Source organism: Bradyrhizobium sp. BWA-3-5 (genome assembly GCF_032917985.1).
Lineage (GTDB): Bacteria > Pseudomonadota > Alphaproteobacteria > Rhizobiales > Xanthobacteraceae > Bradyrhizobium.
This window is the reverse complement of sequence record NZ_CP136626.1, coordinates 1,900,831-2,823,576: the sequence shown is the minus strand read 5'-3', so window position 1 is coordinate 2,823,576 and position 922,746 is coordinate 1,900,831. Positions and strand designations below refer to the sequence as shown.

Genomic DNA, 922,746 nt, shown 5'->3' with positions numbered 1-922,746 from the left:
TTGAACTCCCGGGCATGGTCGCCAGAACAAAAACGCAAATGCTCACTCTTGTTCGCGAGTCCGATAAAAATCGGCCTAAAGCCCTTGCCACGGTCTTTATCATCAAAATGTCGGGAAACGCCTTCAGTCAGGGCGAGGTTTAGCGCCGAGCCTGCGTCCGTAACGTAAGTATAATGCGGGTGAGTGCGCAGGCTCTTCAGGACGCCAATGCCGGAGTCAGCGACGACAAATTCAAAGTGTCCGGGCGTGGCATCATACACGATATAGCCGGTGCCGGCATTCTCACTATGCTCCTCAATGTTTCCGCGTAGCTCCCCAATCGCCCCGAACAATTGACCCGCCATATCGGGGGCAAACCCCGCCAGGACTGCGGCCTTCTTTCCTCGCATCGCGAAGTCGGTCCAGTCGCTATACTGCCCGAGAATTTCCAACATCGTGACGAAGCCCTGCATTCCCGAAGCAGAGAACCATTTCTTACCCGCGGACATGGCCCGTAAAAGCTCACCATGCCTTCCGACGTTGAGCCAGGGCTGCTGGAGCGAAATTCGCGTATGATAAAGTTCGGCCAGCGGACCAAAATCGCAAGCATTGATCTGCAAATCCGCGCCGAAATCCACCCTACCAGCAAGCGCAAGGGCGATATCGTTAGCCAGATCAAATGATAGTTCGTGGATCGCTCGCACTCACCCCGCCTCTCCCGCGAAGTAAAGCGCGCGCAGCAGCGCCATCCGTTCGCGGAGATTGTGAAGGAACAAGCCGTCCAGTGCATCGCCGGGCTTAGTTGGGCTGGGAACCCAACGCAGTGCATTGTTGCCGTCACGCTCAGCGCGCTGGCGTTTCAGCGTTTTCATGAAGGCACTCGTTTCTAAATAGATCACCTTGCGGAAGTGTCCGCGCAGGAACTCGATCACTTCGGGATCGCCCCGCACAACGATGTCAAGATCACGACCCGCTGCAGCCGCAAGGCCGGCGAGCTGATCCAGGTGCCAGTTGCGGCGGGCGCGTCGCCCAGGGCCGGTCGTGAACTCGTACGACAAGGTCTCGACCTCGGTGCGGGTCGAGATCTCAACCGCCCAACGCTCGAAATCGCGCTCGGTCCGGCCATGTGCATGCAGTGCGCAAGGGATGCCGCCTTTGGCAAATTCTTCGAATGCGATCAGGATGCGTTTCAGCGCGTGCATGTCGTCGGTACGCGGTTGATCCAGCACCACACTGAAGTTCGGCGTCGTGACCATGTCGATGCCAATGCGCCGCATGCCATCGATAATGCTGGTACGGTCCGCGCCGAGAGTCCACCAAGGCTCGATGCGATGATCCTGATGCACGCCGCTGAGGATTAGCTGGGCATCCACAGGAATGCGGTATGCGGCGCAGAGCGAAGCGCGACTGCTGAATTTCAGCGCCCTTTCGCGGAAATTGACGACGTCGGGCAGACGTAAGGCGAAGGCGGAGCCCGTGAGCTGCCCAACGCGACTGCTTCCGTGATATACTAGCGGAACGATATCATCGCGAATCTGATGTTTGACGATCGGCGCGCGCGGCACATCACCGAAGTCGAAATTATTGATCTCGCGTAGCTGATCAGCAAAGCGGGCGCTTGGCGCCTTTCGGCAAACCCGAGTGCAATTATCCGGATCATTGCAACAGAGGTCGAGGCAGTCGAATAGTGGCGCCTTCACACACAATCCGCCGCAGACTGCGAGGTGATGGCAGCCGTGACAGCCGAGCGCGACGGGAAACGCTTTCGGGTCGTGAGTCAATGAATCGATGACGGTCTCATCGCTACGTGCTTCGAAATGAGCGGAAATCATTTAATCTTCACCTCGACCGTGTTCGAAATCGGATTGATGCGAATGATCTCCCCGACGGCAATGCCGGCGCCAAAGTTGATGGCATTCAGAATGTCCGGCGGCGCGCCCGTGGCAGAAAAATGCACCGAATTTCCGACACATCCCATCAGCTTGCCTTTGTTGGCCTGCAGGATGTGGTCACTGCCAACGGCTGGAGTGATGCCCTTTTCCATCACAGCGATGAACGAGCGCGGCTGGTCTTCCGGCATACGGGTAAACAGGTCGAGTGTCGCAAGAGCAACGCGCTGGCGGTCGATATACTTGTCGTGCGAGCGGCGGCGCTTTTTAAGTTCTTCGGCTCCCATTAATTGGCCTCCGTGAACAAAGGTTGATAAAATTTCGCGCGACCCTGTGTGAACTCCAAGATCAGGCCCGCTGCGGCGAGCGATGCGAGGCGGTTATTCCAGGCGGTCGGCGCGCTTACGCCGTCAGTTTCGCCGAACATGCGCTTCAGATCGCCGGCAGTTGTGCGGCCAAGGCTGGTGACGCGCTCAAGCGTCGACGCTTGCTTCGGGTCGAGCTGACCGACGATTCGCTGATTTTTCACTTCTCCGGAGGCAGAGATATCAGCAACCAGCACGTTCTCATTTCTCGCGTCCGCGATTACAGCGAGCTCCTCCAGCACCGTCGGTTTCGCGTTCGCGACGACCGGGTAGTATTTTGAGTTCGAGGTGCGCAGGAAGGTTTTGAGAGTGAAGACTGCTTCGCGCAGGTAGCTGGCGGTCGCGACCGTGATGCCAGCAAAGTCGATGATGAGGGGCGTCGGGTTTGACGGCTCTGTCTGCGTCTTTTCAAGCATGGCCTTAAAACCTGCCCTGCCGTCCGAGGCGCTGGACAGTACGTCCAATCCGGCCAGCTCCAACATGTCGATACAGGGGTATCTCATCTATCTCACTCCTTATTAGTGAAATATATGAGATCTGGAGGCCAAAATCAAGCTCGATCGCCACCCCCGCTAAGCAACTGATAATATTGATCCACACCGCTCAAGGAGGCCCCCTCCGCACCTCCCGCACGCGTGCGGAACTCTGGGCGTTACCAGCCGAATCAATTCGGCGTTCTAATGGGGTTCTGACAGTGTCAAGCAGCCCGTCGGAGTGCGCAAGAGAAGCGGAAACGATATCCGCCGGTGATAGAATACGACTTGCCTGTGTCGCAAAGCGCGAGGCGACAGCTGCGGACACCGCGGAACGGGACGAGGCGAAAGCGCCCCGCTAACGCTCGCGAGCGCGTCAGGATAACATCATGAAACGAATAAGCGCCGCCAGCACCGATGAACTGAGAAACATTCTTGCAGGATTTCAGGGCGAATTTCTGTTTCGAGGACAGACATCGCACTACGAAAAGAACGGCATGCCTTCTGTTGTAACGTCCTTCGACCGTCAGGGCTGCATCCCCAGCGAGACGGTGAAATGGATACGCTACGCGCGGGGAGTGCTGGAGGCGTATATCGGCGAAAAAGCCGATACGCTTCCGTTCTGGCAAGCGCTGCTCCAGCATTATGGCTGGCGCTCGTTTTTCGTGGATTGCTCGACCAGTGCCGCCGTTGGGGCCTGGTTCGCGAGCCACAAATACTCGGACACTACGATGTTCGAACTATGTGAAGATTTCGAAGAGCGTGCAGTCATGCTTAAGAAGCTGATGGCGCGCTACGAGTTCACGGAGGGTCAGGGCCACCTTTACGTCCTCGACAAAGCGCTCTCGGAAAGGCTCGTCGGGGCCGTTGACCTCGCTGCTCTTAAGATCGAGGGAGCCCACCCAAGGACCGAGGCACAGAGCGCGTGGCTAGTCGGACCGCTTAGCAACACAAACCTGCCAGCCGAATGCTTTGTAGCGCATATTACTGCAAGCAAAGCGACTTTGCGCGATTACGCGGCACGGGAAGGATTAGTGACGACAGAGGACCTATTTCCCTCACGCAAGGACGATCCTCTCCTACGAGCGTTGCTCAGCCTGCCTTGGAGGAAGATCGAAAACCAAGGCCACGACATCGGCCTGCTGTTCTTTCGGCGCGCGCTCGAGCTTCCCGAATACCATGAGAGCTTCGTCAAGATCTCGGCAGCAGGTACTGCGTTCTTTCAGGGCGCAAAAGTTGCGGAACGCGGCAGCATCGAAGGCATCCCATACAGCGGAGTAACGGTTACTGTGCCGGAGACGGCGATATTTGGTAGCGCCGATCAGGCACCGCTGCGCTTTCCAGAGATTGTAAAACTACTCACAGATCATCGAAGCGTGGCATTTGAAATCGACGAGTTAATTCAGCATCCGACCATGCGCGGACGAACACTTTATCAGAAAGGGGTTGCTGCAATCGCTCACGATCCCACGCTAATTGAGGTATCTGAGCTTGTAGTCGAGCATCCTGGTTTGAGTTTGACTCGCGCTGGTATAAATCGCGGCTGGTTCTATAGGATTGGCAACGATGGTTTGTGGACCCGCGAGACTCATCCAGATCAATGCGATTGCGGGCATGAACGCACTCACCTTCGTCATATCTCGGCATTGCACATCATCGAGTACCATCTTGCAAACCCGAACTCGTTCCGATGACTGCTTGGCGCAATAGCAGTAGCAACAGCCATCTGTACCGCCTCTAATCCGGCGATGCCTAAGGGGCTGTCGAACTGGGCGTCTGCTGCAGCCCGCTTGAGAATTTCTCAATCGTCGCTCGAATCTCATCGAAATACTTGTCGAATTCTTGCCGCGTTGCAACTGGTCGACGATGGCTATCGGGTGGACCGAAAGCTTCAAGTCAAACATTGTGGCATCGTCCTTATCAGCCAGCCCCTCATCTTTCTTGCCGGAATAGACGTACACCCTGCTCACACGGAAATGATGCACAACCGTATTCGGCAACACCGACAGCAGCGAGTGAAACTGACTTTCATCTTCTACTTCGATGATCAGAAGAGCATCGAACAGATGAGTAACGTCTGCGCCAATGGTTTTAATGATGTCGGACCAAGCGTAACGGCGTTCGAACTTAGGAACACTTTCAATGCCGGCATTAACCGAGCGAATGATGCGTAAGAACGGCAGCTTCTCAAATGCTTTCACCATTGCATTGAAAGCCGAGTCTTTCTCAGAAGTGGCCTTCTTCTCTAGTTCAGCGATCTCCTCCTCGGTCGCCCATTTTCGGTCCCAATCGCTTTCGTCGCGACGCACTCCATCCAGAAAATTGGGCATGTATCGGACATAGTAGTCGTAATGATCACGGTCATAGTGATCGCTATAGGGCCAATACTGAACGAATTCGATGTCCCAATGATATATCTGACCATCTTCCAAGGCCCAGCCGTCGTGGAGCGCATGGGCTAGCTGAGCTTCGCTGACCGTTGGGCGTGACTTGTTTGGATACATGTAGTCGATATACCATTTGAATCCGCCATTCTTGTCGTCGTACCAGACAGCCCTGGGACGTAAGAAATGCTCCTTCGGAAGCTTCGAGGAAATATCCTCTAGCTCGACGCTACGAGCCTCTACGCTGGCAAGCAGATGGCCCGTCGAAGACCCGATGCGGTTCGTAAGGTTGAAAACATAACCTTTATAATGGGCAACGAAGTTATTGGGGCGTTCGGTGGCGTATATTCGCCAATGGCCCGCCGAAACTGGAAAGAAGCGCTGTGCGATTGCCCAATGGCGAGGCTGCGACAAAAGCCGCTCAATCGTTACGCCGTCCCAAAACGTTGCCATGACTAAATTCGCGGGATTCGCAGTGATGCCCTCAAGCCGGTTGACGACAGAAGACGAAGGTTGCGTTGAACATGCGAGCAAATATCCTGTCGCATTGTGATGCGAGCACGAGTCGACGACGTTATCGAGATCGTCCACCCCAACACTTCGGTTTGCATGCGCGAAATGTTTGCACTGAACAAGCCACGTTCGGCTTGTAGGAGCAATAAGGCTTTTGAGCGCTTCACGGCAGATAAGATCGCGCCCACCGTCGGGACCCCGACCGCTCCACTCCACGGCCATTCCATAACTAAACAAGAGCTCTCGAACCAACTGTTCGAACGCTTCCCCGTCCTGCGGCAGTTCCTTGAAATCCAGCATAGTTGCCCCCTTCAATGCGCAACAATACTTGCACTAGGGGCTGCTAGCAACTTGAGGGCGTTGTGCTACACCTATTTGACCACGAGTTATTGTGAAGGGCGGCCGCTGCGGCATGGGCGGAGGCGGCTACGCTATCGCCCCAGCTTTCGAAAGCAGATAGACTGCCGCAACGAACGAACAGTGCTCAAATGCCCCAGTGTATTTTTTGCGACAACGAGCTAGACGCGACGACCAAGCCAGAACACATCCTGGCCGACGCTCTCGGCGGCAGAATGAAAACGCGCGAGGCGGACTGCTCTGATTGCAATAACTACTTTGGCGGCTCCATCGACAAGGCCCTCACCTCTCAAGTTGAGGTTATCCGCAATCTACTTCAGCTCAGGTCCGGATCGGGTGACGCTCCGCCCGGCCTCAGGAACATCATGGCGGGGTCTGAGAAAATCAACATTGGAAACGACGGGCGGCCAAAGCTGAAGGCGCCGCCGTTCGTGTTCACAGAGCTTCCGGACGGCAATGTTGACGTCAAAATCCAGGTCGAATCGGAAGAGGAACTTCTTCGGTACTTGCCGCATCTGGCGGCCAGGCTTCGAATAACAGAAGACGAAGTTAAGCAGCTGGTTCTTGGCGGCGGCGCATCAAACACCGAGAGGCGGCCCGGCGGCATCCATCATCATATCTCGCTCGGAGGCGAGGATGAATTGAGGTCAGCCGCAAAGTCGTGCCTGGTATTGCTTGCAACAAAAGTTGGTACGGCCCCTCTCAAATCCGATGCGTTCGCAGACGCGCGCGAATTCGTTACGACGGGCTCGGAGACATTCTACAAGACCAGCGTCTTTCTCGATCCGCGCGAGCTGCCGTACGCGGCGCAGCTCGCAGCCCAGTTCGGTGAATTTTTCAATCTGATCCATGTTCAGAGCGACGGCAATGGCCGCGTTATCGGCCATTTCACGCTCTACAATATGGTCGGCTGGCAGATCATTTTGGCCGAGAAAGATGGGCCCAAGGACGTGAAGGTTACCCTTGTGTCCAATCCCCTCAATCCGTCCAACTGGAGCGGGCGTTTGTCGGTCGATGTGCCCTTCGACTTTCTGAATACGGTCGATAATAGCGATAGGCTGACGCGCGCACGCGAGCGCCTGATCGCGATGTCACAGCGACATGTCGATCAATCCCGCGAAACCGAAATCGGGCGCATCGTTGACAGCGTCTGCGCACGATATGGCGTCGTAGGCGACGATACTCCGATAGACGCGTCTTACGTTGGCGACATAATGGCGGAGGCGTTTGCCCGCGTGGGGGCGCACGCAATGAACCTGCCGCATGAGGAAAAGATTTCTCCGGCGCGGTTGAAACAGTTGCTTGGAATCGCCGACCCAGAGACGCCTGACGAAACTTGAAAGAATTGCTTACGGGATGCCGGTCAAGGCCCTAATACGAGAATCCCTCGTAAACGAATGCGCTCTTGATTGTTTCGGCATCCTTCTCCGTGACGCCTTGTGCGAGCACAACGTCATACCAGGTCGAGCGGACTCGCTCGGTCATCTCTGAAACGATTGCTTCTGCCTCTTTCGTTTCAAGCAGAAAGCGGAGGCTTTGCGAGACTAAGTTCTTCGCGTTCGCATAGCGTCCCTGATCGCCGATTTGCATTGCGAGATCGCGGCGTTCTTGCGCGGCCTGAGGCATGGGCGTCAGATCGTATGCCGGCGAAAGCTTCCATGCCGTTTGCTTTGCGATCAGCGCGTGATTGCGTGGATGATCGTCAATGTTCGAGATCAGAGCGTTGAACGTCATCCGGCGAAACAGCTCTTGTGCGTCCTTTTTGGGTTCTTCCACAACCCGGCGAAGTTCTTCGGACATAAGGACATAGGACCAGCGCTCGCGCGAGCCCGCGGCTTCGTCCGCGCGCAGGAGCGTGAGCCCGCTAATCATTCTTGCCCGCGTGTATCCGCCTTGCGACTTGTCGCGGTCAAAGCGTTTAACGAGGATCACGTCTTTGCCGCCGATCGTTTCGACACGGCTCGTCGCAACGCTCATGCCGCAAGTTTTGGCGAGCTCCAGCATGGCGTGCTCGACGCGGGTATTGTTCCAGCGATCGTCAGGACGGTTGAATTTAGCCACCCAGAGGCCTTCGCTATCTTCGACGACAGCTTTCGGGCGGGCCCCGCCCATAGATGTGCCGAGCAGCATCAGGTCTTGAACTTGCGGCGCTTCTTCGGTTTGTACGTCTTCCTCACGCATAAGCGCTTCAGCGACGGACTGAAGCTTAGCGAGCTCAAGCGTTTTATTGAACTTGCGGCGGGGTGCCGGCGGGTTCTGATTGAGCCCAAACCGCAGCGCTCCCGCACGGTCGTCTGCGGAATTGAGCAAGTAGTCGAGCTCTCCCAGCTTGGGTACGCCCGCATGCTTTTCAATGACGCGGCGGCCCCAATAGTCGGGACCGGCATCACGCAGCGCGCCGAACACGCCGTTCAGGCGCGTCGTCTCGTAGGTACTGCCAGACAGCTTGAGTTCGACAGGGTCGATCGCAACGGCGTTGGGGCGCGCCAGATAGGATTTGCCGTAGACGAACCGGCCCAGCGCGTTGCCGAGCCGGTCCTTCGTGATCTCGAAACGGCCAGCAGTGACGGACTGTGTTTCACCCGGCAGGGTGATGTACACGTAGCATTCCGCTGGGGACTTAGAAGTCATTGTCTAAGCCTCCGCTTTTGCGGACACGCTGCGGGGATTTAGAGGCTTCATGGGATAGGCCTTCTACATCCTTCAAAGGGTCAGCAAGCGATCCTACCGGTTCAAGCAGATCGTAGAGCCACAGCAGCGCCGAGTAGACGACGATGCCCGTGGAGGGCTTCCCCTTCTCAGCGTCCGCGACAGCCCGGATACCGGTCCCAATCTTCTCCGCCGCCTCTTCGATCGTGAGGTTCCGGCGCATACGGGCGGTACGCAGATTCTCGCCCAGGCGCTTGAGCGCTTGCTCGACAGGAAATGGAGGGGCCTTCTGCAGTTTGTTTAGGGCTACCATATGCTCTCAAGAGCTCCTTATAAGCGATTAGATGCTCTTAAGAGCATATCCGAGAACTACAACTTCAGCAATATATATGCTCTTGAGAGCATATTAATTTGGTTAAGATGCTCTAAAGAGCAGAATTGAGTGTTTTGGGCTATTTAGGACCCTGGGAGCCTTATTTGGCGCCCCGTCTTGGCTTGTTCAACGACGTGAATCTGAGCGATCAAGAAGGCGCCCCACAACATAGAAAAGAGGCCGAGCTGCTCTTCAGTCAGGGTGTCTTCGGCATCAATAAGCGCTCCCCTTAGGGCATCTATCCAGCCCATTGGCTCGCTCTTGATCTGACTGAAATGCTCCTTCGCAAATATCAGTCCCACCTCTTCATCGGATATTGCGACCAAGCAGGCGCCCAAAACATTCCGCGCGTCGGAGCGTTGAATCTCATCATATTCCTTCGGGAAGAAGGACATGATGCGGCCGATCAGATCATCAAGCGACATGGCATCTTTCATCCGCTTCTCCGCTTATTCCGATCCAATACGCTCCTTTTGATGGCTTACCCTAGCGCTGGTAGCGCGGGATGCCAGCACAACTATTGACTGAGTACGGCGCGAAACTTCACTGATCGCATCAGGACGCGTCTTAGCCGCTGTGTTGCGTCTCTATCTATGCCGATAATGCGAGAGGACGCGTTCGCTGCAAGGGCGAAGCCCTCGGCTTACCGGCAAGCCGGGCCGCATCGCCGCCATGGCGATGTTCCGCGAGCCGCTATCTCCCCTCGCCTTCGCTTCGGCATGGAGACGGCAATCACGGCGGCTCAGAAAGCGAAGGTGCTTCAATGATTATCAGAGCAAAGAATTTTCGGTCCTGGTTCAGAGCCATCTGCGCGAGAGCGCGCGCGACATTGCGAACCACGGTGCCGATTGCGGGTATCCATATATTACGTACGTATCGGACACGGTGAAGATCTTCGACAGATTCGGCGGCGAAATCTGGGACATGGCGGTCGAAGACGCGAGCGACATGGGCAACAAGAATGTTTGCGAGTTCATATCGGGCTTCACGCGTGCCGACATGCTGGACGATTTGGATCGCTTCAAGAACCTTATGGTTTGGTACGCATGCGAGAAAGTCGCCCGAAATCGCGGGCGACTGCTGAAGCCGCTTAGCGAGGCCGCAATTCCGGCCTCGCTAGAGCCTTGCGGATGCTCAGCAGGTTCGCGTGGGCAACGCGAAGCTCGTGCGAGTCTTCCGGCAGGTTCGGCAGCTCGCAGACGATCCTGTGCAGCAGCGCCGAAAGCTCGGTGCTGCGGAGCCGCAGCAGTTCGGATTGCGAAATCACTCTCATTGTTTCCTCCATCGTTCCTGGCCGCGACCGTCGCGGCCTTCGTGAGGACCGGGATGCGACTTCGATGGCTGGCTGCACCCGCAGGTGCCGCAACGCAGTGCAGGAGTGCCGTGCACTTGCGGCCATCAGGCCGTGAAGGTGCGAGAGCGAAACACAAAAGAAGGCCGCGGTTAGACGCGGGCAGTAAAGAGTTATTGGAGGAAGAGGCAGAGTGACGGAATCCGGATTATGCCTGGCTCAGAGCGTCACGTTTGCGATGATGAAGGTCGTCGTTATGCCCGGGCTGCCGATCAAGACTTACGGGGTCGCCCTTTGATGAGCTCATAGTCACCGCGAGCCCAGCTCACTTCGGCAAAGTGATACATGGCTTCGAGGTTCTCGTAAGGATCGCCGTGGCGCTCCGCCCGCTTTGCGAGATCGTAGGCGATCAGCGCATTTACCGCGGCCGACCGGTTCGAAAGGTCGATGACACCCATGTCTGGAAGGATCGAGTGCGGATGGCCGTGGCGACTGATCGAGTCGACGATGGCGTCAGCACCCGGAAGCCCCTTGCCGAGCAGCGTCGCCGCTGTCCCCGCGATGATGTCGGCGAGCTGGATGGAAGGATGCGCGCGCGAATCCACGAACGCGATGGGTTCGGCAAGCTTCCATCCAAGCGGTTCGGGATTGTGCTTCTTGCGCGCCTGCCGAATGGCGGGATCGTTGTCGTCCCCCGTGAACACATGGGCAATCGATTTGAGAGGCTTGCTGTCATCGGAGCGCACCGAGAGCAGCTTTCCGGTACGGCCCCAATGATTGAGGTGGCTCCAAAGCCCGGACGCCGAGAGGTCGAGCGTCCACTTGCCCTGATCGGGCAGGATGATATCGAGCTTTGCGTTGTCAGCCGTAATGATGTCGCGGTAGCCGTAGGCAAAGCGCAGGATCGACTCGAACGGATGCTCGATGCCGTCTTCCGAGAGCGGCGGGCGCGGATTGTTGAAGAGGAACGGTGCATCGGCGGGGTCGCGCGAGCGCATGTATTTCTGGAACTCCTCGATGGCGCGCTTCGCGTCGCTCGTCGGGTCGGTCATCCAGAGATAGGTGTACATCGCAACGAAGCGATGGAAGTTCTTCTCGTAGAGGAGACGCAGGTTATCCTGGTATACCGGTTCGTAGATGTATTCGAAGAACCAGCCGCACAGCGAGAGCAGCTTGTCGTTGACGTTCACGACGTAGCGCCCATCGAGCGCCTGGAGCGCCTGAGCGATCAGGCCGCGTCCCCGCTCGCTGGCGAGCAGCTTGCTTGCCTTGAGCTCGGGCATCTGCACGGGAAAGTCCGTCCGCGCCTTGCGGATGATGTCGAACGCCTCAGCGTCGGTCACGGCGACCGAACTGAAGGCGAACATGCGCTGTTCCTTCTGAAGAAGGTCAGAGCCAGTGTGACCGGCTTCATCGCAGGCGATTTCGAGAATTTCAGACATGCACGAATTATATAAGGTCGATGGACGTAAGAGCCAGTTTTAGCGCGCGCGGCCTAGCCGCGCCCGGCTCTATTCGCCTGAAGGCTCACCGAACCCGCCAGATCCCGCAAAGCGCGGGAAACGGTTTCGGCCCATGCGGGTGACGATCCGTCGCGCAAGAAAGGGCAAAGCTTCCCTTCGGAGCGCTAAGGCACATCGCCGCTTGGACCGCCGCCGATGCCGTACGGCTTATTGAGGAAGTACTCGCGTTTGCCGGTGGCCGCTTCCGCGTACTGGTCGATTGCTACGATAATTGCGTGGACATGCCAGTAACACCACCCCTCCCGCGCCGCCATCCGCCTGACCGTGTTCAGCTCCTTGAGGAACGGTGAGAGATCAGGTTCGTCGCAGAAGTATCTGGCCGGGCCTCGCGGCATGTTTCCTCCGCAGCAAAAGACCTCAGCGCGCCGACGATCGAGCAGAAGCTCTGCCGTGGCCCTGCCCAGCCCGGCTTGCTGAAGCTGACGCACCGAGGAAGCGAGTTCGAGCAGCTACTAGACGCAGCTTAGCGGGCTGCAGCCGCCGCACGCAGGGGCAATACGAACGGCGCAACTGCGATTAGCTCCCGGACTCCCAGCCGCGCCCGCTCACGCGCCTCTACCGGGTCGTCCCTCCGGGCTGCAGGTAGGGACTCGGCACCTTCGTTCCCGGACCGATGCGTTGAACGGCAGCGCCGGGCGGCGCCCCCTTCCTTTTTCCCTCAAGAAAGCTCTTAACATCCGCGTTGAAGGCTTCCTCGTTGAAGCAGAGGTTGCTCCCATTGCCGTGGGGGCACAAGCAGTAAGTCCGTATCGCCGTCGTGTTCACCGGATCGAACTCGGCGATCATCAGCTTGGCGAGCGTAGCGCACATAACCGGATCTTGAGTCGATATCTGACTGGTGGCTTACAAGGTCCAGGTCGAGTTGATCTCCTGATCCTTCTTGGACTCGCCTGGCGGTACGAAGGCAGGAGGCGTGATGAAGTAGAGAATGAACAAAGTAGTAGGAAATACGCCTGCGTCAGCCATGACACCATTCCACGATTTACTGCGCGACAGTTCTCAGATTTTGAAATTGCTGCCTGATTTGCTGGAGCGACGATTGCTGGTCTTCCAGAATCGAAACGGCGGATACGAAGGTGCGGCCCTGATTTGCGTCGGACCTGCCGGGACCACCCACCGGCAACGTCACAACATGGACGGTCTTCGATTTGGTGGTAAAAGTAATATTGAGATTCTCGTCCAACTGATAATAACCGCTGAGGCTGAGCAAATTCGTGCCGGGCGGGAATGTGTAAGTCCAATTGCCGGTGCCGTTGAATTTGATCACAACCTCAGCCGTAAAACTGGGGTTGTCGATTTTCGAGGAAGTCACTGCCGTGGCCTGGACGGCGCGAACGAGCCAATCCTTAATCGCCAAATGCTTGGTCAATGAATGATATGACGGCGTGTCCTGATTGCATGGCAGCCTGTCGTTGGCCATCAGAGCGGCAGAATCGAATTTGAAATCCACGCTCCCCGTCCGGTTACCGCGCATTTCAGTCGTGACGCCGTTGCCGGGTCCGATGACGAGATTGCTGAACGTGTCGGTCCTTGAGGTTGTCAGTCTGCGAGTGAGACCGGCGCCAGGTTGGATATCCGCGTCCACTTTCGGATTGAGCGTGACTTTGATGTTCCAACCGGCGGGATCGAAGAGTTTGGGATCGGTGTAAGTGCTGATGTCGCGAAGCGCGAATTGAAGCTCGCACGCCGTGTGCAAGAGAATTTCCTGCATCGGGAGCGCCCAGTCGGGCGGCAGGTCCGGCATGATCGCGCAGCTACCTGCGCTCAATGAAATCGCGACTGCTGCGCCCCTGGCCAAATACGACACGATAATGCACCCCGGTGTCCTATTCCCGAGGCACCCTAGCCCTGCGCCGGTGGAAGAGTCTGTGACACTCTCGCAACAGTTGCAACAAGTTGGGAACACCCTGGAAGCGGCAAGGAGCGCCCATAACTAGCGCGCGCGGCTGTGGCCGCGCCCGGCTCTATTCGCCTGAAGGCTCACCGAACCCGCCAGTCCCGCCAGCGGGAAGCGGTTTCGGCCCATGCGAGTAACGATCCGTCGCGCAAGAAAGGGGTCAGGAAGGGCGCTGCCCTCCCTCCCTTGCAATGCCTCCTGCTCGACCGGCAGGGATCGCGTCCGGCGCAAGGCTGCGAGCCTCGCCCCGGCCGCATTAATTGCTTGGATCATAAGTACAGTCGAGACGAAAGCTCCGATGTCCTGAGCGTGGCTGATGGCGGCGTATCGGTCGATCCAGAGAAGGTCGTCCTCTCCTTCGGAGACGACCGAATAATTCCCCTGCGTCTGTCCCATCCACTCGGTCTGCTCTGCTCGCAATCCCACATTGGCCGTGATGGGATTTTTCTTGATCTCCCGGTGCACAAGTTGTGCACACGCGGCCTTCTAACCGGTTGAAACGCTTGAACTCTCGTTCCAGTCCATCATGGGGGCTACGGAAAAGAGATAGTCTTGCGATTCCAATGATTTACCCTACTCTCTCAACGAGATGAAAGAACAACGTGTGCATTCCAAACTAGTCAAAATTGCACACGTTTGTACCCGTTTTGAACTCTCGGTGCACACATAGAGCACACGAAAGGCGGAGTGCACACACGTGGCGACCCGTCACTCAGTTGGCGTCTGGAAACTGGTGCGTCCAGGTCCGCCGCAAGTGCCGTTATGCGGCCGAGACATTCCGACGACGCAAGGGCCACCGCGAGGGTCCGCAGGGCCGGTCGCAAGCAGCGCCGTCGTGAGGCGGGTGTCGGCCGCCGCGTCGCCACACAGCGAAAACCTCGACGCTGCGCTTGCGGGCAACCTCAACGGTGCGGACGATCAGCGCCAGCACCCAGCGCAGCGTTCGCAGCCACCATGCGCTGCTCGAACAAACGACGCGTCTCCGGCTCGGGATCGAAGATCACGCTTCCTGCGTCGCCATCGACCAGCGCCAACGCCGGCGGCTGCCCGTTCCACGACAGTGGGCCGAGCCCAACCACCATGGGGGTCCCGCGCGCTCGCGCCAACGTCGCTACATGCGAGGAAGGTGAGCCCGCAGCCAGCGCGATGGCGCCCCCATGCGACCAGTCGGCGGCAAGAAAAGCGGACGGCGTGATGTCGTCAGCCGCAACGATCGAACCACCGATAACCCTGGCGACCGTGTCCACGCCGCACAGATGCGCGAGCACGCGGTCGCGGATGTCGACGATATCGGCGGCACGGGCACGAAAATATTCGTCTTCAGCATCGCGGTAGCAAGCGATCTCCACGTCGAATGCCAAGCGCCAGGCACGGTCAGCTGTGATCCCCACCGAGATGACCTCATATGCCGCAACTGCCAGCGCATCATCTTCAAGCATGGCGGCATGAAATTCCAGAATGTCGACCACCTCGGCCTGAATCGTCTTGATCTGCTTGGCGATCTCCGCCCTCGCGCCTTCAATCGCCGCCCGCAGCGCCGCCGCCTCCTGCGCGGGATCTTCGCTCGCCGCCCGCCTGGTCACAGCCGCAGTCAACATGGTGACCGGCCCGATCGCGAGACCCGGCGAGGCAGCACGGCCGATAAGATAGGTCTCTGCCACCGCGATCAGGCCTCACCGAAACCGTCATGCACGGCCGCAAGCATTGCCTTGCCATCGGGGCCGGCGACGCGGAAATGCAGCGTCGCTCCCTGCGATGCCTTGACGTGCATCTTCGCATCGGCCCAGGGACCGTCCGGCGCAAGCGCGAATTCGATCTCCGGCGCAAAGCGTTTCGCGCACCCGTTGTGGCATGCACCTTGACCAAGATCTCGCCGGCCTTCGGGCTTCGAGATGCCGCGCATCCTGCGGGCGTCCGGCGATTCGTTCCGTGTATTGACCGCCGCTTTCATGGACTCACCAACGATTGCCGCAGGACGTCGTTGGTCATCTCGGACGCGCTGACGTGTCGTCTGGATCGCTGAGAAAATGGTCCACCCGAGCAATTCTGCGAAGCCGACGTTTCGGCTGTTGTCAGCGGCCGCAGTTGCCGATGAGGCAAATCTTGATATTCAGGACCCGGCCTCGGCCCAGCCCTGCTGCATACCCTTGAGCCCGAACTCATAAACCTCCTCCTTGTTGGGAGAGAAGTCGCGCCACACGCGGGTGGCGGCGGCGAGCGCCGGAACGGCGCGGCCGAAGGCTTCGATCGTTAGCCTGCCATCATATTTTGCGGCCCTCAGCGCCTTGTAGGTCAGCCCCCACGGCACATGACCCTTCCCCGGGGTGCCGCGATCATTCTCCGAGATATGGACATGGATCATGTGCCGCTTGATTGTACTTATGGCGGCGACCGGGTCCTTCTCCTCGATATTGGCATGGAATGTATCGTACATCCCTTTGATCGCGGGATGATCGACTTCGTCCAGATAGCCGGCCAACTGATCCATCGTGTTGAGGAAGTAGCATTCGAATCGGTTCACCGCTTCAAGGGCAAAGCGCACACCATGCTTTCCGGCATGATCGCCGGCGCGGCGATGAAACTCGATCCCGCGCCTGCGCTCGTCCGCCGTTGGCGCCTTTCCGGTGAAACGACCGAGTTCGGAGTGCATCGGGCCGGCGATGATCGATCCTCCAAGCGCCTTGGTGCAGTCGATGACCCATTTGGCGCGCTCGACGGCAGCCTGCCGCTCCATCATGTCGTCCGAGAGCGGATCGTGCCCCGCACCCAGCACGCTCGCGGTCGTGACGTCGAGATCCATCCTGGCAAGTTGCTCTCCGAGCCTTGCGTAGGACTCGATCGTGCCTTCGAAGATCGGAACCTCTACGCTCTCATAACCCGTCCTCTTGAGCGCCTCCAGCACAGGCACGTGTTCGTCGGTGACATGCCCTGTCCAGAGCAGCAGATTGAATCCGTACTTCATCCGCGCCGTCCCATTGAGCTTTCCCACAGAAGCGATCCGGGGCCAGTTCCGCGGCCTAGCCCCTTGCCGGCACCAGCTGCTTCACCATCGCGTCAATCAGGCGCGGCAGGTCATAAGGGAAACGGGCCGTAATCAGGTTGCCGTCGACCACGCACGGTTCGTCCAGCACCGTAGCGCCGGCGTTTTCGAGGTCGATCTGTATGTTCCACACGGCTGTGGCGCGCTTGCCTTTGAGAATCTTGGCGCTCACCATGACCCATTGACCATGGCAGATGGCGCATGTGGGCTTGCCCGCTTCATACATGGCGGACACAAACGCGCGCGCATGCTCGTCCATGCGTAGCGCATCAGGGTTCCAGCATCCGCCCGGCAGGAGCACGGCATCGTAATCCTCCGCCCTGGCTTCGTCCGTGTAGCGATCGATCTTCAACCAACCCGCGTTTTCCATGAGGCGGATGGCAAGCACATGGGTGGCGCATTGGGGCGGGAAGCGGAGGCCGAGCGTGGGATGAAACTCACCTATGCGGGGCGAGACAACATGAACAGTGGCGCCGTGCTCGGTGAGCCAGCGATGAGCCCCGAGAATCTCCACTTCCTCCACGCCATTGGTGCAGCAGATGGCGATGCGCTTGCCCTTGAGCAGACCTGGATTTGTAGGTGGATCAAGCAGGAAGCTCTTGAGCTCCCGGTTCAATTCGCCGTCGGCCGTCACCAGCAATTCAGTCGAAATAGATGGGACCGGCGAAGAGGACATTAGCTGCTGCATGCGGTTGAAGGCCGAGGCTTGCGGAGATGCGCTCATCTTTCATGCTCCTGAACGAGGTTGATTGGCACATTAGTGACTAGAAGTATCAGAAAACGATCCACCCAAATGCACGGGTCTGTTGGTTGAGGGCGGTTTATCGGCAGGCATGGAATCCGTGGATGCCTTGAAGCTGCAGGTTCACTCCTTGCGGCGGCTCTGCAGCGTGATGAGGCCGGCCAAAGCACCAGCGATGATCGCGATCGTCCATGTGAAGCCATGCATGTACCAAGGCGTTGCGTTGAGCTGAACTCTGCCTAGCACGGTGTTGGGATCCGGCGATTTAAGGAAGAATACGCCGTAGAGGTGCGCGACAACGATCGAAGCGAGCAACACCATGCAAAAGATCATGGCGACGACCATGGCCACCGTTGCCAGCGAGCGCTTAGATACACCAGATTGCGCCAGAGGCAGGACGTTGTTGACAAGCCCAGCCAGGACGATCAGCGCGCAGCCAACCGTGAAAAGCGAGATGTTGAACGGTTGAAAAATCATCAGAAGCGCGAATACGCCAAGCCCGATGATGCTGTATTCCAGCGTCCGCGCCGCCGTCGGCGTCAGCCCGCCGTTGCCTTGCTCGCGATCTCTCATGCGCGCACCGCCTTTCCGTCGTCTGCGAACACGTGGGTTTGCGCGGGATCCGGAACGAGGTGGAGCGCCTCGCCAACCTTCACTTTTTTGTCACGCGGCACGACGACCCGGATGTCGCTGCCCGTCTTGGTGCGCGCGTGAATAAGTGTCTCGGCACCCATTGGCTCAATGAGTTCGGCCATGGCGTCGATCGTGTCCCTGGTTTCTTCGGAGCCAACGGTGAAAGCGCGCGGGCGAATTCCCACGGTGACCTTTCCGGCCTTCAGGTTTGCGACCGCGGGATGGACGCTCAGATCGACATCATGTTCGTCGAAGACCAGTTTCGCCTTGCCGTTGCTGTAGCTCTTGAATTGTGCGTCGATCAGGTTCATCTGCGGCGTGCCGATGAAGCTCGCAACAAAGACGTTGGCAGGTTTTGCGAAGACCTCATGCGGGCTCCCCACCTGCTCGATCAGCCCGTCGCGCATGATGGCAATGCGGTCTGCCATGGTCAGGGCTTCAAGCTGGTCGTGGGTGACGATGACAGTGGCTTTCGTGAGGTTTGTCAGCACGGCCTTGATCTGGCCGCGCATGGAGTGGCGCAGCTCCACGTCGAGCCGCGAGAGAGGTTCGTCGAACAGAAAGCATTTGGGATCCCGAACGATGGCGCGGGCAACAGCGGCGCGTTGCTTCTCGCCCTCCGAAATCTGTCCCGGCAATCGGTCCAGGATATCGCGAAGATGCAAGATGTCAGCCACCTTCCTGACGCGAGCGGCCGCTTCCGTGCGCCCAATGGCTTCGCGGTGAAGCGGCATTGCGATGTTCTGCCCAACGCTCAGCGCCGGATAGAGAGCATAGAACTGGAAGACCATCGCGATGTCGCGCTTCTCCGGCGGCAGGTCATTCACGCGCTGCCCCGCAATGACGACGTCCCCTGCCGTGGCGCGTTCGAGGCCGGCAATCGTGCGCAGCGTAGTCGTCTTGCCGCAGCCCGAAGGACCGAGCAGACAAACAATTTCGCCTGCAGCCACGGAAAGGCTGGCATCCTTGACAGCAACAAATGCGCCGAACTTCTTGGTGAGATCGCGTATTTCTATAGTCGACATGATCACTTCCTGACCGTGCCGAACGTGACGCCACGCAGCAGGTGATCCTGCAAAAAGAAGGTGGCTAGGAAGACGGGAACAAGAAACAGGGTTTCAATGGCAGCCAGCAGCGTCCAGTCCGTTCCGCGCCCGCCGGAAGACACGGCCTGGTTCATGGCTACAGGCACGGTGCGAGTGTCAGGGCCCGTCAGAAGCAGCGCAAACAGGAACTCGTTCCAGGTGAGGATGAGGCCGAAAACGAATGTTGCGGCAAGACCGGCGACAACCTGCGGCAGGCTGATCTTGAAAAACACCTTGATTTCTGACGACCCGTCGATACGAGCTGCATCCTCGACATCTGTCGACAACTCGTCGAAGAAGCTTTTCATCATCCAAATGGTAAATGCGAGATTGAAAGCCGTGTAGAGCATGATGATGCCGAGATAGGATCCAGAAAGACCCATTGCGCGGAACATCAAGATCACCGGAATGATGACGACGATTGCAGGCAGCATACGGGTCGTCAGAATGATAAAGAGATAGGTATCGTTGCCCCTGAGTGGATAGCGCGAGAAGCCATAGGCGGCCAACGTGCCGATAACGAGGGCAAGCAGGACGGAGGCCGACGCGATCACGATCGAGTTGAAGAAGAATCGGTCAAACCCGGTGGACTCCGGCTGGCCACCCGCCGTCATGACGCGGGAAAAGACCGAGGCAAAGTTGTCCAACGTCGGTGTGAAGACAAACTGATCGGGAATGAGACCAAAGAATGAGGTAGGCGAAAGCGTTGGCGGCACCGAAAGCGCCAGCCCCTGCGGTTTTATGGCCGTGAAGATGATGAAGAGGACTGGCAGGAAGTAGATGAAGCTGACGACCGCCACGACGAGCGTGCGGCCCCAGCCCGCCTCCGCGATGCCGCCGACGCGACGAAAGCCAACCCGCTCCCAGAAAGAAACGCTGTCTGTCATAGCTCAGGTCTCCCTTTTCTTGGGATTGGCAACGTAGAGATAAAGGTTCGTGAGCACGATCACGATGAAGAGGATGATGTAGGAGATGGCCGCTCCCTCACTTGTCTTGTTCTGTTCGTTGGCGATGCGGAGCAAGTGGTAGGAGATCGTCATTGTGTCGTTTCCGCCCTTGGTCAGCACGATCACAAGGTCTGCCAGCTTGAACGCTTCGATGGTGCGGAACAACAGCGCCAACATCAGAAGCCCGCGGATATAGGGGAAGGTGATGCTCCAGAAGCGCCGCCAGGCGGACACCCTGTCGATGGCGGCTGCCTCGTAGAGATATTTCGGCACGGATACAAGCCCCGCCAGCACAAGCAGCATGACGAAGGGCGACCACATCCAGGCGTCGGCAAAAACGATAGCGGCCACAGCGCCCGCCTTGCTGTCCATGACGATGAACTGGCCGCCCGCGAGGCTATTGATCACATAGCTCAGGATGCCGAAGGTGGGGTCATAGTAGTAGGTGAAAAAGACACCTGAGGCCACGACAGACAGCATCATCGGTGTGAGAACCAGAATCAGCAGATATTTCCGCAGCGGGAACTGCTTGGCAAATAGCATCGCCAAGAGAAACCCCACGATCATCTGTACAGAAACCGTGCACACCGCGAACATGGCGGTATTGATGAGGGCGTTCCAGTTGGCCGGAGCCGCGACCTCGTCGGTCAGAACCTTGATGTAGTTGTTGAGGCCGACGAAGCGGATGGACTGCAGGTTCGACTGGTAGGCAAAAAATGAAAGCCCCAGGGACCAAAGCAGCGGGAAGATGTTCATCACGAATAGAACGGCGATGGCCGGCGCGACCAGGAGCCCGCCATAATAGCGACGGCGATAGGCATTTACCGCGAATGCCGCAGCGACCAAGGCCGACATAGCGCCAACGACCCAGAAAGAACCGGACGCCGGCAGCGTCACCACCGCAAGCGTAGAGACAACGAGCCCCACGAGAACTGCAAGCCGCCAATTGTTGGCCGAAAGCTCAAGGAGAGCCGGTGCAGTCTTGGCAGATTGTACGGCTGACATCAGTTGCATGAAACTTCCGTGGAAAAGCAATTCCTGTACGTTGCTGAGCGGCCTCGTGCGACCGCGGTCGGCGTCTGGCCATGTCTTTCAAGTGGCCGGGAAAGGAGACGAAATCGCTTCCCGGCCAAGCCTCGTCATTGCCGCCGCTCGCGGCGCTCACGCGTCACGTTACTTGATCAGCCCCGCCTCCTTGAGCAGGCGCTGCTGGAACTTGGCGATATTGTCCTGAGTCGTCTTGGCATCCTGCCGACCAGTAATGGCGAGATCGTACTGGTCTTGCTGCTGGGTCAGCAATTCGAAGAACTGCGGCACGTGCCACACGTCCTTCTGCCAATCCAGCGAAGGAGCCCAAGCCCTGTTCCAGGGGCGGTAAGTTACGTACTTCGGATCCGAGTACACGGACTTGATGGCAGACTGACCGCCGGCCGCCGCAAACTGGTGCTGGATGTTCAACGACAGCCACCACTTCACGAACTCCACGGCCTCCTTGATCTGTGTGTCGGTCGTCCAGGTGGTCAGCACGAAGGGCTGGCCGCCAATATTGGACCAGCGGACCAGTTTGCCATCCGGACCTTTGGTTCCCGGCATCATGCCGAACACCAGATTGTCTGAGACCCTCGACGTTTTCGGATCAAGCGAGGCTTCGGCAAGGCCGATCCAGTTAACGCTCATGGCCACCTTACCTTGGCGGAACAGCTCATCCGACTTGAAGATGTCCATCGTGCCCGTCTTGGCGAGGGGCGGCATGTATGCGATCAGGCTCAGATACTTCTCCAGCGCCTTCACGGCCGCCGGTGAGTTCACGACACCTTCCGCCTTGCCGTTGGGCGCCTGAGTCTCATCCCAGATGTCACCACCCATTTGCCAGATAAAGCCGTTGATCTGCATCGACGAGAAGTCGTAGCTCTTGCCCGCCTGAAACGCGATGCCGTAGAAATCGTCTTCGGCAGGTTTGCCGGCCAGCATCTCGCCCTTCTTGCGGCGAAAGAACTCGCCGACGTTCTTGAAGTCGTCCCAAGTCATGGCGTCGAGCTCTTCGCCCGTGCAGGGAAGCTTCTTGTTGAACTTCGCCATGAAGTTCTTCTGTTCTGTTTCGTGGCAGATAATGTCCTTTCGCGCGAAGTTCACCAGCACATCGGGAAACTGCGGAAAGCCATAGTAATTTTCCGACTTGTGCGGATAAGTTGAGTAGGCATTCAGCGTGTTCGGATGGATGTCCTTGAACGTCTTCATGAACTCGGGATCCGCATTGAGCAGATCGTTGATCTTCCGGAAATAGCCACCCTCGACGAACGCACCCAGCCACTGCGAGTCCGATACGATGAAGTTATATTTCTTCTCGCCCGATGTGAGCGACGCATTCACGCGGGTATAGAAGTCCGGCCACGGAATGAAATCCACCTGGAGCTTCACCGTGTTGCCGGACTTCGGCTTGTACTGCTCGTCGAAAAACTTCTTCATGATGCGCGTTGGTGGCCAGTCCGGCACAGCCATCGTCAGCGTCACATCGGCAGCGAAAGCAAATGTCGTTCCCAGCACCAGCGAAGCGGCAAGCCCGGCCGCCATCACTATGCTGCTGATCACCCTTATCGCGGTCATCCTGGTTTCCTCCGTTTAGATTTCATTTTTTTGTTAAATCACTCGTCTCAGACCATCATCCGTCCACTCGAAGCGCGGAAGATGTAGAATTTTCTTGGATCGAGAATAACTGCCGCCTGTTGGCCGGGCTGCAAACCCGAGGCAGCGGATTCCGGCAGCACCATGCGCAGCGTTTCGCCGCCGGTTTCCACGGATACGATCGTGACGTCCCCCAGCGGCTCAAGCATGGCAATATTGGCCTTGAGGCCTTGCTCGCCCTTCCCCGCAAAGCGCACGTCGCTCGGGCGGATGCCGACCACGGCCGCTTCGCCTGCTTCGGCAGCCTGCAGCTTTTTCACGAAAGGTAACGGCCCAATTGCGGATTCGAGGGCGGCGCTGTCTGTAGCCAGCCTGCCCTTGATTATGTTCATGTGGGGCGAGCCGATCTTGCTTGCCACATACAGATCACACGGCGCTTCGAAGAGCTCGTCCGGCGTTCCGATCTGCACGACGCCGCCATCGCGCATCACTGCGATTTCCTCACCCATCGAGAGGGCTTCGAGCTCATCGGGTGTGGCGTAGACGATGGTGAGACCAAATTGGCGGTGAAGGCGCTTCAGTTCCGCGCGCATCTCATGGCGGAGCTTTGCGTCGAGATTGGTCAAAGGCTCGTCCAGCAACAGGATCCTCGGGCGACGTATCAAGGAGCGACCCAAGGCCACGCGCTGCTGTTCACCACCCGAAAGCGTATTGGGCTTTCGATCGAGCTTCATGTTGAGCCGGAGCATCGTCGCCGTCTCCTTTACGCGGCGGTCGATCTCCTCACGCGGGCGCTTTTCTTCGGTCAGCGGATAGGCGAGATTGCCGTAAACGGTCAGGTGCGGATAGAGCGCGAAGGACTGGAACACCATTGACACGCCCCGCCCCGCGATCGGCTCATGGGTCCAATCCTTGCCAAAAATCTCGACGTGCCCTCGTTCCGGAGCGATGAGACCAGCGATTGTGCGAAGGGTCGTCGTCTTGCCAACTGAACTCGGCCCAAACAATACGAAGAAACGACCTTCCGCGACCCTGAAGGAGAGGTTTTCAAGAGCCCGCACGCGGCCATATGACTTGGCAACATTTGTCAAACGCAGTGCAGTTTTCTCAACCTGCCCCATTGCCATTCCCCAGACCGCCGCCGTAGCAAATTCCAATTCGCCACCGGCACGCACTCACTTCGCGCTCCGCGAGCACGGTCACTGAACCGTATTGCTTCGAGAGCTTCGTTGCCCGACGGACGGGCTCAACTACCCTCGTTTCGCTACTTCCGAGCCGCACGACCTCTTTTCCTCTGTCTATGGCGGCGTTTATCGACATCGGGGGGCGGCCTAATCGAACGCTGACAGCAGGCGATCGCGAGAGCGTTCAATATGAACGCGCATCGCTTCTTCGGCAGCCACAGGATCCGCAGCCGCGAAGGCGGCCAGTATGGCTTCGTGCTCGTCGAGAGCCTCTTCGGTGACGCGCGAATGAAACATGAGGCGAAAAATGTGAAAGTGAGTGTGCTGGAAAGCGATGGCTTGGCGAATGAGTTCGTTCTCAGCGCAGGCCAGTATCTTGTCGTGAAAGTCGGCGTCCTGCCGCGCAAAGTTCGAGTACCGCAGGCGCTCGTCCTTGCCTTCCCGGCGGGCCATCATGCCGGCCGCCTCGCGAAGCATCACCAGTTTCGCCTCGTCCAAACGCACCGCCGCCTTCGCGGCGCTGTAGGGTTCGAGACGCAATCGAAGCTCATAGATCTCGTCAAGCTGGCGCTTGGTGATCTGCGGCGCCGCGCGAAAGCCGATCAAGTGCGTCTTCAGCACCAACCCTTCACCCTCGAGCCGACCTAGCGCCTCACGGATAGGCGTTTGCGAGACGTTGAATTCGCGGGCGAGGCTATCAACGGTGATGCGCGCGCCGGGCGCGATCTTGAGCGACATGAGCTGTGCAAAAATCGCCTCATACACGTCACCCGCCAGACTGGTGGGGCGATCGATCTGCCCGCCGGCGACCCCGGCTGGCGAAGGATTGGTGGCGTTCATCGATTTCGATCTGCCTCTTGACACAAGCTTGCCTCTAGCACGACCTTGCGCGATATTCAATCCTATATCATATAGGATTTGATTTCACTACGGTTGAACGGTGCCAAACCCGGGCGCGGGAGTGGGCCTGCTCATGGAGCGGATGCCTTGGAAGAAAATGAATTTCACTACGCCGACGCGCTCATTGAAGCCAAACAGGGCCTAAAGGTCGCGACGCTCGCAGGTTCAGCGCCCGATGTCCGCGGCATGCTCGCAGCGGAATTCGTCTGCAAGGGCGTCGTCATCGTCGCGATAGATCCGGACTCCGCTTCGGAATTGGTACGGAGACTCTCCGGCTATCCGGATCTGGTTCGCGCTGCGCCGCCCATGCGGGCCGACTCGCCTGTCGGCAGCTCCGGCGATAGCGCCGCCCGCCTTCGCGCCGCGAAGGGCTTTGAGAACAAGCCTCGCCTCTGGAGCGAACTCAACGGTTTCGCGCGATCTAATTCGTCCGTCGCCAGAGGATATGCATTATGACGCTGTTCGCCGCCTTGAGGCTGCCCCGCGAGATTTTGTTTGGCAGGGGGCAGCGCCATGCGCTTTCCACCGTCGCCATTAAACATGGGCGTCGGGCGCTCCTGTGCACCGACGAGCGGTTCGCCGGCACCGCCGTTTTTTCCGAAATCGTCGCGAGCTTGAAGGCGTCGTCGGTCGAGATTTTCGTTCATGATCGCGTGCAGCCGGACGTACCGGTCGATTCGGTCGGCATCTGCGTTGAGGAAGCGCGGAGCTTCATGCCCGACATGGTGATCGGCATCGGCGGCGGCAGCTGTCTCGACTTTGCAAAATGCGCAGCCTTGCTGATCAGCCATAGCGGCAAGCTTCAGGACTATTACGGTGAGTTCAAGGTGCCGGGTCCCATCCTGCCCGTGATCGCCGTGCCGACCACAGCAGGCACAGGTTCGGAAGTAACGCCGGTCGCGGTGATCTCCGATCCTGATCGATTTTTGAAGATCGGCATTTCGAGCCCCCACCTGATTGCCGCTGCTGCGATCTGCGACCCGGAACTGACGATGACGTGTCCGCCGTCCCTGACGGCAATTGCGGGGGCCGACGCCTTGACCCACGCGATCGAGGCCTTCACTGCGGTTAGACGCAGTGTCGCTTCCGACCTGCCGCAGAAACATGTTTTCATCGGCAAGACGGCGCTTACCGATCACTTCGCCCTGCTTGCCATCAAGCTCCTGGGACGCAGTCTCGAGAAGGTCTGCCGCGATGGCGCCGACGAAGACGCGCGGGCAGATGTGATGATGGGCGCTCTGGCGGCCGGCTGCGCGTTCGGAACCGCGGGAACAGCGGCCGCGCACGCGGTGCAATATCCGATCGGCGCCTTGACCCACACGCCGCACGGGCTGGGCGTCGCAACCATGCTGCCTTATGTGATGAATTATAATTGCTCCGCGGCGACAACCGAAATCGCCAACATCGGAGTAGCTCTCGGCCTTGAGCGATCGAGCCGGAGCGACGGCGAGATGGCCCGCGCGACGATTGAAGAAATCAGCCGCATGTTCGCGGCGATTGGGATCGCTCCTACATTGGCCGGTCTTGGACTTCCCGCCGACAAGATCGATTGGACCGCCGAACTTGCTCTCGGAATCGATCGGCTGATCAAAAACAATCCCCGCCCCTTCGACCTTCCCGCGATGAAACGACTGGTGAAAGCCGCCTACGACGGCGATCTCGCCGGCAGCGCCATCTGAGCTGACAGGACCCCCATGATGAACATGTCCCAGAGCACGTTCAGCACCGACCAGGAAACCATCGACCTCCGCACTTATGCGCGCGGCCTCTACATCGACGGCCAATGGCGGCAGGCCGCTGACGGCCGGCTTATCGAGGTCGTCGATCCGTCCACCGAGCACGTGATCGCCGAGGTTCCCGATGCGGCCATGGTCGACGTCGAGGCAGCGGTGGAGGCCGCCGCCCGGGCGGCGGCCGGCTGGAGCCAGACGCCGCCGCGCCAACGATCCGAAATTCTGAGGCGTTGCTTCGAATTGATGACGCAGCGTTCCGAAACGCTTGCCGCGCTGATATCGATCGAGAATGGCAAGGCTTTGCGCGATGCGCGCGGCGAAGTCGCCTATGCCGCGGAGTTCTTTCGCTGGAACGCCGAGGAAGCCGTACGAATCACCGGCGAATTCGGCCTCGCTCCCTCGGGTGCGAACCGCATCATCGTCGACTATCAGCCGGTCGGCGTCTGCGTTTTGATCACGCCCTGGAATTTCCCGGCGGCCATGGCGACGCGCAAGATCGCTCCCGCCCTTGCAGCGGGCTGCACGGTTGTTCTCAAGCCCGCGAGCGAGACGCCCCTCACCGCCTACGCGCTCGCTGCGCTATGTGAAGAAGCCGGCGTTCCCCCCGGCGTCGTCAACGTCCTTACGGTTTCCAATCCTGCTCCGGCCACCGCCGCCATGCTGGCGGATCCACGGGTGCGGAAACTGTCGTTCACCGGTTCGACAGGAGTTGGCCGCCTCCTCCTTGCCGAAGCGGCCAAGCACGTCATCTCCTGCTCGATGGAACTCGGCGGCAACGCGCCATTCATCGTCTTCGACGATGCCGATCTCGAGGCTGCGCTCGATGGCGCCATGGTGGCGAAAATGCGCAACGCCGGCGAAGCCTGCACCGCCGCAAATCGCATCTATGTGCAATCCGGCATTCACGACGCCTTCGCCGAAGGGCTTCGAAAGCGCATGACGGCGCTCAAAGTGGGCGCAGGCATCGAGGCCGCCACCGAATGCGGTCCGATGATAACGAAAAAGGCGGTCGATAAGATCGATCGGCTGGTCCGGAACGCCGTCGCACGTGGCGCGCGCGTTCTGTGCGGCGGCTCGGTCGGGAGCGGAACGGGTTTTTACTATCCTCCGACCGTCCTTTGCGACGTGCCGGCCGACGCCGAGATGGCGCACGAGGAAATCTTCGGACCTGTGGCGCCGATCTCGCGCTTCGAACGGGAGAGCGAAGCGATCGAGCGGGCGAACGACACGGAATACGGGCTCGCCGCCTACATCTACACCCGTGATCTCGCCCGCGGCATGCGTGTAGCCGCGAAGATTGAAACGGGTATGATCGCGCTCAATCGCGGCCTCATGTCGGATCCGGCCGCCCCGTTCGGCGGCGCTAAGCAGAGCGGCATCGGACGCGAAGGCGGGCAAAGGCATGGCATCGCCGAGTTCATGGAAGCGAAATATCTCGCCGTCACGATGTAGACAAAGGACAGATGCAGCGCGATCCCTTCCACCGTGATCATATCGCGCCGTGGGGTAAGAAGCAGAACTGCGGTGGGGTCAGAAAGCCGTCAGGCCAGGCCCTTCGAAGACAGGACAGAGGAGACTAATTGTGCGCACCATCAAGGGACCGGCAATATTCCTGGCTCAATTCGCGGCCGAAGCTCCTCCTTTTAATACGTTGGACAGCATATGCGCCTGGGCAGCGGATCTCGGATACAAGGGCGTGCAGATACCGAGCTGGGTTTCCAGCTTTATTGACCTGGAAAAGGCTGCGACGTCGAAAACATATGCGGATGAACTGCGTGGCACAGTCCATCGTCATGGACTCGAGATTTCTGAATTGTCGACGCACCTTCAGGGGCAACTGGTCGCTGTGCATCCGGCCTACTCCAGTGCTTTTGATGGTTTCGCGCCGGCCGCGGTCCATGGCAATTCCTCCGCTCGGACGGCGTGGGCGATTCAACAATTGAAATGGGCCGCAAAGGCTTCGAGCAACCTTGGTCTGAATGCCCACGCAACTTTTTCGGGCGCGTTTGCGTGGCCTTTCATCTACCCTTGGCCCCAACGCCCCCAGGGCCTGATCGACGATGCCTTTGGTGAGCTTGGCCGCCGATGGTTACCAATTCTCGATGAGTTCGATCGCAATGGCGTCGACGTTTGCTATGAATTGCACCCGGGCGAGGATCTACATGACGGGGTGACTTTCGAAATGTTCCTCGATCAAGTGAAGAACCACGTTCGCGCCAATATTCTTTACGACCCAAGCCATTTTGTGCTGCAGCAACTCAAATATCTCGACTTCATCGATTTCTACCACCACCGCATCAAGGCGTTCCATGTCAAGGATGCCGAATTCAATCCAACCGGCAGGCAGGGAGTCTACGGCGGATTTCAGTCGTGGGTTAACCGCGCCGGACGTTTCCGATCGATTGGAGACGGTCAGGTTGATTTTCGATCGATTTTTTCAAAGCTCACGGCCTACGATTACGCGGGGTGGGCCGTGCTGGAGTGGGAATGCGCGCTGAAGCATCCGGAAGATGGCGCTCGGGAAGGAGCCCGGTTGATCTCCGATTACATCATACGGGTCACCGAGCGAGCTTTCGATGACTTTGCAGGCGCCGGCACAAACAGGGAAGCAAATCTGAGAATGCTTGGTCTGAGGTCAGATGAGGGCATGTCATGAGAAGCAGCGAGACGTCGCGTATCCGATTGGGAATGGTCGGTGGCGGGATCGGAGCATTCATCGGCTACGTGCACCGGATTGCATCGCGAATTGACGACGATTATGAACTGGTTGCGGGAGCTCTGTCTTCCGATCCCGATCGGGCTCAGGAATCTGGTAGAAGGATTGGGCTGGCCGAAGACCGGATATATACAAGCTTTGCCGAGATGGCGGCGAAAGAGGCTGCCCGCGAAGACGGCATTCAGGCCGTCTCGATCGTTACTCCCAATCACCTGCATTTTGCGCCGGCCAAGGCATTTCTTGAGGCTGGAATTCATGTGATCTGCGACAAGCCGCTTACGTCAACGCTCGATGAGGCCCGTGCGCTCGCCAAGATCAAGCCAAAGAACGGCGCGAAGTTTCTATTGACGCACAATTACACAGGTTATCCCCTGGTACGACAAGCGCGTGCCATGGTGGCGAATGGTGACCTCGGCAAGATTCGCGTGGTTCAGGTTGAGTATCCGCAAGATTGGCTAACTCGCCCACTTTCGAACAAGCAGGCGGATTGGCGCACGGACCCTGCTCGCTCAGGACTTGGCGGTGCGATCGGAGATATCGGTACGCACGCTTATAACCTTGCGCGATTTGTGACGGGTCTAAAAACGGTGGCCGTAAGTGCGGACCTGTCGACTTTCGTGGAGGGCAGACGGCTCGACGACAACGTGCACATACTGCTGCGGTTTGAAGGCAATGCACGCGGGATGCTGTGGGCCAGCCAAGTTGCCGTGGGATGCGAAAACGGTCTGCAACTGCGCGTTTACGGCGAAAACGCCGGGCTTGAGTGGCGCCAGGACAATCCGAACCAGATGTGGTTCACGGAATTTGGCAGGCCCAAGCAACTTCTGACGCGAGGCGGCGCCATCTCCGGTGACGCTCCTCCGACTCAGGTTCGACTGCCGAGCGGGCACCCCGAAGGATATCTCGAGGCGTTCGCCACACTTTATAGTCAGTTTGCTCAGTTGATCCGCTCCGGAGACGCTGCCTGTCCTGACCTGCCGTCGCTCGCTGACGGAATTGAAGGAATGGAATTCATCGCCGCCGCGGTCCGATCGAGTAACAATCAGAGCATGTGGACAAGCCTCAGCGACGTGTAAGGCGCGGCCCAGATCTAACGCCAAGGGAACTCACGACGCGCGTCTTGGTGGATCGCAGCCGACATAATCGCCGAAATTCCCAGCCGCGATCGCAAAGCCGTCCTGCGTCTCGCGCGAATTAAGATAGCCATGGACCGCAAGGATCCCCGGTGCAGGTGCACCGGCTGGAATATAGACAAGGGCGCTCATGGTGTTGCCCTTGGCGCCCTTGAAGCGGACGTCTTCGATACGAATTCCATTCGCGGTCTGGGTGAAGTGGGCGAGCAACCCGCCGAGAAGGATCAGAACGGCGCCGATTCCTGCCAAAGTCCCTTTTTGAATCATGACGTCCCCCCTTATAGCCCTGACAGGAATGCCTTCCTGCCGTGGCGACTTACGTGGCAACTCAGGCATCGGCGACTTCGCCCGCCGGAACGCGGTGATGACCGCGCGCTTCGACAGCGGCACCCCGCAAACGATCGAACAGTCGAAGCGGCTGCTGCGGCACGGCGTCCCCCCGCCAGGCGACATGGGTGTCCGGCCGTACAATCAGCAGGCCTTCAGGAGCGCGTGCTGTCGTCCTGTTTCGATCGACATCGAGGACCGCGAGCGGAACGCGAGATTGCGCAGCCGCGTCGGTCAAGGCCGCAACGTCGATTGACGGGTCGAAGCGAACCAACGTGTACGCCGGACCAAGTCCGTCCAGCAACGAGCGACCATCGGGCAGCCACGCATGCGGCACCCTCGCCCCTGGCACGGTCGAGGCGGTAAAGCTGCCCATGCTGTAGGGTGGCGGCGTCTCGCCATCATAGGCAATGATCGGCGATCGGTCATAGTAGTAGCCGAAGTTCAAGCCAGCGCAGCAATACTGCTGAACGTTGAGGTCGTAGGCCGCGCGTCCGACTCTGTCGCGCACCTCGTCTCCGGCCGGTCCGTCCGCCTCGATTTCCGGTGGCACAGCCCGCCGCTGATCCATGACCGCGAGAGCATGGTTCATCGCGTATTGCGAGACCTGCTCAGTAATCGGCTGCCGTTCGGCCTCATATGCATCAAGCATTGCCGGATCGGCCCAGCCTTGCAGGACCGCCGCCAGGATCCAGCAGAGATCGACGGCGTCGGCTATTCCGGCATTCATTCCGTAGCCGGCGTAGGGAATCCACAGATGGGCGGCGTCGCCGCAAATGAAAGCGCGCCGGTCCCGGAAACGATCGGCGACCAGACGGCGGCCGATCCAATCTTCCTTGCTGAGGACCTCGTACCGAAACCGATCGTCCACGCCGAGAATCGCACGAAGCGCCCAATCCCGGTCGACGCTTTCGAAATCGGTTTCGTTGGACGCAAGATGGTTGTGTATCAGCCATCTGTCTTCGCCGTCGATCGCTACGGTCGTTCCACACCGGCGCGGATTGAGCGACATGGTCATCCAGGCCGGCTTTTGGACGATCATGTCCTTTAGCTGCGGCGCATAAATACAGGTGGACTGTACCCGCTGGACGACTTCGGTGCCCGCAAACCGCGCGCCAATCGCCTTGCGCACCATCGACCGGCCACCGTCGCAGCCGATCAGATAATCCGCGGCAACAGTGATTTCGTCGCCACTGTCGAGGTCGCGCCCGTAGGCCAGTACGCCGTCCTGGCTTTGGTTGAATCGCTCGATCTGCATGCGATTGAGAATCCTTATCTGCGACCGCTCCCGGGCGCAGGCGAACAGGACCGGTTCGAGATAGATCTGGTTGATCCGGTGTGGCGGTTCGGGAGTCGGCCACCCCGTGTCCGGTCCCTCCGTCGCAGTGTATCGGTCGGCCCGGGACGGAATCGGGATCCGCGTCAACTCACGGCCGACAACCGCCGTGCGATAGGCGCAATCGTTCGGAAAATCGGCCGGCAGACCGCCGTCCCGCACCCGGCGGACGATGCCAAGACGGCGAAAAACCTCCATCGATCGCGCAGAGACATGGTTGCACTTGACGTTTGGCGGCTCGCCGGCGCTGCGGATTTCGGCCACGACGACCTCAATGCCGCGAGAGGCCAAGTCCATCGCCGCCGTCAATCCCACCGGACCGGCGCCCACCACAAGAACCTGGGTCTGTATTCTCTGCATCACTTCTCTCGGCTGGCCGGATCAGGCCCGCTCGCCAGGCAGCGGGCCAGACTGATTTTCACGTCGGGCACTTTCCGGAAATATCTTGCAGGTTCCGACACTTCAGATTAGTCACAAAATTCTCATCGATTCATAAGGTGAACTCATGATGCCGACGATGCGGCAGCTCGAAGCCCTCGTTCTGGTCTATCGCCATGGCAGCCTCACCAAGGCCGCTGCCGAACTGCGCGTGACCCAATCGGCGGTCAGTCTGCTGATCCGGCAGATCGAGGAGAACTTTCAGCTCAGATTGTTCGACCGCACGACCCGCGCGCTGCATCCGACGCTAGCTTGCAAGGATGCGGTGCCGATTGCGGAACGGATACTGGCCGGCGCCAACGGATTGGCCCGGCACATGAGCGATCTGGTCGAGGTAAAGGCAGGTCGGATTGCCATTGCGGTGTCGGCAGGAGTTGCGTCTGCGTTGCTCCCCCGCGTCCTGGCCCGATTTCGGGCGGACTATCCCGACGTTCGCGTCGAGCTGTTCGATGTTGCGCCTGATGACTTGCTTGCGTTCGTCACCGCCGGAGAAGCCGAATTGGGCATCGGAAGTGTTGAAGATGCCGATACGCTCGACGTGAAGATCGAGACACTTACGCATAGCTCGCTATCGGCGATCGGGATCAAGGACGGCCGCTTTGAGAAAGCTTCCCGACTCACTTGGGACAGCCTCGAAAATTGCGACCTGATCACAATGCGCCGCGGAACACGGATCAGGTCGCAAATTGACGAGGCCCTTGCCAGGACCGGTCGTCAGCTAAAACCAAAGCTGGAGGTTTCTCTCATCACGACCGCACTGGCATTGACGGTGGAAGGCGCTGGAATAAGCATCTTGCCCGCGCATATGCTTCCGGAAGCGCAATTCCCAACTCTCACAGCCGTTCCCTTGTCTCGCCCCGCGATCATCAGACACGTTTCTCTGGTAAGCCGGGCGGATTTCGTCCGCTCACCGGCGGCCCAGCGCTTCGTGGAGACAGCGAAGCAGGTCTTGTCAGTTCGACGCGCTGCCGACCGAAGAGGCGACGCGCCTGCGCATTCAAAATCGAAAAGCAAACGACCAATTCGGAGAGTTCCGTAACCGGAGCTGTGGCGAAGTCGGCTGGTGCACCGCCTCGACGAAAGACCCTATGCCTACGTCAACAGGCTGCAGCTTCCCAATGCTGCATTGCAGGATTCATGAGGCAACCTGATCAATCGATGAGTATTTTCTGGCTTACGCGAGACATCGGGAACTCGCAATATGATCTGATGCGGGTCACCTGCGAGGGAGGGAAACGATCATGGGAAAACTGCTGTTGGCGCTCGTTCTATCGACGATCCTTCCGGTGTCCGCAGTTGCGGGGCCGAAGGAAGATGCGTTCAAGGTCATCGAGCAGTTCAAGGCGGCATTCGATTCAGCCGATGTTCCAGGCGTTGTAAAACTGTTCGCGCCCGACGCGGTCTTTCTCGGCACCGTCAGTCCCAAGTTAGCTACCAAGACCGCGGAGATCGACGCGTACTTCCAGGGGATCAAGGTCGATACACCGCGCAAAGTCGAGTTCGGGGAGTTCTCGACGATGGTCATTTCCGATACCGCCGTCGCGTTTGCGGGAATGGACACTTTCTCAAGCACGCGCGACGGAAAAACAATCGAGCGTCCCGCTCGCTTCACCTTCCTTGTCACCAAAGGCGACCAGGGTTGGAGTATCAAGCATTTCCACTCGTCCTGGCTGCCGGGACAATGACGATCTCGTGCAAGCGAGAGCCTGCATCTCTGGAATTCCAAATCTGTTGGCTGCGCTCGGGCCTGACAGGAAAGCACCGGTAAATACCATGAGAAGAATTTCCGGCGTAGTGATCGCCATCGTGCTCGCGTGCCATTGCGCCGCGGTTGGCAGTGGTAAGGCGGCGGACGCCTATCCCGAACGTGCGATCCGCCTCGTCGTCGGCTTTCCCGCCGGCGGCAGTTCCGATGCGATCGCACGCATCGTGCAGCCGAACGTCGAAAAACAACTGGGGCAACCGTTGGTGATTGAAAACCGCCCGGGCGCAGGCGGCGCGATCGCGCTCGGCATGGTCGCCAAAGCGCCGCCGGACGGGTACCTGATCGGGCTCGGCGGCGCGGCGGGGCTGGGCGTAAGCCTCGGGGTCCAGGACAACATCACCTATGACGCGCACAAGGACCTTGCGCCGGTTACCGGCCTCGCAGCCGTGCCTTTCATTCTGGCGGCTTCGAACTCGCTGCGGGGAAAGACACTTGGCGACATCATTGCCATGGCAAGGCAGCCGAACAAGCTGGCGGTCGGTCACGGCGGTAACGGCACGCTGATGCATCTCACCAGCGAGATGTTCAATCAGATGGCTGATACCAGGCTCGAACTGGTACCCTATCGGGGGATGGCGCCGGTCGTTACCGACCTTATCGGCGGGCATATGCCCCTCGGGATCGTCGATCCTCCGTCGGCGATGACCGCGATCGAGGGCGGCCTGATCACGCCCGTGGCCGTCTCCTCGGCTCATCGCTATCCACGCCTTCCCAACACGCCAACCTTTGCCGAACAGGGCCTCCCCGGTTTTGAGGCGACCGGCTGGTTCGGCATCGTCGCGCCGGCGGGAACGCCCGGCGATATCGTCGAGAAAATCAACTCGGCGTTCGTGACGGCACTGAGCGATCGGGCGATCGTGGAGCGAATCCGTGGACTGGGCTCTGACCCGATGCCGATGACGCCGGAGGAATTTTCGCGGTTCATCGCCAGTGAGGCGAAGAAATGGGGAACTGTTACCGCCAGGGCAGAGAAAAAATAGAACTCGTTGCGCTTCCGTTTCGCTATCCTGCGAAGCCAGCGCGGGTGTGGAGACCGCCCTTGTCCGCCAGGAAACTGGCAGGTGCGGCGCCGACGTCACCCTCGTAGAAGGCCCGGGCGCCTTCGCGGCCGATCAGCTATTTACGCCTTGCTTGGGCGTTCCCCGTGGAGGCGGGCAAGCACGATAGGCAAACGGTGACGAGAACTCGGCGCAAGAGGCGACGCGCTTAGAGAGATTCCAAACGTGCTTGGACGATTCCAAATGCTCTTGAAACTTCCAGGAAGAATGGGAGAGCAAGTGCGAGCTGACATCGCGACGGATGATGACGAGGTTCCGCGCATTTCCGGAGAGCGAATGGCCTCACCTTCCCCGCAAGCTTGCCTTTCCATCGGCAGCCGCGTCGAATTGCGATCTAACCCGTCCCTTCAGCCTCCGAACCGGCGCGGCGGCGGTTTGGCACTTCATTCAACAATCCGGCCAGTCGCAGGCCTTCCAGGATTCCATCCAGCCGCTGCTCACGGATCGTCGCGGCGACCAGCGAAACGGCGTCCTGCTGCTCGATCGTGAAGTGCACGTCGGGCGTTTGCTCGGAGATCGCCTCGAAGAATGTCTGGGGATGTGTGACGTGATCCCGCACCGCATGCGTCGCGTCCTGCGCGAGGTAAGTCGCGCGATCGCCGTCGATCGCGTCGAAATTGGAGTCATGACCGGTGTGGTCGTTTATCGATCGCCGAATCAGTTCGCTCTGCTGCTTGGCTTCCATGAATAGCAGGAACACCGCATCCGGCAGATTTTCGTGCGGCACTTTCTTCAATTCGGCAATTCGGCCGTAAATAGTTTTGCCGAGGCGCTCGTTCCGCTCGAAGCGCGCCTGAGCTTCCGCGGCGTCACGCTCGCGTCTGTTCTTCTCTCGCCGCATTTTTCCAAACATGCTTTTGCCCTCCGGGCCGCGATATAGGTCAGTTCGCGCACCATAGGAAAGATCAAAATCGCCACAGCGTGCGTGAACAACTCCGCTGGATGCAGATGCACATCACTCGATGCGATCAAGGTCGTGTATCACCGGCCGAAGGCCGCTCGCAGTTAGTTCCAGCGTGGCCAGCGTAATCGGGAGCTTGAAACGCCGCGGCCCGGCGCTTCCAGGATTCAGATAGAGCACACCGTCTATCGTTTCGACCCGCGAACGATGCGAGTGGCCGGAAACTACGACATCAATGCCACAGGCGGCCGGATCGATCTGCAATTCCCCAAGGTCATGCAAGACGTAGAAGGAACGCGCCCCAAGTCGTAACGTCAGGGTGTCGGGATAATCTTTGGCCCATTCGCCGGTATCGATATTTCCTCTGATCGCAGTAACAGGCGCAATCTGATGAAGTGCGGCCAGAACATCGGCACGACCGACATCCCCGGCGTGGATGATATGCGCCACGCCGGCAAGCCGTTGCTCAGCCTCTGGCCGCAAGAGCCCGTGGGTATCCGAGATGATTCCGATCTTCAGCACGGCGCTGTCCTTTGCGCGGTCGAATGACGTGTCCGGACTTATCTCCAGGCAGTTCACTCCGCCTCTGTGCCCAGTTGCTGGCGCTTAACCGGATCGAGGCGTCGCGGAGGCCTTACGAAATCGAGCTACGATTGCTCAACCCCGTTGCATACAATTCGCGAACGGTGCCCATCATTTAAGCACATGACGCGCTGCACAAGATTCGATCGAACGGTCGGATCGAAACAGATTCAACTACTTACGACAGAATCCGCGAAGCGTAATCTCTGGCACGAACATTGCGACATCCCTTAGGGCTCCGCCGTTTCGGCGCGGCTGCGAAAGAACAGGCGACCCAGTCGCCAGAGGGGAGCAGGCAATGGATTTTGGCAGGATTTCACGACGGCATTTGTTGCAAGGCGGCGCGGCCCTGACGCTTGGTTCGGCGCTTGGTGCGCGTTGCGCGCAGGCCGCCGACACCACGATCGGCTTCATCTATGTCGGGTCGCGCGACGACTACGGTTACAACCAAGCCCACGCGCAAGGCGCGGCGGCGCTGAAGAAGCTGCCCGGCCTCAAGGTGGTCGAGGAAGAGAAGGTCCCCGAAACCGACGCGGTCGAAAAGACTATCGAGTCCATGATCAACCTCGACGGCGCGTCGCTGCTGTTCCCGACTTCGTTCGGCTACTACAACCCGCACATGATCAAGATGGCGAAGAAGTTTCCAAAGCTTCGCTTCCAGCATTGCGGCGGCTTGTGGAGCGACAAGGATCCGACCAATGCCGGCAGCTATTTCGGCTATATCGACGAGGCCCAGTACATCTCCGGCATCGTCGCCGGCTATTCGACCAAGAGCGGCAAGCTCGGCTTCGTCGCGGCGAAGCCGATCCCGCAGGTGCTGCGCAACATCAATGCCTTCACCCTCGGCGCCAGGCTTGCCAACCCGAAGGCGACCACCCAGGTGATCTTCACCGGCGACTGGTCGATGCCGGTCAAGGAAGCAGAAGCCACCAACAGCCTGATCGACCAGGGCGTCGATGTCCTCACCTGCCACGTCGACGGCCCGAAGACGATGGTGGAGAACGCCGCGCGACGCGGCGCGATGGTCTGCGGTTATCACGTCAACCAGTCGCCGCTGGCGCCAAAAGCCTATCTGACCGGCGCAGAGTGGAACTGGGAGGCGCTGTATCCGAAATTCGTCAAGATGATCGCCGCCGGCGAAACGATTCCAAACTTCTATCGCGGCGGGCTGAAGGAAGAGATCGTGAAATGCTCGCCTTATGGCGAGGTGGTCTCGGCGGAAGCGCGCAAGCACGCCGACGACATCAAGGCCAAGCTGACCGAAGGCAGCTATACCATCTTCAAGGGCCCGATCATGGACAACAAGGGCAAGGCCGTGATTACGGCCGGCACCGACCGTGGCCAGAAAGACCCTGAGCTGGAGAAGATGGACTATCTGGTCGAAGGCGTGATCGGAGCGACTTCATGACGACGGAGGCTGCGGATCCGGTCGAGGCGGTCGCAGTCTCTCCGGCCGCGGACCCCGGTTTTCTCCAACGTTACGGCACTTCAATCGAATACATTCTGATACCGGGCGCGGCGCTGGTCGGCGCGCTCGCGGTATTCGGCGTATTCGTGGCGCTGTTCGGCAAGAACCCGCTCGACCTGTATTTCTACATGTATCAGGGCGCGTTCGGCACCTGGTTCTCCTGGCAGAACACGCTGACCCGCGCGGCGCCCTTGATCTTGACGGCGCTGTGCACCGCCCTGCCCGCGCAGCTCGGCATGGTCATCATCGGCGGCGAAGGCGCGCTCTTGATCGGCGCTTTGTCGGCGACCTCGATCGCGCTGGCCATGCCGTGGGCACCGCCGCTGGCGGTACAAATTGCGATGGTCTGCGCTGGCGTCGCGGGCGGCGGGCTCTGGATCACGCTTGCGGGCGCGCTGCGGCAATACCGCGGTGTCAACGAGACGATCTCGAGCCTGCTGCTGGTCTACATCGGACTTGCCATCCTCAATCATCTGGTCGAGGGCGCGATGCGAGATCCGTCCAGTCTCAACAAGCCCTCGACCCGCGAAATCGGCGCCGCCAACATGATTGGCACTATTCCCGGCACCGATGTGCACTGGGGGCTGGTGTTCGGCGTCGTCGCGGCCCTCGCCTCCTATATCCTGATCTATCACACCGTATTCGGCTTCGCGGCGCGCGTGGCCGGCGGCAACATCCGCGCGGCAAAGATCGTCGGCCTCAGCGTCGGCAAACTGATCCTGACGATCTGTTTTCTCGCCGGCGGCGCGGCCGGCCTTGCCGGCATGATCGAGGTCGCCGCGGTGCAAGGCCGCACCAACGCCAATCTCGCCGCGGGTTATGGCTTTACCGGCATCCTCGTCGCCTTCCTGGCGCGGCAGAATCCGCTCGCCGTCATTCCGGTCGCCATCCTGCTCGGCGGCATCGGCGCCAGCGGCGGGCTGCTGCAACGGCGGCTGGGTTTACCGGACGCTTCCGTGCTGGTGCTGCAGGGGATCATCTTCGTCTTCGTTCTGGCCAGCGACGCGCTGTATGGGCGGATCGGCTTCCTGAAGGGAAAATCCTGACATGGCGGATGCAACGCTCGGACTCTGGACCGTCCCGCTCGCCGTGCTCGGCGGCGCCATCCGCGTCTCGACGCCATTCCTGTTCGTCAGCCTTGGCGAATGCATCACCGAACGCGCGGGCCGCATCAATCTCGGCCTCGAGGGCACGCTGATCATGGGCGCGATGAGCGCCTATGGCATCTCCTATCTCTCGGGCTCGCCTTGGCTTGGCGTGCTCGCAGCCGGCCTCACGGGCGCGCTGCTCGGCGCGCTCCATGCCGGCATCTGCTCGCTGCCGCGGGTGAACGACATCGCCGTCGGCATCGCGCTGATGCTGTTCGGGACTGGACTGGCATTCTTTCTCGGCAAGCCGCTGATCGAGCCGACCGCCGCGCGCCTGCCGGCGATTGATTTCGGCTGGTGGAGCGACATTCCGCAGGTGCGCGCCGCGCTCCGGATCAATGTGCTGTTCCTGATCGGGGTGGCCATCGCGCCAGTTTTGTTTTGGGCTTTCCGAACGACGCGCTGGGGCCTGTTGATCCGCACCGCCGGCGAAAGCTCGGATGCCGCGCGCGCGATGGGTTATTCCGTGCTCTGGATCCGCCTGCGCGCGACCATGGTCGGCGGCTTCCTCGCCGGGATCGGCGGTTCGTTCCTGTCGCTGTTCTATCCGGGAAGCTGGAACGAGGGGCTTTCCAGCGGACAGGGCATCACCGCCGTGGCGCTGGTGATCTTCGCGCGATGGGACCCGATGCTGTGCCTGTGGGCGTCGCTCGCCTTCGGCGGCGCGGCGGCGCTGGGGCCGGCGCTGCAGTCGGTCGGCGTCACTTCCGGTTATCACCTGTTCAACGCCGCGCCCTACATCCTGACGCTGGCCATCATGATCATCACCTGCTCGCCGAAGCGCACGCTGACCGGCGCGCCGGCCGAACTGTCCATCACCCGATAGGCGAGAGCGAGCCATGTCCGAGCGCTACATCAAGTCCGAACCCTATGCGTGGCCCTATAATGGCGATTTGCGCCCGGAGAATACCGCGCTGATCATTATCGACATGCAGACCGACTTTTGCGGCGTCGGCGGCTATGTCGACAAGATGGGCTACGACCTCTCGCTGACACGGGCCCCGATCGAGCCGATCAAGCGGCTACTCGCGACGATGCGAGCCGGCGGCTTTCACATCATTCACACCCGCGAAGGACATCGTCCCGACCTCGCCGACCTGCCCGCCAACAAGCAATGGCGCTCGCGCCAGATCGGCGCCGGCATTGGCGATCCCGGCCCGTGCGGCCGCGTGCTGGTGCGCGGCGAGCCCGGCTGGGAGATCATTCCGGATCTGGCGCCGCTGCCGGGCGAACCCATCATCGACAAGCCCGGCAAGGGATCGTTCTGCGCCACCGACCTCGAGCTGATGCTGCGGCTGCGCGGCATCCAGAACATCGTGCTGACCGGGATCACTACCGATGTCTGCGTCCATACCACCATGCGCGAAGCCAACGACCGCGGCTTCGAATGCGTGCTGATCGAGGATTGCTGTGCGGCGACAGACAAGAGCAACCACGACCACGCGCTGAAGATGATCAAGATGCAGGGTGGCGTGTTTGGCGCGGTCGCCACGTCCGAGTCGTTGATCGGAGCCCTGTCATGATCATCGGCGAAACGCCCCTGCCTCACGGCGCGCTGGGCGTCGATGCCATCGCCATGACCATGCGGTTCGGCGATTTCACCGCCCTCGACAATGTCGAACTCAAGGTGCGGCCCGGCTCGTTCCACGCGCTGCTCGGCGAGAACGGCGCCGGCAAGAGCACGCTGGTGAAATGCATCATGGGCTATTACCACCCGACCGAAGGCAATATCCTGGTCGGCGGCCGCGAGCAGGCGATTGCGAACCCGAAGGACGCCCACGCGCTGGGACTTGGCATGGTCTACCAGCATTTCACGCTGGTACCGGCAATGACGGTGGCCGAAAACCTGGTGCTGGCGCGTGACGACGTGCCCGTTGTGGTGGATTGGGCGAAGGAGAAGAAGGAGCTCGCCGCGTTCCTGTCGCGGATGCCGTTCAAGGTGCCGCTGGATGCCAAGGTCTCCGACATCTCCGCCGGCGAGCGGCAGAAATGCGAGATCCTCAAGCAGCTCTATTTGAAGCGGCGCTTTCTCATCCTCGATGAGCCGACCTCCGTGCTGACGCCGGGCGAGGCCGATGAGGTGCTGGGCATGCTGCGTGCCATGGTGGTGGCAGGCAATCTCACCATCCTGATAATCACGCACAAATTCCGCGAGGTGATGGCGTTTGCCGACGAGGTGACCATCCTGCGCCGGGGCAAACTGGCCGGGCACGGCAAGGTCGCCGAGCTCACGCCCGACGACATGGCCCGCACTATGATCGGCGCCGAGCAATTGACGGTCCAGCCGCCGCGCCTTGGCGAGGTCGGAAAACCCCGGCTTGAACTGAACGGGCTCACCGCGCGCGACGATGCCGGCGCCATCGCTGTCCACGGCGTGTCGCTCACCGTGCGCGGCGGCGAAATCGTCGGGATCGCCGGCGTCTCCGGCAACGGCCAGCGGCAACTCGTTGAAGTGCTTGCCGGCCAACGCCAGGCCGAAGGCGGCGAGATCCGCGTCGGCGGCGACCTCTATTCGGCGAGCCGCGAGGAGATGCGCCGGCACAAAATGTCCCTGCTCCCCGAGGAGCCGCTGAAGAACGCCTGCGTCGGCGGCATGAGCGTTGCCGACAACATCGCCTTCCGCGAATTCGACCGGGCGCCGTTTGCCAGCGGCGGCTGGTGGCTCAACCGGTCGGCATTCCGAAAAGACGCCGAGCGCAAGATCGGGCTCTACAAGATCAAGACCCGCACGCCGGACACCGCGATTTCAGCCCTGTCGGGCGGCAACGTGCAGCGCGCGGTGCTGGCCCGCGAACTCGGCGGCGAGGTCGAGGTGCTGATCGCAGCTAACCCCTGCTTCGGGCTCGACTTCGCCGCGGTCGCGCAGATCCACGCCGAGATCATGGCAGCCCGCAATCGCGGCGCTGCCGTGCTGCTGGTTAGCGAGGATCTTGACGAATTGCTGGAACTGTCCGACCGCCTGGTCGTCATGTTTCATGGTGAATTCGTCCACGAGGCCCGCGCCAGCGAAGCCAATCTCACCGAAATCGGACGGCATATGGCGGGGCATTGACGGGTCAAGCTAATGGTTGATGTTGCCGCGCTGAATCAACTGGAACGCGATCTGCACTTCCTGCGGCGATCGTTCGACGTCGCCCGCCGCGCCGTGAGCCACCGCAACCACCCTTTCGGCGCCCTGCTCGTCGACCAGAGCGGCACCGTGCTGATCGAGGCCGAGAACGGCTATATGCCGTCACGTGATGCGACGGCGCATGCCGAGCGCCTGCTGGCGACACAGGCCTGCAGGACCGTCGCGCCAGATACGCTGCGCAGTGCCACGCTGTATTCGTCCGCCGAGCCCTGCGCGATGTGCGCGGGTGCAATCTACTGGGCCGGCATCGGCCGCGTTGTCTATGGGCTGAGCGAGCATCGGCTGCGGGATATTACCGGCAACCATCCGGAAAATCCGACGCTCAACCTGCCCTGCCGCGACGTCTTCGCGAGCGGGCAACGCGCAACCGAGGTGGCAGGCCCGCTGCTCGAGGAGGAGGCCGCGGCGGTGCATTCCGGGGTTTGGGATAAATAGCTCGGCGCGAGGGCTGGTGCTTTCCCCTGCTTTCGTACCCGCCTAAACTGGCCCAGTATTGACGCTTTCTGTTCCTTTTGACCGTGAAAACGCATGTTGGATTCGACGCCCGCCGCGCTGCAGGCCGGTGCCATACCGCTGCTCCAGACACTTGGTCTGACCAAGCGCTATGGCACGCTCCTCGCCAATGAGGCGATCGATATCGATATCTGGCCACAGCAGATCCACGCGCTGCTCGGCGAGAACGGCGCGGGCAAATCGACGCTCGTCAAAATCATTTATGGGTTGATCCAGCCGAGCGAAGGCGAGATGCGCTGGCACGGCGAGAAGATCGTTCTCTCCGGACCATCGGACGCCCGCAGCCGCGGCATCGGCATGGTGTTCCAGCATTTCTCGCTGTTCGATAATCTCACCGTGGCGGAAAACGTCGCGCTCGGGCTGGGTGGCAAGGAATCCTTCAAGGACATGTCGGCGCGCCTTGAGGAAGTGTCCCGCGTTTACGGGCTGCCGCTCGATCCGAGGCGCGAGGTCTGGCAACTATCCGTCGGCGAACGCCAGCGCATCGAGATCGTGCGCGCGCTGATGCAAGACCCGAAATTTTTGATCCTCGACGAGCCGACCGCGGTGCTGACGCCGCAGGAGGCCAATCAGCTCTTTGGCGTGCTCGAGCGCCTCAAGGCCGAGGGACGCGCGATCCTCTACATCAGCCACAAGCTGGAAGAGGTGAAGCGGCTTTGCGACACCGCTACCATCCTGCGCGGCGGCAAGAAGGTCGCGACCTGCAATCCCAAAGCGGAAACCGCGGCTTCGCTCGCGCGGATGATGGTTGGCGGCGAGGTCAAGGAAGTGAGGGCCACCGCCCACCCGAAAACCACAGCGCCGCGGCTCGTCGTTGGCGACCTCAGCCTAGAACCGGACGATCCGCACGGCGTCCGGCTAAAACATATCTCCTTCGAGCTCAAGGGAGGAGAAATCCTGGGCATCGCTGGTGTTGCCGGCAATGGTCAGGATGAGCTTTTCGCCGCTTTGTCCGGCGAGCGGCTGGCGCGGGACCCCGGCACCATCGTCATCGACGGACGGCCCGCGGGACACCTTTCGATCACAGAGCGGCGCCGGCTTGGTGCGGCCTTCGTGCCCGAGGAGCGGCTTGGCCACGGCACTGCGCCGCGCATGAAGCTGTCGGAGAACGCGCTGCTGACCGGCCACGCCGCCTCCGGCATGGTCCGACACGGCTTCGTCAATACCGCTGCAACACTTAGGGCTGTTGACCGCGCGACTGAGGCGTTCGACGTGCGGAAGGCCAAGCGCGATCCGGAAGCCGCCAGCCTCTCCGGCGGTAACTTACAGAAATTCATCGTCGGCCGCGAAATCCTGCGCAAACCGGGTTTGCTTGTTGTGAGCCAGCCGACCTGGGGCGTCGACGCCGGCGCCGCCGCCGTAATCCGGCAGGCCCTTTTGGATCTTGCCGCCGGTGGCGCCGCGGTGCTGGTGACGAGCCAGGACCTCGACGAACTCACGGAGATCACCGATCGCATCGCCGTGATGTTCCACGGCCGTCTGTCGGAGCCGCTGCCGACGGCTGGTGCGAGCCGCGAGAAGCTCGGCCTCTTGATGGGCGGCAGCAGTCTGGACCAGAAGGAAGCGGCGCATGCAGCTGGTGCTTGAAAGACGCGCCGAGCGGTCGCACACGATCGCGCTCGTCTCCCCGTTGATTGCGATCGGCATGACGCTCGTCACCATGAGCATCCTGTTTGCGATCCTCGGCAAAAATCCGGTCACCGCGCTCGGCGTCTATTTCATCGATCCCCTCACCGACGGCTATTCGCTGCAGGAGATCGCGGTGAAGGCAACGCCGCTGGTGATGATCGCGACCGGCCTCTCATTCTGCTACCTCGCCAACGCCTGGAACATCGGCGCCGAAGGACAATTCCTGATCGGTGCCGTCGCCGGAAGCTGGCTTGCGGTGAAGACGCAGGGCGGCGACGCCGGCCCATGGGTGTTGCCGGCGATGATGCTGCTGGCTGCCGCGGCCGGGGCGCTCTACGCCCTGATCCCCGCGATCTGCAAGGTCCGGTTCGGCGCCAGCGAAATCCTCACCAGCCTGATGCTGGTCTATGTCGCCGATCTCCTGCTCGACTATCTCGTGCGCGGTCCCTGGCGCGACCCCAAAGGCTTCAACTTCCCGACCACCGCCGAGTTCGATCCGGTCGCTACCGTACCCGTGCTGATCGAGGGCGGCCGACTGCATCTCGGCGGCATCATGGCTCTGGTGGTGGTCGGCGCCGCCGCCGTGCTGCTCAGCAGGACCATCACGGGGTTCGAAATCCGCGTCGTCGGCGCCGCGCCGCGTGCCGCGCGCTTCGGCGGGTTCAATTCCAACCAGTTGATCCTGCTGACCTTCGCGATTTCGGGCGCACTCGCAGGTCTGGCCGGGATCATCGAGGTCGCAGGGCCGGTCGGACACCTGCAGCCAGGGATTTCCCCCGGCTACGGTTTCACCGCGATCATCGTCGCGTTCCTGGGGCGGCTGAACCCGGTTGGAATATTAATTGCAGGACTTTTCCTCGCACTCACCTTCATCGGCGGCGAGCAGGCGCAGATCGCCATGAAAATCCCGCTTGATGTCACCAAGGTCTTCCAGGGCATCCTGCTGTTCTACGTGCTCGCCTGCGACTCCCTCATCCTCTACCGCTTCAAGCTCATTTTCACATCGCCAAAGGTGTCCAGTGGGGCTCATTGAGGCCATCATCCTCGCGGTGCTCGCGGCTTCCACGCCGCTGTTGCTGGCGGCGACCGGCGAGCTCGTGACCGAACGCGCCGGCGTGCTCAACCTCGGCGTCGAGGGCATGATGATCGTCGGCGCAGCCTGCGGCTTCGGCGGCGCTTGGCTCACCGGCTCGGTCATCATCGGCGCGCTCTGCGGCATCCTCGCCGGCATGCTGATGTCGCTGATCTTCGCGCTGATGACGCTGGGGCTTGCGGTCAACCAGGTCGCGACGGGCCTCGCGCTGACCATTCTCGGCATCGGCCTTTCCGGCCTGATCGGCTCCCGTTTCGTCGGCGAAAAGATTTCGCTGGCGCCGCATCTTTATGTTCCCGGTCTGACGGACATCCCGCTGGTCGGGCGCATTTTGTTCGGCGAGGACGCCTTTGTGTATCTGTCGCTGGCGCTGGTGATTGCCGTCTGGTTCTTCCTCTACAGGACGCGGCCCGGCCTGATCCTGCGTGCCGCCGGCGACAACCATACCTCGGCGCATGCGCTCGGCTACCGCGTGCTCAGGATCAGATTGTTCGCGGTGCTGTTCGGCGGCGCTTGCGCGGGCCTTGCTGGCGCCTATCTGCCGCTCGCCTACACGCCGTTCTTCATCCCGGGCATGACGGCCGGGCGCGGATGGATTGCGCTGGCGTTGGTCGTGTTTGCGTCATGGCGGCCGGGACGCCTCGTGATCGGCGCCTATCTGTTCGGCGCGGTGACGATCCTGCAGCTTCATGCCCAGGGCTGGGGCGTCGGCATCCCCTCGCAATTGATGTCGGCGTTACCCTATCTCGCAACCATCATCGTCCTCGTCCTGATCTCACGTGCACGAAGTGGCGGCTCGACCGCGCCCGCAGCGCTCGGCACCGTGTTCGTGCCCGACCGGTAAACATGCTCGATGCGCGCGCGACGGGGCGCCGCGCATCGGGAGAGACAGTCCACCCGTCAGTAAAACGGAGAGTTCCATGAAGAAGGTTCTCATCGCCGCGGCCGCAGCGATGCTCGTCACCGGAGCGGGCCTGTTCGGTGCGTCCGCCGCCGACAAGCTCAAGGTCGGATTCATCTATCTCGGACCCGTTGGCGATCTCGGCTGGACGTACCAGCACGACCTCGGACGCCTCGAGATGCTCAAAGAACTAGGCGACAAGGTCGAAACCACGTATCTGGAGAACGTCAACGAAGGCCCGGACTCCGAACGCTCGATCGAGCAGCTGGCGCGCGCCGGCAACAAGCTGATCTTCACGACATCGTTCGGCTATATGGAGCCGACGCTGAAGGTCGCCAAAAAATACCCGAACGTGCATTTCGAGCACGCCACCGGCTACAAACGCGACAAGAACGTGTCGACCTATTCCGGCCGGTTCTACGAAGGCCGCTATATCCAGGGCATCATCGCTGCCAAGATGTCGAAGTCCGGCGTGCTCGGCTATATCGCCTCGTTCCCGATTCCGGAGGTCATCTCCGGCATCAACGCCACCATGCTCGGCGCCCAGACGATCAACCCCAACATCAAGGTCAAGATCATCTGGGCCAACACCTGGTTCGACCCCGGCAAGGAAGCCGACGCCGCCAAGGCGCTGCTAGACCAGGGTGCCGACATCATCATGCAGCACACCGACAGCCCGGCCGCCATGCAAATTGCCGCCGAGCGCGGCAAGCTGGCATTCGGCCAGGACTCCGAAATGATCAAGTTTGGACCGAAGGCACAGCTGACATCGACCATGAACAGTTGGGGCCCGTACTATATCGCGCGCGTCAAGGCCGAGCTGGAGGGCACCTGGAAATCGGAAGATTACTGGGGCGGCCTGAAGAGCAAGCTCGTCGTCATGGCGCCCTATACCAACATGCCCGATGACGTGAAGAAGCTGGCGATGGAGACCGAAGCCGCTCTCACGGAAGGCAGACTGCATGCGTTCAAATGCCCGGTCGTCGGCCAGGACGGCAAGGAAGTCGAATGCAAAGGCGGCACCCATCTCGACGACGGCCAGATCCTCGGCATGAATTTTTATGTCAAGGGCATCGACGAGAAGATTCCCGGGAAGTGAGGACGGGCGTCGCTCTTACCTCTCCCCGCAAGCGCGGGGCGAGGGAGCAGACCAACTCACCCCATATGCATCGCGCGCGCGGCGACGCTGTGGCGGCGGATCAAATCTGATACGTCGAGCCCCGGAATCTTCCCATCCTTCACCACCCAGTTGCCGCCGACCATCACCCGGTCGGCGCGGTGCGCGCCGCATAGCACCAGCGCGGCCAAGGGATCGCCATGGCCGGAGAAGCGCAATTCGTCGAGCTTGAACAGCGCAAGGTCAGCGGCCTTGCCGACCGCGATCTCGCCGAGCTCGGGGCGGCCGATGCAGGCCGCCGAGCCCTCGGTGGCCCAGCGCAGCGCATCCTTGTGGCTGACGCGGGAAACGCCGTAGCGCGAGCGCTGCAGCAGGAACGCGGCACGGACCTCCTGCATCAGGTTGGACGCATCGTTCGAGGCCGAGCCATCGACGCCGAGACCGATCGGCACCCCCGCCGCCTCCATCTCGCAGACCGGGCAGCAGCCCGACGCCAGAATCTGGTTGCTGCAGGCGCAATGGCTGATCGCAGTCCCCGCCTTGCCGAGCCGCTTCATCTCCTCGGAATTGAAGAAGATGCCGTGCGCCAGCCAGGTCCGTGCATTCAGCCAGCCGCATTGCTCCAGATAATCCAGCGGCCGGCAGCCATGCATCTGCTCGCAGAACCTGTTCTCATTCTCCGTCTCGGCGAGATGCGTATGCAGGCGAACGTCGAGCTTCTCGGCCAGCTCGGCCGTCGCACGCATCAGCGAAGTCGTCACCGAAAATGGCGAGCATGGCGCCAGCGCGATCTGCACCATCGCATCCTCACCGCGCTGATGATGCTTGGCCACTGCGCGTTCGCTGCCGGCCAAAATCGTGTCTTCGTCCTGCACCACGCTGTCGGGCGGCAGCCCGCCATCCTTCTGCGACCGGTTCATCGAGCCGCGCGTCAGCAGCACGCGGATGCCGAGCCGCCTTGCGGCCGCGACCTCGATGTCGACGGCCTCCTCAAGCCCGGCCGGGAAAACGTAGTGATGGTCGGTCGTGGTGGTGCAGCCCGACAGCAGCAATTCCGACACCGCCACGGTGACGCCGAGATCGAGCGCTTCAGGCGTCAGCCGCGCCCAGACCGGATACAGCGCCTGCAACCACGGAAACAGTTCGCGATCGAGCGCCGCCGGCAGCGCCCGGGTCAGCGTCTGGTAGAAATGATGATGGGTGTTGATCAGGCCGGGCAGCACGACATGGGCGCCGGCGTCATATACGGTGGCATAGGCAGCCGCAGGTTCCCGGCCGCGTGGCACCAGCTCGACGATCTTGCCGCCCCTGATCACAATGCCGCGTTCGGCACCGTCGGCGAAAATAGAAAGCGGATCCTTGATCCAGATCGCCTGCGTTTGGTCCATAATCCCACCTGATTTGCGAAAGGCGTCTCGCTTCACGCAATGCAAACGCCATCCCGACGGCATTGGCAATTGGCGCTGGTCTTGTAAGACTTCATAGTCGCAGACGCACCTGCTTGAAAGCGTATCCATGGACCTGAACAGCATCACCGCGGTTGCGCACCCGACGACACGGGACCAATTGCCCGTTTGGACGCCAGGCGATGCCTGGCTCGCGGGCGGCACCTGGCTGTTCTCGGAACCGCAGGTCCATCTGAAGCGGCTGATCGACCTGACCGACCTGAAATGGCCGGCGCTGACCATCAGCGAGACCGGTCTCTCCATCGCGGCGACCTGCGCGGTAGCGCAGCTCGATGCGCTGGCCTGCCCGCCGGACTGGATCGCCTCCCCGCTGATCAACCAATGCTGCCGCGCGTTCCTCGCTTCCTTCAAGATCTGGAAGACGGCGACCGTCGGCGGCAATATCTGCATGTCGCTGCCGGCAGGGCCGATGATCTCGCTGACCGCGGCGCTCGACGGCGTCTGCACCATCTGGCCGGCCAGCGGCGGCGAGCGGAAAGTCCCCGTCGCCGAATTCGTCACCGGCGAGCAGCGCAACGTGCTCGCGCCGGGCGATCTGTTGCGGCAGGTCGATATCCCGCTTGCAGCCTTGCGGCGGCGCTCGGCGTTCCGCCAGATATCGCTGACGCCGGTCGGCCGCTCGGCGGCGCTGCTGATCGGCAGTCTGACCAGCGACGGCGAATTGGCGCTGACGGTAACGGCATCGACCAAGCGGCCGGTTCGATTGTCCTTCGCAGCAATCCCCAGTGGTAAGGACTTGCGCGAAACGATTTTGCAGCACATTGCCGACGATCTCTATCACACCGACGTTCACGGCAAGCCGATATGGCGCAAGCACATGACGCTGCGGCTTGCGGAAGAGATCCGGCTCGAATTGCAGGGCACGGCATAAGCCATGGCTTTCCAGATCAACGGCAAGGAGTTTCCCGAAGCGCCGCGGCCCGGGCAATGCCTGCGCACGTTTCTGCGCGAACTCGGCCATTTTGGCGTCAAGAAGGGCTGCGACGCTGGCGATTGCGGCGCCTGCACGGTGCTGATCGACGGTGAGCCCGTGCATAGCTGCCTGATCCCGGCTTTCCGAGCCGCGGGCCACGCCGTCACCACCATCGAAGGCCTGGCGCCCGACAGCGCCGTCCATCCGCTGCAGCAGGCGTTCCTGGATGCGCAGGGCTTTCAGTGCGGGTTCTGCACCGCTGGCATGATCCTGACCTGCGCGTCGCTGAACCAGGCACAGCGGCAGGATCTCGGCGCCGCGTTGAAAGGCAATATCTGCCGCTGCACCGGCTATCGCTCGATCGAGGACGCGCTGAACGGCAAGACCAACATCGAAGACGACGCCGCAGGCACCGCCTTCGGCCGCAGTCTCCCTGCCCCCGCCGGACCACAGGTCGTACGCGGCGCGGCGCGCTATACGTTCGATGTCGCGCCGGAAGGCCTGCTCCACATCAAGATGCTGCGTTCGCCGCATCCGCACGCAAAAATCATTTCGATCGACAAGAGCTCGGCACTCGCCGTATCAGGCGTGCACACGGTGCTGACGCATGAAGACGCGCCTGATAGCCTGTTCTCGACCGCCCGGCATGAATGGGACTGGATGGACCCTGATGACACCAAGGTGCTCGACAATGTCGTCCGTTTCATTGGCCAGAAAGTCGCGGCTGTCATCGCCGAGACCGAAGCGGCCGCCGAAGAAGGCTGCCGCCGGCTGAAAGTTCGGTACGAAATCCTGCCGGCCGTGGTCGATCCCGCGGCCGCCATCTCACCCGGCGCTCCCGTGCTGCACGGCGACAAGACAACCGAAAATCGCGTCGCAAACGCAGGCCGGAATATCGTGGCGGAAATCCACGGCGAATTCGGCGACGTCGCGGCAGCCCTGGCGCAGGCCGCCGTCACCTACAAAGGCACGTTCACGACCCAGCGGGTCCAGCATGCGGCACTGGAAACCCATGGCGGCATTGCCTGGGTAGACGCTGATGGAATCCTCAATGTCCGTTCCTCGACGCAGGTGCCATTCCTCACGCGGCGCACGCTGGCCGACCTCTTTGGCCTGCCGCCCGACAAGGTGCGGGTATTTTGCGAGCGCGTCGGCGGCGGATTCGGCGGCAAACAGGAGATGTTCGTCGAGGATATTCTTGCGCTCGCAGCGCTCAAGACCGGCCGGCCGGTCAAATTCGAACTGACGCGGGAAGAACAATTCATCGCGACCTCGACACGGCACCCGATGCAGGTCACCGTCAAGGCGGGCGCCGACAAGGACGGCAAGCTCACGGCGCTGCAGCTCGACGTGCTCTCGAACACCGGAGCCTATGGCAACCACGCCGGCCCGGTACTTTTTCATTCGGTCAACGAATGCATCGGCGTCTACAACTGCCCCAACAAGAAGGTCGACGGCATCGCCGCCTACACCAACACCGTGCCCGCCGGCGCGTTTCGCGGCTATGGCCTGCCGCAAACTCTGATCGCCGTCGAGGCCGCGATCGACGAACTTGCAAAGCAGCTCGGCATCAGCCCGTTCGACATGCGACGCCGCAATGTCGTCAAGTCAGGCGATCCCATGTTGTCGCCGCCGGCATCCAAATATCACGACGTGCTCTATGGCAGCTATGGCCTCGATCAATGCCTCGATCTCCTCGAGCGCGCGATGGCCGCCGAGGCGCCGACGCGGCCCCTCTCCGCGGACTGGCTGACCGGCGACGGCATCGCGTTGACCATGATCGATACCGTGCCGCCGGCCGGTCATTTCGCCGATTGCAGCATTTCGCTGCGCGAGGATGGCGGCTTCGACCTCACGGTCGGCACCGCGGAATTCGGCAATGGCACCAGCACCGTGCATCGCCAGATCGCCGCGTCTGCGCTGGCGACGACCGTCGATCGCATCCGTCTCTTGCAATCCGACACTGCGCATGGCGGACACGACACCGGCGCCTATGGCAGCGCCGGGATCTTTGTCGCCGGCCGCGCAACGCAGGCCGCGGCCGAGGCGCTGGCTGGGCAGCTCAAGCAATTCGCGGCGTCATTGCTGGGCGAAAGCCCTGACGCGTGCAGCCTCGACAACGATGCCACCGTCTGCGCCGGCCACCGCATCCCCTATGCCCAGCTCGCCGCGTCGGCGCACGCGCTCGGAAAGGTTCTCAGCGGCAGCGGCAATTCGACCGGCACGCCGCGCTCCGTCACCTTCAATGTGCAGGGCTTTCGTGTCGCCGTGAACAAATACACCGGCGAACTCAGGATTCTCAGAAGCGTGCAGGCGGCCGATGCCGGCCGTGTCGCCAATCCGATGCAATGCCGCGGCCAAATCGAGGGCGGTGTCGCGCAATCGCTGGGGGCTGCGCTCTACGAGGAAATGCTTGTTGACGACGACGGCCGCATCATCAATCCCAAATTCCGTGACTATCATCTGCCATCCTTCGCCGACGTTCCCCGTACCGAAGTGCTGTTCGCCGACACCTCGGATGCGGTGGGGCCGATGGGTGCCAAATCGATGAGCGAAAGCCCTTACAATCCGGTCGCCGCCGCACTCGGCAATGCGATCGCTAACGCCACCGGCATCCGCTTCACCGCGACCCCGTTCAAGCCGGACCGGCTATGGCCGCTGCTGCATGAGAAGTTTGGCGCCGGCTGACTGAATCGAACAGTCGACATCGGGTGTTTTGGAGGCCCGCGTTCTGCCACTGAACTAAGCCGGTATCTGATCCTGACTGGGAGAATCGAACTCCGCATCTCCCGGTCCACAACCGAGTATCCTGCCATTGAACGAAGTCAGGAGAGATTAAGGGGGCACCGATCCCGTGATCGGCGACAAAAAAGGTCGCGGGCGCGGGGGTCGAACCCGCCACTCCAGCCTTATGAGAGCCGGCCCCTTTCCCTGCCGAGGCCCCGCGAGAATTGGCTAGCGCGGCAGGACTCGAACCTGCGGTAACCGGAATCAAAATCCGGCGCCTTGGCCAGCTTGGCGACGCGCTCAGAAATTTGTTCAACAATTTGGTCCTGCCAACGGGAGTTCAACCCGTGAAGTCCAGCGTTGAAAGCGCCGTACCCTTTGCACCAGGCGATGGCACGTTGGCGCGGGCGGCCGGGATCGAACCTGTCTGAACGGATTCAGAATCCGTCACCTCGCCGATCGCTCAGCGCGCGATGATGGTCAGCGTGGGTGGATTCGAACCACCGATCCCCTGCTTCCAAGGCAGGTAGGGACGACCAGGCTCCCCTACACGCGGACGATGATTGGCTTTCCGGGCAGGACTCGAACCTGCATACCTTCGCGTTCGTAGCGCGCTACTCATCCAGTTGAGCTACGGGAAGCTAATTATGGTACTGCCGGCGGGACTCGAACCCACGCCGACCGGCTGAGAACCGGGTGTCCTTGCCGCTAGACAATGGCAGCGTGTTGATTCTTTGCCGCCGAAGGAGGCAGCGAAAATTAGAGCGAGGACGCATGAATCAGATGTCCTGATGCACGGTCGCGACGTCCCTCTTGCGCTTTAGAGTAGACATTGGCACAGCCTGCCGGAAATATCCGGATGGGGCCAGAAGCAGAAGTACAACTCCGGATTAACGAGGAAACGGCCCCGGGGCGGAAACCTGCAGCGGTCCGTCAGCGCCTGCCGACTCGATCGACCGGACCACCACGATTCATCGGAGTGCCACTCGCGCCGCAGCTCGCGCGACCGCCCGCGGTCGCAACACCACGTCAGGCCTCACGACGCAACCGGCGGGATAATCCACGTATTGGCAATAAACTACAGCTCCCGCCGGAGGCGTGTTACTAATTTGAACGAGAGACTGACGCTATTGCGTCTTGATGGTCCCGTTCGCGTTGAAGTTGTTCTTTGGATCATACCCTGAGTCGCGGAGATTTTTGATATACTGGGTGCGGTCGCTGTCACTCACACCGCCAAACGCCGCGGTTGGGTAACCGCCGTAGTAGGCCGCCCTGGCGCCCCGAACATTCGCACCGTAGTAAGGACCACCTGCGTAGTAACCTGTGCCTGTTTGGTAGGGGGTGCCTCCCCATCCCCACATAGGTGAGGTGGCCGCGACCGCGCCAGCCGTGCCGATCGCGGCGGCCGTTCCGACCGCTGCGGCGCCTGCACCGGCTATACCGGCGCCGTAATCAGCCCGTCGGGTTTGCCGGCGCGCAACACCGGCAGCGCTCATGGGAGTTAGCGGGCGACCCACCCGCGCCTGAGCGCTCTCGATTGACAGCGAGATGCCGCCTTGCTCAGACCAACCGAAGGACAACACTGCCGCACACGTGAAGGCAGAAGCTGCAAGGACCGTCTTTCGGGCATGTTTCATGGGCTTTCTCCATTGTGCACAGAACATCAATGTTGCACGCGTGTCACCGCGCCTGCCCCAGATCGATTCTCCGCCTTTTTCGCGATAACATTGATAACGTTCATGTTACTGCAATGCTCGGATAGCGCTCTCCGCGCCCCACTTCCGCAACGGGTCAATCGCGTCGCCCTCTGTGGATAGGTAGCGGCCTGTCGATTTCCGCTATGCCCCGTTCGCGACCGAGGTTGTGCGGCGGCGCAATATGTCGCGAAAGGACACAAGCCGACATTGGCCGCCGGTACGCTTTGCTCAACCTGATCGGCAAGTCGTTGCGGGTTCAAATGCTGCTTTGCGCGATCGCACCTCAAGTTCTACGGCTTTACGGGCAGTCTCCCATGGTACCGCAAACGTGCCCGTCATCCTATCAATTGTAAGTTTGCCATCGAACTGAATGTCGCGCTTTTTACCTTCGTCCCAGTCAATCGAGACTGAAAAAGATAATTGGCCGGACCCTCGATCGTAGCTGGTGACTTTAGCGGCGACGGGCTGCTTCAGTGCGCCCTCAGACCAACTTAGCCTGATCACCGGGAAAAGCTTACCGTCCGAGACGATCGCAACATAGCCGCCGATGTCGCCGCTTTCCTGTTCCACGCAACTGTCAGTGTAATAGACGGTCTTGTCTGCAGATGCAGGAGAACAAGTCGCTCCCATAATTCCCAATGCGCTTGCAAACCAGCACACGTCGTGTTTGAGCCGTATTGGTAGCACAGTCGACCTCCTTACTTGTCGAACTACCACACGGACTGGGCTTCCGTCAGCGGGCGCTAGTGATGTGGATGTGTCGAAATGACCGATCCGGGTCACAAGCGGCGGTCCGGCCGCTCATCAGATCAGGTCCGGTTTTCCTCTGAGAGCGGCCTTTGCGGCCGCTCAGAGGCAGTTCGGCTAAGGGCCAAGAGGGTGCATCGGCGCGAGAGCCAACAGCTGGTGTTAAGTTGTCCGCTCCATGATACAATTTCACCATGGCACAGCTTGCGACATCACTCTACGACCTCAGCGTTCCGACCTTCCTGCAGACCGCAAGGGCCGTCGGAGGTTTTCTCGACCGCACGACCAAACATTGCGCCGAGACCGGGGCCGGCCTAGAAGAAGTTGTGGAGGCCCGCCTCTTCCCCGACATGGCACCTTTCCACTTCCAGATCGAAGCCCTGACGCATCATGCGGTATGGGGGATGGAGGCTGTGAAGACCTGCGTGTTCGCCCCACCGCCCCTGGTCGGCGCGATGCCGTTTGCAGACCTACGAACGATGGTCAGCCACGCAATAGTGGCGCTGGAAGCGTTCTCTCACGACGAGGTCAATAGTTGGTCCGGCAAGAATCTGGATATCGAAATCTATCAGCCGCTAGACCTGGACAATCCCACAACTTCGGGCTGGGTCCCGCGGACATTGGCCCTCACGGCAGAGACTTTCCTCCTCTCGTACTCACTACCCAACTTCTATTTCCATGCTGTGACCGCGTACAACATCCTGCGCACGCGGGGCGTGCCGCTGGGAAAATATCATTTCCAGGGACAGTTGCGCACCAGACCGGTCTAAGCCACCGGCACATGCACGCTAATGGAGGCGAGTAGTCGGCTAGCAGACCATGCATCTTGCCGACGGCACGCGCCCATAGATGCCCGCTCCGGGGTCAAAATCCGGAAGGCTCACATTGAGCGCAACTGGTCTGCTGCGCTCCCGGAAGCGGACTTCCGATCCGGTCATTCATAAGTGCGCCCTGGTCTCGGGCCAACCAGGGCAACGATCGCGCTAGGCCGGATGTACGCCGGCGCCGCCGGGGAGTTTGCAGCCTTTGCAGCAGACTTGGCACTCTTTGTCGCAGGCTGATCGGTTAGGTATCCATGTGGTCCCATAAGCCGCGTTGAGCCCGGTGCAACCCCGGGGCCTGCAACCAATCTGGGTAACGTCAAGTCTGGGGACTGAGCGGGCCTGTAAAGCCTGCGCCTTTGTGCCTGCCTGGTTCGATTCCAGGGTTAACCCACCACGTCAAATGCGGACGTAGCTGGAAGGTCGAGCACCTGAGTGCCACTCAGGAGATTCGGTTTCGATTACCGACGTCCGCGCCATCTCGCCCACTTAGCAAATCTGGTGATTGCACGCGCTTGAAGACCGCAGGAGGCCAGTTCAAATCTCGCGCTGGGCACCATTTCGGGGGCAGGCAGCGGGCTGCAGTTGATCCTTGCAAGATCGACGTCCGGAGTTCGACTCTTCGTTGCTCCACCATCTCATTCCCGTCGAGCCATCTCGGTGAGGGCGCTCCGCTGTTAACGGAGGAAGGCACGTTCGAATCGTGCGGCGGGAGCCAGTCCACCACTTCCGATCTCGGCGATTGGTCGAATGTCACCTTTTGGCGCATAGCGGACCGTTCAACGGGTTGAGGCCGATGCGTGCTATTGACCCAACTGAGACATTGGGCGACCCCCAAGATATCATATTGGACCGGTCCAAAGTCTTCCAATTATCGCAACGCACACGCGCCCGCCCCAATCGCCGCGCACAACAGAATGCCATGAGAGCACAAAAGCGGCGCCCCGCTTGTTGCAATTGAAGGACTAAGTGATTGCCAGGGTTGGAACCAAATGTGCCAGATCCTCTTGCCATAGCCTCTCTAACAGGGAGTGTGGAATGCTTACGGGCGATCGAGAGTCTTGGACGCTAACCGGTGCGCAATGCACAGCACTTGCGGAGAAATACAGGAGGCTGGCTAAAGCGCCTAATATTTCGGACGACCGATCGTATCTGCTGAGAAATGTTGCACGCAGTCTCATCGGCGTCGCGGGCCAGTTGGACAGGCTTGAAGCCATCAGCAGGCGTGAGGAAAGCAGTTGCAGCCGAGATCCTAAGCACCGCACCGCCTAGGTGACACAACGAGGCGCCAAATAGTTTAAGTTGCGAGAGCACAAGGCGAATTCGCCGTAATTTCCTCTTGAGCAGAACGCAAAGTTGCCTCTGCTACGTACTCGGTTCGTCCAGATTTATCCGCGACCGTTCCAGAGCGAAATCGCAGATGGAGACGGCCGATGGAATTACTTCGCGCCGAGAAAATCGTAGATGTGAAGGACGCGTCAAACCGGATGTGCCGCTGCGGCCAAAAGATGGAGCTTGTTCGAACAGTGTTCGAGATCAAGGATGGGAGGCTCACTCACCTGTTCGAATGTCGATGCGGGAACCGCGTCTGGGACGAATAAAACACGCAGCGCGTCTGATTATGGCAGCACTACCCAGGGTCTCGCAGTGGGCAAAACTCGTTATCGCGCGGGCCTTCAGAACTCCCGTCAGGGCCGCTTTTCACTAAACCCAGACGTCCAGGAACCAGCGCCTGAGACCGCTGGCGGCTCTGGATTGATCGCGGAGGTCCTCATACCGCGAGAGTAATGCGTAGAGCCGTCGCTGATACGGCCCAGCGGCGGCTTTCGCCTTTTTGACGTCCAACCGGAGGTTTTCAAAACGATACGCCGCCGGCTAGCAAATAAGCTGTCCTCGACGGCGCCCTGTCTCAGACTGGGCTCTGAAATCCCAGTCACCAAATCATGTGCAATGCCTGTGCCACACGCGCCTGCCATGGCGTGGTGGCGGGCGAAGCCGCGGCCCCGGCTATCGGCACCAGGGCCGCGAACCTACCTCCGCCTCAGCGTACTTTGGGGGCATCTGGAGGGGCGGAGGCCAGAGTCTATATTGGTCGATAAGCTTCGTTCCTAAGGCCCACCGGTTCACGCTGGCGGGCCTGTTGTTGCGCCAGATCAACAAAGGAACGCTGCTCTAGACGACACGCAATTCCTACGCCAGCAGGCTGGGATCGTTCCTCGGCATCAGTTTTGGCTTCAGGCGGAATCGGAGATCAGCGAGCGCAATCGGCAGTAATCTACTGCCTTAGTATTGGTAGTTCAGCACAGGGGCCGACGGGTAATCGGAATGATGTCTCCCTGTGGCCGATTCCGTTGAAAAAGGCCGGCAGTATTTAGTTGTAATAGCTCCGTCGCGACGTGGCCGAACTGCTCAACCGCCCCTATGCGAGCCTCGGCCTGGGCATCGGGATCAGCTTGGCCATCTTTCGAAGGTTCTGGGCGGTGGCTGCGAGGATGAACTCGTCACGCGCGCCGTTTGGACCTCGTAAACGCAAACGGTCGAGCTTGAGAATGCGCTTGAGGTGCGCGAACAACATCTCGCTTTTCTTGCGGAGCCGGCGCGAGGTGCCTCCCTCCCACGATCTCGCGATCTGGCGCGCCATGTCGCGAGCGCCCTCGTAGATCGAGCGCGGCACTCTCCGTGAAGCCTGCTTGGGGCAACACCGAGCCTTCAATGCGCATCGATCACAATCGCGCTTGCTGGCGAGGTAAAGCATGGTGGCACCATCATTCACCAACGTTCCGGTCGTGGTAAGAACTTTGCCACCAGGGCAACGATAGATGTCCCCGGCATGGTCATAGGTGAAGTCGTCGCGCGAGAAGATCCCATCTGTGCGGGCCGACTTATCGAAGACTGTAACGTGCGGCTCGATGCCGCGCTCATAGAGCAGCCAGGCGAGCATCTCGGCCGAGCCATAGCCGCTGTCACCGAGGAGCCGGCTCGGTTAGAGATCAAACCGCTCCAGCGAACGCTCGATCATGCGCTTAGCGGCCAATACCTCCGCCTGCCGAATTGCCGTCGTTGCCTCAACATCGACGATGATCGCGTTCTCGATGTCGATCAGGTAGTTCGTCGAATAGGCGAAAAACGCTTGGCCGACGTGCGCCCCCGTCCAGCGCGCCGCCGGGTCGGAGGGCGATACGAACTTCGGGGTAACCTCGGTCGCAGCTCCGAAAGCAGCATCATCGAGGACAGCCAGATACTCATCGATTGCTCGGCCGGCAGCCTCCGGCGGAAGTCCCTTATCGCCTTCGATCCCCTTCTGCCGATTGGCATCGGCCTTGATTAGGCTCGCATCGACTGCAAATCCTTCACCGCCGACCAGTCGTTCCTCGATGCAGCGCCGCAGCACGCTGTCGAACACGCGACGGAAGAGGTCGCTCTGCCGGAAGCGGCCATGCCTGTTCTTGGAGAATGTCGAGCGAGAACTCATACAACAAAGCAGCCTGTTCGACTTGCCGATGCCCCATCATGATCTTCAGTCCTGCCAATTAGACAGACTGAATCACTGCTATCCTTGAGTCGCAACTGCCGCCTTTTTCAACAAAATCGGCCCGTAACGGACATCCCGGCATGTTCGCCTTTGGGCCGCTACCAGCGTACAAGCGGGCCTCAAGCTCGCCGCCAGCTTTAGTCTAAATTGGCGGAGAGCCGAGGAGCTGAGCCTCACACCTTGCGTGCCATTGGTTTTCGAAGCCGTGCCGGCGCGCCTCTCCGGTTGACTCTCCAAGGTGGCGGACAGCGGAGGCCCTGATCCCCAGCGCCGAAGCGCCCACTCGATTTCCAATCGACCGGCAGCGCGCGGTTCACTGTCCGGATGGCGGAGTGACGGCGGGCTTGCACCGCAACGCCTCGCGGCGCCCATCTGCTTTCAAGGCAGCGCCGGCACGCTTGTCCGGTTCGTCATCCCTGCGCGTTCAGCGCATCTGATATGGCCACCACGACAGGAATCGAACCTGCATCCTCGACCTTCGGAGGGTCGTACTCATCCAGTTGAGCTACGTGGTGATGGTACGCCGGCGGTCGCAACTTGCCGCCGGCGCAGTTACTTCTCGAGCTCGACATCCCAGTACAGACGGTCGCGCCAGGTCTCGTGCAGAAAGTTCGGCGGGAACAGACGCTGGGCCGCCATCAGCTCGTGCTGCGTCGGCTCGAATGGCTTGCGCAGCCGCTTGAGGTGGAGGCGGTCCTTGCGCGTGTTGCAGGGGCTGCAGGCCGCCACGATGTTGGTCCACGACGTCTGGCCGCGCCCGCCCGCGGGACGACGTGGTCGAACGTCAATTCGCCGCGCAGATGCTGCTCGCCGCAATACTGGCAGCGGAAGCGATCGCGGAGAAAGAGTTGAACCGCGTGAAGGCGACCCGAAGCGGCGGCCGCACATACGCACGAAGTGCGATGACCGACGGCAGCCGCATCACGGCCGACGGGTAGCGGACAACCTGGTCATACTCGGCGACGACGACATGCGATCCCTTGACGACCGCCTTGACGGCGTCCTCCCAGCCAAACTGCGACAGCGGGAAGTAGCTGAGCGGCTGGAAGTCGGCGTTGAGGACAAGAGCCGGGTTGCCTGCGAACATTGCCCTCTCCTGCACAATTTGTGACAACTCAGCGCTCAAGCGCTGTCGATGATTTCAGGTCGCAAACGCAGCCCAACCCGGGCTCGATATGCGGTACGGCTTCGACCAGTTCGCGTGTGTAGGCGGTCTTCGGATTGTCGAACATTGCCCGGCTCTCGCCCTGCTCGACAATGCCGCCGTTTTGCAGAACGATGGTCCGATCGCACATCATGCGAACGACGTTGAGGTCGTGGCTGACAAAGAGGAAGGCCAGATTGTCCTCGCGCCGCAACCGGTCGAGCAGTTGCAGCACCACCGCCTGCACCGAAACATCGAGCGCCGCCGTCGGCTCGTCCAGCACCAGAAGGCGCGGCCGGCAAGCGATGGCGCGGGCGATTCCGACACGCGCCTTCTGGCCGCCCGAGAGTTGGTGTGGAAACCGCGTCAGTAGTTCGATCCCCAGCCCCACGCGCTGCGCGCACTCTTCCACCCGCTGCCGCAAGGCATCGCCCGGGCGCATGCCGCCAAGCCGCAGCAGCGGGTGCGCGATGCAGTCAAAGGCAGTGAAGCGCGGATTGAGACTGTCGTTCGGATCCTGGAAAACGATCTGGATGTCCTTGCGGAACGGCGAGCGATGGAAGTCGCGGGCCGGGATATGGCCGATCGACTGCCCCTCGAAGGCGATCTCGCCGTCGCTCGGATCGATCAGCCGGCAGATGATGCGCGACGTCGTGCTCTTGCCGGAGCCGGATTCGCCGACCAGGCCGACGCTCTCGCCGGCATTGATCGCCATCGAAAAGTCCGCCACTGCCGCAGCGCCCTGATCGAACCGTTTTGCGAGCTTGTGTACCTCCAGCAGCGGCGCCGCGCCCGGGGCGAGCTGTGGCTGCGATCCGGCCGGCATCGCCGCGTGCCGTCCCCTCTCCTCTTCCGGCACGAGGTCCGCTATCCGCGAGCTCGCCGTGGGCGAAGCCGCCACCAGACGCCTGGTGTAGGGGTGCTGCGGTGCGCGGAAGAGCGTCGTCGGCTCAGCTTCCTCGACCAGCCGGCCCTGCTCCATCACCACGACGCGGCGGCAGTAACGCGCGGCCAGACCGAGGTCATGGGTGATCAGGATCGTCGCCATGCCGCGCTCGGCCGCAATCCCGGTCAGAAGATCCATCACGACTTTCTGCGTCGTGACGTCGAGGCCGGTGGTCGGCTCGTCGGCGATCAGAAGTGCCGGATTGCAGGAAATCGCCATGGCGATCATCACGCGCTGGCACATGCCGCCGGAGAGCTCGTGCGGGTAAGCCGCCATCCGCTTCTCGGGATCGCGAATTTGCACGGCGCGCAAAAGCTCGAGCGCCTGCGCGCGCGCCTGATCGCGCGGCATTCGCTTGTGGGCCACGATCGCATCGGCGATCTGCTCGCCGACGGCGCGGATCGGATTGAGCGCGGCGCGCGGGTTCTGAAAGATCATCGCCATCGCTGCGCCGTGCAGGTGACGGAAATCGCCCGACGATATCCGCGTGATGTCCTGTCCGCGAAACCGGATGTTCCCTGCCGTGATGCGGCCGGCCTTATCGAGCAGCCGCGTGATCGCAAAGCCGGTGACTGACTTGCCCGAGCCGCTCTCGCCAACAAGGCCGAGCATCTCGCCCTCACCGAGCGACAGGGTGACACCGCGCACCGCCTCGACGAGGCCACGCCGTGTCGAGAAGGTGACGTGCAGGTCGCTCAATGCGAGCAGCGACTGGGTCATGTTCGCATGCGGGGGTCGAGAATATCGCGCACCCCGTCGCCCAGCAGGTTGAAGCACAGCACCGTCAGCATCAGCGCCAGGCCGGGAAAAGCGACCAGCCACCATTTGCCGGTGGAAATGAAGCGCGCGCCCTCCGCGACCATGATGCCCCATTCCGGCGTCGGAGGCTTGACGCCGAGACCAATAAAGGAAAGTCCGGCCGCATTGAGGATCGCCCAGCCGAGATTGAGCGAGATCTGCACCGCCATGGCCGGCAACACGTTCGGCAGCAGGAAGCGCAGCACGACCGAGAGGTGGCTGTCGCCGCAGGCGCGCGCCGCTTCCACCCAGCCGACATTGCGGCGGACATTCACCTCTGCCCGCGCAAAGCGGATGTAGAACGGCAGGTTGATGATGGCGGTCGCGATGACGATGTTCTCGACGCGGTTGCCGAGTGCGGCGACCATTGCCATGGCCAGCACGAACAGCGGAAAGGCCATCACGACATCGACGAAGCGGCCGACGCCGCGATCGAGCCGGCCGCCGACATAGCCGCAGATCGCGCCGATAACGGCGCCGATGGCAAAGGAGATGCCGACCGCGGAAATCGCAATGGCGAGATCGAGCCTGGCGGCGACGATGAGGCGGCTGAACACGTCGCGGCCGAGCTGGTCGGTGCCGGCGATATGCGCCGCGCTCGGCGGCATCAGGGCCTGCGACACGTTCGAGGCGATCGGATCATACGGCACGATCCACGGCCCAAAGATTGCGATCAGCGCGAGCAGGAAGACGCCGGTGGCGGCAATTGCGGTGAGCGGGTTGCCGCGCAAAATCCAGCCGGCATGGCGAAGCGTTGCTGAGGTCATCCGATGGTCACCCGTGGATCGGCGATGCCATAGAGGATATCCACCAGCAGATTGACGATCACGAACACGGTAGCCATCAGCAGCACAAAACCCTGCACCGGCGCATAATCGGAGGAAAGCAGCGCATCGAGCGCGTACGAAGCAACGCCGGGCCAGGAGAACACCTTCTCCACCAGGACGTTGGCGCCGAGCATGGTCGAGAACACGATGCCTGCGATGGTGATGACCGGCAGGATCGCGTTCCTTAGCGCATAGGTGACGACGACACGCCACCAGGGAAGACCGACGGAGCGCGCAGTGCGGACAAAATCGCTGCCCAGCGAGACCAGCATCGAAGCCCGCGTGATGCGTGCCAGCGGCGCCACCACGAATAGCGCCATGCTCAATGCCGGCAGGATCAGCTGCCTGAACGCGGCCCACCAGCCGTCGAAATCGCCGGCGAGCAGGAAATCGACCAGCAGGAAGCCGGTCTGCCGCGGCGGTAGCGATGCAAAGATATCGACCCGGCCGGTCGGATCGGGCGCGAGTCCGAGCAAGTAATAGAAGACGTAGATCAGTAGCAGACCGGAAACGAACGTCGGCACACAGACGCCGAGTGCGCAGAAGAACCGCACGCCGTGGTCGATGATCGAGCCCGGCCTCAGCGCCGCCAGCACGCCGAGCGGCACCGCCGTCAGCAGTGCGATCAGCAGCGCCGTCAAGGTGAGCTCGAGCGAGGCCGGCAGCCGCTCGCGGAGATCTTTCGTGACCAGTTGCCCGGTCATCATCGACCTGCCGAGATTGCCGCTGCCGACATCATAGAGATACAGCATCAGTTGTTCCGGCACCGGCTTGTTGAGGCCCATCTGCTTGCGGATGACCTCGATCTCCTCCTTGCCTGCATTCGGCCCGGAAGCGAAGAACACCGCCGGATCGCCCGGCAACACCCGCATCAAGAGGAAGGTGAACACGAGCACGCCAAAGAGCGCCGGCAGCGAGGACAGGAAGCGCCTGCCCGCCCGTATCACCGTTGCTCCAAGCGCCTGCATCTGCCTGACCGGTTACTTTCGATTGAGATCGCGATAATCGACCTGGCGGTGGAATTGGTAGGTGTAGCCGTCGACCGAAGATGCCATCACAGCATCCTGGCTAGGCTGCCAGAGCGGTATCTGCGGAATCTCGCTGAAGTGGATGGCGTTGAGCTTGACGCCGTCTTCCTCATACTTGGTGGCATCGGGCTCGAAACGGGCTTTCTGCGCGATCTCCACCAGTTCCGGATTGTTGATCGACGAGTAGTTCCAGCGCTGATTGCCGGTGTAGAAGTTGCGGTAGAAATAGTCGGTCGACGGCAGCCAGGCGACGATGCCCTCGGTGAAGAACGGAAGCTTCTTCTCATTGATCTGCGTCGACATCTGGGCGTCCGGGAGCTTCTGGATATCGACCTTGATGCCAATCTTGCCCAGCGACTCCTTCACCAGCGCCGCCATCGGCTCGGCTGTCGACGCCTGGCCGACATTGAAGCTGAACGTCGTCGAGAAGCCGTCAGGCATGCCTGCCGCCTTCAGGTATTCCTTGGCCTTTTCGAGATCGAGCTTCAGCGGCTGCGCAATCGGATAGGCGCCGCTCGTTGGCTTGCCATCCGCCCATGTCGCGCCGAACAGCGGCGAGCCGCGGCCGAACAGCGCCGCCTTGAACATGTCGTCGTAGGGCAGCGCAAAGGCGACGGCGCGGCGCACATTGACATTGTCGAACGGCGGGATCTGGTTGTTCATCGAGACGAAAGTGACGGCATTATACTGCGGCGTCGAGATCACCTTCAGCTTGCCCTTGGCTTCGAGCGACTGAACGTCGCTCGCCTGCAGATCGATGACGAGATCGGCATCGCCGCGCTCGACCAGATTGGCGCGCGTCGCCGGCTCCGGCACCGACTGCACGATAACGCGCTTGAAGAATGCCGACTTGTCCGCCGTACCGCGATTCCAGTCCGCGTTGCGCGACATGATCACCTGCTCGCCGGGCTTGAACGTCTCGATCTTGTAGGCGCCGCTGCCGGCGGTGTTCTCCTTCAGCCACGCCAATGCCCAGGGATCATCAGCCGTCGCATGCGCCTTGGCGACCTTGGAGTTGAAGATGATCGGATAGACGGTAGCGAGATTGGGCAAAGCCAGCTTGTCCGGCTTCGGCAGCGTCACCTCGATGGTCAGGGGATCGAGCACCTTGAACTGATCGGCCGATGTCATCGATCCCGTCAGGAGTTGCGCCTTGCCGAGAACCGGCGCCGTGACGACACGGTCAAGCGACCATTTCACGTCTTCCGCCGTCACCGGCGTGCCGTCCTGAAACTTGGCGTCCTTGCGTAGGCGAAACGTCATCTTCAACCCGTCCGGACTGACTTCGTACGTTTCGGCCAGCTCACCGGTGATCGTGCCGAGATCAAACACCCACTTGCCGTTGAGTTGTTTGCGGCCGAAGGAAACCAGCCGGTCGTAGGTGCTCAGACTGACCGCAAAGGCTTCGCGGGTCGAACCCGGAATGTTCGGATCGAGCGTATTCACTGATGCGCCGGTCACGTAGCGCAATGTTTCGGCGCGCGTCTGCGCCTGCACCGATCCAGCAGCCAGTGAGAACGCGATAAAGGCAGCCACCGGAAGCAGACGCCTGGACCCCAAAACGTTCATCGGACTTATTCCCTGTTTTGCCAAGTTTTCTGAGTGAGAACATCAACTTAAAGGCAAGGGATATGCCAAACAGACCCGCGAAAAGCATAAGCATAGTAGGTATGAGGCCCGCTTCCCAGCGCCTTCGACGAGACACGCTCACCGTTTCTCGCGCGCAGCCGGCGTCATATGCCTTGAATGAAGCCCAGTGCCGTTCGACGTCCGCGCGAAACAGGCCGCTTGTCAACCCATACACGAGCTTCGGCACGGCGGTGGTCATCGCATTGATCGACGAACCCGAAGCACCGAAGCTCATGGTGGAAGCGATTGCGAAGACATGGACATCCGCAATCCAGGGCGTTTGGCCGGCGACGCGCTCCATCAGTGCGTAGTCGTCAGCAAGATAGGGAAAACGGCCGAGGCGCGGGCTACGCTCGTCCGGCGGCGGCTGGTAGCGATCAGCCCAGGTCGCGATGTTGGCCGCGCAGTTTCGCAGTTCCGACCGGCCGGCAAAATTCATGTCGATCCCGGTGCCGCAAATTACAAAGTCGGCCGCGAACACGCCCCTCGGCGTCTGCAGTTCGACGCAGCCAGCCGTCTCCCTGGCGGCTTCGATCGGCGCGCCTTCTTCCAGGCGAAAATTGGCATGACGGGCACAGCGATCGTAGGTCGCCTGCGGAAACCCTTCCCGCATTTCCAGAACGGCGCGCATGAAGCGCCAGCGCCAGGCATCATCCAGATCGCAGAAATGCCGAAGGAAGCCACGGAACGTGAGCCAACGGTAGGGCTGGATCACCTGGATTTCCGCCCTGCGGCAGAACAGATCCACCGCTGCCGCACCTGTCTCCAGCGCGACAGCAGCATTATCAAAGGCCGAAGCGCCGGCGCCGATCACCGCAACCCGTTTGCCGCGCAAGCGCGCGAAGTCGATCGGTTGCGCTGCATGCGCGCAAAGCGATGACGGCAGATCGCGTAGCGGCTCCGGAACGGTCCAGTCGCCCATGCCTTCCTGTCCCGTCGCCAGCACGATCTTCCGCGCGAAGACAATCTCAACACCAGCATCGGTCTGCACCTTGGCCGCGAGCAGTCCATCGGACGCAGGCAAAATTTCGACGACCTCGCAACCATTGCGCACCGGCAGGTGCAGGACGCGCCTGAACCACAGCAGATATTCCGCCCAACGCTCGCGCGAAATCAGGTCGAGATCTTGCCAATCCGCCTCGCCGAAGCGTGCCTCGTGCCAAGACTGATAGGTAAGGCTCGGGATATCGATATCGGGCCCGGTAAAATGCTTCGGACTGCGCAGCGTCGGCATGCGGGCGTATGTGAGCCACGGCCCTTCCCAACCTTCCTTGCATTTGTCGAGCACGAGGATGTTGCTCACTCGCGAGCGCAGCAGGCCGAACGCGGTCGCGAGACCCGATTGCCCGCCGCCCACTACCAGCACGTCCAGCGCCGGTTTGCCGTCCGGCCCGAGCTTCGGCGCGAGCCACGCGGCGTCAGGATGCGCGATCTTGGCGAGATCGGTACGGATCTGGGCTTCGAGAGCGATTAGTGCGCTGTTCATGCCACGAGCCAACCGCCATCGACCACCATCACGGTTCCCGTCGTAAAGGACGAGGCATCACTGGCAAGATGGAGCGCGGCCTCGGCCACCTCCTCGGCTCTGCCAAATCGTTTCATGGCATGGCGGTTGCGCGAGGCTTCGCGCACCGGCTCGGGCTCGGCGTGACGGGCAAAGCTACGTTGCAGCATCGGCGTGTCGATGGCGCCTGGTGCGATCGCATTGACGCGGATGCCGTCGGCGGCGAAATCGAGCGCCATGGTTCTGCTAAGGCTGATGATCGCCCCCTTTGCGGCGACGTAGGCGCTGTTGCCCCTGCCGCCGGCGATCGCGAGTTGCGATGCCAGCGTGATGATCGAGCCGCCGCCCTGCCGCTGCATCTGCGGCACCGCCGCGCGTGACCAAAGCCAGGTGCCGCCGACATTGGTGCGGAACACCGCATCCCAATCGGCGGGATCGGTGGTCAGCACCGTACCGCCGCAGGAAAAGCCGGCAGCGGCCATCAGCACATCCAGCCGCCCGCCCCGCGCGATGACATCGGCCACGGTATCTTGCGCAAAATCAGCCTCGCCGACATCGCCGATGTGGAGCGATGCCTCGCCTTGGGCGCCCTCAATCACCGCCAGCGTCTCCTGCAAGCCCGCACGGTCGCGATCGACCAGCGCAACGAAGGCGCCCTCTTTCGCAAATAGCACCGCGCTGGCACGGCCAATACCGGAGCCTGCTCCGGTCACAACAGCAGTTCGTCCGGCCAACCTCATCTCAGGCTCCCTCTCCGTGCGCCGTCCACCAACGGCTGAGATCAGCGGCTGAGTCCACGCAGCCGAACCGCGCACGCCAGCCGAACTCTTCCGCCAGGCGGACGACCGACAGCGGTGCCCGGTCGGCTGGACTGTGCAGGTCGACCGTTGCCACCTCACCGGCACCGGCCAGCCGGCAAACAAATCCCGGATGCAGCGCGGCCAGTTCCTCGCCCCATTGCAACGCCGACCATTCAGCACCGGTTGAAATGTTATAGAGCCGATGCTTCGGCTTGGCGGCCTCGATCAGCAGCGTCACGGCTTCCGCGACATCCACGGCATGAATCCAGTCCCTGACGCCCGGACGTTGCAACACCGCCGCCCGGCCCTCCTGCATCGCGGCCAAAATCTGCGCCTGCGGGCTGGGCGTATCGCGCACGTCGTTGCTCCGCTCCCACGGGCCGAACACGGCACTCAGCCGCACGCTAATGATTTCCTGTTGCCAGAGACCCGCCAGCCGAGCAGCAATTTTCTCGGAAGCGAATTTGGTAATGGCATAGAGCGAAGCCGGATCGCAGGGCGTTTCTTCGTCGAGCAGCGCATTCCGGAATGCGCTGGCGCCATAGACCGCCGCGGACGACAGATTGATGATGCGTCCAACGCCGCTGGTTCGCGCCGCGATCAGGATCGGCGTCTGCGCCAGTAGGTTGACCCGTAAAATGGTCTCGGGATCACTCGCCTCCCGCGCCGGGCCGGCGGTGATCGCGGCTCCCAGAATGATGGCGTCATAGCCCGACGCGATTACAGCTTCCACGGCTTGATTATCGGTGACATCGCTCTGAATCGCCGTCAGCCGATTGCCGAAAACGGCGAAGTCGCTCCCTGCCTCGGGCGGCACGCCCGCCCGGTCGAACAATGTCACGGCATGACCGCGCGCCAGCAGCGCCGCGGCGATATTGAGCCCGACAAATCCGGTACCGCCGAAAACGAGGATTCTCATGGATGGATCACAGCAACCTCGCGCCAAAATTCTGCTCGGGGTCCATGTCCGGCATCAGGCGCCCGGTCGGTTTCGCCGCCTCGCCGCCGTTGCGCGGAAGGAAACGCCCCGATCCCGCTCCAACCGAACGCTTGCCGTCCGCCACGATGACGCGCCCGCGCGACAACACCGTGACCGGCCAGCCGCGCAGTTTGCGGCCGGCGAAAGGCGTATAACCGGTGAGATCATGCATCATCGCGTCGCTCAGCGTGACCTCGCGTGCCGGGTCCCAGATCGCGATATCAGCATCGGCGCCGACCGCGACCGAGCCCTTGCGCGGATGCAGATTGTAGATCTTTGCCGGCGCAGTCGCGGTCAGCTCGACGAACTTTTCGAGGCCTAACCTGCCGTTCGAAACCATGGCATCGAACAGCAGCGGCAAGCGGACTTCGAGGCCGGGCAGACCGTTCGCCACCTGCTTGAAATTGGGGTTGGGACCGGCGCGCAGCTTGCCGGTCTCATCGAACCGGTAGGGCGCGTGATCGGACGAAACGGTCTGGAGATCGCCGAGCGCCAGCGCCTGCCACAGCGCCTCCTGGTCGGCAGCGCGGCGCGGTGGCGGGCTGCACATCCATTTGGCGCCTTCCACGCCGGGCTTGTCGAGATCGTCAGCGGTGAGAAAAAGATATTGCGGACAGGTCTCGGCGAATACCTTCAGCCCCTGCCCGCGCGCATCGCGGATCACCTTGGCGCCTTCCGCTGTCGATACATGAAAGATCATGATCGGCTGGTCGATCAGCGCCGCCATGGCGATCAGCCGGTTGAACGCCTCCGCCTCCGAGACGCGGGCATGGCTGATGGCGTGATATTTGGGATCGGTATAGCCGCGGGCCAGCAGCCGCTTCACCATCCAGGAAATAATCCCGTGGTTCTCGGCGTGTGCACAGAGCATCGCGCCGCCATTGCGCGCCGCAAGCAGAATATCGAGCAGCGGCTCGTCGTCGATCTTCAGGCGATCATAGGTCATGAAGATCTTGATCGAGCCATGACCCTGCTTGATCAGGGCGGGCAGATCCGTCTCCAGCGTCTCCCTGGTCGGATCGGCGATGATCATGTGAAAGGCGTAGTCGATGACCGCGCCCTTTCTCGCGAGCGAGTGATACTCTTCTAGCACCTGCGGCAATTTCATGCCGACATGCTGGGCCGCAAACGGAATCACGGTGGTGGTGCCGCCGAATGCCGCCGAAACGGTCGCGCTCTCGAACGTATCGGCATTCATGATGCCCGCGGCCGACAACTGCTCGATATGGGCGTGGCTGTCGACGCCGCCCGGCAGCACCAGCTTGCCCCGCGCGTCGATCTCGCGCCGCGCCCCGGACAGGCCGCGCCCGATCGCGACGATCGTCTCGCCGGAAATGGCGACGTCGGCATCGAACACGTCGCTCACCGTCGCGACACGTCCGCCGCGAATAACAAGGTCGTAGGCGGGCTCGGTCATGGCACACTCCTCACATATCAAGTCCTAAAATCCTAAGTCCTGGATGCGCCGGATGAAAGCACAGATCGTGCCGTTACACGCCCTTGCGCTTTCGCATCAGACAGTGGACCATGCATCGCTGGATGGCATGGTCGTTGCTTGCTTGCGTCTCGTTGCGCGCCGATCTCATGCCATCGACCGGCACGTCAATTCCGCAGGAAAAATACCATGTCCCGGCCGCGCATTCTCGTCATCAATCCCAACTCCAACCAGCTCGTGACACAGGGGCTGGAGCAAGCCTTGAAGCCGCTCGACTTCGAGGGCGGCCCGGAGATCGTCTGCGAAACCCTAGCCGAGGGTCCCTATGGGATCGAGAGCCAGGCCGATGTCGATGGCGTGGCGATGCCGCTGCGCCGCCTCGTCGAGGGCGACAACCAGTCGGCCGCTTTCGTCATTGCCTGCTACAGCGACCCTGGTCTGCATGTGTGCCGCGAAGCCACCGACCGACCCGTGTTCGGCATCGCCGAATGCGGCGTGCTGACGGCGCTCGCCCGCGCTGAAACCTTTGGCGTCATTGCCATCGCGCAGCGCTCGATCCGCCGCCATGTCCGCTACCTCCGGCAGATGGGCCTGATGGATCGCTTGACCAGGGAGCGGCCGCTCAACATGAGCGTAGCGGAGACCGCATCAGGCGAAGGAACGTTGGTCAAGATGATCGAGGTCGGACGCGCGCTCAAGGACGAAGATGGATCCGGCGCCATCGTGATGGGCTGTGCCGGCATGGCGCGTCATCGCCTTCCGCTGGAGCAGGCGCTCGGGATTCCCGTGATCGATCCGACCCAGGCGGCCGTCACCATGGCGTTGGGCACGGTGCAGTTCTCGCATCACTGACTTCGGTCGGATGGTCTAGTCGGTCCATTGTGCGCGGCGCAAAGGTATCGGGCCGGAAGCGTAGCGATTGCCGGACATCTAGTTTTCCGGTGGCAGCACCACGCCGGTCTGTCTGGTGATCAGGCCGTAATGCTCGATGCGGCGGTGGAGCGCGAAATTGAAGATTGTGTTTTTGCCGAAGATCGTCGCGTCGAGATCGCAGGGGTGAACCAGCAGTTCGTCCTCTTCGGTCTTGGCCTCGGCGACGATCTCGCCGTCCGGATTGACGATCAGGCTGCCGCCGATCAAGGGATGGCCATCCTCGACGCCGGCCTTTGCAACGCATACGACCCAGGTCGAGTTCTGATAGGCGCCGGCCTGCGCGGATAGCCGGTTGTGGAACAGCCGCTTTTCCGGTCCCTCCTCGCTCTTCTCGGCATTGACCGACGGCGTGTTGTAACCGATCAGCACCATCTCGACGCCCTGTAGTCCCATCACACGATAGGTCTCCGGCCAGCGCCGGTCGTTGCAGACGGCCATGCCGAAGATGCCGCTAAGCGTGCGCCAGACGTTGAAGCCGAGATCGCCCGGCTCGAAGTAGCGCTTCTCCAGATGCTGGAACGCGCGTTTGGTGTCGAACTCCGAATGGCCGGGCAGATGAACCTTGCGGTATTTGCCGACAATTTTTCCGGACTTGTCGGTGAGGATGCAGGTATTGAAATGATGCCCGTCTGCCGTCAGTTCGGCATAGCCAAAGTTCATTGCGATCTGGTGGTGAGCCGCACGTTCAAACAGCGGCCTCGTCGCCGCATTTGGCATCTCGCGTTCGAACCATGTGTCGACCTCGGCCTGATCTTCCATGTACCAGCGCGGAAAGAACGTCGTGAGCGCGAGCTCCGGATAGACGATCAGATCGGCACCCTTTGCCTTGGCTTCATCCATCAGCGCGATCATGCGCTTGACGACGGCTTCGCGGCTGTCGGCTTTCTGGATCGGACCCAACTGGGCGGCAGCAACATGAATGACGCGCATGGACTACTTTCTGGATGCTTCCATTTGAGGCGGCGCTTGCATGAAAATGCAGCAGCCTGCAGAGCTCGGAGTCTTCTCCATTCAACCGACGTGAGCAGTTAAAATTTTGGCTCATACGAAGTCAATTGCGGAGACGGCCGGCACAATGCACGTCAGTTCTGCGTTTCTGCTCTGCTAGCCACGAGCGGGAGTTCTGATGGGCCGAGGATCGCCAACGCCACGAAGCGAGAGGTTGTTGTTCGGTCAGCGCAACCGAGGTCCTATCGGCGTCAAGCACAAGCCAACAGCCCCAATGCTCGATCCGGCCCTCGCGCCGCCCTTGAGGACGCAGGAACCGGTAGCCCCGATCTCCGCGCCGAAAAGGTTAACGGCGGGTGCGGCCCCGGCGTCAAATCGCCGTTGTGTTCGGCCGGTATCTGATTATACTACTGTCTCAGCCGCAACCGCTGCTGAGATTTGAAATATTGGTGACCGGGCCCGTCTGTTCAGGCGGGCCGTCGCCGTTTCAGGGTTCGTGGCGATGACTCGTTCCAATCGGATTGATCATATTCGCATTACGTCGCACCCGGCACCGGGTGCGAAACTCAAATTCCCGATCACCTGGGGCGCGGCCAGCGCACGCGAGCGCGGACCCATTATCGGCACGGTATCGCGCCCGGCCGACCGCAACGTGATCGGTACGCATGGCGGCTCCTACTCGGTCTATCGCGCGCTGGCCGTATCATCCGGTGCGCTCGACCCTCTCAAGCGGCCGGATCTGACCAATACCCACCCTGCCGAGACGATCGGGCCGTTTCCGCAATGGTCCGAGCCGCAGCGGATCGTCTCGCTCGATCCCTGGGGACATCTTGCCGCGGAGACCTTCGCAAGCGAGATCGCCGAGGGCGTCGACATCCGTCCAAGCATCGCCATCACGCGCGCCCGTCTCGATCTGCCCGAACTGCAGGCCGCCGTCGAGGCCGGACGGCTCAAGCAGGATGGCGACGTCGTGCACAAGAATGGCAGCGTCTCCGTGGTCAAGATTGCGATCGACCCGGTCTGGTATCTGCCCGGCCTGGCAGCGCGCTTCGCGACCACCGAGAACAATCTGCGCCGGCAATTGTTCGAGCAGACCGCAGGCATGTTTCCCGAACTGGTGACACGCCCCGACCTGCAGGTCTTTCTGCCGCCGATCGGCGGCACGACGGCCTATCTGTTCGGCGACGTCAGCAAGCTGCCCAACCACACGACCAGGATAACCTGCCGCGTGCATGACGAATGCAATGGCTCCGACGTATTCGGCTCCGATATCTGCACCTGCCGCCCCTATTTGATTCACGGCATCGAGGAATGCGCGCGCGCCGGCCAAGACGGCGGGCTCGGCATCATCATCTATAATCGCAAGGAAGGCCGTGCGCTCGGCGAGGTCACGAAGTTTCTGGTCTATAACGCCCGCAAGCGCCAGGAAGGCGGCGATGCGGCAGCCCAGTATTTCGAGCGCACCGAATGCGTCGCCGGCGTGCAGGATGCCCGCTTCCAGCAACTGATGCCTGACGTCGTGCACTGGCTCGGCCTGAAGCGGATCGACCGCTTCGTGTCCATGAGCGACATGAAGTACGACGCGCTGACCGGACAAGGCATCGAGATCGTCGAGCGCGTGCCGATCCCCGACGACATGATCCCGGCCGACGCATATGTGGAAATCGCGGCAAAGAAGGCCGCGGGATACTACACGCCCGAGCCGCAGGATCCCGACAATCCGGTCGGTCGTCCGCTCGAAAAATATTGAGAGGCGGCGGCCTTGTCCCTTGCCAACCCGGAGGCGTCAGCCGCTTTGACGCTGTTGAGCGCGAAGGCGGTGCGCGAGCGCGCGCATCGTATGCTCGCGATCGGCCTGGACGACCGGCTTCCGAACTTCCGCATCGATCTCGATCGGCTGGACGACGCCACCGATCTGGTGCTGGAAACGACGCGAAAAGCCTACCCTTCGTTGGATGTGCCGTTCCATTCGCGCTGGCGGCACTTCGTTGCTGACGGCGACAACCGATGGGCCGCTGTCGCCGACCGGACCGATTGGCTTGACCGCGCGGGCCGCGCCCGCGCTGAATTCGATCTGGCCATCGTCAGCGTCTTCCTCGATGCCGGCGCCGGCCCATCCTGGCGCTACTGCGATCCCAAAACCCGATCGGCCATCGGCCGTTCGGAAGGCTTGGGACTGGCCAGCTTAGCCATGTTCACGGGCGGCGCCTTCTCGGCCAGTCCCCTCGAGCCCTTGCGCGTCGATGCCGACGCCCTCGCGAATCTCAGCGTTGCCGACCTTGAGCGCGGCATGCAGGTCTCGGAGGCCAATCCACTTATCGGAACGGACGGCCGCGCCGACCTGTTGCGTCGCCTGGGCCGACTGGTCGCTTCGAAGCCAGACATCTTTGCCAGCCACGACACACCACGGCCAGGCGGTCTGTTCGACCGGCTTGCGATGCTGGCAGAAGGTGGAAAACTGCCTGCGCCGACGATCCTGACGGAGTTGCTGCAGCAACTCGGGCCGATCTGGCCATCGCGGCTGACGCTGGGCGGCGTCGCACTCGGCGACTGCTGGCGGCATCCGGCGCTCAAGACCGCAGACGCGACCAGTGGCCTGGTGCCACTGCACAAGCTCTCGCAATGGCTGGCCTATTCTCTCATCGAGCCGCTGCAGACATCAGGCGTCGACGTAACAGACATCGACGGCCTCACCGGCCTTGCCGAATATCGCAATGGCGGGCTGTTCGTCGATAGCGGCGTGCTCGTGTTTCGCGACGCAGAAGCAGCGCAGCAGGAGCACGAGGTATCTTCAGCGCTTGTCGTAGAGTGGCGTGCGCTGACGGTGGCGTTGCTCGACCGCCTCGCAGATGGTGTACGGCGCCGGCTTGGGCGTGATGCGGCGTCGATGCCGCTGGCGAAGATCCTCGAAGGCGGCACGTGGGCCGCGGGACGACGGTTGGCGCGCGAACGCCGCGCCGATGCGTCCCCTCCCGTGAAGGTCGTCAGCGACGGCACGGTTTTCTAGTATCCGAGGTCACAGAAATGGAAGGCGTTACGATCGTTAGTCACCCGCTGGTACAGCACAAGCTGACGCTGCTGCGGAAGAAGGATATTTCGACCAAGTCGTTTCGCGAACTCCTCAAGGAGATCGGGATGCTGCTTTGCTACGAGGTCACCCGCGACCTGCCGCTCGCCGATATCGAAATCGAGACACCGCTTGCGGAGATGAAATCGCCGCAGATCGCCGGCAAGAAGCTGGTGTTCGCGCCAGTGCTGCGTGCCGGCGTGACGTTTGCCGAAGGCATGCTCGACCTGGTTCCGACCGCACGCATCGCGCATATCGGCCTGTACCGCGAACCGGAAACTTTCACGGCGGTGGAATATTTCTTCAAGGCGCCGAGCGATCTGCACGAGCGCCTCGTGATCGTGATCGCGCCGGTGCTGGCAACGGGAAACGCCGCCGTCGCCGCGGTCGACCGGCTGAAAGAGCGCGGCGCCAATGACATCCGGCAGGTATGTCTCATTGGAGCGCCGGAAGGCGTTGAGCGCATGCGCGGCATTCACCCTGACGTTCCGATCTGGCTCGCGGCGATCGATGAAGGGCTCGACCGCAACGGTTTCATCCTGCCGGGCCTCGGCGACGCCGGCGACCGCGCCTACGGCACGAAATAGGCTGGCGACGGTTCAACACAGGGGTTAGTGCGCGGATGCCGGCGCTTCCGGCAGTGCCTCGAGATGGCACGCCACCCATTCATCGCCCTCGGTCAGTCGAAGCTCCGGCACTTCGGTCCGGCAACGATCGAATACGAACGGACACCTGGTGTGGAAGCGGCAGCCGCTCGGCGGATTGATCGGGCTCGGAACGTCGCCTTTCAGGATGATCGGATTGCGAATAGCCCCGGGCTCAGGCACCGGAACGGCCGATAGCAGCGCTTTGGTGCAGGGATGCCTCGGCGCGGTGAAGATTTTCCGCTTCGGCGCCATCTCGACGATCTTGCCGAGATACATGACAGCGACACGGTGCGTCATATGCTCCACGATCGCCAGGTCGTGGCTGATGAACAGCAGCGCGAGGCCAAACTCCCGCTGCAGATCCTGCAGCAGATTGACGATCTGCGCCTTGACGGAGACGTCCAGCGCCGAGACCGCCTCGTCGCAGACGATCAGTTCGGGCTCCGCGGCAAGCGCGCGGGCGATGCCGATGCGCTGGCGCTGCCCGCCCGAGAATTCGTGCGGCCGGCGGCCAAGCGCGTCGCGCGGCAGCCGCACGGTGTCCATCAGCGCCGCGACCTTGGCCTCGAGCTCGGTGGAAGATTTGGCGAGGCCGAAATTGCGGATCGGCTCCGCCAGAATATCGCGGACGCGCATGCGCGGATTGAGGCTGGAGAACGGGTCCTGGAACACCACCTGGACGCGGCGGCGCATGCTGCGCAGCCCGCCGGGCGAAAGACCATCAATGCGCTGGCCATCCAGCACCACCTGGCCGGCAGTGATGTCGAACAGCCGCAGGATGGCTCGCCCGACCGTCGATTTGCCGCAGCCGGACTCGCCGACGAGGGACAGCGTCTCGCCACGCTCGACCTCAAAGGAGACGCCGTCCACCGCGTAGACCCATTTCGACGCGCGGCTGAACAGGCCGCCGCGGACCGGAAAATGCTTCTTGAGATCGTTGACCTGGAGCAGCGGAACGCTCATGCCGCGACCGCCCTTGCGCGCGTAATGACAGGCGGCGATGTAGCGAGGCGCCTTCTCTTCCAGCCCAGGGGCAACCTGCCGGCAGAGATCGGTCGCCAGCGAACAGCGCCCGGCAAAAACACAGCCCTCGATATGCCCCTTGAGGCTGGGCACCTGGCCGGGGATCTCGGCGAGCCGCTGCGCCGCGCCCGTCAGCGAAGACCCAAGCTTGGGCACGGCGCCGAGCAGGCCCTGCGTATAGGGATGACGGGGCGAGCGGAACAGCTCGGCCACCGGCGCCTCCTCCACCTTGCGGCCGGCATACATGACCATGACGCGCTCGGCGATCTCGGCGACCACGCCGAGATCATGGGTGATCAGGACGATCGCCGCCCCGACGCGGCGCTTGAGGTCCAGCATCAACTGCAGGATCTGCGCCTGGATCGTGACATCGAGCGCTGTGGTCGGCTCGTCGGCGATCAGAAGCTTGGGATTGCAGGCGAGCGCCATGGCGATCATCACGCGCTGCCGCATGCCGCCGGAAAGCTGATGCGGATATTCGCGCACGCGCCGCGCCGGCTCCGGGATGCCAACCAAGCTCAGCATCTCGATCGCGCGGGCCTCCGCCGCCGGCTTGTCGAGCCCCTGATGCATCCGCAGTGTCTCGCCGATCTGGCGGCCGACCGTCAGCACCGGATTGAGGCTCGTCATCGGCTCCTGGAAGATCATCGAAATGTCGTTGCCGCGAATCGCGCGCATCTCACGCTCGGAGAGTTGCAGCAGATCCTTGCCCTGGAAGCGAATGGAACCTGCAATCTTCCCCGGTGGTTCGGCGATCAGCCGCATCAGCGACATCGAGGTCACCGACTTGCCACAGCCGGATTCACCGACGATCGCCAGCGTCTCGGCGCAGATATAGGTTGCCTGGACCAGCATCGGCGCCAGCGTGTTGGGCAGGATGTGGCGCAGGATGATCATCGGCGTTCGCGTGCCGGAGGCTGTGGCGGCATCCACATAGGGCTGCTCGCGCAGCGACAGCACGACACTGCGCACCAGCCGCGAGACGCGCGGGATTTCGGCAACCGTGATGGCCAGGATGACGTTGCCGACGCTCGCGCGCGTCAGCGCCATCAGCGCAACCGCGAGCAGGATCGGCGGGATCGACATCAAGCCGTCCATGAACCGCATCAGAATGCTGTCCGCCCATCGCACGAAGCCCGAGACCAGCCCGACGGCGAGGCCGGCGAGCGAGGATAGCACGGCCACCGACAAGCCTACGGTGAGCGAGACCCGCGCGCCGTAGAGCAGGCGTGAATAGATGTCCCGGCCCAGCACGTCGGTGCCGAACCAATAATCCGCAGACGGCAACCGCGTACGCTTGGCAGGCGCGAGCGCGGTCGGATCGACCGTCCCGAGCCAGGGCGCGAAGATTCCCATCAACAACCGTCGAAGTGCGATACTGCAACACGGCCTGCGTGCTTGCGGCCGCCGGCGTCGGCGCCGCCGTCGTCGATCCGTTTTCACCGCGCCAGAGCGGCGGCCAGGGTCTCGTAGTTCGGCCGTTCACCCCGAGGACGGTGGCCGTTGCTTACATGCTGTGGTCCGAGGCGGAGCCTCTATCGCGCCTGGCCAAGGCGTTCCTGAATGACTCCGGCGGGCGAGCCGCTCGCTCGACCAGGATGCCTCTTGAGAGCTGTCGTGCGACATTTGCGTCCCGGCGCATCAGCGTCAGCAATTCCTGCGGATCGGCCCGGCAAGGCGATGCGTTGCCACGGCAATGGCTCGAACAGATTGAGCAGCCGCACAAAGACCTGGTAGACGCTCACAAATTGTTCTGCAGATATTCGAATACGTAGTCCGCGTCGTTACTCGAATTGAAATTGACCTCGTAGTTGACCTCGCCATCCTTGAGCGCGACCGTGCGCTGCGGTCCAAAGCTGCAAGTCAAGTTTTTGATCTTCTGTTTGACGGCTTCCTTGCCCGCCTGGGAGTCACAAACGCGCCGCATGGCCTCGAGCGCTGCGCCGCAGTAACCATAGGCGCTGTAGATCTTGCGCTCCTCCGGCGCCGGCGGCTTCGACCAGTCAAACTTCGCCGTGAGACCGTTGCCGCACCGTTCGTTCGTGGTGGTGACCTCTCCGGCGAGATACTTCTCCTGGTCCGCGAAATACTCCTTGTCCTTCAGCGATTGCGCAAACGCGATCGAGGATATGATCGAGAGCGCGACGAGGGCGACACCGACGTGGATATTCATGGCGGATAACTCCGAATTGGATGTTCATGCGCGCATCCCGCGCGCACCGTGCCCAGCCATTGCGGCGGACCTGGGGATGGACGGACAGCAGCCGCGATTTTCCAGCATCACACCTGACGCGACGCATCTTGACTGAAATATCTTGAAGAATGCATGAGCCGCGTCGAACGCGGATATCGGCCGTAAAAACTCCGTATTTGTTTCTCATCTCTCGCGGCGCTCATCAGCGATCCGCATTCCGCGGATTGTCGTGATGCCGTGAGGTCTGCCATGCCCGGACGTTTCCGAGCGGCCGTCGTCGGCGCCGCCCTCAGCGTGATCGCTGGCCAAGGCCCCCTCGCCGCGGAGAACGGCCCGCCGCTCCGCATCGGGCATTACAGCAGCGGCAACGGTTTGATCGGCTTCGTGATCGAACGCATGGGCACACCGATCAAGCTGCGTTTCGACGGCTCCGACGAAATCCTGGCTCTGACCGCCGAAGAGGCGCCATACAATTCGATCACGCTCAAGCGCGACGACGGCGTCTCCGTTCTTCGGATCTAGGACACGGGTCGCATCCTGATATTCAGCGACAAACTGTCGGGCGGTTCAGCCGATGCGTACCGCGACCAGGACGCCGAGCCGCTCGTTGTCAGGAAGGCGACGAAAGAACAGGCAGAGAGCGTCGCGGATTCGCTCGAGCGCAAGCTCAGACGCGCGGGCGCCCCGGCGCTCGCGATCTCGCTCGATGCGCCGCGCCTTTCCGCCGACGCCACCGAATGGTCCGCCCTGACGGACGCCATCGCCGTCACCGGGATAACCCTGGCCGAGATGCTCACCTCGCCGATCGCACGCGAGATCATCGTCACGAAATTGCGGCGCATCGTCATCCGCGACGCCGACCAGGCCGATATCAAGCTGGTGGACGACGCCCTGATCGTGGAGGTCGAAGCCAAGGCTGCGATCACCGGCCGGCCATCCTCGGCCCGCCTGAAGTCCGCAATCGGGGATCTCCTGTAGCCGGATCGATAGCTCGGCACGGATTAACAGCAGCCGCGCGAAGAAAAATGCTCACCCGTCCGTCTGTCTATCGTGATGCGTGGCGACGGCCGGGGTCCGTCTCGAATCTCACCGCAATATCTGCACTATCTTGTCAAGAAAGAGAGGAATCCAATGTCAGGTCTGATTACTGGGCTGGTTTTGCTCGCGCTTGGCGCTCTGGCGTCCGCTTCGAGCATCGTCGCAAGGCGTCCGGACGCGAAGGAATATATCGACATGATGGTGCCCTACCAGGGATGGTTCGGGTTCATAACCTGCCTGTGGGGGGCCTGGATCATCATCAGCGCAATCCTCCACCTGAATTGGTTCAGCTACGTGCCGGTCTGGTGGTTGACCTATCTGGCGACTGGCCTCCTGAACGCCTCGCTCGGCCTGCTGCTGGGCTATGCATTGCTGACCAAGCACATTTTCAGCCGCAACGCCCAGGCGGCGGAGCGCGGCGAGCAGATCAGAGCCATCATCGTGCCCTATCAGACCGTGCTCGGCTATGTCGCGATCGGACTCGGCTTGTGGACGATCGCCGCCACATTCCTCTATCGTATCGCCTAGGGCCTGACCCCCTCAGGCCACGCCCCGACGGGAGCACACCGCGTTTCCAAAACAAGCAAGGCGCGATGACAACTCGTCTTGAACTCATCGCGGCCAGAGCATCGGCGAGAACATCCATGTCGAAAATAAACGCGTGCCTTGCGATCCTCGCGATCAGCGTCGCGATCGGCTTCGCCACGACCGCGCGCGCGGAGAAGCGCATCGCCCTGCTGGTCGGCAACAACGCCTATCAGAGCGTTCCACGGCTGCAGACCGCCGTCAACGACGCGCGCGCGGTCGGCGCCGCACTGCGCGGGCTCGGCTTTACCGTGATCCTCGCCGAGAACCAGTCGCGCCGCGCCATGAGCGAAGCCCTGCTCGCCTTCGACAAGGCGATCGAGCCGGGCGATATTGCGCTGTTCTTCTTTGCTGGACATGGCTTTGAGATCCGCGGCCAGAACTACCTGCTGCCGACAGATATCCCGGAGGTCCGTGAAGGACAGGAAGAACTGATCCGCGACTCCGCGTTTCCAGCCGATCGGATCATCGATCGGCTGCAGGCGCGGGGCGCCCGCACGGCGGTGCTCGTGCTCGACGCCTGCCGCAACAATCCGTTCGACCGGCCGGGCGGCCGCGGGCTCAAAGGCAGCGGCGGGCTTGCCGCGATGACGCCTGCCGAGGGCGTGTTCATCATGTTCTCCGCCGGCGCCAAGCAGACGGCGCTCGACCGGTTGTCCAACGCCGAGCGCGCCGCCAACTCGGTGTTCACGCGAAACCTCGTCCGCTGGCTCGCGGAGCCGGACCTGACGCTGGTGCAGATTGCCAAGCGCCTGCAAATCGAGGTCAAGCAGTTGGCGGCGAGCGTCGGCGGCGACCAGACGCCGGCCTACTACGACCAGGTCGTCGGCGAGATCATCCTCAACCGAACGGGGCGCACCCCGCTCGCTGGCCCGCCGACACCGCAAGCCGCAGCGCTGCTTGCCGACGTCGACAAGCGCGCCGCCGAGGCCGTACCGGCTCCTGCGGCGGATTCTGTGATGGCGGAACTCGACGCGTTGGCGGCCGCAAAAAGCTGGAGCGAACTCCGCGGCCAGCTGACAACGGTGAAGCCGACGGCGCGCGACGCCCACTGGGCTTCGTTGGCCGAACAAGCCGCAATCGGGGAATTAACGCCGCTTGCAACATCGTCGCGTTCATATGGCGATCGGCTTGCGGCGCTCGAGCACTATACCACGACGTTTCAGGTCCTGACCGACAACCCGAAATTCCTGGCCCTGCGCACGTCGGTCGGCCTGTCCGCGTTCGGCGACTGCCTCGATGAATCTTACGGGGCCTCCGACTGCCGTCGGGGACTGGAGGAGTTCGTGCGCACGACGCCCAAGAGCGTCGGGACGGCGCGTGCCGACCTTGCGCGTGATGCCGCCCGTCTCATCGGACGCAAGCTCAACCGCTCGGCTGCCGCGCCGTTTTTCGCCATGGCGATCGAGTCGCCCGGCGAAACGAATGAGGCGGTCTGCACGGATCCGGACCTCTCGACCGCCGTCATTGCCGCACTCGGCCGGCCTCCCGACTGGAACGAAGCCAAGGCCGCCGCCGCGCTCACGGACGCGTGCTGGAAGGCACTCGGCACCGCCGTCGTGGCGCAGGTCGCGCGCGAGACCAGCGATAATAGCTACTACCTCGGCAACACCTGCCCGATACTGCTGAAGCGCGACGCTTTGACGGGACTGCGCGAGGCCCGTTGCCGGGAGATTACATCGCGATAGGCGAAGCAATTGCCTGGAGCGCGATCAATTCAAATTGAATCGTCGTCACGCTCCAGTTTCTTAGCGCATGATCCGTTTCGGAAAGCCGACATCCGCCCATCGGGCCATGGCCCGATGGGCTTTTCCGGATCATGTTCTAGCAGAATGAAGCGCAGCCTCTTCGCTGCGACGTGAGCTTCGTTAAAAAGACGACTGCGCAGCCTTCCCGGCCGCTGCTACATCAGAACGAGCAGCCGAAGCTTTGCAGCGAGGTCTTGATCGCGTCCATCGTCTGCTTGCACGTTCCTTCCATAGTCGACTTCGCCGACGGATTCTTGGCCATATCGACCCACATCTTCCGCGTCTGGTCGAGCTGCGCCTTGTAGGTCGCGCGCTGCGCTTCCGGAAGCTTCGACGTAACGCAAGTATCATATTTTTGCAGGAATTCGTCGCAGGCGGCGATGCCGGTGCTCTGCGCGCGTGCGGGCCCGGTCGCGGCAATCGCGAACAGGGCGGCGGCCGTCAAATGCACGAGAAGCAACGCCCTGCGCATGCTCGAGTGTGACTCGATCGCAGCCTTCGTCATTGTGTAACGCATTATCTCTTGCTCCTTTGCAGCGTGAGAGTTTTGGATGACAACATTGGAGCAGACGGACAGGATCTCACTTTTGGTCGCGAACTATTGTGGCTCTTCTTTCAACCCGTCGTAATGGGAATGCGATGCACCGCCCGCAGCCGAGATGCGGACGTGACCAATCCAGGCGTGGCATTCAGATCAGTTCGCCCCTGCGGGAGCACGGCGCTCTTGCTTGCCGGCACCTGATGGCTTCGGCCCGCATGGATCATTGCTTTCGGCCGGCGCCTCGACCGGACGTGCCGCGCCATTCGCGGTCGCCGGCGTTGCAGTACGGCGATCATTCCCGGTGTTATCGGGTGTCGGCTTCCTGGCCGGCTCGTTCGCGTCAATGCACGACTGAGCATCTTTCTTCTTGGTCGGATTGGACGGGCTCGCCACGATCCCGCGGCTGAACGTGTCACCTGGGTCGCCTGGCTTGACGGCGACCGGCGTGCCCTCTCCAGCCATTTTCAAAACAGCCGGCACCGCGACAACAGCCAAGGCAACGAGGGCGAAGCTGGACCACGCCATCGAACGCCGGTACCAGGCAACTGAGGCGACCGCGGCCGACACACGCGGCCGGCCTTGTTCCGATGCCGCAAGAACGCCGGCCGCCCGCCCTATCAATTCAGCTGGGACTGTCGCTGGTTGCGCCTCGATTTCGTCGAGCAATGCCACCGCGGCAGCCAACTCCGCACGCGCCACCGGATCTTTGACAAGTCTCGCGGCGACCGCATCCCACTCCGCTCGCGGCAGGGAGCCGTCGAGAAGCGCGGCAATCTGCACATTGTCGATATCGCCCCCCTGACCCGCGACGGAACCCTGCTCCAGACCCTCGGAGATGGTCCGCGACAGGTGCGCGCGAAGCAGCTCAAGCGCTTGCAGCCGATCGGAACGGTCATCGTCCTCGGCAGGCAGAGACGCCGGTTCGTGACTGAGGCGTTCGATCATCGGGCAGAATTCCAGTACCCCTGTTCAGACGGACATATTGGCATTTTTTTCCAATTGCACCGTGATTTCTTTCAACCACCTTTGGGTACGCTGCTTCAAGCGATAGACCTCCTCGACCGGACAACCCATCAGCCTCGCGATGCCACGTGCCGGTAGCGGCTCAATCGCGGAGAATACAATCTGAAGATACAATCGTTCATCAGTCGGAAGTTTCTCTGCCGCCGCATTCACGGCGGCGACGAGGGCCGCGCGGCGCTGTTCCTCCTCAAAGAGCAGCAAGTGGTCCTCGGGTGTTGGCGACGAATCCGCGACCGAAAGACCTCCACCTTCGCCGAGCAATGTCTCGAGCGAGACAGGCTCGGTGGCCGGCGACGCGCGCTCAAGCCTTGCGATACCGGCAACTCGCGCCACCGACTCGGCGATGTCGGCGGCTGCCGGATCATGCTCCAGCCGGCCACGCAGGACAGCAGCCAGCCGATCGGCGTCCGGCGGACACCCCTGCCACACCACCGCTGCGTAGATCGCCTGGTCGAGCGGCGCAGAACGAGCGACCGCAGCCGGCATACGTCGCCGAGGCGCTTCACGCCGCACGAGATCGATCAGGATGCGATCGACCACCGTCAGAATATAGCCGGTGAAGCTGCCGCGGCCATCATATGAGCGGATGCGGCGAAAATCATTCTCGATCAGCTTGAGACATACTTCCTGATACGCGTCCTCGCGACCAGCCCGGCCGAGCTTGCTTGGCATTTGTCTGCCAATCCGACTTCGAATGTCAGTCTCGAAATAACGCGAGAATCGCTCCCATGCCTCGTGCGGCCTGCTGCTGAATTGTCCTGCCAGTTGATCGGCGAGAACATCGCGGGCGACGAGCGACAGATACGTTGCAAGCCGTGAGCGTCCATCGAACCCCCGCAGCCGCGCGTAATCGTCAGCCTTCAGCGCGGCGACGATGTGAAGGAATGCAGCCTCCCCGTCGGCGCCATTGCCCGCCAGCTTCACGACGACCGACCACAACGGCGTCGACACGTGTTCGAGAAATTTGCCGGCCGCGCCAGCCTCCCCGGACAGGACGGCATTGACAAGCCCTTGTTCGAAGCTGCCGCTTGGCGACGACCGCATCTCGGAGATTGACCGTTCAGCGACCGCATCGGCACTGTCGGCGTCGCTATCGGGTGGCTTCGCCTTTTTCGGGACCAACAGATTCTGGACCAGCAGGCTGCGCGACCACATGACTTCTTCCCTGACAAACAGCCGACCCGCCGAACGACAGTTGAACAGCCAGAGACTGCGGCCTTCCCGAGTTGGCGTTTTCGTCGCCAAACAACTGGTTTTTGTCGGTAGACAACTGGTACGCCAATCTGGCGAGATTATGGATTGCAGCAATATGGCAGCAAGCGCTGAGATTGAATCGCCAGAGCACGTGCGGCCGAAGCCTGGGCAGAGCTCCATTGGCTATACAAGCGACATCTGCTCGCCGTATCTGCCCTGAGACCGCAGCAATCCTGTCACAAACATGCGCCCGCGAACGCCACGGACTGCGTTGGGTTGATTTCCTCGTTGAACCGCAGAGTTACTGCAGTCGGCCTTTCGAAATCGCGGGCGGCCGGGACGCCGCCGTCCGCTCCGCACCTATTCCCAGGACCAAGCGGAAAAATCGTTCTCGAATTGCGGGACTTCCTTCCACACGCCCTTCAGCTTCTTGGCCGCAACGGTGATCCACTGTGGCTGGAACAGGAAGCCGGCGACCGCGTCGGTGGCCAGCATGCGCTGGGCGTCGCCGAGCAGCTTGGCGCGCTCGGCCTCGGCGGGCGTTGCGGTGATCTGCTTGTAGAGCGCGTTGAAGGCCTCGTTGTTATAGCCGAGATAATAGTCGCTCTCGGTTATCTTCACGAGATCGAACGGCTCGACATGCGAGACGATGGTGAGGTCGAAATTATGCGGGCCGTTGCCGGCAAAGACCTGCGACAGCCATTGCGCCCATTCGACGTTCTCGATCTTGGCTGTTATCCCGACCTTGGCGAGCATGGCCGCGAGGACTTCGCCGCCCTGCCGCGCGTAGGGCGGCGGCGGCAGCTTGAGGCTGAGCTCGAGCGGCATCTTGACGCCGGCCTCCGCGAGCAGCTTCTTGGACTTCTCGGGATCAAAGGGATTGATGCCGGTGGTATCGACATAGCCGAGCGATCCCGGCGTATAGAAGCTGCCGATCGGGGTGCCGAAACCGTCGACGGCGCCGTCGATCATCGCCTTGCGATCGATGGCGGCAAGGATGGCGCGGCGAACCCTGATATCGTCGAGCGGCTTCTTGCGGTGGTTGATGCCGACGATCGTCTTGGCCCTGGAGCCGCCGATCAGCACGCTGAAGCGCGGATCGGCCTTGAGCTGGGCGACACTGCGCTGCACCGCGGCGCGCGGAAACACGTCGATATCGCCCGACAGCAGCGCCGCGACCTGTGCGGAGGGATCGCCGATGAAGCGGATGGTCACCTTGGAAAGCTTGATGGCGGCGGCGTTACGATAGTCGGGCCATTTGGTCAGCGTGATCGACGAGCCCTTGGCCCAGGCGCCGAGCGAATAGGGGCCGGTGCCGACCGGCTGCGTCGCGTTGGTCGCCGCGCTCTTCGGCTCGACGATCGAGCCGCCCGCCTGCCCGAGCAGGAACGGCAGGTTCGGCTCGGAATATTTCACGGTAACAACAACCGTCTCCGGATCGGGCGCGGTCACAGACTCGAACGCCTGATAGAGGCTCTTGTCCTTGTTGGTCGAGGTCGGCGCCGCGTTGCGCTCGTAAGAGAACTTGACCGCCGCGGAATCGAACGGCGCGCCATTGTGAAATTTCACGCCCTTGCGCAGCTTGAACGTATAGGTCTTCAGGTCGGGCGAGGCCTGCCAGCTCTCGGCAAGCAACGGCGACACCGAACCGTCCTCGTTGATCTTGGTCAGCGGCTCATAGATGTTGTAGAGCGTGACCTCGGCGATCGCTGCAGCCGCCGCATTGGTGGGATCGAGCCCCGGCGGCTCCAGCGTCATGCCCATGATGACGCTGTCCTTCTTGCCCTGCGCCAGGCACGGCAGCGGCGCCGCGGCAAACGCAGCGGCCACCGCGACAATGGTCAGTTTCTTCAGCATGTCCAGCTCCCGCGACCTATCTCAAACAAGCTAGTCCAGTCCCGCGCAAAAGGCTAACCCTCCGCCGCCACCAGCGGCAGCTGCATCACGGCCTCGGCGTAATGGCAGGCGGCAAGGTGCGCCGTGCCGACACTCCGTAGCGGTGGCGCGGTGTCGCGGCAATGCTGGTCGGCCAGCGGACAGCGCGACGCGTACGCGCATCCCGTCGCGCCGGTCGACTGCGACGCGATCTGTTGGGCGCCGCGGCGGCGACGTACCCCGCCGGCACGGGCGCGCGGCACCGCCTCGAGCAGCGCCCTTGTATAGGGATGGGCGCAATGTGCGAACAAATCTTCGGGACTCCCCTGCTCGACGATCCGTCCGAGATACATCACCGCGATCTCATCGCAGAGATAATCGACTACCGCGAGATCATGGCTGATCAGGATGTAGCTCAACCCGAACCGATCCTGCAGGTCCTGCAGCAGATTGAGCACCTGCGCCTGCACAGAAACGTCGAGCGCGCTGACCGGCTCGTCGGCGACGATCAGCTTCGGCTGGGTGATTAGCGCCCGCGCAATCGCGATGCGCTGGCGCTGGCCGCCGGAGAATTCATGCGGAAACTTGTCCATGTCGGCATCGCGCAACCCGACCTGCCGCAGCACGCCAGCAACCCGCGCATTCAGCGTCGCGCGATCCATGCGCCCGAGCGCGGTCAAGGGCTCCGCGACGATGCGCGCAATGGTCTGCCGCGGGTCCAGCGATCCGTAGGGGTCCTGAAACACCATCTGGAAATCCCGCCGGGCGCGGCGGAGCTCATCGGCCGGCAGCCGGTTCAGATCGCGGCCCATCAGCGACACCGAGCCTGACGACGGCCGCTCCAGCGCCATCACCAGCCGCGCGAAGGTCGACTTGCCCGATCCGGACTCCCCGACCACGCCGAGGCTTCGGCCAGGCATTACCTGCGCGGTGACGCCGTTGAGCGCATGTACCTGCGCGGCCGGCTTGAACATGCTTTCGCGCGGCAGCATGTAACGCTGCGACAGATCCCTGACATCGAGCAGCGGCCGTTCGGCGGCCGGCAGCGCCTGGTCAAGCATGGTCATGCACCCACCGCCCCGATCCTCTCGGCCATTGAAACGTCTGTCCGGATACAGCGCACGCCGTGGCCACCGCCGACGTCGACGGCGGCCGGCAGCGCCGTGCGGCAGCGGTCCTCGACGATCGCGCAGCGGTCGGCGAAGGTGCAGCCAGCGGGCAGATCGGCCAATTCAGGCACGGTGCCGGCGATGGTCTGCAGCCTGGTGCCCTTGCGCGCACCAAGGCACGGGCGGGCGCGAAACAGGCCTTGCGTATAGGGATGCCCCATCCGCGTGAACACGGCATGGGTCGCGCCGCTCTCGACGACGGTGCCGCCATACATCACCATCATGCGCTGCACATTCTCGGCGATGACGCCGAGATCGTGCGAGATCAGGATCATCGACATGCCGCGCTCGGCGACGAGATCGGCGATCAGGTCGAGGATCTGGCCCTGGATGGTGACGTCGAGCGCCGTGGTCGGCTCGTCGGCGATCAATACGTCGGGCTGGCAGGCCAGCGCCATCGCAATGGTGATGCGCTGACGCTGGCCACCGGAGAACTGGTGCGGATAGGCATCGACCCGTTTCGCCGCATCGGGAAGACCGACACGATCGAGCAAGGCAATGGCTTCCTTGCGGGCCTCCCCCGTCGAGCAATTGGTGTGGCGCCGCAGCGGCTCGGCCACCTGGCGTCCGATCGTGTGCATCGGGTTGAGCGCCGTCATCGGTTCCTGGAAGATCATGCTGATGCGGTTGCCGCGCAGCTTGCAGTAATCCGCATCCGACAGACCCACCAGCTCATTGCCGTCGAGGCGGATGCTGCCGCTGACGACGGCGCTCTCGGGCAACAGGCCCATCAGCGCGAGCGCGGTGACCGACTTGCCGCAGCCGGATTCGCCGACCAGCCCCAAGGTCTCGCCGCGCTTCAGCGAAAAACTGACGCCGCGAACGGCCTGCGCAGGACCACGGCTGGTGTTGAGCCGGACACCGAGATCCCTCACTTCGATCAAGGGTGCGTTGGTGGATACGCTCATGTTCAACGCTCCCGCGCCAGCCGGGGATCGAGCAGATCGCGCAACCCGTCGCCGAGCAGATTGAGGCCGAGCACGGCAACCGCGATCGCAGCGCCCGGATAGACGGCAAGCATTGGCGACTGGAACAGCAGCGTCTGCGCGTCATTGAGCATGCGTCCCCAGGACGGCTGCGGCGGCTGCGTGCCGAGCCCGAGATAGGACAGCGCCGCCTCAGCGAGGATCGCGAGCGCGAACTGGATCGTAGCCTGCACGATCAGGATCGGCAGCACGTTCGGCAGCACGTGCTCGATGGTGATACGGAAACCGCCCTTGCCCGCGGCGCGCGCGGCCAGCACGAATTCCCGTGCCCAGATCGCGTTGGCCGATCCGCGGGTCAGCCGCACCAGGGTCGGAATCTGGAAAATGCCGATCGCGATGATCGAGGTCACCATGCCCGGCCCGGCGACGGCGGCCAGCATGATCGCCGAGAGCACGGCCGGAAATGCGAAGGTGAAGTCGCTCATCCGCATGATCAGCTCTTCCGTCCAGCCCTTGCGCGCGGCGGCGATCAGCCCGAGGCACACCCCGAAGGTAAGGCCGATGCTGACGGCGATAACGCCGACCATGATCGTGGAGCGGGCGCCGACCAGCAGCAGCGAGACGATATCGCGGCCGAGCACGTCGGTGCCAAGCCAGTGCGCGGCGGACGGCGGCCGCAGCTTGGCGGTCATGTCGATCTCATAGGCCGACCACGGGGTCCACACCAGCGAGAGCAAGGCGGCGCACAGCACCATCAGGCTGAGCGTGCCGCCGACGACAAAGCTGCGATGGCGCAGCGCACGGCGCCAGAAGCCGGTCGTGGGCCGCGAACCCACGATAGCCGTACCACCATCGATCGGAACGCTCGGGGTGCTCATAGGTTATGCACCTTGATGCGCGGATCGATGAAGGCATAGAGCACATCGACCACGAAATTGACGATGACGACGATGCCTGCGAGCAGCATCACGCAATTGCGCACCACGATCAGGTCGCGGTTGGCGATCGACTGGAAGATCAGCCGGCCGAGCCCCGGCAGATAGAACACGTTCTCGATCACGATCGTGCCCGCCAGAAGGTTAGCGAATTGCAGGCCCATGATCGTCATGACTGGGATCATTGCATTGCGCAGCACGTGCCGCCACAATACGTCGCGCTTGCTCAGGCCCTTGGCGCGCGCGGTGCGCACGAAATCCTCGCGCAGCACCTCCAGCACCGCCGAGCGCGTGACGCGCGCCAGAATCGCCGCCTGCACCACCGATAGCGAGATCGCCGGCAGCAGCAGCGACTTGATTCCGGCAATGATGCTGTCGTCCCATCCCGCAAATCCGCCGGCCGAAAGCCATTGCAGCTTCACTGCGAATAGCAGGATCAGCAGAATGGCGAACCAGAAGTTCGGAAGCGCGATGCCGAACTGCGTCAACGACATCACGCCGACATCGCCGAGCTTGTTGTGGTTTGCCGCCGTATAGATGCCGGCCGCAAGCGCCAGCACGACCGTCATGGACATCGACATGATCGCCAGTGGAATGGTCAGCGTGAGCCGCTCCGCGATCAATGCTGCAACAGGCGTGCCGTAGACATAGCTGTTGCCGAGATCGCCCGTCAGCATGCCCGCGATCCAGTGGAAGTAGCGATAATAGAGCGGCTGGTCGAGCCCGAGCTTGATCGTCATCGCGCGGACCGCGTCGGGCGAAGCATCGGCACCCATCAGCATCTGCGCGGCATTGCCGGGCAAGGCATCCAGCACCAGGAAAATGATCAGCGACGCGCCGAAGAGCGTCGCGATCAGCGTCAGAAAGCGGCGCAAGATGAAGACGCTCAAGTCCCTGATCCTTTCAAGCTGGCAACAGCCACGTCTGCATTATCAGGCGAAATTCGGCCACCGGGCGAGAAGATCTTGCGAAGCCTCGAACAGCGCGCTGACCCGCAGCAATTCGACATCGCCGCGGAATTTTCCGACCAGTTGAATCGCAACCGGCAGACCGTCCGCGCCAAAGCCGCAGGGCAGACTGACCGCTGGATGGCCGGTCATGTTGAACGGCATGGTCCAGGGAAACCAGCTCGGCCGCACGTCGCTGAACACCCGGCCGTCGATTTCTATCGTGCCGAACAGGTCCTGGTCGATCGGAAGCGCTGATCGAGTGATGGTAGGCATCGCGAGAATATCGACCCTCTGCAGCAATGTCTGGATCCGCCGAAACAGCGCGGTACGGTCAAACATCGCCTGCTGATAGTCAACACCGCTAACCTTGGTCGCCAGCGCCAGTTGCTTCATGAAGGTCTCGCTGAGCACCTCGCCATGATCGGCCGCAAGCTTCTCGAACCGTGCGCGCCACGCAGTGTGGTTGATGGCGCGCCAGATCGGCTCGATCTCAAATCCGTCGGCAGGCATTTCCTCGATTTCGGCCCCGAGCGCCTCCAGCCTGGTCAGTGCGACCTTGAACGCCGCGGCGACATCGGCGGCGACCGGCCGTCCCAGCGGAGCGAGGCAGAACGCAATCTTGCGCCCGCGCAGATCGCCGTTCGGCGCCGATCGCTCGACAAAATTCCCTGGTGGGAATCCGATCGACCACGGATCGGAAGCGTCTTCTCCGGACATCGCCTGCATCATCAAGGCGGTGTCGGCGACGGTGCGCGTGGTCGGGGTCACATAGGTCTGGTTGCCGAACGCATCCTGCACCTGGCTGTGCGGAATGACGCCGTTGCTTTGCTTCAACCCGACCACCCCGTTGCAAGCGGCCGGAATCCGCGTCGAGCCGCCGCCGTCGGTTGCGATGGCAAGCGGTGCGATGCCGCTGGCAACGGCAACCGCCGCACCGCCGCTCGAACCACCGCTCGAGCGCGCCGCATTCCACGCATTGCGCGTGCGGCCGAACAGCGGCGAATCCGTCAGGCACTTGGTGCCGAACTCCGGCGTCGTGGTCTTGCCTATCAGGATGGCACCCGCTGCCCGCATTCGCGCCACGGCGACCGCATCATGGTCAGGGACGTTGTCCTTGTAAGGCACCGCGCCGAACGTCGTGCGCACCCCCTTGGTGTTGACGAGATCCTTCACCGTGTAGGGAATGCCGTGCAGAAGCGGAAGCGGCGTGCCGGCCATGACCTCACGCTCGGCCTTTCTCGCCTCGGCCATCGCCTCATCGGCGCATAGCGTGATGAAGCAGTTCAATTCGCCCTGCAGCCGCTCGGCGCGCGCCAGCACGGCACTGACAATTTCTACCGACGAAACCTCCTTGCGCGCAATCCTTGCGCGGAGCTCGCTGGCAGGCAGGAAGCACAGTTCGTAAGTCATGGTCCTTAAGCCCCACGTGGGATCGACGACAGAAGCATGACATTCGGATTGACTTTCCGTCCAATACCATCGCACAACCGAGCTATACGAGATGGGTATAGCAAAAATGGACCTCCGGCGCCTTCGCTATTTCGTTGCCGTGGCCGAAGAGCGCAGCGTCGCCCAGGCGGCCGTACGCCTGCGCATGGCGCAGCCGCCGCTGTCGGTGCAGATCCGCAAGCTGGAAGCGGAAGTCGGCACCTCGCTGTTTCGCCGCGGGGCGCGGGGAATGGAGCTGACCGCAGCCGGCCGCGCCTTGCTGTCGCGCGCACGCGAGGCGCTGGCGCTGGCGGCCGAGGGTTTTGAGACCGCCCGCGCGGTGGCGGCGGGACGCCATGGAAGACTGTCGGTCGGCTACATGTTCGCGCTCGCCCATGCCGTGTTGCCAAGGCTCGTTCCGGAGCTGCGAAGATCGCTTCCCAAGGTCGATCTCGAGTTCATCGAACTGAGCGCCTCTACGCGGGAGGCGCGCCTGCTCGACCACAGCGTGACGGTTGCGCTGTGCATGCCCGCCATTCGCCATAGCGAGATCGAGGTATCCACGATCGGAAAGCAGCGGTTGATGCTGGCGATGCCGGCCGGTTCGCAGCTCGCGCGCGGGGCGGCGGTGCCGGTGAAGAAGCTGCAGGGCCGTCCGCTGATCAGCCTGCCCTGGCCTGCCGAAGATCCCGCGACATCCGTTGTCACCTCACTCCTGAGGCGGCATCAGGTCAGCATGCCCGTCGCGAACCGGGTGGAGACGGTGCATTCGGCGCTTAGCCTGGTCCTTGCCGGAGAAGGCATGGCGATCGTTCCCGCCTGCGCCCAGCTCGGCGCCCCGACCGGCGTCGTGTTCCGGCCCTTCCTCGACGCTGACGATGCCATGGACGTCGCGGTTTGCTGGCGGAGGGATTCGCTCAATCCGCTCGTCCGCAATTTTCTGAAATGCGCGGAGCGGGTGATCCGCCAGGTCTGATCTTCAAGCCGCCAGAATCGTCTCAGGCTCCGCCGCAGGCAAATTCTGGCTGTCGGCCACCGCGCGATTGGTGATCTGCCCACGGTGCACGTTGAGGCCGGCGCGCAGATGCGGATCCTCGATCAGCGCACGGATTCCCTTCCCGGCCAGCGCCAGGCCGAACGGCAGCGTGGCATTGTTGAGCGCGTGGCTCGACGTCACCGGCACCGCGCCGGGCATGTTGGCGACACAATAATGCACGATCTCGTCAACGAGATAGGTGGGCGCCTGATGAGTGGTCGGCCGCGACGTCTCGAAGCAACCGCCCTGGTCGATTGCGACATCCACCAGCACGGCGCGGCGTTTCATGCGGCCGAGCTGCGCGCGCGAGACGAGTTTTGGCGCGCTGGCGCCCGGCACCAGCACGGCGCCGATCACGACGTCTGCCCCGATCACCTCCTCCTCGATCGCCTCCAGCGTCGCATAGCGGGTGCGAACGCGCCCCTGGAACATCTCGTCGAGCACACGCAGCCGCGGCAGCGCGCGGTCGAGGATGGCGATGTCGGCGCCGAGGCCGGCCGCCATTCGCGCGGCATGCGTGCCGACAACGCCGCCGCCGATCACCGCGATCTTGCTTGGCGCGACGCCGGGCACGCCGCCGATCAGCTTGCCCATACCATCGGCCGATTTCCGCAAGGCCGCGCCGGCTGCCTCGATCGCCAGCCTTCCTGCCACTTCGCTCATCGGCGCCAGCAAAGGCAGCCCGCCATGGGCATCCGTCACCGTCTCATAGGCAACCGCGGTGCAGCCGGATACGGCAAGCCCCCTGGTCTGCTCGGCGTCCGGCGCCAGGTGCAGATAGGTGAAGAGAATCTGGTTCTCGCGAAGCTGACGCCATTCCGCCGGCTGCGGCTCCTTGACCTTGACCACCATGTCGGCGGTCGCAAAAATTTCTGCCGCCGTATCCACGATCCCGGCACCGGCCGCACGGTAGACATCATCGCCTGCCCCGATGCCGGCCCCGGCGCCCTGCTCGACGATGACCTCGTGCCCCCGCGTCACATATTCCCGCACCGAAGCCGGCGTCAGGCCGACGCGATACTCCTCGACCTTGATTTCCTTGGGCACGCCGATCCGCATGGGCTTCTCCTTCTTGACGAGGTTGTCCGGCTGGCTGAAAAATTACGTCCGAACCGGCAGCGCTTCTCTGCGAATTGCGGCTTGCTGGGATTATTTTCCGCATATAGTCTGCGCTTCGGCGGCAAAAATTAGTGATTTATGGCGTGACCGAGCTGGATCGCATTGATTTACGGATACTGACTGAACTGCTCGCCGACGCCCGGGCGAGCCAGATCGAGCTCGCCGAAAAGGTCGGGCTGTCGCCGACGGCCTGCGCGCGCCGCATCCGCCAGCTCGAGGAAAGCGGGATCATCAGGGGCTATCGCGCCGATCTCGAACCGACCGCGCTCGGGCTGGTCACGACCGTGGTCGTCACCATCACCTTGGAAAAGCAGAGCGAGGATTATCTGGCCGCGTTTGAAGCTGCGATCGCGCGCTGCCCGGATGTCGTGTCCTGCCACTTGATGTCGGGCAGCGACGACTATCATTTGCAGGTGATCGCCCGCGACATCGCGGACTTCGAACGCATCCACAAGCAGCATCTTTCACGGATGCCCGGCGTGGCGCGCATCCATTCCAGCTTTGCGATGCGCGAGGTGGTGCGCCGCGCCATTCCCGAGACCGCACTACGGCGCTAGCTTCGGCTCGACGCAATCTGCGGCGCGAGACGATCCGGCACGGGCTTTGGCGCATCACCACCATGATAGCGCGCGGCCATCGCCTGTGCGATCTCCGCCATCTTCTCGCGCAGTTCGGCCGGCTCCAGCACCTCCGCCTCGGCGCCGAAGCGCAGCAGCTCAGTGGCGGCGTGCCATACCGTCTTTCCGATCGGGAGCACGGCGATGCGCCAGCCGTCGCTATCGGGAGCGTCTTCGATACGCATGCGCGCCTTTACATAAGGCGGGCTCAAGGCATTGAGCAGTTTGACGCCGAACGGCGACAGCCGCAGCGTGACGGTGTTCGGATGAAGTTCGGCCTCGAGCCGCAGCGTCGCGGCTTGCCAATAAGCGGCGAGATCGAAATCCGCGGGGCGGACGAAAGGCTCGTCCAGAACGCCGCAATCCAGAATCCGCGCGACGCGATAGGTGCGCACGCTGCCGTCGACCCTGCCGGCGAGATACCAGCTGCCGCCCTTCAAAACGAGGCCGAGCGGTGCGACACGGCGATGCTTTTCCGCCTGCCAGCTCCGGTAGCGGATCTTGATCAAGCGTTCGCGCAGCAGCGCGCCGGCAATTGCGCGCAGATGCACGGGCTCCTCAGCCTCGCCGAACCAGCTCGGCGCGTCCAGATGAAACCGCTTCTGCATGCGCCCGGCGTTTTCGCGCAAATTGGCCGGCAGCGCCGCCATCACCTTGTTATGTGCGGCCATCATCGCGGCATCCAGGCCCAGTGCAGCCGCGGGACCCGGCAGTCCCGCCATGAAGAGCGCTTCAGCCTCCGGCGGCGACAATCCGTTCAGCCGCACGCGATAGCCGTCGAGCAAACGGTAGCCGCCTTCCGCACCACGGTCCGCATAAACCGGAACGCCGGCCGCCGCGAGCGCATCGATGTCGCGATAGATCGTGCGCACCGACACCTCGCAGGCTTCTGCCAGCTCGGGCGCGGTAATCCGCCCCCGTGCCTGCAGGGTGGTGAGGATGGACAGCAATCGGCTAGCGCGCATGGCTCCTTAAACCATACCTGACACAGGATGTCAGGTATGGGCAGGCATAGAAAGGACCCGACCAAAGGTAAGCTTCAGGAGATCCGCCGATGACCAAATCCGCCCCCATCGCCCTCTATTACTCGCCCCAGACACGCGCCACGGGCACGCGGGTATTGCTGGAAGAACTGGGAGCTCCCTACGATCTCCATGTTCTCAACATGAAGGCGGGCGAGCAGCGGCAGCCCGCCTATCTCGCTATCAATCCGCTTGGTAAGGTTCCGGCGATCCGTCACGGCGGGGCACTGGTGACCGAGCAGGTCGCGATCTACATCTATCTGGCCGACCTGTTTCCGGAGGCCGGTCTGACGCCAGCGCTCGACGATGTCAGGCGAGGGCCTTACTTGCGCTGGATCGCCTATTACGGCGCGTCCTTTGAGCCTGCCCTGATCGACAAGTTCATGAACCACCCGCCCGCGCCGGTGACGCAATCGCCTTATTCCGACTACGAGTCCATGCTCGGCGCACTCGAGGCGCAGCTTTCCAAAGGCCCCTATCTGCTCGGCGACCGCATCACCGCAGCCGACATTCTCTGGGGCGTTGCCTTCAGCTGGACGATGATGTTCGGCCTCGTGCCGAAGAACGACGTGTTCGTGCGCTATGCCGAGCGCATCACCTCGCGCCCCGCCTTCCAGCGGATCAACGCGGCCGACGACGAAATGGCGGCGCAGCATGCCGCAGCCGCCGGCGGGTGATGGGCGGCTTGCGAAATCTCCGGCACACGCACGGCTTTGTTTGTGTTGCGATGATTGGGTGGCGCTTCCGCGCGCCATCCGACTTTAGTTGATGGGCCTGCCTGCTTCACAGCGCATTCCACAGCCGCCCCCTAAGCCCGGCGCTGGTTGACTTCCTTCCGCATTGTCCAAATACTTGACCAAAACCGGAAGAACCGGTCCCGGCGATAATAAAAACCAGTGGGAGGAAACACGATGTCGACTTCACGCAGGACGCTGCTGAAGACTTCCGCGGCTGCCGCCGCCGCTTTCACCTTCGATTGGACCCGCGCGCAGGCGCAAGCCGAGACGGTGCGCATCGGCCTGATTTACGACCTGACCGGCCCCTTTGCCGCCGGCGGATCGGTCGCCTCCTCGATCGGCGCGCAGATCGCGATCGATCTCGTCAACGAGAAAGGCGGCATCGGCGGCAAGTACAAGGTCGCTCCTGTCGCCGCCGATTCCCAGAGCAAGCCCGACGTTGCGATCAATGAGGCCAATCGACTGATCGATCAGGAGAAGATCGACATCATCAACGGCGTCTATGCCAGTTCGCACGCCGTGCCGCTCGCAGCCAAGGTCGAGCAGCAGAAGAAGATCCTCTGGATCACGACCGCGGTTTCGACCGCCGTGTTCAAGGACAAGAACCTGCAATACGTCTTCCGCGCGCAGATTCATTCCGACCAATACGGCCAGGCATTTGCAAGCTTCCTCAATGAGCACGCCAAGGCCAAGCTCGGCATCGAGCCCAAGGACGTCAAGGTCGCGCTGATCCACGAGGACGGTCCCTACGGTGTCGGCGTTGCCGCCGCTGACGAGGCCTACGCCAAGGAGGCAGGACTTCAGGTCGTGCTCAAGGAAGGTTATTCGGCGTCCGCGCCCGACCTTTCGGTCTTGGTGACCAAGATCAAACGCGCGCGGGCCGACGTGATCTCGCATGCGGGATACAATCCCGACATCACCCTGTTCCTCCGCCAGGCACGCGAGAACGGCCTCAAGTTCAAGATGCTGTTCGGCGCCGGCGCGGGCTACAGCCAGCTCGACAAGCTGCGGGCAACCTTCGCCGCCGACATCGACAATTTCTGCAACATCGATCCGGTGCCGGCACAACTGCTCGATCCCGCCAAGCTCGCGCCCGGCATCGGCGATCTGACCAAGACCATGGTGGCGCGTTACAAGGAGAAGACCAGCGCGACGGATGTGCCGCCGCACTGTTCGATGGGCTTCAACCAGACCTGGGTCCTGCTCAACAACGTGCTGCCCGTTGCCAAAGAGAAATACGGCGGCTTCGATCCCGAAGCGGTCCGCAAGGCGGCGCTTGATGTCGATATCCCCGTGGGCGGCACTATCCAGGGCTACGGCGTAAAATTCTATCGGCCCGGCACGCCGCTCTCGGGCCAGAACGAGCGTTCGACCCCGGTCGTGATGCAAAATGCCGGCGAGCATATTTCAGTGGTCTGGCCGACCAGCATCAGAACGCAGGACCCGGTCTTCCCGCTGCCGAAATCATCAGTGTATGCGGCCTAGGGAGTTACGAACACGCGTCGGCTTCTAACCTCTCCCCGCCTGCGGGAAGAGGTCGGATTGCATCGCCAGATGCAATCCGGGTGAGGGGGTACAGGTCTGTCGACATTCCGCGCTCGCGGTGAGAGCCCCTCACCCCACCCTCTCCAAAGAGCGGGGCGAGGGAGTGCACGATCGGCGCGCCCCTCACAACATCACCCGCCGCCCCTCTTCCGCCGCCCAATAGCCGGCGTAGTTGACCTTGATCGTCTCGAAAGCCAATGCGATATCCGCAAGCGGCTGCCGGCCGGTCGCGACGCATTCCATGAAATCCTGGATTTCCTGCGTGTAGCCGCGCGTCCATTCTTCCTCGAGGCAGACGTACTGCCAGCCGGTTTTGCGATCGACCTTTTCGGTGATGTAGACGCTGGCGAGTTTTTCCTCGCTGGTCTGATAGCTCATCATGTGCGTGTTCGGCGTGATGTTGGCGAACAGGGCGCCACCGCTGGTATAGGTTTCGATGAGGTTGCGTACGCCGCCCGCGATCATATCGCCGGAAAATACGGTCGCCTTGGTGCCATCGGAGAAGGTGACGGTCAGCACGCCCCAGTCCTCGACGTCGACCGGGTTTGACTTGATGACGCCGCGCTCGTCCGGGCGCAAGCACGCCGCCACATTGCCCACGTCGCAGGTGACGCCGGCAACGCCAATCGTCTCACCGCGCGCCGTGGCCTCGACCTGCTTGAGATAGAGCACGGCCGAAAGCGGATGGCACCCCATCCGGATCAGCGAGCCGCCGCCGGTCATCTCCCATTGCGCGGCGTGCGCCGCATGCGAGCCGGAGTGGCTCTCCTCGCCCTTCATGAACAGGATCTTGTCCTTGGTGGCTCTCAGCATCTCGGCCGTCTTGGTGATCGCCGGCGCGTAGATCCAGTCCTCCGCATACATGAAGAGCCTGCCGGTCCTTGCGATCGCCGCGCGGGTTTTTTCCATTTCCTCGAGCACCCGCTCGTACATCAGCGCCTTCGGCACATGCTTGCCGATCGGCGCCTTGTCGCCGTCACGCCCGAAATAACCTGCGAACGGCTTTTCGCAGATCACATGTTTGCCAGCCTGCATGGCATCGACGATCATCGAGGCGTGCAGATTGGGCGGGGTGCAGATGTCGATGACGTCGATGTCGGCTTCGGCGATCAGGTCGCCAAAGCTGCGATACACCGTCGCGATCTGGTGACGGCGGGCGAACTCGACGACATGGTCGCCTCTCGCCGCCACTGCGCGAACTTCGACATTCACGCCGTAGACCCGCCGGTAGGCGTGCATATGCAGTTCGGACACGAAGCCGCAGCCGGCGAGGCCGATCCTGATCTTCGCCATGCCCGGAACGCCTCCTGTCTATCGCTCAACGCCCTTGCGGCGCATCAGGGCGGCGAACAGTTCGGTCAGGCCGAACTTCCACGGCTCGCAATCGCCGCTGTGACGCATGCGGTTGGTCAGCCGTCCCAGCTTCGGCGTCGCGACCGTCACCAGATCATTCTCGACGTGCGTAAAGCCCTGCCCCTTCGCGAAACGGTCCTGGATCGGGGCGAACATGGTGCCGAGGAACAACACGAATCCGTCAGGGTATTGATGGTTTTCGTTGATGGTCTGCCCGACAATATCGGCCGGATCGCGGCTGATCTGGGTCAGCGAGGATGCGCCGTGTAGGACAAAGCCTTCCGGCCCCCTCACCTCCAGCGTGATCTCCATCTTCCTGATATCGTCGAGCGTGAAGGTCGCATCGAAGAAGCGGACGAACGGCCCGATGGCGCAGGAGGCATTGTTGTCCTTGGCCTTGGACAACAGCAGCGCCGAGCGTCCCTCGAAGTCGCGTAAGTTGACGTCATTGCCAAGCGTCGCGCCGACGATGCGGCTATCGCTCGTCACCACCAGCACCACCTCCGGCTCGGGATTATTCCAGGTCGATTTCGGGTGCAGCCCCGCATCCACGCAGGTGCCGACTGCGGAAAGCACGGGCGCCTTGGTGAACACCTCAGCGTCGGGCCCGATGCCGACTTCGAGATATTGGCTCCAGGCATTCTGGGAGACCAGCACGTCCTTGACATGCTGCGCCTCCGCCGAGCCCGGCTTCAACTGCGAGAGGTCGGTGCCGACGATCCGCGTCACTTCGGCGCGGATCGCTTCCGCCGAATCGGGATTGCCGCGCGCCCGCTCCTCGATGACGCGCTCCAGCATCGACACGGCGAATGTGACGCCGGCCGCCTTGATCACCTGCAGGTCGATCGGAGCCAGCAGCCATGGCTTGGTCGGATCGCGGGTGTCCGGCGGCGTGTTGTTCAGGAGATCCTGCAGCGCGCCGACCCGCTCACCGCGCGCCGCGTGGAGCGCCTTGGCCGGATCGGCGGCGGCCGCCAATTGGCTGGCGGTCGGGAATTCGTCGGTGACGTCAAAAACGCCGTCCGGGCGGATGGCGACCACCGCCGGGCCGGCCAGATCGGGACGCCAGATCCGCCCCATCAGCGCGGCGCCGGCGGAATCCTCGGGCAGAATGAAAGCGGCGTCCGTGGCGATGGGCATCGTGAAAATCCTTTGCGGGGCTTCGGTCGGGTCGATCTCGTCCTTAGAAGGAAATCTCGCGGCCGGTCAACACCGTCGCAGCCATCCGCATCGCGGCGCAACATGCAAAATCAGACCACCGGTCAAGTGCGGACGCGCGGCAACCCGCCCGCGGACGGCACGGCGACAGGTGGCCTATGGAGGAATTCGATGCCGCAAATTGCGCGAGGGTCTCGGCGGCCGAGCCGCTGATCTGCAGTGGCAACAGCAATGGCCGGCAAGCATTTCGCCCGCCGGCCGCAGCTGAGGATGGCGTGATTGCAGCATCTCCGCCGATGGTGAGGGGGTGCCATCGGCGCAAGCTCGAAGCGCGGAGGATTGCCCCGCGCCGCCGTCAAGCCCAGCTCAGGCTGCTTTTGCCTTGGACTTGGCCACGTGACTTGAGATCGCATCCATCAATGGCGGCGACAGGCAGTCATATGGCTCCAGCCCGAGTTCCTTCAGCCTTGCCCTGATTCCAGCCATCTCGCCCGGCTGGACGCCGGACTCCAGCACGGACGACACGAAGGCTGCGAAGCCCGGCGCTGCCGACCCAGCTTCCTGGAACAGTTCGGGATGGATGAAGTCGAGGCCGTAGAAGGGATGTCCGGTGTTTTCGATCCGGCCATACATATGGGTGCCGCAGGCCTTGCAGGCATAGCGCTGGATGGTCGCCGCCGGGTCAACGATCTGCAGCTTGTCGCCGTTCTCGATCACCTTCACATTGTCGCGCGGGACGACGGCGACCACCGAGAAGGTCGCGCCTGAGGGCTTCCAGCATTTGGTGCAGCCGCAGGCATGGTTATGGGCAACGTCGCCCTTGATGGCGACCTTGACCGGCCTGTCCGTGCATTTGCAAACAAGGGTGCCGCCGGCGAAATTGCCAGACCCCTGCTTGACGCCGTTATCGACCGATGGGTGGATATGAACAGTCATGGGCCTATCCTCCTGTGTTTGACGTTCTTTGTTCAGAACACGACTACCGAGCGGATCGACTTGCCCTGGTGCATGAGATCGAACCCCTGGTTGATCTCTTCCAGCTTGAGGACATGCGTGATCATCGGATCGATTTCGATTTTTCCGTTCATGTACCAGTCAACGATCTTGGGCACGTCGGTGCGGCCGCGGGCGCCGCCGAACGCCGTGCCCTTCCAGACCCGGCCGGTCACGAGCTGGAACGGCCGGGTGGCGATTTCCTTGCCTGACTCCGCAACCCCGATCACGACGGAGACGCCCCAGCCGCGATGGCAGGATTCGAGCGCCTGCCGCATCACGGTGGTATTGCCGGTACAGTCGAAGGTGTAGTCTGCGCCGCCGTCGGTGAGCCCGACCAGATGCTGGACGATGTCGCTGACCTTGGTCGGGTTGACGAAATGGGTCATGCCGAAACGACGGCCCCAGTCTTCCTTGGCATCGTTGATGTCGACGCCGACGATCTTGTCGGCTCCCACCATCTTGGCGCCCTGGATGACGTTGAGCCCGATGCCGCCGAGACCGAACACGACGACGTTGGCGCCCGGTGTCACCTTGGCCGTGTTCACCACGGCGCCAACACCCGTGGTCACCCCGCAACCGATGTAGCAGCTCTTGTCGAAAGGCGCGTCCTCGCGAATCTTCGCTACCGCGATTTCCGGCAGCACGGTAAAGTTCGAGAACGTCGAACATCCCATGTAGTGGTAGATCGTGTTGCCCTTGTAGCTGAAGCGCGAGGTGCCATCCGGCATCAGGCCCTTGCCCTGGGTGGCGCGGATGGCGGTGCAAAGATTCGTTTTCTGGCTCAGGCAGCTTTTGCACTGGCGGCATTCCGGCGTGTAGAGCGGAATCACATGATCGCCTGGCTTGACCGAAGTCACGCCCGGCCCGACCTCGCGGACGACGCCGGCGCCCTCATGACCGAGGATCGACGGAAAAATTCCTTCGCTGTCGAATCCGTCGAGCGTGTAGGCGTCGGTATGACAGATGCCGGTCGCCTTTATCTCAACGAGCACTTCGCCAGCCTTCGGACCTTCCAGGTCGAGCTCGACGATTTCGAGAGGTTTCTTCGCTTCGAACGCGACTGCAGCGCGGGTCTTCATCGTAGGCTCCACATTTGCTCTTCAACCGCCGCACGGGGCGCAGCGAAACTCACACCGCGGATGTTCGGCATGATCATTTGGCCCCCATGCAGGCTTTTTCCGCCTCAGTGTAGGCGTCGGGCTTGTCTTCACGCTTGGCGGGCCGCACGCGGCCGACCGCGTCATATGCGCGAGCGCGCAGATAGACGTAGAGGTCGTCCATGTAGCAGGCGACATTCGGATTATCGCCAAACGCCGGCATGACGCTTTCTTGCGCGGTGTTGACGTTCTTGCGACCACTGGCGACGACCCCGAGGAAATCACCGTAGCTCATCGTCTTCAACGATTCTTTCAACGCCGGCGCGTAGGTCGATCCCATCCCGTCAGGGCCATGGCAGACATGGCATTCGGAGTGATAGCGGCGGTAGCCGGAGTAGGTGTACCAATCGACCGTTCCGTCGGCCGCAACGTGGAACGTCGGGTTGCCTTCCTTGTCGAGATATTTGCCATCCTCGGACTTGACGGCCGTCGGATCGGTCGCCTCCGCAAAGGCAAGAGTTCCAGGCGCCACGAGCACGAGAGTGGCTGCAATCAACCAGATTTTACGCAAGAGCTCATCCTCGATAACAGATCTAGATCAACCGGCGCGTGGAACGAGCCACGCGCCGGACGAGGTGGTCCTGCTTTACTGCGGCAGCGCGAACACTGTGAGCGTGCCGCCGAGTGCCGTGTAGTTGCTCAGCGCGGCGTAGCCACCGACGGCGCCGAGGCCCGCGGTCGGATCGGTCAGACCTGCGGCAAGGCCGATACCCGCCCAGCCACCGACGCCGGACAGCACGGCCACATACTGCCGGCCATTCTGCTCATAGGTCGTGACGTTGCCGATGATGCCGGACGGAGTCTTGAACTTGTAGAGCTCCTTGCCGGTCTTGGCGTCGACCGCCTTCAGGTAGCCTTCCAGCGTCCCGTAGAACACCACGCCGCCTGCCGTCGCCAGCGCACCCGACCAGACCGAGAACTGCTCCTTGTTGGACCAGACGATCTTGCCGGTCTTGCCGTCCCAGGCAATGAAGTTGCCCATGTGGTTCTCGCCTTGCGGCGGAAACATCGACAGCGTCGCGCCGACATAGGGCTGACCCGCGGTGTAGCTCACCTTGAACGGCTCATAATCCATGCAGACGTGGTTGGTCGGCACATAGAACAGCTGCGTGTCCGGCGAATAGGCTGCCGGCTGCTGGTCCTTGGTCCCGAGCGCGGCCGGGCAGATACCCTTGGTGTTCTTGTCCTCACCGCCCTTCTCCGTCGAGAACTGATCGACGACCTTGGGACGTCCATAGGTCGGCGAGCTCTTGTTCATGTCGACGCCGGTGGTCCAGTTCACCTTCGGATCGTACTTCTCGGCGACCAGCAGTTCACCGGTGGCACGGTCCATCGTGTAGGCCAGACCGTTGCGATCGAAATGGGTCAGCAGCTTGCGCTCCTGGCCGCCGACGTTCTGGTCGCTCAAGATCATTTCGTTGACGCCGTCATAGTCCCATTCGTCATGGGGCGTCATCTGATAGACCCAGCGCGCCACGCCGGTATCCGGATTGCGCGCGAAGACGGTCATTGACCACTTGTTGTCGCCCGGACGCTGCTTCGGGTTCCAGGTCGAGGGATTGCCCGAGCCGTAATAGACCAGGTTCAGACTGGGATCATAGGACATCCAGCCCCATGTGCAGCCGCCACCAATCTTCCATTGGTCGCCCTGCCAGGTCTTGACGCTCGAATCCTTTCCGACCGGCTTGCCGTGCTCGGTGGTCTTCTCGGGATCGAACATGATCTGATCGTCCGGTCCTTCGGAGAAGGCGCGCCATACCTGCTTCCCGCTCTTGAGATCGTAGGCAGTAACGTGGCACTGCACGCCGAATTCGCCGCCGGAAATTCCGATCAAGACCTTGTCCTTGACGACGAGCGGCGCGGACGTGCCGGTGGCGCCCTTGCCCGGATCGCCGTTCTTGGTGCTCCAGACCACCTGCCCGGTCTTGGCATCAAGCGCGACCAGCGTGGTGTCGGCCTGGTGCAGGAAGATCTTGCCATCGCCATAGGCCACGCCGCGGTTCACGGTGTCGCAGCACATGACGGGAATAACGTTCGGGTCCTGCTTCGGCTCGTACTTCCAGACGATCTTGTTGTCCTGCGAAAGGTCAAGAGCATAGACCTTGTTTGGAAACGGCGTGTGGACGTACATCATGTTGCCAATGATCAGCGGCCCGCCCTCGTGGCCGCGCAGCACGCCGGTCGAGAAGGTCCAGGCAACCTGGAGCTTGCCGACATTCGACGCGTTGATCTGATTAAGCTTCGAATAGCGCGTATTGGCGTAGTCGCCGGCCGGCTGAACCCAGTCTTTTGGGTTCTGCGACATCTTGATCAGCTCATCATTGCCGTAAGCGGCGCCCGCGGCGAATGCCGCCATGGCGCCAAGACAGGTCGCGGATAGCACCTTGCGCATAGTGGTTTCCTCCAGGATACGAGATTTGGGTTTCCGCCGAAACGGCCCACTTCTTCCATTGTTGGTCCTTCTTCCTATCCCGGTCCGAAATAGGAAACTTGCCCAAGAGCGAACCGTGTTTGCTCAATAGCGAAAACCAATTGAATTTTTCGATTTCGGCGTTCCGGCTCGATCCGCGATGCTGCGAAGCATCATTCCGTGGGCCTGTTCCCACGTGTTTTCCTGCCCGACTGCCGCCTGAGGTTTCCCTTGACGCCGTCAAAACTAAGTTGGAGGATTGTCAAAGGGATATTGGGAAGAATCTGCGCTACTTCCCGAACGACTGTCAAAATTGGGACCAAATCTCACGACCATCTGACCGACGCCTTGGCGGAGGTTGTAGCCTGTTCTCAAATCGGTGGCTGGGCAATGTCTGATACAGTTCGTTCACTCAGCACTTCCGGATTAGCGCCGAAAAAGCAGATCCAAACTTGGTCAGACGCACTGACGGATCTCTGTGGCCAGTTTGACGTCGATCCGCTCGAAGGTTCCTCGCTGGAGGGAAGGATCAATTACACCACGGTGTCGCAGCTGAAGCTGTGCCAGATCGAGGCAAGCCAGCATCGCATCGCCCACACCATCTCGGGCACGAAGCTGAGTGAACATCCCTACGTCAAGATATTGTTCCAGACCTACGGCATCTCGCATTTCGAACAGGCTGGCCGTCGCATGGACATCATGCCCGGCGACTGCCTCGCCTATGACGTCTCCTGTCCGCATACGATCATCAGTCCATCGCTGACACGGCATGAGGTCGTGATCGTTCCCAAGGAACTGCTTCACGAACGGGGCTTCCGTACGGCGAAGATGCTGCCGTGCAAGCTCTCCGCGCGTAACGGCACCGGCCGTATCGCCTACGACTTCGTGCACACCGCGTTCGACGAAGCGAAAAGGTTGTCGCCCTATAACGCCATCGGGGTTGCCGATTCGCTGATCGATCTGTTGCTGCTGCCCCTACGCGAAGCCGACACGATGTTCGATCGCGTCGGCCCTGAGGCGATGTACATTCGCGCGCAAGCCTTCATCCGCGAGCACTTGCGTGATCCGGAGTTGTCCATCGACCAGATCTCGGCGGCGCTCGGCTGCACCAAGCGCTACCTGCACATGCTGTTCAGCGACAAGGGCATGACGGTCAGCGACTACATCTGGCGCGCGCGACTGCTGCATTGCCGGCAGGAGCTGGAGACCCAGCACGGAAAGACGATCACGGATGTCGCGTTTTCGTGGGGCTTTTCGAGCTCGTCGCATTTCAGCCGCGTGTTCCGCAAGCATTTCGGGGTCGTGCCGTCAGCCATCCATAAGGCGCACGCCAACGATTCGGTGCCGGACGCGTCCTGAACATAGCGCCACCTGGCGGTCTGCCGGCACCGCACCTGAGACATCAATCCGCTCACACCCGAAAACCTGAGGCTAGAAGGTTGCCTTCAGCCCCGCGTAAAACGCGCGTGGCCGCGCCGGGCTCACAGAACGAGGGTCCGTGAAATCCAAACCGCCATTGGCGAAATTGGGCACATTGCCGGTCTCGAAGAACGTCCCATAGGTCGCGTAGCGATTGTCGAAGATATTATCGACGCGGCCATAGATCTGATACGTCTTGTTGATCTGATACGAGGCGTGCGCGTTGAAAACCGCATACCCAGGCAGCCTCGCCGCCTGGTTGGATTCATCGCCAACAAAATACTGGCTGCCGACGAACAACGCATCGCCGCCGATCTTGAAGGCATCGGTGACTGCATAGTCGAAGCCAAGCTTGACCCGGTTGCGGGGGATCGCCGGAATTCGGTTGCCGGGCAGGACCTGGATAAGGCCGGTCGTTGGATCGGCGAACGGGCTGTGAGAGTTGAGCTGCAAGACGTCGAGGAAGCGTGCATCCACGAGGGCATAGCTGGCATAGAGCTGCAGCGTCTTCGACGTCAGATTGACCTGCGCCTCGATGCCCTGACGCCGCGTGCTGCCGACGTTCTGGAAGTAGCCAAAACCCTGCAGCTGGCTCGGGATCGCCAGGATGTCGTCGGCATTGGTGGCGCGGAACGCACCGATTTTCCATCCGAGCGTTCCAACATTCAGCTCCTTGGTGCCGCGGAAGCCTGCCTCGACGGTTCGCGACACGACCTGCTTCAGTGGCGGGTCCGCGATCAGGAAGGCGCCGACGATACAGGGGCGCGCCGGATCGGCGCACGCGAGTTCCAGCGGGGTTGGCGCCCGATTCGCCTCTGAATATCCGGCATAGGCGGTCAATTCCGGAGTGATCTTGTAGGTGCCGCCGATCATGGGATTGAAGCGGCTGAACGTATGGCTGCCGTTAAGATCGGTACCGATCAGATCTTGAAGGTTGATGCTGGCATAGTTGAACCGGCCGCCGCCCGAGATGGAGAAGCGGTCCGTTACGTCGAACGTGTCGACCGCATAGAGGCCGGTGTAGCGGTTGGTGGCTCGCAGGGAGACCGGACCGATCGAAATCGGCTCACCCGATCGGCCAAGGAATATGCCACTGCCGCTGACGACGTAGCTTGAGCCGATCGTGCCCAGTTCGGCGGTCGCCCCGAAGCGGGTGACGCCGGAGTCGAAACTGGCGCCGACCATGAACTGGTTGTTGTGGCCGAACAGCTGGTCCGTATTGGTCGCCTGCAGAGTCGCCCCGGTCGTCGTCGAGCGGGTGGTCGTCCGATCGATCTGCCCCAACACGGCATCGGCGGGGAACGGATTTACGATCGGAACTCCGTTGACGCCGTTGGCAAACGAGGTGTCGCTGTTGAAGCAAAGCAAGGCGTCATCAGGGGGCGCGCACCGCTCGGTCTCTGTCGGATTTCCGTCCACCGTCTTCTGCTGGTATCTGCGGACGCGCGCCGATCCTTCGATCGTCCAGGTCGGCGTCACCTCGACCTTTCCAGTCAAATTGGCGTAGGCCACGCGATTGTCATGGGTTTGCGGCGTCGTATAGGTCGCGCCCCAATAGTTCTGCAGCAATTCCACGGGGACCGCGGCAGTCGCGCCGAAATTGTTCTTGGCGACACCGAAGTTGAGGTGGAACTCACTGGCATCCGTCCGGTAGCCGACGTCTCCATAAAAGCGACGGATTTCCGATTGCGAGAAATTGCGATAGCCGTTGTCGCGCAGGCCTTCGAGCGCGCCGTAGACCGACCAATTGCCGTACTGCTGACCATACTGCGCCGAACTCTGGATGCGTCCGAACGAGCCGCCCATCGTGTTGATTTCAGCCCCCTTGTAGTTGAAGCCGTCCTTCATCAGTACGTTGACGGCGCCGCCAAGCGCATTGAGGCCGAATGCCGGGTTATTGGTCACGACTGTTACCGACCTGATCGCGGCCGTGGGGATCAGGTCCCAGTTAACGGTGTCGCCAAAGGCTTCGTTGATGCGCGCCCCATTCTGGTAGACCGCCAGCCCCTGCGGTGTGCCGGCCACCGGAGATGCGACAAAGCCGCGAAACTCGATATCCGGCTGAAACGGGTTGCCCGTCGTACCGCTGGTGTTGATGCCCGGCACCTGCTGCTGCAATGCGTCCGCAATGTTGAGCGAGCCCGTTCGCGCGATCTGCGCGGCACCAACGGCGTTGATGGCGGCCGGCACCTTGTCGACATCCGTTCCCGAGCCGGCCGTCGGCGTTGGCGCGGTTGGATAGACATAAACCCTGCGCACATTTCGGGGTACGGCGCGCGGAGCGCCTCGGCTGCGGGTTGGCTTGGCGCTCGTCGTCGGAGCGACCACCTCGATGGCTGGCAAGACCTCGCTATCACCGGATGCGGCCTGGGCCCGAGCGCCTTCGTTCCCCGGAACCAGACACAGCGATATCGTCGTCCCGACGATTAGGCACCGAGCACCCATTGCATTCCATCCCCATTCCCTTCCGGCCGCACTGATACCCCGCCGGTTGGTTGCGGATGATCTTAAGGCGCGCCGATCAGGTTGCGCACCATTCAAAACGTCTCGTTTGCCCGGTATTTCTTTTCCCGGATAGAACCGGGAAAAATTCCCGGCTCAGCCGTGCCCGTCGCTGGGAATCACGGCTTCCACGGTGACGCCGCCGTCGCCGGAAGCAATCGTGAGCGAGCCCCCCAGGGCCAGAATGCGCTCGCGCATGCCCGTGAGCCCGAAGCCGAGCTTGTGATCCGGCCGCAATCCGCCGCCATTGTCGCTGATACGCACCCGCGCGCCGCTCCGGCTGTCGCGCGTCGGTCCCGGCGATAGCTCGGTCGGTTCGACGGTGACGTTGACGCGGGTCGCGCCGGCGTGACGAAACACGTTGGTCAGCGCTTCCTGGATGGTGCGATAGATCGTCAGGTCGGCGGTCTCCCCGCTCTCGCCGAGCGATGGCGAAATCGACGTTTGGATCGCGACATCTGGATGCGACTCGCCCCACAGACGTAGCAGTGCTCCGAGCGCATCGCGGAGCCCGAGTTCGGTCAGCCCCACCGGCCGCAGCTTTTCGAGGACCCGCCGGTTGGTTTGTTGCAGGGCATTCACCTGCTCCAGAATGGCAGCGCCATGCTTTCGCTTGGCTTCCAGATTCGGCTCTCCCGCGTCCGCCGTCCGCGTCAGTGCGCTGGCGTGCGCCCGCAAGGCAAACAGATGCGGCCCAAACTCGTCGTGCAGCTCGCGTGCAATCTCCTTTCGTTCGACGTCCTGCAATGAGACGACGCGCTCGGCCAGGCGTCTTTTGTCGTCGACCGCATTGCCCAGCGTCGCCGCAAGATGATTAAGCTTGTCGCAGATCGCAGCCAGCTCCGGCGGCCCATCCGGCTTTACGCGTGTGTCGTAGCTCCCCGCCTCGATCTTCGTCATCGCGCCGGAAAGCGTCTCGATCGGCGCCAGCGCCCGGCCGACGACCCTACTGGTGATGAGAAACAGAATGATTGCTATCACCGAGCCGATCTGGAGCTGGGAGACAATGCCATCCCAGATCTCGCTCATCTCATCGTTCGGATGAGAGGTGATCAGGAGCGCGCCCGGCCTTCCCTTGACCGAAATTGGCACGGTAACGGTCGTCTTTTCAGGATGAACAAGCGCGACGAACCACGCCGGAGGCGAGCGCGCATCATCGCCACCGCCTGAACGCTCCCTGTTTCCAGATACCTCGGCCGTATCACCCTGCCGCGTGATGCTGACGTGACGAAGCCGGTTGAGGTCGCGAACGATTTGGGTCAAACGTGCATCGGGGTCCGGTGCCTCGTCCAGCCCTGCTACAATGGTTTCGACGAATTCGCGCGCCAGCCTCGTGACGCTCTGATCCTCGGCCTGAACACGCGGCCCCGCTTCGAGAACAAGACGCGCAATGTTGATGGCCAGCCCCAGTGTGAGGACGAGCGCAAGCAGCAGGTTGATCCGGGCGCGTAATGAAAATCGTTGCCACATGGCTGGTGTCCACGAGTACGGTGCCTACGGTTCCGCCGAAGGAAGCGTTGACAGATAGAAGAAGGCGGCTATCTAATCGAACCGTACAGCAACATTGCGCGGGTTACACAATCCGTCGATGGGTGAGCTTCGCGGCGGCGGTGATCTGATGCGGTGCAGCAAGTGAATTGACGCAGCTATCGGGAGCCGACCAATGCGCGTTCTGATCGTCGATGATCATCGCATCGTTGCTTCGGGCTGCCGTGCGTTGTTTGCGGATGATCCCGGCATCGACATATTGGAAGCCGCCGACGCAGAGAGCGGCGAGCGCGTATTCAGTGAACAGCACCCGGACATCTCGGTGCTTGACATCAACTTGCCGACGGTATCCGGGTTTGAGTTGGCAAGGCGCATCCTCGGACACGATACGTCCGCGCGCATCATCATGTTCAGCATGAATGACGACCCGGTATTCGCCAAGCGCGCCATCGAAGTCGGCGCCAAGGGGTACGTGTCCAAGACGGGAGATCCGCAAGACCTCGTCGAGGCCATTCGCGAGGTCGGAGATGGCGGCGTTTATCTCCCGCCCGCCATGGCGCGGAGCATTGCCTTCGCCGGCGCTTCGTTCTCACAGAGCCCGCTCTCGAAGCTGACCTCGCGCGAGATGGAGATATTACGGCTACTCAGTGCAGGCAAAAGCCTCTCTGAGATCGCCTGGCTGGTCCACTCCTCGTACAAGACGGTCGCCAACACGTCGTCGATCATGCGCCAGAAACTCGGCGTACGAACCTCTGCCGAACTGGTGCGGCTGGCCATCACGAACGGCGTCGGTTAACGACAGCGCAGCGCTAAAGTGGCAGAGGCATGACAATTCAAACCGTTTCGACCAACAAGGCCCATGACGGCATTCAGGGTGTCTACCGGCACGCCAGCCGCGAGACGCAGACCGAAATGACCTTTTCGGTCTATGTCCCCCAGCACAATGCGGGCGCCAAGCTGCCCGTGGTCTACTATCTCTCCGGCCTGACTTGCACGCACGCCAACGTGACGGAGAAAGGTGAATTCCGCAGCGCCTGCGCCGAGCTCGGGCTGATCTTCGTTGCGCCCGACACCAGCCCGCGCGGCGAAGGCGTGCCCGGCGATCCCGCCAATGCCTATGATTTCGGACTTGGTGCAGGCTTCTACGTCGATGCGACGCGCGAGCCGTTTGCCCGCAATTATCGCATGTGGAGCTATGTCACGGATGAATTGCCAAAACTGATCGGCGAACATTTTCCCGTCGATTCTGCCAGGCAATCCATTCTTGGCCACTCCATGGGCGGTCACGGCGCACTGACCGTCGCGCTGCGCCATCCCGGCCGCTATCGCGCGGCCAGCGCATTTGCGCCGATCGTTGCGCCCTCGCAGGTGCCGTGGGGCATCAAGGCGCTCGGCGGTTATCTCGGCAGCGATCGTCAAGCATGGCGCAAGCACGATGCCGTCGCACTGATCGAGGATGGCGCGAGGGTGCCCGGTCTACTCGTCGATTACGGCGATGCCGATCAATTTCTCACCGAGCAGCTGCGGCCGGAACTGCTGCAGGTCGCGTGCGAGAAAGCGAACATCCCCCTCACCCTGCGGCGACAGTCCGGCTATGACCATAGCTACTACTTCATCTCCACCTTCATGGCTGACCATCTGCGTTGGCACGCCGAGCGCCTGACGGGCTGAAACGCCGCGGGCAGAATTGAGTTGCAAGCCAAGACAATTCGGTCATGGTTCAAGCCACAAGGCCCTCCCTCCCGTGAAATCGAGAGGACCTATCAGGGAGAAACCATGATCCGATGGGTGGTCGCTGTGACCTGCTTGAGCATCGCAGCCACCCCTGTGCGCGCGGCCGACCCGGTCGAGATCGGCATCGGCTATCTCGGCAATGCCGGCGTCAGGCCGAAATTGTCGCTGGTCGAGCTGCCGGCCGAGAATGACGGGGTCGCCGGCGCCCGCCTCGCCATCGAGGACAACAACACCACAGGCAAGTTCCTCAATCAGCAGTTCAAGCTGGAGGAAGTCCGGCTCAAGGACAATGAGGATGTTGCCAAGGCGGCCGCGGCGCTCGCCGAGCGAAATGCCTTCATCATCGCCGATCTTTCGGCGGACGATCTCTTGAAGGCCGCCGACGCGCTGCGCGATCGCGGAACGCTGCTGCTCAATGCCGGTGCGATCGACGATCGGCTCCGCGAGCAGGATTGTCGCGCCAATGTCATCCATGTCGCGCCAACGCGCTCCATGCTTGCGGATGCGCTCGCGCAATATCTGGTATGGAAGCAATGGAAGCGCTGGCTGTTCGTCGTCGGCTCGCATGACCAGGACAAGCTCTATGCCGAGGCCCTGCGCCGCGCGGCAACGCGCTTCGGCGCCAAGATCGTTCAGGAACGAGTCTTCGAGGACACCGGCGGCGCGCGGCGCACCGACAGCGGCGTCACGCTGATCCAGCGGCAGATGCCGGTGTTCACCCAGCAGGCGCCGGCTTATGACGTGCTCGTTGCCGCCGACGAAAGCGAGGTGTTCGCCGCTTATCTGCCCTACCGCACCTGGGATCCGCGCCCGGTTGCCGGCTCGGCGGGGCTGGTTCCGACCAGCTGGCACGCCGCGCAGGATCAATGGGGCGCGGTCCAAATCCAGAACCGGTTCGTCAAGTTGAACTCGCGGCAGATGACCGCATTGGACATGCAGGCATGGACGGCCACGCGCATGATCGGGGAAGCGGCGTCGCGCACCAGGTCCGGCGATCCGAAGGCGGTAGCTGACTTCCTCAAGGGGCCCGATTTTTCGATCGCTGCGTTCAAGGGCCGGCGGCTGACCCTGCGCGACTGGAATCTGCAGCTTCGTCAGCCGATCCTGCTGGTCGATGGACGCATGGTGGTGTCGGTTTCGCCGCAGGAGGGATTTTTGCACCAGGTATCGGAACTCGATACGCTGGGTGTCGACCGCCCCGAAACCAAGTGCAAGCTGCGCTGAGGGAGGAGAGATTGCAGATGTGGCGATGTTGCCTCGTTTCCGGAATGGCCATCTGGCTCGCGACCGCGGTCCCCGCCTCGGCCTTCATCGCCTATGTCTCCAATGAGAAAGGCAACACCGTATCGGTGATCGATACGAATAGCTGGACCGTCACCAAGACCATCAAGGTCGGCCAGCGGCCACGCGGTATCGAGTTCACCAGGGACGGCAAGTTCGTGTTCGTAGCCGTCGGCGACGACGACAGTATCCAGGTCATCGACGTCGCCAGGCAGGAGGTCGTCGACACCCTGCCCTCCGGTCCTGACCCCGAACTGTTCGCGCTCGATGCCGATGGCAAGCTCCTCTACGTCGCCAACGAGAATGACAACACGGTGACCATCATCGACGTCGAGAAGCGCGCCCGGCTCGGCGAAATTCAGGTCGGTGTCGAGCCGGAGGGCATGGCCCTCAGCCCGGACGGCAAGACCCTGATCAATACGTCCGAAACCACCAACATGGCGCATTTCATCGACACCACGACGCGCCAGATCGTCGCCAACGTGCTGGTCGATGCGCGCCCGCGTTTCGCCGAGTTCAAGCGCGACAATTCCGAAGTTTGGATATCGTCGGAGATCGGCGGTACCGTTTCGGTGATCGATCCGGCCAAGCGGGAGGTGACGAAAAAGATCACTTTCGAGGTTCCCGGTCTGCGAAGCGAAGCCATCCAGCCGGTCGGCATCGGCATGACCAAGGATGGCAAGACTGCGTTCGTCGCGCTCGGCCCGGCCAATCGGATCGCGGTCGTCGATGCCACCACCCACAAGGTCACCAAGTACCTGCTGGTGGGTCAGCGGGTCTGGCACATGGCATTCACGCCGGATGAGAAATATCTGCTGGTCACCAATGGCGTTTCGAACGACGTTTCGGTGATCGACGTCGCCGCGCAAAAGGTCATCAAGACAATCCAGGTCGGCGAGCTGCCCTGGGGAATCACGATCGCACAACCATGATGGCCGCTGACGCATCCTCCGCCGGTCAAGATACGCGGGACATCCCTTCCCGGCATGAAGCCGCGGAGATGCCTGCGCTGTCGATCGACGGCGTCAGCCATTCCTATGGCGCGCGGCGCGCCCTGATCGGCGTCGGCTTTTCCGTGGCCCCGGCGAGCTTCACCGCGCTGCTCGGCCTGAACGGCGCCGGCAAGAGCACGCTGTTCTCGCTTGTTACGCGGCTGTTCGGCATCCAGCATGGACATATCGGAATTTTCGGCCACGACATCGCGCGTTCTCCCGGCGAAGCCTTGCGGCTGCTCGGCGTGGTGTTTCAGCCGCGCACGCTCGATCTCGATCTGTCGGTGACGCAGAACCTACTCTATCATGCCGCCCTGCACGGCATCGGCCGGCGCGAAGCCCGCGCGCGAAGCCACGAGGTGCTGGAGCGCATCGGCCTTGCCGACCGCGCCGCCAGCAAGGTGCGCGACCTCTCCGGCGGCCAGATGCGAAGGTTGGAAATTGCACGGGCGCTGCTGCACCGGCCGCGTCTGTTGCTGCTCGACGAGGCCACCGTCGGCCTCGACGTCAAGGCGCGCGCGGATATCCTCAGCCATGTCCGCCAGCTCGTTGCCGAGCAGGGCATCGGCGTACTGTGGGCGACGCATCTGTTCGACGAGATCGGCGCGAGCGACGATCTCGTCGTGCTGCATCAAGGCCGTGTATTGGCCAAAGGCAAGGTAGCGCGCGTCATTGCCGATGCCGGCGGCAGCGACATCAACACGGCTTTCATGCGGCTGACCGGCTCCGCCGGACCGAACGGAGGCCAGGCGCCATGACATCCGAAGCCATCGCACCCGCCAGAACCGGCTTCTCGTCCGCCGAATATTTCACCTGCCTGAGTGGCATCGTGTGGCGCGAGGCCCTTCGCTTCCTGCATCAGCGTGAGCGCTTCATCTCTGCGCTGGTGCGGCCGCTGGTATGGCTGTTCATCTTCGCTGCCGGCTTCCGCCAGGTGCTCGGCCTTTCCATCATCCCGCCCTACGAGACCTACATTCTCTACGAGGTCTATATAGCGCCCGGCCTGATGGCGATGATCCAGCTCTTCAACGGCATGCAGTCCTCGCTGTCGATGGTCTACGACCGCGAGATGGGCAACATGCGAACCCTGCTGGTCAGTCCGCTGCCGCGATGGTTCCTGCTCTCCTGCAAGCTGCTGGCGGGAACCGCCGTCTCGCTGCTGCAGGTCTATGCTTTCCTGATGATTGCCTGGTTCTGGGATATTGCGCCACCGCCGTCAGGCTATCTCACGGTGCTGCCGGCGCTGGTGCTGTCAGGCCTGATGCTCGGTGCGCTCGGGATGCTGATTTCGTCGGGCATCAAGCAGCTCGAAAACTTCGCAGGTGTGATGAACTTTGTCATCTTCCCGATGTTCTTTGCCTCGTCGGCGCTTTATCCGCTGTGGCGCATCCTCGAGAGCAGCCCACTGCTCTACTACGTCTGCCAATTCAATCCGTTTACGCATGCCGTGGAATTGATACGCTTCGCACTGTACGGACAGATCAGCTGGATCGCGCTCGCGGTCGTCGGTGGCTGCACGATTGCATTCATGATCGGCGCCATCCTGGCATATGATCCATCGCGTGGCCTGATCCGCCGCGGGCCGGCCGGAGGCGAAACATGAAATATCGGACCCCGATCGCCCTATGTCTCGCCGTTGTGGCGACGAGCACCACGGTGCACGCGGCCGACCCGCGCTATCCGGACTGGCCGTGCACCCAGGCCAAGGTGCCGGAGATCTCGCTGGCCGCGGTATGGGCCGGCCCGCCTCTCGACGACGTTGCCGGCAAGTGGAAGGACGATGCCAAGGTCAGCGCGCTGGTCGCGAAACTCGCGGCAAGGCGGACCCCACTCGAGGAAGCGCAAAAGGCGATCACGGAATATCTGAACAGTGCGTCCGACAAGACGACAAGCGGAAAGCTGCTGTTTGCCGGCCTGTTCGAGACGCTCAATGCCCAGCGGTCCCAGGTCATGAACGGGCTAGAGCGCGCTACCCGCAAGCAGCGTGAGGCGGCGGACAAGATTCGCACCGATACGCTCGCGTTGCAGGCACTCCAGGGTGAAGCGCAGCGCGACCAGGCCAAGATCGGCGAGCTCAGCAATCAGCTCACCTGGCAGACGCGCATCTTCGAAGACCGGCGCGGCGTCATCAAATTCGTCTGCGAGGTGCCGACCGCGATCGACCAGCGTCTGTTCGCCCTCGGCCGAACGATTCAGCAGGAAATAGAATAGCAGCTAGGATCTGGTGAGATCAGGTTCAGTCGGTCGCCCGGGCTGCTCCGGCCGTTGCCGGCTACTGTGCATGGGGTTGTTTTCGATATTTTTGTCTGGGCGCTCAACGAAGCACCGGAGCGGACCTGATCTCATCATGCTTTAGCGCGGCGACGAGGTCTCCTCGACCGTCCGCGGCACGGGTTGCGCCTCCACCAATTCCAGGCCGGCCCGTTCCCAGCCGTCGGTCCCCTCGGGGTACCAGGACACGTTGGCATAGCCGTAGGTCCGGATACGCTTTGCCGCATTCCATGACATCCAGCAATCGGCCATGCAGTAGACCACGACCAGTGCGGCGCTGTTGCCCCCCGTCGCCTGGACAAGCCCGCGTTTCAGGTAATCCTCCGTCACCGCCGCGAGTTTTCCGTAGCCGGTGTCCGGCAGCCAGATGCTCCCGGGAATGTTGAGCCGCGGCTGGTCGCGCCAGATGGTCCCTGCGGGAAGATTTGGCGGCTTTGGCGCACGCGGCATGACGTCGACGAAGACGCCCGCCTTTGCCCGCCAGATCGCCTCGGCCTCCACGGTCGTCAGAACGCGCACCCCCGCAAGGGTCGCCGGAACCGGCGCACGGTAGTCTTCCATGCGATACGCATCCGGCTCGGGAGGTTTCCCCTGCGCGATCGCTGGGATGACGAAGGCAAATGCCGCAAGGATCAGGCCTGCGAGCACCTCTCTCATTGCGCTTTCGTGGCTGTCTCCGCGCCGATCGGCCGGTCGTTCTCATCCAGCAAGGGAACACCAAAATCCAACAGTATCTTGTTGATGGCGGGCTGGTTCTCCTGGATCAGGCGATTGAGCGATCGCTTCCAGTTCTGGTCTGCCGCGCGCACGCCCATGCCGATGCGAAATGCCAGCCGCGGACCGGTCTTTTCCTTCACCAGCGGCGTGACATGCAGCGGCGGATTTGCCTTCATCGCATGGAAGCCCGCCATCGGCCCCCAGAGAATGCCGGCGTCGATCTTGCCCGACGTCAGGTCGGCGATCATCGCTTCCGCCGACGAATCCAGGCGGGTATCGACCATCAACGGATACGGCTTGGCATTCGCCATCAACCCGTTGACGGCCATGTTGGTGGCGGGCGGCGTGCCGGCCACGATGCCGATATGCTTGCCTTTCAGCCGCTCGTCTTCGAGCGTATCTACATTTTCAAGGCCGCTGCCCTGCTTGGCCACCAGCGCATAGGCGGTGCGGTAATAGGGATTGGTGCCCTGAACCAGTTCGTCGCCCTGCGGAAAGCCCATGATGACGTCGCAGCGATGGGCGCCAAGCGTCATCCGGACGAAGCCGGTCGCCTGCGGGAAATACGTATAGTCCAGCTTCTTATGCAGCTTCTCGGCGAACAGCTCGGCGAGCTTGTTCTCGATGCCCTCCCCTTTGTCGTTGGAGAACGGCAAATTGTGCGGGTCGGCGCAGACGCGCAGCACCTTGGGATCGACCAGCTCGATCGAGAGATCGCCGTCTTCCTTGATCTGCGCCAGCGCAACGTCGCGCCCGAACATGACCGCGAGCACCGCCAAGGTTGAGATCGTCAGCCAAAACTTCCGTCTGGCACATGTCATTGAAAGCTGCTGCACTTCCGGCTCGCCGTTGTTGCCAATTCGCAGATTGATATCGGCAACCTCGACGAACGAAGTTCCGTTGAAGCCGCAGACAGGCAAAATGCTATGCTTGTCAATTAGGGCGCGCAACAGGAATAATCCCGGCGAACGTGTCGCCCGTGCTGCGACGCAAACGCAGCGCACGATGAGAATTCGAATTGCCGACAGCGCTTCGCGAAGAGACGAAGGCCGAAATATGGCGCATCCCACATTGATCCTGGCCGCGCTCGCAACGATCGCCTCAGCAACCGTCTCGTTCGCGCAGCAACAGCCGCTGCCCGTCAATTCCGTTGCAGATGGCGTATTCGTGCATAATGGCCAAACCGCGCAGATGACACGCGAGAACGCCGGTGCGATCGCCAATGTCGGATTCATCGTTGGCGAAGACTCCGTCGCGGTGATTGATACGGGCGGTAGCCTCCGCGAGGGTCGGCAATTGATGGCCGCGATCCGCGCGCGGACCGGCAAGCCGATCCGCTATGTCATCAACACGCACGGCCATCCCGATCACATCTTCGGCAACGGCGCTTTCGTGCAGGATGGAGCGACCTTTGTCGGGCACGCGAACCTGCCGCGTATGCTGGCCACACGTGGGCAATTCTATCTGGAAGCGTTTCGCCGCACGATGGGCGATGAGCTGATCGACGAAATACGCATCGTGCCACCCACCCTGCTCGTGAGCAGAACGCTCACCCTCGATCTCGGCGCGCGCCCTCTCCTCGTGCGGGCATGGCCGGCCGCGCATAGCGATTGCGACCTCACCGTGTTCGACGAAAAGTCCGGAACCCTCTTTGCCGGCGACCTGGTGTTTCTGACCCATACGCCGGTGCTCGACGGCAGTATCCGCGGTTGGCTCGGTGTCATCGGCGAACTTGCCGCCCTTCCCGCGCAGCGCGTGGTTCCCGGTCATGGTCCGGTGAGTGGATGGCCGGCCGCTCTGGCCGACGAGCGCCGCTATCTGGAAACGCTGGCCTCCGACATCCGTGGGCTCGTCGCCCGTGGCGAGCCGATCGCGGCGGCGGCAAGAACGGCGGCGGTATCCGAGCGGCCGCGATGGGAATTATTTGACGATTTCAACGCCCGCAACGCAACCGCAGCATTCTCTGAAATTGAATGGGAATAGCGCGGGCATTGCCCTATATTGCCGCCGTTGCTTCATCCCTGCGAAGGTGGTGACCATGCCCGGGTCTCTTTTCCGACTGTTCGGCCTCGCCGGCCTTGTGCTGGTCGCAGCACCGCTGGCCCTTTTTGCCGCGCCGGACACGACTGATCCCTGGCCGGGCCTGGTCCAGGACATCTTCGACAACCGCCCCATGAACGACGGCAGCGATGTCATCGGCATTGAAATGCCCGTTCGCGCCGAGGATGCCGCGATCGTCCCGGTCACGTTGCGCAGCAAGCTTTCGCCTGGCGACAGCCGGCAGGTGCGGAGCATTACGCTGGTCATTGACCAGAACCCCGCCCCGATGGCGGCCAAATTCCAGCTTGGACCGGATGCGAAAGTTTCTGAAATTTCCACCCGTGTCCGTGTCAACAATTACACCGACGTTCATGCGGTCGCCGAACTCTCGGACGGCAAGCTTTACATGGCGAAAACCTATGTGAAGGCGTCCGGCGGCTGTTCGGCGCCCGCCGCCAAGAACGCCGACGAGGCGAAAGCCAGGCTTGGCCAGATGCGCTACCGGCAGTTCGCGAAAGCCGGCGAAGGGCCTGCCAGCGTCGCCCGCGAGGCCCAGATCATGATCGGACATCCCAACAATTCCGGCCTGCAGATGGACCAGCTCACGCAGCTATATGTCCCGGCATTCTTCATCAACGAGCTACGGCTGTGGCAGGACGACAGCCTCGTCCTGACCATGGAAGGCGGCATATCGATCTCGGAAGATCCCAATATCAGGTTCACCTACGTGTCCAATGGCGCGAAGCATTTTCGAGCCGAAGCAAAGGATACCGAGGGACACGTCTTCCAGCGCGAATGGCAGGTCGACAATTCCGGGATGTGATGCAGGCACCGCACGCGCGGCGCTTAGAAGCAGCGCACTTCCGCTTCCGCCTGCGCGCGCCTGAGATCGTTGAGCGCGCTCGCCGCCTGCTCGGAGGTGCGGAATGGGCTTCCCATATCGCCCCGGACCTGGGACATGCTGAGCACGGTTTCAGCCGTGACATAGCGTTGATAAGGCAGGAGCGAAGCCAGAACGTCGATCGAACAGGAGCATTGTTCGATCGCCTGCCGCGTTTCGCCATTTGCTTTCAGGCAGCCGAAGACGTATTCGACACGCGCAGACGTCGGGTAATCGTTGAGATCCTGAGCGTGCGCGATCACCGCCATCGCCGCTAGCACCATCAACGCGGCGACAATACGTCGTACCGATCCAACCAGCGCCATCGTTTTCCTCCAGCGGCTAACCATGCAAGCTATGCTATGACTGATCCGTTGAAAAGCCGACGCTCGAGGAAACAGTTCAAGGCCCCATGATGCATTTTGTTCGCATGCTGCTTGCTACAGTTGTCTGGATCGCGGCCGGCACGTTTTGCAGCGCCGATGAGCTGCGCGTTGCGGTGCAGAAGACCGGAACATTTGCCTGGGAACTCGCGGTAATCCGCGCGCACGACCTCGACAAGCAGGCCGACCTCTCGGTCAAGGTTCTCGAGCTGGCGAGCCCCGAGGCGGGCAAGATCGCGCTTCGCGCCGGCAATGCCGACATTATCGTCACCGACTGGCTTTGGGTGTCGCGTGAGCGCGCCCTCGGCGCCAAGCTGACCTTCTACCCCTATTCGAGCGCGCTGGGTGCCGTGATGGTCTCTGCCTCCTCGCCGATCAAGGTCCTGGCCGATCTCAAGGGCCGCAAGCTCGCCGTCGCGGGCGGCCCGATCGACAAGAGCTGGCTGCTATTGCAAGCGCGGCTGAAACAGGAAGGCATCGACCTGAAGTCGGATGCGACAATCGCATACGGTGCGCCACCGCTATTGACCGCAAAGATGCTCAGCGGCGAAATGGATGCGACCGTGAACTACTGGAATTTCTGCGCGAGCCTGGAAGCAAAGGGCTTTCGCCGTATCGCCGGCATTGAGGATCTGCTGTCAAAGCTCGGCGCCAAAGGCCGCACCGCGATGCTCGGCTACGTCTTCGACGAAAAATGGGCGAATGCAAACCAGGACAAGGTCGCCCGCTTCATCGCAATGGCCCGCAAGGCGAAGGAAATCCTGGCGACCTCGGATGCAGAATGGGAGAAAATCGCGCCATTGACCGGCGCCCCGGACGCCGCAACGTTGCATGCCTATCGCGATCGCTATCGGGAGGGAATTCCGCGTCGTCCGGTCGCCGACGAGGAAGCCGATGCGCGTATTCTCTACCGCGTGCTGGCCGAGAGCGGCGGGCCCGAACTGGTGGGACCGGCGCCTGAGCTCGCTTCCGGGACATTCTATCACGCGATACCTGGAGGCTGAGGTGGCGCGCCTGTTGTCATTCGCCGTGTTCCTCACCATGTGGTGGATCGCCGCGCTGCTAGCCGGTGATGCAAAGCTGCCGCCGCCCGATACGGTGCTCAGGGTCATGATCGCGGAAGCAAGATCAGGCGACTTGTTCCTGCACCTCGGCGCGACATTGGCGCGCGTCACGCTCGCCTTTACGCTGGCCATGGCGCTGGGCGCCGCCATTGGTTACATGATGGGACGGGTGCGGCTTGCCGACCGGCTCGGCGATCCCTGGCTGATCCTGCTGCTGAATCTGCCGGCGTTGGTTGTCATCGTGCTCGCCTATATCTGGGCGGGATTGACGGAAGTCGCCGCCATCGCCGCCATTGCCATCAACAAGCTTCCGACCGCCGTGGTGACGCTGCGCGAGGGGGCACGCGCCCTCGACGCGGCGCTTGACGAGATGGCGAGCATGTTTGCCCTGCCACGCTGGAGCAGATTCCGGCACGTCGTTCTGCCGCAACTGTCGCCCTATGTCGCAGCCGCCGCGCGCTCCGGCCTTTCGCTGGTCTGGAAGATCGTTCTTGTCGCGGAATTGCTCGGACGTCCGAACGGCGTCGGTTTCGAGATTGGCGTGGCGTTCCAGCTGTTCGACATTCCACTGTTGCTCGCCTACTCGCTTAGCTTTGCCGCGATCGTGCTCCTCATCGAAACCTTGCTGGTGCAGCCATTTGAGGCCCGGGCATCCCGGTGGCGTCCCCGTGCGGCTTGAGGTCGAGATCACCGGCAAGACGTTCAGGAGCGCGGCGGGCGAACAGCACGACGTGATATCAGGCGCATGCTTTGCGCTCGACGCGGGAGAGGTTGGCGTCCTGGTCGGTCCGTCCGGCTGTGGCAAGAGCACGATGCTGCGGATTATCGCCGGTCTCGACCACGACTACCAAGGCTGCGTGTCGCGTCCCACCGGCGCGCGGATCGGCTTTGTGTTTCAGGAGCCGCGGCTGCTGCCATGGCGGTCGGTCGAGGACAACGTGCGCATTGCCGCGCCGGCCGCCGACGAAGCGAAGCTTTCGGCCCTCTTCGAAATTCTGGAACTGAAGGCGCATCGCAACCATTTTCCCGGCGAGCTGTCGCTCGGCCTCGCCCGGCGCGTTGCGCTGGCCCGCGCCTTCGCCATCGAGCCGGAGCTGCTTATTCTCGACGAACCGCTCGCCTCGCTCGATGTCGCCCTCGCCGCCCGACTGCGCGACGAGATCGCGATATTGATGGAAGGCCGCTCCATGATCGCCCTGCTGGTCACCCACGACTTGGATGACGCGGTCCGCCTCGGCGACCGCGTCCTCCTGCTCTCGTCTCGGCCGGCTCGAGTCCTCGCCGACCTGCCGATACGCACGCCACGAAGCGCCCGTGGGGAAGCCGAGATCGCGGCGATCAGGGCGGACATCATGCGGAGGATCAATGGTTCGTCCACCGACCAAGCTGCCTCATAGGCAGCGCCCGGCGCCGGTGCTAGGATGCGTCGTCGATTGGGATTGAAGATGAAGCGCTCGATCGGAATCGCGTTGCTTGGTCTTGCTGTTGCGGCCATGACAGCGGCGGCGCAGGACATGATGCGGCATGTTGACCTGTTGTCGCCAGACATGGTCTCGGCCGAGATGACGCGCGGCGAGGTCGAGGCCGCATTGAAGGCGGCGGCCAGCGCCGCGCCCGCCGATTTCACCGCCAAACGAATGTCCGGCCTTGATCTGTCCGGCCTTGACTTGTCCGGCGCGATCTTCCGCGCGGCCAAGCTCAACAAGACAAAACTTGCCGGCGCCAAGCTTGATCGCGCCATCCTCGACCAGGCATGGCTGCTGGAAGCCGATCTCACCGGTGCAAGCCTCAGGAGCGCAAACCTGTTCGCTACGCAGATGCTTCGCGCCCGCCTCGACGGCGCCGATCTGTCAGGAGCGCGGGTTGCCGCCGATCTGAGCGGCGCCAGCCTCGTCGGGGCTTCGATCGCCGATGCCAATCTGGGCGCCGACATGCGCAACCAATCGATGGGCCTGATGCGCGCGGTGCTCAGATCCGCCAATCTGGAGCGGCTCAACGCCCGCGGTGCTGACCTGTCGCGCGTCGACCTCGAATTCGCCGTGCTCAGGGGTGGCGACCTCACAGGCGCTTCGCTCAAGGGCGCCCAGCTCGGCGGTGCCGACCTGACCGGCGTCACCTTCATCGATACCGATTTCGACGGTGCCGATCTTGATTCAGCACGGTTGATCGGTCCAGTCGGACTCGACAAAGCGAAAAATTTCGACAAGGCGAAAAATCGAGATCGTTTACTAAGGCAATGAGGGTCCACGCGGCCCACGATGAAAGGATGGCCTGATGCGGTGGATTCTGGCTTTGATGCTCTTGGCGGCTAGCGCCAATGAACTCGCCGCCCAAGGGAAAGGAAAAGGCGTCCGGCTTTGGAACCTGACCAGCGCCACTATTTCGGAGTTTCAGCTCTCTCCGGCCGGCAAAAACGATTGGGGCCCCAACCAGACCCTGAACGACAAGGACAAGGAAGTCGATCACGACGAACGCCTGCGCATCTCCGGCGTCGAGCCGGGACGCTACGATGCCAAGGTCGGCTATCGCGGCGCCAAGCACTGCTTTGTCCGAGACATCGAGATCAGGGCCGATGCAGTGTTCTCAATCGCAGACAAGGACCTGAAAGACTGCAATAAATAGCCGCGTCGCTGATCGCACTCAGACCATCGACCAAACCGGCTCGCCAGAGGCCTTCTGGTTATTGCTTGGATATTCGCAGCGCCACTTGACCGCGGTCCATTTCGGATGTTCGCCGATCCACTGCGCGATGTAGGGCTGCGCGGCCATGGCACATTGCCGCGGCGAAACGGCTGAAGAAAAGACCAGATGGGTTTCCTCGCAGGTCGTCGGCGACGCCAACGCACAGACGGTTATGATCAAATCTATCGCGTTCATGCCTGATATCCCTTTGAGCAGTTCCTGAATGGATAACACGGACACATACGCTAACCGGCGAATGGAAGTTTCACTACGGCGTGAAGACCGGAACTCCAACCGGGCGGCCTCCCCGGCTCCTAAAAGTTCACGCCAAATACCAACCGGGCCTGGTGACGGTCGAAATTGACGAGATCAAGGCTGGCCGTCGAGCCCGCCGGACGTCCCCACGCCTGAATGCTCCAGCTCGCCGTCAGCCGCGAGGCCTTCGAGAGTTGGAAATACGCCGTTGGACCGACGAACAGCGCCTGCCCCGCCAGCTCCTCCAGGCCGATCCCTTCATACTTTCGCAAATACCGCGCCTCGCCGCCAAGCAGAAAGCCCGGGCGCACCTGCGCCAGCACGCCGAGCGCCGCGCCGGCGGTGGAGTCCTTTTCCATCAGGCCGCTGCCGACAACGCGCGTCCATTCCGGCTCATAGAGCAGGTTGAAGGCCGCGATGATCCGATCGGGCACCAGCTCACGGTCGAATGCCAGCCTGAATTCGGTCCCGAAGCTCCTGACCGATTCTGCCGTCGTCTCATCGACGCGATGCCCGTGCAACTCCGTCGCGAAGGTGAGCCCGAATGGCCCGCTTTCGCGATCCAGAAAGCGGTAGCGAAAGTCGATCGACCCGCCCTGCCACGACAGCCGGCGCTGATCGTCAATCCCCGGCACGCCGCTGATGAAATGCGACGCAAACGTTGAGCCCACCTCGATGCGAAAATTCCTGAAAGGCACGAACTCCAGCTCGAGCTCCTGGCCGACCGCACGATACGTGCCGCCGCTTCTACCGAAACGCCCGGTCGTTTCGGTTTGAAACTCCCGCTCGCCGAGGGTGCCGACATCGGCGCCGATCATGAAGGCGAAGATATGCTCGGTGTCGAACCCCTCCGCGTCAGCGCATGCTGGCAGCAACGCAGCAATCAACACAACCGCCATCTGGAAGGTCTTTGCACGCGTCAGCATTGTATTCAGTGGTCAGAGGGAAATTGGGTAGGTCAGCCGAGAATCCACCCTAGCACGGCGCTGGGACGATCGGCGAGATCGTAGGAATGCGTGATGGAGGGACTGAATACGATTTGCGGTGCTATTTCGGGGTAATTTTGCGCGGTGCAGCGGCACCCTCGCCCAGCGCAGCCAGCAAACGGTGGAAAATTTTTCGGAGAGATAAATTTTTCGGAGATATACAGCTTGCCCGGCTCGCGGCAACAGGCCGTTGGCGGAGCCGAGCAAGACCGTTTCGACGCGTTACTTACGCGCCGCGCAGGCGTACATGTTGATTTCCATGCCCACCGGCACTTCCACAATCTTCGGAGTTTTCCAACTCATCAAGGTCCTCCCAGGAGTGTGTTTGGCACGATGCCCGTGCCGGATCAAAACTAGGTTGGCCTCGTCCTTAGCGCAAGCGGGGAAGACCGTTCGTTCCAAAGATCTGCACGCGTGTGGCGCCAGACACTTCCCTCTTGGACAAGCCTACTTCGCTCTTGGACAAAAATGCGCAAAGCAGCGGATTGATGCAGGCCGGATCGATCCGGCCATGCATCAAGACTTCAGCTTCTCGCCTCAGCAGTCCTTGCCCGCGGTCTTCTGGTCACCCTTGGCACCTTCCGCCTGCTGCGCAGCCGTCGGCTGCCCCTGCATCTGGCGCTGTGCATCCTGCGAAGAAGCAGCGGTGTTGTCAGTCGACTTGTTCATCGTTTCGGTTGGCGGATGCTGCCCCGTATTGCTGGCCATACCGGTCGTCTGTTCGCCGGTCCTGGCCGGTCCGGAGCCGGCATCCTTCGCGCTGGCGGCGCGACTGGTATCGCACGGGCCCGCCAGTGCCGCACCGGTGCTCAACACCAGGACGGAGCAACCCGCAAGAATGAGCTGTTTCATCTTCATGTGTCTCTCCTTTCTTCGTGACGCACGCACGACATGACGAGAGGCAACCGACCCACTGCTCCCAGGTTCCGGGTGGCTGCGTGAATATCGAAAGGTTTAATCTTGCGAGCGAACTCTTCTGGCGAGGTCCGCTATGGAACCGATTCACCTGAGGTTGATCAGCTTGCTTTTCGCCGCGTGCATTGCATCAACGGCTTTCGCGCAGGACAGGCAGGTTGACCAAACCACGCCCAATGCCGAAACGGCTGCGCCCGCCAACGGGCCGTCGCCTACCGGCAAAGAACGCATGGGCAGGAAATGGATGGACGAGCAGCGCATCGACAATTGCAACGTGCCCACCGACAAGCGCGGCAGCAAGCCGCGCCCGGGCAGCTGCCTGCATTCTCCGTCGGGATGACGCGCAACCAGCGCGACGCTATCGCCGCTGGTTGTAGACATCGAGGCAAACAGCGCCGAGCAGCACCAGGCCCTTGATCACCTGCTGGTAGTCGATTCCGATGCCGAGGATCGACATGCCATTGTTCATGACGCCCATGATCATGGCTCCGATCACCGCGCCGCCGACCTTGCCGACGCCGCCATAGGCGGAGGCGCCACCGATGAAGCAGGCCGCGATAACGTCAAGCTCGAAGCCGGCACCGGCCTTCGGCGTTGCCGTATTGAGCCGCGCGGCGAACACGAGCCCGGCAAGCGCCGCCAGAACGCCCATGTTGACGAAAGTCAGAAACGTCAGCCGCTCGGTCTTGATGCCGGACAGGCTGGCCGCCCTCGCATTGCCGCCGATTGCATAGATATGGCGGCCGATCACGGTGCGGGTGGTGACGAAGCCATAAAGCGCGATCAGCGCCGTCATGATGACAAGCACGTTGGGCAGGCCGCGATGCGAAGCGATCAGTCCGGCGAAGAACACGATTACAGCAAACAGCACCGCGCTCTTGGCGACGAAGAATGCAAACGGTTCGACCTCGATGCCATGCGAGGCCTGCCGTGCCCGGGCCTTGGCGCTGGTAAAGACCAGCGCCACCGCCAAAACGGCCCCGATCAGCAGCGACGTCGGATAGAGCGTGCCGGCGCCGGGAAACAGTTCGGGGATGAAGCCCGAGGACAGTTTCTGGAAAGTCGGCGGAAACGGCCCGACCGACTGGCCGGCCAGGATGGCGAGCGCCAACCCCTTGAACACCAGCATACCAGCCAGCGTCACGATGAAGGACGGAATCTTGAAGTAGGCAACCCAATAGCCCTGTGCGGCGCCGATCGCCGCGCCAACGATTAGGCACGCGATGAAGGCCAACGGATAGGCCACGTGGTAGCGCACCATCAGCACCGCAGCGACGGCGCCGACGAAGCCCGCGACCGAACCGACCGACAGGTCGATATGGCCGGTCACGATGATCAGGAGCATGCCGAGCGCCATGATCACGATATAGCTGTTCTGCAGCACCAGATTGGTGAGATTGAGCGGCTGCAGCAGCGTGCCGTCGGTCATGATCTGGAAGAACAGCATGATCGCAAACAGCGACAGCAGCATGCCGTAATTGCGCAGATTGTTCTTGATGAAGCCGGTGTGCGAAGGCTCCGGGAGCGAAACCGTCTTGTCGGTCATATCCGTAGTTCTCCCTCGACTTCCTTCCTGGCTATCCTCTTGTTGCGCATGATGGCGCGCATGATCCTTTCCTGGGTGGCCTCAGCGGCGGCGAATTCGCCGACAAAGGCGCCGTCATTCATGACGCAGATGCGGTCGCAGACGCCGAGCAGTTCCGGCATTTCCGACGAGATCATCACCACCGCCTTGCCGGCCTCGGCAAGCTCATTGATGATACAATAGATTTCGTATTTTGCCCCGACGTCAATGCCGCGGGTCGGCTCGTCGAGGATTAATACCTTAGGATCAGTCATCAGCCATTTCGACAGCACCACCTTCTGCTGGTTGCCGCCGGAGAGTTGTCCGGTCTCCTGATAGACGTCGGAACAGCGGATCCGCATTCGGTTGCGGTAGTCGCTGGCAACGCGCAGTTCGGATATGTCGTCGATCACGCCTTGGCGCGCCACCCGGCCGAGGCTGGCCAGCGTAATGTTCTTGCGCACGTCGCTATCCAGGATCAAGCCGAGCTGCTTGCGGTCCTCGGTGACGTAGGCAAGGCCGGCATCGATCGCCGCCGCCACGCTGGAGAGGTTCACTTCCTTGCCGTCGAGCCACACCTGGCCGCTGATCCGCTCGCCCCAGGCATGGCCGAACAGGCTCATGGCGAATTCGGTGCGACCGGCGCCCATCAGTCCGGCAATCCCGACCACCTCGCCGCGCCGGACCTCGAAATCGACGCCCTTGATCACCTGCCGCTCCCGGTGCTGCGGGTGATGCACGGTCCAGTCCTTAACCGCAAAGACAGGTTCGCCGATTCTGGGGGTGCGCTCCGGAAAGCGATGCGCCAGGTCGCGGTCGACCATGCTGCGGATGATCCGGTCCTCTTCGACCGGCTCGGCCCGGCAATCGATGCTGTCGACCGTGCGGCCGTCGCGCAGCACCGTGATCCGGTCGGCGACGCGGGCCACCTCGGATAGCTTATGAGAGATGAGGATCGAGGCGATGCCCTGGGCGCGGAACGCCAGCAGGCGATCCAGCAGCGCTGCGCTGTCATTCTCGTTCAGGCTGGCGGTGGGCTCGTCCAGGATCAACAGCTTGACCCGCTTGGACAGCGCCTTGGCGATTTCCACCAATTGCTGCTTGCCGACGCCGAGATCGGTCACCAGCGTATCCGGCATCTCGGTGAGGCCGACCTGGGCGAGCAGTTCCTTGGTCCGGCGGTACACCGTGTCGCGGTCGATCACGCCAAGATGCGAAGGCGGATGCGACAGAAAAATATTCTCCGCGATCGACATCAGCGGAATCAGCGCCAGCTCCTGATGAATGATGATGATGCCGAGCGCCTCGGAATCATTGATGTCGCGAAAGCGCCGCTCCTCGCCCTCAAAGATGATGTTGCCCTCATACTCGCCGTAGGGGTAGACGCCGCTGAGCACCTTCATCAGGGTGGACTTGCCGGCGCCGTTCTCGCCGACCAGCGCATGGATCTGCCCGGCCTCCACCGTGAAATTGACGTCACGCAGGGCCTGCACGCCGGCAAAGCTCTTGCTGACGCCGCGCATTTCGAGAATTGCGGTCATCGCACCATCATGTCCTTCATCTCGCTGCCCACCGCTCAGGCAGGCCGGTGGCGGCGCCGGTTGTCGCCGGCGCCGCACTCCTGCTCACTCGATCTGCGACTTCTTGTAATATCCGCTCTCGATCAGCACCTTCTCCCAGTTGCTCTTGTCGACGACGACAGGCTTCAGGAGATAGGAAGGTACCACCTTGACGCCGTTGTTGTAGGTCTTGGTGTCGTTGACCTTGACCTCCTTACCGCTGAGGGCTGCATCCACCATGTCGGCGGTAACCTTGGCGAGATCGCGGGTGTCCTTGAAGATGGTCGAATACTGCTCGCCGCGCAGCATCGACTTGATCGAGGGCACCTCGGCATCCTGGCCGCTGACCACGGGCATCGGCATGTTGCCGCTGCCGTAGCCGACGCCCTTCAGCGACGAGAGAATGCCGATGGAGAGGCCGTCATAGGGCGAGAGCACCGCATCGACCCGCTTGCGGCCATAGAACGCGCTCAAGAGATTATCCATGCGGGCCTGGGCGGTGGCGCCGTCCCAACGCAGCGTCGAAACCTTGTCCATGCCCTTCTGGCCGCTTCCGATGACCAGCTTGCCACTATCGATATAGGGCTGCAGCACCGACATCGAGCCGTTGTAGAAGAAATAGGCGTTGTTGTCGTCCGGCGAGCCGCCGAACAGTTCGATGTTGAAGGGTCCCTTGCCGTCCTTCAAGCCGAGTGCCTGCTCGATCGATTGCGCCTGCAGCACGCCGACCTGGAAATTGTCGAAGGTGGCGTAGTAGTCGACATTGGGCGTGTCGCGGATCAAGCGGTCATAGGCGATCACGACGATGCCCTTGGACTTTGCTTGTTTCAGCACGTCCGACAACGTCGTGCCGTCGATCGCGGCAATCACTAGCACCTTGACACCCTTGGTCACCATGTTCTCGATCTGGGAGAGCTGGTTCGGAATGTCGTCCTCGGCATATTGCAGGTCGGTGCCGTAGCCGCGCTCTTTGAGGATCTTGACGATGTTGTTGCCGTCGTCGATCCAGCGCGCCGACGATTTGGTCGGCATCGCGATGCCGACGGTGCCCTTGCTTTGGGCGAAGGCCCCGGTCACCGCCGCGGCGGCCATGGCTGTTGCCAGCGCCAGGGCCGACAATGTCGTCTTCAGACTAGTCATGCTTCTCTCCCTTCCTCATCGAGGATCTCTGGTTTTTGGATCGTCAGCCCGCTCGAGGCGGTTCTTGAATTCAGATCATCTTGCGCGTTTGGTTGCCGCGCTTTGCCGTCCTCCGTCAAGCGGTTGCAAGTTTCACGTCTGGCTCTGGGCGGCCGTTTACTCCGACGTCGAGTACGAAGGTGCGGCCATGATCGGGATCGGCGTGTTTCGCATCCTCGGCCATTCCCTGCCAGGCCGACGTCACGAGCAGACGCGAGAAATCCCGCCCAATAAAGGCAGGACAGCTCGATTGCCGTGCCGGGACGCGGAGCGTGCGCAGATGCTCACCTAGCGGGCTATAGACATCGATGCAGCCGCTACCCCAGCGCGCATTCCAGATCAGCCCATCGGCATCGACCACCGCACCATCGATCCCGCCGCCACCCCGCCGCGTGACCAGCGCGGCCGGCTCGCCGCGCGGCAGGCCGGTCGCCGCATCGAGGTCGACGCGGTACAGCACATTCTCCCCCGTATCGGCGAAATAGCCGACGGTCCCGTCCGGCGAAAAGCAGATCGCATTCGGTATGGTGACGTGCTTATAGAGCCGCGTCAGCTCGCCGCGATGTAGCGCATAGATGGCGCCAAGCCCGCGCTCGGCCTGTCGCCCCATGGTGCCGATCCAGAACGTGCCGGACGGGTGAACCCTGGCGTCGTTCGAACGCGTGGCGGCGTTATCGGCTTCGAGCGGACGGTAGAGCGACATCCGCCCGTCCGCCCGCTCACGAAGATAGACGCCGTCGTCCGCGACCAGAAGCTGGCGATGCGCATCGATCCGGCCGAGCGCGCTGCCCATTACTTCGAGCGGATGGATGGTGATCTGTCCGGCATCGAGCCGCGCCTCGAATAGCCGGCGCCCAATAATGTCGAACCACCAGGCCGTATCAGTCGCAGCGTCGTAGGTCGGTCCCTCGCCAAGATGGCACCGTTCGCCGCAAAGCACGGTCGTCGGCACCTCTTCCATCCTCGGCCTCCCGATCATCGTCCACTCCCGTCGGACAACTCTACCTGGGATTGTGTTCCGATTGCGTCTTGGATGGGCCCCTTGATCGCATGCGTGAAACGGTATGACGTGGTGTGACGATAGAGCTCGCCGGGATCAAGTCGGGCGGTCGGAAAGTCCGGCCGGTTCGGCGTATTCGGCCAGGCGTGCGGCTCGAGGCAGATGGCATCGGATTGGCGGTAGAGACGGCCGCCCTTCCCGGCCGTGGTGCCGTCGAGGAAGTTGCCGGAATAGACCTGCAGGCCGGGCTGGTTGGTGAACAGTTCCAGCACACGGCCGGAGGTTGGTTCGGCGAGCCGCGCCGCAAAACGAGGCTCATCGCCTGCCGGTGCGAGGCAGAAATTGTGATCGTAGCCGCGACCCACGCGCAATTGCGGATGGTCGTTGCGGATGCGCGCGCCGACCTCAAAGCCATCGCGGAAGTCGAACGGCGTGCCGGCGACTTCGCTCGGAGGTTGCGGCAGCGGAATCGCGCCGGCATCGATGGCGAGGAAATGATCCGCCGCCACGGTGAGGTGATGGTCGAGAATTTGCCGGCCCGAGCGCGCACCGGCCAGGTTGAAGAAGCTGTGATTGGTGAGGTTGACCACGGTCGAACGATCGGTCCGCGCGGTCATATCGAGCGATAATTCCATCGGCCCGGCAAGGCGCCAGGTCACCTCGACATCCAGCGTGCCGGGATATCCCTCCTCGCCATCAGCGCTGCGATAGGCAAGCGTCACGGCCGGATGCTCGCCGCGGTCGATACTCACAACGCGCCAGTTACGTCGATCAAATCCCTCCAGCCCGCCATGCAACGCATTGGCGCCGTTATTGGCCGCAAGCTGCACCTCGGCGCCGTCGAGTGCAAAGCGCGCACCGGCAATCCGGTTGGCGTAGCGGCCGACGGTGGCGCCGAAGAACTGCCGGCGGGCGAGATAACCCTCGAACGCGTCATGGCCGAGCACGATGTCATCGCGCCGCCCGGCGGCATCCGGCACCAACAGCGCCTGCAAGCTCGCGCCATAGGTGATGATGGATGCTACCAGCCCCTCAGAGTGCTGCAGGACGACGCGCTCGACGTCGCTGCCGTCAGGCAGGACACCGAAGCGGGAACGCGACACGCGAGGGACCGACGGATTGCTCATGCTAGTCCTCGAATGGCTCGACCGCACGGCGCCGTCCCAGCAGGAACGCGTCCGCGACGAGCTGAAGCGGTGCGAGATCGACGTCGCTCTCGCCAGTCGCGGTAAGTTCGCGGAAGCGGCGATAGAGCCCGGCATATTCGGCCTCGGGAGCATCGACGAGCTGCTGTTCCCCTGCTCTTAACTTTGCGCCGCCGCGCGAAAGCGTGACCGGGCCGTCGTCGGTCTCAATATCAATGTCCCAGCTCTGCGGACCGGTCTGGAGGAAATCGAGCTCCGCTGTGATTTTAAGCCCCTGCGCATCGCCAAGCGCAAGCTTGGCGGCGATCGGCGCATCGCGGTTGGCAGGAAACGCGAGATCGGCCGACGTCACGAATAGCGGCTGTGGCAGAATGCGCGTCAGGATCGACAGCGCGTTGATGCCGGGATCGAACACGCCGAGCCCGCCTGCCTCGAAGATCCAGACCTGCCCCGGATGCCAGACCCGGACGTCTTCCTTCCAGGTGATCTTGACGGACGTAACCTTCCGGCCGGCCAGCAGCCGCCGCGCTGGTTCGACGGCTGGCGCGTAGCGCGAGTGCCATGTCGCGAACAGGGTGCGCTGCGCTGACCGCGCAGCGGTCACAAGCGGGGCGATTTCGGCGACCGTGGCGCCCGGCGGCTTCTCCAGCATTACATGCTTGCCGGCGGCCAACGCCGTCGCCGCCTGGGCGTGGCGGACCTGCGGCGGCGTGCACAGCGCGACCGCATCGATCTGCGGGCCGTTGCGCAAGAGCTCGTCGAGCGTCGCCGCATGTGGGATGCCGGGAAGAGAGGCGTTGCGGCTGGCGATAGCGACCAGCTCGACGCCCTCGGTCGCGGCGATTGCGGGCACGTGCTGGTCGCGGGCGATCTTGCCGAAGCCGACGATGGCGACGCGAAGCGGGTTCATGATTGTTCTCCGGGCTCGGCGGTCGCAGGTATCGCAGACGCAGCGTCGGAGGATGCCGGCGTCTCCTCATGACGGCGGAGCCCATTGTGGATCACCTCGGTCATGGCTGCGGTGGCCGCCTCGGCATCGCCATCGGCGATCGCATCAACAATGCGCTGGTGCCACAACAGAACCGTCTCGCGGTCCTGTGTTTCAACGGGCGCACTGAGCAGGAACGAAGCGCGCAGCGCCGCCTCGATGACGTTGCCGATCGAGCGCATGAACAGATTGCCGGAGGCATTGGCGACTGCCAGATGCAACGCCAGGTCGCCATCGGCAAAGCCGACCGAGTCGGAGGCCTCGCTCCGCATTCGCGCCATACTGCGGTTCAGCTCGGCGATGTCGGCCTCCGAGCGGCGGCTGGCGGCGAGCGCGGCTGCACGCGGTTCGACCGCGAGGCGGATTTCCGCGAGATCGTTGAGAAAGCGGCGATCGATGCCGGCGTCGAGATGCCAGGCCAGTACATCTGCATCGAACATGTTCCAGGCGCCGCGCTCGCGCACGACGGTGCCGACCCGCGCCTTGGTGGTGAGCAGGCCCTTGGCCACCAGCGTCTTGACGCTCTCGCGCAGCACCGGGCGCGACACGCCGAACATCGCCGTGAGTTCGGCATCGCCCGGCAGGCGGCCGCCTTCGGCATAGCGGCCGGCAATGATGTCGATGCCGATGCTGCGGGCAACCTCGGCGTGGTTGGAATGGGCGCGCCGCGTCGGGATGACGACAAGACGGGACGTCATGATTTGAGGACTCCTGCCTTACGGGGGCCGGTGCGGCGGGCGATGCCTAGCATGGCCTGCTGCAGCGCAATGAAGGCAAACAGCAGGATACCGGTCACGATCTTGGTCCACCAGCTCGACAAGGTTCCATCGAAATTAATGTAGGTCTGGATCAAGCCCTGAATCAGCACACCAAGCAAGGTGCCGACCACCGAGCCCTGGCCGCCGGTCAGCAAGGTGCCGCCGATCACCACGGCCGCGATGGAATCGAGTTCGACGCCGACCGCGGACAGCGAATAGCCCGCCGCGGTGTAAAAGGAGAAAACGATGCCCGCGAGCCCGGCGAGGACGCTCGACAGCATATAGATGCGCACCGTCATCGATCCGACCGGGATGCCCATCAGGGCGGTGGTCGTGCGGCTGCCGCCAAGCGCAAAGACATTGGCCCCGAAGCGGGTGAAGTGCAGCAGCACGGCGCCGGCCCCGACCACGGCGAGCATGATCAGGGCAATGGGGGTGAGCCGCCCCCCGCCCGGCAGCCGCCAAGCGAAATCCGATACCGCCGAATAGAGCGGCGCCGATATCGGTGTCGATTCCGTCGACATCAGAAAGCTGGCGCCGCGGGCGAGGAACATGCCGGCCAAGGTGACGATGAATGGCGGCATATCGAAGATATGGATGATCGCACCCATCGCCGCGCCGAAGGCGGCACAGAGCAACAGGATCGCCGCAAAGGCGACAAATGGCGGCACGCCGAGGCGCTCGATCGCCAGCGCGACGAACACGGTGGTAAAGCCGATCACCGAACCGACCGAGAGATCGATCCCACCGGAAATGATCACAAAGGTCATGCCGGTCGCGACAATGCCGAGGAAGGCATTGTCAGTCAGCAGATTGGCCACGACGCGCGTCGAGGCGAAATTGGGAAATTGCGTCGTGCAGAGCGCAAACCCGACGACGAAAACGATGGCGGTGATCGCAACCGGCGGCAGCCTTCTCACTGGCGCGCCCTCCCCAGCATCGCGCCGGCATGGGCCAGGCGCGGCGACTGCAGCAGCAGGACGACCAGCACGACGGCCGCCTTGACCAGGAGGTTGAACTCCGGCGGATAGCCCGACAGCAGGATGCCCGTATTCATGGCCTGGATGATCAGCGCGCCGACCATGGCGAGCACCAGGCTGAAGCGGCCGCCGAACAGCGAGGTACCGCCGATCACCACCGCCAGGATCGCGTCGAGCTCGAGCCAGAGCCCGGCATTGTTGGCATCCGCGCCCATGATGTCGGCGGCGGCGATCACGCCAGCGAGCGCCGCGCACAGGCCACACCAGACATAGACCGCAAGGACCATCGCGCGGGTGCCGATCCCGGCCAATTCACTCGCCCGTGCATTGCCGCCGGTCGCCTCGATCAAGAGGCCGAGCGCGGAGCCGCGGACCACCACGCCGGTGACGATCAGCATGCCGATTACAACGGCCACGGGCGTCGGGACGCCGAGCACCGCGCCATTACCGAGCCAGACAAGATCGGGCGCGGTGAAGGTGACGATCCGTCCCTCGGTAATGAGCTGCGCGATGCCTCGCCCGGCGACCATCAGGATCAAGGTGGCGACAATCGGTTGGATACCGAGCACCGCGACGAGAAAGCCATTCCAGAGGCCACAGAGCAGTCCGGCCCCGAGAGCGGCGGCGAGTGCAATCGGCATTCCGTGCGCGTCGGCAAGGCTCGCGGCAATCGCGCCTGATATCGCCATGACCGCGCCGACCGACAGGTCGATGCCCCGCGTTGCAATGACCAGGACCATGCCGAGCGCCAGCAGCGCGACGGGCGCGCCGCGGTTGAGGACATCGATCAGGCTGCCGAACAGCCGCCCGTCCTGCATCCGCAGATCGAAGAATTGCGGCGACACGGCGCGGTCGATCGCAAGGATCACCAGAAGCGCGATGATCTGGGGAAGGCCCCGCTGCAATCTGGCTATCATAATTGCCCGGCCTCCGTACCGGCGGTGCCGGCGGCAATCGCCGCAAGGATATTGGAGACGTCGACAGCTTCGCCTTCCAGCTCGTCAATGTGGACACGATCGCGCAGCACGATCACCCGATCCGAATAGGTCACGATTTCGTCGAGCTCGGACGAAATCACCAGCAGCGCCAGCCCCTCGTCGCAGAGTTCTCGGATCAGGCGGATGATCTCGGCATGGGCGCCGACGTCGATGCCGCGGGTCGGCTCATCCAGCACCAGAAGCCGCGGCGATGTCGCGAGCCAGCGGGCAAGCAGCACCTTCTGCTGGTTGCCGCCGGACAACAGGCCGATCGGGCGCTCCGGCTCGGGCGGGCGGATGTCGAGCAGCTGGATGAAGCGCATCGCGATCTCGTCCTGGTCGGCGCGCGACAGCGGTTTGGCGAGGCCGCGCTTGGCCTGCAGCGCCAGCACGATATTCTCGCGCACGGTGAGATCGGCAATGATGCCCTCGGTCTTGCGCTCCTCGGGGCAATAGCCGAAGCCATGGTCGACCGCATCGCGTGGCGATTGCAGCCGCACCGGCTTGTCCTCAATGGTGACGCTGCCCGTGTCGGCGCGCTCGGCGCCGAACACCAGCCGCGCAGTCTCGGTGCGTCCCGATCCGAGCAGGCCCGCGAGCCCCACCACTTCGCCGCGGCGAAGCGAAAGATTGAACGGCGCGACATAGCCGGCCTTGCCGTAGCCTTCGAAGCGCGCGCAAACTTCTCCCGCCTGCCGCGCCCTCGCCGCTGCGCGTTCGCTTGTCGTCTCCGCAAGCTCGCGGCCGAGCATCATACGGATCAGCTCAATCCGCGGCAGCTCGGCGGTCGCCCGCTCGCCGATCAGGCGGCCGTTGCGCAGCACCGTGATGCGGTCGCAGATCTCATAGACCTGATCGAGAAAATGGGTGACGAAGAGGACGCCGATGCCCCGCTGCGCGAGCTTGCGCATCACCGCAAAGAGAATCTCGACTTCATGGCGATCGAGGCTTGCGGTCGGCTCGTCGAGAATCAAGACGCGCGCCGACTGGTCCACCGCGCGGGCTATCGCCGTGATGTGCTGGACCGCGACGGAATAATTTCCGAGCGGCTCGGCGACGTCGATATGCAGGTCGAATTCCGCGAGCAGCGCGGCGGCGCGGCGGCGCATCTCGGCCTCGCGTACCAGGCCGAACCGCGTCGGCTGCCGTCCGAGATAGAGGTTTTGCGCCACCGACAGGTTCAGCAGCAGGTTGACCTCCTGATAGACAGTCGCGATTCCCGCATCGACCGCGGCCTTCGCCGAGCGCGGCGCGACCTCGGCGCCGCCGAGCCTGACGATACCGGCATCACGCGGAAACACGCCGGTCACCGCCTTGATGAGGGTCGACTTGCCGGCGCCGTTCTCACCGAGCAGCGCATGGATTTCGCCGGCCCGCAGGGTGAAATCCACTTCCTGCAGGGCCCGTAGCGCGCCAAAACTCTTGCTCAGGCCCCGCACTTCCAGCAGCGCTGGGCCAGGGTTGGAAGAAGCATTCATGCCGGCATCACTCCACCGACGTTCGCATCGGGCGAACGCCTGGCATGTTCGCCCCGTGAGGCGGATTCGTCGAGAAGGCTTTCGCCGCCGGGCCGGGGCTGGCTTGAGACCCGGCGGCGTGGCGCTGGCCGATTAGTAGCCGAGGCCCTTCTTGCTGTCATAGATCTTCTGCGGATCGTCGGCGGCCGTGTAGAGTTTCGACTCTGTCTGGATCCACTTCGGTGGCACCGTGCCCTTCGCCTTGTAGGCCATGATGGCGTCGAGCGCCGGCCCCGCCATGTTCGGCGTCAGTTCGACGGTGGCATTGGCCTCACCGGCCGCGATCGCCTTGAAGATATCAGGCACCGCGTCGATCGACACCGTCAGGATGTCCTTGCCCGGCTTGAGGCCGGCTTCCTTCATCGCCTGGATCGCGCCGACCATCATGTCGTCGTTGTGGGCATAGACCGCGCAGATATTCTTGCCGCCGCCTTCGGCCTTGATGAAGCTTTCCATCACTTCCTTGCCCTTGGCGCGGGTGAAGTCGCCGGTCTGGCTGCGCACCACCTTGAGGTTGGCGTTCTTAGCGACGACGCTGTCAAACCCCTTCTTGCGGTTGGTCGCGACGCTGGCGCCGACCGTACCCTGCAGTTCGACGACGTTGCACTGCTTGCCACCTACGGCTTTCGCCAGCCACTCACCGGCGACCGCGCCTTCGTGCACGCTGTCCGAGGTGACGGCGGTGAGGTAAAGCTCCTTGCCGGACGGGTCGATGTCGCGATCGAGCAGCACGACCGGGATCTTGGCTTCCTTGGCCTCCTTCAGCACCGCATCCCAGCCGCTCGACACCACAGGCGCGAGGAAGATGGCATCGACGCCCTGCGCGATGAAGGAGCGGATCGCCTTGATCTGGTTCTCCTGCTTCTGCTGCGCGTCGGCGATCTTGAGGGTGACCTTGCGCTTGCTGGCTTCCGTTTTGGAGACCGACGTCTCTGCGGCCCGCCAGCCGGATTCGGACCCGATCTGCGAAAAGCCGACGGTCAGTTCAGCTGCAGCTGCGGGGAGCGAGAGGGTAATGGCGACGAGGGCGGTAGCCGCAAGAAGGGCTTTGGTGGTCATGAGGCGCGTTCTCCCAGATGTTGCAGCGGTGCCTCATCCCCGAAATCGGTATTTTGGCACCTTTTGCGCTGTCCATTGGCGACAGCGCGGGCAAATATTTCACGGAAGACCGGTTCTGACTAGTAATATTATTTGACTATTTGGTTCCAAATCGACATCGACACTTCTCTCCGAATTTATTCCTATGAGGGCGTCCACCGAGCCCCTGCCCCGGCCGACCTTTGCCCAAAGCCCACTTGATCCGTCGCTTGGTTTGACCTCGATTGCCTCGATCATGCCGGGCAGCTACGCGTTGCCGGACGCAGCCATTGAGGGATTCGACATGCAGCCCGCCGCCGCAAAACCGCTCTACATCCGCATGCACACGGACGACAATGTCGCGATCGTCGCCAACCGCGGCGGCTTGCATCCGGGCGCCGAATTTTCCTGCGGGTTGCGGCTGATCGAGCAGATCCCGCAGGGACACAAGGTCGCGCTCGCCGACATCGGCGAAGGCGAAGCCATTCGCCGCTACGGCGAGATCATCGGCCATGCCGCGGCATCAATCGCCAGAGGTAGCTGGGTCAAGGAATCGCTGGTTCAAATGCCCGACGCGCCGTCGTTCGACCATCTGCCGAAGCCAAACGGCGGCGCGACCAGGCTGCCACCGCTGGAAGGCTACACATTCGAGGGCTATCGCAATGCCGATGGCTCGGTCGGTACGCGCAACATCCTCGCGATATCGACCAGCGTGCAATGCGTCGCCGGCACGGTCGAGTTCGCGCTCGACCGCATTCGCAAGGAGCTGCTGCCGAAATATCCCAATGTCGACGACGTCGTCGCGGTGACCCACGCCTATGGCTGCGGCGTCGCCATCAACGCGCCGGGCGCGGCCGTTCCGATCCGCACGCTGCAGAACATCGCCCGCAATCCCAATTTCGGCGGCGAGGTCATGATCGTCGGCCTCGGCTGCGAGAAGCTGCAGCCCGAACTGCTGCTGCCCGAGGGCATGCGCGCCGATGACGAGATCATGCGGATGCAGGACGAAGGCCTCACCGGCTTCGGCGACATCGTCGAGGAGATCGTGCAGATGGCCGATGCCCGCCTCAAGATATTGAACCAGCGCCGCCGCGAAACTTGTCCGGCGTCCGCGCTGGTGGTCGGCATGCAGTGCGGCGGCAGCGATGCGTTTTCGGGCGTCACCGCCAATCCCGCGCTCGGCTTTGCCGCCGATCTCCTGGTGCGCGCCGGCGCCACCGTGATGTTTTCCGAAGTCACGGAAGTGCGCGATGCCATCCATCTCCTGACGCCACGCGCGGCGAACCAGGACGTGGCCGACGCGCTGGTGCGCGAGATGGCCTGGTATGACCGCTACCTCGCCGGGGGCGAGGCCGACCGCAGCGCCAACACCACGCCGGGCAACAAGAAGGGCGGCCTCTCCAACATTGTAGAGAAGGCGATGGGCTCGGTCATCAAGTCTGGAACCGGCCCGATTACGGGCGTACTCGCGCCCGGTGAGCGCGCCAGCCAGAAGGGCCTGATCTTTGCAGCGACGCCGGCAAGCGATTTCGTCTGCGGCACGCTGCAGCTTGCCTCGGGCATGACGCTGCACGTCTTCACCACCGGCCGCGGCACGCCTTATGGCCTTGCCGCGGTGCCGGTCATCAAGGTTTCGACGCGCAGCGAGTTGAAGCAGCGCTGGCACGATCTGATCGACGTCGATGCCGGCAGCATCGCCACCGGTGACGCCACGATCGAGGACGTCGGCTGGGAGATCTTCCGCCTCATGCTCGAGGTCGCCAGCGGCCGCCAGACCTGGGCCGAACACTGGAAGCTGACCAACGCGCTCGCGCTGTTCAATCCGGGCCCGGTGACCTGACCGATGCAAGGCCGGCTGCTGCGAATTACGGCGTCGCTAGGCCGCCATCAGTCGCTCGATATCGGGGATCGGATGGGACGTTAGCTCCTTCGGAATCTCGCCAACGATCCGCTCCGTCACTTCGGCATGAAAAGCCTGGCGGAGATTGCCGAGCACTTTTGCCGGCGCCACGACGACCAGCTTGTCGAAGCGGTTGCCATGGGCAAGGCGGTAGAGCGCGTCGGCAATGGCGCCGGCGAACCGCTCTTCCGCGATGTAGTGCCAGTCGACCTGTTCCATCGCACTTCGCGCCGTTCCGACGCTCCCGATCGATCGACCGGGACGATCGGTGCCCTGCTCTCGTGTTGCCGGATTATCCTGCTCGAGAACCTGCTCTACTTGCAGGCTGAGCTGCTGTGGGGTGCCTTTGTTACGTAGAAAGAGCGCCTTTTGTCCATCGCCGATGAGAATGAGGGTGTTGTGCGAAATGCGGGGTTTCGATCCAGCGGTCATTGTTGTTGCTCCATGCGGGCCAACGCATGAGGTGCTGCTTAGGTTGCCTGGCGGACAATGGAACCTTTCAAGCCGCCTCGCGCCGCACGAGTCACATATGCTCCCTCGCCCCTTCTCTATTGCTCACCGTTTTAATAAAAGCCGAAAAACCATGTCCGTCGACACAGCAACATAACAAAAGAGAGGCAGCCGTTGGGCTGCCTCTCTCCTCGGACTCTCTCGCATCAATCGTCGATTTCCTCGATGATCCGGCGTTCGCCGGGCTCGATGATATACGTCCTGTTCTCACGCTCGATATAGCGATACTCACGCAGCCGCGGCGATTCCCGATACACCTCGTCGGGGAAGGACCTGATCTCCACCGAGTCAGGCAGGCGGTCTCCAACGCGAACGCGCGTGGAAGCGACGCTGCCCGTGGTACGCTGCTCGGTTCGGCTCGGGCGCGGCTCTGTCCTGGACAAGCGGGCATGCTTGCGAACGGCTTCCCTCTCGCTGTCGGAGAAGGTCGCCTTGCGCGGCGCAGGCGCAGCCGCGGTCGATTTGCCGCCGCTCGGCAGCACGTCGACGATCTTGTAGGTCGCTGGATCGACGATCACGATGTCCTGGCGAACCAAAACGAAGTTGAAACCGCGATACTGCGGCATCACCTCGACGACGTCTGCCGGCAGCCGTTCGAAATGCACATCGCGCGGCACGGCGGTGCCGATCGCCAGCGAGAAGTTCACGTTGGTCACCGGCTTGACGTTCAGCCGGCTGATCGACGTGCTCACACGGGTACGCTGACTCTCGGAAAGCGAAGCCGAGACGTTGACATTTGTGTGTGACTGCGTGGTGTTGGTCTGTGCAGTGTTGCTCTGGCTGCCCGAAGGCTGAGCCGCCGTATTGGTTGGAGGCTGTGCAGCTCCGCTGCTCGTCGCATTATTGGTACCGGCCGATCCGCTCGGTTGTTGCGTGCCTGTCGACTGGTTGCTCGCCGGCGCTCTATCGCTCTGCGCCTGCGTCGGTTGTGAAGAGGAGCCCGGTTGCTGGGCAGACTGCGTCTGCGATGGCTGTTGCGAGGGCTGCTGAGCCTGCGGCTGTTGTGCTGGCGGGTTCGCTGCATTGCCTTCGGATTTCGCCTGCAACGCCCTGCCGGCCGGTGATCCGGAGCTGGGCTGATTTGACTGCGCCTGCGGACGTGGCTGATCTGCCGTGGCATTCGTCGGTTGCTGTGCGCTCGACTTGTCGCTTTGAGTATTTTGTGTGTTTTGCGACGGGGCAGTCGATGGCGATTTCAATTGGTTTTGCGCCGACGGCGTGTTCGTTCGCTGCTGATCGCTCGGCGATTGCGCGAATGCGCTTGTGCCCAGCATCAACCCCGCGATTGCGCCGGATAACAAAGCTCGTTTCATTTTTGCTCCTTGTTCCGTTCTCGGAAGATTGTGTCCAGTGGTGAAATAACTCTGCATTGTTCGCCGCTGTTCCGGGCAAACGCGGCGGTCGGAACCAACTTCCGTTGCGGGCGACGCCGGAACCAAAGGCGGTGCGACGCTTTGTGCATCGGGCAGCATTCGAATCAGGAGGAACTTATGAGAAAGATCACTATCGGCTTGTTGGCTGGCGCTGGAGCGCTTCTGACCGGAAGCGCAAATGCATCTGACATCTATACGGCCGACGCGTATTCAAACGCCGACTTGATCCAACAGGTCCGTATGGTCTGTGACGAGGATGGACGCTGCTATCGCACCCGTGGCGGCAGCCGTGTCATCGTCCGCGACTCCTATGCCTATGCGCCGCGCGAGCGATATATCGAGCGTCGGCACTATCGCGATTGGGATGAACCGCGTGCGGGAGTCGGCATCCGTGCTCCCGGCGTGAGCGTGGGCGTCGGCGTCGACAACGACCGTTGGTAAGACAGCCAGGAGAGGCTTCGGTGGCCTGAGGTCTCTCCGCTCCGCTTCCGGCAATATTTCATCCGCTGCAGGAACGGCGGTCCGCGACGCCTGTTAGCCGGTGAAGCAACGGGCAACAACGGAGAAAATCATGAAAGTTTCCGATGCGATGACACCAGAGGTTCAGCTCTGCACTCCCGACGACACGTTAAAGGACGCCGCACAGGCCATGGCAGCGCTCGGCGTCGGATTGCTGCCGGTGACGGACAATGAGCGGCTGGTCGGCATGGTCTCCGATCGCGACATCGCCATCCGCGGTATCGGCATGGGCCGCGGACCGGAGGCGCGGGTCGGCGACGTCATGACCGCCGAAGTCAAATATTGCTACGAAGATCAGGATCTCGACGACGTCTGTGCAAACATGGGCGATATCCAGGTTCGTCGTCTGCCGGTGCTCAATCGCGACAAGCGACTGGTCGGCATCATTGCGCTGGGCGATATCGCGCTGGTCCAAGGCGGCAACGGAACGGGCGCAACGTTGGGCCGAATTTCGCGCCCCGGCGGTCAACATGCGCAGATGTGATCGCCACCAAACCCGTTCGGAATAAACGACGATGCAGCGCTTTGATGGAAAAGTCGTCATCGTCACCGGGGCGGCCTCAGGCATCGGCGAAGCCACTGCGCGGCGCTTCTCATCGGAGGGTGCCCGCGTGGCTTTGGTTGACCGCAACGAAGCGCCACTGGCTGACGCCGCAAAGAATCTGCCGGCGCAGCTAACGCTTGCCCACATTGCCGATGTTTCGGACCATGAAGCGGTGGACGAAATGGTAGCAACAGTAGTGAAGCGCTTTGGGCGGCTGGACGTCCTGGTCAACAACGCCGGCGTCTACGAAGGCGGCGACCCGGCCAAGATCACCAATTATCAGTGGCGCAAGGTGATGGCTACCGACCTTGACGGCGTCTTCTTCGGCTGTCGCGCCGCCCTGCCCCACCTCGAAAAGACGAAGGGCTCGATCATCAATACGGCATCGGTCTCCGGAACCGGCGGCGATTGGGCGACAAGTCCCTACAACGCCGCCAAAGGTGCCGTCGTCAACCTCACGCGAGCGCTGGCGCTGGATCTCGGCAAAAAGGGCGTCCGGGTCAACTCCGTCTGCCCCAGCCTGACCCGGACCGGCATGACCGCCGACATGATGGAAGACGAGGAATTGCTGGCCAAGTTCCGCGAACGAATTCCTTTGGGTCGGGTTTGCGAGCCGCATGAAGTCGCTGCCGTCATAGCGTTCCTCGCCAGCGACGACGCAAGTTTCGTCACGGGTGCAAATGTCGCCGTCGATGGCGGCGTTTCCGCTTCCAACGGCCAGCCGCCGCTAGCCTAGCGAGCCGTCCAGCCCTGCTTTTTCAAGTAGCCACAGGAACCCCGGTCAATCGCCCGCCGTTCTATACCCACCGAGCGGACGGGGCGAGCCGGCGGAGCGGCGCATACCGATGACAGCCAAAACGACATTCCCTCGCAACCGCAAAACCTCTCCCTCCCGAAATCCCGAGCGTTATCGATTTCGTGCGCTCGATGATTTCGGGGACGAACTACTGGACGATTGGATGGTGGCTTATCCAGCGGCCGATCTGCCTAGGTCGGATTGATCGCTCAGGACTTTCTCGACCGCTTCTTCGAACGCTTCTTTGAGCCCTTCTTCGGCACCTTGGCCCCCTTCTTGCGGGCTTCAGACAAGCCGATCGCGATTGCCTGCTTCCTGCTCTTTACCTTCTTGCCGGAGCGTCCACTCCGCAGCGTGCCGGATTTGCGCTTTTTCATCGCGCGACCGACCTTCTTCGACGCACCCTTTGAATAACGACGCTTCTTTGCCTTCTTCGCCATCTTGCTATTCCTCAATCTCCAGACGCGCGCGCGGGCTTACTGCCGGTAACCCGCGCGCGTCGGGGCAAGCTCACAAGTAACCGCAAAGCTCTCCTAGTTCTTTCCAACCGTCTTGCCGGACGCGAGACCCTGCGCCATTTCGAGATGATGGCGCAGCGTGGGTAGCGTCTTGTCCGCCCACTCCTTGAGTTTCGGATTGTCGCCGCCCTTGGCATAGCGTTCGAACAGCGACACCGCGTCCTTGTGACCGCTCACCTGATCGAGCTGATAGCGGGCGCTGAAATCGCCACCTTTGAGCGACTTCAATTTGTCGATCTTGGCTTGGTGGGTGCTGTCGAGCTCGGTCGGCAGAGCCATCTTTAGATCACCTTCCGAGACCATGGATTTCAGCTCGCCTGTCGTTTTGCCGTGATCTTTGATCATCGTGGCGGCAAAGGATTTATCAGCCGCATCGCCGCGCTCCTGCGCAAGCTGGCTGGACTGGATCTCGAACATATCGCTGATGGCGACCTGTTTGACGAAATCCTCTGTCCTCGGGGCAATGCCAAGGGTCGAATTAATGCCGGTCTTCTCTCCGACCGACTGCGCCATGGCGGGCGTCGCCAGGAGAGCAAGTGCCAGGCACGGGGCAAGATATTTCATTTTGATGTCCCTTCTCTCTGCAGCCGGGCGGAGCCGGCAACTGCCGTATCAATCGGCGATATTTCTCATTGTTCCCTCGGTTGATGGCGCCCTAATCCACGACCGAGCACTTGCCGGCCCCTCGGTTGCAGGAATTTTCGTCCGAATGGGCGCTCTCCAGCCATGCCTTCGAGAACCGGGCCTTCGAGAACCGGGCCTTCGAGAACCGGGCCTTCGAGAACCATGTGTCGGAGATCGGACAGACGAACGGCCAGTGCCGAGCTACCTTTCCGCGCGAGGCAGCAAGATGCTTGTCTCTTGCCGATCGAACGTCCGCCTTCGTCAGATGCGTGACCCGAATGCGATTGGCTAAAATTGTCTTAGGTGCTGGCCATTCCGAAAGCGGATATTCGAATGCGCGAAGTGCGGTGCCACCGAAACCAAGTTCGTTGCGGATCCGCTCAATTCCGACGAGCTGACGCGACGGATAACCTCAGGCCGCCAGGATGAGCCTTACCCTCATTCGAATAACGATGCGCATCGCAATGCCCTGCGCCATTGTTGCCGTCGGGGTCGCTGGCCTCCTTATCGCCCTTAGATTTGCTGCCTGGATGGGATGATGCTGGCGCCTGCAATTTTCACCCTGGATATCGGCGGAAAGCCAACGCTCGCCTTCGAGGCCAAGAACTTGAAGGAATCCCAGCAGCTCTGCCACGAGTACTGGCTTCGGCGCGACATTGCCGACCTGACGTCGAACGGCACACCGCTATGGGATGGCAAGGCGCGGCTCCGAGCCCGGCGTTCGACCGAGGATGAGATCGCCGCATACCGGGAAGTCGAGCGGGATGCCGCTCAGCCGCAGGACGATTTGCTGCTCGCCTATCTGGTCGAGCTGGATGGCTCGGAGAAGACGCCGGACCGCACGTAGAGCTCATACTCCTGGGAGGCGAAAACGAATTAGAACGGAAAACTCTCCCCTGCGCCTGGCGTTCCCCATGGAAGGCGCGGGAACAACCCACCGCAATCGATCGTTCCTCGTCGACCAATGTACGATCAATGCGGAGAACCTCGACGATGAAAGCGCTGATGCGGATCAGCACCGAGAGATGCCACAGGTCCTGATCGGCACATCAGGCTGGCATTATGACTCCTGGCGCGGGCCGTTCTTTCCCAAGGGACTGCCGCTCAAGGAGCAATTGCAGTTCTACGCCAGCCAGTTTCCGACAACCGAATTGAACGGCGTGTTTTACCGGACACCAACGCCGGAAGCCGTCAAAGGCTGGCGCGCGCAGACCGACCGCGATTTCGTATTCGCCTGGAAGGCGTCGAAGTTCATCACCCATTGGAAGCGGCTATCGGAGAATTCGGTCAACAGTCTCGAGCTGCTCGAGAGCCGCCTGTCGCTGCTCGGCAAGAAAGCAGGGCCAGTGCTGTTTCAGCTGCCGCCGAATTTCAAGGTCAATGCCGATCGCCTCGCCACCTTCTTCAAGCTGCTCTCGAAGAAGCGCCGCTACAGCTTTGAGTTCAGGCACCCAAGCTGGTATGAACCGGCGATCTTCCGCCTGCTGCATGAACAGAACATCTCGCTCTGCATTTCCGATCATCATGACGCGCCGGCGCCGTGGAAGCGTACGGCCGATTTCGTCTATGTCCGCGGGCACGGGCCACAGGGCCGCTACAAGGATCATTACGGCGACGCCGCTCTCGGTGATTGGGCGCGCCGCATCAAATCCTGGAAGCGACAGGGATGTGACGTCTTCGTCTATTTCGACAACGACCAGAAGAGCGCCGCACCGGCCGATGCCCGGCGATTGATCGAGTTGATGTGACCGCCGAGTCGCCGGCGGAACCAAAGGAACCAAGGTGTCGATCTGCCGTTGGCCCTTCGAGACAGTTCTTGATTTATCGGGTTTCGGGATGAGCCATTTTTCCGATCGGCGCAGCACGTCCATATGGATGGACGTCGAGGTAGCTCCCAACGCGGCACAGCTGCGTGGTGATGCCGAATGCGACGTCGTCATCGTCGGCGCCGGCATCGCCGGAGTATCCACCGCCTATGAACTCGCCCTTGAAGGCTCCCGTGTCCTCGTGATCGATCGCGGCAAAATCGCGGGCGGTATGACGGCGCGGACCACGGCGCATCTCGGCGCGCCATGCGACGACGGCACCTCAGTGATGACCGAACGACGCGGCGAAGACCTTTCGCGCCGGTTCTACGAAAGTCAGGCGGCAGCGATCGACCGCATTGAACAGATACAGAGCAAGGAATCCATCGATTGCGGTTTCCGTCGTCTGGATGGATATCTCTTCCAGGCGGTCAATACCGATGCCAAGATCATTGAGGATGAGCTGGATGCGGCTCGCAAGATTGGCATTCCCGTCCACCGGTTAGTCGGCGTCCCTCTTGCGCACTGCGAGCAACAGCACGTTTTGCGCTATCCGCGCCAGGGCACGTTTCACCCTCTTGAATATCTGAAGGGCCTTGTTCCCGTCATCCAGGCAAGGGGCGGCACGTTTCACGCAGATACGGCCGTCGAGAGCATCGAAGAGCGTGACGACGGCAAGGTCGTGGTCTCAGCGGCCGGCGGCAAGGTCGTCGCCGGCGCGGCGGTGGTGACGACGAATTCGCCGATCGTCGACCGGTTTGCTCTGCATACGAAAACGGCGCCCTACCGCACCTATGCCATGGCATTCTCGATTCCGAAGGGCGCGATTCCCGACGCCCTGTACTGGGACACGCTTGATCCCTATCACTACGTGCGGCTTCAGCCGGGCGACGATCGCACCGACTATCTCATCGTCGGTGGCGCCGATCACAAGAGCGGCGAAGCCGACGACGCCGAGGTGCGGTTTCAGGCACTTGAGGCCTGGACGCGCAACCTCGTCCCTGCCGCGCAGCAAGTCACCCATCGCTGGTCGGGCCAGGTTCTCGAGACCATCGACCATGCCGCCTTCATCGGCAGGAACCCGGGAAACAATAACATCTATGTGCATACAGGCGATTCCGGCCAGGGCATCACGCATGGCGTGGTCGGCGCCATGATCAATTCATCATTGATCCTGGGCCGCGAATGCAAATGGGTCGACGTCTATGAGCCTTCACGGAAGACGCCGGCGGGCATCGGCACGTACCTGAGTGAGAATGTGACGCCGCTGAAGAATTTTGCTGAATACCTCGCGCCTGGCGAACTGAAATCCGTGAGCGAGTTGAAGGCCGGACACGGCGCCATCATACGCGATGGCCTGAGCAAGATCGCCGCCTATCGCGACGAGAACGGCAAGCTTTATGCCCGCTCGGCCGCTTGTACGCACGTCGGATGTCACCTGCACTGGAATTCCTTCGAAACGTGCTGGGACTGCCCATGCCACGGCTCTCACTTCGCTTTCGATGGGACCCCGCTCAATGCCCCGGCCGTTGGCCCGCTGGCCGAGATGGACGTCAAGGATCAGCCCTAAGCCACTGCCTCCACCATCAGCGAAAATTGCGCGGCAGGCTGTTATGAATGTGAGTGGCTGCGACCGCGGCATGACCCGTTGCTACTGCGATCTGGTGCAGATCAGAAACCGCATCTCCAACAGCGTACAATCCCGGGACATTCGTCTGCTGGCAGGCATCGACTTCGAGACATCCAGTTTCATTATGACGAGCGCCGAGCTTCCTGCCCAGTTCGGAACGAACCTCACAGCCCAGGACCGGATAGATCACATCGAAAACCTCAGATGTCCCATCGCTTAGCGACACGATCATCTGTTTGTCTTGCCTGCGGAAGCTCACCGCGCGCGCAGCGAGAACGCGAACGCCCGCTTCCGACAGTTCACGGGCGAGTGGCTCGCGGCACTCCGCGCCATCCAGCGTCATCAGTGTGACATGCCTGGAATAGGTGCGCAAAAACAACGCCTTCGTGCCGACATCGTTGGCGCTGCCGAGGACGCCGATGCTCAGGTCGGAGGCCTCGAAGCCATCGCAGATCGGGCAATATCGAACCAGCCCGTCTGGGACCGCCGCGCGCAGCACGGAATCGCCGAGATCGCGGTCGACCAATCCGCTGGCCATCACGACCCTTTTGGCTCTGATTATGCCTCGCGAATATCTCGCCTCGAAGTCGCCCCTGAACTGCAACTCCGTAACCCGATCCTTGATGATCTCGACGCCGTAGATCTTCGTCTGCAATGTGAGAGCCTCCAGCAATTTCGGGCCGCCAATGCCGTCGGCAAAGCCCGGATAATTATGCGTTTCGGGGATCAGCGCTGCCCGGCTTTGCCCGCTGTCGACGATCACGGCCTTACGTCGGTAGCGCGCCAGATAGATCGCGCAGGTCAGCCCGGCCGGCCCACCACCCACGATCAACGCGTCGAGATCCCTAGGCTCAAATCCTGACATTGCGGTTGTCGCCTTTCGTGCAGAACCAAGCCCGAGACGGTTCGCAACGTTCCCGTGCAGCCGGCGATGAGAGCGCCGGCACCGCACGCGCCCCAGGAACGATGGCTCCGATCGAACATTAGTGCGGACCGAAGCTACACCGCACGCAGGCCATCACCATGGGTACGATCAAACGAGCCGCCCGACAGGCCAAAGGCAAGGCCAAGGAGGCGATTGCCGAGGTCCTCGGCGACGGAAAGCTGCGAGAAGAAGCCAAGGCTGAACAACGCGGGAGCGAGCAAGACGACAAGGAACCCGGCAGCCTTAATCCACTTGGAAACCTCGATCGACTGACTTAGCCGCGCCACGATCTAGCCACGCCAAGATCGCGCCGGCCGCGCATCCACCGGAGAACGACAATGCTGCATTATCCGCGTCCGCCCTTTCCCAGCCAGCATCAGCCCATGCCGGGCAAGACGGGGGCCATGAACCCGCTGCCGGACCATGGCGAAGCTTCCTACAAAGGCAGCGGCCGGCTCAACGGCAAGAAAGCGGTGATTACCGGCGGCGACAGCGGCATCGGCCGCGCCGTCGCCCTCGCCTACGCCCGGGAAGGCGCAGATGTCCTGATCTCCTATCTGGATGAGCATGACGATGCCAGGGAAACGGAGCGGCTGGTGACCGACGCGGGTCGCAAGGCCCTTCTTGTTGCAGGCGATATCCAAAGGGCCGATCACTGCCGCGCCGTGATTGCGAAAGCCGTATCGGACCTCGGCGGCATCGACATCCTCGTCAACAACGCCGCGCACCAGGCGAGCTTCAAATCGATCGACGAGATCAGTGACGAAGAATGGGAGCTGACCTTCAAGGTGAACATCCACGCGATGTTCTATCTCACCAAGGCCGCCGTGCCCTATATGAAGCCCGGAAGCTGCATCATCAACACCGCATCGATCAATTCGGATGTGCCCAACCCGAGCCTGCTGGCCTATGCGACGACCAAGGGAGCGATCCACAACTTCACGGCAGGATTGGCGCAGATGCTGGCCGACAAGGGCATCCGCGCCAACGCGGTCGCTCCGGGGCCAATCTGGACACCGCTTATTCCCTCCACGCTTCCAGAGGATTCCGTGTCGAATTTCGGCAAGCAGGTGCCGATGAAGCGTCCGGGCCAGCCTGTCGAGTTGGCGACCGCTTACGTCATGCTGGCCGATCCGCTTTCCAGCTATGTATCCGGAGCCACGATCGCGGTCACCGGCGGGAAGCCGTTTTTATAGACGGACGCGATCGCGCAGATATTGAATTAGAACGACCGTCTTTACATCGACGATTTCGGCGGTCGCGACCATTGCAGCCGCCTGCTCAAGCGTGGTCTCGACCACCTCGATATCCTCGCCCTCATCCTTGAGCCCGCCGCCGCCGGATACCTTGTTCGCCGTCGAATATTTGCAGGTAAAGAGAACGACCTTTTCCATGATTGCGGCGGGACTGACATAGAGTTCGAACAGCCGCTCGACGTGCGAGACCTTGTAACCGAGCTCCTCCTGCATCTCCTTCACAATGCGCCGTTCGGCCTCCTCCCCGTCGAGCTTTCCGGCGCAAGCCTCCACGGTTCGCTCGGTCCCGTCCTGCAAGAAGATCGGCAGGCGCAACTGCCGGGTGAGCAGCACGGTCTTTCGCTCGGGATCGTAGGGAAGAATGACGGCCGAGTTGCCGTTGTCGTAGATCTCGCGCTTGCGCGTTTGCTGTTCACCGTCTCGCCGGCGTTGCTCGTAACGCACGCTGATAAGCTTGCCCTTGGCGTCAGCAATGACGTCAATGCCGCAGACCCGTACGCTCTCGCCTTCGATTCTCATGAGCCCTCGACGCGCCGGCCATCAAGCGGCGAATGCCGCCATCCATCCACGGATAACGGCATTCGACAGGGGACTATTTGCCACCAGGTTGCGGGCCGGCATTGTTGTTGGTGCCCGGTCCGACATTGCCGCTGCTGGAAGGCGCGCTGGACGATCTGCCGGGCTTCATCATCTTGCCGCTGGCCATGCCCGTCGTCGTTCCCTTTTTCATATGGGTATTTTTCAGATGGGTATTTTTCATCGTGCCATTGGTGCCGGGCCCGACGTCACCGTGCGCTGCGCCGCCCGGAGCGGGCTGCATTTGTGCGAACGCGCCGCCGGTCGACAGCAGCAGGGCGCAGGCGCAAGCCAGGATCGTTTTCTTCATGAGGAAACTCCTTTGGTTGAAGACCTCCTTCAACAAGCGCTCGCGCAAAGGGTTCCTAACACCGGAACGGCATCACGCTGAGGCGAGGATCGGATGTTCGGTCTGTCGCCTGAACTGCTGATAGGCAGTGATGGCCTTGTTGGCGAGCATCAATCGCCGCCGCTCGCCGCGACGCACCATCACCTCGATTACATCGCTGAGAAAGCGGCCCGCCGCCATCGCGTCCCCCAACTCCCCGGTGCGCTCCAAATAATCCCAGGCGATTTCAATCGAACTCTCGATGAGTAAAGGCAGCGGTAATTCTGTCATTTCAGCTTCCAAGTCATTTCGAGGAAAACGTCCGCCGCCAGTCTCCGTTCCTGCGCGTGCGACGCAGAGCCGTCAGGGCCCTCCTGCCACGGCGCCAGCAATCACCATCGTTAGATCGTCGAGGTCGATCTTGCCGCGCACGACGAGACCCTCGGATTGCTCGACGCTCAGCGACTGCGGATCATTCGCCGCCTGCCTTTTCAGCTCCGCAACGATTGCTTCCTTTAATTTCTCTTCAAGCATCCGCGGGTCTCCAATCATTACGCTGCGGCCGGCTAATGCGTGTTAGTCTCCTGCCACTGCTCCAGATCAGGCTTCACCGGTCCCGATCTCTGATCTTTCTCCGGCTTCTCCTTCCAGGGCTTGTCGGTCTGACGGTGCGAACCCCAGTCGTTCCGCTGACGCGGATCATCGGTTGGCTTTTCTTTGCTCATCGGTCACCTCCTGTATGGGGGAAGCGGAAAACCGGTAGTTTAGTTCCTGTGCACAGCAGAGTTCCAACGTCGGGAACCGAGCAGACAGCCGATCGCGCCGCCTTTTAAACTTTTTGAATGGACAAGAAGAAAGGCGACGATCGACCGAGCCGGGACTTGCATCTCGAAGCGCTGGCGGCGCTGGAGCAAGCGCGTGCCATGCCTCAGGGCCCGGCTAGAAGCGAAGCGCTGAAACGTGCGGGGCTCCTTCAGAACGCGGCCAACATGCAGGGATTGACGTTCGCGAAGCGTGGGCGTCCACCGAAGAGCTGAGTTCCCCAGCGCTTGTCATCGGAACCTGGAAACGGGCTTCCACGTTGCTCTTGCTGATAGCAAGGAGGCAACAATGGGATTGGCGGAGTACATGATCGTTTCCAAGCCGGACGGTTGGACGGTCCTCCATGACGGAAACGCGCCGCACAGCTACGATACAAAGGAAGCGGCTTTCGAGGCGGCGGTTGCCGCAGCATCTCTCGCGATCCGCGAAGGCCACGAGGTACACGTCAGCGTGCCAGGCCGCGACGCCGGCAACAAGACCGCGCTTGGTGTCAAGGATTCTCGCAGCCCACAGTAGTGCACGTGAACGCACTCGCCCTCCGGCCGGTCATGCCAGAATTCGGCTCTATGATTGGTTCTGGCGGTATCGCTCCCGCGTGATTTCTTCTCCGACCCGCGTTGCCGCCCGGTTGCGGTAACGGTAGCTCAGCGTGCCATAAATGAGCGCCGTCAGAAGTACGAGCGCGCCGACGAAGTAAAGCGATTCAAGTCCCATCTCGTTCTCCCGATCAGTTTGTCCCCACGACGACGCCGTCATTCATCGCGGCCGTGCACTTGCGCCGGCGGCGCCGTCGCCTCAACGGCCGTGAACGGCTCAAGAATGCGATAGCTGTGTTCGGCATGCGCGGGTACGAGCCAGGAATCGCCCGGCTCGAGCTTTATGGTCTGCCCCTCGATAAGTAGCTCGGCGCGCCCTTTCATGACGTAACCAACGGTTTCGTAATCCCGCTTGTCGGAAACGTCAGTCTGCGGCGGCTCGTTTTCCCACATCCGCATCGAGAGACGCTTGCCGGAAACAAGATAGGTCTGACCCATCTTTCCTTTGGGCGCAGTCTTGCTGGAGACTTTCTTCACCGTGCTATCGGTCATCTGTCGCTCCATCGCGCGATCGCCTTGCGAGTCAATCGGGCGCGGCACCGGCAGTTCCAGTTTCAACGTTTCAATTTAGCCTGCTGCGCCTGGCGGCCGCGGAACACGGTCCTTTCATCCGCGTTTTGCGTGCATGGAAACTGCCAAAACCTCCGGAGCGACCATGAGCGACTTCAGAGACGTTCAGCACGGCGTCAACGATCCCGTCGATGGCGTCGACGTGAAGCGAAAATTCGATGACAACCAATCCGCGCACGAGCGCGCCCAGTCCGCGGCGGATGTGCGCTCCAGCGCCCTGCCCGCCGCAGACGAGGAATTTCTGCCGGAAGCGCTGCGCCGTGCGCCGACCGGCCCACTCAATCCGCGCACTGGCCGTCGTTCAACGCCGTGAGCAGTTCACGCTGCACGCACGTATCGATGCCACGACTTGGCAAAACGACAGCTGGCAGCCTCTCTTCAATTCAACCTGAGATAAACGCCGGCCCGGCAGTGGAACCGGGACATCGCAAAAACAAGATCGTGATAGGTGATTCAGGCCACATTCACGAATGACCGTTGGCCGTAATGCGGATGGCACAAGTCACACTGCATTTCGAACCAGCGGAGTTTTCCATGAAGCGCCTGTTGATTTCCGGATTCGTGGCAGTCGCCCTGCTCGCTATTGCAACCACGATGCGTTCGTACTCAATTTCCTATGGTCCGACGGTAACCACCGGCGTTGCGCTGTCGAAGAAATCTCCGGCCTCCGCGGGCGTAACCAGGCTTCCGATCGAGGAGTTCGAGGATATGTCGCTGGTCTTCTCGACACCGCCCGCGAAACATTAAAAGGCGGAGTAATCGCCGCCTTGACGCTTATCGCCTGGTCGCGCGCTCCAAGAATTGCACCAGGGCCGCGCGGTCCTGCTCCGAACCGATGCGCTGCTCCGGCATCTTGGTGCCGGGCGTGTAGGCCTGCGGGCCAACCTCGAACAATTTTGAAATTGTCTCCGGCGTCCAAACGATGTCGAGATGCTTGAGCGCTTCGGAAAAATTATAGCCCGGGGCCGTGGCGATGCGCCTACCAAATATGCCGGCCAGCGTCGGTCCCGCCCTGTTGCCCTGGTCCGCGGCGAGCGTGTGGCAGGCGACACAGGCGCGAAAGATTTCCGCACCCCGGTCGCCGGCATAGGCGGCGAGCGGATCACCTGCCGTCTCCAGAAGAATCGGATCGATCGGCTCACCCGTCGCCGCGTTCCAGCGGCGAATGATGTTGTCGGCGCCGCCGGTCAGCAAAGTGCGGCTGTCGGGCATGAAGACCATCGACCAAACCGGCAGCCCGGGCCCGACCAGCGTGCGCGCCAGATTGCGCGCCTTGCGATCGATGACGCCCACCGCTCCGCCGATGCTCGCGGCGGCAACCTGCGCGCCATCAGGCGAGATCGCAATCGAGATCACGGGCCTCGGCCCGGCCGCGACCTCGCCGGTCCGCGCGCCCGCGTCTGTCAGAAAGTAAACCTTGCCGTCGGCGCCGCCGACCGCGATCTCACCATCGGGACCGACGGCCACGGCATTGAGCGGGGTCGGCATCGGAACGACGGTTGGCGTTTCTGCGCCCGACAGTGGCCAGATTCGAACGCTCAGATCGTAGCTGACGCTGATCAGAGCGTGACTATCGGCGGTAAACGCCACGCCGTTGACGTTCTGCGTATGCCCGTCGAGCACGCGCGGCGCCCCGCCGGCGAGCGGCCAGAGTCGCACCGTGCGGTCCCACGAGGCGGATGCCAGCGCAGTGCCATCGGGCGATGCCGCCAGCGCGACGATCGGCGCCGTGTGGCCCTCGAGCACCGCGTCGGGCTCTGTCCTTCCAAAGGTCCAGATCGCAATGCGCCCATCGGCGCCTGCGGTCGCCGCGCGCCCGTCTGCGAGTAACACCACTGCATTGACGGCATCGGAATGAAAACGAAGCACCTGCTCGGCCGCATTGCGCGTCAGGGACCAGCGGATCGCGGTCGAATCGAAGCTGCCGGATATCGCACTTTGCCCGTCCGCGGAAATCGCCAGCCCCCGCACCGGCCCGCCATGGCCGCGCAGTTGCGCAAAGGCGGCCGTTACTCCGATGGGCAGCACGATCAAGGCCACCGCGGTCAGAAGCGCGAACCGGCCTCGTTTGGCCGGCAACGCGTTCGCGCCCTGCACCATCCGCATCAGCCTCAGCGCACGCCCGGTCGATCGCGGTCGAGGCCCTTGGCCTGAAGATCGTCGAGGTAGTCCTGAAAGCGCCGCTCCGTATTCTCGCCGAGATCGCGCAAAAATGCCCAGGAATAGATGCCGGTCGAATGCATATCGTCGAACCCCAACCTGACGGCATAGTTGCCGACAGGATCGACCGAAAGGATGGCGACATTGCGCTTGCCGCCGACCGTCTTGCGTTCGGCTTCGGAATGCCCCTGCACTTCGGCAGACGGACTGGTCACCCGGAGCAATTCGGCAGGGAGATCGAATGTCCTGCCGTCGTCAAAGCTAACCCGCAGCGTGCGGCGATTCTTCGGCAGGCGGATTTCGACCGGCCACGCCACAGACATATCAGGTCCGCTCACGCGACGCTCCAGGCCCGATCAACCGGGACCGACAAGGTTGTGGCCGGGATCGCCAACCCGGGCGCTGCCCGTCGCGAAGGCCTCATAGCTCGGCCGCTGAACCGAATTCAGCACCATCGACATTCCGGCCGCGACAATTGCCGCAAACACCAGGGCCGCAAAAAAGACTTTCATGGCACTTCCTCAAATATTGACCCGGCCGGCTCATTCGGCCGGCGCGGTCCGCGGCGCGCCACCTGCGCGAGCCTGCTCTTCCTCGAGCCAGAGCGCGTGATGCTCCTTGGCCCAATTGACATCGACCGTGCCGCTGCCCATCGCCTCGAAGGCCCCTTCCATGCCGATGGTGCCGATGTAGATGTGCGCCAGCATCACGGCCACGAACAGCACCGCCACGATCGAGTGAACAACTTGCGCCCATTGCATTCCCTCGATCCCGGACAGGTAGAACGGGAACATCAAGAGATAGCCGCTTACCGCAACGGCAGTGCCGCCGATGATGACGATCCAGTAAATCGCCTTCTGTCCGGCATTAAAGCGATAGGCCGGTGGATGGTCGTGGCCGACGATGCCGCCGCCTCGCTTGAGCCAATCAACATCCACCCTGTTCGGGATATTTCCGGCGATCCAGATCAGGAAGATCACCACAACGCCGATGGTGAACGGGAAGCTTAGATAGATGTGCGCATATTTCGCCCATTGCGACCATTCGGAAAACGCCTCGAAGCCAATGAGTGGCAGGAGCAGCGGACGACCAAACGTGATGTTCAGTCCCGAGATGGCCAGAACGATGAAACAGGCCGCGGTCACCCAGTGCACGAAGCGCTCGAATGCCGTGAAGCGCACGATGGTACGCCCCGAGCGACCGCTCTCTAGCCGGACCATGCCGCGGCTGAGATAGAAGATCACAAGCACGGCCAGCATGCCCAGGATGGCGATGCCGCCGATCCACCGCAGCGTCACATTACGGAATTCCCGCCAATCGCGACCGGCGGGTTGTACGAGCACGCCAGAACGCTGATCGGGAATGCTGACGCGACCGTTGATCCGGTTCAGCTCCTGCAAGAGCTGCTGCTCCTTGACCGAGCTCGCGGTCGGATTCACCTGCTGGGCAACCGATGGCGCCGGCAACGCGATGACCAACAGAAGAAAGGCCCACGCACCGATCGTGAGGCGGATCAATCTTGCAAACGACGCCATAGGTCCCTCTCCCCGATATCTGCGCGATCGCGGCCGACGCTGTCCTCAGGACTCAATCGTCTCGCGATAGGCGGTCTTCCAGCCCCACGCCCCGGAGCCGTATCCGCGCTTCATCACGCGTTCTTTGTAAATTTGAGCGATGATGTCGCCGTCGCCCGCGAGCAAGGATTTGGTCGAGCACATTTCGGCGCATAGCGGCAGCTTGCCCTCGGCAAGACGGTTCGCACCATACTTCTCGTACTCCTCCCTGCTGCCGTCAGCCTCGGGCCCACCGGCGCAGAAGGTGCACTTGTCCATCTTGCCGCGCGAGCCGAAATTGCCGACCTTGGGATATTGCGGCGCACCGAACGGACAGGCGTAGAAGCAATAGCCGCAGCCGATGCACAGGTCCTTGGAGTGAAGCACGACGCCGTCGGCTGTGGTGTAGAAGCAATTCACCGGGCAAACCGCCGCACAGGGCGCGTCGGTGCAATGCATGCACGCCATCGAGACCGAACGCTCGCCCGGCTTGCCGTCGTTGATGGTGACGACGCGGCGCCGGTTGATGCCCCAGGGCACCTCGTGTTCGTTCTTGCAGGCGGTGACGCAGGCGTTGCATTCGATGCAACGGTCGGCGTCGCAGAGAAATTTCATACGTGCCATGGTCGTTGCTCCTTATGCCGCCGCGATTTGGCAAAGAGTGACTTTGGGCTCCTGCATGCCGGTCGCGGGATCATAGCCGTAGGTGGTTATCGTGTTCGCGCTTTCACCGAGAACGATCGGATCGGTGCCCTTCGGGTAGGCGTCACGAAGATCCTTACCTCCGAACCAGCCGCCGAAGTGGAAGGGCATCCAGGCCACACCCTTGCCGACCCGCTCGGTGACTAGCGCCTTCATTTTGGCCTTGGAACTGCTCTCGGCGCCCGTGACCCAGACCCAGCCGCCGTCTTTGATGCCGCGTTCGGCGGCATCGGCCGGGCTGATCTCGATGAACATCTCCTGCTGCAGTTCTGCGAGCCATGGGTTGGTTCGGGTCTCTTCGCCGCCCCCCTCATATTCGACGAGACGACCCGAGGAGAGGATGAGCGGAAACTGCTTTGCGATCCCCTTCTCAACCGCCGCCTTCTGCACGGAGAACCCGATGTTGGGCACGCGGAACTGCTTGGCGTCCGGCCGCGTCGGATACTTCGCCACCAGATCCACGCGCGGCGTGTAAATCGGCTCGCGGTGCACCGGGATTGGGTCCGGCAAGCCGAAGGCATTCATGCGCGCCTTGCCATTGCCGTACGGAACACAGCCGTGCTTGAGAGCCACACGCTGAATTCCGCCCGATAGATCGAGCGACCACGACACCGCGTCGGGATTGGCCGGATTGACCTTGTTGATGACCGCCATCTCGGCCTCGGTCAAGTCCGTGTCCCAGCCGAGCTTCTTGAGGCTCGCCAACGTGAACTCCGGATAGCCATCCTTGATCTCCGAATCCTTGGAGTAGGACCCATCCGCCAGCAGGCTGACCTTTCGCGTCGAGCCGTCTGGAAGCTTATCCTCACGCTCGACGCCGAAACGCGGCCGGAACGTGCCGCCGCCGTCCATCACCGCGAGATTGGTGTTGTAGAGCAGCGGCGTGCCAGGATGCTTGACTTCCGGAGATCCCCAGCACGGCCAGGGCAGTCCGTAATAGTCCCCGCCGACCTCAGGATCGTCCTTGGGCGCCCGCATCGTCAGCATGTCGAACTTCGCCTGGTTCTTCATGTGCGCCTTGAGCCGCTCGGGCGATTGCCCGCAATAGCCGGTCGACCAGCTTCCGCGATTCATCTCGCGCAGCACATCTTCGGCTTCCGGAAGGTTATTCTCGACCTTGATGTTCTTGAACATCTTGTCGGCGAATCCGAGTTTCTTCGCCATCAGATAGATCACCTCGAGATCGTCCTTCGATTCGAAGATCGGCTTGACGATCTGTTCGCCCCACTGCAGCGAGCGGTTCGAGGCAACGCGCGAACCCTTGCACTCGAATTGGGTGGCGACCGGCAGAATGTAGACGCCATCCTTGCGTCCCGCCTCCACGGCGAGCGAGGCCCAGGTGGTGGGATGCGGGTCGGCGATGACGAGCAACTCGAGCGCCTTCAGGCCGTTGAGGGATTCAGGAATGCGCGTGATGCTGTTGCTGGCATGTCCCTGCACGAACACCGCCCGCACATTGTCTTTCTGCGCGACTTGATCTTTCGGCAGCGTCACTGCGTCAAACCAGCGGGTGAGCGGGATGCCGGGGGTTTCCATGATCTGCTTGGAGTCGAAGCGCGACTTCAAGAACTCATAATCGACTTCCCAGACGCGCGACCAATGTTTCCAGGCGCCTTCCGCAAGGCCGTAATAGAACGGCAACGTGACGATATCGAGCCCGACGTCGGTTGCTCCCTGCACGTTGTCATGGCCACGGAAGATGTTGGCCCCGGCGCCGGCCCTGCCAACATTGCCGGTCATCAACAGGGCGATGCAACTCGCCCGCACGTTGGCGGTACCGACGGTCTTCTGGGTCTGGCCCATGGCCCAGATCAGTGTTGCCGGTTTTTCCGTCGCAAACAGCTTGGCGACGCGCTTGAGTTGTTCGCCGGGAACGCCGCTGACGCGCTCGACCTCTTCCGGATTCCACTTCTCCACTTCCTCGCGGAGCTCGTCGAAACCGTAGACGCGCTGTTTGATGAACTCCTTGTCCTCCCAGCCATTCTTGAGGATGTGCCACATCATGCCGTACAGCACCGGGATGTCGGTGCCCGGCCGCATGCGCACATACTCGGTCGCGTGAGCCGCGGTTCGCGTCATACGTGGGTCGATGACGATAAAATTGGCCTTTTGAAGCTCCTTGCCCTCGAGCAGATGCTGCATCGATACCGGATGCGCCTCGGCCGGATTGCCGCCCATCACGATCTGGGTCTTCGCATTGCGGATGTCGTTGAAGCTATTGGTCATCGCGCCATAGCCCCAGGTATTGGCTACACCGGTGACGGTCGTCGAATGGCAGATGCGCGCCTGATGATCGGTATTGTTGGTGCCCCAGAACGCGCCGAGCTTGCGGAACAGATAGGAGCCCTCATTCGTCATCTTGGCCGATCCCAGCCAGTAGACGGAATCGGGGCCCGATTTTTCGCGAATTGCCGTTATCTTGTCGCCGATCTCGTTGACGGCCGTCTCCCACGAGACGCGCGTCCACTGGCCGTTGACGAGCTTCATCGGATAGCGAAGCCGGCGCTCGCTGTGGACCAGCTCGCGGACCGATGCGCCCTTGGCACAATGCGATCCGCGATTGATCGGGGATTCCCAGCTCGGCTCCTGGCCGATCCAGACCCCGTTCAGCACCTCGGCGGTCACCGTGCAACCGACCGAGCAATGCGTGCAGATGCTCTTGCGGACGGTCGCTCCCGAAGTGAGCGGACCGGCCGCGGCGGCTTCCGCCTTGCGGACGCTGCCGACCGGCAGCGTGCTCAGCGCCGCCAGCGCACCGCCGGCGAGACCGGAGCGGCGCAAGAAAGCACGGCGATCGAGACCGCCGCCGCCCTGCCCCGACAAAGCCTGTGCAACTGATCCGCGACGGCCGGATTCGGAACGTTGTTCTGTTCTCCTGATCAGCACGATCGCCTCCTCAAGCCGGATAACGATTGACGCGGTAAAAGGCCTTCACGTGGTCGGTTTCCTTGTAGCGCGCCTTGCGCTTTTCATCATTGTTCTCGCTATCGGCATGCGCGGGCGCGATCAATGGTGTCGCCAGCGTCGCGCCGGCGCCGACCGCGCCCGCGCCGACCGTTCGCAAGAAATCGCGGCGACCAACTGTCGTTTTCTTCTCGTTCTTCATCGCATCTCTCCCGGACCAGCGCCCCTGGTCAGTTGGCGAAGGTAAAAGCCTCAGCTTCGATTTGCATGAATACTCGGCCGAGCGTCCCGACCGATTTGTAAAACTTCGCACTCGTTGCCCGCTCCATGTCGGCGAACATGCGCCCCATCCACGAGACGACGTGCTTGTCGAAGAAAGCGCGCTGGGTTTCTGCCGATGCCGGGAAACGGCCAGCCGCGAATCCAGCCATGATCTCGCACAAGATGCCCGCATGATCCTCGGGTTCGAAATTGTTCTCGACGCGCTCGATGCCGAGTGCGGCGAGATCATCGCGGAGACGGGAAAGCGGGCGTTCGTTGAGAAAGCCGGTCAAGTAGTACGACGCATAAGGCAACAGTTCGCCACGCCCGAGACCGACGAACAGATCGAAATATTCGCGCTCGACGCCGCTCGTCACGACGTCAGATGCGGCCTCGGCCAAGGCGGCATGGGCGCGACCAAGCGGCGTTGCGTCGCCGCGCAAATGCGCGATCTCACGCAGCAAGGCGTTCGATGGCGGACAGGAAAGCAATACGGCAAGCAGTTCGTATTCCCGCGCGCGAGCGGCGTCGACGGGATCGACATCATTACCAGGCACAGCGAGCTCACTATAGAGATCGGGACGAAGTTGTTGACGCGGCACGCCGGTCGCGGTCTCCACCGCAATCACCCTTCCAACCGGAACTCTGTTCCAAGTTGAGACCGAAGGCTGTGCAATGCCAATTTTGCGGGCGAGCTGAGCAACGCCGCCTGCCGCATCGATGGCACGCTCTAGGCCCGCATCACGCATGAGGACCTCCATCCCAGGTGCCAAGCGCTTGATTTCGTTTAGTTGGAAGAATTCTAAACGCGGGTTCCCGGGTGGTCAATCGATAGGTATAGTCTGAGCCTATAGCATTTCGTCGCAAGCTAGCGAGGTCGCGCACCGCCGTGTGTGCGGCGCCGAACGGAAGGACTGTCGCTTGTCTCTGCGGGCGATGGTTGCGACGCAGCAGAAACGATCACCGGTTCAGCCAGCGTGGACTCCTCCATCGTGCTCGGCGCGCCTATCGCTTCTCTCGGATTCGGCTCTTTCGCAGGATCACGCCCGGAAGAAGCCGACCGCTCGACTTCCTTGACCTCTGCGAGTGGGTCCGTGAGCGCCTCGGCGGCCTTCTTGACACCTCCGACGATTCGGTCGACGAGCCCGCTAAGCTCTGCCTCTGAACAGTCGAGCGGTCCGAATCCAGGCATCGCATTCGGATCGTTGAAATCCCAGGCGTTCTCCGCAAGGCCGATAAAGTCCCGTATGGCGGGATCGGCGGTCCAGGCGCGACGAAGCGCCGCACGGCTCAATTCCTGTGGAATCCCTTTGCGGAGGAATGCCGCGATGTCCGTGCCGGCCTCGATCGAATCGATCGGCGGCAAGGTCGACAGATCGATTTCCGGCGCTTCAGGATCTTCAACTGCATTGGCGGGAGGGGCCGGGCTGGGCGCCTGCGTCGGTTCGGTCGGCTGCAAAACCTCTTCGCCGACCCTCGTCTCCCGCTTCAGGCGAGACCAGCGCGCAAGGAATTCCTCGTCGCTCATTCGTGCCCGCCTTCCTGATGCCGCCGCGCGAGCGCTTCCGGATCCGCGCGGCCCAGCTTTCGCTTGAAGAATTCTCGTTCGATGTGGTGCTCGCCAATGAACTTTTCAATCGCCTCGCGAAACACTTCGGGCATCGGCACCGCTTCGACAAGATTGACGCCGGATATGGTGAACGCTTCCCCTTCCGCGGGGTCGGCGGTGGCCGCCAAAACCGCGTAGGGCCAGGTTCCTTCTGAAGGGCTCAACACGACCCAGATGCTGGGCGATCCGGACGCAAGGTTATCTCGATAGCGCTCCGTTTCGGACCGGTAGAGATCGACGGTGGCGCTGCCGGCATAGTAGATCGCCGTCTCATCCTGCTCGCGTAAAAGCGTCCAAGGCTTCATCTCAGGTTCATCCGGCAACACGCCTACGCCGCGCCAGACGAAGTCAATCCATGGCGAATCGGCCTTGCGGCGTTCGATAACGACGCCTGCTGGAATGCGCAACAAGGGTGTCGCGGGGGAGTTCAACTCAGCAGCTCCATGCCGACTTCACGGACAATTCGATCATTGCCATGCACGATCCTCCTTCTGATGACGAGTCACGTGACATTCGCGGCCGCCGCAAGCGGCAGCCCCGCGACCAGGTTTTGCGGCTTCAATCTCACCACCTTGTCGGCGCCCATGGCAAGGATGAGATAGACCGGCTTGTCGCCGACGCGCTCGTCCACCAGCCGCGTGTCTTCGAAGGTCAGGCGCATCAGGGCGACGATGCGCTCGGCAACGCTGTTTTCGAGCCGTTCGCCGCGCCACAGCGCATTGCCGATCCGCGTTGCCTCGCTGTCGAGGCCGACAAACCAGCGCCAGTCGCGGTCCTCGATCGCCGCGATGTTTTCGACGCTGACGGTGACGCCGAGCAGATGGCCGATCCAGCGTTCGATGACCCGGCACAGTCCGGCGCGCGCCTTGGCGTTGCCGCCGATATTCATGGCCATCGCGTGCGCATCCGACCTCGACCAATAGGTCCAGGCATTGTCGTCGTCCATGACGTCCATCTCGCCAAACGACTTCGGCTGCTGCAGCATGGCCGTCAACGGCGATGAATGCAGGTCGTGCTGGGCATGCTGCTCCGCCTCGATCACCTCGGCGTCAGCGAGCAGTAGCGTGCCCTCATGAAGCGCGGCGAGCTGGCTCCGATAGAACAGCTCTGCTGCACGCAATATATATGGGTCGTCGCAGCCTTCGAGCGCATTGCGCAGGATCAGATGACATAATTGCGACACGAAGATCGGCGGCAGGTCGCCGGCCCCCTTGCGCGCCAGCGCGACATAGACCGCCTCGAGCGACGGCGCCGCCATCAGGCGGTCACGGAAGCTCATCATGAACGACCAGTTTTCCCGCGCGTCGGCGTCGGCAAGCGCAGCGATCTCGGTGCTCGTGACCGGGCGCAGCGGATCGGCCATCAGGCTCGCATGCAGGGCGCGCTCGGCGTCGCAGGCATCGGCTGGCGGCATCAGTTCGGGCCGCGCCAGATAGGCCATGATGAGTTCGGGCGTCGCGACAAGGCCGCCGTGGTCGGCGCGGCGCGTAAGATGATGGCCCGAGGCGACCCAGAATTCTCTCATCTACGATCCGTCATGTATGATCCTTGCTGCCCGCGTCAGTCCTGATTAGCCCGAGAAGATCGACCTCTTCGGCAGGTTCATCATCGCCCTCCACTTCATGGAAGGTAAAGGCGCGGGCATGGGCGTGCAACCGGTCAGCATCTGCGGCAGCGGCGCGCGGTTTCAAGGTCCGAAAGCGCTCGCGGATTTCGCCTTCTTCGATGCTGCGCTGAACGGCAAGCAGGGTCTGCGGCGGATGTTCGCAGAGCGAGGCGGCGAACGCGACCTCCTCCTCCGCCGCGTGCCGGGCGGCCTCCGCACCAGGCGCCCCGAATTTCTCCACGAGCTGGCTTGCGAGCCGCGCGATCATCGCCTGCCGCTCGGCTTCCGTTGCTTCGGTGACGATGGCCAGCGTCGACCATCCCAGACTGTCGATGCCGAGAAAACCAGATCGCAACGCCACGCGCTGCTTCGGCCCGAGTGCCGTCAAATCCCGGTTCCAGAATACGAAGGCGCCGGACACTGCCCATTCGCCGGGTTCCGCCGCGCGTTCGAAGACGAACGTATCCGACGGGTCCAGCCTGATGGTTCGCGGAAACTTCAGCATGTCCGCCTCAACCGAATTTCGGACCGCGCGCCTGCGGATCATACCAATCAGCGCGCCCAAGCGCATCCACCAGGCTGGTTCGATCAGGCGCGCCGCGGCTGTTCGGAAGGCTCACCAGAAGATCGCCGTTGACGTCGATGCGGCGGCGCTCGCCGGCTTTGCTCTTGGGAAGCCGCTCCAGATAGTCCCGTGCAATCGCCTCAAAGCCGCGCTCCTTCCAACGATCGAAGGCGGTCATCAAGTGGCGGCTGAAGCTTTCGATGATCGCGTCGGTGTCGACCATCTCGAAGCCTTCGCTCAGCAGTGACACGCCCGCGGCGACCTGCACCTCCGGAACATGTGCCATGGCGGCGGCGCGCAGGATCACCCCGAAAACGAGCCATGGCGGAACCTGATCTTCGGCACAATCCGTCGGCCAGGCCAGCCGCCCGCCGCCGAGCAGACCAGCATCGAACCTGACGGCATCCGGCCAGTCGAAGGTGACCTCCCGTTCCGGCGGACAATGCGCGGCAATCGCATCCGCCAGCGCGTTCATCCCGGCAAACAACGCCCGGCGCGCCGACCTCAGCGGCTCGTCAGGTTCGAGCACCACGGCGAACTCGACAAGGTCGTAACGTCGCACCCAGACCAGCGTCCCGGCCCCCGCCTCCGCCGCGATCCCGCAGGCATGGGCAAAGGCGTCGCCGAGCTCGCGCAACGCGACCAAAGTATAACCGGGCGGCAGATCGAGCGTCTGTTCCGTATCCCCTGGACGAGCAATCACGAATAACTATTTCCTCATTGCGTCACGGGCGGCCTGTGTATGCTAACCGGCGTAGGCCAGCGGCGCGAGCGACCTTCATGCTTGCAGATATCCGCCCGAGCGGTTACCGCAGAAACATAGGAAGAAGCAACCATCCGACCGGTGCATCGGGTTTAAGGTATTTCGATATGAGTGCGGCGACGTCTCGCCTCCTGATTTGCAGTTGCGAGAAGACCATGCCGCTCGATGCGGAGGCGATCGCTCGCGGCTGCACGGCCAAGGTCACGCAGGCCAATCAGCTTTGCGGGCTCGACCTCGATCGCTTCAAGGAGGCGCTTGCCACAGGCGCCCCAATCACGGTTGCCTGCACCCAGGAAGCACCGCTGTTTCGCGAAGTCGCCGAAACTTCCCCGCAGGCCGAGCTCACCTTCGTCAACATCCGCGAGACCGGCGGCTGGTCGAAGGATGCCGCGGCGGCCGGCCCGAAAGCCGCCGCGCTGATTGCCGCGGCCGGCGAACAGATGCCCCCGCTGTCATTGGTGACGCTCGAGAGCTCCGGCGTTGCCCTGATCTATGGCCGGGACGACGTTGCGATCGAAGCAGCGCAGCGGCTCTCTGATCGGCTCGACATCACCGTGCTCTTGAGCAAGCCCGGGGACGTGCAGCCGCGCCGCACCAACGAATTTCCCGTTCTCAAAGGCACGATCCGCAACGCCCGAGGGCATCTCGGCCAGTTCGAACTTGCCATTGACGACTACGCGCTGCCCTCACCTTCGTCGCGCAGCAAGCTCGTGTTCGGCGCTTCGCGCGACGGCGCAAAATCCACGTGCGATCTGATCCTCGATCTCTCCGGCGGCACACCGCTGTTTCCCGCGCATGAGCTACGACCCGGCTATGTGCGCGCCGATCCGCGCGACAAGGCCGCTGTCGAGCGCGCGATCGCGGAGGCAGGCAGCCTCGTCGGCACCTTCGACAAGCCGCGTTTCGTCAATTTCGAGCCGTCGCTCTGTGCGCATTCGCGCTCATCCATCACCGGCTGCACGCGCTGTCTCGACCTGTGCCCGACCGGCGCAATCACACCGAACGGCAACGCGGTCGCGATCGACGCCAATGTCTGCGCGGGCTGCGGCTCGTGCGCATCGGTCTGTCCGACTGGCGCGGCCTCCTATGCGCTGCCGAGCGTGGACGCGCTGATGCGGCGGCTGCGGACGCTGCTGCAGACCTACCGCAAGGCCGGTGGGAGCGACGCCGTGGTGTTGTTTCACGACGGCGAGCACGGCGAAGAGATTATCGATGCATTGGCGCGGTTCGGCGACGGCTTGCCGGCGAATGTGCTGCCACTGCGCGTCGACGAAGTGACGCAGCTCGGGCCGGAGATGATCGCTGCCGTTTTTGCCTATGGCGGCAGCGGCGTTGCTTTAGTCACACGCGCAAAGCCCCGGCACGATATTGTTGCCCTTCGCCGCGCCGTCGATACGTCCGATCAAATCGTATCGGCGCTCGGCTTTGGCGCCGGCGCAATCGGGATCATCGAGACCGACGATCCCGACCAGTTGCGCGCCATGCTGGATGCCGCCCCGCGCGGCGTCGCGTCGCAGAATCCGGCCGGCTTCGTGCCGCGCGGTGCGAAGCGCGGCGTGCTGGAGACGACGTTCCGCGAGCTTCACCTCGCCGCCCCCGCACCGGTCGATGTGGTGCCGCTGGCCCCGGACGCGCCGTTCGGCACCGTGAAGCTGAATGTCGAGGGCTGCACGCTGTGCCACGCCTGCGTCACCGCCTGCCCGACCGGCGCGCTTTCAGACAATCCCGATCGCGCGATGCTGCGCTTCACTGAAAGCCTCTGCGTGCAATGCGGGCTCTGCGAGGCGACCTGCCCCGAGAAGGTGATCACCATCGAGCCACGGCTCGACTTCCAGGCCTGGAATTCGCCGCAGCGCGTCTTGAAGGAGGAAGAGCCGTTCAACTGTATCGCCTGCGGAAAACCGTTCGGGACCAAGAGCTCGATCGACCGCGTGCTGGCAAAGCTCGGCGAGAAGCACTGGATGTTTCAAGGGGCCAACGCACGGCGTCTCGACGTCATCAAGATGTGCGCGGACTGCCGCGTCGAGGCAGTGGTGAACGAGAGTTTCGACCCGCACGCGGCGGCGCAGCGCCCGCCCGTGATGTCGACCGAAGATTACTTACGTGCGCGCAATGTGAAGAAGGACGATCCGCTTGGATCGTAAGCCGTCCGTGTCCGCACCCCCTCCAGGTCCCCAGGCCCGCGCGACGTCGAAAGCATCAGGCATTCCCGGCGTCAAACACATCATTGCGGTCGCCTCCGGCAAGGGCGGTGTCGGCAAATCCACCACCTCCTGCAACCTCGCACTCGGCTTCGCCGCGTTGGGGTTAAAGACCGGCCTTCTCGACGCCGACATCTACGGTCCGTCGCAGCAAAAACTGTTCGGACTGCGCGGCAAGCCGCGCCAACTCGGCCCGCGCATGCTGGAACCCTTGGAGCGGTTTGGCGTCAAGGTGATGTCGATCGGCTTTCTGGTCGAGGAAGACAGCGCCATGATCTGGCGCGGCGCGATGGTGATCTCGGCGATCACGCAGATGCTCCGCGAAGTCGCCTGGGGCGATCTCGATATTCTCGTCGTCGATCTGCCGCCCGGCACCGGGGATGCCCAGCTCACCATGGCGCAACAGGTGCCGCTCGCCGGCGCGATCATCGTCTCGACGCCGCAGGACATCGCCCTGATCGATGCCCGGCGCGGCATCGCGATGTTTGAGAAGGTGAGCATTCCGATTCTCGGTCTGATCGAAAACATGTCGAGCTTCTGCTGCCCGACCTGCAACCACATCACGCCGATCTTCGGCCATGGCGGTGCGCGCACCGAGGCCGAGCAGCGCGGCATTCCCTATCTCGGCGAAATCCCGCTCGACCTGCAGATCCGGAAAACCTCCGACGATGGCCGCCCGATCGTCGCGATGGAACCCGACGGCATCCACGCGAGGCGGTATGTCGGCATCGCCCGCGACATCTGGACGTCGGTCGTCACCGGCGCGGCGCATCGGCCACCGCCGCGCATCGTGATCGAGTAAATATCGAAAACAACCCCATGCACAGTAGCTGTCAAGGGGCGCTCTGGCAGGCGATCGACCAAAAAACTAGCTAACGCGCCTCTTCGAAGCCACCCAGCACAGCGGTCAGATTGGCGCCGAGAATGTCGGACAAGTAACCTCCCTCCTGCACGAAGACCGTCGGAAGGCCCAATCGGGCAATCGCCGCGCCGATGCGGCGGAAGCCGGCCGTGGTCACGGCAAGACCGGCGAGCGGATCGTGCTCGGAGGCATCGAGACCGAGCGCCACCACCAGCGCACCGGGCGCGAAGGCGCGGATGGTTTTTTCCGCTTCCCCGATCGCCTTGATGTAGTCGTCGTCGCCGGTGCCCTTCGGCAACGGGATGTTCAGGTTGGCGCCGAGGCCGGGACCCGCGCCGCGCTCATGCGCGTATCCCCAGACGAACGGATAGAAGAACACGGGGTCGGCGTGGATCGACACGGTGAGAACGTCCGGCCGCTCATAGAAGATGCCCTGCGTGCCGTTGCCATGGTGCACGTCGACATCGAGAATGGCGACGCGCTCATACGCCAGCCGCAGGTGGGCGGCTGCCACCGCGCTGTTGTTGAGGAAACAGAAACCGCCGGCCATGTCGGCATAGGCATGATGCCCAGGCGGCCGGCACAGTGCATAAACCGCGTCTTCGCCGTCCACGACGAGTTGCGCCGCCGTCGTCGCGACATCGGTGGCGGCACAGGCGGCGGCATAGGTGCCCTTGCCGATCGGAGCGCCGGTATCCGCCGCGTGCCAGCCAAGGCGGCCGACGATATGGGTCGGATAGGTCGCGCCGTAGCGAACCGGGTGGACGTTGGGGATCATCTCCGCGCCGGAGTCGCCGAGCGCGACCCAGGCGTCCCAGGCCTCCTCCAGAAAGCGCAGATATTCGGCGCTGTGGATGCGCGCCCGCGGGCCCTGACCGAACACGGTGGGCTGGACCAGCGCGTGCTTGCCGGCCCTCAACCCCGCCAGCAAGCGATCGGCGCGCTCGGGCTGCTCGGTGGTGCGCTTGATCACGCCACGCACCAGGAAGAATTGCGGGTCGTGGCTGCGATGCAGTTCGGTGTAGACGGCCTTCACACGGTTACTCCGTTGGTTGGAGAAAGGATGCCGCTCGGCGGCTCAGTAGCATTGCCGATCGCCGGCGTGAGCTCTCGGACCAGCTTGCCGACCTCCCGCCAGGCATGGCCGATATGATAGTCGATATGCGCGGTGATGCGCTCGGGATGGCCGGCTTCGATCGCCGCCAGCAGCGGCTCGTGCGTCCGCGCGATCTCATGCGGGTCATCATAGAGACGGCCGATCAGGCCAATGACCATGCGCAGCTCCGCGGCAAGATCATCGAACAGCCGCAGCAGCCGGCGGTTATCGGCAATCTCAAAAATCAGCCGGTGAAAGCGGTAGTCCTCCTCCACCTGACGGGCGGCGTCGTCGAGATCGGCGGTCCGGTGCAGCACATCGATCTGCCGCCGCAACGCCTCGCGCGATTCCGGCGTCAGGCGTTTTGCCGCCAGAACGCCGGCGTGCCGCTCGATACAAAGGCGCAAATCGTAGATCTCGTCGATGTTTCTGATTTCGAGCTTGCGGACGAAAAAGCCGCGCCGCGGGCTCGCAACCAGAAGCCCCTGCTTTTCCAGAAGCCGCGCCGCCTCGCGTACCGGCGCTCGGCTGACGCCCAGCTCGCGGGCAATCCCTGCTTCCACTACCTTGGAGCCCGGAGGCAAGCGCCCCTGGACGATCGCCTGCATGAGGATGCGCGCGATCTGGCCCACCAAATCGCTATCCGCGATGGCCGGTAATCCAACAGGAAGAGACATAGGCCGCATCGGCTAAACCCGCGCCAGTCCGTGCATATTTTTTAATCGTCGATTGTCGACACTTTAATCTTGCCCAGGGGTTGCACCGCACGCAAGCTGAAAATGTCGAAATTCAGCGAAGGCGGAAATGACAAGCGCAGCGCACAGCACCGCAAAGGCATGGCCGGCGGTGGACGACCAGACCCTCCAATTCCGGATCGACCTCGCGGCGGCCTACCGCCTGATTCACCGGCTTGGTCTGGACGACAGCATCTACACCCACATCTCGGTTCGCCTTCCCGGCCGGCAGGACCGCTTTCTCATCAATCCCTATGGCCTGCGTTTCGAGGAAGTGACGGCGTCCAACCTGGTGACGGTCGATCTCGACGGCAACGTCATCGACGATCCCTTGGGGCTCGGCATCAATCCGGCCGGCTTTACCATTCACAGCGCGATCCATGCCGCGCGGCATGACGCGATCTGCGTCCTGCACACGCACACGGTCGCGGGTATCGCGGTGGCCTGCCAAAAGCGAGGCCTGTTGCCGCTCAATCAATGGTCGCTGCAGTTCACCGGTTGTCTCGCCTATCACGACTATGAGGGCATCGCGCTCGATCTCGATGAGCGCGAGCGGCTGGTCGCCGACCTCGGCGATAAGTTCGTGATGGTGCTGCGCAGTCACGGCATGCTGACCTGTGGACGTTCGGTCGCCGAAGCGTTCAAGCTAATGCACAATTTGGAACGCTCCTGCCGCGCGCAGCTCGCGATCCAGTCATCCGGCGCCGAGATCATCGAGCTTTCCGACGCGGTGGCCCGCAAGACGGCCGGCCAGTACGCGACCTTTTACGAAGCGATCGAGCTCAACGGCGTGCCCGACAGCGAATGGGCCGCCTTCAGGCGAATGCTCGAGAAGACCGATCCCGACTTTGCGAAGTGACACCTGCGCGCCCCCTCGATTTGGCAGCGCCAAGACCCTTTTCTTTAAACGAGGTATGTAATGTCCAAGCGTAAGATCTTGATAAGCCTTGCGACTTTGTGCGTCCTGATTACCGCTGCGGCCGCTGATGGGCCAAAGCCGGGCGGCGTAATCAACGCCGTGATCCAGCCCGAACCGCCGAGCCTGATGATCGGTCTGGTTCAGAACGGACCGACGCAGATGGTCGCCGGCAATATCTATGAAGGTCTGTTGCGCTACAGCCCCAAGCTCGATCCCCTGCCCGGCCTCGCCGAGAGCTGGTCGGTCAGCGAGGACGGCAAGATCTACACCTTCAAGCTCGTCAAGGGCGTGACCTGGCATGACGGCAAGCCGTTCACCTCGGCCGACGTGCTGTTCTCGATCGAGTTCCTGAAGCAGACCCATGCCCGCGCCCGCGGCAATCTCGTGCAGCTCGACAAGGTGGAAGCCCCCGATGAATCCACCGTGGTCTTCACGCTGAAGCAGCCGTTCGGCCCGTTCATCGGCATCTTCGAGGTCGGCTCGCTGCCGATGATCCCCAAGCACATCTATGAAGGCACCGATTTCAAGACCAATCCGGCCAACAACACGCCCGTCGGTACCGGTCCCTTCATGTTCAAGGAGTGGCAGAAGGGTTCGTTCATCCGTCTCGTCAAGAATCCGAGCTACCACGTCAAGGGCAAGCCCAACATCGACGAGATCTATTGGCACGTGATTCCGGACGCCGCGGCGCGTTCGGTCGCCTATGAGACCGGCAAGGTCGATGTACTGCCGGGCGGCTCGGTGGAAAACTTCGACGTGCCGCGGCTCACCAAGCTCAAGAACACCTGCGTCACCGGCGCCGGCTGGGAATTCTTCAGCCCGCATTCCTGGCTTTGGCTCAACAACCGCGCAGGCCCTACCGCCAACAAGAAATTCCGCCAGGCGTTGATGTTTGCGATCGATCGCAACATGGCCAAGGACGTGGTCTGGAACGGCCTCGGCAAGGTTGCGACCGGCCCGTCCGGCTCGGCGATCAAGTACTACACCGGCGCCGTGCCAAAATACGATTACGACCCGGCCAAGGCGAAGGCCCTCGTGAAGGAGGCCGGCTATGCCGGCGAGAAGTTGCGCATGCTGCCGCTTCCTTACGGCGAGACGTGGCAGCGCTGGGGCGAAATGGTCCGCCAGAACCTGCAGGACGTCGGCATCAACGTCGAAATGATCGCAACCGACGTGCCAGGCTGGAACCAGAAGGTCTCCGAGTGGGACTACGACATCGCTTTCACCTATCTCTATCAGTACGGCGATCCCGCGCTCGGCGTCGGCCGCAACTACGTGTCCAGCCAGATCACCAAGGGCTCGCCGTTCAACAATGTCGAGGGCTATTCCAACCCCGAGATCGACAAGCTGTTCGCCGACGGCGCGGTCGCCTTCCCCGATTCAGCGCGCGAGGAAATCTATGCCAAGGCGCAGAAGATCCTGGTCGAGGATGTGCCTGTCGCGTGGATGCTCGAACTGCAATTCCCGACCATCACCCGCTGCAGCGTCAAGAACCTGGTCACGACGGGCATCGGCGTGAACGACGGTTTCCGCGACGCCTGGATCGAGAAGTAACCGTACACCCGGGCGTCGGCCAGAGGCCTGACGCCCGGACACCCTCCAACGCAAGCACAGCCCATGGTCTCCTTCATCGCGCAGCGGCTCGCGAAGGCCGTCATCGTCCTTCTCGCCCTCGTCGTCATGAATTTCTTCCTGATCCGGATGGCGCCGGGCGATCCGGCGCTGGTGATGGCGGGCGAAGCCGGCGCTGGCGATCAGCTTTTTGTCGCGCAACTGCGCGAAAAATTCGGCCTCAACCAACCGCTGCCGGTGCAGCTGTTCCTCTATGTCAAAGGCATCCTCAGCCTCGATCTCGGCTTTTCGTTTCGCCAGCAGATGCCGGTCTCGAAGTTGATCCTCGATCGCCTGCCGGCGACGCTATTGCTGACAGGGACTGCGTTCGCGATCTCGCTCACCTTCGGCATCCTGTTCGGCGCATTGGCGGCCCGCTTTGCAGGCACCTGGGCGGATACCGCGATTACGGTCGCGGCGCTGATCTTCTACGCCACGCCGCTGTTCTGGGTCGCGCTGATGGCGATCCTGCTGTTCTCCGTCACGATGGATTGGCTGCCGAGTTTTGGTTACGAGACGGTCGGCGCGGGCTACACCGGCCTTGCCCATGTGCTCGATGTCGCCGCGCATCTGATCCTGCCGGCGACGACGATCGGGCTGTTCTTCATGGCCACCTACGCCCGCATGACGCGCGCCTCGATGCTGGAGGTGAACCGGCTCGATTTCGTCAAGACCGCCCGCGCCAAGGGCCTCTCCGATGCCGTGATCCAGCGCCGTCACGTGCTGCGCAACGCGCTTTTGCCGGTCGTTACCCTCGCCGGCCTGCAAGCGGGAACGCTGGTCGGCGGTGCCGTGCTCACCGAGACGGTGTTCGCATGGCCCGGCATCGGCCGCCTGATGTACGAGGCGCTGCTGCAGCGTGATTACAATCTTCTGCTCGGCGTGTTCGTCGTCTGCTCGGCGATGGTGTTGGCCTTCAACCTGATCACGGACCTCGTCTACCGCTCCGTCGATCCCCGCATCGAGTTCGCCACATGAAGCGGGTCTGGCGAATGCTGGTGCGCAATCCCGGCGGCATGATCGGCGTCGCAATCCTGAGCATCGCGATTGCCGTTGCCCTGTTCGGCCCGCTGCTGTTTCCGACCTCCCCCTGGCGCATGGTGCAGCGCCCGTTCCTACCGCCGCTGACGATATCAGGCCTGCCGCTCGGCACCGACGCGCTCGGCCGCGACGTCATGGCGGGGATCATCTACGGCGCGCGCGTCTCGCTGCTGGTCGGCCTGATCTCGACGCTGGCCTCGCTCGTCATCGGTATCCCACTCGGTGCGGTGGCCGGATATTTCGGCGGCAAGATCGACGACGCATTGATGCGCTTCACCGAGTTCTTCCAGACCGTGCCGAGCTTTGCGCTCGCCATCGTGCTGGTCGCGATCATGCAGCCGTCCATTGTGTCGATCGTGGCGGCCATCGCCATCGTGAGCTGGCCGCCGGTGGCGCGGCTGGTGCGCGGCGAGGTGCTGTCGCTGCGCACGCGCGAGTACGTCCAGGCCGCGGTCGTGACCGGCCAAACCAATTGGTGGATCATCTGGCGCGAGATCCTGCCGAATGCGCTGTCGCCAGTCATCGTGCTAGCCTCGTTGATGGTCGCGACCGCAATCCTCCTGGAATCCTCGCTCTCCTTCCTCGGCCTCGGCGATCCCAATCTGATGTCGTGGGGCTACATGGTCGGCGCCGGCCGCACCGTGATCCGTCAGGCCTGGTGGATCACCGTCTTTCCCGGCATCGCCATCCTCATCTCGGTGCTGGCGCTGAACCTGGTCGGCGAAGGCCTCAACGACGCGCTCAACCCTCGGCTCGCCAAGGGAGGACGCTGAGCATGACCGTCGCCGTCAAGAATCTGAAGCTGGCGCTGCCGCCCAGCGGCGACCGCGAATATGCCGTCGATGGCGTGTCGTTCGAACTGTCCGCCGGCAAGATCCTCTGCGTGGTCGGCGAATCCGGCTCCGGCAAGTCGATGTGCGCCCATGCGCTGATGGGGCTATTGCCCGACACGGTGAAGGCCGCGTCCGGGGAGATCCTGTTCGAGGGCAAGAACCTGCTCGCGCTCAGCCCGGCGGAATGGCTGTCGCTCCGCGGCCGCGGCATCGCGATGGTGTTCCAGGAGCCGATGACGGCGCTCAATCCATTGATGCGGATCGGCGAGCAGATTGCCGAGATGTTCGAGGCGCACGGTTTGCTGATGCCGAAGGAGCGTCAGCAGAAGGCCCTCGCTTTGATCCGCGAGGTCGGCCTCCCCGACCCAGAGCGCGCGGTTCGCGCCTATCCTCATCAACTGTCCGGCGGCCAGCGCCAGCGCGCCGTGATCGCGATGGCGCTGGCGCTCGAACCTGCGGTGCTGGTGGCGGACGAGCCGACGACGGCGCTCGACGTCACGACGCAGGCGCAGATCCTGAAACTGATCCGCGACCTGCAGCGGCGGCGCAACATGGCCGTCATGTTCATCACCCATGATTTCGGCGTCGTTGCCGAGATTGCCGATCGCGTGGTTGTACTTCAGCACGGCAAGGTGGTCGAGCAAGGCACCGCGGACGATGTGCTGTTGCGTCCGCAACACGCCTACACCCGCGCCCTGCTGGCCGCCGTTCCTACCTTGCAGCCGCCGCAGCGGACGCCGCTGTTCGATCGTAACAAGGCGGTGGAGGTGATCGGTCTCGGCAAGACCTATGTCAGCGGCGGCGGATGGTTTCGCAGCGAACGGCGCGTGCAGGCAGCCAAGGATGTCAGCTTCGACATCTTCCGCGGCGAGACGCTCGGCCTGGTCGGCGAATCCGGCTCCGGGAAATCCTCGGTCGCGCGGCTCGTGATGCGCCTGATCGAGCCCGATGCCGGCACCGTCCGCATGGGCGACGTCGACCTCACAAGGATCGGCGGCAAGGCGTTACGCGAGCAGCGCCGCCGCATCCAGATGGTATTCCAGGACCCGTTCGCCTCCCTCAACCCGCGCCGCAAGGTCGGCAACATCATCACTGACGGACCGATCGCCCATGGCGTCGACCCGGCAGTGGCACGCAAGCGCGCAAGTGAGCTGCTCGGCCTCGTCGGCCTCAATGCCAGTGCGATGGAACGCTTTCCGCACGAATTCTCCGGGGGGCAGCGGCAGCGCATCGGTATTGCGCGGGCGCTGGCGCTCGACCCCGAAATCCTGGTCGCCGATGAGGCGGTCTCGGCGCTCGACGTGTCCGTGCAGGCGCAGGTTCTGGACCTGCTCGAGGATCTGAAAGCGCGGCTCGGCCTCTCGATGCTGTTCATCACCCACGATCTCAGGGTTGCCGCGCAGATCTGCGACCGCATCGCGGTGATGCAGCACGGCGCGATCGTCGAGCTCAAATCCGCTTCGCTGCTGTTCGCGGCCCCCGAGCATGCCTACACGCGCGAACTGCTTTCCGCCGTTCCCGGCCAGACATCAGCGTCCAAGGCGGCATGAACGCGATCGCCGACATGCGCTGCGTCCTGGTCAGCAAAAGCCTCGACCTTCGCCGTTATCTCGGTCCGCAATTCGCACACGCGGCCGACCAGGTCGAAATCGTCAGCCATCCGCACGAAGGTTCGGCAGCGGATGTCCGGCTGGCAGTGGCCTGGCATCCGCCGGACGATGCGTTCGAACGCTACCCGAATCTTAAGGCGGTGTGCTCGATCGGCGCCGGCGTCGACAATATCCTGGCATGTCCGAGCCTGCGGCCCGATATCGATGTCATTCGTGTCGTCGATCCGGCGCAAGCGCAGATGATGTCGAGCTTCGTTATCTGGCACGTCATCGGCCATCAGCGATGTTTTGCGACCTATCAGGCCCAGCAGCGTGAGCAACGCTGGCGGCGGCTCGGGCTTGGACAGCGCCGGGCGCAGGACATGCCGGTCGCCATTTTGGGCTTTGGTGAGATCGGCCGCCGCGTCGCCACCGATCTCGCTTTTCTCGGCTTTCCGGTCATGGCGTGGAGCCGCACCGCAAAGCCGATGCCGCAAGGCATTAGCGGCTTCGATGGCGCCGATGGCCTGGATGCCATCCTTGGTCAGACCGAGGTGTTGGTGAACTTGCTACCGCTGACGCCGGAGACACGGGGCATTCTCAACCGCAGGACTTTTGCCCGCATGTTCCGCGGCGGCTACTTGATCCAGGTCGGCCGCGGCGAGCACCTGGTCGAAGCCGATCTGCTCGCGGCGCTGGACAGCGGCCAGCTTGCCGGGGCCGCGCTCGACGTGTTCGCGACCGAGCCATTGCCGCCGCACCATCCGTTCTGGCAATACCCCCGCATCGTCGTCACCCCGCACGACGCCTGCGAAGTCAGCATGGAAGCGATCGGCGCGACGTTTCGCGCCACCGCGGAAGCGATCCGCGCCGGCCGGCGTCCACCGCATTCCATCGACCGCGAACGGGGTTATTAAGCGAGAGAGTTAAACGTGCTGTCGAAGCGGCTAAAGGCGCCTGCGCCTCAAGCGCCGGCGGACGGCAGGCTGGCGGCGGCGATGGCCACGATCTCCGACAGCCGGCGTCCAATCCGGGAGGACGCGCTGCTCAGCAATGAACGAACCTGTCGCATCTCTTCATCTTCCATATGCGCCGGGGGAAAGGGCGCGCACAAAGAAGATGATATTGTCAGGCTAACTAGTCGAGATTGCTGGGAAAATAGCAATGAGCGCTTCGTCCGGAGGCTCATCGGCAGTGGATTCATTGCCGTAATCGCCCTCGCGGCGAACAACATTTTCTCCCCGGATTCGGCGCGTCAGCCGGTGATGCGGCTGTCGACCGCCTTCGGCGACGATGTTGTATCGAGAAACCGTCGCAGCGATGCCAGCACCACATCGAGCCGGTCGTGATGCAGCCAGTGGCCGGCGCCCGCGATCTTCTCCATCTCCGCTGTCTTGAAATGCCCGAGCAGCCCGGCGGCTTCGGGATCGGGCAGAAAGCTTTCGTCGCCCCACATCAACAAGGTTGGACAGGCGATGCGTGACCACAGGCCGGCATAATCCTCCGATGACAGCCGGTATGGCGCCCTCGCCCGCTGGTAATGGTCGAATTTCCAGCGATAGAGGCCGTCATCTCCCTTCCGGACGCCGTGACCGGCCAGATGAAGCGCCAACGCCGGTGTCAGGCGCTTGTTGCGCGTGGACAGCCGCTTCGCCGCCTCCTCGATCGATCCGAACGTGCTCTCCTGATGATCGCCGATACGGTCGAGCTGGGTGATCCAGCGCGACATTTGCTCGGCGATCGGCGCGGCTTGTGAGTTCGACAAGAACGCGCCGTCAAGTACGACGAGGCGCGATACTTTCTCCGGATAGGTGCCGGCATAGGCCAGCGCGACCATGCCGCCCATGGAGTGGCCGACGATCGCCGCATCCTGCAGCTCCGCAAAGCGCATGAGCCGGGTCAGGTCATAGACATTATCGGTCAGGCTGTAGCTGCTTCCCTTCGCCCATTCGGAGTCGCCATGGCCGCGCAGATCCGGCGCCATGATGTGAAAATCCGGCTGCAGCTCCCGCGCGATCGCGTCCCAGCTGCGGCAATGATCGAGCCCGCCGTGAATCAGGACCAGGGGCGGCGCCGACACATTGCCCCAGTCGACATAGTGCAGCCGCAGGCCCTGGGACTCGTAGAAGCGGTCTGCCGGCTCGGTCATCGTGAATCGTCTCTCGCGGGAGGTGCCAGCCTATTTCGGCGCGAAGCCGAATATATGTTCGAAACGCTTCGCATAGGCCGGCCACACCTCGGGATTGACGACGCGCGGCGGACGCTTGCCGTCGAGCGCATCGAGTATCTGCTCGGCGGCGATCCTGCCCATGTTGATGCGCGCTTCCTTGGTGACGCCGGCGGTATGCGGGCTTGCCAGCACGTTGTCGAACTGCAGCAGCGGATGCTCCGGCGGCGGCGGCTCCTTGTCCCAGACATCGAGCCCCGCGCCGGCGATCCGCTTGTCGCGCAGCGCCTCGTACAGCGCCTCCTCGTCGTGAATGAAACCGCGCGCAGTGGTGACGAAGAAGGCATGCGGCTGCATCAGCGCGAATTCGCGCGGCCCGATCATGCGGCGATTGTCCTTAGTCAGCGGGCAGGAGATCGAGACGAAGTCCGAACGACGCATCAGGTCGGCAAGCTCGACCTTCTCGCCGCCGCGGGCTGAGATTTCTTCCGCACTGAGATAGGGATCGTAGGCGATCACCTTCATGCGGAGCAGGCCGTTGCAGAGCTCGGCAATGCGGCGGCCGACATTGCCGATGCCGACGATGCCAACGGTCTTGCCCTGAAGCTCATTGCCGATCAGCGAATTCCGATTGACGTTGGCCTGGCGGCGCAGCGCGCGGTCGGATTCGAGGATGCGCTTGGACAGCGTCAGCATCATCCCAAGCGCGTGCTCGGCCACCGAATTGGCATTGCCGCCGGATTGGTTGACGACCAGCACGCCGGCCGCCGTGCAGGCATCGACGTCGACGGGATCGAAGCCTGCGCCGTTCGAGGATACGATCAGCAGGTTCGGCGCCCGGCGCAGCAGATCCTGATTGACATGGAAATGCCCGGCGATCTCGTCACGCGCCGCGCCGACCTGATAGGCATGCGCGGCCGACAGGATCGGCGCCGCAACGGTGTCAGGGCTGTCGTTCTCCAGCCGGTCGAGCCGCACATCGGCGCGTGCTTTCAGGATATCGATATAGATCTCATGGGCGAGATATTTGACGTAGAACACGCGCTTGTTGTTGACGGTCATTTTTCCCTGGCAGCTTTCGGTTGAGCAGAGCCTAGCGTTCCCTAGATCTTTATCCGCTTATCTCACATCGTCGCACGTCTGATGTAGCGGCGCGCGGCGCAGAGCCGGATACGTTCGGAACATGTTGACAATCTCGCCGATGGCGTCAAGTTCGCCGCTCCAGGAATGAACGCCACGAACAAATCGGCGCGGGTAAAGGGAGACCGAAATGGCGGTTGCAGAGGAAAAAACCTCGCCTCAGACCTCCGACAATAGCTGGCACGGCGTGGTGCTGCAGACGCTCAAGCGCAACGACGTCCGTCTGGTCCCCTACGTGCCCGACCGCGTCCTGACGCCGCTGATCAAGAACCTGCATGCCGACCCGTTTTTCACGACCTTCGCCACCGCGCGCGAGGAGGAAGCGGTCGGCATCGTCTCCGGCGCCTGGATGGGCGGCATGCGCAGCGCGGTGCTGATGCAGACCTCGGGGTTTGCCACGCTTGCGAACGTGCTGGCGTCGCTGGCGATCCCCTATCAGATCCCGCTGATCATGTTCGTCTCCGAGCGCGGTACACTCGGCGAGTTCAACTACGGCCAGTCCCTAGTCTGCCGCACCATGCGACCGGTGCTGGATTCGCTTGCGATGGAGCACCACACCATCACCCGATTCGACGAGCTCGAATTCATTGCCGACCGCTCGATCAAGCAGGCCATCACCACGCAGGCGCCGGTGGCGCTGATCCTCTCGCCGCTCTTGACCGGCGGCAAGGTCTTCGACAAGTGAGCGATCTCATGAACAGCGCTAGTCCCGTCCGCAACACCAAGGTCATGAACCGCTTCGATCTCACCTCGCGGCTGATCGCGAAGCTCAGAAACGAGGAAGCCGTGATCGGCGGCATCGGCAACACCAATTTCGACCTGTGGGCCGCCGGCCACCGGCCACAGAATTTCTACATGCTCGGCAGCATGGGCCTCGCCTTCCCGATCGCGCTCGGTGTCGCGCTGGCGCAACCGGACCGCCGCGTGTTTGCGCTCGAAGGCGACGGCTCGCTATTGATGCAACTGGGGTCGCTGACGACCATCGCGACATTGGCGCCGAAGAATCTCACCATGGTGGTGATGGACAACGGCATCTACCAGATCACCGGCGCCCAGCCGACGCCGGCGGCTTCCGTCGCCGACATCGTCGCCATTGCGGTGGCAAGCGGGCTCACCAACAGTAGCTGGGCGGCGGACGAAGAGGATTTTGAGCGCCTGATCGAGGAGGCCCTGTTCGCCACCGGCCCGGTGCTGATCGGCGCGCGCATCGACGACAAGCCGGGCAACGGCACCACCCGGCGCGATCCCGTGCAGATCCGGGAACGCTTCATGCACGGTATGGGCGTAAGGGAGCCGCTCTGACGGGTTAACCACAGGCACCGCCTCGTTCACGCGCATGGACCTACCGCGCGGAATGTGTGTTATGCCCTGCCCATGACGATCATCCTTCGACTTGCCGCCTGGGGCCTTGCCGCAGCCATTGCCTTCGCAACCCTCGGGCCGGCGGAACAGCGGCCACATTTGAATCTCGGGCAGAACGGCGAGCACGCGCTGGCCTTCGTGCTGTTGGGGCTCGCCTTCGGGTTGGCCCATACCCGCAGCCGTTCGCTGACGGCAGCCTTCGTCATTGCCTACACCGGCCTGATCGAAATTATGCAGTTCTGGGCGCCCGGCCGGCACGCACGGATGGAAGATTTCGTCGTTGACGCGCTGGCGGGCTCCCTCGGCCTGGTGGCTGCTGCGGCGTTCGACTGGACGCTGAAGCGAACGCGCCAGAGCGCGCCGTGATAAAAAAATCCCCGCGGGACGATGCCCGCGAGGATGGTTCAGCAAAAGCTTACGTTCCTTAGTCGAGGATCCGGACCACCCTGCGGGTGCGCGGCTCCACGATCACGCGGCGATCATTGACGACCGCATAGCGGTATTCGGTGTGCTGCGGCACGGTGCGCAGTTCGACGGTTGGCGGCAGCGGCTCGCCTACCACCACCTGCTCGCGCACTACGACCGAGCGGTCACGCGGGATCGACGTGATCACGGCGTTCGGAATTTCCACGGCCGCGCCGACAGCAGCACCTACCGTGCCGCCGACGATCGCGCCGACCGGACCTGCCGCTTCACCGCCCCGCGCGGCGCCTTCCGCGGCGCCTTGGGCGGTGGTGGATTGCGCAAACGCCGCGCCGGGCAGCAGCAACGCAGCGGCAATCACAGAAACGGCCAAACGATTATTCATTGCACCCTCCAGTAAATTGATGATGCATTTCAACTACTGGAGGCGTGATAAGGTTCCGGTTCCATGGTTGCAGAAAAAGCCCGCGCCGAAGCCTCGACGCGGGTTCCAGTCACGGGGAGTTCCCAATCAAATCGGTCAGCCCTTTGCGACCTCGTGGCTCGCCATCATTTCGAGCGCGCGCACCATGCCCGAATGATCCCACGCCTTGCCGCCATGGGCCGCGCAGGAAGAGAACAATTGCTGGGCCAGCGCCGTGCTCGGCAAGGAAAGGCCGAGCGCACGCGCGCCCTCCAGCGCCAGGTTGAGATCCTTCTGGTGCAGCTCGATGCGAAAGCCCGGCTCGAAATTGCGCTTCACCATGCGCTCGCCATGGACTTCGAGGATCCGCGACGAGGCGAAGCCGCCCATCAGCGCCTTGCGCACCAGCGCCGGGTCCGCGCCAGCCTTCGACGCAAACAATAGCGCCTCGCCGACCGCTTCGATCGTCAGCGCCACGATGATCTGGTTGGCGACCTTGGTGGTCTGCCCATCGCCATTGCCGCCGACGAGGGTGACGTTCTTGCCCATCTTGTCGAAGATCGGCTTCATGGTTTCGAAAGCGCGTTCCGGCCCGCCGACCATGATGGTCAGGCTCGCTGCCTTGGCACCGACCTCGCCGCCGGAAACCGGCGCATCGAGATAGTCGCATCCGAGCGCCTCGATCTTCTTGGCAAACTCCTTGGTGGCGAGCGGCGAGATCGAGCTCATGTCAGCGACGATCTTGCCTTTCGAGAGCCCGGCCGCGACGCCGTCAGGCCCGAACAGCACGGCTTCCACATGCGGCGTATCTGGCACCATGACGATGACGACATCGGACTTCTCGGCGACTTCCTTGCCTGATTTGCAGACCACCCCGCGCTCGGCCACCAGCTCTGGTGCGATGGGGACGACATCATGCAGGAATAGGCGGTGGCCGGCGGCCTGAAGATGGACCGCCATCGGGCGTCCCATGGTGCCGAGACCGATAAAGCCGATATTGGTCATTTCACACTCCCCTTCGTTTCTTGGTTGTCGGTCAGGTATCGAGCGTCAGCGCCGCGTGCCAGCCGAGACCATCGACCGTAGTCGTCCGCGGCTTGTATTCGCACCCGATCCAGCCACGATAACCAATAGCGTCGAGATGCCTGAACAGGAAGGGATAGTTGATTTCGCCGGTCCCCGGCTCGTTGCGGCCGGGATTGTCGGCGAGTTGCACATGGGCGATGCGGGGCAAGTGCATTTGCAGGGTGCGCGCGAGGTCGCCTTCCATGATCTGCATGTGATAGATATCGTACTGCACGAACAGATTGCTCGAGCGCACGTCCGCAATGAGCTGCAGTGCCTGCGCTGTTTTGTTGAGGAAGAAGCCGGGAATGTCGATCGTGTTGATCGGCTCAATCAACAGCTTGATCCCCTCCTTGGCGAGCGCATCCGCCGCAAAGCGAAGATTGCCAATCAACACCTCGTTCAGATCGGTCACGTCAGCGCCTTCGGGCGCGATGCCGACCAGGCAGTTGAGCTGGCGGCAATCGAGCGCCTTTGCATAATCGATGGCGCGCGCCACGCCGTCGCGGAACTCGTCCACCCGGTCAGGCAGGATGGCGATGCCGCGCTCGCCGGCGCCCCAATTGCCGGCAGGCAGATTATGCAGCACCTGGGTCAAGCCATGCTGGTGCAGCTGTTCGCGCAGCTCGGCCTTGTCGAAATCATACGGAAATAGATATTCCACCCCGCCAAAGCCGGCGGCCTTGGCGGCGGCGAAGCGATCGAGGAACGGCACTTCGCCGAACAGCATGGTGAGATTGGCGGCAAATTTCGGCACGATCTGTTTCTCCTCAGGCTTCAGGCCGGCAGCAGCGTGCCGGGTTTCGGCGCGTTCGATTTTGCCGGCGTATCGTCCAGCGGCAGATCGAGCACCTCCTCGAATTCGATGACGTTGTCGATCTCGGTGCCCATCGAGATGTTGGTGACCCGCTCCAGGATGAACTCGACGACGACAGGCACCTTGAATTCTTCCATCCATTCGCGCGCGGTCGCGAACGCCGCCTGTGCATGGTTCGGATCGGTGACGCGGATCGCCTTGCAGCCGAGCCCCTTGGCCACCGCGACGTGGTCGACGCCGTAGACCCCGATCTCGGGTGCGTTGATGTTCTCGAACGAAAGCTGGACGTGGTAATCCATGTCGAAGCCGCGCTGCGCCTGGCGGATCAACCCGAGATAGGAATTGTTCACGACGACGTGGATGTAGGGCAGCTTGAACTGCGCGCCGACCGCGAGCTCCTCGATCAGGAACTGGAAATCATAGTCGCCCGAGAGCGCGACGATCTCGCGGCTGGGATCGGCCGCGCGCACCCCGAGCGCCGCCGGCAAGGTCCAGCCGAGCGGACCCGCCTGCCCCGCATTGATCCAGTTGCGCGGGCCGTAGACGCCCAAAAACTGCGCGCCGGCAATCTGCGACAGGCCGATCACGCTGACATAGCAGGTGTCGCGGCCGAACGCCTTGGTCATCTCCTCATAGACGCGCTGCGGCTTGATCGGCATGTCGTCGAAATGACTCTTGCGCAGCATCGTGCGCTTGCGGTCCTGGCACGCCCCTGGCCATGCCTGCCGCTCCCTGAGCTTGCCGGCCGTGCGCCATTCCTTCGCAACGGCGACGAAGAGTTCGAGCGCCGCCTTGGCATCCGACACGATGCCGAGATCCGGATTGAAGACACGCCCGATCTGCGTCGGCTCGATATCGACATGCACGAAAGTGCGGCCCTTGGTGTAGGTCTCGATCGAACCGGTGTGCCGGTTGGCCCAGCGGTTGCCGATCCCGAGCACGAAGTCGGATTGCAGCATGGTCGCGTTGCCATAGCGGTGGCTGGTCTGCAGACCCACCATGCCGGCCATCAGCACGTGATCATCGGGAATGGCGCCCCATCCCATCAGCGTCGGCACCACGGGAACATTGATGGTCTCGGCGAACTGCACCAGCAGATCGGACGCATCGGCATTGATGACGCCGCCGCCCGCCACGATCAGCGGCCGCTCCGCCGCGTTGAGCATCTGAAGCGCCTTCTCGATCTGCTTGCGGGTCGCCGCGGGCTTGTAGACCGGTAGCGGCTCGTAGGTCTCGTCGTCGAACTCGATTTCCGCAAGCTGCACGTCGAGCGGTAGGTCGATCAGGACGGGCCCGGGGCGGCCCGAGCGCATGATGTGGAACGCCTGGCTGAACACGCGCGGCACCAGCGCCGGCTCGCGCACGGTGACCGCCCATTTCGTCACGGGCTTGGCGATCGATTCGATATCGATGGCCTGAAAGTCTTCCTTGTAGAGCCGTGCGCGCGGCGCCTGCCCGGTGATGCAGAGGATCGGAATCGAATCCGCGATCGCCGAATAGAGCCCGGTGATCATATCGGTACCCGCCGGCCCCGACGTGCCGATGCAGACGCCGATATTGCCGGCTTTGGCCCGGGTATAACCCTCGGCCATGTGGGAAGCGCCCTCGACATGGCGCGCCAGGATGTGGCCGATCGAGCCGCGCTTCTTCAGTGCGGAGTAGAGCGGGTTGATCGCGGCGCCGGGAACGCCGAAGGCGATGCTGACCCCCTCCTTTTCCAGGATCCGCACGGCTGCATCGATCGCTCGCATCTTCGCCATTTCGCACCTCGCTTCGAACAGGGTTGGCTCTGAATGCGATCTTCGGGGCGGCGACAGGCGATCTCAATGCGGGCGATTTTATTTCCCGCGGAGTGGGAGGGGCTCAAAAAAAACGCGGATAATCAGACGCTTGAGTACATTGCACGATGGAAATCCAGGGCAGCATTCATTGATGATACAAATGCGGCCGAGCGGTGCCTCATTGTTCGACGAAGGAACCGAAGCCGTCGGGAAAACCGAGTGTCCGAAAGTACCCTGCAGCGCCTGCTGTCGACCTCTTCGATATCGCGATCCAAGCTGCTACAATGGCCTCCGGGACGGGGGGCCAGCATGAGGCGGGGCGGGTTCATTGGTATTCTCGGTGGCATTGCTCGGGGATTTTGGCCACGCCGCCACGCCCTCGTCGCCGCGATGACTGCAATGGTGCTTCTACCGGTCGAGGCCAGCGAGGCCGGCTGGCTGTCGGACGTCTTCAAAGGCACATCAAAGCAAGCCAAACCGTCAAAACAAACGAAATCGCCGAAGCGAGTCACTTCGCGCAAGCCGGCCGCTTTGCCGAAGCCGGCCGCCTCGCCGAAGGCCCCTGGCGTAAAGCTCGCCGCCCTGGGCCCGTTCGGCCTCAACCCTGCCGCTTTCAAACCAGCCGCCAACCGGTGCGAGCCTGCCAAACTCCGGATCGTTCTGGATGTCGGGCATACCGCTGAGTCGGAAGGCGCGATTAGCGCCCGCAACGTTTCCGAGTTTGTCTTCAACCTCCGCCTAGCCAAGCGGATCGAGGAGAGACTGAAGGCAGAGGGCTTTAAGGAAACCAAATTGCTGCTGACTGAGGGCAAGGCCCGGCGCAGCCTCTTCAAACGCGTCGACGCTGCCAACGATCTGCCCGCGGATCTGCTGCTGTCGATCCACCACGACTCCGTGCCCAACAAGCTCCTCGAGGACTGGGAATTCGAGGGCAAGAAAAGCCGTTTCAGCGACCGCTTCAGCGGCTATTCCGTCTTCGTCTCCCGCGACAATCCGGACTTCAAGACGAGCCTCTCGTTCGCCGAACTGATCGGCAAGGAAATGAAAGCCCAGGGCCTCGAATATGCCAAGCAATATACCCTGCCAATCATGGGCCGGTATCAACACCCGCTGCTGAACAAGGAAACCGGCGTCTACAGCTACGATGAGCTGATCGTGCTGCGAAAGACCCGGATGGCCGCCGCGCTACTCGAGGCGGGCTCGATCATCAACCGGGATGAAGAGCTCAAGATGAGCTCGCGTGAGCACCAGGACATCATCAGCAGCGGCGTTGCGTCGGCAGTGAAGGAATTCTGTGAGCCCCGATGGGGCATGCTGGGTCCGCTCTGACGGCACCTCAACTCTTTGATCCCGCCTTGATCTCCTCGAACTTGGCCAGCGCGCGTTCAAACTTCTCGTTGAAGAGCCACATCGCATCGAGAATTTCGCGGAAGGTTGCTGAAGTCCTGGCCCTATCAGCTTGTCCAAAAGTGAACATGCTGTTGTTTCGCAGGTAAGCCATGATCTTCGGATCGGATATTCTGTAACCGGCCAGGTCGCGGGAGGCGAGCGCGGACTTCGTCGGGCTCGGAATGATCTGGATCAGTTCGAAGAGCTTCATCTGGTCGATCGCATCAGGCAATGTTTTCACGATCGACGGCACCTGCGGAAAGATATCCGCGTGCGCGTTCATCAGGCCATCGCGCACGGCGGTCCAGTGATTGAACCGGTGATCCTGATTGCCGGCCCGCGCCTCTTCCCTGTCGTCCCGATCACTCAGTGCAGGATCAAGGGCCGCGATCTTGTTTTTTATCGCCGACCATTTCCTCCGGCCACTTTGATCTTCGGGTACGCCGGTCTGCAAACTGCCCTTGTATTTGTTCGAGCGCGCATTGCCAATGTTCTGATTGCCATTGGTCTCGGCGAAGAACAGCCCGAGGCTGATACGGCCGGCCGCTTCGGCATTGGCCGCATCAAGCCCCCTGGCCCGCGCAATGGCCGTGCCGAGATCGACGACATCCTTGAACGGCGTATCCGATTTTTGCGCATTGGCCGGCGGCGCCTGCATGAGGTCGAAGAGTTTTTTGTACTCATCGAGCAGTGGCTCGTTGCCGGCATCGAAATACGCCGGCGGGATTCCGTATTTATTCGGCCCGCCAATCCTGGACGGAAGCGCGTCGGTAAGATCCTTGTAGGCGCTGATCATGTCGTTGCGCGCAAGGTAGAGCGCCTGTCCCGGCAGGTTCGGCAATGCGTTCGAATGGATCTGCGCGCGCCGCTGTTTCAGGACCTGCTCAAAATGGGAGCGCGAAGCGTTGTAAGCGCTGAGCGCATCCGATTGCTTTTTCGTGAGCGCCGCCGGCTCGCCCATGGCGGGCGCGATGAAAAAGAGCCCGAGGGCAAGTGCTGCAAGGGGCCCGGCAATATGGCTTCTTACGCCCATGGCGATTTCCCCACCCCGCACACGCAAACCGGCTTAGTTCAGCCGCAGCTCCGTGATGTGCCGCGGATCGGGGCTCAGCTCGCCGCGCTCCACGCGCTTGACGATGTCGGTCAGCGCAGCATTTGCGCTGCAGGTATGGCCGATCTTCTCGCCCTCCCGCACGACGAAGCCGTTGAGGAACTCGATCTCGGTGCGGCGCCCCTTCTGCATGTCCTGCCCCATCGAGGGTCGCTGCGCCGAGGAAGTGCGCTTACTGTCCTTGAAGCGCTGCTCGTCGCAGGCGCGCTTTGCCGCCTCGTCGCCCTCGCCGGCGCGCGCAATCGTCTCCGGCGGCAGGTGCAATATCTCCTCAAGCTGATAGCCGAGCGCTTGTCCGACGCGGATCGCCTCGCTGCCGAGCCGGGTGGAGAACCGGCGCAGCGGCTCGCTCTGCAAGACCTCGCCGCCCGGCAGCCCGGTGCAGGCGGAAAGTCCGTTGCCCATGACGTTGGCCACCAGCTTGGACCAGCGTTCGCCCCACAAATTGTCAGTGACCTTGGCGCTGTCGGAATAACCGACCAGGCGACAGACCTCCTCCACCCGCGGCGTGATCCGGCCATGCACCTCGCCGGCACGAAATACCGTATGCGCCGCCCCGCCCTTGCCGGCGCCGCGGTGGACATGGCCGGGTTCCGGCAGGTTCACCGTGATGCTGCTGGCAATGCAGCCCAGTGTCTTGCCCCAGCCGACGACGCCAGCAATCGTCTCCTCGTTCATGCAGTTCTGCAGTGATACGACAAAGCCGTCCGGCGCCAGGTATTGCCTGATCAGCATGGTGGCCCAGGCGGTGTCGTAGGATTTCATGCAGACAAAGGCGATGTCGACCGGCTTCTCCTTAGCTAACTGCTGCGCATCCGTGACATGGATCGCGCGCACCGGAACCGAGAACTCCGCAACGTCCATCGCATGGGTCACGCGCAGACCATGTTTCCGCATATGGTCGACATGCTCGGGCCAGGGATCGATGAAGGTGACGTCCTCCCCCGCCTGCGCCATATGGACGCCGGCATAGCCGCCGACGGCGCCGGCTCCGACGATTGCGATCTTGCGGCCCATGCTTCTCTCCCCGTTTCTCGGCAGGACGCAAACGGCCCTACCTCTTCGTTGGCAAACACCCTAGCGCATCGGCATCGCGCTATGAACTGCCGTTGGGAGAAAGCGCATCCGCGCCCTGGTACCGCGACAGCGATCAGCCGCAATTCCAGATCGGGCCGATCGGCGTACGGGTCCAGCATGGGCCGAAGCTGCCGCCATTATAGCGACCGCCGTAAAAGCCGGGCCGGCCGAAATAGTGCCAGTCGCCATCGTAGCCGTAATAACTCGGCACCGGATCGATATACCAGGGACGCCGGTTGTTTCGCGCCATGCGCGAAACGGCTGCTTTCTGCTTGTAGGCTGGCAGGCTGTTATTCGGCGGCTGCTGATAGCCCGGCAGGAAGCCGTAGCCGTGCCAGCGCGGCGCCGGCCGTTTGTTCGCCGGGGCGGCCGGGGCGACGGCCGGCAGCAGCGACAGGATGATAGCGATCGATAGCAATACAAGGCGCGACATGAACGCACCGTAGACGGCCCGCCGTCGGAAGACGATTCAAATCTGAGTGCGTTCTGCAGCCGTCATGGATTGCTTGTGGGATTCTTGTCGGTGAAGAGGGTCAGCCAGCCTTGACGGCCGGCATCACGCCGCCGAGCGCCGCCGTCAGCTCGGCCGCCACTTCTCGCACGGTCTGGCCGAGCTGCGGCAGCCGCTCGTCCGTCAGGCGGCCTGTCATGCCGGAGACGGAGATCGCCGCGAGCGGCTCGGCGCAGTCGTTGTAGACGACGGCGGCGACGCAGCGCAGGCCCATGCAGGCCTCCTCGTCGTCGACCGCATAGCCCTGGCGGCGGATTTTCTCGAGCTCCTTGAACAACTCACCGGGTCGTACGATCGACTTCTCCGTCAGCCGCGGCATACCGTGGTGATGGATGATGGCCCTGACATCCTCATTGGAATAGGTCGCCAGCACCGCCTTGCCGACGCCGGAGGCGACCATGGCGACGCGGCCGCCGAGCTTGGTCAGCGAGCGCATGATCTCGCGGCTTTCCATCCGCGTCAGCACGACGATGAATTCGTCGTCGACCACGGCGAGATTGGCCGTCTCCCGCGTCAGGTCGCGCAGCTTGCGCAGATAAGGGATCGCCTGCGCTGCGAAATTGCGGCGGCGGGCAAAGGTCGCTCCCACCGTGAAGCAGCGCGCGCCGACATGCCATTTCGATTGGCTGCGGTCGAATTGCACGAAGCGGCGGTTTTCCAGGGTCGCCAGCAGGCGGTGGACGGTGGAGGTCGATAGCCCGGTGCGGATCGCGAGGTCGCTGAGGCGATAGCCCTCATCGTCTTCGGCCAGCGTTTCGATAATCGACAGCGCGCGGTCGACCGACTGGACGCCGCTGTCGCGAACGTCGGCCTCCTCCGCATTGGATCTTGGCTCGATGGCCTTGCGCCGGATCACGTCTTTTCTCATCGCGACCTGCATGCGTCAGTCAAGCAAAAGCGCTAGTCGACTCCCTCTCCCCGTCCTTCACGGGGAGAGGGTTGGGGTGAGGGGCTGCCTCGGCAAATTGGAAAGACGTGAGTACGCGGAGACTCCCCCTCACCCGGAATTCAAGCTGCGCTTGAATTCCGACCTCTCTCCGCACGCGGGGAGAGGTCGGCTCAGGTTTTCAGAGCAGGCCCGCGCCACGCGCCCACTTGTACTTGGCGCCGAGCACCTCGACCGGCAGTTCGGTCGAATAGGCATAGGCCGGGATGCCGTTCTGGTAGAGATATTCGGCGGCTTCCTCGACCTCGACGTCGCCGGCGAGCGAGGCGACGATCGGCTTCACGAAGCCTTTCGCCTCCATCTCCTTCTTCACCTCGACCATGTTGCGGGCGAACACCATCGGCGGGGTGACGATCGTGTGCCAGTAGCCGAGGATCAGCGAGTGGATGCGCTCATCCGACAGGCCGAGCTTCACCGTGTTGATGTAGGTGATCGGCGGCTCGCCACCGGTGATATCCACAGGATTTCCGGCCGCGCCGAACGGCGGGATGAATTTTCTGAACGCGGCATCGAGATCCGGCGGCATCGACATCAGCGACAGGCCGTTGTCGACGCAGGAGTCCGACAGCAGCACGCCCGAACCGCCGGCGCCGGTGATGATCAGCACGTTCTCGCCCTTCGGCGTCGGCAGCACCGGCACGCCGCGCGCGAATTCGAGCAATTGCCGCAAGGACCGGGCACGAATCACGCCCGACTGCTTGAACACGTCCTCATATATCTTGTCATTGCCGGCGAGCGCGCCGGTGTGCGACGAGGCCGCCTTCGCGCCGGCCGAGGTACGGCCCGCCTTCAGCACGATCACCGGCTTCTTCTTGGCGACGCGCTTGGCGGCTTCCGCGAAGGCACGGCCGTCCTTGAGGTCCTCGCAGTGCTGCGCGATCAGGTTGGTGTTGGGATCCTGCTCGAAGAAGGCGAGCAGATCGTCCTCGTCGATATCGGACTTGTTGCCGAGGCCGACGATCGCCGAAACACCCATTTTCGCCGAGCGCGAGAAGCCGATGATCGCCATGCCGATGCCGCCGGACTGCGACGACAGCGCCGCATGGCCCTTGACGTCGTAGGCGGTGCAGAACGTGGCGCAGAGGTTCGACCACGTATAATAAAAGCCGTAGATGTTCGGCCCCATCAGGCGCACGTTGTACTTCTTGCCGACCTCGACGATCTCGGCCTGCAGCTCAGGCGCGCCCGCTTCGGCAAAGCCCGACGGAATCAGCACGGCACCGGGAATCTTCTTCTCGCCGCATTCGGCGAGTGCGCCCGCGACGAACTTGGCAGGGATCGCAAACACCGCGGTGTCGATCACACCGGGCACGTCCTTGACGCTCTTGTAGGCCTTGTAGCCCAGGATATCGGCGGCCTTCGGATGGATCGGATAGATCTCGCCCTTGTAGCCGCCGTTGATCAGGTTCTTCATCACGGAGTTGCCGATCTTGCCGTCCTCGGCAGAGGCGCCGATCACGGCGACGGCCTTGGGCTGCATGATGCGGTTCATGGCCGACACGATTTCTTCGGTCGGGCGCGGCGCCGGCCGCGGCTTGTAGTCGAAATCGACGACGATGCGCACGTCGGCGGCAATCGCGTCCTTCTTGGTAGCGAACACGGGGTTGAGGTCGAGCTCGACGATCTCGGGGAAATCGCTGACGAGCCGCGAGACCTTGACGATGACATCCGCCAACGCGTCGCGATTGACCGGGTCACCGCCGCGCACGCCCTTCAGCATGTCGTGGGCCTGGATGCCGTCGAGCATTGACAGCGCATCTTCCTTGGTGGCGGGCGCGAGACGGAAGGTGATGTCCTTGAGCACCTCGACCAGCACGCCGCCGAGGCCGAACGCCACCAGCTTGCCGAACGAGCCGTCGGTGATCGAGCCGACGATGACTTCGGTGCCGCCGGCCAGCATCTGCTGCACCTGGACGCCTTCGATCTTGGCGTCGGCCTTGTATTTCTTGGCATTGGCGAGAATGGTCTCGTAAGCCTTTTCGGCATCAGCCGCGGTCTTGAGGCCGACCACGACGCCGCCCGCCTCGGTCTTGTGGAGGATGTCCGGCGAGACGATCTTCATCACGACCGGGAAGCCCATGCCCGTGGCGAGCTTGGCTGCATCGGCGGCGGACTTGGCCACGCCTTCCTTCGGAACCGGGATGCCATAGGCATCGCAAACGAGCTTGCCTTCCGGCGCGGTCAGGCTGGTGCGCTTCTCGGCCTTCACCGTATCGAGCACCCGGCGGACAGCCTCGTGGGCGCTGGGCTCGGCGATCTTGCGGGCCGCATCTGCAGAATTTGACATTGGCTTCCTCCTGGGGCTAATTTTATGGCATTTGGTATGCCAGAGATTGGATTGTCAAGACAAACTATCGCGCAGAAATCGCGAAAAATCGGGCATCTTGACATCCTGGTATTTGGTATGCCAAAAATATTGGACTGTTTCTTCTGCTAAGAAGACGTCTCCAAAACAGGGAGGAGACGAGTCGTGCCCGCACGTAAACAAACCAAGGCGCCGCCTGTCATGGCTGATGCAGATATCGCAATCGTCCGGATTGCGCCTGAGACGAGCTTCAAGAACAAGGCCTATGAGGCCTTGAAGGAAGCCATCCTCAAGATGGACATCTATGCGACGCCCGAGCCAGTCATGCTCGACGAGCGCGCGCTGTCCGAACGGCTCGGCGTCAGCCGCACCCCTATTCGCGAAGCCATCGCGATGCTGGAACAGGATGGCTTCGTCAAGACCGTGCCGCGCCGCGGCATCGTCGTAGTCCGCCGCACCAAGACTGAGATCGTCGACATGATCCGTGCCTGGGCCGCGCTCGAGAGCATGGCCGCGCGCCTGATCACGACCACCGCGCGCAAGAAAGACATCACGGCGCTGCGCGATTTCTTCAAGGACTTTGGCAAGGATCGCCTGCCGCAGGATCATATCGAGGAATACTCCAAGGCCAATATCGCCTTCCATCAGGCGCTGATTTCGCTGTCGGAGTCGCAGGTGCTGGTCGATATGACCAACGATATCCTTCTGCACGTGCGAGGCTACCGCCAATTGACCATCGGGCGAAAGGATCGCACCGCGACCTCACTGCCCGAGCATCTCGGCATCATTGAAGCGCTTGAAGCGCGCGACACGGAACTCGCCGAAAAGCTCGCGCGCGATCACACGCTCGGTCTTGCCACCTATGTCGAGACCCACGGGCAGGAACTTTTTAACTAGACGCAACTTCGCACCAGAAGACGACCAAAAATCGTCCAACACCGCACGATCAGGGAGATGAAGCCCATGCTGAATACCGCGATTAAGTCCGAAGCACCGGGCTCCGAGCAAGAGCTGACCGATGGCTTTCATCTTGTCATCGATGCGCTCAAGCTCAACGGCATCAACACCATCTATAACGTGCCGGGCATCCCGATCACGGATCTGGGCCGCATGGCCCAGGCGGCGGGTATTCGCGTCATCTCCTTCCGTCACGAGCAGAATGCCGGCTATGCCGCGGGCATCGCGGGCTTTCTGACCAAGAAGCCGGGCGTCTGTCTCACCGTCTCGGCGCCCGGTTTTCTCAACGGCCTCACCGCCCTCGCTCATGCCACGACCAACTGCTACCCGATGATCCTGATCTCGGGTTCCTCCGAGCGCGAGATCGTCGACCTGCAGCAGGGCGACTATGAAGAGATGGACCAGCTCGCGATCGCCAAGCCGCTGTGCAAGGCGGCCTATCGCGTGCTGCACGCCCAGGACATCGGCATCGGCCTTGCGCGTGCGATCCGCGCCGCCGTCTCGGGACGTCCCGGCGGCGTCTATCTAGACCTGCCCGCCAAACTGTTCGGCCAGGTGATGAATGCCGATGCCGGCCAGAAGTCGCTCGTGAAAGTGATCGATGCGGCGCCCGCGCAGATCCCGGCCCCGGCCGCCGTCAAGCGCGCGCTCGATGTGCTCAAGAGCGCGAAGAAGCCGCTGATCATTCTCGGCAAGGGCGCGGCCTACGCGCAGGCCGACGAGGAGATCAAGAACTTCGTCGAGAAGAGCGGCGTGCCCTTCCTGCCGATGAGTATGGCCAAGGGCCTGTTGCCCGACACCCATCCGCAATGCGCCGGCGCGGCCCGCTCCACGGTGCTGAAGGAATCCGATGTCGTGATGCTGATCGGCGCGCGGCTCAACTGGCTGCTGTCGCATGGCAAGGGCAAGACCTGGGGCGAAGCGCCGAAGAAGTTCATCCAGGTCGACATCGAGCCGAAGGAAATGGATTCCAACGTGGAGATCGTCGCGCCCGTGGTCGGCGATATCGGCTCCTGCGTCTCCGCTTTCACTCAGGCGATGGGTTCGGGCTGGAGCGCGCCATCTGCCGACTGGACCAAGGCAGTGCAGACCAAGCGCGAAGAGAACGTCGCCAAGATGGCGCCGAAGCTGATGAACAACAAATCGCCGATGGACTATCACGGCGCGCTCGGCGTGTTGAAGAATGTCATCAAGGAGCGTCCCGACGCCATCCTGGTCAACGAAGGCGCCAACACGCTCGACCTCGCCCGCGGCGTGATCGACATGTACAAGCCGCGCAAGCGCCTCGACGTCGGCACCTGGGGCGTGATGGGCATCGGCATGGGCCAGGCGATCGCCGCTGCGCTCGAGACCGGCAATCCCGTGCTCGCGGTGGAAGGCGACTCAGCGTTCGGCTTCTCCGGCATGGAGGTCGAGACCATCTGCCGCTACAACCTGCCGATTTGCGTCGTCATCTTCAACAATGACGGCATCTATCGCGGCACAGACGTCAACAACGCCAACGCCGATCCCGCGACGACGGTGTTCGTCAAGGGCGCGCGCTACGACAAGATGATGGAAGCCTTCGGTGGCGTCGGCGTCAACGCCACCTCGCCGGACGAACTAAAGCGCGCCGTGAACGAGGCGATGGATTCCGGCAAGCCGACGCTGATCAATGCCGTGATCGACCCGGCCGCCGGCTCGGAGAGCGGCCGTATCGGCAACCTCAACCCGCAAAGCGTTCTGAAAAAGAAGTGAATTGAGCAACCCATCGGCGTCATTCCCCGCGCAGGCGGGGAATCCAGTAACCGCCGAACTATCGTGTGACGAAGGCTGTGCCCGACTGAACCGACGGTGATTAGTGGATGCCCGCCTTCGCGGGCATGACGGCAACAGATAGTAACAGGAGAGAACAAATGTCTAAGGCGCTTACGGGCGTTCGTATTCTCGATTTCACCCACGTCCAGTCGGGCCCGACCTGCACGCAATTGCTGGCGTGGTTCGGCGCCGACGTGATCAAGGTCGAGCGCCCCGGCGTCGGCGACATCACCCGCGGCCAGTTGCAGGACATCCCCAATGTGGACAGCCTGTATTTCACCATGCTGAACCACAACAAGCGCTCGATCACGCTCGACACCAAGAACCCGAAGGGCAAGGAAGTCCTGACGGCGCTGATCAAACAGTGCGACGTGCTGGTGGAAAATTTCGGTCCCGGCGTGCTCGACCGCATGGGCTTCCCCTGGGAGAAGATCCACGCCATCAACCCGAAGATGATCGTCGCCTCGATCAAGGGCTTTGGCCCCGGACCGTATGAAGACTGCAAGGTCTATGAGAACGTCGCGCAGTGCACCGGCGGCGCGGCCTCGACCACCGGCTTCCGTGACGGCCTGCCGCTCGTTACCGGCGCGCAGATCGGCGACAGCGGCACTGGGTTGCATCTCGCGCTCGGCATCGTCACCGCGCTCTATCAGCGCACCCACTCGGGCAAGGGCCAGCGCGTCACCGCGGCGATGCAGGACGGCGTGCTCAACCTCGCGCGCGTCAAGCTGCGCGACCAGCAGCGCCTCGCCCACGGTCCGCTGAAGGAATACAGCCAGTTCGGCGAAGGCATTCCGTTCGGCGATGCCGTGCCGCGCGCCGGCAACGATTCCGGCGGCGGTCAGCCCGGCCGCATCCTCAAGTGCAAGGGCTGGGAGACCGACCCGAACGCCTATATCTATTTCATCACCCAGGCCCCGGTCTGGGAGAAGATCTGCGACGTCATCGGCGAGCCCTCGTGGAAGACCGATCCGAACTACGCCAAGCCGCCGGCCCGCCTGCCGCGGCTGAACGAGATCTTCGCCCGCATCGAGCAGTGGACAATGACCAAGACCAAGTTCGAGGCGATGGAAATCCTCAACAAGGACGACATTCCCTGCGGCCCGATTCTGTCGATGAAGGAGATCGCCGAAGACCAGTCGCTGCGCGCCACCGGCACTGTGGTTGAAGTCGATCACCCGACCCGCGGCAAATACATCTCGGTCGGCAACCCGATCAAGCTGTCGGACTCCCCGAGCGAGGTGACCCGCTCGCCCCTGCTCGGCGAGCATACCGACGAGATCCTGCGCCAGGTCCTCGGCTTCTCCGATCACCAGGTCGCCGAAATCCACGATTCCGGCGCCCTCGACCCGCCGCGCAAGCAGGCGGCCGAGTAGGCCCACCTTGTCCTCAAAAATGCCAGGGCCGCCGGTTTTCGGCGGCCTTTTTCGTCTTGGAATGCCAAATCGGTTAATTTTGCTGCAATGCAGCGGGCCAATTGCTGCTATGCAAACAAGCCTGTTGTAGGTGGCATCTGGTATACATACTCTGTTCCCTGACACGACGCGGAGCTGCTCCGCTGCTTTAGAAAGGGGACATACATGTCCAAGACTGCTTCCATCGGCCTCCTGCCCTCGAGCACCCTGTTCGGCCGCCTGATGGCTTCCATCGACCGCCTGCTGACCCAGAGCAGCCGCATTGCCGTCCGCAACGGCGACCTGCCCTATTTCGGTCTCTGAGCCTTAAAACATAGCGTTTGCGCGCATAAGCGCGCTTCCAGCGAGCGCCGCCCTCGACGCTCGAACAAATGGCCCCGGTTTCCGGGGCCATTTTTCGTTTGTACGAGGCAAGCCGTCTTCGCCAATATCTGCGACAAATCAGCCCGAACGGCAATCTGGAGTAATATTGGGTTTGCCTCCTGGCATATCGCATACAAAAATGTCCCCGGCGCCAAACCAAAGAACTAAGGGCGCATTTGGGGGACGGCCTTGCGACACGGGGACAGGCAGCCCGATCGATTTGGGAACATGGGCGCGTCCCGTGACTTCCCTTTGCTGCATATCGCAAATTCACAATTGGCCGAAAGAAGCGGGTGCCGCATCGGCGGAGCCCCCTTACAATTCAATCGGATGAGCGTTCGGAGAAGAAGACGCCGCTGCGGCATTAAATATACAACAAAGGGAAGCCGGCGAAGACTGGCGCAACCATAAATCGATGGGAGTGAAACACATGAAGCACACTGCACAAACGGCATTGGGCGCAATTGCTGCCTTGTGCGCGGCCGGGATCAGCATTCCCGCCAGCGCAGCATGGGAGCCGGTGCGACCCGTCGAGTTCATCGTGCCTGCCGGGACCGGCGGCGGCGCCGACCAGATGGCGCGGACGATCCAGGGCATCGTCACCAAGCACAATCTGATGAAACAGCCTCTGGTTGTCATCAACAAGTCAGGCGGTGCCGGCGGCGAAGGCTTCCTTGACGTCAAAGCCTCGGCCGGCAATCCGCACAAGATCATCATTACCCTCTCCAACCTCTTCACCACCCCGCTTGCCACCGGCATCCCGTTCAACTGGAAGGATCTCACGCCGGTCGCCATGCTGGCGCTCGACGAGTTCGTCCTCTGGGTGAACGCGGAGAAGCCGTACAAGACGGCGAAAGAGTATGTCGACGCCGTGAAGGCCGCGCCCCCGGGCTCGATGAAGATGGGCGGCACCGGCTCCAAGCAGGAAGACCAGATCATCACCGTTGGGGTCGAAAAGGCCACCGGCAGCAAGTTCACCTACATCCCCTACAAGGGCGGCGGCGAGGTTGCCGTTCAGTTGGTCGGCAATCATCTCGATTCCACCGTCAACAACCCGATCGAGGCCGTAGCGCAATGGCGCGGCGGCAAGCTGCGTCCGCTCTGCGTGTTCGACAACCATCCGATGGCCTATGACGAGCAGATCTCGGATGGCAAGAGCTGGAAGGACATTCCGACCTGCAAGTCTCAGGGACTCGACATGGAATATCTGATGCTGCGCGGCATCTTCATGTCGCCGCGGGCGACCAAGGATCAGGTCGAATATTACGTCGAGCTGTTCAAGAAGGTTCGCGCGACGCCGGAATGGCAAGATTTCATGAAGACTGGCGCCTTCAACACGACCTTCCTCACCGGGGCCGACTACGCCAAATGGGTCGAGACGGAGGAAAAGCGCCACGAGACGCTGATGAAGGACGCGGGCTTCCTCGCCTCCGCCGGCAACTGATCGAAATGCCGGCCGTAGCCGGCCATCGCAACGCAGACGCCGGACCTTGAGCGACCTCAGGCCCGGCAGCGGATGGAGTTTTGATGACGACAGGTAGCTCGAGCAAGCCCGGCCCTGCCCACAGGCTGGTGGAGGCAGGCGTCACGTTGCTGATCACCCTTTTCGGCGTGATCGTGATCATCGGTAGCGTGAAGGCCGGGATCAATTGGGGCGCGGAAGGCCCGCGCGCCGGCTTCTTTCCATTCTACATCGGCATCTTCATCGTCGCCTCGAGTGCGATCAACTTATGGAACGGGCTGCGCGAGGACAATGACGAGGTATTCGCCGAATGGGGACAGCTTCGCCAGGTCATGAGCGTCGTCATTCCGACCGCCATCTACGTCGGCGCCATGCCGTTCACGGGACTGTACCTCGCCTCGATCATCTTCATCGGATGGTTCATGCGCTGGCTCGGCAAGTACCCGTGGCTGACCGTCGTGGCGGTTGCGATTGGCATGCCTGTTGTCACCTATCTGATTTTCGAGCGCTGGTTCCTGGTCCCGCTTCCGAAGGGGCCGGTCGAAGAGTGGCTCGGTCTTTGATTTAATCGCAAGGTTGGGACCCAGGGATGGAAGAACTCGTCAATCTGTTTCACGGCTTTGCGGTCGCGCTGCAGCCCTTCAACATCATGGTGATGCTCGTCGGCATCGTGCTCGGCGTCATCATTGGTGTGCTGCCGGGACTGGGCGGCGCCAACGGCGTGGCGATCCTGTTGCCACTGACCTTCAGCATGCCGCCTACATCGGCCATCATCATGCTGTCCTGCATCTACTGGGGCGCGCTGTTCGGCGGCGCCATCACCTCGATCCTGTTCAACATACCCGGCGAGCCATGGTCGGTCGCGACGACGTTCGACGGCTACCCGATGGCGCAGAAGGGCAAGGCCGGCGAAGCATTGACCGCGGCATTCACCTCGTCGTTCGTCGGCGCACTGTTTGCAGTGGCCATGATCACGCTGGTGGCACCGCTGGTCGCAAGCTTCGCGCTGCAATTCGGACCGGCGGAAAAGTTCGCGGTCTATTTCCTGGCGTTCTGCAGTTTCGTCGGATTGAGCAAGGAGCCGCCGTTCAAGACCATTGCGGCAATGATGATCGGCTTTGCGCTCGCCGCCGTCGGCCTCGATTCCATCACCGGACAGTTGCGGCTGACATTCGGCTTTACTGAATTGCTCAACGGCTTCGACTTCCTGATCGCCGTGATCGGCCTGTTCGGCATCGGCGAGATTCTGTTGACGATGGAGGAAGGGCTCGCCTTCCGCGGCGGCAGCGCCAAAATCAACCTGCGCGTGGTGCTGCAGACCTGGAAGGAATTGCCGGCCTACTGGATCACCTCGCTGCGCTCCTGCGTAATCGGCTGCTGGATGGGCATCACGCCGGCCGGCGCTACGCCGGCGTCCTTCATGAGCTACGGCATTGCCAAGCGCGTCGCCAAGAACGGCGGCAATTTCGGCAAGGGAGAGATCGAAGGCGTGGTCGCGCCGGAGACCGCGGCGCACGCCGCCGGCACCGCGGCGCTGCTGCCGATGCTTTCGCTCGGCGTGCCGGGCTCGCCGACCGCAGCCGTGTTGCTCGGCGGCCTTCTGATCTGGGGCCTGCAGCCGGGACCGATGCTGTTCGTCGAGCAGAAAGAGTTCGTCTGGGGCCTGATCGCCTCGATGTATCTCGGCAATATCGTCGGCCTGCTGGTCGTGTTGACCTGCGTGCCGATCTTCGCCGCGATCCTGCGCGTGCCGTTCTCGATCATTGCGCCGCTGATTCTCGTGCTGTGCGCGATCGGCGCCTATTCGGTTCACAGCTCCACGTTCGACGTGATGCTGATGCTGGTGTTCGGCGTGATCGGGTATCTGCTCAAAAAGTGCAATTATCCGCTCGCGCCGCTGGTGCTGGCGATCGTGCTCGGCGACAAGGCGGAAGAGGCCTTCCGACAATCATTGCTGGGATCCCAGGGATCGCTCGGCATCTTCTTCTCCAACGTCTTGGTTAGTTCGATCATGGTGTTGGGATTGATCGCGCTGTTCTGGTCGGTGATCCAGCAGGGCTACACCCGCCTGCGCGGGATGGCGGCCTGAGACGTCAGCAATAATCGACTGTAAAATCAGCGACATTCTTGTTTTGACGATGGGCTGCAGGGTGCGCGGCCCATTTTCTTTCGCGCCTGCAGCATGGCTCGCACGCAAACGAATTGTGATAACTCGATAAGATTCTGCTTGTATACTGGCATAACATATACCAAACTTCGCCCTTGAGCTGTCGGCTAACAGATAGAACAGCCTTTGGAGGGAAGATGACGGACACAGTGCACGGAGCGGCAGCCCCAGTGGCAGCCCGCGTCAGCGACGCCTACCGCTGGACGCAACTAGCCATCGGCGTCCTCGCGATGGTGATGATCGCCAACTACCAATATGGTTGGACTTTCTTCGTCCCCGACATCCAGAAGAAGTTCGGATGGGATCGCGCCTCGATCCAGTGGGCATTCACGCTGTTCGTTCTGTTCGAGACTTGGCTGGTGCCGGTCGAAGGATGGTTCGTCGATAAATACGGCCCGCGCATCGTTGTCCTCGTCGGCGGCGTGCTTTGCGCCCTCGGATGGGCCATCAATGCCCAGGCGACCTCGCTCAACGGCTACTATCTCGGCATGATCATCGCAGGCATCGGCGCCGGTGGCGTCTACGGCACCTGCGTCGGCAATGCGCTGAAATGGTTCCCTGATAAGCGTGGCCTCGCCGCCGGCATCACTGCCGCCGGCTTCGGCGCCGGCTCGGCGCTCACGGTCGCGCCGATCCAGGCGATGATCAAGGATTCCGGCTTCCAGACCACCTTCCTCTATTTCGGTCTCGGACAGGGCATCATCATCGTGCTGCTCGCCTTCTTCCTGTTCGCGCCGAAGTCGGGACAAGTCCCCGCGGTCGTCCAGAACGCCAACATCATCCAGAGCCGGCGCAACTATCAGCCGACCGAAGTGATCCGTCAGCCGATCTTCTGGCTGATGTATTTCATGTTCGTGATCGTCGGCGCCGGCGGATTGATGGTCACCGCCAACCTCAAGCCGATCGCCGTCGACTGGAAGGTCGACAGCGTGCCGGTGACGCTGATGGCGGTGACGATGACGGCGGTGACATTCGCTGCCACCATCGATCGCGTGCTCAACGGCCTCACCCGTCCCTTCTTCGGTTGGATCTCCGACATGATCGGCCGCGAGAACACCATGTTCATCGCGTTCGGCATGGAAGGCATCGGCATCTGGGGCCTCTATATGCTCGGTCACGATCCCGTGTGGTTCGTTCTCTTGTCCGGCTTCGTGTTCTTCGCCTGGGGTGAGATCTACTCCCTATTTCCCTCGACCTGCACCGACACGTTCGGCGCCAAGTTCGCGACCACCAATGCCGGCCTGCTCTATACGGCAAAGGGCACCGCGGCGCTGCTTGTGCCGGTTGCGAACTACATGCAGCAGTCGTCGGGCACCTGGGACAGCGTGTTCATCGTCGCAGCCGGCGCGAATATCCTGGCCTCGCTGCTGGCGATCGCGGTGCTCAAGCCCTGGCGCAAGGTCGTGGTCGAGAAGTCGCAATTGCCGGCCTGATCTCGCCACCCGCTAATCAGCAAGACGCGCTCATCCTTCGGGGTGGGCGCGTTTTCTTTTGGCCTGCCAAATCTGGCATACCTGAATGGATTTATGAACTCGCCTGCCATCCGGCATCGCCGGCCCTACCCGCATCCCTTTCAAAAAACGTCAGCAATACTGCCTATTTATCTTGTATCCCGCGCATGATTTCTACCACGAAGCGTGTTGACAATTGGCATTATGTATACCAGACTTTCAGTATAATCCACCCCAAGGAGGTTGCCATGCAAGTCGGAGATATCCTGCGCAAGAAAGCCGCCCGTGTCGCAACGGTCCGCATGAACGAGACCGTCGCCATTGCCGCGCAACTGATGCGCTCCGGCAATATCAGCGCGCTGGTCGTCAAGGACGTCGTCCGCACCGAAGGCAACACTCCAGTCGGCATGTTCACCGAGCGCGACGTGGTGCGCGCAATCGCCCAGTATGGCGCGGCCGGCGCCAACATGAAGGTCTCGCAATTCGTCTCCGTGCAGCAGCTGATCTCCTGCACGCCGTCAGATACGCTCGAGCACGTTCGTCGCGTGATGAACTGCGAGCATATCCGCCACCTCCCCGTCATCGACAATTACAGCCTGATCGGCGTCATCAGCATGCGCGACATCCTGGCCGCATTCGATGAAGAGGCCACCGCGAAAGAGACGGTCTACGCCGCCTGACCTCGCGCTCCGCATGCCGGTATTCTTGTGGCCACACGGCACAGGGAGAACCGGCATCGCACCGCAAGCTTCCGCTTAACTCCTGTCGCAAACCGGGCGCTGGCAAAGCGCCGGATTCGTGGTGCGCCAGAAAACATCATCGATGGAGGGCGCATGGCGCGCAACGTTCTGATCCTCGGAGCCTCGTATGGCTCATTGTTAGCGACGAAGCTCTTGATGGCGGGTCACAACGTGACCCTGGTTTGCCGCAGGCAGACCGCAGAGCTCATCAATCGCGACGGCACCGAAGTTCGCATCAAACTGCGCGACGAGGCGACCCATCGGCCGATCTTCTCGCGCAATCTGCCCGGGATCCTGGACGCGGTCGAGCCCGCCAACGTCGATCCTCGCCGCTACGATCTGGTCGGTCTTGCGATGCAAGAGCCGCAATACGCAGCTCCTACGATGCGGCTGATGCTGATCAAGATCGCCGAGGCGAAGCTGCCCTGCCTTTCGATCATGAACATGCCGCCCCTGCCTTACCTCAAGCGCATCCCGGCGCTGGCGGAAATGGACCTTGAGAAAGCCTATACCAATGCCGCGGTGTGGGATCGGTTCGAGCCGGGCCTGGTCTCGCTCTGCTCTCCGGATCCGCAGGCCTTCCGTCCGCCGGAGGAAGCGGCGAATGTTCTTCACGTCGGCCTGCCGACAAATTTCAAGGCCGCGTCATTTGCCGATGAGAAGCACAATTTGCTGCTTCGGGAGCTGGAAGCCGACATCGACGCCGTGAGGCTCGACGGACAGGACGTTCCGGTGAAGCTCAAGGTGTTCGATTCGATGTTCGTCCCTCTGGCCAAATGGTCGATGCTGCTCACGGGCAACTACCGCTGCATCACGCCCCACGAGCCGCGATCGATCCGCGACGCGGTGCTTGGCGACATCAACCTCTCGCAGTCGATCTATGAGCATGTCGATGCTGTCGCCCAGCGACTCGGCGCCGATCCCAGCGATCAGGTACCTTTCCAGAAATATGCCAAGGCGGCGGAAAGTCTTCTAAGACCCTCCTCGGCGGCGCGCGCAGTCGCTGGCGGCGCGCCGTTCATCGAGCGCGTAGACCTCCTCGTGAAGCTGATCTCGCACCAGCTTGGCATGCCCAATGCCGAAATCGACCGCACGGTCCGGATCGTCAATCAGAAACTGGGCGAGAGCGCCGAGGCCATATCAGCTTAATGGCCACCGGCGTCGCCACGTCCGAGATGGGGCTTGCAATCATTCCGGGAGGCCTGCTTCGCGAAGCCCGTTGGCAAAATGGGCTGCGTCCTCCGGTCGACGAAATGGCGCAAGATCTCCCAGGTTGGAGAGGCGTAGATCCGGATTGCATTCGCGTGCACGTGCGATCCCTTTCCGAGCTACCGCAAGTCGTCCGGCGAGCGCGTTGCTGGCTGCGAACATGACGATCGCCAGCAGGAACTCGGAATTGTCGCGCAGTGATTTTTCGGCGGACGACGACGCCGAGTCATAGTGGCCCATAAGAAAATGAGCATACGCCACGGCTCCATTCATGGCGTACATGGATGGGTCAAGCGGGCTCAGACGCATGGCACGCGCAGCGTAATCAACTACAAGGTCGGGCTCACCTCGGAAAACTCTCACCCAGGCAGCAAGATTCCAGGCCAGCGTCGAGTTTGGATTGATTGCCAGTCCACGATCCACGAATGCAATGGCGTCGTCGAATTCATGGGCAATGAAGGTGAGTACATATGCCCCCAAGGATAGCGCGGCCTCGTCATCGGCACCCAGATGCACTGCCCTCCGGGCAAGCCGCGTCGCTTCGGAGCTCTCTTTCTCACTATCGATCATCCAGCGGCGCGCCTTGCGCTGGATGTAGCACCATCCGGCCATGCCATAGGCGCACGCCAGGCCGGGATCGAGCTCAATCGCCTTGCTGAAGAGCTGGAGTGCCTGGCTGTTCGCATCCTGCGTCCAGCGGCGGATGCTCGCCAGGCCACGCAGGTAATAGTCGTATGCATCCAGATTCTCGGTCGGCTTGCGCCTAGCCCGCCTGACTTCCTCACGCAGCAGCATGGGCGCGATCGCGCCCACGACGCTGGACGTCATTTGATCCTGTAGTTCGAAGATATCTTCAAGCGCACCGTCAAAACGGTCCGCCCAGAGATGTGCTCCCGTTTCAGCATCAATAAGCTGACCAGCGATGCGAAGGCGCCTTCCGGCCTTGCGTACGCTACCCTCGAGCACGTAGCGCACCCCGAGCTCCCGGCCAACCTGCTTGACGTCCACGGACCGACCTTTGTAGGCAAAACTCGAATTGCGCGCGATCACAAACAGCCAGCGGAAGTGAGACAGCGCAATCGTGACATCTTCAACGACGCCATCGGCGAAATACTCTTGCTCCGGATCGTTACTGAGGTTCTGGAACGGTAGCACCGCAATCGACGGCTTATCGGGTAGCGAGATGGGCGGCTTCTGCGCTCCTTTAGGAGCGTCCGCCATTGCACTCTTTTTCGACGCCCATTCTTCCCGGACAGCGCCCACGAAGCGGAAACCCTTCCGTGGCAAAGTCCTGATGAGGCGCTGTTCCTCGCCAGAGTCGCCGAGCACGCTACGGGCAACGTTGAGGCGGGTCGTCAGCGCAGCATCCGAGACGGAACGCCCATTCCAGATGGCGCCGATGAGATTATCTTTGCTGACGACACGCTCCCGATTGCTGATCAGGTAGTCCAATAAGTCAAAAACCTGCGGGGCGACGGGGACGATCTCCGCCCCGCGATGCAGTTCACGCCTTTCGGTATCAAGCGCGAAGTCCTCGAAGAGATAGCGCAAGTTGCCATTCCTTCTCAGGGTTACTGCTCAAACCCAACCGAAAGCCGAAGAATAAGCCGCCGGTGAGGGAAATGTAAGGCTTCAGTTAAGCGTGGCGACGAATCTTGCGGCAACCTTTGCATGGTGAAACGGTTCAGACAGGACACCGCCATGAGCACGATATGCGGGACCACCGAGCTCCGACCGGCAACGGCAAATCGTCAGGTCTACAGTCCCTTTGAAAAATATTGGTATGCATTTTTAGAGTGGCGCAAGCGTGATAGGCTGCGTGCAGAATTATGCCATCTGACGGACAGCGAGCTCGCGGACATCGGTATCTCGCGCGGTGAAATCGACTACGTTGCATCGCACCGGGACACAGACCCGCGAAGCATCCTATCCGCTGGCTAAAGACGCCGACATCCACCACCGCTTTCGATACTCGTGAACAGCATTCCCCGGTAACGCCGCCGTACTGCCGAGACTGACGCATTGCTGGCCCTCCGTGAGCGGGCAGCAACAACCGTCACAGAAGCAGATCTGCGTGCTGCAATATTAAGTGGCCGTTCGCTGCTCGCGCGGTTACCGCTGCGCTCGCACCGGACGTTTGCGCAGCAAGAGGGCTGGCGAGATACCCGTTCATCGATGAGGCGTGGCAATTTTCCGCTGTCATGCCATATCGATGTGTCGCGAACGCACGAGGAACGCGCGGCAACGAAAGCTGTGAGTTTCGTGCCTGACAACGCGGGTTGAAGGCGTCAATAGAGTCTGATTGCAGGACAGCGAGATCGCACCGATCGCGTGTCGCAAATGATCGCGTGCATGGCCATCAGCACTCAACGTTCGCGCGCAGATTCACCTGAAAAAATAAGTACTTAAAGGTGAACGAGCTCACACCAAAAGCTCGGGCGGCAGGTCCATCTTGCTGGCTTGGGGTGAACCAGATGCACGACCGAATTACCATCCCCCAGTCAGCGGTCGGCGAGTTGCCGGAGCTCAAAGGCCAAGGACGCGACCTGCGTATCGATGCCTGTCGAGGCATCGCGCTCTGGTTCATCTTTCTCGACCATATCCCCAACAACATCGGAAGTTGGCTGACGCTGCGGAACTATGGCTTCAGCGATGCCGCCGAAGTATTCATGTTCGTCTCAGGCGTAACCTGCGCGCTGGCTTACGGTGCGGCGTGGCGCCGCGAGGGCTGGAACGGAGTGATCAGCCGAACACTGCGGCGAAGCTGGGACATCTATGTCGCATTTCTGCTGGTTACCCTCGCCTGCGTCATCCTGGTTCATCTCACAGGTCGTCTTGCTGACGAGAGCAACACGCGTATCCTGTTGGACCATCCCGGCACGACGCTCGCGCGCGCGGCGATACTGCAATACCGTCCAGTTAATACCGACGTATTGCCGGCCTTTGTGCTCCTTCACCTCTTGTTCGCGCCGCTGCTGTGGCTGCTGCTGCGAGCGCCGAACGTGACGCTTGGCGCCTCGCTGGCGCTTTATGTATCGGTGCATGTTTTTGGCTGGGCCGTCCCGGCATGGCCGGACGGACACTGGGCTTTCAATCCACTGGCTTGGCAGTTGCTTGTCGTGCTCGGAGCTTTATGGATGATCGAGGGCAAGAGAGTCCAGCCGTGGGTGATGTCACGCACGACGCTCATGCTCGCCATACTGTATCTGCTCTTCAGCCTTGTCATCGCATTGAGCTGGCGCATCGGACCGTTGGAAGCATTGATTCCGCCGGCGCTGGCCCAACAGCCAGTGGACAAATCGAATCTCCCTCCATTGCGACTACTGCATTTTTTGGCCCTAGCGGTTGTGGCGGCATGGTTCGTGCCCCGCAATTGGCGAGGACTGGCAACGCCGGTAATGCGCGGTGCGATCCGCTGTGGCCAGCACTCGCTGCCAATCTATTGTCTCGGTGTTCTCTTGACCTTTGCCAGCCATCTGGCGCTGCTCGAAATTTCAGCCGGACTAGCGATGCAGATAGCGTTGAGTCTCGCCGGTATCGCAGCGATGATCGCGATCGCGACACTGCTGAACTCGATCAGCACCAAACCCAGGCGATCATGACGTCAAGCGATCATGATATTTTGGCCCTCCGATCGGCAAGAATCCGTTTCAAAGATCTGGAGGTCGTGCTGTGCAGCACCGCCGACAAGTTCACGGTTCGAGGATAACCGGCGCCCGGAGCCTCATTCGTCCAGCCTCTCCAGAAAATCCTCGATCCGCTCGAACGGTTTCTCATTTCCGTTGCCGGCATAGATCACGCGATCGCCGTCACGCTCGAGCCATTTGGATTTCGACCTCGATTTGCGTAAGCGGCCGGGCAGGAATGTCGCAGCGACGGCTTCCGGTCCGACGTCCAGCCTCACGATGCCCCGGCGCCTGCAATCGAGCCTGAGCCTTGCCGCTGCAAAGAAATCGCGCGCCTCCTGCGGCAGCCGGCCGAAACGGCGCGCGGTCTCTTCTTCCAACTCCTCCAGATCCTCTTCGTCCCGACACCTGGCGACGCGTCCATAGATTTCGAGCCGAACCGTTTCCGACTGCACGTAGCCCGCTGGCAGCATATCCGCGACCGGCAGATTCAGATCGGGCACCCAGAAATCGGCTGCCTGGTCATCGGTCTTCTCCGAGGCCCGCTTCAGGAGATGACTGTAGAGCACGGGTCCGAAAACCTGCACATGGCCCGACTGCCGCTCCGAGAACAGGTCGCCCGCGCCTCTGAGGTCGAGATCCCGCTCGCTAATCGCAAAACCCGCCCCGGGCCTACTGAATTCTTCAAGAATGGCGAGACGCTTTTCGGACTGTTCCGAATTCGACTCGGTCAAGAGATGCGCGAAAGCCCGCGTGCCGCCGCGGCCCACCCGCCCCCTGAGCTGATGGAGTTGCGCCAGACCGAATTTTTCGGGCCAGCAGACCACGATGGTATTCGCCCTGGGGATGTCGAGGCCGCTCTCCACGATATTGGTCGCCAAGAGAACATCCGCCTCGCCTTCCACGAAGCTCATCATCCGGTCGTCGATCTCGTCGGCCGGCAGCTTGCCGTGAAGACAGACGATGCGCAGATCATGGGCTGCCGACTGCAGGCGCGCCAACATCGGCTCCAGATCCTGAATGCGCGGGCAAATCAGAAAACTCTGTCCGTGACGCCTCTGCTCGCGCAGCAGTGCAGCGACAATGGCCGCGTCCGACAGCGGAGCGACCTTGGTGACAACAGGCAGCCGGTGAACCGGCGGCGTTGCGATAATGCTGAGATCCCTGAAGCCCGCGAGGCCTGCTGCAAGCGTGCGCGGGATCGGCGTTGCGCTCATCCAAAGCGTATGCACGCCTTTGGCCAGACCCGAGAGTTTTGCCTTCTCCGCCGCGCCAAAATGCTGCTCCTCGTCTATGATGACAAGGCCGAGGTCGGCGAACTTCACGTCCTTCGCGGCGAGCGACTGCGTGCCCACCACGACCTTCAGCTTGCCGCGGCGCAGGCCTTCCTTCGTCTCCCTCGTTTCCGGCGCGGACGTCGCCCGCGACAGGCTGCCCACCTCGATGCCGAGCGGACCGAAGCGTTTGCGGAAGGTCGCGACGTGCTGCCGGGCCAATACGGTGGTCGGCACCGCGATGGCGACCTGTTTCCCCGACAGCGCCACGGCGGCGGCCGCCCGCAAGGCGACTTCGGTCTTGCCGAAGCCGACGTCGCCACAGACGACCCGATCCATCGGATGACCGGATGCGAGGTCGGCCAGGACGTCCTGAATCGCCTTCGCCTGGTCGATCGTCGTGAAATACGGAAAGCGCGCGACGAACCTCTCATAGGCCGGCCCCGGAGCGACCAACCTGGGCGCGCGCCGCCGGCGCCGCTGGGCGATATGTTTGGCAAGGTCCTTGGCCGCGATCTGGATTTCCCGCTCGGCCTCGCCGCGCCGCTGCCACCACGTGCTTCCGTCCGCCTTGTCCAGCGTCAGCTTGCCGAGTTCGGTCGCGTAAGGCCAGATCAGCGCGAGATCGGCGGGCGGAACGAGAACGGCATCCTCCCCCGCGAACTCGAGCCTGATCATCTCACGCGATGCTCCTTTCCCCATGTTCAGGGCCTGCAAGCCATCCAACAAGGCCCGCCCACGCTGGAGATGAACGACGACCGAGCCTCGCTCCGGCACATCAGGGTGATCGAAAGCCGCTGTCCAGGCCCGGGCCATCGGCTGCGGATGATGGGCTCTGCTGCCGAGCACGTCGGACGCCGTCACGACGACAGGAGGCCTCCTGCCAGAGCCGACGAAGCCGGCATCGAAGTCGGCCAGCAGCGCGCCCTCGCGACTTCGGCCTGAACTCGCCTCGTCCCAACCTGCGAAACGCTCCGCCTTGATCCCGCTCATACGCTCCATCGCGCGCAGGTCCTCCTCCACCGCCGCGACAAAGAGCAGCCGCGATCCCGCGGCTTGCGTCTCGGCGACAAAGGCGCGGAGCGCCTTCCTGGGCGCCGCCATCTTCGAGAAGTCCGGCGTCGCCGCAAAAGCTGCCTTGCGGGGCAGCACGTTCATGCGCTTCGCCAGCTTTTTCCAATCCGCTCGCCCGAGATATTCGCGTTCCGCGTCCTTGCGGCCGGCGGCCTCCTCGATCGTGCTCAGCCAGCCATCGGCATGAACGGGAATGCCTGCGTCTGCGATCCATCGCGCCCGGCCGCAGTAATCCGACAGCATCGCGCGCTGTCCCCGCCTGCCTGCCAATGCAAGCCGCTCGGACATCGGATCGACCAGCAGTTCCCTGGCCTCGAACAAGACATCGTGCTCTGCCGGGTCGACGGCCAGAATTTTGCGGATCGTCCCTCCGGAATGCTCGATTCGGAATGGACCGAGCGCGCCCGCCGGAAAAATCTCGAAAGTCTTGCCGTGAAACAGCGCCGTGCCCGGATATTCCGCCTCTTCGTCGAGATCGTATCCGAGCGCCTCCAGACGGGTCTTGAGATCCTGTTCGGCATGGGCCGCTCCCACCTTCAGGCTGATGCTGAGGCGCCCCCAACTCGCGGGCAAGGGCAGCCGCTCCATGATCGCCTCTGCCGTCGCCACCAGGAACACGGACTTCTTCGTCTTGGCGAGCCGCCGCAACACCGAACTCCGTCTCCCGGCAATCTCGCGGGACGGCTCCAGCCCATCGAATGGCAAGGTGTTCAATCTCGGGAACACCAATACGTCGAGCGAGGGATTGAGCGAATGGAGCACGCTCCCGAGTCGCTCCGCCCTATTCTCGTTTTCAGCGAGGAATACGATGCCGGCGCGGCCTGACTTTCTCCATTCTTCGAGGAGATGGAGCGCCAACATGCCGAGCGGCGAGGAAGAGGAGACCGCAGAACGCTGTGAACCCTTGCTTTTCTTCATGGCGCCGACACCGCCGGCCTTCTTGGCTTTTCGCACTTAATATCCATTACCGTTTTTGAGAACACAGTCGGCCGGACCAAAGCTCGATATTCAGCAACCCTGCAAGGCCTGTGTTGTTCTATTGCGACTCGGAAACGATCGCCCCGGGGGCTTTGTCGGCATGACGGCGGCACCCGGCCGCTGCCCTCTCCCATAGGCCTTGAATCGCAAGTCCGGTCCCGCGGGGGCTCGATTCCTGTCAGGTTTTCAATCTATGATTACCTCTGTGACTGCTCGCGCATGTCAGCGCGCGCCGATGGGAGGCTGTCAATGCATCTCTGGGTGGTGGCCATTGCCGCACTGGTTGCGGGGTTTCAGTACGTCGCTGGACACAATGCGGCAAGTGCCGCGGCCGACGGCCAGGATCGGCCGCAAGAGCAACAGGAAGTGTGGCCGACGAAATCCTGGCCCGTTTCGACGCCCGAGCAGCAAGGCATGGACTCAGCCGGCCTTGCCCGGCTGATCGAGACTGTCGGCACCTACAGGCAAGACAGCCTTATGATCGTCCGGCATGGCAAGATCGTGGCTGAAGCCTACTATGCGCCCTACGTCGCCGGGATCAGCCACGACCTGAGATCGGTGACCAAAAGCGTGGTCGGCACCCTGACCGCGATCCAGCTGCAGAATGGTAACCTCGACAGCGTCGACCATCCCGTGATTGATCTGTTTTCCGACAAGGAAATTAGGAACGTCGATGAGCGCAAAAAGGCGATGACGGTGCAGAGCCTGCTCGACATGACCTCGGGCATGGAGTGGGTGGAGAGGTTCTATACCCCCGACGAAACGCTGATGCGGATGTACAGGAGTCCCGATCGCACCGGCTTCGTGCTCGACCAGCCGATGGCCAGTGCGCCCGGCGCCAAGTTCAACTACAATGGCGGCAACCCCTATTTGCTGTCCGCGCTGATCAACAGGAAGTCCGGGCAGAACGCGTTCGATTTCGCAAAGAAGGAGCTGTTCGAACCGCTCGGCATCAAGAGCGCCAAATGGGGCACCGTCGATGCGCAAGGCGTCACGATCGGCGAAGCCGGACTCTTCCTTTCACCGCATGACATGGCGAGATTCGGCTATCTCTATTTGCGCAACGGAATGTGGGAGGGAAAGCAGATCATTCCGTCCTCGTGGGTCGAACGCGCGAAAGACGGCAAGGTTGCCGCGACCAATGGATTTCAATATGCGAACCTGTGGTGGTCGCTTCCCGATAAGGGCGCCTACATGGCGCGCGGCCGTCATTCGCAGCTGATCCTCATCCTTCCCAAACTGGATATCGTCGCGGTCGTGACGGGTGTCCTGCGGGATAACGAGTTCTATTCGGTCTCCGGGCTGATCGACGATATTTCGCGAGCGGTCAAATCCGACAAGCCGCTGCCCGCCGATCCCATTGCGGCGGCGTTGCTGACCAGCGCGATACAGCTCGCCGCAACAGAAAAGCCGTCGGCCGTCGGCGGCACGCCGGAACTGGTCAAGATGGTTTCGGGAAAGACGTATCAGTTTTCCAACATTCTGCGCGTGAAGAACTTCACGCTGAATTTCCTCGGTTCGGATTCGTCTTGGGTGATCACCACCTACACCGACAAGACGGATCGTCCCACCGAACGGTTTACCGGGCTGTTCGGTCTGGATGGACGCTATCGAAAGTCTCCCCCCGCGCTTTACGGAATCAACGCCGCCAAGGGACGCTGGATCAACGAACGCACCTTTGCGATGGAGCGGCGAATCCTGGGACGCGGGGAAATCCAGAACTGGTCGCTGACCTTCGACGCCGACAAGGTGACGGTCAACTTTGAAAATACCGACGGATTCAAGGCGGAGCTGCACGGCGAAATGAGCGAATGAGATGCTAGCCGATGCCGCTTTGGTGCGCATTACGTCCACCACCCGGGCATCTCACTTCCGACAAGCATCCGAAGCAAACTCCCGCGCCGCCGCAATATGGCGATTTGTCTCCGAGCCCCCCCGGCGAAATTCGGGAAGGGTCCCTCTTGCGCCTGATACGCTGCGAGTGGTCAACTCGCTGACCGGAGTACTCCTGCACTGTTGGAGAAGAGGTGATGCTCAAGAAGATTGCGATCGTGGCCGGTCTGGGACTGGCCCTTTCCGTCGCGGCGGAGGCGCAGACACCGCGCAAGGGTGGCACCATTCGCATGACGGCGCCCTATGGCTCCAGCTTCTCCAGCATGGACATTCACACGACGCAGCGCGCCCAGGACGAGATATACGCCAAAGGCCTGCATCGCTCGCTCTACATCTGGGATTCCGCCGAGGGCAAGCCGGTTCCGGAGCTTGCCAGGGAGGTTACCGTCTCGGGTGGAGGTCTTGTTTACACCTTCAAGCTGCGCGACGACGCCTATTTCCATCACGGCCGCAAGATGACGGCCGACGACGTCATCTGGAGCTTCAATCGCATCATGGACGGCGCCAAGGCCTATCCCGGCGCGCGTTTCGTCCGCGTGATCGAGGGCGCGGCTGAGGTCGAGAAGGGCCAGGCCAAGGAAATCTCCGGCCTGAAGAAAATCGACGATTTCACGCTGGAAATGAAGCTGACCGAGAAAGTCGATCCGAGCTTCTACTTCTTCAACGCGATAACTTCGATCTATCCCGCCGACGAGGGTGCGAAGGAAAGCTTCCTCCAGAAGCCGATCGGTCTTGGGCCATTCAAATTCGTCGAGCATGTGCCGGGATCGCGCGTCGTCCTGGAGCGGTGGGACCGGTTCTACAAGCCCGGCAAGCCGTACGCCGACAAGCTGATCGTATCGGTGATGGGCGAAGCCGCGGCGCGGGATGTCGCCTTCCGCAACAAGGAAATCGACACCTCGGTGCTGGGACCTGCGCAATATGTCGCCTATCAGGCCGACCCCAACCTCAAGGGCACGATCAATGAGGTCGCCGAGGTCTTCACGCGGCACATGGGGATGAATCCCAATTTCAAGCCGTTTGCCGACAAGCGGGTCCGGCAAGCGATCAACCATGCGATCGATACCGACCTGATCATCAGCAAGCTGGTCAAAGGCAAGGCCTATCGCGCTACCAGCTGGCTGCCCCTGACCTCACCGCTCTACGACAAGACGATGAAGCCCTACGCCTTCGATCCCGCCAAGGCGAAGCAGTTGCTTGCGGACGCCGGCTATCCCAGTGGCTTCGAATTCGAGTGGACGACCAGTCAGAATGAAAGCTGGGGCCTGCCGATCGTGGAGGCCGTTATCCCGATGCTGGATAAGGTCGGAATCAAGGTGAAGGTCAAGCAGGTCGAGACCGCGGTGCTGGCGGAGGCAATCAAGAAGGGCGAATTCCAGGCCTATGTCTATTCCATGGCGACCGGCCCGGATCCCCAGGCGGCGCTGAAATGTTTCTACTCGTCGACACCGCAATCAGCCTGCAACTACACGACATTCAAGAACGCGGATTTCGACAAGATGATCGACGAGGCCGGGCAGACAGACGACGCCGCCAAGCGCGACCAATTGCTGCGAAAGGCCAACGCCCTGCTCTATGACGAAGCTCCGGTCTGGTTCTTCAACTACAACAAGGCCGTCATGGCCGTGCAGCCGTGGCTCAAGGGCATTCAGCTGAACGCGACGGAACTGACCCATCAGAACGTCGAAGACCTCTGGGTCGACGAGACCTCGCCCGCCAAGTGACACGCGCCCTCACCCTCCCTCCATCGCCACAAACGACGGAGTGAGCGAGGAACAGTTGCAATGCTCGCCTTTCTGATCCGCCGTCTGCTGCAAGCCGTTCCGACCGTGCTGGCTGTCGTGCTGGTGGTCTTCGTGCTATTCAGCGTCGTTCCCGGCAGCATCGTATCGAGCATGAGCGATGACGGCCGGGGTGCGGCGGATCCGCAGGTCGTGGAGCGCATGAAAAAGCAGCTCGGCCTCGATGATCCCGTCTACATTCGCTTCGGCGCCTATATTGCCAGGCTCGCGACGGGTGATCTGGGGACGTCGTTCCGGACGCGCGAGCCGGTTACCACCATGCTCGCCAAGCGGATGTGGCCAACGCTGCAATTGATCTTCGCGTCGATGATGTTTGCGATTGTGATCGGCGTGCCGCTCGGCTTCGTCGCAGCGCTGCGGCCGGGCAGCATCGCCGACACGATCTCGATGGTCGTGGCAGTGTCGGGCCTTTCAATGGCCAAGTTCTGGCTCGGGCTGCTGCTGATGTACCTGTTTGCGCTGAAACTCGGCTGGCTGCCGAGTTTCGGCTATGGCGATGGCGGGCTCAAATATCTGATCCTGCCTGCCGTGACGCTCGGTGTCTCGCCGATGGCGCTGCTGGCACGGACGACGCGGGCCGCGGTTCTCGAGATCATGACCGCCGATTTTGTCCGGACGGCGCGCTCGAAAGGCATGAGCGAAACCCGGCTCGTGAAGTGGCATGTGATGCGCAATGCACTCGTCATCATCCTGACGACGATCGGCCTGCAGTTCGGCGCGTTGATGGGACAGGCGGTCGTCGTCGAGAAATTGTTCTCCTGGCCGGGCATCGGCTCGCTGCTTGTCGACAGTGTCCTGCAGCGCGACATTCCCGCCGTCCAGGGCTCCATTTTCGTCGTGGTACTGTTCTTTCTCGCCATCAATATGCTGATTGACGTGCTCTATGGCGTGATCGATCCCAGGATCAGATACGCATGAGCGCCCGCCGGCCCTGTCACGCCTGTGCGCGATCGACTGAACCGCCCGCCGCGACGGGGTGGCTGCGATGAAGCTCGGAGCCAGTCTCATCATCGGCGGAGCGCTGTTCGCGCTTGCGATCTTCGTCGGCGTGTTCGCGCCGTGGCTGGCGCATGCCGATCCTGTCATGGATGCCAATCTCATGAATGCGGAAGAGCCGCCGAGCTGGATCTGGTGGTTCGGCACGGACGCACAGGGCCGTGACATCTACTCCCGCGTGGTGCACGGCGCCCGCATCTCGCTGACGGTCGGCATCGTCTCGCAGCTCGTCAACAGCGTCATCGGCGTGACGCTGGGCCTGACCGCGGGCTATTGGGGCGGCTGGTGGGACGACTTCGTCAACGCCTTGACCAATCTCATGCTCGCGATCCCCTCGCTGATCTTCGCCCTTGCCATCATGGCGGTGCTTGGACCTGGCCTGACCAGCCTCCTGATCGCGCTCGGGTTGACCAACTGGTCCTTCACGTGCCGGATCGCGCGGGCATCGGCGCTGTCACTCAAGAGCCAGGGCTATGTGCAGGCGGCAAGGGTGCTCGGCTACGGCGATATGCGCATCATGCTCACCCAGCTGCTGCCGAACATGCTCGGACCCATCATTGTCATCGGCACGCTGGGCATGGGCAGTGCAGTCCTCGCCGAGGCCGCATTGTCGTTCCTTGGTCTCGGGGTCCGCCCACCCTATCCAAGCTGGGGCAGCATGCTGTCGGAGGCCCGCGACCAGATCACCACGGCGCCGTGGCTTTCGGTTTTCCCTGGCCTCGCCATATTCCTGACAGTGCTCGGTCTCAATCTGCTCGGCGATGGTTTGCGTGACGTTCTCGATCCACAGTCGCGGAGCCGGCGCACATGACGAGCCCTCCCCTGATCGAAGTCGAAGACTTGCGCATCGATCTGGGCGACCGGTCCGGCCACGTTGCGGCGGTCGATGGCGTTTCGTTCCGGATCGATCGCGGCGAGACATTCGGACTTGTCGGCGAATCCGGCTGCGGCAAAAGCATTACGGCCCTCGCTTTGATCGGCCTGTTGCGTCCGCCGCTTTCGATCGGCGCCGGCGCGATACGATTTGACGGCCGGCAAATCCAGCGACTATCGGCCGCCGAGCAACGCGTGTTGCGCGGCAAACGCATCGCCATGATCTTCCAGGAGCCGATGACGGCGCTCAATCCGGTCTCCCCTGTGGGCCGGCAGATCGCCGAGATGTTTGTGCTGCACAAGGGCAAGGACTGGCGGGAAGCCAACCGGCTGGCGGTCGAGGCGCTGGCCAGCGTCCGCGTCCCCGCGCCCGAACGGCGCGTGAAGGACTACCCGCACCAGCTTTCCGGCGGCATGCGCCAGCGCGTGATGATCGCCATTGCCCTCGCCTGCGGCCCCGATCTTCTGATCGCCGATGAGCCGACGACCGCGCTCGACGTGACGGTGCAGGCTGAAATCATCGAGCTGATGCGGAATTTATGCGCCGAGCGAGGTACGGCTATTCTGATGATCAGCCACGATCTCGGCCTGGTCGCCAATGTCTGCCGCCGCGTCGCCGTGATGTATGCCGGCCGCATCGTCGAGGAGCGCAGCTCGGCCGATATCTTCCGCGCCTGCTCGCATCCGTACACGCAAGGCCTGGTCGACTCGCTGCCGCGGCTGGGAAGCCGCGCGGCGCTTGGCCGGACGCGGCTCAAGGAGATCGCGGGCGTTGTACCGGCGATCGCGGATTTCCCGGACGGTTGCCGGTTCAATCCGCGTTGCGCGCGGGCGACCGAGATTTGTCGGACGACCGCGCCGGAGACGACACTGCTCGGTGCCGGCGGGTTAGTCAGGTGCCATCACCATGCATGAACCTGCCGGGAAACTTGGCGACGATATCATCCTCAGCGTAAAGGATCTCGCCGTCCATTTTCCGGTCGGGGGCGGCTTGCTGAGCGGGAGCCCGCGGCTGCTCCGTGCGGTCGACGGCGTCGATCTTGAACTGAAGCGCGGTGAATGCCTTAGCCTCGTCGGCGAATCCGGTTGCGGCAAGTCGACGGTCGCGCTTTCGATCCTGGGGCTGCTGGCGCCGACGCGCGGCCGCATCGTGCTGGAGGGACATGTCGTGACCGGCCGCCAGTCGGGCGATCGGAAGGCATTGGCCCGCATCGTACAGATGGTGTTTCAGGATCCCTATGCGTCGCTCAATCCACGCCAGACCGTTCGCCGCACGCTTGAAGATCCGCTGCGCCTGCACGGCGTGACGGCCAGAAGCGAGATCGACGGCCGCGTGGCCGAGATGCTCAGGCATGTGGGCCTGCGGCCCGAACAGGCTGGCCGCTACCCGCATGAATTCTCGGGCGGCCAGCGCCAGCGCATCGGTATCGCACGCGCGCTGATCCTCAATCCCAAAATTGTCATCTGCGACGAACCGGTGTCGGCGCTGGATGTCTCCATCCGCGCCCAGATCATCAATCTGCTGCTGGAACTGAAGGAAACGCTCGGCCTTTCCTACATCATGATCAGCCATGACCTCGGTGTCGTCGAGCATATGAGCGACAGGGTCGCGGTCATGTATCTCGGCCGCATTGTGGAAACCGGCGGCTGGCGCGAGATTTTCGAACGGCCGGCACATCCCTATACCCAAACCCTGATCGCCGCCATTCCCGATCCGCTGCGCCGGGCGCCGCTGGCGACGGCCAAGGGCGAGCTTCCCAATCCGCTCAATCCGCCGGAGGGATGTGCGTTCAGTCCGCGCTGTCGCTATGCCGAGGCCGTGTGTCACCGCGCGCCAGTGCCGCCACTTGAAACGCGTCCCGATGGGCACTCGGTCCGCTGCTGGCGCGCCGACGAGATTGCCGGTCAGATGGCGTTGGCCTCGACCGAAAGCGCGTATCCGTAGGACACGTCTGCCTTGGTTCAAAAGTGTCGATCTTGCGCGTCGGCAGGATGTCCGGTTCCCGGATGATCTCGGCAGCGCCAGACCCAAAGCCTGCTTTTGCATGATGGCGTTGCCCTGGCCACCGCCCGCCCCCGCTGACTTTTACAGGGGGTGACGGCATCCTGCCGCTCGAAATCTCACAATCGGAGTCGGCGTCATGAAGGAGCCGGACATTAGCCACCGACGAGATCGGCGGGTCACCAATGGGTTGGGCTCTAGCGGCGGTTTCTTTTCGGCTTTGGCGAAGCCGCCGGCGCCCGCGCGTTGGCATCGAGCGATGTTGCCGCCACGGGCTTCTCATCCTTGGTCGTCCCTTCGCGTCCTATTTCGCGTCGTGGCCAGGTAAAATCGTCGGCGCGACCAGCGGGCGCAAGCAAGGGCTCGCCTTTGATCAAGAGCCGCGCTGCCTGCGCATCGATCGCGACCTGTCGCGAACCCGGAGCACCGAGCAATTGATCCGTGCCCACAGAAGAGGCCACCAAGGGAACGATCGGCCCGGCCAGCGGACGCGGCACCGGCTGATCCGGCCGCGCGCTGACGTCGGGGGTTGCCGGTTCGGTGGGCAACACGATCGGCGCGGAACGCGCAGCCAACAGCCGGTTGAGTTCGCGCTCGGCATAATGCGCGAGCTTGAGTGCGCCGGCCTTGGTGAAGTACACGCCATCGGAGGAGCGCAGCCGGCGGATCTGGCCTTCGAAATCGGGGCCTTGCTGCAAAAAGTGCCCGGCTTCATCGACAAATCCGTCCCAGACGTCGACATAGGTGATGCTCGCCTTGCCGGCCGCATCGCGATAGAGCGTATCCAGAAACGCGGTGTCGGCGGTCGCCTTGGCGCCACGTACCGCCGGCAGACCCACCCACAACACCGGCACCCCCTTGGCCTTGAGTACGCGGATCATCTCGTCGATCTTTTCTCTGTAGAGTTCGACCCAGCGTTTGTCGCGAAACTCATGGAGGCCGCTCGGCGAGCCCGCACGCTTCCCCGATTCCATGATCCGCTGCGCATCGCTGTTGTCGGCGGAATCCTCTGGCGGCAATTCGGGATCCGCCGCCCTAGATGCGCCATCCAGCTTCGCCGCTGGTTTTTCACCGGAAGGCTTGCCGTCGGGCCTGGCCTTGCCGTCCTTGTCGCCCGGTCTATTGTCGGATTTATCGGCTGCCAGCTCGCGGATTGCGATGCGGTCGTCGAGCCCGAGCATGACGACAATGGCATCCGCTTTCTCGGTGGCGAGAATGCCTTTGGCGGCGGCGGCCCAATCGGCCGGATTGCCCTTCGGCTGATACTTGATCAGGCCGGAGGCTGTCTTGTGTTTGCGGATCACACCGATCTCAGGCTGATCGGCATAGACGTCCTCAAGCCCGTATGCCAGCCAGTCCGCCATGGAGTCGCCGAGCACAACAATTTGGCGCTCGGGTATGGTGTTGCGCTTCTCGGGCGGCGGCGCCCTTGAAAAATCCTCGCGCGCCGCCTGGGGCGCTTGCCGCCCATGGGAACGAGGCGGCAGGTACTGCTGCTGGTACGGCGCATACGGGTCGTTGCCAAACCAGCCGCCACCGCGTTGATCGTTACCGAACCAGCCGCCACCGCGTTGTTCGTTACCAAACCAGCCGCCACCACGTTGCGGTTGCGGCCGCTGTTGATATCCGCCGAAATTAAAAAATTGTGCAGAGGTAGGCCCGGCCATGCCCAGCACCAACCCCACCGCAACGGCCAGCGCAATCAGCCGACCACGCTCGGTAAGGGTGCCTAGCTTTTTTGGATCCTTTGGCATGCGCCTGGACCGCACACACGCAGAACTTGCCTCCCCAGACTAGCACGATCGTCATGTGTTGGGTCTCAGTTTAGCGTGAAGTCTTTGGCACGGATCAAGCAAGCAACAGCCCATCTGGCTTCGGCGCGCTCCGCCATCCGGCATCGCCGTGCATGATGGCGAGATGTTCGGCACCGCGAAGCCGAGCGGAGCCTTCTCGCTCGACAGCTTTTGTCAGTCGGCACGACAAGCATCGGCGAGATCGTGAGAGTCCTCACCGGCTCGCTCTGCGGCTGGCCCAGCGCCTCACAAGCCCAAAAGGCCGTGTTTCGCTTGATGGAGTGGGAAAAACTGTCGTTCTCGTCCTGGTGTTCGCACTGCGGAACAAGGCCGCGCTTTTGCATGATGGCGTTGCCCTGACCACTGCCCGCTCCCGGTAGACTTTTGCCGGAGGCAGCGGCATCCTGCCCATCGAAATCTCACAAGATGACGTGTGCCGGCCGTTGCGGCCGTGCCGGGGAAACAGAGGGCAGACATGATCAAGACGCGATTCACCGAGCTCGTCGGCGTCGAGCACCCGATCGTCCAGGGCGGCATGCAATGGGTCGGCCGCGCCGAGCTGGTCGCTGCCGTCGCCAATGCCGGCGCGCTCGGGCTGATCACCGCGTTGACGCAGCCGACGCCGGAAGACCTCACCAAGGAAATCGCGCGCTGCCGCGACATGACCGACAAGCCGTTCGGCGTCAACCTCACTATCCTGCCCGCGATCAAGCCGCCGCCCTACGCCGAATACCGCCAGGCCATCATCGAGGCCGGCATCAAGATCGTCGAGACCGCCGGCAACAAGCCGCAGGAACACGTCACCGAGTTCAAGAAGCACGGCATCAAGATCATCCACAAATGCACCAGTGTCCGTCACGCGCTGTCGGCGGAGCGGATGGGCGTCGACGCAATCTCGATCGACGGTTTTGAATGCGCCGGCCATCCCGGCGAGGACGATACGCCCGGCCTGATCCTGATTCCGGCCGCCGCCGACAAGGTCAAGATACCGATGATCGCCTCGGGCGGCTTCGGCGATGGCCGCGGCCTCGTCGCTGCGCTCGCGCTCGGCGCCGAGGGCATCAACATGGGCACGCGCTTCATGTGCACCAAGGAGAGCCCGATCCATCAATTGGTGAAGGAACGCATCGTCGCCAATGACGAGCGCGAGACCGAACTGATCTTCCGCACCATGCGCAACACCTCGCGCGTCGCCAAGAACGTCATCTCGACCAAGGTGGTGCAAATGGAGAAGGAAGGCGCCAAATTCGAGGACGTCCGCGAGCTGGTTGCCGGCGCCCGCGGCAAGATGGTCTACGCGACAGGCGATGCCGATGAGGGCATCTGGTCGGCCGGCCAGGTGCAGGGCCTGATCCATGACATCCCGACCTGCGCCGCGCTGATCTCGCGCATCGTGCGCGATGCCGAAGCGATCATGCGTGGCCGGTTCGAAGGCATGCTGTCGGGGGCGCAGCGCCAAGCGGCCGAGTAACCAGCTTTCGCAAGACAGAGGCCGCCGAATGGCGGCCTCGAGCCAAGACCGAGAAGAGCCCATGAAAGCCTATGTCTACGGCGCCAATGGCGCTGAAATCACCGACGTCGCAAAGCCCACCCCGAAGGGCACGCAGGTGCTGGTCAAGGTGCATGCCTGCGGCCTCAACCGCGCCGACCTCGGCATGACCAAGGGCCATGCCCATGGCGCTGCGGGCGGCGTCGGCACCGTGCTCGGCATGGAATGGGCGGGCGAAGTCGCCGAGCTCGGGCCCGATGCCAAGGGCGTCAAGGTCGGCGACAAGATCATGGGTTCGGGCGGCGCGGCGTTTGCCGAATATACGCTGGCCGACCACGGCCGGCTGTTCCGCGCACCCTCGAACATGAATTTCGAGGAGGCTGCCACCCTCCCCGTTGCGCTTGCCACCATGCACAACGCGGTCGTGACCAACGGTGCGCTGCAGCCCGGCCAGACCGTGCTGATCCAGGGCGCCAGCTCCGGCGTCGGGTTGATGGCGATGCAGATCGCCAAGCTGAAGGGTGCAAAACTCGTGATCGGCTCCTCGACGGACGCGATGCGCCGCGGCCGCCTGACCGAGTTCGGCGCCGACCTCGCGATCGATTCCAGCGATCCCGCCTGGGTCGATCAGGTGCTGAAAGCCACCGGCGGCGAAGGCGTCGATCTGATTGTCGATCAGGTCTCAGGCCCGGTCGCGAACCAGAATCTGAAAGCCACCAAGGTCAAGGGCCGCATCGTCAATGTCGGCCGGCTCGGCGGCACCCATGGCGACTTCAATTTCGACCTGCACGCCGCCCGCCGCATCAACTATATCGGCGTCACCTTCCGTACCCGCACCATTGAGGAAGTCCGCGAGATCTTCGACGAGGTCCGCAAGGACATCTGGGGCGCGGTGGAATCGCGAAAACTGCAATTGCCGATCGATAAGGTCTTCCCCTTCGCCGAGATCGGAAAGGCCTTCGAGCACATGGAAGCCAACAAGCACCTCGGCAAGATCGTGGTGACGCTGTAGGTGATGACGTTGCGTTGCCTGCTCGATGGCGGCCGCTACTACGAGGGGCCACGCTGGCATGCGGGCCGGCTCTGGTTCGTCGACTGCATGGCGCGGACGCTGCTCAGCGTCTCGCTGTCGGGCGATTGCGAGCAGCATGCGAAGGTCGACGACGATACGCCCTGCGGCCTCGGCGTGCTGCCGGATGGCACGCTGATCGTGCTGACGATGTTCCGCAAGCGCCTGCTGGCTTACCGCGACGGCAAGCTTTCGCTCTATGCGGACCTGTCGGGCGTCGCGACCGGCACGATCGACGACATGATCGTCGACGGAATGGGCCGAGCCTATGTCGGCGACCTCGGTTTTGACTTGCCCCCGCCGCCCGATCGCGGCGCGCCCGGCCGCATCATCCTGGTGATGCCCGGCGGCACGACGCGGGTTGTCGCGGAAGGATTGCGCTTTCCGAACGGGATCGCGATCTCGGCTGATCACAACCGGCTTGTCGTGGCGGAGATGGATGGCGAATGCCTTGCCGAGTACGACATTGCAGCCGACGGCGACCTGAGCTTTCGTGGCCGGCTTGGCCAGATGAAATCGCCCGACGGTATTTGCCTGGACCGCGACGGCGCGGTGTGGGTCGCAGCCTTCGAGGAAGACGCTTTCCTTCGCCTCGACCGCAGCGGCCGTGAATTGCAACGCATCGAGGTTCCAGGCCGGCGTGCCCTTGCCTGTGCGCTCGGCGGCGCCGATCGGAAAACGCTATTTTGCCTGAGCGCGGCGACGTCGTATGAAGAGCTGCGGCAACGCAAATCGTCTGCACGGATCGAGGTCGTCGATGTCGAAGTCGCCGGCGACGGTTATCCCTGACGAACTGCAGGATAATACATTTTACGCACCGATCATCGTACCTCGCCGGCGAACGTCTGTCGCAACGCCGCCAGCCGATCAAGCGCGGCCTGCGGCAGCGGGCCTTTCTCGACCGCAGCGAGCGCGTCCTCGAATTGCCCCGGCGTCGCCATGCCGACCAAAATGGTTCCCATCGCCGGATGAGAGAGCGCGCACCGCGTGGCGGCTTCGGTCAGGCTGGCGGCGAACCCCTCCTCCACGAGCGGTATCAGGCGGCGTGCGCGATCGATATCGGCGTCATAGCTCATCGCAGAGCCGATCGGCTCCGGCGCCGGCCCCGCGATCGGGTGACGCTCGGCCGAACCGGATAGCGCGCCACCGGCCAGCACACGAATGCCGACGACGCCGACGCCCGCCGTCTGTGTCGCATCGAACAGCCGCCCATAATCCTGCGCCGGATAGTTTTGTGGCAATGCCTCGGCGGCGGATGGATTGAGCATGTTGTAGACGACCTGTGCGCTGTCGAAGACGCCAGCGCTGATCACTTCATGCAGTGCCGCCGTGTCGCCAAGCGCCGTCAGGCCAAGGAACCGGATTTTTCCCTGCTGGCGCAGCCGCTCGAAGGCCGGTACCACTTCGCCGAGCACCTGTCGCGCGCTCAGTGCCGATCCTCCGCCTTCGCCGGCGATCGGGTTGTGCAGGTGCAAGATGTCGACGCGGTCGAGCTTGAGCCGCGACAGGCTGCCTTCGAGCGATGTCGTGATCGCATCGTTAATGCGGCCGAGGTCGCCGGGTGCCAGGCGGACCTTGGTGCCGACGACAACGTCCGCCGGCTTCAGCTTCTGCAGCACGCGGCCGAGGTTCTTTTCGGATTCGCCGTCGCCATACAGCACCGCGGTGTCGAAGTAGTTGACCCCGGCGGCAATTGCCCGCGCGACGGCCCGCTCCTGATCGGCGGCATCGCCGCGCACTATCAGCCCGCCCACGGCGCCGCAGCCGAAGCCGAGTATCGAAAGCCGCATGCCGGTGCGGCCAAAGGTTCGAAACTCCATCGTCATTTCCTCCCGCGTGGTAGTGCAGGACAAACACCTAAACATCTCCCGCTCAAGGCTGGGATGGGGATTTCCGCTGTCTTGGCCCGCATGGGAGGTATAAATATTCCGCGGGCGTTGATAACCCGACGATCGCGTAAGCTTGCACAGCCGCCGGAGCCGAAATGCCGGCCAGGAAAATGCGGCACTGCACGCGGCCGGGGGCAACCATGTCGGATGATCTGAAGTTCACGGTCCAGCGCCCGCCGGCCTATGGCGAATTGACCGACGTGCTGCCCGGCCTGTTCTGGGTACGGCTGCCGATGCCGACGCTGCCCAACCACGTCAATTGCTGGCTGCTCGACAACGGCCCGGGATGGACGCTGGTCGATTGCGGCCTCAACACCGACGACACCTTTGAAATCTGGGACAAGCTCTGGCGCGGGCTGCTGCGCAGCCGCCCCTTGCAGAGCCTGGTCCTGACGCATGCGCACCTCGATCACGCCGGGCTCGCCGCATTCCTGGTGAAGGAGATGAAATGCACGGTGCGCCTGCCGCTGGCCGAATGGCTGAGCGGTTGGAAGATGTGGCACGAGCGAGAGGAACAGCCGGACGAGCAATTTGGCGCCTTCATGAAGCGAAACGGCGCCTCCGCCGACGACGTCGCACAGATCATGGACACCCAGCGCCGCCCATCCTATCTCGGCCTGCGCCCGGTGCGTGAATTCATCCGCATCCGGGACGGCGACATCGTCGCCATGGGGCAGCGCGAGTGGCGGGTGATCACCGCGGGCGGGCATTCGCCCGAACATGCGTTGTTCTATTGCGAGAGCGACAAGCTCCTGATCGCGGGCGACCAGATCCTATCGCACATGACGCCGTCGGTCATCGTGCCCTCCGCGCAGCCGGAAGCCAACCCGATGAAGGAGTACCTGGATTCACTGGCACGGCTCGAGCAGTTCCCGCCGGATACGCTGGTGCTGCCATCGCACGGCCTGCCGTTTCAGGGGCTGCACGCGCGGCTTGCGCAGATGCGCGAGCACCATCTGGCGCGGCTCGACGACGTGGCGTCCGTCATCACCGGCAAGACATCAGCGCTCGCGGTCGCGCGGGACGCTTTCCCGCGGGTGCTCTACGCCAATCCACGGCAGGCTTTTGGCGAGTCGCTGGCGCACCTGAACATGCTGGCCTCAATCGGGCGGCTGACGCGCGATGTCGACGCCGATGGCGCGATCACCTTCGCACCGGCCTGATATCGGCAGCGTCCCGCGTGGCTTCCGCGACTGAACCCGACCCTCTCAATGCGCCGGCCAACCTGCTCCACTCGAGGGGCTGGCAGATCGCCATGATCGGGCTCGGCACGGCGACGGCGCAGCTCGACACGTCAGTCAACATCGCCTTCCCTGCCATCACCCGGGGATTCGACCTCGCGATCGGCGATATCCAATGGGTGGTGATCTCCTACGTATTGACCTACGCCAGCCTGTTATTGTCGCTCGGTCGCATCGGCGACACCATGGGCCACGCCATCGTTTTTCGGATCGGCTTGATCTGGAGCGCGGTGGCGCTGCTTCTCGTCGGCTATGCGCCGAGCTACGGCGCGATGCTGTTCTTTCGCTGCCTGCAGGGAATTGGCGCAGCACTGGTGCTGAGCTGCAGCGTGGCGTTGGTGACATCTCTCTACGGCGAAGAACGGCGCGGCCGGTCGCTCGGCATCTATACGATGATGATGGCGCTTGGCCTGATGCTCGGTCCCCTGCTTGGCGGCATCCTGACGGCAATCTGGGGCTGGCCCGCGGTCTTCTGGTTCCGGATTCCGATCGCCATCGCCGCACTGGTGATGCTGCGCGGTGTGCCGGTATCGCGGCCACCCATGACCAGCGGTGGCTTTGACATCCTGAGCAGCATCGCCCTGATCCTGGGGCTCGTGACCATGCTGATGGCGCTCAACCGTCTGCGCGAACCCGCTGCCGTTTGGCTCGGACTGCTGTCGGCATGGGCCCTTGCAGGCTTCATGTTCCGTCAATCCCGCTCGGAAGAACCGATCATCTCGATCGAGATTCTCAGGCTGCCGGGCTTTGCGCTGCTGAACCTTGTCAGCGTGCTGGCCAATCTCGCGGCTTTTTCGGTCTGGCTGCTGGTGCCGTATCACCTAGCACGGATACAAGGCTATTCGGTCGCGGAGAGCGGCGCCATCCTGGCTGCGGGCGCGGCGGGCGCCGTGCTGGCCTCTCCAATCGGCGGGCGCCTCATCGAGCGTCAGATCTCCCCTCAGCGGCTGGTGACTGCTGGTGCAGCTACGATCGGCGCCGGACTTCTGCTGCTGAGTGCATGGACGGAGCAGACCCCAACGATCCTGCGGATCGCGGGGCTGGTCGTGCAGGGTGTCGGCCTCGGCCTGTTCCAGCTTGCCTATGCTGATGTGGTGACCGCAGCACTTCCGCTCAGGGACCGCGGCGTGGCGGGAAGTCTCGCCTTGCTCACGCGAACGCTGGGCACCGTAACCGCTGCCTCGGTTATCCTGATGCTGTTTGAGGCGCTGCAAGTCGAAGCGGGCTTCCTTGCAGCGTTCCAGCAGACGTTTCTGGTCGCTGCCCTGCTGGCGTTTGCTACCGCGGGACTTCTGGCACTTTCACCGCGTGTGCCCGGCAAATCGTAGACTGGGCCAGGTGCCCTCGCGCTGCGGGCCCATGCCCACTCCCCGACAGCAGACAGACATTCGACGACACGATGGGCACGTTGACCGTGCGTATTGAACGTCGGCTCCCGATCTTCGCGCGCGCAACGCTCGATCGCGAGAATGCGAGACTCGACAAGGGACAAGTGCTAGCGTCCCGGCGCGACGAGCCAACGCGGCGCCGTGTCCGCGTCGCAATATCGAAGCCGGCGCCAAAACAAAAAAGAGCCTCGGGAGGGCTGCGCGGGCAACACCCGGGCTTAAGCACAAAGGGAGGCTTCGATGTATCGAAAGGCGATAGGAATGATCTTCAGCATAGGCGTTGCGGCTGCTGCGGTGGATGGCAGCGCGAGCGCACAGAATTCGGCCGGCAGCGCGGCCCTCGACGCCAGCCTGCGCGGAGCGGTCGAGCGCAAGGACGTGCCGGGCGTGGTCGCTCTGATCACGAACCGCGAGCGCGTGCTTTATCGGAGCGCCTTCGGTGTCGCCGATGTCTCTACCGGCCGTCCCCTCGCCGCCGATGCGCTGTTTCGCATCGCCTCGATGACCAAGCCGGTAACCTCGGTCGCCCTGATGCAGCTCGTCGAGCAGGGCCGCCTCGGCCTCGATGATGCCGCCGAAAAATACCTCCCGGAGCTGGTGGGACTGAAGGTCTTCGAAAAGTTCGACCCGGCGACCGGCGCCTATCAGCTCCGCCCGGCCGCAAAGCCGCCGACGGTCCGGCACTTCCTGACGCACACGTCTGGTCTGGCTTATCCGTTCACCAGCACGATCTGGCGCGACTTCAAGCCGAAGGCCGGCGAAACCTATCCGTTCGGCGGACCGCTGCTGTTCGATCCCGGCGAGCGCTGGCACTACAGCACCTCTACCGATGTCTGCGGCAAGCTGGTCGAGGTGATCTCCGGCCAGAAGCTGGAGGATTATTTCCGCCAGCACATCTTCGCCCCGCTCAAGATGGACGACACCTCCTACAATGTGCCGGAAGCCAAGAGTCCGCGCCTCGTCGCCCAACAGCAGCGCGCCGGCGCGCGCATGGACGGCGACGTTGAATTGCAGAGTCCGCAGCTCGGCCTCACCATCGCCTCCCCGATCGGCGGCGGCGGCCTTGCCTCGACCGCCGATGATTACGGGCGCTTCGTGCGCATGCTGCTGAACCGCGGCGAGCTCGACGGCGCGCGCGTGCTCAAGGCCGAAACGGTCGATCTGATGGGCCAGAACCACATCGGCGCGGTTTCGGTCCCCGCGCTGAAATCCGCGCTGCCGCGCAGCGCCGATTTCACCTTCATCGCCGACGGCCGCGACAAATGGGGTCTCGGCTTCCTCATCACGACAGACCAGGTGCCCGGCAAGCGTTCGCCCGGCAGCCTGAGCTGGGGCGGCATCAACAACACCTTCTTCTGGATCGATCCCGCCCGCGGCATCGCCGGCGTGATCATGATGCAGTATCTGCCGTTCGCCGACGCCAAGGCGCTGGCCGTCTACGACGCCTTCGAACGCGGAACCTATCAGCTCGTCAGCGCCGAACGGTAAAACTGCGTAGGGCGGATTAGCGCAGCGTAATCCGCCATATTCGAGACGGAGCGGCGGATTAGCCTTCGGCTAATCCGCCCTACGGCCTGCTACGCCTTCTTCGGTGACCAGCCGTACGCCTTCATGCACGCGCCGCCCATCAGCATGGCGCGCTCGCTCTCGCTCAGCCGGCTCGTCGTGCGGAACGGCTCAACGGCCTGCTCGTAATTGACGACGGCGAATGCCCGCGTCCAGTCGGTGCCCCACAGGCAGCGCTCGAAACTCCAGGCATCGAAGATCCGCGCCAGCGGATCCCAGATATCATTGAACGGATACGGCTCGCGCGACAGCGTGCATGCGCCGCTGATCTTGATCACCGCGTTCGGCCGCTTGGCAAGCTCCAGCACCTTCGGAAGCGTGACCCAGGGTTCGGGCGGCGCCGGCGGCACGCGCGGTTGCAGGATGCCCATATGGTCGATGATAAACCGTGCGTTGGGATAGCGATCGATCAGCGCCGCGGCCGCGTCCAGATTGTCCCAGCAGTGCACATTCACCGGGAAGTCATGGCGCACAGCCGCCCGCACAATCCGCTCGATACCAGGATCATCCGGCGCGCGGTTCGCATCCCTTGTCAGCCAGACGCGAATTCCTACCGTGCCCGGCGTTCTCTTCCACTCCGCGACCACGTCGGCGGCGGCGGGATCGTCGGGATCGATCGGCTTGACGATGGCTAGCCGGCCGGGATGGGCCTGCGCCACCTCCACGGCATAGGAAGCGTCGTAGCGATACAGTGAAAAGGCCGAGATGAAGATCGCCCCGTCGACGCCAACCCTGTCCATCGCCGCCACCATCTCGTCCCCGGTGACGTGATCGGGCCAGTTCGGCACACTGTGCCAGGGCCGCTTCGGGCTGTTCGCCTCGTAGGCATGAACCTGGGAATCGACAACGATCATCGGCGCCTCCACTTTTATTATTGGGTGAGTTTGGACAGTGCGGCCGGCTCGTGTCCAGAGGGCAGGAACGCGGCGCTGCAATGCGTCCGGCGGTACGCGAGATCAGCGCCCCTAGCTGCCGTATCCTGAAAAACGTGACCGGAACGCGCGATCAATGAAGCTCGGCAAGCAAAGCCCTGGCCTTGCGCAGATCGCTGGTGTTGGATCCTTCGGTGAACCAGTCGTAGACGGGCGCAAGACGGTCACGTGCCATTTTTCGCTTGCCCTGATGGCTGAGGAGCCGGGCCGAGCTGGTGGCCGCACGCAATTCCCACGATTTCGCATCCTGCGCCCGGGCAATGGTCAGGGAATGCTCGAAATGCTCTTGCGCCTTCGCCTCGTCCCGCCGCGGCCACCTGAGTGCGATTTCGCCGGCAACGCGGTGGACCTCGGCCTCGCACCATCTTTCCTTGGTTGCCTGCATCGCCTTCATGGCGTTGCCGATGCAGCGCCAGGCGTGATCGAACTGGCCGGAATCCGCGTGCGCGATGGCCAGCATGAACTCCTGCTCCGGCGTAAATATTGTCGATCCGGCCGACCGCCACAGATCGATACCCGCCGTGACGGTCTCGACGGCTTTCGCGGCTCCCGTCAGCGTCAGGATATAGCCCCGCCGCAATACGCCCTCCGCTTTTCGGAACGGGGCACCCTTCTCCTCGGCCAGCGCGACAAGCTCGTTGAGATGCTCGTTTGCCGCGTGGTAGTTCCCACAATAGGTGTTCACCAGAATCGGGAAATTCAGCGTGAACATCAAGGTCGCGGCATGCTCGATCTGGCGCGCTTCCGCCAGCGCGCAGTCCGCGTCATCAAGCGCGGCCTGCGGATAGCCGAGCAGCCAGGCGTTCATCGAACGAAAGGCCAGGCACGTCACCCGGAGATCCTGGCCAAATCGCGTCATCAATCGCCGGTGCTCGGCGGGCCGATAGAGCGCCAGGGCTTCATCATAGTGCGCCTTGGCGTCAACGATGTCGCCCCTCAAGGCGAGCGTACTGGCCATGGTGCGGTGCCCGATCATGAGCGGGACCGCCGCTCTCTCCTTTTCGCCAAGCTCGAGAAACCGTGCCGCGAGCTCCCGCGCAACGTCGCCATCGAAGGCGATGAAATTGACGATCCACTGGCCGAAGAGGGCCGAGAGCAGCAACGACGGGTCATCGGGCGACTCGCCAAGCTGTTCGGCCTGTTCGATGAACGCCCTCGCCTGCGCCACGGCGGCCTTGGTTTCGGGAGCGCCATATCCCCTGACATGCATGAGCGTGTTCAACAGCGCGACTTGCAGGATCATCTGCTCGCGCCGCAGGTCGGGCGTGCTGGGCAGCGTTGCCATTTGCGCCAGCGCCCGGTCAAGCTGTTCTGCTGCTTCGACCAGCGCCGAGCGCTCCTGTGATCGCAGTCCCGCCTTGCCCCACAGGCGCGCTGACTTCTCGATCAGGTCGGCCTTTGCGCAGTGGCGCGCGAGCAGTTCGGGCTGGCTCTCGGCGATTTCCGGGAACTGGCCTTCAAGGATTTCGGCGATCCGCGCGTGCAGCGCGCGCCTCTGCTCCCGCAGCAGCGTACCGTAGGCGACGTCCTGCACCAGCGCGTGCTTGAACAGGTAGCGCGCATGCGGCGGGATACCGTGTCGAAACAACAAGCCTGCGGCAATGAGCCTGTCGAGGTCGGCGTCCAGCTCTTCCTCTGGCTTTCGCACGAGTGCGGCCAATAACAGGTGGGAAAACGACCGACCGATCGCCGCACCGGCCTGCGCCACGTTCTTCGCCAGTCCCAGCCGGTCGAGCCTCGACATCAGCGAGGCCTGAAGGCTTGCCGGAACCGCCACAACGGACGTCGGCGCCCCCGCGCAAACCCGCTGCGCATCATCCTCACCCTCCGCGTCCAGCACCGCCTTGGTCATCTCCTCGGCGAACAGCGGAATGCCGTCGGTACGCTCGATGATGTCCTGGCGGATGCCGTTCGGTAGCGAACGGTTGCCGACGACTCCCTCGATCAGGAAATCGATGTCGCGCGGCGCCAGCCGGTTGAGGGTCAGCTCCGTCACGTGCCGCCGTCCAATCAAGGATGGGCTGAATTCCGGCCTGAAGGTAACCAGCAGCAGGAGCCGGTGACTCACGGCGAGGTCCACCACCTTGACGAACAATTCGAGGCTGGTCGGATCGGCCCAATGCGCATCTTCGAAGATCACCAGCAAGGGGTTGATGCGCGCCAGCGCCTCGATCTGCGCACCAAGCGCTTTCAACGTTTTCTGACGACGGAGCTGCGGCTCGACTTCAACCGGGGGGTAACGTCCATCGCTGGGCAGCGACAGCATTTCGGCAAACAGCGCTGCATCCTCCGGAGGGGTCGAGCTTTGCGCCAGCAAGGCGTCAAGCTTGTCCATTTTCACGCGCTGGCTGTCATCGTGCGCAAAGTGGGCGGCGCGCTGCATCTCGCCGATCACCGGATAGAGCGTGCTATCGGTATGCTGCGGCGAGCAGAAACAACGCAGGCGTATATGCGGTTCGCGAGCCAGCCGTTCCAGCAGCGCAACGGTGAGCCGTGATTTGCCGATTCCTGCCTCGCCGGAGAGCAGCACCACCTGGCCTTCGCCGCTCCTGGCCCGCTTCCATCGGCTCAGAATCAACTCCATTTCTTCATCGCGACCGACGAGCGGCAGCAAATTGCTGCTTTGGAGAGCGTGCGATCGGGTGGTTACCGCTGTCTTGCCTGCGACTTGCCAGGCAGCGATCGGCCTTGCGAATCCCTTGACGTCGACTTTACCGAGATCGAGGTACTCGAATTGCGGCCCTGCGATCGTCTTTGTGCTCTCCGAGATGACAACGCTGCCCGGCTTCGCGAGCGATTGCAATCGGGCGGCAAGATTCGGGGTGTCGCCGAGGATGCCGTGCTCCTCCGAAATGGCGCTATCGGACATATCACCGACCAGCGCGACACCGGTTGCAATACCGATGCGCGCGCTCAGTTTCTCTTTCGCGGGCAAGGCGACAATCGCCTGCACCAAAGCGAGGCTCGCTTGAACGGCGCGCTCTGCGTCATCTTCGTGCGCATGAGGATAGCCGAAATATACGACCGCGCCGTCCCCATGATGTCGCGCGACGAAGCCGCCGAAATGGCTGACGGTTTCAACGATGCAGCGCCGGTAGCCTGCAATGATGGCGCCGAAATCTTCGGGATCGAGCCTCGCGGAGAGTTCGGTCGATCCGACGAGGTCACAAAACAGTACCGTAAGCTGCCGCCGCTCGAGCGGCCGCGAGTCCTGGGCTTTCGGCGCGGTAGACTCCACGTGCAATTTAGCCCCGCAGTCGACGCAGAACTTCGTTGGAGCGGGATTTACTGCACGGCAGGCCGGGCAGCGCCGCACCACCGCCGCTCCGCATTGCCAACAGAATTTGCTTTGCTCCGGGACTTCGGCCGCGCAGTTCGTGCAGTGCATCCGGACCTCGAGGGATCGATTAGCCGCGACACAATGCGCTGGAAGCCGAGGGAACCCGTATGATCTCGGTCACACCCGCAGGTGTTCCATCTCAAGGGTTCGTTGATGGTTTCTAAAGGGATGGCCGACGTTTTAGTTGACCATATCAGGTCCATTTTCCGGAAGGCGGACGGCCTTCAGGTCCCTGCGCGCGCCTGCTCGCCGGGCAAATGATTTTGCAAAGCCGCTCTCACGCCGGAATTGTGAACGTGCTTGCCGAATGCCAGATGGAGCGCGACGACGCCCAAGCCATGTTGTATTCACCATCGATCTTCACCCAATGCGTACGGGTCGGCGCATCGTTCCCCTCAAGGGAGTAGCAGGTGCACGTCGCCCTTTCTCGAATGATGGCGCCGATGGCGGAGAACTCGATGTGAGCTATGAACACATCTCTATATCCCCCGCCGCTTGAACGGTTGAGGCCCTTGCCCTGGGCGACTCAGTTATGCCTGAGGCGGCCGTGATCGAATCGATGAGCCGCGGAGTCCTGGGTCCTCCGCGGAGGACGACAGCAACAACGATTCGCTCCTGCAAGTGATTGGCGATTGCGCCTTCAACACCGCTTTGATCTTGCATAATGCCCTGCTAAACCGCCTGCCATGACCAGCCCTCCTACCCTCAAGACCAACGTCGCGGCGATCTCGATCTTTGCCAGCGCCGGCATGGCGGCGACCAAGTTCGCGGTCGGCATCGCGATCGGCTCGCTCGCGCTGATCTCGGAAGCCCTGCACTCCTCGGTCGACGTGATCGCAACCGTCATCACCTGGCTGGTGGTGCGGGTATCCGATCAGCCGGCCGACGCGGAGCACCATTACGGCCACGGCAAGTTCGAAAGCCTGTCGGCACTCGGCGTCATCGCGCTGCTCTACGTGCTGGCCGGTGGCATCCTGGTCGAATCCTGGAGCCGGCTGAGCGAGGGCGCGCCGCCGCCGACGATCTCGGCTGTTCCCTTCGTCGTGCTGGTGATCGACATCGCCGTCAATTTCTGGCGCGCGCGGGCGTTGCACCGCACGGCGCGCGAGACCCAGAGCCAGGCGTTGGCGGCGGATGCGCTGCATTTCGCATCCGACGTGCTCGGTTCGATCGCCGTCATTATCGGCCTCGTGCTGACCGGCCTCGGCTTTGCGTGGGGCGATTCGGTCGCGGCCATCGCGGTCGCCGTGATGATATCGATTCTCGGCCTGCGGCTCGGCCGCTCCACTATCGAGACCCTGCTCGATCGCGCGCCGGAGGGCGCCTCGGAAAAGGCGACGCTGGCGATCCGCTCGGTATCAGGCGTGGTCGGCGTCGAGCGCGTGCGCGTACGCATGGTCGGGCCGACGCATTTCATCGATGCGATCGCCAAGGTGCCGCGCACTTACCCGATCGATCGCGTCGAGGCGATCAAGAGAGCCGCGCAGGCGGCGGTTTCCGAAGCGCTCGGCGACGCCGACCTCACCTTCACCGCGGTGCCGGTCGCACGCGACAACGAGAGCGTGCGCGAGCGCATCATGGTGATCGCGCGCAATTCCGGCCTCGCGGTTCATCACGTCACCGTGCACGATCTCGGCGACAAGCTGACCGTCAGCATCGACCTTGAGGTCGACGGCGACATGGAGCTGAAGGCCGCGCATGACATCGCCCATGCGCTCGAGCGCAGCATCCGCGAGGATTTCGGCGAGGATGTCGAGGTCGACACCCATATCGAGCCGCTCGAGCCGGAGCTGCCGCACGGCACCGACGCCTCGCCCGAACGCGTCGAGACCATCAGGAAAGCGCTCTCGCAATTTGCCGGCAGCGGCACGATCCACGACATTCATAACGTGCGGGTGCGCGATACCGAGGCCGGCGAAATCGTTAATTTCCATTGCCGCGCCGCACCGTCGATGAGCGTGATCAAGGTGCATGAGAATGTCGACGAGATCGAGCGCGCACTGCGGCGCGCGTTCCCATCGATCAAGCGCGTGATCAGCCACGCGGAACCGCCGCGTGCGTAATTTTGCGGACACGTTCTCGTTTCGGACTCGTCTCGCCGGCGCCTTAATTTGTATTGGACAACATTTATTTCGATTAACGAATTGTTGACTCTCGACAGCCCCAAAAAAGTGGATTCAAATCGCTGTGATTCGGAAGTTGTGTGGGGTACTTCCGGAAAGTGTGCAAATGGGCTTTCGGCGGGGGTCTAAGGCATGGCGCGAGCGCACGCGGAGAACGCGTACGTTCAATCCGACTCGATTAAAGGATTGGCGCAATCGATCGCGAAACCTGCCTATCACCGGCTGCTCATTGCCGAGCCGGCGCTTCGTCGCGCCGTCCCGACGCTCATCATCGCCTTCCTGATCACCATCTGCCTCGGCGCCTTCGTGCAGGTGATCGACCAGAGCCGGCAGAAGCGCGCTGCGATGAAGCGCGATCTCTCCGCGCTGACCGACCTGCTCGCTGAACGCCTCGACCGCCTTGCCTCGGTGCGGCAGGACCGCATCGCCTATATTGAGCGACTGCAGAGCCTGCTGCCCGACCTGATCCCTGCCTGGGGCGTCGCGAGCGGCCGCCATGTCATCATCACCGGCTCGGATCATCGCATCCTGGCGCGCGTCCCCGTCGAGAGCGGCCTCGGCGGCAACGATCGCGTCCTCGATATCATCAGCACGGCGCAACTGATCGCAGCTCCAGGCCAGCAGGGCGTCGTCACCGACATGACGCTGCCAAATGGCAACGGCGCCGTGGCGATCTCGCGGCTGGTCAAGGCGCTGCCTGGCCAGGTCATCGTGATCCAGGAGAAGAACGAGCCGCTGTGGGGCTCCGACGCAGCGCTGTCGGTGACGCTGTCGGCCACCACCGGCTTCGTCGTGCTGATCCTCGGTTTCGCCTTCCACTGGCAGTCGACGCGTGCCCGCGAGGGCGACCTCATCAACGACGCGGTGCGCGGCCGGATCGACACTGCGCTCAACCGGGGCCGCTGCGGGCTGTGGGACTGGGACCTGTCCCGCGGCCGGATCTTCTGGTCGGCCTCGATGTTCACGATGCTCGGCCTCGACTCCCGCAACGATCTCCTCACCTTCGGCGAGGTCAACGCGCTGGTGAAATCCGACGACATCGACCTGTTTGCGATCGCCGACCAGATGATCGCCGGCGAGATCGACCACATCGATCAGAGTTTTCGCATGCAGCACACCGACGGTCACTGGATCTGGCTCCGGGTGCGCTGCGAACTCAGCCATACCCAGGCCGACGGCGGCCTGCACCTGATCGGCATCGCCGTCGACATCACCGAGCAGAAGAGCCTCGCCGAGAAGACGGTGGAGGCCGACCTTCGGCTTCGCGATGCGATCGAGACTATCCCGGAAGCTTTCGTGCTGTGGGATGCGGAAGATCGCCTGGTGCTCTGCAACTCGCATTTCCAGCGCCTGCACAAGCTGCCCGACACCGCCGTGACCCCCGGCACGTCCTATGAGACGGTGATCGAGGTCGGCAGCATGCCCGAGGTGCGTACCCGCCTGCACGAGACCGGCGCGCCGGTGCCGGGCGCCCGCACCTTCGAAGCGCAGCTCGACGACGGCAGTTGGCTGCACATCTCCGAGCGCCGCACGAAGGACGGCGGCTACGTCTCGGTCGGCACCGACATCACCCGCATCAAGGAGCACGAACAGAAGCTGATCGAGAACGACGCCCGCCTCCGCGCCAACGTGATCGATCTCAAGCGCTCGCAAGCCGAGCTCGCCGACCTCGCGGAAAAATATTCGCGGGAGAAGAACCGCGCCGAGGAAGCCAACCAGGCCAAGTCGAAGTTCCTCGCCAATATGAGCCACGAATTGCGCACGCCGCTGAACGCCATCATCGGCTTCTCCGAGATCATGGGCAGCGGCATGTTCGGCGTGCTCGGCTCCGACAAATATCAGGAGTACTGCCACGACATCCTGACATCAGGGAAATATCTGCTCGAGGTCATCAACGACATCCTCGACATGTCGAAGATCGAGGCCGGCCGCATGAAGCTCGACAAGGAGCAGCTCGACCTGTCCAAGCTGCTGGCGGAGTCGCTGCGCGTGGTCTCGGGACGCGCCGAGGACAAGAACCTGACGCTGGACGCCGACATCGAAAGCACCATTTCGGTTGTGGCCGACCGCCGCGCGGTGAAGCAGATCTTCGTCAACCTGCTGTCCAATGCCGTGAAGTTCACGCCTGACCACGGGCGGGTGACCGTGCGCAGCCACATGCTGCCGGACTCGATCGTGCTGATGATCGCCGATAGCGGCATCGGTATCGCCCCCGACTCGCTGCGGCGGCTCGGCAAGCCGTTCGAGCAGGTCGAGAGCCAGCTCACCAAGACCTACCAGGGCTCCGGCCTCGGCCTCGCCATCGCGCGCTCGCTGACCAGCCTGCATGGCGGCACGATGCGGCTGCGCTCCAAGCTCGGCTCCGGCACCGTGGTACGCATCGTGCTGCCGCGCGAGGCGCAGCGGCCGCAGGCCAAAAGTCAGGTCGCCGCCTGACCCCTCCCTACAGGCCCTTCTTCGACCGGGTCGACGCGACCAGGACCAGCATGAAGGAGACCGCGGTCATCAGCGTCGAGATCGCGGCAATCGTCGGGTCGATCTCGTCGCGAAGCGCGGTGAACATCCGCTTGGTCAGTGGCTGATACTGCCCCCCGGAAATGAACAGCGCGACGATGGTCTCATCCATCGCGGAGATGAAGGCAAAGATGCCGCCCGCGATCACGCTGGCCTTGATCTGCGGCAGCGTCACGGCGAAGAAGCTGCGCAGCCTGTTCATGCCGAGGCTGCGCGCGACCATCTCCTGTGTGGCGTCGAAGCTCTGCAGCCCCGCCACGACCGAGATGATGACATAAGGCAGGCCGAGCATGACGTTGGCGAGCACAAGTCCCGTCATGGTCGCGACCAGGCCGACCTTGGCATAGACGAAGAAGATGCCGACCGCTGTGATGATGATCGGCACCACCAGCGGCAGCAGCAGCGTCACATGGATCAGCCGCATGATCCGCGATGTCGACCGGCTGATGGAATAGGCGGCGGCGACGCCGAGCGGCGTCGCGATGACCACCGTGAGGATAGCCACCGTGAACGTCACGCGCGTCGCCTGCATCCAGGCCGAATTCCCGATATATTCCTGATACCAGCGCAGCGACAGCGATGGCGGCGGGAAGCTGAGGAAGCGCGCAGCTGAAAACGACATCGGCGCGATGATCAGGATCGGCAGGATCAGATACAGCAGCACCAGCGCGCAAAACAGCAGGAGGGCGATGCGATACAGGCGCGGCATCCTCATCTCTGCCCCAGCACGCGATCGAGCGGAATGAACTGGCTGACGGCGAAGAAGATCGCCGCGACCGCCAGAAGCAGCACGACACCGACGGCGCTTGCCGCGCCCCACTGGTCGTAGAGCTCGACATTGCGACTCACCAGCATCGAAATCATCACCGTGCGGCCGCCGCCGAGCAGTTCCGGCGTGATGTAGAATCCGAGCGTGAGCACGAACACCAGCGTGCAGCCTGCCAGCACCCCGGGCAGCGAGAGCGGCAGGAATATCCGCCAGAACGTCAGGACCGGCCCGGCGCCGAGGCTGGCGCCGGCCTGCATCAGGTCGCGCGGAATCTTTTGCATGGTGGCGTATAGCGGCAGCACCATGAACGGCAGCAGGATATGCAGTGTTGCAACGACGGTGCCGAACGTGTTGTGCACCAGCGCCAAGGGCTCGTCGATTACGCCGAGCTGCCGCAGCACCTGGTTGATCACGCCGGTCCGCTGCAGCAGCGCAAGCCAGGCATAGGCCCGCACCAATACGCTGGTCCAGAACGGCAGCACCACCAGAGCGAGGATGACGATGCTCCAGCCGCGTGGCGCGATGCTTGCCGCATACGCGATCGGATATCCGAGCAGCAGCGCCAGCAGCGTCACCAGAAGGCTGATCTCGAACGTCAGCGCAAAGCTGCGCCAGTAGATGCCTTCGCTCCAGATCCGTCGATAATTCTCCAGCGTGAATCCGTCGTGATAGACCGACTGCCAGGCGAGCCACCCGACCGGCAGCACGATCAGGAACAGGATTACCAGCAGCGCCGGAGACGCCAGCGCCAGCATCAGCCGCCCTTCACGACGCTGATGCCGGAGCGAGATGTCTGGTACCGGGCTCTGCACGACCACGATCTCCGCTGTGAGGCTATTTCTGCATGAACGAAACCCAGCGCTTCTCGGCCGCCTCGCCGGCCGGCGACGACCACCAGGCATAGGACATCAGCGCCTGCTTCGCTGCGTTGTCGGGCGCACTCGGCAGCTGCACGACGCGTTCCGGCTTGATCACGCCGGTGTTGAACGCCTTGGGGTTGGCCGGGCCGTAGTCGATGTGCAGCGGCAGGTTGGCCTGGTTGACTGGATCGACCGCTTCGTTCACGAAGCGCACAGCGGTGGCGAGATTGGGCGCGCCCTTCAGGATGCAAAGTGACGTGCTCTGCAGGATTCCCTGATTGAAGGTGAAGCCGACCTTGGCGCCCTCGCCCATCAGCGCGCTGACGCGGCCGTTCCAGGCCATCACCATGTCGACCTCGCCGTCATTGAGGAGCTGCGCCGACTGCGCACCCGAGGTCCACCACACCGTAATGTTGGGCTTGATCTCCTCGAGCTTCCTGAACGCGCGATCGACGTCGAGCGGGTACAGCTTGTCGGGCGCGACGCCGTCCGCCATCAGCGCCGCCTCCAGCGTCGCGAACGGGTGATTGCGCAAAGCGCGGCGACCCGGGAATTTCTTCACATCCCAGAAATCGGCCCAGCTCGACGGCGCGGCATCCGGGAATTTCTTCCTGCTGAAGGCAAGCACGCTCGAATAGAACTCGTAGGTCACCGAATAGGCCGAGCGATAGGCTTCCGGCATCGCCGCCGCGTTCGGCAGTTTGGCGAAATCGAGCTTCTCGACGAGCCCCTGCTCGCCGCCGCGCAGGCAATTGCCGGTCGGCATGTCGACGACGTCCCAAGTCGGCTTGCCGCTCGCCGCCTGCGATTTGACCGCGGGCCAGGCGTCGGGAATGCTGTCCTGATTGATGGTGATGCCGAGCTTCTTGGCGGCGGGGTCGAGAATCGCGACGGTCTGCGCCTTCTGATAGGCACCGCCTTGCGAAACGAAGGTGATCTGGTCCGCACTGGCCGGCAGGCTGGACAGCGTAGCGAGGACGCCAACAGAGCCGCCAAGCAGTGCACGTCGACACAGAGACGCAATCATCATGTTCAACCCCTCTTGTTATGACCGGGCGCGCAATGGCTAACGCCCTATCGCATCCAGAAACTGGTACCAGCCGGCCACCGCGCGGACGGCCGGTTCGCGCAGCGGATAGAATGGAATGGTCCTGACACGGCGCGCGTCGAGCAGGCCGAGATCGACGGCCTCGCCGCGCACCAGGGCCGCGAGATAGCGGCCCATCAGGCTCGACATCGCAACACCGGCGCCGTTGTAGCCGACCGAGTAGAAAGTACGGTCATCGAGGCGACCGACATGCGGCACGGAGTCCAGCGTCATGGCGACGAGGCCGGACCATTTGAAGGCGAGCGGGATGTCCGCAAGCTCTGGAAAGATTCCGACCATCGCCTTGCGCAACGCGTCGAATGCACTCTCTGAATCCTGTTTGCCGAAGGCGCCGCGCCCACCGAAGATCACGCGATCGTCGACCTTGCGGAACCAGCGCATCATCCGCTTGGTCTCGGTATAGGTCCGTCCTGTCGGCATCAGGCTGCCGGCGAGATTCGGCGACAATTTTTCGGTGGCAATGATGGCGCTGCGGAACGGCACCAATGTGCGCTGCAGCCGCACTGTTGCCGACGTCAGATCGGAATAGGAGTTGGTGGCGATGATGGCCTGACGGGCACGCACGCTGCCGCCTTGCGTCTCGGCGATAACGCCATCGCCGTCGCGCCGGAGCGCGAGCACCGGGCTCTCCTGAAATATCGGTACGCCGCGCTTGGCAACACCCCCAGCGAGACCGCGCAGGTAGTTGAGCGGATGGATACCGCCGGAGCCTGGATTGAGCACGCCGCCGACGAAGACCTGCGAGCCGGTTTCGTCGCGCACCTGGTCGCGGTCGAGGATCCGCACCTTGGCATCGCCCATCTCGCGCGTCATCCACGCGGCCTCATCGATCGCGGCCTTCAAGGTCGCATCATTGTGCGCCGCCTTGACCTGTCCGCTACGCGTCAGCCGCGCGCTGGTGATGCCGAATTCGGACACCAGTTCCTCGACGATATCGACGGATTCATACGCGATGTCGTACATGCGCCGCGCCATGGCGCGGCCGTGGGTGGCGTCGATGTCGCGGAACGACAGCCGGAACTTTGCGGTGATGACGCCGCCATTGCGACCGCTCGCGCCCCAGCCGGGCTGACTGGCTTCGAGCACGATCGGCGCGAGGCCGCTTTTTGCGATGTGATGCGCCGCAGACAGTCCGGTATAGCCCGCACCCATGATGACGACGTCGGCCTGCCGCTCGCCCACCAGCTTGGGAAAGGTCGGCAACGGCTCCGCCGTAGCGGCCCACAGGGAAGCCGCCGGGGCTATCGGGGTCCAGGCGTCCGCCATCGCCGCGTCTCTCTAATTGCCGACGGCGGCGTCGGCGAATGCCTTCATGGAGGCGAAATGGAAGTCGGGCTTCGTCAGCTCCGCCACTTCCGGCGTGCCGCCGAATCCCTTCATGCCCTGGCGGCGCTCGATCCAGCACACCTTGTAGCCGAGCTTTCGGGCGATCCCGATGTCGTGGTGCTGGCTCTGCGCCACATGGAGGATGTCGGACTGCTTGTAGCCGAACGCCGATTGCCGACCCTTGTTGTAGGCGAAAAATTCCGGATTGGGCTTTGCCACCCCGGTATCGTCGGCGCAGACGCTGTCGTGGAAGGGGTTGCCGAGCGCGTGCGCATAAGCCGACAGCGCGACGCGGTCGGCATTGGTCATCGCGACCAGGCGGAACTTGGTGCGCAGCCGCTTGAGCGCCTCGACCGAATCCGCGAACGGCTGCCAGCGCAGCACCGCAAGCTGGAAGGCATCGCAGGCGGCGTCATCCGACGGCAGGCCCAATTCCCGGGCGAGGTAGCGATAGACGTTGAACATCACTTCGCTCGACCGCTCGGGATGCGCGTCGCGGCCGCGCTTGTAGGGGGCGAAGATCTGGTCGTCGCTGAGATCGGCCGCCTTGGGGCCGCCAATCCGGCGCACCGCGTCGAGCACGCCGGCTTCGAAATCGATCAAGGTACCGACGACATCGAAAGTGAGAACCTTGAAGCTATCGTAGGACATGTTCATCTCTGTTGTTGGACTTTCGCCTGGGGAATTCATTGCCGCGCCTTCGGCACGACGATGGTGTCTTCGGGGTGAAGAGTGACGGTGAGCTCACCGTCGAGCGGAGGAATGCGGCGGGCCGCCTCGTAGTGGCTTGGCTGGCGCAGGCTGAGGCTCGTGCCGTCGGCGAGTTGCAGGAACACCCGCAGGCTTTCGCCCTGGTAGACGATGTCGGTGACCTTGCCGGTCAGCCGGTTGCGCCCCGCATCGCCAGTGCCGTCATCGATCAGGAGCTTTTCGCTGTGGACGGCGAGCATCAGATCGTCGCCATCCGGGATCGCGCGGGTGCTCCGCAGGATCGACGGGCCTAGCGCGACGCTTGAGCCATCGACCCGGCGGACCGGCAACAGGCTCGCCTCGCCGATGAAGCTCGCCACGAAGGAATCGGCGGGATGATCGTGCAGCCGCTGCGGCGCGTCGATCTGGACCAGCCGCCCGTCCTTGAGGATAGCGACGCGATCACTCATGGTCAGCGCCTCCCGCTGGTCATGAGTGACATAGATGATGGTGGCGCCGATCCGCCGGTGCAGTTCGCGCAGCTCGATCTGCATCGCCTCGCGCAACTGCTTGTCGAGTGCCGACAGCGGCTCGTCCATCAGGATCAGGCGCGGCTCGAAGATCATGGCGCGCGCGAGCGCCACGCGCTGGCGCTGGCCGCCCGAGAGCTGGGAGATACCGCGCGCCTCATAGCCGGCCAGGCCGACCATCGCCAGCGCGGCCCGCACCTTCTCCGGCCAGTCCGCCTTCGGCAGGCGCCGCGCGCGTAGCGGAAAGGCGACGTTCTCGCCGACGCTCATATGCGGAAACAGCGCGTAGTTCTGGAACACGACACCGATGTCGCGCTTGTGCGGCGGCAGCAACGTCACATCCCGGCCGCCAAAATGGATCGAGCCGGACGAAGGCAGGATGAAGCCGCCGAGAATGCCAAGCAGCGTGGTTTTGCCGGAGCCGGACGGACCGAGCAGCGAGACGAATTCGCGGGGCGCGACGCTCAAGGTCACGTCATCGAGGGCGCAGACCGCATCGTAATGCTTGCTCGCGGACCGGATGTCGACGCTCTCTCCGCCCTTGCCCAAGGATCTTCCCCGTTAGCCCGATGGCAGCGCTCCGATGCGCGTCATCGATGCCGCTTGCGGCGTGCCGCAATCGGCCAGTGAACCGGCATGATCTTGTCTTATAGACTGGCCAGACCGCACAGCTCCGGGGAGCTTCGCCGCCGCGCCAGATTTTGACGCCTGCCCTTGCGGAAAGGCTGTTCTGCCAATGCAATCAGACTTGCCCCAGACGGGCAATTGCCAAATTCTCACCGAAGGCATAATCTGAAGTTATGCCAGATCTACGCCGCATGCTGCCTTCCAGCCACGCCCTGTTCGTCTTCGACGCAGCGGCGCGCAATGGCAGCTTCACGGCTGCCGCTGCCGAACTCAACGTCACCCAGCCTGCAGTCAGCCGCATGCTCGGCCAGTTCGAAGATTATCTCGGCGTCCGCCTGTTCGACCGTGCGGCAGGCCGCGCGGTGCTCACCGAGGAAGGCGAAATCCTCTATCGCCGGGTATCGGACGGATTCCGCAGCATCGAAAGCGGCCTGATCGAGATCGACCGCCGCCGCAAGGGCACAGAGACCGTTACGCTCTCGGTCTCCTCGGCCTTCACCACGCATTGGCTGATGCCGCGCATCGACAAATTGCAGCGGGAATTTCCAGCCGTCGACCTTCGGTTCCAGTTGATCTCCGGTCCGCTGCGTGGACCGGTTGACAATGTCGATCTCGGCATGCGCTTCCGCGACCGCTTCGATCCCGAGCAGAACGGCGCGCTGGTGATGAAGGAAGTGATGCTGCCGATCTGCACCCCTGCCTATCGCGATGCCATTGGCACCGATGGGGCCCTCGAGGCCAATACCATCATCCGTCTGGCCGACACGCCCGGCGACTGGGCCGCGGAATACCCGACCTTTCACACCAGACGATCCGGCCCGGCGAAGTCGCTCAGCTTTTCGGACTACGCGGTGGTCGTGCAGGCCGCCCTGCTCGGCCAAGGCATCGCGCTCGGCTGGCTCACCGTCGCGTCGCACTGGCTATTGACCGGCGCGCTCGTGCCGGCGTCGGAGACGCTGACCACGACACGGCGGCTGTGCGAACTGGTCTATCCGCCCGCCCGCTCGGTGCGGCCGGTGGTTGGCGAGATCAGGGACTGGATCATTTCCCAGATGCGCAGCGACATGGCCGCCATCGACCAGCTTTACCCGCGCCTGAAACTGATGGCAGCGAGCTACTAGTTGCTCTCCAGTGCCGGCGCCACTTCCCGCGCGACCTGCACCAGCGCCGCGATCAGCGGCGTCATCGGATCGCGCTGCGGCACCACCAGGCCGATGCTGTAGTCGACGACGGGATCGACGATCGGAATGGAGCGAACGGAGTCCGAGAGGCCCAGCGTCTCCGCAAGCTTGGCCGGCATGACGCTGGCCCAGCGCCCGGTCTTCACATGGGTGTAGAGCACCAGCAGCGAATTCGAGGTCAGCGTCGGCGTCGCCTCGGCGCCGACGGACGCCAGCGCGCGATCGATGATGCGGCGGTTCTGCATGTCTGGCGTGAGCAGGCACAGCGGCACCTGCCCGACTTCCTTCCAGGTGACCTTGTCGCGGTCGCCGAACATGGCGTCGGGCGCGGTCAACAGGCGATAGCTCTCATTGTAAAGCGGGATGGTGCGCACTTTGCCGATCGGCTCGTTCTCGATATAGGTCAGCCCGGCATCGACCTCGAGATTTTCGAGTAGCCCGAGCACGTCGGCCGAGGTGCAGGACTGGATGCGGAAGCGCACGTCCGGATAGCGTGCGCGATACGGCGTCGTGAGCTGCGCCACCATGCCGAGCACGGTCGGGATCGCCGCGATCCTGATCTCGCCGGAGAGCTTATCCTTGAGGCTGTTGATCTCCTGTCGCATCGCGCGAGCGTCGCCGACGATGCGCCGCGCCCAGTCGAGCGTGCGCTCGCCCTCCGGCGTAAAGCCCTGGAAGCGGGAGCCGCGCTGCACCAGCATGACGCCGAGAATTTCCTCGAGCTGCTTCAGGCTGGTCGACATCGTCGGCTGGGTGACGCCGCAGGCTTCCGCCGCCCGTCCGAAATGCCGCTCCTTCGCGAGCGCCAGCAGGAGTTCAAGCTTGTCGATCAAAGGGATGGCCCCGGAAGGTTTGGTGCTGCAGGAGGAGCAGAAATAGCACGGCCTCAGGATAGCCCAAACTTCAAAAACAGCGTTCCGGACCGCTGGATTTTCGGGGTAATTCGGCTCTCATATCACCCGATTGCCCAACCTTATCAGCCGATGCAGGTCACTGCTCGCCTCGGCAACACGGGCGGTTGCTACGTTGTCTCCGCCAGCGCCAAACCTTGACGCGGTCGCTCCAAATCTGATCGTCCATCAGGGCCTGCAAGGCCCGCTGACGCGGGCATGTCCCTGCCGATCACGGCGAAAATCTCCAGCGCGCGATCATAGCCCTTGATGGTCCGCTCCCCGATCGAGGCGAGATCAAAGCCATTCCCGACCCGCTCATGGACCTCGCTATCCAGCAAGACCTGCCCGTCACCGGCCAGGCTGCAGAGACGCGACGCCAGGTTGACGACATTTCCAATGGCCGTGTAGTCGAGGCGTCCCTGATAGCCCAACGTTCCGACGGCGGCGGGTCCCATCGCGACGCCGACGCCAAAGCCGATTGCAGAGCCGCCCGCGGACCAGGTGCCGGCCAGCGATTGCACCGCGGCCTGCATGTCGATGGCCAGCCGAACGCCCCGATCGGCCGGGTTCTCGCAAGTGACGGGTGCATTGACGAGGACCATCACCCCGTCACCGGCAAAGCGGATCAGGGTGGCTTCATGCCGGGCCGTCACGGCGCCGATAGCCTCATAGTACTGCCGCAGCACGGCGAGAACGGCATCCGGCTCGGCACGCGCGGAGAACGCCGTGAAGCCCCTGAGATCGCCGAAGATGGCGACCACCTCTCGCCGCTGCCCATCCAGCAGCCGCGGGTCGGAATGCTCGACCAGTTCAGCCACCTGCGGCGCAAGGAATTGCTTGAGCCGATTGATGCGCTCGGACTTCTGCTGCGACGTCCCGAGCTCCTCCGCCATCTGGTTGAATCGCACCGCCAGTTGCTCCAGTTCGTCGCGGCTCTGGATCGTGATGCGATGGTCGAACTGTCCCATGCCGATCCGCTCCACGCCGTTTTCAAGCTGCCGGATCGGTCCCCACATGCGGCATGCGCGCCAATAGGCGAGCACCAGCGAGAAAACGATACCGATGAAGATGAGGATCGCGGAGCGCCACAACGCGGCCCGGATCGACTCATACGCCTCCAGAACCGGCTGTTCGGCAATTACCGTCCAACCCACATTGGGGGCACGCACCGCCAAGGCAACAACCGAGTTGCCGTCCTCGCCGGTGGTGGAGACCGCCGATCCATTGGCTTCGCTGACCGCAGACTTCAGCCGGTTGAGGTCCCCTGCCCCTGCTCCGCTGCGCAGAACCAGGCTGATGTCGGGATGGGCAATCAGGCGCCCCGCGTCATCGAGCACAAGGGCATGACCGGTGTCGCCGATCTTTATTGCTGCGATGATGTCCCAGATCAGTTTCAGGTTGATATCGGCCACCACGACGCCGGCCGCAGCGCGGTTGCCGGCGACCGCGATCTGCATATAGGGCTCGGAATCGCGACGATAGTGCACCGGCCCATACCAAACCCGGTTGGCGCGCGCGCCGATCACCGCGGGGGCCTCCGACATATCGGCGCCGCGCCCGGTTCGGTTCATGCTGACGCGGGAGACGAAAACGCGTTCGGTGCCATTCGGGTCGATCATCGAGAGCGAAACAATCGCCGGCACCTGTTGCAGCAAGCGCAATCCATCGATCCGGCGCCGATCGTCCTCACCTTCCGTCCAGGGAAACTGCACGACCCAGCCGAGCTGATCGCGAATTCCATCAGTGAACGCCTGGATACGTTCGGCGGCCGAGCGCGCCTCGACCTGAAGGATCTCGTTGAGATAGAGCCGATTGTCCCGAAAGGCGAACCACGCTTCGGTGATCGCGCCAAGCACGAGGGGCACCACCACCGCGACGAACAATGTGATGAAATATTTGAAGAACAGGGAGGGGCGCGGACGGGTCACCGGAGCAAGGTCCGACAACACAAGCCGCACACCAATATCGGACGTGCCCGCCTCATTCGATCACCCGATTGGCTCGAAACAGGATGGAGGATTTGTCGAGGTCAATGCCAAGCCGCTCGGCGGTTCTTAGATTCACCACCAGTTCGAATCTGGTGGGCTGAAATACCGGCAGGTCCGCAGGCTTTTCGCCGCGCAGGATCCGGTCGGCGTAAGTCGCGAGCCAGAAATAGGTCGCGCGCTGGTTGGCGCCGTAGCTCAACAGGCCGCCGGCATCGCAATACTCGCTCCAGCCGAACATCGAAGGCAGCCGATGCGCGATGGCGAAGTCAGCGATCTTGGCCCGGTGCACCATCGTGAGGACGTCCGGGAAGACCAGCAAAGCTTCCGCGTTGACGCCTCCCACCTTCTCAAGCGCAGCGTCGAGCTCGCCTGCGCCGGAGAAAGGAACGTAGATCGGCTCGATCCCGAGCTTTTGAGCAGCCTCCCTGGTCGCGCGCCATTCCGACTGCTCGCCCGGATGATTGGCGTTCGAAAACACCGCAAGCTTGCGCAGGTTCGGAAGCACCTCCTTCAACAGCTCAACCCGCTTTCCTGCCAGTTCCAGCGACAGGAAGGTCGAGCCGGTGAAATTGCCGCCCGGCTCACCCAGGCTCTTGACGAGACCCAGTTCCACGGGGTCGCCGCTCAGGGCAAACAGGACAGGCACTTCCGCGACTGCCGTCATCGCCCGTGTCGCCGGGCCGCTCGATACCGCCAGGTCGACCTTGCCGCGCCTGAGTTCGGAAGCCACTTCGCGCAGCGCCTGCGGATTACCGATCGCATAATGCAGTTCAAGGACGACGTTCCTGCCCTCGACATAGCCCTTCGCGCGCAATCCCTCCCGAAACCCGTCCAGGAACGGATCGGGCTGGGCTTGCGTGGAAAGCCAGTAGATGCGGTAAACCCGCGCCCGGTCCTGCCCCAGTGCAGTGGCCGGACAGGCGAGCGCAGCCCCCATCAATGCAATGAAATCGCGTCGTTTCATGCCGCCAGCATGGCACAGCCCGGCTTTCGGCGCTTAGAGCCAATATTCAGATAATCTGCAGATAATCTTGATTTTGGCCCCCAGCCCCGGCGGGCCGATCATCACGACGCAGGAACGCGCGCGGGGCCTCCGGCAACGTGGTATCATGCGCGCATCGATACCCGCTTTGTCCTGCGACGTCGCACGCCGATATGGGGGTTCGGATGATCACAATTCCGGAACTGGTAGCGCAAGCCCTCGGATCGTTTCTCACCTTGGAAACCAAGAGTCGATTCGGCGCCTCCCAAGCCCGCTTGGCCGAGTTCTTGCCCTATGCCGCCCGCCTCACGCTGGAATGCATCGGCAACAGCGATGCGCTTTATCACAACGTCGAGCATACCCTGCTCGTCACCTTGGCCGGTCACGATATCCTGATGGGACGGGCGGTGCTGCGGCCGACGACGCCCGACGACTACGCCAATTTCATCCTGGCGTGCCTGACCCACGACATCGGATATGTCAGAGGAACGGTTCAGGGAGATGACGGCGAGTCCTATGTCGCAGATCTCAGCGGCCGAACCATTCGCCTGCCGAGAGGCTCGTCCGATGCTTCGCTGGCGCCCTACCATGTGGACCGCTCAAAGCTGTTCGTCTTCGAACGCCTCGACACTGAGGAGGTCGACGCCAGCCGGATTGCCGGGGCAATCGAATATACCCGCTTTCCCTACCCGGAAACCTCGGGCGACGATCTGGTCGATGAGGAAGGACTGCTGCTGCGTGCGGCCGACCTCATCGGGCAGCTCGGCGACCCCAACTACCTGAAGAAATCGAACGCGCTTTTCTATGAATTCCTCGAGATCGGCCTGACCAAGCAACTTGGCTATGAGACGCCGGCTGATGTCGTCTACAAATATCCGCAGTTCTACTGGAACAACGTGGCGCCGCAGATCCAGACAGCCATCCGCTATCTCAACGTCACCTCAAGGGGGCGGCAGTGGATTGCAAATCTTTACAGCAACGTGTTCCGGGCCGAGCGTGAGATGAACCTGTCCGGCCCGCAGCCGTGATCATGGGGCCGCGGGCCGCCCGGCTTTCGGTATGCCGGCCACGCGCAGCCCTTCGACGAAGCGATCGATAAAGCCGACATCGTTGCAGAAGAAGAATTCCTGCCGCGCCGTTCCGGCGCTGTAGTTCGGCTTGCGCTGCAGAAGCTCGGCGACCGCCGCTTTCGCCTGCGTTGCGTCACCGAGCAGGCCGAGCGAAGCGGCAAGCGTCGCAAAGGCCTGATAGGTGACGTTGGGTTGCCGGGTTGCCCGCCGGGCGAACTCAACCGCGATGTCGTACTCCCCGAGCGAAAAGTGCGCCCAGGAGCGGACGTGGTGGAACGCGGAAAGATGGCTATCGCGCGGGCTCAGCATGGTCGCGCGATCGAGCAGCGTTTCCGCCTCGATCTCCCGCCCATACCACAACATGTTGAAGCCTTGCGCGAAATAAGCCTGCGCAAAACTCGGATTGAGTTCCAGCGAGACGTCGAGCGCCGCCAGCGCCTCGTCGTTCTGGTGGGTCAGGCACAAAGCGCGTCCAAGGGCGCAGTGGCAAAAACAATCAAGCTCATCCAGCGCCACCGAATGACGGGCCTGGCGCAGCGCCGTCTCCAGCCGCGCCGCACGGTCCTTCGGCTCGTCGATAAAGGCACGCTGCAGATTGACATAGCTGAGTGCGCCATGGCCGCGCGCAAAATTCGGATCGGCATCGACCGCGCGCTGGAAATATTCCTCGGCCAAGTCGAACCCCGGCGTGGTGAAGCGCCACAGGTTCCACAGGCCTCGCTGGTAGCAATCCCAGGCGTCGAGGCTTTCCGGCGCCTTGCGCGCAGCGAGCTGCTGCTCGACTTTCGACAGCTCCGGCTCGATCGTGGCGGCGATCTGGCGGGCCATCTCCTCCTGGATATCGAAGATATCCTCGAGCTGCAGGTCGTATTTGTCGGCCCAGAGCTGCTTGCCGTCGGCCGCGCGGACGAGCTCGGCCGTGATTCGCACCGCATCCCGGCTCTTGCGAACGCTGCCGACCATCACATAGCGGACGCCAAGCAGCTCACCGACTTCGCGGGCATCGACGGCCCTGCCCTGGAATGCGACGGTCGAGTGACGCGAGATCACTGAAAGCCACCGGTTGCGCGCCAGGAGGCGAATGATGTCCTCGGTCAGCCCATAGCTGAAATAGTCGTTTTCCGAATCGTCGGACATATTCCCGAACGGCAACACCGCGATCGACGGCCGCGTGTTGGCCTCGGCCTTCACCGATTCCGATACGATGTCATCGAGGCGGGACACTTCAGCCGATACCGAAACCCGGGCGGGAGGATCGGCCGGTTTCGTATCGGGAATAAGCGGCGCAGCTTCCACATCGACTTCCGGCGTGCTGACGGCCTGAACATCGCCGATGAAACGAAAACCGCGCTTGTGCAGTGTCCGGATGAAGAGCTGATCGGTTCCGTTGTCGCCAAGCGCGCGGCGAGCACCATTGATGCGGCTGGAAAGCGCCGCTTCCGAAATGATCCGCCCGTTCCAGACAGTGTCGATCAGCTCGTCCTTGCTGACGATGCGGTCGTGGTTACGCACGAGGTGCACGATGAGGTCGAATACCTGAGGCTCGATATGCACGGATTCGCCAAGCCGACGCAGCTCCTGCTGGCTAAGGTCAAGCTCGAACTCGGCAAATCGGTACTGCATTACCACCTCTACTGATGTTAATGCGATCCGTGCCCTCGCAACCACCAGAGAAATCAATGAAACAAATTGAGCAAAAACAACCGCTTCAGGAAGGAAAAACCAAGGTCTTCTGAAGGTCTCCGCCAAGCTTGCAGGAAGATCTCAATCTACAGACGGGTCAACGCTCATTCAACCGGAGACGGCGCATGACCCGCCTGCTTGATCTCACCAATTCCAATGCCTCGCCAGAAGGCTTGATGCCGCAAGGCCCCACGTCCGGGCGCCTGTGGCGATTGTTCGAGCATTGGGCTGCTGCGACCACCGCCTATCGTGAGCAGCAGACCAGGCTGTGCGCGTCGCGCCGCCTCGAGGGCCGCAGGCTCAATCAAGCGCGCATCTATCGCGGCCCACTCGATCGCGTCGTCGAAAAAGCGGCAGAGCTCCGCAGGCGGCGCCCTTGCTGACCAAGATCATTGCCAGACATCACCATTTCAAACGGAAGGAGATAGTAAATGTCGATTACTCTGCACCATGGACCAAGCAATCCCACCGCGGCTTCTTTCGCGACGAGATTGCTCACGCTTTGCTACGGCGGTCTCGCCTATCTGATTTTCCTCGGCACGTTCCTCTACGCGATCGGCTTCGTCTCGCAATACGTCGTGCCCAAGGACATCAACACCGGCGCGGCGCCTTCGTTGATGAAGGCGCTGCTCACGAACCTGGTGCTGATGTCGATCTTCGCCGTCCAGCACAGCGGCATGGCGCGGCAAGGCTTCAAGCGGCTGTTCGCGCGCTTTGCCTCATCGGCAATCGAGCGTTCCACCTACGTGCTGCTGGCAAGTCTCTCGTTGATCCTCTTGTTCTGGCAATGGCAGCCGATGCCTTCCGCGGTCTGGCATATCGACAATCCTGTCCTCGCCGGCATCGCGACCGCGGGCGGCGCCGTCGGCTGGCTGATCGTGCTCTATAGCACATTCCTCATCAGTCACTTCGAGCTGTTCGGATTGACGCAAGTGGTCTCACATTTCGCCGGCCGCATGGTCGAACCCATGAAGTTCAAGACGCCGGGCCTCTATCGCATGATCCGGCACCCGATCTATCTCGGCTTCATCATCGCGTTCTGGTGCACGCCGACGATGACGCTCGGCCACCTGCTATTCGCTGCGGTGACGACGGCCTACATCTTCGTCGGCATCTATCTCGAAGAGCGTGATCTGGTGACGATGTTCGGCGATCAGTATCGGCGCTATCGCGAAAAGGTCGCGATGCTGGTGCCCGGCATTTTCTGAGTGATTTCGAAATGTGCAAACGCGCCCGTCGGGTCAGGCCTGGCGGGCGCGCTCCGCTGTCGAATATGACGATAGTCGGGCGTTAACCTCGATCCGGCTGCTATCAGCCCATAGGCATTGCCTATGTCCTTGTCTTGATTGGGTTTTGAAATCGCAACATGAGACAGCTTTATTGATATTGCCGGCGATTCCCCTACTCATCGGAGCACACAACCTCTGATGAGAGCGCGGAAATGACATCGGCATACGAACCCTGGAACGAAGCGCGCGGCGCCGAGATCATCGCTGAGCATGGCAAGCTCGAAGGCGCGACGCTTGTCATCCTGCATGCGATGCAGGAGGCATTCGGTTACGTGCCGGAGCCAGCCATTCCGATGATCGCCTCTGCGCTCAGCCTGTCGCGCGCCGAGGTGCATGGCGTGTTCACCTTCTACCATGATTTCCGCCACAAGCGGGCCGGCCGCCATGTGCTGAAGCTATGCCGCGCCGAAGCGTGCCTGGCGGCAGGCGGCGATGCGCTCGCCGCTCGCGCGGAAGCCAAGCTCGGCATCGCGCTCGGAAACACCACGGCGGACGACCGCGTGACGCTGGAGCCGATCTATTGCCTCGGCCTGTGCGCCACCGCACCGTCGGCGATGCTTGATGGCCGCGTCGTCGGACGCCTCGATGAATCGCGCCTCGATGCGCTGGTCGCGGAGGCGCAGCGATGACGATGCGCATTTTCGTATCCCGCGATGCCGGCGCGGTTGCTGTCGGCGCTGACGAAGTGGCCATCGCGCTGGAGCAAGCCGCGATCATATCGGGCATCCCCGTCGAGATCGTCAGGACGGGATCGCGCGGGCTCTACTGGCTCGAACCGATGGTCGAGGTCGCGACATCGCAAGGCCGCGTCGCATTCGGACCGGTAATGGCCGCGGACGCGCCGTCGGTCTTCGATGCCGTGGCCACTGGCGCGCCGCATCCGCTGCGGCTCGGCGTCACCGACGAAATCCCCTGGCTGAAGCGGCAGACCCGCCTGACCTTCGCGCGCTGCGGCGTGATCGATCCCCGCTCGGTCGGCGATTACCGCAGCCATGACGGCTACAAGGGGCTGGAGCGGGCGCTGACGCTGACCTCGGACGAAATCCTTGCCGACGTCACCGTATCGGGCCTGCGTGGCCGCGGCGGCGCCGGTTTTCCGACCGGCATCAAGTGGAAGACGGTGGCGCAGGCCAGCGCCGACCGCAAATACATCGTCTGCAACGCCGACGAAGGCGATAGCGGTACGTTCGCTGACCGCATGATCATGGAAGGCGACCCCTTCGTCGTGATCGAGGGCATGACGATCGCCGGCATCGCCGTCGGTGCCACCAAGGGCTACATCTACATCCGCTCCGAATATCCGCACGCGGTGGCGGCGATGAATGCCGCAATCGCGGCCGCTAGGCGCACCGGCTACCTCGGCGAGCGCATCGTCGGCTCCGAACACACGTTTGATCTCGAAGTCCGGGTCGGCGCCGGCGCCTATGTCTGCGGCGAGGAAACCTCGCTCCTGGAGAGCCTGGAAGGCCGCCGCGGCATCGTCCGCGCCAAGCCGCCGCTGCCGGCGCACAGGGGGCTGTTCGGCCGGCCGACCGTGATCAACAACGTGCTGTCATTCGCCGCAATCCCCTTCATCCTCGCCGGCGGCGCCAAAGCCTACGCCGATTTCGGCATGGGCCGCTCGCGCGGCACGATGCCGATCCAGCTTGCCGGTAACATCAAGCATGGCGGCCTGTTCGAGACCGCTTTCGGCGTCACGCTCGGCGAACTCGTCGACGACATCGGCGGCGGCACGTTAAGCGGCCGCCCCGTCCGCGCCGTGCAGGTCGGCGGCCCGCTCGGCGCCTACTTCCCGCGCGCCCTGTTCGACACCCCATTCGACTACGAGGCCTTCGCCGCGCGCGACGGACTGATCGGCCATGGCGGCATCGTCGTGTTCGACGACAGCGTCGACATGGCAAAGCAGGCCCGGTTTGCGATGGAGTTCTGCGCGTTGGAATCCTGCGGCAAGTGCACGCCGTGCCGGATCGGCTCGACCCGCGGTGTCGAGACCATCAACAAGATCATCCATGGCGAGCGCGTTTCCGAAAACCTCGCCGTGGTCGAGGACCTCTGCAACACCATGAAATTCGGCTCGCTCTGCGCGCTCGGCGGCTTCACGCCCTACCCCGTGCTGAGCGCCTTGAAGCATTTCCGGGAAGATTTTGGCCCGGCACCGGCCACGCTGCAGGCCGCGGAATAGGAGACCGACCATGTCCTTAATCGAAGAGATCGACTTCGGCACGCCCCGTTCGAAATCCGAGGCGATGGTGACGCTGACCATCGACGGGCAAAGCGTCACGGTGCCGGAGGGCACCTCCATCATGCGCGCGGCGATGGAAGCCGGCACGCAGATCCCGAAGCTGTGCGCGACCGACATGGTGGATGCCTTCGGCTCCTGCCGTCTCTGCCTGATCGAGATCGAGGGCCGCGCCGGCACGCCGGCCTCCTGCACCACGCCGGTGATGAACGGCCTCGTCGTCCATACCCAGACCGAGCGGCTGAAGAAGCTGCGCAAGGGCGTGATGGAGCTCTACATCTCCGACCATCCGCTGGACTGCCTGACCTGCGCCGCCAACGGTGATTGTGAACTACAGGACATGGCCGGCGCGGTCGGCCTGCGCGACGTGCGCTACGGCTATGAGGGCGAAAACCACGTGTTCGCCAAGTCGCATGGCTGCGATAATGACCACTGGATGCCGAAGGACGAGTCCAACCCGTATTTCACCTACGATCCCTCGAAATGCATCGTCTGCTCGCGCTGCGTCCGCGCCTGCGAGGAAGTCCAGGGCACCTTCGCGCTGACAATCTCGGGGCGCGGCTTCGACAGCCGTGTCTCGCCCGGCATGAGCGAAAGCTTCCTCGGCTCCGAATGCGTGTCCTGCGGCGCCTGCGTGCAGGCCTGCCCCACGGCGACGCTGACGGAAAAATCCGTCATCGAGATCGGCCAGCCCGAACACTCGGTGGTCACGACCTGCGCCTATTGCGGCGTCGGCTGCGCCTTCAAGGCGGAAATGCGCGGCGAGGAAGTCGTGCGCATGGTGCCCTGGAAGGACGGCAAGGCTAACCGCGGCCATTCCTGCGTCAAGGGCCGCTTCGCCTGGGGTTACACTACCCACAAGGAACGCATCCTCAAGCCGATGATCCGCGAGCGGATCGAGGACCCCTGGCGCGAAGTGTCGTGGGTTGAGGCGTTCAATTTCGCGGCGGCCAAGTTCAGGGGTATTCAGCAGAAATACGGCCGCGATGCCGTCGGCGGCATCACCTCTTCCCGTTGCACCAATGAAGAAACCTATCTGGTGCAAAAACTGATCCGCGGCGGCTTCGGCAACAACAATGTCGACACCTGCGCCCGCGTCTGCCACTCGCCGACCGGCTACGGCCTGTCGCAAACCTTCGGCACCTCGGCCGGCACGCAGGATTTTGACTCGGTCGAGCATACCGACGTCGTGATGGTGATCGGCGCCAATCCGGCCTCCGCCCACCCCGTGTTCGCCTCGCGGCTGAAGAAGCGGCTGCGGCAAGGCGCAAAGCTGATCGTGATCGATCCGCGGCGCACCGAGATGGTCGAAGGGCCGCATATGAAGGCGCTGCACCTGCCGCTGATGCCCGGCACCAACGTTGCCGTGCTCACCGCGCTGGCGCATGTCATCGTCACCGAGGGCCTGGTCGATGAGGCCTTCGTGCGCGAGCGCTGCGACTGGAGCGAGTTCGAGGACTGGGCCAGCTTCGTGGCGCTGCCGAACAACAGCCCGGAAGCGACCGCGATCATGACCGGCGTCGATCCCAAGGTGCTGCGCGAAGCCGCGCGCCAGTTCGCCACCGGCGGCGACGGCGCGATCTATTACGGCCTCGGCGTCACCGAGCACAGCCAGGGCTCGACCACGGTGATCGCGATCGCCAACCTTGCGATGGCAACCGGCAATATCGGCCGTCCCGGCGTCGGCGTGAACCCGCTGCGCGGCCAAAATAACGTTCAAGGCTCCTGCGACATGGGCTCGTTCCCGCACGAACTGCCGGGCTACCGCCACATCTCGGGCGATGCGGTGCGCGACCAGTTCGAGGCGATGTGGAACGTCAAGCTCAATCCGGAGCCGGGCCTGCGCATTCCCAACATGTTCGACGCCGCGATCGAAGGTACCTTCATGGGCCTCTACGTGCAGGGCGAGGACATCCTGCAGTCGGACCCGAACACCAAGCATGTGGTGGCGGCGCTGTCATCGATGGAATGCGTCATCGTGCATGACCTCTTCCTCAACGAGACCGCGAACTACGCGCATGTGTTCCTGCCGGGATCGACCTTCCTGGAGAAGGACGGCACCTTCACCAATGCCGAGCGCCGCATCCAGCGCGTCCGCAAGGTGATGACGCCGCGCAACGGGCTCGCCGACTGGGAAGTCACCATCGGGCTTGCCAAGGCGATGGGCTTCGAGATGCGCTACGACCACCCTTCCGAGATCATGGACGAGATCGCAGCGCTGACGCCGACCTTCGCCGGCGTCTCCTATGCCAAGCTCGACGAGCTCGGATCGGTGCAGTGGCCCTGCAATGAGAAGGCGCCGGAGGGCACGCCGGTGATGCATATCGGCGGTTTCGTGCGCGGCAAAGGCAAGTTCATCATCACCGAATATGTCGCCACCGACGAGCGCACCGGTCCGAGATTCCCGCTGCTGCTGACGACGGGGCGCATCCTCAGCCAGTACAATGTCGGCGCGCAGACCCGTCGCACCGACAACGTGATCTGGCACAGCGAGGACCGGCTGGAAATCCACCCGCATGACGCCGAGCAGCGCGGCGTCCGCGACGGCGACTGGGTGCGGCTGGCAAGCCGCGCCGGCGAGACCACGCTGCGCGCGGAGATCACCGATCGCGTGGCTCCGGGCGTGGTCTACACCACGTTCCACCATCCGGACACCCAGGCCAACGTTATCACGACGGACTTCTCCGACTGGGCCACCAACTGCCCGGAATACAAGGTCACGGCGGTGCAGATTTCGCCGTCCAATGGTCCGAGCGATTGGCAGAAGGCCTATGACGAGCAGGCCCGCCATTCGCGGCGCATCGTGCCTGCGGAAGCCGCGGAGTGATCATGTACGGTCCGGTCTACAGCGCCGATCGGCGGATCTGGCGCGACGGCCAGCCGGGAGGAGGCGCGCGCCTGATCCCGGAGGAGACGGCGATCGCCCTCACCTACAATGGCGGCACCTATGCCGTCATGATGGGCACGCCGCAGGATCTGCGGGACTTTGCAGTCGGCTTCAGCCTCAGCGAAGGCATCGTGCAGTCGCCAGACGAAATCGAGACGCTCGATATCGTCGAACTCAACGACGGCATCGAGCTCAGGATGTGGCTGAAGCCTTCCAGGGCGGAGCTTGTCAATGAGCGACGGCGGCATATCGCGGGGCCCACCGGCTGCGGCATTTGCGGTATCGAATCGATTGCAGAAGCCGTCCGTCCCGCCGCGATTGTGCCGAAGGGGCGCAGCTTTGCGCCATCCGAGATCATGGCCGCCATGGCTGGCATCACCGTGCTGCAGCAGATCAACATCCAGACCCGTGCGGTGCATGCCGCGGCGTTATGGATGCCGGCGCAGGGCATCGTGGCGCTGCGCGAGGATGTCGGCCGCCACAATGCGCTCGACAAGCTCGCGGGCGCGCTGGCGCATGTCGCAGTTGCCCCCACCGAGGGCATGGTGCTGCTGACCAGTCGCGTCTCGGTCGAGATGGTACAGAAGACCGCCGCCATCGGCGCGCCGCTGATGGTCGCGGTGTCGGCACCGACGGCGCTGGCGGTGCGGACCGCGGATGCCGCCGGCATCACGCTCGCGGCCATCGCCCGGTCGGACGGCTTTGAAATCTTCACCCATCCGGAGCGGATTGCGCTCACCCAAAATACCGGCGTTGCGGAGGTTACCCATGTCGCCTGATCGGCTGATCTACATGGCCAACCAGATCGGGAAATTCTTTCAGAGCCAGGGGCACGACAAAGCCGTGCCTGAAATCGCCGAGCACATCAGGAAATTCTGGGATCCGCGGATGCGCAACGCGATCTTCGCCCATCTGGATAGCGGCGGCGCCGGACTCGATCCATTTGTCCGCGATGCGATCGAGACGCTGAAGAAGGCGTGAGCCCCCTGATGGCGCCCAAATCGCCGCAAGGGTCTGCCGGCTGCACCAGCCACCGGCAGAACCGGGCCTTCCCCGAGATTGCAGCGCCCGGCTACATTCCCATGATGGCGATGTCCTTGACCGTGCCGCTGACGCCGGCGATCTTTGCGGCCTCGGTTGCCTTTCCGGTCGCGAGGTCGACGCTGTAAAGCGTGCTATCAGCCAGCAGCCAGGCTTCGTTCTTGCCGGCGCCGTCGGACCAGATGTCGAACGCCACGGTATCCGCCTTGATGCCGAGCTTGCCGATCGCACCCAGCACGCCGTCATTCGGCGGCGCCTGCTTGATCAACCCGCCAATGGTGCCGTCGATATTGAACAGCGCCGTCTCCTTGGCCCCCTTCACCGAATTGATGTAGGCGCCGGCGATGATGTTCGGCTTTTCGCCCTTGTGCATGTCGCCGTCGGCAAACCTGTGGTCGCCGTCCTTGGTCACCTTGCCGTCGTCCACATTGGCGCGCAGGTTCATCCCGTCCGCGCCCATCACGCGCAGGCGGTCCGCTACCGGATTGAAGTCCACCGTCGCGGCCACGCCCTTGGCAAGCATAGTGTCGAGCTTCGACTTCGTCGTGGCCTTGCCGTCCGTTGCGATGGTCACAATGGTGCCATCGTCGACCAGTCCATAGAGCAGGCCATCGGCCGGACGGACGTCGATGCCGACCAGCGCGCCGGAAATGCCGGTGACCTTGACCGAGCCGGTCGCCTTCTTCTGCGCGGTGTCGACCATCGCAATGGTGTCGCCGCCGATCAGGGCCGCGACCTGTGCGGCGTTGGCGGCTACGGACGACAGCAATAGCGCCGTCGAAGCGGCGAAAATCGAGCGAAAATTCATCGTAAGACTCCCTGTATTCCCTGATCCCCTCGGGACCAACACAGCGGGTACCGGCGGCGCGGCTAAACGGATGCAACACATCGAAAATAATTTTCGGCAGATGCACCCAAATGCCGCATCTCAAGGTAGAACGTAGACATGACGGGAAATGGCACTATCACCGCCAGCGCGCAGGCTCCCGCCGCGCTCGATCAGGAGCGTGAGGCGCAGCTTGCCGCCGCGCTCGTGCGTTGCGCGGCCGGCGACCGCGCCGCATTGCGCCTGATCTACGATAGCGAGGCGCCGCGCATGACCGGCATCGCCCGCCGCATCCTGTTTCGGCAGGACCTTGCCGAAGAGGCGGTGCACGACGCCTTTATAAGGGTTTGGCGTGGCGCGGCCGGCTTTGATCCACGCCGCGGCAGCGCGCGCGGCTGGCTCTATGCAGTGGTGCGCAACCGCGCGCTGAGCATTCACCGCGATGAACACCGCTATGAAGCATCGGATGAAGCCGCCCAGGACGTCGACAGCGAAGCCACCCTGTCGCGAATGCCGGAGACCAGCGCCCTGCGCCGGTGTCTGGAGCAGATCGACCGCCCCCGCCGCGACGTCGTGGTGCTGGCCTATGTCCACGGCATGAGCCATGGCGAATTGGCTGCAAGGCTCAAGGTTCCGCTCGGCACGGTCAAGAGCTGGGTGCGGCGCAGCCTGTTTGCGTTGCAGGAGTGCATGGGATGAACCCGCACGACCCCGATAATGACATGGCCGCCGATTACGTGATGGGCCTGCTTGACGGTGCCGAGCATGCCGCTGCCGAACAACGCATCGCAACCGATCAATCCTTTGCCCAGGCTGTCGCCACGTGGCGGGAACGGCTTGCGGACCTCGATCTCACCGCCGAGGAAACCCCACCGAGTCAGGCGCTCTGGTCGCGCATTGCGGACGCCACCAAGATCGCGCCGATCGATGCCCTGCCCTCCGCACGCGCCGCGCTGCGGGGCACCACGCTGTGGGACAACATCCGGTTCTGGCGCGCTCTCGGTATCGGCGGCGCCTTCGCTGCAGCGGTTTTTGCCATGATCATGATCGGCGCGCTGGCGACGTCGCGCCAGCTTCGTCACGACATGCTCGCACTCGCCCAGCGCAAACCGGTTTACGTCGCCGTGCTGGTAAGCGACACGACCAAAGAGGCCGGCGCCATCGTCAACGCGTTTTCGAACGGCCGGGTCGAGCTGATACCGCTACGGCCGATCGAGGTTCCTGCCGGCCGCACCCTGCAGGTCTGGACCCTCTGGGATCGCGCGGTCGGCCCGAAATCGATCGGCCTCACCGGTCAGTCGCGCACGCTGCAGCTCGACCTCGAGGCGCTGCCGGAAACCGTGCAGGATCAGTTGTTCGAGATTACGCTGGAGCCGGAAGGCGGCTCACCGATCGGACGGCCGACCGGCCCGATCCTGTTCAAGGGCAACGCGGCACGGGCGTTGTAGTCGCGCCTGCCGCCACCATACGTCTCCGGCGTCAAGGAATCGTCGTGTCGCCGGCGGGCAGTAGGGCGGAATAAGCTCGTCATTCCGCCCTACGGTACTCCAGTTTCAGCACCAGCCCTTCTTCCAGTGACCGGGAGGGCAACCGCGTCCACGCCAGCCAACCTTGCGGCCGCGGCTCCAACCATAGGGGTGAAAGCCGTGCCCACGGCCCCAACCATGGCCGTGGCCGTGCCCGCCCTTCACCTCAACCAGATCGGCCCTGACTTGAGCGTGGCCATTCACGTGGCCAGCGGGTAGCGCCAAGGCTGCCGGGGATACAAATACAATTGGCATTGTGGCTGTGATCGCGAATAGTAGCTTGCGCATGGCCCAACCGGCTCCCGAGTTGAAACGAGTCACCCTCGAAACAGGAAAAAGTGGCAATAGTTTCACTCGATTGAGGTGGACGCCGCCGGCGCGGAATCTCTACCTTCAAAACAAGAATGGAGGCCGTCCATGAGCATTCCCGTCATCCAACAGGCCAAGATTCAGGCTCAGGTTCTGGTCCCGCTCGTGAAAGCCTTGCAGGCGGAATTGGGCGAGGAACGCGCCAGGAAGATCGTTCGAAAGACGCTCGGCGACCTCTATCGTCAGTTTGGCGTAGAGTTCTGGCGGGCGAAGAACGAGCCGAACCTCGGCAAGGCCATCGGATCGGCGTTTACGACCTATGCGCGCGACGATGCGCTGCACTACGACGTGATCGAGCAGTCGCAGGATGCTTTTGCGTTCGACGTCACCCGATGCCGCTATGCGGAATTCTACAAGGAGCTTGGCGAGCCCGAGCTTGGGTTCCTGCTGGTTTGCTCGGCCGATTTCGATACGGCCGAGGGATTTGGGCCGGATGTCGAGCTGACGCGAACCCAGACCATCATGCAAGGCGCCAGCCATTGCGACTTTCGCTACCGGCGAACCGCCGGCGGCGAGTCGTCGGATTCGTAGGATGGGGTAGAGCGCAGCGAAACCCATCCTCTTTCCCTGGGATCGAATAGATCCTCGCTCCACCCTTCCCATGGTCTTCCCGATTTTTCGGACCGAGCACGAAAAGACGGAACGAGTCTCCAGCTTGCGCGTTGGAGACGTGAGCAGATAGATCAGGAAGGAGAAATCTTTTCAGAAATATCAGCTCAAAAGCCCCGTCAGTTATTGCGATAGCTGGCGGGGTTTTGATTTTGGGAGGGGCAAGTGGCTTACGCGCTGTTCAATGACGACAAGCAGATTGGCCCCGGCCTGCCAAGCGAGCCGGAGGTCTGGAAGCACGCGCTCGACGATGGTCTGATTTCCGACATTCCCGTTGCCGACGAAGCCGGCGGACAGGTTCTGCCCGCGCGTTACCACGTGAAGGAAATCAAGCTGGAGGAATGTTGCGCGCCGGATCCGGCCTGGGAACTTCCGAGCGAGATTTCCTGACGCGACCCGGCCGCGCCCCTAGTGCGCCTGCTTCAGAAATGTCAGGCCACTCACGGCCAGCCGTTCCTCGCTGGTTTCGCCTTCGGCCACCAGCGCTTCCAAATGGGTTTCGAGTTCCGGCAGCTTGCGGTCGAAGTCGGCGCCAAGCCCCATCAATTCGTACGTCCTCCGGATACGCTCGATGGGTTTCTCGAAGATGTTGATCTCTGTATGCATCCCGGCCTCCTGTTCCCGCTACAATTCATAATGGCCAGCGGAGTTCCAGCCCAATCGCTGCCTGGCAGGAAGCGCTCAGGAGCGACCGCCCGGTGGTGATCGAGGTATCGAGGTCAAGACTGATCCGGAGGCCGTGCCGCTTCCGCCTCACGTCACGCTGAAGAGGCCCGCGGCTTCATGTCGTCGGTGATCAAAGGAGACGGGGGCCACCGGACACATCATCGGCGAAACCGCCGGGCAGGTCTTTGACGGACTTCTTGGCAAACGGGACTGAGAAACGGTCGCAGCTATTCGTAACAATATAACGCTCACGGTAACCATGTCGGTACCGCCGCATTGCGGTATTGAATTCCCGGTTCCCCGGCGATATCTAGTGCGTACTTGTGGCGCCATCGGACTGTGATGTTGATGCAACGAATTATGTGCATGCTGGGAGCTGCGATCGTCTTGATCGTGCTTTCATTCGTGCCTTCTGTTGCGCAAGCCCACGTCGGCCATCCGCACCATGCTGTCGCTCACATCCATGGCGACTATGGTCATGCCATCGTTGTTAGATCTGAGCGGTCGGCGACGCAGGTCGTGTTGCAACAGGCTCCGCGCGGGCAAACCGAAGTACCGGCCTCTTCGGACCGGAATTGCGTCGGCGCCTGCTGCACCACGGTATGCTCCGCTTGCAGTGCCGCCGGATTGCCGAATTTCGCGCAAATCGTCCCGTTGCCGCGATCGACAACACGCGTTGCCTTTGTCCCGGCTCAAATGAAACCGGTTCGCGCGCCTGAGTCCCTCAGGCGCCCTCCCAAACACTTCATCTGAACGAACAAGATCAGTGAATTCGCGCGGCCGGACGTCACGGCCGGCAACTGACAGTCATTCAGACTGAAGGATTTTTGGTATGTTTTCCCATTTCGGGCGTGCCCTGCGCGCTCTCGTGCCCGTCGCAGCCCTGTGCGCTGCGGTCGTTCCCGCTTCCGCCCATGAGGACCACGACCACGACGAACCACCCGCGGTCTCGGCAACCGCGTTGCCGCGTGGCGAGACCGATTCCAACGCGTTCGAGATCGTGGCCGTCGTCCGCGGCGACCATCTCGAAATCCATATTGACCGGTTTGCCACGAACGAGCCGGTGATCGGCGCGGTTCTTGAGGTTGAGACGCCGGCCGGCTCGGCCAAGGCGACCGCAAATCCCGACGGTACATACCACCTGCCGGCGCCCTGGCTGGCAAAGAACGGCCGCACCGACCTCATTTTCACCGTTGCAGCCGATGGCACGACCGACATTTTGCCGATGACGCTTCAGACGGCGCGTGATGCGGCGCAGAGCACTCCACAGAAAGACGCGGCGCTCGGCGATCACATCGGTACGACGTCGCTTCTTTTCGCGCTGGGCGGTCTGGTGGCGGGCGCGCTGCTGACGGCCATCGCGATGCGCCGACGGCGAGCGGCTGCCATTGTCGTCATCGTCGCAGCACTCGCGGGCATTCGCGAGACGAAAGCAAATGAAGGTCCCCATGATGGCCACGGCCATGAGCAAGATAAGGCGCAAGTCGCCATCAACGTCGTGGCAGGCGAACGCGCCCAGCGTCTGCCTGACGGCGCGGTGTTCGTGCCCAAGTCCGTGCAGCGGATATTTGCGCTGCGGACGCTGGTCGCCGAACAGGCCAAGCAAAGGAAGGTCAGCGAACTGCCGGGCAGGATCATTCCCGATCCCAATGCCAGCGGCTACGCGCAATCTGCCGTCGGGGGCCGGCTTTCTGCGCCACCGGACGGCTTCCCTCGCCTCGGCACGCGGGTGAAACAAGGCGATATCCTCGGCTATGTCACCCCGCCGATCCAGGCGATCGACGTCTCCGACATGCGCCAGCGACAGGGCGAGCTCGATCAGCAAATCTCGATCGTGGAGCGCCGCTTTGCGCGCTACGAGCAGCTCGCACCGTCAGGCGCCATTTCCCGCACCCAGCTCGAGGATACACGGCTCGAGCTGGAAGGGCTGCGCGACCGGCGCGCATCTATCGAAAAAGCGTCGCGCCGCGAACCCGAAGCGCTGATCGCCCCGGTCGCGGGCGTCATCGCGGAAGGCAGCGCGGTGGCCGGCCAGATCGTCCAGCCGAGCTCGATCGTCTTCAACATCATCGATCCCGCGCGGCTGTGGGTGGAAGCGCTCTCCTTCGAGAATGTCGAGCCATCGCAGGGCGCGCGGGCATCGACCTACACCGGAAAGAACTACGACCTCGTCTATCGCGGTACCGGCTTCGCCGATCGCAGCCAGTCCGTGCCCGTGCATTTTGCCATCACGGGCGACACGGCGGGCCTCAGGGCCGGCCAGTTCCTCACCGTACTGGTCGCCACTGACGAAACAAAGGAAGGCCTCGCGCTGCCCCGCAGCAGCGTGGTGCGTGGCTCGAACGGCCAGGATTTCGTTTACGAGCACGTCAGCCCTGAAAGGTTCGTGCCAAGGAGCGTGCGCACGGAACCTCTCGACGGCGATCGCGTGCTGATCGTGTCGGGCATCGCTCCAGGCAAACGGGTGGTGTCGCAAGGCGCGGACCTGCTCGATCACGTGCGCTGAGGAATACATCCATGTTCACGTTCCTGGTCAGCGCCTCGCTTCGCAACCGCCTGCTTGTGCTGGCGCTCGCGGGCATCCTGGTCGTGCTCGGCGCGTATACCGCGCGCCAGCTGCCGGTCGATGTATTTCCCGACCTCAACCGTCCGACCGTCACGATCATGACGGAATCGGAAGGCTACGCCCCGCCCGAAGTCGAGCAGCTCGTCAGCTTTCCGATCGAAACCCAGATGAACGGCGTGCCCGGCGTCAGCCGCGTGCGGTCGGTCTCCGGCATCGGGCTTTCGATCGTCTACGTGGAGTTCGACTGGGGCACCGATATCTATCGCAACCGTCAACTGGTCGCGGAGCGGCTGGCGCAGGTGCAGGGCCAGCTCCCCCTCAACGTCACCCCGCAGATCGGCCCGATCAGTTCGATCATGGGGCAAATCCTGCTGGTCGCGGTGACCTCGAAGACGGCGTCGGCAATGGAGGTGCGCGAGATCGCCGATTTCACCATCCGGCCGCGGCTCCTCGCGATACCGGGCGTCGCGCAGGTGATCCCGATCGGCGGCGAGGTCCGCCAGTACCGGATTGCGCCGCTGCCTTCCGCGCTGCGCGCACTCGGCGTCGGCTATGATCAGGTCGAGCTCGCGCTCCGGCAGTTCGGCACCAATACCGGCGGCGGCTTCACCGACCAGAACGCCCGCGAATATCTGATCCGCAATATCGGCCGCACCACCAGCCTTGAAGACCTCCGCAACATCGTCGTTACCACCGTCGAAGGGCGGCCCATCCTGCTGCGGCAGGTGGCGAACGTGGATTTTGCGCCGAGGGTCAAGCGCGGCGACGCGGGCTATATGAGCCGGCCAGCCGTGATCGTCTCGGTCGAGAAGCAGCCCAATATCGATACGGTGCAGCTGACGCGGCAGATCACCCAGGCGCTCGCCGAGCTGGAGCCCTCCCTGCCCTCCGGCGTGAAAGCGAGCGAAGTCATCTTCAGGCAGGCGGATTTCATCGAAAACTCGATCCAGAACCTCTTGCGGGTGTTGCTCGAGGCCGCGCTCGTCGTGGCGGCGATCCTGTTCGCGTTCCTGCTCAACTGGCGTACGACGGCCATTTCGCTCACCGCGATCCCGGTCTCGATCCTGACCACAGCCATCATCTTCAAGCTGCTCGGCCTGTCGATCAACACGATGACGCTCGGAGGCCTTGCCATCGCGATCGGCGAACTCGTCGACGACGCCGTCGTCGATGTCGAGAACATCTTCCGGAGGCTGCGCGAGAACAGGGAGCAAGGCAATCCCCGTTCGGTGTTCGACGTGGTGGTTTCGGCATCCAACGAAGTGCGATCAGGCATCGTCTACGCCACGATGATCATCGTCCTGGTGTTCGTGCCGCTGTTTGCGCTTTCGGGCATCGAGGGACGGCTGTTCGCACCGCTGGGCCACGCCTACATTATCTCGATCCTCGCGAGCCTTCTGGTTTCGATCACACTGACGCCGGTGCTGGCCTATTACCTGCTGCCGGGGATGAGGCGGCTCGCCGAACGGGAGAGCTGGCTTGTCCGCAGGCTCAAATCCGTCAATCATGCGGCGCTCCGGTTTGCTTTCGTTCACAAGGGATTGCTGGTCAGCGTCACGGCGCTCGCGGTACTGGGCGCCGGTGCCGGCGTATTCGCCTTGAAGCGCGCGTTCCTGCCCGCCTTCAACGAGGGCACGTTCACGATCAATATCGCGTTCGCGCCGGGCGTTTCGCTGACGGAATCCTCAAGGGTCGGATCGATCGCGGAACGCCTGCTGCTCGATGTGCCTGAGGTCATCAGCATTGGGCGAAGGACCGGCCGAGCCGAATTGGACGAGCATGCGGAGGGCGTGCATTCCTCGGACCTTGAAGTCGACCTCAAGCCCTCGCAGCGGCCAAAACCCGAGATCGTCGCGGATATCCGTGCCCGGCTTTCGGTGCTGCCGCTCTCGATCAATGTCGGACAGCCGATCTCGCACCGGCTCGACCACCTCCTCTCCGGCGTCCGCGCCGAACTTGCCCTCAAACTGTTCGGCGACGACCTCGACACGTTGCGCAACAGCGCGGAAGAGCTTAGTGCACGGCTCGCCAGGATCGACGGCATCCAGGACCTCCAGATCGAAAAGCAGGTGCGCATTCCGCAGCTCGAAGTCCGCGTCGACTATACGCGGGCTGCCCTGTACGGCGTACAGCCCGGCGCCGTGACGGAACAATTGTCTCGGCTGTCGAGCGGCCGCGTCATCTCGCGCGTGGTCGACGGCTACAAGCGCTATGATGTGGTCATGCGGCTGCCCGAGCGCCTGCGCACCACCGAAAAGCTCGGCGAACTCCTGATCAAGACCCCTTCGGGGTGGATCCCGGCACGCCAGATTGCGGACATCAAAGAGACGGACGGGCCGAACCAGATCTTGCGGGAGAACGGCCGCCGGCGCATCGTCGTGCTCGCGAACTCCGACGGCAAGACCGACATGGCGGAGATCGTGCGCCGCATTCGCGCGGAACTGGACGCAACCAGCCTGCCGCAGGGCGTCACCGCGAGTCTCGAGGGCACGTTCAAGGCGCAGGAGGAAGCCAGCCGCACTATCGCCATCCTTTCCGCCCTTTCGCTGGCGCTGATCTTTGCGATCCTCTACAGCCGCTACCGCTCCGCCGTGCTCGCCCTGATCGTCATGGGCGGGGTGCCGCTCGCGCTGGTCGGTTCGGTCGCGGCGCTGGCCTTGACCGACCAGCCACTATCGGTGGCCAGCATGGTCGGCTTCATCACCCTGACGGGAATCGCGACGCGCAACGGGATTCTCAAGATAAGCCATTACATCAACCTCGCCCTGCAGGAGGGGATTCCGTTCGGGCCTGAGCTTGTGATCCGCGGAAGCCTCGAGCGCATGACGCCGGTGCTGATGACGGCGCTATCTGCGGGGCTTGCCTTGCTTCCGCTGCTCGTTGCGGCGGACGAGCCTGGCAAGGAAATCCTGCATCCCGTCGCGATCACGATCTTCGGCGGGCTTATCAGCGCGACCTTGCTCGATGCGCTGATTACGCCGGTGCTGTTCCTCATGTTCGGCAAAAAGCCGTTAATGCGGCTGATGCAACGGCAGCCCAACGAATCCGCTGTGAGTCATGCCGCTTCACATTCCTATTGATCACGCATCTCAAAAGGACATCATCATGAAATTCAAATACACAGCAGCTCTCGGTGCCGTCCTGCTGGCCGTGATGCCGGCCTATGCGCACGACGCGAAGGGTACACATGGCGGACGGATCAGCGACGCGGGCGCCTACCATGCCGAGCTCGTCGTCAAAGACAAGACGGTCGAGATATTCCTCATCGGCGAAAACGACAAGCCGGTTGACCCGAACGGATTCAAGGGCATAGCCATTTTCAATCTTGGCGGAAAGGCAGAGCGGATAACGCTCGCTCCTTCGGAAAAGAACGCGCTGAGCGGAACAGCCGCCACGGCCCTGCCGGCCAACCCCAAGGGGGCGGTTCAGCTTACCGCGCCCGATGGCAAGGCAGTAGCCGCGCGGTACGATTGACGCGCTCTCGGCAGCAGCGGATGCGCCCCTTCTACTCCCCATCCACCAGCGCCCGGAACACCCGCCTCACCTCACCTTGCGTCTCACGCACGCGTGCTTCCAGCGTCGAAAAATCAGGCGTGTCGCCAGCGCGCGCCATCACGCGCAGGAGGTTCTCGCCCGCCGTCGCCGGATTGAACTTGCCGATGACGCAGAGCCTGAGGATCTGCGTCAGATCGTGATAGAGGCGCGCGGCATGGCGCAGGATTTCGGCGTCGGACTGCGGCAGCACGCCAAGCCGCGCCGCATTGTCGAGCACCTGCAGCGTCGAGACGCTGAGGATATCGGGCTTGTCAGCGGCGTGGGCGAGCTGCAGATATTGCGCGATGAAATCGATATCGACGAGCCCGCCAGCGGCGAGCTTGAGGTCCCAGATATCGTCCTCGCCCTTTTCCTGCGCAATCGCCCGCCGCATGTCGGCGACGTCACCGGCTGTGGAAGCCGCATCGCGCGGCCGCGTCAGCACGCTGCGGATGATGTGCTCGATCTTTTTCCGAAAAGCCGGCGATGCCGAAATCACCCGCGCCCGGGTCAGCGCCATATGTTCCCAGGTCCAGGCTTCGCGCTCCTGGTAGTCGGCAAAGGAATCGATGCGCGACGCCAGCGGGCCGGCCCGGCCTGAGGGACGCAGCCGCATGTCGACGTCATACAGCACGCCGTAATTGGTGCGCGTAGTGAATGCCGAGATCAGCCGCTGTGTCAGGCGCGCGAAGTATTGCGCGCCATGCAGCGAGCGCGCGCCATCTGAATCGGGATTATCCAAGTCGAAATCATAGAGCAGGATCAAGTCGAGGTCGGAGGACGCGGTCATCTCGCGGCTGCCAAGCCGGCCCATCGCGACAATCGCGGTCTCCTGCCCCTTGATGCGGCCATATTGGCTGGCGAACTGGTCCGTGACCAGGCCATGCACGGTGTGCACGATGCCCTCGGCAACGTCGGCAAAGGCGACGCTGGCCTGCTGGGCGGAGACCGTGCCGGACAGAATGCGCGTGCCGATCAGGAACAGGCTTTCCTGCCCGAACAGCCGGAGGCGATCGAGAAAATCTTCATAGGAGTCCGCGTCTTTCAGCGTCGCCGCCAGCCGCTCCGACAATTCTTTCTGGTCAGGCATCGCGCCGAAGAAACGCGGATCGATCAGGCCGTCCATGATCTGCGGCTGCCGCGCCAGCATGTCGCCGAGCCGCGGCGCGGCGCCGAGGATCAAGGCTACCAAGGCAACGAGATCGCGGTTCTGGCTGAGCAGCGAGATCAGCCGGCCGCCGCGCTGCAACGCGCCGAGAAAGCGATCGAACGCAATCACGGCATCATCAGGGTCCTCGGCATGGGCGAGCCCGTCGATCAGGCCGGGCACGAACTCGATGAAAGCGGCCTTGGTCGCCTCGTTGCGCAGCGCGCGGTAATTGCCCTGCATCCAGAGCTGCAGCGTGCCGGCGAGCGCAACCGGCTTCTTGAAGCCGAGCGTCGTCAGGTGATCGACGAGGCGCGCATCCTCGGGGCCCGCGGCGTAGTTGAGCTGCGGCAGCTTCACGGTGCCGGTGGGATCACCCTCGAACAGTTTTCCGTAATGGCCCTGCACGATGTTGAGATGACCAAGCAGGTCTTTCGCAAAGGCCGCGCGGCTCTCATAGCCGAAGAAGTTCGCAAAGCGCGCCACCGCCTCGGCGTCTTCCGGCAACGCGTGGGTCTGCTCGTCGCACATCATCTGCAGCCGGTGCTCGACGCGGCGCAGAAACTCATAGGCTGCCGTCAGCTCATCGAAGGCCTGGAAGCTGATCCAGTTGCTGGTGGCCAGCACCTGCAGCGCATGCAGCGTCGGGCGCACCCGCAATTCCGGATGGCGGCCGCCGGCAATGAGCTGCTGCGTCTGCGCGAAGAATTCGATCTCGCGGATGCCGCCGCGGCCGACCTTGACGTTGTGGCCTTCGACAGAGATCTCGCTCTGGCCGCGATAGGTTTGCATCTGCCGCTTCATGTCGTGGACGTCGGCAAGCGCCGCAAAATCCAGGTGCTTGCGCCAGACAAACGGCGCAAGCTCGGCGAGCAGCGCCTCGCCGGCCCTGGCGTCGCCGGCGCAGACGCGCGCCTTGATCATCGCGGCGCGCTCCCAGGTCCGCCCTTCCCGCTCGTAATAATGCAGCGCCGCCTCGGTCGAGATCGCCACCTGCGTCGACGCCGGATCGGGCCGCAGCCGCAGGTCGACGCGGAACACGTAACCTTCGCCGGAGCGTTGCTGCAGCATGCGGGCCAATCCCTGCGTCACGCGGACGAAGAACGGCGCCGGCTCGATATCAGCGGCGAGCGACGTCGCCGCGGGATCGAAGAACACGATCAGGTCGATGTCGCTGGAATAATTCAGTTCGCCCGCACCCATCTTGCCCATGGCAAGCACGATCAGGCCGGAGCCCTCCTCCGGCCGATCATGGTTGGCCGCGCTCATGCGGCCCCGTGCGATCTCCTGGCGCAGCAGGAAGCGCAGCGTCGTCTGCACGGAGAAGGTCGCCAGACCGGTCAACTCCGCCGTCACCCGCATCACCGGCCAGACGCCGCCAATGTCGCATAGCGCAATCAATAACGCCGCCTCCGACTTCATGCGGCGAAGTAGATGCATCACGTCGGCTTCGCTGGTAGCGGCCAGCACGTCACGCGAGGTCTTTTCGATCAGCGCGGCGAGATGCTGTTCCGGGTCGCATGCCAAGAGGCGGACCAGCCGCGCGGCATCGGCGCGTATCAGGTCGAACAGATAGGGCGAGAACTCGGCGATGCCGAGCAGGATGGCGCGGACATGCGGACTGTCCAGCCACGCGCGGACCTCAGCCGCCTGCGCCGGCTCCAGTTCGGCGAGCCAGTCTATGAAGCGTTGTTCAGCGGCACTTTCGGCTGGAAGATGCGGCCCGCTGACGAACCGCGCGGCCAAGGCGGAAGAATTCATGCCACCTTCTGTGGCACATCCGGCGTTTGCGCGGCAAGCCTGTCGGCCGCGGCAGATAGCGCCGGGATGACCAGCGTCGCGGTCAGGCCCGGATGCGAATCGCCGAGCTGCAGCTCACCGCCATGCAGGGTGGCAACGGCGCTGGCGAGGCTGAGGCCGAGGCCGGAACCCGGCAGCGTTCGGCTGGCCTCGAGGCGCACGAACCGCTCCACCGCGTGCTTGCGATCCCCTTCGGGAATGCCGGGTCCATGATCGATAACGCTGAGCAGCACGCGGTCACCCTCGCGCCGCGCCTCGATCAGGATTTCGCGGGTACGCGCCGCGGCGGAAGGGTCGAGCGGCTGCACCACCGGTGACGGCTTACCGTATTTGATGGCGTTCTCGACCAGATTGGCGAGCGCCTGACTGATCAGTTCGCGGTTGCCGTGCAGCCGCGCCGTCTCAGCATTGACGCGCAGGGTCATGCCATCGTCTTCGGCCAGCGGTTCATACAATTCGTGAATGCCCTTGGCGACATCGGCGGCATCGAAATCATCCATGTTGCCGCGCGCCTGCCCGGACTCCGCGCGGGCGATCATCAGGAGTGCATTGAAGGTGCGGATCAGGCCGTCAGATTCGTCGATGGTCCGCTCCAGCGCCGCGCGATATTCCGCCTCGCTGCCCGAACGCGCCAACGCTTCCTCGGCGCGATTGCGCATACGTGTGAGCGGCGTCTTCAGATCGTGGGCGATATTGTCGGAGACTTCCTTCAGCCCCATCATCAGCGCCTCGATGCGCTCCAGCATCGCATTGAGGTTTTCCGCGAGGCGATCGAGCTCGTCGCCGGAGCGCCCGACCGGCAGCCTCCCTGAGAGATCGCCGGCCATGATGCGCCGTGTGGTGCCGGTCATGGCATCGATCCGGCGCAGCACCCGCCGCGCCACGAAGATGCCGCCGCCGATGCCAAGCACGATCACGACCAGCAGCGACCATTGCGCGGCTTTGGCGACGATGCCGAAAATACGCCGCCGCTCCTCCAGATCGCGTCCGACCAGGAGGCGGAAACCGTTGGTGAGTTCGGTGACGCGCACCAGCGCGCGATGATGCGCCGTGTCCTGCTCGTCGAGCCGGCGATAGGCGGTCTCGGACCAGCCGATCGAGGCCATTACGCCCGGCGACAGCGCATCGACATTGCCGCGGATCGCTTTCCCCTCAGGCGTGGTGACGAGATAGAGATTGGCCCCCGGCCGCAGCGCCCGGTTCTCAATCGTGGGGACGAGTATGCGCAAGCCGCGGCGCGTATAGATGTCGACGAGCTCGCCGGTTTCGGCATTCACCGTGGCAGTGATCTGTTCATTGATCAGCCGCCGCGTATTCCAGGCGAAATAGCCGAGCAGCGACGCGGCAAACAGCGCAAACAGAAACAGATAGACCAGCGTCAGGCGGAACGCCGTCGTGCGGATCAGTTTACCGAAGGCCGTCACGGATCATGTATCCGGCGCCGCGGATCGTGTGTAGCAAGGGCCGCTCGAAGCCCTTGTCGATCTTGGAGCGCAGCCGCGAAATATGCACGTCGATGACGTTGGTCTGCGGATCGAAGTGATAGTCCCAGACGTTTTCCAGCAGCATGGTGCGGGTCACCACCTGGCCGGCATGCTTCATCAGATATTCGAGCAGGCGAAACTCGCGCGGCTGCAGCGTGAGTTCATCCTTGCCGCGCGCGACGCGGTGCGAAAGCCGGTCGAGCTCGAGATCGCCGACACGGTAGGTCGTCTCTTCAGCCGGGCCGACATTGCGGCGCGACAGCACCTCAACGCGCGCCTGCAGCTCGGCGAACGAATAGGGTTTTGGCAGATAGTCGTCGCCGCCGGCACGCAGGCCCTTGATGCGGTCGTCGACCTGGCCGAGCGCGGAGAGGATCAAGACCGGCGTGCGGTTGCCCTTCTCGCGCAGCGCGCCGATTACGGAGAGACCGTCGCGCTTGGGTAGCATGCGGTCCACCACCAGCACATCGTAGTCGCCGCCATCCGCCATCGACAGGCCCTCCTCGCCATCGCTGGCGAGATCGGCGACATGGCCGACTTCACGGAACGCCTTGACCAGATAGTCGGCGGACTCGCGGTCGTCTTCGATGATCAGCAGGCGCATTTGCGGGGCAGTTGCGGTCACGGGATTGGCTTTCTGTCACCATGGCGCGACCGCCCTGCACATGCAAGGCGGCCGGCCGCATTCTCGCTGAAGTGAAAAAAGCGGGCGGTGAAGCTGGGGGACCTCACCGCCCTTTGGGCCTTCCGACGGAGGGGGGCGTGTTCCGAAGGAAGGTTGCCAGTGGGAGCGAGTTTTGCACCCGCTCCCCGGAAGGAGACGTCGGCGGGGGCGACGAATGCCGGCGAAACCCTCCATCTGATATCTAGTCCTCGTTTAGCCCTTCGCCAGCGGCACCGCGACAAAGCGCGACGAACCGCCGCTCTTCACGCGCATGAGAACACTGTTCTTGTTCTCGGTCCGCGCGGTATCGATCGCCTCGCGCACCTCGCCTGCCGTCGCGACGCTCTTGCCGGCGACCTCGAGAATGACGTCGCCTTCCTTGAAGCCGCGCTCGGCCGCCGCGCTCTTCGGGTCGACCTCGGTCACCACGACGCCTTCCCGGCCTGCGCCGGCCACGCTGTTGGCAGGGGCTACCGTCAGGCCGAGCTTCGGCACGCCGGTTCCCTTGGTGGCTCCGCCGCGGTCTTCCTTGTCGTTGTCAGCCTTGGCCTCGACCGTATTCGGCAGCTGGCCGAGCGTCAGGTTGAAGACCTTCTCCTGGCCCTTCTGCAGCACGTTGAGTTTCACGGCAGTGCCGGGCGGCAGACCGCCGATCGTGCGGGCGAGCTCCTTGGCATCCTTGACCGGGGTACCGTTGACACCGGTGATGACGTCACCGGACTGGATGCCGGCCTTGGACGCCGGGCCATTCGCCTGCGGTTCCGCGACCAGCGCGCCTTCCGCCTTCTTCATGCCGAGGCTGTCGGCGATGTCTGAGGTCACCGGCTGGATCTGGACACCGATCCAGCCGCGGCTGACCGTGCCCTTGTCCTTGAGCTGGGCGACCACGTTCTTGACCGTGGAAGCCGGGATCGAGAACGCGATGCCGACGCTGCCGCCGGACGGCGAGTAGATCGCGGTGTTGACGCCCATCACTTCGCCATTGATATCGAACGCCGGACCGCCGGAGTTGCCCTTGTTCACGGGCGCGTCGATCTGGATGAAATCGTCATACGGGCCGTTGCCGATGTCGCGGCCTGATGCCGAGACGATGCCGGCGGTCACGGTGCCGCCCAGGCCGAACGGGTTACCGACCGCCAGCACCCAGTCGCCGATCCGCGGCTTGGAGTCCGACAGCTTGGCGAACGGGAAATCCGTGCGACCCTCGACCTTGATCAGCGCCAGATCCGTGCGCGGGTCGGTGCCGATCACTTTCGCGGTATAGGTCTTGCCGTCGTCCGTCGTGACCTCGACCTTGTCGGCGCCGTCGACGACGTGATTGTTGGTCACGGCATAACCGTCAGGCGAGATGAAGAAGCCGGAGCCCTGCCCCGTCACCGGGCCACGGCCGCCACGCGGTCCGCCGCGCAGGCCGGGCGGCAAGCCATCCGGACCGCCGAAGCGGCGGAAGAAGCGCTCCATTGGCGAGCCCGGCGCGAACGGCGAGTCCTCGTCCTTGTTGGCGCTGTCGTCCTTGCTGCTCTTGTCGGCGATGTTGATCTTGACCGAGATCACCGACGGCTTCACACGCTCGACAATGTCGGCGAAGCCGATGGGACGCTCGACCTTGCGGACCTCGTTATTGACCTGCGCATGCGCCGCGCTGGTGAAGACATCAATCGGGCCCTGCTGCGGGCCAAAGCCGTACACGGCAGCGCCGAGGCCGGCGACGACGGAAGCCATCAGCGCGAACTTGCGTGCGGAGAATAGCGAGCGGCGCGGCGCGCCGCGGGAGGGTAGCTGCGAAAGATCTACGGGACGTTCGGTCATTCTTGAAATCTCCAGAGCCTGAATTCTTCATTTTCAACGGTGCGGGGGCTGGGCACCTGACAGGACCTGAAGATGGGGTCTGCCGCCTTACCGCCCGCTGGCTGGGGCATTAAAGTTTGGTAATGCTGAGGGATCGGCGTGCGGCAGAATAGCGCAGGCAATCAATGGCTTAGCCGGGGCCGAAAAAGGCATTCGGCGGGCGAAACGCCCCCGGTCTGGATGCAGCAATACAAGGCCACAGAGGCTTGGCCCCAGCGAGCGAACCGGCCAGTGCGCATGCCGATATGCGGCTAGGTTTCCAACCTCAGCCCTTCATCTTCAGCCGCCCCATGAAATCGCGCTTGCCGAGCGGCACGCCGTTGGTGCGCAAAATGTCGTAGGCGGTGGTGGCGTGGAAATAGAAATTCGGCAGCGAGAACGACATCAGGAAGTCTTCTGCCATGAATGGCAATTGCCGGTCGGCAATGTGAAAGACGACGTCGCGGCCGCCGAGCGCGTTGACGGCTTCGGGCGTCCAAACCGACAACGCCTCGCGGGTTTGCGCGACCAGCCCTTGTAGTCCGGCGTAGTCATAGGGCGTCTTAGACGCCGGCGGACGAAACTCTCCGCTTTGCACGCCCTCGATGGCGCCGCGGGAATGTTGGGCGACGGAGATGATCTGGAAGCGAAGCGGCAACATGTCAGGCGCAAGCCGTGCCTCCACGATGGTTTCCGGATCGATATTGTTGTCGCGAAAATGCTTGAGACCGCGCTCGAGGAAACCGCTGACCGCGCCGAGCGTCTGCAGATAGTTCGCCACGGTGGCGTCGTAGAGCGAAAAGGCCATGTCCGGTTTCCCCCTGCCTTGATTGTTTTGCAAGGGAGTCATAGCGGAAGCCGGCCCGCTTGCAATGCATGCGCTCAAGCCTTCCTGTCCGCGGCATCGGCCGCTAGCAGGCGCTCCAGCCTTTCCTCTTCCTCCTCGGTCAGGTCGCGCAACGACGGATCGGCGGCGCTGCCGGGGGCCGGACGGCGTCGGCCGTAGTACCAGAGCGCCAGTCCGCCGCCGGCCAAGGCGAGCGGCGGCAATAGCCACAGCAACAGCGTATGCGGCGAAAAGCGCGGTTTAAGCAGCACGAACTCGCCGTACCGCGCGACCAGGAAATCGATCACCTGTCTGTCGCTGTCGCCGCCCGCGATCCGCTCGCGCACCAACAGCCTGAGGTCGCGCGCCAGCGGCGCATCGGAATCGTCGATCGACTGGTTCTGGCACACCATGCAGCGCAGTTCGCGCGACAGATCGCGCGCGCGGGCTTCCTTCGCCGGATCCGCCATGATCTCGTCGGGCTGCACGGCGTAAGCGGCCGGCGCACCCGACAGCAGGGCGGCAACGAACAGACTGGCGAGAAGCTTGTTCACGAGCTCACTCCGCCGGCTGCAGCGTACGCGCGGCCTTGGCCGGCTTCGGCGCGCCGACGCGCAGGCGGCGGTCGGACAGCGACAGCACGCCACCGAACGCCATCAACACAGGCCCCCACCAGATCAGCAGCACCAGCGGCTTGTGATAGATGCGGACCGCGATCGCGCCTTCGGCATTGGTGTCGCCGAGCGAAATATAGAGCTGGCTGGCGCCGCGGGTCAGCAGCGCGGCCTCGGTGGTCGAGGCGCCGCGCGTGGTGAAGTTGCGCTTCGAGGGCGTCATCACCTGCAGCGTTTCGCCGTCTCTGCTAACCGTGAACTGCGCGATCATCTCGCGGAAATTCGGTCCCTGCCGCTGCGTGATGCCGTCGAGCTTGAGTTGATAGCCGGCGACGCTCGCAACGCTATCCACCTTCATCGTACCGATATATTCACTGTTCCAGGTGGTTTCACAGACGACGCCGATCAGGGCAATGCCGAGGCCGGCATGCGCGAAGGCGGTGCCCCAGGTCGCGCGCGGCAAGCCGCGCCCGCGGCGCAGCGCAGTACCAAGGGGAACCCGGAATAGCCCGATGCGCTCGGCAAGGTCGCTGACGGCGCCACCGATCACGAAGATGGCAAGCCCGATCGCCAGCGGCGCGAGCGTGGCGCCGCCTTGGGTCCACGCAAACAGCACCGCAATCGCGACCAGCGCCACGAGGCCGGCTGCCGTCAGCCGCTGCGCCGCGCCGAGGAGATCGCCACGCTTCCATGCCAGCAGCGGGCCGAACGGCACCGCAAGCAGCAAGGGCACGAACAGGGGACCGAAGGTCAGGTTGAAGAACGGTGCGCCCACGGAAATCTTGTCGCCGGTCAAAACCTCCAGCGCCAGCGGATACAGCGTTCCGATGAACACGGTGGCGCAGGCGGAAGTGAGAAAGAGATTGTTGAGCACCAGCGCGCCTTCGCGCGAGATCGGCGCAAACAGCCCGCCCTGCTTCAGCGTCGACGCGCGGAAGGCGTAAAGCGACAGGCTGCCGCCGATGAACAGGCATAGGATCAGCAGGATGAAGACGCCGCGCGCCGGATCGGTCGCAAACGCATGCACGGAGGTGAGTACGCCCGAACGCACCAGGAAGGTGCCGAGCAGCGACAGCGAGAAAGTCAGGATCGATAAGAGGATAGTCCAGACCTTCAGCGCGTTGCGCTTCTCCATCACGACCGCGGAGTGGAGCAGCGCGGTGCCAGCGAGCCAGGGCATCAGCGACGCGTTTTCAACGGGGTCCCAGAACCACCAGCCGCCCCAGCCGAGCTCGTAATAGGCCCAGTAAGAGCCCATGGCGATGCCGAGCGTGAGGAAGATCCACGCCATCAATGTCCACGGCCGCACCCAACGCGCCCAGGCGGCGTCGATGCGGCCTTCGATCAGCGCGGCAACTGCGAACGAGAACGAAATCGAAAAACCGACATAGCCGAGATAGAGCATCGGCGGATGCACCGCGAGACCGATGTCCTGCAGCACCGGATTGAGGTCGCGGCCCTCGATCGGCGGGCTTGCAATGCGCAAGAAGGGATTGGAGGTGACGAGGATGAAGAGATAGAAGGCGGCAGCGATCCAGCCCTGCACAGCCAACACATGCGCCCGCAGCGATAGCGGCAGATTGTTGCCAAACGCGGCGACGAGGCCGCCGAATAGCGCCAGGATCAATACCCACAGCAGCATCGAGCCTTCGTGATTGCCCCACACGCCGGTGATCTTGTAGAGCAGCGGCTTCATCGAGTGCGAGTTCTCGAACACGTTGGCGACGGAGAAATCCGAGACCACGTGCAGCATCGTCAGCGCCGTGAACGACGCCCCCACGAACAGCAATTGCGCAAGCGCGGTGGAGCGCGCCACGTTCATCAAGGCATGATCGCCCCAGCGCGCGCCCAGCATCGGCACGATGGACTGGATCAGCGCCAGCGCGAGCGCCAGCACCAGCGCGTAGTGTCCGGCTTCCGCGATCACTTCGTGGTTCCCCCTTGGGGTGTTCCTTGGGCCTGTGCCCCCGGCTTGGCGTAATCGTCCTTCCAGTGCCCCTGCTTCTTGAGGGCGTCGGCGACATCCTTGGGCATGTAGGTCTCGTCATGCTTGGCGAGCACCGTGTCGGCCTTGAACACGCCGGAAGCATCCAATGCGCCCTCGGCGACGACGCCCTGCCCTTCGCGGAACAGGTCCGGCAAAATGCCCTTGTAGGCGACCGGCAGCGTGGCGCTGCCGTCGGCAATGGAAAAATTCACCGCGAGATTGTCGCCCTTCACCAGCGAGCCCGGCTGCACCAGGCCGCCGAGGCGGAACCGCTTGCCGGCTGGAATGTGCTTTTCGGCCGCCATGGTCGGCGTGGAAAAGAACACGATGGAATCACGCATGGCGTTCAAGACCAGTGCCGCCGCAATCGCGAGCACCGCGAGCGAGCCGCTGATCATGGTCAAACGCCGTTGCTTGCGCGTCATTTCTGTTCCCTACTTTCCGTTATTTGTGCTGCCGCCCTGCTCATCCATCCAGCCCAAGTTTCTTCAGGCCGTCATTGAGCTGCCGCAAGCGTTCCGCGTCGCCCGCAACCGCCTGACGCGCTTGCGTTTGCGCGCTCACCGCCTTATCGCGCTCCCCCATCACGATATAGGCCCGCACCAGCCGCAACCATCCCTCGACATCGTCGCCGTTCTGCTTCAGCCGCGTCGCGAGGCGATCGACCATGCCGCGGATCATCGCGTTACGGTCGTCTTCATTCATGTCCTTGGCGGCAGCCATCGCGTCGCTGGAGACCGCCGGCGCGGCTGGCGCGCCGACCCTCGCCAGGGCCGCCTGGAGCAGCGGCCGCCATGGCGCGTCGGCCGGCGCCTTGGCCAGCATGCCTTGCCAGATCTTAGCCGCATCGGCCGGGCGGCCGTCCTGTTCGGCGGCGAGCCCGAGGAAATAGCTGGCCTTGGGCTCATCGGCGTTTTGCGCGACCGCGCGTTCGAACTCGGCCTTGGCCTCGGCGGTGACGACGCCCCCTGCCGCGCCCGCCAGGGCTTCGCCGAGGTCGGAGCGGCGGTCCGCACTGTCGCCGGCATAGGCGATGACGTTGCGATAGGCCCGCACGGCATCGTCAAACCGGCCGAGCCGCGCCAGCACGGGCGCCAGCACGGTCCAGCCGCGTCCGTCGGTCGGTTTTTTTTCCAGATGCGCTTCGACCTGCGCCACCATGTTCTCGATCGGCTGGTTGGCGTCGGCGGTGCGGGTGCGCGCGGCCAGCGGAAAATCCCCAAGATACGGCGAACCCAGCGACAGATAAAACGTCACCGCCACGATCGGCAGCCCGATCAGCGCCACGACCGCAGAGGCGCGGCGCAGGCCAAGGTTCGCGCGCGACGGCAGGTCGCGCTGGCCATCGGCGGCGGCGAGCAGGCGGCGGCCGATTTCCACCCGCGCGGCTTCGGCTTCGGCGACGCCGATCAGCCCGGCAGCCGCGTCACGCTCGACCTCGTCGAGCTGATCCTTGTAGACGGCCGCTTCATTGCCGCCATCAGGCGCGGAGGCCCCGCGGCTCAACGGCCATAGCACGGCGAAGATCGCCGCGACCGTCATCAGCGCGAACACAAACCACAGCGTCATCAAGCGGTTCCCGGAGGCGGAACGGCAGCTCAGGCGAGCCGCCAATGCGCCGCTTTACACCACGGGCGGCAAGCCCGGCAATTGACATTGCGCAATTTGATCACGGCTCCGAAAGGCTTCCGGAGGTCAGGTCAGCAGCGAAACTCAGCGAAATCTCCGGTCTAGCCAGCCTTGGTCGTCTTGCGCTCGCCGGTCACGGCGTTTTCGGCTGCCCGGTTCATCAGCGACGCATAATCGTGGCCGAACAGAATTTCGCAGAAGCGAATCGCTGCCTTGGCCTGCATCTGGCGGTAGGCGCGCGCCTTGGCGTCGCCACCGCGAAGCGCCTGCACCAGGCTCTCGGTGGAGTGCTCGACATAGTGCTGGAGATCGGAATAAGTCCGCAGCGTCACCTCGTTGATGGCCAGCTCACTGGCATAGGTGCGGCACACCGCGACGAAGTCGATCAGGGCGGCGATCTCCTCGACCTCCGCCGAGTCGATCTTGGGTGCGGAGGCGATATCCTTGTCGGCACGTTGCCGCAGCAGGCGGCGGACCCGGCCGGGCACGCTCTCGATTTCCGACTGCAGGGAATTGGAAATATCGGCACGGATCGAGGTGAGCTGGCGGCCCCACGCAGAATCGTTGCGCAGGTCGAGCTCGGTACGCAGCCCGCGCACGCCATCGTGCAGGATTTTCAGGTGGTCGCCGACATTGGTGAACTGACTGCGCCTGATGTCCGTGCGCAGACAGGCGGTGAGGAACGAGAGATCATGCAGCGCGATGGTGACGGCGACGCCGTAGGGTGTGGCGGCCACCCGAACCTCGTCGTCGGATGCCGCCATTTTGACCGCGAGGCGAATGATCTGCCACGGCGAGGCGAGGCGCTGCATGATCAGCGACAGCGCGAACGGCAGCAATTGCGGCGTCTGCAACGAAGGGACGTTGAGCGCCGCGGTCACGGTCTCAAGCTGGGAGGCCGTCAGCGCCCGCAGCTGGCTGGGAAGCTTGCTGCCGAGCACCTCCATCGGCTCGCGGGCCCGCAGCACCGCGCCGATCGAGAGCAGATCCTCGACAACATTTGGCGGACCAATCCGGGAGAGCACACGCTGCCGGTCGTCGCCCTGAGCGGGGCCAGCGACCCGGGCGATGGCCTCGGCCGCGGCGAGCTGGAATTTTCGAGTGGCGGCTTCCAGACCGGCGGTCGAGTCGCTCTGCCTGATCCCGGCGAGCGCGGCTTCGAAGGCTGCGACCGCCTCGGGCGCACCCTCGCGGCTGAGCCACTGCCAGACCGGCAGCAGCGAGGTGCGCCTGATCTGCCCGGCCCGGATCGGAAAGTTGCTTTCGACCAGAAACGGCTCCAGCGGACGGAACAGCAGCCGCGCCGGGTCGTCGGTCCGCGGGCGCGCCTCGTCGTCTTCCTCGCTGCCGCGCACGACCTTGCGAAGCTGTTCGAGCACGAAATTGGCGACGGCGACGTCCTCCCCGCGCTCGATGGCGCGCTCGAACTCGCGCATCAGCAGCGCCTGCGATTGGGGCGGGAGCTGTGCGAGATAGTCCCTCAGCCGCTCGGTCGATGTCTGGCTCATTCGCCTGGTGTGGATGCGTGGTGTCATACGGACGGCAAAAGGCGTCCGCCACCGATCTTAGAAGCGTGCGCGTTAAGAAGCCCTTTAGGAATAATGAAATCAAGCCCAGGCATTGCCAGCCGCCATCCCGTCAACTGCAGGTAATTAGCCTCCGATTCAGATGCCGGGCAGCACCAGTTCCGCCCGCAACCCGCCGATCGGGGCATCGCCGAGCACGAGGCTGCCGCCATAGAGCGCGGCGAGATCGACGACGATCGACAGGCCGAGCCCGGACCCGGGTTTGGACTCGTCCAGCCGCTGGCCTCGCCGGGATACCTGGGCGCGCTCGGCAGCCGACAGCCCGCGGCCATCGTCATCGACGATGATCCGCAGCCGCGGCCCGGTCCCGGGCTCCGCCGGCGGCTCGGCCCGCACCTCGATGGAGACCTGCGAAGCCGCCCATTTGCAGGCATTGTCGACGAGGTTGCCGGCCATCTCTTCGAGATCCTGGCGCTCGCCGCGGAACTTGGCCTGCGCGTCCGCCTTCACCGTGATCGTGATTCCGCGATCGCGATGGATCTTTTCCATGGTCCGCCGCAGCGCCTCGATGGCGGGCGCGACCTCGGTGACGGTGCCGACGATGGTGACACGGGCGGCGATGCGGGCCCGCTCGAGGTGGTGGGCGACCTGATCCCGCATCACATCGGCCTGCTCCAGCACCTTGCTGGCAAAGGGATTTACCGCGTGGGCGTTGGCTTCGTTGACGATGACCGAGAGCGGGGTCTTGATCGCGTGGGCAAGGTTGCCGACATGGGTGCGCGCGCGCTCGACGATCTCGCGGTTGGCGTCGATCAGCGCATTGGTCTCGCGTGCCAGGGGGGCGATCTCGACCGGAAACTCGCCTTCCAGCCGTTCGGCACGGCCGGAGCGGATGTCGGCGATCGCCTCCGAAATGCGCTTGAGCGGCGCCAGGCCGAAACGGACCTGAAAGATCGTGGTCAGGAGCAGCACTATGCCGAGGGCCGCGAAGGTGCCACCGAGATAATAGTCGAAGGCGCGGATCTCGTCGAAAATCTCCGATGCGTCGCCGGCCACGCTGACCAGAAACTTGCCATCGGCCCCGAGGTCGATCGGCCGTTCGACCACCCGCAGGCTTTGCCCCTCAGGGCCGTCGATGTAACCAAGGCGGATGCCGGCCGGCGTCAGCTCGGCGCCCTGCTCCTCCATCTTCGGTAGCTTTTTGTCCCACAACGAACGGGACGCCTTCGTCTCGGCCTTCTCGTCGGTGCGGACGATCTGCCAATACCAGCCGGACAACGGCAGCTCGAACAGCGGCTCGCCAAGCGACTGGAACTGGTGGTCGGGCGGCTCGTCCGGGGTCGCAACCTCGGCAATCAGGGTACGAAGATAAAGGTTGAGGCGGCGGTCGAAGGCGCGCTCGGTGGCGTTGCGATAGACCGAGGACAGGATCACGCCTGTTATGAGCAGGATCACGACCACCCACGCGGTCGCCGACAGGAACAACCGCGTGGCGAGCGAACTTCCGCGCATCAGAGCACGATCCCGAAAAGCACATCCCCAAGCCCCGATCCAATCGAGCGAGGCCTGTTTTCGGATAAGATCACGCTCGAATAAAAGAGCAAGGCTCATCAGGTTCCGGGCGTCGGCGGCGTCAGGAGATAGCCGAGGCCGCGCACGGTCTGGATGATGTCGACGTCAAGCTTCTTGCGGATGCGGCCGACGAACACTTCGATGGTGTTGGAGTCGCGATCGAAGTCCTGGTCGTAGAGGTGCTCGACCAGCTCGGTGCGCGAAACCACGCGCCCGGTGTGGTGCATCAGGTAGGCGAGCAGCCGGTACTCGTGCGAGGTCATCTTGATCGGGTTGCCGGAGACGCTGACGCGCCCGGTGCGGGTATCCAGCGAGACCGGACCGCAGGTCAGTTCCGACTGCGCATGGCCGGTCGAGCGGCGCAGCAGCGCGCGAATTCGCGCCAGCACCTCTTCGAGATGAAAGGGTTTGGCGACATAGTCGTCGGCGCCGGCGTCAAAACCCTGCACCTTGTCGCTCCAGCGGTCGCGTGCGGTCAGGATCAGGACCGGCATAGCGCGGCCGTTGCGCCGCCACGCCTCCAGGACCGAGATGCCGTCCATCTTGGGCAGCCCGATGTCGAGCACGACGGCGTCATACGGTTCGCTGTCGCCGAGGTAGTGCCCCTCCTCGCCGTCGAATGCGCGATCGACCACATAACCGGCATCCGTCAACGCCGTCGTAAGCTGACGGTTGAGATCCGGATCGTCCTCAACAACAAGCAGGCGCAAGCTGGCCTCCGAAAGTGAACCCTACGATATCAGGATCGCCAGATGAGGCCCACCGGCGTGAACGGCCCATGAACGGCGGATATGAGGCAATGTTACTTTTTTGTCATGGGGGCTTCCCCGGTCCCGCCCAGGAGACCGAACGCCTAACATGCCGTATCGGAGGCTCCAGGCGGGCTCGCAAAGGCACCCGCGCCCGTTGGTCGCACCGCCGGGCCAAAAGCTGACGCGCCTTGCCGATCTCCGGGAAAGGCAGGCTAACCGGCCCGCAGGTCAGATCCTCAGGTGCGGAAAAATACGAACCAGACGATACCCAGGATCAGGACTGCGAGCCCGGTCGACACCGACAGGAGGGCGAGCACCGACGGGCCGGGTTCGGCCTGACGCGCCTCGGTCGGGGTTTCGACGATCTGGCCATGCCGTTGCGTTGCCATGGTGACCTCTTCGAGTAAGTGCCTGTAAATGCCAGCGAATGCTTCGACACCGGCCGTTAAAGCAACGCCTGATCGGAAATGATGTTCCGGGCTTCCGATCGCCTCGCATTGAACCGTCAAAAAAGGACCCTCGCCCGCGCCCACCAGGACGGTTAACGCCAATCGGCGATTCCCGGCCCGGCCATGTTTGAGACCGGGCGATCCGATGGTATCGTCGCCCGATTGTCTGTTGCGTTTTCCGGAGTAGCCCATGGCCCCCCGCGCCAATTGGAAGGGTTTTCTGCGCCTCTCGCTGGTGACCTGCCCGGTCGCCCTCTATCCGGCGACGTCGGATACCGAGAAGGTCTCGTTTAACCAGATCAACCGCAAGACCGGCCATCGCATCAAATATTCGAAGGTCGACGCCGAGACCGGCGAGGAAGTGGCCAACGAAGACATCATGAAAGGCTACAAGGTCGACACCGATACCTACATCGAGGTGTCGAAGGACGAGCTTGACGACATCGCATTGGAATCGACCCGCACCATCGAGATCGACGAGTTCGTCCCGCGGACCGACATCGACAGCCGCTACGTCATCCGCCCCTATTATCTCGTGCCGGACGGCAAGGTCGGCCACGACGCATTCGCTGTCATCCGCGAGACCATCCGTAACATGGACAAGGTCGCGATCGGCCGCGTGGTGCTGACCAACCGCGAACACATCATCGCGCTGGAGCCGCTCGACAAAGGATTGATGGGAACGCTGCTGCGCTATCCCTATGAAGTGCGTAGCGAGAAGGAATATTTCGAAGACATCCAGGACGTGAAGATCACAAAGGATATGCTTGATCTTGCAAAGCATATCGTCGAGCAGAAGTCCGCATCATTCGAGCCGGAGCAGTTCGAGGACCGCTACGAGCAGGCACTGATCGACCTGATCAATCAGAAGCGCAACGGGCTCAGCACCAAGACCAAGGCGGCGCCGAAGACTTCCGGCAACGTCATCAATCTGATGGACGCGCTCAAGCGCAGCCTCGCCAGCGAAACGCAGGCCGCCCCTGCCCCCGCCGCCAAGGCGAAGGGCAAGAAGCCGAAGAAGGCCGCCGCCGGCCAGCGCGAGATGCTGTTGCCGATCAGCGGCAGCGGCAAGCGCGCCGCCAAGGAGACGGCGAAAGAAGCGCCCAAGAGGGCGGAAAAGCCGGTGCGCACCGCCGGCCGCGCCAAGAAGGCCGGATGATCGCGCGATAGACAGCACCGTCTAGCGCGCGATGCCCTGGTCAACCCCGTTCGATGATCCGATACCGCTGCGCGGCGGCCGCAGGCTAGTGACGCTGCAGCAGGCGGCCGATCATGTCATGGCTTTGCCGGAAAGCGTGCAGCACGAGGCGCACTGGCAGACCGCGATCGAGAATCTGATCAAGGCGGCCGAGACCGGCGGAGGCTGGCTGATGTTTGCGCGGATCGCGATGATCCGGGCGCTCAATACGGACGGCAGAAAAACAGGCTAGCCGGCGGCTGCAATTGTCGCCGTTCCTTCCCGAACTACTTGATCGACGTGCCGATGTCGACGAATTTCGTGTTCAGCGCGCTGCCGACGCCGTTGACCGCCGTGATGATCACAATGCTGATGCCGACGGCAATGAGGCAATATTCGATGGCGGTCGCGCCGCATTCATCGTCGACAAATCGTGCCAGTAATCGACGCATGAACAAACTCCTGTCGACGCTCCCCGGAATTTCTCCCGCGCCATACTGGTTAAACTCTAGGACGGAACGGTTGAAGAGCCCTTGAGGAACAGAATGAACGATTGATTAAGGCGATGACACAATCGCAGGGGCCGGCGTCGTACGGTAAGGAAAATTTACCATCGGTTGCTCACCGAGCGTTCATCGTACCGTGATCGGCCTGCGGAGTGAGCGGACATGAGTGCGCAGAAGCGCGACACGGGAATTACATCGACCTCCTGCATGAGAAGACCGATGAGCGGCGCATTGCCGGCATATCGGCGGCCGCGTGATATCCGATCATGGATCACATGCTCGACCTGGTGGTCGCGCTGTTCGGCGCCGCAGCGTAACGAGGTAACCCCGCTCCGCGCGCGGCGCCAAAACAAGGGACCGGGCCGTGGCCCGGTCCGAAACGTCGTTCTCAGAAGTTACGCTGGACGCGGGCCTGGAACAGAACGGTGTCCTGGTCCTTGAACTCGTAGAGCGCGTTCGGCTTCGGAGCGGTCGCCGTGAACACCGACGAACCCGACATCTTCTGATCGAGATGGAACCACTGGATTTCGCCTGAGAAGGTCAGGTTCTTGACCGGGGTCCAGCGGGTCACGATGCCGAGCTGCGAGACGTTGAAGTCGGGATTGCAGGTGTAGTTACCCGCCGCATTGCCGGCCAGCGCTTGGCCTGGATGGCTGGCAGCGAAGGCGGCGCAATAAGCCCCCTTGGCCGTGGTGGTGCCGGCACCGAGCAGGTTGTCGTTCGCACCGCCGTCGTAGCGGACCGCGGAATAGCTGCCGAACAGGCTGGTCGACCAGTTCGGATTCCAGTTGTGGTTGAACGCGCCGCGGACGCCCCAAGCCGTGGTCAGGACGAGGCCGTTGGTGCCGCCGGCACCGGGCATGTAGACGGCATCGGTGGTCGCGCCGAAGCCGGCGCTCTGATAGGCGAAGCCGCTATTACCGAACATCGCAAAGCTCGGCGAGGTGCCGCTGGTAGCGATGACATACTTGGTCGCGCCCTTCGCGTAGGAAGCGTCGATCTTGATGTCGTCGCCCGTGCCGGTCGGCAAGTTCTTGATCTGCAGCGCCGCCATCACCGCGCCGCCCCACTTGGTGTCGGGATGGCCGCTGATTTCGGAAAGCGCAGAGGGAACGCCGCCCGCGGCAAGCGTGTTGTACGAGCCGTTCACTTCATGCGCAGCGGCCGAGAACTGCAGCAGACCCCAGGCCTGATCGATGCGGATGTTGCCGACGATATCGGGCGCATGCACGCCGGCATAGGCGTTCGATCCGGTGCCGTTGACGCCGATCGCCGACGGAATGCCGAGATTGTAGACAGCGGTGCGATCCCACACGGTCGGGTCGTCGAGACCGATCGAGCCTGATACGCCGTTGCCGAACTGAGCGGTGTACTGGATGTTGTTGACGCCGGTATCGGTGTTCTGGCCGCCGAGCAAGGACGAGTTGATATTGCCCGGGAAACCCTGCCACGGCGTGGCGTAGGCCGAGGCGGACTTACCAAAGGTGAAGCCGGCGAACTGGATGAAAACGAATTCGACCGCGACGTAGCCGTTGCCGGCTGTATCGAGCAGGTTCGGGTTGTTGCCCAGGTTGGTTGCGAGGGAGTTGGGGTTGGCCGTGCTGCCGCCGAGCGTGGTGAACTGAATGTCGGCCTGGCCGAAGGTGCGGACCACGCCGTATTCGGTCGCGGTGCGGGTGTCGACCGTCAGCGCAATGCGGGAGCGGGAGACCATGTAATTTTGATAACGGTTATGCTGGCCGATATCACCGTTCCAGCCGGGGGCGCCGTGCGCGCCGCCGTTGAACGTGGTGTCCGCGCGCAGATAGCCGCCAAGCTTGATGCAGGTGTCGGAGCCCGGGATGTAGAAGAAGCCGGCGCCGTACAGCGAGCAGACCCGCACATATTCGACTGCCTTGGCCTTGACCGGAAGGTCGGCCGCCTGTGCCCCGCTCAGGGTCATCAAGGCTGCCGCCGAGCCGAGTATGAGTGTTCGCGCCGTAATCATTAAAGTCTCCTGTCCCGCGATTCATGCAGCTGCATGCTGCACAGGTAATCCAAAATTCCTGATCTGGAATGACAAGCTTGTGATGCCGCGACACTTTGAGGCGCGGCTGTGATGTTTTCGCCACGGCATGCCGGCGGGCCGATGCAAAGACTCTAATTTCGTTTTGCGCCTGAGGCGCCGGAAGCAAGAAAATTCTCCACGGGCTTGCTCTCAGTATTTCTACTAGAGGGGCCTCGCAGTCGGCCAAACGCATATCAGCACTTCCGGGCGCACGCGCCGCGCGCGCTTTACCGCGCGATAAAAGCCTGCTCCAACTGTCGGCAATGGGCCGGATCGAACCGGCTTGCCAATCAGGGGGAGAGACCGTCATGAAGCTCGGCGCCGCCATCGCGGAAATCATGAAGCGCGAGGGAATCGAAGTCCTCTGCGGCTATCCGGTCAATCACCTGATCGAATACGCCGCCAATGCCGACATCCGCCCGGTGATGGTGCGCCAGGAGCGCATCGGCGTTCACATGGCGGACGCGATCTCGCGGGTCACCTCGGGCCGCTCGATTGGCGCGTTCTGCATGCAGCACGGCCCCGGCGCCGAGAATGCGATGGGCGGCGTGGCGCAATGCTACGGTGAATCCGTGCCCGTGCTGGTGCTGCCGATGGGCTATGCGCGCCGGCTCGCCAATATCGACCCGAATTTCAATTCCAGCCAGGCGATGAAGGCGTTCTCGAAATCGTCCGAGCCGGTCAACATCGCGACTGAAGTCTGCAACATCTTCCGTCGCGCCTTCACCAAGCTGAAGAACGGCCGCGGCGGGCCGGTGATCGTGGAAATCCCGGCCGACATGTGGAACGAGGAAGTGCCGGAACCCTTAAACTACACGCCGGTACTACGCACCCGCTACGGCGCCGACCCGGTTCATGTGAAGGAAGCAGCCGACCTACTCGTCGCCGCGAAACGCCCGGTGATCTATGCCGGCCAGGGCGTGCACTATGCAAAGGCCTGGCCGCAGCTCAAGCGTCTGGCCGAGCGCCTCGCCATCCCCGTCACGACCAGTCTGGGCGGCAAGTCGTCGTTTCCCGAGACGCATCCGCTGTCGCTGGGATCGGGCGGCCTCGCCGTGCCGCGCGCGGTGCCGAAGTTCCTAGAGCAAGCCGACGTGATCTTCGGCATCGGCTGCTCCTTCACCGAGACCTCGTTCGGCATCGCCATGCCGAAGGGCAAGACCATCATCCATTCGACGCTCGATCCGAACCATATCAACAAGGATGTCGAGGTCAAGGTCGGGCTGGTCGGCGATGCCGCGCTGGTGCTCGATGCCTTGCTGGAAGAGATCGGCAAGACCGTCACCGCGGATCGCGACGCGACCGCCGTCGCCGCCGAGATCGCCGCCTCCCACAAGGAATGGCTGGCGAAATGGATGCCGAAGCTGACGCACAACGAGGCGCCGCTCAATCCCTATCGCGTGCTGTGGGATCTGCAGCATACGGTGGACATCCACAATACCATTATCACCCACGACGCCGGCAGCCCGCGCGACCAGCTCTCGCCGTTCTGGAAATCGGTCGAGCCGCTGTCCTATATCGGCTGGGGCAAGACCACGCAGCTCGGCTACGGGCTGGGCCTAGCGATGGGCGCCAAGCTGGCAAAGCCCGACAAGCTCTGCATCAACGTCTGGGGCGACGCCGCGATCGGCTTCACCGGCATGGATTTCGAGACCGCGGTGCGCGAGCGCATTCCGATCATGTCGATCCTGCTCAACAACTTCTCGATGGCGATCGAATTGAAGGTGATGCCGATCTCGACGGAAAAGTATCGCTCGACCGACATCTCCGGCGACTACGCCGCGATGGCGCGTGCCTTCGGCGGCTATGGCGAGCGGGTGACAAAACCGGAAGACATCATCCCCGCCATCAAGCGCGGCATTCAAAAGACCCAGGAGGGCGTGCCGGTGCTGCTGGAGTTCATCACCAGCAAGGAGACCGAGGTCTCACGGCCGGGCACCTGAGGTGCAACGCAGCAGATCACGAACGCCTCGAGCGGGGCGATCCATTCGCCCGATGCCGATGGGCTGGAGGCGATCCTCATCACCGGCTCGGCGGCTGGCCGGGCTGCTCTATGGCGGCGGCCAGACGCTCTCGGTGCAGCCGCATCCGGAATTCTCGATCGGCTTCGCGCTGGCCTGCTGCGAGATGGCGCGCAGCAAGGGCGAAGCGCCCGATAGCGTCGTGACACTGGCGCAAGTCTCGCTGGCCGAACCGCTAGACAGCGCACGGCTGGGTGGCGCGATCACGCGCTTTCTGACCCGCTCTGCCTAGATGCGCGGGGGCCGGCACACAAAATCGCGAAAACAACCCCATGCACAGTAGGAAATGTCGGAGATTACGGTAGTATAATACCTGCCATCTCCGCCGGGATCGATGAGCCGCCCATCGGAGGTTCGTCCATCGCGAGGCTGCAGACCGCCGCGCAGGCCTTGGGCGGCACGAAGCGCAAATCTGAAACGTGAGCGCCGAAAGACCGCCTCAAGCTCCCCATGAGCGCTGGCTCTAGCGCTTCCGGAATGAAATAATCCAGATGGAACACCGACGCGAGGGACCAAGGGACCAATCGGTCGTGCCCCGCGCTCCGGGCAGAGACAGTCTGGAATGACGACGCTTCCCGAAAACAGCTCGATCGCGATCGATGAGCTGGAATCAGCCATCACCGAGATGGAGTCGCACCTCGAATCCGTCCGCGCCGAACGGGATGAGGCGAAGGCGCGTCAGGCCGACCTTGAATTCGAAAATGCGAACCTGCGCCGAGAGCTGAACCTCGCGCGTGAGCAGCAGAAGGCTTCCGCCGGTATCCTCAGTATCATCAGCCGTTCGGTGGCTGATACCAACCCGGTATTCGAAAGCATCCTTTCCAGCATCAAGCATCTCTTTGACGGCGAGGAGAGCCTGATCTTTCTCACCGACAAGGATGGCCTGCTGCGGATTGCGGCCGCGCGCGGTGCAAGCGCCGAGGCCGCACGCGAGCGGTTTCCAATTCCCATCGACGGGACGGTGAGCGAACTCGCGATTCGCGCGCGGCGGCTGGTGCGTTCTGCCGACGTCCAGAACGATCCCGACGTGCCGATCAAACTGCGCGAGACCGCTCGCCGGGTCGGACAAAATTATTCGATGGCCATTGCCCCCATGCTCTGGGAAGACAAGGCGATCGGCACGATTTTCGTGGGCCGCTCCTCGATGGTGCCGTTTACCGACCGGGAGTGCGAACTGCTGAATAGTTTCGCCGACCAGGCGGTCATTGCCATCCAGAACGCGCGGCTGTTCAACGAGACGCGCGAAGCATTGGAGCGGCAGACGGCAACGGCCGAAATCCTGAAGGTGATCGCCTCTTCACCGTCAGATGTGCAGCCCGTGTTTCAGGCCATCGCCGATAGCGCCAAGCAATTGCTTGACGGTTTTTCCGCCACTGTTCTGCATTTCATCGGTGACGAGCTGCATCTGGTCGCGTTCACGCCGACCAACCCGGCAGCCGATGAGGGGCTGCAGGGGTCGTTTCCACGGCGCGTGACCGAATTGCCGATCTTCGAGCTGGTACGCGATGGCGCGACCATCCAGTTCCCCGATACCGAGGCTGAGAACGTGCCTGCGACGAACCGCGATCTCGGACGGTTGCGCGGTTTCCGCAGCGTGCTGTTCGTACCCTTGATGAATCAAGGCAAGGCGGTCGGCATTCTCAGCGTAACTCGCACCAAACCCGGCGCCTTCGTTAAACATCACGTGCAGTTGCTGCAGACCTTCGCCGATCAGGCCGTGATTGCGATCGAGAACACGCGGCTGTTCAACGAGACGCAGGAGGCGCTGGAGCGGCAGACCGCCACCGCCGATATCCTGAAGGTCATCGCCTCTTCGCCCTCCGACGTACAGCCGGTTTTCGATGCTATCGCGGCGAGCGCCAAACGCCTGCTCGGCGGCTTTTCCTCGACCGTATTCCGCTTTGTCGACGGCACGGCCTACTTGAAGGCATTCACGCCTACAACGCCGCAAGCGGATGAAGTCCTGACATCGACCTTCCCGCGGCCGGTTGCCGATTTCCAGCCGTTCCGGCTGACGGAGTCCGGCGAGGTCGCGCAAATCCCCGACACCGAAGACCCGGCGTACGAGCTCAAGGACATCGCGCGGGCGCGCGGCTATCGCAGCATTGTGTATGCACCGCTAATGAACAAGGGCGCGTCGATCGGATTCATCGGGGTCACACGCGTTCAGCCTGGCAGCTTCGCTGATCACCATGTGCAATTGCTGCAGACCTTCGCCGACCAGGCGGTGATTGCGATCGAGAACACTCGGCTGTTCAACGAGACGAAGGAAGCGCTGGAGCGGCAGACCGCGACGGCAGACATCCTGAAGGTCATTGCCTCTTCACCATCGGACCTGCAACCGGTGTTCGAGGCCATCGCGGCGCGATCAATCCAATTGGTCGGCGGCCACTCTGCGACCGTGTCGATGTACGTCGGCGACAGGGTCGAGCTGGGAGCGATCACCCCAGTTAACCCCGAGGCTGATGCCGCCCTCAGGGCGTTGTACCCGCGTCGGCTGGCGGACTATCCGCTCTTCGAGCTGGTCCGCGGCGGTGAGGTCGCCCAGGTTTTCGACATGGAGCGCGAATCGCGCGTACCGCCGGCGGCCATGGCCATGGCACGAGCGCGCGGCTTTCGCTCCATGGTGCTCGTGCCCATGAACAGCGACGAAGGTCCGATCGGCGCCATCACCGTCACCCGCAAGGAGCCTGGGACATTCGAGCCGCATCATATTCAATTGCTGCAAACCTTCGCCGACCAGGCCGTGATCGCCATCAAGAATACCCGGCTGTTCGAGGAGGTGCAGGCCAAGACGCGCGATCTCACGGAATCGCTGCGGCAGCAGACGGCGGTCGGCGACGTGCTCAAGACCATCAGCCGCTCGACCTTCGATTTGCAACCGGTGCTCGACACGCTGGTGAATTCGGCGGGACAGCTTTGTGAAGCCGACATGGCCTTCATCATGCGCCGCGTAGGCGATGAGTACCGCGCGGGAGCCGCCGTCGGCTACACCCAAGCTTACATCGACTTTCTCAATAGCCATCCGCTGGCCGTCGACCGCGGTACGGTGACCGGCCGCGCCGTGCTCGAAGGGCGCCCCGTCCAGATTGTGGATGTTGCGGCTGATCCCGAATACACGCTGCATGAAACAACCACGCTCGCCGGCCAACGCACCACGCTCGGCGTGCCGTTGCTGCGCGAGAATGAACCGATCGGCGTGATCGTTCTGGCGCGCACGCGCGTCGAGCCATTCACGCAGAAGCAGATCGATCTCGTGGCTACTTTCGCCGACCAGGCCGTGATCGCGATCGAGAACGTTCGGCTGTTCAATGAGACGCGCGAGGCGCTGGAGCGGCAGACCGCCACGGCCGACATTCTGAAGGTCATCGCCTCCTCGCCCTCCGACGTGCAGCCGGTATTCGACGCCATCGCCGAAAGCGCCAACCGCCTGATCGGCGGCTTTTCGGCGGCTGTGTTTCGCTACATCGACAACAAGATTCATCTGGCGGCCTTCACACCGACCGACACGGAAGGCGACGCGGTCTTACAGGGCTCGTTCCCGGTCCCGCTGGAGCAGTTTCCGCCGTACCACCTGACTCGTGAAGGCGTCCCGGCAGAATTGCCCAATACCGATCTTGAACCAGCAGCACGCGACATCGCACGCGCGCGCGGCTACCGCAGCATGCTGTTCGCGCCGCTGATGAACGAAGGCGAGGCAGTCGGCATCATCACCGTCACCCGCGTCGCGCCCGGCGTGTTCGGCGAGCAGCACACCCGCCTGCTGCAAATGTTCGCCGACCAGGCCGTGATCGCGATCAGAAATGTCGGACTGTTCAACGAGGTGCAGGCGCGCACGGAAGATTTGAGCGAATCGCTGCAGCAACAAACGGCGACCGCGGACGTGCTCAAGGTGATCAGCCGTTCGGCATTCGACCTCGAAACCGTGCTCAATACACTGACCGAATCGGCCGCACGTCTTTGCAATGCCGATATGGCCGCAGTGACGCGGCAGCATCCGGAGGGCGGCTATCACCACGCCACACGATACAATTTCCCGCCGGAATGGGATCGGTTTTCTCAGACCACGCGCGTCTATCCGGGGCGCGGTAGCCTGGTGGGTCGCGTCTTGCTGGAAGGCACGGCCGTGCAGATTCCCGACGTGCTGGCCGATCCCGAGTACGCCTTCCCCGAACAGCAGCGCGCGGGCGGCTATCGCACGCTGCTCGGGGTCCCTCTCCTTCGCGAAGGGCAGCCGATCGGCGTGCTGTTCCTCGGCCGCACCACCGTGGATCCCTTCAGCGACAAGCAGATCGAGCTGGTACAGACCTTTGCAGACCAGGCGGTCATTGCCATCGAGAATGTACGCCTGTTTGAACAAGTGCAGGCGAAGACGCGCGACCTGCAGGAAGCTCTCACATACCAGACCGGCAGCGCCAACATTTTGAAGGTGATCGCCTCCTCGCCGACGGATATCGATCCGGTCTTGCAGTCGATCGTCGAAAGCGCCTGCGATCTGTGCGCGGCCAGCGATGCGGTCGTGCTGCTCCGGGACGGCGACGACCTGCGCTTCAGGGCGCATCATGGTCCCATTGAGATCAATATCGAGAAATGGCCGATCGGCCGCGATTGGGCAGCCGGCCGGGCTTTCCTGGATCAGACCACCGTTCACGTGGACGACGTTTTTTCGGAACAGGCAACTGACTTCGGCAGCAGCCGGGAGCTATCGCGTCATACCGGCGGGGCTGGCGTCCGCACGGTCCTGAGCGTACCCCTGCTGCGCGAGGGTGAGAGCGTGGGCGTGCTCACGCTTCGCCGCCAAGAGGTAAATCCGTTCAGCGACAAGCAGATCAACCTGTTGCGAACCTTTGCCGACCAGGCGGTGATCGCCATCGGCAACGTTCACCTGTTCGAGGAAGTGCAGGCCAAGACGCGCGATCTGGAGGAATCCCTGCAGCAGCAGACCGCCACCGCCGACGTACTGAGGGTGATCAGCGCCTCGCCCGGCGAACTGGAGCCGGTGTTCCACACCATGCTGCAAAACGCTGGGCGGCTCTGCGAGGCGGAATTTGCGATGCTGCGCCTGTTGAAAGGCGACCAATTTCATGGCGTCGCCGCGTGGAATTTGCCTCCCGCCTTCAGCGAATTTCTTGCGCAGACTCCGATCCAAGTCGACCCCAAGCTTCCGCTAGGCCGCGTCGTCACTACAAAGCAGCCGGTTCACGTCCATGATGTCCTGCAGCACGAGGCCTATCTTGAACGCTATCCAGGCATGATCGCCCTCGCGGAAATCGGTGGCGGCCGCACGCTGCTGCAGGTGCCCATGCTCAAGGAGGATCAGCTCGTCGGAACGATTGGCCTCTACCGTCAGGAGGTCCGGCCGTTCACCGAAAAGCAGATCGCCCTGGTGCAAAACTTTGCTGCCCAGGCCGTGATCGCGATCGAAAATGCTCGCCTGCTCAACGAACTGCGCCAGCGTACCAGCGACCTGTCCCAATCGCTGGACGACCTCCGCACCGCGCAGGACCGCCTCGTGCAGACCGAAAAGCTAGCCTCGCTAGGCCAGCTCACCGCAGGCATCGCGCATGAGATCAAGAACCCGCTCAACTTCGTCAACAATTTCGCGGCCCTTTCGACCGAGTTGACCGAGGAGTTGAACGACACGCTCAAACAAGCCGAAATCGGCGAAAAAATCCGTGCGGAAATAGACGAGGTGACAGGGCTCTTGATGGGCAACCTTGAAAAGATCGTGCAGCACGGCAGGCGTGCCGATTCCATCGTCAAGAACATGCTGCTGCATTCGCGCGAGGGCGGCGGCGAGCACCGCCCGTCCGACATCAATGCGCTGGTCGACGAGAGTCTCAACCTCGCCTATCACGGCGCCCGCGCCGAGAAGCCCGGCTTCAATGTGACGCTGGAGCGCGACTTCGATCCCGCCGCGGGGCAGGTCGACCTGTTCCCGCAGGAGATTACCCGCGTACTGCTTAACCTGGTCTCCAACGGATTTTACGCCGTGACCAAGCGCAACAAGGAGGCCGGGGCGCCTGGTTTTGAACCGACGCTGCGGGCGAGCACCAAAAGCCTGGGGGATGCCGTCGAAATCCGCATCCGCGACAATGGGACCGGCATACCGCCGGACGTGAGAGAGAAGATGTTCAACCCCTTCTTCACCACCAAACCGGCCGGCGAAGGGACGGGTTTAGGCCTATCCATGAGCCACGACATCATCGCGAAACAACATGGCGGCACAATTGACGTGAACACTGAACAAGGTCGTTTCACCGAATTCCGCATCGTGTTGCCGAGAACAAGCAATTTTGCAGAAAAATCCAGAGGATAGCCGTGAGTGTTCTGGTTCTGGTTGTCGATGATGAGCCCGACATCGAAGCGTTGTTCCGCCAGCAATTCCGCCGTGACTTGCGCGCGCAGCGGTTCGTCATGGATTTCGCGAATTCCGCGCCGGATGCTTTGGCGCGTGTCGGCTCGAACATCGAGCATTCGCTTATCCTGATTCTGTCTGATATCAATATGCCCGGCATGACAGGCCTCGAGATGCTGCCGAAGGTCAAGCAGATGCGGCCGGAGGTGCCGGTCATCATGATTACGGCCTACGGCGATGCCGACACAAAGCGCAAGGCACTTGAGAACGGCGCGACTGACCTTCTCACCAAACCGATCGACTTCGTGACGCTGCGTCGGGAGATCGATGCCAGGGTTGAGAAGGCCGCATGACTGCAACCATCCTCGTAGTCGACGACGAGCCGGATCTGGAGGCCTTGATCCTTCAAAAATTCCGGCGGCAGGTTCGCGAGGGCTTGGTCAGCTTCATGTTTGCGCGTGACGGGCTCGAGGCGCTGCAGTCGCTCGAGAAGCATCCGCATGTCGACTTGGTGGTCTCCGACATCAACATGCCGCGAATGGACGGCTTGTCGCTGCTCGCCAAGCTGCAGGAATCCGAGGAGAAGAAATCGACCATTATCGTGTCGGCTTACGGCGACATGAGCAATATCCGCACCGCGATGAATCGTGGCGCGTTCGACTTCCTCACCAAGCCGATCGATTTCAGCGATCTCGAAGCGACGATCGACAAGACCCTGCGGCACATCGAAGTGCTGCGCGAGGCACGCCGCCGCCAGGTCGAGGCCGAGCGGGCCCATGCCTCGCTCTCGCGTTATTTCTCCCCCGAGCTCGCCAAGCGGCTGGCAGCCAGCGTGGGGGACGGCACGGAGGTGACCTGGCGCGACGTTGCCGTCATCTTCACCGACATAACCGGCTTTACCTCGCTGGTTGAGACTGCCGTGCCTGAACTGCTCGGAGAGCTTCTCAACGAATATGTGGCCGGAATGACCGACGTCGTCTTCGCGCACGAGGGAACCGTGGCAAAGGTGATCGGTGATGCGATCGAGGTTCTGTTCAATGCGCCCAGCGATCAGCCCGACTATACGCGGCGCGCGGTGGCCTGCGCGCAGGAGCTTGACGTTTGGGCGGAAGCGTTTCGCGAGCGGTGGAAAGCGAAAGACGTGAATTTCGGCGCCACGCGCATCGGGGTTCATGCCGGTCCTGCACTGGTCGGCAATTTCGGGGGCAGCCGCTTCTTTGACTACACGGCTTACGGCGACACCATCAATACGGCGGCGCGGCTTGAAGGGGCGAACAAGCTTCTCGGCACCCGCATCTGCGTCAGCGCGACAGTTGCCAACGCAGTGGAGCATTTCAAGGGCCGACCGATCGGCGACCTGGTGCTGCGGGGACGCAGCGAACCATTGCGCGCCTACGAGCCATTATCGGCGGCGAGTTTCGCGGCGCCTGCGACATCACGGTATGGCGAGGCCTTCGCCAGGCTTGAGGCCGGCGATAGCAATGCAATGCCGGCCTTTGCCGCGCTTGTCGGCTCGCATGCCGACGATCCTCTGGCCAACTTTCATCTCAAGCGATTGCTGAACGGCGCAAAGGGCGCCCGCATGCAAATCGAGTAGGCACCCTACTCCGCCATGTCCGCCGGCGTCGACGGACCGGCGAGCGGCCGCTCCTCCATGAGGACGATGCACAGCGCGGCGCAGGCCATCAGCGCGGTGGCGGCGCCGAACACGTAATGGAACGCGGTGACCATGTCGGCCACCGGCATGGCATTCGCCGGTCCACGATGTTCGCCGACCGAGATGCCTGATCCCAGCGCCATCAGCAGGATCGCGCTGAAGACGGCGACCGCGAATGACGACATCAGCGCGCGGAAGAAGTTCATCGCGCCAGTCACGGTGCCGATCTGCGGACGCGCCACCGAATTCTGTAGCGAGACCACGCTGACCGGGAATGTGGTGCCAAGGCCGAGCGCAAACAGCGAGAGCACGACCAGAAATCCCCAAAGCGGCAGCGTCGTCACCGTCATCACCACGCCGAATATCGTTGCCGCCGACGTGCCGGCGATCGCCACGCGCTTGTAATGCTTGGCGCGCGCCATGGTCCGTCCGGCGATCGCGGCACCACAGGTGGAGACGGCGGCAATCGGGATCAGCGCAAGCCCCGCTTCGCTCGCGCTCAGATGATAGACGGCCTCGTAATAGAGCGGCAGATGCACGGTCAGCCCCGTGATGGCGCCGAGCGCGCAGCCGCCGGCCGCCATGGCATAGGGCACCACCGTTCCGCCGAGCAACGGCAACGGCAAAAACGGCTCCTCGGCGTTGCGCGCGTGCCAGACGAAGCCGAACGCCAGCGCCACCGCCGCGCCGATCATCGCCATGATCGCCGGCGACAGCCAGGCATAACGATTGCCGCCCCAGGTCAGCACCAGCATGACCACCACGGCGGAGGCCATCAGTAGCAGCCCGCCAAGCCAGTCGACCTTGCGGCGGCGGTGAAACACCGGGATCTTGCCCATCTTGGGCAGCAGCAGGAACAGCGCGCCGACGGCGAGCGGCACGTTGATCCAGAAGATCATCGACCAGTGCAGATGCTCGGCGAAGACGCCGCCGAGCACCGGCCCCAGCAGGCCCGCTGTCATCCAGACGCCGCTGAAATAGGCCTGATACCTGCCGCGCTCGCGCGGTGAGACGACGTCGGAAATCACGGTCTGCACGACCGGCATGATGCCGCCGCCGCCGAGCCCCTGCAGGCCGCGCGCGACGATCAGTACCGGCATGTTCGGCGCCACCGCGCACAAGACAGAGCCGACCGTGAACAGGACGAGCGAGACGGTGATCATGACGCGGCGGCCGTAAATGTCGCTCAGCGTGCCGAATACCGGCGCCACCGCGGTCCCGGCCAGCAGGTAAGCCGTGATGACCCATGACAGATTGCCGACGTCGTTGAACTGGCGGCCGATGGTCGGCAGCGCGGTGGCCACGATGGTCTGATCGAGCGCCGCCAGGAACATCGTCAGCAAGAGGCTCATCAGGATGGTGCGGACTTCATCCTGGGTCAGCGGCGCCGGCGGAGCGAGCGGCGGCGCGTCACTGACGTCAATCACCTCGGTCGTGATGCGTGAAAGCTCTTCGCCGATGTCCCCGGGCAATGTCGTCTGGTCGGCGGGCTCGGCGCCCTGCCGTTGGTGCTTGTTCATGTCGGACGTAATATTGTTCTACGCGGCCAAGGCCGCAGAGATGGAATCGCCTTATGAAGCCACTCTAGAGTTCAAATCCCCCTTCTGACAGCAGGTTAGGCGCATGGGTGCTTCCCGTCAGGGTCGCATCGCGTTGTCGTGATGGCCGGTATGCGCCCGACGGTCCGGCGATCAGGCCGTCCTGATCGGACGCGATCCTGTAGGATTGCGGGTGCGTAGACGGGGGCGCGGTGCGGATTTGAGCCCCGCTGCTTAAGGGGGATTTCCGGGGTGTCCAAATTCGTGAAGGTTAGGTCGGGAACCGTGCCGAACCTTTCTTCCGTGGCGGTCATTGTTCCCCGGTCACTGCTCGGCTCGTGGCATCTACCGGCGATGAGAACGCCGAGTTGCGCTCCCGCCCGCGGATCAGGGGAAAGGAAATGCGCCATGCCTGCCCGGCGTCGTTTTAAACAAACGTTGACCCTTGAAGAACGGCTTGCCGAAGATACGGAACAACTGCGCGAGCAGGCCAAGCTGCTGCCGCCCGGAGACGCACTCGATCAAGTCTTGAAGCGCATCCGGCAGAACGAGACCGCAGCCCATATGACGGAGTGGTTGAATTCCCCGGGCCTGAAAGCGCCCACTTAAGGCCGCGTCAGTTGGTGGCCTCTTTTCATTTGGTGATCTTGTCCTCTTTCCAAGCAAGCGCCGTGACCGCTTTTTGAAACGCGTCATTCCCCGGTCTGCATCTGGCCAAACAGCGATTGTTTGGATCCGTCGCCCAATCAGTCAGCGGCGCTAGCAGCGTGTCGCCCGGCATAGGGTGAGCAATGTCTGCGGCTCAAGATGTAGGCATCCGGCGACCGTAGGCCGGCCACGCCAACGGCCCCGGTTTTTTTCCGCTTCTGGCCGGGGCCGCCGGCTCCCGCCTTGCTTTGGGGCGTGAGTAGCGGAAGCGGCAGCTAATACTCCCCTCGGGAATTTTGGTTCCTATCGGTTATCCGATCATCCAGACAGCACTGCACAGCCGCCGCGATTCTCTCGCGGTCGCAACCAAATCTAATTTCAGGCCGGCCGCTTCTTCAGCCGTGCCCGCTTCGGCAGCAGCGCCGGCCATTGCACGATGTGGTCTTCGAGCTCCTCGTCCGGAATCTCGTCCTCGGTGCCCTGCACCCGCCCCCGCACGGAAACCCCGGCTTCATGCACCGTGTTGGGGTCGCCCGAAATCAGCGGGTGCCACCAGTAGAGATCGCGTCCCTCGGCAACGAGCTTGTAACCGCAGCTCGGCGGCAGCCAGGTCAGGGTGCGGACGATCTCCGGCGTCAGGCGGACGCAGTCGGGAACCTTGTCGGAACGGTTCTGGTAATCCTTGCAGGCGCACAGGCCGGAATCGAGCAGCTTGCAGGAAACATGGGTGAAGTAGATCTTGCCGGTGTCCTCGTCCTCGAGCTTTTCCAGGCAGCAGCGCGCGCAGCCGTCGCACAGGCTTTCCCATTCGGCGTTGGACATCTCCTCCAACGTCTTGGTTTTCCAGAAGAATCCCTCCTGGCCGGAAACTCGTTTAGGTGGCGTGGTCATACGGTCCGATCATTTCGGCTCGGGTTCGGCGGCAAGCCCTTCTAGGAGGTCCGCCAACAGATGCGCAAGCGGGCTGACTACGGGCCCAAAAACGCGTGGAACGCGTTAGGGCTGACCATCAAAATGGTGAGCCGGAGCATTGGTTTATAGCCCCTGCTCGGATAGAACAGATGCGAGTCCCCCAAGAGTCCTAAAAGCGCCTTGGGTTTGCCGCAACACCGAAGCATGACGTATCGATCGCGTCCAGGATGGGCGCCGCGAGCGTTTCGAACGACCAAGGGTCCTAGTGCGCCAGATCCTACCCCCTGATGTGAAGCAGAAGATCCGGAATTTCTTCCTGGATCTGGACGCGCGCATCGACTCGACGCTGTTCTCGTCGGGCAAGGGCCTGCGCGAGCTGTATGAGCGCTACTCCACCTTCATGGACCGCTTCTATGTAGGCCGCTGGAAGCGCTGGGTGTTCATCGAGCCGCTGTCGGAGGCGGCGACCATCGGCCTTGGTGGCCTGGTCATGATGCTGGCGCTCGCGATCCCAGCCTTTCGCGAGACCGCCGATGACGACTGGCTGAAGAAATCCGACCTCGCGGTGTCGTTCCTCGACCGCTATGGCAACCCGATCGGCAGCCGCGGCATCAAGCACAACGACTCGATCCCGCTGGAAGATTTCCCCGACAACCTGATCAAGGCGACGCTGGCGACCGAAGACCGTCGCTTCTACGACCATTTCGGCATCGATTTTCCGGGCCTGGCGCGTGCGCTCGTCACCAACGCGCAGGCCGGCGGCGTGCGCCAGGGCGGCTCATCGATCACCCAGCAGCTCGCCAAGAACCTGTTCCTCAACAATGAGCGCACCATCGAGCGCAAGGTGAAGGAAGCCTTCCTGGCGATCTGGCTCGAGACGCGTCTGACCAAGAATGAGATCCTGAAGCTCTATCTCGATCGCGCCTATATGGGCGGCGGCACCTTCGGCGTCGACGGCGCGGCGCATTTCTACTTCAACAAGTCGGCGCGCGACGTCACGCTGGCGGAATCCGCCATGCTGGCCGGCCTGTTCAAGGCGCCGACCAAATACGCCCCGCACATCAACCTGCCCGCCGCCCGCGCCCGCGCCAACGTCGTGCTCGACAACCTCGTCGACGCCGGCTTCATGACCGAGGGCCAGGTGTTCGGCGCCCGCCGCAACCCGGCAGTTGCGGTCGACCGGCGCGACGAGAACTCGCCGAACTACTATCTCGACTACGCCTTCGATGAGATGCGCAAGCTGGTCGACACCTTCCCGAAATCCTACACCGAGCGCGTCTTCGTGGTCCGCACCGCGATCGACATGAACGTGCAGCGCGCCGCCGAGGACGCGGTCGAGAACCAGCTCCGCCAGTTCGGCCGCGACTATCACGCGACCCAGGCTTCCGTCGTCGTGGCCGATCTCGACGGTGGCGTCCGCGCCATGGTCGGCGGCCGCGACTATGGCGCCAGCCAGTTCAACCGCGCCACCGACGCCTATCGCCAGCCGGGCTCCTCGTTCAAGCCCTACGTCTACGCCACGGCGCTGATGAACGGCTTCAAGCCGACCTCGATCGTGGTCGACGGCCCGGTCTGCATCGGCAACTGGTGCCCGCAGAACTATGGCCATTCCTATTCCGGCTCGGTGACGCTGACCCAGGCGATCACCCGCTCGATCAACGTCGTGCCGGTGAAACTGTCGATCGCGCTCGGGGGCAAGTCGCCGAACCCGGCCAAGGCCGGCCGCGTCAAGATCACCGAGGTGGCGCGGAAGTTCGGCCTCACCGCGCCGCTGCCGGATACGCCGTCGATGCCGATCGGCTCCGACGAAGTCACCGTGCTCGAGCATGCGGTCGCCTATGCGACCTTCCCGAACAAGGGCAAGGCGGTGAAACCTCATGCGGTGCTGGAAGTGCGCACCGGCGCCGGCGACCTGGTTTGGCGCTTCGACCGCGACGGCAAGAAGCCGACGCAGGCCATCCCCGCCTCCGTCGCCTCCGACATGGCGGAGATGATGAGCCATGTCGTCAGCGAAGGCACCGCCCGCCGCGCCGCCCTCGACGGTATCCCGACCGCCGGCAAGACCGGCACCACCAACGCCTACCGCGACGCCTGGTTCGTCGGCTACACCGGCAACTTCACCTGCGCGGTCTGGTACGGCAATGACGACTACTCGCCGACCAACCGCATGACCGGCGGTTCGCTGCCCGCGCAGACCTGGCACGACATCATGGTGGTGGCGCACCAGGGCGTCGAGGTGAAGGAAATCCCCGGCATCGGCATGGGCGCCAAGCTGCCGCAGCCTGCCGCGCCTGCCAATGTCGCCGCCGGCCCGCGGGTGCTCGAGACCAAGCCGGGGCCGCCGCCGGTGCTGACCAGGCGCGGTGCTGACATCCTGGTACGGGTCGAGCGGCTGCTCGACGAGGCCGGCAGGGCCGCGGGCAAGACCTCGTCCAACGATCAGAAGCAGCCTGCCAAGCCGGTCACGTCGGGCGCGCTGGCATTCCCGGAGAACTACATCACGGCCGCTGGCGAACAGGCCGCGCCGGCGGGGCGGAAGAATTAAAACGCATGCGGCAGATTGTTATCCGGCATTCCCCACAACAGATGCGACCCGTCTGCGTCGATGTGTGCGAACCAGGCGAAATGCTTCACCTGCCGGATGAAGCCGGTACGCGCGGAATCTGACGCCGTGAGATTTCGGAGCCCAGGCCCGTGCGGCTGATCTTCATCACCTTGCTGGCGCTCGCGCTCGCCACGGCCGTCGGCCTCGGCTCGACCTATATGACGTCGACGCGCGGCACCGATCTCGGCACGCTGACGATCGGCGCGTGGACCGCGCGACCGAAGAGCGGCAGTTCCGAAATCGATCCCTACTCGCGTGCCTCGATTGCCCGCAGCGGCGAACTGCCGATCGGCACCGGCGACGGCATCGCCTTTACCGCCACCACCGACGACAACAAGAAGCCGCTCGACGGCCGCTGCGACGTGGTCGTCAGCGGGGTGACGCCGGCGGCCCGGTTCTGGACACTGACGCTGTTCGACCGCAAAGGGCACCTGGTCGCCAATTCGCTGCAGCGCTACGGCTTCACCAGCCAGGAGATCGTGCGCGGCTCCGACGGCGCCTTCGAGATTCGCGTCGCGGCGCGCTCCCGTGCCGGCAACTGGCTGCCGACCGGCGGCATCGAGCGCTACACGCTGATGCTGCGGCTTTACGATACCCCGGTGGGCGTTGCGACGCGGACGCAGCGCGACGCGCCAATGCCCTCGATATCGACGGTGAACTGCCCATGATCCGGCTGGCCTTCACCATCATCGCAGGCGTGCTGCTGGGCGGCGTGGTGCATCTCGTCAGCGTGCTGGCGCTGCCGCGCATCGCCACCCAGGACGCCTATTCGCGCCTGACGCCGATGACCAAGGAGAACGCGGTTACGGCGCTGCCGCTCGCCGAGCCGAGCAACGCGCCGATACCGTTCATGGACCCGGCCTTTGCAGTCGCGATCTGCCGCTACGATCTCAAGGACGGCCCGCTGAAACTCACGGTGCCGGTCAGCCAAGCCTATACCTCGGTGTCGTTCTACACCCGCAACGAGGTCGCCTATTACGCCATCAATGACCGCTCGGCCGGCCGCAAGGTGATCGAGCTCGACCTGATGACGGAAGAGCAGCACTCCGCGCTGCCGGAGGACGAGGAAGTCACCGCCGCCGACCGGCTGATCATCGATTCCCCCACCACGACCGGCCTGATCGTGCTCAAGGCCCTCGCCCCCGAGCCCGGCCTGATGCCGCAGGCGCAGGCCTCGCTGGCGGCATCGAAATGCACCGTGGAGACCGAGCCGCCGCCGGCCAAGCAGCCCGAGCCGCCGCCTCCCCCGGCTCCTGCTCCCGCGCCGAAGGGCAAGCGCTGATCAAGGCGTGGTCGGGGACGACGCTTACCTCAGGCGTGTATTCGTAAATCCGAGATGTCCGGCTTCGCGGGTAACGGGGATACGTAATCACGGAATGCCGCGTTGTGATCCATTCCCGATCATCCCTCCGGTATTCCGGCGATGCGCAAGCCCTGAGAAATACGCTGGCGCGCGGCGAGATAAGTTGGATGATCGCTGGGCGCGCTGCTGCTGTAGCGGCGAACCGTGAATTGTGGATTGAGGGCGAGTCCTAACTTTGCAGCGATCTGCGCCCGATCGACGAAACCCGATAGCGCAAGCGATGCGGCTAGTTAGGATAATTTCGTTTCGGCGCGAGAGAAAGCGCTCTCAGTATAGTCGCCTCGGCAGTCGCGGGCGTGCGGCTGTGTCGTTATAGAATGTCGCTCCAACTATTATATCGACGCTGGCAGTACCGACCATCGCCTCAATGTTCTTGGAATCGAGAGATAATGCCCGTTCGAAACAGGTGCGAGCCTGTGCCATGAACTCCGGAGACCATCCCTTTCCACGAAGCCCTACCTTGATCGTTCCAGACGCGCAGCCTCCTCCGTGAGTTGAGTTTGTAACTGATTTGCTAGTCTTGATACGATCTCATCCTGCATCTCAAACAAAGATGTCATGAGATTCGACGATTACGTCACCGATATTTATGCCCACGCGGAAGCAAATTCGACTTTCTTCCGGATCGTCGATTGTGAGTGCGTGAGTACGGTTCTGGAATTCAGTTGCTGCGCGAACCGCGTCGACGGCACTCGCAAACTCTGCCAAAAACCCGTCTCCGGCCAGAGAGAAATGAGTGTACGACGAACAAAACACTCAGCCAAATGCGCTTTGATGAGAGCCGGCAACCAATCACGGAAGGTCAGATTTGCTGACCGATGTCGCAAGTCCCATACGACCAGCTCAAAGCGTGCGCTCTGACGTCGCTTATTGGCCTCCAAGGCGGACATTCCGTCGATGTCTGATTGCGGCGGGGCTGGCGAGCCCTGCCCGGATTGCAACAATACCGATCCCAATGATCAAGACGATGTATCGGCCGAGCCAGATCGGCATCAGGCATGATCTGGTTCAGCGCCTAACGCAGAAAGTCGAACGCTGCCACCAGCAGCACCGACGACGCGACGCCGATTGCGATCACCCGGAACATATCTCTGCGCTCTGATGGCGCCATCATGCAACTCCACTAGACAAGGCCCCGGCGCAGAAGGACGGGTCTGCACCGGGACCGCCCGATCCGCCGATCTGAAAGGGGGCTGGGAGCGATGAATCGAGCACGCCAAGTCAAACACAACCTCTGCGGAATACAAGGATACTTTGCACCAAACACATCGAAAGATTGTGAAGTGTCTTGCAACAATCTCAGGTTCCATGAGAGGAACCGAGCGCTTGTGGTGTGCTGCGCAAAGCGGGTTGCAACAACTCCGCGCTTAGCGCGTTCATCGTAGCGCATCTCAACGTAAGGAGGTTTGCATGGTCAAGAAGACGCTCTTCGCGCTCGGTGTGGCTGCGGTTCTTGCGCTAACGCCGAACGTTGCTTCTGCACAGCGCTTTCACGGGGGAGGATGGCATGGCGGCGGCTGGCATGGCGGTGGCTGGCGCGGCGGAGGTTGGGGCTGGCGCGGGCCGGCCGTAGGTATCGGACTTGGTCTGGGACTCGCCAGCGCAGCGGCTTGGGGACCCGGCTGGGGCTGGGGTGCTCCCGGTTGGCGCTACGCGGCGTGGGATGGTTGCACGAGATGGCGTCGGGTCTGGACCGGCTGGGGGTGGCGCGTTGTCCCCGTGAACGTCTGTTGGTGAGCCGGAACGATTGCCAGTTTCAACTCGTCTGGAGTCGTGCCGACGAAGTCCGACGCACGTACATCATGGACCATGGCCTCTGCGCTCAGAGGCCGAACTGGCAAACACGTCCGCATGTTCGAATGACATAGCCTGGTGCCGGCCGCAGCGGCAGCGCTCGTAGTCCACGGGATCGTGGCTGTTGAAGATGGTCACGGCGTCGCCGTGCTCGGCCTTGAGCGTCCGCAGCCGCTCCTGGTTTTCGAAGCGCATGGCACGGTCCATGTCGGCGCGGCGCTGGAACATGCCGAGCACGAAGGGCATCCGCGGCGAGCCCTGCATCTGGCCGTAGAAGAAATACGCATCGCCCGCGTGCAGCAGCCATCTGTCCCCGCTTCGGACGGCGATGCCGCAATGGCCGATAGTATGGCCCGGCAGCGGGATCATCAAAATGTCGGGCTCGCGGTCGCCGAGCGCGCGCACGCCCTTAAAGCCGAACCAGTCTTCGCCGCCCTCCCCGTAAAACGCCCATTGCGGACCATGCTTCCATTGCGCGGTGACGTAGCGGCCCTTCGGGGCCGGCACCGTGCGCTCAACCGCCATCTCATACTCGCGGCGATGGACGTGCACTTTTGCGTTTGGGAAATCCGGGATACCGCCGGCATGATCGCGGTCGAGATGGGTCAGCAACAGGTGCCGGACGTCGGCCCTCGCATAGCCAAGCGCCTCGACCTGCTTTGCCGCGGTCTCGGCCGGGTCAAGACGCGGCTTGGTCTGCCGTACCCATTTGGGACCGAGCCGAGGCGGCTCCGCGATGTCGTCGAGGCCGATGCCGGTATCGACCAGCGCCAGCCCGTCATTGGTCTCGACCAGCAGGCAATGACACACCATGCGCGCGCGCTGAAACATGCTGCCGGTGCCGTTCACGAGGCGCCGGCCGATCGGGCACATGGTGCCGGTGTTGAGATGGTGGACGCGCATGAGGTCTCTCCTTGAGATCGGAACGCTCAACTTGTCATTGGGAAAACGATAGGTAAAATATTGATAATTTATATCATCGATAGGATGTACCTATGGATATCCGCGAGCTCCGGTATTTCTCGGCCGTGTTCAGGGAGCGCAATTTGACGGCGGCGGCCAGGCGCTGCTTCATCTCGCAGCCCTCGATCTCGGCGGCGATCACCAACCTCGAAGCCGAGCTCGGCACGGCGCTTTTCATCCGCCACAAGAAGGGCGTGGCGCCGACGGAGGCCGCCGCACAATTTCACGCGGTGGCCCGACGCATCATCGATGAGGCGGACGCCGCCAAAAACCTGTTCCGGAAACCCGCGAAGCAAAACACGCTGACGCTCGGCCTGATGCGCACGCTCGACCGTCCCCGCACCATCGAACTATTGAAGCCGCTGACCGGAACGTCGGATATCGCGCTCCGCCTCGTCGGTGTCGATGATGCAGCCGATGCACGGATCATTTCGAAAAACCTGCTGCGCGCCGATGAGCATTTCGTTTCGCTGTGGCGCGAGCGCTACGTCGCAGCGCTGCCGCCGTCGCATCCGCTGACGCTGAAGGAGCGGCTGCGCACCGCCGATCTCGCCGGTGCCGCCATGGTCGATCGCTGTCATTGCGAGCAGAGCGAATTCTTTGGCCGAGCTGCCTCGGCCAGGCGGCAGCCCGCGGCGATTGCGGAATCCGAAGACTGGGCCATGGCGCTGGTGGCCGCCGGCGTCGGCATCGCCATCGTTCCCGAAGGCGTGGCACGCGCCAATTCCGATGTCGCCGTGCGCGAGATCGACGTCGATGTAGAGCGCGAGGTCGGCCTCGCCTACAGCACGAAGCGGCCACCGTCAGAGGTGCTGCAGAATTTTATCGCGAAACTGCAGAGCCGACGTCCCAAAGCGGGTCGCGCCAAATCAGCCGGAAGATCCAGGCGGTACCCGATCACATGAAGTTGTTCAGCACACCATGCACAGCGGACATTCAGGTTCCGGCTGTCTCATATCCGTCGCACCGCAAAAACCTATCGTTCGCACGTGGCCGACCCGCCGCACTGTCGACGTATTCGGGTATTCATGCTCGCGGGTGGCTGAGAGGGGCGCGGCCGGCTGGCCTACTTTCTCCAATATGAAGGAATAATGCTGTGATGAAGATTGTGATTCTGGCGGGTGTGACGCTTGCGTTGGTGACTTCGGCTGGCGCTGCCGACATCCCCCGCGCACAGCCGGTCTATCAGCAGGCCCATGTCGGCAAGATGCCGATTGGCAAGACGCCTGTCGGGAAGACTCCGATTGGCAAGACGCCCGTCGCGGCGCGGCCCTATGCCCGGTACTGAATCGGATCCTCATTGATCCCAGGCTTTATCGTCGAGGAAGGGCGAACCGTGGCAAACAGGCCGAAGCGATCAGGATTATGTTTGCTTGCAGCGCTTGCTGCCCTGCTCCAGTGCGAAATCCATTCAGCTTCGGCGCGCGAGATTGACACTCGCACGGGCCTGGAACGTTTCGTTTCCCACATCCAGGAAGTCCACAAGCGCGTCGCCAATGCGAACGCGCTTGTTTCCGGTGATGCGTCCACTGAAGCGAAATCGGCACCACAGTCTGGCCGAAAGGCGGGATCGGGATCAGCAAAGGGCCCGTATTACGTCGATTTCCGCGCCAGAACGGCGGCAAGCTGGGGACATGCTTTCGTCTGGTTCGGTAAGACGAGCGAGCGAGCCGTTGAAGTCGCGGGCCTTACCCCTGCGGGAGACACGGTGCCTTATGTACTTGGTCATCTGATGTGGGTGCCATCCGAGACCAAGGCGAGCTATGGCGATCTTGACCCGCAGTACCTGACCGCAAGTTACCGCGTTTACCTGAATGAGCCGGACGCAAAACGGGTTTTCGCCTACATCAAGAAATTGCAGGCGAGTTCACCAGTCTGGAACGCCGAAACAACCAACTGCACGGGGTTTATCGGTAGCATCGCAGAATTTATGGGATTGAAAGTGCCCCACCGCTGGCAGCGTCCTGAGAACTATGTCAACAATCTCAAGGCGATCAATGACGGACGCCAGATGATCCGACTGTCGTCGGAGCCATAGCTAGCCCTTCACCGTCACCGCACGCCCGGCCACCGGCTGCGCGGCGACCGGCGGGTTGGCGGTTTGCGCGGCGAGTTCGCCGATCAGGCGGTCGGCGTCGGCGGCGATGCCGTCGGGCGCCTGGATCACCAGCCGCTCCAGCGCCCAGCGATATGAGGCAATGCGCCGCTCCAGGCATTGCTGGACCCATTGCACGATCAGCGTGTTCTCTTCCATGCGCGCGATCGCGTCGGCCTGTTCGCGCAGAGATAGTTCGGACACCATCTTCATGCTGGCGCTGCGCTTGCGGTCGAGCTCGATTACGCGCACCGCCGAGGCGAAGAACGGCTCGAACCGCGTGATGTCGTTGCGCACGTCCTCGATTAACTGCTGATAGCGCGAGGTGTGCGAGCGATGCGGCTCGTCGATCAAGGCGCGGCCATAGGTGGTGCGGTCGAACACCACCTTCTGCCGCCATGGCGAGGGCAGCGGCTGGTAATCGCCGAACACACTCTTCCAGGCCGGCCGCGAATGCGGCGGCTCGATCAAGGGATAGGCGAGGTCGCGAAGCTGGCGCTCGTTTTCGGTGAGCTGGAACTGCGATGGCTTGAGGCCGACGCTTGAGGTGGCTTCCGCGCCGATCCAGCGGTGCATGTCGTCATTGCGCATGTCGGCGCGGGTGCGGCCGAAATCGCCGCCGCTGCAGCCGCCGAGCACGGCACTTGCCGCGAATATCATGAGAGCCGGCAGTAGCCGAAGCCCGGCGGTCCGGATCGGGAGGCACTGCTCCGGCATGTGCAAACGTCCGTGGTTCAGGGGCGCCGACGGCGACGGCGACCAGGCGCCGTTCCCTCTTCCGGCCCGCGCCCGTCACCGGCTTCGCCGGCTTGGCGTTCGATACGGACGACAGGAAGAATCAGCACGGTACCCAGGCCATCGCGTGGAGCGCCATCCATGGTTGAGCCCGGCCGCCGCGAAGCCGCATCCGCCGGAAATTCAATGATGGTGCCCATAATCCGTTCTCTCTGGTTGCCGCGCGGACACGAGCTGGCCGGCGACATGCCATCATTCAGAACAGAACGTGGTTAACGGCATCTTAATGTGTGAGGTCGGTACAGTTACGGGCTCGGACAGCTCTACTCCGTTCGAAAAGCTCGCATTTTATCGGATTTCTTCACGGGCCGTTTTCCTTAACCAACCATTAAAGTGCCTTCACGTAGTCTGACGCGAAGGATGATCGAAGTCGCGTATCCCTGACATGACTGCAGCGCCATTGTTTCCAGGTTTCGACGGGCTGATGACGCTCTCGCGCCGCGAGGGCGTCGACATCAGGCCGACCTTGCTGCGCGTGCTGACTGACCTTTACGTCCAGACCAGCGCCCATTCGGCGGACGAGGAACGGCACTTCGTCGAACTGACGTCCCGCCTGATCGAGCAGGTCGACGACGCCACCCGCGCCGCGGTGCGGGCGCGGCTTGCGATCTATCCGGCGACGCCGGCCGAGATCATGGTCAAGCTCGGGCTGCGGCGTCCGCAGCCCGGCGAGCCCCTGCCGCTCGCCGCCGAAATTGCCACTGCCGCGGCCACGCCGCCGGCGGCGAAGGCGCCGACCGAGGCGGAGCTGCGGATGGCGTCCAGCCTTTCGATGCGGCCGAACGATGCCGCCGAAATCAGCGACATGTTCTTCGCCGGCAGCGCCAGCGAACGCGCGCTGATCCTGCACAATCTGGCCGATACGCCGCTGAAGGCCTCGCCGCGCATTCCTGCCGCCCGCGCCGCGCGCGCGCTCCATATTCTGGAAATGGCCGCTTTCGCCGAGGACACCGAGAATTTCACGCTCGAGCTCGGCGAGGCCCTGATCCTGCCGCAGCGGATCGCGGCACAGGTCGTGGGCGATCCCGGCGGCGAGCCGCTGGCCTGCGCGATGAAGGCGCTGGATATGTCGAGCGCGATCTTCCAGCGCGTGCTGCTGTTCCTCAATCCGGAATTCGGCTCATCCGTGCACAACGTCTACCGCCTGTCGCGGCTCTACGACCGCCTGAGCGAACGCTCTGCGCTGGTGATGCTGGCGGCCTGGCGCGGCTCGACCATGGCGGTGACCCGCGCCAAATACCGCGCCGCGCTGTACGACGACGAACGCCACCGCGCCCGTGCGACGAATTTGCAGGCACGGCCCGCAGTGCAGCCGGGCACGGCGCCGGCCGTGCGCACCGGTACCGACGGCTCCAAGCGCTAGCGCCGCTATTCTGTCTGACGCGTTTTCTTCACGCGAGCCGGTGCCCACCTCGCTCGAAAACGCTTTGGTCAGGCTTTCGCCAGATCCAGCAAGTGGCGCCCTGCCCGGTCCTCGGTCTCGACGATCCACGCGTCGGGATCGAAACGGATTTCCTTGGCGAGGCGCTCCTCGACCGACTGTTCCGGCACCGGCGCCGGCGAAGCCGCCGCGAACAGCCGCTCGGCTGGGCGGCTTTCGTCATAGACGGTCTGCGGCGCGGGGGCGTACAGCATGGCGTTGCCGTCGAGCAACGCCACCTTGACGAACACCGCGCCCGCCTCCTCCGCCCCGCGCTTGCGCACGGCGCCAAAGATTCCCTCGGTCTGGCAGCGGCGCAGGTAAGCAGCCACCCAGATGGATGATTTCAATCGCATGTTTCGGACGATAGGCCAGCGACCGGGCCGAAGCTAGTCGATCGGGTGCCCGATCATCGCCGTGAGCTCCTTGACCAGGCGATCGGACATCTGGCCGGTCACCGGAAGCTTGCGGTCGCGCTCGAATTTCGCAATCGCGGCCTGCGTGTCCGAACCGACCGCGCCGGTCGGCTTCAACTGACCGTAGCCGTATTGCGTCAGCGCACGCTGCACCGCCGCCACGCGCTTCGCGCCCGTGCTCTGCGCATTCCCCGGAATCGGTGCCGGCGGACGCACGCCATTGGCGGGCGCCGTGGTGGTCGCGTTGGTCGACTTGACCACCAGATTGGCCATGGGATCGGCATTTTTGGGATCGGCGCTCTTCGGATCGCCCTTGATCTCGACCTGCTTCGGATCGGCGCCCCTCGCCTCGACCGGCCTGATTTCCGGCGGATCGGTGTCGGCCGACCGGGTCAATTCAATCGGGCGCGGCCGCGGCAGCGGGTTGGTGACGGCGGTTTGCGGCACCGGCAGCGTGACGACCGAGCCGAACATCGGCGACGGATGGCGGCCGGCCTGCAGGAACAACGCGTTGGCGACGATGGCGCAGATCGCGGCGGCGGCGAGCAGGCCCGCGACCATGTCCTTCGGACTGTGCAGGAACATGCGCATCAGAAGACCGCGCTGTTGCTCCACCGCGACCGCAGCGGCCTTCGCGCTGCGACGGCGGCGGCGCGGCATCTCCTCATCGTCGTCGTCGATACGCCTAGGCACTCTTCTTCACCTGAGCTTGATCCTGTGATTCCGGTCGCTGCGCCGGCACCAGCGTCGCGACGTTATTTGAAGGCGACAGCAGCGGCACAAAGTCAAGCGGCAAAGCGACCGTCACCGTGGTTCCCTCGCCGACCGTGCTCTGCACGTTCATCTCGCCGTCGTGCAATGCGACCAGGCCCTTCACGATCGACAGGCCAAGGCCGGTGCCTTCGTGCTTGCGCTGATAAGTCTTCCCGGCCTGGAAGAACGGATCGCCGATCCGCGCGAGATCCTCGGCGGCAATACCGACCCCGGTATCGGTGACAACCAGCATCAGCCGCGTCCCTTCGGTCGCGGCGGAAACCGTCACGCTACCGCCGCGCTCGGTGAACTTGATCGCGTTGGTGATCAGGTTGAGCGCGATCTGCTTGAACGCGCGCGGATCGCCGTTCATCACCGGCAAATCCTCGGCGGCGCGGGTGACCAGGTCGACGCCGTTGTCGCGCGCCTTCAGCGCCAAGAGATTGCAGCAATGCAGCAGCGCGGCGCGCGGCGCGAACGGCTCCGGCGAAATTTCGAAATTGCCGGTTTCCATCTTCGACATGTCGAGGATGCCGTTGACCACCGACAACAGATGCTGGCCTGAATCGTTGATCAATTGCGCGTATTCCCTGCGGCGCGCGGCGTCGAGCATCATCGCCTCTTCATGCACGATCATCTCGGAGAAACCGATGATGGCGTTCAGCGGCGTGCGCAGTTCATGGCTCATGGTGGCGAGGAATCGCGTCTTGGAGGCATCGGCCTGCTCGGCGGCGGTGCGCGCCAGTTCGAGCGCCTGCTCCTGGAGCTTTCTGTCGGTGATGTCGCGCATCACGGCAACGACCTCGGATTCCGGCGAAACCTGGTCGAGCGTCCGGCAACGCATCTCGACCCAGATGAAATCGGCGGATGTGTTCTGACCGCGCGTCGCATCGCGGCGCAGGCGGAATTCGACGCTGCGCTGCTCACTGCCGCGCGCGGCATCCGACAGCGCCGTGAGATAGGCCGGGCGATCGGCGACATGGACGCGATCGAACAGGCCGTGGCCGGTGAGCCGGGCGCACGGCGTGCCGAGCATGGCTTCCGCCGCCGGCGAAATGAATTCCACGGCGCCATTGCGGTTGTGACGCGAAATCACGTCGCTCATGTTGCGCGCGAGCAGCCGGTAACGGTCTTCTTCCAGACTGAGCATGGCGACGGAAGTGCGCGCCAGCGATTCAGCGCTGACGGCCAGCCCGGCGGCATAGAGCGTTGCCGAAGCAACGCCCGCCCCCATCAGGACGCCGCGCAAGGCGGCGTTCGGCTCCGCCTCGGGCAGGAGATGGAAATGTCCGAGCGCGATCAGCGAGGCGGCGCACAACAGCGCCAGCGCGGAAGCGAATGCGACGACGCGGCGCGAAGCCGACAGCGCCGATTCCAGCGGAACGACGATGAGCCAGACTGCAGCGAATGATTCGATGCCGCCGGTGGTCACGGCGACCATCATGACAAGGCCCGCCAGCGCCAGCGCGGACAGGATATGCGCACCCGCATAGTGGCCGGTGCGCGACAGGAACCACGACAACAGAATGGGTGCGATCAGCCAGGCGAACGCCGCGACCTCGATCGCCGTGGGCGCCCCGCGCATCGCCAGATAGACCGGAAAAGCGGCAAGCGCCACCAGGCTGCCGAGCAGCCGCGGCGCCATGAATGCGCGATGACGCGCACGCGTCAGCGCATCATATCGTGCGGAGGGATGCAGCAATGCATCGAGACAATCGCGGATGATACTCAAAACAGTCACGGCTCTCGCGCTTCGGCTCATTCGTCAGACAGACGCGCCGGAACGCCCCCATTATCCTTAGGCGCCACCGTGTCAGAGCGAACTTAAGCGAACGCTAAGGCGTGGCGGATTGGCGCCCGACACCGTCATTGCGCAGTGATTTCGCGCGCCGCACGGCCTCGATTTGGCGCGCATGGTGAACGACGGGTTTCCAAGCGCGGCCAATCTAGGGTTTCGAAATGGTGGATGCGCCGGTGCGGCTGCTTTCCCTGCATTGAGCACCATCAATCGAAAATTTACGCCGAATCGAATCTTTGCAATTTTCGGCAAGTTTTCGCCGAATTTACTTCAATGAAAACACTTACGCTTTATCCACGACTGTTAGTCAGAAACGAAGCTGCGCCTTAACTGCGGCACAACCAAAAGACGACCGGGGTCGCGACATGTCTTTTCTTCTTCGCATGGCATTCTGGCTCGGGCTGGTGCTCGTGCTGCTGCCCAGGGAAAAGACGCCTGAGGCGGACAAGGCGCCACAGATCAACGCATCCGAAGCGGTGTCGGCGGCGACGGCCGCCGTCTCCGACATGAGCCAGTTCTGCAAACGCCAGCCACAGGCCTGCGAGGTCGGCGGCCAGGCCGCGACAGTTATCGGGCAACGCGCGCAGGATGGCGCCCGCCAGCTCTACAAGATCATCACCGACAAGAAGCCCGACCAGCCCGGCGCCCAACCGAGCGCTCCCGCCAAGAAGCCGGACCACACCAGCTCGATCGATGCCGAGGCCGTGGTCACGGCCGCAGCCCCCACCGATGCGCTGACGAACGACGACATGGCGATCGAATGGCGCCTGCCGCGGACGCCGCTGGCCGCGAAATAAGGCGGCGGAACCGGTTCCATTTCCGTCGCTTTCGTTGGATCCGCATCCTATATATGCCATGAGAGAACGGACGCGGGCTGCGATGACGATCGACGAAATCAGGGAAAATTTCGAGCTGCTGGAGGAATGGGACGACCGCTACCGGTACGTCATCGAGCTCGGCCGCACGCTCGAGCCGATGCCGGAGGGCGAACATTCCACCGAGAACAAGGTCAATGGCTGCGTCAGCCAGGTCTGGCTTTCCAGGCAGATCGACCGCAGCGGCAATGGCGAGCCGCACCTGAAATATCTCGGCGACAGCGATGCCCACATCGTCCGCGGCCTGATCGCAATCCTGCTCACGCTCTATTCCGGCCGCACGCCGCAGCAGATCCTTTCGACCGATGCGCTCGCCGTGTTCGACGAATTCGGATTTCGCGAGCACCTGACGCCGCAGCGCTCCAACGGCCTGCGTTCGATGGTCGAGCGCATCCGCAACGACGCGCGCGAGGCGCTCGCCGCGGCCTCATAGAGGCGGCAGCGGCGGAAGCTACTTCCGTTTCCGCGCCTGCTGGCCGAGGCCCATCTTCTTGGCGAGCTGCGAGCGCGCCACCGCGTAATTCGGCGCCACCATCGGATAGTCCGGCGGCAGGCCCCATTTGTCGCGGTATTGCTCGGGCGTCATATTGTATTGCGTGCGCAGATGGCGCTTCAGCGACTTGAAGCGCTTGCCGTCCTCCAGACAGACCAGATATTCCGGCGTCATCGATTTCTTCACCGACACGGCGGGCTTGGCCGGTTCGAGTGGCGTCTCAGGCCGGCCGCTCGACACCCGCATCAAGGCCGCATGGACCTGGCTGATCAGGTTCGGGATTTCCGAGGCCTGGGTCGGATTGTTGCTGAGATAGGCCGACACGATATTGGCGGTCAGTTCGACGGGCGTTTTGCCGGCGGGATCGGTCATGGCTCAACCTTCTGGGATCAACGAATGCATCTGTCGGCCGCCCGGTTCGGACAGTATTTGGCCGCGCCTATACATCGGCGGAATCCGATACGACTTGGCGAATATGAACGAAGTGCCGGGAAACTGACAAGAACGGCGGCGCTGTATTTTCGACGATCGGTCTCGCGGCAAGTATTGCCCGGCTTACGCCCGCTGATCGAGGTGCGCGCGCAACTCATCGATCGAGGCGAAGCGCATCATTCCCTCGGGCATCTGCGCCTCGATCGAACCGTCGGAATAGAGCGAATAGGCCATGCCGTCGACGATGCCCGATTTCAGCACCGTCACCCCCGGCTGCTCCTCGATGCGCGGCGGTCCGCCATTTGGTTCGGCGAGCGGTGGCGCACGGCCGCGCCGCGGCAGCGGCGGCTCGCTGGACTTTGCGCGTTCTCCCCGCGGCCAGGCAGTGTCGAAGGATGGTGGCGGCTCGGCCGGCTCGACCATCGGTATGGTGGGCGGCTTGGAACGCAGGTCCGACGACAACGGGTCCGGCGGCAGCGGCTCGCCGGTGCGCGTCTGGGCACGCTCCCGTTCCTTTCGCGTTGAGGCAAACAGCAGATTGCGCTTCGGCTTGGGTGCCGATGGCGCGGGTTCGGGGTGCGTTGGCTCCGGAATCGGATGATCACGCAGAACCGCCTCATTCTGCCATGGCGGCGGCGCCGCGGGCGGGAATGGCCCAGGCATACCGGGCGGTTCGGCGGCCGGCATGCCCACGCCAGCGGAATCGCGCGCCGCGGCAGGCGCAAGCGCCGGCCCCATCGCGGCCTCGTCGCGCGCTTCAGATAGCGTGGAACCGATCCGCCGCGCGATGTTCTTCAGCTCGCGGACCGTCATCCACAGCCCGAGCATGATCACGCCGGTGCAGAAGCCCATCACGCCGGCAAGGATCATCGTGTTGCCGGTACTGAGCTGGACCGAAATCCCGAATGCGGTCGCCAGCAGGCCTGCCAGAACGAGGCCGACGCCTGCGACCAACATGAGAAACATCATTGAACCAACCCCTCAGCCGCGCCCGAAGGCTCGCCAGCCGCCCGCGCCACGATACCGTCTTATTGCGCGCCCCGCCAACCGCCATTTGTGCTTCGGGTTCCGTAGGTGCGTCATCCGTATTCCCTGTGGGCGAGGTCATTTCCATTCAGGCGCCATTCAGCCCGCCGGCCGTAGTTTTACCAGCTACTAATTACTGCCCTTTTGTTGCATTGCATCAGGGATTTACGCCACAATTCCCAATTACTTGGAAAGGGAACTGCGCTATATGGGTACCCGGGGAATGAGGCTCAACAATAGCCACGCTGGGCCATAGGGACGCTGGGTTACCGATCGCCATGTCTTCCATCACGACTTCTGCCCTCGACACGCCCGTGCGGCGCTCGGTGGAGCGGACCTGCGACGACCTTGCCATCTTGCTGCTCGCCGTGGTCGCTATCGTTGCGGGTCTGACCTTCCGCGACTACGGGCTGGGCTGGGACGATTACACGCACGCCGAATATGCCGACCTGCTGCTGCGCATGTACGGTTCCGGTTTCAAGGACACCGGCGCGCTGTCGTTCGCCAATCTTTATATGTATGGCGGCGGCTTCGACATGGCTGCGGCGCTGCTGCACAAGATCATTCCACTGGAACTGTTTGAAACACGCCGCCTGCTCGGCGCCGTCGTCGGCCTGATCGGCCTTGCCGTGACCTGGCGGCTGGCGCGCCGCGTCGGCGGCCCGCTTGCCGGCCTGGCAACCCTGCTGCTGCTCGCGCTCTGTCCGACCTTCTACGGGCACATGTTCATGAACCCGAAGGACGCGCCGTTTGCCGTCTCGATGGTGATCCTGATCCTGGGCCTGGTGCGCCTTGCCGAGGAATATCCCGCGCCCTCGCCGCGAACCGTCCTGATCGTCGGCCTCGGCGCCGGTCTTTCGATCGGCTGCCGGATCTTGGGCGGGCTGGCGCTGGTCTATGCCATCGTCGGATTCGTTCCGCTGCTGATCGAGGAGGTGCGCAAGCAAGGCCCGCGCGAAGCGATCCGCCGCTTCGCCCATGTCGTGTATGTGCTGCTGCCCGGCCTCGCGTTCGGGTATCTGGTCATGGGTCTGGTGTGGCCGTGGTCGATCATGGAGGCGGACCACCCCTTCAAGGCGCTGACCTATTTCTCGCACTTCTTTGAAAAGCCCTGGAAGGAAATGTTTGACGGCGCGCTGGTGTCGGTGCCGGACATGCCGTGGTCCTATTTGCCGACGCTGTTCGCGCTGCAGCTTCCCGAGGTGCTGCTTGGACTGCTGGTCGCCGGCATCGTCGGAAGCTTCACGTCGCTGTCACGCCTCGACGTGACGGCCCGCCGCAAGACCATCCTCCTGATGCTGACGCTGGCGGCGACGTTGCCGCTGGTGATCGCCATGGTGAAGCGGCCCGCGCTCTACAACGGCATCCGGCATTTCGTGTTCGTCATCCCGCCGATGGCGGTGCTCGCCGGCGTTTCCTTCGCATGGGGCATGAACTGGCTCAAGGATCATCACCGCCGCTGGCAACCTGCCGCGCTGGCGGTGTTCACGTTCGGCCTGCTGCTGCCGCTCAGCGAGATGATCCGCCTGCATCCCTACGAGTACACCCACTTCAACCACATCGCCGGCACGGTGCGCGCGGCCGACAATTACTTCATGCTGGACTATTGGGGGCTGGCGCTGAAGCAGGCGTCCGACGGGCTGCGCCAGGAACTGATCGAGCGCCAGGAATTTGCGCCGCAGGGGCGCAAATGGAAGGTTGCGGTGTGCGGTCCGCAGCGACCGGCGCAAGTCGCGCTCGGCCCGGACTTCACGATCGGCTGGGACAGCCAGTCCGCCGATTTCGCAATGACGCTGGGCGAATTCTACTGCAAGGGCCTTACCGCGCCCGTGATGGTCGAAATCAAGCGCGACGATGTCGTGTTCGCGCGCGTCTACGACATCCGCGGCAGGCCCATCCCGACGCTGCTGGCTATACCGGCGCCGTAAGCGCTGCAAAGGCATGACTGCCAGTCGCGGCGGCTGCCTTGCTGGCCGTCCGGTGCAGGATTAGGCTCGCCCTCCAGATCAGCCATCCACGGGAGAAGCGCGCCATGTCGCCAGCCGAAGCCCGCCTGAAGCAGATTCCATCCGGCATGACGGACGCCGAGTGGAACCAGCGCGTCAATCTCGCCGCCTGCTATCGCCTCGTCGCACTGTACGGTTGGGACGATCTGGTCGACACCCACATCTCGGCGCGCGTGCCCGGCCCCGATCATCACTTCCTGATCAATCCCTATGGGTTGATGTTCGAGGAAATCACGGCGTCGAGCCTCGTGAAGGTCGATCTGCACGGCAATCAGCTCAGCGAGAGCGAATACAGCATCAATCCGGCCGGCTTCACCATCCATTCGGCGATCCACGAGGTGCGCGAGGATGCCGGCTGCGTGCTTCATCTGCACACGCCCGACGGAACCGCGGTGGCGAGCTGCATGGAAGGCCTGCTGCCGATGAACCAGACCGCGCAATTCGTCACCCACGACCTCGCCTATCACGATTACGAGGGCGTGGCGCTGGATCATGACGAGCGTCCGCGGCTGCAGCGGGATCTCGGCAACAAGAACCACATGCTGTTGCGCAACCACGGCACGTTGACGGTCGGCCGTTCGGTCGCCTCCGCCTTCGAGCGGATGTATCACCTCGAGCGGGCCTGCACGATGCAGGTGCGCACCCGCATGCTGGGCCCGACCGCCTACCCGATCGAGCAGGCCGTGATCGACAAGAACGAGCAGCTGTTCGCCAATGCCGATTTCGCGGAACGGCGTTCAACCCAGCTAGTGTGGCCGCCGCTGCTCCGCAAGCTCGATCGGCTCGATCCGAGCTACAAGAGCTGAGCCGGGCTGGCGCGAAAGGTCTTGCTGGCGTGACGATACTGGTGACCGGCAGTTCCGGCCATTTGGGCGAGGCCTTGATGCGGACGCTGCAGGCGCAGCGGCGCGAGGCTATCGGTATAGATATTCTGCCTGGCGGCTTCACGCACCAAATCGGCTCGATCGCCGACCGCGCCTTCGTGCGCCGCTGCATGCGGCACGTCACCACCGTGCTGCACGCGGCAACGCTGCACAAGCCGCATGTGGCGACGCATGGCCGGCAGGATTTTGTCGAGGTCAACATCACGGGCACGCTCAATCTGCTGGAAGAAGCCGCCGCGGCGGGCGTCTCGGCGTTCGTCTACACCAGCACCACGAGCGTCTTCGGCGATGCGCTGGTGCCGCCGCCGGGTGCGCCGGCGGCCTGGATCACCGAGGACGTCACGGCCGTGCCGAAGAATATCTACGGCGTCACAAAGGCGGCGGCGGAAGACCTGTGCCAGCTCTTCGCGCGCAACCATGCGCTTCGCAGCATCGTGCTGCGCACCTCGCGTTTCTTTCCCGAAGAGGACGACAGCCGCGCGGTCCGCGAGGCCTATGCTGACGCCAACATCAAGACCAACGAGTTCCTCTACCGGCGCGTCGATATCGAGGATGTGGTCGGCGCCCACCTCTTGGCTGCGGAGCACGCGCCATCGGCCGGTTTTGCAAAGTACATCATCAGCGCCACCACGCCGTTCACCCGCCAGGACGGAGCGGAGTTGCGCAGCAACGCGCCGCGCGTGGTGCACCGTTACGTGCCGGACTATGAGGCCGAATTTGCACGGCGCGGCTGGACGATGACGCCCAGCGTCGACCGCGTCTATGACAACGCGCGGGCGCGGGCCGAACTCGGCTGGCAGCCGCGCCATGATTTCCGCGCGCTGGTCGCGCGGCTCAAGGCCGGCGAAGACATCAGCAGCCCACTTGCGCGCGAGGTCGGCAGCAAGGGCTATCACGACCGCGTCTTTCGCGATGGCCCGTATCCCGTGGAGTGAGACTGCGGTGGACGCGCCGCGCCGATGTGCTAAACTGTCGGCTACATACCTCTACACGTCAGGAATCCAAACGCCGCCCAATCCCGGGCGGCGTTTTTATTTGAGCGCATCAATCCATGCTTTACGGAATTGATATGGACGTAATCGATGTGACGCGCGAAATCGTCCTCATCGCGAATCGTATGCTCCCAATAACGCCGCTGCCAGATGCCACGCTCGCGCTTGGCGGCGCGGCTGTCTGAAATAGGCTCGCCGACACCGAAGCTGCGTGAGAACGTCGATTTGATCAGCCGCCAGCGCGTAGCAAAATCCCGATTGTCTTCAGGCACGGTCCAGACCGCGTGTAGATGATCCGGCAGTATGACGATCGCGTCGATCGTGAACGGATGACGTTCTCGAGTCTCGCGAAACGCAAAGCGGAGGACGTCGACATGCTCCGTCAGCAGCCGCGACCGTCGGTCGGCAAGATTGACCGTGAAGAAGAAACAGCCGCCGGGAATGAAATTGCGACGGTATGCGGTCATCGGCTGCCCGCGTGAGGAATTGATGGGTTTCGCTTCCGCTCTACCCAGCCTACGGCACTACACACCTTTTACTTCGCCTCCGCCAGCGCTGCCAAAATCCGGGCCCAGGAGCGGATGCCCTTGTGGAAGCTCTTGAGGTCGTACTTCTCGTTCGGCGAATGGATGTTGTCGTCGTCGAGGCCGAAGCCGACCAGCAGGCTGTCGAGGCCGAGCGTGCGCTTGAAATCGGTGACGATCGGGATCGAGGCGCCGGAGCCGACCAAGAGCGCCTCCTTGCCCCATTCCTCGGTCAGCGCGCGCTTGGCGGCTGCGAGCGGCTTCATGTTCCAGTCGAGCGCGATCGCCGCGCCGCTGGAGTGCTCGGTGAACACGGCCTTGCAGTCGCCGGGCAGCCGCGCGGTGACATAGTCGCGGAAGCCCTGCTTGATCTTCTGCGGGTCCTGGCCCTCGACCAGGCGGAAGGACACCTTTGCGGAAGCTTCCGCCGGGATCACGGTCTTCGAGCCCTCGCCGGTATAGCCGCCGACGATGCCGTTGATATCGCAGGTCGGCCGTGAGGAGATCTGCTCGATCAGCAGGCGATCCTTTTCGCCGGCGGGGATCGAGAGACCGATCGGCTTCAGGAACGCCTCCGGCGTCAGATTCAGGTTCTTCCACTGCGCCAGAATATCCGGCGGCAAATCCTTCACGCCGTCGTAGAAGCCGGGAATGGTAATGCGTCCGTTGTCGTCGAACAGGCCGCCGAGGATGTTGGTCAGCACGCGGATCGGGTTGCGCGCGCCGCCGCCGAACACACCGGAATGCAGGTCGCGGTTCGCGGCCTTGATGGTGACCTCGTCATACACCAGGCCGCGCAGCGAGGTGGTGATGGCCGGCGTGTTCGGATCCCACATGCCGGTGTCGCAGACCAGCGCGAAATCGGCCTTCAGCTCGTCCTTGATTGCTTCCATGAACGGCACGAAATTTTTCGAGCCGACCTCTTCTTCGCCTTCGATCAGGATCGTGACATCGACCGGCAGCGTTCCCGTGACCTTCTTCCAGGCGCGGCAGGCCTCGATGAAGGTCATCAACTGCCCCTTGTCGTCCTCGGCGCCGCGCGCAACGATGATTTTTCTGCCGTCGGCGTGGTCGGCGACGACGGGCTCGAATGGCGGGCGATGCCAGAGATTGAGCGGATCGACCGGCTGCACATCATAGTGCCCGTAGAACAGCACGTGCGGCCGCCCATCGGTGCTGCCATTCATCTTGGCGACGATTGCGGGATGCCCAGCCGTCGGCCTCACCTCGGCCTTGAAGCCGAGCGTTGCGATGTCCTTTGCCAGGTGATCGGCCGCCGCCTTGCAATCCGCGGCGAAGGCCGGATCGGCCGAGATCGACTTGATCCGCAACAGCGCGAACAGACGCTCGAGGCTATTGTCGAAATCGGCATCGATATGATCGAGGACCGGCTGGATCTTTGCGTTGGACATGGCTGATCATCCCTGGCTGTGAGCCTTGTTATTGGCATCAAGTTGTAGCTTGCCCGCTGGATCAGGCAAGGCGGCATCCGCCGGCGGATGACGCATGTGCCAGACCAGCCCGGCCGCGAGCAGGATGGTGGCTGCAAGATTGTTGCCATAGGCCTGCAAATCGATCGGAAACAGTGGAAGCGACAGGCCTAGCAACGCGCCCGCGCCCGCCAGCAGCAGCCATGTGCCGGTCCTGATGGTGGGACGCGGATCGTTGGCAGCGCGGTGGAGCAGCACCGTGATCGGAAAGAACAGCCACAGGAAATAATACTGGCGGGCCAGCGGTGACGCGACCGTCATCAGGCAGAAGAGGATACCGAGTTCCTCGGCGTCCGACCGCTCGGTCCGGCGCGATGCCGGCGGCATCACCGCGATGTATCCGAGCCCGATCGCCAGCGAGATCACCAGCATGATCAGGTTCGCCGTCTTGAAGTCGACACTGGCGATATTCATCGTCCGCACCGGCTTGGAGGGATTGTCCTGGTTGTAGTTGATCGGCCGCGTCAGGCGATGCGTCATCGCGATGATCGACTGGTTGACCCACGACCAGTTCTGTTCGTCGCGCTGTCCGAACCCCTTCTCGGAGCTCGATCCCACCATGCCCTGGTACCAGGTCTTCAACTCGCTGACATTGTGCTGGAAACCGCGAAACGGCGCGGGCAGCACGAACAGGAACACACCGATGAATATCAGCATGCTGGCGGAAGCCACCCATTGCCTGCGCCACACCAGATACGGCAACACCGCGACCGGAAACACCTTGATGGCGGTCGCGAGTGCAAACATGCAGCCGGCCATCCAGCCGCGCTGGTCCCGCAGCAGCCAAAAGCCGTAGAGCATCAGGGACAGCAGCACGAGGTTCGGCTGGCCAAGATCGAACATGTCGAACACGAAGGTGACGGTGATGAAACCCGGCAGCGCTTCCAGCCACGGCCCAGGCTTGTGCCCCGATCCGGCCATCGCATGCGAGAACTGCGCCGTCATCCACCACGCAACGATGTTGAGGAACGACAGGCACAGATAGAGCGGGATCTTGCCGAACCAGGCCGGGATCGCCAGCAGCACCGCCGACAGCGGCGGATAGATGAATTCGAAATAGGAAGCGGGATTGTCGGGATAGAGATTCTGGCCCTGCAGCACCTGCTGCCCGGCCCAGAACCACAGCGGATAGTCCTTGGTCTTGCCGCTGCCCCAGATTTCCGGGACCAGCACATCGGCGGTGAGCGCGATGCAGCAGACCAGAAACAGGATATCGAGCGGCCTTCGCAGCGACGGATATCTCAGCACACTCGCTTCCGGATTCGTAAGAGGAGATCGTGGCTCTATCGCCGCAGCAATCCGCCGAGCGCGCCGCGCACCAGCGCCCGCCCGACCGAACTGCCGAGCGATCCGCCGACCGATTTGCCGAGATCGGCCACGATGCCGCCGACCACCTTGTTGGTGACCGAGCGCGTCACGTCCCGCGCAATCACCTGGCCTGTCGAGAGGCGGCCGCGCTTGACGTTGGTGCCGAAGATCGTGCCGACGATCGAACCGATCTGCCCGAGGATTCCGCCGCCCTCGCCGTTCGCAGGCGCCGCCGTTCCAGCCACGCGCTTCTGCAGCATCTCATAGGCGGATTCGGCATCGACCGCGGTGTCGTACTTTCCCTTCACCGGGCTCTTATTCATGATCGCCTTGCGCTCTTCCGGCGTGACCGGCCCGATCCGCGCCGTCGGCGGGCGGATCATGACGCGCTCGACCATGGTCGGCGTGCCGCCGCCTTCGAGGAACGACACCAGCGCCTCGCCCTTGCCGAGCTCCATGATGACGCGCGCGGTGTCGAGCTTGGGGTTGGGCCGGAAGGTCTGCGCCGCCGCATTGACCGCCTTCTGGTCGCGCGGCGTGAAGGCGCGCAGCGCGTGCTGCACGCGGTTGCCGAGCTGGGCCAGCACCTTGTCCGGCACGTCGATCGGGTTCTGGGTGACGAAATAGACGCCGACGCCCTTGGAACGGATCAAACGCACCACCTGCTCGATCTTGTCGAGCAGCGCCTTCGGCGCGTCGTTGAACAACAGATGCGCCTCGTCGAAGAAGAACACCAGTTTCGGCTTCGCCAGGTCGCCGGCTTCCGGCAACTCTTCGAACAATTCCGACAGCATCCACAGCAGGAACGTGGCATAGAGCCGAGGGCTCTGCATCAGCTTGTCGGCGACCAGGATATTGATCATCCCGCGGCCGTCGCTGTCGGCCTTCATGAAGTCCTTCAGCAACAGCGCCGGCTCACCGAAGAATTTCGTTCCGCCCTGGTTTTCCAGCACCAGAAGCTGACGCTGAATGGTTCCGATGGTCGCCTTGCTGACATTGCCGTAGCTCTGCGCGGCCTTGCGTATCTCTTCATAAGGATCGAACTCGGCGTCCGGCCCCTTTTTGCCGCCGGCCGGCGCAATCGCATCCAATAGCGACCGCAGATCCTTCATGTCGATCAACGTCAGGCCGTTTTCATCTGCCACACGGAATGCGACATTGAGGACGCCTTCCTGCACGTCGTTCAGATCGAGCATCCGCGACAGCAGCAGCGGCCCCATCTCGGTGACCGTGGCGCGCACCGGATGGCCCTGCTCGCCGAACACGTCCCAGAACACGGTCGAAAACTGGTCGGGTTGGAAATCGAGGCCCATTTCCTTGGCGCGCTTGAGGATGAAATCCTTGGCCTCGCCGACTTCGGCAATTCCGGACAGGTCGCCCTTGATATCGGCCGCGAATACGGGAACACCGGCGCGGGCAAAGCCCTCCGCCATGATCTGCAGCGACACGGTTTTGCCGGTGCCGGTCGCGCCGGTGACAAGCCCATGCCGATTGGCGAGCGCGAGCGTCAGCCAGGCCGTCTCATCGCCCTTTCCGATGAAAATCTTCTCGTCAGTATCGGCCATCTTGTTATCGGAGGTCGCCATCGCATCGCCTCTTCGCGCGCATCGGGGAGATTTGGTTCTCAATCATATCGCATCCTGGCCGCCGATTGAAACAATCAGAGGCGAATACGTGAGTGTTCACTCGCCTCGTCGTTCCCACTTCTCATGCTTTTTTCCAAGCTTGGGCGAAAAATCGAGAACGCAGCGCAATAAATCTGCGTGAATCCGGCATTCACTCTTGCATTGCTGCAACACTTGCAGAGTCAAAATCGAATCGGCGGGCGCCAATCCTTGTAATTCAGATCGCAGGCGCTCAAGATCAACTTGCAAGGAGACGACCCGGTATAACCGGTTGGGGACGGGGCAAATAGATGGACGAACTGATTGGGCGGCTGGCCTTCAAGGCCGGCATCGATAGCGCTGTCGCTGAAAAAACCATCGGTATTGTTCTTGGATTTCTCCGTAACGAGGGCCCTTCAGACAAGGTTCAGGCCCTGATCGACCAAATTCCCGGGGCGGAAGCTGCGATCGCAGCTTCGAGCAGCAGCGGCGGACTGTCGAGGCTGATGGGTGGAGGCTTGATGGCGGTCGGCACGCGGCTGATGGCGCTTGGCCTCGGCATGAACGAGATTCAGAACGTGGCGCGTGAACTTTTCAGGTTCGGACGCGACAAAATCGGAGCGGATCAAATGGGCGAAATCATTAAGGGCACGCCGGGTCTCAGCCAGTTCGCATAGCACGAAGGTTGGCGAGCACATTCGACGCGGGCACATTCTTTTTCATCCGGTATCATGACTTATCCCCTTTCCGAGATCGACGGCTTGACCGCCTACCCTGCCTCGAAACTTAAATCGTTGGGCATTCGTACCACCGACGCGCTGCTGGAAGCCGCCCGCACGGTGAAAGGACGCAAGGCGCTTGCGGCAAAGACCGGCATCAGCGAACAGCAGCTGCTGGAATGGGCCAATTTTTCCGACTACATGCGCATTCCCGGCATGGGCAAGGCCAAGGTGGGCCTGATGCGCGCGGCCGGCGTCACCACGGTGCGCGAACTCGCCCACCGCAATCCGGCGCGGCTCGCCCAGAACATGAAAGACGTGAATATAAAACGTAAGCTCGTTCGGGTGCTGCCCTCCGAAAGATCGGTGGAGTTACTGATCGAGCAGGCGCGAAGGCTTCCGCCCAAGATCAGCTATTAGGATTTCCCCTCGGGACAGCTTCACCGCTATTCTCCCGCCTTGACTCCCCGCCGCGGACCGCGCAAAGCGACCGCATGATGGCAACCAAGCCCAGATCGAAAGCCGCGACCGGTTCTGCCGGCCATCCGGTGCTGCCTGCGCTGTTGTCGAGGCCCTATCCGGCGGTGATGGGCGTGCTGAACGTCACGCCCGATTCATTCTCCGACGGCGGGGAGTTCGCGGCTCCCGAGCGCGCGCTGGCGCAGGCGCAGCGAATGATCGCGGATGGCGCCGACATCATCGACATCGGCGCGGAATCCACCCGGCCCTATGGGTCGGAACCGGTCTCGGCGGAAGAGGAATTGAAGCGCCTGGAGCCGGTGCTGGCCGGCGTGGTGGCGCTCGGCATTCCCGTGTCGATCGACAGCATGAAATCCGCCGTCGTTGCCTGGGCGCTCGATCAGGGCGCTTCCATCGCCAACGATGTCTGGGGCCTGCAGCGCGATTCCGGCATGGCCGGCCTCGTCGCCGAGCGCGGCGTGCCCATCATCATCATGCACAACCGCGAGCACGCCGATCCCGCCATCGACATCATGCAGGATATCGCGAATTTCTTCACCCGTTCGCTCGACATCGCCGCGAAGGCCAAGATTTCATCCGACAGGATCGTGCTCGATCCCGGCATCGGCTTCGGCAAGACGCCCGAGCAGAGCATGACCGCGCTGGCACGGCTCGGCGAATTGCAATCGTTCGGACTGCCGCTCCTGGTCGGCGCCTCGCGCAAGCGTTTCATTAGCACGGTCACACCGTCAGAACCGGATCAGCGCCTCGGCGGCTCGATTGCCGCCCATCTGCTGGCGGCGCAGAGTGGCGCGCGGATCATCCGGGCGCATGATGTTGCCGAAACCGTACAGGCGCTGCGCGTAGCTGCCGCAATCAGGGAACAGGGATGAGCGATACGATCTTCATCACCGGCATCGTCATCCACGCCCGCCATGGCGTCATGGACCATGAGAGCGAGGTCGGCCAGCGTTTCGTCATCGACCTCGAACTTTCCATCGACCTGTCGGAATCCGCGCACACCGACAGGCTGTCCGACACCGTGTCCTACGCCAGCGTGGTCGCGACCGCGACGGCGGCATTCAAGGACACCAATTACAAGCTTCTGGAACGCGCGGCCGGCGCAGTTTCGGACGCGATCTTCGCCGCGTTCCCGCGCATCAATGCGGTCAAGGTCACCGTCCACAAGCCGCATGCGCCGATTGCCGCGATCTTCGAGGATGTCGGCGTGGTGCTGACGCGCAAGCGGCCCTCGCCCTGAGATGGCCAGCGTGCTGATCGCGCTCGGCGGCAATGTCGGCGACGTCCGCGCGACATTCCGCAAGGCCGTCGCCAATATTTGCGGCATGACGCAGGCCGCCCTCATCGCGCGATCCTCCGACTACACCACGCCGCCCTGGGGCGAGGAACACCAGGCGTCGTTCACCAACGCCTGCATCGAGATCGAGACCAGCCTCGATCCGCATGCGCTTCTGTTCACGCTGCACAAGATCGAGAAGAAGTTCGGCCGCGACCGCGCGAACGAGACCCGCTGGGGGCCGCGCACGCTCGATCTCGATCTGATCGCCTATGACGATGTCAGGCTCGACAAGCCGGAGCTCACCCTGCCGCATCCCAGGGTCTTCGAGCGCGCTTTCGTGCTGGTGCCGCTGGCCGAAATAGCCCCCGACCGTGTCATTGCGGAACGCCGCGTGGCGGACGCGCTGGCCGAGCTTTCCACCGAGGGTATCCAGCGGCTGCCCGACCTCAATTGAGGCCCAAAAGGCCAAAAACAACCGTTTGGCTTGGCGGCTGCGGCATGGCAATTTCCGGCCAAATCAAGCGACGACCAGGGATTGATGAGCCGGATGACTGGGATTGACGAGCTGACATTGGCCGCGGAGTTTCCGCAGGCGACCTATGAGGACTGGCGCAAGCTGGTCGACGGCGTGCTGAAGGGCGCACCGTTCGAAAAACTGGTCAGCAAGACGTCCGATGGCCTGAAAATCGACCCGATCTACCGCCGCGCCAAGGGCGCGTCGCCGGTCGCCGGCCGGGCCGCCGCGGCGCCCTGGCAGATCATGCAGCGGATCGATCATCCGGATGCAAAGGCGGCCAACGCACAGGCGCTGCACGATCTGGAGAACGGCGCGACCGGGCTGACGCTGGTGTTTGCCGGCGCCAATGGCGCCCATGGTTTCGGGCTCGATCCTTCGGCGGAGGCGGTCGCGCAGGTTCTCGACGGTATCCATCTCGACGCCGGGATCGGCATCGAGCTGCAGATCGGCCCGCAGTCGCGGATGGCCGCCATTCACCTCGCCGAATACATCAAGGGCAAGGGCATCGATCCCGCCGCCTGCGACATCCGCTTTGGCCTCGACCCGCTCGGGTCCGGCGCAGTGTGGGGTTCAAGTCCCTATAGCTGGGACGAAATCGTCCCGGCCATTACCGGCGCGGTGAAAGGCCTTGCCGCGATGGGCTTCAAGGGTCCACTCGCCGCCGCCGATGGACGGGTGATCCACGATGCCGGCGGATCGGAGGTCCAGGAGCTGGCGTTCGTGCTGGCCTGCGGCGTCGCTTACTTGCGCGCAATCGAAGGGGCTGGCGTGGCGCTCGAAGTCGCGCAGGGCATGATCTATGCGCGGCTCCGCGCGGATGCCGACCAGTTCCTGACGCTGGCGAAATTCCGCGCGATGCGGCTGCTGTGGGCGCGGATCGAGCAGGCCTGCGGGCTGACGCCGAGGCCGCTGTTCGTCGCGGCCGATACCGCCTGGCGCATGCTGACGCAGCGCGACGCTTACGTGAACATGTTGCGCGCGACAATGGCGACCTTCTCCGCCGGACTTGGCGGCGCCAATGCCATCACCGTGTTGCCGCATACGCTGGCGCTGGGACTGCCCGATCCATTCGCGCGCCGCGTGGCGCGCAACACGCAACTGGTGCTGCTGGAAGAATCCAACCTCGCCAAGGTCTCGGACCCGGCGGCCGGCTCCGGCGGCATCGAAACGCTGACGAGGCAGCTCTGCGAAGCCGCCTGGCCGCTGTTTCAGGAGATCGAGAAGGCCGGCGGCGTTTTTGCCGCGCTCCAGCAGAACCTGCTTCAGAAAAAGGTCGCAGCAACGCGGGCTGTACGCGAGACCAATATTGCCAGGCGCCGGGACGTGCTGACCGGCGCTAGCGAATTCCCGAACCTGCATGAAGACGATATCGCGGTGCTCGACGCCGCGCCGATCGTGCTGCCGCCCTATGGCGAGGCGAAATTCAAGTTCGACCCGCTGCCGCCGATCCGCCTCGCCGCGGCGTTCGAGGCGCTGCGTGACAAGTCGGATGCGAAGCTCAAGGCATCAGGCGCGCGGCCAACAATCTTCCTCGCCAATCTCGGCACGCCGGCCGATTTCACCGCGCGCGCCACGTTTGCGAAGAGTTTCTTCGAGACCGGCGGCATCGAGGCGCTCGACACGCAAGGATTTACCGACCCTGCCGTCATTGCCGACGCGTTCAAGGCCTCGGGCGCCGCAATCGCCTGCCTGTGCTCGTCCGACAAGGTCTATGCGGAACACGCCGCGGCGGCCGCAAAGGCCCTTCAAGCAGCTGGCGCCAAACATATCTATCTGGCAGGGCGGCCCGGTGAGCAGGAAGCGGCACTGCGCGCGGCGGGCATTAGTGATTTCATCTTTGCCGGCGGCGATGCGCTGGCGATGCTGCAGGAGGCCTGGCGGCGGATGGAGCAAGCATGACGGAAAACAACCATAAGACAGTCCTGACCGGCGGCTGCCAATGCGGCGCCGTCCGCTTTGCGGTGTCGAAAGTGCCGCCCAAGGTCAGCATCTGCCATTGCCGGATGTGCCAGAAGGCGTCGGGCGCGCCCTTCGCTTCCCTTGCCGATATCGAGCACGAGCATTTCACCTGGACCCGCGGCAAGCCCGCGACGTTCCAGTCCTCTTCGATCGCCGAGCGCGATTTCTGCCCGTCCTGCGGCACGCCGCTGACCTACCGCCTGATCGGCGGCCCGCGGATCGAGATCATGACCGGCACGTTCGACCGCCCGGACCGGGTGGTGCCGACGCGGCAATATGGCACCGAATCCCGCCTCGGCTGGGTCGTCGGCATCGCCAATTTGCCGAGCCAGACCACGATGCAGAATTACGGGCCGGAGAAGATGGCGACCATTACAAGCCATCAGCATCCGGATCACGATTAGGGGTGCCGCTTCCCCGGCTTCACTTGTGTTATGATGGGTACCATGAGCCGCATACCTGACTTCGCAGATATCGCCTTCGAAGCCGTAACGCCCGCAGCCTCCGCCGGCGGCGCCGGGCCGTGGCTGACGCCCGAGGGCATCCCGGTGAAAGCCGCCTATAGCGAAGCCGACCTCGAAGGCATCGACTTCCTGGAGACCTGGCCGGGCATCGCGCCCTATCTGCGCGGCCCCTACCCGACCATGTATGTCAACCAGCCCTGGACCATCCGGCAGTATGCCGGCTTCTCCACGGCGGAAGATTCCAACGCGTTCTACCGCCGCAACCTCGCCGCCGGCCAGAAAGGCCTGTCGGTCGCCTTCGACCTCGCCACCCACCGCGGCTACGACTCAGATCATCCGCGCGTCTCCGGCGACGTCGGCATGGCCGGCGTTGCGATCGATTCCATCTACGACATGCGCACGCTGTTTGCGGGCATTCCGCTCGACCAGATGAGCGTGTCGATGACCATGAACGGCGCGGTGCTGCCGATCCTCGCGCTGTTTGTTGCGGCTGCCGAGGAACAGGGCGTTCCGCCGGAGAAACTGTCGGGCACCATTCAGAACGACATTCTGAAAGAGTTCATGGTGCGCAACACCTATATCTATCCGCCCGCGCCCTCGATGCGGATCATCTCCGACATCTTTGCGTACACCTCGCAGAAGATGCCGAAGTACAATTCCATCTCCATTTCCGGCTACCACATGCAGGAAGCCGGCGCGACGCAGGATCTCGAGCTCGCCTATACGCTGGCCGACGGCGTCGAATACTTACGCGCCGGCCTCGCCGCCGGCCTCGATGTCGACCGCTTCGCGCCGCGGCTGTCGTTCTTCTGGGCGATCGGCATGAATTTCTTCATGGAAGTCGCCAAGATGCGCGCCGCACGGCTGCTGTGGGCCAAGCTGCTCAAGCCGTTCAATCCGAAGGACCCGCGCTCGCTGTCGCTGCGCACGCATTGCCAGACCTCCGGCTGGTCGCTGACCGCGCAGGACGTCTTCAACAATGTGATGCGCACGACGATCGAGGCGATGGCAGCGACGCAAGGGCACACCCAGTCGCTGCACACCAACGCGCTCGACGAGGCGCTGGCGCTGCCGACGGATTTCTCGGCCCGCATCGCCCGCAACACGCAGTTGTTCCTGCAGCAGGAAAGCGGCACCAACCGCATCATCGATCCCTGGGGCGGCTCCTATTATGTCGAACGGCTGACCCACGATCTCGCGCAGAAGGCCTGGGGCCATATCCAGGAGGTCGAGGCGCTCGGCGGCATGGCCAAGGCGATCGAGGCCGGCGTGCCAAAACTGCGCATCGAGGAAGCCTCCGCCAAGACCCAGGCGCGGATCGATGCCGGCAAGCAGGCCGTGATCGGCGTCAACAAATACAAGCCGGCCAACGAAGCGCCGATCGACGTGCTGAAGGTGGAGAACTCCACGGTGCGGCGTTTGCAGATCGACAAGTTGAAGCGGCTGCGCTCCGAGCGCGACCAGAAGGAAGTCGATGCTGCGCTTGCCGCGCTGACGCGCAGCGCCGGCGAAGGCAACGGCAATCTGCTCGCGCTTGCAATTGATGCGGCGCGCGCCAAGGCAACCGTCGGCGAAATTTCGGACGCGATGGAAAAGGTGTTCGGGCGTCACCGCGCCGAGATCAAATCCATCACCGGCGTCTACAAGCGGGAGGCGTCCGCCATGTCCAACCGGGTCGAGAAGGTGCAGGAACTGATCGATGCGTTCGAGACCGCCGAAGGCCGCCGCCCCCGCATCCTCGTCGCCAAGATCGGCCAGGACGGCCATGACCGCGGACAGAAGGTGATCGCCTCGGCCTTTGCCGATGTCGGCTTCGACGTCGATATCGGGCCGCTGTTCGCCACCGCCGACGAGGCGGCGCGGCAGGCGGTGGAGAACGACGTCCACATCCTCGGCGTCTCGTCGCTGGCGGCCGCCCATCTCACCGCAGTGCCGGAGCTGAAGGCCGCGCTGAAGAAGCACGGCCGCGAGGATATCATGATCATCATCGGCGGCGTGGTGCCGCCGCAGGATTACGAGGCCCTCTATGCGGCCGGCGCCGAAGCGATCTTCCCGCCCGGCACCGTGATATCAGATGCCGCCGAAGAGCTGATCCGCAAGCTCAACGCCCGGCTCGGCCACAGCAGCGAGGCGGCGGAGTAGCTCTCCGCAGGCCCGCTTCTTCCCAAAGGGTTTTCCTTGCGCGGTCTTGCATTGCTAACACTCACCCGGACCATCGGCTTGGCGGGCACGATTGCGTGCGCTGCGACGCTGGCGTTTGCCGCCGAACCCAAGCCGGACTTTTCCATCAAGACCAAATGGGTCGAGGCCAGCGTCATCCTCGACGCGCAGGTCAAGGCCGATCCGATGCTGGCGGCGAACTGCCTGGCCGAGGGCAAGGCATGGGCCGAGAAGAACCGCGCCGATGCCGATAAGGAACGCAAGCAGGACCCGGACCTGTTCCGCAATCCGTGGTCGTATGAACGGAAGTACGAGACGCGCTCGGTGGTCGATGGCCGCTATGTCAGCATCGTTAGAGCGGATTACGAGTATACGGGCGGCGCACACCCCAACTCTTCGTCCGATACGATCCTGTGGGACAAGTCAGCCGGCAAGCGCATCAGCATCCGTCCGTTCTTCACAGAGACCGCCGACAACGGCCCGGCGATGAAGGCGATGCGGCAAGATGTCATTGCTTCGCTCAAAGCGGAAAAGAAGAAGCGCGGCGCAGAAGGCCTCGATGCCAGCACCATCGAGGCGATCGAGCCAAAACTGCTCAAGATCGGGCCGGTCTCGCTGGCGCCGTCGACCGAGCAAGGCAAGAGCTCCGGCCTCACGTTTCACTATTCGCCTTACGCGGTCGGCTCCTATGCCGAAGGCGAGTACATGGCCTTCGTGCCGTGGGAAAAATTGAAGCCGTTTCTGACGCCCGAGGGCATCAGAATTTTCGGCGGTGCGCGGCCGAAGGAGGACGAAGACCGGCAATGACGGCTTGCGCCGTCAAGCCGCCTTGCGGTCCAGCGTTCTTTCCAGCGAGTGGGTCCAGTCCGGAATCCAGGACTGGAACAGGGCGCGCCAGCGGTCCTCGTCCTGCGGTGCCGTGTCGAGTTTGACCGACCATTCGATGAAGGTTCGGTCGCCCTCGACGACCGGCAGCAGGTGCATCGTTCCCTCATAGCGTGTCGGCGCTGGAACGTCGGACTCCGATTCGGACGGAAACGAGAACGGATCGATGCCGGCATAGGTCAGCGAGTGCGCCTGGTCGGAATGGCCCGCCAACCGCTGCCGGATCCAGCTGCCGAGATAGCAGAAGCGCCTGACGGCGCCGACCTCGTCGCCGCCTCTGTCGTCCTCGATCATGCTCTCGCTGACCCCGTCGATATAGGCCGGGTAGTTGTTGAAATCGCGGATCAGGGCCCACACGGTTTCGAGGGGGTGGTTCAGCACGGTGCTGTAATAGGCTGTCGTCATGGTTCTCTCTGTCATCGACGCGGCCCGATCAGTGAGCCGCACATGAATACCTATTGCGGGTAGCCCAAGCGCGGCCACCCGATTTCCGGATGTGGCGAGATGCCCACCGGTGATGCGCAGCCATGACTGGCCAACGCCTTGCGACCCCAACGCAAAGCCGCCTACAATGGTCGCATCACGAAGAGCGTCCGGCTTCACGGATGCCGAGGGAGGATCAATAATGTCCAAAAAGATCACGCGCCGCGCCTTTGCGGCTTCATCCGCGGCTGCCGCAGCCGTCGCAGGTCTTGGCCTCAAGCCGGCCTCGGCGCAGGCCTATCCGGCACGTCCGGTGACCGTGATCGTTCCCTGGGGCGCCGGCGGCGGCACCGATGCGACCGCGCGCATTGTCGCGGCACTTTTGGAAAAAGACCTCGGCCAGCCGTTCAATGTCGTCAACCGGACCGGTGGCTCCGGCGTGGTCGGCCACTCCGCGATCGCAACCGCCCCGGCCGACGGCTACACCATCGGCATGCTGACGGTCGAAATCTCGATGATGCACTGGCAGGGGCTGACCGAACTCGCGCCGAAGAGCTACACGCCGCTGGCGCTGATGAACGAGGACCCGCCCGGCATCCAGGTCAGCTCCACCTCGCCCTACAAGACGGTGAAGGAACTGGCCGACGCCATCAAGGCGGCGCCTGCGGGCAAGATGAAGGCGTCCGGCACCGGCCAGGGCGGCATCTGGCATCTGGCGCTGGTCGGCTGGCTGCAGGCGATGGGCCTGCCGCCGAACCACGTCGCCTGGGTGCCCTCGAACGGCGCCGCACCGGCGATGCAGGACCTTGCGGCCGGCGGCCTCGACCTCACGACATGCTCCGTGCCGGAAGCGCGCGCCATCATCGAGGCCGGCAAGGCGCGCAGCCTCGCGCTGATGTCCCACGCGCGCAACCCCGCTTTCCCCGACGTGCCGACGCTGAAGGAAGCGATGGGCATCGATTACTCGACCGGCGCCTGGCGCGGCATTGCCGGACCCAAGGGCATTCCGGCCGATGTGGCGACCAAGCTGACCGCAGCGCTGAAGAAGGTTTACGAGTCCAAGGAGTTCAAGGAGTTCATGAGCAACCGCGGCTTCGGAACGGTCTGGGGCGACGCCACCGAATTCGCCGCCTTCATGGACAAGGGCGATGCCCAGATGGGCGTGGCGATGAAGGCCGCCGGTCTCTCCAAGGCCTAATTTGAAGGCCTGATTTGAAGGCCCGATCCTGATCGGCTGATCATCGTCTGCTGCGGAGCCAGTTCATGCGTCTTCCCGATCGCGTCACGGGAGTGTTTCTCGTTGGCCTCGGCGCTGCCGCCGCCTATGGCGGCTGGCAGTTGCCGCCGGTGCCCGGCCAGCCGGTCGGGCCCAATGTGTTCCCGCTGGTGATCGGAACGGGGCTCGCGCTATGCGGGCTCGCGATCGCGCTCGGCATCGGCCACTCCTTCGAAGAGGAAGAAGAGCTGATCCCGGTCGAGGGCGGCCAGCCGCCGCCACCGGCCAGCAAGCTCTACGGCCTGCGCGCCCTGCTGCCGCCGGCCCTGCTGTTGTTCTACGTGGCGGTGGCCGACACACTCGGCTTCATCATCACCGCGGCGCTGATCGTGTTCGTCACCTCGACCGCGCTCGGCGCGCGCTGGAAGCTGTCGTTGCCGCTCGCCGTGCTGGCGCCGATCGGCATCCACCTGATTTTCTCAAAATTGCTGCGCGTGCCGCTGCCGGCCGGGCTGCTGCCGATGCCCTGGTGACCGATGCTGAAAACCCTGCTTGATGCGTTCGCGCTCATCTCCACCTGGGAAGTCATCGTCGCGATGTTCGCGGCATCGGTCTATGGCCTCGTCATCGGATCGCTGCCGGGCCTGTCCGCCACCATGGCGACCGCGCTGCTCGTCCCCGTCACCTTCTATCTGTCGCCGATCGCCGCAATTGCCACCATCGTCGCGGCCTCCTCGATGGCGATCTTTTCCGGCGACATTCCCGGCGCGCTCTTGCGCATTCCCGGCACCCCCGCCTCGGCGGCCTATGCGGACGAAGCCTATGCGATGACGCGCAAGGGCGAGGCGGAGCTTGCGCTCGGCGCCGGCGTCTGGTTCTCCGCGGTCGGCGGCATCGCGGGCACGCTGTCGCTGATGATCCTGGCGCCGCCGCTCGCCGAGATCGCCCTGTCGTTCTCGACCTTCGAATATTTCTGGCTGGCGCTGCTCGGCCTGATGTGCGCGACGCTGGTCGCGCGCTCCTCCCCGGTGAAGGCGATCGCCGGCATGTTCATCGGCCTGCTGGTCTCCTGCATCGGCATCGAGAATCCCGGCGGCGTGCCGCGTTTCACGTTTGGCGTCACTGACCTGTTCGGCGGCATCGAGCCGATCCCGGCGCTGGTCGGTGTCTTTGCCGTGGCCCAGGTGATGCGTGCGATGCTGACGCCGGAGCCGCCGCCAATCCCGCGGCGCAAGTTCGGGAGCATCATGGCCGGCCAGTGGCTGCTCACCAAAAAGTATCACTGGCAGATGACGCGCGGGAACATCATCGGCATCATCATCGGCGTGCTCCCGGGCGCCGGCGCCGACATGGCCGCCTGGGTCAGCTACGCGATGTCGAAACGCTTCTCGAAAGAGCCGGAGAAGTTCGGGACCGGCCACGTCGAGGGCCTGGTCGAGGCCGGCGCCAGCAACAATGCCAGCATCGCCTCCGGCTGGGTGCCCTCGCTGCTGTTCGGCATTCCCGGCGACACCATCGCGGCGATCGCGATCGGCGTGCTCTACATGAAGGGCCTCAACCCGGGGCCGACGCTGTTCACCGAAAAAGCGTCGAGCATGTACGCGATCTATCTGATGTTCATCATCGCCAACATCATCATGATCCCGTTCGGCATCGTCATGATCCGCCTCGCCAGCCACGTGCTGCGCGCGCCGCGCTCGACCGTGATGCCTGTCATCATGCTGTGCTGCGCGGTCGGCTCGTTCGCCATCGGCAATAACATGTTCGGCGTCGTCACGGTCGCGACCTTCGGCGTGATCGGCTATGTCATGGAGGAGAACGGCTATCCGGTCGCGGCGATGGTGCTCGGCATCGTGATGGGCACCATGATCGAGCAGAGTTTCGTCACCTCGCTAATCAAGTCCGACGGCAGCGTGCTGCCGTTCTTCGAGCGGCCGATCGCCGCCATCCTTGCCGCCATGGCGATCGGCGCGCTGATCTGGCCGGTGCTGGTCTGGGTGTGGCGGAAGATCAGGCGCGCGCCCGTTCCTGCCGCGTCGCCCGGTGAATGAACCGTGCAGGCCCCCTCGCCTGCACGGCACGGCCGTTGTAAACCACCGGCATGACCCTGCCGAAGACTGCCTCCCTCGATATCAAGAAGCTCGCCAAGGACCTCCGCGCCGGCCAGCGCGCAGCGCTGGCGCGGGCGATCACCCTGATCGAGAGCCGCCGCGCCGACCACCAGGCCGCCGCCCGCGACCTAGTGCAGGCGCTGCTATCAGATACCGGCAAGGCATTCCGCGTTGGCATCACCGGCTCGCCCGGCGTCGGCAAATCCACCACCATCGATGCGCTCGGCATGTTCCTGATCGAGCGCGGTCACAAGGTCGCGGTGCTCGCGGTGGACCCCTCCTCAGCCCGCACCGGCGGCTCGATCCTCGGCGACAAGACGCGGATGGCGCGGCTGGCGAATTCGGAAGCCGCCTTCATCCGGCCCTCGCCCTCCTCAGGCACACTCGGCGGCGTCGCCGCAAAAACCCGTGAGGCGATGCTGCTCTGCGAAGCCGCCGGCTTCGACGTGGTGTTGGTCGAGACCGTCGGCATCGGCCAGTCCGAAACCGCTGTTAGCGACATGACCGATTTCTTCCTGGCGCTGATGCTGCCGGGCGCCGGCGACGAGTTGCAGGGCATCAAGAAGGGCCTGGTCGAGCTCGCCGACATGATCGCGATCAACAAGGCCGACGGCGACAACATCAAGCGTGCCAACCTAGCGGCCGCCGAATATCGCTCCGCGCTGCATATCCTGAGCCCGCGCTCGGAACATTGGCATCCGCCGGTCGTGACCTACTCGGCGCTTACGGGCGCGGGCATGGACGCGCTGTGGCAGAAGGTCGTCGATCACCGCACTGCCATGAATGCCTCGGGCGAGTTCGCAGGGAGACGGCGTGAGCAGCAGGTGAAATGGATGTGGTCGATGCTGGAGCAACGCATGATGGCGCGGCTGCGTTCCGATGCCGCTGTTCGTGCCAAGGTCAAGAAGACCGAGGCCGACGTCGCCGAAGGCCGCATCACGCCGGCACTCGCCGCCGAGCAGATCGCGGAGTGGCTGCGGTGAGCGAAAAGCTGCGCGTCCTCATCACCGGCTTCGGCCCATTTCCCGGTGCGCCCTACAATCCGACGCAGCCGCTGGTGGCGCGCCTGGTCCGGCTGCGTCGCCCTGCTTTCGACAACGTCGAACTATCCAGCCACATCTTTCCTGTGACCTACAGCGCGGTCGACCGGCAATTGCCGCTCGCTCTGCAGCAACACAAGCCGCATGCGCTACTGATGTTCGGTCTCGCCTCGCGCACGCCCTACTTGAGGATCGAAACCCGCGCCCGCAACGCCGTGACCATGCTGTGGCCCGACGCCGCGCAGACCCGCGCCCGCAAAGGATCGATTGCCGACGGCGCCGATGCGCAGCGGTTCGGGCCACATACCGCAAAGCTGCTGCGTGCGGCTGAGGGTACCGGGATCGACGCCCGCGCCTCGCGCGACGCCGGCAGCTATCTCTGCAACTATCTGAGCTGGCGCGCGATCGAGGCCGTGGAGGCCGATAGCGGCCCTCGCCTCGCCGCCTTCATCCACATCCCGCCGCTGGCGCGCAGCGGCGCCGGCAGGCGCAAGGGATTTCCGCGCATCACGCTGGAGGAACTCGTCGACGCCGGCGAGGCGATGCTGCTGGAGATGGTGCGGCTGGCGAGAAGGGCAGCCCGCGAAGTCGCGTGATCCGCGGCGCGTCCCCCGGATGCTGCACAGCGCCACAAGCGCGTTTACGCGCGTCTTCGACACGCTATGCGGTGCGCCGCTGTTCCGGGGTCCATTGGGTCCCGGCTCAGCGGTGCATCGTAAAGAACGCTGCACCGCGTCCGGGACACGACCTATCGCGTAAGTCGCTCAACATTAACCCTACCCTCAACAATCACTCGCTTTGCTTCCTGGTCTTCACCATGCGGAGCTGCATTTCCGCGATACCTAGGGAAACGCTGACGCCGTGACCCGCAGGACGCGAGGGCCATTCACCATGGACATGAACCGCCGACATCTCATTGGAGCCTCTGCCGCCGGTGTTGCCGGCGCGCTTGCGATGTCGCCGGACGCCGCTCGCGCGGCGCCGCTCACCTCCACGCTCGGGCGTGACGTCACGCACTTCGGCGTGCGCCCCGGCAGCCCCGACGACCAGACCGCCAAACTGCAGCGCGCGATCGACGAGGCGGCGCGCGCGCAAATGCCGCTGGCACTGCCGCCGGGAATCTATCGCACCGGCATGCTGCGCCTTGCGAACGGCACGCAACTGATCGGCGTGCGCGGCGCGACCAAGCTCGTCTTCACCGGCGGCGCCTCCATCCTGCTCAGCGAAGGCGCCGGCAGCGTCGGCCTGAGCGGCCTGACGCTCGACGGCGGCAATATTCCCCTGCCGGAACGGCGCGGCCTCGTGCACTGCCTCGGCGGCCGCGACATCCGCATCGCCGATTGCGAAATATCAGGCAGCGGCGGCAACGGCATCTGGCTCGAGCAGGTCTCCGGCGACATCTCCGGCAACATCTTCACCAAGATCGCGACGACGGCGGTCGTGTCGTTCGACGCGAAGGGCCTGATCGTCTCGCGCAACACCATCATCGATACCAATGACAACGGCATCGAGATCCTGCGCACCGCGATCGGCGACGACGGCACGCTGGTGGCCGACAACCGCATCGAGGATATCAAGGCCGGGCCCGGCGGCTCCGGGCAGTATGGCAACGCCATCAATGCCTACCGCGCCAGCAACGTAATCGTGCGCGGCAACCGCATCAGGAATTGCGACTACTCGGCGGTGCGCGGCAATTCGGCCTCCAACATCCAGATCACGGGCAACAGCGTCAGCAATATCCGCGAGGTCGCGCTCTATTCGGAATTCTCGTTCGAGGGCGCGGTCATCGCCAACAACACGGTGGATGGCGCCGCGCTCGGCGTCTCCGTTTGCAATTTCAACGAGGGCGGCCGCATCGCGGTGGTCCAGGGCAACATCATCCGCAACCTGTTGCCGAAGCGGCCGATCGGCACCGCGCCCGACGACGACGCCGGGATCGGCATCTATGTCGAGGCTGATACGACGGTCACGGGTAACGTGATCGAGAACGCGCCCTCGTTCGGCATCATCGCCGGCTGGGGCAAATATCTGCGCGACGTCGCCATATCAGGCAACGTGATCCGCAACGCCTTCGTCGGCGTCGGCGTGTCGGTGCTGCCAGGCGCCGGCACGGCGCTGGTCAATAACAACATGATTTCGGAAACCCCGCGCGGCGCCGTGGTCGGGCTCGACCACGCCCGCACCATTACGACCGACCTGTCGGCCGAAGGCGCCCAGCGCTATGCGCAGGTGGTGGTGGGCGGCAATGCGGTCAGGCGCTAGCCTGCGCCCGCCCCGCGCCGCCTACAGCGCGTTGCGCAGCAGCGGGTAGCGCTCCTTCATCGCGTCGAGATCGAGCGCCGGGACCTCCATCTCGTCGAGCGCGAGCACGTCGGGCACAGACGGCGCTTCGTCCGCCACGGCAATCCGGGCCTCCAGCGCGATCAGGAATTCAGCCGACGTATCGCGCGGCGGCACGGTCGCCGGCACCGCCTGCGGCTGAAGCTGCACAATCGGCCGGCGATAGCCCTCATCGCGCGGCAGCGGCGTCAAGGGCAAGGGTGAGGTTCGGCGGCGGCCGAGCCAGGCCAGGTCGATCGTCGTGTTGTCGAGCGCGGCTTCGCGGTTCAACAGGTCGCGCCAGGTTGCGACCGCAGCCTTGGCTTCCTGGATGTTTTCGAGAAATTCGCGTTCAGTGTGATAGCGGCGCCAGCGTCCGGTCTCGAACAGTTCAGTGAGATGTTCCAACCGTTGCTCGGCGAGGTTGCACCAGCGCGCAACGATGTTGCGGCCGCGCGCCACGTCTGCTGGATGTGCCATAAATTAGCCCGTAAGAGAGAGACGGACGCAGACGCAACCAGAGACGAATCAGTTTGGAGATGACAGGGATATTCTGTGGAAAACTTTTTCGTTGTCCAGAGCGTGAAGCTACGGAAGTGCGGCGCAATCGAAGATACCCGCACAAATACCGAGCTATTCGCTCAATCGACGGCGTCCGCCCGGTGACCGCCCGGCTTCCGCTAGTGCACGGCACCGCATGTCGCGCGCCCGCCAGGAAAATATCGGCCGAAAATGAAAGACCCGTCCGGGGGGACAACCGGACGGGTCAAAGCCATATGGGGCGCTTGGGGGTGGATGGGCGCTCGCGCCGAATACAGCCACTGGGGAGGGATTACCGCTCCCACGTTCATAAGTCGCAGCACCCTCCCGGCACGTTCAAAACGGCGGGCGATTTTTTTAACCTTTTGTTTGGGAGCGATTGCCCGGAAAATGCGGCGTAACGGCGCTATTTGGCGGCGTTTGCGGTCGATTTGTCCGCCGCCATCGACGGCGGGGCATCGTTGAGCGCCCGGCTCACGGAAGCGTTATCTGCGGCCGGATCGACTGCCGGGGTCTTTTCCGGCGGCTTGCCTGTAGCCGAGGCCAGCGGAACCACAGGCGCGGCGGCAGCCGCAGTAACGGCAGCAAAGGCGTCGGCCTCGCCTGCCCCGAACTGCTCGTCGCGACCGGGAGTACCGAGATCGCGCGCGGTCTTGGTCAGGATGGCACGTACGTCAGCCGGCTTCAGCGCAGGATTACGCTCCATGATCAGCGCCGCGACGCCGCTGACATAGGCGGCGGAGAACGAGGTGCCCGACGTGATCTGATATTTTTCATCCGGCGCCGGCAGGAAGATGTCCGCGCCGGGTGCTGCGACCGCGATATGGTTGCCGCGGTTCGATGCCGTGAACAGTTTTTCCTGGGCGTCGGTGCCGCTCACCGCGACGACATTCGGGTTGGCGGCGGGATAGAGCGGCGGCGATTTCGCGCCGGCATTGCCGGCGGCAGCCACCATCAGGATGCCGCGCGCCGCCGTTGCGGCAATCCCGCGCTCGATCAGCGGATCCTTCGGGCCGGCAAAGCTCATATTGATGATCTGCGCGCCGTGCTCGGCCGCATAGTCCAATCCCTTGAGGATCACATAGGAGGTACTCTCTGCCCCCTTCGCACCCGAGCCGAAGGCGCGGATCGCGATCAGCCTCGCCTCCGGCGCGCTGCCCATCAGCTTGGCATGGGCGACGATCGCGCCTGCGATGCCGGTGCCATGGGTATGCGGGCCTTCCTTGCTGCCGAGCGCATCGAAACTATCGGCGACCGAGTTGGCGAGTTCGGGGTGTCGGGCGTCGATGCCAGAATCGATCACGGCAATGGTCACGTTCATGCCGCGCACGACCGCATGCGCCTGCGGCAGCCGAAGCTGGGCGACCGCATATTGCGCAGCGTTGCCCTCGACCGCGGGCTTCCTCTGGTCCTGCAGGAAATAACGGAAATTGGCCTGCACCGAACGCACGCTGCCGTCGGCGGCGAGTTCGCGGCGCACCGTGTCCACCGGCCGGTTATCGACGATGCGGAACAGGCCGATCGTGCTATCGAGCAGCCGAAAACCCTGCGAGGCAATGCGCTCCAGGCCGTGGCGCCGCGCCAGCTCGTCGGCCTCGGCGCTCGACAGCGCACCATCGATCTCGGCAACGAGTTCGTTCTTGACCGCGCGCAGATTGACCGCCGCCTGCGCGTTGTTCTTGCCCGAACCACCCTTGCCCTTCTTCGCCGTGTTGCCGGCATCGCCGCCGGCCGACATCACCGGGCGATCGAAACACTCGCCGTCGGGGCCGCGTAACGCTGTCTGGCAGGCCGGATAGAGGTTGGGCGAAAACCGCGCATAGGGCAGCGTCGACATCACGCCGGCCCCGGGGCGCACGCGCATCGTCGAACTCATGGTGCCGAGCCGGGTTGGCGGCGTCCGCGCCACGCGGTCGACGCTCACGTTCGGCCGGGCTGCGACACCTGGGTTGATGCGCGGCGCGACCGTCGGATTGATGGTCGGCACCCGGGCGCCGACGTTCAGATTGGGGGTGCGCATGAGACTTTGCGCATGCACCGCCGAGGCGCCGAGCGCGATCAGCGGCAACAGCGCGGCCGATAACGCCCCCACGGTGCGCAGGGTCCTCAGCCGCCAACTTTCGCGATTCCGAACCATGCGACCTCGGCTTGCCCGGCCCGCGCGAACGCCTTTACGGCGTCGCCACCGCCAGGCTGACGATCTTCTCGCGCTGCAGCCTGGAGATCAGGCCGGCGGCCTCGTCCTTGCTCATCGCCTTGCCGAACTGCAGGCGGAACATGCCGCCCTTGGCGCCGTCGATCGAGGCTTGGTAATTGTCGAGCAGCGCCGTGATGTCTGCGATCCGCGCCTCGGGCGCAAATTGCACCAGCGCACGGGTCGGTGCGAGGCTGCCTCCAAGGTCGCGCGTAATCGGACCCGAAGACCGCTCGTCCGTGCTCATCGACGCTGTCTGGAACGAACCGCCCTGGTTCTTCATCAACACAGCGCCGATCACACCGGCCTGCAATAGCAGCGCCACGGCGCCGAGGCTCGCCGACCAGGCGAGCGTGCGTGGCGACAGGCTTGCAAAAAATTGCGATACGCGCGCAGACAGGCTCACCGAACGCGAGGGCTCGCGCGCCGGCTCCGCCTCAATGGCAGCAAACAGCTTCTGCATGGCGCGCGTGGACGGCGCGCCCAGGCTCTCGTTGAGGCTGATCGTCTCGGCATATTCTTCGCGGATGACGGCATATTGCCGGGCAAGATCGGGATCGCTGGCGAGCGCTTCCTCGACGCGGCGTGCATCCCGCGCGTTCAGGGTGCCGGCCGCATGGAAGGGCAACAGCATCTCGATCTCGCCGGGCTCTTGATCCAGCATTTTTCTGCTCGTTGCCATCATGGCCAACCTCGCTCGATGCCTGCTGCCTTGAGCAACTCGGCCAATTTCTTGCGCGCATAAAACAGGCGCGTCTTCACGGTGTTCTCCGGAATTCCGACGATTTCGGCCACCTCTTCCACGGACTTCTCGTGGTAGTAGACGAGATCGACGATCTCCCGGTGCTCAGGCGAAAGCCCGGTTAGGCACTTCCGCAACGCTTCACCCGTATCCTTCTTCTGCACCACCACTTCCGGATCGTCGGACGTATCCTCGATCGCGTTCGCGGTTTCTTCGTCCAGCCCAACGTCCTTGCGGCGCCTTAGTGCCGAAAGGGCCTTGAACCGGGTAATCGCCAACAGCCAGGTGGTAACGGCGGAGCGGCCTTCGAACTTGCCGGCCTGACGCCACACATCGAGAAAAACCTCGCTGATGAGATCTTCCGCGACTTGTTCATCCCTTACGAGCCGAAGCCCGAAGCGGAACACCCTGACATGGTGCCTTCCGTACAGCACCTGCATGGCGAGCCGGTCGCCTTGAGCGATCCGAGCGATCAGAATTTCGTCTGAAGCCGCCTGTGTCGCACTCAATGGCCGTCTCGCAAGGTTGGTCGGACGGGGGTGGCCGGCGGTTCGATGTGGTGAGTGAGATTCTTCACATTACGGCAATGCCGTAGCTGCATGTGTGACTTACCCCACAGACGGACATGACCGGGCCACCCCCCCGGCAGAAACGAACTAAGCCCCGAAACTGGTATCATAATAAGGAAACACTTTCCTAAAGACGTGCAGCCCGCAACCTTAGCAAGGCTTCGCCGGCAGGGCAGCATCCACGTGACGTATGGACTGGCCGCAAAGGCGGGTTCCACACTATCGGAATCCGGCAGATTTCCATTGTGAAAACAGTGCAATGGTAGGGTTTTAACGGACCCGATTCGAGGCCAAAAGATACCAAACCTAAAGGCTTTATTCCCTAAAGTTTCGTCCGGCATACTCCAACAGCGACGGACATGAGCAGCGCGGTTTCATTGCTTCAGGGGCAAGGCTCCCAACCTGCGACCACCCACGCCACCGCTCGCAAGCCGCCGGAGCTATTGAAGCGCCGGGTCGGCCAGCGCCGCCACATGCTGGGCGTCCAGGTCGTCAGCTACGCGCTGATCGGATCGGTCCTGCTGGTCTATTGCTATGCGGGCACCATCCCACTCATCATCCCGGCCGCCTACTTTATCTCCGGCATCGGTCTGGTTTCGATCTTCATCGTGCTGTCCGAAGCGCACTTCAACGACCGCTTCGAGGACCACTATCTCACGATCTACCAGGTCGCCGGCCACGTCGCGCTCCAGCTCGGCTTTCTGCTGGCGGCGCCGCAGATCGGCTTTGTCTTTCTCAGCGTCGTCTTCCTGATCTTCGGGTTCGGCGCGCTGCGAATGACGTCCCGGCAGGCGATCATCTCCTGGACGCTCACCATGATCGGCCTGGCGCCGATCTTCCTGTTCAGCAGCACCCCGATCGGCCTGCCGATTACCACCCAGACCGAACGCCTCGCGGCCATGCTGTCCTTTGTGCTGACGATCGGGCAATGCGCCTTTGTCGGGCTCTACGGCTCGACCATGCGCAAGATGCTCTACGACCGCAGCTTCGAATTGAAAGCGGCGTACAAGCGGATCGAGGAGCTTGCCGAGCTCGACGAGCTCACCGGGGCGTCCAACCGCCGCAGCATCATGCGCATGCTGGAGGAGGAGATCGCGCGGTCTACCCGCAACGGCTCGCCCTGCTCGATCGCACTGATCGATCTGGATTACTTCAAGCGCATCAATGACTGCTACGGCCATCCGACCGGTGACGAGGTGCTGCGCACGTTTTCGATCACCACCTTCGCCAATATCCGCAGCGTCGATCGGTTCGGCCGTTATGGCGGGGAGGAATTTTTGCTGGTGCTTCCCGACATGGACATCGAGCGCGCGGCCAGGGCACTGGACCGCCTGCGGACGATCATTGCCGATCTGGACTGGAGCGCATTCTCGCCCGGCATGAAGGTGACCCTATCCGCCGGCGTCGCAACGCTTAATCCGAACGAGACGTCAGACACATTTCTCGCGCGCGCCGACAGCGCGCTCTATGCAGCCAAGGCACAGGGACGCAACTGCATTACCAGCGCCTGATCCGATATTTCAGTTCAACTCCGGCGGCGAAGAAGTCGTTGCCGGCTTTGCTCCAGGACAGAGTCATGATTTCGAAAGCCGCTACGGTCCCCTCTCCCGGAAGTCTGCTCGATGAGCTGCAGTCCACGCTCTCGCACGGCACCGTCGCACGCCGCGTCGAGACGCTGCGGCGCGTCACCGATCTCTTCATCAACGGCGCGGTCGATTATTCGGACGAGCAGGTCGGGCTGTTCGACGACGTCTTCCAGTGCCTGATCGACCATATCGAAACATCGGCCAAAATGCTGCTGGCCAACCGCCTGGCGCCGATCGATACCGCGCCGCCGCTCACCATCCGCGCCCTGGCCTTCGACGACGTCATCGAGGTGGCCGGTCCCGTGCTGTCGCAATCGGCGCGCCTCGACGACAAGACGCTGATCGAGAATGCCCGCAGCAAGAGCCAGGCGCATCTGATGGCGATTTCGACCCGCAGGACGCTGAGCGGCGCGGTTACCGACGTGCTGGTCCAGCGCGGCAACGATGACGTGGTCCAGTCGACCGTTAACAATCCCGGTGCCGAATTCACCGAGCGCGGATTTACCCGCCTGGTCGACCGCGCCGCGGGCAATGACAATCTCGCGGCCTCTGTCGGCATGCGGCCTTCGCTGCCGAGGCATCTCTACCTGAAACTGCTCGCCAAGGCCTCCGACACCGTGCGGCAGCGGCTGGAAGCCGCCAACCCGCAGCAGGCGGCCGTGGTGCCGACCGTGGTCAAGGAAGCGACGCGGCGCGCGCGCTCGGCGACCTCGGCGATCACGCCAGACACCGATATCGCGCATGCGCTGGTCAAGTCGCTGCACGAAGACGGTCGGCTCGACGAATCCCAGGTGGCAAAGTTTGTCGAGGCGGGAAAATTCGACGAGGCCAACGCCTCGATCGCGGCGCTCGCCAATCTGCCGGTGGCGATCGCCGAGAACATGATGCTGGAAAGCCGGGCCGAGGGCGTGATGATCCTGGCCAAGGTCGCGGGGCTGTCCTGGCCGACGGTCCGGACCCTCATCAAGATGCGCGATGAAGTGTCCGGCGCGGAGCCGAGCGATCTGAACGCCTGCAAGGACACCTATGAGCGCCTGCGGCCTTCGACGGCCCAGCAGGTGCTGCGCTTCCACCGCATGCAGGAGAATTCGCCGACCACGCTGGTTCCTAGTATTTGAGCCATTTCGCGCCGACAAGCGCGCCGATCGCGGCCACGAGCGCGGTTGCGATCGTGTACCAGGTGGCCACGAACAGCGGTGAATCGTCGGTGCAGTGCGAGGCGTAGAGCGTCGCCGCCAGCCCCGCCGACAACAAGCCGGCGAGCGCACCTGCGACAGCCGGCCGCGACGGTGCCCCATGGCGCAGCCCGATCAGGCTGGCTGCCAACAGCGGCAGCGACAGCAGCGGGATCGCCACCAGGCAGACCGACGAGTTCTTGCCGACCATGCGGGTCATCATCGGCATCCGCTGCGGCATCATCATCTCGCCGCCGATGGCTGCGGCCAAAATCCCGACCGGAGCGAGCAGCAGCCAGCCAAATCCGCGCAGCGAGGCCTCCGGCCGCGACAGATGCAGGCTGACGGCAATCGCCGCAATCGCCAGCGCCAGCGTCACCGCGAATTTCAGGTCGAAGAACGGGTTGCGCATCGCCGTCATCACGTCGGGCCGGACGCCGAGCTCGGTAAAGAACATCAATAGCGAGACCGGCGCGGCGGCGAGCAGCGCCAGCATCAACGCGAAACCGACGGGGCGCTCGCGGTGGGCATTGTCGGCTGCCAGCGTTCGAATGAGCTGATCGGTATCCATTTCAGTGTTCCCGTAGCTTCGCCGTCAGGCTGGCCAGCCCGCGATGCAACGCGACCCGCACCGCGCCCTCGCTCATCGAAAATTTCGCCGCCGTGTCCTTGATCGAGGCGGCGTCGACGGCGATCGACTGCAGCACCTCGCGCTGCCGCGCCGGCAGCGTGTTGAGCTGGGCGGCGACCTCGCTCGCCGAGACGGTCTCGGCCGGGGCCTCGCCCGGCAGCGTCTCGGCAAAATCGTCGATATCGACGAAGATGCGCCGGCCGCGGCGGCGCAGCGCATCGATCAGCTTGTTCCGGGCGATGGCGAACAGCCAGGGGGCAAAGGGGGCGCTGACATCCCAGGTATGGCGCTTTAGATGGACCGCCAGCAAAATGTCCTGCACGATGTCCTCGGATTGATCGACCGGTTGCCCTGCGCGCGCCAAGCCGCGGCGCGCCGCAGCCCGGAGCACCGGCGTGACGGCCTTGAGCAGGCGATGATACGCCGTATTGTCGCCTGCGATGGCCGACCGCATCAGGCCGGTCCATTCGTCATCCCGCTCGCGCACCCGCGCTCCTACCTTGCAATTCGGCCTATCTTTCAATTTGTTACACTACCACAGTCCGATCACGAAGTCGTGATCATGGCCGCGGACGCGCCCTCGCCCGCTGCCGCCGCCCGAAGGCAATCGGGATGGCCGGCCTGCGCGAACGGCAGGCTCATAACATCGATTGCGCAGCCTCGCATCCGCCGCAGCTCACCTCCAGGCAGCCAGTGACGGCCCAAATGCCTGCCCTCTTATGTTCGCTGCAACACCATTGCCCAGCTTTCGCCCGGTGTTGCCCGAAGATTCCCTCTTTCTGCCGCGCTGTGGACATCGGCAGGGTCTCATTTCGTCGCTGGGCGGCGGCAAATGGGGAGACTCTACATGACGATCAAAGCCAGCGCGCGATCGGCCATGCTTTTTGCGGCAGGGATTCTGGTGAGTTTGGCAGGGCCTGGGCCTGCGGTCGCCGCGGGCACCGATAGCGCGACTGTCTCGAAATCAGAGGGCGCAACGTCGGACAAATCCGTCAGACAGGGGTCGCGCTACCTGAAAAAACGCTACGCCCATCACAAACCTGCACGCTCGGCGGAAAAATCCGACGAAAACAGGAAGGTCGAGGAAAAGCAGGTCGCCGACGCGAGTGGCCGCAGCACCCCGCCTGCCATGCCCGACTGGCTCTCCAACGCCAACGCCCAGATGACGGCGACCGACGCAGCGTCCGATGGCGCCAAAGACAGCGCGAAGGCGATGTCCGCCGCCATGTCCGAGAAGGCCAACACGGTGCTGCAGACAGCGGCTGACCAGCAGGCCGACGCGCAGGCCCCGGCTGAGGCCGGCGCGGCCGCCTCCGACCAGCTCAACGACCTCGACCGGGCGCTGCATGAGACCCCCGCCACCGCAACGAGTGCCACGCAGGGGGTTGTCTTGGCCTCCACCTCCAAGCCGACGTCAGAGACCGTGGCGCAGGCCAGCAACGACAGCTCCACGCTGGACAGGACCTCGATGATCGGCAAGATCTTCATTGCCGTCGGCGCGCTACTCACGGTGGCGTCCGCCGCGCGCATGTTCATGGCCTAGCCGGCCACGCCCTGGCTACGTGCACCGGGCGCGGCCTCGCCGCGTCCGCTCGGCGACCCATCCTCCGCCCCACTTGAAGCCCACCCCGGCAGCGGGCACATTGCCCGTAAATCAGCTATCCGGGGTGCACTATGGCGACGTTCGAATACATCATTGTCGAGAGCAAGGGCGCGGTCGGCATCATCACGCTGAACCGGCCGAAAATGCTCAATGCGCTGTCGTTCGGCGTGTTTCGCGAGATCGCGGCTGCCGTCGACGACCTCGAGGCCGACGATAAGATCGGCTGCATCCTGCTGACCGGCAGCGAGAAGGCGTTCGCCGCCGGCGCCGACATCAAGGAGATGCAGCCGAAAGGCTTCATCGACATGTTCTCCAGCGATTTCACCGCGATCGGCGGCGACCGCGTCGCCACCTGCCGCAAGCCGACGATCGCGGCCGTCAGCGGCTATGCGCTCGGCGGCGGCTGCGAGCTCGCGATGATGTGCGACATCATCATCGCATCCGACACCGCCAAGTTTGGCCAGCCCGAGATTACGCTCGGCACCATCCCCGGCATCGGCGGCACCCAGCGCCTGACGCGCGCGATCGGCAAATCCAAGGCGATGGACCTCTGCCTCACCGGACGCATGATGGATGCGGCGGAAGCCGAGCGTTCCGGCCTCGTCAGCCGCGTCGTGCCGGCGGACAAATTGATGGAGGAAGCGCTTGCCACGGCGGAGAAGATCGCCGCGATGTCGCGCCCCGCCGCCGCCATGGCCAAGGAAGCCATCAACCGCGCTTTCGAAACGCCGCTCTCCGAAGGCATGAATGTCGAGCGCAATCTATTCCACTCGACGTTCGCGCTGGAAGATCGCGCCGAGGGCATGGCGGCGTTCATCGAGAAGCGCAAGCCGGTGAATAAGAATAGGTGATGGCCTCGTATGACGCGGAGATAGCAACGCAACACTCGATCGTCATCCCCCGCGCATGCGGGAGATCCAGTACGCCGCGGCTTATCGGTCCACACTGGAATTATGGTGGCAGCGCATTCAATTGATCAATCGCCCTAAGGTTGTCATCATGTGAGATGGCCCGCCTCGCCCGTGTCGTCATCCCGACATTCCGCACCACGTGACGCAACCTGGCAACGGCCGGACGCGAACGTTCTTAGGCGAGGATGATTACGCGCTCTATCGCGACCTGCTCGCCACGTCCTGTCGCGCCGCGGGCGTGGAAATCTGGGCTTGGTGCCTGATGCCGAAACCACATCCATCTGATTCTCGTGCCGTCGGATGCCGACGGGCTGCGTCGCGCGCTGGCGCCGGTGCACCGCTGCTATGATGGCATCGTGAGTCTGACGATTTTCCTCGAGATTTTCCTGTGCAGCCCAGAAGCGCATCCGAGCCCGCATTCCGCCGGCCGAGTGCGTACTTCAACCAATCGCGCGCCGCGATGAGGGGATCTGTTTACTTCGAATGGGGGCACCAGGCTCTTTTTACCCAATTGGGTCATGCCCGGTCAGAGCCGAAAGATTATGAGCGGCAGGTATAGGGGACAAAGCACATTTTTGGGGTTCGAAATGATGTTACGCGGCCTGGGGGTCTTGAGCCTGGGATTGATCGTCGCCGGTTCGGCGTCGGCACAAACCTTCAATCAGCTCGTTGGATTTGGCGATAGTTCGCTCGACAGCGGATACTTTCGATACACCAGCACCGGCTGGAACAATGAAGCCCGGTTTGTAACCGCGCGCGCCAACGGCGCCTCGATCACGGGGTCCGCCGGCCTGATGAATACCGATTTCCTGGCGGCATCGTTCGGATTGACCCTGGCGCCGAGCAGCGCGCCGGGCGGAGGAACCAATTTTGCGGTCGCCGGGGCCGAGAACAATTCGCCCAACATCGGAGGAGGTCCCAGCCCATCCACGGTGCAGCAGATCAACAATTACCTTGCTTCGACGGGCGGGCAGGCCAATCCGGACGCGCTCTATATCATCCGCTCCGGCGGCAATGACCGCGCCGCCTTCGTGGCCGCTTATCAGGCGGCCAATGGCGGCGCCTCGCCGCCACCCGGTCTGTTCAACGTGGCCGTGCAGCCCAGCCTGGCCGCGCTGGAGGCATCTATCAGACAACTGAGCGCAGCCGGCGCGCGCTATATGATCTTGCCGACCTACTTCACCACCAATTCCGATTTCATAGCCTACCAGCAGCAGCTTTGGGGCGACCTGTCTGCCGCGGGCGTCAAATTCATTCCCGCGGATTCTAGCGCACTTAGAAAATACGTCGCCGCGAACCCGGCGGCGTTCGGCTTCACATCGGTTGTGCCACCAGCAAGCGGCGGCGTTTCCGCATGCAACCCCCAAATCGGCTTCCCCGGCGCCCAGGGCTACGGACTCATTTGCGTTCCCTCGACTACGCCCGCCGGTGCCGGCGCAAACGGGACGGCGTATCTCAGTTCGCAAAATTCCCTGCAGACCAGTCTGTTCTCGGACGATCAGCATGTTTCGCCGGCCGGACAGAAGATCGAGGCCGACTATTTCTATAGCCTGATCGTTGCGCCGAGCCAGATTTCGTTCCTCGCGGAAGCGCCGGTAAAGACGCGACTGGGGGTCGTCAACGCGATCACAAACCAGATCCCGCTTTCCTTCAGCACGCCGGGCGCGTTCCACGGCTGGGTCAGCGGCGACGTCTCCTGGTTGAAGATCAGGAATAGCTATCCAGGTTTTCCGGACGATCCAGGGACGCCGGTTGCGGCGACCGCCGGCTTCGATTACGCGATCACGCGTGACTGGCTGGTCGGCGCGGCTTTCTCCGGCGGCACCACCAAGCAGAGCTTCAGCCTTGGCGGCGACTATAGGCAGACCGAATACGCGGTCAGCCTCTACAGCGCCTACCGCAAAGATGCTTTCTGGCTTCATGGAATCGCGACCTGGGGAACGTTGAACGACGACATCAACCGCATGGTCCCGCTCGGCATCACGATGCAGTCCAATCGCGGGAGTACCGATGGCACCAACATCTCGGTTGCGGCAGAGACGGGTTATAATTTCCGGACCGCTGTTGGATCCCTTCCTGCTGCAGCCGGTGGTGCGCTCAAAGCACCGGCGGCCATGCCGATCTATCTTACGCATGGGCCCATCTTTGGAATCATCGCCCAGCAGGTGCACCTCAATCCATTTGCGGAAACCAATGCGAGCGGCGCGCCGACCAACCTGGCATTCGCAAGCCAGCTTCGCAATTCGGCAGTCAGCGAGCTCGGCTATCAGGCGAGCCTCAACCTCGGTATCTGGGAGCCCTACGCCAGGGCTGTGTGGAATCACGAACTCGCCGGCAGCGGCCGGCTCGTCACGGCCTCGCTTCTCAGCATCACAGCCCCGAGCTATTCACTGCCGGCGGTGTTGCTCGGAAAGGATTGGGGCTCGGGGACGGTCGGCACGCGCATCAAGTTCGCGCCCAACGCCACCGCATTCGCAGCATTCTATTCTCAATTCGCCCAGAACAACGCCACCACCTATGGCGGGCAGATCGGTGTGAACGTTGCTTTCGATTCCCCTGCAGTTGGTGCCAAGTACTGAGATTGGCACGCGTGCCGGCGCGAGTCCGCTTTGGTCATGCCAACTGCGATACCAGGCTGATCAATTCCGCCTGGCGATGCGTACCCGTCTTGGAGAACGCTGATTTCAACTGATTGCGTGCCGTCTCTCGCGCAATCCGCAGCGTTTGTGCCGCTTCCTCCAAAGACCTGCCGCTCGCCAACAGCGATACCAGCCGGGATTCAGCCGAGGTGAGACCGAACGCCTGCGAAATCAACCCGGGCTCGGGCGCAGGGCGCGGAGCCAGGTTGGACAAGACAAGCATCGCCCGCGCTCCGAGAAAGACGCTGCGGGCCGCACCATCGACGGGCAACACGCGGACGACGACCGGAGGCTTTGCCGTGCGGCGGATCGCGATGGGCGCGGCAGGCAGTGCGGCGATATCAGGCGTCGATCGGATCATGTCGATGAGCTGATCAAGCTCAGTCGCCGCCTTCTTGTCACGCACGACCAGTTGTCGATCTTTAATCCGAATCTCCTCGTCAAATCCGGCATCGGCCGCCGCGTTCGTGCTCAGCACCATGCCCTGCCGGTTGATAACCAGTGCAGGCTGGCGGACGCAGCTCAGCACGTCGGTCATGGAGGTGAGGGCGATCCGGCCCATTGCGGTCGAAAGGGTGGCGGTCTCCGTCAATCGCGGCGCAAGCCGTGCAAGCAAGCGTTTGTCCTGCGCCCCGAACGGACCCTCGCGCCCGGTCCGCTGGATGGCCAGCGCCCAGGCGGCGGACCCGGCCCAGAAGCCGACACCGGCGAACCATCGCAACCCGAACGGATAAAGGACCTCGTTATACATGGGGTTTGAGCGAATCTGCTCCGGCGTCAGGATATCGTGGTCGGTGACGATCTCGCCGGACATCATGCGAGGAAATCCAGCGGCTCGCGGATCAGTCAGGTGCCAACCTTCCTTGAAGTAGAGGCGAGTACCCTCATCCATCGATTGCGTCCGCGGCACATCCGGCGTCCGAACGTCGCTCTGCAGAAGGACGGCCGCCGATGCGCCGACCGCCCTGCAGATGTCGTCCATAATGGCGGGCCAAGCGGCGGGTTCCACCGCAGCTTCCCCGAATCGATCGATGACTTTCGACAACTGATCGCTATCAATTCCATTTGTCCCCAAGAGGCGGCCCCCTCTCCGCTTATCGCTCTCAATATGGTTGCAAGCGGCGCTATGCACGATCTAAACGAGCTGGTGAAACAAGAGCAGATAACTTTGCTCGAATTTTTGAGGGTAGCAAGGGTACGCTGCGCCGTGCCCACCCCTTTGCGACACGACTCCGATGGTACGCACGCTTGCGCCTTCGCTCGCTGAGCGGCGGCGGAGGTGGCCACCTTGCCCCCCACCAGCTACTTTCCATGGGTTTGTTTTCGATACTTTCGTTTTCGCGCCGCTATTTCGTCCGCGCCAGCGCCGCGTTGACCAGGGCGCGGTAGCCGCGCTGGGCAAACGTCTTTGGCTGATCGAGACCCAGTCGCGCCAGGCATTCGCGCGCCGGAGCATCCGGCGGCTGCGTCATGCCCTGCCACAGCAATCCGGGCAGCAGCAGCGGCGTCCGCTGCGCATCCCGTAGCAATTGCAACGCCGGGATCAGGCGCTGTTCGACATCGGTAAAGTCGCTGCCGAACGGGAATGATGGCAACAGCCCGGCCTCGCGCGCGGGCTTCACGGCGTGCGCGATCCGCTCCGGAAAATTCTCGCGGTGGGCGCGCGGGATTTCAAAACTCTTCGGCAGCTTGCCGGCGTCCTTGGCGATCCGCGCCAGCTCATCCTGGAAACGGGAATCGGTGATCGCCAGCATCGCCGCGATGGTCTCAGCGTCCGATTTGCCCCTGACATCGGCAACGCCGTATTCGGTGACGAAGACGTCGCGCAGATGGCGCGGGATGGTCTCGTGACCATAGCTCCAGCGGATGTTGGAATCCGTCTTCCTGCCCGCCTGCCGCGTCGCTTCCAGCGTCAGGACCGAGCGCGCGCCTTCAAGCGCGAAGGCTTGGGCAACGAAATTGTACTGGCCGCCGACGCCGCTGACGACCTGGCCGTTGTCGAGGCCGTCGGAGACCGCCGCTCCCATCAGGGTCGCCATCATCGCATTGTTGACGAAGCGGGCACCAACGCGCGCGCGGCGCTTGGCTTCCTCGTCACCGTAGAGCTCGTTGGTAAAGGACACCGGCATCATCTGGATGCGCGCGAGCTGTTCCTCCGGCATCTCGCGGAGCGCGCGATAGAGCGATTTCGGCCCGAGGAAGAACGCGCCGTGCAGCCTCACGCCATCGACCTCGCGCTTGAGGATGCCGGCGTCGATCAGGCCGAGAAACGCCTCGATCAGCATCTCGCTGACGCCGTAGAGTCCCTTCTCGAACGGCGCGGCCTGCGCCGGCTCGATATCAGGCGCGAGCTGCTTCATCACGGCGCGGAACTGCGCATTGTCGTGGTGGCGAACGATCAGCCCCTGCGCCAGCGCATCGCCGACCTGGCCGATGCCGATCTGCAGTGTTCCGCCGTCAGGAACGAGGCTCGCAGCATGCAGCCCGATCGCGTACTTGGTGTCGCTGACCGGCTCGGCCGGCGGCGCGAACAGCGGAAACTCCGTCGCCGGGCTGTCGAGCACGGCTGAGAATTCATCCGCCGGCAGATCGCCCGCGCCCGGCATGAACGGCAGCTCGGAATTGACTTGGCCGATCAGGCGGAACGACGCCCGCCCCTCACGGCGCGCACGCAGGATGTCGAGCGTGGTGTCGGTGTTGCAGCTCAGGCTGTAGCGCGTGCTGCCATCGACCACACGCTTCGCAACCAGTTGCGTGACGACGTTCAGGCCGCGCGTCAGCAGATAGGACGAAGCGTGGGTATAATTCGCGGAGATGTAGTGCTGCTGGGCGTACGGCACGCGGAGCCATTTCCCCGCCAGGAAGAAGAATTCGATCACCTGGATGTTGGGCGGCAATTCACCGGCATGCAGCGCGTTCGCATAGGTGAGATCGGGATAGAAGCCGAACAGCCGATCGATCACCGGGCCGATGAAGCGCTGTTCGAGCAGGCTGGATGGCCGGGGCTTTTCCAGCGTCAGCGCCGAAAACAGAGTGAGCTTGATCGAGCGATCGGCAACGGCGCGGGCATACAGCGCGTTGACGACGTGATTCGCCTTGCCGAGTCCGAGCGGCAGGCCGACCACGAGGTTGGTTCCGACGTCGCGGATAATGTCCTCCGCGATCGCCTCGGGGTCGGAAAACAATTTTGGCATCGGTTGCGGATCCGGGCATAGCTGGGAAAGCTAGCCGCCCTGAATCGGACGCCAGCCGAAACACCATAACGCATGTGCCGCCAACTTTTCTCTGTGACGAACCGGCAACAGCCAAGCAGGTATTTCACCGATTTAATGTACTGATGTCGCGCGGCAGTTTGCCTGTAGCGGCGACGCCCCCTAAACAGGTAGACGAACCGCGCTGCTGGGGGGCGGACGGGCAGTGGATGATCGGGCATAACGGATAAATCGGCGTTCCCGAAGATCATGCCCAAACAAACAGATAGAGCGGGATGGCTCGAAACAGGGTTATCACGTTCTCGTGTTGGCTACGGGATCAAATGGCTAGGCGCGCCGCAAGGGTTGGCCACGTTCAAAGACAATTGCTTTCCTCGGGCATTTGCCTTGCCGCAGCCTGCTTGGCATTTGCGTCGACGGCCGCCTATGGCGAGAGCCTCCCCGAGGCGCTGACCAAGGCCTACCAGACCAACCCCGCCCTCAATGCCGAGCGCGCCCGCCAGCGCGCCACCGACGAGAACGTGCCGCAGGCGCTCTCCGGCTACCGGCCGCAGATAGTCGCGACCCTCTCCGCCGGCTTTCAGGCGGTACGCAACCTCCTGCCGGACAACACCATCCAGTCGGCGAATTTGAAGCCCTGGACCATCGGGGTAACGGTGAGCCAAACGCTGTTCAACGGCTTCAAGACCGCCAACAGCGTCCGCGTCGCGGAGCTGCAGGTGCAGTCCGGCCGCGAAGCCCTGCGCAATGTCGGCCAGGGCGTGCTGCTCGATGCCGTCACCGTCTATACCAACGTGCTCGCCAACCAGTCGCTGGTGGAAGCGCAGCGCGCCAACGTGGCGTTCCTGCAGGAGACGCTCGGCATCACCCAGAAGCGGCTCAATGCCGGCGACGTCACGCCAACCGATACTGCGCAGGCCGAGGCGCGGCTGAGCCGCGGCCGCGCCGACCTGAACGCCGCCGAGGTCAACCTCGCCGTCAGCCAGGCGACCTATACCCAGGTGATCGGCAACGCGCCGAGCCAGCTCCGCCCCCCCGACGCCGTCGACCGTCTGCTGCCGCGCAGCCGCGACGACGCCACCGGGATGGCCTTCCGCCAGCATCCGGCGGTGATGGCGGCGAGTTTCGATGTCGACGTCGCCTCGACCACAATTCGGGTCGCGGAAAGCAGCCTGATGCCGACCATCACGCTGCAGGGCAGCGCCAGCCGCAGCAGGGATTCCGATCCGACTCTCGGCACCTTCGCGACCGATCAGGCCTCGGTGACCACCCAGCTCAACCAGCCGATCTATGACGGTGGCATGGCCGCGTCGCAGACCCGGCAGGCCAAGGAGCTGGCGAGCCAGAGCCGCCTGGTGCTGGACCAGGTCCGCAACCAGGCCCGCACCGCCGCGGTCGGCGCCTGGGTCGCCAATGAAGGTGCCAAGATCGCGGTCACCGCTTCCGAAGCCGAAGTCCGCGCCGCTACCGTGGCCCTGCAGGGCGTGCAGCGCGAGGCCGCCGGCGGTCAGCGCACCACGGTCGACGTGCTGAATGCGCAGCAGGACCTGATTCTGGCAAAGGCCCGGCTGATCGGCGCGCAGCGTGACCGCGTGATCGCCTCCTACACCCTGCTCAGCGCCATCGGCCGGCTCGACGTCCGCAACCTCGGCCTCAACACGCCAGACTATCTGCCGGAAGTGCACTACCATCAGGTGCGCGACGCCTGGCACGGGCTGCGGACGCCGTCCGGACAGTAGGTTGAATCCCGATCATTCCGGGGCGATGCGAAGCATCGAGCTATGGGCGCACCTTGCGCCCCTGAGAATCTCGAGATTCCCCGGTGTGCAATTGCACACCTGAGGTCTGGTCCTTCGGACCATCCCGGAATGAGGAAGGGCGTCATTAACCGGACGCTGATCATGTCGGGTATTTTCAGTCGCCAGCCATTCACGTTCGCCTAAAACTCAAAGTGTTCCGCCCGTTTTGCTTCGATGGATTTTGCGAGGCCTCGTGGTTTCAAACATCCTGCGCTGGTCGGCCAACGGCCTGCTGGTCCTCGTCCTGGCGATCATCCTTCTGATCACCTCGTTTCGCATGGCGGCGTCGATCCGCGAGACCGGCCTGCGCGCCCAGCTCGCGCCGCGGACCGGCCATCTGGTGCCAACGCGTTCGGGCGGCGTCTTCGTGCAGGAGAAGGGTCCGGCGAACGGCATTCCCGTGGTGCTGTTTCACGGCACGGCGGCATGGAGCGAGCTATGGCGGTATACCACTAGCGTGCTGGCGGACGCCGGCTTCCGCGTGATCGCCCTTGATCTGCCGCCGTTCGGCTTCTCGGATCGTCCCGGCAGCTACACGCGGCAGGACCAGGCCGCGCGGGTCCACGACGTGCTTGAGGCGTTGGAGGCCCCGGCGGCCATCATCGTCGGCCATTCCTTCGGCGCCGGTGCCGCGACCGAACTCGTCATGCGATATCCTGACAGGGCGCGCGGCCTGGTGCTGGTCGACGCCGCGCTCGGATTGAAGGCGACGCCCTCGGCCGCGCCCTGGATCATCCAGCCGCAATGGATCCGCGAAATCCTGGTGTCGCTGACCATCACCAACCCGATCGCAACTCAACCGCTGCTGCAATCGATGATCGCGAAGAAGGAGCGTGCGCTGCCGGAATATGTCGCGATCCTGCAACGGCCGCTGACGCAGCGCGAAAGCACCAGCGACATCGCCGATTGGCTGTATTATTTCCTCGGCACCGACACGGCTGCGGCAAGCGCCGACCGCACGGCCTATGCAAAGCTGGACGTCCCGGTCGCGATCCTCTGGGGCGACAAGGACAACATCACCCCGGTCGAACAGGCGCGCGACCTCCAGACCCTGCTGCCATCCGGGACGGAGCTCACGTTGCTGCCGGGCCTCGGCCACATTCCGCAGATCGAGGACCCCGCCCTGTTCAACGACGCCCTGCTCAAGACGCTGGCAAAACTTTAGACTGGGCAGAGATTCGGAAAACCCCTGGGCGGAGACATCATGGACATCATCAGACTGTGCGCCTGGGGCTATGCCGCCCTGCTCGGCTTCGTGATCCTCACCGGCTATATCCCCGCCTTCATCGATGCCAACGACATGATCTTCGGCCTGTTTCGCCGCACCTGGTACGCTGACGGACTGCACCTCGTCTCGGCGCTATGGGCTGCCGCGGCGGCGCTGACCTCGCGCCGCGCCTCGGAATTGTTCTTTCAACTGTTCGGCGTGTTCTATTTCGCCGACGGCGTGCTCGGCCTGTTGACCGGCAGCGGCTATCTCGATTTCGGCATCCTGATCAACGGCGTCCTCAACCTGCCGCTCTCGACGCGGTTCTTCGCCAACGCCCCGCATCTCGGCCTCGGCGGCGTGGCGATCCTGATCGGCTATTTGCTCGCGCCGCGGACGCGGACCGCCGTTCATGCTTAAATGGCTGCGGCGCATCCTCGTTGTCGTCGCCATCCTGATTGCGCTGACGGTGCTTTTGCCGCTGGCCTATATCGAAGGCACCTGCCGGCCCGAGGCGAACCGATCGGCACCAGCCGCGCCGGCGGTGACGCTGCCCGCCATCGACGAGGCGGGCTACCGGCGCAAGCTGAATAACACCTACTTCACCTTCCCCGAGTGGTACATCGTCTATTCCTTCGAGGATTTCGGCCGCTTCCTTGATCGCTCCAGCGAAAGCCATTTCGGCTATCTCGGCCACATCTTCGGCTTCTGGCACAGCTTCTGCACCATCAACCGCGCCGTGCCGGCGACCGGAGAATCGCTCGCGGAAGTGAAGACGATGATTTACGTCATCGGCATCAGCTATTCCGTCGAATACGCCATCAAGGGATTTTATGAGAACACTATCGGCCGCGCCTTCGAATGGATCAGGGGCGAGAAGCGTACCCCGCAGGACGAGTTCGGCCGCGCCGTGCTGCAGGACTATGCCGCCTTCCTCTACACCATCCCCTGGTACAAATATCCGTTCCGCGAGAAGCTCGACGGCCTGCTCGCGATCTCAGCCCCGACGCCGAGTACCTTGCGCAGCTATGAGCGCGACTTCGCGCTCGGCACTGAGTATTTCCTCAAGATCGGCTACGCCTCGCTGATCCAGAAGGCGCTCGACGCCGGTGGCGACAACGAGCCACGCGACATCATGTTCGTGGTCGCGACGCTGCCGCCGGAAGTGCTTTCGAAGGAGCCGCGCATCAAACAGGTCCGCAACCTGACGCCGCAGTGGCAACTGGTGCAGACGCCGCGCTACAAGGACTTTACCGAGATCATCCAGGGCCTGCTGGACAAGGGTTTTGGCCTTGCAGAGGTCGCCGGCAATCACGACATCCTCATCACGGTGATGGCGCCGGATGCCGCAAAACTCGATATCAAGGGCACCACGGAGCTGTTTTCGCTGGCGCTGGATGCGCGGCCCGGCTTTCGCCGCGCCGGCCTGAAAGCGAGGATCGACAAACTCGTCGACATCAACCGCGCGCTCAAGGCCAGGGGTGCAAGCATTGAGCACTTCTATGATTACTGAGGGACGTCAGCGCAGAGCCAGCCGATCCGGCCGGATTGCGGCCGCGGTCGCTCTCGTGATCGGCGGCTGGTTCACCGTGATTGTTGCGCTGACCTTCGGCTCTGCCCCCGGCAAGTCGATGGCGGTCGTTGGCCCGCCGTCGCAGACGCTCGCAGCCATTGCAAAGGCCAACGGACGGATTCTCGCCTCGAACGATTACTTCACCATCGCCCGTTCCGACGATGTGGGCTTTGTCGCCCGCCTCTATGCAGCGGGCGCCCTTCTGGTGCTGGACGCCGAGCAGGCCGGCGGCTGCACCGGCCTGTCGCCCAGGCGGTTCACTGCGCAGCTTTGACGATCGGGGTATCCTGGCTGATGAGTAACCATTCGGCGCAAATCATTGTATAGTGGTGACGGGGGCTGACGGTTCAGCCCCCGGGAAGCAAATTGTCCGAGGAGCGCCTTCAAACGAACTTCTCCGCCGCTGCCGTCCTCAAAAAATGGCCTTCGAAAAACAACGAACGCGCCACAGATGCGCGTTGGCCCATCCCGTACATGGTCTTTGACGGCACCCTGGACGAATGCATCACAAAATTCTTGGCGCTGCCGGCCGGCCAACGTCATCTCTATGAGATTCACACCGCCCCACAGGGCGATCTGGTCCCCAAGATCATCTCTGCCGAACTCGCCGTCGAGTTCGCGAGGCTGCGAGATTTCCTGCGATAGGTTGGATTGCCACTCCGTCGATGTGTTACGACGCGTACTTCTGGTAAAATGTATTGGTGAACAGCTCGTTCGGATCATACTTCCGCTTCGCCGCGAAGAAGTCGTTGATCTCTGGATACGACCGCTGCAGCTGATCCTTCGAATAATAGAGCTGGTACGGCAGGAAGAACCGGCCCTTGTGCGCGATGGCGAGGTCGATCAGTTCCTCCGTCGCCTTCTTCATGCGGCGGTTGCCCTCATCATCCGTGGTCTGGTTGATGTAGAGCACCAGCGAGAAGGCCGGCTCCGGCGAATAGGTCAGGAAATTGTTTTCCTGATGCACGACGCGCACCGACGCGTTCAGGAGGTTGGTCTTGTTGTCGGTCAGCACCTTGCGCATGCCGTCGACAAAGGAGACGAATTGGCTGCGCGGGATGAAATATTCGTGCAAGATGTCGGTATCGTCGGGCAATGAGTTGCGCAGGTAAGGCACGGAATCGTGCATCGGGTCGTTGCGGTTGACGAGGCAGGCTTCCGCCGATCCGATCGCCTGCGCGCGCGTCACCGTGCAGTTTTCCATGCGGTGCTCGATGTGCTTTTCCGACAGCCATTTCATCTCCTGAAACAGCGGCCCCTGCTTGGAAAGGTTGACCGTAAGCCGGCGCAGCTTGACGCCCGACACTTCACCGAGCGGCTGCCGCTTGAAGTCGCTGCCGTCCACCTTGGTGTAGGTGTAGAGCAATAGCTCCTTCAGGAAGCTGCTCGGCGCCGTCGAGAGGTGGCCGTACATCAGGCCGATATCACTGTTCTTCTCGATCTCTCCGGCGAACAGCGCCGGAAATTCCTTGTAATCCAGCACGCGGCGGCCGGTCTGGTAGGCCAGATTGTCGGCGATATCGAGCTCGGCCTCGATGATGACGCCGAACAGGCCGTAGCCGCCGACCATGAGGTTGAACAGATCGGCATTCTCCGTCGCCGACACGGTCTTCAGCGAGCCATCGGCCAGCATCACCGTCATCGACTTGATCGATTTGGCGAGCGCGCCGGCCTGGTGGTCCATGCCGTGGGCGTTGACCGAGATCGAGCCGCCGACGGTGAAGATGTCGGTCGATTGCATGGCGCGAACCGCAAAGCGCGGATGCAGCACGTTCTGGATATCGTGCCAGGTCGCGCCGGGCTGCACCGTCACCGAGCGCGAACTCTCATTGAGCACGATCTTGTTGAAGCTGCGCATGTCCAGCACGATGCCGCCCTTGCGGAAGGCGTGCCCGCCCATGCTGTGACGGACGCCGGCGGTGGTGACGGACAGCTTGTTGTCGCGCGCAAAGGCCAGCGTCTTCGCGATATCCTCCACACTGCGCACCTCGACCACGCCGAAGATTTCGGTCTTGTTGAGACAGCTCGCATCGTTGATGCTGCCGCCGAGCTGCGACCATTTCACGCCCCTGAGCGGTGCAATCGCCTTGATCCGCTCCAGATCGATTTTCGCCTGCTCGCCGCCGCCGGTCGCCGGCCCACAATCCTTTTCTCCGGTGAGATCGGCCGCCAGCGCCTGAAGTTTTCGGTAGCTGTAGATGCCGAGCAGCACGACGACCACGGCAGCGACCGACGCGCCGGTTTTGAACTTTTGTGAAAATTTTCGCATGAAGTGATTCCAGAGGATGGCGGAATATTCCGGGCGGGCGGCTGATTAGTCAAATCGGACGGCCTTCCGGTTCGATGGACGGGCAGCGTTCGCGAATCGATAACGCAGGATGGCCGCCCTTCCCGCGCCTTACTTCTGCCGGTAAACTTCGTGGGCCGCACAACGGGCGAAGCAACGCCCGGCGCCAGAATGGGAGAACGCTGGAGTTGGCGGGCGCCGCGCCCGTCAGATCTCAACAATCAACAACATTGTCCAGGGAGAACGCCAATGCTGACGCGACGCAGTATGATGCTTGCCTCTATCGCCGCCGGAGTAATGATGCAGAACCGAACCGCCTCCGCCAAAGCGGCGCAGCCCGCAACACCAGTGAATTTCGACGTGCCTGCGGGCGCCTGCGACTGCCACACCCATATTCATCCGGACCCTGCGAAATATCCGTTCTTCTCCGGCCGCGTCTATACGCCTGAGCTGGCCTCGCCCGAGGAGATGACCGCGCTGCACAAGGCGCTGCACATGGAGCGTGTGGTGATCGTGACGCCCTCGATCTACGGCACCGACAATTCGGCGACGCTGTTCGGCATGGCGGCGCGAGGGCCGACCGCACGCGGGGTCGCCGTGATCGACGACAAGACCTCAGAGAGCGATCTCGACCTGATGGGCAAGGCCGGCATTCGCGGCGTCCGCCTCAACCTCGCAACCGGCGGCGTCAACGATCCGAACGTTGCGCGGCCGCGATTTACCAATGCCGTCGAGCGCATGAAAGCGCGCGGCTGGCACGTGCAGATCTATACCAATCTGCCGCTGATCACGGCCGTCAAGGACTTGGTCATGGCTTCGCCGGTGCCTGTCGTCTTCGATCATTTCGGTGGCGCGCAGGCCGCGCTCGGCGTCGAGCAGCCCGGCTTTGCCGACCTCGTCGACCTGGTCAAAGCCGGCAAGGCCTATGTGAAGATTTCCGGCGCCTATCGCGCCTCCAAGCTCGGGCCCGACTACACCGACTGCATTCCGCTCGCCAAGGCACTGATCGGGGCCAATCCCGATCGGATCGTCTGGGGCACCGACTGGCCGCATCCGGATTCCGTCACGCCGCCGGGCAAGCAGATCACCGACGTCACGCCGCTATTCCAAATCGACGACGGACGGCTGCTGAACCAGCTGCCGGTGTGGGCGCCGGACGCGGCTGTCCGGAAGAAGATCCTGGTCGACAATCCGGCGCAACTCTATGGGTTCTGAAGCCCGGCCTGCGCGGCCGCGGCGCGCTCCACGCTTTGGAGCGGGTCGCGGTCGTACTCGTGCAGCCAGTTGCCGGCCTTGCGCAGGCCGCCGAACGGAAACAGGTGAAATCCGGTAATCGCAGCCGTCGCCGCCGCCGGTGCCGACCGCAGGCCCCTGACGACCTCGTCCGGCCCGGTATCGGTCAGCAGCCGGCTGAACCGGCCGATCTGGGCCCGCAGCGCGCGCATGGAATTGCCGATGCCGCAGCGGAGCGCAAACTTTGTCAGCGTCGCTGTTGTGGCCGGTCCGGCGAGGCCGACGATGATAGGCAGATCGACGCCCGCTTTATCGAGTACCCCGATCCATTGCAGGATCGGCGCGCTCTCGAAGCAGAATTGCGTGACGACATCGACCCGCGTGCCCATTTGACGACCCCAGTCGCGCCACGCTTTCAGGCCATCAAGCGCATCCGCCAGTTCGAGATAGGGATGGCCCTCGGGATGGCCGGCCACGCTGACGGACGCCATTCCATGCGCCTCGAGCAAGCCACTTGCGGCAACGTCACGCGTCGATTTGAACGGACCCTTGGCCGCGACGACGTCGCCCGCGATCAGCAGGATGCGCGATACGTCGGCCTCGCCCCGCGCCCGCGCCAGGAAATCGTCCAGCGCCTCGCGGGATGCCATTTCGCGCGTCGCGATATGCGGCACCGGATTGTAGCCGGCCCGGCGCAGCGCGGCGGCGGTTTCGACGTTGTGGCGATAATGGTCGCCGGGCAGGAAGGTGATGGTGACGTCCGTGCCTTCAGCGAAATGATCGCGCAATTCCGCGACCTGGTGCCCGCGCGAGGAGATTTCGACGGAGGCCGCAGGCAGCAGCTTGGCGAGATGGTCGGATGGCCGAGCGGCGATGGTCACGGACGCCTCCTCGTCGTCATGCCGGCGCGCGGCGGCGCGAGATGACATAAGTCTCGTCGTTGAACCAGAGCCCGCCATGTTTCTTCAGCACGCGGTCGGTGGCCTCCAGATAGCGGCCGTCGCGGACGACTTCGGACAGCCTGTTATCCTCGATCTGCGCCACGTAGATCGCAGCGTTCCAGGCCGCGAACAGCGTCGACGTCCCGATCGGGCCGCTGACCTCGTCCGGCAGCGTATGCATGCGGTATCGGAAGATCGAGCGCGCATCGGAGGAAGCGTTGAAATTGTAGTGGCGGGCCGCCGCGCCAAGCTCGTGCTTGACCTGGCGCAGGATCGCGTAGCGGTCGGTCTTGAAGGGATCGTCGCCGGGCCAGATCTGGTCGATGATCTCGCTGCCGGGGTCATTGCCATGCGAATGAATGCCGATCAGCCGCCCGCCCGGCCGCAGCGACTTGACCAGCGGCGTGATGACCTTCGAAGCCTTGAACTCGACGCTGGCCCGCGCCCGGTAGGGCTGCGAGGCGATGACGAGGTCGTAGTCCGCCATCACCCGCCCCGGCCGCGGCATGATCGGGTCGAGCAGGAATGAATGGTCCTCGCGCCGCAGCGTCAGGATCACGGGGCGCTGATAGACCGGGTTGCCGGTGACCGGACTGATGCCGGCGCGCCAATTCTCGGCGAGGAAGCCTTCGAGCTGGCCGATCTGCTCGGCAAAGCCGTGCGCGGTGTTGCCGGTCAGCGTGACGTCTTTCCAGATCAGACCCTGCGCCGATGTCACCGAGCGCGGCGTCAGCCACGGCGCCTCGGCGTAATAGAGGTTGGTGACGACGAGCACGGTCGCCGGGTGCTCAAACAGGCGGTCCGCCATCTTCTCCAGCATCAGGCGGACGTCTTCGTAGCTGATCTCCTTGGCGACGACATAGAGCGGCATTGTCGGGAAGCGCGCATGCACCGCCCGCATCACCCGAGATAGCACGGTGCCGTCGCCCACCCCGGCGTCGAAGATGCGCAGCGCCGGCGGTGCCGGCTGCAGATTGCCAAGCTCGAGCGAGATGCGGTTACCGACCTAGGTCTTCTCGCTGCAGGTCGAGACGAACAGCAAGTATTTTTGCCGGTTGTCGAAGAAGCGGAAGCCCGGCGGCGCGATAGAAGGCGCCGCGGCCGCGCCGTTGTGCGGTCTCGCCACCGGCGATGCCTGGCCGTCCGCTACGCTGGATCCGGGCTGGTGCTCGGCCAGATAGGCACGGACCTTGTCGAGCGTGCCGGTCGTGATGCGGGCGCCGTCGCGCAGGCGCGAGACCAGCTTGCCGTCATTGACGACCAGCCGCCCGAAGGTCGATTCAGCGGTCTGCGTCTGACGGCAGAATTCGCGGATTTCTCCGAGTATCTGTTCGGTGGTGGCCGGCGATTTCACGGGCGGCACGTGGCCGTTGGCCGGCCCCGTTAATCCCTGGCTTTCCTCGATCCGCATGGCTTGCTCCTGCGGTTGTCCCTTGGGGTATCAAGGGGCGACCGCGGGATGGCGTCAACCACAAATCGAGTGGGCAAAATGTATGGGCATGTGCCCATACATTATCGTGCCCCGCGGCGTGAGAACACCGAGATCAGCACCGGCAGCGTCACGAGGATGACCACCGGCGCCAGCATCATGCCGGTGACGACCACGATCGCCAGGGGCTTTTGCACCTGCGAACCGATCCCCTCCGAGATCGCCGCCGGCAACAGCCCGACGCCGGCCACCACGCAGGTCATCAGCACCGGCCGCAGTTGCAGCTCGCCGGTGCGGATCACTGCGCGGATCCGCTCATAGCCTTCGTCGATCAGTTGGTTGTACTGCGACAGGATGATGATGCCGTCCATCACGGCGATGCCGAACAGCGCGATGAAGCCGATCGCCGCCGACACGCTGAAGGGAATGCCGGTGATGAACAGCCCGAGCACGCCGCCGAAGATCGCCATCGGGATCACGCTCATCGCGAGCAGCGTGTCGACCATCGAGCCGAAATTGAAGAACAGGAGCACGCCGATCAGCGCAAGGCTGATCGGCACCACGATCGACAGCCGCCGGATCGCGTCCTTGAGGTTGCCGAACTCACCGACCCATTCGATCCGAGATCCAGGCGGAAGCTGGACCTGCTCGGCGACCTTGTCCTGCGCCTCATGGATGGCGCTGCCGAGGTCGCGGTTGCGCACCGAGAACTTGATCGGCAGGTAGCGCTCCTGCCCTTCGCGGTAGATATAGGCGGCGCCCGAGATCAGGTTGATCGAGGCGACCTCGCTGAGCGGAATCTGCGTGATCGCCCCGCCCTGCCCGGCGACGCCGATGCGCAGATTGTGGATCGCCTCCGCGCTCTTGCGATATTCGGGCGCCAGGCGGACGATGATCGGGAAATGCCGGTCGCTGCCGGGCTCATAGAGGTCGCCGGCGCTGTCGCCGCCGACCGCGACCTTGATGGTGGCGTTGATGTCGCCGGGCGACAGGCCGTAGCGCGCCGCCCGCGCCCGGTCGATGTCGATCTGGATCGTCGGCTGGCCAAGCGAGGTGAACACCGCAAGGTCAGTGACGCCCTGCACCGTGCCGAGCACGGACTTGATCTTGTTGGCGGTATCGGTCAGCGCCTGCAAATCGTTGCCGAATAGTTTTATCGAGTTCTCGCCCTTGACGCCGGAGACCGCCTCCGAGACGTTGTCCTGCAGATATTGCGAGAAGTTGAATTCGACGCCGGGAAATTTGTCCTGCAATTGCCCGAGTAATTGTGCGGTCAGCTCGTCCTTGTCGCGGGTGCCCGGCCATTCGGTGATCGGCTTTAAGGGCGCGAAGAACTCGGCGTTGAACAGGCCGGCGGCGTCGGTGCCGTCATCGGGGCGGCCGTGCTGGGAGACCACCGATTCCACTTCGGGCCGCGCACGGATCATCTTGCGCATCTCGTTGACGTAGGCGTTGCCCTCCTGCAGCGAAATGGTCGGCGGCAGCGTGGCGCGGATCCACAGGTTGCCTTCCTCCAGCTTGGGCAGGAATTCGAGGCCGAGCAGCCGCGCAAGTGCGATGGTGAGCAGCACCAGGCCCGCGGCGCCGGTCATGACGATCCTGCGGTTGACGATCGCCCAGTTCAGCACCGGCACGTAGAGCCGGTCGAGCTGCTTCACGATCCAGGTCTCGGTTTCATGCAGATGCGACGGCAGGATGATCGCGCTGAGCGCCGGCGTCACCGTAAAGGTCGCGATCAAGCCGCCGGCCAGCGCATAGGCATAAGTCCGCGCCATCGGGCCGAAGATGTTGCCCTCGACACCGCTCAGCGTGAACAGCGGCAGGAAGGCGGCAATGATGATGGCGGCGGCGAAGAAGATCGAGCGCGACACGTCGGCGGACGCCGACAGGATCGCGTGGCTCTTCATGCCCATCGTGGTCTCGAAGGAGATGTGGCTCTGCTCGGCTTCCGACAGCGCGGTGGTCTGCGTCAAGCGCCGGAAGATCGCCTCCACCATGATCACGGTGGCGTCGACGATCAGGCCGAAATCGATCGCGCCGACCGAAAGCAGGTTGGCGGATTCGCCGCGCAGCACCAGGATGATGACGGCGAAGAACAGCGCGAACGGGATCGTCGCGCCGACGATCAGCGCGCTGCGGAGATCGCCGAGGAATATCCACTGCAGCAGCACGATCAGCAGGATCCCGACCACCATGTTGTGCAGGACGGTGTGGGTGGTGAGGTCGATCAGGTCCTTGCGGTCGTAGATGCGCTCGATCTTCACCCCTGGCGGCAGGATCGAGGAATGATTGATGTCATGGACCAGCTTTTCGACCCGCGCGATGGTCGGCGAACTCTGCTCGCCGCGCCGCATCAGGACGATGCCCTGCACGATGTCGTCATCCTGGTCGAGGCCGGCAATGCCGAGCCGCGGCTTCTCGCCGATCGTGACATTGGCGATGTCGCGGACCAGCACGGGGTTGCCGCCGGACTGCGACACCATCGTGTTGTTGAGGTCGTCGATCGAGCGGATCAGGCCGACGCCGCGGACCACGGCGGATTGCGCGCCGATATTGACGGTGTTGCCGCCGACATTGATGTTGGCGTTGCCGACGGCCTGCAGCACCTGCGGCAGCGTCAGTCCGTTGGCGACCAGCTTGTTGAAATCGACCTGCAGCTCATAGGTCTTGGTCTTGCCGCCCCAGCCGGTGACATCGATCACGCCGGGCACGGAGCGGAAGCGGCGCTGCAGCACCCAGTCCTGCAGCGTCTTGAGATCGAGCACGCTGTAGTTCGGCGGACCCTTCAGCCGATACCGAAAAATCTCGCCGATCGGGCTGAGCGGCGAGATGGTCGGCTGCACATTGCCTGGCAGCGGCGGCAATTGCGCCAGGCGGTTCAGCACCTGCTGCAAGGCCTCTTCATAGGTGTAGTCGAAGGAGAACTGCAGTTTGACGTCGGACAGGCCGTAGAGCGAGATGGTTCTGATCGTGCGCAGGTTCTTGATGCCGGCGACCTGGGTCTCGATCGGGATCGTGATGTAGCGCTCGATCTCTTCCGATGACAGGCCTGGGCTCTGCGTCACGATATCGACCATCGGCGGGGTCGGATCGGGATAGGCCTCGATGTTGAGCTGCTTGAATGCAAGCACGCCGCCAATCAGCACCGCGACGAACATGCCGACCATCAAATAACGGCGGCTGACAGCTAGGGCAATCAGGCGATCCATTCAGATCGAAGCTTTCAGTGAGGGGTCAGCTGCCGGACGCGGCACGGTCGATGAAAAGAGCGCCCTTGGTGACGATCTGTTCGCCGGGCTTCAGATTGCCGACCACCTCGACGAGATCGCCATTGGTGAGGCCGGGCTTGATCTGACGCAATTCAATCGTCTTGTCCGGATGTGCGACCCAGATGCGGACCTGATCGCCTTCATAGATCAGCGCCTGCTTCGGCACGCCGACCGCCGGACGGTCGTTCGCCGAATAGATCGTGACGTTGGCAAACATCTCGGGCTTCAGCACGCCGTTCTTGTTGTCGATGGTGGCGCGTACCAGCAGCCGTCGCGTCGCCGGATCGATCGCGGTGGAGACGTAGTTGATCCGCGCCGTCAGCGACCGTCCGGGCAGCGCCAGCACGTTGAAGCTTACGTCCTGCCCGATCGCGACATTGGCGCAGTCGCTTTCGCGGACGAAGGCGGTGAGCCAGACGGTCGAGAGGTCGCCGATCACATAGACGGGATCGCTGGCACCGGCATTGACGTATTGCCCCGGGCCAATCTTGCGCTGGACCACGGTGCCGGCGATCGGCGCGAAGATGGTGATTTCAGGATTGATGCGGCCCTTCTCCTGGAAGGTCGCGATGTCCTCGTCGGTGAGGCCGAGCAGGCGCAGTTTATTGCGCGCCGCCTGCAGCGCCGTTTCCGAGGAGCGCATGTCGTTCTGCGCCTGGATCAATGTCGCCTGGCTCTGCTGATAATCCTTCAGCGGAACGGCCTTGCCTTCGAACAGATCCTTGGCGCGCTGGCCCTGCAACTGCGCCAGATCGAGTGCGGACTTCGCCTTGTTCATCGCGGTCATCGCCGCGATGTAATCGTTTTGCGCCTGAACGTTGTCGGCGGCCTCGATCACGAACAGCGGCTGCCCCTTGACGACGCTATCGCCTGGCTTGGCGAGCAGGCGGGTGACGCGGCCGGCATAGGGCGAGAACACTGGCGTCGAGCGATCTTCGTCGATCGCGATCTTGCCTTCGGTGACGTGCTCGGCGCGGAAGCCGCGTTCGGTGACGGGCTGAATGGTCAGGCTGGCCCATTCGGCGGGGCTTGGCGTGTAGCGCTGCATGCCCTTGCGGGACTGGCTCGAAATTTCGGAGTGCCCCGCCTTGGTGCCGCCGATCTTCGAGAAGCCGTAGAGCCCAGCGCCCGCAAGCCCGACCAGCGTCAGGATCATAGCCCAACGCTTCCGACTAAGCGGCTGCGATTGCTTTATTAATTCGTTCAGCATGCGGGCCCGGGCTACTCAGCGACGTTTTGCCTCACCTATCCGCTAATAGTGCGCAATTGGCAATTTAGACAACCTAAAAATCGAAAATGAGGTTCCAAGCGAGGTTAAAGTTTGGAGAAGCGCGGATAAGTGCCTCAATCGCGGGAGGGCCATTGCGGTGGATGGCTGCCGAGCGGCATCGCCGGGCGGGCCCAAAATGCCGGGGTTTTTGACAAAACCGCTGAATGCCTGACCGATCGCAGCGCACCAAAGCCTGAATCCATCGCCTCGATAAAGGGCATCCCCGCCTCCCCCGTAAGATCCCGGGTATCCAGCCCGCCGGCCACCCGCCCGAGATTCCATAGCCAGCGTCCGGTCTGCGCCAAGGACACCTGGACGTGCCAACTGCCGCCTTCACGCGCCTGGCGCGCTTTCGCCATCATGGCGCCGAACGCCATGAAGTAGCCGGTGGCGTGATCGAGCATTTGCGCCGGCAATTCCTTTGGCCCAATGATGCCGGCGGCCTGCCCCTCGGCATGGTTGAATCCGGTCGACGTCTGCACCAAGGAGTCGAAGCCGCGCCGCTCCGCCCACGGCCCGGCGGCACCGTAGGCCGACAACGTGACATAAATGATACCGGGATTGATGCGTGCAGCATCCTCCGGCGAGAAGCCGAGGCGTGCGAGCGCACGCGGCCGGTAGCCTTGCGAAAAAATATCCGCCTCCGCCAGCAGTTCGCGCAAGACCCCCCGCCCCTGCTCGTTCTTGAGTTCGACAAAGCTCGTCAGCTTGCCGCGGCCGGTGTCGATGGTGAGCCACGGGATATCAGGCAGCTCGGGGCCGGAGACCAGCAGCACATCGGCACCATGCGCGGCGAGGGTGCGGCCCGCCACCGGCCCCGCGATCACGCGCGACAAATCGAGCACGCGGATACCGGCAAGCGGCCGCTCGCCGGGCGGCCACGGTTTTGGCGCGGCCTCGCCGATCTTCGTGATCGAGATCAGCGGCAACCCAGCGAGCGCTGTCGCCTGCGGCGTCGCCGACCATTTTTCATGGGAGCGCATGAAGGCGACGACGCCACCATTCGCATAGGCCGCGGTCTCGAACGCTTCGCCCTCCCACTGCATCAGCGCGGCCTGAACCGTCTCGCGCTCTGCCTGGCAATTGAGCACCTTGCAGACGGCGTCGCGATGGTGGGGAAAATTGGTGTGCAGCCGCACGAAGCCGTCGCGGACCTTGTAGACGCCGGCGATCGCGTCCCAGGCCGGCGGCGGCGGCTTGTCGTCGACGCGCAGATAACGCTCGCTGCGGCACTCGACGGCAGCATGACGCATATCGACCGTAACCTCTTGCGCCTCTCCGCTGCGCATTTCCCAGATCCCGGCCGCGGCCAGCGCGCTGGCGGCGACGCTGACCTGCGCGGCCGCTGCGACGCGAAACGAGGACGGCAATTGCGGCTCCTCGCCGGTCAGCATGACTGCATCGAGCGCGGACGCCGCGCCGCCGACGGAGGTCCAGACATCGAAAAGGATTTCGCGGGGGCTTTGCATCGGCGTGGCGCTTCCCTAGTTTTCAAAAGCTCTGCCCGACCTCCAGAGGAGTTGCAATGGCTGCCATCGATCCCCTGACGGCGGGAGCCGTTCTGCTTGCAACCGCCGCTACCGATGCCGTCTACGTCATGTTCACCTCGGCGGTGGTGGCGCGCAAGCGCGTGCCGGCGGCGACCTGGAGCAGCATCTGGTACCTGCTCTCGTCCTACGCCGTCATCAGCTATACCGAGAACTGGGTCTACGTCGCCTTTGCCGCCCTCGGCTCCTGGCTCGGCGCCTACGCAACCATCACCTTCCTGCACCGCCCGCCCGGCGGCCCGCCGGTAGGCGCCGCGCCGGAGTAATGACGCACAAACCAGCGCCGCCCACGCCACCGTCATCCTCCGCGAAGGCGGAGGATCCAGTACGCCGCGGCGCATCGATTCAATCATCGGCGTTTCTGGAATACTGGGTCACCCGCCAAGTGCGCAATTGCGCACAAGGCCGGTGACGACAAATGAGTGTGAGGCGGAATGCTCACCTGAACTCCCGGGGGGTTTTGCCGAACGGTTTGCGCTTCCATGGGCATCACCGCTACAATGCGCGCGGACTCACGCAAGGAAAAACAAAAATGGATTTGGGTTTGAAGGGCAGAAACGCCGTGGTGCTCGGTGGCACGCGGGGCATCGGGCGGGCCATTGCGGAAACGCTGGCTGCGGAAGGCTCTGGTGTCGCCGTCTGCGCGCGCAATGCCGATCAGGTCGCGGCAACCGTTGCCGATCTCAAGGCGAAGGGCGTGCGCGCGACCGGGGCGCCGCTCGATCTGACCGACGCCGGCGCGTTGAAAGCATGGATCGCGGATGTGGCGGGCGAACTCGGCAGCATCGACATGCTGTTCTCCAATGCCGGCGCGATGGCGCAAGGCGGCGATCCCGCATCCTGGGAGCAGAATTTCCGGCTCGACGTTCTCGGCGCGGTCAATGCGTTCGAGGCGGCACGGCCGTTTCTCGAGACCAGCGGCGGCAAGACCGGCGATGCTGCCTTCATCATCATCTCCTCGATTTCAGCTGCGCAGGCCGACATCGCAAGCTCCTACGGCCCGATCAAGGCTGCGCTGATCCACATGGCCAAGGGTCTGGCACGGCAGCATGCAGCCAAGAAGATCCGCGTCAACGTGGTGTCGCCAGGCACGGTCTATTTCAAGGGCGGCGTCTGGAACATGGTCGAGCGCGACATGCCCAAGCGCTACCAGGATGCGCTGGCGCGCAACCCGACCGGCCGGATGGCAACGCCGCAGGAGATCGCCAACGCGGCGGTGTTTCTGGCGAGCCCCGCCTCGTCCTTCACGACCGGCTCCAACCTCGTCGTCGACGGCGCGATCTCGAACCGGGTAAATTTCTAAGAGCGGCTTTTGCTTGCCGTTCCTTCTCGACCTCGCTAGTCTGACGTCATCAAGAAAGGAGGGCCGTGCGATGACGACGTTTTTCCGGCATTATCGCCAGCATGGCCCGGGTTGTGCCCTGCAAATGCGTTTGCAGGGCTGACCAGACGATTTCAGAAACGCCTTTCTGACAAAACGTCTTTCTGGTCTGCCCTCGTGGCCGTGCGGTGTCGCGCCTTTTTGAATGCGCGCCCGCACTTCAATCAACCGCCGTGCTCTGACGCCGACGTTCGATGATGGCCGCTGGCCGCCAGACGTCGTGCTCGCCGGCAGGACCAGAGAACGATCATGACGCTCATTACCCTCCGCAATCTCGGCGTCACGCTGAGCGTGCCGCTGTTTTCCCGGCTTAACCTCACGATCAATCCCGGCGACCGGATCGGGCTCGTCGCCGCCAATGGCCGCGGCAAGTCCACGCTGCTGCGCTGCATCGCGGCGGCCATGGAGGCCAGCGAAGGCGAGATCATCCGCGCGCGCGGGCTCACAATCGGTCATGTCGAGCAGAACGTGCCCGCGGACCTGCTGGAGATGCCGCTCCATGCCGCCGTGCTCGATCTATTATCCGGTGAACAACGATCCAGCGACGGCTGGCGGGTGGATGTCGCGCTCGATTCGCTTGGCGTGCCCGACGCGCTGCGGCAGAGGCCGCTAAAGCATTTGAGCGGCGGCTGGCAGCGGTTCGCGATGATCGCCCGCGTGCTGATGATGAACGCCGACGTGCTGCTGCTCGACGAGCCGACCAACCATCTCGACCTCGCCCGGATCGGCCAGCTCGAAAACTGGATCAACGCGCTGCCGCGTGAAATGCCCGTCGTCATATCCAGCCACGACCGCGCCTTTCTCGATGCGACGACGAACCGGACACTGTTCCTGCGGCCGGAGCAGTCGCAGGCGTATGCACTGTCCTACACGCGGGCGCGCGCCGCGCTCCGCGAAGCCGACGCATCGGACGAGCGGCGCTATCACAACGATCTGAAAACCGCGCAGAAGCTTCGCCAGCAGGCGGCCAAGCTCAACAATATCGGCGTCAACTCCGGCAGCGACCTGCTGCTGTCGAAGACCAGGCAGTTGAAAGCACGCGCTGAAAGACTGGAAGACGCGGCGCAGCCCGCCCATCTCGAACGCTCGGCCGGCAAGATCCGGTTGGCCAATCGCGGCACGCACGCCAAGGTCCTGGTGACGCTGGATGATGTGGCCGTCGAGACGCCGGAAGGCAAGCTGCTGTTCAGGACCGGCAGACAGTTCATCTGCAAGGGAGACCGGATCGTGCTGCTCGGGGCGAACGGCGCCGGCAAGACCCGGCTCGTCGCCCTCGTGCGCGCGGCGATTGAGAATCCAGCTGCAATGCATGCCGGCATCAAGGCCACGCAGTCGCTGGTGCTCGGCTACGGCGATCAGGCGCTCGCCGATCTCGCTGTCAGCGATACGGCGATGCGCGCGCTCACGGCCCGCTTCGGCGTCGGCGATCAGCGGGCGCGCACGCTGCTGGCCGGCGCCGGCCTTTCCGTGGAAATGCAGGCACGCCCGATCGGCCGGCTTTCCGGCGGGCAGAAGGCCCGCCTCGGCCTGCTGTTGCTGCGGCTGACCGAGCCGAACTTCTATCTGCTCGATGAACCGACCAACCATCTGGACATCGAAGGACGGGAAACCCTGGAGGAGGAATTGATCGGCCGCCAGGCAAGCTCTCTTTTGGTGTCGCATGACCGCAGTTTCGTGCGCACAGTCGGCAACCGGTTCTGGCTGATTGAAAGGAAGAAGCTGGTCGAGCTGGATGGGCCTGAGGCGTTCTTCGCAGCGGCCGGCGCCTGACGCAGCGTGGGTTGGGCAACGGCGCGCACGCGCTGTGCCCACCCCATGCTTTCGAGCGAGGTCTACTTGATCGTCTCTGCGCCGGCCTTGCAGGCCACCGCATCCTGGTCGCCGGTGGCACCGCTGCAGCCCACGGCGCCGATGATCTTGCCGCCCTCCACCAGCGGGAAACCGCCGGGGGACGCGGTCGGCGGCGGCGAATCCAGCGTGATGAGATAGCCGCCGGCCGGCGTCTGCATCGCATTGTTGAAGATCTGTGTCGGACGGCGATAACGCGCCGAGGTGCGCGCCTTGTTTTGCGAGATCGCCACCGAACCATGCTGGGTGCTGTCCATCTTGTAGAAGTAAACGAGCTCGCCATGGGTATCGACGACGGAAATCGCCAGCTTCCAGTTGCGCGGAGATTTGGTGGCCTCGGCCATCACCGCCTTCACGACTTCGGCGGCGCGATCGGCGGTGATCGAATTGCCATAAGGAATATCGAACGGCATCTGGTCAGGCACCCCCGTGGGGGACGGTGTAGGTTGTTGTGCCCCCGCCTCGCCGCAGACGGTTACGGCGGCGCACGCTGCAATAATCGCCAAACTAATCCGACGCATGACTTCCTCCGAGATGATTTGGGGGTGTTGGTTTTGTTGCGCCGGGCTTCCCCCATGTCGTCCCGGGCTGCCGCGGACACTAAGCATTTTTCGGGTTGGTTGAAACTGCATTCGGACGTGCGGTCTGCGCGCAGCACGGCAGATACGCTTTCTGCAGCAACCAAATCGTCAGCATCCGGCGATGCCGAACATACGTGGCCACGCTGGCCTGGTTGCGCGCGCAGGGCTTACAACTCCCCAGACAAACCGGTCAATTTGAATCAATAGGCTAAGGGAACTTTACGAAGTTGCGTTCACTATGAGGTCCGCTTCGAAGACCCAGCCAACTGGGTCCAACGACGGATGGGCAGGATGATTGTCGACGAACAACGGACAAAGGTGCAGCGCGAGCCGCGACGCCAGCTGCGCAAGCGGTCAACATGGATGACGATCGACAACGGGATGACGAAGATCGAATGCATCGTCCTCGACGTCTCGCCGGGCGGCGCCAAGATCGTCACCGATGCCGCGTTCGACATCAGGGATAGCTTCGAACTGGCGCTGGTGCCTGAACATTCGACCCGCCAGTCCTGCGAAGTGGTCTGGCGCCGCGGCAAGACCTACGGCGTGAAGTTTTTGGCCTGAGCGCCTGGCCGTCTGGCTCGCTTTGAGCCGCAGAGCTCAATCGGCCCGACTGTCATAATTGCCTGCCTGCTCTCATCGTGATTGGCCTCGACACATGACTGTATTATTACAGTTAGGTGTCATTTCGATTACGGCGGAGCGGTGAATGAGCTTGGAATGGCAGGCACGGTCACGTTCCCTGGCCTGGTCGAACCCTGTGGCGCGGTGGTGGGGTCTGTTGACCCTGGTCAGCGGCGTCAACATCGCCGTCTGGTTCGTGCTCTATCGTGAGCTTCCGGTGGCGTCGGCGGGGACCGCTGGCAGCCCTTCCAGCATCGGCATTATGCTGCTGTTCTGCGCGGCCTATGTGTTCGGCTGCGCCTTCCGCTCCTTCCTGCCGCGCGCGGACGTGCAGCGGATCTGCCTGTTCGACACCTGGCTGTCCAGCGTCATGGTCGGCCGTTCGGTGGCGACCATCGCCGAGGTCTGCTTCGTGGTGCAATGGGCGATCATCCTGCATCACCTCGGCATCATGACCGGCGCGGATACGGTCGTGAATGTCGCGTGGCTGATCGTGCCGCTGATCCTGATAGCGGAATTCCTGTCATGGTATGCGGTGCTGACCCGGAACTATCTCGGCAACGCGGTCGAGAATTCGCTGTGGGCGGTCGCCTTTTTCGCCATCGGCGTCGCGCTGTGCCGCCTGCTGCCGGAATTCACCGGCATCGTTCGGGCAATCCTCATCGTCGCCATCGCCGGCATCGCCTGCTTTCTGGCATTTCTGATGACGGTCGACGTGCCGATGTATCTCAAGCGCTGGCGCACCGGGGATGCCGACGGCAACAAGCGCCTGACGCCGCGCGAGGGCCTGCGCGACGTGGCGACGCGCTGGGTGGTGACGCATGACCATGCCGAGTGGAAGGAAGAGATGACCTGGATGGCGCTGTATTTCAGCTTGGCGGTCTGGTCGAGCCTTGCACTGTGCGTGGTCTATTCGCTCGAGCATCACCTGCCGCAGTACCGGAGCGATGCCGTGATCGCCAGTGAAGTATCGAGTGCGCCCGGCCCCGCCAGCACCCAGTAGCGACAACCTGTCCTGAAACCTTGTGCCGCACCGCCGCGTTAGACGCGGGTTGCGAAGTGACGGCATTTTCGTTTCAGGGGCGGGCTTTGGACCGTTTTCAGATAGGCGTTCATTTTGTCGCGCTGGCGGCGGCCTTTGCGCTCGCCGTACCGATCGGGTGGGATCGCGAAAAGCGCGCGCGCAGCGCCGGCCTTCGCACCTTTCCGCTGGTTGCGCTGGCAAGCTGCGGGTTCGTGCAGGCCAGCGAACAATTGATGGTGAATTCTCCCGACGGCATGTCGAAGGTGATTGAAGGGGTGATCACCGGTATCGGCTTCATCGGCGGCGGCGCGATCCTCAAGCAGGGTACCACCGTACAGGGCACGGCGACGGCAGCGAGCCTTTGGGCGACAGGTGCAATCGGTGTTGCCGTCGGCCTTGGCAGCTACGACGTCGCAGTGACGATCGCGGCGCTCACCTTCCTCACGCTGCGGCTGCTCACGATGGTGAAGGACGAGCGCGATCTACAGATCGGGCAGGATGGAGAGAGCAAAGAGAAGAAGGATTGAGTGCATGGCCCGGTGAGCCGCGGTTGGATCGTACCGCAGAGGCCGCGAGGGGTTCAACGCCGCTCGAACAATCCGGCGCATGGGGTACATGACGGTCACCGCACCGTGAGGGTATTTCGTCGGCCGCGGCGGGATGAAGTATTCGGCCGCCGGTATGAAGCCATTTTCCCGGCCGAGGAAGAGATCCGGAAACGAAGCCGTTATAGCGTGCCGCTGATCAGACATCGGGGTCGATCATGTGGACGCTCATCAACATACTCTACCGGGAATATTGTCTGGCTCGGTTGCAGGAGATGCGCAGGGTCACCCTCGCCCGATGAAGTCGAGCAATCTGTCGCAGCAGGCATTTGCTGACTTGCGATAAACCGCAATCAGGGATCATCTTGTTGGATCGAGATCGAAGGAGAAAGTTATGCAGCCATCGATAGACGATCTTCTGATACGCCAAATCAGTGCGCTGATATCCGCGACCGCCGATGCAGCGTCCACCGGCAAGGAACACGTCCCGTTCATGGAGGCGAGGCTCTACGACGCAGTGGCTGCACATTGCGCTGAAAAGCAGCGGCTCGCAGCAATGTTTACGAGAAGCGGCGCCGCAACGGTGCCAAGGGGACTGATCTACTGGTAGGCTCTGGATCGGCCGAGATAATCCGCGCGCAGCTGCGCGCCACCTCGCCTGGAGCCGGCATCGTCCCGCGAACCCAAATATAACTGGACAAACTTCATCGACATGGCCGCCCCCGTTAGTTGCTGCAGTGCAACTGGCGGGCCCTGGTGCGGACCAAAGGCGCCTGACTGCCCGATCCGATGGGCCACTCCCCTTCTCGCACGCACTCAGTCTGATCTCGCCGCCAAATCGTCACCTTGGCGGCGAATTGCAGGCGAAATGATCGAGGACGAGTTTCCGATGTGGAACCGGGGCCCTCTCTGGTGCGTATCCCTGCAGTCGGTACGAGGCCTCGCGGATGAGCAGTTCAAGCCTTGCCCTTGTCAATCTTCGGGCGGTTGTGATCTTGATCGTGCTGGCTTTCCATTCGGTGCTTCCGTACCTCGCATTCCTGCCGCCCACCCCGTATCCGTTCGACCAGGCGCCTTACCTGTGGCTGGCTTTTCCGATTATCGACAGCCAGCGCTGGTTCGGCTTCGACCTGTTCTGCGCCTGGCAGGACGTCGGCCTGATGAGCCTGATGTTTTTCCTCTCCGGCCTGTTCGTCCCATCGAGTCTTGCGGGCAAGGGAAGCCGGAAATTTTTGTCCGACCGCCTGCTGCGGATTGGCTTGCCGATGGCGCTGGCCGTCATCTTTCTTTCACCACTGGCCTATTACGCCGCCTATCGCACGACCGCGATCGATCCCGGCCTCGGCGCCTTCTGGCAAAGCTGGCTCGTGCTGCCGTTCTGGCCGTGCGGACCGCAGTGGTTCTTGGGACAGCTTATCGCCTTCACTATTCTCGCAGCCGTCGCCCACCGGTTCAAACCCGGATGGAATCTGCGTCTCGTTCGATTGGTGGCATTCGCTGATGACAATCCGGTGCGGTTCGTCGCCGGTTTGGCGACGATCTCTGCGGTGGTCTACATTCCCCTGACGCTGGCCTATTCGCCCTTTGCATGGGTGAATATCGGGCCGATGGCGTTTCAGCCCAGCCGTCCCCTGCACTATCTCGTCTATTTCCTTGCCGGCGTTGCGCTCGGGGCCCATGGCCTCGATCGCGGCTTGCTCCGTTGCGATGGAATTCTGGCGCGGCGCTGGGTCGCTTGCCTGGCCGCAGCCTTTGCCGGCTTCCTGCTTTGGGCTGCGGCGACGTCGGCGACCCTGCCGGATTGGGATAACGCGCCGGTTGTCGCGAAACTGGCGGCCGGCGCAGGTTTTGCCGTCGCATGCGCGACGAGTTGCCTGTGCTCGCTGGCGATCTGCCTGCGCTTTTCGCATTGGCGCGCGTGGGCGTTCGACAGTCTCTCGAGCAATGCCTACCGCATATATCTGATCCACTACGTGTTTGCCGTCTGGCTGCAATACGCGCTGCTCGGCATTGGCTTGTTTGCAATCGGCAAGGCCGTGATCGTATTCTGCGGGACGCTGATCGCGAGTTGGTCCAGTGCCGCTGCAATCGGCGGCGCGCTGCCGGTCCTGCGACCACGCCAGACCATCCGGGAAGCGCGCGGCGCATGAAGAGCGAATTGGCGTTACAGACAAGGTAATCGAGCCCCAACAGCATGCCATTGGTTTTCACCCTCGCGTTCCGGAATTTGTTTCATGACCGGCTGCGTTTCACGGCAACTGTGATCGGGATCGTGTTTTCCATCGTTCTGGTGACCATCCAGATGGGTCTCTATCTCGGTTTTGGGCGCATGGTGACGACGATGATCGACCACGCCTCCGCCGATCTCTGGGTCATGCCGCGTGGAACGAAGTGCTTTGAGGACCCATCTTTGCTGAACACACGTGACCGCTATCGCGCGCTTGCCATCAACGGCGTGGCGGATGCCATCCCCCTGGTGATCGGATTTGCAGATTGGCGCATGCCGAGCGGTGCGATGACGCCGGTTTTCGTCGTCGGTTCGGATCTGCGCGCGGGCGGCCTACAGCCGTGGGACGTGGTGGACGGCCAGATCGAGGCGCTGTCGAGCCCGAAAGCAATCGCGGTCGACAGGAGCTATTTCGATCGTCTTGGCATCTCCGGCGTGGGGGCGACCGCTGAAATCCGGCAGCAGCCCGTGCGCGTGGCGGCCGTGACGAGCGGCATCCGCTCATTCACCACGACCCCATTCGTCTTCATGGACGTCGATCGGGCGCGGGCGCACACGGGCGTTCCGTCCGGCAAAGCCACCTATCTCCTTGTTCGCCTGACCGCCGATGCCAACCTCGATCAAGTTCGTCGTGGATTGACGTCTGATATCACCGACGTCGAAATTCTTACGCCGGCCGAGTTTCGTGAGCGCAGCCGCACCTTCTGGCTGTTCAGCACCGGCGCCGGCGCGGCTCTGTTCGCAGGCGCCCTGCTCGGCGTGATTGTCGGCACCGTCGTGGTCGCCCAGACGCTCTATGCCAGCACGAAAGAGCACCTGAATGAGTTTGCCACGCTGCGCGCCATGGGTTCTTCCCGGGAATATATCTACAAGGTGATCGTCTGGCAGGCGCTGCTCAGCGCCGTTGTCGGCTTCTCGATCGCCGCGCTCGTCAGCGGCCTCGTCGTGCAAGTGACGGCGGCGACTGCATTGCCGATCGTCATCACGCCATGGCTGGTCGGCGGTCTGTTTCTGCTGACCATCGTCATGTGCATTGGATCATCCGTTGCTGCGATCATTCAGGTCACCCGCATCGACCCTGCCATGGTGTTCACGCGATGACCGAACCATTGCTCGAGGCGGTGAACGTCACGAAGGACCTTGGCAGCGGGGCGGCCAAGGTGGCGGCGCTCAAGGGCGTAAGCCTGGCGCTTAGGGGCGGCGAGCTGACACTGCTCATGGGACCCTCCGGCAGCGGCAAGACCACGCTGTTGTCCATTCTCGGCTGCATGCTGACGCCGACCGCGGGAACAGTCCGTATCTGCCAACACTCGACCGCGGATGCCGATCCCGAAAATCTGGCTCGTCTCAGGCGCGAGCATGTCGGCTTTGTTTTCCAGTCGTTTCATCTGTTTCCGACCCTGTCTGCCGCCGACAATGTGAGGCTGGCGCTCGACGTGCGCGGCGAGCGCTCGAGGACGGCACGGCTCAGGTCACGCGAGGCGCTGGCCAAGGTCGGCCTGGCCCACAAGATAAAGGCGTATCCGCGCGAACTCAGCGGCGGCGAGCAACAGCGCGTCGCGATCGCCCGGGCCATTGTCGGAAATCCATCCATCATTCTTGCCGACGAGCCGACCGCCGCACTCGATGGCGAGAATGGCCAGGCGATCATGAAGATACTTGCCGACGTCGCCAGGGAACGCGAACACGGCGTGCTGATCGTGACGCATGACCCGCGGCTGTTGCCCTTTGCGGATCGCGTCGTCCATATCGAGGATGGACGGATCATCGATGAGCAGCGCGGCAAGCTGCAGTGAGTGTGTGAAAGGCTGGAGGACCGTTATTCATGTTCAAGCGCCGGATAGTCTTGGCTGTCGTCCTGGCCCTGATTGCAGCCGGCGTCGTGCTGTTTGCGATTGCAGAAATGGGACCGGTAAAGCCGATGTGGAGTTCGTCGGCGGAGACTCCGCAGGAAAAACGCTGGCAGGCCGTTGCGCCGGGACGTGTTGAAGCCTGCTCCGGTCAGATCAAGGTCGCGTCGGCTGTCGTCGGGGTGGTTCACAAGGTATTGGTGAAGGCCAATGACAAGGTGTTTGCCGGCGAGCCCCTGATCCAGCTGGCTGACGATGAGCTTCGCGCGCGGTTGGCAGCGGCGGAGATTCAGGTCGCCATGCGCGAGCGTGCACGGGACGAAAAGTCTGCGACATCGAGTGAAAAAAGGCGGCGCAGAGTCCAGGATGCGGTGGCCGAGGCCGAACGGACGCTATACGACGCGCGATCCGCCGTCGATCGGGCTGCTGCGAAGCTCCGAACCAAAAGCGGTTCCGAGGCCGACCTGACCGCCGCCCGGCTGGCATTGACCCGCGCACAAAACGAGCTGTCGTCGCGGCAAGGCGAGCTTCGCACCATCGATGACGACGCCTTGCCGACTTCGCTGGAGGGCCAGCTCAATATCGCCCGAGCGGAATATAGCGTGGCGCGGGCCGCGCTCGACAAGATGACGGTGCGGGCGCCGATCGACGGTACCGTGCTCCAGGTCAATGTGCGCGAGGGCGAGGCGGTTTCACCGGGCTCGCCGCAGCCGCCGCTGCAGCTTGCCGATCTCTCTGCGCTGTGCGTGCGCTCGGAGCTGGACGAACGCGATATTGGCGCCGTCAGAGTTGGTCAGGCGGTGACCGTACGGGCGACGGCATTTCCCGGCCGCGAGTTCGAGGGAAGCGTCTCATCGGTTGCGCCGCTGATCGAGCCCGGCCAGCTCGATCCGCCCGGCTCGCGCAATCAATCCGACGTCGATGCCGTCCGGGTCGTGGTCGGACTGACGGCGCCGGGCGAGCTCACGATCGGCATGAAGGCCGATGTCTACTTCCGTGCCGACAAGGTCGCCGCGCCGTGAAGCGTTTCGTCGCCCGGCGATCAAGCCAAGGGAACGTTGCAAGCTCAATGAAAATCCCGTGATGGCGGCAGGATGCGGACGTCGCGCGGGTGGCGGATTTTTTGCGCCGGCGTATCGGTGTGGTCGCGGCGGTCGTCGTTGAGCGGCTCGACCAGCGCGAGGCCGGCCGGCACCGGGTGCTTGCGAAGGGCATCATTGGCGAGGCCGATCAGATCGTGGGAGCGGTCGAACATCCGCTGCGCCACCAGATGGGTGACCTCCTCCGGGCTGCTCTGAATATAGCCCTCGACCAGGATCAGGCGCGCGCCCATCACCTCTTTCCGGTACTGCTCCATCACCTTCGGCCACACCACGATATTGGCGATGCCGGTCTCGTCCTCCAGCGTCATGAAGACGACGCCCTTGGCGCTGCCCGGACGCTGGCGCACCAGCACCACGCCGGCGCAACTGACGCGGCGACGGTCGTTCCTGTGGTTGACGTCCTTGCAGGGAACGACGCGCTCCCTGGTGAACATCTCGCGCAGGAACTCCATCGGGTGGCCCTTCAGCGACAGGCGGACCGTCTGGTAGTCGGCGACCACCTGCTCCGGCAGCGGCATCTCCGGCAGCGGCCTTGCGTTCTCGTCGGGCTGCTCGCGGGCGACCGCGGCCTGAAACAGCGGCAGCGGCACGTCGTCCGGCAGCCGCCGCACCGCCCAGAGCGCGGCACGGCGGTCGAGCCCGATCGAGCGGAAGGCATCGGCATCCGCCAGCAGGATCAGCGCGCGCTTCGGCAGGCCGGTATCGCGGGCGAATTCTTCCAGCGAGGTGAACGGCCGGCGCTTGCGCGCGGCGACGATGCGGTCGGCCCAGTCACGAGTTCCCGCAGTAGTTGATCCAAGGGGACCCCTTACCTCTCCCGCTTGCGGGGGAGGTCGGATCGCATCGAATGATGCGATCCGGGTGGGGGCTCTCTCCACACGGGCAGTGTGACTCGTGGAGATACCCCCACCCCACCCCTCCCCCGCAAGCGGGAGAGGGAGCACTGTCCCCGTGCGGTTGACCGACACATCCCGGAATGAAGATTGAAGCTGCTTCAACCTCTCCTCGTCTTCATCGAGCCAATGAAACCCGTCGATCTGGCGGAAGCCGAGTCGCACCGCGCAATACTTCCCCTCACCTTTTTCCAGCGTGTTCTGCGCAAAGCTAAAGGACACATCGATCTCGCGCACCTCGACGCCGTTCTTGCGGGCATCACCGACGATCTGCGCAGGGGCGTAAAAGCCCATCGGCTGCGAATTGAGCAGGCCGCAGCAGAAGGCGTCGGCGTGATAATGCTTCAGCCATGACGAGACATAGACGAGCTGGGCAAAGCTCGCAGCATGGCTTTCCGGAAAGCCGTAGGAGCCAAACCCCTTGATCTGGTCAAAGCAGCTTCTGGCAAATTCGGGATCATAGCCGCGCGCGACCATGTTGCCGATCAGCTTGTCTTCGTACTTGCCGATAGTACCGAGATTACGAAAGGTCGCCATCGAGCGGCGCAGGCCATTGGCCTCTTCGGAGGTGAATTTGGCTGCCTCGATCGCGATCCGCATCGCCTGCTCCTGAAACAGCGGCACGCCGAGCGTCTTGTGCAGCACGCGATATAATTCGTCCGCCGGGCCATGCTCGGGCGACGGTGAAGGATAGCTCACTTTCTCCTGATTGTTCCGCCGCCGCAAATATGGATGCACCATGTCGCCCTGGATCGGGCCGGGCCGCACGATCGCGACCTCAATGACGAGATCGTAAAACGTCTTCGGCTTCAGGCGCGGCAGCATGTTCATCTGCGCGCGGCTCTCGACCTGGAACACGCCGAGGGACTCTCCTCTCTGCAGCATCTTGAAAACATCGTCATTGTCGATCGCCTTGATGTCGGCGAGTTCGTAGCGCTCGCCCTTATGGCCGGCGATAAGGTCAAAACATTTGCGGATGCATGTCAGCATGCCCAGCGCCAGCACGTCGACCTTCATCATGTTAAGCGCGTCGACGTCGTCCTTGTCCCATTCGATGAAGGTGCGGTCGTCCATCGCGGCATTGCCGATCGGCACATAGGTATCGAGCCGGTCCTGCGTCAGCACATAGCCGCCGACATGCTGCGACAAATGGCGGGGGAATTCGATCAATTCTGTCGCGAGTTCGACAGCAAGCTCGACCATGGCGTTCTGCGGGTCGAGCCCGGCCTGGCGGACCTGCATCTCGTTGAGGCCCTTGCCCCAGCTTCCCCACACCGTGTCGGCGAGCGCGGCGGTGACGTCCTCGGTCAGGCCGAGCGCCTTGCCGACGTCGCGGATCGCGCTGCGCGGGCGATAATGGATGACGGTGGCGATGATCGCGGCGCGGTGGCGGCCGTAGCGGCGGTAGACATACTGCATCACCTCCTCGCGCCGCGAATGCTCGAAATCGACGTCGATGTCGGGCGGCTCCAGCCGCTCCTTGGAGATGAAGCGCTCGAACAAGAGATCCACCTTGGTCGGATCGACTGAGGTGACGCCAAGCACATAGCAGACCGCCGAATTCGCCGCCGATCCTCGTCCCTGGCAGAGGATGTTCTGGCTGCGCGCATACTGCACGATGTCATGCACGGTCAGGAAATAATGCGCGTATTTCAATTCGGCGATCAGGTCGAGTTCCTTGCGCAGGGTGGCGCGCAGCTTGTCGTCGATCACGCCGCCGAAATATTTGTCGACGCCGGCCCAGGTGAGGTCTTCGAGATGCTGCTGCGCGGTCTTGCCCGGCGGCACCGGCTCGTCCGGATACTGGTATTTGAGCTGGTCGAGCGAGAACGAAATCCGCTTCGCAAAGCGCATGGTTTCCGAGATGGCCTCGGGCAGATCGCGAAACAGCCGGGCCATTTCATTGATAGGCTTCAGGTAGCGCTCGGCATTGGCTTCGAGCTTCCGGCCGATCGCGTCGATCGTGGTCTTCTCCCGGATGCAGGTCAGCACATCCTGCAGCCGGCGGCGGGCGGGATGGTGGTACAGCACCTCGTTGGTCGCGAGCAGCGGCACCTTGGCGGTGCGCGCTAGATGGTGCAGATGCGCGAGGCGGCGCTTGTCATCGCCGCGGTACAGCAGGCTGGCAGCGAGCCAGACGCCGTCGGCGCGGCTTGCCTTCAACCGCTCCAGAATTTTTTGCGCACTTTCTGCGTCAAAACGATGCGGCAGCGCCAGCACCAGAAGCTGGCCCTCGGCGAAATCGAGAAGATCATCGAACTTCAAATGGCATTCGCCCTTCTCGATCCGCACGATGTCGTTGCCGCGCTTACCGCGGGTCAATAACTGGCAGAGCCGGCCGTAGGCGGCGCGGTCCCTTGGATAGACGAGTATGTCCGGCGTGCCGTCAATGAAGACGATCCGCGCGCCGATCAGGAGCTTTGGCTTGTTCGCGACCTCTGGGTTATCGAGCTCCTTGTAGGCGCGCACCACGCCGGCCAGCGTGTTGTGATCGGCGAGGCCGATCACGGGAATGCCGAGCTCGCTCGCCTGATGCACATAGGCGCGCGGATCGGAGCCGCCGCGCAGGAACGAGAAATTGCTGGTGATGCCGATCTCGGCATAAGCAGGAACGATCACGGGAGCATTCATGCGAACAGTCCGTGGACGAACCATCTGACTGGGGCGACCTCATCTGCCTCGTCCGCCGGCTCGCTTTCATAGAGTCCATCGCGAAAAATCCAGAAGCGCCGGCCCGCTTCATCCTCGATGCGGAAATAATCCCGTGTCGGGCCGTCGTCGCCCTGCTTCCACCATTCCATGGCGATGCGCTCCGGTCCCTCCACCCGCACCACCGCATGCGTGACGCGCCGCCAGGTGAACTGGTGCGGCGGGCCATCAGGCACGGTGGCGAACGGCACTTTTATCGGCTCCGGCTTCTCGAACAGCCGCAAGGGACGTAGCGGCGGCTCGCCCTCGATACGCTCCGGCCATGCGGCTTGCGCGGCGGCTGCCAGATGATGCTGTGCAGGCCCGGCTGATACGGCGCGCTCAGGGATGTGGGTATCCTCCGGCAGATGCACGACGACGCGTTTTCCGCCGATGCGCGCGGCGATGCGGTCGATCAGCGCGGACAATTCGTCATTGTTATGGACGTGGGCGTCGAGGTCGCGCTGCTGCTGCACCACGATTTCGGTGCGGCTAGCGGAGAGGCGGATCAGATCGAAGCCGAAGCCGGGATCGAGGGGATCGCTCAGCGCGTCGAGGCGCTCGCGGAACAGGCGGTCGATCATGTCAGGCTTCGTTACCGGACGTCCGGTTTCGACTGAGATCGTGCGTACCGCACCGTCGGTGCGGAAAAAGCTCGCCTCCAAGCGTCTCGCGCCCTTGCCCTGCCTGTCCATCGCCGTCACCAGCATGGCAGCCAGCGCCGAGAGGTTCATCGCAATCACGGTGTCGGTGGCGACAGGATCGGGAAAACGTTTCTCGACGATGTAGTCCGGCAGCGGCTTTCGCGGGCTGATCGGCCCATCGCCCTGCCCGAGCGCCTTCTGCAGCAGCGCCGTGAAAGCCGCGCCGAACCGCGCGGTGATTTCATGGGGCGCACGCAAGGCGACATCGCCGATGGTCTTCAATCCTGCACGGCGCAGGCCGGCGGTGATGGCATCCTCGGCGCCGAGCGCGGAGACCGGCAGTGGCGCGACAGCTTCCGTCTCCTCGCCATCGGCGACGATCTTTCCGGAGGCGTGCCGCGTCAGGGTGCGGGCGCAGATCGCGGTAGCGGCGATCGCCGCGCTAACCGTAAAACCGCGGCGGCTCAGCGCGCCGGTGACGATCTGCAAAAGTGCCCTTTCGCCGCCGAACAGATGGGCGCAGCCGGTGATGTCGAGATAGAGCCCGTGCGGGGAATCGAGCGCCACCAGCGGAGTGAAGCGGTCGCACCAGTCGGCGATGTCTTCGAGCGTCTTGCGGTCGGCGATCTCATCGGCGTCGAACACCGTCAGTTCGGGGCAGATTGCGCGGGCATTGGCGAGCGGCAGGCCGATCGAAAGGCCGGCGCGGACGGCCAGATCGTCAAGGGAATGGATCAGGATCGCGTTGTGCTGCTTGGCGACGACGACGGTGGGATAGGTTTGCGTTATCTCGAATGTCTGACTCGTGGCGGCACCCCCACCCCAACCCTCCCCCGCAAGCGGGATAGGGAGCGCAGCGTTCGTGTCGCGAGAGCTTGGCTCACGCGCTGCGTCGGAAAGCACCTTGAGCCGCCGCTGGATGCGGTCGACGGGCAGGCGTGGCAGCCACAGGCTGAGAATACGCCGCCGGTTCACTGAAGAGGCACTCATCGCATTTCCATTCCATGATCCACCGGCCGACCGGGCCATGACGGTTACGAACGAGTTGCGCGTCGAAGACGGGCGTCCCCCACGCGCTCCACGGTGATCCAGGCGGCGAATGCGCCGCGCGCACGATCCATCTGGTTTCCGCGGTCGACGGCCGTGGCTCCGCCGCCATTCGCAGCAGCAAGGCGGTGACGCCGGAGGCCTGCGCGGCCAAAGTCAGTTTACGGCTGGCGACGAGGTCGAGCTGACGCGCCTCTCCCCATACCTCCAGCACGACGGCGCCGAGCGCATCGCAGGCCAGCGCATCGGCCGCGGTTCGCAGCGCGGCGTCGGTATCCTGGGCCCGCACGGTCACGAGCAGCCGCGGATCGAGGCCAAGTTCGCAGAGCCCGCTCATCGACAGCGCGCCCGTTTCAATTTCCGAAAAATCCTGCCGCACCCAGATCAGCGGTCGGCGCGGCGACACCCTTCCCGCAAGGCCGGCGATGAAGCCGCTTGCCGTCGCGCCCTGGTGTCCCTCGGCGAACACCTCGTGCACGGCCGCGAGCGCCAGCCCGCCCTGCAGCACCTCATCTGCCGCCGTATGGCCGAGCGAAACCTTGTTGAGATCATGCGCCGCGCCCTGCTCCAGGCGCGCGATGCTCCCGCGCAAAGTCGCAAGCGTGCTCGTGCGTGCGCCGCTCATGCGCCGCTCCTTCTGAATCTGGCCTTGCCGCTTCTTCCCGAAATGAACGCGCGGCTGGCCCAATCGTTCATGATATGTTCTAATATAAAGCTAACAGCCCAAGCAGAGTCAATCGAGATCGACACTCGATTGATTCATGAATGGAATCAAAGGGATTCACCGATGGACGTGCAACGTAAGCTGGAAATCCTGGCCGATGCTGCGAAATACGATGCTTCCTGTGCCTCCTCCGGCACGGAAAAGCGGGATTCCAGCGACGGCAAGGGCCTCGGCTCGACCGCGCCAGGAATGGGCATCTGCCATTCCTACGCCCCCGATGGTCGCTGCATCTCGCTGCTCAAGGTGCTGCTCACCAACGCCTGCAATTACGACTGCCTATATTGCGTCAACCGCACCTCTTCCAACGTGCCGCGCGCCCGCTTCACCGTCGACGAAGTGGTGAAGCTGACGATCGACTTCTATCGCCGCAACTACATCGAGGGATTGTTTCTCTCCTCCGGCATCATCCGCAGCCCCGACTACACCATGGAGCAAGTGGTGAGCGTCGCGCGCAAACTGCGCGAGGCGCATCACTTCCGCGGCTACATTCATCTCAAGACGATCCCTGAAGCCGACGATGCGCTGATCGCCGAAGCCGGCAAATATGCCGACCGTCTCTCCATCAACATCGAAATGCCCCTGGAAAACAGCCTCGCCAAATTCGCGCCGGAAAAGGACGTACGCGCGATCCGCCGCACTATGGGCCGGCTGCGCCTGAAGCTGGATGAAGCCAGGGAGAACAGCCAGGCCGCAACCAGGGCAAAGCCGCCGCGCTTTGCGCCGGCTGGCCAGAGCACGCAGATGATCATCGGCGCCGATGCGGCCAATGACAAAACCATCCTCGACACCAGCGCCAATCTCTACGGCTCCTACCGCCTCAAGCGCGTCTATTATTCGGCCTTCAGCCCGATCCCGGACGCCAGCCGCGCGCTGCCGCTCGCTGCGCCGCCGCTGCTTCGCGAGCACCGGCTCTATCAGGCCGACTGGCTGATGCGCTTTTATGGTTTCGATGCCGGCGAGATCGTCGACGAGGCCAAGGGCATGCTGCCGCTCGACATAGACCCAAAACTGGCCTGGGCATTGCGCCACCGCGACCGCTTCCCGCTCGATGTCGCAACTGCCAGCCGCGAGGAACTATTGCGCGTGCCGGGGTTTGGCACCAGGGCGGTCGACCGCATCATCGCCACGCGCCGCCTGACCTCGATCCGCCTCGCCGATCTGGCACGGCTGCACATTCCGCAAAAGAAGGCGCTGCCGTTCATCGTGCTCGGCGATTTCAGACCGTCGCCGCGTGTGCTCGATGGCGCGGGGCTGGTGGAACGGTTCAAGCCGAAGGCAACGCAATTGGGATTTGGGTTTTAGCCACAGGCGTCACTGCCTGCGACAAACGCGAAGCGTTTACGCAAGGGAGCGAAGCGACGAAGCAATCCATGCCTCAACAAGTGGAGAAATGGATTGCTTCGCTTCGCTCGCAATGACGAGGAGGAAACACCATGCACGACATCACCCTCGACAGTGAAACCGATTTCGACGGCTGGCGCAAAGCGGCGCGGGCGCTGGTGCTGAACGACGTCAAACCATCCGACGTGACATGGCGCGTCGCCGATGATGCTCCCGAACTGTTCGAGCCGACCGATCCACCGCTCGAACCGCCGCAAGGCACCTTCAACGTGCCGGCCAGGTTCGTCGAACTGGCCGAGATCGCGATCCTGCACCGCAACCCCGAGCGGTTTGCCCTGCTCTACCGCCTCTTGTGGCGGCTGCGCCGCAATCACGACCTGCTCGAGATCGCGACCGATCCCGATGTCGCCGAGATATCGGCCATGGCGAAGGCGGTGCGCCGCGACGAACACAAGATGCACGCTTTCGTCCGCTTCCGCGAAGTCGGGCGCGAGCAGAAATCGCACTTCGTTGCCTGGTTCGAGCCGGAGCATCACATCGTCGAGCTGGCCGCGCCGTTCTTCGCGCGGCGCTTCGCCGACATGCCCTGGTCGATCCTCACCCCCGATATCTGCGCGCATTGGGACGGCCATGCCGTCTCGTTCACGCAGGGCGTCGCTAAAAGCGAAGCGCCAACCGCCGACCGGCTGGAGGAAACCTGGCGGAGCTATTATGCCAGCATCTTCAATCCCGCCCGGCTCAAAGTGCACGCCATGCAAAAGGAGATGCCGCGCAAATATTGGCGGAACCTGCCGGAGGCCTCATTGATTAAACCTCTGATCGAAGGTGCGGAACGCTCCGCCAGCGCGATGATCGCGAAGTCGGCGAGCGAACCGCACAAGCCGCAGAAGCGGCCGGAGCCGCCCCAGACGGGCAATGAGGCAGATGACATGGCACGCAAGCGCGCCGACGACATCGAGGCCCTGCGCGAGGAAGCCGCCGATTGCCGCGCCTGCCATCTCTACAAGGACGCGACCCAGACCGTTTTCGGCGAAGGAAAGCAGACGGCGCGGATCATGCTGGTCGGCGAGCAGCCCGGCGACAAGGAAGATCTCGCCGGCAAGCCGTTCGTCGGCCCCGCCGGGCAGATGCTCGACCGCGCGCTGGAAGAGGCCGGGATCGACCGCCGCAAGGTCTACGTCACCAATGCGGTGAAGCACTTCAAATTCGTACCGCGCGGCAAGGTCCGTCTGCACCAGAAGCCGAATACGCCCGAAATCAAAGCATGCCGGCAGTGGTACGAACGCGAACTGGCGGCGATCCGGCCTGAGCTGGTGGTGGCGATGGGCGCTACCGCCGCGCAAAGCGTGTTCGGCAAGATTACGCCGATCAACAGGAATCGCGGCCGTCCGATCGATTTGGATGATGGAACCCGGGCGTTGGTGACGGTGCATCCGTCCTACCTGCTCCGGTTGCCCGATGCGGAGGCCAAGGCGCGCGAATACCGGCGCTTCGTCCAGGACCTCAAAATCGCCGCCGAGGTGCTGCGAAAATCGGCACATGCGGCCTGAATTCCGTCGATCCCGACCCGCAATTTCTGGTGAAATATAACGGGAAAAATTGACAATCCCGTCTGCAACTATTAATTGATAGTGGACACAATCGCATTCTCAAGGGAATGTGGGACGTCTGGTCACGCTATGACGCTCCCATATGGTCGACGCGCTGCGCGGTCCTCCTCCAGCCCCGGCGCCGTGCAGCGCGCGACCCCTCATTCTCCTTAGCCGCTGAAGTTACGTTCCGCGGATACAGCGCGTCGCACTTGCGGCGTGGTGCGCTGCTGATCCGGGATCATCGCTGCAGAGTGGGCCCCGGCTCTGCGGTGCACCGTTGCACGCTGCACCGCGTCCGGGACACGGATAATTTCTGGAGAAGAGCCCATCGAGCGCTAGCCTCGTGCCACGGCCTCCAGCTCGGCGATATCAAATTTGACCATCTTCAGCATGGCCTCGGAAACACGTTTGGCCTTGGCGGGATCGGGATCGTTCATCAATTCGCCGAGCCGTCTGGGCGCGATTTGCCAAGAGAGGCCCCAGCGGTCCTGCAACCAGCCGCATTGTTCGATCTTGCCGCCCTCCCGCAAGGCATCCCACAAATGATCGATCTCGGCCTGCGTGTCGCATTCGACCATGATCGAGAAGCTATGGTTGAATGGATCGAGCGGGCCGGCCTCGATCGCCATGTAGCGCTGATCGCCGAGGCTGAAGGCGGCGATCTTGACGCTGCCGGCAGGGCCGCTCGGGCTGTCCGCCGGCAGGGACGAAACCCACTGGATCGCGGACCCACGGATCAGCGAGGTGTAAAAGCCGATTGCGGCTTCCATGTCCTCTTCGAACCAGAGATGCTGTGTGACCTTCATCGACGCTCCCTTCATATAGCAGGCCTCGCCTGCAGCCGCTTTCGCTTCAAGGACGGATGAAGGGGCTGCCCGCCGACAGCGAGGGCGAGAAATTTCTCGCAGCCCGTCTCCGGCCGAATGCGGGGCGACGCATCCTCTCGTTCCGGCTCAACGAAAATAAAGAAGGCCCGTACTGAACATACGGACCTTCTTTCACGTGCCATCGCACTTCACGTGCGATCGAAGTTGAAGAACCTTACGCCGCCGCCAGCTTGTTCTCGACCAGCTTGATCCAGTACGACGTGCCGTACACGATCGCCTCGTCGTTGAAATCATAGGCCGGGTGATGCAGGCCGGCGCTGTCGCCGTTGCCGCAGAAGATGAAGGCGCCCGGCCGCGCCTCCAGCATGTAGGAGAAATCCTCCGCGCCCATCAGCGGCGGCATCTCGTGGACGTTCTGGGCTCCGGCGACCTCCTTGGCGACCCGGGTCGCGAACTCGGTCTGCTCGGCATGGTTCTTGGTGACGGGGTAGCCGCGCTCATAAACCAGATCGATCCTGGCGCCGGTCATCTTGGCGACGCCCTCGCAGATTTCGCGGACACGCCGCTCGACGGTTTCGCGCACTTCCGGCGTCAGCGTGCGGACCGTCCCGCGCAGCTCTGCGGTCTGCGGGATGACATTGCGGGCATTGCCGGCGTGGAACTCGCAGATCGAGATCACGGCCGAGTCCAGGGGATCAATGGTCCGCGACACGATGCCCTGCAGCGCGGTGATGAGCTGCGAGCCGACCAGGACGGAATCGATGCATTTGTTCGGGCGCGCGGCATGGCCTCCGAGGCCCTCGATCTTGATGTCGATCGAATCGGTCGCGGCCATCACCGGGCCGGAGCGGATGGCGAAGGAGCCAACCGGGATCCCGGGGCCGTTGTGCATGCCGTAGACCTGCTCGATGCCGAACCGGTCCATCAGCCCGTCCTTGATCATGGCGTCGGCACCGGCCCCGCCCTCCTCGGCGGGCTGGAAGATCACGACCGCATCGCCGGCAAAATTCCTGGTCTCGGCGAGATATCGCGCTGCACCCAAAAGCATCGCCGTGTGCCCGTCATGGCCGCAGGCGTGCATCTTGCCCGGGGTCTTCGAGGCGTGCGGCAGGTTGGTTTCCTCATGGATCGGCAGCGCATCCATGTCGGCGCGCAGCCCGATCACCCCGATCTCGCCCCTACCGGGCTGCTTGCCCTTGATGACGCCGACGACCCCGGTCTGGCCGAGGCCGGTGGCGACCTCGTCGCAGCCGAATTCGCGCAGTCGATCGGCCACGAATGCTGCAGTGCGGTGGACGTCGTAGAGCAATTCGGGGTTTTCATGGATATCGCGGCGCCAGGCCTGAATATCGGGTTGCAGATCGGCGACGCGGTTGACGATGGGCATGGAATTTCTCGAACCTCAGTGTTTGGAACGCTAGCTCCTCCTTACCATGCAAGCAGCGGTCCACCCAACACACTGCCGCAGAGCCCCCATCCGGCCGACGAAGGCTGGCCGACAAGGAAAGGGTGGAAAGCCGGCTTGGCAGGTCACGCGGCCAGCGTGCTTTCGACCAGCTTGATCCAATACGAGGTGCCGAACACGATCGCCTCGTCGTTAAAATTGTAGGCGGGATGATGCAGGCCGGCGCTGTCGCCATTGCCGCAGAAGATCAGCGCACCCGGCCGCTGCTCCAGCATGTAGGCGAAATCCTCGCCAGCCATCAGCGGCGGCATCACTTGCACGTTGGCGTCGCCGGCAATGTCGCGGGCCGCCTGCGTCGCAACATCCGTCTGCTCGAGATGATTGACCGTTACCGGATAGCCGTGGGCATAGTCCAAGTCGATCCTCGCCCCCGTGATCTGCGCCACGCCGGCAACGACCTCGCGAACCCGCCTTTCCACCATTTTGCGGACATCGCCGTTCAGGGTACGGACGGTGCCCTTCAACTCAGCGGTTTGCGGGATCACATTGCGGGCGTGGCCGGCGTGAAATTCGCACATCGAAATGACAGCGGATTCCAGCGGATCGACGTTGCGCGATACGATCGACTGCAGCGCCGTGATCAGCTGCGCGCCGACGAGCACGGAATCGATACTTTTGTGCGGCTGCGCGGCGTGCCCGCCAAGTCCTTCGATCCTGATGAAGACGGCATCACCTCCGGCCATGATCGGGCCCGGCCGAAGCGCGAACGAGCCGACCGGAATGCCCGGGCCGTTATGCATGCCATAGACCTGCTCGATGCCAAAACGGTCCATCAGCCCGTCCTTGATCATCGCCACCGCGCCCGCGCCGCCCTCTTCGGCCGGCTGAAAGATCACGACCGCATCGCCGGCGAAGTTCCGGGTTTCGGCGAGATAGCGCGCGGCACCCAGCAGCATCGCAGTGTGGCCGTCATGGCCACAGGCGTGCATCAGCCCCTTCGTTTTGGAGGCGTAAGGCAGATCGGTCGCCTCCTCGATCGGCAGGGCGTCCATATCCGCGCGCAGCCCGATGACCTTCACGTCCCCCTTGCCGACGGGACGGCTGCCCTTGATGACGCCGACGACGCCGGTGCGGCCGATGCCGGTAATCACCTCGTCGCAGCCGAATTCCCGCAACCGTTCCGCCACCAATCCCGCGGTGCGGTGCACGTCGTAGAGCAGTTCCGGATGTTCATGAAAATCCCGGCGCCAGGCCTGGATATCGGGTTGCAACTCGGCGACGCGGTTGACGATTGGCATGGAAATGTCTGGCCTTCCGGGATTGAACGCTTAGGCCCCTGTAGCATGCAAGGAGCGGTCCAACCAACGGCCCTGAGCGCCGAGGCCCCATCTCGTCATGGCGGGCTTGTCCCGGCCATCCCCGTCTGACTAATAGACGCCGAAGAAGGACGCGCAAGAAAGACGTGGATGCCCGGAACAAGTCCGGGCATGACGGGTGGAAACTGAGAGATGCCGAAGCGGCTCGAAGGCGATTTCGATTATATCGTGGTGGGCGCCGGCACCGCCGGCTGCATCATGGCCAACCGCCTGTCGGCTGATCCGAAAAACCGCGTGCTGCTGCTGGAAGCCGGCGGCAATGACAACTGGATCTGGTTTCATATTCCGGTCGGCTATCTCTTCGCGATCGGCAATCCACGTTCGGACTGGATGTTTCGGACCGAGGCCGAGCCAGGCCTCAACGGCCGCTCGCTGGCCTACCCCCGCGGCAAGGTGATCGGCGGCTGCTCGGCGATCAATGCGATGATCTCGATGCGCGGCCAATCCGCCGATTACGATCACTGGCGCCAGCTCGGCCTGACCGGCTGGGGCTATGATGACGTCAAGCCGCTGTTCAAGCGGCTGGAGGATCATTTCCTCGGGCCAAGCGAGCATCATGGCGTCGGTGGCGGCTGGCGCATCGAGGCGCCGCGGCTGTCCTGGGAGGTGCTAGATGCGGTCGGCGATGCCGCCGAGGAAATGGGCATCAGGCGCATTCCCGATTTCAACACCGGCGACAATGAGGGCGTGAGCTATTTCCACGTCAACCAGAAGCGCGGCCGGCGCTGGTCGTCGGCGCGCGGCTTTCTCAAGCCGGTGCTGAACCGCAGCAATCTGCGGCTCGAAAAGAACGTGCTGGTCGACCAGCTCATCGTCGAGAACGGCCGCGCGGTTGGCGTGCGTTTCCTGCAAGGAAATGAGGTGGTCGAGGCCCGCACCAAGGGCGAAGTCGTTTTGTGTGCGGGATCGATCGGCTCACCGCAGGTGCTGCACCGCTCCGGAATCGGGCCTGCCGACTGGCTGTCGCCGGTCGGTATCGATGTGGTGCTCGACAAGCCCGGCGTCGGGCGCAATCTGCAGGACCATTTGCAGCAGCGCGCGATCTACAAGGTCGAGGGCGTGCGCACGCTGAACGAAACCTACTGGTCGCTGGCCCGGCGCGGCCTGATGGGGCTCGACTACGCCTTCCGCCGCCGCGGCCCGCTGACCATGGCGCCGTCGCAGCTCGGCATCTTCACCCGCTCCGATGCGACGCGCGCCCGCGCCAATATCCAGTTTCACGTGCAGCCGTTGTCGCTCGACAAGTTCGGCGATCCCCTGCACCGCTTTCCCGCCATCACCGTCAGCGCCTGCAACCTGCAGCCGACCTCGCGCGGCACCGTGCGCGTCCGCTCCGCGAGACCAGACGAGGCGCCGTCGATCGCGCCGAACTACCTTTCGACCGACGACGACCGCCAGGTCGCGGCCGATGCGATCAGGACCACGCGGCGGCTGATGAAGCAGAAGCGGCTGGAGCGCTATCGGCCGGTCGAATATCTCCCCGGCCCCAGCGTCGGCGACGACGACGCCTCACTCGCGAAGGCTGCTGGCGATATCGGCACCACGATTTTCCATCCGGTCGGCACCGCGAAGATGGGCACCGCCAACGATCCGATGGCCGTGGTCGACGAGCGGCTGCGCTTTTACGGCGTCGGCGGCCTGCGCGTGGTCGACGCATCGGTGATGCCGATGATTACCTCGGGCAATACCAACACGCCGACGGCGATGATCGCCGAAAAAGGCGCTGCGATGATTTTGGAGGACCGGCGCTAGGCCTGTGGCTCCCGCGCTGAAATTCTCGCGTGGATGCGTGCCGACAGGGCGAGGTCGTCATTGGTGGCGTACAGTTCAAGAGAGGAAATGGTCGTCTCGACCACAACCCGATCGCGCCACTGATCGACCAGTTCGACAAGTTCTTTCGTCTCCACCGCGTCGAGCTCGGTGCGTATATGATAGTAGCCCACGAGGTAGATTCCCGTGGCGGACACGCCGAGCCTTCTCTGCAGCAACGCAAACGGATCTTCACCGTCGATCTGTTGCGGGTAAACAGGAAAATAGATGCGGCCAGTATTCCGCGTGCCCAGAAACGGGCCTTTCAGGCAAACCGGAATTGGGCCGGTCCGCTGCAGCAATTCCTGCGCCGCGACGACATAACGACCGAGATCGGCCTCCGGCATGCCGCTGGCAAGCGTGGCGTGCACCCTCGCCCGACGGCGCTCGCCGATCTCCCACGCGATCTTCGGCGCGAAGCGCGCTGATTTCATCACATGCTCGAGCGCCCCGAGCGGCGCGGATTCAGCGAAGACCTCCGCCGCGATCGGCATCACCAGCGCATGGCGCGCCGTCTCGTAGCGGCCGTTTCGATAGTCGCGCTCGTCCACTTCGCTAATGACGGCCGGGTGACCGGGGTTGACGAGAGGAAGGTGCGCGAGGCGGTATCCTTCATCAAAAACGACACGATCGCCGGGCCGAAATATCTTTCGGCCCGACCGGTAGGCCATCATCTCGTCGTCGCAATAAGTTATGGGTGGCACGCGCCCTGCTCCGCCGCCAGGTTCTGGCCTCGCATTAAGGTCTGTTTGCAACTCTGCCAAACAGGTCACAGTATGGGAAGCACCGCCGTGGCCGGCATCAACGGCTGTTCGCTAGGCTTCACGCCACACGCCCGGCGCCGTTCAGCGCACCGGGTCGATCGGCGTTGCCAAACCGAGACGCGCCTCGATCGCCTCGGCTGCCTCCAGACAAAGGTCCTCCCGAAACCGGCGGCCGGTGACCAGCACGCCGATCGGCAGGCCCGTCGCCTCGTCGCGGCCGGCCGGCACGCAGGCCGAAGGCAAGCCCAGCACGTTGGCGGGGACCACCGGGCGCATCAATTCCATGGTTGCCGCGGTGCCCTCCGGCGTCGCCGAATCGAAGCCGTTTGTGAACGGCAACTGTGTCCAGGTCGGCGACAGCAGCAGCGGCCTGTCGGCCATGAAGGTCGACCACGCGCGCGCTACGCCATCGCGCTCGACCATCAAATGCGACCACGCCATGGCGTCGGCCAGCGGCGGCGCGCCTTGCCTGGCGGTGTCGAGGAAGGCGACCGCATCGGCGCCCATCATCGGTTGCAACAGCCCCAGCACCGAATTGAAGTCGCCCATGATCAGCCGCGCCCAGCAGCTTATGGCGTCTTCGTATCGCGGCGGGCAAACCTCTTCCACGACATAGCCGGCCTCGGCCAGCGCCTGCGCCGCACGGCGCACCGTCGCCGCGACCTGCGGGTCGGTGCCGCCACCGGGCGGCTCGGCCACAACGGCGACGCGGATCGGCCGGCCCAGTGGCGGGCCATCGAAGGGCGCATCGATCGACCAGGGATCGCGGGGATGCGCGCCCATCAGCACACGCAGACCTAGGCGCACATCGGCCACGCGGCGGGCCATCGGGCCCTGCACATTCATCAATTGCACGGCCAGCAAATGGTCTTCGACCGGAACGTAACCTGCATCGGGCACCCGGCCGGCCGAGGGGCGGATCGAGGCGATGCCGCAGGCATTGGCCGGATTGCGTAGCGAGCCGCCGATATCGTTGCCGAGGCCGATCGGCGTCATGCCGCTGGCGAGCGCAGAAGCCTCGCCGCCGCTCGAGCCCCCGGCGGTGCGCTCAGGATGCCAGGGATTTCGTGTCAGCCCATGCAACGAGCTCGTGGTATGAATGCGCAGCGCCATGTCAGGCAGGTTGGTGCGGGCGATCGGTATCCCGCCGGCGGCGCGCATTCTTTCGACAACAGGTGCATCAGCCGGCGCCACGGCTTGCGCCAGCGCCGGCACGCCCCACGTCGTGGGGAGACCGGCCATGTCGATGTTCTCCTTCACCGTAAATGGCACGCCGTGCAGCGGGCCCATGCGTTCGCCGGCGGCCAGCTTCCGGTCGGCTGTGGCCGCTGCGGCGCGGGCCTCATGCGCCAGCACCCGCACCACCGCGTTGAGTGCCGGATTGACGGCATCGATGCGCGCCAGATGCGCATCCACCACCTCCGCTGAACTGAGCTGACGGTCTGCGATACGCTGCGCAAGTTCGGTCGCGGAGAGTTGCCAGATCTCGGTCATCGTGCACTCCTGTACGGCTCGCATGGCTCACGGCAAAACATAAGACAAACATCCGGCACTATGCGGACGGAAGCAAGGCAGGTCGATTGCAACCGCAGCATGATCCTGTTCGCTCACGATAACGTCATCGCCCGAGACCGCTGACGCGGGCCTTCCGGGAATAAACCCCGCCCCGGCCCGATCACGTCCCTGCAGGCCCAATCACGGGCTCAGGGAGATTTGCCATGAGCGATCACGATCACCACGATGACGGTGTCAGCCGGCGTCGCGTGCTGGAATGCATGACCTGGGCAGGCACCGGCGTGCTCTGGACCGTTGCGGGCGGCGTGCCGCGCTCGCTTGGCATCGTGGATTCAGCCGAGGCTGCGGAGCCCACCGGCATGACCTTCCTGCAGATCAGCGACAGCCATGTCGGCTTCGACAAGCCGGCCAATCCGAATGCGATCGGCACGCTGGAGGAAGCCATCAACAAGGTCAGGGCGATGCCGAAGAAGCCGTCGTTCATGATCCACACCGGCGACATCACGCATCTGTCGAAGGCCACCGAATTCGACGACGCCGACCGCATCATCTCGCAGGCCAAACTCGACGTGCACTATGTGCCGGGTGAGCACGACATCATCGACGAGGAGGTCAAGCTCTACAAGGAGCGCTATGGCCGTGGCACCAAGGGCCCCGGCTATTACGCGGTCGACGCCGGCGGCGTGCACTTCGTCGGCCTCGTCAATGTCGTCGACCTCAAGGGCGGCGGGCTCGGCAATCTCGGCAACGAGCAGCTTGAATGGCTGGAGAACGACCTCAAGGGCCGCTCGAAGTCGACGCCGATCGTGCTGTTCGCGCATATCCCGCTGTGGACGGTGTATCCGCAATGGGGCTGGGGCACCGAGGACGGCGCGCGGGCGCTGGAATACGTCAAGGGTTTTGGCTCCGTCACCGTGCTCAACGGCCATATCCACCAGGTGATGCAGAAGGTCGAGGGCAACGTCACCTTCCACACCGCGCGTTCGACCGCCTTCCCGCAGCCGGCGCCCGGATCAGCTCCCTCGCCCGGCCCGATGAAGGTCGAAGACAGCAAGCTTCGATCGCTGCTCGGCGTCGCAAGCATCAACTTCAAGCAGGGCGACCAGCGGCTGGCGATCATCGACACGCCGCTGCAGGGCTGAAGAGGATTTTGGCCATGGCCATGCATTTGATCAATCGTCGCGACTTCGGCATCGCCGTGGTCGCGGCCATACTCCTCCCTGTCGGCACGGCGCGCGCCGAAGACTCGACTGATCCTTTGGCCGTGCACATCGACAATTTCGTGTTTGAGCCGGCTCAGCTCACGGTGAAGGCGGGCCAGACCGTGACCTGGACCAACCGCGACGACATTCCCCACACCGTGGTGTGCGCCGGAAAGTTCAGGTCGAAGACGATGGATACCGACGGCACCTTCTCGTTCACGTTCACGGCACCGGGCGAATACAAATATTTTTGTTCGCTGCATCCGCATATGACCGGGTTGGTCAAGGTTGAGTAGCGCGTCAAACCAAGGCATCACATCCCTGCCTGGCCGGTGGCGACAGCCCGGCCGGGCGGAATCCTGTTCTGCAGCAGCCGGGCAAAAGAAGATGCCGATCAACGCATCCGACGGGAATCCCGAAAAGGCGCAGCGGTTTCGCGAGGCCGCGCTGCCCTATCTGAACGATGTCTATACCCTGGCGCGCTATCTGCTTCGCAGCGCGGACGATGCCGAGGATGCGGTGCAGGAATGCTACCTGCGCGCCTTCAGGCATTTCGACGGCTATCGCGGCCCGGCGATGAAGCCGTGGCTGTTTGCCATCCTGCGCAACGTCTGCCGCGCCGAATATGCCAGGCGCGCCGCGGCGCCGACCAGCGCGATCGAGGACGTCCCCGAAAGCGCCGAACAGGCGCCGCTGTGGCATGAGACCGAACAAACGCCGGAGGCGCAGCTGCAGCGCCGCTGGGACTCCGATACGCTCCGCCGCCTGGTGGCGTCGCTGGCCGAACCGTTCCGCGAGACTTTTGTGCTGCGGGAAATCCAGAACCTGTCGTACCGCGAGATTGCCGAAGTCGCCGAAGTGCCGGTCGGCACCGTGATGTCACGCCTCGCGCGCGCTCGCGCCATGCTGCGCTCAGCCTGGCTGGCGGAAGAGGAGCAACATAAATGACCTGCGACGAGGCTGACATTCTGCTTCACGCATTAATTGACGGCGAACTCGACGCCGGGCACGCGCGCGAGGTCGAAAACCATATCGCCGATTGCCCGCGCTGCGCGGCGGCACTGCGCGACTATCGCGCGATGAGCAAGGCGATATCGGAAGCCGGCGCGGGTTACACGGCCCCTGCCGCCTTGCGCCAGCGCATCGAGGCGGCGCTGCCGCAGCCGCACCGGACGACGAACCGCCGCGCCGTGCTGCGCGGCTTTGCGATGGGCTCGGCGGTATCGGCTCTGGCGGCAAGCGGTCTGATTGCCGTCGTCCTGCGTCACGACGATGTCGAGCGCATCCAGTCGGAGGTCGTATCGGCGCATCTGCGTTCGCTGCAGGCGGGCCACCTCACCGACGTCGTTTCCACCGATCAGCACACCGTAAAGCCGTGGTTCAACGGCAAGCTCGACGTCTCGCCGCCGGTAGTCGACCTCACCGCGCAGGGCTTCACGCTGATCGGCGGCCGGCTCGATTACGTCGATGCCCGCGCCATCGGCGCCGTGGTCTATCGCCGCCGCCAGCACGTCATCAACCTGTTCGTCTCGCAGACATCGAGCACCGAACGGCGCGCAGCAAAGATCGACACGATCCAGGGCTTCAACATCCGCCACTGGAGCGATCGCGGGCTCAACTACTGGGCGGTCAGCGATCTCGCAAAGGACGAGCTGGCGGATTTCGGCGAGAAATTCGAGAGCGCGACGCGCGCGCCGGGATAAAGGGCGACGCGGGTGGGCAAATGCACCCGCGCGCGAAACAGGTAACGGAACACGCTCCCTAGCGTGCCTTGCGATGGCGGCGCGGTGCGATCGGTTGCCGATCGCGTAGCGGTGCCACCTCACCGTAGTAGGCGTTGGAATTGTAATAGGCGTTCGACTGATCGAACGACCGATAGCCGCCCCGGCCGGCGAGCACGTCGGCGTTGGGATGATAGAAGGAATAGACGCCGGGCTCCTGGATCGCGGCTTGCGCGAACACGGGCGTCGCGATCGCGGTCAGCAAAAATGCGGCGGCGATGGTCGGGATAGACCTGTTCATTGGGGAAATCCTCTTGGCTGAAGTTACCCCATCCAATTGGGGATCGCACTGCAAATGCGAGAGAGCCGCGCGAGGGCTTCACCGCGATGTGAAAAGCCGTGCGCGAGGACGCCCAGGGGCGCAGGAACGGGCTCTGCCGACAACGCACGGAATATTCGTCTACAACTGAAGAAATTGGTGCAACGCTTTCGCTGCCGCGCGGCGGTGCTGCAGGGCGGCTTAGCTAGCTAAATCCACCCTTGCATCCCGCATGCTAGCCCTGCGGCGGAAAGCGCTCGAAGGCTGGCAACTCGTGCGCGCGCTCCATCCAGCGCAGGCGCTCGGCGGTCTGGATATGCATCGTCGCCGGCACGGCATTGGGATTGTCGTACGTCGCGCTTTGGATATCGACGATGCCGGGCAGGATGTTCTCGTTGACGTAGAATAGGCCGGTGCCGCAATCGGCGCAGAACTGGCGCCGGCCGTGTTCGGAGGACTTGTAGAGTTTTGGCGTCCCTTTCGTCACCTTGAGCGCATCGGCCGGATACATCGTCCAGCCGACCATCGGCGCACCGGCGTGGCGGCGGCAATCCGTGCAATGACACAGCGCGTGAACGATGGGCTCGCCCGCGATCTCGTAACGGACCGCGCCGCAATGACAGCCGCCGGTGACGTTGACCATGCTTTCCTCCGATCGTTGCAGCCCGACCCGCTCGATATTTTGGAGGTTGGCGGTGTCAACGCAATGGACTTGCCATTGCGGCCTACTGTCGCGCGCTTACGCCGACTTCCTCACCGCGTTGTCGACCAGCGTCTTGCCGAGCGACCAGATCGCGCCGGGCACCTTGTGGCTGGCGGCGATGACGTCGTCGAACGACTTTCCGATCCAGGCGCAGTCTTCTTCGGTGACCACGAGCGGCGGCAGCAGCTTGATGGTATGGCTGCCGTGGCCGGAGACTTGCGTCAGGATCTTGTGTTCCTTGAACAGCGGCACCGTGATGAGTTGGCAGAACAGCCCTTTATTCGCTGTCTCCAGCAGATTCCACGAGGCCTTCAGCTTGAGCGATTTCGGCGGACCGAACTCGATGCCGATCATCAGGCCCTTGCCGCGGACTTCCTTGAGCAGTTCATAGCCCGGCACCATCCGTGTCAGCGCGAGCCGGAGCTCGGCGCCGCGTTTGGCGGCCTGCTCGACCAGCCTTTCCTGCTTGATCACCTCGAGCGTTGCAATGCCCGCGGCCATCGCCAGATCGTTCTTCGCAAAGGTCGAGCCGTGCACGACCGCGCGATCCATCTGGTTGAAGATCTTGTCGAAGATCGATTTGCGCGTCAGCAGTGCGCCGACCGGCACATGGCCGCCCGACAGCGCCTTGGCGAGCAGCACCATGTCGGGCTCGACGTTCCAGTGCTCGACCGCGAGGAATTTTCCGGTGCGGCCGATACCGGTCTGGATCTCGTCGGCGATGAAGATCGAGCCGTACTTCTTGCACAGCGCGGCCGCGCCCGGCAGATATTCGTCTGAGGGCATGTTGACGCCCTTGCCCTGGATCGGCTCGACGATGAACGCCGCGACCTGACGCGACGACAAAGCCTGTTCAAGCGCCGCGAGATCGTTGAACGGAACCTGCGTGCATCCCGGCAGCACTGGCTCGAAGCCGCTGCGGAAGTTCGCATCGTCCATCAGCGACAGCGCGCCATAGGTCAGGCCGTGAAAGGAATGCGAGCACGAGACGATGCCAGGGCGGCCGGTCGCGCCGCGCGCGAATTTGATCGCGGCCTCGACTGTCTCGGCGCCGGAATTGGAGAAGAACACCTTGTCCAGATATGGAACATGTTCGAGCAAACGTTCCGCCAGCACGCCGGCGAGCGTGGAGACGTCGAGCTGGACCAGATTGGGAAAATCCGCATCGAGCACGCTCTTCAGCGCGTGACGTAGTGCCGGATGATTGCGGCCAATCGCAAAAACGCCAAATCCGCTGAGTAGATCGAGATAGCGGGCCCCGTCACGATCGAACAGGTATTGACCTTGACCCTTCTGAAAGCCCACATCGTAGCCGATGGTCTTCAGCACCCGGACGAGCTGCTCATTGAGATGACGCGCATGCAGGGAACTGCGCTGCGCCTGCCGCTCTACAAACAGCTCGGAAACGTCTAGATATGAATCTGGCATTGGCTACATACGTCGGTTGATGGCCGTCTCGTCAACTGAAAACACTCAATGCGGCGTTTTGACCGCTGCTTTGGATCAGCTACTTAAACATAGGTTACACCCATGTTGCACTGCCCAAGAACACTCGCGCGTACAATAGTTTATTCGGGAATCTTTTTAGCCACAGGTCTTAATGCGGCGCTTGCCGCCGACCCTACCGGCGACTGGAAGGTAGCTGATGGTGTAGCCAATATCCGCGTTGCCCAATGCAGCGGCAGCATGTGGGGTGTCGTCGCCTGGGAAAAACAGCCTGGTGGCAAGGACAAGAACAATCCTGACGTCGCCAAGCAGAGCCGGCCGACGCTTGGCATGCCGATCCTGATCGACATGAAGAAGAAGGCCGGCACCGACGCCTGGGAAGGCCAAGTCTACAACGCCAAGGACGGGCAGCTCTACTCCTCGACGATCAAGCCGGTCGGCACCGACCAGCTCGAGATTCAGGGCTGCGTGCTCGGCTTCCTCTGCGGCGGCGAAACCTGGACCCGGGTCGGGCCGCCGATTCCTTCAAGTCCGACCAACAGCATGGCCAAGGGCGCGCCGAAGGGAGCACCCGGCGCGGCGCCTAAGAGCACAGGGCCGGGCACTGCATCGGGGGCTGCACCGGCCCCTGCAGCGAAGACCACGGGTGCAGCTCCCTCACCGGCCAACCCTGCGCCTTCGCCGAAGGCTGCGCCGGGTCAAAAGCAGGCAGTCGCCGCGCCGCCCGCCGATATCGGCGATATCTGCCTACTTCCCGACATCGCGCGGTTTGCCCATTAGCGCGGGCTGGAACAACAGCACCGCCATCAACGTGATGACGAACGACATCGCCAGCAGCTTGCCCATGCTGGCGGTGCCGGGATGACTGGATAGCCATAGGCTTCCGAATGCGGTTGCGGTGGTCAGCGCGGAGAAGAAGATCGCGCGCGTCAGGCTCGACTGCAGCAGGTTGGTTCGGCCCTCGCGCCAGGCCACGACATAGTAGATCTTGAAGGCGACGCCGACGCCGAGCAGCAGCGGCAATGCGACGATGTTGGCGAAGTTGAGCGGTAATCCGATCAAGACGCAAACCTCCAGCGTCACCGCGCCGGCCACCAATAGCGGCACCATCGTCATCAAGACGTCGCTGATCCGCCGCAGCGTCAGCCACAGCAAGAGGCTGATCACCAGCAGCGCCCAGATGCCGGCGTGAATGAACGCCTTCACGATGGTGTCGCCGGATTTCAGGATCGACACCGGCCCGCCGATCGCGTTCGGCTCGGCGGCCAGCACCGCGTCGGCGAATCGGCGCAGATTGTCGTTGTCGTTGGGGTCGCCCTTCGGCAGCGCCTCGACCCGGATCAGGCCGTCCTTCGACTTCCAGCTGTTGAGCAGTTCCGGCGGCAGCGTCTTCAGCGTCACGGGTCCGGCCTGAATCGTGTTGCGGAGCTGGTCGAACACGATCTTGAGCGGGGTGATGAAGACGGCCTGCGCCTTGTCGCGCGTCGCCTGGTTGCTGGCGGCGAGCTTGGACAGCGCATCTGCCAGGCGCCGCGAGGCCACCGCGCCGGGCCCCTTGCCCTCGCCGGCGGTCCTGCGCAAGGCCTCGACCGAGCTCTTTAGCGCTTCGACATTCTCCTCGTCCGTCGGCGCGGCATCGACCGAATCGGGATTGAGCGCAGGCCCCACCACCCTCGCCGCCTTCGCGATCAGCTGCAGCTTCGCCGGCTGATCGTCCGGCACGAAGCTGTCGATCGACATCACGCGCAGCACTTCCGGCAGTTTCGAAAGCCGCTCCTCGATCTTCTTCGCCTCGGCTTCGGATGTGGCCAGCACGTTGATGGCGTTGGCGCCGGTGTTGGGATCCTTGCGCAGGTCGAGGAAGGTCGCGATCGATTCGGCGTGCGGGTTGCGCAGGTTGATCGGGTTGAAGTCGAACTTCATGAAATAGAGCAGCGGCAGGCCGGCAATAACGAGGGCCAGCGTGCCGCCGACGATGATGACGCGGTGCCGCTCCAGGAATTCGTCGACCGGCGCGAGAAATGCGTAGCCGACCGGCTCGCTTTCGCCGGGCGGATGCAGCAGCTTCAGCATCGCCGGCAGCACCGTGATGCTCGAGATGAAGGCGATCAGCATGCCGGCGCCGGCAATCTTGCCGAGCTCGGAAATACCCTTGTAGTCGGTCGGCAGGAAGCACAGGAAGCCGGCGGCGGTCGCCATGGCGGCCAGCGACAGCGGCACCGCCGAACGGCTGGCCGCGCTCTCAAGCGCCTCCGCAAGATTTCCATTGTTCTTGAAACGCTCGGAACGGTAGCGGACGCTGAACTGAATGCCGAAATCGACGCCGAGGCCGACGAACAGCACGGCAAAGGCGATCGACAACAGGTTGAGCGATCCAACCATCATCAGGCCGACCGCAGTCGTGAGCGAAAGACCGATGAACAGGTTGACGAACACCGCGAAGATGATCTTCGCCGAGTGCAGCGCCATCCAGAGGATCACGAGCACGATCAGGACGGTGGCGACACCATTGACGATCGCACCGTCCTGCACGGTCGAATATTCCTCATTGGCGATCGGAACCGGCCCGGTCAGCCGCACGCGGGCACCGTACTCGCCGGCGAAATTGAGATCGATCGCGGCCTGCCGGATCGCGTCGGTGGCGTCCTTGCCGGGCTCGAGCGCCTGATAGTCGAGCTTCGGCTTGAACTCGATGAAGGCGCGGCGGTCGGCATCGGTGAGCGGCTTGTCGCTGACGAGTTCGCGCCAGGAGAACGTCGCCGTTCCCTTGTTCAGGACGTCCTCGACCGTCTGGCTGATCAGGTTGAACGGGCGCTCGGCATTGTCGAGCTTCACCTGCCCGCGCTTGACGCCGGCAAGCCCGGTTTCCAGCGCACCGGTCAGGCCGCGGATCGACGGATCGCCGGCCATGATCTCGATCAGCGGGCCGGCGGCTTCGAGCTGGCCGGTCACCTTGCCGACTTCCTCCACCGGAAGGAACAGCAAGCCATTCTTTTCGAAGAATTCGCCGGAGCCGAGCGGCTGCACGGATTCGAAATGTGCGGTGTCGCCGGAAAGTTTTGCAGCCAGTGCCTTGCTCGCGGCGCTAGCAAGCTCCGGCGTCGGCGCCTCGACCACGGCCAGAATCAGCTTTTCGCGGTCGAATGCGTGCTCGAACTGGTTGTCGCGCTTGCGCCAGTCGAGGTCGGGCGAAATCAGCGTGTTGATGTCGGTGTTGATGGCGAAGTGCTTGGCCGCGTAGTAGCACGCCCCGACTGCCAGAAGCAGGGAGACGACGATAACGAGAGTGGCAAACCGCGTACAGGTTCTGACAATCGAGACAACAATGCTGGTCAGCACTTCGTTTCTTTCTAAATCTCAAGGAGAGCTGGGCGAAAACGCCCGCTGTCTAGCGAGTTCCCGCAGCCGATCTAATGTTGTTTTGGCGACTTCCCAGCCGGTGCAAGCAAATCGGCAGAACCGACCGCCACCGGAAGTTCAGGCGCCGGTATAGCTCTTTCCAGTGGGCGATAAAGTGACGAACCGGTGAGGAACGACCGTTCCCGAAAGAGCATTTTTGGTATTTAGTTACCAATTACTTGGTAATCATTGCGCGATCGCTCTTTTCTATCTGCACGATTTTTGACACATAGACCTGCGCTTCCATCTACCTACGGGTTCCGGTCGTGGTGCGGATATTGCAAATATCCGGTGTGACCGGCCGCACGGAGACCTTCGGGTGAATTTGCGAATTCAGGACCTGGTGCAACTTGCGTAATGGACATCCCATGGAAGTGTATTTAGCGCAGCCCCGCGGATTTTGTGCGGGCGTCGTGCGTGCCATCGAAATCGTTGAGCGTGCGCTCGAAAAGTACGGTCCGCCGGTCTATGTCCGGCACGAGATCGTGCATAACAAATACGTGGTCGAAAGCCTGAAGGCCAAGGGCGCGATCTTCGTCGAGGATCTGTCGGAAGTTCCGCCCCAGGCGGTCACCGTGTTCAGTGCCCATGGCGTCGCCCGCAGCGTCGAGGAAGAGGCGGCCGCCCGCGGCTTGCCGGTCCTCAATGCTACCTGCCCGCTGGTCACCAAGGTCCACAATCAGGGTAAACGGTACATGTCCAAGGGCCGGACCCTGGTCCTGATCGGGCATGCCGGCCATCCCGAGGTCGAGGGAACTATGGGTCAGGTTCCCGGCCCGGTCCTGCTGGTCCAGAGTGTCGAAGACGTGGCGTCCCTGGCGCTGCCTACGGACGCGCCAGTCGCCTATATCACCCAGACCACCCTCAGCGTGGACGACACAAAGGACATAATCGCGGCCCTTCAGGCCAAATTTACAGATATTCAAGGCCCCGACATCCGGGATATCTGCTATGCGACACAGAACCGCCAATCTGCGGTAAGGGACCTCAGTAAGCTGGTGGACGTCATCCTCGTGGTGGGGGCCGCCAATAGTTCCAACTCAAACAGGCTTCGCGAAATTGGCACTGAGGTCGGGGTCCCGAGTTATCTCATTGCCGACGGGAGCGAGCTAAACCCGGACTGGCTGAAGAGTGCAAAGGCCGTCGGCATCACGGCGGGCGCATCGGCGCCCGAAGTTTTGGTCGACGACGTCATCGAGGCTTTGAGACGTATCGGACCCGTCACGGTATCGGTGCTTCCCGGCCGTGAGGAGAACATCGAGTTCCGGCTTCCGGCCGAATTGACCGCGGCGGGCTGATCCACTGCAAGATTCCAAGCCTGGGCTCCCCAAGCCCAGGCTCCAAGTCCAGAAAGAAACCCTCTCAAATGGCAATACCGTTCTTCAAGGAAATGCGTATCGGCGCGTATCTGATCAAGCAGAAGATGCTTGGCCGCAAGCGCTATCCGCTCGTGCTGATGCTGGAGCCGCTGTTCCGCTGCAACCTCGCCTGCGTCGGCTGCGGCAAGATCGACTATCCCGATGCGATCCTCAACCGCCGCATGACCGCCCAGGAATGCTGGGATGCCGCCGACGAGTGCGGCGCGCCAATGGTAGCGATTCCCGGCGGCGAGCCGCTGATTCACAAGGAGATCGGCGAGATCGTGCGCGGCCTCGTCGAGCGCAAGAAGTTCGTCTCGCTGTGCACCAATGCGCTGCTCCTGGAGAAGAAGCTCGATCTGTTCGAGCCCTCGCCCTATCTGTTCTTCTCGGTGCATCTCGACGGCCTGAAGGAACACCACGACAAGGCGGTGTCGCAGAAGGGCGTGTTCGACCGCGCGGTGTCCGCGATCAAGGCGGCGAAGGCGCGCGGCTTCACGGTCAACGTCAACGCCACGATCTTCGACGGCCATCCAGCGGAAGAGATCGCCAAATTCCTCGACCTCACCACCGAGCTCGGCGTCGGCGTGTCGATGTCGCCGGGCTATGCCTATGAGCGTGCGCCCGACCAGGAGCACTTCCTCAACCGCACCAAGACCAAGAAGCTGTTCCGCGACGTCTTTGCGCTCGGCAAGGGCAAGAAGTGGAATTTCATGCATTCCGGCCTGTTCCTGGACTTCCTGGCCGGCAACCAGTCGTATGAGTGCACGCCGTGGGGCATGCCCGCCCGCAACATCTTCGGCTGGCAGAAGCCCTGCTACCTGCTCGGCGAAGGCTACACCAAGACCTTCAAGGAGCTGATGGAGACTACGGACTGGGACTCCTACGGCACCGGCCGTTATGAGAAGTGCGCGGATTGCATGGCGCATTGCGGCTACGAGCCGACCGCCGCCACCGCGGCGCTCAACAACCCGCTGAAGGCGATGTGGGTGGCGCTGAAGGGCGTTCGCACCACGGGTCCGATGGCGCCGGAGATCGATCTCTCCAAGCAGCGTCCGGCGCAGTACATCTTCTCCGAACAGGTGCAGAAGAAGCTTTCGGAAATCCGCCGCGACGAGGCGGCCGCGGCCGCCGCCAAGCAGCAGGAGAAGGCCTCCACCGCCGCCTGAGCGTGATACTAAAGCGCGATGAGATGGGATTGAATCATCATCGCGCTTTAGCTCTTTGTTTGCGCATGATCTTTTCGGAAAACCGCTTCACACTTTTCCGGATCATGCTTTAGAAAAGAATTGGGCCTCGGTTCTGCAATGAACCGAGGCCCTCTTTTTGTTTGACGCCCTTTGAAAATCCAGTCGCCGTTTCGCGCGGATCAGATCTCCGCACTCGCGAGCGCGCCCTCGCCGCCGTGCAGGAAGCCACGGCAGCCGCGCAGCGAGCGCAGCGCACGGTTGAAATCAAGGCCGGTCGAGACCAGCGCGCGCAGCGAAGTCGGGTTGCGTGCCACGCCGCGCAGCACTTTGCCCAGATCGATGTCACCGTTCGGCTTAATCGCGCTCTTGGCGATCGCCGGAAGCGCCCGGCTGGCCGGATCGGAGATCACCCGTAGCGCCGCGAACGGCAAGCCGGCCTCCGCGGCATAGGCTGCCGCGATATGGCTTTCCATATCGACAGCCGCAGCCCCGGTCTCCGAATGCAGCGCCGCCTTGCAGGCGGTTGCCGCGATCACCCGCTCCACTCCGGCGAGACCGCCGCGCACCACGCGCCTGCGACGCAACGCCGCACGCGCGATCAGCTCCTCATTCAGCGCCAGACCGGCGAGGAAACGCGTATCTCCCGCCAGCACCTCGGTCGCCACCACGACGTCGCCCGACTTTAGCGACGGATCCAGGCCGCCAGCGACGCCGAACGAGATGACACCCCTGAAAGTGGTAGAATCCAGTGTCGCAAGCAATTCGCGCAATTGCTGCGGATCGCTGGAACTGCAGATGACAATCATGCCGGGCCCGGCCGCGATGCGGGCTTCCTGCACCAAACCTGTTACGATCAACACCGGCCGCGGATCGATTGAATTACGATCAATCAGATTGTCCCCCGCGGCGGTCTCCGCCCCCAAAGTCACATCCCGACCCCTACCACCCTGCTGTTGGTGCTTCTCAAATTCCGGTACCGCGCCAGTGCCCAGAGCGGAAAGAATTTCGAGTAGCCATGATAACGCAAATAAAACACCCGCGGAAAGCCTGTAGCCGTGTAACGTGCCTCATCCCACAGCCCTTTTTCCGTTTGTGTGGTTTTTAGGTACTGCACGCCACGCACCACCGCCGGGTTTTCCACCTCTCCCGCGGCCATCAATCCAAGCAAGGCCCATGCCGTTTGCGAGGAGGTCGATGGCGCGACCTCGTATCCCTTGTAGTCGAGTCGATAGCTGACCGCGTCCTCGCCCCAGCCGCCGTCCTTGTTCTGGACAGACACCAGCCAGTCGACCGCTTTTCGAATCATCGGGTCCTGATGATCGACGCCTGCGACATTTAGCGCACAGAGCACCGACCAAGTTCCATAGATGTAGTTCAGGCCCCAGCGGCCATACCACGACCCTTCCGCAAGCTGGGTGCGGCGCAGATAGGCAATGCCGTCGGCAACCGCCTTGCTGGTCTCGGCGGTTTCGCCGAGTTGCGCCAGCATCGAGATGCAGCGCGCGGTGACATCCTCGGTCGGCGGATCGAGCAGCGCGCCGTGATCGGAGAACGGGATATTGTTGAGATAGTATTCGAGATTGTTGACGTCGAACGCGGCCCAGCCGCCGTCGCGGCTCTGCAGACCCTCGATCCATTCGCGGCCGCGGGCAATCGCCGAATCATATTCCTTGCTGCCGCTCTGCCGCCGCGACCGGTCCATCGCCATGACGACCACCGCGGTGTCGTCGAGATCGGGATAGTGCGCGTTGTTGTACTGGAACGCCCAGCCGCCGGGACGGACGTCGGGCGCCTTCACTGCCCAATCGCCCTTGAGGTCGAGCACCTGCCGCGGCTTCAGCCAGTCGAGGCCCTCTTTCATTTTCGCAAGCGTGTCCTCGCCGCCGGCTTCCGCCAGCGCGTGACAGGTCAGCGCGGTGTCCCACACCGGCGAGACGCAGGGCTGGCAATAGGCCTCGTGCTCGCCGACCACCAGCAGCTTCTCGATGCCGCGGCGGGTGACCGCGCGCGGCGGGTAATCCGGCCCCTTGCCGAGCGCGTCATACATCATGACGATGTTGGCCATCGGCGGATAGATCGCGCCCATGCCGTCCTCGCCGTTCAGCCGCTCTTCGGTGAAGGCAAGCGCGGCATCGATCGCGCGCTGGCGCAGCTTCCTCGGAAACAGCGGTTCGACGACGCGCAGCACCTTGTCGAGCGTCGAGAACAGCGCGTACCAGCCCCAGCTCTGATGCGGCGCCTTCTTGTTCATGCCGACCGTCTTGGGATCCTGCAGGAACAATTCGTCGATGCCGACGCCCTTCGGATTCTTCGCCAGCGGCTTGAGCGCCGCCAGCACCATCAGCGGCACCATCGTGGTGCGCGCCCAATAGGAAATCTTGTTGATGTGGAATGGCGACCACATCGGCAGCAGCATGATTTCGATCGGCAGCACCGGCACCGCGCGCCAGCTCAGCACGCCGAAGAACGCGAGCAGGAAGCGCGTGAAGACGTTGCTGCCGGCCGCGCCGCCGCGCGAGCGGATCGCTTCGCGCGCACGCACCATGTGCGGCGCGTCGATGGAATCGCCGATCATCTTCAGCGCGAAATAGGATTTGACGCTGGCGCTCATGTCGAACGGGCCGTCCTGCACCAGCGGCCAGCCGCCATGATTGCCTTGGGTGCGGCGCAGATAGTTGGCGATCTTGGCCTCGAGCTCGGTGTCGACGGGCTCGGCGAGATAGTGGCGCAGCAGGATATATTCCGCCGGGATCGTGCTGTCGGCCTCCAGCTCGAACACCCAATGTCCGTCGGACTGCCGATAGCCGAGCAGCGCTTCGGTCGCCGAGGAGATGCTTTTCTCCAGCGCGACCGGATCGACGGTCGCGACGGCATCGCCTGCAATTTTCTTGTCGATGGAAAGCATATCGCTAGCATCCCTTTGTTCGCGTGCCGGCTCTGTGAAGCCGGTCACGCAACGTCCGCCCAGGCCTCAGGGCCTCGCCAGAATCAGGTCGGCGGCGCGGTCGCCCGACCGTATCGATCCCTCAATGGTTGCCGGCAATCCGGTATCGGTCCAGTCGCCGGCAAGAAACAGATTCTTGAATGATGTCACGGGTCCCGGACGCAGCGCGTTCTGCTCCGGTGTCGCCTCGAACGTCGCGCGGCGCTCGCGCACGATCTGCCAGGGCGGCAGCGGCAGATCGCCCTGCAGGCCGGCCGCCTTGCAGACGTCCCGCCAGATCGCCAGCGCGAGTTCTTCGCGCGGCATGTCGACGAGGCGGTCGCCATTGCTGATGGTGACGGACAGCCGCTGCGGGAACGCAAACAGCCATTCCACGAGGCCGCCGACGACGCCGAGAATCGGCGCGGCATCGCGCGGCGGATCGTAGCGGAAATGCGCATTGACGATGGCGCGGAATTTAGTCGGCGTCTTCAGCCCCGGCAGCAGTGCCGCCGCGGGACGCGGCGGCACCGCGAGCACGACGACGTCGCCCTCACCGAGCGCAATCGTATCGGTGCCGAACTTCAGTTCGCTGACGCCCTCGCCCTTGGTCGCGAATTCGCGCAGCTCGTGGCCGAACCGGATCGACGCGCCCTTGTCCTGCAGCAGCTTGATCGCGGGCTCGACCAGGACCGCGCTAAGGCCCTCGCGCGCGATCAGCGGCCGGCATGCCTGCCCGCCTGCCAGCAGCGTCTCGCGCACGATCGCGCCGGCAAGGCCCGCCGATCCCTCGGGCGGATCGACATTGAGCGCGGCGAGTAGCAGCGGCTGCACCAGCCGCTGATACAGCGTGCCCTCGCAGCGGATCGTATCGCCGACCAGCCTGCCGGTGCCGGCCCAGACCAGCGGCGACAATGCGAGATAATCGAACAGTTTTGTATCGGGGACGCGGCGCGCCTCGTCGAACACCCAGAGCGGCAATTTGCCGTCGCCGAGGTCGAGCAGCCAGCGCTGGCCGGTCGAGATGTCGACGAACGGAAACTGCGCCACCTTCGGCCCGACCAGGCCCGCCTCGGTCCCGATCGATCTTGCATAGGCCCGCGCATGGCTGTTGCCCGACAGCAGCAAATGATTGCCGTTGTCGATGGTGAGATTGGTCGCCGCGTCGAAATAGGAGCGGCAGCGGCCGCCGGCCTGCTGCGTCGCCTCGTGGACCTGCACCTTGTAGCCGGCATTGGCGAGCCGCACGGCGGCCGAGAGGCCGGAAATACCGGCGCCTATGATATGAGCGTTTTTCTGCATCAGATGATCGCGTAACGGAGAAGGATGGCAATCTTCGCCCATTTATGGACGCGGACCGGTTCGCGCGGGGCAGCAAAGCCCCTCGCCAGCAACAAATCCAGTATGGTGCGGTAGTATCTCGACATGATCCGCGGCGCGCGCACGGCACGGCGCGAGTTGCGTTTCATGATCTCGTCGGACTTCTCGAAATGCTTCTTTGCCCGTTCGGCAAGCGCCAGGCAGACTTTCGGCAGCGCCCGTTCGGCGATCACCTTGTGCGGATTATCGCTGGTGATGCCGGCGAGCATCAGGCTTTCGCGTGGCAGATAGAGCCGGCCAAGGCCCGCGTCTTCGTCGATGTCGCGCAGGATGTTGGTCAGTTGCAGCGCGCGGCCGAGATGGTGAGCAAGCAGGATGCCATCTTCCTCGGGCATGCCGAACACCCTGACCGACAGACGCCCGACGGCGCTGGCGACGCGGTCGCAGTAGAGATCGAGCGTGGCAAGGTCGGGCGCGCGGATGTCCTGCGGCACGTCCATCTCCATGCCGTCGACGATGGCCAGAAAGTCCTCGCGCTTGAGACCGAATTTCTTCACCGAGGCGGCATAGTCCTGCAGGCGCGGCGGCGGATGGCCCTGATAGAGGGCGTCGATATCGTCGCGCCATTGCTGCAGGGCGGCCAACCGCTCGGGCCGCGGCCCGTCGGAATCGGCGATGTCGTCGACCTGCCGGCAGAAGCTGTAGATCTGGAACATTGCCTCGCGCTGGCTGCGCGGCAGAATGCGCATCGCGGCATAGAACGAACTGCCGGACGCCGTGGTGCCGTAATCTGCGTTGGCCGCCGCCGTCTGGATCGTCATGCGCCGGCCGCCGGTTTCGCCAAAGGGCGGCGTCCGACCGAGCGGTGGATGATCTCGCCCGCCACGGCGCCGAAGGTATGGCCGAGCAGCTCCAGCTTGCTCAGATGCACGCGCTCGCTGAGCGGATCGCGCTCCTTGAGCATGCCGACGATCTTGTCGGCGAAGGCCTGGATCACCGCAATGTCGAGCCCGAGCCGGAAATCCTTCACCTCGGCGCCGAGCGACTTGCTCTCGTTGAGCAGCGTTTCGGTGCGGACCGCCAGCGCGTGAAGGCATTGCAGCAGCGCCGGCTGCGCCTTCGCCTCCCCCAGCATCTCGACGGTGGCACCGCTTGCGGCCAGCGCGTCGCGCGGCAGATAGACGCGGTTGAGGTTTTTGTAGTCCTTGGCGCAATCCTGCAGATGGTTGTTGATCTGCAAGCCCGCGCACAGCGCGTCCGACGCCGCCCAGGTCGAGGTACTCTCGCCGTGGACGTCGAGCATGAAGCGCCCGACCGGCATCGCCGAATAGCGGCAATAGTGAATGACGTCGTCCCAGTTCTCGTAGCGCAGCTTGGTAACGTCCATGCGGAACGCGACCAGCACGTCGAGCGCATGGCGCGGCGCCATCGACCGCTCGGCCAGCGCGTGGCGCAGGCTGACCGCCTCCTTCTGCGTGTCGCCCTTGCCAAGCAGTTCCGCCTCGAACAGGTCGAGATAGCGCAGCTTCTCGTCGGCGCTCAGTGTCGCGTGATCGGCGATGTCGTCCGCTGTCCTGACGAAATTATAGAAGGAAAGAATCAGCGCCCGGTGACGCGGGTGGATGATCCACGACGCGACAGGAAAATTCTCGTCGCGGTCGGTCTTTCCGGATCGCAGGTCGCTGGCGGTGGTCATCAGGAACTGGCTACATCATCAGGGATTGGCGGCATGCGCCGATGCTTCAGCGCATGCTAAGGTGATTGCGGGCCCCATATAGGGGAATCCGCAGCCAAAACCAATGCTATATGGGCTGATTAGCCCCGCCCGTGACGCGCGTCATAGAGCCAAAAAAGGCTTGCCCGCGAAGGGTTAACGGACGCTGGACCGGCTTATTGGCCGTTGTTCTTGAGAACCTGGTCACAGGCCGCGCTGATCTTGGAACGGTGTTCCTTCAGGCACGCCAGGATCGTCAGGTCGCCCTGATCGATGACCGAGCGGCAGAGCTTCTGCACGTCGCGGGTACAGGCCTTCTGCTCTGCCTCCGTTCCGCCGCGCTGTTGCTGGGCGAAGGCGGCGGTCGTCGTCATCGAGATCGACAGCAAGGTGAGGGCGAGGAGAGATTTACGCATCGTATTCCTTCATTCGGCAGCAAGAAATCCTGTTCCCGATTAGCATTTCGGCGTGGCCGGAACGGATTTGTCTGGATGGCAGGCGCCGCGTAGCGCAGCAGCGAGCAAAGGACAAGCAAGGTAAATGCGGTCAAATTTACGGCGACATCAGCCGCAGCTTCAGCACGTTAAATAACCGGCTGATATCTAACGTGTATTTTTGTCACAGATGTCCGGCAAATGGATGTTGCAGGCGAAACAGCACAAAGTTAGATGCTGCACCGGCGGAGCCGAGGGGAATCATTGATTCCATGCGGCGGGGTGCCCATTTTTCCGCTGCGACCGGCGGAAACGGCACCGCCGTCATTTGAACCTAAGATACTGCGCCGACACTAAATCTTCGATGTGGCGAGACGTATCTTTGCAGAGACGTCTATTTGATGGGAAAAATCACGATGAAACTCTTTGGTTCCAGTCTGCTCGGGCGGGCCCTGGCGGCGGCCGGCATCGGCGCCGCGCTGATGTTGTCGGCGACCCCAGGCCATGCCCAGGCGGGCGGGCCGTTTGCCGGCTTCGACGGAAACTGGACCGGCACGGGCACGGTCGCGCTGTCCAACGGCACCACCGAGAACATTCGCTGCAAGGCCGACTACAAGGTCAACGCCAACGGGCTCGGCCTGAAGCAGAACCTGCACTGCGCCAGCGACAGCTACAAGTTCGACCTGTCGAGCGACGTCACCAGCCAGGGTGAGCGCATCTCCGGCAACTGGAGCGAAAAGAGCCGGAACATCTTCGGCAATCTGCAGGGCACCGCCGGCGGCGGCCAGATCGAGGTGTTCGTCGAGGCTTCCGGATTTGCGGCCAACCTCAACCTGCGCACCAACGGCAATAAACAGACCGTGCAAATCGACTCCAAGGGCGAGATCCGCGGCGTCAAGATCACGATGACCAAGACCTGATCCGGCGCCCCCTTTCCAAATGCTTCGAGGCAGCGCAATAGCGCTGCCTTTTCGTTTTGCGATCAGCCGAACTTCCACTGCCAGCAGGGATCGCCGCGATCTCGGCGCTCGATCACCTCGACGCGCATGAAGCGATCATGCGCCAGCGCGGCGCCGACCCATAATTCGTTCCAGGCATCGAACACGGCAGGCGACGGCGCCTCGCGCTCCGCCATCAGGCGCCACGAGGTCTGGCGCACGGTCGCGCTTGCGCTTTCCACACGCAGTTCCGCATCATCGTCCTGCCCGCGGGCGAGACGGGCGAACGCCTTGGCGAAGCCCATCGCTCCTGCTTCGACGCCACCCAACAGCGCAGCGACATCGTCGAAGGTATGCATGCCGACCAGCCGGGCGGCGGCGCCGGCGAGATGGCCGCCCTCCTCCGGGCCGAGCACGTTGATCGTCTCCGGCACGATTGAGGTGATGTACTCCATCGCGTAGTTGCGCAGCACCTTCTGCAGGCGCTCCTCCGGCCAGCTATTCTCGGGCAGGCGCGGCGCGAGATCGGCGCGGAATGGCGGACAGCGCTCGCCCGGCGAAAACTGCAGCCGCTCCTCAGGCGCGAGATCGCGATCCCATTCCTTGTAATAACCTTCAAGCCCAGGCTGGCCGTCGACGGTCTGTCCGGTACAGACGAAGCCGAGCCTCGGATTGCCGAGCACAACGCCATTGTTGGCGTGCCATCCGCGCAGCATCGCCCGCGAGACGTCGGTTGGAATGCCGCAGATCGCGGTGCCCGACCAGATCCAGCGCGGCGGCGGATAGCGCACCCAGGCCTTGGTGTCGCTCTCATGGACATATTCGACCTTCACGCCGCCGACCTGGTTCGAAAGATAGTGATATTGCGCGCAGGCCACCGCATGCGGAAGCTGGTCGAGGCCGAGCTTCTTCAAGCCGGGCAGGAAGCGCGCCAGCTGCTGGCGCCGGAAAGTACGAAACACCACTTCCGCCGCGCGCAGGCTTCCGGCCCGCGAGGCCAGCATCAGGATCAGCCCGGTGAGATAGGAGTGATAGATGTGCTCGACCGCGCGATACGCAGCGGCGTCGGCCGCAGGGCGGCTAGCTGATCCTGCAGACGTCATTCCTCAGCCCCTCTTCGGCATGCCGTTGACCGACAGCCCTTGTTGTTTTAGCCGGCAGGTTTGTTTTCCGCCGGCTTGGCGTGGTCGATGCCGCGGATCTTTTCCGACAGATTGATCAGGAACATCGAGGTCGGCCGCAGGATAAAGAGGTCCGCGACGAGAGCCGCGATCATCGAGAACGCGCTGAGCCAGCCGAACAGCCGCAGCGACGGCAGGTCGGAGAACACGGTGACGACGAGGCCGCAGGCCAGCACCACCGTGGTCAGGATAAGCGCCGGGCCGACCAGCACGGTCGCACGCTCGACCGCCAGTCCTGAACTGACGCCCGGCTTGCTCTCCAGCCGCAAGCGGTTGAGGAAGTGGATCGTGGCTGAAAGGCCGAGACCGAACGACACCGTGAGCGCGACGACGCTGGCAAATTGCAGGCCCTCGCCCAGTATCCAGAGCACCGTGCCCGATGCGACGACCGGGAAGATGCCCGGCAGGATGCAGGAGAACATCACCACCACTGAGCGGAATGCCAGCCCGATGAAGATCGCAACCAGCAGGAACTCGATCGTCAGGCCGTGATTGAGCTTCGAGATCATGTTGGCGCTGTTGCGCGCCGCGATCGCCGACAGGCCGGTGACCGCGATCTCGAAGCCGGGATGCTCGGCGCGCACCTTGTCGAGCGCTTTGTCGAGCTTGTCGACCACGGGAAGGATTTCGCTGGAATCAAGATCAGGCACGCGGCCGGACACCACGACCGCGTCCTGATCGGCGGAGATGAAGCGGCGCACCAGATGCTCGGGGATGACGCTGACATATTCCTTCAGCGTCGCCACGTCGGAACTCCCCGCCTTCTCCGCCAGCCAGCGACGAAGCGTTTCCAGCGACCAGACGTTGCCGACGCCAGCCGACTTCTCGACCATGGCGTGAACTTCCGCGATCGTCTTCAGCGTATCCGGCGCATAGAGCGAGGCGCCCTTGGGGAACTCGATCAGCACATCGATCGGATTGGCGCCGGTGAGCTTGGCATCAAGACGGCCGGAGGCCGCCACGGCCTGCCGTTTGTCAGGCACCTGATCGGCCAGGCGATAGCGCGGCTCAAGCGTGGCGTAGATGATGCCGAGACCCGCCACGAGGGCCAACGCGAGCAGGCTGAACAGCCCGGGACGGCCGACCATGCGCACCGCGATCCAGTAGCAGAAGTTGCGCAGTGCCTGCACGCCGGCGTCGGCGCTCTGGAACTTGACCGCAAAGATCTTCTCGTTGCGGACGAACAGCACGCCGAACACCGGCACCAGCGACAGCACGGCAACCAGTGCGATGATGGTGGCGGCAAGGCCGGCCTCGCCGAATTTGCGGATCAGTTCGGAATCGGAGAATTGCAGCGCGATGAAGGAAATGCCGGCGGTGGCGTGGGTCAGCACACAGGCCGGGCCGACCACCAGCACCGCGTTGGTGAAAGCGGTGAACTTGTCCTGCCCCGCGATCAGGCGGTCGCGCGCCGCAAAGGTCAGCTGCATCGAGTCCGAGAAGCTGATCACCATGATGAGCGGCGTCATCACGTTCAGGAACATGTTGAGGTTGAAGTTGGCCCAGCCGAGGCCGCCGAGCGCCAGCAGGATCGCGATGATCGGCGGGAACGCCGCGACCACCATGAACGATATCTTGCGGAAGAAGATGATCGCGATGATGCAGCCGGCGAGAATGCCGAGAATGTTGTAGGTCAGCCCGTCGCGCTTGACTGCGTTGCGGATCTCGAGCTGCATGACGGGGACGCCGGAAAGCTGGGCGTTGAGCCCGCTGCCGGCGAGATCCTCGGCCATGATCTTCCTGATTTCGCCGATCACCTTGCCGAGTTCGTTGGAGGAAACAATCTTCGGCTCCAGCGACAGCACGATCAGCGCCAGCGTGCCGTCTTCCGACAGCAGCTTGCCGCGGATGATCTCGTTGGTTTTGACGGTTTCGGCGAACTTGTCGTAGGCGGCGCCCTCGGGAAGTTCAGGCGGGAACAGCGCCGCCGGCAGCTTGCCGGGTTCCGGCGCCTGCCGCGCCGAAAATAGCGAGACCAGACCGCGCACGCCCTCGATCAGCTGCAGGTCGGTGACCATGTCGCGGAGCTTTTCGAGGTTCTCGCGGGCCAGCAGCGTCTTGCCCTCGACCACAACCAGCACGTCGAACTCGGTCGCCGGGAAGCGCTTGGTCACGGCCTCGTATTGCTTGTAGTCCTTGGAATCGGAGCGGAACAACTGGCTCAGGGAGTCGTCGATCTTGATCCGCTCGATGCCGAACAGCGCCCCGACGATCAGCACGGCCAGAATGACCAGGGACAGGATCGGCGCCTTGACCGCGATCAGGCCCATGCGCTCGAGCCCGAAGGCGATGCTCCTGCCCGGCGGCGGCTCCTCGATGGCTTCGACGTGGACGTGACTTTCGGAGTTCTTGTCGAGCATACCCTGTCCAGTTCTCACGTCGGCCTGTTTGTGCAGCTTGGTTTTATGCAGTTTGTTGGCGCGAATGCGGCTTTGGCGGCCCCATTCGAAATGGGCGCTAGCCCTTGAAATCACGCGGTAAATTTAACGGCGCCGTTTTACAGGGCCGAACCCCATCCGGCAAGCATACCGGCCTGTGCAAATCGGCCCGAACATGACGAAAATCGGGCTTAAGTCTCTGATTTGCCACACCCGTAAACCCACCGGTTCGCGCGCCCGCGATGACGCCAATGCCGGTAGTAACGGAACGGCACAGCCCCCTCAGGTCAATTTTTCGGGAAGCAGCGCGCCCTTCAAAAACCTGCGTCTCGAACTGGGACGGCGGTCAGTCTTTTTTCTTCTCCGCTTCGGTCCGCCCGCGCAGCGCGGCGCGGAACGCTACGTCGAACAGGCCGCGATACTGGAGCGCATTGACGTTGGAGATATGGGCGGTGTCGCGGAAATTGGCCTGCCCGTCCCGGACCAGATAGCAATAGCCCTGCTCGCAGACGACGGGCAGCGGATCGACTATCACAAGGTGAGGATTATCTTGATACCGATCCAGCGCGAGTGAGATCTCTTCCCGAAAGGCGCTCCTAGTAATGGCGGGGCCCGCCTCGACTTTCCATTCGCCGATGGCCCTACCGGCGCGGATCTGGTTTTCGATCCAGCGCTGCGGCAGGTCGAAGCCGATGTCCAGTAGCGGCATGATCACGATGACAGTCTTGCCTGCCGACAGCAGCCGCTCCGCCAGGGCGGAAATCTCGGCCCCACCGCTGCCGTTGCTGTTAAGCACGACGATGCCCGGCCCTTCCCGTGCCAGCACGAATTCAAGCGTCGCGCGGTTGAATTGCCGGCACGGCGGCCGATCGCCGGCGTTGACAGCGTCGTCATCGACGAAGGCCCTGCACGCGCTCTGGGTCGCGATCAGGCCATGGATGCCGTTGTCGCGCGCCGCCGCCGAAATCGGCTCGAGATACTGGTTGGCGTAGGAATCGCCCCACAGGATCGCGGTCGGCTTGCCAGCCGCCTGCGCGCTGCCGAAGCTGCAATAGGTCTCTGCCGCCTTCTTTGTGGAGTTGGCGTTTCTAAAGCACTCATCTCGCGGTGTGCTGGTCCGTCGCGCCAGTTCGGCGGACAACAGATATTCCGGCAGCCTGCCGGGAAAACCCTTGTTGAGAAAAGCCAGCGATACGAAGCCTGCCAACAGCGCGAACGAGACGATGGATGCTCCCAGCAGCCTGCGCGGAGTCCACAAATCCTTTCGAATTCTGAAGGGCTGTTCGACATAACGGTAGGAAATCGCGCCTATTGCCAGCGAGACCAGCACCATCAACGTCTTCTGCGTGGGACCAACGCCATACCCGCGCACGGACAGCCAGCTCAGGGCAAAAACCCAGACCGGCCAATGCCAGAGATAAATCGAATAGGACCAGTCTCCGACGCGCTGGATCGCAGACGCTCCCAGCAAACTCGCTTCTTGGCTGCCCTGTGGCGCCGCAAGGATGACGACCGAGCCCAGGATCGGCAGGATCGTGAGTAAGCCGGGCCATCGCGCTTCAGGCAAGGGATAGACGACGCAGCCGGCAACCAGCGCCCAGCCTGCGAACGCAGCAACGGGCGATTGCAGCCAGGAGCGACCGGCTAATCCTTCGGATCGGCGCCGGATCTCTGCTGCAGCTATCAATCCGCCAGCCAGCGGCTCCCAGGCTCTCGCCTGCAGCGAGAAGTAGGACGAGCCCGTTGCATCTTGCTCGCTTGCCCTCAGACACCACGCCAATGACAGGACAGCGAAGACCTGCAGCGCCAAAATCACCGCGCTGATCTCCGAGATGGCGCGCGAGGCAAGCCGCCACACCAGGCCGACGATCAACGGCATGAAGAAATAGAACTGCCACTCCAGCGACAGCGACCAGGTGTGCAGCAGTGGCTTGGTCTGGGCCGCCATGGCGAAATAGCCGCTGTCGCTCTTGAACGCGAAGTTCGACAACAAGGTCAGCGCCGACAGCGCCTGGAGCAAGTGTCGCAGATATTCGGCCGGTAGGGTCACGAACCAGCCGACGATGACGGTCGCAATGGTGAGCACCGCGAGCGCAGGATAGATCCTGCGCATCCGCATCATCCAGAAAGTCCACGGCGAAAACCGGCCGAGCTTCAGCTCGTTCAGCACCTTCGCCGTCATGAGATAGCCGGTGATCACCAGAAAGACATCGACGCCGACGAAGCCGCCGGCGAAACCCGGTATCTGGAAGTGAAAGCCGAGCACGGCGATCACCGATAGCGCACGGAGCGCGTTGATATCGAGCCGGAACGCGTCAGCAATCGCAGGCTTGCCCGCGGCGGTCGGTAGTGCCCCCGTCTTCTCCATCGCCTGTCCTGCCCGCTCCTCGCCCGCTTATATCAGGCGCGAATTGGCTCACAACGGCAACGAGGCCACAGGCCGAAACGTTTTTGGCTTTCAATCGATCGGTTTGGCGGCGATCAGCGCGGTTCCGCTCTCGTCCTTCAGGGCCACGCCGGTGATCGCGCGCGCAATACCCTCACGCGCCAGCCACGCGATCTTGAAGGCGGCTTCCTCGTAACGCAGTCCCGCGCCGTGGATGTTGGACACGCAGTTGCGCTTCTCATCGGTCAGGCCGATGCGTGGCGCAAAGGTCAGGTAGGCGCCGAGGCTGTCGGGCGCCGACAACCCAGGCCGCTCGCCGATCAGCATCACCACCATCCGCGCGCCGAGCACGGCGCCGATCTCATCGCCGAGCGCGACGCGCGCCCCCGAGGCGATCACAACGGGCCCAAGCTGGAATCCCGCCTCCGTCAGGCGCGGGACGAGATGGCGGACCAGTTCGACAGCATGCACATTGACGGCCGCCGGCGAGAGGCCGTCGCCGATCACGATTGAAATCTTGTCTGCGCCGCCCGGCTTCTCCAGTGCGCGCCGCGAATCCGCATCGAGCATGCGACCGAGATCGGGACGGCGCAGATAGTCGCGCCGGTTGCGCGCCTGGCTGGAAACACTCCTCACGTCGAGGCCGAGATCGGCCAGTTCCGCCAGCAAATGCGGCGCATCGAAGGCGGCGTGAACGGCATCGCGTGCACGGGCATGGTCGAGCGTGAAGGCAAGCAGCGCCTCGGTCGGCATGCTGGCGCCGGAGCGGCCGAGCCCGACGCGCGCCGGCGTCAGCTCCCGCAGAGCTTCGAGCGGGCGGGACGGCGGCCCCGGGGTATTCATGGTTTGCTACTCGGCTGGGACCGAGGCCTCGCGCAGCCGGATCGAATAGTTCGACGCGTTCTGCTGGCCGCCGGATGCGGCGCGCGCGAACTTGATCAGGTGATGGGCGATGGTAGCCGAGCCGATGAACCCCTCGATGTCGCCGCGCCGGAGCCGTCGAAATGCAAACTTCCAGAACACGCGCCTGTAATCGCCGAGCACGCCGACCTGCCAGAAGATGTTGCGCAGCATGATCAGCGCGCGGCGGATGTTCGGCCATGTCTTCAGTTCAGGTGCCACCGGCACCTTGATACGGTTGGCGTGGGTATATTCGCATTGATACTGGTAGCGCGCGAACAGCTTCTCGGGCTCGTAGGCGATCTCCATACATCGCTTCCAGGAGCTGATGACTTCCTCATAGGGCATCAGGAATTCGACGTTGGAATCGCGGCCGTCGTCGTCGACCAGACGTCCTTCGCGCTCCAGCCGATCCCACAGCGGTGTCTTCGGCAGCGCTTGCAGCAGATTGATCGTCAGCAGCGGTATCCGCGAGTCATCGACGAACTTGAGCAGCGCATCCGCGGTGCCCGGCTTGTCGGTGTCGAGCCCCATGATGATGCCGGAGACGACCTCCATGCCGTAGGAATTGATGGTCTGGATGCCTTCGAGAATCGGGACCATCATGTTGTGGTCCTTGTGCATTGCGTGCAGCGCATCCGGATCCGGCGTCTCGATGCCGCAAAACACGGTAACGAATTGCGCCTCGCGCATCTTCTCCAGGATTTCGGGCCGCTTGGCGATATTAAGCGTCGCCTCGCAGGCCAGCCGCACCACATAGCCGGTCCGCTTCTGCCATTCGATCAGGTGCGGCAGCAGGTCCAGCGCAGCCTTGCGGTTGCCGATGAAATTGTCGTCGACGAAATAGATCGTGTCGGTCATGCCGCATTCGCGCAAGCGGTCCAGTTCGGCAACGATCTGCTCGGGCGTCTTCAGGCGCGGGTTGCGTCCGTAGAGGCCTGGTATGTCGCAGAACTCGCACTGATAGGGACAGCCGCTGGAAAACTGGATGCTGCCTAGCAGATATTTTTTCACTTCCGCCAGCTCGTAGGCCGGGATCGGAAACTCGGTCATCGACAGCCGGTCATTGGTCTTGAGCACCACCTGCTGCGCCGGGCGCGAGGGATCATCCGCCAGACGCGAGAGTAGTTCGTTGGTGGCGTCGCCGAGTTCGCCGACATGCAGATAGTCGAACGAGGGATAATAATCCGGACACGCGCTTACCGACGGTCCGCCGATCGCCACGGCGAGATCGAAGGCGTGCGCGCGGCGGCAGATATCGTTCATCTGCTGGCGCTGGATGTGCATGCCGCTGACGAACACAGCCTCCGCCCATTCGAAGTCCTCCCTGGTCGCAGGGCGAATATTCTCGTCGACGAAGCGGACCGGCCAGTTCGCCGGCAGATAGGCCGCGATCAAGAGAAGGCCCTGCGGCGGCATGAACGCCTGGACGCCGTCGGTCAGGGGATAAGCATGCTCGAACGTACCGAAAGAAGACGTGTAGCGCGGGAAGACGCACAGGATACGCCGTACCGTTCCGATGCCTTCAGCTCTCATCAAATTTCCTCAAAGCTGCCATGGATTTAAGCACGACATTGAAAACTGGGCCAGCAATTCTTCAATATTGTGACAGTGGCCCCTAACTCGCTGCGAGTTCAATTGGTTTCAAGAAAATATGAAGGCAAGGATCAAAGCCCGGCGGGCCCTCAGGCAATCAGCCGTGAGGCAAATTCGGGAAGCAGCCCCGCGTCGCCCGCAAGCCGGAAATCGGCGCCCGCGAGGCCGGTGCGAACCAGCCAGTCGTCGAATTCCGGCGCACGCTTCAATCCGAAGAGGTCGCGGACATAGAGCGCGTCGTGGAACGAGGTCGACTGGTAGTTCAGCATGACGTCGTCGGCGCCGGGCACGCCCATGATGAAAGTGACGCCGGCGGCGGCCAATAGCGTCAACAAATTGTCCATGTCGTCCTGATCGGCCTCGGCATGATTGGTGTAGCAGACGTCGACGCCAAGCGGCAGGCCGAGCAGCTTTCCGCAGAAATGATCTTCGAGCCCGGCGCGAATGATTTCCTTGCCGTCATAGAGATATTCCGGACCGATGAAGCCGACCACGCTGTTGACGAGCAGCGGATCGAACGCGCGCGCCACCGCATAGGCCCGCGCCTCGCAGGTCTGCTGGTCGACATTGTGATGCGCGTTGGCCGACAGCGCCGAGCCCTGCCCGGTCTCGAAATACATCACATTGTTGCCGACCGTGCCTCGGCGCAGCGACAGCCCGGCCTCGCGCGCCTCGCGGAGCAGCTTGAGATCGACGCCGAAGCTACGGTTAGCGGCCTCGGTTCCCGCAATCGACTGGAACACTAGGTCGACCGGGGCGCCCTGCCCGATCAAGCCGAGCGTCGTCGTGACATGGGTGAGCACGCAGCCCTGCGTCGGGATCTGCAATCGCGAGATGATGCCGTCGAGCAGCCGCAGCAGCTCGCCAATCACGGCCGGATCGTCGCTCACCGGATTGATGCCGATGCAGGCATCGCCTGAGCCTAAGAGGATGCCATCGAGGATCGAGGCGGTAATACCCCTGGCGTCGTCGAAGGGATGGTTGGGCTGCAGCCGCACGCTCATCCGTCCCTTGAGGCCGATAGTGTTGCGGAACGCCGTGGTCACCGCGCATTTGCTCGCAACCAGGATCAGGTCCTGGTTGCGCATCAGCTTGGAGACGCCGGCGGCCATCTCCGGCGTGATCCCGCGCGAGACCTTTGCCAGCGTTTCGCTGGTCGCGGCATCGGACAACAGCCAGTCGCGAAAGCCGCCGACGGTGAACGACGAGATCGGCGCAAACGCCTGCGCCGCGTGGGTGTCGATGATCAGTCGCGTGACCTCGTCGTCCTCGTAAGGGATCACCGCCTCGTTGAGAAACTGCTTCAGCGGCAGGTTGGCGAGCGCCATGCGCGCTGCGATCATCTCTTCCGCGCTTGCCGCCGCGACGCCGGCAAGACGGTCACCCGACCGCGGCGGCGCCGCCTTGGCGAGCAGTTCGCGCAAATCGCCGAACACGTAGGAGGTCGCACCGATGAGCTGGCGATAGACCATGCTGAGTTTCCCAAAACCGTATCAGCCTGATGGCAAGGCTATCCTATCACCATGCGCGCGACGATGCGGAAGAAGAGATTGGCGATTTTTAGGGCACGGCGCAGCCGCCGGGCCGCTGCGTCCAACTAGTTCAGCGTATGATAATAGCGCGCAAAGAAGCTTATCTCATGGACGAGCGCGGCAAACACAAACAGTATGTGGAATTTCACATTGCGCGTCATGGAGGCGACACCGCAGAGCGTTATGAATATGCCGACCGACACAAGATACTCAGGTCCGAGCGACTGCAGATGCGCATCGCCCTTGACCCAGGTATCGACCACATCGAGCGCCTCGGTGAGTGCCGCAAAACCGAAGAACCAGTGCCGGCGGGACAGGAAGTAGTCCTGGTAGCCCTTGTATTCCTCGAGATCCAGCGGGAAGAGCAGCGCGCTGAGGAAGAAGTACATCGACGCGTAGGTGCAGACGAAGAAGTAAAGGCTGAACGTCCAGTGCGGGATCAGGCTTAAGCGAAATTCCCACCACCAGAACGTGACGACGTTCACCAGCGCCCAGGCTACCCAGCCAAGATGCACAGGCCATATCCGGTAGCGCTTGGGATGCTGGACGATTGCCGCGATGCCGCTGACCAGGCGCGTCACGCTGAGCCCAAGGATGATTCCGATCAGCACCCGTACGTGAAGATAGAGATCGGCATTGCCCGACAGGGCAGCAGTTTGAGTCATCAGTTCCAGTTTCCACCACAGTCGAAACAGCGCGGCGAAGTCGGCCCGCTTCCGCCGCCCTGCCCGTTGTCTATCTTGATTCGGTGAAGGGAAGCCTGACGATGGCTGCGCCTGGTGAGATCCATTCTGTCTGGTTGCGTGAAGTACCGTGAAACCATTTTTGGTTGCCGGCACTAGCCTGATTGTCCGCTGATCCTGATGGCCGCCGAACCAGCGACCGGCAATTGTCGTGGCATGCCAATGACTCGTTGTGGTCGTGCACAGCTACCAAATATTCCCGAGCAGGCAAAACGCCGCGATGCGCAATTGGCTGAAATAACTGGTTTATTCGGCTTTAGTTGCAGATCTCCAGATTTCGCGCGTTAAGACAATGTCCATCAAAATTCAGCACACTTTGCCGATGTTGGCGGCATTCGCTGGACCTGCGCCGGCGTATTGCTACCCCTGAATTGCAATATCCCTGCTCGTTTTTGGTGACCCCATGGCATCCCGGTTTTCGCTTGCAGCCAAATTGTATTCGATCTTCGCGCTGTTCGCGGTCTTGGTCGCGGCCATCACCGCTTTGTCCGATTACAACACCCGCCAGAACGCCGAGCTGACCGAAGCGGTCTCGATCGCCAGCCGCGCAGCGCTCAATGTCGAGCGCATCAACTCGCTTGTCTATGCGGTCGTGATGGAATCGCGCGGCATCTACATGTCGTCGGAACCTGCCGTCGTGAAGAAATACGGCGACGGGCTGCTCAAATTCAACGCGCGCATCCTCGACGTCGTCAAGAACTGGGAGTCGCTGGTGCAGGCCGATGATGCCCAGCAGTTCGCGACCTTCAAAAAGCGCATCGAGCAGTTCGTCGACTTCCGTAAGGAGCTGGTGCGCCGCGGCGTCGAGATCAACGGGGCTGCGGGGCGCGAATGGGGCGACAACGACGCCAACCGCGAAGTGCGCACCGCGCTGAACAAGGATCTCGAAGCGCTTTCGAAAGTTTATGCCGAGCGCAGCAAGAAGCTGGCGCAGCAGACCGACACCAACCACACACTGGCCTTTGTGCTGACCTGCCTCGGCATCATGGCGCTGGCGGTGGTTGTCATCGGCGTCCTGATCATCGCGCGCTCGATCGCGCGCCCGCTGTCGGCCATCACCTCGACGATCAAGCAGGTCGCCGACGGTGCCGAAGGCGTCGAGGTTCCGCACACCGGCCGCGCCGACGAGATCGGCGCGCTGGCGCGCGCCATCAAGATCTTCCAGGAGGCGATGGATCGCAACCGCAATCTCAATTCGCAGGTGCTGGAGGATTCCAAGGCGCGCGACGAGCGCTCCCGCCACATCGAGGCCTCCGTCGACGCCTTCCGCGAAGCCATCGGCGGCGTCGTACGTGCCGTCACCGACAATGCGACCGCAATGCGCGACACCGCCCAGACCATTGCCAGCGTCTCCTCCGACGCCCGCGGCCGCGCGGTGGCCGCCTCCGGCGCGACCGAGCAGGCGTCCAGCAACGTGTCCGCCGTCGCCAGCGCCGCCGAAGAGTTGTCCGCTTCCGTCGAGGAAATTGGCCGCCAGGTCCGCCAGTCGGCTGGCGCGGTCGAGCAGGCGGGCCAGCGCACCGACAAGTCGGTGGCCGAAATCGAAGGGCTTGCGGCTGCGACCCAGCGCATCGACGGCGTGCTCAACCTTATCCAGGCGATCGCCGAGCAGACCAATCTTCTGGCGCTGAATGCGACCATCGAGGCCGCGCGCGCCGGGGATGCCGGCCGCGGCTTCGCCGTGGTCGCCCATGAGGTCAAGGCACTGGCCGAACAGACCGCCAAGGCGACCGCCGAGATCGGCCAGAATGTCGGATTGATCCAGACCTCGACCAAGACCTCGGTCGAGGCGGTGCGCGAAATCGGCAACGCCGTGCGCGAGATCAACGAGGTCACCTCGATCATCGCCAGCGCGATCGAGCAGCAGGATTCCGCGACCCGCGAGATTTCGTCGAACGCCCAACTGGCGGCGCAAGGCAACGGAACGCTGGTGGTCAACATCAACTCGCTGAGCGAATCGATCGGCACGACCAGCACGGCGGCCGCCTCCGTCCTCACCGCTTCCAACGAGCTGACGGCAACTGCCGATACGCTGTCCCGCGAGGTCGAGAAATTCTTCCGCAATTTGCGCGCGGATTCTTCCGAGCAGATGCGCAAGACGGGGACGTGATCAAGCGAACGGCTGAGAGGATGTGAAGCTAGCTCTTTCCTCGTCATTGCGAGCGTAGCGAAGCAATCCATGTCTCAGCGTTGGGATAGATGGATTGCTTCGCTTCGCTCGCAATGACGGGTGGAGATCGCCTCACTCATCGGTGATGACGGAATCACGTTTCTTTCTCACTCCACCAGCAGCACGTCCACGGCAACGCCGAGCTTCTGCTTGCGCGATCCGACGATGATGCCGTCGATCGGCGAGACGTCGGAGAAGTCGCGTCCGACGGCCAGTATAATGTGATCGTTCTCTACGATGAGGTCGTTGGTTGGATCGAAACCGATCCAGCCGATGTCGGCGCCGCACCACACGGACACCCAGGCGTGCGTCGCGTCGGCGCCTTGCAAGCGCGGCTGGCCCGGAGGCGGAATGGTGCGCAGATATCCGCTGACATAGGCCGCTGGCAGGCCGAGCCCGCGCAGGCCGGCAATCATCACATGGGCAAAGTCCTGGCACACGCCGTGACGCTTCTCGAACACTTCGCGAAGCGGCGTCGAAATCACCGTTGCCTTGGGGTCATATCTGAAGTCTCCGCGGATCCGGCGCATCAGATCGGCGGCGCCGGCAACGATGCCGTTGCCGGGGGCAAAGCTTGCGGCGGCATAGGCGGTGACCGACGCCTCCACCTGCACCAGCGAACTGGCAAAGACGTAGCCGACCGGCGACATCGGGCCGAGGCTGTTGGATTCGAAAGCTGCGTCGCGGATGTCTTCCCACGACGGGCTCGGCGCCGCACGATCGAGCGCCCTGCGCGCGACCGAAACGCGCGAGCGGGAATCGATGCGCAAATTGCGATGCGCCGCCTCGATCAGCACGCTCTCAGTATGGGTTCCGAAAAAATCCCGCCGCACCGTGCGCTCGGCCGGCCGCGGCCGAATCTCGACAGTATGGGAAATCAGTTGCTGGCCAGCTCCGCTCCACGGCTCGAGCCGCAGCGAACAGCGCGCAAAACTCACCGGGCTGTCGTAAGCGTAGGTCGTGACATGCCGGATGTCGTAGATCACGCAAGGCCCGTCAGCTTTTCGGGCCGGCTGGCGTGCGGCCCGTGCGGGAAGTAATGCTGGCCGACGGCATCGGCGAGATTGAGTAGCGCCTGTTCGAGCGAGAACAGGCTGGTTACATCGAGCGTCGCAGCCTCCGCCGTGGTCAGCGTTGCCTGCAAAGCCACCGCCAGCCGCTGCGGCCGCTCGATCAGGCCGTACTCCTTCAGGCTCGGCAGCGCGGCGATATGGTCGTTCAGCGCGGCGACCTGGAACGCGACCGAGCGCGGATTATAGGGGTCGAGCACCGCCAGATCGCGCACCGGCGCCAGCGCCGGTCCGACCAGATAGCGCGAGCGATAGGTGATCTGGCAATCCACCAGCGTCAGCAGCATGTCGAGGTCTTCCTCGCCGGCCTCGTCGTAGGCGAACTGCCGGGCAAACCGCACTGTGTTGATGGCGCGCTCGGCACGGCGGCCCATGTCGAGGAATCGCCATCCGGCGGCGCGGTTCATGTTCTCCTGCGCCAGGCCCGCGATGCTCGCCAGTTCCTGCAGTGTCAGTTCGGCGGCACTGACGATGCTGTCGTCGTCATCGACCTGCAGCGCGAGGCGCTCCACCATCTCGGTGATGATCTGCCAGGCATCCGGCGAAAGCCGCTCGCGCAGCGAGCTTGCGGTGCGCTGCACCGATCGCACCAGCGAGAGCGCCGAGCCGAACTTCTGCTCGCTCTGCAGCGCCTCGGCGATCACCCGTGCCGGGTTGGTTCGCGTCGTCTGCGACGTGGCGCCCCAGCTCACCAGAATCCGCTGGATGCGCTCGACCGAGGGCAGCGCGGCAGATGCGCCGTTGGCGGAATTGCGCGTCGAGGTGCCGAGCGCGCGGATCAGCCGCAGCGTCGCCTCGGCGCGCTCGAGATAGCGCCCGAGCCAGAACAGATTGTCCGCGGCGCGGCTCGGCACCACGCCGGCAATGCGCCTGATCCGCACGGTGTCGGCGGCGGGGAGCAGCGTCGACGATGCCACCGCCTTGTCGGATACCACCCAGACGTCCGCCGATCGCGCGCCATCGCCCATCGACACGGCGCGGGCATCGGGCTGCTCGGCGATCCGGCAGAAACCGCCGGGCATGATGGTCCAGCCATTCGGGGTTGCGGCGGCGAAAACACGGAGCACGAACGGACGTGGCGTGATCCGCCCGTCCTCCCACACCGGCGTCGTCGACAGCCGTACCAGTTCCTGGCCGACATAATCGATGCCGCGGTCGGTGATTGCCTGCCGGAGCCGGTCGCGTTCGGCGGGCGGCAGCTCGCCGGCAAGCACGGGTCCATGATTGGAAAAGCCGGGGACGGCGCGGCCATAGGCGCCCTCGATCGCAAAGTCCTCGATCCGCGACAGCACCTCGTCGCGCGCCGATTTCTGCCCGCACCACCAGGTCGCGATGTGCGGCATGATCAGGGTCTCGCCAAGCAGGCGCCGGCACAGGCTCGGCAGGAAACCGAGCAGCGCCCTCGCCTCCAATACGCCCGAGCCCGGCATATTGGCGACGACGACGCCGTCCTTGCGCAACACGTCGATCAGGCCGGGCACGCCGAGATGCGAGGAGGCATCGAGCTCGAGCGGATCGAGAAAATTGGAATCGACCCGGCGCAGGAGCACGTCGAGCCGTTTCAGGCCAGCGACGGTGCGGATATGGATGCGGTCGCCGCTGACGGCGAGATCATCGCCCTCGACCAGGAGAAAGCCGAGATAGCGCGCCAGCGTCGCGTGCTCGAAGTAGGTTTCGCTGAAGACGCCGGGCGTCAACAGCCCGATCCGTGGCTCGTCGCGGTCGGCGCTGGCGCGCAAGCTCTCGCGGAAGGCTTCGAAGAACGGCGCGACACGCTCGACATTCATCGAATTGTAGAGGCTGGAAAAGGCCCGCGACAGCACCAGGCGGTTTTCCAGCGCGTAGCCGGCGCCCGATGGCGCCTGGGTGCGGTCGTTGAGCACCCACCAGCGCCCGTCGGGGCCGCGGCCGACATCGGCGGCATAGAAATGCAGATAGCGGTTGCCCGGCGGTTTGACGCCGCAAACTGCGCGCAGATATTCGCTGCTGCCGGCAATCGCGGCGGCGGGCACCGCGCTATCGGCCACCAGCCGCCCCTCGCCATAGAGATCGCGCAGCACCATTTCGAGCAATTGCGCGCGCTGCGCGATGCCGGTGGTCAATTGCCGCCAGTCGGCCTCGTCGATGATCAGCGGCAGATGGCTGAGCGGCCACAGCCGGTCGGCGGTCTCGCCGGGCGCCCGATAGGTGACGCCGGCCTCGCGCAGGTGGCGGTCGGCGGAGGCAAATCGCCGCTCGATGTCGACGGGCGACAGCCCCGCAAAGGCGTCGAAGAAGCGGCTCCAGGCCGGCCGTGGCGCCCCGTCGGGGCCGATATATTCGTCGGGGATGCCGGGCAGCCGCGCATAGTCGCGGCTCCATTGCGCCATCCGTCGCTGGCCCGGCCGGGCCCTGCTCTCCTGATTGTTGCCTTGACTGGTGCCTTGGCCTGACATTCCGATTCCCCGAGACCATCGCCTCCGATTAGATCAGGAGCGGCGTCCTCAAGTCGAGCGTCAAGGGGAAATCAACGGTGTGTTCCTCTGGCGGCGGGTCGATTTTGCCCGGGGTGTGGCCGTGATCCTGGAAGCGGGCCAGCCGCCGCGCCTCCGCCTCGTAGGAATTGACCGGCTTGGTCTCGTAGTTGCGGCCGCCGGGATGGGCGACGTGGTAGACGCAGCCGCCGAGCGAGCGGCCGTTCCAGGTATCAATTAAGTCAAATGTCAGGGGTGCATGGACCGGAATGGTCGGATGCAGCCCCGAGGCGGGCTGCCATGCCTTGAAACGGACCGCCGCGACGGCTTCACCAGAGCGCCCGGTCGGCGTCATCGGCATCCGCCTGCCGTTGCAGGTCATGATGTGGCGGCCCTCGACGAAGCCGGTCGCCTTGACCTGCAGCCGCTCGACGGAAGAATCGACGTAGCGCACGGTGCCGCCGGCCGAGCCCTCTTCGCCAAGCACATGCCAGGGCTCCAGCGCCTGACGCAATTCGAGCGCAACGCCGCCATGATGGACGCGGCCGAACGCCGGAAAACGAAACTCGAGCTGGGCCTGATACCATTCCGGCGAGAACTCGTAGCCAGAGAGCCTGAGCTCATCGAGCACGCCGAGAAAATCCTCCCAGAGGAAATGCGGCAGCATGAAGCGGTCATGCAGCGCGGTGCCCCAGCGCACGAACTTGCCCTGCTGCGGCTCGCGCCAGAGCTTTGCGATCAGTGCGCGGATGAGAAGCTGCTGCGCCAACGACATCCTGGGATCGGGCGGCATTTCGAGCGCGCGGAATTCGACCAGCCCGAGGCGCCCGGTCGGCCCATCAGGCGAATAGAGCTTGTCGATGCAGATTTCGGCGCGATGGGTGTTGCCGGTAATGTCGACCAGGATATGCCGGAACAGCCGGTCGGCCAGCCATAGCGGCGCCTCGATGCCGGGCGGCGGCACATGCGAAAGCGCGATCTCCAGTTCATAGAGCCCGTCATGCCGCGCCTCGTCGATGCGCGGCGCCTGGCTGGTCGGGCCGATGAACATGCCGGAGAAGAAATAGGACAGCGACGGATGGCGCTGCCAATACAATACGAGACTCTTCAAAAGATCAGGACGGCGCAGGAACGGCGAGTCCTGCGGCGTGGAGCCGCCGACCACGACATGGTTGCCGCCGCCGGTGCCGGTGTGGCGGCCGTCGACCAGAAAGCGGTTGGCGCCGAGCCGGACCTTTGCGGCATCCTCGTACAGGCTAAATGTGATATCGACCGCCTCGCGCCAGCTTTGTGCCGGCTGGACGTTGATCTCGATGACGCCGGGATCGGGCGTCACCTTGATGACCTCGATGCGCGGATCATAGGGCGGCCCGTAGCCCTCGACATGAACCGCGATCTGCATCTCCTCGGCGGCCGCCTCCACCGCCGAAACCAGTTCGAGATAATGCTCGACCTTCTCGACCGGTGGCATGAAGACACACAGCACGCCGTCGCGGATTTCGACCGCGGTAGCGGTGCGCACCGGCTTGGGCTTGGACCTTGCGTTCGGCCGCCGCCCACCTTTGGATCCCGTCTGCTCCTCGGCCGCAAGCTCCAACCGCGCTTCCATCGGATCCTGCTCGACGACGTAAGGATATTCCTCCGGCGGAACGTGCGGCAGCGATGCCATCGGGAGCCGCAGGCCGAGCGGTGAATCGCCGGGGATTAGAAACAGATGGCTGCGCCGGAGCTGCCAATGTTCACTCGTCCAGGCGGAAGCATCAATGTCCGCGTGCTGGACCGGCAGCACGAAGCCTCGCGGCTTGTCGAGCCCTTGATCGAACACCCGCGCTATCCGCGCGCGCGCCTCGGCGTCGGTCAACTTGGAATCGCTTGGATCAACGTTGACGGGAAGCGCAGCCTCCTGCTGCAGCCAGTGCACGGGGTCTTCATAGGCCGGCATGACATAGTCGGCATCGAGGCCGATCCGCTTCGCCACCGCTTCCGTGAAGGTCTTGCCCTCTTCGATGGTCGCCTTGCGCGGATTGTCGATCGCCGCAATCAGGTCCGCGTTCTTCCAGATCGCCACGCCGTCCTTGCGCCAGTAGAGGCCGAAGGCCCAGCGCGGCAGGCTTTCGCCTGGATACCATTTGCCCTGTCCGTAATGTAACAGCCCGCCCGGCGCGAACCGCGTGCGCAGCTTGCGGATCAGTTCGTCCGCCAGCCCCTGCTTGGTCGGACCGATCGCGGCGATGTTCCATTCCGGCGATTCCAGATCGTCGATGGACACGAAGGTCGGCTCGCCGCCCATGGTCAGGCGCACATCGTCACGGGCGAGATCGGCATCGACCTGTTCGCCGAGCGCATCGAGCCGCGCCCAGGATTCGTCGGAGAACGGCCGCGTGATCCGCGGCGCCTCGCGGATGCGCTTCACGCTCATCTCGAAGCCGAAATCGACATTGGCAAAACCGGCGCTGCCCGAGACGGGTGCCGCCGAGCGATAATGTGGCGTAGCTGCGACCGGGATATGCCCCTCGCCCGTCAGCATGCCCGAGGTCACATCGAATCCGATCCACCCCGCCCCGGGCAGATAGACCTCAGCCCAGGCGTGCAGATCGGTGAAATCATTCTCGACCTCGCGCGGGCCCTCGACCGGATCGATATCGGGACGCAGCTGAATGAGATAGCCGGAGACGAAGCGAGCCGCGAGGCCGAGGTGACGCAGCGTCTCGATCAGCAGCCACGCCGAATCGCGGCACGAGCCGGAGCCGCGCGCCAGAGTCTCCTCCGGGGTCTGAATGCCAGGCTCCATCCGGATGACATATTTGATCTTCTTCGCAAGCTTGGCGTTGAGCTCGACCAGGAAGTTGACCGTGCTATCGGCCTCGCGCGGAATCTCCTTCAGGTACGACGCGAACAGCGGCCCCTGCTCCGTCGTGGCCAGATAGGGCGCCAGTTCGGTCTTGAGATCGGCGGTATAGGGAAACGGGAACGAACTGGCGTAAGGCTCGACAAAAAAGTCGAAGGGATTGTGCACCGTCATCTGCGCGGTGAAGTCGACTTCGATCTTGAGCTCGGTCGCCTTCTCCGGAAACACGAACCGCGCCAGCCAGTTGCCTTGCGGATCCTGCTGCCAGTTCACGAAATGGTACGAGGGCGAAACTTTAAGCGAATAGCTCAGGATCGGGGTGCGCGTATGCGGCGCCGGGCGCAGGCGCACGGTTTGCGGGCCGAGGTCGATCGGTCGGTCGTATTTGTATTGCGTGACGTGATGCAGTGCGACGAAGATCGACACGGACCGGAGACTCCAGCGGCTTTTTTAAGCAGAACACCGGTTCCGGATGGGATCAAGCATTAACAACGGGCATGAAGTGCCTATGGCGCGGGCTGGTATCGCGGCGTAGACTCCGTCAGACTACCTTTGGTTGATTATTGATTGTTGATTACTGTCGCTGCAGTGAACCTCCTTGTTGACGATCGAGGACCGCCATTTGAGGGCGCGGACGAACAGGAGACCTGGCTGATGAGCTTTCTAGTCAGACTGCCTGAAGAGACTTATCGCGGTGATGCGCTCGCGAGTTTCACGGCCAACCCGGATTTTACGCTGGGAAATGCCCAAGCCATGATGTGGCTGGCGCAACTGGCCTACGAGACCGATGATTCCGAAAAGATAAAAAGAATCCTGAGGCGCTTTGGACTGGAGTTTCTGGACTTCGGTTCCAACGAACTCATTCCGGGATCGTTTCGGCCAAAGGGATGCTTCATCGTCGCCCGCGGGCAAGGCGCGACCTTTGTCGCATTTGCCGGTACCGATCCGCTCAAGCCCCAGGATGTGATTACCGATATCCGCGCCAGACAAACTCGGGAAGGACTTCACGAAGGATTCGCCGAGGCCGCCCAGTCAGTCCAGCTCAGGGTCGAAAACGCGATCAGGAGCGAGCACGCCCAACAGCCGCTGTTTTTTGCCGGGCACAGTCTGGGCGGCGCGCTAGCGACCATTTCAGCAATGCTTGCACGGGACGCCGGCTTTCAAGTCACAGCCGTCTACACCTATGGCGGTGCGCGAGCGGGCGGTCGGCAATTTTTCAACAACTACGGACCCAGCCTTCGCAACTGCACGTTCCGCCTCGTCCACGGCAAGGACATCGTCGCGAGCGTTCCACCGAGTTCAGTCGGTGGCGTGTTCGGCAGCTTGCTCGGTGAGTTCGATCACGTCGGGCGACTACTCCATTGCCCGCAGCGTTCGATTTTTACGGAACCGGCACCAACAAAAAGCGATGGAAACGAACCGGACAACTTCATCGGGGCTGCGATCAATGCCGTTCTCGACATCGTCGGGCATATGCCAAGCCTCAAGATACTTCAGAGAATGGATCCGCGAACTCTCGACGATCCCACTAACGACCTTCCGGAAGCGGTGCGCGACCACGTTCCGGCCAGCTACTTCCGCGCGTTGCAGATGCCGCTCGCATAGCGGCACTTACATCGTCGCGCCCAGCACCCATGGCGCGAACTCGGCGCTGCCGAAATCGAAGCTCTCGCTCTTGGTCGGCTGGCCCGATGCCGTCTTCAGCATCAGCTCGAAGATGCGCTGGCCGCATTGCTGCACCGTCTCCTCGCCGTCGAGGATGGTGCCGCAATTGACGTCCATGTCGTCTTCCATCCGCTTGTACATCGGCGTGTTGGTGGCAAGCTTGATCGATGGCGCCGGCTTGCAGCCGAACACGCTGCCGCGTCCCGTGGTGAAGCAGACGAGATTGGCGCCGCCTGCCACCTGCCCGGTCGCCGCGACCGGGTCGTAGCCGGGTGTATCCATGAAGACAAAACCCTTCTTGGTGATCGGCTCGGCATAGTTGAGCACATCGACCAGGTTGGTGCTACCGGCCTTGGCCATCGCGCCGAGTGACTTCTCCAGAATCGTGGTGAGGCCGCCGGCCTTGTTGCCGGGGCTCGGATTGGCGTTCATCTCGGCGCCTTCGCGCTTGGTGTATTCCTCCCACCACCGCATCAGGCCGACGAGCTTTTCGCCGACCTCACGGCTGACCGCGCGGCGCGTCAACAGATGCTCGGCGCCGTAAGTCTCCGGCGTTTCCGAGAGGACCACGGTGCCGCCGTGACGCACGAGGAGATCGCTCGCCGCGCCGAGCGCGGGATTGGCCGACACACCGGAATAGCCATCGGAGCCGCCACATTGCAGCGCCACCGTCAGTTCGCTGGCCGGCACCGGCTCGCGCTTGACCTTGTTCGCGTCGGTCAGCGCCTCCTTGACGAAGGCAATGCCGGCTTCCACCGTTTTGCGGGTGCCGCCGACTTCCTGGATGTCCATCGCGCGCAGGCGGCCGGCGAGTTTCTGCTCTTCCATCAGCCCGCCGATCTGGTTAACCTCGCAGCCGAGGCCCAGCACGACCACGTGCGAGAAATTGGCGTGCCGCGCGTAACCGCCGAGCGTCCGCCGCAGCAGCGCCAGCGGCTCGTTCTGCGTCATGCCGCAGCCGGTCTTGTGGGTCAGCGCCACCACGCCGTCGACATTCGGATAGTCGGCCAGCGGATTGTCGCCGGTGAACGGATTCTTCTTGAACATGTCGGCGACGATGCCGGCGACATGGGCGCTGCAATTCACCGAGGTGAGGATGCCGATATAGTTGCGCGTCGCGACGCGGCCATCAGCGCGGCGGATGCCCTCGAAGGTTGCCGGCAGATCGAAATTCGGCACCGGCTTGACATCGACGCCATAGGCATAGTCCTTGGCGAAATCGCCCATGCCGCAGTTCTGTGTATGCACATGCTGGCCCGGCGCAATCGGCGCGGTGGCAAAGCCGATGATCTGGCCGTAGCGGCGCACCGGCTCGCCCACCGCAATCGGCCTGATCGCGACCTTGTGGCCCGCCGGAATCCGTTCGGTCGTGGTGACGCCGTCGGCCACCACCATGCCCGGCGGCAGGCTCGCGCGCGCGATCAGCACGCCATCGTCGGGATGCAGGCGGATGACGGGGGCTGGACTGGTCATGGGGTGTCTCCTGTGGTTCAGCCTCTTACCTCTCCCCGTTCTTTACGGGGAGAGGTCGAATTCTCGCAACGCGAGAATTCGGGTGAGGGGCAAGGCAGTGACTTAATCACTGGCGCAGTGCTCGCCGGATAGAGGCCCCTCACCCCGACCCTCTCCCCGCAAGAGCGGGGCGAGGGAGAAGTAAGAGCTTACGCCTTTCCGCCGGAATCCTTCCTCGTCTGATTCACCTGCATCCTGGCATAGGTCGACATCAACCCGACCTCGTTCGACAGCGTCACCAGCTTGAAGCCCATGCTGATGGCGCGCACTGCGCCTTCGGCGCCGGAGCAGTGGATGCCCGGGTTGAGGCCGCGCTTGCCGCATTCCTTGATGATCTTCTCGTAGATCTTCAAAATCTCCGGCTCGTCGCGGTCGAGCTTCGGCACCAGGCCATAGGAGAAGCCGAGGTCGGACGGGCCGATATAGACGCCATCGATGCCCTCGACGTCGAGGATCGCTTCCATGTTCTCCACCGCCGTCTTGGTCTCCATCATCGGCAGCAGCACGATCTCGTCATTGGCGGTCTTCTGGTAGGAACCGGCAGTGCCGTACATGCCGGCGCGGATCGGGCCGTTGGAACGCGTGCCTTTCGGCGGATACTTCGCGAACTGAACCAGATCGCTCGCCTCCTTCGGGGTATTGATCATCGGGCAAATCACGCCATAGGCGCCGCCGTCGAGCACCTTGCCGATGATGCCGGGCTCGTTCCAGGGCACGCGGACCATCGGGGTTACCGGATGGCCGTTCATCGCCTGAAAGCACTGGACCATCGAGAGATAATCCTGCACGCCGTGCTGCATGTCGACAGTGACGCTGTCGAAGCCGCATTGCGCGATCACTTCGGCCGAGAAGCCCGAGGGGATCGCGAGCCACGCGTTCACCACGGCCTTGCCGGAGGCCCATACTTTCTTGACGTTGTTTGTTGTCACTATCTGCTCCTTTTGTTGATCTGGTGGCCGTCACGGCGAACAATGACGAATAATCACGATGTGGCGCGCTGAATGGCGGTTTCGCTGACGCCGACCTCGCGGGCGGTGTTGACGATCGCGGCCCAGGTATCGTCGGGCAGCGGCACGCCGTTCCTGGTGCGCTCGGCGCGCGTCTTCCGTTCGGGGTCACCCGGCACCAATACGCTCTCGACGCCGGCGATCGGCTTGGTCTGCCGGATAAAAGCGGTATAGCGCGAGATTTCGCCGTCGAAGAAGCCCACGGTGTCGATCACGTTGGGATCGACAAAGAAGGAGAGCATGCCGTTGGCGAACTGCCGGCCGCCCGAGGTGGCGCCGGTGCCGGTCAGCGCGCCGCCGAGCAGTTCGCAGATGAAAGCAAGGCCCGAGCCCTTGTGCTCGCCGAAGGCGCGGATCGCGCCGGTGCCCTTGGTGTGGTCGCGCGGCCCGTCCGGGGTGTAGGGTCCGTAGAGCACGGCAGGATCCTCGCTCAGCTTTCCATCATGATCGACCAGCGCGCCGGTCGGCAGCTTCTTGCCGCCGCGGCTCGCCACCAGAACCTTGCCCTCGGCGACGATGGAAGTCGCAAAATCGAGCACGATCGGGTCCTGCCCCTGGCGCGGAATGCCGACGCAGTAAGGCGCGGTCGAGAGCCGCTTCTGCACGCCGCCGAACGGCGCCACCAGCAGCGAGCCGGCGGCGTTGACGAAGTGCACCGACACCAGCCCTTCGGCGGCGGCCATCTCCGCCCAGTCGCCGACGCGGCCGATATGTCCGGCATTGCGCAGCGCGATCGCCGACAGTCCCGCCTTCTTGCACTTCTCGATGCCGGTCCGCACCGCGAACGGCGTCACGGTCTGGCCGTAGCCGAACTTGCCGTCGACCACCGCTAGCGAGGGCGTATCGACGACGATCTCGGGAGTCTGGTTGGGAACTACGTTCCCGGTCTTCTTCCAGCGGATATAGACGGGAACGCGGATCACGCCGTGGCTGTCATGTCCGGTGAGATTGGCCGTCGTCAGATAGGTCGCGATACGCCTTGCTTCCTCGGGCGAGGATTCTGCATGCGAGAAAACCTCGGCAACGAAATCGATCAGCTTGTTGACTTTTATTGTGACCATGTCCGGATTTCAGCCTGTTCCTTGCCCGGGACGCCAGCCTATCGGCGGCACACCCTTCGCTTCCCGCGCCGGTTTTGATGACCGGCTTGACCGGCACTTTGAGCGAAAAATCACGCGCATGTCTACTCGCGACGATCGCATTAGCCAAATGATTGCAATCATTTGCCCGGCCGCTATGCATCGGGCCGGTAGCTTCATGCAAATTTGCGCTTACTCATCCTCAGCCGCCACGTCGCCCTCGCCCGCTACCTCCATCGCCGCGAGGCTGCGCTCCAGTTCGCCCAGCATGTCCTGCAATTCACCGAGCTTGCGCGCGCCATAGCGATTGGTGATCTCGGCGTAGATCGCCTCCGACGTCGGCGCCACCGCCTCGATCAGCTTCAATCCCTTGGACGAGATCGAGACCTCCCCGCGGCGCATGTCCGCCTTGGCGGTCCGCCGCTCGATCAAGTCGCGCCCTTCGAGATCGCGCAGGATGCGCGACAGGCTCGGTCCGAGCAGAAAGGCAACACGCGCCAGTTCGGTGACCTCGATGGTGTCGACCGCGGTCAGCGCGCGCAGGATCCGCCATTGCTGTTCGGTCAGGCCATGGTTGCGCAGCGACGGCCGGAACTGGCGCATCACAGCTTCGCGCGCGCGCAGCAGCGACATCGGCAGCGAGCGGGAGAATTCGCGCATCGGCCCGCGGCGGGGCTCTAGCGCTCCCTCCTGCTCCGAACGCGATCCGTTCGGCGATTTCTTCCCTGCCATCTTCAGCCGTCCCACATCCGGAATCGTGGAGTCCGCGAAAGATAAAGTTTTGCGGCGCAACAAGCATCAAATCAGTTTGCGCCGGATAACTTAACATGTTAAACAAATTTCCGCACCTGCTTTTTCCGCCTGCCCCGGACGCAGCCATGGCCCTTTCCCAAGACCAGATCCGAAGCGCTGCCGAGCGGCTTGATCAGGCCGAAAAGGCCCGCACGCAGATTCGCCAGCTTTCGCTCGCACACCCCGGCATCACGATCGAGGACGCCTACGCCATTCAGAAAGCCTGGATCGAGATGAAGGTCGCGCAGGGCCGGGTCGTGAAGGGCCACAAGATCGGCCTGACCTCGAAGGCGATGCAGAGCGCGCTTAACATCGACGAGCCGGATTCCGGTATCCTGCTCGACGACATGTTCTTTGCCGACGGCGGCCTTGTGCCGTCCGACCGCTTCATCGGCACCCGCGTCGAGGCCGAACTGGCGTTTGTGATGAAGTCGCGGCTTTCGGGGCCTGATTGCACCATGTTCGACGTGCTCAATGCCACCGACTTCGTGGTGCCGGCGCTGGAGATTCTGGATACCCGCGTCGAGCGGGTCGATCGAGAGACCAAGGCGACGCGGAAAATCTTCGACACCATCGCTGACAACGCCGCCAATGCCGGCATCGTGCTCGGCGGCCGCCCGATCCGCCCCCTGGATGCCGATTTGCGCTGGATCGGCGCGCTCTGCTTCCGCAACGGCCAGCTTGAGGAAACCGGGCTGGCGGCCGGCGTTCTCAACCATCCCGCGACGTCGGTGGCCTGGCTCGCCAACAAGATCGCGCCGAACGGGCTGGCGCTAGAGGCGGGACAGGTCGTGCTGGCGGGATCGTTCATCCGCCCGATCGAAACCCGCAAGGGCGACACCATCCTGGCCGACTATGGCCCCTACGGTTCGGTGAGCTGCTACTTCGCCTGAGGCTTTAAGAGAGTCATCGCAACATGCCGCACTTCACGATTGAATATTCAGGCAATCTCGATGGGCGCCTCGATATGGGCGCGGTCGTGGAACTGGTTCGCAAGGCTGCGGTCGAGACCGGCATCTTCCCGCTCGGCGGCATCCGAGTCCGCGCCATCAGATGCGAGCACTATGCGATCGCTGACGGCCGGCAGACTTACGCCTTCCTCGACATGATGCTCCGCCTCGGCGAGGGCCGCGACCTCGCCACCCGCAAGAAGGCGGGCGAGCACATTTTCAAGGCCCTTTCCGCCTATCTCGATCCGGTGTTTGCGAAGGAGAAGTTCGCGTTGTCGTTCGACATGCTGATCAACGACAAGGAAACAAGCTGGAAACGCAACAACATCCACGAAGCCCTGAAGGTGGAGAATGCCCATGGATAAGGTGACACCTAAAGACGCCTTTCAGGCCAACCGCGACCGCGTCGGCCCCCTTCTCGCCAAATTAAAGAGCGAGGGCATCGGCCACATGATCGACGGCAAGACCGTGCCGTCGGCCTCGGGACAAACGTTTGAGACGAAGTCGCCGGTCGATGGCGCGGTGCTGGCGTCCGTCGCCCGCGGCACTTCCGAAGACATCGACCGCGCGGCTGACGCAGCGGCGCGGGCCTTCAAGTCCTGGCGTGACGTCTCGGCGGCGGCGCGGCGGAAACTGCTGCATCGCGTCGCCGATGCCATCGAGGACCACGCCGACGATATCGCCGTGCTCGAATGCATCGACACCGGCCAGGCCCACCGCTTCATGGCCAAGGCCGCGATCCGGGCGGCGGAAAACTTCCGCTTCTTCGCCGACAAATGCGCCGAGGCGAGAGACGGCCTCAACACGCCCTCCGAGGAGCACTGGAACATCTCGACGAGGGTGCCGATCGGCCCAGTCGGCGTCATCACGCCGTGGAACACGCCGTTCATGCTGTCGACCTGGAAGATTGCGCCCGCACTCGCGGCCGGCTGCACCGTCGTGCACAAGCCGGCGGAATGGTCGCCGGTGACGGCGGACCTGCTGGCCAAACTCGCCAAGCAGGCCGGCCTGCCCGACGGCGTGCTCAACACCGTCCACGGTTTCGGCGAGGAAGCCGGCAAGGCGCTGACCGAACACCCCGCCATCAAGGCAATCGGCTTTGTCGGCGAGAGCGTGACGGGCTCGGCGATCATGGCGCAGGGCGCCCCTACCCTGAAGCGCGTGCATTTCGAACTCGGCGGCAAGAACCCGGTGATCGTGTTCGAAGATGCCGACCTAGACCGCGCGCTCGATGCCGTCGTCTTCATGATCTACTCGCTGAACGGCGAGCGCTGCACCTCCTCCAGCCGGCTCCTAGTTCAGGAGAGCATTGCAGACAAGTTCGTCGAAAAGCTCACCGCGCGCGTGAAGGCGTTGAAGGTCGGCCACCCCCTCGATCCGGCGACCGAAATCGGGCCGCTGATCCACGAGCGGCACCTCGCAAAAGTCTGCAGCTATTTCGACGTCGCGAAAAAGGACGGCGCCACCATCGCGGTCGGCGGCAAGCCGCATGGTGGGCCCGGTGGCGGCCATTACGTGCAGCCGACGCTCGTCACCGGTGCGCATGCCAAGATGCGGGTGGCGCAGGAGGAAGTATTCGGGCCGTTCCTGACCGTGATCCCGTTCAAGGACGAAAAGGACGCGATCGAGATCGCCAACGGCGTGCAGTATGGCCTGACCGGCTATGTCTGGACCGGCGACATGGGCCGCGCGCTGCGCGTTGCCGACGCGCTGGAGGCCGGCATGATCTGGCTGAACTCCGAGAACGTCCGCCATCTGCCGACGCCGTTCGGCGGCATGAAAGCGTCAGGCATCGGCCGCGACGGCGGCGACTACTCGTTCGACTTTTACATGGAAACCAAGCACGTCTCGCTCGCGCGCGGGACGCATAAGATACAGAGACTGGGAGTGTAAGCAGCCACCGTCGTTCCGGGGCGCGAAGCGGACTACGGTGCGCTTCGCGCACCTGAGAACCTCGACATTCCGGGTCTGGTGCTTACGCACCATCCCGGAATGACGCCTCAAGCCAGGGAAACCACATGCCCGTTCCGACACACGTCTTCGATCCCCCCTTCAACATCATCCGCTGCAGCCATGCCGTGCTCGAGGTCGTCGACCTCGGCAAGAGCCGCGCCTTCTACGAGAACACCGTCGGCCTCCATGTCGAGGACGCCGACGACAAGGCGGTATACCTGCGCGGCAGCGAGGAGCATCAGCATCACTCGCTGGTGCTGCGGAAGGCCGCTACGGCGGCCTGCAGCCGGCTCGGCTTCAAGGTCGGCAATGACGGCGATCTCGACCGGGCTGCGACGTTCTTCTCCGAGAGCGGCATCCCTTATGCCTTCGCCGATCAGCCGTTCCAGGGCCGCACGCTGCAATTCACCGATCCCGCCGGCTTCCAGCTCGAGCTCTATGCGACGATGGAAAAGCGCCCACATCTCTTGCGGCGCTACGACCTCTACAAGGGCTGCCATCCGCAGCGGCTCGATCACTTTAACATCTTCGCGCCCGAGGTTCAGGGCACCATGGACTTTTATGCGCGGCTCGGCTTCCGGCTGACCGAATATGGCGAGGAGGACGGGCCGAACGGACGGATTGCTGCAGCCTGGATGCACCGCAAGGGCAATGTCCACGACCTCGCCATCACCAACGGCCGCGGCCCTCGCCTGCACCATTTTGCGTATTGGGTGCCCACGGCCATGAACGTGCTGCATCTCTGCGACGTGATGGCCTCCAGTGGCTATTTGAAGAACATCGAGCGCGGCCCGGGGCGCCACGGCATTTCGAACGCATTCTTCCTCTATGTCCGCGACCCCGACGGCCATCGGCTCGAACTCTATACCAGCGATTATTTCACCGGCGACCACGACCACGAGCCGCTGCGCTGGTCACTGAAGGACCCGCGGCGGCAGACGCTGTGGGGCGCACCGGCGCCGCGCTCCTGGTTCGAGGAAGGATCGCACTTCACCGGGCAAAAGGTGCGCGAGCCGGCGTTCGTCGCCGACGTCACCATTGCGGATTGATCGGATAGCATATGGCTCGTCCCCGCCTTGCCGCCTACACCGTCGACGGCGCCTCCAAATACGGCGCCGTGACCGATAACGGCATCGTCGATCTCTCGGCGCGGTTCGGAAAGGACTATCCGACGCTGCGCGAGGTCATCGCCGCGGGCGCGCTGATGAAGCTCGCCGAGGACGGCGCGCGGCTTAAGCCGGATCACGCGCTCGATGCGATCATTTGGCAGCCGCCGATTCCCGCGCCGGAAAAAATCATCTGCATCGGCGTCAACTACCCCGATCGCAACGCCGAATACAAGGATGGGCAGGACGCGCCGAAATATCCGAGCATGTTCATGCGCACGCCGCGCTCGTTTGTCGGCCACAACACGCCGCTGGTGCGGCCGCGCGCGTCGGCGCAGCTCGACTATGAGGGCGAACTGGTGCTGGTCATCGGCAAGGCCGGCCGGCACATCAAGGAGAGCGACGCGCTGGAGCATATCGCCGCGATCACGCTCGGCAACGAAGGCACCATCCGCGATTGGGTGCGGCACGCCAAATTCAATGTCACGCAGGGCAAGAATTTCGATTCGACCGGCAGTCTCGGGCCATGGATCGTGCCCTATACCAACGAGAGCCAGATCGCTGACATTCGCCTGACCACCAAGGTCAATGGCGAGACGCGGCAGGATGATCGCACCTCGCGGTTGATCTTCGGCTTCCGCTACCTCATCAACTATCTCTCGACCTTCACCACGCTAGTTCCGGGCGACGTCATCGTAACGGGTACGCCGACCGGTGCCGGCGCACGGTTCGATCCGCCGCGCTATCTCAAGCCCGGCGACATCGTCGAGATCGAGGCTGAGGGCGTTGGCGTGCTGAGGAACGGCGTGGTCGACGAAACCTGACAATCCTGAGAAGCGAGTGGACGGTACAATGAAAGCAACTTCCGGCGGCGAAGCGATCGTCAACGGTCTTGTCGCACATGGCGTCGACACCGTGTTCGGCCTGCCTGGCGCGCAAGTTTATGGCCTGTTCGACGCCTTCCACCAGGCGCAGCTGAAGGTGATCGGGGCGCGGCATGAGCAGGCGTGCGGCTACATGGCGTTCGGCTATGCGCGCTCGTCCGGCAAGCCGGGCGTGTTCAGCGTGGTCCCCGGCCCCGGCGTGCTCAATGCCAGCGCGGCGCTGCTCACCGCCTTCGGCTGCAACGAGCCGGTGCTTTGCGTGACGGGCCAGGTGCCGACGTCGTTTCTCGGCAAGGGACGCGGCCATCTGCACGAGATGCCGGATCAGCTCGCGACCTTGCGCACCTTCGTGAAATGGGCCGAGCGCATCGAATATCCCGGCGCGGCACCAAATGTGGTGTCGCGCGCGTTCCAGGAAATGCTGTCGGGACGCCGCGGCCCGGTGTCGGTGGAAATGCCGTGGGACGTATTCACCCAGCGCGCGCAGGTCGGCCCATCGGAGGTATTCGACCGCCTCCCCGCGCCGCAGCCCGATCCCGACCGCATCAAGGCAGCCGCCGCGTTGATCAAGGACGCGAAGCGGCCGATGATCTTTGTCGGCAGCGGCGCGATCGATGCGCGCGAGGAAATCCTCGAGCTCGCCGAAATGATCGACGCGCCCGTTGTGGCCTTCCGCAGCGGCCGCGGCATCGTATCCAATGCCCACGAGCTCGGGCTGACCATGGCCGCCGCCTACAAGCTGTGGCCGAATACCGACCTGATTATCGGGATCGGCACCCGCATGGAGCTGCCGACCTCCGGCTTCCGCTGGCCGTACCAGCCGAAGGGCTTGAAATCCGTTCGCATCGACATCGATCCCGTCGAAATGCGCCGGGTGATATCAGACGCCGCCATCGTCGCCGATGCGAAGGCCGGCACGGCGGATCTCATCGCCGCCGTGAAGAAGGCCGGCTACAGCAAAACCAGTGGCCGGCGCGGCGAAATCAGCGAGGCGACCGCGGCGGCACAGCAGGAAATTCAAAAGGTACAGCCGCAGATGGCGTACCTGAACATCCTGCGCGAAGTGCTGCCGGCAAACGCCATCGTCACCGACGAGCTGTCACAGGTCGGCTTCGCCTCCTGGTACGGCTTTCCGGTCTATGAGCCCCGCACCTTCATCACCTCAGGTTATCAGGGCACGCTCGGCTCGGGCTTCCCGACCGCGCTCGGCGCCAAGGTCGCCAACCCCGATCGGCCGGTGGTCGCAATCACCGGCGACGGCGGCTTCATGTTCGGCGTGCAGGAACTGTCGACCGCCGTGCAATTCAACATCGGCATCGTGACGCTGGTGTTCAACAACAACGCCTACGGCAATGTGCGCCGCGACCAGCGCCAGCATTTCGATGGCCGCTTGGTGGCGTCAGATCTGGTCAATCCGGATTTCGTGAAGCTAGCGGAATCGTTTGGCGTGGCAGCGGCGCGCGTGGCCTCGCCGGATCGGTTCAAGCCGGCGCTGAAAAAGGCGCTGGCCGATGGCGGGCCCTACGTGATTTCGGTGGAAGTGCCGACGGATTCGGAAGTCTCACCGTGGGCGTTCATACATCCGCAGAAGCCGTAGTTACCGTCATTCCGGGGCGGTTCGTAGGACCGAACCCGGAATCTCGAGATTCTCTGATGTGCTATTTCACTTCGCCGTGCCCCGGATGCAGCGCAGCGCGAAGCGGTGCGCTGCTAAGCCGGGGCCCAGTTCGCGTGAGGAAGCATGGGTCCCGGCCCTGCGGCGCAGCGCTGCACGCTGCACCGCGGCCGGGACGCGAGGTCAGCGCACCTTGCGAAATGTCAGATTGATCCGCTGACGTCCCATGACGGGATGCTCGCCTTCAGCGAGCGGCGCGACCCCATGAAAGAACAGCCGCGACGGGCCGCCCCAGACCACGACGTCGCCATGCTCGAGCCGATAGCGTGCGGGCTTGTCGGCGCGCCTCTCGCCGCCGAACAGGAAGATCGCCGGCAGCCCGAGCGACACAGAGACGATGGGCGCCGCAAAATCGAGCTCGTCCCTGTCCTGGTGCAGTGACAGTTTTGCGCCAGGCACATAGCGGTTGATCAGGCAGGCCTCGGGGGCGAAGCCGTTGAACCCGGCGTCATCAGCAGCGTCGGCCGCCAGCCGGCGCAGCACGGGCGGCATCGCCGGCCACGGCTGTTTGGACTCGGGATCGATGGCGTCATAGCGATAGCCGGTGCTATCAGACACCCAGCCGACATTGCCGCAATTGGTCATCGCGACCGACATGCGGTGGCCGCCCGGCGTGATCAGATGGCGGAACGGCGCCTGCTCGACGATCACGCGCAGGGCCGGAATCAATTCGCCCTCGAAGGGCCTGGCGAAACCGCGCAACAGCACGGCGCCTTCCGCCATCGCTTCGCGTAACGGACGCACATCCGGAACCGCCTCGAACAAATCCGCCGTCAATTCAGCCCAGACTCATTTGGCATCGTGGAAGATCACCCCGACGGTGTGGCGGTGACCGGACCTGATCCGGCTCACGCCATGGCGCAGGTTGACGCGGTAGGGTCCGCGCGTCCCCTGCACTGGCCGGTGATGCACAGCAAAGGCGACCGCATCGCCCTGGCGGAGCGGCACCACCTCGGGTCGCGACTGCATCCGCGGCCGCTGCTCGGTCAGCACGAACTCGCCGCCCTCGAAATCGCGCCCTGGCTGCGACAGCAAAATCGCGACCTGCAGCGGAAACACGTGCTCTCCATAGAGATCCTGATGCAGGCAATTATAGTCGCCCTCACCATATTGCAACAGCAGCGGCGTCGGCCGCGTCTGCCCGGCGTCGTGGCAGCGTTTCAGGAAGGCCTCATGCTTGTTAGGATAGCGGATATCGATCCCCATCGTCTCGTTCCAGCGATTGGCGATGCCGCACAGCCGCGCATAAAGCGCCGGTCGCAATTCCGCGATCACCGTCGGCAGCGGATAGGCGAAATATTTATACTCGCCGCGGCCGAAGCCGTGGCGCCCCATCACGATGCGGCTGCGGAAATGTTTGTCGTTGGGATACAGTGCGGCCAGCGCGTCGCATTCTTCCGGCGACAGCAGGCCCTTCAGGACGGCGCAGCCCTGCGCGTCGAGATCGGCGTCTATTTGCGCCCAGTCGATTGCATCGACGCGGGCGGCGACGGTGGACGGACGGTCGATATTTCTTGCGGTTGCTCTCATGACGGACAGTCTCGCAAACAGGCCAAGACAAAACCACCCGATTTCCGGCGAGTTCCATCCTCGTCATTGCGAGCGCAGCGAAGCTGCGCTCGCAATGACGTCGGTTAGAGCGTGCCTCAGCCCAACACCGGCATCGTGATCACGTCATAGCCGTGGCTGATCTTGCGCTTCAGCACGGGGTCTTCCAGCTCGAAATCGAAGCGATCGGCCGGGCGGATGCCGCCTTTCGCCGCGAAGGTGCCGCCGAACATGGCGCAGCCGTCGGGCAGACCCTTAGCCCCAAAGCCGCGCGCGATCAGGTCGTTCACCGGCAGCATCGCATCCAGCGTGCCTTCTTGGTAGAGCACGCGGGCGCCGCCGATCGTGGCCCAGGAACGCAGGATCATCTTGTCCCAATGGCCGATGACGTCCTCCAGCTCCCACAAGGTGGAGCCCATCGGCTTGTCGCACATCTGCTTGGAGACGGTGACGCTGTAGCTTTCCACCTTGCGGTCGGTATGGTCCGAGCCGCAGCCGACGAAAATGCGGCCCTGCCAGCCGATCAGCACGAACTCGACCTCGCCCGAGGAATCTTCACCGGAGACCTCGATGCGGTCGGCTTGGGTGATCCGCCGCGCCGAGCAGCGGTAGTAGATCGGCGTCGTCGCCGGGCGCGCGATGCCGATCGCTTCGAGCTCGGCGATGTGCCTGTCACGCGCCACCGGATCGCGCCCGGTCCAGCCTGCGATCACGGCCTGGTCGATCGCCAGCGTCAGCGGCGTCAGCATACCCTTGTCATCGACGTTGAAGGTCAGATCAAACACGGATGACGCCCTCCATTCCGGCGGCGAGTTCGAAGATGCGGCGATCCGAACCGCCTGATGCCGCCAGCATCAACCCGACCGGCACCTCGCCTTCGCGGTGCGCCGGCAGCGAGATCGCACAGCCATCGAGCATGTTGATCAGAGTGCAGTTGCGGAGCGACCGCAAATTCTCCACGGCAAAAGCCTGGTCGTCGGCGAGATCGGCAATTTTCGGGGGCGTGTTCGCGGTGGTCGGCAGCACCAGCGCGTCGTAGGGCGCGATCCGCTTCTCGGCGCGTGCGATGAACGAGCGGCGCGCGCCCAAAATATCGATGTAGTCGGCCGCGCTGATGCTTTCACCGCGCAGGATGCGGACGCGAACGCGGGGATCGTAGACATCGCCCTTGCTCGTGAGCAGATAGCGGTGCCAGGCAAAACTCTCCGCGGCGGCAAATCCGCCCTTGCTGTTCATGGCCATGACGTCATGGAATTCGGGCACCTCGATCCGCTCGATCAGCGCGCCCTGGCGCGACAGCGTTGTTAGCGCGCGCTCAAAGGTTTTCGCGACCTCGTCATCGAGATCGTCGAGCGCTATCGTGGTCGGCACCGCAAGCCGCATGCCCTTCACGGAGCGCGGCTGCAACGGCTGCACGGTTTCATCCGCGAGCACGGCATCGAGCACCGCGCAGCAGGCAACGCTGCGTGCCAACGGCCCAAAGCTGTCGAGCGAGGACGACAGCGGCACGCCGCCATCGAGCGGCACGCGGGCCTGCGTCGGCTTGTAGCCGACGATCCCGTTATAGGCCGCCGGAATCCGGCAGGAGCCGCCGGTGTCGGTGCCAAGCGCGCCATAGGCCATGCGATCGGCGATCGACACCGCCGCGCCCGAGGAGGAGCCGCCGGGCACATGGCCGACGCTGCGATCGAACACGCTCTTCGGCGTGCCGTAATGCGGATTGATGCCGATGCCGGAATAGGCGAACTCGGTCATGTTGGTGCGGCCGATCACGACGAAGCCGGCGCGGCGGAGCCGCGCCACCACAGGCGCATCGGCTTCCGCCGGCGCCGAGTCCTCCAGTGCGCGGGAGCCGGCGCGCGTCACCTGCCCCTTGATGTCGAACAGATCCTTGATCGAGACGGGAATACCGGCATAGGGCGACGGTGCGGCATTGGCCTTGCGCAAATGATCCATCGCGTCCGCGGCAACGAGCGCGGCGTCCCTGTCGACATGGATGAAGGTGCGCGCGCCCTCGCCGGCGGGATCGGCAATTCGCGCAAGACATTCCTCGACGAGTTTGCGCGCGGTGGTGCGCCCCGTTTCGAGATCGGCGGCGAGGCTCGCCAGCGTCGGATGGTCAGGCATGGCTCTCTTGTCTGTCTGGATCGCTTCCGGGCTGAAAGCAATTTACCGTGCCGCGGACTATCTCCGATGACGACGTGGCATACAAGCGTTCTCGGGCGCAGGAATGCGGCCATGCAATTGCCGCGACCGCAGAACCGTTGACGGCCCTCAGTCAATAACGCATCAAGATCGCAAGCAGCCAAGAGCACGCTGGACTTCCCAAGGAGACATTGCCGAGATGGCCGAACCCGCCCGCGCGAAACCGAAGCCGACACCGGAAACCCAGCATTTCTGGGATGGAACGCAGGCCGGCGAACTCCGCCTGCAGCGCTGCGACGCCTGCGCCAATGTCTATTTTCCGCCGCGCCCGTTCTGCCCCTCCTGCGCCTCGCGCAAGGTCTCCGTGTTCAAGGCGAGCGGCAAGGGCAAGCTCTACAGCTACGTCATTAATCACCGCCCGGCGGCGCCCGGTTTCACCCCGCCTTACGCCATCGCCGTCGTCGAGCTCGACGAAGGCCCGCGCATGATGAGCAACATCATCGATTGTCCGCAGACGCCGGAGGCGCTGGAGCTCGACATGAAGCTCGAAGTCGCGTTCGAAAAGCTCGACGACAAGATCACCCTTCCCTTGTTCCGTCCGGCGAAGGGATAAGCACCATGCGCAGAAACCAGGTCGCCGTCGTCGGCGCTGCCGAGACCACCGAGCTCGGCGTCATCAACATGTCGCAGATCCAACTCCATGCGGATGCGGCGCTCAATGCAATCGCGGATGCCGGACTGAAACTTTCCGATATCGACGGCATCGCCACTGCGGTGGAAACCCCGCAGCAGATCGCGCATTATCTCGGCATCAAGCCGACCTGGGTCGACGGCACCTCGGTCGGCGGCTGCTCGTTCATGCTGCATGTCCGCCATGCCGCCGCTGCGATCGAGGCCGGCCTCTGCAAGACCGTGCTGATCACGCATGCCGAGAGCGGCAAGTCGATGATCGGCAAATTGCCGCGCTCGACGCCGCCGGACAGCCTCAACGGCCAGTTCGAGGCGCCGTTCGGCGTCTATGGCCCGCCCAGCATGTTCCCGATACCCGTGCTGCGCTTCATGAAGACCTACGGCATCACCCATGAGCAGCTTGCCATGGTGGCCGTGGTGCAGCGCGAATGGGCGGCGAAGAATCCGCGCGCGACGATGAAGGACCCGATCACGGTCGCCGACGTCCTCAATTCGCGCATGATCGCCTACCCGTTCCGCCTGCTGCAGTGCTGCCTCGTCACCGACGGCGGCGGCGCGCTGATCCTCACTTCCGCTGATCGCGCCAAGGACTTTCCGAACAAGCCGGTCTACGTCCTCGGCACTGGCGAAAGCGTCGAAACGCCGATGGTCAGCCAGATGGAGACCTTCAACTCCTCGCGCGCCTTCAAGGTCGCCGGCCCGCTGGCCTTCAAGGAAGCCGGCATCACCCACAAGGACGTCGATCACCTGATGATCTACGACGCCTTTGCGCATCTGCCGCTCTATGGCCTCGGCGATCTCGGCTTCATGCCGCACGAAGAGACCGGCAAGTTCATCGCCGAGGGCAATACGCGGCCCGGCGGCAAGCTGCCGCTCAACACCAATGGCGGCGGGCTCTCCTATATGCACTCCGGCATGTACGGCATGTACGCGCTGCAGGAGAGCGTGCGGCAGATGCGCGGCATCGCGCCGGCGCAGGTGCCGAATGCGAAAATCTCGGTCTGCCACGGCGTCGGCGGCATGTTCGCCGCCAGTGGTACGATCATCTTTACGAACGAGAAGTAATCCTCCGTCATTCCGGGGCGCGCAACGCGCGAGCCCGGAATCTCGAGATTCCGGGTCTGGTGCTTCGCACCATCGCGGAATGACGGAATAACAGGAGCCCCCAAATGGCAAAATCACTGCAAGACAAAGTCATCATCGTCACCGGCGCGGGCCGCGGCATCGGCCGCGAGATCGCGCTTCTCTGCGCCGCCGAAGGCGCCAAGGTCGTCGTCAACGATCCCGGCGGTGCGGCCGACGGCGCCGGGTCGAGCGCGGCGCCCGCGGAAGAAGTGGTCGAGGAGATCAAGAAGCGCGGCGGAACGGCCGTTGCCAATTTCGAGTCGGTGGCGGAAGCGATCCCGGCCAGCAAGATCGTGAAGACCGCGACCGATCATTTCGGCCGGCTCGACGGCGTCGTCAACAATGCCGGCATTCTGCGCGACATGATCTTCCACAAGATGAGCGTGGAAGCGTTCGAGGCCGTCATCAAGGTGCACCTGATGGGCTCTTTCTACGTCTCGCACGCGGCGGCGCGGATCTACCGCGAGCAGGAGAGCGGGTCGTTCGTGCACTTCACCTCGACCTCGGGCCTGATCGGCAATTTCGGCCAGGCCAACTATGCCGCCGCCAAGCTCGGCATCGTCGGCCTGTCGAAGTCGATCGCGCTCGACATGGGCCGCTTCAACGTACGCTCCAACTGCGTCTCGCCGTTCGCCTGGACCCGCATGATCGACACCATCCCGACCGAGACCGACGCCGAAAAGGCGCGCGTCGAGAAGATCAAGCAGATGGGCCCCGAGAAGATCGCGCCGCTATGCGGCCACCTGCTGTCCGATGCCGCCAAGGACGTCACCGGGCAGATCTTCGGCGTGCGCATGAACGAAATCTTCCTGTTCAGCCAAAACCGTCCGATCCGCTCGGTGCACCGCGGCGAAGGCTGGACCCCGCAGACCATCGCCGAGCACGGCATGCCGGCGCTGAAGGGCTCGTTCTCCAAGCTCGATCGCTCTGCGGATATCTTTACGTGGGATCCGATCTGAGGGACGGAGCGTGGGTGGGCAAAGACGCGGAGCGTCGTGCCCACCATTCTATCCAGGCATTCGCCGTGAGACGGTGGGCACGCTTCGCTTTGCCCACCCTTGGCACGTCGCCATCTCTGATTGTTCCACCTTGGGCCTGCCCGCTTTATGCCGGAATGCGGGCAGATGTTTTCCTCCCTACAAAAAATATACGGGAGGAAATCATGACAGCCCCACTGACCTACTCCGATCCGCAACGACAAGGCGGCGGCTTTGACCGTCGCAAGATACTGACCGGCGCGGCCGCGCTTGCCGCTTCCGCCGTCACGGTAAAGACGGCTTCTGCCGCCTCCGTCGCGCCGCTCGGCCAGACCGGCGCGCCGACCACGGCGACGCAGCCGCTGCCGCTCGGCCCGCTTCCCGGCGCCCGCTATCCCGACGCCCGCCTGGAGTCGATGAAGAAGCCCAAGGTTTCGTTCGGGCCGACAGGCTTCCCCGCCTTCGCGGGCACCATGGCGGTCGAGCGCGTCGCGACCGGGTTCCGCTGGGCCGAAGGTCCGGTCTACTTTCCGGCCGGGCGCTATGTTCTGTTTAGCGACATTCCCAACAACCGCATCATGCGCTTCTCGGAGGATGACGGCCACGTCAGCGTCTATCGCCAGCCGTCGATGAACTCGAACGGTAACACGATCGATCGCGAGGGACGTTTGATCACCTGCGAACACTCGGGCCGCCGCGTCACGCGGACCGAGCTCGACGGCTCGATCACCATCATCGCCGACAAGTACAACGGCAAGAAGCTGAACTCACCGAACGACGCCGTCGTCGCGGGCGACGGCTCGATCTGGTTCTGCGACCCCGCCTACGGCATCGGCGGCTATTACGAGGGCATCAAGGCCGAGCCCGAGCAGGACAAGAAGAACGTCTACCGGGTCGATCCGAAATCCGGCGACATCAAGGTGGTGGTGGACGATTTCGTGGAGCCGAACGGCCTTTGCTTCTCGCCTGACGAGAAGAAGCTCTATATCTGCGACACCGGCTTCACCGACGGGCCCGACAACCCCTCGCATATCCGCGTGTTCGACGTCGATCTCGCCGGTGGAAAGCTGTCGAACAGCAAGGTCTTTGCGGAGATACCCAAGCCCAGCATCACCGACGGGCTGCGCTGCGATCGCGACGGCCGCCTGTGGTGCTCCGTCGGTTGGGGCGATCCGAACGAGGACGGCGTGCGCTGCTACACGGCGGACGGCGATCTCCTCGGCAAGATTCATATCCCGGAGACGGTTGCCAACATGTGCTTCGGCGGCCAGCAGCGCAACCGGCTCTACATCTGCGGCTCGTCATCGCTCTATGCGGTTTATACGAGTGCGCAGGGCGCGATGAAACCGTGAGGAGTTGTTGAGTACCATTCCGCCACGAGTCGTCCCCGCGCACGCGGGGACCCATAACCACAGGGCTGCATTGTAGGAGGATGATGTCTCCCATCCTGCCTATATTGATAGATCACGCGGTATGGGTCCCGGCGTTCGCCGGGACGACGGCGGAGGGTGCGCCTCACCTCACCCGCTATTTCTCAACCCCGCCGAGATCCCGTTGATCGTGAGCTGAATCCCGCGCAGCACCTGTTCGTCCGGGTTCTGCGCGCGGTGCTCCTTCAGCAGCTCGACCTGCACGTGGTTGAGCGGATCGAGATAGGGGAAGCGGTTGCGGATCGAGCGGTCGAGCAGCGGGTTGCCCTGCAACAGCCGCTCATGGCCCATGATGTCGAGCAGCGTCTCGATCGAGGAGTGCCATTCGCGCCGGATGCGGCCAAAGATGCTCTCGCGCAATTTCACGTCAGGCACCAGCTCGGCATAGCGCGAGGCGATCGCGATCGAACTCTTGGCCAGCACCATGTCCATGTTCGACAACAGCGTGCGGAAGAACGGCCATTCGCGGTAGAGCTCCTGCAGGAACGGCATGCCCTGCTCCGGGTGTTCCGCGATCCAGGCCTCGACCGCCGAACCGAAACCATACCAGCCCGGCAGCATCAGCCGGCACTGCGCCCAGCTGAACACCCAGGGAATGGCGCGAAGGTCCTCGATCTCGCGGGTCTTCTTGCGTGAGGCCGGACGGCTGCCGATGTTGAGCGTCGAGATTTCGGTGATGACGGTGGAGCCCCAGAAATAATCGGCAAAGCCTTCGGTCTCGTAGACCAGCCCGCGATAGGCCTTGAAGGCCAGCGCCGAGAGTTGCTCCATCGCGGTCAGATACTCGTTGCGCGGCGCGCTCTGACGCGGATGCAGCAGGCTCGCTTCAAGCGTGGCGGCGGCGAGGATCTCCAGGTTGCTGCGGCCGACTTCCGGGTTGGAATATTTGCTGGAGATGATCTCGCCCTGCTCGGTGATGCGGATCTGGCCATTCACGGCGCCGCCGGGCTGCGCGATGATGGCATCATAGCTCGGTCCGCCGCCGCGGCCGACCGATCCGCCGCGGCCGTGGAACAGCCGCAGCCGCACATGGTGGCGCTCGAACACCTCGACGAGGCCAATCTCGGCCTTGTAGAGCTCCCAGCCCGAGGTGACGAAGCCGCCATCCTTGTTGCTGTCGGAATAGCCGAGCATCACCTCCTGAATGCCGCCGCGGCTGTCCACCAGTCGGCGGTAATCATGCAGCGATAACATCCGGTCCATGATGCCGGAAGAGGCCTGCAGATCCTCGATCGTCTCGAACAGCGGCACGATGTTCATGGCGCTGCGGCCGGACGGGTTGATCAGCCCGACCTCCTTCAGCAGCACCGCCACCTCCAGCAGGTCGGACATGCCCTTGCACATGGAGATGATGCATTGATGGATCACGTCGGGCCCGAACCGCGCATGCGCTTCCGCGGCGGCCCGAAACACCGCGAGTTCTCCCAACGTCTCCTCGCTGTATTTGACGAAGGCCGAGCTGAGCGGCCTTGCGCTGCGCAATTCGCCGAGCAGCAGGTTGACGCGCGCGTCCTCGCTCAGGGCCATGTAGGACATGCCCGGGATTGCCGCATCGAACAGCTCGGCCACGGTACGCTCATGCACCGCGGAGTTCTGCCTGATGTCGAGCCGGGCGAGATGGAAACCAAAACAGTCCACAGCGCGGCGGAGCAGCCGCAGCCGCCCGCGCGCGATCACCCCGGAATTGTTGGCGATGAGCGAGCGGTCGAGCACGTCGAGATCGGCCTTGAACTCCTTCACGCTTGCATAAGGCGCGGCCTCGCCGACCGGCCGGCGGGCTGTTTCAACCTCCAGCCGCACCGCAGTCGCGGTCAGCCTTGCATAGATGCCGGATACCGCGAGGCGATACGGTTCGCCGCTCCGGTGCGGCGAGGTATCCGGCGAGCGTTCGGCCAGCGCGCGCAGTTCGTCGGAAACATCGGCGAGGTGTGCCGCCAGCGACAATTCGGAGCCGAGCACGTGCAGCTCTTCCAGATAGAAGCTCATGATGCGGCTCGACTGCAGGCGCAGCGTGCCGCGCATCACGTCGGCGGTGACGAAGGGGTTGCCGTCGCGGTCGCCGCCGATCCAGCTTCCCATGGTCAGGAACGAGGCCAGTTCGCTGGGCGAGCCGCCCTCTTCCTGATTCAGGCGGTCTTCCAGCGCGCAATGCAGCCGCGGCACCTCGTGCAGGAAGGTGTAATCGTAAAACGACAAACCATTCGAGACTTCATCCAGCACGTTCAGCTTGGTCCGCCGCAACAGATTGGTCTGCCACAACGTCAGCACGGCGCGCCGCAACTGCTCGTCGCAGGCCTCGGCCTCCTCCGGCGTGAGCTGCACCCGCTCGCGCCGGTCGAGCAGCGCGGCGATCTCCATCTCGCGGTCCATCGTGCTCTTGCGGCGGACCTCGGTCGGATGCGCGGTCAAGACCGGGCTAACGAGCGCATTCTTGAAAAAGCGTCGCAACTCGGCGGCACCGATGCCCGCCGCCTTGGCATGCGCCAGCGTCTGCGTCAGCGTGCTCGGCCGCGGCCCGGCGGGCCCGCGGCCGCGCATCTGGCGGATGTTGTTCTGGTCCTCGGCGATGTTGGCGAGGTGCGAGAAATAGCTGAAGGCACGGACGATCCGCACGGTGTCGGCGGTCGACATGCTGTCGAGGATGGTTTCCAGCTCGCGCCGCGCCAGCTTGTCTTCATCGCGGTGGAACCGGATCGAGGTCTGCCTGATCCGTTCGACCAGATCGAAGACGTCGGCCCCCTCCTGGTCGCGGACGGTATCGCCGAGAATGCGCCCGAGGAGGCGGATATCGGTCCGCAGCCGAGCATCCTCCTCCAGCGCCAGCGCTTCGTCGCTGCGGTTGGACCGGATCTCGGTCTGGGACGGCATGGTCATAGGCTCGCACCCTCAGAAACTGCCCGGCAGTCCCGAGTGTGCAATTTTTTTGCCGCAGTGCAAGATAAACATGGATGCACGCGCCGGTCCCCGCAAAGGCGGCGACGCGGGAACAGGGCTCAGTAGAACTTGTGAAAATGATGGACCGGGCCGTGCCCGTGTCCGACGCTGAAGCGGTCTGCGGCGGCGATCGCGGCCGTGAGCCAGGCCTTGGCGCTGCGCACGGCGGTCTCCATGCCCTCGCCCTTCGCAAGCCCCGCGGCAATCGCCGAGGACAATGAGCAGCCGGTGCCGTGGGTGTTCTTGGTCGCGATGCGTTTTGCGGTCAACGCGATGCTGCCGCTGGAGGTGCAGAGGTAGTCGATGCTCTCGGGGCTCTCGCCGTGACCGCCCTTGATCAGCACGGCGGCGCATCCCAGGGCGAGCAGCCGCCCGCCCTGACTTTCGACCGCAGCGGCGTCTTGCGCGATCGGTTCGTCGAGCAAGGCGGCGGCTTCCGGCAGGTTCGGCGTGATCACCGACGCCAGCGGGATCAGCCGGGTTCGCAGCGCATAGACCGCTTCCGCGGCGAGCAGGCGGTCGCCCGAGGTTGCAACCATGACAGGATCGAGCACGACGTGTTTCGGCGACCAGCGCTTGAGGCCCGCGGCGATCGCATCGATGACAGGCGGATGCGCCACCATGCCGATCTTGACGGCGCCAATGGCCAGATCGGAAAACACCGCGTCGATCTGCGCGGTGACGAATTCGGCAGGCACCTGGTGGATGCCGCTGACGCCTTGCGTGTTCTGCGCAGTCAGCGCCGTGATCACGGAGGCGCCGTAGACGCCGAGCGCGGCAAACGACTTCAGATCTGCCTGAATGCCGGCACCACCGGAAGAATCGGAGCCGGCGATGGTCAGCGCGATCGGAGTTGTCATTAAAAGTCTCGTGAAAATGCGCGGTCAAGCCCAAGGTAGAACTAACGCGCCCTCCCGCCGGCAGCAAGCTGGCTTGCCATTATCGGCGGTTTTTGGCCTATTGGGGCCAACCTATTCGGAGACGACAGCGATGGTTCCTTTCTTCGTCCAGTTCAAATGCAAGCTCGGCCAGTCCTACGCCGTCGCCAACGCGCTCGCGGAAGCCGAGATTGCCTCGGAGATCTACTCCACTGCTGGCGACTATGATCTCCTGGTCAAGTTCTACGTCGACAACGACACCGACATCGGCCATTTCGTCAACGAGAAGGTGCAGGTGATTCCGGGCATCCAGGACACCCACACCATCATCACCTTCAAGGCGTTCGGCACGGGCTAGCGGCGGGGCCTCGTCCGCCATCGCCGATCGTCACCCGCGCGTCGATGCGCGCGGCCTCAGGGAGCGCTTCTCCTGTCCGACATCTCATTAAATTTTGACCGGCTGAAAAGCTTCATTCAGCAGGCGTTCACGGCGGTCGACCTGCGGAGACAGACGCCGCCACCCGTTGCGGCCCTGATGAGATCAGATCCGGCCTGAGGCTCCGTCGGCCGCCCAAAACAAAAAATCGAAAACAACCCCATGCACAGTAGCCGGCAAGGGCCCGGCAGCCGGGTGATCGACTGACCCTGGTCTCATCGCTGGTGTCGACTTCGGCGGCGACCCCCGCGCGAAAAACCTGCATTCAGAACATTGGCGGCAGCGCTGCCTCAACCGCTTTGGTCTTCGCCGGATGCGCGCTTGGCTTGGCCAATGGTCCCATGCGGGCAACCACCCCGTCCGGCACGCGATAGATCTTTATCACGTGATCGATCCTGTTGAGGCCGCAGGCCTCGCGCTGCACGGCGAAGAGCCAAAGCGCATATCCCGCCTGCTCGACGAGGCTATCGTAGATCTTTCGATCGGAACTGGTCGTCCGCGGGCATGCGGCGAGCGCCGTCAGCGCGGCCTCGAGCCGCCGCCCCAGCCGCCCGAGCGCCGACACTCGCTCCTCGGCGATCTCATATTCGAGCGTTGCCAATCCGGAACGAAGCAAATCCAACGCCATATCGGCGCACTCCGAAACAAGGCCTGCCCAATCATCCTATTGGTCGGCAGGAGGCCATTCAAGACCACCTACTCCGGCCACCCACGAGGCGGCGTTCGACGGCCGAGGGCCTCATCGCCGTCGATGGGGGTATGGGCCTCCAAGGTCTGCCTTGGCGTCATTCAGAGGGACGGGTCGTTCAAGGCGATCGACCATTGGTGATGGAACTCGGGGCTGGAACCTCCCCCGGGAGCCTGCTAGGCTCGGCCGAATAGCTTCGCGGCAACATATGGTTAACGGAATTCCATATGGCTTGCTTTTGCCATAAGGGGATCATTCTGGCGCCTTGAAGTTTTTCATTAGCTTATGCGTCGTCAATCGGAGGCTCCACGGCGGGGGACCTCTGAGGGGGAATAGTCGCGAGTACCACCAATGGGGACGCTGTACGATTTGCTCGGAGCGCTTCCGAGCGATGACGCCGAGGGACTTCGGACGGCCTTTCGCAAGGCCGCGAAGGCCACGCATCCCGATATGAATCCCGATAATCCGGATGCCGCGCTGCGGTTCAGGGAGCTGGTGCGCGCCTATGACATCCTGATCGACCCCCAACAGCGCGACACCTATGATGAGCTGCTGGCCATTGCGCTGCAGCCCGAGACAGCGCCGGCGACCCGCACCTACGAGACGATGCGCAAAGTGGCCTCCAACACCATGGCGGCCTCGATCGTCCTGGCGGTGCTGGTCGGCGGCTACACGCTGTTCGGACTATTTTCGAAGCCGCCCGTTGCGGCTGAAATGCCTGATGGCGCGTTAGAGGTCGCCTCGCTGCAATCTGACACTCCCGCCCAGGACGAAGGGCTTGGCCAGCGCGACAACGACGTTTTGACAACCGGAACAGCCACCATGGCTGCTGTTCCGCTCGCTAAGGAAACCGTCGCCGCGCCGATCGGCCGCTTCGAGCGGGTGCCGGCCTTCGCCACCTATAATCTGGGCGTTCAGTATTATCCGCGCTTCACCGCCGCCTATTTCGATGGCGGGTTCGTGATGTACCGCACCGGAGACTTCAACCGCCCGCTCACCGACATCGCCTCGATCAAGCGGCCCGCGGAATTGAAGCGGACCAAGAGCGCGGCGCCGCCGCCACCCGTGCCGCGCAAACCGTTGACGATCGTGCCCTCGCTGCCGGAAAGGCGGGAGCGGGAGCCGATGACGGCCGCTTTGACGCCTTAAAGCGCGATGCGCTAAGGGCGCGGAACGGCCTCCCCGCCCGGCAGCTCAGCCTTCCTTGGCCTTCTTCGGTCGCGGCGGCCCCTCGACCGGCGGCAGCGATTTCACATATTCGGCGATGGCCGCGCGATCCTCGGCCGACAATTGCGAAATGTTCTTGATCACGCGCACCATCGATCCGCCGGCGGTGTCGCCGTCGGGCGTCTGCCCGGTCTCCAGGAAGTAGGCGATATCCTTTGCGCTCCAGTCACCCAACCGCTTCTGGGTGATGTTGGGCACCCAGCCCTCGCCCTCCGGATTGGGACCGCCGGCAAAGCGCTGCGCCTCGACGATGCCGCCGAGAACATTGCGCGGGCTGTGACACTCGGCGCAATGGCCCAGACCGTTCGCGAGATAGGCGCCGCGATTCCAGGACGCCGGGCGTGAGGCGTCCGCCACGACAGGCTTGTCGTCCATGAACAGAAGTTTCCAGACGCCGACGTTGCGGCGGATGTTGAACGGAAACGGCACGTCGTGATCGCGCAGCTTGCCGCTCACCGCCGGCAGCGTCTTTAGGTACGCAAAGAGATCGCGAACATCATCCACGCTCGCGTGCCGATAGGACGCGTAGGGAAAAGCCGGGAAGTAGTGCGCGCCGTCCGGCGACGTCCCTTTCAGCACCGCGGTGACGAACTCCGCCTCGCTCCAGCGGCCGATGCCGTAGGTGGGATCCGATGAGATGTTGGGAGCGTAGAATGTCCCGAACGGCGACGGCATGGCGAGCCCGCCGCCGAGCTTCAGGCGATCGGGCTGGTTGGGAACGGCATGACAGGAGGAACAGCCCCCGGCGTTGAATGCCGCCTCGCCGTTGGCGAGGTTCGGCGTGCGCGGCGGTAGCGAGGCCGCGGCCACGACGGCCGGGGTTGTCAGCCACCAGAATACGCCAAAGCCGGCGGCGCCGATCAAAATCGAGCCGAGGAGAATTCGTCGCAGCATTCACCAATCCGTTATCAGGTGCCTCGCGATGACAGTATGAACGCAGTTCGCGCCGTAGGCTTGCACGAAATTTTTCAGCGGACCGCGCGTTTCGGGAATAAATTCGGAGCGTTGTTGTTTTGAGGCTGACACGGAAATTTGACGCTACAGGGAGGAGCACCATGTCGAACAAGACTATGCTTGTTACGCTTGCATTGGGGGCGACGATCGCTTTTGCCGCGACTGCGTCGGCCGACAAGATGAAAGCGACGCTCGACGGCAAGTCCCAGGTGCCGCCCAACACCTCTGCGGCGAGCGGCAGCGCCGACATCGACTACGATCCCGCCAGCAAGAAGCTGAGCTGGAAACTCTCCTATTCCGGCCTGTCCGGGCCTGCCACCGCTGCGCATTTCCACGGTCCCGCCGAAGCCGGCAAGAATGCCGGCGTCGCGGTCGCCATTCCCAATGCGACGTCCAGTCCTGTCGAGGGCAGCGCGACCTTGACGGATGCGCAGGCCGCCGACCTCATGGCCGGCAAGTACTACATCAACATTCATACCGCGGCCAATCCAGGCGGCGAAATCCGCGGTCAGGTGACAAAATAGCATTAATTAAGTCACCAAGTAACGTGATGACGACGTAGGCAAGTTCGAGCGCAACCAAGAAACAACAAAGGACGACTACAAAAGGACGGACACTTCGCGGCGTCCGTCCTTTTGCGGCAGGAGCATCATCCAGAAAACGTGGAGCGGTTTTCCCTCGCCACAAACGCGTTTACGCGAAGATCATGCTCAAAGCTAAAATGCCATCAGCCCTTCTTGATCCGGTATGTTTCGTGGCAGCTACTGCACTGCTTGCCGATGACCGGCAGTTCCGCCTTTAGCGTGTCGAGATTCTTGACCTTGCTTTTGGCATCGGCGACGACCTTGGCGAAGTTTTGAATTTGGGATTCGAAGCCGGTTTTGTCTTCCCAGATTTTCGGCGAAGGATCGTAATCCCCCTCCATCTTAAGACCCTTCATGCTCTGGGGGAAAAGCGTTGGAAGATTCTTGGCGGTGTCTTCGAATTGGGCCAGCGCGGCATTGACAGTCGACTGGTCGTAAGGCTTGTCGCCCTTGACCATCGCCGACAACGCGCCTGCGTTCTTGCCGTTGTCCTTCATCATGGCCTGGGTCCGCTTGACCTGATCCTGCTGTGCAACGACGGCACCAACGCTCAGGAGCAAAGCTCCTGCGACCACCAACATTCGCTTCATTCGCTTGCCCCTTCTTGGCTGGCTCAAAGCACGGGCCCGCGACCGCCGCGAGCCCGCCTGTTTCGTCAACACCACATGCGGAACATCATTCCGCCTGCGACAAAATATCAGAGATTATGCCGTTTCTGCGCCTCGCGGATTGCGATCCAGACCCGCTCTGCAGTCGCCGGCATGTCGATGTGGTCGATCTGGTACTCGCGCCACAGCCCCTCGATGATCGCATTGACCACCGCGGGACAAGAGCCGATCGCGCCCGCTTCGCCGGCGCCCTTGACGCCGAGCGGATTGGTCGTGCACGGCACGTTGTGCGTCTCGAAATGGAATGACGGGCCGTCGGATGCCCGCGGCACCGCATAGTCCATGAAAGTGCCGGTGACGAGCTGGCCGTCGGTAGAACTATACACCGCCTGCTCCATCAAGGCCTGACCGATGCCCTGCATCGCGCCGCCATGCACCTGTCCGGCGAGCAACAGCGGATTGAGCGTCACACCGAAATCGTCGACGATGACGTAGTTGACGATCTTGATGATGCCGGTCGCCGGATCGATCTCGACTTCCGCGAGATGCGTGCCGTTCGGATAGGTGCCGTCGGCCTGTGCGAAGGTGGCGCTCGCATTCAGCTTTGATGGATCGACGCCCGGACGTTTCGCGACGTCGGCAAAGCTGATCGAGCGATCGGTGCCGGCGATACGCACGACGCCGTTGGAGATCTCGAGGTCGCCGGCGCTGGTCTCCAGCGCCTCGGCCGCGATCTCCTTCAGCTTGTTGCCGAGCTCGCGCGTAGCGCGCTCGACGCTGACGCCACCGGTCGGGATCGACGCCGAGCCGCCAGTGCCAAGACCGGTCGCGATCTTGTCGGTGTCGCCCTGCAGGACATGCACGCGCTCCGGCGGCACGCCGAACTGCTCGGCGACCAGTTGGGCGTAGGCGGTCTGGTGACCCTGCCCGCTCGACTGGGTGCCGATCAGGATGTTGATGTCGCCATTGGGATCAAGCGCGACATTGGCCGTCTCCTCGCCCATGGTGCCGCAGACTTCGACATAGCTCGCCATGCCGATGCCGCGCACCAGACCCGCCTTCTTCGCCGCCTTGGCGCGCTTGGGAAACTCCTTCCAGTTTGCGACTTCCATCGCGCGTTTCATATGCGCGGTGAAGTCGCCGGAATCGTAGACCTTGCCGGTCGCGGTCTTGTAGGGCATCGCCTTCGGCGGAATGAAGTTCTTGCGTCTGATGGCGTCAGGCGTCATGCCAAGTTTACGGGCGGCGGCGTCGACCAGACGCTCGACCACATAGGCCGCTTCGGGACGGCCGGCGCCGCGATAGGCATCGACCGGCACGGTGTTGGTGAACACGGTGCGGACGCGGCAGTGGAAGGCCTGGATGTCATAGAGGCCGGGCAGCATGCCGGCGCCGCCATGCGGAATGTACGGCCCGAAGGTCGAGAGATAGGCGCCCATGTCGCCCATCAGGTCGACGTCCATGCCGAGAAACTTGCCGTCCTCGGCGAGCGCCATCTTTGCGGTCGTGACGTTGTCGCGGCCCTGCGCGTCGCCCATGAAATGATCGGAGCGATCGGCGGTCCACTTGATGGTCTTGCGCAGCTTTTTTGCCGCCACCGAAATCAGCGCGTATTCCCGATAGGGAAACAGTTTTGTGCCGAAGCCGCCGCCGACGTCGGGGCAGATCACCCGCATCTTTTCCATCGGGATCTTCAGCACCATGCCGCACAGGATCTCGCGCAGGCGATGGCTGCCCTGGCTGCCGATCGTCAGCGTCAGATGATCGCGCTTGGCGTCGTATTCGGCGACCGCGGCGCGCGTCTCCATGAAGTTGGTGATGACGCGCGGATTGACGATTGTGATTTCGGCGACCGCATGCGCCTTGGCAAAGGCGGCTTCCGCCGCCTTCTTGTCGCCGACGGAGACGTCAAACAGCACGTTGCCGGGCTTGTCGGGCCATACCTGCGGGGCGCCCGGCTTCACGGCGTTGATGACGCCGACCACTGCGGGAAGCGGCGTCCATTTGACGTCGATCGCCTCGATCGCATCGCGGGCCTGATCGATCGAATCGGCAACCACGAAGGCCACGGCGTCGCCGACATGGCGAACCTCGTCCTTGGCGAGGATCGGGTATGGCGGGCCGGTGAACGGATCGGTCTCCAGGTTGAACAGGCATGGCAGATCGCCGAGATCGGCGACTTCGGCCGCTGTCAGGATCAACGCCACGCCTGGCATGCCGCGGGCCTTGGTGACGTTGATGGTGAACTTCGCGTGGGCATGCGGCGAGCGCAGCATCAGCGCGTGCAGCGCCGGTGCCGGCGAATGGTCATCAGTATAGCGGCCCTTGCCGCGAATGAGCGCGTCGTCTTCCTTGCGAAGAACGCTTTGACCGACGCCGAATTTGATGGGAGCTGCCATCGTATCTCCAATTCCCGGTTGTAGAGCGGGCGCCATATTGCAGTGGTTGCCTGCGCAGCGCAAACCGCTTTGGCCTGAAAAGCCACAGCATTGGCCGAATCGAACCGCATCCCGCCTCGGCTTTTCGCGCTTGCACAAAAACAAAAAGCCCCGGGCAGACGCCGGGGCTTTGATTGTCGGGAGGAGATAACGAGGAGATCAATACTTTGCGATCACCGGGCCGCCGAATTTGTAGTTCAAGCCGACGCGCACGATGTTGTCGGTGATGCGCGAGCTGTAGTTGTAGCTGAGCACGCCGCCGCCAAGCGCCGGAATCGTGGTCAGGAACGTCCCGGACGTCCTGCCAAGATCCATGTAGAGATATTCGAGCTTGGCGGTCCAGTTGCCACCGATCGCCCCTTCGACGCCGGCACCGACGGTGTAGCCGACCCGGGTATCGTGAGCATTAAATCCGAACGCGCCCGCACCGATCACGGCTGAGGTGTTGACCTCGCCGTAGGCAAGACCGCCGGTGGCATAGAACAGCACTTGCGGGGTCGCGAGCACACCGACCCGGCCGCGCACGGTGCCGAACCATTCAAGCTTCTGGTCAAGCGCGACCGGAACGGCCGGTCCCGGGAAAACGGCGATGACGCCGAAGGGCGGCGTGCAGACGCCGGTGGGGCAGAGATAATCGCGGCGACCCTTTTGGTCGGAGCCCTGGATATCGGCCTCAAGGCCCCATACCCAATTCTGGACCTGCCAATTATAGCCAATCTGACCGCCGCCGATCACGCCATCCATGTTGGCACCGGCGCCGGTGGTGAAGAGCACGGCGCCCGCGCCGTTGGTCAGCGTTGAGGTGTCGCTCGACCGTCCCCAGCTGTACCCGACGTTGCCGCCGATATAGAAGCCCGTCCAGTCATAGACCGGGGCCATCACGGGCGCCTTGGTGTAGGGACGCGCGGCAAGATCGGCCGCAGATGCCGCGGATGCCACGGCCATGGCTGCAAGAGCGGAAGCAGCAATCGTCTTGAAAATTGAAACCCGCATGGGAACCCTCAAAAGAACTGGTTGAATCTGGTTCCCATTCTAGCGACGAGTGAAACTCGCATCATGCTGTAATCAGCTGCGGACGGAACTTTTCGGGAATTTGTTGCAAAAATACCCGAATAGGGCCACAAACGGGCACAATTCAAAATATCGTTTATATGCAATTACTTGCGGGACTGACGGTCACGGACCAGTGTAAATAACCACCCCCGGCCGAACAGCAGCAGGATTGCGACCCCATACACGAACGCGCCGGCCACGATCAGCAGCAGCAGCGCGGTCTCATCGCGAAAGGCATGCATCTGCGCGAAATAGAAGCTGGCGAATCGGGCGGTGCCCCACAGCCCGGCCGCCAGCACCATTCCCGCCGCGGCAAACTTGGCGAGCGAGGTCATCCACGCGCGGTCGAGTTCGAGGTAGCCTGCCCGCATCGCGAAGGCGAGCACCAGGAGCAGATTGACCCACGCCCCGATGGCGGTGGCGAGCGCCAGGCCGATCTGCGCCAGAGGGCCCATCAAGGCGACCTTGAGCGCCACATTGACGGCCACCCCGGTCAACGCCGCCTTGACCGGCGTTGCGGTGTCCTGACGGGCGTAGAAGGTTGCAACCGCGCTGCGGATCGTCACGAATGGAATGAGCCCGATCGCGTAAGCGGCCAGTGTGGCGCCGGCGGCGGCCGCATCGGCCTTCGAGAACGCGCCGCGCGCGAACATCGCGCGCATGATGACGTCAGGCACGGTCAGGAAGGCGGCGACGAACGGCACCGAAAACAACAGCGAGAACTCGAAGGCGCGCCGCTGCGCGGCCGATGCGCCGGCGACATCGTTCGCGGTGAGGCGCCGCGACATCTCCGGCAGCAGCACCGTGCCGATCGCGATCCCGATCACGCCGATCGGGAGCTGGTTGAGACGGTCGGCGTAATACAGCGCCGAAAGCGCGCCGGCCGGCAGAAAGGTCGCGATGATGGTGTCGGCGAACAGCGCGATCTGCGTTCCCATCGAGCCGATGGTCGCAGGCCCCAGCGCCCGGAAAAACGCGCGAACGTCCTCGTCGAATTTGATGGCGGCAAATTTCGGCAGGATGCCGGTCCTGGCGGCGTCACCGGCCAGCAGCAGGAATTCGAGGATGCCGGCGAGCAGGACGCCCCATGCCGCGGCGTAGCCCGCACTGGGAAAGAATGCGGCGAGCGCCAGCGTCGCCATCATCGACAGATTGAGGAAGATCGGCGCCGCGGCGGCGCTGGCGAAGCGGTGCATGACGTTGAGCATGCCGCCATACAGCGTCACGAGCGTGATCAATAGCAGATACGGAAACGTGATCCGCGTCAGCGATATCGCGAGCTCGCCGCGTGCCGGATCGTCCTTGAAGCCGGGCGCGAGAATGGCGATCACCTCCGGCATGAACCACCAGGCGACAACGAGCAGGATCACCTGAACGGCAAACAATAGCGTGAAGACGCGGTCGGCGAATTGCCTGGCCGACGCCTTGCTCTGGCCGTGCACATGCGCATAGGCCGGCACAAAGGCGGCGTTGAAGGCGCCTTCGGCGAAGATCGCGCGAAAATGATTGGGCAGCCGCAGCGCGACGAAGAAGGCGTCCGCCACCGGACCGGCGCCGAGAATGGCCGCGAGCATGATGTCGCGTGCAAATCCGGTCAGCCGCGAAAGCAGCGTGTATCCGCCGACGGTAAAGATACGCCCAAGCATGCGCCGCTTCTAGCGCATAATCCCCGCGCGGGGAAATCAGTCCGCGCGCAGCCTAGCCATGATGTTGACCGAATCCGGAAGGCCTTGCATTCGCGCGGCCCTTCGGATCGGGATCACGCCTGAAGTGCGCTGCGCACCGCCGCGATGATCCGCTCCTGCGTCGCCTCGGCGAGATAGGCGTGGATCGGCAGGCTGACGACGTCGGCGGACAGGCTCTCGCACACCGGCAGTCCGCCATCGGCGACCGGGAATTCGCGATAGGCGGTCTGCTGGTGGATCGATTTCGGGTAATAGATCGCGGTCGGAATCCCCTGCGCCTTCAGGTCGGCCACGAAGCGGTCGCGATCGGCGCCCTTGGGCAGGCGGATCGTGTAGCATGCCCAGATCGAATCGCGGCCGCTGGCGACACGCGGCACCGTCACGAGGTTGCCGAGGCCCCGCGCATAGCGATCCGCGACCGCATTGCGCGCCACGATCTCGTCCTCGAAGATCTTCAGCTTCTCGATCAGGATAGCGGCCTGCACGGTGTCGAGCCGCGCGGTGAGGCCGATACGGATGTTGTCGTATTTGTCCGAGCCCTGGCCATGGACGCGGATGCTGCGCAGCCGTTCGGCCAGCGCATCGTCGTCGGTGAAGATCGCGCCGCCGTCGCCGAAGCAGCCGAGCGGCTTTGCCGGGAAGAAACTGGTGGTGGTTGCGAGGCCAAAGGTGCCGAGCCGGCGGCCCTTGTAGCTGGCGCCAAAGCTCTGCGCGGCGTCGTTGAGCACGAACAGGCCCTCGGCCTCCGCGATCGCATCGATCGCGTCGTGGTCGGCCGGTTGTCCGAACAGGTCGACCGGAATGACGGCGCGCGGCTTCAGGCCGCGCTGCCGCGCCGTCGCGATGCCGCGCTTGAGCGAATTGGCGTCGATGTTGAAGGTCGCCTCGTCGACGTCGACGAAGACGGGCGTGGCGCCGGTCAGCACCACCACTTCGCCGGTGGCGCAAAAGGTGAAGGAGGGACACAGCACGGCATCGCCGGGCCCGATGCCTTGCGCCATCAGCACCATCAGCAGCGCGTCGGTGCCGCTGGCGCAGCTCACGACATGCTTGGCGCCGCAGAATTTCGCCAGCGCGGCTTCCAGCTCGGTGACCTCCGGCCCGTTGATGAACTGGCAGTGATCGAGCACGCGGGCAACCGCGTCGTCGACCGACTTGCCGAGCCGGCGGCGTTGCGCCGCGATATCGGTGAAGGGAATGGGTTCTGGGCGCATGTGCTGGTTCATGGAGCCTTGCTCGGTTCTTTCAAGAAATTCAGCCGGCGATGCGGCGCGGTCCCTTGCGCGCGGCGGAAGCCGCGGGCTTGGCAGGCTGCTCAAGGCAGCGGATCGCGATTTCGAGACTGGCGACGCCCTCGTCGCCCGAAACGGCCGGCACGCTGCCGGAGCGCACGGCATCGAGGAACGCGATCAATTCGGCGCGCAGCGGCTCGTCATGGCCGACCGGCAGATGACGCATCGAATAGCTGCCGTCGGGCTTGAAGCCGAAGCATTCGGTGACCTGGCGCGTCAGAAGATCGCCCATCACATATTTGCCGCGCGTCGCGACCGTGACGCTGCGTGCCTTGAACGGCGTCAGCCAGTTGGTGTTGATGTGGGCGAGCACGCCGGAGGCGGTGCGGAACTGCAATAGCGCGATGTCCTCGCGCTCGGCGACGGCGCTGGAGAGCTGCGGCTGCACCTCGACGATATCGGACTCGGTGAACCAGCGGATCAGGTCGATGTCGTGCACGGCAAGATCGATCACGACGCCGACATTGGACATCCGCGGCGGAAACGGCCCGACGCGGGTGATGCCGATCGAAAGAATGTCCTCGCCCGAGATCGCCTGCTTGATCGCGGCAACCGCCGGATTGAAGCGTTCGACATGGCCCACCATCAGCGTCACGCCGGCGCTGCGCGCGGCATTGACGATGTCCTGCCCCTCCTCGACCGTCGAAGCGACCGGCTTCTCGACCAGGATATGGATGTTGCGGGTGATGCAGGCGAGCGCAATCTTGTGATGCAGATGGGTCGGCGCCGCGATGGTGATGGCATCGACGCCTTCGTCGAGCAGCTCGTCGAGATCGGTGAAAGCACGGCAGCCGGCGAATGCGGTGGCGCGAGCGCGATGCTCCGGCAACGGATCGACGATGCCGACCAGCGTCACCCCGGGCAGGCCGGCCAGCACGCGGGCGTGGTTGCTGCCCATGACGCCCGCTCCGACCACGCCAACACGAAGTGCGCGTTTCGCATCGGCCTTCGCATCAGATGCGGACTCTCTGGAACTCATGATGTGTAGACCCCAAGCAGATTCTGCGCCGGAACTTTCCCCGGCGGTTCTCTAGCATGCCGGTTACAGACGTGGCGAACGCGATCGGCGGTTTTCGGACACGTTTTGATTCAAACGGTTACAACTGCCAAGTCGGTAGAACTACGGCTTGGCTCAACTGCGCCGATAGTCGTCCTCGATGCGGATGATGTCGTCCTCGCCGAAATAACTGCCGGTCTGGACCTCGATCAATTCGAGCTGGATCTTGCCGGGATTCTCCAGCCGGTGCACCGCGCCGATCGGGATGTAGATCGATTCGTTCTCGTGCACGGTCTTGACGAGTTCGTTGACCGTCACCTGCGCGGTGCCGCGCACCACGATCCAGTGCTCGGCGCGGTGGTGGTGCTTCTGCAGCGACAGCCGCCCGCCCGGCTTGACGATGATGCGCTTGACCTGGTGGCGGTCGCCATTGTCGACCGACTGATAGGAGCCCCAGGGCCGGTGCACTTTGATGTGATCTTCGGTCACCTGCGGCGCGACCGTCTTCAGCTTTGCGACCAGCCGCTTCAATCCGTTGGCATCCTTTTGCCGCGAGACCAGCACAGCGTCTTGGGTTGCGACCACCACGAGATCGTCGACGCCTTCGAGCGCGACCAGCGCGCGGTCGGTCGCAACGTTGCAGTTGCGGGAATCCTCGAACACAGCGGCGCCGCGCGCTGCGTTGCCCTCGCCGTCCTTGGCGGACAATTCCCACACCGCGTGCCAGGAGCCGACATCGGACCAGCCGCACGCAACCGGCACGACGGCGGCGCGCGAGGTCTTCTCCATTACCGCATAATCGATCGAGATCGCCTTCGCCGATCCGAACGCGGCCTCGTCGAGCTTGACGAAGCCGAGATCAGTGCCGGCTTTCGCAACCGCATCGGTGACGGCCGCGACGCTGTCCGCATCGACGTTGCGATACTCGTCCAACAGCACCGCGGCGCGGAACATGAAGTTGCCGCTGTTCCAGAGATAGCCCGACTTGACGTAGTCAGCCGCGGTCACTGAGTCGGGTTTCTCGACGAACTTCGCCACCGCGCGGACCTGGCCGGAAATCACCTCGCCGGGATTGATGTAGCCATATTCGGTGGCGGCGCGTTCAGGCTCTACGCCGAACGTCACGATGTGGCCCGCTTCCGCCGCCGCCAGTCCCTCGCGGCAGGCGGCAAGGAAGGCGGGCGTGTCGCGAACCACATGATCGGCGGCGAGCGCCAGCACGATCGCGTCCTTGTCGCGGCCTTCCGCAAACGCCGCACCGGCCGCGATCGCCGGGCCGGAGTCGCGCCGCATCGGCTCCAGCAGCACGTCAGCCTCGAGCCCGATCTCTGCGAGCTGTTCGAGCACCATGAAACGATAGGCATTGTTGGTGATGATGACGGGCCGCTCGAACAGCGTCGTATCCGAAACCCGCAGCAGCGTGTCCTGGAACGTCGATCGCGCGCCGAACAGCGAAATGAACTGCTTCGGGTGGACCTCGCGCGAGGCCGGCCAGAGCCGCGTTCCGGCGCCGCCGCACATGATCAGGGGAATAATTCGTCGATTCATCAGCGCCTCAAATCCTGTGGTAGTCGCGATACCAGGCGACAAACTCGCGGAGCCCGTCCTCGATCGAAGTCTGCGGCCTGAAACCGGTGTCGCGCATCAGTTCCGCGACATCGGCGAAAGTCTCGGTCACGTCGCCAGGCTGCATCGGCAGCATTTCGGTGACCGCCGCGCGACCCAGCTCCCGCTCCAGAACCGCTACCACATGCGTCAGCTCTTCCGGATGATTATTGCCAACATTGTAAATTTTCGCAGGCGGCCCGGCGCCCTCGCCGCCATCGCGCGGGGGCTGCTCGACTAATTGCACGACGGCACGGGCCGCATCTCCGATATAGGTAAAGTCGCGCCGCATCCGGCCATGGTTAAACAGCCGGATCGGGGTGCCCTCCATGATCGCCTTGGTAAAGATGAAATACGCCATATCCGGCCGCCCCCAGGGGCCATAGATGGTAAAGAACCGCAGGCCCGTCAGCGGAAGCCGGTAGAGGTGGCTGTAGGAATGGGCGATCAGCTCGTTGGCTTTCTTGGTCGCGGCATAGAGGCTGATTGGATGGTCGGTCCTGTCATCGACCGAAAACGGCTGCTTGGTGTTGGCGCCATAGACCGACGAGGACGAGGCATAGACCAGATGGCCGCAGCCATGATGCCGGCACCCTTCCAGCACGTTGACGAAGCCCGCAAGATTGGCGTCGACATAGGCATGCGGATGATCGATCGAATAGCGCACGCCGGCCTGCGCCGCGAGGTGCACCACCCGCGCAAAACGGTGTTTTTCGAACAGACGTTCCACTGACAGGCGATCGGCGAGATCGATTTGTTCGAACGCGAAACCCTGCTCGGCGCGCAAAATGTCTAGCCGCGCGCGTTTCAGCGCCGGATCGTAATAGGAATTGAGATTGTCGAGCCCGATCACGGCGCGGCCTTCGGCCAGCAGCCGGCGAGCGACATGAAAGCCGATGAAACCCGCCGCTCCCGTGACCAATATTGCCTGATCCGACATCATCTTCCCGAACGTGGTACCGGCGGCCCCTTCCGGTTCGCGTCTCTTTACCCGTGTTGTCGCGGTGCCCGCAACACCTACCAGCCCCGCTATTGCCAGAACGGCTCGAAAACCATACCAAGGCGCCGAATTGCATCGCTTTTTGCACCCTCCTCCACAACCCGGCACGGGCAAGATGCGCCGAATCCTGCTTTCCTCATTGAAGATACTGGTCTCGGCGGCCCTCCTGTATTTTTCCCTGCGCAAAGTCGATCTGGCCGCGCTCGTCGCCCGCATCGACGTGTCGAGCCTGGGGTGGATCGGCCTTGCGATCGCCGTCACGTTCCTGCAGATCTTCATCGGCGTGTTGCGCTGGCGCGAGATCAGCGCCGAATGCGGTGCGCCGCTGCCGACCCGGCAGGCGATGCGCTTCAACGTCATCGGAACCTTCTTCAACCAGACGCTGCCGTCCTCGATCGGCGGTGACGCGGTGCGGCTGTGGCTGGTCGCGCGCAATGGCGCCGGCTGGCGGGCCGCCACCTATTCGATCTTCGTCGACCGCGCCATCGGCCTGATCGCGCTCGCGGTCGTCATCGTCGCGAGCCTGCCCTGGAGCTATCGCCTGATCACCGATCCGAACGGCAGGTCGGCGCTGCTATTGGTCGATTTCGCCGCGCTCGCCGGCGGCCTCGGCTTTCTGCTGCTCGGCTGGCTCAAATGGCCGTGGCTGAAGCACTGGTGGGGCACCCATCACATCCACGCCTGCTCGGTGATCGCCAACCGCGTGCTGTTCGGTCGCGTCCACGGGCCGAAGGTCGCGGTTCTGTCGCTGTTGGTGCATGTGCTCGCCGTCGTCATCGCCTGGTGCGTGGTGCAGTCGATCGACGCGCCGGTGATGTTCGGCCAGATTTTCCAGCTCGTCCCGCCCGTCATGCTGATCACCATGCTGCCGATCTCGATTGCCGGCTGGGGCGTCCGCGAGGCGACCATGGGGCTGGCGTTCGGCTATGCCGGGCTGATGGCCAATGAGGGAGTCAATATCTCGCTGCTCTATGGCGCAGTGTCCTTTATCGTCGGCCTGGTCGGCGGGCTGGTCTGGATATTGAGCGCCGAAAAGGCCGCGCAGGGTGCGACGCCGATCGAGGTTCCCAAGTAATCTTCGAGTAACGTTCCGCGCGGATAGAATGGCCAATTCGCAACCACTGCTGTCGCTTGCTGCCGCAGTACCGGCGGCGCTGTTGTCGGGAGTGCTGACATGGGCGCTCCGCCCGCTGCTATTGCGGATAGCGCTGGCCAAGCCGAACGCGCGCTCTTCCCATCGGGTGCCGACGCCGCAGGGCGCGGGCATCGCGGTGATCGCAGCCACGCTGGTCGCGGCCGCCGCGGTGATCGCTTTTGCCGGCGCGGTAGAAATGAGAATCCCGCTCGCCGTGTTTGGCGCCACGCTATTCATCGCGGCCGTCGGCTTTGCCGATGACATTTATTCCATCCCAGTGGTGCCGCGGCTGTCGCTGCAGGGCGCGGCGGTTGCAGCGGTGATCCTTGCCGCGCCGGATAATCTCAGGCTCGTCGCCGGCTGCCCGTTCTGGCTCGAACGCGGGTTGCTGTTTCTCGCGGGCCTGTGGTTCGTGAACCTCGTCAACTTCATGGACGGGCTCGACCTGATGACGGTCGCCGAGATCGTGCCGGTCACCGGGGCGCTGGTTCTGCTCGGCTGGCTTAGCGAGCTGCCGGCATCGACGACCGTCGTGGCCGCGGCGCTGTTCGGGGCGATGCTCGGCTTCGCGCCTTTCAACAAGCCGGTGGCGAGGATATTTCTCGGCGACGTCGGCAGCCTGCCGATCGGCCTGCTCGTCGGCTGGTGCCTGCTGCAGCTCGTCTGGCACCACCAGGTGACCGCCGCGCTGTTGTTGCCGTTGTATTATCTCGCCGACGCCACCGTCACGCTGCTTCGGCGCGTCGCCAGGCGCGAGCCGTTCTGGGAAGGGCATCGCAGCCATTTCTACCAGCGTGCCACCGAAAACGGATTTTCGGTATCGCGCGTCGTGAGCGAGGTGTTCGCGCTCAACGTCCTGCTCGCCGCGCTGGCGACCGGTTCGGTCATGACCTCGTCGACCCCGATAGCGGTCCTGCTGTTCGTCATCGGCGCCGCCGCGACCGCCTTCCTGTTGCATCGCTTTTCGCGTGTGCGGCCATCCCTCGGTTAGTCCGACTTCTCCTGCGCAAGTTCCCGGATCAGATCAGAGTAGCCGGCCATGGCCGCAGTGAAATCGAAGCGCCTGGATATCTCGGTCGCGCGTTCGGCCCTTCCCGGGTCTTGCGACGTTGCGGCGCGGCGCACTGTCTCGGCCAGCTCATCCGGCCTGCCCGGCGTCACGATCCAGCCGACATCGTGTTCGGTTACTGTCAACGCCGCTTCGGCATCCGCTTCGGAGACCAGGATCACCGGACGACCGATCGCTAGCAGATTATAGAACCGGCTCGGCACCGATACGCCGGCGACGTTCTTGCGGTACGGGATGATCCAGACGTTGGCAGCCGACAAAAACGTCTCCAGTTTCTCGTCCGCGATGCGGTCGACCAGGGTAACGTTGGGAAGCTTCGCTTCGGCCTGCATGCCCTTCAACTGCTCGAAGCCTACGCCCCAGCCCGACAGCAGGAAGTGAATATCGCTGCTGTCGCGCAACAGACGTGCCGCCTCGAACACAATGACGGGATCGTGGGTAAAGCCGAGATTGCCGGATAGCCCAACCACATAACGGGCGGCAAGCGGGCTGCGATATGGATTGTCCGGCGCGAGGGGGCGAACGCCGGGTGCAAGCGTCGCCCAGTTCGGGATGAACCGGATTTTGTCGCGGCTCATGCCGCGGTAGCGCAGCAGCAGCTTTTCAGTGTCGCGGCCGATGATGACGACGGCATCGAGCGCGCGAAACATCGGTCCGTTCAGCGCATGCATGGCCTTCGCCAGCCAAGAGCCCGGCTTCAGAAGACCCGCCATGACGAGCACATCGGGATAGAGATCGTGCATGATCAGCACCGATCGCGCGCGCTTTAGCTTTGCAGCAAGGGCGAAGGCGTAGGGCAGCATGAACGGCGCCGGAACGGTGAGCGTGACGTCGCCGCGCCGCAGCCGCGTCAGCATCGCAACGAACGTCCGCGCCGTGAACAGAAGTTCTGCCAGCGCACGCTTGAGCAGTGCGGCCTTGCCCGGCATCCAGTTCCTGATCTCGACGACTTCGGGCTTGCCGGCGGATGGCGTGGCGGCGGAGCCTGCCGTGCCCGACAGCACCAGGACATCGGCCTCATGCGCGACACGCTCCGAAATCGCCGCCACGATCGCAGCCGTCGTGCTCGGATCCGGCGGATAGTGCTGACTGACAACGACGACCTTGCCGGGTTTCTGCATGATGGCTTTCGAAGCGGCCCGCTGCCGCGCGGAGACCGGAACAAGATCAGGCGGCGTGCGATCCGAATTCAGGTACGGCGTCCTTGAGCACCGCGCCGATGGTGGAACGGTCGTCCCGCGCAATCGCCTCTTCCAGCGCCGCGAGCCATTTGCGCAAGGTCTGCATCGGCGGCTCGTTCGGCTTGGCCGCCATGATGCCGGCGACGCCGATCTCCTTCGGCGGCTCTTCGGTTGCGAACAGGATTTCGTTCAGCCGCTCGCCGGGGCGTATCCCGGTAAACACGATCTGGATGTCGATGCCGGGCTCCAGGCCGGACAGGCGGATCATGCGCTCGGCCATTTCCACGATCTTGACCGGCTGTCCCATGTTGAGGACGTAGACCGAGACATCGGGCCGCGCCGGCGTCAGCGCATGCGTCGCCGCCGTCAGCACGAGGTCGCAGGCTTCGCGGATCGTCATGAAGTAGCGCACCATGTCCGGATGCGTCACGGTCAAGGGACCGCCGGCCTCGATCTGCGCCTTGAACTTCGGCACCACCGATCCGTTCGAGGCCAGCACATTGCCGAACCGCACAGAGATCAGGCGCATATGCGGCTTGCCGGCCGATTGCACCATCAGGTCGTGGTCGAGCGCCTGGCAATACATTTCGGCAAACCGTTTGGTGAGGCCGAGCATCGAGACCGGCTCGATCGCCTTGTCGGTGGAGATCATCACCATGGCTTCGGCGCCGGCCGCCCGCGCGGCATCGGCGACGTTGACGGAGCCGAAGATGTTGGTCTTGACGCCTTCGCTCCAGTCGCGCTCGAGGATTGGCACGTGCTTCAGCGCCGCGGCATGGAACACGATGTCGGGCTTGAACTCCTTCATCAGATTCATGATCCGCTCGCGATCACGGATATCGGCAATGCGCCCCTCGATCGTGGCACCGGTGGCATGCTCCGTCAGCCTCTCGGTGATGGCGTAAAGCGCCGGCTCCGAGTGCTCGAGCACGAGTAGACGCGCGGCTCCGAAGGTCATGACCCGGTCGCAGATCTCCGAACCGATCGAGCCGCCGCCGCCGGTGACGATCACCGCCTTGCCTTTCACCAGCGCTTCAAGCCGCGCGTAGTCGATCTTGTGGCTCGGCCGCAGCAGCAGGTCTTCGACGGCAACGTTGGTCAGCCGCGGGACGTCGCCGCTTTCGAGCGACGGCAGGCGGCTGACCAAAAGGCCGAGCCGCTTGGCCCGTATCAGCACCGCCTCGGGATGGGCCTCGGGCTCGAACGCCGACGGCGTCATGACGACGCGCGAGATCGGTTTTCCGCGGCCGGCATAATCGCGAACGACATCCTCGAGGTCATCGAGCCCGCCCAGCACCGGAACGTTGCGTATCGACTGTCCGCGATCCGCGGCCGACGGCGACAATACGCCGACCGGCCAAAGCTGCTTGACGGCACCGCTCTCGATCGCGCGGATCAGCACCTCCGCATCGGCGGCGCGCCCGATCAGCAGCGTCGCGGAGGCGCCATCGGTCTGGGCATGACGCCGAATGCGGGTATAGCGAAAATAACGGTAGCCGAAGCGGAGCGCGCTCAGCGTGAACACCTGGAGGAACCAGTAGAGAACGATGGTGATGCGGCCGAACAGCACCGGCGACTTGCCGTTCGCTGCCGCGAAAATGAAGGCGTAGTCCAGCACGATCAGCGCCACCGCCAGCACGGTCGCGACCCGCAATATATTCAGCGCATCGGGAAGCGAGATGAACCGCCATTTTGTCGTCGTCAGGTTGAAGACGTAACAGATCACCACGCTGAAGGCGACGAACAGCGGCAGGATGCGCAGCAGCAGCGGCAGGCGGGCGTAGAACGCGTCGCCGCCATCGAATCTCAGGTAGAAGCTCGCGAGCAGCGCAATAGCCACCGCCAGCGCGTCATGCGCGGCGATCATGTAGTTGCGACGGGTCAGTTGCGAAACAGGCGTCATTCGAATGGCCGGCCGCGGAAACGAGGAAGATTCGCAGAGCGTAGCTCGTTCGCTGATATCTTATCTGCGCCGTGCATGCCAGCGATCATGGCGCGGCCGTACCTGAAGAATCAGTGTGCCGGGCTGCACCGCGCAGCACCATGCCGCCGGCCACCCCGACGCCCAGCACATACATCCAGCCTTCATGAAAATCGAACAGATGCGAGTTGAACAGCGAACTGAAGATGTTCTGCAGTACCACCATCAATCCAATCCAGGCCGCCAGCCCCTCGCCGCGAAACAGCGAGAAATGCGCAAACCACATCGTATAGAGGATGATGACCCCGACCATGCCCCACTGCACCGCGACGTTGAGGGTCTGGTTATGCGGGTTCCCGATCACCTGGCCCTGTGCCGATCCCGCAGGCCCGGTCGCGGCCGCCTCGAACAACCCTCGCGTCGATCCCGTGCCATGTCCGATGATCGGCGCTTCCGCGAAGAACCGCAACGACTTCTCCCAGAATTCGAGCCGCAGCCCGATCGATGTCGGCTCGTTGAGTTCCTTGTAGAGCCGGTAGTCCCGCGTGAACCTGTCCGTCGTCTTCTGCAAATGCGGCGATACCGTCCAGGCCAGCGCGCCGAGCGCGACGGCGGCGACGGACAGAAGCACGTTGGTCTTCCATCTCAGATGCGCCATCGCGAACACGGCCAGCATGACGGGCAGCGTGACCAGCGCGGTGCGCGACACGACGACGAATGCCATGTTGACGATGAAGTTGGTCGCGACAGCCGTGAGCAGCAGCGCCAGACGGATCTTGCCGTCGCGGAGCGAAATGATGATGGGTAGTGCCAGCACGACCGTGCACAACACGAATTCCTGGCTCTGGTCGATATAGTTCTTGGTGAAGATGCCGTATGTGGCCGGATCGCCGGTCCCCTTCAGCGAAAGGCTGGGTTCGATCGCGACGATCCAGGAGGCGACCGTCATCAGCGTGCAGGATGCCAGGAATGCGATGAATACCCACAAGCCCCGCGTCGATCGCTCGAAGTGATAGAGCAGGAACGGCAGAAAAAGCAGTTTTGTCGCAGGACTGACGGCGTAGAGGCGCGCGCCCCAGGATGCGTCGGACCACAGCATACCGATCGCGGCGAGCGCCACCAGTGCGATCGGCAGAACATTGATCGGCCGCAGCAATGAATTCAGGAACGGGCGCAGTTCCAGCGTCGCGGTCAGCGCGGCGAGCCACACCAGCATGCCGATGCCGACGCCGCTGGTCGACCACGGCAGCAGCGCTGTGACCAGCACCGCCATGAGATCGACGTTCAGCATGCGCGCGAACGGGTCATGTCGGGCCGAGGCCATGACCGACAACATCTCGCCGACCGAGTTGATCTCGCGGCGCTGGTAGTCCGCGCCCATCACGGTCCCGCCCACTCTGCGCTCGGACCGCCCCGCCTTTCCGCAAGTATCATGCCGCCGGCAATACCGACGCCCAGCACGTACATCCATCCTTCGTGGAAGTCGAAAATGTGCGAGTTGAAGAGCGAGGTGAAGATGTTCTGCACCACAACGAGCAATCCGATCCAGGCCACGAGACCCTCGCCGCGAAACAGCCGCAGATGCACGAACCACATCGCATACAGCAGGACTACTCCGGCGATGCCCCACTGAACAGCAACCGCAAGTGTCTGGTTATGGGGGTTGCGGATGACCTGGGCCGTTACGTCCTGGCTCTCCCCGCTCGCGGCCTTCTGGAATAGGCCGAGCGTCGAGCCCGTGCCGTTGCCAATGATCGGCGCAGCGGCGATAAATTGGAGCGACTTCCGCCAGTATTCCAGCCTTAGCCCCACGGACGAGGCCGCGTTCTGCTGCTTGTAGATCCGATACTCGCTGACGATGGAAGCCGCCCTCTGCTGCAGTTGCGCCGAGACGAGAAAAGCTAGTCCTGTGAGAGCGACCAATCCGCAAGCGATGATCAGGCTGGTTCGCCATTTCAGGTGAAGCAGCGCGAACACCGCGATCATCACCGGAATCGTGACCATCGCGGTGCGCGAAACGATCACAAATGACATGTTGACGAGAAAGCCGAGCGACACGGCAACCAGAAGGACCGCCCGCCACAGCCGGTTCGCCTGTATCGAGCGGATGATCGGATAGGCCAGCGCCACCGCGCACAGCGCGAATTCCTGGCTCTGATCGATATAGTTCTTGACGAAGATGCCGGGCGCCCGCTCGGCGACCGGCTTCAGCGAAAGATTGGGATCGATCAGGACGATCCAGGACACCACCATCAGCAAGGTGCACGAAACCAGGAACGCGATGAACACCCACATTCCGCGTTTCGATCGAGAGAAATGGTAGAACAGGCCGGGCAGCACCAGCAGCTTCAGCAGAGGGCCGACGGACCAAAGCCGCGCGCCCCACGCCGCCTCCGACCACAGCGTGCCGACAGCAGCGAGAGCGGCAAACGCAAGCGGCAGGTAGCAGATCGGCTGTCGCAGCAACCGCCAGAACGCCCGCCAGTCCGTCACCCACGCCACGGCGCCGAGCCAGCAGGGCACGAAGATACTTGGCAGGGTCGTCGACCACGGCAGTGTGAGCGCAACCAGGATCGCAAAGACATCGGCGACGGTCGTCCAAATCGCACGGTCGCGCCAATAGCGCCGAAGTCCCGGCCGGGGCATTGGCATCGCATTCACGCTCACGCCTTGCCTCCCCGCGCGCGGCCCACCAGCGACGTCGTGCTGTGGCCGGGCAGAATATCGACCAGCATGACCTCGCCGCCAGCAGCCTCGACGATCTCGTGCCCGACGACCTGCTCGCGGGTGTAGTCGCCGCCCTTGACCAGCACGCTCGGCCTCACCTTTTTGATCAGCTCGATCGGCGTGTCTTCCTCGAAGATCGCGACCAGATCGACCGCCTCCAGCGCCGCCAGCACTTCGGCGCGCGCGCCCTCATCCTGAACCGGGCGCCCCTCGCCCTTCAAGCGCTTCACCGAGCCGTCGCTATTGAGCCCGACGATCAGGCGATCGCACGCGCCGCGCGCCGCCGTCAGCACCTTGACGTGACCGGGATGCAGAATGTCGAAGCAGCCATTGGTGAAGCCGATGCGCAATCCCTGCTTGCGCCAATCGGAAAGATGCGCATCGAGATCGCCGCCCAGAGTTACGATCTTCTCTTCGGCCGCGAGCGAGGCATGCGGCAGGATTTTGCGCCGCAGCTCCGCTCGCGTCACGGTCGCGGTGCCCTTCTTGCCGACCGCGACGGCCGCGGCCGCGTTCGCCATCCGCAGCGCGGTCTCCCAATCGGCATTGGCCGCCAGCGACAGCGCCAGCGCTGCTGCAACCGTATCGCCGGCGCCCGAGACGTCGCGCACCTTGACCGGCAGCGCCGGCACGTGGATCGCCTCGCCGCCACGCTTAACCAGCGTCATGCCGTGCTCGCTCTGCGTCACCAGCATGGCCTCGCAATCTGCAAGGTACATGGCGTCCTGCGCCGCACCGGCGATGTTCTGGTCGGTGTCGGCACGGCTTCGAGTAGCCTCGGCAAACTCCTTGCGGTTCGGGGTGAGCAGCGTGGCGCCGCGATAGATCGCGAAATTGGCGCTCTTGGGATCGACGATCACGCGCTTGCCGAGCTTTTTGGCGGCGTCGATGATATTGCGGATGACGCGCGCCGTTAGCACGCCCTTGGCGTAGTCGGACAGCAGCACGATGTCGGCGCGTGCCAGAAGCGGCAGGACGGCGTCGATCAGCCTCTGCTCCGTCTCGGGCGATGCCGGCGCCGCCAGCTCCCAGTCCGCGCGCAGCATGTGGGTGGAAAAATGCTCGGAGACGAAGCGCACCTTGCGCGTTGTCGGGCGGGAGGCATCCGACACCAGCACCGCCTCGATCAGCTTCTCCCGTGCCAGATCGCTCTTCAGCTTCGCGCCCGCCTCGTCCTCACCGACCAGGCCGGCAAAGATGCAGCGCCCGCCGAGGGAAGCGATGTTGCGCGCGACGTTGCCGGCGCCGCCGACATTGCTCTCGCTGCGCTGGACGGCGATGACAGGCGCCGGCGCTTCCGGCGAAACCCGCGACACCTCGCCATAGACGAACTCGTCGAGCATGAGATCGCCGACGCAGAGCACGGTCTGACGGGCAATCGCCTGGCTGAGGGCCTCGAAATCGAACATCTGTCTAACCGTTGCCCGTCAGCGAAAGCGATCGCTGCGATTGAGGAAATTCTTCACATAGGTCTCGACCGCGTCTTCGAGCGCGGTAAAGCCGCCATTATAGCCTGCCTGCCGGAGCCGCTCGACCTTGCTCTCGGTGAAATATTGGTAGGCTCCGCGGATCTGCTCGGGCATATCGACATATTCGATGTTCGGCGGCAGGCCGAGCGCCGTGTAAGCCGACAGGATCAGGTCCTTGAAGCTGCGTGCCTTGCCGGTGCCGACATTGAAGAGACCGCTGACCGATGGCGTGGCGAGCAGCCACATCACGACACGCACGACGTCGTCGACATAGATGAAGTCGCGACGCTGATCGCCGTCGGCGATCCCTTCTCGATGCGACTTGAACAATTGCACGACGCGCCCGTCCCTGATGTCGTCGAAGCGGCGCGCCAGCACGCTCATCATCGTGCCCTTGTGATACTCGTTGGGGCCGAACACATTGAAGAATTTCAGGCCCACGCATTGCGGCGGCAGCTTTTCGCTGCGCGTGGCGCGCTCGGCGACGGCCAAATCGAACAGGTTCTTGCTCCAGCCGTAGAGATTCATTGGCCTGAGCTGCTTCAGCGCCGCGACTGAGCCGTCGTCGTCAAAGCCCCTCTCGCCGTCGCCATAGGTCGCGGCCGAGGACGCATAGATCAGCGGCGTGGCGGTCGCGGTGCACCAATCGAGCAGCCGCAGCGGCGTCTTGAAATTGGCTTCCATGACAAGATCGCCGTCGGTCGCGGTGGTCGAGGAGATCGCACCGAGATGGATGACGGCATCGAGCCTGCGGCCTTGCAGCCATCCGATTAACTCGGCAGGCGGCACGAAATCGGCGAGCTGGCGCTTGGATAAGTTTCGCCACTTGCCGTCAGAACCAAGGATATCGCAGACCACAACGTCGCTGCGGCCGGCGTCATTCAACGCGGCCACGACGTTCGACCCGATAAAACCGGCTCCCCCGGTCACCAGCAGCATGCCGTCCCCTGCCATGATTGTCCGGTAAAAGCTTTGCCCCACTCCCGCGCGGCAGGCAACTTCGCCGCTTCGGCGAATCGATGGCCCATCGAATGGCTTTACCTGCCGGTGCGGAGCGGTTACCGACGGGGCCGCAATCGGTTAGCGGCGAATATCAAGATATGAATTTATATTCACAAAACGGGATCAAGATGGAGGACAGTGCCGATATCCGGCCGATCCTGATTGTTCCCTATATGTGGATTGGCGATTTCGTCCGCGGCCATACCGTGGTGCGGGTTCTGAAGCAGCGCTGGCCGAATCGCCCGGTCGACCTCCTGGTCACCCCCCTCTGTGCGCCGCTGGTCGATTACATGCCCGGTGTCCGGGCGGGCATCATCGTCGACCTGCCCCGCAGCCGGCTTGCGCTGGCGAGGCAGCGTAGTCTGGCCGCCGAACTGCGGGGCCGCGGCTATGGAACCGCCCTGGTCCTGCCCCGCACCTGGAAGGCGGCGATTGCACCCGCACTGGCCGGGATCCCCGAGCGCGTCGGCTTTTTCGGCGAGGCGCGATTCGGGCTGATCAACCGGATGCGCTGGGGTGAAAAAGCCCTGCCCCGCTTCATCGACAAGAACGCCGCGCTGGCGCTGCCCAATGGCGCGCCGCTGCCGCCAGAGTGGCCGGTGCCGCAGCTTGTCGTGCCGCCGGAACAGAGCGCACGCTGGCGGCAGGAAAACGGGCTCGGCACGGGCCCGGCCGTGGCGCTCGGCCCCGGCTCAGTCGGCGCCTCGAAACGCTGGACGTATTATCCACAGGCCGCGCGGCTCCTGATCGAGCGCGGAATCGATGTCTGGGTGGTCGGCGGCCCCGGCGAAAAGACGCTGGCGCAGGAGATCATCACCGCGACCGGCGGCAAGGCCCGTGACCTCACCGGCACTGATCTGCGCAACGGTATCCTGGCGATGGCCACGGCCGGCGTCGCGATCTCCAACGATTCCGGCCTGATGCACATCGCGGCGGCGATCGGCACCCCGACCATGGGCATTTTCGGGCCGACCAGTCCCTATCTCTGGGCGCCGCTCAACGGCCTTGCCGCCACAATTCTTCAAACCAAGGCCGAATTATCCTGCCAGCCCTGTCAGCGCACCACGTGCACGATGAACGATCATCGCTGCATGCGTGACATCGAACCCTCTTACGTGGTCGATGTAGCGCATCGTCTGCTGGTGAGCGCGAGCGGGAGCAGCGCGCCTTGACGCAAAAGTTGGCAGCCGCAACAATCTCCGTGGCCTCGATGCGTCCGTCTCGGGCGTGACGACACAAGACCAGCGGGCCATAGCGCAATGCTGTTCTCCAGTTACACCTTCCTTCTGTTCCTGCCGCTCGCCATCGCGGCGCTTGCGGTAGCTACTCAGGTCGGCCCGCGCACGCTGCTTGTAACCCTTCTTGCGCTCTCGCTGCTGTTCTACGGCTGGTTTCGCGTCGACTACATCCTGATCCTGATCGTTTCGGCCGCCGTCAATTTCTATCTCGCTGCACTCATCGAGCGAGGTGCCCGTCATTCGGTATTCTGGTTCGGCGTGATCTTCAACGTCACGCTTCTCGCCATCTTCAAATACGCCGACTTCCTCGTCTGGAACTTCGATATCGTTTTTCGTCAGCAATTCGCGCTGCCGAACATCGTCCTTCCGCTTGCGTTGTCGTTCATCACGTTCGAGCAGATTTCATTCCTATCGGATGTTCGCTCCAAGAAAGCCCACAAGGGCGACTTCCTGCGCTACCTGGTCTTCGTAACCTTTTTCCCGAAGCTGATCGCAGGTCCGATCATACGGTTTCGCGAGATGGCGCCCCAGCTCGCGCAAGCCGGGGTGCGCAGCAAGGAGCAAATCCTCACCGGCCTGTGCATCTTTTGCTTCGCCCTGTTCAAGAAGGTTGTCATAGCGGACAACCTCGCTCTGGTCGTCGATCCAACCATCGTTCGGCTGCAGGACGGTCTTGTGGGGCCGCTCGATGCGATCGCGGCGCTACTGGCCTATAGCGGACAGATCTATTTCGATTTCTCGGCATATTCCGAAATGGCGTTGGGAATCGCATGGATGCTCGGCGTTCAACTGCCGGTCAACTTCAACTCGCCTTACAAGGCTACCTCGATCATCGAGTTCTGGCGGCGCTGGCATATTACCCTGTCGTCGTTTCTCAGGGACTACATCTACTTTCCGCTCGGAGGTGGTCGCCTTGGCGCCCGCCGGACGGCGGCAAATCTGTTGATCGTGATGCTGATCGGCGGCCTTTGGCACGGAGCCGCCTGGACCTTTGTCGCATGGGGATTTGTCCACGGCGTTGCGTTGGTGGCGAACCATCGGGTCAGGCAATTGCCCATCGTTCAGCGCCTCGGCGAGCACTCAGCGTTTCGTTTCGGCGCATGGGCCTTGTCGATGAACATCGTTCTCGTCGCCTGGGCGCTGTTCAGATCGCCCGACTTCGCGACAGCGGGACGATGGCTGCTCTCGATCGTGGCCAATGCCGGCAACATACCTGCGACCACGGGTCCGCCCGACCATTGGCTGGTTGTCCTCGCAACGCTCTGGGCCCTGTTGCTGCCCAACCTTCCAAGGATATTCCGCATCGCAGCCGACCGCGACGCGATCGACTGGACCGCCCCGCCGGGCATACCGCTGCCGCCCGTCTGGGCATCCTCGGCCGCGGCTATTGCCCTTCTGGCCTCTCTGATCGGAATGGCACGGAATCAGCCAAATGCATTCATCTACTTCCAGTTTTAGTCTCCGCCTTGCCGCTTTCGTCGGCACGATCCTTGTCGCGGCATGCCTGTTGGAGATCTATTGCAGGACCTCCAAGCGCTTCGACAACGAGCAGACCATCATCATCCGGACGATTGCTGCGGATCGTTCGCGCAATGCGGTCTTTGGCGATTCGCATGTCGGCTTTACGCCGATGATCGAAGGTTACGGATTCTTTGGGTTGGCCGGACAGCAGCCGCACGAACTGCTCAACCTGGTGCACTTCCTGTTCGACGACAGGCAACCGGGCAAGGTCATCATCGAGGCCGCGCCGCAATGGGTCGGCGAATACCACAGGGGGCGGCAGCCGCTGCTCACCGCCGCGAACCTGCGGCCGCCGATCAGCCTGTTCGGTGTTCGCTTGCTGTCCGCGACGCCGTTGTATTCCGGCTCGCTGTTCAAATTCCTGATCGCGGACATGGTATCGCTGACCGCTTTCATCTCGCCGTCAAAGGCACAGCAGCCCTCGATCAACGCTTCGCTGGTTGGCCAATATGCGCGGGAATGGTCGCGCAAGCGGGAGGCCGGTGGAGAGGCCTTCAACTGGACACAGATCGAGCCGGACAAGCGCGAAGTCCTGACGACGGCACGGCTGTCTGAACAGAATCCGATTCGCGATTTCGAATCCTCGAACGCCCTGCGCGACTATGTTGCTGCGATACGTTTCCTGCGGGCACGCGGCGCACAGGTTTGCCTGTTCAGAACGCCAGTCACCGCTGAATATTCGAGGCTGAGCCAGGCCATGCCCGAACAACGCTTTGATGCATTCGACCAATGGATGGGCGGGTTTGCCGGCGCCGAGCGCCTACGGCTCGTTGATTTCCGGCAGCTTCCACTCGATTTCGACGACACCAGGTTCCTGAATCAGGATCACGTGACTGTCGCGCATGCCAAGGCAATGTGGCCGCTGGTCGACAAGGCCTGCTTCGACGGGATGTAATCAACATCTCGCTTTGCAAGATGGCTCAGTCCAGCCTGCGATAGACCGCGGCGATCGCGTTCGCTTCCGCTTCCAGGCTGAACTTCTCCACGACGCGCGCCCGCGCCCGCTCGCCCATGGCGGCCGCCGATGCCAGATTGCGCATCAGGGGCTCCAGTGCGGCGACCAGTGCGGCGGCATCGCCAGGCGGGATCAATACGCCGGTCACGCCATCCTCGACCACGAATTCGGCGGCGCCGGCGCGCGCGGCGACCAGCGCCGCGCCCGCGGCCATCGCTTCGATCAGCGTCAGGCCAAAGCCTTCGTTGCGCGAGGTGAAGGCATAGATCGTCAGCCGCTGATACCAGCGCTGCACTTCCTCGATCTCGAGCTCGCCGGTGATGACGATGCGCGATTGCAGGCCGGCCGCCTCGATCTTTTGTTTCAGGCCGCTGGCAAATCCCTGCTGCTCCGGCACGACCGCGCCGACGATCACGGCGGTGAAATCCGGATAGCGCGGCAACAGCTGGCACATCGCCTCGACGAAGACGTCCGTGCCTTTCTGCGCCCGCACCCGCCCGAAGCAGCCGATCGCGTAACGTCCCGGCAGCTTTGCCTCGGCAAACGCTGTCGCCCGGTCGGCCGGCGGCGCGTAGCGATCCGTATCGACGCCGTGCATCACCACCGTCGCTTCGCGCTTGAGGAACGACGCTGACAGGTCGGAAGTGGCGATCACGGCATCCATTTGCCGGATCAGCCAGCGCGTCAGCCGCTTGTGATGGCGCTGCGCCGCCGAGGTGAACACGAGCCGCAAGCGCCAGCCGAGCGCGCGCAGCAGCACGCCCGCGATCATCTCGTCATTGCGCCGGGCGTGCCAGATCAGGGGATCGCGGCGGCGCCACAGCTTCAACAGATCCGCAAACCCCATCCGTGCGATGCCGTCAGGCGCGTGCGGCCCGAGCCATGCCGCGCGGTACATCCGGGCGAGTTTCGGCGCCACCATCCGGTTGGTCGCGGTGACCCCGGAATAGCGCCGGTGCAGATTCGGCACGATAAGCTGCAGATCACTGGCCAGATTGTCGTCGATCGGCACTATCAGCTCCATTTCGGCCAGTTCCTATACGCAACATTAAGCATAGTGGCCAGTTGGGCCTGTGCCGAAACCTCCTCTTCACCCCGAGCCCCGTAGCATCGCCCCCAAATAAAAACGGGAGAGGTGTGCCATGACCGTGCTCGTCACAGGTGGCGCCGGCTATATTGGAAGTCACACGGTTCATGCGCTGGTCGACGCCGGCGAAAGCGTCGTCGTGATCGACAACCTTTCAACCGGATTTTCCTCGCTGCTGCCCCGCGCTGTGCCGCTGTTCATCGGCGATGCCGGCGACGAAAACCTCGTCGAGAACGTGATCGCACAGCATCGCGTCGAGAGCATCATCCATTTCGCCGGCTCCGTGGTGGTGCCGGATTCGATGCGCGATCCGCTCGGCTATTACCGCAACAACACCATGACCACCCGCAGCCTGATGAATGCGGCCGTGAAGGCCGGCATCAACAGCTTCATCTTCTCGTCGACGGCAGCCGTGTACGGCAATCCCGACCAGGTGCCGGTGCCGGAACATGCGCCGACGCGGCCGATGTCGCCTTACGGCTCCTCCAAGCTGATGACCGAGATCATGCTGCATGATGTCGCCAGCGCGCATGACATGAAGTATGTCGTGCTGCGCTATTTCAACGTCGCCGGCGCCGACCCGAACGGCCGCTGCGGCCTCTCGACCGTCGGCGCGACGCATCTGCTCAAGATCGCGGTGGAAGCCGCCACCGGCCAGCGCGCCAAGGTCGACGTCTACGGCACGGACTATCCGACGCCGGACGGAAGCTGCATCCGCGACTTCATCCATGTCAGCGATCTCGCAGAAGCCCACCGCTCCGCGCTGTCCTACCTGCGTGCCGGCGGCGGCTCGATCACGCTGAACTGCGGCTACGGCCGCGGCTATTCGGTCAAGGAGACCATCGAGGCGGTACGCCGGATTTCCATGCGCAATTTCGCAGTTTCCTACGCGCCGCGCCGCCCCGGCGACATCATGACCATGGTCGCCGATACCAGCCGGATCCGCTCGGTGCTGGACTGGACGCCGCACTATGACAATCTGGAGACCATTGCCGGCCACGCGCTGACCTGGGAGAAGCGCCTGTTCTCAGAGCGCGGCGGGCATCCGCAGCAGGCGGAATCGGCCTGAAATCAGGCGCTTATTTGGCTTGAAAAACCCCGCTTTAGCAGGCAAGGAGGCATCGCACGAGCCCTGACGCGCCGGGTATCCAGGCGCCGTCAATGGAACGCGGATGACCGAACTTCCTAAGAAACCGACCCGAAAAATCACCGACGATCCCTATGGCGCGGCGATCCTGATTCGCCGCCTCGTGATGGAACAGGGCATCGTCTACTGGCGCCGCTATTTGCTGGCGTTCGCGCTCATGGGCCTTGCCGCCGCCGCCACCGCGGGTTCGGCCTATATCCTGGGCCAGGTGATCAACCAGGCCTATGTCGACAAGAACGTGATGGGCATCGCGCTGTTGTCCGGCGTCACGGTGATCCTCTTGTTCATCAAGGGCGTGGCGACCTATGGCCACCAGGTGATCCTGTCGAAGATCGGCAACGCCATCCTCGCCAACAACCAGCGGCGGCTGTTCGCCAAGCTGATGAACGAAAGCATCGGCTTCTATTCGCAGCGCCATTCGTCGGAATTTCTGGCCCGGCTGACCTCGGGCGCACGCTCCATCACCGAGGTGATGGAGCTCCTGATCAACGCGGTCGGGCGCGACGTGCTGCTATTGATTTCGCTGGTCGGCGTGATGGTCGCCCAGGATCCGGTCCTGTCGCTGATCGGCCTTCTGGTGGTGCCGCCAGCCATGCTGTTCTTGCGCAAGCTGGTGAAGCGCATCAAGGGCCTCGCCCACAGCCAGTTCACCGGCAGCGCCGACATCATGGAGACCATGCAGGAGGCGCTGCAGGGCATCCGCACCGTGAAGGCGTTCACGCTCGAAGAGGCCATGCAGCGGCAGATCGACGAGAACATTGGGATCGTCGAGCGCAATTCCAACAAGATGGCGCGGGTGTCCAACCGCGCCAATCCGCTGATGGAAATGCTCGGCGGCTTTGCCGTGGCGGGCTGCCTGCTCTATGGCGGCTACAGCGTGGTCGCGCTCGGCGCGACGCCCGGCCAGTTCTTCTCCTTCATGACGGCGTTTTTGCTGGCGACCGAGCCCGCCAAGCGCCTGTCGCGGCTCAACATCGACCTGAACAGCAAGCTGGTCGGCGCCCGCATGCTGCTCGAGATCGTCGATAGCCCGGCGAGCGAGCCGCCCGACGACGACAAGCCAGCACTGAAACTCTTGAACGCGCGGGTCGAATTCCGCGACGTCACCTTTGCCTACCGGATCGACGAGCCGGTCCTGAAGAACATGAGCTTCGTCGCCGAGCCCGGCAAGACCACCGCCCTGGTCGGCCCGTCCGGCGGCGGCAAATCCACCGTGCTCGCGCTGCTGCTGCGGCTCTATGAAGTGAACCAGGGCGACATCCTGATCGACGGCCAGAACATATCAGGCGTGTCGCGGCGCTCGCTGCGGCGGCAGAGCGGCTATGTCGGACAGGACGTCTACCTATTCCGCGACACGATCGGCGCCAACATCGCCTTCGGCAAGGATGGCGCCACGCAGGACGAGATCGTGGCGGCGGCGAAAGCGGCCTGCGCACACGACTTCATCATGGGCTTTCCGCTCGGCTACGACACCCAGGTCGGCGAGCACGGCACCCAGCTTTCCGGCGGCCAGCGCCAACGCATCGCGGTGGCGCGGGCGCTGATCCGCAACGCGCCGATCATCCTGCTCGATGAAGCGACTGCGGCGCTGGATTCGGAATCCGAAAAGGCGGTGCAGGAGGCAATCGATCACCTCTGCCAGAACCGCACCACCATCGTGATCGCCCACCGCCTGCACACCATCATGCACGCCGATACAATCCTGGTGGTCGAGGGCGGCGAGATCGTCGAGCGCGGCCAACACGACGATTTGCTGCGCCGCGGCGGCCGCTATGCCTCGTTCTTCCGCCTGCAGCAGCGCGATGCCGGTCACCCAAGTCTGGCGCCGGTCGGCGCAACCGCGTAAAAGGCAACCCGCCGGTTTTCCCGTTGTAACCACCCGAGACCATTTTCATGAACGCAGCTTCCTACGTCATCGCAGCCGTCCCGCAGCCCTCGCTTCCCGTCGTCGGTGAGGCCGGCGTCTATCCGGTCCGCCGCATCTGGTGCGTCGGGCGCAACTATCTCGAGCACATCAGAGAGATGGGCAATGACGAGCGCGCCCCGCCGTTCTTCTTTGCCAAGCACGCCGACATGCTGGTGCCCGATGGCGCGACAATCCCCTATCCGCCGCTGACCAAGGACCTGCATCACGAGGTCGAGTTGATCGTCGCGATGAAGAGCGGCGGCCTCAATATTCCCACCGAGAAGGCGCTCGATCATGTCTACGGCTACGCCGTCGGCATCGACCTCACCCGCCGCGACCTGCAGATCGCCTCGCGCAAGAAGGAGCGGCCGTGGGAGATCGGCAAGTCATTCGATTATTCCGCGCCCTGCTCGGCGATCCAGCCGGCGTTCAAGATCGGCCATCCCACCAAGGGCAAGATCTGGCTGACCGTGAACGGCAAGGAAGCGCAAAAGGGCGACCTCACCGAACTGATCTGGAACGTGCCCGAAATCATCTGGCAGCTCTCGCAGCAGGTAAAACTCGCCGCCGGCGACATCATCATGACGGGCACGCCGGCCGGCGTCTCCCAGCTGCAACCCGGCGACAGGCTCGAATGCGGCGTCGACGGCGTCGGCACGCTCAAGGTCAATATCGGCAAGCCGGAATAACGGCGTCACAACGCGTGCACTCAACAGGAAGCCCCGGATCTCGGTCCGGGGCTTTTTCGTTGCCGCGGAAATGGGTGCGTAGGATGGGTAGAGCGCAGCGAAACCCATCATCTCGCAGCGCGCACCGGAATCGATGGGTTTCGCTGCGCTCTACCCATCCTACGGCACTGCGTCCAGACTCATGCCCGCGACCGCCTCCGGGCACGTCCCCCTATGCCGGTTGCATGATCCGCAAAACTGCCGCAGATTTCGGCTATTGCCGGCACATAACGGCGAACATCAGATCGGAGGAACGTCCATGATCAAGGTCAGCGTAATGTATCCCAACACACCGGGCGGACGCTTCGATCACGATTACTACCGCGACAAGCACATGCCGCTGGTGAAGGCGCGCATGGGCGATGCCTGCAAGTACTACACCATCGACAAGGGCCTCGCCGGCGGCGCCCCCGGCGCTCCCGCGACTTATGTCGGCATGTGCCACATCTTCTGCGACTCCATCGAGGCCTTCCAGACCGGCTTCGGGCCGCACGCCAAGGAGATCATGGCCGACATTCCGAACTATACTGACCAGTCTCCGGTAATCCAGATCAGCGAAGTGGTCGTCGGCCATTAGCGTAGCGCCCCGGTCGAGGCATAGGGCGTTTAGCGAAGCGTAACCCGCCGATTTCATGACGTGTGTAACTGTTGCGCAGGACCGTTGTGAGATGGCGGGTTACTTGGGAGCGACCAATTGCGGGATCGCGAAGTCATATTCCGCTGTCATCCCCCGCGCAGGCGGGTGACCCAGTATTCCAGAGACAGCAGTGATAGAACCGATAAGCCGCGGCGCACTGCATCCCCGCCTGCGCGTCGCCTGCGCGGGGATGACAGTCCAATACCCCTCATCGCAGCGCCGACAACACGATCAACCCGACGATCCCGACCATCAGCGAATATTTCAGCGTGTAGTAGACCGTGCGGTTCCACGCCTTGACCTTGCGGCTGGCGAGATGGGCTTCATAGAGCTTGCCGAACACCTTGTTCAGCGCGCCGACATGCTCGCCTTCCATGTTCTGGGTCGCGGAGGCCTTGACGATGTGGTGGCTGACCCAGCGGTTGATCGCGGTCATGAAGCCGAACTTCATCGGGCGCTCGACGTCGCAGAACAGGATGATGCGGTTGACGTCGGTGGCGTTTTCGGCGCTGTGGATGAACGTCTCGTCGAACATGAAGGCTTCGCCGTCGCGCCAGACGCATGGCACGCCGTCGACCAGGATCCGGCACCTGTCCGAATTGGGCGTGACGAGGCCGAGGTGGTAGCGCAGCGAGCCGGCAAAGGGATCGCGGTGCGCGCCGAGCTTGCCGCCGGGCGGCAGCATGGCGAACATCGCGCCGTGCACCGTCGGGATCGAATTCAACAGTTCAACCGTCTTCGGACACAGTGAACGCGCCGAGGGAAGAAAGTCGTCGTACCATTTGAGATAAAAGCGTTTCCAGCCGCTCTTGAAGAACGAGTAGAAGCCCCAGTCGTTGTTCTTGGCTGCGGCGCGGATGAAACCTTCGTCGAATAGCCGTACCGCCTCCTCGCGGATGGTCTCCCAGTTCTCGCTGAGTTTTGCCAACTCCGGAAATCGCTCGACCGGGATCACCGGCTGGTTCGGAATCGCCGAGCCCGCATACATCAGCACATTATAGGGCGCGAGATAGGTCGAGTGATCGCCGATCTGGCGCGTGATCCGAAGCCGCTCGCGGCTGCGGAAGTGCACATAGAGCGTGGATGCGACGAGGATGTAGAGAACGACAAGTTGTGGCGCGAAAATCTGCTGGAGCATTTTCCGGTTCCTGTACCTGTGATGCGCGAATCGGATCCGCGGCCAGGAAATTCGGGGGTGCTATGTTCCGTTAGGCTACATTTCCGCGTATTTCATCATGCGCGCAGCCGAGTATCAAGGGTTTCAACACGGGCTCAAGAAAACGTCAGCGCGAAGAGATGACGAACGCCGCGCGCTCCAGGATGCGGATAGACTGCAGAGCTGCCGAGCCGGTCCTCACCCCCGCAGCGCCTGCAGGCCCTTGAACGTGAGGCGCTTGGGATCGCGGACGCCGGCGAGATAGCATTTGCGGACGAAGGCGGCGGCCGCCTCGCGGTCGCAATCGGTGAGCGCCACGATGGCGTCGATGGCAATTCGCTGGGCGTCCATGGGCTTCCTCGTGCTGTCAGGGCCGCAAGTCACGCAGCGTAGCGGCACGCCGGTTAATCCGGCGTTAACCCTGTGGGCACCTTGGACGATTCGAAAGAACTTACGTATACGCGAAACGACGCATGGGACGAGCGGACGCAGCCGCCCGATGCCACCTCGAATACGGCGTCACGAATACTGCATCACCCCGTCATCGACCTTGCCGTAGCGCAAGGTCACGATGTCGAGCGCGTAGTTCTGGTACAGCCGCCATGGCCGCTTCGAGCCCTGCTTGGGCAGTTTCGCGATCGAGCGCTGCACATAGCCGGAGGAGAAATCGAGCGAGGGCAGTTCCGTCACGTCAGGATCGACATTATGCGGCATGCACTGCTTGTAGCCGTTCCGATCCATGTAGTTGATGAGACGGCAGACATATTCGCAAGTCAGATCGCATTTCAGCGTCCAGGACGCGTTGGTGTAGCCGAACGCCGAGGCCATGTTGGGGATATCCGAATACATCATGCCCTTGTAGTTCAGCGTCCGCGCGAAATCGATCGCGCGGCCGTCGACGCTGACCTCGAGGCCTCCGACCACCTGCAGCACGAGCCCAGTCGCGGTGACGACGATGTCGGCCTCGAGCTCGCTGCCGTCCTTCAGCCTGATGCCACGCCTGGTGAAGGTGTCGATTTCATTGGTGACGACCGAAGCGCGCTTGTCGCGGATCGACTTGAAGAGATCGCCATCCGGCACCAGGCAGAGCCGCTGCTCCCAGGGATTGTATCGCGGCGTGAAATGTTTTCCGACGTCGTATTCCGGGCCCAGCGCCATCTTGACGCCGCCGAGGATGAGCTGCTTGGCGCGGTCGGGCTTGCGGCGGCAGAGCTGGAAGAAATACATGCCGAACAGCACGTTGCGCCAGCGGATCAGGTGGTAGGCCAGTTTGGCGGAAAGGTTCTTGCGCAGCTTGTTGGCCAGCGCATCTTCCGCCGGCCGCGCCACCACATAGGTCGGCGAGCGCTGCAGCATGGTGACGTGGCTTGCAGTTTTGGCCAACTCCGGCACCAGCGTCACCGCGGTTGCGCCAGAGCCGATCACCACCACGCGCTTGCCGGCGTAATCGAGAGCCTCGGGCCATTTCTGCGGATGCACGATCTTGCCTTCGAAGTCCGCCGTGCCCGAAAATTCCGGCGTATAGCCTTCCTCGTATTTGTAATAGCCCGAGCACATGAACAGGAAATTGCACGTGAAGCGCGCGGTCTCGGTCGCCCCCTCGCCCGCGATGCGTTCGACCTCCACCGTCCAGCGTGAATCCGGCGACGACCAGGATGCGCGCTTGACGCGGTGCTGGAAGCGGATGTGCTTGTCGATGCCATTCTCGGTCGCGGTCTGCCGCACATAGTTCAGGATGCGCGGCCCGTCGGCGATCGCCTTTGGCTCGGTCCAGGGGCGGAACGAATAGCCGAGCGTGTACATGTCGCTGTCGGACCGGATGCCGGGATAGCGAAACAGATCCCAGGTGCCGCCGATGCAGTCGCGCCCTTCGAGGATCACGTAGCTCTTGGCGGGGCACTTCTCCTGCAGGTGATAGCCCGCGCCAATGCCGGAAAGTCCGGCGCCGACGATGAGGACGTCGAAATGCTCTGGCGTATCGGTCATGGCGTTCTCCCTGCTTTCAGATGTAATGGGCAGCAGGCAGAAATTGCAACTCGCATGTGCGCCGGCCGTCGCGATACATGCTGTATCGAAATAGCGGCCGCGGCGCCTCTGTTGCGAAAACGCTGAAAACAATCCGCGTTATTCCGCCAGCCAGCAAAAAGCCCCGGATCGCTCCGAGGCTTTTCGAGGCTTTCGCGTTTAGGGCGGCGGGTGTGCCGCAGCCCGTCCGAAATCAGTAGCGGTAATGATCCGACTTGTACGGGCCTTCCGGCTTGACGCCGATATAGTCGGCCTGGTCCTTGCGCAGTTCGGTCAGCTTGACGCCGATCTTGGCGAGGTGCAGGCGCGCAACCTTCTCGTCGAGCGTCTTCGGCAGCACGTAGACTTTTTTCTCGTACTTGCCGTTCTTGTTGTTGGCGAACAGCTCGATCTGCGCCAGCGTCTGGTTGGTGAACGAAGCGGACATCACGAAGGACGGATGGCCCATGGCGTTGCCGAGATTCACCAGGCGCCCTTCCGAGAGAAGGATGATCCGGTGCTTGTCGGGGAACTCGATCTCGTCGACCTGCGGCTTGATGTTGGTCCACTTCAGATTACGCAGGCCCGCGATCTGGATCTCGTTGTCGAAGTGGCCGATGTTGCAGACGATGGCGCGATCCTTCATCGCGCGCATGTGGTCGATGGTGATGATGTCCTTGTTGCCGGTCGCGGTGACGAAGATGTCGGCGCGCGGCGCCGCGTCTTCCATGGTCACGACCTCATAGCCTTCCATCGCCGCCTGCAGCGCGCAGATCGGATCGACTTCTGAAACCATGACGCGGCAGCCGGCCTGGCGCAGCGATGCCGCGCTGCCTTTACCGACGTCGCCAAAGCCGGCGACCATCGCGATCTTGCCCGACATCATGACGTCGGTGCCGCGGCGGATGCCGTCGACCAGCGACTCGCGGCAGCCATAGAGGTTGTCGAACTTCGACTTGGTGACGCTGTCGTTGACGTTGATCGCCGGGAACAGCAGCGAGCCCTTGCTCGCCATGTCGTAAAGGCGGTGCACGCCCGTCGTCGTCTCCTCTGAGACGCCCTTGATGTTCTTGGCGATCTCCGCGAAGTAGCCCTTCGGTTTCTCCTTCAACAGGCGCTTGACCAGCGCGTAGAAGATTTCCTCTTCCTCCGACGTCGGCTTGTCGAGGAACGCAGTGTCGCCCTGCTCGGCGCGATAGCCGGCATGCACCAGCATGGTGGCGTCGCCGCCGTCATCGAGGATCATGTTGGGCGTGCCGCCGCCGTGCCAGTCGAACAATTTAGCGGTGTAGTCCCAATATTCGGTCAGCGTCTCGCCCTTCACGGCGAACACCGGAATGCCGGCAGCGGCGATCGCGGCGGCGGCGTGGTCCTGCGTCGAATAGATGTTGCACGAGACCCAACGGATGTCGGCGCCGAGTGCGGCCAGCGTCTCGATCAGCACCGCGGTTTGGATCGTCATGTGCAGCGAGCCGGCGATGCGCGCGCCCTTCAAGGGCTGTTTGGGGCCGTATTCCTCACGCGTCGCCATCAGGCCGGGCATTTCGGTCTCGGCCAGCGAGATCTCCTTGCGGCCGAAATCGGCGAGCGAAATGTCCTTGACGATGTAGTCGGTGAAGCCGGGCTTGGTGGGGGCGTTCATGTTGCTTTCCTAGTCGGTGAGTCCAGCGTTTCAGTAACAAAGCGAGCCGAACGCCATGTGACGCGGCCTTCTCCCTCGCCCCATTCTTACGGGGAGAGGGTCGGGGTGAGGGGCTGCATCCGCGCACTGAGCCCGTGGAGAGTCCCCCTCACCCGCCGCTTCGCGGCGACCTCTCCCCGCAAGCGGGGCGAGGTAAGAGGATTAGACCGCGCGCTTGAGCGGTTCGACGAGGTCGGTCTTCTCCCAGGAGAAGCCGCCTTCATTGTCCGGCGTGCGGCCGAAATGGCCGTAGGCCGAGGTGCGCGCGTAGATCGGACGGTTGAGGTCGAGATGGGTACGGATGCCGCGCGGCGTCAAATCCATCGCCTTCGCGGCCGCCTTCTCGAGCTCGTCCTCCGACACCTTACCGGTGCCATGGGTATCGATATAGATCGACAGCGGACGCGCCACACCGATCGCGTACGCGAGTTGCAGCGTGCAGCGGTCGGCGAGACCGGCGGCAACGATGTTCTTGGCGACGTAGCGCGCGGCATAGGCTGCGGAACGGTCGACCTTGGTCGGGTCCTTGCCGGAGAAAGCGCCGCCGCCATGCGGGGCCGCGCCGCCATAGGTATCGACGATGATCTTGCGGCCGGTCAGGCCGGCGTCGCCGTCGGGGCCGCCGATGAAGAATTTGCCGGTCGGATTGATGTGCCAGATGGTCTTGCCGTTGATCCAGTCCTTCGGCAGCGCCTCGCGCACATAGGGCTCGACGATGTCACGAATCTGGTTGGAGGTGAGGTCCTCGACCAGATGCTGGTGCGAGACCACGATCTCACGCACGCCGACGGGCTTGCCGTTCTCATACTGCACGGTGACCTGGCTCTTGGAGTCCGGACCGAGCACTTTCTCGCGGCCGGAGTGACGCGCTTCGGAAATCAAACGCAGTATCTTGTGCGCGTAGAAAATCGGTGCCGGCATCAAATCGGGCGTCTCGTTGGTGGCGTAGCCGAACATGATGCCCTGGTCGCCCGCGCCCTCTTCCTGGTTGCTGGGCTGCTTGCCATCGACGCCCTGCGCGATATCGGCCGACTGCGGATGCAGCAGGATCTCGATATCGGCCTTCTCCCAGTGGAAGCCCTCCTGCTCGTAGCCGATGTCCTTGATAGCCCCGCGCACCACGCTTTCGATCTGCTCGTTGGTCACCGAGCTCGGACCGCGGGTTTCGCCGGCGATCACCACCTTGTTGGTGGTGGCGAGCGTCTCGCAAGCCGCGCGGATCTGCCAGGGATCGATGCCCGCCTTCGGCCCTTCCCGGTAAAACAGATCGACGATCTCATCCGAGATACGATCGCAAACCTTGTCCGGATGCCCCTCGGAAACCGACTCGCTGGTGAAAAGATAAGACGCGCGCATCAACAACCCCTTGTTCCCGCCGGCTGCCGGCGGCTGTGTGTGATCTATCCCGGAATGTCAGTCGCGACGCCGCGAAATGACGTAGGATTCGTCGTAAAACCAAAGCCCATTATGCTTGCGCAGAACCTCTCGCGTGGCATCGAGGGCCCGGCTGTTTTCAGTCATGTCCGTCAACCGGTCGTCTTCGATCTGGGCGACATACACTGCCGCATTCCACGCTGCAAAAGCCGTCGAGGTTCCGATCGAGCCGGTCACCTCGTTTGGCAGCGCTTCCATATCATAACGGAAGATGGAACGGTTATCGGCGTAGGCATTAAAGTTAAGGTCGCGCCCGGCCGATCCGAGCTCGTATTTCACCGCGCGCAATAGCTCATGGCGGCTCACGGCGAAAGGATTTTCTCCCGGCCAGACCGCCTGGATGATTTCCAGGCCCGGATCGTGGCCGTGGGAGTGAATTCCGATCAGACGGCCCCCGGCCCGCAAGCTGCGCGCCAGCGGCGCAATGATGCGCTTGGCACGGAAATTCACAGAGGACTTGGCCCGATAGGGCTGGGAAGCAATCACGAGGTCGAAATTGGCTTCCGTCCGGCCCGCGCGGGGGATGATCGAATCGAGCAGGAACCGGTGATCCTCGCGGTACACCACCAGGGCCACCGGGCGTTCATAGATCGGCATGCCCGATTTGGGGCTGATATTGGCCCGCCAGTTCTGCTCCAGAAACGGTCCCAATTCGGCGATCTGGGTTTCGAATTCTCCTGAAGAGGCCCCCCGCAGCGCGACCTCGTGCCAGATCATGCCGGCCGCTGCCGCTGGCGAGGCCGGGGTCAGCCAGGGCGCCTCCGCATAATGCATGTTGGTCAGGACGACGACGGTCGCCGGGTGCTCGAACAGCCGGTCAGGCACCTTGTCGAGCGTCAGGCGGACGTCTTCCAGGCTGAGCTCCTTGCCGGCGATATAGAACGGCATGTGCGGAAAGCGGCCGTGCATCGAGCGCATCACCCGCGCCAGCACCGTGCCGTCGCCGACGCCGGCATCGAACACCCGCAGCGCCGGCGGCCGCGGATGCAGGCTGGACAGTTCGAGCCCCACCCGCTCCGCAATCACCCGCTTTTCGCTGCAGGTGTGGACGAACAGCAGGTATTTCTGCCGGTTCTCGAAAAAACGGAAATTGCCCCGCGGATCGCGCTTTTCCGGCGGCACGTCGAGGCCGCGCGGCGGCGGCAGCGCGCCGGTGGACGCCGCGATATAGGCATTGATGCGGTCGAGCGTATCGACGGTGATGCGCTTGCCCTCGCGCAGGCGATGCACGAGCTTGCCGTCGTTGACCACCCGGCGGCCAAACGTCGTCTCCGCCATATCGGAATGGCGGCAGAAGTCTGTGATCTGGCTGAGGATCTGGTCGTTCTTCATCGTGCCGGGATTTTGGGAAGCGCCGGTGGGCAGCGCCGGATGATCGGATCGTCCTACCACGACCTGCCCACCAAAGAAACCCCCCAATTGCCGGCTCCTGGAGACCGCCGCCGGCCCAGCCTTGAACCGCCATTCAGCAGGCGGCAACAAAGCAGTATCCGCTACTTGCGACTGCCAATCATGGGGACCTGATGCGCCGCGCAATCCCGATCCTAGCCCTACTCGCCGCCGCGCTGTGGCCGGCTTCCGCCCTAGCACAGGCGCGCAACCAGCTTGGGCCGCTCTGCACCACCGACACGACACCCGCCGATCAGCAGATCGATGCCTGCAACAAGATCATCGCGCTGAAGGTGTTTTCCGGCGAAAAGCTCGCCACCATCTATTTCTGGCGCGCGGTCGGATGGAACAAGAAGGGCAACTACGCCCAGGTGATTGCGGACGCCAGCGAGGCGATCCGTCTGCATGGCAGCGTCGCCGCCTACAATCTGCGTGGCTCGGCCTATTACGATAAAGGCGAAGACGATATCGCGATCGCGGATTTCAACGACGCGCTGCGGATCGGGCCGCCGAGCGGCATCCTCTATCACAACCGCGGCAACGCCTGGCGTAGCAAGGGCGAATTCGCCAAGGCAATTGCCGACTATGACCAATCGATCAAGCTCGGCCCGCCATCCGCGTTCTCCTGGCAAAATCGCGGCATATCGAAACAGGCGCTCGGCGACCTTGACGGCGCGCTCGCCGACATCAACGAGGCGATCCGCCTCGACCCGCAATTGCCGCAGCCGCTCGCCAACCGCTCGGTGATCTGGCGTGCGAAGGGATATCTCGATCGCGCCATCGCCGACACGTCAGAGGCGATCCGGCTCGCGAAAGCAAAAGTACCGACCAACATCATGACGCCGCCCGGCAGCGTGCTGATCTCAGCCTACGGCCAACGCGCCCTCGCCTATGAGGCCAAGGGCGATCTCGTGCGCGCCAGGCAGGATTACACCGCGGTGCTCGAAGGCCAGGCCTCCGACGCCGGCAGCAAGGCCAATCAGGCGACCGCGAAGGTGCGCCTGTCGCTGTTGTCGGAGGCGGTCGCGCCGGCGTCTCCGCGAATGGCCAAGGAGGCGGTGGCTGCGCCAGCCCCAGCACAGAGCGGGGCGGCGGCCCCGCCCGCGCCAAAGGGTGCAGCGGGCCCGCCTCCGCCGCCCGCCGCGGAGCAGCAGCAGCGCGCGGAAACCAGCCGGCGCGTGGCGCTGGTGATCGGCAACAGCGCCTATGCCTATGTCAAGCCGCTGCCCAATCCGACCAACGATGCGCGCGCGATGGCCAAGAGCCTGCGCGAGATCGGCTTTACGGTGACCGAAGGCACCGACCTCGACCGCACTGGCATGCAGGCGACGATCCGCGATTTCCTGCGCGAGGCCGTGCGGGCGCAGGTGGCGGTGGTCTACTACGCCGGCCATGGCGTGCAGATCGATGGCCGCAATTATCTCGTGCCGGTCGACATCCAGCTTCGTTCCGGCAGCGGCGTCACCGAGACGATGATGGACATGGATACGATCATGGCCGGCCTCGATGATCAGGTCCGCACCAACATCCTAATCCTCGATGCCTGCCGCAACAATCCGATGGCGCCGAAGGTTGCTTCCGCCGGCCCGGCCCGCGATATCGAGGTGGGCTCGGGACTGGCCGCCCCCTCAACGCTCGGCAGCGGTGCGACGCGCGGCGCCGGCACGCTGATCGCGTTTGCAACCGCGCCCGGCCAGGTCGCACTCGACGGCGAAGGCGCCAACAGCCCGTTCTCGGCCGCGCTGTCGCGCCACATCGGTACGCCCGGACTCGAGGTGCAGCAGATGCTGACGCGCGTCCGCGCCGAAGTCGTCGCCGCGACCAAGGGCAAGCAGGTGCCGTGGTCGAACTCGTCGCTGCTCGGAGAGGTTTATCTGGCGGAGAAATGACGGCGCTTGCGCCGCCCTCACCGCGTCATTGCGAGCGGAGCGAAGCAATCCACATCTCCGCACGGGGATAGATGGATTGCTTCGTCGCTATCGCTCCTCGCAATGACGGCGACGAGGGACCGCGGCTTATTTCCCCCACACCTCGTTCGCCACTTCCACCGCGAGGCTGAGCTTGGCCCACTGCTCCTTCTCGGAGAGGATGTTGCCTTCCTCGGTCGAGGCAAAGCCGCATTGCGGCGATACAGCGAGCTGCTCCAGCGGCGCAAACTTCGCGGCCTCCTCGAGGCGGCGCTTGATGTCGTCCTTTTTCTCGAGCTCGCCGAACTTCGAGGTGATGACGCCGACCACCACGACCTTGTTGCCCTTGGGCAGATAGCGCAGCGGCTCGAAGCCGCCGGCGCGGTCGGAATCATATTCGAGGAAGTAGCCGTCGTAATTGGTGCCGGCCAGCATGGTCTCGGCCACCGGCTCGTAGCCGCCGGAGGAGATCCAGGTCGAACGGAAATTGCCGCGGCAAACGTGCGTGGTCACCACCATGTCGGCCGGCCGATCGGCCAGCGCGTAATTGATGATGCGCGCATAGGTCTCCTGCAGGCCGTCCGGATTGTCGCCGCGGTCGCGCGCCTTCTGCAATTCGTCCTGCGAGCACAGATAGGCCCACACGGTGTCGTCGAACTGCAGATAGCGGCAGCCGGCGTCGTAGAACGCCTTGACCGCCTTGCGATAGGTCTTGCCGAGGTCGAGGAAGAATTCCTCCAGATCGGGATAGACCTCCTTGGAGATCGACTTGCGGCCGCCGCGGAAATGCAGCACCGCCGGCGACGGGATCGTCATCTTTGGCGTGACGTGGGCGGTGTCGGCATGCTTCTTCAGGAAACGGAAATGATCCAGCATCGGGTGGTTGTCGGGAAAATCGAGCTTGCCGATGACGCGGACGGCGTCATGGCGGGTCTCGACGCCGGCGAACTGAATGCCGGTTTCCGGATGGAACAGCTCGCAGCCCGTGAGATGGCTAAGAAAATCGAAATGCCACCAGGAGCGGCGGAATTCGCCGTCGGTCGCCAGCTTCAGGCCGACTGAGGCCTGCTTGTGCACGACCTTCTCGATCTCGAGGTCTTCGGCCTTGCGCAGTTCCTCCGCTGTGATCTCGCCCTTCTCGAGCTTGGCACGCGCCTCCTTGATGCGCGGCGGCCGGAGCAGGCTGCCGACCTCGTCGGCGCGGAACGGGGGCTTGGTTCTCTGCATGGTCTCAACTCCCATCATTCTAATACGCGGCAATCTAGTGCGCGGCGGCGCCGGCGACGCCGAGATAGCGTTCGAGCACGGCGGGATCGGCCTTCAGCGCGCTGCTGGCGGCATCATGCACGATCGCGCCGCGTTCCAATATCACAACCCGGTCGGCCAGCCCCAGAACCTTTTGCGCATTCTGTTCGACAATGATCGAGCAGATGCCCCCGGAACGGGTGATCGTGCCGAGCGCCCTTAACAATTCTTCAACGATGATCGGCGCCAGCCCCTCGGTCGGCTCGTCCAGCAGCAGCACCTTTGGATTGAGGGTCAGCGCGCGGCCGATCGCCAGCATTTGCTGCTCGCCGCCGGAAAGCTGGTTGCCGAAATTGTTGCGACGCTCCTTCAGCCGCGGAAACATCTCGTAGATCCTCTCTACGGTCCAGGGGCCGGGCTGGGCCACGGCGGTCATGTTCTCCTCGACCGTCAGCGAGCGGAAGATGTTGCGCTCCTGCGGCACCCAGCCGATCCCTGCCCGCGCGCGCTGGTCCGGGCGCATCGCGGTGACATCCAGCCCGCCGACCGCAATCGCGCCACCGAAGCGGCGGGTGATGCCGACGATCGAATTGATCAGCGTGGTCTTGCCGGTGCCGTTGCGCCCCAACAGCGCCAGCACCTGGCCTTCATCCAGCGTCAGCGACATCGAGGGCAGCACGATGGCTTCGCCGTAGCCGGCGCGCAAGGCGTCGATCGCGAGAAGCTCAGGCATCGGCGGCCTCGCCGAGATAGACCGCCTTGACTTGCGGATCCCGCGCCACTTCGTCCGGCGGACCCTCCACCAGCATGGCGCCGTTGACCAGCACCGAAATGCGGTCGGCAAAGGAAAATACCAGGTCCATGTCGTGCTCGATCAGCAAAACCGTGACGTCGCGCGGCAGCGCCGCGACCGCCGCCAGAATGTCGTGGCGCTCGCTTTCGGGCACGCCTGCGGCAGGCTCGTCCAGCAGCAGGACGCGCGGCCTCGTCGCGATCGCGACCGCAATCTCGAGCAGGCGCTGCTTGCCATAGGGCAGCGTCGCCGTGTGTTCGTTCATCACGTCGAGCAAGTGAAAGCGCCCGAGCGTTTCGGCAACCTCCCGGTTGACGTCGTCGCGCGTGCCCATCCGCCGCCACCAGTCGCCGCCGCGGCCGAGCCGTTCGGAGACGGCGAGCCCGATGGTTTCGAGCGGCGTCAGGTCGGCATAGAGCTGGTTGATCTGGAAGGTGCGCGACAGTCCCCGCAGCACCCGCTTGTGAACCGCCAGATCGGTGATGTCGCTACCTTCAAGCAGGATCCGGCCGCCATTGGGCTTCAGCACGCCGGTCAGGAGGTTGATGACCGTGGTCTTGCCGGCACCGTTCGGCCCGATCAGCGCATGGCGGGCGCCCTGCTCGACTTTCAGCGACAGGTCGCGGGTGACCCGAAGGCCGCCGAAGGATTTTTCCAGTGCCCTGGTTTCCAGCGCGACGGTCATGGCGCATCGCTTTCGGGCACGGCGACGCCGGCCTTGCGGCCGAACACCTGGCGAATGATGAGGTTCGGGCCCCACAGCACCCAGCGATGGATGCGCTCGCGGCCGATCAGCACCATCACGACCAGAACGAGCCCGATCCAGAACAGCCAGTATTGCGGCGTGATGGTCTGAAACAGTTCCTGCAGCATCTTGAAGACAACGGCGCCGATCAGCCCACCATAGAGATAGCCGGTGCCGCCGATCACCAGCACCAGCATCAGGTCGGCCGAGCGCTCGAAGGCGAACACATCAAGCGAGGCCAACGCGGTCGTCTGGGTGAACAGTGCGCCGGCAATGCCGGCATAGAACGCCGCGACCGTATAGATCGCGATCAGCCGGCGGTTGACCGGCACGCCGATCGCGGATGCGCGAAGCGGATTGTTCCTGATCGCGCGCAGCGAGAGGCCGAACGGCGAATTGACGATCCGCCGCGCCAGCAGAAACAGCAGGAACAGCACGATCAGTGAATAGAAGAAACCGGTCTTGCCGAACATGTCGAAGGTGAACATGCCGAGGATCGGCTGCATCTCGATGCCCTGCAGGCCGTCAGTGCCGCCGGTGATGTTGGAGAAGCGTTCCGCCAGCGCCTCCAGCAGCAGCGCAATGCCGAGCGTCACCATCAGCCGTGTCAGGTCGACGCCGCGGATGACGAGGAAGCTGGTGAGGAAGCCCAGCACCATCGCGATCAGCCCGGCGGCGATCAGCGCGATGACCGGCTCGTTGATGATGCCGTGCAGCGCCAGAAGCCCCGCCGAATACGCACCGACACCGAAGAACGCCGCGTGGCCGAGCGAGACGATGCCGGCGTAACCGAGGATCAGGTCCAGCGACAGCGTGAACAGCGCCAGCCGCAGGATATCCGTCATGATCAGGTAGCGGGATGGAAACAGGAACGCGCAGGATAGCGCGAGAAGCCAGAATACGATTTCGGCCGGGTGCCAGCGGGCGCGGGCCATGGCATGGGATGAGACGTCGGAGATTACGGTCATCACGGGCTCACCGCGCGGCTGCGCGGCCGAACAGGCCGTTCGGACGCCAGATCAGGATCACGATCATGATGGTGTAGATCACGAAGGGGCCCATCTTCGGCACGTAATATTTGCCGGCGACGTCGCCGATACCGAGCAGCAAGGAAGCGAGGAACGGCCCGGTGATGCTGGAGGAACCGCCGACGGTCACCACGATCAAAAAGTAGATCATGAATTTTAGCGGGAAGTACGGGTCGAGCCCGAGGATTTCGGCGCTGAGCGCGCCGCCAAGGCCCGCAAGCCCGCAGCCGAACGCAAAGGTGAAGGCGAAGACCTGCGGCACGTTGATGCCGAGCCCGATCGCCGCGCGGGGATCGTCGACCGCGGCGCGCAGGCGGCTGCCAAACCGGGTCTTCGACAGGATCAGCTGCAGGGCGACCGTGAGCAGGCCGCAGATCACGATGATCATGAGGCGGTAGCGGCCGATGCCGACGCCGAAGAAGTCGAACTGCCCCTCCAGCGCCGCTGGCAGCTTGATGAAGATCCGCGACGATCCCATGATGTAATCGACCGCGGCCACCGACATGAAGGTCAGGCCGATCGTGAACAGCACCTGGTCGAGATGGCTGCGGGTGTAGAGATGGCGGTAGAGCGTCCGCTCCAAGAGCACCCCGATCGCCGCGGCGGAGATGAAGGCGAGGGGCAGCGCCGCGAAGAACGGCCAGCCGGAATTGTTCACCAGCACCGCGCAAACATAGCCGCCGGCCATGGCGAAGGCGCCATGGGCCAGATTGACGAAATTCATCAGGCCGAGCGTCACCGCGAGCCCGCAGGCCAGCACGAACAGCAGCATGCCATAGGCGACACCGTCGAACAGGATGGTGAACAGCGTGGTCATAGTTCAGCAGATCTCAAACAGTGCGACTGTGGCACCAGCCCCTCACCCGGATCGCTCCGCGATCCGACCTCTCCCCGCAAGAGCGGGGCGAGGTTGCGCCGAGCAAGCCGCGGGTCCAAGTCCGTGCCTTAGAAAATAGAAGCACGAGTCGCGAATGCCGCTCTGCTCCCTCTCCCCGCTCTTCGCGGGGAGAGGGTCGGGGTGAGGGGCAAGCCACAGGCACGGATGTCACTTCTTCGTCTTGCCGGAATCCTTCACGGCCTCGAAGGTCGCGAACTCGACGTTGTAGAGTTCGCCGTCGACCTTCTCGACCTTGCGGATGTAGATGTTCTGCACGATGTCGCGGGTCTCCGGGTCGATCGAGATCGGGCCGCGCGGGCTTTCCCACTTCATGCCCTTCATCGCCGCGATCAGCGCATCGCCGTCGGTCTTGCCGCCGGTCTTCTTCAGCGCCTCGTAGATCAGGCGGATGCCGTCATAGCCGCCGACCGCCATGAAGCCCGGACGCTGACCAAAGGCCTTCTTGTAGGCGGCGACGAATTCCTTATTGGCGGCCGAAGGATGCGCCGCGGAGTAAAGATGCGCGGTTACCGTGCCGAGCGCGGCATCGCCCATGCCGTTGAGCAGGTCGTCATCCATGACGTCACCGGGGCCGATCACCTTGATGCCGGCCTTGTCGAGCCCGCGTTCGGCGTACTGCTTCATGAAGTTGCCGCCCTGTCCGGCCGGCACGAACACGAACACGGCGTCGGGCTTGGAGTCCTTCATGCGCTGCAGAAACGGAGCGAAATCAGGATTTTGCAGCGGCACCTTCACCTCTTCGACGATCTCGCCACCACCGGCGGTGAAGTTCTGCTTGAAGAAGTTCAGCGCGTCATTGCCCGGCGCATAGTCGGAAGTGAGCGTCGCGACCTTCTTGATGCCGTTCTTGGCGGCCCAGTCGCCGATGATGGTCGAGGACTGCGCCAGCGTGAATGAGGTGCGGACGATGTAGGGCGAACGCTCTGTTATGATCGAGGTGCCGGCCGCCATCACGATTTCCGGAATCTTGCCCTGCGTCGCCAAGGGGGCGGCTGCAAGGGCTGCCGGGGTCACGCCGAAGCCGGCGATAAAATTCACCTTGTCATTGACGATCAATTCCTGCGCGAGGCGCTTGGTGTTGTCGGGAACCGCAGCGTCGTCCTTGAGGATGACCTCGATCTTCTTGCCGGCGACGGTGTCGCCGTTCTGCTGCATGTAGAGCTTGACCGCGTTGTCGATCTGCTTGCCGGTCGAGGCCTGGCCGCCGGTCATCGGCAGGATCAGGCCGATCTTGACGGTCTCTTGGGCGTGTGCCGGCGTGAGCGCCAGCATCCCGGCGACCGCGCCTGCGGCCAGCAACATGTGACTGCGAATAGACATCAACATCCTCCCCCTGATCGGCCTTGTGTCTCGAACCGAGTCCCCGGCCCTTGATCTCACCATAACCCAGTTTTTCGGCCGGGTAGCGCGGCAACATGGCGTCCTTCGCCGCCCTGTTGTCAATCGGACCATTGGCGTGTCGCAGCGAAAGGCCGGCCCCGCTAGAACCAGCGAGAAATGCACTGCGGTACCATGGTATAATCCCGAACCGGTTTGCCCAATGGCTTGCCGGCCGGCCGTCTATTTGTACGATTGTACAAATAAAATGGTCCTGTCAACAAAGAAGGAGTTTCGGTGACTGCCGTAAGGCGGCGCCGTAAATCCATCATCCTTAAAGGGGAGAGCTGTAGCCTTCTGCGATGACGATCAGCGCGCGCCATATCGCCACACTTCTTGTCGTTGCTCTCGCTGGCAGCGGGCTGAGCGGTTGTGGAACCATCAACGAGAAAGTCTCGGCGGGCGTCAGCGATGCTGTACCGGCGTGGCTCGGCGGCATCCCTGCGGACGCCCCGCCGCGCCCGGGAACCGCAAAGTACGACGAGTACATGAAGGAGCGCGAGCGCAAGCGGCTGTTGCCGGCCTCCGAGCGCGGCGAAGAGGCAAAGCCGGCGCCGAGGCCGGAAGAAAAGGCCCGCTAAGGCGAAGAGGCGCCCGCCCCCTCAATCCATGAACACCACGGTCTTGCGGCCATTGAGGATCACGCGATCCTCAAGGTGATGGCGCACGGCGCGCGCGAGCACGCGGCGCTCGATGTCGCGCCCCTTGCGCGAAAGATCTTCCGGCGTGTCGCGATGGCTGATGCGCTCGACGTCCTGGTCGATGATCGGGCCTTCGTCGAGGTCGCTTGTGACGTAATGCGCGGTGGCGCCGATCAGCTTGACGCCGCGCTCATGGGCCTGGTGGTAGGGCCGCGCGCCCTTGAATCCCGGCAGGAACGAGTGGTGGATGTTGATGCAGCGCCCGGCCAGCCTCGCCGACATCTCGTCCGAGAGGATCTGCATGTAGCGCGCCAGCACGACGAGATCGGTCGCGGTATCCTGCACCAGCTTCCAGACCGCGTCTTCCTGCTCGCGCTTGGTTTCCTTGGTGACCGGCAGGTAATGGAACGGGATCTCGCCGAAATCGAGCGTGCCATAGGTTTCGCGCGGATGGTTGGAGACGATCGCCGTCGGGATCATCTCCAGCTCGGCCGTGCGCCAGCGATAGAGAATATCGACCAGGCAATGATCCGACTTGGAGACCAGCAGCATCACCCGGCGGCGATTGGCTCGGTCGCGCATCTGCCAATCCATGCCAAAGCGCTCCGCGATCGCGGCAAAGCCGGTCTGCAGCGCCTGTAACCCGACAGCAAGATCGGCGGCGGTGAACACCACCCGCATGAAGAACTTCTTGGTTTCGACATCGTCGAACTGCTGTGCGTCCAGGATGTTCTGTCCGTTATGGGCCAGAAAGGTCGACACCGCGGAAACGATGCCGGGGCGATCCGGGCAGGACAGGGTCAGGACGAACTGGTGATCGGGCATGGCGAGGCTGGCTACAATTCAGGCAAAAGGGCGAAGTGGCTATTTTCGGCCCTGCTCTATCACCGCGCCCGCACTTGCGCCAATCCCGAAACCGGGATCAGGATGAACAAAGCGCGAAGCGTTGGAGCGACACCATGGCTGACAGATTGAACGGTTACCGCATCCTGATCCTGGAAACGCGCGAGGAAGCGCAGTTTTCCCGCCTGCTCACCGAGCAGGGCGCCGACGTGCTGCAATGCCCGATGTTCACCATCCATGACGCGCCGGACTCCGCGCCGGTCGAGGCCTGGATCCGGCGGTCGATCGAAAAGCCCTTCGACGACGTCGTGCTGCTGACGGGCGAAGGCCTGCGCCGGCTGATGAAGATGGCGCAGCGCATCGGCGTCGAGCAGGAGTTCATCGCCTCGCTCGGCAAAGCGCGCAAATTCGCCCGCGGCCCCAAGCCTGGAAAAGCGCTGCGCGAAATCGGCCTGGAGCCGCAGATGACGACGGAGAAGCCGACTTCCGAAGGCGTCGCCGAGATGCTGTCGCGCCTCGACCTCAGGGAGCATCGCCTCGCCCTGCAACTCTACCCGGACAAGGATCACGGCGTCCTGATCGGCGCGATCAAGGCGCAAGGCGCCGAGGTCGATACCGTGCTGCCCTATGCCTATGACGCCCAGGCCGCCGACGCCAACATCATCAAGGCGATCGACGAGATGGCGGAAGGCCGAGTCGATGCCATCGCACTGACGAATCTCGGCCAGATCCGCCGCCTGATCGAGGTGGCCCGGGCCCGCGGCTGCGAGGAGCGCTTACGCGCCGGGCTCGATCGCACGCCAATCGCCTCCGTCGGCCCGGCGGTGTCAGACGAACTCAAGTCCCACGGCCTGCGGACCGACATCTACCCGGCCGAGGACGCCTTCTTCATGCGGCCGCTGATCTCGGCGATGGCGCAGGCGCTAGGCAAGAACCCGCCGCGCATGGCGGCGAGAGGCTGACAAATCAGGCACAGGCATTGCTTGCGACCGTTCGTCTGGCACCAAATCGCGCGAGGTTGGGCGCAGCGTCGCGGCCAGCGCTACATGTCAACGCTAGCCGATCCGCAGGGCTTGAAAGTTTGAAGCGAGCGCCCGTGCAAGCAGCCCTCATGCTTCTGGGCGTAGGCAAGCACGCCCATGATAATCAGAGCCACCGCGACCAATCCGGCTACTAGGTTCTCCACCATGGCTGCCACTCCCGACCTGTCGCGGCGCAATCTCGCCTCGCCGCCAGTTTGATGAAGCGCTAGTCCACCTTGGCGCCGGCGAACTTGACCACCTTGCCCCACTTTTCGGTCTCGTCAGCCACCAGCTTGCCGAAATCGGCGGGAGAGCCCGGCAGCAAAATGGCGCCGATCTCCGCAAAGCGAGCCTTCGCCTTGGGATCGGCGAGGATTTCGTTCACCGCCTTGTTGAGCACGCCCACGATTTCGAGCGGCGTGCCCTTCGGCGCCGCAAGGCCATACCAGGCGCTGGCCTCGTAGCCGGGCAGATAATCGGCGACCAGCGGCAGGTCCGGCAGCACGTCCGAGCGCGTCGTGCTGGTGACCGCAAGGCCGCGCAGCTTGCCGGATTTGACGTGTTCGGCGCAGGTCGGAAGGTTGTCGAACATCACATGCATCTGGCCGGACAGCATGTCGGTGAGCGCCGGCGCGCCGCCGCGATATGGCACATGCTGCATGTTGATGCCCGTGAGCATCTTGAACAGCTCGCCTGACATGTGGATGGTCGAGCCGTTGCCTGACGATGCCATGTTGAGCTTGCCCGGATTGGCCTTGGCGTAGGCGATCAGTTCGGGGATCGTCTTGATCGGCAGCGAGGGATGCACAACGACGACGTTGGGGAAGCGGATGATGCCGGCGATCGGTTCCATCTCCTTGATGAAATCGAACGGCAGCTTCTCGTAGAGCGTGGCGTTGATCGCGTTCGCCGGTGCGACCAGCAGCAGCGTGTAGCCGTCGGGTGTCGCGCGCAATACCTGCTCGGTGGCGATATTGGTGCCGCCACCCGGCCGGTTCTCGATGATGAAGGATTGACCGAGCTTTTCCGACAGCCATTGCCCCATCAGGCGCGCGGTCAGGTCCGCCGAGCCGCCCGGCGTATAGCCGATCACGAGGCGAACCGGGCGCGAGGGATAGGCCTGCGCGCCTGCGACGCTGCACAGGGCCGGAACTGCAGCCGCACCGGCGACGAGCTGCAGGAATTGGCGACGCTGATAGTTCATCATGCTTCCTCCGCTGCGCCGGCGGCTCTTGTGGCCGCTCGGCGTACACGCATCCTAGCGCAATCAGGAAAACTGGGTACGGGTTTTCGGCAGCAAAAGCGCGAAACCTTGCCGCGGCAAACCTCTCACGCAGGCGAGTTTAAGCGTGCTCGCTGAGGAACGCCTGATAAGCGAGTTTGAGGCCGTCCTCCAGCCGCATGCTGGCGCGCCAGCCGAGTTTCGCCAGCCGACTGACATCGAGCAGCTTGCGCGGCGTGCCGTCCGGGCGCGAGGTGTCGAAACGGATCTCGCCGGTGTAGCCAACGGTTGCAGCGACCACACGGGCGAATTCAGCGATCGTGATGTCCTCGCCGGTGCCGATATTGACCAGTTCGTTGTCCGAATAGGTCTTCATCAGATGGATGCAGGCGCCTGCGAGGTCGTCGACATAGAGGAATTCGCGCCGCGGCGTGCCGGTGCCCCAAACGACGACCTTCCCGGCACCGGACTTTTTCGCCTCGTGGAAGCGGCGGATCAGCGCAGCGACGACGTGGCTGTACTCGGGATGATAATTGTCGCCGGCGCCGTAGAGATTGGTCGGCATCACATTGATGAAGTCGGCGCCGTACTGGCTGCGATAGGCCTCCACCATTTTGATCCCGGCGATCTTCGCAATCGCATAAGGCTCGTTGGTCGGCTCCAGGGGACCCGTCAGCATCGAGTCCTCGCGCAGCGGCTGCGGCGCCAGCTTGGGGTAAATGCAGGACGAGCCGAGGAACATCAGCTTCTCGGCGCCATAGACATGCGCCGCATGGATCACGTTCGCCGCGATCGCCAGATTGTCGTAGAGGAATTCGGCGCGCAGCGTGTTGTTGGCGGCGATGCCGCCGACCTTGGCGGCGGCGAGAAACACCACCTGCGGCCGATTGGCCGCGAACCATCGGTCGACCGCGGCCTGATCGCGCAGATCGATCTCGCTGCGAGCGACTGTCAATAGTTCGACGTCTTCTCGCGCCAGCCGCCGCACCAGCGCGGAGCCGACCATGCCGCGATGGCCGGCGACGTAGACGGTCTTGCCCTTCAGCTCAAACGGAATGCCTGCCACGGGCCGCCTCCCGACGCGCGTCTTCGAGGTCGCTTGCCACCATGTCCTTGACCAGCTGGGCAAACGACATCCTCGGCTTCCAGCCCAGCTTGTCCCGCGCCTTGCTTGCATCGCCGACCAGGAGATCGACCTCCGTGGGCCGGAAATATTCAGGGTCGATGCGAACCACGGTCTTGCCGGACTTCTTGTCGACGCCGGTCTCCTCGGCGCCCTTACCGCGCCATTCGACACTGCGGCCGAGTTCGGCGAAGGCGAGTTCGACGAATTCGCGCACCGAGCGGGCCTCGCCGGTGGCCAGCACGAAATCGTCGGGCTTGTCGGCCTGCAGGATCATGTGCATACCCTCGATATAGTCGCGCGCATGGCCCCAGTCGCGCTTGGCCTCGAGATTGCCGAGATAGAGCGCCTCGTCGAGCCCGACCTCGATGCGGGCGACGCCGCGGGTGATCTTGCGGGTGACAAACGTCTCGCCGCGGATCGGGCTCTCATGGTTGAACAGAATGCCGTTCGAGGCGAACATGCCGTAGGCCTCGCGATAGTTCACCGTGATCCAGTAGCCGTAGAGCTTGGCGACGCCGTAAGGCGAGCGCGGGTAGAACGGCGTGGTCTCCTTCTGCGGCACCTCCTGCGCCAGGCCATAGAGCTCGGAACTCGATGCCTGGTAGAACCGCGTCTCCTTCTCCATGCCGAGGATGCGGATCGCTTCCAAAAGCCGCAGCACGCCGATGGCGTCGGCATTGGCGGTGTATTCCGGACTTTCGAAGCTGACGCCGACATGGCTCTGAGCGGCGAGGTTATAGATCTCCGTCGGCCTGATCTGCTGCATCAGCCGAATCAGGTTGGTCGAGTCGGTCATGTCGCCGTAATGCAGCAGGAACGGCCGGGTGCGGGCGTGCGGATCCTGGTACAGATGATCGATGCGCGCGGTATTGAACGAGGACGACCGACGTTTGATGCCATGGACGGTGTAGCCAAGGCCGAGCAGATATTCGGCGAGATAGGCGCCGTCCTGCCCAGTGACGCCGGTAATCAGCGCCACGCGCCGTTTTGAATCCTGAGCCGCCATATCGTCTCCGAATACACAAATTCGAATATTCCGCAGGCCATAGCATTGCGCTAGCGCCAAGTCTATCGGCAAAGTCCTTTAATATCAGTCCCTTAGGCCAATTTATTCGCGATGATTACGCAGCTTTTCAAGCGCGCGATGACGGTAACTCCGCCATATTCGGCCCCCGCAACAGAACCAGAGGTGAAGCCTAATCTGAAAGCCGTCCGATTTCAGACCCCTAAGCCGAGCGCCGCACGGATCGACTGATGGTAGTGGATCATGGCCGGCTCGTTGCGGCCGTAGACGGTGTGCGTTTGCGCGCCCGAAGTCAGGCCGATCTGAATGCTGCGCCCGGTCGGGAAATCCTCGCCTGTCACGACATCGAGGACGAGCTGCATGTTCTTGTCCCAATGGATGCGTTCTTCCTCGGTGCTCGGCGCCTTGGGAACGTAAAGTCCGAGGTCCATGACCGCGCGATCCGTGCGTCCCTCGCGGGGGAACACGCGCGCGAGTTCGACATGGTCGCCCTGCACGAGGAGAAGCGTATTGGGAAACAGCGAATAGACGAGCGTCGTATTCCACATCAAGTCCCAGGCGTCCTCGGGCTCGGCCTTGAGCCGCTCCAGTTTCCTGCGTGGAAACGTCAGGCGGTGGTTGAGACCGAACGCTTCGAAATCGGTCACGTTGCCATGCAGGATGTCGCGCAGGGAATCACGGTGCAGGAAGCCGACGTGGTAACCCTCGTTGAACGTATCCACGACCAGCTTCCAGTTCATGGTCTCCGGAATCAGGCGGCGGTCGTAGAACGACCAGGAGGCAAATCCGAACGAAGCGAGTTCCTCCGCGAGCCCGCCGAGCCATGGATCGATGTCGAAATGGCTCGAACCGTCCGCGGTCGGGATCACCCACACCAGACCATACTTCTCGCACAGCGGCAGTTCGACCAGCGAGGCGCGTTCGCCGCGCACCTCGGGAAAGCAGCGCTCGTCGGGGATGCCCATCAGTTGGCCGGCGAGATCGTAGGTCCAGGCATGATACGGGCACGAGAACAGCCGCGCCTCGCCACAGCCCTGCGCGACCTTGGCGCCGCGATGGCGGCACACGTTCAGGAATGCGCGCAATTTGCCATCGCGTCCCCGCACGACCAGAATGGGCAGGCCGGCATGATCATCGGTACTGAAGCTGCCGGCAGTGGGCCAGTCAGAAGCGAAACCCATGACCAGCGGATGCTTGCGAAACAGCACCCGCTGCTCCTCGGCGAGGCGCGCTGCGTCGGTATAGGCCGACACTTCGTTGCGCCAGGGGCTATCTGCCATGGCCGTGGTCCGGGTCTCCACGTAATGCAATAGCCGCTTCAAGAGATTGACCTGATCCTGCCTGCTCATCGGACATCTCCGGCTGGCTGTGGTCTCAAAACCGATCACGCGAGGACATCACGTCCTGATACGGCACCGTATCAATACCACTTCTGATTTCGGTTTTCAATACGGTGCCGTATCCTGTGCAAACACAACAACGCGAGGACGCCTTGGCCGGTCTCAATCGCCGTGGTTACGCAGCCGTTCGAGCTCGATGATGGTGACGCCGCCATATTCGAGCCGCAGCAGCCCCTCCTTCTCCAGCCGCTTCAGGCACTGGTTGGCGTTCTGCCTGGAAATACCGGACAGCGCTCCGATTTCTTCCTGTGTGATCTCGAGATGGCGTGTCATGTCGGGATAGAGAATCGGATTGAACAGCGAGGCGATGGAACGCGCGACGCGGCTGGTGGCATCAAGCGTGCGGCCATGTTCCACCGCGCCGATGAACTGGCCGAGCCGCTCGTTGAGCTGGCGAACCAGAAAGCGGTTGAACGCGACGCTGTTCTCGAACAGCCAGAAGAAGGTTGTCCGATCCATCAGCGCCAGCCGGGTGTCGCGGATCGCCACCATGTCGTAGCGCCGCGGTTCGCTCTTCAGCATCGAGCCTTCGCCGAACCAGGCGCCTGCCGTGAGACCGGCGATTGTCGCCGCCTTGCCGCCGCTCGATACCGTGCCCATCCGCGCCAGCCCAGTGACGATGCCGGTCCAGTAATCGAAGGCATCGCCGCGCAGGAAAATGAATTCATTGGCGCGATAGGACTTCTCCACGATGCCGGCGCGAGCGACTTCGATTTCTCGCTCGTTCAGTTCGCGCGACCAGGCCGCGATACGCTTCAGGTAATCCGCAGCAATCATGATCGCATCGACCGTCGCGTCTCCATCGGCCGCTGTGCTGCACTGCAACAGGAGGCCATCAGGCAAAATTTCCCGACAATTGTCAGGGAAAAGACATTTCAAACTACCGCATTGCCGTAAGGAGAGCCACCTCGGTGCATGCGGCCCATGGCACGGCGGCGGGGTGCGACGCTACCACGCGTGACATCGCAACCGGCCGCTACCGATAGTCGGATGGCCTGCCCGTCACTGCCGATGTAGAATCGCGCATTGCAAACGAAAGATAAAGAGCGCCGCTCAAGCGCCGTATCTGGAGGGAATGAGTGGCTCATACGTTGGAAGTGCGCGGCGTGTCGCTGCGCTTCGGCGGCGTCCGGGCGCTGACCGAAGTCTCATTCGGCGTGAACGAGGGCGAATTGTTCTCGATCATCGGCCCGAACGGCGCCGGCAAGACCTCGATCGTCAATTGCATTTCCGGTCGCTACAAGCCGACCGAAGGGAAACTGTTCTACCGCGGCAAGGACATCACCGGCCTCAACCCGAACGCCCGGCCCTCGCTCGGCATCGGCCGCACCTTCCAGAATCTGGCGCTGTTCCACCACATGAGCGTGCTCGACAACATCATGGTCGGGCGGCATCACCTCCTGAAGAACAACTTCATCACGGGCTCGCTGTACTGGCTGACCGGCGCGCGGCGCGAGGAACTCGAGCACCGCCACAAGGTGGAGGAGATCATCGACTTCCTCGACCTGCAGTCGGTGCGCAAGGCGACCGCCGGCACCCTGCCCTACGGTCTGCGTAAGCGCGTCGAGCTCGCCCGCGCCATGGCGCTGGAGCCGCAACTGATCCTGCTCGACGAGCCGATGGCCGGCATGAATTTTGAGGAAAAGGAGGACATGGCGCGCTACATCGTCGATCTCAACGAAGAGTTCGGCATGACCGTGATGATGATCGAGCACGACATGGGCGTCGTGATGGACATCTCCCACCGCGTCATGGTGCTGGATTTCGGCCGCAAGATCGCCGAGGGCGATCCAGCCTCGGTGCTCGCCGATCCCCACGTCAAGCGCGCCTATCTCGGCGAAGAGGACGAGGTGCTGGTCGATCCCGATGACAAGCCCGCAGCGCCGGAGTGCGCGGCATGATGGATTACGCCGGACGCGCCGCCCAGGCAGATACTTTCCCGAAGCTGTTGCGCCTCAACGCCAGGGAGCACGGCGGCGAGATTGCCTTGCGCGAAAAGGATCTCGGGCTGTGGCGCGTGTTCACCTGGAATGAGTACCAGAAGCGCACGCATGATTTCGCGCTCGGCCTGGTCGAACTCGGCCTTGGGCGCGGCGACGTCATCGGCATCATCGGCGACAACCGCCCGGACTGGGTGGCGGCCGAAATCGCGACCCATGCGATTCGAGCGATGAGCCTCGGCCTTTATCGCGATGTGCTGGACGAGGAAGCGGCCTATCTCTTGAGCTACGGCGAGGCCAAGCTGGTGTTTGCCGAGGACGAGGAGCAGGTCGACAAGCTATTGGCGCTGGCCGATCGCGCGCCCAACCTGAAGCACATCGTCTATTCCGATCCGCGCGGCATGCGTAAATACGACGATCCGCGGCTGATGGAAGCGGAAAAGCTGGCCGCGATGGGCCGCGACCGCGCCGTGCGCGAGCCCGGCCTCTATGACCGCCTGGTCGACGCAACTGATGGCGAGGACGTCGCGATCCTCTGCACCACCTCCGGGACGACGGCCAACCCGAAGCTGGCCATGCTGGCGGCCGGGCGCGTCCTGAAACATTGCGCGACCTATCTCGCCTTCGATCCGAAGGGACCGGATGACGAATATGTCTCGGTGCTGCCGCTGCCCTGGATCATGGAACAGGTCTACGCGCTCGGCAAAGGGCTGCTGTGCCGGATGAAGGTCAACTTCGTCGAAGAGCCCGAGACCATGATGCACGATTTCCGCGAGATCGCGCCGACCTTCGTGCTGTTTGCGCCGCGGCTGTGGGAATCGATCGCCGCCGAGGTGCGCGCCGGCGTGATGGACTCCTCGCCGCTGAAGCAGAAGCTCTTCGACGTCGGCATGAAGACCGGGCTTGCGGCTCTGGCACAAGGCAAACGCTCGGTGTTTGCCGACCAGCTGTTGTTCCGCGCGCTGCGCGACCGTCTCGGCTTCACGCGGCTGCGCTCGGCGGCGACCGGCGGCGCCGCGCTCGGGCCGGATACGTTCAAATTCTTCCAGGCGATGGGCGTGCCGCTCCGCACCCTCTATGGCCAGACCGAACTGCTCGGGGCCTACACGCTGCATCCCGCCGGCAAGGTGGATCCTGATACGACCGGCGTGGCCATGGCCGATGACATCGAAATCCGCATCGACAATCCTGACGTCAACGGCGTTGGCGAGATCGTCGTCCGCCACCCCAACAGGTTCCTCGGCTACTACAAGAATCCGGAAGCCTCCGCCGCCGACATGAAGGATGGCTGGATGCATTCCGGCGACGCCGGCTATTTCAACGATCACGGCCAGCTCGTCGTCATCGACCGCATCAAGGACCTCGCCGAGACCTCGCGCGGCGAGCGCTTCTCGCCGCAATATCTGGAGAACAAGCTGAAGTTCTCGCCCTATGTCGCCGAGGCGGTCGTGCTCGGCGCCGGCCGCGACACGCTGGCGGCGATGATCTGCATCCGCTACTCGATCATTTCGAAATGGGCGGAGAAGAACCGCATCTCGTTCACGACCTATACCGACCTTTCCTCGCGCCCCGAGGTCTATGCGCTGCTGCGCAAGGAGGTCGAAAGCGTCAATGCCACGCTGCCCCCGGCGCAGCGCATCTCCCGTTTCCTCCTGCTCTACAAGGAGCTCGACGCCGACGACGGCGAACTGACCCGCACCCGAAAAGTGCGCCGCAGCGTCATCAACGAGAAATACGCCGACATCATCGACGCGATATACGCCGGCAAGAGCGACATTCCCGTCGACACCGTGATCCGCTTCCAGGACGGTACCACCCAGCGCATCCGCACCACGCTGCGCGTCGTCGATCTCGGCCGCGATGCGCCGATGGCGGAGGCCGCGGAATGAGGGTGATGTCGAGCAACGCCGCCGCAAAACCGGTCGTCATGCGCGGGCTTGACCCGCGCATCCATCCTCTTCCGAAAAAGTGGTTCTTCAGGCGATGGATCGCCGGGTCAAGCCCGGCGATGACAGCCTGTACGTTCGGTGCATCAGCATGAATACCCAGCTCCTGATCCAGCTCCTCGTCAACGGCCTCGTGGTCGGCACGCTCTACGGCGTCGTCGCGATGTCGTTCGTGCTGATCTACAAGGCGACGCAGGTGGTGAACTTCGCGCAAGGCGAACTATTGCTGATCGGCGCCTGGGTGTGCTGGTGGCTGCTCACCAAATACCAGGTGCCGTTCTATCTGGGCATGCCGATCACGCTGGTCTTCATGTTCCTGTTCGGCATCGCCATACAGATCGTCATCCTGCGGCCGATGATCGGCGAACCGATCATCTCCGTGATCATGGTGACGATCGCGCTGTCGACGGTGTTTTCCGCACTGATGAAGTGGATGTTCGGCGTCAACCTGCAGCCGTTCCCGCGCATCTTCCAGACCCAGAACGTCAATTTCCTCGGGCTGCAGGTGCAGACCGTCTACCTGATGAGCCTTGCGGTGTCGGTCGCGATGATGGTCGGCATGGCGTGGTTCTTCCGCCTCTCCAAATACGGCCTGGCGATGCGGGCCACCGCCTTCAACCAGCAGGTCGCGCAGTCGCTCGGCATATCCGTGAAAAGCGTGTTCGCGATGGCCTGGGCGATCTCGGCGACCGTTTCGGCCGTCGCCGGCGTGGTGGTGGCGGTCGTCAACGGCGTCTCGGCCGGCCTCTCCGCCTATGGTGTGAAAGTGTTTCCGGCGGCGATCCTCGGCGGCCTCGACAGCGTTGCGGGTGCCGTGCTCGGCGGCATCATCATCGGCCTCCTCGAAAACATCGCGCATTTTCTCGACAGCGAATATCTGCATTGGGGCAATCTCTACGAGATCGCGCCGTTCTATGCCCTCATCATTATCCTCATGATCAAGCCGTACGGCCTGTTCGGCACCCAAGACATCGAGCGGATTTAAACAATTATGGCAGGCCAGACCCTCATTCCAGCCGGCGACTTCCGCACCACCTATGCGGCGGATACCACCGCGTTTCCGACCACGACCAGCCGCAACGCGATGATCGCGGGCATCGCGCTGGTCTGCTTTGCGCCCTACATCGTCAGCGCCTACGTCCTCAGCCTGTTGATCCAGATCGGCATCTTCGGCATCGCTGCCCTCGGGCTGAACATCGTGGTCGGCTTCACCGGCCAGATCTCGATCGGCCACGCCGCCTTCTTCGGCTTCGGCGCCTTCACCTCGGCCTATCTGTCGAACCGGTTCGGCATCCCCGTCTTCTTCTGCATTCCGCTCGCAGGCGTCGTCACAGCCGCGGTCGGCCTCGTCTTCGGTCTGCCCGCTGCGCGGCTGAAGGGGCTTTATCTGGCGATCGCGACGCTGGCCGCGCAGTACATCCTGCTCGACTTCTTCGCGCGGGCCGAATGGTTCACCGGCGGGAGCGTACCCGCCAGCGCCGAGCCGTTCTCGATCTTCGGCTACGCGCTGCGCGGCGATAAGCAATATTTCTATGTCGTGCTGGCCTATGTCATCGTCTGCTATCTGCTGGTCACCAATCTGATCCGCTCGCGCGACGGGCGCGCTCTGGTCGCGGTGCGCGACCATTATCTCTCCGCCGAGATCATGGGCATCAACCTGACCAAGTACCGGACGCTGTCGTTCGGCCTTGCCGCGTTCTTCGCCGGTGTCGGCGGCGGGCTCTATGCGCATTACAATCTGGTGGTCTCCAACGAAGGTTTCGGCATCGACCGCTCGATCATCTTCCTCGCCATGATCATCATCGGCGGGCTCGGCTCGGTCATGGGCACGCTGATGGGCACGGCGTTCATGGTGCTGCTGCCCGAATCGATGGAGTGGCTCAGCGTCGCGCTGCGCGGCAGCCCGATCGATCAGTTTCTCGGACTAAAGAACAACATCGCTTTCTTGCGCGAGATGGCTATCGGCGTGATCATCATCGTCTTTCTGGTGTTCGAGCCGGATGGACTTGCGCATCGCTGGCGGCAGATCAAGGCATATTGGAAACTCTACCCGTTCTCGCATTGAGGTCGGAACGGGGCTGACAACGAGAAGACCTCGAGAAGTAACCGGGAGGACTATGTCCATGACGATGAAGACTCTGTTGAGCACAGCCTCGCTCGCTCTATTGGTGGGCAGTACCGCGGCGTCGGCCCAGGCGCCGATCTCGCTCGGGCATCTCGCCGACTATTCGGGCCCGACCTCGGACGTCGGAACGCCGTTCGGACAGGGCGTTGCCGACACCTATGCATGGATCAACAAGAACGGCGGCATCAACAATGCGAAGGTCAATGTCGACACCGTCGACTATGGCTATCAGGTGCCGCGCGCCATCGCGCAGTACAAGAAATGGTCGGGCGCCGACAAGGTCGCCGCCATTCTCGGCTGGGGCACCGCCGACACCGAAGCGCTGACCGGCTTCCTGGCGCAGGACAAGATCCCGGACATCTCCGCCTCCTATGCCGCGGCGCTCTCAGATCCGACCGGCGCCGGCGGCAAGGCGAAGCCCGCGCCTTACAACTTCTTCTACGGCCCGAGCTATTCGGATGCGCTTCGCGGCATGCTGACCTGGGCCGCCGAGGACTGGAAGGCCAAGGGCAAGCCCGGCAAGCCGAAATACGTCCATATGGGTGCCAACCATCCCTACCCGAACGCGCCGAAGGCGGCCGGTGAAGCCATTGCCGGCGAGCTCGGCTTCGAGGTGCTGCCGCCGATCGTGTTCGCCTTGACGCCCGGCGACTACAGCGCGCAGTGCCTGACGCTGAAGAGCTCGGGCGCCAACTACGCCTATCTCGGAAATACCGCAGGCTCCAACATCTCGGTGCTCAACGCCTGCAAGGCGGCCGGCGTGGATGTGCAGTTCCTCGGCAATGTCTGGGGCATGGATGAGAACGCCGCCAAGGCCGCCGGCGCCGCCGCCGACGGCGTGGTGTTCCCGCTGCGTACCGCGGTGGCATGGGGCGGCAATGCGCCCGGCATGAAGACCTTCATGGAGATCTCCAAGATGTCCGACGCGGCCGGGACTACCTATCGGCCCGTGCACTACATCGCCGGCGTCTGCACCGCGCTCTACATGAAGGAAGCGGTCGAATGGGCTGCCAAGAACGGCGGCGCCACCGGCGAGAACGTCAAGAAGGGCTTCTACCAGAAGAAGGACTGGGTGCCGGCCGGCGGCGAAGGCATCTGCAATCCCTCGACCTTCACCGAGACCGATCACCGCGGCACGCTCAAGGTCGATCTCTATCGCATGAAGGTCGCCGGTGCGACCGACGCCCCGCTCAACGAGCTCGTCAAGAACGGCGGCATCAAGATGGAGAAGGTGAAGACCATTGACCTGCCGCGCAAGCCCGACTGGCTGGGCTGGTGAGAACTAGCAACAAGCAGGCTGTCATCCCCCGCGAAGGCGGGGGATCCAGTACGCCGCGGCTTCCCGGCCAATCACGGGCGTCTCTGGAATACTGGGTCACCCGCCTTCGCGGGTGACGACACGGTGAGGTCAACATGACTGAAACAACCGAACTCAATCGTCCCGCGAAGACCACCGTGCCAGCCGCCGCCCCGCTGCTCAGCGTGCGCAATATCGAGGTGGTCTATGACAAAGTCATCCTGGTGCTGCGCGGCCTCAGCCTCGAGGTGCCGAAGGGTGCGATCGTCGCGCTGCTCGGCGCCAATGGCGCCGGCAAGTCGACGACGCTCAAGGCGATCTCCGGCCTGCTCAAGACCGAGGACGGCGAGGTCATCCGCGGCGAGATCCTGTTCGATGGCGAACGGATCAACGGCATCGATCCCGACAAGATCGTCCGCCGCGGCATCTTCCAGGTGATGGAGGGCCGCCGCATCATCGCCGACATGACGTCGATCGAAAACTTGAAGCTCGGCGCCTTTACCCGCGCCGACAACGACGTCGCCGCCGACATCGACATGGTGTTCAGGTATTTCCCGCGGCTCAAGGAGCGCACTGGGCTCGCCGGTTATCTCTCCGGCGGCGAGCAGCAGATGCTGGCGATCGGCCGCGCGCTGATGGCGCGCCCGAAGATGATCCTGATGGACGAGCCGTCGATGGGCCTGTCGCCACTATTGGTCAAGGAAGTGTTTTCGATCATCAAGGAGATCAACCGCGACCTCGGCGTCACCATCCTCTTGGTGGAGCAGAACGCGCGCGCGGCGCTTTCGGTCGCGAGCCACGGCTACATCATGGAACAGGGCAAGGTGGTGCTCGACGGCACGGCCGACGAACTGCGCGACAATGAGGACGTCAAGGAATTCTACCTCGGCGGCGCCGGCGACCAGCGCAAGAGCTTCAAGAACCTGAAGAGCTTCAAGCGGCGAAAGCGGTGGCTGTGAGCGACCAGAGCGTTTTGGCGCGAAGTGGAAACTTAAGCGAGCACCTGCTCCGCTTCCGCAACGGCGCAAAGCACATGATAAAACGAGGATGCAGGGATGGTGGCAACCAGCGAGTTGCCGTCGCGGTCGAACTGGTCGTACCAGCCGCCGGCCACCGGATGGCTGAGATAATGCCGTTCGAGCCGCACCAGCGCCGCGCGCGCTTCGTCGGCCGCTCCCGCCTCACCCGACTCGGCCTGCGCGATCCACGCCTTGGCAATTTCGGTCTGCGGCCACAGCCGGCGGGTATGGCGCCGGATATTGCCGTTGGCATCGCCCTCGTCGACCAAGCAGCCGGTCGCCGCGTCGCGGTAGCGCAGCGCGGTCGCCAGCAATTCGCCGCGGTAGCGCCCCGTCGGGCAGCCGGTGATGCGCTCAAAGCCCCGGAGCAGCCATGCCCACTCCGCCTGATGCCCCGGCTCGACGCTGATGGGCTCGATCTTCGACCAGTCCTCCTCGAAATACTCGGTGAGCACCTGGCGCTGCTTGTCGTAGAGGTTGGCCAGAAAAAGGCTGAAGAAATTTCCTGCGCGGTCCTGGAACACGAGGTCATGCGTCGCATCGAACGCCGCGATCATCGCCTCGAAGAGATGCATCTGCGGGTTCTGCCGGCGCGGCATCGAGGGAGGCAATCCCTCGTGAAGGCCGCCATGCGGCGAGCGCAAGTCCGTCTCGACGAAGCGGCACAGTGCGTTGATCTCGGTGCGGATTTGCGCATCGCGGTCGAGACTGTAGACGGTGGCCAGCGCGAGCAGCACAAAGGCGTGGTCGTAGGAATCGCGCCGCGCGTCCAGCACGGCACCATCCGGCGTCAGCACGTGGACGAAGCCCGGTCTGCCGTCGGGGGCTTTTGCGTTGGCCAGCAGATGCTCCAGCCCCTTGAGCGCGATCGCGCGTCCGTCGGGATACCAACCCAGCTGCGCGGCCTTGGCATAGCAATAGATCTGGCGCGCCTGGACGAAGGTCCTGCGCGGCGCCAGCCTGTCTGCGCGGCCGTCGGCGTCGAGGCGGTCGATGAAGCCGCCCGTCTTGCCGTCCCAGCCTTCGGTGGACCACAGCGGCAGGCAGTGGTCGATGATGCGGAGCTTCAGCTTCGCGACGATATCCGCCGAAGCGCCGGCATCTCCTGCCGCAGCAGTATGTCCTTCAACCATTGCGTCCTCTGGAACATGGGCAACACCGGCAGAGGCCGTCTGATAGCACGTCAGCGGCGGTACGCAATCGGCCCCCTCCTGCGGGATCATCAGCCATGACCGACCACTATGACGCCCTTGAAACCCGCGAGCCGGCGAGACGCGAGGCCGAGCTGTTCTCACGGCTGCCAGACGTCCTGCGCAAGGCGCTGGACGCGCCGGCCTATGCCGAGCGGCTGAGGGGCATCGACCCAGCTGCCGTGATCGATAGGGCCGCGCTGGCGCGCCTGCCGGTGCTACGCAAGTCGGAACTCCCTGCCCTACACAAGGCCGCGCCGCCGTTCGGCGGGCTCGTGGCGGGGCCGCTGGGGTCGTTCGGACGGCTGTTCACCTCGCCCGGCCCGATCTTCGAACCCGAGCCCGTTCACGCCGACCCCTGGCGCGGCGCGCGGGCGCTGTTCGCGGCGGGCTTCCGGCCCGGTGACGTCGTGCTCAACACCTTCAGCTATCATCTGACGCCCGGCGGTTTCATCTTCGACGCCTCGGCGCGGGCGCTCGGCTGTGCCGTGATCCCGGCCGGCCCCGGCAATACCGAACAGCAGTTCGAGCTGATCGAGGCCTATCGGCCGGTCGGCTACAGCGGCACGCCCGACTTCCTCAAGATCCTGCTCGATGCCGCGGCAAGCGCCGGCCGCGACGTGTCTTCGATCAAGCGCGCGCTGGTATCCGGCGCGGCTTTCCCGAAATCGCTGCAGGACGAGGTCCGGTCGCGGGGCATCGATGCCTATCAGGCGTTCGGCACCGCCGATCTTGGCATGGTCGCGTTCGAGACACCGGCGCGCGAGGGCATGGTCGTCAACGAGGATCTCATCATGGAGATTGTGCGCCCCGGCACCGGCGATCCGGTGGCGCCGGGCGACGTTGGCGAAATCGTCGTCACCTCGCTCGATCCGCAGCATCCCTGGATCCGCCTTGCGCTCGGCGATCTCACCGCCACGCTGCCGGGCATGAGCCCGTGCGGGCGCACCAACATGCGCATCAAGGGCTGGATGGGCCGCGCCGACCAGACCACCAAGGTCAAGGGCATGTTCGTGCGCCCCGAGCAGATCGCCGAGATCGGCAAGCGCCATCGCGAACTCGGACGGCTGCGCCTCGTAATCACACGGTCCGGCGAGAGCGATCTGATGACGCTGAAGGCGGAGACGGCGACGACGGGTGAGATGCTACAGGGCGAGCTCGCGGCGACGCTGCGCGCGGTGACGAAGCTCGGCGGCAATGTCGAACTGGTCGGCGTCGGCACACTGCCGAACGACGGCAAGGTGATATCAGACGAGCGGTGAGGCCTGATCCTGCCGCACCCACGTCCAGCCGGCTCCCCCGCACTGACGCTCGATATTGGTGTGCGCCCAGGCCGGCGGCTCATCGGCGCGACGCATGATTCCGATATAGTAGAAGATGCTCTCGCGGGTCAGCGCCGGCGAATCCCCGTTCGTGAAGACGATCTTGAGTCCGGCTTCCTCGATCATCCCGCGAAAGCTCTCCACCGTCGACCCCGCATTGTTTTCCTGCAGAACGATCATGCCGGCCGGGGCCAGGAACTTGCTGACGGTCATGAAGAACTCGCGGTGAATCTGCCATTGCGGATCATAAGCGAGCAACTGTCCATCATAGGCCTCGTCGACGAAGTGGGGCGGGTTGCTCACGACCAGATTCCATTTTTCCGAGGAAGGTATGTTCCTCAGATTGTTGGATTCATATACCGAGACCCGGTCCCTGAGACCGTTGACCTCGACCGTATTCCTGCAGGATGCGACCGAGCGGGGATTTATGTCGGCGAGACAGAGCGTCTCGCAAAAGCCATTGCCGAGCAACGAAAAGCCGATAAAGACAGGTCCCGAACACCATTCGAACGCACGTTCCTGCTTCGGCAGGCCGCGCGCCCGGAAAAACGGCAGGAAGTCCTGCCCGAAATGCGTCCCGCCACCGTCGAGCTCAGGGCGATAGCTGATATTGATGCCGCCGAAGCGGGCATGGCGCGTCGGCCGCAAGCTTCTGCGAATGGGCCTCAGATAATCGTTGACGACACGCTTGAGCAATCTGCGCATCGCGGAAGCTCCTTCAACTTGGCTTCGACAACCGGTACGGGCCGAGAAACAGAACATCGAGGCCGGAGCAGAAATACGTGTGCAGCGCTTCGAGCGGCGAATTCACGGTGGGCTGCTCGTTGATGTTGAGGCTGGTGTTGATCAGCATCGGCACCGAAGCCGCCTTGCCGAACTCATCGAGCAACCGGCTGTAGGTTGGATTTGTCTCGGCGTGGACGCTCTGAATGCGCGCGGTGCCATCGACATGGACCACCGCCGGAATCAATTCGCGAACTTTTTCATTGACGGGAAACGTCACGACCATGAACGGCGCATCGAACGCATCCTCGAAATATTGGGCCTGCCTGTTATACAGCACCGATGGACAAAAGGGACGAAACTCCTCGCGATACTTGATGCTAAGATTGATACGATCCTTCATGCCGGGCGAGCGCGGATCGGCGAGAATCGATCGATTGCCCAGCGCGCGCGGGCCATACTCCATCCGTCCTTGAAACCATCCCACGGTCCTTTGCTCGACGAGGTCGGTGACGCACGCGGCAACCGGATCATCCAGCACGTCGTAGCGAGCGCCGATCTTGTCGAGCGTCGCCTTGATGGAATCGTTGGAATATTCTGGCCCCCAATAGGCATGCGTCAGCGGCGCTATCGCGTGGCCACCCTCGACGCATTTCAGCATCGCCGCGCCCAATGCAACGCCTGCATCGTGCGGTACCGGCGGAACATAAAGGCGCCCGACCGACGGCTCCGCGGCAATCTCCATGTTCATCTTGCAGTTCAGGGCGACGCCGCCGGCGAGACAGACATCGGCACAGCCACTCATTGCGATCGCGCTGCGTACCACCTCCGTCGTGACGATCTCGAGCTGCTTCTGGCCGCTCGCGGCGATGTCGGTGAAGCGCTGGTCGAGCGGTTGACCGCGGAGCCTGCGGGGTCCGAGCACATCTTCCATTTTTTCAGTGAAGATACGCTCCTGCCGCGTCGAGAAATCGCTGGTGAAGATCTCGGCGTCCCGTTTGCGCTTGTCGAGTTCAGGATCAAGGACGTAATCGATCCCGTTCGGACGCAGTAAGCCGGCGAACTTGTCCAGGTATTTCGGGTTGCCATAGGATGACAGCCCCATGACCTTGTACTCGTCGTTGGTCATCTGATACCCGAGATACTGGGTCAGCATACCGTAATAGAGACCGAGACTGTTATGCCGGCCAAATCGCGTCAGTATCTTGAAGTCGTTGTCCCTGACATGGGCAACCAGTCCCGAGCTGGAGTCACCCGAAAAATCGAAGCAGGCTACCGTGGCTTCGCGAAATCCCGAACCATAGAAGCTGCTCGCGGCATGGCACACGTGATGATCGTAGAGTTCGATCCTCGGGGCATGGCCAAATTGAAACTTGAAATATTCAATCAGGCGCTGCTCGTAGTTCGTGTAAGTGCGCAGCGGGGAGCAGATGAAGTCGACATCGCGAATGGTGATGCCGGCGTGACTTAGGCAGTAGTTGATGGCGCCACGAGGCAGTTCTCCACGAGCATGCTTGGCTAACGTGAAACGCTCCTCTTCCGCCGCAGCGACGAGTTGACCGTCGCGAAGCAGAACCGCAGCACCGTCGTGATGGCCATGCTTGATGCCGGAGCTGATTCCAATCACATACATGCGTCTTCGTGCCTGCTCGCGAAATGCCTGAAACAGAGATCAAGGGGAAACCAGGGGGCCGCGGAAAGCGACGCGCGAAACCACTGGTTCTATATGGAAGTCGCCGTGAATCAAGGCGATTTTCCGACTTCAAAGTCCCAAAAATCAGCGATTTGCGCGCACGACGCCGCTCGCCCGACATCGCCGGCCCAGGTTTTTTCGCTTGGCCGCCAATCCTTCAAAAGGGCCGCCTTTCAAATCTTGGACAGGGCTGCTAGATTTCAGCTTCTTCCTAAGGCGTTGAAAAAAACCGTCCGCGAGTTTCGGCGCTAGCGCGAAATGTCGAAAATGATGCACGTCGTCGAGCGTGCCTTCATGCCGCGGTCTACATGAACCAGCCAAGCCCACCCCAAACCACGATCCGCTTTCCATGCAACGAATGAAGAGACCGGCGATTTTCTTTGATCGGGATGGGGTGCTCAACGAGGACGACGGTTACGTCTACGAGACCACCAAGCTGAAATGGATCGATGGCGCGCGTGAGGCCGTGAAGACGGCGAACGATGCCGGATATCTTGTTTTCGTCGTGACGAACCAATCAGGCGTCGCGAGAGGCTTCTTCGACGAGCACCACGTGCAGGCCCTGCATGAGTGGATGGCAGCGGAGCTGGCCGGAATCGGAGCCCACGTCGACGCATTCGAATATTGCCCCTACCATCCCGACGCCGTGATCGAGCGATATCGTCAGGTCAGCCATCGGCGAAAGCCAGCGCCTGGAATGATCACCGACCTGCTGGAGCGCTTCCCGGTCGATATCGGCCGCAGCATCCTCATCGGAGACAAGCCGACCGACCTGGAAGCCGCGCGGGCCGCCGGCGTCCATGGCATTCTGTTTTCGGGCGGCAACCTCGCAGAGTTCGTACGATCGGTCCTGCACCCAGGCAGAAACATCGGCAACTGACGGACCGCACGCAGGCCATTTTCGTTGCGCCGAGAATTGACTTATAGAGCGTAGTTCAATTGCTTCGCTTCGGTGGGTTTCATGACGACTACTGTGCTCGTGACCGGCGCCGGCGGCTTCGTTGGCCGCAATCTCATCGCTTTTCTCGCATCACGAGGCTTCAGCGTCATCGCGGCCTCCAGAACGGCTCTTGCTCCCGGTCATCCCAATATCGTCACGGCTCCCCTTTCCGACCTTGCCCTGCCGTTCGACTGGCGGGCCTTGCTGGAAAGATGTGACGCCATCGTCCATTTGGCCGGTGTCGCGCACCGGTTTTCCGGCGACGAGCAATACAATCTGGTCAATTACCGCGCTACCGAGGCACTGGCGAAAGCAGCCTGTCGCCAGCAGAAGCACCTCATTTTCGTTTCGTCGATCGCCGCGCAGAGCGGACCATTCTCGGAACAGGAACTGACGGAGGAAGCCCCGCCCAGGCCGGCCAACGCCTACGGGCGGTCCAAGCTGGCCGCCGAGCACGCGGTGCGCGCGTCAGGCGCATGTTTTACGATCCTGCGCCCTGTCGTGATCTACGGGCAAGGCGAAAAGGGAAACGTTTCAATCATACACAGGGTCTCGAACCTGCCCATACCGCTGCCATTCGGTGCGGTGACGGCCCGAAGATCGGTACTCTCGATCGACAATTTTTGCTCGGCCATCGTCACGGTACTAACCGACCCCCGCGCACATGGGGAGACATTCATCGTCTCCGATCCGACGCCGGTCACCGTTTCCGATCTGATTTCCCGACATCGCGCGGCATCGGGTCGCTCGCCCTGGCTTGTGCCAGTCCCCGAGAGATGGATCGAACTATCCTTTGCAGCGTTTGGCTTGGGCGACACCTGGAACCGGGTCGGCAAACCGCTCGTCGCCCGTCCGACAAAGCTGCTCGCGCTCGGCTGGAAGCCGTCCTGAGAGATAACATCTGACAAACACGCGGCCCTCGCCCGTGACCACCTCGAATCGCGCTATGCTATTAGCGCCGAGTGATTAATTCGAACCGGCGGGCCAATCGTCATCTCGCCGTTCGGCAGTTTTTCTTGGGTACGACCAGGGACATTTTGAGCTTCATCAGCGTATCAACATACTGGTGCGAGCGCATCCAACCGCGCGAGGCTTCGGCAACGGCCATGAGAAACTCCTATCGGGGTCATCTGAACTCCAAGAATATGCCATGAGCGGGCCGGACGCCCATCTCGCGACGACGTCCGGGCGCCTGGAGTTCCGGCCCATACTAGCCCTGCTCCTCTGCGGGCATGTCGCGGCGTGTTGCATCTCGCTAAGCTACGCCGCAGCCGCTTTTTCTGGAATTGTGGGGTTTGACAAGGCGAACGTCCCGATAGCGATGCTGCGGACGCTACCTTTCGCCGTAGTGTCTATCGTTTTCGCTATCAGCCGATTCAGCTTTGGCTACTTCGCCGGATTCTACTTCTATACGATGATCTTCGGCTATCTTTGGTTGATCGAGTTTTCGCTGCTTCCTTACAATCACGCGTTGGCGATCGTTTCTATCTTTGCATCTGCGCTGGCCTTCCTGGCACCCGCGCTACTCATCACCTCACCAGTCAGGGCGCGGCTCGACTTGTCGGTGAGCGCTTTTGATCTGCTGCTATCCGCCATCTTGATATTTGCTGCGATTCTCATTGCAGTCGCTGCTTTCTACAATTTCAGACTTGTCGGCCTTTCGGAAATATACCGCTTTCGCGAACAGATCGCGTTTCCGGCGCCCCTGAGATATGCCATCGGCATTACATCGAACGCGTTATTGCCATTTGCTTTTGCCGGTTTCGCTCTGGGTGGAAGTATTTGGCGGGCAGGAATCGTACTTGTCCTGATGCTGCTGCTCTATCCCGTGACGCTAAGCAAATTGGCGCTCTTTGCGCCGCTCTGGCTTCTTTTTCTCGCCTTCCTATGCAGAATGGTTGAAGCGAGGAGCACGGTCATTCTGTCGTTGCTGCTACCGACAACGGTCGGCTTGGCAACCCTATTCCTCGCCAAGGCCGAGCTATTCCCCATTGAATGGGCAGCGCAGTACTTCAGCGTGGTCAACACCAGAATGGTCGCCATGCCGTCGATCGCGCTGGAGGTGTATAACAATTACTTTTCGACGCATCCGCTGACGCATTTTTGCCAGATCAATGTACTCAAGCTCGTTATCGACTGCCCTTATGATGAACCGCTATCAATTCTCATGAGGGTCTATAACCAAGGCGCGTTCAACGCGTCGCTATTCGCGACGGAAGGCATCGCCTCGGTTGGTCCATGGATGGCACCGCTTTCCGCATTCGGTTGCGGCTTAGTGATCGCTATCGGCAACCGTCTTTCGTCCGGCCTGCCGCCGCAATTTATCGTGCTGTCCGGTGGCATCCTTCCTCAGGTCTTGCTGAACGTCCCCCTGTCGACGACCTTGCTGACCAATGGCGCCGGCGTTCTCTTCTTGCTATGGTATGTTACGCCGCGTTCGATATTTGAACGCTCCTCGCCCCATTCGTGACATACCCGCACCAGGATCTGTTCTCCGTTGTGATCATGATTGCCTTACGGATCCTCAGAAATTTCAATGCTCCACTGCTTTCGCGCCGCGCAGTTTCCGACAGCGAAGAACCAGGTTAGCCAATGCAAAGCGTTCTGATCACCGGTGGCGCGGGTTTTATCGGCCAGAACCTGGTGCATGCGTGGCGGGCGGCGCGGCCGTCTGACCGCGTGGTCGTGGTCGACGCCATGACTTATGCGGCCAATGTCCGCAGCCTCGAGCCGCTGATCGAAGGCCGCAGCATCACCTTCGTGAAGGGCGACATCGGCGACGCGGCGCTGATGCAGCGCCTATTCGGCGAGCACAAGTTTTCCCGCGTGGCGCATCTCGCCGCGGAATCCCATGTCGACCGTTCGATCAGCGATCCCGAAGCCTTCCTGCAGACCAACGTGCTTGGCACCTTCACGCTTCTGAAGACGGCGCTCGACCACTGGCGTGCGGCGGCGATGCTCGGTACCGCGCGGTTTCTCCATGTCTCAACCGACGAGGTCTACGGCTCGCTCGGCCCGTCCGATCCTGCCTTCACGGAATCCTCGCCCTATCGTCCGAACTCGCCTTATGCGGCGAGCAAGGCGTCGAGCGACCATCTGGTCCGCGCCTTCGTCGCGACCTACGGCCTGCCGGCGCTAATCACCAACTGCTCCAACAATTACGGCCCCTATCAGCACCCGGAAAAACTCATCCCGCTGATGATCATCCATGCGCTGGAAGGCAAGCCGCTGCCGGTCTACGGTGACGGCTCCAATGTCCGCGACTGGCTGCACGTTTCCGATCACTGCACGGCCTTGATGAACGTGATCGAGCGCGGCCGGATCGGCGAGACCTACAATGTCGGCGGCGGCAACGAGCGCAATAACCGCGACGTGGTGGGCATGATCTGCGATACCATCGATGCCGCCTTCGCGGCCGACGCCGGCCTCGCCTCGCGCTTTCCGTCCTGCCCGGCGGCAGTCGGCAGATCCTGCCGCACGCTCATCAGCTACGTGACCGACCGTCCCGGCCACGATCACCGCTATGCGATCGATGCCTCCAAGCTCGCCGGCGAGCTCGGCAGCCGTTGCAGCGTCGATTTCGAGAGTGGACTGAAACAAACCGTGCAGTGGTATCTCGACCATGAGCCGTGGTGGCGCGACGTGACCAGCGGCGCCTACCAGGCGTGGATCGACAAGAACTACGGCTTCCGGCGGGCGGTCTAGCCAGTCATGCGCATCCTCGTGCTCAACGCCGACTACCCGCGCTTCCTCAGCTGGCTGTATCGCCGGCATCCCGGACTTGGCAGCGCCGGGTATGCGGCCCAGATGTCCGCACGTAACGCCAGCCTGTTCGGCGTGGCCGATTTCTATTCGCGGAATTTTGCCGCGCTCGGTCATTCGGCAGCGGAGATACACGTCAATAATGCCTGGCTTCAGACCGCCTGGGCGCGCGAGCATGGGATGGCCGTCGATGCGGCCGGGCCGACCGCCGCAGGAACTGCGGCGTTGCCAGCCTGGCTGCAGCGCGCCGTGGCGCCGCTGAAACCGATGCTGCGTCCGCTGGCCCGCGAGGTTGGCCTCAGCCCACGCCTCGATCGGCAAGCCGAGGCGATCCTGCTGGCGCAGATCGAGGATTTCAAACCCGACGTGGTGCTCAATCAGGACACCTTTCACGTCGATCCGCGCTTGATGCGGCGCATCAAGGCCATCGGCAAGCCGCTCCTGATCGGGCAGATCGGGGTCGCGCCATCCCGCGGCGTCGACTGGTCAGTCTATGACCTCATGATGTCGCAGATGTTGGCGAACGTGGAGTTCTTCCGCCGCCTTGGCGTCCGCGCGGAAGTCAATCATCTGGCGTTCGAGCCCACCCTGCTCGAAACGCTGCCGCCGGCGCCTGCCATGGACATCGACGTTTCCTTTGTCGGCACGGTCTCGCCGGATCATAAGCAGCGGATTGCGCTGCTCGAGGCTGTTGCCGAACGTTACGATCTCAAGCTGTTCGGTAATCCGCCGCAGACATTGCCCGCTTCCTCTCCGCTGCATCGCTGTTTTCAGGGCGAAGTCTGGGGCGTCGACATGTACCAGACCTTGCAGCGTTCGAAGATCACGCTCAACTCGCACATCGACATGGCCGGGCGCGAAGCCGGCAACATGCGCCTGTTCGAGGCCACCGGCGTCGGCGCTTTCCTGCTGACCGACTTCAAGGACAATTTGCACACCCTATTCGCGCCGGACCGCGAGGTCGCGGTGTGGCGCTCGGTCGACGATTGCCTTGCCGCCATCGGGCGCGCACTCGGCGATGCCGATGGCCGCGCCGCCATTGCCGCCGCGGGCCAGGCCAGAACCATGGCGCAGCATACTTATCGCCACCGCGTCGCTGAGATTTTGGGATTCATCGAAACGCTGCGGGCGGCGCGATGAAGCTGCCGCGCCTTGTCAGGCAGATCGGCAAACGCGTCGTCAAGGCCGCCCCGATCCTGCGGCGCCATATCCTGACCTCGACCGACTACAAGGTGCTTGATGGTATCGAGGCGGCGCGGCGCGCAGCCACCTCGTCCGACGGCTGGCTGGCGGCCCGCACCGTGGCGCGCCAGGAACGCGCCTATCAGGCACTGATCGCCGACATGAAGCAAGGCCAACCGCGGCTCGACTTCACCGTTGCAGCCGAAGCCGTCAGCGCAACCGGCATCGCCTCTCCCTGTCTGCTCGAAGTCGGCTGCGGCAGCGGTTACTATTCGGAGGTTCTCGCCGATCTCGTCCCCGGTGGCATCAGTTACGCCGGGATCGACTATTCGGAAGCGATGATCGCGCGCGCCCGTTCAAACTACCCCTCGACCGCCTTCGAAGTCGCGGACGCCACCCGGCTGCCCTACCCGGACAATGCCTTCGATATCGTCTTCAATGGCGTGTCCCTGATGCACATCATCGACTATCAGGCGGCGATTCGGGAAGCCGCGCGCGTCACCGGGCGGTATTGCATCCTGCATACCGTGCCGGTGTTTGACGACCATCAAACCACCTATCTGAGCAAACATGCCTATGGTGCGCCGGTCGTCGAGATCGTGTTCGGCAAGGGCGAACTAATGGCGCTGTGCCGCAATGCCGGGCTTCGGCTGCTGCGCGAATGGCCCTGCATTCCCTACGACGTCTCCGAGGTGACGGGCCATCGCTCGCGAACCGAGACCTATTTGTTCTCCAAGGATGCGGCCCGTTGACAGGCGAGCTCGCGCCTCACAGCGGCGCGATAATCGTCTTTACGAACGGGCTGAGCACATTGTCGATCGCGGCCAGCGCCTTGATCTGGCTGAGACTCGCCCAATAGAACATCGTCATGTCGGACTGGATCACCGCCTCGTCGTCGATGAAGACGATGATGTTCTCGTTCGACTTGCGCCAAAATCTCCCGCCCTCTTCATTGTGCTCGGCGCGGTAGATGGTTCGAACGCCGGATTTGGCCGTCAGCACTTCCAGCATCGGCGACAGCTTTCCGCCATGAGCGCGGCGGATGTTCGACCATGTGCTTTGCACCGAGGGCGAGAGCTGGAGCACGCCGATATTGCCCGGCTCGGCTTTGGCGTATAGCAGGAACTGAACGCCGTTGTCGGGCGTCTCGCGGGCGATAAGACCGAGAACACCGCCTTCCACCTGGGTGTAGATCGGCTGATCCCACGAGGCGACTTCGCGCAGCGCGCCGCTTTCGACGCGGACGCCCTCGACGGCAAAAAACTGTCCGGTCTGGTGCCGCACATTGCCCCGGGCATCGCGCGACCAACCACTGATCTCGTCGAGCCCGATCAACTCGGCCTTGAACCGGATTGCCTGGCAGCGCTCTTCGCGCCACGCCAGGATCGGCGCCGGGTCCTTTGACTCGATCGCAGCCGAGGCGGCGAGCCGGCCGCGAAACCAGTCGAGATGCGCACGCTCGGCCATCAGATCACATCCTTAAGCACATCGATCACGGTATCGACTTCCTCATCCCTGAGGTGTGGATACATCGGCAGCGAGAAAATCCGCTGCGCATTGCGCTCGGCGACCGGGAACTGGCCCTCGCGATAGCCGAGATCGGCGCTGCCGCGCATGGTGTGGATCGGCCAACGGTAGGATACGTTGCAGTTTATGTCGTGCTCGGCCAGCCGCTCAAGCACGCCGTCGCGGTCGGTCGGGTGCTCCACGACGTAGAGATAGTAGGCATGGCGGCTGTGGGCATTCTCGCGCGACAGCACGAGGCCGCTGCCCGCAAGCCCGCGATTGTAGCGCGCGGCGATCTCCCGCCGCCGCGCGATCCAGCCCTCGATGCGCGGCAGCTTCAGCGACAGGATCGCCGCCTGCACCTCGTCGAGGCGAGAATTATAGCCGTGGCGCTCGGAATAATACTGGGTCTCCATGCCGTAGAAGCGAAGGCTGCGCGCCAGTTTGATCGCCGCCTCATCATTGCTCAGCACCATGCCGCCGTCGCCATAGGCGCCCAGCACCTTGGTCGGGTAGAACGAGAACGCGGAGGCATGCCCGACGCTGCCGGCCTGACGGTTCTTGTAGAGCGCGCCTTGCGACTGCGCGCAGTCCTCCATCACCTTCAGCCCGTGCCGTTCGGCAATCGTCATGAGCGGATCGAGATCGACGCACTGGCCGTACAGGTGCACCGGGACAATCGCTTTCGTGCGTGGCGTGACCGCAGCTTCCACTTGCGCGACATCCATCAGGAAATCGTCATCGCTGATATCGACGAAGACCGGCGTGGCGCCGAGCGTGCGGATCGCCGACACTGTCGGCACCGCCGTATTGGGCACAGTGATGACCTCGTCGCCGGCCTTGACCCCAAGCGAGGCCAGCGCGATGTAGATCGCATCGGTTCCGCTGTTCACGCCGACGCCACCGGCAACGCCGAGATAGTCGGCCATCTCGCGCTCGAACTTGAGGCCTTCCTGTCCGAGCACCAGCCGCCCGGAACGGAATACCCTGTCGACCGCGGCGAGGATCTCGTCGCGCAGCTCGTCATATTCCCGCAGATAGTCCCATACGTTGACTGGCATTGTCTCTCACACAGATCGATGCGCCGGATTGCTGGAGGCGAGCGCCGCCACGATCATCTCCCGACACCGGGCATCGCCCAGGAGATCGCGGTGAAAGCCCTCGTGGTCGCCACCGTCGATCGCCGACGTCACCGCCTCCAGGAAGTTTGCAAACGTATCTGATGGATCGAACGTCACGACATCATCGACATTGCGGACGCGCCGGCGCCATTCGACAGCGTGATCTGCGGGCGGCGTGAAAACGCGCTCTATTAACACGGAGCCCGATCGCCCCACAACGAGCAGGCGGTTCTGATACTCGCCCTCGAAACTGAAATGTCCGGAAAATATGCTGCCATTGCCGAGACGGGCGAGTACCGAAAAGCCCATATCGACGCCGGTTTCGGGGTGCCGGCCGCCGGCCAGCGCCATTACGTCGGACACGCCGTCGCCGCCAAGAATGCGCATCGTGGCGGCGGCGTAAGGCCCGAGGTCAAGCAGGCAGCCGCCGCCGAGTTCGGCATGGTTGCGGAAATTGCCGAGTGGCAGCGGCGGAAAGATGAATTGCGCGGCCGACTGGATCAATGGACCGGTCTCGGCGATAAATTCCGCAAGCGCGGCAAACTGCGGGTGATAATTGAACACTGTCGCTTCCGCGACGAGGCGACCAGCGCGCCGCGCCGCTTCGACGGCGCGCTCGCTTGGCGCCAACGTCATCATCGCCGGCTTGTCGACCACGACGTGCTTGCCGGCGGCCAGCGCCGCCATCACCCAGTGCTCATGCATTGCGTTGGGCAGCGAAAGATAGACGAGATCGCAGTCGCTGCCGCGCAGCGCGGCCTCATAGTCGTCGAAAAACCGCCCCTGCTTCGGCCAACTCTGGGGCTTGGGGTGGCTCTTGCTGGCGATCGAAATCGTCTCGATGCCGCCAGCCTTCGCCGCGGCCGGCAGCACCCGCCGCTCGACGATCGAGGAGTAGCCAAGGATCAGCAGTCGCATGCGCAAGATCTCTCGAAGCGATGAGCCGGGCTAGCGAACAGCAACGGCGCGGCCGGTGACGATATCAGCGGCACGGTAGGCCATCATCCGTGCCTTGCGCAGCGCGTTCAACAGGCGGTCGACGAAATTGCCGGCCACGGGCTTACGGATCGTTTCGAGCTCCTGTCCCTGCAAGTAGGGCGCCGACGACCGTTCGGCCTCGACGAGCGCGGCAACGTAAGGCTTGTACAGTTTTTCCTTGATCAGGCCGGAAAATGGCGCGTGATAGAAGCGGTGGCTGTTGAAATAATAGCCGCCGTCGCGCTTGACCCCGTAGAAGTGAAAGAACAGCAGCGGATAGCGCCGCTCGATCTCGACCCTGCCGTCGTGCCATTCGAGCCGGCAATCAGCGATGTTCCACGGCGCGAGATTGGCGCCGAGATGCGATATCACGTGAACGCCCGGCATTTGCGGCATCCGGTCGAGGTAGCGCTGGTCGGCGAAACGATCGCCCTCGACCCGGTCGTAACACCACTCGATGCAGCGTTCGCGCCACCAGCGCAACACGGCGATGCCCTCGTCGCATTTGCGCGCGCTCACCCAGCCGACATTGTAGAGCCCGAACCTGCGCTGGTCTTCCAGCCTGCGCGAAAAACGGTGCGGAATGATGCCGAACGCCGCGTCCTTCATTTCCTCATAAATCGGATCGGGCGATGCGAAGAAGAACAGATCGCTGTCGAGATAGGTGACCCACTCGGCATCCCCCCTGCTTTGCAGCACGAAGAGAATCCAGGCCGGAGAACACGTGAAGTAATATTCGATCTGGCTGCGGGATGACCGCGTGGCGGCGACATCGGGATTGGCGGCTTCGAAATCCGAAAGGCGCACCGCCACCAGGTGCGGAAGATCGAGCTGCAATAGCGCCTGATGGCAGGCCTCGCTCAGGCAAAGCACCCAAAGCTCGGTACCCGGCGCATGCCGCTGCAACGAGTGATAGAGCGCCAGCCCGCGCGGCAGATAATTGTGATCGAAATAAGTGCAGCAAACGCGGCTGGCCATGATCCCCGTCGCAGGTTGTCTTCGAATTACGTTGCCAACCGCCGCGGCAGCGCCATTCCTAACCCACCCGCATGGTTGGTGCAACGCAGCCGCCCCTTTTGCCTAAACCATTGAAATATTCCCGCTATGAAGGCAAGGAAGGCTCTTTGTAGGGCAGTTGGCCCATGCTAACGAGGCGGCCGTCTCCCCGCCAACTGCGAAGAGCTCGGCGCATGAACCGCAAGGGAATCATTCTGGCAGGAGGCCGCGGCACGCGGCTCTATCCGCTGACGCTCGCAACCTCGAAGCAGCTGTTGCCGGTCTATGACAAGCCGCTGATCTATTATTCGCTGACCACGTTGATGATGGCGGGCCTGCGCGAGATCCTGATCATCACGACGCCTGATGAGATCGATCAGTTCAAGCGCCTGCTCGGCGACGGTCGGCAATGGGGCATCGCGCTTTCCTTTGCCGTCCAGGATCACCCGGGCGGCATCGCGGAAGCTTTCGTGATCGGGCGGGATTTTCTGGCCGGCGGATCCAGCGCGCTGATCCTCGGCGACAACATCTTCTACGGCGACAATCTGCGGGCGCTGCTACGCACTTCCGCGCAGCAAGGCCGCGGCGCAACCGTGTTCGCCTGCTGGGTCGACGATCCCGAGCGCTACGGCGTCATCGAGTTCGATCCCTCTCACCGGCCGCTGCGGATCACCGAGAAGCCGAGGGCGCCGAAATCCAACTATGCCGTGACGGGGCTTTACTTCTACGACGAACGCGTCGTCGACGTCGTGCGCGAGATCAAGCCGTCGCCGCGCGGCGAACTCGAGATCACCGATGTCAACCAGTGGTATCTGGAACGTGGCGAGCTTCACGCCGAACGCTTCGGCCGCGGCTACGCCTGGCTCGACGCCGGCACGCATGAATCGCTGCTCGAGGCGTCGCAGTTCATCCACATCGTGGAAAAGCGCCAGGGGCTGAAGATCGCCTGCCCCGAGGAGATCGCATTCAGCCAGGGCTTTATCGACGCCGAGCAGTTGCGGCGCCTTGCCGAGCCGATGAAGAACACCGGCTACGGGCAGTATCTGATCCGTCAGGCGGCGATCTTGCGCTAACGGGGGATCGCCGCGGTCATTCTCGCACGCACGCTATTCAACGCGAGGGGGCTTGCTGCGGCCAACACCACCGCAAGCCATAGCGCGCATTCAGCGAAGAAGCGGATGGCGCCGGCGAAGGGCAGCGCCTGCCGGATTGCCATTCCCAGTGCCCAGCCGGCCAGCGTCACCGCAATCATCACCCCTGCCAGAAAACCGGCATGTCTCAGCGGGCGCTGCAATGTTTGCTGCAGGATGATGCGCCCCAGGAAACCGAACTGGATCAGGAGATCGCTGGCGACGACGGCAATGGCCGCGCCGACCAGGCCGATTGAAGGGATCAGGATCGCGGACAGGGCGAGGAAGACAACGAGCTGCAGCCCTTTGGTTTGCAACAACAGCTCGCCCCGATTGCTGTAATAGGCATAGCCCAGCGCCAAAATCGAAGGCGCCGCCGCCGCGGCGCCGATCAGCAGCGTCATCGTCAGCAGCGGATCGTACGGAACGGCGCCATGCGTCCACAGCGCAAAAAAGTCCGGCCAGAACGGCAGCAGGCCGGAGACGACCAGGCTGGCCAGCAGCGTCACCAGCACCGAGCCGCGGGCATAGAGATTGCGCAGCCGGTCCACGGCCTCGACGGCGTGGTCATGGCCAAGTTCGGCCGCCAGCGGAAGCGTCGCCTGCTGACAAAGCCCGCGCAACAATCCGGCGACGACCCGGGTCAGGCCCCACTGCGCGACGGCGACGCGATCGGACACCAGCGCGCTCACCAGCAGCACCGGCAGATTGAGCAGCACCAGCTCGGTTGCGGTCGCGAGGCCGAAGGGAACCCCCTTGCGCAACTGACCGATCACCCAACGCAGGGAATGTGCTTTTCCGGCGCCGCCGCGCAGGAACGGAAACAAGCGCCGCGAATCGACGGTGAGAAGATAAAGCGCCAGCAGCATTTGCGCCGCGACATAGACGGTAACGACAGCGAGCAGACTCCCCGTCACGATAACCGCGACCAGTTGCGCCGCCTGCCCGGCCAACGTGCCCCAGTTCTGCAGCCAGACCGCACGGCCATAAAGCCCCCGTGCGCGATAGAGGGCAGCCGCAAGGCCCGACGGCAACGTCAGCAGAATGCCGGCCGCCATGACCACGAAGGCCACGTCGAAATTCGGTATTCCCTGAAAACGCAAGACGACGGATGGCGACAGCAGCCAGCATACCCCCACCACGAGAACAGCAAGGAGAATGCCGAGGCAGAGATAGACCCGCAGCAGCGCCGCATAGAACCGCGCCGTGCGGCCGTCGGCATCCACGCCGGATTTGAAGCCGAGGAAGCGGTTGATCGCACGAAACTGCAGCCCGCCATCGGCGATCAGAACGAGATTGCCGACCGCGTAGATGACGAGCCAGGCGGCCAGCACCTCGCCGGTCCAGTAGTGTAGAAACACCGGAACCAGCGCAATCTGCTGGACGAAGCCCAGCAACAACTGCGCAGAATTCGCCGACCATCCTGCCAGAAGCCGTCCGCCGCGGCCGACCGCCGAACCGCTCACCGGCACTTCCTACAAACTCCTGAGTTTGTACACATTGCGCGAGGAGCTCAAAAAGTCGCGTGCCGCGCACGATTTTTCAGCTCGCGCTCACAACAGCGGTCAGCGATGCGGAGCTCCAGCGAAGCCCCACGTCGACCCCGGCAGCAAGACGATCATGCCCGGACAAGATTGTCGGCTGGGGCGGGAAATTTACCCCGGCAGTCGATCAGAAGCGGAGCCTGTGTGCGGATCAGCTCGTAATCGAATTTGTCGTGGTCGGTTGCCAGCAACACACAGTCGAATTTTGCGACGCTCTCAGAAGACAGCGCAACGCTCGACAGATCAAAATGATGGGCGCGCATCTTTGGGAATACCGGAACGTGCGGATCACTGTAGGCAACCTTTGCGCCAAGGTCGCGAAGCTTCTCCATCAAAAACACCGAAGGCGACTCGCGAACGTCGTCGACATTCTTCTTGTAGGCGATCCCAAGAACCAGAATGCTGCTGCCATTGATAGATTTGCTTTTTCCATTGAGCGCGGAAGCAACCTTCGAGATCACGTAATCCGGCATCGAGGAATTGATCTCGCCGGCCAGCTCGATGAAACGCGTATGCATTCCATACTCGCGCGCTTTCCAGGTGAGATAGAACGGGTCGATCGGAATGCAGTGCCCGCCAATTCCCGGACCAGGGTAGTAGGGAACGAAGCCGAAAGGCTTGGTCGCGGCTGCACGAATCACCTCGTGAATATCGATACCCATCTTGTCGGCGACCATCTTCATCTCGTTGACGAGGCCGATATTGACCGAGCGATGGATGTTTTCCAGGAGCTTCGTCAATTCGGCCGCCTGGGTCGAACTGACCGGAACGACCTTGTCGATGACCTGCCGGTAGAGCGCAAGGCCGGTTTCGAGACAGGCCGGCGTACTTCCCCCGCACACCTTCGGGATCGAGCGAGTTGAGAAGTTCTGATTGCCGGGATCCTCGCGCTCGGGCGAAAACACCAGGAAGATATCGCGCCCCACTTGCAGGCCGCGCGTCTCGATGCGCGGCTTGAGCTCTTCCTCCGTCGTGCCCGGATAAGTTGTGCTTTCCAGCGACACAATCATGTCGGCGTGCAAATACGGCAGCAGGGATTCAACCGTGTTGAGAACAAAGCTCAAATCGGGTTCCCGATATTTGTTGAGCGGAGTCGGAACACAAAGGATGAGCGCATCGACCGCCCTGGCGCGAGAGAAGTCGGTCGTGGGCTCGAAGCCGAGCTCCGTCGCACGCCTGATGCTCGCACCCGATATATGCTCGATGTAGGAATTTCCGGCCTTGAGCGCCTCGACCTTGGCTTCATCGATATCGAAGCCAATGACTTTGTAGCCGACCTCGCAATACCGAAGCATGAGGGGCAAGCCGACATAGCCCAGACCGACAATTCCAACTTTGGCGGTCTTGCGGTTAAGTTTCTCGATAACCTCTAAGTTCATGTGGACGTCTCTTGGTTTACGAATCCCATATCCGCTTCCGCAGACATCGCCTAGTTCTCTTCTGTGGACGGATCATCAGTACCCCAGGAGACGGTTGCATACATTCGGCAACTATCGGCTACAACAACAAAGACAACTGATGGAGGCAAGAATTCGCCAGAAAGGCCGGCGTCGCCCGTTCGCGTTCGGGCTACGCTGCAGAGTTTGAGGCCAACAACTTTGCGATATCGAACGCCGCCCGCCCCTTGCCATACTCTTCAATCTCGCGTTGAGTGAGCCGTTCGGGTCCCTTCCAGAGACGATTCCAGCCATGCGTGACCGTCTCAGTCCATTCGGTCTCGTCTCGCAGAGTGGTGCATGGCACGCGATGGAAGTAAGCCTCCTTCTGAACCCCACCGGAGTCGGTGTAAACCTCGACAGCATGGTGCAGCAGCTTTGCCATGTCGAGATAGCCGACCGGATCGATGACCTGCAGACGATCCAGATTCACCCCCATTCGGGATGCCGCCTGCCGGGTACGCGGATGCAACGGCAGGACCACCGAATGGCTTTTCGCCCGCTCCTGTAAGAATTGCACAACTGCCCGGAGTTGTCCGGGGTCGTCGGTATTCTCGGCGCGATGAACCGTCGCAATGACATACGCCTTCGGTCGTAACTTCAGATCGGAGAGCACTGTCGACCCCTGCTCTGCCTTGCTTGTTGCAAATAACGTCGCGTCGTACATGACGTCACCAACGTGGTGCACGCCCTTGCTAACCCCCTCGGCGGCCAGATTCGCAACCGCTGTCGATGTAGGACTAAAGTGCAGCGTGGAAAGATGATCTGTAACAACGCGGTTGATTTCCTCTGGCATACGCCTATTGAACGAACGAAGACCTGCTTCGACGTGGGCGACCGGGATATGCAATTTGGATGCTGCCAATGATCCGGCTAGCGTGGAATTTGTGTCGCCATAGACCATGACCCAATCCGGCCTCTCGGCAACCAGGATTGGCTCGATCGCCATCAGCATCCGGCCGGTCATGTCGCCGTGACCACCTCCGTTTACGGCCAGATGATGCTTGGGCTTTCGAATATCCAGTTCTTCGAAAAAGATATCGGACATATTCGAATCGAAGTGCTGACCGGTGTGGATCATCACTTCCGACAGCCCGTCAGTCTCGCGAATGGCACGGCTTACGGCCGCGGCTTTGATGAACTGCGGGCGGGCACCAACGATGGTCAGGATCTTTCGCGGCATCACGAGTATTTGCCAACTTCGGGCACATGCGCGATGTGATTTCGTATGCAGCTCAAGATTAGCTCGCGGTTCTTGCGCGTCCAGTCCACCGTCCTGCTGAGCCCGTCTTCATGCGCGACGGTAGCGACGAAGCCGAGCTGCTCCCGCGCCTTGGCAGGATCGCCAAAGCGCTGTCCCGATCTGTCCCAATCACGGGCCGGCGTCAGCGCAATCGGCGTCTTGTTGCCGGTAATCGTGTTCACCTGCTTCGCGAGCTCAAGAATGGTGGTCTCGGTGCCGGAGGCGAGATTGTAGATTTCTCCCGGCTCGCCCGACAACGCACATGCCATCAGCCCTCTCGCCATATCCTCCACGTAAATAAAATCGCGGGACGCAACTCCGCCATTCTCGACAGGCAAGGCCTCGCCGTGCAGCGCCTTCCAGATGAAGGTTGGACTTACGTTTCGCCAGACGGTGTGCACCGTTCCGCGCCACTGGCCAGCCCCCAGGATCTCGCCGGGTCCGTAGACGTTTTGAAAGCGGGCTTTTACAAACGGCAGTTTATATCTGGACCAATAGTAATTCCCGTACATCTCGCCGATCAATTTGGAGATTGAATACGGGCTGTCGTGAAACAAGGACACCGGCGCATCCTCTTTCGTCGCGCTGGCGCCGCCGAACGTCTTTTCCGCGACCGCGCAACCGGCCGCAGCATACACTACCTTCTGCAATGCCTTCACATCCTTGAGCTTCTCAAAAAGCTTCAGCGTCGTGAGGGTATTATTCTCGTGATCGGCGAGCGGATTGGCGATCGACGATTGATTCCCGTGATAACAGGCAAGATGGAAGACGTAGTCGAGGTCTTGTGGCAACGCAGCAAGCACCGCATCATCAGTAATGGATCGCGGAATGAAGTTGACACGCGGATCATCCGGAACATTCGAGGAGTCCGCCGACAGAAGATTGTCCACGATCACGATCCGTCTCGGCGCCTGTTCCAGCAGGATTCGAACGAGATTGGAGCCGACGAATCCGGCTCCGCCGACAACGAGTATGGTCGTTCCGTCGAAAGACTTCATGATCAGCTCTTTGGTTCGGCTAGATGGCTGTAAACATCGCTCACGCCATGCGCGTCATACCACGCGAGAAGCCGCCGGATCGTCTCCTCAAACGGCACTTTCGCCTGCCAGCCAAGCAAAGCATGCGTTCGGCTCGGGTCCGGAACGACCGACGGCACATCGTCGTCGCCTACGGCCACTACTTTGACGTCGGGATCGGCGGCCATACCCAGATGTGATCGTACCAAATCGTATATTTCCTTGATCGAATGCCCTGCCCCGCTGGACACGTTAAAAACACCATCCGGCGCATCGGCAGTCATTGCGATATCGACTGCGGCAAGGAAGTCTGACATGTCCAGAAAATCGCGTTGCGCGTCACTGCAAAAGCATGCCTGGCCCGCCTTGAGGCGCTTGTAGAAGGTCGGGATCGGACCTATCGCCAGACGAGGGCCAGTCACGTTAGCAAGCCGCAGCGAGACGAAGGGCAGGCCGCTCATCGCCAAATATTGTTCGCCAGCGACTTTGGAAATTCCGTAGCTAGTGAACGGTCGCAGTGGGTGCTCGACCGGAATAGGCGTGCTCTCTGGCCGGCCATAGCACAAGACAGTCTGGAAGTTCAGGATGCGGATAACGGCCGCGCGGCGTGCTGCTTCGACGACGTTTGCAGTTCCCTCGACATTCGTCGAAATGTCTTCCCACCAGTTGGCGGGGTCCTTGTAGGAAGCGGCTGAGTGGACAACGTGAGTTGGCTTGAACTCGGCAAATGTCCGCAGTACCAGATCGCGATCGGCGATTGAGCCTTCGACAAGCGTCAGACGGGGAAGAGCCGGCACAACCTCGCGCTTACCAGTCGCAAAGTTGTCCATGACGAGAATCTCGTGGCCTTGCGGCAACCAGTGCTCAAGAAGATTCGAGCCGAGGCAACCCGCGCCACCAGTAATGAGAATGCGCATCGACCTGCCTTGATCAACTGGTGCGGATTTCCGCCCGCGCTTCCTTCAGATGTGTATAGCCTCCGACAACGCCGTCCCTCTGCCATCGCTCCACCGACATACGCGCAATGTCATCAAGCGAGGTGAACTCTATCGCGCTGAAATCCTTGAACGTGCGCTCAGGGTCAAGAAGAATGGAAGGCGCATCATCGGGGCCGAGCGGCTTGATTTCAGGTTCAGGATAATCATTGAGCTTCATGGCGCGCACCACGGCGTCATAAAGCTCCTTGATCGCGACATCCTTGCCTGAGGAGAAATGGTAGGTGCCGTGGCCAACGCCATCGGCCGCCTTGACGACAACACGGGCGAGGTCGGCTGCATAGCAGAAGTCCCGACGCGCGGGCGTGACGAAACACTTCTGTCCTCTGGCCAACCGGCCGTAGAAGATCGGCAGCGGACCGGACACATTTCGCGGCCCGATCACATTGGCCAGCCGGAAAGTCACCCAATCGACGCCGGAAAACTGTACGTAGTTTTCGCCGGCTGTCTTCGAGATGGCATAGCTCGAATTGACAGGGTTGATCGGATGATCAAGGGGGATCGGAGATTGCAGCGGCTTCGTGCCATAGCAGAGAGCCGTCTGAAAGTAGACGAGGCGAGATACGCCGAAGGCCTTGCAGGCCTTCGCAATGTTGGCCGTTCCGACGGCGTTCACCAGAGCGTCGGTGCCCCAATCCTCCGGATCCTTGTAGGACGCCGCGGTATGAATGACGATCTCAGGCCGAAAATCCGAGAACAGTCGATTTATCACCTCGCCGTTGGCGATCGTGTCTTCGACCAACGTCAGTTTTTCATGTTCGGTCAGATTGTCGACGCGACCGGTCGCATAGTTGTCAATCGCAACGACCTTGTCCCCGCGAGACAAGAGCATGTCAATGACTGTCGACCCGACCTGGCCGGCTCCGCCGGTAACGAAAACCTTCATGCACACCATCCAGTTTGAAAGTGCCTCTTGCGCCGCGACCCTCGCACGCTATGCTTGGACCATCGCACGAAATTCCGTCGCTCGATCATGGAATCTTTGGTGCCAGAGTTCCAGACTGAGGAGTCCCCAGGTTTTTCTGGAGAACCGGGACTGCTCGCCGAAGTGGGAGAGTACAACATCGCTGTTGAAGTACGGCCGATGCTTTAACCGCTGTGTGCCGAATATGTCCAGAACAAAGGACTTTAGATTCCCATCGAACCACTCCTTCAGGGGCACCGGGAAACCCATTTTGTCCCTGCGCTCAACTAAAGCTTTCGGCAGAGTACCTTGATACGCGGTCTTCATCAGATGCTTCATCTGCCCGCCCATGAACTTCACGTCGGCGGGAACCGAGGCCAAAAATTCGACGAGAGGATGATCGAGGAGCGGTACGCGGCTTTCTAGCCCATGCGCCATGCTCATGCGATCTTCGACATGAAGCAAGGCCGGCAACAGGCACTTGAAGTCGAAGTGCGTCATCTTGTCGAAATAGGCCTCTTTCCTGACGTTATCCTGGTTGTTGAAGATCGCCCGGAACGACTCGAAGACCCCGTTCTTGTTCAGCGCGCTCCAATCGACCTCGCCCACCATGTCGGTGGAGCGATCGACCAGGCGAAAATATCTCCGGTCGAGGTCCTCGAAAAGACCTTCCCGCCAGAACTCCTTGATCAAGGGCTTGTATTCGCGGAGCAGACCGAGGTTCGGCACAATCGACTCGATCGTTACGACGTAGTGGCCGTTTCGATAGGTGCCGTCGACGGCCGCCTTGATGCACTGTTCGAAGTAGGCGACCAGGTAGCGGGCGTAGCCGCCCAGGAGCTCGTCGCCCCCCTGTCCGCCGAGAACGACCTTGAGACGCTTTGCCGCGAGCGCGGACACCATGTACTGGGGGAACGAGCCCGGCCCGGCGACCGGGAAATCCAGATGATAGATCACGTCCCCGATATGCTTGCGGAAATCGTCGGCAGCAATGTCCACCATGTGAAGGGACATGTCCGCCAGCTCTGCGACCGTCTTGGCGTAATGGCTTTCGTCATAGCCGGGATATTCGAGGAAGCGGCCATGAAACGCGTCGCGGCTGCGGTGGTCGAGCTTGGCGGCCAAAAGCGCAACCAGGCTCGAGTCGAGACCGCCCGATACGTAGCCTCCCACCGGCACGTCCGACCGCATGTGCACGAGCATCGAGTCCGACAGGAGCTCGGTAAAGCGGCGCTCGAAGTAGCTCGGGCTGTGATCGAAATCGACGTCGTATTGAACGTCCCAGTACCGCTTCGTTGAAAATGATCCGTTCCCCACGCGGAGAACGTGCCCCGGCAGCAGGGTCGATATTCCCTTGAATAGTGTCTTCTCGCCGATCGTGTATTGAAAGGTCAGGTATTCGCTCAGCGCGTCGGCATCGGTATCGACGTTGTCCAGAAACGGCAGCAACGCTTTCGCCTCGGAGGAAAAGTAGAGAACCCCCTTCTGAACCGTGTAATGAAATGGCTTGATGCCGAACCGGTCGCGGGCGGCAAACAACTTCTTGTTTCGCTCGTCCCAGATGGCAAACGCGAACATCCCGCGCAGATGATCGACACAGTCCTCGCCCCAGCGATCATAGGCGGCAAGAATGACCTCGGTGTCGGAGCTGGACCTGAACGTCCAACGGTCGGAGAGTTGCTGCCTCAGTTCGATGAAGTTGTATATTTCTCCATTATACGAAATGACCGTACGATTGGGGGCATGCATCGGCTGAGCGCCGGCGGGCGTCAAATCGATGATCGCAAGGCGGCGATGGACCAGGCCAACGCGCTGGCCATTATCGCTCCATGAGCCGAATCCGTCCGGCCCACGATGGGCGATCAGCTTTCCCATCGCATCGAGCGATGCCTTGCCACGGGTGACGGGCAGCCCCGCCAACGAAACAAAACCTGCAATACCGCACATGAAGTTTTCCGAAATCTAGATTGGCCAAGGCCCGTTGAGGCGCGATTTATCCGCGAATTCTGTGCCCCAGCGTCAGCACTAACCTGCCCAGTACGACTGCAAGGGTGTGGAGGAAATTCGGTACAAATCCGATCTCTTTCATATCATCGACGTGATTCTGGTAAACGCGAAGCACGCTCCGAGTAAACGCTTCACGCAGATCGGCTTCTTTCGCCGCCTCTCCCAACCCAGCACCGACAATCGCGAGACCTTTCCTATCACCAATGCTCCTGATCTGCGCCAGCAAGTCAGACACGAAGTGACGATAGTGAAATTTCGGATTGCCGATCAGGGCCCGATAGCAGGCGTTGATCCGCGCCTCGTTGGCGCCGTCATCCTGCATCTGCCGGAAGACCTCATCCGCGTTGGAGCAGTCGGGTTCGACCGGTATGTAATGTTCGCCAGGATTAAGCGCACCGGCGTATCTTCCAGGAATCAGGATCTGACATGATCCCGCTATCGCCGCTTCCAGCAAACGGGGTCCGATCGCCGAGTAAGCGCGCTTCATATCCTGGCCGGAAAAGCAGGCCCTTTCCAATTCCTCGAAGCTGGCCGACGGGTTCCGCCGCAGCCGGCTCTCAACGCACTCTCGCAATTTGCCTTTCGGGTCAATCAGTGAACTCCCACTCTCGCATCCGAGGGTGAACTTGCAATTTCCCAGAAATTGCAGCCAAGCGTCGCCGACAAGAACGTCCCCAGGATGGGTTGAAATGTCGAGCTTCAAGTCGCGTCCGCTCATCATCGAGCGAAAATGATCGCCGAGCTCGGACTTCATCCGCCCGAATCGTCCAAAATAGGCGGGCAGCGTCTTGGCCCGGTAGCCTACGTCTATCTTTCGTTCTCTAAAAGGGACCGAAAACCGCTGCATCATCGCGACATCAGCGTCATCAATATAGCCGGTCAGTCCCTCGACGATTGCCGCATGCTTTCCTGCGCGAGGATAAAACTCATCGCTGTGCTCGTGACACACTGAATAGATGAGGTCGACCTTCCAGTCCGCCAACCAGTTGTCGAGAAGCTCGGTGTGGTCATACTCGTCTTGTGGCAGTGCGATCTTCACCGCATCTGACTTGGCTATAAAGGCGTACTCATCCAGAATGCGGTCGAGCCTCAGCGATTTCGGCTTCGCCCATCTCCAGGTGAGGAAGGTCGTATCGAGAATAATCGCATCGAAGCATTGGTTGCGCAGCCGTGATGTGACCGGCTGGCGCACGCTATGCAAGGTATATTCGTTCTGTGGCGCGTACTTGATCAGGCAGAACGCGTGATTGACCGAGGTGCGCCGCGCTGACGCAATATCGTCGATCTCGTGGAGGATCAAAACCCGCATCAATAGCAAAACATCAGAGGCAGGCCCACATAGCCAAGCTCAACTATGCTGATCTCCACCCACTTGCGGTTGAGTTTCTCTATCAGTTCGGAGTTCATCTTGCGCTCATGCATTCTGGGACATCCCTTGTCGGATGTCCTTCGTCTTCTCTAGCGGCGGGCGATGAGGGTGGGCGTCTCACCTAAACCCATAGACCACCGGCTTGTAGCCTGCAACCTCAGCGACTCGGAGATCTGCGGCCTCTAACGGGCTAACAAGTGATGACGCCTCCAATTTGCGTCGGATGCCAAGATTACCTTTGGCATCTCCATGATTAATTCGTTTTCCAGAGTGTACGCGTACTCATTATAAACGGTCGGGGTAGATAGCCGGACTTCAAGAAAATTCAGCATGTTCGCCCGCAACCGATCACGATAGCTTGACTACTATGAGCTGAGGCTCTGAGTAGCCACTACGCTATCCCTGGGGGGATGGGCGTGGCACAAGAGCTCTCCGTGCCAAGCGCATTAGCAACGGACCAACTCGATAACGAACGCTCGTCGGGATCAGATGCCAAGCTTTCCGCAATGGCCGTAGGCACGCGGACAGCGCTCCGCCTCTAACCGGTCGGGCTTGCTGTGTTACGATCGGATGCAAGGTTTCCTGTCCTACGCTTTGATGAAGGAGCTCGCTAAACCGCGTTTGCTTTTCAACAAAATAAGAAAGAGGTTGAGGATCGTCCGTCGGGACTTCCGACAAGGCAATAGTCTTTGGGTCCGCTGGATTGTGGGTGGACACCCAAGGCTGTTGGATCGATCGCCAGTGCTGAATTGCACGATTGCTGGCGATTTGTGGATAGAACTCTTCTATCGCGGTCCGAATTGCCGATGTTAGCGTTCGGTAGCTGTAAATGCCTGATGCAATCAGATGTTCGTGAGCGCGATTAGCAAACCCTTTTAGGTATTCCAGATTATCGAGTTTCGTGAGCACTTCTTGGGCGTTAGAGAAATCCTTTTCCAATGGAATGTAGTGAAGGTCCGGCTTGATCGCGTCCGAGTAGCGGCCACGAAAAAGAATCATAGGCGTTTTCATGGAGGCGCACTCGAACACGCGCGGAGAAATCTGACCAACATTAAAAGGCTTCTCAAAGGGTTCAAGAAAGTCGGCAAAATCGGAGTATTCGGCAGCTCGCCCGTGTCGAGTCGCGAACTCATCGCAACGCTTCTCGATTTCTTGGTCAAAATCAAATGCGTTACAGCCGCTCTCGCTGCCGAGCATCGCACGGCAGTCGCCTATGAAGGTAAACCAATCTTCTCCATAGATGCGGCTTGCATCATCAGTTCTGATGTCATGGGGTTGGCCCAGCCTATCGCAGAGCTCGGCCATGCGCCTTCCTATCTCATACTTCTCATGCCCGAGCTTGCCATATTTGGCCCCCAGCTGACGACCACGGTAGCCGACGGGAACGGATCTCTCCTCAAGCGGCCTTATCCGTCGCTCAACGTGACGAGCTGGAGCGTATCCTGTCAGCAGTTGCCGTAGAACCACTCCGGGGACTTGGATCGCAGGATAAGCAAGGGGCCAAAACTCGCTCTGGATGCTGGTGAAGACAACGTGGAATCCGTACTGCCGGATATTCCGATGAAGGGCTGCGGTCCGGTCGTAATCGTCTTGGACTATAGCAATCTTCAGTCCGCGGAACGATAGAACGGCTTGACGGTAGTCTGGGCTCAGAAACCAATCATAGCAGAGCCTAGCGCAATAGCTGTTAATGAGAACATCGAACTGATTGATGTCAAAATTCAAGCGTGCGTCGTTGGTGCAATGCACGAACTTCACATCGCAGTCTGGAAGTTCCTTCAACGCTCGAAGATATTCAAACGTGGTCGGCACATGCGTAGACGAGGCTGAGTAGGCAACGAGAACGCGTTTCATTTTTTTCATCAGAACGACGGCCAACTTTTTGTTTGGAGATCAGACTGAATTTACCGCGACAACAGCGCTTCGAGTCCAGCGCGAATGCGACGACGAGCCGGCACAGGCAATGTGTGCCATACAGCACGCGCGAAACGATAGGAAGATTGCGCAACGGCTGGGGCAACACTAACTTGTTTAGACTCGACGTTCCCGGAATGATGAACGAAGGATGGATATTGCTGAATCGCAAAGTCTCGCATGGTACGCCCATTTGATATCCAGGCGAAATCAAGGTCAGGTCGCGTGCGCAGAATGTCAATCTGGCCTACGCAAGCTCGCAGCTCCTCATAGAAGGGGCGGCTTACGGTCTCCCAGTTGAATTCGTCGAGAAAGTATTGACGCGCGCGAGTTGAACAATCGAACAACCTGCCCTCGTCAAGCAAGCTGTTCACGGCATCGGCGAGTGACGGGCTGCCCGCAAAATCAAAAATCGCTCCGAGATCATTGGCCCGCACAAGTGAGGAGACGTACTTGATCGGGGTCGAGATGATTGGCAAACCAGCCGCCAGATATTGAGAGAATTTGTTTGGGCACGCAAATCTGTTATTAATATCGGCAGGATCATATGGGATGATACCTACGTCCGCCTCAGCAGCCGCCGATACAAGCTGGCTTTCGACAACCGCATCATGAAAGAAAATGCGCTTGTCGAGCAGACCTGTCTGGCGCGCCAACGCCTTAAGATCATCCGCGTAATGCCAGTGTGGCCCTCTTAGCCACAAGATTGCTCGTTTGTCGGTTCCTGGCCAAGCGGCAATCAGGCTCTCCAAATTGCGGCCGCGTGCGAACGCTCCCTGATAGAGGAAAGTGACTGTCTGTCGGCGCTTCCTTTTCTCCCGACGCTGGATCAGCAGTTCATCCTTGCACGCGTCTTCCACGAGCGCGCAGTTCGGAACGCATTGAAAGAAGACGCCATAATCTTTTGCCATCTCTTCCGCGAGTGGCGTCGAAACAGTCGATCGAATATCGGCAAGAGGCGCTAAGGCGCGATCAATGTGCCCCCAAAACTCTCGCTCCCAGTGTCGTGATGCTTGATGTGAATGGGGCCAATATTCATGAGCGTCGTACGCAAGCACCGCACTATATTCCGTTGCGAGAGTCTGAGCTGCAGGCATAGTATCGAGATCACAAGCAATCACGACGTCAAACACACCGATTTGGCGCGCCGCTTGTAGCAATGCTGAGTTTGTGTTTACAAAATGGAGGCAGAGGAACCTGAATCGGTCAATGGTTTCCGGGTTCACGTCGATAGCTCCGATCCGCTTCGCGAGCACGTCATTCGGTAGCATCACGAAACCAAGGATCATCAAGATCTGCTGCTGCCCAATGGTCAATCCTCGATTGATGTCAAACGGTGTCGGCATCATTGCATAGTCATGCCGCTTGCGTTCGACCCGCACGCGAATGCGTCCATCAACGAGGTGTTCGAGACTCGGACTTGGTCCAATTTGCGTAAATCTGTACGTACCTAGCTCGACGACGTCGAAGCCATTCGTTCGAAGTCCTCTCGACATCCACTCAATACGTGGATCTTGATCGGGATCATGACTCATGAGCAGCAGCGCGCGGGGCCTTGTACTCAGCGGCGTGGGGGCCGACGCTGGCGCTCTGCGCTGCGCGAGCAACCGCTCAGCCACATCATCAACTTGAGAAACGAACCGCTCGTATGTAAAGCGGTTGTTTTTGATGATCTCTTCAAAGGCCGCCTCAGTCAGCCGATTCGCTTGTTGCTCGTCTCTAACGAAGTCAAGGAGCTCATCGAGATTGGACAGATCCCGCTTGAGCGGTAGGTAATGGCGATACGGCTCAAAAATTCCAGAGTATCGTCCTTCATATAGAACTTGGACGGATCGCGTTGCAGCAGCTTCTAGATGTCGTGGCGAGATGGTGGCGTAGCTAACATTCCCCTCAAAGCGATTGAGGAACTCATGATGCGCCTTGTAGTAATACTCCTCGCCAGACTTATCGAGGTTGCGATTTCGGGTTGCATATTCCTGACACCAATGCGCGACAGATCCGTCGAAGTCAAAAAGGTTCGATCCAGATTCAGTCCCGAGTACGATCCTAGATGAACCAAGAAAATCGAACCAAGCGGATCCGTGTATCCGATCTTCCGGTCGACTCGAAATGTCGAAGTTAAGACCAGCGTTCGCCATCGCCTTCTCAACCGCATAGCCAATCTGGCGCTTTTCGAATCCCAGTCGTCCGACGAAAAGCGGCTGGATGGACCCCCGATAGCTAATGTCGATGGGGCGTTGTCGCAGAGGGCGCGCTGGTATGTCGCGAAAATGCTGGGGTACATAGCCAGTCAACGCGTGCACGATCTCGAGATCACCGACAATGTCTCGTGGATAGACTTTTCGGACCTCCTCTGGTGACAAACACGTCACCAACACGTCGAACTTCTTGGCAGCGATGAATTCAGCCCATCGGGCCGAGCAGATGTGCTCGTCCTGCTTCACAAGAATCTTGACACCAGTATAGGCGTCGAAGGTCATTTTGATGCGCGTGTCAAGAGCGAACAGGTTCTCTGGGGAATAAGCGATGGTTGGGTGAACGATAATACCGTCAAAGTCATCAAGATCGACGGAGGGCGGGATTGAGATCGGCGAACCCGAAAGAGGCCACAGGTTCAGTACAGCAATATTCAGACGGCTCGCCCTCTGCCACGCAGTGACATAGTCGTAGACCGTCGAAATGCCGTGCGGCTCATAAAATGCAATCATTAGGAGGGTAGGAACGTCCCGGCGGAAATCGAAAGATCCGAGTGTAGGCCTCAACTATCTCTCCATTTTACTGGGCCACGAGGTAGATTTTATTTGCTGAACTAGCACTTTGTCCGGAGTAGAGGTCAGCTCCAGGCGGGCTTGCCGTACCCAGGGGCGCTCAAGTTTCTACGCCCGGAACTCGGCGGCCGGTTCACGACCCGGCCCACCATATACAAGCTTCAGGCATACGTTGCCGGGGTCAGATACCCATGTGATCTGGCCTTACGGAAGGAACAACGATTGCGCACGCCTCACCTGAGAGTTGCATACACCAGCCGCCGTTCCTCGACAACCCGCGAAGAGTTACAACTTGAACAAGATACCCTAAGCGCCTGCCGAAGATAAAGGGCTTGGCCTATTTGATCCGGATCGCGGCCAGCTGTAGACATCGCCGAGCATACACATACAGCTTTCGCGTGAACTGGCGTCGCCGCTCCTTGCGCAAGAGCGCGTCGAGTTCCCCTTCCGAGTAAGGTAACCTCTTCCTTGCCATCTCTGGCCGGAAGGCTTGGTTGATGGCGCGGTCGACCTGGCACACCATGGCGGTAAAGCTGTTATCAGGATTGAGCGCGACCTCGCGAAATGCTGTGTCAATGATGGCTTGCGCCCGCGCTTCATCGCGCAGAACCTCCACCACCTCCGCCATGTTGGAGTGGTCCTTCTTGAGCGGGACATAGTGTCGCCAGGCTTGGAGCCGACCAGAATAGGATCCTTCATAAAGAATCATTAGGGTTCGCAGCGCCGCAGCTTCGAAACAGCGCGGCGAGATCACGGAGAGGACGATGCGGCCGTCTTCATCATTGAAATACAGTTCGCGAAGCGTTTCGAAACTCACATTCGGATGCGCCGCCAAATGGCTTTCGACTTTCCGCTGGATCTCTCCCGTGAAGTCGCAGACGCTTGAGCCGCTTTCGGTCCCGAGCACCGCTTTGCAGTCCGACAGAAATTTGACCCAATCCCCGCCATAGATCCGGTCCTCCTCGCGCGTCGATAGATCGCAGCGCAGTCCGTATCGGCCAGCGCTTTCTTGAAACCGCTCGGCAATCAACCACTTTTCCTGGGCAAAGCTGCCAAGCCACGCCGGCAGTTTTCGTGCTCTATAGCCGACATCGAGAACGCGCTCCTTGAAAGGACGCACTTTGAGCTTGGTCAACTCGTAAGGAACGTAGCCGGCTAGGACCGTTTCACGAATCACGCCTGGCAATTTTTCCGGCGAGTACACTTGATCAATGATGTCGGAAGGCACTAACCCAAACAGAACGTGGATACCCAGATCCCGCAGCGCGTCGACCGTCTGATCAATCCAACGATAGTCATCCTGGACGAACGCGATCTTCAGACCCGGAAACGCACGAATAGCAGCACGAGCCTTCGGCCCGACATACGAGTCCATGCAGACAACAAGCGAGTAATGAATGATAATTCCGTCGAATCGACCCAGTTCAAGGCGACTCACCCCCTCCCCTTTTGAATTGAAGACGGTGATCGAATGTTGCGAGAATTCCCTTAAGGCGAGGATGTGATCGGTAATCGTTGAGGCGGTCCTTTTCGGAAAATCACACAGCAACAGCAGCCGCAAGCGTGAAACGGCAGAACTATTGGACGCCCGTGCGGGCGGCACGTCCAAACTCCGCATTGCGCTGCTCGGTCCTGCTCTCGATAGCGCGCCACGCTCGTCAGGGATAGGAATCAGTCTCACTAGCTTTTGTCCCAATGCCCAGAATCTCTCACAGCGTTGGTCGAGATAAAACTATAGATCGTACCTTGGCCGATTTTTATTGAGATGCATCCCGTTGCCTGCCTAAAGTACGCCGCAACACGGTGCGGGATAACAAGTGTCCACGCCGCTATCAGTCACGCACTTCCGAATGCGCAACCATCCTAATCTACGGATGAACTCGGCAACGCAGCGATCTCAAAGTTCCACTCGCAGGAATGGAAAAATTCGGCGCCTGCTGCGGCTAGGCTGTTTGGGAGCTCGACCGTGATCTCAAAGCTGCGGTTGAGAAGATCGTAACGTGGGGCAGCGTTGGCGCCCTCGATCGTTGTTGCCCCATGGATCGATATGCTGATCACGTAAACGCCCGGACCGAGCTGATTCGGGTTAAGCACAAGATTGACACGACGTCCGGCGCCAACCTGCGCTTCAAAGCAATCGGGCGGACTGAAGAACCGGCACATCGGACGCCCGTGAAGGTCATAGATCGCGACCCCGTAGGTGTATGCGACGTGGCCCTCGGTCTCAGACTCGAGAAAGACGGTCAATTGGGCTGGCTGAAGCGAAATAAGCCGGTCCGTCAAGCCAGTCGGACCGCTGATACCGAAACCGACAATCTTGGTACCTTTGACTCCCTTCCAGCGCGAAACTCCATCGCGTGTCGTATTGTGGAAAGTGCGCCCATCTTCATCGGGAATTGTTGGGATGTTCACGTCCTTTTCGTGCGGCAAAAATCTTGGGATCTGAATTCTTCTTACCCGAGAAGAACCAGACTCGACTTGCAACTCTTCGCGCTTATCGGATGCCACGCTCACGCCGGTCGCCAGCGGCGCCGCGTCAGCCACGGATTTCTTCGGCTGCGATACCGGCGCGGTCTGCAAGCCCGCACGCCTGCGTGTTGCCAACGGATCACCGCTGCCGGGCATCGCGCCATAGAGCCCTTCTTCATAGGCTTTGACGACATTGAAAGCTTCGCCGGCAAGATTGATGCGCCCGCCGTCGAGCCAGATGGCCTCGTCGCAAAGCTCCAGCACCTGCTGCATGGAATGAGAGACAAGTAGCAACGTACAGCCGTTTTCTACGATCCTATCGACGCGATGCTTGGACTTTGCGAGGAAATAGGCATCGCCTGCGCCTAGCACTTCATCAATGATCAGAATGTCGGGGCGGATCGCGGTTGCCGTCGCGAACATCAGTCGCGATTGCATTCCACTGGAATACGTCTTGAAAGGCTGGTCCAAGAATGGCCCGAGCTCGCAGAACTCGACCACGTCTTCAAAGGCTTCATCCACCTCGTGACTGGACAGACCATTGTAATGCAGCGACGCCTCAATGTTTTCCCGGCCAGTATAGTCGGGGTGAAAGCCCTGGCCCATTGTCATGAGCGCTTGGACTGAGCCATTCACCTCCACGTGTCCTGATGAGGGCCGGAAGTTACCGGAGATAAGCTTCAGCAGCGTTGTCTTGCCTGCTCCATTTCGTCCGATGAGGCCCATACGTCGCCCGCGGTCAAGCTGGAACGAAACGTCATCGAGCGCTAGAAAATCCTGCGGCGCTTTCTTCTCGGAGACAAAACGAGAAAGACCAAAGGCGTCAAGCAGCTTCTCGCGCGTCCCACCGCCAAGACGATAGCGCTTGGTGACGGCCTCAAAGACAATAGCTGGTCGTTCGTTCACACCCATGTCAGGCATAGTCCACAAAAGCGAAACGCGCGCGTCGAAAGAAAGTCAGTCCAACAAGGAAAGTACCAATGCCGAGGCAAATGGCGCCAATCATTGCGGCCGGCGAAGGCCAGCTACCAAGTGCGAGAGGCGCCTGCAGGCAAAGAATGAAATAGCTAATTGGGTTGAGCCAAATGATGAACTTGAGAGCGCTAGGCACCATATCGGGCGTATACGCCATCGGGCTCAGAACCATCATGGACATGTTGATGATATTGACGCCCTGCTGAATGTCACGGAGAACAAGGGCTATCAGTGAGAATATCCAAACCAATCCTATCAAGAACATGATGAGAAGTATCCAGGTCATGGGCACGACCAAGATTGCTACTGGCGACGCGGAACGGAGGAAAACAGCGGCTATGCTGGCAAACATAAGCGCCACCAACGATGGCACCTGACTCGCCAGAACGGACCTGGGCGGAAGTAGCTCTGCAGGAAAGACCGTATTCAACAAAAGGGAGCGTTGGTTAACGATCGCACCAAGTCCGGCCGATATACTCTCGGAGAACATAAGAACGGCCGACAAGCCGCTCATCACCAGGACGGTATAAACCTCCGGCGAAAGGCTGGGTACCCTGATCCGGAAAATGACGACATAGACCGTAGCATAAAAAGATACCATGAAGAGCGGGTACAGGATCGCCCAAAAACTGCCGAGGACGGATCCCGCATATCTTTGCTGGATATCGTGCTTCACGGCATTGAAGAGTCGGGGGCCATATAGCTTCAACCAGGACATTCATGCTGCCTTACGTACTTGTGTTTGTAGCCCTTGATCGTCGCTACCCTGCCGAAGCAAATGCAAGCCATCCCGGCCGATGTAGTCTAAGCTAGACAGTTGGGCCCCGGCAGAGCGCAGTCAATCATTCGTCCAGCGACAAATGACCCCAAGCCGTTTCGCGATATCGTTCGCCGGAGCGCTTGCATACGAGGTCCGTCCCAAGCCGCTCACCGGCCCGGCTCATCCAGCCGATCCTGCGTGCGGGATTTCCCGCCATCAACGCAAATGCCGCGACATCCTTCGTGATAACCGCGCCGGCACCAATGAAACAATATTCCCCGAGCGAATGTCCGCAGACGATCGTCGCGTTTGCGCCGATGCTTGAGCCCCGGCCAATCGGCGTCTTGCGAAATTCTTCCTTGCGCGGAACGTCGGCGCGCGGATTGTTCACGTTGGTGAAGACGCAACTCGGACCGCAAAACACGTCATCGGCGAGCTCGACGCCGTCATAAATGGAGACATTGTTCTGGATCTTGCAGCCGTTCCCGATTTTCACATTAGGACCGATCATCACGTTCTGGCCGATCGAGCAGTTCTCGCCAATAACCGTGCGTGGCAGAATGTGGCAGAAGTGCCAGATCTTGGTGCCGCGCCCAACCACGGCACCGTCGTCAACGTAGCTCGACTGATGTATCAGTACGCCCGGAAAACGCGTATCCTCACGCATCTCACTCATCTATGCATCGCCTTCAGGGTAAAGGCGTGAACGCCATTGCTTCTGATGATCGGCGCCGTGCGGAACGTGGAAACGATATCGATCGACGGGCGAACTTCGTCCAGACCGAAACCGCGGCCCGCGACGATCTCTTCGTAGCTCCTTGTGTGCAAATCCGTGAACCCCTCGGAGAATTCTACTTCCTCGCCATCGACGGTAATGGAGCGATATGTCGTCTTCTTGCCCTTAACGCTGTCCGGCAGATCGTTGCGGTCGAGTGAGAGGAACCAGCTTACATCCGCGCGCTCGCACTCTAGCGAGCCCGCCGCCCTCTCCGCCTCGCGCAGATGCGCCTCGCTGCGGCTGGCTGGTCCGAACACGAAGCTCAGCATATCGAAGAAGTGCACACCGATGTTGGTGGCCACGCCGCCTGACTTCGGTTCCGCCCCCTTCCAGGAGGCGTGATACCAACGCCCCCGCGACGTAATGTAGGTGAGCTCGACCTTGTGACGCTTGCGCGCGCTGGCGAAGCGATCCCGCAGTGCGATGATTGCGGGGTGCAGACGCAATTGCAAAATGGTGGAGATGCGCTGGCCGGTGTCGCGCTCGATCGCCGCCAGATCATCGATGTCGCCGGGATTGAGCACCAGCGGCTTTTCGCAGATCGCATCGACGCCCGAGCGAAGCGCAAACCGGCAATGCGCATCGTGAAGATAGTTCGGCGAGCAGATGGTCATGTAGTCGACCTTCCTCCCGCCTCGCCGCAGTTCGTCGACATGGCGCTCGAACAGCTCAAACTCGGTGAAGAATTCCGCATCAGGAAAATGGCTGTCCATGATGCCCACGGAATCATTGGGGTCATAGGCCACCGCCAGCCTGCCGCCAGTATCGGCCATGGCCCGCATATGGCGCGGCGCGATGTAGCCGGCAGCGCCGATCAACGCGTAGGTCGTCATGCCATCCCTTTTCGACGTTCGCGCTTGCTTCAGGCAAGCTACCGCACTCGGGGTGAATCGATCGTCACACCCAAGAGCTCTACATTCATGCCGCCTGCCTGCCGGCAGACAAACTCACGCTGCGGCGATCAGGTTTGCCCCGACAAACACGCGCACCTTGCGACCCAACAAATTTAGAAGCACTGCAACCCGGTCGCGATCGCTTACATCTTCCACGAGCGCCAGATTGTCAACGAACGCGCCCTCGACGATCCGCACCTTGTCCCCCGGAGAGAAGGCGAGTCGACGGGTAAGCCTGATGAAGCCTACTTCGTCTTCGCGCGCCTTCAAGGCATCGACGATGCCGTCGGCGACCTGAGCCGGCTGGTCTCCGACACATACGAGATGCGAAACACCGAGAGTCGACTGAATGGACCGCCATCGCTGAGCCGCGAGATCGATCGCGACAAAGAGATAGCGTGGAAACAACGGACGCGCCACCGTCTCCACCTTCCGGGCATGGCTACGACGCTTCAGATACTGGGGAAGGTAGACGGAGAATCCCTGCCGTCCGAGGTTGGCCGCCGCTTTCGCTTCCGCATTGACCTGTGTCTGGACGACGTACCAGCGCAAACCTAGCTCCATTGCCATCATGCGACTCCCTGCTGCAGCCGAGGACGCAAGCCCAGCAGATCCGGCGCGAGCACTCGCTCTGGTCCGAAATTGATGACCGCATCGTCGAACACCTTCCGCGCCGCCGTCAGGTGGGTAACGACGATCGCATCGAACGGCTCGTCGACCAGCGCATAGGAGGAGACGACATTGATCCCGATGAAGCGGGTCGCCGTCGCGTCGGGGTCGACGATTGCGACTATCGAAACCGGCCCGTCGACCGCACTCAGGATCGCGATTTCACAAAGGTCCGATTGTCCGGCGAGTACGATCCGCCTGAAGCCGAGCGCCTCTGCACGCTCAAGGATCCCTGCGTACTCCTCCTTCGCCTTGCGAAACAGCGAGAATGAGGACGACAGGAACTGAACGGTCAGTCGCGATTTCTCGGAGAAGCCCCGGGGCGTCAGATAATAGGCATATCGCCTAGCCGGCGCCTGCCCAACCTTAACGAAGCCCTTCTTGATAGCGCGCTTGAGGTAAGCATTAACCAGACCGAGCGCGACGCCGAGCTCGGCGGCGATCCGCCGCTGCGATCGGGCGCCATCCGCCTCAACGGAAGTGAGCAGACCGAGCACAAGCCGGTCGCTATCTTTTTCATCCGTCGGTAGAGTGGCTGCCATTTCGCCCATCCCTGCTGGGACGGGCTTCTAACGCGTTCACACAATGAACGTCAAGCAGAAACGTTCACTTCATGAACATCGCAGCCCATTGATCTAGAAAGAATTTTTCGGACCTAGTGTTGCGCGACTGTCACACTACAGAGCGATCGTCCACCGAGGCCAGATAACGCGCCGCGAGGCTCGAATAGCTATACCGTTCTGCGATGGCGATCCGATCCCCCGGCGGCCGCTCCGGACTGCCCAGCGCCGCCACAAGGGCGCCGGCAAGCGCTGCGGGATCATTGGGCTCGCATCGTGAGGTTACGAGATCCTCGAGGCCGGCAAGCGCCTTGTCCTCGCAGGCAATGACGCTGCGCCGTGCGAAGAGACAATAATCGAACAGTTTGTTGGGGCTGATGCCATGGTGATAGAGCGCATTCTTGTGGAAGGATACGACTGCGCAATCGGATGCATTGAGCATGCCGTGCACGATCGATCGATCGACCTCATCCAGGAATTCCACGTTCGCAAGCGCTGCTGCTCGCTGCTCCAGCTCGGCGCGTGAGATGCCTGAGCCGATCAGGACGAAATAGATGTCGGGATTGGTGCTACTCAGCGCAGCCGCGGCGTCCAGAATGACTTCTATCGCATTGGGAGGACCCATGCCGCCGGCGTATAGGATAACTCGCCTGCCTTGCAGCCTTATCAGATTGATACGATCAATAAGCGGATGACTGAGGCTTTCGATCTGCAGAGCGCTCTGGATTTCGCCGTCGGACACTCCGTTGGGAATCCATGTGAACTTGCCGGCCGGCAAGCCGCGCGCCCGCATATGGGCCTCCGCGCCGGCCAACAGGCAGACAACCCGGTCCGCCGCACGATAGGCCGACCGCTCCTTCCAGCCGAGCACCTTCACCAGTGGATGCCATGCCGGGGTCATCCCGAGTGCTACGATGCTCTCCGGCCAGAGATCGCGGATCTCAACCCAGAATTTGGCATCGAATCGTCGCGCAGTCTGATGCGCCGCGGAGATGAAGAACAGGTGCGGGCTAGAAGCGATTATGAGATCCGGCGCACCAAACTTCTTGGCGATTTCAACCGAAGCCGAGCGAAAAAGCCGCCCGAAGCTCAGGTTGTTCCGGAGCCTGCCTAGACTGCCGTTGCCGTAGCGAGGCGTATCAAGAAACCAGAAATCGACCTCGTTGATCCGCTGCGGACCCGGAGGCCGCGGATCCCTGTGCAGATGGTGAAAGCCGGCGCTGACCACCAGCACTCGGTGCCCCATGCTTTCCCAGGCGTGTGCAAGCCAGAAGGGCCGCCAGTGACGCCCCAAACCCGGCCCCCCGGCGAACGGGTGCAACAGCCAGATGTTCATGCCACCGCCCCGAGCGGAGAGAGTTCCTGGTAGAGCTTGTTAAGCTCCGCCGCATCGTGTTGCCAATTGTACTCCTTGGCGACGGCCGCTCGGCCCGCCAGCCCCAACTCGATTGCCCGTTTGGGTGCGTCTGCCAGCGAAGACAGCCGTTCCGCCAGTCGCCTCTTGTCCTCGAGAGACACTGAAAATCCACAGCCGGCCGCTTCGACTATCTCCTTCGATCTCGGCAAGTCACTGGTAATGACCGGCACTCCCGCAGCCATATACTCGAAGATCTTGGTTGGCATTGCGTAAAGGTGATTCGGCTCAGGCTGAAACAAGCAGAGCCCGATCAGGCTTTCATTGAGCAACGCCGCGATTTCGGTTCGGCCCAGTTTTCCGCGGTGGACGAACTCAGCAGATGATCGTGTTAGCCATTCGGATTCCGTCGCGCCGATACTTCCGGCAAGAACGAGCGGCAGTCGGGCGGCCTGGCATGCTTCAACCATTTCGACGAGCCCCCGGTTGAAACTCGCGTGCCCGATATAGACCGCCTGCCTCTTTCGTGAAGTCGAACTGGTCGGCTCGATGAATTCCTCAAGCCGCACACTGTTTCGGACTAAAGTCACCGCCGCACCGAAATCACGAAAGCGCTTCGCAATGGCTGGCGTCGCAGCGACGATTGCGTCAAAACGGCGCGCGGTACTCCGCTCCACCAATTCCATGCCGGCCGCCACAATCGGCTGCATCCACCGGGGAATCCATTTCTTCGAGTAAATGTCCGCAGGCACGTCCTCATGGACGTCGTAGATCACCTTGCAGCCTCCTCTCTTGAGCCACAGCGCGAAAGGTATCAATTCGGGGTCGTGAATTTGCACGACGTCAGCCTCGGTCGCGCGCGCAAGCGTCGTCGCTGCCACCCCCATGACCCACGGCCGCTTCCAACGCGCGACTGCCGGCAGCTCAATCGGTTTGAAATCGATGCGGCCCCGCTCGCCGGGGCATGGCGGCCGCGCCACCACGGTCACGGCGTGACCGGATTCCGAAAGACTCCGCGCCTCCTTTTCGAAAATTCGAATGTCATTGGCTGAGTGGACACTCGACAGCATGCAGATCTTCATGGGGCTTCGATCCCGAAGCGCTCGCCCCAAAGCGCCACACAATACAGCCGCCAACGCATTCCGAGATCGAGCCGATAGAATTTCTTCCTGACTGCAGCCAGGTCGACGTAGCGGGCAAGCAGCGCGCTGTTGCTCACCTTTTCATACATCGCGGGCGAATGCTGATTGAGCCAGAGTTGGTCCGGCGCAGCGAATCCGATCTTGTCCCTCCGCCAACTGATGCTGCCCGGCAGCAGATCCTGCATGGCTGCACGGAGCGGCCACTTGGCCCAGCCCTTGTTTAACTTTATGCGCGTTGGCAGACTCAAGGCAAATTCGACAAAGCGGTAGTCCAGAAATGGCAATCGCGTTTCGATGCCAAATCGCATCGAGTTCTTGTCCTCGAAACGCAACAGCATCGGCAAATTGGTTTCGGTAATTTCCAAGATCTGCATCTGCTGCGCATCCCTCGTCTTTCTTGCAAATCGACGAAGCGATTCCGGCAAATCCGGATTCCGTAGGAACGTGTACCGCCAGCGGTAGAAGGCCTCGCGCAGCGTCGACGAGCCTGCTCCAAAAAAATACATCAGCAATCGCCGCGGCGAAATCCCTGCCCTCACCGCATCGCTGAAGGCAGAAAGAAATCCGCGCACGCTCGCGCGCCGAAAATGGTCGAGCAGCCAGGCTGCATAGTAGCGATGGTACCCCAGCAGCGTTTCATCGCCCCCCTGACCGTCAAGCAGCACGATCACGCCATGTGACCGCGCGGTCTTCATCACCTCATACTGCATCATGATCGAGGGACCCGCGAACGGCTCTTCCTGGACTTCCAATAATGTTTCCGTGGTCGATGCAAAGTCTTGATAGGACGGCTTGGTGCGCAGCCAGTTCAATTCTGATCTTGCTGCCACCTCAGCCGCGTACACCTCCTCATTGTTGCTCGCCTGCTCACTTACGGCAGTTATGGCAAAGAAGCGCTCGTTTGAGCCTAGCGCGTAATGCCTCGCTGCAAGCGTCGCAATGCTCGAACTGTCCAGTCCGCCCGACAGACAGGTTCCGACACGAACGTCGGACCGGAGCCGTAACCTGGTAGCGTCGTCAAGGAGGTCTCGCAGCAATCGCGCCGTATCCGCCTCATCAGCCGTGGACGAACGAGGAGCGAGGGAGTAGTAGCGCTGCACCTCGACCCGACCTGTCGAAACATCGACACGCATCCGATGTCCGGGCGGCAGTTTTTCGACGCTTCTGAAGAAAGTCCGATTGGTGTGGTCGGTCAGACCACAGACAAGAAAATCCCTGATCAGGTCGTCATCCGCAAAAGGGCGTCCGATCAAGGGAAGAAGCTGGCGAATTTCCGAGCCGAAGGCGAACTGAGTTGCCGTATTGACGTAGTAGAATGGCTTTACCCCAAAGCGGTCGCGAGCACAGAATAGCGTGTTGTCGCGTTCGTCATGAATCGCAAACGACCACATGCCGTTAAAGCGATCGAGGCACTTCTCGCCCCAACGGACGTAGGCCGCCAACAACACCTCGGTATCAGAAGCTGTATGAAAAACATGTCCAAGTGCCTCAAGCTCTGCGCGGAGCTCGAGATAGTTGTAGATTTCGCCGTTATATGTGATCCAGATCGGGAGGTGCCTATCGCACATTGGCTGTGCGCCGTCATCGGTCAGGTCGATGATCGCCAGCCGCCGATGCCCCAACCCGACGTTCCCATTGACTCTCACTCCGCGCCCATCCGGCCCACGGTGGGCGACCAGATCCGTCAATCGATCGACTTGATCAGCATCAACAGGCCCGTTCTTTGTAAGAAGGCCGAATATGCCGCACACGAGTTCACTGCCCATCTAGGTTGATTAATAGCGGCTTCCACGATAAAGCGCCCTCAAGTCGCGCCGAACTCGATCCGGTGCTCATCCGCATCTCTAGCCTGTTCATAAGATGAACGTCAACCTCGCAGCCAGACCGCACCCCTGCGCTCAGAGGACGCGCGGTTTCTCGCTTGTCGATAGGCCCGTTCGCGCGGCTATCAACCGGATCTCAAGCTTTTCCGATTTAGCTAGTAATTGAAGACGTAGCTCGTCTCCAAGTGAGCCCAGTAAGGGTTTATTATGGAGGATTGTTCAGAGGCGTGATCCTGGAGCGCGTTCAGCAATTCCATCGGGAGAACAGCAAGCTGGTTGCCAATCTCAGTGTGCGTGCCAACGTCAATAGAATTGGTGACAACGGTCCCTAGGGGTACCGGCTCCTGCTTCAACCAAAACGCATCCGTCAACATGGCATTTGTCGTGTCTTGTGAATTGACAGCCGATGCCAACGGTTGGTTTGCGACTTGCCCGATGACGCCATCGCCGTTGAGGTCCTGATGGAAGCTCGGCTCGCCCGATTGAAGGGCTGGGCTCGCGCCCGTGAGATTGCCGAAATTGTTCGACACGAAATTGCCGCTGCTGTCGATGTTCCAGATATTGTATAGATCGGCCCCCGTGACCTTCCAGGCCAACAAGTATCCGTTGGCCGTTTGCTCCACGCCGATCGGCGCCCAGGAACCAAACTCACCGACATATACTGGCGCGCCGTTGTACTTGAACTGGGGTCCTGACCCACCCCCAACTGGATTAAAGAAATAGTTGCCGCCCGCCTGCACCAGGCTCGTTGATCCAGCCGATTCAATGGTGGTGGAGGATACGTCGATTACGCCATTGCCGTTGAGGTCCTGATGGAAGCTCGGCTCGAAAGATTGAAGGGCTGGGCTCACGCCCGTGAGGTTGCCGAGATAGTTCGATACGAAATTGCCGCTGCTGTCGATGTTCCAGATATTGTAAAGATCGGCCCCCGTGACCTTCCAGGCCACCAGGTATCCACTGGCCGTTTGCTCCACGCCCATCGGCGCCCAGGAGCCAAACTCACCGACATATACCGGCGCGCCGTTGTACTTGAACTGGGGTCCGGAACCACCTCCAACCGGATTAAAGAAATAGCTGCCGCCAGCCTGCACCAGGCTCGTTAATCCAACCGATTCAATGGTGCTGGGAACTACACCGATGACGCCATCGCCGTTGAGGTCCTGATGGAAGCTCGGCTCGCCCGATTGAAGGGCTGGGCTCGCGCCCGTGAGATTGCCGAAATTGTTCGACACGAAATTGCCGCTGCTGTCGATGTTCCAGATATTATATAGATCGGCCCCCGTGACCTTCCAGGCCACCAAGTATCCGTTGGCCGTTTGCTCCACGCCGATCGGCGCCCAGGAACCAAACTCACCGACATATACTGGCGCGCCGTTGTACTTGAACTGGGGTCCTGACCCACCCCCGACTGGATTAAAGAAATAGTTGCCGCCCGCCTGCACCAGGCTCGTTGATCCAGCCGATTCAATGGTGGTGGAGGATACGTCGATTATGCCATTGCCGTTGAGGTCCTGATGGAAGCTCAGCTCGAAAGATTGAAGGGCTGGGCTCGCGCCCGTAAGGTTGCCGAGATAGTTCGATACGAAATTGCCGCTGCTGTCGATGTTCCAGATATTGTAAAGATCGGCCCCCGTGACCTTCCAGGCCACCAGGTATCCACTGGCCGTTTGCTCCACGCCGATCGGCGCCCAGGAGCCAAACTCACCGACATATACCGGCGCGCCGTTGTACTTGAACTGGGGTCCGGAACCACCTCCAACCGGATTAAAGAAATAGCTGCCGCCAGCCTGCACCAGGCTCGTTAATCCAACCGATTCAATGGTGCTGGGAACTACACCGATGACGCCATCGCCGTTGAGGTCCTGATGGAAGCTCGGCTCGCCCGATTGAAGGGCTGGGCTCGCGCCCGTGAGATTGCCGAAATTGTTCGACACGAAATTGCCGCTGCTGTCGATGTTCCAGATATTGTATAGATCGGCCCCCGTGACCTTCCAGGCCAACAAGTATCCGTTGGCCGTTTGCTCCACGCCGATCGGCGCCCAGGAACCAAACTCACCGACATATACTGGCGCGCCGTTGTACTTGAACTGGGGTCCTGACCCACCCCCAACTGGATTAAAGAAATAGTTGCCGCCCGCCTGCACCAGGCTCGTTGATCCAGCCGATTCAATGGTGGTGGAGGATACGTCGATTACGCCATTGCCGTTGAGGTCCTGATGGAAGCTCGGCTCGAAAGATTGAAGGGCTGGGCTCACGCCCGTGAGGTTGCCGAGATAGTTCGATACGAAATTGCCGCTGCTGTCGATGTTCCAGATATTGTAAAGATCGGCCCCCGTGACCTTCCAGGCCACCAGGTATCCACTGGCCGTTTGCTCCACGCCGATCGGCGCCCAGGAGCCAAACTCACCGACATATACCGGCGCGCCGTTGTACTTGAACTGGGGTCCGGAACCAAGTGTAGAGGTGCCAGTGGCGTCGAAATAGTAGTTGCTGCCGAACTGGATCAGATTAGTCGCGCCGAACCCTTCAACAATCACAGGGATATTAGCGATACCGATAAGGTCGGACCGACTGATAGTTAAATTGCCCGTAATGTCGATCGCAAAATCTGCGATCCCGTCGCCATTGGTGTCGCCCTGAAGCGTCGTGACGCCGAGCGCGCTGTTATAGAAGTAGTTGAGCTGTCCGGCGGAGCCATTGAAGGCTGAAGCGCCGATGAAGTTGAACAGGTCATAGGCTCCCGTCCCGCTGATCGCGTCGATGCCTCTGAGATCGATATGGTCCAGGCCTGACACGAAATCCGTGATGCGGTCATGCTGGCCGCTTGCGGCCGAAGTCTCGCCCGAGGCAAAGACGAACGTGTCGGCGCCCGAGCCGCCGGTCAGGTTGTCGATGCCCGGGCCGCCGATCAGCCTGTCGTTTCCGTCGCCGCCGTTCAGCGTATCGCTGCCGCCACCGCCATTCAGCGTATTGGCGATCGCGTTGCCAATGATGGTGTCATTTCCCGAACCACCGATGGCATTTTCGATATAGGATCGCACATCGCCATTGAACAAATAGGCGTTGTAGATATTCCCGGCCGCATAGTGGCCGTTTCCGAGATAGGCGAGCTGCGTGCTCGAGGTGATCGAGGATGCACCGGGATTGAGATTGATCGTTACGGCCGTCGTGTAGTTCGACAGGTCATAGGTATCGACGCCGTTACCGTCCCAGATCGTTTCGAATACGCGGTTCGCCGAGCCGCCGGCACCATTGCCCGGCGCGAGTTGGGCAACGCCATTGATGAACATTTGCCCGGTCGTCGGGCTCCAGGAGTAGACGGTGTTCTCGCTATGGGTCGCGTAGTTCGCGCCGTAAAGCGTCTGCAGGGCCAGGATATCGTTGGCCATGTAGGTTTGCGAGAAACCGTAGGATTCGGCCGTATATCCGGTGAGCGGCGCGCCGGCATAGCTGCGATAGCTCATGACGGTATATTCGGAATTGTCGTGCGCGGCCGGCACCGCAACATTGGCGACGCCACCGGTTTCCTGGCTGTGCTTGAGGCCCAGCGCGTGGCCGAGCTCATGCAGTGCCGTGCCGAAATAGTAATTTCCTAGCGCGGCAAGGGAGTAGTTGTATTGGGTCCCGAACCAGACATCGCCACCAGCCGGCACATTAGCGGGGTAATAGGCGTAGGAAGTCGGATTGGCGGCTGGCGACTGGGCGATCGCGATATCCGCGCCGTTCGTTCCTGCGAACTGAAAGCTGGCATTGGTGTAGCCGGCGATCAGCGAAATCGCGTAAATGATGGCTTGCTGCATCGCAGCCGGTGCCGACGCAAAACCTGAGGTCGTCGGCTCGCCGTTGCCGTAATAGTTGGCCGGGTAATCGCTCGGGGAATCTGGAAAACTATAGGAGATCGTGCCGGACCATTTCGTGCCGCCCAGCAGACCATCAATTTCCGCGTTGTTGGTTTGGGTAACCCCTACAGCCGTGGCCAAGTCTATCTCCGGGGGATCCTCGTTACCTGATTCGTCTGACGCTTCATTTCCAGGCAATTCAGGTTTCGATCAAGTTACAATGCTATGCTAAAATTGTTTTGGGCGGAGTTCCGGTGACCGGAACTGCCAGAGAACAGCGTGGGTTCAACGATGCCCGTGTTCCGCATGAACGCTACGCCAAAAGCGTTTACGATTTCTTTAGCGTTTACGATCTCTTTACCGATCGTGGCAGTCGTCCTGCCGGAGCCGGATCGGTTGCTTCAGAAGGGTCATTTGTCCATGGCCAAAGCCATCGCATCGGATGCAAAGCCTGACACGGCACCCGCCGATACCATGCCGCCCGCACGCGATCCCAGGCTGGCGGTGGAAGAAGAATATCAACTTGCGCGGCGACAGAACACGGTTCAGGCGCTGGAGCTCTTCATCGCCAGGCACCCCGATGACCCTCTCGCGGCGAAAGCGCGAGCCGATTTGCGGTCGCTATCGCGCTAGCCGCAACATGCCATGCATCCCGGCACGGACACCATCCGCGATGATGGCATGACAAGCTCATGCATTTCGCCGATAGTTTGACCCCGACCAATTGCCGGCTGGAGACTTTTTGATGCCCTTCCCGCGCGCTTCGCAGGCCCTTTCCCGCTTCACCGTGCTCGATCTCACCCGTGTTCGCTCCGGCCCCACCTGCGTCCGGCAGCTGGCGGACTGGGGGGCCAACGTCATCAAGATCGACGCGCTGCTCGAGGATGGCGGCGGCGAGCAGCCGGGCGGCCCGCGCCAGGGTTCGGACTTCCAGAATTTGCACCGCAACAAGCGGGCCATGACGCTGAACCTGAAGGACCCGAAGGGCCTGGCGGTGTTCAAGCGGCTGGCCGAGCAGGCCGACGTCGTGGTCGAAAATTTTCGCCCCGACGTGAAGGCCAAGCTCGGCATCGATTATGACAGCCTGCGCCAGATCAACCCGCGCATCGTCTATGGCAGCATCTCCGGCTTCGGCCAGGACGGCCCCTATCACAAGCGGCCGGGCTTCGATCAGATCGCTCAAGGCATGGGCGGGCTGATGTCGATCACCGGAGCGCCCGGCGAGGGTCCGATGCGGGTCGGCATTCCCGTCGCCGACCTCACCGCCGGGCTGTTCTGCGCCCTCGGCATCCTCACCGCGCTGCTGGAGCGCGACGTCTCCGGCGAGGGCCAGTGGGTGCAGACCTCGCTGCTGCAGGCCCAGATCTTCATGCTGGATTTCCAGGCCGCGCGCTGGCTGATGGAAAAGGACGTCGCCAAGCAGGCCGGCAACAACCATCCGACCTCGATTCCAACAGGCGTGTTCAAGACCTCCGACGGCTATATCAACATCGCCACCACGGGCGGCCGGATCTGGGAACGCTGCGCGCAGGCGATCGGCGCACCTGAGCTCGTCACCAACCCCGACTACGCCACCGCGCCCGCCCGATCGAAGAACCGCGACGCGCTCAACGCGGTGATCAACAGACTCACCGAGAAGAAATCGACGGAAACCTGGGTCAAGGAGCTGAACGCGGCCGGCGTGCCCTGCGGCCCGATCTACTCCATCGACCAGATGTTCGAGGACGCCCAGGTCAGGCACCTCGCCATTGCCCAGCACGTGCCGAACGACGAGAACCGCCACATCCAGCTCGTCGGACAGCCGGTGACGCTGTCACGCACGCCGAGCAGGATGGCCGCGCGGCCGCCCGAGTTCGGCGAGCAGACCGAGGAGGTTCTGGCCGAGTTCGGGTTCGGCAAAGACGAGATCGCGGAGCTACGCCAGCGCAAGGTGGTGTAAGCAGCCCCTGCTTTACCGCACCTGACGTTGTCGCGTCGTTAACGCATTTGCAGTTTGCGCAAGCCGTCAAGGCGTGTTTCGACGTAGCGTCCGGCTCCGTCGAGCACGCGACAAAAATCCGTTCCGTCGCAATAGAGCAGCACGACCTTGGCGCCCGCATCGAATTGCCCCGCCGGCGGGCCGCCGGAAGCGCCTTGCGAGGCATAGAATGGCTGCGATCGCATAAGCTCGTGCGTGAACTGATTGGGCGCGGGAGATAGCTGACAGCTCGATGGAATCAACGCCGAGTCCGGAAGCACAACCGCCTTAGGTCGCTTCATCCCGTCCATTTGCCGACCACTCCCGCGCTCGAGCATCTAAAGCGCGATGAGGTTTGGATGAGTCGTCATCGCGCTTTGGGTCTTTGTTTGAGCATGATCTTTTCGGAAAACCGCTTCACACTTTTCCGGATCATGCTCTAGTGTCCAAGGCTGTCCTCGGGCAACGTCATGGGAATCCGTGGAAGCACGATGCCTCTGTCCATGGCCGCGTGTTCGGCAAGTACGCCATCTTCGGCCATGAGCAGATGGTTAGGCAACTCGTAAGGCTGGGCAGCCGCCATGTTCACTTGATATCCCATATCCTGCAAACTGGCGATCGTCACCCGGCTCATGGGGTTGCCTCCCACGTTGACGAAGCCGGTCATCAATTCGGCCCTGAAAACCGCGTCGCGCCAGTGCGAGTTCCTGGTGCCTGACCCACCGGTATTTTCCACCGGAACAGGCGACGGGCTCGAGCCGCGCAGAGTGCCGTACTCACGCATCGCATTGGCGCCCTGGAACGTCGGATTGCTGGTGGCGGCGCCCTTCAACAAATGCTTTTTGGTCCAGACCGTTCCTATGCCGATCACATGCCCCATCTCATGGGTGATGACATCGTTCAAGGTGCCATCGGCTTCCATATTGGCGAGGTCGGCACTGTCGAATTGCATTTCGCCTGTCGCGGGCAGAAACGCGGCGGCCCCAGCATTTCCTGGACGCAGGAACGTGGGCCCCGCCTGGCCGAGAATTTGCCCCGGCCCATCAATGTCGCTTCCCTGCGCGGTAATGCGAAGGTTGTTGATCCTTTGGCCGTCGATGATGACATCGGGCAAATCGCCGACAATCGCGTTGGTCCACCGCTTTGCCGCGAGCTTGAAAGCCGCCATCTGATTGTTCGTCAATCCACCGAGGAAGACCACCTCGATTGTATAGCCGGGGGGAGCAGCGACGGCGTGTGAAATCTCAGCGCCCTTCTGGGCGCGATAACGTTGCATGGCCATGACGAAACTCCATTTTGAAAATTGAATTTCAGTATCGAAATGCATTCCACCTAGACTTGTATCGTGACGCCAATCCAATTGGCTCGCAAGCGAGACACGCGTCAGCAAGGCTTACTCGGTTTTCGGCGCACGACAGCATCCCAGGATCGAAGACCTCAGGTTCTGCAAAGCGTTGCATGTTCTTTTTCGAAGCGACGTGCAAGGCGCACTGCCGAAATTGTGATCCGTCGTCCAGCGCCGCAGGTGTCGGCAGAAAGTTTGCCGCCGGTCCGCGCTTGGCACGGATCCGTCGTGCCGACTATTTCAGCACCGTCGTCGCGAGCGCGTGCTCGACGCAATTGCTCACACGGGCGCGGATCGCTTCGGCCGCGGCTTGGCGTCGCGCTTCAGCAGGCCGGCATCGACCCGATCCGTCGCTCGTCACCGTGCCGACCAAATGGTTCAACGGCTGACATGTTGCCGTGATCGGCTACACTGCCCTGTCATCATCCCGTGAAAGGCATTCCATGCGCATCATGATCCTCAACGGCCCAAACCTGAACATGCTCGGCATCCGCGAGCCGCACATCTACGGCTCGACCACGCTCGATGCCATCAAGGCGTCCTGCGAAGAATTTGCCGCGTTTGCCGGCGCGGAGCTGGCCTTCCACCAATCTAACCATGAAGGCGTGCTGGTCGACCTGATCCAGTCGGCGCGCACCTCGGCGGACGCGCTCATCATCAACCCCGCCGCCTACTCTTTCACCTCGATTGCGATGTTCGACGCCATGAAGATTTTTGAAGGCCCGATCTACGAAGTGCACATCTCCAACATCCACGCCCGCGACGAGTTGCACCGCCACTCCAAGCTTTCGGCCGCGGTGAAGGGCGTCATCGCCGGCCTCGGCCCCTATGGCTACATCGTCGCCATGCAGGCGGCGCTGCAGGCCGCCGGCCAGTTGCCCACCGCGCTGCCGCCGGCGGTGCGCGTCGGCCCGAAATGAAGGGATGGAGGCTGACATGCAGGGAGCCGGCTACCTCGCGATCTGGAGCGACCTCGCCCCGCAGGATGAAACCGACTGGGCGCACTGGATCACGCGCGAACATGCCGCCGAGCGTGTCGGCATCAACGGATTTCTGGCCTGCCGCATATTCCGTGCGCTCGGCGCTTCGGCAAACCGCTACTTCATCCTTTACGAACTCGAGGATGAACGCGTCGTCGGCGGCGCCGACTATCTGGCGCGGCTGAACGCGCCGACGCCGTGGTCGCAGCGCATCATGCCCCGGCTCGGCAATTTCGCGCGCGGCGGCGGCCGCGTTGCGGCTTCTGCGGGCACAGGCCAGGGTGGCATCGTCGCGCCCTTGCGCCTCGATGCCGCACCATCATGGGACGCCGCCGAACTTGTCGCCGAACTGGCTCGCCTCGACCGCATCATTGCTGCGCGTCTCCTGCTCACCGACCTCGCGCAAACCTCAATCAAGACCCGCGAGAAGGGCATGAGGGCCAACGACAGTTCATTTGCCGGACTATTGCTGGTCGAGGGTTTGGACGAAGCAGCCGTCCGCGACGCGCTCCATCACTTGCGCAAGACGCTTCCAGCCGAGGATCACGGCGCCATCGACAGTCTATCGCTTTACCGTTTCGCCTTCAGCCTGCCGAAACGGCTTCTGCCGGGCTGAAGCGCGCACGACGGAACTTGCTGCTAATGGTTGCCCCAGCCCCCACATTTTCGCTACAATAAGCGCATACTAATTACGTGATTGCGCTGCTCCGCCGGTTGGACACCGGCCCTTCGTTCGATTGCTTTGCTGTATCGCGAATTGTGGAGCATAACCATGGCGATAACGACGCTGAAGGTCTTGGCGAGCCTCCTGCAACTGCACGGGCCAGGTGCAACGATACAAAGCGACCATCAAGGCATCGACGCGCTACTGAGTGACCTGCGTGGCCAGGGTAGCGATCCTATTGCAACCGAGGTGGCCTTCAGGCGAGGCGCATTTGCCAAAGGGGCGCGCGCAGGCGCCTTTCGCAGGGGCGGATATGCTCCCGGTGCGGGTGCGTTCCGCAGAGGCGCATTTGTTCGAGGATATTAGACCAGTCGAAGATTGGTAATTGCTTCATCCAGCCCATTTCGGTGCCGACATGTCGGCTGACTACTCAGATGCGGTCGTCTTTCAAGACCAACCCATCACCCAGTTGCTGATAAAGGTAGCGACGCGATGCAACATTGACTGCTCCTACTGCTACTGGTTTCGCGACGCGACCGTCTACGATAAGCCGAAGCTGATGAGCAGCCGCGTGCTGGATCAATTACTGCAGCGCATCGAGCAGCACGTGATCAAATACTCTCTTGTCGATTTTCCGATCGTTCTGCACGGCGGCGAGCCCCTGCTCTGGGGCGTTGAAAATTTCCACCGTTTTGCCAAAGCCTGTGAAGGCATCTCATCACGAACTGGCTGCGAAATACCCATCGCGGTCACAACAAACGGCGTGCTCATCGATGATGAGTGGCTGGACTGCTTCGAGATGCGCAACATCTCGGTTGCAATCAGCCTCGATGGTCCGGCGCATGTTCACGACCTTCACCGCCACACGTTTCAAGGCACGGGCACCCATGCCGCCGTGGAACGCGCCGCCCGCATGCTGCTATCGCGCGATGTTGGCGTGATGGCACTGGCCGTCTGTAATCCCGCCTACCCGCCACAGGAATACGTCGACTTCTTCGCTGGGTGCGGGATTTCAAGCTACGACATCATGATTCCCGATGCGACCGTGGATGAGAAGCCGGCATCTATCGCCTCGTTCTACAATGGTCTGTTCGACCTGTGGCTGGCGGCCAATCGCAATGCGCCAACAATCAATGTCCGGATCATTTCCGACATGATCACTGCCCTGCTCGGCAACAATTCGCCCACCGAGGGCGTAGGCCACAAGCCCGTCGAACTGTGTACGGTCATGACCGATGGTACCGTTGAGGCCCACGATGTGTTGCGGATCGCAGGTGACGGATTTACGCAGACAAAATTCAACATCTTCGATCATTCGATCGATGACGTCAGGAACGAGCCGCGCTGGAAAGCCGCCCGTGATGCCTCAATCGATCTTTGCGAGACATGCCGGCAGTGCAAGTTCATGAACGCTTGCGGCGGAGGCTACCTCCCGCATCGTTTCTCAAAGAAAAATGGTTACGACAACCCATCGGTCTACTGCGGCGATCTCTACGCAATGTTCGAAAACATGCAGTCCGTATTGGAACGCCAACTTTACGTCAGCAAGCCGGGCGGAGAACGCATCAACCTCGTCGAGGCCCACGCCGGACCTGACTAGCGCGCAACCTCCGCGCAGCCCATCGGCCCGCAACAACAGGGTAGCGCTACGCCTTCGCCGGCTGCCACATCCGCGTAATGATGCTGAACGCCCAGTCGATCACCGGCCAGAACAGCAGCACGATCGCCAGCGTCGTGATCGAACCGACCAGGCCGTTCGACCAGAACACCTTCAGATCGCCGCCGGCGCCGATCATCGACAGACGGAACGCATCCTCGGCACGGTTGCCGAGCACCAGCGCCAGCGTGAACGGCGCCAGCGGAATGCCGATCTTCTTGAAGACATAGCCGACGATGCCAAAGCCCAGCATCAGCCAGATGTCGAACATCGCATTCTGGATCGCATAGGCGCCGATCGCACAGGACACCACGATCATCGGCGCTACCGCCGCGAACGGCACCCGCAGGATGGAGGCGAAGATCGGCACCGTGGTCAGCACCAGCACGAGCCCGACGACGTTGCCGAGATACATCGAGGCGATCAGGCCCCAGACGAAATCCTTGTGCTCGACGAACAGCAGCGGCCCGGGATTGAGGCCCCACACCATCAGGCCGCCGAGCAGGATCGCGGCGGTGCCGGAGCCGGGAATGCCGAGCGCCAGCATCGGCAGCAGCGCGGAGGTGCCCGACGCATGCGCCGCCGTTTCCGGCGCGAACACGCCCTCGATGCGGCCCTTGCCAAAGCTGTCGTGGTCCTTGGAAAAGCGCTTGGCGAGGTTATAGCCCATGAAGGAGGCGGCGATCGCCCCGCCCGGGGTGATGCCGAGCCAGCAGCCGATGAAGGAGGAGCGCACCAAGGTCACCCAGTATTTCGGCAGGTCCTTCCAGACCGACAGCACCACGCGCAGCGAGATGCCGGCGGCGTGGCCGCGCAGCGCCAGGCGCTCCTCCATGGTCAAAAGGATCTCGCTGATGCCGAACAGGCCGATCACCGCAACCAGGAAGTTGACGCCGCGCAGCAGCTCCGAAGAACCAAACGTCATGCGGAGCTGGCCCGAGACCGTGTCCATGCCGATGCCGGCGAGCAGAAGGCCGAGCGACATCGAAATCACCGTCTTGTGCTTGGCCTCGCGGCCGAGCCCGACGAACGAGCAAAAAGTGAGCAGATAGACCGCGAAGAATTCCGGCGGTCCGAACTTCAGCGCAAAGGAGGAGATCATCGGCGCCAGGAAGGTGATCAGCATCACCGCGACCAGCGAGCCGATGAACGACGAGGTGAAGGCCGCGGTCAGCGCTTCGGCCGCCTTGCCCTGTTGCGCCATCGGATAGCCGTCGAACGTGGTCGCGACCGACCAGGCTTCCCCGGGGATATTGAACAGGATCGAGGTGATGGCGCCGCCGAACAGCGCGCCCCAGTAGATGCAGGACAGCATCACGATCGCCGAGGTCGGATCCATCGTGAAGGTCAGCGGCAGCAGGATCGCGACCCCGTTGGGGCCGCCGAGGCCGGGCAGCACGCCGACAAAGATGCCGAGCACCAGCCCGGTCATCATCAACAGCAGCGTCTTCCAGGTCAGCAGCACGGCAAAACCGTGCATCAACAGGCTGATCGCTTCCATCACTTGTTCCCAAATAGTTCGTCATTGCGAGCGAAGCGAAGCAATCCATGGCGCCCCAGAGGGAACATGGATTGCTTCGTCGCTTTGCTCCTCGCAATGACGGAAGAAGTCATTTCAGGTCCGTTAGCGACCGAACGCCGCTTCGAGCGGGCCTTTCGGCATGATGACATCGAAGGCGACGTCGAAGGTCACGAACATCGCGGCGGTGAACACGAAAGCGGTGAGCAGCGACTTCCACCACGCGATCTTGCCGACCAGGCGCATGAAGCCGGAGATCAACAGGAAACTGGCGACATAGAGCCCGAGGAATTGCGTCACGAGGACAAACAGCAGCGTCGGCACGAACACCGCCATCACACGGCGAAGCTGAGCCCGGGTAACGAAGCTTTCCGTAGCCTCCGTCCGCGACAGGAACGCGGCGACCAAGCCGTAGAGACTAGCGCCGCCGAGGATGACGGAAAGGTAGAATGGGAAATAGCCGGGTTGCGGACCAGTCGTCTCCCAGCCGGCGCCCGTGCGCCAGTTGTCGAACCCGAGCGTGATCGCGAGCGCGAGCAGCACGAGCGAGACGACCACGTCGACCACCCGGACGCTCGTAACCGTTGGCGAATTGGCCTCCGGCGCGGTCGGATCCTCGACGACAATTTCGATGTCGGTATTGGACATGGCGACGGTGAACCCCGATACGGCGCTGTCGAACGGGATTACGTGCCGACGTCGCCGCCGTCAATGACCAGCGCTGCGCTCCGGGAATGCGCTCGCGAGTGCGGCACGCTCGGGCCGCAGCAGGCCGCGCTCGGTGATCAATCCCGTGACCAGCCGCGCCGGCGTGACGTCGAAGGCGTAATTCGCCGTGGCGGAGCCATCGGGAACAATGCGCACGGTCTCGACGCGGCCATCCGCGGTGCGGCCGGTCATGACAGCCACCTCGTCGGCGCTGCGCTGCTCGATCGGAATCTGCTTGATGCCATCGTCGATACTAAAGTCGATGGTGGGCGACGGCAGTGCAACATAGAACGGCACGCCGTTGTCGTGGGCGGCAAGCGCCTTCAGGTAGGTCCCGATCTTGTTGCAGACGTCGCCATTGGCGGCGACGCGGTCGGTGCCGACGATCGCGAGATCGACCATGCGGTGCTGCATCAGATGACCGCCCGTATTGTCGGGGATCACGGTGTGCGGCACGCCGTGGTGACCGAGTTCCCAGGCGGTCAGCGAAGCGCCCTGATTGCGTGGCCTCGTCTCGTCGACCCAGACATGGACTTTCAGGCCGCGATCATGTGCGAGATAGATCGGGGCCGTCGCGGTGCCCCAATCGACCGTGGCGAGCCAGCCTGCGTTACAATGGGTCAAGACGTTGACCGGCTCGCCGGGCTTCTTGCTTGCCGCAATCTGTTCGATCAGCGCCAGGCCATGCCGGCCGATCCCCTGGTTGATCGCGACATCCTCCTCGGCGATTTCAGCGGCGCGGGCATAAGCGATTTGCACGCGTTCGGAAGGCGCCGCTGGCTTGAGCACGCGCTTCATCTCGTCAAGCGCCCATTTCAGGTTGATCGCGGTCGGCCGCGTCGCGATCAGAAATTCATAGGCGCGATCGATGCCGGCATCGGAACGGTCGTCCCGCACCGCCAACGCCATGCCGTAAGCGGCCGTGGCGCCGATCAAAGGTGCCCCGCGCACTAGCATGCTGCGAATGGCATCCGCCGCTGCATCGGCGGTCTCAAGGCGAACGATCGCAAATTCATGCGGCAGCCGCCGCTGGTCGATCGCCCCGACCGTCCAGCCGTCGGGTTCGAGCCAGATGCTGCGGAAATGGCGACCATCGACCTTCATGACTTCAGCACCCTGCCCGCAACAGCGTCGAGCCTGGCAAGCAATTCCGGATCGCGCGCTTCCACTGCCGTAATCAACGCCGTGTCGAGCGCCTTGTCCGATCCAAGGGGGCACGGCTCATGCTCGCGCGGGAAATCCCGGGCAAGTCGCGCAACCAGCGCCTTGGCCCGGCCGGCGTTTGAGTTCAGCACGCGAATGATATCCTGCACGGTGACCGCATCATGATGAGGATGCCAGCAATCGAAGTCGGTGACCATCGCCACGCTGGCGTAGCAGATCTCCGCCTCGCGCGCGAGTTTGGCCTCGGGCATGTTGGTCATGCCGATCACCGAATGCCCCTGCGCCTTGTACACCAGGCTCTCGGCGAGGCTGGAGAACTGCGGACCTTCCATGCAGACATAGGTCCCGCCCCGCACCGCCTGGATTCCTTCCGCCTCGGCGGCGGCGGCCAGATGCACATGCAGCCGCGGCGACACCGGATGGGCCATCGAAACATGGGCGACACAGCCCTTGCCGAAGAACGAGCTCTCGCGGCGGTAGGTGCGGTCGACGAATTGATCCACCAGCACGAAGGTGCCGGGCGGCAGTTCCTCCTTGAACGAACCGCAAGCCGAGAGCGAAACGAGGTCAGTGACCCCCGCCCGCTTCAGCACGTCGATATTGGCGCGGTAATTGATGTCGGAGGGCGACAGCACGTGTCCCTTGCCGTGCCGCGGCAGAAACACGATCGGCAGACCGCCGATCACGCCGCGCGTCAGGGCCGCGGACGGCTCGCCCCAGGGGCTTGCGATGGTCTCTTCGTGAACGTCCTCCAGCCCCGGCAGGTCGTAGATTCCAGATCCGCCGATGACGCCAAGCACGCTACGGGTCATGACTACTCCCAGTCAGCTATTCCAAGGATAGGTTCGACTATACTGCGGCGCAATAATCAAGCATTGTCCGCAGGCTGCAAGAGGGTTCGACATGCCTGCTACCAAGGACCGGGAAAAACGCCAGTCGATCATCGATGCCTGCCTGCGCATGAATGCGTCAGGCATCAATCAGGGCACATCGGGCAATATCAGTCTGCGCCATGGCGACGGCATGCTGATCACCCCGACCAGCACGCCCTACGAGGCGATGAAGCCCGAGCAGATCGTCTATATGCATCTCGACGGCAACTACGACCCGGGCCAGCGGCCATCGAGCGAGTGGCGGTTTCACCGCGATATCCTCAAGGCCCGGCCGGAAATCAACGCGATCGTTCACGCCCATCCACCCTATTCCACCATGCTGGCCATCATGGGCATGGATATTCCGCCGGTTCATTATATGGTCGCCGTCGCAGGCGGCGACACGATCCGCTGCGCGCCGTATGCGACCTTCGGCACCCAGGAGCTCTCGGAACATGCCGTGCGCGCGCTGGAGGGGCGGCTGGCCTGCCTGCTCGAGCATCACGGCATGATTGCGGTTGGGCCGTCGCTGCCGAAAGCGATGTGGCTCGCCGTCGAGGTCGAGACGCTGGCCCGGCAATATCACGGCTGCCTGCAGATCGGCACGCCGCCTTTATTGTCAAAGGAGGAGATCGAGAAGGTTCGCCTCCGCATGGCCGGCTACGGCCACGCGGAGGAATGACGATCGCCGATGCCTTACTTCGCCACGAATCCCGCTTCGTTCATGAGCTGCGAGTTGAGCTTGTCATCCTCTTCGAGGAACTTCAGCATGTCCTTGCCGGTGAGGAAGATCGGCTTGAGCGCCTGCTTCTCCATATAGTCCTTGTACTCCGGCGTCTGCGTCACCTTCTGGAACAGGTCGACATAGAACTCCTGCTGCTCCGGTGTCACCTTGCCGGGCAGGAACATCGCGCGCAGCATCAGATACTGCACGTCGAGCCCCTCCTCCTTGCAGGTCGGGACATCGTTCCAGGATTGGGTTTCCGTCACCTTGGTCTTGTAGGAGATGCGTTCCTTGTCGAACACGCAAAGCGCACGGACCTGCCCGGCACGCCAGACTTCGAGATTTTCGCTGGGATTGTTGACGTTGGATTCGGTGTGCTTGCCGACCAATTGCGTCGCCGCTTCGCCGCCGGACTTGTACGGCAGGTAGGAGAACTTCGCGCCGGTCTTCTGCTCCATGAACACGGTGAGCACGTGGTCCTCGCGCTTGGAGCCGGTGCCGCCCATCTTGAACGGCGAGCTCGCCGCCTTGGCCGCCGCGATGAAGTCCTTCACCGTCTTCGGCCCGTCGGCATTGTCCCACAGCACGAACTGGTCCATAGCCACGACGGCCACCGGCGTGAGATCGCGCCAGTTGAAGGGGATCTTGGCCGACAGCGGCAGCATGTAGATCAGCGAATAGGCGATCAGCACCTTGTTGGGATCGCCCTCGCTGGACTTCATGTACATCAGCGCCTCGGCGCCGGAGGCCCCGCCCTTGAGCGAAACAACCATTGGTTGCTTCATCAGATTGTTCTTCTGGATCGCCGCCTGCATCATCCGCGCCATCTGGTCGGAGGCGCCGCCGGCGCCGGCCGCGACTACGATCTCGACAGGCTTGGAGGGCTCCCAGGCAAGCGCCGGGCTGCTTGCGATCATGGCCGTCACGGCGGCCGCCGCTTTCAGGATATGTCCCACGCGCTTCTTCCCTATGTTTTTTCGAGGACCTGGAGAACGAGACTTGATCTCTTGCATCATCTTGCGGGCGAAATACCACCAGTTCAAGCTGCACCGCAGCGCGTCGCTTATGACTTTCGCATTAGATGAAATCCAAGACCGCTACCGCAAATGAGCGGCGGGGCTTTTCGGTTGCAAGTCGAAAGGTGCAACCGTTTAATGCTTGCGGGGCGATCGGGAGGAGAACACGCAATGAGAAGTATTCTGATGGCCGTCGCTGTGGGGACGGCAGTGCTGCTTGCCGGATGCGGCAGGGATCCGGGACCAAAGGGGGAAACCGGGCCACAAGGACCGGCCGGGCCGCAGGGCGCGCAAGGCCTGCAAGGCGTGCCCGGCCCGCAGGGGCAACCGGGTCCACAGGGACCACAGGGTCCTCAGGGGCCGCAGGGGCCGCAGGGAGCGCCCGGTGCAAAAGGCGATCCCGGACCGGCCGGCACTTCAATGAGGTCGGTGCAGGCAGACGGCCAGGTCAGTTGCGATGCAGGCGAAACCCTGGTGTCGGTGTTCTGTCCATCCGGCGGCGCAGCCGATGGGGCGAAGTGTGGCACGACGCCGACCGTTGGCCTGTGTCTCAAGAATCCTTAGACGTCCTCCTCAGCTGCAATCCGATAACATTCCGGCGAAACCGCATCATAGCGTTCGCGGGTGGCTTGGCGTCCACCACCGCGAACGCAGATGCGCAAGGCCACACCAGATCACGCAGAAGACAGCGGGCTGACCGGCGCTATGATGCGCGGCAGAAACGTATCCAGGGCATAACGCGTCGGCAACGACAGAAGTGGCCGAACCTGCTCCAGCTCCTCAATTGCAACAATCTTCAACGCGCCCTCGGCAATTGTCAGCTTCTCGACGGGCACTCCGCGCGCGAGAAAGAGTTCGGCGTGAATAGTGCCTTCGGGCGCCGCGTAGTCCGGACCGGACCATTGTGCGAGGAGTTCGAAGCGACCTGGCGGGAGATCGTAACCGAGCTCTTCCTGGATTTCGCGCACGATACAATCGAGAAAGCTCTCATCGCCCTCCCGTCGCCCGCCAAACAGTCCGATCTTGCCTGGTTCGCGAATGTTTGGAACATCGTCACGCAACTGCATGAGAAGACGGCCGTCCTCGTCGAGCAGGATGGCCGCGGCGCTTTCTCGCACGCCATCTCGCCTCATCGCTTGCGCAGTCTCGAGATGAGATCGTCGATCAGCTCGTCGATCTGCGCCAGCGCGACCGCCGGTGCCGCAAACGCCACATCGTCGACATCCCAGAAAATGATCCTGGGAAGCAGATCAGGAAATCGGCGCTCGACGAACGGTCGATGCTCACTTTCCTTCAACGCGATGACAAGCTCGGCCTCGCCAAAGTCAGCCGCGGAGCAGGAGATCGGCAGGCGACTCACGCCCGCCGGCTCGATATTTTTTGCCGAGAGCGCTTCAAGCGCAAAACGAGATATCGGCCCGACGTTGTCGGGCGAACCCTTTTCAGCCAGCCCGCGGGAGAACGCAGCCCAGGCTAATCCTTCGCTCCAGGCGCGGAAGTTGAAGAGCTCTTCGGCATAGCGGCTTCGGTAATAATTTCCCGTGCAAAGAAACAGAACTTGGCTTTTCGCATCCATGCCGACCGTCGCCTCGAACCTACTTGCCCTTCCAGTTCGGCGAGCGCTTGTTGAGGAAGGCATCCATGCCCTCGCGGAAATCCTCGCTCATATAGGCGCGCAGAATCAGGTCTTCGCCCTCGTCTCGGCTCAATGTCCGCCGGATGCGGCGCACCGCTTCCTTGGTGACTTCGAGCGTGATCGGCGCGTGGCTGGCAACGAGCTTCGCGGTCTCGTCGGCGCGGCGCTGCAGCGTCTCGACATCGGGCACCACTTCGTTGAGCAGGCCGAGCGCCAGCGCTTCCGGCGCATCGACCAGCCGCGCCTTGAAGATCAGGTCCTTGGTCCGCGCCGGACCGACCAGCGAGACCAGCCTGGAGATGTTGGACATTGACAGGCAATTGCCGAGCGTGCGCGCGATCGGAAATCCGATCCGCGTCGATTCGGTTCCAATACGGATATCGCAGCAGGCCGCGATGCCGGCGCCGCCGCCGGTGCAGGCCCCGGCGATCGCCGCGATAACCGGCACGCGGCACGATTCCAGCGCGCCGAGCACGCGGTCGATGCGCGCCTCATAGTCGAGCGCGTCCTGTGCTGTCTTGAAGGCGCGGAACTGCGAGATGTCGGTGCCCGAGGCGAACGCCTTGTCGCCCGAGCCGGTCAGGATCATCGCCTTGATCGAGCGATCGTTGTTGATGGTCTCGCAGATCGCCGCCATCTGCTCGTACATCGCAAAGGTCAGCGCATTCCGCGCCTGCGGACGGTTGAACGTCAGCCGGGCGATACCATCCTCGACGGAATAGATCAGGTCTTCAGTCGCAGCTACCGGTGCGTTCATCGCAGCTCTCTCTGTTGTTGTTTCGATCAAGCGGTGTCAGGCAACGGCGGCCTTCGGCATCGGCACGGCGTCGCGCCCCTTGAGCACTTCCATCGCCGCCAGCACGCCGCCGCCACGATGCGGCACCTTGGCGAGGTCGAGGCCCATCTCGACGCCCGACAGCGTGCCCATCAGCATCAGATCGTTGAAGTGGCCGATATGGCCGATCCGGAACACCTTGCCCTTGATCTTGTTCAGGCCGGTGCCGAGCGACATGTCGAAATTCTCCAGCACGACCCTGCGGAAGTTGTCGGCGTCATGGCCTTCCGGCATGACGACGCCGGTCAGCGCCGGCGAATGCGCGCCCTGCTCCTGGCATTGCGTTTCCAGGCCCCAGACCTTGATCGCCGCGCGGGTGGCGGCGCTGTGGCGCTTGTGGCGGGCGAAGACGTTGTCCAGCCCCTCCTCCTCGAGCATCTTCACCGCTTCGCGTAAGCCGAACAGCAGATTGGTCGCCGGCGTGTAGGGCCAGGTGCCGGCCTTATTGATGGCGATGACTTCCTGCCAGTCCCAATAGGAACGCATCGCCGGATTGGCCTTCGCCACCGCGAACGCCTTTTCCGAGATGGCGTTGAAGCCGAGACCCGGCGGCAGCATCAGGCCTTTCTGCGAACCGGCCACCGACACGTCGATGCCCCAGGCATCGTGCTCATATTCGAGCGAGCCGAGGCCGGAGATGGTATCGACCATCAGCAGCGCCGGATGATTGACACGGTCGAGAATTTTCCGAACTTCCTGCGGATGGGTAACGCAGCCGGTCGAGGTCTCGTTGTGAACGATACAGACGGCCTTGATCCTGTGCGCCTTGTCGGCCGACAGCCGGGCCTCGATCTGCTCGAGGTCGGCGCCATGGCGCCAGTCACCGGCAATGAAATCCACTTCGAGCTTGAACTTGTCGGCGATACCGCGCCACAGCACCGCGAATTGCCCGGTCTCCGCCATCAGCACCTTGTCGCCGGGCTGCAGCGTGTTGACGATGGCCGCTTCCCAGGCGCCGGTACCGGACGACGGGTAGATGATCACCGGCTGCTTGGTGCGGAATACCCGCTGCATGGCCGCCAGCGCGGCGTATCCGACCTCGGCAAATTCCGGACCCCGGTGGTCCATGGTCGGCATATCCATGGCGCGCAGCACCCGGTCCGGCACGTTGGTCGGTCCCGGAATCTGCAGAAAATGCCTTCCAGTATGCACAGTCATAGGCGTCCTTCCCGGTCTTGCCTTGGCGTTTCGAGCCGCTCGAATAGCACCATTTGGCGGGCTTGTCGCCCGCCGGACGCCGCACGTCAATGCGTAAGAAGGCGGGCTAAAGCGACGCCCGGGCAGGCCGAGCTAGCTGCCGACGACCTTGAGATGCGCCGGGGAATTGCTTTGCGGACGCTGCTCCAGATATTTCATCGCAACCGCCACGCCGCCGGCCCGATGCGGCACACCGGCGACCGACAATCCCATCTCCACGCCGGTCAGCGCCCCGAGCAGCGTCAGCTCATTGCATTCGCCGAGATGCCCGATGCGGAACACCTTGCCTGCGACCTTCGACAGGCCTGCACCAAGCGACATGTTGTAATGGTCGAGCACCACCTGGCGGAATTGATCGGCGTCGTGACCCGGCGGCATCAACACGGCCGTCAGCACGGGAGAATATTCAAGGGGTTCCTGGCACAGCACCTCCAGCCCCCAGTGATTAACCGCGGCACGCGTCGCCGCGGCGAGCCGCTGATGACGGGCGAACACCTGGTCGAGCCCCTCCTCGAGCAGCATCGTGATCGCTTCACGCAGCCCATAGAGCAGGTTGGTCGCCGGCGTATAAGGGAAGAAGCCCTTCGCATTCGGCTTCAGCATCTCCTCCCAATCGAAGTAGGAGCGCGGCATCCGGTTGGTTTTGGCGGCGGCGCGGGCCTTCTCCGAGATGGCGTTGAAGCCGAGGCCCGGCGGCAGCATGAAACCCTTTTGCGAGCAGCTGACGCTGACATCGACCTTCCATTCGTCGTGCCGGTAGTCGACCGAGCCGAGCGAGGAGATGGTGTCGACCATCAGCAAGGCAGGATGTCCGGTCCGGTCGATCGCGGCGCGGATATCGGCGATACGGCTGGTCGCGCCCGTCGAGGTCTCGTTATGCACGACCATCACCGCCTTGATGGTGTGTGCGGCATCCTCCGCAAGGCGGGCCTCGATCTGGGTGGGATCGGCGCCGCGACGCCAATCGCCGGCCATGAAGTCGACTTCGATCCCAAAACGGCCCGCCATCTGGCGCCATAGAGTGGCAAAATGGCCGGTCTCCACCATCAGCACCTTGTCGCCGGGCGACAGCGTGTTGACGATAGCGGCCTCCCAGGCCCCCGTCCCTGACGACGGAAAGATCACCACCGGTCCAGAGGTCTGGAAAATCTTCTGACTGCCCTCCAGCACCGCCCGCCCGAGCTCGGCGAACTGGGCGCTGCGGTGGTCGATCACCGGCATGTCCATCGCGCGAAGCACCCGCTCCGGGACTGGGCTTGGCCCTGGAATCTGCAGAAAATGCCGTCCTTGCCGCATGATAAACCTCCCAATCACCGTCTTGGAGATCATTTTGCATTCATTTTTTGTCTTTTCAATCAAAATTTGGTATTCGATTTGCAGCGTCGACGCCGCGGTTTTCGCAAACTACTGTTATGCAAATGAAATCCACGATTCCCGAAGCCGGAGTACCGATCACTCCGTCCGGCCGCCAGGAAACCTCGCTGCATGGGGAAATCCTGCTGCGGCTTCGCGACTATGTCGTTGAAGGCAACATTCCGGATGGCGCGCGTGTTCCGGAGCGACAGCTCTGCGAGATGCTTGGCATCTCCAGGACGCCGCTGCGCGAGGCCCTCAAGGTGCTGGCCGCAGAGGGCCTGATCGAGCTTCTACCCAACCGCGGCGCGCGGGTGCGCCAGCTCAGTGAGCGGGATCTCGAGGAGCTTTTCGACGTCATGGCCGGCCTGGAGAGCCTCGCCGGACGCCTCGCCTGCGAGGCCATCACCGACGAGGAAATCGCTGCGATCGAGCGGCTGCATTACGAGATGTACGGCCACTACCTCAACAGCGACATGCACGGCTATTTTCAGGTCAACCAGCGCATTCACGAAAGCATCGTCGCCGCCGCGCGCAACGAGGCCCTGCGCACTGCCTACTCCAGCTTCGCCGGCCGGATCCGCCGCGTGCGCTATTCGGCCAATTTCGCCCGCAAGCGGCAGCGCTGGGGCGAGGCGATGCGCGAGCACGAGGCGATTCTAGATGCGCTGCGCCGCCGCGCGGGAAGCGAATTGAGCGACATCCTGTTCCAGCATTTGCGCAACAAGCGAAGCGCCGCTATCGAGCATCTGGCCGCGGCAAGGGACGCCAACGCGGCGACCGGCCCCGCCGGTTAGCTTGCCGATTATGAATTCATAATGTAATTCATCCGAATAAAAAGTGCATAATCCCTTAGAGGGGTTACAACAGCCGCTGGATCGCTTTGGGTTTGGGATGAAGAACGCCTCACCGCTTGAACGCCGCCTGCGGTCGAACCTGACCGGCGAAGTCCTGTTCGATCCCTTCAGCCGCGGCCGCTACGCGACCGATGCCTCCTTTTACCAGATCGTTCCGGCGGGCGTCGTGGTGCCCCGCAGCCTGGACGAGGCGCTGACGACACTCGCCATTTGCAAAGACGAGGGCCAGGTAGTCACTCCGCGTGGCGGCGGGACTTCGCAGTGCGGCCAGACCATCAATGAAGGTATCGTCGTCGACTTCTCCAAGCACCTGAACCGCCTGCTCTCGCTCGACGTCGAGAACCGCACCTGCGTGGTCGAGCCCGGCATCGTGCTCGACGATCTCAACCGGCAACTAAAAAAGCACGGGCTATGGTTTCCGGTCGACGTCTCCACCGCGTCGCGCGCCACCATCGGCGGTATGGCCGGCAACAATTCCTGCGGCGGCCGTTCGCTGCGCTACGGCACCATGCGCGACAACACGCTGTCGATGGACGCGGCGCTGGCTGACGGCACGCTCTTGCATTTCGGCGAGGTGCCGCGGGATCTGGCGCAGGTCAACGCGCCGCAGGGCGGCCTTGCCCTGTTCCGCGACATGCTCGGTCTCGGTGAGCGCGAGGCTGGCGAAATATCCGAGCGTTTTCCAAAGGTGCAGCGCCGGGTCGGCGGCTACAATCTCGATGCGCTGATGCCGCGCAATGCGCCCAACAACATGGCGCATCTCCTCGTCGGCTCCGAGGGAACGCTGGCCTTCACGACGCAGGTCGAACTCAAGCTGTGGCCGGTCATACGCAACAAGGTGCTCGGCGTCTGCCATTTCGGCAGCTTCTACGAGGCGATGGATGCGGCCCAGCATCTGGTGAAGCTGCGGCCTATCGCGGTGGAACTGGTCGACCGCACCATGATCGCGCTCGGGCGCGACATCGCGATGTTCAAGCCCGTGATCGAGGCGACCGTGCGCGGCGATCCGGATGCGCTGTTGATCGTCGAATTTGCCGAAGAAGATCAGGCCGACAATCTGCAGAAGCTGAAGCAGCTTTCCGAATTGATGTCGGACCTCGGCTTCTGCTGGAATCATCCGCAGCGCAAATGGGGCGGCGTGGTCGACGTCGTCGAGCCCGCGACGCAGACGGCGATTGCGGATTTCCGCACCTCTGGCCTCAACGTCATGATGTCGATGAAGCAGGAGGGCAAGCCGGTCTCCTTTGTCGAAGACTGTGCCGTGCCGCTGCCTCACCTCGCCGACTATACCGAGCGGCTCAATGCGGTCTTCGCCAAGCACGGCACGCGCGGCACCATGTATGCGCACGCTTCCGAAGGCTGCCTGCACGTGCGCCCTGTCCTCAATCTGAAGCTCGAAAAGGACGTCAAGGCGATGCGCGCCATCGCCGAAGAGGCTTTTGCGATGGTGCGCGAGTACAAGGGCTCGCATTCCGGCGAGCATGGCGACGGGTTGGTCCGCTCCGAATTCCATGAAGCGATGTTCGGTTCGCGCATCGTTGCCGATTTTCGGGAGGTCAAGCAGCGCTTCGATCCGGACCATCTGCTCAATCCCGGCAAGATCGTCGATCCGCCAAAGATGGACGACCGCTCGCTGTTTCGCTATCGGCCGGATTATCGCGTTGGCGAGTTGAAGACCGCGCTCGACTGGTCGGCCTATCCCGGCGCCGGCGGCGGCTTTCAGGGCGCCGTCGAGATGTGCAACAACAACGGCGCCTGCCGCAAGCTCGAGGGCGGCGTGATGTGCCCGTCCTATCGCGCGACCCGCAATGAGAAGGACGTCACGCGAGGCCGCGCCAATACACTGCGGCTCGCGATCTCCGGGCAGCTGGGGCCGGATGCACTGGCTTCGGACGAGATGATGGAAACGCTAAAACTCTGCGTCTCCTGCAAGGCCTGCCGTCATGAATGTCCGACCGGCGTCGACATGGCCAAGATGAAGATCGAGGTGCTGGCCGCGCGGGCGGCAAGGCATGGCCTCTCGCTGCGCGACCGGCTGGTGGGCTATCTGCCGCGCTACGCTGCTCTCGCGTCCCGCTTTGCGCCGCTCGCCAACTGGCGCAACAACAGTCCCCTGTTGCGCGCCTTGTTCGAGAAGCTTGCTGGCATCAGCGCGAAACGCGCGCTGCCGGCGTTCCGCCGCGACGTGTTCAGGCCGGATGTGGAAGCCTTCGGCCCTGCCGGCGGCCGCGAGGTCGTGCTATTCGCCGACACCTTCAACCGCTACTACGAGAGCGAGAACCTTACGGCCGCCCTGCATGTTCTCGTGGAGGGCGGATATCGCGTGCATCTCCCAAGGCCCGCGGACCGCGGCCGACCGCTGTGCTGCGGGCGGACGTTCCTCTCGGCCGGCCTCGTTGAACAGGCACGCGCCGAGCTGGACAGGCTGGTCGCGACCTATGCGCCGTTCGCTGCGCGCGGGGTGCCCATTGTTGGAATGGAGCCGAGCTGTCTCCTGACACTGCGCGACGAATTGCTCTCGCTTCGCTCGGACAACGACGCCAGGAGCGTCAGTGCGCACGCCTTGCTGTTCGAGGAATTCCTGGTTCGCGAGGCCGAGGCCGGCCGCCTGAAGCTGCCGCTCGGGGCGATGCCGGTGAAAGCGCTGGTTCACGGCCACTGCCATCAAAAATCATTCGGCGCGTTCAAGCCGGTCGAAAAGATCCTTCGCCTCATCCCGGATCTCAGTGTCGAGACCATCGAATCCAGCTGCTGCGGCATGGCCGGCGCGTTCGGCTATGGCGCCGACACCTATCAGGCCTCGATTGAAATGGCCGAGCTGTCGCTGTTGCCAGCGGTGCGCCGCGCCGATGCGGCAGCGCTGATCGTCGCCGACGGCACTTCGTGCCGCCACCAGATCAAGGACGGCGCGAGCCGCTCCGCCCTGCATGTTGCCCGGGTGCTCGCGATGAGCCTCGATAGCGCGCAGTGAACCGCTAATTCCGATCAATCGCAAAGGAACTGAGTCATGGCCGAACTTACCCTCGATGTCGCCCGCAAGATCCTCGATGCCGCGCTGGCCAAGGGCGTGGAAAAGAAACTGAAGCCGCTGGTCATCACCATTCTCGATGCACGCGGCTGCGTGAAGGTCACCGCCGCGCAGGACGGCACCAGCCTGATGCGGGCCGAAATCGCGCATGGCAAGGCCTATGGTGCGCTCGCGATGGGCATGGGCTCGCGCGCGTTGTTTCAGCGGGCGCAGGAGCAGGCCTATTTCGTCGGCGCGGTGAATGCGCTGGCCCAGGGACGCCTGGTGCCGGTGCCAGGCGGCGTGTTGATCATGGACGGCGCGAGCCTGCTCGGCGCCGTCGGAGTCAGCGGCGACACGTCCGACAACGACGAGATTTGCGCTGTTGCAGGTATCGAAGCGGCCGGGCTGAAAGCCAGCGTGGGATAATCACTGTCCTGGCCAGGTCGGCTTGCGCTTTTCGCTGAAGGCCTTGAGGCCCTCCTTGGCATCTTCCGTCATCGCCAGCAATGCGATCTGACTCTCGGTGTAGGCGATGCTCTCATCGAACGACATCGAGGCGATCGCCCGCATCGCATATTTGCCGCGACGAATAGCCGTCGGCGATTTGTCGACGATACGGCTCACCAGCCAATCCACCTTGGCATCGAGCTCGGCCGCCGGCACCACATAGTTCAACAGGCCCGCTTCCTTCGCGGTAGCGGCGTCGAACGGCTCGCCGGTCAGCGACCATTCGCTGACGAGCCGCTTTGGCGCGATCGACTGCAAGAGGCTCAGCACCTGCATCGGGAACACGCCAACCTTCACCTCGGGCAGACCAAAGACGACGTTGTCAGCGGCGACCGCCATGTCGGTCATGCACAGCAGACCCATGCCGCCGGCCATGCAGACGCCCCCCACCCGCGCGATCGCGGGCTTGGTGGCGTCTTGCGACAACCGCAGCAGGTCGGCGTAGTCGACGTTCGGCCTGGAAAAATCCATCGCGAAGGCAGCGCCGCTGTTTTGCAGGTCGGCCCCGGCGCAAAACGCCTTGTCGCCCGCGCCCGTCAGCACGATGACGCGGACATCCCTGTCGTCATGCGCTTCGCGGTAGCCACGGGCGATGCCGGCGACGACGTCCGCGTTGATGGCGTTACGCTTGTCGGGCCGGTTGATGGTGATCCAGAATGCCTGTCCGCGCTTCTCGCGTATCACGCTGCTCGTGTCGCTCATTGTTCCGCTCGCCCTATTTGCCTTCGATCACCGAGGCATTTGCGGCAGGATAGCGGAGGACTGCAAGCGGGAATTAGATCGCCGGTGCGGTCTTCCTCACCCAGACCTTGTTGTCATGGAACGCAGCGCCGCCGACGGGAGCGACCGCTTCGGCCCCCGTGAGCATGTTGATGCCGCGGCCGCCGATATGGGCCTTGTTCGGATGGATGGACTCGGCGATCAACACGCCACGCCGCACGCCGCCGAACAATTTTACCGTCAGCGTGGTCTCGCCGCGCATATTGCCAAGCGTCACGGCATCGCCGTCAGCGATCGAAAGGCTTGCCGCGTCGTCAGGATGCATCATGACGGTCGGTGCGCCCTCGCGCGCCTGCGATCCCGGCGTTTCATTGAAGCTGGTGTTGAGATAACCGCGCGACGGCGAGGTGGCGAGACGGAACGGATGCTGCTCGTCCGCTTCCTCGATGATCGTCCAGTGATCGGGCAGCGACGGCATCTCGGACCAGGGGCCGAGGCCCGGCTTGCCGAATGGGGGATTTGCCCAGTCGGCCTTGAAATGGAACTTCTTGTCGGCATGCGCAAAGCCATCGAGATAGTGCGATGTGCGAAAATCCGGCTGGATATCGCGCCACAGATCCGCTTCCAGCGTCTCGATATCGCCGTGACCGCTCTTCTTCAGTGTCGCGTCGATCAGCTCGCGTGGCGTCATCTCAAACCCGGGATGCACGGCGCCCAGGCGGCGACCGAGGCCTTGCAGTACCTCATGGTTGGACCGGCACTCGCCGGGCGGATCGATCAGCTTCGCGCCTACTGAGATGTGCTGATGGCCGCCGCCGTAGTAGAGATCGTCGTGCTCCATGAACATGGTGGCAGGAAGCACGATGTCGGCCATGGTGGCCGTCTCGGTCATGAACTGCTCGTGCACCGCGACGAACAGATCCTCGCGCGCAAACCCTTGACGCACCAGGGCCTGCTCCGGCGCCACCGTCACCGGATTGGTATTCTGGATGAGCATCGCCTTGACCGGGCCGCCGCCCTTCAGTGCTTCGGCATCTCCGGTCAGGATGCGCCCGATCCTGGACTGGTCGAGCCAGCGGGTCGTCGGATCGATTGCGTCGTGACCCTCGATGATGGATTCGTCAAACTTCCAGATCCCGGCATTGTTGAAGAAAGCGCCGCCACCTTCGTACTGCCAGGCGCCGGTCACCGCGGGGATGCACAATGCCGCATGCATCTGCGCCGCGCCATTGCGGCTGCGGGTAAAGCCGTAGCCGAGACGGAAGTACGTTCGTTTGGTCTGGCCGACGGCCCGCGCGAACGCCTCGATCTCCTCGACGGGCACACCTGAAATCCGCGAGGCCCATTCGGGCGTACGGGTCTTGAGGTGCGCCTCCAGTTCATCGGGACAGTCGGTGTAGCGATCCATGTAGGCGCGGTCGGCATAGCCTTCGCGGAACAGCACATGCATGACGCCACAGGCGAAGGCGCCGTCAGTGCCGGGTCGAAGCAGGATCTTGATGTCAGCCTGCTTCATGGTGTCATTGTTGTAGACATCAATCGCCGCGATTTTTGCGCCGCGTTCCTTGCGGGCCCGCGCGGCATGCGTCATCACGTTGACTTGGGTATTCACCGGATTGGTGCCCCAGATCACGACGAGATCGGAAACGCCCATCTCGCGTGGATCGGCGCCGGCGATCTTGCCCGTGCCGATGGCGAAGCCAACGCGCGCAATGTTGGCGCAGATGGTCGAATAGAAGCGTGAATACTTCTTCACATGCGCGAGGCGATTGATGCCGTCGCGCATGACCAGCCCCATCGTGCCGGCGTAGTAATAAGGCCAGACCGATTCAGCGCCGAATTCGCGCTCGGCCTGATCGAAGCGTGCAGCAATTTCATCAAGCGCGTCATCCCAGGAAATCCGCGCGAACTGGCCGGAGCCCTTTGGCCCGGTCCGGCGCATCGGGTGAAGCAGCCGGTCGGGATGGTGAATGCGCTCGGCGTAGCGCGCGACCTTGGCGCAGACGACGCCCGCCGTGTAGGTCTGCACCTTGGAGCCGCGGACGCGGCCGATCGAGCGCCCCTCGATTACCTCGATGTCGAGCGCGCAGGCCGACGGACAATCGTGCGGGCAGGTGGAGTGGCGGATATCGACTTTGGCATGCTGGTTCATGCGTTTTAGGTAACATCAAACGCGGCGGCCGCCGAGAGGCTTTGTCCGGCACTGCACCTGCAAAAACGGCCTCTAGCCATGCATCAGACGCCCAGATAGGCGCCACCATTGGCGTGGATCGCCTGCCCATTGATGTAGCGCGCGCCGGGCCCGCAGAGGAAACGTACGGTTGCAGCAATGTCTTCCGGCATGCCTCGATTGCCAGTGATGGTCTGATGGGTCAAATGATGCGCCGGCTCCGGCTTGTCTTTCGGCCGTGGTGTACCGATCAGGCCGGGAACCACGCAATTCACGGTAACGCCGGCATCGGCCAGATCGTGGGCCAGTGCGCGGGTGAAGCCGATGATGCCGGCCTTCGCCGTCACGACATGCGCGCGATTCTTCGCTCCGGTATGCGCGCTGAGGCCGCCGATATTGACAATGCTTCCTCCACCCGACTTGCGCAGCGCCGGCAGGCAGGCTTTTGCGCAGAGGAAGGCGCCGTCGAGCGTCACGTCGAGGATTTCGCGCCACGCCGCATAGCTCATCTCGGCGAACGGCTTCTCGCGCCGCAGTGCCGCGTTGTTGACGAGGATATCGATACGGCCGAATTGCTTGACGGCTGCATCGGCCATGGCCTGCACCGCCACGGCGTCGGCAACGTCACCGATATGGACCAACGCCCTGCCGCCGGCCCTCTCGATCTCGCGCACGACGGCTTCCGCCTCGGCGCGGTTGCTGCGCGCGTTCACCACCACGGACGCGCCGCCTTCCGCCAGCGTCAGCGCGATGGCGCGGCCGATATTGCGGCCCGCGCCGGTGACGATGGCGACCTTGCCTGAAAGTTCGTTCGTCATGAGACACTACCCACGCCATGAGGTTAAATCGATACGTCCGTCAAATAGACCAGCCATCAGTTGCAGCGCCGCATCCCTCTGCCCGGCGCTCCAGCCGCCATGATCTGCGTTGAGCCTGAACTTGTCGATCACGTCCTGCCGGGTCAGCGGCTCCTGCGCGCCGCCCCGCAGATAGGGCTGCCGCTCCTCGACAACGCTGCCGTCCCGCAGGGTGGCGCGGACATGGCCGGTGTAATTGCTGGGATAAGGGTTATCCGGATCAATCACGTATTTCACCTTGGCGGCGAGCGCCAGCACGCGCTCTTCGCTGACAGCACTTTCCGTGAACGCACCGAGCCCGACGCCGCCATGCACGAACCCGGTGGCCAAGAGATAAGGCACGGCGAACTTGGCGGCATAGCCGTTGGGCGGGCGCTGCTTGTCGGCGAGCGGCTCCCAGAGGCGGTGCACGGTCCCCTCCGCCACCTCGCAGATGATCTCGGTGACGTCGTCGGGCTTGATGCCGCGCGCGGCCAGCCGCCGCGCGCAATCGATGTAGGGCTGCGCCATGGTCCCGCACGGATAGGGCTTGAACGCTAGCGTATCCCTCACCCAGCGCGTGCCGAAATCGCCGGTCAGCGCGTCGTAGTCCCCCATGGTGGTATGAGCGAAGCCATGGAACAGACCATGCACCCCTTCAAACACGGTGCGCGGCCCGACGAACCCTGCCCGCGCCAATAGCGCCGCACGGATCCCCGATTGCGCCGCCCATCCCGCGTGCAGGCGCTTCGTCCAGGCGCCCTCGGCGAGATATTCGATGATGCCGCCGGCCATGCTGCCGGCAACACCGAGCGCATCGACGATCTGCCGCGCATTGAGGCCAAGGGCGGCACCGACGCCGGCGGCTGCCCCCATCGCGCCAAAGATCGCGGTCGGATGGAAGCCTGCCTTGTGAACCGCCTTCGGCACCACGAGGCTCAAGCGGCACAGCACCTCGGTGCCGACGGCGATCCCGATCAGTGCCATGCGGCCATCGGGATTGTGCCGCTCGCAGGCGGCGAGCACCGCCGGTACGACCACGGCCCCGGCATGGACGGGGCCGCCCTCAAACGTGTCGTCGAAATCCTCGCCGTGCGCGGCCGTGCCGTTGACGAAGGCGGCACCCGCGGCGTTCAGCGTGCGCTGATGCCCGATCGCCGTGCATGGACCATCGTCATCGCAGCCCGTCAGCGCGCTGCTGACGTAGTCCTCGTTGCGCGCGGCGACACAGAGGCCGACCACGTCGATCAAAAGGTCCCCGCACTTGCGCACAGTGGGTGCCGGCAAGGCGCCGGGGCGGAGCGCGACGATCTTTTCGGCCAGCGTCTCGGCGACCGAAATCCTGGGCAACCCGGGAGCCATGCCGGTCAAACGCGGAAGATCTTGGTGTAGCGCGCCTTGATGGCCTCGCTTTCCTTTTCAACCGCCGCCGCGTCGTCCTTCATGGTCTTGATGTCCTTGAGCGGCGTGCGCCCTGCCTTCTCGACCGTTTGAGAATGCACCGAGCGGAGGCCACCGACGTCGATGATGAGCTGCTGGGCCTCCCGGCTGAGGCTGAACGACTGGAACAGCCGCGCCGCATTCGGATTGGGTGCATCCTTGAAAATGCCGTTCGGTCCGATGATCAGCGGCGAACCCTCCGTCGCATAAACCGGCTCGACCGGACGACCGGCCTCCTTCATCTGGAAGATGTTGTATTCGTTGCCGTCGGCCATCACCGCGCGCTCGCCGAGATCGAGCTTCTTCGGCGGATCAGCCGACGACTGCACCTGCATGATGTTCTGTTTGGCGAGCTTTTCGAAATAGCCCCAGCCAAGATCGCGCTGCATCTGATAGGTCGCGGTCATGATGGTTCCGCTATAGCCCGGATGCGCCTTGACGATCTTGCCCTTCCATTTGGGATCGAGCAGATCGGCAAAGCTCTTCGGCGCGTCATCGGCCTTCACCAGGTTGGTGTTGTAGGCGATGATGCTGAGCCAGACACGGAAGCTGGCGAACTGGCCGTCGGGATCCTTGTGCTCGGCCGGATAGTATTTGGCGACGTCCTCCGGCACGTAGGGCGCCAGAATGCCCTCGCGCTTCCAGACGATGAAATGCGCGGCGTCGGACGAATTCACGACGTCGACGGCATGGATGTTGCTGGAGTATTCCTGGCCGATGCGCTGGAACACGCGTTCCGCGCCGGTGCGCTCGACCCGCACCGCGATGCCCGGATATTTCGCCTCGAAGGCTTTTGCCAGCTTCTCCGCGACCGGCAGGTCGGTCGAGGTGTAGTAGATGACCTTGCCTTCGTTCTTCGCCGCCTCGATCAGCGCCGGTGTTACCGCTTCCGGCGGCGGCGCAGCCGCCATCACGCGGGTGGAGAATGCTGCGCCTGCGAAAACGGCGCCGGCGCCCGCCAGCACATGGCGTCGTGTGATCCCTGGATGTTTCATGTTGTCGTTCCCCGCGCTGTTGGCGAAGTTGAGTACCCCATGAGCTCACGCATTATTCCCATGGATCGTCGGCTGTCCATCACCGGCCGTTCATGACTGAGGACGGCGGATGGACCGCCAAGCGCGGTGCGCCGGGCGACGGCTGCTACCACGGGGTGAAGCCGACATACCGATTTGGTATCGTTGCACTGCAACCGCGTCTGATTCGTCGAGTTTCCAGGGAATCTGGCCATGACCGTTTTCAAGTCGGGCGACCTTGTGGTGCTCAAATCCGGCGGGCCGACCATGACGGTCGATGCAGTCAACACGAGCATCTTCGACGACGGCAAGATCACCGGCGTGGTCTGCGCGTGGTTCGTCGGGCAAAAGCTCGAGCGCTTTCGCTTTGAGCCGGGCGCTCTCGAACCGGCCAATTCGCGCGAAGTATCTCCGGCAGGCCCGCAAAGCGAAGATTGCCCCGCAACGGCAGAGCAATATTCGGTCACACTCGATAGCATGACCGGCGCGATGAACGCGCCGCCCGATCGGCCCGAACAGGCCGAACCGAGGAAGGCGGGGCCAAGGCGGCACAAGGGCGCTGCAAGAGCCGACCTTGCGAAACACACGCACTGACCGGATATCCGCCCTATTAGCGCCGCCGCATCGTCCCCCGCGGTTTACGGGCTTTATGGGCCCTCGCTTAGCAGATAGACTTGATCCCTAAACTGGCAGACAGACCAGGATCAGGGAGATGGAAATGAGGGGCCTGAGGCTTGCGCTCGTGCTGGCGCTGTTTGTGACGCCATGCCTCGCGCAGGATTACCCTTCGCGTCCCGTGAAGCTGATCGTTCCGTTCGGCGCCGGCGGACCGGCCGACGTCACCGCCCGTCAGATCGGCAGCATTCTGCAGGAAAGTTTCGGCCAGCCCTTCGTGGTCGAAAACCGCACGGGCGCCGGCGGCGTGATCGGCACACAGGAGGTCGTGAAGTCGCCACCCGACGGTTATACGCTGCTGATGATGTCCAACACGCAGACCGCGAATGAATCGCTGGTCCCGCAACGCAAATATGAGCTGATGCGCGATCTCGCCCCGATCGCGCCGGTGAACTACTCGGATCTCGTCATCGTGGTTCATCCTTCCGTGCAGGCCAAAACCCTGCCGGAATTCGTCGCACTTGCCAAATCGCAGCCAGGGAAATTGAACTACGCCTCGTCAGGCCAGGGCACGCCGTATCACATGGCGGGCGAGTTGTTCAAAGCCATGGCCGGCATCGACGTCCTGCATGTGCCCTACCGCAACAGCGGCGAAGCACGCAGCGGCGTGATCGGCGGCCAGGTTCAGATGATGATCGACGCTCTTCCGGCGATGGCGCCTAACATCGCCGAAAATCAGGTGCGCGCGCTGGCGACGACGGGCAAGGTACGTTCGAGCGTGCTTCCCAATGCGCCGACGGTGATCGAGGCTGGCGTTCCCGGCTATGAGGCCACCATCTGGCTCGGCTTGATGGCGCCCGCGGGCACGCCAAAGCCGATCATCGACAAACTCAACGCGGCCGTGAAAGACCTCGTAAAGCGGTCTGATATTGTGAAATTATGGTCCCAGCAGGGCGTCGTCCCTATGTCAATGAGCGCAGCCGAATTCGACAAATTCCTCCGCGACGACATCGTGAAGTGGGCGGAGGTGGTCAAGAAGTTCGACAAGCCGCCGCAATAAGAAGCCGCAAGAGAAGGCCTGCACGCGATGCCAAGCGTTCGATTTCGCCTCAACGGCGTCGAGCTGGAAGTTGACGCCGATCCCGACCGCTCATTGCTGGATATTCTGCGAGGGCAGCTCGGCATGACCGGACCGCATTTCGGCTGCGGCGCCGGCGAATGCGGCGCCTGCAACGTGATCGTCGGTGATCGCGCGGTGTCCGCCTGCGACACGCCGCTGTGGTCGGTGGCGGACAAGGATGTCATAACCATCGAAGGGCTGGGAACGAGTGAGCGGCCGCACCCGCTGCAGCGCGCCTTCATTGCCGAGCAGGCCATGCAATGCGGCTATTGCGTCTCCGGCATCCTGATGAGCGCGGCGGCGCTGTTGAAGAGCAACCCATCACCGACGAGCCGGGAGGTGAAGGAAGCGCTCGATCGCAACCTCTGCCGATGCGGTTCGCACAATCGCATGGTGCGGGCAGTGCTCCGCGCAGCGCACGAAATGGCGGCACCATGAACCAGCCTGCCCCCGCTCCCTCTCCGCCCGCATTGCCGGTAAGCCTTGCAGCGAACCCGCGGCTTTCGGCGTGGCTGAAATTCTCGAGCGCCGGAGAAGTTGCGATCTCGCCCGGAAAGGTCGAGATCGGACAAGGCATTGTGACGGCGCTGGCGCAGATCGCCGCGGATGAGCTCGATATCGATCCGTTCCGCGTGCGGATGGTCCGCGCGTCGACTGCTGCCAGCCCTAATGAAGGCGTCACGTCGGGCAGCCTTTCCATCCAGCAATCCGGCCGCGCGCTGCGTCATGCCTGCGCCGAGATCCGCCAGATCTTCCTGCAGCAGGCAGCGGAACGGCTTGGGGTCGGCATCGATGCGCTCGACATCGAGGACGGCACCATTTCAGGGCCGGGCAATGTGAGGACGAGCTATTGGGAGCTTGCCGGCGAGGTCTCACTCGATCGCGACGCGACGCCGGGTATCAGGCCAAAGATCGCTGCGCACCGGAGGGTGGCGGGTCATTCCGTCCCGCGCATCGACATTCCGGACAAGGTGTTCGCGCGGCCGCGCTTTATCCATGACCAGACATTGGCGGGAATGCTGCATGGCCGCGTGCTGCGCCCGGAGAACGCACGCGCGAAACTCGTCGAATTGAAGGAGGATGGTGCGCGTTCGGCTACTGGCTTCGTCGCGGTCGTTCGTGATGGCAGTTTTGCCGGGGTGGTCGCCGAAACCGAGCATGCTGCGGAGGCGGCGCTCCATGCGCTCCGCAAGGGCGCGACATGGTCCGAGGGCGAGCCGCTGCCGGGCGAAGACGACCTCGCGAGCTTCCTCAAAGCGCAGCCATGCGAATCCACGATCATCGCCGCGAAGGCTGCCACCTCCCCCGGCACGGTGGCACAGACGATCCGGCGGCAATATACCCGCCCCTATGTTGCGCATGCATCGATCGCGCCGTCCTGTGCGATGGCGCAATGGACCGCCGACCGCGTCCATGTCTGGACCCACAGCCAGGGCGTCTATCTTCTGCGCGCGGACCTTGCGATCGTTCTCAAGCTGCCCGTCGAAAGCATCACCGTCGAGCATATGGAAGGCGCGGGCTGCTATGGACACAACGCGGCCGACGATGTCGCGCTCGATGCCGTGCTGCTCGCCAAAGCCGCCGGCGGTCGGCCGGTGCGGGTGCAATGGTCGCGGCAGGGCGAAATGTCGGATGCGCCGTTTGGCGCGGCGATGGCAATCGAGATCGAGGCCGATCTAGATGCGCAGGGTGAGATCACCGGCTGGCGGCATTCCATCTGGAGCAACGGCCACGCGGCTCGGCCGGGACGCGCGGCGCAGCCCGCCTTGCTCGCCGCGTTCGAGCTGGAGACCCCGTTTCCCCGCATGGTCTCGACCAATCCGCTGCAGGCCAATGGTGGGGGCGGCGATCGCAACTCGATCCCGCTCTATGATCTTCCTTCTTGGCATATCGAAAGCCATCGCCTGACGACGATGCCGATACGCACCTCCGCGCTGCGGACGCTTGGCGGACAGGGCAACGTGTTCGCGATCGAATCCATGCTCGATGAAATCGCCGCCGAGCGCGGCGAGGATCCGGTCGCGTTCCGCCTGCGCCATTTGCGGGACGAACGGGCCAGGGACGTCATCCGCGCCGCAGCCGCGCGCGCCGGGTGGAAGCCTGCGAAACAGCCCGGCATTGGCTACGGCATCGGCTTTGGCCGCTACAAGAACACCGGCGCTTATTGCGCTGTTATCGCCGAGATCGAGGGCGAGGAGGATATCCGCGTCAGGAAGCTGACGCTGGCGGCCGATGTCGGCGAAGCGATCAACCCGGACGGCGTCATCAACCAGATCGAAGGCGGCGCCATTCAGGCCACGAGCTGGGTGCTGAAGGAACGCGTGCGCTTCGACCGGCAGCGCATTACCAGCACCGGCTGGACGGACTATCCGATCCTGCGCTTCAGCGAAGTGCCTGATGTCGAGGTCGAGCTGATCCAGCGACCTGACATCGACCCGGTCGGCGCCGGCGAGGCAGCCCATGGCCCGGTGACGGCGGCCATCGCCAATGCGGTCTTCGACGCCCTCGGCGTACGCGTGCGCGATTTGCCGATCACACGTGAGAAGATCATCGCCGCGATGGAATTGACTTGATGAGCAGCCTGAACATCCTGAGCGGCGGCGCGGCCCACGGCCTGGTCGCCAGCCTGACGCCGGCCTTCAAGGCCCTGACCGGCTTCGAGATCGCGGGCGAGTTCGGCGCCGTCGGTGTCATGGCTGAAAAATTGCGCAAGGGCACGCCGGCCGACCTCCTCATCTCGACCGCGGCCCTTCTCGCCGGACTGGCGCAGGAGAAGCTGGTGGTTTCTGCATCGATCGCCGATGTCGGTCTGGTCGAAACCGCCCTCGCCGTCCGTGCCGGTGATCCCCAGGCCACCGTCAGGGATGCCGCAGGCTTGCGTGAGGTCCTGCTTGCTGCGGACGCGGTCTTCGTGCCGGATACCCAAAGCTCGACAGCCGGAATCCACATTGCAAAAGTCCTTGAGCAACTCGGCATTGCCGAGCAAGTCGCCGGCCGGCTCAAGATTTTCCCCAATGGCGCGACCGCGATGCGCGAGCTGGCGGCGTCCAAGGCCCATCGTCCGATCGGCTGCACGCAATCGACCGAGATTATCAGCGCCGAGGGCGTTGACCTGTCCGGCTCCCTGCCGGCGGGCTGCGAGCTTGCCACCATGTACACGGCGGCCATTACGACCGCCGCCGCCCACCCACGACAGGCCCAGCACCTGATCGACCTGTTGACCGGTGCCGGACAAAGCGAGCAGCGGGCGCGCGCCGGCTTCGTCGGCCACTGAAGCCGCGATCGACTGGTGGATGGCGGTCGGTCCGGTGCGATTCCTGATTGTCAAAGTCCATTCATATACTAATATATTAATTGAGAAAGCAGCCATGCCCGCCCGAGCATCGAAAAATACGAATTCAACGGTTCGCCGAATTGCCGCCGGCACGCGCCGGAGCGGCAGGCCGCGCGCGGCGACGGCCGCGTCCAGGATCTATTCCGATCTCCGCACCGAACTGCTGTCGCTGCAGCGCCGCCCCGGCGAAGCCATCTCGGAGGCACAGATCGCGCTCTCTTACGGCGTGAGCCGTACGCCCGTTCGCGAGGCTATTCTCAAGCTATCGGATGAAGGCTTGCTGGAGATTTATCCGCAATCCGGTATCTTCGTCTCGCGCATCCCGGTCGCCGCGCTCCCGGAAGCCATCATCATCCGCAAGGCGCTGGAGGAGACGACCGCGCGGCTCGCTGCCGAACGCGCGACCCCAAGCCAGATCCTGGCGCTGCAGTCGATCCTGGAACGCCAGCGCGAGGCCAACGCCGCCGGAGACAGCGACACGTTCCATCAGGCCGACGAGCTGTTTCATGCTGCAGTCGCCGATGTCGCCGGTTATCCTGGCATCTGGAAATACATCCAGCAAGTAAAGGTTCACGTCGATCGCTATCGGCGGCTGACCCTGCCCCAGCGTGGGCGGATCGCGAAGGTGATCGACGAGCATGAGGCTGTCCTCACCGCAATCGAGGCGCATGATGCCGAGCGCGCAAGGCGGGCGATGGAAATCCACCTCGAAAGCCTTCTCGAGAACATCTCGGCGACCCAACATATCAATCCGGAGTATTTCGACCAGCAACCGTAGAGTCTGAAAAGTCCATAACGATAAGCAACATCAGGAGGAATATATGAAACGCCGCGACTTCATCAAATTGAGCGCAGGGCTCGGAGCGACCCTGGCGACCACGACGCCGCTATCGCCTGCCCTCGCGCAAACCAAAATGGTGCTGAAAGCATCCGACGTACACCCGCTCGGCTATCCGACGGTCGAAGCCGTCGTCCGAATGGGTAAGAAGCTGGAGGCCGCGACCAACGGCCGGCTGACGATCCAGATGTTCCCCTCGATGCAGCTCGGCGGCGAAAAGGAAATGATCGAGCAGGCACAGCTCGGCGCGCTGCAGATCGCCCGCATTTCGGTGGGCGCCGTCGGCCCCGTGGTGGACGACGTCAACGTCTTCAACATGCCGTTCGTCTTCCGAAACTCCAAGCACATGGAAAAGGTCATCGACGGCGAGATCGGCGACGAATTGCTCGCCAAGATTTCGGCCAACGAAAAGACCGGCCTGATCGCGCTGTGCTGGATGAATGCCGGATCGCGCAATGTCTACAACAACAAGCGGCCGATCAAGACGATTGCCGACCTCAAGGGCCTCAAGGTCCGCATGATGGGCAACCCGCTGTTCGTCGACACCATGAACGCGCTGGGCGGCAACGGTGTCGCGCTCGGCTTCGACCAGGTGTTCAGCTCGATGCAGACCGGCGTTGTGGATGGCGCCGAGAATAATCCACCCTCCTTCGTCGCGCAGAACCATAACCAGGTGGCGAAGTATTTCACGATGACCGAACACCTGATCATTCCGGAGCTCCTCGTGTTCTCGCGCATCTCCTGGCAGAAGCTGTCGCCGGAAGATCAGGCCTTGATCAAGAAACTTTCCAAGGAAGCGCAACAGGAGCAACGGGTGCTCTGGTACGAGGCGGAGAACGCCGCGATCGAAAAGATGAAGGCGTCCGGCACCGAGATCATCACCGACATCGACAAGAAGCCGTTCCAGGAAGCCGTCAAGCCGGTATGGGACAAGTACGGCGCGAAGTATGCCGCAATGGTCAAGCGCATCGAAGCGGTCCAGTAGGACGCCGCTCGCGACCGAGGTGTTGGCGGCGTCTGTTCGCGCCGGTCACACCTCTCTACTCTCTCGTGGGATCACGAACGCCGTTATCCGAGGTCAATATGTCTAATTCTGCGGCCGGAATGTTCCGGCGTGTGAACGATGCTGTATACTGGACCGGCGCGGTGATCGGGTGCGTCGCGCTCGTGCTGGTCTCGGCCGTCATCCCATGGGCCGTTTACACCCGGTACATTCTCAACAGTGCCGCGTCATGGCCCGAGCCGATGGCGGTGCTGCTCACCGTCGGCATCACCTTCATCGGATCGGCCAACTGCTATCGCCAGCGCATCCACATGAACATGACGGTCGGTACCGACCTGCTGCCGCCCCTACTTCGCCGCGCCTCGCTATTCCTCAGCGAAGTATTGATGGGCGTGATCGCGATCTTCATGGTCATCTGGGGATGGCGGCTGGTCCGAACCACCTGGGACAATTCGGTGGATGAATTCCCATGGCTTTCGGTCGGCATCACCTATCTGCCGATCGTGGTCAGCGGCGCCATGATGCTCCTGTTCGTCATCGAACGCCTGACCATCGGCCCGCCGCCGCGCGATGGCGCTGACGCTCACGTACCGGTCGAGTAACCATCATGGATATTGCAGTTCTGCTCCTCAGCATGTGCCTGTTCTTCGCGATCGGAATGCCGATCGCCTATGCGCTGGCACTGTCCTCGCTCGTCGGCGCGCTCTGGATCGATTTGCCGGTCGGCGCCGTCATGCAGCAATTCGCCAGCGGCGTCGGCAAAGTCTCGATGCTGACCATCCCGTTCTTCGTGCTGGCCGGCGCCATCATGGCCGAGGGCGGCATGGCCAAGCGGCTGGTCGACTTCGCCGCGGTGGTCGTCGGCTTCACCCGCATCCGGGGCGGCCTCTCGCAGGTCAATATCCTCGCGACCACGATCATGAGCGGCATCTCCGGATCATCGGTCGCCGATACCTCCGCGATTGGCTCCGTGATGATCCCGCAGATGGCCGCCAAGGGCTATCCGCGGGTGTTCGCCACCAACGTCACCATCAGCGCCTCGCTGCAGGCGATCATCATCCCGCCGAGCCACAACTCCGTGATCTATTCGCTGGCGACCGGCGGCGTGGTGTCGATTACCAGCTTGTTCCTGGCCGGCGTTCTCCCCGGCCTGCTGCTCGGCTTTTCGATCATGATGCTCTGCCTGTTCTATGCCTATCGCGACAAGCACCCCAAGGGCGAACCCGTGCCGATCCGGCAGGCGGTCAAGATGCTGGGCGACGCGGTATGGGGGATCGTGACGCTGGTTATCGTTCTTGGCGGCATTCTCACCGGCGTCTTCACGCCGATCGAGGCCGGCGCGGTCGCCTGCGTCTGGGCATTCTTCGTCACCATGTTCATCTACCGCGACTACAAATGGTCCGAGCTGCCGCTGTTGGTCTACAAGACCCTGCAGACCGTGGCGATGGTCCTGACGCTGGTCGCCACCGCCTCGTGCTTCGGCTACGTCGCCGCGTTGATGCAAATGCCGGCGAAGATGACCGAATTCTTCGTCGCCATATCGAGCAACAAATACGTGCTGCTGATGTGGCTTAATATCATGCTGCTGATCCTCGGAACGGCGCTCGACCTCGCGCCCCTGCTGCTGATCTGCACCCCGATCCTGCTGCCGGTGGTGAAGAACTTCGGCATCGATCCCGTGCATTTCGGCATCGTCATGCTGCTCAACCTCGGCATCGGCTTGTTGACGCCACCGGTTGGAACGACGCTGTTCGTCGGGTGTGCCATCGGCAAGGTTTCCGTCGACGAGGTGATGCGCGGCATCTGGCCGTTCTACTACGTGATGTTTACGGTGCTGATGATCGTCACCTACGTGCCCTGGCTGTCGCTGGCGTTGCCAAGGATGTTCGGGTTCTAGAGCATGATCCGGAAAAGTGCGAAGCGGTTTTCCGAAAAGACCATGCTCAAATAAAAAGCTAAGCGCGATGACGATTCATCCAAATCTCATCGCGCTTTAGCAGACGTCGCGTCAGGGAGACTCCACGTGAAGATCGTTGACCTCAGCCGGGAGCTCTATCATCGCACCCCGAGCTATCCCGGCCATCCACCGGTCATGCACGGCGTCTGGAAGACTCACGAGGAATCATTCGCCGAGTCAGGCAATGTGCACGGGCTGGCGTCGATGTTCATCTCCATGGTGGACCACGCCGGCACCCACATCGACGCACCCCGGCATTTCGGCAAGAGCGGCATATCGATCGACCAGTATCCGCTGGAAAAATGCATCGTGCCAGGCATCTGCGTTGATCTGCGGCACATCGCGCCGCGTGCCGAGATTACCCCTGCCGATCTCGAAGCAGCGGTGACGAAGGCCGGCGTTGCGGCGCCGCGGGGCGGCACCGTCCTGCTCTGCACCGGCCATCACGAACGGACATTCCCCCGAAAGGAATATTCGACCGACAATTCGGGCGTGAACGTCGCAGCCACCGAGTGGCTCGCGCAGCAAGGCGTCGTGCATTTCGGTATCGATTCGATGCGACCGGGACCTGAGGGCAAGGTGAATGCGCTCGTCCACAAAGCCTGTCTCGACCTCGACATCACCCACATCGAGAGCCTGTGCAATCTCGAAGCGCTGCTGGGGCGTGGCCAGTTCACCTTCATCGGCCTGCCGATGAAATGGCGAGGCGGGACCGCCTCGCCGATCCGCGCGGTGGCCGTGTTCGATATGTGAAGGCAGGCACGCCGGCAGCCGGCCCGCGTGCGGAAAATCAAGAGGGCTATTCGCCCTCGCTGCCGGATCCGGCGTCGGCGAGATCGCGAAGCGCCTCGGCATTCAGCACGACGATGGCGCCATGCTCGAGACGCACCAAATCGCGGCTCGCCCAGGCGCGCAGCTGCTTGTTGATGCTCTCCCGGGTCATGCCGACCATCTCGCTTATCTCCTGCTGGGTGATTGCGATGGTCCGGCCCGGCTGTGCCGGCTTGTGTTTCTCGGACAACCGAAGCAGCGCGCTGGCGAGCCGGCCGGGCAGATTCTGCAGGATGATCTGCTCGACCTGATCGCTGGTCCACCGCAGGCGCTCGCATAGCAACTCGATGAACTTCATCGCCAACGCCGGCTGCTCCTTGACGAAGGGGATGAACTCACGCCGATCGATGACGAACAGCTCGCAATTGGAGTTTGCGATGGCATCGGCCGAGCGGGCTCCGCCATCGAGCAGCGCGATCTCGCCGAAGATTTCCCCGGGCTCGATGATATTGAGGATCGCGTTGCGGCCATCCGGCGAAGAAATGCTCATCTTCACCGTGCCCGAAATAACCGCATACAGGCTGTTGCCGGGATCTCCCTTGGCGAACAGCGTGGCGCCGCGCTTCAACGTGGTATGTTTGGCGTAGCGGCAGAGCTGGTCAAACGCCTCGGGCTCGAGGTCGGCAAAAAAGGGGTGCTTGCGCAGCACCGACAATTTGCCGTTCGAAAATCCGTGAGCTTCACCGGTCCTTTGTTGAGGCACGACAGTCAAACTCCAGGGAACACGGGATCGCAGCCCTTCCGTAATCAAGGCAGGCCGGCTTTTCAACCGGAAAGCGCCCGGTCGGGCGATTTGGCGGCCCGAACAGCCCATGCCTTAGCGGCGGAACGATGGCTGGATTGCCCTTTCATCCCGGCGGACGGGATATTCCCAGTAAAAAGCCAGCAAAACCCAATGGTCTTGCTGGCCGTTCTAATCCTACAAGATGAGGCTATTTCAGCGAAGAATTCGGACAAAGCATGTGAAGTCCAATATGCATGTGGCCATTATGGGCAAAGATCCGAACTTTCAGGTCATGCGTCCCGTCGACATTTTCACCCACCTTCAGGACCAGCGGCATCGGGTTGGGGGACCGCAGATTGGTCGCAATGACCTCGGTAATTTTGTCGCGGATTGCCTTGGGGATCGCGCCGGAGTGCTTTTCCCACCTGTCGTGCCCGGTGGTCGAACCTGATTCGTCGGCCCAGTTTTCCTTCTTCGGCACCAGGAATTTCGTGAATTTCCCGAATGCGTAAGGGCCGTTCTTCTTTTCGTATTCTTTGAATTTCTTCGCGGTTTTGCTGATATTCTGTGGACTATACAATTCGTTGATGTGTTCTTCGAATTTTCCGCTGTACACCAACCCCGCCATTCTTGCGCTCCTTTAAACCGGCGATGCCCGCCGTGGCCATAACGCGGCCATATTATGTCAAATGTCGGGGAAATTGGAGAGCTCGGCCCTGGCACGTTCTAGATGTACAGTCATTTTTGATTGGTCAAAGAGGGTGATAGCCTGGACCAACTCCACCCTTGCCTCGTCCGTTCGGCCGGAGGCCGCCAAGAGCCGAGCCCGCAGTCCTCTCGCCGCTCCAAGCAGGGGCAAGGCTTCGAGCCTGGCAGTAAACTCGATAATTCGTTGCAGGCAGCCCATGGCCTCCTCGATCCTGTGTCCGCCCTGCGAAGTCAGGATATGGGCCTCCGCACTCGCCGCCAGCGCCTCGATACCTGCATATCCTTTCTGTCTCGCGCTCGCCTGGCAGGCGCGCAGAAGAGTCAATCCGTGCTGGATATCGCCAAGCTGACCGTAGGCGGCGCCGAGATATGCCGAGACCGCGGCCTTGCTGGTTTCATGACCAAGCTTGTCGGCTTCGTCTTTGGCTTGCAAGAGAATCGCTACAGCGCGCCTGGCATGTCCCTGCTGAGAGTAGACGCTTCCCAGCGCACTCATGATGAGAGGCCGAAACAAGCTTGCCTCGCTTTCAAGCGAAACACGAAGGGCCTGATCCAGAGAAACCTCCGCCTCTTCCAGATCGCCGCGCATCATCTGCACCACTCCAAGGCTATAGTCAGCCGCGATCATGTCATACGGGCGGTCGGTCGCTTCGGCCAGGATGCTTGCTTCTTCGGCGCGGCGCTCGGCATGATCAAATTCGCCCAGCCATGCATGAACGATGGCGCTCATCATATGACAAAGCACCAGAAGGCTCGAACCCGTCGTTCCCGGAGGAACATTTTTCGGAGCGGCCGTCAGCAACGCGGTCGCCTTGGCGAGATGTAACGCTGCATCCCGATATCGTCCGGCGAGGAAACAGGACTGACCAAGGCCGTATTCGACGAGGCAAAGCCAGGGCGTGTTGTCAATCTGGTTGGCTAGCGCAACGGCCTCTTCCGCCACAGCGATCGCCTCATAGGGCGTCGCGTAGAAATTCAGCGCCGCGGCCCTCATCGCGATCGATGCAAGCCGCCGTTCCTCGTCCTGGATTTTTTCTGAACGCGCTTCAGCATCGCGGCATAACTCGAACCAGCGCTCGATATCTCCGAGCGCCGCAAACGCCAGCCGGGCCTCAATGCGCAGATCAATCGCCCGCTGTTCGCGCAGGATCGAGGCCGACTGCTTATCAACGGCATCCATTGCGCACTGGAAATAACCGGTAGCATCCCGAAATGCCGACCTGGCGAACGCCTTCCTTGCGGCCAAATGGCCATATCGATCGGTCTTGATCCAGTCCTGCGCCTTGATGGCGTGATGGCAGAGGGCTTCCGCAACGTCCTCCTCTCTGCCGGCTGAAGTTGCCTCGAGCGCCGTCAAGGTCCGCCCGTGCAGCACTTCCCGTTGCGAGCGAAGAATCGATTCGTAGGCGACCTCGCGAATGAGATCGTGGGCAAACACGTACTCGACCGATAGGCCCGACCGTGCCTCCTCCAGAAAATCCAGGATCTCCAGCGACCAGAGCCGGCTTTGCAGCTGCGCCACCGGGAGCTCGGTCATCGCAGCGAGCAGATGAGGCGACACGCGCGGCCCGAGAACCGAAGCTAGCTGCAGCAGCGCCTTGTCTTCTTTCGGCAGACGATCGATGCGCGACGCGATCACCCCTTGTACGGTGGGAGGGATTTCGAGCGAATCCCAGGAAATCCTGTCCTCGCCGGCGGCACGGCGATTGAGGAGCTGCCGGGCAACCTCCTCAATGAAGAGCGGGATCTGCCCGGTGTGACGGAGGATACGGGCCTTGAGCGGATCAAGTTCGGCGGCGGTGCCGAGCAAATTGTCGAGCAGCACATTTGCCGAGGCGGCATCGAGCGACCGAAGCCATATCCGCAGTACATCCAGGCCTTCGAGCCAGGCTGGCGTATATTCGGTCCGCCAAGTCAGCAGCACTAGCAACGGCCGGCTTGCCGCGAGCGACATCAGCGCTTCAATCACCGTCTCGCTCTGGCCATCGATCCAATGCAGATCTTCCAACAGCAATACCGTTGGCCGCGACGAGACCACCTGATCAAGCATGCTGCGAACGGCATCGACGATCACGCGCCGCCGTAGCAAGGGTTCAAGATTGCGCCAGCGCGTGTTTCCGACGGGCTCGTCAAGAACCGAATTGAGCGCCGCTGGCCAAAGCTCGGCGTGAGATGGCGCCGGATCCTCGCTTGTGCCGACATAGTTCGCAAGCGTCGTACCCTCCGCCTGCAGCACGCCTTGAACAAGCCGCTTCAGCAATGAATAGGGAGCCGCCTGTTCCAGCGGATTGCACTCGGCTTCGATGACCTGCCAATCACGTTCCCGCAAGGTCGTCACGAATTCATGGACCACACGGGATTTGCCTATTCCCGCCGTTCCCACCACTGCCGCGATCTTTCCGGAAGGGCCGACCGCTTGCGCCGCGCGCTCGAGCTGCGAAATCTGTTCATGCCGGCCCACGAAGGACGAATGGACATTCGCCGAGCGAGCCCGCCAACGGCTCAAGCCGCTGATCTCGACGACTTCGTAGCAGGGCACCGGGGCGCGAAATCCTTCCATCCGCTTCGGCGGCAGCGCCTTGAAGGTCACGACGCCGTTCGCCAGACTCTGGCAGGATTCCGATGCGAGAATTTGTCCGGCGTTCGCCGCGCTTTCGAACCGTTTCACCAAGTGGACTGCCGGCCCGCCTGCTTCATAGATCGAAGAGAAGTCCGCTTCGATGACATGGGCGACGACGTAACCTGAATGAATGCCGACCCGAACGTGGAGCTTGGGGTCTTCCAGCAGCTTGATGCGGCGAACGAGTTCGATGCCTGCGTTGCAGGCCAGCACGGCATGATTGTCGTCGGCGCGCGGGGCACCGAACAGCGCGATCAGCCCGTCCCCGCCTTCCTTGCTGACGATCCCGCGGTTGCGGCGAACTGCCGTGCGCATGGCGATCAAGGCCGGCTCGAGCCTGGAAATCGCTTCTTCCGGATCGAGCTCCGAGATCAGATCGGTCGAACGCTGCAGGTCGGAGCAGAGCACGGTGAGGAATTTCCGCTCGCCGGCAATGCGGCCACGGGCTTCGGATACAGGTGCGCTCGTGGATTGGTTGGGTACCACCGCGCCGCATGCGGAGCAAAACAGGTCGCCAGCTCTCAGCGTCGACAAACAGACCTGGCAGGACACCCTCAGCTTCCTCCATCCACCTTGTTCAGACTAGCGAAAGATCCTGATCGAACAAGCGTTTACGCTGTCGATTGAGATCGATGAAGGTTCTGACGGGCAAGCCATGATGCGCTGGGTCTCGGACCGAGGGGCTGGAAGGGGATTGATTCAACCACAATCGGAACTTTCGTAGCAGATAACCTGCCACGCAACTAGGGGATGCCTGGCAGCAGAGCTATGCCGATCGCCCCACCATCTCCGTCTCCTGCCATGAACGACACGACGGCTCGAAGTAGCCGTTGAAGCACCAAATCGCCCGAGTGCGATCAAGCCGGCGCGCCTGGCCGGCCTTCCCGGATCGGCCGCCGCTATTCCTTGGCGATTCCCGTTTCCCTGATCACACGCTCATACTTGGCGAGTTGATCATGCGTCATCGCGCGCAGGTCCTCCGCCGAGCTGCTTCGCACGGCGAAGCCCAGCTCCTCAAGCTTGCGGCGTACATCGGGATCGCCGACCGCCTTCAACACCTCGGCGTTCAGGCGCGCGAGAATACCCTTCGGGGTGCCCGCCGGAGCAAGGATCGCGAACCACGAGTTGAAGAAGAAGCCGGGCAAACCGGATTCCGAGACGGTCGGCACATCGGGAAATTGCGCCAATCTCTTCTCCGTGGTCACTCCGATCAGCTTGAGCTGACCGCCCCGGACAAGCGTTGCAACCGTGCCCAACCCCTGGAAGCCGACGGGAATCTGGCCGGCTGCAATGTCGGTGGCGGCTTGGGTGGCGCCCTTGTAGGGCACATGCGTCAGCGATATGCCGGCCGCCGACGCAAACATCGCCATCGCCAGATGCTGCGGGCTCCCCGGTCCGCCTGAGCTATAGTCGATCTTGCCAGGCGCCGCTTTTGCAGCGGCGATGAGATCGGCTGCATTTTTGAAGCTGGCCTGATTGCTGGCGATCAGTCCCCACTCCACCGTTGCAACCAACGAGACCGGATCAAAATCCTTGAGGATGTCCCAGCGCATCTTGGCCTGCAGGTTCGGCACCATGGTCATGATGCTGTCGTTGAACCCGCCGATCGTATAGCCGTCCGGTTCGGCGCGAGCGACCGCCTCCGCTCCAATCAGGCCTGACGCGCCCGGTTGATTCAGGATTACGATCTGCTGGCCCATATTGTCGGCCATCTTCTGGGTAACGATGCGCGCGGCGACGTCGACCGCGCTTGCTGCCGCCAGCGGCACGATCATCTTGATGGGCCGGTCCGGATAGTTCGCCTGGGCGATCGCGTGCTGGGTAGAGAACACCAGGAACGCAGGAATCAACAAACGGGTCAGGCGCATTTATTTCCCCATTCGGCAGCAGATTATCATGGCCCGGTGCCGCCACTTGCTTGGGGAAGCTTGCCCCCGAACTGCCCACTTTGCAACGATCCCACAATTTGGGATGGCCGGCGACCAATCGCCTTGCCGACCGGCAGGAGACGCAGCGGCAACTACAGCAGCTTGCCGTCCGGTCCAAAAAAACGGATGTGGGCCGTCAAAGGCGCCGATCGGGACCTGGTGAGTGACGACGGTGCCGCCCCTCGCCCGGAAACCAGCTATGGAGATGGAAAGCCGACGGTTCGACTTTGAAGGAGGGTTTCGCGCAGCTCCGCCAAATCGAGGTCGACCGCGTGATTGGGCGCCGGGCAGATCGTGGTGGGCACGCCGGCAAACATGGTCAGTGCCGCCCGATGAACGTGCCCGGTTGAGATCATTTGCACACGCGGGTGACGCCGCACGATAGGAGCAAGCTGTCATGAGCAATGCCGAGGCAACGCTGCTCGTTACCGCGGGGATTTCAATGTATGGGTGGGGGATTGGTTGCCGGCGAGAGCGTCGTGGTGATCGGTCCGGGACCGATCGGACTGCTCGCAGTAGCCGTCGCTAAAGCGCTTGGCGCCAGTCCGGTCGTATTGACCGGAATACGCAACAGACGGCTCGCGATGGGCCGAGAGGTCGGGGCCGATCGCGTCATCAATATCAACGACGAAGACGCGGTAGCAGTTGTCAGACAGCTCACCGGCGGCATCGGCGCAGACTATGTGGTCGAATGCGCCGGCAACGAGGCGACAATCAACCAGGCCATCACATGACCAATCGCGGCGGAAAAATATGCCTCGCCGCATTTCCACACGAACCTGTCGTGATGGATCTCGCGCGTTTCGTGAAGTGTCGACGACGCAATCAAGGTGGTCGTCACTAACCGGCAGGCGGAAGCCATCGCGAACGCTGCGGGCGAATAGAGCGTAGGACAGTGGTCAGCGGCGTTCAAATCTTGGTACGCACTTCTCCATGAACGCCGTGATACCTTCCTGCATGTCCTGCGTCTTGAACGGCGGCAGAAACATGATGCACATGGTCGAGAAAAGTCTTTGCGTTAGATTCGTCCGAGGGCAGCCAGGATAAGCTGAGGGGTCAGTGGAATCTCCGTGACAATCGCTCCAAACGGCCTCAGCGCATCATTGACCGCATTGGCCACCGCCGCTGCCGCTCCGGCCGTGCCAGCTTCGCCCGCACCTTTCGCGCCCAGTTCAGATTCCATGGTCGGTGAGACCACATGCCCGACATCGATATCCGGCATCTCGCCAGACATGGGAACCAGATAATCGGCCATGTTGGCGTTGGTGAGCTGGCCTCGCTCGTCATACTCGCACTTCTCAAATAGCGCGGCGCCGAGCCCCTGAACCACGCCGCCCCTGATCTGCTCGTTGACCAACTGAGGATTGATGATGGTGCCACAGTCCTCGACGACCCAATGCTTCAGCAGCTTGATGAAGCCGGTATCGATATCGACCTCCAGCCACGACGCCTGAACGCCATTGGTAAAGGCAAACGGATATTCGCGTGGGACAAAATGTCGGGTCGCCATCAGCTCGGGTTGAATACCCGGCGGCAGCGTGTCGGGGCGAAAATAAACGACGCGTCCGAGCTCACTCAACTCGATCCGCGGCGCTCCATCGACGACATTCACCACCCTGTTGTCGGCGAGGTCGAGCTCGCCCGGCGTTGATTGAAGAATGGCAGCTGCGATGTCGAGAACGTTCTTCCGCAACACCTTGGTGGCCTGCAGTGCGGCCTCCCCGCCGATGCCGGCGCCACGCGAGGCCCAGGTGCCGCCGCCATAGGGTGTGTTGTCGGTGTCCCCCAGGATGACACGAACGCGGTCGATTGAGACGCCAAGCACGCTTGCAACGATCTGAGCCGTCAGCGCTTCCGACCCCTGCCCCTGCTCGGTTATGCTGGTCTGGCAAATCACCGAGCCTTGTGGATCGAGCCGCACCGCGACACCGTCTTGCGAGGATATTTTCGCACCACCGACGCCATAGAACGCTGCGCTGGGGTTGGTCACTTCGATGAAGCTGGCGACGCCGATACCCCGATGGATGTTCTTTGCCCGCAGGGCCGCCTGTTCCGCACGCAGTGCGTCGTAATTCATCATCCTGACAAGCTTGGCGAGCGCGGCGTGATGCGACAACTGCTCGAAGCGCAGGCCCGATGGGGAGGCATAGGGGTAAGCGTCATCGGCGATCAGATTTCGCCGGCGGATTTCGACCGGATCCATGCCGATCTTCGCGGCCGCCAGGTCCACCAATCCCTCCGTCACCGAGCAGGCGATCGGATGGCCGACGGCGCGGTATTGGCACATCACATTCTTGTTCTGGAACACGACACGGGCACGGGCCCGATAATTCTTGGTCACATACGGACCGCCGACGAGGTTGACGACCTGATTGGCCTCGATCGCGCTGGTGCGCGGATACATCGAATAGGGTCCGATGCCCGTGAGATCGTCGATCTCGAACGCCGTGATCGTGCCGTCGCGCCTGACGCCGACCTTTCCCTTACAGCGATGATCCCGGGCGTGAATGTCTGTGTTGAAGCTCTCCACCCGGTCGGCGACAAACTTGACAGGGCGCCGTAACAATTTCGACAGCGCGTAGGTCGCCATCTCATCCGCATAGATGTGAACCTTAATACCGAAGGAACCGCCGACATCCTTGCAGACCACGCGGACCTGCGATTCAGGCAAGCCAAGATGCAGCGCCGCGATATTCTGCACCATGTGCGGCGCCTGCGTCCCCTGATAGATCGTCAGCCTCGCTTCCGCCGCGTTCCAGTCCGCCACCACTGCGCGGGGCTCCAGCGTCACACCGGTGTGCCGTCCGAAAACGAATTCCGCTTCCACAATCTCCTCGGCTTCGGCAAAAGCCTGATCGACCGCACCGGCATCGTGGACACGTTCAAAAGCAAGGTTGTCGCCGAGGGAGGCGTGAATCACCGGTGTTGCCGGATCGAGCGCGGTGCGCATATCCGTGACCGCGTCGAGCTCTTCATATTCGACCGAGACAAGTTCCGCCGCGTCTTCCGCCTGGGCACGGCTGCTCGCCACGACCGCCGCAACAGCTTCGCCCTGCCAACACACGCGGTCAACCGCGATGGCGTTTTGCGGCGCGGATTTGAGACCTTTCAAATGCGAGAGCACCCCGACCCACGGCGTGATCACGGCCGAGAGGTCCTTACCTGAAACCACAGCGATCACTCCCGGCATTCGCTTGGCCGCCGAAGCATCAACGCTCTTGATCTTCGCATGCGCATGCGGCGAGCGCAGGAAAACGACATGCGCCATCCTCGGCAACTCGATGTCGCTGACATAGAGCGCCCGCCCCTGCATGAGCCGGTCGAGGTTCGGCCGCGGCACGGTCTTGCCGATATAGGAATTTGGGCGATCGAATATGGAAAGTGCTTGGGGATTTACCTGATCCGAGGTCATGGCGAATGTCCGCTACGCACCCGTGCGGTGGTCTCGATGGCGTCGATGATGGCCTGGTAGCCCGTGCAGCGACAATAGTTACCCGAAAGGTGCTCGCGAATCTGCTCCCGGTCCGGCAATGGTGATTGCTTCAGCAGATCCTGAGCTGTTATCAGCATTCCTGGCGTGCAGAAGCCACACTGCAGCGCGTTGCGTTCTCTAAAGGCAGACTGCAAATCGGCGATTTCACCGCTGTCGGATAGCCCCTCGATCGTCTCCACCCTCGCATTGTGCGTCTGCACGGCAAGCAGAAGACAAGAGCGAACAATATCGCCGTTGACGCGAACCGTGCATGCGCCGCATACGCCGTGTTCGCAGCCGACATGCGTGCCGGTCAATTTCAAATGCTCGCGAAGAAAATCCGCCAAGTTTAGGCGCGGCAATACATTCGCTTCAATCCGCTCACCATTGACGCTCAACGAAATCGCAACCGCAGCAGTCACGCTGGCCCTCCCGAGCGGAGATCGGGTCGGCCAAGCAGTGAGGATACGCAACGCCTCAATAAGACTTTCGCCAAATGCCTGCGCATGGCGGGCGTCGCCTGCTGATCTTCCAGCGGATCGACTTCTGCATCCAAGGCGGCGCATGCGTCGGACAGTATTGCAGACGTGACAACGACACCAACCAGTTTTCCGGCAGAGCTGGCCAGCAGCGGGCGATCCCCGATGGCAAAGAAACCAAGGCTAAGATCAGTAAACTGATCATTCTTCACGAGGGCCTGCGCGGCAAGGCCAAGGATCGCGTAGTCGCCATGCCGTCGGGAGAACTCGTGGAAGAAATGCGTCAAGTCTTTTGCGGGTATTGGCAACTCGACTGCAACCAGAAGTTCCTGCGGCATGAGCGCAGTTTCGTAAATGCCGGTGAAGAACTCGTGCGCTGCAATGCGGCGCTCGCCCGCCGGCCCGCGGGCGACAATCGTGGCATTAAGCGTCAGCATGCAGGCCGGCAGTTCCGAGGCCGGGTCCGCCTGCGCAAGGCTTCCACCGATGGTTCCGCGGTTGCGGATCGCAGGATGAGCGACATGGGCCACCGCCTCCCTCAGCAGCGGAGCATGGCTTGCGATTTCGGGCGACTTCAGGAGATCTCCGTGACGCGTCAGCGCTCCAATGGTGAGAACATCTCCCTTCACCACCACGCCACGCAGCTCGGCCAAGTCACCGATATCGACAACCAGCTTGGGTGTGATCAGGCGCAGATTCATCGCCGGCAACAGACTCTGGCCGCCTGACAGCACCCTGGCATTTTCGCCGTGCGCGGCCAGCAGTTCCAGCGCATTTTCGACGTCGGTGGCGCGAGCGTAAGCGAAAGCCGAGGCCTTCATCCCTGGTATGACCTCCCCGGCCAACGATTGGTATTTTCACGGGATTAGAGGGCTGGGGCCGCCAAACGTCAAGTTTGATGTCGCGCAATTATTTCGACTTTGCGCTTGTTTTCACGCGGCTAACGACGCACGGTCTGTACCAAACCAAAAGCCTGCCCTTGAAACAAAGAGCCGACCATGAAGCTTGGGTTCTTTACGATGCCGATCCATCCTGTCGACAAGGACTGGCGGCTTTCGCTCAAGGAAGATCGAGAGGCTTTTTTGCTGGCAGATGAGCTTGGATATACCGAGGGCTATGTCGGTGAGCACACCACCGACAAGGCCGAGAATATTACGTCCTGCATCGCTTTCATCGCCTGGCTCGCCGCGGCAACCAGGCAGATCAAGCTTGGCACCGGTACCGTCAACATGCCCAATGCTCATCCAGCGGCCGTCGCCGCCTCGATCGCGATGCTTGATCACATGCTCGACGGACGCCTGATCTTTGGCATCAGCCCCGGCGGCTTGCTGTCGGACGCAGAAGTGTTCGGAAATCTCGAAGCGGACAGGAACGCCATGTTCCTGGAAGCCATCAATCAGGTGCTGCAGATCTGGGCCAGCAAGCCCCCCTACAATCTTCAAGGCAAATATTGGAGCATATCGATTCAGAAAAGCCTGATCGAGGACATTGGTCAGGGCTTCATCCCGCGCCCCCTGCAACGGCCGCACCCGCCGATCGTGGTGACGGCGGTGGCGCCGTTCTCGAAAGGCGTAACGGAGGCGGCGGCGCGGGGTTGGGACCCGATTTCGGCAAACTTTTTGATGCCGATCTGGGTGAAGAGCCATTGGCCGAAATATGTCGAGGGTTGCAAGCGATCCGGCCGACCCGCGGACTCCGCGAACTGGCGCGTAGCCAAGAGCGTGTTCGTCGCCAGGGATGCCGCCACCGCGAAGGCCTACGCTACCGATCCAGATGGCCCCTATGTCTATTACTATCGCTCGCTGTTCACAAAGCTGAAGCTCGGCGGACGTATCGAGCTGTTCAAAACACGCCGCGATCAACCTGACGACGAAGTGACCCTTGAAGATATCTGCGATAAATTGATCATCCATGGCACGCCGGAGAGCGTCGCCGATCAACTGCTGGCATTTCAGGAAGAGACCGGACCATTCGGGACGCTCCTCTACGCCGGCAAGGATTGGAAGGATCGTGAGTTGGGGCGCCAGTCGATGATTCTAATGGCCGAAAAGGTCATGCCGCGGGTCAATGCCGACAGATCGAGCAGTTCGAAGGCCGCCGAATAATCCGCAAAGGAAGCTTGACGTGGCGCTGAGTGATCGCATCCCCTATCAGGCACAGGTCGACCGGCCGAAGCTGGTGCTTCCCAATGGCAAGAAGCTCGCGGTGTGGATCATCCTCAATGTGGAGGAGTGGCGGATCGAAGGCGCGATGCCTCGCACCGTGCTCAGCCCACCGATGGGCCAACCGCTGTTGCCGGACGTGCCGAACTGGTCCTGGCACGAATACGGCATGCGCGCCGGCTTCTGGCGCCAGTTCAAGGCGCTGACCGACCGCGAGATAACTGTAACGTTGGCGATCAATGCCAACGTCTGCAACAGCTATCCGCGGGTGGCCTCCGCCGCCCGCGAGGCGGGCTTCGAATTCATGGGCCACGGCTTCCTGCAAGGACCGATGCACAAGGTTGAGAACCAGGCAGATGCGATCAAGCGCTCGGTCGAGATAATTTCCAAGTTCACAGGAAAACCAACACGATCTTGGGAAAGCCCCGGGCTCACCGAAACCGAGGATACGCTCGACTTGCTGCGCCTCAACGGCATCGAATATGTCGCAGATTGGGTGATCGATGATTTGCCGCAGGACATTGCGACGCCGCACGGCACCATTACGACGATCCCCTATTCGGTCGAGACCAACGACATCGTTATCCATGCACTACAGCACCTGTCCTCCGAGCAGTTCCTGAAACGCTGCACCGATCAGTTCGACCAGCTATATCTCGAAGGTGCGTCGAACGCTCGCGTCATGGCGATCTCAATCCACCCATACATTACGGGCGTGCCGCACCGCATAAAGTATTTGGAAGCGTTGCTCGATTATGTCCTTGGCCACGATGGCGTAGCGTTGATGACAGCCAGCGAGATTGGCGACTGGTACCGCGCGGAGATGGCAAAGCGCTAGATCGGCTCTATCTCAGGACCGCGGGGAGCCGGCAAAAGCGCGATCGGTCAAGAAGACTTGTTGCCATCTCCGGCGATAAACCGCCCAAAGGAGCCGCGCGCAAACAAGAGAGGCTCCTGGCCATTGTAGGCGTAGGCTTCGACCGCTCCCAGAAAGATGATGTGGTCGCCGCCGTAATACCGATTGGCCGCCCGGCATTGAAAATTGGCGACGCTGCTTGTCAACACCGGTGCGTTACCGAGCCCCGGCGTCCAGCCCACGCCGGCGAATTTATCGTCCGACGACTTTGCAAATTGTAACGCCAGGGCTTGCTGCGACACGCCAAGAACATTGACGGCAAAATGACTGGCATTCTGAAAAATCGTGAGCCCTTGAGAAAACATCCCAAGGCTCCACAATACCAGAGGTGGATTGAGCGATACCGAGGCAAAGGAATTGCATGTCACGCCATACGGCCTTCCATCTGCTGACATGGCCGTAACGATGGTGACGCCCGTGGCGAATGAGCTGAGCGCGTTGCGGAAATCGCGCGGATCGATCGCCGAATTGTCGCTGGCCAGTTCATTGGCCGGATCGGCCGGATGTTTGGGTACATCAGACATCCGCCGAGCCTCAGAGTGTCAGATTTTCGGACGGTAGGCCAAGCGCCACGCGTCCATAATTGGTTCCCGCCGCATCGAAATTGAATGCGAGGTGCGAATTCACTGCGTGCGCATCGCGAAACTGCCGCTGCAATGCGCCTGACGTAAACAGGCTACGCGCGCCGCTCGCGGCGAACAACATCGAGACCGCTTCGGTGCAAAGGTTCACCGAAAAGGCGCCGTCCCGCCGAAGCCTCGTCTTGCCTGCAATATCTGGAACGTGCCCGCGCCTCGCATCGGCCATCGCGTCGACGCAATTGGTGCGCATCACGAGACGGGCCGCATCGATCTTGGCGGATGCCTCCGCGATCTTGATCTGGGTTGTCTGCAGGTCGCTAAGCTTGGCGCGGTTGTAGGTCGAAGCCCGATGTCGCGCCAACTCGACATAATCGTTCAGGCAGGCTTGGGCATTGCCCAGGCCGACGCCCGACAAGACGTAGGGAAACAGTGAGAAGACCGGCAGCGCGTACAGTGCGTTTGGATTGACGACACTTCCCGGCGTCGGTCCGCCGGTCAGATTGCTGACCGCGACCGTCATGTTCTCCGCAACAAAACTATCCTCGACCCACACATCGTTCGAACCAGTACCGCACAACCCGGTCGCATTCCAGGTGTCGTTGATCCTGTACTCGCTCCTGTTGAGGAGAAATATCCGGTACTCGATTCCGTCGGCTTCATCGTCCGTGGCCACCACGCCAGCAAGCATGTTCCAATCGCAGGACTCGACCCCCGACGAGAATGGCCAATGGCCGCGCAGGACGTAACCTCCACCGGTTCTTTTCGCGCGGCCGGCCGGAAAGATAAACGACGAGGCGATCAACGCATCGGCATTTCTGTCCCAGACCGCGTCCTGCGCCTGCCTGTCAAACATGCCCAGCATCCAGTGATGGCTGGCAAGGTTTGCAAAATTCCATGCAACGGAAGCGTCGGCCTGCCCAAGCGCATCGGCGCAATCGACCAGGGCCACATAGTCAAGCTCGGCACCCCCGACACGCCTGGGCTGAACAATTCGAAACAGGCCAGCGTCGTGCAAGTCACGCTCCGTCTCCGGAGGCAGTCGCCGGAGTTCCTCTGTCCTTGAAGCGCGATCGCGTAATTCCGGAATCAGAGCCTTTGCCCGTGCGACCATGGCACTATAGTTGGCCGCTCCCGGTCCCGCGGGTAGATCCGCATCCGGCTTGCCGCAGTCTCCGGCCATGTGTCTCCTCGCCTGCTCCGTTGCTATACGCCGCCCGCGCTTTTGCCAGTCTACCGGCTGATCGCCAATGATCAAGGCGCACAGCAAGCATGGCTACCCCGTCGCTGGCCAAGCCCGAAACGCCAAAAAGCCCGGTGGCTGCAAGGCCACCGGGCTAAATGGAGATATGGGTATGGAACGATCCGACCGCTATTCCATGTTCTTCCGCCAGTAGAGGGTATTCGGCCAAGCCCAGGGATGCACCGGAGCAAACAGGCGATAGCCTGCGCGAATGAAGTTGTTGGCTGAAGGCAGGTTGTCGGTGGTGTCGGAAACGATCGAACTCCATCCATTCACCCGTGCACGCGCCTCCATGGCTCGCATCAGGCGTAATTGAAGCCGATGTCCGCAATGCGCGCCCAGCACGCCAACGCGGCAAAAATAGCCCGCACCGAAGACGTGGGTAGACGGGACAACGCCGGCAAAGGCAACAGGCATGTTTCCACGAAATGCAAGCCACTAATGCCCTTGGTCAAATGCCGGAACCGGCGCGCTATCAAGAAAAGTCAACTGATGAAGCTCGCCGAGTGTGTCTGCGACATCCTCATCTGTTGCTTCAACTTCGCGTATCCGATACATCCAGTCACCCGAATTTGAGCTCATCGTTCGTACCGGAGCGCGTCAACCCATCATTTGCCGAGCGTCGCCTTGATGCCGAGCCAGACAGCGCCAATAAAACCCGTTGCAATCACGGTAATCACGGCCTTGAAGCTATAGCTCTGTGCCTGTTCGACGCTTCGACGCCACCGCCGCAGGTGCTGAAAATCCGCACGCAGTTCGCGCCGATCTGCTTCTTCGATTCCGAACGACGTAAGCGTCGTTGCGACAGCTTTGAGAACGACGGCGTCGATATCTTCGTGACGTAGCCTTTGTTGTTCGGCCAACGTCTCGATGATGATGGCTCTGATATCCGCAGCCTGCATCTCCGTCATCGTTTGATAATCCGTGCTACGTTCTCGAAACCCCGTTTGGCGAAATAGAACGAGACCACGAGGTTGGAGGTCACCGCGGCAAAGCCCGCGAGCGGATCGGTCGTGCCAAGGCCGAGAACCTTGTCCCAGACCAACAATTTTCCGAAATAGATCGCCACGAAATATCCCATCAGCTTATCCGGCTCATACCAATGCCCGATCTCGGCAAGCCGATACTGCATGATGGCGTTCGTTTCGGAGACCTGCGCGGCAATCTCGGCGGACGCCGTCTCGCTCGCGATCTTTTCCGAAGTGTTGCCGGCCGCCAGCTTCGCCTTATAACCGTGGATCAAACCCTTGATGACGGGGCCGCCGATGAAACTGATAATGGTCATCCACATTTGCGTGCCTCCAGCGTCAACCAAACGGCGAATACGACCGCCAGCCCTTCGGCGCCGAAGACGCCGGGGCGAACGTGATACAGCTGGCTCACGATCCAGATCGTCCATCCACCGGCGAGCACGGCTAGCCAGATCAACACAGCAAGAGCGATCTTCATCTCAGAGCGTCCGGCGGCGGCAGGCTTCGGTAATCACGCCCGCTAGCGCGGCAAACGCCAGCATCTTGAACGATGATTTGGCATCCAGGCTCGACAGCTGCGTGAAATCGTACCCGGAGAAAGTGGCGATCAATCCGGCCCCGACGATGCCGACGATGTATTGGATACGCGCCCAGAGGATCGTCACGGAATCCCTGAACCAGGCTTTGATCTTGTCCCACGTGCTAATCATGCTTTTCTCCTGAAAATCGCGCCGAAGAGGTTGGCAATGAAGGCTCCGATGGAGCCTTGCGACGGATTGATGATCGAGGGTACGATAGGCTTCCCGGCCGGAATCGGCGTGCCCGCCGGTTGCGGGATGAGCGTCGCCTCCGTGAACGTGATGGTCGGATCAAGCGCCATCATCGCCATCAACAGTCCGGCGCAACCAAGCTGGCTGTCGACAACGTTCGGATCGTAGACGCCGTCGCGGACATATTTTCCGGATCGATACTGGTCGGTCCCCGACCAGATGTAGGGCGACGGCCTCCCGCGCGCTGCATAGCCAAGCCCGTTATACTGCTCGAGCTTGGCCAGTGTCCGGCCGATACTCCAATCCTTGTTGCGCGCAACATAAGGAGCGCAATTGGCGAGGGCGTCGATCGCCGCCTCCTCCCAGGACCTGAACGGCCCTCGACCGGCAGGTACATGGACGGAAACCCTGTTCCAGGGATCGCCCCATATGCGTTAAGTTTATTCTTGAGTGTTGGAATCACACGTGATTCTAAGGCGGGATGGCAGACGAATCGCTTCTGAACGAGGACTGGACGAGAGCGGTTACGCAGCTCGGCGGGGCTGCGCAGCTTGAAATAAGTGCGCGCCAGACGAAGGCTTTCGTGCGGCGGCGCCAAACTCCAGATGCGGTGTCGTTACTTCGGCTGATGCTGGCCTATTGTCTGGGTGAAAGAGGGTTGAGATCGACAGCCGCGTGGGCTGCTTCTGTTGGCCTTGCCGACCTCAGCAGCGTGGCGTTGTTCTATCGCCTGCGTCAATGTGGCGATTGGTTTGCAGTGCTGGTGGAGGGCTTGCTAGCTGCGGCAGCCCCGAAGGCGAGCCGAGGCCGCCTGATCCGCATTATCGATGCGACGACAGTGCCTCAGGCAGGACCGGCTGCGCGCAGGAACAGTGAGCTTTGGCGCGTTCATAGTGCGTTCGATCTGCCATATGAGCGCTTTGGTCACTTCGAGCTGACAGATCAGCAAGAGGGCGAAACGTTTGACCGGATACCGGTGGTCAAGAACAAGATCCGCATTGCTGACCGCGCTTATCTGCAACCTGACCGCATCGCCGCTGTCCGCGACGCCGGGCAGACGTTTTGATCCGAGCGGGCTGGAAGAACGCACGTTGGCTCGATGCCAAAGGCCTTCCGTTCGATCTGATGGCCCAATTGCGTGCGGCGAAGGCGCACGGACTGATCCATCGGAGGATTTGGATCAAACGTAAGGACCGTGCGCCTCTGGCTATGCGTCTGGTCGCAGTCAAGAAGTCCGCCGGTGCAGTCGCGGCTTCGCGTCGTAAAGCCCGGCGAGACGCACAAGACGAAAACCGCGCCATCTCCAAAGAAACTCTGGAAGCCGCGGATTGGGTCATTCTGGTCACGTCGCTCGCACGGGACGAGCTCTCCACCAAGGATGTACTCGCGCTCTATCGACTGCGATGGCGCATCGAACTTGGCTTCAAGCGACTGAAGAGTCTGATTGGTCTCAAGACGCCACCTGGAACCGATCCGCGCTCCGCCAAGCCCTATCTGCTGGCACACCTCTTGATCATCCTGCTGCTCGAGCCGCTTGCCAGCGACTTCGAGGACTCTCCCCGCTGGATGCAGGCCGCCTGACCACACCTGGCGCTTGGCGTGTTCTGCAACAACTCGTTGCATCCTTGCTACAAGCGATCATTCCACAACCAACCATCCGTTGCTTCCGCCGCAGAAAACGAGCGCTTGGCCGGCACCTACACGAGCCTCCTCGAAAACGTCGGTATCAATCGATGCTCCCGCTACCTTAACGCCTATGGGGATCACCCTGCGCCAATGACCCACCCCAGTCCTGCGAGCACTCGCGCTGGTGGATGACGGCAATCACCGCCCATGGCACGCCGGTTTTAGCTGAGACTGCTTGATAGTGCGTCTTCGCGTTCGCGGCGACCAGATGCCGGGCAACAGACGCGAAATTCCGCGTCAGCTTGGCATTTGCCCAGCACTTCGCATTCGCCGCAGCAAGGGCGTTGAGGTCGATCATTGATGTTCTCGGAGTGGTTGTGTAGGAAAGAGCTACAAAGGAGAACAATATGTCAGTAGTTGAAGTCTTCAGAAAGAGGCTCACGTTTGCGAAGCCGATTCTCGAAACTCTCTTTTCACTTGAAGCTCGGCTTTCAGAGTGATGGGCAGCGGCTGCCCACCACCGCTTGTTCCTGGCTCAATGGGGAATCTATCCGGTACCGGAGTTCTTCGAACACAAGATCGGTCTATACTGGATGTGGAAGGCGAAGCGGTCTCCTCATTGGGTAGAGCGCGGCGTCTTCTCTCTGCTAGCGATGAAGCCCGGCTGTTCAGCCGCAAGGCGCCTGGCGACGCCTGATTTCTCCGGCGGCGCCGAGGTTGAGGGACTTGCCTCGACCCCGAGCGTCCTGCGCGGCACCGTTAGTGGACCGCCATCTACTCCTCGATCGGCATTCTCGTCAGACCCAAACTCCTCGCCAAGCGTCGGTCGAATAGACATCGAGATCTCTGGCGATCGCCGGTGCGGCTGCTGCGCTGGACGTGATGTCGAAGCCGCATCGGGGATCATCGCGTGCGGTGACCTGCAGGTCTACCTCGCCGCCCACGAGGCGTGCGGTCACCGTCGTGGTCGCCGATCCCGTTGCGAGCGTCACGCTTCCTACTGCGTTCGATCGGCCAGCCGCGAGCTGCTGCAGGGCGAGAATGACCTTTTTCAGATCGGTCTCGGTGATCCCTGGTACATAGGCCGTCATAGCGTGCCACCCGTCGTGAGGTCCGGCACCACGCCGGCGCAGAACGTCCACGTCGTCGCGGCGGGGATACGAACCTTGAACCGCGAGTAGCGGGTATCGCGCATCAGGTCGCAGCGGCCGGTTCTGGTATTGACCGCGACTTCGTCGGCGGACGCCGACGGCGCCGACGGCGTATCGCGATAAGAGACCGAGCCGTAGAGCGCAAGCGCATCTGTGACGGGTCGGAAGCCACGGATGATGAGACGATTTTCGTCGGTCCCCTGCTCGGCGCTTTCCATCGTGGCCTCGAGATTGGCGCCGCGAAAGAAGCCAAGCGCATGCGAGCCGTCGAACTGCCCGATCTCCGGCTGAACGGCGGTCGCATAGGCATCGAGGCTCAGCGTCAGCGCATCCAGCGAAGATGAAATGCTGTCGAGATTTTCAAGCGTCAGTCCCGTTTGCGAAACACCAAGCAGATACTCGCCTGTCACCGACACCGGAAAGAACCGGTCAAGCAGGAAATCATAGCCGAGCAGCTTGTCATAGACGGTGCCGACCGCGCCGGAAACGGACTTGTAAGCCCAATACACACGTGTGCTTCGCGGATCAGCCGCACCGATGAACAGCTGCAGATTGCTCTTGTCGAGATCGGCAAGAAACGTGCGGTCGACCTTTTCCCGGCCGATCTGTTCGGGGACACCGCCGGGCTCGATCTTGTGAAATCCTTGGCCGGCATAGAAGAAGATTTTTTCGCCCGCACGGACGATGGAATATGGCGCGTAAAGGCCCTTGTCCTGGGTGATACGATCGATCTGGAAGATCAGCGGAGATCCCGGGACATACGACATGCGCCGGATTGCCTGGTCCTGAAAGATAATCCCGTGCTCGCCGCCGGCGACGCCGCGAACAACGCCACCGTCAGGAAAGTCCTGATAGTCCGACGAATTCGTGCCGCTTTCCCACGTCGTCGTGGCATTCAACCCAGACCAATGAATCCGGTATTGGTTTGACAACAAGCCAGATAGCACAAGGAAGCGGCCGATCACGGATATGTAGGCCGCTTGAGGCGGCGAGCCGGCACAATCCGCAAACGCGCCGGACAAAGACAGGTCGAAAACCTGCAGGACTGTATTTGCGTGCGTCGCGAAGACCAGATTGCCGAACTGGGCAAACTGCCAATTGGCGACCTGCCCGCCAAAGGTTGGCGCAATATACGTTCCGCCGCCCTTGGAAACGTCGATCCAACTGAAATCCGTATTGTTGAGCCGGTAGAGCTTGTCGCTGGTGCCGGCGAACGTGATGACCGTTCCATCCGACTTGAGCGCGTAAAATGCCCCGCGGCAGGCGGACGGCAGCGCGGTGGTGTAGGTCGACAGTCCAGGAAACGGACCGTAGCCATCGCCGCGCGGAATCACGTTGCGAATATTCCTGGTGGCTTGGCCTTCATAATCACTGACGTCGGGGCGGTATTCACCGAAGGGAATGAGCGGCATTATTCAACTGTCCAGTTCTCGGATTGCTTGATTGCCGCCGTCCAGGGCGACGGCTGTGCCGCATGCACGGACCATGTTTCCGACTGCGGCGTCTTCGGCGTCCAGGCCTCGCCGTTGCTTCCAACGGCCAGCCAATAGTCGGTGTCGAATGGGCGCGGAAACCAGGCTTCGAAGTCGCGTGTGTAAGCCGCGTCGAAGCCCTCAATCACGCAAGCTCCGGCGGAGCACGCCATCGACGGTTCGAGGTCGACGACCTGCCCTGAAACCGCCAAGGACGCAGCTGACGACAGCATTCTCGTTGCAAATGCGGCAGCGTTAGCGCCAACGGAATAACCGCCGGCGGCGGCTGAGAGCCGACGCTGAAACGTTGCGGCAACACCGGCCACCGAATAAGAGGCGAGTGAGGCAGCCAGTGCGATCCGAAGATCTGCCGATTTACCTGCTAACGCGAATATGCCAACACCGCAAAACTGTATCGATTTAAACGCAGCATTCTGTCCCGAGACAGCATAGGCTCCGCCGTCCGCAATCAAAACTGTGTTGGTTAGCCCAATGCGCGGAAGCTGTCCAAGCGCAAGACGGCCGATCGCATCAGAGCCGAGAGGCGACATTCTTTGTGTTTCCGCTCACTGAGTGCAAAATTCGGTAATAATGACGAGACCAGGCGAGCCGCTCCCGCCCTGTCCATTCGCGGTCACGTTCGACGACGCCCCGCCACCACCAGCCCCGTAACCCGTAGCAGCTCCACCCTGCCCGGCAGCGCCGCCAGCGTAAGCGCCTTGTCCACCGCAACCAAAGAACGAATCCCCACCGATACCGCCGCACGAAATGATGCTAGTCCCGCTCGAACCTTGGCTTATGTACTGACCATTGCCGCCTACCCGGCCAGGGAGCGCAAGATCACCAACACCAATATTGGCACCGGCTGGCCCCACCGTGGCGGAGGCGCTGTTTACAAATCCACCTCCAAACCCGCCATTGGCTACGCACAACGAACCGACACTTGTTGCTGTGCCGTTGCTGCCGCCGTTAGCGCCGTTCCCCCCGCCCCCCGCATTTCCAATGGTAACGGTCTGAGAAGCCCCGACCATCGCGGCAGTCGCGAACGTCCGAGAGTATCCGGCCGAACTGCCGCCGCATGCGCCGAAAGTGAAAGCCGCTGTGCCGGCACATCCGCCTCCGCCTCCGCCACCGCCTACGCACTCGATGATGCAATGGACCATTCCAGCTGATGGCGCGTATGTTCCGCTCGCGGTGAACTTTTGAACCTTGACGGTCCGAATCATCTGCAAATCTTCTGCGAGCGCGACGACTGCGACCTGCGGAGGCGCCGAGAAGTTTATTTTCGCCGTCGTACCAAGCGAGTTGAAGCGCACCGCCCCTCGAGCAAGCACGCCCGTTCCGGAATTGTAAGTGCCGGTCCCTACCTCCCATTGCGAAAGATCGGTGCTTTCGGCCCGGTAGCTGTAGGTCGCACCATTGACCGCTCCCGCGGCCGCAGGCGACTGATAGCCGGTCACCGTGCTCGAATAGATCCAATCCGTTGTGCCGCCAGAGGTCGGATTGAAACGGCAGAGGTTGAGCAAGGATGCCATGTCAGGTAATCGTCAAGATGCCGTTCGTCTGGTCGATATCGACCGTGAACGTATTTCCATTGGTCAGGGTGATCGGTGCTCCATAGTCCCACCAGCCGATCAGCGGCTTCGTGGCCGAGGTGAAGTTGTAGAGCACCGCATACTGGAACGGACCGATGGATCCTCCGGACGCCGTCCATGCCGGGTCGCTTCCGCCGGTGAATTTAAACGTGCCGGAGGTCTGCGTACCGGTAACTGTGCCCACGCTGACCCCACCGGCCGTGTAGCCGTTCGCGGTGGCGAGATCTGCGGGTGTGTTGTAGACCGTGTTCGTCGCTACGGGAGCCGTGTTGCTCAGGTAAATCCTGTATACGTGCGAAGTACCGGTTTTCATGTCGTGCAGTGCGTTTGCGACATCGAGCACGAAGCAATTGAACTTGTTGAACGACGCCATTTGCCAGGAAACCCCTAGATGACCTGGCCCGAGACGTGAACGGTCATCGGGCCAGCGTTGAAGGTAGATGTCAGTCCGAGATTGTTGAGCTCGTTGAGCGCGCTCGAGAAGCCAAGCCCCCAGGTCTGGATCCGCCCGTCCTCCTTCATGTACGGGGCGGATTCCAGAAGCGCGCCGTAGAGATAGAGATCCGGCGCAAGCGTCAGGAGCCAGTTCGGATCGTTGGTGGCGAGCGGTGGAATGCTTCGCCGGTACACCATCTCGACGGTGTAGGCGGCGTCCGGGGTGGGCGCGAGTTCGATCTCGTCCCCGAACACCGTGAAATATCGCGGCTGTCCCGCGACATCGGATATGCCGAAGCGATACTCGTCTAGCTGCGTGCCTGACTTGAAGGAGAGACAAGGCTTTCCTGCCACGCTCGACAGCCGGACGCGTCGCATGGACTGAAAATCAGCCGGCAGCGAGAGGAATTCCGGCTCGCTGAAACCGAGATCGACCAGCGCCGTTGCGCGCTGCTCCATCTGGCGTACGAACAATTGCCGGTTGAATTTCGCTTCGGCAAGCTGGATGAATGTCGGGATCCGCGCGATCGGTGTGGTGTCCTGATCCCTCGCCAGATATTCGGTCACCGCCGATTGCAGTGATGCATAATCCACGATTTGCGTCATGGCAGCTCCGCTGACCAGCCAGCCTGCAGTTTTGGTCGGTCGGTGCGCAAATAGGCCCACTCGGGATCATCAAGCTTTCGCTGCACGATCAGATCGAACTCCGGCGTGAACATCCGCAAGCCGGTGTTGCCGCTTGCGTGCTCCTCATCGAGCCATTTGACGTAGATGACGTTGGGGATACGCGCGACATGGCGTCCCCAATCGCTACGCTGCTCGTCACTCCTGGCCTGCTTGTTCCACTCCAGGATGGGCTCGACATCCTGGATGTGCTCGATCGCAAGGTCTCTGCCGTTGCTATCGAGATGCGGCCGCACCAAGACGCCATCCATCACGACATCTCCGTGACCCAGAGCGTCCCCGCCGTTGCGGTAACCAGGCCGTTGGTGACGGCCTTGATCGCCGAGATCCGCTGGCCCGGGCTGACGATGACGTATTCGATGGTGTTGGCCGGCAGAAAGGCGTCGGCGGTGGTCGCTGTTTGCACGCCATCGCCGATCTTGTAGTGACAGGCGGAGTTCGCAGCCAGGCGCAATTGATACGTCCCCGCGCTGAAGGCGCTCGCAATGCCGACGCTGGAGTCGTAGGCAATGGTCTGACTGGCGCCGACGCGAGAGGCAGGATTCTTCGGAAAGAACGACATCAGGCGGCCCTCACGGCAATTGAAAAATGCATCGGCACCGACGCGCCGGAGGCACCGGATGGGGTCAGCACGATGACGTCGTCCTCGTTGAGATAGGTGGGCGATGGCGGTACCACCGAAAATAGCTGGCCGGCGGCAGAGCCGGCCTGCGTCACGGTAAATGTCGCGAGCGTCGCGGCGTTCGCGGCGATCGTGACGGTCCCGTCGGCGGTGGTGATGGCACCGCCGAGAATGCCGGCGACCTTCGTCAGACGGCAGCGGAAAGGCACGCGGACGTAGGCGGCGACAGGCGACGCGCCGCATGACGGCGTATAGGCGGTGAGATCAGCGGTATTGAGTGTGCGATTGCCTGGAAGCGGCATGTCTCAGGTCTCCAAGATGATTTTCAGGATGCGCCGGCAATTCCGGGCTGATCGCAAGGACCAGGCCCGGAAGCCCGCGATTTTCGGCTGTCACGCGCAATCCGAAACGACAGGCGAAGCGTCAGGTCGTGGTGTTATCGAACACTCCGCCGGAGGCCTTCTCGTTGCGCGCAACGAGGGCGTATTCCGCGAGGATCTGGCAACGATCGGAATCGCCCGTCTTGGCGAGAGGGATTGATGTCATGTTGCGGCCGTTGAGATAGGCGACCGCCCATTTTTCCATTTCAAGCACCAGGACGTCGCGGTCGCGCTGGAAACGGCTGGCGACCACCTTGAGCTTGCCGAAATCGGACTCATAGGCGTCGACCGAGGCCACGATCTTCTTCGACTTGGCTTCCTCGATCGCCGTGGACCGGCCGGTAAAGGTCGAGAACACCTGCTTGTTGAAGGGGCCCGTGAAGATGATTCCCGGCTTGCCTCCCTTGGTCCAGATCGACGACAGCACCGATTTCAGTCGCGCTTCGGTGAATGCGATCTGAGTGCCGTCGGTGCGGATCGCGGTGCCGTCCGCAACGCTCGGATCGGCGGCGCCGCCGGCTGTTCCCTTCGACGTATTGGATACGATCCAGGAAAGGACCGACGCCGTCCGCCGTGGCGTGGTCGTATTGCCTGCCACCTTGGCCTGGTTGGTCAAAAGGATACTCTCGATATCGCGCTTGAGTTCGAGACCTTTGAGCATTTCCTGATAGGCCAGCTCGTTGTCACGACCGGCGTGGTCGACCGCCTGCTGCGTGCCCGACACCTGCGCCACCTTGTAGGAAATCTGGCAGAGATTGCCGAGACGAGCCGTCACCATGGTCGGATTGGCGCCGGGATCGTCGCCTTCAAGCTGGGCATTGGCGGTGGACTGAGGCGCCAGCGACTGCGTTTGCCATTCATGGTTTACGGCGGTCGCCTTTTCCTTTTCGACGCCGCTCATGAAGGGAGTGTCGGTTGGATCGATGCGATAGATCATATCGCTGAGGTCTTCACGGTTACCGACCGCGGAATAGGTGGTGACGGTATTGGCAGGTAGAGCCATCTGTTCGTCCTTTGTGTAATCACGGCGCAGAAGAGAAACGCGTCGCATGCATGCGAACGTGTTCCTCACGCTGGCGGCGCGGGTGATGATTGGTTCAGGGTGGGCACATCTCGGTTACGCGATGGTGCGGAAGCCTCGGCTTCCGGTTCGGCTTGCGAGACATTCTTGGCCGGGCGCCTGCGCATCGCGCAGGGTCAGCATTGTCAATTGGTCAATCCGCTTTGCGACGGCAACCGGTGTCGATGCGGCTGCAAACGACGATGATGTTCGGATCGAATGACAAGATCGGCGCTACGACCGATTCAAAAAGCCCGCGGCCAGTTTTCTGTCCGCGGGCTTCAGTATTCTTGCGATGATGACTTTATGCCAGTGATTTGCCCGACATGTCAACTTTTTTCGATCGGCTGCGATAGCCACAGAGCAACTAGAGAGGAGAACTCCGGGCGCGGCTTCAAGCGCAACTCATCGTCGGCCGTGTCGCGACAATTTCCGGATCGGCGGACGATCGCCGAAGCGATCGGCAAATGAACCCTCGCTATCGTCAGGAACAAAAGGTACGGCCAGTGCTCCGACTTCGAATGCCGAAGCCGGTGGCTTGTTGGCCTCCTGCTCATTCAGCCGTCGGATGTGATCCATCAGTAGCGCGGCCATCCCTCGCGGCTGGCTCGGCCAAGGAGTTGGCGAAGAGACCGCACCGTTCGCGGAACGCCCTACATCGTTCCAAGGCTCATCGAAGGTTGGCGAACCGGCGTTCGAATCCGGATAGTCGTATTCGAAAACGTTGTAACGACTGGGCACGCCCGCTCTGGCCGCCGAATCGCGAATGGCAGGCGCCATCCACGGCTTCGAATAGTCTTTTGATGCCTCGAGGGGCCCAAACCCATGAGTGACGCCGACAGAAGGTGTCCCGACAGTGACAGTCCCGACGCCAGCCCCAACAGTATCTATGTTTCCTCCGACATTGTATCGGACGGCTCCCATTCCCGGGCTCCACGAAATGGACGGCCCCGTCAAGAGCCCTTCGAGATCGGGTGTGTATCCGCCCGAAAGACTTAAGCCGGGGGTGCCGCCGTAGAGCTGAGGGTAGGTTCGCCCGTGGCTGTCGATGTACAGGCCGCCCCCCAATCCAAACGGGAGTCCAAAGGTTGCTCCGGCGTAACTTCCTGCTGTCATGTCTCTTCCTTATCGCTCAGGGCTACCGCCCGATTGCAATTTCATTTTTTGGGTGTTCGGACCTGATCGTCGAAAGCAGTTGCCGGGCAAAGCGGCTAGGCAAGCACGGCCAATGCTGATCAGTTGGTCGGAGAGAAAGAGGCGCAATGAACTAGAACGCTTGAAGTCCACCGCGCCCTTGTATTCGGCTCACAGGGGTGCGCCGCCAAAGGACCCATCGGCAATCAGAGATGCGCAATGCGAGGTCTTTGCATCGCGAGCGGCAAAGGAAACAAAGTCGATCACAGACTCTTAGACATCCGGCGTCTAGCGGCTGACCAGAAGGATCGACTCATGCATCCGGCTCCTGTCGTTGTGGACTTTCCTTTTGCTCCCGCGCCAACGCCTGACTGCAGTTCTCCATGTAGTTCTTCCTGGCCTTGACCGAATAAACAACGCTCCAGCAGAAAACAGCAAATGCCGCACAACCAGCGCCGATTTCCTGGAGCGAGAAGAAGCACAATGAAACACAGAGAAATCCCACGCTCCCACCCCACAGCGACTTCACATACTCCGCTTGCAGCTCCAGCGGTGTTGAAGGACTTAGCGCGTAAACGGGAAACGCATAACGTGATGACAATTGCGGAGGAAGCGAGTCGATCACCGAATGGTAGACCATCTGGTATTTGGCGGCCGTCCAGATAAAAGCCATCACAGCCCCGACGACGAATACAGCAGCCATCTGCGTACCTTCCGGCGTTAATGTATCTGGCGATTCATTGAACTAGAAGCATTACGTACGGAGGCTCAGTTTGAGAAGTCCAAGCTCCGTTCGTCCGGCATCCCTGGTCGAAGGCGTAACTCACCATATTTGTTCAATCCGGAAACAACAGACAGGCCCGCACGTGCAAGGCTCGTTTTACGTTACGCAAGCACCCTCGGAATAAGCATCGCGAGCAAACAAGAAATGCAACGTCGGCGATACAGCCGTAGGTAGATGACGAAATCGGGCTTCGCCCGACTAGAACAAAATAAGAACGAAGTCAAGTCCTCTCCCCTCGAACGTGTTGGCCGTGCCCTCGTTACCTGTCACAAAATTCCGAACCGCTTCTTCCGCTCCGCGACCTGCGCTAGCTCCTTCAACTCGGCTTGCGCCAGCTTGCCGTTGGCGACGACGGCGTTCAGATGATCGCGAACCTTGCCGACAATGTTGATCGCAAGGAAGAGCTTCTCGCGACCCGTTACATCGTCGATCGCCGTCGCCCGCCAGGCAAGACTGTAGTTTTCCTCGAGCGTCCTGAAGGCCTCGGTCAGAGGCTCGCTATCGACCAGCTCCTGCGCACGCACTGCCTTTGCCACTGCTTGACCCAGCCTGTTTTCGTCAGACATCGCAATTGCACTCCCTGTCCTTCGCTTGCGCATCGTGACGTTCGCCAGCCGCCACCATCCTCAGCGCCGCCTCCGCGACCTCCATGTCGTGCCGGGCCTGGGAATGCTGCATCTTCTGCCGCTTGGTCGTGGCCTTCAGATGTGTCTCCAGCACTTTCATTTTGGCGTCGAGCTCGGCCTTGATCTTCGCCAGCTCGATTTCGGCCTGCATCTTGACCTGCTGGTGAATCGCATCGGACTGTATTCTCTGTTGCTCGGCCTGGGCCCTCGCCTGTAACGCCAGCAATTTCGGATCCGATTGCGACGCTGGTGGCGCCGGCGGCGGATGGAGAAGCTGGCCGGTCTGTGGATTGACCGCGGTCGGATCGTTGAAGAAGCGGCCCGGATTCTTGTGTCCCATGATCCGCGTCAGCTCCGCCGCTGTGTTGTAGAGTTCGCGATCGCCGACCATGTTGACCTTTCCGCCGGCGATCAGCTCTTTCTGGATGTTGGCAAGCGCCATCAATTGCGAAAACTGCTGCGCCTTGGCGCCGGAACCAAGGCCGACATTGATGGTCATGTCGTCCCGCGTCTTCCAGGCGCGCGGATCGACCGCGACCCAGGCATTGCGGAGCCGCACGGTCTGCTGCGACTGGCCATGCCTGCGGATCGTGCCGTGCAGCAGCGCGAAGATATCGCGCACCCCTTCGGCCATGAGGCGTGCGATAAGCTTGATCCGCATCTGCGAAGCCGAGAACATCTGTGACACTGCCGTCGCCGACTGGTTCTGCAGCGCATTAGCGTCGATGCCCTGCGATTGCCGCGAAAGCCCGGTGCGGGTCTCGAGCTCGGCGTCGAGATATTGCATCATCGGATAGATCGACGTGGTGATGTCGGGCACCACCTGCCAGTTCAGCCCGCCCGGCGTCTTGGTACGAACCACCCCGCCTGGCCGCCACACCAGGAGATCGTCGAGCGTGTTCGGGCCGGCATTAGCCTCTGAAACCTCCACGCGTGGGTTGTTGTGCAGATAGAGATTGTCGAGCGCGCCGCGCTTGAGCGCGGTCTTCTCCCGCTGCAGCGGCATCACGAGATCGGCAATCGAGCGGCCGAAGAAGCGATGCGTCATCGGCACCGGCGTTGTGGCCGCAAACGGCATCGCGTCGAACGGCGTGATGCAATCGCGCCCGCCCTTGCGCAGGATCTCACTTTGGTCGCCGCCGGTGATGACCTGATAGAGCGAGGGCTGGCCATCGCCTTCATAATCCATGCGCACATAATGCTCGGTGATGCGGACCAGCCGCGCGGCCGCATTAATACTGTCGCCAGGCCCGCCAAAATGCTCGTCCGCGGTGTCGCGGGCCAGTGTCTCGACATTGCTATGTCCGTTGTAGTCGTCGAGCGACTTGATCTGCTCGGCGTCAAAACCCTCGGCGATCAATTGCGCCTCAGTCTTCGTCACCACCTCGTGAAAGCAATAGTTGCAATCGCGGATGCTGCGTGCGCCGCGTTCGATGCCGAACTCCTCCGGCGGAACGCCAAGCACGCGGGCTTGAGCGAATTTCCGCGTGGTAACAATGGTGACGTCGTGCGCGACCGGCAGCGAAGGCGCCGGCAAGGCCGGAGCCGCCTTCAAGGGGGGTGCAATGTTCATCTGTTTCTCCAATTTGTGCGCGGGGAATGTCGATACGGCGGCCAAGGACCCACCTCGTCTCGCGGTACAAGACGTGTTCAGCACCAGCCGTCGATCGCTCAGCGATTGCGCAGATGTTCCTGGATCAGGCCTAGCAACCCGCCACTCGGCGGCACGTCCGGACCTGATGGATCGAACGCACCTGCTTCCGCCAACAGGGCTGGAAGTCCGCGGGGCGCTCGTTGGAAAGCGAGTGGAAAAAATGGAATGGGAAGCGCACCTCTAGGGGAGATATTCGACGGCGATGGACGCGCATCTCCGGCGGGAGGCTGCAATGAACCGGATCCCGGGAATCCATGCTCGAAGACGTTGTTTCGGCTTGGAACACCGGCTGCGGCCACGGAATCGCGTACAAACTCATTGTTCCACGCGAAGCCATTCGGCGTGCGTATCGAAGGTATCCTTCCTATCGAAGGCTGCACCGAGCCGGACTCCGGGAATCCATGCTCGAAGACGTTATTTCGACTGGGAATGCCGGCTACGGCCGCAGAGTCCCGTACGAACGCGTTGTTCGCGGGGCCATTCGGTTGCGGTCGGTAGTAATTTTCCCAGTAAGCACGGTCTGAATCGTAAAGAGCCCATGCATCAGCATAGTCATGCAGACGAAAATCTCTCTTAATCCGATCTGCGTAGGCCTCCGGTCCATTCGGCTCGTCGACACCAGCAATCTTATTAGCGACGATCGCACCACCAATCCTCTTTGCCGCTTCACGTGCCAAGAAACTCCACATCAGAAGTCTCCGCCTTAGTTTGAAATGAAGTTTGCACAATGAGATTGCAGCACTCGGATCGAGGACGCGTCAGATAACAAACGTCTTACGTTCGCCTCACATCGCCCTCGCCAGAACATTTCGCGGGTGGGAAGTGTTCAGAGGCCTGCCCTGACGAGCAGAACAAGTCCAAAAACCACGATGAGGCAGATGACAAGTCCTACGACGCCTGCGGCTGTCGATTCGATCTCGATCCGCCCATGTTCGTCGCGCCGATAGCCGAGCAAATTGAATTGCCCTGAGGAAACGGTGAGGGGCTGAACACAAATCTTGCCGGACGAAAAAAGTGGCAGTGCAAATCGTGCTACCGTGTACCCCACTATTTCGATCAGTATCTGAAGTAAAATGTGCATGCGCTGCCTGGCAGGTTCACCAACTAGCCGAAATTACACATCCCAAGCATAGCGATGCACGATTATCCAACTACCCCGATAAGGAAGTCGAAGATAGACATGGATGCTCGGCAGATAGTCAGTCGGCCAAGACTACACACTGCGGGCACCGCGATCAACAATACATCTTGGGGTTGTCGCGTGAGTAGGTCTGCACAAGTTCTGCATAAATCTACCCGCCTGCCGGACTTAACGGCCTCGGTCTTCGTCATCACCTCGTTGAAGCAGTAATTGCAATCGCGGGTGCTGCGGGCGCCGCGTTCGACGCCGAACTCTTCGGGCGGTATGCCCATCACACGCGCATGGGCGACTTTTCACGTGGCGACGATCGTGACGTCGTGCGTGGCCGGCAGTAGGACGCCCTCATGGGAACGGCATAGTCATGTCGTTTGATCTCATTTGAAAAGCGGGTCATCACAGGCGCCCCGTCAACGACCGTCATGACACAGCAATCTTGCCGGCTAGTAGCCACGCTCGCGGCTATTGCGCAGGTATTCCAGAATGAGGCCGGGCAGCCCGCCGGCAGGCGCCGCTTCCGGATTCGAAGGTTCAAATGCGCCAATTTCCGCCAACAAGGCCGGAAGCCCGCGCGGCGCCGGCTCCGAAGACGGCGCGGGCGTTGAAATCCTACTTATATAAGGTGGCCCAAACAGCCACTCGGGAGGACGAGAAGGCGGATCCACATCGCGTGGAGGCGGTATGATTGGAACGGGGGCGTATGGACTGGGATCCGTCGATGATGGCGGCGGCGGAAGAAGCTCCCACCAGGGACGAGGCTGAGGCCCCCGCATCAGCTGATCGATTGTGGGAATCTCTGTGGGGACCTTTTCTCGCAGGCCAGGACCTTGAGGGGCAAACGGATTGCGGTTTGGATTATCAGGCGAACGCGCCATGCTGGTACCTCGGACTTGTGGATTTGTGAAACGCAATAGTTCGCTGGCTGCGCATCGTCGAGACGACGGAATCATCGTCGCGCAAGTGTTCATCGCGGCTCCTGGTAGAGATACGACGAGCGCGAGTTTCAAACGACGCTGTTCAGGAGCCGCATCTTAAGCAGAACACGAGACAGGATGTTCTGGTGCCTATCCGCCTCGACGCATGCCGAGGCCAGGCCGAAATGGCTCAGCCAAAGCTCTCTCAGTGTCGAACGATGTCCGGCGGAAATGGCTGAAGGGGGCGGCTCGTGCAGATAGCGTCGCGCGCCTTCACTGCCTCACGATGACGATTCTCTAGCTGGGTCAGCGAAACACTGGAAATGTCACACGACTCGCGATGATCGCTGGCATAGCGAACGATCCTACCCCATGTTATAGAAAAGTGATTGTAGGCGTCGCATCGTGCGGATGTTGCAACACCGATCGTTCCCTTGGCGATCTCTGCGGCCTCGCTTCGCAGCTTCTCCAATTCAGGACACCGCGCCTGCGCCTCGGCAGGGCTACAAAATGTAGCTAACGCCGTCGCTACAAGGGCTACCGAACATCTGCGCATCGCTAGACTCCTCCCCCGCGACAGTCCAGCCAGGCCGGCTCAGACACGACAATCAACGATACACCTTATGATTGCTGGGAGCAAATCTGCACAATTTCTGCATAGATGACACGGGCGAGCCGGCTGCGATGGGTCGTGTCCTTCTACGATCAATGATTCGGTGTGCCTATCCCGGCTTCAACGTCGTCACACTTGATTTCCACGGACAGAAACATCGCTGCCTGGAATCGCGCCGTTGAGGCCCACCGATGGCAGGAACGTCGAAACATTTCCGCTCAGGCCGGTCCTAAGCGTATCAGTTGAGGTCATTCCCTGTCTCAGAAAGACGGTGTTCAATCCCACCGCGGGCATTCCCAAACTACGCGTCAACGTACTGGCTAACCAGCATTGTGCGCGGTATGCGCCACGATCTTCATAGCGCCATCGGACTCAGCCACAGCCTGCGCAAGCAACGTAAATTGATCATCCGTCAGATCGTAATAAGTCTCGCGGCTCTCCTCCTCTCGCTCTTCCCACCAAACCTTCACGATGCCGATCTTCGAGAGCAGCGCGTCCTTGATGAAGGAATAGAGCACCATGAAGCCGGGGTTCTGCTGCATGAAGACGTGATTGACATAGTCGGTCTCTTGCTGCGCCGCCGCTTCGTCCTCCGGACCGACCGGCTCGAAGCGCACGACCTCGTCGGAGCCGGCGAAAATATCCATCAGCGGTGGCATCAGGCCTTCGATGGTGTCGGCGACATCGGTCGAGACCGCGCGCGAGCGGCCATCCTGCGCCGGCATGTCCTTGGACATGTCGCCGAGATAGTAATCCATCGCGTCGGCGCGCTCCTCCGCCAGCCGTGCGGCCGAGATCGCGGCCAGCGCGTTGGCCCTTTCGGAGGCGAGCATCGCCTTGAGATCGGAAGTAGACATTTTGGGCATGAACAAGATTCCTGCTTTTGAGGCTTGATCGCGGGAGCTGCGAAGCGGAGACGAAGATCGGCGCAGAGGTTCACACCGCACCACAAACTAGTGGATCGGCCCGTTTTACGGACGACGCTTCACTAGCCGCATCGCCCGGTACTCCTCGCCAGGACGCTGATCCGAACAATCGAAGATCGGCGGTGGAGTGATCCATAGCGGCACCGGCTGGCCCGTGACGATCCCGCGTGCCCTCCGAGACTCTGGCAATGGTGCAGGTTGGTTTGGATTGCGTGGAGTCGTTCCTACCGCAGTTGCGGTCCAGTTTCCGAAGCGATCATCGAGCGAATCCTGGCGGTCGGAAGGAGCAATTCGGGAGAACTGCCGAACTGGAGGCGCGCCGGTGTCAAACACCGGTGCAGGCGACTGGCCGCTCCCGGGATTGCTGGAAGCGGATGTCCATTCTCCAAAGCGCTTTTCGATGAGGCTCTGCTGGTCCGGAGAAACTATACTCGTGGGTGAAGGAAACGCACTCTTGTTGGGTGGAGCCGAAGTAACTTGTGCCACTGCCGAGTCTGCGAGTTCGTTGCTCGAGTTGATGCCGGAGATATCCAGATATTGCTGGTATTCTCGCGGATAGTGGCTTTGCTGATTCCAGAACGCCGCGGGATTCGAACGTGATGATCTTTCACTCCGGTATTGCCCATCGTACCGATCGGTTCGCCTGCAAAGACCTTTTGGCTTACTTTCATTTTCTGCGAATCGGTGTGCAGGATCTCATGAGACAAGCCATTGGCATCTCTGATCGCTATTCTTGCCCAGCGCTGGTTACGGCGCCCGATACTCGCTCGGCGAACATCAAACGGAAAATTCCTGGCAGTTGGCGAGCTGATTACTGTCCCCAAGATGTACAACAAAGCGTACATTGAGGAAAAGAAGCGAGCCGAAGAAGACGCCAGATACAAAGTACCGGAGCAGCTGTTGAACCCAAAGCAATGGTGCCCAAAGGACGGCATCTACGCCAGCCCGGGCGCAGACTTTGGCGATCGCTGCATGAAATCAGGCGAAGTCGTTGTCGGTCTGAGCGAGGGGTCAATCTCGAGCGGCAAGGCGGAATGCAAAGTCGTTGAACTGATGAGCACGGGACTGACGGTCCGCTTCGCTGACCTGCAGTCCGGCGGAAGCGGGCAAACAAGCATCGTCCTCGAAGAAGAAAGCCGACGACGCGAAGCCGCGAAAGGATCCCGGGACGATGAGCGCAGAGGTCATCCGGATCAGCAGAATAGACGACAACACGTTCCATATGCAGAAGACCGTGGATCGGAAATTCAAGGAGGACGGCGGCCCGGTGACCTACTGTCCTGAAGATGCGCAGCGCGCTTATGCGGCAAGGACGACGAAGAAGTAGCGGCGATGCGGCGTGCCGTTGCCGACTAGCCCTCACCTCCAGCCCTCGTCTGCATAGCGGATCGTCCGGTTGAAACTTCCTGCCCTCACCGGCGCCTCGTAGCAGATCGCCATCAGTCCCAGTGCATCGGCGGCATGGCTCGACCAATCATGCTCCGGCCCAAGCCCGACATTGCGAACGTCGTCCTTGCGCTCGTGGTAGAAGCCGATCGCGTCCCTTCCGGCTTCGGTCGTCGCCTCGTTCCACCATATCTGCGAGCCCAGACGCCGCAGCGCCTCGATCCGCATCATGGCCGCGCCCCTGCCCTGGTTCTTCACCGGAGGTTCGACAGTAAAGCCGGCTTCACGCAGGTGATCCTCGTAGCGCTTGCCGGTGATGTTGTTCTCGTTGATGCCGTCGTGCGGCAAATGAAGGATGGCCTGCCCATAGCCGCGCGAGCGCAGCCAGTTGACGTGAAACGCCAGCACTTGGCCCACGGCTTCATAGTAATCCAAAACCCTGATTTCGTTCCCGACCCACTGCACAATCCAGATCGTGAACGCGTCTGCCGTCGCGCCAGAGCCGCCGATGTCGATGAAGGCGCGCAGCGGCAGCAGCGGATCGGCGGAGACCTTTCCGATCCGCCCTTGCGTACGCGCCTCGGCCAGCATCTGCGCGAAGTAGGCCCCCTCGAACGCTCTCACGTAATCGCCTTCCCAAATGTGATCATAGCGGTCCGGGTAAAGCGAAAGATCGGTGCGGCGCTCCTCTTCCAGCACCGGCGGAAACCACGGATTGTCTCGCCAGTTCGCGCTTATAACGATTGCGCCCGGCGGCTTGCGCGCACGCAAGAAATCGTCGATCGCATCAGATTTTCGCCGGGGATTCCAGGAGGCCCACAGCTCGGAATTTTCCGCACGGATGGTCGGGCGCAGCAACGTCAGGCTTCGCACGCTCAGCGTTTGCGCTTCGTCAATCCAGGCGATACGAAATCCCTCAAGACTCTTTATCGACTCCGCGGTGTGGTCCTGAAGCCCGCGAAAAATAATGAGGCCGTCTCCAGGCGTTTCGATCTTGTCATTGAACAGCTTGAATCCGCTGCCGACGCCAAGCGAGGCAATCTTGCTTTCGATCAGCCGCTTCGAGGACTGCGCCAGCGTTCGCTGCGCCTCTCGGATACAGACCGCAAGCGTTCCGCGTTCGACCTGGCAGGTTTCGACCAGGAGTTCGCCGAAGAAATGCGATTTACCCGAGCCGCGGCCGCCGTAAACACCCTTATATCTCGCGGGCTCCAGAAGTGGCTCAAAGACCTTCGCTGTCGGAATTTTCAGGATCGACAATGGCGAGCCCTATCTCAGTGGATGGAGAGGCGCACGACAGGTTGTGGCAGCGCAAGGATCGAAGAGCCGATATCATCGGCATGCAAACCTTCGTCACCGTGACCGGAGAAGTGGTCATCATCGCGCGTGGAGGATTCAGTCGACATCGAAGATGGCGATTGCCAAGGCGATTAGCCGAAGTGAAATCACCCGGCTACTCCGTAGAAGCACGGTGGAAAGTAGGGTGGCAACTAGTCAGCGGGGATATTCGCAGCTATCGGCACGCATCATCGGTGCCGTTACTTCCTCGCAAATGTGGCATAGTGGTAGGCAGACTTTCGCTCTTCGACTTCATAGACAAAGCCGACTTGGACGTCGTCGTTCGAGAAATCGATGAAAAATGATCTTTGATCGGTGGTCATAGGCAATTGGTTTAATGCAGCGTGATTTTACGACCTGTTCAACTAAGACACCGGCCTCGCAATCCCGAAATGGTGCGTGTCGGGTTTTCAGATCATTGTACGGAGTAATCCATTCCCTTTCCTTGGAAAGCAATTGATCCAATTCGGCAACGTAGGATGATACTCTCTCGGTGCACGAATTCGATTCGGCTCGCGCGACTGACCCGTGTGCGAAGTACAGAAGAAACACTGCCACCGCCGCAATGCCCGGTCTGTCCAAGTTTATCGTTGGCAAAGCATTCATCAGAGGGTACCCGGCGCGCAGCAGTTTCATGCGACTCGTGAGATATGGCATACAACAACGCAAAAATTACTGGTCTCCCCTGTCAGGGTGCACAATAACGCGCTCGATTCGGTGTATGAGTTCCAGCGTTCCCTCACCACTGTTCTCCAGCGGCTGTGTAGCCTTGCCCCACCCGCGATCGAGGATGGCGTGGGCGGCGGAGACGCGGGCGGCTGGCGTTGCATCCTCGCTTCGCATGATGCCGACGAGAACGCGGATCGCGGTTCGGGTGTGGCTGCGTGCAAGAGAGCGAATCTCGAGAAGAGCCTTTGCCTTTCCCATCTAGGCGTCCCGTTTGGCCGATCCGGCGCGCCTATGCGGTACGGGATCGACAGGATCGGTGACGGGTCCGTGCCACGAGCGGAAGGCAATCGCCGGAAAATCCGTCTGCACGTCGTCGCGTTTGGGGCGGGGAATGAATTGGATGATGTCGGTGCTCACGAGAATTCCTCCGATATGGCGATGAAGACGAGACCGATGAGTGCAAGCGAGATCAGACAGGCGGTCATCAATGTCTCTTTCGAAGAATAGAAATGTGCGGCATGATCGCGGTGTGGGCGCAGATCATTTGGGGCGCGAACCTTATCCCTTCGCGGGGCCGCATGCGGCGCGTGACGGTGCGCGCCGCGGGCCGGGCATGTTCGCGCATGCACGGCCAATAATATGAAGGTTCGGACGACGGCGCGCTCGCGACGCCCGGCGGGGGCGTTGGGAGTTGCGGCGTCGATGGGCGGCCGCCGTCCGATTCGAGGATTCCAAGCAAAAAGCCCGCGGCGGATCTCTCCGCGCGGGCTTTCGATCTTTGCGATGATGTGCCGGTGAACGGCGGATCAAGCCGCTCTCAAGTGGCTACGAGAATTCGATGCAACGGTCTCGACGATCCGCCGACCGCCTTGACCATCACCTCCGAGAAAGGAAAAAGCCCGCCGCCGTTTCCGGCGCGGGCTCTACGGAATTTGCAATGATGTTAATATGCACCTGATTTGCCCGACGCGTCAAGTGCGGAAGCAACAGATTCGAGCCGGAGCAGTACTGACATCGAAGCGAAGGCTAAGTCGTGGATGACATCACCCATCGCGTGATGCGCTGACGCGCTCGATCGGGTGCTCGCGATTTCCGGAATGATGTCCTTATGCCGGTGATTTGCCCGACATGTCAAACGCCGTCCTCTACTGTGGCTGTGGCGCCGGGTTAACCGGGTGAAGCGGCTTCGGCAGTGGCGGATCAGGCTCCACTTCGAGCCGGGGCTCTGTCGGAATCACCTGCGCGCCGGCCGCGCGCGCCGCCTCGCCGGTGTTGCTGTAGTTCGCGACGACCGGGTGCTCAACTTTCGGCTTGCTCCATGGCCCGTGGTCGACGACTAACATGCTGAGCACGCCGAAAACTGCGACGGCAATCGCAACCTTCAGCGGCCCGCCACCGGACCGGCTCAGACGATCTTCCGTCAAATCCTTAGCCATCTGAATATCCGAGTTGGCTTCCTTCGGGATCAACCGTTAATTTCCTTTGAGGTCAAATCGCGGCGAAGGGGAAGGTTCCGCATCAGCCATCAAGTGATCACGTTCGGGAACAAATCGCTCGACCGCGCATTGTCAGACATCAGCCCGTGACCTGACGGTTGCCGGGGCGCCGGAGTGAGTTGCAGAACGTGACGATCGAAGAGCCATCGCAGCCCGGTATGGCCGAACGCGCTATCGACACCGCAACCGACGTGTCGCGCACGCTGACGGAAGTGTCGGAGGGACTGCAGGCAGCCGTTGGCCGTCTCAGCGAGGCGATCGCGGCGGCACGGCGACCGGGAATGCCCCTCTCAACGATCAGTGCGATTACCCGCGAAGCGCCGCTGGCCAGCCTGTTCGTGGCCTTTCTGTTCGGCGTCGCGGTCGCACGCCGCCGCTAGAACCTCGTCTCAGAACTTGCCCTTGGTCGAATCCTTTGCAGCCGAGATCACCCCGCCGGTGATTTGCCGCATATGTTCCCCGGCGTTGGTGAACTGGCTGCGCAGAAATTCGGACTGGATCCGCAGCGCCTCCTGAAGGTCGGTCGCATGAACCAGCTTGCGGGCATGCTCGAACGCAGCCTTCATGTTCTGCTCGGTGAACGACAGTGCCTGTTTGGATATTTCCGTACCGGCGCCCGGCATCGAGGTCATGGACTTGCCAGCGGCATCGAAAAACATGCTGAATGCCTTTTCCGCCTGATCGATGGTTTTCTCGGCCAGTTCACGCAGCTCGGCCGGGACTTCGAGTTTCGGTTCAGTCATGGTCGCTTCTCCACTGTCGACCCTGCGAGGTTAGCATAAATCCCGGCGGCGTCTGCTTCGTATTGGGTCAGCCCCACCGGGCGCGAACCCAAAAGATCCGTCATTCAGCTCACCAGATCCGTCCGCCCGTAACCGTACGGGGCCGACAGCGGATTCCAATGGTGGCAACAGTGTGGCATAGTGATTCGGGTTAACGATCGATGTCGGTGGCGTTGCGTCTCTGGATTTAAGTCTCTCTCGGGACAAGGGGATAAAATGCTGCAAACGTTTCGGCCGACGCCAACCTGCACGCGGTTTCAAACCAGTATTGAAATGCCGTGCATGAAGTGCGGTGCACAAATGCGTCTGGCCGCGATCGAGCCGCGCGACCAGAACTACGACGTGTTGACCTACTGCTGCACGCCCTGCGCTTCCGGTGAGAGCTTCCTGAAGGCGCGCTGATCACGGCCCGTTCAGTGCCGCAATCCCGGCCGACGTCAGCACAAGCCCCTCTTCGTGCACTTCGACAAGGCCGAGGCCCGTCAACATCCTCAGATCTTCATCGCTGACCGGCGACAGCTTCAGCCGGCGCGCCTGAATATCGCGCAGCGACCAGCGAAGGCCGATCGCCCTTTCCAGACCAAGCTCGGCGAAAGGATTTTCCGCCATTCGCTTCCAACCATTGCGCCTTTCGGATCAAGATCTGTCATAGCGGCGGCGCGGTGCCCGCCGCTGACAATGCGGCAGACGCAATCGAGTTCCCCGGCCATATCGACCGGCGAAGGATGAGGCCGCAGCGCGATCCTCAGTAGCGATACGGCTCGATGTCCACCAAGGGAAACGCGCTGAACACGCTTGGCGGATTGGTCGATGTTGCCGGATGCAGGTAGGACTTGTCGAGTTCGGCAAAGCGGGTCACGCCGAGCAGTCCGAGACAGCGGATCACCTCGTCTTCCAGCAATTCGAGCATCCGCACGATGCCGGCCTCGCCTGCGGCCGCAAGCGCCCAGCATTGCAGACGGCCGATGCCGACCAGGTCGGCGCCGGAGGCGATCGCCTTCACGATGTCAGTGCCCCGGCAGAATGAACCGTCGACCATGATCCTGGCGCGGCCAGCAACGGCGTCGACGATTTCCGGCAGGACATGCATGGAGCCACGGCCATGGTCGAGTTGGCGGCCACCATGGTTCGAGACGTAGATCCATTCGACGCCGTGATCGATTGCGATCTTGGCATCTTCCGCGGTGGCAATCCCCTTGATGACCAACGGAATTTTGTACTTGTCCTTGATCAGCTTCACCGTGCGCCAGTCCAGCCCCTTCTGGAAATCACCGCCGGTCGCGCGGATGCGGCTTTCGCGGACATAGCGCTTGGCGATGTCACGCTCGCGCCGGCTGTAATGCGCGGTATCGACTGTCAGGCAGAACGCGGCATAGCCGTTGTCGATGCTGCGGCTCACGACGTCTTCGACGAACGCATCGTCCCCCCGCACGTAGAGCTGGTAGATACGCAGCGCGTCCGGCGCGGCCTTCGCGGTCGCCTCGAGCCCCGGTTCGGATACCGAGCTCAGCATGTGAGCGGCACCGAACTGCCCGGCCCCACGCGCCACCGCGGCGCCTGAATCGGGATCGAAAATTTCGAGCGCGCCGACCGGCGCGATCATGACCGGCAGACGCAAGCGGCGGCCCAGCACTTCGGTCGAGGCATCGACATCGGCGACATTGCGCAGAACCCGGGGCCGGAACGCGATCTCGTCGAGCGCCATGCGGTTGCGGCGCATGGTGGTCTCCGTCTCAGAGGCGCCGACGATATAATCCCAGGCGTTCTGGTTGAGCCGCGCGCGGGCCTTCCGGATGAATTCGTGGAGGTTCTGGAATTCCTCGCCGCTGGCGCCGAGTTCGACGTTTCTCGCCGGCCGGATGGGGGTCGCGTCGTTCATGCTGTTTCTCTCCCGCTTTTGGCGGCACATTAGCCGCAGACGAACGGGAAAAGCTACTGCTTTGAACGGCTTAGGCGCCATGCAAACGCAGGGAGGTTTGTTTGCGAGAGGCGCAGGGCGCCGAAGACCGACGCCTCAGCCGGTATTGCTGGCCTTGCCGAAAGCCCCGGCCTCGGCCAGATCAGCAATACGCCGCTCGTCATAGCCAAGCGTCTTCCGCAGCACTTCCTTCGTATGCTGGCCGAGCAGCGGCGCTGCCACGGGATCGATGGTCGGCGTCAGGCTCATCTGCACTGGTGTCTCAATATTGGGAACAGCGCCTGCCGTCGGATGCGGAATCCGGCTCAGCCGATGACGGTCGAGCACCTCCGGAGCGTTGAAGCCTTCCTCCACGGTGCGCAGATAACCGACGGGTATGTTGGCCTTCTTCATCTTCGCCATCCAGTTCTCGAGACTGTCGCTGGCAAAGACGCCGGCAATGATGGCGCGCAGCTTCTCCTTGTTGGCGGTCCGGTCCTTTCGGTGCGCGAACCGGGGATCGGTGACAAGGTCCGGCCGATCGAGCACGTCCACCACGAGCCGACGATAGAGGCGATCGTTGGCGCAGGCCATGTAGAGCGGTCCATCGGACGCCTGATAAACACCGACCGTGGGCGAGCCGTTGGGTGAATTTCCAAAACGTCCCGGATTCGCTCCGCTGATCAGATAGGCCATGCCATAGAAGCCGGTCATCGAGACGGCGGTGTCGATCAGCGCAACCTCGACCTGCTGGCCACGACCGAGCCGGTCGCGCGCGATCAGCGCCAACAGGATCGCGTTGCAGGCAGACATGCCTGTCGCCATGTCGACGATCGGCGGGCCGGTCCGCACCGGCTCCCCGTCGGGAAATCCGTTCAGCGACATGAAGCCGCTTTCGGCCTGCGTGATCGGATCGAAGCCCGGCCGCAAAGCGAACTCGCCCTTGCGGCCATAGGCCGAAATCGAACAGTAGATCAGCCGCGGATTGGTCGGCGCGACGGAGGCATAGTCCAGGCCGAACTTCTTCATTACGCCGCCGGAGAAATTCTCCACGACGACATCGGCCTTCGCGATCAGTTCGCGTGCGACCTCGAGCGCCGCCGGGTTGTTGAAATCAAGCGCAATGCCGCGCTTGTTGCGATTGAGGCTCAGAAAAGCCGCGCTCTCACCGCCGATTTCCGCGTGTTCATAGTGGCGGGTATCGTCGCCCCCATCGGGGTTTTCGATCTTGATCACCTCGGCGCCGAAATCGGCCAGCGTTTGCGTGCAGGCCGGGCCGGCAACGACCCGGGTGAAGTCGACCACCAGCAGACCATCCAGCGCGGTGGGCTCGCCCTTGGCGCGCGGCGTACGCTCCGGCAATTGCGGTCTGGCTGTCATTTCCGGCGTTTCCTTTTGTTTATTTTGCCTGGCGAAATGAAGGTTTTCGCCGCGACTTCAAGGCTTTCTTACCGGAACCGAATAGGGAACGCCAAACCCCGATTTTGCAGGGCCGGACCTGCCGCTGACATAGCTCTCAAGACGGCATGTCGGGCCACCGCATCGCCTCGCATCCCGGACCAAACCCGGTCATGCCCGAAAGGCGCCGCCCGCCTCCAGGTCTGGTCCGGGAAACGGGCGGCGTCCCACCAATGAACGGGCCTCGCGAACGTCCGAAACGCCACTACTTCTGCAAAAGATCGCCTTCCCCTATTCGGCGACCATCTCGCCGGAGCCGCCGAGCTCGGCAGGAAAGTCCTTCAGCTTCGGCAGCCCGTCCCGCATCGGCAGCACCGTCTCGGCGTAGTTGACGTGCACGCCCGCCTTGAAGGGAAGCGTCGGAAGGGTGGCGGCGAAGACATCGACAAGTCCGAGCGTCGGATGATTGGTCATCAGATGACCTCCGCACTCCGCGCAGTATTTGCGCTGGCTCATCGCAGTCTTTGCGAATGTCGAGACATGTTGCGCCCCCGCCGTGACCCGGACCGCATCCGGCTTCCACAAGGTGAACGCGTTCACCGGTCCGCCGGACCATGAGCGGCAGGAGCGGCAATGGCAATAACCCATTCCCTCCGGCTCACCCGTGACCTGGATCTCGACCGCGCCGCAAAAGCAGCTTCCAGTGTGTTTCATGACTAGTTTGTCTCCTTACAGATGATTGCCAAGTATTCAGGAAAGCTTGTGCCAGGGAGCAGCATCGAAACCCTCTCCCGATAGCGGCGATACCGATCACCGAACATATCGACGAGGTCGCGCTCTTCGAGCTTTATGCCGATCAATATATAGGCCTCACTGCCGCAAACAATAGATGCCCGGCAGTCATCACGGGTGCCGCCCAGAAGGCGATGATGAAACCGAGATAGATCGGGTGCCGGACGAACCTGTAGAAGAAAGGTGTCCGGAAAACCGGCGGCGGCATCTCGCGGCCGACGAGGTTGTTCGCAACCTGTCCGAACAATTCGAAATGGTTGATCAGGAAGGTGCTCGTAAACACGGTCACCCAACCGACGAAAGATGCCGTCGCGATCAGCATGGCCATTTCGGGCTCCTGGACATTCCAGATCACGGCCGGCATCGGCCGCCACTGCCAGAACAACAAGAGTAGGGTCAGGCTTGCGCACAATACATAGGTGCTGCGCTCGACAGACCGCGGAATAAACCGCGTCCACCAGTGTTTGAATGACTTCCGCGCCACGACGCTATGTTGGATCGCAAACAACGATATCAGTATGAGATTGACCACAATTGCCTCGAATAGTCCGGCTTTCGGGCCGGTCTCGATGGTCTTTGGCACGGCGAAATCGGACACGAAGCCGATGGCGTACAGAATCGTGAAGTGAAATGTGAGGTAGGCCACACCCCCGAACAAAAATGCAGTGAATTTTAGTATCGTATTACCCGGAGTCGCTGGGTGAAGGATTTGGGTCGCCGTCATGAAAGTCGCTCCGTTACGGCAAATGGATTGCAGCTGCCGTCCTTGAAACGTTGCACGAAGAGCGTCCACAGGACTTTGCGTTATTCTTCAGCTCTTCTTCAGACGGACTTGATTGTTTCTTGAGAAAGCACACGTGAAATTCAATTTCGATAATCATATCCTGGACACGGACCGTCGCGAGCTCCGTTGCGGCGGCGAGTTGGTGGCGATGCAGCCGCAGGTATTCGACCTGCTGGTCCACCTGCTGAAACACCATGATCGTGTGGTCAGCCGCGACGATCTCATTGCCTTGGTGTGGGACGGACGGATCGTCTCCGACTCGACGCTGGACAGCCGGATCAACGCCGCGCGAAACGCGATCGGCGACAACGGCAAGGAACAACGGCTAATCCGTACCATCCCGCGCAAGGGGCTTCGCTTCGTTGGCACCGTTAACGGCCCGTGCGACGCGAAGGCTGCGTCGCGCGTCGAAGCCGAACAATCGCGCGCGGGACTAATGCTGCCCGATCGTCCCGCGATCGCGGTACTTCCGTTCGACAATATGAGCGGCGAGCGGGAGCAGGAGTATTTCTCCGACGGAATCAGCGAGGACATCATTACGGCGCTGTCGAAATTGCGCTGGTTCTTCGTGATCGCGCGCAACTCCTCATTCACCTACAAGGGCAAGCCGGTCCACATGAGGCAGATCGCGGCCGAGCTCGGCGTGCGCTACGTGCTTGAAGGCAGCGTACGCAGGGCCGGCGATCGCGTGCGCATCACCGCGCAGCTCAACGACACCTCGACCGGCAGTCACATCTGGGCGGAGCATTACGACCGCGACCTCACCGACGTCTTTGCAGTACAGGACGAAATTACCGACGCCATCGTCGCCGCGATCGAGCCGCAGATCTATGCGGCGGAGAATTTTCGCAGTCGCCGCAAGCCGCCCAACAGCATCGATGCATGGGACCTCGTGATGCGGGCGCTATCGCATCACTGGCGCGTAACGCGCTCCGACAGCCAGGCCGCGCAAACGCTGCTGGAGCACGCCATTGCCATCGATCCGGACTACGGTCAGGCGCTCGCCCTGTTCGCGACCAACAATATGTTCGGCGTGCATCTGGGCTGGAGGGACCTTGCCGCCGCAGCGCCCATTGCTGAACAAGCGGCGTTGGCGGCGATTGCCGCTGACAGCGAGGACGCCTGGGCGCATACGGCGCTCGGCAGCGTCTATTTCTCCACCCGCCGGCTGGACCATTCGTTGGCCGAGTTCGAGCTGGCTCTGCAACTCAACCCGAATTTCTCCCTGGCGCAGGCATATTATGCCTTGGCGCTATCCTATGCCGGGCGATGGACCGACTCCTATGACGCGACCCAGCGTGCGATCCGTCAAAGCCCACGTGATCCGTCTTCCGCGATCTATTACGGCGTTGCCGCCTACGCGCAGTTCGTCGGAAGGAATTATCACGAAGCGATCACGCTCGCGCGCGAGGCGACCCGTCAGCGTGGCGACCTGACCGGCGCCCATCGGGTACTAACCGTCGCCGCCGGCATGACCGGACAGATCGAACTCGCCTGCTCCGCGCTTCAGGAGTTGAAGCGGGCCCAGCCGAACATTTCGCTCGCCTGGATCGCGACGCAGCTCCCCTGGAAGCATGATGTCGACCGCGAACACTATCTCGAAGGCTTTCGCCGCGCAGGACTGGAATGAGCAGCAGCGACAGTGCGTCGACTACTGCTGCTTCTCCCAGAACGACAGCAGCCCTTGCGAGGCCGAACCGCCGATCACGCAGGGAATGCCAACCGCCACCTGCCCTAACGCGGCAGCGGAGACGCAGCCGAGCGCGACCGCGCCGACACCGACCTGCCCCCAGAAGCTGAGGTCGCGACGGCTATCGGAGCCCTTGGTCTTGAGTTCGTCCACGGCGGCCAGCGCATCCCTGCGCAGTGGCGCGATTTGCACGGTGTCTGCCGCCTCGACCACCTCAGCGAGCGGCGCTTTCACCGCCGCCGGTTGCCGGGCAAGTTCGCCGCGCAGATATTCGCGCAAACTGCCATCGCGAATAGCGTAACTCGCGAGCGTGTAGCGCGCCATGCTTCCGACCGTCAGCTTGTCGACGGTATCGCGGCTCTTGCTCCACGGCAGCATTTGGACGATGCGCTGGATCGGCGCATGCGAGCCGGTCGCAAAGTAATAGCCCCACAGCGTATCCAGCAAATCCTGGTTGCTCGCAAAGGTGAGCGTCGTGCTCACTTTGCGCTCGTCCTTTGCGAAAGGATTCTTGGTGAAGGCCCCGCGCAGCTTGTCCATCATGCCAGGCTTTGTCTCTTCCAGCGGAATGTCGGTCAAGGTCGGCAGCTTGCCAGCCAGGTAGGCGTCGATCATGATCCGCCGGCCCGGCATGCGTGGCGCGACCCGGCGCAGCACGTTTCGCCAGTCGGGCAATCCCGAATAGGCGATGGCGCGGACGATCACCCATTCGTCCTCGGGGCGGACGGGGAAGAAGCTGGCAATGAGTTGCTCGGCCTTGGCCGGGTTCGAGCCGATCGCACCGGCAACGAAGCCGAGATAGATGCCGGCGTTCTCCGGCTCCTTGAACGTCTGCGAGTGAAACAGCACGCGCACGGCCGCCGGAACGTGGGCGTAATCCGGCTTGGCCCGGTAGTTGTAGATCCATCTCTGGACGACGCCGAGCGAGGCGCTGGGGTCGACTTCCTGTGTCTTACCTGCATGCGCGGGCTGAATCAGCGTGAGCGCGGCGGCGACAACGAAAGCTGCATAACGCATGTGATGCTCCTGCGAGGTCGGACACCTGCGCAATTCGGATGCGCATAGCCCAGGCTCTCAAGGCGAAGCATGAAGCGCTCATTGCGACAATTCTGAGAAAATCGGCCTCGACAAAAGACGCCAAAATTGTGGCCCATCGTCAAAACTCGCCCGCAACTCACCTTATGCCAGACATTTTTTTGCCCCGCCGTGGCAATTCGATCACACCCGATCAACTGGGAGTCCTGCAGGGACGTGGAGATCAGAAGCATCACGCAGCGCAGCCGATCAGCCTGCTGGCTAGTCGGCGCCGTTGGCTTGATCCTAGCGACGCCGGTCGCCGCCGAAACGGTTGTGCCAACGCAGACTTCGATCATCGTCGAAGGAAACCGCCGCGTCGACGCCGAAACCATCCGCTCCCATTTTCATCCATCCAACGATGGGCATTTCGACGAGATCGCACGTGACGCCGCCTTGAAGGCGCTGATTGCAACGGGCCTGTTTGAGAAGGTGACCATCGAGCACGTGGGCGAACGGCTGATCGTAAGTCTCTCCGAAGCACCAGTGCTCGGCCGCGTCGCGTTTGAAGGCAACAAGAAGGTCAAGGACACCGACCTTGCCGCCGCCGTCGAAGCTAAGCCGCGCGGCTCGCTGCAACGTGCGACCGTGCAGTCCGACGTCGGCCGCATCATCGAGGTATACCGGCGCGCCGGCCGCTCCGAGGTGCGTGTTGATCCGCAAATCATCGACCACGGCAGTGGCCTGGTCGACCTCGTTTATGTCATCACGGAAGGCGCAAAGACGCCGGTGCGGCAGATCAGCTTTACCGGCAATAAGGCCTTCGGCGAACGCCAGCTCCGCGCGGTCATCAAGACGTCCGCGACATATATGTTGAGCTTTCTGACCGGCGGCAACGTTTACGATCCCGACCGCGTCGCGCAGGACCAGGAACAGTTGCGGCTCTACTACCGCGGCAAGGGCTATGCCGATGTCAACGTGGCGGCGGCGAAGGCCGAGTATGACCCAGCGACAAAGGGGTTTACGCTGACCTTCGCAATCGACGAGGGTCCGCTCTATCAGTTCCGCGAAGTCAGCGTCGCCTGCAACATCCCGGGCATGGATTGCGACAAGCTTCGTGCCGTCCCCACCGCCCGCGCGGGCGCAGTGTTCGACGGCAACGCGCTGGACAAGTCCACCGAGTTGCTGGCGATCGAAATGGCAAGGCTCGGCTACCCCTTTGCCCAGGCAACCCCTCGCCTGACCCGCGATGCCGCCACGCAGCGCGTCGATGTCGCCTTCGTGATTGACGAAGGACCCCGCGCCTATGTCGAGCGGATCGAGATTCATGGCAACACGCGCACCCGCGATTACGTGATCCGGCGCGAATTCGACATCGCAGAGGGCGATCCCTACAACAAGACGCTGATCGACCGGGCCGAACGCCGTCTGAAGAACTTGAATTACTTCAAGACGGTTAAGATAACGAACAGGCCGGGCTCGGCGCCGGACCATGTCATCCTCGATGTCGAGGCGCTTGATCAGGCGACCGGCGACTTCAATATCGCCGGCGGCTATTCGACCGTCGACGGCGCGCTCGTCGAGGTCAAAGTTGGTGAGCGCAATTTCTACGGCACGGGCAAGAATGTTCAGGCCACCTTTACCTACGGCCAATATGCACGTGGCATCAATCTGGCGGCATCCGAACCCTATTTCCTCGGCACCAAGGTCGCGGCCGGAATCGAGCTTTTTGGCCGGCAAGCCGATGTCAGCAGCTATCAATCTTATGGCAGCACCACTTACGGCGCGAGATTTCAGCTCGGCACGCCCATTACCGAGGAAATCGGCGTGCAATGGCGCTACTCGATCTACAACCAGAACATCACGCTCTCGCCGAACAGCTCCGGCCTGATACCGTCGCTCGCGGTTCGGCAAGCGGCCGCCGCCGGTCCGACCTGGGTCTCTGCACCTGGCAGCACGACGACCTACAGCACGCTGGACAACACCAAGAGCCCGACCAGCGGAATCAGGTCGCAGCTCAGCCAGGATCTGGCTGGACTTGGTGGCGACATAAAATTTCTGAAGACCACGGAAGACGTGCGCTATTACAAGTCGATCAACAGCGACCTCGTCGGCATGGTTCGCGCGCAAGGTGGTTACGTCACCGGCTGGGGCGGCCAGCAGGTGCCGCTGATGAACAATTTCTTCGGCGGTCCCACCATGGTGCGCGGCTTTGCGCCGAACGGATTCGGACCGCGCGACCTGACGCCGGGCACCACGATGGATAACGTCGGCGGCAGCGCCTATTGGGCAACGACCGCCGAACTGCAGAGCGCCATCCCCGGCATCCCCAACGAATACGGCCTCAGGGCCACCGCTTTCGTCGATGCCGGCAGCGTATTCGGTTACAGCGGGTCGACGGCAGGGCTGCAGGTCGCCAACAAGAATGTCGTTCGCTCCTCCGTCGGAGCGGGCCTGACCTGGGCCTCCCCGTTCGGCGCCCTGACCGTCGACTACGCCATACCGCTGACCAAGGCAGCCTATGACGTCGTGCAACCGCTGCGATTTAGCGCTGGAGGGTTTTGACGGAAATTGGATGCTCCGTCGCAAAGCCATACAAGAGCGCAAGCCGGTCAAGGCACTCGCGAAATCGTTTCGAGAAGTAATCTTGCCAGCGCTGGGTGCTGAGGTCCCTCCGCCGGCCGACCTGCTCCATCGTCAGGCCATGGACCAGAACATCATGCACCAACGCAGAACCGTCAGCGCCGAGTTCGCGTTCGGCCCGGTTCAGCCGAAGCACGGCCTTGCGCTGGCTCTCGGTGATCGGCTCGCGCCCCTGCCCGCCCTCGACAAAATCCCGCGTCGGATCGACCGCGCGCGGACCGCGCTCAGCCTTCTCCCAGTCGCTCTGGAACGCCCGTCCCGCCTGAAACTGCGCTTCGTCGATCTGGCGATGGGAATGCAGCCGGCCAAGCGGGTCGTTGCGGATCGAACGTAGGACGACGATCTTCTCACCGGGATCCAACGCCAGGGGATTATCGACCTCAACGGTTGCTACTTCGGCATGACGCGGCAACTCGCGCGAACGTCGGTCATGTACCTTGGCAGGGTTGTACGGCTTTCGGCGTTTGACTCTCGGCATCTGATGCACTCCTTGAAGGCGGCGGGAAATTGGTTTTGGATGAAAGGGCTAGTCGGCTGACGCGGCCGACATTTCCTGGCGCAGCAAGCTCGACACTTCGTCCCTGCGGCCGCCCTTCTGTGGGGCGCGCAGATGAGCAATCCGGTGACGGAGCGGCAGCCGCTTCAGCCTCTCGGCGAGGCAAGTCTCGACTGTGTTCTTCATGCCATCTCCACCAGCCACAGCGAGGCTGCGCTCACCGCACGTTCGGGCGGCTCGACCGGATCTCGGCACAAGTGAAAATGCGGAGTGCAATAGCTTGAACCCGCGCGGCGCGGATGGCCGCAGAAAGTGATGACCTCGCCCTCTTCATCGCCGCCATAGGGATAGCGGCAGTCTCCCCGCTCGAGTTCGACCAGTGAGAGACGCCGCGGCTCGATCTCCACGCAACGCAGCTTGGGCAGCTTGACTGGCCCGAATTCTTTGAACACCGGAACCGGCCAGGGAAGCTCGAGCTTCCTGACTTCGCTGGCATGGGGCTCTACGACGGAACGCGATTCCGCAGCCTTGCGAGGCATCGACGGTTGCCTGCGATCCTCCGGCCCCAGCCCCAGACGCCGGGCACGCCCAAGCGCGGCATTGCGAGAGTAAGCCGTATTGAATCGCGAATTGATGGTGCGCGCGGCTTCCGCGTAGCTCAGGCCCTTGGCAATACATTCCCGCAGCGCATCCGAATGCTCGGACGCCCAGTTCCACAGTTCCATTGTTGTTTTCCTTCGCTCGTCAACGCAGCCCGACGCAGAGGCACCAATTTCTGATATTCCGAAATAAAAGTCAAGCTTGATTTCGGATATTCGGAACTGCTACGGTTTCTGAGATTCGGAAAGGATTCGGCCATGCTGGATGTGAGACTGATCGAACGGGGCCTGGAAAAGCCGGGCAAGACCAAGGGCGGATTGGCCGCCGCGATGGGTGTGCGGGCCGGCGCGGTGTCCGAAATTCTCTCCGGGATACGCCTGATCAAGGCGTCCGAAATCACACCTATCATCGAGTATCTCGAACTGAACTCGGTGCCGATCATGGGCCGCGTCGGCGCCGGCGCATCGATCGAGCCCGAGCATGAGCAGGTGCCGCCGGAAGGCCTCGGCGAGGTCGAACTGCCCTTCCCGATCGCCGAAGAGACCATCGCCTTCGAAGTATCCGGCGATTCCATGCTGCCGAAATACGAGAATGGCGACATCATCGTGGTCTATCGCGAGCAGCGCCACCCCCTGTCGAGCTTCTATGGCGAGGAAGCGGCCGTTCGCCTGAAGACCGGCGAGCGTTATCTGAAAACCATCGAGCGGGGAAAATCGCCGACCATGGTCAATCTCAAGAGCTTCAACGCCAAACCGATCAACGGCGTGAAGCTGGAATGGGTCGGCGAGATCTGCGTCACCCTGCCAAGGGGCCAGATCGAACGGTTGCGGAGCAAGGCTGCGGCCCGGGCGCGCAAGGCGGCAAGGGCCTCAGGCCGTTCATCGGACAAATAGGATCAGGGCGGCTTCCGGAGCAATCGACTTAATTCGGAAAAATTTCTGTTTTCCAGAATTAACGCTTGACTAATTTCCGATTTTCCGAAATACTGCTCGCCATCGTCGATTCCGGCGAACGGGATGGGATCAGATCGCCAGCATGCAGTATTTCGTCGTGATGATCGACTACGGCCGCCGCGGCCGCGAGGCCATCGTCGATCCAGAAGTAACAAGGCGCGAAGTCGTCTCCCGCATCGCTTCGGGTGAATACAGGAATATCAGCTTCATTCATGAAATCGCTGACTGCTCGGTCGAGGACGTCACTGCCGAAATTCTCACCGAGGCAGCACTGCCTGACATCGGCCCGACCGGCGCCGACCTGCAAGCCGACCAGTTCGATCACGTCCGCGACCTGCGCAAGCACGAGCGGGCATAACCGTCTGGCTATATCTCAAAAAATTGTGATTGATGCGCGACTGTAATCGTCGACAGGCTGATTAACTATTCTTCACGCAAAGTCTATTCCGACGCTGCGGACAGTCGCGGTATTGTCGCGATTCGATTCCTCCGACCTGCAAAGTTCTTAAAACCTCAATGTATCCGTCAATGAAGGCCGAGCTCGCCGGGCGCGACGGCGATCTCCGACTCTGTCTCCTGCTTGGTATCGCAGCCTGGTTTCTTTTTCTGGATCATGTGCCGCACAATGCGGTCAGCCTGCTGACCATGCGCAATTTCGGCTTCAGCGGCGCCACAGATCTGTTCGTGTTCGTCGGCGGCTATACGGCCGCAATCCTCTATGGACGGATGATGCTGGAGCGCGGCTTCGTCGTCACGGCAACCCGTATCTTCAAGCGGCTGTGGCAGCTTTATGCCGCCTATATCGTCCTGTTCGTGATCTACATCGATCTGATCGGATATGTCGCGCGCAAATCGCGTGCGTCCGAACTGATCAGCGATTTCAACGTCACCGGAATCGTCGACCATACGGTCCGGACCCTGATTCACGGCCTGCTGCTGCAGGCCAAGCCGCTCAACCTCGATGTGCTGCAACTTTTGATCGTGCTGATGGCGGTCTTCCCGCTCGTCCTGTTCGGCATGGTACGCCGCCCGAACATCACGATGGCGACATCAGCTGGTCTCTACGCCGCAGCACGCCATTTCGACTGGAATCTATCATCGTTTCCGAATGGAAAATGGTACCTCAACCCGTTTTGCTGGCAGCTCCTGTTCGTGCTCGGCGCCTGGCTGGCGCTGAGTGGCGCGAATCAGATCCGTACCCTGCGTACGCTTCAGGAATTCGCGATCCTGCGCGCCATTGCGTCGTTCTACCTGCTGTTTGCCCTTGCCGTGACGGTGGCGGGGAAATTTCCCCAGGCCGGCCTCGTCCCGGACGTGTTGCGCGACGTGTTCCTGCCCGACCATAAGGAAAATCTGGCCCCGTACCGGGTGCTTCATTTTCTCGCGCTGGCATTTCTATTTGCCTACATCGTTTCGCGGGACTGGTCTGGATTCCGATGGCCGGCACTGCAGCCGATCATCAAATGTGGCCAGGAGTGGCTGGCCGTGTTCTGCGCCGGCGTGTTTCTTTCGTTTGCCGGGCATCTCGTCCTGATCACCGGACCAGATTCGCTGGTCATGCACGTCCTGGTCAGTGTGGCTGGCATTTCGATCATGACGGGCGTTGCCTACTATGTGTCCTGGTCGAAACGGCAGGATCAAAAACCCGCGTTCCAGGCCCGTGCGATGACTGGACTGCCGGAGCAAGGCCGGTTCGCGAAGTAATAATCGCGCCGGCTCTCCTCGCGTCCCGGTGGCCTTCAATCAACCGGGAATGCCGCCTTCAACCGCACTTCACTCGCGCCGAGCATGGCAGCATCGAGCCTTTCCTCGACTGCTGCCGCCAACGCGCAGCTGAAGATGCGATAAAACTGCGTGCCGTCGAAGGCGACCAGCAGCAGATCGACGCCGGCATTGAGCGCTTCGACCACCGCCGAGCAGACATTGCGCTGGTAGATCGCCCCCATCACGAGATCGTCGGTCATGACGACCCCCTGATAGTTCCACTTCCTGCGGATGATGCCGTCGACGACCCGCTTGGAATGCGACGCCGGCCGGTCCGGATCGACCAACGTCAACGTCACATGCCCGACCATCAGTTGCGCCTTCGAACCGGCCAGCACTTTTCTAAGCGGAATCCAGTCGGACGCTTCGAGTTCGTCGACGGGCGTGTCGAGTTCAGCGGTGAAATGATGGGTATCCGTTCGTACCCGCCCAAGCCCCGGAAAGTGCTTCACCGTTGCGCCGACACCGGACGCTTCGAGGCCGCTCACATAGGCGCGGGCGATATCGGCGACGACGGCCGGATCGTCGGAAATCGCGCGTTGGCCGATCAGCGTGTTGAAGTCGAACCGGTTGCGTTTCGGTTCGGGCCGCAGATCGAGCACCGGCGCCAGATTGAGATTGACGCCCAGCGCCGCCAGCTCCTGCCCGTGAGTGCGCCCGAACGCTTCCGCTTTCTCGGCACGCACATGCGGCGCCAGACCCGCGAGCGTCGATAGCGCCGGCAGCTTGGTCAGGGGCGGCGCCAGATGCGATACGATCCCGCCTTCCTGGTCGGCCGCGACGATCAGCGGCGGCAGGCCTGCAGCACGCCGTTTTTCCTGCAGCGCCGATATCTCCTCTTTCAGACGCGCCGCCGACGATCCAGCGATATTGTGCTTGGTGATGTAGACACCCGAAATCAGTCCCTTTTCGGCGAGCGCCGAAACCTCGGGGAATGACGAGTATCCGACGACAAAGTGCCGCCCAAGGTTTCGCACTTGCGGAGCTTCCGCCTGCAGCACCCGCTGCTTGCGCCATTCGAACGCGCCATGCGCACCGAGCATCGAAAGGGATGGCAGCCACCACAGCAGAATGAGCGCTCTTCCTATAACGCCTCTCCTCCAATGGCCGCGGCGAATGAGGATAATTGCAACGGCGATGCTCGTCGCGACCAGAACGATGTTTCCCCAACCGCGCAGTGAGATCAGATAGGGATCATTCTTGTTGACCGCCGCGAACACGAAGAGTGCTCCGGCGAACCAGACCAGGACGAGGCCAACACGTCTGAGAATTTGCATGAGATTACGATTTTGCGCGGGGAAGTCGGACGGGACGATTGCCCGTATCAAACTTGTCCCGATAGCGCGAGGCGCATAACGACACCTGCATAGAAACTGCATAAAAATCCTGAACTCTTGCAGAGCGCAATCCAATCAACTGCACAACCGCTCCGGATAGTTCGCCACGCAACCAGGCGGCGATCATCGAATGCCTATTCCGACAAGACTGGCCAACGACGGATGGTGGCTATGCGACCGCCCCGGAACGGCACTGATTTGCAGTTTTCCCCTCCAGACAGGTGGCGCAAGAATGACCGATCTCACCACGCCAACATCCGATGCCAGCTCCGCCCAGGCGAGTCCGCAATCCGTCAAGCCTGCGATCGCTCTCGCGCTGGCGGCGTTGGCCGACTGGCTGTTCTACGGGCATCAGATCGGAATTTCTGCCGTCGCCTTCGCCCTCGCGCTGGTTGCAGGATCGTTTGCCGCCAACTTCGCAAGGTTGAACAGGAGTCGGTTGTTGCTGGCAGCCGCCCTCGTGCTCGCTGGGCTTATACCTGCGATCGAGGAATTCAACGCAGCCTCCCTGGGTTCCATCGTTCTTGCGCTCGGCATCGCTCTGCTGCTGACGACCAATCCGCAGCGGAGCGGTCTCGGCGAGCGAGCGGCGGCGTTGTGCGATCTGTATCTGGTCGGCCCATTCAGGTTTTTCCGGGACGCCGTGGGGCTATTCAACCTGCCGACTTTGAAGAGCGGCCTTACCGTGTGGTTGGTCCCCGTGGCTCTCGGCGGCGTTTTCGTGTTTCTGCTCGTCTCGGCGAATCCCTTGCTCGAGAAATGGGTCCGCCTGATGAACCCGGGCGATGCTGCATCCTATGTTAGCTTGGGGCGAATATTGTTCTGGACCGTGGCTCTATCGGTCATCTGGCCGTTTATCCAAGTATGGTGGCGCAGCAAAGCGGAAGCAATGCCGCCCGTCTTGACCGATGCGGCGGCCCCCGAGCGAACGCCATCGTCGCACCACATCGAGTTTTTCGGCGTCGCCACAATCCTGCGGTCGCTAGTCCTGTTCAACCTGTTGTTCGCCGTTCAGACCATTCTTGATGCCATCTACCTCTGGGGTAACGCGGCCCTCCCCGCCGATATCAGCTACGCGTCATATGCGCATCGGGGCGCTTACCCGCTCATCGTCACAGCGCTATTGGCCGCGGGCTTCGTTTTGGCGGCAATGAGGCCCGGCGGACCGGCCGAACAATCGCGCGTGGTCCGCCCGCTGGTCTATCTGTGGGTGGCACAGAATGTCCTGCTTGTGCTGTCGTCGATCCTGCGCCTCGATCTCTATGTTCAAGTCTATCTCCTGACCTGGTGGCGCGTCGCGGCATTCATCTGGATGGTCTTGGTCGCGCTGGGCCTCGTTCTCATCGTCGCACGCATCGTTCTGAACCGTTCGAATGATTGGCTGATCCGTGCCAACCTCATCACCCTGACGGCTACGCTCTACACCTGCTCGCTGATCAATTTCGCCGCCATCATCGCCGACTACAATGTCAGCCACAGCCGCGAAGCCACCGGCAAGGGCGTGTGGATCGACATGAACTACCTGTTTTCCCTGGGACCTCAGGCACTGCCGGCGATCGACCGGGCCATTGCCCTCCGAGGGATCGATCCCACCCTTGTTTCCCGCCGTGGTTGCCTTGTAGAACAGCAGGTGAAAGACACGACTTTCTGGCGCTCCTGGGGTTTTCGGAGCTGGCGCCTCCAGCGCGCCATGGGCGCCCAGCCGAAGAGTTCGACCGCAGGCTAATTCGACCGCTGACGATTGCGCCAGGAGAGACGTTTGACGCACCGCATTCTCATCGTTGACGACGATCTTCACATACGCGAGGTCATCCGCGTTGCCCTGAAGAAGGCCGGAATGACCGTATTCGAGGCGCGGGACGGCAAGGAAGCGCTGACCCGCTTTGGCTCCGACAAGCCGGATCTGATCATTCTGGATATCGGCATGCCGGAATTCGACGGCCTCGACGTCTGCCGGGAAATCAGAAGGTCATCGAGCGTTCCGATCCTTTTTCTGTCCGCGCGCGACGAAGAGATCGATCGCGTCCTGGGCCTCGAAATCGGCGGCGACGACTATGTCACCAAGCCGTTCAGCCCACGCGAGCTGGTTGCGCGGGTGAACGTCATCCTGCGCCGCATCGCGGTGCGCGGCCAGGAGACCAGAGCGTCCGCGGCAGCGTTGTCGCAAGGCAGGCTGTCCGTCGATCCGGAGCAGCATATCGCCGAGTTCGCGGGCACGCCGCTGCGTCTGACGGCGATCGAGTTCGGAATTCTCCGGGCCTTTCTGACGCGGCCAACCTTTGTCTTCAGCCGCGAGCAGATCATGGGCGCCGCCTATCAGCTCAACATCCAGGTATCGGATCGCACCATCGACAGCCATATCCGCAATATCCGCGCCAAGCTATCGGCCGTGAACTGCGACAACGTCATCGAAACCATTCACGGCGTCGGCTTCAAGCTCGGCCGATGCGAGCCGCAGCCATGACGTCGCGGGCGCGCAAGAAGTGGCGACCATCGCTTGGACTTGTCATTTTCGGCATGCTCGCCTCGGTAGCGATGCTGCCTCTCGTCGGACTATTCTTCTTTCGTCTCTACGACAATCAGCTCATCCGTCAAACCCAGGCCGAGCTGATCGCCCAAAGCCGGGTGCTGGCCGCCGTCTATGCGCGTGAAGTGGAGGCACGGCTTGCGGCTGGAATAGTGCTCGGCGCTGAGATTCCACCCGAAGCGCGGCCGGACCGGGAGGACCAGCTAACCCCGATCCGCCCCGCCCTCGATCTGGCCGCTGGCGGCGATCTGCTCCGGAGACGGCCGAATGCCCTTCCGGCCAACGCACCTGCATCGGCCGCGTATGTCGAGATCGGCTCGCGGTTGATGCCGATCATCCTGGAAACGCAGAAGGTCACGCTGGCCGGCTTCCGTATCCTCGATTCCCGCGGCATCGTTATCGCCGGGCGCGACGAGGTCGGCCAGTCACTCGCCCATATCGAGGAAGTGGCGACGGCGCTACGCGGCCAATACCGGGCCGTGTTGCGAATTCGCAAACCGGACAAACCTCCGCCGCCCATCTACTCGATCAGCCGAGGCGTCGGCGTGCACGTATTTTCGGCGATGCCCGTCATCGTCAACAACCGCGTAGCGGGCGTTGTCTACACATCGAGAACGCCAAGCAACATCTTCGATCACTTCTATCAGGAGCGCCGCAAGTTCATTCTCGCCGGTCTTACCGTTGTCATGGCGACCGTTATCATTGGCCTGATTTTTTCCCGCACCATTACCCGCCCGATGCGCGAGTTGGTCGATCGGGCCAAGCGGATCGGCCGCGGCGATCGCGAGGCATTCCAGCCACTCGCCCATTACGGCACGCGCGAGTTCGCTCAACTGTCCGACAGCTTCCTCGACATGGCCGAACAATTGTCGCGACGGTCGGACTATATTGCGACGTTCTCCTCGCACCTCACGCACGAACTGAAGTCGCCGCTGACCTCCATCAAGGGCGCCGCCGAGTTGCTGCTGGATTCTTTGCAATGCAAATCCGACAACCTCACCCGGATGGAACAGAAGAACTTCATCTCGAACATTCTGAGCGATACCGGCCGCCTGGAAGCCATGACCCAGCGGCTGCGCGAGCTGGCCCGCGCCGAGACAGTGCCGCAGAACGAGCGCACCGAATTGTCGCAGGTCATCGGCGGATTGAAGAGCCGGTTTCCGACGCGCGCGATCGATGCGACCGGCTGCCTGGACCGCTCGATCGGCATGTCCAGCGAAAAGGCCCTGATTGTCCTGTCGCACCTCACCGACAACGCGATCCGTCACAATGCGAAGAACGTCCGGCTCGACACTGTTGCTGAGCCAACCTCCGTCCGGATGACCGTCAGCAATGATGGCGACCCGATCTCGGAACCGAACCAGGAAAAGATCTTCGATGCCTTCTTCACCACCCGCCGCGACACCGGCGGGACGGGAATGGGCCTCTCGATCGCGCGGGCCGTGATGACCAGCCACGGCGGATCGATCCGGCTGTTGCCGACCAGCGAAGGCGTTGCATTCGAATTGCAGTTTCCGGCCGCCTAAAGGGGCGGTCAAGCGCGCTCGATGATGATGGCCATGCCGCCGGCAGCGCACATTGTCGACACATCCCGTTTAAGGTTGCGAGCAATCATTCGCATCGACTCACCGGCGGCACTCAGACGATAAATCTCGATCCGCTCTTCGAGGCTGAGCTGGCCATAACATTGTCTCATCGCAACAACACCATAACAGGCGGTGCACTTGTTCTGTGAACCGAGGACATCGTCACCAGTCGGCGCTTGAGATCGCGCCGTTCCAACTCGTCCAGCACCGTGCCGATCAGGATCGAGCCGGTTGCACCGATGAGTGACCGAGCGCGATCCCTTGAGTTATAAGAATTCTTGCTATAGCTCATAAAACAGTATATTATGAGCTATAGCGGAGATTTCTATAACTCATGTGGAACTGGGAAAATCCTGATTGGCCCAAATTTACCTATGATTCGAAGCGCTTAGAGTCCCTCGAGGCCAAGTTTCTCGTCAAATCCGGCGAGTTCTTGGGCGCATTCAAGCATGTCGGCCAGGATGACCGTGACATGCTCAAAATCGAGCTTATCAGTGAAGAAGCGGTAAAAACCTCGGAAATTGAAGGCGAGATACTGCGGCGCGACAGCGTACAGTGTTCGCTGCGTCAGCAATTCGGACTCGAGGGAGATGCTACCAACATCAACGAAGCCGAGCATGGCATCGCGGAAATGATGGCGGACCTCTACAAGAGATTTGCGGATCCGCTAACGCACAACATGTTGTTCGATTGGCACAAGATGCTGATGAGCGGCGATCGGCAAATCGAGGACATCGGCGGCTACCGCACCCATCCCGAACCGATGCATGTTGTGACACCCATTGCAGGAAGGCCCAAAGTTCACTTTGTGGCGCCTCCCTCCAACAGAATGAAAAAGGAGATGGATTCGTTCATCACCTGGTTCAATGACAGCGCACTCAAGGGGAAGAATCCCCTGCCCGCCCTTACCCGTGCCGGCATCGCGCATCTTTATTTCGTGTGCATTCATCCGTTCGAGGATGGCAACGGCCGTATCGGACGCGCCATAGCGGAAAAGTCGTTGGCCGAAAATCTGGGGCAACCGACGCTCATCGCGCTCGCCTATACAATCGAGCGCAGCCGGCGGCTCTACTACGAGGCCTTGGAGCGAAACAATAAAGACCTCGAAATCACTGATTGGCTGAAATACTTCGCGGGTACGATTCTCGAAGCACAGCAGAATACAATCAACCGTGTTGATTTCTACGTTGCCAAGGCCAAGTTCTATCAACGCTTTCGTGGCCGGTTAAACGAGCGCCAAGAGAAAGCCGTAGCGCGCATGTTCCGAGAAGGTATTGACGGCTTCAAGGGCGGCCTGAGCGCGGAAAACTACCTAAACATCACAAAGATTTCGCGCGCGACGGCGACGCGAGACCTACAGGAATTGGTAGAGATGGGCGCCTTCACGAAAACTGGTGAGCTGCGGCACACACGGTACAGCCTGAAACTGTCGGAAGAAAATAAAAGGTGAATACTGAGTTGGCAAGGCGCACCGCTAGACTGAGGGCGAGTATGTTCCGCTGACCCACGACGGCAGCGCTGCGGCGGATTATTTTCGCGTGTTAGGCCAAGATAACGGCTCGCGACCTCTTGATGACCGTCAGCAATGACGGCGATCCGATCTCCGAACCGAACCGGAAAAAACTTTTTGGTGCCTTCTTCACCACCCGCCGCGACACCGGCGGCACCGGCATGGGCCTCTCGATCGTGCGGGCCGTGATGACCAGCTACGGCGGATCGATCCGGCTATTGCCGACCAGTGAAGCGTTGCCTTCGAGTTGCAGTTCCTGAGATGACCGTCAAAGGCGCTCGATGATAATGGCCGGCGCCATGCCGCCGGCGGCGCACATTGTCACCAGGCCGCGCTTCAGATCTCGCCGTTCCAGCTCGTCGAGAATAGTGCCGATCAGGATCGAACCGGTTGCGCCGATGGGGTGACCGAGCGCGATCGAGCCGCCATTGACGTTGACCTTGTCGCGGTCGAGCTTGAGGTCCCGGATGAACTTTTCGGCGACGACCGCAAAAGCCTCATTGATCTCGAACAGGTCGATGTCGTCGAGCGTCAGGCCGGCCTTGGCCAGCACCTTGCGCGCGGCCGGCACCGGTGCATTCAGCATCAGCGTCGGCGAATCCCCCATATTCGCCATCGCAACGACACGCGCACGCGGCTTCAGACCGTAGGCCTTTGCATAATTCGGCGACGCCAGCAGGATAGCGGCCGAGCCGTCAACCACGCCGGAGGAGTTGCCGGCATGGTGCACGAAGTTGATGTCGAGATCAGGATACTTGTCCAGGATCATTTTGCGATAGGTCGTGCCCTTGTCGTCGAGAGCATAGTCCGCGATCGCCGGAAACGCCGGCTTCAATCCGGCGAGCCCTTCGAGCGTTGTCTGCGGCCGTGGATACTCCTCGCGGTCGAGTGCGAGGCTGCCGTCTTCGCGGTAAACCGGCACGAGGCTCTTGTCGAAATAGCCGCCCTTGATGGCGGCCGCCGCCCGCTTCTGGCTCTCAAGGCCGAGCTCATCGACGTCCTGTCGCGTGATGCCTTCCAGCGTCGCGACCGCGTCAGCGCAGACGCCCTGATGGGATTGCGGGTGCCGGGCGCGCAGACGGAGATTGCCATTGTCCATCATGAATGGCCCCTCGCCGCGACGGCCCTCCATCGACATCATTTCGGTGCCCCCAGCGATCACGAGATCTTCCGAACCCGACATGATCGCGTTGGCTGCCATGTTGACGCTGGTGATGCCGGAACCGCAGAACCGGTCCAGCGTCACGCCGCTGGCGCGCACGTCATAGCCGGCATCGAGCGCCGACATCCGTCCAAGATCGCCGCTCTGCTGGCCGCGCTGCGAACTGGTGCCCCAGATGATGTCATCGACATCAGCGGTATTGATGCCGGTGCGATCGGCCAATGCGCGCAGCACCGTGGCGCCGAGCTGCTGCGGATGAATGCCTGACAGGGCACCCTTGCCCGCCTTGCCGATGCCCCGCGGCGTCCTGCATGCGTCGATGATTAGCGCGTCAACCATGGTGTATATCCTTATTAGTTCGTTGGCCGCATTTGCCGTCGGCTAAACTATAAAGTCAATCTGATAGGTCCGTAGCCCGATGAGCGCAGCGATATCTGGGACCTTCTCAATATTCGACCCGGATGTCGCTTCGCTCGTCCGGGCTACGTTACCGTCCCCGCAATGCTAGAATCTTCTCAGCCGCACGCAAATGCGGCTTGTCGATCATCTTGCCGTCGATCTTTACCACTCCCGAGGTCGGCTCCTCATTGAACGCTTTCACGACCTTCTCCGACCAAGCGATCTCCTCATCCGTCGGCATGAAGGCGGCGTTGACGACGTCGACATGCTTTGGATGGATCACCGCTTTGGCGAGGAACCCATCCTGCCGCGCGGCAATGGATTCTTCGCGCAGGGAGTCAAGATCGTTGATATCGGTGGCAATGGTATCGATCGCAACGACCCCCGCCGCAGCGGCGCTGATCAGGCAAAGGTCTCGCGCCAAAAGGAACGGCCCATGATAATGGCCATCCGTCCGGTTACGCGACGCACCGAGCGAAGCGGCGAGATCCTCGGCGCCCCACATCATGCCCCACAGCCGCGGGCTCATGTTCTCGAAATCGAGCAGCTTGAGGACCGCCCGCGCCGTCTCCGTCGCTACCGTAACGATCCTCGTTGTCCCATGCTCAATTCCGGCGGCCGCCTCGAAAGCATCGAGATAGAGGGAAAGGCGGTTGACGTCGATAGCGCCGGCGCATTTCGGCAGCACGATGCCGTCGGGCCGGCCCGGCATCACAGCGGCGAGGTCGCCAAGCGCCAGGTCGGTATCGAGCGCATTGACGCGAACGTAGGCCTTCTGGCTAGGGTTCCGCGCGCTAAGCATATCGCGCACCGTCTTCCGCGCACCGACTTTCTCCTCTGGTGCAATGGAATCCTCGAGGTCGAGGATCAGCGCATCGGCGGCCGTCTTCTTGGCACTCTCGAACTTGCGCAGGCTGTCGCCTGGAACGAACAGGAACGATCGCATCGTCTTATGCCTTCGGCTTGCAGTGCATCAGGCCAGTCCGGCGGCAGCTCGCCACCAGCTCGCCGCGCTGATTGGTCATGGTATGCTCGAACTCGACGATACCCTGGTTCGGCCGCGACTTGCTGATCCGTTTGCCGATGATCTTGGTGTGCGCCTTGAGCGTATCCCCGTGAAACACCGGCTTTGGAAGCCTGACGTCCGTCATGCCGAGATTTCCGATCGTAGTGCCGAGCGTCGTATCGTAGACGCTCATACCGATCATGATGCCGAGCGTATAGATGCTGTTGAAAAGCCGCTGGCCGAATTCGGTGCCCTCTGAAAAATGCGCATCGATGTGCAGCGGCTGCGGGTTCATGGTCAGCAGGCTGAACATCGTGTTATCCATCTCGGTCACGGTGCGGCTGAACTCGTGATGGAATTCCTGACCGACCTCGAATTCCTCAAAATACAATCCGGCCATCAGCGCCCCCTGTAGTTCGGCGTCCGCTTCTCGACGAACGCATTCAAGCCTTCCTGACAATCCTCCGTCGTGGCAACAAGCGCGAAGCTCTCTGCCGCGTTCTCGACCGAGCGGCGGAAATCGGCATCGATGGCCCGCATGAAGGCATCGCGCCCTATCTTCATCACAATCGGCGATTTGGCGGAGAGCTTGCGCGCGATCTCCCGCGCGCGCTCAAGCGCGGTGCCCTTCGGTACCACTTCGCTGAGCAGGCCCATGCGAAAGGCGGTTGCAGCATCAAAGGGCTCGCCCAGGAACAGCGGACCGAAGGCCTGATGTTTGCCGACCAGCCGCGGCAATTGCACGAAGTGAATGGCCGGGATCAGGCCAACATCGATCTCGGGATAGCCGAAGGTGCAGCTATCGCCCGCGATGATCATGTCGCAGGAGATAGCAATCGTCATGCCGCCGGCTCGCACCGCGCCATCGAGCGCGGCAATCGTCGGCTTGCCCATACGATACTGGGTGTCATTGAGCGCGAAATACAGCCGCTCAAGGAATTTCTTGGTCTCGATCCCAGGCTTGCCTCTGATAATGTCGAGATCCAGCCCGGCGCAAAACACCTTCTGCGCGCTGCCGATGATGACGGCGCGAACCGCTTCGTCGTCCCGCGCCTTCGAAAGCGTCTCCAGCAGCGCATCGATCAGGTCCATGCTGAGCGCATTGACCGGCGGACGGTCGAGCATGATCTCGGCAATATTGCTTGAGACGGAATAACGAACGAGATTGGTGCTCATGCCTTGTCTCCATCGGCCTGACGCACCGGCCATTTTGTTCGATAATCATCTCGCCCCTCAGGGACGAAAAGCTACAGTGCGAGATACCGCTGCCGAATATTTTCGTTGGCTTTCAGCTCTTCGATCCCGGATGTGTAGACGATCTGGCCCTTGTCGATAACCGTCGCGTGGCTCGCAAGGCCAAGGCAAAAATGCATGTTCTGCTCGGCGATCAGCACGGTTGCGCCGGTGCCGCGAAGCTGCCGCAGCAGCTCGCCGATCCGCTGCACGATGATCGGCGCCAACCCCTCGCTCGGCTCGTCCAATAGCAGCAGCGCGGGATTACCCATCAGCGTGCGGGCAATCGCCAGCATCTGCTGTTCGCCGCCGGACAGCCGTCCCGCGATCCGGTGGCGCAGCGGCTCCAGCAGCGGAAACACGTCATAGATGCGCCGAATCGGCCATTCGTCCTCGCCGTTCGGTCCCTTCTTGGCGCCGATGACCAGATTGTCCTCTACCGTATGCTCCGGAAAGATCTGCCGGTCTTCCGGCACGAAGCCGAGCCCGGCGCGCGCGATGCGATGCGGCTTCAGCCCGGAAACGACCTTGCCGTGCAGCGTCACCCTGCCCCGCCGTGCCGGCGCGAGGCCCATGATGGCTTTCATGGTAGTCGATTTGCCAGCGCCGTTTCTGCCGAGCAGCGCCATCGTCTCGCCCTGGCGTACTGAAAGGCCGACGCCGAAGAGGATCTGGCTGGTGCCATAATAAACGTCGAGATCCTTGACCTGCACGACCGGTTGCGCGCTCATGCCCCGGCCTCCGCATGATGCTCGGCCCCGAGATAGGCCTCGATCACGGCCTCGTTGCGGCGGATCGCGTCCGGCGTGCCAGTCGCGAGGATGCGGCCATAACATAGCACGACGATTTCGGGCGCGATCTTGAAGACGATATCCATATCGTGCTCGATGAACACCACCGTGATCTTCTGCTTCTCCCAGAGCTCTCTGACCTTGTCGATCATCCGCCAGCGCTCTTCGGTGCCCATGCCGGCGGTCGGCTCGTCGAGCAGCAGCACCTTCGGATCGAGCACCAGTGCGAGTGCGATATCGAGCAGTTTTTGATCGCCATGCGACAGCGTCGCCGCAACGCGGTTCCGCTTGCTCGCGAGCCCCAGCAGTTCCATCGCATGCTCGGCGCGGTCCCGCGTCTCGGCGAGGGGGAAACGCCGGTGCAGGATGCTGGCCCGGCGTTGATCGGCGCAGACCGCAGCCAGCATCGTCTCCTGCACCGTCAGTGACGGGAAGATGCTTGCGACCTGGAACGCCCGGCCGATGCCGTGCCGCACGATTTCGGGTGGCGTGCGTCCGGCCAGATCAACGCCATTGAGCAGGATTTGGCCGGCATCCGGCCTCAGTGCCCCGGTGATCAGATTGAAAAACGTACTCTTGCCGGCGCCGTTGGGGCCGATCACGGCGGTGAGCGAACCGTCGGCAAAGTCGCGCGTGACATTATCGGTCGCCTTGACGCCGCCGAACGATTTTGAAAGGGAGCGGATCTGCAGCATGGCTAACCGCGCTCCCCGTTGCCGTTGCGGCGCTGCGCGTACCATTCGACGGCAAAATCCATCAGCCCCTTGCGCAGACCGATCGCAAAGAACAGGATCACGATGCCGAGCACAAGGCCATGATATTCGGTCAGCCGGGTGACAGTGTCGTTCAAAATCAGAAACAGCACGGTCCCGACCATCGGCCCCAGGAATGTCGTGACACCGCCGAGCATGTTGATGAAGATTCCTTCACCTGACGTGGTCCAGTAGGCAAATTCCGGATAGGCTCCCGAGACGAACAGCGCCATGATCATACCGCCGGTCGAGGCGAACAGCGCTGCGAGCACGAAGATCGTCAGTTTGGCCCGCCAGACATCGATGCCGATGAAGCTCGCGCGCGTGGCATTGTCGCGGATCATGCGCAGCGTGTAGCCGAACGGCGACTGCGCAATCTGACGCATCAGGAGCAATCCGATCACCAGCAGCGCACAGCTCACGAGGTACAGATGCAGTTGGTTCGATAGATCGATGCCCCAGAACGGCGGCCGCGGAACGCCGCCGCGCAATCCTTGATCGCCACCGGTCAGTGACACCCAGGACAGGATGGTCGAGTGGATCAGCATCTGGAACGCCAGCGTCACGAAAGCGAAGTAGATTTCCCTCAGTCGCACGCAAATGGCGCCGATGACGAGGGCGACAACGAAGGTGATCGCTAGCGTTGCGACGAAAGCCACCGGAATGGCGACGCCAGTCTTCTGCATCATCAACCCGAAACCATACGCGCCGAGGCCGAAGAACATGCCGTGACCGAACGACGTCAGGCCGGTGTAGCCGACCAGGAGGTTGAGCGAGGTCGCGAACAGCCCATAGGCCGCACAGCGGATCACGAAATCGAGCAGCAATTTGCTGCTGAACACCATCGGCAGCAGGGCCAGCACGACGAAGACCGCAAGCGCGATCAGGACATCCCCATTACGCCGCGGCTTTGCCTCGATGCGGCGAACGTCGAGTGCCGGCGCGCCCTGCTCGGCCTGCAGCTCGGTCATGCGACCTCCTTGCCGAACAGGCCGGTCGGCCGCGAGACCAGCACGATCACCATGAACAGATACATCAAGCCTTCCGTGAACAAGGGAAAGCCGAGCGTCCCGAACGAGCGGATCAGGCCGATCAAAAGCGCGCCGATCAGCGCGCCCAGGATCGAACCCATGCCGCCGATCACGGTGACGATGAAGGATTCAATCAGGACCGAAAATCCCATCCCCGGTGTCAGCGAACGCACCGGCGCCGCCAGCGCCCCGGCAAGGCCCGCCAGCATGCCGCCGAGCGCGAACACCCCGCCATAGATCAGCCCGGTGTTGATGCCGAGTGCCGATACCATGCCGGGATTATGCGCGGCCGCCCGGATCACCTTGCCGATCCGAGTCTGCGCCAATCCCAGCCCGAGCACGACGGCGGCCGCCAGCGCGACGCCGATCAGCAGCAGATAGTATGGCGGCACCACGCCACCGGCGATGAACAGCGGCGGCACCTGAAACGCTGCCGGCATGCCCATCGACTTGAACTCGGGCCCCCAGACCATCCGCACGACGTCGTCGAAGATCAGCACGAAAGCGTAGCAGACGAGCAGTTGCATCAGCACGTCAGCGCCATATACCCGGCTCATGAACCCGCGCTCGAAGATCAGGCCGATGATGGCGGTGCCCACAGCGCCGGCCAGCATGGCCAGCGCAAAGCTGCCGGAGAGCTGATAGGCCGACATCGCGAAATAGGCGCCGAACATATAGAAGGCGCCGTGGCTGAAGTTGACGACCTTGAGCACGCCGAAGATCAGCGTCAGCCCGACGGCGACGAGAAACAGCAGCATCCCGATGATGAAGCCGCTGGTGACTTGCGTTACCAGACAGGCGGAGCTGGCGAGACAGCCGGTAAGCGCGTCGAGGTCCAAGGGAAACATCCATTGCGGCGTGCCGGAAATGCGCGGCACGCGAGAAACGTTCCAAAGCGAAACGGAGGCGGCCCGGCCGCCTCCGTCATTGCCTTTCGGTCAGGCGTAGCCCTTGCTCTTCTTCCACTCGGCTTCGAGCTCGAAGATCGTCTTCCAGTCGCCGGCCTGAACCTGCGGCACGTAAGGCTCCTGCGGGATCGTCGTTCCCCATCCGATCGCGTAGCCGACGAGCGTCTGATCCTCGGCGCGCATGGTGACGGTGCCGTCGGCCCCGAATGGCGACTTGATCTTCAGGCCACGCAGCGCTTCCGCGATCTTCTTGCCGTCGGCCGAATTCGCCTTCTTCGACGCCTCCGCCAGCAGCTGGATCGCGGTCGCATTCTCCCACGACCAGTTGGTGGGATACTCGCCATACTTCGCCTTGTAGGAATCGCCCCACGCGGCGTTCTCAGGCGTTGCGGGATAGGTCTTGATGTAGCGGTTACCGGAATGAATGCCCTTCGGCAGGTTCTTCACGACCGTCAGCGCAGTGTAGTCGGCCATGTTGACTGCGAATACCTCCATCTGGCTGAACAGCGCATAGATGTTGGCCTGGTCGATATAGGAGGTGAGATCGCCGCCCCACAGGCAGGAATACAGCGCCTGCGGCTTGGCCTGCAGGATTTTGGTCACCACCTCGGTATAATCGGGCTGGAACAGTTTTGGCCAGGACTCGCTGATGATCTCGACGTCGGGCGCAAAGCGCTTCAGATACGTCACATATTCGCCGGTAGTGTCGCGGCCATAGGCGTAATCGGGCGAACAGGTCGCCCATTTCTTCAGGCCCTTGGTTTTTGCGATCGCCGCGGCATAGCTGCCGCCCACGATGGAATCATGCACGCCCTGGCGTGCGGTGCGGAAAGCATTCGGAATGTGCTGCTTGGGATCGGCGGTCAGCGACGAGGTTTCCGAATTGGTGTGAATGCAGAGCACGCCGAGATCGCGCGCCACCTCGTGCACCGCGAACGCGCCCGATGATGCTTCCGCATCGATCAGGATTTCGCATCCGTCAGTGTTGACGAGTTCGCGGGCGACACGCGCCGCTTCCTGCGGCTGCCCCTTGGAGTCGCGGATCACCATCTCGATGGTGCGGCCGGCGAGGCCTCCGGCGGTGTTGACCTTCTCGACTTCCAGCATCACCGCATTGCGCGAGGATGTCCCGAGCTGCGCGACGCGCCCGGAGAGAATGGTCGGCATGCCGATCTTGATGGTCTTGGCTTGCGCGCGCGCCACCCAGGGCGCTGCAAATGTTATGGCACCGGCGCCCATCATCGCCAACGTCGCACGTCGGCTCACGCCCGGTTTGCGGGTTCTCGTCATTGCTTCCTCCCAAGGGGTTGGCGTTCCCAAGTCCCAGCCGGAGATCGTGTCGTCTCCGTACGGCATGAGGATTTCAGAGCAAGGGGGGTGACGTCAAGCCAAAGATGAATTACGAGTCAGAATTCACCAAAGGGAACGAGCCGCGAAATCGGCCATTTGAATGGAAATGATCAATCTTTCGGCCTTCATCGCGTTTCACGCCAGGCGGACGCCGGATCGCTGTGCGCTGAAATATCGCGGCGAGGACATTTCCTACGCCGCGTTCGACTGCCGCATCCGGCAGGTCGGCGGGTGGCTTGCCACGCGCGGGATCGGCCCCGGCGACGTCGTCGCGGTGCTGATGAAGAACAGCACCGCGTTCCTCGAGTTGCTGTTTGCGACGAGCCATATCGGCGCAGTGTTTCTGCCGATCAACTACCGTCTGTCGGCCGACGAAGTCGGCTATATCGTCAGCAACTCCGGCGCGCGCATTTTGATGGCGGACGAGGAGTTTTCCGGCACCGCCGCCGGCGGCGCGCCGGTGGTCCTGCTCAATGAAGCGGCGCAATCGAACGCGTCCCTCCTCGCGCCCGACATCGCGCCAGCTCCGATGCATGTACGACAGCCGCGCGACCTGATGCGGCTGATGTACACCTCGGGCACGACGGACCGCCCCAAGGGGGTGATGCTCACTTACGAGAACATGTACTGGAAGTCGGCCGACCAGACGGTTGTCCTGGGAGTGAACGCGGAAACGCGATTGCTGGTGGTCGGGCCGCTCTATCATGTCGGCGCGCTGGACCTGCCAGGCATTGCGGTGCTCTGGCACGGCGGGCTGCTTTCCATCCACCGCAACTTCGAACCTGAACAGGCGCTCGCGGCGATCGAGGCCGAGAAGCTCAACGCCGCATGGTTCGCGCCTGTCATGACCACCGCGATCCTCACTTGCCCCGCCCGTGACAGCTACGACATCTCCAGCCTGCGCTGGGTTATCGGCGGCGGCGAAAAGACCCCGGAAGCACGCATCCGCAGCTTCTCGGAGTATTTCAAGAACGCGCGCTACATCGATGCCTATGGCCTGACAGAAACCTGCGGCGGCGACACCTTCATGGAAGCCGGCCGCGAGATCGAGAAGATCGGCTCGATCGGCCGGGCCATCGCCCATGTCGAGATCGAAATTCGCGACGATGCCGGCAATCCATTGCCGCCCGGCCAGAACGGCGAGATCTGCCTGCGCGGACCGAAGGTCACGCAAGGTTATTGGAAGGATCCCGGGAAGACCGCAGCAGCCTTCTTCGGCGACTGGTTCCGCACCGGCGATATCGGCTATCTCGACAGAGACGGCTTCCTTTATCTGACCGACCGCAAGAAAGACATGATCATCTCCGGCGGCGAGAACATCGCCTCCTCCGAAGTCGAGCGCGTCATCTACGAACTGCCGCAGGTGCGCGAAGTCGCCGTCATCGGCATGCCGGATGAGCGCTGGGGCGAAAAGCCGGTTGCTGTCGTGGTGCTCGGGGATGGCTGCACGCTGGATTTGGCTGACCTCGCTGAACACTGCCGGACGCGCCTCGCCGCTTTCAAAGTGCCGAAACAGCTGATCATCCGCGACAGCCTGCCCCGCAACCCTTCGGGCAAAGTCCTCAAGCGCGTGCTGCGCGCTGAACTGGAATCCCAAGCATGACGCAATCACAGGCCACGTCGGGAAAAGTGACAAAGCTCAACCGTGTCGAGCGCAACGCCTGGACCAAGCGCAAGATTTTCGACGCCGCCACCAAGATCGTCGGCAAATACGGTTACGCCGAGGCGTCAGTCGCCCGCATCACCGAGGAGGCCGGCGTCGCACAAGGCACATTCTACAATCATTTCGAGAACCGCCAGGAACTGCTCGACCAGTTGCTGCCGAAGATCGGCATCGACATGGTCCATTTCATTCGCGAGCGCACCGGCAACGCGGACGCGGCACGGCAGGAGATCGAACGTTTCAGCGCTTTCTTCGAATTCATCCGCGAGGTGCCGGAGTTCCTGCGCATCCTCAACGAGGCCGAGTTCTTTGCGCCCAGTGGTTATCAGAAGCACCTCGACAACATTTCCACAGCTTATGTGCGCATCCTTCGGCGCGCCCGCCTGGCCGGCGCGATCGTCGATTTTAGCGATGAAGAGTTCGAAGCCATCGTTCACATGTTCATGGGAGCGCGCGGTTATCTGAGCCGGCGTTACTCCTATGCTGGCGGCGCGGTCACCGCGGTACCCGAGCATGTTATCTCCGCGTACCGGAAGCTGGTCACGCGCGGGCTGTTCACTCCTGAAAAAGGCAATAGCCATGACCGCTGAAGGCATCGTTCTCGTCACCGGCGGCAGCCGCGGCATTGGCGCCGCGACCGCAACGCTGCTCGCCGAACAGGGCCAAAATGTCGTCATCGTCGACATCGCGCCGGAGCCGCTGGCCGGAACGCAGGTGATCCTGTGGTCGGCGCCATTCGATGTCGCGAGCGAGGCTGCCGTTGTCAGTGGCATCACCGACATCGAGGCCGCACACGGCCCGATCGTGGGCCTCGTCAACGCCGCCGGCGTGTTCGGCAAGATGCACAGGTTAGATCGTGTGCGGATGGAGCAATGGGACCGCGAGGTCAATATCGACCTGCGCGGCACCTTTCTGGTTGCCCGCAGCGTCGGCGTGAAGATGGCCGAGCGCCGCCACGGCGCGATCGTCAATGTCGCCTCGGTTGCCGGAATGACCTCAGGCCCAATCCATGCGTACACCGCAGCGAAAGCCGGCGTCATTCAGATCACGCAGACGATGGCTGCCGAATGGGGCCGCATGGGCGTCCGCGTCAACGCGGTCTCGCCAGGATTCACCCGCACCGCGGCGCTGGAAACCGCCATCGTCTCGGGCGCGCTGAACAGAAAATCCGCCGAAAGCCCGACTGCAATGAACCGGTTGGTCGAGCCGATCGAGGTCGCACAGGCCATCGCCTGGCTGCTTTCGCCGCTGAGCAGCGGCGTCACCGGAATCAATCTTCCCGTCGATGCCGGCTACATCGCCGGCACCACCTGGGCTGCCTATGGCGGCTTGCCGGAGTTACCTGGCGCGTAAAAGAGGACACCAGCATGAACATCGAGCTGCCGCGCAAAAAACTCGATCTGTCGTCCGCGATCGCCGAAGGGGACATCCGCGTGCTGCTGATGGTGCTGGTGCACATGACCGGCGAAGAACGCTGGCTGGAGCCGCCCTACAAGGCGAAGCGCGACGTGCGTCTGATCCCGGACCCACAGGCGGGCGTGCCTCCGGAAATCCAGGCTGAAATCCGCGCCGCGGTGCTGAAACTGTTCGCGAACCGCGAGCCGAAGCCCGTTATATCAGACCCCGGCGACGAGCTGATGCTGAGGATGATGCGCGCCACGCTCGGCGAGAACGTCGCGCCGGAATATGCACCGCTGATGCGCGAGGAAATGGGATTCATTCCCCGCGATGCGCGCTGGACCCATCAGCCTTCGAATGAAAAGCTGGCGCGGCAGCAAGTGCTGATCGTCGGCGCCGGCGTCTGCGCCATTGCGCTCGGCGTCGCGCTTGGCCGGCTCGGCATCCCCTACACCATCGTCGAGAAGAACGATGAGCTCGGGGGCACCTGGTATGTCAATCGCTATCCCGGCTGCGGCGTCGATACGCCGAACCATTCGTACTCGTTCTCATTCGGCAAACGTAACCCGTGGACACGCTATTTCGCCCAGCGCCAGGAGCTGCTCGACTATCTCAAGAAAGTCGCGCTCGAACACGACATCCGCAAGCATCTGCGCCTCAACACCGAACTGACGTCGTCACACTGGGACGAAACCAAGCGACGTTGGATATCGACGCTAAAGACCGCCAATGGCGAGGAGACATTTGAATCGACCGTTCTGGTCAGCGCGATCGGCCAGCTCAACGATCCGCATCCCGCGCACTTCGACCGTGAGGAAGATTTCAAGGGCCAGATACTGCACTCCGCGCTGTGGTCCGACGACATCAAGCTCGACGGCAAGCGCATCGCCGTCATCGGCACCGGCGCTACCGCCATGCAACTGGTGCCGTCGATTGCGGACCGCGTGGCCTCGGTCACCGTTTATCAGCGGACCGCGCAATGGGCCCGGCCGGTCGCAGGCTATTCCGATCCCATCAGCGACGGCGCGCAATGGCTGCTCGCGCATCTGCCGTTCTATGTGCAGTGGTATCGCTTTAATATGTTCTGGCGCTACGGCGACGGTCTCTTGCCGTTCCTGCGCAAGGACCCGGACTGGCCGCATCCCGAACGCGCCGTCAACAGGGGTAATGACCGGCATCGCGAAGAGCTGACCAATTTCATCCTGTCTGAACTGAAGGACCGCCCCGATCTCGTCGAGAAGTGCGTGCCGACCTATCCGCCCTACGGCAAGCGCATCCTGCTCGACAACAACTGGTTCAAGACGCTGACCCGGCCGAATGTCGAACTGGTCACCGAGAAGATCGATCATTTTACCCGAGACGGCATTGTCGCCGCCGACGGCAAATTACGGCCAGCGGATATCATCGTCATCTCAACCGGCTTCAAGGTCACGGAAATGGCGGCTCGCCTCAATCTCACCGGACGCGGTGGAAAAAATCTGAAGACGGCCTGGGCCAACGACAACCCGACCGCCTACCTTGGCCTCACCGTGCCAGACTTTCCCAATCTCTTCGTGATGCTCGGCCCCAATTCGGGACCGGCGCATGGCGGCAGCGTGATCTTCCAATCCGAATGCCAAAGCCGCTATATCTCGGCATGCCTTGTCGAGATGATCGAGCAGGACATCGCCGCGATCGATGTTCGTCCCGAAGCGCATGATCGATACATCAGGAAAGTCGACGCCGAGCATCAGCAGTTGATCTGGACTCATCCGGGCATGACCACCTATTACCGCAACACTCAGGGCCGCGTGTTCTCCGCAATGCCTTGGCGGTTCGTAGATTACTGGGCAATGACGCATGATCCCGATTTACGCGATTACCGCCACACAAAGGCCTGACATACCTGCGGGCACGGGAACCCGATCGATCAACAAACCTTGGTTTACTTGACACGTGGCTCTATCTGCCGCAGCATTTGCGTCACTGCACCTGCAGGAGTAACGGAGCGTCAGCTCCCCGCTTCGCAGGCATTGGCGCCCCGATTACATGATCGAGACGACACGCAGAAGGCGGACACAGTCCGTTGGCCAACTCTTGGAGAGGAGCATGACGCCACCGGGTTATCCGGCTGACCTTGCTCAGCGCAAGGTCCAAGTGCGCTTGAGGTCATAAGCAGCTGCCAGCCTCATCGCGCTTTCCACAATTCGCACATATCGGCGGGACTGGAGCGCAAAGGCCACGCGCTGCCGGATCCTGAGACTTTACTGGTGTCCTACCAGAAATCCTTCGCCTAAAACGAAGATGTCGGGCCCCGCGATGCTCTTATGCACCGGGGCCCATTCGTTTTGGAATAGCAGAACCGCACAGGACGATTCCCTGGTCTGTCTGGATCGCCGATACTGATTCGATCGGACGGGGGGATACGCCCATGGATAGGCCGCGCGTACGCGTTTACACCGACTACAAGAGCCCCTATGCCTTCGTCGCCAACAAGCGGCTGTTCGAGCTTGAAGAAGTTCATGGCGCCGAACTCGAATGGCTGCCCTACACGCTGCGCATTCCTGAATTCATGGGAACCGTGGAAGAGCGCACACCGCATTTCTGGCGCAAGGTGCGCTACGCCTATATGGACGCGCGTCGTTACGCCAATGCGCAGGGCCTCGTCATGAAAGGTCCACGGCGCATCTACGACGCCTTCTATGCCAGCGCCGGCATGTTGTTCGCCCAGCGTCATGGCCATTTCCGTCCCTATCACGAAACTGTTTTCCGCCGCTTCTGGAATCACGATCTCGAGATCGACGAGTTGTCGGCCATATCAGGCGTGATCGCGTCCCTCGGCGGTTCGGCGGAAGAATTCGAATCCTACGTCCACGGCCCGGCACGGGCCGAGCATGACCGCATCATCGACGAGGCCGAAGCGCTCGGCGTGTTCGGCGTGCCGACCATGGTTTTCAACGGCGAATTGTTCTGGGGCGGCGACCGCATCGACATGCTGATCGAACGCATCAAAGATCCGGAATCGATCGCGACGGCACTGGGCAGCCGCCACCGGAAGTGAATCGTATTTAACTGCTCGCCAGGTGCTGCCAGCATCCGGTGCGCTCGAGCACCGGCCGCAACGCATTGCGGCTGTCCGCATCGAGCGCTGAAAACTTGTCGCGAAGCAGCGTGAGGCACTTGACCTGATATTTGAACGGCGCCAGCGCATAAGGCAGGCCCCAGACATTCATCTCCAGCCGCTGGAGGCCTTTGCCAAAGGCTTCCGCATTGGCCACGAGGAATGGCAGGTAAAGTTCGCCCGAAATCTTCAGCAACGCTTCCACCATGCCGCCGAACGCCTGCTGGCGCTGATACCATTCGCCCTCGACGCCGGAGGCATCGTCCAGCCGCCGCACCCAGTGATCGGTGAACGGCGCCTTCGCGCGCATGATCCGCATTGGGGTCGGGTCGGTCGCCATCTCGCTGAGCTGGCCGAACCAGGCGAAATCGGCGAGCGACGGCCGGCTACCGAACAGATAGTTCGTCATGCCGACATGCGGTTCGAACGCCGCTAAAATCCGCAAGTAGCTCTCCTGCAGCAGCGGCCGGTTTTCTGCCGTGGCGCCGAGAATGATCATGCGTGAAATCTGCCGTTGCCGGAACTCTTCGATCTCCTCTGCGCTACCGGCCGCGGCCTCCGACACCGACCACTCCTCGCCGGCCCAGCGCGAGACATAAGCCTGGTCCTCCGGATCCCACCACCGATAGAGAAACAGCGGCTTCACCGCCCATTCGTCAGCGACGTCCTCGAGGAGATCGCAGACGAACGCGACGGCCTTATCATCCGGAATGACAGAACGTTCCTTGTGACGACTCTCCAGGTCGTAAGCCAGCGTCGTGGTCTCGCCCCGATAGGTCCCATCAGGATATTGCAGCACCGGAATGAGGTTGGGCCGCAAGTGCTCGGTCGCCCTGCGCAGCGCCTTGGTCATGATGACCCAGTCGAACGGAATTCTCCGATATCGCAACAATGCGCGCAACTTGATGGCATAGGGCGACGCGGTCGAACCGATCAGCCGGTAGCGTCCTTCGGTCATGGCCTTCACCTCGCGGAATTAATAGCGCATTCGAATGCCGCCCAATCTGCCATGACACTGGCCGACCCGCACGATCTTTGGGCGGCATCTGCCTGTAATTTGTTCGCACATCCTGTCGCTAAATCGCCGATGCTGAGTTCGGCGTAGCGACAGGTGCGTCCGATGAAGACATTCATTCGCGTGGTTGAACTGTGGGTGCCGGACCGAACCCGCACCGGCCTGGAATTCGGGGGCTGCCTTTGCAGCGAGGAGTATTCGGAGTTCAAGGCCGTCAGTGAGAACGCGCTGTTCGCCTATGACGAAGGGCTGCCCGGCAAAGCCTGGGCCGCCGGCCATCCCGTCATCCTCACGAAATTCGCAAACTCCTATTTCAGGCGCACGGACGAAGCGATCGAAGCCGGATTGACCTGCGGCGTCGCGCTGCCGGTTTTTGCCGGTGAATTCCTGATGGCTGTGATGGTGCTGTTCTGCGGCGACGACGAAAAGCACGTCGGCGCCATCGAGCTCTGGCACAACGATCCCGAAAAATCGCACGAGATGGGCCTGGTCGAGGGCTATTACGGCACCGCCGACATGTTCGAGTTCAATTCCCGGCATACCAAGTTCCCACGCGGGTTCGGCCTGCCCGGCCGCGCCTGGAAAGCCGGCACGCCCCTCATTATCAAGGACCTGCACAACGCCAAGAGCTTCCTGCGCTGGGAGGAAGCGAGCGAAATCGGGATCAATTGCGGCGTCGGCATTCCCTACATGACGCCTCCGGATCAGACCTGGGTCATGACCTTTCTGTCCGCGCAGGCAACACCGATTGCCAGGCGTTTTGAAATCTGGGTGCCGAACCCGGCGCGGACGGAACTGGTGTTCGAGTCCGGCGATTGCAGCAGGAATGCCGATCTGGGCTCCCTCTACGCGTCAAAGACGATCCACAAGGGCGAAGGCAGCATCGGCGGCGCCTGGGCAACGGGCATGCCCGCCATCAACGAACATCTAGGCGTCGATGAGTCGATCGCAGCGCAGCTTGCGCGCGCAGCCGGCATGAACCAGATCGTCGTGCTTCCGGTGATCGAAAATGCGCTGCTCAAGGCCGTGCTCGCCTGGTATCTCTGATTGCTTTAGGTGGCCTTTCGCACCGTCCGGAAGAAATTCCGCACTTCCCGCACAAACAGATCCGGCTGCTCGAAGGCCGCGAAGTGACCACCCTTGGGCATTTCGTTCCAGTGCTGGATATTTGCATAGCTAGCTTCCATCCACTTTCGAACCGGCGTGACGATCTCCTTGGGGAACACGGCCACGCCTGTCGGGATCGTCACCCTGAATGGTTGGCGGCGCTTGGGACTAAAACTCTCCCAGTAGAGACGCGCCGACGAGGCGGCGGTCGCCGTCGCCCAATAGAGCATGACGTTGTCGAGCAGTTCATCGCGTCCGAGGATGTTCTCGGGGTGGCCGTCGCAATCGGTCCAGGCCCAGAATTTTTCCAGGATCCACGCGGCCTGTCCGCTCGGCGAATCCGTCAAGCCATATCCAAGAGTCTGCGGCCGGGTCGATTGCTGCTTGGAATAGCCGGAATCCCAATCGGCGTAGTGTTGAATGCCGGCCAAAGCCCGCGCCTCCTCCGGCGTCGGCTGCCCTTCGACGTTGGGTCGGGCCGACATCGCCAGCGTGATGTGAATGCCGGCGCAATGTTCGGCATCCTGCGCGCCGATCGCGGTGGTAATCGCCGAGCCCCAGTCGCCGCCCTGTGCGCCGTAGCGCGAATAGCCAAGACGGTCCATCAGTACCGCCCAGCTTGACGCGATGCGGCCGACACCCCAGCCGGTCGTCTTCGGCTTCGCCGAGAAGCCGAAGCCCGGCAGCGACGGGCACACGACGTGAAACGCGTCGGCGGCGTTGCCGCCATGCGCGGCCGGATCGGTCAAAGGCTCGATCACCTTGTGAAACTCGACGATCGATCCCGGCCAGCCATGCGTGATGATCAGCGGCATCGCGTCCGGCTGCGGTGAGCGGACGTGCAGGAAATGAACGTCGAGTCCGTCGATTTCGGTGGTGAACTGCGCAAAGCGATTGAGCCGCGCCTCACGCCCGCGCCAGTCGTACTCCTCGGCCCAATAGCGGCAAATGTCCTTGATCCAATTCAGCGGCGCGCCCTGGCTCCAATCGTCGACCAGTTCAGCTTCCGGCCAGCGCGTGTTGCGCAGCCGCAATTTGAGATCATCAAGGACGTCGTCGCCGATCGAAATGCGGTAGGGCTTGATCTCAGCGCTCATGTGCAGCTCCAGCGAGAAGAGAGTGAGCAGGCGAGTGACCGGCTGAGATTGCCAGCCTTCGCTCGCAGTCAAGCTTTCGCGCACTACCAACCGCTGTACCGGGGGTCTGGATTGAAGAGCTGTTCGAGATACGCGAGGCCGAAGGTCGTTAGCTGTTGCTCGTCCCGATTCCCTGCAGATTTCAGTGTTTCGAGATAGCGTATGATTTTTGCCCGCGATTGCGCGTCCAAATCGCCCCGCCCCGACGTCAACAAAATACTATCTACAATTTCGCTCATAATAGCACGCCCGCGCTGCAATCACTGCATTGCAGCACCCTGCGTCCATTCCGTCAACCAGCGCTCTTGATGCAGCAGAACTCGCGCTGGGGACGAACAGCCTTCCAGGGGCATTTTCGCACGGAAATAGGAGACGAAGACGCGTTTTGCTCGTGTGTTTATGGTGAATTGAAGCCGCTGAAGGTAACGTTAAGATGTCCTTTGGCTACCGGGCGGGCTCAAACTCTGCTGCGCGCCGTTTTACACAAGGCAGCAGCAATCGCGTCCGTTCAGTTTCCGGATATGTCGAGCTTCAGGGGCACGATCGGCGTTGTCCGCTGAAATCGCGATAGGTCCCGCTCGCCGCGTCGTACGTTCGAAATCTGGTGCAACCAGGCGAACCGGCGAGGCGGTTTCGCGCTCGGGTGCGTTTCGATACTCCCGCGGCGGTGGCGGGTTCGGCGAAGGATTTATCGACGTCAACCGACGCGGGCGATGCGGCAATCTGCTTGGTTACCGTCAGGGTTGCTTGATCCGCCGGTGCTTTTGCCTCAGCAGGCCTGGCGTCTTTCTCATCAGACTTGGCCATAGTCGGAGCCCTGTTGTTGGCGCCGGCAGTACTTGGCTCCTTGCCGGGAGCGATAACATCTGGAGTCTTGCTGGCTTCGACTGCATCGGGAGCCTTGCTGGCGTCGACAGAGGCTGGCTTCCTCTGTGATGCGGTAGAATTGCGGTCCGCAGCCTTGTACCGCTCGATGAACTCCTTGCAAGTCATCGGGAAAACGATTTCGCCGGAAGCGGTTACGCCGACCGGATTGCAGCCGCCAGGTGGCGGCCCATCTTCGGAAGATTCCGCGCGCGGCTGGTGATCTGATGCTTGGGCAACGCCAGCGCTGCTCATCCCAAACAAGACGGGCAGCGCCACAGCCGAAACGAAAACAATCCCCCACAAGTGTCTCATTGGGAATAACTCAACTAATTTAAACGAAGGCGACGCTCGTTTTCGATAAATCAGTTCGTTCTGGGCGCCCTCATGGCACGATGACGGTTTCGACGCGGCCAATTAGTGGCACAGCTGCGCAGCTTTTCCACTCTGAGAGGCCTAGACCGATACTCTCCTCCGTCCAGCCGTCGTCCTTGGGACATTCTGGAGGAAAGCGTTGGGCCGTGGAGACGGTCGCCCCCTTCATCTTTGGTGGGGAAGCGTGACCTGATACAACACATGGCTTGCGGCCGCCGAAACAATACGGCATCGTGCCACAGAGCGTTGAAGAATCAGGAGAAAACAATGCGAATGGTTCGTTTGGGTGTGTACGCGGCAGCGCTTTGCGTGACCATCATGGCATTGATGGCTTCGGCTGAGGCTCGACATCTTCGCCGCGACTACGCTGCGACTGCCTACGTCTGCGGACCCGTGCCTCCTCCGGCCAGCCTCTATATTTTCCCCGCCCCGAATTGGGAGCCGTTCTTTCGACGCGGCCTCGATCGCCATGGACCGATCGTGGCTTGCGAAGCCAGGGCAGAGACCACAAGTGTGATCTCAGTGCGCTATTGAGTGGCTCACCGCTTGCTAAGTCACGCGCGCCAAAGTCATCGACCGGCAGCAGTCATCGGCCGGCAGCGCGGCCCGATGCTGCCACGGCAGCTCGTACGGAGAGGCTGCCTCGTGTCGGACGATCTATTTTCGTCTGCTTGGAATCCCCACGCATGTGGTCGTGCCATCCGTCTCCCGGGCCGCTGTGCTGCACGGTCTGGCCGGAACGATCTTGGTGGACACGCCGTCAGCAGCCGTCGTCGCCAGTCCGGTTGTCGTAGCCGGCGGAAAATCGGCTGCGCCACGAACTTCAGGGGGGACGGTCGTGGGTTGAGCTTGGCCCATCACCGGAGGAGTCCCTCCCTGACCTCCACTGCTCTGGGCACTTGACGGGGCGCCGATCCCGGTCGGTCCGCTGGCTCCAGCGCCTGCGCTCGTTGGATTGGTAGCGGTTGAGTTTGCGGCGGCTGAATTTGGCGCCGGATCGGATCCAGGCGCTCCAGGACTCATGGCGCTGTTGGTGGGAGCACCCCCGCCAACCGCGCCGGCCGGCGCACCACCTCCGACCGCTCCGGCTGGAGCGCCGCCGCCGACCGCAGCGCCACCTGATGTCGCCGATGTGCCAACGCCGCCACGTCCGCCACCCGGGCCGGCCGCCCCGGCACCCGCAGCGGCCGAACCCGCTCCACCTGCACCTCCGCCGCCTCCCCCCTGGCTCCAAGCCGCTCCAACGGGAAAGAAAGCGACAAAGAAGGCTAGCAGTATTGAGTGAGGAAATCGCATTTCGGGCCTCCTTGGCCTCCCCCTCGCCTCTTGGTCACCCGTTAACGGGAACTCAGGCGCCGCGGTTCCAGAGCTTGTCCATTGGCCGGTGGCCTTTGCGAGACGATTTCTCGTGAGCTACGGGTGAAAAGGGGCCAGTGTCCTACGGGCGCCCAGGACCGCGCCCTTCTCCGCCGCGCCGCCTGCTCAAACGGCAGCATGGGCATTACGAACCGCAGTAGGGTTTACTGGTTTAATCAATATCGACGGTCGTTGGGCGAGCGGCGTTATGCGCGATCATGCAGCCTTTCAAGGAAAACCACAGCGCGACGCCGCAAGAATGTAGTCCTCTCGCGACGCTTGTTCTCAGAGCGCGCGGATGCTTATCCATCGTGCCCTTCAGCTGATCTGCGTCAATTGAGAAGGCCTGCGGGATCATCCAGGAATGCGCGGAGAATGCGCCCGTAGCGCCGACCAATTGAACGGGACGTGGACGAACTTGCCGAGAAGGACCGCGCGGACCATCGAGCACGGCGTGCAAACCGACCGACCGCACCTGTCTGCTCGTAAAGCGGCCGCAATATCACAGTCGACTTGAGTGTGGTCACCCTGCATCGCCGGTCTTTGATACACATGTACCCGCTGCAACTACGGGCAGTGGCGTGTCAGCCCGAGGGACATTCTCCACTTCATCTGCTATTCAATTATATCTGTCGCCAGTCACGATCGAAAGAATTTCGATTTGATTTTCGTTAACAGCACGGTATTCTTCAATTTCAATCAAATGATTTTTTTAGTTTGGCAGGAGTACGATTAATGCTGCAGATTGGCAGATTGCCGCCTACCCTGCCGTAGCAGGTTCGACAAATATTCGCCCGGCAGACCATTGCTTTGGCGGAGCATGCATCGTTTACCGCAGGTTCGAGGCCGAACGGACCGTATCGAAGTACAACCGCGGATTCGCCGTTGGCGGAAAGTCCATCGCGTGGGTCCGAGCTTCGAAACACTCGAACGCTGAATGCACGTCCCTCGCAATGTGACCGCCGAAATCCGAAAGCACTTTTTCCGGAGTTCATCCGGGCTGCGTCGACACCTCGCGCCGGCCGACGGCGCGGAACCAATGCGATCGGGTCGTCAGGGGGAAGACAAGCATGGAAGTTGCCGGGCTAATCAATTGGACCATTCAGAAAGCCCAGAGACTGAAGGTCGAACCGAGCGATGATGGACGCGGCCCGTCGATCGAATGGTTGTTATCAATTGTCGAGCCGGAGCCTGCGGTGTCGGCCGAAGTCGAAGCGGATCGGAAGGACGGCATTACCACTTCTCGAAACACCCCCAAACCAGACGCAGCGCGCATAGCTCGCCCACCTTGTGAGCTCGTAGCGATATCGGACAATATGTCGGTCGTACCATCTGATGTGCCGGAGACATTCACGGCTGCTTCAGAAGCAGTGGATGACAAATCACGATCGGATCTGCTTGGAGCGATTCTAGCACCAGGCTCACATGTTGCCCCGGAAACCCGTGATCGAGCGATTGCCCTGCGGTGGGTATTGAGGGACATCAAGAGCGATCGAGTGAAGCTCTCGGCTATTAGCCCAAATAATTTGCGAACCTTGATTGATTTAGATCTCGTCGAAGTACGTAACGACGCTATCGTGCTCACGACTGCGGGCGCATCCGCCGTTCTCTGACTATCTCGCCAGGAGCCTATAGATGCCAACATCCCGAGTTCAAGACAAGTCGCCCACTGGGCGCGTGGTGACTCGCAGTTTTCGAAAGCTATCGAAAATCCGACGCAACTTGCCGCTGGCCGCACGGTCCAAAAACTGGAAAAAGACCGACCTTCAGAAATATCATCAGCGATCCGAAGACGCTGCGCTCTTACCTGGCAAGAAGCGTCCGGCCAAAGCAAAAGGCCTGCCGAAGAAGCCCAAGAAGCTCGCCAGCGCCAACCCTGGTCCATCGGCGAAATTCCGGCATCTGCTTGCAAGGGGCGCGACCGGAACGCCCGGATCGATCCGCCAGCCCCGCAACAGCTCCTCCTACGTTGGTGCGGCGCTTACGGATTTCAGAGTCGCGCAACTGAACCGATCTCAGCCGCATATCCGCAAGAACTCCGCTTGTGGTGGCATCGAGACTGTTGCGCAGCTACCTGAAGTGTTTGCCAAAAATATGAAGATCATCGATCAAGTCGCAGCCCGGTCCCAGCAATCATCACAAGATCCTCTTGAAGAGGTTCAGATCATATCAAACCTGCCCGCAGCTTCTGAGCCGCCCGTGCCTGGCGAGCCCGCGCGGGAAATCATTGACCCGCCGAGTAAGCCGACAGAAGTGGCGGAGACAGTCGAAAGTCTTCCTCAGCCTGAACGGCCCGCCCTTGTTGCGCCGGTGGTCAGCCAGGCGGCTGCGACGCTGCTGGCGACAGCGCGACCCAATCCTGTCCGAATTGCTGCCGCCAACCTTGAGTTCGAGATCGCGCAAGCGACGAAGATGGCCGATCCAAGCTGCGCGGAGTTCGTTGGCGTTGTTGTTCAGCGCGTGAAGTCGAAGTCTTGCTCCGATCCGAATTGGTCGCTGCGTGGAATCAAGTTCGGCAGGTCCGATCGAACGGCCGTCGGCGACGTATTGACAACCATTGTCGAGCGCATGCAGCGAGAATTCCGTCTGTCAGACGAGTGATCTTCGTGCTGCTGCCCTTCGCTCGTCCAGTCGATCACGCGGCCCTCAAGATCGTACTGCGGAATAGACTCGTTGACACGGCCTCATTGTCGATTGAAGGTTCGCATCAAGGGGCGCTCGATCGCTGAGTAAACGATAACGCCAACCGTCCAGGCAGCTCCCAGGAAGACGATTCTTGCGCCGGAAACTCCGAGCATAGGGAACAAGCGAAGTCCGCGCAGAATGCTTGCCGTCAGTGCAAGCGCAAACAAATGGGACACGAATACCGAATAGGACGCATCACCCAGCTTGCTGAGAAACCGCCATTCTGGCCAGCCCCAACGCTTCTCGACGGATACGCATACAAACAGCAATGTCGCGTCAGCCATCCCCCAGAACAATGCCCGCTCTGCGCCTTCCGAGACGTTCTCCAAAACACCTGCCACAAAGATCGACGCACCGGCGGCGAATGCGGCGGCGATGATCCACGGCGATTCGCGTCTCGCGAGGAACAACCATCCAACGAACATGCCTTGCACAAAATCCAGGGCCACCGTCGAACCATAGAAATCGAGCAAGTGACTGGTGGCTCCGAATAACATCTTCAGAATCACCAGCGAGCAAAGCACAATACTCAACGCGGCCACGCGCCTCCCGGTTGACAGGAACAACAGCGAGCCAAACAAGAGATAAAAGAAGGCAAAGTTGTTGAGCACCCAGCCCGGAAAGAGGAACGGCCGGTCTAATCCAAGAACCGGATGGGGGTAAGGGATGAAGGCCAGCGAGGACAGGATATGCCAGAAATCGCCTTTCGTTGTCAGCAGATGGCCGGGCGAGACCAGAAGAACCGCCAGCATGAGGAGCGTGAACAACCAATAGAGCGGCGCGAGACGAATAAAGCGACGATACAGAAACGCCGCGAAAGTATCTTTCCGATTGTGTGTCGTATAAACCAGGATAAAGCCGCCGATGGCGAAGAAAAGGTCCGTTCCTGCTGCGCCAAACCCGAGCGAATGCTGGTGCGCGCCATCGGTCAGCCTAGTTATCTGCAACTCGGCATGATATAGTACGATGACGGACGCAGCCAGGACCCGCAAATGCTGCAGACTTTGAATCCTGACATCGCCATGGACGCGCTCGACTTGCGCAGGGACATCAACCAAGGTCCTGCTCTCAATAGACGCACCGGTACTCATTGTGCGCTTTCCTACTCTTAAAACTGTTTAAATACGGCTCTTCACAAAGCTATTACGGCCGGATCATTTCAGCAGGGCCGCGTTCTGCCTCCTTGCGATTTCAACTACTGGGTCTTTCACGAACGAGGGCCGCTTCCACTGCGAGCCGCGCTGCAGCTTCCAGGCGTGCAAACGGCACGTCGGCGCGGATCGCCATATCGAGAAGACTATGCTTTCCGTCAGCAAGATTGAGGAACCACAACAAATCCATCTGAGTGGCGCCTCCAGCCTCGCGCTGGCCGGCAATGGCCCTGTAGAGACCTCGTCTTCCGAGCTGAGGTTCTCCCCGGCCATCCACGCGCTCAAACGTGCGGTTTTGGTCAAGAAGGTCCAGGATCGACTCGATCAGCGCGTAGGATTGATCGAGACATTCCGGCCTGACGAACTCAAGATTATCGGCTGAAGTGTGATACTCGGGAAACGTTCCGTGTACGCCTCTCATCAGACAGCCGACCGGCAAGTCAAAACCCGGAGAACAGAATTGGCGCTCATCATATCCGTAGGGGTTGAACGGCATAGCCTCGTACTGATGGCCAGAATGTCGCAGTACATGCGCCACAGCACGATCGATGGTTGCTCCGCGGCGGCTCTCTTTGTAATGAAACGGGCTTGGATCGCCCAAGCAGGTAAGAACAATTCCATACCGAACGCGGTCGAGCATCGTCTGATTTCGATCAAGCCATGTGATCGCGCCAATGGTGGCCGGAAGGAAGAGAAACCGATATCCCAACCGCCGTGTGCGTCGGGCCTGGCGCATGGCCAAAGCGGTCATCACCGCAATGCCTGATAGATTGTCGTTGGCGAGACTTGGATGGCAGATGTGACAAGTGACCAGCACTTCCTGATCGGTCTGGCCGGGCAGGAACAGCTCACCATAGGTCATCGACCCCGACGATAAGTCGCTGTCGATCTCGACGCGATAGTTTTCATCGGTCATGGTCTGCCAAAGCTCGTGGGATAGGCAGAAGCCCCAGTCGTCGGCAAAATAGCCGGTGCGGTAGGGGATGAGGTCAGGCTGATCCGGCAATGTATGAACATGCCGCGCGAGATCAGCGCGGCTTATGATGCCCTGTACCGGCTTGCTGTAGCCTAAAACGTGAAGGTTGTTATCCGCGAAGTCGACCAGGCGATGCCCGGATAGAGTAGAGATCGAGGCACCGCGGATATTCCATTCCATGGGAACGGTCCAATCGAGCGCCGGAGTTCCGCTTGCAACCTCATTGATCTCCAGGTCGATGTGGCGGGCAACGAGGCCAAGCGTCTCGCGGACCCCGGCGCCGGTGAGGCTTCGATTGATCGGGAACAGCTCCGTGACCAGACCATGAAGGTCGATCGAAGGCTTTCGGCCCGACGCAGATGTTTCCGGCCTGTCCAGCATTCTGGTCCCGAGCCTCAAAACAGCTTGCGGTCAGAGAGCATCGGCCAAGCGGCATCCTTGGGCGACAACACCGCCACAGGCTCTGGCCACCTGATACCCAGGACAGGGTCGTCGTATCTAAATCCATCCGAGAGTTCCTCGATATATTCGATTCCCATCAGATATTCGACGACCGAATTGTCCTCCAACGTCTGAAATCCGTGCGCGAAACCCGCCGGGATGTAGACCATCGTCGCCGACGATGGAGCCAGTTCATTGGCAAATATCTGTCCTCGGGTAGGAGACGTCGGACGCAGGTCAACGATGACGTCGTGAATGCGTCCCGCGGTACAGCGAACGATCTTCGCATCAGCTTTCGGCGCTTTCTGGAAATGCATTCCGCGAACGCTTCCACGAACTCGCGTTAGGGAGCTGTTGCCCTGCACAGGGCGGAAATCGATCCCCTGTGCGGCGAAGCTGTCGGCGCACCAGGTTCGCATGAAGCTTCCGCGCTCGTCGACACGAGGCGCCAGTTCAATCAGTCGTGCATCCGATTTGCCTAGAGCAATAAACTTCACGGCTCGTATCCTCGCCAGTATGATGATCCAGATACGCTCCCTTGCCGGCGAGCTTGCTGCGATCAGCTCTCAATTGTCGCTTTTGGAACAGGCACGATGAACTGGCCTCCCCACGACCGGACTTCCGCCATCTGTTCCTTGATCTCCTGCTTGAGATTCCACGGAAGAATAAGAATGTAGTCCGGCTTGGTCTGAAGAATCGCTTCGGGAGGCAGGATGGGAATCCGAACGCCCGGAAGATAGCGCCCCTGCTTGGAAGGCGCGCGATCGACGGTAAAGTCGATGAAGTCCACTCCGATCCCGCAATAATTCAGCAGCGTCACACCCTTTGCAGGCGCGCCGTATCCAGCAATGGTCTTCGACTGACGCTTGAGCGAAATCAACAGTTCGAGCAGAGCGCGTTTCGTCTCCTTCACCGATTCATTCCAGGCGATGTATACCTCGTCCCGATCGAGCCCATAGGCACGTTCTTTCGCCAACACCTCGGCGACGCGCGCGCTCTCGGCACGCGAGGCTTCGGAATGACAGACGAAAAATCTGATCGACCCACCGTGTGTCTCAAGCAGTTCAACGTCGAATACGCGAAGGCCGGCCTTCGAAAAGATGCGCTGACCCGCGATCAACGATAGATACGAGAAATGCTCGTGATAAATCGTATCGAACTGGTGCCGCTGCATCAGTGTAAGCAGATGCTGCACCTCGAGCGTCGCCACGCCGTTCGGCGCAAGCAGCATTTTGATCCCGCCCACGAAATCATTGATGTCCGGCACATGCGCCAGGACATTGTTGGCGGTGATCAGATCTGCAGCCCAGCCCTCGCTGCGAAGAGTTTGGCCGTATTCGCGGCTGAAAAACTCAATTCTTGTTTCGATACCCGCCTTGCGCGCCGCCAGCGCTACGCTTTCGCACGGTTCGATTCCCAGGCAATTGATGCCCTTGGAGAGCGAGTACTGAAGCAGGTAACCATCGTTCGAGGCAATCTCGACGTGACGCGAATTGGTTCCGAGACCGAACCGCGTCGACACGTAGTCGACATAGGTCCTGGCGTGCTCCAGCCAGGAGGACGAGTGCGATGAAAAATAGGCATAGTCCGCACGGAAGATGTCCGACGCCAACAGCAGGTCGCGAGTCTGCACCAGGCGACACTCGCTGCAGACAAACACCTCCAGAGGATAGAAAGGCTCCGCTTTCATGTAGCCCGCCGGCTCGACATAGTCATTGGCCACGGGCGAAAGCCCAAGATTGATCAGCTTCCGCGTCAGATCGTGGGCGCAGTGACGGCATTTCGGCGTAACGCCTGATGTCGCCGGGATACTCTTATTCATTGCTAACTCCAAAGCGGAGATCGTCATCAATCCCTCGTCCACCTAAGACTTTCATCGAGACGATTGCTGTCAATGTGACCTTGCAATACCTTCAAGCGCATCAGGTCCGAAGAGCGGAAGTCACTATCCTTGAAGTTCATCTTTTTCAGGCCGGCAATCAGGTTTTTGATCGATTGATCGAGGTCCACGATCGGCTGATGGTTGGGCGCTAGAGCGCGAAACAGCCCGAAATCCACCTTGTAGGATCGGCTGTCGACCGGCGCCGAAGTATTGATCGACACCTCGGTGCCCGGCACAGCCCTTGCGACGGCATTTGCGAGATCCCTGACCTGATAGTTACGATCATCCGAGCCTGCGTTGATGGCCAGATATCGACCTCCGTTACTGGCAGGCCGATCGATTGCCCATTCGATGGCGCGCGCCATATCGGCAACGTCGATCAGCGGGCGCCATGGCGAACCATCGGAGAGAACGCTGATCAGTCCCTGACTGAGCGCGCACGCGACAAAGTCATTCAGAACAAGATCAAGCCGAAGGCGATCCGACATTCCGCAAGCGGTCGCGAACCGAAGACACGTCACCGTCATATCGGTTTTGAGAGACGCGAGTTCCTCCTCGGCTCCAATCTTCGATTTTGCATATGCGGTGATCGGATTCAGCGGATCAGTTTCCTTGCGGGGCGGACCGTCGGCAATTCCATAGACACTGCAACTCGATGCAAACACAAAATTCTTCACCCCTGCCGCTGCCGCTGCCCGTGCGATCGATACGGTCGAGTTCTGATTGATATCGAGTGTTACGGCCTGAAACTTGTTGCCCATCGGATCGTTCGAGATGGCGGCAAGTTGGACGACAGCGTCATATCCCGTCAAATCGATCGCAACGTCGCGAGCATCACCGTAGAATTGCTGATCGAGGTACCGCTCGGGAAGCACGGCGGGGCCGGTCAGGCAATGAGCGAAGTACGCATTATCAAATCCGTGAAGCGTCGCATTCGGGAGTCGCGAACGCAGAAATTTTGCCACTTCAGGTCCGACATAACCCATATTACCTGTGATGAGCACTTTCAAGGCGACTACCTTTAGTAATTTGGTCCGGCTTCTCTTACGCCATTTCGGGCCCGGGGCGCATACTTTTATTCGATTCAGGTTAATCCGCAGCAGGCCGTTCATCACGCCATTCAACGTTGTAAACCGGGCATTTTAGCGTTATTAAAACACATCGAACTTAGCGTAGTTAAATACAGTCGATGTTTTGAAAGAGGTCGCCTAGCCGCTCTGTTTGAACACCGGCGAGGGTTCCAGACGCAGACCGACCGTAGAGCGAAACTGAAATTGTCCGAGAGGAATTTCCTTGAATTCGCAAACCAAGCCTCCTTTTGCGCAGACTTTCGCGAACTCGTCCAAGATGCAGACTCGGGCTCACGCCCTTATTCCAGGCGGCGCCCACACGTATGCAAAGGGCGACGACCAATACCCCGTGCTGGCGCCGGGATTTCTGGCACGGGGCCAAGGCTGTCATGTTTGGGACGTCGATGGCAACGAGTTCATAGAGTACGGGATGGGGCTGCGCGCAGTTACCCTCGGACATGCTTACGCGCCTGTCGTGGAAGCAGCTCATCGCCAGATGCTCCTCGGTGAAAACTATACGCGTCCTGCAGCCATCGAATTGGACTGTGCCGAACAGTTCCTGAGCCTGATCGAAGGCTTCGACATGGTCAAATTTGGCAAGAACGGATCGGATGCGACGACCGCGGCCGTGCGATTGGCGCGGGCCTACACCGGCCGCGATCTGATTGCTAGGTGTGCCGATCAACCGTTCTTCTCGGTCGATGACTGGTTCATCGGCGACACGGCAATGTCGGCCGGTATTCCAAGAGCCATACAGGAACTGACTCTCCAGTTCCGATACAATGACACCGAGAGCCTTCGTGCGCTGTTTGAGCAAAATCCTGGCCGAATTGCCTGCGTCGTCCTCGAGGCAGCCACCGCCGTGGAACCGGCACCCGATTTTCTCAGGTCCGTGCAGGAGCTTTGCCGCAGGGAGGGCGCAGTATTCATCCTAGATGAAATGATCACCGGCTTTCGGTGGCATAACGCCGGCGCCAAGAAGGTCTACGGTATCTCGCCGGACCTCTCGACCTTCGGCAAAGGCATGGGCAACGGCTTCTCGGTTTCGGCGCTGGCCGGCCGCAGGGAGATCATGGAGCTCGGAGGTTTGCAACACGACCGGGAGCGCGTGTTCCTGCTCTCGACAACGCACGGCGCCGAGACCCACTCCCTCGCCGCTGCGATCGAGACGATGCAAATTTATCGCCGCGACAACGTCATAGAATTCCTTTACCGACAGGGAGAGCGGCTGCGAACCGGCGTCAATCGGGCAATCGTCTCGCTCGGCCTCAAGGGGAGCTTTGAGGTTCTTGGCCGCCCCTCCAACATGGTTTACGCGACACGCGATCAGGCGCAGCAGCCTTCACAGGCATTCAGGGCCCTGTTCCTCCAGGAGACCATTCGGCGCGGCTTGATCATGCCTTCGATGGTCGTGAGCTTCTCGCACAGCGACGCAGACATCGATCAAACGATCGAGGCGATCGGCGAAGCGCTCCAGGTCTACCGGCGAGCGCTGGAGGATGGCGTTGAGCGCTACCTGATCGGCCGCCCGGTGAAACCCGTGTTCAGGAAATTCAACTGAGGAAATGGCCAGCTCTCAGCGGCGGCCTCGTCCCAGAGCAGCCCAAGTCAGTTGAGATGCTCACGTGCCCGGTGCAGGTAGCCTCGCCGCCGCGGAATCGATAACCAGCAGCCAGTCACCCGCGTCAGGTGATTTGAAGCGGCGAGTTCCCAGATTGGCGAAGGTGCCTGCCGCCCTCACCGCCCCCGTGCCAGGATTGTACCAATTGCAGGTGGCAAGATTGGTCGCGTCCACGATTTTGCTCAGATTGATCGTGACGGACCTGCCCCTCGAAATCAGCTTGTCCCAGAACGTCTCGCTGGACGGCAGATAGGCGAAAATCGTCACCCCGTCACTGGTGCGCGCGCAGACCGATCCACCGGCGGCGCCTTCCGTCATCACTATATTCGCGGTATCCGGCACCAGCAGGTGGAAGCTTCTCGACCGAAACAGCTTCCCGAGCAGTTGCTGGCCGACCGAACCGACGGAGTTCAGCTGACTTTGCCAAGTCGGCGGCCCGGCATTGATGCCATTCCCCGCGTTGCGCGAATTGAACGGCCAGATCGCACCGTTACCGAACAGGCGTCCCAACGTGCAACCGCCGAGGACAGCGCCGTAGCCCTCAGCGCGTGTCCGTTCACCCGTGGTGGAATGCTCGAGTTCATACCAATCTTCCCCAAGCAGGCATGGTAGTCCTTGCGAGTAGCAGCGCTGCGCCCCCGAAACGACACTTTTCAGCGGCTCATACACCCAATTTATATCCAGCCACGGCCTGATCGAGCCATACGCGATCCTGTGCGCATCGATGCTCGAGTATCCCCCATTTGGCGTCGGCCCCCCGGTCTCGAGCACGTAGTTTGCCTCCAACGTCATTAGATGACCGGGGTCAATTGCCTTGATGGCCGTCGCAAGCTTATCGAGCTTGCCATAAACTACCGCATTGTTCGGGTCGGCATCGCCGCCGATTAACCAGATCAGATTGGGAAAGTTCTGGTAGCGTTTCCCAAGAAACGATCCGTATTCTTCGATCGCTGCATCGCTGGTGTGCGGCAACGTGGTCAGGTACCCTTCAGCAGGCTTGACGCCGACAAATAGCGGCATCAACAGAACGGTCATCCCATAGGCAAGGCACCGCTGCATCACATGGTCGACATGCGCCCAATAGGGTTCATGAAAGTTAGTGAAATCGGCACCTTTGAAAGGTGCTTCGCCGGCAAAATTGTACGGCGGATTGCTTTGATAGATTTTGTCGGCAGCAATCATCCAGACGATATTTATGCCACGCGCCGCTCGGTCGCTCAGATATATTTCGACGTCTGGATTCGAAAGCTGCTGTATCAGATATTGTGGCGCGTCCCCGCAGGCAAAGCACAGCTCGCCAAACTGGTCGACGAACGCGGTCCGCTGGGCATTTAGTCCAACCGGAAAGCGCAATGGAAGAGATGAAACGGGCTGATCGGCCGACGCGGCGACGCTCGACTGCGGGAGAAATTCCTGCATGCCAAAGGCTATCGCCCCACATCCGGCCAGGAATGATCGTCGATCCACAGCGCAGCCTGGCACGATGTCGCTTCCTCCGAGCCAACTCCGTCTGCCTCGGCAACAAAGCAAACGACCTACCTCCAGCAAGGTTAATCGCGGAAGATCTCATTGCGCAAGCTTCCCAGTGTGCGTGAGGCTTGGCCAGTTGCTTTCGCGACTGCTAAATAGCAATCTTCAAGAGCAAGTATCCTCGCCGGCTAGCGTTTTCCGGTTCTGATGCTAACTGCCCGTGTGCTGGTTGAAGGGAAGATGGGAATGCGTTCACGACCTGCGAAGATTGCGATCTTCGGCAACTTTGGCATGGGCAATTTCGGCAATGAGGCGACACTTGTAGCCATGCTCGAGTCCCTGCGGCGAAGCCGTTCCGAGATCGAGTTGACCTGCATCTGTACGGGTCCGGAGCGGGTGCAGCGTGAACACCAGTTGGTCACGCTCCCGCTAACCCGGTCGGCGCCCTCCCTGATAAGGAAGCTCGACAATATTCTGTATGCCGTCCAAACAATACGAAAATTCGACGCGCTGCTCATTCCAGGTACCGGCATTCTCAACGACTTCACGGCGTCGCCGTTCGGCATGCCATACACGGTCTTCAGATGGTGCCTTGCGGCGAAGCTTTGTGGCGTGAAGACCGCCTTCGTGAGCACTGGGGCAGGCCCATCGCATCATCCGGTAACCCGATGGCTGATAAAGCGTTCTGCCGCGATGGCAGAGTATCGCTCGTACAGGAACAAGTTCTCGAAGAACTTTCTTGCAGACCTCGGACTGGATACAAGCCACGACCAAATCTACCCGGACCTGGCTTTCAGCCTGACGATGCCCTCGACGTCGCACACGCGAAGCACTGATTCGGCAGGTCTCACGGTCTGCGTCGGCGCGATGCTTTATCACGGCTGGCAGGGCCATCTGAGAACAGATGATCAGGTCTATCGAGCCTATCTTGGAAAGCTGCGAGATTTGGCGCTGTGGCTTATCGATCAGAATTATCGGGTTCGGCTGATGATGGGAGACCAGAACGACGAGACGGCGGTAAACGACCTGCAGCAAGCGATCGTCGCGGAGAGACCGTCCTTGCCGGACGACAGACTGATTGCAGAACCCGCCCGCACTTACCAAGATGTCATCAGGCAACTGAGTGAAGCAGACGTGGTCGTCTCGAGTCGCTTTCATCATCTAGTCTTCGCGGTAATGCTCGGAAAGCTGACAGCATCCCTCGGTTATTCACCCTATCACGCAGAACTGATGGACGAGATGGGCCTAGGCGCGTTTTGCCAGCACAGCGATGACATACAACTCGAGAAGCTGATCGCGCAGTTTAATGAACTAACCGCAAACAGAAGCCATTACCAGCGCTTGATCGGGCAAGCTGTAAGCGCAGCTCACGAAAAGCTCGCCGATCAGGAAAAAATACTTGAATCGAGATTCCTACATCCGCCGCTCTCCGGCACGGGCTAACAAGCGCCGCCTCACTCCGCCGAAATGGCCGATCGGCTCACGTCAACAATTGGATTCTGATCGGCGTCTATCCGCGGCTGCAGTAGGCCGATCGACCATCTCCGACAGTTCGAGCCGGGCTTTTGGCCAAAGGCTGGTCGCGGCTCCGACATCACCACGATTCCCCCGCGCGACCTGCCATGCCCATACGAGCAACGCTTCGACATAGTTCAGCGGCGACGGTTGAATGCCCTGCTCCTTGAGGATGGCCAGATGATGATCATAAAGCTTCTTGTTCCCGTCGCGGAACCGCCATAGCAGCAGCCGGCGGAAGTAATGCTGCAGATACGCGCGCCTGCATGTTACTAGATCCGCAGCGGACATCACGCTAGGACCATGCCGATTGATCAGCGCCAGCCAATTGGAGGTGAAATCTTCCACGAGCTTTCTGACTGTACTTGTTGTCCGGTCGGCATGCTCGCGCGTGAAGCCAAGCGGCGCATGAACAAACCCGTATTTGCCGTCGACGGCCGCGCGCAAGCAGACGTCGATGTCCATGAGCATTTCATCGTACTTGTGGAACGGCACGTCGTCCCGCAGGAGGCTTCGCCTGAACAGCTGGCACTGCGGTGAAGTGGCAGAGTGAAATTTCGTCAGATACGTCTTCACAAACCATCGACCATCGAAAACCGCCATGTCTGTTGGGAGCCCTTTGCCGTGAATATCCACGTCCCCGCCCGGCTGCGTTCCCGTGGTCCACTGGCACCCAACGACACCGATATCAGGATCAACTTCCGCAACGTCGACCAGCTTCTCTATTGCGTCATCTGTAATCAGGTCGTCGGCACACAGGATGAGAAAGTAACTGACGTCCGGCCCGATCAGACGAAGCGATGTTTCCCAATTGTCGTACATCGAGAGGACCTCGGGATTGCGCCTCGTTACTAGTGGAACCCGGCCATTCCTGTACCGCGCAATGATATCTGGCGTAGAGTCGACGCTTGCGTTGTCCAGCACGATATGGAGGAGATTGGGATAGGTTTGCGTCTGCACGCACGCCATCGTCTCGGCTAGGAATTGCTCCCCGTTGTAGACCGGGGTCACTATCGCGACGCGAGGATGTTGACGGTTCGACTGCTTCATGCTTCAGCACGTTTAGGTAATTTCCTGCGATGCGCGCCATCGCAACGCCAAACACGCCGCCCGTTTGCAGTACGAGGCAATCCAGCAAAGCGCGACGAACGGAATACTATATGTAGACCGGCAATTCCTTCGTGCCGTCTTGCGCCTCGTATACAACAATACGTGCTGCTTGGTAACCTAGGACCGGGCACGGTCCAAGAGCGAAAGACCGTTCACGGGACGCCGAAAAGGATTTCGGACTATGCTTAACAGCCGAGGATGGCGTTTACCATGAGTCGACCACGGCTTTATGGCCAAGTTAACTTTCTTATTTGCACTAGCCTAGTTATACGACAAAACGCAGAACAAGCCGTTTTGCTTTTATATGCGATGTATCCTTGAGCCGCTCAGCAAACAGACTCGGTAGTCAGGCCACCGCGGGTGCCATCACCCTCGTTGCATCGCGGTTGATTGCCCGCGGTCTCGATTTGCTTACCCTCGTCGTTCTCGGCCGCCTGCTTTCGCCCGCGGATTTTGGACTCGTCGCAATTGCGATGGCTGTTGTCCAGATTTTCGAAGCCGTCATGGAATTGCCACTCGGCCTCGCACTCGTTGCGCTCCCGCAACGAACCAAACTCCACTACGACTGTGCCTTCACCCTTCAGCTCCTGAGAGGATTGGCGCTGTCGGCGACTCTGTTGACCCTTTCCTGGCCCATATCACACATCTACGGCGACTATCGACTAGTCTGGCTGGTTTGCGCGCTGAGCATCGCTCCGGCTGCACGGGGCCTTCTGAGTCCACGTACTGTTGAATACGCACTAAACTTCAACTATCTGCCGAGCCTTACAATCGAGGTAGCGGGGAAGCTAGCCGCTTTTCTGTTGTCGATCGTCGTTGCCTGGTTAACCGCGAGCTATTGGTCGATTGCGATTGCCACGATCGCTTCTCCTGTCATGATGCTGGTGGTGTCGTATTGTTTTGCACCCTATCTACCAGCTCTCTCGCTCCGGGAGTGGCGAACCTTTTCAAAATATCTCCGCTTTACGACGGCATCGCAGGCCGTGGCCGCCCTGGTCTGGCAAATGGACCAGTTGATGCTCGGCCGCTTCGTCGACCGCTTCGAGCTTGGCCGGTTCTCGATGGCGTCAAACCTTGCTGCACTTCCCACGCAGATATTGATCGGCCAAACCATCAGTCCCCTTGCCGTGGCGTTCTCCTCGGTCCGGGGTGACCTTGAAAGACTGAGGGCTGCCTACCATAAGAGCGCCGTTAGCATCGCCGCCATCGGCTTGCCTGCCATGGTGTGGATCAGCATCAACGCTGAACCGGTAATCCGCCTCGTCTTAGGACAAAAGTGGGTGAGTGGAGCGTCAATTCTCAGTTGGCTTTCGCTCGCAATGATCCCGCCGCTTCTTGCAGGACCGCTCATCCCGCTTGCAACAACCCTAAACAAGACGAACGTGTTCCTGCGGCTCAGCTCGATCGAGCTATTCATCAAGACGCCGCTGATGCTGGTTGGACTTACTTACTACGGTATCCCCGGCGTCATTGCCGTCCGGCTGATGACCGCCACGGCAATATGGGGCTACACGTTGTTCGTCATACGCGAATTGATCGGGCTCCGATTGAGGGATCAACTCCTTGGTCCGCGACGCACGGTCATCAGCACCGCGATCATGGCAGCGGCGATCGCGCCTCTTCAGGGGCGCTTTACGGACCAGCACAACCTCGTTCAACTTGTGGTGGACCTGACGATTGTTGGTGGCACAGCCGTTGCCGCCTATGTTGTCTCGATGTTCCTCCTCTGGCGAGCGGCCGGTTCGCCGGATGGTGCTGAACTCCACGTGACGAAGCTGCTTGTCAATAGCATGCAGCGTGTCCGTAGCATTCGCGCCAAGTAAGCTGGGGGAGATCGTAACGATTAATGGTAAATCGCTGCGCTTGCTGCATATCCAGGAAGTCCCTGCGACGAGCCGCTAATAGCATACTATAGTTGAACCGCATTTTCCTGGTAAGAATCGCATGACCCGCGTCAACCAGCCTTTCGATTGCGAATTCACGCTGGCGCTCAACAACCGCACCGGCAAGTATTTTTTTTGCAAGGAGATGATCCAATCGTCCGAGGATATGATCGCGTCTTGCCTGTATTGGCGTCTGCCGCTGAAGCAACTTCCCCCGCGGACGCTGTCGCGGATCCTCGGAAGGCTTGCACGCTGGGAAATCGATTTCCGGTCCGGAACCGGATTGATCAATCGCCTCCTGTCGCCATCGCCACACCATCGTCCACTGATATTCACCGACCCGCGGGAAGTGCTGTTCTATCGATTGAAACCATGTGACATCGTCGTCTGTCACGACATGGGACCGATTACCCATCCGGCTCTCTACAATCCCGGCGTGAGCCGGATCTATCGGCAGGCCTTCGAACAAATTCGAAACGCCCGGCCTTTCATGATCTTCGTCACCGCGGCTTCCCGGCAGGAGTTTGTCGCAAGGTATGGCGATTACTACCCGGCCATGCAGATCGTATCTCCCCCGCTCCGGATGGATATGCAACAGAGCGACGTGCGGCCTGTTGCAGGCATTCCGGAAAAGTTCTTCCTAACTGTCGGCGCTGTCGGCGAACGGAAGAATCAACTGCGCGCGATACGGGCATTCGAAGCGACTGGTCTTGCCAAGGCTGGATACGCCTACGTCATTTGTGGCGGCCTGCACGAGGCCGGTGCGGACTTGGTCGCCGAGCACGCCAGACGAACGCAGGGCGTCATCCTGCCGGGGTATGCCAATGACGCCGAGCTTCGTTGGTTATACCGGAACGCAACCGGCTTTGTCCTGCCGAGCTTGCTGGAAGGTTTCGGCTTGCCGGCCGCGGAAGCCGTCCACTACGGACTGATACCGCTGCTCTCCCACGGCGGCGCTTTGCAGGAGGTTGCCGGCGACGGCGCCATCTATGTCAATCCTCTGGACGAGGATGATATTGCCGCCGGAATGCGTTTGCTGGCCGAGCTTTCTTCGGAGGAGCGGACAAGGCGCCTCAACCAACTCCGTGTTAATGTTAGTCGATTTTCGCTGGAGCACGAAGCAGGCAAGTGGCGTGAGACCCTGAAACTCGCAGCAGCGGCGTGGTCAGAGGGCGCCTCCGGCCGGAACCAGAGTCTTTAGAAACTCCGAAATCCACGGGGTTAACTATTGGCGCACCAATCACGACCAATGTCGGAACGGCACAATTTTGCCGGCGAAAGGATCCCTGTCGGCGTCGCTGGGTAGGGTCCGGACAGCACTAACGCCATCTAGCCATTTAACCATGCGGAAAAAATCGCTCGCCGTCCTCTGGAATGGTAGGGTATAATCCATTTAATTCGATATTCCGGCTCCACACAAGTCGTGAAAGATCTGCTTATTTCCATGGCGTCAATATTGGCCCCTTGCTTGAGGACACTCGAATGAAAGTCGTCATTTTCTGCGGCGGAAAGGGCCTTCGGCTACGCGAGTTCTCGGAGAACACTCCGAAGCCAATGGTGCCTGTTGGTTCGAGGCCCATCGTTTGGCACACGATGAAGTACTTCGCGCATTATGGACATAAGGAATTCATACTGGCACTCGGCTATAAATCCGAATTCATCAAGGATTTTTTCCTGAGCTATAACGAGGCGATGAGCAACGACTTCGTGATCACCAACGGCGGCAGGACCGTCAAGCTGCTCTCGTCGGACATCGATGATTGGACGATTACATTCGTCGATACCGGCATGGAGTCAAACATCGGCGAACGGCTGGTGAAAGTGCGGGAACACGTCGCTTCTGACGAATACTTCATGTGCAGCTATGCTGACTGTCTGACCGACGCACCGCTCGATGACATGATCGACACGCTCAAGCGTTCCAAGAAGACCATGAGCTTCGTCGCGGTCAAACCGAGCTCCAGCTTTCACGCCGTGCAGTACAATGCCGCGGGTGAACTGATCGGCATCAAACCTGCCGATCAGCTCGGCCTCTACATCAATGGCGGATACTGGATTATGCGTCGGGAAGTCTTCGACTACATCAAACCCGGCGAGGAAATGGTCGAGGAGCCGATGAAGCGCCTCATTGCGGCGAACCAACTAGCCCCTTACCGTTATGACGGCTTCTGGGCGTGCATGGATACCTTCAAGGAAAAGATGATGCTCGACGACATGGTCAACGCCGGGAAGGCCAAGTGGCAGGTCTGGGCGAAGCCCTTGTCGCGACCTGTTCTGCCGACGATCACGCCTGCCCTCAAGACCGGCGCCCCGGCGCGCGACAGCCTTCAGTAGCTTTTTGCGGCACGGATCGGATCCTGCGTCTGAGCCCGTGCGCGGGAGGTCAAAAGCGGCCGTGAGCGCCTAACCGCTCACTGTCGACGACGTGCCTTATCACCTCGACGAGCTTTTGCCCGGCCCGATCCCAGGAAAATAGCGCGGAACGCTCCCGCCCCGCGAGCGAATAGCGCTCCCATAGGTCAGAGTCGTTTGCGAGCTTGGCGATGGCTTCCACCCATTGCGCAGGATCATCGGCGGCTGCGTACATTGCAGCCTCCCCGCCGACTTCCGGCAGCGCGCCGCAGGGCGCCAGCACCGCCGGACAACCGACTGTCATGCCCTCGAGCGGCGGCAAGCCAAATCCTTCAGTGGTCGAGGGAAACGCCAGACAAAGTGCGGCCTCCAGCAGCGCCCGAAGCTCGCCGTCATCGATCCTACCGGCGAAAACGGCGCCTTGCGGGATCGAATAACCCAGCGCTTCGAATTGTTTCGGCTCAGCGGCCCCTACCAGCACCAGTTTCAACGCTGCAAGCGAGGGGTCAGAGAAGGCTTTGAGCAACAAACCGATGTTCTTATGCGCCTGGACGTTAGCCAGCGCGATCACAAAACCTCGCCCTCGCAATCGCAAGCGATCAATGATCTCAGGTCGAGGATTGTAACTTAGCAGATGGTCGACACCGTTCGGAATCACAGAAATCCGGTCGGGCTGAGTGACTCCATATCGAACTAGCTGGTCGGCGGAAAACTGCGATACTGCCAGTATCCTGAGGTGGCGATGCCCGATCACGGGCAGCACCGTGCGATACCACCTTGCGAATGCCCAACTATATGATTCCGGGGTGATAAACACCTGAGCGTCGTGAATCATCGTGATTGCAGCCGTGCTCGCCATCGGTCCCAGATTGCAGAGATCGAGGAGCAAATCCTTTCTCGCCAGTCTCGGAAGGTCGAGTTGCTCCCAAAGCTGGCCGCGCAAAACTCCCGCACGTTCGAGCGGAAATGCGTCGTGGCGGCCATCGCGCACATTCCGAGGGGCAATGATACCGACGGCTTCGTGGAATAGATCCTCGAGCTCATCCCGGCGAATGTACAGCTGGCGAATGAGCTGCTCAGCCACCCGGTGCACACCGGTTGGCTTGGCTCCGAGGAATTTTCCGTTAATGGATAGCCTTCGAAAACTCAACTACACCTCGCTTGGAGCGCCCGCCGCCGAACTCAGGCGACCACGAACTTTCGCGCGAAAAACGCCTCCGCATAGCGCGTATTGCTTTCAAGTCCGCGAATCCGCATCATCCCCCGGAAAGTCTCTTCGTCGAACCAGTGTTTGTTTCGCTGACTGGAAAATACATCGCGCAGCACCTCAATCTTTACCGCAACGTCCTCGGGGTCGAGCGGAACAAACAAGTTCGGCTGCATCAAATCTCCGTCCCATTTCGGAATCTCATACTCCCATATTTGATGCGATCGAAACGTATTCCAGGTTAACTCGTTGACGATGCGATGATCCTGATGCGCGTCGCCGCGCGCATGCGTAAGGATGAGCCCCGGGTCGGCCGATTTCAAATTATGCTCGAAGAACTCCTTGATCTGTTCGCGATGCGCAGGGAAGCGCGAATCAGCGAAATTCTGCAGCAGGATGCGCCGCGAGACGTCACCCAGGATTCGCTCAGCGCCACGATGAGCCTCATCGTGACGAACCTCATTCCCCGAAAGCACGCACCACGTCACTTCGACGTCAGGATTTTCCCGGACGATCCGCAGCACGGTCGCGCCGGCACCGATTTCGATATCGTCAGAGTGCGCGCCGACGCACAAAAGTCGCTTTACCTGCCTGAACCCACCAAAGGCAATCATGACCATTTTCCTTTGCAATCTCAGTGATTGCTCTCGGCCAGCATCCCACTGCTGCTTCGCAGTTGGCCCATCGAGAAATTCAAAAATCAAAGAACGCAGCGACGGTGAAATCCAGCAATAACTCAAAGAAGCACCGTCGTAGAGTGACAGCCGAATTAATGGTTAAGACGACGCCGTTACCGAATTTTCCTGATTCTGACCTCCTTTATCAGGAACTCGTTTGGTGACGAGATGGCGTTTATCCGGAAGCTCCAACCCCAGGCACCGGCAAAACTTGTATCCTTTAAGGCCCAAGACAGCTCTTGCCAGGCGTCACTTGCGGGGATGTTACGATAATCAGTGCCGACATAGCCTCGGCTCGATTCGTAGTCGATGCTTAGACCCGCCTGCTTATCGGTTGCGACCCGCTTCACTACCGTCGTTACCTCGATGCTCTTCGCCTCCAGTCCGGCAAATTGCGGATCCACCCAGAAATAAACGTAGTGTCCTTCCTTGTCGGATCGAGAAAAGTCCAACCGCCGCCACTCCCGGTCAGCGATCGTGGTGTCCTGGTTGATCGACCTTATTCCGGTTCCTATGTTCCGCTCACCGAGTAGTAACGTCGCCAGTTCAGCTCCTTGATAGTCGACCTTCCATGGAAAGGGCTGCTTCTGCTGAGCCCGCGCCTTCTCGACCAATGCAGCGGGTAGCCCCTCGATCAGGACCGGCGTGTCAGTCAGCGTCAGCGAATCGCCGGCGCGCAATGTCGTGCTTTCCCCCTTCAGGCTCAAAAGACGTACATCGCCATCGAACACGACATTGACTTTGCGCTTTGCGCCCGCCCAGGCTCCCAGAACCGCCTTTCCCCCGTTATTAAAGGCGAAAGCAAAGGCCCCTTCGCCAAAATCCAACCAGCCTGCCGAGGTTGGCTCCGCGCCCAGCGCGGCGGTTAATACCCCGAGAGCATCCAAGGAGGGACGTGCCGTCATATCGGAGCGAATGAGCCCGTGGTCCTTGCCGTCTCCGTAGGATGGCCCCCGTGCTTCGAACCAAAATACCCGCTGGAAACCTGCCACAATCGACAGCAGATAGGCCTTCGCGAGCGCGACTGCCTGTGCCTGATCCTCGACATCGTCTCGCTTCACTGGCGCCAGCGCGCCGATCTCCGTTATCCAGAGCGGCGTGTCGGCAGACTGCCTGTTCGCGTCAAGCATCTTCCGCAACGTCGTGGTCATGTTGAGGAATGCAGGTTCTCCCCCTTGCCGAAGTCCGGCCAGGATCTCGTAGGGATGCACACAGATGTAATCGAAGTGGTTAGCTGCCCCTGCCTTGATCGTAGCGTCAAGAAAGCGAACATCGAAGTTCGCCACGCTCATGCCGATCTTTGCCGTCGGATCGATCTTCTTCGCGGAGATGAACGCCTCGCGCACCAGCTCGGCATAGATCTCGGGCGATCCATCCACGGCGAAGCTGCCATTGAACTCGTTCCAGACTTCCCAATACTTGATGTCGGAATGATATCTCGTCACAAGTGCGGCGACATAGTCGCGCCAAAACCGGATATCTTTTATCGGGAATCTTCGCGTCCCGCCGTCCGCAGATGCCCAAGGGGCAAAGTACGCAAACATGCCGGTCAGGTGAAGTCCGTTTGAACGCGCGTTTTCCAGGAGCCGATCAGGCAGAACGAAATTCCATTCACCCGGTCTGGGCTGAATCGTTTGCCACTCATAGAAGCCACGGAGCCATCGGATGCCGGCCTGCCGTAGCATCGGATTGAATTTGGGATAATCATTCAGCCATTCCGCCCCCGTCGCTACCCCCCATGGGCTCCGGTCGTCCCGCAGGTCGCCGGGTGATGTCGGCGGATTACCGGCTGATTGTGCCGAACAGGCCGCGCAAAACCCAAGCCCAAGGACCAGTACAACGGAGCGTGCTATGAGCAGGTAGGTGAATGGTCGCGCCTGAAAGCATAATCGTGCGGGCTTGAACACGGCTGCTATCTCCGGAGCGGGACTAGGCTATTCCCTAGGCTACTCGAGCAGCCGGGATCGAACAAATTATTTGTTCGGCACCTAGCGATACGAAACGACTGCTTGGGCTCTCGGCACCTGGGTTCGTACCCTGGGCGAGTCCAGACAGCCCAATGCCGCAAAAGCGAAAAATGGCAGACCGAGATCGATGAAGCCGGCGGACGCTGAAGCGGCAATTAGCCACGCCAGGCAAGCTGATCGTGCCGCAATCTGCAGCGCCGGCACGCTAGACGGCTGAGGGCGCTTCTTTCTAATCCAGATAGAGAAAAGGAACATGGCATAACTCGCGGCACCCAGAATTCCGAGACTGCCGATGACCGCAACTGGAAAACTCGATGCCCGCACGCTGCCATTACCCGCTCCGAAGCCGAACGTATCGACGAAATTCTGTATGGCCTGGCTATTCCATCTCGATCGCTCGATCCCCGAGGAGGTCGACATCTTGTTGAGAACGAACTGGTTCAGAAGCTCCGAGAAATAGGCATAGGAGGCGTCGTTGAGGGCAATCGCGATCGCCACAATGACGAATACAAAGGGTGCGCATATCATGAAGACGAGCATTTCCCGCCGAATTGGTCCGAACAGGAAACTGAAGAAAGCGATCGCGAACTGCACAGCCAAATAGCCCGCCAGACCGACATATGCCGTAGTCGATGTCGAGAATAGCAGCGCGAGAAACGACAAGATGCCCAAGGATAACGTCAGTCGGCCTCCGACTCCGTGAAGCCAAAGCGCTATCGCAAATGCGAAGTATCCCAATGTCCAATAACTGAAGCTGGATGCTTCGACGAAAGAACCGACTATTCGCTTGAAGCCGGCCGATTCAGTGTCGCTCATGATCGAATATGTCGAATTACGAATGAACGACATCAATTCGCCGGTGTTCGTCATGAACGTAACGAGGTCCAGCAAGCCGAACGCCAAGTTCAATACCACGCACATCAACGCTGCTCGTCCCAGACATCTTCTTCCAGACTCGGTGGCTCCGAAGCCGGCAAGGAGAAGGAAGCAGACGCAATCCCCAATGAGGTAAATCGATTGTGTTAAATTCGACGTGGTCGGTCCAAGCGGAGAAAGATAGTTCTCCCCGCTCTGCGCACGAACCGCATAAGCGAACGTTTGTCCCTGAAAGAGACGCGGCATCAGATATGCGCTGATTGTCGAGTAACCGACGGTCACGAGCAACCAAAAGCCCGGACTGCCCGGATATACCACCTGAAGCACACGGAACCGGATTTCACGGTCCGCAAGCAGCCTCACCGACAGAAAGCCAAGCAGCAGATGCGCCGGCTGGATGGTCGTTCCCCCAAGGGAAGTCAGGATGAGGGCAGCAGCAGCGCCGAGAAGCGTCGATCCAAGGAATGCATAGACAATGAAGTTTGGCCGCACAAAGAGACCAATCAAGCCAACAACGAGAGTTATCGCGCCAATCAGTTCAACCGTCATTGCAACGTTCGCTTTTCAAAATGCGAGGCTATTCCGCTTGACCCGATCGCGCATCGCAACTCGTCATGCCTTAGTCAAGCTCGAGTATCCGTTGCGGTGCGATGCGTCCGGCAAGAAAATCTCCTAAAGCCATGCAATTCCCTCTCAACCTTCCCCTGCGGTCGATCCAGGGCTCCGGTCTGACACTCCTGGCAAGATTTGCCAACACGTTCCGCCAAAGGAGCGGCCCTGCGAAAGAAAAAGACACGGTGCCCTTGCGAATGAGATAAACTGGATTTGCTATTTGCGAATAACCGAACCGGACTCCCGAAGTACGTCCGCCTTTTGCTCCCAGATGTACACCGCGTAGCGCCTTTGCATCGATGATCCTGCCCGCTCCGGAGAGCTGCCGGGAAAAATCTATATCTTCCTGCCAGCCATAGAGCGGCAAATTCTCATCGAACGATAGACCGAGTTCCCGGACCGGTCCCATTCGGAAAGCCATGTTGCAGCCGTACGTTCCGTAGGTCGGCTCGACTGAGCGATCACGGGTGTGCAGCCCGTCATCCGCAATTATCTTCAGCGCAACCTCTGCTTCCACGCCCGGCCCGTTGGCTCCGTCAATGATCGGCCGACCAGTGATTGCAACTACATCCGCGCTCTCGACGAACAACCTTTCGATTTCCTCGATATAGTTGAGCTGTGGAAAAAAATCGTCGTCGAAGAACACAATCACGTCCGCCAGAGTGGCCTCTGCCAAAATCTGATTGCGTTGCGCCGTGAGCCCGCGCTTTCCTGTTCGAACAGACGTCCTGAACGGAAGATCCGAAAGCAGTTGTGCGTTCAAATCGTCCGGCGTTGCCGGACAAACAATCAATGCGTCCGGCAAGCGGGTCTGCCGCGCGATCAGACCAAGCGTGTAGTCAAGAATCGCTTTTCTGCCTGCCGTCGCTATGCCAACAGCGATCCGGAGCCTCTTCCCGGTCATGGGATTCCGCGAGGAACTATCTGGACGATCAGCAAATTCCACGGCTTCTTCGCTCATTGCTTTCGCTCTATTCAAGAGGGGCAGCTTTTGCTCGGTCCTGGCTTTCGACTGGAGCTCCACCCCCGATAAGGCAACGTCATCGCAACAATTACGCGAAGCGGCAGCAGCGTTTTGTAGATTTGGTTAAGCACGGTGCAAACGATTTTCCCAGCGCCACGCCGGCGTGGAGGTTAATGTCCGGACGAAAAGGCCATTGTGGTTACTGCATTGACTGTGAGACTCTGCATCTCGTTCCGAGAGGTTAACAATATCTGGTTGAAGTCCGAAGGCGATATTGGCCTGGCCAGGGTGCCAAGCTAAGAAGACCCTGCGCCGGCGACACTTAACTCGATTCCAGGGCATCCCCGATGAAAGTGGCAATCGTTCACTACTGGCTCGTTGGCATGCGGGGCGGCGAGAAAGTGGTCGAGGCCCTGTGTGAGATGTACCCGCAGGCCGACATTTTTACGCATGTCTACGTTCCCGAGATGGTTTCTGATCGAATTCGTCAGCATCGCGTCATCCCGACCTACATCAATTCCCTGCCCCGCGCCGCGCGGATGTATAAAAGCTATCTACCCCTGATGCCACTGGCGCTCGAGCAGCTTGATCTACGCGGATACGATCTCGTCATCAGCAGTGAATCCGGACCATCAAAGGGGATCATACCACCGCCGGAAGCTCTTCACGTTTGCTACTGTCACACGCCCATGCGCTACATCTGGAACATGTACCACGACTACAGGAGTGGCGCAGGCAGGCTGACGCGGCTGCTGATGCCGCCCCTATCACATTACCTGAGGATGTGGGACATATCATCCGCCGCGCGTGTCGACAGCTTTGTCGCAAACTCGGCGACCGTGGCCAACCGCATTCAACGGTATTACAGACGCGACTCGGTCGTGATTCACCCTCCGGTTGATACTGAGACGTTTTCGGTTGCGGCTCCCTCCGAGCTGGGCGACTACTACCTGATGGCGGGCGAGTTGGTGTCCTACAAGCGGCCGGACTTGGCGGTCCGTGCATTCAATGAGATGGGATTGAAGCTCGTGGTGATCGGCAGTGGCGAGATGCTTGACAAGATCCGTCGCATCGCCGGTCCGACTATTACTGTAATGGGATCCCAGCCATTCGACATGCTCCAGAAGCACTATTCTCAATGCCGAGCACTGATCTTCCCAGGGGAAGAGGATTTTGGAATGGTGCCAGTCGAGGCGATGGCGAGCGGACGCCCGGTCGTCGCCTTCGCGCGTGGTGGCGCCACTGAAACTGTATTGCAAGGCGTATCAGGCGTATTCTTCGGCGAACAGACGGTAGAGGCGATCTGCAAATCGGTCCGCAGCCTGGCAGAGATGGAATGCGACCCCTCTATGATAGCGGCACACGCTCGACAGTTCGGGCGCGATCAGTTCTTCAACAAAATGCGCGCCCATATCGATTCCCTGATGGTCAAGCGAGTTCCGGCGCATTGATCTGAGGATACAGGCCCTTCGCAGCATAGGCCGCCAATCTTGCTATGTGCTGATTACGGACAGCGATTCTCCCTCGATAACCAGGCATGTAAGGCGTCCCGTTGCAAAGGCGCCAGTATCGATATTGACCCTGTTAGATCTGACTTCGACCTCGTGAACCGGCGTGTGTCCATGAACGACGATCTTGCCGAAATCCACATCTGATGAAAGGAATTCTTCCCTGATCCAGAGTAGATCGCTTTCGCTTTGACTTTCGAGTCCGACACTCGGCTTTACGCCCGCGTGCACAAAGAAAAAGTCTCCTGCCGTATACGAGTTTTGTAAGTCTCGGAGAAACCTGAAATGCGCTTGAGGCAACGCCTCGTGGAAGGCGACTTGCAGTGCCCTTATTTTCTTGTCGTTCCTCACGCCCTGGGCCGAGATCTTGTAGGAGTGAAGGGTTTCCATTCCCCCTAGTCGCATCCACTGATCAAATCGACTCCGATCGATGAGACATCGGATGGCAATTGATTCATGGTTGCCCTTGAGGAAGACGCACTCGCTCCTATTGCCCTGCTCGATCAAGCGGTCGATCGTCTCGCGGGAGGAAGGCCCCCGATCGATGTAATCACCCAGGAAAATACAAATCGGCCGCGCGGCGGGACGCTGGTCGACATCGGCCTCAATTTTGACGAGCAGCTTGTCGAGGAGATCGAGCCGCCCATGAATATCGCCTATGGCATAGATACGCTGGCCATCCGGAAGCACAGGCCCCCGCCCGAACACCCTTAGCCGACCTCGCTCCGCAAGCATGATTGCTGTCAATTCGCCCACGCCGGGGGATTGGCGGTTAAAGGTAAAAAACCCACCCTGTTTTTCACCGATGTGGCAAAAACAATCATTAAATATTCCTCATCCATCCCCAGCGCTCCGGCAAATCCCCTGCTCGCAGCGCCATCCGGACTGGCTACGTTTAGAAAAAACCGTGTATATTCAGACATTAAGCCCGCGAAAAGCAGTTGTTCTGGTCGATCAACCATAGCTAAAGATGCACCGTTGATACAGACCCCCGTGTCGATTAGGATTGGGGCTCGGTTTTTCAATCAAAATCAACTATTTGGAGCGGGAATGCGTACAAGCCTATTCGTTAAGATACTGCTGGCGCAGTTGGTGCTGGCATTCTCGGCCAACCAGTTAATGGCGAAACCCTGCGTTATCCCTAGCCCGGTGACTGACGAAGCCGTCAGCAAGTTCAGATCAGATCCCAAATCCATCGCTCCTGCGGATGCGGACGCCCGCGCAGTCGAAGGGGCCGTAAACGACCTGGCGTCGACTGACGCATCGGTGGCGCCCGATCTCGTTCGCCTCGCGGCGCAAGTGTCACCGGCGTTCCGTGCTGCAATTGCCGCGGGCCTCGCCCGCGCCGCCTTGGCCTGTTCCACGATCGACCAGCAAGCAGCACTTCTCATCCAGCAGGCCGTTGCTGGCTTCGATGACGGCGCTTTCCAGAGTGCCTTCGCGGCCGTTGCCGAAGACCTGTCAACCGCAGCGACCAGCGCGGCTATTTCGTCCGCGACCGCTTCTGTCGGCAGCGTCGTGATCGTGAACAAGAATTCATCGCCAGGATCTCCCAAAAATCCCGGGGGTGGAGGCAGCCTGGGAGTTTTCCAGATCAATTCGGGGCCAGTAGCTGTTTCGTCGAGACCGGGTACCGGCTCGTCAACCGCGGCAAATCCAGTAAGCGCAACTCGTTGAGGCTTCCGCCAGCGCCTTCGTTTTCAGGAGTTGCAGATGAACGTGGCGGGAAAGTTTCCGCGATATGTACCGACGTTGGAAAACGATGCCAGCGCAGAGACGCTGTCATTGCTGCAGGTGCGCGATTTTCTGGTTCGGCAATGGCGCTTCATCGCGCTCGTTACCGGATTGGTGATGATCGCCGGCCTGGCTTACCTTGCCATCACGCCAGCACGATATACCGCCCAGGCCGACATGATCATCGACACAAAGAGGATCAGCTGGACGCAATCCGAAATGGCCACCGAAAATCGTTCGGTTGAAGACTCCGCCGTCGAGAGCGAGATCGAGACTACCAGATCCGAAAAAGTTGCCTTGAACGTTATCCGTCGATTGCGCCTGACCGAGGACCCAGAATTCATTGGAGCCGGTCAGGGCCTGAAGCAGCGAATCCTTGCGCTTTTCAAATTGGACTCAGGGCCGGCGGTCGAGCGCTCCGAGGAAGAGATTACGCGCCGGGTGCTTGGGACGCTAAGGGACAATCTGCGCGTCACCCGACTCGGTCGCAGTTATATCGAGCAGATCGCCTATACCTCGCTCAACCGTGACAAGGCTGCACAAATAGCCAATGCATTTGCAGATGCCTATATCGAAGACCAGTTGCAGGCGAAATTCGAAGCTACCCGTCGCGCCAGCGTCTGGCTGGAGCAGCGGATTGGAGAGCTGCGGCAACAGGCGAGCGATGCCTACAGGGAGGTCCAGGACTTCAAGTCAAAGAACAGCATCATCATCGGCGTCGAAGGCAAGCTGGCGAGCGAGGTCGAGCTTGATCAGCTTGGCGTCGCCCTCGCAAAGGCTCGCGCTGATACCAGCCAGGCCCGGGCCAAACTCGACCGGATAACGCGCGTGCTTGAGCAACGATTGGACAAGGACAAGGAGGATTTGGCTATCCCCGATCCGGTCGTTACGGATGCGCTCAGCAACCCCGTGATCACCAAACTGCGTCAGCAATATCTTGACGACCAAAACAAGGAATCGGAGTGGAGCGCCCGTTACGGGGCCGACCATCAGGCCGCGAGAAATTTGCGAGCACAGATGGCGGCCACAAGACGTGCGATCTGGGACGAAATCATCCGTATTTCTGAGAGCTACAAGAGTGAACTTCAAATTGCCAAAACCCAGGAAGAGTCTATCGATCGGCGCATGATCGAGGTCTTCCAGCAATCCGGTGCGACGCGCCAATCGCAGGTCCGTTTGCGCGAGCTCGAGACCGCTGCGAATAGCTATCGCGGAATCTATGAAACTTTCCTCTCCAGGTTTACTCAATCGGTTCAGCAACAATCATTCCCGTCGACCGAAGCCCGCGTCGTAACTGCAGCATCCCCGCCCTCGCTGCCAAGTTCGCCGAAAATCGGCCTTACCATGGCGCTGGCTGTGGTGAGCGGATTGGGCCTTGGTGTCACGCTGGCGTTCGCCCGCGAACGAATGGATCGGCAAATTCATACGCGCGCTCAGCTTGAAGAGCTTGTGGGATGCAGCTGCCTGGCCGTTCTTCCAACACTTCCAACGACGGTCGGAAAGGGCTGGAACAAGAAAGAGGTGGGCGCATTCCAGCAGATCAGCGAAATTGAACCGTTCTCCGAAACGGCAGAGGCGCTGCGGTACATCAAGGTCGCGATCGATCTGCATCCGACCGGGGCGAAGGTTGTCGGGATTGTTTCCGCGCTGCCCGGCGAGGGGAAAACCACCGTTGCGGCGGGCTTTGCAGCCTTCATCGCAAGGAGCGGCGGCCGGACCCTGCTAATCGATGGCGACTTGCGCAACCCGACAATGACGAACGGCCTGGGCTACACGGATACGCCCGGTCTGCTCGACATGGTCGCAGACAAGATGTCTTACGAAGATCTTGTCATTACCGACACGAAGCACAAGTTCGATTTCCTGCCCTCGTCGACCCGCATCCGGCCTTCCAACAGTTCCGACATCCTGACCTCTCCTGCTGTAAAGCAGATGTTGAAGTCAGCCCGGAACGATTATGACTATATCCTGGTCGACCTGCCGCCCATCCTGCCGCTGGTCGATGTTAAAGCAGCGGCTCTGATGTTTGACGCCTTTGTTATGGTAGTCGAATGGGGCAGCACCTCCGCCGACGAGATCAGCAAGGCGGTGACCACCTCCCCGGTTCTGTCGGAACGTTTGCTCGGGACAGTTCTAAACAAGGCAGATGCGGCGGTCATGCGCCGCTTCGAAGGCTACTCGGATCGGCTCCATAGCTATTACGGCCGCGACTATTCGGACAAGAACGCTCCCGCAAAAATTGCGTAGGTTTTGCCTTCTGTGGAACAGAAAGCACGTTCTCTCACACCCAAACGGTTGCCTGTCTTGATGGGCGCCGTTGGGTGTCTTGGGCTCGTCTGGGGTGCTTCAAGTCTTGGACAGAGCATGGTTGCCGCCGATTTTTGGGATGTCGAAGCCCAGCTGCTGCGATTCGAGAATTTCAGCCACGCCGCTTCCGTCAGAACGCTGGAGAGCGCTGCGGCGCGTTCCTTGAATCCCTGCGACAGTCACTCGCAGAGGGCTCTCCTGATCATGGAATTGTCGCTCGCAGACGCCGATCTTCGATCCAAGGCGACTTCGGATTTTGATCGGCGTGTCCAGTCTCTGGAGACGCGCACTCGCCGGATTCTGAGCTGCACACCGCGCGATTCATTTGCCTGGCTCGTGGCATTTGGACTTGAAACCGCACGTGGGGTTAGCACCCACTCTTTCGATCTGCTTGCTGCGTCATACGAGACCTCACCGCGTGAAGCATGGGTTGGGCTTCGCCGGATGATCGTCGCAATACCGCTGACGCTTTCCGCGCCTGAGCATGTTCAGCGCATGATCCTCGATGAGTTCGAGCATCTGGTTCGACATCGCTTTGTCGAGATCCCGGCCCGTCTGTATTTCAATGCTCCTGCGGATGTTCGCGCGCTGCTCGATTCGAGGATTGAACAGCTCTCTCCTTCCAGCAAGAGGCTGTTTTCCGAAGAGCTAGGGAAGCTTCGCTCCTAGACGCTCGCGTCGCGGGCTCATTTCCGCCCGCAATGACTGAAATGCTGCTAGCTGCCTGTTATCGCCGAGGGAATGCCATGGTATTTCGTATCGCGATGCTCCTTGCGACGACATCGCTTGCAGCCATCTCTGCCCCTTGTTTCAGTCAAGAGCTCGATGACCATTCGGATTCCGCCCTAACGCGAGAACAATGGCAACAGCGCCTTGAGAAAGCACGTCAGCGGTCCGAGGAGTTCGTTGCAAATGCTCGCGCAAGGACGAAAGCGGCCGAGGAATTCGATCAGAAGGACGCCGAAGCCTCGGAACGCGCCATGAACGATCCCACCCTCCAGCGCGGCGATATCGTTGCTACTGATAGGGGGCTCCTTCTGTTTACCGGTAAAGATGAGGAGCGCCGTCCTGGCGACTTCAGGTTAGCGCCCAATTCAACATCCCGTCCGTGATGCGGTATCAAGCACGCCGACTGCCCATTTTCCCAGGTTTGGCCAGCTGGGCTGGATCGACCGAGCCACTCTCCGGCGCATATTATGCTACCTATATGCCCGATTTTTCGACGATATCAGTATATTGTCTGTTAATTTAATGACTTAACCAATTCACCTTACCGAGGTTTATGCATAGAAAACGCGCTTCTCAAATTGTGCATTGCGCATTAATTTGCTAAAAAACTGTAAACGAAAGAGCCTCAGATTAAATCAAAGGCATTTTCCAAGAGCGTTTTTTGGAGTAACGAATGAGTAGTTTGGCAGAAGCAGATCCGCCCGATGGCCTGCGGATTGCCCCGGAAGTGTTCTCGGCTGCTATTGGAACAACGTCAAAGAGGCTCATTGATATCGTGCTGGCGCTTTCCGGAATTGTGTTGCTGGCGCCGTTGCTGATCATTTGTTTCGTTTTGACTTTGGCCACCTCCCCCGGACCGGTTGTCTTTCGCCATCGCAGGGTGGGCTTCAATGGAAAGCAGTTCGATTGCTTGAAATTCCGCACCATGGTCGTGGACGCGCCAGAGCGCCTACGCCTCCTTCTTGAGTCGGATCCTGTTGCAGCCGCCGAGTGGACGGCAACTCGCAAGTTGCGCCACGATCCCAGGATCACCATGATTGGTGAACTCCTGCGCAAGTCCAGCCTCGACGAACTACCGCAGCTGTTCAACGTCCTGCGCGGAGATATGAGTATCGTGGGTCCGCGTCCTGTCACAAAAGATGAGCTTGAGCGGTACGGAAACTCGGTTGACAGCTATCTCGCCTGCCGGCCGGGGATTACCGGATTGTGGCAAGTGAGCCGCCGTCGCAGCACAACCTATGAGGAACGCGTCTCATATGACGCATTTTATGCGCGGAACTGGTCAATGACCCTCGATATCAAAATCATCATCTTCACTCTGCCTTCGCTGATGTTTTCGGACTGCGCTGTCTAGAGCTGAACGCCGTCGATTGGTTTCCCGGTCATTCACAGCCATCGGGGAACGTAATGTTCAGCGACCTGGTGCAGCCGGGCGATCTTGCTAGCGTTATATAACTACCCGCCCCTTCCCCACTCGCATGACATAGGTACGCTGGAAAAGCTGATTACGACTGGATGCGGACGTTCCTGTTCGCTGAAATCGTAACTGAAAAAGAACTCCATATCAGGCAAAACCTAAACCATGGTTTTTTACGTTAATTAGTTCCGGCGATTGATCCTTTCATTCGTTCTCGTTTATTCATCACACTCATAAAATGGTGAAAACGCGAATGAACAATCTTAGCCCAGTTCATCTGCCGGATCCGATCCTCAAGCCGCGCGTCGCCTCGCGCCGGAAGGCCAGAAGGGCAACCATCGGAATCCTCGCTGCGCTTATCGCCGCGGCAATGATTGGATGGCTTGGCTTCCTCGGATGGGGAATTGTCGAACTATTTCGGACCGCGGCAAACTTCATCGACGCAATCTGGAATACTGTTGTCTGATCCCGCGTCGCGCTTCAACAATAGCTCTCTTGGCGCTTGCAACCTTCGCTGCCCGCAAGAACATTTCGCGAAACACCGCGACGGCATCTATGACGAGTATGAGCGCGGGATAATCGCTGGAGCGGCTTCGCCTCCGGCTCTCACGCATGCGGGTAGCAACACGATATTCCGCTCGTGTCAGCTTGCAGATCGGCAGCGTACCGGCCGCCACGAGTTCAGCCCGATACTGTAGCAATGCGCGAGGCCAGATTAGCGAAGATTTAACTCGCGGTGGTGACAATCAGCTCGATTGCGCGCCCTCCGGGGACCGCATTTTGCTGATCAGGCGGCTGTCACATGACGCGACAAGTTCTAATCGTGTCGCTACTTGCGACGGTTGCGGGATGCTTCATTCTCCGCGATGCCGACGCTCGCGATCGTCCTTACCAAGTCCTTAAGGGCCAGATCGCAATTGTTGAGGGCGCCCCCACGCTGGCGCCGTTCCAACATGTTCGTTTCTGTATGAGGTATCCATCCGAATGCAAATCGAACCCGGCAGAAGTCGATCGAATCGAACTGAAGGAGGAGACGCTCGAGCTGCTTCGTCGCGTGAACACCAACGTCAATATCGCGATTGCTCCGAAGCTCAAGTCCTATGGTCCGCAACTTGAAGACAGCTGGAAGATCGCTCCGGCCAGCGGAGACTGCAACGACTATGCAAACACCAAGCGTCACGAGCTGCTTGAGCGCGGATTACCTTCAAGAGCGCTAAGGTTATCTGTAGTCAAGACCCCGTCGGGCATCGGTCACCTCGTCCTGGTCGTCGCAACGACAAGGGGTGATCTCGTACTCGATAATCTCACCGACTCCATCCACACTTGGCAGGACACCGACTATCAATGGCTGAAGATCCAATCGGCCGCGGATGCCAGGTTCTGGTATGATATTCGCCCGGCCGTACGTCTTGCGCAAGCGGACCGGCACGTTCGCTTGGCCGGTCGTCAATAAGCTACAGCTCGGCTTGCCCAGGGCTGTAGCGGCCGATTGACAGGTTCACCACCGGTACTTCAGGAAGCGGCGACCGCGACCTTCGGACAAGGCTTCGATCCGAGGTTGCTCTCGCCAATCCGCACCCCAAGATGATTCCGAATACGATGAGATATCCCGGAATCTGCAGCGAGAAATCAATCGTCGAATGGAGATAGCTTAGGACCGCAATTCCGGCGATTGCAGATGACGAGGTCCGGTCCCAGTCCATTGGACGTAGCGCGCTCTTGCCGAGGATGACGACCGACGCAGCCGCCGCTGTCACGATAGCGATTGCGAGCGGAATGCCCATTTCGACGGCTATTTCAAGCAAGGTCGAGTGCGCATAGTCCCAGACACCCCAGCTGCTGAGCTGGTCCGTTCGCAAGGACGGAAACACATCTGCAAACGTTCCCGCTCCGATGCCAAATAGCGGTCGTTCGCTAATTAACTTCAGGCAGATTTCATAAACGTACCATCGGCCGCTGTCGAAAAGGCCGTGGCTTCCTATCCTACCGACTCCACTCAACCAGAACAACAATGATGCCAAGGCAATCAAACCTGATCCCAACACGAACCAGATCCTGATCTTTATCCTGCCAGCGATCATGAGGCCGATCGCCACCAGCAAACCGATACAAGTGCAGATCAGCCCGCCGCGCGATCCTGTCAGCAACACCGCAAAGAAACAGATCAATCCCGCCCCAGAACGAAACATGAGCTTGAAAGCCAGCTTCTCGTTCGACGGTATCAGGAGTAACAATCGGATTGATGAAATATTCAGCCGCTCAAGCGAGAGATAGGCATAGCAAAACCACAAGATGGCGCCGGCCCCCATGAAGGTTGCGGCCGTATTGTGATTGATGAACGTGGCGGTCAGGTATCCGGAATAAGCAAGTTTGGGTGCCCACAGCACCATGTTTGGGGCAAGCGCGAGTGAGGCCAAGCCGTAGAACGCGTAGAGCAGGATGGAATATCGCGCGACATTCACGAGGGTGTCACTGGAGCGGCGCGAGGTCCCTACGAACATGCCGCTCAAGAAGGAAGTCACAAGCAGCACGAAATGACCGATCACGGCCGGCGATATTTCGGCACGAGCCGAAATCCTGACGCCGAGGTCAGTCTTCAAAAGGTCGCTCGCACGCTCCCAGATCGGATCGGACAATGATGCATTCAAATTGGGCACAACTTGAATAATCGCGACAAGCGCATATGCGCAGCAAATCGCCAAAAAGACCCATATGACTCGCTTTTGCCGAACCCCAACCGGGACCGCCATCCCACAAAGAACGCAGATCGAGAGCACCAGGCCCCAGACCACCACCCATAGCGGGTCAACGGATCCGAAAAACAGTGGCGCTAGTGTTTGCGCCACGATGGTCAGCCAGAGTTGGATCGATCTGACCGTTTCCGACAGGGACTTCAAGTGACGTCCGCGAACCAAGTTAGGCCAGAACCTACCACCTCGTCTTGACCGCCGCGTTCACATTCGTGACCGCGTTCGCCGTGGCGGACGTTGTGTTCGCCGTGTTGCTGATAAGTGTCAGCAGCTTGTAGTAATCGACCACCTTGGCATTCGCTACGTACATGACGTCCTTGGTTTTGATCTGGAAGCCTGCGGCCAGGAGCATGCCGGCTGGGTCGCGCAGGTTGAGGTGATACACCGTCGGTATCCGATCGTAGGGGAACCTCTTGGTGTCGACGCCCATCTTCTCAAGAAGCGGCCGGTCCTCGTACCGGTAGACATAAACCTCGGCCGGATCCGATTGCTGATCGTTCAGACCGCCCGCCTTGCCGATCGCCTGCGCAAGCGTCAAAGTCTCCACGTCAAACGGGATCTCCGAATTAAAGCCGAACACGTTCTGATTGAGGGCGCCCAACGCGGTAAAGGTCGGCGATTCACGCGTAAGGAAGATCACGTCGTTTGGCCGGATGAAGATGTTCTCGCGGGGGTCGTGCACGACGCGGCTCAGCAGCACCTTGACCCGCCTACCGTCGCGCTGAAGCGTCACATAGGTCTCAATGGCTTCGAATTTGGGACCGCCCGCACGGGCGATCAGCGCCAGCATGCGCTCGCCCACGCTATTAAGAGCGAGAACGCCCGGCGTATTCACGTCGCCGAGAACACTTACGACGCTCGAATGCTGCTGGTTCAGGCTGACAACGACTTGCGGCTCAATAGCGCGATTGCGCAGACGAGCAACGATCGCCTGCTGGATTTCGGGCAAAGTGCGAGCGGCAGCCGGGACCTCGCCTGCGTAAGGAACGTGGATAGCGCCTTTCTGATCCACAGCTTGGGCAGGCAGATCGACGAAGTTGCCGGGGCGGGCACCCGCGGCCGTTGCGGGCGTGAACAATCCACCCGGTGCCGCTTCAAAGATGGAGATGTTCAGGACGTCGCCAACGCCGACAACTTGCTGCGGCTTGGGCCGCTTGTCAGGGAATTGGCCCTGAAACGTGATCAGGTTCGGCTGCGACAGAAAACCAATGGTATCGGCACTGATATCGACTAGCGCATAAGGAAGGGCCGCGTTGGAACGTAGCCCGGCAGTTGCGTTTGCGTGCACTGCGTCACTTTTTGGACCGGTACCGGGCAGCACTGAGCAGGCGGACAGGCACACCGCTACGGCAAAAGCAAAAGCGGGCCTTCCAATACGCTGTAGAGGCACCGCGGCGGAAATTAGAGGCACCGCGGCGGAAATTAGAGGCACCGCGGCGGAAATTGACAAGCCCAAGCGCCTCACCAAGTCGCCCATTGGCGACAGCGTGGAAATCTGAAAATGCACGGATGCCTACTCTGTCATTACGACTTGGGGTCGATCTTTGGCCGCAAACTGGCCCGTAAAAGGCCACGCAACCAGACAGTACAAGGCGCTCCCCTTCACAGAAAAGGCCTAAGTGCCCGGAATGTCTCCTTTTGGGCGGCAAGTTGCAATCCCGCCACAATACCTCCCGTACTCGGCGTTTCACATTCGTGCCCGGCGTATTTGCTCCTCAAACTGAGCCATTTTGGCCATTTTCAGGGGCTAGCAGTGAAGTGAAGACTGTCGACCTGATATTTTTGTCCACAGCGCGGGGCAGGAGCCGGTAATCCGAAAGAGCGTTCAGCCGCCCTTTTGAACGGCGGCCGGATTTGACCATGCTGATATTTGTAGACTTCCGTGATTAACTTCGCGATGCGATTCGTAAGAGCCGTGCCTGCCGACTCGAAGTGAGCTGTAAGAAGGCGCCGTTTGGCAGCGGAAATCGCGGCAAGTAGCAAAGTCAAAGTTTCTTTGTAATCGGAGCGAATCGTCGCTCTAGCCGTTGCGTGTTCGTGTCCGCTGTATTCGCTGAACATATGGAACATGGATGGATTACGCAGCAATATTGGCCCTGATGGGATTTGCGACAGGCTTGTGTTTTCGCCTGCGAACCCTGCTGGTAATTCTCGCGGGTCTCCTTCTGCTGTCGATCGTCTTTTCGATCAGCCGCGGTTTCGGTTTTTTCGATACTGCATGGACGATCATGACTGCGCAAGCCCTGGCCCAAGCCGGCTATTTCCTCGGATTGGTGGCGCGGGCATTGTTTGGCTACGGCGTCCGGCACATTCTCTGATTCCTGTGCGGGTTCAGGCCACTGTCAGTCCGACATTCGAAAACGTTCTGGAGAGGCGTGATTGCTGCTCCCGGCTAGAGGTGCGATGCAACGTCGGCTCGTAAGGTGGTGGCCAGCCGCGGGGGATGGCGAGCCAGACCGCTCGGCTTGGCAAATTGCAAATTGCAAATTGCGGGTTATTGTACCCGATCTTAGAATATTTCCGACGAAAGCTCCCTCCACCCAAGGATCAGAATATGCCGGACTGTTTCAAGATAGCTCTTATTTTAGCTGTTGCTGCGCTTGTCGGAGCGTCGGCTCCAGCATCGGCGCGCGAGCGCCACTATCCCCTCACCCGCTGTGGCCCCGATCTCGCCTTCCTTTGTCCGATCCATGGTTATTTCGATGGCCCGCCATTTCACTACAATCTCGCGATCTATCCGGGCTGCATCAAGAGAGTACCCGTCCAAACGCCAAATGGGGTCGAAAGCCGCCGTGCAATAGTCTGCGACATGCCCCAGCGGCCGATGATTTGGTGGTGACGTAACTGATTGCTGGCAGAGTGCCGGCGCAGAAACAGCGAGGCCCTCCTACCTTCTCACACCCCTAGGAGGGACCATGTTCGTCTGCGATGGTTGCGCAGGCGACTGCCTGATGGAGCCATGGTTGATCGGCCCCTGGTTTACTCCCGTAGCCGAGTACGGCCCGCTATCGCGCACGATATTCCCGTACATATTCCGCTGGTTGGAAATACCGGATTGAGCCAGTGCAGGCGCGGTGAAGGCGACCAGACAAACAATGGTAAGGCGGAATTTCATGAACACTCCCCGTTTCGCTTGCACCGCATAGACTAGCTCGAAAACAGCTCAGGTGGGCAATAAATATGGATTGGGTTCTCTTCGTCTCCCTGCAATGGATTGTATCTGGAAGTCCGACCCAACCGACGTCGCAGCAGATTCAGGCATTCCCGTCGGAAGAGCTTTGCAACAAGGCTGCCGAGGTCATCAGGGCGGAAATTAGTGCTCCCCTTTCCGGCCAGCGGGTTCAGACGCTGGGACGCGTGGTTTGCATTTTGCGGAAGGACAAGTAGCGCGCGACCAATCCCGGCGCGCTGACGGGCGTTTTCGGCAGGTGCTGACCGCGTGGACATGCGGTCGCGCAGGGGCAAACATCGACTCGCCAGGCTCCCAGTGCGACGTTGACGGTTCCGGATTTAACCTTGCCACCAGTATCAAGCTTAACGGCGGGCTCTCGTTGCACAGGCGCGAGGAAGCGTTAGGCTGATCGCGTGCGATTGCCTACCCGGACCATCTCATTACAGGCGTCCGTGATTTATTTCCAACCGATCGCGTGCTTCTCGAGAAGTGTTGCAAATGATAGCTGCGAGAAAAAGCAACAGACCCCTGGACACCAGACCGCCGGCGACATGGAGAGACACCTGGCACATCTGGACCGTGGTATTTCCACGACGATCCATCACCGGCCGGCTTGTCTTTGGAAGGGTATGGCGGCGCCACGACGGACGCCACTGGATATACAAACAGCTTCTAGTCCCTCCCGAACAGGGATAGATCCGTCGGGCTCTCCCCGGGCGGCAGACCGGCGCGCTTCCGGCACCGATCACGATCCTGCGTGGCTCGCACACGCAAGCGTCACCGCCCATCAGGCGCAATCGCGATGACCACCGGATGATCGCTGAGCGCAATGTCGATCGAATTGAAATCGGTCACTGTTCGGACAGGATCTATTCCTGTCGTGGGATCATAAATCTTCGCCGCGGCGTGCCTCGCCCCGAATCGGATCGTTACACGGTCCTCACCGCTCAACCGTTCGCCCCAGACAACCAGCTGGAAGCTGCCGTCACTGTGCTGCAGAAGCAGGTCGTGGACGGTTCGGGGCCGCTCCATGATCGCAAAGTCGAGTTGCCCGGACTTGGCGAGAGCACTCTTGTCGCTCAGGATAGTCGTAAGGTTATGGAGGTAGATTGCCGCCTTGCGCGGTGAATAGTCGCTCCGATAAAAACCGAATGCTTGGTTGCCGTCTTCGTCGGTGCGGTCGCGCAGCAGATAGACCGCCGTGTAGGCATAGCCTCGCTTGAACTGCGCAAGGTAAATGTTCACCAGATGCACGGCATGCATGTCCTCGGTGATCGGTCTCTCAATCCTGACACCGGTCTCGGTCGTGACGCGTGGCAGCGTATCGAGCTGTCGCGGATTGTATCCGCGGAATCCTCGTCGCCAGGTAACGCCGAAGTTGGCGAATAGCCCATTGACCCTGGATGCGGGAGTTGGATCGGCGGCGTTCCACGTCTTGTTGTCGGTCGGATGCGGCGAATGCGGATGATAGATGTAATTGTGGACGTTTGCGTAGTCGGCGTACTTCGTTCCCTCCGGCATCAGGGTCGCGGCGCCCGGTGGAATTTCAAGGAACTGAAGACCGACATTGTCGCGCTCCGCGCCAGGTTCGGAGACCGACCAGACCGGATACTTCGCCAGACCCGCGTCGCTTTTGACGGCCTGGTACAGATCGCGCTGAAGCCTTGCCACAGCCATCCACGACGGTGAACTGCCTCCGCCCTTCTCACCCTGGTATGTGACGCCCCAGGTGTTCGGCTCGTTGTTACCTTCGAGCGCGAGCAGAGCGCCGGCTTCAGCCAGTATCCTGCCGGTCTTTACCAGTCTGTTCAGATCGGCTCCGCCGCTGACGAGACCCCAGCTCAGCAGGACGCCGGTTTCGCGGTGCAAATCCAGAAACGTCCGGATCGTTGTCGGTCCTTCGTCGCTCAAACCTTCAATGCCCGCCCTCACCCATCGAAAGCCGCAGTAGCGGATCATCTCGATGGTCTTATCGAGAGGCTGGCCTCGATCAGGAAATGTGCTGACGACCCCAATGCTGTTCAGAAACTGACTGGTCGGAACGGCCTTTTCGGGGGCTGCGAGCAAGTCGTGAGGCGATCCGGCGAGCACCATGCCCAGCGCGAAGCAGATCGCCGACCGATACATTCTGTATGAAATGACCGAGTGGCGAAACATCATCTGAGGCGGTTCACTGTCTGATCACGGGGTTGATGAACATCCTCTCGCCGCGTGCAATCAATCGCGGCGTCTTTGCCGAACCAGACCTACTGCCAACAATACGGCAGTCAGGGCAGCTAACGCCAGTATCGCAATTTCGACCCGCGTGAAGCCTGCATGGACGTGTAAGGAATGACGGAGAATGCCCGCGGTCAGCACTGCGGCCATGAGAATGCCGACCAGGTACCTCATGCGTACTTTAGTGGGATCCATCGCGGCTCAACGCCCGCGTCGGGCGGCATCTGAGAGGTCCGCCAATTGCCGGAAATGAGACAGTCCCGCCGGTCCAGGTCCTGTCTCGCTCTCCACGCCCGTTATGACGATACTCATCCCCTAGCCCCTATGCTTCCCAAGCTGAGACGCTCCGCCAACGTGCCTTCCTCGGCTCCTGGTTCTCGCTCCGATCCCCGCAACGTTTTCGCCGGCCGCGCATCGCGAAGGGCGCCAACCGTCAGCTGGCGCATTTACGCAGATGGCACCAAGCTCGCACCTCGATCAGGACCGTAAAACGCGTTTGAATTCCTTCCAGATGAGGAAGGAGTCGCCCCAAAGCCCCATTTCAAGACCGCGAAACCCCACCGTCCCCCATGGGCAGTTTCCAGCATAGAAGATGTATGGCCGGTTTGCGGAAAAGGAAATACCCAAAATCGGAGCGGTGGAGCGGATGAGCGACAAATTGCCCCGATCGGGCGCTGCGAACTGCGCCGTTGTTTGCGGAGGAGGCCCATCTCAGATCCCGTGGTGCGGAGTTGACATCATCCTCCAATTCACGTTCTCGGGGCGGGTTTTGTCCTCATATTCAGGCGAACCAGAATTGCCATGACCGGACGCTCGAAAAAACGATAGACCCCTATGCCCACGATGGCTGTTAGCAGGATCGCCATCAATGCGAGCAATGTCCGCGGTGCTGGCGAAAGATCAGCGCGGCTTGCGAAAGCACTCAACACGCCGATGACAAAGAAATGCGTCAGATAGATCGAATAGCTGGCGTTGCCGATCTCCTGCAATAGCTCCCAGGGTTGCCCGCGCGTCTTGGCATCCTCAAATCCAATCGCCGCGACGAGGATCAACGCCGCAGGAATTCCGAATGTCAGCAACGTGTTTGTGGGTGGGGCGTATGCGGACGGGGCAACCGGCAGATAAGAAAGGGCGACGAGCAGGCCCAGGCCAAGCGACAGAGCCAGCCACGGCAGCAACGACATGTGGCGCATGACGGCCGAGATTTGCTCGCGAAATGCTCCAAGGATCATACCCAAGGCAAAATCGAGCATGATCGATTGGCTGTAGAAGTACAGAATGACATCGTCTGCGGGGCGGATGAGAGGCCCAAGGAGAACGAGGGCCGCCATAACGGTCGCGCACAGGGCGACCCTCATTTCGTACCGTACGGCGAGGCTTAATGCGAAAATCAGATAGAAGAACATCTCGTAATTGAGCGTCCACCCCAGATAGTAGGCCGGATAGATGCGGCCAGGTGACTTCTCGAACGGGATGAATGCCAGCGATTTCAGCAGTGCATACAAATCGGAAGAAGAGCTCTGGAGAAGGACGGGAAAGAAAAACGCGATCACGACAACGAGATACGTAGTCAAGTAATACAGCGGGACGATCCGCAGCACCCTGTTGAATAGAAATTCACTTCCGGAAATTTTCCTGTGCGACGTCGTGTACACCATGATGAAGCCGCTGATCACGAAAAACAGATCTACGCCGCAGTAGGCTTTTTCGTGCAATGCAGTGGCGATCGACGTCTCTGGCAGCAGTGTCTTCAAGTGAACAAACACCAACAGGTAAGCTGCAACGGCTCTTAGAATCTGGATATTCGGAAGCATTACAAAATTCCTTTGCCGATCCCTCTGCAGCGCGGGCTTATAGCTAATGGTTGCCTCCGCCTGCAGGCGAGCTGATCGGTACAATCGACATGACGTAGCGACATCGAACATCATGACGGCGTAGTGGGACGCGCCCCTTCAGGACCGAAGGAAAACGAGCGGAGTCCGAACAGGCGGCGAAAGCTACGAATAAGTCTTCGTTCAACGAAATAATGAAGCACGAGACCGAGACACAAGCTCAGCAGAACGACGAGCGGGATCAAGGGCAGTTGCGGCAGCGTCGCCAGACTGCCTCGCAGAAGCTTGGCATAGGCGACCATTACAAAAGGATGCGCAAGGTAGATGGCGTAGGAGGCATCGCCCAACAGGACCATGACCTGTCGAAATGGCGTCGAACTGGGTTTAGTGTAAAGAAACGACAATGCTATGAGAGCCGCGGGGATACCCCACGCAAAAGCCCGCGGGCCACCCGGCAAGCCGTTGGTGTCTGCGTGAGGCACCAGCCAGGCCGATAACATCAGCATTGCGAAGCCGGGGATCCAAAGCAGACGCCCCGCCGAATACACTCCCGACCACCGTTGATAAACATAGGCGAGGATCAGCCCGTAACAGAATTCAAGAGCAATCGGATTGGTCAGGAAGGCACGCACTGCAGGATCCGGCGCAAATTGGCCGATACCCGAGAGGATGAGGATCGTGGCGCTGGTGCCAAGCAATGAAATGAGTGGCTTGCGAAAGATCAGTGTGGCGGCGAACACAAGGTAGAAATACATTTCGTACACGAGGGTCCACGCCACACCGATGATCAGACGCTCGTTCGGAAAAAGCAGAATCGAGCGGATCAGGGTATCGGCGTCGACCTGCAATGAACGGTAGAAGCCGGCGCTCCAAAGTACGAGAACCAGAGCAATACAGAACCAGTAAAACGGGTATATTCGCGTAATTCGCTTGATCAGGAAGGATACCGGCGATGTGGCAGCACGACCTTCGGGAAAGCTCACATACAGCATGATGAAGCCGCTGATGACGAAAAAGATATCGACTCCCGCAGCGCCAAAGGTTGTGAACCAGTCCGGGCTGAATGGCACGGCCGCTGCCATCGATTCTTCGAGCGCGTGGTGCAGCACGACAAGGAGTGCGGCGATTGCGCGGAGAGCCTGTATCCCTTCGAGCGGGTGCGACGGGCTCGACACCCGCTCTACTTCGGCCTTCATAAACCCAGCTCCTGGACGCCTTTTCCAGGCCGAATGCACCATTACCGGGTGACTGCGTCAAATACTCGCGGAATTAATTGTGAACGATTAACTGTAGTTACGCGCCCGGGGGCCCTTCTGTTTTCCGGTTCTGGCGGATTATCCTTTCGCCAATTGGACGGCCCGGTCGACCGCCACCGCGAAACCATTAAGAGAGATAGTAAACGTAACCAGTTGGCCGTCGCTCATGTTTAGCGCGCCCACCGCAAGCGCCTTGCCGTTCCGGATTGCATTCATGCCGGCGACCGGGAAGTTAATCGGAAGCATGCAGCCCTGCGCCACGCAGGTCGAGAAGCGCAGCCCCTCTCCGAGATCCTGGTCATCCAGCTTGAGCAGAACGCCGGCCTCCAGCTTGAGCCCGAACGGCATGAGGATCGTTCCCTCGCTGGCACCGTCTTTGGCGACACGAAGCTCGATTAAGAACGCCCTCTGGCCCTCCTTGTTAACCAGCGCCTGGCTCAGCGTGCAGGCCCTCGTTCCCGTGCTGCAGTTCAACGTCCAGTCGCCATATGTTTCGCTGAGCTGGGAAGCACCGTTCGGCAATGCGCCAACGCGCGCACCGGGGGCATTGCTCATTTGAACCTGGCCCTGGTTTGCAGGTCGCGGCGCAACCTTGCGCGCAGGCGCCGCCTTCTTGGCCTGGTTCGGATGCGCCTGCGGAATGAAAACGGCATTGGGCTCAGCCGGCCTGTTGTCCTGCGCACGAAGCGGCGCCGTGTGACACAAGACTGCGGTCGATACGATAAAAATGATCTTGGCCAGCAATTCGCGCATAACGCAAAAACCTTTGATCCGTTGCTCGGCCACTTAAAAAAACCGAGCGGGATATGACGACAAAGGAGGCCAAGATATCGCCAGCCTCCCGCATGCGCCAGTCCCCCCGCCCTCCCCGGCGCTTGCGACGTTGGTCGAAAGATCGGCCGCAGCAGCCTGCTGGAGAAAGGCTTCTGCAGTGGAACAGATGACATTCCGCGGCCTGGGCGACACGATATCCAGGGCTGTTCCGGGATCGGGGAAACGCGTGCTGCTGACGTTAACGAAAAGCGGCTGCGCAACTCCTGATTCCAACTGAACGGGAATCACGGGTCATTAAGGAAAATCCGCTAAAACGACGCATTCCAAAGGGGGCGTAGAATGCGTACACACATCCTCATTCTGGCGGCCGTTCTGGCTGCAGCCAATACGCCGAGCCTGGCAGGCGAGGTTTTCGTTCCACAGATCGGGGGCAACAGGCAGCTCGCCAGCGGCTTCAAGTGGCCGACAGACGTCATCTCGGCCGCGAAGGTCGCCGCACCGATCAAAGTAAACGCGCTTGCCGCCGCGACCTCGAACGCGCTGCCGCCTAACGCCAATGTTTCCAGTGTCACGCAGGTCGGGACGAACAACTTCGCAATGGTCGCGCAGACGGGAGGAAACAATCTCTCCGCGGTCGTCCAGCAGGGGTCGGGAAACCAGGCCATCGTGACTCAGCGGCGCTGATTCCACGAAGATGAATCGTTTTGCGCGGTCGCCTCACCTTCGGTCGGGCTTCATCCTCAACCGGATTCTACAGTATTTCCGACCACTGGTTGTCGCCATAGCCGGGACAAGCCGACTGAGTCGCGCTCGCTACGCCTGTGTAGACATCACCTGCAGCGAGCCCAGATGCAGTTCGTCAGGCCCACCGTTGATCACTACGCGGATGTGAATCAGGCCTGGCTCGCGGATCTCGAGCGGCGAGAACACCAGGCTCGACGCCACGACGATATAGGGCGGAACGGCGATATTTTTCGGCAGACCATCCAGCAGCTTCTGCTGGTCCAGCAGTCCCGGCACCTCGATCGGCTCCTCGGCGATCGGCTCCGGCTCGCCCGGCACATAGCATCGCGCTGTTACAGAGGTGTAGGGCTGCGTTGCAGGCGAGAAGACGTGGAAATGGATGCAGAACTTCGACAGCATCAGCGGGAATTTCTGCGCCGTCATCATGACCGCATTGTAACAGCCGATGAAGCTGAGCTTACCACCGGCTTCACTTCGAATGTCGTCGCAGAAGATGGAATAGCCGTAACGTCTCATCTGAGAGATTTCGTTGCCTCGCCCGACGCAAGCGAAGATACAGCGAGCGTTGGCGAAAACGATGCGCGCCGGCTGCCGCCATCGATGTATTTAATCTGGCCATGGCCGATCGTCGAAGTGGTCACGGGCTGATTCTGCCCAGCCTCGACCACCGGCTTCTTGAGCTCGAACGAGATTTCCATATCCATGGCCCAAGCAAGATCCGCCAGGGACCGCAGCGTCAGGTTGGCTTCCCCGGAGAGCTGCCGGTTGACCAGCGAGCGGTGAACCTCGAGCTTCTTCGCAATCTCCTGCTGCGATAGCTTGCCGTCTTTTTTTCGCTCCGAGAGCGCCTTCAATAGTTCGTTCCTGACACGACCGATAAATCGCCCGGCGTTCCGGGCCCTGCTTCCAATGTCAAACTGAAAGGACGTCACCTGGATCTACCCCCTGAACACATAAAGTATTATCTACGCCCAGCTCCCGGCGGAGTCTTCTTATTGCAATCCGATAACCACGATAAAGCTCGTGATCTTTAACTTTATCAGCCCAGTCACCAAACACGCAAACGAAGCAATCGCGCTTCATGAACCAGCCGAAAATACGGGTGTCCGGTGTCTTTAACTCCCATACCGCATTTTCTTCGGCACGAATATACCTGAATTGACGCACATGAATAAGAGGCGCGCCGCTTAAATACAAATGAAATAGTTGATCGATCTGCTCCGCCGCCGTCGCCTGTCCGAGGCGGCCTTCAGGCTCCTCGCCGTTTGCCAGCTTGCGAAGCCACTCGACAAAACCGGGAGTTCCATAGAGCAGACGCTGCGCCTGCTCCCGGCCGTCCAACTCCACTTCTATCCTTGAAATGGCACCCGAAGCGACGAGATCTTCGATCGTTGACATCTGAAGTCTACAACCGGCCCGGGGTCATATGTTTCGCAATATCCAAAGCTGAGTTACGACATGGAACATTAATCCGAACGTCGCCTGCATCGCGCGGAATCGTGGGGCAACGTCAAGATTTCTTTCGACCTGATGCTAGCAGGATACAGCCTGTTGGAGCAAGCGAGCCCTCCCTCGCGGGTAACTAACTGGCCAAGCAGCCACCGCTACTGAAAGACCGCAGGCGCTGCGCTTGCTGCACGCCATCCGAAGGCACGGTCATGCCGGGTATCAGGTCCGGCGCAGCACGACGTCGACGACCTTGTGCATCGTCGCGCGCGGAAGCTTTCGCAGCAGCGGCCTGAACGCGATCTGCGAATAGGATGCGATCGCCTCATAGCGCTCGGGATGCACCACGTCCCACGGCATCTGCGCGATGCGGTTCGCCTCGATGTAACCAGCCACCCGCGCCAGCAGATCCTTCCGGCTCCGGTTCACGTAAAGCAGCATGTTCTGCTTGTACCAGACTGAAATATCGGCCCGATTCCAGAGCTGCGATCTGAAAATGTCGAAGGCGTCAAAACCCTTCCCGGCAAAGAGATCGACCCAATAGGATTGCCAGCGTTCATTGACGTGGCGGAATCCGCCCTGCCCCGGAATGGCAGCACCGAACAGAACGACGTCGCTATGCTTGACCAGATTGTGCACGAACCCGTCCGAGAATGGCGCCTCGACGTGCTCGGCAACCTCGAGACTTAGCGCGAGCGAAAACCTGCGCTGGGTATCGAACGGCTGCGAAAGGTCTCTCACGGTGAAGTTGGCTGGATCGATCTGGAGCTTCGACACATCGCTCCACGGGCCGTCGATGCCGGCGATCACTGGCACGCCGCATTCGCGAAAGGACGCCAACCAACGCCCGTCACCGCAGCCGACATCGAGCACGGATTCGATGCCGAACAGCGAGCAGAGAATCGGTGCGACCGTCCTGGCGGAGGATGAGGTCAAATCGCCATGAGACTGGTGCCAGGTGAAATCATACATTCGTCGCCACTCCTCATCGTAAGCGAAGACAGCCGTCCTGACTTCGGCGGGATCGCAACAGCAGGTCGATAATAGCACCGCAAATTTCACCGTGGAGAGCCTGTCCAGCGGGAGCGGCAGGGATTTGCTTCTTAGTGAATCCGTTGGCGCGTCGCCTGTTCGAACGCTGAGCGGATGCCCGAATGCGCGTGGCGCCCGCCCGCAGACGGGCCGCGAATCGCATCGGAAATCCCTCGCAAGAATCGATGCGTGGATCCGGCAGTCGCACCCGAACCGGGCCTAGAGATAATTGTCGACATTAATATCAACAAAATGCGCCCTCGAGCGGTCGGCACCTGTTGTCGACATTTAAGTCAACAAATCTGAATTTCTAAGTATCCGCTGGTAGTTAGATGAAAGTTCGAATGACCGAACGAAGCTGTCTCGAAATTTAAACCACGAAGATTAGGGTAAAATTCACCGTGCCCCTTGCGAGCCATCCTTAAGAAAGGGTTAAATCCCGCCCAGGAGGGCAGCGATGGTCGCTGTACCACCAATGGGGAAACAGGGATTTCCAAATGCGAAATTTAACAATCATTGCATTTTTGATGGCGACGACGTCGCTCGCGTCTGCGGCGAGCAACGAATCTTTTATCGGCCAGATCGGCGCCAGCAACGGGGCCGTTGTTGGACAGACCAACGGCAACAATAAGCAGGCCACCATTCAGGCCGGCAAGAAGAACAATGCGGTCACCACGCAGGTCGGAGCTTCGAGCGGATCGAACCTGAACCAGTCGGGTGTCGGCCAGTTCGGTGCGCATAACACCGCGATTGTCAGCCAGACGAACGGCAACAACACCCAGGGTACTTTGCAGGTCGGCGTCGGCAACGGTGCGATCACCACCCAGAATACCAGCAAAAAGGCCGGCACCAATGACTCGGGCATTGCCCAGTTCGGCGTGAATAATGGCGCGCTGGTCACTCAGACGTCTTCTTCGACCAGCAACGCGAACAACGCTGGCACGGGCGGCAACAACGATTCGGGCCTGCTGCAGGTTGGCTATGGCAACACCGCGATCATCGGGCAGACCTCGGCCGGCACCGGTACCGGTGGCAACTCGAGCCCCGCGCGTAGCGGTGTTGAAAATAACTCGACGGCGATCCAGGTCGGCGGAAAAAATTTCGCGATCGTAACTCAGGATGGCACACGCCCGGGCAAGAACGCGAACGCGGCCTCCAACGATTCGTTCGTTGGCCAGTTCGGGTGGAACAATGCCGCTGTCGTTGGACAGACCGGTGGAAACAACGCGCAGGGTACCTTGCAGTTCGGCAAGAACAATGGCGCGACCACCAGCCAGACCGCCACCGATTTCGGTTCGAACAACGGCTCGTTCACCTTGCAGGGTGGCAACGGCAACAATGCTCTGACCATCCAGAAGACCGATGGTTCCGCCGGTCTTCCGAGCGGCTATGGCAGCGACAACTCGGCTGTCACGATGCAACTCGGCAAGGGCAACACCTCGGTGACCACGCAGAACTCGACCGGCGTGGGTGGTTTCCTCGTCGCTGGTACGGGTACGGAGAACAACGCCTTCACGCTTCAGGCCGGTAAAGACAACTGGTCCGTGACTAGCCAGTCGGGCGTAAGCCTTATTCCGGGCTCGAACAACTCGGTCGTTGCTCAATTCGGCGTCGCGAACAAAGCGCTTGTGACACAGACCAACGGCAGCAACCTGCAGGGTACGATTCAGGCAGGTTATGACAACAGCGCTATTACGTCTCAGTCGACGAACGGCTTAAGCCTGGCTCCAAAGCAGAACGCGTCGTTGACGACGCAGGCTGGCGCCAAGAACACTGCCATCACCACCCAGTCGATTGCGAATCCACTCGCCGCTGCTGCAAACGGATCGCTGATCGCCCAGGTCGGTTACAAGAACACTGCGATTGTTGGTCAGGACACCGGCCCCCAGCCGATGATCGGCGCAAACCTGCAGGCGACGGTTCAGGTCGGTGCATACAACAGCGCTGTCACGACCCAGACCGCGAGCGCGGCTGTGTCGAACACCTCTGTGACGGCGCAGTTCGGTTCGCACAACACGGCGATCACCGTCCAGAAGTAAGCCCACAGAGAGGCGGCGGGATTTCATCACCCGCCGCCCTCATCCTTCAGGGAATGACGGGCATGTCGGGCCTGCGCGCGACTTTCGTCACGTGGTTTGTGATTGCCGTTGGTTTTTCTCCCAACTGTACGTGGGCGCAATCTTCGTCCGCTGCGGAGCCGAAAATGACCGTTGGCTGCCAGATCCGGGTGACATCGCAGAACGACATGCTCCGCCTCGAGGCGGTGGCGAACGGTCCTGAAACCGCGACCGGGACCTATCGCCTCGATGTCCTCAAGCAAAGTCCGAGCGGCACCAGCCAGAACGTCCAGAGCGGGGCGTTCACGCTGGAGGCCGGTCGGGACGCCATACTGACGACCGTCGTTCTGGACGGGTCAGCCCGCGGCCACTACCGGGCGCGGCTGAGCCTGGACACCAAGGAATTCGGGAGCGTTTCATGCGTCTCGCCCTAAAACAAATTGCCGCCTGCCTAGCCATTTCGATCCTGCCCGGCTCCGCTGCACTGGCCCAAAGCGTCGCCAATCCCATTGCGCCGTCGGCGGCGTTGACCGGCGGGGCGCCCTCCTTCGGTCCACCGAAGGCCGGCGCCCCGCGGGTCGCGCCAGAACTGGCCGCAGCCGCCACCGGCGGCGGCAACTACGCCAGCACGCTCGAGATCGGCGCCTACAACAAGGTGTTCACGGCGCAGCTCGGCTCCGGCAACATTTCCAATGTCGGTATCATCAAGGGCTACGCCAACAGCGTTGGCGTCCTGCAGGCCGGCAATAACCTGACCTCGAATGTCGGCCTGATCAACACGCAGGGACTGTCGGTCGGCGTGATCCAGCCGAACGGGTCGGCACCGATCAACGTATTAATCGCGCGGCTGCCCAATGGCGCGCTGCTGATCAAGCGATAACGATCGTGGAAGCTTCAGGGATTATTTATATGGCTAATATAACATCGCAGTGTTGCCAGCCTGCAATAGCCGTAAATTCACGTGTTTGGTAACTTATGAGGCAGCATTATGATCAAGTCATTTCAGGGTGGAGATTTACCATGATTAGGTTAACAATTCCTTTAGCCGGTCTGGTCGTGGGCATTTTCCTTTCAGGCTCCGCCTCCGCAACGGAGCAGGTTTATCGCCCTGTGAGCCCCACGTTTGGCGGCAACCCGTTGAATGGCAACTTCCTGCTCTCTACCGCCCAGGCTCAGGGCAACGGCACCAAGTCCGGCCAGCAGAGTCCGGATCTTTCAGGGCTCACCAATGCTCTGAGCGGAATCGGCAACGGCGGCGGGCAGCCCATCATTATCATCGGCGGCAATGGTCAGACGACCATTCCGGCGAGTCCGTAAAGTCCGTCCTTCGGTCTTCCTTTCGCTATTTGCTTCGTCCGCTCGCGGAAATGTCCTCAGCTGAGCCGTTCCTGATTGGAGCGCGCTTTATTTTGCGCAGGGGGTTACTTTGAATTGTTTCGGTCTCAGGTTGGTTTCGGTGTCGCTCCTCGCCTTGGCGGCGGGTGGCTGTGCCCTTACCGGCACGGCCAAGGATCTGGTGACCCCGCCCGCAACGCTTGTGCCGGCCACCAAGACCGGCCTGGTCCTGGATACGCTCCCGCCGCCCAGACAGAAGCTTGATGTCGCCGTCTACAATTTCCCTGACCTGACCGGCCAGAACAAATCGAACGACAATTTCGCCGAGTTCTCCCGCGCGGTGACCCAGGGCGGCAGCTCCATCCTGACCGACGTTCTGGTCAAGGCCGGTGGCGGCGCCTGGTTCGATGTCGCGGAGCGCGCCGACCTGCAGTCGCTGCTGCAGGAGCGGCAGATCATCCAGAACACGCGGACCGCACTGATGGGCAAGAACGCCCAGAGCCTGCCCCCGTTGCGATTTGCCGGCGTGCTGCTCGACGGCGGTGTGATCGGTTTCGACACCAACGAGACCACCGGCGGCATCGGAGCGAATTATCTCGGCATCGGCGGCAACGTCTCCTATCGCCAGGATATCGTCACAGTCGCGCTGAGAGCCGTCAGCGTGCAGACCGGGCGCGTGCTGGCCTCGGTCACGACCACGAAGATCATCTATTCCGTGAACGTCGGCGGCCACGCCTTCCAATTCGCCGCGGTCGACGCACTGCTGCAGGCGGATGTTGGCGTTACGAAGAACTCCCCCGCCACGCTTGCCGTCCGCGAAGGCGTTCAACTCGCCGTTTACTCCCTCATCTTCGAAGGCGTGAAGAACAACCTCTGGGAGTTCAGGGACCCCGCGGCCGGCGCCGCGTTCATGCGGCAGCTCGATCTCCACCAGAAGGCCGTGCCGCCGCCCGTCAGTGTGGCCGCAGCCGTTCCGGCGGCCGAGCCGGTGATCGTCACCAAGAACTGACGCGCGGCAAGCTTATCGCGCAACAGGCCGCGCTTGCTGGGTCGCACTGTAACAGGCCGGCGACGATGCGTTTTGCTGATTGCAGGTGACCGGTGCGGTAGGACCTGTCTTTACCGCGGCGGAGCCAGCTCCGCCCTCCGGCGCACCCTTCAGCGCCTTGCTTCCGCCGTCTATATTTGCGCCCGGCGGCAGGTTGCCATGGGCCTGCTCGACGCGCGCTTCCGAACCTCGCCTTCGCTCGCGGGCATCAGCCGAATCCAATTGGGACCAGGCTCCCAGCACGGCGAGCACGCAGACAGCCAATTGCCCTGTATTCATCCACACGCTCCCTTCCTCTTCGCGACGTTCGGCCCCAACCCGAGCACCAAGAAACGCTCGCGAAGTCATTCGATCCCACGCCTCACCTCGCTGCACGGCCTTTCATATCATGATTGGGTCGCCATTTCACACTCAAACTGGCGGGAAGCATGGAACGCCGCCGGCCTTCACTTCAAGAATACATTCGGACGGGCTTCTGGCTTGGGATCTGGAGATGTCGCTTCGGACCAGCCGTCAGCACCACCCGGTGCACAATTCCGCCAACATCAACAGGTCTGCCAACGCCGGCAGCCGAGGGCGTTGTTGGCCGCCGCCAGATTTTTGACTTACCTAGGTCATGAAGAAGTCGGCGAGCGGACAGCGATTACCCCGAGCGCTGCTCGGCCTTCGGCTTTGCTGCGTGCGCGCCATCGCAGCACACCCGCCCCGAGGTGAGCTCAAGTATGCAAACGCATTCGTGTTCGGTCAGTCGAAGCTAGCGTGCTTCTGAACGATCCGCCGACCGAACACGCTGCTTCGCAGCCAATTCCGCCCGCCGAACCTGCCTCCTCAGACGCAGAATCTCAGCATATTGCTCGGCGAGACAATCGATCCCGGCATCTCCGGCTCTCTTGGAATTGACCTGCTGCATCTGATCCACTCGGTTCAAACGGATTGCTGGCTTCTAATGATTGGTAAACCCAAGTACGTGTCCGGTTCAGAGAACGCCGCTTTTCCTGCGGAAAAACCTCGCACCATCGTCGGCAAGATAAACGGCTACCGTGACCGGAATAAGAACCAACTCACTTCCGAGTGACCGGGACAACAATTAACTCCTTCCGAAAAACGGCGCGGGCTTGTTGATTTTTATATCAACACTGCCCGTTCGACGCGCCGATGCAGTTCAATCTGCCAGCAGGCACATCGTTTCTGCGCGATGACAATGCCACGATCATGGCTTGCGGAAGCAGTTGAACGACGTCGTTGCAGGGAGCGTCGATATTAAAGTCAACACGCCGGCACAGCCGCAGCCAAACGTGGACAGGATGTCGCCCCGCACGACAATCGCTTGCCGAATAAATGTAATTCGATAATTTCATCAAAACTGATTTGCTGTTTAATTTTTCTATACCGCATAAATGGACGATCGCTCATGTCGGAAATCGCAAAGTCAATCTCGGAGGACGGGGTTAGTCGCGCGAGGATCGTGCCTGTCGGAGGCGTCATCAAACGCCTGACCGACGTCGTCCTGGCGGTATGCGCGATCGGACTGATGCTGCCGCTTCTCGTGTTCTGTGCGGTTGCGATTTTCCTCGCCTCGGGAGGGGGGGTCATCGCCCGCCATCGGCGGGTCGGTTTTCGCGGTCGTATCTTCGATTGTCTTAAATTCGAGATCTCCGCACCGAACCAAACATCATCAAATGTGAATTGTACTGAACGCGGATTGGCCGTCGAAAAACAATCCGGCGAACTGCGCATCACTCCTTTGGGCGCCTTATTTCGGAAAGCCAGTATCGATGAATTGCCGCAGTTGTTCAACGTTCTGCGGGGTGACATGAGCATCGTGGGACCGCAGCCCATCAGCGATGACCAGCTCAGTGAATACGCCGATCAAGCAGCAGCCTATCTGTCGTGCAAGCCGGGGATTACCGGTCTCTGGCAAGTCCACGATGAGGCAAGCGATATGGAGCGCGTTAGCCTGGACTGCGCTGTCTATTCCCAGAGTTGGTCCCCACTACTGGATGCCAAGATCGCGATCTCAACCCTGTCCGCCGCATTGGGCCCGACGGCGTCCCGCTAGCCGCGCGTTTAGTCGTCCTTCAATGCAATCGATGCAGCCCTCTTGAAAGGGCGGCTAATCTTACGCCTGCGGCGTCGCAGCTTTGTAAAGCGAGGCGGTCGGCCGATAACTCGTTTCTTTGGTTGAAGACCATGGTAAACCGCACCAACCACTTGCGCTATAATTACCCGCGTCGAATCGGCGAGAATTTGTCGATCCCGCAGAACTATGAGGATCTGCGACAGATGTTCCGATTTTTCCCACGCCCGCAAGCTGTCGACATCTTCAAGGCCCGATCTCCGGAGCGGGACCTGGAGGTCGATCGTCATAGAGCTGAAGCCGTCTTTCGCGCGATCGAAGATGTGCTCCAGGCAGCCAAGGCCGAGCAGGCCGGCTTAGCCGCACGCGTCGATGAAGTAATCGCACGAGCTGCCATTACGCTGGGAAATGGCACGGACGAATACCTCACGCGTGAGGTTGAGGATAGCCACAATCAAGACGTTCTCGGTGCTGAAATCGCGAACGGGCAGCGGCGCTTGAGCGAACTGACGCAAAGTATCGGCCATTACCAGTTCTTGAAAACCGCACTTCTCACAAGGTTTCCCGATTTCAACTTGGCAGGGACGTCAAGCGGATCGGCTGCGCGGACGACAAGCTAGAGCCTGATGAGATCAGGTTCAGTCGATCGACTGGCCACGCCGGCCGCTGCTGGCTACTTTGCATGTGGTTGTTTTCGACGTTTTGTTTTGGCGGTCCACGGAGCGTCAGGCAGGACCTGATCTCATGATGCTTTGACCCCCTTGCCCGTTTTGCTAGGTCAGGCGACAGATCGTCCCCTGCTGTCTGCGCTGCCCCAAGTTGGAACTGCTGCCCTCGTGCCCGGAGACGCCCATTTGTCAGGTCCAAGCACCGGCGATGAGAGCCCCCTTGCCGTCAAACGAGACCCGGAACCTATCAAGCCCTAACGGCTCATTAATGATCCTCTGATTAAATCCAGCCGCGCCGCATTGCAACAGTCGTGAGCGCCGCCTTTAAATCACGGGGAGCGCAAATGGAACTGCTAGTCACTGCCTGTCTGGTTGGAGCTTTCACAGGCGTTTACTGCAAGGTCCTCCTCCTGGTGCCCCTCACCCTGGCAACAGTCGTAGCCGCTGCTGCCGTTGCTGCGTCGCAAGGCCAAACCGTTCCCGGGATGCTGTTGGCCATTCTTGGATCGGCGGTCGCCCTGCAGGGGGGATACATGATCGGCCTGACCAGCCGCGAACTCGTGCGTCAACCTTCGAAGCGCACCTAGGCTCAAGCCGTCAACAACCCACCTTGCCTTCGTGTTCAGGGACAAGCTGACGGTTGTAGGCCTCCCCAGCCTTCGAAGGCGCCCAATCAAGAACGGAAGGTCCGCGCTTCGGTGTGCTCTGAACAACCGTGGGCAGTCTGTCTTGAGCTCCGATCAACGCTTCCCTCTTACCTTGCCTTGCTGCGCACTGGAGATCCTGAAGTCCTCAATCCTGCCGCCGGCTTTCAAAGCGGAAACCAGCCATCGGGGCTGTTTACCTCGGCCAGACCACGTTTCTGACGGCACTGCTGGATTCCGATATTTCGGCAAAACCTTCGGATAATGGCGCTTGCGACCTGCTTTAGCAGATTTCACTTCGACAGCCGCCGATGCTTTCGCAATCGCTCCCCTCTTGAGTTGGGTGAGCCTGTCTTCAAGCTGGCGCTTTTCCGCAATGATTCGCTTCGACAGGAGAGCGGTGAGCTCCTCGTGAAGAGCCCACAGATCGTCAAGAGGCATCGCCTCGAGTTCCAATTTGTCCATGGGCCTCAACATCATTCGATTCGTGGTATAATATAACATATTATGTATGAACCGGGACTCAACCCGGAGTCCGGGCTCGGGCAGCCGGTAGCTTATTCTGACTTTGGACGGTGATTACCGCTGGTGGTATTTAGGGGTAGCCCAAATTCGGTTCGGCGACCGAGTTGCGTACGCTTCCGTACTCATAGATCAACGGCGTGCACCGCGAGGGCATGTTCGCACCTGCCTTGCTTCCGATCGAATCTCGACGCGGTGATCGATCGGCTTCCCATCTGCGATCGACGTGCAGCGCGATGGAGCCTAAATTGCGCAGCCGCGTTGCCGCTGTCTATTCTTGTTTAACGATGAACGATGTCTTTTATTTAAGTGAACCCTGAACAGCGGGCCAATGCATTCCGCCAGATATTATCGATCGCAATCGGCTTTTATTTGCACAGGCGTGGGGCGGGGACGAACTGCTGGCTACAGTTTCGCTATTCCATAAGCTGGCAAGGCCCTAGATCAGATGCTCCTACCTTGGCGTGCCATCTAGGTCCCGATGTCCTTCAAATCTCCGCGGGCTGTCCTCTGCTTCTTTGATCTCGAAAAGTCATTTTCCCGCCTAGCAATTTTCTCATTCTTTCGCGCCGCTGCCATCTCAGCTCGACCGACGTAGATACGAAGCCTCTTCAGTTCCTCAAACTGTTCGGCGATGCTCTTCGGCGTCTTCATCGCTGTATCTCGTGCGCAAACATGAAAGGAAATAGCTGCAATCTGGTTGGTATTGCCTCGCATCTTTTATATAGCAAGCTTGCCGGCGCCGAAATACGCCGCAGGCGAACTTGGCATTAAGCTTTCGCGTGAAGGTTACCAATCAGACAACTAGGCGAATTCGATAGGAGTTCAGCTCTGCTTTTAAGGCGTGCTTGTTTACCTCGTTCCGGCTCTGCGCTGGAGAACGATATGCCGCCGAACAACAGCCAGCGTTGTCTCCGCATCAAGCCTCGCGAGATCGGCGCGCCAGACTCGAGTGAAGTCGCGCGCGATCACCTTCCGCTCATTTGAAAGATCGTGATGGCCATCAATGGATGAGAAACTGATTTAGCGGCTACATGATATCAAGATTGCGGTGAAGTGTGGCTGTTCTCGCATCGGCAGACTGCAGTAAGCAGAATCAAGCCGGGCGGCAATTTTCTCCTGACGCAGCGGCCTATTATCCGAACAGCGGCCTGACGAATTGCTTTTTATTATATTTTGCTTGCGAGCATTTGACCTAATTTACGACGATTATTTAAATTGACACTGAATTTCTTTTCGCCCAACCCGGCTGTCATACCTTTCCGGCTGGCTCACGTGGCGCGGGCGGAACGTCGGAATGCAAAAACTCTCCCACTTCAACGGGCCAATTGCCGGTAGATCGCCGGCAGCGCGGCCGGCAGGCGGCGGATGTTGCCGACGATGGCGTAGCCGCCGCGCCCGAACAGCGCGGGAAAATAGGATTGCGCGCCGGCGTCGACCGTAACGCCAAATACCGCAATGCCCTGCCGCCGCGCCTCCCGCACCGCCTTGCGGGTATCTTCGACTGCAAAGCGGCCTTCATAGTGATGGACATCGTTGGGCTTGCCGTCGGTCAGCACCAATAACAGCTTCTTGCGCTGCGGCTGGCCGGCTAGTTCGGCCGCGGCATGGCGCACCGCGGGGCCGATGCGGGTGTAGTAGCCGGGCTTGAGCGCGCCGATCCGCCGCTCGACGGCACCTCCCATCGGCTCCTGGAACGACTTGACGGTCTCGACGCGACCCAGGAACGCCGCCGCGACGTGAAGGTCAGGATGCTGTGATGGTCGCCGCAGGCGGAAAGCCCGTGCGCCAGGACGAGCAGCGCTCCCTTCTCCACGTCGAGCACGCGTTGGCCATCGACCCACGCATCGGTGGAAAGCGAGACGTCGACAAGCAGCGTCGCCGCCAGATCGTGCCGCCGCGGGCGCATCGCCAGATGGACGCGATCGAGCGATGCGCTGCCCGCCCGCAGATCGCACCGCGCGCGGACGAGCGCATCGATATCCAGGTCGAAACCGTCGGCCTGGCCGCGCATCACCTCGTGCTGCGGCCGCAGCGCCTCGAAGCGCCGCCGTACATGGCGGACATGCCGGAGAATATTTGCATCCGGCGTCCAGCTCTCGCCGACCTCTGGCACCTTGCCCGTCAGCACCCGGCAATGGTCCGCCAGATAGACGCCTCGGCGATAATCCCACTCCGGGTAGAGCCGGCCACTGTCGAGTCGCGCAGCATCGATGGCTTGCGTCGGCAGGTCCAGATCGAACTTCAGTTTCGTGGCGGGCTTGCCGCTGCGACGGCTGATCGCGAGCTCGTCGAGGTCGTCGGCGGCCTTGCGGGCATCCTCATCCTCGCTGTCATCGGAGGGGCGGTCGACGTTCACCATCTCCGCCATCGCGAGGATTTTTTCGAAGCGGTTCAGGATCAAGGGATCGCGCTTGCTGCCATCATCGGCCTCGCGGACGGCGCGGCGCTTGCGGGTGTCAGGCTAATCCGCCTCATCGCCAGGCACAGGCGCGTCATCATCGTCAGCCCCGGCAGGAGCCGTCTCGCGTATCCAGCAGTCCGCCCACAAGGGACAAGGCAGCATCGGCCGATATCCGGGCGGCGCCTTCGTCGGCAGTTCGCCGGCGCCGGTCGCGGCCCGCCACAGCCGGCCTGCCGGCGGCGCAGCGGCGCCAAGCGACAAAGCCCCTCCATTCCAAGTCGGGTAATCGATCCAAAGGCGGAAGGAGAAGAGCAGATGCGATCGGACTTGGCGCAATCCTACGGGCAGGACAGGCTGCCGCGCTACACCAGCTATCCCACGGCCCCGCATTTCTCGCCGGCGATCGGCGAGCAAGACTACAGGGGCTGGCTGAAATCGATATCGGTCCAGCAACCGGTCTCGATCTATCTGCACGTGCCATTTTGCCGATCCATGTGCTGGTACTGCGGCTGCCACACCTCCGTCACCAAGCGCGACGAGCCAATCGCGACCTATGAGGCCGGCCTGCGCACCGAGGCGCAGCTCGTCGCCGAGACGATCGGGCCAGAGACTGCCGATCTCGCACGTGCATTTTGGCGGCGGCACGCCGACGATCATGTCGCCCGAGACGTTCGCTGACCTCGTCGGCGCGCTGCGATATCAGTTCTTCGTCCTGCCCGATGCCGAACTAGCCGTCGAGATCGATCCGCGCACGTTGACCGAAGCGATGACCGACGCGCTCGGCTATTGCGGCGTCAATCGCGCCAGCCTTGGCGTGCAGAGCTTCGATCCCGCCGTGCAGCGCGCCATCGATCGCATGCAGAGCTTCGAGCAGACCGCAGCCTCAGTCGAGCGCCTGCGCCGGGCGAGCGTCAAGGGGATCAACTTCGACCTGCTCTATGGGCTGCCGCTGCAAACGGTGGACTCGTGTCTCGACACCGTCGCCAAATGTATCGAGCTTCGCCCGGACCGCTTTTCGGTGTTCGGTTACGCCCACATTCCCTCATTCAAGAGCACTAGCGCAAGATCGCCGAGGATATCCTGCCCGACAACATCGAGCGTCACCTCCAGTCCGAGACGATTGCGGAGGCCCTGATGGACGCAGGCTATGTCCGCATCGGGCTCGATCACTTCGCGCTTCCGGACGACAACCTGGCCATCGCGCGCCAGGACGGCCGGCTGAGGCGCAACTTCCAGGGCTATACCGACGATACCGCCGATACGCTGATCGGGCTCGGTGCCAGCGCCATCGGGCGCATGCCGCAAGGCTTCATCCAGAACGTCGTTCCGACGCGCGACTATCTCATCCGCGTTGCCGAAGGCAGGCTCGCCACCGCCAAGGGATACAGGTTCACGGCTGAAGATCGCTTTCGCGCCGATATCATCGAACGAATCATGTGCGATCTTGCCGTCGACCTACCGCTGATATCGCAACTCCATGGCCGCGACCACCGGTCGGCGATCGTCGATCGGCCGCGGATCGAGAGCCTGATCGCCGACGGAGCGGTGATGATGATCGACGACCGGCTGTCCCCGCGACGGCGCGGGCGTTCCTGGTTCGCAGCGTCGCATCGGCCTTCGATGCCCATCTTGCCCATTCTGCGGCAACCATAGCCGCGCGGTGTGATCAGGTTCACTTCGCTGCAAGCGAGGAAGTCCGGACCGGCTCCAGATATCCGTCGCGGGTTTGCGGAAGCTTTGTACCGAGGATCCGGGACGCCACCAGCGTCCTCAGCACCTGCGCGGTGCCGCCGGCGATCGTGAACATGCGGGCGTCCCGGACCATGCGCTCGAGCGGATAGTCGCGGGAATATCCCCTGGCGCCGAACAGTTGCAGCGCCTGGTTGGTGACATTGTTGGCCGTCTCCGAGGCGATGATTTTCGCCTGCGCGGCGAGCAGCGGGTCGGGAAACGGATCGGCGCTGAGCGCCGCCTGGTGAAGCGACAGCCTCGCGGCATTGAGCGCGATCGCCATGTCGGCCAGCATCCATTGCAAGCCCTGGAATTCCGCGATCGGCCGTCCGAACTGCTTTCGCTCCTTCACGAACGCCACCGCCTTTTCATAGGCCCCCTCTGCCAGCCCGAGCGCGACCGTTCCGGCGCCCACCCGCTGGCTGTTATAGGCGTCGATCAGATCCGCGAAGCCGCGCCGGAGACCGCGCGGCGGCAGCACCAGCATGTCGTCCCGGACCTCCAGATTCTCGAAGGTGATCTCGGTTTCGGGAATGCCGCGGAGGCCCATCGCCGGTTCGCGCTTGCCGATGATCAGGCCTGGCGTCCCCCTGAGCGCAAGAAAGCCGCCGATCCCCTGCTCTTCGCCCCGCTCGTCGAATACCCGCGCGAAGATCAGATGCAGCCGGGAGACCCCGCCGCCCGTGATCCAGTGCTTCTTGCCCCTGATAACGTAGGTGTTGCCGTGCTTGTCCGCGCGCGTCGTCATCTCGGTCGCCGCCGATCCGGCTTCCGGCTCGGTAATGCAGATCGCCGGCTTGTCGCCCGAAAGGACGAGATCGGCCGCGAGCCGCTTCTGCTGTTCGGTGCCGTATTGCATCACGGCCGAAATGGCGCCCATGTTGGCTTCGACGGTGATGCGCCCCGTCGCGCTGCAGACCCGCGCCATCTCTTCGATAATCAGCGCAGCTTCGAAATAGCTGCCGCCCCGGCCGCCATGGGATTTCGGAATCGTATAGCCCATGAAGCCGGCCGCCTTCAGCGCCGCTACGTTGTCGAAAGGATAGGCCTCGGTGCGATCGATCTCAGCCGCCTTCGGCGCAAACTCGGCTTCGGCTAGTTCACGCGCGGCGCTGCGCAGCTTCAATTGCTCGGGCGACAGTTTCATATCCATCGAGGTCTTCCTCCCGGGAGCAGCATGGTCTTTTGCAACATTCGGCTCCCAAGCAAGACAAAAGGCAACCGAATAATTTATGATCGCGGCTTCGCTTGTCCTGCGCCAGCCCGCAGCGTTATTGGAGACCGCCGAGATGTCCAATTCGAGAACACCGCTTTCCGATCGCTTCGGTCCTGAGGCCGCCGATATCGAGTTTGGCGCCGACGCACCGCCCGTTCATCGTCAGATGGCGATGCGCGGCTCGGCCCGAAAATTCCGCCCCGATACTGTTCCTTACTCGACCCTGCGACGGCTGTGTGCGCTGGCGCTATGCGCCCCGACAAAAAGCGACCTTCAACAGCGCGATATCATCATCATCGATGCGCCGTCCCTGAAATCCGAGATCGCAGCCCTCCTGACCGACGGTCCGCTCGGTCAGAAATGGCTTGCGGATATCCCGAACCTTCTCATCTTCTGCGGCAATAATCGGCGACAGCGCCGGATCCATGCGTTGCGCGACAGGCCATTCGCCAACGATCACCTCGACGCCTTCTTCAACGCCGCCGTCGATGCGGGAATCGCCCTCGCCGCGTTCGTCATTGCCGCCGAGGCCGAGGGGCTCGGCGCCTGTCCGGTCAGCGCGGTACGCAATCATTCGGAGACGCTGTCGCGTATGCTGCAGCTTCCCGATCATGTTTTTCCGGTCGCTGGCCTCGCGGTCCGATATCCGGCGGAAACGCCGCCGCTCAGCATGCGGCTTCCGCTATCCGTCACCGTCCATCGCAACGCGTACCGGGAAGACGGCCTCGATGCCGCTATCGAGACCTACGACCGGCGCCGCGCGGCAGCCCAGCCTTACGCAGCGCAACGCTATGTGAGGGAGTTTGGGTTAGCCGACAATTATGGCTGGTCGGAAGACAAGGCGCGGCAGTATGCCCGCCCCGAACGCGCGGACTTCGGCGCCTATGTGAAGCGGATCGGCTTCAAGCTGGACTGATCGAACCAGGCCGCGCGGCCGGCGCAGCGTCAGTCGAACTGACGAATCAGGCCGATGCTGATCGCGAGCAGCAGCAGCAGCGACAGCGTCACGGCCGCCGTTACCCTGCCGCCGACAGTAGCGAGCACCCGAACGTCGACGCCGAGGCCAAGCGCAGCCATCGATACGACCGTCAGGAAGCCGGTGATCGCGGTCAGGGGGCCGATCACCGCCACCGGCACGATGTCGATCGAACGCAGGGCCGCAAGCGCCAGGAAGCCGAGGATGAACCAGGGCACGAGCCGAAAGAAGCCGACCTTCTTGCTGCTGCGCGCGCCGCCATGCAAGCGCGGTGCAAGCAGCGAAAGTCCGACCACGACCGGCCCCAGCATCAAGACGCGCATCAGCTTGACCAGCGTGCCGATCTGCGTGCTCACCAGCCCTGCCGGCAGGGTCGCGGCCAGCACTTGCGGAACGGCATAGACCGTGAGGCCGGCCAGAATGCCGTACTGCGTCGCCGACAGTTGCAGGAGCGGAATCAGCAGCGGAAGTCCCAGCACCATCATCACGCCGAGTATCGCGGTAAAGGAGATCGACGACGCGATCTCGTCGGCATCGGCGCCGATGACAGGCGCAACCGCGGCAATGGCCGAATTGCCGCAGATGGAATTGCCGCAGGCGATCAGGATCGACAGCCGCGTCGGCAGGCCAAGCATGCGGCTGAGGGCGAAGCTGAGACCCAGGGTCGCGACGACGACCGCGGCAATCGCGCCGAGCAAGGCGACACCGGACGCCGCGATCGCGGCAAAGCTGACGGAGGCGCCGAGCAGCATCACGGCAATCTCCAGCAGCTGCTTGGCGCTGAAAGCAATGCCGACCTGCCAGCGCTTGGGCGGCTTCCAGAAGCTGCGCACGGCCATGCCGAGCAGGATCGCCAGGACCAGCGCCTCCACATAGGGATGCGCGAACAAGCGCCGCTCCGCGGCTTCCAGCGCGGCCGAAACACCGGCGACGACGATGCAGAGCACGACGCCCGGAACGAGCGCTGCAAGACGGGTCACGCTGGCCGCCGGTCCATTCCGGGAGGCGGAAGATTCCTCGTCTTGCGGCACGAATTGCTCCTCAGGGAGAAAAACTTATGCGCAACAACGCGATAGTTGGGTAATATATTTTCTGTCTGGCCCAATAGAGAGAAGTTATGTCCTTGAACCTGCACCTGCTGCGCCTGTTCACCACGGTGGTGAAGACCGGAAGCTTCTCGCGCGCGGCCGCTGTGCTTCATATCAGCCAGCCGGCGATCTCGAAGGGTGTGCGGGACTTCGAGCTCCAGGTGGGATGCCGCCTGCTCGACCGGACGCCAAAGGGCGTGCGGCCGACGCGCGAGGGAACGGCGCTGGTGCGGCATGCTGAGGCGCTGTTTGCCGCCGAGCGCGCGGCCGAAGATGAATTACTGTCGCTGCGCAGCCTCGACAGCGGTTCGCTGCGCATCGGCGCATCCACCACGATCGCAACCTACATGATATCGGACTATCTCGGCGCCTTTCACCGCAAGCACCCCGGCATCGACTTGAATCTCGTCAGCGCCAACACGCGGGATATCGCCGATCTCATGCTGGCGCATGATATCGAGATCGCGCTGGTCGAAGGTCCGGTCGAGGATGCCGAACTCGAAAGCCATGCGTGGCGCACCGACGTGATGAGCCTGATCGCCGATGCGCGGCACCGCTTCGCCGGCGCAGTCCGCGGGATCGAGGCCGCCGCGCTCCGCGACGAAACCCTGATCGTGCGGGAGCCCGGCTCCGGCACGCGCGAGGTGGTGGCGCAGGCGCTGACGGCTGCAGGGATCGAGCCGAGGCGTACGCTGGAAATCGGCAGCACCGAGGCGATCAAGCAGGCGGTCGCCGCCGGGCTCGGCGTCGCCGTCGTCTCCAGCGCCACGATTTCCGATCAGGTGACCCTTGGGAAGCTCAAGGTCGTGCAGATGCGGGACCTGCAGATCGAGCGCACGCTGTGGCAGCTGAAAGTGCCTGGGCGGATCGATATCCCGGCCGCGACTGCATTTGAGCGGATCATCTGGCAGGACAAGCCGATCGCCGAGGTGGCCTAGCGAAAACCATGAAGTGAGGTTTGAATGAGTTCGCAGCGAGTGTCGGGAACCGCCGTGCAACGAACCATTGCCGTCCTGGGCTCGGCGGTTTTCTTCGTGGTCGCCCCATGTACGCTGGCGCGGCTCGTTCCATGGTCGATCGCGGGTTGGCAACTCCGGCCGCCATTCCTTGGTCTGGAGCTGACTCGCGGCATCGGAGCGATAATGATTCTCGCAGGCGTGCCTGGGCTCGTTGACGCATTTGCGCGTTTCGCGTTGCAGGGTCTCGGCACCCACGCTCCCATCGCGCCGACCCGGAATCTCGTGGTGACCGGTCTCTACCGTTATGTGCGTAATCCAATATACGTCGCGGTCGTTGCCATCATCCTGGTCAAGCGGTGCTGATGGGCGATTGGCGCCTCATCGTCTGCGGGCGCTGCTCTGGCTCGCCTTCCACGTCTTCGTCGTGGCGTACGAAGAACCCACGCTCGAGGGGACGTTCGGAGAGAGTACGTTCCGCGCCGCCGTCCCGCGCTGGATACCGCGGATGACCCATGGCGGTCGACATGATCGGTGGCCCGCGGTTGTGCGAGCCGCTGCTCACTACCGGTCTCGGACGCTTCACCGGCGCCGCGAGCAGGCACGCTAACGGCCATCGGAAAAGAACATCTCCCCATCGGCGAAGCGGTTGGGTTTCAGGCGCACCGCAATGCGCTACGACAAACTCGCCCGGAACTACTTCTCAGCTCTGTGCCTCCTTGCCGCCGTAGCATTCTGGCTTTAATCAAATTGAGTCTGGACCCTAGAAGATCAGCCCCGTGGCGTAGGCAGCGAAGCGGCTGAAGCTGTCGAAGACCCCCGGCTCGAAGAACACCGCGCGGGCGAGCACGATTCCGACAACCAGCGACCAGAACAGGCCGGTGCCGGCCCACAACAGATATTTGGACGCGCGCGAAGCCGATCCTTCCTCCCTTTCGGGTGCCAGGCGCTCGCCAAACGGCTCATATCGCAAGCGTTCCATTTTGTAGCCAGTCCGTTGATGTCGACGGCAAATGTCGTCCGTTCGGGCGGCTGGCGCAATGGAAGCGATTTGCTTTTTCAGATCATGGAAGGGAAGCAAATTTCCGCAAGGAGCGGTTGCGGAATGACCTTTTTCTTTGCCATCGCCGGCTTGCCGGGGGCGCTGGGCGGGACGCAGCCCACCCCATCCCTCAACCTATGTAATCAATCTGTGGGCGGCCGGCACGTCCTCGACGTGGTCCGGCAGGCGCGGCTGGGTGTTGCCCTACGCGCCCACGGCCACACGCACCGGCCGCCATCTCCCGGCCGTCAAGACGCACCAGGCGATGGCGGTGGCCTACCATCGGGATGCGCCGCGACCGCCATCCTTGTGCATGCGGACACGCCCAAGGATACGGAGATTGATCGGTTATCAGCCCGCGCCAGCGGCGCGATCACATGCGAGGCGGCAAAAATCTTCCGCGCGTCAATCCTGGGTTCCCATCTGCGTCGGACGCGAGTTCTGCCAATCGCTGTGCGCAGATGGCAGCACAATGAACGCCACGCACGCATGAGCGCCGAGAAAGACGAGCAGAATGACGGTCAGCAACAATCGTGTTCGCAGCGGCATCGCTCCTCCATGCTGCGCGTGGCATCGCTGGACATTGACATGGCCTCGTGAGTGCGTGCGCCCGGCGTCAGCGGAGGCGATGACGGGAATCCGTTCACGAATGCGTGTGGCTTTGCCGCACGGCGGGGCGCCGCTCCTCATTCGAACTATCGCTGCAGCTCCAAGCGGACCGGGCGGATAGCGCTGAAGCTCCGTCGACATTCGAACGTACTGCGCCGCGCGAAGCGCCTTCTCATCCTTTGCGAATTGCGTGTTGCGGCGAACGATTAGCGCATTGATCATGGATCAACGCTCCGGAGTGCACACGAGGGCGATGGAGGGTCTCTGCCCGGCAGAGCCATCATCTATTGCAAGTGTTGGCAGCTTCTGGCCGATCTGAGACTTTGTGGTTCACTTTCGTTTGCGCCGGATTCGTTTGCGGCCGAGCCGTTTGGCGTTAGCTCCCACCTTTCTTCGATATTGCGCAACAATCTTGTCTCCGGATGCGCCAGCCATCAGGCTTGTACCAGCCTTCGCCGCCGCAAACATTTTCTCACTGACCATGCGTTGGGCTTCACGTTGAGCGGATTTGCCGCCGCGCATCAGCTTCGCCATCCGCAGGCCGATCACGCGGTTGCTTTCCAGCCCGAGCATCATCCAGTTCCACATGCGGCGATTCCTATCCAAGCGATGGCTTCGGAATCACATGAACTACCCCGGTGTGCGCGATGTCCAATCAAAAGTCGTGTGGCTTGTAAACGACCGCAGCATCGCTGCGGGTAATTCTGCCGGGCAGCGTCCCTACGACCTAAAGGGTTCCTTCACCTCGATATAGGGAACACCAGAACTGGCAATAGTCCGGCTCCATTTTTCGCTCTCTTAGTATCAGCCCGCTGCTTGCTCGGGGCCGAATGGAGATGTCCGATGGGTGTGGCAGGCTTGCGCTTCGCGCATTTGAAAAGAACTCTCCGCGTTCGGGCTGCCATTGTCGGCCTCGTGGAAGAATTGCCGTTTATCTGCCCGGTGGCGGTGGCAGTCCGCTCGACGGTCATGATCGTGATCAAGCTCTGCAAGGATTTGCCGCAGTAAGGCCGTCGACCGCCAGCGCCCTGATACGGGCCCACGCAGCGCATCAGGGCGACGCTGCCACACGTTGTCCTGCCACTGCATTGTCGGCATCGACGGTACCCGCCGCAGGATGCGCCGTCGCGCGACCCGCGCGTAGCGGGGCAACGCCGCTTAAGGCCGGTGAATTCTCCCGTTCTTGGCATGTCGCGTCCTAATCCTCCCAGAACGTGTCCGCGGGGAGACCGAGCCCCTCCGGCTAACCAAACCTGTCCCGACCGTAGATGGGGCCTTGGCCCCGATCGGAAGCTGGAAAAGGTGAACGCATATAGTCGACAAAGCCAGGTGGCAAAAGCTGTTGACCGTTCCTCCCCGCACGTGCAGCCAGTTCTGTCGACTGCTTCACCGCCATGTCTGCCTGCCTTTTCGTCGTTTCTACAATCAGGTCGGCGAGCTGACTCTCCACTTTGGGAGCTTCTTGGCTCTCGACTTTGGCAGCCGCTTGCTTCTCAACGTTGAGAGCCACCTGCTTCTCAGCGTTCCGACTTTTCTTCTTCCGGCTCGTCATGCCACTCCGGTGTCGAATCAATCGGTACCGCGGAAGCAGAGCGCAATAGATTGTCTTTGGCGCTTTTAACCAATATCGTGCTTTTGTTCATGAGCCCGCGCGGCTAAGGCGGGGCTGCGGGCGCGCTTTGAGGCCTTGGCTGGCTTACGCTTACTCATCTGAGGCCCCAAACGTCGTAGATCCTTGAAGATACAACAGGCCTTGCCATCTGGCGTTCCAATCGGAGCCAATTTCCGCTTCTTCCCGAATTCCTTCTACTTGCAAATCAATCGTGAACGGCACGAACCCGCTTCCTTAACAATTGTTGGCGAGCAACGTCGTGACAACGGTTTTATCGCAGCATGGATGATCCGATCAAAAGCCAGAAGTACTGGCGTGGTCGCGCAAGGGCCACCCGCGAGAAAGCGAAGCAATTGCGCTATGCCGCCCCGCGAGAAATGTGCCGACTGCTGCGGGTCGCTGAGGAGTACGACAAGTTAGCCGGCCGCTCTGCAGAATGGCAGGGCAGCGCACAATTGCCAGCGGCAGAACCGCCCGAATCGTGGGCCCGCCCGGAGCAGCGCTGACCTCGCCGACTGCAGCAACCACACCGCTCGCACGCAAACACCTCGCAGCGCAGCTGCGGAATAACATTACACTCGACAGACTCGCGGAACGAAATGGCTCCTCCGTCTTTCTCTTAAAAAAATTTGGGAGGTGCCCCATGGCTTCATTGGCAGAAGGCGCGTGTGCATTCGCTTGGCGGAACTATCTGCTCCGCCACAGCAGTATCAGCGAGGACGATGACCGGCGCTCCGCCCTCTATCGCTATGTCACCAATCTTCATCAGGCCGCCGGATATGATTTCAATCTCTTGCAAATAGCGGCGGTCGCTTACTTAAGAAGCCTGGACAAGTTGCATGACGACCGAGCTGCGAAACTCGCGGCAGATCAAGCCGTGGCCCTAAGTTTGTCTTCACGCACGGCACAAGCCGACACTCAGCTAGCCGCCAATACTACCAGTGCCAAGGAGCGAACAGCATGAGAGCCGAGAGCGCTAACGCGAACCATCCCGCGCACGACGGACAAACGAGCATCACCGCGGCAACCGCGAGCGGCTTGAAGACCCTACAGCCGATTGCGCTCTTTCAGGTCTCAATGCTGAAGATGTGGGCTCATAGTATTGAGAGGTTCGCGGGCAATTACGAGAAGGCGCTGGATGAAACCCGTCGCGAAGCCAGCGAACGCGCGCATCTGTGAGACGCTGGACACCAAGAGCCCCAGCTCCGGGGCGTCGCAGCCGGAGCCCTTGGAGGCCAGCCTTGGAGAACCAATCTAAGGGCCACGTTGACGAAACCCGCACGTGCACATGATCGTGCCGGGTGGCGGCATCTCGCCCGACGGCCAGCGCTGGGTGTCTTGCCGGCCGGGGTTCTTCCTCCCCGTGCGCGTGCTCTCCCGCCTATTCCGGCGACTGTTCCTGGAGCTCGTCGCCGCGCACGCGGCCGGCCGCCTCAGCCTCTTCGGCGATCACACCCATCTCGCCGAGGCCCAATGCTTCGCGGCTTATCTCGCGCCGCTGCGCAAGGCGGAGTGGGTCGTCTACGCAAAACGGCCGTTCGGGGGACCGGAGGCGGTGCTGGCCTATCTGTCGCGCTACACCCACCGCGTCGCCATCGCCAACAGCCGCCTGATCGCCTTTGACCAGCGAGGCGTCACCTTCAAGTGGAAGGATTACCGGGTCGAGGGCCGCGATCGTCAAAAGCGGATGACGCTCGCCTCCGACGAGTTCATCCGCCGCTTTCTCATTCACGTGCTGCCAAAAGGCCTACATCGTATCCGCCACTACGGCCTGTTCGCCAAAGGCGCTTGCGCCGCTAACATCAACATCGCTCGCGCGCGCGAGCTGCTCGCCGTTGCAAAACCTGAAGCCAATGCCACTGCGGCCGCCGTCGATGCCAACAAGCCGGCTTGCCCATGCTGCGGCGGTCGTATGATCATCGTCGAGGTGTTCGCGCGCGGGGCAACACCACGGCATCACCACGGCATCGGCCAAAGGGTCCAGCAACCGTCATCAGGATCGACACCTCATGATCGCGTCACAATCCGGCAAATCTGCTCGTCGCGCTCGCCGGCTCTCGACCGGCCACGGCACAGCGCGATCAGATTTCCGCCACCCGTCGCAAATCGTCCGACAACTGGTCCAGTTTGACGCTGCCCGCCGCCCATTCACCAGCCGCTTTACCTTCGCTCGCCTCGTTGCACCGGCTTCATCCAAATCGGCCAGCTCCCTCGCGGCACTCAAATCCCCATAGCGTCTGCCGCTCCAATCCCCATAGCGTCTGCCGCTCCGCCTCACGACCCTTAACCGCGGTTTCCTCCCTTGTAGGCTTTCGGACGCCGGCCGCCGAACACGCCGCGCTGTCCCTCATGCGGCCGGCATCCGAAACCCTTCACAGAAGGGGAAATCCCAACCTATCCTGCATCACGCCGGTCCGCCGCCGGATGTGAGAGGCCTCCAGCCTCATTGCGGAGGCCGTTTGAAATGGGCGTCGGGTCTGTTGTTTACATTTACCCTTTTTGTTTTTCTTCTGCGCTTTTTCCATCGGAGCTTTTAGAGCGTTCTTCGAAGCGATCAGCGCCCTTCGCTAGATCATGCCCCATCTTGCTCTCGTTTTTCGCTTCTTCCTTGGCAGTCGCCTCGCGCAAGCCTTTAGCGGCCCGTCCCCCCGCTTTTGATGATGTTCGTTTGTCATCCATTTATTGCTCCTTCCTGATAACTACCCTGCCGTGCCCCGGCGTGCTCGCTGAGGGGGCTCGCCGACCTGCTGAAGCTCGGCTTCCAGTTCTAAGATGATGACGTGGATCAGGCTCGCAGCCACTGGATCGGTCACCTCCCGTTCCAGGAGCCGATAGCGCGCAATCTCGGTTTCCAGCTTTCTGAACTGGCGCTCTGTCATCGCGGTTTGCCCTCTGGTGAACCGACGCTCGCTCCGCCGATTTGTTTCTAAGATTTTTCAGACAATTTGATATGGTTCCTCTCTGGTTAATGCTGAGCGTCCAACCCGTAATTTCACGGATACAAACCCCACCATTGCACCACCATTCTGGAAGCGCCAAAGGGCTTGGAGGCGCAAAGTGGCCATTTACCGATTGTTGCAGAACGTCTCGTTGGGGCCCGAAGAGATACGGCGTCTTACAGATGCTTACGAGCGAACACTGAGCGCTCTGTCCATCAAAGACCGCAACGATCCCCTGACCGAATTTATTGCCAAAAAGATTTTTGAGCTTGGCCAGACCGGGCTGAAAGACCCCAAGCAAATTTCGGCTCGCGCCATCGAGGAACTCAGGCTCTCTTGAGGTGCCGAACTGAAGGTACCGACGCCTTGTCTATCCGGCACAAAGAAAGATCCCAGCCGGGGGAAGCTGGGGCCGCTCTTGAACCCTACCAACCCGGGCGGTCGGCACACACGACTGGCAACGCTCGGCCCTTAGAGGTTCCACAACGTCGGTTTCCGGAGTGGCGGATGATTTCCTCATTAGGAACGATCACCCGTCATGCCGATTGTGGGCATGTCCCCTCGCGGGACGACACTCACAAACTCAAAATGGTCTCGGGCCCGTCACCCGGGACTACATTTCGGCTCTGGCGTCGCCCCACGCCGGGGCCGTTTGTTTAGCCCTTAGCGATTAGTATCGTGCAGCGGTGACGCTAGATCGGTGGGCGCTGGCCAACAATGTCCGTGCGGATAAGCACGCGAAACTACCCGTGCCTATCCGGGGCAAGGGAGACCTTCACTAGCAACACGGGTCTGTCGTCTTCACAGACCTCAATTGCCATTTGAAACCGGGCGCGGCTGCTCCTGAGGAACGTGTCCTTCACCATATCGCCGATAGAACCGGCAGCTTCGACCCAGGCATTTTCGATGCTTACTAGCTCCTGACCTTCGATGTCGGGGATAGGACGGTCGCCATGGCGGACGTTGAAGTAGTAGCGAGGCATGCCTGCCCAATGCGCTATTGAACCGCTCGTTCCCGTCACCCGAAGCGGAACATAACAAAGGTTAGTCCGTGTAGTCGCGCCGAGCTGCGGCCTGATTCAGAAATATTCCCTCTGCGGCGATGCGCCTGCTTCGGGTCACAAGCGGGCGGTAGGGGCGAGCACGGACCGGAGTCCGGTCTGCCAAGTCAGCCGACATGACAAAGGCTTGGGCGGTGTTCGACTGACGGCCTGAAGCAGAGAGCCGGATAAATTCGTGTATGAAAGTGAACACGCCGCCCGCAACTTGAGCTTTTCGCGCTTGCTTTGTTTATTGCGAAGAGAGGCATTTTCGACAAGAGTTGTGAGATGAACCGGTTCGCTCTGATGGCGGCGTCACTCTTGCTCGCATGTTGCGTGACGTCGGTCACCTGGGCACAAGCCGACAAAAAGACTGATGATGACAAACCTGCTGACCCGGACACGGGAGAAAGCACCGTCGAGGAAAAGACCTTGGGTCTGCTGCCGCAGCCTCTGCAACAGTACGGTATCAAGTTTGCGGCAACCTATATCGGTGAAGCATTAGCCAATATTACAGGCGGGCTTCAGCGAGGCGGAGTTTATGAAGGCCGCCTCAACCTTGCTGTCGATATTGACTTACAAAAGTTGGCCGGACTTTCCCAGCTGACGTTCCACGCGAACGTATTTCAGATTCATGGCAATGGTCTTTCGCGGAGCAATCTCCAGAACTTTTTCGTGGTCTCCGGAATCGAAGCCCTGCCCACGACTCGCCTCTACGAGGCCTATTTCGAAAAACAGTGGGGGGATAAGATCGTCTCTCTCAAGATGGGGCAACTCGCGGCTGATAGCGAATTCTTCAATACCAAGTACACCGACGTTTTCACCAACGCTTCCTTGGGATGGCCCGCCATCACGGCGATCGATCTTCCAAGCGGCGGTCCGTCGCCTCCGCTTGCTGCGATGGGCGCCCGGCTGCTCGTGAACGTGAATCAAAACTTCAGTCTGCTTGGCGCGATCTTCGACGGCAATCAGGCAGGTCCTGGGCCTGACGATCCCCAGCTGCGCAACCGCTATGGCGTCAACTTTCGCGTGAACGATCCGCCTCTGCTGCTCGGCCAGATCCAGTACGCTTGGAATAACAAGAAGGGCGATCCAAATCTTACAGGCCAAATCAAGCTTGGGGGGTGGCATCATTTTGATAAGTTTGCCGATCAGCGGACGGCTTCCAACGGTATATCACTCGCTAATCGGCTGTCGTCGGGTATGCCTTTGATGCTCTCCGGCGACGTGGGCGCGTGGGGCGTTCTGGAGCAGCAAGTCTACAAGGTGCCGCAATCGGACGATCGCGGCATCGGTGTATTTGCGCGCGTTTCGCTCGCACCATCAGATCGCAATCTTATCGACCGTTATGCCGATGCTGGCATCGAATTCATCGGCCTGGACGGTCGCCGCCCCCTCGATAAATTCGGCGTTGCATTCGGATATGCCCACGTCTCCAAACGTGCCCAATCGCTCGACTTGGACTATCAGCAATTTGCCGCTGCGGGCTGGCCTCTGCGCAGCTTTGAAGGCCTTATCACTGCTGCCTATCAATATCAGATACTGAATGGATGGACGGCTCAGCCAAATGTTCAATACATAATCCATCCCGGCGGGGGAGCGACGTTACCCGGAGGGCCCCTTGGCGGCCACTCCCTCAAGAATGCCGCAGTATTGGGGCTTCGCACGACTCTAAAATTTTAGTTACCAAGCATCGATAACTCCATTGTCCGCTTTGGATCTTGATTGTGTGCAAACGGATAGGTCGGCACGCGGCCGTAGTCGCCAATCATTGCAGGCGGCTGATGTTCTCGCGTCGATCGTCCAATGACCGGCCAAAATGGGTACCGCGCGCGGTATTGCGCTTTTGGACGCACTTTGCGGCCCTCAGGCGGCGCGGATGGCTGCAATCAGGCTCGATTTGCCGACGATGTTCATCACCAGTGTGAGATTGTCACACGCGCAAACCCCATTCCATGCAGGTCGAGCGCCTCGACAAACACATCGATAACATGGGCCGCGTTGTCCTCGCTTACCCATCCTCCAGACATTCCGGCAAGAGCGTCAGCTGGGATCTGTCCGCGCCTTCAACGAAGCGTCCCATCCGTATCCCCCATCAGGAAACGGAAGAATCCTAGCCGACTCGTGGCTTTCACAGCAAGGTCACAAGCGGCAGTCCGGCCGCTCATCTCGTCAGGTCCGGTTCTCCTCTGAGAGCAGCCCTTGCAGCCGCTGCAGTTCGGCTGAGGGGCCAAAAGCGCGGTGAGGATGTACGTGGGCCGATATCCGGTCTGCCGCTGGCAACCGACATGGTGAATCTGAGCTGTGTTCGACTAAGCGAATCCAAACCTCTTCGGGTTCTACGTCCGCTCTCATTCTTAAAGAGGCTGCATCTGCGGCGGGTTAGAGCTTGGAGAGCAACGTAGCTCCACTAACAGCATCGCTCGGTCGAGTTGCAGCAAAATCCCGACCGTACTGGCATCGACGAAGTCGGCAAATATTCCGAGCAACGGAACGACCTATCGCAGGAGGCGTTTCGCGGGATAGCAGTGCTGTTCAAGCATAGATCGTTTCCCAGCCAGTTAAGCTGGGAGGAACTGCCCATGACACCATCATCCCGCAGCGAAGCAGAGAAGTTCCACAAGGAAGCTGAGGAGTGCCGACAGCTGGCGGAGAAGGCCGCAAACCCGCAGGATAAAGAAGCTTGGGCGCGCCTAGCCGAGGACTGGCTGAAGCTCGCGCAAGAAGCAGAGCGCGGCACCAGATTTGGGCGAACAGTATGATCCGCGTTACCTCGCGAGAATTTACCAGCAAGCGTTTGCAGTCTAACATTTGATTAGTGGACGACTCTTTCTCCTGGATATGATGAGAGGAGGCGACGATTTCGCCGGCCGGACCGGCTTGCAAGGCCCGCATCAATGACCGTCAAAGAGCTTATAGTTCAGCTGCAGAGGCTTCCCAACCAGGATGCGCTTGTAATTATCGCAAGCGGCAATACTAACGAATGGCTGGTAACCAGTGGGATCATTGAGCGAGGTATCTCACCGTCACCAACAAACCCGGATTTTGTTGTGCCAGGCAACGATCCCGGCGTGGAAATCATCTAGCGATTCGCTCTTGGAGACTGCCCTTCCCGGTGCCTTGTTTGGCGCTGCCATGGGAACGAGCAGAATGCTCGCGGCCTCTTCGCGACCATTGTGCGTCCCTGCTCATACCGGTCGACGCCTCTTGCCTGGCGAGGATGTCGCCTTTGGCCTCAAGACTGGCAATACTCCGATTGAGTAGAAAGCTTCCCAGCGCCGAGTCCCGACAGACCCCGGCTCCGGGACGTGGAGCTGAGGCTCTGGAAGTTCAGCGCTTCACACAAGGGGCACGCCAAAATCACAGCATCCAACTAGCCGTGTCTACCTCGATGTGCCGGACGTCGACGCTCATCTCAAGCTGAGGGTCGCATCAGCGGGAGATCCAGACACGGGTCAACCCACCCCCCATCCATTGCTTGCTAACCTCCTAGCCGGCTACAGCCTGCAGCCAGCGAGAGGTTCGCGGCGGGGATGACCTGCGTGGTCCGGCGGCCGCCTATTACTTCTTCATCGTTTTATCGTGAGTTGGCGTGCGTACGTCGGCAGGGCTGCCCGTTGTGCCAGGCGTTGCAGCAGGGGGGCCTCCTCCGCCGGCCGCTCCGCCGGCGCTGCCACTTCCGTCACCGGCGCCGCTACCGCCTGCCCCCCGGCACCCGCGCCGGCACCTGCACCGGCGCCTGCACCGGCGCCCGCACCCCCGGCACCGCCAGCTCCTCCGGCACCTCCTCCAGCTCCTTGGGCGACCGCCAATGTCGAGCCGAGCGCAAAGAACAATGCTAATGCAATCGCTGTTACTTTCATTGTCGTTCTCCTCTACCTGTGGACGAACGGCAATTTTACAGGCGCTGCTCTGTTCCTATTTTTGCTGCGGCAAGCGGGTCAACGAGACCCAATCACGCTAATAGGAACAATTTATCGCCTGGAGCCTATGCCGCCTGGAGCCTATGCCAGGAAGCAATCGCAACGCAGGGAGAAAAGACATGACTTCGATTGCAAAGAAGCCTCTTGAACCCGAGGACTTTCCTGTGAACGTTGACGGTCACAAATTAACGAAGCAAGACGGCACTCCCATCGCACATGTGGACTCTCCCGCCGTCGCCACCGACATTGCGGATCGCCTCAACGAAGATGAGGCCAGGCGCGATGAAGACAGGTGGTCAGCCTGAGACGCCCGCTCATGACCAGTCGGAGACGGCCACCGCCTGATCTCACAGCACTAGGTCAGTCGCGCTGACCGCCTTCGGTTGGCCGGGAGATCTGCAGGGCGCGAGTTTTGTTTAGAGGGCAAAACCGGGGCGGCATGGCCGGAACGCCGGCTGGATCAGGACCGTCCCCATGTCCATGTCCCGCTAGTTTCTAGTTCACGCAGCACTCGCCGCTTGAGCAATCGAGGCGTGCATCAAGCATGAATATAGCAATCGGAACTCGGAAACGTTCGGAAGTTCGCGCGTTACCGGATCCGAACCAACACAGGAGAGGACGTATGCGAACCGCAACTCTCGCGATGATTGTCGTTGCCGGAAGCGCGATTGCCTTCCAAGCGGCGGCACAACAGCAACAGGCCGCACCCAGCGAGCTAACCAAAGAACAGATGGACAAAGGGCAAAAGACCAGCATGCCCAACGAGGAGGCGGACAAAGGAGTTAAGACCCGCAACTCTGGAGAATCCGGATATGTCGGCGATCAAGACAAGCCGGCAGCTTCCGCTCATCCGCCAGGCCAACCGCACCGGCAGACTACGGGTACTGGCGCCCCGAAACAAAACTAACGCCGATCGCATCCTGAGAACTGCGCCAACGTCAGCTAGGTAGCGGCGTCTACATGCCCAGGGATCTCTCTTCCCGCTGGCATCAATGCCGTTTTTGGCGAGCGTTTCACCACTGACCCGCTAACACATCCGTTTGGCCAAGGAAGTGCTCCGGTCCAGACCGAAGGTCCCTTCGGGTCACAAGCGGCGGTAAGGGCGAGAACGGAACGGCGTCCGGTCTATCCCTATCAGCCGACATGACAAAGGCTTCGGCGTTGTTCGGCTTAGGGCCAAATGCTGCCCTTCCTCCGCGCTCAACTCGTGACGTTTCACCGCCCCCAGCGCACGCAATCTTGAGATAGACTGGAGCACCTAGCGCTGAAGACGAGAGCCGGGAGGAGCCCATGGACGTCGGGGCCTTGCTGTGTGGTCTGGGGTTGGGACAGTACGAACAGGCGTTCCGGGAGAACGACATCGATGCCGAGGTCCTCATGGATCTCACGGCCGAGGATCTGATCGGGCTCGGCGTTGCCTCGATCGGCCATCGCCGCAAGCTGCTCGCTGCCATTGCCGCCCTGCGCGCCGGCTCGATTTCGGCAACTATCCCTGCCACGGCCGCACCCACCTCGGGGAAAGCGTCGCTTGCACCCGAGGCCGAGCGCCGCCAGCTCACCGTGATGTTCGTCGACCTGGTCGACTCGACCGCACTCGCCGCGCGGCTCGATCCTGAGGAAATGGCCGAAGTGCTGCGGACATATCAGAGCGCGGTGGCGGGCGCGATCGCACGGTTCGAAGGGCACGTGGCGAAATACATGGGCGATGGTGTGCTGGCCTATTTCGGCTATCCGCGCGCCCATGAGGATGAGGCCGAACGCGCGGTGCGGGCCGGGCTCGCCGCGGTGCACAGCCTAGGATCGGCGCACGGCGAGACGTTGGCAGCCCGTGTCGGCATCGCGACTGGCCCGGTGGTTGTCGGCGAGTTGATCGGCGAAGGCGCCGCGCGCGAGGAGACGGTGGTCGGCGACACGCCAAATCTTGCGGCGCGACTGCAAGCTCTGGCCGAGCCGGGCACGGTGGTGATTTCCGCCCGAACCCGGGAGCTCGTTGGCGGGCTGTTTGAACTCGCCGAGCTCGGCCTACAGATATTAAAGGGCTTTCCCGTTCCGGTGCGGGCATGGCGGGTGATCGGGGAAGGCACCGCCGAGAGTCGGTTCGAGGCGTTGCACGGCGCCGGCCTGACGCCACTGGTAGGTCGCGAAAGTGAGATCGGCCTGCTTCTCGAGCACTGGGAGCGAGCCAAGGAGGGCGAAGGTCAGGTGGTGCTGCTGGCGGGCGAGCCTGGCATCGGCAAGTCGCGCCTTGTGCGGGCGCTGCGCGGGCGACTTGAGAGTGAGCCGCATACCGCCTTGGGCCACTACTGCTCACCACACCATCAGACCAGCCCACTCTATCCGGTGATCGGCCTGCTGGAGCGGGCGGCGGGCTTCGCCGCGGACGATCCCGCCGGAACGAGGCTCGACAAGCTCGAGGTGCTGCTTGCGCTGTCGACCGATGATGTGACCCCGGTGGCGCCGCTGCTTGCGGCATTGCTGTCGCTCGAGACGCCTGCGCGCTACCCGCCGCTCGACATGAGCCCGCATCGGCAGAAGGAACGAACGCTCGAGGAGCTGGTCAATCAGGTCTTGGGCCTCGCCAGGCGTCGGCCCGTGCTCGCCCTGTACGAGGACGTCCACTGGGCCGACCCGACCTCGCTCGAGCTGCTCGATCTCATCGTCGACCGGGTGCAAGGCGCCCCGGTGCTGGTCCTCATCACCTTCCGGCCCGAGTTCGAGCCGCCCTGGATGCGCTATGCGCACGTTATCGCGCTGACCCTCAGCCGGCTGAGCCGCCGGCAGGGCGCGGCCATGGTCGCGCGGCTGAGCGGCGGCAAGGCGCTACCTCCTGCGGTGCTCGACCAGATCGTCGCCAAGACGGATGGCGTGCCCCTGTTCGTTGAGGAACTGACGCGGACCGTGCTGGAGACCAACCTGCTCCGCGATGCGGGCGACCACTATGCGCTCGCGGGGCCGCTGCCGCCGATGGCGATCCCGACCACGCTCCAGGAGTCGCTGCTGGCCCGGCTCGACCGGCTGGCTCCGGCGCGTGAGGTAGCCCAGGTGGCGGCCGCTATAGGCCGGGAATTCTCCCACGAGCTGCTCGCGATGACGGCGGCACTGCCGGAGAGCGACCTGCAAGCCGGGTTGGACGACCTCGTCAGCTCGGGCCTGGTGTTCCGGCGCGGCACGCCGCCTCAGGCGACCTACAGCTTCAAGCACGCGCTCGTGCAGGACGCCGCCTACGCGACTCTCGTGCGCGCGAAGCGGCAACGCTTGCACGCCCGAATCGCCGCCGCGCTCGAGCAGCATTTTTCGGAGACGGCGCAGGCACAGCCCGAACTTCTGGCCCATCATTTCACTGAGGCCGGGCTGGCCGAATCGGCCGTCGATTATTGGCGGAGGGCGGGACAGCGAGCCATCGCCCGCTCGGCGATGGCCGAAGCGCTTGCGCAGTTGCGGAGCGGGTTGAACCTGCTCGCTTGTGTGCCGGAGGCAGATCGGAGCTGGCGCGAACTTGACCTCCAGGTGGCATTGGGCGTGGCGCTGATGGCCACGCAGGGTTGGGCAGCGCCAGAAGCGGGCCGGGCCAACGCCCGTGCCCGCGAGCTCTGCGAGCAGATCGGGGCCACCGCTCAGCTCTGGCCCGTGCTCTACGGTCAATGGGTGTTCCATGGCGTGCGTGCCGAGCACAACGCGGCGCGCGAAGTGGCAGACGAGTTTCTGCGTCGGGTCCAGGACCATCAGGAGGCTTCCGCGACCCTGGTGGCTCACCGAGTCGGCGGGACCGGTGCCTTCTGGCGAGGCGAGGTGGCCGCTGCTCGCACCCACCTGGAACGGGCGCTCGCCCTCTATGATCGGGAGCGGCATCGCTCGCTCGCCTTCCTCTACGTGCAGGATCCGCGCGTGGCGGCGCTGTCGGGGCTCTCATGGACGTTGTTTGCGCTGGGCTATCCGGAGCAGGCCCGGACGCGCAGCCGCGACGCGCTCGACTCCGCCCGCGAACTCGCGCACCTCAACACGCTGGCGTACGCCCTGTTGTTCGCGTGTTTCTTCGAGCAGTACCGCCGGGCCTCGCCCGAGGCAAAGGACCGAGCCGAGAAACTAATTGAGCTCGCGACCGAGCAGAACTTTCCGCATTTTCTCGCGGCGGCCACGGTAATCCGGGGATGGGCGCTGACTGAGGCGGGTGAGCTCGAGACGGGGCTCGCGCAGCTTCGGCAGGGCCTTCCGGCGTGGCTCGCCACCGGAGCTGGTCTTTATGAGCCATATTTCCTCGGTCTACAGGCCGAGGTGCTCGGCCGTTCCGGCGCAGTGGAAGAAGGTTTGGACCTGATTGCAAAGGCGCTGGAACGTGTGGAAGAAACTGGCGAGAGGTGGTTCGCGGCCGAACTCCTTCGGATCATGGGCGAGCTGATGCTGCGGTTGCCGAAGCCCGATCCGATCGCGGCGGAAGCACGGTTCCGGCATGCGGCGGCAACCGCGCGCCAGCAAAGTGCAAAGCTGTGGGAGTTGCGCGCAGCGACATGCCTTGCACGTCTTTGGCGAGAACAGGGTCGGCGGGGCGAGGCTCACGACCTGCTCGGCCCGCTCTATAATCAGTTTACTGAGGGCTTTGAGACCCCAGATCTGCAGGGTGCCAGGGCAATACTTCGAGAGATCACTGCCAGCTCCAAGCCGAACAACCCGATTCCAGGTACCAGCAATTAATTCTGCAGACGAGCATCGCAGGTCTCTGGCCAAGTCGGCTGGAGGGAATCTATCAGTAGTGGCATGAAGCGGGCCGCCTCGGAATGGCGGCTCAGGGTCACAAGCGGCGGTCCGGCCACTCATCTCGTCAAGTCCGGACCTCCTCTGAGAGCGGCCTTTGCGGCGGCTCAGAGGCAGTTCGGCTGAGAGCCAGAGGCCGACATTTGCGCGTTTCCAAAACCGATGGGGCTGCGAAGACCTGCAACAATTGCCGACTTGCCAAAACTGATCTTCGCGATTGCTCTATCAGCTGGCGCGATAGTTCTAGGTGTTCTTTTAGTCGTGCCAAGTGTGGAGGCGCACTAGAAATGGCCTCCTGCGCGGTCGCAAGATAGATCAGGTCAACGTCCGGCCCCTGTCTGTGCATCGGCTTGCTAGCTCGTCGAGTATCGATGCCTGATCCCAAATCAGACTAGTCTCAAGCTGCAACAAATGTCGGTAACTCTCGCGTATTTGCAGCCAAGTAGTTCTGACGTCTTCCGATTGGGCCAACTCGGCACGCACTGTACTAAACTCGATGCCGCGGCGGAAGAGTTCGGCCTTTGTCACGACGCGCTCCCTGACTATGCAGGCGGGAGCGCTCTTAGTCTCTCAGCCACCGACGCCCACGGACAGATGCCTTGGCCGGTGATACAGGCACAATGTACCCCATGCGTGCTCGCTGCTATCTTAAAGGCGGTTCATCACGAAACAGTGTTGTCGCTGCAACTGAGCGGCATCTGCCGTGCAGAAGGACCAAGGTCCACTAGGGGTCACAACACGACTTCAGGCGGCAACCGAGTTGTTCAGCTTACATCTCAGCAACGGACATCGGCCGGGCCGCTCGGGAGGTCGGTAAGGGCCGAGAGCCAACGTTCACTCGCCTTCACTTCCCTCAGAGAGGAAGGCCCGGCGAGGGCGCGCCGGGCCTTGCAGCCCACCGCCTTATTGCGCAGGCACCGTCATCGGCTTGCCCTTATCGACAACGAAGACGTTCAGCATTTTGAGAGATTTATCGCCCACGATTTTGATACCAGCGTGCGGGACGTCGCGGGTATTTATCAATGCTGCTCCGGTGGGAAACGGGATCTCTTTGCCATCGGAAGGTGCGACAGTTGCGCCGTCCAGTACGTAGACAACTTCTTCTCCCGGATGTGTGTGACGTGGCAGGACGGCGCCAGGCGGCACATCAACGACCACAACGATGATTTCCATATTGGTCCCCGTGAGGTCCGCGCGCTTCAATTCCGTGCGGGTCGGCGTTTGAGCCTGTGCGGTGGCGGTCAAAGAAACAAATGCGACTGCGATCAGACGATAAAACATTGATGACCCTTCCAAAACTGATGAACGTCGAGCCGGGCTCCCCGGCCTGCCCATAACGTGGGCGGGATCATCGAATAACAACTACCTCGCGAGCGCAAGCTTCACAGACCTTGCCTACATCCCTCCGAGATTGACAGTCGCTCCTCGAACGGCAACGCTTGGTCGGCGGCGCTCATGACGAGACGGCCATATTCATGCTGTTCGATGAGAGCGATCATGCGCGCGCACGTTGTCGCCTTCGGTGCGAGTATCGCGATAAAGCTGTTGAGACGACTGCAACCGACTTCTTTCAGGCACTCTGCGACGTTCGCAGCATATTAGCTCAGGATGGCCTCATCCCGCTCTGCTACGGAGCAAGCCTAAACGTATATCCTTCGGGGATGGCGAGGGACATGGGCCAGGGTCTGAAAGCCTACAAGATGGCGATGGGGCGGCACACCAGAATGGAAGACTTAGTCGACATGTTTTCCGAAGGTAACGATGTGGTACCTGCTTCAGTCGCTACACAAGAGCAGTTTTGGCGCGACTGGCTCGCGTCACTGCGCACGTAGATGCGAGTTCCGCTACGGGTCAAACCGCGAGTTCAACCTGTTCATGACTGGTCCGGTCTACGCCGGATATCGGACGCAGCGGTGGTTCGCGTGAAGGTCAGCAGCGGGCCATTTGCGATCATCGGACGCCTTTATCTATGTCCGGTTTTGATCTGACTGAGCTTGCATTCAGAGAGATGTATCACCACTCGCTCGCCGCACCGGAGCTCGGCCGCCCCCTGGTCCATAAGCTGCTTCGTCCACTCGATGGCTTGTTCGTCTGAATAACAGGCGAACGCGCGGAAACTTGTGAACTGCCCATCAACATCCGCAAAGTACGCTTGGTATCTGGCCATTCCGAGATCTTTAGTCGACAAGTTGAAGTCGTGGCGAACGAAGCAATTCGCAAAGATCGGTAGCAGCCTCGTTTTGTTGGATTCTACGCATGATGTGCCTTCTTTCGGCACCATCTGGTAGGCCCTTTGCTTGGTCACGAAGTTGAGCTGTATCTTGAGCGAGACGCTCTTCTAGTGAATGAGTTTGCTTGAAGCGACGTCGTTTAATGACCATGACTTGCTCTTTGTTGGAGAAAGTGGAGAGGGCGCTTGCATTACGTCACTGCAGCCCATAGGCGCATCAAGCACTTCTCAACGAAACCGCCTTGAACATTTGTTGGGTCTACGCAACAACTTAGTCCGCTATATTCATGCCGTTATGTCGGTTATCGAGCCGACACGCATGTAGAGTTGCAGCAGGGATCGCGTCGTCTACGCTGCCGGTCTCAACATTCGACCTTTTGCACTCGCTGAGAGCCAGTCACTAGCAGGCTTGAAGCATCGTCTGGATCGTTGGATCAGTTTTACTGCAATTCGTGCGGTGCGCCAGCACCGCAATCGCGCCGACGAGGAGATCGAATGAGCGTCTGCGCATCACGTCTCTTATGCGTTATGAGGCGTTTGGCGACCGTTCGGCCGCTCCCAGTCTAACGTCTAACCTAACCCCCGGACGTTGCAACCGGCGGTCAGCAGGTCTGAGAAGGCATGTGCGGAACTCCGCGCCGTTCGCAACGTTCAGCTTGGTGATAGGTTTTTGAAGAGAATGCAATGAGCAAAGATGCTCGTACCGTTTTCGAAACTTACAAACCCACTACTCTGACGTTTGACTGTTACGGCACGCTGATTGACTGGGAAAGCGGAGCTTGCAGAGCGCTTAGAGACATCTACGGTTACTCGCAATCCAGAGTAACAGATGCCGATCTAATCGATCTCTTCTTACAGAGCGAAGCGCGGATTATCCGCGAAAATATCTTCCCGTATTCGAACGTCCTTCAGCGCGTCGCGCAATCCATCGCAAAGACCCTCAGCGTCAGGTCGGATGCCGATTTGGAACTTTTGTTTGCCCGTTCTCCATCGAGTTGGCCTCCCTTTGAAGAAACCAACGTCTGTCTAACTTGGCTCGCTCGCCGTTACCGATTGGCCGTCATCTCCAATATCGACGATCAATTGCTCTCTCAAACGATCAAACAATTTGCCGTGCAGTTTGACGCGTTGGTCACGTCGGAGCAAGCCAAATCCTACAAGCCCAACCGCGCTATCTTTGACCGAGCTGTCGAGCTGATCGGCGAGCATCCCAGCAGGATTATCCATATAGCGGAGGGGCGCTGCGAAGCGACACCTGTACGCGCACTCGGGATGCAAAGTGTTTGGGTCAATAGGTCTCCGCGATCTGACGATGGAAGCAACGCACAGCCGGATGCCGTCGTTGCGAATTTAACCGAAATGATTGAAGCGATTTCGTAGTCAGCTTTGAGTCAAAAGCGCCATTCTTTGAGGGCCCGCTCTTCCTCCTTTGGAGTCACTTCCTTGGGTGGTGTCATCCACTATGCTCCTAGCTCCACTTTGCGCGAGTATTGATCTGGCGCGATCGTCAAGGGGCGATGATCGAGCCACCTCACTGCGCGAAGCAAATGTCCGCTTCGGGTCCGTCCCGACGAGAGACCACCCTATAATGCATCGGCCGTTTCACACGCCGCGCCCCGGCGCCTTCTGGGGCTGGAGGAGGAAGCGCCAGGGCCGCGTGCTTCATCGCCGCCGACCTCTGACGCCGGGGACGCAGCGGAAGCCGGAGCGAGAACCGCGTGCGCTCTCCATTAAGACGAGCGCACGGGGCATCCTTTGACTTCGGTCAATGGTCAAGCTGGCTGACTAGCCAGCACCCCATCCAAGGGCAACAGGCGACAAACTATTGCCAAGCGGGAGCTTGGTTGCGTAGGATAGTTGCTGGGGATGTCGCAGCCTCCCCGTTAAGTGGTGACCCCATGCAAGCGCTGCTCGCTTTCCTATGGAGCGAGCACAATGGATGGTCACCTTCTTCTCCTTTACATTTTGGCAACGTTTCTGGGTGGTTTTGTTAGCGGCTTCTCCGGGTTCGCGATGGGTATCGTCGTATCCGGCATCTGGCTGCACATCATTACGCCCATTCAAGTCGCGGCACTGATCGCCGGTTATGGTCTCCTTACGCAGGGATATGGCATCGCGAGGTTGCGCCACGAATTAAGCTGGCGCAGCATTTGGCCGCTCATGCTGGGAACGGCTATCGGCATTCCGATTGGGGTGATGCTGTTGACCCGCACCAATCCCACCTATGTGCGTTTTGGCGTCGGCGTGTTGCTCGTCCTCTACGCAACGTACAGTCTCGTACGCCCGCCACTCGGACCATTTAAAATTAGCAGCCTTGCTGACATCGCCATAGGTATTGCGAACGGCCTGCTTGGAGGCATCACGGGCCTTGGTGGTATCATCTCAACCATCTCGTGCCAGTTGCGAGGATGGTCGAAAGACAAACAGCGCGCTGTTTTTCAGCCGGTGCTGTTTGCAGCCTTTGTGATTATCTCGATTTCGCAGCTTATCGCAGGATCGTACACGCCTGAAACCGTCAAACTCTATGGCATCGGTCTTCCGTTCATGGTTGCTGGCATATGGATCGGCTTTAGGCTGTACGGAACAATCAAGGATGAGACCTTTCGCAAGACGGTGTTAGTGCTGGTCCTCATAGCCGGCGCGTCGCTGATTGTTTCTGCAGCGGGTTTTCAAAGTAGAAGTTGAAGGAGAGCGCAATAATCGAGTGGAAACATCCTTCTGATCTCTTTGGAAACAGCGTTACCGAGTTGCCGAGCCCGAGTGCGTCAGATCAAGCGTTATCTTTTGCGATGATCCGATACGTGGGGCAGGCTTTGCGATTGCGTTGAGACTGATGGGATTGATATGCCGATGGTAGTCGCTCAGCGTCGTAATCGTACCCAAGCAGAAGGAACAATCAGGCAATAGGTCCGCTCCGGTCAAAAGCCGAAGGTGCCTGGCGAGCGAACGTTCTTCCGCTTCACCCCTGAAGCTGACACTTTGCGGGATCACCTGTAAAAGGGAGCTCTGGGGGAGCGAGCAATTTGCTCGTATCCATCAAGCAGCGCTATCAGATCGATGAGGAAACCGACACCGCGTTCTCACGTTTCGGCGGACGGCGAATAGGCTTGTGTAAATCGAGGTGGACGGTTTCTCGTAAAAACCTTCGGCGAAGGTTTCCACGAGCGGAGATCAATCGTGAAGGAGCGAGAAGAAAAGGGTACGATCGAGAACGATTGGTGCCGCAAGCTGAGCGCAGGTCTAAAGCGGGGGTTTTAGGCGGCGTACTTGAAGCTGCCGTAGCGCCCCGGAACGGCTACTCGCGCGCTCGTTGCCGATCCAATTATGGCATCAAAGAACAATCGCCAACACCCGGCCTCTCGCCAGGTGCGCTAAGGCATATGGGGTCCCTACTTACCTCATAAGCTCACCAACCGCCGTAAAAGTGGCTCCGATGATGCCATCCGTGCCGCCAGCCCGGGCCCGCGTAAGCATACACCGGAGGTGCCACATACACCCGCGGCGCCGAATAGACGGGGTATTCATCAACCACCACTGGCGGTGCCACAGCCACGGGCCGGCGAATGATGATGGTTTCGGAAGCGACCGGAGCTGGCTCCGCAACTACGACAGGCGGTGCGGTTCGGTACTCGTACGTGTGGGTGTGCCGCTCATAACTCGGCACATTGGCATAGGGAGCTACCGGCAGATCGGACGCGCCTGCCGGTGAAGCAAGAGCTAGTGCGCTCGCTGCACCCAAAATGGCTTTGCGGATGTACATTGCTGCCTCTCTTTCCTTGTTCCTGCCCGTACGCACAACGCGGAGGCCCCTCCGTTAGGTTCATGAACGCGTTGATGCGGCGCGAACTGATGCAGCGAACTTCCGCACCCCTGGCTTCACAAGGGGTGGGCACCGCGTCTCCTGTTAGATCGCTCTGGTCCGACCACTCTTGCAGTGTGAAACCATTCGCCCTCTCGCAGGTTGAGATCTGCTCGGAGATGCCGTGAAGCGAATAGTACAGCCCGTCAGCTATATCCTGGCCGCCCTGTATTTTCTGGCGGACGCGATCTTCATGACAATCGCCAAGCCGATTGCAGACTGGCTCTCAAGGCGCGCGGTGCTGAGGCGAGTGTGTACTTGGGTCAGATCCTTGCGGCCCTATCCCTCGCTGGCGTTGTTTGCGGTTCCAGTAGTTGTCTTGGAACCGGTAAAGCCCGTCGCGGCTTATCTGGCGGCTACGGGTCAGATGATGAGCAGCATCGCAACGCTTGTCATCGGCGAAGTTCTAAAGCTCGTGCTGGTCGAGCGCCTGTTCAGGCTTACACGAGACAAGCTCATGAAAATTCCAGCCTTCCGCTGGGGTTACACAAATTTCGAAAAAGCGAAGAGTTGGTTTAAGGCCACGGCGGCTTGGCAAACAATGCGAGCGGTAAGCATAACCGTTCGCCAGTTTGTAGCCGAGATGAAGAAGTCTGCTCAGTGGGCATATCGGCAGTATTGAGGAGTGACACGCAGACAACAGCTCGATCCGCGGCAACTGGCAACCCACGCGGCGGGGCACTACTGGATCAGCACCACTTAGTCCGGCAACTGATCACGGCTGGGTGAAGCTGTTTCGTCCGCGGCGTGGGACGAACCTTCGGCACGCCCTACGAAACACAAGAATTGAACTCGACATCATTTCTGGGAGCCCACGCCATAGTCCGGACCCCCACCCGCTCATGATCGCACCATCACGGACTCAAGGGGTGCGGTCGTGTTCAAGCTTTTCTTTTCGACGGGCACAATCGGTCTTGGTATTGCTCTTGCCGTCCCAATTGCTTGGTCGCATTCCGTGACGCCGCTTCAGGCGACCACAGCTTCACTGATCAACCCGACGGAGATGATGGCGACCTACAGTGTTTCCCTCGGTGTGGAGCAATGGGACGCTATTTGACGTGTTCTCGGGTTTCCTTCCTCCCAAGCGACTTTGCCCCGGCGAGATGCCGGGGTTCTTTGTGCCGCAAGGCCCGTAGGTGACGTCGCAGATTAACGGGCAGTCTCGCGGGCGGGTTAAGCAAGCGGGCTCTCGGCCCACTGCCTTGCCGTTGGTATCTCTAACGGGTCCAGATGGTCGCAGAACACGCACTTCAACTCGGTGCGCCCGCTTTCGCTTGGCGTTGGAACAAGGTGCTTACCGCAGTTCGAATAACGCGATACCCCTGTCCATGGTCGGCACTCCCTTTCAGTTCCAAACGTTGGAACAACTTGATTGTTCCGTCGTTTGAGTGGAACCGGGAGGAGAGAACCCAGATGCAGATCGCAATTGAGAAGGTGATGTACGCTTATACCCTTATCGCCCATCTTACCCCGCACGAGGCCAAAGCCACACGCGACCGGCTGGCGGCCCATCTGGCCGGCATGGAAGCTGACGAGAACGTCCTGGCGGTCGAAGGAATGCGCTACCTGCGCGGCGCGGATCGTGTTGCAAAGCGGCGAAAGGCTCGAACCTCCCTATAACGGACCAATGCTCAACGGCGAACTGCGTCGAGCAGCAGATCCGGCGCGAAGGGCTTTTGCAGAAACGTCGTGACAACGGGGACAGGCTCCACCTTTGTTCCTGACATGAGGATGATGTTCATGCCGGGGTGTTTGCGCCGCGCATATTGTGCAAGCGCGGCACCCGACATCTCGCCAGCGAGATTGTGGTCGGCGATGAGCGCTCGCAACTCAGTTCCGGTTGACGCGACGATCAACTCAGCCGCCTCCGCAGTCGCGCATTCGACCACCTCAAATCCTTCCCCTTTGAGGACGTCAGCTAGTATCTCGCGCTGAAACGCATCGTCCTCGACCAACAGGGTTATAAACTTCGACATCCGCGCCTCCTGATTTATCTCGTAATTCACGGAGGTGGGAGTTAGTTCATCGTTTGCAGTCTCGGAACCGCAGCGGGAAAGGATAGCCCTGCTTAACTATTTAGGTGCGCGCTGCATCCTGAAGTGAGTGCTCCTCCATCTCGCGGAGCCGATCTATTTGCTTGCGAAGTCTCGCTGGCACGTCCGCCTCCGGTTTCAGGGACGTTCGCAATCTTTCGCCAATCTTCTGAACGATGGCACGGCTGTGCCTGTGGTCTATCTCGATGTGTTTGCGCATAACGAACGCTCCGCGAGAGCGGCTACTAACCGGGATGGGACGGCGACCGTCGCCTTTGGCTATCTGCGCGAGCGCTTGTTTTTGAACAGCGGGTCAGAAGACCTTTGGCTATCCGCGACATGCGCCGTTTCGTTAACGGCGGGCGACGGCCTGCCCATACTAATCTTCAGCAGGATTTCTCGTTCCCGGTTCCATTAATAGACGTTCAGAATTGTAGGCGCGCCTCTGAGCTTCCTTGCGATGCGGGGGAAGCGCCCAATTATCCAAGGCGGACGGCGCTTCAGCTGATCTTCGGTTTGCAGTGATGCCTTAGAGATGCACATAGTCGAGAGCTGCGGCGATAGAGATTGCCCTGCTTGGTGATGCTGCCGAGCTTGTCTTTGCCACCCGTGCTGTGTTGCTTTGGCACCAACCCGATCCAGGCCGCAAGACTGCGCCCCGACGAGAAAGTATTCCAGTCACCGATCTCGGCAACCAGGGCGGTGGCACCGATCGGGCCGATACCTGGGATCTCCGCCAGGCGCCGGCTTGCCTCACAGGCCTGGTGCAGGGACATAATGTTCTTGTCGATGGATGCTATCTCTGCGCCGATGGCATCATACTGCCGCGCCAACACGTCGAGGATACCGCACACTGCTGGCGACACCCGGCCATCCTCGGCATCCGCGATAATCCTTAGTAACTCCGGTGTCCCGTTACGCCCCTTGGCCGACACGATGCCCAGTTCGGCCAAGTGCCCGCGCAGTGCATTGCTCAACATTGTACGCTGGCGCACCAGCACAGCCTCACAGATCGCAGCCGCATCATTCGCATCATTCTTGCTGCGTTTGAGGTCAGCCTTCACATAGCTCGGAGGTATCAGTCTGACCGTATGACCGAGCGCCTGAAGTTCGCGGCCCCAATGATGCGCTGACGGACATGCTTCGATCCCGACCAAACAACGCGGCAGCTCGCCAAATACTCCAGCACTTTTGCCCGACTTACGCGCTTGCGGATCAAGACCGCGCCCGCAACATCGATCCCATGCACCTGGAACACCGACTTCGCAATATCCAGACCAATCGTGCTAACCTCGCCCATGGACGGCTCCCCTCAATGTGGTTTGCTCTAACGCAACCACCCTATGGCACTTCGATGCCGCAGAGTGGGCGCCGTCCACAGCATCAAAAGCGGCGGTGATGACCTGCGCGGTCCGCCGTCCGGTTTACTGCTGGCAACCGACGTGACGAAAGCTTGAGCGTTGTTCGGCTACGGGCCCAAAATCGGACTTATGTGTTGACGGCGACCTCGGTCTGACGACGCCCTCCGAGGCGGCTTTGGAGCCGCCTCGTTTCTCATATGCCCACTGGCAGGCGTACAACTGTCCATTGTCAAGCTTGGTCACATGGTACCGGGCTTGCATCCGGTGATGGCATTGCACGCCTGGTACTCAACCCAGGGGCCGCCCGCATAGTAGGCCCTCATTGCGTAGGGAGGGGTGCTACTAATTGAATAACGAGGCCTGACGCTATTGCGTCTTGATGGTCCCGTTCGCGTTGAAGTTGTCCTTTGGGTTATATCCTGAGTCGTCTAGATTTTTGATATACTGGGTGCGGTCGCTGCTGCTCACACCGCCCCACGCCGCGGATGGACCGCCGTAGTAGGCCGCCCTGGAGTCCCGAACTTTTCCACCGTAGTAAGGACCACCTGCGTAGTAACCTGTGCCTGTTTGGTAGGGATTGCCTCCCCATCCCCGGTTAGGTGAAGTGGCCGCGACCGCGCCAGCCGTGCCGATCGCGGCAGCCGTGCCGACCGCTGCAGCGCCTGCGCCGACCACACCGGCGCCGTAAACAGCCCGCCGGTTGTGCCGGCGCGAAACACCGGCCGCGCTCACGGGCGTCAGCGGGCGACCTACCCGCGCCTGGGCGCTCTCGATTGACAGCGAGATGCCGCCTTGCTCAGACCAACCGAAGGACAACAATGCCGCACACGTGAAGGCAGAAGCTGCAAGGGCAGTCTTTCGTGCATGTTTCATGGGCTTTCTCCGTTGTGCAAAGAACATCAATGTTGCACGCGTGCCTACGTCACCGTGGCAAATCGAGTTCCGACTTCTTTAGCGAAATGTTGATAACGTTCATGTTACTGCGGATGCTCGGCATAGGCGAGCGCGGCCCGCGTCCCCATTTCTGCAACGGATCAAAAGCGTCGTTTTCACCGTCCGACGAAGACTTCCGGTGTACCCCAGTGAACGGACATCACCAGGGCCGGTCGGCACGTCTCAAACGGGCCGATTCTGTTGAAAAAGTCGGCAGTAGTTTCGTCGTGAGCGCCCACTGTTCCGCGGACGAGTTGACGTGGTTGGCCTCACGCGGGCGTCAGCGCGGGCATCGGGATCAGCTTGGCCATCTTACGGAGGTTCTGAGCGGTGGCAGCGAGGATGAACTCGTCACGCGCGTCGCTGGGCCCTCTTAGCCGCAGCCGGTCGAGCTTGAGAATGCGCTTGAGGTGCGCGAACAGCATCTCGATCTTCTTCCGGAGCCGGCGCGAAGTGCGGCCCTCCCATGATCTTGCGATCTGGCGCGCTAAGTCGCGAGCGCCCTCGTAGACCGAGCGCGGCACTTTCCGGGCAGGAGTGTTGGGGCAGCACCTGCTTCTCAGAGGGCATGCTTGACAATCGTGCTTGCTCGCACGGTTGCCACCGGGACAACGATAGACGTCCCCGGCACGGTCATAGATGAAGTCTTCGCGCGAGAAGGTCCCGTCCGTGCGGGCAGACTTGTCGAAGACGGTCACGTGCGGCTCGATCCCATGCTCGTAGAGCAGCCACCCAAGCATCTCGGCCGAGCCATAGCGCTGTCACCGAGAAGCCGGCTGGGATAGAGGTCGAACCGTTCGAGCGAACGTTGGATCATGCGCTTAGCGGCCAACACTTCCGCCTGGCGGATTGCCGTGGTCGCCTCGACATCGACGATGATCGCGTGTCGATGTCGACCAGGTAGTTCGTCGAGTAGGCGAAGAAGGCTTGGCCGCCGTGCGCCCCGGTCCAGCGCGCCGCCGGATCCGAGGGCGACACGAACTTCGGCGTGACCTCGGTCGCCGCTCCGAAGGCGGCATCATCGAGGACAGCCAGATACTCATCTATTGCTCGGCCTGCTGCCTCCGGTGAAAGTCCCTTGTCGCCTTCGATTCCCTTCTGTCGATTGGCATCGCCTTGATCAGGCTCGCGTCGACTGCGAACCCTTCGCCACCGACCAGCCGCTCCCGGATACAGCGGCGCAAGACGATCTCGAAAACGCGACGGAAGAGATCGCTCTCACGGAAGCGACCGTGCCTGTTCTTCGAGAATGTCGAGTGATCGGGGACAGCCCCGTCCAGACCGAGCCGGCAAAACCAGCGGTACGCCGGATTGAGGTGGACTTCATCGCAGAGGCGCCGCTCCGATCGTATGCCGAAGCAATAGCCGATTAGGAGCATCCTGATCATCAGTTCGGGATCGATCGAAGGCCGTCCGATGTTGCTGTAGAACGGTGCCAGCTCCCGTCGCAGTTCCTCAAGCTCCACGAACCTATCGATTGATCGAAGCTGGTGGTCGGCCGGGATGTGCCTTTCGAGCGAGAACTCATAGAACAACGCAGCCTGTTCGACCTGCCGGTGTCCCATCATGATCTTCAGTCCTGCCAATTAGACAGACTGAATCACTGATATCTCTGCGTCGCAACAGCCAACTTTTTCAACAGAATCGGCCACAAGCGGACGGTGCCCGGTGGAGACGCTGCTACTCCCGTCTCTCACAACGAATGATCGGACCTCAGGAACCCTCTTCCACCGAGAAACCACCGTTAGTCTGGAGTTTAAGGAAGCAGAATCCAGGCGAGGGCACCCGCCAGACGGGGCAACGCTTTTGTCTGCGCTGACGATCAATTGTCGAGCATGAAGTGAGGGCGGGCCTCAGCTGACCTGCATGCAACGGGGGGGCGCGCTACGCCTCGGCCACCTTAGGATTTCCAGCCCGCGTGAGCACGATCGCTGCGGCGATCGCTTCCAGCGCAACCGCCAACAGCAGCGCAGCGCCGTAATCGCCTCTCCATCCGTGGATGAGACCAATCAATCCGGGCCCGAAGGCGCCGACCGTACCGCTGATCGAAGTGAATAGCCCCATTACCACTGTGAAGTTTTGCACCTCGAACTCGCGGTGGATGATTAGCGGCGGCAGCGTGATGAGGTTGCCGACCGAGAAACCGAACACGGCACAGGCCAGCAGGACGAGCCGGACGTCGTCGGTCAGGAGGATAGTCGACACCGCCACGGCCTGGCTCAGCAGCGAGAGAGCGGCAGCAACTCGCGGATCGAGGCGATCGGCGACAACGCTAAACGAGAGCCGTCCGACGATCGCCATCAAAGTCATCACGCTAACGGTGAGTCCTGCCCTGACAGCTCCGATCTTCGGCTCGAGTATTGCGATCTGGTGCACAATGAAGCCGACTTGGGCGACGATCCCAAGAGCAAAGGGAATCGCGATTGTCCAGAACGCCGGTCGGCGCACTATCTCCCAGCGGGAGATGCTGCTGGCGGGCGCGGGAGAGGATGGGTTGGGGGTCGCAGCCCTCGCGCCCGCATTCGGCGGCAGGCCGATCCAAGCGAGCGTGGTAGGGACCAGAAATATCAGCAGGACTGCGCTCGCGGCCAGCATGGCGGCTTGGAATCCGAGGTGGCTCACGAGAACCACCAGTAATGGCGTCACGATGACGCCGCCCGAACTGGCGCCGAGGAAAGCTAGGCTAATTGCGAGGCCGCGGCGTCGCACGAACCAGGCACCGAGCACCGCCGAAATGATTACGGTGCCCATGCCGACCCAGCCGAGCGACATCAATGCGAATGCTGCATAGAGGATCCAGGGCGCGGCCGCGAAGGCGAGCAGCATCATCGAGGTGGCGAGGCATGCAATCCCCGCCAGCGCCAGGCGCTTCAGGCCGAGCCGCCGCACGATTTCATCGGTGAAGATGACGATGACATTCCCGACCAAGAGCGACAGCGTGCTGGCACCTGAGATCAGAGAGGGCGGCCAGCCGTTCAAGCGCTGCAGCTCGACTAAGTAGACACCCTGCCCGTACAGGGCAAAGCCGAAGATCGACAGCGCCAGCAGGAAGCAGGCAAGCACGACCCTCCAGCCGGCGTAGCGCGGTGACGTCTCGTCATGCATTTGCGGCCCCAGTCCGAGCTGCTCCCGAGCGGCGCGCACTACGTACACGCGGCGCGCGGGGAAAGCGAGTCACGAACGATAGCGCGAGTGTTATGAGACGTTTAGTCGGTGTGAGCGAAGCGACTTGTTTCCCGAAGCGTTGGCGAAGGCGCAATGTCAGCTACGGTCAAACTGCGAGTTCAACCCTGTTTCATGGCTGGTCCGGTCTACGCCGGATATCGGACGCAGCGGTGGTTCGCGTGAAGGTCAGCAGCGGGCCACTACCGGACCTCCGGCGCGATCGGCGACCAGCTGACCTGCGTCTTCGTCGATCACCCTCTGACGCGTTGGGGAGGTCTCGCGCTGTTCGTCCTAGTTGGTACGCCGCTCCAGAAAGGGTTGGCTCGCGCCGGCCTGTCTAGAACGATTTGGTCAATGCTTTGGCCCTTCGAGCTTTGCGGCGGCTGCTCTGACAAACTCCAAGATATCGGGGGTGACAGGGAATGTTTGGGCTGTTTGCGGGTCTGCCCAGACATCCCGCTGTATATTTGTGAGCTTCTCCTTTATGTCCTGATTGCCGCCAGTGAGGGCGGCGGTCAGCTCTTTCCATCTGCTGGCGAGTGCAAGTGCAGCAGGTGCCGCTGGGTCCGTACCCAGTAGAGATTTTGCCTCTGCAATGAGGCTTCCCCAAGCCCGGCCATCATAACGCTCAAGTTCTTCCTTGTCGGCTTCGGACAAACGACGCTCGACAAATGGCGAAATTTTTTTGGCCCAATCTGGGACTTCAGTTGTCATGGCTGTCTCCTTTGTAAGAGCGATCAACTCGTTCGCGGACAGGGTTTCGCCAAGCTTTAACTTGGCCCGAGCTCTTCTAACCAAGCGCAGCGCTTGATCGACGGAGCGCTCACGGTCGAACAGGACTTCTTCCTGCAAAGCCAAAAGCCTATCGAGGTCGACGCTTTGATCACGCAAGATGGCACCGATTTGAGCGAGCTTAAGGCCAAGACGTTTCAGCCAAATAACTTGGTGCACGCGAAGCAAATCATTCGGGCCGTAAACCCGCCAGCCGGCAGCCGTTCTTTGTGCCTGCACCAATCCATGTCGCTCGAAGACGCGGAGCGTCTTAACGGTGAGACCGAAGAGGCGAGCTGTTTCGGCAGCAGTTCGAAAAGGCGTGCGCGCTGTCATAGGCTTCTTTCCACGAACACCGGGTTTATAGGGGCGGCCCCAAGGTCCGGGTCAAGCGTTGATTGAGCTAAAAAGGCTTGGCGAGCTACCGCACGAACGCCAAGTTCGAGGATGGAGCATCCGCTTTGGGTCATGAGCGCTTTTTTGGCGGCCGAGCCGCAACTTCCGGTCTACCCTGAGCAGCAGACGTTGTGAGGGGCTGCTGGCAGGTCTCTGAAGGGCCATGTGTGGACGTGCTCCAGGTTGGCAAGAAGAATCTTCACGTTGCAGCATTGGTCGGAGCAGCCATGTGTTCGGCCTGTTTGCGCGGTTCACATGACAGCTGGCCATAATGCCCTCCGCGGATCAGGTCCCGGTCAAAAGCACGCATTCGAAGATGCTATGGCCCTAGTGGGTTGTCCTGATCGCCGGATCGACCGGCATTGCATTACGTGCTGTTCGCTCTCCCAACCGTTACAACGCGCCGGAGATATCCGGCACGATCTCGTTTAGGCCGCCAGCGCTGCCGGTTCCTGGTAGCGCTCGTTCCTGGCCATCATCGCCCAGGCCATCCTGGCAAGCTTGTTGGCGAGCGCGATGGCGGCAACCTTGGTCGGTCGCCGCGCCAGAAGTCCCGTAAGCCAGGGCCGATGCCCGGTGCCATGGATCTTGGCATAGCGGATCACGGCGAGCGCGCCAGCCGTGAACAGGCTGCGCAAATAGCGGTCGCCTTGCTTGCTGATGCTGCCCAGCCTGTCCTTGCCCGCGCTCGAGTTCTGCTTCGGCACTAGTCCAACCCAGGCCGAGAAGTCTCGTCCTGATCGGAAAGCCTTGGGATCAGCAATGCTGGCGACCAGAGCTGTTGCCAGCGCCGGCCCGACAGCCGGGATCGCGTCCAGCCGCTTGCTCGTCGCGCTTGATCGATGCCAGGCGATGATGCGTCGGTCGAACTCCAGGATCTGGGCCTTCAGTGCACGCAATTGACTGCCGAGAGCAGCAAGACACGCGCGGGCGACCCCGGGGAGCCGGTCATCGGCTGTATCGGCGACGACTTCCAGCAGTTGCTCGACACCCCTGCGCCCGACAGGGGCGACAATCCCGAACTCGGCCAGATAGGCGCTGATTGAGTTGATGACAGCCGTCTGCTGGCGGATGAAGAGATAGCGCGCCCGATGGAGCATCAGACCGCTCTGTTGCTCGACCGTCTCGGTCGGTACGAACCGCATGTTGGGCCTCGTGACCGCCTCGCAAATTGCCTCCGCGTCGGTACTATCGTTCTTCTGCCGGTTGACTTAGGGCTTCACATAGGCAGGAGGCATCAAGCGCACCGTATGCCCCAATGCCTGCAACTCGCGGGACCAATAACGGGATGACGCGCAAGCCTCAATCCCAACCAGGCATGGCGGCAACTTCTCAAAGAAGGACAGCACGAAACGGCGCTTCAACTGACGGCGGATCACCACCTGTCCAGCGGCATCAATGCCGTGAGCCTGAAAAACCGACTTGGCGATGTCCAGCCCGATTGTCGTGATTATCTGCATGGATAGCTCCTTCAGATCGTGGGAGCCCCCGCAGTTCCCGAATCCGTGGCACTTGCGTGCCGGGCGGAGGAGCCGTCCACAGCATCAAAAGCAGACATACGCGGGGGCGACGGCAGCGCGGTTCGTCTGTTAGCCGCCGGGGCCGTCCTTCATGATGTAGCCCATCAGGTCGTCCACGTTGTGCTCCAGATCCCGGATGATGTTCTTGACGACGTCTCCGACCGAGATCACGCCTACGACCTTGCCCGCGTCCAGCACTGGCAGATGGCGAAAACCGCGCTGAGCCATCATTGCCATGCAGCCATCCAGCTGATCGTCCGGCTTGACCGTCACGGGTTTGCCCGTCATCACTTGGCTCACCGGCGTCTGCTTCGCATCGAGCCCGGGCAGCAGCACTTTGATGGCGCAGTCACCCTGGGTCACGATACCGACCAGCACGTCGTCGTCGATGACCAGCACCGAACGAACCCGGTTGTCGCGCATCTGGCGCAAGGCTTCGACAACCATGTCGCCGGAACGAACATGGATCAGGGCGCCACTCTTCTGGGCCAGAGCGTTTTTTACTGTGCTCATCGATTTGCCCTCGTGGACCCTGTCCCGCCCCGCCTAGATGGTCCGCATTGAAGCATAGTCAAAATATCTTGCCTCGTCAGTACCGCGCCGATGTCGCCTGCTATGGGTCACAAGCGGCGGTCCGACCGCTCAGCTCGTCAGGTCCGGTCCTCCTCTGAGAGCGGCCTTTGCCGCGGCTCATAGGCAGTTCGGCTAGGGGCGACAACCCGACAACCGTATGCGGGAGACGAGAAGATTGTCGTCGGTGATCGCGCAACTAAATTCTTTAGTTCTTCGGAAGAACGTGAGGCGAAGATTGATGATGTGCGATGCACCACTCATTTCCTTGTTTGGTGACGAGCATGGTGAAGCGCGACGGACCTGGTACTGATTTGCCATCCACCATACGAGTGAACGTGTAGAAGCCGGTGACCACGGCGGCGCTATCGTTGATCGTTATCGTGCGCCGCTCTTCGATCGTATTCGTGTTGCCGCGCCCTTTTATGGGTGTGAAGTATTTTACTATCGCTTGCGTCCCTTCGGAGATGACCGAACTAACAGTTCCGAGAAGGACTGCAGTCGGACAATAGGTCTTAGCAATGGTTTCTGGATCATTGGTGCCATACGCAAATGACCAACGGTCCACTGCAGCATTTGCATCTTCCGACGGGCCAGCCAAGGCCAGAGTGGGGGCCATCAGTATCATTGCAAGGAATGCGAGCGTGACAGTTCGTGTCATTACTTTCCCCCCACTTGCTACAAGTACAACCCGTTGTAAGGGCAGGCAGTATAACCAACGCAATTGCATTTAGCCATTGCGTGAAGCGACCGCTTTGGGTTAGCGGCCAAGCAAGCGCAGAAACCGAAGGTCCGCTTTTCCTTACAATGCGGACCTTAACGCTCCTCATCAGGATGTACCCACTTATAAGGCGTAATCTCCCGTTGCTCCGTCAACTTGATCATCCGAACCGGGGGCTTGTAACGACGCGTGCCGCACGATCGGCACCGAAAGGACGGCTCCAGCTTCCAGATCGGCGTATCGCGCGCCCTGCGGATCGCATCCAGCGGCATGCTCGCCCGTGTCTTGCATTGACAGCACTCAATCTCTAACCAGCCATAGCCGCCATTCAGGCATTGGCCGATATTTGGGGATGGCTGCGCCGGGCCGCCATAGCCTTCCATGCGGACGGACCATGCTTCTGCTTCGGCTCTGTCAGCCGCACGGGCGGCCTTTCAAGCCTCTTGGCGGGCTGTTTGGGCGCGCATATCCGCGCCCATGATCCGGCCGCCCCAGATCACTTCACGTTTCTTAGTGCTCATGGCTGGCAATTACAGCGCCAACAACAGCTATGAGCAATCCACGATCCCTAGGCGCTTGAAGAGCCGCCGCCGCTTCACCTTGGTCAAGACGCTTCGCTGCGTTTCGGCCAGCGGTAAATTAGGAAGGCGCACAACAGTGACTTGGTGTTGCGTTTGGGTAACCCATGCTCCGCCCACCAGCGCTAATGTCCGTCGGTTTTTAGGAGACAAGCATATGGATATTTATCTAAGTACCAGACGTGATCTGCTCGTTGTGAAGAAGGGATGCCCGATACCGCCTCTTGCGTCACTGGCAAAATGGCGCAAGAGCAAGAAGAGGGTGGCAAAAGTCAGCGAGGAAATCAGATCAGCTCTTCAGACGCAGGGCTATTACATGCGAAAGGTGAGAGACCTGCATACGGGTCGACACTAGCTAACAAGGATGTATCGCGGCGGCTTTCGATAATGTGCAATCTGTACAGCATCACCACAAATCAAGAGGCCATCCGCGCTCTCTTCCGCGTGATGAACCGCTACGTCGGCAATCTGGCCCCGATGCCGGGCTCTTTCCTGATTATCCCGCGCCAGTCATCCGCAATGCGGGCACAGAACGCGAGCTCGTCTTAATGCGCTGGGGCACGCCGCCGCCGCGCACAGGCGGGCCGCCGGTTACGAACATCAGGAACACGTCATCGCCGCACTGGTGCGGCTGACTGAAGCCGGAAAGCCGTTGCTTAGTGCCGTTCAACAGCTTCGCTGAGTATGCACCGGAGCCGAACCCAGAAACGAAGAAGAAGGATGTGGCCTGGTTCGCGATCAATGACGATCGGCCGCTGACTTGCTTTGCTGGCATCTGGATCCACTTCAAGGTCGATCGTGGCACTAAGTCGAAGCCGGTTCCGGGGCCGCATCAGGTCTATGGCTTCCTGACGACATCACCCAATGCCGTCGTCGAGCCGATCCATCTCAAGGCCATGCCAGGCATTCTGATGACGGACGAGGAACATGATGTCTGGATGCGTATGCCGTGGGATGAGGCCAAGGTACTGCAACGACCGCTGCCGGATGATACGCTCAAGGTTGTCATGCGGGGAGCGGATAAGGAAGACAAGGTTGCTGAATGAAATGCGCCACCGCTCTGTCCTACGCTGACCTCGCAACCGCGCGCATGCTGCATGGTTGGCAACAACGCGTTTCTGACCCAACTTAAAGACATTAATTCGGCCTATGTCGGCTGCGGAGCAGACGAACGTAAAGGGTTCTCTAAGTTTGCAAGCAAGAGCAGACGAGGCCAGCGACCATGCGTCGTTACTATTTCGATATGCGAGAAGAGGACCATCTAGCAGTTGATCTCGAGGGATTGGAGCTGCCGGATATTGAAAGCGTGCAGGAAGAAGCTGTGCAATCCTTAGGAGAACTGGCTCGCGATACGGTCCGCGAACCCAACTATAGCTGCGATCGTAAACGTCGGATTGCAATCGAAGTCAGAGATATAACCGGCCCTGTGCTTCAGGTGAAATGCACAATCGAAACCGTCAGGTAAAGAGCACGACTTCAATCGCGACCATCCAAATTTCCGAACAGCCTCTTGTAGTTGCGTTTTACGGCTTGATGGCATTCACAGGACGACTGCTGCACGCCTTCGATGCTTTCGATATGAACGCGGCCCCGCCTGTAGCTTATTAGACCGTCAGCTTGAAGCTGGGCAGCGACGCCAGTAACGCTTGTACGCCTCACGCCGATCATAGCCGCAAGATAATCTTGAGTGATCGGCAATTCAGTACCGATTAGGTCCATCATGCGAAGCATCCAACGACATGTACGTGCGGCAACTGGATGCAATGCGTTGCAGGCTGCCGTCTGCTGAACGTCAGCCAAAAAAATTGGGCATGCGCCGCCAATATCTTTCGGATGCCAATCCGCGCTTGATTAGCTTCTCGCAACGGGTCGCGATCAATCACCGAGGCAGAGCCTGATACTTGAACGATTATCTTGTTGAGGGATACCTTGTCATCGAGGGCTTGCGGGGCTCCGACGACGCCATCGCGGCCGACCATGCCTGTTTGCACTGCATGGCCATCAGCAAGCTCAACCGAAAAGGAAATAATGCCGGAATGAGGAAAGTAGACGCGCCTAATTTCGTCATTAGGCTGCGCTATCACCTGTCCCGTATGCAATGGGACTGTGGCAAAGGACTTGCTCAGCGCTGCGAGGTCGTCAGCGCCCAACATTGCCAAAAGCTGGTTGTCTCGAGGCGATGGCATACTGTGTGGTGTCTAACGAAAATAAGTGCTGTCAGATTAATTCTGGATCACGAGGGTTGCAACTATTTGATAGCGAGAGGGCATGATCCCGCCGAAGCCGAACCAATGGCTCACCCATGATCGTAAAAAGACCGCGCGGCGCTAATGGCGCGTTGGTGGGGCTTCGAGCACTTGGCTCACGTCAGGCTCGTCAAGCCCGTCCACACTGACGCACTCGCACGGCATGTCCGCGCCACACTGGCAAACCAGCTCTTGGCTCCAAGCCCTTTTGGGGTGATTTTCGCATACCCATCCCAATCCAAAGCAGGTGCGGCAATGAGGATCAATCCTTCCGATGAAGTCCTTTGAACGAACTGGCACGCAGCAAACCTTCCGATGTGATATCTCGGTACTCAACGTCCGCGAAGAATTTCGGTTCGACCCATGTGGCGTTCGGCTTTCTAATCGCCTTGGTTAGCTTCGACTTCGGGCTAATCACCGTATCGAGCTGTTTTCTGATCTGACTAGAAATCGTACGAGACCAGCCTGTCCCGATCTTGCCCATGTAAACGAGTTCGTTGCCTTCCTGCTTGCCGAGATACAGCGCCGCCACGCCCTGGTGTCCTTGATGAACCCCACGACCGGAAACTTGCCCTTGTGAATGGCCTTGATCTTCAGCCAGTTCTCATTCCGTTCCGATCGATAAGGGGCGTCGGCCCGCTTAGAAATGATACCTTCCCAATTCAGCTTGGCTGCATGTTCAAACATCTTTTGATCGTCACCGACGAGATGTTCGGAATAGAGGACCGGCAGCTCGACCGCGTTTTCGCCTAGTAAGTCCAAGAGAAGCTGCTTGCGCTCGATCTGCGGCAGCTTGCCGAGATCGCCGTTCCGCCAGAGCCGATCGAGAGCATAGTAGACCAGCCGATCTTGCCTGCCTGCGGCCAGCTCTGCTTGAAGTTCGGCGAAGTTGGTTCGGCCCTCATGAACGACCACTACCTCGCCGTCGATGATGGCTTCGCCCGGGATAGCGGCGCTTCGTCCAGTCCAGCCCGTTGCGGGTATAGACTTTCTTGCGGCCCCGGTTCAAATGCAGCTGAATACGGTAGCCATCTACTTGATTTCATGAAGCCACTGGTGGCCCTTTGGCGCCTTGGAGGTCAGGGTGGCAAGCTGGGGTTTAATAAACCCCGGCATCTCGATACGCTTTGGCAACTCAGGAAACTCACAAATAAAAAGGCCGCCGCACCTTGGGAGGGCGACCGAGGTCATTTTACTTACTTCCTGAAAATCTCGAACAATCTGAAGACGTGGTCGCTCCTGCCACTACCGAGGTGGGCGAGCCTTCGACCGCCCGGACATCGATCGATCACTACCGAATGTCCGCTTTTGAGCCTAGAAGCTGACATCCGCCGCGGTATTGGCAACGTCCGCCTAGGGCCCAACAGCAGACCTGTTGATGAGGCTTCACATCATTCCGGGAGCCCGGCCGCGCGCCTTTGCCAAGCTTCGCCGCCAGTTCAGGCGCGCAGGCGACCCCGGCGAACTGGCCCGTGATGCGGAAGGTTGGCTGTAGTTCCAGCACACTGGCCGCAGCCGCCCTCGCCTCCTCCAGCCGCCCGAGGGCAGCGAGTGAAGCCGCGAGCTGCACCCACGTAATGCTGTGGGCGGGATTGGCGAGGTTGGATTTGTGGGCTGCCCGCGCAGCCTCCGCATGACGATCGCGACAGAAATGGCCGAGCGCCTGCGCGTCGTAGGCGGCAAACGCCCACGGATCGAACGGGCTCAAGCGCAAGCCGCGCTCGCTCCAGTCGATTGCGCGTTCCGCCTCGCCAACCCATCCCGCGACAACGCTGCCGAGGATCCACGCGAGGTCGAGGGACTCTAGGCGAGCGCCGCCTCGAATGCGGCGAAAGCGCCTGGCGATCATGGGCGTCCATGCCAAGCGAGAAGCCAGCAAAGGTTAGCGCCATCGCATCGTCGCGCCCGTGCTCGATGGCAAGGCGCGCGTGGCGCACTGACGCGAGGCGATCCTCTTCCTTCAACCCGGCGCGTAGAAAACGATTGTGATAGCTCATCGCCGCAAGGCCATGGGCGAGTGCGTATGCGGGATCGAAGGCCAGAGCGCGCTGGAGCTGTGGCAGCGCGAGTGCGGCGCGATCGGGCATGCCTGAATCGACATCCGGCTGCGCACGCAGCACGAGTTCGTAGGCGTCGAGACTGTCGGGCCGCTTGCGGCGGATGCGGTCGACCTCGGCGCGGCGCAGACTTGGCTCTATCGCGCCCATCACGGCTAGCGCGATCTCGTCCTGTAAAGCGAAGAGGTCGCCCACAGTGCGGTCGTAGTGCTCGGCCCAGATCTGTGCGCCGCTGGCGGCGTCGGCGAGCTGCGCGTTGATGCGGACGCGGTCGTCTGCGCGCCGCACGGTGCCTTGCAGGACATGGCGTACGCCGAGATCGCGACCGACCTGCTTCACGTCGGCAGTGCGGCCACGCCAGACGAAACTGGAATTGCGCGCGATGACAAACAGCCACCGGATGCGCGACAGCCCCGTGATGATGTCGTCGACCATGCCATCGGCGAACCAGGCGACTTCGCTGGAGTGCTCGAATGGCAGTACGGCGATCGAAGGCCTTTCCGGCACCAGCAGCGCGGCGTGATCGGCCTCGTCGGCATTCGCGCCGACTCGCGTCACCGGCGGGCCGGTATAGCGGTAGCCTCGGCGCGGCAGCGTCTCAATCCAACCTCTCCCACCGCCCAGCTCGAGCGCGCGGCGCAGCGCAGCGATCTGGACGGTGAGATTGCTCTCCTCGACAGCGAGCCCCGGCCACGCCGCATCGATCAGCGCGTCCTTGCTGACGGGGGACGCGGCGCGCTCCAGGAGGAAGCGCAGCAGCGCGGCTCCACGCTGACCCAGCAAGCTCGGCACGCCCTCGCAAGACAGCGCGCCCGTCTCGGTGTCGAGTGCAAAAGAGTCAAATCTGTAGTTACCTGGTGGGGGCCGTTGGGTCATTTCGGAGACATTTTGCAGCAACTTCGGAGATGTTTCACGATCTTTGGATGAGGAAAAGGCAGCCTGCGACACCCGATCACGCCAACTTGGAGAGCCAATATGAGTGGACAAGCGATCATCCGACGGCCTGGCGAAGGGAAGTCTGTGAAGCTCGCCGGCCATCCCATGGGATTTTTGGTCACCGCCGATGACGCCCGGCATGCCTCAATGTTCGAGTGGACGATTCCACCAGGCTTCTCCACCGGGCTGCATGTCCATCGCGTGCAGGAGGAAACCTTCTATGTGCTGGAAGGGGAGTGCGACTGGCAAGTCGGCAGCGAACGCGTGCGCGCCACGCCCGCCACCTATCTTTTCCTGCCGCCGGGCGTGCCGCACAACATCGGTAACGCCTCCGATAGGATCGCACGCGTGCTCATGACAGTGTCCCCGCCCGGCCACGAGCGCTATTTCGAAGAGCTGGCCGAGACTGTAGCGCGTGGCGGTGCAGCCGATCCCGGAACGATTGCTGAGCTTCGCGCACGATATGACACGGATCAGCTGTCGGCACTCAGAAGCTAACGCCTATTCCACGATGGGAATTAGGAGCACGTTTGGCGACGATCGCGTGGTCAAACGTCTCCTTTGAGTCACAAGCGGCGGTCCGGCCGCTCAGCTCGTCAGGTCCGATCCTCCTCCGAGAGCGGCCTTTGCGGCCGCTCAGAGGCAGTTCGGCTGAGGGCCAACAAGCGACATTGGTTACTGTGCCCATTGCCGCAGTATCGGCTATGTGCGAAAATCTATGGATGCAGATACGAGACGCTATACCAGAAGATACGGCCGCTGCATGCGCCGTGTTGAGGCGGTCGATCGCTGAGCTCTGTGAAGCTGACCACCGAAACGATCCCTACACATTGGCGCGATGGTTGAGCAATAAGACTCATGAGAATTTCCGTGCTTGGGTCGCTCAAACTGACAACTCGGTGCTTGTTGCTGTCGAAGATCAGCACATCCTAGCGGTCGGATCGATAACTGATGCGGGAACGATTGGCCTCAACTACGTATCCCCAGATGCGAGATTTCAGGGAGTTAGCCGCGCCCTGCTGCGGGCACTCGAAACGCGAGCTGCGGAAAAAGGCAATAATCGATGTAACTTGACGAGCACCGAAACCGCTCGGCGATTTTACTTGTCCAATGGCTACGTCGAAAATGGACCGCCCGTTGGTGGCTTCACAACGACGTCTGGGTACCCAATGACTAAGGCCTTGCCCAGTTTGATTGGTAAAACCTAGGTCCTTCCCGAGGTCAGCTTCGGGCATGTATCCGCGAGCAGTGTGGAAGCCGACGCCGGATGGCTATGGCTTTCCTATCGGTAGCCCTTGCACTTTGTCTCTTCCTTGTACTCGCCGTTGCGTTCCCACTTCCGCTCTATTTTGCAGGGGCCTCGATAAAACTCCTGTTTGTAGTCGCGATCATAGTAGCCGTAGCTTCGGTCGGAGCGCCGGTCATAGCCTCCCCATCGACCCTTGCCACTTTCGTCTTTCCACGGGTCGGCTAAGGCAGGAGCGGCGATCACAGACAGAGCGATCAATGCAAGCCAAAAACGCATGTTTCAACTCCTCCAGTTGTCCGGATCACTAACGCTGGCGGAGGTCGGAGGTTCGCCAAAAACAAGGCAGTCTTGTGCTTGCTGTCGAAACTGCTTACCCTAAATCACTGCAATGGGGATGGGGTCCCCCGATAACCGCCATGGTGGCTGATGACTCCTACGTTGCGCGGCGGCAGGTAGGAGCGTGGGCGATGGACCCTCAATTCATTCTTGCTGTAGCGGCCGGTGGTGCGCTGGGTTCGGTCGCGCGCTACCTAGTGGCGATAGGATCGGGTAAGTTGTTCGGCCCGAATTTCCCTTTCGGAACCGCTGATTATCAACGTGACAGGATCGGCTCTGATCGGTGTTTTCATTGGTCTGTTCGCGATCAAATGGGATTTACCACAAGCCGCTCGCATCTTCCTTACTGTAGGCATCTGCGGCGGCTGCACGACGTTCTCCACGTTCTCGCTGGATGCCTGGTATCTGATCGAGCGAGGACAGAGCATGGCGGCGCTAGCCTACATGGGGTTGTCGGTGGTTCTCTCCGTGGTTGCTTTGGTCGCAGCGCTCCACCTCGTCAGGGCGCTTCCGTGAGTGCTCCGCTAACTCCCTTATAGGTCCGAAATGGGCCTTGGTTGTGTGCAAACGGATAGGTCGGCACGCGGCGGTGGTCGCCAATCATTGCAGGCGTCCGATGTTCTCGCATCGGATCGTCCAATGACCGGCCAAAGTGGGTATCGCGACGCGGTATTGCGCTTTTGGGCGCACTTTCCGGCCTTCAGGCGGCGCAGATGGCTGCAATCAGGCCCGGTTTGCCGACGATGTTCATCACCCGTGTGAGGTTATAGGCGAGAACATGCAGCGCCATCTCGGCGGCGACGTTCCGTAGGCGCTTCATCAGGAAGTGGGTCGCACCCATACGGGCTTTGATCGTGCCGAAGGGATGCTCGACCGTCTCGCGTCGCCTCCGCATGGCGTCGGGATCGGAATCGAGCCGTCTCTGGACCTCCTCGAGCACATGCTCATGCTCCCAGCGCGTGATGCGGCGCTCCTTGGACGGTGTACATTGGCTCTTGATCGCGCAGCCTTGGCACGCCGCTGTCGACCAGTAACGGCGCAGCGTCATTCCATGCTCGATGTTGGTGTAGTGATAGGGCAGCAGCTGGCCGGATGGGCAGCGGTAGACATCCTCATCAGGCAGGTAGGCGAAGTCCTGCTTGCCGAACCGGCCCTCCGCCTTGGCGTTCGACGTCATGGGCTTGGGCAAGGTGACTGCAACGCCAGCCTCTTCGCAGGCCAATATCTCCTCTCCGTCGAAGTAGCCACGGTCGGCGACCGCCTCGAGTTTGTCCACTTCGAGCACTTCTTTGGCTTGCTTTGACATCCGAGCAAGCTGCCCACAGTCATTGCCGACGTTTATGACCTCGTGCGTAACAATCAGATGATGTTCGGTGTCCACCGCGACCTGGACATTGTAGCCGACGACACCCGATCCGCGTCCGCTGATTGCCATCGAACGGGCATCCGGATCGGTGAGCGATATCTGTTGATCAGGTGTGTTGCGCATCTGCGCATCAAGCACTTCCAGGCGGCTCATCTCCTGCTTCAGCCGAGCGATTTTTTCCTTGATCCTCGTCGTCTTGATGCTGATCGCTTCCGATGGCTCTTGCCGATCGGCGCTATCGAGTTGGCGCAGATATCGACCGACGCTTTCCTCGATCTGCGCCATCCGCCTCGCCATCTTGGCATGCGTGAAGTTGCGGTCTCGGTTGTTCACCGCCTTGAACTTGCTGCCGTCGATTGCGACGCTTGGGGTCTGCAACAGGCCCATTCGCCGGCATAGTGCAACGAACTTCGCACAAACCTGCCGGATCGCCGCACCATTGTCCTTCCGGAAGTCGGAGATCGTCTTATGATCGGGAGCCAGGCGGCCGATCAGCCACATCACCTCGATATTGCGGCACGCCTCACGTTCCAGGCGGCGACTGGATTGCACCCGATTGAGATAACCGTAGATGTAAAGCTTCAGAAGGACTGCCGGATGATAGGACGGCCGGCCCGTCTCCTTGGCGATCACACGCTTAAACCCCATTCCATGCAGGTCGAGCGCCTCGACGAACACTTCGATCACATGGGCCGCGTTGTCCTCGCTTACCCAATCCTCCAGACATTCCGGCAAGAGCGTCAGCTGGGATCTGTCCGCGCCTTCAACGAAGCGTCCCATCCGTATCCCCCATCACGAAACGGAGGAATCGTAGCCGACTCGCGACTTTTCACACAGTCAGGGTCAACAGGCGACCTCGGCAATCCATCAGGCGCTGGTCCGCTCCACCCCACAAACCGGACATGTGCGCGCCCGTCACGCAGGTCAGCACAACGGGCCAAACAGCAAATTGGCTCGAGCGCTTCGACCACGGCATCTCTCACGGGTAAGATCAAGGTTTCGCGGGTCTTCGGACCTCAACCTTCTCTCCGACCTCGATCACCATCAGATCTTCACCAAGCTCCACTGGGCCCAAAGGTCCTCCGCGTTGGTGGAATCAGATCTTGCTCGATGGCGCTTGGCAAAACGACGTGTGAATACACCGCCAGCTTGGACCTTGTCCCCTGCCGCGCACAAGGTCTGGCTGCTGGTTCGAGTTCTGCCGGGCCCACCAACCTTCGCTCGCGAAGCGAAGGTGGCCTATCTGACGCAATCGTCCGGAGGTGTTTTCCCGGCGAAGCGGTCAGTTATCCAGTTCACCGCCGCCATCGTGCTCGCTTGCGCGGCGCGTCCGTGGCCGATGCCGGGCAGCATGACCATCCTGACCTTGCTGTCCGCTTTGCACAGCCTGTCCATGTAGGCCTGGGTAACCGCCGGCTGGATGATCTGGTCGCTGGTCCCCTGCGCCAGAAAGATGGGGATCTCAGGAGAGAGCACACCGGTGCTGTTCTGTTCAAGAAGCGAGCGCCAAGGTTCGGCCTTGGTCGGATCTTGCACCATTAGGAAATATTGCTCGAGCGGCCTCCCCGTTCTTTGCCTGACGATCAGGTCGAAAGGCCCTTCGATGCATTCTTGCGCCAGCCTGTCAATGGCAGGCACGGTGCGCCGATCGACGACATTGTCGATGGCGGCTCCATAGACCCGATGCCACGACCATAGCGTCATCGCTGTGATGTTCTTGCCACCGATCGAGTTGATATCGTGACTCATCAGCTTCGCAAGGTCCGTCGCTGGCGCCGCCGCCGCGACGCCGAGAAGCTTCAGCTCAGGGGCGTAAACGCTTGCCATCATCCCAGTGAAGAGCGCGGCTTGCCCGCCTTGCGAATGTCCCCATGCGATGAAGTCCTTGCCCTCGCCTACCCGGGGAAGGGAGCGTGCGGCGCGCACGATATCGATCTCACCCACCAGATAAGGATGCGGGCCCGGCGTGCCGAGCCCCGGATAATCGGTCGCCACCACGACGAAGCCACGCGCGATCATCGAGCGAAGGCCCTGGATCTGCTGAAACAGAAAAATCGCCAGCGACGGCGCCCAAGCAACGATCGCACGACCGCCGGGCGGGGGCGCACCTTGCGGGACGATAACGACGCCCGACACAAAGATCGGCTGGCGGTTCAGCCCCGTCGATCGATAGAGCACGCGATAGGTGGAGGCGCCAAGCGGAGCGCCGTCCATCGACTCCTGCCGCACCAGGGTGCCCGGCGCACCAGCGAGCAATGATTCCGGCGCATCATAAAATGCCGTCTGGGCCGACGCGATCCGGGCCAGGCCAAAGATCGCTGCGGCGACGAGCGCATTTGACATCCGTTTGCGCCGCCAGTGGCCGACGAAATTGAGGTACCGCATGGTCCAGCTCACGTGCTTACAAGCCGTGAAGTATCTTCAGACCGCCGCTGGCATGAAGAGCAATCAGGATTCCTTCGCTCAACAACTGCACTTTCTCGAGCCTTGCCGAGTCGAGGTGCCCCTCCATGCGAAAGCCATCCTTCAGTGGGCGCGTCAGGCGCTCATTCGCCGCCATGAGCAGGTTCTGATAGGAGATGCCGTAGTCGAGATTAGCAACATTCTTCAGCTGCGCCGCCAGCTGTTGCACGGCAGATCGAATCTGGCTGTCATCTGACGAAGTTGTCAGGTCGATTTCGCCGAGACTGAAGGTCCTGGCGTTAGTATCGACTTTTGGCGTGGCGGAGAGATAGGTCCATTGGCCTGCGCTGGAATCGGTGTCCGAACTCTTTGCGAGGCGCAGGCCGATCACGAGTTTGCCCGATGACGGATAAACCTGAACCTCGCGCACGGAAGTATCCTGGGCCGGCGCGGCTGCCATCGCCTGGCTGATCTTGTCCTTGAGCGTGTCGTAGTTGATGCGGATGGGAAGAATGACGTCGAAAGTTCCCGGCTCCGCCACCGCGGTGCCGAGCTGCGGCAGTCCTGTCGGCGTGACAGCCGGCGGCTGCTGCCCTATCACGGTTCCGGCGGAGCCGGTAAGTTCAAGCGATCCCCACAATAGCTTGGCGTTGGCGCGGACCCCGGCGAAAGCCGCGCTCTGCGGGGTCAGCTGCAGCCAGGTCGGTGGATCCTCCGCGAGTTTAATGGGTTCAAAAGCGTGACGCCACGCCATCTCCGCTTTGCCGTGCAGGTCGAGTGCGCGCGCCGCCGCCAGCGCGCGCGACCGGATGCGGCCAAGTTGCGTCCGGATGTTGGGCTCGACATAGGGCGCCAGGTCAAACTCGCGGCCGAGCACGTGAAGGTAGGGATGTTCGCTCCAGCGGAAGGAGTCGCTGATGTTTAGCTGCAGCGACCCATCCCTCCGCAGCTCGGGGCGCGCTTCAACCTCGATCGTCGCGCGCGCCTCGGTGTCGCCGCGAATGCGCGCCGTGAAACGATTGGCTCCTTGGCCTTCGGCGGCGCCATATATCGAGACCGCTCCGAAGACGCGGTCGCCCCGGCCATACAGAGAGACCGGGCTGGTCCGGTCGACGAAGCCCCAGACATCGCAGTTGGCGTTGACGCGGAAAATGAGAACACGACGATGAACGCAGTTGACGCGTTCGTCGATGGTGGCAAGCCGCTTTGGAATATCCCGCTCGATCGCCGCAGCGAGAGCCGGCAGCCCGAACTCGACCGTCGCAGAGATGCGTGAAGTCGTTACGAGCGGTGTTGCCGTGTCCGGGCTCAGCGCCGGCTTATCGGCGCCGAACGCGACAGACGGGAGCGCAAGAGCGAGCGCGGTCAGACGGGCTATGCCCATGCGCGATCTATTCGCGATTGAATCGTATTCCGGCTCATATCTGCGTGATCGAGGATTCATTCTAGTGCTCCAGCTTCAAGGAAAACCAGAACCACAGTCTGTGCTCAATGCGCTCGCGAGCGATAATAATGCGATACGTTAGGAATGCACGATCGGCGGAGCTGTTTCGCGATCCGGGCTCGGCAAGTTGGCAACCCCGAGATGGAGCTACCGCCGTTCTGTATCCGGTTTTCGACGGGTGCTGCGCGGATCCCCCACGAGCTCGAGAACCTCAAAAAGCAACCTGACGATGAACGTCTGACGTCTCACAAGTCAATGAAAAATGACGCAAAATGATGGCCTTGCAGACCGTTCGCGTTACCGCACAGTTTCACACCAGAAATGGCCTCGACAAAAGCGGAGACGCGGCCAAAATCGACCGAACCAGAAAATCAACGAAAGTAACTTATCCTCCCGATCATACGCCATTATTGCAGCGTATGGCGTTGAAAAACTGATTGGCCGTTAAACGCGTCCGCGCGGGCTAATGCAGCTCGTCAAGACCTCAAACAGCCAGGCGATCCCAGCATCGGCCATCGCGGCCCGCGACGACGCGCACCGACTCGGCTGTCCAGCGAAAAGGCACAGGGCGCGCCACGAGATGGAAGCGCGTCGCATGCTGCTCGACGAGATGGCCCGGCAACGTCGCGATCAGATCGCTTTCGGCGAGCTGCGCCAGCGCCATCATGAAATTCGGTACTGTCAGCGCCACACGCCGCGAATGTCCCTGTTCGGCGAGCCGGATATCGACGATCCCCAGCGCATCACCGATGATACCAGAAGATGCTGCGCTTTCACATAAGAGGTCAGGCTCAGTGCGCGTGGCAGCGGATGTCCCTTACGCATCGCGACGACGAAGTCTTCCTCGAACAGCAGCCGTTCGGCGTAGCGCGGCGGAAACGCACAAATTGGCAAGACCGAGTCAGTGCGAGTCCAGTTCCGCCAACGTATCTTGCCAGACCTGGCTCGTCGCTTTGCCCCGATGTTGCGGCATCAGTTGCCGCAGTCGAATGTCGATCCCTGGCGCATCTCTCGCCAACCGGGAAATAAGGGGCGCGAGAAAGACAGCCGCCACGGCATCCGGCGCGCCGATTTTGAACGACCGGCGCGCGGTTCGCGCGTCGAAGGGGCCGGCCGCCGACATGATCCCTTCGACGCGCGAAAGAAGATCGGCGATCGGACCGGAAAATGCGATGGCACGCTCCGTGGGCTTCACGCCAGTCGAGGTTCTGAGGAACAGCGGGTCATGAAGCAAACGCCGCAGACGACCGAGGCCGTGGCTTACTGCGGAAGGTGTGAGATTCAGCTTTTCCGCAGCGCGCGCGACGTGGCGCTCCTCGAGCACAGTGCTGAACACCACAAGGAGACCGACATCGACGCGCAGGAGATGAGCCGGATTCAGCATGGTGCTGAGATCTTATCACTGGCTTCATGACCGTCAAAGAGGCATCCAGCGTTTCGGCTCGTTCAACTAAGGCGGGCTCGTTCAAGACAGGAGACGTCACATGTCGAAGAATTGCCCCACGCCGCTTGATCCAGTGTCAAGCTCAGCGTTATCGCGCCGTCACGCTCTCTCAGCTATGGCTATCATGCCGCTCGTCGTAGCCGAAGCGGCCACGGCCGACGACGTGATTGCCAGGCTGCTGGCCCATACCCAGCAAGCAAATGCGGCGCTGATGCGCGGGGACGCCGAGACCTACCGGAAAATGGTCGCCATCACGGACGACTTCACGCTGATGTCTCCATTCGGTGGAGAGCCGTCGAAGGCTTCGCAGTACGCTACTCCCGAAAAATGGGACCGAATGGCGCGGTTCTTCAAGAACGGCACACACAAGCACGAGGTCGTCCAATCCTACGTCTCGCAGGATATGGTGGTTCTGGCGCTGATAGAGCGGGACCAAGTCGACGTCGGGGGGCTGCCCGCGCAGGAATGGGCGTTGCGCGTTACGCTCGTCTACCGGCGCGACGGGGCGCAGTGGCGCCTGGTTCATCGTCACGCCGACCCGCTGGCCAACGGCATCAGCCTGCAACAGGCGGCCGCGCTCGCGCGCGGATTGCCTGCAAGCGAATGAAGACGCAAGCCCGCGGTAGTCGGAGGCGAGCAGATGGACTCGGGTCCGGCCGGCGCATATGCGCCACACGACGCGGCGCTGCTGGACTACTTCCGCGATCACACGTCCGCGACCCTGAGCTGGTTTGGGCGGTAGGGTGCGCGCAAAAGTGTTGATGGACCTAAGAGCATCGACCCGAGAGGCGAACGTCGGCTTCGGATCTTGGCCGTGTAAAAACGGTCTTAGAGGAGGTCGGATCTGAGAGCCAAAAGCGGGGTTATCGCAGGCCGTGATCGCAGCAATCAACTGCTTGATCCCGACGATGTTCATGACCCGTATCAGATTGTAGGCCAGGACCGAAAGCGCCATCTCGGCGGCTACTTTTGGGAGCGTCTTCGTCAGGAAGTGTGTCGCCCCCATGCGGGCCTTCATGGTGCCGAATGGGTGCTCGACTGTCTCTCGACGCTGGCGCATCGCCTCTGGGTTTGCGTCGAGGCGCTGCTGCACAGCCTCGAGCAAATGCTCGTGCTCCCACCGTGTAATCCGCCGCTCTGGCCCGATCGTGCACTGCGATTTGAGCGAATAATTTTGACAGGCTGTGGTCCAGTGTCGCCGCAGCATCTTGCCGTCTTCTTCGTTTGTATAGCGATATGGCAGCCGCTCCCCAGCAGGGCAGCGATAGACGTCCTCCTCTGGCAAATAGGCAAAGTCCTGCTTACCGAAGCGTCCGTCCGCCTTCGCACCCGATGTCAGCGGTTTGGGCAGAGTTACCGTGATGCCTGCTTCATGGCACGCGAGGATTTCCGGGCTGTTGAAGTAGCCGCGATCGGCCACGACTTCGAGCGTCTCGGTCTTGAGAACAGCCTTCGCCTGCTTGCCCGTTGGCAAGTTGTGCCCGATCTGAGCCACTGTTCGTCACCTCGTGCGCCACAATCAGATGGTGCTCGGTGTCCACGGCGACCTGCACGTTGTACCCGACAACGCCAGAGCCGCGGCCGCTCGTCGCCATCGAGCGGCTGTCGGGATCGGTGAGATTTGCTGGTCAGGCGAAGCAAGCATTTGCTTCTCATAGACAGCAAGCTTGCCCATTTCCTCCTTCAGCTTCGTCAGCTTCTCGGTAAGCCTCGTCACCTTCGTCGCCAGCGCCTCCGTCGGCTCCTGCCGGTCCGCCGTGTCAAGTTGGCTGAGATAGCGCGCGACGCTCTCCTCAAGCTGAGCGCGCCGCCGTTGCACCTTCGCCCTTGTGAAGTTCTTGTCCCGGTTGTTCACGGCTTTGAACTTGCTCCCATCGATGGCGACGCTCGCCGTCGCGAGAAGGCCCATCTCACGGCAGAGTTCGACAAAACGCGCACAGACCTTGCGCAGCGCCAGGCCGTTGTCCTTCCGGAAGTCCGCAATCGTCTTGTGATCGGAAGCGAGCCGACCCAGCAGCCACATCATCTCGACATTGCGCCCGGCTTCTCGTTCCAGCCGCCGACTCGACTGCACCCGGTTCAGATAGCCGTAGATGTAAAGCTTCAGCAGAACCGAGGGATGGTACGACGGCTGACCAGTCGCCGCCGGCTCAACCCCCTCAAACCCATCTCGGCCAGATCGAGTGCATCGACAAATACGTCGATCACGCGAATAGGATTGCTATCGTCAATGGAATCATTGAGGCATTCGGGCAATAGCTCCATTGCCCGCGATCCGTCCCCGCAACGAAGCGCATCATCAACTCCCCCACAGAATCACGCGAGAATCATAACAGCGGCACAGCGTTTTCACGCAGCCAGGGTCACAAGCGGCGATCCGACCCCTCAGCGCTCAAGCCCGGTTCTCCTCCGAGAGCGACCTTTGCGGCGGCTCGTATGCAGTTCTGCTGAGGGCCGACAGAAGATCCTCGGCTGGAGGCTGGCCGTCATTCCCGGCACCCGGAGCAGCGTTCTCAACACCTTTTGAGCAGCGGCAAGATCGACGATTTCGTATTTGGTGTCGAATGCGTCGATGATAGCGCGCGGGCGCGCCTCAGCCTCCGCCAGGCTTCCTTGACGTGCGAGAACTGATGCTATTGGGTTATGGCGTGCAGTTCGAATAGTCGCGCTTCCTGCCGCTGGGAAATAGCAATCGCTTTTTCAAATTGACGCACAGCGCCGGTCAGATCGCCTCCGTGAGCGGCGATTTGGCCACGAATGCTTCAGCCAAGGCGCGTGCTCCATCGGTATCAATATCGATGGCACCGGCCTCATCCAGCAGGTGCGATGCCTCGTCGTGGCGACCCGCTTGCATTAGAAGATCACACAGCTGGCAAATTAGCTCTTAGGTGTGGACGCCCTGGCCACACCAAATCACAATTCCCTTGCGGGACATCGTCGATGCCGGCCTTCGATTCACCCAACCGCGAGCGCGCTATTCCCCGCAAGACCACGACCTTGCCGGGCTGGGTAACCATGCCGATCGCTGATCTCGATTATCTTCGGAGCATCCCGCAGTAGCACATGGTTTTGTTCGAGCAGCGCGTACAAATTGCACTTCACGCTGAGAGCCCAGGCGATTTCGTAGGGCTTCTCAATCTATATCGATCGTTTGAACGAAGCGCTCGGTCGCTTCGATCGCAACCAGTGATCGTTGAAGTAAGTCCTAGGTCGGCATGAGTTGATCCGCGCCGCCGAGCAAAATACGACTGCTGGCGTCAGCCCGATAATCAGGTCTCGGGCCTCGCTCAGCGCCTTGATCGGCGCCGTTCTCCCGATTGAAATGAGCAGTCCCCTTGCCCAACAGAAGGCCGCTCACATAAGCCGGAGATAGCAAATCGCTGTGATCTTTTTTAGTTGCTCATCGGCGAGCGTCAGATAATCGCGAGTGCGTTCGCTGGCATAAAAAACCTCCAGACGAGAGCGCCACTTCACACTGCAATTCGACCAATCCAGTGTCCGCGGCGGCACGACGTGCATCTTCAAGGGCCTGACCAAGCCGTTCAGAACGATATCCTTCCGCCTGCATCAAGGCATTGGCGCGGCTATCGGCTTAAACAAGGCACGACACCGAGGGAGTGTGGGTCAGCAATCTGGCATTCCCACCGGACGTGCCGACGCATTTCCGGTGGAGCTGGTTGAGCCAGAAGCGCCAGTACCGGTGGGGCCGGACATGGTTGAACCCACAGTAGTTTCAGGTGCCTTTTCCGGCGATGATGCACCAGCGGAAGTCGGGTTCTTTTCGCGAATGATGTTACTGCTTACATCCCAGCATTGCTTGGGGGTGACGCCCTGATCGCGGTTTGCACTAACGCCCGTTCCTTGTGCGTTTGCAAAGCTGGTGACTGCCAAAAGGGTGGCGCCACAAACCGATGCGAAATAGATCGTCTTCATGGTTCTTTCCTTCATCTTTACGGTATGACAGGCCGGAGCATTTATGGCCGAACTACATTTCCGTTTCACGGCAGCCATTTGAATCCGTCCGCCCTAACCAGCAATTCGACAGTGCGATGCCCGACCATCAGGACGATACGGTGATGGCCGGCTGTTGTTCCTGAGGAACCCAAATTTTTAAGCTGATCAATGTTACTGCCCGCAGCCACGACAACTCAGCCACCGGCGAAGCCAGTCGCGATCCCCTGGTGAAGAAATGAACGACGGACGAAAAGCAGAAGGTCAACACCAGGGCAAATAACTTGAAGTTGGTCAGCTCATAGCGCTGAAATGCTCGGGGCATGTTCGCCGCGCACCTCCCCTCTCGAGCTCATTTGCTTGCGTTCTGGATGACGATCCGTGTTTCGTCGACAAAACTCTTGCTGTCCTGATCGGGCCGGCGGAACAGATTGCGTTCGACAACGAGCGAGCGGCCGCTGATCGTCTTGGTGCAGCGTTCCCTGAGGTAGACGCCACCTACCGGCTCGTCTCCCGCACCGGGCTGACCCTCGGTGCACGCCCAGCCGTCCGACCCGTAGCGCGATTTAGCCTGGAGCCCTAGCAGAAACGCCTTCTTCCGGACATAGAGACGCGCCTTCGGATCGGTCTCGATCTGCAAACCGGCAATGTGCCCGCTATCGTCGATCAGCAAGGTTAGGATTGCCGGATGGCCCGCCACCATGGTGCCGTCCCGGGTGGTCGTCGGATCATAACCAAATCGGATCGCCCGCGTCCCGTTCGCGTCGGCAGGACAGTCACGCCAGTTCTTCCAGCCGGCCAATGTGCGCTTCGGATCCACCGCGCAGGCGAAGTCGACGTAATCGGACTCCGCCAACTCGGCCGCAGCCATGCCGAGGCGAATGTCACGCAGATCGTTGCCGCTGAATTCTTCCGCCCGTGCCGGCGAGCTCGCAAGCACGGCCGCCTGAAAGGTAAGCAGGCCCGCAGCAAGAACTCCCGGCAGCTTCAGTCTGCGCATCACTGGTCCTTCCCCGTGCTGGCGGTCGCATCATCCGGCTTCTGCGCCTGCGTCTTGTAGACGTCGCATACGCGCGACGTGCCTGAGAAGAAGGTGACGCATTCCGCGTAAGTGGGTTCGCCGGCTCCTTTGATGTGGGCGATCACGTAGTCGGCGACGGCTTCGATATCCTTCGGCCGCAGAAACGTTCCGCCCTCGGGCGGCATCTGTGCCCCCGCGTCCTGGCGGTTCATGCCGTGGCATTTCACCTCGTCGTAGGCGCCGCGTAGGAAGAACGGCATCCCCGTGCCCGGTCGCCCGCACCCGACGATTTCGATGATCTGATCCCGCGTCAGCTCGGTCTTGCGCAGCGACAGCGCATCACCGCCATAACCGCCACCGCCGTTGCCGTGCCATTTGTGGCAGCCGACGCAATTTGCGCGACCGAACACCGCTTTGCCGGCATTGGTCGGATCTGAGGCCGGCGCCTGCAGCGGCTGGCCGTAAAGAGCGGTCGGCATCGAAAAATTTAGGGCGACGACGATCGCGAGCAGCACGCCTGCCGCCGCCGAGAATCTGTTGAAGATCATCATTGCGTCTCTTGTCCAAGAAGCGGGAGGGCCCGCGGTTGGCGGACCCTCCATTGATGGGATGTCAGAGTGCGAAGACGTAGAGCATCGATCCTGGCTGTATCTTCTTCAGTTCGGGCGTCGAATCGATGAACCACTTGTCCCAGGCGCCGCCCAGGCCGACCAGAATGGCGATGTACTGTTTGCCATCGACCATGAAGGTCATCGGCGGTGCGTTGACGCCGCCGCCCGTGTTAAACTCCCAGAGTTTCTGCAATGACTTCGCGTCAAGCGCCATCACCTCGCCGGACGGCTGACCGGAGAAGACAAGGTCGGGAGTCGCAAGGATGCCGCCCAAATTGGGGAACGGCGTTTCCATTTTTCCGGCGATCTTGCCGGTAGTGACATCGATCGCAGTCACGCTGCCGGTGATCTTGACTGGCTGGCTCGGGCCGCCGCCGGTCCAGAACTCGCGCGGTTTCAGTTTGTCCGGCGTCATCACCTCAACCTTGATGCGATTGCAGCTCTCGATCACCGGGATGTACCAGAGCTTCAGATCCGGATTGTAGGCCGTCGGCGGCCAGTTCTTGCCGCCCATGTTGCCGGGACAGATGTCGGTTTCCAAGTTGGTGCGGCTTGGCGTCACCGATGCGATATACGTCTGCACGGGCTTGTTCGAGTCATATTCGATCGGCTTGCCGGACTCCGCGTCGAGCCCCTTGGTCCATGTGACTTTCTTGACGAACGGAAGGCCCCAGACGAACTTGCCGTTGGTGCGATCGATCGCATAGGCGAAGCCGTTGCGATCCGCTTCGAGCGCGAGCTTCCGCGGACCACTGGGTCCTGGGATATCGACCAGCACGTTTTCCGCCACGCTGTCGTAGTCATAGGGGTCGTTTGGCGTGTGCTGATAGTGCCACTTGATCTTGCCGGTCGTGGCGTCAAGGGCAAGCGAACTGTCGGTGTAAAGGTTGTCGCCTGGCCGATAGGCATTGTCCCAGTCCGGGCCGGGGTTGCCGGTGCCCCAGATGATGGTGTCGGTTGCGGGATCGTAGGTGCCGGTTACCCAGGTCGAACCGCCGCCGGCGGCGGCCGCGTTGTTGGCGTCTTTCCAGGTTTCGCTGCCGGGCTCGCCCTTGCCCGGAATTGTATGCGTGCGCCAGACCTCCTTCTGGGTTGTGAGGTCGGTGGCGGCAATCCAGCCTCGGATGCCGTACTCCGCGCCGGCCACGCCCGTGATCGCCATGTTCTTCACGATCAACGGGGCGCCGGTAATGACCTCGCCCTTGTCCGGATCGGCCACCGTGCGCTGCCATGTGACCTGGCCGGTTTCCTTGTTGGTCGCAATCAGCCGACCATCAAGCGTGTGGGAAATGACGAGATCACCCCACAATGCGACGCCGCGATTGTCCACGCCGCAGCATGCCACGGCGCCAGCCCAGTCACGGTCCGTCTTGGGATCCATCTTCCAGACCAGCACGCCGCGGCCACCATGCGCATCGATCTTGTAGACCGAGCCCCATCCATCCGTAACGTACAGAAAGCCGTTCTCTGCGATCGGCGTGCCTTCCAGGCCGCCATGGCTCCAGATGCCGCCGCCTTCGATGCCACCGAGATGCATAGTCCAGGCGACCTTCAAGTTCTTCACGTTATCGCGATTGACCTCCTTCAGACTGGAGAACCGGTGCGCCGAGTAATTCTGATGATGATGAAGCCAGTTGCCCGGCTCCTTGTCGACGTTGAGCAGCCGTTCCTGATTGACCTGGTCTGCAGCGGAGACTGGCCATGCAGCCATCATGCCTCCGGTAGCAACTGCAGCGGCGAGCAGACGCGCTCGCGCGAAGATTCTTGAGTGACCTGAGAATCGCTCCATGCGTCATAACCTCCCTGGGCAAGTTCATGCTGGATCGAGCGTCCGGCACATCCGGGCGTTCAGCTGAGAAGCCGTCTGTTCAGCGGACTCTCTGGTCCGCTGTCGCGATCAGGGCGTTCGTGAAACCTGCACCTCCGTTTCTTTGCTTCCGGCTTTCTGGAAAACGACGGTGCATGTGAACGTCTCGCCATCGACGAGCTTCTGCCGCGTCTGCAGCAGCATCAAGTGATATCCGTCGCGCTTGAGCTCGATCGTCTTGTTCTCCGGGATCGGAATGGACTTGATCTCACGCATTGCGGGCGCGCCTTCACCACGATCGACGGTATGCTTTTCGGAGAAATTCGCAAACGGACAGCGGACGCGCAAAATAGCGTCGGCTTCGGCCGCATCGTTCCTGATTTTCATCACAAGCGGGAGATCGGTGCCAATCTCGTCGGAAACGGGCACCCGGGCGTTCGTCACTTGCAGCGCGTCACCTGCCGCGGCGGACCCGGGCGTCAGCCAAAATCCAACAGCAACCAGTCCGAACAAAAGAAATCCCAATCGGCCACACGGTGCAATCTGGCCGCTGCGATCAAGACCCCCGCCCTTAAGACCCGATGTCGCTATGGCCATCATCGGCTATGTCTCGGTCGAAGCGGGATGCCCAAACCAAAGATTGGGTCCGACTCATTAGTACAACCCTCCCACGATCGAATTGTTCATGCTTCTTGGCGGTCGCCGTTAGACGCCTTGAAAATCATCCCAAATTGCGGCGGCTAAAGGGCTGCGGGCCGGAAGACGAATTGCACTGGCTGTATTTATCTCTACCACGGCAACTTCGGGCAACCGGACGGGTTGCCTGATGTTACCGGCCCGAGATTGAGCCGCTTCTCACGAACTGGTTATCGGGCGCGTGCTGACGCTCGGCGGAGGTTAGCATTCAGCGCGGCAACCAATACCGAACGGTCATGCCTCACAACAGGCGCTTAGCCAATCGGTTCCCGCTCTGATGGATCGGCAAAGATCGTGAGAAGTTACGGGGAGTTCGCTTGCTCCCTCCGCAGCGGCTTCGCGCGTTCGGCTTCCGCTCTTTCACCATTTTCGAGAGCTCACTCCCGGTAGGCCGAGCGGCGCCAGTCACCTTCTCGGCAACTCTTTTGATCATCTCCGCAACTACAGGCTGGTCGTGATGCCGCCGTCGACATACAGCGTATGTCCGTTGACGAAGGACGAAGCATTGCCCGACAGAAAGACGGCGGCGCCAATCAGCTCGTCCACATTGCCCCAGCGGCCGGCAGGCGTTCGCTTTTCCAGCCACGCCGAAAACGTGGCATCGTCGACCAATGCCTGGTTCAGCGGCGTCTTGAAATAGCCGGGGGCGATCGCGTTGACCTGCAGCCCATGCCTGGCCCAGTCGGTGCACATGCCGCGGGTCAGATTCCTAATCGCTCCCTTAGTCGCGGTGTACGGCGCGATGCCGGGCCGGGCCAGTTCACTCTGCACTGAGGCGATGTTGATGATCTTGCCCTTGCCGCGTGGAATCATGTGCCTTGCGACGGCCTGGCCGACATAGAAGGCGCTCGACACATTGGTCCGGAGCAACTGCTCCCACTTCTCGGCAGGAAAATCCTCAAGGGGGCTGCGAAACTGCATGCCGGCGTTGTTGACGAGAATATCGATCGCACCGATCGACCGTTCGATCGTGGCGACGCCTTGACGAACGTCCTCAGCTACCGTCACGTCGAAGCCGGCGACCGCAACCGTATACCCGGCTGCGGTCAGGCTCGCGGCCGCGGCGTCAAGCTTGCCCTGCTCGCGTCCATTCAAGACCACGGAAGCACCGTGCTCGGCGAGCCCTCGCGCAATGGCAAGGCCGATCCCCTGAGACGATCCTGTGACGAGCGCCCGTTTGCCGGCGAGGTTGAACAATTCGAATGCCACGGCGGGATTTTTCTCCATGCATGCGGTGTGAAGCTCAGACCGGAACGGCGTGAAATTACCGTACACCACGCCGGGGCCGGGATGGCAACCGGTGGAGAGGGCGGTCCGCGATCGTCCCCGCGCTGGCGCTCGGCGAAGCCTTCGCCAGGATCCTCGTCCCCTCCTCCTCGCAGACGCAAGAAAGGGCCGCTCCAAGGCCGGGAGAAGCCTGGGCAGCGGCGCTAGGGTGCCGATGGTACATCCGCATCGGCCATGGGCAGCCAACCTCAGACCCGGCCGGAGGTTCCTGAGGCTCGGGCGGTGCGCCGAACGAGGATACCTCGGCACGTCCGCTGCGATGCGTCAGATTGGAACCTTCAGCAGCAGGCAACATTGAACCCGGGGCATGCACCTTCCAAACGGGCTCACAGGAGAACTCATGGCAAAACGAGCGAAGAAGAAGCAATCAACTGCGCGTCGCAGCAGCCGACAACAGAAGAAGCTGAGCGATCTCTTTCACGAGACGCTGAAAGACATCTACTTTGCCGAAAACAAGATCATCAAGACTTTGCCGAAGATGGCGAAGGCCGCGCAATCGAAGGAGCTCGCCGCAGCCTTCAACAAGCACCTCAAGGAGACCCAGGGACAGGTCAAGCGGCTCGATCAGGTTTTCCGCATGATCGGAAAGCCGGCGCGTGGAAAGACGTGTGACGCGATCAACGGCATTGCCGATGAGGGCGCAGAAATCATGAAGGAGTTTCGCGGCATGCCCGCGCTGGACGCCGGGCTTGTGGCGGCCGCGCAGGCGGTCGAGCACTATGAGATTTCACGCTACGGCACCCTTCGCACCTGGGCCGAGCAAATGGGATTGTCAGACGCTGCAAATCTGCTCCAGCAGACGCTGGAGGAGGAGGAAGCAACCGACCATACCCTGACCGAGCTTGCGACCTCGGTAGCCAATCTCGAAGCCGAGGAAGGCGAAGAGGAAGAAGAGGAAGAATACGCCTGAGCTGCGCCCGGATGCCGTTGCTCGGACGGGCAACGCACGACTGCCATACCTCCTGTAACGCCGCAATCTAGTGGCCTTACAGGAGATGTGAGCGCATTCGTGCTCATCCGTGAAAGTGTATCGCGATACCCGGTCTCGCGGTGACTTGCGGCTGCTTTCTACAAGACCGGTAAAAAAACCCGAATAATCACCAAAGCGTCTGCGCGGCGCGCTCCGGCCATTCCTTGTCGTATTTCTCGCCGCCGACCTCGTTGTCGCTCATGCCCGCGAGAATCTCGCCCGGCGTCGGCAGCCTCCTGGGATCGACCCGCTTGTCGGGATTCCAGAGATCGGAGCGCACGATGGCGCGGGCGCACTGAAAGTACAATTCCTGGATCTCCATCACGATGACGGTGCGTGGTGTCTTGCCCTCCATTGCAAAGGAGGCCAGCAGTTCGGGATCGGCCGAGAGGTGGGCGCGGCCATTGACGCGCAGCGTGGTGCCGGAGCCCGGGATCAGGAACAACAGCGCGACGCGCGGATCGCGCACGATGTTGCGCAGGGAATCGACGCGGTTGTTGCCGCGGCGGTCCGGCATCATCAACGTGGTTTCGTTGTGGATGCGCACGAAACCTGCGAGATCGCCGCGCGGCGAGCAATCCAGCCCTTCGGGCCCGCAGGTCGCCAGGGCCGCAAACGGCGACTTCTCGATCAGCACGCGGTAGGGCGGCGTGACGCGGTCGGCCACCTTTACCATCGAAGCGTCATTCGGAAAGCCATAGATCGCTTCGAGCTGCTCGGTCGTCGAGATCACCGTCATTGGTCCGCTCCTGTCCTTCCCATTCACGCAGCGCCGCCGATGATGCGAATCAATTGGCGGGCGTGATATTCCGCGCTCGACACGTTGACGATGGTGACGTCGGGTTCGGTGTCCTCGACCGTTCGCGCGAGCCGCTGCGCGATGTTGCCGTCGCTGCCGCGCTTGCGCATGGCAAGCCGCTCGGCAAGCACCTCCGCCGGCGCGGTGATCGAGACCACGACGACGTTAGCATAGGCCTGGCGCAGCCCCGGTATTACCGTGCGCGAGACGTTGGCGACCACGGTGCGGCCGGCGCGTATATCGTCCTCGATGCTGCGCGGCAGCCCATAGGCGTGGCCGTGCGCCTCCCAATGAACCGCGAAGTCGCCCCGCGCCTGCGCGTTGCGAAAGTTTTCCAAACTGACACAGTCGTTGTCTTCCGCGCTCGAGGCTTCCCGCGTCACCACGCGCCGAGGGAATACGATTTTCGGATCATCGGCTGAGGCCGCCTGCGTAAGGCCCAGCAAGGTGTCCTTGCCGGCGCCGCTCGGCCCCACCACCAGCACGAGTTTTCCCGGCCCAATTGCGCTCGTGTTCGTCGTCGGTATCGTCAGCGCCTCGCTCATGCCACCCGTTGCCCTTCCCGCCAGGCGCTCCGGACAACCGGAATGCCCCGCCCGACGTGGACGCGGATGATATCCGCGCGCCGGCCCACAGCAATCTCGCCGCGATCGGCAAGCCCCACCGCCTCGGCCGGCGTCTTGGTCACCGTGCGCACGGCGGAGGCAAGGTCAATCGCCGGCACATCGCGCGGCAATTGCAGCGCCGCCATCAGCAGGCTCGAAGGAATGTAGTCGGATGACAGAATATCCAGAAGGCCTTCGCGCGCGAGGTCGACTGCGGCGATATTGCCCGAATGCGAGCCGCCGCGCACCACGTTCGGCGCGCCCATCAGGATATCGATGCCGGCCTCGTGCAGGCCGCGGGCCGCCTCCTTGGTGGTGGGAAATTCCGCCACCGCCACGCGGTCGCTGATCGCGTCAGCCACGTTCTCTTCCGTCGTGTCGTCGTGGCTGGCGAGCGGAATTTTGTACTCGTGCGCGAGCGCCACGATGGCGCGCATGTTGGTGGCGGCATAGACCTGCTGATAGGCGAAACGACGCGCGAACAGCACGTCGAGTTCGGCGTCGGTCTTGCCGCCGCTCTTGCCGCGATAGTAATCGCGCAGCTTGGCCTCATCGCGGAACTGGCGCTGGCCCGGCGTGTGGTCCATCAGCGACATCAGCCGAACGTCCGGCCGGCCGATCAACTCCTTGGCTTCCTCGACCACGTCGGGCATCGGGATTTCGCAGCGCAGATGCAGGAAATGATCGGCACGCAGGAGATCGGCCTCGCGAGCGGAGGTGATCGCGGCGGCAAGTACGCCGGCGCGGCCGTCAACCTCTTCCGCACCGTCCTCGCGCCAGACACGGAGCGAATCCAGTACCGTCGTGATGCCGCAGGTGGCGAGCTGGCCGTCATAGGAGACGACGGCCGCCGTTGCATCCCAGAACACCTTCGGCCGCGGCACGTAATGCGCTTCGAGATGATCGGTGTGCAGCTCGATCAGGCCGGGCATGACGAGGTCGCCCCTGACGTCCTCGCTTCCGGCGGGCGCCTTGCCTTCGCCGAACTCGGCAATGCGGCCGTCGGCAAAGGCGATCCAGCCCTGCTCGATGACGCGGTCGGCAAGAACGAGCCGCGCATTGCCAAGAACGGTTTCGGACTTCGTCGAAGTCATATCAGTCTTCCCTCATGCCGCCGCGGCGAAGGCCGTCACATCGACGATGCGGTCGGCGATCGCCTCTCGGATTTCATCATCATGGACGATCGCGACCATGGCGACGCCCTTGCGCTTCTTTTCTGCGATCAACTCGACGACGACTGCACGGTTGGCGGCGTCGAGCGAAGCCGTCGGTTCGTCCAGGAGCAGGATCGGATATTCCGAAACGAAACCGTGAGCGATGTTGACGCGCTGCTGCTCGCCGCCGGAAAAGGTCGAAGGCGGCAGCCGCCACAGCCGCTCTGGGATGTTGAGACGGCGCAGCAGGCCGCCGGCAAGCTCACGGGCTTCTTTCCGGACCACGCCCTTTGCGATCAGCGGTTCAGCGACGACGTCAAGCGCCGCCACCCGCGGCACCGCGCGCAGGAACTGACTGACATAGCCGATGGTGGAGCGCCTGATACCGAGGACCTGCCGGGGCTCGGCTTTTGCAAGATCAATCACGGTGTCCTGGTGACGGACACCTATGCGGCCGGCATCGCAGCGGTAATTGCCGTAGATCATCTTCAGGATCGACGACTTCCCGGCACCAGATGGGCCAGCCAGAACGACGCATTCGCCAGCATCGACATGAAAGGACACGCCGCGCACCACTGGCAGCTCGACGCCGCCCTGCAGATGCATGGTGAAGGTCTTTTCGGCGTTACTGAGTTCGATCATCGCGGTCATCGGAATGCTCATGGCGGCAGGATCGAGGAAACCAGCAGTTGCGTATACGGCTCGCGGGGATCGTCAAGCACCTGGTCGGTCAGGCCGGTCTCGACCACCTGGCCGCCCTTCATGACCATGACGCGATGCGACAACAGGCGCGCCACCGCCAGGTCGTGGGTGACGATGATGGCCGCAAGGCCGAGCTCGCTGACGAGCGTGCGCAGCAGATCGAGCAAGCGCGCCTGCACCGACACATCGAGCCCGCCGGTCGGCTCATCCATGAAGACGAGCCGCGGCTCGGTGACGAGGTTGCGCGCGATCTGCAGGCGCTGGCGCATGCCGCCGGAATAGGTGCGCGGCGCGTCGTCGATGCGGGATATCTCGATCTCCACCCGCTCGAGCCAGTTTGAAGCCGCCTCGCGGATCCGGCCATAGTGGTTCCAGCCGATCGCCATCAACCGCTCGCCCACATTGGCGCCGGCAGAGACCGCCATGCGCAGGCCCTGCGCCGGATCCTGATGTACAAAACCCCAATCGGTGCGAAACAGGAAGCGCCGCTCGGCCTCACCGAGGGATGCGAGATCGCGCCGCACGCCGTCGCGCATGCGATAGGAGACGCGGCCGACGCTTGGCGCGAGCTGCGCCGAAAGGAGCTGCAGCAGCGTCGACTTGCCCGAGCCGGACTCGCCGACGACGGCCAGTACCTCGCCGGGATAGAGCTCAAACGAGACGTCGCGGCATGCGGTCAGCCGGCCGTAATTCTTGCCCAGGCCTTCCGCGACCAGAAGCGGTTCGTCATTCTCAGTCAGCGCCTCAGCCATGCACCGTCTCCTTGTGAGGCGCGGCGTTCTCGGTGCCGCGATGGCCGGCGGCCTGCCGTCCCTCGCAAAAGTCGGTGTCCGAGCAGACATACATCCGGCTGCCCTTGTCATCGGTGACGATCTCGTCGAGGTAGGAAGCGTCGGCGCCGCACAGCGCGCAGGGCGCGTCGAAGCGATAGCGCGAGAACGGATGGTCCTCGAAATCGAGCGACACCACCCTGGTATGCGGCGGGATGGCGTAGATGCGCTTCTCGCGGCCGGCTCCGAACAATTGCAGCGCCGGGCAGTCGTCCATCTTGGGATTGTCGAATTTCGGCGTTGGCGACGGGTCCATCACGTAGCGCGCATTGACCTTCACCGGATAGGCGTAGGAGGTCGCGATGTGGCCGAAGCGCGCGATATCCTCATAGAGCTTGACGTGCATGAGCCCATATTCGGCGAGCGCGTGCATGCGGCGCGTCTCGGTCTCGCGCGGCTCCAGGAAACGCAGCGGTTCGGGGATCGGCACCTGATAGACCAGCACCTGCCCCGCATGCAACGGTGCCTCGGGAATGCGGTGCCGGGTCTGGATCACGCTGGCGTCCTCGGTGGACGTCGTCGTCGCCACGCCCGCGGTCTTGGCGAAGAACTTTCGGATCGAGATCGCATTGGTGGTGTCATCGGAGCCCTGGTCAATCACCTTCAGCACATCGTCGGGGCCGAGGATTGCGGCAGTCACCTGCACACCGCCAGTGCCCCAGCCATAGGGCATCGGCATCTCGCGGCTGGCAAACGGCACCTGGTAGCCGGGGATCGCGATCGCCTTCAGGATGGCGCGCCGGATCATCCGTTTGGTTTGCTCGTCGAGGTAAGCGAAATTATAGGCGGTAGTGTTCACTCCGCGGCCTCCTGCAAGGGCTCCGCGCGCGCGGCAGCTTCAAAAAACTCCGCCCGCAGCTTGCGCAGCAGGCCGAGCTCCGACTGGAAGTCGACATAATGCGGCAGCTTGAGATGCTCGACGAAGCCGGTCGACTGCACATTGTCGGAATGCGACATGACGAACTCCTCGTCCTGGGCCGGCGCCTTGACCTCCTCCGAAAGCTCCCGTGCGCGCAATGAACGGTCGACCAGCGCCATCGACATGGTCTTGCGCTCGCTCTGCCCGAAGGCGAGCCCGTAGCCGCGGGTGAAACACGGCGCTTCCGTCGCCGAGCCCTTGAACTGGTTGACCATCTGGCATTCGGTCATTGGAATTGAGCCCAGTGGTACGGCGAAACCGGCATCCTCGGCAAAGAATTCGATTTCGACCTCGCCAAAGCGGATCTCGCCGGCAAAGGGATGGCTGCGGCCATAGCCGCGCTGGGTGGAATAGCCGAGCGCCAGTAGGAAGCCTTCGTCGGCGCGCGCGAGATTCTGCAGGCGGAGATCGCGGTCAGCCGGAAAGCTGAGCGGCTCGCGGGTGAGATCGCCGGCCGGCGTATCACCATCAGCTTTCGGGGAGGATTCGATCAGGCCATCGCGTCCCAAAATGTCGGTGACGCGCGGCATCGCCGCCAGCGGCTCGGCCTTCGCCGGCACCTCGGGCGCGCTGCCTTCGGCAAGCTGCGGGTCGAGCCGGCGATGGGTGTAGTCGAACGTCGGCCCGAGCACCTGACCGCCCGGGATGTCCTTGAAGGTCGAGGAAATGCGGCGACGCACCTGCATCGTGCCCGTGTCGACGGGCTCGGTCGCTCCAAAACGCGGCAGAGTGGCGCGGAAGGCGCGCACCAGGAAGATCGCCTCGATCAGGTCGCCACGTGCCTGCTTGATGGCGAGCGCCGCCAGCTCCCGGTCATAAAGCGATCCCTCGGTCATGACGCGATCGACGCCGAGGCTGAGCTGCTCGGAGATTTGCGACAGCGACATCTCGGGAACATCGCGATCGCCGCGCCGCTCATGGGCCAGCAGGCGATGGGCGTTCTCGATGGCTCGTTCCCCGCCTTTGACGGCTACATACATCGGTCAGCCTCCGTGCGCGGCGAGCCGCGTGGTTCGGGGAATGGCGACAATGGTTTCGTCATGCACCAGCACGACGTCGATGCCGCGCGGAAACAGGGTGGCGTTAATCGCAAGCTGTTCGAACAGATTGCCGGAGGTCGTCGCCTGCAGCAGGGCCGCGCCGTGGATGCCTGGGCCGGTCAATTCGTAGGCCGGTCCCGAGGTCAGGCTCTCGATTTGCACGATAAGGGTGGTGGAACGGTCCGGATATTCGCTGCTGCCGATCGCGAAACGATCGGGTGGCGGAACATCCTTGGCGTTGCCAATCAGGGCAAAACTGCTCGCGGAAGATTCCGCGATCAGAGGCGCACCGGTATGGAATTTCAGCCATTTGCCGACTTTGGGCGCCGCCGACATGGTCCGATCAAGCCAGATCGGCGTGTCGTGATCGAATAGCGTGAGTGCGATGGCTGCCGTGCCGCGCATCAGCGGCGCGGGCGTACCCGCCACCGCGCGAATATGTTGCACGGTGCCGGGGCGCGCCATCGCATCCATCACGGAACGGAACGTGGATTGCGCCGACAACACCTTGTCCGCGAATCCTGCCGGCAGTTCGGCGACTGTCACCATCGGCTATCCCTCACCGCGCACCATTGTGTAAAAATCAACGCGCGTCGCCGCCGCTTCCGCGGACCGCCGGCTGCGCCGCGTGTCCATCGCCACCCGCAGCGGCGCCAGCACCTTCATCTCCACCGCATCGGCGAACTCCGACGACTGCAGCATGGCGTCGCACAGCGCGATCATCCGCGCCTTGTCGAGATCCCGGCCAAGCGTGTAGCCGAAGCCCACTTCCCCGGTCGAAAGCCGAACCGCGGCGCGCGACACCGTGGCTTCCCCGAGATTGAACGGCGCACCGTCGCCGCCGATGCGGCCACGTACCATGACGAGGCCGTTCTCGGGTTCGCGCAGCGATTGGTACGCGGTGACATCGATGGCGCCGAGGTGCTCGGCGATGTCAGCGGCATCCGAATGCGCCAGCACCGCCATCGCCCCCTTGCGCCGGGCCTGCATTCCGCTATCGGCCGCCATCTCCATTCCCGGTCTTGCCCGATTCAAGTTGTCTATGATAACAGACAACTTGATAGTCAAGGCAAATGACCGTTTCGTGACAGCCCGATGATTTTTCCAATGCCCCCTTCAGGTTCCGGCACGACATGAGCATGCAGGATGGTGCTTCCGGCGTGGCGCTGTGGCGCCAGGTCGCCGACGGTATCGAGCGCGGCATTGCCGACGGCCGCTTCGCCGCGGGCGAAAAGCTGCCGGGCGAGATGGAGATCGCCGAGACCTATCGCGTCAATCGCCACACCGTACGCCGGGCGCTGGCGGCGCTCGCCGAGCGCGGGCTGGTGCGCGCCGAGCGCGGCAGCGGCACCTATGTCGAAGCGCCGCGTCTCGCCTATCCCTTGCGCTCGCGCACGCGATTTTCCGAGATCGTCGGCGCAAGCGGACACGAGCCGCGCGGGCAAATGATCGAGGCCTCGGAAGAAGTCGCAAGCCGCGAGCTGGCGCGCGAGCTTGGCCTCAAGACCGGCGCGCCGCTGGTTCGCATCGAAGCATTGCGTCTGGCCGACCGCGCACCGATCTGCGTCGGCACGCATTGGCTGTCCGCCGAGCGATTCCCCGAGGCCGGGCGCGTTTACGCCGCGGCGCGCTCCATGACAAAACTGCTGGCCCATTACGGCATTCGCGACTATCGCCGCGATTCAACCCGGATCACCGCCGGCATTGTCGACGCCACCGACGCCGCGCGCCTGGACCTCGCCCTCGGCCGTCCGATCCTCATCGTCGATTCGACCGACGTCGATATCGAGGGACGGCCGCTGGTCACAAAGCATGTGCGCTTTGCCGCCGAACGGGTGCAGTTTCTGGTGGAGAGCTGACGTTCAGGCGATGGCGCGCCGGCCGATAATAGCAAAGCGCAAACGGTTCGAGATCCAATCGATGGCGGCGACCGCCACCAGGATCATCAGGATCAGGAACGAGACCTTTTGCCATTCCAGCACGCGAATCTGCTCCGCAAGCTGCAGGCCGATGCCGCCCGCGCCGACGATGCCGATAATGGTCGCCGAACGCGTGTTGGATTCGATGAAGTACAGCACCTGCCCGGCAACGACGGGCAGCACCTGCGGCATCAACCCGAAGCGGATCTCGTGCAGCTTGCCGCCCCCGGCAGCACGGATGCCCTCCACTTCCTTGCGGTCCGCAGCCTCGATCGCCTCCGAAAACAGCTTTCCGAACGCACCAAAATCAGCGATCGCAATGGCGAGCACGCCGGCAAACGGCCCAAGTCCGACCACGTTGATCCAGACCAGCGCCCAGATCAGGGTATCGATGCCGCGGATCGAATCGAAGAACCGCCGCACCGGAAAGCGGAAAATGGCTGACGGAACCACATTTCTGGCCGCGAGCAGGCTCACCGGGAGTGCGGCACTCGCCGCGATCGTGGTGCCGAGCAGCGCGATCGAAAGCGTCTCGCCGAGCGCAATGACATAGGCCGGCAGCGACGAGCCGGGATCGGGCGGCAGCATCATCAGGCTGATCCAGCCGAGCTGGCTGATTCCTGAGATCAGCCGCGACGGCGAGAAATCGAGATCGACCAAGCCAAAGATGAATATTGCAAGCGCTGCCACAATCATCAGCGGCGTCGCCAGCCGCGACGAGGCCGGACGATCGAATATCTCGGGGTAGCGCTCCCGCAGTTTCGCGGCATCTTCCGACGGCAGTGGCGTCATGGCCGTGCCTCCGCGCCGAACAGCCTTGCGCGCAGCCAGCCGGTCGCGATGTCGATCAGGAACACCGTGACGATGATGGTGATGAGGATCGCGCTGACGTCCGAATAGTAGAACTTCCTGATGGCGACGACGAGCTCCTGCCCGATGCCGCCAGCGCCGACAAAGCCCATCACCGACGCCTCGCGGACGTTGATCTCGAAGCGCAGCAGCGCGTAGCTCGCATAGCCCGCGGCGACCTGCGGCAGCACGGCAAAGCGCATGCAGGAGAGCCAGCTTGCGCCGGTGGAGTGCACGCCCTCGACTTGCTTCATGTCGACATTTTCCACGATCTCGGAAAACAGCTTGCCCAGCGCGCCGGTCGAATGGATCGTAATCGCGAGCACGCCGGCCATCGGCCCTAAGCCGAAGGCGATGACGAAGATCAGCGCAAACACGATGCCCGGCACCGTACGGGCGACTTCCAGCGCGCGTCGAACCACGAAGCGCAGCCAGGGCGCGGGCGAAGTATTCTCGGCGGCCAGGAAATTCAATCCGAACGCCAGCACCGCGCCGGCCAACGTCCCGACATAGCTGATCAGGATGGTTTCGCCGAGCAGCTTCAGCCACTTCTGCCAGCCCCAGAACCATTCGCCGAAATTGGTCCAGACCCTGGTGTGATCATCCAGCGTCAGGATGCGGTCGAAGTAACTGACGAAGTTTCCGAAGTAAGTGAACAACGTCCGCAGGTTCACTTCGGACCCTATCGCCGCAAGCACCAGCGCTAGCGCGAACAACACCATCGAGAACAGCGCGCGCAGGCGCTCGCGCCGCACCGCCATGCGATAGGCCTCGTTGAGGCCCGCAAGCTGCTGCTCAGGGAGGATGGAAACGGCGCTGGTCATGTCAGGTCGGGAATTTAAGGAAAATGGCCGGGTCGTTGCCGCCCGGCCGAGTCCTTATCACCCTTTGATCACGACGCCTTCTTCTTGCGCAGGGCGTCGACGAACTTAATCAGTTCGATGGTGCCGTCCCAATCCTTGGTCGTGGCGGGATGGAAGCCTTTCTTCTGGCCATCGGAGAGGCGATCGAACGCCGCCTTGTCCTTCGTCGGTGCTTCGGCGAACGCCTTGGCAATCGCGGCTTTCAGGTCCTCAGGCAGGTCCGTATTGTAGGCATAGGGACCGTTGATGATCGGCGCCGATTTGTGAACGATGCGGAAATCGTCCTTCTTCATCGGCGAGCCGTCGGCATTCTTCAGCATGCCCTTGTGCAGCATCTGGGCGAGGGTCGAGTCGTCGTCGGAGGTCCACTGATTGGCGGCGACGTCGACCGTGCCCTGCGCCAGCGCCAGCATCGCGTTCTCGTGGCTGCCGGTGAAGACGACCTTGCCGAAATACTGCTCCGCGTCGGGAATGCCGAGCTTGTTCAGCTCGAAGCGCGGCACGTTATTGCCCGAGGTCGAGTTCGGATCGACGAGGCCGAGATTCTTCGCCTTGACGTCGTCAATGGTCTTGTACGCGCTCGACGCCTTGACGAAGAACACCGAATAGTAGCCGGTCGAACCATCGGCATTGATGTCGTTGGCGAACGCGTCCGTCTTGACGCCGGTCAGCCGGGCACGCGCGAACGAGGCCGAGCCATAGCTGGCGATATGGATATTGCCGGCGCGCTGTCCCTCGATGACCGCGGCGTAGTCATTGGCGATGCGCAATGTCACCTTCACGCCGAGTTCCTTGGAGAGATAATTCACGAACGGCGTCCAGCGTTCGGTTACGCCCGAGGCGTTCTCAGCCGGTACCACCGCAAAGGTCAGCTCCGGATATTTGCCTTTCCAGTCCTGCGCGGAAGCGGCTGTGGCAGTGAGGACCAGCGCGGCTGCGCCGGCGAGCACGATACGACAGTTGAACATGGGTTTGCCTCTCGTTTGTGATTACGCCCTGACCGGCTGCGATACGCGCCGGCTACCTGTCTTGATGGATCGCCTTCAGGCCGCAGCGGCGGTGTCCAGTGCCGGGATGGCCGCAGCGTCAGGCACCTCCACTGGCGCGCTCCCCATCACGTCATTGGCTTCGAGATCGTAAAGCTCGCGGGCAATGCGGTCCGTCAATGCGGCCGGCGCGCCGTCGAATACCACGCGGCCTGCCGCCATGCCGATCAGCCGGTCGCAATAGCTGCGCGCCAGGTCGAGCGAATGCAGGTTGCAGAGCACGGTGATGCCGAAATGCTTGTTGATGCGCAGCAGCGCGTCCATGACGATGCGGGTATTGCGCGGATCGAGCGAGGCGATCGGCTCGTCGGCGAGAATAATGTCCGGCTCCTGCACTAGGGCGCGCGCAATCGCCACGCGCTGCTGCTGGCCGCCGGAAAGCTGGTCGGCGCGCTGCGCGGCGAGCTGCGCCATATCGAACTGCTCGAGCGCCGACATCGCCAGCGCCCGATCGGCTTCCGGCCAGAGTTGGGCCAGCGAGCGCCATGCCGGCATTTCGGCGAGCCGTCCCATCAAGACATTGGTGAGCACATCGAGCCGGCCGACCAGGTTGAACTGCTGGAAAATCATGGCCGAGCGCGCGCGCCATTGCCGCAGCTCACTGCCGCGCAGCGCCGTGACATCTACGCCATCGAACAGGATGCGGCCTTCGGAAGCGTCCGCGAGGCGGTTGATCATGCGCAAAAGCGTCGACTTGCCGGCGCCGGACCGACCGATCACGCCGACAAAGCTGCCGGGCGCAACCGAAAACGACGCGTTGTCGACCGCGGCTTTTGCGCCGAAGCGGCACGTCAGACCTTCAACCACCAGCATGCAATGCTCCACTCGCGTCTTGCTGGATCGATCGCTAAAGCAGGGATTTTACAGTTGTGTGACGGCCCGCTACGCTGCGGCGATCGTCCACAGCCCGCTCTTTCGTCATCGATATGTCATCGTCCCGTCATCAAACCCGCTGAAGACGTGGCCCTGACCGTATCGCCCGTCCACGGAAGTTCAGGATGGCCAGCAAGCAGCTATCGATCCAATCGACCGAGACGGCCTCGGCTGAATCGATTCACAGCAAACGACAAAGTGCGACATCGTGACCGATATTATCGTTGAAGGCGGCCAAGCGCTGCTGGGTGAAGAATTCGTCGAAACCTCGCTTCTGGTTGCGGGTCGCGACATCAGCGCGATCGGAAGCGATCTGAGCCATAGCGCCATCGCCATCGATGCGCGCGACCTGCTGGTATTGCCCGGCATCGTCGATATCCACGGCGATGCCTTTGAACGGCAGATGATGCCCCGACCGGGCGTGGACTTCCCGGTCGACGTCGCGCTCGCCGACAGCGACCGGCAGGCGATCACCAACGGCATCACCACCGTTTTTCATGCCACGACCTGGTCGTGGGAGCCGGGGCTGCGCAGCGGCAATAATGCGCGCCTGCTGCTCGAAGCCATCGAGAGCTTGAGGCCGAAGCTTGCGGCGGATACTCGCTTCCATCTGCGCCATGAGACCTACAACCTCGATGCGGAAGGTGAGATCGGGCAATGGCTCTCGGAGGGCCGCATCGACCTGTTCGCTTTCAACGACCACATGGATTCGACGGTGGCGAGCCTGAGCAAGCCGGAGAGGCGCAACCGCATGGTCGAGCGCACCGGGCTGTCCGGCGAGGCATTCGACGAGTTGGTGCAGCGCGTCGTTGCACGGGCGCATGAGGTGCCCGCCTCAATTTCGCGTCTAGCCGGAATGGCGCGGGCCGCCGGCGCCAGAATGCTCTCCCATGACGACGACAGCCCCGAGATGCGAAAGGCCTTCCGTGCACAGGGCGTTACGATCGCCGAGTTTCCCGTCAACGAGGCAACCGCCCAAGAGGCGGCTGCAGCCAGTGACTTCATCGTCTTCGGCGCGCCTAACGTGGTGCGCGGCGGCAGCCACACCGGCTGGACCAAGGCCTCCGACATGATCGAGAAGGGCCTCTGCAGCGTGCTGGCGTCCGACTATTACTATCCGGCGCCGCTGCTCGCGGCTTTCCGCCTGGCAGTCGACGGCGTCCTGCCGCTGGCGCAGGCATGGCAGCTGATCTCGGCAGCGCCGGCACAGGCTGCGGGCCTTGCCGATCGCGGCAGGCTCGCCACGGGACACCGCGCCGACCTTATTCTGGTGGATGACGAAATTCCGCTGCGCCCGCGCATTGTCGGCGTCATCGCCGGCGGCAGGCTGGCTCATCTGACGGACGCCGGTCGCCTGGTGCATGCCCCGGCATCGCGCAAGGCGGTTGCGGCGGCGTGAGGCCTCTCTAAAGTCCGGCGGATGGTGAACTATCCCCGCTACGCACTCTACTTCGCACCCGAACCCGGCAGCGCTCTCGACTGCTTTGGCAGAGAGCTGCTCGGCTATGACGCGTATCAGGGCATCGACGTGCCCTTCCCGCGTGAGGCGGGATTGCCTCCCGCGTGGCGCGAGATGACGCAGGATCCGCGCAAATACGGCTTCCATGCCACGTTGAAGCCGCCAACGACTCTGGCGCCGGGCAGGAGCGAAAACGAGCTGATGGCCGCCTGCGCGGCCTTTGCCTGCACACCACGGGCCGTTCCAGCCATCAAGCCTGTGGTCGACGCCATCAGCGGCTTCATCGCGCTGGTGCCTGCCGAGATGCCGGCCGATCTCGAACGCCTCGGCGCCGACTGCGTCCGCGAATTCGACTCCTTCCGCGCGCCGCTGACGGAGGAGGATCGTGCCCGGCGCAATCCGTCAAAGCTGACGCCGCGGCAGCGCGACTACCTCGACCGCTGGGGCTATCCATACGTCTTCGAGGAGTTTCGCTTCCACATGACACTCACCGGCCGGCTGGATCCGAGCCGGCACGCGCCCGTTCTCGCGATGTTGCGGGACCGTTTTCGGGACAGCGGCGTGCGCGACCTGGCGGTCGATCGAATCGCACTGTTCCGTCAGGACGGATCCGACCAGCGGTTTCGCGTGATCGGCAATTGGCCGCTCACGGCGCTCAGCCTTTGAGCGCGGTGACCACGACCTCAATCAAGGCCCCGCCGCCGAGATCGGCGACACCAACCGTCGCCCGCGCCGGCAATTCGCTACCGAAGAATTCGGTCCAGACTGCGTCCATCTCCTTCTTCTTGGACAGATCCGTCACGAAGATCGACGCGCTGACGACGCGGGATGTATCTGTCCCAGCTTCTTTCAGGTAACCGGCAATTTTGCCGAGAATGTTGCGGGTCTGCTCGCCCATCGAAACGCTGGTGTCGTCGGCGATCGTGCCGCCGACGAAGACAAAGCCGTTGGCTTCGACGGCGCGGTGCATGATCGGCGTGCGGATGTTGCGGGTGATGTTCACGATGTCCTCATATTGGTTCTAGGGTGTGAAGGAGTGAAAGCGGGCGATGCTGAGCTCGCCGATCCGCGTCTGGGTACCGCCGCTGACGATCAGATCCGTCATCATCGCGCCGGCACCGGTGCCGAGCTGGAAGCCATGCAGCGAAAAGCCGAACTGATGAAACATCCCCGAATGGCGGCTGCTCGGACCAAGCACCGGCAGCTCATCGCGCGTCCGCGCCTCGATGCCGGCCCAGGCGCGGACAATGGTGGCGCTGCGCATGACCGGAAAGAGCTCGAACACGGTCCGTGCACTGACGGCCAGACTGCGCCAGTCCAGCACGGTCTCGTTTCGATCCTGATCCGGCGTTGCCAGATGTCCGCCGCCGATCAGCACGGTGCCGTTGCCGAACTGCTTGAAGGAGAGTTTGCGGCCGCGCAGGATGACCACGGGATCGATGAAGTGCGGCACGCGGGAGGTGATCATCAGCATCGGCGCGACGGTCTCGACCGGCACCGGCTCGCCAAGATCGGCAGCAATGCGCCCGGCCCAGGCGCCGGCGGCATTGACCAGCACCGGCGCGGCGTAGGTATCGGCGCCGACGTCGACCCGCCACAGCCCGTCTTGCTTTCGAATGTTGGTCGCTGCAACACCCTCGCAAACGGTTGCGCCGAGCGCGGCGGCCTTGCGGCGGAAGGCGGTAGTGGTTCTGGCGGGATCGGCCGCGCCATCGCGCCGCGACACCACGCCGCCGGGGCAGCTCTCGGTCACCGCCGGCACCAGCCGCCGCAGCTCCGGCCCGTCGATCAGCTCTTCATGGATGAAGTCCAGCGCGTTCAGCGCGGCGACCCGCGCGCGACAGGTATCAAATTCGGCGTCGTTTTCGGCGACCAGCACCTGGCCGTGGCTTTCGAAGCCGCAGGCGTCGTCGACCAGCTCTTCGATGCGCTCCCAGATTCCCATCGAGCGGATCGAGAGCGGGATCTCGGCAACATGCCGCGCGAGCTGACGAACGCCGCCGGCATTCACCCCGGAGGCATGGCGACCGGCCGCAATCACGCCGGCGCCGATATAGGACGGATAGCCGAAATAATAGGGCGGATAGGCCGCATACGGCCACTCGCCATAGACGGTGGCGGGATCGTAATAGGGCACGTACATGGTGTCCGGCTGCGCCTGCTCGATCACGATCACGTCCTGCTTCTGGACGCTCACCTTCTGCTGCTTGTTGGTGACGAGCTTGTTGCGCGCCTGCGCTTTCGCGCGCAGCCTCTGGATGGCGTCCATCACATCGGGCTGTTGCGCCAGCACGGCGTCGCCGAGATCCTTGGTCCAGTCGATCTTATCGCTCATCATCGCGATCACATCGGGCGTCGAGACCAGCGCCTTGACGCTGTCGTCCCAGGCCTGCTTGTCGACCGCCGCCTTCAGCGCATCGCCCTTCAGGCCCTTGTTGCCCTTCACCCAGCGGTCGGCCTGCACCACCTCCAGCGGATAGGTCGACGCCGCAAGCACGTTGGCGAGCAGTTCATCCGGATACAGCGCGATCGGCGCGACCAGGGCCTCGAGCTGTTCCGGTTTCAGCAGGGTTTGCTCGGCTGGCGGCTGCGCCGATGTCTTGGCTCGGCGCAGGCGGGGTGGCAGGTGTTTGGGCTGGCGCGGTGGCGGGAATAAGCAGCAGCGCCAGCGCAAGCAGCATTGTGTTGCAACGAGACATCGTCGCCTCCATCCTGTCCTTGCGCGGAAGCTTCGAGCCGCGCGCAGCCCGGAGGTTTGACAAAGATCAAGGGAATCCGCCCGATCAGCCCGCGCGCGGCACTTCCTTCTGCTGCGTTGCAAGGGCGATGCGGCGGTCATGAATCAGGTTTTCCAGCCGGTGCGCCGCCACATTCAGCGCGACCGCCTCCCGCGCTTCCTTCTCGCCCGCGGCCTCCTTGCCGCGCTGGCCCTGCAGCACACGGTCTATCTCCCCTTCAATCTCATCGAGTTCGGCGAGGCTGCTGCAGACGCGGATGCGCCGGCCGAGCGCATAGAGCGCGTCCAGCGCCTCCTCGCGTGTCTGCAGACGGTCCGCGCGCAGGAACTTCCAGGCGGCGGCGAGCACGGAGGCGAGCCCGCCCAGGATCATCGGCGCGAGGAAGATGACGTTGCCCCATTTATCGAGGAAGCTTTCCTGCGTGCCGTTGTAGAAGGCGGCCGCGCCCGGATGCAGCGGGATGTAGGCGGACGCATCGGTATCGGGCGTCGAGATCTGGCCGAGCAGCGGGTATTCCGGCAGCAGGTCCCGCCGCGCACTCATCAGGGATTCCGTCAGGTCCGCGATGAGGTCGCTATCGAGCTTCTTCTGCGCGACCAGATAGAACGAGGTTCGCAGCGTCGTGACGTCATCGGCCGGGTTGGGTGGAGAGCCGCGCAAGGTGCCTTTCGGCACGTCGAAACTCTCGTAGGCGCGATCCTTTTCGGCAATCGCCCCGGCGGATTCGATCGGAATCAGCACCGGCCCCGATTTTGCACCCTGCGGAAACAGCCCACGCAGCAGCGCGAGGTATTTCTCGGCGAGCGGCATCATGATCAGGACCGCGCGCACCTCCTTTGAGTCGAGCGCGCGGCGGACGTCCGGCGGCGCCAGATTCTTGAACGTCACGCCCGACCGCGTAAGGTCATATTCGTCAGTAAGGATCTTTATCAGCCGCTTGTTGCCATCGACGCTGATCACACCGACGGTAGCGCGTTTCAGGCTCGCCATGTCAGTGATGGCGGAACCTGGTGGCGCGACCAGCAGCACCACCGCGTGCGCGACGATGGCAACGGCCTGCGCCTTCGAAAGATCGCCGACGTCACCCCTGACCACGGCGAGGTCCACCTTGCCGGAAGAAAACGTGTTGGCCGCGTCCAGCGCGCTGCCCGCCTCCACCATCGCAAGCCGCACCGGCGCCTTCTGTTGCGCAAGCTTGCTTGCCAGTGCCGACACCACCCGGCTCGCCTCCCCGTCCAACGACCCAACGGCGATGGTCAGCGTCGTTGGCCGGGAATACCAGCGCCATGCAAACAGGCCGGCTCCCGCGACCAGGACGAAGATTCCGGCGACCAGCGTGACCCGCATCCAGATGGGCAATTTGGCCGGATCCATGCGTGCTCACTCGATCAATTCGGGACCCGCAAGCAACGCCGGACGCACCCGGCGCTGCGGGTTTTGCGGGTCCCAAGGGGATGGGATCAATCGAGGATGTCGAAAGGATTGATCCAGATCAAGAGACCGCAGGGCAGGTACGCATGCGTGCGGGCTGCCAAGGCGGTACAGGACCCTTGTGCGGCAAGCCCGCGCGCAACGGTGATGTCCACTGCCGAACGCGCACTCGGCATCAAGATGCCGCGAGGGCGCTAGGCGCGAGCGGAAGACGGATACGAAATACCGTGCCCCGCCCGGCGCGTTTCTCCGCGGAAATCTCCCCCTCATGTGCTTCGACGATCGTCCGCGCGATGGAAAGGCCCATGCCCATGCCGTCCGGCTTTGTCGTATAGAAGGGCTCGAAAATCTCGTCACTGCCGGCAACGACGCCCGAACCATTATCGACGACCTCGATTTGAGCAGTATCGCTGTCGCGGGCAGTCCGCACGGTGACCTTGCGCTGCGACTTGTCGAGGGCAGCCATGGCGTCGGTCGCGTTCAGGATCAGATTGAGCAGTACCTGCTGCAACTGGATGCGGTCGCCCTGCACCGGCAGGGGCTCGGCATTGAGCGCGCTTTCGACCGTGACCGCCCGGGCATGGGCCAATCCTGAAACCAGGTCGAGACTTTCGTCGACCACCCTGTTGAGATCGATCTGCCGGAGTTCGAACGGCGCGCGTTTCAGAAGACTGCGCAGCCGCCGGATCACCTCGCCGGCGCGCTGATCGTCGCGCCTTATGTCGGAGATGATTTCCTTCAGCTCGGCCATGTTCGGCGACGGCGCGCTGAGCAGCAGTTGCGCCGATTCCGCGTTGACGAGGATGGAACCGAGAGGCTGATTGAGTTCATGCGCAATCGACGTCGTTAGCTCCCCCGCCATGGAATAGCGATTGACGTGCGCAAGCTCTGCCATGCGCCGCCGCGCCTCGACCTCGGCCAGACGGCGGCGGCGGCGCTCATATAAAAGGCCCGCGATCAGCATGGCCTGCAACAAAACAACAGAACTGACTGTCGCCACTTGCCAACGATATGTTTCCCAGGCGGACGGCTCTCGAAAATAAACCTGGCTGCCAGGCGGCAGCTGGCTTTCGGCGATGCGCCAGCGCTGGAGCTGCCGCCAGTCGAACTTCGGCGTCTGGTAGCCCGAGGGCGGCGTCTTGATATCTCCTGCCTTCTCTCCGCCGAGAATACGAACAGCCACGGCAGCCGTGTTCCGGCTCCCTTCTGACACCGAGTGCATCGGGCCTCCGACGATTTCTTGACCGAAGAAGCCGTCATCGTAGGAAAAGATCGGCGCATTGGCCACAGCGTAGAGTTGCTTGAGTCCCGTATCCCCCTCGTAGACGACGCCGGCAGCATCCACATTCATCAAATGCCAGAAGATCGCACTATCCGGCGGAAGCGAGGCGGCCTCCTTCAGAATGGTCTCGTAAGGCGTATCTTGGAACCACAGGAAACGCACCCGGTCTCGTAACGGCCCGGCCTCCCTCTGCATTTCGCCTAGCCAGTACTTCTCATTTGGAGAGACACCGTTGATGACCACAATGTTCTTGGTCTCAGGCAGGAGGCGGAGAATTGTATTGAAGGAGCCGACGAAATCATGCTTCACCGCTACTACGGTATCGTTTTCGGTGAGGCTTTCGAGGCGGATACGGCGCTCTTCGACGGCTGTCATCAGGATCGGCACTGCTGGGAACAGCCGACTGCGGTGCCGCTGTACGAAATTCGCAGCCGGGGCGCCAATGCATATGATGATATCCGGTCGATGCTTTGCGTACAGCGCGCTCAGATACTCGACGAATGGCGCTTCCGGATCTTCGTCGCTCCACCGGGCTGTCACCAAGGAATGGTCCTGGATGTCCAGCATCCATTGCGACTGCCGGGTCAGTTCCGAGCGTATTGTCCTTGCATATTGACCCCACGGCCTGAAATCATTGCCGAACGAGTGAAGGATCATCACTCGCTTGGCTTCTGGTACAGCCGCGTTCGCAGCCGCATGAAACAACATGCCGGCGAAAAACAGCAAGCAACCGCACCAGATTGCTCGTATCCGATGCCCATTGCCGCTTCGAAGCGCATCGCGTCCCTTCACCGCCCTGCGTATCCTGCTGCACAGAAAGGATGACGCCATTGCAGCATGATTCAGTGCGCGAGGAAACTGCGCGAATGCGTGTTCGACGGCAGCGATTTACCGTCTAGCATCGTGTCACCACCCGGCCGTAGGCATCGACCGCCTGGACGCAGCCCGAACCGTAATAGGCTCCGGCGGCCGCCGCACCGGCGCCAACAGCGACCGCGCGCCGCGTCGTTCGGCGTGCCACGCCGGCGTAGCTCATCGGTGTCAGCGGACGCCCCACGCGCGCCTCCGCCGAGGCGACCAGGCTTTTGTCGACAGCCGCCTGTCCATTCCAGAACAACCCGCCAGCGAAAGCAATAGTGGCTGCGGTGGATACGATCAGTTTACGCGACAGAATGGTCATTTCTTCGCTCCTGCAACTGTGCCGGGGGGAATCTCGTCGAATTCGATCATGGCCGTGGAGTCGAGCGCCACTTTGGTCGCGTCGGCCGGCGGGTTGAACGTGAAGTCGGCATCGGCGTTGGCGTCCGTCTTCCAGTCCCTGATCCTCAACGTGTATTGCGGGGCGCCGGTAACCGTCTTGCTGGTGATCACATACTTGCGCGGTACCGGCTTTGCGCCGGTCTCGATCCAGATCTGCCAATCGGTATCGGGGCCGCGGAAGGCGAGATGCTCGCACTCGACGCCATCCACGACGCGTTGGCCGATATGGCTGCCCTGGGTCACGTTGGCCATCAACTCGTCATAGGAGTTGGACAGCAAGAGATCCGCACCCGGCAGGCCGGCGCTCGAATGGCCATGCAGCGCGTCGATCATCTTGTCGGTGCCTCCGGCAACATCGGCCTGAACATAGGATTTCGCATTGTTGCCGTAGAGCGAAACCGTCTTGCCGTCATAGACCAGTTCGACATCGGCATAGCCGCCGGTGCGGCGGACGCGTAGCTTGTCAGGCCGATTCATCTTCATCTCGCCGGAGCTCGTGAACTGGATCTTCTGCAGTTCAGGCGTGACAACTTCGACATCGCTGTCGAATTTGGCCGAGAGCGATTTCTGGCTCGCCAGATAATCCGACATCGCTTTCAGTACCTTGGCGGGATCGTCGGCGCGGGCGCCATTGCCTGCCGCGACCGACAGAACAGCAATGACGGCGGTTGCCGCCGAAAACCGGAACATGGTCCGAAGACGTGATCCTTGGGTCATTAGGTTCCTCCCTGGAATGCGCGCCATTTGAGCGCGCATCCACGGGGACCACCCTTGACATGAATCAAGCCGACACCATCCGCTAAGACGCGGGGCAGCGCGCATATTTGATTTCCATGCCTGCGATCCCAGGGAACATCCGGATCACGGTGTTGGCGTCGACTTCTCTGAGGCTGAATTGCACATTCTGCAGCATGATGTCGGAAGCGCAGGCCGCGAGCAGGTTGATGTCAGCACCTTCGTTCTTCTTCGCCTTGATCCGGCAGCGCGCATACTTGCCGGTGATCTGATCGCCTTCGATGATGAAACCGCCGCCATAAACGTCCGACATCTCGGCAAACGTCACCTGCGCGCCCTTGTGAACGAAAACCTTGGCGCAGTTCTCGGCATCGCTCGCCCAGGCGCCATCGAGGTCGAAGGCTATGGCGGCATCAGCCATGATGAAGCATGCACCTGCGAGCAATACCGAAAGCGCAGCATTTCTGTGCGTCGATCTCATCGCCTTCCCCTCAGTGGCCGCTCATCACCAGTGTCTTGATCGGCAGCAGCAACGCCTGGATGCGCAGCAACAGCGCATGCACGAGCCCGGTCGCATCGACGGCATGCAGGGCAAAACCCTTCAGCGCGCCGGTCTTGGGGTCGGCGATCACGTCGTGATTGCTGGTATAGGCATTGACGATGCAGCTCGAGCCCGGCGTCACACCCTCAAGCCCGCCCTTATAGAGCGGCTCGAGGAAGGCGAGGATCGTGCCCGGCTGCCTCAGGCTTTGCGGATCGACCAGTTGCTCACCCGAGCGGAACTGACCCGCGGCGATATAGTCCTGAACATTCGTGACCACGAGCGGAATGATGACCCAAGGCCTCGAGATGCAGGTCGCTTCCGCGATCATGCCCGGCTTCATGACCTGCGCCTCGATCTGCCCGAAGCCGGCCTGCAGCACGCTTCGCCCGGCGCCCTCCGGGATCAATACACCCGCGGGCCGCATCAACTGATTCACAATGTCGCCGGTACGAACCAGGAATTGTTCGACCCGGCCATCGACGCCGGCACGCACAAAGGTCTTGTCGAGATCGACCTGCGCCTGCGCCTGTGCGGCCTCGGCGCTCGCCTTCTCCGCCGGCAGCAGAGTCGAGAGGCGCAATGCGGCTGATTCCCTCACGGCATTCGCCGCGTCGAGGCCGGACTGCCGCTGATCGACCAGTACCTGCAATTTCTCGATATCGCGCTGCGGCACGATGCCGGGATTGCGGCGCTGCAGCTCGCTCTTCACACCCAGTTCGTCCTTGGCCTGCTGCAGGTTGGCTTTTGCTTCTCCGACCTGGGCCTCCGCCTTCACGACATCAGCGCGCGCGCTAATGAAGGACGCTTCAACCTCGGCGACCTTGCGCTTTGCGGTTTCCAGCGCGGCGGCCTGCTTGGAGGCGTCGAGCCGGAACAGGACATCGCCCTTCTTCACTTCCTGGCTGAATCCGACGTTGACCTCGGCAACGCGGCCGGAACCTTCCGGCAGAATCGGCACGGTGCGGAAATAGATCGCCGCCGACGTCGTCGAAGGATGGTAATAGAAGATCATCGTGATCAGCGCGATCGTCAGCATCAGGCAGCCGGTGATGCCCCAGCGCAGCTCATACCAGACGGAGAAGAAGGTGATCTCCTTGCCGAACCGTTTGCCCTGCGCATAGCGGCGGTAGAGATAGTCCGGGACGATCGTCACAAGCGAGCAGATCATCAACTCAAGCATGGCCGCTCGCCTCCTCCTTCGCAACCGCTCTGGCAACGGGATGCGCGACCGGCTTGGTCTCGGCCTCGGGAGGCTCGAGATTGGGCCCCTCGGGCGCAGCATCTGCTATGCGCTCGACCGATCCGGCAATGCTGCGCAATGGCGTCGTGAAATCCGGCAGATCGATCATCGCCAGCAGCAGGCCCGCGATCCAGAAAATATGCATGTGGGTAAAAAGCGAGATCAGGCCGAGAACGGCGACGATCTCGAATTGCATCTTGTGCGTCCTGTGCGCCATGCGCTCGGGCAGGCTGTGCAGCTTCCAGTACAGGGTGCCGACCCAAAGAACGGTCGCGACGAGGAAAATCCCCATCACCAGCATCAGGGTGTCCGACCCGTCCGGGCCAGGAATGAAAAAGGGCAGATGGTTCGGGGCCAACGGATGCATCTGGTCGGTCAAGTCTCGTCTCCCCTCTGGCTCCATGGGTGCGCCGCCGCCGTATCAGGCACTGTGCGGTTTATGCCCGGACGAGGCTTGATCTGAATCAAGAAGTGCCCCGCGGCGGCCGCCGTAACGTTGGAACACAGGAGCAGCATACGCCCATTCAGGAGAACCCTGCCATGCCCAAAATCGACGATCTGATCCCCAACGCGAAGGACATTCAGAAGCAGGCGGCCCTGAAAGAGGCCCAAAAAGCTGAGGAGCACGCCAAACGCATGGCGGCGGCCGAGGCCGAGAAGCGTGCGCTGATCGACCGGCTCAGCAAGCCGTCGGGCCTGTCTGAGGATGAGAAGGTGCAGCTCGCCTCTACCGTGATCCAGCGCGCAGTGCGCAACGGTCTGACCGAAGTGCAGGTCTATCGGTTCCCGAATACGCTGTGCACCGACCGCGGCCGCGCGATCAACCAAATGGAAGCGGGCTGGGAGAAGACGCTGACCGGAATTCCGAAGGAAATCTACCAGCTTTGGAGCGATTATCTGCAGCCCCGCGGCTATCGCATCAGCTACCAGATCATCGACTTTCCCGGTGGCATGCCTGGCGATATCGCCATCACCCTGAGCTGGGACGGCTAGCCGTTCCGCGTGCGGTCACAAGTCGAGCGGGATCATCGCCCATGGCCAGTGAAGACGCTTCGCCGAAAATGAAGCGGAAAGCATACGAGAAAGAGCTCCGCAAGCTGCAGGTGGAGCTCTGTCATCTGCAGGAATGGGTGAGAGCCAAGAAGCTAAAGGTGATCATCCTGTTTGAAGGCCGCGATGCCGCCGGCAAGGGCGGCACGATCAAGGCCATCACGGAAAAGGTCAGCCCGCGGGTGTTTCGGGTCTGCGCCCTGCCCACGCCGTCCGACCGGCAGAAGAGCCAGCTTTTCCTGCAACGCTATGTCGAGCAGTTCCCTGCCGGTGGCGAGATCGTGATCTTCGACCGCAGCTGGTACAACCGCGCCGGCGTCGAATACGTGATGGGATTTTGCAGTCCGGAGGAGCACAAGCGTTTTCTGAACCTGTGCCCGCAGGTCGAGAAGTTCGCCGTCGATGGCGGCATCATCTTGATCAAGCTGTGGCTCGAGGTCGGGATGGAGGAGCAGGAAATCCGCTTCAAGGCACGCATCGAGGATCCGCTGCGGCAGTGGAAGCTAAGCCCGATGGATACTGAATCCTTCGGGCGCTGGTACGATTACTCGCGGGCACGCGACATGATGTTCGAGGCAACCAACACGAAGCACGCGCCATGGCGCCTGATCCGCTCCGACGACAAGCGGCGGGCGCGGCTGAACGTGATATCGCACATTCTCAAAACAATTCCGTACAAGAAAGTAAAGCGCGACAAAGTCGAACTGCCGAAGCGGTCCCATAAAGGCCGCTACGACGACCAGTCGAGCCTGCGCGAGATGAAATTTGTTGAGGAACGCTACTAGGCGGCAGGCGGGGGAGCCGCGCAAGACGGCTCCCACGACGCCACTTATTGCATCGCGATCGTAACGCCACCGACGGCGGCAGATGCTTCCACGCCAACCTTTGGCCCACTGAGCTGCAGGATGACGCCGTTGGCGTTCTGTAGTTGCACGCCACCTGCCCCGGCCGCGAGCGCGCCGCCCGCACCGCCCACGGCATAGCTGCCAGCCAGATCCCCGGGGCTGCGCAGGTTCAACGCCCGGCCGCTGAACTTGGTGGTCGATGCGCCGATCGTGAAGCCTACGCTCATGCCTGACACTGTGAATGGATATTTCTTTCCGCGAAAGGTCAACACGCCCTGCCCACCGCCGACACCGACGATGAAGCCGCCCTTGGTGAAGACGACGGCGACGTGGCCGACTTCGGCAAGGCTTGGTGTCGCCAAACCGGCCGAGGCCAGAAATCCCACCGCTGCGACCAGCATCATTCTTCGATATTTCGTCATCACGCTTCCTTTTCAGGCTTGAGCCCATGCCACGATGACCCCGGGCTCGGAAATGCAGGCCGCCAATTGCGCAGGAATCGTCTTGCTTTCCAACTCTGCGCAGGCGCGTTGCCGATGCTCGGGCTGGCCCTCATGTTGGACTTTGATCCAAGTCAACGAATGCTGGTCTTGAGCGTGGTGCCGCAGGTTCGGCATGTCGCAATGGAGCGGGATCAATCGCCCTTGAGATCGCCGAGCACGCTGTCCATCCGCCGGGTCCAATTGGCGCTGTCGGTCTTCTTTGCCAGCCCGTCTGCTTGCAGAACGTCGCGAACCTGTCCGCGGGCGCCGACGATCTGGAACGCGATGCCACGCGCGGAAAGCTCGCCATGAAGATCGTGCAGCATTTTGGCGCCGGCGAGATCGATGAACGGCGAAGACGAGAGGCCGCAGATGACCAGTTCTGTATCTGGCGCCGCGTCGACTCTCGCCAGCACCGTCTCAAGGACCGTCTCGGCGTTGATGTAAAGCAGTGACGCTTCGGGACGGAATGCGATGATGCCAACGAGCGGCTCGACATCCGGGTTACGTGCGCTGTCGGCATAACGGCCCGTTCCAGGCAGGCGGCCGAGGAATGCCACATTGGGCTGCGAGGCGCGCGCCAGGAGAAGGAAGATCGAAGCGAGCGCGGCGAGCAATATACCTTGCAGGATACCGAGCAGCAGCACCGAGGCCAGTGCAATCGCCGCAGCGTAAAAATCGATCCGGCTGATCCGCCACATGCGGACGAGTGCGGCGACGTCGACAAGCTTGTATACCGCGGTGAAAACGATCGCTGCGAGCACCGCCTTTGGAAGGTTCGTCAGTAATCCGGTAAGAAAGAGCAGGCAGATCGCCAGCGTGGCCGAACAGAGGATCAGCGCAAGCGGCGTGCGGGCTCCGGCCTGATCGTTGACCGCCGACTGCGATAGTCCGCCCGCGACGGGATAACCGTGACCCAGCGATACCGCGAGGTTTGCGGCGCCCAACCCCAAGAACTCCTGCCGCACATCGAGGGGGTAATCATGTTTGGCTGCGAAGCTTCGCGCGGCTGAGACACCTTCAACATAGGCCAGCAGCAAAATGCCGGCAGCAAGCGGAAACAATTCGTCAGGCTCCAGCAGGCCGAAGGTCGGCATGGCCAGACTTGGCAGCCCCTTCGGTATCTCTCCGGTAACCGCGACGCCCTGCGCAGGCAACCCAAGGATTGTCGCGATGAGAATGGACAGGATCACGACAGCGAGCCCGACAGGTCTTCCCGGCAGGAACCGAGCGCCGAGCAGCAACAGCACGATCGCTGCAAGACCGATTGCGAGCACAATCAGGTTGATATCACCGAGCTGACCGACAAGCTTGACGGCGCGTTCGAAGAAATTGCGCCCGCCGCCGGCCACCCCGAACAGGCCCGGCAATTGAGTCATGATGATGGTGAGGCCTGCACCCGCCTTGAAGCCCATGAGGATGCTGTCGCTAATGAGACGCACCAGCATGCTGAGCCTGAACAGCCATGCGACCAGGCAGAGCAGTGCGACCGCAGCCGCCGTAAGACTTGCGATCTGCGCGTAACGGATGCCATCGCCGGCGGCGAGCGGTCCGACCGTCGCTGCGACCATCAGTGAGATTGCCGAAGTCGGGCCGACGGCCAGTTGTCTGGAGGAGCCGAGCATCGCATAGCCGATGCCGCCCAGCATGTAGCCGTAAATCCCGACTTGAGGTGGCAGGCCGGCAAGCGCCGCATAGGCCAGCGAGACCGGAATCGCATAGGCTGCGAGCGTGACGCCCGCGATGATGTCAGCACCTAACGAGGAAGCCTTGTAAGCAGCGAGCCACTCAGCGGGCGGTATTTTTGGCCGCTTCCATTTCATGACCTGCCCCAGTTCGAAAATTCCTCCTGGTGGCAACGTGCTGGTGACGGTTCTGAATCCGTTGATCCAGGTCAAGGTTTCAGGCCGGTGGCGGCCAAGACTTACAAGGGATCTCTAACCGGAGCGAAAAGCATGCACCACCGTGTGTGGAGGTTCTTGATCGTTGCGGCGACTGTCGTAACGACTTCGCTGGCGGCAGCGGCCGACGATGCTCCGCAGTTGCAGGAGGAGGTGTGGGCTTTACCCCTTCCAAAGCCGACCATCGCCTATGTCGTGCGTCCAGTCGGAAATGGTCCCTTCCCGCTCGCCATCATGAATCACGGCGTCTCACTCGATCCGGTTCAACGCGGTTTCTTCCCGCTGTGCGAATTCCGCGATGCCGCGAAGTGGTTCGCGCGCCGTGGCTACATGGTAGTAGCGCCCTCAGGTCCGGGCTATGGCGCGGCCGCCTACGACGCCCCGGAAGCCGGTCTCTTCAGCGTCTTCTTTTCGAACATCGGCAATTGCAGCAACCCGAACTTCCAGGATGCCGGGCTTGCGGCGGCGCAACTCAATCTCTGGATTATCGACTACACGGCGAGGCTGAAGCGGATCGTGCCGGACAATGTCATTGTCATCGGCCAATCCGCCGGAGGCTGGGGTTCAATAGCGCTGTCGAGCCTCAACCCGGCGCCGGTAAAAGCTATTATTACTTTTGCGGCAGGGCGCGGCGGCCGCGTCGGCGGCAAGCCCAACAGCAATTGCGCGCCGGACAAGCTGGTGGAAGCGACCGCCGCGCTTGGCCGCACCTCTCGTGTACCGATGCTTTGGCTTTATATCGAGAACGACACCTTCTTCGGACCTGAACTGTCGAAGCGGATGTATGCGGCGTTTACCGGTGCGGGTGGCAATGCCGAGTATCACCTGTTCCCGCCGCACGGCAGTGAGGGTCATTCCTTCATCGGTGCGGCGGACGCCGTGCCGATCTGGTCGCCGCTCGTCAGCGCCTTCCTGGACAAGCACAAGTGAGGGACGATGCGATATTCACCATTGTCTGGCGTTCTCCTTGGTATTGCCCTCGCTTTCCCGCCCGCCGGCATCGTGACGGCGCAACAGGCCGCCAAACCTGCAGCGGACGAATTCGCCGTGCGCGGTCAGCGCGAGGTTCACACCATCAAATATGGCGGCTGGGAGAAAATGTGCTTCAAGCCGGGCAGCGCCAAAATGGTGTGCCGCACGACAATCGCTGGCCAATTTGAAACCGGCCAGATCGCCGTGCGCGTTTATGTTGTCGAGCGCGAAGGCGACGACGCCGCAAGGTTGCAACTGTTCCTGCCCGTGGGCCTTTACATGCCATCCGGTGTCAAAGTCACGGTCGACAAGGGCATGACGCAGAAGATTCCTTTCACGTGGTGCCTGACCAACACCTGTATCGCCGGCGACGCCGCAAAACCCGAGTTGCTCCGGGAAATGGAAGGCGGCAGCAATCTCACCGTTGAAGTCGTCGACACCAATATGCTCTCAGTTACGACGTCAATGCCGCTCAACCAGTTCGCGGCAGCCCGTAAGGGCGCGCCGACAAAAATCTTCGAGCAGAGTATCGAGGAGTGAGCGAAGGCGTCTTTTCAACCTTATACAACGCAAGCGGCCGCCGCTCGCCTAATCGGCTCGATCAGCGACTGTGCCGTGAACGGCTTTGTCAGGTAGGCGACACAGCCGGAAGCCATTGCGGCCATCCGTGTCGCGTCACTGTCGTTGCCGGTGATGTAGATCACAGGCAGCGATATGCCCGCTTCCGCCAGCCGATGGCGCAGTTCGATGCCTGATCCGTCGCCGAGATTAACATCGAGGATCAGACAGAAGGCCTGCGCGAAATCATCATGATCCTGCAAGGCCTTGGCCGTTTCGAACGGCACCGTGTCAAAGCCGTGCTGCTTCAGTAACCTGCGCATGCCCTTGAGCATCGACGGATCGTCATCAACGACAAAAACGGCTTTGCGCTGGTACAAGATGCCTGGCCCTCAGCTCATTCCAAGGTCGCCGGAACTGATCGCGGAGGCGGGTCGGCAACACCCAAGACCAACTGAGGTTCCCAAAAAGCCCGCCAGCCGTATCAGCCCAGTTCGACGCTACGCTTCACCACGGGCTTTCATATTGTCCTTTCGGACATCCGTACTTGTTGCTGAAAGGCGTCCGGGCCGCAACGACCGATCATTGCGGCGCTAGCTGAGCACACCGAGTTGCTCCGCCATCCTGACCAGTTCCGCCAGCGATCGCACCTTCATCTTTTCCATGACCTGATGCCGATGCGCCTTGACTGTGCGCTCTGTTGTTCCCAACTCATGCGCGATCTGCTTGTTGAGTTTGCCGCGCACGACGAGACCGAACACCTGCCGCTCCCTCCCCGTCAGTGCGGCCAACAGCGCCAGCATCTCATCCAGCCGTCGCTGCTCGCTGCGCGTGACCGCATGCCGTGCTATCGCGCGCTCGATCGCTCCGAGCAACGCCTCCGACTCGACCGGCTTGGTTAAAAAATCCTCGGCGCCGGCCTTGATGGCCCGCACGGTTGTCGGCGTGTCAGCGTAACCCGTCAGGAATACGATCGGCACGGTAGAGCCGAGCGCATTGAGGCGACCTTGCAATTCCGGTCCACTCAGACCGGGTATTCGCACGTCGAGCAGGATGCAGCTCGGTTCGCTCTCGTCGGGACGGGAATCGAGCAATTGCTGCGCTGACGGATAGGTCGCGACCTCGTAGCCGGCAAGCGTCAACCGCCGTTCGATCGCTGTGCGGAAAGACGCATCATCGTCGACGACATGAACCCGGCCCGGCATCCCTCCTCCTATGCGGCCAGCGGCAGGGTGAAATGAAATGCCGCACCGCCGCCGCTCTGGTTCTCGGCCCAGATATGCCCCTTATGGGCAAGAACGATGGTGCGTGCGATGGAAAGCCCGATTCCCATTCCCTGGTCCTTGGTCGTGAAAAATGGATCGAACACCTGCGCAAGCTTGTCGGCCGGTATGCCCGGACCGGAATCGGAGATCGAGATCACGGCTGACGATTCGCCGTCCAGCTGGGTCCGGCCGATCACCGTGCGGCCATAGGGAATCGTTGCCATCGCATCCATGGCGTTGACGACCAGATTGAGGACTACCTGCTGCAGCTGTATCGGATCGCCCTTGATACGCAACGCGCCCGGCGCGGTCTGCAGATAGAGTGCGACGTTGCGTGCCGACGCCTGTACCGAGAGGAACCCGAATGCCTCTCCCATGATCTCGTTGAGATCGATGTCCCGGGTCTCGAACGGCGCCCGCTTCAAGAATCCTCGCAAACGACGGATTACCTCGCCGGCGCGTTGGTCGTCGCGGCGGATGTCTGCAAGAATTTCCCTGATCTCATCGAGGTCGGGTTTATCCGATTTCAGCATCAGCTCGGCCGTCTCGGCATTGGCCAGAATCGATCCCAATGGCTGATTGAGCTCATGGGCGATCGACGAGGACAATTCGCCCGTCGTCGCCTGCCTGTTGACATGCGCAAGCTCCGTCATTCGCTTGTGAGACTCCGTTTCGGCATTGTGCCGCAGATGGCGCTCATGCAGCAAAAACATGATCAGTCCCGCCTGTATCAAGATCGCCGATGCAACGGCCGCGCTCTGCCAGCGATATTGTTCAAGGAAAGTTGGGGCGCGGAACCGAATCTCGCTGCCCTCGGGCAAGCTCGACTCGCTGACGTTCCAGCGTTGCATCTGCTTCCAGTTGAAGAGCGGCTTCGACTCTCGTGTGACCGGCGAAATATCTTCTGCCCGCTCGCCATTGAGAATGCGCAACGCAAGTTTTCCTGTCTCGACGCCGATCTCGCGCGCAATCAGGCTGTATCCGCCGATAGCTCCGGCGGCCAAGAGCGGCTCGGCCGCAACCACGATTGGACGATTGGCTTTTTCGGAGATCAATCTCATCGCGGTTGCGGCCGGATAGTAGGTGCCCGCTCCGTCGGAAAACACACCCGAATAGACGATGGCACTGCGGTCCGGCAACTCGGCCACCCGCCTGAGTATCTCCGACATCTTCTTCCCGACCAGATCGATAACCTTCAGGCCGGATGTCGCAGCGGGAATTTCCTCGCCCCAATGCCGGAAGAGCGCCTGCCGATCCCAGCTATCACCAATCAGAACGATCGTGTCGAGATCAGGGATCACGACACGAGCGATCTTGACCGCACCCGCCAGAGAATTTCTTACGGCTACGCCGGTGACGTTTGTCAGCCGGCCGAGCCCTGCCAATTGGCTCGCCTCCAGCATGGCGAAAACGATCGGCACGCCCGGCCATAACTCCTCACGCCAGCGCAACGTGTGATCGAGCGTACCGGCACCATTCGCTACGATGACGCCGATCGACCTGTCCCGGTATTTTTCCTTAAGATACTGCTTCAACGTCGCCTCATAGGCGGCACCGCCAAAGCGCGTCAGATCCAGATTCTCGCTATAGATGGTGGTGTGGCCATCGGCGTCGAACACCTCCCGCAATCCCGAGGACAGTTGATAGTAAAATGGTCCTCGCAGATTCGACTGATCGAGCAGGAGCACGGAATGCGGTCGGCCATCCTGGGCCCACAGATACGCCGGCGCCAGTAGAACCAGTAAAACAGCAATAATCGCTCTAGCCCCAATAAACCTGATCATCCACCCGAGACCGCATCGAGTTGCAGGTCAAACCAACGACTGGCAATAAAATTCTAGCACTCCCCCATCTCGGGGAAAACCGGCAATCGCAGTCAAGCCATGACCCGGCAGTCATATTGACGCATCCCCTGGTAGAAGTACCCCAACCTGTCCTTTGGGACAATGGACCGCCCGGCGCTGATCGGGAGAATGCCGGCCTGTGAGTGGATTTTCGAGGGGATGCGACAGCGGCGTCGCATTTGAAGATTACGAAAATCGAGGCCACTGCCGAAGCGTCACCTTCGAGGGAGATGGTCCATGTTTGCCCGCATCAGCGACACCTCTACCGAGTTTCCCGGCATTTTCGGCGAGAGCCTCACACAGAATGATTTATCCCGGCGAGTCAGTTTGAATGAATTTAGCTACAAGAAGGGTACCGAGATCTTTGGCGAGAAGGAGCCGGCCGATTACGTCTACCAGGTCGTGACCGGCGCGGTGCGAAGCTACAAACTGCTCTCCGACGGCCGCCGCCAGATCGGCGCCTTCCACCTTGCCGGCGACATTTTCGGCCTGGAGATCGGCTCAGATCATCGCTTCACCGCCGAAGCCATCATCGACACGACGGTCCGCCTGATGAAGCGGCGCAGTCTTGAGCTGGTGGCCGAGAGCGACGTCGTGATTGCTCGCAATCTGCTCAGCATGACCACGAGCAATCTGCGGCACGCCGAGGACCACATGCTGCTGCTGGGACGCAAGACGTCGCTGGAACGCGTCGCTGCGTTCCTGATCGAGATGGACCGGCGATCGACAGCCGCCGGTGTCCTCGCCCTGCCGATGTGCCGGCGGGATATTGCAGACTATCTCGGACTGACGCTGGAAACGGTGTCACGCGCATTGTCGCGCCTCCACGATCTCGATATCCTCGGCTTCATCGGCAATACGCAACGCCAGATCGTGCTCCTCGACCGTGCGAAGCTCGCTAGTTTCGATCTGCAGAACTGAACGGCGTGCCTGGAGCAGCAATAGCACCGAGATGGGCCAGCGTCTTCATCAGCACTCGACGGCGCGGGCGACGCTGATGGCGGCAATCGTCGCCAATGCAAGAATCATGATGTTGATCACGCTGACGAGAAAGCCGATCAGAAATTGCCCCGCCATCAAGCGGTCTCCACGTTTTGGCTCGTGCCCGCCTCGACTTCGGGCGCCCCCCTTGTCTCGTCGTCGCGCACCCATGCCGTCAGCAGTTCCCAAGCCACTGCCAGGATGATCGGCCCGATGAAGAGGCCGACAATGCCGTGGGCCAATGTGCCGCCGATAACGCCGAGAAAGATGACGAGTGACGGCGTCGTCAGCCCGCGCCCCATCACGATTGGCTTCAGCACGTTGTCGGCTAGCGAGGCCGGCAGCAGGCACACCGTGACAAGCAGCGCCACCGCAAAGGACTTGGTCACCCAAATCCAGATAAGAACGGGAATCACGATGATGGCCGATCCGATTTGCAGGATGCCTAGCATCATCACCGCAAAGGCGAGCAGCCCGGCGCGTGGGACGTCGGCGAGCTTCAGGATGATTCCGATCACCAGCCCTTGCGCCACCGCGATGCCGATCACGCCCTGCGCCACCGACCGGATGGTCGCGCCCGCCAGCACCAGAAAATTCTCGCTCCGTTCGGCCACGATCCGGGACAGGAAATGCTGGCCGGCTGCGACCAGCCGCGGCCCGGCCGGCAGCATGACGCCGGTGAGCGCGACCGCGACGAGAAACTTGATCGCTCCGACGCCGGCGCCACCGGCGAGGCCCAGCATCGTCCCGGCCACGGGCTTCAGGTGCGGGGCGAACTCGCGTAGCGCCGAGCGCAGATTGGTAGAAGCCTGATCCCACAGGGCGTGGAGCTGCGTGCCGATGATCGGCCAGTCCCTCACGCCTGCAGGCGGCGACGGAACGAATATCGTCCCGCCGCCAAGCTGCGCCGCAAATCCGCGAAGCCCCTCTACGGCGCCGAGGCCAAGCCACGTCGCGGGCCCGATGACGATGCAGAGATTGATGAGCGTGAGCACTGTCGCTGCGAGTTTCGGACGATCGCCCAGCAGCCCGGAGAGCCAACGAAAGAGTGGATAGAGCGCCACCGCCAGAACTACGCTCCAGGCGAGGATCGGAATGAAGGGCCGGATCACGACGAACGACCAGTAGATCAGGAGCGCCAGAAGCGCGAGCCGGACCGCAAGCTGGATTTCATCCTCTCGCGCGAGAAGCTGTCGAATGGGTCGCACGCGGCCCCCTCATGTCTGCTTGAACCAAGCATTCTGCGGCCGGTGCTGGATCGGCTTGATTCAAATCAAGTCCCGCGCTCGCGGCGAATCCGGCGGCCCGCCCGACGGCATTGGCGTCACCATCGGCTGGATGCTTGACCCGCGCTATCGAACGATTGACCGGGCTTAAGCCGAGCGCCAAAGCCTTGATGCAGATCAAGGTCCCTGGCCGCTGGCACAGTGACAATTTTTGGTGAACCTACCTCGATTGCTGGCCGGAGTTCGCACATGAAGTCCGTTTCCGCCGAAGAAGCCGTAGCGATGATCCCGGATGGCGCGAGCATCATGGTTGGCGGCTTCATGGGCGTTGGCACGCCCGAACGCCTGCTCGACGAGCTGGTACGGCAGAAGAAGACGGGCATCACCCTGATCAGCAACGATGCGGCCGTTCCCGGTAAGGGTGTCGGCAAGCTGTTCGAAGGCGGACAGGTGTCGAGCATGATCGGCACCCATATCGGCCTGAACCCGAAAGCCCAGCAGCAGATGCTGGCCAACGAGATCAAAATGGACCTGATCCCGCAGGGCACCTTCGTCGAGCGCATCCGCGCCGGGGGCTGCGGCCTCGGCGGCGTGCTGACACCAACCGGCGTCGGTACCCTGGTTGAGCAAGGCAAACAGAAGGTCGAGGTCAACGGCAGGACATTCCTGCTCGAGACCGCTCTGCGCGCCGATTTCGCGCTGGTGCACGCCTTTCTGTCCGACTATGTCGGCAACCTGTCCTACGCACTCACCGCACGCAACTTCAACCCCGTGATGGCGATGGCCGCCGACACCGTCATTGTCACGGCCGAGCACATCGTGCCGGTTGGCGTCATCGCCCCCGATCATGTCGTCACGCCCGGCCCTTTGGTCGATTACCTCGTTGCGAACGGGTGACCCATGGATGCACAAACCATCATCGCAAGGCGCGTGGCGCAGGAGCTTCGTCCCGGCAACCTCGTCAATCTCGGCATCGGCATTCCGACGCTGGTCGCCAACTATGTACCCGAGGGGCTGAAAGTCTTTTTCCAGTCCGAGAACGGACTGATCGGCACCGGGTCGATCCCCGATCAGGGCATGGCCCATCCGCTCCTAACCGACGCCGGCGGCAGGCCGATCAGTGCCCTGCCCGGCGCCGCCATCTTCGACAGCGCGATGTCATTCGGCCTGATCCGTGGCGGTCATGTCGACATCACGGTATTGGGCGGCCTGCAGATCGATGCCGCCGGCCACCTCGCCAACTGGATGATCCCTGGCAAGATGGTGCCGGGGATGGGCGGCGCCATGGATCTCGTCAGCGGCGCCAAGCGCGTCATCGTCGCCATGCAGCACGCCGCCAAGGGCAAGTCGAAGATCGTCGCCAAATGCAACCTGCCCCTGACGTCGGCACGTCCCGTCGACATGGTTGTAACCGATATGGCCGTCATCGCGTTCCCTGACGGCAGGGCCACGCTGATGGAAACGGCGCCCGGCTTGAAGATCGCCGAGGTGCTGGCCGTGACGGAAGCCGAACTCGCCATTCCCGACACGGTGCCGGAAATGAAGCTGTGAAGCACCAAAGCGGATCGAGGCCATGCGGATATTCAACGGATTCGAGGAACTGACGGCCGCCGTCGGCACGGAAGTCGGCATCAGCGACTGGATCGAGGTGACGCAGGACCGCATCAACAAGTTCGCGGAAGCGACCTGTGACGAACAATGGATCCACGTCGACCAGGAGCGCGCCGAGGCGGAGATGCCCGGCGGCAAGACGATTGCGCACGGATTGCTCTCGCTCAGCCTGACGCCGATGTTCATCCGTTCGGTAATGGGATTGAAGGGACTGAAGAATACGCTGAACTATGGCGCCGACCGCATCCGCTATCTCTCGCCGGTGCCCGCGGGTTCGAAACTGCGCGGACGCATCGGTATTGCCGAAGCCGAGGAAGTGCCGCCCAACGGCTTGCGGGTGCACTATCGCGTGGTGATCGAGATCGAGGGCGGCCAACGCCCCGCCTGCGTCGCCGAGGTGATCGGCCTGCACTATCGCTAGGCCATACTTTAGTCGATGATATGGTAACCACCATCGATGTAGAGCACGCTGCCCGTGATCAGCTTGGCGCCGTCGAGCGCGAGGAAAGCGGTTGCCCTTCCGACGTCATCGATGCTGACGAGGCTGCGCGACGGCGCCTGCGACTGTGCCTTGTCCATCAGTTCGTCGAATTCCGGGATCCCCGACGCCGCACGGGTCGCGAGCGGTCCCGGCGAGATGGCATGAACGCGGATGCCCTTGGGGCCGAGTTCGGCCGCGATGTAGCGCACGGCGGCTTCCAGCGCGGCCTTGGCAACACCCATGACGTTGTAGTTCTTCACCACCATCTGGCTGCCGTAATAGGTCATCGTGAATATGGTGCCACCGTTTTTCATCAGCGGTTCCGCCAGGTGCGCCATCCGCATGAACGACCAGCACGAGACGTCCATGGTTTTCTGAAAGCCCTCGCGATCGACGTCCACCACCCTGCCATGCAGCGCGCCCTTGGGTGAGAATGCAATGGAGTGAAGCAGGAAGTCGAGTTGCCCCCACTCCTTCTCGATCCGTTCGAAGACCTTCTCGGTCTCGCCTTCGACCATGACGTCGAGCGGCATGAAGATCGGAGATTCCAGGGCGTTGGCCAGCGGCTCGACGTGCTTCTTGGCCTTCTCATTCAGGTAGGTGACCGCGAGGTCGGCGCCCAGCGCGCGAAACGCCTTGGCGCAGCCCCACGCGATCGACTGGTCATTGGCGATGCCGACGACCAGCCCCTTCTTGCCTTTCAGCGCGACATTGGTCTCGGGGAAAACCGGTATGTTCATGACGCTCTCTCGCGGTTCTGGTTTGACGATTGCCGCTTCATGAGCAGCGCAAGTGTGTGCTGCGCAATCATTAGCTCTTCGTCGGTGGGTACGACATAAACCGGGATGCGGCTGTCGGCGCGCGATATCCTGGTGGCATGGCGGGCGTTCTCGGCCGTATCGAGCGCGACACCGAGCCAACCAAGTTTCTCGGCAATGCGTGCGCGAATGGAAGCCGAGTTTTCACCGATCCCCGCCGTAAAGACGAAACCATCGATTCCCTGCAACGCGGCGGCCAGCATGCCGGCGTTCAGGCCGATCCGGTAGACGAAGTAATCGATCGCGAATGCGGCGCGCGGATCCTTGCTGGTCTCGAGCTCCCGCATGTCATTGCTGACACCGGACAGGCCTTTCAGGCCACATTCGCGGTACAGGAAGTTCTGCACGCTCGAGGCCGACATGCCCTTTTCCGCGATCAGGTAGAGCACGACGCCGGGATCGATCTGGCCCGGCCGCGTGCCCATCGCGAGCCCGTCGAGTGCCGTGAAGCCCATCGTGCTTTCGACGCTTCTTCCGCCTTTCATCGCACACATCGAGGCGCCGCTGCCGAGATGAGCGACGATCACCCGTCCGCCGGCGATCTCAGGCGCGACCTGGGGCAGGCGCTTTGCAATGTACTCGTAGGACAGGCCGTGGAAGCCGTACCGCCTCACGCCTTCGGCATGAAGCTGGTGCGGGATCGCGTAGTGATCCGCTAGCGCATCATGGTCGCGATGAAATGCGGTATCGAAGCATGCGACCTGAGGCAATGCCGGGAAATTGTTCAGCAGTGTCCTGACCGGCGCAAGATTATGCGGCTGGTGCAGCGGCGCGAGGGAGACATATCGCTCAAGCCGCGACACCACGGCATGGTCGATCAGCACCGGGCGCGCATAATCCGGCCCGCCATGCACGACGCGATGGCCAACCGCGACGGGATTGATATTGAGCTCATCGCGCAGCCAGGCACCCGCCACCGCCATGGCGGCCGGAACGTCGGCAACCGCTTCGATCGGATAGGCCCGATCGGCCAGTGGACCGCCGCCGGGACCTCTGGCGCGCAATCGCGGCCGGCTGCCAATCCCGTCCATCTGGCCCTTGACCTGCCGCCGGAGAGCGCCCTCACCTTCCACCGCGAAGATCTGGAACTTAACGCTTGACGAGCCGGCGTTGACGACGAGGATCGTGTCCATGGTGGTCACGCTGCAGCGATGGGCGCTTTGCGCCGCCTGGCGTCGGCATGGAGAGCGGCGACGGCGGCCGACGCCATCCTCGAGCGCGCCGAATCTGCCCGTGACGTCAGTACGACAGGCACGCGCGCGCCGAGCACGATGCCGGCCCCATCAGCCTTAGCGAAATAGGCGAGGTTCTTGGCCAACATGTTGCCAGACTCGAGGTCGGGCACGACCAGGATCTGTGCCCGGCCCGCGACCTCCGACTTGATGCCCTTGATCCGGGCCGCGTCCATATCGATCGCATTGTCGAAGGCAAGCGGCCCGTCGAGCAGCGCTCCGGTGATCTGCTTGCGGTCGGCCATCTTGCAGAGCGCGGCAGCTTCGATGGTGGAAGGTATCTTCGAGGTGACGGTCTCCACCGCCGACAGGATGGCGACCCGCGGCGTCGTACCAAAACCGGCCTCATTGTAGAGGTCGATCGCGTTCTGGATGATGTCACGCTTGACGTCGAGATCCGGGGCGATGTTGATCGCGGCGTCGGTAACGAACACCGTGTGATCATAGGCCGGGACGTCCATGACAAAAACGTGGCTGATGCGCCGCGCTGTGCGCAGCCCACCCTCCTTCGCGGTTACGGCTCGCATGATTTCGTCGGTGTGCAAGCTGCCCTTCATCAAGACTTCGCCCTTGCCTTCATGAATCAGTTGAACACCGCGGGCAGCGGCAGCAGCCTCGGTAGGCGGAGTGTCGACGATTTCACAGCCGGAGACGTTGAGGTTGTGTTTGGCGGCAACTTCCTTGATCCTGGCTGCAGGCCCCACAAGGATCGCCTTGATGATTCCGGCCTCCGCCGACTCAAGTGCACCGCGCAACGAACTCTCGTCGCAGGGATGGACAACGACCGTTGTCACCGACGGGGCACCCTTGGCGGCCGCGATCAGGCGGTCGTATTTCGCGCCGGGTTGCTTCGCGCTTGCTTCGGCTGGCATGGCACTCATTGGCTCGCTCCAATCCTGGGCCGGGGAACTTGGACGTTCGGCTCGACGGGAAATCGTGCTGCTTGTACGACGTTAGACCCGCCACGTTGATTCATTGAGGTGCGCACTGCCGGCGACCTTGATTTAAGTCAACGTAAGCTGGCCTCCCGAACGTGGTCGCGAACGTTCGCGCAGGCCGCCAAATTCCTTCGCTGACGCGCCGCCACGGTCTCCGAGGCTTGACATAGATCAAGAGTGGCGTCGGCTCGCGCCCACTAGCATCGGCCAACTGCCTGGCACCAATGCGCCATTGCCCATCGGATGAATTGTCAGGCCAACAATATCGTCGGCCAGGGGAGATTTGTCATGAAGGGCAGCGCAGCGCTCAAGAAGGATACGGTGGCGGATTGTTGGAGAGGCTTCCAACCGGGTGACTGGACTACCTCGATCAGCGTGCGCGACTTCATCGTCCGTAATGTGGCTTCCTATTCCGGGGACGAGAAATTCCTGGCAGGCCCCTCGCAGCGGACCAAGGCAGTGTGGGCCAAGCTGCAACCCTACTTCGCCGATGAAAGAAAGAAGGGCGTCCTCGCCGTGGACGCACAAAATCCCTCGACGTTGCTGGCGCACCCAGCCGGTTATATAGACCGCGACAACGAAGTCATTGTCGGCCTGCAGACGGACCAGCCGTTCAAACGGGCGATCTTCCCGTTCGGCGGGCTGCGCATGGTCGAGACCGGCCTGAAGGCTGCGGGCTTCGAGCCGGATGCCAAGGTGCACGAGGCCTTTACCAAGTACCGCAAATCACACAATGACGGCGTGTTCGACGCCTACACCCCGGAGATCATGAGCTGCCGGCGGTCCGGCATCATTACCGGCCTTCCCGACGCCTATGGCCGCGGCCGGATCATCGGTGACTATCGCCGTGTCGCCCTCTACGGTACCGACCGCCTGCTCGAGGTCAAGCGCCAGGAGCGCGCCCAGATCGATGACATGTGGCCGACGGATGAAATCATCCGGACGCGCGAGGAACTCGCCGAGCAGATGCGCGCCCTGGAAGACCTCGCATCGATGGCCAAGCTCTACGGCTACGACATCACGCAGCCCGCGACGAATGCGCAGGAAGCATTCCAATGGACCTACTTCGCCTATCTCGGCGCGATCAAGGAAGCCAATGGCGCGGCAATGTCTATCGGTCGTATCTCGAGCTTCCTAGACATCTATATCGAACGCGACCTGAAGGAAGGTGCTCTCGACGAAGCGGGCGCACAGGAACTCTGGGACCAGATGGTACAGAAGCTGCGCATCGTGCGCTTTCTCCGCACGCCGGACTACGACGCGCTGTTCAGCGGCGACCCCTACTGGGCGACCGAATGCGTCGGCGGCATGGACCTCGACGGTCGCGCATTGGTGACCAAGAGCAGCTACCGCATGCTCCACACCCTCTACAATCTCGGCCCCGCGCCGGAGCCGAACATCACGGTGCTGTGGTCCACCCACATGCCCGCGACGTTCAAGCGCTACTGCGTCAAGGTCAGCAAAGATACCTCATCGCTGCAATACGAGAATGATGACCTGATGCGCCCGTACTGGGGCGACGACTACGCGATCGCCTGCTGTGTTTCGGCCATGCGGCTCGGCAAGCAGATGCAGTTCTTCGGCGCCCGGGTCAACTTCGCAAAAGCCCTGCTTTACGCCATCAATGGCGGGCGCGACGAGGTCTCCGGCGACCAGATTGCACCGAAAGCCATGCCGGTCGCCGGAGACTTCCTCGACTACGACGACGTCATGGCAAAGTTCGACACCACCATGGAGTGGCTTGCAAAGACCTACGTGCACGCCATGAACTGCATCCACTACATGCACGACAAGTACTTCTATGAGCGTCTGGAAATGGCGCTGCACGATCGCGACATCCTGCGCACCATGGCGTTCGGTATAGCGGGCCTGTCTGTCGTGGCCGATAGCTTGAGCGCCATAAAGTACGGCAAGATCCGTGTCGTGCGTGACGCAACGGGCCTCGTCGTCGACTACCAGAACGAGGGCAATACCGCGACGCCGCAATTCGGCAACAACGACGATCGGGTTGACCAGATCGCATCGGAGCTGGTCACGCGGTTCATGGAGAAGATCCGCAAGCACCCGACCTACCGGAATGCGACGCATACGCAGAGCGTTCTGACCATCACCTCCAACGTCGTTTACGGCAAGGCGACCGGCAATACGCCGGACGGCCGTCGCAAGGGTGAGCCGTTTGGCCCGGGCGCCAACCCGATGCATGGCCGGGACAGCCATGGTTGGCTCGCATCTTGCCTGTCGGTGGCAAAGCTTCCCTACAAGGATTCTCTCGACGGCATCAGCTATACGGTGTCGGTTGCGCCGCAGAAAGCCCATCTTTCCGAAGCCCAGCTGATCGACGAGGCTACCAAGGCCTTCGACGTCTATTTCGGGCGCGGCGGATTCCACATGAACCTGAACGTGATCGACCGGGAGACGCTGGAAGACGCGATCAAGAATCCGGACAAGTATCCGCAACTCACGATCCGCGTGTCCGGCTATGCCGTCAACTTCGTCCGCCTGACGCCGGAACAACAGCGAGACGTGATCAGCCGCACCTTCCACGGCCAGATCTGAAGGGCCTTGCCATGTCGACGGTGCAGCCACTCGAATCCGGCAGCCGGCACGACCTTCGAACGGGCGCATCTCCGGATGCGCCCGATGAGGACAAGTTCAAGGACGAGCAAGGCGCGTTTGGATATTGCCATTCCTACGAATCCTCGTCGCGCTACGACGGTCCGGGCCTGCGGATGGTGCTGTTCGTATCAGGTTGCCTTCTGCGCTGCACTTACTGCCACAATCCGGATACCTGGCACCTCAAGGACGGCACCTATGTTTCCGCCGAACAGGTGCTGCGCCGGCTTGGTGACTTCGCTCCATCGCTGCGCAGTCTCGGTGGCGGGCTGACGATATCGGGCGGCGAAGCCATGGTGCAGCTCGCCTTCACCAAGCGAATTTTCGCCGGTGCCAAGCAGATGGGCTTGCACACGGCGATCGAGACATCCGGCTTCCTCGGCGACCGCGCCGACGACAGCTTTCTTTCGGTCGTCGACCTCGTGCTGCTCGATATCAAGAGCTCCGACCCCGACACCTATCGCAGGGTGACCGGCCGCGATATCGCGCCGACCCTGCGCTTCGCCGAGCGACTGGCGAAGATCAGTAAGCCAACCTGGGTGCGCTTCACGCTGGTGCCTGGCTCGACCGACGATCCCGCGAATGTCGAGGGTATCGCCAAATTCGTGGCTCCCATGAAGAACGTCGAATGGGTCGAGGTTCAGCCCTTTCACCAGATGGGTGAATTCAAGTGGAAGGCGATGGGCCTCGAGTACAAGCACTACGATACCCCACGCCCTTCCCGCGAGCTGGTGAACAGAGTGATTGGCCAGTTTCGCGATGCGGGCTGTAACGCACGGTAACAGAACTGGAATGTCCGGAGACACACATGTTGGACCTTGCCCGCGATATCATCGGAAGCCAGCCGATCCTCACGGCATTTCTCGCGATTGGCGCGGGCTATCTGGTGGGCCAAATCAGCATCGGCGGCTTCTCGCTCGGTGTAGGTGCCGTGCTCTTTGTGGGTCTTGCCATCGGTGCGTTTGCGCCAAAGGCCCAGATTATCGGACCGATCGGCCTCACCGGCCTTATCATGTTCCTGTACGGCATCGGCATCCTCTATGGCCGGCAGTTCTTCGAGGGCATGGTCGGCGCGGGACAGAAATACAATCTTCTGGCACTGATCGGCTGTCTGGCGGGACTTGGTGTGGCGCTGGGTCTGGGACAGCTCTTTGGCATCAAGATCGGTCATACGCTCGGCCTCTACGCAGGATCGATGACAAGCACGGCAACCCTGCAGGCCGCGCTTGACGTTACCAAGACCAAGGATCCCTCCATTGGCTATTCGATTGCCTATCCGTTCGGGGTGATCGGTCCGATTCTTTGCATCTATTTCATGACCCAGCTCGTGAAGCCGAAATTCCCGGCCAAGGTCCAGCGCTTCCATATGGGCGAGATTACGATCGGAGCCGGCTTTGCCGGTCGTACCTTGGATGAATTGACCAAGGAGTTTTTGCGTGACGTCCAGGTTACGATGGTCCGCAAGGCGGGACAGAACGTCGTTCCGGTCGGCAGTACCATTCTGTCCGCCGGTGACGCGGTCCTGGTCGTGGCCGAGAACCAGGACGCGATTGCTAACGCTGCGACTAGGCTCGGGAAACTGGAGCTAGGCCGACTGGCCAGTGATCGGGCAGATCTGGACTACATCCGGGTCTTTGTCGGCAAGGCTGATATGGTGGGCGTTCCGCTTTCCAGGCTCCCGATGCCTTCAGGCTTTCCGACGCACCTTCTGCATGTCCGGCGCTATGATGCCGACCTCGTGCCGACGCCGGACCTGATGCTGGAATTCGGCGACCGCGTCGGCGTGCTCTTGCCACCCGAACGCAAGGAGGAAATCCGCAAGCACTTCGGCGACACGGTCAAGGCCACTGCCGAGTTCAGCTATGTATCCCTTGGGCTCGGTATGGTGATGGGCGTCCTCCTCGGTCTGATCCCGATTCCCATCCCGGGCGTCGGCATCGTGACCCTAGGGATCGGCGGTGGGCCGCTGATCGTGGCCCTCATCCTCGGCAAACTGCGCCGCACGGGACCCATGCTCTGGACCATGCCGCTGCCGGCCAACATCGTACTGCGAAACTTCGGTCTTGCGATGTTTCTTGCCACCGTCGGCGTCAATGCGGGGCAACCCTTTGTCCGCACCGTCGCAGAGTCAGGCTTCACCATGCTGTTCATTGGTGCCGCCGTCCTGCTCACGACGGTCGCTATCGTGCTGCTCGTCGGTCACTACATCATGCGCATTCCGTACGACGACCTCGTCGGCATCGCATCGGGGGCAACGGGCAATCCGGCCATTCTCGTCTACTCGACCAAAATGGCACCGACAGAACGGCCCGACATCGGTTACGCCATGATTTTTCCTTCGATGACCTTGGTGAAAGTGATCGCGGTCCAGATCATCGGGCTTCTGGTGCTGGGTGGCTCAGGCGGATAATGCGATATGGACAGCCGCGAGCAGGCAAATCCAAATGGCTAATCCTCCGAATGGCTGATCCAATGCCCGCACCACAACTGCCGATCTTCAATCTACAGGCCTATAGTCCTGCAGAGATCAAGGAAGCTGTCGAGAAGGTTGGCGTAAAGAAGGCCAACCTGCCGTTTCTGGTATCCTTCATGCTGGCAGTTGTGGCTGGCGGAGGCATCGGCTTCGGCGCGCTGTACTATACGATCGTGGCTAGCGACCCGACGCTCAGCTTTGCAGCGGCGCGCGTGGGCGGCGGACTCGTTTTCTCTCTCGGATTGATGCTCGTCCTGGTCGGCGGCGCCGAGCTGTTCACCGGCAACAATTTGATCGTGATGGCCTGGGCGAGCCGCAAGGTTTCCACGCGCACGATGCTGAGCAACTGGGCTATCGTCTATGCCGGAAACTTCTTCGGAGCGCTTGGGCTCGTTTTCCTTGTCTACTATTCCCATCATCTCGACATGAATGAGGGTCGCATCGGCTTGTCGGTGTTGACTACGGCTGTCTCGAAGATCCGTCCTGATGGGACTACGCTGTTTGTGAAGGGGATCCTGTGCAACATTCTCGTCTGTGCGGCGGTCTGGCTGGCCTATGCCGGCCGGACCGTCACGGACAAGGTAGTTGCCGTTATACTTCCCCTCTCCGCCTTCATTGCCGCCGGCTTCGAGCACTGCGTGGCCAACATGTATTTCCTGCCGCTGGCCTGGTTGCTGGTCCAGACCGGACACGCTCCTGCGAATTTCGATGCATCGCTCATCACGATTTCGGGGATCGCCCACAATCTGGTTCCCGTAACGCTGGGCAACATCGTGGGCGGCGCCGGCTTTGTCGGCGTCGTCTACTGGTCAATCTATCGCGTAACGTTCGGCAAATCCCGTTAAGAAGACGGTCCGCGACCGCGATCTTAGGACGCCCTGTTCCCAAATGACCTGACGTTCGAGCTGTCCGCCCCATCAAGCCCAAACAGCTCGGCCACCTGCTTGAACCGCTTTGCCGCTTCGCCTGAAATCTCTGCGCTCGCCGAGAGCACTTCCTGAATGGTCGCGAAGGCCTTACGGCGCTCGCCCATGTTCTCCGGCAGCAGTTTCGGGATGGCGGCAAGCGCGGCCTCGCGGTCGAGCAGCAGCATGAAGAACTGCTCCCGCACCAGCATCTTGAACTCGGCCAGCGTGATCCGCGCCGACTCATCCGTCTGGCGCAGCCGCCGCAATGCCTCGAGGCTGCGTTCGTCCACCATGCCGCGGGCCGACCCGACATAGAGCAGCGCGCGGAGACCGGCCTCCCTCAAACCGCCTGCTCCGATCTTCGACTTCAACTCGGCAATGCGTGCCTGCAGGAGTGCACGGTGTTTGGGATCCATCGCACGGGGCGCCGAAGGCTTCGAATGCGGATCGACCCCAACCGCGACCTGCAGGGCGGGCGAACCATAGATTGCCAGGAACATCGCTTCGCTGAGCGCCTCCTGCGAGTCGCGCCATCGGTCGAGTGAGCTGACGATCTGCTTCGAAAGCCTTTCCTGGGACGCCAGGAAGGGATTGTCCTCGGCAACCGGCTTGCGCTTCTCGCGTATCTTCTCAGCCGCGTCCTCCACCGTCTTCATCCACGGATTCCGGCTGCTGAACGCCTCGTATTGCAGTCGCAGCGGATGCCAAGTGCGCATCAGCTCCGCCATCTGCGGCGTCACCATCGACTTGATCCACGGCTGAAGGTACTTCTGATACACCGCAAGATTCATTTCGGAAACGCGCTTGGCGGTCTCGAAGCGGCGCTCATCCTCCGGCGAGTTGCCGCCCATGGCGCGGATATCGTCCAGAGTCCGCGCTTCGCAGCGCATCACCCACTGGCCGACGGCAAGCTCGTCATTGATCGTGTTGGCACCCCTTGCCTCAAACGTCGCCTCATAGAGGCCGGGCGGCAGCACATCGATCAGATCGATGTTGCTGGAAAACTCGGCGTGCTCCTTCTTGGCCACGCCGCCGGAGACGAAGATTCCGAGATGGCCGATCGTCTCGTGCACCGTATAGACGATGGTCTGCCCGTATGCCCTGATCTCGTCGACGTCGGCGTAAAGGTCGAGGATCCAGTGCAGCGCCTGCTGTGGCGGGGTTATGTTATCGCCCTTCGAGCAGAACACCACGATCGGCGAACGGATGTTGCGCAGATCGACCGCCGTACCGTCCGACATCGTGACCCGGCCAGCAGCGAGATTATTGCCGATGAAGAGCTCATCGACGATGAACTGGATCTCTTCGGCATTCAGATTGACGTGTCCGCCCCACCAGCGTTCGAACTCGAGATAGCGGTCGGCCTCGCTATCGACCCTGGAGTACACGTTGTACTGCTTGGTCCACAGCGTATTGGACGGATTCTGGTTTTCGAAGTTCTGTACCAACCAGGCGCCATCGAACTTGCCGCCCCCGAGATCACTGGATAGCGCGGTGAGCCAGCTTCCGCCGAGCAGGCCGCCCGAATAGCGCATCGGGTATTTACCGTGCACACCGGCCCAATAGGCCAGCGGCGCACCGGCGATGATCAGCGGGCCGAACAGTTCCGGCCGCAGCGAAGCCAGGATCATGACCGCCCAGCCGGCCTGACAGTTGCCGATCACACATGGCTTGTCATTGGCCTCCGGATGCCGCTCGATCACCTTCTCGATGAAAATCGCCTCGGCGCGCGCGATACGCTCGATGGTCTGGCCCGGCATCGGCTCGGGCAGGAACCCGATGAAATAGCAGGGGTGGCCCGCCTTCATCGCAACACCGATCTCGCTGTCGGCCTTGAAGCCGCCAATACCCGGGCCATGCCCGGCACGGGGGTCGACGACGATGAACGGCCGCCGTTTCAGATCGATCTCCACGCCCTTTGGCGGTATGATCCGCACCAGCGCATAGTTGACCGGCTGATCCAGCTTGCGGCCGTCGATGATGAGTTCGGCCGCATAGCTCAACACGTGTGGCGCCGTCTGCGCCACATGCTCGCGATACTGGTCCCCCCGCCGGCGCATGATATCGAGAAACAGCACGCTGCGTTGCCCGGCATCCACCATATACTCCACGGCAGAAGCGACGAGCCCTGACATCGGCCCACCCGGCAGAATTGCATTGTTCGTTGGCATGTTCGACCTCGATTGTCGCGCTCCAGTCAAGCGACCTCGCCACGTCGAAATGTTGATCTAGGTCAACGTTCGAGGCCGGGCAACGCCGTGTCGCGTCGCTTCCGCGTGCGTGCACGCGCGGCAGTCTTGATCCAGATCAAGGAACGGCGGGCCGATCCTGTCTTGATCCCCCTGCGCAGATCAAGTCCGCAGTCGCCTTCGCGCGGGAGGTCCGATGCTGGAGGCTGTCAACTACGCGACGTCCGAGCTTCTCAGCGACGGCAGAAAGGTCGAAGTCCGCGCCCTCCGCCGCGAGGACGAGGCGGACATGCTCGCGGCTGTGGCAAAGACAAGCCCTCAATCGCTACAGCGTCGCTTCTTTGTCATGAAACGCCATTTCTCGGACAAGGAGCGCGCTTTCTTCATGGACGTCGATTTCAAGGCCCATGTCGCGATTGTCGCCGTCACCGAGGAAGCCGGCCGCAAGATCATTGTCGGCGGCGGGCGATACATTGTCTTCGAGCCGGGACGGGCCGAGATGGCCTTTGTCGTCATCGATACATGGCAGGGCCGCGGCATCGGCTCGCTCCTGATGCGCCATCTCATCAAGATCGCAAGCGTTGCCGGCCTTAAGGAGCTGACGGCGGAAGTGCTGCCGGAAAACGCCGCAATGCTGAAAGTGTTCGGGAAGTTCGGGTTTCGTCCCGGCACTCACCGGGATCCCAAGACGATACATTTGGCGCTCAGGCTGAGCCAGGCAGCCGGTTCGGGCTCACCTCAGCCCTAACGGCGAGCGCCGAAAGCCATTGTTTCGAGCCTCGTTTCTGCACACGAAGCTGCCGGTCAGGCCGAAGCCATAGCGCCTCTGCCCTTTCGTGTAGTAGCGCTCCCGCCCGAAATCGAGCCAGACGACCGTATCGCCGGGACAGTGACGCTGCGCCTGCGCTTCATAACGGAACGGCGTCAGCGCCTGCGCCATCGCGCCATGCGGTACGAATGAACTAAGAACAAGCAGAATCGAGGAGCAACAATGGAATCCTGTTCGCATGTCCGACCGGTCCTGGCTAGCCGCCGCACCTTGGCAGAATATTGGACACAGCTCCAACCATTTCGGGCATAACCTGCTCCGCGCTCCGCTTGCCTGTCACCAGGCTCTCCATATGATGCGCCCTGCGAGAGGGAGGCATAGCATGGATGAATTGTCGCGCCGCAACTTGGTGACCGTCGTCGCGATCGCCATGGCATCGACCGTTGCGTTCGCCGGTGCCTCGCTGGTGTCGATCGCCCGTGCCGCAGACTTTCCAACGCGCCCCATCACGCTGGTCGTGCCGTACCCGGCCGGCGGCGGCGTCGATGCGATGGCGCGCGTGGTGGCGCAAAAGCTGTCGGACGCTTTCCGCCAGACCGTGACCGTCGACAATCGCGGCGGCGGCGGGGGCACCATCGGCACGCGCGCAGTCGCGCGAGCCGCGCCGGACGGCTACACGCTGCTGCTCGGCCACACCGGGACGCTGTCGATCAACCCGAGCCTCTACACCACTATCGGCATGGATCCGCGCAAGGATTTCGCGCCGATCGGCCTCGTCGCCTCGATGCCTGTGGCCCTGCTCGCCCATCCGTCGTTTCCCGCGAAGACGGTCGCCGAATTGATCGCGCTGGCGCGGAAGGCGCCGGGCACACTCAATATAGGGACGTCGCCTGTCGGCACCGGTGGTTACATGTGCGCCGAATTGTTCAAGGCCGAGGCCGGCATCGACATCGCGATGATCCCCTACAAGGGCACGGCACCGGTCATGAACGATCTGCTCGGCGGCCACGTGCCGGTCGCGTTCGGCGTGCTGCCGCCGGCGCTGGGCAATATCGCGGCCGGCCAACTGCGCGCTGTCGCTGTCACCAGCAAGACGCGCTTCTCGCTATTGCCCGACGTGCCGACCTTCGACGAGTCGGGAATGCCTGGCTTCGAAGCCGTATTGCATTACGGACTGCTTGCGCCGCACGGCACGCCACCCGAGATCGTCAGCGTCCTCAGCGCCGTATTGCGCAAACTCGGAAACGACCCGGAGGTGCAGCAACGCATCCGTCTCGAAGGCGGCGATCCCCTCAGCTCGACGCCGGCCGAATATGCCGACGACATCGATCGGGAAGAAAAGAAGTGGAGCAAGCTTGTCCATCAGCTCGGGCTGAAGGTGGAATAGCGCCTTTGGTCGTGACACGGAGGATCGGTGCTCCCGCATGCAGCAAGAACACCGGCCACAGCGGGACCAGCCCGTGGCTGCATGTCTTCGTGACACCGCCGCCATGGGTAGGCTTGATGTACCGCGGAACATTGTCAGCGACCACTGCCAGTCAAAACTGACGCCAGGCCCGGTCATTGAACTCTGGTCTCAACCTATCGCGTCATTTGGTCCTACATTATGCAACCTTTTTGGCGGTTCGCTATTCCACATCAAGGTCATAATCCTTGATCGAGGGCAGTTCACAGACGGAGGCTCGCATGCGCTTCCTTGCGGCAATCGGAGCACTAGCGATTGTATTCGCCATTGGCTGTGCAATCTTCTTCTTTGGTGGGTACTATAGCGTCGCAGCGACGGCTGAAGACCCTGCCGCGGTAACCTGGGCCTTGACCAAGGTTCGGACCGCATCCATCGAGCGTCACGCCAACGAGGGTCCTCCGGTCGCGTTCGGCGAGACTGCAATGGTGCAGGCCGGTGCCAACGCGTATGCCAGTTTCGGTTGCGTCAACTGCCACGGCGCGCCCGGCGTCAAGTGGCTGAAATATTCGGAAGGACTACATCCCGATCCACCCGATCTGAAGAAAGTCGCTGCAGACCTCTCCCCTACCCAGCTTTTTTGGATCGTCAAGAACGGTATCAACATGACGGGCATGCCGAGCTTTGCGCTGGCGGGAGCAAACGATGCCGAAATCTGGTCCATCGTGGCTTTCGTCAAGAAGCTGCCCTCGGTTTCCGACGCCGATTATAAGAGCTGGACCGCGTCGGCCGAACCGAAACAGTAGCCAGAAGGCGCGATGAGATTTGGATGAATCGGTCATCGCACTTCAGATCTTTGTTCGAACATGATCTCCGCGCGCGCTTCGCGTTTTGTCGCGAGGGAAAACCGCTTCACTCTTTTCCGGATCATGCTTTGGTGTTTCCGCGCGGGCCTGCTGGCGTCACCGGACAGCAGGACCACGCCGCCGGCCATGGCCGCCAGTACCGCCCAATATGCGTAACGAAAATCGGACGCCACGCCAACGCAATAGAAGGTCAGAACGTAGACGGCCGCGGACCCGCATACGCATGATATAAAAGCGGCTTCGCGAGGCGCTTTGCGCCAGCCGATGCCGCACAGGGCGATGCAGGCCAGCAGCCAGAAGCCAGCCCAAAAGAACGGCGTTGGTTTCAGCACATCGTGAGCCGAGACCAATGCGCCGAATGCGGCACGATTGGCAAAGACGTTTCTCGCCGGGTCTTCGATATCGGCGGTCCACATCGTCAAATTATCGCCAGCGAGAAAATTCCACATGAAGGCTGACCGGTGCTGCAGATAGGCAACCGGATGCCGGAGAATGGCCGTCAGCCACGCCGTTGATATCGCTGAGGTACCGAACAGGCCTTTTTCGCGTTCGATCTTTCGCATCACGAAATCACAGGGATCGAGTCGCCAATAGATGTCCCACATCGTCGGCTGGTAGCACGTGTCGAGCAGCATCGCATTTTCCGCCTCGCTCCACTCGACCGGAAACTGGTTCGCCCTGGCAAAATGGCTGATGCCGCCGAGATCGAAGATCATGATCGTCTGCAGCGGATGCTCCCGCTTCGCGTCGAGCAGACCGTAATAGATGAGCTGCACCATGCCAAAGAAGCCAAGCACGGCCGGAGCGTAAAGGATCGCGGTCTTCCGCAGCGAGACCCGCGACAGCCAGAGCGCATATGCGGCGAGTATCGGCGCGGCCAGAAGGGCATTCGGCCTCAACAATACCCCGAGAGCGACCAGTGCCAGCGATGCTGTCTGCCCGGCCAACCTGATCCAGGATCGCTGCTCGGAGGCGGCCAGCGCAACTGCGGCGGCGAGCAGCCAGCACGTTGCAAAGAGAACGTCCCGCCAGATGATTCCAACGAGGGCCAGAGACGGCGGCGTCAATGCCAATATTGGCAACAGCAGCGCAATCATCCTGCCACGGGATGCGAGCGTGAGCGAAAGAAGTCCAAATCCCAGCCAATAGGATATGGCGATCAGCAGGAACATGCTGCCGGCGCCGGGAGCGACCGGATCGATCAGGCCCCATAGCCAGACCATGATGGGGGACTGCCAGTCCCCCATCGTTCCCTTCATGGCGTATTCATGAAGATACTTGGCATCGAAGGTCATCACGCCTGGGTAGAAGGTCAGCAAGGTCAATCCGAAGCCGATCACCAGCAGGATCGCAACAAAAACTTTCAGGAGACGCGGCTGTGACAACACACGCTCAAGCCGCGATGGCATAAATATCACCTGAATTTGCGGCTTGCGGAAGCGCACTCAGCCAGCGGGCTATCGCCTTCCCGTCGACCCACTCACCGATCATCGTCTGGCTCTCCCCGAGAGCCGCGTTGAACTGCAAATAACCCATCGCTTCGCATTGCGCGATGCAGGCGAGCGCCACATTCGGCTGGATGGTGGTGAACTCGAACGAAAGTGCGCGCACCGCCTCCGACAAGCCGGACAGTGCTTCCGCTTCAAACCCTTCAACGTCGAGCTTGATGAACGCGGGAACGCCATGCCTTGCAATCAGCGTATCCAGCGTTGTGACCTCGACGTCGGCGAACTCGCTCCAGCGCTGGGTCTCCCAGCCGGGCGCGCCGTGCGCGGCTGCAACGAACGCCGACGAGACCGACGACACCGTTGGATTGTCGGAATTGATCAGCATTCGCGCCCTGCCCGGCTGTCTCCCTACCGCGACCGCTTCGATCGTCACGAAGCCGTCGCGGCCATAAAGCAGCCGGAGTGCCCTCACCATCGCCCATTGCGGCTCGACCGCGACAACGCGGGCCCCGAGCCGACGGAACGATGCAACCCGGTCGCCGACATGCGCCCCGACATCGAACACCAAGTCTCCGGACCGCACGAAATTGCCATAGAGCCGGTCCATCGCCGCCGCGCGCTTCCGGTCGCCATAATAGATACGCAGAGACCTGAGCGTGGCACGCGCTGTCCGGATGGATCGCAGCATCGCTAGACCGAACTTGTCAGAGGTGGCCGGCTCGCCGATTTGATCGCGGGCAAGGCAAGGTCGAGCAGGTGCTCCGGCGCGGCCGTTTCCTCAGGGAGACGGCCGATGCCCGTTCGGGCGGCCAGACCACCGAGCAGCGCCCAGGCCGTTACCGTCGCGAACGGTGCGGCACAGGCTGGCCCGCCGGCCAGCAGCAGAATATAGGGCAGCGCCCACGGCTGGCTGTACATCACCAGCCCGAGCGAGAGGCAGCCCACGAGTGTCTGCGGCCACAAGTCACGCAACGCCAACTCAAACGGCACGGCGTGATCGTCACGGATTTGCACCATCCAGTTGATGTCGCGATGGAAGAGCCGGCCAAACAGAAAGATCGTGTGGCTGATCCAAAGGATCGGACACAGAATGATCGAATAGCCCGTTTCAATTGCGAAATTCACGATAAACCGACCCGCTCCGCCGAACGCACGGCGCTCCTCCCGCGCAAGCAGCACGTCTAGCGCGCCTGCGATCTTCGGCGAGAACCACATGACGAGGATCCAGAGGAGCAATACGCTTCCGATATCGGATCGCATGACGTCGGCGGGATCATCGCATAGAGCGAGTGCGGCGGTCGCCAAGCCGAGCAAGCCGACCCACGCCGGCGAGCCGATGAACATCAGGATGGCGAGGACCAGCTGATAGCGGCTGACCAGCGTCAGATTTGGCAGCGTGACAAGCCGCCAGTATTGCATGTTGCCCTGGCACCAGCGCAAGTCACGGCGCATGAACTCCAGCAGCGTTGGCGGATTGTCCTCCCAGCCGAGGTCCTCCCGCGGCAAGACGCGTACGTGATAGCCGGCAGCCCGCATCAGCGCGGCTTCGATCTGGTCATGACTAAGGATATGCCGCTCTATTTCGCCGTCCCTGGCCAGCAAGGGTAGCTGACAGTGCTCGGTGAACGGCTTGAGCCGCAGGATGGCATTGTGCCCCCAATAAGGCCCACAATCGCCCTGCCACCACGCGCTTCCGATCGTGTAGGAGCGCATGCCGAGACGCATGCCAAACTGGAAGATGCGTGCGAACAAGCTCGTCGAAGGCAGTCCCACGATCAACCCCTGCAGGATACCGAGCTTGGGATCGACCTGCATGATCTGGACAAGCCGGATGATTGCGTCTGCGGGCATAAAGCTGTCGGCATCGAGCGTGATCGCGAACTCGTGACGGTTCCCCCAGCGCTCGCAGAAATCCCTGATGTTGCCGGCCTTGAAACCGCTATTCACGGTACGCCGCCGGTAGCTGATGGCAATCCGGTCGCCCCAGGTTGCGATCAGTTCGGAGAAGAACGCCTCCTCCCCGATGGCAAGCTCGGCATCACCCGTGTCGCTCAGGAGATAGAGATGGAAGCGCTCTGCGTATCCGGAAGCGCAGAGACCTTCCAGCATCGGCGCCAGATTGCGGATGGTACGTTCCGGCAATTCGTTGCGAACGCAAAGCAGGATCGCGGTCGAAGCAGTTACCGGATCATCGTCGCGGACCAGCTCGACGGCCGGCAGCACGGCGGCGACCGGGTCGGCGGAAAAGCGCATGATGACAAAGCCGATCAAGGCATTGCAGAAGCCGGCGACCATCCAGGGTAACGTGATGGCAAACAGGCCGAGCACAACGACATCAAAGATCCCGAACCCTCCGGGCGACAGCGCCAGTGCGGCGAGACATAACGAGCCCACCATCGTCACCAGAAACAGGACGGCAAATAACGCCCGCCTTGCGAACATGATCTTCCCGGCGGCGTCAGTCTCAATCATTTCGGAGCAAGTGCGGCTGGCAGGACAGGTTACGGCTTCTCATTCAGCACCGGGTGGTGCAGATTACCCTTATAACACATCAGGCCATCGGTAATTCCAGCCCGAGATTGAAGAAAATGGCTGCCAGCGCCAGCGCCGATACCGTCTCTTCCCTTTGGTATTGCGGACAAGGTAAGGCCGAAATTCGGCAGGAGCTCCTGGGTGCGCCGCGCGCGGGCGAAGTCCGCGTGAGAACCCTCTATAGCGCGATCAGCCGTGGCACTGAAGCGCTCGTCTTCGGTGGGCGCATCCCCGAGAGCGAATTCGGCAGAATGCGCGCGCCATTCATGGCCGGCGACTTTCCGTTTCCTGTCAAATACGGCTACGCGGCCATCGGACGGGTGGAGGACGGCAGCAGTCCCTTACGGGGCAAGAGCGTCTTCGCGCTCCATCCACATCAAACAGCATTCAATATTCCCGCAGCGTCACTGGTTGTGCTGCCGGACTCGGTGCCGCCGCACCGCGCTGTGCTCGCCGCCAACATGGAAACCGCGCTTAACGGTGTGTGGGACGCCGCGCCGGGTCCGGCCGACCGTATTGCGATCGTAGGGGCCGGCGTCGTCGGTTCCCTCGTTGCTTATCTCTGCGGGCGCCTGCCGGGGGCTGAGGTTACTCTCGTCGACATCAATCCGGCCCGGGCGGAATTAGCCTCAGCGCTTGGTGTTAAGTTTACAGAGCCAGCACAGGCACAGCGCGATTGCGATCTCGTAGTTCATGCCAGCGGCTCGCCCGACGGGCTGGGCACCGCGCTGGATCTGGCTGGAGATGAAGCGACCGTGCTTGAAATGAGTTGGTATGGTGATCAGCCGGTAAGCGCGATTCTGGGCGGCCCCTTCCACAGCCGTCGCCTTCGGCTGGTATCAAGCCAGGTTGGAAGCATTGCCACGTCACATCGCCCGCGTTGGAGTCACAATCGTCGCCTCTCCGCTGCGGTCGGCTTGCTCACCGATCCGCGCCTCGATGTATTGCTCGCCCCACCGGTTCCGTTCGGCGACTTACCAAAGCGGCTGCCGGAGATCCTCGACCCTCGAAATGCCACACTCTGTCAACCCATCGTCTATTCGTAAGGAGCTGCCTTGTTCACCGTCGAAGTCCGAGACCACATCATGATCGCGCATTCATTTCGGGGCGCGGTTTTCGGGCCTGCTCAGGCATTGCACGGGGCGACCTTCGTGGTCGACGCGGCCTTCATTTCGGAAACTCTCGATAGCAACGGAATCGTCATCGACATCGGCCGCGCGCACGATGCACTCAAAGCAATGCTGACGCCGCTAAACTATCACAATCTCGACGACGTACCGGAATTCAAGGGCCGCAACACCACGACGGAATTCCTGGCAAAGCACATCTACGATGGCCTGGCGAATGCTGCCCGGGCCGGGGAATTAGGTCGCCCCGGGCGAGAGCTCAAAGCCTTGCGCATTACGCTCTCCGAGTCGCACGTCGCGCGTGCGCAGTACGAGGCCCCCTTGTGGTAAAGCGCGTCGCCTTCGCGGTGCCAGGCAGTCTCGATACACCAACAGGCGGTTACGCTTACGACCGGCGGATCATGGCCGAACTCCGGCGACTGGAATGGGATGTCGACTATCTCAATATCGGTGAAGGCTTTCCCGCGCCGGATGAGGCGACCCGATCGGCCGCTCGATCCCTGTTGCTTGGGACACCGGCAGGTCAGCCGATCGTGCTGGACGGCCTCGCGCTCGGCGTCTTGCCGGACGTTGCGGCAGAGCTCGCGCGCAGGCATCCGTTGATAGCATTGGTGCATCATCCATTGGCACTCGAATGCGGATTGACGGCCGAACGAGCCGGCGCTCTTCGCCGCAGCGAACGGGCGGCGTTGGCCGAGGTGCGCGAAGTCGTGGTGACGAGCCCCGCAACCGCAAAAGTTGTCGCCTCCGGCTATCGTGTACCGGCGAACAAGATCACGGTTGTGAGACCTGGAAGCGATCCCGTATCACGGGTTGCACGACCTTCAAACGACGTGCCTCACATTTTGTCGGTTGGGGCCGTCGTGCCACGCAAGGGCTTCGATGTACTGGTTTCAGCGCTTGCAACGCTGGCTGAGGTCCCGTGGCGTCTCACGATCGCGGGCGACCTCACGCGGGATCCGAATGAAGCAGCGAAACTTGAGGGAAGTATCCTGCGAAACCGGCTCACCGGCCGGATCGAAACGTTGGGCGCTGTTTCATCTTCACAACTCGCCATGCTCTATGCCGAGGCCGACCTGTTCGTTCTGGCCTCTCGTTTCGAGGGGTACGGAATGGCTTACGCCGAGGCGCTCTCGTACGGCCTTCCAGTGATCGGGACGACGGCAGGTGCAATACCGGACACGATTCCGCAAGGCGCGGGATTACTGGTGCCGGCGGACGATCCCGCCGCACTCGCAGCCGCCTTGCGGGACGTCATCGTTGACACTGACCGGCGGCGCCACCTTTCCGAAGGAGCATTGGAAGCCGCACGAACGCTGCCTACCTGGCAGGAATCTGCCGCGATCTTTGCCGCCGCGCTGGACAGGCTTGCATGAGCGAATTCTCTATCGAATGGCTCACCTTGCGGGAAGGCTACGACTTGCGCGCGCGCAATCCGGACGTGCTCGGTGCGGTGGCCTCCCGGCTCAAATCGAAGAACCCGGTACGCATTATCGACCTGGCCTGCGGCACAGGATCCACCTTGCGCGCGCTCGGTCCGCACCTGCCGGCGTGCCAACATTGGGATCTCGTGGACCGCAACCCCCGACTGTTGCGCGCAGCATGCGGCGGAAAAATTTCAGAAGACATCAGTCTGAACCCTATTCAATTCGACCTCAACGGCGATCACGAAGCCATGCTGAACCGGCCGAGCGACCTCATCACGATTTCGGCGCTGCTCGATCTCGTCTCCGAGACGTGGCTGGATCGCTTTGCTCGCCGTGCGGCCGCACAGGCATTGCCGGTTTACGCAGCCCTCACCTATGATGGCCGCATCGAGCTTTCACCAAGCGATCCGGCAGATGCAGCTATTGTGGCCGCCGTGGATGCCCATCAGCACACTGACAAGGGTTTTGGACCGGCGCTCGGCCCTTCTGCCGCCGTCGACGCCATTTCCAGATTTGAGGCGCTCGGATATTCGGTTTTGCTGGGCGCCTCCGATTGGGTGATCGGGGCTGCCGATCAGGAAATCCAGATCGAACTGCTGAATGGATGGGCCGCCGCCGCGAGGGAAATCCAATCGCTACCGAGCCGCGAAATCGACATTTGGCTGACCAGGCGAAGGGCGGCCGTAAATCAATGCGCTTCAACGATGCGCGTCGGTCACGTTGACTTCCTCGCGACGCCGAGCACGACGCGCTGACCTGACAGATCGCAGTCGAACAGCACATCGTCCTCGATCTGGTGCACGCGGGTCGGCATCCGGTGCGCCTGGTCGGCGCGCTCCAGCGGCGGCAACTCGATCCCGGGTCCTCCGGCACCCAACATGACGGGTGCGACAGTAACATGCAGGCGATCGAGACATCGGGCTGCGATAAAGCGCGACAGGGTGTCGGCGCCGCCTTCTATCAGAACGCGACGCATTCCCGCCCGCCTCAGGGACGATGCGATGTCGGACGGAGCAATATTCCCATCCTGCGAAGGCAGGGCGATGATTTCAACTCCGGGAGGGGCCGTTGCCCGCCTGCCTTCGGCAGTAATTAGCAGCCGGCGAACGCCATCCTCGGCGAACAACCTCGCGTTTGCGCCGAGGCGACCCTTGGGGTCGATAACGGCACGCGCGGGTTGCGGCCCCCGCACCTGCCGGACCGTTAGTTGCGGATTGTCGGCAATCGCCGTTCCGACTCCGACGACGACAATGTCGACGAGCGAGCGCAAGCGGTGCAGGTGCTCGATGCCTGCCGGACAATTGATGTACTTCGAATGACCAGTCGCTGTCGCGACCCGACCATCGAGCGATTGGCCGAGCTGCCCGACAATAACGAGATCGTCGACCGTCCCGTTCCGCAAAGGGCCGAACAAATCCGCCCAGCCTGGCGGCAGAGGTTGCTGTCCTCTGCGAAAAAGCTCGACGAAGCTGTCCCATGCGTCGGGAGACGCAAATTTACGGGCGGGGAAATTGCCTAGCTGCACGGAGGTGATCAAATTAGGGGGCTCGCCTGTTATCAATGCTACTATCCGCCACTGGATCCTAAAAATCCATCTGATTTCTATAGGAATGATTTGGGACTTTCGGTGTTCCACGAACGCGCCCAGCAAACGAAGGCCCCCGCGAATGAGCGCCGCGCCAATGCCAGCGAACAAGATGCGCGCCTACCGACTGCAGAATAGCGGCCTGGACACGCGCGACGCCAACACCACGCTCGGTTTCGAGGATGATGAACGGGACTATGGCGTGGCCGCGCTTCTGTTACGGACCCTCAACCATCCGCGGATCGTGCTCCTTACCGACAATCCTGCCAAGCTCGACGGATTGACGAAGGCCGTTATCGAGATCACGGCTCCTGCCCCGCTCGAAGCCCCCATCACCCCTCACAACAAGCGTTACCTGACAACAAAGGCAGTACGATCCGGGCACAAACTTGTCGCGCTTAAGGCATCGACCAACGAGAAATCCTGAATTCGCAATGTTCTTCTCTCTGAACTGCGTTGTGACCGATACGAATGGCCGCTGAGATGCCCGGCACGGCGCTGCGTCCGCATGAACGTTCGTTTCGGCGTCTGGTGGTTGCAGCAGGCCTGTGTTGGTCCATCGCATTCCCAGCCATCGCGCTATACCATCAGCTTGAACTCTATGGCGACGGAGCGATGTTTTCCTACGCCGTTGCGGTGCAGGACGTTTGGGCCTTCCACTGGCATAACATATCCGGACGCACCTCTGTTTTTCTGCTGACTCTCCTGCCAGCCGAAACTCTTGCCGCGATCACAGGCAGTCCATGGAGTGGAATTGTCGCCTACGGATTGCTGTTTTACATCGCCCCACTGGCAGGATTGGCGGCGACCTACGTGGCCGATCGCTCGCCCGGTCGCCTGATCTTTCTCTACGCGTGCGGCTCAACCGCCCTGCTCTGCCCGCTGATTTTTGGCTTTCCCACCGAAATGTGGCTCGCCCACGCGATTTTCTGGCCGACGCTGGCGCTAAGTCATTACACAGGATCCACTGTTCTCGGGGCCATTGTGATATTCGCGGTCTCGCTCCTGTTGGCCTTCACGCATGAAGGCGCCCTTGTGCTGCTGCTCACCGTATTTGCAACGCTGGCGCCGCGCGGCCTGCAGAGCACGCCATTCCGGCGCGGGGTCGCTAATCTGATCGTAATCGTCTTGCTCGCCGTGGCATCGAAGATCCTTTTGCCGCCCGACGACTACTACGCGGACGCTTTCGCGCGAGCCGCCCTGCACTTCTTCGATCTCGCGATCTTTAGAGTTGAGGTTGTTGTGGAAGTGCTGGCGGCAGTCATCGCTTATGCCGCAGCATTTGGATTGATCTCCATTTGGCTTCCGAAACGGGCTTGCGTCTATGTCCTCGGAGCACTGCTCTTGCTTCTTTGCATTTACTGGATGAATTTCGACCATTCAGTGCATGCGAACAGCCGCTACTATCTGCGGACTGCGCTGGTCGTCGCTACTCCCCTGCTCGGCGTCATGGCTGCCTTCGCCGCCATGACGAAAGAGGGAATCATCCGGGATCCGCTGCCTAACCTTCAGCACAACCTTGTCTGGTCCCCAAACAGGGTGTGCGCAGTTGGCTCTGTTCTTGTCGTGGTGACCTTGATCCATGTCGTCGAGACCGGCAAGTTCGTCACAGCCTGGTCGCGCTACCGGCAGGCTATCGCAGCGCTTGCGATGAGCCACGAATCCGACCCGGAACTCGGTGACGCTCGTTTCGTCTCGTCAGGGCGCGCTTCACCGGATCTCGTCCCCTTGGAATGGTTCTCGACCATCCCCTATCTGTCAGTCATCCTCTCGAGCTTCCGACCGAACAGGCTTGTCATCCATCCGACCGGAAATTACTTTTGGTTGTCCTGCGCTACGGCGACAAATAACAGGGATCGAGAGCTCATTGTCCCGGTGCAGACCCGGGAATTAATCCGGACTTATTCCTGCCTGCATCGATAGGTGCATGCGCTATCATAAAGTATTGAGCCTATAAACATCTGCGCCGCAGAGAATACCGTGAAACTGATTATTTTCGATTTTGATGGCACGCTGGTAGACAGCCGCTCGCTGATCCTTGAGAGCCACAGGATCGTATTTGCCGATTTTCGATTGCCCGCACCATCGCCGGCCCGCAGCCTGGCGCTCGTTGGGAAATCGCTTGATGTCATTTTGACCGAACTCGCTGGGCCGGCAGCGCCCATACTCGAGATGGTCAGGGCCTATGATCTGCTGCTACCACAGCTTAGAGCTGATCCGGTTTTTGCCGAAAGGCCGTTCGACGGCGTCAGCGATCTTCTCCACGAGTTGAGCCATACCGCCGATACCGTGTTGGGCCTCGCGACCGGCCACAGATCAGACACCGTTTCTCCCGCGCTACACGCGCTGCGGTGGAACGAATTTTTTCGGACCGTCCAGGCCGCAGACATGGCCCCCTCGAAGCCGCATCCTGCGATGTTGCTTCAAGCCCTTGCTGCAACAGGGGTGGAGGCCAAGGATGCGATTTTCATTGGTGATACCACCTTCGACATGCACATGGCAGAGGCAGCGCAGTTGCGATCAATCGGCGTCAGCTGGGGATATCATCAGGCCGAGCCCCTATTGGCTGCGGGGGCGGGTTGTGTCGCTCAGAGCGTGGACGAGCTGCGAACCTGCATTCGCCTGGCCCTCGGCGACTAAGGCAGGAGAGAGAAATGTGTGCTTTGACGCGTGTCACTTCAGGGGCAACCGATGCCGCGTCACCGACATCACATCCGACGGCGGCGGCAGATCTCCCGGAGAAGTGACCCACTGGACCACGCGTAGCGCGATTTCGTCCTGTTTCGCGTTGTGCAGGAGTTCGTCCCGCTCAGGACCGGCCGGAAGCTGCCGGATCCTCTCGCGTAGCGCTCTAATCTGATTGCGCAGGCAATCTGCATGCGGAGATTTGCTCACAATCAAATATTCTCGGTTGGCCGGATGTCTCCGGTACGACCGAGCACGCCACCAGTTTCAAATGATTGAGAACAATTTCTGGCCCAGTCAGCTGGCGCCCTTGCCGCGCTACAGCAACATTCATGAGAGAACAAACGCTTGAAAGGGCTTTGTGGGCGCACCAGGACTCGAACCTGGGACCCGCTGATTAAGCGACGCGTGATTCGCGAGGAAAATCAACGCCCAATCCGACATATGTATTGTTGGACCTGCATAGAACCTGCAATTGGATTTTCTCTTGTCAGAATGGCGCGATGGAGCATCCGCAGTCACGCCTAAATGCGCCGGGCCAAGACACGTTTCGCCCTCTTGAAACCAAAAACAAACTTGCTAATTTTTGTGGCGCCCGGGCGCCTGATGGGCCCGGGCCAGCAGACGGGCACTGGTCGTGTCCGGTGCCGCTCGCAACCAACTTGCTCTTTGGAGAGGATTTTTATGCGCACTTACGACTTCTCTCCCCTGTGGCGCTCGACCATTGGCATCGACAGCCTCTTTGATCTCGCGGAAATGGCCCAGCGTGACCTGCGTTTTGCGACATGAGCGTAAGGCTAGACTTAAGACCACAATCATCGGGCTCCGCTCAAACTACACGGGCGGCCGGCCAGGACGGATACTTCAATGCCGCTTCTCTCGAGATCTCACCTCAACGCTGAAACCCTTGGCCTCTATCGCTCGAATGAGCTGTTCGAGGTCCAATTCAATCGACGGCTTATAGTCGCATTCTGGCTGATTGGATGTCTCACTGCCCTTGAGAAGGTCGATACTGACACCCAAGGCATCCGCAACCGCCTGAAGCCTGCTGGTGTTGGGCACCTTCGTTTGATGTTCCCAATGTGAAACGGCCGGCGGTGTGACGTTGACCCGCCTCGCCAGGTCGACGGCTGTCATCGAGCGATCTTGTCTCAACTGTCTCAGCCGAGAACCGAAGCCGGCCTTCAGGTGTCCGTTCATTTTGTCACCTTGCGCCTCTGTAAAACCGTGTGGCGATGACGTACGGAGCTATAATCTAGATCGAGTTGGCCGGAGGAGAACGAGCGAGGACGGGTTACCACGATTGACTTACAGCAACACCACGATAGGCCCCTTTTGCACTCCGGAGCGCCGACATTTTACACTTTTGCGTCTCAGGGTAGTCCGGCGGCTATGTTGACCCGTTTGACTGCAGGTGCTCGATAGCGCGCGGCAATTCAGGGATCGAAATTGATCCAGAAGCACCTTCCCAGACCGGCAACGCGGACCTGCATGCCTTGCGCATGACAGTGTGACCGGTTGCGGTCCAGATCCTCGCCCCTGCTGCGATCGGTATCATCGCCGCTCCAGCAGATCCAACACGTGAGACAACGCGTCATATGAATACCTGTGACCTGCCACTGAATTTTCATCCATTGGCGGTTAGAGTCTCCGGGGTTTGTACGCCGAGTGGCGCAGGTGGAGCAACGGGCGATCGGCGGAGCTGGTCGGGGTTGCGCAGCCGATCGCCCGTTGCGGTGAATGTGGCAGCGTAGGCCGCCGGGGTGAGGTATTTCAGCGAAGAGTGCGGACGGTCGCTGTTGTAGTCGGCAACCCACACCGCAATCTTCGTCCTGGCGTCGTCAAGATCGAAGAACAGGGTCTCGTTGAGCAGTTCATCGCGCATGCGACCGTTGAAGCTCTCGACGAAGGCATTCTGGATCGGCTTGCCTGGCGCGATGAAGTGCCAGTCGATGCCAGTGTCCTTGCACCAGGCCAGCATGGCGTTGCAGGTGAACTCGGTGCCATTGTTGGAGACAATCGAGCCCGGCTTGCCGCGCCGCTCGACGATCATTGTCAGTTCCCGAGCCACCCGCCGTCCGGAGATCGACGTGTCCGGGATCGCACCCAGGCATTCCTTGGTGACATCGTCGACGATGTTGAGGACGCGGAGGCGCCGTCCATTGGCGAACTGATCGTAGACGAAGTCGATGGACCAGCGTGCGTTCGGCTTCGCTTCCACCAAGATCGGCGCCCGGCTGCCCGTGGCCTTGCGGCGGGCCCGCCGCTTACGGACTGTGAGCCCTTCCTCCCGATAAAGCCGGTGGATCCGGTTTATGCCCGAAGGCTCGCCCTCCCGACGCAGCAGGACGAATAGCCGGCGATAGCCGAACCGGCGGCTTTGGTTGGCCAGTTCGCGTAGCCGGGCGCGAAGCTCGGTGTCTGGCGGCCGGCAGGAGCGGTAGCGGATCATCTTCCGGTCCGCGCCCACAATCGAACAGGCCCGCCGCTCCGACAGGCCCATCTTGGCCTCCAGATGCGCCACTGCAGCGGGTTTGGCGGCGGGCCCTACCATTTCTTTGAAAGAAGCTCGCGTAGCGCAGCCGCATCGAGCATCTGCTCGGCCAGCAGCTTCTTCAGCTTCGCGTTCTCATCTTCCAGCGCCTTCAGCCGTCTGGCCTCGGAGACATCCATGCCGCCAAACTTGGCCTTCCAGTTGTAGATCGTCGCTTCCGATATCCCGTGCTTGCGAGCCAGATCGGCGGTCTTCGCCCCGGCCTCATGCTCCTTCAACACAGCAATAATCTGCTCTTCCGTGAACCTTGCTCGCTTCATCCGTCCGTCCTTCTTCGGGGCGGACTCTAACTCCTGCTGGAGGAAATACTCAGTGGCAGGTCACCTGCATCCACGACCGCACGGCAAGCATTGCCTACGACATCTCCATGCGTCCGCTCGCTAACGTTGCTAACTCTGTCGGCTTCACCGACAGCAGGTCCGGCATCGCCGGCGCAAAAGCCGGGCCGGGATCCTTCTTCACGTCTCGCCCGCGCCCTAAACAATCGCCGCTAAGTCAGCAGCAGCGAGCGCGAAATGCCGAGCGCCGCGCTGTCGATGAGACGGACCGTGGGGTCTGCGAACTCTCCAAACGATCTTGAGCTTCTCATCCACCGACGGCGCAGGCCGGTCTCAACAACCTCGAGCTGCTCGATCTGAGCACTGCACCTATTGCCGTCAACAAGGGCTATTACACAGCTATCGCCCTAAAGCGATCGTCATTCGAAAATGGCAAGCGCCGCGAGTACAGTCCGGTTATTGATGTCAAGCTTCTGAAAGATGTGATGAAGATGCACTTTGATAGTGCCATCCGAAATACTTAGCCGCTTTCCAATTTCCTTGTTCGATAGGCCTTCTGATACCAAGCGCATGATCTGATGCTCGCGTTCAGTTAGTGTCATCAAAGCGTTGGCCGCGATCGCTGCTCGCTCTCGAGATGCGACGTGCTCGCATGAAAGCGGGGACAACAGCATCTTGCCTTGCGCGACCTGCCGCAAGGACCGCACTAGAACATCGGGCGTCACCTCCTTCGAAATGATGCTGTAGCCATTGGTGGCAGTTGACACGACGAGTTCCTCGTCGGACTCGGTGAAAAAGATCAGTCGCGTAGAAAGGTGCTCCGACTTTGCGGTCGAAAGGGCTTTGCACGCTGTCAGGTCAGGCATTGAGGCAGCAAGAACGGCCAGGTCAGGCCTAAGGCTGCGTAGCGCGTCGATACAGCTCTTCCCATCACTGCAACATGCAACAATATTGAACTCGCGGTAGGGTTCGAGCGACTTGATCAAACCTTGCAGAAACACTGGATGGTGGTCTGCGATCAGCAGAGTCGTGCACGTCATCGGGCGGTCCTCAGCCTGCCCCCATTTAGAACTTGCGCCCGGATGAATCCAGCTAAGCCCCACTGGGGGCACTCTACACGAATCTCGTCGATTTCCAAGGAATACGACCATTTGGTGTATTGGAATCGGCGACCTGCCGTGCAGAGGAAGACTTGCTTGCTTCAACAGCGGGTTGAAGCACGCCTGAAAAACCTCGTTGGCCGAGCCTCGGAAAATTCGCCCCTAACCGGGTTCCCCCAATGAACGAAGGAACGCCGCGACATTTCGAACTAAATATCAGAAAACTTTTTCGAGAAAGAACAAAGAGGTAGCCCTGAATCGGGCGACCGGTCAGTTGTTTATCGACCCAATCCAGGGGCGATGAGAACGTGCGCCCCATCAGGTCAGAGCCTACGACCACCTGGCGTCCGCGGGAGCTTCAACAACCCCGATTATCTGCGCCGGGCAGCATGGCCAGGGCTTGAGGGCCCGCGGTGCGCTTGCAAGTCTCGGCTAGAATCTTGACGGCGGACGGTGAATTCGCTCGAACACCGAACGGGTGGTGGCGTTTGAGCCGCGCAGCGGACTCAAGGCTGAAGCAGCATCGGCGCGGTGGCCCAGGTCGCCACTACTTCCGCGCTGGCGGTATGCCCGCGCTGGTAACACTCGGCCGGGCGGCGCTGCAACCTGCCTGGCTGCGCAAGTGCTTGGCGCCAAACCCTTTTCGGCATCAAGTAAAAGCCAGCACGGCCGAGAACATTCCGCAGTTGCCCAAGATCAGTGAACTCACCTCGCGGCCCGATGCGAAATCCCAAGACGATTGTCAGTGACGCCGCGGCGCTGCAAATGATAACTCTAATCCGAATTTAGTTACCCACTTATCTACCTCGCCTGCTTGATGCGGAATCCTTTACCAGGGCATTGACAATGCCTTGGCGCAAAAAAGAAACTTTCCGCTGCCGGCGTTCCCCGAAGATACTCTGCGCATTCGTGCAGGACGAAAGCACCCGTGGAACTTTGGATCTGACTTAAGCGCGACTGCGCCTTTCCGCCCGTCTAAGCCCCTCACCGATGAAGTCTTCCCAGACCAAGTTCCATCGAAATTTTGCAACGCTCGCGGGACGGCAGCTTCGCCTGCATGTCTACAAACAGCGCGTCTCGGACCAAAAATGTTTGCCGTTCCCTCTATCCCTGATGAACGGCATCCCTCGGAGGGATTATAACCAGAGGCATATAAATGGATGCTGGCAATTCGACTCAAAAATTCGTAAAGTTTTTCTTTGTGATTGTGAAGTGTTGTGAAAGGAAGATCACGCGACCGGAATTGAGCGCCAGCCTCTAGAAAAGCCAAAGCGACGGAGCGGAACGACAGGGAACTTCACTTAATCGAGAATGCTAGCCTAATTACCACGTCCTCGGGATTGTCAAAGTTAATAATGCGTAAAACCGGGAGAGTAAAATGCGGAGGCGACAATCTTTTGCAACGTTCATCGTCGGAAAAAGCGTTCTAATCAGAGAGGGAATTGCCAGAATTCTAAGCGCTGCAAATTTTCTCACCGTCGCCTCAGTCTCATGCGCTCAAGATTTACCCCCGAATAAACTCCACCCGCACCCTTCGCTGGTTCTCATTGTCCATTCGGGCGATGATTTCGAATCCGCGGTTGAACAAATCGAGCTATTGCGGGAGCGGCATCCGAAAGCGCGCATTGCCGTCGTGGCAGATCACTACCGATTAGACGAGATGGTTTCGGCATTTCGGGCAGGCGCCAGCGGCTATTTCATCGATGTCATGACGTGCGATGTATTCGTTAAATCCATTGAACTGGTGATGATGGGCGAAACAATCTTCCCGCCCGCCTTCATGCTGTCGATCCTCGATTCCGAACGGGACCACTTCTCCAAGGCAGAGCCACACAACGACAATGATCGAACGATCACGTTCACGGCGGAACGCGGCGTAACGCAGCAACTGTCCCCACGTGAAAAAACGATTATGCAATGCCTGATCGCGGGTGATTCCAACAAGTCGATAGCGCGCAAGATCGATATTGCGGAGGCGACTGTTAAGGTCCACGTCAAGGCGATTCTTCGCAAGATTCGGGTCCACAATCGGACTCAAGCAGCGATCTGGGGTATGAATAATGGTTCACTGGTGCGGCAGATAATTGACGTTCCCCATCCAGGTGAGCAGTTTCAGGAATCGCCATCAATTATTTCCGACATCCAGCAGATCGACGGAATGGCGCGGCCAGAGTTGGTCCGGCAGCCCACAAATAACGTCAAACCTCCCACTATTGGTCAACTTACACGCAATCGCACAGCACGGTTGGCAAAATAGGCCAGGCAGTTGTCACCCTCTCGCGACACTTTTCTTGAGCGATATTCTCGAGACTAGCGATTTGAGCATGCGCGCGATTTTGTTTGGACTGGATCGACAGCAGCTGTGCCTACAGCAGCTGTGCCTAGCCTAACCGCGCAAGCGGCGAACGGAAGGCTGCGACATGATCTTGTTGACCGGAGGGGCCGGCTACATAGGATCCCATGTCGCTTTGGCGTTACTTGAGGCTGGGCTGGATGTCGTGGCAGTCGACAACCTGTCAAACAGCAACGAAGCGTCTCTTGAACGCGTGCAAACCATCTGCGGACGATCGCTCGTATTTCGACATGCTGACATCTGCGATGAAGAGGCGGTCTACGAAATATTGCGCGCCCATGAAGTCACCGCCGTTATTCACCTCGCGGGGTTCAAGGCGGTCGGCGATTCCAACGTTCGTCCCATGACCTATTACCAGAACAATGTCTTGGGAACGATGCGGCTGATATCGGCCATGGCACGAGCTAGCGTCAAGACGCTCGTTTTTAGCTCCTCCGCAACCGTTTATGGGACTCCCAAGTACCTGCCACTGGACGAGAAGCATCCCCTCGCGCCAACAAATCCGTACGGCCGTACAAAGGTTTTCATCGAGGAAATGCTAAAGGATCTTTATAGATCTGACGAAAGCTGGCGGATTGCTATTCTGCGCTACTTCAATCCGGTTGGTGCTCACGAAAGCGGACTCATCGGTGAAGACCCGTTGGGCGTTCCCAATAACCTGTTGCCGTTTGTCGCTCAAGTGGCCATCGGAAGCCGTGAGAAGCTGCACATCTGGGGAAACGATTATGATACTTCGGACGGCACGGGAGTCCGCGACTTCATTCACGTCGCAGATCTTGCATCCGGACATCTAAGTGCTCTGAGCTACCTGAAACAGCCGGGCCTACTGACCCTCAACCTCGGGACCGGAAGCGGCAGTAGCGTCTTGGAGGTGGTTCGGACATTTGAGATTGTGAGCGGCAGGCCAATTCCTTACGTGTTCAGTGAACGCAGGCCCGGCGACGTAGCAACCTGTTATGCTGATCCAACGCTGGCGCGCAAACTATTGGGTTGGAGATCAAGGCGATCATTGACACAGATGTGCGCCGACCATTGGCGATGGCAAATGAAAAATCCAAATGGCTACCGCGGCAACTAGGCGCCTTTGCTGCTATCGACGAAGCGCCTCAATCCGCGCTTTCGCCTCCTTGATTCCTGCGGCATCGGCTTTGGCGTAGAGGTCTTGCGCTCTGACGGCGTCGCCGCGCGTCCCAAGAGTTCCCCATTTAGCAAGGACCAACGGATCATAGGTTTCTGCGAGTGAAAAGCTTGCTTGGACGCTACCCATCTCGATCGCGCGCTCCAGCACAATCCGCGCCGCGCCTATATCTCCCTGCGCAAGCAACGCGCTCGCGCGCACGAGCAGCGCTGCTACCGCCTTGTTAGATTGTGGCTGGGCGTCACTCAAAACCCCCGCCGCTGGTGACCGATCTGCGACCGCCTTCCCGTTGTCAGGCCTGTTGCGCGCGGCCAAACCAACCGACGTGGCACTGGGCGCATGTTGTTTTGCTAGGGCGAGAGCGCGCTCGAGTTGTTCAGCCCTAACCCGCTCCTGATCCAGTGAGCTGCGCAGCGAGGCTGCGTCGCGCTCGGCGGCTTGCATCATTCGCACGGCCTCATCGCTCGCCTTGGCAGTCAGGGTAACCTGCATATCGAGGTCGCGACGTGCGCTTGCGAGCTCCTGTTCCAGCCGCGCCGCCCGAGCGCGCTCGTCCTGCACAGATTTTCTCAGCAGCGGCCCATCGTCTGCAGCCGCCTGCCTCAGTTCAGCAGCCTGGGCCTCATATGCATAGATCGCGCTGCGCGCAATCGCGAGCTCCTGACCGAGCGCTTCGACCTTTTTCCGTTCCTTCTGGATTGATTGCCTCAGCTCGGCAACATCTGCTTCCACGGCCTGCTTGGATCGAAGAGCTTCCTTGATTGCCTTTGTCGCTTGTGCGGGCTGGGTTTCGATGTCCCGCCGGGCCGTCGCAAGACTCCGCTCCAGCCCTGCGGACCGCTCCCGCTCCTCTTGCAAAGACTTTTGCAGCTCGGCCTCACTGCTCGCGCCTACCTGTTTCAGCCGGGATGCTTCGTCGCTCACCTTCGCCGCCAGGGTCGTCTGGATCACCACCTCACGCCGCGCCGCCGCCAGATCTTGCTCCAGCCGGGCGGATCGCTCGCGCTCCTGCTGAAACGACGTCTGCTGCTCCGCGCCACTGCGCTCGCTTGCCTCCTTCAGCTGGGACGCTTGCTCGTTTGCCTTCGCCGCCAGGGCGGTCTGGGTCTCCACCTCACGCCGCGCCGCCGCCAGATCTTGCTCCAGCCGCGCGGACCGCTCGCGTTGCTGCTGAAACGACGTCTGCAGCTCCGCGCCACTGCGTTCGCTTGCCTCCTTCAGCTGGGACGCTTGCTCGTTTGCCTTCGCCGCCAGGGCCGCCTGGGTCTCCACCTCACGCCGCGCCGCCGCCAGATCTTGCTCCAGCCGGGCGGATCGCTCGCGCTGCTGCTGAAACGACGTCTGCTGCTCCACGCCGCCGCGCTCGCTTGCCTCCTTCAGCTGGGACACTTGCTCGTTTGCTTTCGCCGTCAGTGCCGTTTGGGCCTCCACCTCGCGCCGCGCCGCCGCAAGATCCTGCTCTAGCCGCGTAGACCGCTCGCGCTCCTGCTGCAACGCCTGATGCTCCGCGCCGCTGCGCTCGCTTGCCTCCTTCAGCTGGGACACTTGCTCGTTTGCCTTCGCCGCCAGGGCTGTCTGGGTCTCCACCTCGCGCCGCGCCGCCGCAAGATCCTGCTCTAGCCGCGCGGACCGCTCCCGTTCCTGCTGCAGTGGCTTCTGCAGCTCCGTCTGGCTGCGCTCGCCTGCTTGTTGCAGCCGGGACGCTTTCTCGCCGGCTTTCGCCACCAGAGCCGTCTGGGCCTCGAGGTCGCGCCGCGCCGCCGCAAGTTCCTGCTCAAGGCGCTCCGATCGGGCGCGCTCGTCCTGCCCAGATTTGAAAGGCGGCCGAGCGGCGTTTGCCACAGCCTGCCTGAACTCCGCCGGCTGATCGCCGGCTTTTCGGGCCTGAACCTCGTACGCATAAATCGCGGTCCGCATCAACGAGGGGTCTTGCGCGGTCGTGTCGACCCTTTCGCGCTCCTTCTGCATCGATTGCCTTAGCTCGCCGGCACCGGCTTCCGCGGCCTGCTTCCGCTGCAAAGCTTCCTCGGCCGCCATCGCCGCCAACGCAGTCTGGGCCCCGACATCACGCCGTGCTGCCGCGAGATCCTTTTCCAGCCGCGCGGACCGTTCGCGCTCCTGCTGCAAAGATGTTTCCAATTTCGCCCGGTCACTCTCCTCGACTTGTTTTAGCCGGGACGCTTCCTCACTTGCTTTCGCCGCCTGTGCGTTTTTGGTTTCGGTGTCGCGCCGAGCAGCCGCAAGATCTTGCTCCAACCGCGAGAACCGCTCCCGCTCTTGCTCAAGGCGTTGCAACAACTCGATATCTCGCCTTGCAATGGTGAGTTCGTAGGACAGTGTCTCGGACCAGTGGTGTTCCCGCTGCCGGGGCTGTCCTGCATCGCTGGGCGCTGCTTGCGCAACCTGCACCGACTTGTAGTTTGTGCCTCTGCTCGGCGGCAAGGCTTCGAAGCCGGCATAACCTGCCATTCCATCGGAATCGAAACTGCGGAGATCCATCGCGTGTTGGGTCTCAGCCGGGTGTCGCGCTTGTTTCGGGCTAGCCTGGGTTTGCGACGCCCATGTCATCGCGAGCATAGTCGCGGCTATCCAGGGGTTTGCGGATCGTCCCTGCTTGTGCAGGCGCCTCATTGTGTTCCGCGCAAACAGCGTCCCGTCCGAATCCTTTCCCAACGGGCCTGCGATACCGCACGCGGCATTCATTTGCTCGTAGAGAATGACCGCGCGACCCATCTGCAATCACCTTTCACATTGGTCATACGGCTTGTTTGGATGCGTCATTATGCGCTCCGCTGATGCGAATCCTATAACTCGTATGGAAGCTGCTCCCTACCTCTTTCGGAGGTGGGCCGACACATCGGTATCGTGTGGGGCAAAAGATCACACGGACTAGAGAGCGATGCACGCCGATCAACTGGCGCAATGTTCCGCAACAATCGCTAAGCGATCGTCTTTGGAAGTTCTTTCGGTCGCCTCTCAGCCCGAAAGTCGAGATGGATGGCGGCGCCGAACCTGCTCCGGAGAAGCAAACCAGGAGGCCCCGTAAGACAATGGTCGCCTCACCATTCCGAGGTACACACTACTCCCAGTTGCCAAATCAAAGCAAAAACGTTGTTATATGAATGACTTAATCGCCACAATTGCTTGTGTGCGATGTGGAGTGGCTGCGTGCGGCCTCGGCGAACAGCACTCGTGACGATGGTGTGACGATGGTGTGGTGTGTGACACCAACCGGGCGCCAAGTTCAGGGAGGAGAATTTGCTCCTAGAAAGCGGCGGACCGGAACGCGTGACCTGGTTTGGGGGAGCCTCATCCGCCCGCGATGGCACAGAGCCGGAAGCCCAATCGACGCTGGGCCGAGTCATTAGTCGGACCGCCAGTTCGTTTCCGCACCAGCCTGCGATCGTCTCCGCAACGTTTGCGCCGCTGACATATGATGGTCTTCAGCGCCAATTGGACCACGTCCGCCGGCAGCTGCGTTTGGCGGGGTTCGATTGCGGGGCCCGAATCGGGGTGCTCATGCCGAACGGCCCTGAGGCGGTTCTCGGCATCGTGGCCGTGGCCTGCTGCAGCATTGCGGTTCCTCTTGATGCGCGGCTGTCGCCGGCGGAGATCGATCAGCGTCTCGAGATGCTGCGCCTGGACGCTCTTATCATGCCGCAAGGACGTGACTTTGAAGCTCGTCAGGCCGCTGAGCGGAGACGGGTTGTCATCATCGAAGCCGCTCCGGTCGTAAACGGCCAGCTTGAACTCAATATCGCAGTGCAGGTTTCCAACTTCCCTGCGATAGACGCGGAGCCTGATCCGAGTTCGCCTGCATTCATCCTGCAGACGTCGGGCACGACCGCGCAACCGAAGCTCATTCCCTTCAGTCATAGCAATATGCTGGCGGCGGCAGCACGGCTTCAAGCCTGGTTTGGCCTCACACACCGGGACCGTTGCCTGAGCGTTTCGTCCCCCTACTATTCCCATGGGCTCAAAGTTACGGTGTTCACACCGCTCCTGACAGGCGGCAGCATTGCCGTCCCGGCGAACGCTGCCGTCCTGGCGCTGGACGAGTGGCTCGATGTCCTGCGGCCGACATGGTACTCGGCAGGTCCCACGCTTCACGCCGCCGTGCTAGACAAGGCAAAAAAACTCGGGAATGCGCAGGCGGTGCACACTCTGCGTTTCGTTGTATCGGGCGGCGCGCCGCTCCCAACGGAGGTGCAGGGCGATCTGCAGCAGATTTTGGGCGTGCCGGTGCTCGAGCACTACGGTTCCAGCGAAGCCGCGCAGATCGCCGCCAACGTGCCGCCGCCCGGGCCGAACAGGCTAGGGACTTGCGGGCAACCTTGGCCTGATACCGTGGCTGTTGTTGATGAGGATGGACATCCCTTGCCAGCCGGCGAGCGGGGTGAGATCTGGGTTCGTGGGCCCACCGTGACATCTGGCTATCTCGATGCGCCGGCACTCAATCAAGCTGCTTTCATAAGAGGTTGGTTTCGTACGGGCGATATCGGCAGCCTTGACGCAGATGGCTTCCTCTACCTGCACGGCCGCCTGAGCGACGTGATCAACCGCGGCGGTGAGAAGATCGCACCCTCTGAGATCGACGCCGCGCTACGACGCCATCCAGCCATAGCGGAGGCCGCTGTTTTTGCGATCTTCCATCCACGGCTGGGCGAAGACGTCGCAGCCGCCATCATTCTACACCCTGGCGCGCAGGCGACACCTGCGGAGCTTCGCTTCTTCCTGCAACGCGAGTTAGCTTCGTTCAAGATCCCACGCCATATACTCACCGTGGACCAATTGCCGAAGGGGCCGACAGGAAAGGTTCAGCGGCGACGGCTGCGTGAGTTGCTCGACAACCGGTTGGGCAATCAGGCGACGTTACCGGTGCCAAATTTAAATAAAGCGTCGCTTAATCTGGAAGCCGAATTGCTTACTCTATGGCGGAGACTGCTCAATTGCGAAGCTTTGACGATCGACGATGATTTTTTTGCCAGCGGTGGTGACTCGCTTCTGGCGATGGAAATGCTCATAGAACTTGAGCGGATCATTGGCCACCCTGTACCGGAAGCGATCCTGTTCGGGGCGGAGACCATCCGACAACTTGCCCCAAGGGTTGCCACCGAGACGGGCGCGGCCGAGCCGTTCTTCCAGCTCTATGCCGGTGACCATCGGCGTCAGCTGTACTTCTTCAATGGAGACCTCGTCAGCGGACACACGTCGGTGCGGCAGATGGTGGAGCTCTTAGGGCCCGATTACCCGATCATTTCTATCAATCCCCATGGTCTTCGCGGGGAACCGATTCCGCGGTCGATCGAGGAAATGGCCGCAGACCGCCTGCCGCTTATCCTAAAGCGGCAGGCGAGCGGCCCCTTCCTGCTTGGCGGCAAATGCAACGGCGCGATGGTGGCATTAGAAACAGCCCGCCTGCTGATGGCAGCCGGCCACAAGGTCGATCTGGTTGCGATGGTCGACCCGCCGACCGTCGTGGCCCGCCCGGTGCCGCGAGCGATCATCGGACTGATGAAGCCGATCGTTTCGCCTTATCTTTTGCGCTGGACCTATGAACTGATGGCGCGGCTGGAGCGGTTCTTCATAGCGCGGACGAGAGAACAGAATACGATAGCCAAGCCATACAACGCTTTGTCCAATCCCAGTTATAATGAGATCCCGCGCGCATTATGGGACGCTTATTCAATCGCAATGGCGCACTATCTCCCGGCGCCGCTCGAGGTGCCAGTGACCTTTTACGCAGCCGACTACGAAGGTCGCGCGTGGCGGCATCTCAGTTCTCGACTCGAAGTGGTCCAGGTGCCTGGGGGACATCGTGGCTCCCTGACGATCGGCGCGGAACTGCTGGCGGATCATTTGCGGCAAAGGATTGACGCTCTGGCTGATGTAGAGCCTCCGTCAGTGAATTCGCACACGTCGCCTGGCTATGCACCAAAGTTTGTGGAAAGGCGCTCCTAGCCTAAGCGGGCATCCAATTGTGCAATTGGTCGGCCCCGTGGCATCGAACAAGGGCTGGGACCTTTAGATTTGAAACGACAAAGCGCTCGCACGTTCTGAAATCCGGTTGTGGCGAAGGGACCCTGATTGTTCGCGAAGTCGCTGAAATAGAAGTCTGGAATTGACGACTCGAAGCTGGGAGACAGCAAGGATATCTGCTCGACACAGCGGAGATCGCGCAGCACGGCACTGAACGAGCAGCAAATCGATAACCTGCCGCAGCAATGGTGGTCGGTTGCGAGATAGCGTGATGCACCGCTCGCACCAGGGCCGGAGAGGCTGTCCTGGGTAATCAGGAAGGGCCCACACATGGATCGTATTCCTGATATAGTTCCGTTATTTCGCCGGAGCGGCGGTTCGAGACGCCCAATAGGGCGTGTCCCGCCAGAAATATGTGTGACCAGCCATCCGGATCCTTCGTCGAATCTTCCCCGATCATTGCGGCTGGGCATTTCGGTCTTTCCGTCGCAGCACGTTTGCAGTCCTCTGGCCTTGAAGGAGAAATCAGCCATGCCTGAGACGGTCATCGATGTCAGCCTGGAGACCCTGAACAGCATGGCGTGGCTTGAAACTTCCTGGCAGGAGCTCGAAGCGCGCGTGTCTCACCCATTCTTTTTATCTTGGCTTTGGATCGGCACTTGGCTACGGCATCTCCCGGCTGGCTCCCAACCACACGTCCTCATCGCTCGGTCGTCAAGCCAGATTGTTGGCCTGGCGATTATTTGCCGCCGCAGAGCGTGGAGTTTCGGGCCGCATGCGCGGGCGCGTTGGCTGCTTAATGAAACAGGCGATACTCGTTTTGACCGATTGTCCATCGAATACAATAATATTCTTGCAGAGCAACCCGATGCCATCATATCGGCAGGTCTGGATGCGTTGACGTCCCGCTTGTACCATTCGGATCAGTTAGTACTCTCAGCAATTGATCCAGATCTTGAGTTGGCCGCTTGTCGCGCCGCAGACCGGGCCGGTCTCATGACCGAGGTGAAACAGGCTAGTCCGGCACCGTGGGTTGATTTCGCCAAATTCCGCCAGCAAGGGAGGAATTATCGCGCCACATTGGGCCGCAGTACTCGCCAGGCCGTGAGCCGTGCCATGCGGTTGTATGCGGAACGCGGCCCTATTGAACTCCGGATCATGGAAACGACCCCGGAGGCGCTCGCCGCGTTCGATTTGCTGAGCGACTTTCATTGGTCGCGATGGGGACGCAAGGGGTCCTTCGCCAATCCGGGCTTTCGCCCGTTTCACGAGGAGCTAATAGCGCGCGGAGTCCCCACGGGGGCCGTCCGCATCTCACGGACCTTGGTTGGGGACCAAACAATTGGGGTCTTGTATAATTTCGTGCATGACGGCTGTGTCCTTAACTACCAAAGCGGCTTTCTCTATGAGAGCGATGCCCGGCTGAAGCCCGGGCTTGTCAGCCATGTGCTGTCTATTGAGGACAGCATCGCACGCGGAGAACGCGGCTACGACTTCCTGGCTCATCCCGGTGGACATAAGTCCCATCTGTCTAACAGTGAGCATGCCATGAAGTGGATCGCGATAGGCAGAGACAGTCCAGAGCGCCGCATCGAATCCAGGCTACGCGGTGCCAAGCGGATCATACGAACGATTGCCACGAATCTTCAAAAAAAAGAAGCTGAGGCTCTTCATTCCATACCTTGGGGCTGGCTCCTAAAACCCTTCCGTCCCTAGCAGGTTTGCGCTTAGAAAATTCTGTATCGAACGTCCAGTCCTTGCTTATTGCTGGAGTGATCTCTCCCGGCAACAGGTTGTTCGTCAGACCCCCTGCGGCTGGATGGGGGAACGGGCAGCTCTCCGCTCTCGCTTCGGCCTGGAGCTCGTTCTTTGGACGGCTGGATCCACGAAATGCCGCCACGACGACCCCAGGACAACAGGGCGTCCCAAGCTTGGAAAGCGCGGGAAAAAAGCTCGGCAAGCAGCCGTCCGCAGTGCGGCATGGAGTTCGCCATTGACTGTCCAAGCGGTCGAGGGGGTAGTCCAAAAAGGTTCGCATCCGGGGCGAAGTTTACAGTAGGGCATGGGCGTGTGACCACGCTATTGTAGAGCTTCTACAGCGCGGTTTTGCCCAGGTGCTGCGGCCTTTGTCCTGAAGACGCATGTTGCGCCAGATACTTGATGAGAATGGTTGGTTTGTCGATTTTTCCGATAGTTCGAAGGTCGCGACGTCGTGCACGATGAAACCGTTGCACAATAGTGTGTAGCGAAACTTTCAGCAGAGAAATGCCGTGGATCAAGCGTCAGGTCACAGGAACTTGAGGTATGGCTTGCATAAGATTTCCTTTGTCAAGTTGGCAACCGCAGGCGTAGTCCTTTGCGTGCTAGCTGCATGTGCGGCTGAGGCCGTTTTCTTGTTTTCGAGCATTTTCATGATGGGGCGCATCCCCATGTACGATGAATTTGCAACCCGCGATTTTTCACGATGGAATAGCTTGGCAAAGCAAGTTTGCTGTAACGGGTCTGCAGTAGTTGTTGACGCGCCCAAGTGGAGTTCTAAAAGCGCCGTGAGATTCGAGATAAATTTCTATCAGCCCCTCGTTAAGGGCGCTCATCGATCCGAATTCCGATTGCAGGCGACAGAGTTTCACCGACTGTATGAATATGGATTTAAGATCTTCGTGCCGCTGGGTTGGCAGCCCGATAGCAATCAGGTCGTAGTGATGCAGATGCACAACGTTCCGGACAATTGGAAAGGCGAATGGGGGCTCGCTCCCCCACTCGAGTTGAGCTTACTGAATGATACCTGGGTTCTCCGGACAGCTTGGGGGCAGGTTCCAACCTGGCTGGATCGAAAAGGGGACATCCGTCATGATGCCCCATGGTCGCAGCCATTTGAACGCGGAAAGTGGACCAATTGGATTTTTCGTACCAAGTGGTCGCTCGATAAGGATGGGATGATAGAGGTCGAAAAGGACGGTAATGTAGTTTTCCAGAGGCACGGCGCGAATTGTTACAACAATCTATTGGCTCCTTACCTTAAATTTGGGGTGTATGCCCCTTCATGGGTACACTTGAGTGTCCCTCCTGAATTCAAGACAAGGGAGATTTTTTTTACAGACGTTTTTGCGCGTGAGATTTGAGCGGTTTGATTGGAAGTTTGTTTATTAATTCAATACCGGCGAGAGCCAGCAACTGGTGCGACGGAAACCGAGTGGAAATTGACCGAGCTGTTGTCTTCGGGCGTCCTCCGAGTTCACGAGTCAATGCCTGACGTAAGCACGTAAGGGGTCTCCACATAGCGCGGCGTGCTCGAATAGCAGATGATCTCCTCGCGGTTTCCTGTGAGCGAACGTATGTCTGATAGCAGAAGCTTCGAAGTTCTCGCGGCGCTCCCTGTGCAACTGTCGAGCAATCCGGCGCGCAGGTGCAGGTCCTGGTCGGATGAGGAGAAGGCCAGCATCGTTGGAGAGACGTTGGTTTCAGGAACGAATGTATCGGCAATTGCGCACCCAAATGGGCTCGATCCGTCGCAACTAATGGCGCGGCACGGCGAAAACTTCTGGAGTGGTTGCGCCAATGAGCCAGCGCCGAGCAAGCTGGTCAAGTTTCCGCGGTTTGATGCGATGCGGAGCGATCTGCAAAAATGAAGGGGTATTTTGACTATGGACTCTAGCCCGACCATAAAAGATACGCCCCACTACTCTCTGAAAGGAGTACCATTCAACGCCGCCGCAATGACCTATGCGAAAGTCGTAAGCTTCGTCGCAGGCATCCTGATCGCGCGAGTAATTGGGGCAACTCAGTACGGAATGTTCAACGTCGCTCGTAGTGTCCTGGATAGCTGCAGCGTTGTTACCCCCCTCGGGTTGGACATTGCGCTTCAACGCCATCTCGGTTCCGCACGGGAACAGCTTTCCAGCCGACTTGGACAACTGACATTCTTCCGCTTTGTGACCTTCGGCCTCGCGATCATGCCTCCGGTCCTGGTGGCCACCGGGTTAGGCAACTATATCGAGCAGTCGATCTACCGTTATCCGGATTTCGCGAATGTCCTTCTCGTCACCCTAATAGCACTCCCTTTTGCAACTGATATTGCTGTGTTGGGCGGGGCCTATCGGGGAATCTTGAATCCCACGCCTTCCATCCTGGCAAACTTCGTGGTGCAGCCCACCATCCGAGTGACGATAATGGGCCTGCTGTTTGTCCTTGGATTTCGGTTGTGGGCCGTTGTCGTCGCGACATGCGCGTCATATGTCATCTCCTGGGCGGTGCTAGCCTTGCTCGCCCGAAGGAACATGGCCCTCAGTACTTCCCCTCATCCCAAGAATTGGGCGGACATTCGGTCTGTATTTATTTATTCGCCGAGCATTGGAGCTTCGGTGGTTTTTGCCGCCTGGATCCGGAGTGCTGATTCGCTTTTTCTTGGCCATTTTGCAACGTCGAAAGACGTCGGCCAATACGCTGCTATCCTCATGGTCGCACAACTCATCGGGCTTTTAGGAGAGGCGCTCGGACAGACCTTGGGCCCTCGTGTTGCGTTGTCTTTTCAAAACAACAGAGTCCTAGCGATGGAGACGCTGCTAGCGGACAATGCCCGTCGCACTGCCCTCTTATCCGCGCCAATCTTTGCCGCTGTTCTTTTCTGGGGAACCCGCATCGATCTGGTCTTGGGACCGTCCTTTGTGGTGGACTTCCTTGTTGTCGCGCTTGTCGCTTCTAGAATATTTCTACAGACCATATTTGGTTACAGTGGATTTGCGCTTTCCATGACAGGTTGGCATGTCCGGGAGACCATCCTTTTAGGATGCGGACTTCTATTTTCTCTGCTGATGTGCTCGATCCTGATTCCGCGCTACGGACAACTGGGTGCCGCGCTAGCAAGCTTTACCACCCTCGTTGCAATTGATCTCGTTCGCTATACCATTGTGCGTACCATGTTCCGTATCAGAATCGTCGGCATCTCCGTCGCAACGACAACAGCATTGGCCGTCACGACGTCAGGGCTTTCCTATCTGGTGATGTGGCCGTTCGACGATCGGACGCTCCCCACTACCATCCTTCAGGCGGCGATATCCTTTGCTCTGTATGCCGGATTGGCGTGGCGACTCCTTTTTAAAAGCGAGGATCGCGCAGCTATTTCAAGCTTTCTTGTCCCGTTCCTTCGGCTTAGAAGATGAGGATCGCCGACGCCCGACACGGCAGCGTGGTGCCTAGCTGCGGATCGCCGAGGTCGTGGAAGCGATTGGACAGGATGCCGCTGGCTGCGCGCGAGTGCCGAGCCATCGTCAGCGTGACGCCGATCGATATCGGCGTCTTCGACGCTCCACACTCGCCTGATCCTTGCCCTCTGCGCGCGTGTTTGGTCCCGGATGATTGGGTTGATGGAATCGGTGTAGAACGTGGCATCCATCACGTCAGGGAGCGCCTTGGGTCATGGAGCTGAACCTGCACGCCAAGGCGGCCACGACGCCGAAGACGCGGGCTTACATCCAGCGCAGTAGGAAGTCGGTCGCAGAGCTTTCGAGGGAACTCGGTGTCGGCGAGACAACTATTCGCCGCTGGCGCGGCCGGACCACGGTTGAGGACCGCTCGCACCGGCCCAAGAAGTTGTCGACCAGTCTGACGGCCACAGAAGAGACGCTTGTTTGCCAGCTGCGGACATCACTGCATTTGCCCTTGGACGACATCGTCGAGGTGATGCAGCGCTGTATCCGACCGACCTGTCGCGTAGCGCCATCCATAGCTGTCTGCAACGCTACGGCATCAGCCAAAGATCGAAAGCTGAAAGACTTAAAGCGGGCATCTTTGAGCAGACGGCCGTCGGCTTCATCCATATCGACCTCAATCATGTGCCCGCCCTGGAGCGGCGCAAGAGCTATGTCTATGTCGCGATCGACCGTGCCACGCGATATGCCTATGTGGAGGTCCATTCCAGACGCGACGCCAACACCTCGGCCAGCTTCCTCAAGCTTTCCTGGCTCACTTCCCCTATCCGGTTCATACCATCCTGACCGACAATGGCAGCGAGTTTACCGACCGCTTCGCCGTCGATATGAAAGCCAAACCGCACGATCGACCTTCCGGCCGGCATCCGTTCGACGTCATCTGTGCAAGCCACAGGATCGAGCATCGCCTGACCAGCCCTACCGGCCGCAAACCAACGGCCTCGTCGAACGCTTCAACCGCCGCATCGCCGAAGCTATCGGCCGCGAACCAAAGCGCGGCAACGCCCACCGGTTCTTTGCCTGCCAGGCCGATCGCAATGCCTTCCTCAGTCGGTTCGTCGCCGATTACAATCGGACCCGCCTCAAATGCCTCGGCTACCGCGCTCCCATCGAAGCGCTGCTTGCCAATCACCCGGGACCGAACGCGCACGCGCGGGGCTGGCGCGGCGGAAGCTGCGTAGCATAGGTAGAGCGCAGCCAAGCCCATCACCCCGTTGTGCGGCAAAGGTAGTTGATAGTTATCGAGGAGTTTGTCATCGGGCCGGCCGGATACCGGGGCCCGTTGGCGCCTCCCATCCCACGGCCTTCGAACTGCTTTGCCGCGAAGTATTGAGCCTCCTCCGATGAGTGGGCACCTGTCGTAGGCTCAGAGACCCGGAGGGGTCGAATGGCAGAAGGTCAACGTCGATCGTTCACAGAGGATTACAAGCGCCAAGCCGTTGAACTGGTGGTATCGATCGGATCGATGGCCAAGGAGCTCCGTCTGCGCGACTCGGTGCTGCGGCGCTGGGTGGACAAGGTCCGCCGCAGCCGGCATCGGCGGCGTGGATGCGTTCGGCCGCAAAGACCTGGCTCCGGATCGCGTCAACCAGCGGCATCGGGTTTCGGCGGAGCCTCCCACCCAATCTGCAGCGTCGAGACATCAAGGTCGATTCCGTCGCGCTGGTAGACTTCGCCCTGCCGATGGAGCGGCAGGTGCAGGCCGTACTTGGCAAGCAGGACATGGGCCAGCAGCCTGGGCCCTGCATCCCTCGCGCCTCGGGTGCGAGCCGGCGGCTGGGTAATGGCGTCGCAGGCCCGGCAGACCAGCTTCTCGCGCACTGCTGGGTCACCTTCCACTGGCGCGGAACGAGCTCCAGCGTCTCGGTTACGTCCTCGCCGATCTTGCGCAACCGGCTATCGCCGCAGTAGGGGCAGATCGCAGGGACCGGATAGACAAGGCGTTCCCGCGGCAAATGCTCGGGCAGCGGCCGGCGCGCCGGCCTGCGGCGCTCGAACGATGGCACCGCAATCTTCCCGGCTGCCATCTGCGCCGTGGGCTCGGCTTGCGCCGCGTTCTCCTCCGGGTCGGCGAGCTGTAGCTCGACCAGCAATGCCTGCTCAGAGGACTGTCCGAACTGCTCGTGCCGCAGCTTCTTGATCGTGAGCTTGAGCTTCTCGATCAGCAGTGTTCGTGCCTGAGCTTCCGCTTCCGCAGGCAAGCGGGCCGCTCGCTCGGCGGGCAGCACCGCCTTGAGGGTGATCACATCGTCGGGGAGAGAGTCATCGGCGCCCATCGCCGACCAGAGAATCACAAGACGCGGTTTCTGCCCGGACTGCTGGCCGCGCCGCCGGATTCAAATCACAGCGATCAGCCGGCGACTGCGGCCGCCACATGTGTTGCGGCATCCGAGCACGATATAAGCGACAAAGCCATTGCGCCGGGGTTCGCAGGCGGCAAAAAAGTAGCGAGATCAATGAGATTGGGCCGACGTGTCCTGGTTCGTGTCCCAATCCGCTATTCCTTCAAACAGCGCTTGATGTGGCGTCATGCCGCGCTGATTAGCCAATTCCGCGGATCACTTTTATCTTCGCGTCAAGGCTCAGCGTGAGTACCATGATTTGCGCCGGTTCAGGTCCATTTTCCGCCGTATCGCAGCCGAACCATCACTGGTTGATGGGAGTGCTGCGCGAGCTCAAAGGCGAACAGGTCGGCAAGTGGTAGAAGCACTGATGTTACGTTACATCATCACTACGCGGTTGGCAAAGATACGGTGGTCCATCGGCTGGTCACTCTATCATGAACTCGATCTACCGATGGACAAAGTCGGATCCATCATTAAATCGACCGATGCGGACCCTTGGCATTATGGTTCCATTCAAGACCGACGCAGACGAGGCGAAGTCATTTCGACAATGGATTGGATCGTTAAGCATGTCCCAAAGGACGAACTGATATTCGAGGTCGGGTGCGGATGCGGTGCAAACCTCATCTGGCTTGCACAGCACGGCTATCGCCATCTGACCGGCACCGACAGAAGCTCTTCGGCCATATCGGCCGCCACGCAGCTCGCTGAGCTAGCACGGCAGTCGATCACGTTTCGGGTTGCCGACGGCTTTATCCCTTCCGGGAACAACATCAGCGTCCTAATGGCCCTCAACTCCATCTACTATGCGCCAATCGACATGTCCAAATATCTCACATCATGTCGCGACAGATTGGCCAGTAATGGACATGTCATTTTCGACATGATCGACCGAGCATTCGACCAAATGCCCAAGAACCGATACCTCACGGACGATTGGCGACTACCGGAAAACCAGAGAAGACCAACACAATACGTAGTCCGCATATCGCCCAAAGAACTGTCAGAACAAGCGACCAAGGCCGGGTTCAAAACGATGATCAACAACCTATCCGGCGCAAAACGTCCGCCACGCTACCTCGCCGTCCTGAGAATGGACTAGCCCTCTCACGGTGCCCCGATGTGCGACCAACGACAGGCAAAGCGACCTATTTTCCGAAATCTTGATCCGGCAGCTTCTGTCGTCCGACCACAGTCAATGCTCCAGTTTTCGGGCATCGAATCCCAGAGAAGTCCCATGTATTCGAAGCATGCGACCAAAACACAATTCAGCTGCCGAAGGTCGCAGGCGTCAGATCGAGGGACAATGTAGGTCACCCAGCGACGTTAAGTATCTTCACCCAAAATCCAATCGCCCCTGCTACCGATGCGCCGATGCCGCACAACGTCTCATTGTGTTGGGATCGAGCCGACGTCACTTGTATTCGATCAATTGACTTGCTGTTCCTCGCCAGCGACGCCAATAAAATTGCAGCATGCCCTGCATGTGCGCAAACTTGCTAATTCCCATAAAGACCGCATACAGCCACGAGTTCGAAGAGTTAGCTCCTCGGCGGATCGCGATCCGACAGACTTGAAGGGGGTAAATTATGGCGCCGCAAAGCGCAAGCGGATGAAGGATAGTACCTAAGCCGATGATAGCAGGAGCAAGTCCACCCCAGAAGACAGTACTAGCTGTGTCGCGCGCTCCCCAAATCCGGGAGGAATCTCTATGGATTCGCCAGACTTCGGCGTGGGCGTGCCCACCCCTGACGGAACGCAGCCACCATTGGCCGAAGCGGCTTATCGCAGCATCATGTTGAGCCATCTCCTCATCGAGGCGCCAGATCTTCCAACCAATCTCTTGCAATCGTGCGCACAGTTCCGGCTCTTCGCCGGCGATAAGACGCGGGCGGAATCCCCCCACTTCCTCGAAGGCTTGGACCCGCAATAGTGCAATTCCACCACAGGACATAGCTTCGCCAACGGGCGTCTCCCACTCTAGATCAAGGAGTTGATTGTAGACAGATGCGGCCGGATAGCGTTCTCGCAATCGGCCGCAAACGGCCGCCACGTCGCTTCGTTTTTCCATAAACGCGAGCGCCCTGCCGATCCAACCTCCCGCCAGGATGCAATCGCCATCGATGAACTGAACAAAGCGAATATCCGGCTTGACTGCCTTAAGGGCGGCGAAGCCGTCATTCCTTGCGCGCGCCGCGGTGAAGGGCTGAGTCAAGTCCAGCTTCACTACAAGAGCTCCCATTTTCTCAGCGGCCGCGATACTACCGTCGGTAGAACCCGAATCAACATAGACAATGTTATTCGTTGCAGACTTCACCGACGCAAGACAATCAATCAGGCGCTGCCCTTCGTTGCGCCCGATTGCGATGACGCCAATTTCATACGCGGACATTGAAGCTCAGAGCGGTTCAAAACTGATTGAGCCAAAGTATAGCACGCCAGGCGCAATTCGCGTGCTCGAAAGAGTACCTCGCAAGGAGTAGTGAATCAGCTGCATCACGTGAGGTACTGTTAGCTTACAGCTGCCGACCTGCCCAAGTCTGATCTTGATTACCGCGTGGAAATGCGATCGCTGATTGATACCATGGCAAATCCTGAAATGAGGATATCTCCGGAAAAGAAACACGGTCGCCTCCTTTGGTCGATAGTGCGGAGATTGCGCATCTCGCCACGTTTTATGTGTGGCCTGCTGATGCTCCTCATTGATGGTCTAAATCCGATGACGATGACGTTTGCGATCGCCGCTGACGGCAAAGCAATCTCACCCCATCAACCGAACGAGCTACCAGCCAAGATCACACGCATGCTTTTTCCTGCTAATGGTTCCACCGTCCATATTGGTGATAGCGTCTACGTAGTGCAAAACGCCAATCAAAGCTGGAGCCTGCAGGAATCTGATACTGATACGCTTCGGTTCGAATTACGTTCGGGAGATCATTGGAGTTCCCCCGGATATAGCGATCCGACTTCAGCCGAGCGAAGCGAAACCGGGGGCGATACCCTCTATCCGGCTGGAACTCATATAAATGTCTCCTACGACTTCATGATCGAACCGGGAGCTACCAATACTGCAAAATGGATAGTCCTCGGTCAGATGCACGAAGAAAGTGCCGGCTACTCTCCTCCGTTTGCGGTCGAGTTGGTGAACGGCGACCACATGGCGATCGACATCGGGACCGGCAAAGAGGTGTACCTCTACACCGACCCGAACCCAATTCAGCGTGGCCGCTACTATTCGATGAACATCCAGGTCAAATTCGACAACAACGGCAATGGATTTCTCAGGGTCTGGCGCGACGGCGTTCAGATCGTCGACTATCACGGTTCAATTGGGACCGGCGCTGCAACCTATTGGAAGCAAGGAATCTATCGCTCGGCAGCCCCGGAAACTATGACGGTGCATTTCCGACGCTTGAAAATAACTGCAGTGGCTTGGTGACAAGTATCGACATCTCGCCGGTGGATGGCGGCGAAAGCGTTGAATGAGGATCGATCGCGGGATCGTTCCGCATAACGAGGCAATAACAGCTGAAGCACAGCGACGGCGGCACCGCGGTTTGTCTGTACGGCGGCTCCGGACCAGGCGGAGGCAAGTTAGCGGTACGCGTTCGCCGTCGATCCCACGAACGGCGCGGTCTACAACGAGCTCGGCCTTGGCCGTCGCAAGAAAGCGACATATCCTGAACCCACGTGTAGCGGCGACGATCGCTTTCGTTCAGGTGCAAGGCGGCAGGTCCGCGAGTGTTTCCACGGCCGGATGCGCGATGAACTACTCGACGAGACCCCGTTCTTGGATCTGGATGATGCCCGCGCCAAGATCGCCAGTTGGTTCGCCGAAAGATCCGGCGGCCTCACTCGTCGCTGAAATACCTGCCCCCCGCGGCGCCCGCCTCACCGCAAGGGACGATCGTTGATCTTGCAGTTGATAAGCGGACACAGCCTGACGGCACCGTACGTACGCGCTGCGAGATCAATTTAGGCAGCATCGTGATCAGCGATGACGCTGCAACTTCCGTCCTTTCGGAAGAACAGGCTACTGCCCGCGACTTCCTTCCACCAACCCTGGCCATTCCGAGATCGACGCATGCTCACCACGCCGAAACGCCACGCGCTCATATCACCATGGAATGGCTGGTCGGAGAGCAGATCTTGATATTGCGGAACAGGCCAAGTGTGATCCAAGACGTCCCACTCCGTGAGATTGCCTCCAAGCCAGGCATCAAAGTGATCCTTGATCTTCGTTCCTGGAGGATTCGGAAACAGAGAATTGATGTGGGCTGTTCCGTCCGGGTCCAGCCTTGTGGGGAGAGCCTCGACTACCCTCCGCAGAAGCTCAGTACCATCTATTCCACCGCTCCAAAAATTGTCGCTCGCCTTGGCGGCAGTGTCCGGTGCGTAAGGAACATTAGATACCAGCAGATCACATGTCCCCTCGATCGAATCGAAGAGATCGCTCATAACAAAATCGATGTTACTCTTTTCGTTTAGCGCTGCGTTGAAGTTGGAAAATGCGATGGCGCGCGGGCTGACGTCTGCGCCCACAACTCTGGCACAGTGGTCGCTTGCCAGAATAGCATGCACGCCGGAGCCCGTTCCTAGATCGATGGCGCGCCTGCGGGAGATCCTCTTGACAAAGCCGCCGAGCAGATAGCTCTCTCCCCACAGCCACATGACTTGATTGATTGCGGTATTCTTCTCTGCGTGATCCGTGACCAAATATTTCCCATAGCATGGAAACAAACAGAAGCTCGATTGCAACAAGTCGCCCTTTCTTTCAACCAATCTCATTTCGAGAGCCGCATCAACAAAGAACGGCGAGATCTGCTTCGCAATGATGTCCGCGCTCACCTTTTGGCCATCGATGAAGAGCGTAATGAGATTATCGATTGGATCTTCCTTCCGAGGAGTCCAAGATATTCGCATTTTTTGCCAGAAATTCACCCCGAGGCGAGGGAATACCTCAAGACGTTCGGCACAGCTTGCAAGGTTATAGCCGCAATTCCGGAGTTCCTGAATGAAACGGCTCATACGCTCACTCCGGTCAGGGATTATCGGCAACGGCACTTCCTTACAAATTGTAGCCAGGAGCGCTGTTGTCCCATCCTCTCGCTCGATGGGCAGGAGAACGGCCGGACCGCTCTTCAGCGTCTCCGCCTGCCGCAAGCAGGCGAGCACCTCTTCCTTTCGATCGGCCAGTGTCGCGCGCAACTCTGCGTCAAGCGCGCCAGCGGGTGCGCTGCATTTAAGGTGGGCCCCTTCGACCCATAGTTTGACGTTCCGGTCCCGGAGTATCGATAGAAGCCTAGCCGTTTCCATTACAGATCGCCCCCTTCTGGAGCATGTTGAGAAATTGCGATAGTCGGCTCCATCTAATGTCGCACGAAAGTAATCTGATACTAAATCGAGCAAGAAGTTGCCCGTGCGTTCATGATTGGCTGCGATGACCCCCCGGCTTGAGATCGACGAAGAAATCCGGATTGCCTCGCACGATGTCTCCCGATCAGAGCTCAAGATAGATCATAGTAGTTGCGTCGGCAACGTGGGTCAAAGGCCGGCAACCGGTGCTAAACCGCCGCAAATGGTGAGAAGCGGATGGAGGTAATCCGAAAGGGTTCGCATCCCGGGGCGAGTTTTACGGTAGGACACGTGCGTATTGCCCAGGCGCTACGCATTGTCCCGAGGGTGCTTGCCGCGTCAGGAGATCATTGATTGGGGTCAGCATGGCCGGTCTGTCGGATCTGCCGGTAGTTATCGTCGGTGCCGGGCCCTTCGGCCTCTCCGCCGCCGCGCATTTGCGGTCCGCAGGCGTGCCGTTTCGAATATTTGGTACGCCCATGCATCGGTGGCTCGCGCAAATGCCGATGGGCATGTTTCTGAAGTCTGAAGCCGCCGCCTCAAATCTTGCCGATCCCGCTGGGCGCTATACCGTACAAAAGTTCTGCGCGGAGGCAGGGGCTGCCTTGCGGAACTGCTCCAATTCCGCTCGACACGTTCACCGCATATGCACTGTCATTTCAACAGCGTCTGGTCCCCATGGTTGAAGATGTCATGGTTACAGCGCTCGACGGAAGCCCGGACGGGTTTGAACTTAGGCTTCCGAATGGGGAACGCATCAGGGTCCGCAGTGTCGTGATCGCAACGGGCTTGTCTCACGCCGACCATATTCCACAGAAACTGGCGCAGTTAACCCGGGAGTTGCGATCACACAGCAGTGCGCATCACGACCTCAGTCTGTTGAAGGGCCGCGACGTCGTCGTCGTCGGCGCCGGACAGTCGGCGCTCGAGACTGCGGCTCTGCTGAACGAGACCGAGGCAAGGGCGTACCTGTTCGTACGTGGGTCGTCGATCGCTTGGGAGGCTCCTTCACGTGAGCAGCGACGAGTTTGGGACCGTACGCGCCGGCCAGCTTCGCCACTGGGAACCGGGCTCAAAACCTGGTTCTGCTCAAATGCTCCGATGATCTTTTACCACCTATCTCAACGAACGCGCCTCGATATGGTGCAGGGTGGCGCGGGGCGTGGCCCGGTACTGCGCCCGTCCGGCGCGTGGTGGCTTCGGCAGCGAGTGGTCGGCCGCATGCCGATCTTGTTGGGCCAATCCCTGCAAGGGGTGACGGCGAGAGGTGGGAAGGCGGTTCTCCACGTCACCGGACCGGATGGGAGGTCACGTGATCTCGTCAGTGACCACATCATTGCCGCGGCAGGCTATCGATTTGCCGTACGTTCGCTGCCGTTCCTCAGCGAACCGTTGCTGCGGGATCTGCCCTGCGTTGAACAGGTGCCCGTCTTATCTTCCAGTTTCGAGTCCTCAATCCCAGGCCTCTATTTTACCGGGCTAGCAAGCGCCTATAAATTCGGGCCGGTGATGCGCTTCGTATACGGATCTCAATACACGGCCGAGCGCATCTCGCGGCAGATTGGCAGAAAGCAAGTACCCTCCCCCTCACGTTTGATGGCACTAGCCTCTGAGCGCAACCCGAGTTTCTCATGAAGCGGTGCCAATCATGACAACGCCTGCCCCCGTATTCATCCTGAGACCGGGGCGCTCCGCTATTCGCTGCTACTTTTCGTGCGGCTGTGATGGAACTAGCGAATGCCGTGCACACTGAGCCAGAGGCAAAAATGAGGCAACTCGTAAGAGACGGCATCTTGTACGGCATCAATTGCACAGGACTCATGCCGGTATTCCGGCGACTGTTCGCCGGACGAGCGGTCATTGTGATGTTCCATGAAATACAGCGGGATTTCCGACGTGAACTGATGACGGGCACGTCGGTTGATCTCTTCAAGTATTCGCTCGAGTGGCTCCAACGGCATGAATGGAAAATCGTGAGCCTTGACGAATGTTTGGAGGCGCTGTCCCGAAACAAACCGAATGCGCCAAGGTACGCCGTGATAACGTTTGATGACGGATATAGAGACCTCCGTTCTGCGGCGCTTCCGCTCCTCGAGCAGAACAACGCGCCATTTTTGGTCTACGTACCGACGGCCGCTCTAACTCGCAATATGAAATCATGGTGGATCGGGTTGCGCGAAGTATTTCGCCGAGAGAATCAGGTCACAATCGATCCGATGGATGCCAAGTTTGCTTGCTCGGACTTTCGCAGCAAGAGAGCAGGATTGAACGCGGCAATCCAGTGGGTTCACAAGGACTATCGCCGTGCCGCATTGCTCGAACATACCTTCCATAGGTACGGGATTTCGCTGCCGGCATTGAATGATGCGTATTTTCTGAACGAGCGAGAGCTGCAAGCCCTGTCTCGCCATCCCCTGGCGTCAATTGGGGCGCATACTACATCGCACGCGGCACTCTCAACACTCGACCCGTCCTTCGCACGGGCCGAACTGGAAGACAATCGCAAGTACCTAGAGACTCTGCTCGAATTTCCGGTTCGGCATCTGGCCTATCCCTATGGCGGCGCCGGCGCATGCGGGCCCCGCGAATATCGCCTTGCCGAGCAAGCCGGCTTTTCAACGGCGGTGACAACACGGAAAGGACACTTGGGCGACGTCAATCTTAATCCTTTCGCCTTGCCTCGCATCGGTGTGGGCTGCCACTTAGAGGCACGAATGTCGTTTGAAGCCAACGTGAGCGGCGTCCACGCGGCCGCACAGGCCCTCCTGTTCCAGCGAGGGGCCGCAGTCTTGTAACAGTGTAGCAGTGCGTGTTTGGGGAAATTGCAAGCAGCGATGATCAATTCCTTCGATTTCAGCACCTGCGGTCTCAATACTCATTTGGACAAGGAGTCCTGGGGCTGTTGCCTGCAACGTGTTGACCTTGAAGCGCTCGAATTGTTGGACGAGCTCGCTCGCACAGACCAGAAAAGAGTTCAGACATGCGCATTATGTTCGTGCTGAACGTTCCGCCACCGGGCGGCGCGGAAAACCATACGTTTCAGCTGGCGAATACTCTAGCGTCGAAAGGTGATCTGTGCACAATCGTGAGTCTTACCGCCTTGCCGGGGACCGCGCTCGGATCAAACGTGTCATCCATCGAATTTTGCGATGGCAACAAGCTCTACAGTATAGGCACGATAAGGAAGATGTCGCGGCTAATTCGCGCACAGCGTCCGGATATTGTTGTAACGGTGAACCAGCGGCCGCTACTGTTCGGTGTTGTCTCGCTTCGATTGGCATCATCAAAGGCCAAACTCGTATCGGTGTTCCATTCGTCATATCTCTTCAGTATCAAAGATCATGTACTGAATACAGTCTATAAGCCGCTTTTCGCTCGGGCGGACGCTCTGATCTACGTCTCGCAGAATCAACGGAGACTTTGGGAACAGCGCGGCTACCGCTCCGATCATGCGACGGTTATTCATAACGGCATTGACCTGTCGCGGTTTTCGCCTCGCTCAGCGGAGCAATGGAGAGATCGGATCCGAACCGCTATGGGGTTCGGCCCCCTCGACTACGTCATCGGCATGTGCGCGAGATTTCGTCCGGAGAAGAATCATCGCCAGCTGATTGACGCCATACGGATCCTGCGCAGCCGCGGATTTCCAGCGAAGGCCCTTCTTGTGGGAGAAGGTGCCACACAGTGTGACGTTGAGGAATACGCAAGGTCATGTGGACTGCTGGAGCATGTTGCCTTCGCCGGGCTGCAGGAAGATGTGCGGCCATATGTCAGCGCTATAGACGTTGGTGTCCTTTGCAGTCTCGGTGAGACGCTGCCTCTGGCGCCTTTGGAGATGATGGCAATCGGCATCCCTGTCGTGATCAGCAACGTTGGGGGGGCTGCCGAGATTGTGCGTCACGGCGAGACAGGATTCTTGTTTCCGGTCGAAGATACTGACGGGCTCGTGTGTTTTCTTGAGAAATTGTTCGATCCGGCCAAGCGGGAGGCGTTTGGAGCAGCAGCCTCGAGGTTTGTTAGAGCGAACTTCGCGGCCGAACGCATGGTCGAGGGCTACAAGGATCTTTTCAAGGCGCTCGTGTGCCACCAGTGATCATACCGCTATCCTTCGATTGGCTTCGGGAGCGAAATGTGTCGCCAGAGCTGCGTCGGCTGATGAAAACGATTTTATCTTTGATAGTGTGTGTGTCGGGAACCGTCAGATGATAGCCCGACATGCTCGATCGGGAACCGCTGCATCGGCGCGGGGCTATCGCGTCGCCTCTATTTAGGTGCGGCAGCACCTCGCTGGTCGGCTTAGTGACCGTCTTAGGCTGAACAGCTTTTCATAAGCACCTAGAAGGTTCGCCTCCTCGTGGTCCCAAGCGAGTTCGCTGTAGACTCTTTTCCGGCCGAATTCGCCCATATGATCACGCCGCACCGGATCATCCAGAAGCTCCAGTATCTTGTCGCCGAACTCCGCCGTATCCGAATTCTGTACATATAGAGATGCCGCGCCAGCCGAAACGCGCCCTTCGCTGAGGTCAAATTGGACGATGGGTTTGCCCAAGGCCATGTACTCCATGATCTTGTTCATCGTTGATTTATCGTTCATCGGGTTGGGGCGGTCCGGATCCACGCACACATCTGCCGTCGAGAGTATTGTGAACAGCGTGGCATCATCGACACGGCCAGTGAACGTGACGAATTCGTCCAGTTGAAACGTCGTTGCAAGTTTCTTGACTTCCTCCAGTTCCGGGCCGCTTCCGACAACGACGAACTGGACATCGTCGCGGTGTCGTTTCGTTACGATGTGCTTGACCGCTTCTAGCAACAGATCGATACCCTCCGGCTTCGCAATAACACCCACATATGCGGCGAGGAATTTCCGTCCCTTCTTCAAGGCCGGGTCTGGTGGAAGAGAGCGGACGCGCGAAAGGTTGGGACCAGAGCGGACAACGAACACGCGATCTGGCTGCATTCTTCCTCGTTCGATGGCGATGGCACAGAATGATCGGTTTGGCGCTATCGATATGTCAGACAGTGCGAATGTAAGGCGCTCAAGCAGAACCAACGCCTGCCAGAGAAAACCACGTCGTCCGAATTTTGCCTCGTAGAACTCCGGGTTGATGTCGTGCTGATCGTAGATAAAAGACTTTCCAAATAGAAACTTGTGAAATGCTCCAACTAAGAAAATGAGATCTGGCGGATTGCAGGCGTGGACGACATCGAAACCGCGGGTTGCGAGAACTCTTAGACTCAGCACGAACTCCCAAAACAGTGCCGCGCCGTACTCGGCGACATAGCTTAACACGCCATGCCCTTCGCCCGGCAACCAGTGGCGATAGACGGCGATACCCTCAATCATCTCAAAAGAGGCCGTTGCGCCCGGTCCCTTCGGACAGATTACAGACACTTCATAGCCATGCCGGGACAAAGTGGTTGCCTCCGACCACACTCGGCGATCAAACGGCACTGGAAGATTTTCGACGACGATAAGCACCCGGCGGCCAACCGGACCATTGTTGCCCGATTTGGAAGCCGCGGGCAATTCTGCAGAAGTGGCATCCGAGCCGGCCAATTCGCAGAGCTCGCCCTCGACGCCAACCGGTATGGATGGTTTCGCTACACCGGCTTGATCAAGGTGGTCTGCGCCACAATCGTCACGAAAGCGTGTTAACATCGATCACCCGTGCGGAGCGCAACGACATTTTCTTCGCCCACCCTCTGGTATCGATGACAAGATCGAACAGCTCCGTCTCGGCGACCGACTTTGGGATCAGCAGCTTGCGGAGTGCGGGCAAATTTGAGAACGCATAGCCAAGGTTCTGGCCCAACAATTTTGAAGGTTCGACGTGGGGATCGTAGATCGAAAGGTCGATGTGGGACTGAAGGAATTTGCGAGCCAGGTCGATATTGGGACTCTCGCGAAGATCGTCGCTGTCCTCCTTGAAGGCGAGCCCCAACATAAGAACGTGCCCGCCCGCCGGGACTGCTTTCACGCAGTTCTCAAACAGGAAATTCTTATGCGCATCGTTCGATCTCAGAAGCGCATCAACAACGTGAGTGTGCGCTCCTACGTCGCTTGCGATGTATTGGAGCGCGCGAACATCCTTTGGCAGGCATGAGCCACCGAATGCGCCGCCTGGCCTCAAGTAGTAGGGCGAGATGTTCAGCTTCGTGTCGGAGATGAATATCTTGTGAACGGTGGCTGCGCTGATACCGAGCTTGTCGCAAACGCGACCAACCTCGTTAGCGAACGCAATCTTTAGCGCGTGAAACGTGTTATCGACGAATTTCGTCATCTCTGCCGCACGATAGGTCGTGTAGAAGACAGGCGCCTCGATTCTTGCATTCAATTCGTCAAGAGCCGTGCACCGCTTCCCATCCTTCGTCCCGATCACGATCTTAGGTGGATGGAAGAAGTCTTCGATCGCTACGGATTCGCGCATAAATTCGGGGTTGTAGACAAGCTCGACCAGATCCATCCTGTCTGTCAGTGCGTCCTCGAAGATCGGGAGCACCAGTTCTTCGATCGTGCCGGGCCGCACCGTGGAGCGAAATACAATTGTCAACGTCGTGGTTCGAGCGGGACCGACTAGCTCAGCGATCTGATGGGATACCTCGGCGATGAAGCTCATATTGTGAGATCCGTCCGGCGAACTCGGCGTTCCCACGCAGACTATGGCAATGGCGCAACTGTCGAGATGCCGGCTCGCATCCTTGGTCGCGCTCAGCAAGCCTTTCCTGACGGCACGTCCGACAAGCTCATCGAGACGGGGCTCCGTAATCGGCGACTTACCAGCATTGACGATCGCGACTTTTTCATCGCTGACGTCAACACCAACGACTTCGTGGCCATCCCTGGTGAGACAGGCGGCCGCCGTCATGCCAACGTAACCAAGTCCGAACACAGCAACTTTCATGCAGCGAGAATAGCATGGAGGCCTGCCGAGCAAGTGTAGGCAAAAGGCTTGCGACCGGGCTGAGTGGCTACCCAATTAGGGCTACCCAAGATGATGAACCACTTCTCGCTCACTGTCATGTGAGCGCCGAGCCCGACCGCATCCATCTCACTAGGCGGTCGGCCTCGCGCGCCGTCTTCAGTCGCCACGCTCCATGTCGATCATTCCGGATAGAGTTCGTCAAAATGCGCCCAAAAACTGCTCGGGCCTTGAGATCCGAAAGCACACCTGCCTGCGCGTCCTACGCCGGATGGGTACCCTGCGGCTGAGGCCCATACGGATCTTCGAGGAATTGCGCTGGTCCGTGCCCTGCAATCTCCTGCGCAAGCGGGTAGCCTCGGAAGCGGACGGACATAAGCAAGTCGCTTCAAGTGAGAGCAGACCATCGGGTTGCGGGAGCAGCAAGCCGGGACGAAGAGCCCACAAACATGGGATCAGCAGCGCGGCTGTCTGCAAATGGAAAGCCAAGTGTGGCGAGTTGGAGGAGTCCGATGCCAAGCGACTGAAGGCGCTTGATGACGAGAACGCGAAGCTGAAGAAGTTGCTGGCGGAGGCGATGCGCGACAGCGCCATGCTCAAGGACGTCGCGTTAAGAAAATGGTGACGGCCCGCTGCTAGACGTGAGGCCGTCGTTCATCTTCAGATCGCCTTTGAGGTCAGCGTCGGCGCGGCTATGGCGGCGGCTACGATGTGCTGTTGCTGCAGGTGCTGAGGCGAGCAACGGCGGCGGCCTACGTCCTGCTGAGCTTGAGCCTGGGGAAACCTTTTGTTTAAATTGGGGCCACTCGGCTAGACGAGGACGCCAATATTCCGGCCCGCGTCGCGCTCCTGCGCGACTTCGGTCGTGTTCACAGACTGCTTTAAGTACGAGTAAGTCGCAACCAAACTAAAGAAGTTCAGGGCGCCAACACATCGGTTATCGATAATAGGAAGGACCTCGAAAAACGCGTACACCAGGGACAAAATGGGAGTTAACAGGAGTAGCATGAAACAGTTGCGCCGCACCCGCTCCTCACGCTTCGCTTGAGCCGTCCCCATGAAAATAACACTGAGAATCGCATATAAATAGAGGGAAAGGCCGATGATCCCGGTATCGAGCAATATACTTAGATATCCATTATGAGCATGTGTGGCGATTTGTCCGAAGTATTCGCTTAGGCGAGGACTTGCGAAGGCAGATGATCCCGCATAGTAGCCGTGTCCAAGCAACGGACTATCAGCTATCATCGCAAGTACAACCGGCCACATTGCCGTACGACCGGTGAGAGTAGCATCTCTGCCAACCAAAGCATACGTATTGACTTCCGTGGCCACTAGTGCTCCGGCCAAAGCGGCTATCACAATGAGCACGAAGAGCCAGCTAAAAGCCGTAGGCCAGCGCCAGGTGAGGAAGATCAGAAGATATATCATCAGCACAATGACCAGCGAAACGAGTGCTCCTGCCGAGCCAGCGAATATTAGGCATGTAAGCGAGGCGATAACTACGATGGAACGAAATCCCAGAACTGATGAGCCGAGATAGCCAAAACACAGATACGCGATCGCCGAAATGGACGCCATCGCGCCCAGCTCGTTCTTATGACCGAATGCGCCCCGCCACAGGCCAGCATGCACGCTCTGAACCACATCGTTTGTCTGATGGGTCCCGTAGCCGGGAGCAAAAATGGCCATAGCAACGCTTGAGAGAGTGATGAACGCAATTATGTTCAGAAAAGCGCGACAAAGTATCTCCAGTCTCAACACTTCACAAAGCGCGACAATCGCTATGACGTACTCTGACAATCGAAGTGCAGAAATGAGCGATACATAGGGATCCTCAGACCAGGCGATCGACAAAAACGAAAGCGCGCAATAAAGCAACAGCGCTGGGGAAAGATGACGAAGGAAGTTCGATTTACCACATAACGCCGCAATGACGACACATAGCATCGGAACAACGTACCGAATATAATATACTGTCTTGTTCTCAGTTTGAAGAGCCAGAGGAATGGACGGATCGGTTTCGGAAATGATGCTATTGAAGGGATAGATGAACACCAAAATGAGGCAGTACAGCAATCCTAGTGCCAATCGCGGGTAGATTGGTGCTTGCGACGCCTGCTCAACCGACTCTCCGATGATGTAATACATTTCGCGAATTCATCCTTCAGCCGTGATCGACGCGCAGCCCCAGCGATGGTTCCGCAAAACGAGCAAACGCAGCAAAGACCTACTGGGCGGCGTATCGCCATATTTCTGCGAGGCGAGAAAGGTAACCATTCATTTCGTACCGAGCTGCGTGATCGCGTCGAGCCGATGCGCCGAGGCGCTGCCGCAGAGCAGGATCGTTAACCAATTCAGCCAATGCATCAGCCAGCGCGCGCACGTCGCCAGCCGGAACAAGAAGCCCGTTGACATTCTGCACAACGACATCCGGCACCACGCCAACCGGCGTTGCCACGACAGGAATCCCGCGAGCGAAGGCCTCGAGGATGGTCATTGGCAGATTGTCAATGAAGGACGGCTGCACGACAATGTCCGTCCGGCGCAGAAGGTCGGCAGTCGCCTCAGGAGCGAGCCATCCGGGTACCGACACGCGATCCGCAATTTGCAACCGGCGCACCAGCGCACGCGTACCATGTACATCTCCGTGACCCGCGAGCGTTGCGCTCCATTCGGCTCGATCGGGCAACAAGGCGAGCGCCTCAATTAGCTGCGGAGTGCCTTTCATTTCTCCCAATTTTCCAAAGAAAGAGATCCGCACCCGTCCATCTTTCGCTTTTTCAGGCTCTGTTTGAACGGACTCGGTCGCATTCGGAAGGATCACCACTTTACCCTCCATGCCCGGGAGACGGCGGCTTATGAATTCACTCCAGTATTGCCCAAGTACAATGATTGCAGCGCTATTTCGCAGGAAGCCCGCAATGACCCGCCTCAGTTGTGGCCCGGCTGATTGCCAGAACCGGTCGAACGCTCCCGAATGAAGTTGAACCACATACGGAACGCCTAGTTGGCGCGCGACCGCGGCAAGCATTGCCTTGCGATAGAAGCTCCCCCTTGAGGCGGCATTGATGTGGACCACATTCACCCGGCCGAGCCAAGAGGCCAGGCACAACCGTGCCATAGCCCATGAAAGTACCATGGGAGAGTATAGAAGGCTGCCTTTGCCTCTAGTGGTCAAACGTGTAATCTGGACGTTGAGATCATTGCGTCGAGCAAACCCTGAGGTGATTGCGTCCGCAAGGCGATCAATGCCTCCATGGCCGCGCTCGCCAAATGGCGTGGCAACAAACACGTGGATGGGTCTTGGAACGGCGGCTGCCACGGGTTCAGCCGAACGCGAACAGCGGGCCGCGGACTGAAGTGCACTATGTGCTTCAGAGCATTGCGTCACGTTCGTTGACGTCGTAGTCGCCCGCAGGGGCGGCATATGAGTCATTTACGAGAACCTTGTTCTTGAGAAAAGCGCCCCTGATAGGAATCGAGAGCTTCCCCGTACCGTTTGAGTGCATACATGTTAGCTTTGTTGAGGATCACGCCGATCAGGTTGCCATAGACGTCATCGGCTACGTCGAGATTCTTTTTGACTACCTCGACGTTTGTGCGGCCCCACTCGATAACGAGAACAAACGAGTCCATCAAATGGGCAGCGGTGCGGACGTCCACGAACGGTGCTATCGGTGAGAGGTCGACTATCACGTATTCGTAGGTCTCCCGCAGGGTTCTGAATAGGCTTGTCATCTCCTCACAAGCGAGCACCTCGCTCGGATAAGCCAGCCGAGAGCCGTTGGTGGCTGGAAGAAACTGCAAGCCTGTAGCGGGATCGATCCACGTAACGTCATCCAGCTTGGCTCGTCCAGACGTAACGTCGAGGACGCCTAATGTGGCATCCGGAGCCAGCACAGATGACAGCGACGGATTGCGCAGATCGCAATCAAGCAGAATGACCCGGCTTCCGCCCTGCGCCATGAGTTGCGCCAAAGACGCGGCAACAGTCGACTTTCCCTCGTGCGGCAGGACCGATGTAATGGCAACGACCTGGGTTCGCTTTCCGCCACGATGCATCAAGTCGATCGCGAGCTTGATGGACCGGAACGACTCACTGAAGTGAGAGCACGGGTTCTCGGCAATGTTCCGAACGAGGCTGTCGGAGCATTCAATCGTCCTTGATCCTGGGAGAACTGAATTCAGACTGTGCGGACCATTCACTGGGCTGCCCCCCATAGCAGCCGGGACGATTCCGATGCAGTCTATGTGAAGCTCGGCCTGCACCCTATCGCGCGTACGAAACGTCAGGTCGGAAACGTCGCGCAAATAGGCGACGCCAAGTCCGAGAAAAATTCCGCCGGTCAGCGAAACTGCGAGTATGAGGAAGCGCTTGGGTGAGCTGGGCCGCAAGGGAGGCGAGGCTGTCTTCACGAGGCGCCCCTGGGAAGCGGGAAAGGATTGCTGCTCGACCGACTCCAAGTAGCGTTGAAGAAAAGTGTCGTAAAGTCGCCTATACGCTTGCGCAGAGATTTCCAGGTCACGGAGCTCCAACTGAGCTTGATTCGTCGAGAGCGGCGCTGCCTTTCGGTCTGACACTGCTTTCTGAGCGTCTGATGCCTTGCCGCGCAGTACATCTACGCGCCCTTCGAGCCATTCGGTTGCAACGCGCGCTGACTCATAATTTGCTTCGATTTGATCAGCGGTGTATGCCCGCGCAACTGCGTTGGCGATCTCGGCCGAGCGTTCGGCATCGGGCGACTCAAACTGAATGCTAATGGCGTAGGTTAGACCGACACGCTTGACCGTAAGCTTGCGTTCAAATCGTTCAAGGGCGCGCCGCGTCAGCGAAAATTCTGTATCCTCTGAGCGGAAAACAAGCCCGAGCAATCTGAAGGCCGTTCCGATAAAGCCACGACCATAGCCGACAAATTCAGGATCCTTCAATAGCTCGAGATTCTGGATGACTGAAATGGCAATTTTCTCAGATTTCAGGATTTCGACCTGGTTATCGATAAATGACGCCGCGGATCCAACGGATCCAAGGTCTGCCGGGCTTGATTGTGTGGCCCCCTCACTTCGCTTGAGCTCAACAAGAAGGACCGCCTCAGCAGTAAACTTGGGGGTTGCAACAGCGAGATACAACAGTGCAACGGCCGCGGTCAGGAGCGGAAAGACAAGCAGAATTGACCTTTGACGACGGACGAATGCTTTCCATGCTGCTACCAACTCGGCCGGAGAAAGGACGCTCCCTTGATCGATTTTTGAATCTTTGAAACGACTGTCTTTTCCAACGTGCAGCATATCCGGCCTTTGACAACTAGTTGCAAGTGGTACCCGCCGCACGTCGTGCCTTATCGGCGCTGACGGAGTATTTGTCTCCCCCCAATTTCTCAATAGGCGTTCATGTAGACTTTCCTTGAGAGAAACGTGAGGACGAGGATTCGCAGATCGAAAAGAGGTGACCAATTGTCGATGTAGTAGAGATCATGCTCCACACGGCGCTGCATCTTGTCGAGGGTATCGGTGTCACCACGGTACCCATTGACCTGAGCCCAGCCAGTAATGCCAGGCTTTACGTTGTGACGACGGTAGTATGACGAAATCAGTTCAGCGAAGGTCTCGTTTTGCGCAGTTGGATGTGGACGGGGCCCGACCATCGACATGTCGCCGACCAGGACATTTAACAACTGCGGAAGCTCATCAATGTTTGTATGGCGCAAGAAGCGTCCGAGACGGGTCACACGCGAATCGTCTCGGGTGACTGGCCTGAAATTGTGGCCCTCCTCCATCACGGTCATCGATCGGAATTTGAGCACCCGAATGGGCTCGTTGTTGTAACCGTGCCGCGTTTGGCGAAACAGCACCGGCCCGCGGGAGTCGAGCTTGATTGCGATCGGAACAATGACGAAAATCGGACTGGCCAGAATGAGAGCAACGACTGCAGCGACGACGTCGAATGCACGTTTGATTGCTCGGTTGAATGGGGTGAGAGGGGACTGGAAGATGCGCATCGTCACCATGTTGCCGAATACCGTGATCCGCGACACGGCCATCAGATCGATGGATCCAACAGGGACGACGTGAACGTCTACTGGCAGGTCTGATAGGGCGCTGGCGAGCGCGAGAACAGACGGAACATCCGGTTCCGAGGTCAAGATGACAATGTCATCAGCTCGGAGGGGGCGGCACTCCGTAACCAGTTGGCGGGCATCCGATAGCGCTTGTGCTGCCTCGAGAGTTGCCGGGGCCGAGCCGTCTGCGCGAACCACCGGAAAGTCGAAGGAGCGGATGGTGCGAATTCCGGTGATCGTTGCTCGATCGGAAAAATACCGGCAGTGATCCGGATTTCCTATGAGAATGACTCGCCTGGCCTCGATCAGCCCGGACGCAATGGCAGGCTGTAGCAATGAAAACCATATTGTCCGTGTCAAGAGGACCGCAAGCATGACACTCAATGCTTGGGCGACGACAGTAGCGCGCGAGTAGTCGGCGGAGATTTTTAGAATGAATATCGTCGAGATGAAGAAGGAGAATACGAGCAAGACGCCGCTGGCCCCGCTGCACAGGAACATGTGGCGGGGCTGCGTCTGGATCCGCGAGTAGTGCCGGAGTCCAACCGATACGAGCACCTGCAATGTGGAAATCAGAAGGCATTCCGGGACGTACTGGCCGGGGTCGGGTGGCTGTAGCAGGACTAACCTATAGTAGACTGTGGCTGCGAAGTAGGCAGCTACCGCTACAAACAGGAATTCGCTGCTTGCTACTAATACCAATAGGACAGCCAACCTGCCCCTACCAGCGCCTGCTAGGACTGCCCTGATGCCATTGACCGAATCTACCGGGGCAGAGCCCGGAAAATTAGTGAAGGACGTATAACTCATTGCACTCTACACCCGGCCGCTCCGTCTTCCTGGCCAAATCGAGTAGCATTCGGATCACTCGGTGGAAATTGGCAACAAATTGGTACTGAGGAGTAACTACAATGGTCGGTTGAGCGCCGGCCATCCGGAGTTAGATTGTCGGCAAGCAATTTCGATGAAACGGGCGAAGGGTCCTGAGAGCAACCCAGCGTAAGGGAGAAACCGAGCGT

The 922,746-nt window shown here is 61.7% G+C and carries 826 protein-coding genes, 10 tRNA genes, 33 pseudogenes and 1 riboswitch (1 of these 870 only partly in view); of the genes and pseudogenes, 376 read left to right on the top strand and 493 right to left on the bottom strand.

The window, feature by feature from the left end; translation table 11 throughout:
- The 4 genes in view from RX331_RS13440 to RX331_RS13425 are tightly spaced (each overlapping or abutting the next) and all read right to left on the bottom strand, a layout consistent with a single transcriptional unit that may run on beyond the window.
- Positions 1-683 carry the 5' portion of a hypothetical protein gene (locus RX331_RS13440; protein ID WP_317257016.1) on the bottom strand. Its footprint begins 19 nt before the window's first position, so 683 of the gene's 702 nt are visible here — the first part of the coding sequence; its start codon is at positions 681-683; the stop codon falls past the left edge of the window.
- Positions 684-1,811, bottom strand: coding sequence for a hypothetical protein (locus tag RX331_RS13435; RefSeq protein ID WP_317257015.1), 1,128 nt, complete (start codon positions 1,809-1,811; stop codon positions 684-686).
- Positions 1,808-2,155, bottom strand: a complete 348-nt coding sequence (locus tag RX331_RS13430) for a hypothetical protein (RefSeq protein ID WP_317257014.1) — start codon at positions 2,153-2,155, stop codon at positions 1,808-1,810. The genes RX331_RS13435 and RX331_RS13430 overlap by 4 nt, the downstream gene beginning before the upstream one ends.
- Positions 2,155-2,697 (bottom strand): hypothetical protein, encoded by a 543-nt coding sequence (locus RX331_RS13425; RefSeq protein WP_317257013.1) that lies wholly within the window; start codon positions 2,695-2,697, stop codon positions 2,155-2,157. The genes RX331_RS13430 and RX331_RS13425 overlap by 1 nt, the downstream gene beginning before the upstream one ends.
- A 398-nt stretch (positions 2,698-3,095) precedes the next feature.
- Between RX331_RS13425 and RX331_RS13420 the strand changes: the two are divergent.
- Positions 3,096-3,371, top strand: a pseudogene (locus RX331_RS13420) (hypothetical protein); the annotation flags it as partial.
- An 807-nt stretch (positions 3,372-4,178) separates the two neighbouring features.
- Here RX331_RS13420 and RX331_RS13415 read toward each other — a convergent pair.
- A complete protein-coding gene (locus RX331_RS13415; protein ID WP_317257012.1) occupies positions 4,179-5,903 on the bottom strand; it encodes a restriction endonuclease in 1,725 nt (574 codons plus the stop codon).
- Between the two features lie 188 nt (positions 5,904-6,091).
- Between RX331_RS13415 and RX331_RS13410 the strand changes: the two genes are divergently transcribed.
- Positions 6,092-7,300, top strand: a complete 1,209-nt coding sequence (locus tag RX331_RS13410) for an HNH endonuclease (protein WP_317257011.1) — start codon at positions 6,092-6,094, stop codon at positions 7,298-7,300.
- 31 nt (positions 7,301-7,331) lie between these two features.
- Here RX331_RS13410 and RX331_RS13405 read toward each other — a convergent pair whose 3' ends face one another.
- The 6 genes from RX331_RS13405 to RX331_RS13380 form a co-directional block, all read right to left on the bottom strand.
- Positions 7,332-8,591: a HipA domain-containing protein gene (locus RX331_RS13405; RefSeq protein WP_317257010.1), complete on the bottom strand. Its 1,260-nt coding sequence runs from the start codon at positions 8,589-8,591 to the stop codon at positions 7,332-7,334.
- Positions 8,581-8,922, bottom strand: coding sequence for a helix-turn-helix transcriptional regulator (locus RX331_RS13400; RefSeq protein ID WP_317257009.1), 342 nt, complete (start codon positions 8,920-8,922; stop codon positions 8,581-8,583). The genes RX331_RS13405 and RX331_RS13400 overlap by 11 nt, the downstream gene beginning before the upstream one ends.
- 143 nt (positions 8,923-9,065) lie before the next feature.
- The gene (locus RX331_RS13395; RefSeq protein WP_317257008.1) at positions 9,066-9,419 is read right to left on the bottom strand and encodes a hypothetical protein; all 354 of its coding nucleotides are present in this window, start codon (positions 9,417-9,419) and stop codon (positions 9,066-9,068) included.
- 653 nt (positions 9,420-10,072) lie between these two features.
- Positions 10,073-10,255, bottom strand: a complete 183-nt coding sequence (locus tag RX331_RS13390; protein ID WP_317257007.1) for a hypothetical protein — start codon at positions 10,253-10,255, stop codon at positions 10,073-10,075.
- Positions 10,256-10,545: 290 nt separating this feature from the next.
- Positions 10,546-11,715 (bottom strand): DUF3800 domain-containing protein, encoded by a 1,170-nt coding sequence (locus RX331_RS13385; protein WP_317257006.1) that lies wholly within the window; start codon positions 11,713-11,715, stop codon positions 10,546-10,548.
- Between the two features lie 185 nt (positions 11,716-11,900).
- Positions 11,901-12,131, bottom strand: coding sequence for a hypothetical protein (locus RX331_RS13380; RefSeq protein ID WP_317257005.1), 231 nt, complete (start codon positions 12,129-12,131; stop codon positions 11,901-11,903).
- 283 nt (positions 12,132-12,414) lie between these two features.
- Between RX331_RS13380 and RX331_RS13375 the strand changes: the two genes are divergently transcribed.
- Positions 12,415-12,819, top strand: a complete 405-nt coding sequence (locus tag RX331_RS13375) for a hypothetical protein (protein ID WP_317257004.1) — start codon at positions 12,415-12,417, stop codon at positions 12,817-12,819.
- Here RX331_RS13375 and RX331_RS13370 read toward each other — a convergent pair.
- From RX331_RS13370 to RX331_RS13310, 13 genes are all read right to left on the bottom strand, one after another.
- Positions 12,779-13,603, bottom strand: coding sequence for a hypothetical protein (locus RX331_RS13370; protein WP_317257003.1), 825 nt, complete (start codon positions 13,601-13,603; stop codon positions 12,779-12,781). The two genes, RX331_RS13375 and RX331_RS13370, sit on opposite strands and share 41 nt — an antisense overlap.
- 126 nt (positions 13,604-13,729) lie before the next feature.
- Entirely contained in the window at positions 13,730-14,158 is a 429-nt protein-coding gene (locus tag RX331_RS13365) for a hypothetical protein (protein ID WP_317257002.1), read from the bottom strand.
- Positions 14,159-14,595: 437 nt separating this feature from the next.
- On the bottom strand, positions 14,596-15,354 hold the full coding sequence (locus RX331_RS13360; RefSeq protein ID WP_317257001.1) for a phosphoenolpyruvate-utilizing N-terminal domain-containing protein: 759 nt from the start codon (positions 15,352-15,354) through the stop codon (positions 14,596-14,598).
- Between the two features lie 5 nt (positions 15,355-15,359).
- A complete protein-coding gene (locus RX331_RS13355; protein WP_317257000.1) occupies positions 15,360-15,737 on the bottom strand; it encodes a hypothetical protein in 378 nt (125 codons plus the stop codon).
- Between the two features lie 66 nt (positions 15,738-15,803).
- Positions 15,804-16,655, bottom strand: a complete 852-nt coding sequence (locus tag RX331_RS13350; RefSeq protein ID WP_317256999.1) for a sugar phosphate isomerase/epimerase — start codon at positions 16,653-16,655, stop codon at positions 15,804-15,806.
- Between the two features lie 55 nt (positions 16,656-16,710).
- The gene (locus RX331_RS13345; protein WP_317256998.1) at positions 16,711-17,457 is read right to left on the bottom strand and encodes a type 1 glutamine amidotransferase domain-containing protein; all 747 of its coding nucleotides are present in this window, start codon (positions 17,455-17,457) and stop codon (positions 16,711-16,713) included.
- A 141-nt stretch (positions 17,458-17,598) separates the two neighbouring features.
- Entirely contained in the window at positions 17,599-18,048 is a 450-nt protein-coding gene (locus RX331_RS13340; RefSeq protein ID WP_317256997.1) for a hypothetical protein, read from the bottom strand.
- Positions 18,045-19,133, bottom strand: a complete 1,089-nt coding sequence (locus RX331_RS13335; RefSeq protein ID WP_317256996.1) for an ABC transporter ATP-binding protein — start codon at positions 19,131-19,133, stop codon at positions 18,045-18,047. Before RX331_RS13335 ends, RX331_RS13340 begins: the two co-directional genes overlap by 4 nt.
- A gap of 2 nt (positions 19,134-19,135) precedes the next feature.
- Positions 19,136-20,080: a carbohydrate ABC transporter permease gene (locus RX331_RS13330; RefSeq protein WP_317256995.1), complete on the bottom strand. Its 945-nt coding sequence runs from the start codon at positions 20,078-20,080 to the stop codon at positions 19,136-19,138.
- 3 nt (positions 20,081-20,083) lie between these two features.
- On the bottom strand, positions 20,084-21,154 hold the full coding sequence (locus tag RX331_RS13325) for a sugar ABC transporter permease (protein ID WP_317256994.1): 1,071 nt from the start codon (positions 21,152-21,154) through the stop codon (positions 20,084-20,086).
- A gap of 159 nt (positions 21,155-21,313) precedes the next feature.
- A complete protein-coding gene (locus tag RX331_RS13320) occupies positions 21,314-22,711 on the bottom strand; it encodes an extracellular solute-binding protein (RefSeq protein WP_317256993.1) in 1,398 nt (465 codons plus the stop codon).
- 80 nt (positions 22,712-22,791) lie between these two features.
- Positions 22,792-23,937: an ABC transporter ATP-binding protein gene (locus RX331_RS13315; protein ID WP_317256992.1), complete on the bottom strand. Its 1,146-nt coding sequence runs from the start codon at positions 23,935-23,937 to the stop codon at positions 22,792-22,794.
- Positions 23,938-24,093: 156 nt separating this feature from the next.
- A complete protein-coding gene (locus RX331_RS13310; RefSeq protein ID WP_317256991.1) occupies positions 24,094-24,786 on the bottom strand; it encodes a GntR family transcriptional regulator in 693 nt (230 codons plus the stop codon).
- 147 nt (positions 24,787-24,933) lie between these two features.
- Between RX331_RS13310 and RX331_RS13305 the strand changes: the two genes are divergently transcribed.
- The 5 genes from RX331_RS13305 (at position 24,934) to RX331_RS13285 (ending at position 30,371) form a co-directional block, all read left to right on the top strand.
- Positions 24,934-25,302 carry a hypothetical protein gene (locus tag RX331_RS13305; RefSeq protein WP_317256990.1) on the top strand — a complete coding sequence of 123 codons (369 nt, stop codon included), beginning with the start codon at positions 24,934-24,936 and terminating at the stop codon, positions 25,300-25,302.
- A complete protein-coding gene (locus RX331_RS13300) occupies positions 25,299-26,525 on the top strand; it encodes an iron-containing alcohol dehydrogenase (RefSeq protein ID WP_317256989.1) in 1,227 nt (408 codons plus the stop codon). The genes RX331_RS13305 and RX331_RS13300 overlap by 4 nt, the downstream gene beginning before the upstream one ends.
- A gap of 18 nt (positions 26,526-26,543) precedes the next feature.
- Entirely contained in the window at positions 26,544-28,031 is a 1,488-nt protein-coding gene (locus tag RX331_RS13295) for an NAD-dependent succinate-semialdehyde dehydrogenase (RefSeq protein ID WP_317256988.1), read from the top strand.
- Positions 28,032-28,161: 130 nt separating this feature from the next.
- Positions 28,162-29,235 (top strand): sugar phosphate isomerase/epimerase, encoded by a 1,074-nt coding sequence (locus RX331_RS13290; RefSeq protein WP_317256987.1) that lies wholly within the window; start codon positions 28,162-28,164, stop codon positions 29,233-29,235.
- Positions 29,232-30,371: a Gfo/Idh/MocA family oxidoreductase gene (locus tag RX331_RS13285; RefSeq protein ID WP_317256986.1), complete on the top strand. Its 1,140-nt coding sequence runs from the start codon at positions 29,232-29,234 to the stop codon at positions 30,369-30,371. Before RX331_RS13290 ends, RX331_RS13285 begins: the two co-directional genes overlap by 4 nt.
- 30 nt (positions 30,372-30,401) lie before the next feature.
- On the opposite strand, the gene RX331_RS13280 is transcribed toward RX331_RS13285, so the two are convergent.
- Positions 30,402-30,764 carry a hypothetical protein gene (locus tag RX331_RS13280; RefSeq protein ID WP_317256985.1) on the bottom strand — a complete coding sequence of 121 codons (363 nt, stop codon included), beginning with the start codon at positions 30,762-30,764 and terminating at the stop codon, positions 30,402-30,404.
- On the bottom strand, positions 30,757-32,451 hold the full coding sequence (locus RX331_RS13275; protein ID WP_317256984.1) for an FAD-dependent oxidoreductase: 1,695 nt from the start codon (positions 32,449-32,451) through the stop codon (positions 30,757-30,759). Before RX331_RS13275 ends, RX331_RS13280 begins: the two co-directional genes overlap by 8 nt.
- A 145-nt stretch (positions 32,452-32,596) precedes the next feature.
- Here RX331_RS13275 and RX331_RS13270 point away from each other — a divergent pair, with 145 nt between their 5' ends.
- From RX331_RS13270 to RX331_RS13260, 3 genes are all read left to right on the top strand, one after another.
- The gene (locus RX331_RS13270) at positions 32,597-33,568 is read left to right on the top strand and encodes a LysR family transcriptional regulator (protein ID WP_317256983.1); all 972 of its coding nucleotides are present in this window, start codon (positions 32,597-32,599) and stop codon (positions 33,566-33,568) included.
- Between the two features lie 202 nt (positions 33,569-33,770).
- Positions 33,771-34,214, top strand: a complete 444-nt coding sequence (locus RX331_RS13265) for an SgcJ/EcaC family oxidoreductase (RefSeq protein WP_317256982.1) — start codon at positions 33,771-33,773, stop codon at positions 34,212-34,214.
- Positions 34,215-34,302: 88 nt separating this feature from the next.
- Positions 34,303-35,274, top strand: coding sequence for a tripartite tricarboxylate transporter substrate binding protein (locus RX331_RS13260; protein WP_317256981.1), 972 nt, complete (start codon positions 34,303-34,305; stop codon positions 35,272-35,274).
- A gap of 412 nt (positions 35,275-35,686) precedes the next feature.
- On the opposite strand, the gene RX331_RS13255 is transcribed toward RX331_RS13260, so the two are convergent.
- A complete protein-coding gene (locus RX331_RS13255) occupies positions 35,687-36,205 on the bottom strand; it encodes a hypothetical protein (protein ID WP_317256980.1) in 519 nt (172 codons plus the stop codon).
- Between the two features lie 102 nt (positions 36,206-36,307).
- Positions 36,308-36,775, bottom strand: coding sequence for a metallophosphoesterase family protein (locus tag RX331_RS13250; RefSeq protein ID WP_317256979.1), 468 nt, complete (start codon positions 36,773-36,775; stop codon positions 36,308-36,310).
- Between the two features lie 358 nt (positions 36,776-37,133).
- Here RX331_RS13250 and RX331_RS13245 point away from each other — a divergent pair, with 358 nt between their 5' ends.
- The 10 genes from RX331_RS13245 (at position 37,134) to RX331_RS13200 (ending at position 47,816) form a co-directional block, all read left to right on the top strand.
- Positions 37,134-38,243 (top strand): BMP family ABC transporter substrate-binding protein, encoded by a 1,110-nt coding sequence (locus RX331_RS13245; RefSeq protein ID WP_317256978.1) that lies wholly within the window; start codon positions 37,134-37,136, stop codon positions 38,241-38,243.
- Positions 38,240-39,349 carry an ABC transporter permease gene (locus RX331_RS13240; protein WP_317256977.1) on the top strand — a complete coding sequence of 370 codons (1,110 nt, stop codon included), beginning with the start codon at positions 38,240-38,242 and terminating at the stop codon, positions 39,347-39,349. Before RX331_RS13245 ends, RX331_RS13240 begins: the two co-directional genes overlap by 4 nt.
- Before the next feature lies 1 nt (position 39,350).
- Positions 39,351-40,277, top strand: a complete 927-nt coding sequence (locus RX331_RS13235) for an ABC transporter permease (RefSeq protein WP_317256976.1) — start codon at positions 39,351-39,353, stop codon at positions 40,275-40,277.
- Positions 40,278-40,290: 13 nt separating this feature from the next.
- Entirely contained in the window at positions 40,291-40,974 is a 684-nt protein-coding gene (locus RX331_RS13230) for an isochorismatase family cysteine hydrolase (protein WP_317256975.1), read from the top strand.
- Complete coding sequence (locus RX331_RS13225; protein WP_317256974.1) at positions 40,971-42,503, top strand: ABC transporter ATP-binding protein; 1,533 nt, start codon at positions 40,971-40,973, stop codon at positions 42,501-42,503. The genes RX331_RS13230 and RX331_RS13225 overlap by 4 nt, the downstream gene beginning before the upstream one ends.
- Before the next feature lie 12 nt (positions 42,504-42,515).
- Positions 42,516-43,016: a nucleoside deaminase gene (locus RX331_RS13220; protein ID WP_317256973.1), complete on the top strand. Its 501-nt coding sequence runs from the start codon at positions 42,516-42,518 to the stop codon at positions 43,014-43,016.
- A gap of 93 nt (positions 43,017-43,109) precedes the next feature.
- Positions 43,110-44,681 carry an ABC transporter ATP-binding protein gene (locus RX331_RS13215; protein ID WP_317256972.1) on the top strand — a complete coding sequence of 524 codons (1,572 nt, stop codon included), beginning with the start codon at positions 43,110-43,112 and terminating at the stop codon, positions 44,679-44,681.
- Positions 44,665-45,756 (top strand): ABC transporter permease, encoded by a 1,092-nt coding sequence (locus RX331_RS13210; RefSeq protein ID WP_317256971.1) that lies wholly within the window; start codon positions 44,665-44,667, stop codon positions 45,754-45,756. The genes RX331_RS13215 and RX331_RS13210 overlap by 17 nt, the downstream gene beginning before the upstream one ends.
- The gene (locus RX331_RS13205; RefSeq protein WP_317256970.1) at positions 45,743-46,660 is read left to right on the top strand and encodes an ABC transporter permease; all 918 of its coding nucleotides are present in this window, start codon (positions 45,743-45,745) and stop codon (positions 46,658-46,660) included. Before RX331_RS13210 ends, RX331_RS13205 begins: the two co-directional genes overlap by 14 nt.
- A gap of 76 nt (positions 46,661-46,736) precedes the next feature.
- Positions 46,737-47,816: a BMP family ABC transporter substrate-binding protein gene (locus RX331_RS13200; RefSeq protein ID WP_317256969.1), complete on the top strand. Its 1,080-nt coding sequence runs from the start codon at positions 46,737-46,739 to the stop codon at positions 47,814-47,816.
- Positions 47,817-47,872: 56 nt separating this feature from the next.
- Here the strand turns inward: RX331_RS13200 and RX331_RS13195 are convergent, their stop codons facing one another.
- Positions 47,873-49,222: an 8-oxoguanine deaminase gene (locus RX331_RS13195; RefSeq protein WP_317256968.1), complete on the bottom strand. Its 1,350-nt coding sequence runs from the start codon at positions 49,220-49,222 to the stop codon at positions 47,873-47,875.
- Between the two features lie 127 nt (positions 49,223-49,349).
- On the opposite strand from RX331_RS13195, the gene RX331_RS13190 reads away from it, so the two are divergent.
- The gene (locus RX331_RS13190) at positions 49,350-50,171 is read left to right on the top strand and encodes an FAD binding domain-containing protein (RefSeq protein WP_317256967.1); all 822 of its coding nucleotides are present in this window, start codon (positions 49,350-49,352) and stop codon (positions 50,169-50,171) included.
- A gap of 3 nt (positions 50,172-50,174) precedes the next feature.
- The gene (locus tag RX331_RS13185) at positions 50,175-52,901 is read left to right on the top strand and encodes a molybdopterin-dependent oxidoreductase (protein WP_317256966.1); all 2,727 of its coding nucleotides are present in this window, start codon (positions 50,175-50,177) and stop codon (positions 52,899-52,901) included.
- A gap of 70 nt (positions 52,902-52,971) precedes the next feature.
- Here the strand turns inward: RX331_RS13185 and RX331_RS13180 are convergent.
- The 9 genes from RX331_RS13180 to RX331_RS13140 all read right to left on the bottom strand — a co-directional run bounded on the left by RX331_RS13180 (position 52,972) and on the right by RX331_RS13140 (position 55,207).
- Positions 52,972-53,043 (bottom strand) — tRNA-His (locus RX331_RS13180).
- Between the two features lie 45 nt (positions 53,044-53,088).
- Positions 53,089-53,159 (bottom strand) — tRNA-Met (locus RX331_RS13175).
- Between the two features lie 6 nt (positions 53,160-53,165).
- Positions 53,166-53,243, bottom strand: a tRNA-Gln gene (locus RX331_RS13170).
- An 18-nt stretch (positions 53,244-53,261) separates the two neighbouring features.
- A tRNA-Glu gene (locus RX331_RS13165) sits at positions 53,262-53,338 on the bottom strand.
- A 79-nt stretch (positions 53,339-53,417) separates the two neighbouring features.
- Positions 53,418-53,496, bottom strand: a tRNA-Pro gene (locus RX331_RS13160).
- An 8-nt stretch (positions 53,497-53,504) separates the two neighbouring features.
- Positions 53,505-53,581 (bottom strand) — tRNA-Arg (locus tag RX331_RS13155).
- A gap of 7 nt (positions 53,582-53,588) precedes the next feature.
- Positions 53,589-53,663: transfer RNA gene (locus RX331_RS13150), tRNA-Glu, on the bottom strand.
- 404 nt (positions 53,664-54,067) lie between these two features.
- Complete coding sequence (locus tag RX331_RS38775) at positions 54,068-54,577, bottom strand: hypothetical protein (protein WP_410708190.1); 510 nt, start codon at positions 54,575-54,577, stop codon at positions 54,068-54,070.
- A 288-nt stretch (positions 54,578-54,865) separates the two neighbouring features.
- Positions 54,866-55,207, bottom strand: coding sequence for a hypothetical protein (locus RX331_RS13140; RefSeq protein WP_317256965.1), 342 nt, complete (start codon positions 55,205-55,207; stop codon positions 54,866-54,868).
- 371 nt (positions 55,208-55,578) lie between these two features.
- Here RX331_RS13140 and RX331_RS13135 point away from each other — a divergent pair, with 371 nt between their 5' ends.
- From RX331_RS13135 to RX331_RS13125, 3 genes are all read left to right on the top strand, one after another.
- Positions 55,579-56,154, top strand: coding sequence for a DUF1993 domain-containing protein (locus RX331_RS13135; protein ID WP_317256964.1), 576 nt, complete (start codon positions 55,579-55,581; stop codon positions 56,152-56,154).
- Positions 56,155-56,610: 456 nt separating this feature from the next.
- Positions 56,611-56,684: transfer RNA gene (locus RX331_RS13130), tRNA-Gly, on the top strand.
- Between the two features lie 163 nt (positions 56,685-56,847).
- Positions 56,848-56,923, top strand: a tRNA-Asn gene (locus RX331_RS13125).
- 1,701 nt (positions 56,924-58,624) lie between these two features.
- Here the strand turns inward: RX331_RS13125 and RX331_RS13120 are convergent.
- From RX331_RS13120 to hydA, 11 genes and pseudogenes are all read right to left on the bottom strand, one after another.
- A pseudogene (locus RX331_RS13120) lies at positions 58,625-59,665 on the bottom strand (transposase); the annotation flags it as partial.
- 511 nt (positions 59,666-60,176) lie between these two features.
- A tRNA-Arg gene (locus tag RX331_RS13115) sits at positions 60,177-60,252 on the bottom strand.
- Between the two features lie 37 nt (positions 60,253-60,289).
- Positions 60,290-60,824 (bottom strand): annotated as a pseudogene (locus RX331_RS13110) (HNH endonuclease).
- Between the two features lie 28 nt (positions 60,825-60,852).
- Positions 60,853-62,547: an ABC transporter ATP-binding protein gene (nikE, locus tag RX331_RS13105; RefSeq protein WP_317256963.1), complete on the bottom strand. Its 1,695-nt coding sequence runs from the start codon at positions 62,545-62,547 to the stop codon at positions 60,853-60,855.
- A complete protein-coding gene (locus RX331_RS13100) occupies positions 62,544-63,392 on the bottom strand; it encodes an ABC transporter permease (protein ID WP_317256962.1) in 849 nt (282 codons plus the stop codon). The genes nikE and RX331_RS13100 overlap by 4 nt, the downstream gene beginning before the upstream one ends.
- Positions 63,389-64,420 carry an ABC transporter permease gene (locus RX331_RS13095; RefSeq protein WP_317256961.1) on the bottom strand — a complete coding sequence of 344 codons (1,032 nt, stop codon included), beginning with the start codon at positions 64,418-64,420 and terminating at the stop codon, positions 63,389-63,391. Before RX331_RS13095 ends, RX331_RS13100 begins: the two co-directional genes overlap by 4 nt.
- Positions 64,421-64,432: 12 nt before the next feature.
- Positions 64,433-66,049, bottom strand: a complete 1,617-nt coding sequence (locus RX331_RS13090; protein ID WP_317256960.1) for an ABC transporter substrate-binding protein — start codon at positions 66,047-66,049, stop codon at positions 64,433-64,435.
- Between the two features lie 163 nt (positions 66,050-66,212).
- Positions 66,213-67,595 (bottom strand): annotated as a pseudogene (locus RX331_RS13085) (NAD(P)-binding domain-containing protein); the annotation flags it as partial.
- Positions 67,592-68,353 (bottom strand): SDR family oxidoreductase, encoded by a 762-nt coding sequence (locus RX331_RS13080; RefSeq protein ID WP_317256959.1) that lies wholly within the window; start codon positions 68,351-68,353, stop codon positions 67,592-67,594. The pseudogene RX331_RS13085 and the gene RX331_RS13080, both read right to left, overlap by 4 nt.
- Position 68,354: 1 nt before the next feature.
- On the bottom strand, positions 68,355-69,332 hold the full coding sequence (locus tag RX331_RS13075) for an NAD(P)-dependent oxidoreductase (RefSeq protein ID WP_317256958.1): 978 nt from the start codon (positions 69,330-69,332) through the stop codon (positions 68,355-68,357).
- 7 nt (positions 69,333-69,339) lie between these two features.
- A complete protein-coding gene (gene hydA, locus RX331_RS13070; protein ID WP_317256957.1) occupies positions 69,340-70,809 on the bottom strand; it encodes a dihydropyrimidinase in 1,470 nt (489 codons plus the stop codon).
- A 207-nt stretch (positions 70,810-71,016) separates the two neighbouring features.
- Between hydA and RX331_RS13065 the strand changes: the two genes are divergently transcribed.
- The gene (locus tag RX331_RS13065) at positions 71,017-71,679 is read left to right on the top strand and encodes an aspartate/glutamate racemase family protein (RefSeq protein ID WP_317256956.1); all 663 of its coding nucleotides are present in this window, start codon (positions 71,017-71,019) and stop codon (positions 71,677-71,679) included.
- Between the two features lie 78 nt (positions 71,680-71,757).
- Here RX331_RS13065 and RX331_RS13060 read toward each other — a convergent pair whose 3' ends face one another.
- Entirely contained in the window at positions 71,758-72,690 is a 933-nt protein-coding gene (locus RX331_RS13060) for an N-carbamoyl-D-amino-acid hydrolase (protein ID WP_317256955.1), read from the bottom strand.
- A gap of 520 nt (positions 72,691-73,210) precedes the next feature.
- Here RX331_RS13060 and RX331_RS13055 point away from each other — a divergent pair.
- The 3 genes from RX331_RS13055 (at position 73,211) to upp (ending at position 76,362) form a co-directional block, all read left to right on the top strand.
- Positions 73,211-74,458, top strand: coding sequence for a GTP cyclohydrolase II (locus RX331_RS13055; protein WP_317256954.1), 1,248 nt, complete (start codon positions 73,211-73,213; stop codon positions 74,456-74,458).
- Between the two features lie 90 nt (positions 74,459-74,548).
- A complete protein-coding gene (locus RX331_RS13050) occupies positions 74,549-75,715 on the top strand; it encodes a URC4/urg3 family protein (protein ID WP_317258115.1) in 1,167 nt (388 codons plus the stop codon).
- Between the two features lie 17 nt (positions 75,716-75,732).
- Positions 75,733-76,362: a uracil phosphoribosyltransferase gene (gene upp, locus RX331_RS13045; RefSeq protein ID WP_317256953.1), complete on the top strand. Its 630-nt coding sequence runs from the start codon at positions 75,733-75,735 to the stop codon at positions 76,360-76,362.
- Between the two features lie 24 nt (positions 76,363-76,386).
- On the opposite strand, the gene RX331_RS38770 is transcribed toward upp, so the two are convergent.
- On the bottom strand, positions 76,387-77,385 hold the full coding sequence (locus RX331_RS38770) for an ABC transporter ATP-binding protein (protein WP_410708277.1): 999 nt from the start codon (positions 77,383-77,385) through the stop codon (positions 76,387-76,389).
- 27 nt (positions 77,386-77,412) lie between these two features.
- Positions 77,413-78,801: pseudogene (locus RX331_RS38765) on the bottom strand (dipeptide/oligopeptide/nickel ABC transporter permease/ATP-binding protein); the annotation flags it as partial.
- Here RX331_RS38765 and RX331_RS13035 point away from each other — a divergent pair.
- Positions 78,768-79,013 (top strand): annotated as a pseudogene (locus RX331_RS13035) (LysR family transcriptional regulator); the annotation flags it as partial. The pseudogenes RX331_RS38765 and RX331_RS13035 overlap by 34 nt on opposite strands.
- A gap of 173 nt (positions 79,014-79,186) precedes the next feature.
- On the opposite strand, the gene RX331_RS13030 reads toward RX331_RS13035, so the two are convergent.
- Positions 79,187-79,618, bottom strand: coding sequence for a hypothetical protein (locus RX331_RS13030; RefSeq protein ID WP_317256951.1), 432 nt, complete (start codon positions 79,616-79,618; stop codon positions 79,187-79,189).
- 270 nt (positions 79,619-79,888) lie between these two features.
- Between RX331_RS13030 and RX331_RS13025 the strand changes: the two genes are divergently transcribed.
- From RX331_RS13025 to RX331_RS13010, 4 genes are all read left to right on the top strand, one after another.
- On the top strand, positions 79,889-80,161 hold the full coding sequence (locus tag RX331_RS13025; protein WP_317256950.1) for a hypothetical protein: 273 nt from the start codon (positions 79,889-79,891) through the stop codon (positions 80,159-80,161).
- A gap of 267 nt (positions 80,162-80,428) precedes the next feature.
- On the top strand, positions 80,429-80,617 hold the full coding sequence (locus tag RX331_RS13020; protein ID WP_317256949.1) for a hypothetical protein: 189 nt from the start codon (positions 80,429-80,431) through the stop codon (positions 80,615-80,617).
- A 153-nt stretch (positions 80,618-80,770) separates the two neighbouring features.
- Entirely contained in the window at positions 80,771-81,205 is a 435-nt protein-coding gene (locus RX331_RS13015) for a hypothetical protein (protein ID WP_317256948.1), read from the top strand.
- Positions 81,206-81,321: 116 nt separating this feature from the next.
- A complete protein-coding gene (locus RX331_RS13010; protein ID WP_317256947.1) occupies positions 81,322-82,950 on the top strand; it encodes a caspase family protein in 1,629 nt (542 codons plus the stop codon).
- Positions 82,951-83,170: 220 nt separating this feature from the next.
- Here the strand turns inward: RX331_RS13010 and RX331_RS13005 are convergent, their stop codons facing one another.
- From RX331_RS13005 to RX331_RS12965, 9 genes are all read right to left on the bottom strand, one after another.
- On the bottom strand, positions 83,171-83,527 hold the full coding sequence (locus tag RX331_RS13005; protein ID WP_317256946.1) for a hypothetical protein: 357 nt from the start codon (positions 83,525-83,527) through the stop codon (positions 83,171-83,173).
- Between the two features lie 177 nt (positions 83,528-83,704).
- On the bottom strand, positions 83,705-84,496 hold the full coding sequence (locus tag RX331_RS13000) for a hypothetical protein (protein ID WP_317256945.1): 792 nt from the start codon (positions 84,494-84,496) through the stop codon (positions 83,705-83,707).
- A 24-nt stretch (positions 84,497-84,520) separates the two neighbouring features.
- Complete coding sequence (locus tag RX331_RS12995; RefSeq protein ID WP_317256944.1) at positions 84,521-85,729, bottom strand: sigma-70 family RNA polymerase sigma factor; 1,209 nt, start codon at positions 85,727-85,729, stop codon at positions 84,521-84,523.
- A 399-nt stretch (positions 85,730-86,128) separates the two neighbouring features.
- Positions 86,129-87,625 carry an ABC transporter substrate-binding protein gene (locus RX331_RS12990; protein WP_317256943.1) on the bottom strand — a complete coding sequence of 499 codons (1,497 nt, stop codon included), beginning with the start codon at positions 87,623-87,625 and terminating at the stop codon, positions 86,129-86,131.
- A 53-nt stretch (positions 87,626-87,678) separates the two neighbouring features.
- Positions 87,679-88,704: an ABC transporter ATP-binding protein gene (locus RX331_RS12985; RefSeq protein ID WP_410708276.1), complete on the bottom strand. Its 1,026-nt coding sequence runs from the start codon at positions 88,702-88,704 to the stop codon at positions 87,679-87,681.
- Positions 88,705-88,706: 2 nt separating this feature from the next.
- Positions 88,707-89,720, bottom strand: coding sequence for an ABC transporter ATP-binding protein (locus tag RX331_RS12980; protein WP_317256941.1), 1,014 nt, complete (start codon positions 89,718-89,720; stop codon positions 88,707-88,709).
- 2 nt (positions 89,721-89,722) lie between these two features.
- Positions 89,723-90,616: an ABC transporter permease gene (locus RX331_RS12975; protein ID WP_317256940.1), complete on the bottom strand. Its 894-nt coding sequence runs from the start codon at positions 90,614-90,616 to the stop codon at positions 89,723-89,725.
- Entirely contained in the window at positions 90,613-91,563 is a 951-nt protein-coding gene (locus RX331_RS12970; protein ID WP_283033730.1) for an ABC transporter permease, read from the bottom strand. The genes RX331_RS12975 and RX331_RS12970 overlap by 4 nt, the downstream gene beginning before the upstream one ends.
- A 42-nt stretch (positions 91,564-91,605) precedes the next feature.
- Positions 91,606-93,033 (bottom strand): amidase, encoded by a 1,428-nt coding sequence (locus RX331_RS12965; RefSeq protein ID WP_317256939.1) that lies wholly within the window; start codon positions 93,031-93,033, stop codon positions 91,606-91,608.
- A 106-nt stretch (positions 93,034-93,139) separates the two neighbouring features.
- On the opposite strand from RX331_RS12965, the gene RX331_RS12960 reads away from it, so the two are divergent.
- Complete coding sequence (locus RX331_RS12960) at positions 93,140-94,027, top strand: LysR family transcriptional regulator (RefSeq protein ID WP_317256938.1); 888 nt, start codon at positions 93,140-93,142, stop codon at positions 94,025-94,027.
- Positions 94,028-94,030: 3 nt separating this feature from the next.
- Here RX331_RS12960 and ald read toward each other — a convergent pair whose 3' ends face one another.
- Positions 94,031-95,146: an alanine dehydrogenase gene (gene ald, locus RX331_RS12955; protein WP_317256937.1), complete on the bottom strand. Its 1,116-nt coding sequence runs from the start codon at positions 95,144-95,146 to the stop codon at positions 94,031-94,033.
- Positions 95,147-95,289: 143 nt separating this feature from the next.
- Here ald and RX331_RS12950 point away from each other — a divergent pair, with 143 nt between their 5' ends.
- Positions 95,290-95,763, top strand: coding sequence for an Lrp/AsnC family transcriptional regulator (locus RX331_RS12950; protein WP_317256936.1), 474 nt, complete (start codon positions 95,290-95,292; stop codon positions 95,761-95,763).
- Here the strand turns inward: RX331_RS12950 and RX331_RS12945 are convergent.
- Complete coding sequence (locus tag RX331_RS12945; RefSeq protein ID WP_317256935.1) at positions 95,760-96,788, bottom strand: YafY family protein; 1,029 nt, start codon at positions 96,786-96,788, stop codon at positions 95,760-95,762. The two genes, RX331_RS12950 and RX331_RS12945, sit on opposite strands and share 4 nt — an antisense overlap.
- A gap of 89 nt (positions 96,789-96,877) precedes the next feature.
- On the opposite strand from RX331_RS12945, the gene RX331_RS12940 reads away from it, so the two are divergent.
- Both RX331_RS12940 and RX331_RS12935 read left to right on the top strand, forming a co-directional pair.
- Positions 96,878-97,522, top strand: coding sequence for a glutathione S-transferase family protein (locus tag RX331_RS12940; protein ID WP_317256934.1), 645 nt, complete (start codon positions 96,878-96,880; stop codon positions 97,520-97,522).
- A 234-nt stretch (positions 97,523-97,756) separates the two neighbouring features.
- Entirely contained in the window at positions 97,757-99,067 is a 1,311-nt protein-coding gene (locus RX331_RS12935; RefSeq protein WP_317256933.1) for an ABC transporter substrate-binding protein, read from the top strand.
- Between the two features lie 183 nt (positions 99,068-99,250).
- On the opposite strand, the gene RX331_RS12930 is transcribed toward RX331_RS12935, so the two are convergent.
- From RX331_RS12930 to xoxF5, 6 genes are all read right to left on the bottom strand, one after another.
- Positions 99,251-100,420: a Gfo/Idh/MocA family oxidoreductase gene (locus RX331_RS12930; protein WP_317256932.1), complete on the bottom strand. Its 1,170-nt coding sequence runs from the start codon at positions 100,418-100,420 to the stop codon at positions 99,251-99,253.
- 18 nt (positions 100,421-100,438) lie between these two features.
- Positions 100,439-101,620, bottom strand: coding sequence for a fumarylacetoacetate hydrolase family protein (locus tag RX331_RS12925; RefSeq protein ID WP_317256931.1), 1,182 nt, complete (start codon positions 101,618-101,620; stop codon positions 100,439-100,441).
- A 384-nt stretch (positions 101,621-102,004) separates the two neighbouring features.
- On the bottom strand, positions 102,005-102,574 hold the full coding sequence (gfa, locus tag RX331_RS12920) for an S-(hydroxymethyl)glutathione synthase (protein ID WP_317256930.1): 570 nt from the start codon (positions 102,572-102,574) through the stop codon (positions 102,005-102,007).
- Between the two features lie 32 nt (positions 102,575-102,606).
- Positions 102,607-103,713 (bottom strand): S-(hydroxymethyl)glutathione dehydrogenase/class III alcohol dehydrogenase, encoded by a 1,107-nt coding sequence (locus RX331_RS12915; protein WP_317256929.1) that lies wholly within the window; start codon positions 103,711-103,713, stop codon positions 102,607-102,609.
- A gap of 73 nt (positions 103,714-103,786) precedes the next feature.
- Entirely contained in the window at positions 103,787-104,302 is a 516-nt protein-coding gene (locus RX331_RS12910) for a c-type cytochrome, methanol metabolism-related (RefSeq protein WP_317256928.1), read from the bottom strand.
- A gap of 75 nt (positions 104,303-104,377) precedes the next feature.
- Positions 104,378-106,183: a lanthanide-dependent methanol dehydrogenase XoxF5 gene (gene xoxF5, locus RX331_RS12905; RefSeq protein WP_317256927.1), complete on the bottom strand. Its 1,806-nt coding sequence runs from the start codon at positions 106,181-106,183 to the stop codon at positions 104,378-104,380.
- A 408-nt stretch (positions 106,184-106,591) separates the two neighbouring features.
- On the opposite strand from xoxF5, the gene RX331_RS12900 reads away from it, so the two are divergent.
- Positions 106,592-107,560: a helix-turn-helix domain-containing protein gene (locus RX331_RS12900; RefSeq protein ID WP_317258114.1), complete on the top strand. Its 969-nt coding sequence runs from the start codon at positions 106,592-106,594 to the stop codon at positions 107,558-107,560.
- Between the two features lie 72 nt (positions 107,561-107,632).
- Here the strand turns inward: RX331_RS12900 and RX331_RS12895 are convergent, their stop codons facing one another.
- Complete coding sequence (locus tag RX331_RS12895) at positions 107,633-110,065, bottom strand: TonB-dependent receptor (RefSeq protein ID WP_410708189.1); 2,433 nt, start codon at positions 110,063-110,065, stop codon at positions 107,633-107,635.
- Positions 110,066-110,218: 153 nt separating this feature from the next.
- The gene (locus tag RX331_RS12890) at positions 110,219-111,592 is read right to left on the bottom strand and encodes a histidine kinase (RefSeq protein WP_317256925.1); all 1,374 of its coding nucleotides are present in this window, start codon (positions 111,590-111,592) and stop codon (positions 110,219-110,221) included.
- 193 nt (positions 111,593-111,785) lie between these two features.
- Between RX331_RS12890 and RX331_RS12885 the strand changes: the two genes are divergently transcribed.
- From RX331_RS12885 to RX331_RS12855, 7 genes are all read left to right on the top strand, one after another.
- Positions 111,786-112,406: a response regulator transcription factor gene (locus RX331_RS12885; RefSeq protein ID WP_317256924.1), complete on the top strand. Its 621-nt coding sequence runs from the start codon at positions 111,786-111,788 to the stop codon at positions 112,404-112,406.
- Positions 112,407-112,435: 29 nt separating this feature from the next.
- Positions 112,436-113,281, top strand: coding sequence for an S-formylglutathione hydrolase (gene fghA / locus RX331_RS12880; protein ID WP_317256923.1), 846 nt, complete (start codon positions 112,436-112,438; stop codon positions 113,279-113,281).
- A 105-nt stretch (positions 113,282-113,386) separates the two neighbouring features.
- Entirely contained in the window at positions 113,387-114,568 is a 1,182-nt protein-coding gene (locus RX331_RS12875) for an ABC transporter substrate-binding protein (RefSeq protein WP_317256922.1), read from the top strand.
- 44 nt (positions 114,569-114,612) lie between these two features.
- Positions 114,613-115,557 (top strand): YVTN family beta-propeller repeat protein, encoded by a 945-nt coding sequence (locus RX331_RS12870; protein WP_317256921.1) that lies wholly within the window; start codon positions 114,613-114,615, stop codon positions 115,555-115,557.
- A 68-nt stretch (positions 115,558-115,625) separates the two neighbouring features.
- Complete coding sequence (locus tag RX331_RS12865; RefSeq protein ID WP_317258113.1) at positions 115,626-116,375, top strand: ABC transporter ATP-binding protein; 750 nt, start codon at positions 115,626-115,628, stop codon at positions 116,373-116,375.
- Positions 116,372-117,220, top strand: a complete 849-nt coding sequence (locus RX331_RS12860; RefSeq protein ID WP_317256920.1) for an ABC transporter permease — start codon at positions 116,372-116,374, stop codon at positions 117,218-117,220. Before RX331_RS12865 ends, RX331_RS12860 begins: the two co-directional genes overlap by 4 nt.
- A complete protein-coding gene (locus tag RX331_RS12855; protein ID WP_317256919.1) occupies positions 117,217-117,828 on the top strand; it encodes a hypothetical protein in 612 nt (203 codons plus the stop codon). Before RX331_RS12860 ends, RX331_RS12855 begins: the two co-directional genes overlap by 4 nt.
- Positions 117,829-117,969: 141 nt before the next feature.
- Here RX331_RS12855 and RX331_RS12850 read toward each other — a convergent pair whose 3' ends face one another.
- Complete coding sequence (locus RX331_RS12850; protein WP_317256918.1) at positions 117,970-118,545, bottom strand: PQQ-dependent catabolism-associated CXXCW motif protein; 576 nt, start codon at positions 118,543-118,545, stop codon at positions 117,970-117,972.
- Positions 118,542-119,366 (bottom strand): substrate-binding domain-containing protein, encoded by an 825-nt coding sequence (locus RX331_RS12845; protein WP_317258112.1) that lies wholly within the window; start codon positions 119,364-119,366, stop codon positions 118,542-118,544. The genes RX331_RS12850 and RX331_RS12845 overlap by 4 nt, the downstream gene beginning before the upstream one ends.
- 295 nt (positions 119,367-119,661) lie before the next feature.
- On the opposite strand from RX331_RS12845, the gene RX331_RS12840 reads away from it, so the two are divergent.
- Both RX331_RS12840 and RX331_RS12835 read left to right on the top strand, forming a co-directional pair.
- Positions 119,662-120,588, top strand: a complete 927-nt coding sequence (locus RX331_RS12840) for a quinoprotein relay system zinc metallohydrolase 2 (protein WP_317258111.1) — start codon at positions 119,662-119,664, stop codon at positions 120,586-120,588.
- A 55-nt stretch (positions 120,589-120,643) separates the two neighbouring features.
- Positions 120,644-121,468, top strand: coding sequence for a quinoprotein dehydrogenase-associated SoxYZ-like carrier (locus RX331_RS12835; RefSeq protein WP_317256917.1), 825 nt, complete (start codon positions 120,644-120,646; stop codon positions 121,466-121,468).
- Between the two features lie 23 nt (positions 121,469-121,491).
- Here RX331_RS12835 and RX331_RS12830 read toward each other — a convergent pair whose 3' ends face one another.
- Positions 121,492-121,851, bottom strand: a complete 360-nt coding sequence (locus RX331_RS12830; protein ID WP_317256916.1) for a hypothetical protein — start codon at positions 121,849-121,851, stop codon at positions 121,492-121,494.
- Positions 121,852-121,955: 104 nt separating this feature from the next.
- On the opposite strand from RX331_RS12830, the gene RX331_RS12825 reads away from it, so the two are divergent.
- Genes RX331_RS12825 through RX331_RS12805 form a run of 5 tightly spaced genes read left to right on the top strand, consistent with a single transcriptional unit; the run spans position 121,956 to position 125,594 of the window.
- On the top strand, positions 121,956-122,912 hold the full coding sequence (locus RX331_RS12825; RefSeq protein ID WP_410708275.1) for an ABC transporter substrate-binding protein: 957 nt from the start codon (positions 121,956-121,958) through the stop codon (positions 122,910-122,912).
- 1 nt (position 122,913) lies between these two features.
- Complete coding sequence (locus tag RX331_RS12820; protein ID WP_317256915.1) at positions 122,914-123,651, top strand: ABC transporter permease; 738 nt, start codon at positions 122,914-122,916, stop codon at positions 123,649-123,651.
- Positions 123,641-124,369: an ABC transporter ATP-binding protein gene (locus RX331_RS12815; RefSeq protein WP_317256914.1), complete on the top strand. Its 729-nt coding sequence runs from the start codon at positions 123,641-123,643 to the stop codon at positions 124,367-124,369. Before RX331_RS12820 ends, RX331_RS12815 begins: the two co-directional genes overlap by 11 nt.
- Positions 124,370-124,417: 48 nt before the next feature.
- Positions 124,418-125,212, top strand: coding sequence for a pentapeptide repeat-containing protein (locus RX331_RS12810; RefSeq protein ID WP_317256913.1), 795 nt, complete (start codon positions 124,418-124,420; stop codon positions 125,210-125,212).
- A 34-nt stretch (positions 125,213-125,246) separates the two neighbouring features.
- Positions 125,247-125,594: a hypothetical protein gene (locus tag RX331_RS12805; protein ID WP_317256912.1), complete on the top strand. Its 348-nt coding sequence runs from the start codon at positions 125,247-125,249 to the stop codon at positions 125,592-125,594.
- An 18-nt stretch (positions 125,595-125,612) separates the two neighbouring features.
- Here RX331_RS12805 and RX331_RS12800 read toward each other — a convergent pair whose 3' ends face one another.
- The 4 genes from RX331_RS12800 to RX331_RS12785 form a co-directional block, all read right to left on the bottom strand.
- Entirely contained in the window at positions 125,613-125,849 is a 237-nt protein-coding gene (locus tag RX331_RS12800; RefSeq protein ID WP_317256911.1) for a hypothetical protein, read from the bottom strand.
- Between the two features lie 119 nt (positions 125,850-125,968).
- On the bottom strand, positions 125,969-126,835 hold the full coding sequence (locus RX331_RS12795) for a hypothetical protein (protein WP_317256910.1): 867 nt from the start codon (positions 126,833-126,835) through the stop codon (positions 125,969-125,971).
- 282 nt (positions 126,836-127,117) lie between these two features.
- Entirely contained in the window at positions 127,118-127,198 is an 81-nt protein-coding gene (gene pqqA / locus RX331_RS12790) for a pyrroloquinoline quinone precursor peptide PqqA (protein ID WP_072824652.1), read from the bottom strand.
- A 234-nt stretch (positions 127,199-127,432) separates the two neighbouring features.
- Complete coding sequence (locus RX331_RS12785; RefSeq protein WP_317256909.1) at positions 127,433-127,753, bottom strand: hypothetical protein; 321 nt, start codon at positions 127,751-127,753, stop codon at positions 127,433-127,435.
- Between the two features lie 133 nt (positions 127,754-127,886).
- Between RX331_RS12785 and RX331_RS12780 the strand changes: the two genes are divergently transcribed.
- Complete coding sequence (locus RX331_RS12780) at positions 127,887-128,150, top strand: hypothetical protein (RefSeq protein WP_317256908.1); 264 nt, start codon at positions 127,887-127,889, stop codon at positions 128,148-128,150.
- 18 nt (positions 128,151-128,168) lie between these two features.
- Here RX331_RS12780 and mmsB read toward each other — a convergent pair whose 3' ends face one another.
- The 11 genes from mmsB to ytfQ all read right to left on the bottom strand — a co-directional run bounded on the left by mmsB (position 128,169) and on the right by ytfQ (position 140,536).
- Positions 128,169-129,356, bottom strand: coding sequence for a multiple monosaccharide ABC transporter permease (mmsB, locus tag RX331_RS12775; RefSeq protein ID WP_317256907.1), 1,188 nt, complete (start codon positions 129,354-129,356; stop codon positions 128,169-128,171).
- The gene (gene mmsA / locus RX331_RS12770; protein WP_317256906.1) at positions 129,353-130,915 is read right to left on the bottom strand and encodes a multiple monosaccharide ABC transporter ATP-binding protein; all 1,563 of its coding nucleotides are present in this window, start codon (positions 130,913-130,915) and stop codon (positions 129,353-129,355) included. Before mmsA ends, mmsB begins: the two co-directional genes overlap by 4 nt.
- An 84-nt stretch (positions 130,916-130,999) precedes the next feature.
- Positions 131,000-132,073, bottom strand: coding sequence for a multiple monosaccharide ABC transporter substrate-binding protein (chvE, locus tag RX331_RS12765; protein ID WP_317256905.1), 1,074 nt, complete (start codon positions 132,071-132,073; stop codon positions 131,000-131,002).
- Between the two features lie 115 nt (positions 132,074-132,188).
- Positions 132,189-133,073: an SMP-30/gluconolactonase/LRE family protein gene (locus RX331_RS12760; protein ID WP_317258109.1), complete on the bottom strand. Its 885-nt coding sequence runs from the start codon at positions 133,071-133,073 to the stop codon at positions 132,189-132,191.
- Positions 133,074-133,087: 14 nt separating this feature from the next.
- A complete protein-coding gene (locus tag RX331_RS12755; RefSeq protein WP_317256904.1) occupies positions 133,088-134,239 on the bottom strand; it encodes an aldose epimerase family protein in 1,152 nt (383 codons plus the stop codon).
- A gap of 1 nt (position 134,240) precedes the next feature.
- Entirely contained in the window at positions 134,241-135,167 is a 927-nt protein-coding gene (locus tag RX331_RS12750) for a Gfo/Idh/MocA family oxidoreductase (RefSeq protein WP_317256903.1), read from the bottom strand.
- Positions 135,164-135,943, bottom strand: coding sequence for a FadR/GntR family transcriptional regulator (locus tag RX331_RS12745; protein WP_317256902.1), 780 nt, complete (start codon positions 135,941-135,943; stop codon positions 135,164-135,166). The genes RX331_RS12750 and RX331_RS12745 overlap by 4 nt, the downstream gene beginning before the upstream one ends.
- Complete coding sequence (yjfF, locus tag RX331_RS12740) at positions 135,940-136,923, bottom strand: galactofuranose ABC transporter, permease protein YjfF (protein ID WP_317256901.1); 984 nt, start codon at positions 136,921-136,923, stop codon at positions 135,940-135,942. The genes RX331_RS12745 and yjfF overlap by 4 nt, the downstream gene beginning before the upstream one ends.
- Positions 136,920-137,900 (bottom strand): ABC transporter permease, encoded by a 981-nt coding sequence (locus RX331_RS12735; RefSeq protein ID WP_317256900.1) that lies wholly within the window; start codon positions 137,898-137,900, stop codon positions 136,920-136,922. The genes yjfF and RX331_RS12735 overlap by 4 nt, the downstream gene beginning before the upstream one ends.
- Positions 137,897-139,438, bottom strand: a complete 1,542-nt coding sequence (locus RX331_RS12730; RefSeq protein WP_317256899.1) for a sugar ABC transporter ATP-binding protein — start codon at positions 139,436-139,438, stop codon at positions 137,897-137,899. Before RX331_RS12730 ends, RX331_RS12735 begins: the two co-directional genes overlap by 4 nt.
- A gap of 132 nt (positions 139,439-139,570) precedes the next feature.
- Entirely contained in the window at positions 139,571-140,536 is a 966-nt protein-coding gene (ytfQ, locus tag RX331_RS12725; protein ID WP_317256898.1) for a galactofuranose ABC transporter, galactofuranose-binding protein YtfQ, read from the bottom strand.
- Positions 140,537-140,858: 322 nt separating this feature from the next.
- Between ytfQ and garD the strand changes: the two genes are divergently transcribed.
- Entirely contained in the window at positions 140,859-142,394 is a 1,536-nt protein-coding gene (garD, locus tag RX331_RS12720) for a galactarate dehydratase (RefSeq protein ID WP_317258108.1), read from the top strand.
- A gap of 36 nt (positions 142,395-142,430) precedes the next feature.
- On the opposite strand, the gene RX331_RS12715 is transcribed toward garD, so the two are convergent.
- A complete protein-coding gene (locus RX331_RS12715; protein WP_317256897.1) occupies positions 142,431-142,886 on the bottom strand; it encodes a host attachment family protein in 456 nt (151 codons plus the stop codon).
- Positions 142,887-143,110: 224 nt separating this feature from the next.
- Positions 143,111-144,334: a DUF1236 domain-containing protein gene (locus RX331_RS12710; protein ID WP_317256896.1), complete on the bottom strand. Its 1,224-nt coding sequence runs from the start codon at positions 144,332-144,334 to the stop codon at positions 143,111-143,113.
- Between the two features lie 120 nt (positions 144,335-144,454).
- On the opposite strand from RX331_RS12710, the gene RX331_RS12705 reads away from it, so the two are divergent.
- The 3 genes from RX331_RS12705 to RX331_RS12695 all read left to right on the top strand — a co-directional run bounded on the left by RX331_RS12705 (position 144,455) and on the right by RX331_RS12695 (position 146,136).
- Positions 144,455-144,778, top strand: a complete 324-nt coding sequence (locus RX331_RS12705) for a hypothetical protein (protein WP_317256895.1) — start codon at positions 144,455-144,457, stop codon at positions 144,776-144,778.
- 130 nt (positions 144,779-144,908) lie between these two features.
- Entirely contained in the window at positions 144,909-145,340 is a 432-nt protein-coding gene (locus tag RX331_RS12700; RefSeq protein WP_317256894.1) for a CBS domain-containing protein, read from the top strand.
- Between the two features lie 31 nt (positions 145,341-145,371).
- Positions 145,372-146,136, top strand: coding sequence for an SDR family oxidoreductase (locus tag RX331_RS12695; protein WP_317256892.1), 765 nt, complete (start codon positions 145,372-145,374; stop codon positions 146,134-146,136).
- A gap of 269 nt (positions 146,137-146,405) precedes the next feature.
- Here the strand turns inward: RX331_RS12695 and RX331_RS12690 are convergent, their stop codons facing one another.
- The 3 genes from RX331_RS12690 to RX331_RS38760 form a co-directional block, all read right to left on the bottom strand.
- The gene (locus RX331_RS12690; protein ID WP_317258107.1) at positions 146,406-146,573 is read right to left on the bottom strand and encodes a DUF6496 domain-containing protein; all 168 of its coding nucleotides are present in this window, start codon (positions 146,571-146,573) and stop codon (positions 146,406-146,408) included.
- A 156-nt stretch (positions 146,574-146,729) separates the two neighbouring features.
- Positions 146,730-147,278, bottom strand: coding sequence for a DUF4142 domain-containing protein (locus RX331_RS12685; RefSeq protein WP_317256891.1), 549 nt, complete (start codon positions 147,276-147,278; stop codon positions 146,730-146,732).
- Positions 147,279-147,369: 91 nt separating this feature from the next.
- Positions 147,370-147,513, bottom strand: a complete 144-nt coding sequence (locus RX331_RS38760) for a pentapeptide repeat-containing protein (RefSeq protein ID WP_410708274.1) — start codon at positions 147,511-147,513, stop codon at positions 147,370-147,372.
- Between the two features lie 363 nt (positions 147,514-147,876).
- Between RX331_RS38760 and RX331_RS12680 the strand changes: the two genes are divergently transcribed.
- The 3 genes from RX331_RS12680 (at position 147,877) to RX331_RS12670 (ending at position 150,713) form a co-directional block, all read left to right on the top strand.
- Complete coding sequence (locus RX331_RS12680) at positions 147,877-148,185, top strand: hypothetical protein (protein ID WP_317256890.1); 309 nt, start codon at positions 147,877-147,879, stop codon at positions 148,183-148,185.
- A gap of 178 nt (positions 148,186-148,363) precedes the next feature.
- Positions 148,364-149,086, top strand: coding sequence for a DUF72 domain-containing protein (locus tag RX331_RS12675; RefSeq protein WP_317258106.1), 723 nt, complete (start codon positions 148,364-148,366; stop codon positions 149,084-149,086).
- 88 nt (positions 149,087-149,174) lie between these two features.
- Positions 149,175-150,713 carry an FAD-dependent oxidoreductase gene (locus tag RX331_RS12670; RefSeq protein WP_317256889.1) on the top strand — a complete coding sequence of 513 codons (1,539 nt, stop codon included), beginning with the start codon at positions 149,175-149,177 and terminating at the stop codon, positions 150,711-150,713.
- Positions 150,714-150,729: 16 nt separating this feature from the next.
- On the opposite strand, the gene RX331_RS12665 is transcribed toward RX331_RS12670, so the two are convergent.
- Positions 150,730-151,638, bottom strand: coding sequence for an NAD(P)/FAD-dependent oxidoreductase (locus RX331_RS12665; RefSeq protein WP_317256888.1), 909 nt, complete (start codon positions 151,636-151,638; stop codon positions 150,730-150,732).
- A 158-nt stretch (positions 151,639-151,796) separates the two neighbouring features.
- On the opposite strand from RX331_RS12665, the gene RX331_RS12660 reads away from it, so the two are divergent.
- Positions 151,797-151,976 carry a CsbD family protein gene (locus tag RX331_RS12660; protein ID WP_317256887.1) on the top strand — a complete coding sequence of 60 codons (180 nt, stop codon included), beginning with the start codon at positions 151,797-151,799 and terminating at the stop codon, positions 151,974-151,976.
- A 60-nt stretch (positions 151,977-152,036) separates the two neighbouring features.
- Entirely contained in the window at positions 152,037-152,894 is an 858-nt protein-coding gene (locus tag RX331_RS12655; RefSeq protein ID WP_317256886.1) for an SDR family oxidoreductase, read from the top strand.
- Here RX331_RS12655 and RX331_RS12650 read toward each other — a convergent pair.
- The 5 genes from RX331_RS12650 to RX331_RS12630 form a co-directional block, all read right to left on the bottom strand.
- Positions 152,889-153,473: an NUDIX domain-containing protein gene (locus tag RX331_RS12650; protein WP_317256885.1), complete on the bottom strand. Its 585-nt coding sequence runs from the start codon at positions 153,471-153,473 to the stop codon at positions 152,889-152,891. The genes RX331_RS12655 and RX331_RS12650 overlap by 6 nt on opposite strands.
- A 73-nt stretch (positions 153,474-153,546) precedes the next feature.
- Positions 153,547-153,840 carry a hypothetical protein gene (locus tag RX331_RS12645; protein ID WP_317256884.1) on the bottom strand — a complete coding sequence of 98 codons (294 nt, stop codon included), beginning with the start codon at positions 153,838-153,840 and terminating at the stop codon, positions 153,547-153,549.
- A 72-nt stretch (positions 153,841-153,912) separates the two neighbouring features.
- Positions 153,913-154,161: a hypothetical protein gene (locus RX331_RS12640; protein WP_317256883.1), complete on the bottom strand. Its 249-nt coding sequence runs from the start codon at positions 154,159-154,161 to the stop codon at positions 153,913-153,915.
- A 60-nt stretch (positions 154,162-154,221) separates the two neighbouring features.
- Entirely contained in the window at positions 154,222-154,392 is a 171-nt protein-coding gene (locus RX331_RS12635; protein WP_317256882.1) for a hypothetical protein, read from the bottom strand.
- A gap of 32 nt (positions 154,393-154,424) precedes the next feature.
- Positions 154,425-154,583: a hypothetical protein gene (locus RX331_RS12630; RefSeq protein ID WP_317256881.1), complete on the bottom strand. Its 159-nt coding sequence runs from the start codon at positions 154,581-154,583 to the stop codon at positions 154,425-154,427.
- A 117-nt stretch (positions 154,584-154,700) separates the two neighbouring features.
- Between RX331_RS12630 and RX331_RS12625 the strand changes: the two genes are divergently transcribed.
- Complete coding sequence (locus RX331_RS12625) at positions 154,701-154,895, top strand: hypothetical protein (protein ID WP_317256880.1); 195 nt, start codon at positions 154,701-154,703, stop codon at positions 154,893-154,895.
- 73 nt (positions 154,896-154,968) lie between these two features.
- A complete protein-coding gene (locus tag RX331_RS12620; protein WP_317256879.1) occupies positions 154,969-155,196 on the top strand; it encodes a DUF2188 domain-containing protein in 228 nt (75 codons plus the stop codon).
- Positions 155,197-155,244: 48 nt separating this feature from the next.
- Here the strand turns inward: RX331_RS12620 and RX331_RS12615 are convergent, their stop codons facing one another.
- Together RX331_RS12615 and RX331_RS12610 are read right to left on the bottom strand one after the other, a co-directional pair.
- Positions 155,245-155,394 carry a hypothetical protein gene (locus RX331_RS12615; RefSeq protein ID WP_317256878.1) on the bottom strand — a complete coding sequence of 50 codons (150 nt, stop codon included), beginning with the start codon at positions 155,392-155,394 and terminating at the stop codon, positions 155,245-155,247.
- 38 nt (positions 155,395-155,432) lie between these two features.
- The gene (locus tag RX331_RS12610) at positions 155,433-155,834 is read right to left on the bottom strand and encodes a cupin domain-containing protein (RefSeq protein ID WP_317256877.1); all 402 of its coding nucleotides are present in this window, start codon (positions 155,832-155,834) and stop codon (positions 155,433-155,435) included.
- 97 nt (positions 155,835-155,931) lie between these two features.
- On the opposite strand from RX331_RS12610, the gene RX331_RS12605 reads away from it, so the two are divergent.
- Both RX331_RS12605 and RX331_RS12600 read left to right on the top strand, forming a co-directional pair.
- Positions 155,932-156,159, top strand: coding sequence for a hypothetical protein (locus RX331_RS12605; RefSeq protein WP_317256876.1), 228 nt, complete (start codon positions 155,932-155,934; stop codon positions 156,157-156,159).
- Between the two features lie 221 nt (positions 156,160-156,380).
- Entirely contained in the window at positions 156,381-156,593 is a 213-nt protein-coding gene (locus tag RX331_RS12600) for a hypothetical protein (protein WP_317256875.1), read from the top strand.
- Positions 156,594-156,620: 27 nt separating this feature from the next.
- Here RX331_RS12600 and RX331_RS12595 read toward each other — a convergent pair whose 3' ends face one another.
- The 13 genes from RX331_RS12595 to RX331_RS12535 all read right to left on the bottom strand — a co-directional run bounded on the left by RX331_RS12595 (position 156,621) and on the right by RX331_RS12535 (position 167,909).
- Positions 156,621-157,946 (bottom strand): c-type cytochrome, encoded by a 1,326-nt coding sequence (locus tag RX331_RS12595; protein WP_317256874.1) that lies wholly within the window; start codon positions 157,944-157,946, stop codon positions 156,621-156,623.
- Between the two features lie 11 nt (positions 157,947-157,957).
- A complete protein-coding gene (locus tag RX331_RS12590) occupies positions 157,958-158,329 on the bottom strand; it encodes a DUF971 domain-containing protein (protein WP_317258105.1) in 372 nt (123 codons plus the stop codon).
- Positions 158,330-158,362: 33 nt separating this feature from the next.
- Positions 158,363-158,518 (bottom strand): hypothetical protein, encoded by a 156-nt coding sequence (locus RX331_RS12585; protein ID WP_317256873.1) that lies wholly within the window; start codon positions 158,516-158,518, stop codon positions 158,363-158,365.
- Between the two features lie 30 nt (positions 158,519-158,548).
- Complete coding sequence (locus tag RX331_RS12580; RefSeq protein WP_317256872.1) at positions 158,549-159,541, bottom strand: formate dehydrogenase subunit gamma; 993 nt, start codon at positions 159,539-159,541, stop codon at positions 158,549-158,551.
- Between the two features lie 45 nt (positions 159,542-159,586).
- Entirely contained in the window at positions 159,587-160,183 is a 597-nt protein-coding gene (gene fdh3B / locus RX331_RS12575; RefSeq protein WP_317256871.1) for a formate dehydrogenase FDH3 subunit beta, read from the bottom strand.
- A 12-nt stretch (positions 160,184-160,195) separates the two neighbouring features.
- Positions 160,196-163,147 (bottom strand): formate dehydrogenase subunit alpha, encoded by a 2,952-nt coding sequence (locus tag RX331_RS12570; protein ID WP_317256870.1) that lies wholly within the window; start codon positions 163,145-163,147, stop codon positions 160,196-160,198.
- Between the two features lie 10 nt (positions 163,148-163,157).
- Complete coding sequence (locus tag RX331_RS12565) at positions 163,158-163,367, bottom strand: ubiquinol-cytochrome c reductase iron-sulfur subunit N-terminal domain-containing protein (RefSeq protein ID WP_317256869.1); 210 nt, start codon at positions 163,365-163,367, stop codon at positions 163,158-163,160.
- A gap of 28 nt (positions 163,368-163,395) precedes the next feature.
- Positions 163,396-164,175: a molecular chaperone TorD family protein gene (locus RX331_RS12560; protein WP_317256868.1), complete on the bottom strand. Its 780-nt coding sequence runs from the start codon at positions 164,173-164,175 to the stop codon at positions 163,396-163,398.
- A 119-nt stretch (positions 164,176-164,294) separates the two neighbouring features.
- Positions 164,295-164,954 (bottom strand): DUF3306 domain-containing protein, encoded by a 660-nt coding sequence (locus RX331_RS12555; protein WP_317256867.1) that lies wholly within the window; start codon positions 164,952-164,954, stop codon positions 164,295-164,297.
- Entirely contained in the window at positions 164,951-165,466 is a 516-nt protein-coding gene (locus tag RX331_RS12550) for a DUF3305 domain-containing protein (RefSeq protein WP_317256866.1), read from the bottom strand. The genes RX331_RS12555 and RX331_RS12550 overlap by 4 nt, the downstream gene beginning before the upstream one ends.
- Positions 165,467-165,537: 71 nt before the next feature.
- On the bottom strand, positions 165,538-166,560 hold the full coding sequence (locus tag RX331_RS12545; protein WP_317256865.1) for a DUF6352 family protein: 1,023 nt from the start codon (positions 166,558-166,560) through the stop codon (positions 165,538-165,540).
- A 10-nt stretch (positions 166,561-166,570) separates the two neighbouring features.
- Entirely contained in the window at positions 166,571-167,146 is a 576-nt protein-coding gene (locus RX331_RS12540) for a DUF6505 family protein (protein WP_317256864.1), read from the bottom strand.
- A 7-nt stretch (positions 167,147-167,153) separates the two neighbouring features.
- Positions 167,154-167,909: a biotin/lipoate--protein ligase family protein gene (locus tag RX331_RS12535; protein WP_317256863.1), complete on the bottom strand. Its 756-nt coding sequence runs from the start codon at positions 167,907-167,909 to the stop codon at positions 167,154-167,156.
- 167 nt (positions 167,910-168,076) lie between these two features.
- Between RX331_RS12535 and RX331_RS12530 the strand changes: the two genes are divergently transcribed.
- Positions 168,077-170,113: a 4Fe-4S binding protein gene (locus RX331_RS12530; protein ID WP_317256862.1), complete on the top strand. Its 2,037-nt coding sequence runs from the start codon at positions 168,077-168,079 to the stop codon at positions 170,111-170,113.
- 7 nt (positions 170,114-170,120) lie between these two features.
- Positions 170,121-170,972 (top strand): Mrp/NBP35 family ATP-binding protein, encoded by an 852-nt coding sequence (locus RX331_RS12525; RefSeq protein ID WP_410708188.1) that lies wholly within the window; start codon positions 170,121-170,123, stop codon positions 170,970-170,972.
- Between the two features lie 70 nt (positions 170,973-171,042).
- On the opposite strand, the gene RX331_RS12520 is transcribed toward RX331_RS12525, so the two are convergent.
- On the bottom strand, positions 171,043-172,068 hold the full coding sequence (locus RX331_RS12520) for a histone deacetylase family protein (RefSeq protein ID WP_317256861.1): 1,026 nt from the start codon (positions 172,066-172,068) through the stop codon (positions 171,043-171,045).
- The gene (locus tag RX331_RS12515) at positions 172,065-172,760 is read right to left on the bottom strand and encodes a GntR family transcriptional regulator (protein ID WP_317258104.1); all 696 of its coding nucleotides are present in this window, start codon (positions 172,758-172,760) and stop codon (positions 172,065-172,067) included. Before RX331_RS12515 ends, RX331_RS12520 begins: the two co-directional genes overlap by 4 nt.
- Positions 172,761-172,932: 172 nt before the next feature.
- Between RX331_RS12515 and RX331_RS12510 the strand changes: the two genes are divergently transcribed.
- From RX331_RS12510 to RX331_RS12485, 6 genes are all read left to right on the top strand, one after another.
- Positions 172,933-173,721, top strand: a complete 789-nt coding sequence (locus tag RX331_RS12510; protein ID WP_317256860.1) for a class II aldolase/adducin family protein — start codon at positions 172,933-172,935, stop codon at positions 173,719-173,721.
- A 60-nt stretch (positions 173,722-173,781) separates the two neighbouring features.
- The gene (locus RX331_RS12505) at positions 173,782-175,335 is read left to right on the top strand and encodes an ABC transporter substrate-binding protein (RefSeq protein WP_317256859.1); all 1,554 of its coding nucleotides are present in this window, start codon (positions 173,782-173,784) and stop codon (positions 175,333-175,335) included.
- A 63-nt stretch (positions 175,336-175,398) separates the two neighbouring features.
- Positions 175,399-176,370 carry an ABC transporter permease gene (locus RX331_RS12500; RefSeq protein WP_317256858.1) on the top strand — a complete coding sequence of 324 codons (972 nt, stop codon included), beginning with the start codon at positions 175,399-175,401 and terminating at the stop codon, positions 176,368-176,370.
- Positions 176,367-177,206 (top strand): ABC transporter permease, encoded by an 840-nt coding sequence (locus RX331_RS12495; protein WP_317256857.1) that lies wholly within the window; start codon positions 176,367-176,369, stop codon positions 177,204-177,206. Before RX331_RS12500 ends, RX331_RS12495 begins: the two co-directional genes overlap by 4 nt.
- A 2-nt stretch (positions 177,207-177,208) precedes the next feature.
- A complete protein-coding gene (locus RX331_RS12490) occupies positions 177,209-178,816 on the top strand; it encodes an ABC transporter ATP-binding protein (protein WP_317256856.1) in 1,608 nt (535 codons plus the stop codon).
- On the top strand, positions 178,813-179,772 hold the full coding sequence (locus RX331_RS12485) for a glyoxylate/hydroxypyruvate reductase A (protein WP_317256855.1): 960 nt from the start codon (positions 178,813-178,815) through the stop codon (positions 179,770-179,772). The genes RX331_RS12490 and RX331_RS12485 overlap by 4 nt, the downstream gene beginning before the upstream one ends.
- 338 nt (positions 179,773-180,110) lie before the next feature.
- Here RX331_RS12485 and RX331_RS12480 read toward each other — a convergent pair whose 3' ends face one another.
- Together RX331_RS12480 and RX331_RS12475 are read right to left on the bottom strand one after the other, a co-directional pair.
- Positions 180,111-181,004: an alpha/beta hydrolase gene (locus RX331_RS12480; RefSeq protein ID WP_317256854.1), complete on the bottom strand. Its 894-nt coding sequence runs from the start codon at positions 181,002-181,004 to the stop codon at positions 180,111-180,113.
- 30 nt (positions 181,005-181,034) lie between these two features.
- A complete protein-coding gene (locus tag RX331_RS12475) occupies positions 181,035-182,084 on the bottom strand; it encodes a hydroxyacid dehydrogenase (RefSeq protein WP_317256853.1) in 1,050 nt (349 codons plus the stop codon).
- Positions 182,085-182,292: 208 nt separating this feature from the next.
- On the opposite strand from RX331_RS12475, the gene RX331_RS12470 reads away from it, so the two are divergent.
- The 3 genes from RX331_RS12470 to RX331_RS12460 all read left to right on the top strand — a co-directional run bounded on the left by RX331_RS12470 (position 182,293) and on the right by RX331_RS12460 (position 183,890).
- Positions 182,293-182,847: a thiamine pyrophosphate-binding protein gene (locus RX331_RS12470; protein ID WP_317256852.1), complete on the top strand. Its 555-nt coding sequence runs from the start codon at positions 182,293-182,295 to the stop codon at positions 182,845-182,847.
- 8 nt (positions 182,848-182,855) lie between these two features.
- The gene (locus RX331_RS12465; protein WP_317256851.1) at positions 182,856-183,464 is read left to right on the top strand and encodes a thiamine pyrophosphate-dependent enzyme; all 609 of its coding nucleotides are present in this window, start codon (positions 182,856-182,858) and stop codon (positions 183,462-183,464) included.
- A gap of 72 nt (positions 183,465-183,536) precedes the next feature.
- On the top strand, positions 183,537-183,890 hold the full coding sequence (locus RX331_RS12460; protein ID WP_317256850.1) for a VanZ family protein: 354 nt from the start codon (positions 183,537-183,539) through the stop codon (positions 183,888-183,890).
- A 58-nt stretch (positions 183,891-183,948) separates the two neighbouring features.
- Here the strand turns inward: RX331_RS12460 and RX331_RS12455 are convergent, their stop codons facing one another.
- The 4 genes from RX331_RS12455 to gcl all read right to left on the bottom strand — a co-directional run bounded on the left by RX331_RS12455 (position 183,949) and on the right by gcl (position 187,992).
- Positions 183,949-184,332, bottom strand: a complete 384-nt coding sequence (locus tag RX331_RS12455; protein ID WP_317256849.1) for a DUF1236 domain-containing protein — start codon at positions 184,330-184,332, stop codon at positions 183,949-183,951.
- 135 nt (positions 184,333-184,467) lie between these two features.
- Entirely contained in the window at positions 184,468-185,355 is an 888-nt protein-coding gene (locus tag RX331_RS12450) for a 2-hydroxy-3-oxopropionate reductase (RefSeq protein ID WP_317256848.1), read from the bottom strand.
- A 31-nt stretch (positions 185,356-185,386) separates the two neighbouring features.
- Complete coding sequence (gene hyi / locus RX331_RS12445; protein ID WP_317256847.1) at positions 185,387-186,172, bottom strand: hydroxypyruvate isomerase; 786 nt, start codon at positions 186,170-186,172, stop codon at positions 185,387-185,389.
- A 20-nt stretch (positions 186,173-186,192) separates the two neighbouring features.
- Positions 186,193-187,992: a glyoxylate carboligase gene (gcl, locus tag RX331_RS12440; RefSeq protein WP_317256846.1), complete on the bottom strand. Its 1,800-nt coding sequence runs from the start codon at positions 187,990-187,992 to the stop codon at positions 186,193-186,195.
- Positions 187,993-188,412: 420 nt separating this feature from the next.
- On the opposite strand from gcl, the gene RX331_RS12435 reads away from it, so the two are divergent.
- Positions 188,413-189,342 carry an N-acetylmuramoyl-L-alanine amidase gene (locus RX331_RS12435; RefSeq protein ID WP_317256845.1) on the top strand — a complete coding sequence of 310 codons (930 nt, stop codon included), beginning with the start codon at positions 188,413-188,415 and terminating at the stop codon, positions 189,340-189,342.
- A gap of 7 nt (positions 189,343-189,349) precedes the next feature.
- On the opposite strand, the gene RX331_RS12430 is transcribed toward RX331_RS12435, so the two are convergent.
- The 5 genes from RX331_RS12430 to RX331_RS12410 form a co-directional block, all read right to left on the bottom strand.
- Positions 189,350-190,435 (bottom strand): hypothetical protein, encoded by a 1,086-nt coding sequence (locus RX331_RS12430; RefSeq protein WP_317256844.1) that lies wholly within the window; start codon positions 190,433-190,435, stop codon positions 189,350-189,352.
- Between the two features lie 33 nt (positions 190,436-190,468).
- The gene (locus tag RX331_RS12425) at positions 190,469-191,530 is read right to left on the bottom strand and encodes a 2-dehydropantoate 2-reductase (protein ID WP_317256843.1); all 1,062 of its coding nucleotides are present in this window, start codon (positions 191,528-191,530) and stop codon (positions 190,469-190,471) included.
- A gap of 133 nt (positions 191,531-191,663) precedes the next feature.
- The gene (locus tag RX331_RS12420; RefSeq protein WP_317256842.1) at positions 191,664-192,023 is read right to left on the bottom strand and encodes a hypothetical protein; all 360 of its coding nucleotides are present in this window, start codon (positions 192,021-192,023) and stop codon (positions 191,664-191,666) included.
- Positions 192,024-192,123: 100 nt separating this feature from the next.
- Positions 192,124-192,969: an IclR family transcriptional regulator gene (locus RX331_RS12415; protein ID WP_317256841.1), complete on the bottom strand. Its 846-nt coding sequence runs from the start codon at positions 192,967-192,969 to the stop codon at positions 192,124-192,126.
- Positions 192,970-193,168: 199 nt separating this feature from the next.
- Positions 193,169-195,334: an acetate--CoA ligase family protein gene (locus tag RX331_RS12410; protein WP_317256840.1), complete on the bottom strand. Its 2,166-nt coding sequence runs from the start codon at positions 195,332-195,334 to the stop codon at positions 193,169-193,171.
- A 219-nt stretch (positions 195,335-195,553) separates the two neighbouring features.
- Here RX331_RS12410 and RX331_RS12405 point away from each other — a divergent pair, with 219 nt between their 5' ends.
- The 10 genes from RX331_RS12405 to RX331_RS12360 all read left to right on the top strand — a co-directional run bounded on the left by RX331_RS12405 (position 195,554) and on the right by RX331_RS12360 (position 206,853).
- Entirely contained in the window at positions 195,554-196,249 is a 696-nt protein-coding gene (locus RX331_RS12405; protein WP_410708273.1) for a GntR family transcriptional regulator, read from the top strand.
- A gap of 66 nt (positions 196,250-196,315) precedes the next feature.
- Positions 196,316-198,046: an oxalyl-CoA decarboxylase gene (oxc, locus tag RX331_RS12400; RefSeq protein ID WP_317256838.1), complete on the top strand. Its 1,731-nt coding sequence runs from the start codon at positions 196,316-196,318 to the stop codon at positions 198,044-198,046.
- 158 nt (positions 198,047-198,204) lie between these two features.
- Entirely contained in the window at positions 198,205-199,482 is a 1,278-nt protein-coding gene (gene frc / locus RX331_RS12395) for a formyl-CoA transferase (RefSeq protein WP_317256837.1), read from the top strand.
- Between the two features lie 204 nt (positions 199,483-199,686).
- Positions 199,687-199,824 (top strand): hypothetical protein, encoded by a 138-nt coding sequence (locus RX331_RS12390; protein ID WP_317256836.1) that lies wholly within the window; start codon positions 199,687-199,689, stop codon positions 199,822-199,824.
- A 490-nt stretch (positions 199,825-200,314) separates the two neighbouring features.
- Positions 200,315-201,328, top strand: coding sequence for a Bug family tripartite tricarboxylate transporter substrate binding protein (locus RX331_RS12385; RefSeq protein ID WP_317256835.1), 1,014 nt, complete (start codon positions 200,315-200,317; stop codon positions 201,326-201,328).
- Between the two features lie 83 nt (positions 201,329-201,411).
- Complete coding sequence (locus RX331_RS12380) at positions 201,412-201,909, top strand: tripartite tricarboxylate transporter TctB family protein (protein WP_317256834.1); 498 nt, start codon at positions 201,412-201,414, stop codon at positions 201,907-201,909.
- Between the two features lie 26 nt (positions 201,910-201,935).
- Complete coding sequence (locus tag RX331_RS12375; RefSeq protein WP_317256833.1) at positions 201,936-203,435, top strand: tripartite tricarboxylate transporter permease; 1,500 nt, start codon at positions 201,936-201,938, stop codon at positions 203,433-203,435.
- Positions 203,436-203,650: 215 nt separating this feature from the next.
- Positions 203,651-204,946 carry an oxalate/formate MFS antiporter gene (gene oxlT, locus RX331_RS12370; protein ID WP_317256832.1) on the top strand — a complete coding sequence of 432 codons (1,296 nt, stop codon included), beginning with the start codon at positions 203,651-203,653 and terminating at the stop codon, positions 204,944-204,946.
- 266 nt (positions 204,947-205,212) lie between these two features.
- Positions 205,213-205,644, top strand: a complete 432-nt coding sequence (locus tag RX331_RS12365) for a CBS domain-containing protein (protein ID WP_317256831.1) — start codon at positions 205,213-205,215, stop codon at positions 205,642-205,644.
- 153 nt (positions 205,645-205,797) lie between these two features.
- Positions 205,798-206,853 carry a ketopantoate reductase family protein gene (locus RX331_RS12360; protein ID WP_317256830.1) on the top strand — a complete coding sequence of 352 codons (1,056 nt, stop codon included), beginning with the start codon at positions 205,798-205,800 and terminating at the stop codon, positions 206,851-206,853.
- Positions 206,854-206,892: 39 nt separating this feature from the next.
- Here RX331_RS12360 and RX331_RS12355 read toward each other — a convergent pair whose 3' ends face one another.
- Positions 206,893-208,464, bottom strand: a complete 1,572-nt coding sequence (locus RX331_RS12355) for a winged helix-turn-helix domain-containing tetratricopeptide repeat protein (protein ID WP_317256829.1) — start codon at positions 208,462-208,464, stop codon at positions 206,893-206,895.
- A gap of 120 nt (positions 208,465-208,584) precedes the next feature.
- On the opposite strand from RX331_RS12355, the gene RX331_RS12350 reads away from it, so the two are divergent.
- Together RX331_RS12350 and RX331_RS12345 are read left to right on the top strand one after the other, a co-directional pair.
- Positions 208,585-208,854 (top strand): DUF1127 domain-containing protein, encoded by a 270-nt coding sequence (locus tag RX331_RS12350; protein WP_317256828.1) that lies wholly within the window; start codon positions 208,585-208,587, stop codon positions 208,852-208,854.
- Positions 208,855-209,387: 533 nt separating this feature from the next.
- On the top strand, positions 209,388-210,515 hold the full coding sequence (locus tag RX331_RS12345) for an OpgC domain-containing protein (RefSeq protein WP_317256827.1): 1,128 nt from the start codon (positions 209,388-209,390) through the stop codon (positions 210,513-210,515).
- Positions 210,516-210,637: 122 nt separating this feature from the next.
- Here the strand turns inward: RX331_RS12345 and RX331_RS12340 are convergent, their stop codons facing one another.
- A complete protein-coding gene (locus RX331_RS12340; RefSeq protein WP_317258103.1) occupies positions 210,638-213,748 on the bottom strand; it encodes a DEAD/DEAH box helicase in 3,111 nt (1,036 codons plus the stop codon).
- A gap of 366 nt (positions 213,749-214,114) precedes the next feature.
- Here RX331_RS12340 and RX331_RS12335 point away from each other — a divergent pair, with 366 nt between their 5' ends.
- From RX331_RS12335 to RX331_RS12310, 6 genes are all read left to right on the top strand, one after another.
- Positions 214,115-215,680, top strand: coding sequence for a serine hydrolase (locus RX331_RS12335; protein ID WP_317256826.1), 1,566 nt, complete (start codon positions 214,115-214,117; stop codon positions 215,678-215,680).
- 215 nt (positions 215,681-215,895) lie between these two features.
- Positions 215,896-217,482 (top strand): ABC transporter substrate-binding protein, encoded by a 1,587-nt coding sequence (locus RX331_RS12330; RefSeq protein WP_317256825.1) that lies wholly within the window; start codon positions 215,896-215,898, stop codon positions 217,480-217,482.
- Between the two features lie 60 nt (positions 217,483-217,542).
- On the top strand, positions 217,543-218,478 hold the full coding sequence (locus RX331_RS12325; RefSeq protein WP_317256824.1) for an ABC transporter permease: 936 nt from the start codon (positions 217,543-217,545) through the stop codon (positions 218,476-218,478).
- A 67-nt stretch (positions 218,479-218,545) separates the two neighbouring features.
- Complete coding sequence (locus RX331_RS12320) at positions 218,546-219,367, top strand: ABC transporter permease (protein ID WP_317256823.1); 822 nt, start codon at positions 218,546-218,548, stop codon at positions 219,365-219,367.
- On the top strand, positions 219,364-220,344 hold the full coding sequence (locus tag RX331_RS12315) for an ABC transporter ATP-binding protein (RefSeq protein ID WP_317256822.1): 981 nt from the start codon (positions 219,364-219,366) through the stop codon (positions 220,342-220,344). The genes RX331_RS12320 and RX331_RS12315 overlap by 4 nt, the downstream gene beginning before the upstream one ends.
- Positions 220,337-221,374, top strand: coding sequence for an oligopeptide/dipeptide ABC transporter ATP-binding protein (locus RX331_RS12310; protein ID WP_317256821.1), 1,038 nt, complete (start codon positions 220,337-220,339; stop codon positions 221,372-221,374). The genes RX331_RS12315 and RX331_RS12310 overlap by 8 nt, the downstream gene beginning before the upstream one ends.
- Positions 221,375-221,628: 254 nt before the next feature.
- On the opposite strand, the gene RX331_RS12305 is transcribed toward RX331_RS12310, so the two are convergent.
- Positions 221,629-223,098: a DUF459 domain-containing protein gene (locus RX331_RS12305; RefSeq protein ID WP_410708271.1), complete on the bottom strand. Its 1,470-nt coding sequence runs from the start codon at positions 223,096-223,098 to the stop codon at positions 221,629-221,631.
- A 601-nt stretch (positions 223,099-223,699) separates the two neighbouring features.
- On the opposite strand from RX331_RS12305, the gene RX331_RS12300 reads away from it, so the two are divergent.
- The 3 genes from RX331_RS12300 to RX331_RS12290 all read left to right on the top strand — a co-directional run bounded on the left by RX331_RS12300 (position 223,700) and on the right by RX331_RS12290 (position 226,571).
- The gene (locus RX331_RS12300; protein WP_317256819.1) at positions 223,700-224,695 is read left to right on the top strand and encodes a nitronate monooxygenase family protein; all 996 of its coding nucleotides are present in this window, start codon (positions 223,700-223,702) and stop codon (positions 224,693-224,695) included.
- 61 nt (positions 224,696-224,756) lie between these two features.
- Positions 224,757-225,725, top strand: a complete 969-nt coding sequence (locus RX331_RS12295) for a zinc-binding dehydrogenase (protein WP_317256818.1) — start codon at positions 224,757-224,759, stop codon at positions 225,723-225,725.
- A 3-nt stretch (positions 225,726-225,728) separates the two neighbouring features.
- Positions 225,729-226,571 (top strand): SMP-30/gluconolactonase/LRE family protein, encoded by an 843-nt coding sequence (locus tag RX331_RS12290; RefSeq protein ID WP_317258102.1) that lies wholly within the window; start codon positions 225,729-225,731, stop codon positions 226,569-226,571.
- A 32-nt stretch (positions 226,572-226,603) separates the two neighbouring features.
- On the opposite strand, the gene RX331_RS12285 is transcribed toward RX331_RS12290, so the two are convergent.
- Positions 226,604-227,602 carry an aldo/keto reductase gene (locus tag RX331_RS12285; protein WP_317256817.1) on the bottom strand — a complete coding sequence of 333 codons (999 nt, stop codon included), beginning with the start codon at positions 227,600-227,602 and terminating at the stop codon, positions 226,604-226,606.
- Between the two features lie 209 nt (positions 227,603-227,811).
- Here RX331_RS12285 and RX331_RS12280 point away from each other — a divergent pair, with 209 nt between their 5' ends.
- The 3 genes from RX331_RS12280 to RX331_RS12270 all read left to right on the top strand — a co-directional run bounded on the left by RX331_RS12280 (position 227,812) and on the right by RX331_RS12270 (position 231,788).
- Positions 227,812-228,834, top strand: coding sequence for an MBL fold metallo-hydrolase (locus tag RX331_RS12280; protein WP_317256816.1), 1,023 nt, complete (start codon positions 227,812-227,814; stop codon positions 228,832-228,834).
- Positions 228,835-228,851: 17 nt separating this feature from the next.
- Positions 228,852-230,240 carry an MFS transporter gene (locus tag RX331_RS12275; protein WP_317256815.1) on the top strand — a complete coding sequence of 463 codons (1,389 nt, stop codon included), beginning with the start codon at positions 228,852-228,854 and terminating at the stop codon, positions 230,238-230,240.
- A 321-nt stretch (positions 230,241-230,561) separates the two neighbouring features.
- Positions 230,562-231,788 carry a serine hydrolase domain-containing protein gene (locus tag RX331_RS12270; protein ID WP_317256814.1) on the top strand — a complete coding sequence of 409 codons (1,227 nt, stop codon included), beginning with the start codon at positions 230,562-230,564 and terminating at the stop codon, positions 231,786-231,788.
- Positions 231,789-231,877: 89 nt separating this feature from the next.
- Here RX331_RS12270 and RX331_RS12265 read toward each other — a convergent pair whose 3' ends face one another.
- Positions 231,878-232,720 (bottom strand): amidohydrolase family protein, encoded by an 843-nt coding sequence (locus RX331_RS12265; protein WP_317256813.1) that lies wholly within the window; start codon positions 232,718-232,720, stop codon positions 231,878-231,880.
- Positions 232,721-232,871: 151 nt separating this feature from the next.
- Complete coding sequence (locus tag RX331_RS12260; RefSeq protein ID WP_317256812.1) at positions 232,872-236,186, bottom strand: adenylate/guanylate cyclase domain-containing protein; 3,315 nt, start codon at positions 236,184-236,186, stop codon at positions 232,872-232,874.
- 638 nt (positions 236,187-236,824) lie between these two features.
- On the opposite strand from RX331_RS12260, the gene RX331_RS12255 reads away from it, so the two are divergent.
- Complete coding sequence (locus RX331_RS12255) at positions 236,825-238,201, top strand: cation-efflux pump (RefSeq protein ID WP_317256811.1); 1,377 nt, start codon at positions 236,825-236,827, stop codon at positions 238,199-238,201.
- Positions 238,202-238,393: 192 nt separating this feature from the next.
- Complete coding sequence (locus RX331_RS12250) at positions 238,394-240,697, top strand: PAS domain-containing sensor histidine kinase (protein ID WP_317256810.1); 2,304 nt, start codon at positions 238,394-238,396, stop codon at positions 240,695-240,697.
- Between the two features lie 7 nt (positions 240,698-240,704).
- On the opposite strand, the gene RX331_RS12245 is transcribed toward RX331_RS12250, so the two are convergent.
- From RX331_RS12245 to RX331_RS12220, 6 genes are all read right to left on the bottom strand, one after another.
- The gene (locus tag RX331_RS12245; RefSeq protein WP_317256809.1) at positions 240,705-241,484 is read right to left on the bottom strand and encodes an ABC transporter permease; all 780 of its coding nucleotides are present in this window, start codon (positions 241,482-241,484) and stop codon (positions 240,705-240,707) included.
- Positions 241,485-241,486: 2 nt separating this feature from the next.
- Entirely contained in the window at positions 241,487-242,299 is an 813-nt protein-coding gene (locus RX331_RS12240; RefSeq protein WP_317258101.1) for an ABC transporter permease, read from the bottom strand.
- Between the two features lie 79 nt (positions 242,300-242,378).
- On the bottom strand, positions 242,379-243,431 hold the full coding sequence (locus RX331_RS12235; protein ID WP_317258100.1) for an ABC transporter substrate-binding protein: 1,053 nt from the start codon (positions 243,429-243,431) through the stop codon (positions 242,379-242,381).
- 39 nt (positions 243,432-243,470) lie between these two features.
- A complete protein-coding gene (locus RX331_RS12230; RefSeq protein WP_317256808.1) occupies positions 243,471-244,778 on the bottom strand; it encodes an FAD-dependent oxidoreductase in 1,308 nt (435 codons plus the stop codon).
- Between the two features lie 12 nt (positions 244,779-244,790).
- On the bottom strand, positions 244,791-245,489 hold the full coding sequence (locus tag RX331_RS12225; protein WP_317256807.1) for an HAD family hydrolase: 699 nt from the start codon (positions 245,487-245,489) through the stop codon (positions 244,791-244,793).
- Positions 245,490-245,524: 35 nt separating this feature from the next.
- Positions 245,525-246,607 (bottom strand): ABC transporter ATP-binding protein, encoded by a 1,083-nt coding sequence (locus RX331_RS12220; protein WP_317256806.1) that lies wholly within the window; start codon positions 246,605-246,607, stop codon positions 245,525-245,527.
- A gap of 251 nt (positions 246,608-246,858) precedes the next feature.
- On the opposite strand from RX331_RS12220, the gene RX331_RS12215 reads away from it, so the two are divergent.
- Positions 246,859-247,806 carry a LysR family transcriptional regulator gene (locus RX331_RS12215; RefSeq protein ID WP_317256805.1) on the top strand — a complete coding sequence of 316 codons (948 nt, stop codon included), beginning with the start codon at positions 246,859-246,861 and terminating at the stop codon, positions 247,804-247,806.
- Here RX331_RS12215 and RX331_RS12210 read toward each other — a convergent pair.
- The 3 genes from RX331_RS12210 to RX331_RS12200 form a co-directional block, all read right to left on the bottom strand.
- Positions 247,803-248,699 carry a LysR family transcriptional regulator gene (locus RX331_RS12210; RefSeq protein WP_317256804.1) on the bottom strand — a complete coding sequence of 299 codons (897 nt, stop codon included), beginning with the start codon at positions 248,697-248,699 and terminating at the stop codon, positions 247,803-247,805. The genes RX331_RS12215 and RX331_RS12210 overlap by 4 nt on opposite strands.
- Before the next feature lie 188 nt (positions 248,700-248,887).
- Complete coding sequence (locus RX331_RS12205) at positions 248,888-250,687, bottom strand: adenylate/guanylate cyclase domain-containing protein (protein ID WP_317256803.1); 1,800 nt, start codon at positions 250,685-250,687, stop codon at positions 248,888-248,890.
- 52 nt (positions 250,688-250,739) lie between these two features.
- Positions 250,740-251,711, bottom strand: a complete 972-nt coding sequence (locus tag RX331_RS12200; protein ID WP_317256802.1) for an ABC transporter substrate-binding protein — start codon at positions 251,709-251,711, stop codon at positions 250,740-250,742.
- Between the two features lie 203 nt (positions 251,712-251,914).
- Here RX331_RS12200 and RX331_RS12195 point away from each other — a divergent pair, with 203 nt between their 5' ends.
- Positions 251,915-252,757 carry an HD domain-containing protein gene (locus tag RX331_RS12195; RefSeq protein WP_317256801.1) on the top strand — a complete coding sequence of 281 codons (843 nt, stop codon included), beginning with the start codon at positions 251,915-251,917 and terminating at the stop codon, positions 252,755-252,757.
- On the opposite strand, the gene RX331_RS12190 is transcribed toward RX331_RS12195, so the two are convergent.
- On the bottom strand, positions 252,758-254,422 hold the full coding sequence (locus RX331_RS12190) for a winged helix-turn-helix domain-containing tetratricopeptide repeat protein (RefSeq protein WP_317256800.1): 1,665 nt from the start codon (positions 254,420-254,422) through the stop codon (positions 252,758-252,760).
- Positions 254,423-254,607: 185 nt separating this feature from the next.
- Between RX331_RS12190 and RX331_RS12185 the strand changes: the two genes are divergently transcribed.
- The 7 genes from RX331_RS12185 to RX331_RS12155 all read left to right on the top strand — a co-directional run bounded on the left by RX331_RS12185 (position 254,608) and on the right by RX331_RS12155 (position 261,878).
- Entirely contained in the window at positions 254,608-254,865 is a 258-nt protein-coding gene (locus RX331_RS12185) for a hypothetical protein (RefSeq protein ID WP_317256799.1), read from the top strand.
- 48 nt (positions 254,866-254,913) lie between these two features.
- Positions 254,914-255,690 carry a methanethiol S-methyltransferase gene (gene mddA, locus RX331_RS12180; protein WP_317256798.1) on the top strand — a complete coding sequence of 259 codons (777 nt, stop codon included), beginning with the start codon at positions 254,914-254,916 and terminating at the stop codon, positions 255,688-255,690.
- Positions 255,691-255,923: 233 nt separating this feature from the next.
- The gene (locus tag RX331_RS12175) at positions 255,924-256,400 is read left to right on the top strand and encodes a formate dehydrogenase subunit gamma (protein WP_317256797.1); all 477 of its coding nucleotides are present in this window, start codon (positions 255,924-255,926) and stop codon (positions 256,398-256,400) included.
- Positions 256,397-257,953 carry an NADH-quinone oxidoreductase subunit NuoF gene (locus RX331_RS12170; protein ID WP_317256796.1) on the top strand — a complete coding sequence of 519 codons (1,557 nt, stop codon included), beginning with the start codon at positions 256,397-256,399 and terminating at the stop codon, positions 257,951-257,953. Before RX331_RS12175 ends, RX331_RS12170 begins: the two co-directional genes overlap by 4 nt.
- A gap of 10 nt (positions 257,954-257,963) precedes the next feature.
- Positions 257,964-260,837, top strand: coding sequence for a formate dehydrogenase subunit alpha (gene fdhF, locus RX331_RS12165; RefSeq protein WP_317256795.1), 2,874 nt, complete (start codon positions 257,964-257,966; stop codon positions 260,835-260,837).
- A 2-nt stretch (positions 260,838-260,839) separates the two neighbouring features.
- Entirely contained in the window at positions 260,840-261,676 is an 837-nt protein-coding gene (gene fdhD / locus RX331_RS12160; protein ID WP_317256794.1) for a formate dehydrogenase accessory sulfurtransferase FdhD, read from the top strand.
- Positions 261,666-261,878 carry a formate dehydrogenase subunit delta gene (locus RX331_RS12155; protein ID WP_317256793.1) on the top strand — a complete coding sequence of 71 codons (213 nt, stop codon included), beginning with the start codon at positions 261,666-261,668 and terminating at the stop codon, positions 261,876-261,878. The genes fdhD and RX331_RS12155 overlap by 11 nt, the downstream gene beginning before the upstream one ends.
- A gap of 91 nt (positions 261,879-261,969) precedes the next feature.
- On the opposite strand, the gene RX331_RS12150 is transcribed toward RX331_RS12155, so the two are convergent.
- The gene (locus tag RX331_RS12150; RefSeq protein ID WP_317256792.1) at positions 261,970-262,746 is read right to left on the bottom strand and encodes a DUF4394 domain-containing protein; all 777 of its coding nucleotides are present in this window, start codon (positions 262,744-262,746) and stop codon (positions 261,970-261,972) included.
- A 138-nt stretch (positions 262,747-262,884) separates the two neighbouring features.
- Here RX331_RS12150 and RX331_RS12145 point away from each other — a divergent pair, with 138 nt between their 5' ends.
- The 4 genes from RX331_RS12145 (at position 262,885) to RX331_RS12130 (ending at position 265,658) form a co-directional block, all read left to right on the top strand.
- Positions 262,885-263,463 (top strand): sigma-70 family RNA polymerase sigma factor, encoded by a 579-nt coding sequence (locus tag RX331_RS12145; protein ID WP_317256791.1) that lies wholly within the window; start codon positions 262,885-262,887, stop codon positions 263,461-263,463.
- Entirely contained in the window at positions 263,460-264,212 is a 753-nt protein-coding gene (locus tag RX331_RS12140) for an anti-sigma factor domain-containing protein (RefSeq protein WP_317256790.1), read from the top strand. Before RX331_RS12145 ends, RX331_RS12140 begins: the two co-directional genes overlap by 4 nt.
- 495 nt (positions 264,213-264,707) lie before the next feature.
- On the top strand, positions 264,708-265,190 hold the full coding sequence (locus RX331_RS12135) for an L-2-amino-thiazoline-4-carboxylic acid hydrolase (RefSeq protein ID WP_317256789.1): 483 nt from the start codon (positions 264,708-264,710) through the stop codon (positions 265,188-265,190).
- Positions 265,191-265,433: 243 nt separating this feature from the next.
- Positions 265,434-265,658: a hypothetical protein gene (locus tag RX331_RS12130; RefSeq protein WP_317256788.1), complete on the top strand. Its 225-nt coding sequence runs from the start codon at positions 265,434-265,436 to the stop codon at positions 265,656-265,658.
- A gap of 18 nt (positions 265,659-265,676) precedes the next feature.
- On the opposite strand, the gene RX331_RS12125 is transcribed toward RX331_RS12130, so the two are convergent.
- Positions 265,677-265,874 (bottom strand): hypothetical protein, encoded by a 198-nt coding sequence (locus RX331_RS12125; protein WP_317256787.1) that lies wholly within the window; start codon positions 265,872-265,874, stop codon positions 265,677-265,679.
- Positions 265,875-266,766: 892 nt separating this feature from the next.
- On the opposite strand from RX331_RS12125, the gene RX331_RS12120 reads away from it, so the two are divergent.
- Genes RX331_RS12120 through RX331_RS12110 form a run of 3 tightly spaced genes read left to right on the top strand, consistent with a single transcriptional unit; the run spans position 266,767 to position 271,974 of the window.
- On the top strand, positions 266,767-268,440 hold the full coding sequence (locus RX331_RS12120) for an efflux RND transporter periplasmic adaptor subunit (RefSeq protein ID WP_317256786.1): 1,674 nt from the start codon (positions 266,767-266,769) through the stop codon (positions 268,438-268,440).
- Positions 268,441-268,451: 11 nt separating this feature from the next.
- Entirely contained in the window at positions 268,452-271,580 is a 3,129-nt protein-coding gene (locus tag RX331_RS12115) for an efflux RND transporter permease subunit (protein ID WP_317256785.1), read from the top strand.
- A gap of 25 nt (positions 271,581-271,605) precedes the next feature.
- The gene (locus RX331_RS12110) at positions 271,606-271,974 is read left to right on the top strand and encodes a hypothetical protein (RefSeq protein WP_317256783.1); all 369 of its coding nucleotides are present in this window, start codon (positions 271,606-271,608) and stop codon (positions 271,972-271,974) included.
- Positions 271,975-272,005: 31 nt separating this feature from the next.
- On the opposite strand, the gene RX331_RS12105 is transcribed toward RX331_RS12110, so the two are convergent.
- The 13 genes from RX331_RS12105 to RX331_RS12045 all read right to left on the bottom strand — a co-directional run bounded on the left by RX331_RS12105 (position 272,006) and on the right by RX331_RS12045 (position 288,251).
- Positions 272,006-274,942 (bottom strand): bifunctional [glutamine synthetase] adenylyltransferase/[glutamine synthetase]-adenylyl-L-tyrosine phosphorylase, encoded by a 2,937-nt coding sequence (locus RX331_RS12105; protein ID WP_317256782.1) that lies wholly within the window; start codon positions 274,940-274,942, stop codon positions 272,006-272,008.
- The gene (locus tag RX331_RS12100) at positions 274,939-276,405 is read right to left on the bottom strand and encodes an ATP-binding protein (protein WP_317256781.1); all 1,467 of its coding nucleotides are present in this window, start codon (positions 276,403-276,405) and stop codon (positions 274,939-274,941) included. Before RX331_RS12100 ends, RX331_RS12105 begins: the two co-directional genes overlap by 4 nt.
- The gene (locus RX331_RS12095; protein ID WP_057848354.1) at positions 276,389-277,069 is read right to left on the bottom strand and encodes a response regulator transcription factor; all 681 of its coding nucleotides are present in this window, start codon (positions 277,067-277,069) and stop codon (positions 276,389-276,391) included. Before RX331_RS12095 ends, RX331_RS12100 begins: the two co-directional genes overlap by 17 nt.
- Before the next feature lie 273 nt (positions 277,070-277,342).
- Positions 277,343-278,938 carry a Do family serine endopeptidase gene (locus RX331_RS12090; RefSeq protein WP_317256780.1) on the bottom strand — a complete coding sequence of 532 codons (1,596 nt, stop codon included), beginning with the start codon at positions 278,936-278,938 and terminating at the stop codon, positions 277,343-277,345.
- A 304-nt stretch (positions 278,939-279,242) separates the two neighbouring features.
- Positions 279,243-279,764: a DUF1993 domain-containing protein gene (locus RX331_RS12085; protein ID WP_317256779.1), complete on the bottom strand. Its 522-nt coding sequence runs from the start codon at positions 279,762-279,764 to the stop codon at positions 279,243-279,245.
- A gap of 74 nt (positions 279,765-279,838) precedes the next feature.
- On the bottom strand, positions 279,839-280,336 hold the full coding sequence (locus tag RX331_RS12080) for a cytochrome c-type biogenesis protein (RefSeq protein WP_317256778.1): 498 nt from the start codon (positions 280,334-280,336) through the stop codon (positions 279,839-279,841).
- A 4-nt stretch (positions 280,337-280,340) separates the two neighbouring features.
- On the bottom strand, positions 280,341-282,323 hold the full coding sequence (locus tag RX331_RS12075) for a heme lyase CcmF/NrfE family subunit (protein ID WP_317256777.1): 1,983 nt from the start codon (positions 282,321-282,323) through the stop codon (positions 280,341-280,343).
- The gene (gene ccmE, locus RX331_RS12070) at positions 282,320-282,808 is read right to left on the bottom strand and encodes a cytochrome c maturation protein CcmE (RefSeq protein WP_410708187.1); all 489 of its coding nucleotides are present in this window, start codon (positions 282,806-282,808) and stop codon (positions 282,320-282,322) included. Before ccmE ends, RX331_RS12075 begins: the two co-directional genes overlap by 4 nt.
- A gap of 40 nt (positions 282,809-282,848) precedes the next feature.
- Positions 282,849-283,952 carry a c-type cytochrome biogenesis protein CcmI gene (gene ccmI, locus RX331_RS12065; RefSeq protein ID WP_317256776.1) on the bottom strand — a complete coding sequence of 368 codons (1,104 nt, stop codon included), beginning with the start codon at positions 283,950-283,952 and terminating at the stop codon, positions 282,849-282,851.
- A 161-nt stretch (positions 283,953-284,113) separates the two neighbouring features.
- Positions 284,114-285,520: a hypothetical protein gene (locus RX331_RS12060; RefSeq protein WP_317258099.1), complete on the bottom strand. Its 1,407-nt coding sequence runs from the start codon at positions 285,518-285,520 to the stop codon at positions 284,114-284,116.
- 156 nt (positions 285,521-285,676) lie between these two features.
- The gene (locus tag RX331_RS12055) at positions 285,677-287,050 is read right to left on the bottom strand and encodes a sensor histidine kinase (RefSeq protein WP_317256775.1); all 1,374 of its coding nucleotides are present in this window, start codon (positions 287,048-287,050) and stop codon (positions 285,677-285,679) included.
- Between the two features lie 98 nt (positions 287,051-287,148).
- Positions 287,149-287,820, bottom strand: coding sequence for a response regulator transcription factor (locus RX331_RS12050; protein ID WP_283033564.1), 672 nt, complete (start codon positions 287,818-287,820; stop codon positions 287,149-287,151).
- A gap of 278 nt (positions 287,821-288,098) precedes the next feature.
- Positions 288,099-288,251: a hypothetical protein gene (locus RX331_RS12045; protein ID WP_317256774.1), complete on the bottom strand. Its 153-nt coding sequence runs from the start codon at positions 288,249-288,251 to the stop codon at positions 288,099-288,101.
- Between the two features lie 250 nt (positions 288,252-288,501).
- On the opposite strand from RX331_RS12045, the gene RX331_RS12040 reads away from it, so the two are divergent.
- Positions 288,502-289,470: a Ku protein gene (locus RX331_RS12040; RefSeq protein WP_317256773.1), complete on the top strand. Its 969-nt coding sequence runs from the start codon at positions 288,502-288,504 to the stop codon at positions 289,468-289,470.
- A 31-nt stretch (positions 289,471-289,501) separates the two neighbouring features.
- Entirely contained in the window at positions 289,502-289,741 is a 240-nt protein-coding gene (locus RX331_RS12035; protein ID WP_317256772.1) for a hypothetical protein, read from the top strand.
- A gap of 34 nt (positions 289,742-289,775) precedes the next feature.
- Here RX331_RS12035 and RX331_RS12030 read toward each other — a convergent pair whose 3' ends face one another.
- Together RX331_RS12030 and RX331_RS12025 are read right to left on the bottom strand one after the other, a co-directional pair.
- Complete coding sequence (locus tag RX331_RS12030) at positions 289,776-289,940, bottom strand: Flp family type IVb pilin (RefSeq protein WP_317256771.1); 165 nt, start codon at positions 289,938-289,940, stop codon at positions 289,776-289,778.
- A gap of 442 nt (positions 289,941-290,382) precedes the next feature.
- A complete protein-coding gene (locus RX331_RS12025) occupies positions 290,383-291,981 on the bottom strand; it encodes a porin (RefSeq protein WP_317256770.1) in 1,599 nt (532 codons plus the stop codon).
- A 368-nt stretch (positions 291,982-292,349) separates the two neighbouring features.
- Between RX331_RS12025 and RX331_RS12020 the strand changes: the two genes are divergently transcribed.
- The 6 genes and pseudogenes from RX331_RS12020 to RX331_RS11995 all read left to right on the top strand — a co-directional run bounded on the left by RX331_RS12020 (position 292,350) and on the right by RX331_RS11995 (position 302,017).
- Positions 292,350-293,984, top strand: coding sequence for a thiamine pyrophosphate-requiring protein (locus RX331_RS12020; RefSeq protein WP_317256769.1), 1,635 nt, complete (start codon positions 292,350-292,352; stop codon positions 293,982-293,984).
- Positions 293,985-294,081: 97 nt separating this feature from the next.
- A pseudogene (locus tag RX331_RS12015) lies at positions 294,082-294,294 on the top strand (type 1 glutamine amidotransferase); the annotation flags it as partial.
- A gap of 330 nt (positions 294,295-294,624) precedes the next feature.
- Positions 294,625-295,221, top strand: a pseudogene (locus RX331_RS38755) (GAF domain-containing protein); the annotation flags it as partial.
- 48 nt (positions 295,222-295,269) lie between these two features.
- A pseudogene (locus RX331_RS12005) lies at positions 295,270-300,381 on the top strand (GAF domain-containing protein); the annotation flags it as partial.
- A gap of 2 nt (positions 300,382-300,383) precedes the next feature.
- Positions 300,384-300,773: a response regulator gene (locus tag RX331_RS12000; RefSeq protein ID WP_317256768.1), complete on the top strand. Its 390-nt coding sequence runs from the start codon at positions 300,384-300,386 to the stop codon at positions 300,771-300,773.
- Positions 300,770-302,017, top strand: coding sequence for an adenylate/guanylate cyclase domain-containing protein (locus RX331_RS11995; protein ID WP_317256767.1), 1,248 nt, complete (start codon positions 300,770-300,772; stop codon positions 302,015-302,017). Before RX331_RS12000 ends, RX331_RS11995 begins: the two co-directional genes overlap by 4 nt.
- Positions 302,018-302,022: 5 nt before the next feature.
- Here the strand turns inward: RX331_RS11995 and RX331_RS11990 are convergent, their stop codons facing one another.
- On the bottom strand, positions 302,023-303,597 hold the full coding sequence (locus RX331_RS11990; RefSeq protein WP_317256766.1) for an MDR family MFS transporter: 1,575 nt from the start codon (positions 303,595-303,597) through the stop codon (positions 302,023-302,025).
- Positions 303,598-304,023: 426 nt separating this feature from the next.
- Between RX331_RS11990 and RX331_RS11985 the strand changes: the two genes are divergently transcribed.
- Complete coding sequence (locus tag RX331_RS11985) at positions 304,024-304,224, top strand: hypothetical protein (RefSeq protein ID WP_317256765.1); 201 nt, start codon at positions 304,024-304,026, stop codon at positions 304,222-304,224.
- A 417-nt stretch (positions 304,225-304,641) separates the two neighbouring features.
- Here RX331_RS11985 and RX331_RS11980 read toward each other — a convergent pair whose 3' ends face one another.
- Positions 304,642-305,154 carry a YcgN family cysteine cluster protein gene (locus RX331_RS11980; RefSeq protein ID WP_317256764.1) on the bottom strand — a complete coding sequence of 171 codons (513 nt, stop codon included), beginning with the start codon at positions 305,152-305,154 and terminating at the stop codon, positions 304,642-304,644.
- Positions 305,155-305,440: 286 nt separating this feature from the next.
- On the opposite strand from RX331_RS11980, the gene RX331_RS11975 reads away from it, so the two are divergent.
- From RX331_RS11975 to RX331_RS11965, 3 genes are all read left to right on the top strand, one after another.
- Positions 305,441-307,720 (top strand): PBP1A family penicillin-binding protein, encoded by a 2,280-nt coding sequence (locus RX331_RS11975; protein ID WP_317256763.1) that lies wholly within the window; start codon positions 305,441-305,443, stop codon positions 307,718-307,720.
- Positions 307,721-307,869: 149 nt separating this feature from the next.
- Positions 307,870-308,448, top strand: a complete 579-nt coding sequence (locus RX331_RS11970) for a DUF1214 domain-containing protein (RefSeq protein WP_317256762.1) — start codon at positions 307,870-307,872, stop codon at positions 308,446-308,448.
- Positions 308,445-309,062, top strand: coding sequence for a DUF1254 domain-containing protein (locus tag RX331_RS11965; protein ID WP_317256761.1), 618 nt, complete (start codon positions 308,445-308,447; stop codon positions 309,060-309,062). Before RX331_RS11970 ends, RX331_RS11965 begins: the two co-directional genes overlap by 4 nt.
- Before the next feature lie 630 nt (positions 309,063-309,692).
- Here RX331_RS11965 and RX331_RS38750 read toward each other — a convergent pair.
- Positions 309,693-309,863, bottom strand: a pseudogene (locus RX331_RS38750) (adenylate/guanylate cyclase domain-containing protein); the annotation flags it as partial.
- Between the two features lie 1,080 nt (positions 309,864-310,943).
- A complete protein-coding gene (locus RX331_RS11960) occupies positions 310,944-311,840 on the bottom strand; it encodes an MBL fold metallo-hydrolase (RefSeq protein ID WP_317256760.1) in 897 nt (298 codons plus the stop codon).
- A 92-nt stretch (positions 311,841-311,932) separates the two neighbouring features.
- Here RX331_RS11960 and RX331_RS11955 point away from each other — a divergent pair, with 92 nt between their 5' ends.
- The 3 genes from RX331_RS11955 to RX331_RS11945 all read left to right on the top strand — a co-directional run bounded on the left by RX331_RS11955 (position 311,933) and on the right by RX331_RS11945 (position 313,938).
- Entirely contained in the window at positions 311,933-312,805 is an 873-nt protein-coding gene (locus RX331_RS11955) for a LysR family transcriptional regulator (RefSeq protein WP_317256759.1), read from the top strand.
- Positions 312,806-312,999: 194 nt separating this feature from the next.
- Complete coding sequence (locus RX331_RS11950; protein ID WP_410708186.1) at positions 313,000-313,188, top strand: hypothetical protein; 189 nt, start codon at positions 313,000-313,002, stop codon at positions 313,186-313,188.
- A 48-nt stretch (positions 313,189-313,236) separates the two neighbouring features.
- Positions 313,237-313,938 carry a hypothetical protein gene (locus tag RX331_RS11945; protein ID WP_317258097.1) on the top strand — a complete coding sequence of 234 codons (702 nt, stop codon included), beginning with the start codon at positions 313,237-313,239 and terminating at the stop codon, positions 313,936-313,938.
- On the opposite strand, the gene RX331_RS11940 is transcribed toward RX331_RS11945, so the two are convergent.
- Positions 313,939-314,655 (bottom strand): hypothetical protein, encoded by a 717-nt coding sequence (locus RX331_RS11940; RefSeq protein WP_317256757.1) that lies wholly within the window; start codon positions 314,653-314,655, stop codon positions 313,939-313,941.
- Positions 314,656-314,729: 74 nt separating this feature from the next.
- On the bottom strand, positions 314,730-314,930 hold the full coding sequence (locus RX331_RS11935; RefSeq protein WP_317256756.1) for a hypothetical protein: 201 nt from the start codon (positions 314,928-314,930) through the stop codon (positions 314,730-314,732).
- A gap of 245 nt (positions 314,931-315,175) precedes the next feature.
- On the opposite strand from RX331_RS11935, the gene RX331_RS11930 reads away from it, so the two are divergent.
- A complete protein-coding gene (locus RX331_RS11930) occupies positions 315,176-316,153 on the top strand; it encodes a DUF2336 domain-containing protein (protein ID WP_317256755.1) in 978 nt (325 codons plus the stop codon).
- A gap of 68 nt (positions 316,154-316,221) precedes the next feature.
- Here the strand turns inward: RX331_RS11930 and RX331_RS11925 are convergent, their stop codons facing one another.
- The 3 genes from RX331_RS11925 to RX331_RS11915 are packed head-to-tail and all read right to left on the bottom strand — an operon-like array spanning position 316,222 to position 319,141.
- Positions 316,222-316,566: a DUF1491 family protein gene (locus RX331_RS11925; protein ID WP_317256754.1), complete on the bottom strand. Its 345-nt coding sequence runs from the start codon at positions 316,564-316,566 to the stop codon at positions 316,222-316,224.
- Positions 316,567-316,599: 33 nt separating this feature from the next.
- On the bottom strand, positions 316,600-317,319 hold the full coding sequence (locus tag RX331_RS11920; protein ID WP_317256753.1) for a peptidoglycan-binding domain-containing protein: 720 nt from the start codon (positions 317,317-317,319) through the stop codon (positions 316,600-316,602).
- On the bottom strand, positions 317,312-319,141 hold the full coding sequence (locus tag RX331_RS11915) for a PAS domain-containing sensor histidine kinase (RefSeq protein ID WP_317256752.1): 1,830 nt from the start codon (positions 319,139-319,141) through the stop codon (positions 317,312-317,314). The genes RX331_RS11920 and RX331_RS11915 overlap by 8 nt, the downstream gene beginning before the upstream one ends.
- A gap of 401 nt (positions 319,142-319,542) precedes the next feature.
- On the opposite strand from RX331_RS11915, the gene RX331_RS11910 reads away from it, so the two are divergent.
- Entirely contained in the window at positions 319,543-319,974 is a 432-nt protein-coding gene (locus tag RX331_RS11910; protein ID WP_317256751.1) for a DUF5330 domain-containing protein, read from the top strand.
- Between the two features lie 82 nt (positions 319,975-320,056).
- Positions 320,057-320,485, top strand: a complete 429-nt coding sequence (locus RX331_RS11905) for a SufE family protein (protein ID WP_317256750.1) — start codon at positions 320,057-320,059, stop codon at positions 320,483-320,485.
- A gap of 18 nt (positions 320,486-320,503) precedes the next feature.
- Here RX331_RS11905 and RX331_RS11900 read toward each other — a convergent pair whose 3' ends face one another.
- Together RX331_RS11900 and RX331_RS11895 are read right to left on the bottom strand one after the other, a co-directional pair.
- The gene (locus tag RX331_RS11900) at positions 320,504-320,917 is read right to left on the bottom strand and encodes a MucR family transcriptional regulator (RefSeq protein ID WP_065728006.1); all 414 of its coding nucleotides are present in this window, start codon (positions 320,915-320,917) and stop codon (positions 320,504-320,506) included.
- 183 nt (positions 320,918-321,100) lie between these two features.
- Positions 321,101-321,946 carry a DUF308 domain-containing protein gene (locus RX331_RS11895; protein WP_317256749.1) on the bottom strand — a complete coding sequence of 282 codons (846 nt, stop codon included), beginning with the start codon at positions 321,944-321,946 and terminating at the stop codon, positions 321,101-321,103.
- 335 nt (positions 321,947-322,281) lie between these two features.
- Between RX331_RS11895 and RX331_RS11890 the strand changes: the two genes are divergently transcribed.
- From RX331_RS11890 to RX331_RS11880, 3 genes are all read left to right on the top strand, one after another.
- On the top strand, positions 322,282-323,931 hold the full coding sequence (locus tag RX331_RS11890; protein WP_317256748.1) for a glycosyltransferase family 39 protein: 1,650 nt from the start codon (positions 322,282-322,284) through the stop codon (positions 323,929-323,931).
- A gap of 104 nt (positions 323,932-324,035) precedes the next feature.
- On the top strand, positions 324,036-324,815 hold the full coding sequence (locus RX331_RS11885) for a class II aldolase/adducin family protein (protein WP_317256747.1): 780 nt from the start codon (positions 324,036-324,038) through the stop codon (positions 324,813-324,815).
- A 29-nt stretch (positions 324,816-324,844) separates the two neighbouring features.
- On the top strand, positions 324,845-325,828 hold the full coding sequence (locus RX331_RS11880; RefSeq protein ID WP_317256746.1) for an NAD(P)-dependent oxidoreductase: 984 nt from the start codon (positions 324,845-324,847) through the stop codon (positions 325,826-325,828).
- Between the two features lie 41 nt (positions 325,829-325,869).
- On the opposite strand, the gene RX331_RS11875 is transcribed toward RX331_RS11880, so the two are convergent.
- From RX331_RS11875 to RX331_RS11860, 4 genes are all read right to left on the bottom strand, one after another.
- Entirely contained in the window at positions 325,870-326,352 is a 483-nt protein-coding gene (locus tag RX331_RS11875; protein ID WP_317256745.1) for an REP-associated tyrosine transposase, read from the bottom strand.
- Between the two features lie 68 nt (positions 326,353-326,420).
- Positions 326,421-327,821, bottom strand: coding sequence for a M20/M25/M40 family metallo-hydrolase (locus RX331_RS11870; protein WP_317256744.1), 1,401 nt, complete (start codon positions 327,819-327,821; stop codon positions 326,421-326,423).
- A 6-nt stretch (positions 327,822-327,827) separates the two neighbouring features.
- Entirely contained in the window at positions 327,828-329,147 is a 1,320-nt protein-coding gene (locus RX331_RS11865) for a glycosyltransferase family 87 protein (protein ID WP_317256743.1), read from the bottom strand.
- A 35-nt stretch (positions 329,148-329,182) separates the two neighbouring features.
- Complete coding sequence (locus RX331_RS11860) at positions 329,183-330,793, bottom strand: helicase HerA-like domain-containing protein (protein ID WP_317256742.1); 1,611 nt, start codon at positions 330,791-330,793, stop codon at positions 329,183-329,185.
- A gap of 329 nt (positions 330,794-331,122) precedes the next feature.
- On the opposite strand from RX331_RS11860, the gene RX331_RS11855 reads away from it, so the two are divergent.
- The 9 genes from RX331_RS11855 to RX331_RS11815 all read left to right on the top strand — a co-directional run bounded on the left by RX331_RS11855 (position 331,123) and on the right by RX331_RS11815 (position 339,196).
- Positions 331,123-331,488, top strand: coding sequence for a DUF2267 domain-containing protein (locus RX331_RS11855; RefSeq protein WP_317256741.1), 366 nt, complete (start codon positions 331,123-331,125; stop codon positions 331,486-331,488).
- 54 nt (positions 331,489-331,542) lie between these two features.
- Complete coding sequence (locus RX331_RS11850) at positions 331,543-331,950, top strand: DUF4332 domain-containing protein (protein ID WP_317256740.1); 408 nt, start codon at positions 331,543-331,545, stop codon at positions 331,948-331,950.
- Between the two features lie 74 nt (positions 331,951-332,024).
- Positions 332,025-332,882 (top strand): dihydropteroate synthase, encoded by an 858-nt coding sequence (gene folP / locus RX331_RS11845; RefSeq protein WP_317256739.1) that lies wholly within the window; start codon positions 332,025-332,027, stop codon positions 332,880-332,882.
- Positions 332,879-333,250 carry a dihydroneopterin aldolase gene (gene folB / locus RX331_RS11840; RefSeq protein ID WP_317256738.1) on the top strand — a complete coding sequence of 124 codons (372 nt, stop codon included), beginning with the start codon at positions 332,879-332,881 and terminating at the stop codon, positions 333,248-333,250. The genes folP and folB overlap by 4 nt, the downstream gene beginning before the upstream one ends.
- A 1-nt stretch (position 333,251) precedes the next feature.
- Entirely contained in the window at positions 333,252-333,743 is a 492-nt protein-coding gene (gene folK, locus RX331_RS11835; protein WP_317256737.1) for a 2-amino-4-hydroxy-6-hydroxymethyldihydropteridine diphosphokinase, read from the top strand.
- An 84-nt stretch (positions 333,744-333,827) separates the two neighbouring features.
- Positions 333,828-335,705 carry a methylmalonyl-CoA mutase family protein gene (locus RX331_RS11830; protein ID WP_410708185.1) on the top strand — a complete coding sequence of 626 codons (1,878 nt, stop codon included), beginning with the start codon at positions 333,828-333,830 and terminating at the stop codon, positions 335,703-335,705.
- Positions 335,702-336,169 (top strand): GFA family protein, encoded by a 468-nt coding sequence (locus RX331_RS11825; RefSeq protein ID WP_317256735.1) that lies wholly within the window; start codon positions 335,702-335,704, stop codon positions 336,167-336,169. The genes RX331_RS11830 and RX331_RS11825 overlap by 4 nt, the downstream gene beginning before the upstream one ends.
- 42 nt (positions 336,170-336,211) lie before the next feature.
- Positions 336,212-338,371, top strand: a complete 2,160-nt coding sequence (gene scpA, locus RX331_RS11820) for a methylmalonyl-CoA mutase (protein WP_317256734.1) — start codon at positions 336,212-336,214, stop codon at positions 338,369-338,371.
- A gap of 72 nt (positions 338,372-338,443) precedes the next feature.
- The gene (locus RX331_RS11815; RefSeq protein ID WP_410708268.1) at positions 338,444-339,196 is read left to right on the top strand and encodes a PdaC/SigV domain-containing protein; all 753 of its coding nucleotides are present in this window, start codon (positions 338,444-338,446) and stop codon (positions 339,194-339,196) included.
- Between the two features lie 12 nt (positions 339,197-339,208).
- On the opposite strand, the gene RX331_RS11810 is transcribed toward RX331_RS11815, so the two are convergent.
- A complete protein-coding gene (locus RX331_RS11810) occupies positions 339,209-339,679 on the bottom strand; it encodes an SRPBCC family protein (RefSeq protein WP_317256732.1) in 471 nt (156 codons plus the stop codon).
- A gap of 220 nt (positions 339,680-339,899) precedes the next feature.
- Between RX331_RS11810 and RX331_RS11805 the strand changes: the two genes are divergently transcribed.
- From RX331_RS11805 to RX331_RS11780, 6 genes are all read left to right on the top strand, one after another.
- Positions 339,900-340,895, top strand: a complete 996-nt coding sequence (locus RX331_RS11805; RefSeq protein WP_317256731.1) for a tripartite tricarboxylate transporter substrate binding protein — start codon at positions 339,900-339,902, stop codon at positions 340,893-340,895.
- Between the two features lie 65 nt (positions 340,896-340,960).
- Positions 340,961-341,446, top strand: a complete 486-nt coding sequence (locus RX331_RS11800) for a tripartite tricarboxylate transporter TctB family protein (RefSeq protein WP_317256730.1) — start codon at positions 340,961-340,963, stop codon at positions 341,444-341,446.
- Between the two features lie 3 nt (positions 341,447-341,449).
- Positions 341,450-342,964, top strand: coding sequence for a tripartite tricarboxylate transporter permease (locus RX331_RS11795; RefSeq protein WP_317256729.1), 1,515 nt, complete (start codon positions 341,450-341,452; stop codon positions 342,962-342,964).
- Positions 342,965-343,014: 50 nt separating this feature from the next.
- A complete protein-coding gene (meaB, locus tag RX331_RS11790; RefSeq protein ID WP_317256728.1) occupies positions 343,015-344,007 on the top strand; it encodes a methylmalonyl Co-A mutase-associated GTPase MeaB in 993 nt (330 codons plus the stop codon).
- Entirely contained in the window at positions 344,004-344,660 is a 657-nt protein-coding gene (locus RX331_RS11785) for a pyroglutamyl-peptidase I (protein WP_317256727.1), read from the top strand. Before meaB ends, RX331_RS11785 begins: the two co-directional genes overlap by 4 nt.
- 295 nt (positions 344,661-344,955) lie before the next feature.
- Positions 344,956-346,326, top strand: a complete 1,371-nt coding sequence (locus RX331_RS11780) for a TIGR03808 family TAT-translocated repetitive protein (RefSeq protein WP_317256726.1) — start codon at positions 344,956-344,958, stop codon at positions 346,324-346,326.
- A 21-nt stretch (positions 346,327-346,347) separates the two neighbouring features.
- Here the strand turns inward: RX331_RS11780 and RX331_RS11775 are convergent, their stop codons facing one another.
- The 4 genes from RX331_RS11775 to RX331_RS11760 form a co-directional block, all read right to left on the bottom strand.
- A complete protein-coding gene (locus RX331_RS11775) occupies positions 346,348-346,863 on the bottom strand; it encodes a TIGR03809 family protein (RefSeq protein WP_317256725.1) in 516 nt (171 codons plus the stop codon).
- Positions 346,864-347,329: 466 nt separating this feature from the next.
- The gene (locus tag RX331_RS11770) at positions 347,330-349,060 is read right to left on the bottom strand and encodes a S8 family serine peptidase (protein ID WP_317256724.1); all 1,731 of its coding nucleotides are present in this window, start codon (positions 349,058-349,060) and stop codon (positions 347,330-347,332) included.
- A 34-nt stretch (positions 349,061-349,094) separates the two neighbouring features.
- Positions 349,095-349,802, bottom strand: coding sequence for a hypothetical protein (locus RX331_RS11765; protein ID WP_317256723.1), 708 nt, complete (start codon positions 349,800-349,802; stop codon positions 349,095-349,097).
- Positions 349,799-350,368: a sigma-70 family RNA polymerase sigma factor gene (locus RX331_RS11760; RefSeq protein ID WP_317256722.1), complete on the bottom strand. Its 570-nt coding sequence runs from the start codon at positions 350,366-350,368 to the stop codon at positions 349,799-349,801. The genes RX331_RS11765 and RX331_RS11760 overlap by 4 nt, the downstream gene beginning before the upstream one ends.
- Before the next feature lie 419 nt (positions 350,369-350,787).
- Between RX331_RS11760 and RX331_RS11755 the strand changes: the two genes are divergently transcribed.
- Positions 350,788-351,939: a GGDEF domain-containing protein gene (locus RX331_RS11755; RefSeq protein WP_317256721.1), complete on the top strand. Its 1,152-nt coding sequence runs from the start codon at positions 350,788-350,790 to the stop codon at positions 351,937-351,939.
- 65 nt (positions 351,940-352,004) lie between these two features.
- Positions 352,005-353,132, top strand: a complete 1,128-nt coding sequence (locus RX331_RS11750; protein WP_317256720.1) for a DUF2336 domain-containing protein — start codon at positions 352,005-352,007, stop codon at positions 353,130-353,132.
- Here RX331_RS11750 and RX331_RS11745 read toward each other — a convergent pair.
- Together RX331_RS11745 and RX331_RS11740 are read right to left on the bottom strand one after the other, a co-directional pair.
- Positions 353,122-353,760: a DUF1109 domain-containing protein gene (locus tag RX331_RS11745; protein ID WP_317256719.1), complete on the bottom strand. Its 639-nt coding sequence runs from the start codon at positions 353,758-353,760 to the stop codon at positions 353,122-353,124. The two genes, RX331_RS11750 and RX331_RS11745, sit on opposite strands and share 11 nt — an antisense overlap.
- Before the next feature lies 1 nt (position 353,761).
- Positions 353,762-354,307 (bottom strand): sigma-70 family RNA polymerase sigma factor, encoded by a 546-nt coding sequence (locus RX331_RS11740; protein ID WP_317256718.1) that lies wholly within the window; start codon positions 354,305-354,307, stop codon positions 353,762-353,764.
- Positions 354,308-354,667: 360 nt separating this feature from the next.
- Between RX331_RS11740 and RX331_RS11735 the strand changes: the two genes are divergently transcribed.
- The 3 genes from RX331_RS11735 to RX331_RS11725 all read left to right on the top strand — a co-directional run bounded on the left by RX331_RS11735 (position 354,668) and on the right by RX331_RS11725 (position 358,913).
- Positions 354,668-355,363 (top strand): hypothetical protein, encoded by a 696-nt coding sequence (locus RX331_RS11735; protein ID WP_317256717.1) that lies wholly within the window; start codon positions 354,668-354,670, stop codon positions 355,361-355,363.
- A gap of 131 nt (positions 355,364-355,494) precedes the next feature.
- Positions 355,495-356,274 (top strand): enoyl-CoA hydratase, encoded by a 780-nt coding sequence (locus RX331_RS11730; protein ID WP_317256716.1) that lies wholly within the window; start codon positions 355,495-355,497, stop codon positions 356,272-356,274.
- A 647-nt stretch (positions 356,275-356,921) separates the two neighbouring features.
- On the top strand, positions 356,922-358,913 hold the full coding sequence (locus RX331_RS11725; RefSeq protein ID WP_317256715.1) for an autotransporter outer membrane beta-barrel domain-containing protein: 1,992 nt from the start codon (positions 356,922-356,924) through the stop codon (positions 358,911-358,913).
- A gap of 34 nt (positions 358,914-358,947) precedes the next feature.
- On the opposite strand, the gene RX331_RS11720 is transcribed toward RX331_RS11725, so the two are convergent.
- On the bottom strand, positions 358,948-360,018 hold the full coding sequence (locus RX331_RS11720; protein WP_317256714.1) for a hypothetical protein: 1,071 nt from the start codon (positions 360,016-360,018) through the stop codon (positions 358,948-358,950).
- A gap of 301 nt (positions 360,019-360,319) precedes the next feature.
- Positions 360,320-362,167: an acetyl-CoA hydrolase/transferase C-terminal domain-containing protein gene (locus RX331_RS11715; RefSeq protein WP_317256713.1), complete on the bottom strand. Its 1,848-nt coding sequence runs from the start codon at positions 362,165-362,167 to the stop codon at positions 360,320-360,322.
- A 341-nt stretch (positions 362,168-362,508) separates the two neighbouring features.
- Here RX331_RS11715 and RX331_RS11710 point away from each other — a divergent pair, with 341 nt between their 5' ends.
- The 6 genes from RX331_RS11710 to RX331_RS11685 all read left to right on the top strand — a co-directional run bounded on the left by RX331_RS11710 (position 362,509) and on the right by RX331_RS11685 (position 367,409).
- The gene (locus RX331_RS11710; RefSeq protein ID WP_317256712.1) at positions 362,509-363,924 is read left to right on the top strand and encodes a TolC family outer membrane protein; all 1,416 of its coding nucleotides are present in this window, start codon (positions 362,509-362,511) and stop codon (positions 363,922-363,924) included.
- Positions 363,925-364,177: 253 nt separating this feature from the next.
- Positions 364,178-365,149: an alpha/beta hydrolase gene (locus RX331_RS11705; protein ID WP_317256711.1), complete on the top strand. Its 972-nt coding sequence runs from the start codon at positions 364,178-364,180 to the stop codon at positions 365,147-365,149.
- Positions 365,150-365,188: 39 nt separating this feature from the next.
- Complete coding sequence (locus RX331_RS11700; RefSeq protein ID WP_317256710.1) at positions 365,189-365,611, top strand: hypothetical protein; 423 nt, start codon at positions 365,189-365,191, stop codon at positions 365,609-365,611.
- On the top strand, positions 365,604-366,704 hold the full coding sequence (locus RX331_RS11695) for a hypothetical protein (RefSeq protein ID WP_317256709.1): 1,101 nt from the start codon (positions 365,604-365,606) through the stop codon (positions 366,702-366,704). The genes RX331_RS11700 and RX331_RS11695 overlap by 8 nt, the downstream gene beginning before the upstream one ends.
- Positions 366,694-367,038, top strand: coding sequence for a hypothetical protein (locus RX331_RS11690; protein ID WP_317256708.1), 345 nt, complete (start codon positions 366,694-366,696; stop codon positions 367,036-367,038). Before RX331_RS11695 ends, RX331_RS11690 begins: the two co-directional genes overlap by 11 nt.
- Positions 367,039-367,130: 92 nt before the next feature.
- Positions 367,131-367,409 (top strand): hypothetical protein, encoded by a 279-nt coding sequence (locus RX331_RS11685; RefSeq protein WP_317256707.1) that lies wholly within the window; start codon positions 367,131-367,133, stop codon positions 367,407-367,409.
- 25 nt (positions 367,410-367,434) lie between these two features.
- Here RX331_RS11685 and RX331_RS11680 read toward each other — a convergent pair whose 3' ends face one another.
- On the bottom strand, positions 367,435-369,033 hold the full coding sequence (locus tag RX331_RS11680) for an FAD-binding oxidoreductase (protein WP_317256706.1): 1,599 nt from the start codon (positions 369,031-369,033) through the stop codon (positions 367,435-367,437).
- A gap of 267 nt (positions 369,034-369,300) precedes the next feature.
- Between RX331_RS11680 and RX331_RS11675 the strand changes: the two genes are divergently transcribed.
- Complete coding sequence (locus RX331_RS11675; protein WP_317256705.1) at positions 369,301-370,266, top strand: amidohydrolase family protein; 966 nt, start codon at positions 369,301-369,303, stop codon at positions 370,264-370,266.
- Here RX331_RS11675 and RX331_RS11670 read toward each other — a convergent pair.
- From RX331_RS11670 to RX331_RS11650, 5 genes and pseudogenes are all read right to left on the bottom strand, one after another.
- Entirely contained in the window at positions 370,254-371,165 is a 912-nt protein-coding gene (locus RX331_RS11670) for a methylenetetrahydrofolate reductase (protein ID WP_317256704.1), read from the bottom strand. The two genes, RX331_RS11675 and RX331_RS11670, sit on opposite strands and share 13 nt — an antisense overlap.
- Before the next feature lie 16 nt (positions 371,166-371,181).
- Positions 371,182-372,636 (bottom strand): annotated as a pseudogene (locus tag RX331_RS11665) (hypothetical protein).
- Between the two features lie 101 nt (positions 372,637-372,737).
- Complete coding sequence (locus RX331_RS11660; protein ID WP_317256703.1) at positions 372,738-375,863, bottom strand: CusA/CzcA family heavy metal efflux RND transporter; 3,126 nt, start codon at positions 375,861-375,863, stop codon at positions 372,738-372,740.
- A 25-nt stretch (positions 375,864-375,888) separates the two neighbouring features.
- Positions 375,889-377,079 carry an efflux RND transporter periplasmic adaptor subunit gene (locus tag RX331_RS11655; protein WP_410708184.1) on the bottom strand — a complete coding sequence of 397 codons (1,191 nt, stop codon included), beginning with the start codon at positions 377,077-377,079 and terminating at the stop codon, positions 375,889-375,891.
- 188 nt (positions 377,080-377,267) lie between these two features.
- Entirely contained in the window at positions 377,268-378,662 is a 1,395-nt protein-coding gene (locus RX331_RS11650) for a CoA transferase (RefSeq protein ID WP_317256701.1), read from the bottom strand.
- 56 nt (positions 378,663-378,718) lie between these two features.
- On the opposite strand from RX331_RS11650, the gene RX331_RS11645 reads away from it, so the two are divergent.
- The 3 genes from RX331_RS11645 (at position 378,719) to RX331_RS11635 (ending at position 381,891) form a co-directional block, all read left to right on the top strand.
- Positions 378,719-379,006 (top strand): hypothetical protein, encoded by a 288-nt coding sequence (locus tag RX331_RS11645; RefSeq protein WP_283033477.1) that lies wholly within the window; start codon positions 378,719-378,721, stop codon positions 379,004-379,006.
- A gap of 266 nt (positions 379,007-379,272) precedes the next feature.
- On the top strand, positions 379,273-380,043 hold the full coding sequence (locus tag RX331_RS11640; protein ID WP_317256700.1) for an SDR family NAD(P)-dependent oxidoreductase: 771 nt from the start codon (positions 379,273-379,275) through the stop codon (positions 380,041-380,043).
- Between the two features lie 327 nt (positions 380,044-380,370).
- A complete protein-coding gene (locus RX331_RS11635; RefSeq protein WP_317256699.1) occupies positions 380,371-381,891 on the top strand; it encodes an ABC-F family ATP-binding cassette domain-containing protein in 1,521 nt (506 codons plus the stop codon).
- 62 nt (positions 381,892-381,953) lie between these two features.
- Here the strand turns inward: RX331_RS11635 and RX331_RS11630 are convergent, their stop codons facing one another.
- Entirely contained in the window at positions 381,954-382,382 is a 429-nt protein-coding gene (locus tag RX331_RS11630) for a heme-binding protein (protein WP_317256698.1), read from the bottom strand.
- A gap of 459 nt (positions 382,383-382,841) precedes the next feature.
- On the opposite strand from RX331_RS11630, the gene RX331_RS11625 reads away from it, so the two are divergent.
- The 8 genes from RX331_RS11625 (at position 382,842) to RX331_RS11590 (ending at position 389,842) form a co-directional block, all read left to right on the top strand.
- Complete coding sequence (locus RX331_RS11625) at positions 382,842-383,114, top strand: PilZ domain-containing protein (protein ID WP_317256697.1); 273 nt, start codon at positions 382,842-382,844, stop codon at positions 383,112-383,114.
- A gap of 145 nt (positions 383,115-383,259) precedes the next feature.
- On the top strand, positions 383,260-384,177 hold the full coding sequence (locus RX331_RS11620) for a hypothetical protein (protein WP_317256696.1): 918 nt from the start codon (positions 383,260-383,262) through the stop codon (positions 384,175-384,177).
- Positions 384,178-384,263: 86 nt separating this feature from the next.
- Entirely contained in the window at positions 384,264-384,725 is a 462-nt protein-coding gene (locus RX331_RS11615; protein ID WP_317258096.1) for an MgtC/SapB family protein, read from the top strand.
- A gap of 412 nt (positions 384,726-385,137) precedes the next feature.
- Positions 385,138-385,353 carry a hypothetical protein gene (locus RX331_RS11610; RefSeq protein ID WP_317256695.1) on the top strand — a complete coding sequence of 72 codons (216 nt, stop codon included), beginning with the start codon at positions 385,138-385,140 and terminating at the stop codon, positions 385,351-385,353.
- A 337-nt stretch (positions 385,354-385,690) separates the two neighbouring features.
- Positions 385,691-386,893 (top strand): acyltransferase, encoded by a 1,203-nt coding sequence (locus RX331_RS11605; RefSeq protein ID WP_317256694.1) that lies wholly within the window; start codon positions 385,691-385,693, stop codon positions 386,891-386,893.
- 44 nt (positions 386,894-386,937) lie between these two features.
- A complete protein-coding gene (locus RX331_RS11600) occupies positions 386,938-388,071 on the top strand; it encodes an ABC transporter permease (RefSeq protein ID WP_317256693.1) in 1,134 nt (377 codons plus the stop codon).
- Positions 388,068-388,766 (top strand): ABC transporter ATP-binding protein, encoded by a 699-nt coding sequence (locus tag RX331_RS11595; RefSeq protein WP_317256692.1) that lies wholly within the window; start codon positions 388,068-388,070, stop codon positions 388,764-388,766. The genes RX331_RS11600 and RX331_RS11595 overlap by 4 nt, the downstream gene beginning before the upstream one ends.
- Before the next feature lie 50 nt (positions 388,767-388,816).
- Positions 388,817-389,842, top strand: a complete 1,026-nt coding sequence (locus RX331_RS11590; protein WP_317256691.1) for an HlyD family secretion protein — start codon at positions 388,817-388,819, stop codon at positions 389,840-389,842.
- A 44-nt stretch (positions 389,843-389,886) separates the two neighbouring features.
- On the opposite strand, the gene RX331_RS11585 is transcribed toward RX331_RS11590, so the two are convergent.
- From RX331_RS11585 to RX331_RS11575, 3 genes are read right to left on the bottom strand one after another with little or no spacing between them, the layout of a single operon-like run.
- A complete protein-coding gene (locus tag RX331_RS11585) occupies positions 389,887-393,435 on the bottom strand; it encodes an error-prone DNA polymerase (protein WP_317258095.1) in 3,549 nt (1,182 codons plus the stop codon).
- An 8-nt stretch (positions 393,436-393,443) separates the two neighbouring features.
- A complete protein-coding gene (locus tag RX331_RS11580) occupies positions 393,444-395,138 on the bottom strand; it encodes a DNA polymerase Y family protein (protein WP_317256690.1) in 1,695 nt (564 codons plus the stop codon).
- Positions 395,029-395,820 carry a DNA repair protein gene (locus tag RX331_RS11575; protein WP_317258094.1) on the bottom strand — a complete coding sequence of 264 codons (792 nt, stop codon included), beginning with the start codon at positions 395,818-395,820 and terminating at the stop codon, positions 395,029-395,031. The genes RX331_RS11580 and RX331_RS11575 overlap by 110 nt, the downstream gene beginning before the upstream one ends.
- Before the next feature lie 162 nt (positions 395,821-395,982).
- Here RX331_RS11575 and RX331_RS11570 point away from each other — a divergent pair, with 162 nt between their 5' ends.
- Both RX331_RS11570 and RX331_RS11565 read left to right on the top strand, forming a co-directional pair.
- Positions 395,983-397,221: a putative DNA modification/repair radical SAM protein gene (locus RX331_RS11570; protein ID WP_317256689.1), complete on the top strand. Its 1,239-nt coding sequence runs from the start codon at positions 395,983-395,985 to the stop codon at positions 397,219-397,221.
- Between the two features lie 131 nt (positions 397,222-397,352).
- Positions 397,353-398,810: a UdgX family uracil-DNA binding protein gene (locus RX331_RS11565; RefSeq protein ID WP_317256688.1), complete on the top strand. Its 1,458-nt coding sequence runs from the start codon at positions 397,353-397,355 to the stop codon at positions 398,808-398,810.
- 377 nt (positions 398,811-399,187) lie between these two features.
- Here the strand turns inward: RX331_RS11565 and RX331_RS11560 are convergent, their stop codons facing one another.
- The 3 genes from RX331_RS11560 to RX331_RS11550 all read right to left on the bottom strand — a co-directional run bounded on the left by RX331_RS11560 (position 399,188) and on the right by RX331_RS11550 (position 402,382).
- Positions 399,188-399,658 (bottom strand): VOC family protein, encoded by a 471-nt coding sequence (locus tag RX331_RS11560; RefSeq protein ID WP_317256687.1) that lies wholly within the window; start codon positions 399,656-399,658, stop codon positions 399,188-399,190.
- 235 nt (positions 399,659-399,893) lie between these two features.
- Positions 399,894-401,066 (bottom strand): M20 aminoacylase family protein, encoded by a 1,173-nt coding sequence (locus RX331_RS11555; protein WP_317256686.1) that lies wholly within the window; start codon positions 401,064-401,066, stop codon positions 399,894-399,896.
- A gap of 143 nt (positions 401,067-401,209) precedes the next feature.
- Positions 401,210-402,382: a M20 aminoacylase family protein gene (locus RX331_RS11550; protein WP_317256685.1), complete on the bottom strand. Its 1,173-nt coding sequence runs from the start codon at positions 402,380-402,382 to the stop codon at positions 401,210-401,212.
- Between the two features lie 210 nt (positions 402,383-402,592).
- Here RX331_RS11550 and RX331_RS11545 point away from each other — a divergent pair, with 210 nt between their 5' ends.
- Positions 402,593-404,212 carry a GMC family oxidoreductase gene (locus tag RX331_RS11545; protein WP_317256684.1) on the top strand — a complete coding sequence of 540 codons (1,620 nt, stop codon included), beginning with the start codon at positions 402,593-402,595 and terminating at the stop codon, positions 404,210-404,212.
- Here the strand turns inward: RX331_RS11545 and RX331_RS11540 are convergent.
- Together RX331_RS11540 and RX331_RS11535 are read right to left on the bottom strand one after the other, a co-directional pair.
- Positions 404,209-404,940 (bottom strand): hypothetical protein, encoded by a 732-nt coding sequence (locus RX331_RS11540; protein WP_317256683.1) that lies wholly within the window; start codon positions 404,938-404,940, stop codon positions 404,209-404,211. The two genes, RX331_RS11545 and RX331_RS11540, sit on opposite strands and share 4 nt — an antisense overlap.
- Before the next feature lie 174 nt (positions 404,941-405,114).
- The gene (locus RX331_RS11535; RefSeq protein WP_317256682.1) at positions 405,115-406,527 is read right to left on the bottom strand and encodes an amidase; all 1,413 of its coding nucleotides are present in this window, start codon (positions 406,525-406,527) and stop codon (positions 405,115-405,117) included.
- 224 nt (positions 406,528-406,751) lie between these two features.
- On the opposite strand from RX331_RS11535, the gene RX331_RS11530 reads away from it, so the two are divergent.
- The 4 genes from RX331_RS11530 (at position 406,752) to RX331_RS11515 (ending at position 409,453) form a co-directional block, all read left to right on the top strand.
- On the top strand, positions 406,752-407,690 hold the full coding sequence (locus tag RX331_RS11530) for a metallophosphoesterase family protein (protein WP_317256681.1): 939 nt from the start codon (positions 406,752-406,754) through the stop codon (positions 407,688-407,690).
- 20 nt (positions 407,691-407,710) lie between these two features.
- A complete protein-coding gene (locus RX331_RS11525) occupies positions 407,711-408,046 on the top strand; it encodes a cupredoxin family copper-binding protein (RefSeq protein ID WP_317258093.1) in 336 nt (111 codons plus the stop codon).
- A gap of 91 nt (positions 408,047-408,137) precedes the next feature.
- Positions 408,138-408,698, top strand: a complete 561-nt coding sequence (locus tag RX331_RS11520) for a sigma-70 family RNA polymerase sigma factor (protein WP_317256680.1) — start codon at positions 408,138-408,140, stop codon at positions 408,696-408,698.
- Positions 408,695-409,453 (top strand): anti-sigma factor, encoded by a 759-nt coding sequence (locus RX331_RS11515; RefSeq protein ID WP_317256679.1) that lies wholly within the window; start codon positions 408,695-408,697, stop codon positions 409,451-409,453. Before RX331_RS11520 ends, RX331_RS11515 begins: the two co-directional genes overlap by 4 nt.
- Positions 409,454-409,511: 58 nt before the next feature.
- Here RX331_RS11515 and RX331_RS11510 read toward each other — a convergent pair whose 3' ends face one another.
- The 3 genes from RX331_RS11510 to hpnO all read right to left on the bottom strand — a co-directional run bounded on the left by RX331_RS11510 (position 409,512) and on the right by hpnO (position 411,921).
- A complete protein-coding gene (locus tag RX331_RS11510; protein ID WP_317256678.1) occupies positions 409,512-409,772 on the bottom strand; it encodes a hypothetical protein in 261 nt (86 codons plus the stop codon).
- Positions 409,773-410,025: 253 nt separating this feature from the next.
- Positions 410,026-410,433: a GFA family protein gene (locus RX331_RS11505; RefSeq protein ID WP_317256677.1), complete on the bottom strand. Its 408-nt coding sequence runs from the start codon at positions 410,431-410,433 to the stop codon at positions 410,026-410,028.
- A gap of 96 nt (positions 410,434-410,529) precedes the next feature.
- Positions 410,530-411,921 carry an aminobacteriohopanetriol synthase HpnO gene (gene hpnO / locus RX331_RS11500; protein ID WP_317256676.1) on the bottom strand — a complete coding sequence of 464 codons (1,392 nt, stop codon included), beginning with the start codon at positions 411,919-411,921 and terminating at the stop codon, positions 410,530-410,532.
- Positions 411,922-412,023: 102 nt separating this feature from the next.
- On the opposite strand from hpnO, the gene RX331_RS11495 reads away from it, so the two are divergent.
- Positions 412,024-412,719 carry a DUF2147 domain-containing protein gene (locus tag RX331_RS11495; RefSeq protein WP_317256675.1) on the top strand — a complete coding sequence of 232 codons (696 nt, stop codon included), beginning with the start codon at positions 412,024-412,026 and terminating at the stop codon, positions 412,717-412,719.
- Here RX331_RS11495 and RX331_RS11490 read toward each other — a convergent pair.
- Positions 412,687-415,278 carry an MMPL family transporter gene (locus tag RX331_RS11490; RefSeq protein ID WP_317256674.1) on the bottom strand — a complete coding sequence of 864 codons (2,592 nt, stop codon included), beginning with the start codon at positions 415,276-415,278 and terminating at the stop codon, positions 412,687-412,689. The two genes, RX331_RS11495 and RX331_RS11490, sit on opposite strands and share 33 nt — an antisense overlap.
- Positions 415,279-415,706: 428 nt before the next feature.
- Here RX331_RS11490 and ispH point away from each other — a divergent pair, with 428 nt between their 5' ends.
- The gene (gene ispH, locus RX331_RS11485; protein ID WP_317256673.1) at positions 415,707-416,636 is read left to right on the top strand and encodes a 4-hydroxy-3-methylbut-2-enyl diphosphate reductase; all 930 of its coding nucleotides are present in this window, start codon (positions 415,707-415,709) and stop codon (positions 416,634-416,636) included.
- A gap of 68 nt (positions 416,637-416,704) precedes the next feature.
- Positions 416,705-417,865 carry an adenosyl-hopene transferase HpnH gene (gene hpnH / locus RX331_RS11480; protein WP_317256672.1) on the top strand — a complete coding sequence of 387 codons (1,161 nt, stop codon included), beginning with the start codon at positions 416,705-416,707 and terminating at the stop codon, positions 417,863-417,865.
- A gap of 200 nt (positions 417,866-418,065) precedes the next feature.
- On the opposite strand, the gene RX331_RS11475 is transcribed toward hpnH, so the two are convergent.
- The 6 genes from RX331_RS11475 to RX331_RS11450 all read right to left on the bottom strand — a co-directional run bounded on the left by RX331_RS11475 (position 418,066) and on the right by RX331_RS11450 (position 424,259).
- On the bottom strand, positions 418,066-418,779 hold the full coding sequence (locus RX331_RS11475) for a phosphorylase (protein WP_317258092.1): 714 nt from the start codon (positions 418,777-418,779) through the stop codon (positions 418,066-418,068).
- A gap of 32 nt (positions 418,780-418,811) precedes the next feature.
- On the bottom strand, positions 418,812-420,791 hold the full coding sequence (shc, locus tag RX331_RS11470; RefSeq protein ID WP_317256671.1) for a squalene--hopene cyclase: 1,980 nt from the start codon (positions 420,789-420,791) through the stop codon (positions 418,812-418,814).
- 66 nt (positions 420,792-420,857) lie between these two features.
- Positions 420,858-422,111, bottom strand: coding sequence for a hydroxysqualene dehydroxylase HpnE (gene hpnE, locus RX331_RS11465; protein WP_317256670.1), 1,254 nt, complete (start codon positions 422,109-422,111; stop codon positions 420,858-420,860).
- On the bottom strand, positions 422,111-422,950 hold the full coding sequence (gene hpnD, locus RX331_RS11460; protein ID WP_317256669.1) for a presqualene diphosphate synthase HpnD: 840 nt from the start codon (positions 422,948-422,950) through the stop codon (positions 422,111-422,113). The genes hpnE and hpnD overlap by 1 nt, the downstream gene beginning before the upstream one ends.
- Entirely contained in the window at positions 422,947-423,825 is an 879-nt protein-coding gene (gene hpnC / locus RX331_RS11455) for a squalene synthase HpnC (protein ID WP_317256668.1), read from the bottom strand. Before hpnC ends, hpnD begins: the two co-directional genes overlap by 4 nt.
- A 194-nt stretch (positions 423,826-424,019) precedes the next feature.
- Positions 424,020-424,259 carry a hypothetical protein gene (locus tag RX331_RS11450; RefSeq protein ID WP_317256667.1) on the bottom strand — a complete coding sequence of 80 codons (240 nt, stop codon included), beginning with the start codon at positions 424,257-424,259 and terminating at the stop codon, positions 424,020-424,022.
- Between the two features lie 434 nt (positions 424,260-424,693).
- Here RX331_RS11450 and RX331_RS11445 point away from each other — a divergent pair, with 434 nt between their 5' ends.
- Complete coding sequence (locus tag RX331_RS11445) at positions 424,694-425,197, top strand: hypothetical protein (protein WP_317256666.1); 504 nt, start codon at positions 424,694-424,696, stop codon at positions 425,195-425,197.
- A gap of 62 nt (positions 425,198-425,259) precedes the next feature.
- On the opposite strand, the gene RX331_RS11440 is transcribed toward RX331_RS11445, so the two are convergent.
- The 7 genes from RX331_RS11440 to RX331_RS11410 form a co-directional block, all read right to left on the bottom strand.
- Positions 425,260-426,318 carry a hypothetical protein gene (locus RX331_RS11440; protein WP_317256665.1) on the bottom strand — a complete coding sequence of 353 codons (1,059 nt, stop codon included), beginning with the start codon at positions 426,316-426,318 and terminating at the stop codon, positions 425,260-425,262.
- Between the two features lie 47 nt (positions 426,319-426,365).
- Positions 426,366-428,756 (bottom strand): efflux RND transporter permease subunit, encoded by a 2,391-nt coding sequence (locus RX331_RS11435; protein ID WP_317256664.1) that lies wholly within the window; start codon positions 428,754-428,756, stop codon positions 426,366-426,368.
- A 364-nt stretch (positions 428,757-429,120) separates the two neighbouring features.
- A complete protein-coding gene (locus tag RX331_RS11430; RefSeq protein WP_317256663.1) occupies positions 429,121-431,142 on the bottom strand; it encodes an acyltransferase family protein in 2,022 nt (673 codons plus the stop codon).
- Between the two features lie 90 nt (positions 431,143-431,232).
- A complete protein-coding gene (gene eutC / locus RX331_RS11425; protein ID WP_317256662.1) occupies positions 431,233-432,003 on the bottom strand; it encodes an ethanolamine ammonia-lyase subunit EutC in 771 nt (256 codons plus the stop codon).
- Between the two features lie 6 nt (positions 432,004-432,009).
- Positions 432,010-433,596 (bottom strand): B12-binding domain-containing radical SAM protein, encoded by a 1,587-nt coding sequence (locus RX331_RS11420; RefSeq protein WP_317256661.1) that lies wholly within the window; start codon positions 433,594-433,596, stop codon positions 432,010-432,012.
- 149 nt (positions 433,597-433,745) lie between these two features.
- Positions 433,746-435,128 (bottom strand): ethanolamine ammonia-lyase subunit EutB, encoded by a 1,383-nt coding sequence (locus RX331_RS11415; protein WP_317256660.1) that lies wholly within the window; start codon positions 435,126-435,128, stop codon positions 433,746-433,748.
- A gap of 125 nt (positions 435,129-435,253) precedes the next feature.
- Complete coding sequence (locus RX331_RS11410; protein ID WP_317256659.1) at positions 435,254-435,853, bottom strand: hypothetical protein; 600 nt, start codon at positions 435,851-435,853, stop codon at positions 435,254-435,256.
- Positions 435,854-436,334: 481 nt separating this feature from the next.
- Between RX331_RS11410 and RX331_RS11405 the strand changes: the two genes are divergently transcribed.
- Positions 436,335-438,041, top strand: coding sequence for a methyl-accepting chemotaxis protein (locus tag RX331_RS11405; RefSeq protein WP_317256658.1), 1,707 nt, complete (start codon positions 436,335-436,337; stop codon positions 438,039-438,041).
- A gap of 167 nt (positions 438,042-438,208) precedes the next feature.
- Here RX331_RS11405 and RX331_RS11400 read toward each other — a convergent pair whose 3' ends face one another.
- The 3 genes from RX331_RS11400 to RX331_RS11390 are packed head-to-tail and all read right to left on the bottom strand — an operon-like array spanning position 438,209 to position 444,898.
- Positions 438,209-439,087, bottom strand: coding sequence for a transglutaminase family protein (locus RX331_RS11400; RefSeq protein WP_317256657.1), 879 nt, complete (start codon positions 439,085-439,087; stop codon positions 438,209-438,211).
- On the bottom strand, positions 439,084-441,606 hold the full coding sequence (locus RX331_RS11395) for a circularly permuted type 2 ATP-grasp protein (protein ID WP_317256656.1): 2,523 nt from the start codon (positions 441,604-441,606) through the stop codon (positions 439,084-439,086). The genes RX331_RS11400 and RX331_RS11395 overlap by 4 nt, the downstream gene beginning before the upstream one ends.
- A 28-nt stretch (positions 441,607-441,634) precedes the next feature.
- The gene (locus RX331_RS11390; RefSeq protein ID WP_317256655.1) at positions 441,635-444,898 is read right to left on the bottom strand and encodes a transglutaminase family protein; all 3,264 of its coding nucleotides are present in this window, start codon (positions 444,896-444,898) and stop codon (positions 441,635-441,637) included.
- 228 nt (positions 444,899-445,126) lie between these two features.
- Between RX331_RS11390 and RX331_RS11385 the strand changes: the two genes are divergently transcribed.
- Positions 445,127-446,077, top strand: coding sequence for a lipase family protein (locus RX331_RS11385; RefSeq protein ID WP_317256654.1), 951 nt, complete (start codon positions 445,127-445,129; stop codon positions 446,075-446,077).
- A gap of 6 nt (positions 446,078-446,083) precedes the next feature.
- Here RX331_RS11385 and RX331_RS11380 read toward each other — a convergent pair whose 3' ends face one another.
- The 4 genes from RX331_RS11380 to hpaR form a co-directional block, all read right to left on the bottom strand.
- A complete protein-coding gene (locus RX331_RS11380; RefSeq protein ID WP_317256653.1) occupies positions 446,084-447,610 on the bottom strand; it encodes an altronate dehydratase family protein in 1,527 nt (508 codons plus the stop codon).
- A gap of 188 nt (positions 447,611-447,798) precedes the next feature.
- Positions 447,799-448,578: an HpcH/HpaI aldolase family protein gene (locus RX331_RS11375; RefSeq protein ID WP_317256652.1), complete on the bottom strand. Its 780-nt coding sequence runs from the start codon at positions 448,576-448,578 to the stop codon at positions 447,799-447,801.
- 53 nt (positions 448,579-448,631) lie between these two features.
- Positions 448,632-449,717, bottom strand: coding sequence for a malate/lactate/ureidoglycolate dehydrogenase (locus RX331_RS11370; protein WP_317256651.1), 1,086 nt, complete (start codon positions 449,715-449,717; stop codon positions 448,632-448,634).
- A 210-nt stretch (positions 449,718-449,927) separates the two neighbouring features.
- On the bottom strand, positions 449,928-450,467 hold the full coding sequence (gene hpaR, locus RX331_RS11365) for a homoprotocatechuate degradation operon regulator HpaR (RefSeq protein WP_317256650.1): 540 nt from the start codon (positions 450,465-450,467) through the stop codon (positions 449,928-449,930).
- A 146-nt stretch (positions 450,468-450,613) separates the two neighbouring features.
- Between hpaR and hpaH the strand changes: the two genes are divergently transcribed.
- From hpaH to RX331_RS11335, 6 genes are all read left to right on the top strand, one after another.
- Positions 450,614-451,420, top strand: a complete 807-nt coding sequence (hpaH, locus tag RX331_RS11360; RefSeq protein ID WP_317256649.1) for a 2-oxo-hept-4-ene-1,7-dioate hydratase — start codon at positions 450,614-450,616, stop codon at positions 451,418-451,420.
- A gap of 23 nt (positions 451,421-451,443) precedes the next feature.
- Entirely contained in the window at positions 451,444-451,842 is a 399-nt protein-coding gene (locus RX331_RS11355) for a 5-carboxymethyl-2-hydroxymuconate Delta-isomerase (protein ID WP_317256648.1), read from the top strand.
- Entirely contained in the window at positions 451,835-453,370 is a 1,536-nt protein-coding gene (hpaE, locus tag RX331_RS11350) for a 5-carboxymethyl-2-hydroxymuconate semialdehyde dehydrogenase (RefSeq protein WP_317256647.1), read from the top strand. Before RX331_RS11355 ends, hpaE begins: the two co-directional genes overlap by 8 nt.
- A gap of 125 nt (positions 453,371-453,495) precedes the next feature.
- Positions 453,496-454,479 carry a 3,4-dihydroxyphenylacetate 2,3-dioxygenase gene (gene hpaD / locus RX331_RS11345; protein WP_317256646.1) on the top strand — a complete coding sequence of 328 codons (984 nt, stop codon included), beginning with the start codon at positions 453,496-453,498 and terminating at the stop codon, positions 454,477-454,479.
- A gap of 11 nt (positions 454,480-454,490) precedes the next feature.
- Positions 454,491-455,360, top strand: coding sequence for a fumarylacetoacetate hydrolase family protein (locus tag RX331_RS11340; RefSeq protein ID WP_317256645.1), 870 nt, complete (start codon positions 454,491-454,493; stop codon positions 455,358-455,360).
- A 28-nt stretch (positions 455,361-455,388) separates the two neighbouring features.
- The gene (locus tag RX331_RS11335; protein ID WP_317256644.1) at positions 455,389-457,017 is read left to right on the top strand and encodes a thiamine pyrophosphate-dependent enzyme; all 1,629 of its coding nucleotides are present in this window, start codon (positions 455,389-455,391) and stop codon (positions 457,015-457,017) included.
- Positions 457,018-457,218: 201 nt separating this feature from the next.
- Here RX331_RS11335 and alkB read toward each other — a convergent pair whose 3' ends face one another.
- From alkB to RX331_RS11315, 4 genes are all read right to left on the bottom strand, one after another.
- The gene (gene alkB, locus RX331_RS11330) at positions 457,219-457,872 is read right to left on the bottom strand and encodes a DNA oxidative demethylase AlkB (RefSeq protein WP_317256643.1); all 654 of its coding nucleotides are present in this window, start codon (positions 457,870-457,872) and stop codon (positions 457,219-457,221) included.
- A gap of 12 nt (positions 457,873-457,884) precedes the next feature.
- Complete coding sequence (locus RX331_RS11325) at positions 457,885-458,625, bottom strand: 2OG-Fe(II) oxygenase (RefSeq protein ID WP_317256642.1); 741 nt, start codon at positions 458,623-458,625, stop codon at positions 457,885-457,887.
- A gap of 116 nt (positions 458,626-458,741) precedes the next feature.
- Positions 458,742-459,428: a DUF2848 domain-containing protein gene (locus RX331_RS11320; protein WP_317256641.1), complete on the bottom strand. Its 687-nt coding sequence runs from the start codon at positions 459,426-459,428 to the stop codon at positions 458,742-458,744.
- Positions 459,421-460,770, bottom strand: coding sequence for an amidase (locus RX331_RS11315; RefSeq protein ID WP_317256640.1), 1,350 nt, complete (start codon positions 460,768-460,770; stop codon positions 459,421-459,423). Before RX331_RS11315 ends, RX331_RS11320 begins: the two co-directional genes overlap by 8 nt.
- 217 nt (positions 460,771-460,987) lie before the next feature.
- Here RX331_RS11315 and RX331_RS11310 point away from each other — a divergent pair, with 217 nt between their 5' ends.
- The 4 genes from RX331_RS11310 (at position 460,988) to RX331_RS11295 (ending at position 464,932) form a co-directional block, all read left to right on the top strand.
- Positions 460,988-461,401, top strand: a complete 414-nt coding sequence (locus tag RX331_RS11310) for a Zn-ribbon domain-containing OB-fold protein (protein WP_057863339.1) — start codon at positions 460,988-460,990, stop codon at positions 461,399-461,401.
- 5 nt (positions 461,402-461,406) lie between these two features.
- Positions 461,407-462,543 carry a thiolase C-terminal domain-containing protein gene (locus RX331_RS11305; RefSeq protein ID WP_317256639.1) on the top strand — a complete coding sequence of 379 codons (1,137 nt, stop codon included), beginning with the start codon at positions 461,407-461,409 and terminating at the stop codon, positions 462,541-462,543.
- Positions 462,544-462,647: 104 nt separating this feature from the next.
- Positions 462,648-463,562, top strand: a complete 915-nt coding sequence (locus RX331_RS11300) for an SDR family oxidoreductase (RefSeq protein WP_317256638.1) — start codon at positions 462,648-462,650, stop codon at positions 463,560-463,562.
- A gap of 434 nt (positions 463,563-463,996) precedes the next feature.
- A complete protein-coding gene (locus RX331_RS11295; protein ID WP_410708267.1) occupies positions 463,997-464,932 on the top strand; it encodes an SMP-30/gluconolactonase/LRE family protein in 936 nt (311 codons plus the stop codon).
- 168 nt (positions 464,933-465,100) lie between these two features.
- Here the strand turns inward: RX331_RS11295 and ppc are convergent, their stop codons facing one another.
- Positions 465,101-467,884 carry a phosphoenolpyruvate carboxylase gene (gene ppc / locus RX331_RS11290; protein WP_317256636.1) on the bottom strand — a complete coding sequence of 928 codons (2,784 nt, stop codon included), beginning with the start codon at positions 467,882-467,884 and terminating at the stop codon, positions 465,101-465,103.
- Positions 467,885-468,003: 119 nt separating this feature from the next.
- Positions 468,004-468,804, bottom strand: a complete 801-nt coding sequence (gene thiD / locus RX331_RS11285) for a bifunctional hydroxymethylpyrimidine kinase/phosphomethylpyrimidine kinase (RefSeq protein WP_317256635.1) — start codon at positions 468,802-468,804, stop codon at positions 468,004-468,006.
- Between the two features lie 130 nt (positions 468,805-468,934).
- Here thiD and RX331_RS11280 point away from each other — a divergent pair, with 130 nt between their 5' ends.
- On the top strand, positions 468,935-469,180 hold the full coding sequence (locus RX331_RS11280) for an Lrp/AsnC ligand binding domain-containing protein (protein ID WP_029583462.1): 246 nt from the start codon (positions 468,935-468,937) through the stop codon (positions 469,178-469,180).
- A 343-nt stretch (positions 469,181-469,523) separates the two neighbouring features.
- On the opposite strand, the gene RX331_RS11275 is transcribed toward RX331_RS11280, so the two are convergent.
- On the bottom strand, positions 469,524-469,886 hold the full coding sequence (locus RX331_RS11275; protein WP_317256634.1) for a DUF6665 family protein: 363 nt from the start codon (positions 469,884-469,886) through the stop codon (positions 469,524-469,526).
- Between the two features lie 411 nt (positions 469,887-470,297).
- On the opposite strand from RX331_RS11275, the gene RX331_RS11270 reads away from it, so the two are divergent.
- Positions 470,298-471,095: a J domain-containing protein gene (locus RX331_RS11270; RefSeq protein ID WP_317256633.1), complete on the top strand. Its 798-nt coding sequence runs from the start codon at positions 470,298-470,300 to the stop codon at positions 471,093-471,095.
- A gap of 45 nt (positions 471,096-471,140) precedes the next feature.
- Here the strand turns inward: RX331_RS11270 and RX331_RS11265 are convergent, their stop codons facing one another.
- A complete protein-coding gene (locus RX331_RS11265; RefSeq protein WP_317256632.1) occupies positions 471,141-472,067 on the bottom strand; it encodes a cytochrome c in 927 nt (308 codons plus the stop codon).
- Between the two features lie 161 nt (positions 472,068-472,228).
- Between RX331_RS11265 and RX331_RS11260 the strand changes: the two genes are divergently transcribed.
- Positions 472,229-472,651, top strand: a complete 423-nt coding sequence (locus tag RX331_RS11260; RefSeq protein WP_317256631.1) for a CHRD domain-containing protein — start codon at positions 472,229-472,231, stop codon at positions 472,649-472,651.
- Positions 472,652-472,854: 203 nt separating this feature from the next.
- Here RX331_RS11260 and RX331_RS11255 read toward each other — a convergent pair whose 3' ends face one another.
- The 8 genes from RX331_RS11255 to RX331_RS11220 form a co-directional block, all read right to left on the bottom strand.
- A complete protein-coding gene (locus RX331_RS11255) occupies positions 472,855-473,301 on the bottom strand; it encodes a cytochrome c (RefSeq protein WP_317256630.1) in 447 nt (148 codons plus the stop codon).
- A 107-nt stretch (positions 473,302-473,408) separates the two neighbouring features.
- Positions 473,409-475,718 (bottom strand): xanthine dehydrogenase family protein molybdopterin-binding subunit, encoded by a 2,310-nt coding sequence (locus RX331_RS11250; protein ID WP_317256629.1) that lies wholly within the window; start codon positions 475,716-475,718, stop codon positions 473,409-473,411.
- 198 nt (positions 475,719-475,916) lie between these two features.
- Positions 475,917-476,750, bottom strand: coding sequence for a porin family protein (locus RX331_RS11245; RefSeq protein ID WP_317256628.1), 834 nt, complete (start codon positions 476,748-476,750; stop codon positions 475,917-475,919).
- Between the two features lie 164 nt (positions 476,751-476,914).
- Positions 476,915-478,456 carry a murein biosynthesis integral membrane protein MurJ gene (murJ, locus tag RX331_RS11240; RefSeq protein WP_317256627.1) on the bottom strand — a complete coding sequence of 514 codons (1,542 nt, stop codon included), beginning with the start codon at positions 478,454-478,456 and terminating at the stop codon, positions 476,915-476,917.
- A gap of 113 nt (positions 478,457-478,569) precedes the next feature.
- Positions 478,570-479,721 carry a DegT/DnrJ/EryC1/StrS family aminotransferase gene (locus RX331_RS11235; protein WP_317256626.1) on the bottom strand — a complete coding sequence of 384 codons (1,152 nt, stop codon included), beginning with the start codon at positions 479,719-479,721 and terminating at the stop codon, positions 478,570-478,572.
- Positions 479,722-479,749: 28 nt separating this feature from the next.
- Positions 479,750-480,766 carry a Gfo/Idh/MocA family oxidoreductase gene (locus RX331_RS11230; protein ID WP_317256625.1) on the bottom strand — a complete coding sequence of 339 codons (1,017 nt, stop codon included), beginning with the start codon at positions 480,764-480,766 and terminating at the stop codon, positions 479,750-479,752.
- A 153-nt stretch (positions 480,767-480,919) separates the two neighbouring features.
- A complete protein-coding gene (locus RX331_RS11225) occupies positions 480,920-482,332 on the bottom strand; it encodes a mannose-1-phosphate guanylyltransferase/mannose-6-phosphate isomerase (RefSeq protein WP_317256624.1) in 1,413 nt (470 codons plus the stop codon).
- Between the two features lie 7 nt (positions 482,333-482,339).
- Positions 482,340-483,329, bottom strand: a complete 990-nt coding sequence (locus RX331_RS11220) for an NAD-dependent epimerase (RefSeq protein ID WP_317256623.1) — start codon at positions 483,327-483,329, stop codon at positions 482,340-482,342.
- Between the two features lie 175 nt (positions 483,330-483,504).
- Between RX331_RS11220 and RX331_RS11215 the strand changes: the two genes are divergently transcribed.
- Positions 483,505-484,464: a lysylphosphatidylglycerol synthase transmembrane domain-containing protein gene (locus RX331_RS11215; protein WP_317256622.1), complete on the top strand. Its 960-nt coding sequence runs from the start codon at positions 483,505-483,507 to the stop codon at positions 484,462-484,464.
- 28 nt (positions 484,465-484,492) lie between these two features.
- Positions 484,493-485,515 (top strand): glycosyltransferase family 4 protein, encoded by a 1,023-nt coding sequence (locus RX331_RS11210; protein ID WP_317256621.1) that lies wholly within the window; start codon positions 484,493-484,495, stop codon positions 485,513-485,515.
- Here the strand turns inward: RX331_RS11210 and RX331_RS11205 are convergent.
- The 6 genes from RX331_RS11205 to rfaD all read right to left on the bottom strand — a co-directional run bounded on the left by RX331_RS11205 (position 485,512) and on the right by rfaD (position 493,830).
- Positions 485,512-486,714 carry a glycosyltransferase family 4 protein gene (locus RX331_RS11205; RefSeq protein WP_317256620.1) on the bottom strand — a complete coding sequence of 401 codons (1,203 nt, stop codon included), beginning with the start codon at positions 486,712-486,714 and terminating at the stop codon, positions 485,512-485,514. The genes RX331_RS11210 and RX331_RS11205 overlap by 4 nt on opposite strands.
- Positions 486,715-486,760: 46 nt before the next feature.
- A complete protein-coding gene (locus tag RX331_RS11200) occupies positions 486,761-488,677 on the bottom strand; it encodes an SDR family NAD(P)-dependent oxidoreductase (RefSeq protein WP_317256619.1) in 1,917 nt (638 codons plus the stop codon).
- Between the two features lie 85 nt (positions 488,678-488,762).
- Positions 488,763-490,031, bottom strand: coding sequence for an O-antigen ligase family protein (locus RX331_RS11195; RefSeq protein WP_317258091.1), 1,269 nt, complete (start codon positions 490,029-490,031; stop codon positions 488,763-488,765).
- Positions 490,032-490,075: 44 nt separating this feature from the next.
- A complete protein-coding gene (locus RX331_RS11190; RefSeq protein WP_410708266.1) occupies positions 490,076-491,347 on the bottom strand; it encodes an O-antigen ligase family protein in 1,272 nt (423 codons plus the stop codon).
- 11 nt (positions 491,348-491,358) lie between these two features.
- A complete protein-coding gene (gene rfaE1, locus RX331_RS11185; protein WP_317256617.1) occupies positions 491,359-492,831 on the bottom strand; it encodes a D-glycero-beta-D-manno-heptose-7-phosphate kinase in 1,473 nt (490 codons plus the stop codon).
- An 18-nt stretch (positions 492,832-492,849) separates the two neighbouring features.
- A complete protein-coding gene (gene rfaD, locus RX331_RS11180; protein WP_317256616.1) occupies positions 492,850-493,830 on the bottom strand; it encodes an ADP-glyceromanno-heptose 6-epimerase in 981 nt (326 codons plus the stop codon).
- A gap of 191 nt (positions 493,831-494,021) precedes the next feature.
- On the opposite strand from rfaD, the gene waaF reads away from it, so the two are divergent.
- The 3 genes from waaF to RX331_RS11165 all read left to right on the top strand — a co-directional run bounded on the left by waaF (position 494,022) and on the right by RX331_RS11165 (position 497,547).
- A complete protein-coding gene (gene waaF, locus RX331_RS11175; RefSeq protein WP_317256615.1) occupies positions 494,022-495,065 on the top strand; it encodes a lipopolysaccharide heptosyltransferase II in 1,044 nt (347 codons plus the stop codon).
- A gap of 87 nt (positions 495,066-495,152) precedes the next feature.
- Positions 495,153-496,589, top strand: a complete 1,437-nt coding sequence (locus RX331_RS11170; protein ID WP_317256614.1) for an MBOAT family O-acyltransferase — start codon at positions 495,153-495,155, stop codon at positions 496,587-496,589.
- On the top strand, positions 496,564-497,547 hold the full coding sequence (locus RX331_RS11165; RefSeq protein ID WP_317256613.1) for a hypothetical protein: 984 nt from the start codon (positions 496,564-496,566) through the stop codon (positions 497,545-497,547). Before RX331_RS11170 ends, RX331_RS11165 begins: the two co-directional genes overlap by 26 nt.
- 25 nt (positions 497,548-497,572) lie before the next feature.
- Here RX331_RS11165 and RX331_RS11160 read toward each other — a convergent pair whose 3' ends face one another.
- Positions 497,573-498,631, bottom strand: coding sequence for a glycosyltransferase family 4 protein (locus RX331_RS11160; RefSeq protein ID WP_317256612.1), 1,059 nt, complete (start codon positions 498,629-498,631; stop codon positions 497,573-497,575).
- 118 nt (positions 498,632-498,749) lie between these two features.
- Between RX331_RS11160 and galE (RX331_RS11155) the strand changes: the two genes are divergently transcribed.
- From galE (RX331_RS11155) to RX331_RS11140, 4 genes are all read left to right on the top strand, one after another.
- The gene (gene galE, locus RX331_RS11155; RefSeq protein WP_317256611.1) at positions 498,750-499,763 is read left to right on the top strand and encodes a UDP-glucose 4-epimerase GalE; all 1,014 of its coding nucleotides are present in this window, start codon (positions 498,750-498,752) and stop codon (positions 499,761-499,763) included.
- A gap of 103 nt (positions 499,764-499,866) precedes the next feature.
- Positions 499,867-501,687, top strand: a complete 1,821-nt coding sequence (locus RX331_RS11150; RefSeq protein ID WP_317256610.1) for an ABC transporter ATP-binding protein — start codon at positions 499,867-499,869, stop codon at positions 501,685-501,687.
- A gap of 47 nt (positions 501,688-501,734) precedes the next feature.
- A complete protein-coding gene (locus tag RX331_RS11145; RefSeq protein WP_317256609.1) occupies positions 501,735-502,436 on the top strand; it encodes a fumarylacetoacetate hydrolase family protein in 702 nt (233 codons plus the stop codon).
- Between the two features lie 298 nt (positions 502,437-502,734).
- A complete protein-coding gene (locus tag RX331_RS11140; protein WP_283033381.1) occupies positions 502,735-503,052 on the top strand; it encodes an EthD family reductase in 318 nt (105 codons plus the stop codon).
- Positions 503,053-503,320: 268 nt separating this feature from the next.
- On the opposite strand, the gene RX331_RS11135 is transcribed toward RX331_RS11140, so the two are convergent.
- The 6 genes from RX331_RS11135 to RX331_RS11110 all read right to left on the bottom strand — a co-directional run bounded on the left by RX331_RS11135 (position 503,321) and on the right by RX331_RS11110 (position 510,719).
- Positions 503,321-504,250 (bottom strand): aspartyl/asparaginyl beta-hydroxylase domain-containing protein, encoded by a 930-nt coding sequence (locus RX331_RS11135; RefSeq protein WP_317256608.1) that lies wholly within the window; start codon positions 504,248-504,250, stop codon positions 503,321-503,323.
- A 216-nt stretch (positions 504,251-504,466) separates the two neighbouring features.
- Positions 504,467-504,619 carry a hypothetical protein gene (locus tag RX331_RS11130; RefSeq protein WP_199805542.1) on the bottom strand — a complete coding sequence of 51 codons (153 nt, stop codon included), beginning with the start codon at positions 504,617-504,619 and terminating at the stop codon, positions 504,467-504,469.
- A 168-nt stretch (positions 504,620-504,787) separates the two neighbouring features.
- Positions 504,788-506,254: an NAD(P)/FAD-dependent oxidoreductase gene (locus tag RX331_RS11125; RefSeq protein ID WP_317256607.1), complete on the bottom strand. Its 1,467-nt coding sequence runs from the start codon at positions 506,252-506,254 to the stop codon at positions 504,788-504,790.
- A 232-nt stretch (positions 506,255-506,486) separates the two neighbouring features.
- Positions 506,487-507,914: an adenosylhomocysteinase gene (ahcY, locus tag RX331_RS11120; RefSeq protein WP_317256606.1), complete on the bottom strand. Its 1,428-nt coding sequence runs from the start codon at positions 507,912-507,914 to the stop codon at positions 506,487-506,489.
- Between the two features lie 201 nt (positions 507,915-508,115).
- The gene (gene metK / locus RX331_RS11115; protein WP_317256605.1) at positions 508,116-509,309 is read right to left on the bottom strand and encodes a methionine adenosyltransferase; all 1,194 of its coding nucleotides are present in this window, start codon (positions 509,307-509,309) and stop codon (positions 508,116-508,118) included.
- Positions 509,310-509,366: 57 nt separating this feature from the next.
- A complete protein-coding gene (locus RX331_RS11110) occupies positions 509,367-510,719 on the bottom strand; it encodes a hypothetical protein (RefSeq protein WP_317258090.1) in 1,353 nt (450 codons plus the stop codon).
- A gap of 191 nt (positions 510,720-510,910) precedes the next feature.
- Between RX331_RS11110 and RX331_RS11105 the strand changes: the two genes are divergently transcribed.
- A complete protein-coding gene (locus RX331_RS11105; RefSeq protein ID WP_317256604.1) occupies positions 510,911-512,665 on the top strand; it encodes a caspase family protein in 1,755 nt (584 codons plus the stop codon).
- A gap of 126 nt (positions 512,666-512,791) precedes the next feature.
- On the opposite strand, the gene RX331_RS11100 is transcribed toward RX331_RS11105, so the two are convergent.
- The 6 genes from RX331_RS11100 to RX331_RS11075 form a co-directional block, all read right to left on the bottom strand.
- Positions 512,792-513,910, bottom strand: coding sequence for a cobalamin-independent methionine synthase II family protein (locus tag RX331_RS11100; RefSeq protein ID WP_317256603.1), 1,119 nt, complete (start codon positions 513,908-513,910; stop codon positions 512,792-512,794).
- Between the two features lie 34 nt (positions 513,911-513,944).
- On the bottom strand, positions 513,945-514,661 hold the full coding sequence (locus tag RX331_RS11095) for an ABC transporter ATP-binding protein (RefSeq protein WP_317256602.1): 717 nt from the start codon (positions 514,659-514,661) through the stop codon (positions 513,945-513,947).
- Positions 514,654-515,406, bottom strand: a complete 753-nt coding sequence (locus tag RX331_RS11090) for an ABC transporter ATP-binding protein (RefSeq protein ID WP_317256601.1) — start codon at positions 515,404-515,406, stop codon at positions 514,654-514,656. Before RX331_RS11090 ends, RX331_RS11095 begins: the two co-directional genes overlap by 8 nt.
- Positions 515,403-516,434, bottom strand: coding sequence for a branched-chain amino acid ABC transporter permease (locus tag RX331_RS11085; protein ID WP_317256600.1), 1,032 nt, complete (start codon positions 516,432-516,434; stop codon positions 515,403-515,405). Before RX331_RS11085 ends, RX331_RS11090 begins: the two co-directional genes overlap by 4 nt.
- A gap of 7 nt (positions 516,435-516,441) precedes the next feature.
- Entirely contained in the window at positions 516,442-517,311 is an 870-nt protein-coding gene (locus RX331_RS11080) for a branched-chain amino acid ABC transporter permease (protein ID WP_317256599.1), read from the bottom strand.
- A gap of 228 nt (positions 517,312-517,539) precedes the next feature.
- On the bottom strand, positions 517,540-518,664 hold the full coding sequence (locus RX331_RS11075; RefSeq protein ID WP_410708265.1) for an ABC transporter substrate-binding protein: 1,125 nt from the start codon (positions 518,662-518,664) through the stop codon (positions 517,540-517,542).
- 407 nt (positions 518,665-519,071) lie between these two features.
- Here RX331_RS11075 and RX331_RS11070 point away from each other — a divergent pair, with 407 nt between their 5' ends.
- Positions 519,072-519,350: a hypothetical protein gene (locus RX331_RS11070; protein WP_317256597.1), complete on the top strand. Its 279-nt coding sequence runs from the start codon at positions 519,072-519,074 to the stop codon at positions 519,348-519,350.
- 21 nt (positions 519,351-519,371) lie between these two features.
- On the opposite strand, the gene purU is transcribed toward RX331_RS11070, so the two are convergent.
- Positions 519,372-520,235, bottom strand: coding sequence for a formyltetrahydrofolate deformylase (gene purU, locus RX331_RS11065; RefSeq protein WP_317256596.1), 864 nt, complete (start codon positions 520,233-520,235; stop codon positions 519,372-519,374).
- Positions 520,236-520,369: 134 nt separating this feature from the next.
- Here purU and RX331_RS11060 point away from each other — a divergent pair, with 134 nt between their 5' ends.
- Entirely contained in the window at positions 520,370-521,215 is an 846-nt protein-coding gene (locus RX331_RS11060; protein WP_317256595.1) for a uroporphyrinogen-III synthase, read from the top strand.
- 286 nt (positions 521,216-521,501) lie between these two features.
- On the opposite strand, the gene RX331_RS11055 is transcribed toward RX331_RS11060, so the two are convergent.
- The 5 genes from RX331_RS11055 to RX331_RS11035 all read right to left on the bottom strand — a co-directional run bounded on the left by RX331_RS11055 (position 521,502) and on the right by RX331_RS11035 (position 526,824).
- On the bottom strand, positions 521,502-522,479 hold the full coding sequence (locus tag RX331_RS11055) for a tripartite tricarboxylate transporter substrate binding protein (protein WP_317256594.1): 978 nt from the start codon (positions 522,477-522,479) through the stop codon (positions 521,502-521,504).
- 139 nt (positions 522,480-522,618) lie between these two features.
- Positions 522,619-523,563, bottom strand: coding sequence for a GDP-L-fucose synthase (locus RX331_RS11050; RefSeq protein ID WP_317256593.1), 945 nt, complete (start codon positions 523,561-523,563; stop codon positions 522,619-522,621).
- Entirely contained in the window at positions 523,544-524,629 is a 1,086-nt protein-coding gene (gene gmd, locus RX331_RS11045; RefSeq protein WP_317256592.1) for a GDP-mannose 4,6-dehydratase, read from the bottom strand. Before gmd ends, RX331_RS11050 begins: the two co-directional genes overlap by 20 nt.
- 212 nt (positions 524,630-524,841) lie before the next feature.
- Positions 524,842-525,996 carry an aromatic ring-hydroxylating dioxygenase subunit alpha gene (locus RX331_RS11040; protein ID WP_317256591.1) on the bottom strand — a complete coding sequence of 385 codons (1,155 nt, stop codon included), beginning with the start codon at positions 525,994-525,996 and terminating at the stop codon, positions 524,842-524,844.
- Between the two features lie 153 nt (positions 525,997-526,149).
- Entirely contained in the window at positions 526,150-526,824 is a 675-nt protein-coding gene (locus tag RX331_RS11035) for a Crp/Fnr family transcriptional regulator (protein WP_317256590.1), read from the bottom strand.
- A 302-nt stretch (positions 526,825-527,126) separates the two neighbouring features.
- Here RX331_RS11035 and RX331_RS11030 point away from each other — a divergent pair, with 302 nt between their 5' ends.
- The 6 genes from RX331_RS11030 (at position 527,127) to RX331_RS11005 (ending at position 534,314) form a co-directional block, all read left to right on the top strand.
- On the top strand, positions 527,127-527,948 hold the full coding sequence (locus tag RX331_RS11030; RefSeq protein ID WP_317256589.1) for an ABC transporter ATP-binding protein: 822 nt from the start codon (positions 527,127-527,129) through the stop codon (positions 527,946-527,948).
- Complete coding sequence (locus RX331_RS11025) at positions 527,945-529,876, top strand: long-chain fatty acid--CoA ligase (protein WP_317256588.1); 1,932 nt, start codon at positions 527,945-527,947, stop codon at positions 529,874-529,876. Before RX331_RS11030 ends, RX331_RS11025 begins: the two co-directional genes overlap by 4 nt.
- A gap of 148 nt (positions 529,877-530,024) precedes the next feature.
- A complete protein-coding gene (locus RX331_RS11020) occupies positions 530,025-530,918 on the top strand; it encodes a branched-chain amino acid ABC transporter permease (protein WP_317256587.1) in 894 nt (297 codons plus the stop codon).
- A gap of 6 nt (positions 530,919-530,924) precedes the next feature.
- Entirely contained in the window at positions 530,925-531,998 is a 1,074-nt protein-coding gene (locus RX331_RS11015) for a branched-chain amino acid ABC transporter permease (RefSeq protein WP_317256586.1), read from the top strand.
- A gap of 58 nt (positions 531,999-532,056) precedes the next feature.
- Entirely contained in the window at positions 532,057-533,337 is a 1,281-nt protein-coding gene (locus tag RX331_RS11010) for an ABC transporter substrate-binding protein (protein ID WP_317256585.1), read from the top strand.
- Between the two features lie 134 nt (positions 533,338-533,471).
- Positions 533,472-534,314 carry an ABC transporter ATP-binding protein gene (locus RX331_RS11005; protein WP_317256584.1) on the top strand — a complete coding sequence of 281 codons (843 nt, stop codon included), beginning with the start codon at positions 533,472-533,474 and terminating at the stop codon, positions 534,312-534,314.
- 32 nt (positions 534,315-534,346) lie between these two features.
- On the opposite strand, the gene RX331_RS11000 is transcribed toward RX331_RS11005, so the two are convergent.
- A complete protein-coding gene (locus tag RX331_RS11000) occupies positions 534,347-535,507 on the bottom strand; it encodes an AGE family epimerase/isomerase (RefSeq protein WP_317256583.1) in 1,161 nt (386 codons plus the stop codon).
- Between the two features lie 95 nt (positions 535,508-535,602).
- Between RX331_RS11000 and RX331_RS10995 the strand changes: the two genes are divergently transcribed.
- On the top strand, positions 535,603-536,826 hold the full coding sequence (locus tag RX331_RS10995) for a phenylacetate--CoA ligase family protein (RefSeq protein ID WP_317256582.1): 1,224 nt from the start codon (positions 535,603-535,605) through the stop codon (positions 536,824-536,826).
- Here RX331_RS10995 and RX331_RS10990 read toward each other — a convergent pair.
- Together RX331_RS10990 and RX331_RS10985 are read right to left on the bottom strand one after the other, a co-directional pair.
- Positions 536,812-537,591, bottom strand: a complete 780-nt coding sequence (locus tag RX331_RS10990; protein ID WP_317256581.1) for a methyltransferase — start codon at positions 537,589-537,591, stop codon at positions 536,812-536,814. The two genes, RX331_RS10995 and RX331_RS10990, sit on opposite strands and share 15 nt — an antisense overlap.
- Before the next feature lie 13 nt (positions 537,592-537,604).
- Positions 537,605-539,242: a carbamoyltransferase gene (locus tag RX331_RS10985; protein WP_317256580.1), complete on the bottom strand. Its 1,638-nt coding sequence runs from the start codon at positions 539,240-539,242 to the stop codon at positions 537,605-537,607.
- A 409-nt stretch (positions 539,243-539,651) separates the two neighbouring features.
- Between RX331_RS10985 and RX331_RS10980 the strand changes: the two genes are divergently transcribed.
- The 6 genes from RX331_RS10980 to RX331_RS10955 all read left to right on the top strand — a co-directional run bounded on the left by RX331_RS10980 (position 539,652) and on the right by RX331_RS10955 (position 545,938).
- A complete protein-coding gene (locus RX331_RS10980; protein ID WP_317256579.1) occupies positions 539,652-540,182 on the top strand; it encodes an HAD family hydrolase in 531 nt (176 codons plus the stop codon).
- A gap of 99 nt (positions 540,183-540,281) precedes the next feature.
- Positions 540,282-541,133, top strand: a complete 852-nt coding sequence (locus tag RX331_RS10975; protein WP_317256578.1) for an NAD-dependent epimerase/dehydratase family protein — start codon at positions 540,282-540,284, stop codon at positions 541,131-541,133.
- A 259-nt stretch (positions 541,134-541,392) separates the two neighbouring features.
- Entirely contained in the window at positions 541,393-542,712 is a 1,320-nt protein-coding gene (locus RX331_RS10970; RefSeq protein WP_317256577.1) for a hypothetical protein, read from the top strand.
- Between the two features lie 122 nt (positions 542,713-542,834).
- Positions 542,835-543,947: a dTDP-glucose 4,6-dehydratase gene (rfbB, locus tag RX331_RS10965; protein WP_317256576.1), complete on the top strand. Its 1,113-nt coding sequence runs from the start codon at positions 542,835-542,837 to the stop codon at positions 543,945-543,947.
- A 6-nt stretch (positions 543,948-543,953) separates the two neighbouring features.
- Entirely contained in the window at positions 543,954-545,144 is a 1,191-nt protein-coding gene (locus RX331_RS10960) for a glycosyltransferase (protein ID WP_317256575.1), read from the top strand.
- Positions 545,141-545,938, top strand: a complete 798-nt coding sequence (locus RX331_RS10955; RefSeq protein WP_317256574.1) for a class I SAM-dependent methyltransferase — start codon at positions 545,141-545,143, stop codon at positions 545,936-545,938. Before RX331_RS10960 ends, RX331_RS10955 begins: the two co-directional genes overlap by 4 nt.
- 16 nt (positions 545,939-545,954) lie before the next feature.
- Here the strand turns inward: RX331_RS10955 and RX331_RS10950 are convergent, their stop codons facing one another.
- From RX331_RS10950 to RX331_RS10935, 4 genes are read right to left on the bottom strand one after another with little or no spacing between them, the layout of a single operon-like run.
- Positions 545,955-546,653 (bottom strand): NDP-hexose 2,3-dehydratase family protein, encoded by a 699-nt coding sequence (locus RX331_RS10950; RefSeq protein ID WP_317256573.1) that lies wholly within the window; start codon positions 546,651-546,653, stop codon positions 545,955-545,957.
- On the bottom strand, positions 546,653-547,753 hold the full coding sequence (locus RX331_RS10945) for a DegT/DnrJ/EryC1/StrS family aminotransferase (protein WP_317256572.1): 1,101 nt from the start codon (positions 547,751-547,753) through the stop codon (positions 546,653-546,655). The genes RX331_RS10950 and RX331_RS10945 overlap by 1 nt, the downstream gene beginning before the upstream one ends.
- Positions 547,754-547,759: 6 nt before the next feature.
- The gene (locus RX331_RS10940; RefSeq protein WP_317256571.1) at positions 547,760-548,731 is read right to left on the bottom strand and encodes a Gfo/Idh/MocA family oxidoreductase; all 972 of its coding nucleotides are present in this window, start codon (positions 548,729-548,731) and stop codon (positions 547,760-547,762) included.
- A 30-nt stretch (positions 548,732-548,761) separates the two neighbouring features.
- Positions 548,762-549,769 carry a hypothetical protein gene (locus tag RX331_RS10935; protein ID WP_317256570.1) on the bottom strand — a complete coding sequence of 336 codons (1,008 nt, stop codon included), beginning with the start codon at positions 549,767-549,769 and terminating at the stop codon, positions 548,762-548,764.
- Between the two features lie 212 nt (positions 549,770-549,981).
- Between RX331_RS10935 and rfbA the strand changes: the two genes are divergently transcribed.
- Positions 549,982-550,860 carry a glucose-1-phosphate thymidylyltransferase RfbA gene (gene rfbA, locus RX331_RS10930; RefSeq protein WP_317256569.1) on the top strand — a complete coding sequence of 293 codons (879 nt, stop codon included), beginning with the start codon at positions 549,982-549,984 and terminating at the stop codon, positions 550,858-550,860.
- Here the strand turns inward: rfbA and RX331_RS10925 are convergent.
- From RX331_RS10925 to RX331_RS10825, 21 genes are all read right to left on the bottom strand, one after another.
- Positions 550,857-552,383 carry a hypothetical protein gene (locus tag RX331_RS10925; RefSeq protein WP_317256568.1) on the bottom strand — a complete coding sequence of 509 codons (1,527 nt, stop codon included), beginning with the start codon at positions 552,381-552,383 and terminating at the stop codon, positions 550,857-550,859. The two genes, rfbA and RX331_RS10925, sit on opposite strands and share 4 nt — an antisense overlap.
- A gap of 152 nt (positions 552,384-552,535) precedes the next feature.
- Positions 552,536-553,840 carry a nucleotide sugar dehydrogenase gene (locus RX331_RS10920; RefSeq protein WP_317256567.1) on the bottom strand — a complete coding sequence of 435 codons (1,305 nt, stop codon included), beginning with the start codon at positions 553,838-553,840 and terminating at the stop codon, positions 552,536-552,538.
- Positions 553,841-554,030: 190 nt separating this feature from the next.
- Complete coding sequence (gene wecB, locus RX331_RS10915; protein WP_317256566.1) at positions 554,031-555,080, bottom strand: non-hydrolyzing UDP-N-acetylglucosamine 2-epimerase; 1,050 nt, start codon at positions 555,078-555,080, stop codon at positions 554,031-554,033.
- Positions 555,080-556,138, bottom strand: a complete 1,059-nt coding sequence (locus tag RX331_RS10910; protein WP_317256565.1) for an NAD-dependent epimerase/dehydratase family protein — start codon at positions 556,136-556,138, stop codon at positions 555,080-555,082. Before RX331_RS10910 ends, wecB begins: the two co-directional genes overlap by 1 nt.
- Positions 556,139-556,140: 2 nt before the next feature.
- Entirely contained in the window at positions 556,141-557,073 is a 933-nt protein-coding gene (locus RX331_RS10905; protein WP_317256564.1) for an NAD-dependent epimerase/dehydratase family protein, read from the bottom strand.
- Positions 557,074-557,086: 13 nt separating this feature from the next.
- Complete coding sequence (locus tag RX331_RS10900) at positions 557,087-558,037, bottom strand: NAD-dependent epimerase/dehydratase family protein (protein ID WP_317256563.1); 951 nt, start codon at positions 558,035-558,037, stop codon at positions 557,087-557,089.
- A gap of 48 nt (positions 558,038-558,085) precedes the next feature.
- Positions 558,086-560,002 (bottom strand): asparagine synthase (glutamine-hydrolyzing), encoded by a 1,917-nt coding sequence (asnB, locus tag RX331_RS10895; RefSeq protein ID WP_317256562.1) that lies wholly within the window; start codon positions 560,000-560,002, stop codon positions 558,086-558,088.
- 46 nt (positions 560,003-560,048) lie between these two features.
- Positions 560,049-561,371, bottom strand: coding sequence for a hypothetical protein (locus RX331_RS10890; RefSeq protein WP_317256561.1), 1,323 nt, complete (start codon positions 561,369-561,371; stop codon positions 560,049-560,051).
- Positions 561,372-561,827: 456 nt separating this feature from the next.
- Complete coding sequence (locus tag RX331_RS10885) at positions 561,828-563,285, bottom strand: hypothetical protein (RefSeq protein WP_317256560.1); 1,458 nt, start codon at positions 563,283-563,285, stop codon at positions 561,828-561,830.
- A gap of 50 nt (positions 563,286-563,335) precedes the next feature.
- On the bottom strand, positions 563,336-566,053 hold the full coding sequence (locus RX331_RS10880) for a glycosyltransferase family 4 protein (protein ID WP_317256559.1): 2,718 nt from the start codon (positions 566,051-566,053) through the stop codon (positions 563,336-563,338).
- 397 nt (positions 566,054-566,450) lie between these two features.
- Complete coding sequence (locus tag RX331_RS10875; protein WP_317256558.1) at positions 566,451-567,731, bottom strand: hypothetical protein; 1,281 nt, start codon at positions 567,729-567,731, stop codon at positions 566,451-566,453.
- A gap of 245 nt (positions 567,732-567,976) precedes the next feature.
- Positions 567,977-569,494, bottom strand: coding sequence for a polysaccharide ABC transporter ATP-binding protein (locus RX331_RS10870; RefSeq protein WP_317256557.1), 1,518 nt, complete (start codon positions 569,492-569,494; stop codon positions 567,977-567,979).
- A gap of 1 nt (position 569,495) precedes the next feature.
- Positions 569,496-570,275, bottom strand: coding sequence for an ABC transporter permease (locus RX331_RS10865; protein ID WP_317256556.1), 780 nt, complete (start codon positions 570,273-570,275; stop codon positions 569,496-569,498).
- Positions 570,276-570,399: 124 nt separating this feature from the next.
- Complete coding sequence (locus RX331_RS10860) at positions 570,400-570,993, bottom strand: acyltransferase (protein WP_317256555.1); 594 nt, start codon at positions 570,991-570,993, stop codon at positions 570,400-570,402.
- Positions 570,990-571,928 (bottom strand): Gfo/Idh/MocA family oxidoreductase, encoded by a 939-nt coding sequence (locus RX331_RS10855; protein WP_317256554.1) that lies wholly within the window; start codon positions 571,926-571,928, stop codon positions 570,990-570,992. Before RX331_RS10855 ends, RX331_RS10860 begins: the two co-directional genes overlap by 4 nt.
- A 114-nt stretch (positions 571,929-572,042) precedes the next feature.
- A complete protein-coding gene (locus RX331_RS10850) occupies positions 572,043-572,558 on the bottom strand; it encodes a transcriptional activator RfaH (RefSeq protein ID WP_317256553.1) in 516 nt (171 codons plus the stop codon).
- Positions 572,558-573,199: a winged helix-turn-helix transcriptional regulator gene (locus RX331_RS10845; protein ID WP_317256552.1), complete on the bottom strand. Its 642-nt coding sequence runs from the start codon at positions 573,197-573,199 to the stop codon at positions 572,558-572,560. Before RX331_RS10845 ends, RX331_RS10850 begins: the two co-directional genes overlap by 1 nt.
- A gap of 130 nt (positions 573,200-573,329) precedes the next feature.
- Positions 573,330-574,553 carry a glycosyltransferase family 4 protein gene (locus RX331_RS10840; RefSeq protein WP_317256551.1) on the bottom strand — a complete coding sequence of 408 codons (1,224 nt, stop codon included), beginning with the start codon at positions 574,551-574,553 and terminating at the stop codon, positions 573,330-573,332.
- Positions 574,550-575,653 carry a glycosyltransferase gene (locus RX331_RS10835; protein WP_317256550.1) on the bottom strand — a complete coding sequence of 368 codons (1,104 nt, stop codon included), beginning with the start codon at positions 575,651-575,653 and terminating at the stop codon, positions 574,550-574,552. Before RX331_RS10835 ends, RX331_RS10840 begins: the two co-directional genes overlap by 4 nt.
- Positions 575,650-577,479 (bottom strand): asparagine synthase (glutamine-hydrolyzing), encoded by a 1,830-nt coding sequence (asnB, locus tag RX331_RS10830; protein WP_317256549.1) that lies wholly within the window; start codon positions 577,477-577,479, stop codon positions 575,650-575,652. Before asnB (RX331_RS10830) ends, RX331_RS10835 begins: the two co-directional genes overlap by 4 nt.
- 212 nt (positions 577,480-577,691) lie before the next feature.
- Entirely contained in the window at positions 577,692-581,516 is a 3,825-nt protein-coding gene (locus tag RX331_RS10825; RefSeq protein ID WP_317256548.1) for a M10 family metallopeptidase C-terminal domain-containing protein, read from the bottom strand.
- Between the two features lie 138 nt (positions 581,517-581,654).
- Here RX331_RS10825 and RX331_RS10820 point away from each other — a divergent pair, with 138 nt between their 5' ends.
- Both RX331_RS10820 and RX331_RS10815 read left to right on the top strand, forming a co-directional pair.
- Entirely contained in the window at positions 581,655-582,008 is a 354-nt protein-coding gene (locus RX331_RS10820) for a hypothetical protein (RefSeq protein ID WP_317256547.1), read from the top strand.
- Positions 582,009-582,120: 112 nt separating this feature from the next.
- Complete coding sequence (locus RX331_RS10815) at positions 582,121-583,314, top strand: CoA transferase (protein WP_317256546.1); 1,194 nt, start codon at positions 582,121-582,123, stop codon at positions 583,312-583,314.
- Positions 583,315-583,352: 38 nt separating this feature from the next.
- Here the strand turns inward: RX331_RS10815 and RX331_RS10810 are convergent, their stop codons facing one another.
- Both RX331_RS10810 and RX331_RS10805 read right to left on the bottom strand, forming a co-directional pair.
- Positions 583,353-583,643: a hypothetical protein gene (locus RX331_RS10810; RefSeq protein WP_317256545.1), complete on the bottom strand. Its 291-nt coding sequence runs from the start codon at positions 583,641-583,643 to the stop codon at positions 583,353-583,355.
- Between the two features lie 128 nt (positions 583,644-583,771).
- Entirely contained in the window at positions 583,772-584,614 is an 843-nt protein-coding gene (locus RX331_RS10805) for a leishmanolysin-related zinc metalloendopeptidase (protein WP_317256544.1), read from the bottom strand.
- Positions 584,615-584,790: 176 nt separating this feature from the next.
- Between RX331_RS10805 and RX331_RS10800 the strand changes: the two genes are divergently transcribed.
- From RX331_RS10800 to RX331_RS10785, 4 genes are all read left to right on the top strand, one after another.
- On the top strand, positions 584,791-585,066 hold the full coding sequence (locus tag RX331_RS10800) for a hypothetical protein (protein WP_317256543.1): 276 nt from the start codon (positions 584,791-584,793) through the stop codon (positions 585,064-585,066).
- Positions 585,067-585,120: 54 nt separating this feature from the next.
- Positions 585,121-585,597 carry a type II 3-dehydroquinate dehydratase gene (locus RX331_RS10795; RefSeq protein WP_317256542.1) on the top strand — a complete coding sequence of 159 codons (477 nt, stop codon included), beginning with the start codon at positions 585,121-585,123 and terminating at the stop codon, positions 585,595-585,597.
- Between the two features lie 16 nt (positions 585,598-585,613).
- Positions 585,614-586,273 (top strand): hypothetical protein, encoded by a 660-nt coding sequence (locus RX331_RS10790; RefSeq protein ID WP_317256541.1) that lies wholly within the window; start codon positions 585,614-585,616, stop codon positions 586,271-586,273.
- Positions 586,274-586,736: 463 nt separating this feature from the next.
- Positions 586,737-587,921, top strand: coding sequence for a radical SAM protein (locus tag RX331_RS10785; RefSeq protein WP_317256540.1), 1,185 nt, complete (start codon positions 586,737-586,739; stop codon positions 587,919-587,921).
- Between the two features lie 46 nt (positions 587,922-587,967).
- Here RX331_RS10785 and RX331_RS10780 read toward each other — a convergent pair whose 3' ends face one another.
- The 4 genes from RX331_RS10780 to RX331_RS10765 form a co-directional block, all read right to left on the bottom strand.
- A complete protein-coding gene (locus RX331_RS10780) occupies positions 587,968-589,479 on the bottom strand; it encodes a tripartite tricarboxylate transporter permease (RefSeq protein WP_317256539.1) in 1,512 nt (503 codons plus the stop codon).
- Between the two features lie 123 nt (positions 589,480-589,602).
- Entirely contained in the window at positions 589,603-590,145 is a 543-nt protein-coding gene (locus RX331_RS10775) for a tripartite tricarboxylate transporter TctB family protein (RefSeq protein WP_317256538.1), read from the bottom strand.
- A gap of 60 nt (positions 590,146-590,205) precedes the next feature.
- The gene (mtnA, locus tag RX331_RS10770) at positions 590,206-591,309 is read right to left on the bottom strand and encodes an S-methyl-5-thioribose-1-phosphate isomerase (protein WP_317256537.1); all 1,104 of its coding nucleotides are present in this window, start codon (positions 591,307-591,309) and stop codon (positions 590,206-590,208) included.
- Complete coding sequence (locus RX331_RS10765) at positions 591,306-592,181, bottom strand: S-methyl-5'-thioadenosine phosphorylase (protein WP_317256536.1); 876 nt, start codon at positions 592,179-592,181, stop codon at positions 591,306-591,308. Before RX331_RS10765 ends, mtnA begins: the two co-directional genes overlap by 4 nt.
- A 91-nt stretch (positions 592,182-592,272) precedes the next feature.
- Here RX331_RS10765 and RX331_RS10760 point away from each other — a divergent pair, with 91 nt between their 5' ends.
- Entirely contained in the window at positions 592,273-592,923 is a 651-nt protein-coding gene (locus RX331_RS10760; protein ID WP_317256535.1) for a class II aldolase/adducin family protein, read from the top strand.
- A gap of 14 nt (positions 592,924-592,937) precedes the next feature.
- Here the strand turns inward: RX331_RS10760 and RX331_RS10755 are convergent, their stop codons facing one another.
- The 6 genes from RX331_RS10755 to RX331_RS10730 form a co-directional block, all read right to left on the bottom strand.
- Entirely contained in the window at positions 592,938-593,882 is a 945-nt protein-coding gene (locus RX331_RS10755) for a tripartite tricarboxylate transporter substrate binding protein (RefSeq protein ID WP_410708264.1), read from the bottom strand.
- A 773-nt stretch (positions 593,883-594,655) separates the two neighbouring features.
- Positions 594,656-595,099: an NUDIX domain-containing protein gene (locus RX331_RS10750; protein ID WP_317256533.1), complete on the bottom strand. Its 444-nt coding sequence runs from the start codon at positions 595,097-595,099 to the stop codon at positions 594,656-594,658.
- 11 nt (positions 595,100-595,110) lie between these two features.
- Positions 595,111-595,557, bottom strand: coding sequence for a low molecular weight phosphatase family protein (locus tag RX331_RS10745; RefSeq protein WP_317256532.1), 447 nt, complete (start codon positions 595,555-595,557; stop codon positions 595,111-595,113).
- 19 nt (positions 595,558-595,576) lie between these two features.
- A complete protein-coding gene (locus RX331_RS10740) occupies positions 595,577-596,374 on the bottom strand; it encodes an enoyl-CoA hydratase/isomerase family protein (protein WP_317256531.1) in 798 nt (265 codons plus the stop codon).
- A 36-nt stretch (positions 596,375-596,410) separates the two neighbouring features.
- Positions 596,411-597,610 carry a pyridoxal-phosphate-dependent aminotransferase family protein gene (locus RX331_RS10735; protein WP_317256530.1) on the bottom strand — a complete coding sequence of 400 codons (1,200 nt, stop codon included), beginning with the start codon at positions 597,608-597,610 and terminating at the stop codon, positions 596,411-596,413.
- 132 nt (positions 597,611-597,742) lie between these two features.
- Positions 597,743-598,945 (bottom strand): alanine--glyoxylate aminotransferase family protein, encoded by a 1,203-nt coding sequence (locus RX331_RS10730; RefSeq protein WP_317256529.1) that lies wholly within the window; start codon positions 598,943-598,945, stop codon positions 597,743-597,745.
- A gap of 122 nt (positions 598,946-599,067) precedes the next feature.
- Between RX331_RS10730 and RX331_RS10725 the strand changes: the two genes are divergently transcribed.
- The 3 genes from RX331_RS10725 to RX331_RS10715 all read left to right on the top strand — a co-directional run bounded on the left by RX331_RS10725 (position 599,068) and on the right by RX331_RS10715 (position 603,295).
- A complete protein-coding gene (locus tag RX331_RS10725) occupies positions 599,068-599,799 on the top strand; it encodes a GntR family transcriptional regulator (RefSeq protein ID WP_317256528.1) in 732 nt (243 codons plus the stop codon).
- A gap of 97 nt (positions 599,800-599,896) precedes the next feature.
- Positions 599,897-602,830, top strand: coding sequence for an FAD-binding and (Fe-S)-binding domain-containing protein (locus RX331_RS10720; RefSeq protein ID WP_317256527.1), 2,934 nt, complete (start codon positions 599,897-599,899; stop codon positions 602,828-602,830).
- Positions 602,831-602,866: 36 nt separating this feature from the next.
- Complete coding sequence (locus RX331_RS10715; RefSeq protein WP_317256526.1) at positions 602,867-603,295, top strand: heme-binding protein; 429 nt, start codon at positions 602,867-602,869, stop codon at positions 603,293-603,295.
- On the opposite strand, the gene RX331_RS10710 is transcribed toward RX331_RS10715, so the two are convergent.
- The 5 genes from RX331_RS10710 to RX331_RS10690 form a co-directional block, all read right to left on the bottom strand.
- Positions 603,296-604,078 (bottom strand): enoyl-CoA hydratase/isomerase family protein, encoded by a 783-nt coding sequence (locus tag RX331_RS10710; RefSeq protein WP_317256525.1) that lies wholly within the window; start codon positions 604,076-604,078, stop codon positions 603,296-603,298.
- Positions 604,079-604,151: 73 nt separating this feature from the next.
- Positions 604,152-606,248: a molybdopterin-dependent oxidoreductase gene (locus RX331_RS10705; protein WP_317256524.1), complete on the bottom strand. Its 2,097-nt coding sequence runs from the start codon at positions 606,246-606,248 to the stop codon at positions 604,152-604,154.
- An 83-nt stretch (positions 606,249-606,331) separates the two neighbouring features.
- Positions 606,332-607,084: a 3-oxoacyl-ACP reductase family protein gene (locus RX331_RS10700; protein ID WP_317256523.1), complete on the bottom strand. Its 753-nt coding sequence runs from the start codon at positions 607,082-607,084 to the stop codon at positions 606,332-606,334.
- 6 nt (positions 607,085-607,090) lie between these two features.
- A complete protein-coding gene (locus tag RX331_RS10695; protein WP_317256522.1) occupies positions 607,091-608,452 on the bottom strand; it encodes an MmgE/PrpD family protein in 1,362 nt (453 codons plus the stop codon).
- A 17-nt stretch (positions 608,453-608,469) separates the two neighbouring features.
- Entirely contained in the window at positions 608,470-609,537 is a 1,068-nt protein-coding gene (locus tag RX331_RS10690; RefSeq protein WP_317256521.1) for an ABC transporter substrate-binding protein, read from the bottom strand.
- Positions 609,538-609,768: 231 nt separating this feature from the next.
- Between RX331_RS10690 and RX331_RS10685 the strand changes: the two genes are divergently transcribed.
- The 10 genes from RX331_RS10685 (at position 609,769) to RX331_RS10640 (ending at position 619,175) form a co-directional block, all read left to right on the top strand.
- A complete protein-coding gene (locus tag RX331_RS10685) occupies positions 609,769-610,149 on the top strand; it encodes a YodC family protein (protein ID WP_317256520.1) in 381 nt (126 codons plus the stop codon).
- 124 nt (positions 610,150-610,273) lie between these two features.
- On the top strand, positions 610,274-611,230 hold the full coding sequence (locus RX331_RS10680) for a tripartite tricarboxylate transporter substrate binding protein (RefSeq protein WP_317256519.1): 957 nt from the start codon (positions 610,274-610,276) through the stop codon (positions 611,228-611,230).
- Between the two features lie 27 nt (positions 611,231-611,257).
- Positions 611,258-611,728 (top strand): (2Fe-2S)-binding protein, encoded by a 471-nt coding sequence (locus tag RX331_RS10675; protein WP_317256518.1) that lies wholly within the window; start codon positions 611,258-611,260, stop codon positions 611,726-611,728.
- Entirely contained in the window at positions 611,725-613,863 is a 2,139-nt protein-coding gene (locus RX331_RS10670; protein WP_317256517.1) for a xanthine dehydrogenase family protein molybdopterin-binding subunit, read from the top strand. The genes RX331_RS10675 and RX331_RS10670 overlap by 4 nt, the downstream gene beginning before the upstream one ends.
- The gene (locus tag RX331_RS10665) at positions 613,863-614,564 is read left to right on the top strand and encodes a molybdate ABC transporter substrate-binding protein (protein ID WP_317256516.1); all 702 of its coding nucleotides are present in this window, start codon (positions 613,863-613,865) and stop codon (positions 614,562-614,564) included. The genes RX331_RS10670 and RX331_RS10665 overlap by 1 nt, the downstream gene beginning before the upstream one ends.
- Positions 614,565-614,658: 94 nt before the next feature.
- Positions 614,659-615,402, top strand: coding sequence for a GntR family transcriptional regulator (locus RX331_RS10660; RefSeq protein WP_317256515.1), 744 nt, complete (start codon positions 614,659-614,661; stop codon positions 615,400-615,402).
- A 43-nt stretch (positions 615,403-615,445) separates the two neighbouring features.
- Entirely contained in the window at positions 615,446-616,447 is a 1,002-nt protein-coding gene (locus tag RX331_RS10655) for a TRAP transporter substrate-binding protein (protein WP_317256514.1), read from the top strand.
- 131 nt (positions 616,448-616,578) lie between these two features.
- Complete coding sequence (locus tag RX331_RS10650) at positions 616,579-617,067, top strand: TRAP transporter small permease (protein WP_317256513.1); 489 nt, start codon at positions 616,579-616,581, stop codon at positions 617,065-617,067.
- 5 nt (positions 617,068-617,072) lie between these two features.
- A complete protein-coding gene (locus tag RX331_RS10645; RefSeq protein ID WP_317256512.1) occupies positions 617,073-618,362 on the top strand; it encodes a TRAP transporter large permease in 1,290 nt (429 codons plus the stop codon).
- Between the two features lie 126 nt (positions 618,363-618,488).
- Positions 618,489-619,175, top strand: coding sequence for a cyclase family protein (locus tag RX331_RS10640; RefSeq protein ID WP_317256511.1), 687 nt, complete (start codon positions 618,489-618,491; stop codon positions 619,173-619,175).
- A 46-nt stretch (positions 619,176-619,221) separates the two neighbouring features.
- Here the strand turns inward: RX331_RS10640 and RX331_RS10635 are convergent, their stop codons facing one another.
- The 5 genes and pseudogenes from RX331_RS10635 to RX331_RS10615 all read right to left on the bottom strand — a co-directional run.
- Complete coding sequence (locus RX331_RS10635) at positions 619,222-619,956, bottom strand: Crp/Fnr family transcriptional regulator (protein WP_317256510.1); 735 nt, start codon at positions 619,954-619,956, stop codon at positions 619,222-619,224.
- Between the two features lie 229 nt (positions 619,957-620,185).
- Positions 620,186-620,605, bottom strand: a complete 420-nt coding sequence (locus tag RX331_RS10630) for a hypothetical protein (RefSeq protein ID WP_317256509.1) — start codon at positions 620,603-620,605, stop codon at positions 620,186-620,188.
- A gap of 57 nt (positions 620,606-620,662) precedes the next feature.
- Positions 620,663-623,857, bottom strand: a complete 3,195-nt coding sequence (locus RX331_RS10625) for an ATP-binding protein (protein ID WP_317256508.1) — start codon at positions 623,855-623,857, stop codon at positions 620,663-620,665.
- A gap of 347 nt (positions 623,858-624,204) precedes the next feature.
- Positions 624,205-625,173, bottom strand: a complete 969-nt coding sequence (locus RX331_RS10620) for a Bug family tripartite tricarboxylate transporter substrate binding protein (protein ID WP_317256507.1) — start codon at positions 625,171-625,173, stop codon at positions 624,205-624,207.
- Between the two features lie 152 nt (positions 625,174-625,325).
- Positions 625,326-625,628, bottom strand: a pseudogene (locus tag RX331_RS10615) (phosphodiesterase); the annotation flags it as partial.
- Positions 625,629-625,679: 51 nt separating this feature from the next.
- Between RX331_RS10615 and RX331_RS10610 the strand changes: the two are divergent.
- On the top strand, positions 625,680-625,967 hold the full coding sequence (locus RX331_RS10610; protein ID WP_317256506.1) for a zinc-binding dehydrogenase: 288 nt from the start codon (positions 625,680-625,682) through the stop codon (positions 625,965-625,967).
- Positions 625,968-626,251: 284 nt separating this feature from the next.
- Here the strand turns inward: RX331_RS10610 and RX331_RS10605 are convergent, their stop codons facing one another.
- From RX331_RS10605 to RX331_RS10595, 3 genes are read right to left on the bottom strand one after another with little or no spacing between them, the layout of a single operon-like run.
- Positions 626,252-628,645 carry a xanthine dehydrogenase family protein molybdopterin-binding subunit gene (locus RX331_RS10605; RefSeq protein WP_317256505.1) on the bottom strand — a complete coding sequence of 798 codons (2,394 nt, stop codon included), beginning with the start codon at positions 628,643-628,645 and terminating at the stop codon, positions 626,252-626,254.
- The gene (locus RX331_RS10600; protein ID WP_317256504.1) at positions 628,642-629,127 is read right to left on the bottom strand and encodes a (2Fe-2S)-binding protein; all 486 of its coding nucleotides are present in this window, start codon (positions 629,125-629,127) and stop codon (positions 628,642-628,644) included. The genes RX331_RS10605 and RX331_RS10600 overlap by 4 nt, the downstream gene beginning before the upstream one ends.
- Positions 629,124-630,005 (bottom strand): xanthine dehydrogenase family protein subunit M, encoded by an 882-nt coding sequence (locus RX331_RS10595; RefSeq protein ID WP_317256503.1) that lies wholly within the window; start codon positions 630,003-630,005, stop codon positions 629,124-629,126. Before RX331_RS10595 ends, RX331_RS10600 begins: the two co-directional genes overlap by 4 nt.
- 177 nt (positions 630,006-630,182) lie before the next feature.
- On the opposite strand from RX331_RS10595, the gene RX331_RS10590 reads away from it, so the two are divergent.
- Together RX331_RS10590 and RX331_RS10585 are read left to right on the top strand one after the other, a co-directional pair.
- Positions 630,183-631,289 (top strand): LLM class flavin-dependent oxidoreductase, encoded by a 1,107-nt coding sequence (locus RX331_RS10590; protein ID WP_317256502.1) that lies wholly within the window; start codon positions 630,183-630,185, stop codon positions 631,287-631,289.
- Positions 631,290-631,308: 19 nt separating this feature from the next.
- Positions 631,309-632,184: a polysaccharide deacetylase family protein gene (locus RX331_RS10585; protein WP_317256501.1), complete on the top strand. Its 876-nt coding sequence runs from the start codon at positions 631,309-631,311 to the stop codon at positions 632,182-632,184.
- Between the two features lie 47 nt (positions 632,185-632,231).
- On the opposite strand, the gene RX331_RS10580 is transcribed toward RX331_RS10585, so the two are convergent.
- From RX331_RS10580 to RX331_RS10545, 8 genes are all read right to left on the bottom strand, one after another.
- On the bottom strand, positions 632,232-632,786 hold the full coding sequence (locus RX331_RS10580) for a flavin reductase family protein (RefSeq protein WP_317256500.1): 555 nt from the start codon (positions 632,784-632,786) through the stop codon (positions 632,232-632,234).
- Between the two features lie 10 nt (positions 632,787-632,796).
- Positions 632,797-634,023, bottom strand: a complete 1,227-nt coding sequence (locus RX331_RS10575; protein ID WP_317256499.1) for an acyl-CoA dehydrogenase family protein — start codon at positions 634,021-634,023, stop codon at positions 632,797-632,799.
- A gap of 189 nt (positions 634,024-634,212) precedes the next feature.
- Positions 634,213-634,500 (bottom strand): hypothetical protein, encoded by a 288-nt coding sequence (locus RX331_RS10570; RefSeq protein WP_317256498.1) that lies wholly within the window; start codon positions 634,498-634,500, stop codon positions 634,213-634,215.
- A 191-nt stretch (positions 634,501-634,691) separates the two neighbouring features.
- Positions 634,692-634,994 (bottom strand): hypothetical protein, encoded by a 303-nt coding sequence (locus tag RX331_RS10565; protein WP_410708170.1) that lies wholly within the window; start codon positions 634,992-634,994, stop codon positions 634,692-634,694.
- The gene (locus RX331_RS10560; protein ID WP_317256497.1) at positions 634,991-635,374 is read right to left on the bottom strand and encodes a hypothetical protein; all 384 of its coding nucleotides are present in this window, start codon (positions 635,372-635,374) and stop codon (positions 634,991-634,993) included. The genes RX331_RS10565 and RX331_RS10560 overlap by 4 nt, the downstream gene beginning before the upstream one ends.
- Positions 635,365-635,532 (bottom strand): hypothetical protein, encoded by a 168-nt coding sequence (locus RX331_RS10555; protein WP_317256496.1) that lies wholly within the window; start codon positions 635,530-635,532, stop codon positions 635,365-635,367. The genes RX331_RS10560 and RX331_RS10555 overlap by 10 nt, the downstream gene beginning before the upstream one ends.
- A 1-nt stretch (position 635,533) precedes the next feature.
- Positions 635,534-635,764 (bottom strand): hypothetical protein, encoded by a 231-nt coding sequence (locus tag RX331_RS10550; protein WP_317256495.1) that lies wholly within the window; start codon positions 635,762-635,764, stop codon positions 635,534-635,536.
- On the bottom strand, positions 635,761-635,943 hold the full coding sequence (locus RX331_RS10545) for a hypothetical protein (protein ID WP_317256494.1): 183 nt from the start codon (positions 635,941-635,943) through the stop codon (positions 635,761-635,763). Before RX331_RS10545 ends, RX331_RS10550 begins: the two co-directional genes overlap by 4 nt.
- Positions 635,944-636,305: 362 nt before the next feature.
- On the opposite strand from RX331_RS10545, the gene RX331_RS10540 reads away from it, so the two are divergent.
- Both RX331_RS10540 and RX331_RS10535 read left to right on the top strand, forming a co-directional pair.
- On the top strand, positions 636,306-636,890 hold the full coding sequence (locus tag RX331_RS10540) for a hypothetical protein (protein ID WP_317256493.1): 585 nt from the start codon (positions 636,306-636,308) through the stop codon (positions 636,888-636,890).
- Entirely contained in the window at positions 636,887-637,405 is a 519-nt protein-coding gene (locus RX331_RS10535; RefSeq protein WP_317256492.1) for a transposase, read from the top strand. The genes RX331_RS10540 and RX331_RS10535 overlap by 4 nt, the downstream gene beginning before the upstream one ends.
- Positions 637,406-637,571: 166 nt before the next feature.
- Here the strand turns inward: RX331_RS10535 and RX331_RS10530 are convergent, their stop codons facing one another.
- The 17 genes from RX331_RS10530 to RX331_RS10450 form a co-directional block, all read right to left on the bottom strand.
- Positions 637,572-637,808, bottom strand: a complete 237-nt coding sequence (locus RX331_RS10530; protein WP_317256491.1) for a hypothetical protein — start codon at positions 637,806-637,808, stop codon at positions 637,572-637,574.
- A gap of 439 nt (positions 637,809-638,247) precedes the next feature.
- Positions 638,248-638,541, bottom strand: a complete 294-nt coding sequence (locus RX331_RS10525) for a hypothetical protein (protein ID WP_317256490.1) — start codon at positions 638,539-638,541, stop codon at positions 638,248-638,250.
- The gene (locus RX331_RS10520; protein WP_317256489.1) at positions 638,538-640,013 is read right to left on the bottom strand and encodes a hypothetical protein; all 1,476 of its coding nucleotides are present in this window, start codon (positions 640,011-640,013) and stop codon (positions 638,538-638,540) included. The genes RX331_RS10525 and RX331_RS10520 overlap by 4 nt, the downstream gene beginning before the upstream one ends.
- Positions 640,013-640,624, bottom strand: a complete 612-nt coding sequence (locus RX331_RS10515) for a hypothetical protein (protein ID WP_317256488.1) — start codon at positions 640,622-640,624, stop codon at positions 640,013-640,015. The genes RX331_RS10520 and RX331_RS10515 overlap by 1 nt, the downstream gene beginning before the upstream one ends.
- 15 nt (positions 640,625-640,639) lie before the next feature.
- On the bottom strand, positions 640,640-641,608 hold the full coding sequence (locus RX331_RS10510; RefSeq protein WP_317256487.1) for a hypothetical protein: 969 nt from the start codon (positions 641,606-641,608) through the stop codon (positions 640,640-640,642).
- Between the two features lies 1 nt (position 641,609).
- Positions 641,610-642,041, bottom strand: coding sequence for a hypothetical protein (locus tag RX331_RS10505; protein ID WP_317256486.1), 432 nt, complete (start codon positions 642,039-642,041; stop codon positions 641,610-641,612).
- Between the two features lie 14 nt (positions 642,042-642,055).
- Positions 642,056-642,709 carry a hypothetical protein gene (locus RX331_RS10500; protein ID WP_317256485.1) on the bottom strand — a complete coding sequence of 218 codons (654 nt, stop codon included), beginning with the start codon at positions 642,707-642,709 and terminating at the stop codon, positions 642,056-642,058.
- Positions 642,706-643,038 carry a hypothetical protein gene (locus RX331_RS10495; RefSeq protein WP_317256484.1) on the bottom strand — a complete coding sequence of 111 codons (333 nt, stop codon included), beginning with the start codon at positions 643,036-643,038 and terminating at the stop codon, positions 642,706-642,708. Before RX331_RS10495 ends, RX331_RS10500 begins: the two co-directional genes overlap by 4 nt.
- Entirely contained in the window at positions 643,038-643,349 is a 312-nt protein-coding gene (locus tag RX331_RS10490; protein ID WP_317256483.1) for a hypothetical protein, read from the bottom strand. Before RX331_RS10490 ends, RX331_RS10495 begins: the two co-directional genes overlap by 1 nt.
- Positions 643,349-643,711 (bottom strand): hypothetical protein, encoded by a 363-nt coding sequence (locus tag RX331_RS10485; RefSeq protein ID WP_317256482.1) that lies wholly within the window; start codon positions 643,709-643,711, stop codon positions 643,349-643,351. The genes RX331_RS10490 and RX331_RS10485 overlap by 1 nt, the downstream gene beginning before the upstream one ends.
- Before the next feature lie 121 nt (positions 643,712-643,832).
- The gene (locus RX331_RS10480) at positions 643,833-644,792 is read right to left on the bottom strand and encodes a DUF5309 domain-containing protein (protein WP_317256481.1); all 960 of its coding nucleotides are present in this window, start codon (positions 644,790-644,792) and stop codon (positions 643,833-643,835) included.
- A gap of 462 nt (positions 644,793-645,254) precedes the next feature.
- Positions 645,255-645,629 carry a hypothetical protein gene (locus RX331_RS10475; RefSeq protein WP_317256480.1) on the bottom strand — a complete coding sequence of 125 codons (375 nt, stop codon included), beginning with the start codon at positions 645,627-645,629 and terminating at the stop codon, positions 645,255-645,257.
- Positions 645,630-646,296: 667 nt separating this feature from the next.
- Complete coding sequence (locus tag RX331_RS10470) at positions 646,297-646,686, bottom strand: hypothetical protein (protein WP_317256479.1); 390 nt, start codon at positions 646,684-646,686, stop codon at positions 646,297-646,299.
- 347 nt (positions 646,687-647,033) lie between these two features.
- Entirely contained in the window at positions 647,034-647,333 is a 300-nt protein-coding gene (locus RX331_RS10465) for a hypothetical protein (RefSeq protein ID WP_317256478.1), read from the bottom strand.
- Positions 647,326-648,966, bottom strand: a complete 1,641-nt coding sequence (locus RX331_RS10460) for a hypothetical protein (protein ID WP_317256477.1) — start codon at positions 648,964-648,966, stop codon at positions 647,326-647,328. The genes RX331_RS10465 and RX331_RS10460 overlap by 8 nt, the downstream gene beginning before the upstream one ends.
- A gap of 98 nt (positions 648,967-649,064) precedes the next feature.
- Entirely contained in the window at positions 649,065-649,736 is a 672-nt protein-coding gene (locus tag RX331_RS10455) for a hypothetical protein (protein WP_317256476.1), read from the bottom strand.
- 2,296 nt (positions 649,737-652,032) lie between these two features.
- Entirely contained in the window at positions 652,033-652,578 is a 546-nt protein-coding gene (locus RX331_RS10450; RefSeq protein WP_317256475.1) for a hypothetical protein, read from the bottom strand.
- A gap of 771 nt (positions 652,579-653,349) precedes the next feature.
- Between RX331_RS10450 and RX331_RS10445 the strand changes: the two genes are divergently transcribed.
- On the top strand, positions 653,350-653,922 hold the full coding sequence (locus RX331_RS10445; RefSeq protein ID WP_317256474.1) for a hypothetical protein: 573 nt from the start codon (positions 653,350-653,352) through the stop codon (positions 653,920-653,922).
- 75 nt (positions 653,923-653,997) lie between these two features.
- Here the strand turns inward: RX331_RS10445 and RX331_RS10440 are convergent, their stop codons facing one another.
- Positions 653,998-655,284 carry a PBSX family phage terminase large subunit gene (locus RX331_RS10440; RefSeq protein WP_317256473.1) on the bottom strand — a complete coding sequence of 429 codons (1,287 nt, stop codon included), beginning with the start codon at positions 655,282-655,284 and terminating at the stop codon, positions 653,998-654,000.
- On the opposite strand from RX331_RS10440, the gene RX331_RS10435 reads away from it, so the two are divergent.
- The gene (locus RX331_RS10435; protein WP_317256472.1) at positions 655,284-655,667 is read left to right on the top strand and encodes a hypothetical protein; all 384 of its coding nucleotides are present in this window, start codon (positions 655,284-655,286) and stop codon (positions 655,665-655,667) included. The genes RX331_RS10440 and RX331_RS10435 overlap by 1 nt on opposite strands.
- 367 nt (positions 655,668-656,034) lie before the next feature.
- Here RX331_RS10435 and RX331_RS10430 read toward each other — a convergent pair whose 3' ends face one another.
- The 3 genes from RX331_RS10430 to RX331_RS10420 form a co-directional block, all read right to left on the bottom strand.
- Entirely contained in the window at positions 656,035-656,289 is a 255-nt protein-coding gene (locus RX331_RS10430) for a hypothetical protein (protein WP_317256471.1), read from the bottom strand.
- Positions 656,290-656,448 (bottom strand): hypothetical protein, encoded by a 159-nt coding sequence (locus RX331_RS10425; protein ID WP_317256470.1) that lies wholly within the window; start codon positions 656,446-656,448, stop codon positions 656,290-656,292. It lies immediately after the preceding gene.
- 728 nt (positions 656,449-657,176) lie between these two features.
- Entirely contained in the window at positions 657,177-657,500 is a 324-nt protein-coding gene (locus RX331_RS10420; RefSeq protein WP_317256469.1) for a hypothetical protein, read from the bottom strand.
- 185 nt (positions 657,501-657,685) lie between these two features.
- Between RX331_RS10420 and RX331_RS10415 the strand changes: the two genes are divergently transcribed.
- Complete coding sequence (locus RX331_RS10415; protein WP_317258088.1) at positions 657,686-657,907, top strand: hypothetical protein; 222 nt, start codon at positions 657,686-657,688, stop codon at positions 657,905-657,907.
- 9 nt (positions 657,908-657,916) lie between these two features.
- Here RX331_RS10415 and RX331_RS10410 read toward each other — a convergent pair whose 3' ends face one another.
- From RX331_RS10410 to mddA (RX331_RS10385), 6 genes and pseudogenes are all read right to left on the bottom strand, one after another.
- Positions 657,917-658,270 (bottom strand): phasin, encoded by a 354-nt coding sequence (locus tag RX331_RS10410; protein ID WP_283033243.1) that lies wholly within the window; start codon positions 658,268-658,270, stop codon positions 657,917-657,919.
- 441 nt (positions 658,271-658,711) lie between these two features.
- Positions 658,712-658,918 (bottom strand): hypothetical protein, encoded by a 207-nt coding sequence (locus RX331_RS10405; RefSeq protein WP_317256468.1) that lies wholly within the window; start codon positions 658,916-658,918, stop codon positions 658,712-658,714.
- 136 nt (positions 658,919-659,054) lie between these two features.
- Positions 659,055-660,188, bottom strand: coding sequence for an alpha-hydroxy acid oxidase (locus RX331_RS10400; protein WP_317256467.1), 1,134 nt, complete (start codon positions 660,186-660,188; stop codon positions 659,055-659,057).
- A gap of 135 nt (positions 660,189-660,323) precedes the next feature.
- The gene (locus tag RX331_RS10395) at positions 660,324-661,586 is read right to left on the bottom strand and encodes a CoA transferase (protein ID WP_317256466.1); all 1,263 of its coding nucleotides are present in this window, start codon (positions 661,584-661,586) and stop codon (positions 660,324-660,326) included.
- 309 nt (positions 661,587-661,895) lie between these two features.
- Entirely contained in the window at positions 661,896-662,318 is a 423-nt protein-coding gene (locus RX331_RS10390) for a GFA family protein (RefSeq protein ID WP_283033230.1), read from the bottom strand.
- A gap of 2 nt (positions 662,319-662,320) precedes the next feature.
- A pseudogene (mddA, locus tag RX331_RS10385) lies at positions 662,321-663,120 on the bottom strand (methanethiol S-methyltransferase).
- 133 nt (positions 663,121-663,253) lie between these two features.
- Here mddA (RX331_RS10385) and RX331_RS10380 point away from each other — a divergent pair.
- Positions 663,254-664,810: a winged helix-turn-helix domain-containing tetratricopeptide repeat protein gene (locus RX331_RS10380; protein WP_317256465.1), complete on the top strand. Its 1,557-nt coding sequence runs from the start codon at positions 663,254-663,256 to the stop codon at positions 664,808-664,810.
- Between the two features lie 21 nt (positions 664,811-664,831).
- On the opposite strand, the gene RX331_RS10375 is transcribed toward RX331_RS10380, so the two are convergent.
- Positions 664,832-665,887 (bottom strand): hypothetical protein, encoded by a 1,056-nt coding sequence (locus RX331_RS10375; RefSeq protein WP_317256464.1) that lies wholly within the window; start codon positions 665,885-665,887, stop codon positions 664,832-664,834.
- Between the two features lie 333 nt (positions 665,888-666,220).
- Between RX331_RS10375 and bamA the strand changes: the two genes are divergently transcribed.
- On the top strand, positions 666,221-668,449 hold the full coding sequence (bamA, locus tag RX331_RS10370) for an outer membrane protein assembly factor BamA (RefSeq protein ID WP_317256463.1): 2,229 nt from the start codon (positions 666,221-666,223) through the stop codon (positions 668,447-668,449).
- On the opposite strand, the gene RX331_RS10365 is transcribed toward bamA, so the two are convergent.
- Genes RX331_RS10365 through RX331_RS10355 form a run of 3 tightly spaced genes read right to left on the bottom strand, consistent with a single transcriptional unit; the run spans position 668,430 to position 669,748 of the window.
- Positions 668,430-669,005, bottom strand: a complete 576-nt coding sequence (locus tag RX331_RS10365; protein ID WP_317256462.1) for a DUF6456 domain-containing protein — start codon at positions 669,003-669,005, stop codon at positions 668,430-668,432. The genes bamA and RX331_RS10365 overlap by 20 nt on opposite strands.
- A gap of 48 nt (positions 669,006-669,053) precedes the next feature.
- Positions 669,054-669,209 (bottom strand): hypothetical protein, encoded by a 156-nt coding sequence (locus tag RX331_RS10360; RefSeq protein WP_317256461.1) that lies wholly within the window; start codon positions 669,207-669,209, stop codon positions 669,054-669,056.
- The gene (locus RX331_RS10355; RefSeq protein ID WP_317256460.1) at positions 669,206-669,748 is read right to left on the bottom strand and encodes a GcrA family cell cycle regulator; all 543 of its coding nucleotides are present in this window, start codon (positions 669,746-669,748) and stop codon (positions 669,206-669,208) included. Before RX331_RS10355 ends, RX331_RS10360 begins: the two co-directional genes overlap by 4 nt.
- A 132-nt stretch (positions 669,749-669,880) precedes the next feature.
- Between RX331_RS10355 and RX331_RS10350 the strand changes: the two genes are divergently transcribed.
- The 3 genes from RX331_RS10350 (at position 669,881) to RX331_RS10340 (ending at position 672,280) form a co-directional block, all read left to right on the top strand.
- Complete coding sequence (locus RX331_RS10350) at positions 669,881-670,516, top strand: S24 family peptidase (RefSeq protein ID WP_317256459.1); 636 nt, start codon at positions 669,881-669,883, stop codon at positions 670,514-670,516.
- A 142-nt stretch (positions 670,517-670,658) separates the two neighbouring features.
- Complete coding sequence (locus RX331_RS10345) at positions 670,659-670,934, top strand: hypothetical protein (protein ID WP_317256458.1); 276 nt, start codon at positions 670,659-670,661, stop codon at positions 670,932-670,934.
- Between the two features lie 158 nt (positions 670,935-671,092).
- Positions 671,093-672,280, top strand: coding sequence for an OpgC domain-containing protein (locus tag RX331_RS10340; protein WP_317256457.1), 1,188 nt, complete (start codon positions 671,093-671,095; stop codon positions 672,278-672,280).
- A gap of 35 nt (positions 672,281-672,315) precedes the next feature.
- On the opposite strand, the gene RX331_RS10335 is transcribed toward RX331_RS10340, so the two are convergent.
- The gene (locus RX331_RS10335; RefSeq protein WP_317256456.1) at positions 672,316-673,617 is read right to left on the bottom strand and encodes a glycoside hydrolase family 3 N-terminal domain-containing protein; all 1,302 of its coding nucleotides are present in this window, start codon (positions 673,615-673,617) and stop codon (positions 672,316-672,318) included.
- Between the two features lie 292 nt (positions 673,618-673,909).
- Here RX331_RS10335 and RX331_RS10330 point away from each other — a divergent pair, with 292 nt between their 5' ends.
- The 3 genes from RX331_RS10330 to RX331_RS10320 are packed head-to-tail and all read left to right on the top strand — an operon-like array spanning position 673,910 to position 677,730.
- Positions 673,910-675,403 carry a DUF4173 domain-containing protein gene (locus tag RX331_RS10330; RefSeq protein ID WP_317256455.1) on the top strand — a complete coding sequence of 498 codons (1,494 nt, stop codon included), beginning with the start codon at positions 673,910-673,912 and terminating at the stop codon, positions 675,401-675,403.
- A gap of 33 nt (positions 675,404-675,436) precedes the next feature.
- Positions 675,437-676,141: a response regulator transcription factor gene (locus tag RX331_RS10325; RefSeq protein ID WP_317256454.1), complete on the top strand. Its 705-nt coding sequence runs from the start codon at positions 675,437-675,439 to the stop codon at positions 676,139-676,141.
- On the top strand, positions 676,138-677,730 hold the full coding sequence (locus tag RX331_RS10320) for an ATP-binding protein (protein WP_317256453.1): 1,593 nt from the start codon (positions 676,138-676,140) through the stop codon (positions 677,728-677,730). The genes RX331_RS10325 and RX331_RS10320 overlap by 4 nt, the downstream gene beginning before the upstream one ends.
- Before the next feature lie 8 nt (positions 677,731-677,738).
- Here RX331_RS10320 and RX331_RS10315 read toward each other — a convergent pair whose 3' ends face one another.
- On the bottom strand, positions 677,739-677,900 hold the full coding sequence (locus RX331_RS10315; RefSeq protein WP_317256452.1) for a helix-turn-helix domain-containing protein: 162 nt from the start codon (positions 677,898-677,900) through the stop codon (positions 677,739-677,741).
- Positions 677,897-678,051 (bottom strand): annotated as a pseudogene (locus RX331_RS38745) (acetyl-CoA C-acyltransferase); the annotation flags it as partial. The pseudogene RX331_RS38745 and the gene RX331_RS10315, both read right to left, overlap by 4 nt.
- Before the next feature lie 73 nt (positions 678,052-678,124).
- On the opposite strand from RX331_RS38745, the gene RX331_RS10310 reads away from it, so the two are divergent.
- Complete coding sequence (locus tag RX331_RS10310) at positions 678,125-679,240, top strand: Fic family protein (RefSeq protein WP_317256451.1); 1,116 nt, start codon at positions 678,125-678,127, stop codon at positions 679,238-679,240.
- 116 nt (positions 679,241-679,356) lie between these two features.
- Positions 679,357-679,565 (top strand): annotated as a pseudogene (locus tag RX331_RS10305) (ATP-binding protein); the annotation flags it as partial.
- 3 nt (positions 679,566-679,568) lie between these two features.
- Here the strand turns inward: RX331_RS10305 and RX331_RS10300 are convergent.
- The 9 genes from RX331_RS10300 to RX331_RS10260 form a co-directional block, all read right to left on the bottom strand.
- Positions 679,569-680,801, bottom strand: coding sequence for an acetyl-CoA C-acetyltransferase (locus RX331_RS10300; RefSeq protein WP_317256450.1), 1,233 nt, complete (start codon positions 680,799-680,801; stop codon positions 679,569-679,571).
- A gap of 148 nt (positions 680,802-680,949) precedes the next feature.
- Entirely contained in the window at positions 680,950-681,807 is an 858-nt protein-coding gene (locus tag RX331_RS10295) for a CoA ester lyase (RefSeq protein ID WP_317256449.1), read from the bottom strand.
- A 4-nt stretch (positions 681,808-681,811) separates the two neighbouring features.
- On the bottom strand, positions 681,812-682,267 hold the full coding sequence (locus tag RX331_RS10290; RefSeq protein WP_317256448.1) for a MaoC family dehydratase: 456 nt from the start codon (positions 682,265-682,267) through the stop codon (positions 681,812-681,814).
- Positions 682,267-683,043 (bottom strand): enoyl-CoA hydratase/isomerase family protein, encoded by a 777-nt coding sequence (locus RX331_RS10285; RefSeq protein WP_317256447.1) that lies wholly within the window; start codon positions 683,041-683,043, stop codon positions 682,267-682,269. The genes RX331_RS10290 and RX331_RS10285 overlap by 1 nt, the downstream gene beginning before the upstream one ends.
- A 71-nt stretch (positions 683,044-683,114) precedes the next feature.
- A complete protein-coding gene (locus RX331_RS10280; protein ID WP_317256446.1) occupies positions 683,115-683,831 on the bottom strand; it encodes an ABC transporter ATP-binding protein in 717 nt (238 codons plus the stop codon).
- On the bottom strand, positions 683,828-684,586 hold the full coding sequence (locus RX331_RS10275) for an ABC transporter ATP-binding protein (protein ID WP_317256445.1): 759 nt from the start codon (positions 684,584-684,586) through the stop codon (positions 683,828-683,830). Before RX331_RS10275 ends, RX331_RS10280 begins: the two co-directional genes overlap by 4 nt.
- A gap of 2 nt (positions 684,587-684,588) precedes the next feature.
- Positions 684,589-685,614, bottom strand: coding sequence for a branched-chain amino acid ABC transporter permease (locus tag RX331_RS10270; RefSeq protein WP_317256444.1), 1,026 nt, complete (start codon positions 685,612-685,614; stop codon positions 684,589-684,591).
- Positions 685,611-686,513: a branched-chain amino acid ABC transporter permease gene (locus tag RX331_RS10265; protein ID WP_317258087.1), complete on the bottom strand. Its 903-nt coding sequence runs from the start codon at positions 686,511-686,513 to the stop codon at positions 685,611-685,613. Before RX331_RS10265 ends, RX331_RS10270 begins: the two co-directional genes overlap by 4 nt.
- 99 nt (positions 686,514-686,612) lie before the next feature.
- Positions 686,613-687,872, bottom strand: coding sequence for an ABC transporter substrate-binding protein (locus RX331_RS10260; RefSeq protein WP_317256443.1), 1,260 nt, complete (start codon positions 687,870-687,872; stop codon positions 686,613-686,615).
- Positions 687,873-688,038: 166 nt separating this feature from the next.
- Between RX331_RS10260 and RX331_RS10255 the strand changes: the two genes are divergently transcribed.
- The 5 genes from RX331_RS10255 (at position 688,039) to RX331_RS10235 (ending at position 694,033) form a co-directional block, all read left to right on the top strand.
- Positions 688,039-689,535, top strand: a complete 1,497-nt coding sequence (locus RX331_RS10255) for an AMP-binding protein (protein WP_317256442.1) — start codon at positions 688,039-688,041, stop codon at positions 689,533-689,535.
- Positions 689,532-690,185, top strand: coding sequence for a TetR/AcrR family transcriptional regulator (locus RX331_RS10250; RefSeq protein WP_317256441.1), 654 nt, complete (start codon positions 689,532-689,534; stop codon positions 690,183-690,185). Before RX331_RS10255 ends, RX331_RS10250 begins: the two co-directional genes overlap by 4 nt.
- Positions 690,175-690,948, top strand: a complete 774-nt coding sequence (locus tag RX331_RS10245) for an SDR family oxidoreductase (RefSeq protein WP_317256440.1) — start codon at positions 690,175-690,177, stop codon at positions 690,946-690,948. Before RX331_RS10250 ends, RX331_RS10245 begins: the two co-directional genes overlap by 11 nt.
- A 14-nt stretch (positions 690,949-690,962) precedes the next feature.
- Positions 690,963-692,873: an NAD(P)/FAD-dependent oxidoreductase gene (locus RX331_RS10240; RefSeq protein ID WP_317256439.1), complete on the top strand. Its 1,911-nt coding sequence runs from the start codon at positions 690,963-690,965 to the stop codon at positions 692,871-692,873.
- Between the two features lie 530 nt (positions 692,874-693,403).
- Complete coding sequence (locus RX331_RS10235) at positions 693,404-694,033, top strand: 2-hydroxychromene-2-carboxylate isomerase (protein ID WP_317256438.1); 630 nt, start codon at positions 693,404-693,406, stop codon at positions 694,031-694,033.
- Positions 694,034-694,040: 7 nt separating this feature from the next.
- Here RX331_RS10235 and RX331_RS10230 read toward each other — a convergent pair whose 3' ends face one another.
- Positions 694,041-695,051, bottom strand: coding sequence for a glutathione S-transferase N-terminal domain-containing protein (locus RX331_RS10230; protein ID WP_317256437.1), 1,011 nt, complete (start codon positions 695,049-695,051; stop codon positions 694,041-694,043).
- A gap of 162 nt (positions 695,052-695,213) precedes the next feature.
- Between RX331_RS10230 and RX331_RS10225 the strand changes: the two genes are divergently transcribed.
- Positions 695,214-696,155, top strand: coding sequence for a GAF domain-containing protein (locus RX331_RS10225; RefSeq protein ID WP_317256436.1), 942 nt, complete (start codon positions 695,214-695,216; stop codon positions 696,153-696,155).
- Positions 696,156-696,160: 5 nt separating this feature from the next.
- On the opposite strand, the gene RX331_RS10220 is transcribed toward RX331_RS10225, so the two are convergent.
- The gene (locus tag RX331_RS10220) at positions 696,161-697,312 is read right to left on the bottom strand and encodes an epoxide hydrolase (protein ID WP_317256435.1); all 1,152 of its coding nucleotides are present in this window, start codon (positions 697,310-697,312) and stop codon (positions 696,161-696,163) included.
- A gap of 570 nt (positions 697,313-697,882) precedes the next feature.
- Positions 697,883-698,521 (bottom strand): hypothetical protein, encoded by a 639-nt coding sequence (locus tag RX331_RS10215; RefSeq protein ID WP_317256434.1) that lies wholly within the window; start codon positions 698,519-698,521, stop codon positions 697,883-697,885.
- A 2,495-nt stretch (positions 698,522-701,016) separates the two neighbouring features.
- On the opposite strand from RX331_RS10215, the gene RX331_RS10210 reads away from it, so the two are divergent.
- Positions 701,017-701,559 (top strand): hypothetical protein, encoded by a 543-nt coding sequence (locus tag RX331_RS10210; protein WP_317256433.1) that lies wholly within the window; start codon positions 701,017-701,019, stop codon positions 701,557-701,559.
- Between the two features lie 22 nt (positions 701,560-701,581).
- Positions 701,582-702,547 (top strand): hypothetical protein, encoded by a 966-nt coding sequence (locus RX331_RS10205; RefSeq protein WP_317256432.1) that lies wholly within the window; start codon positions 701,582-701,584, stop codon positions 702,545-702,547.
- 83 nt (positions 702,548-702,630) lie between these two features.
- Here RX331_RS10205 and RX331_RS10200 read toward each other — a convergent pair whose 3' ends face one another.
- The 5 genes from RX331_RS10200 to RX331_RS10180 form a co-directional block, all read right to left on the bottom strand.
- Positions 702,631-703,722 carry an acyltransferase gene (locus tag RX331_RS10200; protein ID WP_317256431.1) on the bottom strand — a complete coding sequence of 364 codons (1,092 nt, stop codon included), beginning with the start codon at positions 703,720-703,722 and terminating at the stop codon, positions 702,631-702,633.
- Between the two features lie 100 nt (positions 703,723-703,822).
- Complete coding sequence (locus RX331_RS10195) at positions 703,823-705,139, bottom strand: DUF4910 domain-containing protein (RefSeq protein WP_317256430.1); 1,317 nt, start codon at positions 705,137-705,139, stop codon at positions 703,823-703,825.
- A 14-nt stretch (positions 705,140-705,153) separates the two neighbouring features.
- A complete protein-coding gene (locus tag RX331_RS10190; protein ID WP_317256429.1) occupies positions 705,154-705,696 on the bottom strand; it encodes a dTDP-4-dehydrorhamnose 3,5-epimerase family protein in 543 nt (180 codons plus the stop codon).
- A 62-nt stretch (positions 705,697-705,758) separates the two neighbouring features.
- A complete protein-coding gene (locus RX331_RS10185; RefSeq protein WP_410708167.1) occupies positions 705,759-707,048 on the bottom strand; it encodes a methyltransferase domain-containing protein in 1,290 nt (429 codons plus the stop codon).
- On the bottom strand, positions 707,048-708,091 hold the full coding sequence (locus RX331_RS10180) for an SDR family oxidoreductase (RefSeq protein ID WP_317258085.1): 1,044 nt from the start codon (positions 708,089-708,091) through the stop codon (positions 707,048-707,050). Before RX331_RS10180 ends, RX331_RS10185 begins: the two co-directional genes overlap by 1 nt.
- A gap of 283 nt (positions 708,092-708,374) precedes the next feature.
- On the opposite strand from RX331_RS10180, the gene RX331_RS10175 reads away from it, so the two are divergent.
- Positions 708,375-709,712 carry a glutamate-1-semialdehyde 2,1-aminomutase gene (locus tag RX331_RS10175; protein ID WP_410708166.1) on the top strand — a complete coding sequence of 446 codons (1,338 nt, stop codon included), beginning with the start codon at positions 708,375-708,377 and terminating at the stop codon, positions 709,710-709,712.
- 60 nt (positions 709,713-709,772) lie between these two features.
- On the opposite strand, the gene RX331_RS10170 is transcribed toward RX331_RS10175, so the two are convergent.
- Entirely contained in the window at positions 709,773-711,191 is a 1,419-nt protein-coding gene (locus tag RX331_RS10170) for a DUF4038 domain-containing protein (RefSeq protein WP_317256428.1), read from the bottom strand.
- 297 nt (positions 711,192-711,488) lie between these two features.
- Between RX331_RS10170 and RX331_RS10165 the strand changes: the two genes are divergently transcribed.
- A complete protein-coding gene (locus RX331_RS10165; RefSeq protein WP_317256427.1) occupies positions 711,489-712,685 on the top strand; it encodes a polysaccharide pyruvyl transferase family protein in 1,197 nt (398 codons plus the stop codon).
- A gap of 42 nt (positions 712,686-712,727) precedes the next feature.
- Here the strand turns inward: RX331_RS10165 and RX331_RS10160 are convergent, their stop codons facing one another.
- Entirely contained in the window at positions 712,728-713,807 is a 1,080-nt protein-coding gene (locus RX331_RS10160; protein ID WP_317256426.1) for a glycosyltransferase family 2 protein, read from the bottom strand.
- 377 nt (positions 713,808-714,184) lie between these two features.
- Here RX331_RS10160 and RX331_RS10155 point away from each other — a divergent pair, with 377 nt between their 5' ends.
- From RX331_RS10155 to RX331_RS10145, 3 genes are all read left to right on the top strand, one after another.
- Positions 714,185-715,690: an oligosaccharide flippase family protein gene (locus tag RX331_RS10155; protein ID WP_317256425.1), complete on the top strand. Its 1,506-nt coding sequence runs from the start codon at positions 714,185-714,187 to the stop codon at positions 715,688-715,690.
- Positions 715,691-715,811: 121 nt separating this feature from the next.
- Positions 715,812-716,951 (top strand): glycosyltransferase family 1 protein, encoded by a 1,140-nt coding sequence (locus RX331_RS10150; RefSeq protein ID WP_317256424.1) that lies wholly within the window; start codon positions 715,812-715,814, stop codon positions 716,949-716,951.
- A 281-nt stretch (positions 716,952-717,232) separates the two neighbouring features.
- A complete protein-coding gene (locus tag RX331_RS10145; protein WP_317256423.1) occupies positions 717,233-718,084 on the top strand; it encodes a sugar phosphate nucleotidyltransferase in 852 nt (283 codons plus the stop codon).
- Between the two features lie 49 nt (positions 718,085-718,133).
- Here RX331_RS10145 and RX331_RS10140 read toward each other — a convergent pair whose 3' ends face one another.
- From RX331_RS10140 to RX331_RS10120, 5 genes are all read right to left on the bottom strand, one after another.
- Entirely contained in the window at positions 718,134-719,252 is a 1,119-nt protein-coding gene (locus RX331_RS10140; protein WP_317256422.1) for a glycosyltransferase family 1 protein, read from the bottom strand.
- Positions 719,253-719,284: 32 nt separating this feature from the next.
- The gene (locus RX331_RS10135; RefSeq protein WP_317256421.1) at positions 719,285-719,923 is read right to left on the bottom strand and encodes a PIG-L deacetylase family protein; all 639 of its coding nucleotides are present in this window, start codon (positions 719,921-719,923) and stop codon (positions 719,285-719,287) included.
- A 176-nt stretch (positions 719,924-720,099) separates the two neighbouring features.
- The gene (locus tag RX331_RS10130; RefSeq protein ID WP_317256420.1) at positions 720,100-721,893 is read right to left on the bottom strand and encodes a glycosyl hydrolase; all 1,794 of its coding nucleotides are present in this window, start codon (positions 721,891-721,893) and stop codon (positions 720,100-720,102) included.
- Between the two features lie 81 nt (positions 721,894-721,974).
- Complete coding sequence (locus tag RX331_RS10125) at positions 721,975-723,378, bottom strand: hypothetical protein (RefSeq protein WP_317256419.1); 1,404 nt, start codon at positions 723,376-723,378, stop codon at positions 721,975-721,977.
- A gap of 70 nt (positions 723,379-723,448) precedes the next feature.
- Positions 723,449-724,402 (bottom strand): glycosyltransferase family 2 protein, encoded by a 954-nt coding sequence (locus RX331_RS10120; RefSeq protein ID WP_317256418.1) that lies wholly within the window; start codon positions 724,400-724,402, stop codon positions 723,449-723,451.
- Between the two features lie 350 nt (positions 724,403-724,752).
- Between RX331_RS10120 and RX331_RS10115 the strand changes: the two genes are divergently transcribed.
- Positions 724,753-725,856, top strand: a complete 1,104-nt coding sequence (locus tag RX331_RS10115) for a glycosyltransferase (RefSeq protein ID WP_317256417.1) — start codon at positions 724,753-724,755, stop codon at positions 725,854-725,856.
- Between the two features lie 42 nt (positions 725,857-725,898).
- On the opposite strand, the gene RX331_RS10110 is transcribed toward RX331_RS10115, so the two are convergent.
- Positions 725,899-726,660, bottom strand: a complete 762-nt coding sequence (locus tag RX331_RS10110) for a metallophosphoesterase (protein WP_317256416.1) — start codon at positions 726,658-726,660, stop codon at positions 725,899-725,901.
- An 18-nt stretch (positions 726,661-726,678) separates the two neighbouring features.
- Here RX331_RS10110 and RX331_RS10105 point away from each other — a divergent pair, with 18 nt between their 5' ends.
- From RX331_RS10105 to RX331_RS10080, 6 genes are all read left to right on the top strand, one after another.
- A complete protein-coding gene (locus RX331_RS10105) occupies positions 726,679-727,590 on the top strand; it encodes a hypothetical protein (RefSeq protein ID WP_317256415.1) in 912 nt (303 codons plus the stop codon).
- A 36-nt stretch (positions 727,591-727,626) separates the two neighbouring features.
- A complete protein-coding gene (locus tag RX331_RS10100) occupies positions 727,627-729,894 on the top strand; it encodes a polysaccharide biosynthesis tyrosine autokinase (protein WP_317256414.1) in 2,268 nt (755 codons plus the stop codon).
- A gap of 117 nt (positions 729,895-730,011) precedes the next feature.
- Positions 730,012-730,623, top strand: coding sequence for a hypothetical protein (locus RX331_RS10095; protein WP_317256413.1), 612 nt, complete (start codon positions 730,012-730,014; stop codon positions 730,621-730,623).
- A gap of 77 nt (positions 730,624-730,700) precedes the next feature.
- Positions 730,701-731,066, top strand: coding sequence for a hypothetical protein (locus tag RX331_RS10090; RefSeq protein WP_317256412.1), 366 nt, complete (start codon positions 730,701-730,703; stop codon positions 731,064-731,066).
- Positions 731,067-731,356: 290 nt separating this feature from the next.
- Complete coding sequence (locus RX331_RS10085) at positions 731,357-732,037, top strand: sugar transferase (protein WP_317256411.1); 681 nt, start codon at positions 731,357-731,359, stop codon at positions 732,035-732,037.
- 865 nt (positions 732,038-732,902) lie between these two features.
- Positions 732,903-733,553, top strand: coding sequence for a transglutaminase-like cysteine peptidase (locus RX331_RS10080; protein WP_317256410.1), 651 nt, complete (start codon positions 732,903-732,905; stop codon positions 733,551-733,553).
- A 1-nt stretch (position 733,554) separates the two neighbouring features.
- On the opposite strand, the gene RX331_RS10075 is transcribed toward RX331_RS10080, so the two are convergent.
- Complete coding sequence (locus RX331_RS10075; RefSeq protein ID WP_317256409.1) at positions 733,555-734,997, bottom strand: O-antigen ligase family protein; 1,443 nt, start codon at positions 734,995-734,997, stop codon at positions 733,555-733,557.
- 31 nt (positions 734,998-735,028) lie between these two features.
- On the bottom strand, positions 735,029-736,357 hold the full coding sequence (locus RX331_RS10070) for a polysaccharide biosynthesis/export family protein (protein WP_317256408.1): 1,329 nt from the start codon (positions 736,355-736,357) through the stop codon (positions 735,029-735,031).
- 565 nt (positions 736,358-736,922) lie between these two features.
- Here RX331_RS10070 and RX331_RS10065 point away from each other — a divergent pair.
- Positions 736,923-737,168: a hypothetical protein gene (locus tag RX331_RS10065; protein ID WP_317256407.1), complete on the top strand. Its 246-nt coding sequence runs from the start codon at positions 736,923-736,925 to the stop codon at positions 737,166-737,168.
- 1,631 nt (positions 737,169-738,799) lie between these two features.
- Here the strand turns inward: RX331_RS10065 and RX331_RS10060 are convergent.
- From RX331_RS10060 to RX331_RS10045, 4 genes are all read right to left on the bottom strand, one after another.
- Positions 738,800-740,182, bottom strand: a complete 1,383-nt coding sequence (locus tag RX331_RS10060; RefSeq protein ID WP_317256406.1) for a glycosyl hydrolase — start codon at positions 740,180-740,182, stop codon at positions 738,800-738,802.
- An 806-nt stretch (positions 740,183-740,988) separates the two neighbouring features.
- Entirely contained in the window at positions 740,989-742,053 is a 1,065-nt protein-coding gene (locus tag RX331_RS10055; protein ID WP_317256405.1) for an acyltransferase, read from the bottom strand.
- Positions 742,054-742,163: 110 nt separating this feature from the next.
- Positions 742,164-743,267 (bottom strand): acyltransferase, encoded by a 1,104-nt coding sequence (locus RX331_RS10050; protein WP_317256404.1) that lies wholly within the window; start codon positions 743,265-743,267, stop codon positions 742,164-742,166.
- Between the two features lie 138 nt (positions 743,268-743,405).
- On the bottom strand, positions 743,406-744,113 hold the full coding sequence (locus RX331_RS10045) for an invasion associated locus B family protein (RefSeq protein ID WP_317256403.1): 708 nt from the start codon (positions 744,111-744,113) through the stop codon (positions 743,406-743,408).
- Positions 744,114-744,440: 327 nt separating this feature from the next.
- On the opposite strand from RX331_RS10045, the gene RX331_RS10040 reads away from it, so the two are divergent.
- On the top strand, positions 744,441-744,785 hold the full coding sequence (locus tag RX331_RS10040) for a curlin repeat-containing protein (protein WP_317256402.1): 345 nt from the start codon (positions 744,441-744,443) through the stop codon (positions 744,783-744,785).
- A gap of 129 nt (positions 744,786-744,914) precedes the next feature.
- Here RX331_RS10040 and RX331_RS10035 read toward each other — a convergent pair whose 3' ends face one another.
- The 4 genes from RX331_RS10035 to RX331_RS10020 all read right to left on the bottom strand — a co-directional run bounded on the left by RX331_RS10035 (position 744,915) and on the right by RX331_RS10020 (position 747,263).
- Entirely contained in the window at positions 744,915-745,361 is a 447-nt protein-coding gene (locus tag RX331_RS10035; protein WP_317256401.1) for a hypothetical protein, read from the bottom strand.
- Entirely contained in the window at positions 745,358-745,699 is a 342-nt protein-coding gene (locus RX331_RS10030; protein WP_317256400.1) for a helix-turn-helix domain-containing protein, read from the bottom strand. Before RX331_RS10030 ends, RX331_RS10035 begins: the two co-directional genes overlap by 4 nt.
- Positions 745,700-745,757: 58 nt before the next feature.
- Positions 745,758-746,243: a hypothetical protein gene (locus RX331_RS10025; RefSeq protein WP_317256399.1), complete on the bottom strand. Its 486-nt coding sequence runs from the start codon at positions 746,241-746,243 to the stop codon at positions 745,758-745,760.
- Between the two features lie 270 nt (positions 746,244-746,513).
- Positions 746,514-747,263, bottom strand: coding sequence for a methyltransferase domain-containing protein (locus tag RX331_RS10020; RefSeq protein WP_317256398.1), 750 nt, complete (start codon positions 747,261-747,263; stop codon positions 746,514-746,516).
- Between the two features lie 557 nt (positions 747,264-747,820).
- On the opposite strand from RX331_RS10020, the gene RX331_RS10015 reads away from it, so the two are divergent.
- From RX331_RS10015 to RX331_RS09975, 9 genes are all read left to right on the top strand, one after another.
- Positions 747,821-749,362, top strand: a complete 1,542-nt coding sequence (locus RX331_RS10015) for a curlin (protein WP_317256397.1) — start codon at positions 747,821-747,823, stop codon at positions 749,360-749,362.
- 164 nt (positions 749,363-749,526) lie between these two features.
- Entirely contained in the window at positions 749,527-749,814 is a 288-nt protein-coding gene (gene csgH, locus RX331_RS10010) for a curli-like amyloid fiber formation chaperone CsgH (protein ID WP_317256396.1), read from the top strand.
- A complete protein-coding gene (locus RX331_RS10005; RefSeq protein ID WP_317256395.1) occupies positions 749,799-750,260 on the top strand; it encodes a hypothetical protein in 462 nt (153 codons plus the stop codon). Before csgH ends, RX331_RS10005 begins: the two co-directional genes overlap by 16 nt.
- Positions 750,261-750,400: 140 nt before the next feature.
- Positions 750,401-750,697 carry a curli assembly protein CsgF gene (locus RX331_RS10000; RefSeq protein WP_317256394.1) on the top strand — a complete coding sequence of 99 codons (297 nt, stop codon included), beginning with the start codon at positions 750,401-750,403 and terminating at the stop codon, positions 750,695-750,697.
- A gap of 139 nt (positions 750,698-750,836) precedes the next feature.
- The gene (locus RX331_RS09995) at positions 750,837-751,724 is read left to right on the top strand and encodes a CsgG/HfaB family protein (protein ID WP_317256393.1); all 888 of its coding nucleotides are present in this window, start codon (positions 750,837-750,839) and stop codon (positions 751,722-751,724) included.
- 889 nt (positions 751,725-752,613) lie between these two features.
- Positions 752,614-752,838, top strand: a complete 225-nt coding sequence (locus tag RX331_RS09990) for a hypothetical protein (RefSeq protein WP_317256392.1) — start codon at positions 752,614-752,616, stop codon at positions 752,836-752,838.
- 336 nt (positions 752,839-753,174) lie between these two features.
- Complete coding sequence (locus RX331_RS09985) at positions 753,175-753,822, top strand: sugar transferase (protein WP_317256391.1); 648 nt, start codon at positions 753,175-753,177, stop codon at positions 753,820-753,822.
- A gap of 131 nt (positions 753,823-753,953) precedes the next feature.
- The gene (locus tag RX331_RS09980) at positions 753,954-754,460 is read left to right on the top strand and encodes a hypothetical protein (protein ID WP_410708162.1); all 507 of its coding nucleotides are present in this window, start codon (positions 753,954-753,956) and stop codon (positions 754,458-754,460) included.
- 392 nt (positions 754,461-754,852) lie between these two features.
- The gene (locus tag RX331_RS09975) at positions 754,853-755,095 is read left to right on the top strand and encodes a hypothetical protein (RefSeq protein WP_317256390.1); all 243 of its coding nucleotides are present in this window, start codon (positions 754,853-754,855) and stop codon (positions 755,093-755,095) included.
- Between the two features lie 153 nt (positions 755,096-755,248).
- Here RX331_RS09975 and RX331_RS09970 read toward each other — a convergent pair whose 3' ends face one another.
- From RX331_RS09970 to RX331_RS09960, 3 genes and pseudogenes are all read right to left on the bottom strand, one after another.
- A complete protein-coding gene (locus RX331_RS09970; protein WP_317256389.1) occupies positions 755,249-755,617 on the bottom strand; it encodes an H-NS histone family protein in 369 nt (122 codons plus the stop codon).
- A gap of 528 nt (positions 755,618-756,145) precedes the next feature.
- Complete coding sequence (locus RX331_RS09965) at positions 756,146-756,328, bottom strand: hypothetical protein (RefSeq protein ID WP_317256388.1); 183 nt, start codon at positions 756,326-756,328, stop codon at positions 756,146-756,148.
- 662 nt (positions 756,329-756,990) lie between these two features.
- Positions 756,991-758,333 (bottom strand): annotated as a pseudogene (locus RX331_RS09960) (nitric oxide reductase activation protein NorD); the annotation flags it as partial.
- 60 nt (positions 758,334-758,393) lie between these two features.
- On the opposite strand from RX331_RS09960, the pseudogene hemN reads away from it, so the two are divergent.
- Positions 758,394-759,744: pseudogene (gene hemN / locus RX331_RS09955) on the top strand (oxygen-independent coproporphyrinogen III oxidase).
- 6 nt (positions 759,745-759,750) lie between these two features.
- Here the strand turns inward: hemN and acdA are convergent.
- The gene (gene acdA / locus RX331_RS09950; protein ID WP_317256387.1) at positions 759,751-760,962 is read right to left on the bottom strand and encodes a 3-sulfinopropanoyl-CoA desulfinase; all 1,212 of its coding nucleotides are present in this window, start codon (positions 760,960-760,962) and stop codon (positions 759,751-759,753) included.
- 136 nt (positions 760,963-761,098) lie between these two features.
- Here acdA and RX331_RS09945 point away from each other — a divergent pair, with 136 nt between their 5' ends.
- Entirely contained in the window at positions 761,099-761,941 is an 843-nt protein-coding gene (locus RX331_RS09945; RefSeq protein WP_317256386.1) for a nitroreductase family protein, read from the top strand.
- 29 nt (positions 761,942-761,970) lie between these two features.
- Here RX331_RS09945 and RX331_RS09940 read toward each other — a convergent pair whose 3' ends face one another.
- Positions 761,971-763,032, bottom strand: coding sequence for a YeiH family protein (locus tag RX331_RS09940; RefSeq protein WP_317256385.1), 1,062 nt, complete (start codon positions 763,030-763,032; stop codon positions 761,971-761,973).
- Between the two features lie 86 nt (positions 763,033-763,118).
- Between RX331_RS09940 and RX331_RS09935 the strand changes: the two genes are divergently transcribed.
- The 3 genes and pseudogenes from RX331_RS09935 to RX331_RS09925 form a co-directional block, all read left to right on the top strand.
- A complete protein-coding gene (locus RX331_RS09935) occupies positions 763,119-764,027 on the top strand; it encodes a LysR family transcriptional regulator (RefSeq protein ID WP_317256384.1) in 909 nt (302 codons plus the stop codon).
- A gap of 54 nt (positions 764,028-764,081) precedes the next feature.
- Complete coding sequence (locus tag RX331_RS09930) at positions 764,082-764,411, top strand: hypothetical protein (protein ID WP_317256383.1); 330 nt, start codon at positions 764,082-764,084, stop codon at positions 764,409-764,411.
- 289 nt (positions 764,412-764,700) lie between these two features.
- Positions 764,701-764,790: pseudogene (locus RX331_RS09925) on the top strand (IS5/IS1182 family transposase); the annotation flags it as partial.
- Between the two features lie 18 nt (positions 764,791-764,808).
- Here RX331_RS09925 and RX331_RS09920 read toward each other — a convergent pair.
- On the bottom strand, positions 764,809-765,027 hold the full coding sequence (locus RX331_RS09920) for a hypothetical protein (RefSeq protein WP_317256382.1): 219 nt from the start codon (positions 765,025-765,027) through the stop codon (positions 764,809-764,811).
- Between the two features lie 18 nt (positions 765,028-765,045).
- On the opposite strand from RX331_RS09920, the gene RX331_RS09915 reads away from it, so the two are divergent.
- Entirely contained in the window at positions 765,046-765,687 is a 642-nt protein-coding gene (locus RX331_RS09915) for a hypothetical protein (protein WP_317256381.1), read from the top strand.
- Positions 765,688-766,026: 339 nt separating this feature from the next.
- Here the strand turns inward: RX331_RS09915 and RX331_RS09910 are convergent, their stop codons facing one another.
- The gene (locus tag RX331_RS09910) at positions 766,027-766,284 is read right to left on the bottom strand and encodes a hypothetical protein (protein WP_317256380.1); all 258 of its coding nucleotides are present in this window, start codon (positions 766,282-766,284) and stop codon (positions 766,027-766,029) included.
- Between the two features lie 255 nt (positions 766,285-766,539).
- Between RX331_RS09910 and RX331_RS09905 the strand changes: the two genes are divergently transcribed.
- Positions 766,540-766,704 (top strand): hypothetical protein, encoded by a 165-nt coding sequence (locus RX331_RS09905; protein WP_317256379.1) that lies wholly within the window; start codon positions 766,540-766,542, stop codon positions 766,702-766,704.
- Positions 766,705-766,939: 235 nt separating this feature from the next.
- Here RX331_RS09905 and RX331_RS09900 read toward each other — a convergent pair whose 3' ends face one another.
- Positions 766,940-767,248 carry a hypothetical protein gene (locus RX331_RS09900; protein ID WP_317256378.1) on the bottom strand — a complete coding sequence of 103 codons (309 nt, stop codon included), beginning with the start codon at positions 767,246-767,248 and terminating at the stop codon, positions 766,940-766,942.
- Between the two features lie 341 nt (positions 767,249-767,589).
- Here RX331_RS09900 and RX331_RS09895 point away from each other — a divergent pair, with 341 nt between their 5' ends.
- The 4 genes and pseudogenes from RX331_RS09895 to RX331_RS09880 form a co-directional block, all read left to right on the top strand.
- The gene (locus RX331_RS09895) at positions 767,590-767,814 is read left to right on the top strand and encodes a hypothetical protein (RefSeq protein WP_317256377.1); all 225 of its coding nucleotides are present in this window, start codon (positions 767,590-767,592) and stop codon (positions 767,812-767,814) included.
- 137 nt (positions 767,815-767,951) lie between these two features.
- On the top strand, positions 767,952-768,272 hold the full coding sequence (locus tag RX331_RS09890; RefSeq protein WP_317256376.1) for a hypothetical protein: 321 nt from the start codon (positions 767,952-767,954) through the stop codon (positions 768,270-768,272).
- Positions 768,269-768,487 (top strand): hypothetical protein, encoded by a 219-nt coding sequence (locus RX331_RS09885; RefSeq protein WP_317256375.1) that lies wholly within the window; start codon positions 768,269-768,271, stop codon positions 768,485-768,487. Before RX331_RS09890 ends, RX331_RS09885 begins: the two co-directional genes overlap by 4 nt.
- Positions 768,488-768,581: 94 nt before the next feature.
- A pseudogene (locus RX331_RS09880) lies at positions 768,582-769,262 on the top strand (transposase); the annotation flags it as partial.
- A 536-nt stretch (positions 769,263-769,798) separates the two neighbouring features.
- Here the strand turns inward: RX331_RS09880 and RX331_RS09875 are convergent.
- Together RX331_RS09875 and RX331_RS09870 are read right to left on the bottom strand one after the other, a co-directional pair.
- Positions 769,799-769,987 (bottom strand): hypothetical protein, encoded by a 189-nt coding sequence (locus RX331_RS09875; RefSeq protein WP_317256374.1) that lies wholly within the window; start codon positions 769,985-769,987, stop codon positions 769,799-769,801.
- A 20-nt stretch (positions 769,988-770,007) separates the two neighbouring features.
- Complete coding sequence (locus RX331_RS09870) at positions 770,008-770,187, bottom strand: hypothetical protein (protein WP_317256373.1); 180 nt, start codon at positions 770,185-770,187, stop codon at positions 770,008-770,010.
- A 178-nt stretch (positions 770,188-770,365) separates the two neighbouring features.
- Between RX331_RS09870 and RX331_RS09865 the strand changes: the two genes are divergently transcribed.
- Complete coding sequence (locus RX331_RS09865; protein WP_317256372.1) at positions 770,366-770,587, top strand: hypothetical protein; 222 nt, start codon at positions 770,366-770,368, stop codon at positions 770,585-770,587.
- A gap of 403 nt (positions 770,588-770,990) precedes the next feature.
- Here the strand turns inward: RX331_RS09865 and RX331_RS38740 are convergent, their stop codons facing one another.
- On the bottom strand, positions 770,991-771,230 hold the full coding sequence (locus tag RX331_RS38740; protein WP_410708160.1) for a DUF6894 family protein: 240 nt from the start codon (positions 771,228-771,230) through the stop codon (positions 770,991-770,993).
- Positions 771,231-771,593: 363 nt separating this feature from the next.
- Here RX331_RS38740 and RX331_RS09860 point away from each other — a divergent pair, with 363 nt between their 5' ends.
- The 6 genes from RX331_RS09860 to RX331_RS09835 all read left to right on the top strand — a co-directional run bounded on the left by RX331_RS09860 (position 771,594) and on the right by RX331_RS09835 (position 779,899).
- The gene (locus RX331_RS09860; RefSeq protein ID WP_410708263.1) at positions 771,594-772,970 is read left to right on the top strand and encodes a carbohydrate porin; all 1,377 of its coding nucleotides are present in this window, start codon (positions 771,594-771,596) and stop codon (positions 772,968-772,970) included.
- 749 nt (positions 772,971-773,719) lie between these two features.
- Positions 773,720-774,049: a hypothetical protein gene (locus RX331_RS09855; RefSeq protein ID WP_317256370.1), complete on the top strand. Its 330-nt coding sequence runs from the start codon at positions 773,720-773,722 to the stop codon at positions 774,047-774,049.
- A 135-nt stretch (positions 774,050-774,184) separates the two neighbouring features.
- Complete coding sequence (locus RX331_RS09850; protein ID WP_317256369.1) at positions 774,185-774,373, top strand: hypothetical protein; 189 nt, start codon at positions 774,185-774,187, stop codon at positions 774,371-774,373.
- 956 nt (positions 774,374-775,329) lie between these two features.
- Positions 775,330-775,515 (top strand): hypothetical protein, encoded by a 186-nt coding sequence (locus tag RX331_RS09845; protein ID WP_317256368.1) that lies wholly within the window; start codon positions 775,330-775,332, stop codon positions 775,513-775,515.
- Between the two features lie 317 nt (positions 775,516-775,832).
- On the top strand, positions 775,833-776,117 hold the full coding sequence (locus RX331_RS09840; protein WP_317256367.1) for a hypothetical protein: 285 nt from the start codon (positions 775,833-775,835) through the stop codon (positions 776,115-776,117).
- Between the two features lie 383 nt (positions 776,118-776,500).
- Positions 776,501-779,899 carry an adenylate/guanylate cyclase domain-containing protein gene (locus tag RX331_RS09835; protein WP_317256366.1) on the top strand — a complete coding sequence of 1,133 codons (3,399 nt, stop codon included), beginning with the start codon at positions 776,501-776,503 and terminating at the stop codon, positions 779,897-779,899.
- Positions 779,900-780,862: 963 nt separating this feature from the next.
- On the opposite strand, the gene RX331_RS09830 is transcribed toward RX331_RS09835, so the two are convergent.
- Positions 780,863-781,240, bottom strand: coding sequence for a cupin domain-containing protein (locus RX331_RS09830; RefSeq protein ID WP_317256365.1), 378 nt, complete (start codon positions 781,238-781,240; stop codon positions 780,863-780,865).
- A 194-nt stretch (positions 781,241-781,434) separates the two neighbouring features.
- Here RX331_RS09830 and RX331_RS09825 point away from each other — a divergent pair, with 194 nt between their 5' ends.
- The 6 genes from RX331_RS09825 (at position 781,435) to RX331_RS09800 (ending at position 787,668) form a co-directional block, all read left to right on the top strand.
- Entirely contained in the window at positions 781,435-781,791 is a 357-nt protein-coding gene (locus tag RX331_RS09825) for a hypothetical protein (RefSeq protein ID WP_317256364.1), read from the top strand.
- A 1,082-nt stretch (positions 781,792-782,873) separates the two neighbouring features.
- The gene (locus RX331_RS09820) at positions 782,874-783,569 is read left to right on the top strand and encodes an HAD-IA family hydrolase (protein WP_317256363.1); all 696 of its coding nucleotides are present in this window, start codon (positions 782,874-782,876) and stop codon (positions 783,567-783,569) included.
- Between the two features lie 555 nt (positions 783,570-784,124).
- The gene (locus RX331_RS09815; protein WP_317256362.1) at positions 784,125-784,874 is read left to right on the top strand and encodes a sulfite exporter TauE/SafE family protein; all 750 of its coding nucleotides are present in this window, start codon (positions 784,125-784,127) and stop codon (positions 784,872-784,874) included.
- Between the two features lie 1,298 nt (positions 784,875-786,172).
- Positions 786,173-786,670: a hypothetical protein gene (locus RX331_RS09810; RefSeq protein ID WP_317256361.1), complete on the top strand. Its 498-nt coding sequence runs from the start codon at positions 786,173-786,175 to the stop codon at positions 786,668-786,670.
- Positions 786,671-786,925: 255 nt separating this feature from the next.
- On the top strand, positions 786,926-787,105 hold the full coding sequence (locus RX331_RS09805) for a hypothetical protein (RefSeq protein WP_317256360.1): 180 nt from the start codon (positions 786,926-786,928) through the stop codon (positions 787,103-787,105).
- A gap of 356 nt (positions 787,106-787,461) precedes the next feature.
- Entirely contained in the window at positions 787,462-787,668 is a 207-nt protein-coding gene (locus RX331_RS09800; protein ID WP_317256359.1) for a hypothetical protein, read from the top strand.
- A gap of 11 nt (positions 787,669-787,679) precedes the next feature.
- Here the strand turns inward: RX331_RS09800 and RX331_RS09795 are convergent, their stop codons facing one another.
- The 10 genes and pseudogenes from RX331_RS09795 to RX331_RS09750 form a co-directional block, all read right to left on the bottom strand.
- A complete protein-coding gene (locus RX331_RS09795; RefSeq protein WP_317256358.1) occupies positions 787,680-788,024 on the bottom strand; it encodes a response regulator in 345 nt (114 codons plus the stop codon).
- A 557-nt stretch (positions 788,025-788,581) separates the two neighbouring features.
- Positions 788,582-789,238 carry a transposase gene (locus tag RX331_RS09790; protein ID WP_317256357.1) on the bottom strand — a complete coding sequence of 219 codons (657 nt, stop codon included), beginning with the start codon at positions 789,236-789,238 and terminating at the stop codon, positions 788,582-788,584.
- A 570-nt stretch (positions 789,239-789,808) separates the two neighbouring features.
- Complete coding sequence (locus RX331_RS09785; RefSeq protein WP_317256356.1) at positions 789,809-790,315, bottom strand: hypothetical protein; 507 nt, start codon at positions 790,313-790,315, stop codon at positions 789,809-789,811.
- Between the two features lie 329 nt (positions 790,316-790,644).
- Positions 790,645-791,943: pseudogene (locus tag RX331_RS09780) on the bottom strand (transposase).
- 316 nt (positions 791,944-792,259) lie between these two features.
- A complete protein-coding gene (locus RX331_RS09775; RefSeq protein ID WP_317256355.1) occupies positions 792,260-793,480 on the bottom strand; it encodes an MFS transporter in 1,221 nt (406 codons plus the stop codon).
- Positions 793,481-793,891: 411 nt separating this feature from the next.
- A complete protein-coding gene (locus RX331_RS09770; protein WP_317256354.1) occupies positions 793,892-794,647 on the bottom strand; it encodes a MerR family transcriptional regulator in 756 nt (251 codons plus the stop codon).
- 488 nt (positions 794,648-795,135) lie between these two features.
- A pseudogene (locus tag RX331_RS09765) lies at positions 795,136-796,167 on the bottom strand (IS110 family transposase).
- Between the two features lie 129 nt (positions 796,168-796,296).
- On the bottom strand, positions 796,297-796,740 hold the full coding sequence (locus RX331_RS09760; RefSeq protein ID WP_317256353.1) for a CBS domain-containing protein: 444 nt from the start codon (positions 796,738-796,740) through the stop codon (positions 796,297-796,299).
- Between the two features lie 265 nt (positions 796,741-797,005).
- On the bottom strand, positions 797,006-797,458 hold the full coding sequence (locus tag RX331_RS09755; protein ID WP_317256352.1) for an SgcJ/EcaC family oxidoreductase: 453 nt from the start codon (positions 797,456-797,458) through the stop codon (positions 797,006-797,008).
- Positions 797,459-797,613: 155 nt separating this feature from the next.
- Positions 797,614-798,039: pseudogene (locus RX331_RS09750) on the bottom strand (hypothetical protein).
- A gap of 444 nt (positions 798,040-798,483) precedes the next feature.
- Here RX331_RS09750 and RX331_RS09745 point away from each other — a divergent pair.
- Positions 798,484-799,142 (top strand): annotated as a pseudogene (locus tag RX331_RS09745) (SOS response-associated peptidase family protein).
- A 176-nt stretch (positions 799,143-799,318) separates the two neighbouring features.
- Positions 799,319-799,561, top strand: a complete 243-nt coding sequence (locus RX331_RS09740; protein ID WP_317256351.1) for a DUF6894 family protein — start codon at positions 799,319-799,321, stop codon at positions 799,559-799,561.
- Positions 799,562-799,572: 11 nt separating this feature from the next.
- Here RX331_RS09740 and RX331_RS09735 read toward each other — a convergent pair whose 3' ends face one another.
- The 6 genes from RX331_RS09735 to RX331_RS09710 all read right to left on the bottom strand — a co-directional run bounded on the left by RX331_RS09735 (position 799,573) and on the right by RX331_RS09710 (position 803,386).
- A complete protein-coding gene (locus tag RX331_RS09735; protein ID WP_317256350.1) occupies positions 799,573-799,818 on the bottom strand; it encodes a helix-turn-helix domain-containing protein in 246 nt (81 codons plus the stop codon).
- On the bottom strand, positions 799,815-800,249 hold the full coding sequence (locus tag RX331_RS09730; protein ID WP_317256349.1) for a Crp/Fnr family transcriptional regulator: 435 nt from the start codon (positions 800,247-800,249) through the stop codon (positions 799,815-799,817). Before RX331_RS09730 ends, RX331_RS09735 begins: the two co-directional genes overlap by 4 nt.
- Before the next feature lie 355 nt (positions 800,250-800,604).
- Positions 800,605-800,826 (bottom strand): hypothetical protein, encoded by a 222-nt coding sequence (locus RX331_RS09725; protein ID WP_317256348.1) that lies wholly within the window; start codon positions 800,824-800,826, stop codon positions 800,605-800,607.
- Positions 800,757-801,257, bottom strand: coding sequence for a hypothetical protein (locus RX331_RS09720; RefSeq protein WP_317256347.1), 501 nt, complete (start codon positions 801,255-801,257; stop codon positions 800,757-800,759). Before RX331_RS09720 ends, RX331_RS09725 begins: the two co-directional genes overlap by 70 nt.
- A 117-nt stretch (positions 801,258-801,374) precedes the next feature.
- Entirely contained in the window at positions 801,375-801,533 is a 159-nt protein-coding gene (locus RX331_RS09715; RefSeq protein ID WP_317256346.1) for a hypothetical protein, read from the bottom strand.
- 248 nt (positions 801,534-801,781) lie between these two features.
- Positions 801,782-803,386 carry a winged helix-turn-helix domain-containing protein gene (locus RX331_RS09710; RefSeq protein ID WP_317256345.1) on the bottom strand — a complete coding sequence of 535 codons (1,605 nt, stop codon included), beginning with the start codon at positions 803,384-803,386 and terminating at the stop codon, positions 801,782-801,784.
- Between RX331_RS09710 and RX331_RS09705 the strand changes: the two genes are divergently transcribed.
- Together RX331_RS09705 and RX331_RS09700 are read left to right on the top strand one after the other, a co-directional pair.
- Positions 803,375-803,833, top strand: coding sequence for a cupin domain-containing protein (locus RX331_RS09705; protein ID WP_317256344.1), 459 nt, complete (start codon positions 803,375-803,377; stop codon positions 803,831-803,833). The two genes, RX331_RS09710 and RX331_RS09705, sit on opposite strands and share 12 nt — an antisense overlap.
- Positions 803,834-804,039: 206 nt before the next feature.
- Positions 804,040-804,543: a GNAT family N-acetyltransferase gene (locus tag RX331_RS09700; protein ID WP_317258082.1), complete on the top strand. Its 504-nt coding sequence runs from the start codon at positions 804,040-804,042 to the stop codon at positions 804,541-804,543.
- 74 nt (positions 804,544-804,617) lie between these two features.
- Here the strand turns inward: RX331_RS09700 and RX331_RS09695 are convergent, their stop codons facing one another.
- Positions 804,618-804,860: a hypothetical protein gene (locus tag RX331_RS09695; RefSeq protein WP_317256343.1), complete on the bottom strand. Its 243-nt coding sequence runs from the start codon at positions 804,858-804,860 to the stop codon at positions 804,618-804,620.
- A gap of 105 nt (positions 804,861-804,965) precedes the next feature.
- Positions 804,966-805,027: riboswitch (Fluoride riboswitch) on the top strand.
- Between the two features lie 24 nt (positions 805,028-805,051).
- Between RX331_RS09695 and crcB the strand changes: the two are divergent.
- Positions 805,052-805,436, top strand: a pseudogene (gene crcB / locus RX331_RS09690) (fluoride efflux transporter CrcB).
- Positions 805,437-805,620: 184 nt separating this feature from the next.
- Here crcB and RX331_RS09685 read toward each other — a convergent pair.
- From RX331_RS09685 to RX331_RS09660, 6 genes are all read right to left on the bottom strand, one after another.
- Positions 805,621-807,066 (bottom strand): IS1182 family transposase, encoded by a 1,446-nt coding sequence (locus tag RX331_RS09685; RefSeq protein ID WP_317256342.1) that lies wholly within the window; start codon positions 807,064-807,066, stop codon positions 805,621-805,623.
- Positions 807,067-807,525: 459 nt separating this feature from the next.
- Positions 807,526-808,671, bottom strand: coding sequence for an alpha/beta fold hydrolase (locus RX331_RS09680; protein ID WP_317256341.1), 1,146 nt, complete (start codon positions 808,669-808,671; stop codon positions 807,526-807,528).
- Positions 808,672-808,687: 16 nt separating this feature from the next.
- Positions 808,688-810,073, bottom strand: a complete 1,386-nt coding sequence (locus tag RX331_RS09675) for a DUF4403 family protein (RefSeq protein WP_317256340.1) — start codon at positions 810,071-810,073, stop codon at positions 808,688-808,690.
- Between the two features lie 544 nt (positions 810,074-810,617).
- On the bottom strand, positions 810,618-810,797 hold the full coding sequence (locus RX331_RS09670; protein ID WP_317255514.1) for a hypothetical protein: 180 nt from the start codon (positions 810,795-810,797) through the stop codon (positions 810,618-810,620).
- A gap of 17 nt (positions 810,798-810,814) precedes the next feature.
- Complete coding sequence (locus RX331_RS09665) at positions 810,815-811,027, bottom strand: hypothetical protein (protein ID WP_317255513.1); 213 nt, start codon at positions 811,025-811,027, stop codon at positions 810,815-810,817.
- Positions 811,028-811,034: 7 nt separating this feature from the next.
- The gene (locus RX331_RS09660) at positions 811,035-811,517 is read right to left on the bottom strand and encodes a LysR family transcriptional regulator (protein WP_317256339.1); all 483 of its coding nucleotides are present in this window, start codon (positions 811,515-811,517) and stop codon (positions 811,035-811,037) included.
- Between the two features lie 100 nt (positions 811,518-811,617).
- Here RX331_RS09660 and RX331_RS09655 point away from each other — a divergent pair, with 100 nt between their 5' ends.
- Positions 811,618-812,184, top strand: a complete 567-nt coding sequence (locus tag RX331_RS09655) for a nuclear transport factor 2 family protein (RefSeq protein WP_317258081.1) — start codon at positions 811,618-811,620, stop codon at positions 812,182-812,184.
- A 264-nt stretch (positions 812,185-812,448) separates the two neighbouring features.
- On the opposite strand, the pseudogene RX331_RS09650 reads toward RX331_RS09655, so the two are convergent.
- From RX331_RS09650 to RX331_RS09610, 9 genes and pseudogenes are all read right to left on the bottom strand, one after another.
- Positions 812,449-813,877: pseudogene (locus RX331_RS09650) on the bottom strand (IS1182 family transposase); the annotation flags it as partial.
- Between the two features lie 422 nt (positions 813,878-814,299).
- Complete coding sequence (locus RX331_RS09645) at positions 814,300-814,431, bottom strand: hypothetical protein (protein WP_317256338.1); 132 nt, start codon at positions 814,429-814,431, stop codon at positions 814,300-814,302.
- Positions 814,432-815,201: 770 nt separating this feature from the next.
- Positions 815,202-815,510, bottom strand: coding sequence for a hypothetical protein (locus RX331_RS09640; RefSeq protein WP_317256337.1), 309 nt, complete (start codon positions 815,508-815,510; stop codon positions 815,202-815,204).
- 127 nt (positions 815,511-815,637) lie between these two features.
- On the bottom strand, positions 815,638-815,853 hold the full coding sequence (locus RX331_RS09635) for a hypothetical protein (protein ID WP_317256336.1): 216 nt from the start codon (positions 815,851-815,853) through the stop codon (positions 815,638-815,640).
- Positions 815,854-815,880: 27 nt separating this feature from the next.
- The gene (locus RX331_RS09630) at positions 815,881-816,528 is read right to left on the bottom strand and encodes a hypothetical protein (RefSeq protein WP_317256335.1); all 648 of its coding nucleotides are present in this window, start codon (positions 816,526-816,528) and stop codon (positions 815,881-815,883) included.
- Positions 816,528-817,028: a c-type cytochrome gene (locus RX331_RS09625; RefSeq protein WP_317258080.1), complete on the bottom strand. Its 501-nt coding sequence runs from the start codon at positions 817,026-817,028 to the stop codon at positions 816,528-816,530. The genes RX331_RS09630 and RX331_RS09625 overlap by 1 nt, the downstream gene beginning before the upstream one ends.
- Positions 817,029-817,161: 133 nt before the next feature.
- Positions 817,162-818,871, bottom strand: a complete 1,710-nt coding sequence (locus RX331_RS09620; RefSeq protein ID WP_317256334.1) for a PQQ-dependent dehydrogenase, methanol/ethanol family — start codon at positions 818,869-818,871, stop codon at positions 817,162-817,164.
- A gap of 186 nt (positions 818,872-819,057) precedes the next feature.
- A complete protein-coding gene (locus tag RX331_RS09615) occupies positions 819,058-819,567 on the bottom strand; it encodes a copper chaperone PCu(A)C (RefSeq protein ID WP_317256333.1) in 510 nt (169 codons plus the stop codon).
- Positions 819,568-820,104: 537 nt separating this feature from the next.
- The gene (locus tag RX331_RS09610; RefSeq protein ID WP_317256332.1) at positions 820,105-820,872 is read right to left on the bottom strand and encodes an SDR family oxidoreductase; all 768 of its coding nucleotides are present in this window, start codon (positions 820,870-820,872) and stop codon (positions 820,105-820,107) included.
- Positions 820,873-821,290: 418 nt separating this feature from the next.
- On the opposite strand from RX331_RS09610, the gene RX331_RS09605 reads away from it, so the two are divergent.
- Positions 821,291-821,860, top strand: coding sequence for a ferritin-like domain-containing protein (locus RX331_RS09605; RefSeq protein ID WP_317256331.1), 570 nt, complete (start codon positions 821,291-821,293; stop codon positions 821,858-821,860).
- A 187-nt stretch (positions 821,861-822,047) separates the two neighbouring features.
- On the opposite strand, the gene RX331_RS09600 is transcribed toward RX331_RS09605, so the two are convergent.
- Genes RX331_RS09600 through phnG form a run of 9 tightly spaced genes read right to left on the bottom strand, consistent with a single transcriptional unit; the run spans position 822,048 to position 828,977 of the window.
- Positions 822,048-822,659 (bottom strand): pyridoxamine 5'-phosphate oxidase family protein, encoded by a 612-nt coding sequence (locus RX331_RS09600; protein ID WP_317256330.1) that lies wholly within the window; start codon positions 822,657-822,659, stop codon positions 822,048-822,050.
- Between the two features lie 23 nt (positions 822,660-822,682).
- Positions 822,683-823,264, bottom strand: a complete 582-nt coding sequence (gene phnN / locus RX331_RS09595) for a phosphonate metabolism protein/1,5-bisphosphokinase (PRPP-forming) PhnN (protein ID WP_317256329.1) — start codon at positions 823,262-823,264, stop codon at positions 822,683-822,685.
- The gene (locus RX331_RS09590) at positions 823,261-824,418 is read right to left on the bottom strand and encodes an alpha-D-ribose 1-methylphosphonate 5-triphosphate diphosphatase (protein ID WP_317256328.1); all 1,158 of its coding nucleotides are present in this window, start codon (positions 824,416-824,418) and stop codon (positions 823,261-823,263) included. Before RX331_RS09590 ends, phnN begins: the two co-directional genes overlap by 4 nt.
- A 12-nt stretch (positions 824,419-824,430) precedes the next feature.
- Positions 824,431-825,129 carry a phosphonate C-P lyase system protein PhnL gene (gene phnL, locus RX331_RS09585; RefSeq protein ID WP_317258079.1) on the bottom strand — a complete coding sequence of 233 codons (699 nt, stop codon included), beginning with the start codon at positions 825,127-825,129 and terminating at the stop codon, positions 824,431-824,433.
- A gap of 8 nt (positions 825,130-825,137) precedes the next feature.
- Positions 825,138-825,932 (bottom strand): phosphonate C-P lyase system protein PhnK, encoded by a 795-nt coding sequence (gene phnK / locus RX331_RS09580; protein WP_317256327.1) that lies wholly within the window; start codon positions 825,930-825,932, stop codon positions 825,138-825,140.
- Entirely contained in the window at positions 825,925-826,809 is an 885-nt protein-coding gene (locus tag RX331_RS09575; RefSeq protein ID WP_317256326.1) for an alpha-D-ribose 1-methylphosphonate 5-phosphate C-P-lyase PhnJ, read from the bottom strand. The genes phnK and RX331_RS09575 overlap by 8 nt, the downstream gene beginning before the upstream one ends.
- Entirely contained in the window at positions 826,806-827,909 is a 1,104-nt protein-coding gene (locus RX331_RS09570) for a carbon-phosphorus lyase complex subunit PhnI (RefSeq protein WP_317256325.1), read from the bottom strand. Before RX331_RS09570 ends, RX331_RS09575 begins: the two co-directional genes overlap by 4 nt.
- Before the next feature lie 3 nt (positions 827,910-827,912).
- The gene (phnH, locus tag RX331_RS09565; protein WP_317256324.1) at positions 827,913-828,518 is read right to left on the bottom strand and encodes a phosphonate C-P lyase system protein PhnH; all 606 of its coding nucleotides are present in this window, start codon (positions 828,516-828,518) and stop codon (positions 827,913-827,915) included.
- Between the two features lie 3 nt (positions 828,519-828,521).
- On the bottom strand, positions 828,522-828,977 hold the full coding sequence (phnG, locus tag RX331_RS09560) for a phosphonate C-P lyase system protein PhnG (protein WP_317256323.1): 456 nt from the start codon (positions 828,975-828,977) through the stop codon (positions 828,522-828,524).
- A gap of 125 nt (positions 828,978-829,102) precedes the next feature.
- Between phnG and phnF the strand changes: the two genes are divergently transcribed.
- Positions 829,103-829,828, top strand: a complete 726-nt coding sequence (phnF, locus tag RX331_RS09555; RefSeq protein ID WP_317256322.1) for a phosphonate metabolism transcriptional regulator PhnF — start codon at positions 829,103-829,105, stop codon at positions 829,826-829,828.
- Between the two features lie 3 nt (positions 829,829-829,831).
- Here the strand turns inward: phnF and phnE (RX331_RS09550) are convergent, their stop codons facing one another.
- The 4 genes from phnE (RX331_RS09550) to phnC form a co-directional block, all read right to left on the bottom strand.
- Positions 829,832-830,680 (bottom strand): phosphonate ABC transporter, permease protein PhnE, encoded by an 849-nt coding sequence (gene phnE / locus RX331_RS09550; RefSeq protein WP_317256321.1) that lies wholly within the window; start codon positions 830,678-830,680, stop codon positions 829,832-829,834.
- Complete coding sequence (phnE, locus tag RX331_RS09545) at positions 830,677-831,561, bottom strand: phosphonate ABC transporter, permease protein PhnE (RefSeq protein ID WP_317256320.1); 885 nt, start codon at positions 831,559-831,561, stop codon at positions 830,677-830,679. The genes phnE (RX331_RS09550) and phnE (RX331_RS09545) overlap by 4 nt, the downstream gene beginning before the upstream one ends.
- A gap of 68 nt (positions 831,562-831,629) precedes the next feature.
- Positions 831,630-832,568 (bottom strand): phosphonate ABC transporter substrate-binding protein, encoded by a 939-nt coding sequence (gene phnD / locus RX331_RS09540; protein WP_317256319.1) that lies wholly within the window; start codon positions 832,566-832,568, stop codon positions 831,630-831,632.
- 75 nt (positions 832,569-832,643) lie between these two features.
- Entirely contained in the window at positions 832,644-833,459 is an 816-nt protein-coding gene (gene phnC / locus RX331_RS09535; protein ID WP_317256318.1) for a phosphonate ABC transporter ATP-binding protein, read from the bottom strand.
- Between the two features lie 268 nt (positions 833,460-833,727).
- On the opposite strand from phnC, the gene RX331_RS09530 reads away from it, so the two are divergent.
- Both RX331_RS09530 and RX331_RS09525 read left to right on the top strand, forming a co-directional pair.
- The gene (locus RX331_RS09530; protein WP_317256317.1) at positions 833,728-834,918 is read left to right on the top strand and encodes an alpha-D-ribose 1-methylphosphonate 5-triphosphate diphosphatase; all 1,191 of its coding nucleotides are present in this window, start codon (positions 833,728-833,730) and stop codon (positions 834,916-834,918) included.
- Between the two features lie 21 nt (positions 834,919-834,939).
- Entirely contained in the window at positions 834,940-835,644 is a 705-nt protein-coding gene (locus RX331_RS09525; protein ID WP_317256316.1) for a DUF1045 domain-containing protein, read from the top strand.
- Here RX331_RS09525 and RX331_RS09520 read toward each other — a convergent pair.
- The 10 genes and pseudogenes from RX331_RS09520 to RX331_RS09475 all read right to left on the bottom strand — a co-directional run bounded on the left by RX331_RS09520 (position 835,634) and on the right by RX331_RS09475 (position 844,587).
- Entirely contained in the window at positions 835,634-835,981 is a 348-nt protein-coding gene (locus tag RX331_RS09520) for a RidA family protein (RefSeq protein WP_317256315.1), read from the bottom strand. The two genes, RX331_RS09525 and RX331_RS09520, sit on opposite strands and share 11 nt — an antisense overlap.
- A gap of 18 nt (positions 835,982-835,999) precedes the next feature.
- Positions 836,000-837,010 (bottom strand): annotated as a pseudogene (locus tag RX331_RS09515) (NAD(P)/FAD-dependent oxidoreductase); the annotation flags it as partial.
- Positions 837,005-837,677 (bottom strand): annotated as a pseudogene (locus tag RX331_RS09510) (DUF3300 domain-containing protein); the annotation flags it as partial. The pseudogenes RX331_RS09515 and RX331_RS09510, both read right to left, overlap by 6 nt.
- An 84-nt stretch (positions 837,678-837,761) precedes the next feature.
- Positions 837,762-839,090, bottom strand: coding sequence for a TAXI family TRAP transporter solute-binding subunit (locus RX331_RS09505; protein WP_317256314.1), 1,329 nt, complete (start codon positions 839,088-839,090; stop codon positions 837,762-837,764).
- Positions 839,091-839,322: 232 nt separating this feature from the next.
- A complete protein-coding gene (locus RX331_RS09500) occupies positions 839,323-841,155 on the bottom strand; it encodes a HAMP domain-containing sensor histidine kinase (RefSeq protein WP_317256313.1) in 1,833 nt (610 codons plus the stop codon).
- A 169-nt stretch (positions 841,156-841,324) separates the two neighbouring features.
- Positions 841,325-841,609 (bottom strand): hypothetical protein, encoded by a 285-nt coding sequence (locus RX331_RS09495; protein WP_317256312.1) that lies wholly within the window; start codon positions 841,607-841,609, stop codon positions 841,325-841,327.
- Positions 841,606-842,406 (bottom strand): DUF2092 domain-containing protein, encoded by an 801-nt coding sequence (locus tag RX331_RS09490; protein WP_317256311.1) that lies wholly within the window; start codon positions 842,404-842,406, stop codon positions 841,606-841,608. Before RX331_RS09490 ends, RX331_RS09495 begins: the two co-directional genes overlap by 4 nt.
- Positions 842,407-842,488: 82 nt before the next feature.
- Positions 842,489-842,905 (bottom strand): hypothetical protein, encoded by a 417-nt coding sequence (locus tag RX331_RS09485; protein ID WP_317256310.1) that lies wholly within the window; start codon positions 842,903-842,905, stop codon positions 842,489-842,491.
- 10 nt (positions 842,906-842,915) lie between these two features.
- A complete protein-coding gene (locus RX331_RS09480) occupies positions 842,916-844,148 on the bottom strand; it encodes an HlyD family secretion protein (RefSeq protein WP_317256309.1) in 1,233 nt (410 codons plus the stop codon).
- Complete coding sequence (locus RX331_RS09475; protein ID WP_317256308.1) at positions 844,141-844,587, bottom strand: hypothetical protein; 447 nt, start codon at positions 844,585-844,587, stop codon at positions 844,141-844,143. Before RX331_RS09475 ends, RX331_RS09480 begins: the two co-directional genes overlap by 8 nt.
- Positions 844,588-844,748: 161 nt before the next feature.
- On the opposite strand from RX331_RS09475, the gene RX331_RS09470 reads away from it, so the two are divergent.
- Entirely contained in the window at positions 844,749-845,201 is a 453-nt protein-coding gene (locus RX331_RS09470; protein ID WP_317256307.1) for a hypothetical protein, read from the top strand.
- Between the two features lie 41 nt (positions 845,202-845,242).
- Positions 845,243-846,043, top strand: a complete 801-nt coding sequence (gene ppk2, locus RX331_RS09465) for a polyphosphate kinase 2 (protein WP_317256306.1) — start codon at positions 845,243-845,245, stop codon at positions 846,041-846,043.
- A 44-nt stretch (positions 846,044-846,087) separates the two neighbouring features.
- Here ppk2 and RX331_RS09460 read toward each other — a convergent pair whose 3' ends face one another.
- Both RX331_RS09460 and RX331_RS09455 read right to left on the bottom strand, forming a co-directional pair.
- Positions 846,088-846,525 (bottom strand): hypothetical protein, encoded by a 438-nt coding sequence (locus RX331_RS09460; protein ID WP_317256305.1) that lies wholly within the window; start codon positions 846,523-846,525, stop codon positions 846,088-846,090.
- Between the two features lie 212 nt (positions 846,526-846,737).
- Positions 846,738-848,408 (bottom strand): SulP family inorganic anion transporter, encoded by a 1,671-nt coding sequence (locus RX331_RS09455; RefSeq protein ID WP_317256304.1) that lies wholly within the window; start codon positions 848,406-848,408, stop codon positions 846,738-846,740.
- Between the two features lie 132 nt (positions 848,409-848,540).
- On the opposite strand from RX331_RS09455, the gene RX331_RS09450 reads away from it, so the two are divergent.
- Together RX331_RS09450 and RX331_RS09445 are read left to right on the top strand one after the other, a co-directional pair.
- Positions 848,541-849,416 (top strand): alpha/beta hydrolase family protein, encoded by an 876-nt coding sequence (locus RX331_RS09450; RefSeq protein ID WP_317258078.1) that lies wholly within the window; start codon positions 848,541-848,543, stop codon positions 849,414-849,416.
- Positions 849,417-849,437: 21 nt separating this feature from the next.
- The gene (locus RX331_RS09445) at positions 849,438-849,998 is read left to right on the top strand and encodes an invasion associated locus B family protein (RefSeq protein WP_317256303.1); all 561 of its coding nucleotides are present in this window, start codon (positions 849,438-849,440) and stop codon (positions 849,996-849,998) included.
- Positions 849,999-850,018: 20 nt separating this feature from the next.
- Here RX331_RS09445 and RX331_RS09440 read toward each other — a convergent pair whose 3' ends face one another.
- From RX331_RS09440 to RX331_RS09430, 3 genes are all read right to left on the bottom strand, one after another.
- Complete coding sequence (locus RX331_RS09440; protein WP_317256302.1) at positions 850,019-850,396, bottom strand: response regulator transcription factor; 378 nt, start codon at positions 850,394-850,396, stop codon at positions 850,019-850,021.
- Positions 850,397-850,609: 213 nt separating this feature from the next.
- Positions 850,610-851,221 carry a response regulator transcription factor gene (locus tag RX331_RS09435; protein ID WP_317256301.1) on the bottom strand — a complete coding sequence of 204 codons (612 nt, stop codon included), beginning with the start codon at positions 851,219-851,221 and terminating at the stop codon, positions 850,610-850,612.
- A gap of 8 nt (positions 851,222-851,229) precedes the next feature.
- Entirely contained in the window at positions 851,230-853,065 is a 1,836-nt protein-coding gene (locus RX331_RS09430) for an ABC transporter substrate binding protein (RefSeq protein WP_317256300.1), read from the bottom strand.
- A 297-nt stretch (positions 853,066-853,362) separates the two neighbouring features.
- On the opposite strand from RX331_RS09430, the gene RX331_RS09425 reads away from it, so the two are divergent.
- Complete coding sequence (locus RX331_RS09425) at positions 853,363-854,046, top strand: helix-turn-helix domain-containing protein (RefSeq protein ID WP_317256299.1); 684 nt, start codon at positions 853,363-853,365, stop codon at positions 854,044-854,046.
- Between the two features lie 155 nt (positions 854,047-854,201).
- Here RX331_RS09425 and RX331_RS09420 read toward each other — a convergent pair whose 3' ends face one another.
- Complete coding sequence (locus RX331_RS09420; RefSeq protein ID WP_317256298.1) at positions 854,202-855,314, bottom strand: AI-2E family transporter; 1,113 nt, start codon at positions 855,312-855,314, stop codon at positions 854,202-854,204.
- A 267-nt stretch (positions 855,315-855,581) separates the two neighbouring features.
- Between RX331_RS09420 and RX331_RS09415 the strand changes: the two genes are divergently transcribed.
- The 3 genes from RX331_RS09415 to RX331_RS09405 are packed head-to-tail and all read left to right on the top strand — an operon-like array spanning position 855,582 to position 857,364.
- Positions 855,582-856,229, top strand: coding sequence for a CoA transferase subunit A (locus RX331_RS09415; RefSeq protein WP_317256297.1), 648 nt, complete (start codon positions 855,582-855,584; stop codon positions 856,227-856,229).
- A 3-nt stretch (positions 856,230-856,232) separates the two neighbouring features.
- Positions 856,233-856,883 (top strand): 3-oxoacid CoA-transferase subunit B, encoded by a 651-nt coding sequence (locus RX331_RS09410; RefSeq protein ID WP_317256296.1) that lies wholly within the window; start codon positions 856,233-856,235, stop codon positions 856,881-856,883.
- A 22-nt stretch (positions 856,884-856,905) separates the two neighbouring features.
- Positions 856,906-857,364, top strand: coding sequence for a MaoC family dehydratase (locus tag RX331_RS09405; protein WP_317256295.1), 459 nt, complete (start codon positions 856,906-856,908; stop codon positions 857,362-857,364).
- 8 nt (positions 857,365-857,372) lie between these two features.
- Here the strand turns inward: RX331_RS09405 and fabI are convergent, their stop codons facing one another.
- Genes fabI through RX331_RS09390 form a run of 3 tightly spaced genes read right to left on the bottom strand, consistent with a single transcriptional unit; the run spans position 857,373 to position 860,355 of the window.
- Complete coding sequence (fabI, locus tag RX331_RS09400; RefSeq protein ID WP_317256294.1) at positions 857,373-858,164, bottom strand: enoyl-ACP reductase FabI; 792 nt, start codon at positions 858,162-858,164, stop codon at positions 857,373-857,375.
- A complete protein-coding gene (locus RX331_RS09395) occupies positions 858,161-859,375 on the bottom strand; it encodes an acetate/propionate family kinase (protein ID WP_317256293.1) in 1,215 nt (404 codons plus the stop codon). The genes fabI and RX331_RS09395 overlap by 4 nt, the downstream gene beginning before the upstream one ends.
- Positions 859,376-859,380: 5 nt before the next feature.
- On the bottom strand, positions 859,381-860,355 hold the full coding sequence (locus tag RX331_RS09390) for a phosphate acetyltransferase (protein ID WP_410708155.1): 975 nt from the start codon (positions 860,353-860,355) through the stop codon (positions 859,381-859,383).
- A gap of 345 nt (positions 860,356-860,700) precedes the next feature.
- On the opposite strand from RX331_RS09390, the gene pflB reads away from it, so the two are divergent.
- The 4 genes from pflB to RX331_RS09370 are packed head-to-tail and all read left to right on the top strand — an operon-like array spanning position 860,701 to position 866,343.
- A complete protein-coding gene (gene pflB, locus RX331_RS09385) occupies positions 860,701-862,968 on the top strand; it encodes a formate C-acetyltransferase (protein ID WP_317256292.1) in 2,268 nt (755 codons plus the stop codon).
- Between the two features lie 11 nt (positions 862,969-862,979).
- The gene (gene pflA / locus RX331_RS09380; protein WP_317256291.1) at positions 862,980-863,807 is read left to right on the top strand and encodes a pyruvate formate-lyase-activating protein; all 828 of its coding nucleotides are present in this window, start codon (positions 862,980-862,982) and stop codon (positions 863,805-863,807) included.
- A gap of 26 nt (positions 863,808-863,833) precedes the next feature.
- Complete coding sequence (locus RX331_RS09375; RefSeq protein WP_317256290.1) at positions 863,834-865,435, top strand: aspartate:alanine exchanger family transporter; 1,602 nt, start codon at positions 863,834-863,836, stop codon at positions 865,433-865,435.
- 50 nt (positions 865,436-865,485) lie between these two features.
- Complete coding sequence (locus RX331_RS09370) at positions 865,486-866,343, top strand: formate/nitrite transporter family protein (protein WP_317256289.1); 858 nt, start codon at positions 865,486-865,488, stop codon at positions 866,341-866,343.
- A gap of 23 nt (positions 866,344-866,366) precedes the next feature.
- Here the strand turns inward: RX331_RS09370 and RX331_RS09365 are convergent, their stop codons facing one another.
- On the bottom strand, positions 866,367-868,577 hold the full coding sequence (locus RX331_RS09365) for a DUF3141 domain-containing protein (RefSeq protein WP_317256288.1): 2,211 nt from the start codon (positions 868,575-868,577) through the stop codon (positions 866,367-866,369).
- A 214-nt stretch (positions 868,578-868,791) separates the two neighbouring features.
- On the opposite strand from RX331_RS09365, the gene RX331_RS09360 reads away from it, so the two are divergent.
- A complete protein-coding gene (locus RX331_RS09360; protein ID WP_317256287.1) occupies positions 868,792-869,343 on the top strand; it encodes a GNAT family N-acetyltransferase in 552 nt (183 codons plus the stop codon).
- Here RX331_RS09360 and RX331_RS09355 read toward each other — a convergent pair.
- Positions 869,329-869,532, bottom strand: a pseudogene (locus tag RX331_RS09355) (hypothetical protein); the annotation flags it as partial. The gene RX331_RS09360 and the pseudogene RX331_RS09355 sit on opposite strands and share 15 nt — an antisense overlap.
- 214 nt (positions 869,533-869,746) lie before the next feature.
- Between RX331_RS09355 and RX331_RS09350 the strand changes: the two are divergent.
- Together RX331_RS09350 and RX331_RS09345 are read left to right on the top strand one after the other, a co-directional pair.
- Positions 869,747-870,751: a tripartite tricarboxylate transporter substrate binding protein gene (locus RX331_RS09350; protein ID WP_317256285.1), complete on the top strand. Its 1,005-nt coding sequence runs from the start codon at positions 869,747-869,749 to the stop codon at positions 870,749-870,751.
- A 299-nt stretch (positions 870,752-871,050) separates the two neighbouring features.
- Complete coding sequence (locus RX331_RS09345) at positions 871,051-871,572, top strand: cytochrome c (protein WP_317256284.1); 522 nt, start codon at positions 871,051-871,053, stop codon at positions 871,570-871,572.
- 32 nt (positions 871,573-871,604) lie between these two features.
- Here the strand turns inward: RX331_RS09345 and RX331_RS09340 are convergent, their stop codons facing one another.
- From RX331_RS09340 to mdoH, 3 genes are read right to left on the bottom strand one after another with little or no spacing between them, the layout of a single operon-like run.
- Positions 871,605-873,077 (bottom strand): hypothetical protein, encoded by a 1,473-nt coding sequence (locus RX331_RS09340; RefSeq protein ID WP_317256283.1) that lies wholly within the window; start codon positions 873,075-873,077, stop codon positions 871,605-871,607.
- Positions 873,025-873,768 carry an FkbM family methyltransferase gene (locus tag RX331_RS09335; RefSeq protein ID WP_317256282.1) on the bottom strand — a complete coding sequence of 248 codons (744 nt, stop codon included), beginning with the start codon at positions 873,766-873,768 and terminating at the stop codon, positions 873,025-873,027. Before RX331_RS09335 ends, RX331_RS09340 begins: the two co-directional genes overlap by 53 nt.
- A gap of 2 nt (positions 873,769-873,770) precedes the next feature.
- On the bottom strand, positions 873,771-875,552 hold the full coding sequence (mdoH, locus tag RX331_RS09330; RefSeq protein WP_317256281.1) for a glucans biosynthesis glucosyltransferase MdoH: 1,782 nt from the start codon (positions 875,550-875,552) through the stop codon (positions 873,771-873,773).
- 116 nt (positions 875,553-875,668) lie between these two features.
- Between mdoH and RX331_RS09325 the strand changes: the two genes are divergently transcribed.
- The 4 genes from RX331_RS09325 (at position 875,669) to RX331_RS09310 (ending at position 878,921) form a co-directional block, all read left to right on the top strand.
- A complete protein-coding gene (locus tag RX331_RS09325) occupies positions 875,669-876,658 on the top strand; it encodes a zinc-binding alcohol dehydrogenase (RefSeq protein WP_317258076.1) in 990 nt (329 codons plus the stop codon).
- Between the two features lie 9 nt (positions 876,659-876,667).
- Positions 876,668-877,069 carry a 6-carboxytetrahydropterin synthase gene (locus tag RX331_RS09320; protein ID WP_317256280.1) on the top strand — a complete coding sequence of 134 codons (402 nt, stop codon included), beginning with the start codon at positions 876,668-876,670 and terminating at the stop codon, positions 877,067-877,069.
- A 203-nt stretch (positions 877,070-877,272) separates the two neighbouring features.
- The gene (locus tag RX331_RS09315) at positions 877,273-878,115 is read left to right on the top strand and encodes a glycosyltransferase family 4 protein (protein ID WP_317256279.1); all 843 of its coding nucleotides are present in this window, start codon (positions 877,273-877,275) and stop codon (positions 878,113-878,115) included.
- Positions 878,112-878,921, top strand: a complete 810-nt coding sequence (locus RX331_RS09310) for a class I SAM-dependent methyltransferase (protein WP_317256278.1) — start codon at positions 878,112-878,114, stop codon at positions 878,919-878,921. Before RX331_RS09315 ends, RX331_RS09310 begins: the two co-directional genes overlap by 4 nt.
- Here the strand turns inward: RX331_RS09310 and RX331_RS09305 are convergent.
- Positions 878,882-879,703 carry a RibD family protein gene (locus RX331_RS09305; protein ID WP_317256277.1) on the bottom strand — a complete coding sequence of 274 codons (822 nt, stop codon included), beginning with the start codon at positions 879,701-879,703 and terminating at the stop codon, positions 878,882-878,884. The two genes, RX331_RS09310 and RX331_RS09305, sit on opposite strands and share 40 nt — an antisense overlap.
- A gap of 130 nt (positions 879,704-879,833) precedes the next feature.
- On the opposite strand from RX331_RS09305, the gene RX331_RS09300 reads away from it, so the two are divergent.
- The 4 genes and pseudogenes from RX331_RS09300 to RX331_RS09285 form a co-directional block, all read left to right on the top strand.
- Positions 879,834-880,178, top strand: coding sequence for a hypothetical protein (locus tag RX331_RS09300; protein ID WP_317256275.1), 345 nt, complete (start codon positions 879,834-879,836; stop codon positions 880,176-880,178).
- Between the two features lie 44 nt (positions 880,179-880,222).
- Positions 880,223-881,674, top strand: coding sequence for a hypothetical protein (locus RX331_RS09295; protein ID WP_317256274.1), 1,452 nt, complete (start codon positions 880,223-880,225; stop codon positions 881,672-881,674).
- Between the two features lie 57 nt (positions 881,675-881,731).
- A complete protein-coding gene (locus RX331_RS09290; RefSeq protein ID WP_317256273.1) occupies positions 881,732-882,391 on the top strand; it encodes an HAD-IA family hydrolase in 660 nt (219 codons plus the stop codon).
- Positions 882,392-883,120: 729 nt separating this feature from the next.
- A pseudogene (locus RX331_RS09285) lies at positions 883,121-883,204 on the top strand (heat-shock protein); the annotation flags it as partial.
- Between the two features lie 96 nt (positions 883,205-883,300).
- Here the strand turns inward: RX331_RS09285 and RX331_RS09280 are convergent.
- The 3 genes from RX331_RS09280 to RX331_RS09270 form a co-directional block, all read right to left on the bottom strand.
- Positions 883,301-883,636, bottom strand: coding sequence for a helix-turn-helix transcriptional regulator (locus RX331_RS09280; protein WP_317256272.1), 336 nt, complete (start codon positions 883,634-883,636; stop codon positions 883,301-883,303).
- A gap of 427 nt (positions 883,637-884,063) precedes the next feature.
- Positions 884,064-885,250, bottom strand: a protein-coding gene (locus tag RX331_RS09275) for an IS3 family transposase (RefSeq protein WP_317256271.1) whose coding sequence is annotated in 2 segments (ribosomal slippage) — positions 884,064-884,992 and positions 884,992-885,250 — 1,188 coding nt in all. Because the reading frame shifts where the segments join, the coding sequence is not laid out codon by codon here.
- Positions 885,251-885,687: 437 nt separating this feature from the next.
- The gene (locus tag RX331_RS09270) at positions 885,688-886,308 is read right to left on the bottom strand and encodes a response regulator transcription factor (RefSeq protein ID WP_317256270.1); all 621 of its coding nucleotides are present in this window, start codon (positions 886,306-886,308) and stop codon (positions 885,688-885,690) included.
- Positions 886,309-887,746: 1,438 nt separating this feature from the next.
- Here RX331_RS09270 and RX331_RS09265 point away from each other — a divergent pair.
- Complete coding sequence (locus tag RX331_RS09265; protein WP_317256269.1) at positions 887,747-888,625, top strand: response regulator transcription factor; 879 nt, start codon at positions 887,747-887,749, stop codon at positions 888,623-888,625.
- 163 nt (positions 888,626-888,788) lie between these two features.
- Positions 888,789-889,799 (top strand): UDP-glucose 4-epimerase GalE, encoded by a 1,011-nt coding sequence (gene galE, locus RX331_RS09260; protein ID WP_317256268.1) that lies wholly within the window; start codon positions 888,789-888,791, stop codon positions 889,797-889,799.
- 12 nt (positions 889,800-889,811) lie between these two features.
- Here galE (RX331_RS09260) and RX331_RS09255 read toward each other — a convergent pair whose 3' ends face one another.
- Positions 889,812-892,328: a hypothetical protein gene (locus RX331_RS09255; RefSeq protein WP_317256267.1), complete on the bottom strand. Its 2,517-nt coding sequence runs from the start codon at positions 892,326-892,328 to the stop codon at positions 889,812-889,814.
- Between the two features lie 819 nt (positions 892,329-893,147).
- On the opposite strand from RX331_RS09255, the gene RX331_RS09250 reads away from it, so the two are divergent.
- The 7 genes from RX331_RS09250 to RX331_RS38735 all read left to right on the top strand — a co-directional run bounded on the left by RX331_RS09250 (position 893,148) and on the right by RX331_RS38735 (position 902,231).
- The gene (locus tag RX331_RS09250) at positions 893,148-895,820 is read left to right on the top strand and encodes an AMP-binding protein (RefSeq protein ID WP_317258075.1); all 2,673 of its coding nucleotides are present in this window, start codon (positions 893,148-893,150) and stop codon (positions 895,818-895,820) included.
- A gap of 549 nt (positions 895,821-896,369) precedes the next feature.
- On the top strand, positions 896,370-897,554 hold the full coding sequence (locus RX331_RS09245; protein ID WP_317256266.1) for a GNAT family N-acetyltransferase: 1,185 nt from the start codon (positions 896,370-896,372) through the stop codon (positions 897,552-897,554).
- 695 nt (positions 897,555-898,249) lie between these two features.
- Entirely contained in the window at positions 898,250-898,960 is a 711-nt protein-coding gene (locus tag RX331_RS09240; RefSeq protein WP_317256265.1) for a polysaccharide lyase, read from the top strand.
- A 180-nt stretch (positions 898,961-899,140) separates the two neighbouring features.
- The gene (locus RX331_RS09235) at positions 899,141-899,467 is read left to right on the top strand and encodes a transposase (protein WP_317256264.1); all 327 of its coding nucleotides are present in this window, start codon (positions 899,141-899,143) and stop codon (positions 899,465-899,467) included.
- Between the two features lie 87 nt (positions 899,468-899,554).
- Positions 899,555-900,997 carry an oligosaccharide flippase family protein gene (locus RX331_RS09230; protein WP_317256263.1) on the top strand — a complete coding sequence of 481 codons (1,443 nt, stop codon included), beginning with the start codon at positions 899,555-899,557 and terminating at the stop codon, positions 900,995-900,997.
- Positions 900,998-901,465: 468 nt separating this feature from the next.
- Positions 901,466-901,831, top strand: a complete 366-nt coding sequence (locus tag RX331_RS09225) for a hypothetical protein (RefSeq protein WP_317256262.1) — start codon at positions 901,466-901,468, stop codon at positions 901,829-901,831.
- A complete protein-coding gene (locus RX331_RS38735; RefSeq protein ID WP_410708260.1) occupies positions 901,731-902,231 on the top strand; it encodes an integrase core domain-containing protein in 501 nt (166 codons plus the stop codon). Before RX331_RS09225 ends, RX331_RS38735 begins: the two co-directional genes overlap by 101 nt.
- Positions 902,232-902,629: 398 nt before the next feature.
- Here the strand turns inward: RX331_RS38735 and RX331_RS09215 are convergent, their stop codons facing one another.
- Positions 902,630-902,866 carry an IS66 family transposase gene (locus RX331_RS09215; RefSeq protein ID WP_317258074.1) on the bottom strand — a complete coding sequence of 79 codons (237 nt, stop codon included), beginning with the start codon at positions 902,864-902,866 and terminating at the stop codon, positions 902,630-902,632.
- Between the two features lie 14 nt (positions 902,867-902,880).
- A pseudogene (locus RX331_RS09210) lies at positions 902,881-903,321 on the bottom strand (IS66 family transposase zinc-finger binding domain-containing protein); the annotation flags it as partial.
- Positions 903,322-903,757: 436 nt separating this feature from the next.
- Here RX331_RS09210 and RX331_RS09205 point away from each other — a divergent pair.
- Positions 903,758-904,492, top strand: coding sequence for a class I SAM-dependent methyltransferase (locus RX331_RS09205; RefSeq protein WP_317256260.1), 735 nt, complete (start codon positions 903,758-903,760; stop codon positions 904,490-904,492).
- 312 nt (positions 904,493-904,804) lie between these two features.
- Here RX331_RS09205 and RX331_RS09200 read toward each other — a convergent pair whose 3' ends face one another.
- Positions 904,805-905,782: a glycosyltransferase family 2 protein gene (locus RX331_RS09200; protein ID WP_317256259.1), complete on the bottom strand. Its 978-nt coding sequence runs from the start codon at positions 905,780-905,782 to the stop codon at positions 904,805-904,807.
- A 171-nt stretch (positions 905,783-905,953) separates the two neighbouring features.
- Between RX331_RS09200 and RX331_RS09195 the strand changes: the two genes are divergently transcribed.
- Positions 905,954-906,829 (top strand): heparin lyase I family protein, encoded by an 876-nt coding sequence (locus RX331_RS09195; protein WP_317258073.1) that lies wholly within the window; start codon positions 905,954-905,956, stop codon positions 906,827-906,829.
- Positions 906,830-907,129: 300 nt separating this feature from the next.
- Positions 907,130-907,299 (top strand): annotated as a pseudogene (locus RX331_RS09190) (integrase core domain-containing protein); the annotation flags it as partial.
- Between the two features lie 66 nt (positions 907,300-907,365).
- Here RX331_RS09190 and RX331_RS09185 read toward each other — a convergent pair.
- Together RX331_RS09185 and RX331_RS38730 are read right to left on the bottom strand one after the other, a co-directional pair.
- Positions 907,366-908,418 carry a class I SAM-dependent methyltransferase gene (locus RX331_RS09185; RefSeq protein ID WP_317256258.1) on the bottom strand — a complete coding sequence of 351 codons (1,053 nt, stop codon included), beginning with the start codon at positions 908,416-908,418 and terminating at the stop codon, positions 907,366-907,368.
- 138 nt (positions 908,419-908,556) lie between these two features.
- Positions 908,557-908,706: pseudogene (locus RX331_RS38730) on the bottom strand (thioesterase); the annotation flags it as partial.
- Positions 908,707-909,110: 404 nt separating this feature from the next.
- Here RX331_RS38730 and RX331_RS38725 point away from each other — a divergent pair.
- From RX331_RS38725 to RX331_RS09170, 4 genes are all read left to right on the top strand, one after another.
- Complete coding sequence (locus RX331_RS38725) at positions 909,111-909,431, top strand: FAD-dependent monooxygenase (protein ID WP_410708153.1); 321 nt, start codon at positions 909,111-909,113, stop codon at positions 909,429-909,431.
- A gap of 7 nt (positions 909,432-909,438) precedes the next feature.
- Positions 909,439-910,380 carry an NAD(P)-binding domain-containing protein gene (locus RX331_RS09180; RefSeq protein WP_317256257.1) on the top strand — a complete coding sequence of 314 codons (942 nt, stop codon included), beginning with the start codon at positions 909,439-909,441 and terminating at the stop codon, positions 910,378-910,380.
- Positions 910,381-910,538: 158 nt separating this feature from the next.
- On the top strand, positions 910,539-911,540 hold the full coding sequence (locus tag RX331_RS09175; protein ID WP_317256256.1) for a polysaccharide deacetylase family protein: 1,002 nt from the start codon (positions 910,539-910,541) through the stop codon (positions 911,538-911,540).
- A 185-nt stretch (positions 911,541-911,725) separates the two neighbouring features.
- Complete coding sequence (locus tag RX331_RS09170; protein WP_317256255.1) at positions 911,726-912,838, top strand: glycosyltransferase; 1,113 nt, start codon at positions 911,726-911,728, stop codon at positions 912,836-912,838.
- A 174-nt stretch (positions 912,839-913,012) separates the two neighbouring features.
- Here the strand turns inward: RX331_RS09170 and RX331_RS09165 are convergent, their stop codons facing one another.
- Together RX331_RS09165 and RX331_RS09160 are read right to left on the bottom strand one after the other, a co-directional pair.
- A complete protein-coding gene (locus RX331_RS09165; protein ID WP_317256254.1) occupies positions 913,013-914,407 on the bottom strand; it encodes a glycosyltransferase family 4 protein in 1,395 nt (464 codons plus the stop codon).
- Positions 914,388-915,614, bottom strand: coding sequence for a nucleotide sugar dehydrogenase (locus RX331_RS09160; protein WP_317256253.1), 1,227 nt, complete (start codon positions 915,612-915,614; stop codon positions 914,388-914,390). The genes RX331_RS09165 and RX331_RS09160 overlap by 20 nt, the downstream gene beginning before the upstream one ends.
- 459 nt (positions 915,615-916,073) lie before the next feature.
- Between RX331_RS09160 and RX331_RS09155 the strand changes: the two are divergent.
- Positions 916,074-916,290 (top strand): annotated as a pseudogene (locus tag RX331_RS09155) (transposase); the annotation flags it as partial.
- Between the two features lie 188 nt (positions 916,291-916,478).
- Here RX331_RS09155 and RX331_RS09150 read toward each other — a convergent pair.
- The 4 genes from RX331_RS09150 to RX331_RS09135 all read right to left on the bottom strand — a co-directional run bounded on the left by RX331_RS09150 (position 916,479) and on the right by RX331_RS09135 (position 922,537).
- Positions 916,479-917,819: an O-antigen ligase family protein gene (locus RX331_RS09150; RefSeq protein ID WP_317256252.1), complete on the bottom strand. Its 1,341-nt coding sequence runs from the start codon at positions 917,817-917,819 to the stop codon at positions 916,479-916,481.
- A 79-nt stretch (positions 917,820-917,898) separates the two neighbouring features.
- Positions 917,899-918,993, bottom strand: coding sequence for a glycosyltransferase family 4 protein (locus RX331_RS09145; protein ID WP_317256251.1), 1,095 nt, complete (start codon positions 918,991-918,993; stop codon positions 917,899-917,901).
- 110 nt (positions 918,994-919,103) lie between these two features.
- Entirely contained in the window at positions 919,104-920,957 is a 1,854-nt protein-coding gene (locus RX331_RS09140) for a polysaccharide biosynthesis tyrosine autokinase (protein ID WP_317256250.1), read from the bottom strand.
- 89 nt (positions 920,958-921,046) lie between these two features.
- On the bottom strand, positions 921,047-922,537 hold the full coding sequence (locus RX331_RS09135) for an undecaprenyl-phosphate glucose phosphotransferase (RefSeq protein ID WP_317256249.1): 1,491 nt from the start codon (positions 922,535-922,537) through the stop codon (positions 921,047-921,049).
- Positions 922,538-922,746 lie beyond the last annotated feature (209 nt).

Coding starts and splice junctions, on each gene's coding strand:
- RX331_RS13435 (WP_317257015.1), bottom strand. CDS start 1,811: ATGATTTCCGCTCATTTCGAAGCACGTAGCGATGAGACCGTCATCGAT.
- RX331_RS13430 (WP_317257014.1), bottom strand. CDS start 2,155: ATGGGAGCCGAAGAACTTAAAAAGCGCCGCCGCTCGCACGACAAGTAT.
- RX331_RS13415 (WP_317257012.1), bottom strand. CDS start 5,903: ATGCTGGATTTCAAGGAACTGCCGCAGGACGGGGAAGCGTTCGAACAG.
- RX331_RS13410 (WP_317257011.1), top strand. CDS start 6,092: ATGCCCCAGTGTATTTTTTGCGACAACGAGCTAGACGCGACGACCAAG.
- RX331_RS13405 (WP_317257010.1), bottom strand. CDS start 8,591: ATGACTTCTAAGTCCCCAGCGGAATGCTACGTGTACATCACCCTGCCG.
- RX331_RS13400 (WP_317257009.1), bottom strand. CDS start 8,922: ATGGTAGCCCTAAACAAACTGCAGAAGGCCCCTCCATTTCCTGTCGAG.
- RX331_RS13395 (WP_317257008.1), bottom strand. CDS start 9,419: ATGAAAGATGCCATGTCGCTTGATGATCTGATCGGCCGCATCATGTCC.
- RX331_RS13390 (WP_317257007.1), bottom strand. CDS start 10,255: ATGAGAGTGATTTCGCAATCCGAACTGCTGCGGCTCCGCAGCACCGAG.
- RX331_RS13385 (WP_317257006.1), bottom strand. CDS start 11,715: ATGTCTGAAATTCTCGAAATCGCCTGCGATGAAGCCGGTCACACTGGC.
- RX331_RS13380 (WP_317257005.1), bottom strand. CDS start 12,131: ATGCCGCGAGGCCCGGCCAGATACTTCTGCGACGAACCTGATCTCTCA.
- RX331_RS13350 (WP_317256999.1), bottom strand. CDS start 16,655: ATGAAGTACGGATTCAATCTGCTGCTCTGGACAGGGCATGTCACCGAC.
- RX331_RS13345 (WP_317256998.1), bottom strand. CDS start 17,457: ATGAGCGCATCTCCGCAAGCCTCGGCCTTCAACCGCATGCAGCAGCTA.
- RX331_RS13340 (WP_317256997.1), bottom strand. CDS start 18,048: ATGAGAGATCGCGAGCAAGGCAACGGCGGGCTGACGCCGACGGCGGCG.
- RX331_RS13335 (WP_317256996.1), bottom strand. CDS start 19,133: ATGTCGACTATAGAAATACGCGATCTCACCAAGAAGTTCGGCGCATTT.
- RX331_RS13330 (WP_317256995.1), bottom strand. CDS start 20,080: ATGACAGACAGCGTTTCTTTCTGGGAGCGGGTTGGCTTTCGTCGCGTC.
- RX331_RS13325 (WP_317256994.1), bottom strand. CDS start 21,154: ATGCAACTGATGTCAGCCGTACAATCTGCCAAGACTGCACCGGCTCTC.
- RX331_RS13320 (WP_317256993.1), bottom strand. CDS start 22,711: ATGGCGGCCGGGCTTGCCGCTTCGCTGGTGCTGGGAACGACATTTGCT.
- RX331_RS13310 (WP_317256991.1), bottom strand. CDS start 24,786: ATGAACGCCACCAATCCTTCGCCAGCCGGGGTCGCCGGCGGGCAGATC.
- RX331_RS13300 (WP_317256989.1), top strand. CDS start 25,299: ATGACGCTGTTCGCCGCCTTGAGGCTGCCCCGCGAGATTTTGTTTGGC.
- RX331_RS13295 (WP_317256988.1), top strand. CDS start 26,544: ATGAACATGTCCCAGAGCACGTTCAGCACCGACCAGGAAACCATCGAC.
- RX331_RS13285 (WP_317256986.1), top strand. CDS start 29,232: ATGAGAAGCAGCGAGACGTCGCGTATCCGATTGGGAATGGTCGGTGGC.
- RX331_RS13280 (WP_317256985.1), bottom strand. CDS start 30,764: ATGCCTGAGTTGCCACGTAAGTCGCCACGGCAGGAAGGCATTCCTGTC.
- RX331_RS13275 (WP_317256984.1), bottom strand. CDS start 32,451: ATGCAGAGAATACAGACCCAGGTTCTTGTGGTGGGCGCCGGTCCGGTG.
- RX331_RS13270 (WP_317256983.1), top strand. CDS start 32,597: ATGATGCCGACGATGCGGCAGCTCGAAGCCCTCGTTCTGGTCTATCGC.
- RX331_RS13265 (WP_317256982.1), top strand. CDS start 33,771: ATGGGAAAACTGCTGTTGGCGCTCGTTCTATCGACGATCCTTCCGGTG.
- RX331_RS13260 (WP_317256981.1), top strand. CDS start 34,303: ATGAGAAGAATTTCCGGCGTAGTGATCGCCATCGTGCTCGCGTGCCAT.
- RX331_RS13255 (WP_317256980.1), bottom strand. CDS start 36,205: ATGTTTGGAAAAATGCGGCGAGAGAAGAACAGACGCGAGCGTGACGCC.
- RX331_RS13245 (WP_317256978.1), top strand. CDS start 37,134: ATGGATTTTGGCAGGATTTCACGACGGCATTTGTTGCAAGGCGGCGCG.
- RX331_RS13240 (WP_317256977.1), top strand. CDS start 38,240: ATGACGACGGAGGCTGCGGATCCGGTCGAGGCGGTCGCAGTCTCTCCG.
- RX331_RS13235 (WP_317256976.1), top strand. CDS start 39,351: ATGGCGGATGCAACGCTCGGACTCTGGACCGTCCCGCTCGCCGTGCTC.
- RX331_RS13230 (WP_317256975.1), top strand. CDS start 40,291: ATGTCCGAGCGCTACATCAAGTCCGAACCCTATGCGTGGCCCTATAAT.
- RX331_RS13225 (WP_317256974.1), top strand. CDS start 40,971: ATGATCATCGGCGAAACGCCCCTGCCTCACGGCGCGCTGGGCGTCGAT.
- RX331_RS13220 (WP_317256973.1), top strand. CDS start 42,516: ATGGTTGATGTTGCCGCGCTGAATCAACTGGAACGCGATCTGCACTTC.
- RX331_RS13215 (WP_317256972.1), top strand. CDS start 43,110: ATGTTGGATTCGACGCCCGCCGCGCTGCAGGCCGGTGCCATACCGCTG.
- RX331_RS13210 (WP_317256971.1), top strand. CDS start 44,665: ATGCAGCTGGTGCTTGAAAGACGCGCCGAGCGGTCGCACACGATCGCG.
- RX331_RS13200 (WP_317256969.1), top strand. CDS start 46,737: ATGAAGAAGGTTCTCATCGCCGCGGCCGCAGCGATGCTCGTCACCGGA.
- RX331_RS13195 (WP_317256968.1), bottom strand. CDS start 49,222: ATGGACCAAACGCAGGCGATCTGGATCAAGGATCCGCTTTCTATTTTC.
- RX331_RS13190 (WP_317256967.1), top strand. CDS start 49,350: ATGGACCTGAACAGCATCACCGCGGTTGCGCACCCGACGACACGGGAC.
- RX331_RS13185 (WP_317256966.1), top strand. CDS start 50,175: ATGGCTTTCCAGATCAACGGCAAGGAGTTTCCCGAAGCGCCGCGGCCC.
- RX331_RS38775 (WP_410708190.1), bottom strand. CDS start 54,577: ATGAAACATGCCCGAAAGACGGTCCTTGCAGCTTCTGCCTTCACGTGT.
- RX331_RS13135 (WP_317256964.1), top strand. CDS start 55,579: ATGGCACAGCTTGCGACATCACTCTACGACCTCAGCGTTCCGACCTTC.
- nikE (WP_317256963.1), bottom strand. CDS start 62,547: ATGACCCAGTCGCTGCTCGCATTGAGCGACCTGCACGTCACCTTCTCG.
- RX331_RS13100 (WP_317256962.1), bottom strand. CDS start 63,392: ATGACCTCAGCAACGCTTCGCCATGCCGGCTGGATTTTGCGCGGCAAC.
- RX331_RS13095 (WP_317256961.1), bottom strand. CDS start 64,420: ATGCAGGCGCTTGGAGCAACGGTGATACGGGCGGGCAGGCGCTTCCTG.
- RX331_RS13090 (WP_317256960.1), bottom strand. CDS start 66,049: ATGAACGTTTTGGGGTCCAGGCGTCTGCTTCCGGTGGCTGCCTTTATC.
- RX331_RS13080 (WP_317256959.1), bottom strand. CDS start 68,353: ATGAGGTTGGCCGGACGAACTGCTGTTGTGACCGGAGCAGGCTCCGGT.
- RX331_RS13075 (WP_317256958.1), bottom strand. CDS start 69,332: ATGAGAATCCTCGTTTTCGGCGGTACCGGATTTGTCGGGCTCAATATC.
- hydA (WP_317256957.1), bottom strand. CDS start 70,809: ATGACCGAGCCCGCCTACGACCTTGTTATTCGCGGCGGACGTGTCGCG.
- RX331_RS13065 (WP_317256956.1), top strand. CDS start 71,017: ATGTCCCGGCCGCGCATTCTCGTCATCAATCCCAACTCCAACCAGCTC.
- RX331_RS13060 (WP_317256955.1), bottom strand. CDS start 72,690: ATGCGCGTCATTCATGTTGCTGCCGCCCAGTTGGGTCCGATCCAGAAA.
- RX331_RS13055 (WP_317256954.1), top strand. CDS start 73,211: ATGACTCGTTCCAATCGGATTGATCATATTCGCATTACGTCGCACCCG.
- RX331_RS13050 (WP_317258115.1), top strand. CDS start 74,549: ATGCTCGCGATCGGCCTGGACGACCGGCTTCCGAACTTCCGCATCGAT.
- upp (WP_317256953.1), top strand. CDS start 75,733: ATGGAAGGCGTTACGATCGTTAGTCACCCGCTGGTACAGCACAAGCTG.
- RX331_RS38770 (WP_410708277.1), bottom strand. CDS start 77,385: ATGAGCGTTCCGCTGCTCCAGGTCAACGATCTCAAGAAGCATTTTCCG.
- RX331_RS13030 (WP_317256951.1), bottom strand. CDS start 79,618: ATGAATATCCACGTCGGTGTCGCCCTCGTCGCGCTCTCGATCATATCC.
- RX331_RS13025 (WP_317256950.1), top strand. CDS start 79,889: ATGCCCGGACGTTTCCGAGCGGCCGTCGTCGGCGCCGCCCTCAGCGTG.
- RX331_RS13020 (WP_317256949.1), top strand. CDS start 80,429: ATGCTCACCTCGCCGATCGCACGCGAGATCATCGTCACGAAATTGCGG.
- RX331_RS13015 (WP_317256948.1), top strand. CDS start 80,771: ATGTCAGGTCTGATTACTGGGCTGGTTTTGCTCGCGCTTGGCGCTCTG.
- RX331_RS13010 (WP_317256947.1), top strand. CDS start 81,322: ATGTCGAAAATAAACGCGTGCCTTGCGATCCTCGCGATCAGCGTCGCG.
- RX331_RS13005 (WP_317256946.1), bottom strand. CDS start 83,527: ATGCGTTACACAATGACGAAGGCTGCGATCGAGTCACACTCGAGCATG.
- RX331_RS13000 (WP_317256945.1), bottom strand. CDS start 84,496: ATGATCGAACGCCTCAGTCACGAACCGGCGTCTCTGCCTGCCGAGGAC.
- RX331_RS12995 (WP_317256944.1), bottom strand. CDS start 85,729: ATGTGGTCGCGCAGCCTGCTGGTCCAGAATCTGTTGGTCCCGAAAAAG.
- RX331_RS12990 (WP_317256943.1), bottom strand. CDS start 87,625: ATGCTGAAGAAACTGACCATTGTCGCGGTGGCCGCTGCGTTTGCCGCG.
- RX331_RS12985 (WP_410708276.1), bottom strand. CDS start 88,704: ATGCTTGACCAGGCGCTGCCGGCCGCCGAACGGCCGCTGCTCGATGTC.
- RX331_RS12980 (WP_317256941.1), bottom strand. CDS start 89,720: ATGAGCGTATCCACCAACGCACCCTTGATCGAAGTGAGGGATCTCGGT.
- RX331_RS12975 (WP_317256940.1), bottom strand. CDS start 90,616: ATGAGCACCCCGAGCGTTCCGATCGATGGTGGTACGGCTATCGTGGGT.
- RX331_RS12965 (WP_317256939.1), bottom strand. CDS start 93,033: ATGACTTACGAACTGTGCTTCCTGCCTGCCAGCGAGCTCCGCGCAAGG.
- RX331_RS12960 (WP_317256938.1), top strand. CDS start 93,140: ATGGACCTCCGGCGCCTTCGCTATTTCGTTGCCGTGGCCGAAGAGCGC.
- ald (WP_317256937.1), bottom strand. CDS start 95,146: ATGCGGATCGGCGTGCCCAAGGAAATCAAGGTCGAGGAGTATCGCGTC.
- RX331_RS12945 (WP_317256935.1), bottom strand. CDS start 96,788: ATGCGCGCTAGCCGATTGCTGTCCATCCTCACCACCCTGCAGGCACGG.
- RX331_RS12940 (WP_317256934.1), top strand. CDS start 96,878: ATGACCAAATCCGCCCCCATCGCCCTCTATTACTCGCCCCAGACACGC.
- RX331_RS12935 (WP_317256933.1), top strand. CDS start 97,757: ATGTCGACTTCACGCAGGACGCTGCTGAAGACTTCCGCGGCTGCCGCC.
- RX331_RS12930 (WP_317256932.1), bottom strand. CDS start 100,420: ATGGCGAAGATCAGGATCGGCCTCGCCGGCTGCGGCTTCGTGTCCGAA.
- RX331_RS12925 (WP_317256931.1), bottom strand. CDS start 101,620: ATGCCCATCGCCACGGACGCCGCTTTCATTCTGCCCGAGGATTCCGCC.
- gfa (WP_317256930.1), bottom strand. CDS start 102,574: ATGACTGTTCATATCCACCCATCGGTCGATAACGGCGTCAAGCAGGGG.
- RX331_RS12915 (WP_317256929.1), bottom strand. CDS start 103,713: ATGAAGACCCGCGCTGCAGTCGCGTTCGAAGCGAAGAAACCTCTCGAA.
- xoxF5 (WP_317256927.1), bottom strand. CDS start 106,183: ATGCGCAAGGTGCTATCCGCGACCTGTCTTGGCGCCATGGCGGCATTC.
- RX331_RS12900 (WP_317258114.1), top strand. CDS start 106,592: ATGTCTGATACAGTTCGTTCACTCAGCACTTCCGGATTAGCGCCGAAA.
- RX331_RS12895 (WP_410708189.1), bottom strand. CDS start 110,065: ATGGGTGCTCGGTGCCTAATCGTCGGGACGACGATATCGCTGTGTCTG.
- RX331_RS12890 (WP_317256925.1), bottom strand. CDS start 111,592: ATGTGGCAACGATTTTCATTACGCGCCCGGATCAACCTGCTGCTTGCG.
- RX331_RS12885 (WP_317256924.1), top strand. CDS start 111,786: ATGCGCGTTCTGATCGTCGATGATCATCGCATCGTTGCTTCGGGCTGC.
- fghA (WP_317256923.1), top strand. CDS start 112,436: ATGACAATTCAAACCGTTTCGACCAACAAGGCCCATGACGGCATTCAG.
- RX331_RS12875 (WP_317256922.1), top strand. CDS start 113,387: ATGATCCGATGGGTGGTCGCTGTGACCTGCTTGAGCATCGCAGCCACC.
- RX331_RS12870 (WP_317256921.1), top strand. CDS start 114,613: ATGGCCATCTGGCTCGCGACCGCGGTCCCCGCCTCGGCCTTCATCGCC.
- RX331_RS12865 (WP_317258113.1), top strand. CDS start 115,626: ATGCCTGCGCTGTCGATCGACGGCGTCAGCCATTCCTATGGCGCGCGG.
- RX331_RS12860 (WP_317256920.1), top strand. CDS start 116,372: ATGACATCCGAAGCCATCGCACCCGCCAGAACCGGCTTCTCGTCCGCC.
- RX331_RS12855 (WP_317256919.1), top strand. CDS start 117,217: ATGAAATATCGGACCCCGATCGCCCTATGTCTCGCCGTTGTGGCGACG.
- RX331_RS12850 (WP_317256918.1), bottom strand. CDS start 118,545: ATGAGAGAGGTGCTCGCAGGCCTGATCCTTGCGGCATTTGCCTTCGTC.
- RX331_RS12845 (WP_317258112.1), bottom strand. CDS start 119,366: ATGTTCGGGCGCGACGTTGCGCTGGCGCAGATCAAGGAAGACGGCGAT.
- RX331_RS12840 (WP_317258111.1), top strand. CDS start 119,662: ATGGCGCATCCCACATTGATCCTGGCCGCGCTCGCAACGATCGCCTCA.
- RX331_RS12835 (WP_317256917.1), top strand. CDS start 120,644: ATGCCCGGGTCTCTTTTCCGACTGTTCGGCCTCGCCGGCCTTGTGCTG.
- RX331_RS12830 (WP_317256916.1), bottom strand. CDS start 121,851: ATGGCGCTGGTTGGATCGGTACGACGTATTGTCGCCGCGTTGATGGTG.
- RX331_RS12825 (WP_410708275.1), top strand. CDS start 121,956: ATGCTGCTTGCTACAGTTGTCTGGATCGCGGCCGGCACGTTTTGCAGC.
- RX331_RS12810 (WP_317256913.1), top strand. CDS start 124,418: ATGAAGCGCTCGATCGGAATCGCGTTGCTTGGTCTTGCTGTTGCGGCC.
- RX331_RS12805 (WP_317256912.1), top strand. CDS start 125,247: ATGCGGTGGATTCTGGCTTTGATGCTCTTGGCGGCTAGCGCCAATGAA.
- RX331_RS12800 (WP_317256911.1), bottom strand. CDS start 125,849: ATGAACGCGATAGATTTGATCATAACCGTCTGTGCGTTGGCGTCGCCG.
- RX331_RS12795 (WP_317256910.1), bottom strand. CDS start 126,835: ATGCTGACGCGTGCAAAGACCTTCCAGATGGCGGTTGTGTTGATTGCT.
- pqqA (WP_072824652.1), bottom strand. CDS start 127,198: ATGAGTTGGAAAACTCCGAAGATTGTGGAAGTGCCGGTGGGCATGGAA.
- RX331_RS12785 (WP_317256909.1), bottom strand. CDS start 127,753: ATGAAGATGAAACAGCTCATTCTTGCGGGTTGCTCCGTCCTGGTGTTG.
- RX331_RS12780 (WP_317256908.1), top strand. CDS start 127,887: ATGGAACCGATTCACCTGAGGTTGATCAGCTTGCTTTTCGCCGCGTGC.
- mmsB (WP_317256907.1), bottom strand. CDS start 129,356: ATGACCGACAAGACGGTTTCGCTCCCGGAGCCTTCGCACACCGGCTTC.
- mmsA (WP_317256906.1), bottom strand. CDS start 130,915: ATGACCGCAATTCTCGAAATGCGCGGCGTCAGCAAGAGCTTTGCCGGC.
- chvE (WP_317256905.1), bottom strand. CDS start 132,073: ATGACTAGTCTGAAGACGACATTGTCGGCCCTGGCGCTGGCAACAGCC.
- RX331_RS12760 (WP_317258109.1), bottom strand. CDS start 133,073: ATGGAAGAGGTGCCGACGACCGTGCTTTGCGGCGAACGGTGCCATCTT.
- RX331_RS12755 (WP_317256904.1), bottom strand. CDS start 134,239: ATGAGCAATCCGTCGGTCCCTCGCGTGTCGCGTTCCCGCTTCGGTGTC.
- RX331_RS12750 (WP_317256903.1), bottom strand. CDS start 135,167: ATGAACCCGCTTCGCGTCGCCATCGTCGGCTTCGGCAAGATCGCCCGC.
- RX331_RS12745 (WP_317256902.1), bottom strand. CDS start 135,943: ATGACGTCCCGTCTTGTCGTCATCCCGACGCGGCGCGCCCATTCCAAC.
- RX331_RS12735 (WP_317256900.1), bottom strand. CDS start 137,900: ATGATAGCCAGATTGCAGCGGGGCCTTCCCCAGATCATCGCGCTTCTG.
- RX331_RS12730 (WP_317256899.1), bottom strand. CDS start 139,438: ATGAATGCTTCTTCCAACCCTGGCCCAGCGCTGCTGGAAGTGCGGGGC.
- ytfQ (WP_317256898.1), bottom strand. CDS start 140,536: ATGACCACCAAAGCCCTTCTTGCGGCTACCGCCCTCGTCGCCATTACC.
- garD (WP_317258108.1), top strand. CDS start 140,859: ATGCAGCCCGCCGCCGCAAAACCGCTCTACATCCGCATGCACACGGAC.
- RX331_RS12715 (WP_317256897.1), bottom strand. CDS start 142,886: ATGACCGCTGGATCGAAACCCCGCATTTCGCACAACACCCTCATTCTC.
- RX331_RS12710 (WP_317256896.1), bottom strand. CDS start 144,334: ATGCAGAGTTATTTCACCACTGGACACAATCTTCCGAGAACGGAACAA.
- RX331_RS12705 (WP_317256895.1), top strand. CDS start 144,455: ATGAGAAAGATCACTATCGGCTTGTTGGCTGGCGCTGGAGCGCTTCTG.
- RX331_RS12700 (WP_317256894.1), top strand. CDS start 144,909: ATGAAAGTTTCCGATGCGATGACACCAGAGGTTCAGCTCTGCACTCCC.
- RX331_RS12695 (WP_317256892.1), top strand. CDS start 145,372: ATGCAGCGCTTTGATGGAAAAGTCGTCATCGTCACCGGGGCGGCCTCA.
- RX331_RS12690 (WP_317258107.1), bottom strand. CDS start 146,573: ATGAAAAAGCGCAAATCCGGCACGCTGCGGAGTGGACGCTCCGGCAAG.
- RX331_RS12685 (WP_317256891.1), bottom strand. CDS start 147,278: ATGAAATATCTTGCCCCGTGCCTGGCACTTGCTCTCCTGGCGACGCCC.
- RX331_RS12680 (WP_317256890.1), top strand. CDS start 147,877: ATGCTGGCGCCTGCAATTTTCACCCTGGATATCGGCGGAAAGCCAACG.
- RX331_RS12675 (WP_317258106.1), top strand. CDS start 148,364: ATGCCACAGGTCCTGATCGGCACATCAGGCTGGCATTATGACTCCTGG.
- RX331_RS12670 (WP_317256889.1), top strand. CDS start 149,175: ATGAGCCATTTTTCCGATCGGCGCAGCACGTCCATATGGATGGACGTC.
- RX331_RS12665 (WP_317256888.1), bottom strand. CDS start 151,638: ATGTCAGGATTTGAGCCTAGGGATCTCGACGCGTTGATCGTGGGTGGT.
- RX331_RS12660 (WP_317256887.1), top strand. CDS start 151,797: ATGGGTACGATCAAACGAGCCGCCCGACAGGCCAAAGGCAAGGCCAAG.
- RX331_RS12655 (WP_317256886.1), top strand. CDS start 152,037: ATGCTGCATTATCCGCGTCCGCCCTTTCCCAGCCAGCATCAGCCCATG.
- RX331_RS12650 (WP_317256885.1), bottom strand. CDS start 153,473: ATGAGAATCGAAGGCGAGAGCGTACGGGTCTGCGGCATTGACGTCATT.
- RX331_RS12645 (WP_317256884.1), bottom strand. CDS start 153,840: ATGAAGAAAACGATCCTGGCTTGCGCCTGCGCCCTGCTGCTGTCGACC.
- RX331_RS12635 (WP_317256882.1), bottom strand. CDS start 154,392: ATGCTTGAAGAGAAATTAAAGGAAGCAATCGTTGCGGAGCTGAAAAGG.
- RX331_RS12630 (WP_317256881.1), bottom strand. CDS start 154,583: ATGAGCAAAGAAAAGCCAACCGATGATCCGCGTCAGCGGAACGACTGG.
- RX331_RS12625 (WP_317256880.1), top strand. CDS start 154,701: ATGGACAAGAAGAAAGGCGACGATCGACCGAGCCGGGACTTGCATCTC.
- RX331_RS12620 (WP_317256879.1), top strand. CDS start 154,969: ATGGGATTGGCGGAGTACATGATCGTTTCCAAGCCGGACGGTTGGACG.
- RX331_RS12615 (WP_317256878.1), bottom strand. CDS start 155,394: ATGGGACTTGAATCGCTTTACTTCGTCGGCGCGCTCGTACTTCTGACG.
- RX331_RS12605 (WP_317256876.1), top strand. CDS start 155,932: ATGAGCGACTTCAGAGACGTTCAGCACGGCGTCAACGATCCCGTCGAT.
- RX331_RS12600 (WP_317256875.1), top strand. CDS start 156,381: ATGAAGCGCCTGTTGATTTCCGGATTCGTGGCAGTCGCCCTGCTCGCT.
- RX331_RS12595 (WP_317256874.1), bottom strand. CDS start 157,946: ATGGTGCAGGGCGCGAACGCGTTGCCGGCCAAACGAGGCCGGTTCGCG.
- RX331_RS12590 (WP_317258105.1), bottom strand. CDS start 158,329: ATGTCTGTGGCGTGGCCGGTCGAAATCCGCCTGCCGAAGAATCGCCGC.
- RX331_RS12585 (WP_317256873.1), bottom strand. CDS start 158,518: ATGAAAGTCTTTTTTGCGGCCCTGGTGTTTGCGGCAATTGTCGCGGCC.
- RX331_RS12580 (WP_317256872.1), bottom strand. CDS start 159,541: ATGGCGTCGTTTGCAAGATTGATCCGCCTCACGATCGGTGCGTGGGCC.
- fdh3B (WP_317256871.1), bottom strand. CDS start 160,183: ATGGCACGTATGAAATTTCTCTGCGACGCCGACCGTTGCATCGAATGC.
- RX331_RS12565 (WP_317256869.1), bottom strand. CDS start 163,367: ATGAAGAACGAGAAGAAAACGACAGTTGGTCGCCGCGATTTCTTGCGA.
- RX331_RS12560 (WP_317256868.1), bottom strand. CDS start 164,175: ATGCGTGATGCGGGCCTAGAGCGTGCCATCGATGCGGCAGGCGGCGTT.
- RX331_RS12555 (WP_317256867.1), bottom strand. CDS start 164,954: ATGAGCGACGAGGAATTCCTTGCGCGCTGGTCTCGCCTGAAGCGGGAG.
- RX331_RS12545 (WP_317256865.1), bottom strand. CDS start 166,560: ATGAGAGAATTCTGGGTCGCCTCGGGCCATCATCTTACGCGCCGCGCC.
- RX331_RS12540 (WP_317256864.1), bottom strand. CDS start 167,146: ATGCTGAAGTTTCCGCGAACCATCAGGCTGGACCCGTCGGATACGTTC.
- RX331_RS12530 (WP_317256862.1), top strand. CDS start 168,077: ATGAGTGCGGCGACGTCTCGCCTCCTGATTTGCAGTTGCGAGAAGACC.
- RX331_RS12510 (WP_317256860.1), top strand. CDS start 172,933: ATGACAAGCGCAGCGCACAGCACCGCAAAGGCATGGCCGGCGGTGGAC.
- RX331_RS12505 (WP_317256859.1), top strand. CDS start 173,782: ATGTCCAAGCGTAAGATCTTGATAAGCCTTGCGACTTTGTGCGTCCTG.
- RX331_RS12500 (WP_317256858.1), top strand. CDS start 175,399: ATGGTCTCCTTCATCGCGCAGCGGCTCGCGAAGGCCGTCATCGTCCTT.
- RX331_RS12495 (WP_317256857.1), top strand. CDS start 176,367: ATGAAGCGGGTCTGGCGAATGCTGGTGCGCAATCCCGGCGGCATGATC.
- RX331_RS12490 (WP_317256856.1), top strand. CDS start 177,209: ATGACCGTCGCCGTCAAGAATCTGAAGCTGGCGCTGCCGCCCAGCGGC.
- RX331_RS12485 (WP_317256855.1), top strand. CDS start 178,813: ATGAACGCGATCGCCGACATGCGCTGCGTCCTGGTCAGCAAAAGCCTC.
- RX331_RS12480 (WP_317256854.1), bottom strand. CDS start 181,004: ATGACCGAGCCGGCAGACCGCTTCTACGAGTCCCAGGGCCTGCGGCTG.
- RX331_RS12475 (WP_317256853.1), bottom strand. CDS start 182,084: ATGACCGTCAACAACAAGCGCGTGTTCTACGTCAAATATCTCGCCCAT.
- RX331_RS12470 (WP_317256852.1), top strand. CDS start 182,293: ATGGCGGTTGCAGAGGAAAAAACCTCGCCTCAGACCTCCGACAATAGC.
- RX331_RS12465 (WP_317256851.1), top strand. CDS start 182,856: ATGAACAGCGCTAGTCCCGTCCGCAACACCAAGGTCATGAACCGCTTC.
- RX331_RS12460 (WP_317256850.1), top strand. CDS start 183,537: ATGACGATCATCCTTCGACTTGCCGCCTGGGGCCTTGCCGCAGCCATT.
- RX331_RS12455 (WP_317256849.1), bottom strand. CDS start 184,332: ATGAATAATCGTTTGGCCGTTTCTGTGATTGCCGCTGCGTTGCTGCTG.
- RX331_RS12450 (WP_317256848.1), bottom strand. CDS start 185,355: ATGACCAATATCGGCTTTATCGGTCTCGGCACCATGGGACGCCCGATG.
- gcl (WP_317256846.1), bottom strand. CDS start 187,992: ATGGCGAAGATGCGAGCGATCGATGCAGCCGTGCGGATCCTGGAAAAG.
- RX331_RS12435 (WP_317256845.1), top strand. CDS start 188,413: ATGGTGCTTCTACCGGTCGAGGCCAGCGAGGCCGGCTGGCTGTCGGAC.
- RX331_RS12430 (WP_317256844.1), bottom strand. CDS start 190,435: ATGGGCGTAAGAAGCCATATTGCCGGGCCCCTTGCAGCACTTGCCCTC.
- RX331_RS12425 (WP_317256843.1), bottom strand. CDS start 191,530: ATGGGCCGCAAGATCGCAATCGTCGGAGCCGGCGCCGTCGGCGGCTAT.
- RX331_RS12420 (WP_317256842.1), bottom strand. CDS start 192,023: ATGTCGCGCCTTGTATTGCTATCGATCGCTATCATCCTGTCGCTGCTG.
- RX331_RS12415 (WP_317256841.1), bottom strand. CDS start 192,969: ATGAGAAAAGACGTGATCCGGCGCAAGGCCATCGAGCCAAGATCCAAT.
- RX331_RS12410 (WP_317256840.1), bottom strand. CDS start 195,334: ATGTCAAATTCTGCAGATGCGGCCCGCAAGATCGCCGAGCCCAGCGCC.
- RX331_RS12405 (WP_410708273.1), top strand. CDS start 195,554: ATGGCTGATGCAGATATCGCAATCGTCCGGATTGCGCCTGAGACGAGC.
- oxc (WP_317256838.1), top strand. CDS start 196,316: ATGCTGAATACCGCGATTAAGTCCGAAGCACCGGGCTCCGAGCAAGAG.
- frc (WP_317256837.1), top strand. CDS start 198,205: ATGTCTAAGGCGCTTACGGGCGTTCGTATTCTCGATTTCACCCACGTC.
- RX331_RS12390 (WP_317256836.1), top strand. CDS start 199,687: ATGTCCAAGACTGCTTCCATCGGCCTCCTGCCCTCGAGCACCCTGTTC.
- RX331_RS12385 (WP_317256835.1), top strand. CDS start 200,315: ATGAAGCACACTGCACAAACGGCATTGGGCGCAATTGCTGCCTTGTGC.
- RX331_RS12380 (WP_317256834.1), top strand. CDS start 201,412: ATGACGACAGGTAGCTCGAGCAAGCCCGGCCCTGCCCACAGGCTGGTG.
- RX331_RS12375 (WP_317256833.1), top strand. CDS start 201,936: ATGGAAGAACTCGTCAATCTGTTTCACGGCTTTGCGGTCGCGCTGCAG.
- oxlT (WP_317256832.1), top strand. CDS start 203,651: ATGACGGACACAGTGCACGGAGCGGCAGCCCCAGTGGCAGCCCGCGTC.
- RX331_RS12365 (WP_317256831.1), top strand. CDS start 205,213: ATGCAAGTCGGAGATATCCTGCGCAAGAAAGCCGCCCGTGTCGCAACG.
- RX331_RS12360 (WP_317256830.1), top strand. CDS start 205,798: ATGGCGCGCAACGTTCTGATCCTCGGAGCCTCGTATGGCTCATTGTTA.
- RX331_RS12350 (WP_317256828.1), top strand. CDS start 208,585: ATGGTGAAACGGTTCAGACAGGACACCGCCATGAGCACGATATGCGGG.
- RX331_RS12345 (WP_317256827.1), top strand. CDS start 209,388: ATGCACGACCGAATTACCATCCCCCAGTCAGCGGTCGGCGAGTTGCCG.
- RX331_RS12340 (WP_317258103.1), bottom strand. CDS start 213,748: ATGTTGGCGCTCCATCTCCTCGAAGAATGGAGAAAGTCAGGCCGCGCC.
- RX331_RS12335 (WP_317256826.1), top strand. CDS start 214,115: ATGCATCTCTGGGTGGTGGCCATTGCCGCACTGGTTGCGGGGTTTCAG.
- RX331_RS12330 (WP_317256825.1), top strand. CDS start 215,896: ATGCTCAAGAAGATTGCGATCGTGGCCGGTCTGGGACTGGCCCTTTCC.
- RX331_RS12325 (WP_317256824.1), top strand. CDS start 217,543: ATGCTCGCCTTTCTGATCCGCCGTCTGCTGCAAGCCGTTCCGACCGTG.
- RX331_RS12320 (WP_317256823.1), top strand. CDS start 218,546: ATGAAGCTCGGAGCCAGTCTCATCATCGGCGGAGCGCTGTTCGCGCTT.
- RX331_RS12315 (WP_317256822.1), top strand. CDS start 219,364: ATGACGAGCCCTCCCCTGATCGAAGTCGAAGACTTGCGCATCGATCTG.
- RX331_RS12310 (WP_317256821.1), top strand. CDS start 220,337: ATGCATGAACCTGCCGGGAAACTTGGCGACGATATCATCCTCAGCGTA.
- RX331_RS12305 (WP_410708271.1), bottom strand. CDS start 223,098: ATGGCCGGGCCTACCTCTGCACAATTTTTTAATTTCGGCGGATATCAA.
- RX331_RS12300 (WP_317256819.1), top strand. CDS start 223,700: ATGATCAAGACGCGATTCACCGAGCTCGTCGGCGTCGAGCACCCGATC.
- RX331_RS12295 (WP_317256818.1), top strand. CDS start 224,757: ATGAAAGCCTATGTCTACGGCGCCAATGGCGCTGAAATCACCGACGTC.
- RX331_RS12290 (WP_317258102.1), top strand. CDS start 225,729: ATGACGTTGCGTTGCCTGCTCGATGGCGGCCGCTACTACGAGGGGCCA.
- RX331_RS12285 (WP_317256817.1), bottom strand. CDS start 227,602: ATGGAGTTTCGAACCTTTGGCCGCACCGGCATGCGGCTTTCGATACTC.
- RX331_RS12280 (WP_317256816.1), top strand. CDS start 227,812: ATGTCGGATGATCTGAAGTTCACGGTCCAGCGCCCGCCGGCCTATGGC.
- RX331_RS12270 (WP_317256814.1), top strand. CDS start 230,562: ATGATCTTCAGCATAGGCGTTGCGGCTGCTGCGGTGGATGGCAGCGCG.
- RX331_RS12265 (WP_317256813.1), bottom strand. CDS start 232,720: ATGATCGTTGTCGATTCCCAGGTTCATGCCTACGAGGCGAACAGCCCG.
- RX331_RS12260 (WP_317256812.1), bottom strand. CDS start 236,186: ATGCACTGCACGAACTGCGCGGCCGAAGTCCCGGAGCAAAGCAAATTC.
- RX331_RS12255 (WP_317256811.1), top strand. CDS start 236,825: ATGACCAGCCCTCCTACCCTCAAGACCAACGTCGCGGCGATCTCGATC.
- RX331_RS12250 (WP_317256810.1), top strand. CDS start 238,394: ATGGCGCGAGCGCACGCGGAGAACGCGTACGTTCAATCCGACTCGATT.
- RX331_RS12245 (WP_317256809.1), bottom strand. CDS start 241,484: ATGCCGCGCCTGTATCGCATCGCCCTCCTGCTGTTTTGCGCGCTGGTG.
- RX331_RS12240 (WP_317258101.1), bottom strand. CDS start 242,299: ATGCTGGCGCTGGCGTCTCCGGCGCTGCTGGTAATCCTGTTCCTGATC.
- RX331_RS12235 (WP_317258100.1), bottom strand. CDS start 243,431: ATGATTGCGTCTCTGTGTCGACGTGCACTGCTTGGCGGCTCTGTTGGC.
- RX331_RS12230 (WP_317256808.1), bottom strand. CDS start 244,778: ATGGCGGACGCCTGGACCCCGATAGCCCCGGCGGCTTCCCTGTGGGCC.
- RX331_RS12225 (WP_317256807.1), bottom strand. CDS start 245,489: ATGTCCTACGATAGCTTCAAGGTTCTCACTTTCGATGTCGTCGGTACC.
- RX331_RS12215 (WP_317256805.1), top strand. CDS start 246,859: ATGCCAGATCTACGCCGCATGCTGCCTTCCAGCCACGCCCTGTTCGTC.
- RX331_RS12200 (WP_317256802.1), bottom strand. CDS start 251,711: ATGAAACGACGCGATTTCATTGCATTGATGGGGGCTGCGCTCGCCTGT.
- RX331_RS12195 (WP_317256801.1), top strand. CDS start 251,915: ATGATCACAATTCCGGAACTGGTAGCGCAAGCCCTCGGATCGTTTCTC.
- RX331_RS12190 (WP_317256800.1), bottom strand. CDS start 254,422: ATGCAGTACCGATTTGCCGAGTTCGAGCTTGACCTTAGCCAGCAGGAG.
- RX331_RS12185 (WP_317256799.1), top strand. CDS start 254,608: ATGACCCGCCTGCTTGATCTCACCAATTCCAATGCCTCGCCAGAAGGC.
- mddA (WP_317256798.1), top strand. CDS start 254,914: ATGTCGATTACTCTGCACCATGGACCAAGCAATCCCACCGCGGCTTCT.
- RX331_RS12175 (WP_317256797.1), top strand. CDS start 255,924: ATGACATCGGCATACGAACCCTGGAACGAAGCGCGCGGCGCCGAGATC.
- RX331_RS12170 (WP_317256796.1), top strand. CDS start 256,397: ATGACGATGCGCATTTTCGTATCCCGCGATGCCGGCGCGGTTGCTGTC.
- fdhF (WP_317256795.1), top strand. CDS start 257,964: ATGTCCTTAATCGAAGAGATCGACTTCGGCACGCCCCGTTCGAAATCC.
- fdhD (WP_317256794.1), top strand. CDS start 260,840: ATGTACGGTCCGGTCTACAGCGCCGATCGGCGGATCTGGCGCGACGGC.
- RX331_RS12155 (WP_317256793.1), top strand. CDS start 261,666: ATGTCGCCTGATCGGCTGATCTACATGGCCAACCAGATCGGGAAATTC.
- RX331_RS12150 (WP_317256792.1), bottom strand. CDS start 262,746: ATGAATTTTCGCTCGATTTTCGCCGCTTCGACGGCGCTATTGCTGTCG.
- RX331_RS12145 (WP_317256791.1), top strand. CDS start 262,885: ATGACGGGAAATGGCACTATCACCGCCAGCGCGCAGGCTCCCGCCGCG.
- RX331_RS12140 (WP_317256790.1), top strand. CDS start 263,460: ATGAACCCGCACGACCCCGATAATGACATGGCCGCCGATTACGTGATG.
- RX331_RS12135 (WP_317256789.1), top strand. CDS start 264,708: ATGAGCATTCCCGTCATCCAACAGGCCAAGATTCAGGCTCAGGTTCTG.
- RX331_RS12125 (WP_317256787.1), bottom strand. CDS start 265,874: ATGCATACAGAGATCAACATCTTCGAGAAACCCATCGAGCGTATCCGG.
- RX331_RS12120 (WP_317256786.1), top strand. CDS start 266,767: ATGTTTTCCCATTTCGGGCGTGCCCTGCGCGCTCTCGTGCCCGTCGCA.
- RX331_RS12115 (WP_317256785.1), top strand. CDS start 268,452: ATGTTCACGTTCCTGGTCAGCGCCTCGCTTCGCAACCGCCTGCTTGTG.
- RX331_RS12110 (WP_317256783.1), top strand. CDS start 271,606: ATGAAATTCAAATACACAGCAGCTCTCGGTGCCGTCCTGCTGGCCGTG.
- RX331_RS12105 (WP_317256782.1), bottom strand. CDS start 274,942: ATGAATTCTTCCGCCTTGGCCGCGCGGTTCGTCAGCGGGCCGCATCTT.
- RX331_RS12095 (WP_057848354.1), bottom strand. CDS start 277,069: ATGCGCCTGCTGATCATCGAAGACGACCGCGAGTCCGCCGACTATCTG.
- RX331_RS12090 (WP_317256780.1), bottom strand. CDS start 278,938: ATGACCGAACGTCCCGTAGATCTTTCGCAGCTACCCTCCCGCGGCGCG.
- RX331_RS12085 (WP_317256779.1), bottom strand. CDS start 279,764: ATGGCCTTTTCGCTCTACGACGCCACCGTGGCGAACTATCTGCAGACG.
- ccmE (WP_410708187.1), bottom strand. CDS start 282,808: ATGACGCGCAAGCAACGGCGTTTGACCATGATCAGCGGCTCGCTCGCG.
- ccmI (WP_317256776.1), bottom strand. CDS start 283,952: ATGACGCTGTGGTTTGTGTTCGCGCTGATGACGGTCGCGGCGATCTTC.
- RX331_RS12060 (WP_317258099.1), bottom strand. CDS start 285,520: ATGAGCCAGACATCGACCGAGCGGCTGAGGGACTATCTCGCACAGCTC.
- RX331_RS12055 (WP_317256775.1), bottom strand. CDS start 287,050: ATGCGCGGAAGTTCGCTCGCCACGCGGTTGTTCCTGTCGGCGACCGCG.
- RX331_RS12045 (WP_317256774.1), bottom strand. CDS start 288,251: ATGGCAACGCAACGGCATGGCCAGATCGTCGAAACCCCGACCGAGGCG.
- RX331_RS12040 (WP_317256773.1), top strand. CDS start 288,502: ATGGCCCCCCGCGCCAATTGGAAGGGTTTTCTGCGCCTCTCGCTGGTG.
- RX331_RS12035 (WP_317256772.1), top strand. CDS start 289,502: ATGCCCTGGTCAACCCCGTTCGATGATCCGATACCGCTGCGCGGCGGC.
- RX331_RS12030 (WP_317256771.1), bottom strand. CDS start 289,940: ATGCGTCGATTACTGGCACGATTTGTCGACGATGAATGCGGCGCGACC.
- RX331_RS12025 (WP_317256770.1), bottom strand. CDS start 291,981: ATGATTACGGCGCGAACACTCATACTCGGCTCGGCGGCAGCCTTGATG.
- RX331_RS12020 (WP_317256769.1), top strand. CDS start 292,350: ATGAAGCTCGGCGCCGCCATCGCGGAAATCATGAAGCGCGAGGGAATC.
- RX331_RS11995 (WP_317256767.1), top strand. CDS start 300,770: ATGACTGCAACCATCCTCGTAGTCGACGACGAGCCGGATCTGGAGGCC.
- RX331_RS11990 (WP_317256766.1), bottom strand. CDS start 303,597: ATGAACAAGCACCAACGGCAGGGCGCCGAGCCCGCCGACCAGACGACA.
- RX331_RS11985 (WP_317256765.1), top strand. CDS start 304,024: ATGCCTGCCCGGCGTCGTTTTAAACAAACGTTGACCCTTGAAGAACGG.
- RX331_RS11980 (WP_317256764.1), bottom strand. CDS start 305,154: ATGACCACGCCACCTAAACGAGTTTCCGGCCAGGAGGGATTCTTCTGG.
- RX331_RS11965 (WP_317256761.1), top strand. CDS start 308,445: ATGATCCGGCTGGCCTTCACCATCATCGCAGGCGTGCTGCTGGGCGGC.
- RX331_RS11960 (WP_317256760.1), bottom strand. CDS start 311,840: ATGCGCGTCCACCATCTCAACACCGGCACCATGTGCCCGATCGGCCGG.
- RX331_RS11955 (WP_317256759.1), top strand. CDS start 311,933: ATGGATATCCGCGAGCTCCGGTATTTCTCGGCCGTGTTCAGGGAGCGC.
- RX331_RS11950 (WP_410708186.1), top strand. CDS start 313,000: ATGAAGATTGTGATTCTGGCGGGTGTGACGCTTGCGTTGGTGACTTCG.
- RX331_RS11940 (WP_317256757.1), bottom strand. CDS start 314,655: ATGATATTCGCGGCAAGTGCCGTGCTCGGCGGCTGCAGCGGCGGCGAT.
- RX331_RS11935 (WP_317256756.1), bottom strand. CDS start 314,930: ATGGGCACCATCATTGAATTTCCGGCGGATGCGGCTTCGCGGCGGCCG.
- RX331_RS11930 (WP_317256755.1), top strand. CDS start 315,176: ATGACTGCAGCGCCATTGTTTCCAGGTTTCGACGGGCTGATGACGCTC.
- RX331_RS11925 (WP_317256754.1), bottom strand. CDS start 316,566: ATGCGATTGAAATCATCCATCTGGGTGGCTGCTTACCTGCGCCGCTGC.
- RX331_RS11915 (WP_317256752.1), bottom strand. CDS start 319,141: ATGAGCCGAAGCGCGAGAGCCGTGACTGTTTTGAGTATCATCCGCGAT.
- RX331_RS11910 (WP_317256751.1), top strand. CDS start 319,543: ATGTCTTTTCTTCTTCGCATGGCATTCTGGCTCGGGCTGGTGCTCGTG.
- RX331_RS11905 (WP_317256750.1), top strand. CDS start 320,057: ATGACGATCGACGAAATCAGGGAAAATTTCGAGCTGCTGGAGGAATGG.
- RX331_RS11900 (WP_065728006.1), bottom strand. CDS start 320,917: ATGACCGATCCCGCCGGCAAAACGCCCGTCGAACTGACCGCCAATATC.
- RX331_RS11895 (WP_317256749.1), bottom strand. CDS start 321,946: ATGATGTTTCTCATGTTGGTCGCAGGCGTCGGCCTCGTTCTGGCAGGC.
- RX331_RS11890 (WP_317256748.1), top strand. CDS start 322,282: ATGTCTTCCATCACGACTTCTGCCCTCGACACGCCCGTGCGGCGCTCG.
- RX331_RS11885 (WP_317256747.1), top strand. CDS start 324,036: ATGTCGCCAGCCGAAGCCCGCCTGAAGCAGATTCCATCCGGCATGACG.
- RX331_RS11875 (WP_317256745.1), bottom strand. CDS start 326,352: ATGACCGCATACCGTCGCAATTTCATTCCCGGCGGCTGTTTCTTCTTC.
- RX331_RS11870 (WP_317256744.1), bottom strand. CDS start 327,821: ATGTCCAACGCAAAGATCCAGCCGGTCCTCGATCATATCGATGCCGAT.
- RX331_RS11860 (WP_317256742.1), bottom strand. CDS start 330,793: ATGGCGACCTCCGATAACAAGATGGCCGATACTGACGAGAAGATTTTC.
- RX331_RS11855 (WP_317256741.1), top strand. CDS start 331,123: ATGGACGAACTGATTGGGCGGCTGGCCTTCAAGGCCGGCATCGATAGC.
- RX331_RS11850 (WP_317256740.1), top strand. CDS start 331,543: ATGACTTATCCCCTTTCCGAGATCGACGGCTTGACCGCCTACCCTGCC.
- folP (WP_317256739.1), top strand. CDS start 332,025: ATGATGGCAACCAAGCCCAGATCGAAAGCCGCGACCGGTTCTGCCGGC.
- folB (WP_317256738.1), top strand. CDS start 332,879: ATGAGCGATACGATCTTCATCACCGGCATCGTCATCCACGCCCGCCAT.
- folK (WP_317256737.1), top strand. CDS start 333,252: ATGGCCAGCGTGCTGATCGCGCTCGGCGGCAATGTCGGCGACGTCCGC.
- RX331_RS11830 (WP_410708185.1), top strand. CDS start 333,828: ATGAGCCGGATGACTGGGATTGACGAGCTGACATTGGCCGCGGAGTTT.
- RX331_RS11825 (WP_317256735.1), top strand. CDS start 335,702: ATGACGGAAAACAACCATAAGACAGTCCTGACCGGCGGCTGCCAATGC.
- scpA (WP_317256734.1), top strand. CDS start 336,212: ATGAGCCGCATACCTGACTTCGCAGATATCGCCTTCGAAGCCGTAACG.
- RX331_RS11810 (WP_317256732.1), bottom strand. CDS start 339,679: ATGACGACAGCCTATTACAGCACCGTGCTGAACCACCCCCTCGAAACC.
- RX331_RS11805 (WP_317256731.1), top strand. CDS start 339,900: ATGTCCAAAAAGATCACGCGCCGCGCCTTTGCGGCTTCATCCGCGGCT.
- RX331_RS11800 (WP_317256730.1), top strand. CDS start 340,961: ATGCGTCTTCCCGATCGCGTCACGGGAGTGTTTCTCGTTGGCCTCGGC.
- RX331_RS11795 (WP_317256729.1), top strand. CDS start 341,450: ATGCTGAAAACCCTGCTTGATGCGTTCGCGCTCATCTCCACCTGGGAA.
- meaB (WP_317256728.1), top strand. CDS start 343,015: ATGACCCTGCCGAAGACTGCCTCCCTCGATATCAAGAAGCTCGCCAAG.
- RX331_RS11780 (WP_317256726.1), top strand. CDS start 344,956: ATGGACATGAACCGCCGACATCTCATTGGAGCCTCTGCCGCCGGTGTT.
- RX331_RS11775 (WP_317256725.1), bottom strand. CDS start 346,863: ATGGCACATCCAGCAGACGTGGCGCGCGGCCGCAACATCGTTGCGCGC.
- RX331_RS11770 (WP_317256724.1), bottom strand. CDS start 349,060: ATGGTTCGGAATCGCGAAAGTTGGCGGCTGAGGACCCTGCGCACCGTG.
- RX331_RS11765 (WP_317256723.1), bottom strand. CDS start 349,802: ATGATGGCAACGAGCAGAAAAATGCTGGATCAAGAGCCCGGCGAGATC.
- RX331_RS11755 (WP_317256721.1), top strand. CDS start 350,788: ATGAGCAGCGCGGTTTCATTGCTTCAGGGGCAAGGCTCCCAACCTGCG.
- RX331_RS11750 (WP_317256720.1), top strand. CDS start 352,005: ATGATTTCGAAAGCCGCTACGGTCCCCTCTCCCGGAAGTCTGCTCGAT.
- RX331_RS11745 (WP_317256719.1), bottom strand. CDS start 353,760: ATGGATACCGATCAGCTCATTCGAACGCTGGCAGCCGACAATGCCCAC.
- RX331_RS11735 (WP_317256717.1), top strand. CDS start 354,668: ATGACGATCAAAGCCAGCGCGCGATCGGCCATGCTTTTTGCGGCAGGG.
- RX331_RS11730 (WP_317256716.1), top strand. CDS start 355,495: ATGGCGACGTTCGAATACATCATTGTCGAGAGCAAGGGCGCGGTCGGC.
- RX331_RS11725 (WP_317256715.1), top strand. CDS start 356,922: ATGATGTTACGCGGCCTGGGGGTCTTGAGCCTGGGATTGATCGTCGCC.
- RX331_RS11715 (WP_317256713.1), bottom strand. CDS start 362,167: ATGCCAAAATTGTTTTCCGACCCCGAGGCGATCGCGGAGGACATTATC.
- RX331_RS11710 (WP_317256712.1), top strand. CDS start 362,509: ATGGCTAGGCGCGCCGCAAGGGTTGGCCACGTTCAAAGACAATTGCTT.
- RX331_RS11700 (WP_317256710.1), top strand. CDS start 365,189: ATGGACATCATCAGACTGTGCGCCTGGGGCTATGCCGCCCTGCTCGGC.
- RX331_RS11695 (WP_317256709.1), top strand. CDS start 365,604: ATGCTTAAATGGCTGCGGCGCATCCTCGTTGTCGTCGCCATCCTGATT.
- RX331_RS11690 (WP_317256708.1), top strand. CDS start 366,694: ATGATTACTGAGGGACGTCAGCGCAGAGCCAGCCGATCCGGCCGGATT.
- RX331_RS11680 (WP_317256706.1), bottom strand. CDS start 369,033: ATGCGAAAATTTTCACAAAAGTTCAAAACCGGCGCGTCGGTCGCTGCC.
- RX331_RS11675 (WP_317256705.1), top strand. CDS start 369,301: ATGCTGACGCGACGCAGTATGATGCTTGCCTCTATCGCCGCCGGAGTA.
- RX331_RS11660 (WP_317256703.1), bottom strand. CDS start 375,863: ATGGATCGCCTGATTGCCCTAGCTGTCAGCCGCCGTTATTTGATGGTC.
- RX331_RS11655 (WP_410708184.1), bottom strand. CDS start 377,079: ATGATCCTGACGCTGGTCGGGCTTGCGGGCGCTGGGCTCTACGGCTTC.
- RX331_RS11650 (WP_317256701.1), bottom strand. CDS start 378,662: ATGCAAAGCCCCCGCGAAATCCTTTTCGATGTCTGGACCTCCGTCGGC.
- RX331_RS11645 (WP_283033477.1), top strand. CDS start 378,719: ATGGCTGCCATCGATCCCCTGACGGCGGGAGCCGTTCTGCTTGCAACC.
- RX331_RS11640 (WP_317256700.1), top strand. CDS start 379,273: ATGGATTTGGGTTTGAAGGGCAGAAACGCCGTGGTGCTCGGTGGCACG.
- RX331_RS11635 (WP_317256699.1), top strand. CDS start 380,371: ATGACGCTCATTACCCTCCGCAATCTCGGCGTCACGCTGAGCGTGCCG.
- RX331_RS11630 (WP_317256698.1), bottom strand. CDS start 382,382: ATGCCGTTCGATATTCCTTATGGCAATTCGATCACCGCCGATCGCGCC.
- RX331_RS11625 (WP_317256697.1), top strand. CDS start 382,842: ATGATTGTCGACGAACAACGGACAAAGGTGCAGCGCGAGCCGCGACGC.
- RX331_RS11620 (WP_317256696.1), top strand. CDS start 383,260: ATGAGCTTGGAATGGCAGGCACGGTCACGTTCCCTGGCCTGGTCGAAC.
- RX331_RS11610 (WP_317256695.1), top strand. CDS start 385,138: ATGCAGCCATCGATAGACGATCTTCTGATACGCCAAATCAGTGCGCTG.
- RX331_RS11605 (WP_317256694.1), top strand. CDS start 385,691: ATGAGCAGTTCAAGCCTTGCCCTTGTCAATCTTCGGGCGGTTGTGATC.
- RX331_RS11600 (WP_317256693.1), top strand. CDS start 386,938: ATGCCATTGGTTTTCACCCTCGCGTTCCGGAATTTGTTTCATGACCGG.
- RX331_RS11595 (WP_317256692.1), top strand. CDS start 388,068: ATGACCGAACCATTGCTCGAGGCGGTGAACGTCACGAAGGACCTTGGC.
- RX331_RS11580 (WP_317256690.1), bottom strand. CDS start 395,138: ATGAGTGCCTCTTCAGTGAACCGGCGGCGTATTCTCAGCCTGTGGCTG.
- RX331_RS11575 (WP_317258094.1), bottom strand. CDS start 395,820: ATGAGCGGCGCACGCACGAGCACGCTTGCGACTTTGCGCGGGAGCATC.
- RX331_RS11570 (WP_317256689.1), top strand. CDS start 395,983: ATGGACGTGCAACGTAAGCTGGAAATCCTGGCCGATGCTGCGAAATAC.
- RX331_RS11565 (WP_317256688.1), top strand. CDS start 397,353: ATGCACGACATCACCCTCGACAGTGAAACCGATTTCGACGGCTGGCGC.
- RX331_RS11560 (WP_317256687.1), bottom strand. CDS start 399,658: ATGAAGGTCACACAGCATCTCTGGTTCGAAGAGGACATGGAAGCCGCA.
- RX331_RS11555 (WP_317256686.1), bottom strand. CDS start 401,066: ATGCCCATCGTCAACCGCGTCGCCGATCTGCAACCCGATATTCAGGCC.
- RX331_RS11550 (WP_317256685.1), bottom strand. CDS start 402,382: ATGCCAATCGTCAACCGCGTCGCCGAGTTGCAACCCGATATCCAGGCC.
- RX331_RS11545 (WP_317256684.1), top strand. CDS start 402,593: ATGCCGAAGCGGCTCGAAGGCGATTTCGATTATATCGTGGTGGGCGCC.
- RX331_RS11540 (WP_317256683.1), bottom strand. CDS start 404,940: ATGGCCTACCGGTCGGGCCGAAAGATATTTCGGCCCGGCGATCGTGTC.
- RX331_RS11535 (WP_317256682.1), bottom strand. CDS start 406,527: ATGACCGAGATCTGGCAACTCTCCGCGACCGAACTTGCGCAGCGTATC.
- RX331_RS11530 (WP_317256681.1), top strand. CDS start 406,752: ATGAGCGATCACGATCACCACGATGACGGTGTCAGCCGGCGTCGCGTG.
- RX331_RS11525 (WP_317258093.1), top strand. CDS start 407,711: ATGCATTTGATCAATCGTCGCGACTTCGGCATCGCCGTGGTCGCGGCC.
- RX331_RS11520 (WP_317256680.1), top strand. CDS start 408,138: ATGCCGATCAACGCATCCGACGGGAATCCCGAAAAGGCGCAGCGGTTT.
- RX331_RS11515 (WP_317256679.1), top strand. CDS start 408,695: ATGACCTGCGACGAGGCTGACATTCTGCTTCACGCATTAATTGACGGC.
- RX331_RS11510 (WP_317256678.1), bottom strand. CDS start 409,772: ATGAACAGGTCTATCCCGACCATCGCCGCCGCATTTTTGCTGACCGCG.
- RX331_RS11505 (WP_317256677.1), bottom strand. CDS start 410,433: ATGGTCAACGTCACCGGCGGCTGTCATTGCGGCGCGGTCCGTTACGAG.
- hpnO (WP_317256676.1), bottom strand. CDS start 411,921: ATGCCAGATTCATATCTAGACGTTTCCGAGCTGTTTGTAGAGCGGCAG.
- RX331_RS11495 (WP_317256675.1), top strand. CDS start 412,024: ATGTTGCACTGCCCAAGAACACTCGCGCGTACAATAGTTTATTCGGGA.
- ispH (WP_317256673.1), top strand. CDS start 415,707: ATGGAAGTGTATTTAGCGCAGCCCCGCGGATTTTGTGCGGGCGTCGTG.
- hpnH (WP_317256672.1), top strand. CDS start 416,705: ATGGCAATACCGTTCTTCAAGGAAATGCGTATCGGCGCGTATCTGATC.
- shc (WP_317256671.1), bottom strand. CDS start 420,791: ATGCTTTCCATCGACAAGAAAATTGCAGGCGATGCCGTCGCGACCGTC.
- hpnE (WP_317256670.1), bottom strand. CDS start 422,111: ATGCAGAAAAACGCTCATATCATAGGCGCCGGTATTTCCGGCCTCTCG.
- hpnD (WP_317256669.1), bottom strand. CDS start 422,950: ATGACGATCCAGACGGCGGCGGCCAACGCAGATTACGGCACCACGGCG.
- hpnC (WP_317256668.1), bottom strand. CDS start 423,825: ATGACCACCGCCAGCGACCTGCGATCCGGAAAGACCGACCGCGACGAG.
- RX331_RS11450 (WP_317256667.1), bottom strand. CDS start 424,259: ATGCGTAAATCTCTCCTCGCCCTCACCTTGCTGTCGATCTCGATGACG.
- RX331_RS11445 (WP_317256666.1), top strand. CDS start 424,694: ATGAAACTCTTTGGTTCCAGTCTGCTCGGGCGGGCCCTGGCGGCGGCC.
- RX331_RS11440 (WP_317256665.1), bottom strand. CDS start 426,318: ATGACGTCTGCAGGATCAGCTAGCCGCCCTGCGGCCGACGCCGCTGCG.
- RX331_RS11435 (WP_317256664.1), bottom strand. CDS start 428,756: ATGCTCGACAAGAACTCCGAAAGTCACGTCCACGTCGAAGCCATCGAG.
- RX331_RS11430 (WP_317256663.1), bottom strand. CDS start 431,142: ATGGAGAAGACGGGGGCACTACCGACCGCCGCGGGCAAGCCTGCGATT.
- eutC (WP_317256662.1), bottom strand. CDS start 432,003: ATGAATACCCCGGGGCCGCCGTCCCGCCCGCTCGAAGCTCTGCGGGAG.
- RX331_RS11420 (WP_317256661.1), bottom strand. CDS start 433,596: ATGAGAGCTGAAGGCATCGGAACGGTACGGCGTATCCTGTGCGTCTTC.
- RX331_RS11415 (WP_317256660.1), bottom strand. CDS start 435,128: ATGGTCTATCGCCAGCTCATCGGTGCGACCTCCTACGTGTTCGGCGAT.
- RX331_RS11410 (WP_317256659.1), bottom strand. CDS start 435,853: ATGACTCAAACTGCTGCCCTGTCGGGCAATGCCGATCTCTATCTTCAC.
- RX331_RS11405 (WP_317256658.1), top strand. CDS start 436,335: ATGGCATCCCGGTTTTCGCTTGCAGCCAAATTGTATTCGATCTTCGCG.
- RX331_RS11395 (WP_317256656.1), bottom strand. CDS start 441,606: ATGTCAGGCCAAGGCACCAGTCAAGGCAACAATCAGGAGAGCAGGGCC.
- RX331_RS11385 (WP_317256654.1), top strand. CDS start 445,127: ATGAGCTTTCTAGTCAGACTGCCTGAAGAGACTTATCGCGGTGATGCG.
- RX331_RS11380 (WP_317256653.1), bottom strand. CDS start 447,610: ATGACCAGTCCAGCCCCCGTCATCCGCCTGCATCCCGACGATGGCGTG.
- RX331_RS11370 (WP_317256651.1), bottom strand. CDS start 449,717: ATGGTCACAATAAAAGTCAACAAGCTGATCGATTTCGTTGCCGAGGTT.
- hpaR (WP_317256650.1), bottom strand. CDS start 450,467: ATGGCAGGGAAGAAATCGCCGAACGGATCGCGTTCGGAGCAGGAGGGA.
- hpaH (WP_317256649.1), top strand. CDS start 450,614: ATGGCCCTTTCCCAAGACCAGATCCGAAGCGCTGCCGAGCGGCTTGAT.
- RX331_RS11355 (WP_317256648.1), top strand. CDS start 451,444: ATGCCGCACTTCACGATTGAATATTCAGGCAATCTCGATGGGCGCCTC.
- hpaE (WP_317256647.1), top strand. CDS start 451,835: ATGGATAAGGTGACACCTAAAGACGCCTTTCAGGCCAACCGCGACCGC.
- hpaD (WP_317256646.1), top strand. CDS start 453,496: ATGCCCGTTCCGACACACGTCTTCGATCCCCCCTTCAACATCATCCGC.
- RX331_RS11340 (WP_317256645.1), top strand. CDS start 454,491: ATGGCTCGTCCCCGCCTTGCCGCCTACACCGTCGACGGCGCCTCCAAA.
- RX331_RS11335 (WP_317256644.1), top strand. CDS start 455,389: ATGAAAGCAACTTCCGGCGGCGAAGCGATCGTCAACGGTCTTGTCGCA.
- RX331_RS11325 (WP_317256642.1), bottom strand. CDS start 458,625: ATGAGAGCAACCGCAAGAAATATCGACCGTCCGTCCACCGTCGCCGCC.
- RX331_RS11315 (WP_317256640.1), bottom strand. CDS start 460,770: ATGCCTGACCATCCGACGCTGGCGAGCCTCGCCGCCGATCTCGAAACG.
- RX331_RS11310 (WP_057863339.1), top strand. CDS start 460,988: ATGGCCGAACCCGCCCGCGCGAAACCGAAGCCGACACCGGAAACCCAG.
- RX331_RS11305 (WP_317256639.1), top strand. CDS start 461,407: ATGCGCAGAAACCAGGTCGCCGTCGTCGGCGCTGCCGAGACCACCGAG.
- RX331_RS11300 (WP_317256638.1), top strand. CDS start 462,648: ATGGCAAAATCACTGCAAGACAAAGTCATCATCGTCACCGGCGCGGGC.
- RX331_RS11295 (WP_410708267.1), top strand. CDS start 463,997: ATGAAGAAGCCCAAGGTTTCGTTCGGGCCGACAGGCTTCCCCGCCTTC.
- ppc (WP_317256636.1), bottom strand. CDS start 467,884: ATGACCATGCCGTCCCAGACCGAGATCCGGTCCAACCGCAGCGACGAA.
- thiD (WP_317256635.1), bottom strand. CDS start 468,804: ATGACAACTCCGATCGCGCTGACCATCGCCGGCTCCGATTCTTCCGGT.
- RX331_RS11280 (WP_029583462.1), top strand. CDS start 468,935: ATGGTTCCTTTCTTCGTCCAGTTCAAATGCAAGCTCGGCCAGTCCTAC.
- RX331_RS11275 (WP_317256634.1), bottom strand. CDS start 469,886: ATGGCGTTGGATTTGCTTCGTTCCGGATTGGCAACGCTCGAATATGAG.
- RX331_RS11270 (WP_317256633.1), top strand. CDS start 470,298: ATGGGGACGCTGTACGATTTGCTCGGAGCGCTTCCGAGCGATGACGCC.
- RX331_RS11265 (WP_317256632.1), bottom strand. CDS start 472,067: ATGCTGCGACGAATTCTCCTCGGCTCGATTTTGATCGGCGCCGCCGGC.
- RX331_RS11260 (WP_317256631.1), top strand. CDS start 472,229: ATGTCGAACAAGACTATGCTTGTTACGCTTGCATTGGGGGCGACGATC.
- RX331_RS11255 (WP_317256630.1), bottom strand. CDS start 473,301: ATGAAGCGAATGTTGGTGGTCGCAGGAGCTTTGCTCCTGAGCGTTGGT.
- RX331_RS11250 (WP_317256629.1), bottom strand. CDS start 475,718: ATGGCAGCTCCCATCAAATTCGGCGTCGGTCAAAGCGTTCTTCGCAAG.
- RX331_RS11245 (WP_317256628.1), bottom strand. CDS start 476,750: ATGCGGGTTTCAATTTTCAAGACGATTGCTGCTTCCGCTCTTGCAGCC.
- murJ (WP_317256627.1), bottom strand. CDS start 478,456: ATGCTTGGGCGTATCTTTACCGTCGGCGGATACACGCTGCTTTCGCGG.
- RX331_RS11235 (WP_317256626.1), bottom strand. CDS start 479,721: ATGAACCAGCACATGCGCCCAGAACCCATTCCCTTCACCGATATCGCG.
- RX331_RS11230 (WP_317256625.1), bottom strand. CDS start 480,766: ATGAGTTCCAGAGAGTCCGCATCTGATGCGAAGGCCGATGCGAAACGC.
- RX331_RS11225 (WP_317256624.1), bottom strand. CDS start 482,332: ATGAATCGACGAATTATTCCCCTGATCATGTGCGGCGGCGCCGGAACG.
- RX331_RS11220 (WP_317256623.1), bottom strand. CDS start 483,329: ATGTCGGATCAGGCAATATTGGTCACGGGAGCGGCGGGTTTCATCGGC.
- RX331_RS11215 (WP_317256622.1), top strand. CDS start 483,505: ATGCGCCGAATCCTGCTTTCCTCATTGAAGATACTGGTCTCGGCGGCC.
- RX331_RS11210 (WP_317256621.1), top strand. CDS start 484,493: ATGGCCAATTCGCAACCACTGCTGTCGCTTGCTGCCGCAGTACCGGCG.
- RX331_RS11205 (WP_317256620.1), bottom strand. CDS start 486,714: ATGCAGAAACCCGGCAAGGTCGTCGTTGTCAGTCAGCACTATCCGCCG.
- RX331_RS11200 (WP_317256619.1), bottom strand. CDS start 488,677: ATGACGCCTGTTTCGCAACTGACCCGTCGCAACTACATGATCGCCGCG.
- RX331_RS11195 (WP_317258091.1), bottom strand. CDS start 490,031: ATGTTGTCGGTCATGGCCTCGGCCCGACATGACCCGTTCGCGCGCATG.
- RX331_RS11190 (WP_410708266.1), bottom strand. CDS start 491,347: ATGCCAATGCCCCGGCCGGGACTTCGGCGCTATTGGCGCGACCGTGCG.
- rfaE1 (WP_317256617.1), bottom strand. CDS start 492,831: ATGTTCGATTTCGAGGCCCTCAGCCAGGCGATTGCCCGTCAGACCGTG.
- rfaD (WP_317256616.1), bottom strand. CDS start 493,830: ATGCTGCTGGTGACCGGGGGAGCCGGTTTTATCGGGTCGAACGTCGTG.
- waaF (WP_317256615.1), top strand. CDS start 494,022: ATGGAGGACAGTGCCGATATCCGGCCGATCCTGATTGTTCCCTATATG.
- RX331_RS11170 (WP_317256614.1), top strand. CDS start 495,153: ATGCTGTTCTCCAGTTACACCTTCCTTCTGTTCCTGCCGCTCGCCATC.
- RX331_RS11165 (WP_317256613.1), top strand. CDS start 496,564: ATGCATTCATCTACTTCCAGTTTTAGTCTCCGCCTTGCCGCTTTCGTC.
- RX331_RS11160 (WP_317256612.1), bottom strand. CDS start 498,631: ATGGAGCTGATAGTGCCGATCGACGACAATCTGGCCAGTGATCTGCAG.
- galE (WP_317256611.1), top strand. CDS start 498,750: ATGACCGTGCTCGTCACAGGTGGCGCCGGCTATATTGGAAGTCACACG.
- RX331_RS11150 (WP_317256610.1), top strand. CDS start 499,867: ATGACCGAACTTCCTAAGAAACCGACCCGAAAAATCACCGACGATCCC.
- RX331_RS11145 (WP_317256609.1), top strand. CDS start 501,735: ATGAACGCAGCTTCCTACGTCATCGCAGCCGTCCCGCAGCCCTCGCTT.
- RX331_RS11140 (WP_283033381.1), top strand. CDS start 502,735: ATGATCAAGGTCAGCGTAATGTATCCCAACACACCGGGCGGACGCTTC.
- RX331_RS11135 (WP_317256608.1), bottom strand. CDS start 504,250: ATGCTCCAGCAGATTTTCGCGCCACAACTTGTCGTTCTCTACATCCTC.
- RX331_RS11130 (WP_199805542.1), bottom strand. CDS start 504,619: ATGGACGCCCAGCGAATTGCCATCGACGCCATCGTGGCGCTCACCGAT.
- RX331_RS11125 (WP_317256607.1), bottom strand. CDS start 506,254: ATGACCGATACGCCAGAGCATTTCGACGTCCTCATCGTCGGCGCCGGA.
- ahcY (WP_317256606.1), bottom strand. CDS start 507,914: ATGAACGCCCCCACCAAGCCCGGCTTCACCGACTACATCGTCAAGGAC.
- metK (WP_317256605.1), bottom strand. CDS start 509,309: ATGCGCGCGTCTTATCTTTTCACCAGCGAGTCGGTTTCCGAGGGGCAT.
- RX331_RS11110 (WP_317258090.1), bottom strand. CDS start 510,719: ATGAAGAACGACCAGATCCTCAGCCAGATCACAGACTTCTGCCGCCAT.
- RX331_RS11105 (WP_317256604.1), top strand. CDS start 510,911: ATGCGCCGCGCAATCCCGATCCTAGCCCTACTCGCCGCCGCGCTGTGG.
- RX331_RS11100 (WP_317256603.1), bottom strand. CDS start 513,910: ATGCAGAGAACCAAGCCCCCGTTCCGCGCCGACGAGGTCGGCAGCCTG.
- RX331_RS11095 (WP_317256602.1), bottom strand. CDS start 514,661: ATGCCTGAGCTTCTCGCGATCGACGCCTTGCGCGCCGGCTACGGCGAA.
- RX331_RS11090 (WP_317256601.1), bottom strand. CDS start 515,406: ATGACCGTCGCGCTGGAAACCAGGGCACTGGAAAAATCCTTCGGCGGC.
- RX331_RS11085 (WP_317256600.1), bottom strand. CDS start 516,434: ATGACCGTAATCTCCGACGTCTCATCCCATGCCATGGCCCGCGCCCGC.
- RX331_RS11080 (WP_317256599.1), bottom strand. CDS start 517,311: ATGACCACGCTGTTCACCATCCTGTTCGACGGTGTCGCCTATGGCATG.
- RX331_RS11075 (WP_410708265.1), bottom strand. CDS start 518,664: ATGCTGGCGCTCACGCCGGCACACGCCCAAGAGACCGTCAAGATCGGC.
- RX331_RS11070 (WP_317256597.1), top strand. CDS start 519,072: ATGACGATCAGCGCGCGCCATATCGCCACACTTCTTGTCGTTGCTCTC.
- purU (WP_317256596.1), bottom strand. CDS start 520,235: ATGCCCGATCACCAGTTCGTCCTGACCCTGTCCTGCCCGGATCGCCCC.
- RX331_RS11060 (WP_317256595.1), top strand. CDS start 520,370: ATGGCTGACAGATTGAACGGTTACCGCATCCTGATCCTGGAAACGCGC.
- RX331_RS11055 (WP_317256594.1), bottom strand. CDS start 522,479: ATGAACTATCAGCGTCGCCAATTCCTGCAGCTCGTCGCCGGTGCGGCT.
- gmd (WP_317256592.1), bottom strand. CDS start 524,629: ATGGCGGCTCAGGATTCAAAACGGCGCGTGGCGCTGATTACCGGCGTC.
- RX331_RS11040 (WP_317256591.1), bottom strand. CDS start 525,996: ATGAGCAGGCAGGATCAGGTCAATCTCTTGAAGCGGCTATTGCATTAC.
- RX331_RS11035 (WP_317256590.1), bottom strand. CDS start 526,824: ATGATTGCTGCGGATTACCTGAAGCGTATCGCGGCCTGGTCGCGCGAA.
- RX331_RS11025 (WP_317256588.1), top strand. CDS start 527,945: ATGATGGATTACGCCGGACGCGCCGCCCAGGCAGATACTTTCCCGAAG.
- RX331_RS11020 (WP_317256587.1), top strand. CDS start 530,025: ATGAATACCCAGCTCCTGATCCAGCTCCTCGTCAACGGCCTCGTGGTC.
- RX331_RS11015 (WP_317256586.1), top strand. CDS start 530,925: ATGGCAGGCCAGACCCTCATTCCAGCCGGCGACTTCCGCACCACCTAT.
- RX331_RS11010 (WP_317256585.1), top strand. CDS start 532,057: ATGACGATGAAGACTCTGTTGAGCACAGCCTCGCTCGCTCTATTGGTG.
- RX331_RS11005 (WP_317256584.1), top strand. CDS start 533,472: ATGACTGAAACAACCGAACTCAATCGTCCCGCGAAGACCACCGTGCCA.
- RX331_RS11000 (WP_317256583.1), bottom strand. CDS start 535,507: ATGGTTGAAGGACATACTGCTGCGGCAGGAGATGCCGGCGCTTCGGCG.
- RX331_RS10995 (WP_317256582.1), top strand. CDS start 535,603: ATGACCGACCACTATGACGCCCTTGAAACCCGCGAGCCGGCGAGACGC.
- RX331_RS10990 (WP_317256581.1), bottom strand. CDS start 537,591: ATGCGCAGATTGCTCAAGCGTGTCGTCAACGATTATCTGAGGCCCATT.
- RX331_RS10985 (WP_317256580.1), bottom strand. CDS start 539,242: ATGTATGTGATTGGAATCAGCTCCGGCATCAAGCATGGCCATCACGAC.
- RX331_RS10980 (WP_317256579.1), top strand. CDS start 539,652: ATGCAACGAATGAAGAGACCGGCGATTTTCTTTGATCGGGATGGGGTG.
- RX331_RS10970 (WP_317256577.1), top strand. CDS start 541,393: ATGAGCGGGCCGGACGCCCATCTCGCGACGACGTCCGGGCGCCTGGAG.
- rfbB (WP_317256576.1), top strand. CDS start 542,835: ATGCAAAGCGTTCTGATCACCGGTGGCGCGGGTTTTATCGGCCAGAAC.
- RX331_RS10960 (WP_317256575.1), top strand. CDS start 543,954: ATGCGCATCCTCGTGCTCAACGCCGACTACCCGCGCTTCCTCAGCTGG.
- RX331_RS10955 (WP_317256574.1), top strand. CDS start 545,141: ATGAAGCTGCCGCGCCTTGTCAGGCAGATCGGCAAACGCGTCGTCAAG.
- RX331_RS10950 (WP_317256573.1), bottom strand. CDS start 546,653: ATGGCCGAGCGTGCGCATCTCGACTGGTTTCGCGGCCGGCTCGCCGCC.
- RX331_RS10945 (WP_317256572.1), bottom strand. CDS start 547,753: ATGCCAGTCAACGTATGGGACTATCTGCGGGAATATGACGAGCTGCGC.
- RX331_RS10940 (WP_317256571.1), bottom strand. CDS start 548,731: ATGCGACTGCTGATCCTTGGCTACTCCTCGATCGTCGAGCGGCGGGTG.
- RX331_RS10935 (WP_317256570.1), bottom strand. CDS start 549,769: ATGGCCAGCCGCGTTTGCTGCACTTATTTCGATCACAATTATCTGCCG.
- rfbA (WP_317256569.1), top strand. CDS start 549,982: ATGAACCGCAAGGGAATCATTCTGGCAGGAGGCCGCGGCACGCGGCTC.
- RX331_RS10920 (WP_317256567.1), bottom strand. CDS start 553,840: ATGAACTTAGAGGTTATCGAGAAACTTAACCGCAAGACCGCCAAAGTT.
- wecB (WP_317256566.1), bottom strand. CDS start 555,080: ATGCCGCGAAAGATCCTGACCATCGTTGGTGCCCGCCCGCAGTTCATC.
- RX331_RS10910 (WP_317256565.1), bottom strand. CDS start 556,138: ATGAAGTCTTTCGACGGAACGACCATACTCGTTGTCGGCGGAGCCGGA.
- RX331_RS10905 (WP_317256564.1), bottom strand. CDS start 557,073: ATGCGCATTCTCATTACTGGTGGCGCGGGTTGCCTCGGCTCGAATCTT.
- RX331_RS10900 (WP_317256563.1), bottom strand. CDS start 558,037: ATGAAGGTTTTCGTTACCGGCGGAGCCGGCCAGGTCGGGTCGACAGTC.
- asnB (WP_317256562.1), bottom strand. CDS start 560,002: ATGTGCGGTATTGCAGGTTTTGTTTCGTTGGCGGGGCTGCCCGTCACC.
- RX331_RS10890 (WP_317256561.1), bottom strand. CDS start 561,371: ATGCGGGTTTTGATCCTCCACGAGATCGACGATATTGCGTCAGCGCGG.
- RX331_RS10885 (WP_317256560.1), bottom strand. CDS start 563,285: ATGAAACGCGTTCTCGTTGCCTACTCAGCCTCGTCTACGCATGTGCCG.
- RX331_RS10880 (WP_317256559.1), bottom strand. CDS start 566,053: ATGATTGCATTTTATGAGCCGCACGGCATTTCGACGGTCTACGACTAT.
- RX331_RS10875 (WP_317256558.1), bottom strand. CDS start 567,731: ATGCGGAGTTTGGACGTGCCGCCCGCACGGGCGTCCAATAGTTCTGCC.
- RX331_RS10870 (WP_317256557.1), bottom strand. CDS start 569,494: ATGGGTGTGAACGAACGACCAGCTATTGTCTTTGAGGCCGTCACCAAG.
- RX331_RS10865 (WP_317256556.1), bottom strand. CDS start 570,275: ATGTCCTGGTTGAAGCTATATGGCCCCCGACTCTTCAATGCCGTGAAG.
- RX331_RS10860 (WP_317256555.1), bottom strand. CDS start 570,993: ATGAGTGAGATGCGTGAGGATACGCGTTTTCCGGGCGTACTGATACAT.
- RX331_RS10855 (WP_317256554.1), bottom strand. CDS start 571,928: ATGACGACCTACGCGTTGATCGGCGCTGCCGGCTACATCGCGCCGCGC.
- RX331_RS10850 (WP_317256553.1), bottom strand. CDS start 572,558: ATGGCAATGGAGCTAGGTTTGCGCTGGTACGTCGTCCAGACACAGGTC.
- RX331_RS10845 (WP_317256552.1), bottom strand. CDS start 573,199: ATGGCAGCCACTCTACCGACGGATGAAAAAGATAGCGACCGGCTTGTG.
- RX331_RS10840 (WP_317256551.1), bottom strand. CDS start 574,553: ATGAACATCTGGCTGTTGCACCCGTTCGCCGGGGGGCCGGGTTTGGGG.
- RX331_RS10835 (WP_317256550.1), bottom strand. CDS start 575,653: ATGAAGATCTGCATGCTGTCGAGTGTCCACTCAGCCAATGACATTCGA.
- asnB (WP_317256549.1), bottom strand. CDS start 577,479: ATGGGCAGTGAACTCGTGTGCGGCATATTCGGCCTTCTTACAAAGAAC.
- RX331_RS10815 (WP_317256546.1), top strand. CDS start 582,121: ATGCCCTTCCCGCGCGCTTCGCAGGCCCTTTCCCGCTTCACCGTGCTC.
- RX331_RS10810 (WP_317256545.1), bottom strand. CDS start 583,643: ATGGACGGGATGAAGCGACCTAAGGCGGTTGTGCTTCCGGACTCGGCG.
- RX331_RS10805 (WP_317256544.1), bottom strand. CDS start 584,614: ATGGCCATGCAACGTTATCGCGCCCAGAAGGGCGCTGAGATTTCACAC.
- RX331_RS10800 (WP_317256543.1), top strand. CDS start 584,791: ATGTTCTTTTTCGAAGCGACGTGCAAGGCGCACTGCCGAAATTGTGAT.
- RX331_RS10795 (WP_317256542.1), top strand. CDS start 585,121: ATGCGCATCATGATCCTCAACGGCCCAAACCTGAACATGCTCGGCATC.
- RX331_RS10790 (WP_317256541.1), top strand. CDS start 585,614: ATGCAGGGAGCCGGCTACCTCGCGATCTGGAGCGACCTCGCCCCGCAG.
- RX331_RS10785 (WP_317256540.1), top strand. CDS start 586,737: ATGTCGGCTGACTACTCAGATGCGGTCGTCTTTCAAGACCAACCCATC.
- RX331_RS10780 (WP_317256539.1), bottom strand. CDS start 589,479: ATGGAAGCGATCAGCCTGTTGATGCACGGTTTTGCCGTGCTGCTGACC.
- RX331_RS10775 (WP_317256538.1), bottom strand. CDS start 590,145: ATGTCCAATACCGACATCGAAATTGTCGTCGAGGATCCGACCGCGCCG.
- mtnA (WP_317256537.1), bottom strand. CDS start 591,309: ATGAAGGTCGATGGTCGCCATTTCCGCAGCATCTGGCTCGAACCCGAC.
- RX331_RS10765 (WP_317256536.1), bottom strand. CDS start 592,181: ATGACCCGTAGCGTGCTTGGCGTCATCGGCGGATCTGGAATCTACGAC.
- RX331_RS10760 (WP_317256535.1), top strand. CDS start 592,273: ATGCCTGCTACCAAGGACCGGGAAAAACGCCAGTCGATCATCGATGCC.
- RX331_RS10755 (WP_410708264.1), bottom strand. CDS start 593,882: ATGATCGCAAGCAGCCCGGCGCTTGCCTGGGAGCCCTCCAAGCCTGTC.
- RX331_RS10745 (WP_317256532.1), bottom strand. CDS start 595,557: ATGGATGCGAAAAGCCAAGTTCTGTTTCTTTGCACGGGAAATTATTAC.
- RX331_RS10740 (WP_317256531.1), bottom strand. CDS start 596,374: ATGAACGCACCGGTAGCTGCGACTGAAGACCTGATCTATTCCGTCGAG.
- RX331_RS10735 (WP_317256530.1), bottom strand. CDS start 597,610: ATGACTGTGCATACTGGAAGGCATTTTCTGCAGATTCCGGGACCGACC.
- RX331_RS10730 (WP_317256529.1), bottom strand. CDS start 598,945: ATGCGGCAAGGACGGCATTTTCTGCAGATTCCAGGGCCAAGCCCAGTC.
- RX331_RS10725 (WP_317256528.1), top strand. CDS start 599,068: ATGAAATCCACGATTCCCGAAGCCGGAGTACCGATCACTCCGTCCGGC.
- RX331_RS10720 (WP_317256527.1), top strand. CDS start 599,897: ATGAAGAACGCCTCACCGCTTGAACGCCGCCTGCGGTCGAACCTGACC.
- RX331_RS10715 (WP_317256526.1), top strand. CDS start 602,867: ATGGCCGAACTTACCCTCGATGTCGCCCGCAAGATCCTCGATGCCGCG.
- RX331_RS10710 (WP_317256525.1), bottom strand. CDS start 604,078: ATGAGCGACACGAGCAGCGTGATACGCGAGAAGCGCGGACAGGCATTC.
- RX331_RS10705 (WP_317256524.1), bottom strand. CDS start 606,248: ATGAACCAGCATGCCAAAGTCGATATCCGCCACTCCACCTGCCCGCAC.
- RX331_RS10700 (WP_317256523.1), bottom strand. CDS start 607,084: ATGACGAACGAACTTTCAGGCAAGGTCGCCATCGTCACCGGCGCGGGC.
- RX331_RS10690 (WP_317256521.1), bottom strand. CDS start 609,537: ATGAAACATCCAGGGATCACACGACGCCATGTGCTGGCGGGCGCCGGC.
- RX331_RS10685 (WP_317256520.1), top strand. CDS start 609,769: ATGACCGTTTTCAAGTCGGGCGACCTTGTGGTGCTCAAATCCGGCGGG.
- RX331_RS10680 (WP_317256519.1), top strand. CDS start 610,274: ATGAGGGGCCTGAGGCTTGCGCTCGTGCTGGCGCTGTTTGTGACGCCA.
- RX331_RS10675 (WP_317256518.1), top strand. CDS start 611,258: ATGCCAAGCGTTCGATTTCGCCTCAACGGCGTCGAGCTGGAAGTTGAC.
- RX331_RS10670 (WP_317256517.1), top strand. CDS start 611,725: ATGAACCAGCCTGCCCCCGCTCCCTCTCCGCCCGCATTGCCGGTAAGC.
- RX331_RS10665 (WP_317256516.1), top strand. CDS start 613,863: ATGAGCAGCCTGAACATCCTGAGCGGCGGCGCGGCCCACGGCCTGGTC.
- RX331_RS10660 (WP_317256515.1), top strand. CDS start 614,659: ATGCCCGCCCGAGCATCGAAAAATACGAATTCAACGGTTCGCCGAATT.
- RX331_RS10655 (WP_317256514.1), top strand. CDS start 615,446: ATGAAACGCCGCGACTTCATCAAATTGAGCGCAGGGCTCGGAGCGACC.
- RX331_RS10645 (WP_317256512.1), top strand. CDS start 617,073: ATGGATATTGCAGTTCTGCTCCTCAGCATGTGCCTGTTCTTCGCGATC.
- RX331_RS10630 (WP_317256509.1), bottom strand. CDS start 620,605: ATGGCGGGGTTGGTGTACAGCGGAAAATTCGAAGAACACATCAACGAA.
- RX331_RS10620 (WP_317256507.1), bottom strand. CDS start 625,173: ATGCGCCTGACCCGTTTGTTGATTCCTGCGTTCCTGGTGTTCTCTACC.
- RX331_RS10610 (WP_317256506.1), top strand. CDS start 625,680: ATGGGTGGGGGATTGGTTGCCGGCGAGAGCGTCGTGGTGATCGGTCCG.
- RX331_RS10605 (WP_317256505.1), bottom strand. CDS start 628,645: ATGACCTCGGATCAGGTAAATCCCCAAGCACTTTCCATATTCGATCGC.
- RX331_RS10595 (WP_317256503.1), bottom strand. CDS start 630,005: ATGAAGGCCTCGGCTTTCGCTTACGCTCGCGCCACCGACGTCGAAAAT.
- RX331_RS10590 (WP_317256502.1), top strand. CDS start 630,183: ATGAAGCTTGGGTTCTTTACGATGCCGATCCATCCTGTCGACAAGGAC.
- RX331_RS10580 (WP_317256500.1), bottom strand. CDS start 632,786: ATGTCTGATGTACCCAAACATCCGGCCGATCCGGCCAATGAACTGGCC.
- RX331_RS10575 (WP_317256499.1), bottom strand. CDS start 634,023: ATGGCCGGAGACTGCGGCAAGCCGGATGCGGATCTACCCGCGGGACCG.
- RX331_RS10570 (WP_317256498.1), bottom strand. CDS start 634,500: ATGCCTGTTGCCTTTGCCGGCGTTGTCCCGTCTACCCACGTCTTCGGT.
- RX331_RS10565 (WP_410708170.1), bottom strand. CDS start 634,994: ATGACGGAGATGCAGGCTGCGGATATCAGAGCCATCATCATCGAGACG.
- RX331_RS10560 (WP_317256497.1), bottom strand. CDS start 635,374: ATGTGGATGACCATTATCAGTTTCATCGGCGGCCCCGTCATCAAGGGT.
- RX331_RS10555 (WP_317256496.1), bottom strand. CDS start 635,532: ATGAAGATCGCTCTTGCTGTGTTGATCTGGCTAGCCGTGCTCGCCGGT.
- RX331_RS10550 (WP_317256495.1), bottom strand. CDS start 635,764: ATGATTAGCACGTGGGACAAGATCAAAGCCTGGTTCAGGGATTCCGTG.
- RX331_RS10545 (WP_317256494.1), bottom strand. CDS start 635,943: ATGGCGATGATGGCGCTTGATCCGACCATCACGTTCACGGAGGCGACG.
- RX331_RS10540 (WP_317256493.1), top strand. CDS start 636,306: ATGGCAGACGAATCGCTTCTGAACGAGGACTGGACGAGAGCGGTTACG.
- RX331_RS10530 (WP_317256491.1), bottom strand. CDS start 637,808: ATGATCGACCTCAACGCCCTTGCTGCGGCGAATGCGAAGTGCTGGGCA.
- RX331_RS10525 (WP_317256490.1), bottom strand. CDS start 638,541: ATGACGGCCTATGTACCAGGGATCACCGAGACCGATCTGAAAAAGGTC.
- RX331_RS10520 (WP_317256489.1), bottom strand. CDS start 640,013: ATGCCGCTCATTCCCTTCGGTGAATACCGCCCCGACGTCAGTGATTAT.
- RX331_RS10515 (WP_317256488.1), bottom strand. CDS start 640,624: ATGTCGCCTCTCGGCTCTGATGCGATCGGCCGTCTTGCGCTTGGACAG.
- RX331_RS10510 (WP_317256487.1), bottom strand. CDS start 641,608: ATGGCATCCTTGCTCAACCTCTGCCGTTTCAATCCGACCTCTGGCGGC.
- RX331_RS10505 (WP_317256486.1), bottom strand. CDS start 642,041: ATGGCGTCGTTCAACAAGTTCAATTGCTTCGTGCTCGATGTCGCAAAC.
- RX331_RS10500 (WP_317256485.1), bottom strand. CDS start 642,709: ATGACGCAAATCGTGGATTATGCATCACTGCAATCGGCGGTGACCGAA.
- RX331_RS10495 (WP_317256484.1), bottom strand. CDS start 643,038: ATGGATGGCGTCTTGGTGCGGCCGCATCTCGATAGCAACGGCAGAGAC.
- RX331_RS10490 (WP_317256483.1), bottom strand. CDS start 643,349: ATGTCGTTCTTTCCGAAGAATCCTGCCTCTCGCGTCGGCGCCAGTCAG.
- RX331_RS10485 (WP_317256482.1), bottom strand. CDS start 643,711: ATGCCGCTTCCAGGCAATCGCACACTCAATACCGCTGATCTCACCGCC.
- RX331_RS10480 (WP_317256481.1), bottom strand. CDS start 644,792: ATGGCTCTACCTGCCAATACCGTCACCACCTATTCCGCGGTCGGTAAC.
- RX331_RS10475 (WP_317256480.1), bottom strand. CDS start 645,629: ATGGCGCCTGCCATTCGCGATTCGGCGGCCAGAGCGGGCGTGCCCAGT.
- RX331_RS10470 (WP_317256479.1), bottom strand. CDS start 646,686: ATGGCTGCTGTATTCGTCGTCGGGGCTGTGATGGCTTTTATCTGGACG.
- RX331_RS10465 (WP_317256478.1), bottom strand. CDS start 647,333: ATGTCTGACGAAAACAGGCTGGGTCAAGCAGTGGCAAAGGCAGTGCGT.
- RX331_RS10460 (WP_317256477.1), bottom strand. CDS start 648,966: ATGAACATTGCACCCCCCTTGAAGGCGGCTCCGGCCTTGCCGGCGCCT.
- RX331_RS10455 (WP_317256476.1), bottom strand. CDS start 649,736: ATGTGGAGTTTCTTGGCACGTGAAGCGGCAAAGAGGATTGGTGGTGCG.
- RX331_RS10450 (WP_317256475.1), bottom strand. CDS start 652,578: ATGCCCAAAATGTCTACTTCCGATCTCAAGGCGATGCTCGCCTCCGAA.
- RX331_RS10435 (WP_317256472.1), top strand. CDS start 655,284: ATGGCGAGCCCTATCTCAGTGGATGGAGAGGCGCACGACAGGTTGTGG.
- RX331_RS10430 (WP_317256471.1), bottom strand. CDS start 656,289: ATGGGAAAGGCAAAGGCTCTTCTCGAGATTCGCTCTCTTGCACGCAGC.
- RX331_RS10415 (WP_317258088.1), top strand. CDS start 657,686: ATGGCCGAACGCGCTATCGACACCGCAACCGACGTGTCGCGCACGCTG.
- RX331_RS10410 (WP_283033243.1), bottom strand. CDS start 658,270: ATGACTGAACCGAAACTCGAAGTCCCGGCCGAGCTGCGTGAACTGGCC.
- RX331_RS10405 (WP_317256468.1), bottom strand. CDS start 658,918: ATGGCGGAAAATCCTTTCGCCGAGCTTGGTCTGGAAAGGGCGATCGGC.
- RX331_RS10400 (WP_317256467.1), bottom strand. CDS start 660,188: ATGAACGACGCGACCCCCATCCGGCCGGCGAGAAACGTCGAACTCGGC.
- RX331_RS10395 (WP_317256466.1), bottom strand. CDS start 661,586: ATGACAGCCAGACCGCAATTGCCGGAGCGTACGCCGCGCGCCAAGGGC.
- RX331_RS10390 (WP_283033230.1), bottom strand. CDS start 662,318: ATGAAACACACTGGAAGCTGCTTTTGCGGCGCGGTCGAGATCCAGGTC.
- RX331_RS10375 (WP_317256464.1), bottom strand. CDS start 665,887: ATGCGTTATGCAGCTTTCGTTGTCGCCGCCGCGCTCACGCTGATTCAG.
- RX331_RS10365 (WP_317256462.1), bottom strand. CDS start 669,005: ATGCCGAGAGTCAAACGCCGAAAGCCGTACAACCCTGCCAAGGTACAT.
- RX331_RS10360 (WP_317256461.1), bottom strand. CDS start 669,209: ATGAAGAACACAGTCGAGACTTGCCTCGCCGAGAGGCTGAAGCGGCTG.
- RX331_RS10355 (WP_317256460.1), bottom strand. CDS start 669,748: ATGGAACTGTGGAACTGGGCGTCCGAGCATTCGGATGCGCTGCGGGAA.
- RX331_RS10350 (WP_317256459.1), top strand. CDS start 669,881: ATGCTGGATGTGAGACTGATCGAACGGGGCCTGGAAAAGCCGGGCAAG.
- RX331_RS10345 (WP_317256458.1), top strand. CDS start 670,659: ATGCAGTATTTCGTCGTGATGATCGACTACGGCCGCCGCGGCCGCGAG.
- RX331_RS10340 (WP_317256457.1), top strand. CDS start 671,093: ATGTATCCGTCAATGAAGGCCGAGCTCGCCGGGCGCGACGGCGATCTC.
- RX331_RS10335 (WP_317256456.1), bottom strand. CDS start 673,617: ATGCAAATTCTCAGACGTGTTGGCCTCGTCCTGGTCTGGTTCGCCGGA.
- RX331_RS10330 (WP_317256455.1), top strand. CDS start 673,910: ATGACCGATCTCACCACGCCAACATCCGATGCCAGCTCCGCCCAGGCG.
- RX331_RS10320 (WP_317256453.1), top strand. CDS start 676,138: ATGACGTCGCGGGCGCGCAAGAAGTGGCGACCATCGCTTGGACTTGTC.
- RX331_RS10315 (WP_317256452.1), bottom strand. CDS start 677,900: ATGAGACAATGTTATGGCCAGCTCAGCCTCGAAGAGCGGATCGAGATT.
- RX331_RS10310 (WP_317256451.1), top strand. CDS start 678,125: ATGTGGAACTGGGAAAATCCTGATTGGCCCAAATTTACCTATGATTCG.
- RX331_RS10300 (WP_317256450.1), bottom strand. CDS start 680,801: ATGGTTGACGCGCTAATCATCGACGCATGCAGGACGCCGCGGGGCATC.
- RX331_RS10295 (WP_317256449.1), bottom strand. CDS start 681,807: ATGCGATCGTTCCTGTTCGTTCCAGGCGACAGCCTGCGCAAGTTCGAG.
- RX331_RS10290 (WP_317256448.1), bottom strand. CDS start 682,267: ATGGCCGGATTGTATTTTGAGGAATTCGAGGTCGGTCAGGAATTCCAT.
- RX331_RS10285 (WP_317256447.1), bottom strand. CDS start 683,043: ATGAGCACCAATCTCGTTCGTTATTCCGTCTCAAGCAATATTGCCGAG.
- RX331_RS10280 (WP_317256446.1), bottom strand. CDS start 683,831: ATGAGCGCGCAACCGGTCGTGCAGGTCAAGGATCTCGACGTTTATTAT.
- RX331_RS10275 (WP_317256445.1), bottom strand. CDS start 684,586: ATGCTGCAGATCCGCTCCCTTTCAAAATCGTTCGGCGGCGTCAAGGCG.
- RX331_RS10270 (WP_317256444.1), bottom strand. CDS start 685,614: ATGACCGAGCTGCAGGCCGAGCAGGGCGCGCCGGCACTCGACGTTCGC.
- RX331_RS10260 (WP_317256443.1), bottom strand. CDS start 687,872: ATGACGAGAACCCGCAAACCGGGCGTGAGCCGACGTGCGACGTTGGCG.
- RX331_RS10255 (WP_317256442.1), top strand. CDS start 688,039: ATGATCAATCTTTCGGCCTTCATCGCGTTTCACGCCAGGCGGACGCCG.
- RX331_RS10250 (WP_317256441.1), top strand. CDS start 689,532: ATGACGCAATCACAGGCCACGTCGGGAAAAGTGACAAAGCTCAACCGT.
- RX331_RS10245 (WP_317256440.1), top strand. CDS start 690,175: ATGACCGCTGAAGGCATCGTTCTCGTCACCGGCGGCAGCCGCGGCATT.
- RX331_RS10240 (WP_317256439.1), top strand. CDS start 690,963: ATGAACATCGAGCTGCCGCGCAAAAAACTCGATCTGTCGTCCGCGATC.
- RX331_RS10235 (WP_317256438.1), top strand. CDS start 693,404: ATGGATAGGCCGCGCGTACGCGTTTACACCGACTACAAGAGCCCCTAT.
- RX331_RS10230 (WP_317256437.1), bottom strand. CDS start 695,051: ATGACCGAAGGACGCTACCGGCTGATCGGTTCGACCGCGTCGCCCTAT.
- RX331_RS10225 (WP_317256436.1), top strand. CDS start 695,214: ATGAAGACATTCATTCGCGTGGTTGAACTGTGGGTGCCGGACCGAACC.
- RX331_RS10220 (WP_317256435.1), bottom strand. CDS start 697,312: ATGAGCGCTGAGATCAAGCCCTACCGCATTTCGATCGGCGACGACGTC.
- RX331_RS10210 (WP_317256433.1), top strand. CDS start 701,017: ATGGAAGTTGCCGGGCTAATCAATTGGACCATTCAGAAAGCCCAGAGA.
- RX331_RS10205 (WP_317256432.1), top strand. CDS start 701,582: ATGCCAACATCCCGAGTTCAAGACAAGTCGCCCACTGGGCGCGTGGTG.
- RX331_RS10200 (WP_317256431.1), bottom strand. CDS start 703,722: ATGAGTACCGGTGCGTCTATTGAGAGCAGGACCTTGGTTGATGTCCCT.
- RX331_RS10195 (WP_317256430.1), bottom strand. CDS start 705,139: ATGCTGGACAGGCCGGAAACATCTGCGTCGGGCCGAAAGCCTTCGATC.
- RX331_RS10185 (WP_410708167.1), bottom strand. CDS start 707,048: ATGACGATCTCCGCTTTGGAGTTAGCAATGAATAAGAGTATCCCGGCG.
- RX331_RS10170 (WP_317256428.1), bottom strand. CDS start 711,191: ATGCAGGAATTTCTCCCGCAGTCGAGCGTCGCCGCGTCGGCCGATCAG.
- RX331_RS10165 (WP_317256427.1), top strand. CDS start 711,489: ATGCGTTCACGACCTGCGAAGATTGCGATCTTCGGCAACTTTGGCATG.
- RX331_RS10160 (WP_317256426.1), bottom strand. CDS start 713,807: ATGAAGCAGTCGAACCGTCAACATCCTCGCGTCGCGATAGTGACCCCG.
- RX331_RS10150 (WP_317256424.1), top strand. CDS start 715,812: ATGACCCGCGTCAACCAGCCTTTCGATTGCGAATTCACGCTGGCGCTC.
- RX331_RS10145 (WP_317256423.1), top strand. CDS start 717,233: ATGAAAGTCGTCATTTTCTGCGGCGGAAAGGGCCTTCGGCTACGCGAG.
- RX331_RS10135 (WP_317256421.1), bottom strand. CDS start 719,923: ATGATTGCCTTTGGTGGGTTCAGGCAGGTAAAGCGACTTTTGTGCGTC.
- RX331_RS10125 (WP_317256419.1), bottom strand. CDS start 723,378: ATGACGGTTGAACTGATTGGCGCGATAACTCTCGTTGTTGGCTTGATT.
- RX331_RS10120 (WP_317256418.1), bottom strand. CDS start 724,402: ATGAGCGAAGAAGCCGTGGAATTTGCTGATCGTCCAGATAGTTCCTCG.
- RX331_RS10115 (WP_317256417.1), top strand. CDS start 724,753: ATGAAAGTGGCAATCGTTCACTACTGGCTCGTTGGCATGCGGGGCGGC.
- RX331_RS10100 (WP_317256414.1), top strand. CDS start 727,627: ATGAACGTGGCGGGAAAGTTTCCGCGATATGTACCGACGTTGGAAAAC.
- RX331_RS10095 (WP_317256413.1), top strand. CDS start 730,012: ATGGTTGCCGCCGATTTTTGGGATGTCGAAGCCCAGCTGCTGCGATTC.
- RX331_RS10090 (WP_317256412.1), top strand. CDS start 730,701: ATGGTATTTCGTATCGCGATGCTCCTTGCGACGACATCGCTTGCAGCC.
- RX331_RS10085 (WP_317256411.1), top strand. CDS start 731,357: ATGAGTAGTTTGGCAGAAGCAGATCCGCCCGATGGCCTGCGGATTGCC.
- RX331_RS10080 (WP_317256410.1), top strand. CDS start 732,903: ATGACGCGACAAGTTCTAATCGTGTCGCTACTTGCGACGGTTGCGGGA.
- RX331_RS10065 (WP_317256407.1), top strand. CDS start 736,923: ATGGATTACGCAGCAATATTGGCCCTGATGGGATTTGCGACAGGCTTG.
- RX331_RS10060 (WP_317256406.1), bottom strand. CDS start 740,182: ATGATGTTTCGCCACTCGGTCATTTCATACAGAATGTATCGGTCGGCG.
- RX331_RS10055 (WP_317256405.1), bottom strand. CDS start 742,053: ATGCTTCCGAATATCCAGATTCTAAGAGCCGTTGCAGCTTACCTGTTG.
- RX331_RS10050 (WP_317256404.1), bottom strand. CDS start 743,267: ATGAAGGCCGAAGTAGAGCGGGTGTCGAGCCCGTCGCACCCGCTCGAA.
- RX331_RS10040 (WP_317256402.1), top strand. CDS start 744,441: ATGCGTACACACATCCTCATTCTGGCGGCCGTTCTGGCTGCAGCCAAT.
- RX331_RS10035 (WP_317256401.1), bottom strand. CDS start 745,361: ATGAGACGTTACGGCTATTCCATCTTCTGCGACGACATTCGAAGTGAA.
- RX331_RS10025 (WP_317256399.1), bottom strand. CDS start 746,243: ATGTCAACGATCGAAGATCTCGTCGCTTCGGGTGCCATTTCAAGGATA.
- RX331_RS10020 (WP_317256398.1), bottom strand. CDS start 747,263: ATGTATGATTTCACCTGGCACCAGTCTCATGGCGATTTGACCTCATCC.
- RX331_RS10015 (WP_317256397.1), top strand. CDS start 747,821: ATGCGAAATTTAACAATCATTGCATTTTTGATGGCGACGACGTCGCTC.
- csgH (WP_317256396.1), top strand. CDS start 749,527: ATGACCGTTGGCTGCCAGATCCGGGTGACATCGCAGAACGACATGCTC.
- RX331_RS10005 (WP_317256395.1), top strand. CDS start 749,799: ATGCGTCTCGCCCTAAAACAAATTGCCGCCTGCCTAGCCATTTCGATC.
- RX331_RS10000 (WP_317256394.1), top strand. CDS start 750,401: ATGATTAGGTTAACAATTCCTTTAGCCGGTCTGGTCGTGGGCATTTTC.
- RX331_RS09985 (WP_317256391.1), top strand. CDS start 753,175: ATGTCGGAAATCGCAAAGTCAATCTCGGAGGACGGGGTTAGTCGCGCG.
- RX331_RS09980 (WP_410708162.1), top strand. CDS start 753,954: ATGGTAAACCGCACCAACCACTTGCGCTATAATTACCCGCGTCGAATC.
- RX331_RS09975 (WP_317256390.1), top strand. CDS start 754,853: ATGGAACTGCTAGTCACTGCCTGTCTGGTTGGAGCTTTCACAGGCGTT.
- RX331_RS09970 (WP_317256389.1), bottom strand. CDS start 755,617: ATGGACAAATTGGAACTCGAGGCGATGCCTCTTGACGATCTGTGGGCT.
- RX331_RS09965 (WP_317256388.1), bottom strand. CDS start 756,328: ATGAAGACGCCGAAGAGCATCGCCGAACAGTTTGAGGAACTGAAGAGG.
- acdA (WP_317256387.1), bottom strand. CDS start 760,962: ATGGATATGAAACTGTCGCCCGAGCAATTGAAGCTGCGCAGCGCCGCG.
- RX331_RS09945 (WP_317256386.1), top strand. CDS start 761,099: ATGTCCAATTCGAGAACACCGCTTTCCGATCGCTTCGGTCCTGAGGCC.
- RX331_RS09935 (WP_317256384.1), top strand. CDS start 763,119: ATGTCCTTGAACCTGCACCTGCTGCGCCTGTTCACCACGGTGGTGAAG.
- RX331_RS09920 (WP_317256382.1), bottom strand. CDS start 765,027: ATGGAACGCTTGCGATATGAGCCGTTTGGCGAGCGCCTGGCACCCGAA.
- RX331_RS09915 (WP_317256381.1), top strand. CDS start 765,046: ATGTCGACGGCAAATGTCGTCCGTTCGGGCGGCTGGCGCAATGGAAGC.
- RX331_RS09910 (WP_317256380.1), bottom strand. CDS start 766,284: ATGTGGAACTGGATGATGCTCGGGCTGGAAAGCAACCGCGTGATCGGC.
- RX331_RS09905 (WP_317256379.1), top strand. CDS start 766,540: ATGGGTGTGGCAGGCTTGCGCTTCGCGCATTTGAAAAGAACTCTCCGC.
- RX331_RS09900 (WP_317256378.1), bottom strand. CDS start 767,248: ATGACGAGCCGGAAGAAGAAAAGTCGGAACGCTGAGAAGCAGGTGGCT.
- RX331_RS09895 (WP_317256377.1), top strand. CDS start 767,590: ATGGATGATCCGATCAAAAGCCAGAAGTACTGGCGTGGTCGCGCAAGG.
- RX331_RS09890 (WP_317256376.1), top strand. CDS start 767,952: ATGGCTTCATTGGCAGAAGGCGCGTGTGCATTCGCTTGGCGGAACTAT.
- RX331_RS09885 (WP_317256375.1), top strand. CDS start 768,269: ATGAGAGCCGAGAGCGCTAACGCGAACCATCCCGCGCACGACGGACAA.
- RX331_RS09875 (WP_317256374.1), bottom strand. CDS start 769,987: ATGGATGACAAACGAACATCATCAAAAGCGGGGGGACGGGCCGCTAAA.
- RX331_RS09870 (WP_317256373.1), bottom strand. CDS start 770,187: ATGACAGAGCGCCAGTTCAGAAAGCTGGAAACCGAGATTGCGCGCTAT.
- RX331_RS38740 (WP_410708160.1), bottom strand. CDS start 771,230: ATGCCTCGCTACTACTTCAACGTCCGCCATGGCGACCGTCCTATCCCC.
- RX331_RS09860 (WP_410708263.1), top strand. CDS start 771,594: ATGGCGGCGTCACTCTTGCTCGCATGTTGCGTGACGTCGGTCACCTGG.
- RX331_RS09850 (WP_317256369.1), top strand. CDS start 774,185: ATGACCGTCAAAGAGCTTATAGTTCAGCTGCAGAGGCTTCCCAACCAG.
- RX331_RS09845 (WP_317256368.1), top strand. CDS start 775,330: ATGACTTCGATTGCAAAGAAGCCTCTTGAACCCGAGGACTTTCCTGTG.
- RX331_RS09840 (WP_317256367.1), top strand. CDS start 775,833: ATGCGAACCGCAACTCTCGCGATGATTGTCGTTGCCGGAAGCGCGATT.
- RX331_RS09835 (WP_317256366.1), top strand. CDS start 776,501: ATGGACGTCGGGGCCTTGCTGTGTGGTCTGGGGTTGGGACAGTACGAA.
- RX331_RS09830 (WP_317256365.1), bottom strand. CDS start 781,240: ATGTTTTATCGTCTGATCGCAGTCGCATTTGTTTCTTTGACCGCCACC.
- RX331_RS09825 (WP_317256364.1), top strand. CDS start 781,435: ATGCTGTTCGATGAGAGCGATCATGCGCGCGCACGTTGTCGCCTTCGG.
- RX331_RS09820 (WP_317256363.1), top strand. CDS start 782,874: ATGAGCAAAGATGCTCGTACCGTTTTCGAAACTTACAAACCCACTACT.
- RX331_RS09815 (WP_317256362.1), top strand. CDS start 784,125: ATGGATGGTCACCTTCTTCTCCTTTACATTTTGGCAACGTTTCTGGGT.
- RX331_RS09800 (WP_317256359.1), top strand. CDS start 787,462: ATGCAGATCGCAATTGAGAAGGTGATGTACGCTTATACCCTTATCGCC.
- RX331_RS09795 (WP_317256358.1), bottom strand. CDS start 788,024: ATGTCGAAGTTTATAACCCTGTTGGTCGAGGACGATGCGTTTCAGCGC.
- RX331_RS09785 (WP_317256356.1), bottom strand. CDS start 790,315: ATGAAACATGCACGAAAGACTGCCCTTGCAGCTTCTGCCTTCACGTGT.
- RX331_RS09775 (WP_317256355.1), bottom strand. CDS start 793,480: ATGCATGACGAGACGTCACCGCGCTACGCCGGCTGGAGGGTCGTGCTT.
- RX331_RS09770 (WP_317256354.1), bottom strand. CDS start 794,647: ATGACAGCGCGCACGCCTTTTCGAACTGCTGCCGAAACAGCTCGCCTC.
- RX331_RS09760 (WP_317256353.1), bottom strand. CDS start 796,740: ATGAGCACAGTAAAAAACGCTCTGGCCCAGAAGAGTGGCGCCCTGATC.
- RX331_RS09755 (WP_317256352.1), bottom strand. CDS start 797,458: ATGACACGAACTGTCACGCTCGCATTCCTTGCAATGATACTGATGGCC.
- RX331_RS09740 (WP_317256351.1), top strand. CDS start 799,319: ATGCGTCGTTACTATTTCGATATGCGAGAAGAGGACCATCTAGCAGTT.
- RX331_RS09735 (WP_317256350.1), bottom strand. CDS start 799,818: ATGATGGACCTAATCGGTACTGAATTGCCGATCACTCAAGATTATCTT.
- RX331_RS09730 (WP_317256349.1), bottom strand. CDS start 800,249: ATGTTGGGCGCTGACGACCTCGCAGCGCTGAGCAAGTCCTTTGCCACA.
- RX331_RS09725 (WP_317256348.1), bottom strand. CDS start 800,826: ATGGGCAAGATCGGGACAGGCTGGTCTCGTACGATTTCTAGTCAGATC.
- RX331_RS09715 (WP_317256346.1), bottom strand. CDS start 801,533: ATGACCTCGGTCGCCCTCCCAAGGTGCGGCGGCCTTTTTATTTGTGAG.
- RX331_RS09705 (WP_317256344.1), top strand. CDS start 803,375: ATGAGTGGACAAGCGATCATCCGACGGCCTGGCGAAGGGAAGTCTGTG.
- RX331_RS09700 (WP_317258082.1), top strand. CDS start 804,040: ATGTGCGAAAATCTATGGATGCAGATACGAGACGCTATACCAGAAGAT.
- RX331_RS09695 (WP_317256343.1), bottom strand. CDS start 804,860: ATGCGTTTTTGGCTTGCATTGATCGCTCTGTCTGTGATCGCCGCTCCT.
- RX331_RS09685 (WP_317256342.1), bottom strand. CDS start 807,066: ATGGGACGCTTCGTTGAAGGCGCGGACAGATCCCAGCTGACGCTCTTG.
- RX331_RS09680 (WP_317256341.1), bottom strand. CDS start 808,671: ATGCGGTACCTCAATTTCGTCGGCCACTGGCGGCGCAAACGGATGTCA.
- RX331_RS09675 (WP_317256340.1), bottom strand. CDS start 810,073: ATGGGCATAGCCCGTCTGACCGCGCTCGCTCTTGCGCTCCCGTCTGTC.
- RX331_RS09670 (WP_317255514.1), bottom strand. CDS start 810,797: ATGGCGCTGGCGCAGCTCGCCGAAAGCGATCTGATCGCGACGTTGCCG.
- RX331_RS09660 (WP_317256339.1), bottom strand. CDS start 811,517: ATGCTGAATCCGGCTCATCTCCTGCGCGTCGATGTCGGTCTCCTTGTG.
- RX331_RS09655 (WP_317258081.1), top strand. CDS start 811,618: ATGTCGAAGAATTGCCCCACGCCGCTTGATCCAGTGTCAAGCTCAGCG.
- RX331_RS09645 (WP_317256338.1), bottom strand. CDS start 814,431: ATGCAAGCGGGTCGCCACGACGAGGCATCGCACCTGCTGGATGAGGCC.
- RX331_RS09640 (WP_317256337.1), bottom strand. CDS start 815,510: ATGAAGACGATCTATTTCGCATCGGTTTGTGGCGCCACCCTTTTGGCA.
- RX331_RS09635 (WP_317256336.1), bottom strand. CDS start 815,853: ATGCCCCGAGCATTTCAGCGCTATGAGCTGACCAACTTCAAGTTATTT.
- RX331_RS09630 (WP_317256335.1), bottom strand. CDS start 816,528: ATGCGCAGACTGAAGCTGCCGGGAGTTCTTGCTGCGGGCCTGCTTACC.
- RX331_RS09625 (WP_317258080.1), bottom strand. CDS start 817,028: ATGCCGACCGCTCTTTACGGCCAGCCGCTGCAGGCGCCGGCCTCAGAT.
- RX331_RS09620 (WP_317256334.1), bottom strand. CDS start 818,871: ATGGCTGCATGGCCAGTCTCCGCTGCAGACCAGGTCAATCAGGAACGG.
- RX331_RS09615 (WP_317256333.1), bottom strand. CDS start 819,567: ATGATGGCCATAGCGACATCGGGTCTTAAGGGCGGGGGTCTTGATCGC.
- RX331_RS09605 (WP_317256331.1), top strand. CDS start 821,291: ATGGCAAAACGAGCGAAGAAGAAGCAATCAACTGCGCGTCGCAGCAGC.
- RX331_RS09600 (WP_317256330.1), bottom strand. CDS start 822,659: ATGACGGTGATCTCGACGACCGAGCAGCTCGAAGCGATCTATGGCTTT.
- phnN (WP_317256329.1), bottom strand. CDS start 823,264: ATGAGCGAGGCGCTGACGATACCGACGACGAACACGAGCGCAATTGGG.
- RX331_RS09590 (WP_317256328.1), bottom strand. CDS start 824,418: ATGACTTCGACGAAGTCCGAAACCGTTCTTGGCAATGCGCGGCTCGTT.
- phnL (WP_317258079.1), bottom strand. CDS start 825,129: ATGACCGCGATGATCGAACTCAGTAACGCCGAAAAGACCTTCACCATG.
- phnK (WP_317256327.1), bottom strand. CDS start 825,932: ATGGCTGAGGCGCTGACTGAGAATGACGAACCGCTTCTGGTCGCGGAA.
- RX331_RS09570 (WP_317256325.1), bottom strand. CDS start 827,909: ATGTATGTAGCCGTCAAAGGCGGGGAACGAGCCATCGAGAACGCCCAT.
- phnH (WP_317256324.1), bottom strand. CDS start 828,518: ATGGTGACAGTCGCCGAACTGCCGGCAGGATTCGCGGACAAGGTGTTG.
- phnG (WP_317256323.1), bottom strand. CDS start 828,977: ATGGCGGCCGATAGCGGAATGCAGGCCCGGCGCAAGGGGGCGATGGCG.
- phnF (WP_317256322.1), top strand. CDS start 829,103: ATGAGCATGCAGGATGGTGCTTCCGGCGTGGCGCTGTGGCGCCAGGTC.
- phnE (WP_317256321.1), bottom strand. CDS start 830,680: ATGACGCCACTGCCGTCGGAAGATGCCGCGAAACTGCGGGAGCGCTAC.
- phnE (WP_317256320.1), bottom strand. CDS start 831,561: ATGACCAGCGCCGTTTCCATCCTCCCTGAGCAGCAGCTTGCGGGCCTC.
- phnD (WP_317256319.1), bottom strand. CDS start 832,568: ATGTTCAACTGTCGTATCGTGCTCGCCGGCGCAGCCGCGCTGGTCCTC.
- phnC (WP_317256318.1), bottom strand. CDS start 833,459: ATGCTGGTGGTTGAAGGTCTGACGTGCCGCTTCGGCGCAAAAGCCGCG.
- RX331_RS09525 (WP_317256316.1), top strand. CDS start 834,940: ATGGTGAACTATCCCCGCTACGCACTCTACTTCGCACCCGAACCCGGC.
- RX331_RS09505 (WP_317256314.1), bottom strand. CDS start 839,090: ATGGATCCGGCCAAATTGCCCATCTGGATGCGGGTCACGCTGGTCGCC.
- RX331_RS09495 (WP_317256312.1), bottom strand. CDS start 841,609: ATGACCATTCTGTCGCGTAAACTGATCGTATCCACCGCAGCCACTATT.
- RX331_RS09490 (WP_317256311.1), bottom strand. CDS start 842,406: ATGACCCAAGGATCACGTCTTCGGACCATGTTCCGGTTTTCGGCGGCA.
- RX331_RS09485 (WP_317256310.1), bottom strand. CDS start 842,905: ATGAGATCGACGCACAGAAATGCTGCGCTTTCGGTATTGCTCGCAGGT.
- RX331_RS09480 (WP_317256309.1), bottom strand. CDS start 844,148: ATGCTTGAGTTGATGATCTGCTCGCTTGTGACGATCGTCCCGGACTAT.
- RX331_RS09470 (WP_317256307.1), top strand. CDS start 844,749: ATGCCCAAAATCGACGATCTGATCCCCAACGCGAAGGACATTCAGAAG.
- ppk2 (WP_317256306.1), top strand. CDS start 845,243: ATGGCCAGTGAAGACGCTTCGCCGAAAATGAAGCGGAAAGCATACGAG.
- RX331_RS09460 (WP_317256305.1), bottom strand. CDS start 846,525: ATGACGAAATATCGAAGAATGATGCTGGTCGCAGCGGTGGGATTTCTG.
- RX331_RS09455 (WP_317256304.1), bottom strand. CDS start 848,408: ATGAAATGGAAGCGGCCAAAAATACCGCCCGCTGAGTGGCTCGCTGCT.
- RX331_RS09450 (WP_317258078.1), top strand. CDS start 848,541: ATGCACCACCGTGTGTGGAGGTTCTTGATCGTTGCGGCGACTGTCGTA.
- RX331_RS09435 (WP_317256301.1), bottom strand. CDS start 851,221: ATGCCGGGCCGGGTTCATGTCGTCGACGATGATGCGTCTTTCCGCACA.
- RX331_RS09430 (WP_317256300.1), bottom strand. CDS start 853,065: ATGATCAGGTTTATTGGGGCTAGAGCGATTATTGCTGTTTTACTGGTT.
- RX331_RS09425 (WP_317256299.1), top strand. CDS start 853,363: ATGTTTGCCCGCATCAGCGACACCTCTACCGAGTTTCCCGGCATTTTC.
- RX331_RS09415 (WP_317256297.1), top strand. CDS start 855,582: ATGAAGTCCGTTTCCGCCGAAGAAGCCGTAGCGATGATCCCGGATGGC.
- RX331_RS09410 (WP_317256296.1), top strand. CDS start 856,233: ATGGATGCACAAACCATCATCGCAAGGCGCGTGGCGCAGGAGCTTCGT.
- RX331_RS09405 (WP_317256295.1), top strand. CDS start 856,906: ATGCGGATATTCAACGGATTCGAGGAACTGACGGCCGCCGTCGGCACG.
- fabI (WP_317256294.1), bottom strand. CDS start 858,164: ATGAACATACCGGTTTTCCCCGAGACCAATGTCGCGCTGAAAGGCAAG.
- RX331_RS09395 (WP_317256293.1), bottom strand. CDS start 859,375: ATGGACACGATCCTCGTCGTCAACGCCGGCTCGTCAAGCGTTAAGTTC.
- RX331_RS09390 (WP_410708155.1), bottom strand. CDS start 860,355: ATGAGTGCCATGCCAGCCGAAGCAAGCGCGAAGCAACCCGGCGCGAAA.
- pflB (WP_317256292.1), top strand. CDS start 860,701: ATGAAGGGCAGCGCAGCGCTCAAGAAGGATACGGTGGCGGATTGTTGG.
- pflA (WP_317256291.1), top strand. CDS start 862,980: ATGTCGACGGTGCAGCCACTCGAATCCGGCAGCCGGCACGACCTTCGA.
- RX331_RS09375 (WP_317256290.1), top strand. CDS start 863,834: ATGTTGGACCTTGCCCGCGATATCATCGGAAGCCAGCCGATCCTCACG.
- RX331_RS09370 (WP_317256289.1), top strand. CDS start 865,486: ATGGCTGATCCAATGCCCGCACCACAACTGCCGATCTTCAATCTACAG.
- RX331_RS09365 (WP_317256288.1), bottom strand. CDS start 868,577: ATGCCAACGAACAATGCAATTCTGCCGGGTGGGCCGATGTCAGGGCTC.
- RX331_RS09360 (WP_317256287.1), top strand. CDS start 868,792: ATGCTGGAGGCTGTCAACTACGCGACGTCCGAGCTTCTCAGCGACGGC.
- RX331_RS09350 (WP_317256285.1), top strand. CDS start 869,747: ATGGATGAATTGTCGCGCCGCAACTTGGTGACCGTCGTCGCGATCGCC.
- RX331_RS09345 (WP_317256284.1), top strand. CDS start 871,051: ATGCGCTTCCTTGCGGCAATCGGAGCACTAGCGATTGTATTCGCCATT.
- RX331_RS09335 (WP_317256282.1), bottom strand. CDS start 873,768: ATGCTGCGATCCATCCGGACAGCGCGTGCCACGCTCAGGTCTCTGCGT.
- mdoH (WP_317256281.1), bottom strand. CDS start 875,552: ATGATTGAGACTGACGCCGCCGGGAAGATCATGTTCGCAAGGCGGGCG.
- RX331_RS09325 (WP_317258076.1), top strand. CDS start 875,669: ATGGCTGCCAGCGCCAGCGCCGATACCGTCTCTTCCCTTTGGTATTGC.
- RX331_RS09310 (WP_317256278.1), top strand. CDS start 878,112: ATGAGCGAATTCTCTATCGAATGGCTCACCTTGCGGGAAGGCTACGAC.
- RX331_RS09300 (WP_317256275.1), top strand. CDS start 879,834: ATGAGCGCCGCGCCAATGCCAGCGAACAAGATGCGCGCCTACCGACTG.
- RX331_RS09295 (WP_317256274.1), top strand. CDS start 880,223: ATGGCCGCTGAGATGCCCGGCACGGCGCTGCGTCCGCATGAACGTTCG.
- RX331_RS09280 (WP_317256272.1), bottom strand. CDS start 883,636: ATGAACGGACACCTGAAGGCCGGCTTCGGTTCTCGGCTGAGACAGTTG.
- RX331_RS09270 (WP_317256270.1), bottom strand. CDS start 886,308: ATGACGTGCACGACTCTGCTGATCGCAGACCACCATCCAGTGTTTCTG.
- RX331_RS09265 (WP_317256269.1), top strand. CDS start 887,747: ATGCGGAGGCGACAATCTTTTGCAACGTTCATCGTCGGAAAAAGCGTT.
- galE (WP_317256268.1), top strand. CDS start 888,789: ATGATCTTGTTGACCGGAGGGGCCGGCTACATAGGATCCCATGTCGCT.
- RX331_RS09255 (WP_317256267.1), bottom strand. CDS start 892,328: ATGGCAGGTTATGCCGGCTTCGAAGCCTTGCCGCCGAGCAGAGGCACA.
- RX331_RS09245 (WP_317256266.1), top strand. CDS start 896,370: ATGCCTGAGACGGTCATCGATGTCAGCCTGGAGACCCTGAACAGCATG.
- RX331_RS09240 (WP_317256265.1), top strand. CDS start 898,250: ATGATGGGGCGCATCCCCATGTACGATGAATTTGCAACCCGCGATTTT.
- RX331_RS09235 (WP_317256264.1), top strand. CDS start 899,141: ATGATCTCCTCGCGGTTTCCTGTGAGCGAACGTATGTCTGATAGCAGA.
- RX331_RS09230 (WP_317256263.1), top strand. CDS start 899,555: ATGACCTATGCGAAAGTCGTAAGCTTCGTCGCAGGCATCCTGATCGCG.
- RX331_RS38735 (WP_410708260.1), top strand. CDS start 901,731: ATGCCTATGTGGAGGTCCATTCCAGACGCGACGCCAACACCTCGGCCA.
- RX331_RS09205 (WP_317256260.1), top strand. CDS start 903,758: ATGTTACGTTACATCATCACTACGCGGTTGGCAAAGATACGGTGGTCC.
- RX331_RS09200 (WP_317256259.1), bottom strand. CDS start 905,782: ATGTCCGCGTATGAAATTGGCGTCATCGCAATCGGGCGCAACGAAGGG.
- RX331_RS09195 (WP_317258073.1), top strand. CDS start 905,954: ATGCGATCGCTGATTGATACCATGGCAAATCCTGAAATGAGGATATCT.
- RX331_RS09185 (WP_317256258.1), bottom strand. CDS start 908,418: ATGAGCCGTTTCATTCAGGAACTCCGGAATTGCGGCTATAACCTTGCA.
- RX331_RS38725 (WP_410708153.1), top strand. CDS start 909,111: ATGGCCGGTCTGTCGGATCTGCCGGTAGTTATCGTCGGTGCCGGGCCC.
- RX331_RS09180 (WP_317256257.1), top strand. CDS start 909,439: ATGGTTACAGCGCTCGACGGAAGCCCGGACGGGTTTGAACTTAGGCTT.
- RX331_RS09170 (WP_317256255.1), top strand. CDS start 911,726: ATGCGCATTATGTTCGTGCTGAACGTTCCGCCACCGGGCGGCGCGGAA.
- RX331_RS09165 (WP_317256254.1), bottom strand. CDS start 914,407: ATGTTAACACGCTTTCGTGACGATTGTGGCGCAGACCACCTTGATCAA.
- RX331_RS09160 (WP_317256253.1), bottom strand. CDS start 915,614: ATGACGGCGGCCGCCTGTCTCACCAGGGATGGCCACGAAGTCGTTGGT.
- RX331_RS09150 (WP_317256252.1), bottom strand. CDS start 917,819: ATGTATTACATCATCGGAGAGTCGGTTGAGCAGGCGTCGCAAGCACCA.
- RX331_RS09140 (WP_317256250.1), bottom strand. CDS start 920,957: ATGCTGCACGTTGGAAAAGACAGTCGTTTCAAAGATTCAAAAATCGAT.
- RX331_RS09135 (WP_317256249.1), bottom strand. CDS start 922,537: ATGAGTTATACGTCCTTCACTAATTTTCCGGGCTCTGCCCCGGTAGAT.